This window comes from Winogradskyella sp. Asnod2-B02-A (assembly GCF_045063645.1).
Taxonomy (GTDB): domain Bacteria; phylum Bacteroidota; class Bacteroidia; order Flavobacteriales; family Flavobacteriaceae; genus Winogradskyella.
Map to the genome: position 1 here is coordinate 288,358 of NZ_JBEFOG010000027.1, position 922,746 is coordinate 1,211,103.

At 32.3% G+C, this 922,746-nt stretch carries 777 protein-coding genes, 10 tRNA genes, 1 pseudogene and 1 riboswitch (2 of these 789 cut by a window edge); of the genes and pseudogenes, 412 read left to right on the forward strand and 376 right to left on the reverse strand.

Going from position 1 to position 922,746, the window contains the following annotated elements; translation table 11 throughout:
• The 7 genes from ACJJVO_RS09410 to ACJJVO_RS09440 form a co-directional block, all read left to right on the forward strand.
• On the forward strand, window positions 1-101 hold the 3' end of the coding sequence (locus ACJJVO_RS09410; protein WP_178985810.1) for a hotdog fold thioesterase. The gene continues 304 nt to the left of window position 1, outside the view; only the last 101 of its 405 coding nucleotides appear in the window; its start codon lies beyond the left edge, outside the window; its stop codon occupies window positions 99-101.
• A gap of 20 nt (window positions 102-121) precedes the next feature.
• Entirely contained in the window at window positions 122-982 is an 861-nt protein-coding gene (locus ACJJVO_RS09415; RefSeq protein ID WP_405573254.1) for a neutral zinc metallopeptidase, read from the forward strand.
• Between the two features lie 130 nt (window positions 983-1,112).
• A complete protein-coding gene (gene pcaF, locus ACJJVO_RS09420) occupies window positions 1,113-2,327 on the forward strand; it encodes a 3-oxoadipyl-CoA thiolase (protein ID WP_405573257.1) in 1,215 nt (404 codons plus the stop codon).
• 230 nt (window positions 2,328-2,557) lie between these two features.
• On the forward strand, window positions 2,558-5,059 hold the full coding sequence (gene paaZ / locus ACJJVO_RS09425) for a phenylacetic acid degradation bifunctional protein PaaZ (protein ID WP_405573259.1): 2,502 nt from the start codon (window positions 2,558-2,560) through the stop codon (window positions 5,057-5,059).
• A 91-nt stretch (window positions 5,060-5,150) separates the two neighbouring features.
• Window positions 5,151-5,438 (forward strand): GIY-YIG nuclease family protein, encoded by a 288-nt coding sequence (locus ACJJVO_RS09430; RefSeq protein WP_405573261.1) that lies wholly within the window; start codon window positions 5,151-5,153, stop codon window positions 5,436-5,438.
• Window positions 5,439-5,482: 44 nt separating this feature from the next.
• Window positions 5,483-6,235, forward strand: coding sequence for an enoyl-CoA hydratase/isomerase family protein (locus tag ACJJVO_RS09435; RefSeq protein WP_405573264.1), 753 nt, complete (start codon window positions 5,483-5,485; stop codon window positions 6,233-6,235).
• Window positions 6,236-6,318: 83 nt separating this feature from the next.
• Window positions 6,319-6,918 (forward strand): transferase hexapeptide repeat family protein, encoded by a 600-nt coding sequence (locus ACJJVO_RS09440; protein ID WP_405576926.1) that lies wholly within the window; start codon window positions 6,319-6,321, stop codon window positions 6,916-6,918.
• Window positions 6,919-7,016: 98 nt separating this feature from the next.
• Here the strand turns inward: ACJJVO_RS09440 and ACJJVO_RS09445 are convergent, their stop codons facing one another.
• The gene (locus ACJJVO_RS09445) at window positions 7,017-7,493 is read right to left on the reverse strand and encodes an Lrp/AsnC family transcriptional regulator (protein ID WP_092470430.1); all 477 of its coding nucleotides are present in this window, start codon (window positions 7,491-7,493) and stop codon (window positions 7,017-7,019) included.
• 201 nt (window positions 7,494-7,694) lie between these two features.
• Here ACJJVO_RS09445 and ACJJVO_RS09450 point away from each other — a divergent pair, with 201 nt between their 5' ends.
• The 3 genes from ACJJVO_RS09450 to ACJJVO_RS09460 all read left to right on the forward strand — a co-directional run bounded on the left by ACJJVO_RS09450 (window position 7,695) and on the right by ACJJVO_RS09460 (window position 12,443).
• Window positions 7,695-8,963, forward strand: coding sequence for a dihydrolipoamide acetyltransferase family protein (locus tag ACJJVO_RS09450; protein ID WP_405576928.1), 1,269 nt, complete (start codon window positions 7,695-7,697; stop codon window positions 8,961-8,963).
• An 83-nt stretch (window positions 8,964-9,046) separates the two neighbouring features.
• Window positions 9,047-10,114, forward strand: a complete 1,068-nt coding sequence (locus ACJJVO_RS09455; protein WP_405573267.1) for a branched-chain amino acid aminotransferase — start codon at window positions 9,047-9,049, stop codon at window positions 10,112-10,114.
• 235 nt (window positions 10,115-10,349) lie between these two features.
• Entirely contained in the window at window positions 10,350-12,443 is a 2,094-nt protein-coding gene (locus tag ACJJVO_RS09460; RefSeq protein ID WP_405576930.1) for a thiamine pyrophosphate-dependent enzyme, read from the forward strand.
• A gap of 70 nt (window positions 12,444-12,513) precedes the next feature.
• On the opposite strand, the gene ACJJVO_RS09465 is transcribed toward ACJJVO_RS09460, so the two are convergent.
• The 3 genes from ACJJVO_RS09465 to ACJJVO_RS09475 form a co-directional block, all read right to left on the reverse strand.
• Entirely contained in the window at window positions 12,514-13,617 is a 1,104-nt protein-coding gene (locus tag ACJJVO_RS09465; RefSeq protein WP_405573269.1) for a coiled-coil domain-containing protein, read from the reverse strand.
• Between the two features lie 79 nt (window positions 13,618-13,696).
• A complete protein-coding gene (locus ACJJVO_RS09470; RefSeq protein WP_405573270.1) occupies window positions 13,697-14,482 on the reverse strand; it encodes a hypothetical protein in 786 nt (261 codons plus the stop codon).
• Entirely contained in the window at window positions 14,469-15,032 is a 564-nt protein-coding gene (locus ACJJVO_RS09475; protein WP_405573273.1) for an RNA polymerase sigma factor, read from the reverse strand. The genes ACJJVO_RS09470 and ACJJVO_RS09475 overlap by 14 nt, the downstream gene beginning before the upstream one ends.
• A 260-nt stretch (window positions 15,033-15,292) precedes the next feature.
• Here ACJJVO_RS09475 and ACJJVO_RS09480 point away from each other — a divergent pair, with 260 nt between their 5' ends.
• Window positions 15,293-16,567: an aryl-sulfate sulfotransferase gene (locus tag ACJJVO_RS09480; protein ID WP_405573276.1), complete on the forward strand. Its 1,275-nt coding sequence runs from the start codon at window positions 15,293-15,295 to the stop codon at window positions 16,565-16,567.
• 3 nt (window positions 16,568-16,570) lie between these two features.
• On the opposite strand, the gene ACJJVO_RS09485 is transcribed toward ACJJVO_RS09480, so the two are convergent.
• Window positions 16,571-17,548 (reverse strand): polyprenyl synthetase family protein, encoded by a 978-nt coding sequence (locus tag ACJJVO_RS09485; RefSeq protein ID WP_405573279.1) that lies wholly within the window; start codon window positions 17,546-17,548, stop codon window positions 16,571-16,573.
• A 131-nt stretch (window positions 17,549-17,679) separates the two neighbouring features.
• Between ACJJVO_RS09485 and ACJJVO_RS09490 the strand changes: the two genes are divergently transcribed.
• Window positions 17,680-19,314: a T9SS type A sorting domain-containing protein gene (locus ACJJVO_RS09490; RefSeq protein WP_405573282.1), complete on the forward strand. Its 1,635-nt coding sequence runs from the start codon at window positions 17,680-17,682 to the stop codon at window positions 19,312-19,314.
• 77 nt (window positions 19,315-19,391) lie between these two features.
• On the opposite strand, the gene rlmN is transcribed toward ACJJVO_RS09490, so the two are convergent.
• The 14 genes from rlmN to ACJJVO_RS09560 form a co-directional block, all read right to left on the reverse strand.
• Window positions 19,392-20,432: a 23S rRNA (adenine(2503)-C(2))-methyltransferase RlmN gene (gene rlmN, locus ACJJVO_RS09495; protein ID WP_405573284.1), complete on the reverse strand. Its 1,041-nt coding sequence runs from the start codon at window positions 20,430-20,432 to the stop codon at window positions 19,392-19,394.
• Between the two features lie 90 nt (window positions 20,433-20,522).
• Window positions 20,523-21,572 (reverse strand): tRNA preQ1(34) S-adenosylmethionine ribosyltransferase-isomerase QueA, encoded by a 1,050-nt coding sequence (gene queA / locus ACJJVO_RS09500; RefSeq protein WP_405573287.1) that lies wholly within the window; start codon window positions 21,570-21,572, stop codon window positions 20,523-20,525.
• 152 nt (window positions 21,573-21,724) lie between these two features.
• Entirely contained in the window at window positions 21,725-22,951 is a 1,227-nt protein-coding gene (locus ACJJVO_RS09505) for a 3-phosphoshikimate 1-carboxyvinyltransferase (RefSeq protein ID WP_405573289.1), read from the reverse strand.
• 34 nt (window positions 22,952-22,985) lie between these two features.
• On the reverse strand, window positions 22,986-23,312 hold the full coding sequence (locus tag ACJJVO_RS09510) for a nucleotide pyrophosphohydrolase (protein ID WP_405573291.1): 327 nt from the start codon (window positions 23,310-23,312) through the stop codon (window positions 22,986-22,988).
• A 2-nt stretch (window positions 23,313-23,314) separates the two neighbouring features.
• Window positions 23,315-25,267: a transglutaminase domain-containing protein gene (locus tag ACJJVO_RS09515; RefSeq protein WP_405573294.1), complete on the reverse strand. Its 1,953-nt coding sequence runs from the start codon at window positions 25,265-25,267 to the stop codon at window positions 23,315-23,317.
• A 63-nt stretch (window positions 25,268-25,330) separates the two neighbouring features.
• Entirely contained in the window at window positions 25,331-27,235 is a 1,905-nt protein-coding gene (locus ACJJVO_RS09520) for a DUF3857 domain-containing protein (RefSeq protein WP_405573296.1), read from the reverse strand.
• Window positions 27,236-27,362: 127 nt separating this feature from the next.
• Window positions 27,363-27,881, reverse strand: a complete 519-nt coding sequence (locus tag ACJJVO_RS09525; RefSeq protein ID WP_405573298.1) for a metal-dependent hydrolase — start codon at window positions 27,879-27,881, stop codon at window positions 27,363-27,365.
• Window positions 27,881-28,333 (reverse strand): D-aminoacyl-tRNA deacylase, encoded by a 453-nt coding sequence (gene dtd / locus ACJJVO_RS09530; RefSeq protein ID WP_405573300.1) that lies wholly within the window; start codon window positions 28,331-28,333, stop codon window positions 27,881-27,883. Before dtd ends, ACJJVO_RS09525 begins: the two co-directional genes overlap by 1 nt.
• Complete coding sequence (gene rsgA / locus ACJJVO_RS09535) at window positions 28,330-29,280, reverse strand: ribosome small subunit-dependent GTPase A (RefSeq protein ID WP_405576932.1); 951 nt, start codon at window positions 29,278-29,280, stop codon at window positions 28,330-28,332. Before rsgA ends, dtd begins: the two co-directional genes overlap by 4 nt.
• Window positions 29,281-29,343: 63 nt before the next feature.
• Entirely contained in the window at window positions 29,344-29,970 is a 627-nt protein-coding gene (locus ACJJVO_RS09540) for a carboxypeptidase-like regulatory domain-containing protein (RefSeq protein WP_405573302.1), read from the reverse strand.
• 151 nt (window positions 29,971-30,121) lie between these two features.
• On the reverse strand, window positions 30,122-31,204 hold the full coding sequence (locus tag ACJJVO_RS09545; RefSeq protein WP_405573305.1) for a chorismate mutase: 1,083 nt from the start codon (window positions 31,202-31,204) through the stop codon (window positions 30,122-30,124).
• Window positions 31,205-31,222: 18 nt separating this feature from the next.
• A complete protein-coding gene (locus ACJJVO_RS09550) occupies window positions 31,223-32,074 on the reverse strand; it encodes a prephenate dehydrogenase (RefSeq protein ID WP_405573308.1) in 852 nt (283 codons plus the stop codon).
• 5 nt (window positions 32,075-32,079) lie between these two features.
• Window positions 32,080-33,222 (reverse strand): pyridoxal phosphate-dependent aminotransferase, encoded by a 1,143-nt coding sequence (locus ACJJVO_RS09555; protein WP_405573311.1) that lies wholly within the window; start codon window positions 33,220-33,222, stop codon window positions 32,080-32,082.
• Window positions 33,219-34,046: a prephenate dehydratase gene (locus ACJJVO_RS09560; protein WP_405573314.1), complete on the reverse strand. Its 828-nt coding sequence runs from the start codon at window positions 34,044-34,046 to the stop codon at window positions 33,219-33,221. Before ACJJVO_RS09560 ends, ACJJVO_RS09555 begins: the two co-directional genes overlap by 4 nt.
• A gap of 333 nt (window positions 34,047-34,379) precedes the next feature.
• Between ACJJVO_RS09560 and gldA the strand changes: the two genes are divergently transcribed.
• The 3 genes from gldA to ACJJVO_RS09575 all read left to right on the forward strand — a co-directional run bounded on the left by gldA (window position 34,380) and on the right by ACJJVO_RS09575 (window position 38,746).
• A complete protein-coding gene (gldA, locus tag ACJJVO_RS09565) occupies window positions 34,380-35,276 on the forward strand; it encodes a gliding motility-associated ABC transporter ATP-binding subunit GldA (protein WP_405573315.1) in 897 nt (298 codons plus the stop codon).
• Between the two features lie 184 nt (window positions 35,277-35,460).
• Window positions 35,461-37,551 (forward strand): phosphate acetyltransferase, encoded by a 2,091-nt coding sequence (pta, locus tag ACJJVO_RS09570; RefSeq protein ID WP_405573318.1) that lies wholly within the window; start codon window positions 35,461-35,463, stop codon window positions 37,549-37,551.
• Between the two features lie 4 nt (window positions 37,552-37,555).
• Complete coding sequence (locus tag ACJJVO_RS09575; protein ID WP_405573320.1) at window positions 37,556-38,746, forward strand: acetate/propionate family kinase; 1,191 nt, start codon at window positions 37,556-37,558, stop codon at window positions 38,744-38,746.
• On the opposite strand, the gene ACJJVO_RS09580 is transcribed toward ACJJVO_RS09575, so the two are convergent.
• The 10 genes from ACJJVO_RS09580 to ACJJVO_RS09625 form a co-directional block, all read right to left on the reverse strand.
• Window positions 38,732-39,475 (reverse strand): head GIN domain-containing protein, encoded by a 744-nt coding sequence (locus tag ACJJVO_RS09580; RefSeq protein WP_405573321.1) that lies wholly within the window; start codon window positions 39,473-39,475, stop codon window positions 38,732-38,734. The two genes, ACJJVO_RS09575 and ACJJVO_RS09580, sit on opposite strands and share 15 nt — an antisense overlap.
• A 38-nt stretch (window positions 39,476-39,513) precedes the next feature.
• On the reverse strand, window positions 39,514-40,572 hold the full coding sequence (locus ACJJVO_RS09585; protein WP_405573324.1) for an acyloxyacyl hydrolase: 1,059 nt from the start codon (window positions 40,570-40,572) through the stop codon (window positions 39,514-39,516).
• Window positions 40,573-40,895: 323 nt separating this feature from the next.
• Complete coding sequence (locus tag ACJJVO_RS09590; RefSeq protein WP_405573325.1) at window positions 40,896-41,945, reverse strand: NAD(P)/FAD-dependent oxidoreductase; 1,050 nt, start codon at window positions 41,943-41,945, stop codon at window positions 40,896-40,898.
• 3 nt (window positions 41,946-41,948) lie between these two features.
• Window positions 41,949-42,527: a bifunctional precorrin-2 dehydrogenase/sirohydrochlorin ferrochelatase gene (locus ACJJVO_RS09595; protein WP_405573328.1), complete on the reverse strand. Its 579-nt coding sequence runs from the start codon at window positions 42,525-42,527 to the stop codon at window positions 41,949-41,951.
• 2 nt (window positions 42,528-42,529) lie between these two features.
• Entirely contained in the window at window positions 42,530-43,306 is a 777-nt protein-coding gene (cobA, locus tag ACJJVO_RS09600; protein WP_405573330.1) for a uroporphyrinogen-III C-methyltransferase, read from the reverse strand.
• 4 nt (window positions 43,307-43,310) lie between these two features.
• A complete protein-coding gene (locus ACJJVO_RS09605) occupies window positions 43,311-45,404 on the reverse strand; it encodes a HEPN domain-containing protein (protein WP_405573331.1) in 2,094 nt (697 codons plus the stop codon).
• Window positions 45,405-45,413: 9 nt separating this feature from the next.
• On the reverse strand, window positions 45,414-46,034 hold the full coding sequence (locus ACJJVO_RS09610) for a phosphoadenosine phosphosulfate reductase family protein (protein ID WP_405573334.1): 621 nt from the start codon (window positions 46,032-46,034) through the stop codon (window positions 45,414-45,416).
• On the reverse strand, window positions 46,031-46,291 hold the full coding sequence (locus tag ACJJVO_RS09615; RefSeq protein WP_405573336.1) for a DUF2061 domain-containing protein: 261 nt from the start codon (window positions 46,289-46,291) through the stop codon (window positions 46,031-46,033). The genes ACJJVO_RS09610 and ACJJVO_RS09615 overlap by 4 nt, the downstream gene beginning before the upstream one ends.
• 125 nt (window positions 46,292-46,416) lie before the next feature.
• Window positions 46,417-46,827: an RrF2 family transcriptional regulator gene (locus ACJJVO_RS09620; protein ID WP_405573338.1), complete on the reverse strand. Its 411-nt coding sequence runs from the start codon at window positions 46,825-46,827 to the stop codon at window positions 46,417-46,419.
• A gap of 32 nt (window positions 46,828-46,859) precedes the next feature.
• Window positions 46,860-48,065: a polysaccharide lyase family 7 protein gene (locus tag ACJJVO_RS09625; RefSeq protein WP_405573341.1), complete on the reverse strand. Its 1,206-nt coding sequence runs from the start codon at window positions 48,063-48,065 to the stop codon at window positions 46,860-46,862.
• 436 nt (window positions 48,066-48,501) lie between these two features.
• Between ACJJVO_RS09625 and metK the strand changes: the two genes are divergently transcribed.
• Window positions 48,502-49,755: a methionine adenosyltransferase gene (metK, locus tag ACJJVO_RS09630; protein ID WP_405573344.1), complete on the forward strand. Its 1,254-nt coding sequence runs from the start codon at window positions 48,502-48,504 to the stop codon at window positions 49,753-49,755.
• A gap of 96 nt (window positions 49,756-49,851) precedes the next feature.
• Here metK and ACJJVO_RS09635 read toward each other — a convergent pair whose 3' ends face one another.
• A complete protein-coding gene (locus tag ACJJVO_RS09635) occupies window positions 49,852-50,784 on the reverse strand; it encodes a dihydrofolate reductase (RefSeq protein WP_405573347.1) in 933 nt (310 codons plus the stop codon).
• A gap of 292 nt (window positions 50,785-51,076) precedes the next feature.
• On the opposite strand from ACJJVO_RS09635, the gene ACJJVO_RS09640 reads away from it, so the two are divergent.
• A complete protein-coding gene (locus tag ACJJVO_RS09640; RefSeq protein WP_405573350.1) occupies window positions 51,077-51,373 on the forward strand; it encodes an isoamylase early set domain-containing protein in 297 nt (98 codons plus the stop codon).
• Window positions 51,374-51,430: 57 nt separating this feature from the next.
• On the opposite strand, the gene ACJJVO_RS09645 is transcribed toward ACJJVO_RS09640, so the two are convergent.
• The 7 genes from ACJJVO_RS09645 to ACJJVO_RS09675 all read right to left on the reverse strand — a co-directional run bounded on the left by ACJJVO_RS09645 (window position 51,431) and on the right by ACJJVO_RS09675 (window position 58,434).
• Window positions 51,431-51,844 (reverse strand): energy transducer TonB, encoded by a 414-nt coding sequence (locus ACJJVO_RS09645; protein ID WP_405573353.1) that lies wholly within the window; start codon window positions 51,842-51,844, stop codon window positions 51,431-51,433.
• Window positions 51,845-51,854: 10 nt separating this feature from the next.
• A complete protein-coding gene (locus ACJJVO_RS09650; RefSeq protein ID WP_405576934.1) occupies window positions 51,855-52,679 on the reverse strand; it encodes a thymidylate synthase in 825 nt (274 codons plus the stop codon).
• A gap of 159 nt (window positions 52,680-52,838) precedes the next feature.
• Window positions 52,839-54,551 (reverse strand): NupC/NupG family nucleoside CNT transporter, encoded by a 1,713-nt coding sequence (locus ACJJVO_RS09655; protein ID WP_405573355.1) that lies wholly within the window; start codon window positions 54,549-54,551, stop codon window positions 52,839-52,841.
• Between the two features lie 15 nt (window positions 54,552-54,566).
• The gene (locus ACJJVO_RS09660) at window positions 54,567-55,181 is read right to left on the reverse strand and encodes a bifunctional nuclease family protein (protein ID WP_115817902.1); all 615 of its coding nucleotides are present in this window, start codon (window positions 55,179-55,181) and stop codon (window positions 54,567-54,569) included.
• 188 nt (window positions 55,182-55,369) lie between these two features.
• Entirely contained in the window at window positions 55,370-56,332 is a 963-nt protein-coding gene (locus ACJJVO_RS09665) for an electron transfer flavoprotein subunit alpha/FixB family protein (protein WP_405573358.1), read from the reverse strand.
• Window positions 56,333-56,436: 104 nt separating this feature from the next.
• Window positions 56,437-57,183 carry an electron transfer flavoprotein subunit beta/FixA family protein gene (locus tag ACJJVO_RS09670; RefSeq protein ID WP_405573360.1) on the reverse strand — a complete coding sequence of 249 codons (747 nt, stop codon included), beginning with the start codon at window positions 57,181-57,183 and terminating at the stop codon, window positions 56,437-56,439.
• Between the two features lie 120 nt (window positions 57,184-57,303).
• A complete protein-coding gene (locus ACJJVO_RS09675) occupies window positions 57,304-58,434 on the reverse strand; it encodes a T9SS type A sorting domain-containing protein (protein WP_405573363.1) in 1,131 nt (376 codons plus the stop codon).
• Window positions 58,435-58,553: 119 nt separating this feature from the next.
• Between ACJJVO_RS09675 and ACJJVO_RS09680 the strand changes: the two genes are divergently transcribed.
• Both ACJJVO_RS09680 and ACJJVO_RS09685 read left to right on the forward strand, forming a co-directional pair.
• Entirely contained in the window at window positions 58,554-59,531 is a 978-nt protein-coding gene (locus tag ACJJVO_RS09680; RefSeq protein ID WP_115817898.1) for a pyruvate dehydrogenase complex E1 component subunit beta, read from the forward strand.
• A gap of 86 nt (window positions 59,532-59,617) precedes the next feature.
• A complete protein-coding gene (locus tag ACJJVO_RS09685; RefSeq protein ID WP_405573366.1) occupies window positions 59,618-62,131 on the forward strand; it encodes a DUF5686 family protein in 2,514 nt (837 codons plus the stop codon).
• A gap of 49 nt (window positions 62,132-62,180) precedes the next feature.
• Here the strand turns inward: ACJJVO_RS09685 and cysM are convergent, their stop codons facing one another.
• Complete coding sequence (gene cysM, locus ACJJVO_RS09690) at window positions 62,181-63,059, reverse strand: cysteine synthase CysM (RefSeq protein WP_405573369.1); 879 nt, start codon at window positions 63,057-63,059, stop codon at window positions 62,181-62,183.
• 1 nt (window position 63,060) lies between these two features.
• Entirely contained in the window at window positions 63,061-63,792 is a 732-nt protein-coding gene (gene epsC / locus ACJJVO_RS09695; protein ID WP_405573372.1) for a serine O-acetyltransferase EpsC, read from the reverse strand.
• Window positions 63,793-64,215: 423 nt separating this feature from the next.
• Here epsC and ACJJVO_RS09700 point away from each other — a divergent pair, with 423 nt between their 5' ends.
• The 3 genes from ACJJVO_RS09700 (at window position 64,216) to ACJJVO_RS09710 (ending at window position 69,296) form a co-directional block, all read left to right on the forward strand.
• Window positions 64,216-64,743, forward strand: a complete 528-nt coding sequence (locus ACJJVO_RS09700) for an inorganic diphosphatase (RefSeq protein WP_405573374.1) — start codon at window positions 64,216-64,218, stop codon at window positions 64,741-64,743.
• 146 nt (window positions 64,744-64,889) lie between these two features.
• Window positions 64,890-67,310: a sodium-translocating pyrophosphatase gene (locus ACJJVO_RS09705; RefSeq protein ID WP_405573376.1), complete on the forward strand. Its 2,421-nt coding sequence runs from the start codon at window positions 64,890-64,892 to the stop codon at window positions 67,308-67,310.
• A gap of 165 nt (window positions 67,311-67,475) precedes the next feature.
• On the forward strand, window positions 67,476-69,296 hold the full coding sequence (locus ACJJVO_RS09710) for a hypothetical protein (protein ID WP_405573378.1): 1,821 nt from the start codon (window positions 67,476-67,478) through the stop codon (window positions 69,294-69,296).
• A gap of 73 nt (window positions 69,297-69,369) precedes the next feature.
• Here ACJJVO_RS09710 and ACJJVO_RS09715 read toward each other — a convergent pair whose 3' ends face one another.
• From ACJJVO_RS09715 to ACJJVO_RS09730, 4 genes are all read right to left on the reverse strand, one after another.
• Window positions 69,370-72,147, reverse strand: coding sequence for a carboxypeptidase regulatory-like domain-containing protein (locus ACJJVO_RS09715; protein ID WP_405573380.1), 2,778 nt, complete (start codon window positions 72,145-72,147; stop codon window positions 69,370-69,372).
• 35 nt (window positions 72,148-72,182) lie between these two features.
• On the reverse strand, window positions 72,183-73,043 hold the full coding sequence (locus tag ACJJVO_RS09720) for a GLPGLI family protein (protein WP_405573383.1): 861 nt from the start codon (window positions 73,041-73,043) through the stop codon (window positions 72,183-72,185).
• 111 nt (window positions 73,044-73,154) lie between these two features.
• On the reverse strand, window positions 73,155-74,012 hold the full coding sequence (locus tag ACJJVO_RS09725) for a GLPGLI family protein (protein ID WP_405573385.1): 858 nt from the start codon (window positions 74,010-74,012) through the stop codon (window positions 73,155-73,157).
• Between the two features lie 11 nt (window positions 74,013-74,023).
• The gene (locus ACJJVO_RS09730) at window positions 74,024-74,398 is read right to left on the reverse strand and encodes a hypothetical protein (RefSeq protein ID WP_405573388.1); all 375 of its coding nucleotides are present in this window, start codon (window positions 74,396-74,398) and stop codon (window positions 74,024-74,026) included.
• 126 nt (window positions 74,399-74,524) lie between these two features.
• Here ACJJVO_RS09730 and ACJJVO_RS09735 point away from each other — a divergent pair, with 126 nt between their 5' ends.
• The 5 genes from ACJJVO_RS09735 to ACJJVO_RS09755 all read left to right on the forward strand — a co-directional run bounded on the left by ACJJVO_RS09735 (window position 74,525) and on the right by ACJJVO_RS09755 (window position 78,741).
• Window positions 74,525-76,063, forward strand: a complete 1,539-nt coding sequence (locus tag ACJJVO_RS09735) for a sensor histidine kinase (RefSeq protein WP_405573390.1) — start codon at window positions 74,525-74,527, stop codon at window positions 76,061-76,063.
• Window positions 76,056-76,739, forward strand: coding sequence for a response regulator transcription factor (locus tag ACJJVO_RS09740; protein ID WP_405573393.1), 684 nt, complete (start codon window positions 76,056-76,058; stop codon window positions 76,737-76,739). The genes ACJJVO_RS09735 and ACJJVO_RS09740 overlap by 8 nt, the downstream gene beginning before the upstream one ends.
• 130 nt (window positions 76,740-76,869) lie before the next feature.
• On the forward strand, window positions 76,870-77,664 hold the full coding sequence (locus ACJJVO_RS09745) for a hypothetical protein (RefSeq protein ID WP_405573396.1): 795 nt from the start codon (window positions 76,870-76,872) through the stop codon (window positions 77,662-77,664).
• A gap of 3 nt (window positions 77,665-77,667) precedes the next feature.
• Window positions 77,668-78,282 carry a deoxynucleoside kinase gene (locus ACJJVO_RS09750; RefSeq protein ID WP_299106832.1) on the forward strand — a complete coding sequence of 205 codons (615 nt, stop codon included), beginning with the start codon at window positions 77,668-77,670 and terminating at the stop codon, window positions 78,280-78,282.
• Window positions 78,283-78,741: a hypothetical protein gene (locus ACJJVO_RS09755; RefSeq protein ID WP_405573399.1), complete on the forward strand. Its 459-nt coding sequence runs from the start codon at window positions 78,283-78,285 to the stop codon at window positions 78,739-78,741.
• Here ACJJVO_RS09755 and ACJJVO_RS09760 read toward each other — a convergent pair.
• Complete coding sequence (locus tag ACJJVO_RS09760) at window positions 78,731-79,735, reverse strand: App1 family protein (RefSeq protein WP_405573402.1); 1,005 nt, start codon at window positions 79,733-79,735, stop codon at window positions 78,731-78,733. The genes ACJJVO_RS09755 and ACJJVO_RS09760 overlap by 11 nt on opposite strands.
• Before the next feature lie 165 nt (window positions 79,736-79,900).
• On the opposite strand from ACJJVO_RS09760, the gene ACJJVO_RS09765 reads away from it, so the two are divergent.
• The 4 genes from ACJJVO_RS09765 (at window position 79,901) to lspA (ending at window position 85,652) form a co-directional block, all read left to right on the forward strand.
• Window positions 79,901-82,450 (forward strand): DPP IV N-terminal domain-containing protein, encoded by a 2,550-nt coding sequence (locus tag ACJJVO_RS09765; protein ID WP_405573404.1) that lies wholly within the window; start codon window positions 79,901-79,903, stop codon window positions 82,448-82,450.
• 129 nt (window positions 82,451-82,579) lie between these two features.
• Window positions 82,580-84,133 (forward strand): NAD(P)/FAD-dependent oxidoreductase, encoded by a 1,554-nt coding sequence (locus ACJJVO_RS09770; protein ID WP_405573406.1) that lies wholly within the window; start codon window positions 82,580-82,582, stop codon window positions 84,131-84,133.
• A gap of 116 nt (window positions 84,134-84,249) precedes the next feature.
• Window positions 84,250-85,143: an ACP S-malonyltransferase gene (gene fabD, locus ACJJVO_RS09775; RefSeq protein ID WP_405573409.1), complete on the forward strand. Its 894-nt coding sequence runs from the start codon at window positions 84,250-84,252 to the stop codon at window positions 85,141-85,143.
• An 11-nt stretch (window positions 85,144-85,154) separates the two neighbouring features.
• Window positions 85,155-85,652, forward strand: a complete 498-nt coding sequence (gene lspA, locus ACJJVO_RS09780) for a signal peptidase II (RefSeq protein WP_405573412.1) — start codon at window positions 85,155-85,157, stop codon at window positions 85,650-85,652.
• Here lspA and ACJJVO_RS09785 read toward each other — a convergent pair.
• The 4 genes from ACJJVO_RS09785 to ACJJVO_RS09800 all read right to left on the reverse strand — a co-directional run bounded on the left by ACJJVO_RS09785 (window position 85,649) and on the right by ACJJVO_RS09800 (window position 89,501).
• The gene (locus tag ACJJVO_RS09785; protein ID WP_405573415.1) at window positions 85,649-85,840 is read right to left on the reverse strand and encodes a hypothetical protein; all 192 of its coding nucleotides are present in this window, start codon (window positions 85,838-85,840) and stop codon (window positions 85,649-85,651) included. The genes lspA and ACJJVO_RS09785 overlap by 4 nt on opposite strands.
• A 189-nt stretch (window positions 85,841-86,029) precedes the next feature.
• Window positions 86,030-87,307 carry an amidohydrolase family protein gene (locus tag ACJJVO_RS09790; protein WP_405573418.1) on the reverse strand — a complete coding sequence of 426 codons (1,278 nt, stop codon included), beginning with the start codon at window positions 87,305-87,307 and terminating at the stop codon, window positions 86,030-86,032.
• 12 nt (window positions 87,308-87,319) lie between these two features.
• Entirely contained in the window at window positions 87,320-88,339 is a 1,020-nt protein-coding gene (gene galE, locus ACJJVO_RS09795; protein ID WP_405573420.1) for a UDP-glucose 4-epimerase GalE, read from the reverse strand.
• 1 nt (window position 88,340) lies between these two features.
• Window positions 88,341-89,501, reverse strand: coding sequence for a DegT/DnrJ/EryC1/StrS family aminotransferase (locus ACJJVO_RS09800; protein ID WP_405573423.1), 1,161 nt, complete (start codon window positions 89,499-89,501; stop codon window positions 88,341-88,343).
• A gap of 278 nt (window positions 89,502-89,779) precedes the next feature.
• On the opposite strand from ACJJVO_RS09800, the gene ACJJVO_RS09805 reads away from it, so the two are divergent.
• Window positions 89,780-91,018: a 3-deoxy-D-manno-octulosonic acid transferase gene (locus ACJJVO_RS09805; protein ID WP_405573426.1), complete on the forward strand. Its 1,239-nt coding sequence runs from the start codon at window positions 89,780-89,782 to the stop codon at window positions 91,016-91,018.
• Between the two features lie 14 nt (window positions 91,019-91,032).
• On the opposite strand, the gene ACJJVO_RS09810 is transcribed toward ACJJVO_RS09805, so the two are convergent.
• Window positions 91,033-91,635 carry an alpha-ketoglutarate-dependent dioxygenase AlkB family protein gene (locus ACJJVO_RS09810; RefSeq protein WP_405573428.1) on the reverse strand — a complete coding sequence of 201 codons (603 nt, stop codon included), beginning with the start codon at window positions 91,633-91,635 and terminating at the stop codon, window positions 91,033-91,035.
• 32 nt (window positions 91,636-91,667) lie between these two features.
• The gene (locus ACJJVO_RS09815; RefSeq protein WP_405573430.1) at window positions 91,668-92,987 is read right to left on the reverse strand and encodes a M20/M25/M40 family metallo-hydrolase; all 1,320 of its coding nucleotides are present in this window, start codon (window positions 92,985-92,987) and stop codon (window positions 91,668-91,670) included.
• A 208-nt stretch (window positions 92,988-93,195) separates the two neighbouring features.
• Between ACJJVO_RS09815 and ACJJVO_RS09820 the strand changes: the two genes are divergently transcribed.
• On the forward strand, window positions 93,196-93,642 hold the full coding sequence (locus ACJJVO_RS09820) for a hypothetical protein (RefSeq protein WP_405573433.1): 447 nt from the start codon (window positions 93,196-93,198) through the stop codon (window positions 93,640-93,642).
• A 65-nt stretch (window positions 93,643-93,707) separates the two neighbouring features.
• Here ACJJVO_RS09820 and ACJJVO_RS09825 read toward each other — a convergent pair whose 3' ends face one another.
• The 14 genes from ACJJVO_RS09825 to ACJJVO_RS09890 all read right to left on the reverse strand — a co-directional run bounded on the left by ACJJVO_RS09825 (window position 93,708) and on the right by ACJJVO_RS09890 (window position 119,823).
• Window positions 93,708-94,721, reverse strand: coding sequence for a LacI family DNA-binding transcriptional regulator (locus ACJJVO_RS09825; RefSeq protein WP_405573436.1), 1,014 nt, complete (start codon window positions 94,719-94,721; stop codon window positions 93,708-93,710).
• 74 nt (window positions 94,722-94,795) lie between these two features.
• Window positions 94,796-95,779: a T9SS type A sorting domain-containing protein gene (locus ACJJVO_RS09830; protein ID WP_405573439.1), complete on the reverse strand. Its 984-nt coding sequence runs from the start codon at window positions 95,777-95,779 to the stop codon at window positions 94,796-94,798.
• A gap of 109 nt (window positions 95,780-95,888) precedes the next feature.
• Window positions 95,889-98,138: a T9SS type A sorting domain-containing protein gene (locus ACJJVO_RS09835; RefSeq protein ID WP_405573442.1), complete on the reverse strand. Its 2,250-nt coding sequence runs from the start codon at window positions 98,136-98,138 to the stop codon at window positions 95,889-95,891.
• 372 nt (window positions 98,139-98,510) lie between these two features.
• A complete protein-coding gene (locus ACJJVO_RS09840) occupies window positions 98,511-99,395 on the reverse strand; it encodes a glycosyl hydrolase family 17 protein (protein WP_405573444.1) in 885 nt (294 codons plus the stop codon).
• Between the two features lie 30 nt (window positions 99,396-99,425).
• Entirely contained in the window at window positions 99,426-100,835 is a 1,410-nt protein-coding gene (locus ACJJVO_RS09845; RefSeq protein WP_405573447.1) for an MFS transporter, read from the reverse strand.
• Between the two features lie 7 nt (window positions 100,836-100,842).
• Complete coding sequence (locus tag ACJJVO_RS09850) at window positions 100,843-102,348, reverse strand: glycoside hydrolase family 30 protein (RefSeq protein ID WP_405573450.1); 1,506 nt, start codon at window positions 102,346-102,348, stop codon at window positions 100,843-100,845.
• Between the two features lie 10 nt (window positions 102,349-102,358).
• On the reverse strand, window positions 102,359-103,411 hold the full coding sequence (locus tag ACJJVO_RS09855; RefSeq protein ID WP_405573452.1) for a glycoside hydrolase family 2 TIM barrel-domain containing protein: 1,053 nt from the start codon (window positions 103,409-103,411) through the stop codon (window positions 102,359-102,361).
• Window positions 103,412-103,414: 3 nt separating this feature from the next.
• Window positions 103,415-104,704 (reverse strand): glycosyl hydrolase family 17 protein, encoded by a 1,290-nt coding sequence (locus tag ACJJVO_RS09860; RefSeq protein WP_405573455.1) that lies wholly within the window; start codon window positions 104,702-104,704, stop codon window positions 103,415-103,417.
• A gap of 15 nt (window positions 104,705-104,719) precedes the next feature.
• Window positions 104,720-108,181, reverse strand: a complete 3,462-nt coding sequence (locus tag ACJJVO_RS09865) for a hypothetical protein (protein ID WP_405573457.1) — start codon at window positions 108,179-108,181, stop codon at window positions 104,720-104,722.
• A 166-nt stretch (window positions 108,182-108,347) separates the two neighbouring features.
• On the reverse strand, window positions 108,348-110,003 hold the full coding sequence (locus ACJJVO_RS09870) for a family 16 glycosylhydrolase (RefSeq protein ID WP_405573459.1): 1,656 nt from the start codon (window positions 110,001-110,003) through the stop codon (window positions 108,348-108,350).
• A gap of 21 nt (window positions 110,004-110,024) precedes the next feature.
• Window positions 110,025-112,109, reverse strand: a complete 2,085-nt coding sequence (locus ACJJVO_RS09875) for a PKD domain-containing protein (RefSeq protein ID WP_405573462.1) — start codon at window positions 112,107-112,109, stop codon at window positions 110,025-110,027.
• A 15-nt stretch (window positions 112,110-112,124) separates the two neighbouring features.
• Entirely contained in the window at window positions 112,125-113,582 is a 1,458-nt protein-coding gene (locus ACJJVO_RS09880; RefSeq protein ID WP_405573465.1) for a RagB/SusD family nutrient uptake outer membrane protein, read from the reverse strand.
• A 10-nt stretch (window positions 113,583-113,592) separates the two neighbouring features.
• The gene (locus ACJJVO_RS09885; RefSeq protein WP_405573468.1) at window positions 113,593-116,793 is read right to left on the reverse strand and encodes a SusC/RagA family TonB-linked outer membrane protein; all 3,201 of its coding nucleotides are present in this window, start codon (window positions 116,791-116,793) and stop codon (window positions 113,593-113,595) included.
• 249 nt (window positions 116,794-117,042) lie between these two features.
• Window positions 117,043-119,823: a triple tyrosine motif-containing protein gene (locus tag ACJJVO_RS09890; RefSeq protein WP_405573470.1), complete on the reverse strand. Its 2,781-nt coding sequence runs from the start codon at window positions 119,821-119,823 to the stop codon at window positions 117,043-117,045.
• A 254-nt stretch (window positions 119,824-120,077) separates the two neighbouring features.
• Between ACJJVO_RS09890 and ACJJVO_RS09895 the strand changes: the two genes are divergently transcribed.
• Window positions 120,078-121,769 carry a hypothetical protein gene (locus tag ACJJVO_RS09895; protein WP_405573472.1) on the forward strand — a complete coding sequence of 564 codons (1,692 nt, stop codon included), beginning with the start codon at window positions 120,078-120,080 and terminating at the stop codon, window positions 121,767-121,769.
• 177 nt (window positions 121,770-121,946) lie between these two features.
• Entirely contained in the window at window positions 121,947-122,492 is a 546-nt protein-coding gene (locus ACJJVO_RS09900; protein ID WP_405573475.1) for a hypothetical protein, read from the forward strand.
• 46 nt (window positions 122,493-122,538) lie between these two features.
• On the opposite strand, the gene ACJJVO_RS09905 is transcribed toward ACJJVO_RS09900, so the two are convergent.
• Window positions 122,539-123,783: an NAD(P)/FAD-dependent oxidoreductase gene (locus ACJJVO_RS09905; RefSeq protein ID WP_405573477.1), complete on the reverse strand. Its 1,245-nt coding sequence runs from the start codon at window positions 123,781-123,783 to the stop codon at window positions 122,539-122,541.
• Between the two features lie 106 nt (window positions 123,784-123,889).
• Here ACJJVO_RS09905 and hutH point away from each other — a divergent pair, with 106 nt between their 5' ends.
• The 32 genes from hutH (at window position 123,890) to ACJJVO_RS10065 (ending at window position 155,044) form a co-directional block, all read left to right on the forward strand.
• On the forward strand, window positions 123,890-125,422 hold the full coding sequence (gene hutH / locus ACJJVO_RS09910; RefSeq protein ID WP_405573480.1) for a histidine ammonia-lyase: 1,533 nt from the start codon (window positions 123,890-123,892) through the stop codon (window positions 125,420-125,422).
• 100 nt (window positions 125,423-125,522) lie between these two features.
• On the forward strand, window positions 125,523-126,659 hold the full coding sequence (locus ACJJVO_RS09915) for a WG repeat-containing protein (RefSeq protein WP_405573483.1): 1,137 nt from the start codon (window positions 125,523-125,525) through the stop codon (window positions 126,657-126,659).
• Between the two features lie 15 nt (window positions 126,660-126,674).
• Window positions 126,675-127,427 (forward strand): 3-oxoacyl-ACP reductase FabG, encoded by a 753-nt coding sequence (gene fabG / locus ACJJVO_RS09920; RefSeq protein ID WP_405573485.1) that lies wholly within the window; start codon window positions 126,675-126,677, stop codon window positions 127,425-127,427.
• A 12-nt stretch (window positions 127,428-127,439) separates the two neighbouring features.
• Window positions 127,440-128,657 (forward strand): beta-ketoacyl-[acyl-carrier-protein] synthase family protein, encoded by a 1,218-nt coding sequence (locus tag ACJJVO_RS09925; RefSeq protein WP_405573487.1) that lies wholly within the window; start codon window positions 127,440-127,442, stop codon window positions 128,655-128,657.
• Between the two features lie 7 nt (window positions 128,658-128,664).
• Window positions 128,665-128,907, forward strand: a complete 243-nt coding sequence (locus ACJJVO_RS09930; protein ID WP_405573489.1) for a phosphopantetheine-binding protein — start codon at window positions 128,665-128,667, stop codon at window positions 128,905-128,907.
• 16 nt (window positions 128,908-128,923) lie between these two features.
• Window positions 128,924-129,808, forward strand: a complete 885-nt coding sequence (locus ACJJVO_RS09935) for a lipid A biosynthesis acyltransferase (protein WP_405573491.1) — start codon at window positions 128,924-128,926, stop codon at window positions 129,806-129,808.
• A gap of 1 nt (window position 129,809) precedes the next feature.
• Window positions 129,810-130,733 (forward strand): dialkylrecorsinol condensing enzyme DarA, encoded by a 924-nt coding sequence (locus ACJJVO_RS09940; protein WP_405573494.1) that lies wholly within the window; start codon window positions 129,810-129,812, stop codon window positions 130,731-130,733.
• 11 nt (window positions 130,734-130,744) lie between these two features.
• A complete protein-coding gene (locus tag ACJJVO_RS09945; RefSeq protein ID WP_405573496.1) occupies window positions 130,745-131,881 on the forward strand; it encodes a beta-ketoacyl-ACP synthase III in 1,137 nt (378 codons plus the stop codon).
• A 1-nt stretch (window position 131,882) separates the two neighbouring features.
• Window positions 131,883-132,314 (forward strand): hypothetical protein, encoded by a 432-nt coding sequence (locus ACJJVO_RS09950; RefSeq protein ID WP_405573498.1) that lies wholly within the window; start codon window positions 131,883-131,885, stop codon window positions 132,312-132,314.
• Window positions 132,314-132,769, forward strand: a complete 456-nt coding sequence (locus ACJJVO_RS09955; RefSeq protein WP_405573500.1) for an ABC transporter permease — start codon at window positions 132,314-132,316, stop codon at window positions 132,767-132,769. Before ACJJVO_RS09950 ends, ACJJVO_RS09955 begins: the two co-directional genes overlap by 1 nt.
• An 89-nt stretch (window positions 132,770-132,858) precedes the next feature.
• Window positions 132,859-133,266, forward strand: coding sequence for a hypothetical protein (locus tag ACJJVO_RS09960; protein WP_405573502.1), 408 nt, complete (start codon window positions 132,859-132,861; stop codon window positions 133,264-133,266).
• Window positions 133,256-134,251 (forward strand): BtrH N-terminal domain-containing protein, encoded by a 996-nt coding sequence (locus tag ACJJVO_RS09965; protein ID WP_405573505.1) that lies wholly within the window; start codon window positions 133,256-133,258, stop codon window positions 134,249-134,251. The genes ACJJVO_RS09960 and ACJJVO_RS09965 overlap by 11 nt, the downstream gene beginning before the upstream one ends.
• Window positions 134,252-134,260: 9 nt before the next feature.
• On the forward strand, window positions 134,261-135,004 hold the full coding sequence (locus tag ACJJVO_RS09970; protein ID WP_405573507.1) for an ABC transporter ATP-binding protein: 744 nt from the start codon (window positions 134,261-134,263) through the stop codon (window positions 135,002-135,004).
• Window positions 134,997-136,262 carry an ABC transporter permease gene (locus ACJJVO_RS09975; RefSeq protein WP_405573509.1) on the forward strand — a complete coding sequence of 422 codons (1,266 nt, stop codon included), beginning with the start codon at window positions 134,997-134,999 and terminating at the stop codon, window positions 136,260-136,262. The genes ACJJVO_RS09970 and ACJJVO_RS09975 overlap by 8 nt, the downstream gene beginning before the upstream one ends.
• On the forward strand, window positions 136,240-136,695 hold the full coding sequence (locus ACJJVO_RS09980; protein WP_405573511.1) for an acyl-CoA thioesterase: 456 nt from the start codon (window positions 136,240-136,242) through the stop codon (window positions 136,693-136,695). Before ACJJVO_RS09975 ends, ACJJVO_RS09980 begins: the two co-directional genes overlap by 23 nt.
• Entirely contained in the window at window positions 136,688-137,839 is a 1,152-nt protein-coding gene (locus ACJJVO_RS09985; RefSeq protein ID WP_405573513.1) for a beta-ketoacyl-[acyl-carrier-protein] synthase family protein, read from the forward strand. The genes ACJJVO_RS09980 and ACJJVO_RS09985 overlap by 8 nt, the downstream gene beginning before the upstream one ends.
• A 9-nt stretch (window positions 137,840-137,848) precedes the next feature.
• On the forward strand, window positions 137,849-138,910 hold the full coding sequence (locus ACJJVO_RS09990; RefSeq protein ID WP_405573515.1) for a methyltransferase: 1,062 nt from the start codon (window positions 137,849-137,851) through the stop codon (window positions 138,908-138,910).
• 6 nt (window positions 138,911-138,916) lie between these two features.
• Window positions 138,917-139,534 (forward strand): 3-oxoacyl-ACP synthase, encoded by a 618-nt coding sequence (locus ACJJVO_RS09995; RefSeq protein ID WP_405573518.1) that lies wholly within the window; start codon window positions 138,917-138,919, stop codon window positions 139,532-139,534.
• A 1-nt stretch (window position 139,535) separates the two neighbouring features.
• Complete coding sequence (locus ACJJVO_RS10000) at window positions 139,536-139,793, forward strand: phosphopantetheine-binding protein (protein WP_405573521.1); 258 nt, start codon at window positions 139,536-139,538, stop codon at window positions 139,791-139,793.
• 138 nt (window positions 139,794-139,931) lie between these two features.
• Window positions 139,932-141,134: a beta-ketoacyl-[acyl-carrier-protein] synthase family protein gene (locus ACJJVO_RS10005; protein ID WP_405573524.1), complete on the forward strand. Its 1,203-nt coding sequence runs from the start codon at window positions 139,932-139,934 to the stop codon at window positions 141,132-141,134.
• The gene (locus tag ACJJVO_RS10010) at window positions 141,131-142,195 is read left to right on the forward strand and encodes a beta-ketoacyl synthase N-terminal-like domain-containing protein (protein ID WP_405573527.1); all 1,065 of its coding nucleotides are present in this window, start codon (window positions 141,131-141,133) and stop codon (window positions 142,193-142,195) included. The genes ACJJVO_RS10005 and ACJJVO_RS10010 overlap by 4 nt, the downstream gene beginning before the upstream one ends.
• Complete coding sequence (locus tag ACJJVO_RS10015) at window positions 142,189-142,965, forward strand: polysaccharide deacetylase family protein (RefSeq protein ID WP_405573530.1); 777 nt, start codon at window positions 142,189-142,191, stop codon at window positions 142,963-142,965. The genes ACJJVO_RS10010 and ACJJVO_RS10015 overlap by 7 nt, the downstream gene beginning before the upstream one ends.
• Window positions 142,958-143,575, forward strand: coding sequence for a LolA family protein (locus ACJJVO_RS10020; RefSeq protein ID WP_405573533.1), 618 nt, complete (start codon window positions 142,958-142,960; stop codon window positions 143,573-143,575). Before ACJJVO_RS10015 ends, ACJJVO_RS10020 begins: the two co-directional genes overlap by 8 nt.
• A complete protein-coding gene (locus tag ACJJVO_RS10025; RefSeq protein WP_405573536.1) occupies window positions 143,556-144,161 on the forward strand; it encodes a hypothetical protein in 606 nt (201 codons plus the stop codon). The genes ACJJVO_RS10020 and ACJJVO_RS10025 overlap by 20 nt, the downstream gene beginning before the upstream one ends.
• On the forward strand, window positions 144,162-144,743 hold the full coding sequence (locus ACJJVO_RS10030) for a porin family protein (protein ID WP_405573539.1): 582 nt from the start codon (window positions 144,162-144,164) through the stop codon (window positions 144,741-144,743).
• Entirely contained in the window at window positions 144,743-145,114 is a 372-nt protein-coding gene (locus tag ACJJVO_RS10035; RefSeq protein WP_405573542.1) for a 3-hydroxyacyl-ACP dehydratase, read from the forward strand. The genes ACJJVO_RS10030 and ACJJVO_RS10035 overlap by 1 nt, the downstream gene beginning before the upstream one ends.
• A gap of 7 nt (window positions 145,115-145,121) precedes the next feature.
• Window positions 145,122-145,616 carry a hypothetical protein gene (locus tag ACJJVO_RS10040; RefSeq protein WP_405573545.1) on the forward strand — a complete coding sequence of 165 codons (495 nt, stop codon included), beginning with the start codon at window positions 145,122-145,124 and terminating at the stop codon, window positions 145,614-145,616.
• Window positions 145,617-145,693: 77 nt separating this feature from the next.
• Complete coding sequence (locus ACJJVO_RS10045; RefSeq protein WP_405573548.1) at window positions 145,694-146,836, forward strand: DUF2062 domain-containing protein; 1,143 nt, start codon at window positions 145,694-145,696, stop codon at window positions 146,834-146,836.
• Window positions 146,829-150,503 (forward strand): MMPL family transporter, encoded by a 3,675-nt coding sequence (locus ACJJVO_RS10050; protein ID WP_405573551.1) that lies wholly within the window; start codon window positions 146,829-146,831, stop codon window positions 150,501-150,503. The genes ACJJVO_RS10045 and ACJJVO_RS10050 overlap by 8 nt, the downstream gene beginning before the upstream one ends.
• A gap of 26 nt (window positions 150,504-150,529) precedes the next feature.
• Complete coding sequence (locus ACJJVO_RS10055; protein ID WP_405573554.1) at window positions 150,530-152,083, forward strand: phytoene desaturase family protein; 1,554 nt, start codon at window positions 150,530-150,532, stop codon at window positions 152,081-152,083.
• Between the two features lies 1 nt (window position 152,084).
• The gene (locus ACJJVO_RS10060) at window positions 152,085-153,758 is read left to right on the forward strand and encodes a C45 family autoproteolytic acyltransferase/hydolase (protein ID WP_405573557.1); all 1,674 of its coding nucleotides are present in this window, start codon (window positions 152,085-152,087) and stop codon (window positions 153,756-153,758) included.
• The gene (locus tag ACJJVO_RS10065) at window positions 153,755-155,044 is read left to right on the forward strand and encodes a phenylacetate--CoA ligase family protein (RefSeq protein ID WP_405573560.1); all 1,290 of its coding nucleotides are present in this window, start codon (window positions 153,755-153,757) and stop codon (window positions 155,042-155,044) included. The genes ACJJVO_RS10060 and ACJJVO_RS10065 overlap by 4 nt, the downstream gene beginning before the upstream one ends.
• 149 nt (window positions 155,045-155,193) lie before the next feature.
• On the opposite strand, the gene ACJJVO_RS10070 is transcribed toward ACJJVO_RS10065, so the two are convergent.
• The 3 genes from ACJJVO_RS10070 to mutS form a co-directional block, all read right to left on the reverse strand.
• Window positions 155,194-155,277 (reverse strand) — tRNA-Leu (locus ACJJVO_RS10070).
• Window positions 155,278-155,322: 45 nt separating this feature from the next.
• A tRNA-Gly gene (locus ACJJVO_RS10075) sits at window positions 155,323-155,394 on the reverse strand.
• Between the two features lie 94 nt (window positions 155,395-155,488).
• Window positions 155,489-158,101, reverse strand: coding sequence for a DNA mismatch repair protein MutS (gene mutS, locus ACJJVO_RS10080; protein WP_405573562.1), 2,613 nt, complete (start codon window positions 158,099-158,101; stop codon window positions 155,489-155,491).
• A gap of 369 nt (window positions 158,102-158,470) precedes the next feature.
• Between mutS and ACJJVO_RS10085 the strand changes: the two genes are divergently transcribed.
• From ACJJVO_RS10085 to ACJJVO_RS10095, 3 genes are read left to right on the forward strand one after another with little or no spacing between them, the layout of a single operon-like run.
• Window positions 158,471-159,001 (forward strand): RNA methyltransferase, encoded by a 531-nt coding sequence (locus ACJJVO_RS10085; RefSeq protein WP_405573565.1) that lies wholly within the window; start codon window positions 158,471-158,473, stop codon window positions 158,999-159,001.
• A complete protein-coding gene (locus tag ACJJVO_RS10090) occupies window positions 158,998-159,777 on the forward strand; it encodes a hypothetical protein (RefSeq protein WP_405573567.1) in 780 nt (259 codons plus the stop codon). Before ACJJVO_RS10085 ends, ACJJVO_RS10090 begins: the two co-directional genes overlap by 4 nt.
• 24 nt (window positions 159,778-159,801) lie before the next feature.
• Window positions 159,802-160,458 (forward strand): class I SAM-dependent methyltransferase, encoded by a 657-nt coding sequence (locus ACJJVO_RS10095; protein ID WP_405573570.1) that lies wholly within the window; start codon window positions 159,802-159,804, stop codon window positions 160,456-160,458.
• A 48-nt stretch (window positions 160,459-160,506) separates the two neighbouring features.
• Here ACJJVO_RS10095 and folK read toward each other — a convergent pair whose 3' ends face one another.
• Entirely contained in the window at window positions 160,507-161,655 is a 1,149-nt protein-coding gene (gene folK, locus ACJJVO_RS10100) for a 2-amino-4-hydroxy-6-hydroxymethyldihydropteridine diphosphokinase (protein WP_405573573.1), read from the reverse strand.
• Between the two features lie 71 nt (window positions 161,656-161,726).
• Here folK and ACJJVO_RS10105 point away from each other — a divergent pair, with 71 nt between their 5' ends.
• From ACJJVO_RS10105 to ACJJVO_RS10125, 5 genes are all read left to right on the forward strand, one after another.
• Window positions 161,727-162,431 carry a queuosine precursor transporter gene (locus ACJJVO_RS10105; protein ID WP_405573576.1) on the forward strand — a complete coding sequence of 235 codons (705 nt, stop codon included), beginning with the start codon at window positions 161,727-161,729 and terminating at the stop codon, window positions 162,429-162,431.
• Between the two features lie 109 nt (window positions 162,432-162,540).
• The gene (locus tag ACJJVO_RS10110) at window positions 162,541-165,201 is read left to right on the forward strand and encodes an AsmA-like C-terminal region-containing protein (RefSeq protein WP_405573578.1); all 2,661 of its coding nucleotides are present in this window, start codon (window positions 162,541-162,543) and stop codon (window positions 165,199-165,201) included.
• Between the two features lie 115 nt (window positions 165,202-165,316).
• Complete coding sequence (locus ACJJVO_RS10115; RefSeq protein WP_115817814.1) at window positions 165,317-166,180, forward strand: RNA polymerase sigma factor RpoD/SigA; 864 nt, start codon at window positions 165,317-165,319, stop codon at window positions 166,178-166,180.
• A 184-nt stretch (window positions 166,181-166,364) separates the two neighbouring features.
• The gene (gene rpsU, locus ACJJVO_RS10120) at window positions 166,365-166,559 is read left to right on the forward strand and encodes a 30S ribosomal protein S21 (RefSeq protein WP_115817813.1); all 195 of its coding nucleotides are present in this window, start codon (window positions 166,365-166,367) and stop codon (window positions 166,557-166,559) included.
• A 200-nt stretch (window positions 166,560-166,759) separates the two neighbouring features.
• On the forward strand, window positions 166,760-167,275 hold the full coding sequence (locus ACJJVO_RS10125; protein WP_405573582.1) for a gamma carbonic anhydrase family protein: 516 nt from the start codon (window positions 166,760-166,762) through the stop codon (window positions 167,273-167,275).
• 3 nt (window positions 167,276-167,278) lie between these two features.
• On the opposite strand, the gene ACJJVO_RS10130 is transcribed toward ACJJVO_RS10125, so the two are convergent.
• The 9 genes from ACJJVO_RS10130 to ACJJVO_RS10170 form a co-directional block, all read right to left on the reverse strand.
• Window positions 167,279-167,626: a GTPase gene (locus ACJJVO_RS10130; RefSeq protein WP_405573584.1), complete on the reverse strand. Its 348-nt coding sequence runs from the start codon at window positions 167,624-167,626 to the stop codon at window positions 167,279-167,281.
• A gap of 33 nt (window positions 167,627-167,659) precedes the next feature.
• A complete protein-coding gene (murI, locus tag ACJJVO_RS10135) occupies window positions 167,660-168,439 on the reverse strand; it encodes a glutamate racemase (RefSeq protein ID WP_405573587.1) in 780 nt (259 codons plus the stop codon).
• Between the two features lie 64 nt (window positions 168,440-168,503).
• Entirely contained in the window at window positions 168,504-169,004 is a 501-nt protein-coding gene (locus tag ACJJVO_RS10140) for an OmpH family outer membrane protein (protein WP_405573589.1), read from the reverse strand.
• Window positions 169,005-169,047: 43 nt separating this feature from the next.
• Window positions 169,048-170,151 (reverse strand): OmpH family outer membrane protein, encoded by a 1,104-nt coding sequence (locus tag ACJJVO_RS10145; RefSeq protein WP_405573592.1) that lies wholly within the window; start codon window positions 170,149-170,151, stop codon window positions 169,048-169,050.
• Between the two features lie 153 nt (window positions 170,152-170,304).
• The gene (bamA, locus tag ACJJVO_RS10150) at window positions 170,305-172,935 is read right to left on the reverse strand and encodes an outer membrane protein assembly factor BamA (protein ID WP_405573595.1); all 2,631 of its coding nucleotides are present in this window, start codon (window positions 172,933-172,935) and stop codon (window positions 170,305-170,307) included.
• Window positions 172,907-173,647 carry an isoprenyl transferase gene (locus tag ACJJVO_RS10155; protein ID WP_405573597.1) on the reverse strand — a complete coding sequence of 247 codons (741 nt, stop codon included), beginning with the start codon at window positions 173,645-173,647 and terminating at the stop codon, window positions 172,907-172,909. Before ACJJVO_RS10155 ends, bamA begins: the two co-directional genes overlap by 29 nt.
• Window positions 173,648-174,337 carry a DUF6089 family protein gene (locus ACJJVO_RS10160; RefSeq protein ID WP_405573599.1) on the reverse strand — a complete coding sequence of 230 codons (690 nt, stop codon included), beginning with the start codon at window positions 174,335-174,337 and terminating at the stop codon, window positions 173,648-173,650. It lies immediately after the preceding gene.
• A gap of 100 nt (window positions 174,338-174,437) precedes the next feature.
• A complete protein-coding gene (locus tag ACJJVO_RS10165) occupies window positions 174,438-175,316 on the reverse strand; it encodes an NAD kinase (protein WP_405573602.1) in 879 nt (292 codons plus the stop codon).
• Between the two features lie 92 nt (window positions 175,317-175,408).
• Complete coding sequence (locus ACJJVO_RS10170) at window positions 175,409-176,065, reverse strand: CBS domain-containing protein (protein ID WP_405573604.1); 657 nt, start codon at window positions 176,063-176,065, stop codon at window positions 175,409-175,411.
• 90 nt (window positions 176,066-176,155) lie between these two features.
• Between ACJJVO_RS10170 and ACJJVO_RS10175 the strand changes: the two genes are divergently transcribed.
• The 7 genes from ACJJVO_RS10175 to clpX all read left to right on the forward strand — a co-directional run bounded on the left by ACJJVO_RS10175 (window position 176,156) and on the right by clpX (window position 182,718).
• A complete protein-coding gene (locus ACJJVO_RS10175) occupies window positions 176,156-176,869 on the forward strand; it encodes a pyridoxine 5'-phosphate synthase (protein WP_405573607.1) in 714 nt (237 codons plus the stop codon).
• A gap of 44 nt (window positions 176,870-176,913) precedes the next feature.
• On the forward strand, window positions 176,914-177,675 hold the full coding sequence (locus ACJJVO_RS10180) for an alpha/beta fold hydrolase (RefSeq protein ID WP_405573609.1): 762 nt from the start codon (window positions 176,914-176,916) through the stop codon (window positions 177,673-177,675).
• A gap of 23 nt (window positions 177,676-177,698) precedes the next feature.
• Complete coding sequence (locus ACJJVO_RS10185; RefSeq protein WP_405573612.1) at window positions 177,699-178,793, forward strand: energy transducer TonB; 1,095 nt, start codon at window positions 177,699-177,701, stop codon at window positions 178,791-178,793.
• Between the two features lie 45 nt (window positions 178,794-178,838).
• Window positions 178,839-179,186 (forward strand): phage holin family protein, encoded by a 348-nt coding sequence (locus tag ACJJVO_RS10190; RefSeq protein ID WP_405573614.1) that lies wholly within the window; start codon window positions 178,839-178,841, stop codon window positions 179,184-179,186.
• A gap of 80 nt (window positions 179,187-179,266) precedes the next feature.
• Window positions 179,267-180,589 (forward strand): trigger factor, encoded by a 1,323-nt coding sequence (gene tig, locus ACJJVO_RS10195; protein WP_405573617.1) that lies wholly within the window; start codon window positions 179,267-179,269, stop codon window positions 180,587-180,589.
• A 150-nt stretch (window positions 180,590-180,739) separates the two neighbouring features.
• Window positions 180,740-181,414 (forward strand): ClpP family protease, encoded by a 675-nt coding sequence (locus ACJJVO_RS10200; protein ID WP_405573619.1) that lies wholly within the window; start codon window positions 180,740-180,742, stop codon window positions 181,412-181,414.
• A 74-nt stretch (window positions 181,415-181,488) separates the two neighbouring features.
• Window positions 181,489-182,718, forward strand: a complete 1,230-nt coding sequence (clpX, locus tag ACJJVO_RS10205; RefSeq protein WP_405573621.1) for an ATP-dependent Clp protease ATP-binding subunit ClpX — start codon at window positions 181,489-181,491, stop codon at window positions 182,716-182,718.
• Between the two features lie 285 nt (window positions 182,719-183,003).
• On the opposite strand, the gene ACJJVO_RS10210 is transcribed toward clpX, so the two are convergent.
• Complete coding sequence (locus tag ACJJVO_RS10210; RefSeq protein ID WP_405573623.1) at window positions 183,004-184,521, reverse strand: GH3 auxin-responsive promoter family protein; 1,518 nt, start codon at window positions 184,519-184,521, stop codon at window positions 183,004-183,006.
• Window positions 184,522-184,574: 53 nt separating this feature from the next.
• Between ACJJVO_RS10210 and ACJJVO_RS10215 the strand changes: the two genes are divergently transcribed.
• Both ACJJVO_RS10215 and ACJJVO_RS10220 read left to right on the forward strand, forming a co-directional pair.
• Window positions 184,575-185,366, forward strand: a complete 792-nt coding sequence (locus ACJJVO_RS10215) for a DUF2797 domain-containing protein (protein WP_405573625.1) — start codon at window positions 184,575-184,577, stop codon at window positions 185,364-185,366.
• A gap of 86 nt (window positions 185,367-185,452) precedes the next feature.
• A complete protein-coding gene (locus ACJJVO_RS10220; protein WP_405573627.1) occupies window positions 185,453-185,689 on the forward strand; it encodes a hypothetical protein in 237 nt (78 codons plus the stop codon).
• 11 nt (window positions 185,690-185,700) lie between these two features.
• Here the strand turns inward: ACJJVO_RS10220 and ACJJVO_RS10225 are convergent, their stop codons facing one another.
• Both ACJJVO_RS10225 and ACJJVO_RS10230 read right to left on the reverse strand, forming a co-directional pair.
• Window positions 185,701-186,435, reverse strand: a complete 735-nt coding sequence (locus ACJJVO_RS10225) for a LytR/AlgR family response regulator transcription factor (RefSeq protein WP_405573630.1) — start codon at window positions 186,433-186,435, stop codon at window positions 185,701-185,703.
• A gap of 2 nt (window positions 186,436-186,437) precedes the next feature.
• On the reverse strand, window positions 186,438-188,531 hold the full coding sequence (locus ACJJVO_RS10230) for a histidine kinase (protein ID WP_405573632.1): 2,094 nt from the start codon (window positions 188,529-188,531) through the stop codon (window positions 186,438-186,440).
• 289 nt (window positions 188,532-188,820) lie between these two features.
• Here ACJJVO_RS10230 and ACJJVO_RS10235 point away from each other — a divergent pair, with 289 nt between their 5' ends.
• Together ACJJVO_RS10235 and ACJJVO_RS10240 are read left to right on the forward strand one after the other, a co-directional pair.
• Window positions 188,821-189,852 carry an SIMPL domain-containing protein gene (locus ACJJVO_RS10235; protein ID WP_405573635.1) on the forward strand — a complete coding sequence of 344 codons (1,032 nt, stop codon included), beginning with the start codon at window positions 188,821-188,823 and terminating at the stop codon, window positions 189,850-189,852.
• Window positions 189,853-189,886: 34 nt separating this feature from the next.
• Window positions 189,887-191,056 (forward strand): vWA domain-containing protein, encoded by a 1,170-nt coding sequence (locus ACJJVO_RS10240; protein ID WP_405573638.1) that lies wholly within the window; start codon window positions 189,887-189,889, stop codon window positions 191,054-191,056.
• A gap of 66 nt (window positions 191,057-191,122) precedes the next feature.
• Here ACJJVO_RS10240 and ACJJVO_RS10245 read toward each other — a convergent pair whose 3' ends face one another.
• The 3 genes from ACJJVO_RS10245 to ACJJVO_RS10255 form a co-directional block, all read right to left on the reverse strand.
• On the reverse strand, window positions 191,123-192,139 hold the full coding sequence (locus ACJJVO_RS10245; protein ID WP_405573640.1) for a type IX secretion system membrane protein PorP/SprF: 1,017 nt from the start codon (window positions 192,137-192,139) through the stop codon (window positions 191,123-191,125).
• Window positions 192,140-192,145: 6 nt separating this feature from the next.
• On the reverse strand, window positions 192,146-196,129 hold the full coding sequence (locus tag ACJJVO_RS10250; protein ID WP_405573643.1) for a choice-of-anchor L domain-containing protein: 3,984 nt from the start codon (window positions 196,127-196,129) through the stop codon (window positions 192,146-192,148).
• A 128-nt stretch (window positions 196,130-196,257) separates the two neighbouring features.
• On the reverse strand, window positions 196,258-199,320 hold the full coding sequence (locus tag ACJJVO_RS10255; protein ID WP_405573646.1) for a choice-of-anchor J domain-containing protein: 3,063 nt from the start codon (window positions 199,318-199,320) through the stop codon (window positions 196,258-196,260).
• Window positions 199,321-199,541: 221 nt separating this feature from the next.
• Between ACJJVO_RS10255 and ACJJVO_RS10260 the strand changes: the two genes are divergently transcribed.
• From ACJJVO_RS10260 to ACJJVO_RS10285, 6 genes are all read left to right on the forward strand, one after another.
• The gene (locus ACJJVO_RS10260; RefSeq protein WP_405573648.1) at window positions 199,542-201,404 is read left to right on the forward strand and encodes a hypothetical protein; all 1,863 of its coding nucleotides are present in this window, start codon (window positions 199,542-199,544) and stop codon (window positions 201,402-201,404) included.
• Between the two features lie 106 nt (window positions 201,405-201,510).
• Window positions 201,511-202,413: a NifU family protein gene (locus tag ACJJVO_RS10265; RefSeq protein WP_405573650.1), complete on the forward strand. Its 903-nt coding sequence runs from the start codon at window positions 201,511-201,513 to the stop codon at window positions 202,411-202,413.
• Window positions 202,414-202,549: 136 nt separating this feature from the next.
• Window positions 202,550-203,248 carry a hypothetical protein gene (locus tag ACJJVO_RS10270; RefSeq protein WP_405573652.1) on the forward strand — a complete coding sequence of 233 codons (699 nt, stop codon included), beginning with the start codon at window positions 202,550-202,552 and terminating at the stop codon, window positions 203,246-203,248.
• Between the two features lie 75 nt (window positions 203,249-203,323).
• A complete protein-coding gene (locus ACJJVO_RS10275) occupies window positions 203,324-204,022 on the forward strand; it encodes a hypothetical protein (RefSeq protein ID WP_405573655.1) in 699 nt (232 codons plus the stop codon).
• A 120-nt stretch (window positions 204,023-204,142) separates the two neighbouring features.
• Window positions 204,143-204,343 (forward strand): dodecin family protein, encoded by a 201-nt coding sequence (locus ACJJVO_RS10280; protein WP_405573658.1) that lies wholly within the window; start codon window positions 204,143-204,145, stop codon window positions 204,341-204,343.
• A 79-nt stretch (window positions 204,344-204,422) separates the two neighbouring features.
• Window positions 204,423-205,235, forward strand: coding sequence for a mechanosensitive ion channel family protein (locus ACJJVO_RS10285; protein ID WP_405573661.1), 813 nt, complete (start codon window positions 204,423-204,425; stop codon window positions 205,233-205,235).
• Here ACJJVO_RS10285 and tsaB read toward each other — a convergent pair.
• The 34 genes from tsaB to ACJJVO_RS10455 form a co-directional block, all read right to left on the reverse strand.
• The gene (gene tsaB / locus ACJJVO_RS10290) at window positions 205,232-205,903 is read right to left on the reverse strand and encodes a tRNA (adenosine(37)-N6)-threonylcarbamoyltransferase complex dimerization subunit type 1 TsaB (RefSeq protein WP_405573664.1); all 672 of its coding nucleotides are present in this window, start codon (window positions 205,901-205,903) and stop codon (window positions 205,232-205,234) included. The genes ACJJVO_RS10285 and tsaB overlap by 4 nt on opposite strands.
• A gap of 64 nt (window positions 205,904-205,967) precedes the next feature.
• Complete coding sequence (locus ACJJVO_RS10295; RefSeq protein ID WP_405573667.1) at window positions 205,968-207,263, reverse strand: efflux RND transporter periplasmic adaptor subunit; 1,296 nt, start codon at window positions 207,261-207,263, stop codon at window positions 205,968-205,970.
• 2 nt (window positions 207,264-207,265) lie between these two features.
• The gene (locus ACJJVO_RS10300; RefSeq protein WP_405573670.1) at window positions 207,266-208,597 is read right to left on the reverse strand and encodes a TolC family protein; all 1,332 of its coding nucleotides are present in this window, start codon (window positions 208,595-208,597) and stop codon (window positions 207,266-207,268) included.
• 50 nt (window positions 208,598-208,647) lie between these two features.
• On the reverse strand, window positions 208,648-209,808 hold the full coding sequence (locus ACJJVO_RS10305; RefSeq protein WP_405573673.1) for an efflux RND transporter periplasmic adaptor subunit: 1,161 nt from the start codon (window positions 209,806-209,808) through the stop codon (window positions 208,648-208,650).
• Window positions 209,809-209,833: 25 nt separating this feature from the next.
• A complete protein-coding gene (locus ACJJVO_RS10310) occupies window positions 209,834-211,093 on the reverse strand; it encodes an ABC transporter permease (RefSeq protein ID WP_405573675.1) in 1,260 nt (419 codons plus the stop codon).
• Between the two features lies 1 nt (window position 211,094).
• On the reverse strand, window positions 211,095-212,339 hold the full coding sequence (locus ACJJVO_RS10315) for an ABC transporter permease (protein ID WP_405573678.1): 1,245 nt from the start codon (window positions 212,337-212,339) through the stop codon (window positions 211,095-211,097).
• Entirely contained in the window at window positions 212,332-213,033 is a 702-nt protein-coding gene (locus ACJJVO_RS10320) for an ABC transporter ATP-binding protein (RefSeq protein ID WP_405573681.1), read from the reverse strand. The genes ACJJVO_RS10315 and ACJJVO_RS10320 overlap by 8 nt, the downstream gene beginning before the upstream one ends.
• 156 nt (window positions 213,034-213,189) lie before the next feature.
• A complete protein-coding gene (locus tag ACJJVO_RS10325; protein WP_405573683.1) occupies window positions 213,190-213,432 on the reverse strand; it encodes a hypothetical protein in 243 nt (80 codons plus the stop codon).
• A 52-nt stretch (window positions 213,433-213,484) separates the two neighbouring features.
• The gene (locus ACJJVO_RS10330) at window positions 213,485-214,030 is read right to left on the reverse strand and encodes a DUF420 domain-containing protein (RefSeq protein ID WP_405573685.1); all 546 of its coding nucleotides are present in this window, start codon (window positions 214,028-214,030) and stop codon (window positions 213,485-213,487) included.
• A 2-nt stretch (window positions 214,031-214,032) separates the two neighbouring features.
• Complete coding sequence (locus ACJJVO_RS10335) at window positions 214,033-214,800, reverse strand: SCO family protein (protein ID WP_405573688.1); 768 nt, start codon at window positions 214,798-214,800, stop codon at window positions 214,033-214,035.
• Window positions 214,793-215,512, reverse strand: coding sequence for a hypothetical protein (locus ACJJVO_RS10340; RefSeq protein ID WP_405573690.1), 720 nt, complete (start codon window positions 215,510-215,512; stop codon window positions 214,793-214,795). The genes ACJJVO_RS10335 and ACJJVO_RS10340 overlap by 8 nt, the downstream gene beginning before the upstream one ends.
• A 145-nt stretch (window positions 215,513-215,657) precedes the next feature.
• Window positions 215,658-216,104 (reverse strand): cytochrome C oxidase subunit IV family protein, encoded by a 447-nt coding sequence (locus tag ACJJVO_RS10345; RefSeq protein WP_405573692.1) that lies wholly within the window; start codon window positions 216,102-216,104, stop codon window positions 215,658-215,660.
• A gap of 109 nt (window positions 216,105-216,213) precedes the next feature.
• A complete protein-coding gene (locus ACJJVO_RS10350; protein WP_405573695.1) occupies window positions 216,214-217,215 on the reverse strand; it encodes a cytochrome c oxidase subunit 3 in 1,002 nt (333 codons plus the stop codon).
• A 37-nt stretch (window positions 217,216-217,252) separates the two neighbouring features.
• Window positions 217,253-217,852, reverse strand: a complete 600-nt coding sequence (locus tag ACJJVO_RS10355) for a heme-copper oxidase subunit III (protein WP_405573697.1) — start codon at window positions 217,850-217,852, stop codon at window positions 217,253-217,255.
• Window positions 217,853-218,746: a heme o synthase gene (gene cyoE, locus ACJJVO_RS10360; RefSeq protein ID WP_405573700.1), complete on the reverse strand. Its 894-nt coding sequence runs from the start codon at window positions 218,744-218,746 to the stop codon at window positions 217,853-217,855.
• Between the two features lie 155 nt (window positions 218,747-218,901).
• Window positions 218,902-221,010: a gliding motility protein RemB gene (locus ACJJVO_RS10365; protein WP_405573702.1), complete on the reverse strand. Its 2,109-nt coding sequence runs from the start codon at window positions 221,008-221,010 to the stop codon at window positions 218,902-218,904.
• A 125-nt stretch (window positions 221,011-221,135) separates the two neighbouring features.
• Window positions 221,136-221,933, reverse strand: a complete 798-nt coding sequence (locus ACJJVO_RS10370; RefSeq protein WP_405573704.1) for an energy transducer TonB — start codon at window positions 221,931-221,933, stop codon at window positions 221,136-221,138.
• A 116-nt stretch (window positions 221,934-222,049) separates the two neighbouring features.
• The gene (locus tag ACJJVO_RS10375; protein WP_405573706.1) at window positions 222,050-222,778 is read right to left on the reverse strand and encodes an energy transducer TonB; all 729 of its coding nucleotides are present in this window, start codon (window positions 222,776-222,778) and stop codon (window positions 222,050-222,052) included.
• Between the two features lie 64 nt (window positions 222,779-222,842).
• Complete coding sequence (locus ACJJVO_RS10380; RefSeq protein WP_405573708.1) at window positions 222,843-223,187, reverse strand: VanZ family protein; 345 nt, start codon at window positions 223,185-223,187, stop codon at window positions 222,843-222,845.
• A gap of 10 nt (window positions 223,188-223,197) precedes the next feature.
• Window positions 223,198-223,578 (reverse strand): glycine cleavage system protein GcvH, encoded by a 381-nt coding sequence (gene gcvH, locus ACJJVO_RS10385; RefSeq protein ID WP_405573710.1) that lies wholly within the window; start codon window positions 223,576-223,578, stop codon window positions 223,198-223,200.
• Window positions 223,579-223,638: 60 nt separating this feature from the next.
• Window positions 223,639-231,018 (reverse strand): cell surface protein SprA, encoded by a 7,380-nt coding sequence (sprA, locus tag ACJJVO_RS10390; RefSeq protein WP_405573712.1) that lies wholly within the window; start codon window positions 231,016-231,018, stop codon window positions 223,639-223,641.
• The gene (gene ruvA / locus ACJJVO_RS10395; RefSeq protein WP_405573715.1) at window positions 231,018-231,599 is read right to left on the reverse strand and encodes a Holliday junction branch migration protein RuvA; all 582 of its coding nucleotides are present in this window, start codon (window positions 231,597-231,599) and stop codon (window positions 231,018-231,020) included. Before ruvA ends, sprA begins: the two co-directional genes overlap by 1 nt.
• A gap of 77 nt (window positions 231,600-231,676) precedes the next feature.
• A complete protein-coding gene (locus ACJJVO_RS10400) occupies window positions 231,677-233,959 on the reverse strand; it encodes an NADP-dependent malic enzyme (RefSeq protein WP_405573718.1) in 2,283 nt (760 codons plus the stop codon).
• Between the two features lie 210 nt (window positions 233,960-234,169).
• Window positions 234,170-235,096 carry a tRNA epoxyqueuosine(34) reductase QueG gene (gene queG, locus ACJJVO_RS10405; protein WP_405573720.1) on the reverse strand — a complete coding sequence of 309 codons (927 nt, stop codon included), beginning with the start codon at window positions 235,094-235,096 and terminating at the stop codon, window positions 234,170-234,172.
• Window positions 235,096-236,430, reverse strand: coding sequence for a cytochrome P450 (locus ACJJVO_RS10410; RefSeq protein WP_405573722.1), 1,335 nt, complete (start codon window positions 236,428-236,430; stop codon window positions 235,096-235,098). Before ACJJVO_RS10410 ends, queG begins: the two co-directional genes overlap by 1 nt.
• Before the next feature lie 9 nt (window positions 236,431-236,439).
• Complete coding sequence (gene ruvB / locus ACJJVO_RS10415; RefSeq protein WP_405573724.1) at window positions 236,440-237,462, reverse strand: Holliday junction branch migration DNA helicase RuvB; 1,023 nt, start codon at window positions 237,460-237,462, stop codon at window positions 236,440-236,442.
• Window positions 237,463-237,634: 172 nt separating this feature from the next.
• Window positions 237,635-239,431, reverse strand: coding sequence for a cbb3-type cytochrome c oxidase subunit I (locus tag ACJJVO_RS10420; protein ID WP_405573727.1), 1,797 nt, complete (start codon window positions 239,429-239,431; stop codon window positions 237,635-237,637).
• A gap of 35 nt (window positions 239,432-239,466) precedes the next feature.
• Complete coding sequence (locus tag ACJJVO_RS10425) at window positions 239,467-240,525, reverse strand: cytochrome c oxidase subunit II (RefSeq protein WP_405573729.1); 1,059 nt, start codon at window positions 240,523-240,525, stop codon at window positions 239,467-239,469.
• Window positions 240,526-240,548: 23 nt separating this feature from the next.
• Window positions 240,549-241,928: a quinol:cytochrome C oxidoreductase gene (locus ACJJVO_RS10430; protein ID WP_405573732.1), complete on the reverse strand. Its 1,380-nt coding sequence runs from the start codon at window positions 241,926-241,928 to the stop codon at window positions 240,549-240,551.
• A gap of 22 nt (window positions 241,929-241,950) precedes the next feature.
• A complete protein-coding gene (locus tag ACJJVO_RS10435) occupies window positions 241,951-242,511 on the reverse strand; it encodes a c-type cytochrome (protein WP_405573735.1) in 561 nt (186 codons plus the stop codon).
• Window position 242,512: 1 nt separating this feature from the next.
• Complete coding sequence (locus ACJJVO_RS10440; protein ID WP_405573738.1) at window positions 242,513-243,052, reverse strand: DUF3341 domain-containing protein; 540 nt, start codon at window positions 243,050-243,052, stop codon at window positions 242,513-242,515.
• 8 nt (window positions 243,053-243,060) lie between these two features.
• Window positions 243,061-244,809, reverse strand: a complete 1,749-nt coding sequence (gene nrfD, locus ACJJVO_RS10445; RefSeq protein ID WP_405573741.1) for an NrfD/PsrC family molybdoenzyme membrane anchor subunit — start codon at window positions 244,807-244,809, stop codon at window positions 243,061-243,063.
• A 25-nt stretch (window positions 244,810-244,834) separates the two neighbouring features.
• Complete coding sequence (locus ACJJVO_RS10450; RefSeq protein WP_405573744.1) at window positions 244,835-248,113, reverse strand: TAT-variant-translocated molybdopterin oxidoreductase; 3,279 nt, start codon at window positions 248,111-248,113, stop codon at window positions 244,835-244,837.
• A 147-nt stretch (window positions 248,114-248,260) separates the two neighbouring features.
• On the reverse strand, window positions 248,261-249,547 hold the full coding sequence (locus tag ACJJVO_RS10455; protein WP_405576936.1) for a c-type cytochrome: 1,287 nt from the start codon (window positions 249,545-249,547) through the stop codon (window positions 248,261-248,263).
• 381 nt (window positions 249,548-249,928) lie between these two features.
• On the opposite strand from ACJJVO_RS10455, the gene ACJJVO_RS10460 reads away from it, so the two are divergent.
• Window positions 249,929-250,309 (forward strand): SPOR domain-containing protein, encoded by a 381-nt coding sequence (locus ACJJVO_RS10460; protein WP_405573747.1) that lies wholly within the window; start codon window positions 249,929-249,931, stop codon window positions 250,307-250,309.
• Window positions 250,310-250,375: 66 nt separating this feature from the next.
• Here the strand turns inward: ACJJVO_RS10460 and infB are convergent, their stop codons facing one another.
• The 3 genes from infB to rimP form a co-directional block, all read right to left on the reverse strand.
• Window positions 250,376-253,198 (reverse strand): translation initiation factor IF-2, encoded by a 2,823-nt coding sequence (infB, locus tag ACJJVO_RS10465; protein ID WP_405573749.1) that lies wholly within the window; start codon window positions 253,196-253,198, stop codon window positions 250,376-250,378.
• Between the two features lie 88 nt (window positions 253,199-253,286).
• Window positions 253,287-254,519, reverse strand: coding sequence for a transcription termination factor NusA (gene nusA, locus ACJJVO_RS10470; protein ID WP_115816984.1), 1,233 nt, complete (start codon window positions 254,517-254,519; stop codon window positions 253,287-253,289).
• A 12-nt stretch (window positions 254,520-254,531) separates the two neighbouring features.
• Window positions 254,532-254,996, reverse strand: a complete 465-nt coding sequence (gene rimP / locus ACJJVO_RS10475; protein ID WP_405573752.1) for a ribosome assembly cofactor RimP — start codon at window positions 254,994-254,996, stop codon at window positions 254,532-254,534.
• 153 nt (window positions 254,997-255,149) lie between these two features.
• Here rimP and ACJJVO_RS10480 point away from each other — a divergent pair, with 153 nt between their 5' ends.
• A complete protein-coding gene (locus tag ACJJVO_RS10480) occupies window positions 255,150-255,974 on the forward strand; it encodes a universal stress protein (RefSeq protein WP_405573753.1) in 825 nt (274 codons plus the stop codon).
• A gap of 85 nt (window positions 255,975-256,059) precedes the next feature.
• Here the strand turns inward: ACJJVO_RS10480 and ACJJVO_RS10485 are convergent.
• Window positions 256,060-256,136: transfer RNA gene (locus ACJJVO_RS10485), tRNA-Gln, on the reverse strand.
• A gap of 151 nt (window positions 256,137-256,287) precedes the next feature.
• Here ACJJVO_RS10485 and ACJJVO_RS10490 point away from each other — a divergent pair.
• Window positions 256,288-259,698 carry a protein O-mannosyl-transferase family gene (locus ACJJVO_RS10490; RefSeq protein WP_405573755.1) on the forward strand — a complete coding sequence of 1,137 codons (3,411 nt, stop codon included), beginning with the start codon at window positions 256,288-256,290 and terminating at the stop codon, window positions 259,696-259,698.
• 6 nt (window positions 259,699-259,704) lie between these two features.
• Window positions 259,705-260,379: a polysaccharide deacetylase family protein gene (locus tag ACJJVO_RS10495; RefSeq protein ID WP_405573758.1), complete on the forward strand. Its 675-nt coding sequence runs from the start codon at window positions 259,705-259,707 to the stop codon at window positions 260,377-260,379.
• A 52-nt stretch (window positions 260,380-260,431) separates the two neighbouring features.
• On the opposite strand, the gene ACJJVO_RS10500 is transcribed toward ACJJVO_RS10495, so the two are convergent.
• On the reverse strand, window positions 260,432-260,728 hold the full coding sequence (locus ACJJVO_RS10500; RefSeq protein WP_405573760.1) for a thioredoxin family protein: 297 nt from the start codon (window positions 260,726-260,728) through the stop codon (window positions 260,432-260,434).
• A gap of 109 nt (window positions 260,729-260,837) precedes the next feature.
• A complete protein-coding gene (locus ACJJVO_RS10505; protein ID WP_405573763.1) occupies window positions 260,838-262,067 on the reverse strand; it encodes a metallophosphoesterase in 1,230 nt (409 codons plus the stop codon).
• A 373-nt stretch (window positions 262,068-262,440) separates the two neighbouring features.
• Here ACJJVO_RS10505 and ACJJVO_RS10510 point away from each other — a divergent pair, with 373 nt between their 5' ends.
• The 5 genes from ACJJVO_RS10510 (at window position 262,441) to ACJJVO_RS10530 (ending at window position 270,792) form a co-directional block, all read left to right on the forward strand.
• Window positions 262,441-263,754, forward strand: coding sequence for a sugar MFS transporter (locus tag ACJJVO_RS10510; RefSeq protein ID WP_405573766.1), 1,314 nt, complete (start codon window positions 262,441-262,443; stop codon window positions 263,752-263,754).
• Window positions 263,744-264,754: a N(4)-(beta-N-acetylglucosaminyl)-L-asparaginase gene (locus tag ACJJVO_RS10515; protein ID WP_405573769.1), complete on the forward strand. Its 1,011-nt coding sequence runs from the start codon at window positions 263,744-263,746 to the stop codon at window positions 264,752-264,754. Before ACJJVO_RS10510 ends, ACJJVO_RS10515 begins: the two co-directional genes overlap by 11 nt.
• A 42-nt stretch (window positions 264,755-264,796) precedes the next feature.
• Entirely contained in the window at window positions 264,797-266,746 is a 1,950-nt protein-coding gene (locus ACJJVO_RS10520; protein WP_405573772.1) for a histidine kinase dimerization/phosphoacceptor domain -containing protein, read from the forward strand.
• A gap of 103 nt (window positions 266,747-266,849) precedes the next feature.
• Complete coding sequence (locus ACJJVO_RS10525) at window positions 266,850-267,539, forward strand: LytR/AlgR family response regulator transcription factor (RefSeq protein ID WP_405573774.1); 690 nt, start codon at window positions 266,850-266,852, stop codon at window positions 267,537-267,539.
• 217 nt (window positions 267,540-267,756) lie between these two features.
• The gene (locus ACJJVO_RS10530) at window positions 267,757-270,792 is read left to right on the forward strand and encodes a tail fiber domain-containing protein (protein WP_405573776.1); all 3,036 of its coding nucleotides are present in this window, start codon (window positions 267,757-267,759) and stop codon (window positions 270,790-270,792) included.
• A 242-nt stretch (window positions 270,793-271,034) separates the two neighbouring features.
• Here ACJJVO_RS10530 and ACJJVO_RS10535 read toward each other — a convergent pair whose 3' ends face one another.
• Window positions 271,035-272,450 carry an aldehyde dehydrogenase family protein gene (locus tag ACJJVO_RS10535; RefSeq protein ID WP_405573778.1) on the reverse strand — a complete coding sequence of 472 codons (1,416 nt, stop codon included), beginning with the start codon at window positions 272,448-272,450 and terminating at the stop codon, window positions 271,035-271,037.
• Window positions 272,451-272,724: 274 nt separating this feature from the next.
• Here ACJJVO_RS10535 and ACJJVO_RS10540 point away from each other — a divergent pair, with 274 nt between their 5' ends.
• Window positions 272,725-272,985 (forward strand): hypothetical protein, encoded by a 261-nt coding sequence (locus ACJJVO_RS10540; RefSeq protein ID WP_405573780.1) that lies wholly within the window; start codon window positions 272,725-272,727, stop codon window positions 272,983-272,985.
• A 130-nt stretch (window positions 272,986-273,115) separates the two neighbouring features.
• Here the strand turns inward: ACJJVO_RS10540 and cphA are convergent, their stop codons facing one another.
• Window positions 273,116-275,758 carry a cyanophycin synthetase gene (gene cphA / locus ACJJVO_RS10545; RefSeq protein ID WP_405573783.1) on the reverse strand — a complete coding sequence of 881 codons (2,643 nt, stop codon included), beginning with the start codon at window positions 275,756-275,758 and terminating at the stop codon, window positions 273,116-273,118.
• Window positions 275,759-275,855: 97 nt separating this feature from the next.
• Between cphA and ACJJVO_RS10550 the strand changes: the two genes are divergently transcribed.
• Window positions 275,856-276,719: a cyanophycinase gene (locus ACJJVO_RS10550; protein WP_405573786.1), complete on the forward strand. Its 864-nt coding sequence runs from the start codon at window positions 275,856-275,858 to the stop codon at window positions 276,717-276,719.
• A 218-nt stretch (window positions 276,720-276,937) separates the two neighbouring features.
• Here the strand turns inward: ACJJVO_RS10550 and ACJJVO_RS10555 are convergent, their stop codons facing one another.
• The gene (locus tag ACJJVO_RS10555; RefSeq protein WP_405573787.1) at window positions 276,938-277,867 is read right to left on the reverse strand and encodes an isoaspartyl peptidase/L-asparaginase family protein; all 930 of its coding nucleotides are present in this window, start codon (window positions 277,865-277,867) and stop codon (window positions 276,938-276,940) included.
• Window positions 277,868-278,131: 264 nt separating this feature from the next.
• On the opposite strand from ACJJVO_RS10555, the gene ACJJVO_RS10560 reads away from it, so the two are divergent.
• The 10 genes from ACJJVO_RS10560 (at window position 278,132) to ACJJVO_RS10605 (ending at window position 295,629) form a co-directional block, all read left to right on the forward strand.
• Window positions 278,132-279,916, forward strand: coding sequence for a histidine kinase dimerization/phosphoacceptor domain -containing protein (locus ACJJVO_RS10560; RefSeq protein ID WP_405573789.1), 1,785 nt, complete (start codon window positions 278,132-278,134; stop codon window positions 279,914-279,916).
• Between the two features lie 9 nt (window positions 279,917-279,925).
• Entirely contained in the window at window positions 279,926-280,627 is a 702-nt protein-coding gene (locus ACJJVO_RS10565; RefSeq protein WP_405573792.1) for a LytR/AlgR family response regulator transcription factor, read from the forward strand.
• Between the two features lie 290 nt (window positions 280,628-280,917).
• Complete coding sequence (locus ACJJVO_RS10570) at window positions 280,918-282,666, forward strand: hypothetical protein (protein WP_405573794.1); 1,749 nt, start codon at window positions 280,918-280,920, stop codon at window positions 282,664-282,666.
• Window positions 282,667-282,935: 269 nt separating this feature from the next.
• On the forward strand, window positions 282,936-284,174 hold the full coding sequence (locus tag ACJJVO_RS10575) for a T9SS type A sorting domain-containing protein (protein WP_405573796.1): 1,239 nt from the start codon (window positions 282,936-282,938) through the stop codon (window positions 284,172-284,174).
• Between the two features lie 468 nt (window positions 284,175-284,642).
• On the forward strand, window positions 284,643-287,495 hold the full coding sequence (gene polA, locus ACJJVO_RS10580; RefSeq protein WP_405573798.1) for a DNA polymerase I: 2,853 nt from the start codon (window positions 284,643-284,645) through the stop codon (window positions 287,493-287,495).
• A 48-nt stretch (window positions 287,496-287,543) separates the two neighbouring features.
• Complete coding sequence (locus ACJJVO_RS10585; protein ID WP_405573801.1) at window positions 287,544-288,752, forward strand: DNA cytosine methyltransferase; 1,209 nt, start codon at window positions 287,544-287,546, stop codon at window positions 288,750-288,752.
• Entirely contained in the window at window positions 288,752-290,173 is a 1,422-nt protein-coding gene (locus ACJJVO_RS10590; RefSeq protein ID WP_405573803.1) for a hypothetical protein, read from the forward strand. Before ACJJVO_RS10585 ends, ACJJVO_RS10590 begins: the two co-directional genes overlap by 1 nt.
• Entirely contained in the window at window positions 290,154-291,365 is a 1,212-nt protein-coding gene (locus tag ACJJVO_RS10595) for a DNA cytosine methyltransferase (protein ID WP_405573805.1), read from the forward strand. The genes ACJJVO_RS10590 and ACJJVO_RS10595 overlap by 20 nt, the downstream gene beginning before the upstream one ends.
• 4 nt (window positions 291,366-291,369) lie before the next feature.
• Window positions 291,370-293,328, forward strand: a complete 1,959-nt coding sequence (locus ACJJVO_RS10600; protein ID WP_405573807.1) for an McrB family protein — start codon at window positions 291,370-291,372, stop codon at window positions 293,326-293,328.
• 3 nt (window positions 293,329-293,331) lie between these two features.
• The gene (locus tag ACJJVO_RS10605; protein WP_405573809.1) at window positions 293,332-295,629 is read left to right on the forward strand and encodes a DUF2357 domain-containing protein; all 2,298 of its coding nucleotides are present in this window, start codon (window positions 293,332-293,334) and stop codon (window positions 295,627-295,629) included.
• Between the two features lie 217 nt (window positions 295,630-295,846).
• Here ACJJVO_RS10605 and ACJJVO_RS10610 read toward each other — a convergent pair whose 3' ends face one another.
• From ACJJVO_RS10610 to ACJJVO_RS10620, 3 genes are all read right to left on the reverse strand, one after another.
• Window positions 295,847-296,212, reverse strand: coding sequence for an endonuclease domain-containing protein (locus tag ACJJVO_RS10610; RefSeq protein ID WP_405573811.1), 366 nt, complete (start codon window positions 296,210-296,212; stop codon window positions 295,847-295,849).
• A gap of 162 nt (window positions 296,213-296,374) precedes the next feature.
• Window positions 296,375-297,544: a lipase family protein gene (locus ACJJVO_RS10615; protein ID WP_405573814.1), complete on the reverse strand. Its 1,170-nt coding sequence runs from the start codon at window positions 297,542-297,544 to the stop codon at window positions 296,375-296,377.
• A 144-nt stretch (window positions 297,545-297,688) separates the two neighbouring features.
• Complete coding sequence (locus ACJJVO_RS10620; protein ID WP_405573817.1) at window positions 297,689-299,320, reverse strand: ABC-F family ATP-binding cassette domain-containing protein; 1,632 nt, start codon at window positions 299,318-299,320, stop codon at window positions 297,689-297,691.
• A 173-nt stretch (window positions 299,321-299,493) separates the two neighbouring features.
• Here ACJJVO_RS10620 and ACJJVO_RS10625 point away from each other — a divergent pair, with 173 nt between their 5' ends.
• The 23 genes from ACJJVO_RS10625 (at window position 299,494) to ACJJVO_RS10735 (ending at window position 323,456) form a co-directional block, all read left to right on the forward strand.
• Complete coding sequence (locus tag ACJJVO_RS10625; RefSeq protein ID WP_170137068.1) at window positions 299,494-299,643, forward strand: hypothetical protein; 150 nt, start codon at window positions 299,494-299,496, stop codon at window positions 299,641-299,643.
• A gap of 44 nt (window positions 299,644-299,687) precedes the next feature.
• Complete coding sequence (locus tag ACJJVO_RS10630; protein WP_405573821.1) at window positions 299,688-300,644, forward strand: L-threonylcarbamoyladenylate synthase; 957 nt, start codon at window positions 299,688-299,690, stop codon at window positions 300,642-300,644.
• A gap of 208 nt (window positions 300,645-300,852) precedes the next feature.
• Window positions 300,853-301,758: a nucleotidyltransferase domain-containing protein gene (locus tag ACJJVO_RS10635; RefSeq protein ID WP_405573824.1), complete on the forward strand. Its 906-nt coding sequence runs from the start codon at window positions 300,853-300,855 to the stop codon at window positions 301,756-301,758.
• The gene (locus ACJJVO_RS10640; protein ID WP_405573826.1) at window positions 301,751-303,214 is read left to right on the forward strand and encodes a B12-binding domain-containing radical SAM protein; all 1,464 of its coding nucleotides are present in this window, start codon (window positions 301,751-301,753) and stop codon (window positions 303,212-303,214) included. Before ACJJVO_RS10635 ends, ACJJVO_RS10640 begins: the two co-directional genes overlap by 8 nt.
• Window positions 303,207-303,983, forward strand: coding sequence for a class I SAM-dependent DNA methyltransferase (locus ACJJVO_RS10645; protein WP_405573828.1), 777 nt, complete (start codon window positions 303,207-303,209; stop codon window positions 303,981-303,983). The genes ACJJVO_RS10640 and ACJJVO_RS10645 overlap by 8 nt, the downstream gene beginning before the upstream one ends.
• Window positions 303,980-305,368 (forward strand): B12-binding domain-containing radical SAM protein, encoded by a 1,389-nt coding sequence (locus tag ACJJVO_RS10650; RefSeq protein ID WP_405573830.1) that lies wholly within the window; start codon window positions 303,980-303,982, stop codon window positions 305,366-305,368. Before ACJJVO_RS10645 ends, ACJJVO_RS10650 begins: the two co-directional genes overlap by 4 nt.
• Window positions 305,368-306,114, forward strand: a complete 747-nt coding sequence (locus ACJJVO_RS10655; protein ID WP_405573833.1) for a class I SAM-dependent methyltransferase — start codon at window positions 305,368-305,370, stop codon at window positions 306,112-306,114. The genes ACJJVO_RS10650 and ACJJVO_RS10655 overlap by 1 nt, the downstream gene beginning before the upstream one ends.
• Before the next feature lie 63 nt (window positions 306,115-306,177).
• On the forward strand, window positions 306,178-307,227 hold the full coding sequence (locus ACJJVO_RS10660; protein ID WP_405573836.1) for a glycosyltransferase: 1,050 nt from the start codon (window positions 306,178-306,180) through the stop codon (window positions 307,225-307,227).
• On the forward strand, window positions 307,220-308,356 hold the full coding sequence (locus tag ACJJVO_RS10665) for a lipopolysaccharide biosynthesis protein (RefSeq protein WP_405573838.1): 1,137 nt from the start codon (window positions 307,220-307,222) through the stop codon (window positions 308,354-308,356). The genes ACJJVO_RS10660 and ACJJVO_RS10665 overlap by 8 nt, the downstream gene beginning before the upstream one ends.
• Window positions 308,357-308,414: 58 nt before the next feature.
• Window positions 308,415-309,095, forward strand: a complete 681-nt coding sequence (locus ACJJVO_RS10670) for an FkbM family methyltransferase (RefSeq protein ID WP_405573841.1) — start codon at window positions 308,415-308,417, stop codon at window positions 309,093-309,095.
• Complete coding sequence (locus tag ACJJVO_RS10675) at window positions 309,095-310,615, forward strand: B12-binding domain-containing radical SAM protein (RefSeq protein WP_405573844.1); 1,521 nt, start codon at window positions 309,095-309,097, stop codon at window positions 310,613-310,615. The genes ACJJVO_RS10670 and ACJJVO_RS10675 overlap by 1 nt, the downstream gene beginning before the upstream one ends.
• Window positions 310,612-311,271, forward strand: a complete 660-nt coding sequence (locus ACJJVO_RS10680) for a methyltransferase (RefSeq protein ID WP_405573847.1) — start codon at window positions 310,612-310,614, stop codon at window positions 311,269-311,271. Before ACJJVO_RS10675 ends, ACJJVO_RS10680 begins: the two co-directional genes overlap by 4 nt.
• Window positions 311,272-311,460: 189 nt before the next feature.
• Window positions 311,461-311,916, forward strand: coding sequence for a 50S ribosomal protein L13 (gene rplM / locus ACJJVO_RS10685; RefSeq protein WP_115817021.1), 456 nt, complete (start codon window positions 311,461-311,463; stop codon window positions 311,914-311,916).
• Entirely contained in the window at window positions 311,917-312,303 is a 387-nt protein-coding gene (rpsI, locus tag ACJJVO_RS10690) for a 30S ribosomal protein S9 (protein ID WP_020894710.1), read from the forward strand. It begins immediately after the preceding gene.
• A 208-nt stretch (window positions 312,304-312,511) separates the two neighbouring features.
• Window positions 312,512-313,309, forward strand: coding sequence for a 30S ribosomal protein S2 (gene rpsB, locus ACJJVO_RS10695; RefSeq protein ID WP_405573850.1), 798 nt, complete (start codon window positions 312,512-312,514; stop codon window positions 313,307-313,309).
• A gap of 83 nt (window positions 313,310-313,392) precedes the next feature.
• Window positions 313,393-314,367: a translation elongation factor Ts gene (gene tsf / locus ACJJVO_RS10700; protein ID WP_405573853.1), complete on the forward strand. Its 975-nt coding sequence runs from the start codon at window positions 313,393-313,395 to the stop codon at window positions 314,365-314,367.
• Between the two features lie 229 nt (window positions 314,368-314,596).
• A complete protein-coding gene (gene pyrH, locus ACJJVO_RS10705; protein ID WP_405573854.1) occupies window positions 314,597-315,304 on the forward strand; it encodes a UMP kinase in 708 nt (235 codons plus the stop codon).
• A 45-nt stretch (window positions 315,305-315,349) separates the two neighbouring features.
• On the forward strand, window positions 315,350-315,904 hold the full coding sequence (gene frr / locus ACJJVO_RS10710; RefSeq protein ID WP_405573856.1) for a ribosome recycling factor: 555 nt from the start codon (window positions 315,350-315,352) through the stop codon (window positions 315,902-315,904).
• Window positions 315,905-316,001: 97 nt separating this feature from the next.
• Window positions 316,002-317,252 (forward strand): DUF5686 family protein, encoded by a 1,251-nt coding sequence (locus ACJJVO_RS10715; RefSeq protein WP_405573858.1) that lies wholly within the window; start codon window positions 316,002-316,004, stop codon window positions 317,250-317,252.
• Window positions 317,253-317,328: 76 nt separating this feature from the next.
• Window positions 317,329-319,740, forward strand: coding sequence for an RND family transporter (locus ACJJVO_RS10720; RefSeq protein WP_405573861.1), 2,412 nt, complete (start codon window positions 317,329-317,331; stop codon window positions 319,738-319,740).
• Window positions 319,741-319,845: 105 nt separating this feature from the next.
• Window positions 319,846-321,291 (forward strand): asparagine--tRNA ligase, encoded by a 1,446-nt coding sequence (asnS, locus tag ACJJVO_RS10725; RefSeq protein WP_405573864.1) that lies wholly within the window; start codon window positions 319,846-319,848, stop codon window positions 321,289-321,291.
• 77 nt (window positions 321,292-321,368) lie between these two features.
• Window positions 321,369-322,835: an RNA polymerase factor sigma-54 gene (gene rpoN, locus ACJJVO_RS10730; RefSeq protein WP_405573867.1), complete on the forward strand. Its 1,467-nt coding sequence runs from the start codon at window positions 321,369-321,371 to the stop codon at window positions 322,833-322,835.
• 12 nt (window positions 322,836-322,847) lie between these two features.
• Window positions 322,848-323,456, forward strand: a complete 609-nt coding sequence (locus tag ACJJVO_RS10735; RefSeq protein ID WP_405573868.1) for a hypothetical protein — start codon at window positions 322,848-322,850, stop codon at window positions 323,454-323,456.
• Here ACJJVO_RS10735 and ACJJVO_RS10740 read toward each other — a convergent pair.
• The 8 genes from ACJJVO_RS10740 to ACJJVO_RS10775 all read right to left on the reverse strand — a co-directional run bounded on the left by ACJJVO_RS10740 (window position 323,451) and on the right by ACJJVO_RS10775 (window position 328,628).
• The gene (locus tag ACJJVO_RS10740; protein ID WP_405573870.1) at window positions 323,451-324,158 is read right to left on the reverse strand and encodes a porin family protein; all 708 of its coding nucleotides are present in this window, start codon (window positions 324,156-324,158) and stop codon (window positions 323,451-323,453) included. The two genes, ACJJVO_RS10735 and ACJJVO_RS10740, sit on opposite strands and share 6 nt — an antisense overlap.
• 96 nt (window positions 324,159-324,254) lie before the next feature.
• A complete protein-coding gene (locus ACJJVO_RS10745; RefSeq protein WP_405573873.1) occupies window positions 324,255-324,719 on the reverse strand; it encodes an ExbD/TolR family protein in 465 nt (154 codons plus the stop codon).
• An 11-nt stretch (window positions 324,720-324,730) separates the two neighbouring features.
• The gene (locus ACJJVO_RS10750) at window positions 324,731-325,366 is read right to left on the reverse strand and encodes an ExbD/TolR family protein (protein WP_405573875.1); all 636 of its coding nucleotides are present in this window, start codon (window positions 325,364-325,366) and stop codon (window positions 324,731-324,733) included.
• A 7-nt stretch (window positions 325,367-325,373) separates the two neighbouring features.
• Window positions 325,374-325,814, reverse strand: a complete 441-nt coding sequence (locus tag ACJJVO_RS10755) for a hypothetical protein (protein WP_405573878.1) — start codon at window positions 325,812-325,814, stop codon at window positions 325,374-325,376.
• 9 nt (window positions 325,815-325,823) lie between these two features.
• On the reverse strand, window positions 325,824-326,591 hold the full coding sequence (locus ACJJVO_RS10760) for a MotA/TolQ/ExbB proton channel family protein (RefSeq protein ID WP_115817035.1): 768 nt from the start codon (window positions 326,589-326,591) through the stop codon (window positions 325,824-325,826).
• A 76-nt stretch (window positions 326,592-326,667) separates the two neighbouring features.
• Window positions 326,668-326,755: transfer RNA gene (locus tag ACJJVO_RS10765), tRNA-Ser, on the reverse strand.
• A 76-nt stretch (window positions 326,756-326,831) separates the two neighbouring features.
• Window positions 326,832-327,860 (reverse strand): asparaginase, encoded by a 1,029-nt coding sequence (locus ACJJVO_RS10770; RefSeq protein ID WP_405573881.1) that lies wholly within the window; start codon window positions 327,858-327,860, stop codon window positions 326,832-326,834.
• Entirely contained in the window at window positions 327,861-328,628 is a 768-nt protein-coding gene (locus tag ACJJVO_RS10775; protein WP_405573884.1) for a TatD family hydrolase, read from the reverse strand.
• A gap of 37 nt (window positions 328,629-328,665) precedes the next feature.
• Here ACJJVO_RS10775 and ACJJVO_RS10780 point away from each other — a divergent pair, with 37 nt between their 5' ends.
• Both ACJJVO_RS10780 and ACJJVO_RS10785 read left to right on the forward strand, forming a co-directional pair.
• Complete coding sequence (locus ACJJVO_RS10780; protein WP_405573886.1) at window positions 328,666-329,109, forward strand: retropepsin-like aspartic protease; 444 nt, start codon at window positions 328,666-328,668, stop codon at window positions 329,107-329,109.
• A gap of 66 nt (window positions 329,110-329,175) precedes the next feature.
• Window positions 329,176-329,799: a response regulator gene (locus ACJJVO_RS10785; protein ID WP_405573889.1), complete on the forward strand. Its 624-nt coding sequence runs from the start codon at window positions 329,176-329,178 to the stop codon at window positions 329,797-329,799.
• Window positions 329,800-330,326: 527 nt separating this feature from the next.
• Here ACJJVO_RS10785 and odhB read toward each other — a convergent pair.
• Window positions 330,327-331,541: a 2-oxoglutarate dehydrogenase complex dihydrolipoyllysine-residue succinyltransferase gene (odhB, locus tag ACJJVO_RS10790; RefSeq protein WP_405573892.1), complete on the reverse strand. Its 1,215-nt coding sequence runs from the start codon at window positions 331,539-331,541 to the stop codon at window positions 330,327-330,329.
• Window positions 331,542-331,588: 47 nt separating this feature from the next.
• Entirely contained in the window at window positions 331,589-334,348 is a 2,760-nt protein-coding gene (locus ACJJVO_RS10795; protein ID WP_405573895.1) for a 2-oxoglutarate dehydrogenase E1 component, read from the reverse strand.
• 117 nt (window positions 334,349-334,465) lie between these two features.
• On the opposite strand from ACJJVO_RS10795, the gene ACJJVO_RS10800 reads away from it, so the two are divergent.
• From ACJJVO_RS10800 to ACJJVO_RS10860, 13 genes are all read left to right on the forward strand, one after another.
• A complete protein-coding gene (locus ACJJVO_RS10800) occupies window positions 334,466-335,008 on the forward strand; it encodes an alpha-ketoglutarate decarboxylase (RefSeq protein WP_405573898.1) in 543 nt (180 codons plus the stop codon).
• 227 nt (window positions 335,009-335,235) lie between these two features.
• Complete coding sequence (locus ACJJVO_RS10805; protein ID WP_405573899.1) at window positions 335,236-335,715, forward strand: c-type cytochrome; 480 nt, start codon at window positions 335,236-335,238, stop codon at window positions 335,713-335,715.
• Window positions 335,716-335,720: 5 nt separating this feature from the next.
• Window positions 335,721-336,293, forward strand: coding sequence for a fasciclin domain-containing protein (locus tag ACJJVO_RS10810; protein ID WP_179339245.1), 573 nt, complete (start codon window positions 335,721-335,723; stop codon window positions 336,291-336,293).
• A gap of 28 nt (window positions 336,294-336,321) precedes the next feature.
• Window positions 336,322-338,292: a Sec-dependent nitrous-oxide reductase gene (gene nosZ / locus ACJJVO_RS10815; protein WP_405573903.1), complete on the forward strand. Its 1,971-nt coding sequence runs from the start codon at window positions 336,322-336,324 to the stop codon at window positions 338,290-338,292.
• A 151-nt stretch (window positions 338,293-338,443) separates the two neighbouring features.
• Window positions 338,444-339,064 (forward strand): hypothetical protein, encoded by a 621-nt coding sequence (locus tag ACJJVO_RS10820; RefSeq protein WP_405573906.1) that lies wholly within the window; start codon window positions 338,444-338,446, stop codon window positions 339,062-339,064.
• 26 nt (window positions 339,065-339,090) lie between these two features.
• Window positions 339,091-339,528 carry a nitrous oxide reductase accessory protein NosL gene (locus ACJJVO_RS10825; RefSeq protein WP_405573909.1) on the forward strand — a complete coding sequence of 146 codons (438 nt, stop codon included), beginning with the start codon at window positions 339,091-339,093 and terminating at the stop codon, window positions 339,526-339,528.
• 4 nt (window positions 339,529-339,532) lie between these two features.
• The gene (locus tag ACJJVO_RS10830; protein WP_405573912.1) at window positions 339,533-340,768 is read left to right on the forward strand and encodes a nitrous oxide reductase family maturation protein NosD; all 1,236 of its coding nucleotides are present in this window, start codon (window positions 339,533-339,535) and stop codon (window positions 340,766-340,768) included.
• Entirely contained in the window at window positions 340,762-341,469 is a 708-nt protein-coding gene (locus ACJJVO_RS10835; protein ID WP_405573915.1) for an ABC transporter ATP-binding protein, read from the forward strand. Before ACJJVO_RS10830 ends, ACJJVO_RS10835 begins: the two co-directional genes overlap by 7 nt.
• Window positions 341,462-342,244 (forward strand): ABC transporter permease, encoded by a 783-nt coding sequence (locus tag ACJJVO_RS10840; protein WP_179374767.1) that lies wholly within the window; start codon window positions 341,462-341,464, stop codon window positions 342,242-342,244. Before ACJJVO_RS10835 ends, ACJJVO_RS10840 begins: the two co-directional genes overlap by 8 nt.
• 2 nt (window positions 342,245-342,246) lie before the next feature.
• A complete protein-coding gene (locus tag ACJJVO_RS10845; RefSeq protein WP_405573919.1) occupies window positions 342,247-342,672 on the forward strand; it encodes a hypothetical protein in 426 nt (141 codons plus the stop codon).
• Window positions 342,673-342,716: 44 nt separating this feature from the next.
• On the forward strand, window positions 342,717-343,115 hold the full coding sequence (locus tag ACJJVO_RS10850; protein WP_405573921.1) for a hypothetical protein: 399 nt from the start codon (window positions 342,717-342,719) through the stop codon (window positions 343,113-343,115).
• A 98-nt stretch (window positions 343,116-343,213) separates the two neighbouring features.
• Window positions 343,214-344,056 (forward strand): hypothetical protein, encoded by an 843-nt coding sequence (locus tag ACJJVO_RS10855; protein WP_405573924.1) that lies wholly within the window; start codon window positions 343,214-343,216, stop codon window positions 344,054-344,056.
• Between the two features lie 138 nt (window positions 344,057-344,194).
• Window positions 344,195-346,195, forward strand: coding sequence for a TonB-dependent receptor plug domain-containing protein (locus tag ACJJVO_RS10860; protein WP_405573926.1), 2,001 nt, complete (start codon window positions 344,195-344,197; stop codon window positions 346,193-346,195).
• Here ACJJVO_RS10860 and ACJJVO_RS10865 read toward each other — a convergent pair.
• From ACJJVO_RS10865 to ACJJVO_RS10885, 5 genes are all read right to left on the reverse strand, one after another.
• Window positions 346,165-347,361: a hypothetical protein gene (locus ACJJVO_RS10865; protein ID WP_405573929.1), complete on the reverse strand. Its 1,197-nt coding sequence runs from the start codon at window positions 347,359-347,361 to the stop codon at window positions 346,165-346,167. The two genes, ACJJVO_RS10860 and ACJJVO_RS10865, sit on opposite strands and share 31 nt — an antisense overlap.
• Window positions 347,362-347,474: 113 nt before the next feature.
• Complete coding sequence (gene ric, locus ACJJVO_RS10870; protein ID WP_405573932.1) at window positions 347,475-348,206, reverse strand: iron-sulfur cluster repair di-iron protein; 732 nt, start codon at window positions 348,204-348,206, stop codon at window positions 347,475-347,477.
• A gap of 49 nt (window positions 348,207-348,255) precedes the next feature.
• Entirely contained in the window at window positions 348,256-348,690 is a 435-nt protein-coding gene (locus ACJJVO_RS10875) for an RrF2 family transcriptional regulator (RefSeq protein ID WP_405573935.1), read from the reverse strand.
• A gap of 76 nt (window positions 348,691-348,766) precedes the next feature.
• The gene (locus ACJJVO_RS10880) at window positions 348,767-349,117 is read right to left on the reverse strand and encodes a hypothetical protein (RefSeq protein ID WP_405573937.1); all 351 of its coding nucleotides are present in this window, start codon (window positions 349,115-349,117) and stop codon (window positions 348,767-348,769) included.
• Window positions 349,117-350,091, reverse strand: coding sequence for a polyprenyl synthetase family protein (locus ACJJVO_RS10885; RefSeq protein WP_405573939.1), 975 nt, complete (start codon window positions 350,089-350,091; stop codon window positions 349,117-349,119). Before ACJJVO_RS10885 ends, ACJJVO_RS10880 begins: the two co-directional genes overlap by 1 nt.
• A 151-nt stretch (window positions 350,092-350,242) precedes the next feature.
• On the opposite strand from ACJJVO_RS10885, the gene ACJJVO_RS10890 reads away from it, so the two are divergent.
• The 9 genes from ACJJVO_RS10890 (at window position 350,243) to ACJJVO_RS10930 (ending at window position 363,124) form a co-directional block, all read left to right on the forward strand.
• Complete coding sequence (locus tag ACJJVO_RS10890; RefSeq protein WP_405573941.1) at window positions 350,243-350,845, forward strand: TetR/AcrR family transcriptional regulator; 603 nt, start codon at window positions 350,243-350,245, stop codon at window positions 350,843-350,845.
• 3 nt (window positions 350,846-350,848) lie between these two features.
• Complete coding sequence (locus ACJJVO_RS10895) at window positions 350,849-352,219, forward strand: TolC family protein (protein ID WP_405573943.1); 1,371 nt, start codon at window positions 350,849-350,851, stop codon at window positions 352,217-352,219.
• Between the two features lie 6 nt (window positions 352,220-352,225).
• Complete coding sequence (locus ACJJVO_RS10900; protein WP_405573946.1) at window positions 352,226-353,416, forward strand: efflux RND transporter periplasmic adaptor subunit; 1,191 nt, start codon at window positions 352,226-352,228, stop codon at window positions 353,414-353,416.
• The gene (locus ACJJVO_RS10905; RefSeq protein ID WP_405573949.1) at window positions 353,406-356,948 is read left to right on the forward strand and encodes an efflux RND transporter permease subunit; all 3,543 of its coding nucleotides are present in this window, start codon (window positions 353,406-353,408) and stop codon (window positions 356,946-356,948) included. The genes ACJJVO_RS10900 and ACJJVO_RS10905 overlap by 11 nt, the downstream gene beginning before the upstream one ends.
• Before the next feature lie 78 nt (window positions 356,949-357,026).
• Entirely contained in the window at window positions 357,027-358,781 is a 1,755-nt protein-coding gene (aspS, locus tag ACJJVO_RS10910) for an aspartate--tRNA ligase (RefSeq protein ID WP_405573951.1), read from the forward strand.
• 45 nt (window positions 358,782-358,826) lie between these two features.
• Complete coding sequence (locus tag ACJJVO_RS10915; RefSeq protein ID WP_405573954.1) at window positions 358,827-360,614, forward strand: chloride channel protein; 1,788 nt, start codon at window positions 358,827-358,829, stop codon at window positions 360,612-360,614.
• 56 nt (window positions 360,615-360,670) lie between these two features.
• A complete protein-coding gene (locus ACJJVO_RS10920; RefSeq protein ID WP_405573957.1) occupies window positions 360,671-362,473 on the forward strand; it encodes a chloride channel protein in 1,803 nt (600 codons plus the stop codon).
• Window positions 362,474-362,506: 33 nt separating this feature from the next.
• The gene (locus ACJJVO_RS10925) at window positions 362,507-362,746 is read left to right on the forward strand and encodes a hypothetical protein (protein WP_405573959.1); all 240 of its coding nucleotides are present in this window, start codon (window positions 362,507-362,509) and stop codon (window positions 362,744-362,746) included.
• A gap of 186 nt (window positions 362,747-362,932) precedes the next feature.
• Window positions 362,933-363,124, forward strand: a complete 192-nt coding sequence (locus tag ACJJVO_RS10930; protein ID WP_020898101.1) for a cold-shock protein — start codon at window positions 362,933-362,935, stop codon at window positions 363,122-363,124.
• 106 nt (window positions 363,125-363,230) lie between these two features.
• Here ACJJVO_RS10930 and ACJJVO_RS10935 read toward each other — a convergent pair whose 3' ends face one another.
• Window positions 363,231-363,695, reverse strand: a complete 465-nt coding sequence (locus tag ACJJVO_RS10935) for a protease complex subunit PrcB family protein (RefSeq protein ID WP_405573961.1) — start codon at window positions 363,693-363,695, stop codon at window positions 363,231-363,233.
• Between the two features lie 31 nt (window positions 363,696-363,726).
• Window positions 363,727-364,176 carry a nucleoside deaminase gene (locus ACJJVO_RS10940; protein ID WP_405573964.1) on the reverse strand — a complete coding sequence of 150 codons (450 nt, stop codon included), beginning with the start codon at window positions 364,174-364,176 and terminating at the stop codon, window positions 363,727-363,729.
• A 79-nt stretch (window positions 364,177-364,255) separates the two neighbouring features.
• Here ACJJVO_RS10940 and ACJJVO_RS10945 point away from each other — a divergent pair, with 79 nt between their 5' ends.
• Both ACJJVO_RS10945 and ACJJVO_RS10950 read left to right on the forward strand, forming a co-directional pair.
• Entirely contained in the window at window positions 364,256-365,179 is a 924-nt protein-coding gene (locus tag ACJJVO_RS10945) for an energy transducer TonB (protein WP_405573968.1), read from the forward strand.
• A 22-nt stretch (window positions 365,180-365,201) separates the two neighbouring features.
• Complete coding sequence (locus ACJJVO_RS10950; RefSeq protein ID WP_405573971.1) at window positions 365,202-366,989, forward strand: 1-deoxy-D-xylulose-5-phosphate synthase; 1,788 nt, start codon at window positions 365,202-365,204, stop codon at window positions 366,987-366,989.
• On the opposite strand, the gene ACJJVO_RS10955 is transcribed toward ACJJVO_RS10950, so the two are convergent.
• On the reverse strand, window positions 366,963-367,136 hold the full coding sequence (locus ACJJVO_RS10955; protein WP_405573973.1) for a hypothetical protein: 174 nt from the start codon (window positions 367,134-367,136) through the stop codon (window positions 366,963-366,965). The two genes, ACJJVO_RS10950 and ACJJVO_RS10955, sit on opposite strands and share 27 nt — an antisense overlap.
• An 83-nt stretch (window positions 367,137-367,219) precedes the next feature.
• Window positions 367,220-368,560 (reverse strand): deoxyguanosinetriphosphate triphosphohydrolase, encoded by a 1,341-nt coding sequence (locus tag ACJJVO_RS10960; protein WP_405573976.1) that lies wholly within the window; start codon window positions 368,558-368,560, stop codon window positions 367,220-367,222.
• Between the two features lie 250 nt (window positions 368,561-368,810).
• Between ACJJVO_RS10960 and ACJJVO_RS10965 the strand changes: the two genes are divergently transcribed.
• On the forward strand, window positions 368,811-370,082 hold the full coding sequence (locus ACJJVO_RS10965; protein WP_405573978.1) for a hypothetical protein: 1,272 nt from the start codon (window positions 368,811-368,813) through the stop codon (window positions 370,080-370,082).
• 64 nt (window positions 370,083-370,146) lie between these two features.
• The gene (locus tag ACJJVO_RS10970) at window positions 370,147-372,978 is read left to right on the forward strand and encodes a TonB-dependent receptor domain-containing protein (protein ID WP_405573981.1); all 2,832 of its coding nucleotides are present in this window, start codon (window positions 370,147-370,149) and stop codon (window positions 372,976-372,978) included.
• A 79-nt stretch (window positions 372,979-373,057) separates the two neighbouring features.
• Here ACJJVO_RS10970 and ACJJVO_RS10975 read toward each other — a convergent pair whose 3' ends face one another.
• Complete coding sequence (locus ACJJVO_RS10975) at window positions 373,058-373,414, reverse strand: toxin-antitoxin system YwqK family antitoxin (RefSeq protein WP_405573984.1); 357 nt, start codon at window positions 373,412-373,414, stop codon at window positions 373,058-373,060.
• Between the two features lie 433 nt (window positions 373,415-373,847).
• Here ACJJVO_RS10975 and ACJJVO_RS10980 point away from each other — a divergent pair, with 433 nt between their 5' ends.
• From ACJJVO_RS10980 to ACJJVO_RS10990, 3 genes are all read left to right on the forward strand, one after another.
• Window positions 373,848-376,121: an inorganic phosphate transporter gene (locus tag ACJJVO_RS10980; protein WP_405573986.1), complete on the forward strand. Its 2,274-nt coding sequence runs from the start codon at window positions 373,848-373,850 to the stop codon at window positions 376,119-376,121.
• A 147-nt stretch (window positions 376,122-376,268) separates the two neighbouring features.
• A complete protein-coding gene (locus tag ACJJVO_RS10985) occupies window positions 376,269-377,120 on the forward strand; it encodes a flagellar motor protein MotB (RefSeq protein ID WP_405573989.1) in 852 nt (283 codons plus the stop codon).
• Window positions 377,121-377,238: 118 nt separating this feature from the next.
• Window positions 377,239-377,958, forward strand: a complete 720-nt coding sequence (locus tag ACJJVO_RS10990; RefSeq protein ID WP_405573991.1) for a DUF6503 family protein — start codon at window positions 377,239-377,241, stop codon at window positions 377,956-377,958.
• A gap of 95 nt (window positions 377,959-378,053) precedes the next feature.
• On the opposite strand, the gene ACJJVO_RS10995 is transcribed toward ACJJVO_RS10990, so the two are convergent.
• Window positions 378,054-379,841, reverse strand: coding sequence for a ribonucleoside-diphosphate reductase subunit alpha (locus ACJJVO_RS10995; protein WP_405573992.1), 1,788 nt, complete (start codon window positions 379,839-379,841; stop codon window positions 378,054-378,056).
• 15 nt (window positions 379,842-379,856) lie between these two features.
• Window positions 379,857-381,131 (reverse strand): ribonucleotide-diphosphate reductase subunit beta, encoded by a 1,275-nt coding sequence (locus tag ACJJVO_RS11000; protein ID WP_405573995.1) that lies wholly within the window; start codon window positions 381,129-381,131, stop codon window positions 379,857-379,859.
• Between the two features lie 812 nt (window positions 381,132-381,943).
• On the opposite strand from ACJJVO_RS11000, the gene ACJJVO_RS11005 reads away from it, so the two are divergent.
• Entirely contained in the window at window positions 381,944-382,678 is a 735-nt protein-coding gene (locus ACJJVO_RS11005) for a LytR/AlgR family response regulator transcription factor (RefSeq protein ID WP_405573997.1), read from the forward strand.
• 3 nt (window positions 382,679-382,681) lie between these two features.
• Window positions 382,682-384,658, forward strand: coding sequence for a tetratricopeptide repeat protein (locus ACJJVO_RS11010; protein WP_405574000.1), 1,977 nt, complete (start codon window positions 382,682-382,684; stop codon window positions 384,656-384,658).
• Window position 384,659: 1 nt separating this feature from the next.
• Here the strand turns inward: ACJJVO_RS11010 and ACJJVO_RS11015 are convergent, their stop codons facing one another.
• A complete protein-coding gene (locus ACJJVO_RS11015) occupies window positions 384,660-385,232 on the reverse strand; it encodes a DUF3109 family protein (RefSeq protein WP_405574002.1) in 573 nt (190 codons plus the stop codon).
• Window positions 385,233-385,422: 190 nt separating this feature from the next.
• Here ACJJVO_RS11015 and ACJJVO_RS11020 point away from each other — a divergent pair, with 190 nt between their 5' ends.
• Together ACJJVO_RS11020 and ACJJVO_RS11025 are read left to right on the forward strand one after the other, a co-directional pair.
• Complete coding sequence (locus ACJJVO_RS11020; RefSeq protein WP_115817086.1) at window positions 385,423-386,004, forward strand: MarC family protein; 582 nt, start codon at window positions 385,423-385,425, stop codon at window positions 386,002-386,004.
• Between the two features lie 10 nt (window positions 386,005-386,014).
• Window positions 386,015-386,221: a hypothetical protein gene (locus tag ACJJVO_RS11025; RefSeq protein WP_405574004.1), complete on the forward strand. Its 207-nt coding sequence runs from the start codon at window positions 386,015-386,017 to the stop codon at window positions 386,219-386,221.
• 55 nt (window positions 386,222-386,276) lie between these two features.
• Here the strand turns inward: ACJJVO_RS11025 and ACJJVO_RS11030 are convergent, their stop codons facing one another.
• On the reverse strand, window positions 386,277-386,747 hold the full coding sequence (locus ACJJVO_RS11030) for a DUF6252 family protein (protein ID WP_405574006.1): 471 nt from the start codon (window positions 386,745-386,747) through the stop codon (window positions 386,277-386,279).
• A 147-nt stretch (window positions 386,748-386,894) separates the two neighbouring features.
• Here ACJJVO_RS11030 and ACJJVO_RS11035 point away from each other — a divergent pair, with 147 nt between their 5' ends.
• The 5 genes from ACJJVO_RS11035 to ACJJVO_RS11055 are packed head-to-tail and all read left to right on the forward strand — an operon-like array spanning window position 386,895 to window position 391,467.
• Window positions 386,895-387,434 carry an RNA polymerase sigma factor gene (locus ACJJVO_RS11035; RefSeq protein ID WP_405574009.1) on the forward strand — a complete coding sequence of 180 codons (540 nt, stop codon included), beginning with the start codon at window positions 386,895-386,897 and terminating at the stop codon, window positions 387,432-387,434.
• A 1-nt stretch (window position 387,435) separates the two neighbouring features.
• Entirely contained in the window at window positions 387,436-388,143 is a 708-nt protein-coding gene (locus ACJJVO_RS11040; protein ID WP_405574011.1) for a hypothetical protein, read from the forward strand.
• 51 nt (window positions 388,144-388,194) lie between these two features.
• Window positions 388,195-389,127, forward strand: coding sequence for a hypothetical protein (locus ACJJVO_RS11045; protein ID WP_405574012.1), 933 nt, complete (start codon window positions 388,195-388,197; stop codon window positions 389,125-389,127).
• Window positions 389,128-389,164: 37 nt separating this feature from the next.
• Window positions 389,165-389,824 (forward strand): hypothetical protein, encoded by a 660-nt coding sequence (locus ACJJVO_RS11050; protein WP_405574015.1) that lies wholly within the window; start codon window positions 389,165-389,167, stop codon window positions 389,822-389,824.
• Between the two features lie 20 nt (window positions 389,825-389,844).
• Complete coding sequence (locus tag ACJJVO_RS11055; RefSeq protein ID WP_405574017.1) at window positions 389,845-391,467, forward strand: T9SS type A sorting domain-containing protein; 1,623 nt, start codon at window positions 389,845-389,847, stop codon at window positions 391,465-391,467.
• 32 nt (window positions 391,468-391,499) lie between these two features.
• Here the strand turns inward: ACJJVO_RS11055 and ACJJVO_RS11060 are convergent, their stop codons facing one another.
• Window positions 391,500-394,514, reverse strand: a complete 3,015-nt coding sequence (locus tag ACJJVO_RS11060) for a CHAT domain-containing protein (protein ID WP_405574019.1) — start codon at window positions 394,512-394,514, stop codon at window positions 391,500-391,502.
• A gap of 144 nt (window positions 394,515-394,658) precedes the next feature.
• Between ACJJVO_RS11060 and ACJJVO_RS11065 the strand changes: the two genes are divergently transcribed.
• The gene (locus ACJJVO_RS11065; protein WP_405574021.1) at window positions 394,659-395,261 is read left to right on the forward strand and encodes an FAD-dependent oxidoreductase; all 603 of its coding nucleotides are present in this window, start codon (window positions 394,659-394,661) and stop codon (window positions 395,259-395,261) included.
• A 3-nt stretch (window positions 395,262-395,264) separates the two neighbouring features.
• Here the strand turns inward: ACJJVO_RS11065 and ACJJVO_RS11070 are convergent, their stop codons facing one another.
• From ACJJVO_RS11070 to ACJJVO_RS11080, 3 genes are all read right to left on the reverse strand, one after another.
• Window positions 395,265-396,875 carry a S41 family peptidase gene (locus ACJJVO_RS11070; RefSeq protein ID WP_405574023.1) on the reverse strand — a complete coding sequence of 537 codons (1,611 nt, stop codon included), beginning with the start codon at window positions 396,873-396,875 and terminating at the stop codon, window positions 395,265-395,267.
• Complete coding sequence (locus ACJJVO_RS11075; protein WP_405574026.1) at window positions 396,875-397,306, reverse strand: deoxycytidylate deaminase; 432 nt, start codon at window positions 397,304-397,306, stop codon at window positions 396,875-396,877. Before ACJJVO_RS11075 ends, ACJJVO_RS11070 begins: the two co-directional genes overlap by 1 nt.
• A gap of 103 nt (window positions 397,307-397,409) precedes the next feature.
• A complete protein-coding gene (locus ACJJVO_RS11080; RefSeq protein WP_405574029.1) occupies window positions 397,410-398,000 on the reverse strand; it encodes a HupE/UreJ family protein in 591 nt (196 codons plus the stop codon).
• Window positions 398,001-398,133: 133 nt separating this feature from the next.
• Window positions 398,134-398,257, forward strand: a riboswitch (SAM riboswitch).
• 108 nt (window positions 398,258-398,365) lie between these two features.
• On the opposite strand from ACJJVO_RS11080, the gene ACJJVO_RS11085 reads away from it, so the two are divergent.
• The 4 genes from ACJJVO_RS11085 (at window position 398,366) to metF (ending at window position 404,380) form a co-directional block, all read left to right on the forward strand.
• Window positions 398,366-399,535, forward strand: coding sequence for a trans-sulfuration enzyme family protein (locus ACJJVO_RS11085; protein ID WP_405574032.1), 1,170 nt, complete (start codon window positions 398,366-398,368; stop codon window positions 399,533-399,535).
• A gap of 60 nt (window positions 399,536-399,595) precedes the next feature.
• On the forward strand, window positions 399,596-400,597 hold the full coding sequence (locus ACJJVO_RS11090) for a homocysteine S-methyltransferase family protein (protein WP_405574033.1): 1,002 nt from the start codon (window positions 399,596-399,598) through the stop codon (window positions 400,595-400,597).
• The gene (gene metH / locus ACJJVO_RS11095; protein WP_405574036.1) at window positions 400,597-403,296 is read left to right on the forward strand and encodes a methionine synthase; all 2,700 of its coding nucleotides are present in this window, start codon (window positions 400,597-400,599) and stop codon (window positions 403,294-403,296) included. Before ACJJVO_RS11090 ends, metH begins: the two co-directional genes overlap by 1 nt.
• A gap of 130 nt (window positions 403,297-403,426) precedes the next feature.
• Window positions 403,427-404,380 (forward strand): methylenetetrahydrofolate reductase [NAD(P)H], encoded by a 954-nt coding sequence (gene metF / locus ACJJVO_RS11100; RefSeq protein WP_405574039.1) that lies wholly within the window; start codon window positions 403,427-403,429, stop codon window positions 404,378-404,380.
• Window positions 404,381-404,407: 27 nt separating this feature from the next.
• On the opposite strand, the gene ACJJVO_RS11105 is transcribed toward metF, so the two are convergent.
• Together ACJJVO_RS11105 and ACJJVO_RS11110 are read right to left on the reverse strand one after the other, a co-directional pair.
• On the reverse strand, window positions 404,408-405,646 hold the full coding sequence (locus ACJJVO_RS11105) for a tRNA modification GTPase (RefSeq protein ID WP_405574041.1): 1,239 nt from the start codon (window positions 405,644-405,646) through the stop codon (window positions 404,408-404,410).
• Window positions 405,647-405,754: 108 nt separating this feature from the next.
• Window positions 405,755-405,836: transfer RNA gene (locus tag ACJJVO_RS11110), tRNA-Leu, on the reverse strand.
• Window positions 405,837-406,042: 206 nt separating this feature from the next.
• Between ACJJVO_RS11110 and ACJJVO_RS11115 the strand changes: the two genes are divergently transcribed.
• From ACJJVO_RS11115 to ACJJVO_RS11195, 17 genes are all read left to right on the forward strand, one after another.
• Window positions 406,043-406,984: a ribose-phosphate pyrophosphokinase gene (locus tag ACJJVO_RS11115; protein WP_405574044.1), complete on the forward strand. Its 942-nt coding sequence runs from the start codon at window positions 406,043-406,045 to the stop codon at window positions 406,982-406,984.
• Between the two features lie 248 nt (window positions 406,985-407,232).
• Window positions 407,233-407,868 (forward strand): 50S ribosomal protein L25/general stress protein Ctc, encoded by a 636-nt coding sequence (locus ACJJVO_RS11120; RefSeq protein WP_405574046.1) that lies wholly within the window; start codon window positions 407,233-407,235, stop codon window positions 407,866-407,868.
• Between the two features lie 75 nt (window positions 407,869-407,943).
• Window positions 407,944-408,576 (forward strand): aminoacyl-tRNA hydrolase, encoded by a 633-nt coding sequence (pth, locus tag ACJJVO_RS11125; RefSeq protein WP_405574048.1) that lies wholly within the window; start codon window positions 407,944-407,946, stop codon window positions 408,574-408,576.
• Between the two features lie 60 nt (window positions 408,577-408,636).
• Entirely contained in the window at window positions 408,637-409,545 is a 909-nt protein-coding gene (locus tag ACJJVO_RS11130) for a bifunctional riboflavin kinase/FAD synthetase (protein WP_405574050.1), read from the forward strand.
• Window positions 409,538-410,872 (forward strand): HTTM domain-containing protein, encoded by a 1,335-nt coding sequence (locus tag ACJJVO_RS11135; protein WP_405574052.1) that lies wholly within the window; start codon window positions 409,538-409,540, stop codon window positions 410,870-410,872. The genes ACJJVO_RS11130 and ACJJVO_RS11135 overlap by 8 nt, the downstream gene beginning before the upstream one ends.
• Before the next feature lie 207 nt (window positions 410,873-411,079).
• A complete protein-coding gene (gene serS, locus ACJJVO_RS11140) occupies window positions 411,080-412,351 on the forward strand; it encodes a serine--tRNA ligase (protein ID WP_405574054.1) in 1,272 nt (423 codons plus the stop codon).
• Window positions 412,352-412,766: 415 nt separating this feature from the next.
• Complete coding sequence (locus ACJJVO_RS11145; RefSeq protein WP_405574057.1) at window positions 412,767-414,551, forward strand: tetratricopeptide repeat protein; 1,785 nt, start codon at window positions 412,767-412,769, stop codon at window positions 414,549-414,551.
• Window positions 414,552-414,703: 152 nt separating this feature from the next.
• On the forward strand, window positions 414,704-415,024 hold the full coding sequence (locus tag ACJJVO_RS11150) for a DUF4286 family protein (protein ID WP_405574058.1): 321 nt from the start codon (window positions 414,704-414,706) through the stop codon (window positions 415,022-415,024).
• Window positions 415,025-415,109: 85 nt separating this feature from the next.
• A complete protein-coding gene (rsmA, locus tag ACJJVO_RS11155; protein ID WP_405574060.1) occupies window positions 415,110-415,898 on the forward strand; it encodes a 16S rRNA (adenine(1518)-N(6)/adenine(1519)-N(6))-dimethyltransferase RsmA in 789 nt (262 codons plus the stop codon).
• A 57-nt stretch (window positions 415,899-415,955) separates the two neighbouring features.
• On the forward strand, window positions 415,956-417,329 hold the full coding sequence (mgtE, locus tag ACJJVO_RS11160) for a magnesium transporter (protein WP_405574061.1): 1,374 nt from the start codon (window positions 415,956-415,958) through the stop codon (window positions 417,327-417,329).
• A gap of 153 nt (window positions 417,330-417,482) precedes the next feature.
• Window positions 417,483-418,424 carry a 2-hydroxyacid dehydrogenase gene (locus tag ACJJVO_RS11165; RefSeq protein ID WP_405574063.1) on the forward strand — a complete coding sequence of 314 codons (942 nt, stop codon included), beginning with the start codon at window positions 417,483-417,485 and terminating at the stop codon, window positions 418,422-418,424.
• A gap of 15 nt (window positions 418,425-418,439) precedes the next feature.
• Window positions 418,440-420,143, forward strand: coding sequence for a phytoene desaturase family protein (locus ACJJVO_RS11170; protein WP_405574065.1), 1,704 nt, complete (start codon window positions 418,440-418,442; stop codon window positions 420,141-420,143).
• Between the two features lie 66 nt (window positions 420,144-420,209).
• On the forward strand, window positions 420,210-420,668 hold the full coding sequence (locus ACJJVO_RS11175; RefSeq protein WP_405574066.1) for a DUF1801 domain-containing protein: 459 nt from the start codon (window positions 420,210-420,212) through the stop codon (window positions 420,666-420,668).
• Window positions 420,669-420,725: 57 nt separating this feature from the next.
• The gene (locus ACJJVO_RS11180; protein WP_405574068.1) at window positions 420,726-421,112 is read left to right on the forward strand and encodes a VOC family protein; all 387 of its coding nucleotides are present in this window, start codon (window positions 420,726-420,728) and stop codon (window positions 421,110-421,112) included.
• A 21-nt stretch (window positions 421,113-421,133) separates the two neighbouring features.
• Window positions 421,134-421,898 (forward strand): sulfite exporter TauE/SafE family protein, encoded by a 765-nt coding sequence (locus ACJJVO_RS11185; RefSeq protein WP_405574071.1) that lies wholly within the window; start codon window positions 421,134-421,136, stop codon window positions 421,896-421,898.
• Window positions 421,899-422,010: 112 nt separating this feature from the next.
• Window positions 422,011-422,553: a hypothetical protein gene (locus tag ACJJVO_RS11190; RefSeq protein ID WP_405574073.1), complete on the forward strand. Its 543-nt coding sequence runs from the start codon at window positions 422,011-422,013 to the stop codon at window positions 422,551-422,553.
• 55 nt (window positions 422,554-422,608) lie between these two features.
• Complete coding sequence (locus ACJJVO_RS11195) at window positions 422,609-423,094, forward strand: DUF4870 domain-containing protein (RefSeq protein WP_405574075.1); 486 nt, start codon at window positions 422,609-422,611, stop codon at window positions 423,092-423,094.
• Between the two features lie 67 nt (window positions 423,095-423,161).
• Here the strand turns inward: ACJJVO_RS11195 and ACJJVO_RS11200 are convergent, their stop codons facing one another.
• From ACJJVO_RS11200 to ACJJVO_RS11215, 4 genes are read right to left on the reverse strand one after another with little or no spacing between them, the layout of a single operon-like run.
• Window positions 423,162-424,175 (reverse strand): carboxypeptidase-like regulatory domain-containing protein, encoded by a 1,014-nt coding sequence (locus tag ACJJVO_RS11200; protein ID WP_405574078.1) that lies wholly within the window; start codon window positions 424,173-424,175, stop codon window positions 423,162-423,164.
• The gene (locus ACJJVO_RS11205) at window positions 424,162-425,994 is read right to left on the reverse strand and encodes a GNAT family N-acyltransferase (RefSeq protein WP_405574080.1); all 1,833 of its coding nucleotides are present in this window, start codon (window positions 425,992-425,994) and stop codon (window positions 424,162-424,164) included. The genes ACJJVO_RS11200 and ACJJVO_RS11205 overlap by 14 nt, the downstream gene beginning before the upstream one ends.
• A 19-nt stretch (window positions 425,995-426,013) precedes the next feature.
• Window positions 426,014-427,264 carry an aspartate kinase gene (locus ACJJVO_RS11210; RefSeq protein WP_405574083.1) on the reverse strand — a complete coding sequence of 417 codons (1,251 nt, stop codon included), beginning with the start codon at window positions 427,262-427,264 and terminating at the stop codon, window positions 426,014-426,016.
• On the reverse strand, window positions 427,264-427,740 hold the full coding sequence (locus ACJJVO_RS11215; RefSeq protein ID WP_405574086.1) for a GNAT family N-acetyltransferase: 477 nt from the start codon (window positions 427,738-427,740) through the stop codon (window positions 427,264-427,266). The genes ACJJVO_RS11210 and ACJJVO_RS11215 overlap by 1 nt, the downstream gene beginning before the upstream one ends.
• Window positions 427,741-427,868: 128 nt before the next feature.
• On the opposite strand from ACJJVO_RS11215, the gene fbp reads away from it, so the two are divergent.
• Entirely contained in the window at window positions 427,869-428,879 is a 1,011-nt protein-coding gene (fbp, locus tag ACJJVO_RS11220) for a class 1 fructose-bisphosphatase (protein ID WP_405574089.1), read from the forward strand.
• Between the two features lie 74 nt (window positions 428,880-428,953).
• Here the strand turns inward: fbp and ACJJVO_RS11225 are convergent, their stop codons facing one another.
• Window positions 428,954-429,385: a TerB family tellurite resistance protein gene (locus ACJJVO_RS11225; protein ID WP_405574091.1), complete on the reverse strand. Its 432-nt coding sequence runs from the start codon at window positions 429,383-429,385 to the stop codon at window positions 428,954-428,956.
• Window positions 429,386-429,501: 116 nt separating this feature from the next.
• Here ACJJVO_RS11225 and mfd point away from each other — a divergent pair, with 116 nt between their 5' ends.
• Genes mfd through ACJJVO_RS11240 form a run of 3 tightly spaced genes read left to right on the forward strand, consistent with a single transcriptional unit; the run spans window position 429,502 to window position 435,052 of the window.
• Window positions 429,502-432,834: a transcription-repair coupling factor gene (gene mfd / locus ACJJVO_RS11230; protein ID WP_405574094.1), complete on the forward strand. Its 3,333-nt coding sequence runs from the start codon at window positions 429,502-429,504 to the stop codon at window positions 432,832-432,834.
• Window positions 432,831-433,694, forward strand: a complete 864-nt coding sequence (locus ACJJVO_RS11235) for a DMT family transporter (protein ID WP_405574097.1) — start codon at window positions 432,831-432,833, stop codon at window positions 433,692-433,694. Before mfd ends, ACJJVO_RS11235 begins: the two co-directional genes overlap by 4 nt.
• Before the next feature lie 56 nt (window positions 433,695-433,750).
• A complete protein-coding gene (locus tag ACJJVO_RS11240; protein ID WP_405574099.1) occupies window positions 433,751-435,052 on the forward strand; it encodes a TlpA family protein disulfide reductase in 1,302 nt (433 codons plus the stop codon).
• A gap of 84 nt (window positions 435,053-435,136) precedes the next feature.
• Here ACJJVO_RS11240 and ACJJVO_RS11245 read toward each other — a convergent pair whose 3' ends face one another.
• A complete protein-coding gene (locus ACJJVO_RS11245; RefSeq protein ID WP_405574101.1) occupies window positions 435,137-436,081 on the reverse strand; it encodes a nicotinic acid mononucleotide adenyltransferase in 945 nt (314 codons plus the stop codon).
• 211 nt (window positions 436,082-436,292) lie between these two features.
• Here ACJJVO_RS11245 and ACJJVO_RS11250 point away from each other — a divergent pair, with 211 nt between their 5' ends.
• A complete protein-coding gene (locus tag ACJJVO_RS11250; RefSeq protein ID WP_405574103.1) occupies window positions 436,293-437,294 on the forward strand; it encodes an NAD(P)H-dependent glycerol-3-phosphate dehydrogenase in 1,002 nt (333 codons plus the stop codon).
• A gap of 231 nt (window positions 437,295-437,525) precedes the next feature.
• Here ACJJVO_RS11250 and ACJJVO_RS11255 read toward each other — a convergent pair whose 3' ends face one another.
• From ACJJVO_RS11255 to ACJJVO_RS11290, 8 genes are all read right to left on the reverse strand, one after another.
• Complete coding sequence (locus ACJJVO_RS11255; protein ID WP_405574105.1) at window positions 437,526-437,921, reverse strand: hypothetical protein; 396 nt, start codon at window positions 437,919-437,921, stop codon at window positions 437,526-437,528.
• Window positions 437,922-437,938: 17 nt separating this feature from the next.
• On the reverse strand, window positions 437,939-438,532 hold the full coding sequence (locus tag ACJJVO_RS11260; RefSeq protein WP_405574108.1) for a TetR/AcrR family transcriptional regulator: 594 nt from the start codon (window positions 438,530-438,532) through the stop codon (window positions 437,939-437,941).
• A gap of 12 nt (window positions 438,533-438,544) precedes the next feature.
• Window positions 438,545-439,963 carry an efflux transporter outer membrane subunit gene (locus ACJJVO_RS11265; RefSeq protein ID WP_405574110.1) on the reverse strand — a complete coding sequence of 473 codons (1,419 nt, stop codon included), beginning with the start codon at window positions 439,961-439,963 and terminating at the stop codon, window positions 438,545-438,547.
• A 4-nt stretch (window positions 439,964-439,967) separates the two neighbouring features.
• Window positions 439,968-443,105, reverse strand: coding sequence for an efflux RND transporter permease subunit (locus ACJJVO_RS11270; protein WP_405574113.1), 3,138 nt, complete (start codon window positions 443,103-443,105; stop codon window positions 439,968-439,970).
• A gap of 21 nt (window positions 443,106-443,126) precedes the next feature.
• Complete coding sequence (locus tag ACJJVO_RS11275) at window positions 443,127-444,257, reverse strand: efflux RND transporter periplasmic adaptor subunit (protein WP_405574116.1); 1,131 nt, start codon at window positions 444,255-444,257, stop codon at window positions 443,127-443,129.
• A 26-nt stretch (window positions 444,258-444,283) separates the two neighbouring features.
• Window positions 444,284-444,787 (reverse strand): GbsR/MarR family transcriptional regulator, encoded by a 504-nt coding sequence (locus tag ACJJVO_RS11280; protein WP_405574118.1) that lies wholly within the window; start codon window positions 444,785-444,787, stop codon window positions 444,284-444,286.
• A 171-nt stretch (window positions 444,788-444,958) separates the two neighbouring features.
• Window positions 444,959-445,978, reverse strand: a complete 1,020-nt coding sequence (gene pheS, locus ACJJVO_RS11285; RefSeq protein ID WP_173302113.1) for a phenylalanine--tRNA ligase subunit alpha — start codon at window positions 445,976-445,978, stop codon at window positions 444,959-444,961.
• A 70-nt stretch (window positions 445,979-446,048) separates the two neighbouring features.
• The gene (locus ACJJVO_RS11290; RefSeq protein ID WP_405574120.1) at window positions 446,049-446,405 is read right to left on the reverse strand and encodes a hypothetical protein; all 357 of its coding nucleotides are present in this window, start codon (window positions 446,403-446,405) and stop codon (window positions 446,049-446,051) included.
• 141 nt (window positions 446,406-446,546) lie between these two features.
• On the opposite strand from ACJJVO_RS11290, the gene ACJJVO_RS11295 reads away from it, so the two are divergent.
• On the forward strand, window positions 446,547-447,062 hold the full coding sequence (locus ACJJVO_RS11295; RefSeq protein WP_405574122.1) for a CvpA family protein: 516 nt from the start codon (window positions 446,547-446,549) through the stop codon (window positions 447,060-447,062).
• Between the two features lie 26 nt (window positions 447,063-447,088).
• Here the strand turns inward: ACJJVO_RS11295 and ACJJVO_RS11300 are convergent, their stop codons facing one another.
• From ACJJVO_RS11300 to ACJJVO_RS11375, 16 genes are all read right to left on the reverse strand, one after another.
• Window positions 447,089-447,715 carry a carbonic anhydrase gene (locus ACJJVO_RS11300; protein ID WP_405574125.1) on the reverse strand — a complete coding sequence of 209 codons (627 nt, stop codon included), beginning with the start codon at window positions 447,713-447,715 and terminating at the stop codon, window positions 447,089-447,091.
• 12 nt (window positions 447,716-447,727) lie between these two features.
• Window positions 447,728-449,590, reverse strand: a complete 1,863-nt coding sequence (locus ACJJVO_RS11305) for a SulP family inorganic anion transporter (protein WP_405574127.1) — start codon at window positions 449,588-449,590, stop codon at window positions 447,728-447,730.
• A gap of 42 nt (window positions 449,591-449,632) precedes the next feature.
• Window positions 449,633-450,295 (reverse strand): DUF2490 domain-containing protein, encoded by a 663-nt coding sequence (locus ACJJVO_RS11310; protein WP_405574129.1) that lies wholly within the window; start codon window positions 450,293-450,295, stop codon window positions 449,633-449,635.
• A gap of 21 nt (window positions 450,296-450,316) precedes the next feature.
• A complete protein-coding gene (locus ACJJVO_RS11315) occupies window positions 450,317-450,946 on the reverse strand; it encodes a carbonic anhydrase family protein (protein WP_405574131.1) in 630 nt (209 codons plus the stop codon).
• Window positions 450,947-450,982: 36 nt separating this feature from the next.
• A complete protein-coding gene (locus ACJJVO_RS11320) occupies window positions 450,983-451,795 on the reverse strand; it encodes a universal stress protein (protein ID WP_405574133.1) in 813 nt (270 codons plus the stop codon).
• Window positions 451,796-451,801: 6 nt separating this feature from the next.
• A complete protein-coding gene (locus tag ACJJVO_RS11325) occupies window positions 451,802-453,394 on the reverse strand; it encodes a SulP family inorganic anion transporter (protein ID WP_405574135.1) in 1,593 nt (530 codons plus the stop codon).
• Window positions 453,395-453,484: 90 nt separating this feature from the next.
• Window positions 453,485-453,778, reverse strand: a complete 294-nt coding sequence (locus ACJJVO_RS11330; protein ID WP_405574137.1) for a hypothetical protein — start codon at window positions 453,776-453,778, stop codon at window positions 453,485-453,487.
• 47 nt (window positions 453,779-453,825) lie between these two features.
• Window positions 453,826-454,584 (reverse strand): tetratricopeptide repeat protein, encoded by a 759-nt coding sequence (locus ACJJVO_RS11335; protein ID WP_405574140.1) that lies wholly within the window; start codon window positions 454,582-454,584, stop codon window positions 453,826-453,828.
• Between the two features lies 1 nt (window position 454,585).
• Entirely contained in the window at window positions 454,586-456,355 is a 1,770-nt protein-coding gene (locus ACJJVO_RS11340; RefSeq protein WP_405574142.1) for a BatD family protein, read from the reverse strand.
• A 42-nt stretch (window positions 456,356-456,397) separates the two neighbouring features.
• Window positions 456,398-457,252: an aerotolerance regulator BatC gene (locus ACJJVO_RS11345; RefSeq protein ID WP_405574143.1), complete on the reverse strand. Its 855-nt coding sequence runs from the start codon at window positions 457,250-457,252 to the stop codon at window positions 456,398-456,400.
• 91 nt (window positions 457,253-457,343) lie between these two features.
• The gene (locus ACJJVO_RS11350) at window positions 457,344-458,381 is read right to left on the reverse strand and encodes a vWA domain-containing protein (protein ID WP_405574146.1); all 1,038 of its coding nucleotides are present in this window, start codon (window positions 458,379-458,381) and stop codon (window positions 457,344-457,346) included.
• A complete protein-coding gene (locus ACJJVO_RS11355; RefSeq protein WP_405574147.1) occupies window positions 458,374-459,378 on the reverse strand; it encodes a vWA domain-containing protein in 1,005 nt (334 codons plus the stop codon). Before ACJJVO_RS11355 ends, ACJJVO_RS11350 begins: the two co-directional genes overlap by 8 nt.
• On the reverse strand, window positions 459,378-461,120 hold the full coding sequence (locus ACJJVO_RS11360; RefSeq protein WP_405574149.1) for a hypothetical protein: 1,743 nt from the start codon (window positions 461,118-461,120) through the stop codon (window positions 459,378-459,380). The genes ACJJVO_RS11355 and ACJJVO_RS11360 overlap by 1 nt, the downstream gene beginning before the upstream one ends.
• Window positions 461,121-461,139: 19 nt before the next feature.
• On the reverse strand, window positions 461,140-462,006 hold the full coding sequence (locus ACJJVO_RS11365; RefSeq protein ID WP_405574152.1) for a DUF58 domain-containing protein: 867 nt from the start codon (window positions 462,004-462,006) through the stop codon (window positions 461,140-461,142).
• 100 nt (window positions 462,007-462,106) lie between these two features.
• Window positions 462,107-463,108 (reverse strand): AAA family ATPase, encoded by a 1,002-nt coding sequence (locus ACJJVO_RS11370; protein WP_405574154.1) that lies wholly within the window; start codon window positions 463,106-463,108, stop codon window positions 462,107-462,109.
• Between the two features lie 194 nt (window positions 463,109-463,302).
• The gene (locus tag ACJJVO_RS11375) at window positions 463,303-463,860 is read right to left on the reverse strand and encodes a DUF4382 domain-containing protein (protein ID WP_405574155.1); all 558 of its coding nucleotides are present in this window, start codon (window positions 463,858-463,860) and stop codon (window positions 463,303-463,305) included.
• A gap of 104 nt (window positions 463,861-463,964) precedes the next feature.
• Between ACJJVO_RS11375 and ACJJVO_RS11380 the strand changes: the two genes are divergently transcribed.
• From ACJJVO_RS11380 to ACJJVO_RS11395, 4 genes are all read left to right on the forward strand, one after another.
• Window positions 463,965-464,828: an aldo/keto reductase family oxidoreductase gene (locus ACJJVO_RS11380; RefSeq protein WP_405574157.1), complete on the forward strand. Its 864-nt coding sequence runs from the start codon at window positions 463,965-463,967 to the stop codon at window positions 464,826-464,828.
• A 79-nt stretch (window positions 464,829-464,907) separates the two neighbouring features.
• A complete protein-coding gene (locus ACJJVO_RS11385; RefSeq protein ID WP_405574158.1) occupies window positions 464,908-465,660 on the forward strand; it encodes an SDR family NAD(P)-dependent oxidoreductase in 753 nt (250 codons plus the stop codon).
• Window positions 465,657-466,283: a hypothetical protein gene (locus ACJJVO_RS11390; protein WP_405574160.1), complete on the forward strand. Its 627-nt coding sequence runs from the start codon at window positions 465,657-465,659 to the stop codon at window positions 466,281-466,283. Before ACJJVO_RS11385 ends, ACJJVO_RS11390 begins: the two co-directional genes overlap by 4 nt.
• 25 nt (window positions 466,284-466,308) lie before the next feature.
• On the forward strand, window positions 466,309-467,442 hold the full coding sequence (locus ACJJVO_RS11395) for an ATP-binding protein (RefSeq protein ID WP_405574163.1): 1,134 nt from the start codon (window positions 466,309-466,311) through the stop codon (window positions 467,440-467,442).
• A gap of 214 nt (window positions 467,443-467,656) precedes the next feature.
• On the opposite strand, the gene ACJJVO_RS11400 is transcribed toward ACJJVO_RS11395, so the two are convergent.
• The 5 genes from ACJJVO_RS11400 to ACJJVO_RS11420 all read right to left on the reverse strand — a co-directional run bounded on the left by ACJJVO_RS11400 (window position 467,657) and on the right by ACJJVO_RS11420 (window position 473,573).
• On the reverse strand, window positions 467,657-468,844 hold the full coding sequence (locus ACJJVO_RS11400; protein ID WP_405574164.1) for a DUF1501 domain-containing protein: 1,188 nt from the start codon (window positions 468,842-468,844) through the stop codon (window positions 467,657-467,659).
• 10 nt (window positions 468,845-468,854) lie between these two features.
• Window positions 468,855-470,216, reverse strand: coding sequence for a DUF1800 family protein (locus ACJJVO_RS11405; protein ID WP_405574166.1), 1,362 nt, complete (start codon window positions 470,214-470,216; stop codon window positions 468,855-468,857).
• Window positions 470,217-470,308: 92 nt separating this feature from the next.
• Entirely contained in the window at window positions 470,309-470,896 is a 588-nt protein-coding gene (locus tag ACJJVO_RS11410) for a hypothetical protein (RefSeq protein ID WP_405574167.1), read from the reverse strand.
• 17 nt (window positions 470,897-470,913) lie between these two features.
• Window positions 470,914-471,843 (reverse strand): OmpA family protein, encoded by a 930-nt coding sequence (locus ACJJVO_RS11415; RefSeq protein ID WP_405574169.1) that lies wholly within the window; start codon window positions 471,841-471,843, stop codon window positions 470,914-470,916.
• 176 nt (window positions 471,844-472,019) lie between these two features.
• Window positions 472,020-473,573, reverse strand: a complete 1,554-nt coding sequence (locus ACJJVO_RS11420) for an aldehyde dehydrogenase family protein (RefSeq protein ID WP_405574171.1) — start codon at window positions 473,571-473,573, stop codon at window positions 472,020-472,022.
• A gap of 285 nt (window positions 473,574-473,858) precedes the next feature.
• Here ACJJVO_RS11420 and ACJJVO_RS11425 point away from each other — a divergent pair, with 285 nt between their 5' ends.
• The 11 genes from ACJJVO_RS11425 to ACJJVO_RS11475 all read left to right on the forward strand — a co-directional run bounded on the left by ACJJVO_RS11425 (window position 473,859) and on the right by ACJJVO_RS11475 (window position 487,611).
• On the forward strand, window positions 473,859-474,629 hold the full coding sequence (locus ACJJVO_RS11425) for a DUF6090 family protein (RefSeq protein WP_405574174.1): 771 nt from the start codon (window positions 473,859-473,861) through the stop codon (window positions 474,627-474,629).
• A gap of 23 nt (window positions 474,630-474,652) precedes the next feature.
• Window positions 474,653-474,988 carry a hypothetical protein gene (locus ACJJVO_RS11430; protein ID WP_405574176.1) on the forward strand — a complete coding sequence of 112 codons (336 nt, stop codon included), beginning with the start codon at window positions 474,653-474,655 and terminating at the stop codon, window positions 474,986-474,988.
• A 5-nt stretch (window positions 474,989-474,993) separates the two neighbouring features.
• On the forward strand, window positions 474,994-475,749 hold the full coding sequence (locus tag ACJJVO_RS11435) for a DUF6090 family protein (protein WP_405574177.1): 756 nt from the start codon (window positions 474,994-474,996) through the stop codon (window positions 475,747-475,749).
• Window positions 475,742-476,497 (forward strand): hypothetical protein, encoded by a 756-nt coding sequence (locus tag ACJJVO_RS11440; RefSeq protein WP_405574179.1) that lies wholly within the window; start codon window positions 475,742-475,744, stop codon window positions 476,495-476,497. The genes ACJJVO_RS11435 and ACJJVO_RS11440 overlap by 8 nt, the downstream gene beginning before the upstream one ends.
• Window positions 476,494-477,276: a DUF6090 family protein gene (locus ACJJVO_RS11445; protein WP_405574181.1), complete on the forward strand. Its 783-nt coding sequence runs from the start codon at window positions 476,494-476,496 to the stop codon at window positions 477,274-477,276. Before ACJJVO_RS11440 ends, ACJJVO_RS11445 begins: the two co-directional genes overlap by 4 nt.
• Before the next feature lie 102 nt (window positions 477,277-477,378).
• Entirely contained in the window at window positions 477,379-478,089 is a 711-nt protein-coding gene (locus ACJJVO_RS11450; protein ID WP_405574183.1) for a DUF6090 family protein, read from the forward strand.
• 22 nt (window positions 478,090-478,111) lie between these two features.
• Complete coding sequence (locus ACJJVO_RS11455) at window positions 478,112-478,819, forward strand: hypothetical protein (RefSeq protein WP_405574185.1); 708 nt, start codon at window positions 478,112-478,114, stop codon at window positions 478,817-478,819.
• Window positions 478,820-478,864: 45 nt separating this feature from the next.
• Window positions 478,865-479,923 (forward strand): DUF6090 family protein, encoded by a 1,059-nt coding sequence (locus tag ACJJVO_RS11460; protein WP_405574186.1) that lies wholly within the window; start codon window positions 478,865-478,867, stop codon window positions 479,921-479,923.
• Between the two features lie 592 nt (window positions 479,924-480,515).
• On the forward strand, window positions 480,516-486,092 hold the full coding sequence (locus ACJJVO_RS11465) for an alpha-2-macroglobulin family protein (protein ID WP_405574188.1): 5,577 nt from the start codon (window positions 480,516-480,518) through the stop codon (window positions 486,090-486,092).
• Window positions 486,093-486,322: 230 nt separating this feature from the next.
• Complete coding sequence (locus ACJJVO_RS11470; RefSeq protein ID WP_405574191.1) at window positions 486,323-487,174, forward strand: SH3 domain-containing protein; 852 nt, start codon at window positions 486,323-486,325, stop codon at window positions 487,172-487,174.
• Between the two features lie 101 nt (window positions 487,175-487,275).
• Window positions 487,276-487,611 carry an antibiotic biosynthesis monooxygenase family protein gene (locus ACJJVO_RS11475; RefSeq protein WP_405574193.1) on the forward strand — a complete coding sequence of 112 codons (336 nt, stop codon included), beginning with the start codon at window positions 487,276-487,278 and terminating at the stop codon, window positions 487,609-487,611.
• A gap of 6 nt (window positions 487,612-487,617) precedes the next feature.
• Here the strand turns inward: ACJJVO_RS11475 and ACJJVO_RS11480 are convergent, their stop codons facing one another.
• Window positions 487,618-489,921 (reverse strand): T9SS type B sorting domain-containing protein, encoded by a 2,304-nt coding sequence (locus ACJJVO_RS11480; protein WP_405574194.1) that lies wholly within the window; start codon window positions 489,919-489,921, stop codon window positions 487,618-487,620.
• A 78-nt stretch (window positions 489,922-489,999) separates the two neighbouring features.
• Between ACJJVO_RS11480 and pbpC the strand changes: the two genes are divergently transcribed.
• Window positions 490,000-492,351, forward strand: a complete 2,352-nt coding sequence (gene pbpC / locus ACJJVO_RS11485) for a penicillin-binding protein 1C (RefSeq protein WP_405574196.1) — start codon at window positions 490,000-490,002, stop codon at window positions 492,349-492,351.
• A 50-nt stretch (window positions 492,352-492,401) separates the two neighbouring features.
• Complete coding sequence (locus tag ACJJVO_RS11490; RefSeq protein WP_405576938.1) at window positions 492,402-492,842, forward strand: hypothetical protein; 441 nt, start codon at window positions 492,402-492,404, stop codon at window positions 492,840-492,842.
• 87 nt (window positions 492,843-492,929) lie between these two features.
• Here ACJJVO_RS11490 and ACJJVO_RS11495 read toward each other — a convergent pair whose 3' ends face one another.
• On the reverse strand, window positions 492,930-493,985 hold the full coding sequence (locus tag ACJJVO_RS11495) for an endonuclease/exonuclease/phosphatase family protein (protein ID WP_405574198.1): 1,056 nt from the start codon (window positions 493,983-493,985) through the stop codon (window positions 492,930-492,932).
• 137 nt (window positions 493,986-494,122) lie between these two features.
• On the opposite strand from ACJJVO_RS11495, the gene ACJJVO_RS11500 reads away from it, so the two are divergent.
• From ACJJVO_RS11500 to ACJJVO_RS11510, 3 genes are all read left to right on the forward strand, one after another.
• A complete protein-coding gene (locus tag ACJJVO_RS11500; protein WP_405574200.1) occupies window positions 494,123-496,948 on the forward strand; it encodes a carboxypeptidase regulatory-like domain-containing protein in 2,826 nt (941 codons plus the stop codon).
• Between the two features lie 79 nt (window positions 496,949-497,027).
• Window positions 497,028-498,383, forward strand: a complete 1,356-nt coding sequence (locus ACJJVO_RS11505; RefSeq protein ID WP_405574201.1) for a DUF5689 domain-containing protein — start codon at window positions 497,028-497,030, stop codon at window positions 498,381-498,383.
• 80 nt (window positions 498,384-498,463) lie between these two features.
• Window positions 498,464-498,826, forward strand: a complete 363-nt coding sequence (locus ACJJVO_RS11510; protein WP_405574204.1) for a hypothetical protein — start codon at window positions 498,464-498,466, stop codon at window positions 498,824-498,826.
• Between the two features lie 57 nt (window positions 498,827-498,883).
• On the opposite strand, the gene ACJJVO_RS11515 is transcribed toward ACJJVO_RS11510, so the two are convergent.
• A complete protein-coding gene (locus ACJJVO_RS11515; RefSeq protein WP_405574206.1) occupies window positions 498,884-499,423 on the reverse strand; it encodes a cation transporter in 540 nt (179 codons plus the stop codon).
• 96 nt (window positions 499,424-499,519) lie between these two features.
• Between ACJJVO_RS11515 and ACJJVO_RS11520 the strand changes: the two genes are divergently transcribed.
• Window positions 499,520-500,398, forward strand: coding sequence for a DMT family transporter (locus ACJJVO_RS11520; RefSeq protein ID WP_405574209.1), 879 nt, complete (start codon window positions 499,520-499,522; stop codon window positions 500,396-500,398).
• Window positions 500,399-500,449: 51 nt separating this feature from the next.
• Here the strand turns inward: ACJJVO_RS11520 and ACJJVO_RS11525 are convergent, their stop codons facing one another.
• On the reverse strand, window positions 500,450-502,528 hold the full coding sequence (locus ACJJVO_RS11525) for a M16 family metallopeptidase (protein ID WP_405574212.1): 2,079 nt from the start codon (window positions 502,526-502,528) through the stop codon (window positions 500,450-500,452).
• 19 nt (window positions 502,529-502,547) lie between these two features.
• Window positions 502,548-503,867, reverse strand: coding sequence for a M16 family metallopeptidase (locus ACJJVO_RS11530; RefSeq protein ID WP_405574215.1), 1,320 nt, complete (start codon window positions 503,865-503,867; stop codon window positions 502,548-502,550).
• Window positions 503,868-504,164: 297 nt separating this feature from the next.
• Here ACJJVO_RS11530 and rplU point away from each other — a divergent pair, with 297 nt between their 5' ends.
• The 3 genes from rplU to ACJJVO_RS11545 all read left to right on the forward strand — a co-directional run bounded on the left by rplU (window position 504,165) and on the right by ACJJVO_RS11545 (window position 505,935).
• Window positions 504,165-504,818, forward strand: coding sequence for a 50S ribosomal protein L21 (gene rplU, locus ACJJVO_RS11535; protein WP_405574217.1), 654 nt, complete (start codon window positions 504,165-504,167; stop codon window positions 504,816-504,818).
• Between the two features lie 42 nt (window positions 504,819-504,860).
• Entirely contained in the window at window positions 504,861-505,121 is a 261-nt protein-coding gene (rpmA, locus tag ACJJVO_RS11540) for a 50S ribosomal protein L27 (RefSeq protein WP_074936881.1), read from the forward strand.
• A 127-nt stretch (window positions 505,122-505,248) separates the two neighbouring features.
• Window positions 505,249-505,935 (forward strand): GldM family protein, encoded by a 687-nt coding sequence (locus ACJJVO_RS11545; protein WP_405574220.1) that lies wholly within the window; start codon window positions 505,249-505,251, stop codon window positions 505,933-505,935.
• 34 nt (window positions 505,936-505,969) lie between these two features.
• Here ACJJVO_RS11545 and ACJJVO_RS11550 read toward each other — a convergent pair whose 3' ends face one another.
• From ACJJVO_RS11550 to ACJJVO_RS11570, 5 genes are all read right to left on the reverse strand, one after another.
• Window positions 505,970-507,742 carry a MutS-related protein gene (locus ACJJVO_RS11550; protein WP_405574223.1) on the reverse strand — a complete coding sequence of 591 codons (1,773 nt, stop codon included), beginning with the start codon at window positions 507,740-507,742 and terminating at the stop codon, window positions 505,970-505,972.
• Window positions 507,743-507,849: 107 nt separating this feature from the next.
• Window positions 507,850-508,596: a succinate dehydrogenase/fumarate reductase iron-sulfur subunit gene (locus tag ACJJVO_RS11555; RefSeq protein WP_405574226.1), complete on the reverse strand. Its 747-nt coding sequence runs from the start codon at window positions 508,594-508,596 to the stop codon at window positions 507,850-507,852.
• 10 nt (window positions 508,597-508,606) lie between these two features.
• Window positions 508,607-510,619 (reverse strand): fumarate reductase/succinate dehydrogenase flavoprotein subunit, encoded by a 2,013-nt coding sequence (locus tag ACJJVO_RS11560; protein ID WP_405574229.1) that lies wholly within the window; start codon window positions 510,617-510,619, stop codon window positions 508,607-508,609.
• A 13-nt stretch (window positions 510,620-510,632) separates the two neighbouring features.
• Window positions 510,633-511,304, reverse strand: a complete 672-nt coding sequence (locus ACJJVO_RS11565) for a succinate dehydrogenase cytochrome b subunit (RefSeq protein ID WP_405574232.1) — start codon at window positions 511,302-511,304, stop codon at window positions 510,633-510,635.
• Window positions 511,305-511,415: 111 nt separating this feature from the next.
• Window positions 511,416-514,259 (reverse strand): WD40/YVTN/BNR-like repeat-containing protein, encoded by a 2,844-nt coding sequence (locus ACJJVO_RS11570; RefSeq protein ID WP_405574234.1) that lies wholly within the window; start codon window positions 514,257-514,259, stop codon window positions 511,416-511,418.
• 212 nt (window positions 514,260-514,471) lie between these two features.
• Here ACJJVO_RS11570 and ACJJVO_RS11575 point away from each other — a divergent pair, with 212 nt between their 5' ends.
• Window positions 514,472-515,764 carry an aminopeptidase P family protein gene (locus ACJJVO_RS11575; protein WP_405574235.1) on the forward strand — a complete coding sequence of 431 codons (1,293 nt, stop codon included), beginning with the start codon at window positions 514,472-514,474 and terminating at the stop codon, window positions 515,762-515,764.
• An 88-nt stretch (window positions 515,765-515,852) separates the two neighbouring features.
• Window positions 515,853-516,776, forward strand: coding sequence for an EamA family transporter (locus ACJJVO_RS11580; RefSeq protein ID WP_405574237.1), 924 nt, complete (start codon window positions 515,853-515,855; stop codon window positions 516,774-516,776).
• Window positions 516,777-516,815: 39 nt separating this feature from the next.
• On the opposite strand, the gene ACJJVO_RS11585 is transcribed toward ACJJVO_RS11580, so the two are convergent.
• From ACJJVO_RS11585 to ACJJVO_RS11595, 3 genes are read right to left on the reverse strand one after another with little or no spacing between them, the layout of a single operon-like run.
• A complete protein-coding gene (locus ACJJVO_RS11585) occupies window positions 516,816-517,520 on the reverse strand; it encodes a DNA adenine methylase (protein WP_405574239.1) in 705 nt (234 codons plus the stop codon).
• Window positions 517,517-518,824: a branched-chain amino acid transport system II carrier protein gene (gene brnQ / locus ACJJVO_RS11590; RefSeq protein ID WP_405574241.1), complete on the reverse strand. Its 1,308-nt coding sequence runs from the start codon at window positions 518,822-518,824 to the stop codon at window positions 517,517-517,519. The genes ACJJVO_RS11585 and brnQ overlap by 4 nt, the downstream gene beginning before the upstream one ends.
• Window positions 518,825-520,378 (reverse strand): serine hydrolase, encoded by a 1,554-nt coding sequence (locus ACJJVO_RS11595; RefSeq protein ID WP_405574244.1) that lies wholly within the window; start codon window positions 520,376-520,378, stop codon window positions 518,825-518,827.
• Between the two features lie 94 nt (window positions 520,379-520,472).
• Here ACJJVO_RS11595 and ACJJVO_RS11600 point away from each other — a divergent pair, with 94 nt between their 5' ends.
• Together ACJJVO_RS11600 and ACJJVO_RS11605 are read left to right on the forward strand one after the other, a co-directional pair.
• The gene (locus ACJJVO_RS11600) at window positions 520,473-521,249 is read left to right on the forward strand and encodes an alpha/beta fold hydrolase (protein ID WP_405574247.1); all 777 of its coding nucleotides are present in this window, start codon (window positions 520,473-520,475) and stop codon (window positions 521,247-521,249) included.
• A 78-nt stretch (window positions 521,250-521,327) separates the two neighbouring features.
• Window positions 521,328-521,570, forward strand: coding sequence for a hypothetical protein (locus ACJJVO_RS11605; RefSeq protein WP_405574250.1), 243 nt, complete (start codon window positions 521,328-521,330; stop codon window positions 521,568-521,570).
• Window positions 521,571-521,864: 294 nt separating this feature from the next.
• Here ACJJVO_RS11605 and thiL read toward each other — a convergent pair whose 3' ends face one another.
• Entirely contained in the window at window positions 521,865-522,917 is a 1,053-nt protein-coding gene (gene thiL / locus ACJJVO_RS11610; RefSeq protein ID WP_405574252.1) for a thiamine-phosphate kinase, read from the reverse strand.
• Between the two features lie 310 nt (window positions 522,918-523,227).
• On the opposite strand from thiL, the gene ACJJVO_RS11615 reads away from it, so the two are divergent.
• The 6 genes from ACJJVO_RS11615 to sufD all read left to right on the forward strand — a co-directional run bounded on the left by ACJJVO_RS11615 (window position 523,228) and on the right by sufD (window position 528,053).
• Complete coding sequence (locus ACJJVO_RS11615; protein ID WP_405574255.1) at window positions 523,228-523,464, forward strand: hypothetical protein; 237 nt, start codon at window positions 523,228-523,230, stop codon at window positions 523,462-523,464.
• A 139-nt stretch (window positions 523,465-523,603) separates the two neighbouring features.
• Window positions 523,604-523,933: a HesB/IscA family protein gene (locus ACJJVO_RS11620; RefSeq protein ID WP_405574257.1), complete on the forward strand. Its 330-nt coding sequence runs from the start codon at window positions 523,604-523,606 to the stop codon at window positions 523,931-523,933.
• Window positions 523,934-523,948: 15 nt separating this feature from the next.
• Window positions 523,949-525,397: a Fe-S cluster assembly protein SufB gene (sufB, locus tag ACJJVO_RS11625; protein ID WP_405574260.1), complete on the forward strand. Its 1,449-nt coding sequence runs from the start codon at window positions 523,949-523,951 to the stop codon at window positions 525,395-525,397.
• 24 nt (window positions 525,398-525,421) lie between these two features.
• Window positions 525,422-525,829, forward strand: coding sequence for a hypothetical protein (locus ACJJVO_RS11630; protein ID WP_405574262.1), 408 nt, complete (start codon window positions 525,422-525,424; stop codon window positions 525,827-525,829).
• Between the two features lie 4 nt (window positions 525,830-525,833).
• Window positions 525,834-526,586 carry a Fe-S cluster assembly ATPase SufC gene (sufC, locus tag ACJJVO_RS11635; protein ID WP_405574265.1) on the forward strand — a complete coding sequence of 251 codons (753 nt, stop codon included), beginning with the start codon at window positions 525,834-525,836 and terminating at the stop codon, window positions 526,584-526,586.
• Window positions 526,587-526,739: 153 nt separating this feature from the next.
• Window positions 526,740-528,053 (forward strand): Fe-S cluster assembly protein SufD, encoded by a 1,314-nt coding sequence (gene sufD, locus ACJJVO_RS11640; protein WP_405574268.1) that lies wholly within the window; start codon window positions 526,740-526,742, stop codon window positions 528,051-528,053.
• A gap of 334 nt (window positions 528,054-528,387) precedes the next feature.
• Here sufD and ACJJVO_RS11645 read toward each other — a convergent pair whose 3' ends face one another.
• From ACJJVO_RS11645 to ACJJVO_RS11660, 4 genes are read right to left on the reverse strand one after another with little or no spacing between them, the layout of a single operon-like run.
• Window positions 528,388-530,046 carry a serine hydrolase domain-containing protein gene (locus ACJJVO_RS11645; RefSeq protein WP_405574269.1) on the reverse strand — a complete coding sequence of 553 codons (1,659 nt, stop codon included), beginning with the start codon at window positions 530,044-530,046 and terminating at the stop codon, window positions 528,388-528,390.
• Window positions 530,034-530,213, reverse strand: a complete 180-nt coding sequence (locus ACJJVO_RS11650; RefSeq protein ID WP_092466156.1) for a hypothetical protein — start codon at window positions 530,211-530,213, stop codon at window positions 530,034-530,036. Before ACJJVO_RS11650 ends, ACJJVO_RS11645 begins: the two co-directional genes overlap by 13 nt.
• A gap of 11 nt (window positions 530,214-530,224) precedes the next feature.
• The gene (locus tag ACJJVO_RS11655; RefSeq protein WP_405574272.1) at window positions 530,225-530,653 is read right to left on the reverse strand and encodes a hypothetical protein; all 429 of its coding nucleotides are present in this window, start codon (window positions 530,651-530,653) and stop codon (window positions 530,225-530,227) included.
• A 2-nt stretch (window positions 530,654-530,655) separates the two neighbouring features.
• Complete coding sequence (locus ACJJVO_RS11660) at window positions 530,656-530,988, reverse strand: PadR family transcriptional regulator (protein ID WP_405574274.1); 333 nt, start codon at window positions 530,986-530,988, stop codon at window positions 530,656-530,658.
• Between the two features lie 123 nt (window positions 530,989-531,111).
• On the opposite strand from ACJJVO_RS11660, the gene ACJJVO_RS11665 reads away from it, so the two are divergent.
• From ACJJVO_RS11665 to ACJJVO_RS11695, 7 genes are all read left to right on the forward strand, one after another.
• Entirely contained in the window at window positions 531,112-532,326 is a 1,215-nt protein-coding gene (locus tag ACJJVO_RS11665) for an aminotransferase class V-fold PLP-dependent enzyme (protein ID WP_405574277.1), read from the forward strand.
• 45 nt (window positions 532,327-532,371) lie between these two features.
• A complete protein-coding gene (locus tag ACJJVO_RS11670) occupies window positions 532,372-533,193 on the forward strand; it encodes an META domain-containing protein (RefSeq protein ID WP_405574279.1) in 822 nt (273 codons plus the stop codon).
• A 33-nt stretch (window positions 533,194-533,226) separates the two neighbouring features.
• Window positions 533,227-533,649, forward strand: a complete 423-nt coding sequence (locus tag ACJJVO_RS11675; RefSeq protein WP_405574281.1) for a SufE family protein — start codon at window positions 533,227-533,229, stop codon at window positions 533,647-533,649.
• A 15-nt stretch (window positions 533,650-533,664) separates the two neighbouring features.
• Window positions 533,665-533,991 carry an iron-sulfur cluster assembly protein gene (locus ACJJVO_RS11680; protein ID WP_115817213.1) on the forward strand — a complete coding sequence of 109 codons (327 nt, stop codon included), beginning with the start codon at window positions 533,665-533,667 and terminating at the stop codon, window positions 533,989-533,991.
• A 12-nt stretch (window positions 533,992-534,003) separates the two neighbouring features.
• The gene (locus tag ACJJVO_RS11685; protein WP_405574285.1) at window positions 534,004-535,839 is read left to right on the forward strand and encodes an ABC transporter ATP-binding protein; all 1,836 of its coding nucleotides are present in this window, start codon (window positions 534,004-534,006) and stop codon (window positions 535,837-535,839) included.
• 18 nt (window positions 535,840-535,857) lie between these two features.
• Window positions 535,858-536,364, forward strand: coding sequence for a DUF2480 family protein (locus tag ACJJVO_RS11690; RefSeq protein ID WP_405574287.1), 507 nt, complete (start codon window positions 535,858-535,860; stop codon window positions 536,362-536,364).
• Between the two features lie 261 nt (window positions 536,365-536,625).
• Entirely contained in the window at window positions 536,626-537,537 is a 912-nt protein-coding gene (locus ACJJVO_RS11695; RefSeq protein WP_405574290.1) for a DUF3078 domain-containing protein, read from the forward strand.
• Window positions 537,538-537,601: 64 nt separating this feature from the next.
• Here the strand turns inward: ACJJVO_RS11695 and ACJJVO_RS11700 are convergent, their stop codons facing one another.
• Both ACJJVO_RS11700 and hflX read right to left on the reverse strand, forming a co-directional pair.
• Window positions 537,602-539,872 (reverse strand): transglycosylase domain-containing protein, encoded by a 2,271-nt coding sequence (locus ACJJVO_RS11700; protein WP_405574293.1) that lies wholly within the window; start codon window positions 539,870-539,872, stop codon window positions 537,602-537,604.
• Window positions 539,873-539,889: 17 nt separating this feature from the next.
• On the reverse strand, window positions 539,890-541,101 hold the full coding sequence (hflX, locus tag ACJJVO_RS11705; RefSeq protein ID WP_405574296.1) for a GTPase HflX: 1,212 nt from the start codon (window positions 541,099-541,101) through the stop codon (window positions 539,890-539,892).
• A gap of 73 nt (window positions 541,102-541,174) precedes the next feature.
• Between hflX and ACJJVO_RS11710 the strand changes: the two genes are divergently transcribed.
• The 4 genes from ACJJVO_RS11710 to ACJJVO_RS11725 all read left to right on the forward strand — a co-directional run bounded on the left by ACJJVO_RS11710 (window position 541,175) and on the right by ACJJVO_RS11725 (window position 550,686).
• Window positions 541,175-542,125: an endonuclease gene (locus ACJJVO_RS11710; protein ID WP_405574298.1), complete on the forward strand. Its 951-nt coding sequence runs from the start codon at window positions 541,175-541,177 to the stop codon at window positions 542,123-542,125.
• A gap of 226 nt (window positions 542,126-542,351) precedes the next feature.
• Complete coding sequence (locus ACJJVO_RS11715) at window positions 542,352-547,814, forward strand: fibronectin type III domain-containing protein (protein WP_405574300.1); 5,463 nt, start codon at window positions 542,352-542,354, stop codon at window positions 547,812-547,814.
• 26 nt (window positions 547,815-547,840) lie between these two features.
• Window positions 547,841-548,752 carry a type IX secretion system membrane protein PorP/SprF gene (locus tag ACJJVO_RS11720; protein ID WP_405574303.1) on the forward strand — a complete coding sequence of 304 codons (912 nt, stop codon included), beginning with the start codon at window positions 547,841-547,843 and terminating at the stop codon, window positions 548,750-548,752.
• Window positions 548,753-548,772: 20 nt separating this feature from the next.
• On the forward strand, window positions 548,773-550,686 hold the full coding sequence (locus tag ACJJVO_RS11725) for an OmpA family protein (RefSeq protein ID WP_405574305.1): 1,914 nt from the start codon (window positions 548,773-548,775) through the stop codon (window positions 550,684-550,686).
• A 189-nt stretch (window positions 550,687-550,875) separates the two neighbouring features.
• On the opposite strand, the gene ACJJVO_RS11730 is transcribed toward ACJJVO_RS11725, so the two are convergent.
• On the reverse strand, window positions 550,876-551,343 hold the full coding sequence (locus ACJJVO_RS11730) for a CYTH domain-containing protein (protein WP_405574307.1): 468 nt from the start codon (window positions 551,341-551,343) through the stop codon (window positions 550,876-550,878).
• Between the two features lie 11 nt (window positions 551,344-551,354).
• A complete protein-coding gene (locus tag ACJJVO_RS11735) occupies window positions 551,355-551,957 on the reverse strand; it encodes a DUF2238 domain-containing protein (RefSeq protein WP_405574310.1) in 603 nt (200 codons plus the stop codon).
• A 43-nt stretch (window positions 551,958-552,000) separates the two neighbouring features.
• Here ACJJVO_RS11735 and dinB point away from each other — a divergent pair, with 43 nt between their 5' ends.
• Entirely contained in the window at window positions 552,001-553,113 is a 1,113-nt protein-coding gene (gene dinB, locus ACJJVO_RS11740; RefSeq protein ID WP_405574313.1) for a DNA polymerase IV, read from the forward strand.
• Window positions 553,114-553,244: 131 nt separating this feature from the next.
• On the opposite strand, the gene pyk is transcribed toward dinB, so the two are convergent.
• The 5 genes from pyk to ACJJVO_RS11765 form a co-directional block, all read right to left on the reverse strand.
• Window positions 553,245-554,690, reverse strand: a complete 1,446-nt coding sequence (gene pyk / locus ACJJVO_RS11745; RefSeq protein ID WP_405574316.1) for a pyruvate kinase — start codon at window positions 554,688-554,690, stop codon at window positions 553,245-553,247.
• Between the two features lie 4 nt (window positions 554,691-554,694).
• Window positions 554,695-555,174: an IPExxxVDY family protein gene (locus tag ACJJVO_RS11750; RefSeq protein ID WP_405574319.1), complete on the reverse strand. Its 480-nt coding sequence runs from the start codon at window positions 555,172-555,174 to the stop codon at window positions 554,695-554,697.
• A gap of 131 nt (window positions 555,175-555,305) precedes the next feature.
• Window positions 555,306-556,046, reverse strand: a complete 741-nt coding sequence (rnc, locus tag ACJJVO_RS11755) for a ribonuclease III (protein WP_405574321.1) — start codon at window positions 556,044-556,046, stop codon at window positions 555,306-555,308.
• A gap of 7 nt (window positions 556,047-556,053) precedes the next feature.
• Window positions 556,054-557,304, reverse strand: a complete 1,251-nt coding sequence (gene fabF / locus ACJJVO_RS11760; RefSeq protein ID WP_405574323.1) for a beta-ketoacyl-ACP synthase II — start codon at window positions 557,302-557,304, stop codon at window positions 556,054-556,056.
• A gap of 13 nt (window positions 557,305-557,317) precedes the next feature.
• On the reverse strand, window positions 557,318-557,551 hold the full coding sequence (locus ACJJVO_RS11765; protein WP_013869581.1) for an acyl carrier protein: 234 nt from the start codon (window positions 557,549-557,551) through the stop codon (window positions 557,318-557,320).
• A gap of 182 nt (window positions 557,552-557,733) precedes the next feature.
• Here ACJJVO_RS11765 and ACJJVO_RS11770 point away from each other — a divergent pair, with 182 nt between their 5' ends.
• The 4 genes from ACJJVO_RS11770 to ACJJVO_RS11785 all read left to right on the forward strand — a co-directional run bounded on the left by ACJJVO_RS11770 (window position 557,734) and on the right by ACJJVO_RS11785 (window position 562,029).
• Entirely contained in the window at window positions 557,734-558,300 is a 567-nt protein-coding gene (locus tag ACJJVO_RS11770; protein ID WP_405574328.1) for a phosphoribosylglycinamide formyltransferase, read from the forward strand.
• Window positions 558,301-558,397: 97 nt separating this feature from the next.
• Entirely contained in the window at window positions 558,398-559,039 is a 642-nt protein-coding gene (locus tag ACJJVO_RS11775) for a viroplasmin family protein (protein WP_405574331.1), read from the forward strand.
• An 80-nt stretch (window positions 559,040-559,119) separates the two neighbouring features.
• Window positions 559,120-560,046: a PfkB family carbohydrate kinase gene (locus ACJJVO_RS11780; protein ID WP_405574333.1), complete on the forward strand. Its 927-nt coding sequence runs from the start codon at window positions 559,120-559,122 to the stop codon at window positions 560,044-560,046.
• Window positions 560,047-560,130: 84 nt separating this feature from the next.
• Window positions 560,131-562,029 carry an amidophosphoribosyltransferase gene (locus tag ACJJVO_RS11785; RefSeq protein ID WP_405574335.1) on the forward strand — a complete coding sequence of 633 codons (1,899 nt, stop codon included), beginning with the start codon at window positions 560,131-560,133 and terminating at the stop codon, window positions 562,027-562,029.
• 507 nt (window positions 562,030-562,536) lie between these two features.
• Here ACJJVO_RS11785 and ACJJVO_RS11790 read toward each other — a convergent pair.
• Window positions 562,537-563,145 carry a superoxide dismutase gene (locus tag ACJJVO_RS11790; protein WP_405574338.1) on the reverse strand — a complete coding sequence of 203 codons (609 nt, stop codon included), beginning with the start codon at window positions 563,143-563,145 and terminating at the stop codon, window positions 562,537-562,539.
• A 115-nt stretch (window positions 563,146-563,260) separates the two neighbouring features.
• Here ACJJVO_RS11790 and ACJJVO_RS11795 point away from each other — a divergent pair, with 115 nt between their 5' ends.
• From ACJJVO_RS11795 to ACJJVO_RS11815, 5 genes are all read left to right on the forward strand, one after another.
• Window positions 563,261-566,392: a UvrD-helicase domain-containing protein gene (locus tag ACJJVO_RS11795; protein WP_405574340.1), complete on the forward strand. Its 3,132-nt coding sequence runs from the start codon at window positions 563,261-563,263 to the stop codon at window positions 566,390-566,392.
• A 40-nt stretch (window positions 566,393-566,432) separates the two neighbouring features.
• The gene (gene kbl / locus ACJJVO_RS11800) at window positions 566,433-567,626 is read left to right on the forward strand and encodes a glycine C-acetyltransferase (protein ID WP_405574343.1); all 1,194 of its coding nucleotides are present in this window, start codon (window positions 566,433-566,435) and stop codon (window positions 567,624-567,626) included.
• 126 nt (window positions 567,627-567,752) lie between these two features.
• Window positions 567,753-569,117, forward strand: coding sequence for an OmpA family protein (locus ACJJVO_RS11805; protein ID WP_405574346.1), 1,365 nt, complete (start codon window positions 567,753-567,755; stop codon window positions 569,115-569,117).
• Between the two features lie 61 nt (window positions 569,118-569,178).
• Complete coding sequence (locus ACJJVO_RS11810) at window positions 569,179-571,938, forward strand: PD-(D/E)XK nuclease family protein (protein WP_405574348.1); 2,760 nt, start codon at window positions 569,179-569,181, stop codon at window positions 571,936-571,938.
• On the forward strand, window positions 571,938-572,777 hold the full coding sequence (locus ACJJVO_RS11815; protein WP_405574351.1) for an alpha/beta hydrolase family protein: 840 nt from the start codon (window positions 571,938-571,940) through the stop codon (window positions 572,775-572,777). The genes ACJJVO_RS11810 and ACJJVO_RS11815 overlap by 1 nt, the downstream gene beginning before the upstream one ends.
• 30 nt (window positions 572,778-572,807) lie before the next feature.
• On the opposite strand, the gene ACJJVO_RS11820 is transcribed toward ACJJVO_RS11815, so the two are convergent.
• Both ACJJVO_RS11820 and ACJJVO_RS11825 read right to left on the reverse strand, forming a co-directional pair.
• Window positions 572,808-572,881 (reverse strand) — tRNA-Ala (locus ACJJVO_RS11820).
• Window positions 572,882-572,896: 15 nt separating this feature from the next.
• Window positions 572,897-573,694: a universal stress protein gene (locus ACJJVO_RS11825; RefSeq protein WP_405574353.1), complete on the reverse strand. Its 798-nt coding sequence runs from the start codon at window positions 573,692-573,694 to the stop codon at window positions 572,897-572,899.
• A 46-nt stretch (window positions 573,695-573,740) separates the two neighbouring features.
• Between ACJJVO_RS11825 and ACJJVO_RS11830 the strand changes: the two genes are divergently transcribed.
• The 3 genes from ACJJVO_RS11830 to ACJJVO_RS11840 are packed head-to-tail and all read left to right on the forward strand — an operon-like array spanning window position 573,741 to window position 575,776.
• Window positions 573,741-574,241, forward strand: coding sequence for a GNAT family N-acetyltransferase (locus ACJJVO_RS11830; RefSeq protein ID WP_405574355.1), 501 nt, complete (start codon window positions 573,741-573,743; stop codon window positions 574,239-574,241).
• The gene (locus ACJJVO_RS11835; RefSeq protein ID WP_405574358.1) at window positions 574,238-575,572 is read left to right on the forward strand and encodes an MATE family efflux transporter; all 1,335 of its coding nucleotides are present in this window, start codon (window positions 574,238-574,240) and stop codon (window positions 575,570-575,572) included. Before ACJJVO_RS11830 ends, ACJJVO_RS11835 begins: the two co-directional genes overlap by 4 nt.
• A 27-nt stretch (window positions 575,573-575,599) precedes the next feature.
• The gene (locus ACJJVO_RS11840) at window positions 575,600-575,776 is read left to right on the forward strand and encodes a hypothetical protein (RefSeq protein ID WP_405574361.1); all 177 of its coding nucleotides are present in this window, start codon (window positions 575,600-575,602) and stop codon (window positions 575,774-575,776) included.
• A gap of 106 nt (window positions 575,777-575,882) precedes the next feature.
• Here the strand turns inward: ACJJVO_RS11840 and ACJJVO_RS11845 are convergent, their stop codons facing one another.
• Window positions 575,883-576,512, reverse strand: coding sequence for a 2OG-Fe(II) oxygenase (locus ACJJVO_RS11845; RefSeq protein WP_405574363.1), 630 nt, complete (start codon window positions 576,510-576,512; stop codon window positions 575,883-575,885).
• Between the two features lie 125 nt (window positions 576,513-576,637).
• On the opposite strand from ACJJVO_RS11845, the gene ACJJVO_RS11850 reads away from it, so the two are divergent.
• On the forward strand, window positions 576,638-577,090 hold the full coding sequence (locus ACJJVO_RS11850; protein WP_405574365.1) for a 6-pyruvoyl trahydropterin synthase family protein: 453 nt from the start codon (window positions 576,638-576,640) through the stop codon (window positions 577,088-577,090).
• A gap of 10 nt (window positions 577,091-577,100) precedes the next feature.
• Window positions 577,101-577,853: a UDP-2,3-diacylglucosamine diphosphatase gene (locus ACJJVO_RS11855; protein ID WP_405576939.1), complete on the forward strand. Its 753-nt coding sequence runs from the start codon at window positions 577,101-577,103 to the stop codon at window positions 577,851-577,853.
• On the opposite strand, the gene ACJJVO_RS11860 is transcribed toward ACJJVO_RS11855, so the two are convergent.
• From ACJJVO_RS11860 to ACJJVO_RS11875, 4 genes are all read right to left on the reverse strand, one after another.
• Window positions 577,850-579,118 carry an MFS transporter gene (locus ACJJVO_RS11860; RefSeq protein WP_405576941.1) on the reverse strand — a complete coding sequence of 423 codons (1,269 nt, stop codon included), beginning with the start codon at window positions 579,116-579,118 and terminating at the stop codon, window positions 577,850-577,852. The two genes, ACJJVO_RS11855 and ACJJVO_RS11860, sit on opposite strands and share 4 nt — an antisense overlap.
• Window positions 579,119-579,122: 4 nt before the next feature.
• A complete protein-coding gene (locus ACJJVO_RS11865; RefSeq protein ID WP_405574368.1) occupies window positions 579,123-580,208 on the reverse strand; it encodes an OmpA family protein in 1,086 nt (361 codons plus the stop codon).
• A gap of 26 nt (window positions 580,209-580,234) precedes the next feature.
• Window positions 580,235-581,926, reverse strand: a complete 1,692-nt coding sequence (gene recJ, locus ACJJVO_RS11870) for a single-stranded-DNA-specific exonuclease RecJ (protein WP_405574371.1) — start codon at window positions 581,924-581,926, stop codon at window positions 580,235-580,237.
• A gap of 108 nt (window positions 581,927-582,034) precedes the next feature.
• Complete coding sequence (locus ACJJVO_RS11875; protein WP_405574374.1) at window positions 582,035-582,466, reverse strand: OsmC family protein; 432 nt, start codon at window positions 582,464-582,466, stop codon at window positions 582,035-582,037.
• Window positions 582,467-582,531: 65 nt separating this feature from the next.
• On the opposite strand from ACJJVO_RS11875, the gene ACJJVO_RS11880 reads away from it, so the two are divergent.
• Window positions 582,532-583,134, forward strand: coding sequence for a carboxymuconolactone decarboxylase family protein (locus tag ACJJVO_RS11880; protein WP_405574376.1), 603 nt, complete (start codon window positions 582,532-582,534; stop codon window positions 583,132-583,134).
• Between the two features lie 371 nt (window positions 583,135-583,505).
• Here ACJJVO_RS11880 and ACJJVO_RS11885 read toward each other — a convergent pair whose 3' ends face one another.
• Genes ACJJVO_RS11885 through rsmI form a run of 3 tightly spaced genes read right to left on the reverse strand, consistent with a single transcriptional unit; the run spans window position 583,506 to window position 585,138 of the window.
• Window positions 583,506-584,078, reverse strand: coding sequence for a uracil-DNA glycosylase family protein (locus tag ACJJVO_RS11885; RefSeq protein WP_405574379.1), 573 nt, complete (start codon window positions 584,076-584,078; stop codon window positions 583,506-583,508).
• 40 nt (window positions 584,079-584,118) lie between these two features.
• The gene (locus ACJJVO_RS11890; protein ID WP_405574382.1) at window positions 584,119-584,463 is read right to left on the reverse strand and encodes a HopJ type III effector protein; all 345 of its coding nucleotides are present in this window, start codon (window positions 584,461-584,463) and stop codon (window positions 584,119-584,121) included.
• A 3-nt stretch (window positions 584,464-584,466) separates the two neighbouring features.
• Window positions 584,467-585,138, reverse strand: a complete 672-nt coding sequence (gene rsmI / locus ACJJVO_RS11895) for a 16S rRNA (cytidine(1402)-2'-O)-methyltransferase (protein ID WP_405574384.1) — start codon at window positions 585,136-585,138, stop codon at window positions 584,467-584,469.
• A gap of 160 nt (window positions 585,139-585,298) precedes the next feature.
• Here rsmI and ACJJVO_RS11900 point away from each other — a divergent pair, with 160 nt between their 5' ends.
• Window positions 585,299-588,691 (forward strand): gliding motility-associated C-terminal domain-containing protein, encoded by a 3,393-nt coding sequence (locus ACJJVO_RS11900; RefSeq protein ID WP_405574387.1) that lies wholly within the window; start codon window positions 585,299-585,301, stop codon window positions 588,689-588,691.
• Here ACJJVO_RS11900 and ACJJVO_RS11905 read toward each other — a convergent pair.
• Window positions 588,688-589,440: a hypothetical protein gene (locus tag ACJJVO_RS11905; protein WP_405574390.1), complete on the reverse strand. Its 753-nt coding sequence runs from the start codon at window positions 589,438-589,440 to the stop codon at window positions 588,688-588,690. The two genes, ACJJVO_RS11900 and ACJJVO_RS11905, sit on opposite strands and share 4 nt — an antisense overlap.
• Before the next feature lie 91 nt (window positions 589,441-589,531).
• Here ACJJVO_RS11905 and ACJJVO_RS11910 point away from each other — a divergent pair, with 91 nt between their 5' ends.
• The 9 genes from ACJJVO_RS11910 to ACJJVO_RS11950 all read left to right on the forward strand — a co-directional run bounded on the left by ACJJVO_RS11910 (window position 589,532) and on the right by ACJJVO_RS11950 (window position 602,182).
• Complete coding sequence (locus ACJJVO_RS11910; protein ID WP_405574393.1) at window positions 589,532-590,179, forward strand: thymidine kinase; 648 nt, start codon at window positions 589,532-589,534, stop codon at window positions 590,177-590,179.
• The gene (gene alr / locus ACJJVO_RS11915) at window positions 590,172-591,278 is read left to right on the forward strand and encodes an alanine racemase (protein WP_405576943.1); all 1,107 of its coding nucleotides are present in this window, start codon (window positions 590,172-590,174) and stop codon (window positions 591,276-591,278) included. The genes ACJJVO_RS11910 and alr overlap by 8 nt, the downstream gene beginning before the upstream one ends.
• An 88-nt stretch (window positions 591,279-591,366) precedes the next feature.
• Complete coding sequence (gene mscL / locus ACJJVO_RS11920; RefSeq protein ID WP_405574396.1) at window positions 591,367-591,771, forward strand: large conductance mechanosensitive channel protein MscL; 405 nt, start codon at window positions 591,367-591,369, stop codon at window positions 591,769-591,771.
• A gap of 239 nt (window positions 591,772-592,010) precedes the next feature.
• Window positions 592,011-593,000, forward strand: a complete 990-nt coding sequence (locus ACJJVO_RS11925) for an aspartate-semialdehyde dehydrogenase (protein ID WP_405574398.1) — start codon at window positions 592,011-592,013, stop codon at window positions 592,998-593,000.
• A gap of 197 nt (window positions 593,001-593,197) precedes the next feature.
• Complete coding sequence (locus ACJJVO_RS11930) at window positions 593,198-595,363, forward strand: prolyl oligopeptidase family protein (RefSeq protein WP_405574401.1); 2,166 nt, start codon at window positions 593,198-593,200, stop codon at window positions 595,361-595,363.
• Window positions 595,364-595,394: 31 nt separating this feature from the next.
• The gene (locus ACJJVO_RS11935) at window positions 595,395-597,464 is read left to right on the forward strand and encodes an HAD family hydrolase (RefSeq protein WP_405574403.1); all 2,070 of its coding nucleotides are present in this window, start codon (window positions 595,395-595,397) and stop codon (window positions 597,462-597,464) included.
• A gap of 151 nt (window positions 597,465-597,615) precedes the next feature.
• On the forward strand, window positions 597,616-598,695 hold the full coding sequence (locus tag ACJJVO_RS11940) for an SO2930 family diheme c-type cytochrome (protein ID WP_405574406.1): 1,080 nt from the start codon (window positions 597,616-597,618) through the stop codon (window positions 598,693-598,695).
• A gap of 11 nt (window positions 598,696-598,706) precedes the next feature.
• Window positions 598,707-601,178 carry an FG-GAP-like repeat-containing protein gene (locus tag ACJJVO_RS11945; RefSeq protein WP_405574408.1) on the forward strand — a complete coding sequence of 824 codons (2,472 nt, stop codon included), beginning with the start codon at window positions 598,707-598,709 and terminating at the stop codon, window positions 601,176-601,178.
• A gap of 89 nt (window positions 601,179-601,267) precedes the next feature.
• Complete coding sequence (locus tag ACJJVO_RS11950) at window positions 601,268-602,182, forward strand: ABC transporter ATP-binding protein (RefSeq protein WP_405574410.1); 915 nt, start codon at window positions 601,268-601,270, stop codon at window positions 602,180-602,182.
• On the opposite strand, the gene ACJJVO_RS11955 is transcribed toward ACJJVO_RS11950, so the two are convergent.
• On the reverse strand, window positions 602,161-603,171 hold the full coding sequence (locus ACJJVO_RS11955) for a helix-turn-helix transcriptional regulator (protein WP_405574413.1): 1,011 nt from the start codon (window positions 603,169-603,171) through the stop codon (window positions 602,161-602,163). The genes ACJJVO_RS11950 and ACJJVO_RS11955 overlap by 22 nt on opposite strands.
• 857 nt (window positions 603,172-604,028) lie before the next feature.
• Here ACJJVO_RS11955 and prfH point away from each other — a divergent pair.
• The 9 genes from prfH to ACJJVO_RS12000 all read left to right on the forward strand — a co-directional run bounded on the left by prfH (window position 604,029) and on the right by ACJJVO_RS12000 (window position 612,326).
• Window positions 604,029-604,739, forward strand: a complete 711-nt coding sequence (gene prfH / locus ACJJVO_RS11960; protein WP_405574415.1) for a peptide chain release factor H — start codon at window positions 604,029-604,031, stop codon at window positions 604,737-604,739.
• Between the two features lie 4 nt (window positions 604,740-604,743).
• Complete coding sequence (locus ACJJVO_RS11965) at window positions 604,744-605,274, forward strand: tetratricopeptide repeat protein (protein WP_405574417.1); 531 nt, start codon at window positions 604,744-604,746, stop codon at window positions 605,272-605,274.
• A gap of 48 nt (window positions 605,275-605,322) precedes the next feature.
• Complete coding sequence (locus tag ACJJVO_RS11970; protein ID WP_405574418.1) at window positions 605,323-605,874, forward strand: exonuclease domain-containing protein; 552 nt, start codon at window positions 605,323-605,325, stop codon at window positions 605,872-605,874.
• A gap of 255 nt (window positions 605,875-606,129) precedes the next feature.
• Entirely contained in the window at window positions 606,130-606,267 is a 138-nt protein-coding gene (locus tag ACJJVO_RS11975; protein ID WP_405574421.1) for a hypothetical protein, read from the forward strand.
• Window positions 606,268-606,938: 671 nt separating this feature from the next.
• Window positions 606,939-607,075: transfer RNA gene (locus ACJJVO_RS11980), tRNA-OTHER, on the forward strand.
• Window positions 607,076-607,747: 672 nt separating this feature from the next.
• Window positions 607,748-608,848 (forward strand): slipin family protein, encoded by a 1,101-nt coding sequence (locus tag ACJJVO_RS11985; protein ID WP_405574423.1) that lies wholly within the window; start codon window positions 607,748-607,750, stop codon window positions 608,846-608,848.
• A gap of 163 nt (window positions 608,849-609,011) precedes the next feature.
• Window positions 609,012-610,418 carry an RtcB family protein gene (locus tag ACJJVO_RS11990; RefSeq protein WP_405574426.1) on the forward strand — a complete coding sequence of 469 codons (1,407 nt, stop codon included), beginning with the start codon at window positions 609,012-609,014 and terminating at the stop codon, window positions 610,416-610,418.
• A 91-nt stretch (window positions 610,419-610,509) separates the two neighbouring features.
• Entirely contained in the window at window positions 610,510-611,256 is a 747-nt protein-coding gene (locus ACJJVO_RS11995) for a DNA polymerase beta superfamily protein (RefSeq protein WP_405574429.1), read from the forward strand.
• Window positions 611,253-612,326: a DNA polymerase beta superfamily protein gene (locus tag ACJJVO_RS12000; protein ID WP_405574432.1), complete on the forward strand. Its 1,074-nt coding sequence runs from the start codon at window positions 611,253-611,255 to the stop codon at window positions 612,324-612,326. The genes ACJJVO_RS11995 and ACJJVO_RS12000 overlap by 4 nt, the downstream gene beginning before the upstream one ends.
• Here the strand turns inward: ACJJVO_RS12000 and ACJJVO_RS12005 are convergent.
• The 10 genes from ACJJVO_RS12005 to pdxA all read right to left on the reverse strand — a co-directional run bounded on the left by ACJJVO_RS12005 (window position 612,304) and on the right by pdxA (window position 622,413).
• Window positions 612,304-612,753, reverse strand: a complete 450-nt coding sequence (locus ACJJVO_RS12005) for a 3-oxoacyl-ACP synthase (protein WP_405574435.1) — start codon at window positions 612,751-612,753, stop codon at window positions 612,304-612,306. The genes ACJJVO_RS12000 and ACJJVO_RS12005 overlap by 23 nt on opposite strands.
• The gene (gene mtgA / locus ACJJVO_RS12010; protein WP_405574437.1) at window positions 612,750-613,433 is read right to left on the reverse strand and encodes a monofunctional biosynthetic peptidoglycan transglycosylase; all 684 of its coding nucleotides are present in this window, start codon (window positions 613,431-613,433) and stop codon (window positions 612,750-612,752) included. Before mtgA ends, ACJJVO_RS12005 begins: the two co-directional genes overlap by 4 nt.
• A 3-nt stretch (window positions 613,434-613,436) precedes the next feature.
• Window positions 613,437-614,552: an NAD(P)/FAD-dependent oxidoreductase gene (locus tag ACJJVO_RS12015; protein WP_405574440.1), complete on the reverse strand. Its 1,116-nt coding sequence runs from the start codon at window positions 614,550-614,552 to the stop codon at window positions 613,437-613,439.
• A 55-nt stretch (window positions 614,553-614,607) separates the two neighbouring features.
• Complete coding sequence (locus tag ACJJVO_RS12020) at window positions 614,608-617,307, reverse strand: reprolysin-like metallopeptidase (protein ID WP_405574441.1); 2,700 nt, start codon at window positions 617,305-617,307, stop codon at window positions 614,608-614,610.
• Window positions 617,308-617,425: 118 nt separating this feature from the next.
• Complete coding sequence (gene accC, locus ACJJVO_RS12025; protein WP_405574444.1) at window positions 617,426-618,778, reverse strand: acetyl-CoA carboxylase biotin carboxylase subunit; 1,353 nt, start codon at window positions 618,776-618,778, stop codon at window positions 617,426-617,428.
• A 75-nt stretch (window positions 618,779-618,853) separates the two neighbouring features.
• Window positions 618,854-619,336, reverse strand: a complete 483-nt coding sequence (accB, locus tag ACJJVO_RS12030; RefSeq protein WP_405574447.1) for an acetyl-CoA carboxylase biotin carboxyl carrier protein — start codon at window positions 619,334-619,336, stop codon at window positions 618,854-618,856.
• 32 nt (window positions 619,337-619,368) lie between these two features.
• Window positions 619,369-620,364 (reverse strand): beta-ketoacyl-ACP synthase III, encoded by a 996-nt coding sequence (locus ACJJVO_RS12035; protein ID WP_405574449.1) that lies wholly within the window; start codon window positions 620,362-620,364, stop codon window positions 619,369-619,371.
• A 177-nt stretch (window positions 620,365-620,541) separates the two neighbouring features.
• Complete coding sequence (gene rpmF, locus ACJJVO_RS12040; RefSeq protein ID WP_115815437.1) at window positions 620,542-620,745, reverse strand: 50S ribosomal protein L32; 204 nt, start codon at window positions 620,743-620,745, stop codon at window positions 620,542-620,544.
• 8 nt (window positions 620,746-620,753) lie between these two features.
• Window positions 620,754-621,293, reverse strand: a complete 540-nt coding sequence (locus ACJJVO_RS12045; protein WP_405574451.1) for a YceD family protein — start codon at window positions 621,291-621,293, stop codon at window positions 620,754-620,756.
• Window positions 621,294-621,372: 79 nt separating this feature from the next.
• A complete protein-coding gene (gene pdxA, locus ACJJVO_RS12050) occupies window positions 621,373-622,413 on the reverse strand; it encodes a 4-hydroxythreonine-4-phosphate dehydrogenase PdxA (RefSeq protein WP_405574454.1) in 1,041 nt (346 codons plus the stop codon).
• A 247-nt stretch (window positions 622,414-622,660) separates the two neighbouring features.
• Here pdxA and ACJJVO_RS12055 point away from each other — a divergent pair, with 247 nt between their 5' ends.
• Window positions 622,661-623,251 carry a riboflavin synthase gene (locus tag ACJJVO_RS12055; protein ID WP_405574456.1) on the forward strand — a complete coding sequence of 197 codons (591 nt, stop codon included), beginning with the start codon at window positions 622,661-622,663 and terminating at the stop codon, window positions 623,249-623,251.
• On the opposite strand, the gene ACJJVO_RS12060 is transcribed toward ACJJVO_RS12055, so the two are convergent.
• Both ACJJVO_RS12060 and ACJJVO_RS12065 read right to left on the reverse strand, forming a co-directional pair.
• Window positions 623,248-623,451: a PID-CTERM protein-sorting domain-containing protein gene (locus ACJJVO_RS12060; RefSeq protein WP_405574458.1), complete on the reverse strand. Its 204-nt coding sequence runs from the start codon at window positions 623,449-623,451 to the stop codon at window positions 623,248-623,250. The genes ACJJVO_RS12055 and ACJJVO_RS12060 overlap by 4 nt on opposite strands.
• A 256-nt stretch (window positions 623,452-623,707) precedes the next feature.
• Entirely contained in the window at window positions 623,708-624,550 is an 843-nt protein-coding gene (locus ACJJVO_RS12065) for an EcsC family protein (protein WP_405574461.1), read from the reverse strand.
• Window positions 624,551-625,037: 487 nt separating this feature from the next.
• On the opposite strand from ACJJVO_RS12065, the gene ACJJVO_RS12070 reads away from it, so the two are divergent.
• The 16 genes from ACJJVO_RS12070 to ACJJVO_RS12145 all read left to right on the forward strand — a co-directional run bounded on the left by ACJJVO_RS12070 (window position 625,038) and on the right by ACJJVO_RS12145 (window position 652,462).
• Window positions 625,038-626,648 carry a glutamate synthase-related protein gene (locus ACJJVO_RS12070; RefSeq protein ID WP_405574463.1) on the forward strand — a complete coding sequence of 537 codons (1,611 nt, stop codon included), beginning with the start codon at window positions 625,038-625,040 and terminating at the stop codon, window positions 626,646-626,648.
• 85 nt (window positions 626,649-626,733) lie between these two features.
• Complete coding sequence (locus tag ACJJVO_RS12075; protein ID WP_405574466.1) at window positions 626,734-627,360, forward strand: Pycsar system effector family protein; 627 nt, start codon at window positions 626,734-626,736, stop codon at window positions 627,358-627,360.
• 458 nt (window positions 627,361-627,818) lie between these two features.
• Entirely contained in the window at window positions 627,819-630,602 is a 2,784-nt protein-coding gene (locus ACJJVO_RS12080) for a LuxR C-terminal-related transcriptional regulator (protein WP_405574468.1), read from the forward strand.
• Window positions 630,603-630,856: 254 nt separating this feature from the next.
• Window positions 630,857-633,883, forward strand: a complete 3,027-nt coding sequence (locus ACJJVO_RS12085; protein WP_405574471.1) for a SusC/RagA family TonB-linked outer membrane protein — start codon at window positions 630,857-630,859, stop codon at window positions 633,881-633,883.
• A 13-nt stretch (window positions 633,884-633,896) separates the two neighbouring features.
• Window positions 633,897-635,435 carry a RagB/SusD family nutrient uptake outer membrane protein gene (locus tag ACJJVO_RS12090; protein ID WP_405574474.1) on the forward strand — a complete coding sequence of 513 codons (1,539 nt, stop codon included), beginning with the start codon at window positions 633,897-633,899 and terminating at the stop codon, window positions 635,433-635,435.
• 6 nt (window positions 635,436-635,441) lie between these two features.
• Window positions 635,442-637,163 (forward strand): LamG-like jellyroll fold domain-containing protein, encoded by a 1,722-nt coding sequence (locus ACJJVO_RS12095; RefSeq protein WP_405574477.1) that lies wholly within the window; start codon window positions 635,442-635,444, stop codon window positions 637,161-637,163.
• A 109-nt stretch (window positions 637,164-637,272) separates the two neighbouring features.
• Window positions 637,273-638,646 (forward strand): glucoamylase family protein, encoded by a 1,374-nt coding sequence (locus tag ACJJVO_RS12100; protein ID WP_405574480.1) that lies wholly within the window; start codon window positions 637,273-637,275, stop codon window positions 638,644-638,646.
• A gap of 2 nt (window positions 638,647-638,648) precedes the next feature.
• The gene (locus ACJJVO_RS12105) at window positions 638,649-640,007 is read left to right on the forward strand and encodes a glucoamylase family protein (RefSeq protein ID WP_405574482.1); all 1,359 of its coding nucleotides are present in this window, start codon (window positions 638,649-638,651) and stop codon (window positions 640,005-640,007) included.
• A gap of 13 nt (window positions 640,008-640,020) precedes the next feature.
• Window positions 640,021-640,806, forward strand: a complete 786-nt coding sequence (locus ACJJVO_RS12110; RefSeq protein WP_405574485.1) for a prolyl oligopeptidase family serine peptidase — start codon at window positions 640,021-640,023, stop codon at window positions 640,804-640,806.
• A gap of 3 nt (window positions 640,807-640,809) precedes the next feature.
• The gene (gene bglX, locus ACJJVO_RS12115) at window positions 640,810-643,152 is read left to right on the forward strand and encodes a beta-glucosidase BglX (protein ID WP_405574487.1); all 2,343 of its coding nucleotides are present in this window, start codon (window positions 640,810-640,812) and stop codon (window positions 643,150-643,152) included.
• Window positions 643,153-643,162: 10 nt separating this feature from the next.
• The gene (locus tag ACJJVO_RS12120) at window positions 643,163-645,763 is read left to right on the forward strand and encodes a glycoside hydrolase family 2 TIM barrel-domain containing protein (RefSeq protein ID WP_405574490.1); all 2,601 of its coding nucleotides are present in this window, start codon (window positions 643,163-643,165) and stop codon (window positions 645,761-645,763) included.
• Window positions 645,764-646,654 (forward strand): alpha/beta hydrolase, encoded by an 891-nt coding sequence (locus tag ACJJVO_RS12125; RefSeq protein WP_405574492.1) that lies wholly within the window; start codon window positions 645,764-645,766, stop codon window positions 646,652-646,654.
• A complete protein-coding gene (locus ACJJVO_RS12130; RefSeq protein WP_405574495.1) occupies window positions 646,651-648,342 on the forward strand; it encodes a sulfatase in 1,692 nt (563 codons plus the stop codon). The genes ACJJVO_RS12125 and ACJJVO_RS12130 overlap by 4 nt, the downstream gene beginning before the upstream one ends.
• A gap of 3 nt (window positions 648,343-648,345) precedes the next feature.
• Window positions 648,346-650,193, forward strand: a complete 1,848-nt coding sequence (locus tag ACJJVO_RS12135) for a family 43 glycosylhydrolase (protein ID WP_405574498.1) — start codon at window positions 648,346-648,348, stop codon at window positions 650,191-650,193.
• Between the two features lie 11 nt (window positions 650,194-650,204).
• Window positions 650,205-651,026 (forward strand): endonuclease/exonuclease/phosphatase family protein, encoded by an 822-nt coding sequence (locus ACJJVO_RS12140; RefSeq protein ID WP_405574500.1) that lies wholly within the window; start codon window positions 650,205-650,207, stop codon window positions 651,024-651,026.
• A gap of 59 nt (window positions 651,027-651,085) precedes the next feature.
• Window positions 651,086-652,462: a sugar porter family MFS transporter gene (locus ACJJVO_RS12145; protein ID WP_405574502.1), complete on the forward strand. Its 1,377-nt coding sequence runs from the start codon at window positions 651,086-651,088 to the stop codon at window positions 652,460-652,462.
• Window positions 652,463-652,553: 91 nt separating this feature from the next.
• On the opposite strand, the gene ACJJVO_RS12150 is transcribed toward ACJJVO_RS12145, so the two are convergent.
• Together ACJJVO_RS12150 and mce are read right to left on the reverse strand one after the other, a co-directional pair.
• Window positions 652,554-652,627 (reverse strand) — tRNA-Ile (locus tag ACJJVO_RS12150).
• Window positions 652,628-652,710: 83 nt separating this feature from the next.
• Entirely contained in the window at window positions 652,711-653,115 is a 405-nt protein-coding gene (mce, locus tag ACJJVO_RS12155) for a methylmalonyl-CoA epimerase (RefSeq protein WP_405574505.1), read from the reverse strand.
• A 117-nt stretch (window positions 653,116-653,232) separates the two neighbouring features.
• Here mce and rbfA point away from each other — a divergent pair, with 117 nt between their 5' ends.
• Window positions 653,233-653,631, forward strand: coding sequence for a 30S ribosome-binding factor RbfA (gene rbfA, locus ACJJVO_RS12160; RefSeq protein ID WP_115815461.1), 399 nt, complete (start codon window positions 653,233-653,235; stop codon window positions 653,629-653,631).
• A complete protein-coding gene (locus ACJJVO_RS12165) occupies window positions 653,632-654,843 on the forward strand; it encodes an ABC transporter permease (RefSeq protein ID WP_405574507.1) in 1,212 nt (403 codons plus the stop codon).
• Here ACJJVO_RS12165 and dusB read toward each other — a convergent pair.
• From dusB to ACJJVO_RS12180, 3 genes are all read right to left on the reverse strand, one after another.
• Window positions 654,840-655,835, reverse strand: a complete 996-nt coding sequence (gene dusB / locus ACJJVO_RS12170) for a tRNA dihydrouridine synthase DusB (RefSeq protein WP_405574510.1) — start codon at window positions 655,833-655,835, stop codon at window positions 654,840-654,842. The genes ACJJVO_RS12165 and dusB overlap by 4 nt on opposite strands.
• A gap of 1 nt (window position 655,836) precedes the next feature.
• On the reverse strand, window positions 655,837-656,490 hold the full coding sequence (locus tag ACJJVO_RS12175) for a hypothetical protein (RefSeq protein ID WP_405574512.1): 654 nt from the start codon (window positions 656,488-656,490) through the stop codon (window positions 655,837-655,839).
• Window positions 656,491-656,583: 93 nt separating this feature from the next.
• A complete protein-coding gene (locus ACJJVO_RS12180; protein ID WP_405574513.1) occupies window positions 656,584-656,985 on the reverse strand; it encodes a DUF4345 domain-containing protein in 402 nt (133 codons plus the stop codon).
• Between the two features lie 101 nt (window positions 656,986-657,086).
• Between ACJJVO_RS12180 and ACJJVO_RS12185 the strand changes: the two genes are divergently transcribed.
• A complete protein-coding gene (locus ACJJVO_RS12185) occupies window positions 657,087-657,644 on the forward strand; it encodes a hypothetical protein (protein ID WP_405574516.1) in 558 nt (185 codons plus the stop codon).
• A gap of 14 nt (window positions 657,645-657,658) precedes the next feature.
• Here the strand turns inward: ACJJVO_RS12185 and ACJJVO_RS12190 are convergent, their stop codons facing one another.
• Window positions 657,659-658,903, reverse strand: coding sequence for a M28 family peptidase (locus ACJJVO_RS12190; RefSeq protein ID WP_405574518.1), 1,245 nt, complete (start codon window positions 658,901-658,903; stop codon window positions 657,659-657,661).
• Window positions 658,904-659,053: 150 nt separating this feature from the next.
• On the opposite strand from ACJJVO_RS12190, the gene ACJJVO_RS12195 reads away from it, so the two are divergent.
• A complete protein-coding gene (locus ACJJVO_RS12195) occupies window positions 659,054-660,169 on the forward strand; it encodes a TolB family protein (RefSeq protein ID WP_405574521.1) in 1,116 nt (371 codons plus the stop codon).
• Window positions 660,170-660,177: 8 nt separating this feature from the next.
• Here ACJJVO_RS12195 and ACJJVO_RS12200 read toward each other — a convergent pair whose 3' ends face one another.
• Window positions 660,178-662,574: a TonB-dependent receptor domain-containing protein gene (locus ACJJVO_RS12200; RefSeq protein WP_405574524.1), complete on the reverse strand. Its 2,397-nt coding sequence runs from the start codon at window positions 662,572-662,574 to the stop codon at window positions 660,178-660,180.
• A gap of 219 nt (window positions 662,575-662,793) precedes the next feature.
• Between ACJJVO_RS12200 and lepA the strand changes: the two genes are divergently transcribed.
• Window positions 662,794-664,590 carry a translation elongation factor 4 gene (gene lepA / locus ACJJVO_RS12205; protein ID WP_405574526.1) on the forward strand — a complete coding sequence of 599 codons (1,797 nt, stop codon included), beginning with the start codon at window positions 662,794-662,796 and terminating at the stop codon, window positions 664,588-664,590.
• A gap of 70 nt (window positions 664,591-664,660) precedes the next feature.
• Here lepA and ACJJVO_RS12210 read toward each other — a convergent pair whose 3' ends face one another.
• Together ACJJVO_RS12210 and ACJJVO_RS12215 are read right to left on the reverse strand one after the other, a co-directional pair.
• Window positions 664,661-664,933, reverse strand: a complete 273-nt coding sequence (locus ACJJVO_RS12210) for a hypothetical protein (protein ID WP_405574529.1) — start codon at window positions 664,931-664,933, stop codon at window positions 664,661-664,663.
• 186 nt (window positions 664,934-665,119) lie between these two features.
• Window positions 665,120-666,967, reverse strand: coding sequence for a cation:proton antiporter (locus tag ACJJVO_RS12215; RefSeq protein ID WP_405574532.1), 1,848 nt, complete (start codon window positions 666,965-666,967; stop codon window positions 665,120-665,122).
• A gap of 127 nt (window positions 666,968-667,094) precedes the next feature.
• Between ACJJVO_RS12215 and ACJJVO_RS12220 the strand changes: the two genes are divergently transcribed.
• Window positions 667,095-667,943: a universal stress protein gene (locus tag ACJJVO_RS12220; RefSeq protein ID WP_405574535.1), complete on the forward strand. Its 849-nt coding sequence runs from the start codon at window positions 667,095-667,097 to the stop codon at window positions 667,941-667,943.
• On the forward strand, window positions 667,940-670,135 hold the full coding sequence (locus ACJJVO_RS12225; protein ID WP_405574537.1) for a SulP family inorganic anion transporter: 2,196 nt from the start codon (window positions 667,940-667,942) through the stop codon (window positions 670,133-670,135). Before ACJJVO_RS12220 ends, ACJJVO_RS12225 begins: the two co-directional genes overlap by 4 nt.
• Here ACJJVO_RS12225 and ACJJVO_RS12230 read toward each other — a convergent pair whose 3' ends face one another.
• Window positions 670,136-670,465, reverse strand: coding sequence for a DUF202 domain-containing protein (locus tag ACJJVO_RS12230; protein ID WP_405574540.1), 330 nt, complete (start codon window positions 670,463-670,465; stop codon window positions 670,136-670,138).
• Window positions 670,466-670,630: 165 nt separating this feature from the next.
• Between ACJJVO_RS12230 and ACJJVO_RS12235 the strand changes: the two genes are divergently transcribed.
• The 3 genes from ACJJVO_RS12235 to ACJJVO_RS12245 all read left to right on the forward strand — a co-directional run bounded on the left by ACJJVO_RS12235 (window position 670,631) and on the right by ACJJVO_RS12245 (window position 675,120).
• Window positions 670,631-671,491, forward strand: coding sequence for an MBL fold metallo-hydrolase (locus ACJJVO_RS12235; protein ID WP_405574542.1), 861 nt, complete (start codon window positions 670,631-670,633; stop codon window positions 671,489-671,491).
• A gap of 17 nt (window positions 671,492-671,508) precedes the next feature.
• On the forward strand, window positions 671,509-673,110 hold the full coding sequence (locus ACJJVO_RS12240; RefSeq protein WP_405574545.1) for a S8 family peptidase: 1,602 nt from the start codon (window positions 671,509-671,511) through the stop codon (window positions 673,108-673,110).
• A gap of 207 nt (window positions 673,111-673,317) precedes the next feature.
• A complete protein-coding gene (locus ACJJVO_RS12245) occupies window positions 673,318-675,120 on the forward strand; it encodes a M1 family metallopeptidase (protein ID WP_405574548.1) in 1,803 nt (600 codons plus the stop codon).
• Between the two features lie 132 nt (window positions 675,121-675,252).
• On the opposite strand, the gene ACJJVO_RS12250 is transcribed toward ACJJVO_RS12245, so the two are convergent.
• Together ACJJVO_RS12250 and ACJJVO_RS12255 are read right to left on the reverse strand one after the other, a co-directional pair.
• Window positions 675,253-675,744: a threonine/serine exporter family protein gene (locus ACJJVO_RS12250; protein WP_405574550.1), complete on the reverse strand. Its 492-nt coding sequence runs from the start codon at window positions 675,742-675,744 to the stop codon at window positions 675,253-675,255.
• Window positions 675,741-676,508, reverse strand: a complete 768-nt coding sequence (locus ACJJVO_RS12255) for a threonine/serine exporter ThrE family protein (protein WP_405574553.1) — start codon at window positions 676,506-676,508, stop codon at window positions 675,741-675,743. Before ACJJVO_RS12255 ends, ACJJVO_RS12250 begins: the two co-directional genes overlap by 4 nt.
• Before the next feature lie 237 nt (window positions 676,509-676,745).
• Here ACJJVO_RS12255 and rnpA point away from each other — a divergent pair, with 237 nt between their 5' ends.
• The 3 genes from rnpA to ACJJVO_RS12270 all read left to right on the forward strand — a co-directional run bounded on the left by rnpA (window position 676,746) and on the right by ACJJVO_RS12270 (window position 679,691).
• Window positions 676,746-677,156 carry a ribonuclease P protein component gene (gene rnpA / locus ACJJVO_RS12260; RefSeq protein WP_405574556.1) on the forward strand — a complete coding sequence of 137 codons (411 nt, stop codon included), beginning with the start codon at window positions 676,746-676,748 and terminating at the stop codon, window positions 677,154-677,156.
• Complete coding sequence (locus tag ACJJVO_RS12265) at window positions 677,153-678,787, forward strand: S41 family peptidase (protein ID WP_405574559.1); 1,635 nt, start codon at window positions 677,153-677,155, stop codon at window positions 678,785-678,787. The genes rnpA and ACJJVO_RS12265 overlap by 4 nt, the downstream gene beginning before the upstream one ends.
• Before the next feature lie 64 nt (window positions 678,788-678,851).
• Window positions 678,852-679,691: an OmpA family protein gene (locus ACJJVO_RS12270; protein WP_405574561.1), complete on the forward strand. Its 840-nt coding sequence runs from the start codon at window positions 678,852-678,854 to the stop codon at window positions 679,689-679,691.
• A gap of 1 nt (window position 679,692) precedes the next feature.
• Here the strand turns inward: ACJJVO_RS12270 and ACJJVO_RS12275 are convergent, their stop codons facing one another.
• From ACJJVO_RS12275 to ACJJVO_RS12295, 5 genes are all read right to left on the reverse strand, one after another.
• Window positions 679,693-680,136, reverse strand: coding sequence for a GNAT family N-acetyltransferase (locus ACJJVO_RS12275; protein ID WP_405574564.1), 444 nt, complete (start codon window positions 680,134-680,136; stop codon window positions 679,693-679,695).
• 2 nt (window positions 680,137-680,138) lie between these two features.
• Complete coding sequence (locus ACJJVO_RS12280) at window positions 680,139-681,050, reverse strand: cation diffusion facilitator family transporter (RefSeq protein ID WP_405574566.1); 912 nt, start codon at window positions 681,048-681,050, stop codon at window positions 680,139-680,141.
• Window positions 681,051-681,485, reverse strand: a complete 435-nt coding sequence (gene rpiB, locus ACJJVO_RS12285) for a ribose 5-phosphate isomerase B (RefSeq protein ID WP_405574569.1) — start codon at window positions 681,483-681,485, stop codon at window positions 681,051-681,053.
• Window positions 681,486-681,668: 183 nt separating this feature from the next.
• The gene (locus ACJJVO_RS12290) at window positions 681,669-683,099 is read right to left on the reverse strand and encodes a T9SS type A sorting domain-containing protein (protein ID WP_405574572.1); all 1,431 of its coding nucleotides are present in this window, start codon (window positions 683,097-683,099) and stop codon (window positions 681,669-681,671) included.
• A 194-nt stretch (window positions 683,100-683,293) separates the two neighbouring features.
• The gene (locus ACJJVO_RS12295; protein WP_405574575.1) at window positions 683,294-684,229 is read right to left on the reverse strand and encodes a T9SS type A sorting domain-containing protein; all 936 of its coding nucleotides are present in this window, start codon (window positions 684,227-684,229) and stop codon (window positions 683,294-683,296) included.
• A 656-nt stretch (window positions 684,230-684,885) separates the two neighbouring features.
• On the opposite strand from ACJJVO_RS12295, the gene ACJJVO_RS12300 reads away from it, so the two are divergent.
• From ACJJVO_RS12300 to ACJJVO_RS12330, 7 genes are all read left to right on the forward strand, one after another.
• Window positions 684,886-685,938 carry a T9SS type A sorting domain-containing protein gene (locus ACJJVO_RS12300; protein ID WP_405574578.1) on the forward strand — a complete coding sequence of 351 codons (1,053 nt, stop codon included), beginning with the start codon at window positions 684,886-684,888 and terminating at the stop codon, window positions 685,936-685,938.
• Between the two features lie 191 nt (window positions 685,939-686,129).
• Complete coding sequence (locus tag ACJJVO_RS12305; protein WP_405574581.1) at window positions 686,130-688,364, forward strand: ribonuclease R family protein; 2,235 nt, start codon at window positions 686,130-686,132, stop codon at window positions 688,362-688,364.
• Between the two features lie 105 nt (window positions 688,365-688,469).
• Entirely contained in the window at window positions 688,470-688,769 is a 300-nt protein-coding gene (locus ACJJVO_RS12310) for a heavy metal-binding domain-containing protein (protein WP_405574584.1), read from the forward strand.
• Between the two features lie 2 nt (window positions 688,770-688,771).
• Entirely contained in the window at window positions 688,772-689,008 is a 237-nt protein-coding gene (locus ACJJVO_RS12315; RefSeq protein WP_405574586.1) for a hypothetical protein, read from the forward strand.
• 8 nt (window positions 689,009-689,016) lie between these two features.
• A complete protein-coding gene (locus ACJJVO_RS12320) occupies window positions 689,017-689,688 on the forward strand; it encodes a head GIN domain-containing protein (protein WP_405574589.1) in 672 nt (223 codons plus the stop codon).
• A 44-nt stretch (window positions 689,689-689,732) separates the two neighbouring features.
• Window positions 689,733-690,416: a LysE family translocator gene (locus ACJJVO_RS12325; protein ID WP_405574591.1), complete on the forward strand. Its 684-nt coding sequence runs from the start codon at window positions 689,733-689,735 to the stop codon at window positions 690,414-690,416.
• A gap of 106 nt (window positions 690,417-690,522) precedes the next feature.
• Window positions 690,523-692,295 (forward strand): hypothetical protein, encoded by a 1,773-nt coding sequence (locus tag ACJJVO_RS12330; protein WP_405574594.1) that lies wholly within the window; start codon window positions 690,523-690,525, stop codon window positions 692,293-692,295.
• A 238-nt stretch (window positions 692,296-692,533) separates the two neighbouring features.
• On the opposite strand, the gene ACJJVO_RS12335 is transcribed toward ACJJVO_RS12330, so the two are convergent.
• The 3 genes from ACJJVO_RS12335 to ACJJVO_RS12345 form a co-directional block, all read right to left on the reverse strand.
• A tRNA-Cys gene (locus tag ACJJVO_RS12335) sits at window positions 692,534-692,604 on the reverse strand.
• Between the two features lie 83 nt (window positions 692,605-692,687).
• Window positions 692,688-693,050 carry a dihydroneopterin aldolase gene (folB, locus tag ACJJVO_RS12340; RefSeq protein ID WP_405574597.1) on the reverse strand — a complete coding sequence of 121 codons (363 nt, stop codon included), beginning with the start codon at window positions 693,048-693,050 and terminating at the stop codon, window positions 692,688-692,690.
• Window positions 693,051-693,127: 77 nt separating this feature from the next.
• A complete protein-coding gene (locus tag ACJJVO_RS12345) occupies window positions 693,128-693,328 on the reverse strand; it encodes a zinc ribbon domain-containing protein (protein ID WP_405574599.1) in 201 nt (66 codons plus the stop codon).
• A gap of 155 nt (window positions 693,329-693,483) precedes the next feature.
• On the opposite strand from ACJJVO_RS12345, the gene ACJJVO_RS12350 reads away from it, so the two are divergent.
• From ACJJVO_RS12350 to ACJJVO_RS12365, 4 genes are all read left to right on the forward strand, one after another.
• Window positions 693,484-695,487: a glutamine--tRNA ligase/YqeY domain fusion protein gene (locus ACJJVO_RS12350; protein WP_405574602.1), complete on the forward strand. Its 2,004-nt coding sequence runs from the start codon at window positions 693,484-693,486 to the stop codon at window positions 695,485-695,487.
• Window positions 695,488-695,564: 77 nt separating this feature from the next.
• Complete coding sequence (locus ACJJVO_RS12355) at window positions 695,565-697,025, forward strand: carboxypeptidase-like regulatory domain-containing protein (protein WP_405574605.1); 1,461 nt, start codon at window positions 695,565-695,567, stop codon at window positions 697,023-697,025.
• An 80-nt stretch (window positions 697,026-697,105) separates the two neighbouring features.
• Complete coding sequence (locus ACJJVO_RS12360; protein ID WP_115815493.1) at window positions 697,106-697,315, forward strand: hypothetical protein; 210 nt, start codon at window positions 697,106-697,108, stop codon at window positions 697,313-697,315.
• A gap of 91 nt (window positions 697,316-697,406) precedes the next feature.
• Window positions 697,407-697,895 carry a DUF1761 domain-containing protein gene (locus ACJJVO_RS12365; RefSeq protein ID WP_405574608.1) on the forward strand — a complete coding sequence of 163 codons (489 nt, stop codon included), beginning with the start codon at window positions 697,407-697,409 and terminating at the stop codon, window positions 697,893-697,895.
• A gap of 58 nt (window positions 697,896-697,953) precedes the next feature.
• On the opposite strand, the gene ACJJVO_RS12370 is transcribed toward ACJJVO_RS12365, so the two are convergent.
• Together ACJJVO_RS12370 and ACJJVO_RS12375 are read right to left on the reverse strand one after the other, a co-directional pair.
• Window positions 697,954-698,469: a hypothetical protein gene (locus ACJJVO_RS12370; RefSeq protein WP_405574611.1), complete on the reverse strand. Its 516-nt coding sequence runs from the start codon at window positions 698,467-698,469 to the stop codon at window positions 697,954-697,956.
• Window positions 698,462-699,397, reverse strand: coding sequence for an SPFH domain-containing protein (locus ACJJVO_RS12375; protein WP_405574612.1), 936 nt, complete (start codon window positions 699,395-699,397; stop codon window positions 698,462-698,464). The genes ACJJVO_RS12370 and ACJJVO_RS12375 overlap by 8 nt, the downstream gene beginning before the upstream one ends.
• A 97-nt stretch (window positions 699,398-699,494) precedes the next feature.
• Here ACJJVO_RS12375 and ACJJVO_RS12380 point away from each other — a divergent pair, with 97 nt between their 5' ends.
• Window positions 699,495-700,172 (forward strand): hypothetical protein, encoded by a 678-nt coding sequence (locus ACJJVO_RS12380; RefSeq protein WP_405574615.1) that lies wholly within the window; start codon window positions 699,495-699,497, stop codon window positions 700,170-700,172.
• A gap of 46 nt (window positions 700,173-700,218) precedes the next feature.
• On the opposite strand, the gene ACJJVO_RS12385 is transcribed toward ACJJVO_RS12380, so the two are convergent.
• Entirely contained in the window at window positions 700,219-701,202 is a 984-nt protein-coding gene (locus ACJJVO_RS12385; protein ID WP_405574618.1) for an SGNH/GDSL hydrolase family protein, read from the reverse strand.
• Window positions 701,203-701,286: 84 nt separating this feature from the next.
• A complete protein-coding gene (gene gltX / locus ACJJVO_RS12390; RefSeq protein ID WP_405574621.1) occupies window positions 701,287-702,801 on the reverse strand; it encodes a glutamate--tRNA ligase in 1,515 nt (504 codons plus the stop codon).
• Between the two features lie 547 nt (window positions 702,802-703,348).
• On the opposite strand from gltX, the gene ACJJVO_RS12395 reads away from it, so the two are divergent.
• From ACJJVO_RS12395 to ACJJVO_RS12430, 8 genes are all read left to right on the forward strand, one after another.
• The gene (locus ACJJVO_RS12395; protein ID WP_405574623.1) at window positions 703,349-707,005 is read left to right on the forward strand and encodes a hypothetical protein; all 3,657 of its coding nucleotides are present in this window, start codon (window positions 703,349-703,351) and stop codon (window positions 707,003-707,005) included.
• Window positions 706,998-707,405, forward strand: coding sequence for an rRNA maturation RNase YbeY (gene ybeY / locus ACJJVO_RS12400; protein ID WP_405574626.1), 408 nt, complete (start codon window positions 706,998-707,000; stop codon window positions 707,403-707,405). Before ACJJVO_RS12395 ends, ybeY begins: the two co-directional genes overlap by 8 nt.
• Window positions 707,406-707,681: 276 nt before the next feature.
• A complete protein-coding gene (gene mnmG, locus ACJJVO_RS12405) occupies window positions 707,682-709,553 on the forward strand; it encodes a tRNA uridine-5-carboxymethylaminomethyl(34) synthesis enzyme MnmG (RefSeq protein ID WP_405574629.1) in 1,872 nt (623 codons plus the stop codon).
• Window positions 709,554-709,820: 267 nt separating this feature from the next.
• On the forward strand, window positions 709,821-710,216 hold the full coding sequence (locus ACJJVO_RS12410; protein WP_405574632.1) for a hypothetical protein: 396 nt from the start codon (window positions 709,821-709,823) through the stop codon (window positions 710,214-710,216).
• Window positions 710,217-710,252: 36 nt separating this feature from the next.
• Entirely contained in the window at window positions 710,253-711,113 is an 861-nt protein-coding gene (locus ACJJVO_RS12415) for a class I SAM-dependent methyltransferase (RefSeq protein ID WP_405574635.1), read from the forward strand.
• Between the two features lie 211 nt (window positions 711,114-711,324).
• Window positions 711,325-711,885 carry an OmpH family outer membrane protein gene (locus tag ACJJVO_RS12420; protein ID WP_405574638.1) on the forward strand — a complete coding sequence of 187 codons (561 nt, stop codon included), beginning with the start codon at window positions 711,325-711,327 and terminating at the stop codon, window positions 711,883-711,885.
• A gap of 203 nt (window positions 711,886-712,088) precedes the next feature.
• Window positions 712,089-714,464 carry a TonB-dependent receptor gene (locus tag ACJJVO_RS12425; RefSeq protein WP_405574640.1) on the forward strand — a complete coding sequence of 792 codons (2,376 nt, stop codon included), beginning with the start codon at window positions 712,089-712,091 and terminating at the stop codon, window positions 714,462-714,464.
• Window positions 714,465-714,468: 4 nt separating this feature from the next.
• On the forward strand, window positions 714,469-715,317 hold the full coding sequence (locus ACJJVO_RS12430) for a DUF4249 domain-containing protein (RefSeq protein ID WP_405574643.1): 849 nt from the start codon (window positions 714,469-714,471) through the stop codon (window positions 715,315-715,317).
• Window positions 715,318-715,393: 76 nt separating this feature from the next.
• Here ACJJVO_RS12430 and ACJJVO_RS12435 read toward each other — a convergent pair whose 3' ends face one another.
• Window positions 715,394-716,548: an ATP-binding protein gene (locus ACJJVO_RS12435; RefSeq protein ID WP_405574646.1), complete on the reverse strand. Its 1,155-nt coding sequence runs from the start codon at window positions 716,546-716,548 to the stop codon at window positions 715,394-715,396.
• Window positions 716,549-716,635: 87 nt separating this feature from the next.
• Between ACJJVO_RS12435 and ACJJVO_RS12440 the strand changes: the two genes are divergently transcribed.
• The 3 genes from ACJJVO_RS12440 (at window position 716,636) to ACJJVO_RS12450 (ending at window position 720,468) form a co-directional block, all read left to right on the forward strand.
• Window positions 716,636-717,823 (forward strand): phosphoglycerate kinase, encoded by a 1,188-nt coding sequence (locus ACJJVO_RS12440; RefSeq protein WP_405574648.1) that lies wholly within the window; start codon window positions 716,636-716,638, stop codon window positions 717,821-717,823.
• Window positions 717,824-717,902: 79 nt separating this feature from the next.
• Window positions 717,903-719,462 (forward strand): LysM peptidoglycan-binding domain-containing protein, encoded by a 1,560-nt coding sequence (locus ACJJVO_RS12445; RefSeq protein ID WP_405574649.1) that lies wholly within the window; start codon window positions 717,903-717,905, stop codon window positions 719,460-719,462.
• 25 nt (window positions 719,463-719,487) lie between these two features.
• Complete coding sequence (locus ACJJVO_RS12450; protein WP_405574652.1) at window positions 719,488-720,468, forward strand: DUF4837 family protein; 981 nt, start codon at window positions 719,488-719,490, stop codon at window positions 720,466-720,468.
• 56 nt (window positions 720,469-720,524) lie between these two features.
• Here ACJJVO_RS12450 and ACJJVO_RS12455 read toward each other — a convergent pair whose 3' ends face one another.
• A complete protein-coding gene (locus ACJJVO_RS12455) occupies window positions 720,525-720,704 on the reverse strand; it encodes a twin-arginine translocase TatA/TatE family subunit (protein WP_115815509.1) in 180 nt (59 codons plus the stop codon).
• Between the two features lie 113 nt (window positions 720,705-720,817).
• On the opposite strand from ACJJVO_RS12455, the gene ACJJVO_RS12460 reads away from it, so the two are divergent.
• The 21 genes from ACJJVO_RS12460 (at window position 720,818) to ACJJVO_RS12560 (ending at window position 744,677) form a co-directional block, all read left to right on the forward strand.
• On the forward strand, window positions 720,818-721,687 hold the full coding sequence (locus tag ACJJVO_RS12460; protein WP_405574655.1) for a M23 family metallopeptidase: 870 nt from the start codon (window positions 720,818-720,820) through the stop codon (window positions 721,685-721,687).
• On the forward strand, window positions 721,687-723,189 hold the full coding sequence (locus ACJJVO_RS12465; protein WP_405574657.1) for a GH3 auxin-responsive promoter family protein: 1,503 nt from the start codon (window positions 721,687-721,689) through the stop codon (window positions 723,187-723,189). Before ACJJVO_RS12460 ends, ACJJVO_RS12465 begins: the two co-directional genes overlap by 1 nt.
• Before the next feature lie 25 nt (window positions 723,190-723,214).
• The gene (locus ACJJVO_RS12470; RefSeq protein WP_405574659.1) at window positions 723,215-724,906 is read left to right on the forward strand and encodes a DUF6909 family protein; all 1,692 of its coding nucleotides are present in this window, start codon (window positions 723,215-723,217) and stop codon (window positions 724,904-724,906) included.
• Window positions 724,907-724,909: 3 nt separating this feature from the next.
• Window positions 724,910-725,962 carry a hypothetical protein gene (locus ACJJVO_RS12475; protein ID WP_405574662.1) on the forward strand — a complete coding sequence of 351 codons (1,053 nt, stop codon included), beginning with the start codon at window positions 724,910-724,912 and terminating at the stop codon, window positions 725,960-725,962.
• Entirely contained in the window at window positions 725,955-726,968 is a 1,014-nt protein-coding gene (gene rfbB / locus ACJJVO_RS12480) for a dTDP-glucose 4,6-dehydratase (protein ID WP_405574664.1), read from the forward strand. Before ACJJVO_RS12475 ends, rfbB begins: the two co-directional genes overlap by 8 nt.
• Before the next feature lie 55 nt (window positions 726,969-727,023).
• Window positions 727,024-727,887, forward strand: coding sequence for a glucose-1-phosphate thymidylyltransferase RfbA (rfbA, locus tag ACJJVO_RS12485; protein ID WP_405574667.1), 864 nt, complete (start codon window positions 727,024-727,026; stop codon window positions 727,885-727,887).
• Window positions 727,888-727,893: 6 nt separating this feature from the next.
• Window positions 727,894-728,439, forward strand: a complete 546-nt coding sequence (gene rfbC, locus ACJJVO_RS12490) for a dTDP-4-dehydrorhamnose 3,5-epimerase (protein WP_405574669.1) — start codon at window positions 727,894-727,896, stop codon at window positions 728,437-728,439.
• Window positions 728,436-729,296 (forward strand): dTDP-4-dehydrorhamnose reductase, encoded by an 861-nt coding sequence (gene rfbD / locus ACJJVO_RS12495; protein WP_405574672.1) that lies wholly within the window; start codon window positions 728,436-728,438, stop codon window positions 729,294-729,296. The genes rfbC and rfbD overlap by 4 nt, the downstream gene beginning before the upstream one ends.
• Before the next feature lie 252 nt (window positions 729,297-729,548).
• On the forward strand, window positions 729,549-730,568 hold the full coding sequence (gene pseB, locus ACJJVO_RS12500; protein ID WP_405574675.1) for a UDP-N-acetylglucosamine 4,6-dehydratase (inverting): 1,020 nt from the start codon (window positions 729,549-729,551) through the stop codon (window positions 730,566-730,568).
• Between the two features lie 7 nt (window positions 730,569-730,575).
• Window positions 730,576-731,271: a pseudaminic acid cytidylyltransferase gene (pseF, locus tag ACJJVO_RS12505; RefSeq protein WP_405574678.1), complete on the forward strand. Its 696-nt coding sequence runs from the start codon at window positions 730,576-730,578 to the stop codon at window positions 731,269-731,271.
• Entirely contained in the window at window positions 731,268-732,164 is an 897-nt protein-coding gene (locus ACJJVO_RS12510) for an SDR family oxidoreductase (RefSeq protein ID WP_405574681.1), read from the forward strand. Before pseF ends, ACJJVO_RS12510 begins: the two co-directional genes overlap by 4 nt.
• On the forward strand, window positions 732,139-733,203 hold the full coding sequence (locus tag ACJJVO_RS12515) for an N-acetylneuraminate synthase family protein (protein WP_405574683.1): 1,065 nt from the start codon (window positions 732,139-732,141) through the stop codon (window positions 733,201-733,203). Before ACJJVO_RS12510 ends, ACJJVO_RS12515 begins: the two co-directional genes overlap by 26 nt.
• Complete coding sequence (locus tag ACJJVO_RS12520; RefSeq protein ID WP_179337521.1) at window positions 733,200-733,736, forward strand: GNAT family N-acetyltransferase; 537 nt, start codon at window positions 733,200-733,202, stop codon at window positions 733,734-733,736. The genes ACJJVO_RS12515 and ACJJVO_RS12520 overlap by 4 nt, the downstream gene beginning before the upstream one ends.
• Window positions 733,737-733,914: 178 nt before the next feature.
• Complete coding sequence (locus ACJJVO_RS12525) at window positions 733,915-735,105, forward strand: hypothetical protein (RefSeq protein WP_405574686.1); 1,191 nt, start codon at window positions 733,915-733,917, stop codon at window positions 735,103-735,105.
• A gap of 25 nt (window positions 735,106-735,130) precedes the next feature.
• Window positions 735,131-736,486, forward strand: a complete 1,356-nt coding sequence (locus tag ACJJVO_RS12530) for a hypothetical protein (protein ID WP_405574688.1) — start codon at window positions 735,131-735,133, stop codon at window positions 736,484-736,486.
• A gap of 383 nt (window positions 736,487-736,869) precedes the next feature.
• Window positions 736,870-737,745, forward strand: coding sequence for a hypothetical protein (locus tag ACJJVO_RS12535; protein ID WP_405574690.1), 876 nt, complete (start codon window positions 736,870-736,872; stop codon window positions 737,743-737,745).
• A gap of 167 nt (window positions 737,746-737,912) precedes the next feature.
• Window positions 737,913-739,016 (forward strand): glycosyltransferase family 4 protein, encoded by a 1,104-nt coding sequence (locus tag ACJJVO_RS12540; protein WP_405574692.1) that lies wholly within the window; start codon window positions 737,913-737,915, stop codon window positions 739,014-739,016.
• Complete coding sequence (locus tag ACJJVO_RS12545) at window positions 739,003-740,754, forward strand: O-antigen ligase family protein (protein ID WP_405574694.1); 1,752 nt, start codon at window positions 739,003-739,005, stop codon at window positions 740,752-740,754. Before ACJJVO_RS12540 ends, ACJJVO_RS12545 begins: the two co-directional genes overlap by 14 nt.
• Window positions 740,729-741,829 (forward strand): DUF1972 domain-containing protein, encoded by a 1,101-nt coding sequence (locus ACJJVO_RS12550; protein WP_405574696.1) that lies wholly within the window; start codon window positions 740,729-740,731, stop codon window positions 741,827-741,829. The genes ACJJVO_RS12545 and ACJJVO_RS12550 overlap by 26 nt, the downstream gene beginning before the upstream one ends.
• Before the next feature lie 295 nt (window positions 741,830-742,124).
• On the forward strand, window positions 742,125-742,982 hold the full coding sequence (locus tag ACJJVO_RS12555; RefSeq protein WP_405574697.1) for a hypothetical protein: 858 nt from the start codon (window positions 742,125-742,127) through the stop codon (window positions 742,980-742,982).
• Window positions 742,983-743,321: 339 nt separating this feature from the next.
• Window positions 743,322-744,677: an exopolysaccharide biosynthesis polyprenyl glycosylphosphotransferase gene (locus ACJJVO_RS12560; protein ID WP_405574699.1), complete on the forward strand. Its 1,356-nt coding sequence runs from the start codon at window positions 743,322-743,324 to the stop codon at window positions 744,675-744,677.
• Window positions 744,678-744,682: 5 nt separating this feature from the next.
• On the opposite strand, the gene ACJJVO_RS12565 is transcribed toward ACJJVO_RS12560, so the two are convergent.
• A complete protein-coding gene (locus tag ACJJVO_RS12565) occupies window positions 744,683-745,843 on the reverse strand; it encodes a glycosyltransferase family 4 protein (protein WP_405574702.1) in 1,161 nt (386 codons plus the stop codon).
• Window positions 745,844-745,850: 7 nt separating this feature from the next.
• Complete coding sequence (locus ACJJVO_RS12570) at window positions 745,851-747,161, reverse strand: phenylacetate--CoA ligase family protein (protein ID WP_405576945.1); 1,311 nt, start codon at window positions 747,159-747,161, stop codon at window positions 745,851-745,853.
• A 275-nt stretch (window positions 747,162-747,436) separates the two neighbouring features.
• Here ACJJVO_RS12570 and purD point away from each other — a divergent pair, with 275 nt between their 5' ends.
• Window positions 747,437-748,708, forward strand: a complete 1,272-nt coding sequence (gene purD, locus ACJJVO_RS12575; protein WP_405574705.1) for a phosphoribosylamine--glycine ligase — start codon at window positions 747,437-747,439, stop codon at window positions 748,706-748,708.
• Here purD and ACJJVO_RS12580 read toward each other — a convergent pair.
• On the reverse strand, window positions 748,703-748,930 hold the full coding sequence (locus tag ACJJVO_RS12580) for a DUF6341 family protein (protein WP_282030230.1): 228 nt from the start codon (window positions 748,928-748,930) through the stop codon (window positions 748,703-748,705). The two genes, purD and ACJJVO_RS12580, sit on opposite strands and share 6 nt — an antisense overlap.
• A 69-nt stretch (window positions 748,931-748,999) precedes the next feature.
• On the opposite strand from ACJJVO_RS12580, the gene ACJJVO_RS12585 reads away from it, so the two are divergent.
• Complete coding sequence (locus tag ACJJVO_RS12585) at window positions 749,000-749,917, forward strand: DUF6427 family protein (RefSeq protein WP_405574708.1); 918 nt, start codon at window positions 749,000-749,002, stop codon at window positions 749,915-749,917.
• Here the strand turns inward: ACJJVO_RS12585 and upp are convergent.
• A complete protein-coding gene (gene upp, locus ACJJVO_RS12590) occupies window positions 749,906-750,565 on the reverse strand; it encodes a uracil phosphoribosyltransferase (protein ID WP_405574710.1) in 660 nt (219 codons plus the stop codon). The genes ACJJVO_RS12585 and upp overlap by 12 nt on opposite strands.
• Window positions 750,566-750,762: 197 nt before the next feature.
• Between upp and ACJJVO_RS12595 the strand changes: the two genes are divergently transcribed.
• Together ACJJVO_RS12595 and ACJJVO_RS12600 are read left to right on the forward strand one after the other, a co-directional pair.
• The gene (locus tag ACJJVO_RS12595) at window positions 750,763-751,371 is read left to right on the forward strand and encodes a DUF4254 domain-containing protein (protein WP_405574712.1); all 609 of its coding nucleotides are present in this window, start codon (window positions 750,763-750,765) and stop codon (window positions 751,369-751,371) included.
• Window positions 751,372-751,449: 78 nt separating this feature from the next.
• On the forward strand, window positions 751,450-752,469 hold the full coding sequence (locus ACJJVO_RS12600) for a glycosyltransferase family 9 protein (protein WP_405574714.1): 1,020 nt from the start codon (window positions 751,450-751,452) through the stop codon (window positions 752,467-752,469).
• A gap of 59 nt (window positions 752,470-752,528) precedes the next feature.
• On the opposite strand, the gene ACJJVO_RS12605 is transcribed toward ACJJVO_RS12600, so the two are convergent.
• From ACJJVO_RS12605 to dprA, 4 genes are all read right to left on the reverse strand, one after another.
• Window positions 752,529-755,816, reverse strand: coding sequence for a T9SS type A sorting domain-containing protein (locus ACJJVO_RS12605; RefSeq protein ID WP_405574716.1), 3,288 nt, complete (start codon window positions 755,814-755,816; stop codon window positions 752,529-752,531).
• A gap of 364 nt (window positions 755,817-756,180) precedes the next feature.
• Window positions 756,181-760,569, reverse strand: coding sequence for a T9SS type A sorting domain-containing protein (locus ACJJVO_RS12610; RefSeq protein WP_405574717.1), 4,389 nt, complete (start codon window positions 760,567-760,569; stop codon window positions 756,181-756,183).
• A 79-nt stretch (window positions 760,570-760,648) separates the two neighbouring features.
• The gene (locus tag ACJJVO_RS12615) at window positions 760,649-765,310 is read right to left on the reverse strand and encodes a T9SS type A sorting domain-containing protein (RefSeq protein ID WP_405574718.1); all 4,662 of its coding nucleotides are present in this window, start codon (window positions 765,308-765,310) and stop codon (window positions 760,649-760,651) included.
• Window positions 765,311-765,403: 93 nt separating this feature from the next.
• The gene (gene dprA, locus ACJJVO_RS12620) at window positions 765,404-766,507 is read right to left on the reverse strand and encodes a DNA-processing protein DprA (protein ID WP_405574720.1); all 1,104 of its coding nucleotides are present in this window, start codon (window positions 766,505-766,507) and stop codon (window positions 765,404-765,406) included.
• 265 nt (window positions 766,508-766,772) lie between these two features.
• On the opposite strand from dprA, the gene ACJJVO_RS12625 reads away from it, so the two are divergent.
• Together ACJJVO_RS12625 and ACJJVO_RS12630 are read left to right on the forward strand one after the other, a co-directional pair.
• Window positions 766,773-767,714, forward strand: a complete 942-nt coding sequence (locus tag ACJJVO_RS12625; RefSeq protein WP_405574721.1) for an SPOR domain-containing protein — start codon at window positions 766,773-766,775, stop codon at window positions 767,712-767,714.
• 209 nt (window positions 767,715-767,923) lie between these two features.
• Window positions 767,924-768,433: an acyl-CoA thioesterase gene (locus tag ACJJVO_RS12630; RefSeq protein ID WP_405574723.1), complete on the forward strand. Its 510-nt coding sequence runs from the start codon at window positions 767,924-767,926 to the stop codon at window positions 768,431-768,433.
• A 9-nt stretch (window positions 768,434-768,442) separates the two neighbouring features.
• Here the strand turns inward: ACJJVO_RS12630 and ACJJVO_RS12635 are convergent, their stop codons facing one another.
• From ACJJVO_RS12635 to ACJJVO_RS12760, 26 genes are all read right to left on the reverse strand, one after another.
• A complete protein-coding gene (locus ACJJVO_RS12635; protein ID WP_405574725.1) occupies window positions 768,443-769,666 on the reverse strand; it encodes a murein hydrolase activator EnvC family protein in 1,224 nt (407 codons plus the stop codon).
• Window positions 769,666-770,457, reverse strand: coding sequence for a DUF4292 domain-containing protein (locus tag ACJJVO_RS12640; protein ID WP_405574727.1), 792 nt, complete (start codon window positions 770,455-770,457; stop codon window positions 769,666-769,668). Before ACJJVO_RS12640 ends, ACJJVO_RS12635 begins: the two co-directional genes overlap by 1 nt.
• Before the next feature lie 3 nt (window positions 770,458-770,460).
• Complete coding sequence (locus ACJJVO_RS12645) at window positions 770,461-771,822, reverse strand: tetratricopeptide repeat protein (protein WP_405574729.1); 1,362 nt, start codon at window positions 771,820-771,822, stop codon at window positions 770,461-770,463.
• Window positions 771,815-772,129: an antibiotic biosynthesis monooxygenase family protein gene (locus ACJJVO_RS12650; RefSeq protein WP_405574731.1), complete on the reverse strand. Its 315-nt coding sequence runs from the start codon at window positions 772,127-772,129 to the stop codon at window positions 771,815-771,817. Before ACJJVO_RS12650 ends, ACJJVO_RS12645 begins: the two co-directional genes overlap by 8 nt.
• Window positions 772,130-772,170: 41 nt before the next feature.
• Window positions 772,171-773,190, reverse strand: coding sequence for a sugar phosphate nucleotidyltransferase (locus tag ACJJVO_RS12655; protein ID WP_405574732.1), 1,020 nt, complete (start codon window positions 773,188-773,190; stop codon window positions 772,171-772,173).
• A 393-nt stretch (window positions 773,191-773,583) separates the two neighbouring features.
• Window positions 773,584-774,018 carry a dUTP diphosphatase gene (dut, locus tag ACJJVO_RS12660; RefSeq protein WP_405574733.1) on the reverse strand — a complete coding sequence of 145 codons (435 nt, stop codon included), beginning with the start codon at window positions 774,016-774,018 and terminating at the stop codon, window positions 773,584-773,586.
• 91 nt (window positions 774,019-774,109) lie between these two features.
• The gene (locus ACJJVO_RS12665; protein ID WP_405574735.1) at window positions 774,110-775,567 is read right to left on the reverse strand and encodes an oligosaccharide flippase family protein; all 1,458 of its coding nucleotides are present in this window, start codon (window positions 775,565-775,567) and stop codon (window positions 774,110-774,112) included.
• Window positions 775,568-775,724: 157 nt separating this feature from the next.
• Window positions 775,725-776,756: a hypothetical protein gene (locus tag ACJJVO_RS12670; protein WP_405574737.1), complete on the reverse strand. Its 1,032-nt coding sequence runs from the start codon at window positions 776,754-776,756 to the stop codon at window positions 775,725-775,727.
• A gap of 106 nt (window positions 776,757-776,862) precedes the next feature.
• Window positions 776,863-777,321, reverse strand: coding sequence for a hypothetical protein (locus ACJJVO_RS12675; RefSeq protein WP_405574739.1), 459 nt, complete (start codon window positions 777,319-777,321; stop codon window positions 776,863-776,865).
• A 107-nt stretch (window positions 777,322-777,428) separates the two neighbouring features.
• Entirely contained in the window at window positions 777,429-778,289 is an 861-nt protein-coding gene (gene atpG / locus ACJJVO_RS12680) for an ATP synthase F1 subunit gamma (RefSeq protein ID WP_405574741.1), read from the reverse strand.
• Window positions 778,290-778,343: 54 nt separating this feature from the next.
• Window positions 778,344-779,924 (reverse strand): F0F1 ATP synthase subunit alpha, encoded by a 1,581-nt coding sequence (gene atpA / locus ACJJVO_RS12685; RefSeq protein ID WP_405574742.1) that lies wholly within the window; start codon window positions 779,922-779,924, stop codon window positions 778,344-778,346.
• Window positions 779,925-779,982: 58 nt separating this feature from the next.
• The gene (atpH, locus tag ACJJVO_RS12690) at window positions 779,983-780,519 is read right to left on the reverse strand and encodes an ATP synthase F1 subunit delta (RefSeq protein ID WP_405574744.1); all 537 of its coding nucleotides are present in this window, start codon (window positions 780,517-780,519) and stop codon (window positions 779,983-779,985) included.
• A gap of 5 nt (window positions 780,520-780,524) precedes the next feature.
• Entirely contained in the window at window positions 780,525-781,025 is a 501-nt protein-coding gene (locus ACJJVO_RS12695; RefSeq protein ID WP_405574746.1) for a F0F1 ATP synthase subunit B, read from the reverse strand.
• A 100-nt stretch (window positions 781,026-781,125) separates the two neighbouring features.
• On the reverse strand, window positions 781,126-781,320 hold the full coding sequence (gene atpE, locus ACJJVO_RS12700; protein ID WP_036825176.1) for an ATP synthase F0 subunit C: 195 nt from the start codon (window positions 781,318-781,320) through the stop codon (window positions 781,126-781,128).
• 39 nt (window positions 781,321-781,359) lie between these two features.
• Complete coding sequence (atpB, locus tag ACJJVO_RS12705; RefSeq protein WP_405574748.1) at window positions 781,360-782,538, reverse strand: F0F1 ATP synthase subunit A; 1,179 nt, start codon at window positions 782,536-782,538, stop codon at window positions 781,360-781,362.
• A gap of 87 nt (window positions 782,539-782,625) precedes the next feature.
• Window positions 782,626-783,018 (reverse strand): DUF6168 family protein, encoded by a 393-nt coding sequence (locus tag ACJJVO_RS12710; RefSeq protein ID WP_405574750.1) that lies wholly within the window; start codon window positions 783,016-783,018, stop codon window positions 782,626-782,628.
• The gene (locus ACJJVO_RS12715) at window positions 783,011-783,262 is read right to left on the reverse strand and encodes an AtpZ/AtpI family protein (protein ID WP_405574752.1); all 252 of its coding nucleotides are present in this window, start codon (window positions 783,260-783,262) and stop codon (window positions 783,011-783,013) included. The genes ACJJVO_RS12710 and ACJJVO_RS12715 overlap by 8 nt, the downstream gene beginning before the upstream one ends.
• Window positions 783,216-783,647, reverse strand: coding sequence for a polymer-forming cytoskeletal protein (locus ACJJVO_RS12720; RefSeq protein ID WP_115815557.1), 432 nt, complete (start codon window positions 783,645-783,647; stop codon window positions 783,216-783,218). Before ACJJVO_RS12720 ends, ACJJVO_RS12715 begins: the two co-directional genes overlap by 47 nt.
• 17 nt (window positions 783,648-783,664) lie before the next feature.
• A complete protein-coding gene (locus ACJJVO_RS12725; protein WP_405574754.1) occupies window positions 783,665-786,289 on the reverse strand; it encodes a tetratricopeptide repeat protein in 2,625 nt (874 codons plus the stop codon).
• A 186-nt stretch (window positions 786,290-786,475) separates the two neighbouring features.
• A complete protein-coding gene (locus ACJJVO_RS12730; RefSeq protein WP_405574756.1) occupies window positions 786,476-787,198 on the reverse strand; it encodes an ABC transporter ATP-binding protein in 723 nt (240 codons plus the stop codon).
• 14 nt (window positions 787,199-787,212) lie between these two features.
• Complete coding sequence (locus ACJJVO_RS12735; protein WP_405574758.1) at window positions 787,213-788,691, reverse strand: DUF5687 family protein; 1,479 nt, start codon at window positions 788,689-788,691, stop codon at window positions 787,213-787,215.
• Between the two features lie 51 nt (window positions 788,692-788,742).
• Window positions 788,743-789,432, reverse strand: coding sequence for a hypothetical protein (locus tag ACJJVO_RS12740; protein WP_405574759.1), 690 nt, complete (start codon window positions 789,430-789,432; stop codon window positions 788,743-788,745).
• The gene (locus ACJJVO_RS12745; RefSeq protein WP_405574761.1) at window positions 789,433-790,155 is read right to left on the reverse strand and encodes a hypothetical protein; all 723 of its coding nucleotides are present in this window, start codon (window positions 790,153-790,155) and stop codon (window positions 789,433-789,435) included.
• 2 nt (window positions 790,156-790,157) lie between these two features.
• The gene (locus ACJJVO_RS12750; RefSeq protein WP_405574763.1) at window positions 790,158-790,790 is read right to left on the reverse strand and encodes a hypothetical protein; all 633 of its coding nucleotides are present in this window, start codon (window positions 790,788-790,790) and stop codon (window positions 790,158-790,160) included.
• The gene (locus ACJJVO_RS12755; protein ID WP_405574765.1) at window positions 790,790-791,443 is read right to left on the reverse strand and encodes a hypothetical protein; all 654 of its coding nucleotides are present in this window, start codon (window positions 791,441-791,443) and stop codon (window positions 790,790-790,792) included. Before ACJJVO_RS12755 ends, ACJJVO_RS12750 begins: the two co-directional genes overlap by 1 nt.
• Before the next feature lie 3 nt (window positions 791,444-791,446).
• Complete coding sequence (locus ACJJVO_RS12760; protein ID WP_405574766.1) at window positions 791,447-791,779, reverse strand: PadR family transcriptional regulator; 333 nt, start codon at window positions 791,777-791,779, stop codon at window positions 791,447-791,449.
• 149 nt (window positions 791,780-791,928) lie between these two features.
• Between ACJJVO_RS12760 and ACJJVO_RS12765 the strand changes: the two genes are divergently transcribed.
• Window positions 791,929-792,987, forward strand: a complete 1,059-nt coding sequence (locus ACJJVO_RS12765; protein ID WP_405574768.1) for a 2Fe-2S iron-sulfur cluster-binding protein — start codon at window positions 791,929-791,931, stop codon at window positions 792,985-792,987.
• A 343-nt stretch (window positions 792,988-793,330) separates the two neighbouring features.
• Here the strand turns inward: ACJJVO_RS12765 and trpS are convergent, their stop codons facing one another.
• Window positions 793,331-794,299, reverse strand: coding sequence for a tryptophan--tRNA ligase (trpS, locus tag ACJJVO_RS12770; protein WP_405574770.1), 969 nt, complete (start codon window positions 794,297-794,299; stop codon window positions 793,331-793,333).
• Between the two features lie 113 nt (window positions 794,300-794,412).
• Between trpS and ACJJVO_RS12775 the strand changes: the two genes are divergently transcribed.
• A complete protein-coding gene (locus tag ACJJVO_RS12775) occupies window positions 794,413-795,147 on the forward strand; it encodes a lysophospholipid acyltransferase family protein (protein ID WP_405574772.1) in 735 nt (244 codons plus the stop codon).
• Between the two features lie 110 nt (window positions 795,148-795,257).
• Here the strand turns inward: ACJJVO_RS12775 and ACJJVO_RS12780 are convergent, their stop codons facing one another.
• The 4 genes from ACJJVO_RS12780 to recA all read right to left on the reverse strand — a co-directional run bounded on the left by ACJJVO_RS12780 (window position 795,258) and on the right by recA (window position 798,969).
• Window positions 795,258-796,835 carry a hypothetical protein gene (locus ACJJVO_RS12780; protein WP_405574774.1) on the reverse strand — a complete coding sequence of 526 codons (1,578 nt, stop codon included), beginning with the start codon at window positions 796,833-796,835 and terminating at the stop codon, window positions 795,258-795,260.
• A 4-nt stretch (window positions 796,836-796,839) separates the two neighbouring features.
• Window positions 796,840-797,385, reverse strand: a complete 546-nt coding sequence (locus ACJJVO_RS12785) for an RNA polymerase sigma factor (RefSeq protein WP_115815570.1) — start codon at window positions 797,383-797,385, stop codon at window positions 796,840-796,842.
• Between the two features lie 24 nt (window positions 797,386-797,409).
• Entirely contained in the window at window positions 797,410-797,862 is a 453-nt protein-coding gene (locus tag ACJJVO_RS12790; RefSeq protein ID WP_405574776.1) for a hypothetical protein, read from the reverse strand.
• 102 nt (window positions 797,863-797,964) lie between these two features.
• A complete protein-coding gene (gene recA / locus ACJJVO_RS12795; protein ID WP_405574777.1) occupies window positions 797,965-798,969 on the reverse strand; it encodes a recombinase RecA in 1,005 nt (334 codons plus the stop codon).
• Window positions 798,970-799,455: 486 nt separating this feature from the next.
• Between recA and ACJJVO_RS12800 the strand changes: the two genes are divergently transcribed.
• The 9 genes from ACJJVO_RS12800 (at window position 799,456) to ACJJVO_RS12840 (ending at window position 808,782) form a co-directional block, all read left to right on the forward strand.
• Window positions 799,456-800,529 carry a rhodanese-related sulfurtransferase gene (locus tag ACJJVO_RS12800; protein WP_405574778.1) on the forward strand — a complete coding sequence of 358 codons (1,074 nt, stop codon included), beginning with the start codon at window positions 799,456-799,458 and terminating at the stop codon, window positions 800,527-800,529.
• Window positions 800,530-800,535: 6 nt separating this feature from the next.
• Entirely contained in the window at window positions 800,536-801,780 is a 1,245-nt protein-coding gene (locus tag ACJJVO_RS12805; protein ID WP_405574780.1) for a peptidase U32 family protein, read from the forward strand.
• Window positions 801,780-802,010 (forward strand): ferredoxin, encoded by a 231-nt coding sequence (locus ACJJVO_RS12810; RefSeq protein WP_405574781.1) that lies wholly within the window; start codon window positions 801,780-801,782, stop codon window positions 802,008-802,010. Before ACJJVO_RS12805 ends, ACJJVO_RS12810 begins: the two co-directional genes overlap by 1 nt.
• A 16-nt stretch (window positions 802,011-802,026) precedes the next feature.
• On the forward strand, window positions 802,027-803,031 hold the full coding sequence (locus ACJJVO_RS12815; RefSeq protein ID WP_405574783.1) for a radical SAM protein: 1,005 nt from the start codon (window positions 802,027-802,029) through the stop codon (window positions 803,029-803,031).
• Window positions 803,032-803,253: 222 nt separating this feature from the next.
• Window positions 803,254-804,483 carry a stage 0 sporulation family protein gene (locus ACJJVO_RS12820; protein WP_405574784.1) on the forward strand — a complete coding sequence of 410 codons (1,230 nt, stop codon included), beginning with the start codon at window positions 803,254-803,256 and terminating at the stop codon, window positions 804,481-804,483.
• Entirely contained in the window at window positions 804,467-804,970 is a 504-nt protein-coding gene (locus tag ACJJVO_RS12825) for a gliding motility lipoprotein GldH (RefSeq protein WP_405574786.1), read from the forward strand. The genes ACJJVO_RS12820 and ACJJVO_RS12825 overlap by 17 nt, the downstream gene beginning before the upstream one ends.
• Window positions 804,971-804,975: 5 nt before the next feature.
• Window positions 804,976-807,333 (forward strand): penicillin-binding protein 1A, encoded by a 2,358-nt coding sequence (locus ACJJVO_RS12830; protein ID WP_405574788.1) that lies wholly within the window; start codon window positions 804,976-804,978, stop codon window positions 807,331-807,333.
• Window positions 807,334-807,424: 91 nt separating this feature from the next.
• Window positions 807,425-808,126 (forward strand): CoA transferase subunit A, encoded by a 702-nt coding sequence (locus ACJJVO_RS12835; protein WP_405574789.1) that lies wholly within the window; start codon window positions 807,425-807,427, stop codon window positions 808,124-808,126.
• A 2-nt stretch (window positions 808,127-808,128) separates the two neighbouring features.
• Window positions 808,129-808,782 carry a 3-oxoacid CoA-transferase subunit B gene (locus ACJJVO_RS12840; protein WP_405574791.1) on the forward strand — a complete coding sequence of 218 codons (654 nt, stop codon included), beginning with the start codon at window positions 808,129-808,131 and terminating at the stop codon, window positions 808,780-808,782.
• 367 nt (window positions 808,783-809,149) lie between these two features.
• On the opposite strand, the gene ACJJVO_RS12845 is transcribed toward ACJJVO_RS12840, so the two are convergent.
• Window positions 809,150-810,841, reverse strand: a complete 1,692-nt coding sequence (locus ACJJVO_RS12845; protein WP_405574793.1) for an ABC transporter ATP-binding protein — start codon at window positions 810,839-810,841, stop codon at window positions 809,150-809,152.
• A gap of 248 nt (window positions 810,842-811,089) precedes the next feature.
• On the opposite strand from ACJJVO_RS12845, the gene ACJJVO_RS12850 reads away from it, so the two are divergent.
• The 3 genes from ACJJVO_RS12850 (at window position 811,090) to ACJJVO_RS12860 (ending at window position 823,273) form a co-directional block, all read left to right on the forward strand.
• A complete protein-coding gene (locus tag ACJJVO_RS12850; protein WP_405574794.1) occupies window positions 811,090-816,198 on the forward strand; it encodes a reprolysin-like metallopeptidase in 5,109 nt (1,702 codons plus the stop codon).
• 410 nt (window positions 816,199-816,608) lie between these two features.
• Entirely contained in the window at window positions 816,609-818,951 is a 2,343-nt protein-coding gene (locus ACJJVO_RS12855) for a GEVED domain-containing protein (protein ID WP_405574795.1), read from the forward strand.
• A 326-nt stretch (window positions 818,952-819,277) separates the two neighbouring features.
• On the forward strand, window positions 819,278-823,273 hold the full coding sequence (locus tag ACJJVO_RS12860; RefSeq protein WP_405574797.1) for an immunoglobulin-like domain-containing protein: 3,996 nt from the start codon (window positions 819,278-819,280) through the stop codon (window positions 823,271-823,273).
• 55 nt (window positions 823,274-823,328) lie between these two features.
• Here ACJJVO_RS12860 and ACJJVO_RS12865 read toward each other — a convergent pair whose 3' ends face one another.
• The 10 genes from ACJJVO_RS12865 to hemB all read right to left on the reverse strand — a co-directional run bounded on the left by ACJJVO_RS12865 (window position 823,329) and on the right by hemB (window position 831,282).
• On the reverse strand, window positions 823,329-824,042 hold the full coding sequence (locus tag ACJJVO_RS12865) for a 3'-5' exonuclease (protein WP_405574799.1): 714 nt from the start codon (window positions 824,040-824,042) through the stop codon (window positions 823,329-823,331).
• Window positions 824,032-824,502 carry a hypothetical protein gene (locus tag ACJJVO_RS12870; protein WP_405574800.1) on the reverse strand — a complete coding sequence of 157 codons (471 nt, stop codon included), beginning with the start codon at window positions 824,500-824,502 and terminating at the stop codon, window positions 824,032-824,034. The genes ACJJVO_RS12865 and ACJJVO_RS12870 overlap by 11 nt, the downstream gene beginning before the upstream one ends.
• Window positions 824,503-824,518: 16 nt before the next feature.
• Complete coding sequence (locus ACJJVO_RS12875; protein ID WP_405574802.1) at window positions 824,519-825,673, reverse strand: serine hydrolase domain-containing protein; 1,155 nt, start codon at window positions 825,671-825,673, stop codon at window positions 824,519-824,521.
• A 13-nt stretch (window positions 825,674-825,686) separates the two neighbouring features.
• Window positions 825,687-826,208, reverse strand: coding sequence for a PaaI family thioesterase (locus tag ACJJVO_RS12880; RefSeq protein WP_405574804.1), 522 nt, complete (start codon window positions 826,206-826,208; stop codon window positions 825,687-825,689).
• On the reverse strand, window positions 826,208-826,681 hold the full coding sequence (locus ACJJVO_RS12885; protein ID WP_405574806.1) for a methylated-DNA--[protein]-cysteine S-methyltransferase: 474 nt from the start codon (window positions 826,679-826,681) through the stop codon (window positions 826,208-826,210). The genes ACJJVO_RS12880 and ACJJVO_RS12885 overlap by 1 nt, the downstream gene beginning before the upstream one ends.
• A complete protein-coding gene (locus tag ACJJVO_RS12890) occupies window positions 826,681-827,799 on the reverse strand; it encodes a CNNM domain-containing protein (protein WP_405574808.1) in 1,119 nt (372 codons plus the stop codon). The genes ACJJVO_RS12885 and ACJJVO_RS12890 overlap by 1 nt, the downstream gene beginning before the upstream one ends.
• Window positions 827,800-827,919: 120 nt before the next feature.
• Window positions 827,920-828,327, reverse strand: a complete 408-nt coding sequence (locus ACJJVO_RS12895) for an Lrp/AsnC family transcriptional regulator (protein WP_405574809.1) — start codon at window positions 828,325-828,327, stop codon at window positions 827,920-827,922.
• Window positions 828,328-828,545: 218 nt separating this feature from the next.
• Window positions 828,546-829,412: a hypothetical protein gene (locus ACJJVO_RS12900; RefSeq protein WP_405574811.1), complete on the reverse strand. Its 867-nt coding sequence runs from the start codon at window positions 829,410-829,412 to the stop codon at window positions 828,546-828,548.
• Window positions 829,413-829,435: 23 nt separating this feature from the next.
• A complete protein-coding gene (locus ACJJVO_RS12905) occupies window positions 829,436-830,131 on the reverse strand; it encodes an Ig-like domain-containing protein (protein WP_405574813.1) in 696 nt (231 codons plus the stop codon).
• A 158-nt stretch (window positions 830,132-830,289) separates the two neighbouring features.
• The gene (gene hemB / locus ACJJVO_RS12910) at window positions 830,290-831,282 is read right to left on the reverse strand and encodes a porphobilinogen synthase (protein WP_405574814.1); all 993 of its coding nucleotides are present in this window, start codon (window positions 831,280-831,282) and stop codon (window positions 830,290-830,292) included.
• A gap of 120 nt (window positions 831,283-831,402) precedes the next feature.
• Between hemB and ACJJVO_RS12915 the strand changes: the two genes are divergently transcribed.
• Window positions 831,403-834,039, forward strand: a complete 2,637-nt coding sequence (locus tag ACJJVO_RS12915) for a DEAD/DEAH box helicase family protein (protein WP_405574816.1) — start codon at window positions 831,403-831,405, stop codon at window positions 834,037-834,039.
• 65 nt (window positions 834,040-834,104) lie between these two features.
• On the opposite strand, the gene ACJJVO_RS12920 is transcribed toward ACJJVO_RS12915, so the two are convergent.
• The 9 genes from ACJJVO_RS12920 to hemA form a co-directional block, all read right to left on the reverse strand.
• Entirely contained in the window at window positions 834,105-834,491 is a 387-nt protein-coding gene (locus ACJJVO_RS12920) for a YchJ family protein (protein ID WP_405574818.1), read from the reverse strand.
• A gap of 66 nt (window positions 834,492-834,557) precedes the next feature.
• The gene (gene hemF, locus ACJJVO_RS12925; protein ID WP_405576947.1) at window positions 834,558-835,460 is read right to left on the reverse strand and encodes an oxygen-dependent coproporphyrinogen oxidase; all 903 of its coding nucleotides are present in this window, start codon (window positions 835,458-835,460) and stop codon (window positions 834,558-834,560) included.
• A 656-nt stretch (window positions 835,461-836,116) separates the two neighbouring features.
• Window positions 836,117-836,635, reverse strand: coding sequence for a GNAT family N-acetyltransferase (locus tag ACJJVO_RS12930; RefSeq protein ID WP_405574820.1), 519 nt, complete (start codon window positions 836,633-836,635; stop codon window positions 836,117-836,119).
• Window positions 836,636-836,637: 2 nt separating this feature from the next.
• Entirely contained in the window at window positions 836,638-837,432 is a 795-nt protein-coding gene (locus tag ACJJVO_RS12935; protein WP_405574822.1) for an EI24 domain-containing protein, read from the reverse strand.
• A 73-nt stretch (window positions 837,433-837,505) separates the two neighbouring features.
• Complete coding sequence (gene hemE / locus ACJJVO_RS12940) at window positions 837,506-838,534, reverse strand: uroporphyrinogen decarboxylase (RefSeq protein WP_405574824.1); 1,029 nt, start codon at window positions 838,532-838,534, stop codon at window positions 837,506-837,508.
• A 1-nt stretch (window position 838,535) separates the two neighbouring features.
• Window positions 838,536-839,252, reverse strand: coding sequence for a potassium channel family protein (locus tag ACJJVO_RS12945; protein WP_405574825.1), 717 nt, complete (start codon window positions 839,250-839,252; stop codon window positions 838,536-838,538).
• Between the two features lie 30 nt (window positions 839,253-839,282).
• Complete coding sequence (locus ACJJVO_RS12950) at window positions 839,283-841,034, reverse strand: TrkH family potassium uptake protein (RefSeq protein WP_405574827.1); 1,752 nt, start codon at window positions 841,032-841,034, stop codon at window positions 839,283-839,285.
• 58 nt (window positions 841,035-841,092) lie between these two features.
• Complete coding sequence (gene hemC, locus ACJJVO_RS12955) at window positions 841,093-842,673, reverse strand: hydroxymethylbilane synthase (protein ID WP_405574828.1); 1,581 nt, start codon at window positions 842,671-842,673, stop codon at window positions 841,093-841,095.
• A complete protein-coding gene (hemA, locus tag ACJJVO_RS12960; protein WP_405574829.1) occupies window positions 842,666-843,913 on the reverse strand; it encodes a glutamyl-tRNA reductase in 1,248 nt (415 codons plus the stop codon). The genes hemC and hemA overlap by 8 nt, the downstream gene beginning before the upstream one ends.
• Window positions 843,914-844,122: 209 nt before the next feature.
• On the opposite strand from hemA, the gene ACJJVO_RS12965 reads away from it, so the two are divergent.
• From ACJJVO_RS12965 to ACJJVO_RS12975, 3 genes are all read left to right on the forward strand, one after another.
• Window positions 844,123-845,022: a helix-turn-helix transcriptional regulator gene (locus tag ACJJVO_RS12965; protein ID WP_405574831.1), complete on the forward strand. Its 900-nt coding sequence runs from the start codon at window positions 844,123-844,125 to the stop codon at window positions 845,020-845,022.
• A 450-nt stretch (window positions 845,023-845,472) separates the two neighbouring features.
• Entirely contained in the window at window positions 845,473-845,955 is a 483-nt protein-coding gene (locus ACJJVO_RS12970) for a hypothetical protein (protein ID WP_405574832.1), read from the forward strand.
• A 367-nt stretch (window positions 845,956-846,322) separates the two neighbouring features.
• Window positions 846,323-846,520 carry a hypothetical protein gene (locus ACJJVO_RS12975; protein WP_405574834.1) on the forward strand — a complete coding sequence of 66 codons (198 nt, stop codon included), beginning with the start codon at window positions 846,323-846,325 and terminating at the stop codon, window positions 846,518-846,520.
• A 126-nt stretch (window positions 846,521-846,646) separates the two neighbouring features.
• Here the strand turns inward: ACJJVO_RS12975 and ACJJVO_RS12980 are convergent, their stop codons facing one another.
• On the reverse strand, window positions 846,647-850,159 hold the full coding sequence (locus tag ACJJVO_RS12980; protein WP_405574836.1) for a TraB/GumN family protein: 3,513 nt from the start codon (window positions 850,157-850,159) through the stop codon (window positions 846,647-846,649).
• Window positions 850,160-850,467: 308 nt separating this feature from the next.
• On the opposite strand from ACJJVO_RS12980, the gene hemH reads away from it, so the two are divergent.
• The 5 genes from hemH to ACJJVO_RS13005 all read left to right on the forward strand — a co-directional run bounded on the left by hemH (window position 850,468) and on the right by ACJJVO_RS13005 (window position 855,971).
• On the forward strand, window positions 850,468-851,505 hold the full coding sequence (hemH, locus tag ACJJVO_RS12985) for a ferrochelatase (protein ID WP_405574837.1): 1,038 nt from the start codon (window positions 850,468-850,470) through the stop codon (window positions 851,503-851,505).
• Window positions 851,505-852,860, forward strand: coding sequence for an MATE family efflux transporter (locus tag ACJJVO_RS12990; RefSeq protein WP_405574839.1), 1,356 nt, complete (start codon window positions 851,505-851,507; stop codon window positions 852,858-852,860). Before hemH ends, ACJJVO_RS12990 begins: the two co-directional genes overlap by 1 nt.
• 64 nt (window positions 852,861-852,924) lie before the next feature.
• A complete protein-coding gene (locus ACJJVO_RS12995) occupies window positions 852,925-853,473 on the forward strand; it encodes a CopD family protein (protein WP_405574841.1) in 549 nt (182 codons plus the stop codon).
• A 130-nt stretch (window positions 853,474-853,603) separates the two neighbouring features.
• Window positions 853,604-855,076 (forward strand): ATP-binding protein, encoded by a 1,473-nt coding sequence (locus tag ACJJVO_RS13000; RefSeq protein ID WP_405574843.1) that lies wholly within the window; start codon window positions 853,604-853,606, stop codon window positions 855,074-855,076.
• Window positions 855,077-855,191: 115 nt separating this feature from the next.
• The gene (locus ACJJVO_RS13005; RefSeq protein WP_405574845.1) at window positions 855,192-855,971 is read left to right on the forward strand and encodes an enoyl-CoA hydratase/isomerase family protein; all 780 of its coding nucleotides are present in this window, start codon (window positions 855,192-855,194) and stop codon (window positions 855,969-855,971) included.
• A 405-nt stretch (window positions 855,972-856,376) separates the two neighbouring features.
• Here the strand turns inward: ACJJVO_RS13005 and ACJJVO_RS13010 are convergent.
• The 3 genes from ACJJVO_RS13010 to ACJJVO_RS13020 all read right to left on the reverse strand — a co-directional run bounded on the left by ACJJVO_RS13010 (window position 856,377) and on the right by ACJJVO_RS13020 (window position 859,912).
• Window positions 856,377-856,450: transfer RNA gene (locus ACJJVO_RS13010), tRNA-Asn, on the reverse strand.
• 92 nt (window positions 856,451-856,542) lie between these two features.
• Window positions 856,543-857,886, reverse strand: coding sequence for an RIP metalloprotease RseP (rseP, locus tag ACJJVO_RS13015; RefSeq protein WP_405574847.1), 1,344 nt, complete (start codon window positions 857,884-857,886; stop codon window positions 856,543-856,545).
• A gap of 91 nt (window positions 857,887-857,977) precedes the next feature.
• Complete coding sequence (locus tag ACJJVO_RS13020) at window positions 857,978-859,912, reverse strand: M1 family aminopeptidase (RefSeq protein ID WP_405574849.1); 1,935 nt, start codon at window positions 859,910-859,912, stop codon at window positions 857,978-857,980.
• Window positions 859,913-859,998: 86 nt separating this feature from the next.
• Here ACJJVO_RS13020 and ACJJVO_RS13025 point away from each other — a divergent pair, with 86 nt between their 5' ends.
• The 4 genes from ACJJVO_RS13025 to ACJJVO_RS13040 all read left to right on the forward strand — a co-directional run bounded on the left by ACJJVO_RS13025 (window position 859,999) and on the right by ACJJVO_RS13040 (window position 863,239).
• Window positions 859,999-860,679 (forward strand): SCO family protein, encoded by a 681-nt coding sequence (locus ACJJVO_RS13025; protein ID WP_405574851.1) that lies wholly within the window; start codon window positions 859,999-860,001, stop codon window positions 860,677-860,679.
• A 92-nt stretch (window positions 860,680-860,771) separates the two neighbouring features.
• Entirely contained in the window at window positions 860,772-861,005 is a 234-nt protein-coding gene (locus tag ACJJVO_RS13030) for a ferrous iron transport protein A (protein ID WP_405576949.1), read from the forward strand.
• Window positions 860,998-863,097 carry a ferrous iron transport protein B gene (gene feoB / locus ACJJVO_RS13035; protein WP_405574853.1) on the forward strand — a complete coding sequence of 700 codons (2,100 nt, stop codon included), beginning with the start codon at window positions 860,998-861,000 and terminating at the stop codon, window positions 863,095-863,097. Before ACJJVO_RS13030 ends, feoB begins: the two co-directional genes overlap by 8 nt.
• Window position 863,098: 1 nt before the next feature.
• Window positions 863,099-863,239: a FeoB-associated Cys-rich membrane protein gene (locus ACJJVO_RS13040; RefSeq protein ID WP_405574855.1), complete on the forward strand. Its 141-nt coding sequence runs from the start codon at window positions 863,099-863,101 to the stop codon at window positions 863,237-863,239.
• 260 nt (window positions 863,240-863,499) lie between these two features.
• Here ACJJVO_RS13040 and ACJJVO_RS13045 read toward each other — a convergent pair whose 3' ends face one another.
• Window positions 863,500-864,306, reverse strand: a complete 807-nt coding sequence (locus ACJJVO_RS13045) for a DUF6503 family protein (RefSeq protein ID WP_405574857.1) — start codon at window positions 864,304-864,306, stop codon at window positions 863,500-863,502.
• A 126-nt stretch (window positions 864,307-864,432) separates the two neighbouring features.
• Complete coding sequence (locus tag ACJJVO_RS13050) at window positions 864,433-865,089, reverse strand: metal-dependent transcriptional regulator (protein WP_405574858.1); 657 nt, start codon at window positions 865,087-865,089, stop codon at window positions 864,433-864,435.
• A gap of 99 nt (window positions 865,090-865,188) precedes the next feature.
• Here ACJJVO_RS13050 and ACJJVO_RS13055 point away from each other — a divergent pair, with 99 nt between their 5' ends.
• The 6 genes from ACJJVO_RS13055 to ACJJVO_RS13080 are packed head-to-tail and all read left to right on the forward strand — an operon-like array spanning window position 865,189 to window position 871,809.
• Window positions 865,189-867,441, forward strand: a complete 2,253-nt coding sequence (locus ACJJVO_RS13055) for a TonB-dependent receptor (protein ID WP_405574860.1) — start codon at window positions 865,189-865,191, stop codon at window positions 867,439-867,441.
• A 40-nt stretch (window positions 867,442-867,481) separates the two neighbouring features.
• Window positions 867,482-868,393, forward strand: coding sequence for a metal ABC transporter solute-binding protein, Zn/Mn family (locus ACJJVO_RS13060; RefSeq protein WP_405574862.1), 912 nt, complete (start codon window positions 867,482-867,484; stop codon window positions 868,391-868,393).
• Window positions 868,393-869,127, forward strand: coding sequence for a metal ABC transporter ATP-binding protein (locus ACJJVO_RS13065; protein ID WP_405574864.1), 735 nt, complete (start codon window positions 868,393-868,395; stop codon window positions 869,125-869,127). Before ACJJVO_RS13060 ends, ACJJVO_RS13065 begins: the two co-directional genes overlap by 1 nt.
• Window positions 869,128-869,130: 3 nt before the next feature.
• Window positions 869,131-869,523: a VOC family protein gene (locus ACJJVO_RS13070; RefSeq protein WP_405574866.1), complete on the forward strand. Its 393-nt coding sequence runs from the start codon at window positions 869,131-869,133 to the stop codon at window positions 869,521-869,523.
• 5 nt (window positions 869,524-869,528) lie between these two features.
• Complete coding sequence (locus ACJJVO_RS13075) at window positions 869,529-870,656, forward strand: metal ABC transporter permease (protein WP_405576951.1); 1,128 nt, start codon at window positions 869,529-869,531, stop codon at window positions 870,654-870,656.
• Entirely contained in the window at window positions 870,649-871,809 is a 1,161-nt protein-coding gene (locus ACJJVO_RS13080) for a metal ABC transporter permease (protein ID WP_405574868.1), read from the forward strand. Before ACJJVO_RS13075 ends, ACJJVO_RS13080 begins: the two co-directional genes overlap by 8 nt.
• A 295-nt stretch (window positions 871,810-872,104) precedes the next feature.
• Here ACJJVO_RS13080 and ACJJVO_RS13085 read toward each other — a convergent pair whose 3' ends face one another.
• On the reverse strand, window positions 872,105-872,893 hold the full coding sequence (locus tag ACJJVO_RS13085; RefSeq protein ID WP_405574870.1) for a TerB family tellurite resistance protein: 789 nt from the start codon (window positions 872,891-872,893) through the stop codon (window positions 872,105-872,107).
• 125 nt (window positions 872,894-873,018) lie between these two features.
• Between ACJJVO_RS13085 and ACJJVO_RS13090 the strand changes: the two genes are divergently transcribed.
• The 5 genes from ACJJVO_RS13090 (at window position 873,019) to ACJJVO_RS13110 (ending at window position 876,527) form a co-directional block, all read left to right on the forward strand.
• Complete coding sequence (locus ACJJVO_RS13090; protein ID WP_405574871.1) at window positions 873,019-873,432, forward strand: hypothetical protein; 414 nt, start codon at window positions 873,019-873,021, stop codon at window positions 873,430-873,432.
• A gap of 134 nt (window positions 873,433-873,566) precedes the next feature.
• The gene (locus ACJJVO_RS13095; RefSeq protein ID WP_115815632.1) at window positions 873,567-873,977 is read left to right on the forward strand and encodes a BrxA/BrxB family bacilliredoxin; all 411 of its coding nucleotides are present in this window, start codon (window positions 873,567-873,569) and stop codon (window positions 873,975-873,977) included.
• A gap of 137 nt (window positions 873,978-874,114) precedes the next feature.
• On the forward strand, window positions 874,115-874,852 hold the full coding sequence (locus tag ACJJVO_RS13100; RefSeq protein WP_405574873.1) for a lysophospholipid acyltransferase family protein: 738 nt from the start codon (window positions 874,115-874,117) through the stop codon (window positions 874,850-874,852).
• Window positions 874,853-874,874: 22 nt separating this feature from the next.
• On the forward strand, window positions 874,875-875,855 hold the full coding sequence (locus ACJJVO_RS13105; RefSeq protein ID WP_405574875.1) for an acyl-ACP desaturase: 981 nt from the start codon (window positions 874,875-874,877) through the stop codon (window positions 875,853-875,855).
• Between the two features lie 9 nt (window positions 875,856-875,864).
• Complete coding sequence (locus ACJJVO_RS13110) at window positions 875,865-876,527, forward strand: HD domain-containing protein (protein WP_405574877.1); 663 nt, start codon at window positions 875,865-875,867, stop codon at window positions 876,525-876,527.
• On the opposite strand, the gene ACJJVO_RS13115 is transcribed toward ACJJVO_RS13110, so the two are convergent.
• From ACJJVO_RS13115 to ACJJVO_RS13125, 3 genes are all read right to left on the reverse strand, one after another.
• Window positions 876,528-876,953 (reverse strand): hypothetical protein, encoded by a 426-nt coding sequence (locus ACJJVO_RS13115; RefSeq protein ID WP_405574879.1) that lies wholly within the window; start codon window positions 876,951-876,953, stop codon window positions 876,528-876,530.
• Window positions 876,954-877,119: 166 nt separating this feature from the next.
• Complete coding sequence (locus ACJJVO_RS13120; RefSeq protein WP_405574881.1) at window positions 877,120-877,293, reverse strand: hypothetical protein; 174 nt, start codon at window positions 877,291-877,293, stop codon at window positions 877,120-877,122.
• 15 nt (window positions 877,294-877,308) lie between these two features.
• Window positions 877,309-878,187, reverse strand: a complete 879-nt coding sequence (locus ACJJVO_RS13125; RefSeq protein WP_405574883.1) for an AraC family transcriptional regulator — start codon at window positions 878,185-878,187, stop codon at window positions 877,309-877,311.
• A gap of 269 nt (window positions 878,188-878,456) precedes the next feature.
• Here ACJJVO_RS13125 and ACJJVO_RS13130 point away from each other — a divergent pair, with 269 nt between their 5' ends.
• Together ACJJVO_RS13130 and ACJJVO_RS13135 are read left to right on the forward strand one after the other, a co-directional pair.
• The gene (locus tag ACJJVO_RS13130; protein WP_405574885.1) at window positions 878,457-879,014 is read left to right on the forward strand and encodes a hypothetical protein; all 558 of its coding nucleotides are present in this window, start codon (window positions 878,457-878,459) and stop codon (window positions 879,012-879,014) included.
• Window positions 879,015-879,554: 540 nt separating this feature from the next.
• Window positions 879,555-880,112, forward strand: a complete 558-nt coding sequence (locus ACJJVO_RS13135) for a hypothetical protein (protein WP_405574887.1) — start codon at window positions 879,555-879,557, stop codon at window positions 880,110-880,112.
• A 72-nt stretch (window positions 880,113-880,184) separates the two neighbouring features.
• Here the strand turns inward: ACJJVO_RS13135 and ACJJVO_RS13140 are convergent, their stop codons facing one another.
• Together ACJJVO_RS13140 and ACJJVO_RS13145 are read right to left on the reverse strand one after the other, a co-directional pair.
• Entirely contained in the window at window positions 880,185-881,258 is a 1,074-nt protein-coding gene (locus ACJJVO_RS13140; protein WP_405574889.1) for a PA0069 family radical SAM protein, read from the reverse strand.
• A 98-nt stretch (window positions 881,259-881,356) separates the two neighbouring features.
• Window positions 881,357-882,310: an NAD-dependent epimerase/dehydratase family protein gene (locus ACJJVO_RS13145; protein WP_405574891.1), complete on the reverse strand. Its 954-nt coding sequence runs from the start codon at window positions 882,308-882,310 to the stop codon at window positions 881,357-881,359.
• A gap of 173 nt (window positions 882,311-882,483) precedes the next feature.
• Between ACJJVO_RS13145 and ACJJVO_RS13150 the strand changes: the two genes are divergently transcribed.
• The gene (locus ACJJVO_RS13150; protein ID WP_405574893.1) at window positions 882,484-883,011 is read left to right on the forward strand and encodes a hypothetical protein; all 528 of its coding nucleotides are present in this window, start codon (window positions 882,484-882,486) and stop codon (window positions 883,009-883,011) included.
• A 58-nt stretch (window positions 883,012-883,069) separates the two neighbouring features.
• Here ACJJVO_RS13150 and ACJJVO_RS13155 read toward each other — a convergent pair whose 3' ends face one another.
• Complete coding sequence (locus ACJJVO_RS13155; protein WP_405574895.1) at window positions 883,070-883,786, reverse strand: hypothetical protein; 717 nt, start codon at window positions 883,784-883,786, stop codon at window positions 883,070-883,072.
• A 70-nt stretch (window positions 883,787-883,856) separates the two neighbouring features.
• Complete coding sequence (locus tag ACJJVO_RS13160) at window positions 883,857-884,666, reverse strand: NAD(P)H-binding protein (RefSeq protein ID WP_405574897.1); 810 nt, start codon at window positions 884,664-884,666, stop codon at window positions 883,857-883,859.
• 112 nt (window positions 884,667-884,778) lie between these two features.
• Between ACJJVO_RS13160 and ACJJVO_RS13165 the strand changes: the two genes are divergently transcribed.
• A complete protein-coding gene (locus tag ACJJVO_RS13165) occupies window positions 884,779-885,258 on the forward strand; it encodes a CBS domain-containing protein (protein WP_405574899.1) in 480 nt (159 codons plus the stop codon).
• Here the strand turns inward: ACJJVO_RS13165 and ACJJVO_RS13170 are convergent.
• From ACJJVO_RS13170 to ACJJVO_RS13200, 7 genes are all read right to left on the reverse strand, one after another.
• A complete protein-coding gene (locus ACJJVO_RS13170) occupies window positions 885,255-885,959 on the reverse strand; it encodes a hypothetical protein (protein WP_405574901.1) in 705 nt (234 codons plus the stop codon). The two genes, ACJJVO_RS13165 and ACJJVO_RS13170, sit on opposite strands and share 4 nt — an antisense overlap.
• Window positions 885,959-886,309: a hypothetical protein gene (locus ACJJVO_RS13175; protein ID WP_405574903.1), complete on the reverse strand. Its 351-nt coding sequence runs from the start codon at window positions 886,307-886,309 to the stop codon at window positions 885,959-885,961. The genes ACJJVO_RS13170 and ACJJVO_RS13175 overlap by 1 nt, the downstream gene beginning before the upstream one ends.
• Window positions 886,310-886,345: 36 nt before the next feature.
• On the reverse strand, window positions 886,346-886,990 hold the full coding sequence (locus ACJJVO_RS13180) for a spermidine synthase (protein ID WP_405574905.1): 645 nt from the start codon (window positions 886,988-886,990) through the stop codon (window positions 886,346-886,348).
• 360 nt (window positions 886,991-887,350) lie between these two features.
• Window positions 887,351-888,115, reverse strand: coding sequence for a hypothetical protein (locus tag ACJJVO_RS13185; RefSeq protein ID WP_405574906.1), 765 nt, complete (start codon window positions 888,113-888,115; stop codon window positions 887,351-887,353).
• 22 nt (window positions 888,116-888,137) lie between these two features.
• Window positions 888,138-888,875: an MIP/aquaporin family protein gene (locus ACJJVO_RS13190; RefSeq protein ID WP_405574908.1), complete on the reverse strand. Its 738-nt coding sequence runs from the start codon at window positions 888,873-888,875 to the stop codon at window positions 888,138-888,140.
• Between the two features lie 31 nt (window positions 888,876-888,906).
• Entirely contained in the window at window positions 888,907-890,403 is a 1,497-nt protein-coding gene (gene glpK, locus ACJJVO_RS13195; protein ID WP_405574910.1) for a glycerol kinase GlpK, read from the reverse strand.
• A gap of 34 nt (window positions 890,404-890,437) precedes the next feature.
• Window positions 890,438-891,997, reverse strand: coding sequence for a glycerol-3-phosphate dehydrogenase/oxidase (locus tag ACJJVO_RS13200; RefSeq protein ID WP_405574911.1), 1,560 nt, complete (start codon window positions 891,995-891,997; stop codon window positions 890,438-890,440).
• A 270-nt stretch (window positions 891,998-892,267) separates the two neighbouring features.
• Here ACJJVO_RS13200 and ACJJVO_RS13205 point away from each other — a divergent pair, with 270 nt between their 5' ends.
• A complete protein-coding gene (locus ACJJVO_RS13205) occupies window positions 892,268-893,035 on the forward strand; it encodes a DeoR/GlpR family DNA-binding transcription regulator (RefSeq protein WP_405574913.1) in 768 nt (255 codons plus the stop codon).
• Here ACJJVO_RS13205 and ACJJVO_RS13210 read toward each other — a convergent pair.
• The gene (locus ACJJVO_RS13210; protein WP_405574915.1) at window positions 893,025-893,150 is read right to left on the reverse strand and encodes a hypothetical protein; all 126 of its coding nucleotides are present in this window, start codon (window positions 893,148-893,150) and stop codon (window positions 893,025-893,027) included. The two genes, ACJJVO_RS13205 and ACJJVO_RS13210, sit on opposite strands and share 11 nt — an antisense overlap.
• Window positions 893,151-893,405: 255 nt before the next feature.
• Window positions 893,406-894,233: a hypothetical protein gene (locus tag ACJJVO_RS13215; protein WP_405574917.1), complete on the reverse strand. Its 828-nt coding sequence runs from the start codon at window positions 894,231-894,233 to the stop codon at window positions 893,406-893,408.
• 453 nt (window positions 894,234-894,686) lie between these two features.
• Here ACJJVO_RS13215 and ACJJVO_RS13220 point away from each other — a divergent pair, with 453 nt between their 5' ends.
• Window positions 894,687-895,019 (forward strand): single-stranded DNA-binding protein, encoded by a 333-nt coding sequence (locus ACJJVO_RS13220; protein WP_405574918.1) that lies wholly within the window; start codon window positions 894,687-894,689, stop codon window positions 895,017-895,019.
• 85 nt (window positions 895,020-895,104) lie between these two features.
• Here ACJJVO_RS13220 and ACJJVO_RS13225 read toward each other — a convergent pair whose 3' ends face one another.
• The 11 genes from ACJJVO_RS13225 to ACJJVO_RS13275 form a co-directional block, all read right to left on the reverse strand.
• Entirely contained in the window at window positions 895,105-895,488 is a 384-nt protein-coding gene (locus ACJJVO_RS13225) for a hypothetical protein (protein ID WP_405574919.1), read from the reverse strand.
• 31 nt (window positions 895,489-895,519) lie between these two features.
• Window positions 895,520-896,068, reverse strand: coding sequence for a carboxymuconolactone decarboxylase family protein (locus tag ACJJVO_RS13230; RefSeq protein WP_405574920.1), 549 nt, complete (start codon window positions 896,066-896,068; stop codon window positions 895,520-895,522).
• Window positions 896,069-896,206: 138 nt separating this feature from the next.
• Complete coding sequence (locus ACJJVO_RS13235) at window positions 896,207-896,359, reverse strand: hypothetical protein (RefSeq protein WP_405574921.1); 153 nt, start codon at window positions 896,357-896,359, stop codon at window positions 896,207-896,209.
• Between the two features lie 90 nt (window positions 896,360-896,449).
• Window positions 896,450-897,292, reverse strand: a complete 843-nt coding sequence (locus tag ACJJVO_RS13240) for a helix-turn-helix domain-containing protein (protein WP_405574922.1) — start codon at window positions 897,290-897,292, stop codon at window positions 896,450-896,452.
• 200 nt (window positions 897,293-897,492) lie between these two features.
• Window positions 897,493-898,263: a 3-hydroxybutyrate dehydrogenase gene (locus ACJJVO_RS13245; RefSeq protein ID WP_405574924.1), complete on the reverse strand. Its 771-nt coding sequence runs from the start codon at window positions 898,261-898,263 to the stop codon at window positions 897,493-897,495.
• A complete protein-coding gene (locus tag ACJJVO_RS13250) occupies window positions 898,256-899,038 on the reverse strand; it encodes an alpha/beta fold hydrolase (RefSeq protein ID WP_405574925.1) in 783 nt (260 codons plus the stop codon). The genes ACJJVO_RS13245 and ACJJVO_RS13250 overlap by 8 nt, the downstream gene beginning before the upstream one ends.
• Before the next feature lie 11 nt (window positions 899,039-899,049).
• Window positions 899,050-901,545, reverse strand: a complete 2,496-nt coding sequence (locus ACJJVO_RS13255; protein ID WP_405574927.1) for a TonB-dependent receptor — start codon at window positions 901,543-901,545, stop codon at window positions 899,050-899,052.
• 166 nt (window positions 901,546-901,711) lie between these two features.
• Window positions 901,712-903,127, reverse strand: a complete 1,416-nt coding sequence (locus ACJJVO_RS13260) for a hypothetical protein (protein WP_405574929.1) — start codon at window positions 903,125-903,127, stop codon at window positions 901,712-901,714.
• Entirely contained in the window at window positions 903,124-904,068 is a 945-nt protein-coding gene (locus tag ACJJVO_RS13265; protein WP_405574930.1) for an alpha/beta fold hydrolase, read from the reverse strand. Before ACJJVO_RS13265 ends, ACJJVO_RS13260 begins: the two co-directional genes overlap by 4 nt.
• Complete coding sequence (locus ACJJVO_RS13270; RefSeq protein WP_405574932.1) at window positions 904,065-905,570, reverse strand: class I adenylate-forming enzyme family protein; 1,506 nt, start codon at window positions 905,568-905,570, stop codon at window positions 904,065-904,067. The genes ACJJVO_RS13265 and ACJJVO_RS13270 overlap by 4 nt, the downstream gene beginning before the upstream one ends.
• Entirely contained in the window at window positions 905,545-907,056 is a 1,512-nt protein-coding gene (locus tag ACJJVO_RS13275; protein WP_405574933.1) for a sodium/pantothenate symporter, read from the reverse strand. The genes ACJJVO_RS13270 and ACJJVO_RS13275 overlap by 26 nt, the downstream gene beginning before the upstream one ends.
• A 514-nt stretch (window positions 907,057-907,570) precedes the next feature.
• Here ACJJVO_RS13275 and ACJJVO_RS13280 point away from each other — a divergent pair.
• The gene (locus ACJJVO_RS13280) at window positions 907,571-909,067 is read left to right on the forward strand and encodes a discoidin domain-containing protein (protein WP_405574935.1); all 1,497 of its coding nucleotides are present in this window, start codon (window positions 907,571-907,573) and stop codon (window positions 909,065-909,067) included.
• A 60-nt stretch (window positions 909,068-909,127) separates the two neighbouring features.
• On the opposite strand, the pseudogene ACJJVO_RS13285 reads toward ACJJVO_RS13280, so the two are convergent.
• The 6 genes and pseudogenes from ACJJVO_RS13285 to metG all read right to left on the reverse strand — a co-directional run.
• A pseudogene (locus ACJJVO_RS13285) lies at window positions 909,128-909,418 on the reverse strand (S1 RNA-binding domain-containing protein); the annotation flags it as partial.
• 117 nt (window positions 909,419-909,535) lie between these two features.
• A complete protein-coding gene (locus ACJJVO_RS13290) occupies window positions 909,536-911,905 on the reverse strand; it encodes a hypothetical protein (protein WP_405574937.1) in 2,370 nt (789 codons plus the stop codon).
• A 72-nt stretch (window positions 911,906-911,977) separates the two neighbouring features.
• Window positions 911,978-914,098, reverse strand: a complete 2,121-nt coding sequence (locus tag ACJJVO_RS13295; protein ID WP_405574939.1) for a Tex family protein — start codon at window positions 914,096-914,098, stop codon at window positions 911,978-911,980.
• 83 nt (window positions 914,099-914,181) lie between these two features.
• Window positions 914,182-914,892 carry an OmpA family protein gene (locus ACJJVO_RS13300; RefSeq protein ID WP_405574941.1) on the reverse strand — a complete coding sequence of 237 codons (711 nt, stop codon included), beginning with the start codon at window positions 914,890-914,892 and terminating at the stop codon, window positions 914,182-914,184.
• 3 nt (window positions 914,893-914,895) lie between these two features.
• On the reverse strand, window positions 914,896-915,366 hold the full coding sequence (locus ACJJVO_RS13305) for a lipocalin (protein WP_405574942.1): 471 nt from the start codon (window positions 915,364-915,366) through the stop codon (window positions 914,896-914,898).
• Window positions 915,367-915,515: 149 nt separating this feature from the next.
• Window positions 915,516-917,564: a methionine--tRNA ligase gene (gene metG, locus ACJJVO_RS13310; protein ID WP_405574944.1), complete on the reverse strand. Its 2,049-nt coding sequence runs from the start codon at window positions 917,562-917,564 to the stop codon at window positions 915,516-915,518.
• Window positions 917,565-917,647: 83 nt separating this feature from the next.
• Here metG and ACJJVO_RS13315 point away from each other — a divergent pair, with 83 nt between their 5' ends.
• Window positions 917,648-918,670: an LD-carboxypeptidase gene (locus tag ACJJVO_RS13315; RefSeq protein ID WP_405574946.1), complete on the forward strand. Its 1,023-nt coding sequence runs from the start codon at window positions 917,648-917,650 to the stop codon at window positions 918,668-918,670.
• Window positions 918,671-918,744: 74 nt separating this feature from the next.
• A complete protein-coding gene (locus ACJJVO_RS13320; protein WP_405574948.1) occupies window positions 918,745-919,104 on the forward strand; it encodes a YraN family protein in 360 nt (119 codons plus the stop codon).
• 60 nt (window positions 919,105-919,164) lie between these two features.
• On the opposite strand, the gene nadD is transcribed toward ACJJVO_RS13320, so the two are convergent.
• Genes nadD through ACJJVO_RS13335 form a run of 3 tightly spaced genes read right to left on the reverse strand, consistent with a single transcriptional unit; the run spans window position 919,165 to window position 921,218 of the window.
• The gene (gene nadD / locus ACJJVO_RS13325) at window positions 919,165-919,743 is read right to left on the reverse strand and encodes a nicotinate (nicotinamide) nucleotide adenylyltransferase (protein ID WP_405574950.1); all 579 of its coding nucleotides are present in this window, start codon (window positions 919,741-919,743) and stop codon (window positions 919,165-919,167) included.
• Between the two features lies 1 nt (window position 919,744).
• Window positions 919,745-920,335 carry a guanylate kinase gene (gmk, locus tag ACJJVO_RS13330; protein WP_405574952.1) on the reverse strand — a complete coding sequence of 197 codons (591 nt, stop codon included), beginning with the start codon at window positions 920,333-920,335 and terminating at the stop codon, window positions 919,745-919,747.
• Between the two features lie 25 nt (window positions 920,336-920,360).
• On the reverse strand, window positions 920,361-921,218 hold the full coding sequence (locus tag ACJJVO_RS13335) for a YicC/YloC family endoribonuclease (RefSeq protein ID WP_405574953.1): 858 nt from the start codon (window positions 921,216-921,218) through the stop codon (window positions 920,361-920,363).
• 133 nt (window positions 921,219-921,351) lie between these two features.
• Between ACJJVO_RS13335 and ACJJVO_RS13340 the strand changes: the two genes are divergently transcribed.
• Window positions 921,352-921,831: an acyl-CoA thioesterase gene (locus tag ACJJVO_RS13340; protein ID WP_405574955.1), complete on the forward strand. Its 480-nt coding sequence runs from the start codon at window positions 921,352-921,354 to the stop codon at window positions 921,829-921,831.
• Between the two features lie 4 nt (window positions 921,832-921,835).
• Here the strand turns inward: ACJJVO_RS13340 and ACJJVO_RS13345 are convergent, their stop codons facing one another.
• Window positions 921,836-922,746: the 3' portion of a hypothetical protein gene (locus ACJJVO_RS13345; RefSeq protein ID WP_405574957.1), read on the reverse strand. It continues 223 nt past the right edge of the window; the window shows 911 of its 1,134 coding nt (coding positions 224-1,134); the start codon falls outside the window, past its right edge; its stop codon occupies window positions 921,836-921,838.

Genomic DNA, 922,746 nt, shown 5'->3' on the forward strand with positions numbered 1-922,746 from the left:
AAAACAGATTGGGATTTAATATTATTGAAGTAAAACGAGGAGAAGAATTAGTAGCACTTTTTAAAGGTGTCGTTTATAGAACTCAAAAGGATTGGGAATAAAATAGTAAAAATATAAAATTATGAAATGGAAAGGTAGACGACAAAGCGGGAATCTTGAAGACCAACGCGGCATGGGAACTAAAGGTAAAGTTGCAGCTGGTGGTGGAGTTATTGCCGTAGTTGTAATTTTATTGCAACTTTTTGGAGGTGAAACTGGTCAGCAAATAGCTCCAATTATAGAGCAGGCAGCTAATAGTCAAACCACTCAGCAAGTAGAACAAAGAGATTTAACCAGCGAAGAGCTTGAAATGGGCGATTTTATGGCAACTGTTTTGGCCGACACCGAAGATGTGTGGAACCAAATATTTAGAGACTACAATCTAGGGGATTATAAAGAACCAAAAATGGTATTATTCACAGATGCGGTTTCTACAGCTTGCGGTAGTGCAACTTCAGCTTCTGGACCTTTTTACTGTCCTGGAGATCAAAAATTATATATGGATTTGGCTTTCTTTGACGAATTAAAAACACGTTTCGGAGCTCAGGGAGGTGATTTTGCAATAGCTTATGTTACAGCGCACGAAGTTGGTCACCATATCCAAACCATTCTTGGAACATCTAACAAAGTAAGACAGTTACAAAGCCAAACTAACCAAACAGAAGCCAATAAACTCTCAGTGGCACAAGAGTTGCAAGCCGATTTTTACGCAGGCGTTTGGGCACATCATAATAAAGAATATTTGCAAGCGGGAGATATAGAAGAAGCCCTAAGTGCAGCCAATGCAGTTGGTGACGATGCCATACAAAAACGATCTAGAAGAAGCGTAAATTCAGATAGTTTTACACATGGTACATCTGAGCAACGTATGGAGTGGTTTATGAAAGGCTACAACACAGGAGATATTAGAAATGGAGATACATTTTCTGCACTTTTAGATTAACCAATTCCAGCTAAAAAAAGACAATCTATTGTTTATAACAATTTGTCATTCCTGCGTAGGCAGGAATCCACTATAAGAGTAAAAATATTAATTTGAAATAGAAGAATCAATTTCAATATCAATTTCAAAAATGAAAGAAGCATACATAATAGACGGTATTAGAACACCAATAGGAAACTATAAAGGAACTTTATCTGCTGTTCGTACAGACGATTTAGGAGCTTTAGTAATTTCAGAAATCGTAAAACGTAATCCAAACATCCCAAAAGAAGCATACGACGATGTTATTATGGGTTGTGCCAACCAAGCAGGAGAAGACAATCGTAATGTTGCACGTATGGCTTCGCTTTTAGCAGGATTACCATATACTGTTCCTGGAGAAACTGTAAACCGATTATGTAGTTCTGGTCTATCCGCAATCATTCACGCTAATCGTGCCATAAAAACAGGTGATGGAGACGTGTTTATTTCTGGTGGAGTTGAAAACATGACACGTGGCCCCTACGTCATGGCAAAACCATCATCCGCATTTGGAGGCGATTCTAAACTATACGATTCTACTTTCGGATGGCGATTTGTAAACCCGAAAATGCACGAAATGTATGGTACAGATGGCATGGGAATGACGGCAGAAAACCTAGTCGAAAAGTATAATATCTCTCGCGAAGACCAAGATAAATTCGCGCTTTGGAGTCAGCAAAAGGCAACCAAAGCACAAGAAAACGGACGACTAGCAAAAGAAATAGTTACTGTAAAAATTCCACAACGTAAAAAAGATCCTTTACAATTTTCAAAAGATGAGTTTATAAAACCAAGCTCTTCCTTAGAAGTTTTAGGAAAACTAAGAGCAGCCTTTAAAAAAGAAGGCGGAAGCGTAACAGCTGGAAACTCTTCAGGATTAAACGATGGTGCAGCAGCAACAATTATAGCATCAGAAGATGCAGTAAAAAAATACAATCTAAAACCATTAGCTAGAATTGTAAGTTCAGCAGTAGTTGGTGTTGAGCCAAGAATCATGGGAATTGGTCCTGTTACAGCTTCAAACAAAGCGCTAGAAAAAGCAGGATTAACCATGGACGATATGGATATCATCGAGCTTAACGAAGCCTTTGCAGCACAAGCATTGGCATGCATTCGCGCTTGGGGATTGGCAGATAACGACCCAAGAATTAACCCAAATGGAGGTTCGATTGCAATTGGTCATCCATTAGGTGTTACAGGAGCCAGAGTTGCATATTCAGCAGCTTTAGAATTACAAGAACAACAAAAAAAGTATGCCTTAATTACCATGTGTATTGGTGTAGGTCAAGGTTATGCTTGTGTAATTGAACGAATTCCTGCGTAGGCAGGAATCTCATAGCAAGAGGGAAATAATCTTTGACTAAGATAAAAAATATAGCAAGTAAGTGCGTTAGGGATTGAAGTGGCATCCTTTTTTACGTCAGTTCGAGTGAAATTGCTTTTTGGCAATTTTGTATCGAGAACAAGTAAAAAAGATATAACGGAAAGCCCGACCTTTAGGTAACGCTAAAAAAATAGTAATTTAATAGATACCTGCCTGCGCAGGCATTTGATATGAATAAAATACAACATTACGTTCAAGGACAATGGACAACAGGTAAAGAAGAAGGAACACCAATCTTAGATGCAGTAACTGGTGAAGCATTTACTAGCGTTGCAATAGAAGGATTAGATGTTCCTGAAATTTTAAACTACGGACGAACAAAAGGAGGAGAAGTACTTCGTAAAATGACCTTCCAAGAGCGTGGAAACATGCTTAAAAAATTAGCATTATATCTTACCAAAAGAAAAGATGCTTTTTACGATTTAAGTTACAGAACAGGAGCAACTAAAGTAGATAGTTGGATAGATATTGAAGGTGGTTTTGGTAACCTGTTTGCCAATGCATCATTACGTAAATTGTTTCCTAATCAACCTTATCACGTAGAAGGCGATGCTATCGATTTGTCTCGTGGTGGTCGCTTTATGGCGCATCATATTATGGTACCTAAAAAAGGAGTTGCAGTGCATATTAATGCTTTTAACTTTCCGGTTTGGGGCATGTTAGAAAAATGTGCGGTAAACTGGATGGCTGGAGTTCCTGCTGTGGTATTACCTGCACCTTCTTCTTCCTATTTAGCCGAAGCAGTTGCAAGAACCATTATAGATTCAGGTATTTTACCAGAAGGCGCATTACAAATCATAAACGGAACGGTTAAAAATATTCTAGACACCGTTGAGTCTCAAGATGTAGTAACCTTTACAGGTTCTGCACAAACCGGACGATTATTAAAAGCGCATCCAAGATTAATTCAAGAATCTGTACCTTTTACTATGGAAGCCGATTCTTTAAATGCTTCCATTTTAGGAGAAGATGCTGTTCCTGGAACACCAGAATTCGACTTGTTTATTAAAGAAGTTAGAAAGGAAATGACGGTTAAAGCTGGACAAAAATGTACAGCGATTAGACGCATCATTGTTCCTGAGAAATTAGTAGACGATGTGCAAATTGCATTAGCTAAACAACTAGATAAAGTAACTATTGGAGACCCAAGATTGAAAGAGGTGAGAATGGGTTCTTTGGTTAGTCACCAACAAGTACAAGCGGTTCGAGATTCGGTAAACGATTTGTCAAAAGAAGCACAAATTGTTTATGGTAATTTAGATGCAATTAAGACCATTGGAGCAGATGCCAATAAAGGCGCATTTATTAGTCCGATTTTATTACGAGCAGATCATCCATTTCAAAATACAGTCATTCACGAGCGTGAAGCTTTCGGACCAGTAAGTACCATTATGCCGTACAAAAACCTAGATGAAGCTATAACTTTGGCGCAAATGGGTAAAGGGTCGTTAGTGTCTTCTATTGCTACCAATGACGATACAATAGCTAAAGAGTATGTGATAAACGCAGCGAGTCATCATGGTAGAATTTTAGTCTTAAATAGAGAAAGTGCGAAGCAAAGTACAGGTCATGGTTCGCCATTACCATATTTAGTGCATGGCGGTCCAGGACGTGCTGGTGGAGGTGAAGAAATGGGAGGTATGCGTGGTATTAAACATTATTTACAACGTACAGCAATCCAAGGTTCGCCAACCACTATTACTGAGATTACAGGAATTTACCAACAAAACGCAAAATATAAGGAAGCACCACAGCATCCATTTAAATACCATTGGGAAGACATCCAGCCAGGAATGTCTATGAAAACCCATAACCGTACATTTACAGATACAGATATTATTAATTTTTCAAATCTGACTTGGGATCATTTCTACGCACACACAGATATCACCTCTTTAGATGGAAGTATTTTCGAAAAGAGAACGGCGCATGGGTATTTCATTATTTCAGCTGCAGCAGGCTTATTTGTATACCCAAATAAAGGACCAGTTTCAGCAAATTACGGATTAGAAGAATGCAGATTCTTACGTCCGTTATATCACAACGATACTATTTATGTTCGATTAACCTGTAAGCAAAAAGTGGATAGAGATGTGGCTTCTGCAGAACATCCTAGCGGAATTGTAAAATGGTATGCAGAAATCTTTGACGCAAATACGGATGAGAAAGTAGCATTCGCAACAGTTTTAACGATGGTTCAGAAAAAACAAGAAGTTTTAACTGAAATGACTGATGATAAAATTAACGAATGTCTTTATGCATTAAAGGAAGATGCGAAACCTAAATGGGGAATTATGACACCTCAGCATATGATTGAGCATTTAGAATACACTTATAAAATTGCTTCAGGTGAAATTCAGGATTTTGAAATAGCAACACCAGAAAAGATTTTAGAGAAAGTGCATAATAGTTTATGGAATTATGATAAATTCCCAAAGAACTCTCAATTTCCTCAGTTAGAAAAAGACACTTTAGATACATTAAAGCATCCTGATTTGACAACAGCAATAGAAAAGTTTAAAGCACAAAGAGAAACCTATTTAGGGTATTTTAAAGAAAATCCGGAGGCTAAATTAAAGAATTTAGTTTTCGGAGAATTGAATAAATATGAATCTTATTTATTAGAAAGAAAACATCTAAATCATCATTTCGAGCAATTCAATTTGTTGTAGCAAATTGAATTGCTCGAAGCACCCGAGAAATCGGGTGTCTTGTAAATAAAGGCAATAAGTTGAAATATTCCAGTTTTCAAAGCAAATAACTATGAAACACTACATCTACATAATAACAAATAAAAAGGATGGTGTTTTGTATATTGGAGAGACAAAAAATTTAAAGAAAAGAATTTATCAGCATAAAAATAAAGTCCAGCCAACTACATTTTCTGCAAGGTATAATTTAGATAAACTTGTTTACTCAGAAGAGTTTGAAACAAAAGAAGAAGCTAAATTAAGAGAAAAGCAAATGAAGAAATGGAATAGAGCTTGGAAAATAGAATTGATAGAAGAACAAAATTCAGATTGGTTGGATTTGTATAATAAAACTAAGTAGAACTAAAATAATAAGATTCCCGTTTTCACGGGAACACTATCGTGATGACAGAACCATACGTAAAACTAGAAATTAAAAACGAAGTAGGATACATTGAGTTTTTCCATCCTGCACATAATTCATTGCCAGGAAATATTTTAGCAAAACTAGCGCAAACCATAACAGATGTTGGAACTAATGAGGCTATTAAAGTTGTAGTTCTTAAAAGTGGAGGAGATAGAACCTTTTGTGCAGGAGCAAGCTTCGAGGAGTTAATAAATATCAACGATGCCGCAACAGGAAAAGTGTTTTTTGCTGGATTTGCAAACGTAATTAATGCGATGCGTAAATGTCCAAAATTTATTATTGGACGTATACAAGGGAAAACTGTTGGTGGAGGCGTTGGTTTAGCAGCAGCAACCGATTATTGTATGGCAACAAAGTTCGCTTCCATTAAACTAAGTGAGTTAAATATAGGAATCGGACCTTTTGTAGTTGGGCCAACAATAGAGCGTAAAATGGGCTTAAGCTCCATGTCGCAAATTGCAATAGATGCAAATACATTTTACACACCAGAATTCGCAAAACAAAAAGGATTATATACCCATGTTTTCGACACGACAGAAGCATTAGACGAAGCCGTAAAAACAACAGCAGAGCATTTATGTACCTATAATACAGAAGCGATGCTAGAAATGAAAAAAGTATTCTGGCAAGGCACAGACCATTGGGATACTTTATTAGCAGAACGTGCAGCAACAAGTGGAAAACTAGTTTTGAGTGAGTTCACTAAAGAAAAATTAAAAGGATTTAAATAAAACTTTAATTGCGAGAACGAAAAACGTGGCAATCTATTGATGAGATTCTTCGCTTCGCTCTGAATGACAAACTCGAGAAAAAAATGGCTATTTATTCATTCAAAGGTTACACACCAGTAGTACACAAATCCAGTTTCGTACATCCATTAGCAGCAGTTACTGGTAATGTTATTATCGGTAAAAACTGCTACATTGGTCCAGGAGCAGCTATTCGTGGAGATTGGGGACAAATCATTTTAGAAGATGGTGTAAATATCCAAGAGAACTGTACTGTGCATATGTTTCCTGGTAAGTCCATCACACTAAAAGAAAGTGCACATGTGGGACATGGAGCGATAATTCATGGTGCAAATTTGGGTAGAAATTGCCTAATAGGAATGAACACCGTAATCATGGATGATGCCGAAATTGGAGACGAATGTATCATTGGAGCCATGTCGTTTGTAAAAGCAGAAACAATAATTCCATATCGAAGTTTAGTGGTTGGAAATCCTGGAAAAGTAATTAGAGGAATCACAGATGAAATGATTGCGTGGAAAACAAAAGGCACACAATTATACCAACAATTACCAGCAGATTGCCATGAGAGTTTAAGAGAAGTTGAACCATTAAGAGAAGTGCCCGAAAACATGAAAATGCAAGAAGATGTTTATAAAACACTTCGGGAAACGTTTAAGAAGTAACATTGTAAAGATTGTCCCGTTGAGGGGACTTTAGGGGTGTTTTCGAAAAACAAACGAGATTTAAAAACACATGGACTCTTAGTCTCAAATGAGCTATTCTACAAAACCCTGCTCAAATCAATCTCATTAGTTTCTTTACTCGTAGACAAAGCAATCAAGCTTTGTACATTCCCTAAATATGGAAGAAGCGTTAATTTTGAAATGATAAACGTTTCATAAGCTTCAATATCCTCTACAACTAGTTTTAATAAATAGTCAAAATTTCCACTGACGCGATGGCATTCTACAACTTCAGGAAAGTTGTTGATTTCCTTTACAAACTTTTCTAAATAACTTCGCGTATGACCTTGCAAAGTGATTCCTATAAAAACAGTCAGCTTTAAACCTATTTTCTTATTGTTTAAAACAGCGACATATTTTTCAATATACCCTTCCTTTTCCAATTTTTTTATACGTTCAAATATTGGTGAAGTGCTCATACCTAGTTCTTCTGCTATACTTTTTGTTGTTCGATTGCTATTCTTTTGTAGTATAGCTAACAGTTGTGTGTCTATTTTATCGAGTGTATGTGGCATGAGAAAATTAGTTGCTTTAAAGCGGTAAATTTAATGATTAAAAGTCTAATAATCTGTAATGGTGTTTATTTTAAGAATAATATCCTTTTCAATGGTAAATTAAAAGATTTTAACAATTGCATAATTCTATATGCATTATCTTTAATTCTTATTTTTCTAAACTACGATAACTTGAAGAATTTCGAATTAAAGATGCCTAAAATGGGCGAAAGTATAACTGAAGGCACCATTATTAATTGGTTAATTTCTGAAGGAGACTCTTTCGAAGAAGGAGATATTATACTAGAAGTAGCAACAGATAAAGTAGATAACGAAGTGCCAGCACCAGCATCTGGAACACTAGTAAAAACCATGTTTCAAGCAAAAGATGTTGTGCCTGTTGGAGAAGTTATGGCAATTCTTGAAGTTTCAGAAGAAGTAAAATCCTCAAACAAGAAGACTGTTGTTAAAAGTGATAGTGGAGACTCTCAGAAAAAGAAAACAACAGTAAAAAGACCAAAACCTGTACAATCAACTTCAACTTCATTTTCAACATCAAACACAAACACCTTCTTTTCCCCATTAATCATTACAATAGCAAAAGAACATCACATCAGTTTTGAAGAATTGGCACGAATTCCTGGAACAGGCCACGAAGGCAGATTACGCAAAAGCGATGTATTTCAATATATAGAAGACGGCAGATCCTACAAATTTGCACAACCAGTAGCCGAAAAAGACCCAACAGCATATCGCATTCCGCAATTAAACTTCGATAAAGGCAAAGGGAAAGTCATCGAAATGGACAGAATGCGCCAAATGATTGCGGATCACATGGTGTACTCAAAACACACATCACCACATGTTACTGCTTACGTTGAAGCCGATTTAACTAATATGGTAAACTGGCGAAATGCAAACAAAGTCGCTTTTCAAGAAAAACATGGAGAACGTTTAACCTTTACACCATTATTTGTAGAAGCCGTAGCAAAAGCTGTTAAAGATTTTCCGAATATTAATGCCTCAGTAGATGGTAATAACATCATCGTTAAAGCAGATATAAACATTGGTATGGCAACAGCTTTGCCAAGCGGAAATTTAATTGTTCCTGTAGTAAAAAACGCAGATACTAAAGATTTAAAAACCATTGCAGCTAACGTAAATGAATTAGCCGGAAAAGCAAGAGAGAACAAATTAGCAGGCGACGATATTAAAGGCAGTACATTCACTATTTCAAACGTTGGAACCTTTGGTAGCGTCATGGGAACACCAATAATTAACCAACCAGAAGTCGCTATTTTGGCATTAGGAATTATAAAAAAACGACCAGAAGTTATCGAAACCGAAAATGGAGATGAAATAGCTATCAGAAGCATGATGTATTTATCACTATCCTTCGACCACAGAGTCGTCGATGGCTTTTTAGGAGGAAGCTTTGTGCGACGCGTAGCAGATTATTTCGAGCAATTCGATACAAATAGAACAATATAAAAGCACTGTCATTCCTGCACAGGCAGGAATCCACAACAACTTAATTAAAATAGATTCCAGCTTTTGCAGGAACGACCAAGATTATGAAAAATAACATTTCTATAAATACAGTAACCGAATCCAAAGTCAAAAATATAGACTTCAACAACATACCATTAGGCACAACATTCACAGACCACATGTTTATTTGTGATTATAACAATGGCGTTTGGGAAAACCCAAGAATAGAACCCATGGGAATGATTCCTACACATCCAGCAGCGATGGCTTTGCATTACGGACAAGCCATTTTCGAAGGCATGAAAGCTACTGTAGATACCAATGGAAACCCAATGCTTTTCAGGCCATCAAAAAATGCAGAACGGTTAAATTTTAGTGCAGACCGAATGGGAATGCCTCATTTTCCAGAAGATTTATTTGTAGAAGGCTTAAAACAACTAGTTGCAATAGAACAAAATTGGATTCCACCAATGGACGGAAGCGCACTCTATTTAAGGCCATTCATGTATGCCGACGAAGCCTTTATTGGTATGCGAGCAGCAACACATTACAAGTTTATAATCATGGCATCACCAGCTGGTCCATTTTTTACTAAACGTATAAAACTATGGGCAGAAAATAAATATATACGTGCAGCCTCAGGCGGAACAGGAGAAGCTAAAGCTGCTGGAAATTACGCAGCAGCCATTCGTCCAACAGAATTAGCAAAAGCCAAAGGGTACGACCAAGTATTGTGGTTAGACGCAGTAGAACATAACTATATCCAAGAAGTTGGCACCATGAATATTTTCTTTAAAGTCAACGGAAAATTCATCACACCAAAACGCGATGGTTCCATTCTAGATGGCATTACCAGAATGAGCGTTATGGATATTTTAAAAGATAAAGGTTACGAGGTTACAGAACGCGCTATAACCATTCAAGAAATCCGAGATGCTTCAATTGACGGTACATTAGAAGAAGCCTTCGGAACAGGAACAGCCGTTGGTATTGCTTATATTCAAGAAATTGCAATGGGCGAAACAATAATTCATGTGTCAGATAAAAGTCCAGTAGGTTTAGAAGTTAACGATACTCTAAACGCTATCAAAACGGGAAAAGTAGAAGATAAATTTAATTGGATGGTTAAAATTGAAAACCAATTAGCTTAAAATAATTTGGGCGTTACCACAAGGGTCGGGCTTTCGGCAGTCGCTTTTTTTGAAAAAAACAAAAAAGAGCTTCAACAAATGCCTCAATCCCTAACGCTAAAGTAACCGTCCGACAATGAATAAAGTCACTTCTAGTGATTCCGATTTTTTCATCGGAATTGTATCGAGAAGTTCAGCAAGAAGTTCTCGATAACATATAATTGTATAACTAATGAGATTCCCACTTTCGTGGGAAATGAATATGAAAAAAGAAACACTAAAAAAAGGATTTTCAAAACTCTGCACAGCAAAAGCCATGGCAGAATTATACGAAGCTAATTTTAAACAAGTTTCAAAATACGTACACGCAACTTCTCGTGGACATGAAGCCATTCAAATAGCTTTAGGAATGCAACTATTACCTCAAGATTATGCATTTCCGTACTATAGAGACGATGCTATGCTATTATCATTTGGTTTAGAACCTTACGATTTAATGTTGCAATTATTAGCCAAAAAAGACGATCCGTTTTCTGGTGGAAGAACCTATTATTCACATCCAAGTTTAAAGGACGACGATAAGCCAAAAATTCCACACCAATCTTCTGCAACGGGAATGCAAACCATTCCAGCAACAGGCGTTGCCATGGGAATGCAGTATAAAGAATTACAAGGTTTAGACGATTATAGTTTAGAATCTGACCCTGTCAGTTCGAGCGCAGTCGAGAACGCTCTAAAACCAATAACTGTTTGTAGTTTAGGAGACGCCTCAGTAACCGAAGGAGAAATAGCAGAGGCGTTTCAAATGGCAGCTTTAAAGCAAATGCCAATCTTATATTTAGTACAGGATAACGGTTGGGATATTAGTGCAAATGCAGCAGAAACGAGAGCGCAAAATGCTTTCGAATATGCCGCAGGATTTAAAGGTTTAGAGGCGATCTCAATAGATGGTGCCAACTTTACAGAAAGCTACGAAGCCTTAGAAAAAGTTATAGAAACTATCCGTACAGAGCGTAGACCATTTTTAGTACACGCAAAAGTACCGTTATTAAATCACCATACTTCTGGTGTAAGAATGGAATGGTATCGCGATGATTTAGACGAAGCACGTTCTCGTGATCCTTATCCTGTTTTAAAACAACAATTATTAGATGCAGGATTTTCAGAACAAGAAGTTGAAGACATAGAAAATTCAGCGAGTGCGAAAGTACAATCAGATTTTGAAAGAGCGTTATTAGCCGAAGATCCAAAACCTGAAGATTTATTTACAAACGATTTTGTACCCACACCAATTACCGAAGAAAAAGGAACACGTTCACCAGAAGGTGCCGAAAAAGTGGTTATGGTAGATTGTGCTTTATTCGCAGTAGAAGAATTAATGAAAAAGCATAAAGAATGTTTGCTTTACGGTCAAGATGTTGGTGGAAGACTTGGTGGTGTTTTTAGAGAAGCAGCAACGTTAGCACAAAAATTTGGAGACGATCGTGTGTTTAACACACCAATACAAGAGGCTTTTATTGTAGGTTCTACAGTTGGTATGTCTGCAGTTGGCTTAAAACCCATTGTTGAGGTTCAGTTTGCTGATTATATTTGGCCTGGATTAAATCAGTTATTTACAGAAGTCAGTAGAAGTTGCTATTTGTCTAACGGCAAATGGCCAGTTAGCATGATTCTTCGTGTACCGATTGGTGCTTATGGAAGTGGAGGACCTTACCATTCCTCTTCAGTAGAAAGTGTAATTACAAATATTCGTGGTATAAAAATTGCCTATCCAAGTAATGGATCAGATTTAAAAGGCTTGATGAAGGCAGCTTACTATGATCCTAATCCAGTTGTAATTTTAGAACACAAAGGTTTGTATTGGTCTAAAGTGCCAGGAACACAAGGAGCAACCTCTGTTGAGCCAAGTGAAGATTATGTATTACCTTTTGGGAAAGCTTGGGTGTTACAAGAAATTTGGAAACAAGAAAATGTAGAAACTTTAACCATTGTAACATATGGAATGGGAGTACATTGGGCAATGAATGCTTCAGAAGAATTAGGCATGCAAGACCAAATTGAAGTAATCGATTTGAGAACATTATTCCCTTTAGATGAAGACTCGATTATGAAATCTGTGAAGAAAACGGGTAAATGTTTAGTTGTAACAGAAGAACCTAGCAATAATAGTTTTGCAAGAGCATTATCTGGAAAAATTCAAGAAGAATGCTTTAAACATTTAGATGCGCCAGTAATGACTATTGGTAGTGAGAATATGCCAGCAATTCCTTTAAATTCAACTTTAGAACAAACGATGATTCCTTCAACTGAAAAAGTGAAAGCTAAAATTGAAGTTCTATTGAATTACTAATTAAAAAACAAAAAGCCTAAATCTAAAATTAGACTTAGGCTTTTTAACACTCAAAAATTGATTGATTGATTTAGTCCATATCAAATCGTAATCCGACAGATATATTATTTTGATCCACTACTTGATTTTTGAACAATGGATTAAGATCGTATTTCACATACAAAGCCACATTTCCTAAAGCCACATAGCCACTTAATCCATAAATAAACTCACTAACTTCTAATTGGTCACGTTGTTTATCTTTTTCGCGCTCTCCATCTTCTTTGTATTTTATTTTTTGCATGTTTCCAATATTTAAACCTGCATATCCACCTAAACCGACTTTTAATTTTTTGAATGTTGAATACCTAAAGTAATCTTCCTTTTCAATCTTTTTAGAAGGTCCGAATTCTAGATGCATAGGGATAACTAAGTTTGTTGTTCTAAATTTTATTTTATCCGCATCTATTGGATATTCTTGCAAAGAAATATTGCCATCTGTATTAACTAAGTAATTATTGTCTTTAATCTTTAACTTATTCCATTGCATAGAGAAACCGTATTTTAATCTCCAAAAGTTCGTGTTTTTAAAGATTCTTGTTTTCCATGCATAACCTAATTCAATAAATCCAGATCCACCCAACTTGTATGGAGAATCTTCTAAATCCTGACCATCGATTAATGCATTATTAAACCCAAAAGCAAAGACAATATCTTCGGTCGTTCTTCTATCATACTTTCGTGGTTTATCATCTGCCCTGTCTCCAACGTAAATAAAGCTCTCACTTGTACTCTCATCACCACCAATTCTAAGAATCAATCGATTTCCTTCGTCAACTCTTTTATATTGGTATGCATCATAACCGTTTCTCTGTAAAAGTGCAATTTTTTGGTCTATTATTTCACGACGATTTTCTATGTTAAGTGCCGCTGTTTTAGCCGCTTCTTTTTTAAGATTTTCAGCCTCTGCTGCTGTAATTTCTTTACTATCTAAACGTTTATTAATTTTGGAAATCTTTAATTTCAAAATTGACTTCTCTTGTTCTTCAATTTTAGTTCTATCCTCCTCAAGGTCACTAATTTTGTCATTCATTTTAGCCACTTTAATTGAATCTAATTCTTTGGTCTGTCCTTGTGTTGTGGCAAATGATAGAATTAATATCAAGTACACTAATAATCTGGTAATTGTGTTCATAACTGTTCGTTTTTTGATTTATTGATGTTTAATTAATTTGATTCTTGTTTTACATACATTTTCTGTACTGATTTTGACATTAGTTATTACGATTAACAACTGCCGTTTTTACAGTTTTGTAACTTTCTTTTAAAGCTTCAAATACTTTTCCTCTGTAGGATTGTCCCATTTCATCCTCCACACTTTCTAATAACTTTCCTGCATCAACTGTTTTAGTAGTTTCTATATTTAATTTTTCTTTGAAAAGTTCTTTACTAGCCACCTTTAATAAAGAATCTATTTCTCTATCACTGACACTTGACTGTTCATTTTTTGATTCTTGAATTGCAACTGTTAAAGTTTCATTAATTAACGCTTCTTCAATTATTGTTGCTTGGTTATTGACTTCTTTATTGTTAATTAAATTTTCAACGTCTTTTAAATTATTTTGTTCCGCAAGTCTTATATGCTTCTTGGTTTTTCTTTCAGTGCTTTTTTTATAATTAATGATCTCTGATTTATTAATTACAGGTAAGGTTTCATTTTTATCTTCTAATTGATCTTCTACCCTATCCTCTTGAATAACCAAATCAATAGAATTTACATCTTCATTTTTTTTATTATTAAAAGGTTCCTCTATTACATGTTCTTCAACTATTTGAGGCAGCACATTTTCGGACTCGTCAGTATTAAAAAACTGAAACGATACTGCTACCATTATCAATAAACCTGCTGCAATACTCAACCACCAATACATTGGCTTTTTAGATTTTTTTTCATCTTCATCTAGTCGATCAGATAGTTTTGACCAAGCGTCTGATGATGGAGACAAGCTTCGTTTTTCGAGCTTATCTTTTATTTTTTCTTCAAATTTAATTGGAGCCATAACTGTTGTTATTTAATTCTTTAATTTTCTTCTGAAGCATTTGTCGCGCTTTAAATAATTGCGATTTTGATGTGCCTTCAGAAATCTTTAATAGTTTAGCAATCTCTTGATGTTTATACCCTTCTATGGCATACATTACAAATACCATTCGGTAACCTTCTGGTAAACTATCTATGACTTGCTGTATTTCTGCTACTTCTATATTTGAATTGATGTTATTAAAAGAATCATGTTCTAAATAATCATCTTCTACTGCAAACTCTATATTCTTTTTCTGTCTTAAATAAGAAATAGCTTCTCTTACCATGATCCGTCTTATCCAACCTTCAAAACTGCCTTCATTTTTAAATGATTTTAAGTATTTAAAAACTTTAAAAAAACCATTCAACATTACTTCTTCGGCTTGATGTACATCTTTTATATAATAACGACAAACACTTAACATTTTGGGTGCATGCAACTCATACAATACATGTTGTGCTTCACGATTTTGTTTAGCAGCGCGCTGTATGAGTTTCGATTCGTTTTTATGAAGTTGTATAACTTTCATGGTTAGTTTTAAGTTCTAAATACGCTTAGATTGCTTTCTATTTATAAAGACGCTAGTTTGTGAACAAAGGTTGCTTCAAAAATTAAAATTATTTAAAAAAAATCACAAATAACTAATTTACAGTGTATTAAACACGCAAAAAAAATCATATTATAATTAGTAAAATAAAGCTAAACTAGCTTTCAGTAAAAAACTATTTAAATATAGTTTTAATAATTTGCTCTAATAATTAATACTCTTAATTTTACAATAAAACCTCTATGAAATATTTACATTTTATATTTTTAATTGGAATTACGCTTGTATTACTTAGTTGTAATGACGATGATGACCAATCAAATACACCAATCAATTTATCAGATAATGTAGAAATATATAACGGTAGTCTTATAGAAAATGGATATGTATTAGCTGTTAAAAATGGCAGTGCAACATCTTATTTATTAAATAAAGAAGGTTATAAAGTGCATGAATGGACATTTGAAGATAATTTAGGTAATGATTTGGAAATTCTTCCGAACGGTAAGTTATTAGGCATTTTTAAATCTAATAGTCCAGAAATATCTTTTGGTGGGTATGGAGGCATATTAAAAATCTTAAATCCTGATGGAACTACAGAATGGGAATACAACTATGCATCTGATGATAAAATTGCTCATCATGATGTAGAAATGCTACCAAATGGTAATGTATTATTTATTGCATGGGAGAGAATTAGTAGCGATGAGGCAGCTCTAGCAGGTGTGGATACAATAACAACTGATATTTTTCCAGAAGTTCTGGTTGAAGTTAATCCAACTACAAATCAAATCGTATGGGAATGGCATAGCTTTGACCATATTATACAAGACAAATTTAACACGTTGCCTAACTTTGGTAATGTGAGTGAGAACCCTCAACTCATAGATTTTAATTACGACATTGTTGATAATGGAGATATTATGCACGCTAATGGTATTGATTACGATGCAAACAAGGATGTTATCTATTTGAGTGTGAATTATTATCATGAAGTCTGGGTGATAGATCACAGTACAACGATAACCCAAGCAGCTACAAATTTCGGTGGGAATTACAACAAAGGTGGTAACCTACTTTATAGATTCGGTAATCCTGAAGCGTATAAAAACACTCAAGGACAACGTTTGTTTTACAACAACCACTTCCCAAATCTACTAGAAGACAATGAACCTGGAGCAGGAAACATGTTAGTCTATGGCAATGGCAATAATGTGAGTCAATCAACTGTTTTTGAACTAGATCTACCAGAGAACTTTTCTTTACTACCAAATACAAATAATGAACCAACTGTAATTTGGAGTTTTACCAATCCAGACTTTTATTTTGGTAGAGTTTCTGGTGCTGTACGTTTACAAAATGGAAATACCTTGATAGCCGAAGGTGATTACGGTTTTTGGGAGGTGACACCAAATAATGATATTGTTTGGAAATATAATGGTGGAGGTGACATTTTTTGGAGATGTTACGACTACTTACCCACCGATGAAAACATTCTTAACTTAGACTTATTTTAACCTCTATTTTTTTCTATCTATAACATAATCCACCATTAATATTAATGAAGATTTATAAGGTGATTCGGGATATTTCTTTAATAAATTAAGAGCTTCTTCTTGAAATATTTTCATTTTAGAAACCGCATAATCTAATCCTCCATTATTTTTAACGAAAGTGATAACTTCTTTTACACGCTTTTTATCTTTGTTATGATTCTTTATAGAATTAATAAGCCATGACTTTTCTTTTTTAGAACAATTATTTAATACATATATTAAAGGTAATGTCATTTTTTGCTCTTTTATATCTATACCTGTAGGTTTACCAATTGCCTCTTGACCATAATCAAATAGATCATCCTTAATTTGAAATGCCATACCAATCAATTCACCAAATTTTCTCATCGCTTCTACCTCTGGAGAATTAGGTTTTACAGAAGCAGCACCCAAACTGCAACAAGCTGCAATTAACGTTGCTGTTTTTTGTCTTATAATTTCATAATAAATATCTTCTGTAATATCAAGCTGTCTTGCTTTTTCAATTTGAAGCAACTCCCCTTCACTCATTTCTCTTACAGCAACCGAGATAATTTTTAATAAATCAAAATCATTATTATCTATAGAAAGTAAAAGCCCTTTAGATAATAAAAAGTCACCTATTAAGACTGCTATTTTATTTTTCCAAAGTGCATTGATAGAGAAAAAGCCGCGTCTGCGATTACTATCATCTACTACATCATCATGAACCAAAGTTGCAGTATGGATTAACTCAATTACCGAAGCTCCTCTGTAAGTGCGTTCGCTTACTTCTCCATTATTCATCATTTTAGCTACCAAAAAAACAAACATTGGTCGCATTTGTTTGCCTTTTCTATTTACTATATAATGCGTAATACGATTTAGCAACGCAACCTTACTAGCCATGGAGAGTTGAAACTTTTGCTCAAAAAGATCCATTTCGTAAGCAATTGGTTGTTTTATTTGTTCGGTAATCTTCATTTATGACATAAAAATGTAAAATTACAAATTCTATCAGCTATATATTCTTAAAATAGAATTATAATATTTTAACTTTTTCTGCTCGCAAATATTTGTAACTTTATGCAATTAATCTTATAAAACACAAACACATGAAAAAAATTACTTTATTATTTACATTAATGTTTGGCTCTGCTCTAATGTTTGGACAAGTTGTATTGTCTGAAGATTTTGAAAGTGGCTTAACATTACCTGCTGGTTGGACAAATAACGATATTGCTGCAGGAGGAGAAATATGGACTTTTGCTACTGGAGGCGATGCTGTAGGGTATAATTCACCTAATACTATTTATTATGATGACGCTTTTTTAGTTGGAAATTACGCAATACTTGACAGTGATGGTTATGGTGGTGCTATTGCTGAAGAAGTAGCATTAGAGAGTCCTGCTTTTGACGTTTCTGGAGCTACTAATGTTATCCTTTCTTTTAATCATTTTTTTACTGCAGGTTATGGAGGCGAAGGCTATGTAGAAGTTTATAATGGTACAGCATGGGTGCAAGTTGCTTATTATACAGGTGCATCACAAGATGATTCATCTTTTGGTTTAGAAGAAATAGATGTTTCTACAGAATTAAGTAGTGTTGCTAATGCTCAAGTTAGATTTAGATGGGTAGGAGACTACTCTTGGGGATGGGCTGTTGACAATATAGTAGTTTCTGCACCTACTTGTGTAGATCCTTCTATAACTTTTGATGATTTCTCTCAAACTACTGTTGACATTTCAATGAATGCTTCTGGTGATTATGATATAGAATGGGGAGTTTATCCATACATTCAAGGTACTGGTGGATCTACAGCTACTGTTACTGCTGGAGATACTTATCAACTTACTAGTTTAATGTCTGGTGTTTCTTATAGCATCTTTGTTAGAAAAAACTGTGGTGGTGGAGATTACTCTAACTACATAGAAGTAACAGCTGGAACCAGCCCTTCTAACTTAAGTACTTATCCTTACAGTGAAGATTTGGAGGCTGACGCTAACCAAGCATTATTATTAAATTTTGGTCTTAGCTTTGCAGGTACTGGAGCTTGGAGCTATACAGTAGATGATCTTCTTGACGGAGATACCACAAATGATTATGCATACGATGGATTAGCTTCAATGTTTTCAAATAACACAAGTACAGCAGAAGACGCTGATGCATGGGTATATGTTGGCCCTTTTAATTTAGCTTCAGATAGCGAATATACTTTTTCGTTTTTTCAACGAGTTTTAGCTGCTGCTGGCCTTTCTAGACCTAATAAAGATCTTGAAATAGCAGTTTCTTCAACTAATGATGGGTTAGGAAATACAATTCTATTAACTCTAGATGATTTAGTAAATATCGATTATGTAGAACGTTCTGTTACTTTTACGCCTGGAACTACTGGTGAATTCTATTTTGGAATTCATGATAAATCTAGTTTCCTTGCAACAGCTACCGCAGGAAATGCGCTTTTCGTTGATGGTTTCAGTGTAACAAGTGAAGCTCTAAGTATTGCTGAATTTGAATCTAATCGTTTTACACATTTCTACAATAAGAATGCACAAACACTTAACTTAGAATCTTCAAATATGGAGATGACAAGTATAGAAGTTTATTCTTTACTAGGTCAACGTGTAATATCTAATTCTTTATCTAATACTACTGAATCTATTGATGTTTCTGCTTTAAACACTGGTGTTTATTTAGCAAAAATAAATATTGATGGAAATTCTAAAACTATAAAGTTTATTAAGAATTAATCAGTATTAATTAAACAAAAAAAAGCGGCAATTGCCGCTTTTTTTTATGTCTAAATGTGAAGATTTCATTTTAACTATTAGCTTTTATTAGCTAACTGACCACAAGCTGCATCAATATCTTTACCTCTACTTCGTCTTACTGTAACTGTAATATTATTAGCTTCTAAAACAGATACGTACATATCTATAGCTTTTGTATTGGCTTGTTGAAATTCACCATCGTCAATGGGATTATACTCAATAAGATTAACTTTACTCGGTGCGAATTTGCAAAACTCAACTAAAGCTTCAGCGTCTTTTCTTTTATCGTTTATGCCATCCCAAACAACATACTCGTAAGTAATTCTGTTCTTTGTGGCTGCATACCAATATTGTAACGCTTCCCTTAAATCAGTTAAAGGAAATGTGGCATTAAATGGCATTATAGAAGTTCTAATTTCATCTATAGCAGAATGTAACGACACAGCCAACTTAAACTTTACGTTATCATCTGCCATTTTCTTTATCATTTTTGGTACTCCAGATGTAGAAACCACAATACGTTTTGGCGACATCCCTAAACCTTCAGGCGAGGTTATCTTATCAATAGCCTTAAGAACGTTATTATAGTTCATTAAAGGCTCTCCCATACCCATAAACACAATATTGCTTAATGGTCTGTTATGATATAATCTGCTTTCGTTATCTATAGCTACAACTTGATCGTAAATCTCGTCTGGATTTAGATTTCGCATGCGTTTTAGTCTTGACGTTGCACAAAATCTACAATCGAGACTACAACCTACTTGTGATGAGACACATGCTGTTGTTCTAGTAGCAGTTGGAATAAGTACCGATTCTACAATTAAATCATCATGTAATCGCACTGCATTCTTTATAGTGCCATCAGAGCTGCGTTGCATCTGATCTACTTTGATATGATTAATGACAAAATTATCTTCTAGCATCTGTCTAGTTTCTAAAGATACATTTGTCATATCCTCAAAACTATATGCAGACTTTTGCCATAACCATTCGTAAACCTGGTTACCTCTAAAGGCTTTATCTCCATGTTTAACAAAGAATTCTCTAAGCTGTTCTTTGGTTAAGGCGCGTATATCTTTCTTTTTGGTTTCCATCTTTTGCAAATGTACTTAAAATCTAGTGTATGCTTTAAAAAGTAAAAGCCTCAATGAAGAGGCTTTTTAATTATAATCTTGTATTCTTAATTAGATGATAAGCATCGCATCACCATAAGAATAAAATTTATACTTTTCTTTTACAGCTTCTTCGTATGCTTTTTTCATAAAATCATGACCTGCAAATGCAGACGTCATCATTAATAAAGTTGATTTTGGTGTATGAAAATTAGTAATCATACAATTTGCAATACTAAACTCGTAAGGAGGAAAGATGAACTTATTTGTCCAACCATCAAATTCATTTAATCTACCGTTAGAAGACACTGAACTCTCAATAGTACGCATTGATGTTGTACCAACAGCGCACACACGTTTTTTCTTTTCAATTCCTTCATTTACAATATCTGCAGCAGCTTTTGTAATAATGATTTCTTCACTATCCATTTTGTGCTTAGATAAATCTTCTACCTCAACAGGATTAAAAGTACCCAAACCAACATGTAAAGTTACTTCTGCTGTTTTCACACCTTTAATCTCTAAACGTTTTAATAAATGTTTAGAAAAGTGTAAACCTGCAGTTGGTGCAGCTACAGCTCCTTCATTTTTTGCATAAATAGTTTGGTAGCGCTCTTCATCTTCTGGCTCTACTTCTCTATTAATATATTTTGGTAATGGTGTTTCTCCAAGCTCAGTTAACTTTGTTCTAAAATCTCCATAAGATCCATCATATAAGAAACGTAAAGTTCTTCCTCTAGATGTTGTGTTATCTATTACCTCAGCAACTAATGTTTCGTCATCACCGAAATATAACTTATTCCCTATTCTAATTTTCCTAGCTGGATCTACCAAAACATCCCAAAGGCGTTGTTCTTGGTTTAATTCGCGCAATAAAAAAACTTCAATACGCGCTCCTGTTTTTTCTTTATTACCATATAAACGTGCAGGAAACACTTTAGTGTCATTCATAATCATCACATCTCCTTCATCAAAATAATCGATGATATCCTTGAATTGTTTATGTTCAATAGTTTGTTTTGCTCTATTAAGAACCATTAACCTCGATTCATCTCTGTGTTCTGCAGGATGCTCGGCAAGTAATTCATCTGGAAGGTCAAAACTAAAGTGTGATAATTTCATGTGTTTGTTTTATTTTTAAGAAGTTGCAAATATACAATCTCAAGATAGGGGTTGTCAAGTAAATAAGCGTTTATTTTAATATCGTAAGTTTTTAAGTGAAAATTATAACTTTAGATATTAGATAAACACTAACATATTTAATTTACAATATTTTATTTTAAGTTGAAACCAATAGCTATAAAATCTTCCCAAAACTGTGGATAGGATTTACTCACCACATCTGCGCTGTTAATTACAATTGGCACTTTTAAACCTAATGGAGCAAAAGCCATTGCCATTCTATGATCGTTATAGGTTGAAATACAAATGTTATCATTAATTCCCTTTGAAGGCTTTAAATGCAAAGACGCTTCAGTAATAACTACATCTCCTCCTAATTTTTCTATTTCTGTTTTAAGAGCAACTAAACGATCTGTTTCTTTTATTTTAAGCGTATGCAAACCTGTCATATAACTCTCTAAACCTAAACCAAAGGCTGTTACAGCGATTGTTTGTGCAATATCAGGAGCATTACTTAAATCTAATTCCACACTACTTTTATCACTTGTAATTGAAGTTTTTTGAAGTATAATCGAATGCTCTAAAAAAGTCGTTGTAACACCAAAATTTTTATAAATTGAAGCCAAAATCGAATCACCTTGTAGGCTATTTTTGTTGTATGAATTAATCGTTATTTCCGAGCCTAGATCACTTAAAGCAATAACGCTATAGAAATATGACGCAGAAGACCAATCAGACTCAACTGTTAATTTTTGAGGTTTAATCTCAACTGCATTAGGTTTTACTGTAATGGTGTTATTAATAAAACTGGTTTCAACACCAATACTATTTAGCAATGTTAAAGTCATTTTAATATATGGAACGGATGTAATTTTTCCTTCTAATATGAGCTCTAATCCGTTTTCTAATTGTGACGCAATAAGCAATAATGCAGAAATATATTGACTACTCACATTAGCTTCTAATGAGACCTTACTTTTTTTAAGATGCCTTCCTTTTATTTTTAAAGGCGGAAAGCCTTCATTTTCTAAATAAGTGATATCTGCTCCTAAAGTGGTTAAAGCATCGACCAAAATTTTTATTGGTCGTTCTTTCATCCGTGAAGAACCTGTAATTATAACTTCTCTATTATTTTGAATCGAAAAATAAGCTGTTAAAAACCGCATTGCTGTGCCAGCATGATGAATATCTATAAGTTCTTCTTGAGAATTTAAAGCTTTTTGCATCAACACAGAATCGTCTGAATTAGAAACGTTCTCAATTTTAATCTGCGGATATAGTGCTTGCAATAACAATAAACGATTAGATTCACTCTTAGATCCTGTAATCTGAATATTTTGATGACTTGTAAGCTTTGATTTTTTTATACTGATGTCCATATTTGGAATCTCTAATAAGATTGAAGTTACAAAACTACTTCAATTTCTCGTTATTGTGATGTCTGTTATGATCGCGTTTGGTTTTTTTATCCATTTTTTTATCAAATGCCTCTTGTAAGTCAATACCTGTTTGGTTAGCCAAACATAATACCACAAACATTACATCTGAAAGTTCTTCACCAAGATCTTTATCTTTATCGCTTTCTTTTTCACTTTGCTCACCATAACGTCTAGCAATAATGCGAGCAACCTCACCAACTTCTTCAGTTAGTTGAGCCATATTGGTTAGCTCATTAAAGTAGCGCACTCCGTGTGCATTTATCCAATCGTCAACTTCTTTCTGTGCGTTTTTAATGTTCATGTTTAGCTTTTAGTTAGTATAATTTGTTCCGCTTGTTTCTCTACAATTTTGCTGTAAAAATCTTTAAAAACCCTATAATCTTTAGGTGAAATAAGTGGATTAAAGATATCTAATTGAATTTTTAATTGTAAATAATTTCCGTTTTGTTTCGCAAGATAAGTAAACTTCACGTCAGAATTTTTGAAATCCACAGCTTCGGATGCTGGTAAATATTCTACCTCAAAACCTTCAGGAATTAATATATTTACTAGATACTTTTCGGAATTAGGAATAATAAAATCAATAGGGTATTGACGTTCTTCTAATTTAAATGGGTTTTCTTTATCCCTTAAAAACAATAATGGTGTAAAATAAAGTTTATCACCTATTTCATCAATACCATCAGTGAGTTCGTATTCATAATTCACTTTTATTGGCTTAGCACTACTCTTAAAATTCTCGACATTTAATTCACTAATTTCTATATCACCTTTATCTTTCTCTAATGATTTAACATGGTCATCTTCTTTCATATTTGCATACTTTTCTCTGTAGAAGTAAGCAATGTAATTTGATAAATTTTTGGCTACTTTGCCTGTAATTGTGTAATCGTCATTAATTTTAACATTAAGCACTGTAGCCTCTGAAGAATGTTTACTTGCTTGCAAATTAATCCACCTTGATTTATTTGTATCTTCCATTAATCTTCCTTGCCAATTAAGCACGCGCAAAGGTAAAACGTTATTAGTACTATACTGCTCAGTAGCATCTATTAATAAATACTCATCTTTTTGTTGCACACTACATATTACATAATTAAACACTTCGCGAGAAGGAAATAACGGGATTCCATTGTTTCTTGTACTTAATACTACAGGATTAGCGTTTACACCTTGAGAGCGTAACATAGATACCACCATTAAATTAATATCAGCATCATTGCCCTCTCCATTTTTATATGCAGAACGCACACCTTTCTCAGCATACTTGCCATAGTTCCCATTCCACTTTACTTTAGATTTAACAAAACTCTCAACTATTAGTGCTTTTTCAAAATCATCTTCAACACCTGCTAATATAGCTTCCAAATCAGTTTTATAAACATTAAACTTACCTAATTGCCCTCCAAAATCTTCATTATCGTAAACTGTTTTTGAAACATCTTCCCATGTTAACGAAAATGATTTTTCTACAAGCTTCATATTATTTAAATATGCAGAAAGCTCCATCGCCAATTTACTTCTATAATTATTAATATTCCCAGCAAAAGCCTCACTACGAAGAGCTGGAATATCTACCTCATTTACAGAAAAAACATCGATGTTATAACTAAATGGTATCGTAGTATTTTTAGAAGATGTTTCTATTTTAGGCAAATAACTAGCTTGTAAATTAAACTGTTTATTATAAACATAATATTCAGGTGTTTCAACTCTAATATCTAGCTTATTAAGAGGAATACTAAACTGAAAAATGATATCGTCTATGCTGATTCTTGGGGAGGTGATTGTATACTTATATTCAATAATGGTACCTTCCTTAACATTAGGCATAGTAAATGAACTTATTTTTAAAAACTCATTATAATTTTCTTCAAACTTTCCATCATTTTTTAATTTCTCTTTTTTAATTTTATCTTGTTCAAGATTATATGAAAATCCTTTTAAACCTATAAGAGTTTCTTTTTGTGAATTACTTCTTAACAAACGAATTTTTTTAGTTGCCCAATCAAAACCATCCTTATTATATATTTTTATACGTTCATGTACTTCTCTATTTTGAATGAAGCCTTGATTTTCTACATAATTAAAAACAATCCTCTCTTTTCTATATAATATTGCAGCCGAAGCCGATGAATCTTTATAATGGTACTTTTCTTCCAATTCTACTTTTGATACTTTTCCAAAGTCATAATTCTGACTACTCAAAAAATTAAAACTTAAAACGATGGTGATTATAAATAGTGTTTTTTTCATGCGTAAAGTGGATTGATTAATTTATTAGTTTTTCATTTAGTTTTAGAGTAATAGAATGATCTATTAGGCTTTGGTTAAGACCACTTTGCTTTTATCGTTTTTTACAATTTGTTTTCTAAAATTTCTAAATGCTTTATAATCTTCTTTTGGGTAATTCCCCTTTAATAAAATGTAGGTTCTTGTATATTTAAGTTTATTTCCTTCTACTTCTTCAATTTTAAAATTATAGCTGCCAAACTTCGTTTTTATCTCTTTAAAATCTGTCATCGCTTCCACTTTAAGACCTTCGGGTAATTGAATAATAAATTCATCAATATTTTTATACGAACGATCTATCTTAAACGCTAATTTACGTTCAGTATATCGTGTGGGAATCTTAGTGACTTTATTAAACATATTAGGCTGAAATATCAATCTAGTCCCACTTTTAGAAGCATAATTTGTAGAAGATAATTTTACATTTTCTTGATAAACAATATTTTCCTTATCATTCACAATGCTTATATCGTCTAAATTTATATTGTTTATATTATCCCAATATTCTTTATAATAAAGTTGCTGATCTCTTTGGGTTTTATTTCCAATACCATCATGTAGACCATATTGATAACCTGTAGTTGTAATACCTACGTCTGCACTAAAACCGCCTGACGCATCCATAATAATAGTTGCTATAGTCTTTTTTACATTCTCATCAATACTATATATTTTTGTGTGTACAATTTCACCTCCTTCTGGTTTTACCAATAATACATTTCTATCATCTGTAAAGCCAGCTGAAAAACCAAAAGGGTTGGTTTGGCTAGTACACTCTAAGAATATATTTTCATCACCATTTGGCACACATAGTATAGCATGATTTCCTTGAGCTGAAGAAAATTCACTATCAATATCCCTAAGTCCCGACCCTCCATAAACTAAGGTGTAATAAGATGGTACATCTACAGCCTCCAACAATGCTTTTGTATAATTTGTTAATCCTTTACAATCTGCATATCCAAGTTTATCTACATCATTAGCTAACATTGGTTTCCAACCACCAATACCAACTTGAATACTTATGTAGCGCGTTTTATCTTGCATATACTTATATACAATTTTAGCGCGTTCTATTTGGTCATCAACACCAGTGGTAAGGCTTTTAACGTGGTCTATTGTTGTTTGTGGAATATCATCTGTACCAGTAAGTAATCTATCGTACATCCATTTTCCGAAATCATTCCAATTATTATTTACACCTTCAACTCCTATCATCTCAAAATTTCTAAGTGCTACTTTAAAAAGTGGCACTAAATTATTTAATTCTGGTGTATACGCTTCGTATTTTATACCTTCAATATTTTCAGCTACAAAATGATGTTCAGAGATTTCTTTGATATTATAATTTTCAAAATTTTCGTTCTTAGTTTTTAAATCAATTCCTACTGAATTAATGATTTCATATTCTGCATGTTGAATACTCACATAATAATCATCTATAGGTTGCCAATTCGGAAAGAATGCGGTATTCCTAAAAATGATCTCAGCACTATACTCTACAGTGTAAGGGTATTTTAACGGAATATAATCGAGATATTTTACACGATTATCTTCGTAAATAGAAATTTGACTCACAGCACTTTCGTCTGTAAAATCTTTTTTCTTTACTTTTTTTATTTCTTCTCCAGAAGCATCATAAATAACGGCTTCCATCTTTCCGATATCTGTATTATCATCATAAAATGCAACAGCATTAATATGTCTATTGCCATATTTATTATATACTGTCGTAATTCGTTTAGTTGTTAACTTTATCTTATCCGAGTCTAAGATCTCTACTTGTTTATGTTCGAATCGGACGACAGCATTTGCTTTAGTTTTTAATTCCTGAGGAACGGAATATGAACTATACACTTCTTCCGATTGAGAAAAACTATAAATTGAAATAAAAAACAAGAAAGTAAATAGCTGAATTTTAGAATAAGGCATTGATAAACTTTATATATTTAAGCATACAATATATAAAGTAAATCTTTTTATACAAACGATTTATATCATATATTCTTAACTATTTTTAAAAATTAGATTATTGTATTGTTTTCTTAGCTTTTTAGCACTAACCGTTTGATTTCCTTATATAAAACAAGACTGTTAAGATCACAAAACAAGGTATTCCTATATATTTTAATTCACTCAAAAGCACATTAATTCCCCACTCTGAAAAGAACTCATTTATACCAATTGGCGACACTTTTATTGGCCTTAACGAAAAGAAATATCTAGAATTATCAAAAGGGATAAAGAAACCTACTCCCTCACCACCTGTTGTCATAGCATCTAAAATACCATGTGATACTGTTGAAAGAAAAATGACGATTGCAAAAAGTAGCTTTCTAGCTTTTCCGAATAGCAGTGAAAGTAACACACTCCAAACAAACGCAAATAGTATGGAATGTGTGAAACCTCTGTGACCTAAAGGGTGTAAATAATCAATCCCAAATTTAAATGCTAGCACATCTAAATCTGGCAAGACTGCAGAGCTAATTGCAAGTATTAAAAGTATTTTGCTCGATTTAGAATCTACAAGCTTAGCCGTTGTATAAGCAACCAATCCGTGACCAAAGATAGAAGCCATTATTCTCTGTTCTTAGAGTCTATAATTATAGTCACAGGACCATCATTTACCAATTGCACTTTCATATCTGCACCAAATTCACCTGTTTGTATTGTTTTACCCAATGTATCTTGAAGCGATTCAATAAATTTTTCATATAAAGGAATAGCTACATCTGGTTTAGCTGCTTTAATATAACTTGGACGATTTCCTTTTTTTGTGCTGGCATGAAGCGTAAATTGACTTACCAATATCACATCACCATTAGAGGCTTTTAATGAGGTATTCATCACTCCATTTTCATCTGGAAAAATGCGAAGATTTATAATTTTATTGCACAACCAAGTGATATCATCTTTAGTGTCTTCATTTACAATGCCTAATAAAACCAATAGTCCATTACCAATTTCAGCAACACTATCACCTTCTATAGTAACACTCGCCTCAGTTACCCTTTGTATTACAACTTTCATTCATTATCGTAATTATCAGTTCTATAATGCTCATCTTCTCCTTCTAAAATCTGAACATAGCTCTTATATCTTGAGTATGAAACCTCATCAGCTTCTAAAGCATCTTTTACTGCACATTTTGGTTCATTTAGATGAATACAATTATTAAACTTACAGTCTTGCTTTAATGCAAAAAACTCAGGAAAATAATCACCAACTTCTTCTTTTTCCATATCTACAACACCAAAACCTTTAATACCTGGTGTATCTATAATTTTAGCATCAAAGCTTAAATCGAACATCTCTGCAAAAGTTGTAGTATGTTGTCCTTGGCTATGCTGTGTAGAAATGGCTTTTGTTTTTAAATCTAAAGAAGGCTCAATAGCATTTACCAAAGTAGATTTACCAATACCAGAGTGTCCTGCAAACATGCTTACTTTGCCTTCCATTAAGGTTTTTACTTTATCTATGTTTTTTCCTGTGGTTGCAGAAATTTCTATACATTCATAACCAATAGCACGATAAATGCTTGCTAGATATTTTACTTCTAATATCGTTTCTTCATCATAGGTATCCACTTTATTAAACAATAAAACGGCTTTAATCCCATAAGCTTCTGAAGTGACTAAAAAACGATCTATAAATGTGGTGAATGTTGGCGGATTATCAATCGTAACCAACAAAAATACCTGATCAATATTTGAAGCTATAATATGTGTTTGCTTTGAGAGATTAACGGATTTACGCACGATATAATTTTTTCGCTCTTCAATGCGGTTTATAACACCTGTTTCTGTATTATTTTTTGTTTCTAGCTCAAACTCTACTATATCACCTACAGCAATTGGGTTGGTACTTTTAATACCTTGCAACCTAAAACGGCCTTTAATTCTACATTCATAGAATTTACCATTTAAGGTTTTTACAGTGTACCAACTGCCTGTAGATTTATATACTGTTCCTGTCATTACTACAAAGATGGTCATTATTGTTTAATGGAACAAAAAAGCAGAACAATAACAACTACTTTTTTAACCTTTTACAGCTTTAATAGGCTCTAAACGTTTGCCATCTGCAATTATATTAATAATATAAATTCCTGTTGAAAATTGAGATAAGTCAATAGTAATTTTTTTACCCAATTTTTGAGAGCTAGAATTCCAAATTATTTGCCCAGACATATTTGCTACTGAAATTTTTACCTCGTCATAATTTTCAACTAATTTTAATTGAAAAATACCGTTTGAGGATGGATTAGGGTAGAGTTTGTTTTTTTCTACATTAGTATCCCAATATGTATTATAACTTATAGAAACTCCACAACCTGTTGTCCAACAACGATGACCACTATAAGCTACAACCACAACTTCATTTAAAGCATCTTCTTTAAGCTTAATCTCAATTTGTTCCGTTTTATTTATAACAAACTCTTGAGGTTTATAACCTAAATATGAAACCGACAGCGTGTCTCCTTTTTTAGCTTCAAGTTTAAATTCGCCTTTGCTGTTGGTCGCTACTCCGTTTAAAGAATTTTTAATTATTACATTGGCAGATTCTAGAGGAATAGAATCATTACTTACAATTCCTGATACAGAAATTTGAGCCGTTGTAATTAAAGTAAAACAAACGGCAATACTAAATAAAGTCATTTTTTTCATGAGTAATTGGTTTTGGTTAATACACCAAACTTATCATGAAACTCTATTAAAAAAAATCAATAATACGTGAATGCTACTTTTCAGTGAGTGAATGCTGTAAATAAAAAAGGCTCGCAAATTGCGAGCCTTTATATAAAATACTAATTTTCAATTAACCATTAATAATCTTCTCTTGACGATTAATCGATTCTTGATGAACAGCTTTAAACATACGTAAAATAAACTCTTCACTTAAACCTCTTTCTTCACCTTCTAATACCATTTTACCTAAAATCTCATTCCAACGTTTGCTTTGTAAAACAGCAACATTCTTTTGTTTTTTAAGTCCTCCTATTCCATCAGCAACTTTCATTCTTTTACCTAATAAATCTAGAATTTGGTTATCTACAACATCTATCTGAGCTCTTAAATTATTTAATTCAGAATTATATGCTGCTTCAGAATTTGTTTCTTTTCTGATTTTTAAATCGGTCATGATCTGCACTAGAGCACTTGGTGTAACTTGCTGTGCAGCATCACTCCATGCATTCTCTGGGTCAAAATGTGTTTCAATCATTAGACCATCAAAATTAAGATCTAATGCTGTTTGCGACACATCAAAAATCATATCTCTATTACCTGTAATATGAGAAGGGTCGTTAATTAAAGGTAAATCAGGGAATTTATTCTGAAACTCAATTGCGATTTGCCATTCTGGTATATTTCTATATTTAGATTTTTCATAGGTAGAAAAACCTCTATGAATAGCACCTAAATTTTTGATACCTGCAGAATATAATCTTTCAATACCACCTAACCATAAAGATAAATCTGGATTTACCGGATTTTTAACCAATACAATCTTATCTGTACCTTCTAAAGCATCTGCAATTTCTTGCATGATAAATGGACTTACTGTAGAACGAGCACCAATCCATAATAAATCTACATCATTTTCTAAAGCGAGCTTTACATGCGCAGCATTTGCAACTTCAGTACAGGTTTTCATACCTGTTTCTGCTTTTACTTTCTTTAGCCACTTTAAACCTAAAGCACCGACACCTTCAAAATTTCCTGGTCGTGTTCTTGGTTTCCAGATACCTGCTCTAAAATAATTAACATCTGTATCTTTTAGCTCGTGCGCTATTTTTAATACTTGCTCTTCTGTTTCTGCACTACATGGTCCTGCTATTACTAGTGGATGATCTAGATTCATATCATCCAACCATGTTCTCATTTCTTTTTTGTTTTCCATTTTCTATTAATCTATTTACTATTGTATTCCGTTTAATATGTCTTTTATATAATTTGTTGATTTCATTTCGTTAAAAACCGCTTCAAAATCCTCATCCTCCATTAATTTTTTAAAATTCATTAAATTATTAATGTATTCATCTAAGGTTTCGATAACATTGTTTTTATTCTGCTCAAAGATTGGTGTCCACATGGCTGGTGAACTCTTTGCTAAACGCACTGTACTTTCAAATCCACTACCTGCCATGTCAAAAATATCACGTTCATTTTTCTCTTTATCTATAACTGTTTTCCCTAGCATAAAAGCACTAATATGAGATAAATGAGATACATAAGCGATGTGCTTATCATGTGCTTTAGGATTCATGTATCTTATGCGCATTCCTAAATCTGAAAATAGTTTTAAAGCTTTTTCTTGAAGTTTAAATGCCGTTTCTTCAACCTCGCAAATAATATTTGTCTTGTTTTTGTACAAACCATTAATTGCCGCTTTAGGACCAGAATGTTCAGTACCTGCAATAGGGTGAGCTGCCAAATAATTTCGTCGTTTTGGATGATTTTTTACCGTAAAACAAATATGTTCTTTAGTAGAACCTACATCAAAAACAATAGCATTATCAGATATCTCATCTAACACTTTAGGCAAAACGTTTACCGTTGCATTTACAGGAATAGCTATAATCACCAAATCTGCTTTTTCTAAGTCTTCGAAATTTGCTTTATGGTCTATAATTTTAAGATCAATGGCTTCATCTAAATGCGCTTCTCTTTTATCTATACCAAACACGTTACTTTTTGGGTATAATTTTTTAATATCTAAAGCGAAACTACCGCCAATTAATCCTACTCCTACTATAAAAATATTATTCATACGTACTAAACTCTTGCTATTGCTTCCTTAATAATTGTGACATCTGCACATAATGAAAAACGCACATAACCCTCTCCATTACTACCAAAAACGGTTCCTGGAGTGATAAAAATGGAATGTTCTTTCAAAACCATATCTGTAAATTCTTCTGATTTAATATGAGGTGGTAATTTTGCCCAAACAAATAAGCCAGTGGCATCTTTATCATAAGTACAATTAAGATTGTCTGCTAATTGCCATATTAAATCTCTCCTATTTTGATACACGCTATTTAAACTTTTAAACCACATATCTGAACATTTTAAAGCTTCTATAGCTCCTTTTTGGATGCCATAAAACATGCCAGAATCCATATTACTCTTTACACGCAACACTGCACTTACATAATCGTAATTACCCACTAACATACCAACTCTCCAGCCAGCCATATTAAAAGTTTTACTTAATGAATTTAATTCTAAACAAACGTGCTTTGCATCTTTATATCTTAAAATGCTAATTGGTTTTTCATTGAGTACAAAACTGTAAGGATTGTCATTGACTATTAAAATATCGTGTCGTTTTCCAAAGGCAATAATCTTATCATAAAACTTGTTATCTGCATTCCTACCAGTTGGCATGTGCGGATAATTAATCCACATAATTTTTACGCGTTTTAAATCTAAACGTTCTAAGGCCTTAAAATCTGGCTGCCAATTGTTATTTTCCTTTAAGTCGTAATAAATAGGTTTTGCTTCCAATAATTTAGTCACAGAAGCATATGTTGGGTAACCAGGATTTGGTATTAACACTTTATCACCTTTATTTAAAAAAGCCATAGAAATATGCATTATACCTTCCTTACTTCCCATTAATGGTAAGACTTCAGTTTGCGAACTTAAATCTACTGCATAATGTCTCTTGTAAAAATTTGCAATTTCTTCTCGCAATTCTGGCAGACCTTGATAACTTTGATATTGGTGTGCTTTTTCATCTATTAAACTATCTTGTAGCACCATAGAAGCCTTAAATGGTGGCTCTAAATCTGGACTACCAATTCCTAAATTAATGATAGGCTTTCCTTGTGCTTTTAAAAGCGCAACTTCCCTCAACTTCTTAGAAAAGTAGTATTCTTCTACATTTTGTAAACGTTTTGCTACTTCTATCATCGTCTTGCATTTTTATATTCTCCCAAAACTTTAAAATTTTCGGCCATTAAACTCATTATAGATTTTGCTTTTTCGTAATCTTTATAAGCTTCAAAAGTAACATCTACGAAGAAAGCATACTTCCAAGGTGTTTCAATCTTTGGTAATGATTGAATTTTAGTAAGGTTCAATTTACAATCACTCAGTACATTTAAAATAGCGGCTAAGCTTCCTCGCTTGTGGTCTAATTCAAATTTTAAAGAAACTTTATTAATCTTATTTATATCCTTCTGTTCATGATCTCTATTTACAATTACAAAACGTGTTTCGTTATGTTTTATCGTTTGAATACTTTCGGCTAAAAGATTTAAACTATATAATTCTGAAGCATTCTTACTTGCAATTGCTGCTATTCCCTTAATATTTTGCTCAGAAATCTGTTTAGCTACATCTGCAGTATCCTTTGCTTCTACCAATTTTATATGTGGATAAGATTTAAAAAACAACTTACATTGTAACAATGCCATTGGGTGAGAATGCACTTCTTTAATATCTGAAATAGTTTGATTCTCTAGTGCCATTAAACAATGTTCAATTTCTAAATAATACTCACCAACAATACTTAAATTATGACTATCAATAAGGGCATAATTAGGAATAATTGAACCTGCAATAGAATTTTCTAAAGCCATGACAACCTCATCGGTTTGTTTTTCTAATAGTGAATTTACAACATCATCAAAAGACATGCATTCTAATACTTCAGAATCTGTATTAAAATAATTCTGAACTACTAAATGATGAAATGATCCTTTAATTCCTTGTATGGCAATTGGTTTTTTCACTTTTTACAATCTTAATTTTTTGAACAAAAAAAAGTCTCAATTAAATTGAGACTTTATAATTTATATTTAAATAATACATATTCAGTCTCGTTCCTTTAGCTAAAAAAGAAATAAAACCAGTTATAATATGCTTTAGATATGTTCATATTTTATTTTCCACCACTGTGGAAATCTATAATTATATCGCTAATGTAATTATTATTTTTACAAATCAAAATTGTAACCACGCTTTTTTAAAGAATAATTGAAAATTTTAAAGAATCCATAATAATTGCAATTCAATATTCGGAATTACCTATTTTTGATTAAAATTCTGACTTAATTTCTTTTTATATGTCTATTGAAGTTCAAAACATTACAAAACGCTATAAAGATCAAAAGGCACTTAACAATGTGTCTTTTAAAGTAAAAGATGCTGAAATTGTAGGTTTTTTAGGTCCTAATGGTGCTGGAAAATCTACCATGATGAAAATCTTAACAACCTATATAGAGGCGTCTGAAGGATCTGCAAATGTGAATGGTTTTAATGTTACTTCAGATAAAAAAAGCGTGCAAAGTAGTGTTGGGTACTTACCAGAACACAATCCGCTATACACAGATTTGTATGTAAAAGAATATTTAAATTTTAATGCTAATGTGTATAACACTCCAAAATCTAGAATTGAAGACGTTATTGAACTAACAGGCCTAAAACCAGAAGCGCATAAAAAAATAAGTCAGCTATCTAAAGGTTACAGACAGCGTGTTGGTTTAGCAAATGCCTTATTGCATAATCCTGAAGTATTAATATTAGACGAACCCACAACAGGCTTAGATCCAAATCAATTAGTTGATATAAGAAACTTGATAAAAACTATTGGCAAAGAAAAAACGGTGTTTCTGTCTACACATATAATGCAAGAGGTTGAAGCCATGTGCGATCGTGTTATTATTATTAATAAAGGAGAAATTGTTGCAGATAAATATTTGAAAGATTTAAGAGCCGGACAAGAACAAATTGTAATTGTAGAATTTGACTATAGAGTTGAAGATGCTTTTCTTTTAAAACTACCAAAGGTTGCTACTGTAAAAAACACCCATAGTTTTGTGTATGAAATAACATTCTCAACAAAAGAAGATATGCGTTCTCATGTTTTTGATTTTGCCCATGATAATGATTTAAAAATTCTACAATTAAATCAGAAAAATGCGAGCTTAGAGAGTTTATTTAGAGACTTAACAAGCAAGTAACTATTTTTAATATTGGTTAAAATTGGTTAACCAATTTCGATATTTCTTTCAAATTATGATAAATATCAGCTTAAAAAGCACTTACCCAATCTAACTTTGTGTCATATTTTTATTAAATTTAATGATAAAGGCACATTATTTATTTATTAAGAATAATGTACCTTATCAACATAACACAAGTAAAATGAGTAAAGGAATTTATGTAGCTACCATAGAGCCAAACAGCGGAAAATCTGTTGTGGTTTTAGGACTCATGCGAATGCTTTTAGGGAAAACAGCTAAAGTCGGTTACTTTAGGCCAATAATAGAAAATACTAAAAATGGTGAATTAGATAACCATATTAACACTGTTTTATCGCATTTTGAATTAGACATTAATTATAAAAACACATACGCTTTTACTCGAAGTGAAGTACTAGATTTATACAACAAAGGAAAATCTGGAAGTGTTATAGACGGAATTATAAAAAAATACAAATACTTAGAGGAACGTTTTGATATTATTCTTGTAGAGGGCACAGATTTTTCTAATGAAAATGCCAATTTAGATTTAGATATTAATATTCTTATTTCTAAAAATCTTGGACTTCCTGTAATTATAGTCGCCAATGGTTTTAAAAAACCTTTAGACCACATTATAGATAATACACAATTGGCTTATGATACCTTTAAAGCAGAAGTTAAAGTACTTTCTATAATTACAAATAAAGTAAATCCTACTGATTTAGAAATTTTAAAAATGCGTCTAAAAGAACGTATTAAACAAAGTACTAACGTATCTGTAATACCAGTTATAAAAAGTTTATCGTCTCCTACAATTAAGGAAATCACCAAAGCATTAAAAGGAACGATTCTCTTTGGTGAAGACATGATTAATAATGAATCTGAAAACTTTAGTGTTGGTGCCATGCAATTGCGTAATTATTTAACACACTTAAAGGAAAACGCTTTAGTTATTACGCCTGGAGATAGAGCAGACATTATATTAGGTGCATTACAAGCTAATATCTCTAAGAACTATCCAAAAATTTCTGGAATTGTACTTACAGGAGGTTTAGTACCAGAAGAACCCATTTTAAAATTGATTGAAGGCCTATCAAGTATTTTACCAATTATTAGTGTTTCTGAAGGAACTTACACTGTAACCAACGCTATTGGCAAAATAAAATCTAAAATTTATGCCGAAAACACTGAGAAAATTGAATTCTCAATAGCTACGTTTGAAAAACATGTTGATACAGATAAACTTTCTAATGACTTAATCACTTTTAAATCTGAAGGGTTTACACCTAGAATGTTTCAATACAATCTATTGCAACAAGCCTTAAAAAACAAAAAACATATTGTTCTGCCTGAGGGTTATGATGAACGTGTTCTGAGAGCTTCGGCAAGATTAATAGACGCTCAAGTTGTGAATTTGACCCTTATTGGAGATAAAGACAAAATATTGGAGCGCATTAAAAAGTTAGATATTGCTTTAGATACAGAAAAAATAAATATTGTTTCACCGCAAGAATCAGAACATTTTGATGATTACGTCAACACCTTTTACGAATTAAGAAAACATAAAAATGTTAACTTAGACATGGCAAAAGATACCATGTCTGATGTGTCTTATTTTGCAACAATGATGATCTACAAAGGTCATGCTGATGGTATGGTTTCTGGTGCTGTGCATACTACAGCCCATACCCTTCGTCCTGCTTTACAATTTATAAAAACAAAACCAGGAGTTAATATTGTATCCTCTGTGTTTTTTATGTGTTTAGAAGACCGTATATCTATATTTGGAGATTGTGCTATAAATCCTAATCCTAACGCAGAAGAGTTAGCGGAAATAGCGATTTCTTCTGCTAAAACAGCTCAAGATTTTGGAATTGAACCTAAAGTTGCAATGTTATCTTATTCATCTGGTGCATCTGGCAAAGGTGAAGAAGTAGACAAGGTGAGAAAAGCAACAAAAATAGCTAAGGAAAAAGCGCCACAATTAAAAATTGAAGGTCCAATACAATACGATGCAGCCGTAGATATGCGTATCGGAAAAAGTAAATTACCCGATTCTGAAGTTGCTGGTCAAGCGAGTGTATTAATTTTCCCTGACTTAAATACTGGAAATAACACGTATAAAGCTGTACAAAGAGAAACAGGTGCTTTAGCTATTGGACCAATGTTACAAGGATTAAATAAACCAGTTAATGATTTAAGTAGAGGTTGTACCACAGACGATATTTATAGTACCGTAATAATAACTGCAATCCAAGCCCAAGAATTTTAAGCCCATGCAACAAATATTAGTATTAAACTCTGGAAGTTCTTCATTAAAATTTCAACTATTCTTAATGCCTAATGAAACCGTCTTGTGTTCTGGTTTAATTGAACGTATTGGCTTAGAAGATGCTAAATTTAAATATGAAACGAAATCGGGTGTTATTGAAGTTATCACTCCTATTCTTAATCATAATGCAGCATTAGAACTATTATCTAAACAATTACTAGATAAGGAAACGGGAATTATAAAATCTGCTGAGGATATAGATATCGTTGCGCATAGAGTTGTACATGGTGGTAAACACTTTAGTAAAACTTCTGAAATAACCAAAGAGGTAAAAGATAAAATAGAAGCATTATCTACATTAGCACCATTGCACAATCCGGCTAATTTAGAAGGAATTAAAGTGGCTGAATCTATTTTTAAAAATGCAAAACAAGTCGCTGTTTTTGATACCGCTTTTCATCAAACGATACCAGAACATGCCTATAAATATGCTATACCAAACGAGTTTTCGGACAAACATAATATAAGATTATATGGTTTCCATGGTACTAGTCATAAATACGTTAGTGAAAAAGCCATTGAATTTCTAGGTAAAAAAGAATCAAATATTATTACTATTCATTTAGGGAATGGCTGTAGTATGTCTGCAGTGAAAAATGGAAAAAGCATTGATCATTCTTTAGGATTCTCTCCCATTAATGGATTAATAATGGGAACCCGATCTGGTGATATAGACCAATCCATAATTTTTTACTTAGCTGAAAAATTAAAAATGAGTTTAGATGAGATAAACACATTACTTCTAAAAAAGAGTGGTATGCTAGGACTCACTGGTTATAGTGATTTAAGAGATATTGAAGAGAAAGCGCTTGAAGGAGATAAAGCATGTAAACTAGCACTTAAAATGAATACGTACCGTATTAAAAAATACATTGGTAGTTATGCCGCTATTCTTAATGGCTTAGACGCTATTGTTTTCACTGCTGGTATAGGTGAAAACTCCAACTATATGAGAGAATTAATTTGTAATGATTTAGACTTTTTAGGCATAAAATTAGATTCAGACAAAAATAATGAGCGTCTAAAAACAATTAGATCTATTAACTCTGAGGACTCTAAAGTTAAAATTTTAGTGATACCAACTAATGAAGAATTAGAAATTGCTAAACAATCGTTTCAATTACTCAAAAAGTAATTGACCATCATAAAACCGCTCCACATCTACAAATGCAGGTTGGTTAACTGAAATTAAGTCACCCACTCCTCTCAGTTCTCCTGTAAGAGATTGTTGAGGGTTTATAACCATATCGTTACTACCACGATGATAAATAGTAACATTTTGAGCGATTAGGTTTTCACCTTCAAAGCGTCCTGCGCCTGCATAAAAACCAACAAATAAAGTATCTACAAATCCATCAATATAATAGAATGAAAGGTTATTAGAGACGACTTCAAAATTTTCAGAATTTAAAGTCAATCTAAAATCTCCTACTGTAAACTCATTATTTTCATTAAAATCTTCAGAATATAACGTTAGCGTATCGTAATTTAAAATACCATCTGATGTTATTTCAAACTGCGTAGATGTTCTTATTTCTGTGAGGTTTGGTGCTTCTACATATATCTTTGTTATACCATAATCTCTCACATAATTGCAAGAATTATTATCGGTTAACACTAATTGGTCTCCTATAACTTCAGCTTTAACATCGTTTATTAAATTTTCACCTGTTTCAATGGTTACTTTATAAGCTGGTGCTTCTTTAATAATTAATTCTATATCTCTATTTACAAAAATGCGTTCAAAATCTAAAACGGTTATCTCTTGTTGTACTAAACTGCCTGAAGTCTGAAAACAATCATAGGCATCCTCACTATTGCAAGCAAAGAAAGAAAGTGCTAAAAAATATATTATTTTTCTCATTGTATGATTTCAGTAATATTAAGCATAACATAGCCCATTTATAATCTAACTCCCACTCCAAACTCAACTGCCTCTGCTTTGGCTGCATGCGATTTTAGGGTTACTGCTCCAAATAATTTTTTGCCAAAATAACGTTTTAAGCCTATTCTTAAATAAGTTTGACCTTCAAAATCATAAGGATAATACACATAATAACCCACTTGAGTTTCAATCGATAATTTATTCACAAACAATTCATGCCCTACAAACAACCCAACTCGTCTGTAATCTTCATCTCCACTAACCTCTAATTCTGGATAAGACACAGACTGATAATAAATAAGTTCTTTCAAAAATTTAGAGAAAAACACATCTGCACCAAACTGAATGGCACTAAAATGACTTAAACGCTTATCTACATAACCAGAGAAAACATAAAATGGAAATTGTTTACTACCAATGACGTCACTTTGATTAATACCAGATCTAAATGCTAAATTAAACTTTATTTTTTCTGTAAATTTTTCATCATCAAGATTATCAATAAACTCAGAGTTTTCTTTGTCTAGATTATAAATAACACCAACATTAAAACCAATAGTGTTTACACTGGTATTTGGCGCTTTTACATTTGCATTAGAATAATGAATTAGGAAAAAACCTGTTTGCAAACCAAACTGTTTAAACAGTCGCTCTTTCTTATAATTAATCATTAAATAGGTAGAACTTAAAATGTCTGATCCAAAAGCTATATTTTTTGGATTTTCAATTTTATCATAAGGATTAGTATTATAAACCAAACCTTGCCCAATACGCAACATTAAATTCCGCTTAAAGAAATAAAAATTATAATGCGCATACAATCCATAAGCCTCACCTAGTTTGTCATTTTTAAAATCTTGAGATATAAAGGATGCTCCAAAATCTGGATAGTTAAAACGTTGCTCCCAAGCCTTATCACCATAAGTCTTTTTGTTAAAACTAAAAATAAAACCATCTGGATGTCCTGTAATTAAATGAAGAATATCATTATTATGAAGAGCTATATTACCTCCAAAATAATTGAGATCAAAATACGTGTTATGCTTTTTATCTTGCCCATATAGTGCTACAGACATTATTATTAAAACTAAACATAAACGATTTTGCATTGGTAATTATTGAAGCACAAAAATAACCAATAATTACAATTAGCAGCTTAAGTAGGCCACAAGTCTGCTATACAAAAATAGAAGCAATTAATGATACAACTGTTAATGCAAGAAGCTGCACAACAAATCTAAAATCTGGCTTATACTTATTTATTAAATTCATGATTAAGGGCTTAATTATTATATGCAAATATCTAATTAAAAACAATCACAATTGTTAATTAAACCCTAAGAAAAAGTTATTATAATGTTTAAAATAAATCACAAAAAATACTTAATATTCCTAAGTATTAGACAATAGCCTTCACAACTGCCTTTGGTGATTCTTTTCTGCTGCCATCAAATCCATTAATTCCACTAACCGTTGTATATTTTAAAACAAACTTCTTTCCAGGATTTAATCGTTTATAAGCAGATTGACACATTAATGTTGCTTCGTGAAAACCACAAAGAATCAACTTTAATTTCCCTTCGTAAGTATTAACATCACCAATGGCATAAATACCAGGAATGTTAGTTTGGTAATCTACAGTATCTACTTTAATGGCGTTTTTTTCAATCTCAAGCCCCCAATCTCCAATTGGACCTAATTTTGGTGACAATCCAAAAAGTGGAATAAATGCATCCGCTTCTATTATTTTGGTTTCACCATCTTTTGTTACCGAAACACCTTCTATTTTATCTTCACCATGTAAAGCTGTAATCTCTGCTGGTGTAATGATATTAATTTTGTTGAGTAATTTTAATTCTTGTGCACGTTCTACAGAATCTAAAGCGCCTCTAAATTCATTTCTTCTATGCACCAAAGTCACTTCTGAAGCCACATCTGCCAAGAAAATACTCCAATCTAAAGCAGAATCTCCTCCTCCTGCAATTATGACTTTCTTATCGCGATAAACTTCTGGATCTTTAATAAAGTAATTAACACCTTTATCTTCATACTTCTCAATACTTTCTAACTTTGGCTTTCTAGGCTCAAAACTTCCTAATCCACCTGCAATTGCAATAATTGGTGCATGATGTTGTGTGCCTTTATTAGTGGTTACAATAAAACTACCGTCTTCTTGTTTTTCTATTGTTTCTGCTCGTTCGCCTAATGTAAAACCAGGTTGAAATTGCTTCCCTTGTTCTAATAAATTAGACGTAAGATCTCCAGCTAATATTTCTGGAAAACCAGGAATATCGTATATCGGTTTTTTGGGATATAATTCTGAACATTGTCCACCTGCTTGAGGTAATGCATCAATTAAATGACATTTCATTTTTAATAATCCGGCTTCAAAAACTGTAAATAATCCTGTTGGTCCTGCTCCTATAATGAGTATATCTGTTTTAATCATAATCTAATTTTTTTCGACTAAACCTTTAGTGAATTCGTTTAATTTTTCGACCTTTTGTTCAAAGTCTCCTTTTATTGTTTTTCTGTATTCATTGAGATTTTTAACCAAATCATCAATATTTTCTGGAATTACATCTTCAAAAAACTGACGTAATCGTTTTGCTGTTGTTGGCGATTTTCCATTCGTAGAAATCGCTACTTTTACATTACCTTTTGTAACAATTCCTCCCATGTAAAAATCACAATATGGTGGATTATCTGCCACATTTACTAACTTATTTTGTGACCTACAATCGTTATATACTTTAATATTCACCTCTGGTTGATCTGTTGTTGCTATCACCAAATGATGCCCTTTTAAATACCCATTTTTATAAATATCATCAACACGTTTTACGTTTCCCGTATTTGCAATTTCTATAGTACCATCTCTGTACATTGGCGACACCATAGTTACATTTGCATCTGGACTTGACTTTAACAAAAATGTTAACTTCTCTTCAGCAACATGACCTCCTCCTACAATTAAAACATTGAGATTTTTAGACTTTAGAAAGATTGGATATAGATTGTTTCTTTCCATTATTAAGCTGTTTTTTGCGTATTATATTGTGCTAAATCTGCTTTTGAATATATCTCTGTAAGATCTACACGTTCCTTAACCACTTCACCAATGATAATGATAGCAGGATTAGAAAGTTTTTGTTCTTCAACAATAGACTCAATATTTGAGATTTTACCTATTCCAACTTTTTCATTAGGTCGTGTTCCATTTTGAATAATAGCTATTGCAGTTTCAGACTTTCCTTCTTTAGAAAAAATTTGAACAATTTCTGAAAGCTTACTCATTCCCATTAAAATTACTACCGTTGCCGTTGATTGTGCTGCTAATGCAATATCTGTAGAGATTTCATGAGATTTTGTGGTTCCTGTAATGACCCAGAAGCTTTCTGAAGCATTTCGTTTTGTTAATGGAATTCCTTGATAAGCAGGTACAGCAGCTGAAGATGAAATACCAGGAACCATTGCAACTTCTATAGCATATTCCTTAGCATAGTCTAACTCTTCTGCACCACGACCAAATATAAATGGATCACCTCCTTTTAGCCTTACTACATGTCCAAATCTCAAAGCACGTTGTACGATTAATTCATTTATTTGATTTTGCTGATATGCATAACACCCTTTACGTTTGCCTACGAAGATTAACTCGGCTTTTGACGATGCATACTCTAGTAATTCTACGTTTACAAGTGCATCGTACATAATAACGTTTGCAGATTTTATAGCCTTAATTGCTTTTAATGTAATTAAATCTACATCGCCTGGTCCTGCTCCAACTACTGTTAATCTTGGTGTCATAATATTAAGCTTTTACTGCAACTTGCTCTTCTCTAAAAACTCTAACGCTTTTTAAGAATTGCTCTGATGCATTTATATAATTTTTTGCAAAGTCTTCCGTTGGTGGAAATACTTTTATTTGATAAATAAGATCTGAAAATGAAGTTCCTAAATCAACTCTTTTTGTTTCAACAAACAATTCATCAAACTGACTAACAATTCCCGCTTGCGTATTTGTTTTAATATTTTCTGAAAGTAAAATGGCTTTTGCTGAATTCACCATAGAACGATACGCTTCATAAATAGCACTTGAGTATACTTTGTTTGTATATGCTTCTTTGGCTTCTTCAATTTTTTCATCGCTTTCTAAAAATAGTGTAGCGATTAAATCGATAACAACACCTGCACACTCACCAATACCTATAGCTTTTACATATTGTTCTTCAGTTCCCCAATCAATAAAATCTTCTTGGGTTAAGTTTTCAATATCTGATAAATCCGTTAGTAATTGATAAAAATACTTTTCGCCTTTTTCCTTGTAGTAATCTACAAACAGTTTTCCGTTAGCATTGGCCTCAAAATCAATTAAAATTCTTCGTAATGCTTCTGGTCCTCTTCTGCTAGGTACTTTTACAACTTTATCTGCGAAATACGCATTTCCATTTCCTAAATTTCCACCACCTAAAAGCACTTGTAATGCTGGTGCGACTAATTTATCTTTAGTACGAATTGACATCCCTTGAAAACCAATATTTGCCATATTGTGTTGTCCACATGCATTCATACATCCACTAATTTTAATAACTAAATCGTTATTTTCTAAATATTGTGGATACTCAGCTTTAATGACGCGTTCTAATTCTTCAGCGATTCCTGTACTGCTCGAAATTCCTAAATTACAAGTATCTGTTCCAGGACAAGCTGTGATATCTACCGCTTTATTATAACCTGCTTCAACAAAGCTTAATTTTTCTAATTCCGTATAGAAAAATGGTAATAAATCTTCTTTTACAAAAGGAATTAATATATTCTGTCTTAAACTCAATCTTATTTCACCTGCCGCATATTGCTCAACTAAATCTGCTAACAAACGTGCTTTATCTGTGTAGAAATCACCCAACAATACTTTGATACCTATAGCAACATACCCTTCTTGTTTTTGAGGAATCACATTAGTAGACTTCCACAAATTATAAGCTTCTATATTTTGAATTTCTATTTTTGGTGCTGTTACTGAAACTGGTTTTGAAGGGACATAATTAGAATCGTCAATAATTACAGATTTGAACTCTATGGCATTTTGTTCTTCTTCAACTAATGCTTTAAACGCCTCTAATCCGATATCTTTTAATAAGAATTTAAGTCGTGCTTTGGCTCTACTTTTACGTTCTCCATAACGATCAAAAACTCTAATAACACCTTCCATTAATGGAATGATTTTATCTGATGGTAAAAACTCGTAAAACAAATCGGCATGTCTTGGCTGTGAACCTAATCCACCTGCTAACATTACTTTAAAGCCTTTTACTCCATTTTCAATTTTGGCAATAAAGCCTAAATCGTGCATGTACGATAAACCTGTGTCTTCATCTGTTGCAGAAAATGAAACTTTGAATTTTCTACCCATTTCTTGACTGATAGAATTCCTTAAAAAGTATTTAAACAAGGCATCTGCATATGGCGAGACATCAAATGGTTCGTCAATATCAATTCCTGCAGTTTCACTTGCTGTTACATTTCTTACGGTATTCCCACAAGCTTCTCTAATGGTAACATCATCGCGTTCTAATTCTGCCCAAAGCTCTGGAGTTCTATTTAAATCTACATAATGAATTTGAATATCTTGACGCGTCGTTATATGTAATCTACTTCTAGAATATTCATCTGAAACATCCGAAATTCGTCGCAACTGATGACTCAACACTTTACCATAAGGCAATTTGATTCTAATCATTTGCACGCCTTCTTGTCGCTGGCCATAAATTCCTCTTGCTAAACGAAGACTTCTAAACTTTTCTTCGTCTACTTTGCCATTATTAAAAAGTTCAATTTTATTGGCTAAATCAATGATATCCTTTTGTACTACCGGATTTTCTAATTCTGTTCTAAAACTCTGCATATGTTCTAATTATTGAAAGTGTATACCACACTCTCTATTAAGTAGTGCTTTTATTGGATCGAAGTAATTTATATTTTTCTCTAATTGATGCTCTTCAATATATTTATCTAAATCCGCATCAGTCCAATAGTAAAATGGACTCACTTTAAGAATACCATCTTTACTGTAACTTAAAATATCTTTATTGTCTCTATATTCCGTTTGCCTTACTCTAATATTAGTAAACCAAATGTCTGGGTTTTGCTCTTTTAACGCTCGTCTAAATGGTTCTAACTTCACTGCTTCAGAAAAAACAGCATGATTATCATCTTCTAAAGTTGGCAAACCAATAGTAGCATCTATCTCTTCTTTGGTATATAAACTTTGATATTTAAGAATATTAAGTTGATACTTTTCTATTAAATTAGAAGCATGCTTGTAAGTACTTGGTTGATTATATAACGTATCACACCACACAACTCTTATATCCTTATCTAGTTTAGAAATTGTACTTAACAACACAGAAGAGTAAATCCCAAAACTTGTAGTTACTATCTTATTCTCAGATAAACCTAAAGCCCATTCTGCAATTTCAACAGGTGTTTTATATCTTAATTTTTTGTTCCAATCACTTATGTTTATATCTATCATTTTCCCCATTTTATGTTATTCCAAGCGCGCTCATGAAAGAAATACAGTAACATTTTAGATACTAATTCTATACCACCAATTGAAAATGCTAATGCCATAGTTCCGGTAATTACATAAGAAATAGTAACCGTAGTAATTGTACCAAGTGCTCTCCAGCTTATCGTTTTCACTAAACTTCTCTTTATGTTTTCTTGAGATCCTTCAGAAACTTGTGTTTCCTTTTCTATGCCTAAATCTGCTTGTACTGTGCTTCCCATATTATGCTATTAATTTACTAATCCTTTTATCCTATCGATTTACTAGGATAATGCAAACATATAAATTAATTCTAGTTTAGAACGTAATTATTTAAAAAAAATAAGTGTTAAAAAATGAGAATCTGCTAATTAGATAAATCAGCCAAGCTTGTATTACGGAATATTTCTAAGGTATTATCTCTAACTTTTAGCATTAATTTATTAACGGCACATGCGTTTTCGTCTGGGCAATCTTCGCATTTTTCATAGAAATTTAAACTTACACATGGCACCATTGCAATTGGTCCTTCAAGCAATCTCATAACAGTAGTCATTGAAATATCTTTTGGATCCTTTAGTAAATAATAACCTCCTCCTTTACCTTTTTTAGAACCTAAGACTCCATTCTTTTTTAAGGTTAATAAAATGCTTTCTAAAAATTTTTGAGAAATATTTTCAGATTTAGAAATAACGGAAATCTGCACAGGTGCACGATGGTCTTGTTTGGCTAAAAATACTAAAGCCTTTATTCCGTATTTTGTCTTATTTGAAAGCATTATGCTATAATAAGTATTTTAAAAACTATATACTAATTTGCAGTGTGTGATTTTTCTAAAGCGTAAAATGTTGCCTGTACATAATCATCATCATTTCCAGAATTGTTAGCCTGATATAATCCAGCTTTAAAATACATATATTGTCCACCAACATTAAAGCCACTATTTATCATATTTACTGTTTCAACAACATCAGATTTTCCTTCTCTAATAATGGTAACCGTTAAATTATCTCCAACTACTTTAATTCTGTAACTAAATATTTCATCTAACGCAATACCGTCGGATGGGTTAGACGCACTGTTACTTCTAGATCCAATCATTTCGTGCCATTGCTCGTCTCCATTTCCATCAGTAGGTTCGTGTGCAAAATAAATAGAACCTAATGCATTATTTTCTAATTTTCTGTAATATAAACGAATAGGTTCATCATCATTTGCATGTATTTGCCCAATAATTACTCTCCCAATATGACTGCTACTTCCTGTTGTTGTAACATGGTTTACAGCAAGTGTAGCATTCATTTCTCCATCATAACCTGCAGCTGCATTTATATCCGCAACAGGAGCAGTACCAAATACCCAGTTATTTCCATTAACACCTTGTGTGCTAATACTTGTATTTATACCTCTAAGCATTTCCCTTAATTCTACTCTTGTATAACTTGTGTTTTCAGAAGTTCTATAACCATCAATTGGACATTTAAAAACCATACCTCCATCAGCTGCGGTATAAAAATAATTGTTGTTTTCATAACCGCTATTAATCTGACTCACAGTAATAGTTGTTGCTGTACCATTTCCTTGATCTACAGGAATACTTAAATTCCATGTTGATAAATCAAAATTTTCTGAAGGTGCTTTATTAGGATCTAACGCCCCAACGGTTTCTTCTGCTGCAACTTGTGTAATCGTTATGTATCTTGTAATATTTCCACCTGATACGGTGACTGTTCCAGTACGATTATTATACGTTGGGTTCACGTCAACAGAAATAGCAATTGATCCGCTATTAGTTCCACTTGATGGTGTTGTAGATATCCAAGCCAAGTCTTCACTTACACTCCATTCTAAATTAGATATTACATTAACAGATTGTGTTTCTGCGTTTGCAGAAAATTCTGAAACTGACGTAATTACTAAATTATCTACCAACTCGTCTTTATCTGAATCTTTAGAACTACAACCAAATAACAACGTGAAAATAATAAGCGTGAAAACAATGCGTAATAATTTCATAATTTATTTTTTTACAAAAATAACATCTATTAACTATAGAAACCTAAAAAACATCTTTTTAGAAATAGAAATTGTGTAAACATAAGTACCAACTTAACAAATCTCAATGTTTATATATTTTTAAAGGACGTTGTATATCTTAGATAACGCTATTCTTTAAGCAAATACTTAAATTTTCTACTTGATTTATGCTTTCAAAATTGTTTAAAAGGATAATTAAATCATAAAAAAACTGAAATAAAATCACATTCCATTTAATTTTTCTACTTTTGTAACATCAAAATTGAGAGGAAAAATTTGATCTGATTGCAACCTCTGACGCTAAATTAATTTTAGTTGAAACAAAAAATGCTAAAGCAGTAAGTTTTGTACTTCTCTGGCGACCAAGCAATCTGATTTTTTTTCTATAAATTAATATAACCTAAACTTAGGACTTATGCCATATTTATTTACTTCAGAGAGTGTATCTGAAGGCCATCCAGACAAAGTTGCAGATCAAATCAGTGATGCTCTAATCGACAATTTTTTAGCTTTTGATCCAGAATCTAAAGTCGCATGTGAAACTTTAGTAACCACAGGACAGGTTGTTCTTGCTGGTGAAGTAAAATCTAACACTTATTTAGATGTCCAGAAAATTGCAAGAGATACCATAAACAAAATAGGGTACACTAAAAGTGCTTATATGTTTGACGGTAATTCTTGTGGTGTTTTTTCTGCCATACACGAGCAATCAGAAGAAATTAATCGTGGTGTAGACAGAGCAACAAAAGAAGAGCAAGGAGCAGGAGACCAAGGTATGATGTTTGGTTATGCTACAAACGAAACCGATAACTATATGCCTTTGGCTTTAGACTTATCACATAGAATTTTAAAAGAATTAGCTGAGTTACGTCGCGAGAATAAAGATATTAACTATTTAAGACCAGATTCTAAAAGTCAAGTTACTATAGAATATAGTGATGATAATGTACCACAACGTATCGATGCCATTGTAGTCTCTACACAACATGATGAGTTTGATGCTGATGAAGCAATGTTGGCTAAAATTCGTAAAGATATTATTGAACTATTAATTCCTAGAGTTATTGCTAAATTACCTGAGCATACTCAAGAATTATTTAATGATGATATCACCTACCATATTAATCCAACAGGAAAATTTGTTATTGGTGGACCACATGGAGATACGGGTTTAACTGGTCGTAAAATTATTGTGGACACATACGGAGGAAAAGGTGCACACGGAGGTGGAGCGTTTTCAGGAAAAGATCCAAGTAAAGTAGATCGTAGTGCAGCTTACGCAACAAGACATATTGCTAAAAATTTAGTGGCTGCAGGTTTATGTGACCAAGTTTTAGTGCAAGTTTCTTATGCTATTGGTGTTGCTAAACCAATGGGAATTTTCATAGACACTTATGGAACTTGTCATTTTAATCTAACAGATGGTGAGATTGCAAAAACTGTTGAAAGCCTATTTGATATGCGACCAGCATTTATAGAAGACCGTTTAAAACTACGCCAGCCAATGTATAGCGAAACCGCTGCTTATGGCCACATGGGAAGACAACACGAAGTAGTTACCAAATCATTTCAGCAACCTAATGGAGAACCTATCACTTTAGATGTAGAATTATTTACTTGGGAAAAGTTGGATTATGTTGATAAGGTAAAAGCTGCTTTTGAAATTTAATAAGCTTCATCTTAATAGATAATAAAAAACACCCTAACTATATTTTAGTTAGGGTGTTTTTATTTTGATTTTAATTCAATTCAATTTTGATTCCTCTTACCTCTTTACGTAAGTAATAAAGGAAAATGTATAAGCATGTTTCTCATCAGCATCATGAGTAATTCTACTCACTTCTTTCCAAATTGTTTCATCTATTTGAGGAAAAAATGTGTCCGCATTTTCAAAACTTGCATGAACTCTAGTTATTTCTAATTTATCCACTAAAGGCATGGCTTGTTTATAAATTTCACCACCACCTATGATAAATGGTTGTTTATCTTTTCTTGCTGCATCTAAAGCGTCTTCTAATGAATTGACTATAATTACTCCATCTGGCGCTTTGTAATCCTTCTGTCTTGTTATAACAATATGAGTTCTATTAGGCAAAGGTTTTGGAAAGCTTTCAAACGTTTTACGACCCATAATAATATGGTGGCCATTAGTTAAAGATTTAAATCTTTTAAGATCGTCACTTAAATGCCATATTAAGTCATTATCCTTTCCTATAGCATTATTCTCACCTTCTGCAACAATGATAGTTAACTCAGAAGACTTTTTTTTTTCAGATGTCATCTTATTTTCTGTTACCTCATTATAGGCTTGTGTCTGTGCAATTTTAGATTCTTCTTTAAGGAAGTTTTGCTTTAATTTAACTATACGTTCTTGTTGTAGATTTACTAATTTATCTAGCTGTTGTTTTTCCCAATCCTTACCCATAAATTTATTGGTAATAAAGACATTTACAAAATGATAAATAAATAACAATAACCAAGCAAATATGGCATATACAAACCAATTCACACCTGCAATGGTAAAGTTTTTACCAATACCCAAAACCGTATTTGCTAAAATTAAAAATACAGCACCAATTAAAAAGATGACAAAATGAATATACAATCGTTTCTTCTGTCTTATGCGTTTTTGAGCATTTTCTATGAGCTCTAACTGATCTTTATCAATCGTAGAAACTTGTTTTTTCTTCCCAAACATAATTGTAATTTAATAAGATAAAGATACTTGTTTTTTTACTAAATTGTTAATGCGATTTAAACAGTTTAATATATTGTTACATCCGAAAACGATTTAGCTGATAATCAGCATTAAAGCATTTTATTATAGCGTTATCAATCCATTAAAATAAGCGTTTATATATTACATTCTTAAGTAAAAAATAATTGCAATTTTAAGAAATTGATAATTCTTTAGTGTTTAGGTCTTTAATAGATATTAATTGCATTTTTCTTTTATACTTTTGTTTTCATAATTAATTAATTATAGTATTATGGCAATTAAAAAGCAGTATTTAAAAAGTAAGCCAGTATGTAAGGTAACATTTTCTGTACCTGCAAAAGAGGCAAAAAGTGTAGCAGTAGTTGGAAGCTTTAACGAGTGGAATACTAAAGCTACTGAATTGAAAAAACAGAAAAATGGTATTTTTAAAGGTACATTAGATTTAGCAAAAGATACATCTTATGAATTTAGATATCTTGTAGATGGTACTTACGTTAATGATGAACAAGCAGATGCTTTTGCTTATAGCGAATTTGCTTCAGCAGAAAACTGTGTGATTAATTTATAATTCACATTACATATTTTATATTAAAAGTGCTCTCATTTCTGAAAGCACTTTTTTGTTTTAATTTAGTAGACGTACTGTGATTAAAGCACTAAAATAAGTAGCAACAGGTTTTCCATTCATGGTTCCAGCTGCTTTAAATTTTGGCATCCGTTTTATAAGCTGAATCACATCAATAGCAATAGCTTTATGATGTGCCTTTACATTAATTTGCTCTGTTTTTCCTTTTTTATTAATAGTAAACTCTACTTGAAACTTAGTGGTTAGATCCGTAGGAAAGACTTTATCTGCTAATTCATAATTAAAACTCACTTTGATATAATCCATGATTTTATCTGAAGTGCATTTCTTTGTTTCTTCAAAGCTTAGATCTTGTTTACAACCTCTATACACAGGATAAGTTGCATCTTGTTTTTCTTGCGCACCTATAACTAAGCAACAAAAAAAGGTAATTGTAAAGACTAGCATTTTCATAAGGAAAAATTTATACGGCTACTTTACCTTTAATATGTGGATGTGGATTATAATCAACTAGAGTAAAATCTTCAAATTTAAAATCGAAAATATCTTTCACTTCTGGATTAAGAATCATCTTTGGCAATGGTCTAATATCTCTAGATAATTGCAGTTCTAATTGCTCTTTATGATTATTATAAATATGCGCATCTCCGAATGTGTGTATAAAATCACCTGCTTCATAGCCGCAAACTTGAGCCATCATCATTGTAAATAAAGCATAAGACCCAATGTTAAATGGCACGCCTAAAAAGATATCTGCACTGCGTTGGTAGAGTTGACAAGATAATTTGCCATCAGCTACATAAAACTGAAAAAAGGCATGGCAAGGAGGCAAAGCTGCTTTCCCATTGGCCACATTCTCAGAAAATGATTTAGATGTATCTGGTAAAACAGATGGATTCCAAGCAGAAACTAACATTCTACGACTGTTAGGATTACTTTTTAAAGTAGCAATTACTTCTTTAATTTGATCTATTTCTTCACTTGCCCAATTTCTCCATTGATGGCCGTAAACGGGTCCAAGATCACCATTTTCATCAGCCCATTCGTTCCAAATTCTTACTCCATTTTCAGTAAGGTACTTGGTATTTGTATCACCTTTTAAAAACCAAAGTAATTCGTAAATAATAGATTTTAAATGTAACTTTTTAGTAGTTACCATAGGAAAACCTTCACTTAAATCGAAACGCATTTGGTAACCAAAAACACTTTTTGTGCCTGTACCTGTTCTATCTCCTTTGTCGTTTCCTTCTGCTAAAACATGTTTTACTAGGTCGTGATATTGTTTCATACTTATTTCCCACCAAAGTGGAAATGTCTTTAAATTAAACTGAAATCTTGAGGAATGAAATGCTAAAATAAGATTAGCAGAACTTATAGCGAAAATAAAAAAAAGCTTCAAATCATTAGACTTGAAGCTTTGTATAATATTAAAAGTTATTAACTAACTCTAACCAATTATCATTCCTGCAATAGTTGCAGAAACTAATGAAGCAAGTGTTCCTCCAATTAAAGCTTTCATACCAAACTTAGATAATTGTGTTCGTTGTCCTGGTGCTAAAGATCCTATGCCACCAATTTGAATACCTATAGAAGCGAAATTTGCAAACCCACAAAGCATATAAGTAGCCATAATAATAGACTTCTCATAGGTTAAATGTATTGGATTAGCTGCATTTTTTAAGTCAGCTAACTGAATATAACCAATAAACTCACTTGCTGCTAGTTTAATACCTAATAGCTGTCCCATTAATGCCATATCTTCGGATGCAACACCAATTAACCACATTAAAGGTGCAAAAACATATCCTAAAATAAATTCTAAGGATAAACTTTTATATGGAGTATTATTTGCAATAACCTCATTAAGTGATGTAAAATGCCAATCGATATTTAAAGCGTCAATACTAAAACCATTAAAGCCTGCAACACCTCCTAAAATACCATTTATCATGGCTATAAATGCTACAAAAACTAATAACATGGCGCCAACATTAACTGCTAGTTTTAAACCTTCAGTTGTTCCATTTGCTATAGATTCTAAGATGTTAGAACCAATTTTATCTTGCGAAACTGCAACCTCTGTATTAATTTCTTCAGTTTGTGGAAACAATATTTTTGAAATCACAATAGCTCCAGGCGCAGCCATTACGGAAGCAGCTAATAAATGTTTAGCATAAAATAATTGTAATGCCTCATCTTCTCCTCCTAAAAAACCAATGTAAGCTGCTAAAACAGCTCCTGCAACGGTTGCCATTCCACCAATCATAACTAGCAGAATTTCGGACTTATTCATTTTTTCTAAATAAGCCTTAATTAACAATGGCGCTTCAGTCTGACCTAAAAATATATTACCAGCAACACTTAAACTTTCTGCTCCCGAAATACCTAATACTTTAGATAATAACCAACCCATACCTTTTACAATTTTCTGAATCAATCCGAGATAAAATAACACAGATGTTAAAGCCGAGAAAAAGATAATTGTTGGTAATACTTGAAACGCAAATATGAAACCAAAAGAAGTGACATCTAACATACCACCAAATAAGAACTCGCTACCAGCTTGTGTAAATCCAAGTATGGCAATAAAACCTTGACCTATAAATTCGAAAGCAGATTTCACAAAATCTACCTTTAAAACTCCAATAGCAATAATGAGTTGAAATAATAATCCTATTCCAACTGTTTTCCAATTAATAGCTCTGCGGTTGCTACTGAATAAAAAAGCTATAATTATTAATGTCACCATACCTAAAATCCCTCTCCATAAACTGGTTATAGAAAAACCTTGATTAGGTATAATTTGAGCTATAGTTGTTTCGGCTGGTACAACGGATTCTTCTTTTTTAGCGACCATATTAAAGCGCATCTCATTTCCTGAGAATACTAAAGTAGAATCTGTAAGTTCCGTTATTTTATATCTCTTTATTGAGTTTAAAGAATCGTTATGATAGAGTACCAACAAATTGTTTTGATACATGTAATCTCCATCAAGATTATGTTCTGAATTTGATAAGAAATTGAATTCACCCTCTTTAAATTCTAAAGTATTAAAAACGCTTTCAGGAGTTACCGATTCCCATGTTTTTTCAAGTTCTTGTGCTGTAATTGATGAAAGTCCAATAAAAATAGCAAGAAAAGCCTTGAAAAACTGATTCATAAAAAGTGGTGTTAGTTAGCGTTTAGAAATTTCGTCTCTTAATTTTGCAGCTGTTTCATAATCTTCATTATTAACAGCTTCATCTAAGAGCTTATTGAGTTCTTCGAGAGATGTGTTTTTATAACCTTCTTGTTCACTTGTTGCAGCTTCTATTTCTTCAACAATTAGGTCGTCTACAAGAATACTATCTTCCTCTTCATCATCCTTTTTAGGATTGACTTTAAGATAAATTCCGGCTTTGTCTAAAATGTTTTTGTAAGTGAAAATAGGTGCTTGAAAACGCAAAGCCAAAGCTATAGCATCGCTAGTTCTGGCATCTATAATTTCTTCAATTTTATCGCGTTCGCAAATTAAACTTGAGTAAAACACTCCGTCTACAAGCTTATGAATAATGACTTGTTTAACCACTATATCGAAACGATCTGCGAAGTTTTTAAATAAATCGTGAGTTAGAGGACGAGGAGGACGAATTTCTTTTTCTAAAGCGATAGCAATTGATTGTGCTTCAAACGCACCAATAACTATTGGTAGTTTTCTGTCTCCATCAACCTCATTAAGTATTAAAGCGTAGGCACCATTTTGGGTTTGACTGTAAGAAATGCCTTTGATATTTAAACGAACTAAACTCATAATTTATAAAACACAAAGAACTGTTTAAATTTGGACTTTACCAACTGCAATTTACAGATTTGGTTAATTTCCCCTATACTTTCGATAAAACGCAAGCAAACCAGAAAATTTCAAAATTTAAACAGTCCTTATTAATACCTTATCAATTTTATTACTAATTTGGTATTGAGGATTACAAGGTAATAAAATTATGCGTTTGCAGCTTTAAAAGCTTTTAATTTTTCTATTAATTTAGGCACAACGTCAAATGCATCACCTACAACTCCGTAATCAGCAGCCTTAAAGAAAGGCGCTTCAGGATCTGTGTTAATAACCACTTTTACTTTAGAAGAGTTGATACCTGCTAAGTGCTGAATGGCTCCAGAGATTCCTATTGCAATGTATAAGTTGGATGCTACAGGTTTTCCTGTTTGACCAACGTGCTCACTATGTGGTCTCCAACCTAAATCAGACACTGGCTTAGAACATGCCGTAGCTGCACCTAATACTTCTGCTAATTCTTCAACCATTCCCCAATTTTCTGGTCCTTTAAGACCTCTTCCGCCAGAAACTACAATTTCTGCATCTGCAATGCTTACTTTATCTGTTGCTTTATCTACAGATTCTACGCTCACTCCAGAATCTGGTATAGAAGGTGAGAATTCTTCAACAGAAGCACTCCCTCCAGATTCTACCAATCCGAATGAATTATTAGATAAACCTACGACTTTTACATCTGTAGTAATTTCTGTATTTGTAAATGCTTTATTAGTAAAAGTTGTTCGTTTTACTGTAAATGGAGACACACTAGATGGTGCTTCAACCACATTAGACACATAACCTGCATCTAAACCTACAGCTAATAATGGTGCTAAATATTTACTATCTGCACTAGAACTTACTACAACTACTTTTGCACCTTCATCTTTTGCTGCATTTTCAATAATGGCTGCGTATTTCTTCGCGTTAAATGCTTTTAAACTTTCGTCTTTTACTAAAAGTACTTTAGTTGCTCCATAGTTTCCTAGTGTTTCTACACTATCTGCATTAACAGCAACTGCAGTAACTGAAGTTCCCATTTGGTCTGCAATAGCTTTAGCATAAGACACAACTTCTAAAGCTGTTTTTTTTAATTTTCCGTTTTCGGATTCTGTATATACTAGAATTGACATAAAATTTTATTTATAAAATTTATCCTGAACTTAATTCAGGAACTTATTAATATTTCCTTTAACTTCATAAGATTCCGAAACAAATTCGGAATGATTTAAGTTCGTTAAATCACTTTAGCTTCGTTATGAAGTAAGTTCACTAATTCATCTATATTATCTGCATCAACCAATTTAACGGCACCTTTTGGAGCTGGTTTTTCAAAACTTACCGCTTTTGTTTCTGCACTTACATCTACCGGCTCAACAACAGTTAAAGGTTTTTTTCGCGCCATCATAATTCCTCTCATGTTTGGTATACGTAAATCGCTTTCCTCTACTAATCCTTTTTGTCCTCCTATTACTAAAGGTAAAGATGTACTTACTGTTTCTTTACCACCATCAATTTCTCTAACGGCTTTTGCATTAGTACCATCAACTTCTAAACTAATACAGTTGGTAACAAAGTTAGCATCAATTAAACTTGCCAACATACCTGGAACCATGGATCCGTTATAATCAATAGATTCTCTACCAGCAATCACTAAATCGTATCCACCATCTTTAACCACTTTGGCTAATTGCTTTGCAACTGCAAAACCATCTGTAGCTTCTGTGTTAACTCTAATGGCTGAATCTGCACCAATGGCTAAAGCTTTTCTTAAGGTTGGCTCAGTTTCTGCTCCACCAACATTAACAACATCTACACTTGCTCCTTGTTTTTCTTTAAACCACATGGCACGCGTTAGACCAAACTCGTCATTAGGATTGATTACAAACTGAACACCATTAGTGTCAAATTTTGTATCTCCATCTGTAAAATTAATCTTTGAGGTTGTATCAGGTACATGACTAATACATACTAATATCTTCATATAAAAATGATTTATTTTAAACGTCTTTTTTACTGATGACGAAGATAAATATAAATTTCGAAATTTTACTATGCATGCATAATAAAATTTTCAAAATGACAGTTTTAATCGATTAAACTATCAATTTTTCAAAAATTTAAAGATTTTTTGCTGATTGTTTAAGTTTGAAATCCGAATGAAGTATAAACCAACAGATAAATCTGAAATATTAAGACTGTTTTCTTCGAAGTTTTTTACTTGAGTTATATGTTGTCCTGAAGTATTATAAATATCAACATTAACCGATTGATTATTCAAGTTTGAAATTTGCAAATATGGATTCCCTTCAATTTGAAACGGCTTCATGACTTGAAGAGTTTCGTCAACAACAGATAAATTAGTTCTCGAAAACTCTACTATATGTTCTCCGAACACCATATTAGCCCTGTTAAAACGAAATGATTCATTTTCGGAATCTAGTGTAACTGAAATATTTCCAATAGCATAATCATATGGCGAGCAAACTATATTCAAAACAGCAAATACGGCTGCTTCAATTTCATGACAAGGTTGAGAAAACTCGGTTTCGGTAGCTGTTACGGATGTGGACTCCCACAATTGTAAATTATAATCTGTCTGATTAAATTCATTAGGATTCCCTCCGCTTAAGCCAATTGAAAATGTATTACCACAAGGTGTTAAGCTTTCAGTTTCCATATGTAACAATTCAGTTTCAGAATTATAATTAAATTTAACCCTAAAGACAAAATCATTTGGCACATCAATTAGCGTACAATTACCATAACATTCATCTGTATCTGACGTGACTCTATATTTAGTAAGCTCAAAAGTATTATCATCTAGCGCCAAAATTAAATCAGGATTTACATTTGAATTAAATGGTAAACTAATACCGTTAATATTAGCTCCAGAATACTCTAAAATAGTGGTTGGCACATTGGCAACAATATCTTCTATCAAAGATCTAGTATCATAAGTTACATTGTAGTATTTCTCTAACGCTTCTGATGTGTTTGGGAACGATTGATAAAAATCATAAACGGTATAATTAGCAAAAATAGCTGACACATATGCATCCGGAAACATTAAAGTAACTGTATCATCACCATTAGACGTAATTGCAGGAATATTTTCAGAACTTTCAATTCTAAACGTATCTGTTTGCAAACCACAAAGCACTGCTTGCTGAGCAATTAAAACATTAGATATTAACACAAATAAACCTATTATAATGTAATTTTTTGCTTTCATAGACACTAAATATTTTACAAAGTTCTTCAAGTTACAAATAATTTATTTTTTCACTTAAGATTTAATGTCATTATATAGTCAATAATTATTATTTTTGTTTTTCGTTTAAAAATAAGACAATGAAGACAATTCAATTTAGAGAAGCTATTTGTGAAGCCATGAGCGAAGAAATGCGCAGAGATGAAAGTATTTATCTTATGGGTGAAGAAGTAGCAGAATATAATGGTGCTTACAAAGCATCTAAAGGTATGTTAGATGAGTTTGGTGCTAAACGTGTTATTGACACACCAATTGCAGAACTTGGTTTTGCAGGTATAGCTATCGGTTCTACAATGACGGGTAATCGTCCTATTGTAGAATACATGACGTTTAACTTCTCTTTAGTTGGTATTGACCAAATTATAAATAATGCCGCTAAAATTAGACAAATGTCTGGTGGACAGTTTAAATGCCCTATTGTATTTAGAGGCCCAACAGCTTCTGCTGGTCAGTTAGGTGCAACGCATTCTCAAGCATTTGAAAACTGGTTTGCTAATACTCCAGGATTAAAGGTAATAGTACCTTCAAACCCATACGATGCTAAAGGTTTATTAAAAGCAGCTATTAGAGATGACGATCCAGTTATTTTTATGGAAAGTGAACAAATGTATGGTGATAAAGGTGAAGTGCCAGAAGGAGAATACACGGTACCAATTGGTGTTGCTGAGATTAAACGTGAAGGTACAGATGTTACTATAGTATCGTTTGGTAAAATTATAAAAGAAGCTTACAAGGCTGCAGATGAATTGGCAAAAGAAGGTATTTCTTGTGAAATTATAGATTTACGTACGGTTCGTCCAATGGACAGAGACGCTATTTTAAAATCTGTAAAGAAAACTAACAGACTAGTTGTTTTAGAAGAAGCATGGCCTTTTGGAAATGTTTCAACAGAAATCACTTATTTAGTACAATCTGAAGCTTTTGATTATTTAGACGCTCCTATTGTAAAGATAAATACCGCAGATACACCTGCACCATATTCACCTGTTTTATTAGCAGAATGGTTACCTAATAGTGACGATGTTGTTAAAGCTGTGAAAAAAGTAATGTACAAATAAATAGCAGTTTACTGCGTTTAGAAAACTTCATTAATAACCTTCTATATAAAGTTTAGCATGGTTGTTGATGAAGTTTGTTTTTTAATATGAAGTTAAAACTATTTACATTTTTATTAGTTCTAGGATTTTTATCTACATGGGCACAAACCAAAGTTAGTGGTTATGTTTTTGATGAAAATAATACACCTGTTCCTTTTGCCAATGTCTTATTTAAGGGCTCTACTATTGGAACAATTACCAATGAAGATGGAAAATTCTATTTAGAATCTGATGACGTTTGGAACACTTTAATTGTGTCCTTTGTTGGTTTTGAAATGTTAGAGATACCAATAACAAAACGTGTTAACTACGATTTAAAATTCATATTAAAAGAAGAAGCATCTACTCTAGACGAAGTACTTATTGTTACCGGAAAACAATCTAAAAAAGCTTCCGAAAATCCAGCAATTAGAATTCTTAAAAAGATTTGGGAACGTAAACGGCAAAACGGCTTAAATCAATTTAAGCAATACGAATATGACCAATACGAAAAAGTAGAATTCGACCTCAACACTATTGATAGTGCATTAATAAAGAGTAAACTTTTTAAAGGCATGGAATTTGTTTTTGAAGAAGTAGACACATCTAATGTAACAGGAAAAACGTACTTACCCATTTTTTTAAATGAATCTGTTAAAAAAGTATCTGGAGATAATTTAATTAATAAAGAACGAGAAGATTTATTAGGAAATAAGAACTCTGGATTTAGTAACAATCAAATCATTATAGATTTTATTGACGATTTATACTCTGAATATAATGTCTACAATAATTACTTAAAGTTTTTTGATAAAAGTTTTGTTAGCCCATTAAGTAGAACGGGAATACAAACCTATAATTATGTATTATCCGATAGCGCATTCATTGATAACAAATGGTGTTATAACATCATTTACTACCCAAGACGAAAAAATGAATTAACCTTTAAAGGAGATTTTTGGGTCAATGATTCCACTTATGCCATTAAGGAAATTAATCTTCAAGCTTCAAAGAGTGCTAACATAAATTGGGTTAAGGAGATTTATATAGAACAAGAGTTTGAAGTACTTAACGATTCTGTTTTTCTCATTAAACGCGATTATTTTTTATCAGACTTCGCTTTCAACAAAAAAGAAATCTCAAGAGGTGTTTACGGAAAGCGTACCACAATTTACGATAACTATAAATTTGACCAACCTAAGGATTCTAAATTCTATGATAAAGTGGTATATAATTACGATGCCGATGTCTACAATAGAGAAGATGATTTTTGGGATACCAATAGACTTGAAGCCTTAAACAAAGATGAAAAAGGCGTCTATAAAATGCTAGACACGTTAAAAACAGTTAAGAAATTTAAACGTCTCTATAACGTAGGAAGCATACTAGCATCAGGATATATTGAAATCCCGAGTATTAATTTCGATTATGGTCCTATATTTTCAACCTTTGGATATAATGAAGTTGAAGGAGTAAGACTAAGAACTGGAGGTAGAACTTACTTTGGCCCAAATGATTTATGGAGATTAGAAGGATTTTTAGCTTACGGATTTAAAGATGATAAATTTAAATACGGTATTTCTGGGAAATGGTTATTAAATAAACGTACCCGATTTACCTTATTTGGCGGCAATAGACGAGATGTAGAACAAATTGGAGCAAGTTTAACGAGTTCTACAGATGTATTAGGTCGTAGTTTGGCATCTTCTGCTGTTATTGGCACGAGTACAAATGATAAGTTAACCAATATTAATTTAACCAATTTAGGAGCTTCTATTGAACCTTTTAGAAATTTAGAGATTCGTATAGATGGTAGTTTTCGGAAGCTGAGTTCCGCATCACCTACTTTTAGTTTAGATTATTTAGATCCTGAATCACCTACTGGTATTTCTTCAGAAATTAAACAATTTGAATCTAGATTATCACTCGCCTATTTCCCTAAACGTCAAATGACAGGTTTTGGAGTAGAACGAAAAAATAAAAATGATAATTTCGCTACATTATTTGCACAAGTAAGTCGTGGAGATCGTGATTGGTTTAGTAGTGATTTTGATTATACTAAACTACAATTTTCTTATATACAACCATGGCAAGTTGGTGGTTTTGGAAGATTAGTTACCTCTGTGGAATTAGGTAAAACTTTTGGAGAAGTACCTCTTGGTTTACTTAGTGTTGTTCCTGGTAATCAGTCTTATTTCTCAATTTATAACACATTTCCCCAATTAGATTTTTATGAGTTTGTTACAGATACGTATAGCTCTGTGCATATTGAACACAATTTTAATGGTCGTATTTTCTCCCGTATTCCATTCTTAAAAAAGTACAATCTTAGAGCTATTTTAGGATTAAGAGGTGTTTGGGGAGAATTGTCTGAAGAAAACAGAGCACTAAGTAACACGGGAATGAATGCTGCAGAATTCCCATTAGTAGCTCCAGACACACGTATGTATTACGAATACAGTGTTGGTGTTGCTAATATTTTTAAAGTGTTACGTCTCGATTTTAACTTTAGAGGAAACTATCTAGATCGTCCAAATGCTAGACCTTTTGGAGTTACTGGTAGTTTTGGATTTTATTTTTAGCAAAAGTACCTTACGTAATTGTAAAATTATTTAATCTATTCCTCGCCCATTAATCAAACAATCCAGAAGACAAATAGCGATCACCACGGTCGCAAATAATACAAACAATAATTCCACTTTCTAATTCTTTAGCTAATTTTAAGGCAGCAGCTGTAGCTCCTCCACTACTCATGCCTGCTAAAATCCCTTCTTCTTTAGCTAATCTCCGTGTCATTGCTATAGCTTCATCTTTACTGACTTCAATTGTTTGATCTACTTTTGAAGCATCAAATATTTTGGGTAAATACTCTAATGGCCATTTTCTAATACCTGGTATTTTTGATCCATCGGTTGGCTGCACTCCTACAATTTTTATATTCGTGTTTTGTTCTTTTAAAAATGTAGATGTTCCCATTATGGTTCCTGTAGTTCCCATTGAAGATACAAAATGAGTGATAGTACCTTCGGTATCTCTCCAAATTTCAGGACCTGTAGTTTTGTAATGAGCTTTCCAGTTATCATTATTTGCAAATTGATTAAATGAAAAATAACCTTCATTTTCTACCTTATTAATGGCATAATCTCTTGCACCTTCTATACCATCTGGATGTAATGTTACTTTAGCACCATAAGCTCGCATGGTAAGAACACGCTCTTTGGTTGCAGTATCAGGCATTACAAGTTCTATGTTCAATTTATAAATACTTGCAATCATTGCTAATGCAATCCCTGTGTTGCCACTTGTTGCTTCAATTAATTTTGAAGATGTATCAATTTTGTTTGAATCTAGAGCACTTTTAATCATATTATAAGCCGCTCTATCTTTAACACTTCCACCAGGATTATTGCCTTCAAGTTTAAAATACAAACTCACCTTAGGATTCGTATTCAATACTATTGATTTCACAATAGGTGTATTTCCAATTTGATCTATTAAAGTCTTATTCATATTACTTTTTTATTTTCGAAAAAATTTCAACTTGATGATTGTGCGTTACAATAGAGTTTTCTGGAACAGATTCCGTTAACCATGTATTACCGCCAATCACACTATTTTTTCCAATAATGGTATCACCTCCTAAAATAGTTGCATTAGCATAAATAGTAACATTTTGCTCAATCGTAGGATGGCGCTTTGTATTTTGATGTTGTTTTTTTACAGTTAATGCGCCTAAGGTTACACCTTGATACACCTTAACATTATTATGTATTTCCGTTGTTTCACCAATAACCACACCAGTGCCATGATCTATAAAAAATGACGCACCAATTGTAGCACCAGGATGTATATCTATACCTGTAATTCGATGTGCATATTCTGTCATTAACCTTGGTATAAGCGGCAAGTTCAATTTATAAAAAACTCTTGCCATTCTATAAATAGAGATTGCAAAAAAACCAGGATACGCTAAATAGATTTCTTCAATAGATTGTGCCGCTGGATCATTATTATAAATGGCTTCAGCATCTTTTTTTAAGCTAGCATATAAATCTGGAATATTAGATTTAAAATCATCCCAACGTTTACATGGCAGATTTTTAATTTGCGGACAAGCCATATTTCTTATTGTCACAAATAGTGTTTCAAGTTCTTGTAAAGCTAGATCAGCATCTGTATCACAATCATAAAAAGCTTTATATAGCAATTTTGTAAAACGTTGCGATTCTTCCTTTAAAGTCATTGAAACCTTAATTATTTTTTTATGCTGATTTATGACTTTGATTAAGTTCGAATTCATCCTTAAATAACTATTTTAAATGTCTTGTAATTATTATGCGCATTACAGATTAAACGAAATTAGTGAAACAATTTGAAGAAGAAAAGTTCACAATAGTTTATTAGATGTTTCACATTATAAAAACTCTTATTTTAGACTCATCCTTAATTTAACTTATTGCAGTTATTAGCTATGATGATAAAAATGAATCTTTGAATCAATATCATAAATGTGCATAAAAAATTCAGTAAGCCACTATATACTTAAACTCAAACATAATTAATTGCTTAACTCGTACAATATATTATCTTTGTCATACATAAATATTTAAGAGAGAATATAATAACGGTTCTAAGTAAAATAGAACACCCAAATACAATTTAAAACATGTCAGAATCAGAAGAATTAACTTTCGACGTATTAATTGAAATTCCTAAAGGAAGTCGTAATAAATATGAATACGATTTCACATTACACAAAATAAGATTTGACCGTATGCTTTTTTCATCTATGATGTATCCAGGTGATTATGGTTTTATTCCAGAAACTTTAGCTTTAGATAGTGATCCTTTAGATGTTTTAGTTTTAGGACATCAGCCTACATACCCAATGGTAGTAATGGAAGTAAGACCAATTGGTGTTTTCCATATGACAGATGAAAAAGGACCAGATGAAAAAATTATCTGTGTACCAGTTTCAGATCCAATTTGGAGTAACAATAAAGATATCAGCGACTTAAACCCACATAGATTAAAAGAAATTGAACACTTTTTTAGAGTATATAAAGATTTAGAGAAGAAGAAAGTTGATGTTGGTGGTTGGGGAGATGCAGAAGAAGCTATTAAAATTTACCACGAATGTGTACAACGCTATGATGACAGTGAGCACAAAAAGAAACGTACGTTCACCATTTAATACCCTTATTTAGGAATCCAAAGTTTTTTAACTTAAAAATAATAAAAAAGCAATATCAATTAATTGATATTGCTTTTTTCGTAAAAATATGATTCATTTCACTACTTTTGCCCTGCTAAAAATCTAATCAAAATAAATAATATAATATGGAGTCAATGATGATTTATACGCCAATAGCTTTGGCACTTTTAGGATTAATTTACATGTTAATTAAGCAATCTTGGGTAATGAAACAAGATGCTGGAGATGGTAAAATGAAAGAGATTTCAGATCACATCTATGAAGGAGCATTAGCATTCTTAAATGCTGAATATAAATTGCTTGCAATTTTCGTAGTAATTGTTGCTGCGTTGTTAACCGTAGTTTCGTTCATTGTACCTACAACACATTGGTTAATTGTAATCGCTTTTGTATGTGGTGCTGTATTTTCCGCTTTCGCAGGAAATATTGGAATGAAAATCGCAACTAAAACTAACGTTAGAACAACTCAGGCTGCTCGAACAAGTTTACCAAACGCACTTAAAATCTCTTTTGGAGGTGGTACTGTAATGGGACTTGGTGTTGCTGGCTTAGCTGTTTTAGGCTTAACCGTTTTCTTTATCGTGTTTTTCCATGTATTTATGGGAGGTGAGTGGACCAATACAATGGATATGACCATAGTATTAGAAACACTTGCAGGTTTCTCATTAGGTGCTGAATCAATTGCTTTATTCGCAAGAGTTGGTGGTGGAATCTATACTAAAGCTGCAGATGTTGGAGCTGATTTAGTTGGTAAAGTAGAAGCTGGAATTCCTGAAGATGATCCTCGTAATCCTGCAACTATTGCAGATAACGTTGGTGATAATGTAGGTGATGTTGCTGGTATGGGAGCGGATTTATTTGGATCTTATGTGGCAACAGTATTAGCTGCTATGGTTTTAGGTAATTACGTAATTAAAGATATGGGCGGAGCTATTACGGATGCTTTTGGAGGAATTGGCCCAATCTTATTACCAATGGCCATTGCTGGTGTAGGTATTATTATTTCTATCATAGGGACTATGTTGGTAAAAATAAAGAGTAATGACGCTAAAGAATCTCAGGTTATGGGAGCTTTAAATATTGGTAACTGGACTTCAATTATATTAGTTGCTGCAGCATGTTTGGGATTAGTAACATGGATGTTACCAGAAACAATGCAAATGAATTTCTTTGGAGAAGGCTTACAAGAAATATCTTCTATGCGTGTATTTTATGCAACTTTAGTTGGTTTATTTGTAGGAGCTGTTATTTCTTCAGTAACTGAATACTATACAGGTTTAGGTAAAAAACCAATATTAAATATTGTACAACAATCCTCTACTGGAGCTGGAACAAACATTATTGCAGGTTTAGCTACAGGTATGATATCTACGTTCCCTTCAGTATTATTATTTGCTGGCGCTATTTGGGCATCTTATGCTTTTGCTGGCTTTTACGGTGTTGCTTTAGCTGCTTCTGCAATGATGGCTACAACTGCAATGCAGTTAGCAATTGATGCTTTTGGACCAATTTCTGATAATGCTGGTGGTATTGCTGAAATGAGCGAACAAGAACCTATCGTTAGAGAGCGTACAGACATATTAGATTCAGTTGGTAATACAACAGCTGCAACAGGAAAAGGTTTTGCAATCGCTTCTGCTGCATTAACCTCATTAGCATTATTTGCTGCCTATGTCACGTTTACAGGTATTGATGGTATTAACATTTTTAAAGCACCTGTTTTAGCCATGTTATTTGTTGGTGGTATGGTACCAGTAGTATTTTCTGCTTTAGCTATGAACGCTGTAGGTAAAGCTGCTATGGAAATGGTAGAAGAAGTACGTAGACAATTTAGAGATATTCCAGGGATTATGGAAGGAACAGGACAACCAGAATACGATAAGTGTGTTGCTATTTCTACAGAAGCTTCTTTAAAAGAAATGATGTTACCTGGTTTATTAACTATAGGTTTCCCATTAGCCATAGCCTTTATTCCAATGATTTTTGGAATGGATCCATTAGCTATTGCAGAAATGTTAGGTGGTTATATGGCTGGTGTTACGGTTTCTGGTGTGCTTTGGGCAATCTTTCAAAACAATGCAGGTGGTGCTTGGGATAATGCTAAAAAATCTTTTGAAGCTGGTGTAGAGATTAACGGAGAAATGACTTTTAAAGGTTCTGAAGCTCATAAGGCTGCTGTAACTGGTGATACTGTTGGTGATCCATTTAAAGACACATCTGGACCTTCAATGAACATCTTAATTAAATTAACATGTTTAATAGGTTTAGTCATAGCACCTATTTTAGGAGGTCATGCTGATGAAACTGGTTTAGCAAATATTAATGAAGAAGTGTCTATTGAAATGACTGCGGATTCTGAAATTACTACAAAAGCAACCGTTGATTATTCTATAATAAAAAATGGTGAAAAAGTATTAAAAACAATAACTTTTGAAGGTACAAAAGCTCAAGTAGAAGGCTCACTAAAATCTTTTGAAGCATCATTAACTAACAAAGCTGGTGAAATTGAAAAAGTGATTGAAAAAATAGATATTTCTAAAGTATAAGCTTTAGTCAATAAGATTAAAAACCCTTATAATTTATTTTATAAGGGTTTTTTGTTTTATAAATTCAGTATGCCTTATCAAGTAGGAATTTTGCAATCCTAACTGTTGTATTAAAGAAAGAGCCAAGCAACTCTGATGAACAACAATCAATTAAAACAAAAGATTATGACAAACATTAAAAAATTCCCCAATCTTATTTTAGTGCTTTTAATTTCCTTAATCACAGTCACCTCTTGCGAAAGAGATGATAGTAATTCAGGAGGTGAGCAACAAGAAAATATTCCAGATACTTTTTCTGAATATTTTGGCAATCAAATATCAAGAAACTTCTTAGGAAACATTATTGATTCAAATAAAAACCCAATTGAAGGAGTAACAGTTTCTATTGGTAATGAAACGGCAACAACAGACAGTAATGGTGTATTTATCATTAATAATGCTGATGTTAATGAACGTTTTGGATATATAAAAGCCGAAAAAACAGGCTACATCCATGGATCACGTAGTGTTGTTCCATCTAACGGAACTAATAAAGTGACTATTATGTTACTTGAAGCAACAGTCATTGGCTCAGTAAACAGTGGTTCTTCAGAAACGGTAAGTATGGCAAATGGAAGCTCTGTAAGCTTTGATGGTAATTTCATAAAACCTGATGGTTCTGATTATACAGGCTCAGTAGATGTTATTATGCATCACTTAGATCCTGCAGATGATGATATGTCATTGCAAATGCCAGGTATGTTATATGCACAAAATGAAGAAGGAGCTGAACGTATGTTGCAATCTTTAGGAATGCTTGTCATTGAATTAAGAGGTACGAGTGGAGAAGATTTAAACTTAGCAGAAGGTTCATCGTCTATAATTAAAATGCCAGTTGATGCAAGTTTAATGTCCATTGCTCCTTCAACAATTCCGCTTTGGTATTTTGATGAAGTCAATGGTTATTGGAAAGAAGAAGGTGTGGCAACTTTACAAGGTAACATGTATGTTGGTACCGTTTCTCATTTTTCCTTTTGGAATTGTGATATTCCTGCCGAAGCCATTACACTTTGTATTACTGCAACGAATGATGATAACGAAACTTTAAATAATTTATATACAACTATTACAAGTACAACTTTTGGAGCGAGAGGTGGTTATACCAATGAAAACGGAGAGGCTTGTGGTTTTGTGCCTAGTGGTGAAACTTTAGAATTAAATGTTTATAGTTATGATTTTTGTGGAAGTACGGCACTGTATACTGAAATGATTGGTCCTTTTACTGCAGATTCAAGTTTGACAATTGTTGTACCAGATAGTCCAGATATTATTGAAGAAACTATCGTTGGTAGTTTTAACACTTGCGATGATGATGCTGTATCCGATGGTTATGTGCAATTGCGCTATGGTAATCAAACATTTACAGATGCCGTTAGCGATGGCACATTTGAAATTAATCTATTACGTTGTACTGATGATAATACCTTCAAAATTAAAGCTAGTGATTATGTAAATCTTCAAACTACAGACAGTATTAGTTATACCTTTACAACACCATTAACTGATATTGGAACTATAAGTGCTTGTAATGCCGTAACCGAATTTATTCAATACACAATAGATGACAACGAAACAATTTTTATAATTGATGGTATCCAAACATATTTTGTTGAAGTCTCAGATGCTGTTAATGGATCAAGATTAGACATCAGTGGTTTTGGAGGAAATGACGGCACCAATACTTGTTTTTATTTAGCAGGAGTACTGAATGAAACAATTTATGAAGGTACTTATGGTACTTACGACTGGAACGATCCTAATGATACAGGTTTCAATATTGAAGAATGTATTAATATGTCTAACACAAATAATAATGTTAGTTATAATCTCACATCATTCGGAGAAGTAGGAGAATATATAGACATCAATTTTGGTGGTGATTATGAAGATTATGAAGGTAACACACATACTATAAATGGAGTTGTACATGTTTTAAGAGACAACTAGAAGATAAAATTTGAATAAAAAAAAGCCCATTGAAAACATTCAATGGGCTTTTTAAGTATTTATTATAATAACCTTATAACGTATAAATAACTCTAAACGTTACAAATCGTGGTTGTAAAAATGTTGCTGAATTAACAACTGAGAATGTTCCAACATTATTATTAATATTAGCATCAATATTTAAAATATTGTTTGCTCTAATTTCATATTCCCATTTTGCATCTCTATCTTTTCTATAACCTAGTCTAGCACTCCATGTTTGAAACGATTCTGATTCACCTGCCACACTTTGATTAGTATAAGCATAATCTGTAGAAAACGTTACAGCATCCCAGATATAGGCATCAAAATTTATGGATGGTGAGTTTCTAATAATCTTAGTGTTTCTTGTGCCTTGGTCAGTATCAGTAACTGAGTATTGGTAACGTAAACTTACGTTTGGTGCTTCTCTAAAATTAGTTCTGATCTCTGGTGTATACGTCTGCGTAAAACTTTCATTTTTAGACTGCACACCATTTATAAACTGGTTACTTAAACTGTAGTTAAAATTACCTCCCATCGTCGTTCTAAATTTTCCAAACGTTTTTTGCCAACGTCCAAATGCTGAAAAACTCTCATCCGCGAAAGGCGAATTGAAAAATGTACTTGTACTAACAACACTTTCAAAACCAGTATCGTTTCTTATTTGGTCTTCGTTTTTAGTATAACTCAGTCTTCCTATTACATTTGTATTGTTAAATAAGTTGAAACTTCTGTAAAATAAACTAAACGTTTGACTCAATCCGTTTTGTAATTCTGAATTACCATAAGACAAATTATCAAAACTATTTAAAACTAAACCCTCCGCTAAATTCGTAACATCCGTAAATTGGTTGCTCATACGATAATTAAACTGTAAGCTTTCAGATTTTTTAAATTGAACTCTTGCTTCAAACTCAGGTAATACTCTGAAAAAGTTATCTTCGTATTTAGTCCCAAATTGTGTGTTTTGATTGCCATATGCATGAAAAGATAATCCTGGTCTGAAGGTAAATTTACCAACTCGCAAGTTATATCTTGTTGACACATAGATATCACTAAAATTATACATAATATCATTTTCAGATCCTACATCTAAAATATTACCTTCTGCATCTTCGATATTAGGATCTGCATCTTGAGTGGCACCATTTTCTAAAAACTGAAATATACTAGAATTAAACTCTTGTCGACTAAAAATAGTTCCTAAAGAAATATTGATATTACTCTTGCTATTTAAAATATTATAATAGTCTAATTTTGCATCTAACTGGTTGGTTTTAACAAGTTGATCTTGCCCTAAGCTATAAAAATCCAAACTTCTATCTAATCCTAGTTGCTCTGCTGTTTCATCATAAGCGTCTGCGTCGTCAGTGAGCGGATCGTTGTCTATTCCAAAATCATTATTAGCTGGATTATTATTTAATATGGCATTATAAAATGGATCTTCATTACTATACAAATGTTGCGCTTCTAGAGCAAATATATTATTCTCATTAAGCGTGTAGTAATAACTTAAGTTTTGATTAATACTATATGGTGTTACTTCATCTAACTGAGCTGTGGTACCAATTATTGAAGAAATTTCAGTTTGTCTTTCAGAATCTTTAGATAAACGCCCTAAAAGATCATATTCTAATTGATTGTTTCCGTTGGGCTTGTATGCCACACTAAACTTTGCTAACCCTTGGTCAGAAGCTTCTTTACCAGTATTTACTGTTTCCTCATCAGGTATACCTAATTCTGGATCTGTATATCTAATAAAACTTTCTTGACGTGTACTTAAACGTGTTGTGTTATAGATTATAAAGCCACTTAAATCTAAAGCTGGGTTTGGTGCATAACTAAAGTTAGTTGCTAATAATTTAGATTCTACTTTCTGAGCATTGGCAGAAGTAGTTAAGCCACTTAAACCATTATTACCTAAATTTAAATTGGTTCCACTATCACGACTTGGCGATCTAAAACCACCACCAAAATTACGTACATCACGATTTGACAAGGCTGGTTCGCCAATATTGTTTATATCTCCAATAACATTTATACTTGCCTTTGGGCTATAGTAAAATAGTTTAGGTTGTACCAAATATAAATTATCATTGGGTGAAGGAGCACTACCTGCACCAACAGTGACATCTCCAAACCAAAAATTCTCTTTACCTTCTTTTAGCTTTATATTTATGGCGACATTATCTGAGTTATTGGTAACATTACGCAATTGATTAACTTCAGAGAAATTACGCAACACTTCTATTTTATCTACTGCATTAGAGGGTATATTCTTTGTTGCTAGTTTAGAATCCCCATCAAAAAAGTCTTTTCCGTTTACAGTTAGTTTTTGTACTGTGTTACCATCGACTTCTATTTGGCCATCGTCATTAATCTCTACACCAGGCAATTTTTCTAAAACATCTTCTAATTTTCGTTCAGAACCATTTTTAAATGAATCTGCATTGTAGATTATGGTATCCCCTTTTATTGTCACTGGCATTTCGTAGGTTAGCTCAACAGTGTCGAGTGAATTATCTAAAACCATTACAAAATCTTTGTTTATACCAATTTCTTTTGTTTCTAAAACAAAATCAATAGATTTCATACCAATATAAGAAAGTTGTATTTTATAAGTCCCGTTCTTGCCCAAACTGATTTTGTAAAAACCTTTAGTATCGGATATTGCATAAGACTCCAATGCCTTAGTATCTTGATTAATAGCAACAATATTGGCCAACTCTAATGGTGAACCTATACTGTCTTTAACAACTCCTGAGAGTTTAATTTGGGAATAAGAAGTTAGTGCTAGCAACAATGCCAGCAATGTGGTAATCTTTTTCATGTATTTGATTTTGTTTTAGGTTGTAGTTACCAAGATTAATTTCTTCTGCCTCCTCGACCGCCTCGACCGCCTCGTCCTCTACTTTCTCTCAGCTCTTGCATTTTTTTAGTTGTAATCTCAGTATATTCTTGTTGGGTAACAACTTCACCTTTATCTGGTTTGTCTATCTTATCTTTATCTTTTGGATTCATCACAACCTTAGTACATAAAATTGTGGTGTTACCTGCACTAACTTCTAAAATTAAACCAGGTAAGCCCCAATAATCGTCTGGACCTTGGTTTACTGGAATTTGCATAGTGTACCAAGCGACAACATTAACAGTTTTAGGCTCTTTAGTTTCCTCCTCTTCTTTTTCCTTTTCTGTATCACCACCTCTTCCGCCTGGTCTAAAACTTGAAAAATCGAAACCTGTTAATTGTTTTACTGCTGTTGCTTTAAAAACAGTATAGTTTCCTATTTGTTTGCTTTCGCCACTCATAGTCCATTTAAGATCTGCTAATTCATCTTTTATTAAAAACTGTTTTCCAAAAAACTCTTGGTCTTGAAGTAATTCTTTGCTTTTTACATTTTTATATTTAGGCCCTCCAGTAAAACTACTAGCAAAACCACCAAAACCTCCTCTACCACCAGTAGATGCTTCTAAAACCTCTTCTTCTTTATATATAGATGCTTCTCTATTAAAAGTAAGTATGTACTCTTTTTCTAAAAAGCTTTTCATTCGTTCTGCAATTTGTTTTTTTCGCTCAGGACTAGCGTCTGGTCCTCCAATACCATCCATATCCATTGTTGTTTTAGACATGTAATAGGCTTTACCTTGAAAGTCTTGAGCAAATGCGAACCCGCTAGTTAAAAATACAGTTAACAGTAATGCAATTCTAAGTGGAAACTTTATCATTTTTTATGTTTTGATTTAAACTGAATAACAAAATTAGTTATCTCGTCCATTGTAAGACTGTACAAAACATAAAAAGTTAAATCACCACATGTTAAACTTGTGTTAAGAGAATTAACCTCCTATTGAAATACTAAAACCACTTTCTTTAGATCCTTTTTTAGGCGCATAACGTTCCATCATTTCTTTCATCTTCTTTTCCATTATATCATCGTATTCTTTTTGATTAACCTCTTTACCTTTAGTTGGTTCTTCTATCACAATTTTTGCTTCTGGGTTAATTACAATCTGACTACATATAATGGTCAATTTCCCATCATGAATTTCTAATATTAAACCAGGAAGTCCTTGGTACTTTGCAGGTCCATTACTTACGGGAATTTCTGGTGTATACCAAACTGTAATAATACGCTCTTCCATTTCTGGCTCTTTTTCTTCCTTGTCTTCTTCAGAATTTTTATCCTTATTAATCTTGCCACTAAAGCTAAAATCTCGTTTCTCTACTTGTTTGGTGTAAGTTGCTTTAAAACAAGTATATTCCCCAATACCCTTAGTTTCAGACCCTAATTTCCATTCTATAGGAGAGATTGTATCTTTAATCAAAAAATTCTTACCCATGGTTTCCTTTTGGTCTACATATTTTTTGTCTTTTATGTTTTTATAAAACACATCAGACCCACTATTATCAAAAGACATCTGAAAACCGCCTCCTACTTGTGGCTTATCTAACTCCGCTTCTTGCTGGTATAAAGATGAAGATTTATCGAAAGTTAATGTATAGGTTTTTTGGAATTGCTTCTTCATCATTTCCATCATTTGCTTCTGCATAGCATCATTCATTTTGGTGCTATCCATCTTAATATCAATTTTTCGTTGGGTTTTGTATGTCGCTACACCTTGAAAATCTTGAGCGTTAACAGATGATATCACTGCTATAAACGCAATAATCATAATTCTTATTATTGTTGTCATCTTATTGATTTTTAATTATTGTTTGTGTAATAATTAACACCTAAGTCTTTAAGTTTCTGAATTCGACTTAATAAAAAGGTTTTGTCTTCTGTATTGCTTTCAATTTTAAAAGACACTGATTTCTTATTGTCTTCTGTATATTCAATAGCTTTACAAACCAATTTAAAAGAGACGTTCTTAAACTCTTTTGAGTCTTCAAATATGTCTTCCAATTCTTTAATGTTTAATTCAGACTCTAATTCTTTTAATGAATTGACTGTAATAACAAAGTCGAGACTATTATATTCTATTTTTGTATTTTCCTGATGGTTTTGGGTTACGCTATTAGACTGACTAAATCCACTAATAGAGATTATAACTATTAAAAAAGTAAGTACATTTTTCATTTTAATATGGTTTTATAATTAATACCCTACAAATATCAGAACACTATTTAGTTTTATAAGTTAACGAGTGTTAACGTCTGTTAACCGAGCGTTGATTATACATTTTTACGTTATACATTTGAAATTATGAATGACAAAAGATACAAATGGATTTTATATACTATAGTCGCTGTAATTATGGCAACCATTGGTATACAAGTCTATTGGAACTACAAAAACTATCAAACCAATAAACAACAGCTAATAAACGACGTGCAAATTAGCTTAGATAAAGCAGTTGATGATTATTATGCAGCTTTAGCAGAGCGTACTACTATTGGTTTTATTCTTGAAGGCGACCAACAAAAAAATGCTTTCGAAGAAGGTAGTGAGCTGGAAAAATTTTTTAAAACCATTGATGAATCTAAAAATGAGTTTACAAACCTTGATTCTTTAGACAAAAATACTATTGAAGGCATAACTATGTTTAGAGGATTCAAGGCAGATTCAATGTCAGAAGCACATAATAAAAAACATAATCCCTTATCAGCAGAGCAATTTAAATTAAAAATAGATAGTCTAAAAGACAACAATAAAGATGTCAATATAAAAAATGCCGAATTTCTCACCTCTAAAGTGATGATTTCGATAAAAAATGACACACTCGATGTTAAGGCTGTTGAAGAATTAATAGCTAAAGAATTAGAACGCAAAAGCATTAATGTCGACTTTTATTTAGATTATAAAGACATTGAACGTGATGTTAACTATTTTAAGGTAAATGGATCCTTACCAGAATTGGATCCTAACCATATGTCTGATGATTATTTGCAAACAGACACAAAATCTAGATTCCTTCCAAAAGGTACTTTTTTAACCATTCTATTTACTAACACCACCAAAACTATTTTATATCGCATTCTTGGAGGCATCTTAATTTCAACGTTATTAGTTTTGGCCGTAATCAGTAGTTTATTCTACCTCCTAAAAATCATAAAACACCAGAAGCAATTAGCCGAAGTAAAAAATGACCTCATCAGTAATATTACACATGAGTTTAAAACGCCTATCGCTACCATTAGCGCAGCATTAGAAAGTATAAATAATTTTAATGCCATTGACGATAAAGATAAAACCAAAAAATACCTCAACATGTCATCTGAGCAATTGGGTAAATTGAACGTAATGGTTGAAAAACTCTTAGAAACCGCAACCCTAGATAGTGACAGTTTAAAACTGAACAAAGAAAACTTTGAGATAATAGCTTTACTTGAGACCTTAATTAATAGGTATAAAATCCAATTTCCTAATAAAAGAATTACTAATAATATACAGCTTGAAAACTTGATTGTTAATGCTGACATTTTCCATATCGAAAATGCACTTAATAATGTTTTAGATAATGCTATAAAATATGGTGGAGACACTATAAATATTGACTTATTATCTAAGAGCAATAATTTTGATATTCTAATTTCAGATAACGGAAACAGCTTAACTAAGGCAAATAAAGACCAAATTTTTGAACAATTCTATCGCGTTCCAAAAGGGAATACACACGATGTAAAAGGTTTTGGGATTGGGCTATACTACACCAAAACTATTATTGAAAAACATAATGGAACTATCACCTTAGAACTCAATAAAAATTCAACAACATTTAAAATCACACTTCCAAATGGCTAATAAAATTAAACTCTTATTGGCTGAAGACGAAGCCGCTTTAGGACAAATTATTAAAGAAAGTCTAGAAACTAGAGACTTTGAAGTTACACTATGCGAAAACGGTGAAGTCGCGTTAAAAAAATACGAATCAGAATCTCCTGAAATTTTAGTATTAGATGTTATGATGCCTAAAAAAGATGGCTTTACACTAGCCAAAGAGATTAGAGCTATTGATGACACTATTCCTATTATATTTTTAACGGCAAAATCGCAAACAGCAGATGTGGTTGAAGGCTTTTCTATTGGAGGCAATGATTACCTTAAAAAACCATTTAGTATGGAAGAACTCATTGTTAGAGTTCATAATTTAGTGGATAGGACTAAGACTCAAAAAGCATCAGAAACGATAATGATTGGCGCATTTAGTTTTGATTTTCCTAAACAACAACTAAAATTCAAAAATGAAGATTGTACGCAATTAACTCATAGAGAGGCACATTTATTATTTCATCTCATTAAAAACAAAAACCAAGTTTTAGATCGCTCTCTAATTTTGAATAAACTTTGGGGAACAGATGATTTTTTCTCAGCCAGAAGTATGGATGTATTTATTACCAAACTGCGTAAAAAGCTTAAAAAAGATGATAGTATTCAAATTATTAATGTGCGTGGGTTTGGGTATAAACTCACGGATTAAAAATCTAATATTAATTAAACTAGCTGACTAAATTTCACTTTCTCTATAATCGGTCATAACAAAACCTAAGAACTCTTTTTAAAAAAGCTGATCTTATTTTCGTATTTTTCAAGCTTATTCACCCACAAACATGCAAAAGTTAGTCTTCTTATTTGTTTTCTTTAGCTCCTTCTGTTTTACTCAAGAGAAAACAGAACAACAAATTAAAGCGACGCTAGTAGACTCTTTAAAAATAAAAGCGAAAGCGCTTTATGGTATTGATAATTTTGGCACACTATATTATGCTACCGATAATAATTCATTTTACAAAAAAACAAAGGATACCATTGTTACTTATTCTAATTTTCAACTGGGAGAGATAACTTCAGCAAACACATTTAACCCTTTAAAAATTAATTTGTTTTATAAAGATTTTAATACGGTTGTAATTTTAGATAATCGATTGGCTGAGATTTCAAGAATTGACTTTAATACTACGCAACCATATAAAAATGTGTCATTTGTGTCTCCTGGTTACGATAATACCATTTGGCTCTTTAATGCAGATTTTCAATACTTAGAATTGTACGATTACAAAACCAAAAAATTGAAGCTTAAAACAGTACCTGTACAATCTGAAGTATTAGATTTAAAGAGCGACTACAATTATTGTTATTTACTGACCCAAAACTATCTGTTTGTATATAGCTATTTTGGAAGTTTAATTCATAAAATAAAAAATATAGGTTACGAAAGTTTAGCATTTAACGAAGCACATATAGTATTAAAAAAAGATACATCTTTATTTATCTTAGAAAAAAATGATACTAAAATTCAACCTATTCAACTTCCAAAAATGTTAATAAAACAGTTTTTGGTAACCAACGAAACGGTGTATATTTACGACGAAATTTTACTACGTTATTACCAATTAAAAATAGAATAGATTATGCATGTTGCTGTTGCCGGAAATATAGGAGCTGGAAAAACTACACTCACAAAATTACTCGCTAAACACTTTAAATGGGAAGCTCAATTGGAAGATGTAGTAGACAATCCTTATTTAGATGATTTTTACAATCAGATGGAACGCTGGAGCTTTAATCTCCAAGTCTATTTCTTAAACAGTAGATTTCGCCAAGTCAACCAAATCCATGACAGCGGAAAAGACATCATTCAAGACAGAACCATTTACGAAGACGCACATATTTTTGCTCCTAACCTTCACGCCATGGGCTTAATGACTAATCGTGATTTTGAGAATTACTCGTCGTTATTTCAACTTATGGAATCTTTTGTAAAAGGGCCAGATTTATTAATTTATTTACGTAGTTCTATTCCTAATTTAGTGGCTCAAATTCACAAAAGAGGTCGCGATTACGAAAATACTATTAGTATCGATTATTTAAGTCGATTAAACGAACGTTACGAAGCTTGGATCTCTAAATACGATAAGGGTAACTTATTAATTATTGACGTAGATAATCTTGATTTTGTTGCTAACCCTGAAGATTTAGGTGATATTATTAATAGAATTGATGCAGAAATAAACGGGTTGTTTTAGGTGACTATTACACTTTATTTCCTCAAGGCCATTATCTTCACTTTTGGATCTTGGACTATGGGATTGATAATTAATAATGCTATAAAAAACACCACCTTCTATTCAAAATTATCAGATTTTCAATTCATTAGAAATAAAAACATTAATCATATTCTTGGACTGTCTATATTCTCTTGGATTATAAAAAATAGTTTCTTTAGAGTCTTCAATCAAAATATTCAACTAAAAAAACGAGCTTCTTACAAAGAATTAAAACAGATTAGAAACGAAATGGTTTATGCAGAAATAGGCCACCTAATTGGTTTTCTATTTATTCTTGTATTTATTTTTATACAAATAATGAATAATCAATACACATATGCATTGCTGTTGTTGGGATTCAATATTATTTTCAATCTCTATCCTACGTTATTACAGCAATACAACAAAAAACGTGTAGACAACATTCTTAGGCGATAAACCCGCTTTTTCTAGCATGTTCAATGGCTTGTTGACTATTTTCTACCAGTAGCATTGGTGTGGTTTTATAACTATCTACAATACCTTTTACACGCAACATTTTCTTCTTATGTTTAACACTACGTAGGTAAATTGCTAAAATTCGATTTGGAAATTCTTCAGCAATCTCAATATAAATATCAGGATCGTGCTCTCCACTATCACCAATTAAGATAAAAGGCAAATGAGGATATGTTTTTAAAAGATTCATAATTTCCTTTTGTTTTTGAGGCTTTTCATCTTGAGGTTTCTTACGAAGCAGATTACTGAGACTTCGTAATAAAATTGGGCCTTTAGGAAAATTATTTTGCCTTAAAAAAAGTTCTAAATAACGGTAAAGATTCCAAGGACTATGACTTACATAAAAAATAGGATTGGCATTATCACCAGAAATACCACGATGCAGTTTGTGATAAAACTCGGCAGAACCTTCTAAAGGAATTCTATTTTTAGCATGCTTAAAAATGGAATTGTAAATTACTTTCCACTTTAAAATAGAAACAACTCCTGTGTGCAATATAGTATCATCTATATCACTCGCCACGCAAAACTCTGCTTTGTTAGAAGGAATTAAGAGTTCTCCAAGAAATCTATTTTTATTCTGTATGGTACGTTTAATATTTACGTCATTATAAGATAATTCAAAAAGCAACCAACCTTCTTCATTAGTAAGTTCTCTTAAGTTTTCTATGGATTCTTCAGCAATAAAATAACCATTCTCATCAGATGTAACTTTTAGAATTTTATTGTTTGGTAATTTTACATCTAAACCTACATGTTTTATTTCGTCGGTTTCAAAACGTTTCCATGTATTTACAATAAGATGCCAAATATGCTGATCTTCTAAATCAATAGATTCATCTTCTAAAGCTCTACCTCTAGCGTAAAAATGCGAATCCGTTCCATAACTCTGAAACGTAATAATCTGTAATGGATCTTTTTTAAACCAGCTCAATTATCTTAACTTTTTATATTTTTCAAGATACTAAAATCACTTTACAACAAAAGCAATAGCAAGATTAATTCGTTAGTCTAATGTTAAATATTTATCAATTTTATAATATTCCTAGTATTTTGGTCATATCAAGAAACCAACCCAACCTAAACCCACACACAACGCATGCAAAAATTAATACTTTTACTCCTATTAAGCTTCTCTTGTAGTTTAATAACCGCACAGAATACAGACAAAGAAAATAAAACACCAACACCTAACTATAGAGCAGCAGCTAAATTTTCTCCGACAAATTTAGGAAAGCTAGTGCATTCAACTTCAGTAAGACCACATTGGCTAAAAAATGGCAATCGTTTTTGGTATCAATATAAAACAACAGATGGTTCTAAATACTATATTGTAGATGCAGACAACCGTAGCAAAAAAGAGCTTTTTGATAATGAAAAGATGGCAAAATGGCTTACTGAAATTACAAAAGATCCATATGATGCCAAACATTTACCTAAATTCAATTTTGAGTTTGTAAAAAATGAAACAGCAATACGTTTCTATGTAACATCTACTGAAAAAGTTGATGAAGAACAAAAAGAAGACAATGACGAAAAATTAGACACTATAGAAACAGACTCTACAAAAACGGATAAAAAGAAAAAAGGAAAAGCTAAAAAAGCCAAAAAAGTCAACAAAGTCTATCATTTTGAATACCGACTTGGTAGTAATAGTTTAACCGTTTTAGATAATAAAAAGAAGGAAAAAGAAGATTGGAAAAAATGGGCAAACATTGCACCAGACAGTTCAGTAGTCTTATTTTCTAAACATTACAATTTGTATTGGATGGATAAAGAAAACTTTCTCAAAGCTGTAAAAAATGAGAAAGATTCTACAATAGTTGAAAACCAATGGACCACTGATGGTGAAGAAAATTATGACTTTGGCGGAAGCAGTCGTGGTGAAAACAATGAAACCAAATTAAAGAATAAGGACAAACGTAAATATGCACGTGGTATTTGGTCTCACGATTCTAAAAAGTTTGTATTCCAAAGATCCGATTCTAGACATATTAATGACTTATGGGTGATTAATACAACTTCAAGCAAACGTCCTACCTTAGAAACGTACAAATACCATATGCCAGGTGAAGATGAGTATTATAAAACAGAGCTTCACGTATTCGATATTCCTTCAAAAAGTAATATTAAAGTACAATTAGATACTGTTAAACAACAGAGTATTCAAGTGTATCGTGAGCCAAGATTAAAATCGAGTTACGATGATGATTTTACACCTTCATTACTTTTATCAAAAAAAGGTAAAATCTATTATAGCACAATTAGTAGAGATCGTAAAAAGTTAGATATCTGTGTTGCTGATATTAATACAGGAGAAACCAAAGTATTAATTGAAGAACGCTTCAATACGTATATAGAGTCTCGTCCATTAGTATTATTTAACAATGAAACTGAGATGCTTCATTGGGCAGAACGTTCGGGTTGGGCTCACTATTATTTGTATGATACTGAAGGCAACTTAAAAAACGAAATTACTTCAGGATCTTATCATGTAGAACGTGCTGTGGGAGTTGATGAAAAGAGTAGAACACTCTATTTTACAGCTCATGGTATCGCCAAAGACCAAGATCCATATTACGAACACCTTTATAAAATTAATTTAAATGGCTCTGGATTACAAGCGTTAAATTCTGGAGATTATAATACTAGTACAAGCATGGCTGATTCTAATGCCTACTTTGTGAATAATTATTCTAGAGTGAATACAGTTCCTAAATCAGAATTAAGATCCCATACTGGTAAGCTCATTATGAGTTTAGAAGAAGCCGATTTATCGCAATTAATGGCTACTGGTTATCAATTTCCAGAAACGTTTAAAATGAAAGCAGACGATGGCATTACAGACATTTACGGAGTAATGTATAAGCCTTACGATTTTGATGAGACTAAAAAATACCCATTACTAGAATATGTATATCCTGGACCACAAACCGAAGCTGTAAACAAATCGTTTTCTGTGCGTATGGACAGACTAGACCGTATGGCACAAGTAGGTTTTATTGTAGTCACTATGGGAAATCGTGGTGGACATCCAGACCGTTCTAAATGGTATCACAACTATGGCTATGGCAATCTTAGAGATTATGGCTTGGCTGATAAAAGACACGTTGCAGAACAACTTGCTGACAAACATAATTTTATAGACATTAATAAAGTGGGCATTTATGGTCATTCTGGTGGTGGCTTTATGTCTACAGCAGCCATGTTAGTGTATCCAGATTTCTTTAAAGCAGCTGTCTCTTCTGCCGGAAACCATGACAATAACATTTATAACAGTTGGTGGAGTGAAACACATCATGGTGTGCAAGAAGAAATGGATGATGACGGTAATGTAAAATACAAATACTTAATTGACAACAACCAGTCTTTAGCAAAAAACTTAAAAGGAAACTTAATGCTTATTACTGGAGACGTCGATAATAATGTGCATCCTGGTGGCACTATTAGAATGGCAAACGAGTTAATTAAAGCAAACAAGCGTTTCGATTTTATGCTTATGCCTGGTCAACGTCATAGCTTTGGAAATATGACAGAGTATTCATTTTGGTTAAGAGCCGATCATTTTAGCAAACATTTTCTTAATACAGAAGCTACCGAAATTGATATCACAGAAATGAATAGAGACCAACCAAAAACAAAATCGTAATACCGTTGAAATAAAAAATAAAACCACGTTAATTAACGTGGTTTTTTTATGTTTATAAGGAAACGTAAACAATACAACTTATTGCTATTTAAAAATTTTGATAACATTTCTTTTCTTTAATTTTGCAACATGATAAAAGCCTTACAACTACGCATTAATTTACACCAAGAAAGACAACCTGATGGTTTGCTTAACAAAGCGGCCTATGATTTGGGTATGAAATCTTCTGAAATTTCAGGAATAAAAATTCTGAGAAAATCGATTGATGCACGTAAGCGAAATATCATGTTTAACTATAAAGTTGAAGTTTACATTAATGAACCAGTACCTGAAACTTCAGATTATCATTTTGATTATAAAGATGTATCTAAAGCAAAGCCCATTCATATTATAGGATTTGGACCTGCAGGTATGTATGCCGCTTTACGTTGTATAGAACTTGGTTTTAAGCCTATTGTTTTAGAACGTGGTAAAAACGTACAAGATCGTCGAAGAGATTTAAAAGCCATTAACCAAGATCATTTTGTAAACGAGGACTCTAATTACTGCTTTGGTGAAGGTGGAGCTGGCACGTATTCTGACGGTAAATTATACACCAGAAGTTTAAAACGTGGAGATGTTAGAAGAATCTTTGAAAATCTAGTGTATCATGGAGCCACAGATCAAATTTTGGTAGATGCACATCCACATATTGGAACCAATAAATTACCTAAAGTTGTTCAAAATATAAGAGAGAATATCATCAAGTTTGGTGGTGAAGTACATTTTGAAACGCGTGTAACCGATTTCACGATTAAGAACAATAAAATTGTGGCGATTCAACTTCAAAATGAAAAAGAAATTGACGTAGAAAAAGTCATTCTAGCGACGGGTCATTCTGCACGAGATATTTTTTACTTATTGAATAATAAGAAGATTAAATTAGAAGCCAAATCATTTGCCATGGGAGTGCGTGTAGAGCATCCGCAAGACATTATTGATGGTATTCAGTACCATTGTAAAGGTGAGCAACGCGACGAGCTACTTCCGGCTGCCTCTTACAGTTTAGTACAACAAGTTAATGACAGAGGTGTGTATTCATTTTGTATGTGTCCTGGTGGATTTATAGTTCCTGCAGCCACAGCCAATGGTGAAGTTGTAGTTAACGGCATGTCACCTTCCAAACGAAATAATAAATTTGCTAATTCTGGTATAGTCACAGAAATCAATGCTGATAAAGACCTTTATAAATACGAACATTTTGGAGCTTTGAAAGCCTTAGAATATCAAAAAGATTTAGAACGTTTAGCCTTCACTGCTGGAGGACGTAGACAATCTGCTCCTGCTCAAAGGTTAACGGATTTTGTAGAAGGAAAATTATCTTCAAGTTTAAATGAAACCTCTTATCAGCCTGGTTTAAAATCAGCACCATTGCATTCTTTATTACCAAAAATAATTGGTGGCTCACTACGTAAAGGATTTAAAGCATTTGGAGAAAAAATGAAAGGCTACTATACCGAAGAAGCTAATATTATTGGTGTAGAATCTCGCACCTCATCTCCTGTTAGTATTCCAAGAACTGAAACTTTAGAACATCCTGAGATTACCAACTTATTTCCATGTGGTGAAGGAGGCGGTTACGCAGGTGGCATTGTATCTGCTGCGATGGATGGAGAGCGTTGTGCGGAAGCTGCTTGTGTTTGAGTTTTTAGTCTTAGTGGCAGTTTTTTAGTTAATTACGCACTAACTGAAAACAGCGACTGAATACTGCAAACTGAAAATATTTATTCCTATTTTTGCATCTTAAATTTGATACATAAATGAACGCATATATATTTCCAGGTCAAGGAGCTCAATTCTCAGGAATGGGATTAGACCTTTACGAAAACTCACCTTTAGCACAAGAATTATTTGAAAAAGCCAATGATATTTTAGGCTTTCATATTACAGACATTATGTTTGAAGGTTCTGCTGAAGATTTAAAAGAGACAAAAGTAACGCAACCGGCTATCTTTTTACACTCTGTAATTTTAGCAAAAACTTTAGGTGATACTTTTAAACCAGATATGGTTGCTGGTCACTCTCTTGGAGAATTCTCAGCATTAGTTGCAGCAGGAGCTTTAACTTTTGAAGATGGACTTAGACTAGTATCACAACGTGCACAAGCAATGCAAAAAGCTTGTGAATTACAACCAAGTACTATGGCTGCTGTTTTAGGCTTAGAAGATGATATTGTTGAAAAAATATGCGCTACTACTGAAGGTGTTGTCGTTGCAGCAAATTACAATTGTCCAGGACAGCTAGTAATATCTGGAGAAGTGGAAGCCATTAATAGAGCTTGCGAAGCGTTAAAAGATGCTGGAGCAAGACGTGCTTTAGTTTTACCTGTAGGTGGAGCTTTTCACTCACCATTAATGGAACCAGCTCGTGAAGAATTAGCTGCAGCTATAGAGAACACAACATTTAGCAAACCCAATTGCCCAATATATCAAAACGTAACAGCCTCTGCTATTACTGATGAAAACGAAATAAAAGCAAATTTAATTTCTCAATTAACGGCTCCTGTGCGTTGGACACAATCTGTGCAGCAAATGATAGCTGATGGAGCTTCTCATTTTACAGAAGTTGGTCCTGGAAAAGTTCTTCAAGGCTTGGTAAAAAAAATAAACAGAGAAGCAGAAACGACTTCTGCTACATTTGAAACTAACGCCTAAATCTTGGTATTTTGAATAGAAACCTATTTATTACGCTTCTTATTATATTTAATATTGCTATTGACCAAATATCTAAAGTTATAGTCCGCAATACTTTAACTTTCAGAGAAGAAGTTAATGTTATTGGTGACTACTTTCAATTAATTTGGGTTGAAAACAAAGGTGCTTTTTTAGGCATGGGAAGTGACATGGATCCTACCTTGAGATTAATTTTCTTACTGATATTACCCACTCTTGTTTTAGGTTATGTTATATACTACATTATTAAAACTAAAGAATTAGATCAATTAAGCCTTATTGCCTTTTGCTGTATTGCAGGAGGTGGTATAGCCAATGTCTTTGACCGCATTGCTTTTGGTCAAGTCACTGACTTTTTCTTTATAAACTTAGGAGGTGTATTTAAAACAGGAATTTTTAACATTGCTGATCTTTCTGTAACCATAGGAATGGTAATGTTACTATTCAGTGGTGTTTTTAACAGCAAGAAAAAAGAAGAAATTACTGCTTAACGAGCCAATTGGCAATCGTCACAATCTTTCACTTCACCATAATATGTTTCACGATATTTATGAAGTGTTTTATACGGAATAGTTAAAAATAGTTTTTTAATATAGGTAACATCAGTTAATAATACACCCATTTTTTTTGTGAAGCGACCTTCGGTTTTGGTCTCTCTTTTAATACTTATCAATTTCATATTGTTCAATTATCATTCAATGCAAAGCAACGAAGATAGATGACCAACTCCAAGGAATCGATGTTAAAACAGGGTTAATACCTTTTGATATTATCATATTGAAAATCAGACATTAAAACAATTAGCATATTCGCAGTAGCTTAAACTCCGAATTACATATACGATAATTGAATTATTAATAAAAATGAGCTATTTCTTATAAATAATACCATTTTTCATAACAAAAACAACATTTTCCATAGTAGAAATGGTTGTTACCGGATTGTCATTTACGGCAATAATATCTGCTATATAACCTTCTTTTATTTGCCCAATTTCGCTTTCCATATTTAATAACATAGCATTGGTAATTGTTGCGCTTTGAATAGTTTCCATTGCAGGCATTCCAGCTTCAACCATATAACCAAATTCCTTTCCATTATCTCCATGGTAAAAAACAGCTGCATCTGTACCAAAGGCAATACCAACTCCTGCTTTATAAGCTCTTCCAAACATGCCTTGGATTTTAGGTCCGATGTCTAATGCTTTTGGCACAATAATCTCTGGATAATAACCAGGAATCTTTGCTTTGTCTGAAACAAACTTACCAGCAGTAATGGTTGGCACTAAATAAACATCGTACTTTTTCATGAGTTCCATAGTCTCGGCACTCATTAATGTACCATGCTCAATAGTTTTTACACCTCCTAAAATGGCACGTTGCATACCTTCGTCTCCATGCGCATGTGCAGCCACATGAAATCCATAATCTTTTGCCGTTTCGCAAATCGCTTTAATTTCTTCGACAGTGAATTGTGGATTCTGACCACTTTTAGCCATACTCAAAACACCACCTGTTGCTGTGATTTTAATTAAATCAGCTCCATTTTTATAACGCTGTCTAACTGCTTTTTTAGCGTCCTCTACTCCATTAACCACTCCTTCTTTTGGACCAGGATTACCCATAATACTTCTTTTATAACCATTTGTAGGATCTGCGTGACCACCTGTTGTTGCCAAGGCTTTCTCTGCTGTAAAAATTCTTGGACCTACAATTTTTCCGGCATTTACAGCGTTCTTTAAAGACACATTTACGCCAGAACCTCCCAAGTCTCTAACTGTTGTAAACCCACTCATTAATGTAACTTTAGCGTAGTTTACAGAGTTGAAGGCAACATCTGCATCATTTAAAGTATACTCTTCTAAATAAGATTTTGGATTGGTTTCTCCCTCAATATGCACATGCATATCTATTAAACCAGGCATTACTGTTTTAGATTTTAAATCAACGGTATTGTCTTCAGGATTAATTGGATTTACATAGCCGTTTTCAATTGAAATAATTTTATCTCCAGAAACAACTATTGTTTTTTCATTTACTATTCTCCCAGATTTAGTATCTATTATTTTTCCGCAATGCAAATACGTATTTTGCGCTGTTAGTGACAATGCACATAGTAGTACTAAAATTCTGAGGAATGATTTCATCTCTATATCAGTTTATTTATTTCTAATTTTCTGTTCCCATTTCCAAGCAGATTCCATGGCATCATCTAAAGTCAACTTTGTTTTCCAACCCAATACATTATTAGCTTTAGAAGTTTCTGCATAAGCAGCAGTAATATCTCCTTCTCGTCTATCTACAATTTTATAATTTAAAGATTTACCTGAAACACGTTCAAAAGATTGAATTGCTTCTAAAACAGTACTTCCTGTTCCTGTTCCAAGATTAAAAAACTCGTAATTAGAATCGTTTTTACTTTCTATTAGACGTTGTAAAGCAACCACATGTGCTTTTGCTAAATCTACCACATGAATATAATCTCTTACGCAAGTACCATCTGACGTTGGGTAATCTCCACCAAACACAGAAAGTTGCTCTCGCATTCCTATACCTGTCTGAGTAATAAAAGGCACTAAATTTTGTGGCACTCCAATTGGTAGTTCACCAATTTCGGCTGAAGGATGTGATCCAACAGGATTAAAATAACGTAAAGCAATTGCATTTATATCGCCATTAACCTTACATGTGTCTCTTATTATTTCTTCACCAATTTGTTTGGTATTACCATATGGAGATTCTGCAGGTTTAACTGGTGCATTTTCTGTAATTGGCAATTCATCTGCTTGTCCATATACCGTACAAGATGAGCTAAAAATGAAATTCTTTTTGCTTAACCCACTTAATCCCTGAAGCATATAAACCAAGGTAGTGATATTATTTTCATAATACATTAAGGGTTCGGCTACACTTTCCCCAACCGCTTTACTAGCTGCAAAATGAATTACACCTACAATGTCATTATGGCGCTTAAAAAAATCTTGAACATCTGGTTTTACCTTTAAATCTAACTTTTCAAAATGTGGTTTTTTATTTGTAATGGCCGTAATACCGTCTAAAACTTCAATTGATGAATTAGATAAATTATCGATAATTACAACTTCAAAACCTTTATTTTGTAATTCTACTACGGTATGTGACCCAATAAAACCTAGACCTCCTGTAACTAATATTTTCATTTTAAGAATTGCTATTTATAAAATTAAGTACTGTACTAGTAATAAATTCAATTTGTTCTTCATCGAGCTCAGTATGCATAGGAAGTGAAATAACAGATTTAACTAACGAGTTAGTTACTGTAAAATCGGCTTCGTTATAACGCTCATCCAAATATGCTTTTTGTTTGTGCAATGGAATTGGATAATACACACCACAAGGAATATTTTTTTCTTGTAAATGTGATACTAATGCATCTCTATCTACCCCTTTTAAATTCAAAGTGTATTGATGAAACACATGGCAATCACAAGTATCACAAATACCATTACATTCATCTCTACCTGAAGGAATAGTAATATTTTTATGATTTTTAAAGGCAGCATTATAACGTCTTGCAGCATCGCGTCTTGCAGCATTATATGTATCCAAATGTGGTAATTTTGCATCTAAAACGGCTGCCTGAATAGAATCTAATCGGGAATTTACTCCAACAACATCGTGATGGTAACGCTCGTACATTCCGTGGTTTACAATACCTCTAATCTTGTGTGCTAAATCATCATCATTAGTAAAAATGGCTCCACCATCTCCATAACAACCTAGATTTTTAGAAGGGAAAAATGACGTTGAAGCTACATGACCAATAGCACCTGTTTTGGTTTTAGAACCATCACGATGCGTATAATCTGCTCCAATACCTTGCGCATTATCTTCTATGACGTATAAATTATGTGCTTTAGCTAAATCCATTATGGCATCCATATCTGCTGGCAAACCAAATAAATGTACTGGCACAATCGCCTTTGTTTTAGGTGTTATTGCTTTTTTAATCGCTTCCACATCTATATTAAATGTTACAGGATCTACATCAACTAAAACAGGAGTTAATTGTAATAACGCAATAACCTCTACAGTTGCCGCGAATGTAAAATCTGCTGTAATCACCTCATCACCTGGCTTTAAACCTAAACCCATCATTGCAATTTGTAATGCATCTGTACCATTAGCACAAGGTATAACGTGCTTGACACCTAAGTAGTTTTCAATATTTTTTTGAAACTGATGTACTTTAGGTCCATTAATATACGCTGCACTTTCCATTACCTCTGCTATTGAAGGATCTACAACGTCTTTTATTTTTGCATATTGACTCTGAAGGTCAACCATTTGTATTTTTTTCATTTAAATATCTAGTTTTATTAAATAAACAAAAGCTAAAATCGCTTAGAGAACTAACCTCAATTTCTTCGTTATAAATCGATCTAAAACAAGTCTGTTTTCAACTTTTTCGCTAAACGTAGCGATACTATATTTTTTAAAAATAGCTTGAACAGATTAAATTCTACATCATTTTCGGTTAACGACAAAAAGTCAAGATAAGTACAACGAAAATACAAAATTGTAACGGCTAGGGCAATGCTTTTAATTGAAAGAAATGTATTTTAGCACAAATCTTTGTTTTGAAAGGACTCTATTCCATCGGAATTTACATCGCAAGTTTTGTTATTAAAATTGCAGCTGTATTCAACTCTAAATTGAACAAAGGAGTTATTGGCAGAAAAAACACGTTTTCAAAACTTAAAAACGCAATTAAACCTGAAGATAAAACCTTTTGGTTTCATTGTGCATCTTTAGGAGAATACGAGCAAGGGCTACCTGTTTTTGAAGCTTTAAAATCGAAACATCCCAACCATAAAGTTGTCTTGTCTTTCTTTTCTCCGTCTGGTTATGAGGTGAGAAAAAACGCAAAAATTGCAGATGTGGTAGTTTATCTTCCTTTAGATACCTCTGCCTATGCTAAACGATTTCTAAATCTTGTGCATCCAGATTATATACTATTTGTAAAATATGAAATTTGGCCCAATTTTTTACATGAAATAAAAAAGCGGAACTTAAACGCTATTTTAATTTCAGCCGTTTTCAGAAAAGATCAGGCATTTTTTAAATGGTACGGAGGCTATATGAGATCTGCATTATTTGGATTCAATCATATTTTTACACAAGAGGAAAATTCTAAACTACTACTTAAAAATATTCATTACAATTCGGTTTCTGTTTCTGGAGACACACGTTTTGATCGGGTTTCCAATCAACTAAAAATTGATAATTCAGTTTCGTTTATTGAAAAATTTAAAGACGAAAAATTATGTGTTGTATTTGGAAGTACCTGGCCAGATGATGACAAGTTATACTTCGATTTTATTAATAACCCTAAAAATTCAAAGGTAAAATTTGTGATTGCTCCTCATAATATAAAACCCGGTTATATTACATCCTTAAAATCACAATTGAAAGTAAAAACGATTTGCTATTCGGAATTAAACCAGAATGAAAACTTAGCAGATTTCAATGTCTTTATTTTAGATACTATTGGTTATTTGAGTAAAGTTTACAGTTATGCTAACATTGCCTATGTTGGTGGAGGCGCTGGTTCAACAGGCTTACATAATATATTAGAACCAGCTGTGTTTGGAATTCCAATTCTTATTGGTAAGAATTACAAAAAGTTCCCAGAAGCTAAAACGCTAATAAATTTGGGTGGAGTTAGAAGTTTAGCAAGCTCTACAGCATTTAACTCAACTCTAAATGCTTTAATTACAGATAATGTCTTAAGAAAAAAACAAGGTGAGATTACCAAATCCTTTATTGATACAAATACGGGTGCTGTTCTTAAAATTATGAATTATTTAGAATCATAATTCAATCCTCTCAATTAAGATTCTATAGTTCTAAACGTTAAATTAATTCTTGGTGTGTTTACTTTTTTAGTCGGTGGTAAACGATGCAGCCATTTGGTTTGTGTTTCTCCTTTCATTACTAATAAACTACCTTTTTCTAAGTAAACAGAAACGTTTTGTTTTGTAACCTTATGCTTAAATAAAAATTTACGTTCAGCTCCAAAACTTAATGAAGCGATAGCTCCATTCTTTTTTAAATCCTTTTCACCATCACTATGCCAAGCCATGCCTTCTTCTCCACTATGATACAAATTAAGCAAACAGGAATTAAAAGTTTCACCTGTTTTCTGCTCTACTATTTCTTTGAGTTCTAAAAGCTCTTTACTCCATGGTAACGCTGATTTTGTAGTTTTAGAATAAGTATAATCAAAAGGCTTATCACCATACCAAGCCACTTTTCGTTTTGTGATAATTAGCTTTCCAAATATGATGGCTTTATCATTTTCCCAATGAATTTGTTGAAATAATTTTTCGTAATAATCTTGGGCTTTTTTAATAGTCATTATTGAACCATAATAATTGACTTCACCATCAAACGGTAATAGATTAGATGCTATTTCTGAATTAAATAAGTCCATAAAACATAGTTTTACCAAATATCATGGTCTAATTAAAGTTTCGAATTCACCAATCGATACATTAAAACAGCTGTTATTTTTGCTTGCGTAGCCACTGTATTTAAATTTCCGGATTCATTAATAGTATGATCTCCACCACCACCTGTAAGTCCTAATCCATCAATTGCCATATCTACATATTCTGAGGTAAAAGAAATATCTGCAGCGCCAGCATTTCTTGGGTTAACGGCTGTGACTGATCCAAAACCTAGATCTTCACTTACGGTATTGAAGTAACTCAATAACTTTGTATTTCCTTCAGTTAACGACAATGGAGGATATCCACCAGATGTAAATGTTAATTCGGCATTTGTTTGTAGATAATTTTCTGAAACAATATTTTGCATAGTCTCTTTAGCTTTTACTAATTGCTCTAAAGAAACCGCTCTTAAGTCTCCTCTAACAATAGTCTCTTGAGAAACCACATTTGTTTTTCCGAAGGCACTACCACCTGTTCCGTCCTTATCTTCTTTTAAAGCTGTGCCTCCAATAATAAATCCTGGATTAAAAGTTAAATCTTTTTCTTTAGCTAATTGAATATAGAATTCATTTAAAATTCTTGAGGTTTCATAGATAGCTCCTGTTCCAATATCCTCAGTAAATATTTGTGATGAATGTGCAGGATTCCCTGTTACTTTAAGTTTCCAATCTGTAGATCCTCGTCTTGAAACAACTATTGTTTTTGGATTGTTATCACCATTTTCAAAACCTAACGCAATATCTGCTCGTTTTGCAGCATCAATTAAATCTTTCTTTGATAACTCTAACGGTTTACCGCTTTTTTCTTCATCTCCAGTCATAATAATTTCTATAGACATATCATCTAAAAGTCCTGCTTTACTTAACGCTTGCATGGTTAAAATAATAATCACATCTCCACCTTTCATGTCAGCCACTCCAGGACCTTTCATTATAGAATCATTTTGCATTGTGTATTCTTGCAATGGACTTTCTAATTCAAAAACCGTATCTAAATGACCTATCATTAAAAATTTTGGTCCTTTTTTACCCTTTCTTGAAGCTATTAAATGGCCTGCTCTTCCATAAGCGTCTCCGTTAGTTAATTCTGTTTTAAAACCGAGTTTATCAAGTTCCTTTTGAAAAAGAGTTCCTACTTTTTTTACACCTTCAAAATTCATGGTACCACTATTAATGTTAACCGATTTTTTTAGTAGGCTAATTGCGTTTTCGCTAAGTTCATCTACGGCACCTATAATTTTTCGTTCATTTCTGTTGTTTTGCGAAGAGCTTAAAATTGAAAAACAAATAGTAACTAAAAAAAATAAATTCTTAAACTTGGATTCTAGATTCATAAGGCTAAACTATTGTAAATGCATGACTTGATTAATATAAATTTAAAAGTAATGGAAAATAGAAAAAAATCACCTAAAAGAAGTCCAAATCATTAATCTAAACGTATATATCAGACATGTACGGTGAATAAATCAAAAAAAAATGTTAAAATTATATTGAAATTACTATTTTCGTACATTAACTAAAATTAACACTAAAACTATTAAAATGAAAAAAGTTGTATTAAGTCTAGCACTTGTTGCTGTATTAGGATTATCATTTACGTCTTGTAGAGAAACTGCAGATAAAGCAGGAGATGCTATAGAAAACGCAGCTGATGCTACAGGTGATGCTTTAGAAGATGCTGGTGACGCTGTTGAAGATGCAGTTGATAATGCAGGTGATGCTTTAGAAGAAGCTGGTGATGCTGTTGAAAACGCTGCTGGTGACGCTGTAGATGCTGCTGGAAACGCAGTAGAAGGAGCTAAAGATGCTGCAGGTAACGCTGTTGACAGTGCTAAAGATGCTGCTGGTAATGCAGTAGATAGCGCTAAAGACGCTGCTAAAGATGCAGTTGACGGAGCAAAAGAAGCTGGTAAAACAGCTGTTGATGATGCTAAAAAAGCAGGAAGTGACGCAGTAAATAAAGCTGCTGATAAAGTTAAAGGTTTGTAATATCTTACTTTTATAAAATTTAAAAGAAGTCTGATGTAAATCAGGCTTTTTTTTATGCTTTAATTTTAGAAGTTTGTTTGTGTAGACTCACTTAATTTAAGTTCACTAGGGACAACAATAGTTTTAGGCATAAGGGATTCATCGCTAATAGTATCAATTAATAGTTTGGTAGACATTTCACCTATTTTATGTGCCTTCTGATGAATAATTGATATTTTAGGACTAGATAATAATTGTGTATGCTCATAACCAAAGCCTACAACAGATAAATCTTGAGGAATAGCCTTTCCTAGTTTTTTAGCCATATTAATAGCCACAATACCAGTTACGTGATCTATAGAAAGTATCGCATCAATGGATTTATTACTCTCTAAATAATTATAAATTTTATTCTCTACATCCTCAACTTTAGTGTTATCTAGTTTTAATATTTCAGGTTTTAAGCTATGATCTTCTAAGGCTTTTGAATACCCTTCAATCCTTAATTTACCAACGCTTAATTCTTCGATATTACTTACCAATAGAATATTCTTACGCTTTTCTTTTAAAATTAAATATTCCGTTGCTTCATAAACAGACTGAAAATCATCAACAATCACTTTATTACATTCAATATCACTAACCACACGATCAAACATTAAAACAGGAAGTTTACTTTTTAAGATCGCCTTAATATGACCAGTTTCTTTTTTTACTTGGCTCTCTCTGGCCACAGCCATTATAAAACCATCAACGCTTCCATTAGATAACAATTCTAAACTTCGTTTTTCCTTATGTAATGTTTCGTTAGACAAACAAACTATTATATCATAATCACCTTCTGTTGCAGCCATTTCAATACCATGCAATACCTCAGCAAAAAATGGATTTGTAACTGTAGGAAGAATAACGCCTATCGTTTTAGACTTATTTGTTTTTAGTTGTTGCGCAATTCTATTTGGTTTATAATTTAGTTTAGTAGCTAATTCTTTAACACGGATTCTCGTGTTTTCGCTAATTTCATGACTATCATTTAAAGCCTTTGAAACCGTAGAAACAGATATATTTAAAAGGGCTGCTAATTCTTTAAGTGTTGTCATTGTTATAATATTAAATTAAAAATAAAAAGAGCGTAAAATATACGCTCTTTAATTGTATTAAGAAATTATATAAACTAATTTTTGATTAGTTTGATTGTTTTAGTGCCAATATTAGTTGTCACCTTTGCTAGATATATACCATTTTTTAATTCTGATGCATTAATTGCAACATCAGTTGTATCTGGTTTTAAACTTATTACTTGCTTACCTAAAACATCAATTACCACTACACTTGTTACTGAACTATTTGCTTGAATATTCCATGTGTTTAATGCTGGATTAGGAAACACCTTAAACTTGGCTGTTTCAAAATTATTAGTACTCAATGTTTGCTGAGGCGCATTCCAAACAAAATTTATAGTTTTATTACCATCAACTTTAATATATCTATTTGTGTATGTTCCATCTGTAGATGTTTGAACATCACCAGGAGCAAAAGTTTCTTGATCTGCCCATCCATCTACTGTAAATTTAAATTGATATGCATACTCTTCTAATGTTAGTGTTTTTTCCCAAATTCCACTACCCATATCGGTCATTTCATTTCCACAAGACCCACACCAAGCACCAAAACCTTGATTATTAAAATTTTCTCCATTAACATGTACTGTTCCTAAAGTACCAGAATACGCACTCATATCTATGGACATCGTAATTGTAAAAGGCCCATCAGTACCATCATTTGATTCTGCACATTGACTAAACATAGCTGTTGGTAATACCATATCAGAACCTTCTACAACTAAGCGTCTGTTTGTATTACCATAATTAGTAATTGTACATATATCTCCTTGATTGAAAGCATCTTGTCCAGCCCAATTATCATAAGTAAATTTATACTCATATTCACCATCCATTATAGGTAGAGTAGCTTCCCATATGGTACCTGTTGTATTGGTCAATGGATTTGCATCTCCACTCCATCCATTTATACTTCCACTGACATAAGCTTGTGTAAAGGTCTCACCAGCCATATCAACACTAAATGTGATATTGCTTTGTGCAAAAGAAATAATACTAATTAATAGCATTGAAATTAAAAAAGTAATTTTTTTCATAATTATTGTTTTTATTTAGTTAATCTTATAAAGATATTGAATGATTTCTAAATAAAAAAAAGAGCGTAGTTGATACGCTCTTTTAAATTGCTATTAATTAATATAAAAATTAGTTTTTAACTAATTTAAGCGTTTTAGAGCCTTTAGTAGATAAAATCTTAACTAAATAAATTCCATTTACTAATTCTGATGCATCAATTGCAACTTCCGTTGCGTTTACTTTCTGTAAAAGAACTTGTTTCCCTAATATATCATATACTTCAACAGAAGTAATATTTTGATTGTTAGTTTTTACATTCCAAATTGAATTTGTTGGATTTGGATATACATTAAATTCTGATAATTCAGCATCATTAATTCCTAATGAAGTTCCAAAAGACACATTATCAAAATAATATGTTTTTTCACCTGCTGTAGCTCCATCAGTTCCAAAATTAAAGAAGATAGATGCTTTATTGTAAACCCAACCGTTAGCTAAACCAACACTTAACGATTCAGTTCCTGTTGCTTGGTTATTAAAATCAAATTCTAATGTCTCCCAGCCCATTGAAACACTAGTCATAACCTCTGTTTCACAAGTATGCGTTACGTCATTTGCGTCTTCAACTTTTAAACGAACTGGAATGTTTGCGTCTGGAGACCATACACTTACGTACATTTTAGAAGCCGTTCCTGAAAATGGAAGATTTGTAGCAAACCCTGTAGCCGTTCCAATAGTAGTTCCTGCCCATGTTGCAGCTCCTGTGGTTTTAACTGTTTGAATTACCATATTACCAGAGTCTGTTGGGTCTACAATTAAAGTAGATGCATTTCCTCCAAAATCTGTTACTGCATAATTTGTAGTTGTACCTTCAAAATCTACTGGATGATCAATTTGATCTAAACCTCCAGTTACATCTATTTGTTCTACATCATCAAAAAGGAATGTTGAAGCAGCAGTACCATCTCCTAAATTACCAAAGTCAAACATAAATACTAAAGTATTGAAATTAGCAGGTTGACCTGTAAAATCCCAAGTTAAAGTTTCCCATGCACCAGAAACAGTTGTTAACTGATCTACTTCAGTTTCTCCAGTTCCTTCTAATTTTAATTTAACTGTTGTACCGACTGGAGCCATAGTAAATACTTTCATAGAAATACCTCCAAGTGCAGAGAAATTAAGATTATTCCCTAGAATGACTTTACTTCCTCCCCAAATTTGACCACCATCTCTTACTATCTGTGCTACAGTTGCACTAGTGTTTGGTGCTACTGATTGCGGATTAGCAATCACTGATGCTGTTGCTCCATCAAAATCAATGAAATCTGCAGTATTAGGTTCTGTTTCAAAATCGAATGGTAATGCTAAAGCAGAACCAGCTCCTCCATCATTATATAAAGTAACATCATCAAAATAATACGTGAAGTTTGCTGTTCCGTCTCCCATAGTTCCCAAATCAAAAATTATTACAATTTTATCATAAGCATTAGCTGGTATACCTGAGTAATCAAACACTAACGTCTCCCATGCATTTGTAGTTGTCATGGTGACTTCTTTTTCATAATTAATTCCTGCATCGCTAGAGTTTTCAACTTTCATTAAAACCTTAGTTCCTGCTTTAATTGAATAGGCTTTCATAGAGAAAGTGTTGTTAGCTGTAAAATCCATAGCAGAACTTAAAGCTAATGAACTTCCGCCCCAAACTTGTCCAGCATTTTTCACCATTTGACCAACATTAGCAGAATTGTTATCACCATTACTTTGTGGATTTGCAATAGTTGTAACTTCACCACCATCAAAATCTACCCACGTGGTAGCCGTTTCAAAATCTAATGGTAAAGACGCAGCAGCTCCTGTACCTCCTCCATTATCATATAATGTAATATCATCAAAATAATAAGTAAAATCCGCTGTACCATCTCCCATTGTACCTAAATCAAATATTATAACAATTTTGTCATAAGTATTTGCCGGTATTGCTGAATAATCAAAAACTAGAGTCTCCCAAGTATTAGTTGTTGTCATCGTAACTTCTTTTTCATAATTAATTCCGGCATCTGTAGAGTTTTCCACCTTCATTAATACTTTTGTTCCTGCTTTTATTGAATAAGCTTTCATAGAAAACGTATTGTTAGCAGTAAAATCCATAGCAGAGCTCATTACTAATGCACTTCCGCCCCATACTTGACCAACGCTTTTTACCATTTGACCAACATTTGCAGAACTATTATCTGCATTACTTTGTGGGTTTGCAATGGTAGTAACTGCACCTCCATCAAAATCTATCCATGTAGTTGCTGATTCAAAATCGAGTGGTAATGTTTGTGAATACCCAAATGACATTGCCATAAGGATTAAGAATAAAGTAATTTTTTTCATCGTTTTATTGTTTAGTTAATATTTATTAAAAAATTGCGGTATTTGTAAAATTTACACTTCTATACTGCGGTTCTGATAAATATACCATCAATAAATTAACATGTTCACAAATAGCACAATACCTAAACCATACAACAGTAGATTTTTTTTAAATTAAAAACAATATTGTCCAATTAGCCTATAAAATAGAAGGTATTACAGAACAATGTAAATTAATGTAACGCTATAAAAATCCGATAAAAAACAGAATGTTGTGGTAATGTATAGGTCGTATTTGGGTAGAGTTAAAGATGTATAGCTAACTATCAGATTTTTAATTACTAATTTTGACTCCTTTTAATTTATAATGGCGTTTATGAGCTTTAAAAACATTTAAAATTTGAGGATCTCATCTTTATCCCAAATTCCCCAATATGCTCCAACATCTCCTTCTTTTCCAACTTTCCATGATTCATCAAAAGCTGAAAAGTAAAAAATATCAATATCGTCTTCTTGAGACCATTTTTGAGTGTTGATGAAGTATTTAATCGCATTTGCTTCTGAAGGAAAAGCACCATATAAATTTGTTCCTTCACTAGGCCAACCTGTTTCTGTAATAATTACTTTTTTTCCTTTACCTGCACGCAACGCTTTGTTATACATATCCTTCATATATAGTAATGAATAGTCTAAGTCGCAACCTTCCCAGAAAGGGTAGCAATTGGCTAATATGATATCGCAAACTTCCGTAATAGCAGGTCTTTCACTAAATTCATAATAAGCATCAACATAACCAACTGGAATATCTTTAACAGACGTTTTAACCTGATTAATATGTACAATTAACTCTTCCTCTGTTAAATCTCCACGATACATAACTTCATTACCTACCGCAGCGACATCTACAAAACCTTGATTAGCCAACTCTATTAAGCCAGCAATCTCCCTTTCATTGATCTCTTTGTCATCACCTAACCATGCACCAACAAGAGTTTTCATTCCCAATTCTTTTGCAATTTTAGGAATAAGCTCATTACCTTCCGTACAAGAAAATGAACGCACCCATTTGGTATACGGTTTCATTATTTCTAATCTTCGACGTATTTGTATTTCTGATAGTCTATCTCCAGGCTCTTGACCCTCTTCATAAGGACTGGCGCACAGTCCATGCATTCCAGATTTTAATGCTTTTCTGAATAATTTTCTTAATTCTTTGATAGACTTCCCTTCATAATCGATGGAAGCTAGTGCCAAAAATTTCTCTTCTCTTAAAGACATGAAGTTTATATTTATTCTGTTAAATACTCATTATTCAGCTTTACGCTTGTCTAATTCAGCCCTAATTTCATTAGAACGTTCTTCAGATAAATCATAATTGCGCATTATATACATGGCAACAAGTGTTCCCAATATTGGAAATCCTGTAAAGAATAATCTCAAACCTGTAATTGCACCTTCTGTTTGTATTTCTAGCGCAGAATCAAATCCAATAACGGATAAAATTGCACCACTTAATCCACCTGCAATTCCAAAACCAAATTTTACCATCCACCAATAAATAGCACCAAAAACACCTTCGCGTCGTTTGCCTGTTTTTAATTCATCTAAATCAATGACATCTGCTGTCATAGACATCATTAGGGTAAACAAACCTCCTATTCCAAAAGAAAAGAATGGCAAAGCGAATAAAAACAAATAGGGTTTTCCAGGAATAAATAAGAACCACAACATAATATAACCTACCACTGAGATACCTTGTGATACCATAAATGCTTTTTTCTTTCCTAATACCTTCGACATTTTAGCAACAATAGGAATCACAAGAAACGTAGTCACTAAAGCACCAATACTACCAAATAGCGTAGGCCAAATACCAGCTGCTGCAGCATCTCCATTAAACAGATAATACACAATTATAAAAAAGGTAAAACTTGCAACTGTATTAAAAGCATTGAACACAAAAAATGTTGCAAAACATAGCTTTTTAAATGGTACTGACTTGAAGGCTTCTACGAAGTTATTTCCAATTTCTTTTAAACTACCACCAATATTTTTAATGGTTAATGCCGAATAATTTTCATTAACCGTTGACCTACTTTTAATAAAAATAGCTGGTACCATAGCACAAATTGCAAATATAATTCCGACCCAAACAGCTAATTCTCTAACAGCAACATCTGCAGTAGCATACCATTCTGGGTCGTACATAACAACCCAAAACCAAGGTGCAATTACCCAAGCCCATTGCCCAATCCATTGCGCAACAGCCATGATACTTGTACGTTCATGAAAATCATCACTCATTTCATAACCCATTGCTACGTATGGCACACTAAAAATGGTTAAACCCAAATAAAACACAAATGACCATAATAAAAAATACCAAAAATTATAATCAAGTGAATTTTCTCTAAAGAGTTGCCACATAAAAATAAATGCAATTCCCATTAAAATCGCTCCAATAAAAACATACTGTCGTCGTCTTCCCCAACGCGATTTTGTATTATCTGAAATGTAACCCATAATTGGGTCTGTAATCGCATCAAAAAGTCTTGGAACTAAAGAAATAACGCCCCACATCCAACCAGGAAAACCTAAATCTTGAACTAAAACCACTATAAAAATTCCAATAACAGCAGGAAACATTTGGTTCGCTAGCATACCAACTCCAAACGCAACTTTTTGACCTAACGGAACTTTATTGGTTATAGTAGACATAATTTTTTTAGTTTTTAGTTGGGATTATTATCGTTTGAATAGCTTGTCCGTTTATTTTTACTTTTACAATTTCCCCTCCAAGTGATAACGTAAAGTCTTTAGATATTTTTCCTTCATTGAACAATACTACAGCAATAGTACCATCAGGATTCTTAGCTGCAGTAACCATTAAATCGTTATCTGCATTTTCTACACCAATAACTTCAGCTCCTGGTCTTATATATTTACTAAAATGTGCCATAGTATAATACAACGGTGTAAAATATACTTCATCAGCCTCTGGATCAACAATCACTGGTGCAGCACACCAATTTTCAAACCAATTTGGTCCACCTTGTTTATCTAAAACCATGTTCCAATCTACCCAACCATCTACCCAATTATTTAGGCAACCAATAATATCTCTTGCATAACGGTTTACTGGTGCATATTTTGGGTGTAAATGTTTATCTTCTGGCGAAGCCCAATCCCAACCCCAATCTGTAGCTTCTTTTTTCCAATACCAAGCATCGTCTTGCCATTTTGGGATTTCAGAATCTACACAACCTTCCGTTTCAATTAAAAATTTATTAGGTGCTTTTTTATGCGCATATTGAAGTGCTTCTGGTAAATAATCATAAGTACTCTCGTACCAATGAATCGCTGTTCCTGCAAAATATTTAGATGATGCTTCATCTTTAAACATAGCATCAACCCACTCATCTAAACCTGCCCTATTTTGATCGTAACCTAAAATGTTTACGTTTCCGAAACCGTCAGCTTCTAATTTAGGTCCTAAATGATTTTGTACAAAATCCGTCTCTTCTTCTGGTGAAAAGTGCATACTTTCCCAATTATTACCATTTCCATGTGGTTCGTTCACTGGTGTTAAACCCCAAACATCAATACCTTCTGCTTTATAAGCTTCTAAATATTTAGAAAAATAAAGTGCAAACACATCGTAATATTTTGGTAATAATTTACCTCCAACGTAAGCCCTATTGTCTTTCATCCATGGTGGTGACGTCCAAGGTGAAGAGATGATTTTAAAACCATCTTTTGAAATCGCCTGAGCATCCTTAATCATAGGAATTAAATCATCACGATCTTCTTCAATATTGAAGCTTTTAAGCTCCATATCATCTGCATCAGGTGCATATGTATAATTGTTTAATGAGAAATCACAAGATGCAATATGTGTTCTTGTTAACGAATAGCGTGCTCCATCTTCTGCAAAATAAGCCTGAAGAATAGTATCACGATTCTTTTTACTCAACTTATTAATTAAGTAAGCAGATGACTCTGTAAATGAACCTCCAAAACCTGTTATGGTTTGAAATTTTTGCTCTGGTAATAATTTTATAACTGCTGAAGAATCTACTTTAGAAAACTCCGTAATCCTAGTTAGTTTATTCCCGCTTTCTGAAGTTTCATAGACTTCAACTTTTAAGTCTTTAATTTCTTTTTTTTCAGTATTACAACTCATTACAGTAAAAATTAAGAGTGCCAATATGCTATATCTTGTTGTTTTCATGTTTTATAAATTAGTTGTTTTTATTTTCAGACGTATAGATTTCTTTAACAACATCAAATACTTTTTTCTTATTTCTATCAATATCCACAATGCCCCAATATTCTTCATTCGGACTACCATCAAACGGCACTCCTGTGCTATTTGGTGCTGTTCCGCCTGTGTCTTGCACATTGTTATTTCCAGCTTTCCACCAACCATCTGTAAATTGAAATAATGTAACTCCAGAACAAATATCCTGGCCTTTAAAAGTGGATTTCAAGATTATTGCTGTGGCATCTGCTTGTGCTTGCTCATTAACACCTTGCTCATATTTATCCGTAGCGATTTGCATATAACTATCAGATCCTGTTTCGGATAAATACATGGGCTTGTCACTAACTTCTTTCCACTCCTTAAAAATGGTTTCTGGTCTAACTGAACGATACACATTCATTCCCCAAACATCAATATTCGGAGACATAGAACGTGCTGGTTCTTTTGGTAAGTCACCATGTGCTGTGGTCACTGGGTGTGATGGGTCGTTTTTATGAATTAAAGACGCAGCATCATTCATTGCTGTGTACCAGTTTTTAATATCACCATCAAACCATTCTGGATGGTAATTATATTCATTCCCTAATTCCCACATTAAAATGGCATTGTGGTTTTTAAATCTATTGATATAATCTACAAATGAACCTGATACAATATCATTCTTTCCTCCTTGATTGTATCCAAATCCGATGATTACTTTTAAACCTGCCTTATTTATTTCATCTAAAACATGCTCTTCTTCAATTGGAGAATATACTCTAATGGTATTAATTCCCGCTTCAACCATGAGTTTTAAATCTTGAGTCAAAGTCCCAAAATCTCTTTGAGTAGAATCACCTTTAGGCACGGGATGATAGCAAATACCTTTAATTAAATAAAATTCATCATTCACCATTAATTGTCTCCCAGAAACTGAAACCACATCAATTTTTGATGTTTCAACTTTTGTTGGGACCTCTTCTTGTTTCGTTTCATTTTTACAAGAAACAAAAGCCATTAAACTAATAACTATGATTACTAATTTCTTCATTATTTAATCTCTTGGGTAATCTGTATTTGGCACTAAGACATCTTTCATTAACTCCTCTAAATTTCCACCGTAAGTTTTTGTAATTGGTTTACCATCTCTGGTTAATCCTTCAAACGTACCATCATCTACTAAGCTCCATAACGGATACTTTGCTTCGCTTTTTAAGTTAATTAAGCCAAAGTGATTTTCGGAACCTAATTCGTTTTTAGCGTCTTTCCATTGCTCATCAAAAGCTTCAAAATAAAAAACTGAAATTTTTTCTTTATTCGTCCACTCACGTAAATGTTTATAATATAATCCTTGTTTATATTCGTCTGTAGCTCTAGAACCATTTTTACCATAATGACCTCCAGAAACGGAAGCCCAACCAGTTTCGCCAATATGAATTGGTTTATTAACACCAATGCTTTTCATGTAATTTGAAACCGAATCGTACTGAGTTTTAGCAAAATCTAGTGCACGCAACATGGCTGCATCAATTTTTTCTTTATCAGTTAAGCCTTCTTCATTTTCAGGAACTTTCCAAAATCCAGGATTGTAATGGGAATTGTGATAAGCATACGTATGCATAGAAACATAATCTACCGCATTTGCTATTTTCTCTAAATCTTCAGTATGATAACTGGCATCACCTCCTCCCCAAGACACAAAATCGTCTGAGCTTGTTATCCATAAATCTTTAGGTAATTCACCTTTTTTCTTTAAATCTTGAAGATGATTTACCCACTTTAAAATTATCCATGGTTGCACATAATAAGAGGTTGCCCATCTTACCATAGCTTCATTACCAACAGCAAGAACTTTTACGATGTCTGGATATTGTTTTGCCAATGCAACAGCAGTTTTAACCTCAACAGGGTTTCGTTCACTTTCTTCATTGTGAATTGGCTCACCTTCTCCCCAATCGAATGCATTCTTGCAATCAATCCAAATGCCGAGCATCACATACATTTCAAAAGTTGAATCCTCAGTCTTTAATTCGTCTATTGCTTTTAACAAATTTGCAGCTTGGTCAAAATGAACATTATAAGTCCTCAGCACTTTAATTCCCATAGCATTTAAGATTTTCATATCTTCTTTAAGCTCTGGTATTGTTGGCTGAACATTTCTATCCTTTTGTCTATAACCTCCGTAAGAAATCGCTAAATAATCTGGATTTCCTAATATCTCTTTTGCGTTCACAATTTGATCTTCTTTTAACGGTGTTTCCGTCTTCTCCTTTTTTGCATCATTACATGAAAACGCAAGTAGTACAAAAAAAATACATACTGCTAAATTGAAACTTTTATTCATGCTTAATAATTTTAATTATTTTTTTACAGACACAATAATTTGATTTACTTCACCCGAGCGATTAAATATTTTATCACTTGTAGTTTTATCTAACTTTAAATCATTAAAATTTGAAACTGAACCATCATTGAATTTAACTTCAATTGAGTTTTCATCTCGAAGCTGATATATAACAGGCACTTGGCAATATGTAAAACAAAGCGAACCTTTATCAAGTTGAATTGTTTTAAGTTCTTTATCTAATGCTGTATAAACAAATTCTTTTGGTTGACTTAAAAATTCTTCAGCTCTTAAAAGTCTAGGATTAAAAAACAGTTTTCCGTCTTTTACAAATACTCCTAATTCTCCAAAACGACATAACACATCTTCTTTTACCTGACCAGTCATTCCTGGTTGCTGTGCGCCTTTTCCTCCTGGTGTATGAGAATATGGATCGGTTGGAAAAGCACCATATAATTCTGGTGATTTATGTGCTCCGATACCTTCATTAATTTCGTAATAATGCTCTAATAAGCGTCCTATAGTTTCTTCACTTTCATTATTAGCCACTGCTAGTAAACAGTTTTCTTGAGTTGCTAACAATAATTTAGATACCATGTGCCAGTAAATAGACCCTAAACCTTCATAACCGTAGAATGTACCTGAACGCCCTGTAAATGATTTATGGTCAAACATGTCTTCAAATATCTCTAACAATAAACGAGTATCAGACTCAATTAGGTCATCATATTTCTCTTGTGGCAACTGGTTTAATGCCGTTTTTAAACTCTCTGCATTATTAAAATTACCGTTAAAATGATATGCACCTAGAACATCTTTCTCTATAATCTGAGTATTACCATCAGCAATTAATTGCTTTAATAATTTTGATTTTTCAACAGATTGAGCAGGAATATTATTTTTATCTACAAAGCGCGACAATTGTTTATTTGGATATAAAATGTAACTGTATTGGTCCTCTCTAAAAAGCGCACTTGCTTTTAACCCATCTAATAAACTTAATGCTTCTTTAGGTTTTAAATACCCTGAACTTAAAACAGCAACCTGACCTTCTAACATTTCTGGCAAGTAAGAAATTGACACTTCTGCATCATTTTTAACCGTCATTAAATTGTACGCATGATATAAGTTATCAGCTCTCTTGTTAGCTTTAATAGTATGGTCTAAATACTGTTTTAATGCCGTGAAGAATTTTAATAAATCTTCTTTTGAAATAGCTTCTTTATCGCTGGTAAAACCGGCTTCATAAATTTTTAATCTATAGTCGCTACCTGCAGTACCTAATCCATCTAAAATGGTTTTTCTTTCTTTATCAGATATTTTACCTGACAGTACTTTTACATTATCATTTAATGTTTTTACAACACTTTCAAAAAACGTTTTTAATTCTGTTGAAAGCTTATACTCCGTATCTGAAGAATTTTCAACAATACCTTCAAAGAAATTAATGAATCGTCTTAGGTAATATAAGGTCACCATAGACACACCATTACCAACTAAAGCATTGTTAGCATCGTTCCATTCTGGTCGTTGTGTATTTAACCAAATTCCGCCTTCTGGTATAAAATTAGACACTTTAGCTAAAACGGTAGCTAATAATTTTTCGATTAAGTTGACTTTATGGATGAAATAATTTTCATCTCTTAATAAAGCACCATCAGCACCTAATCTATCTTTTACTGTGTTGATTTTTTCATCTAAAGCATGATCAAAATCTATAGTGTCTTTAGGATTTTTTAAAGTGTCTTGATAACTCTTAATCTTATATGGTACGTTAGCATACACAAAAACATCTTGAGTAAAACTATGAGCAAGTTTAGTAGGATAATGCTTCTCAATAAACTCTAAAAACTTTAATAAGTAGATAATTTGATGATCTCCCCAATATCCGATATAAGACCATGGATCATCTTCTTCTATAGTTTCCCAATCAAATCCATCTTTGGTTACTCTGTAAGGATTATAACCTTCAAACGTAGTGGCATTAAAAAACTTATGAATCATCCCTTCCATAAAAGCAGGATAAGAATGTGCTAATGTTTCCCAATTTTGAAAAATATCTCTCCAGTTCCCTTCGTAATCTAAAATTTTAGAACCATCTACCTCACTACGTGTGTTTATAGAAAACTTATTCCAAGGTCTACTTGGGTCACCATGTCTTCTACTAAATTTCAGTGGTAGGTATTCATAACAGAGCCTTTTAAAATTACTATCATCATCTTGATCAGCGATATTTTTAATATAATCTACCTTGAAGATTTCAGGTAAACTATTTAAAATATCTTCTTTACTTTTTGAAACCTTTTTATTGGCCTTAGCCATATATTTTACAAAATCTTCTTTTTCAATGTTGTAATCGTCATCAAAGATTCCACCTCTCATAATGTTGAAAAGTGTATTTGCAAAGTGTCTTGTATTTCTTAATTTATCATCACCAAGCTGAATTCCGTCTGAAGCACCAACTAATTCTAAAAGATTTTTAGTACCAGCATCTATATCTTGCTGTACTAATTCTTCAAGATTAGTATTACTTTTTATTTTTTCTGAAATATTATTAATTTCACTTATTGTTTGGTTGACTTCTGCCACAAACATCCAACGTTGTTCGCCATGAGGCTCTAAGCTCAAATCCTTAACAATAAAGTATGCTCCTTTTTCAGCTCTAATATCTTTTTCTTCAGTAATCGTTTTACCGTTTCTGAAAGCATCTAACTGTAAAGATGAAATTAAATGCGTAGGATTTTCTAATCCAGAAGACCAAACTGTATTGGCTTTTAAAGCCTCACTTGGTTCTGCCTTATCTACAATTATAGCACTTAAAGCAAATATCCCTATTCCAGAATCTGATTCTAGTTCACACTTTTTATATGCATCAATTAAGTTACTTGTTGCATTTTGAAAATCTGAAGCTAAGCCATATGGTAGAATATTTTGAATACCGTCTAAAATCGTAATATCAACTTTTTCACTTGTATTATTGATAACTTCCCCTTTTCTCACAAATCCAAATTGGTCACTAGAGTTCCATTGGTATCTATAAGTAAGACCTAAGTCTTCGTTAATTTCTTCAAAAACAACTTTATTACCATAGCTGTTTTTGTATAAATTTCGTTTAGTAGCATATACACCTTGATACTTATTTGAAAAAGGTTCCCATAAAAATGTTTTATCATCTTTATGAATTTGAATAATCGTTTTACTACCTGTAGTTTCTAATGATTCAGTGATTTTATCATCTGTATAATAAGGAAACAATGCATTATTTGCATTTTTTCTACCTGCAGTTAACGCTCCATTACTAGATATAAATAACCAGTGGTTAGAGTTACTAACAAGACTCATAAAAAATGGTCTCATTTTGTCACTATTAGTAATTTTATAATAGGCTTCATTATAAAGTGATACAAGTTCTCCTTTAACTTCATTTTCATCGTTTGAAGCTCTCTTATTTCCTATGTAAATGGGATTCTTTGTCATTGGTGTAATAAATATTTCTAATCGTAAAGCTTAGTATTTTTTTTCTAAATAATTTATATTAACGGTACAGGTTAATAAAGTTGAAATGTACCTATTATAAAAGGTCGAGCATAAAAAAAACTCGACCTTAAATAACTTATTTAATCAAATAATTGGCACTGTTTTTTTATTGATATACTCTGATATAATCTACTTCCATTGTGTCTTCTGTAAAAGCAGGATCAATTGTTCCACCTAAAGTTCCTCCCATTGCAATATTCATTATAAAAAAGAAATCTTTATCATAAAATGGTAATTCAGCATCATTTGTTAACGTATAATATGCTGTTCCATCAACAAAAATTCTTAGAGACTCTTCTGTCCATTCTAATGAATACAAATGAAATTCTGATGTAGAATTAGCTACAGCTGTAATTTCTCCATAACTAGCATTACTGCTTGTACCATTATCAAACCAATGACAAGTTCCTAATACATCGTTCTTATTATCACCTGTTTGCTCCATAATATCTATTTCACCACAAGCAGGCCATCCTACATCAGGAAAGTTAGCGCCTAACATCCAAAGTGCTGGCCATGTTCCTTGAGAGGCTGGTAATTTTGCTCTAATCTCTACTCTACCGTATGTAAATTCTTGTAAGCCTTGAGATTTTAATCTAGCAGAAGTATAACCACTACCATCTGCTTTGGCTGTTATTTTCAAGAAGCCATCTTCTACAATTACATTCTCTGCGGAATCAGTATAAGTTTGTGCCTCGCCATTTCCCCAGCCACCTGCACCGAGATCATATGTCCAGTTTGCTGTATCTGGTGCTCCGCTTGTATCAAACTCATCTGACCAAACTAGAGAAGGAAAATTATCAACGTCAAATGGATTTTGAGTTTGGTACTTAGCATACCAAGCAAAACCTCCACCTTCTTGAATAAATCTCACATGTAATTCTGTATCACTTATTGAAATAATATCGTATTCAACTGAACCAGTATACCAACCCAAAAATCCACCATCAGAAATCTCAAAACTCGTTTGTCTGTATGGCAGTTCTGCATAAGTACCTTCTAATGCTGCCATTGAAGATGACGGGAAGAAAGATACATTTTTAACACCATACATGCTTGGAATTACACTTTCATCTTGACATGTATCACCTGCTACACCAAGAATATCTGCATACGTCCCTGGAACAAATGCAGGTCCTTCTGTTTGTTCAAAAGTTACTCCGTTTTCTGTTTTTGTAAATACAAATTTATCACTATACATACATGATTTTTCTTCATCAAATGGCTGAATTCCATTCCACCAAGCTTCATAAGCAAATTCTCCATTACCGTAATCCTCATCTACAGGACCTAAACCTACATGTAGTGCAACATTAGCTGCCCAATACCAAGTTTTACTATCTCCTACATTAGTACCACTTAAGAAATTTTCTGCTTCGGGATCTGTAAAAGAGCTAAAAACTTCAATTTCTAGTAACTGGCTTGTCATTATTCCACCTGTTCCAATTGCATTTACAACCACGGTATATGTGTTAACACCTACGTTAGTATATCTATGTGTAATTTCTCCACTAGGCGCTATATCACTTTTTTCATCACCAAAGTCGAATCTATAACTTATCTCATTATCTGCTGTTGAAACAAAATTTACGAATCCACTTCCATCACCATAAGGATTGTCTGCATCTTGTCCCACAATTTCTGCTGTTATAGTTACGTTTGTTGGCGTAACTAAATCTCCAAATTCGTAGTTGTCTTCTTCACAACTCACCAATAGAGTAAGTGAGAACAGAAGCATCATTGCGTATTTTAAATTTTTCATGTTTTTCATCTTTTTCTTTTGTTAAATTTTCACCAATTTATATTGCCAAAACACACCAGCACCTGCTTCTACCATTACATTAATTGTATTATTATCTACAATAGTAATATCATAAACTATTGAATCTGGTGTATCTGCAGGACTAGCAATTTCTCCTGAATTCACAGCTTTTGCAAGACCTATATATGCGCCAGCACCATTTATAGTAAGGGTTCCTGCACTTAAGTCTAAAGTATACGTTGCCACTGCTGATCCATCATGAGGTGCTACAGGAGTACCACAAGCGTCTCCACCACCTTGCCATGCTTCTATCCAAGTTTCAGCACCTAAAACATTTGAAAAAGAACCGTCTGATCCAAAAACATATTGATCGTCATAATAACATGCTCTATCTCCAACACAAGCATCATCACAATTCCACCAAGAAATATCTCCAGGTGTTGGTCCTACTCCGAGCGAACCTGCTTCTGCAGATAATTGCCATGATCCTGCCAATGGTGAAGGTGCAGCACCTTCTTTAGTAAAATTAAATTGCCAAAACACACCAGAACCCGCTTCAATATATACAGACATTTCTGTATCAAAGTTTGATAGTGTAACATTATATGTTATTGATGCTGGTGCGTCTGCCGGATTTGATATTTCACCCGTATTAGTTGCTTTAGGAACCCCTAAAAAGGCTCCAACACCATTTAATGTAATTGTTCCAGCTCCTTCATCATATACAAATGTTGCTGCTCCAGATCCATCGTGAGGTGCTACAGGAGTGCCACACGCATCTCCACCACCTTGCCAACCTTCTACCCAAGTATCAGCCCCTAGAACATTACTAAATGTACCATCTGCATTAAAAATGTATTCATCGTCATAATAACATGCTCTTTCAATTACGCAGTCTGAGTCACAATTCCACCAGCCAATATCACCTACAGCAGGCCCTACACCCAATGATCCAGCCGCTGAAGACAACTTCCAAGTACCAACTACACCTGTTGGAGAACCTGAAGGGGCTTTCCAGAAATATAAATTATCTACAAAGATTGTACCTTCTACTGGGTTACCATCTAACTTAAATTGAATGATATCACTTAAATCTACCAATGGATTTTGATCCGTAAAAAATGATAAAGGAATATCAAACGACGTCCATTGTTGTGCCGTTAAATCCAAATCATATGCTGTTTCATTTGGACCCGAACTAATTGGTGATATTTTCGCATCGTTTTCATCTGCTGTCCAAACATCAACATGTAAATACTCCATTTGCGAAGCATCAATTGGTGTACCTGAAAAATCTATGCCTTGATAATTTAAATTTGTGTACTGCAACATATCATCTCCTCCTAAATTGAATAAGTTGAAAGTAGTTGATTGTCCCCAATTTGGATAGAAATCAACTCCTGTAATATCTGTATATGCACCACTGAAAATTGAAATAACATCCGTCTCTGATCTTGAAGGTTGTGTTGGCGCAGAACTTAATGGCTGTACTATTTCCGTAACTTCAAAATCTACTTCTGTATAAGTCGTAGTTTCAATAGCTGCTCCCATTGCAGTAACTGTTATAGTATACAAGCCAGCATTTTCGTAGGTATATGAAGTCACTTCTCCTATATTGGTTTGAAGAACTTCTGAACCATCTCCAAAATCAACTTCATAAAACATAGCGTAATCTGCCGTTGCTGTTACATTTACCTGTTTAGATATAGCTGCATCATTTTCAATTGTCACCATTAAATTCTCTGGCGGATTAAACGATACTACCAACTCTTGGGTGATTTCAGTTTCTAAACCTGTAAGACCGAAAGCTACCACTGTAACAGTATAGACTCCTTCTTCATAAACATGCGTAGTATTTTCTCCTTGAGCCAAGCTAGCTGGATCAACCGTACTATCACCATAAAAGATATTAAAACCTGTTGCACCGTCAGCTGTTGGTGTAATAGTAACCAAACCACTGTTATCTTGAGTTACTGTAAATGAAGCTAGTACGTTAGCTGGAGCCACAGCAGTATTCAAAAAATCTGTATTATCATCATCTTTAACACAACTGTTAATTAGAAGTGCTATAAGACATAAACTAAATATATATTTTACTGTTTTCATAGTGTTATTCTTTTTTTAGTATCCATCATTTTGAGACCAATTATTTCCTGCCAATTCAATCTCGATTCTAGGTATAGGAAATAAAACATTTTTACTTGAAAAATTAGGAATAGTATTAGTTCTACCTGTTCTAACCTGGTCAAAAAAGCGATGACCCTCACCTGCTAATTCTAACCTTCTCTCATTATATATGTCTTGAGTTAAATTAGTTCCAGAAGTTTGTATTTCATCCAATCCAGCTCTAACTCTTACTAAATTAACATAATCCTTAGCTCTTGAATCGTTAAGCCCACTTCTATTATAAGCCTCAGCTGCCATCAATAAAACGTCAGAATATCGTATTGCTCTATAGTTATTACTGTGCGTAAGATTTACATCACCAGAATTAGCTTCTGAATAAGGAATATACTTTTTATTATAATAACCAGTATAATCAAGTGAATTACCTTCATTAAATGTAACATCTGGGTTTTCTAACACAAATTCATCCATATTTAGTATCGTTGCATCTCGTCTTTCATCATCTGCTGAATATGCATTATATAGCTCTTCTGTTGGAGGATTAAAACTAAATCCTGAAGTAAATGGTGAAAAGTCACCACCAGTAAATCTCGGTCCCATAAACCCAACAGCTATATTTCCTTCAACACATTGGAAGCAGTCAAAGCTTGCACCTTCACCTCCAAAATATTGCACTTCGAATACAGATTCAGAATTGTTTTCATTAGAATTTAAAAAGATTGTTGAAAAGTCATCTACTAATTGATATTGACCAGAGTTAATCACTTCGTCTAACGTATTAGCCGCCAACTCAAACTTATCTTGATATAAATAAATTTTTCCTAATAATGCAAGAGCAGCGCCTCTAGTTACTCTTCCATTTTGAGTTTGTTCCCAAGGAAGATTATCTATCGTTGATTGTAAATCTGCTTCAAGTTGTGCATAAACGTCTGCTTTTGGTGTTCTTGAAATTGTTTGTGACTCTTCTATTGTAATTCTTCCATTAGTATATAATGGTACATCTCCAAAAAACTTTATTAATTCAAAATAGTAATAAGATCTTAAAAATAAATTCTCCGCAAGCAGTTGTTCCTTTCCTTCAAAATCAGTTTTGTCTTGAAATTCTATAATGTAATTAGCTCGACTAATTCCTGCATACATAAACTGAAAAACACTTCTTAATGCACCGTTGTCTGGTGTATGCGTCATGTCATCAATTTGTTGCCAATCTAAAACATCTGTTGGTGTCTCACCTCCACACAAACTATTGTCTGACGCTATCTCACCTAAGATATTATGTAGATAAGTTGTGGATAATAAATCATATACACCAACTAAGGCATCTTCGTAATCTGACTTGGAATTGAAATAATTCTCACTATTCTCTTGACCTTCCGGTAGCGTATCTATATAATCATCACATGCAAAACATGTTATGATTAAAAATAAAGCTGTTATTTTTTTTATAGTCATTTGTCTTAAATTAAAATGAAACATTAATACCTGTTGTAAAAGTTCTTGTCTGTGGATATTGTCCATAATCAACACCAGCACCTAATGGGCTTGAGTTTGACACGTCTGGGTTATACCCTTTATATTTAGTAAAAGTATAAAGGTTATTGATAGCTACATAAATTCTAATTTTATCCAGTTTTAGATTATCTAATACCTCTTTAGGAAGTGAATAACCTAATTGAATATTTTGAATTCTTAAATAAGAACCATCTTCAACATAAAAATCTGAAAACAAAAAGTTATTAGAAGCTGTGTTTGAAGCTCTAGGTACCGAATTTGAAGTTCCCTCACCAGTCCAGCGATCTAAATAAAAGTCTGGTTTGTTACTATAGGTTAAGAATCTTTCATAACTACGTGCTATATCATTACCAATAGAAGCATATAAAGAAGTTCCAAAATCAAGAGACTTATAGTTTATATTTAAATTGAATCCCATTGTAACATCAGGAATTGGATTACCAATAACCGTTTGATCATCACTACTTCCGTATTCTACAACTCCATCACCATCTACATCTACATATCTAATATCACCAGGACTTGCGCCAACTTGATATGCTGTATCAGAGCTATCAATAGTGCCATCATTATTTGTATCTGTGTTTAAGGCATCTATTTCGGCTTGATTTTGATATATACCATCCATTTTTAATCCATAAAACACACCTATTGGTAATCCTGTTTGAAATCTAGATGTTGTTTGGCTTAATCCAAAAAGTCCTCCAGAAATAAAACCTGCAGCATTATTAACCTGAAGTGCTTTATTTTTAATTGTTGTTAATGTATAACCTGCACTAAAACCAAAATTATCATTAAAGTCGTGCTTATAATTGATACTTAAATCAATTCCTTTATTTTCAATGGTACCTGCATTAACAAAAGGAGCTGAACTACCACCAGCAGCTGATCCCAAAAGACCTGATACTTCTGGCACTAACAATAAATCCTCAGTCGTCTTTTTATAATAATCAATAGTTAAATTTAACTTACTATTAAAAAGCCCTAAATCAATTCCGATATTTGTCTGTTTGTTCGTTTCCCATTTTAAATCAGGATTAGCCAATGCTCCAACTGCATTACCAAATGATAATAAATCATTAAAAGGATATGTTGCCTCACCTGTAGTACCTTGTAAAAGACCTAACCATCTATAATCACCAATTTTATCATTTCCTGTTATCCCCCAACTTCCTCTAACTTTAAGTTTATTAATAAAATCTACCTTAAAAAATTCTTCGTTAGAAGCTAACCAACCAACAGAAACTGATGGAAAGTTACCTATTCTATCATTCGATCCAAATTTTGTTGACGCATCACGTCTTACCATTGCAGACAATATATACTTGCCCTGATAATCATACTGAACTCGTCCGAAAAAAGAATACCATCTATTTTCATTTCTTCCATCTGCAGATGTCACTAAACTAGAAGTGACCTCATCGCCAACTACTTGTATAATTGAATTAGAATTACCTAAATATGCATTATCCCATGAGTCTGGTCCACTATTTAAAGGCCCTGAACCAAAAAAGCCCTTATAAACCTCACTTCTAATAGAAGTACCCAATAAAAAATTAAAATTATGTTTATCATTAAAAGACTTGCTGTATTCAACAAAGTTTTCCCAAGTATAATCGAAAGAGTGCTGCGTGTTTTCAGCAACTGTACCATAAAGATCTCTCTGACCATCGTCATTTCTATCAACATCGAAAGCACTAGGGTCATTCGCATCTAATACTACATTATTTACAACTTTACCTAAACCATAATACTGTAGTGGGTAATATTCTCTACCGCCATAATCCGAATAATTAAAATTGAATCGAGTTGTCGCCTTTAAATCATCTATTAAGTTATAAACTAGTTCTATTTTACCAGTAAAACGATCTGCCCATCCCTCATTATAAGTATTATCTAATAATGCAAGTGGGTTAACAATTTCGTTACCTTGGTCTTGACTAATATAAGCATACCCATTAGAGATATTTGAAGGTGTAGAATCATCATAAACAGGACTTAATGGCGAAGCGTTTAATGCATAATATAATGCAGAACCTCGACCACCCTCTGCTATAGATTTATTCCTAATATTAGTATACAACAAAAAGGTATTCAGTTTTAATTTTTTTGAGATATCCACCCCTAAATTATTCTTGATAGTCCAACGTTGATAATTAGACTTATCACTTTCAATTATACCATCTTGAGCAAAATAACTAGCACTAAAGCCATATGTAGTAGATTCTGAACCTCCATTAACACTGAAATTATGATTAAACATTGGAGCTTGTGAGAATAGTTCTTCTTGCCAATCTGTATTAGTAGTTAAATTTTGTAAATTTGGATAAGGCAAAGGATTACCATCAGCAGCTTCCGTTTCATTCACATATGCCGCGTATTCATAGTTATTAAGCATATCAATTTGATTATCTGCTTCCTGAATGGTATAGTATGAATTGTACGAAAATTTTGTTTTTCTGTTTTTCTTTCCAGATTTAGTAGTAATAAGAATAACACCATTTGCCCCTTGCACTCCATATATCGCGGAACTAGCATCCTTAATAATATCCATTTTTTCAATATCGTTAGGATCTATAATACTAAGATCATTACCTATATTAACCCCATCTACAATTACTAAAGGAGAGTTATCACCATTTGTAGTAATACCTCTAATTCTAATATTAAGTGAAGCTCCAGGCGAACTAGAATTTGCATTTACTTGAACTCCTGCCGCACTACCTTTTAATGCTTCTTCAATTCTCGTCGGATTAGTTTCAACAATGCTTTCTGCATCCATGCTAGAATATGCACCTGTAACCAATTCTTTTCTCTGCGTACCATAACCAATTACAACTACCTCACTTAAAGACTCTGAGTCTTCAACTAAAGCAATATTTAGTGGGTCATTATTTAAAATTGTAATCTCTTGCTTAACAAAACCAATATATGAAACAACTACTACAGAATTTAATGGCACATCCTTTAAAGTAAAGTTCCCATCAAAATCTGTCGATGCTCCTTTAGTGGTATTCTTAAGGATTACATTAACACCTGGTAAAGGTTGCCCTGAAGATGCTTCAGTTACCGTTCCAGTTAGATCTACATTTTGCCCAAATGCTGTCATTGTTAAAATGAGTGCAAATAGCGTGAAAAGTTTTATTTTCATAGTTTATTTAATTAGATACTGTAATATTAGAAAATAAATATTAAGAATTCTTAAATCAAGGCTATACATAAAACATACAACGCAAAATAAAACACCAAAAATTACTAAAAAATCATTCAACACCCCTTTATTTTATGATATTCTCGGAATTAACTTTTACTTAACAAAACTCTTGTATATAGTTAAAATGACGCCAAATACAGCTTTTGTATAGGTAATGTATAGGCGAATTAGGTAAGTGTATAGGTACTACAATTCAATAATATAATTAGATAGACTTTGTTCGTGCTCTAATCCCAATTTTTTACGCAAACGATAGCGCTTAACCTCAACACTTTTATGAGAAATATTTAAAAGTGGAGCTATTTCTTTTGAAGATAGATTTAATCTTAAATAAGCACACAATCTTAAATCATTAGGCGTAATAGACGGATGGAGTGCCTTTATCCTTTTCATAAAATCTTTATCGACGTTATTAAAGGCTTCTTCGAATAATTCCCAATCGTTTGTATTGTTTATGCTTGAGTTAATAAGTTTAACCACTTTATTAACTTCTGTTAATGATTTACTTTTAGTTAACTCACTCTTAATATTACTCAACAACTCATTACGCTTTACTAAATTCATAGTTGCCATACCAAGTTCCCTGTTCTTGTTTTCAATGTCTAATTGTAAGTTTTTGTTTTTAAACTGTATTAACTGACGCTTATTTTCTGATTGTTCTAATGCCAATTGTCTTTCTTTTTTTTCAATAAGCTTTTTTTGCTGTTTTTTATAATGCTTTTTATTGAAATAATACAGCACATATATAAAGAGTAATGCTAAAACAAAATAAGAAATTATGGCCAATGGTTTAAGATACCATGGTTTTTCAATTGTAAAACCATATGACAATATATTACTAGATACAACACCTCCTGATATGGCTCTCGCCTCAAAAGTATAATCTCCATAAGGCAAATTTTTAAAAAACACTTCTGAGCTTGGAGACCAATTACTCCAATTATCATAGATACCTGTTAACTTATATTGGTATTTAGAAGCGGAAAGTTTATCGTAATTAGTAACACTATATTTAAATTTAATATTATTAGTTTTATTCTTAAAGACACTAGAGTTAATTAGATCCAATGACTCAAGTTCATTTGGATGCGATCCACTAGCAACACTGTTTAAGTGAATATCTAAAGCTCTATACTCAAGCTTATTTAAATCCATTATTAAATACCCTTCTGTAGTTCCGATTAAATAAACATTACCACCTAGGTCTAATATATTTTCAAATCCAGATTTACTTTTACGCACTTCTTCAGAAAGCGCAATAGAATTAATTTTTGGCTCACTTGATAATTTCCCAGGCTCTATATATATGATATCATTATTAGAAAAACCCCAAAGCTTATTAGCTTCCCTATCATTAATTAGCTTACCAGAAACGTAATTTTCTCCACTAAACAACTTACTTAAAACGGTATCTGGTTTAAATCTTTGATTTTCTTTATCATATGAAAAAAAACCATCTTGAAAACTATATAAGATTTTATTATCATAACTTACAATACTAGATTTCACACCTTCATGGATAGGTATCTTCTTGAAATCAATTACTCTCTCAAAATCATTATCTATCTTAATTTTATAAACGCCTTTATACTCATGACTCACCAATAACTCATGTGAATCAAGAAATTCAAAATATCGAGAAGAAATATCAAAGTCAACAATTTTATTTCGATAACTCCATGTATTACCAATTTTTTCTAAAATATTTAATCCTTTATAATTACCTTGAATTAAAAGATTAGGGTAACCTTTAATTTCTTTAACTACCCAAGTCCCTAAAACACTAGAAATTCCTTTAGCAGCTCCTTTATCAATAATAAAAGTTCCCTTATCGTGACCACAAAACAACGTTCCCTTAACAAAAGATAAGCTCCAAACTTGCCCTTTAGTGCCTTCTACAAATCTAAATGAGTTTTTATAATTTAAATTTTTATAAAACAAACCCTGATTCGTTCCCAAATAAAGATAATCTTCTACTTTGGCAGCAACATACACCGTACCCAAAACACCTTGCTTATCAGTATAAACTTTATACGGAGAATTCAGATTAATAACATTTATACCATTATCCAAGCCTAACCAAATATTACCATAACTATCTTCTAAAATTGACAAAACAGTATTATTGCTCATCCCAAAAGACTGATTGACTCTTAACAACTCCTTGCCATTTTTATCTATATGAATAATTCCATTAGCAACTGTTCCTAAAACAAAGCTTTCATCATTTAATTTAATACTACTATAAATACTCAAATCAGAAAATGGTATATTTGAACTTGGCAACCAAGGCTCTATACCTTCATCATTAAAACTAAAAAAGCCATTCTCTTTAGTTAGTAGTAGCAGCTTAGAGTCTGTTAAAAACATATTCACTAACTCTCTATCAGCAATCGTTTCTGCCGAAATCACCATGGCTTCTACACCATTTTCAATCTTAAAAACACCTTTATTTATTATTTGAAAATAAATAGTTTCACCTACCTTAAACATTTTATTTATCCTAGAATCAGAGTTTATAATGTCAAAACTTTCCTCTTCTGTATTATAAATATAAATTCTATCGAACGACTGAAATAACACATAACCTTCAATATTAATGATGCCCCAAAAATCCTCATCTTCGTTTACTGAAAATTTTTGATCATCAATTAGAGAAGTATACAATAATTTACCTTGGTTGTTTTTAGCCCAATAACCAAAATCCATATATCCACCCGAATAAATTTTATCTTCAACAACCCTTAAAGACCTTAAAATGCCAACGTTTGGAGAATTATAAAGCGTCCAAGACGCACCATTATACTCCAGCAAACCTTTATTGTTAGCAACATAAATAAAATTATTTTCAGCTTGAGCTATTGCCCAATTTTGATCTTCAGCACCATAATCTTGCGATGTAAATACCTGAATAGGAGGAATCTCTTGTGCATAAAAAGTAACACTAACAAGTAGTGCTGTAAGCAAAAAACAAAGATTAACCTTAAGTTTATAAAAAAATAACATAAAACAGATATTGTATAATGCTGTTAAGGTAGTAAAATTATTAATAAGCTTTATTTATTAGGCTTAACATCTTAAATGTTTTAAGCATGTATAGTTATAAGACAGAAAAAAAGCACTCAAGTTTTCTTAAAAACAAAGTGTTATTGTGCTGAAAAAGAATCTAACCTGATAATTTTCAATATATTCGACCAAACAATAATTATAAACTCTATTCGATGAAAAAAGCCTACCTTTTATTTTGTACATGTCTTTTCTTACTGACATTAAACGCACAAAAAGAATTATCCCCAGATTATAGTTTTAATGTTAGTGAGCCTTATCAAGTTTATGATGCAGCAAAAAAATTCTATTTCAGTAAAAACAAACAAGTTTTAACTGTAAAGCCTTGGAAAAAATATTTAGTTATTCAAAAATTTGACGTAGAAGGACTAAGTATTATTTCAGAAAAAAAATACGAAGATCTCCCTGATAATTATGTTGTAGAAGGAATGATTGAATTGCAAGATAAGTATTACTTTTTCTACTCATCTTGGTCAGGAAAAAAATCCAAGCACGAGCGCTTGTATTATAGAGAAATCAACTTTGAAACTGGTGAGTTTACAGGAGAGCCTATTAAACTAATTGATATTGCTGGAAAATTAGCCGGATCACCAATGGCCACATATACTACAGGCGTTAATTTTGGTGCAATGGGAATGTTTGGTGGTTTTGGAGTTACAGATAAGTTTGATTTTATTACGTCTTATGACGAATCTAAACTTATGGTACAATATAGAAAGAAACCAGAAGTAAAACGAGACACTAAAAGTTACGATATCATAGGTGTTAATGTATATGATTTTACACTAAATCCTATTTGGTCTAACGAATACAAAATGCCTTATACGGAAAGACGAATGAATTTGCTCGATTTCGCTGTAGATTCCGAAGGTCATGGCTATATGCTTTCTAAAGTATTTCATGATGATAGCAATAAAGACAAAAAGAAAAAGAAAGATAAAGATGCCAATTACCATATGGAGTTATTTAGACTTCTTGATGGCTCTGATAATATTGAGATTACAAAAATAGTTTTAGATGATAAATTTATTAATGGGATTTCACTATTTGAATCATCAGATGATTTTATGATTTGCGCAGGTTTTTATACCAATGGACTAAATAACAGACTAGCAAACTCAGACGGATTGTTCACCTTTAAAATTGATAAAAATGGCGAATTAATAGAGAAAAAATCACATGAAATCCCTGTTGAAGTTTTAAACCAATACGTTAGTGATAGAACTAAAAAGAAGAATACAAAAAAAGACGAAAAAGACAAAGCGGAGTTCATTAATTTACAGCTGCGAGATTTAATAATATATAATGATGGTAGCCTTGTACTCATTGGCGAACAAACCTATGTGATACAACATCGTACATCTAGCGGACGTATTTATTACACTTTCCACAACAACGATATGTTACTTTCTAAAATAAATTCAAATGGTGATTTAGCTTGGATGAAAAAATTACCAAAAAGACAGTCTGGAGCACCTAAAATGGGGCAAGTTTACGACACAAGTAAGACTTACCAAGGCGGAATGTCTTATTCATATTTTTACACCAATGGAAACCATTACTTAGTCTATTTAGACAATGTAAAAAACATAGACTTACCTTTAAATAAAATCCCTGCTAAACACAGTGATGGTCATGGAGGCTACTTAACGGCATATAAAATTAATGATACTACAGGTGACGTTGAAAAAGATAACATTTTCGATACCCGAAACGTCACAAAAAAACTTGAAGTTCATCAATTCAGCAACAATAGAGTTATTAAAACTGCTGAAAATGAATTTGTAATAGAGTTTTATAAAAAGAAAAAAGAAGACGTTTTAATTAAAGTAAAAATAAACCAATAATGTATTGCAATAAAGTTGATTATAATTTAAAGCACTATCCATAATTGTTAAAATAGTATAATTACAATTAATTATTTTCAATATATTTGACGAATCAATATTTATAAATTTATTATGAAAAACACATTATCACTCGCGTTTGTTCTATTACTATCAACAATAGTTTACGCTCAAAAAATGAAAGTTGCAGAAGGAAATTTTGATTTCATTGAAAGCAATCAAGCCATTAATGTAGAGTTTGATTATAGCAACATGCAAATTAACAAGGACAACCTTACTAATGACGAATACGTTAAGGAACGTAGTGAAGATTTAGAATCTAAAGGAAAAGGTAAAGGTAAGACTTGGGCAAAAAAATGGTTAGCTAGTAGAGAACTTATCTATGCACCAAAATTTTTAGAGCTTATGAATAGAGATTTAGCTGAAAAAAAAGGCATGTCTTTTGAAGAAGGGCTTACAGATGCAAAATACACACTTATAGTAGAAACTGTTTGGATATATCCAGGTTATAATGTTGGCGTTATGAGACAACCAGCAAAAGTAACTACGTTATTAAAATTTGTTGAAACTGCTAATAGAGATAATGTACTATTAGAAATTACTAGTAAACATGCACCAGGTGCTCAATTTGGAGGTACATTTAGTAACGAAGATCGTATTGGTGAAGGTTATGCTAAAACAGGTAAAACGTTATCTAAATTGATTATGAAAAAAGCATTCTAAATCAATTTAAACCTTTTAATATAAAAGTGAGTAATTAGTGATCTAATTACTCACTTTTTTGTTTTTCCATATCTATAATATGAGCAACTGTTCTAACAAGTCTATGATGGTTTTTCACAAAAGGATTACTCTCGTCCCATACATAACCTGCTAATACAGCACATATTTGTTTTTTAATTTCAGGATTTTCTGGTCTATGAAAGAATAATGTTTGTAAATTTCCTGTGTACCATTCTTTGACGTATGTAGAAAACACATTAACTCCACTTTTTATATAATCTGAATATTCTACCTCCCAATCCACAGATTCATTATGCAAAGATTTGGTAATTAATTTCGCTGCCATTAATGCAGATTCAGTAGCAAAAGTAACACCCGAAGAAAACACAGGATCTAGAAACTCAGCACTATTACCCGTTAACACATATCCTTTTCCATAGAGTTGTTTCACAGATTTAGAATAATTAGTTATTTCTACAGGTTTAAATAAAAAGTCAACATCTTCAAATCGCTCCCTATAATAAGCTGATAATTTCAACATTTCTGTTAACTTCTCAGAAGAAGTACCTTTAAAAGACTCCATAAATTCCGTAGGTCCAACAAAACCAATACTGGTTACTCCATTAGAAAACGGAATCACCCAAAACCACAATCTTGTATCAAGAACATCAAAAGTAATTCTAGTCCCTTCCCAACCTTCTGGTCGTTTTACATCTTTAACATGTGCAAATATTGAAGACTGATTCAATAGTTCTGACGGTTTTTCTAAATCTAAAAGACGAGGCAATACACGACCATAACCACTAGAATCAATAATAAATTTAGCACCTACTTTGTATATTTCACCATCCTTATTTTTAATAGAAGTTACAGAACTTCCATCATCGCTAAAATCAACATCAATTACCTCTTCCTCAAAAGCAATATCCACACCTCTATTAAGAAGCTCATCGGTGAGCGTTTTGTCAAAATCTGCTCGTGGCACTTGCCATGTCCAATTCCAACCTTCGGTATGTTTTTTACTAAAATCAAAATTACAAACCTCCTCACCTCTTAAAAAGCGTGCACCAGCTTTAACTTCAAATCCTTTCTTTTTTAAGCAATCTAATAAGCCTACTTCTTCAAAATGATCCATGCATCTAGGCAGCAAACTTTCACCAATAACAAATCTTGGGAAATTGTTTTTTTCAACAACTTTAATTTTTAAACCATTATTATGCAAATAAGAAGCAGCTACACAACCAGAAGGTCCAGCACCAATTATTAAAACGTCAACATTTATATTACTCATTATTTTAAACCTAAAGATTCATTTATTATTTTAAATTTGCACATAAGCACAGCTACAACTTGCGGGTTGTAAAAAAATATTCATTAAAGATATTGAAAAAATATAGATGGTAAAACTTAAAGGGGAATTAAGAATTGAAGATTTTTATAAAGTAATATTTGAATCTCATTCTATTCAAATGAATGATACTGTTTTAGAGACTGTTGTAAAAAGCTTTAACTTTTTAAAAGAGTTTTCAGAAAATAAAGTTATTTACGGTGTTAATACTGGTTTCGGGCCAATGGCACAGTACAAAATTAAAGATTCTGAAAGAATACAATTACAATACAATTTAATACGTAGCCACGCATCTGGCACAGGTAACCACATACAACCAAAGTATGTAAAAGCTGCGATGCTAGCAAGATTAAACACCTTGTCATTAGGTAATTCTGGAGTCCACATATCGGTTATAAATTTAATGACCGAATTAATAAATAGAGACATCACTCCATTAATATATGAACACGGAGGAGTTGGAGCTAGTGGAGATTTAGTACAATTAGCACATTTAGCACTAGTACTAATCGGTGAAGGAGAAGTCTTTTATAAAGGTGAACGTAAAGCAACAAAAGACGTTTTTAAAACGGAAGGTTTAGAACCAATTTCTATAGAATTAAGAGAAGGACTCGCTTTAATGAACGGTACCTCTGTAATGACAGGCATAGGTATTGTAAATACCGTTTATACTAGACGATTATTAAATTGGATGATTTCTAGCTCTGCTGCAATTAATGAAATTGTAAAAGCCTATGATGATCATTTATCTTACGAGTTAAATCATTCAAAAAGACATATAGGACAGCACAAAATCGCAGAAGAAATGCGTGCTCACTTAAAAGACAGCAACTTAACTCGAAAAAGAGAACATCACTTATACGAGAAAAACAGTGATAATGTTTCTGTTTTTGAAGACAAAGTACAAGAGTACTATTCATTACGTTGTGTTCCACAAATATTAGGTCCTGTTTTAGACACATTAAATAGTGTTGAAAGCATTCTAATTGAAGAAGTAAATTCTGCTAACGACAATCCGATTGTGAACGTAGAAAAGCAACACGTGTATCATGGTGGAAATTTCCATGGAGATTATGTTTCATTAGAAATGGATAAGTTAAAAATAGTAGTTACAAAAATGAGCATGCTTGCAGAGCGTCAACTAAACTACCTACTAAATCCTAGTCTTAACAATATGTTACCTGCATTTGTAAATCTTGGAAAATTAGGACTCAATTTTGGTATGCAAGGTGTTCAATTTACAGCGACCTCTACTACAGCAGAAAATCAAATGTTATCTAACCCTATGTACGTACATAGTATTCCTAACAACAACGACAATCAAGATATTGTGAGTATGGGAACAAATGCTGCATTAATTACAAAAAAGGTTATAGAGAACGCTTTTGAAGTTTTAGCCATAGAAATGATTACTATCATTCAAGCAATTGAGTACTTAAAAGCACAAGACCAAGTATCTTCAAAAACGAAGAAAATGTATGATGAAATAAGAAAATTAGTTCCTATATTTACAGAAGACGTTGTTATGTATCCTTATGTAAATGAAGTTAAAGCCTATATAATGAACAATGAGTCATTATAATAGCTAGTGTAAAATAACGTCTTTTGCTAAAAATATAATTATTTCCAAGAATGATTATATTAAATTTTATAGGTGATAAATGGTAAAAAAATATAAACACATGAAAACTAAACACTTATTTCTACTCGTATTTTTACAAACTATTTTTTCTATTAATGCACAAGAATTAGCATTGGTTAGGGACAATGATTTATTTGGCTATATCAATACTACTGGAGAATATGCCATTAAACCGCAGTTTCAAAAAGCATCAAGTTTTTCCGGAAAATATGCAGCAGTTCTTCAAGGAGATAAATGGGGACTTATTGATACTTCTGGAGAATGGGTACTTCAACCAGAATATGATAAAATAAAAGACTTTAACTCTGGTTTTGTATTAGTGCTTAAAAATGACCAATGGAATTATATAGATGCTTCAGGAGAAATTTTAAAAACTCCTGTGCATGAAAAATACTATGATTTTGACGGTGGAGTCGCATTTTATAGAAGCAATAAAAAATATGGTCTTTTAGGAACCGATGGTAAACTTATATTAGAACCTACTTACGATGTTATTAAACCTTTCAGTAACGGCTACGCTAGAGTAAGAAATGGAGATAATTGGGGAATGATTAACAAAAAAGGAGACGTATTCATTCCTTTAGAATATAGTGAGATTGGAGATTATAACAGTAAAGGTGTTGGAGCTAGAAAAGGAGATTCCTTTGGAGTTATAACCAATAACGAATTTAACATCATTAGTGGAGCTGATAAAATTTGGGACTTTACAGACGATTCTGACCTAACTTATGCACGCAGCAATAAAAAAGTAGGATTTGTTAATAATAAAGGAGAATGGATAATTCAACCTACTTTTAAAAAGGTTAGAGCCTTTAAAAATGGCTTAGCCCCTGTTACTAATGATAAGCTTTGGGGATATATTAATGAAAAAGGAGAAAAGGTAATCGATTTTATCTTCCGAGATGCTGAAACATTTTCAGAAAGCGGTTTAGCTCCTGTAAAAGAAAAGAAACTTTGGGGTTTTATAGACAAAACAGGTAAAACTGTTATAGCTGCAGAATACGTCATTACAGCAGGAGGTCTATCTATTTTTAGTAAAAACTCAATAAAAGGATTCCACAATGGATTAGCGCGTGTAAAAAAAGGTAAAGAATGGGGTTTTTTAGATACTGACGGGAATCCATTAGGAGGAAAATGGTATCAAAACGTTGAACTTTTTGTAAACACCGCACAATAAATTAGCATAATATAAATGAACGAAAAAGAACAGGTAACCAAGTGCGCTCTAGTAACAGGAGGTTCTAGAGGTATTGGTAGATCAATTTGTATACAATTAGCAAAAGATTCTGATTATCATATCTTAATTAATTATCAAAGTAATAAACAAGCAGCTTTAGATACTTTAGAAGCTGTAAAAGAAGCTGGAGGAACTGGCGAAATACTTCAGTTTAATGTGGTTAATAATGAAGACGTAAAATCCACTTTAGATAATTGGTTAGAGCATAATAAAAATGCCATCATTGAAGTCATTGTTAATAACGCAGGCATTACAAAAGACGGATTGTTTATGTGGATGACTCAAGACGATTGGAACAATGTAATAAATACAAGTCTTAATGGTTTCTTTAACGTCACTAATCACTTAATTCAAAAATTACTCGTTCAAAAATACGGACGAATCATTAATATGGTTTCGCTTTCTGGCTTAAAAGGCACACCAGGTCAAACCAATTACTCAGCTGCAAAAGGTGCTGTAATTGGTGCAACTAAAGCATTAGCTCAAGAAATTGCCAAACGTAATATTACTGTAAATGCAGTTGCACCAGGATTTATTAAAACGGATATGACTGGTGATTTGGATGAAAAAGAATTAAAGAAAATGGTACCTGCAAATCGTTTTGGAAATCCAGAAGAAGTAGCCCATTTAGTATCTTTTCTAGCCTCTAAAAAAGCCTCTTATATAACAGGAGAAGTTATAAACATTAATGGAGGGCTTTACTCTTAAATAAAGTTGAAAATGGGAAGAGTTGTAATAACTGGTATGGGTATCTATTCTTGTATAGGTAAAAATTTAGATGAAGTAAAGGATTCTTTGTACAATGGTAAGTCTGGAATTGTTATTGACGAAGAAAGAATCCCTTTTGGATATCGCTCTCCTTTAACAGGCATGGTTGAAGCTCCTAACTTAAAATCACAACTTACTAGAAGACAAAGAATAAGCTTAGGCGAAGAAGGCACTTACGCTTACGTAGCTACCGTTGAAGCTTTAAAAAACGCCAAAATCACTCAAGATTTTTTAGATGCAAATGAAGTAGGTATTCTCTATGGCAATGACAGTACAGCAAAAGCTGTTATTAACTCTATAGATACCATTAGAGAGAAAAAAGACTCAGCGTTAGTTGGTTCAGGCGCTATATTTCAAGCTATGAATTCTACAGTGACCATGAATCTTTCAACAATTTTCAAATTAAAAGGTGTCAACTTTACAATAAGTGCTGCATGCGCAAGTGGATCTCATGCAATTGGCATGGCTTACCAACTTATTAAAAGCGGATTACAAGATTGTATTATTTGTGGAGGTGCTCAAGAAATAAATAAGTTCGCAATGGGTAGTTTTGATGGTTTAGGTGTGTTTGCTATGAATACAGATCAACCAGAAAAAGCTTCACGTCCTTTTGATAAAAACAGAGATGGTTTAGTACCAAGTGGTGGTGGAGCAACTTTAGTCGTTGAGAGTTACGAATCTGCTATTAAAAGAGGAGCACCTATTTTGGCCGAAATTATTGGCTATGGCTTTTCTTCTAATGGAGATCATATATCTACACCAAATGTTGATGGACCATCAAGAGCAATGCTAAAAGCTATTAAACAAGCAAATATAGAAAGTAGTACTATTGATTATGTCAATGCTCATGCAACCTCAACTCCTGTCGGAGATGCTAACGAGGCTAAAGCAATATACAATGTATTTGGTGAAAACGGACCCTATGTAAGTTCTACAAAATCTATGACTGGCCATGAGTGTTGGATGGCTGGCGCGAGTGAAGTCATTTATTCTATGCTAATGATGCAAAATGATTTTATTGCACCAAATATTAATTTAGATCAACCAGATGAGGACGCTGCTAAATTAAATTTAGTAAGTAAAACACTAGATAAAAAAATTGATGTATTTTTGTCGAATTCTTTTGGATTTGGAGGAACAAATTCAGCATTAATAATCAAAAAAATATAGAATAAAGATGGATAAAGAAGTTATTATTGAAAAAATAAACAACTTTCTTATAGATGAATTTGAAGTTGAATCTGAAGACATTTCTCCTGAAGCTAACCTAAAAGACACGCTTGATCTTGATAGTTTAGATTTTGTTGATCTTGTTGTCTCTGTCGAATCTAATTTTGGAATTAAATTAGTAGGAGAAGATTTTGTAGGTATTGTATTGCTTGAAGATTTCTATAACCTTATCGAAAATAAACTTAAATAATTTTACTTAAATATTTATGGCTGCTGAATGGAAAGGAAAGTCCAGAGGTACAGTTTTAGGTTATAAAATATTTATATTTTGTATCAAAAAACTAGGGTTACCCTCAGCCTATTTTGTGTTATATTTTGTAGCAGCTTATTTCTGTTTTTTCGCAAAAGACAGTACCACATCGGCTTATTACTATTTCCGTAAAAGACTACAATACTCTAGATTTAAAAGCATTATCAGCATCTATAAAAGTTATTTCGTTTTTGGACAAACTATTATAGATAAAATTGCAATTTCTTCCGGCTTAAAATCTAAATTCACTTATGATTATGATGGTGTTGACCAAATTAAAGAAGTCCTAAAGCAAAAAAAAGGAGGAATTTTAATTAGTGCGCATTTAGGTAATTTTGAAATTGCCGAGCACTTTTTTGGTGAATTAGAAGAAAGAGATTTTATAAGTTTACTTACCACTGATGTTGAACATACAGCCATCAAAAACTATCTTGATACCGTTGTTAAAAAATCTAACATAAAAATCATATTAATTAAAGAAGATCTTTCTCACATCTTTGAAATTAATGCAGCATTAACAAGAAATGAAATTGTGTGCATAACAGGAGATAGATACATTAAGGATTCTAAATATTTAACTCACGAGTTGTTAGGCAAAGAAGCTAAGTTTCCTGCTGGACCATTTTTAATTGGATCTCGACTACAAGTACCTGTTTTATTTGTTTATGTTCTCAAAGAGTCTAGAAAGCACTACCATCTTTACGCTAGAACATCTACAGTAAAAAACAGAGATGCCAACGCACTACTAAAAGATTATACCCAAAGCTTAGAATGGATGCTTAAAAAATATCCTTTGCAATGGTTTAATTATTTTGACTTTTGGAATGCTAATAAAAAATAAGATGAAGAACATTCTAGTGATACATTATTCTCAATCTGGTCAACTTACAGAAATAATGAATAATATAGCAAGGCCTCTAAGTACTAACGAGGATATTAATGTTGTTCATTATGAAATAAAAATGGAAACACCTTTCCCTTTTCCATGGAAAAAGAAAGATTTTTTTAATGTGTTTCCTGAGTCATTTTTACAAATTCCATCTAAAGTACAATCAATACCAGAGCAAATTTTAAATCAAAAATTCGATTTAATATTATTTGGCTATCCAGTATGGTACTTAAGCCCCTCAATACCAACCACATCATTTTTAAAATCACCTGGTGCTAAAAAACTATTAGCTAACACACCTGTAATAACGGTAATTGGCTGCAGAAATATGTGGATTATGGCGCAAGAGAAAGTTAAAAACTTACTAAAAAACTGTAATGCTAAACTCATTGGTAACATTGCTTTAGTAGACAGGCACATAAATCACATTAGCGTTATCACTATTGTGCAATGGATGTTTACAGGAAAAAAAGAACGCTACTTAGGTGTTTTTCCTAAACCAGGAGTATCTCAAAAAGACATAGACGAATCTTCAAAATTCGGTGATATTATATTAGATCATATATCTAATAACAACCTAGATACTATTCAAAACAACCTCTTAAAAGAAAAGGCAGTTGTTATCAAATCTTTTTTAGTTTTAGCGGACCAACGTGCTAATATTTTGTTTGATAAATGGGCTAAACTTATTTATTCTAAAGGCGATGCAAATAGCGAAAAGCGAACCGTTTGGCTAAAAATGTTTAACTATTATTTATTATTTGCCATTTGGATTATTGCTCCGTTGGTTTTTATTCTATTTTTGTTGACATATATACCTTTATACGGAAAAATAAAAAGGGATAAAAAGTATTATTCATCAGTAGAAATTAAATAGAAGGGGCAACAATGAAGGACGTTTATATAACTAGAATATCAAAAATTTTACCTAATGATCCCATTAGTAATGATGAAATGGAGACGATTTTGGGTCAAATTAACGATAAACCTTCTAAGGCAAGACGCATTGTATTAAGAAACAACGGCATAAAGCAACGATACTATGCGATTAATAAGAATGGAGAATTCACTCATTCTAATGCAAAATTAACACAAGAGGCCATTTCAAAATTATTTGATCAATCGTTTACAGAAAACGATATGGAACTTCTATGCTGTGGCACATCTACACCAGATCAATTATTACCATCTCATGCTGCTATGGTACATGGCTTATTAGCTAATAAAAATTTAGAAATAAACTCAGCTTCAGGTATTTGCTGTGCAGGTATGAGTTCTATGAAATTTGGATATTTATCCATAAAAGCTGGAAATTCTAACAATGCTGTTTGTACAGGTTCTGAAAGGGTTTCAACAAGACTTTTGGCAGATAAATTTGAAGAAGAATCAGAATCACTTTCAAAATTAGAAAAACTCCCTATAATAGCATTTAAAAAAGATTTTTTACGTTGGATGTTATCTGATGGTGCTGGTGCAATGCTGCTTGAAGACAAAAAAAATAAAACAGGCCTATCTTTAAAAATCGATTGGATGGAAGCCTATTCTTTTGCTCACGAATTAGAAACTTGTATGTATTCTGGCGGAGAGAAGCTTGAAGATGGTTCTATAAAATCTTGGACAGAATATAGCTCTAAAGAATGGTTAGAAGATTCTATCTTTTCTATAAAACAAGATGTTAAGATTTTAGAAGAGCATGTTATTAATAAAGGTGTAGAAAGTATGGAAATGGTCTTTGCAAAACATTCTAAAGACTCTGCGGATATCGATTATTTCTTACCTCATATATCGTCTCAATATTTTGCAGAAAAATTAAAAAACAGAATTAAAGAAAAAGGACTAAAAGTTCCTGAAAGCAGTTGGTTCACAAATTTAAGTAAAGTTGGTAATGTTGGGTCTGCTTCCATCTATTTAATGCTTGAAGAATTAATGAACTCTGGACGATTAAAAAAAGGGGATAAAATAATGTTATCTGTACCAGAAAGTGGCAGATTCTCATACGCTTACGCTCATTTAACCGTTTGTTAATATGATTTTACTAGATACACCTATTACCACTATCGAAAATTTAATACCGCAAAAATCACCATTTGTAATGGTAGATGCGCTATTAGGTTTTTCGGATACACAAATAGCATCTTCGTTTAAAATTTCTGACAGCAATATTTTCTTAAAAAACCACACCTTATCTGAGTCTGGATTAATAGAAAACATGGCACAAACTGTAGCACTGCATACAGGATACGACTACTTTTTAAAAGGACAACCTGCACCAACAGGCTACATAGGTTCTATTAAAGAAGTTCAAATTTTAACGCTCCCAGCATTAGATGAAACAATACATACTGAAGCTCATATTTTACAAGAATTTATGGGAGTTACTTTAGTAGAAATAACTATTTTTAATTCTAATAAAGAGAAGATTGCTACAAGTACAATGAAAACTGTTATTGCCAAATAATGATGGACCTTAACAAAATTGATATATCAAATTTTTTACCGCATCGTCCTCCGTTTTTATTATTAGACAAAATTCTAATTCTCACTGATGAAGAGGTGTCAGCATCATTCAAAATCGAGGCAAATAATCTCTTTGTTGAAAACAATTATTTTAGCGAAATGGGATTGGTTGAAAATGCAGCACAAACGTGTTCATCTATTGTAGGCAAAAGCTATTTTGATGATGATGATACAGAGGGTAAAGGAGCTAAATTAATCGGTTTTATAAGTGCCATTAAAAAAATAACAGCATTTTCTTGTCCTAAGGTGGGAAGCACCATAATATCGAATGCCAAATTAACTTCAAGGTTAGATACAGAAAGCTATAGTCTGTGCTCTTTAGAGTGTCATATTTTTGAATCTACTAACCTATTGTTATCTTGTGAACTTAATTTGGTTATTAAGGATTTAAAATAGTTTAATACAACTAGCATTTTAAAAGACTTAATATCCTAAAGCAATTATTTAAATGCACTCACATTGCAATTTAAACAATACGAATAAACATGAAAAAAAATGATGTTCCTCAAGATGACGGTGGTTTAGAAAAAGACAACATTAAAGAACTTTGTTATGCTGTGGATGAAAAAGGAGAATATACCACAATAAAAAGTACGGGTTGGGATCCTAAAACAATTGCTTTAGATAATGCACTTCAAGAAATTAATGAACGTATTAATAATGCTAAAGAAAGGGTTTTAAATGGTGAAACTAGTCCTATTGAATATTACATGGAGTGTCATAAAATGGATATTGGTATTTTAGCGAGTTATGTAGGCAAATTTCAATGGCAAGTAAAGAATCATTTTAAATTAAAAAAATTCAATAAACTTTCTGAAAAAACTTTAGCGAAATACGCTAGTGTTTTTGATATTTCAATAGACCAATTAAAGGATATTAATTATGGAAATTAATTTTACTCACCACCAAACAGCTCATTGTGAAAATGGTGTTGTTTCTAATTTAATGAAGCACAACGGCTTTAAAGTGAGTGAACCAATGGTTTTTGGAATAGGATCTGGTTTATTATTTTGTCATATTCCTTTTTTAAAAGTAAATCATGCTCCTGCTATAACTTATAGGGTTATGCCTGGTCAAATTTTTAAACGTTTTGCTAAACGTACAGGCATAAAAATTAAAAAAGAAAAATTTAAAAACCCTCAACAAGCTAAGGATCGATTAGATGAAAATTTAGAAAAAAACAATCCTGTTGGCTTACAAGTTGGTGTTTATAACTTAACGTATTTCCCTGATGAATACCGTTTTCATTTTAATGCTCATAACTTAATTGTGTATGGTAAAGAAAACGACAACTATTTAATTAGTGATCCTGTTATGGAGACAGTGACTACACTTACAACAAAAGAATTAGAAAAGGTTCGTTTTGCTAAAGGCGCTTTTGCTCCAAATGGCCATATGTATTACCCTATAGATTTTCCACAAGAACTAGATATTAAAACAGCCATTGTTAAAGGCATAAAAAACACTTGTAGAGATATGCTTGCACCTGTTCCAATTGTTGGAATTAAAGGCATAAGGTATACTGCGAAACTCATACGTAAATGGCCAAAAAGAAAAGGAGTTAAAGTTGCCAATCACTACTTAGGTCAAATTGTAAGAATGCAAGAAGAAATAGGCACAGGTGGTGGAGGTTTTAGGTATATTTACGCAGCATTTTTACAAGAATCTAGTAAAATACTTGATAATAATACCTTAGCTGAATTATCTAAAGAAATGACCGAAATTGGTGATTTATGGAGAGATTTCGCATTAGAAGCTTCTAGAATTTATAAAAACAGAAGCGCAAAAACAGATGCTTATAATAAAGTAGCATCTCAACTAGATATTATTGCAGATAAAGAAGAAATCTTCTTTAAAAAATTAAAAAAGGCTATTTAATAATTTCACATGATAGAAATCAATCAATTATCTAAAAAATATAAAGGTGCAGATTTTTTTTCTGTAACTGATTTAGATTTAAGTATTTCTAAAGAGGAAATTCTTGGATTATTAGGACCTAATGGAGCAGGAAAAACAACGATAATCTCATTATTATGTTCTTTAATAAAACCAACTTCTGGCTCATTTAGTATTGATGGACTTACTTATAAGAAAAACAAAAACCAATTAAAACAACTTATTGGTATTGTACCTCAAGAATATGCTTTATACCCAACTTTAACTGCTTTTGAAAACCTTGCGTATTTTGGTAGCATGTATGGTTTAAAGGGAACCGAATTAAAAACGAAAATCAATGCCGCTTTAGAAACACTAGGACTATCTCAATTTTCACATAAGAAAATAGATACCTTTTCTGGAGGAATGAAACGTAGAATTAATTTAATTGCAAGTATCCTCCATGATCCAAAAGTGTTGTTTTTAGACGAACCAAGTGTAGGTGTTGATGTGCAATCTAAAAATGTAATTATAAACTATTTAAAAGAACTTAACACAAAAGGAACTACCATCATATATACGTCACATCATTTAAATGAAGCCGAATCTTTTTGTACTAAAGTAGCAATAATAGATCATGGAAAAATAGTTACCCAAGGCAGTCCAAAAGACTTAATTAATAACCAACCGAACGCTAATAATCTCGAAGATGTATTTTTAGCAATAACGGGAAGCGCTTTAAGAGATCATGCATAAATTACTAGCATCAGCACATAAAGAGTTTTTATTACTCACCAGAGATATTGGTGGTATTGCCATATTATTTATAATGCCTTTGGTGTTAATTGTTACTATTACTTTAATACAAGACAGCACTTTTAAAACAGTTTCTGAAACCAAAATACCAATCCTTTTAGTAGATAATGATAAAGGCTCTGTTTCTGAAACTATAAAAAAAGGATTAGATGAGTCTAACGTATTTGAGGTTATTAATATTGAAAAAGAAGAAGAGGCTAAAACCCTTGTTTTTAAAGGCAAAAATCAATTAGCAATTATAATTCCTAAAGATTTATCTTCAGATTTAGAGCAAAAAATCAACCAAAATGTCGAAGACATATTGAGTAAATTTGGTTTAGACGAAGAAGAAACCTCTCAAAAAGAAAGCTTTAGTGCAAAAGAAGTTAAATTGTACTTTGATCCAGCGACGCAAATCTCTTTTAAAAGCTCGGTAAAAAATGAGATTGATAAAATGATTTCAAAAATTGAAACACAATCCATTTATAATGCATTTCAAAAGCAAATAACTGACGATCCTTCTGAAGCTATTTTTGAAACAGAAAATTTTATAAGCTTTACCGAAATATTACCTAAAAAGGATGATGAATTTATAATACCAAATTCTGTACAACACAATGTACCTGCATGGACGCTATTTGCTATATTTTTCATTATAGTACCACTTTCCATAAACATTGTAAAGGAAAAGAGCCAAGGTACTTTTGTAAGATTAAGAACAAATCCTGTATCATATTTAACTGTACTTGGTGGTAAAACGGTAATCTATTTGGCTGTCTGCTTAATTCAATTTGTTATGATGTTGCTTATAGGAGTCTATTTATTTCCTGCAATAGGTTTACCAACACTTAACGTCACTGGCAAATTACCACTGTTATTTGTTGTCGCATTTTTTGCAGGCTTAGCAGCAATAGGATTAGGCTTATTACTTGGTACGTTAGCAAAAACACAAGAACAGTCAGCACCATTTGGAGCTACTTTTGTGGTCATTCTAGCTGCTTTAGGAGGTGTTTGGGTACCTGTGTTTATAATGCCACAATTTATGCAAACACTATCTAACATCTCACCAATGAATTGGGGACTAAACGCCTTTTATGATGTTTTTTTAAGAAATTCTAGTCTATTAGAGATTGTACCAGAGATAACATTGTTATTTTTGTTTTTTATCATCACAACTTTAATTGCTGTTGTCTATAATGAAAAGAAAAATGCAGTCTAAAACAAAAAAAGAAATTAGTTTTATCAGCAAGGTAAGAGTTCGGTTTGTAGAAACGGATCCCTTAGGTATTGTTTGGCACGGAAACTATATTCAATATTTTGAAGATGGTAGAGAAGCTTTTGGCAGACATCATAAAATTGCATATTTAAATCAAAAAGACTTTGGCTATGCCACTCCAATTGTAAAATCATCTAGTGAACACAAATTACCTCTACGATATGGTGATGTGGCTACTATAAAAACTATTTATGTAGATAGTCGCGCAGCTAAAATGATTTTTAGATATGAAATTTACAATCAAGATGATCTACTCGTTTGTACAGGTGAAACAGTACAAGTTTTTGTAGACCAGATTGGTCAAGGAGAATTATCTTTAACCATTCCTGAGTTCTTTAAGGAATGGAAACAAAAAGTGGGACTTGTTGATGACTGAAGCTTACCTCTCATATAATAACATAGTTTCGTCGCTTGGATTTGATAGTGAAACTGTTGTGAATAGTATTCACAATGAAGTTTCAGGACTTCAACTAATTGAAGACAAAGCTAGATTCTCTCAACCATTTTTCTCATCGCTTATAGATGAAAAAACACTAAAAGACAGCTTCGCTAACTTAAAACCAGAAGGTGATTTTACGAGATTAGAACATATGATGATAACGTCTTTAAATAACGTTATTGAAACTTCTAAAATTCCATTAACAAAAAGAGTAGGTCTAATTATTTCAACCACAAAAGGAAATATAGATGCTTTAGACAAAAACAGTAAATTCCCAAAAGAACGTGCCTACTTAAGTGTTTTAGGTCATGTGATAAAAGATTTTTTTAATGTTAAAAACGATCCTATCGTTGTATCTAACGCATGTGTTTCTGGTGTATTAGCCGTAGCAATGGCAAAACGATACATAGATCAAGGAGTTTACGACGATGTGTTTATTGTTAGTGGAGACATTGTAACCGAATTTATTTTATCTGGCTTTAATTCATTTCAAGCATTAAGCAGTCAACCTTGTAAACCTTATTGTAAAAATCGTACTGGAATTAATATTGGAGAAGTTGCTGCAAGCGTCTTAGTCACTAATAACAAACAAAACTTAGCAAAAGAAGCAGTTATCATATTAGGAGCCGGTTCTTGTAATGATGCAAATCACATTTCAGGACCTTCCAGAACAGGTGAAGGACTATTTAGAAGTATTAAATCAGCCGCAAAAGAAGCTCAAATTTCTCTTGACAGCATTGATTATATTTCTGCTCATGGCACAGCAACACCATTTAATGATGAGATGGAAGCCATTGCCTTTAGTAGATTAGGCATTAATGACAAGCCTTTAAATAGTTTAAAAGGCTATTTTGGTCATACACTCGGTGCTTCTGGTTTATTAGAAACCATTGTTGGGATGCATTCGCTCTTTAATAATACTTTATATACCTCTTTAGGATTTGAAGAATTAGGAGTTTCGCAACCCATAAATGTCATAACACAAACAACAAAAAAATCAATGAATATTTTCCTTAAAACAGCCTCTGGATTTGGTGGTAGTAATTTGGCGGCAATATTTAAAAAAGTAAATAACGTATAAAATTTAATTATGGAGAATAATTCATTAAAAGCCATTGATGCTATCCAAGAAGCACAAAAAATTGCTTGTGCACCTTTTGTTTTTCAAGCTACAATATCATTAAGAAAGCTAGGCATTTTTAGCTTAATTTTTGACAGAAGAAAAAAAGGAGGAATTACGATAGATGAAATTTCAAAAGAATTATCACTTAGCACATATGGCATTGGTGTTTTATTAGAAATAGCCGAAAGCTCTAACATAGTAAGTAAAGATGCTTCTGGTAAATTTGAATTAACTACCACTGGTTATTTTTTAAATTACAATGAAACCGTAAACGTAAATATCAATTTCACAAATGAAGTTTGTTATAAAGGCTTATTTCATTTAGATGAATCTATAAAAACAGGTAAACCAGAAGGTCTAAAAGAACTTGGAAATTGGGATACGATATATGAAGGTTTATCACAGCTCACTCCAGAAGTTCAAAAATCTTGGTTTGAGTTTGATCATCATTATTCTGACGCAGTTTTTACCGAAGCTCAAAAAATCGTTTTTAGAAGTCAACCAAAAACCATATTTGATATTGGCGGTAACACAGGGAAATTTGCCATAAGCTCATGCAAGTATAACGATGAAGTAGCTATAAAAATAATTGATTTACCTGGTCAATTAAACGTTGCACTAGCCAATGTAAAAAAAGAAGGCTTTGAAAATAGAGTTTCTGGTTATGAAATAGATTGGTTAAAGGACAATCCTTCTATACCAACTGGAGCAGACACCATTTGGATGTGTCAATTTTTAGATTGCTTTTCTGAAGATGAAATTCTTAAGATATTAACAACTTGTGTGAAATCTATGACAGATGAAACCGAATTGTTAATTATGGAGACTTTTACAGACCGTCAAAGATTTGATAATGCGAAATTTATCTTAGAAGCGACATCTATTTATTTCACAGTAATGGCAAATGGAAATAGTAAAATGTATCCTGCAGAAGTATTTTTAAAATTAATTGATAAAGCAGGTCTTGTTCTTAAAGAAGATATAAGTGTTGGCGAATACCACACCATATTATCTTGTAAAAAAAAGTAACAAAAAATGAATTCTGAATATTATATATCTGCTTTTTGCAACATTAAAAATAATACGATTTCCTTAAATGGTTCTCAGGTATACAGCGATGATAATAATGAATTTTCAGATTTTATAAAAGCAGCCTATAAATTTCTTGATACAAAATATCCCAAGTTTTTTAAAATGGATGCTTTAAGTAAACTTGCCTTTTTAGCTGCGGATGTTTTATTAAAAAGCCAAAATTTAAATGGAGATATAGAAAATGACATTGCCATTGTGTTTTCTAACAAAGCATCGAGTTTAGACACAGATAGAAAGCACCAAAAGTCAATTGACAGCAAAGAGGATTACTATCCTAGTCCTGCAATTTTTGTCTACACACTACCAAATATTTGTATCGGAGAAATTAGTATTAAGTACAAGCTGTTTTCTGAAAATAGTTTTTTTATATTTGACAACTTTAATGCGCAACATTTATTAGACTATTCTAATAGCTTATTATCAGCAGGTAAAACAGAAAAAGTGCTTTGTGGCTGGGTAGATTTAGATGGAGATCAGTATGATGCCTATTTATATTTGGTGACAAAAACAGGAACAATAAAACATAACAAAGAGAATATAATAAAATTTTATAATACATAATATGGAGAGTTTAAAACAAGAGCTAAAAGAAAATATCGTAGAGCAATTAAACCTTGAAGATATAGCTGTAGAAGATATTAATGATAATGACATATTATTTGGAGATGGCTTAGGTTTAGATTCTATTGATGCATTAGAATTAATTGTAATGCTAGATAAAAATTATGGTATAAAATTATCAGACCCAAAAGAAGGGCGTGCTATTTTTGAATCTATCGAAGTCTTAGCTAAATACATTTCTGAACACAGAACAAAGTAACAACGTTTATTAAACCAAAAATTTCTATAACTGTTCCTAAAAAGACAGTCAAAAATTCATAGAAACTACCAAATGGTTATGGATTATTAACCGTTATCTAAAGCATTAAAAAATCTATATTCTAAGGAATAATCAAAAATGAGTAAAGGTGTCGCTATTACAGGAATGGGAATTATTTCTGCTATTGGAAACAATGTAGAAGGAAATTACGCATCACTTGTAACAGGGAAAACTGGAATTTCTAAAATTTCAAAAATAAAAACCAATCATAAGGATAGTATTATGGTTGGTGAAATTGGGTTTACCAATCAAGAATTTGAGGAACAACTAGGACTTTCCGTAGATAATAATTACTCTCGCACAGCATTTCTAGGTGCAATTGCGGCTAAAGAAGCTGTTAAAAATGCTGGAATTTCTAATATAAACAATTGTAAAACAGGTTTAATTTCTGCCACTAGTGTTGGTGGTATGGATAAAACCGAAGCTTACTATTACGATTATGCTGTAGATAAGTCTACTCAAAAGTATATTGAAGGCCATCATGCTGGAGATTCTACTCAAAAGATAGCTGAACAATTAGGTATAGAACAAAGCTTAGTTACTACAATAAGTACCGCTTGTTCCTCTGCTGCAAATGCCATAATGCTTGGAGCCAGATTAATTAAATCCGGTCAGCTAGACAGAGTAATTGTTGGCGGAGCAGATTGCTTATCAAAATTTACAATTAACGGTTTTAAAACCTTAATGATTTTATCAGACACTTACAATTCACCATTTGATGAACATAGAAAAGGTCTGAATTTAGGTGAAGCTGCTGCCTATTTGGTTTTAGAATCTGATAAAATAGTTGAAACTGAAAACAAACCTGTTTTGGCCTATGTAAAAGGCTATGGAAATGCCAATGATGCATACCATCAAACGGCTTCTTCAGAAAATGGAGATGGAGCAACTTTAGCCATGCAACAAGCATTAAAAGTTGCTGAGTTATCACCAAAAGACATTAGTTACATTAATGCACATGGAACAGCAACCGGAAATAATGATTTATCTGAAGGACGTGCTATATTAAGAGTATTTAAAAATGATGTTCCAGATTTTAGTTCAACAAAAGCATACACAGGACATACACTTGCTGCCGCAGGAGCTATTGAAGCCGTTTATTCAGTTTTAGCGCTTCAAAATAATGTGATCTATCCTAATTTGAATTTTAAAACTCAAATGAAGGAATTTAATCTCACTCCACAATTGGAACTAAAAGAAAAGGAACTACAAACTATTATGTCTAACTCTTTTGGTTTTGGAGGGAATTGTTCAACCATTATTTTTTCAAAAAAACAATGAAAACGGTATATATAAATAGTGTTTGTTCTATCTCATCACAAAAAACTTTTGATAATTCTGAGTTTTTAGATGAGATTATTAATCATGAAGAAAACATAATTCTAGCTGTAAACCCTAACTACAAAGAATTTATAGCACCTGCCGAATCTAGACGAATGGCAAAAGGTATTAAAATGGGAGTTGCAGCTTCTAAAATAGCATTAAAAGATGCAGGTATAGAAGCCGTAGACGCTATTATTACAGGCACCGGAATGGGTTGTCTAAGAGATTCTGAAAAATTTTTAGGTAACCTAATTGATAATGATGAGCAGTTTTTAACACCAACATCTTTTATTCAATCTACACACAATACCGTTGGAGGTCAAATTGCTCTAAACCTACAATGTAAAGGCTACAACTTTACTTATGTACATTCAAGTATATCGTTTGAATCTACCGTTCTCGATGCCAAATTAATGTTAGAAAACAACGAAGCCAATACTATTTTAGTTGGTGGCGTTGATGAAATTGGAGATTATACAGCTAAGCTACACCAAATAATCAACCATATAAAGGCAGAAAAAACATCAAGTTCAGAATTATTAAATTCTAAAACGAAAGGTTCTATTTTTAGTGAAGGCGCAAATTTCTTTGTATTATCAAATGAAAAAGCAACGTCTAGTTATGCTAAAATTGATGCTATTAACACTTATAATACATTAGGTGAATCAACAATAACAGAACTTGCCAAGACTTTCTTATTAGAAAATGATATTGTTATTGATGAGATAGATATTATAGTATTAGGAAACAATGGTGATGTGAATTTTGATGGTTTTTATAATGAATTAAGTTCTGGTATATTTCAAAACACACAACAAGTTTATTATAAACATTTATGTGGTGAGTTTATGACGGCATCTTCATTTGGAGTGTGGTTAGCTTCCAAAATTCTGAAAACTCAGACACTTCCAGAAATTGCAAAAATTAACAATTTGCAAGATTCCAATTTTAAAACTATCTTACTTTACAATCAATATCGTGGAGAAAATCATAGTTTCACCTTACTAAGTAAATGCTAAAGTATAAAACCGTAAATATAATTACAGTAATTATTTTACTTGTTTTTTTAATAGCGAGCTACTTCTACAAATTATCGCTATGGTTATTAATAATTTTACCCACTGTTTGGTTTTTAGTTACTTTATTTGGATCTTTTTTAATTAAATGGAATTACCATTTTAAATCACTTCTATCTAACAAATCCGTTAAAAAAAATGTAGTCGCTATTACTTTCGATGATGGACCACATCCAGAATTTACGCCAAAAGCATTAAAACTATTAAAAAAGTACAACGCTAAAGCTACTTTTTTCTGCGTAGGCAAACATATTGAAGCAAACCCTAATATATTTAATGACATTATAGAACAAGGTCATACTGTTGGTAATCATACCTATTCGCATCACAATAATTTTGGTTTTTTTAAAACGAAACAAGTAATTGAAGAATTACAAAAGACAAATGCCCTAGTAAAAAATAGTATGGGTTTAAATATGAGACTATACAGACCCGCTTTTGGCGTTACTAACCCAAGAATAAAAAAGGCAGTTAAAGCAACAAAAATGCAATCTATTGGTTGGAGTGTTCGTTCTTTAGATACCACATTTAGAACACAAGAAAACATATTTAATCGCACCACCAAAAATCTTTCTAAAGGCGATGTAATTTTGCTTCACGATACAAGTTTAAAATCAATTGCAGTATTGGAACGGTTATTGTTATTTTTACAAGAACATAATATGGAGTCTGTTACCGTAGATTCATTATTCAATATAGAACCTTATGCGTAAAATCGTTTATATCTTATTTTTTATGGTTATTACTGTTAATGCTCAAACAAAAATGAGCAGTTCAGAATCGGCTACCTTAAAAGCAAAAGTAAAAGCACACGCGATCACCATAAACACCTTAGTCAGTGACTTTACACAATACAAACACTTAGACTTTTTATCTAATGATATTGTAACATCGGGTAAACTCGCGTTTAAATCACCAAATACTGTTAAATGGGCATACACAACTCCCTTTAAATATTCGGTGTTATTTAAAAATGATAAACTTTTTATCAATGATGAAGGTAAAAAAAGCGATGTTGATTTAGGTTCAAATAAAATGTTTAAACAACTCAATTCTCTAATTATTAACAGTGTTAAGGGAGATATGTTTGATGATAATGAATTTGACATTATCTATTTTAAGAAAGGATCAAATAGTGAAGTTCATTTTAGTCCTAAAGACGAGGAGTTTTCAAAATACATAAAGGCATTTCATATTTTATTTAATGATGAAGGCCATGTTGTAGAATTAAAAATGTTAGAACCCTCTGAGGATTACACTAAAATTATTTTTAACAACCGAAAAATAAATACCTCTTTATCTGATGCGATATTTGCTGAGTAGTTTTTGTTTGTTTTTTTTGGCCTGTGGTTCTTATCCTAAGAAACAAAATTTCCAAATAGAGCAAAGCACAACAAGTAGCTTTCATAATTCTTATTTTTCAAATGCTAGCAAAGATTATGTCTACAAAGCCAATATCACGGTTTACGACAATAATTTCAGTGGAATTTTTATTGTTAAAAAGCTCGGAGACCATAATCATCGCATCGTATTTACCACAGAAATGGGGAACAAAATTTTCGACTTTTCCTTTGTAGATGATACATTTAAGGTTAACTTCATTATTGAAGCCATGGATAAAGCCATTTTAATAAACATTCTAAAAAAGGATTTTAAAGTTTTAGTTGAAGAAGAAATGCCTATTATTAAATCTTATTCATTAAAAAACAACTTAGTACATGAAACTAGTATAGACCGTAAAACTTATTTTTATTTTAAAACACAGCAACTTGACAAAATAGTCCGTGTTGGTAATGGTAAAGAAAAAGTTACTTTTTTATTTTCAGAAATTAGTGATACTATTGCAAACCAAATTAAAATATTACATTCAAATATTAAGCTTAACATCAATCTAAAATCAATTAACTAAATGAAAAATTTATTTTTAACATTAGCATTTATCACATTAACTACAACTGTATTTTCACAGGTAACCATTAGACCAGGAGTTAGAGCTGGAGCCAATTTTTCAAATTTCACAAATACTGAACACGATTCTAAAACAGATATATATATTGGTGCATTTGCAGCAATTAAATTAGCAGATTTTTACACGCTTCAACCAGAACTAAACTATTCTAGACAAGGAGCGGAGTCAAAATTTTCTGGACATCAATTCGAGATTAACTATGTAGGTATAACATTAGCCAATAAATTTTCACCATTTAAAGAAATAGGCTTAAACTTTATTCTCGGTCCTTCTATAAATATTAAGGTTAGTGATAATTTTAATGATTATTACGACGACTTAGAAGGTTTCGATTTTTTACTTTTTGGAGGTTTAGGTTATGAATTTCCTTTCGGCTTAGGTATTGAAGCCCGATATAACATTGGGTTAATCGATATTTTTGGAGGTAATGTTAACTCTGAATATGAAGAAGATACTAATATCGATAATTTAATATTAAACAAAGTATTTCAAATAGGAGCCACTTATAAATTCGATTTTTAATGAGCACATCACTTGAAGGTTTATACAAATTAGATGATTTAACGGTTCAGGATGCATCTGTAACAGCTAAAATTACAATTAACAAAGACCATATTGTTTTTCAGGGACATTTTCCAGATAATCCTGTAATGCCAGGTGTTTGCATGATGCAAATTATTAAAGAAATTACTGAAAAAATTGTTGAGAAGCAGTTGTTTATGCAATCTGCAAGCAATATTAAATTTATGGCATTAATTAATCCATTTATTAATCCTGAATTAGAATTACAACTTAACATTATCGAAACAGAAGAAGGTTATAAAGTTAAAAACATTTCAAAATTTGAAAATACTGTAGCTTTAAAATCTACCTCTAATTTTATAGTGAAATAATTTAGAAATGAAGTTATTAAATGTTCTCATATTAGCAATAAGTATCACCGTGTTATCTATAGATGTTAACACTGTAAGAAATGCTTATAAAGAAGCGGCTCAAGACAGCGCTAAAATTGAAGCATTTAACAAACTACTAAATAATATATCTAAAGACGATGATGTAACTTTAGTTGCTTATAAGGGTGCAGCAATAGCTTTATTAGCCAGAAACGAAAAAAGAATAAAGGATAAAAAAGACTTATTCATTGAAGGTGTTTCTTATATAGAATATGCTATAGACAAGGCACCTAGCAACATAGAGGCTCGTTTTATTAGATTAGGCATTCAAGAAAACACACCAAAAATTCTAAAGTATAAAGGAGATATTGAAGAAGATAAACAATTTATCTTAAAACAGTTTAAAAATATCAGTTCTACCAATTTAAGAAATCACATAAAAGACTATATTTTACAGTCCAAATCTTTTAGTGATGAAGAAAAATCAGTATTTTCGAGATGATAATACTTTAAGGTTTCAATGAAGTGAACAACCAACTGATCCATCAAAAAATTACAGATTTAAATGTATGTGTGTTAATGCCAACGTACAATAACGAGCGTACTTTAAAGCGTGTTATTGATGGTGTTTTGCAATACACGCAACACCTTATTGTTGTTAATGATGGGTCTTCGGATTCTACTGCAAAAATTCTAGAAGATTATTCCACCCTTGAACAAATTCATTTTGAAGAAAACAAAGGCAAAGGTAAAGCGCTTAGACAAGGCTTTAAGCATGCAGAAAGCTTAGGCTACAAATATGTAATCACTATAGATTCTGACGGTCAGCACTTTCCTAAAGATATTTCTGTTTTTATAAATGAATTAGAACAAGCTGAAAACAAAAATCTTTTACTTATTGGAGCACGAAACATGACTCAAGAAAGTGTCCCTAAGAAAAGTAGTTTTGGGAATAAGTTTTCTAACTTTTGGTTTTGGGCAGAAACGGGAATAAAATTACAAGACACACAATCTGGATTTAGACTTTACCCTATTCATCACTTTAAAAACCTCAACTTTTACACTAATAAATTTGAATTTGAAATTGAAGTTATTGTAAAATCAGCCTGGAATGGTAGTGAAGTAAAAAACATTCCGATTCAAGTATTATATGATGAAACCGAACGTGTTTCTCATTTTAGACCATTTAAAGATTTTACACGTATTAGTATTTTAAATACTTGGCTGGTTATCCTAACTCTTTTTTACATTAAACCACGAAATTTATTCAGGAGACTAAAAAAAAAAGGCATAAAACGATTTCTAGTTGAAGATGTTATTGGCAGTAATGATTCTCCTCAAAAGAAAGCATTATCTATTGCCTTAGGCGTTTTTATTGGTATTACTCCACTTTGGGGATTTCACACTATTATTGTGTTATCCTTAGCTCTAATTCTTAATTTAAACAAAGCTATAGCATTTGCGTTTTCAAATGTGAGTCTTCCTCCTTTTATACCATTCATTGTGTTGGGTAGTTTTATACTTGGCAATACTATTTTAGGTCAGAATGAAACCTATAATCTCTCAACAATAACAACTAATTTTGAAGTTTTAAAGCATCTTAAAGCATATATCATTGGAAGCTTTGCATTAGCCGCAGTATCCGCATTAATTGCAGGAATCTTTAGCTATTTTATTTTATTAATTTTTCAGAAGAAAAAAGTAAGTGTCCCTAATGCATAACTTCTACTTTAACACATATCAATATTTTAAATCAAGAAAATGGTTTGGTCTGGCCATTCTGGTAGTCTTATTGGCTGGTCTATTATTTGTGGCTTCAAAAATTCAATTTGAAGAGGATATTAATAAACTGATTCCAATAAACGAGGACAATGCTGAGTTTCAAAAAGTTCTAAAGAACGTTAATTTCACAGATAAAATCATTGTTAATATTACTAAAGAAGATGATGCTTCTGTTGATGACTTAACTAATTATGCATCGCAATTTATTGATAGCATAAATGCATCTTCTGGCCAATATATAAAAAAAATACAGGGACAAGTACATACAGAAGACCTTCAAGAAACAGCAGATTTTATTTATAAAAACCTCCCGCTTTTTTTAGATGAAAACGATTATAAAACTTTAGCTGATAAAATTAATAAAGATAGTATTGATGCTACAACTTTAAAGAATTACAAAACGTTAATCTCTCCTTCTGGCCTTATTGCTAAAGATTTCATTTTAAAAGACCCTTTAGGAATATCTTTTATTGCTTTAAAAAAATTACAAGAATTAAGTTTTGGAGACGACTTTAGCTTACAGAATGGTTATTTGGTTAGTAAAGACCACAAACACATTTTATTATTTATTACACCTGCATTAGAAGCAAATGAAACTTCCGAAAACACAGTTTTTGTTGAACATTTATATGATATTAATGCCAAACTAAACGCCAGTTTTAAAGATAGCGTTAGTAGCGAATATTTTGGTGGCACTCTAATAGCGGTTGCAAATGCCAAACAGATAAAAAGTGATATTCAGCTTACCATTAGTATTGCACTAACCATTTTGCTCCTCATATTTATTGTGTTCTATAGAAAATTAACGGTTCCGATAATCTTATTTGTCCCAACCATTTTTGGTGGACTTATTGCTATTGTGATTCTTTTTTTAATCAGAGAAAAAATATCGGCAATTTCATTAGGCATAGGTTCAATTTTGCTTGGTGTAACCTTAGATTATTCATTACATATTCTCACGCATATTAGAAGTAACAATAATGTAAAAGACTTATATAAAGAAATTGCAAAGCCCATTTTAATGAGTAGCTCAACAACGGCTTTAGCATTTTTGTGTCTGTTATTTATAAATTCACAAGCCCTTCAAGATTTAGGCATTTTTGCGGCTATTAGTGTTATGGGAGCATCGTTTTTCGCTTTGCTTTTTATACCACAAGTTTATAATGAGCAATCTAAAAAAATTCAAAAAAAGACAATATTAGACAAGGTTGCGTCTTATAATATTCATAAAAACAAATGGGTTGTCATTACGCTTTTTGTGCTTTTCATTGGCAGTTTATTCACTTATAATAATGTCATTTTCAATAAGGACTTAAGTCAGATGAATTATCTGCCTGAGGATATAAAAATGGCTGAATTACACCTAGACAAGCTCATCAACAGTACATCAAAATCCATATACATTGCTGCTTATGGTAATACTGAAGAAAGCACCTTAGAAGTGAATGACCAAATTTTAGAAAAACTTGAAAGATTAAAAGCTGAAAATAAACTTATTAATTACAGCTCCATTGGGACTTTTGTGCACTCTAAAAAGCAACAAAGCCAACAAATTGATCAATGGAACTCTTTTTGGGACACTAACACAATTAATAACACCAAACAGAATATTATAGAAAGTGGCACTGCTTTAGGTTTTAAACCCACAACGTTTAAAGCTTTCTATACACTATTAAATACCAGCTTTAAACCCATAGAAATTGAAGACTATAAAGCTATTAATACATTTTCTGTTGATGATTATATTGCTACAAAAGATAATTACACTACAATTACCACTTTAGTAAAAGTTGAAGATGAAGATGCCGTGGTAAGTGCTTTTACAAATGAACCAAAAACTATTGTTATAGACAGAAAACAAATGAACGAAACCTTTTTAGGTCATTTAAAAACTGATTTTAATAGCTTAATTGGTTATTCATTAGTTGTAGTAATCATTCTACTGTTACTATTTTACAAAAGTCTATCGCTTACCTTGGTTACAGGAATACCAATTTGTCTCACTTGGTTATTAACCGTTGGGATTATGGGTCTATTCCATTTAGAATTCAACATATTTAATATTATTATTTCAACGTTTATTTTTGGTTTAGGTATTGATTACAGCATATTTATCACCAACGGATTACTGCATGAATACGCAACAGGTGAAAAATCTTTAGCCACACACAAAACGTCTATTTTACTCTCTGTAATCACAACTATTTTGGGAGTTGGTGTATTAATTTTTGCAAAGCATCCTGCGTTATATTCAATATCTGTGGTCTGTTTAATAGGTATTTTATCCGCTGTTATTATCGCTTTTACTATTCAGCCGCTACTATTCAAACTATTTATTGGTAGCAAAACAAAACGACCAATATCATTAAGACTATTAATACACTCTATACTTTCGTTTACTTATTTTGGTTCAGGAGGTCTCTTAATTTCACTGATTAGTGCCACGGTATTAAAAATTATACCAATAAGTAAAAAAATAAAAATGAGATGGTTTCATAAAGTGGTATCATTATTTATGAAATCCGTACTTTATTCTAATCCTTGGCTAAAAAAGAAGGTTATAAATCTTAGCAATGAAACGTTTAAAAAACCAGCTATAATTATTGCGAATCACACTTCGTTTTTAGACATTTTAGCCGTTGGGATGCTTCATCCTAAAATTATATTTCTAGTAAACGATTGGGTTTATAATTCTCCCGTTTTTGGTAAAGCGGTTAGAGCAGCAGGCTTTTACCCAGTTTCTAGTGGTATAGAAAAAGGAGTGTCTCATTTACAAGAAAAAGTAAATCAAGGATACACTTTAATGGTTTTTCCTGAAGGAACAAGATCTACTACTAATAAAATGAAACGCTTTCATAAAGGAGCTTTTTATTTAGCAGAACAATTGAATTTAGATATTATTCCGGTCCTTATTCATGGTAATGCGGAAATAAACCCAAAAGGCAGTGCGCTTATAAGAAATGGAAATCTGACTGTAAAAATAATGGACAGAATTACTGTTGAAGACAAATCGTATGGTGAAACCTATAAACAACGCACAAAAAGCATTAGCGCGCATTTTAAGCATGAATTCATGGCATTGCGTAAGGAAATAGAATCTGATATTTACTTTAGAGACATCCTATTAGACGACTATAGATTTAAAGGCGATGATTTGTACAAGGATGTAAAAAAAGATTTTAACACTTATAAAGCGATTTACAATAAGATTTTATGGGCAATTGATCCTAAAGCTGAAATCATTCATTTATCAAAAGATTATGGCCAATTAGATCTTTTACTCTCCTTAAATTCTATTGATAGAAAAATAATTTCTTATATTGAAGACTCTAGTATTAGAGTCATTCTTAAGAATAGTTTTATAACAAATAAGCATCATAAAATCAATTTTAAGGATACTATAGAAGAAACTTTAAAAAGCACAGGAGACACATTAATTCTAAACTTAGCCAACTTATCTCAAGCACAAATAAGAGACATTTTGAATAACACCATTAATCTTGTGATTTTAGTGAAAGAAAGTCGAAATTTGTATTCTGAAATGATAGCTGAAATTGGGTTTAAGTCCATCCAAGAGAATGAAAATCTTGCTATTTTTGTTCGATAAAAGCAAAAAACATTAAATATCTACACATGAAATCACATTATGACGTTGTAATAGTTGGAAGCGGATTAGGTGGCTTAGTGTCTGCCATTATTCTAGCCAAAGAAGGTTATAGCGTTTGTGTACTCGAAAAAAACAATCAATATGGAGGTAATTTACAAACCTTTGTAAGAAATAAAACCATTTTTGATACGGGAGTGCATTATATTGGAGGTTTAGACAAAGGGCAAAATCTATATCAATACTTTAAATACATTGACATTTTAGATGAAATTACTCTGAAAAAATTAGACGAAGACGGTTTTGATCTTGTCACTTTCGATGATGACCCTACGGAATACAAACATGCTCAGAGTTATAAAAAATTTATTGAAATTTTAACTGAACAATTTCCAGAGGAGGAATCTGCAATAGTAAGTTATTGTGAAAAATTACAAGAAACTTGTAGTAGTTTCCCTTTATACAATTTAAAGCAAGGCAAACCTTATTACGATGATACTGAAGTATTTCAACTACAAGCAAAACCTTATATAAATTCGCTTACAGAAAACAAAAAATTACAAGCCGTATTGGCAGGAACAAACTTCTTATATGCTGGCGATGGAGAACGTACACCTTTCTATGTACATGCTTTAACCATTAATTCTTATATAGAAAGTTCTTATAGATGTGTTAATGGAGGTAGCCAAATCACTAAAGCTTTAATAAAAAAGCTTAAAGCACATGGAGGAGAAACATACAAGCATCATCAGGTTGTTAATTTTGGATTTGATGATGGTAAAATTACTTCGGCAATTTGTGCCAACGGTAAAGAGATAAAAGGAGATTTGTTTATCTCTAACATAGAACCAAAACTAACTTTAGATCTTGTTGGTAAAGATAAATTCAGAAAATCTTACACTAATAGAATTGATCAGATTGAAAGTACAATCGCAGCCTTTAGCTTATATATTGTTTTAAAACCAAATTCATTTAAGTACCAAAACAAAAACTTTTATCACTTTAAAGATCCAGATAAGGTTTGGGATGTTCACAAATACACTAAAGAAAGTTGGCCTGAAGGTTATATGGTGTCCATGGCTATTAAGAAAAACATGGACGATTATGGTGATAATATGACCGTAATGACCTATATGCATTATGATGAAGTTAAGCCTTGGGTAGACACTTTTAATACGGTAGCAAATAAAAATGAAAGAGGACAAACCTATGAGGAGTTTAAAACTGAAAAAGCCGAAAAACTAATTGTAGAATTAGAAAAAAAATTCCCAAACATTAGAGATTGTATTCAAGAAATCTATACCTCTACTCCATTATCTTATCGCGATTATATTGGCAGCAATAGAGGCTCAATGTACGGTTACGTAAAAGATGTTAATAGGCCTATGTTATCTTATGTATCTCCAAAAACAAAAATTAAAAACCTATTATTTACAGGTCAAAGCTTAAACATGCACGGCATTTTAGGAGTTACGATTGGTGCTGTGATGACGTGTTCTGAAATTATAGGAAAAGATTATCTTTTAAATAAAGTTTTAGAAGCCAATAACGAACAAGAAATCACAGAAAACAAGGTTCAATAATATGCTATTAAAGAAGGTACAAGTAGTACACTGGTTTTGTTTATTTTCTATCTTAATTTTAGTAACATCTTGTGGTGTCTCAAAATCTTTACATGACCTTCCAGATGTAAGTGCTTATAACTCTACAATTGCAGAGCGCATAAAAACATCAGATTCTACATTCTCATTAGGAAGTAATCACCTTAACAAAAACGAACAAGGCTTATGGGAACTATATGTAGAAGGAAACCCTTATGAAAGAGGTTTAATTACAGGAAGTCTTTCAGAAGAATTATTTCATAAACAAGAAGCTGCATTTTTATCAAAGGTAGATGAATTAGTTCCTTCTAAAACAAGACAATTCTTCTTACGAAAAATTTTAGCTTGGTATAATAGAAAAATGTATTTGAATATTACTGAAGAATATAAAACTGAAATTTATGGACTTTCACAATATGCTTCTAGCGATTACAACCACCTAGCAGATAATTACTTAAGAATACTGTATTTACATGGAGCCCATGATATTGGTCATGCATTCCAGGATTTAGCATTAGTTGGCTGTACTTCTTTTGCAGCATGGGGAAATAAAACGGAAGACGGTAGCTTAATCATAGGACGTAATTTCGATTTTTATGCAGGTGATGATTTTGCAAAAGACAAAATTATATCATTTGTAAATCCTACAGAAGGGCATAAATTTATGTCTGTTACTTGGGGAGGAATGATAGGTGTTGTTTCAGGAATGAATGAACATGGATTAACCGTAACTATTAATGCCGGAAAATCTAAAATTCCTTTAGTCGCTAAAACACCTGTTTCTATTTTAACTCGCGAAATATTACAATATGCTTCTACTATAGAAGAAGCTATAGCGATTGCAAAAAAACGACAAGTGTTTGTATCCGAATCTATATTTATTGGTAGTGCAAAAGATAAAAAAGCCATCACTATAGAAATGTCTCCAAAGAATTTTGGCATATATGAAGTGGGCAATTCTAATCAACTCATTTGCTCCAATCACTTTCAGAGCGAAGCTTATGCAGAGGATGAAAACAATAGTAAACACATCATAGAAAGCCATTCTCAATACCGTTATGAACGTATGGAAGAATTGCTAAACCAACACCCAAAAATAACACCTGAAATCGCTGTAGATATATTAAGAAATAAAGATGGATTAGATGATAAAGCTATAGGTTATGGCAACGAAAAAGCCTTGAATCAATTATTAGCACATCATTCTATTGTTTTTAAACCAGAGCAACGCTTGGTCTGGGTATCTACTAGTCCTTATCAGTTAGGTGAATATGTGGCTTACGATTTAAATGACGTCTTTAATAATCCGAATAAAAAATTATTATCTAATAGTAATTTAACTATTGAAAAAGATACCTTTCAATACACTGAAGCCTTTCAAAATTACGAAGCATATAGAAAACTAAGAGCCGAAGTACTTTCTGCAATTAATGATGATAAATTGATAACTTCATCGACCCTTTTAGAATTGCAATCTTTAAACACAGAGTATTGGCAAGCTTATTTTATAGTTGGTAAGTATTACTATGAGAATGGCTACTATAGAGCAGCATTAAACGCTTTTGAAAAATCAAAAACAAAGGAAATCACCACAATTCCCGACCTAGAACAAGTCGATAATTATATTAAAAAATCAAAAAGAAAGTTAGATTTATGAATCCTGAGATAGAATATGCATCAAAAGCCGAAATAAATAACTTTCAAATTGAAAAATTAAAAGCGCTTTTAAATTATTTAAGTACAAATTCTGATTTCTACAAACGCTTATTCAAAACACATAAAATTGATATTTCAGCTATTAATTCTCTTGAAGATTTATCTGAAATACCAACCACATCAAAAGACGATTTACAACAATATAACGACGATTTTATCTGTGTACCCAAAAACAAAATTATCGATTATGTAACAACTTCAGGTACGTTAGGCGAACCTGTAATTTTCGCATTAACGGATAAAGACTTAGATCGTTTAGCTTATAATGAAGCTATTTCTTTTGCTTGTGCAGGAGTGAAACCTGATGATGTTATTCAATTAATGACCACCATTGACAGACGTTTTATGGCTGGACTTGCTTATTTTTTAGGAGCGCGAAAACTTGGCGCAGGTATCATTAGAGTTGGTAATGGGATTCCGGAATTACAATGGGATTCTATTTTAAAATTTAAACCCACTTATATTATTGCAGTACCTTCATTTTTATTGAAACTTATTGAATTTGCTAAAAGTCATAACATTGATATTAATGCTTCAGGAATTAAAGGTGCTATTTGTATTGGAGAGTCGCTTAGAGAGCAAGATTTTTCGTTAAATACCTTATCTAAAAAAATAAAAGAAAATTGGGATATTGAGTTGTATTCTACTTACGCTTCAACTGAAATGAATACAGCCTTTACAGAATGTGAAGCACAAGAAGGTGGTCATCATCACCCAGAACTTATTATAACAGAAATCTTAGATGATAATAACCAACCAGTCGCTGAAGGCGAAGCTGGCGAATTAACGATAACCACTTTAGGCATTGAAGGCATGCCTTTATTAAGATTTAAAACTGGTGATATAGTAAAAGAACATAATGAAAAATGTAGATGTGGTAGAAACACCAACCGCTTAGGCCCAGTTATTGGCAGAAAAAAGCAGATGATAAAATATAAAGGCACAACCATTTATCCGCCTGCAATGCATAATGTTTTAAATGATTTTAGCGAGGTTGAAACTTATATAATCGAATTATCTCACAATTCTATAGGTACAGATGAAATACGCATTAAAATAGCTACAAAAACTCCTACAGAAGTTTTACTTCAAAATATAAAAGATCACTTTAGAGCAAAATTAAGAGTTCTTCCAAAAATTGAATATTGCGACAAAAAGGAGATTCAGGTATTACAGTTCCCTAAAATGAGCAGAAAACCTATTATGGTTATTGACTTGCGAAAATAATTTTTGTTGGTAATTATTGCTTTTAAGCCTTTCAAGTTAAAAAAATCATACTATTAAAAGGTCATAGCTTTTAGACATCTTCCTTGTTATAAATAGTTCACTAAATCTTTAAAATAAAAAAAGCCTCTATCTTTCGATAAAGGCTTTAGTACTGAAGACGGGACTTGAACCCGTACGTCCTAATGGACATTGGATTTTAAGTCCAACGTGTCTACCAATTCCACCACTTCAGCATCTAGGTTACAGCTGTAACCTAATTGGTATGTTTTAATGAATAGAGCGAAAGACGGGATTTGAACCCGCGACCTCCACCTTGGCAAGGTGATGCTCTACCCCTGAGCTACTTTCGCAGTTTTTAAAGAACTATTCGCTCTGAAAGCGGATGCAAATTTATAATTTTTATTATAAAAGCAAAGCCTTTTTTAAAAATAAATTTATTTTTTTTTAAGCTTGCTTTTTCTTGATCAACATTCGCTTAATTTCATTGAGTTTCATTAAGGCTTCAACAGGCGTAAGCGTATCAATATCAGTGTGTAAAATCTCATCTTTTATTTCTATCAATAAAGGGTCATCCAAATTAAAGAAACTCAATTGCAAATCGTCTTTTATACTTTTTACCTTATCTGTTAGTTCTTCACTAGAATGTGACTTCTCTAATTTCGATAAAATTTTGTTTGCACGCCTAATTACTTGTTGAGGCATTCCTGCCATTTTTGCCACATGAATACCAAAACTATGCTCGCTTCCGCCCTCAACTAGTTTTCTAACAAAAAGTACATTATCTTTTAACTCTTTTACTGCTACGTTGAAATTCTTGATACGACCAAACGTTTCTGTCATTTCATTTAACTCGTGATAATGTGTTGCGAATAATGTTTTAGGTTTTGATGGATGCTCATGTAAATACTCACTAATGGCCCAAGCAATCGAGATTCCATCATAGGTACTCGTTCCTCTTCCTATTTCATCTAACAACACCAAACTTCGGTCTGAAATATTATTAAGAATAGAAGCCGTCTCATTCATTTCTACCATAAAGGTCGATTCTCCCATTGAGATATTATCACTCGCTCCTACTCTTGTAAAAATCTTATCTACTAAACCTATTCTTGCTTCACCTGCTGGCACAAAACTTCCAATCTGCGCTAGTAATACAATTAATGCCGTTTGTCTTAAAATGGCCGATTTACCAGACATATTTGGTCCAGTAATCATTATTATTTGTTGCGATTCTCTATCTAAATATAAATCGTTAGCAATATAAGGTTCACCAATTGGTAATTGTTTTTCAATTACAGGATGACGACCATCTTTAATTTCTAAATCAAAACTATCATCAATTTGTGGATAGGTATATTTATTTGCTTTTGCCAAACTTGCAAAACCACATAAACAATCTAATTGCCCAATAAGTTGTGCATTTTGCTGTACAGAAATAATAAACTGATGCATCCATTGTACTAATTCTGCGAATAATTGTTGTTCAATTGTAGAAATGCGTTCTTCTGCTCCTAAAATTTTTGCTTCATATTCTTTCAGTTCTTCTGTAATGTATCTTTCTGCATTTACTAGCGTTTGCTTTCTAATCCATTCTTCTGGAACTTTATCTTTATGTGCATTTCTTACTTCAATGTAATAACCAAAAACGTTGTTTGAGGCTATTTTTAACGACGTGATACCTGTGCGCTCACTTTCGCGCTTCAACATATTATCTAAATAGGTTTTACCAGATTGTGATAAACCTCTTAATTCATCTAATTCCTCAGAAAAACCAGAAGCTATTGAGCTTCCTTTTAAAATATTTACAGGTGCATCTTCGTTTAAAGTTTCTTTTATTTTATCTCGAAGTAAATCACAACGATGCAAGTTATCTCCTAAAACTTTTAGAGCTTCATTCTCACAAGTTTCTGCCACAGACTTAATAGGCACAATAGCTTCTAATGAGTTTTTAAGTTGAATCACTTCACGAGGACTCACCTTAGTCGTGGCGATTTTAGAGATGAGACGCTCTATGTCTCCAATATGTTTTATTTGCCCTTGAATATCTTGAAGCACAGATTCATTCTCCAACAAATACTTCACCACCTCATGTCGTTGTTTTATTTTCTCAGCATGTTTTAGAGGCAATGCCAACCAACGTTTTAAGGTACGTCCTCCCATGGCAGAAATCGTCTTATCAATGACATTGATTAACGTTACAGCATTGGCATTGGTAGAATTGTAAAGCTCTAAATTACGAATAGTGAATTTATCCATCCACACATAATCGTCTGTGGCAATTCTAGAAATCGTGGCAATATGCTCTAACTTATTATGACGCGTTTCTCCTAAATAATGAAGCACCACACCTGAAGCAATAATCCCTTCGTATAAATCTTCAATACCAAACCCTTTAAGTGTTTTAGTATTGAAATGTTTGGTTAATGTTTCATGTGCATAATCGGCTTGAAAAACCCAATCTTCCAAATAAAAGGTATGAAAATCATTTCCGAAAGTTTCAGAAAATGCTTTCCGGCTTTGTTTTGAAATTAAAACTTCACTTGGATTAAAATTCTGAAGCAATTTATCAATATACTCAGCATTACCTTGAGATGTTAAAAATTCACCTGTTGAAATATCTAAAAATGCAACACCAATACGTTGTTTTTCAAAATAAACAGCTGCTAAAAAGTTATTAGATTTTGAATGTAAAATATCATCATTAAAAGCCACACCTGGTGTCACCAATTCAGTAACACCACGTTTTACAATGGTTTTGGTTTGTTTTGGGTCTTCCAGCTGGTCGCAAATAGCAACACGTTCACCTGCTTTTACCAATTTTGGCAAATACGTATTTAAGGAATGATGCGGAAAACCAGCGAGTTCAATTTCACTTTCGCTACCAGCTCCACGTTTGGTTAAGATAATATCTAAAATTTTAGAGGCTTTTACAGCATCACTACCAAAAGTTTCATAAAAATCGCCCACACGAAATAATAACAATGCATCAGGATATTTTACCTTAATGGCATTATACTGTTTCATCAATGGTGTTACTTTTTTTGCCTTTTTAGCCAATGGTAATCGCGTTTTAAATTATACTTTTGCTTTAATCAATTTCAGAATTGCAAGTTTGCTAAATTACTTATATTTTAAGGTCTATTGAAGCTTAAGAACTAGAAGTTATTTACAGCTGTTGATAACGTCGCATTCACTGACCTAGCAGGTTTTAAAAACCTAACAGGTCTCATATACTAAAAAAACACCCCTAAAGTCCCCTCAAGGGGACAATTGTTAAAAACATCTTTCAGATTTTTTTAACCGCAACAGTGAGACTGTCCCCTTGAGGATTAGTGAGAAATAAAATATATTTTGTTTTGAAACTACCGAGCGAAGCTCATTAGGGGTGTTTTAAAAATTTGATTTAATAATAAAAATTAAATAAAGTTGAAAAGAAAACTAAAAAACGAAGAATTAGACCGATTAGAAGTTTCAGAATTTAAAACGGCTGAAAAATCGCCTATCATCATCATCCTAGATAATATTAGAAGCTTAAATAATATTGGCTCTGTGTTTAGAACGAGTGATGCTTTTTTAATTGAAAAAATATATCTCTGCGGAATCACAGCACAACCACCGCATAACGACATTAGAAAAACAGCTTTAGGAAGCACAGAAACTGTAGACTGGGAATATGCAGAAAACACATTAGATGTTATTAATAAACTTAAAGCAGAAGACGTAAAAATCTGTTCTATTGAACAAGCCGAAAATGCCACAATGCTCAACAATTTTAAACCTCAGCCTAACGAAAAATACGCTTTTGTATTCGGTAACGAGGTAAAAGGTGTTGCTCAAGATGTTGTTGATGCAAGTAATGTTGTGATTGAAATTCCGCAATACGGAACTAAACACTCTTTAAATATTTCGGTAAGTTGCGGTGTTGTGATTTGGGATGTGTTTAGTAAGATGCAATGAAAAAATTAATAGTCTTTGCTCTTCTTTTTATATCAACTGAATATTGTCATTCACAAAATGGACAATCAAAAAAAGGAATCAAAAGTATAAACACTACCGAACTATTTAGACAATTATATAGCGATGGTAAATATTACACCTCAACCATAGAAACTAATAAAACGTTATATAATGAAAAAGGTGAAAAAATTAAAAACATAAGAATAACCTTTGAAAATTCTGAACCAAAAAACAAGAACACCACAACATATTATCACAAAGATAACAAGATAGACTTCGCTATTTCAAACATTAACGATGACTCAATCTCTTTTAAAACTTATTATAACTATAATGATAGTCTTTTAATTAAAATCCATTTTAATTACATAAAAGATGAGAAAGAATTGAGTTTTGAGGAAACTTATAATTATGATAATCATAATAAACTCACTTCTAGCAATTATGTTTATTACGAAAAATACATAGATTCAGATACCGACAACTACATAACTTACTTGAAGTTAAAGGAAAAATATGATAGCAAAGAAAGAACGACTGAAATGGATTATTCCGAATCTGACAGCATTTTTGAACACAATAAATTTTCCTACAAATGGAAAAAAGATGGCACGCTGTTAAACAAAAAAGAATTTGACAAAAAAGATAAGTTAATTAACAAAACACGCTATAAATATATTTTTAATGAAAAAAATTTCTGGATAGTTAGAAAATCTTTCATGAATAAATCTTTACATAAAATTATCTACAGAGAGTTTGAATACTTTCATGAATAGAAACTTTGCAAAAAGCCTTAAACAATGTCTAAAAAACAAAAACAACCTTGGCCAACAAAAGACGTAATGAATCAGATTTATGATTTACATCTTTGGGGTGGACAAGATTTTGATTTTTATTCGGGTTTTGGTTCTCACAATTTAAAAATTATTGAACCTTATATTAATAGTGTATCTACATTTTTAAAATCTCATAATAATACACTTACTGTTTGCGATTTAGGCTGTGGCGATTTTAACATCGGAAAACAGTTAACCAAATACACCAAAAAATATATTGCTATTGATATTGTTGCCGATTTAATTGAAAGAAATAAAACAATTTTTAAAGCTGATAATTTAGAATTTCATTGTTTAGATATTGCAAAAGACGACTTGCCAAAAGCAGATTGTATTATCCTAAGACAGGTTTTACAACATTTATCTAATGCTGAAATTAAAGCTGTTGCCAAAAAACTTTCGAATTATAAGTTTGTAATTCTCACGGAACATTTACCTATTGGAAATTTTGAATCAAATAAAGATATTATCTCTGGCCAAGGCATTAGAATTAAAAAGAAAAGTGGTGTTGATTTGTTGAAAGCGCCTTTTAATTTAAAAATTGAAGAACAAAAAGTTTTGAACGAAACTATTCTAGAAGACGATAAGGGTATAATCGTAACAACTATTTATACTTTATAAAAATTCACATTAAGAATGCATCCTAAAACGATTTCAGAATAATAAAGCTTACTGTTTAATTCTTACTGAAGCTTCATTTATCTCACCCAACAGCCATAAATAATCCGCACGATTCTTAACAAAATCTTTTTCTGAAACATCAATAATCTTAACATTCATTTCAGGTTGACTTTTTAAGAACTCCAGATAACCAGAATTGATTTTATCTAGATAATCATCCTTTATATCCTTTTCGTAATTACGTCCTCTTTTTTTAATATTGGCCTGCAAACGTTCGGTGTTTTGATACAAATAGATGTATAAATCTGGCTTGGCGATATCTTTATAAACCTGGTAGAACAGTTTACGGTATAAACGAAATTCATCCTCTGGTAAAGTCACCTTTGAGAATATGAGCGACTTATTTACATCATAATCGCTTACCATAAAATCCTTAAACAAATCTAATTGCGATAAATCATCACTAATTTGTTGATAACGGTCTGCTAAAAAAGACATTTCTAAAGTAAACGCATACCGTTCTGGTTCTTTGTAGAATTTTGGTAAGAACGGGTTATCTGCAAAACGTTCTAATATCAATTTAGCATTAAAATCGCTAGAAATTTTATTAGACAAACTTGTTTTACCTGCACCAATATTACCTTCTATGGCAATGTAGTTATAGTTATTAAACGTGTAAGATTTTTTCGGATTTTTCAACCAAATATTAACATGTTCAATTTCAGAATCATCATTACATTCTACCAATAAAGTTTCAATAGATTTATTTAAAACAGGATGTTTAAAATCTTTTGCAACATCTAAAAGCGGCTGCAAAACAAATTTGCGATTTTGAAGTTGTGGATGTGGAAGAATTAAGGTCTTCTCCTCAATAATTTCATCTTCAAAAAACAAAATATCTAAATCTATTTCTCTAGACTCATACCCTTTGGTTGTTTTAGATTTTCGACCTAATTCAATCTCAATGTTCTGTAATTCTCTGAGAACTTTTTTAGGTTTAAATTCCGTTACAACACTAATACAGGCATTATAAAAATCATCGCCTTCAAACCCAAAAGCTGGTGTTCTATAAACTTTAGAAATCTTCTTTACAGCACCTATATGTACAAAAATAGCATCAACAGCAGATTGCAAATACTGCAACTTATTGCCTTTGTTACTTCCTAATGCTATGTGAATGGTTTTAGTCGGTTTCATCGAAGGAACAAAATAACTAAAACAATTTTTATAACTTTACCTTTCCTTAAACTATTTATTAACCATTTTCAATGTCATTAAAAGACAAGCTATTAGCACAACGTATTTATTTCTTACTTGGCGGACTTTTTATAACCTCGCTTGTAGTTTCAAATTTAATTTTTCAAAAATTCTTTTATTGGTATCCTTTAGACATTGAAATTTTTGGTTCAAAATTATTTGAGATTTCTGTAGGTATTTTACCCTATCCTATTACGTTTCTTATTACAGATTTAATTAGTGAAATTTATGGTAAAAAACGCGCTAATGATATTGTAGTTGTGGGTATTTTTGCTTCGTTATTTTCACTTTTAATTATCTATACAGCATCTAATATGCCAGCCACAGATTGGTCTTATGTAGACAATGCCATGTTTAAAACTGTTTTTGGCAATACATCATTAGCCGTTTTTGCTAGTATGCTAACGTATTTGTTTGCTCAGTTTGTAGATATTCAAATTTATCATTTCTGGAAACGATTAACCAAAGGCAAACATTTGTGGTTACGTAATAATTTTTCTACTTGGTTTTCTCAATTTGTTGACACGTTTACTATTGTTACATTGCTTTGTAGTTTTGGAATTATAGATTGGGTAAATTTTAAAGGTTTACTTATCAGTGGCTTTTTATTTAAAGTTATAGTTGCATTATTTGACACTCCTTTTTTATATCTTGGTGTGTATTTGTTTAGAAAACGTTTTAAACTAAAAGTAAATGAGGAAATAAATTTGCTATAACGGTTAATCAAAACATTAAAATCTTCTTAAACTTACCGACATTAGCAACTTTTATACGGAATTTTGCGTATATATAAAAGATGCTGTTTTAACAACACAAATAGACCTTATGAAGAAATTTTTGAAAATCATTGGAATCGTTTTACTTATTTTTATTACGATACTTATAGCTATACCATTTGTTTTAGAATCTAAAATAGATACCATTGTTCAGAATTATGCAGATGAAAATTTAAATGCCGAAGTATCCTTCGATGATATTAGTTTAAGCTTAATTAGCAGTTTCCCCAAGGCAGAAGTTAGTGTTGAAAATTTAAAAATCACCAATCGTGCACCTTTTGAAGGTGAAACCTTAGCTACAGCAAAATCTTTATCCTTTGAAATGGGTATTATGCAGTTATTAAAAGGAACTGAAGAACCCTTAGAAATTAATGATATTATCGCTAACGAGTTACTTCTAGTAATTAAAACCAACAAAACTGGTGCTACAAATTACGATATAGTTAAGGAAAGTGAAACAGATTCTACACCTACAGAGACGGAAAGCTCTAGTGGTTTTAGTTTTGATATAGACAACTACGAACTTAATAATAGTGCGTTCACCTATATTGATGACACTTCAAATTTAACTTTCTATTTATCTGAAATCAACCATAAAGGAAAGGGTATTTTCTCTGGTGGAAAATCTGAATTAGATACTAACACAGAAGCAAACGTGACGTTTGCAATGGATAGTACTGAATATTTTAGCAACAACAGCATTAAATTAGATGCATTAATCGATTTAGACTTAGAACAACAGAAATATACTTTCAAAGAAAACAAAGCTTATATAAATGCATTGCCATTAGAGTTTGATGGATTTATTCAACTTGTTGAAGCTGGCCAACAAATAGACATTACTTTTAAAAATCCTGAAGCTTCGTTTAAAGACTTCTTGGCTGTAATACCTAAAGCTTATGCAAAAGACATTGCAAACGTAAATACTACCGGAAATTTTACCGTCAACGGAATGATTAAAGGGTTGGTTTCTGAAGAAACGATTCCAACTTTAGACATCAATTTAAATTCAAGTAATGCATCTTTTAAATATCCTGAGCTTCCAAAAAGTGTTAGAAATATTACAATCGATGCTTCGGTAAAAAACACAACAGGTAATGTAGATGATACTTTTGTAAATATTGATAAACTTAATTTTCAAATCGATGAAGATGTATTTAGGTCTGAAATTCACGTTAAAAACCTAACAACAAATCAGCAAATAGACGCCAAATTAGATGGTGTTTTAAACTTAGCAAACATTACCAAAGCATATCCTATTGAATTAGAAGATGAATTGAGTGGTATTTTAAAAGGAAATGTGAGCACCTCTTTTGACATGAATGCGATTGATACAAATGCTTACCAACGCATTAAAAATGTTGGAAGTGTTTCTATTTCAGGTTTTATATTCTCATCAGAAGATATTGTTAATCCTATTCAAATTAATAAAGCTGATTTAACCTTTAAACTAGGTACAGTAAGCCTAAATAGCTTTGATGCGCTAACAGGGAAAAGTGATTTTTCTGCCACAGGAACTATTAATAATTTATTAGGTTTTCTATTAAGTGATAAAAAACTAGAAGGAAATTTTAATGTAAATTCTAATACGTTTGCAATTTCAGACTTTATGTCTGAAGACGAAACGGCTACGGAATCGTCTAATAAAACAACGTCTGATGCTGAATCACTTAAAATTCCTGATTTTTTAGATTGCACTATAACTGCCAATGCAAAAACGGTTATATATGACAATCTTAACTTAAAAAATGTAAAAGGTCAATTACGTATTAAGGATCAAAATGCGAATCTGCAAAATATGACCACAGATATCTTTAATGGTCAATTAGGCATTTCTGGTAATGTTTCTACCAAAGCAACTAAATCAACTTTTGATATGAATTTGGCCATGCAAAATTTTGATATCTCACAATCATTTAAAGATTTAGATATGTTGAAGGCCTTAGCACCAATTGCAAAAGTGCTTCAAGGAAAATTAAATTCTACTATAGATATAAGCGGTTTTCTAGATGAAAGCTTTTCGCCAGACTTAAGTTCAATTTCTGGTAGTGCCATTGCAAAAATTTTAACCGACAAAATTGATGCTGAGAATAGTCCATTACTTTCTAGCCTAGACAGTAAATTAGACTTTATTGATTTTAGTAAATTAGATTTAAAAGACCTTAAAACAAATTTAAGCTTTGAGAATGGACAAGTCTCTGTAAAACCATTTACTGTAAACTATAAAGACATACCAATTGTAGTATCTGGTTCTCATAGTTTTTCAAACACCATGAATTACAATGCCGTTTTTCAAGTACCTGCTAAATACTTAGGTAGTGATGTAAATCGCTTAATTGGAAAAATCAATGACAATGAAGTAAACAAACTTACGGTGCCTGTTACGGCAAACATTGGTGGCACTTTTTCAAGCCCTAAGATTCAAACAGATTTAACTTCTGGTGTTTCAAACTTAACTAAGCAATTAATTGAAATTGAAAAACAAAAATTAATTAACACAGGTAAAGATAAAGCAACCGACTTAATTGGAGGACTATTAAGCGGAAGTTCAAACACAACTAAAACAGATTCTACAACCACAAAAGAAAATACAACCAAGCAAACAGCAGAAGATAAAGTTAAAGAAGGAGTAGGGAATATTTTGGGTGGATTACTGGGAGGAAAGAAGAAATCTGAAAACGATAAATCGAAAGATTCTACCAAAAACTAACCGTTCATCGTTAAAAACAGCAATAATTCGTTAATACTTGTTAATAATTATACAATTGTTTGGAAATCTAAATTATTAGAGTATATTGAAGGTTCACTAATTTTAAATAGGATATATGAGGCAGTTAAAAATCACCAAGCAGGTTACCAACAGAGAAGATAAATCATTAGATAAGTATCTTCAAGACATCAGTAAGATTCCGTTGATAACCGCAGATGAAGAAGTGGAATTAGCACAGCTCATCAGGAAAGGTGATCAAGCAGCATTAGATAAATTAACAACAGCCAATTTAAGGTTTGTTGTTTCGGTTGCAAAACAATACCAAAATCAGGGTTTAAAATTACCAGATTTAATTAATGAAGGTAACGCAGGTTTGGTAAAAGCAGCAAAACGTTTTGATGAAACTAGAGGTTTTAAGTTTATTTCTTATGCTGTATGGTGGATTAGACAAGCAATTTTACAGGCTTTAGCGGAACAATCTCGTATTGTACGTTTACCATTAAACAAGATTGGTACTATAAATAAGATTAACAAAGCATTTTCTCATTTAGAGCAGATAAACCAAAGACCACCAAATGCAGACGAAATTGCACGCGAATTAGACATTAGCGTTCGTGAGGTAAAACAATCTATGAAAAATTCTGGTCGTCATTTATCAATGGACGCACCATTAAAAGATGGAGAAACTTTTAGTTTATACGATGTAGTAAGTTCTGGTGAATCACCAAGACCTGACATGGCTTTAATGAAAGAATCTTTAAACACTGAAGTAGAACGTGCTCTAGAAACACTAACACAAAAGGAAAGTGATGTGATTCGTTTGAATTTTGGAATTGGTGACCAACCACCAATGACACTAGAAGAAATTGGAAGTATCTACGACTTAACTCGCGAACGTGTGAGACAAATTAGAGAAAAAGGTATTAGAAGATTAAGACACGCTAGTAAAAGCAAAATTTTAAAGACTTATTTAGGATAAAGTTAAGAGTATAATTGATTGCTACTGATAACATAAGACATTGATTTTAGGGTTTAAATAGCATTAAAAATACTAATCTGAAAAATAAATACTTAAAAATTTAATTTAATTTTTTATTTTCAAATAGTTAGCATATATTTGCCGACCATTTGCAAGAAATAGTTAACAAAAATATATCGATATAATGATTAAAATCGAAATCAAAGAAGGAGAAAATATAGAACGTGCACTTAAGCGTTACAAGCGTAAACACAGAAATGTGCAAATTATGCAAAACTTAAGAGAGAATCGTTATTTTGCTAAGCCTTCAGTTAAAAGAAGAAGAGAAATTCAGAAAGCTGAATACATTCAAGGTTTAAGAGACGCTGAAAACGTATAGTTTTCTCAATTATAAAATTTAGATTAAAGAGTAGCAATTATGCTGCTCTTTTTTTTGTGAAAAATTCTAAAAATCTAAATTTTCATTTTATCTTTATTACGTGTTAGCCTTACAGAAAATTTAAGCTCTTTAAGGTTTCATATTTTTTAAATGAGTATACTTTTTTTTATGCTCTAAACGAATTTCTAAAATAATAACATATGCCAGTTATAAAAACCGTAAGAGGAAATCACCCACAAATACCTGAAGATTGCTTTGTTGCAGAAAATGCAACTATCGTTGGAGAAGTTTCTATGGGAAAACAATGCAGTGTTTGGTTTAATGCTGTAATTAGAGGTGACGTTCATTTTATTAAAATGGGAGATAAAGTGAATATTCAAGATGGAGCTGTAATCCATGCAACCTACCAAAAATCACCTACAACCATTGGTAATAATGTCTCTATAGGCCATAATGCGCTTGTACACGGTTGCACTATAAAAGACAATGTGCTAGTTGGTATGGGAAGTATCATTATGGACGATTGTGTTATTGAAAGCAATAGCATCATTGCTGCAGGAGCTGTAGTTACCAAAAACACTGTTGTTGAATCTGGAAGCATTTACGCTGGTGTACCTGCCAAGAAAGTAAAAGACATTAGCAAAGAATTAATTTCTGGAGAAATTGACCGAATTGCAAATAACTATGTCAAATATTCTAGCTGGTTTAAAGAGTAATTATTAAATAGCAGATTGTAGTCGGGTTATTAAAGTGTCAACACTTGGGATCTCTTTTAAAACCTCTGGATTTAAAACTGTTGTAAGTTGATTGTTTTCAAGTTTAAGGATGGTTGGGTACACTAGCTTGACTTCTGGAAATTTGATTTCAAACTCATCCTTGTGATAAAAAACCATATCAAAATGACTTTCATCTCTAAATTTTTTCCAGGTTGCGTTTTCAGAAAAAACATTGTGCGTTAACGCACATAAACTGCATTTGTAAGATGAAGGGCTAATAAGTTTATGTCCAACATCAAACAAAGTATTCAACTTTCCTGAATTAGCATTGTAGACAAATAATAATTTCATAAGACCTTAGTATAGTTTAAACATTAAACCTTACTAAAAATCTAAATAAGACACTTCAAATTTATTCTCAATAATAGCTTTTAAAACACTAATATCACCATTAGAAAATAATTTTGTAGCTAGCGTTAAATTACCATCATTTAATAACTGAAGATTTGATAAGATTAATTGTGTTTGTTTTGCTACAGCTAATCCCGAATCAATAATTTTAACGTCATTTGGCAGCATTTTAGCTAGCATAGGAATAAGATATGGGTAATGCGTACAACCTAACACCAAGTAGTCTATATTTTGCTCTAGCATAGGTTTTAAATATGTTTCTAAAAGCAACTTCATTTCGGTAGAATTTAGTTGACCAGATTCAATTAATGGTACAATACCTTCACCAACTTGTTCTATCACTTTTATGCCGTTGGCATATAAATCTGTTGTCTTATGAAAAAGGTGACTGCTTAATGTCCCTTTAGTTGCCAAAATACCTACAGATTTCGTTTGTGTATTTAATGCAGCCGTTTTAATAGCAGGCTCAATACCAATAAAAGGAATGGGATAGTTTTCTCTTAAATAATCAATGGCATTTGTTGTTGCAGTATTACAAGCTACTACTATTATTTTACACCCTTTAGCTATTAGGAATTCAGTATTTTTAATACTCAGCTTAATGATCTCCTCTTTAGATCTATTACCATAAGGAGCATTTTTACTATCCGCTAAATATATGAAGTTTTCATTTGGCAAAAGCGCATGGATTTCCTTGAAGATAGATGTACCTCCAATACCAGAATCGAATATACCAATTGGTCCTTTACTCATTATTACAAAAATAAAAAGTCGCTTATTAATAAGCGACTTTCTAAATAACTATTTTTAATTAGGATTACATTCCCAATTGCTTCTTAACATCTAACATAAGATTTTTGCCATCTGCTACTATTAGCATTGCAGAATCTACAACATATTGGTATCCTTGAGCCTTAGCAACAGCTTTAATAGCGTTATCTGCCTTTTCAACTATTGGCTTTAAAAGATTAAATTCTTTTTCTTGTAAATCTTTTTGTGCTTGTTGTTGGTATTCACCTAAACTTTGCTTGATACCTTCAACTTCTTGCATACGCTTCATGTTTTCCTCTTCAGTCTTAGTTTCAGCTTCTGCATTGTATTGCTTTAACTTAACATCTAATTCTTTAAGAGATGTTTGAATTGTAGCTTCATATGTTTTACCTAATTTTTCAATTTCTGTTTGTGCTTGAGCATAAGCAGGCATTGCTTTAATTAATTCTTGCTTATTAATATGAGCAATTTTAGTTTGAGCAGTTGTAAAACTTGTTGCTCCTACAAAAAGTACTGCTGCAAATAATAAAGATTTTAAATGTTTCATTTTCTAAAGTGTATTTGTGTGTTATAAATTATTAATTGTTGTTTTATTCGTTTTTCTTAGCCTTAGCTATAGAGTCATTCCTTTTTACTTGTCTTTCACGCTCTTCACGTGCTTTTTTTCGTTGTTCTATAATCTTCTTTTTTCTATCTTCTAATTCCTTTTGACGCGCTTCTCTATCTTTCGTTTTTTTAAGACGTTCTGCTGCTGCTATTTCTGCTGCTGTTTTAGGTTTTATTGAACTACCTGAGTCTTTCTTCGCAACATCTTTGGCTTTTGTACTATCTGTTTCAACAGTAGGTCTTGCACTGCTAGTACTATCCTTCTCAACTGTTTTAGTTTCTTCAGAAGATTTAGCTCTACTATTTCTAGCATCTATAGCTTTTTGTCTACGCGCTTCTGCTTCTAGTCGCTTTTGTTCTCTTAAGGCTTCTTGAGCTTTTTTTCTATCTTCAGCTGCCTTTTCTCGTTCTGCACGTTTGGCTGCTAACTCCTCTTCACGTTTCGCTTTTTTATCTTCCAATGCTTTTTGGCGAGCATCTTGACTATCACTTACTTCTGGTACAACGGCTTCGTCCTCTAATTCTTTACGCTCTTTTTTGCTTTTTGCTTGTGTTCTCTTAGAGGATCTCGTTATTGTTTTCAGTACACGTTCACTAATATCATAACGTTCTGCAGAATAAAGCATTACTACATCTGCAGACTTATCAAACACAAAATCATATTTTCCTGTTTCCGCAATGTCTTGTACTGCCGCAAAAATCTGATCTTGTATAGGCTCAATCAATTGGCGTTTTTGGATCATTAAATCTCCTTCAGGACCAAAACGTTTTTGTTGATAATCTAAGATTTCAGCTTCTTCATAAGAAATATCTTCATAACGCTCATCGTACAATTCTTTTGTTAAAAGCACACGTTCATTATCAAGCTCTTTTTTCTTTTGTTCAATACCTTTTAATTTTGAATCTATTTCAGCTTTCCAGTCTTGAACCTTTTTATCTAATTGCGAAGAAGCTTCCTGATATTCGGGCACATTTTGTAAAATGTACTCTGTATCTATATAACCTATTCTTACTCCACGTTGTGCGTTAGCACTAAAGCTCAATAAACCTACTATTACTATTAAAAAAAGAACTTTAAATTTCATCATTTCTGTTTTTGTATTTTGAGACATCTTACCCGTAAAACTAAATGTATTACTGTTTTAGTATTACTAATCATCAAATTTAACGAAATATATTCTTAAAAATTTTAACATTCTGATGAAATCCTTATTAAGCTATTAGAAAATATCGTGCCAAACTTAAAATTGCTGTCCAATAATGAAGTGTGTTTCCCAGTTTTTAACTGTTGCTCCGTATGGAGCATCATCGAATGCATGACCAAAGTCTATACCAAGTAAACCAAAGGCTGGCATAAATATTCTTAATCCAAAACCTGCAGATCTTTGAAGTTTAAATGGATCAAAATCTTTAAAGTTATTAACTGATGAGCCAGCTTCTAAGAATGATAATGCATATATTTTAGCTTGCGCTCCCAAAGTAATAGGATAACGCAACTCTAATGAGAATTTGTTATAAATTGATCCACCATCAGCATCTGATAGCGATTGATTAGGATACCCTCTTAATTGCACTACTTCTCTTCCATCCAATGAGAAGTTACCTAAACCATCTCCACCAACGAAGAAACGCTCAAAAGGAATTACTCCACGAGAATTATTATAAGCACCAAGGAAACCAAATTCTACACTTGGACGTAGCACTAATTTTTTAGTTAATGATTGGTACCAATCTGCTTTAAATTTAATTTTATAAAACTCTAACCACTTAAAACGTTCTTGATCAATTTCTGATCGTCTTGCCACAGCATCATCATAAGCACTTATTACCGCTGGGTTTGAACTTGGGTTAGATTCGTATTCGTTAATTATTTCGTCTTGGTCATCTCTGTCATCCGCTAACTCATCATAATCCACTCCATTCACTAATGAATAAGGAAATGAAAATTTAGCTGATACAGAAAAATTAGAACCTCCTGTAGGATAAATAGGATCCGTGTAAAGGTTATTTCTACTTAAACCAATTGTGTAAGATAGATTGTTAGAAGTACCATCTCCAAACGTAAATAATCCTGTATTATAATTCTGAAGATCATAATGCTGATAACTTAACGCTTGTGATAATAAAAAGTAATCATCTGGCTCAGACAGTCTCGTTGACAAACCGAATGTTATACCTGTAATGTTAAAACGCTTGTCTTTATCTGCACTTCCTGTTGATGAATCGTACAAAAACTGTCTAGAATGCGAAATTGATGTAGACATTTGAAAAGGTTTTTTACCACCAAACCATGGCTCGCTAAATGAGAAACTATAAGTTTGAAAAAACTGACTTGCTTGAAGTCTCAATGCTAAACTTTGACCATCTCCTCTAGGTACTGGTTTATAGGCATCTTTTTTAAATAAATCTCTAATAGAGAAGTTATTAAATGATAACCCAAGCGTACCAATAAATCCGCCACCTCCGTAACCACCTTGTACTTGTATCTGACTAGAACCCTGTTCTACTACAGAATATTCTACATCTAAAGTTCCATCTACTGGGTTAGGGTTTTTTACATTTGGTGTAATCTGCTGCGCATCAAAATAACCCAGTTGCCCAAGTTCTCTAATGGTTCTAATGATATCTGCTTTTCTGTAAAGCATACCTGGACGAGTTCTTATTTCTCTATAAACAACATGGTCATTGGTAACATCATTTCCTACAACTGTAACATTATTAAAGTAGGCTGGTTTTCCTTCAGAGATACGGATTTCCATATCAATAACATTTCCTTCTGCACTTACTTCTACTGGATTAATTGTTGAGAACATATAACCAAAATTCTGGTATGCATTAGTTATATCATTAGCATCTGGATTAGTCTCATCTGCAATACGTTCTCGTAATTCTACTCCATTATAAGTATCACCTTCTTTTATTTGAAGAAGATTAGATAACTGTTGATCTGAATAAACCGTGTTACCCACAAAAGTGATTTTACCAAAAGTGTATTTTTCACCTTCTTCTACTTTTATATCAAGATTAATATTTCGCTTATCTAAATACGTAATTGAATCAGATATTACTCTAGCATCACGATAGCCATTTTCTTTATAATAATCAACTAAACTTATTAAATCTGCTCTAAAATCGTCTTCAATATATTTAGAACGCTTTAATAATCTCAATGGACTTAGACTTTTTTGCTTCGTATTTTTCATTGCCTTACGAAGCTTTTTATCTGTTATTTTTTCGTTGCCTTCAATATTTATAGCCTTTATCTTTACTTTCTGACCTTTATCAATGTCAATACGCATATTAACACGTTCTTTCTCAACAGAGTCAATTACTTGTGATGTGCTTATATTAACCTTTGTATTTAAAAATCCCTTTTTTCTATATTTATTAGTCAAATAATTTTTAGTCGTTGCAATAAGATTCTCAGTAACTTTCTGCCCTGATTTTAGTTTATTCTCGTCAATAACCTCATCTTTTTTACCTTTTCTAATCCCTTCTATTGTAAGGTCTTTAAGTTCTGGCAAATCGCTAAGGTTAATCTCTAAATCTGCTGTACTACCATTTATGTTAATTACATAAATATCAATACTACTAAACAAGTTAGATTTCCACAAAGTTTTTACAGCGTTGGCAATCTTCTCGCCACCAACTTGTATTTCTTCATCTTTTCTAAGTTTAGAATATGCAATAATGGTTTGCTCACTAAAGTTAGTGTTTCCGGTAACTTTAATCTCCTTAATCAAATAGGTTTCTCCACCTTCAACCTGTGCATTACTGGTAAATGAAATTGTAAAAAGGAATACTGTAAAGGCAAGTTTTATTAATGACTTCAATACTGTATTATTAGGTAAGTTGTTCGCTTGTTTTTCCAAATCTTCGTTCTCTGTTTTGATAATTTACGATTGCCTCATATAGATCTTCTTTTTTAAAATCTGGCCATAAAATATCTGTAAAATATAATTCTGCATAGGCTATCTGCCAAAGCAAAAAGTTACTAATACGCTGTTCACCACTTGTGCGAATAAGTAGATCTACGTCTGGTAAATTTTGCGTGTAAAGATGCTTATTTATAATTGATTCGTCAATACTTTCTACAGAAATTATATTATTTTTAACTTTAAATGACAATTCTTTAATAACATTAACAATTTCTTCACGAGAACCATAACTTAATGCTAGAGTTAATGTCATATGAGTATTATTCTTAGTGTTTTCTATAACATCTAATAATTCTTTATGAGCTTTTTTAGGCAAATCTCCTAAACATCCAATAGCACAAAGCTTTATACCATTATCTTGAAGTGTTTTTATTTCCTTTTTTAAAGACTTTACCAAAAGCTTCATTAAGGTTTGCACTTCTAATTTTGGCCTATTCCAATTCTCTGTAGAAAACGCGTAGAGCGTTAAATTTTTAATTCCTAATTCTGCACTAGCTTCAACAGTTTGTCTCACCGACTTTGTTCCGTTTTCATGACCAATTGCGCGCAATAACCCTTGTTGTTTTGCCCAACGACCATTACCATCCATAATAATTGCTATATGGTTGGGAAGCTTTTCTTTGTTTATTTGTTCTTTTATACTCATTTAAAAATTGCAATAGCAAGGTCTTCTACCAAAGGTGTAAGTTAATGTAATTCCTGTAAACATATACCAATCAGTGTTATTTGTATTTCCAAAACTAAGTGTTTCTAAGTCTACAGAATCTGGAACACTTCCATCTAATTCATCTGAAAAAGTATAACGCGCACCTATTTCTGCTCCTAATACAAAATGATGAGAAATCTTAGCTTTATAGCCTAATGCCATAGGAATACCAACGGCCCAACTTCTTGTGTTTTCTGATGTAAACTGACCTGCGGACGTAAAATAATTATTATCGTGATTAGCCAATGATATACCTGAGTATAAATATGGAGTCCCTTTTAATCCACTTTTATGAAGATCAAAATCTAAAAATGTAAACTCCATACCTGCAGATATCTCTATAATACTGGTGTTAAATTCATAACCACGTTCCTTTCTTCTTGGATCATCAGATTTTACATCTAAACCTTTAAGCTCTGTAAAAATTACGGAAGCTCTAAAAGAGTGTCTTGGACTTCGGTTCCATTTTACAATAGCACCGAATGCTGGTTGATTTGGTGATATATAATCCGTAGCACCAACATCTCCAATAAAATTACTGCCACCAGCAAATACGCCAACCTCATAGATTTGAGCCTCAGCTTTATTAATAATAAATGTGCTTAAAAGCATTAGAAAAAAATACCTCATAAATTTTTCAAAGTTTGCAAATATAACAATTATGATTTGTGCATAACAATTTGACGCAAATTGTCTTATTGATAAACAGCATATTGAAGTATTTATTGTTTTAATTCCGTCGATCTTCTCCCCAAAGTAATTTTTTTCGGAGTGTTGCTAAAAAAGTTTCATCTAACAATTCTACCATTTTTATAACAAAATCCGCCTTTTTTACTGTGACTGTAGTGGTATTAGATAAAGTTACAATTCTAGAATCTAAAGACATTAAAAATTGATCTTCCCTACCATTAACCCTTAATTTTACAGTTGTACTATCTGGTATTATTAAAGGACGTGCACTTAGATTGTGTGGAGCAATTGGCGTAAGTGCAAAATTATTAGCATCTGGCGCAATAACTGGACCTCCACAACTTAAAGAATAACCTGTTGAACCTGTTGGAGTAGACAAAATAAGACCATCTGCCCAATACGATGTTAAAAACTCATCATTAAGATGTGTTTCAACGGTTATCATAGATGTTGTGTTTTTACGGCTCAATGCTATTTCATTGAGTGCAAAATTGGTTTTAACCACATCATTATGCTTAGGATCTGTTGACACACTTAGCAACGAGCGTTCAGAGATTTTATAATCTCCCTTGAATATCTCCTTAAGTGCCGTTTGTATATCATCTATCTGTATCGTCGCTAAAAAACCTAAACGACCAGTATTAATACCAACAATTGGTATTCCCAAATCCCTAACATACGTTACAGCTCTTAAAATTGTACCATCACCTCCAACACTTATTAATAAATCAAACGTTTTATCAAGCTTATCAAAAGTATTAATGGCAGAACTGTTTTGTATTTCTGCGTTTTGAGTGGTTATAAATTCGCTCTCAAAAAAAACATGAGCTTGTTCTCTTAATAATATATCTAGAAGTTGTTCCACTGCTTTTTGAGTGGTATCTTTTACATAATTCTGACCGTATACTGCTACTTTCATGTGTTTATATCTATTATTTTTCAATGGTCACATGCTGCTCGCTATTAATCATTCTTTGAGGTGATAAAATATGAAACATGCTTGTTTCAACATTACATATTTAAATATTTGTCTAGATATTTAGAACGTTCTTTTAAACTCTCTATATAGGTATCATCTTCATGGCCAGACACAATATTATAGCCGTAGCGTCTAAAGGTCTGTATCACTTCATTAAGACTAGCATTACCTATTTTTAACGTAATTTTAATCAAATCACCATCCATTTTAGAAATAAAAGCACCTAAAAGTTTGGCGTCATTTGATTCTACAATCTGACTAATTTCACTGAACGAATAATCATTAATCCCTTTTTCAACAATTAAAATGCCTCCAGGCTCTGAGAAGAAAGGTGTCTCATTAAATAAATGTATAATATCATTTAGCTCATAATACCCCAAATATTTATTATTCTGATCTAAAACAGGCATTATATTAGAATCGTTTTGAGCAAATGCTTCAAGCACATCTAACCAATTAGTTGTTGGTCTCACATAAAAACCTTCAATAGCATAATTACAATCACCGATTGCAATACCACCTTCAAAACAATGTGTATCCGTCTCAGAAATACAACCCATATAAACATCATTATTCATTATAGGAATGTGTGAATAAGTTAACTGATTAAATAGCACTTTTAAATCCCCAATTTTATCGGTAAAATTGAGTGGCTTTATATCGTTTATCACAAAATTTTGAAGCTCCATTATACTAAAATATTTAAGTTGCAAATTAATCAAAAATAACCATTAAAAGCACCTCCTACTTCGTATTTTTGTAATTCAAAATCTATAAAAATGACCAAATTAAGTGTTAATATAAATAAAATCGCAACGCTAAGAAATAGTCGTGGAGGTGACACACCAAATGTTGTTCAATTTGCTAAAGATGTTCAGCGTTTTGGAGCTGAAGGCGTTACTATACACCCAAGACCAGATGAGCGCCACATTCGCTACCAAGACGCATACGATTTAAAATCAGAAGTTTACACTGAATATAATATAGAAGGAAATCCCATACCTAAATTTGTGGATATGGTTTTAAAAATTAAGCCAACTCAAGTCACTTTAGTGCCAGATTCTGTAGATGCTATCACTTCTAATGCTGGTTGGGACACATTAAAACATAAAGATTTTTTAATTGAAGTGATTAAAGAATTTAAAAGTAATGGTATAAGAACTTCAATATTTGTAGACCCAGATTTACACCAAATTGAAGGAGCAAAAGCCACAGGTACTGACCGTATTGAACTTTATACAGAGGCCTTTGCGCATCAATATAGTTTAGGTAACACAGATGCTATTAATCCTTACATGGCATGTGCAGGCTTAGCCAATACCATGCAACTTGGCATTAACGCAGGGCATGATTTATCTTTAGATAACATTAAATTTTTTAAAGAAAACATCACAGGTCTATTAGAAGTTTCAATAGGACATGCCTTGATTGCCGAAAGTCTTTATTTGGGCGTTGAAAATGTTATAGGAATGTATTTAGATAAATTAAAGTAAATTTTCACTAAAAGACACAAAGTCGTTAAGAAACAAAACTGATAATGATATTATACTCAAACATCATAGGAGAGGGAAAGCCATTTATTATCCTACATGGTTTTCTTGGCATGGGAGACAATTGGAAAACTTTAGCTAAGCAATTTTCTGAAGAGAATTTTGAAGTGCACCTCGTAGACCAACGTAATCATGGTCGTAGTTTTCATTCTAACGCGTTTGATTACGAGTTAATGGCCCAAGATTTAAAAACCTATTGTAAAACCAACAATCTCGAGGACATTGTTTTATTAGGCCATTCCATGGGAGGAAAAACAGCTATGCTTTTTGCCACCAAATACCCAGAATTGGTTAGCAAGCTCATAGTCGCAGATATTTCACCACGCTACTACCCTATTCATCATGATGCCATTTTAGAAGGCTTAAGCAGTTTAGATTTTTCAGAAATAAAAACGAGAGGCGAAGCCGATAAAGCTCTGAGTCACTACGTTCATGAAGTGGGAACTCGTATGTTTCTTCTCAAAAATTTATATTGGGTAGAAAAAGGACAATTAGGCTTACGAATGAATTTAGAAGCCTTAAAAGAAAATGTATCGGAAGTTGGCGAAGCACTTCCAATTCATGCTATTTTTGAAAAAGACACTTTGTTTTTAAGAGGCGACCGTTCAGAATATATTAGCGAAGCAGATGAAGCTATTATTCATCGTCATTTTCCTAATTCTAGGATAATAACAATTTCTAATGCTGGTCATTGGCTCCATGCTGAGAATCCAAAGGAATTTTATAATGCAGTTATGAACTTCATTTAACTTATAATGTTTATTTTTTAAATATGAAATATCTATTAATAATTATACTATTCTTATTTAGTATTCAATTTTCATTAGCTCAAGATAAGCCTGATGGACCACATAAAGAGTTCTACGATTCTGGAGAACTTAAAAAAGAAGGGCAATACAAGAACAACAAACGTATTGGAGAATGGAAGCGCTATTATAAAAACGGACAAGTTTCGAGGATATACAGTTATAATGATGGTAAATTTAATAAAGAAGAAATTTCATATTTCGAAAATGGAATAGTTAGCAGAAAAACAAAAAAAGAAGATGGTGTTTATGTACGTATTGGTTTTTATGAAAGTGGAAATATAAAGTACAAATGGCAAGATAAATCGGGCTATTTTAAGAGTTATTATGAGAATGGATCCATAGAAATTGAAGCGAAGCATAAAAATTATGATCCAGTTGGAGAATGGAAACGCTATTTCAAAAACGGAAAGGTAGAATGGTTGGTAAATTATAAAGATGGTGTAAGAGATGGAATCTATAAAAACTTTTACAAAAATGGAAACCTTAAATTAGAAGGTAAAAACAAAAACGACAAAAAAGAAGGCGAAGAAAAACGCTATTTACCAAATATGATTTTGGAATGGGAAGGAGACTATAATAAGGATAGGCTACATAACACTTGGACAAAATATGACGCTAATGGTAAAAAGGTAGAAAAAATTAAATTCTATTATGGGGCAGCTACAAATTCAAAAACCGATACTAAATTACTAATTACTGAAGTACCAGATGGTGTATTAGAAAGAGTTGCTATTTATCCTGGTTGTGAAAATTCTAAAGGTAATTCAGGAAAAAAGAAATGCATGAATAAAAAAGTCAATGAGATAATCAAAGCAAATTTCAATACTAATTCAGCTGCTAATATCGGGTTATCAGGAATTCAACGGATTTTTGTAACATTTAAAGTTGATAAAACTGGGGAAATAATAGATATAAAAGCAAAAGCACCTCATCCTAAACTGATTAAGGAAGCGATTAGAGTTATAAACTTACTCCCTAAATTAAAACCAGGAAAACAAAGTGGCAAAACTGTTATAATGCCTTTTTCAGTACCTATTATTTTTCAAGTTAAGAAATAATTATATAATATTTAGTATCTTAGATATAATTCAAAACGATAAATCATGAATCTCATCTTAAGACTCTTATTAAATGCATTAGCCGTTTTTATTTTAGCAAATATTTTAAACGGTGTAAATGTAGATGGTTATACTGGCGCAATAATAGTTGCTGTTGTTTTATCCATTCTAAATTTATTAGTAAAACCAATTTTAGTCATTCTTACGTTACCAATAACAATTGTTACTTTAGGATTATTTCTTTTAGTAATCAATGCATGCATTATTCTTTTGGCAGACAAACTTGTAGATGGATTTAGTGTCTCTAGTTTTTGGACAGCCATATTATTTAGCATTCTACTATCTATACTGCAATCATTACTACAATCTTTTTTAAAAGACGATAAAAAGTAGCTGATATACAAACGCTTAAAACTGTTGTTGGGTTGCAAAAAATATTGTATTTTTGCAGCCCAATTTTAGTTTCAATAACAATGAACATTACAAGAGAAAACATCGATGCATTAAATGCAGTTGTAAAAGTTGATATCGCAAAAGAAGATTATAGCGATAAAGTAGAAAAAATATTAGTAGATTACCGTAAGTCTGCAAACATCCCTGGTTTTAGAAAAGGCCACGTGCCAATGGGAATGGTAAAAAAGCAATATGGTAAAGCTGTATTAGTAGATGAAGTAAACAAATTACTACAAGATGCACTTGGTAAGTATTTAGTTGAAGAAAAATTAGATGTACTAGGTAACCCTTTACCAAAAGCACAAGACGATTTAGATTGGGATGCTGAAGCATTTTCTTTTGAATTTGAATTAGGCCTTGCACCAGAATTTGATGTAGAATTAAAAGGCAAAAAAGCAATTACACATTATAATATTGTTGCAGATGACAAAATGATTGATGATCAGATTGTACACATCCAAAAACAATACGGTAAAATCGTTTCTCAAAAAGAAGTTACAGAAGCATCTGAAATCTCAGGTACTTTCACTAACGAAGAAAAAGAAATCGATAATACTACAATGATTACTTTAGATAAATTAAAAGGAAAAACAAATCCTAAGAAATTTATCGGAGCAAAAGTTGGCGATGTTATAACATTAAAAACAAAAGGATTATTTAATGACGATCATGATTTAATGACGTTCTTAAAAGTCGCTCATGATGACGCTCATGGTTTAGATATTGAAGTAAACTTTACAATTACTGAAATTAACGAACGTGAATTAGCAGATTTAGACCAAGAGTTATTTGATAAATTATTTGGTGAAGGAAAAGTAACTTCTGTAACTGAATTGAAAGATAAAATCAAAGAAGATTCAGAAAAGCAATTTTCTCAACAAGGTGACCAGAAATTATTAAACGATGTTACTGAGAGTTTAATTGAAAGCACTAAATTCGACTTACCATCAAGTTTCTTACAAAAGTGGATGCAAACTGCAGGTGAAGAAGCCATGACAGAAGAGCAAGCTAAAGAAGAATATGAAAAGTCTGAAAAAAGCATGCGTTACCAACTTATAGAAGGTAAATTGATTCAAGATCATAAACTACAAGTGCAATTTGAAGAGTTAAAATCTTATTCTATGGATATGATTAAAGGACAGATGGCACAATTTGGACAAATGAATCCTTCAGAAAAAGAGCTAGAAGACATAGCAGCACGTATTTTATCTAACCAAGATGAAGTAAAACGTATGTCTGAGCAGTTGATGAGTCAGAAATTGTTAAACCTTTATAAGACTGAAGCAAACGTTAAGACTAAAGAAATTACTTATGACGATTTTGTTAAAGAATTTTATAGTTAATCAGTCTCATTAAAATAATTAGTATCTTTAAAGCGTAAAACTTATTGGTTTTGCGCTTTTTTATGGAATGCTTTTTCTTCAAAAGTTTTTATAGCGCATTATAGGAGTTTTATAAAAGAAAACTCATTAATTAAAAGAATTTAAATTTATATGGATTACGGAAAAGAATTTGAAAAATTCGCAATTAAAGATCAAGGAATCAATAGTAATTATTACAGCAAGATTATAGAAAGCATGTACCCTTCTAACATGACGCCTAACATTATTGAAGAACGCCAAATGAATATTGCCGTTTTTGATGTGTTTTCACGTCTTATGATGGATCGTATTATCTTTTTAGGAACAGGTGTTAATGACCAAGTCGCTAATATTATTCAAGCACAATTATTATTCTTACAAAGTACAGACGCATCAAAAGATATTCAGATTTATATCAATTCTCCTGGAGGATCAGTTTATGCTGGGTTAGGTATTTATGATACGATGCAATTTGTTAAACCAGATGTTGCCACAATATGTACAGGTATCGCAGCTTCTATGGCAGCAGTTCTATTATGTGCTGGTGCAGAAGGCAAACGTTCTGCTTTAACACACTCTCGTGTAATGATTCACCAAGTAAGTAGCGGAACTCAAGGTCAGTTAAGCGATATGGAAATTGCTTTAAAAGAAACGATTAGAGTTAAAGAAGAATTATATGCAGTTATTGCAAAACATTCTGGAAAATCTGTAGAGCAAGTTGAAAAAGATTCTGATAGAGATTATTGGATGCGTTCAGAAGAAGCTTTAGAATATGGTATGATTGATGAAGTATTAAAGCGCAAGTAAACCTTATTACTTTCGACTAATAATTAAAATGTAAAATATAATTTCTGCAGTAGTAGAAATTAAAAAAATTGAAGATGGCAAAGGAAGAATTAGAATGTTCATTCTGTGGTAGAAAAAAACCAGAAACTAGTTTACTAATTGCAGGTTTAGATGCGCATATTTGCGACCGTTGTATTGAACAAGCTCATGGTATTGTTTTAGAAGAATCTAAACAATCTGGAAATTCAGAACTGAGTGCAGAATTAATGCTTAAAAAACCTAAAGAAATAAAAGGATTTTTAGACGAATATATAATCGGACAAGAGAACACTAAGCGTGTAATGTCTGTTGCAGTATATAATCACTATAAGCGTTTATTACAACCACCAACTGATGATGATATTGAAATACAAAAGAGTAACATCATTATGGTAGGGCAAACAGGTACAGGTAAAACATTAATGGCAAAAACGATTGCCAAAATGTTAAATGTACCACTTGCTATTGTTGATGCCACTGTATTAACAGAAGCAGGTTATGTTGGTGAAGATGTTGAAAGTATTTTAACACGTTTATTACAAGCTGCAGATTATAATCTTGAAAAAGCACAAAGAGGTATTGTTTTTATTGATGAAATTGATAAGATTGCTCGTAAAAGTGATAACCCATCTATAACTAGAGATGTTTCGGGAGAAGGAGTACAACAAGCCTTACTTAAACTTTTAGAAGGGACTGTAGTAAACGTGCCACCAAAAGGAGGTCGTAAGCATCCAGATCAAAAGTTTATTGAAGTAGACACTGAAAACATTTTATTTATTGCAGGTGGAGCGTTTGATGGTATTGAACGTGTTATTACTAAGCGATTAAATATGCAAGCCATTGGTTATAGCTCTATAAATAAAGAAAGTGTTGATAAGGATAATATTTTAAAATATATTATTCCAAAGGATTTAAAAGACTTTGGTTTAATACCAGAAATTATTGGTCGTTTACCTGTATTAACTTACATGGATCCTTTAGATGCTAAAACTTTAAGAGCAATTTTAACAGAGCCTAAAAATGCCATCATTAAACAATATAAAAAATTGTTTGAAATGGATGAAGTTGATTTTACTATTACAGATGGTGCACTAGACTATATTGTAGGAAAAGCTATTGAATATAAGCTTGGAGCTCGTGGTTTAAGATCGCTTTGTGAAGAAATTTTAACAGAAGCCATGTTTGAATTGCCAGGTTCTGGTGAAACAAAACTAAATATTACAAAATCTTATGCTGAAGATAGATTAAATAAGTCAACATTAAAGAAGCTGAAAGCAGTCTCTTAAACGTTGTAATTATTTCAACAAATAAAAAACCACAATTCAACAGTTCTGAATTGTGGTTTTTTTAGTCAGGGAATTAATTAATTTAATATTGCTGGCAATATATTTTAAAAATTGTAAAAGTTAATAGCACATTAATTTTTAACGAATATATAAGCTATAATCAATGTGAAGTGCTTTTGATTATATATATTGGATAAAATACATGTGATTGCCGTTATATTGTTTCTTTCTGTTGTTTTTAAGGTTAAACAGCTAGTTGCTCATTTTTAAACAACTATAGAACAATTAAATACTATTAATTTGTAGTAGTTGTTCTAAATAAACTCTAGAGTTAGATAAACGTGGTACTTTATGCTGACCACCAAGCTTATCATTTTCTTTTAGCCAATCATAAAACAAATTAGGTCTTGCAGAATGTATTTTAGGCTTGTTTAACGTCATGTTATTAAAACGCTTGGCCTCATAATCTGAGTTTAAGGATTTCAATGCGTTATCAAATAGCTCTTCAAAATAAGACATGTTTTCCGGTGGAGTTTTAAACTCAATAATCCACTCGTGTGATCCCTTTTCTTTACCTTCCATAAAAATAGGAGCCGCAGTATAATCAACTATTTCCGAAGCAGTACGTTTACACACACGTTTAAAAGCTTCTTCTGCATTCTCTATAATCAATTCTTCCCCAAAAGCATTAATATGGTGTTTTGTTCTTCCTGTAACCCTAATTCTATGTGGATTTATGCTTACAAACCTAATAGTATCACCAATTTTATATCTCCATAAACCAGCATTAGTAGTAATTATTACTGCATAATTAGTATTAAGTTTTACGTCACTTAACGGAATTACAGTTTGCTGTAACGTACCATAACTATCCATAGGAATAAACTCATAAAAGATACCGTAGTCTAACATCAATAATAAATCACTAGAGTTATTTTGATCTTGTATAGCAAAAAAGCCTTCAGAAGCATTATAAATTTCGTAATATCTAAAATTATTTGAAGGTAAAATCGCTTTGTACTGCTCTGCATAAGGATTGAAACTTACTCCTCCATGGAAATAGACTTCTAAATTTGGCCAAATATCAAACAGACTATCTTTTCCTGTTTTATCTAAAACGTTGTTCAATAAAACTAACATCCAAGATGGCACACCTGCAAGACTTGTTACATTTTCTTCAATAGTCTCATCAACAATAGCTTGCATCTTAGTTTCCCAATCGCTCATTAAAGATACTCTATTACTTGGTGTACTGCTAAATTCTGCCCAAAATGGCATATTATCTATAAGAATAGCACTTAGATCTCCAAATGAAGTACCATTCTCTTTGTATAACTCTTTACTTCCTCCTAGTCTTAAACTTTTTCCTGTAAACAACTGGGCATCTTCGTTATTGTTTAAATACATACATAACAAATCTTTACTTGCCGCATAATGGCAATCTTCTAAAGACTCTGTACTAACAGGAATAAATTTACTTTTTGCATTTGTGGTTCCACTAGATTTTGCAAACCACTTTATAGGTCTAGGCCAAAAAATATTCTGTTCACCATTACGCGAACGTTCTACTAAAGGCTGAAAATCTTCATAATTAATAACCGGAACTCGAGCATTAAATTCTCTATACGTTTTGATAGAATCAAAATCATATTGCCTACCTATGTCGGTATCTTTTGCCACTTTTAAAAGACTAAAAAGCAATTCATTCTGAACTTCATTTGGGTATTTTAAAAACAATTCAATTTGATGAAATCGTTTTTTCAAAAACCATGAAGCAATAGAATTTACAATAGGAATTGGCATAGATTGGCTATCTTTACGGCATAAATGAATGCTAAAAATACTAAAACTTTTTCATGGTTTACACAGGAGTCCTCACAAAAATGCAAACTGAATTTTTAGAGCCTATTCAATACTATCTAGTCTTTAAAAATGATTTTATACATGTCAATCAATTATTAAACAAACCTATTGATATAAAGCTTGTTGGGCACCAATGTTTAAGCTGTGGGTTAGACCGACCAATTTACAGACAAGGCTTTTGTAAAACCTGTTTTTTTGATAAACCATTAGCTGGCGATTGGATTATGCGACCAGAATTAAGTACTGCACATTTAGGTATTGAAGATAGAGACCTCGAATTTGAAAAACAAGTACAACTGCAACCACATATTGTATATTTAGCCAACTCTAGCAACGTAAAAGTTGGTGTTACCAGAAAAGGCCAAGTGCCTACACGTTGGATTGATCAAGGCGCACATGAAGCTATTGAAATTGTAGAAGTACCTAACCGTTATTTAGCAGGTATTACCGAAGTAGCATTAAAGGAACATGTTGCTGATAAAACCAACTGGAGAACTATGCTAAAAAATGATATAAAAGATGAAGATTTATTAGAATGGAGGCAAAAGCTAAAACAATACATTCCAGAAGAAGCACAACCTTATTTTATTGAAAACAATACAGAAACGCATATACATTTCCCTGTAGAACAATATCCTCTTAAACCTAAAAGTCTTAACCTAAGTAAAACACCGAATTACTCCGGAAAATTAGTTGGTATTAAAGGCCAGTATTTAATTTTTGAAGACAATACAGTATTTAATGTTCGTTCTAATGAAGGATTGGTTGTAGAATTGAGCATGTAATTTTACATAATTGCTGTTAGAGTTACGTTAAATCTCTTTTTAATTTTATATGAAATGATTAACTTAATATAAAAATTATTTAAGTTATGAAATCTTCACCATTTCCGTATATAATAATCACCACATTATTATTAATTACAGTAACAATTATGGCCTCTTTAAATTTTTCGTTTACATGGGTCTTTTACTTAACTGTTATTGGGCAAATCGCAGTAGTTTTAATGGTTTACAAAACATTAAAAGACAAATACACAACTAACAAAACCTTTGAGCATTATTACGAAGACCGTCCTATTGAGCCGTTTAATTATGAGTCAGAATAAAAGACGTCTTATCATTTAAAATAAGACAATAAATCAGACTTTTTTGAAGCTGAAACCATAATTTCTTTACCATTACTAAGTATCACACTTCCTCCTTTACCTTTAACATACTTTACAATTTCATTGACGTTGACTAAGTAGCTTTTGTGCACTCTAGCAAAATTAGCATCCTGTAAGCTTTCCTCTATATACTTTAATGTTTTGCTAACGAGTTTCTTTTTATTAGTATTAAGATATATTTCTGTGTAGTTATCATCTGCCTTACAATACATAATATCCGCAGTTTCTATAACTTCAAAACCATCTTGTTGTGGAATGGTTATTTTACCACTCACAGAATTTGTCTTTGGCACTAAAACCTGATCTTGAAGTGCATCTTCTTTAGTTCTAATCTCCGTAACATAATCTACTGCTTTTATTAACTCATCAATAGAAATTGGTTTCATTAAATAATAAGAAGCATGTGCATTTAAAGCATCGATAGCATAATGATTGTAAGCTGTTACAAATATGGTTTCAAAGTCAATATCTCCAACTTTATCCAATAAATCAAAAGCATTGCCATAAGGCATCTCTACATCTAAAAAAACAACATCCAAATCATTGTTGCGTATTAAAACCAAAGCTTCTTCAATATTTGCTGCCTCACCTAATATTACAATATTAGGGCAGTATTTGGTTAAGTAATTTCTAAGAATTAGTCTACTATTTTCTTCGTCCTCAACAATTATAGCGTTTAATTTCATACTTAATCTTTCTTTAGTGTTACAACTACCTTTGTGCCTGCATCTTCCAAATGTTGAAAATCATCGATTGATACATCAACCTTATCTTTATACATTTCATTTAAAATGGCAACACGTTTTTTAATGTTGTTCATCCCTTTTGAATTCTGCTTTTTCTGATGATCTGTTTTTAGAGCTTTAGAGCGTTCTCTACCAATACCATCATCTGAAATGGTAATGGTTATTTCGTCTTTAGATTTTGGTTGAATATTAATACTCAAATGTCCTTTTTCCGTTTTGTAACGTAGGCCATGCCAAACTGCATTTTCAATATAAGGTTGCAATAACATGGGTGGAATCTGGAATTCTTCAACATCTATAGTGCTATCTACATCTATGGAATAATCAAATTTATCTTGAAACCTAAAATGCTCTAGCTTGGTATATAAATTCAACAACTCAATTTCCTTTTTAAGAGGAATAAAATCTTCTTCACTATTTTCTAAAACCGCTCGCATTAATTGTGAAAAATCAGACAGATATTTATTTGCAGTGCGCTCATCATTTGTTGCAATAAATGTATTTACAGAATTTAATGCATTGAAAATAAAATGAGGATTCATCTGACTTCTTAAGGATTTTAAAGCCAATAAATTATTTGCTAAACGCTGTTGCTTTATGTATTTAAACATTAAATAACCTGTTATTAACAACAAAACTAAACCTCCAATAAGCGAATAAATAATAACTTTCTGGCTCTTATTCTGCTCTTGTGTGAGTTCATATTTACTCTTAGATAATGCTCTATCACTTTCTAAAGATGTTATTCTATTTTGCTGCTCAGCAATATTTCTACTAAAGCGAGCCGCTTGAGATATTTCTTGTATTTTTTTAGCATACAACTCATCTACTACATCTTTATATTCCTCATTATAAGCTATTGTTTTTTCGGTATTTCCTAATCTCGCATTAACTTCTGAGAGTTTCCGAGTTGCGTCTAATTTAACATCCAAATCTCCCTTTTTACCAGCTTCCTCTCTACTCTTCTCTAAATAAGGAATCGCATTATTTAAATCATCACTGAGTAAATAAGCAGTCGCAATTTTGTAGTTTTGTTTTTGCGAAGTTATAGGGCTTTCATTAGCAATTACAGAATCTCTTTCAATATCCTTAATTCCTTCTATAGCTTGTTTTCTTAATACTATTTCAGTTTCGTAATCTGCGTTTGCGCTATTAAATTCTGCGACTTTAACCTGTTCTTCTACGGCACGTTTTTTATTTTCTTTTTCCGCTAAATTCAAGGAATTATTAAAGAAGTTTTTTGCTTTAGTGGTTTGCCCTTGGTCGCTAAAGACTTGCGCCATTTTAGAATTGAGATCGGTAACTTTGGGAGCAATTAAATGCTTTTTAGCTACTTTTAAACCATCTTCATATGCTTTAATGCCTTTAGGATAATCTTTTTGTTTTACATAGACATCTCCTACACCTTCAAACCATATTGTTTTATCATAATTAGATAAAGTATTTTTATCAATCGCATTGAATGTAGATAAGCTAGTATTTAAATTACCATTATCTAGATAAGACTTCGCTAATTTTAGTTGTGCAGACGTTGTCTTTGTATTTTGGAGACTAATTTTATATGCAGAAATAGCCAAATCAAACTGTTTCCAATATCTATAAATATCACCTAACAACTCATGTGCTTCTGCACTTTGTGAAGTATTAATTCCTCCATTTAATGCATCACCTATAAATTTTATACTCTTCTCTGCGTCTTTTTTTAGGTAGACATCTGCAGAATCAATCATCTCATTAAAGCGCTTTACATCTCCATTACTTTTGGATCGAAAACTAGATTTTTCAGCATCAACGACTTCAATAATCACACGTTCATTAGATTTAATGACATAATAAATGGTTTCGAAATCTTTATGGCTAATAATTAGCTCATCTCCCATTTTGGCCATTACATTAAATGACCCATCAAAACTAGTTCTAGTGTATTTCCCTCCATTTACTAATATTTCTACATCGTTATATGGCTCGTGTGTGTTTTTATCATACACAGAGCCTCTAATAGTAAATATAGCTTCATTGGTCTTTTTATCTGACATATTATTCTGTCCAAAGGATAAAAATCCAATACAACAAAACAATAGTAATAAACCATATGTTTTAAAAATTCTCACTTACACTTTTATTTGTTGGACTAAACTTACATACTTTATTTGGTTTCAAAAAATCACCGATACCGAATTCTATACATTTTAATTGTTAAAAGGCTACTCATACTAAAAACATAGTCAGCCATACTCATCCAAAGCAGTGTTTTACTCATTCTGGTTTTTAATCACTGTTATTTCAACAGAGCTTTACCCTATAAATCAAAAAACAATAATACACATGAAAACAATCAATTTAGGATTAGTGCTTTTATTAATATTCAGCCTTAATCTTGCTGCTCAACACCGAGGAAATTATAATGAAATCACTAAAGATATTTCTAGACAAAATATTTTAAGTTCCGGAAACGCTCAAATTTATAATCCAACGGTTCAACAACAAATTAAACAAACACTTCACCCAACTAATATATTGACGGTTGATGTAAAAGCACTTCAAAATGTAAGTGCTACAACTTACACAGCCATTTTCAACGTCTCTCAAATGGGACCTTCTGCTGAAGTAACAAACCAGCTTATGAAAGAACGTATAGACCAAATTAAAAATCGCTTAAGTGCCAAAGGTATTACTCAAAATAATATAGCAATTGATGTCATCTCTTTTATTCCAATTTACGAAGTTGAAGTCACTAAGAAATTATTCAGTAAAACGTATACAGAAGTTCCTAAGGGATTTGAATTGCAACAAAATATTCATATTCAATTTACAAAAACCAATCAGTTTGAAGCGATTTTAGAAGCCTGTGCGCAAAGTGAAGTATATAACCTGGTTAAGGTTGATTATTATATAGATAATATTCAAGACGTTTACAAAAATCTTCAAAATCAATTATTAAAACTCATTGAAGAGAAAAAAGCGTACTATAAAGTTCTAGGTTTTGATATGTCTAATTATAACGTAGCTATTGCAGATGACAAGTATTATTACTTTCCGAAGGATTTTTACCAAAGCTACCAAGCTTATAATAGTATTTCCGTAGAAGCTTTAGACAAAAACAAAGGTGTAACTACAGCGAAAAAACAGACCTCTTACTATTACCAACCTTTAACCTACGAGAATTACGATGTTGTAATTAATCCTTCCATTTTAGAACCCGTTGTTCAAATTGGCATGAATATAAAACTCGCTTTTACACCCAAACCAATAGAGAAAAAAGACACACCAATTGTAGAAACAAAAATAGACCACAAGTACTATGTAATATCTCCAAACGGAACAATAGATGTTAAAGAGTTAAATACTAAAAAATAAACATTTTAATATAATTTAAAAGAAAACCCATAACATGAAAACACAATATAAACCTTTCATTGTTGCATTATGCTTTACCACTTTAATGGCCTGCAATGCAAACAATAAAAAATCAGACATTTCTAATCAATTAATTGCAGAAACCGTAATCGAAACAAATTCAAAAACCGAACAACCCGAAATTAAAGTTGCATTACTATTAGACACTAGTAATAGTATGGATGGTTTAATAGACCAAGCCAAAGCTCAACTATGGAAGATTGTAAATGAACTATCTTATGCAAAATGCGAAGACAAAAGTCCTAATCTTAAAATTGCACTTTACGAATATGGAAACGATAATCTTAATGCAGAAGAAGGCTATTTAAGACAAGTCATTTCTTTTAGTGATGATTTGGACGAAATTTCTAAATCATTATTCTCTTTAACCACAAATGGAGGCAATGAATACTGTGGAAAAGTAATTAAAACAGCCCTCAATCAATTAGAATGGGGAACTAACAAAGATGATTTAAAGCTTATTTTTATAGCCGGAAATGAAACGTATACTCAGGGTAATGTAAGTTATAAGGAAGCATCAAAACTAGCACACACTAGTGATATTACTGTAAACACTATTTTTTGTGGAGATTATGATCAAGGTATTTCAATCTCATGGAAAGACGGAGCAGATTTAACTCATGGTAATTATATGGCTATTAATCATAATGAAGCAACTGTACATATAGCTTCTCCTTATGATGACAAAATATTAGAGCTCAACGAAAAATTGAATAAAACTTATATTGCCTATGGCAGTGCTGGCAGAAAAAAGATGGAAATGCAAGCTGAACAAGATTCTAATGCTATGAGTTATAATAAGGCAAATGCCGTAAGTAGAACGGTAAGTAAAAGTTCTCGTCTCTATAAAAATAGTTCTTGGGATTTAGTTGATGCCGAAAAAGAAGAAGATTTTTCATATGAAGATTTAAAACAAAGCGAATTACCAATAGAATTAAAAGGAAAATCTAAAGCCGAAATCAAATCTTATGTTGAAGCTCAAAGTAAAACTCGTATAAAATTACAAGATGAAATTGCAGCACTCAACTTAAAGCGACGAAATTATGTAGCTGAGCAAAATTCTGGTACTAATAATAGTTTAGAAAATGCCATGCTCAAAGCTTTAAAAACACAAGCCGAAAACAAAAATTACAAATGGGAATAATAACGATTAAAAAAAAAGGCTCAATTAAAATTGAGCCTTTTTCTTTATCTATAAAATGATAATAATTTAATTTACTGCAGGACAATTACACTCATATTTCGCTCTTCTACAATTAAAATTGAAACCTAGAGTTAATTGGTGAAAACCACCAGAGTTAAAACTTACTGTATTTGCTTGATAAGAATACGTATAAGCAAAAACAAAATTATTATAGTCTATCCCTAAAAATGGTGTTATATATTGTAATTTTTGGCTGCTAACACCAGACCCATCTTGAAACTCTGCACCATCTAAACTACGTCTGTAAGATAATCCACCCCAAACTTTACCAAAATCCATTTCTTTATAAACCTTAGCATTAAGGTCTATTGAAGATTCTTTAGTAGCATCTCTATACATATACATAATTGAAGGCTCATAGCTCCATTCGCTACCGAACTTACTAAAAGTATAACCAGAAGACAATAAATAAGTTCTTAAATTTTGATATTCAAATCCATCTATACCGTTCCAATTAATTCCTTCATTATCCAAAATATTCTTAGCTGTGAAATGTGCATAAAAATCTACAAAATGATAAGAAAACCCAAAGTCAATATTAAAATTAGTTGCGCTTTGCACTATACCTTCAACAGCCTGATCATAAGGCTCACCAGGAACTAACCAACTTGTTTCATCTAATTTATACTGTAAAAAACCAGCACTTAAACCAAAAGAAAGCATATTTAAATCAATTTCATTTCTTGAAAACATTAAATGATAAGCAAAAGTAGCATAACCACCAACGGTTGAATGGTAACCATTAGCATCATTAAAAACAACACCACCAATAGCTACAGGAGAATCTCCTATTCTACCGTTCATACTTAATGTTTGTAAACTAGGAGCATCATCTACACCAAACCATTGCTGTCTTGCTGTTAACCTAATCTTGGCACAATTGGCAACACCTGCCATAGATGGGTGAATTAAATAATAATTATCTGTTAAATAATCAGAATAAATAGGAATTCCTTCTTGGGCAAAGCTATAATTTGCCAAAAAAGCTATAAATGCTACTAAACAATACTTTTTTAATTTCATAATTCTTTATCGTTTCAAGGTGAAATGGGCTTTAAATTCTTTACGGACTCCTGTTAAAGGTTCGTCATACTCTACTGTAAACCAATAGCCATCAGTTGGCATGGCATTACCATTGTAGGTACCGTCCCAACCGTTTCCATCAGGACTCAATTGTTTCAACAGCTTTCCATAACGGTCAAATATATAAATTTTTGCATTACTTCCAATACCTTCTATGTTCCAAGTTTCATTGGCAGACTCAGAAACTACTTGTTGACTAACACCAATACATCCTGTATCATTAAACTCAACCTCAACCTCATACAAACCAGCCTCTAAAACAGATAAATTCAAACTATTTTCACCTTCTATAACACCTCCATCACGATACCAAGATATAAACACTTCAGATACAGCATAATTTTCTGGAATCGCTTCGATTATTATTGGGCTTGAAGCATTAGGACATACTTCGTAAATAGTATCTAAAGAAAAACTAGTAGAAGGCTCATTACCAATTATCAAATTAAAATTATTGATTACATAACAATTTGCATAATCAACAGACTCAACCCTTACAAATAAAGTCTCCCCTGAACTATCATAAAAATTTGGTAAAGCATCTGAATCAGCTATTGCATCCGCCTCAGAAGTATAATAAGACACATTAAATTGTGACGCATCTTGACCATTAAGAACAGTAAAATCATGGCTCTCTAGATCAAAACTTGCAACACCATCGTTATCGAAATCACAACCTATTAAATCAACACTTTCAGCAGTTTGAGATGGCTGTGAAATAACTAATAAAAATGAAGTTGTAGCATAACAACCTGAATCATTATCCTCTATTCTAGCATAAATAATTTGAGGACTTGAAACATTACTATAAGTTGTTGGTAACGGATTTAAATCATCAAAAGCATCTTGTTCAGAACTGTGATATGTTATTGTATAATCAGAAGCATTTTGATCACCTAGAATATTATCATCATTCTCATTGAGATTAAATGCAGCTTGATTTGTAGTAGAACATTCAGACAAATCAACTGCTGGATTGGCTGTTGGAACAGATAAAAATTCAACCAGTATACTATCAAAAATCATACAATTACCCGAGAAAATTACTTGAGCCTCATAAAAATCTGGCTCAGTCACAGTTAATGTAGATGACGTTTCACCCGGAATAACAAACCCATCTTTAAACCAAACATGTGGAAAATCAGGTGCAAAGGTGTTTAGAATTATAGGTTCATTTAAACAACTTGCTGTACCTGCATCTATAGTAATATCTTCTCCTAGACTCAATTCTCCAATATCGAAACTTCCTGCTTTAAGAAAAACACCAGTGTCATACTGTGAATCTCTATCATCTGCGACTATGAGCTTTATATGGTAAATCTCCCCAATATTCACTGGTGATTGCGCTGTAAACACAGCCGTTCTACCATTAAAATTCATTGGTGGCAGATTTTCAGTGATATATTCACCAAAATACGCTTCATTAATAGCTGCACACTGTGTATTTTGAGGATGAACATTAGTAGTTAAAATAGGAGTATTTGTATTTGGAATAACTGCTAGATTAGTTGTATTATCGTTTGAATCTGTTAAGAAAAAAGCAAAGGCATCAGAAAAATTACATTCATCAGTACCTCCAATAGCTCCAGTATATTCCTCTGAAGCCATTAAGAAATCAAAACTTATATTGGGTGAATAAGGCACAAAATCAAATTCTATTATAGTCGCATTTCTTGAATCTACACCTAGAATATTATCTAAATTATAATCACCAGGCCATGCACCTCCGCCTGCACTCATTAAATTATTATTTGGACCAGCTGCTGCTATAGCATGTCCTGTACTCATTAAAACTCCTTCATCAAAAGGAAATTCATCTCCGTCCATTGTAAAATAACCAATACCATTTGGCTGACCACTATCAAAGCTACTGCCTGTTGAAAATGTAATATTTGAAACATTGGCACAGTCACTTCCAAATAATACATCTTGTATCAATTCTTCGATAGTATGAGAATCATCACTGACTTCAATACTATTAAAACCAGGCTTAATACACAAATCAAAAGTAACATCTTCATTTTCAGAACCCTCTGAGAACACCCTTATAAAATACGTATTACCAACTACTAATTGTGGTGCAATACTAGTAGCACTATCCATACAATATAGTTCATTAAGATTTCCACAACTACCCTCATAAACAGCATGATTAATACCAGACGCATTGCCATTGGCAACTATATTTTCGAATGTTATTATTTGGCTATCATCTAAAGCTATGAACTGAAACCATACATCATCATCAGAATCACCTGAACAAGAGGACGAAGCAACGCCTGATGGAGTCGCTGACAAAAGCGTACCAGAGGTTAATTGAGCACAACTCTCATCTGTATTTACAACTGCAACTGTAGCATTTAAACAGTCATTATTTTCAGGAATACAAGCCACTAACTGAATAGGCAAACTATTAAACACGCAATTAAAATCTTGATCATTACTTAACGTATAAATAACATCTATATTAAATGGAAATGGACCTATTTGATACGTCCCAATTGACGTAATAGTAGTTGTATTTAAATCAATATTATTTGACAAGGTTAATGAAGCTGCACTACCCAACGATGTAACATTTACATCTAATAAGTATTGCTCACCATTATCACAATCGTCCACAAACGCGAACGTTGACTCAGAATTTGTACATGTAGCACAAGAAACTGTATAGTTAATACCACCTGACATAGGTAAGTCACCATTTGCACAACTCGATGGTAAAAAATCATCTGAAGCGATATAAAAAGATATTCTATCACCACTAGACGTATAAGAAACACCTGCAAGGTCACCCTGATTACCAAAGAAATAATCAGTGTAAGCAACAATAGAAGATCCGTTTGTATCAATAACAACTAATGGATCCCAGCCCTCTTGAATATAACCAGACTGGAAAGTTAAGGTTAAAGGAGTACCGTCTGTACTTGTAAAAGTAAACACTTCAGGATTAACCACTCCATTATCACCGTAACACATAGATTCTACTAATGGACCTGCACTACAATCAATTATAAAGTTTGTTTGTATTGGTGTTGTAAAAGTTAATGGACCTGCCCAAATACTATTACCATTTGTACAATTTGCTCTTACATATACATCGTAATCCGTGCCAAACAACAAGTCATTCTCTACAATACTAGTAACTGAAGAAAACGTACCAGACGCAGGAATGCTAGAGCCTGAAGGTATCACAACATACTCCCAAGACGTTTCACTATCATTAGCTTCCCAAGAAAAACCGGCAAAAGCGTTTGAATTATTAGAATTCACATAATCAAGAGAAAGCGTTGGCGAAATACAAAATGTTCCACAGGTTTCTACACGAACCAAATCAACAGACATATCTGCTCTACTACTATTAGTTGTTCGAGTATTCTTAAACTCTAAATATATAGATTGCCCAAGATAAACATCTAAATTTACACCTACTGGCATCCAAGCCTCAGAACTAGACGTCTGTAATTGACCACTCCATGTAAATACATTTGTAAATGGCCCGGAAATTGAATTTGAAACTCCAACTTCTAATTTACCCATATTATCACCATAAGCATGCATATAAAAAGATAATTCTGCAGCATCTGTGGCTGTAGTAAGATCAATAACAGGACTAATAATTGATGCTGATTGCTGACCAACATTACCTGAAGCCTCATAATTCATATAATTACCACCACTAAATGCTGAACTTGGACCCGTTGAGCTACTATCTGAATTACCTGGCACTTCCCAATTACCGCCAATATTATTTGTTGTTATATCTCCTATCCATCCATCAGAATCATCAAATTCTTCTGTAAATACAAACGTAGAGTTGTTAGATGGACAAGACACTCCAACAGGTGGAGATATTGTTTGAGATAAAGCTATTGAACTCCCAAGCAAACAGAAAGCTAAAAAGGTCAGTTTGAAGATATTCTTATTCATTTCAATTTTAATTTAATTCGGTGAAAAAAAATAGGCGATTTTTAAACAGATACCCTGTTAAACCCTACATTAAAAAACAACAAAAGCCACAAAGTAAAATTAAGTGGCTTTTGTATTTTAAAGCAAATTTATTGCTTAATTACTCGTATTGTATTTATAACACTTTCAATAGTTACTTTAACAAAATAAGTTCCAGTACTTAAGTTAGACATATCTAACTCACTAGAGATACTATTAGGAGCTGTTCTATACATTTCTTGACCTAACATATTATACACCGTTATGGTTTCAATACTTTTTTGAGCATTCAATGACAACGTGTTTTTAACTGGATTAGGATAATAAGTAAATGCAGATTCGTTAACCAAGTCATCAACACCTAAAACAGCACAAGTCACTGATGCTTCCCAACCTGTATAGCTAGTATAAGGATCTGACCTAAACTCAATAGTTAAAGCTCCTGATGGATCTGTAGATGTATAAAAATCACCTATATGAAGCTCACTACTTGCAACAATAGTATTATCACCATTACCACTATCTTGCCCACACAATGTTTGTGCTAAAACAGGGTACGTGTTATCTGGCCCATTGTAAATAGTTAAGTAATCGTAACAGCCATCTTGTTCACCAGAACCAAAAGTATCTACCTCTATATCTACGTATGTAAACGTAATAGTTACTGCTTCTCCGGCTGAATCTGGAAGAATAGTTGTAGACGAAAATTCAGAATCTGAATAATTATCGTCGCTACCACCACCATCAACAAATATACCTCCACAAGCTGGAGGAATAATAGCAGTTACAAATGGATATGGACCTACCCATAAAGAAACACCATCTGCACCACAATCAGCTTGCACATAGAACTCATAATGGTTATCATCAATTAAACCAGTAAGCGTATATGGACTTGTAACTCCAGTTACTGTTGCTACTCCTGTTGCTGTTTCACCTCCAGTTACATCTACAACTTCAACATTCCAAATTGTACCAGTACCATTAGCTGTCCATACTAAATCAGTTGTTGTAGTCGTAATATTAGTTACTGATAACATTGTAGGAGCCATACAAGCAGGCGCCTCATCAAAAGTAACATCATCAATTGCAATATCATCATCGAAATCACCTGGCTCAATCACTTCAGAAAATGTAAAGCGAGCTTGGGCAGGTCCTGTAAAAGTTAGACCACTAATATCTAAAGTTTTTAATTCCCAACCTACTGTATTTGTATTGTAAGTTGCCATAAGATTCCAAGCAGCACCATCCCAAACTTCCACATCTAATTGTGCATTTTCTGAATCTTCGGAATTACTTATTTCATAAAAACTTAATGCTGGTGTTGTTAATGTACTTACATCTACAAAGGGACTAAGTAAATATCTAGGTCCATGATCACTAGAAGCATCTGCTGCTGCATAGAAACCGCCTGTTGCTGTACTTCCTGTTATCAAACCGTCATCTCCAACGTGACTTAAACCTGAAGCTTCAAAAAACCATTCTTCTTCTCCGGAATCACTATACATTCTCCAACAATCTGGTATTGCACCACCATTATCAAAGCCTTCTGTATATGGCGCTGTCAGAGCTTCACATTCTGTTAATACAGATACTGGTCCTATCCAAGACGAATTTCCATCAGCTGCACCACAATTTGATTGTACATAAAATTCATAAACTGTATTAGGTAATAAACCTGTTACTGTATAAGGATTAGCAACTCCGGTAATCGTAGAGACACCTGTTGCAGTTTCACCTGCTGTAACATCTACAATTTCAATATTCCAAGCTGTAGCAGTTCCTGTTTCTGTCCATGCTAAATCGACTGTCGTTGTTGATTCATTTGAAGCAACTAAATCCGCAGGGAAAATACAAGCAATAGGGTTATCAAAAATCACATCGTCAATAGCAATATCATCATCACCACCTCCATTAGGTTCAGAAAAGGTAAAACGTGCCTGTGCTGGACCAGTAAATGTTAAACCACTTATATCTATAGATTTCAATTCCCAATCCACTGTATTTGTATTATATGTTGCCATAAGATTCCACACAACACCATCCCAAACTTCTACATCTAATTGTGCATTATCTGAATCCTCAGCATTACTCAGTTCATAAAAACGTAATTCTGGTGTCGTTAATGTACTTACATCCACTAAAGGACTCAATAAATATCTAGGACCATGGTTACTCGACGCATCACAAACAGCATAATAGCCATTTGATAGTGTAGCCCCTGTTATGTCACCACCATCTCCTACATGACTTGGACCAGAGTCTCTAAAAAACCAATCTTCTTCTCCTGAATCACTAGACATTGTCCAACAATCTGGAATATCACCAGCATTCTCAAAATTTTGCGTGTAAGGAGCTGTAAAAGCTTCACAAGTCGTCTTAAATGCCATTGGACCTACCCAAATAGATGGCCCTTCTGCGCCACAATCAGCTTGCACATAAAATTCATAATCGTTATTAGCCGTTAAACCAGATAAAGTATAAGGGTTAGTAACGCCACTAACAGTTGAAGCACCCGTTACAGATCCACCTGCAGTAATATCAACAACCTCCAAATTCCAAGAAGTAGCTGTACCATTCTCTGTCCAGGCTAAATCGGCCGTGACATTAGATGTATTTATCACTGTTAAATCCGTAGGCTCCATACATGCAGGAAATGTGTCATTCACAAAATTATCTACATACAACTCCCAATTATCATCTGACGTTGATCGAATAGCAACGTAAATTGATTGCCCATTATAAGTAGATAGATCTAAAGTCACTTTGGTCCATTCATCAGGAGCTTCGGTTTGTGCCTGCAGCGCTACATTAAAATCCGCAACAGTAGCTGTGGCTGTAGACACTAATACCTCATAAGGCTCTAAAAACGAACCACTTCTAGATTTCACATAAAATATCAATCTATCATTTAAACCAGAAGTCACTGAAATTTGAGGTGTAACTAAGTAATCATCGTTAGCGTCAGGATAGCCAGATTGAATCTTTGCAACGGAAGAACCATCTTGTGCTCCATTTTCTGGTGCACCTTCCCACACCCACGATGTTGTACTAGCAAGATCTAAAACAGTCCATGTTGCAGGTATTTCGGTTTCAAAGCTCTCTGTAAATTGGGCATTAGATCGCCAACAAAAAGCAATCATTACCATAAATAGTAAAGTAATTTTTTTCATAAAGTTTGGATTAAATAGTTAGTGTTTTTAATTATTGAAAAAATTAAGCTCTTTAAAAAGAGCCTAATATTTAAAACTTATGAAGCTAAAGTTGAACATTATGTTTTATATTTCAACTTTTTAAGGGTTATCAAAAGGTAATCATACCTTAAAAAAATAATTAAAACGCTAATAATCAGCACTTAGTGTTTTAACAAAAAAAGCTCAAACTTGTCAGTAATTTGTGTAGATTATTCAATTATTATCAAAATACATCCAATAACACTACAGAAAAAGCACAAAAAAAAGCTCAAACAAATAAAATAATAACTTATAGAAATAGAGAATCATATATGTCTTTAACTAAAATAAGAAACTTAATTACCGCCTTCATAGCGCTACTATTTTACAATTTTTTTTACGCGCAAAACAATGAAGTATTAATTGACTTACGTGAAGTAGACAGCTTAAATAAACTTTACTACGGCAAACATTCTAAAGATGCATATATAGCTCATCATAAAAATTTAAGAGAATCATTAAAAATGCAATACTCTAAAGGTATTGTTTCTGCATACAAATCTTTAATGTGGTATCATGGTGTAAATAAAAATTCTAATTTAGATAGCGTTTTATATTATGCTGATTTATTTGAATCTAAAGTGGCTACATTCAATATAAAGAGTGACTCATTATTAATTAAATCTATACAACTTCCTCAATATTACCTTAACAAAGGACAATTATTGTCTCATGCTTTCGGTTTACCAGAACAAGGCTTAGAAAGTTATTTTAAGGTTTATCCATTAATCCCAGAAGGAGATATAAAATTATCTATCGCATATAACATTTCAATCGCAGAAACTTACTATCAAAAATTCCAATACGATAAAGCGCTAAAAGTACTCACGCCTCTTCTAAAAGACACCATTGGAATAGGCTCTTTTACAAAAATGAGATTACTAACAAACATTTCGGCTAATTATGCACATAAAAACATGCCTAAAAAAAGCTATCCCTTACATAGAGAATTATTAGACTTAGCCATAAAAAATAATGACATTCCACAAATTTGGTGGACTAAAAACAGACTAACAAATGATTATTTTAGATTGGGCAACCCTCAACAAGCCATTGACTCTGCCTTAGTTGTGAGAAAATATTGCTTAGAAAATAATAACCATCAACTTATTTTTAATAATACCGTTTATTTAAGCACGTTCTATCATGCCATAGGGAATATAAAAAAAGCTATTGAATTTAGGAAAGAAGCCTTAACATATTCATCTGGTTTGGAAACCAAGAAAGATGTATATGACAGACTCGCATTGTATTATACTGAAAACAAAGAATATACAAATGCTATAGATATCTACGAAAAAAAAAACAGTTTAGTTGATAGTATACGATCTAACGAAAAAAGGGCAGTCACCAATTACATTGAGTCTAATGTTAATCTTCTGAAAGAGAAACAAAAAACCCAACAAATGCAATTTAATGTTGAGTTATTAGAAGAAAAGAACAAAAAACAGAGACTGTATCTTTTTAGTATTAGCACTGCTCTAGCAAGTATTATTTTATTACTAGGTAGTATCCTTATTTATAGAAAATATAGGAAAAATGAAAAAGTTATTGAGATTTTAAAAACTAATGAAAAAAAGTTATTAGAAGAAAAAATAACACTTAGGGAGAATCAACTAGAAGCATCTGCAATTGCTGTATCTCAACGATTAGAAACATTAAACACAATAAAAGAAGAACTAGATTACATTAAACAACCTAAAATCCCAAAACTTGAAGAAGCAAAATCCAAAATAAATGAACTCATTAGATCAGCTTCAGATATGTCTATTATTACAAAACGAATAGAATCAGAGTATCCCACTATGACAACAAAATTAATAGAAAGATATCCCAACTTATCTGATACTCAAATAAGATATTGTCTATTAACAAAATTAAACTTATCAATAAAAGAAACCGCTAGCATCTTAAATGTGACACCAGATACAGTAAAAGTGGCTAGAAGCAGACTAAAAAAGAAGCTAGAAATCCCTTCGGATATGTCATTTAAATTATTTCTAGATCAATTAGCAAAAGAATAATCAATTAGATTAGAAGTTATTATTATTTTAAACGTTACATCTAATTAAAACTTAGTTAAAAGTCTAATCACATCAATATGTTATTTCATATTTTTGTAAATAAAAGATGGCACAGACCAAAATTTCTATAATACCAACTTCAAATGACACAATATTAAAATTTGAAGCTGACCGATTTTTAACAAACCACAATAGTTTTGAATTCAATAATATTGATGATGCTAAACACTCACCTTTAGCACAACAATTATTCTACTTACCTTTTGTTAAGAAGGTATATATCGCAACAAACTTTATTGCCATTGAACGTTATAACATTGTAGAATGGAAAGATGTACAAAATGAAGTTGCAACTCAAATTGAAGACTATTTATCAAATGATGGTGTTGTAGTTACTGAAGACGCCATAAAACCAAAGGCTGCAGTGACAGTTTATGCTGAAAGCACACCTAATCCCAGTGTTTTAAAGTTTGTATGCAATAAGGTTTTGGTACCAAATATATTTGAGTTTACTTCAATTGAAGATGCAAAACCGTCACCACTTGCTACTGCATTGTTTCAATTTCCATTTGTAAAAAATGTTTTTATGGAAAAAAACTTCATCTCTATTAGTAAGTTTGACATAATTGAATGGGAAGAAATAACACTTCAACTTAGGGAATTTATAAAATCTTATATTGAAGAAGGTAAAACCATTCTTAACGATGATGCACCACAGAAGTTGAACAAAACTGAAGAAGCTGTTGAGCAAAAATTTGAAGCTCTAGATGATATTTCAAAAAATATTATAAATATCCTTGAAGAATATATAAAACCAGCCGTTGAGAGTGATGGAGGAAACATAGAATTTAAATCCTATAACGATACAACTAAAAAAGTAGAGGTATTATTGCAAGGTGCTTGCAGTGGTTGTCCTTCTTCTACGTTTACTTTAAAAAATGGCATTGAGAGCATGTTGAGGGAAATGCTAAAAGATAATTCTATTACTGTTGACGCAATTAATGGTTAAAATTTACTAACTTGAAATATTAATATAATTAACCAAAATACTATATTAAAATGTTGATGATATTGCAGAATTTCAAAATAAACTTAACATTTTAAATAAACTGATTTTTTAATTTATTTTTCTAAAAACAATTAATATGAAAATTTTAAAACCCCTTATGGTCACATTCTTCGTTGTTTGTAGTGTGCCATATATTTGCAATGCTCAAATTGATTATAACCAGCGAAACACACAAGCTAGTTTGGATGTAATGCAGTACAGTATTAAGAATAATTATGACAGTAACAAAAACGCAAAAGGTTCACCATACATAAACGAAACATTCGAAATTGTAAAGTTTAAAAAGTTTGGCGATAGAGTTTTTTCAGGGAGATATGATGCTAATCTTGGTGAAATGCAGATTAAACGTGAAAATGACACCATAGCTCTGAATGCGAATGAAAGCTTTGAAATCACCTTCATTTCAAGTAATAAGACCTATAAAACTCTAAGTTATATAAATAGTGATGGAATTTCAAAAAGAGGCTTTCTTGTTATTTTAAACAAAACAGATTCAATAGATGTTTTAAAAGAAGAAGTGATTAAATTTTATGATGAAAAACCATCAACTAATGGTTATGATAAAGCAAAGCCTGCTGAATACAAAAGAATAAATGACACTTACTACTATAGACTAGGTGAGCATGTTTCATTATTACCTCAAAATAGAAAAGAATTTTTAAAATTATTTCCTGAACACTCAAAAAACTTACAGGTATTTATTAAAAAAAACAAAATAAACCTTAAAAAAGAGGACGATTTAATAAGTTTATTCAAATATATTGGCACCTTATAATCCATAACTTTCAAACTAATTGATTCTCACTGTTTTTAAATACAAAGAATTTTAAAACCATTAATATATATATATATGCTAAAAATCAAATACTTCCTTTTTATTATTTTAATAAGTCTGGGTTCATCAAAAACGAGCTTTGCATTTCAAGATCTAAACATTAGAGAAACCCAAGAACAATTAAACAAAATGATTAGTACTATAGACCATAATCGTGATAAAAACAAAAACATAAAAGGTTCACCTTATATAAACGATGTGTTTCAAGTTGTAAAATTAAAAAGATTTGGAGATAAATCTTTTACTGGTAGATACGATGCTAATCTAGGTGAAATGCAGATTAAGCGTGAAAATGATACTATTGCTTTAAATAACACCGAAAATTTTGAAATAACCTTCGTACTAAGTGATAAGACATACAAAACACAAAGTTATCTAGATAGCAATGGGATTCCAAAACGAGGCTTTTTTGTTGTTTTAAATGAAACCGATTCACTAGCTGTTTTAAAGGAGGAAGTAATTAGATTCTATGAAGAAAAACCATCGACTAATGGTTATGATAAAGCAAAACCTGCCGAATATCGAAGAACAAAAGATGTCTACTACTACAGACAAGGAAAACATGTTTCAGTATTACCTCAAAAACGAAAAGATTTTATAAAGTTATTTCCTGAGCACTCAAAAGATTTAGAGGTATTTATCAAGAAGAATAAAATAAACCTTAAAGAAGATGAAGATTTAATAACCTTATTTCAATACCTAGAAACACTATAATTCTTAAATTAAAAACCAAGAATTGCTACTTCCATTTTACAAAAAAAATAATTAGCAAAGTGACCTATTAGATTTTTTTGTTTCTAAAACATATAAACAAACTTTAAAAATCTAAATATTATGGCTGTATTAAAAGTAATCGAAGTATTATCTAACTCAGATAAAAGTTGGGAAGACGCAACAAAGAAAGCAGTAAAAGAAGCTTCTAAATCTGTAAAAAATATCCGTTCTGTATACGTGCAAGACCAAAGTGCTATTGTTAAAAATGACGAGGTCACTGAATTTAGAGTTGCATTAAAATTAACTTTTGAAGTTAAATAACCTTATTAATTATTAAAATATATAACTCGGTCTAAAATTTAGTCGAGTTTTTTTAATCACAAAAACTAAAAAACCAAAAATGGACACACAAAAATGGATTGACAAAGGTTTCGATTTTATAGTTGAATTCGGACCAAAAGTAATTGGAGCAATTCTGATATGGATTATCGGAAACTGGGTAATAAAATTACTCCTTAAAGGTGTAAAGAAAGCCTTGAATGCAGGCGACTATGATGAAAGCCTTAAGAAGTTTTTAATTAATCTTGTTAATTGGATTTTAAAAATTGTATTAATCATTGTAGTATTAGGAACAGTTGGTGTAGAAACTACATCTTTTGCTGCAATCATAGCTGCTGCTGGTTTAGCTATCGGTTTAGCTTTACAAGGATCACTTGGAAACTTTGCAGGTGGTGTATTATTAATGATTTTTAAGCCTATTAAAATTGGCGACTTAATAGAAGCACAAGGTGAATTAGGTGTCGTTAAAGAAATTGAAATTTTTACAACTAAATTAAATACACCAACTAACAAAGAGGTGATTATACCAAATGGTGCTTTATCTAATGGTAATATTGTAAATTATTCTACTGAAGGTAAATTAAGAGTAGATCTTACTTTTGGTGTAAGCTATGATGCAGATATTAAGCAAACAAAAGAAGTTTTGATGAAAGTATTAACTTCTAACCCTAAAGTTTTACAAGATCCTGCACCATCAGTAAATGTTTCTGAATTAGCTGATAGTTCTGTAAACTTTGCAGTTAGACCATGGTCTACCGTTGCAGATTATTGGGATGTATATTTCTCAACTCACGAACAAGTAAAAATAGCTCTCGACGCAGCAGGTATTGAAATACCATACCCTCACTCTGTAGAGATTCACAAAGAAGCTTAATTCTTCTTTTTTAAAGCTACAAAATCCTTTAAATAATAAGGTTCAAAATAAGCGACATCTTCGGTGTCGCTTTTTTTGTGTTTAATTTCTGCTAAAAGCGACATCTCATTTGCAGACGGTAATTTCGCATCTATAAAAATGGCATTGGGATGCTGAATTAAGCGCTTTGTTTTTTCTACACCGTTACCTATAAAATAAACCTTACTATGCTCTAAAAGTATACTGTAGCTTTCCTCTGTGAGAATTTCGGCTCTTATCTCTCTATGCAATTCTAGATTTGAATTATAGATCGCAGAATACACTTCCATACGTCTTGCATCAAGCATAGGTATAATATAACCATCGTTATATTTTACTTGATGAGCTAAACTTTCTAAAGTTGAAATAGAAATCAACGGTTTATCCAACGCAAAACACAAACCTTTTGCAGACGATACTCCAATACGTAAACCTGTATAAGACCCAGGACCTTTACTAACCGCTACAGCATCAATATCTTTTGGTTTAATTTCTGAAATGTTAAAAACCTCATCAATAAAAAGGTGTAACGTTTCTGCATGCGAATAGCCCAAGCTATTATCTTCTTTTAAAACTAAAGTCTCTCCATCTTTAGACAGAGAGACTGAACAATTTGTTGTTGCTGTTTCTATATTTAGCACTAATGCCATTTAGTTATAGTTTTTAGCCAAAAAGGCTATTAAGACTTCAATGATCTATCTATTCTTGATTTTTTTATTCTAAAGTATTCTCAGTTTTTTTATTTTTTACTTTAATTAAATCACCAGGATTTAAATTTTTAGAAACTACATTATAAGGCCCTGTAATAATTTCATCATCTTTACCTAACCCTGAAACAATCTCAATATTAGTATCATCTTGAATACCTGTTTTTACCACTTTTAATTTTGCAGTGCCTCCATTATTTACAAATACACATTCAAACTTTTGTTCAACTAGATCAGAGTCTCCTTCTTCAATTTTTAAATTTTCCCCATATAGTTTCTTAGTAGAACTTGTATCGGTCTTAATAACAATAGCACTTATTGGAACAGAAATCGCATTTTTTCTCGTTTTTGTAATCACATCTACAGTCGCTGTCATTCCTGGTCTAAAAGGAGAATAAGTCAATGGTTTACCTTCTGTTAAATCTTTATATGATTCTTCTAAAATTCTAACTTTAACTTTGAAGTTTGTCACCTGATCTGCAGCTAAATCACCTGCCGCAGAATTAGCAATCTCAGTAACTATTCCTTTAAATTCTTTCTTTAAGTAAGCATCTACTTCAACAATTGTAGAATCACCTATGTTCACTTTTACAATGTCATTTTCATTAACATCGATTTCAACTTCCATATTATTTAAGTTGGCTACTCTTAAAATTTCAGTTCCTGCCATTTGCTGCGTACCAACAACACGCTCACCTAACTCTACATTTAAACGTGAAATTGTACCACTCATTGGTGCATAAATGGTGGTTCTGTTTAAGTTGTCTTTAGCTTCATTTACAGTTGCAGCTGCACTTTGCACACTATAATAAGCAGAGCTTTTTCCAGCTACAGCAGTCTCGTAAGTTGCGATAGATCTATCCCAATCCGCTTTAGAAATTACACCTTTATTAAAAAGTGATTTATTTCTGTCATAGTCTGCTTCTGCTTGTTTTAAATTCGCTTCTGCTTGTTCTAAACCAGCTCTTACATTTTGATACGATGCTTGAGAACGATTAACGGCAGACTGAATTAAATCAGGATTTACTCTAACTAGTAAATCTCCTTTTTTTACTTCTTGACCTTCTTTAAAAGGTAATTCAAGAATTTCACCAGATACTTCAGAAGAGATTTTAACCTCTACTTCTGGTTGAATTTTTCCTGTTGCGGATACCGTTTCAATAATATCTTTTAAAGTCACTTCTTTAACTGTGACCTCTTTAAAGTCTCCTTTTTCTCCAAACCATCCCATTTTAGATCCTGCAACTAAAATTGCTAGTACAAGAATGACAATTCCGATAATTATTTTTATTTTTTTACTCATAATTAAAACTTTAATTCTGTAACTGGTATACCAAAATAGAACTCTAATACTTTTAGTTTAAATATATAATCGTATTTTGTTCTTATAACTTCACTTTGCGCTGCTTCCAACCCATTTTTTGATTGATTAAAATCAAATGAATTTAATAATCCAACGTTATATCGTTCTTGCGAATAATTAAAGGCTTCTTGCCTAGCAACTAATGTCTTACTCGCTGCTTCGTAAGCTTTTAAAGCACCTTTAGCATCATTAAAGGATTGATAAACTGTAGTCTCAAGATCTAAACTCGCTTGTTCTAATTGAAATTTAGTACGTTCAACATTAACGCGACTACGACTTATATTATTTCTTGCCGAAAAGCCATTAAAAATAGGAATATTTAAACTTAATGAAATATTATGACTTTTATTATCAGACATTTGATTTTCGAAATTAGGAGTGTCAAATAACTCCGAAGTGAAATAATTTGAACTAAAACCGTATGACGCAGATAAAGATGGTTGTAAACCAGCTTTCGCAATTTTTAAATCATACTCAGCTATTTCACTATTATTTTCGGCTATTTTAATCTCATAACGTGACTCTTTTGCTTTTGAAAAAATACTTTGTGGTGTTTCATTTAAAATATTTGTTGGAGGTATTTCTAATTCGTCATCAACGATATCAAAATTCTCATAATCTTTTAATAAAAGTAATTGAGCTAAGCCAATTTTAGATAATAAAATAGCATTCTCAGCATTAACTACTAATTGTTCTTGTGAAGCTAAAGTAGCTTGAATCTCATATAAATCACCTCTCGGCAATGAGCCAGCCTCTACTAATTCTGTTGTACGTTCAATATCTTGTTTCGTTACCTCTTGTTGAGCCAAAGCCACTTTTAATTGCTCTTTATTGAATAAAATTTGGACAAATGCATTTGCCACATTCAATGAGATATTATCCTTCATATTATCTAATTGATATTGACTAGATAATATTTGAAGATTAGAACGTCGCAATTGATTTACATTTTTTAACCCTCCATATAGATCAACAGAAGAACCGACACCTCCATTAAAGTTGCGAGTTGTTGAATTAACAGCATTAAAGGTTACAGGATCTTGATTTAATCCAATACTCCATGTATAACTTGCTGATGCATTAAGAGAGGGTAAGAAATTACCAAATGCATCTTTTTTATTTATCTCTGCCGTTTCAATATCTAACTCACTCTGTTTAACAGAAATATTATTTTCTAAAGCATATACCACACACTCCTTGAGTGTCCATTTTTTATTTTGCGCTTGTGCTATAACTCCACAAAGAAGTAAAACTATGATGATTGATTTTTTCATGATGCTTATTTGTCTATGTAAAACTTAAAGTGTTACAGAAATTATACAATTTATTCTTGTGCGTATTTTGGAACTCCTTGTACTTGATTCCAAATTTTTATTTTATCGTCCTTAGTAATACCGCTTTTAACTTCTACAAAAATACCATCACTAATCCCTAATTCCACATCTTTTCGTTCAAATTTTTGGTCACCAACCTCTACTTCTACATACGGTTTTTGAGTTTCCTTGTCATACTGAACTAGTGCCTCTTTTATAGCTAATACTTTTTCTGCTTTTTCTAAAATGATAGATGCATTAGCACTTAAGCCTGCCCTAATAAATGTTGAATCTATTTTTTGAAGCGAACCTTTTATTTCAAATTGAATAGCTCCATTTTCTGCAACACCTTTTGGCGCTATATAATCTAAAATGGCATCAAACTTTTTATCTTCAATGGCACCAACTGTGATTTCAAGAGGTAAACCTTCTTTTATTTTACCAACTTCACTCTCATCTACTTTACCCTCAAAAATCATTTGTTTTACATCTGCTAATGATGCAATTGAAGTTCCTTCGTTAAAATTATTAGCTTCAATAACTTGGTTTCCTGCTTTAACTGGCACGTCTAAAACCATACCAGAAACCGTAGCTCTTACCTGTGTTTGTGCAATATTCCCTAAGCCAGAAGTTGTTCCGGTTTTAATAATATCATAATTCTGATTCGCAGAATTTACGTTTATTCTTGCCTGCTCTACACTTTGCTTTGTTTGTAAATACGAATTATTAACAGCTTCAAAATCATTAGCTGAAATTACGCCTTTATCAAATAAAGCTTTTTGTCTATCATAATTAGACTGTTGTGTTTGCAAGTTAATTTGTGCCGTTTGCAACGCTGTTCTATTTGAAGCAATGTTATTTTTTGCACTGGTTAAACTCGAAGCATTTGGAATGACTTTAATCTGAGCAATTAAGTCGCCTTGTTTTACATATTCTCCAGCTTCAATAAAAACTTCTTCTATAACACCTGAGATATTTGGCTTAATTAAGATTTCTTCCTTAGGCACAATGCTTCCTGTTGCAACAGTTTTAACTACAATGGTTTGTTCTGTTGGGCTTTCAGTGGTATATGTTACTGGGTCTTCCTGATTTTTTTTCCACAAATAATATAATGCAGCACTAAATACAATAACGATTAGTGCTAGTATTATGATGGTTTTTGTTCTTTTCATTAGTTGATGATATTATTGTTTTTGATTAATCGATTCTTAAAGCATCTACTGGTTTCATTTTTGTAGCACTATTTGCTGGAATAAGTCCTGCAAGCAAACCAGAAACTACTAAAATTATTAATGCTGTAAATACAACTGACATACTTACACTTGGGTTTGCAAAATTCTGAACTGGTCCTACACTATCTAAAATGGTGTTCATTATCCAAATGACAAATGCTGCAAACGAAATCCCAACCATACCAGATAAAATAGTTAAGATTAAGCTTTCTTGTAATATTTGTGATTTTATAGTCCAAGGGCTTGCGCCTAAAGCTCGCCTCACGCCTATTTCTTTGGTACGTTCTTTAACTACGATTAGCATAATGTTACTTATACCAATGATACCAGACATTAACACCAATGCACCAACAAAATAACCGACAAATGTTAGTATTGAAAATAAACCACTAACACGCTCAAACTGTTCTGACAAATCAAAATGACCAATAGCACGATCATCTTCAGGGTGTACTTTATGCTTTAATTTCATTAGGTCAAAAACCTGCTGTTTTAAAGATGTGATAGATACATCATCTACAGCTGTAATAGCCATCCAACCTACGCTATCTCCTCTATTAAATGCTTGACTAAATGTAGTAAATGGTATATAAATTGTATTTGCATCTTGTTCTTGATCACCTTGACTATTACTCATCTTAAAAGTCCCAACTACTAAAAAATTTACACCATTAACTTTAATGTATGTTCCTAAAACATCTTCATTTTTATCATAAAGTCCCTTTACAACACCTGTACCAACCACACAAACTTTTCGTTTAGAGTTAATATCTGAATAACTTATAAAACGACCCTGAAGAATATCCATAGGCTGTTGTTTTATATATTCTGGGTAGTCACCATAAATTTCAAAAGCTCCTGTTTTTGTTCCTCTAACCACATTATTTGCGCCATTATAGCCACCTAATTGGTTTCTAGGTGACACATATTTTAAATTCGGAATTTCACTTTTTAATGCTGTAACATCTTCTATTTTATAATTAAAATAGCGTCCTTTTGGCAAACCCTTATAAGGTTTAGACGTGCCTTGTGTCCACATAAACATAGAGTTAGTTGCAAAATTCCCAAAATCTGCAGTTACACCGTTTTTAAGTCCATTGGTCAACGCGAGTAATAAAACCAATATAGTAATTCCCCAAAACACACCAAATGCTGTTAACAAAGTTCTAAACTTGTTAGCATTTAACGCTTCTAATATTTCATCCCAACGGTCTCTACTAAACATATTATTCGTCTCTTAATGCGTCTATTGGCTTAATCATTGCTGCTCTGTATGCAGGAATAAAACCTGCTAATGCGCCTGCAAACACCAATAAAAATACTGTTGTTAAGGCAATATTGAAATCTACTTGTGGGTATTTTATAAAATCGTTCTCTATGTAAGGACCAGCTAATTCTAACAAGCCTAATCCAAATATTAATCCAAATAAACCTGCAAACATTGTTACAAAAACAGCCTCTTGTAAAATCATGCCTACTATAGACATCGGCAATGCTCCTAAGGCTTTTCTAATTCCGATTTCTTTTGTTCGCTCTTTAACAATAATGAGCATAATATTACCTACACCAACAATACCTGCAATAATAGTTCCTATACCTACAAACCAAAATACGGCTCTAATCGTTGCAATTAGAGAATATATTTTCTCAGCTTCTTTTAAAGTATTAAAAACTCTAACTGCACTTACATCATCTGGTGCAACAACATGAATTTCCTTCAGCTGTTGCTCAATACCTTCGGCAATGGCATTAGATTGAATTACGGCTTCATCAAAATTATCAGCCATTTTTACGGTAAAAGCCATATTTCTAATATTCTCACCTGCATTAAATACTTTTTGCGCTGTAGATACCGGAATATAAACTTGTCCTTCTTCCCTATCTCCTCCTGGATCATAAAACACACCAACCACTTTAAAATTCATTCCGAAAATTTGAAGATTTTTATTGATTGGGTCTTCCCCTTTAAAAATATCTGTTTTTAGTTTATTACCAATTACCGCTACTTTTTTACTTCCATCAACATCAGATTGATTAATAAAACGACCAGAACCTATATCTGCATTTTCTATAAATTGGTTATCTGGTAAAGTACCACGAACTCTATAATTTCCTGTTTCGTTATTGTAAGAAATATTTGCTCCCCAAATTGGGTAATCTTTTGTTCTATATTCAAAAAAATCGTCGTACTTCTGTTCTACAGCATCAAAACTCGAATTTTTAAGTTGAATGTATCGTCCTGGGTTTAAACCTTTATAACCTTTTGTGGTAACGCCTGTCCTAATTGCTATTCTGTTAGTGGCATCACTTTCAAATTGAGATTTTACACCATTTTCTATGCCTTTACTAAAACCGAGAAGAATGACCAAAATAAAAATACCTGAAGCTACAGAAAGACCTGTTAAAAACGTTCGCAATTTGTTTTTGCTCAACGTTTCAAATATCTCTTGCCAACGTTCTAAATCAAACATGTAACGACGCTCTTACTTGTTGTACTGGACTATCATCAATGATTAAACCATCCTTAAGATTAACGATGCGTTTAGTCATATGTGCAATATCATCTTCGTGAGTAACTATTAAAATTGTTTTGCCTTCATCATTAATACCTTGAATGAGTTCCATTACCTCATAAGAAGTTTTGGTATCTAAAGCTCCCGTTGGCTCATCTGCCAATAATACTTTTGGGTCACTAGCTAATGCTCTCGCTATTGCCACACGTTGTTTTTGACCACCAGAAAGTTCACTAGGTAAATGATGCGACCATTCTGCTAACCCTACTTTTTCGAGATAGTGCATGGCCTTTTCTGTGCGCTCTTTTCGTTTAATGCCTTTGTAGTATAATGGCATAGACACATTGTCTAAAGCACTTTTATAATTGATAAGATTAAAAGATTGAAAAATGAAACCTAGAAATTCGTTTCTATACTTTGCTGCAATTTTTTCATTTAAATTTTTAATAGGAACATTATCTAGAATGTATTCGCCAGAATCAGCTTCATCTAACATCCCTAAAATATTTAATAATGTAGATTTTCCAGAACCGGAAGACCCCATTATAGACACCAACTCACCTTCTTTTACATCAAAATTAATTCCTTTTAGTACGTGAAGCGAATTGCTTCCCATGTGATAAGATTTGTGTAAATCTTTAATCTGAATCATAGCTTAGTTGGTTGATTAGTTGATTGATGATTGATTGCAACCAAATAAAAATCTGGCTTAGTACAATTTTAATAAAATCTGAATGGTTTCTATGCCAATAAATTGTTAATACATTTAACAATCACTTATCACTAAGACTCTTAATAAAAAGAAATGTTACAGTTTTGCTTCGAAATTTTCAGATTTATCGGGTTTACTATATTTTCTGTAAATAATATAACCAAGTGCGGCTACTAAAATATAAGGTACTGCCATTAAAAACATGATACCATCATTAATCCCTTCTGCTGCTGACTGGTCTTCTCCACTTTCTAAAACAGCTCTACACATAGCACATTGTGCATTAGTCGTTAGAAAAAAGAAAACTGAAAAAATTAAAAGAATGAATTTATTTTTCATGTTAAAAGCTATTAAACCTTAAAAAATTAGCAACCCACAAAACCTGCATTAACTAAACGTAATAAGGCGATATCATTAAATAAACTACAACACCTGTTACTGCTACGTATAGCCATATAGGAAAAGTAATCTTTGCTATTTTTTTATGTTTTTCAATATTATTTGTAATTGCTCTAACATAAGTAATTAATACAAATGGAATTATAATTACAGACAGTACAATATGCGTAAAAAGTATAAAATAATAGACATATTTAATTGCTCCTTCTCCCCCAAATTTCGTTGAATCACTTGTCATATGGTAAGCAACATAAAGGACTAAAAACACAACTGAAAGCGCAATAGCAAATTTCATTAAATTTTCGTGACGTTTTCTGTTTTTATTCTTTATTGCTACAACAGCTAAAATTAAAACAAGTGCAGTTAAACCATTAATAGTAGCATAAATTGGTGGTAAAAAACTAAATGGTTCTACTTCAATACCAAAATCTTGCAATTTAACTCTAGATAAAATAGCAACTACAACAGGTATTATTACCGCTAAAGCAATAATCCATTTATTATATTGTTTTTCTTTTTCTATGTTTACAGCACTCATAACTATTCTTTTAACAATTTAGCAATGTCTTCTTTTAATATGGTTATTTCTTGAGGAATACCATCTTCGTCTACTCCTACAGCTTCCGGAATTAAACCATTATAAAAAATCATTGGATTACCAAAATTATCTTTTCGAGATCTTATAAACCCTTCTTTATCAATTAGAGCAAAATTACCCGAATGTTCAAAGCCTCCTTCTACACTAGCATTTTTTGCAGTATATAAATTAAACCCTTCGTTAGCTAGTTTGTATATAGCTGTTTCTTCTCCAGTTAAAAAATTCCAATTCGGATTTGTAATGTTATGCTTTTCTGAGTAAGCCTTTAACACTTCAGGCGTATCAATTTCTGGGGTGATAGTAAAAGAGGCCACACCAAAATTTTCAAAACCTTTGAATTGATTTTGAACCTCTACCAAATTCCTATTCATAATTGGGCAAATAGTTGGGCATGTTGTAAAAAAGAACTCTACAACATAAGCTTTACCTAAATAATCTTCATTGGTAATTGTTTTTCCGTCTTGATTTGTAAAACTAAAAGCAGGTACTTTTTTAGGTTCACCATTTATTTCTAAATACAACAAGTCACTTTTGTTTTGTGCTTTCTGTTTGTCCTCAATAATTGAAGTTGACACGTCTTTACTTCGACTTTCATCTCTTGTAACGTCGTCTTGATTAACACGATCAATAATTCTCGGAACAACTATAATTCCAAAAACTAGAATAATAAATGCAATACCAACGTACGAATAATTTGATTTTTTACTCATTAGTTCCTTTTAAATCTTTGTTTCTTCTTGTATTAGAATCGTCAAAATTACCTTTTCGTTTCTGTCGGTATTCTGTAAATAGAATTCTAACATCGTCACTCATCATATTCTTAATCTCAGCCACTTCTATTGTATTATAAGAAACCACACTAAATGCAGGTTTTTTATCTTCTATTTCTCGTTCTGTTCTACCATCAATTCTACCGCGCTGATTTAGATCTTTATCAATAATAAAAACACTGTTCAGTGATAAGTCGTCCGCTAAACTTTCATCAGAATTTAAAGTATTAAAAAGCATTTTAATCTCACCTTCAGTAGCAAAAGCATAATGCCAGAATTTTAAATCTTCATATGTGTTTATTTCATTTTTAAGAGCCTTTACATCTTCTTCTGATCCTTTTGGAACTACAATTACAATTTGAAATTTTTTAAACCCCTTAAATTTATCGTATACCAATTCTTTAAGGTTTGATGCTGCAATAGTTTTTTTTAGTGGTGTTTTACCTAAAAATCCTAATACCGAAATATGATCTTTTAAAAGTAAACTATCTAATCCGTCTGATGTGAAATTTTCAATATCAGAAACGTTCTTATTTACAATATTTAAAGGTTCATAATTATGTTTTGCAGGATATAGCATCAGCAGGAAAGCCACTGGCAAGAAGAATAAAATTCCCAGAACTACATTGCGTTTTATTTTTGTTGCGTTCATTATCTATAAAATAAATATACTGGTCTATTCCTTAATTTTAATAACCCTTTATTTAAAATGCAAAAATAAAAAAGGTGGTTTAGAAAAACCACCTTTTAATTGTATTTAACACTCACACTAAAATCAGTGCAAGATTATATTTTATTTAAAAATCTTTCTTAATTAAAGCGTCTTCTCCGTTGTATATATCAAAAACATAACCACCCTCTTGTAAGAGTATAAAAACTAAATAACAAATTAAGAAAACACTAGTCCATACAACCATTTTTCTCATGCTACCAGTTTCATCTCTCATGTGCATAAAATCCCACGTGATATAATAAGCCTTAACAATAGTTAACGCAATGAATATAAAATTCAACGGCTTAATATATACTATTGGTGATAATATAATGTTTCCTATAGTGGCAAAGAACCCACCTTCAAAAGGATCCATCCAAGTATGCATAAACATGTCTGGTTTATAAATACCCAAAACAACTTCTACAGCTGTAACTATGGTTAGGAATATTAAAACTCCCCAAATTTTGCTTGTGTTAGATTTAAACTTAACTAAACCTCTAAATATTTCTAATTTATGCTCGTGTGCCATAACTTAATCTTAATGTCATGTGATTCTATTTATTACATAATAAAAGACACATGTGTTCGCTGTTAACTATTTTATTGAGCGTTAAAACTTTTTATATGCTCGTTTCTTTTTATACTAAATAGAAGAATGTGAATACAAATACCCATACTAAATCGACAAAGTGCCAGTACAACCCAACTTTCTCTACCATCTCATAACTTCCTCTTCTTTCGTAAGTACCTAGTACAACATTAAAGAATATAATAATATTAATGATAACACCTGAAAGCACGTGAAATCCGTGAAAACCAGTAATGAAGAAAAAGAAATCTGCAAATAAAGTGGTTCCGTATTCGTTAACCTGAAGATTAGCCCCTTTAACAACAAGCTTACCATTCTCTTTAAGTTGCGATAAAGATTCTTCTCTAGACAAAATGGTTTTATGACCTTTTTCGTCAAGAAACTGATTTCTAACTAACACATTCTCGTTAGCCACTAAGCCTGCATAAATTTCATTTACAGTATAAGGAGGTAATGTACCTTCTTCTGTAAACCAAAGTCCGTTTTTACGCTCGTGTGAAGTACGCTCGCTTGCTTGAGCTATTGCTAAATCTTCAATTGATACACGTTTAAACTTCTCAACACCATCTACGGTAACATATTCGCCAAACTGCAAGATGTTACCACCTTTTGTTTGCACTGCACCATAATCTCCTTGAATAAAGGTAGCCCATTCCCAAGCTTGAGAGCCAACGAAAATTGCTCCACCAATAATGGTAAGGAACATATATATAGTTACTTTGGCTTTATTCATATGATGACCAGCATCCACGGCCAATACCATAGTTACTGAAGACATAATAAGAACAAAAGTCATAAATGCCACATATATCATTGGCAATTCTTGACCATGCAAAAACGGTACGTGAGTAAACACTTCATCAGCAATTGGCCATTCGTTGATAAACTTAAATCTCGAAAAACCATAAGCTGCCAAGAAGGCTGAAAATGTTAATGCATCAGATACAATGAAGAACCACATCATCATTTTTCCGTAACTTGCTTTAAGTGGCTCATTGCCTCCTCCCCAAGTTTTTTCTTCTGTACCAGTACTAGCTACTGTAGAATCCATAGAATTTATTTAAATTTTTAAGATTGGACAAAAATAATCAAATTATATATCTAAAAAAATATAAAAACAAAAAGAGCACAAGCCAAAGCATATCTACGAAATGCCAAAAATTGGCTGCTAGTTCAAAACCCAACATATTGTTGGAGTTATACTTTTGTTTAAAATGATTATAAATTACGACAATGAGACATATTAACCCAGCTATAACGTGCGCTATATGCAATACAGCTATAACATAGATGTAAGACATGGTAATATTACTCGTTGGTCCTGTGAAATTATATCCTGTTCTTATAATCTCACCAAAACCTACAAATTGACTATACACAAAGGCCACTCCCAAGCCTAATGTTACTAATAACCAAAAGGTTACCATTTTTCTGTTATTTTGCTTAAGAGCTTGTTTTCCTAAGATAAACGTTAAGCTACTTAGTAAAATAAGTATTAAACTTATTAAAAATGCATTTGGTAATTCATAATCAACTAACCAATCTTCATTAAGTCGTTGTTTACTACTTACAATAAACGCACTTATTAAGCCAGCAAAAGACATGATTAATGAACCAATGCCAAACCACAGCATCATCTTTTTCGATCTTGCTGTTTTTTCTTGTTGTGTTCCTTGTGTTAAATCCATTTATCTCAAAAATTTATCTGCAACATATATAATTTGCAATAATGTGATATAAAATACGCTTGATAGCATGAGTTGTTTTGCCGCTTTTACACTACGAAGTTTAAATAACCTTAATGCATAAAATAACATTACGATACCTAGCATTAAAACGAGAATAGCACCAACAATAGATAATTTTAAGTCTCCTGTGAATCCAAAAACAGGAATTAAAGATGCGATAATTGTCCAAACACTATACATAATAATTTGTACAGCCGTTCCCTTATCTGGTCTACCTGTTGGTAACATATGAAAACCACCTTTTTTATAATCCTCGTGTAAAAACCAACCTATAGACCAAAAATGCGGAAATTGCCAAAAAAACTGAATCGCAAACAATGTTCCTGGTTCAATACCAAAACTACCTCTTGCTGCAACCCAACCTAACATAAATGGTATGGCACCTGGCAATGCACCTACAAAAACTGATAAAGATGTTTTGGTTTTTAAAGGAGTATAAACACTCGTATATAAAAATATCGATATTGCACCATACATTGCTGTTTTGGGATTAATAATATATAACGTAATTAACCCTAAAATTGTAAAAGATGTTGCGATTATAAATGCGGTATTTACAGACATTCTGCCTGCTGGAATTGGCCTATTCTTGGTTCTATCCATTAGCGCATCTAAATCGCGCTCAATTATTTGATTGTATGCATTTGATGCACCAACCATAAAATAACCTCCAAAAGCTAACAAAAGAAGTGTTGTAAGACTTATAGTTTCTGCACCTAGAAAATAACCAGCAAGTGAAGAAAACACAACACTTAGGGATAATCCCATTTTAGTGATTTCCTTAAAATCTGTTACAACAGAAGCTGTTGATACCGATGATTTTGTGCTACCCAAACTATACTATTTTTGTTCTTTTAAAAGCGAGTGCAAAGATAGATTGAAAAATGATTCTGACCAACGTTAAACTTTAGTTTTATATTTCTTGAACAAGAGTCACGATAATTTTAAAAAATACAATACTCATTTCTAAGTCTAATCAAATCTATTTCCTAAAAATCCTTATACCAATTAAACAGGTCTGTTCTTATACCAAAACTTACCCAAACCGTATTAGAATCTGTGGTTGAAGCTGTTATAGTATCTGGATTAAAGTCTCTATATATAATATTGCCAAATATTTTTAGATTCGTTGCTGCATTTATTAAATAACTTGCTTGTACTTCTGTCATAAAACTATTGGTTTTATTTCCTTGCCCAATTTCTATACCTGTATCTGCATTACGGTCATTATAATCTCTATAAATATCACCTCCATAAGAAAAACTATCCTCATCCGTATTAAAATCAAAACCGCGTTGCCCAATTATAAATTTAGCATCTGCAGACCATCGTTTGTAGTTGTAACGACCAATTAAGACTAATTCTCTAAAATTTGCTCCCCAAAGATGCGCCATTGGTTGATTAAAATGACCATAATTAAGAATTTGAGTATTATGGGAATATGTGTATGGTCTAACTCGATTATATTCTGCTTGAAGTAATAAATTATCAACTTTAAAGGCATTAAAGTATTTTGCTCCTAATTGAAATCCAAATTTATTCTTCCAACTTTTATCTCCTGCTTTTACGTCTCCTAAAGAGAATTCATCAAGTATAAATTGACCGTAAAGATTTACCTTATTATTCCATTTGTATTTAGAACTTAACCCTAAAATTGCATTTCCTGCACCTTGACCAGTTTCAAATTCTATGGCTCTAAAAAAGATAATTGGATTTAAATAATTAATATCAAAACCTCTTCCATTAGTATCTGCCCACATTACAGATTCAAACAAACCAACGTTCAATCGTTTTGAAACATTCCAACTTAAATAATGATTTGCCATGTATTTAGTTAAAAAAGCATCATCAACCACTACTTCTGGCCTTACATCCTTTAGCCACATCCATGTACTAGTATATTTTATTTTCCAAAAAGTCGTATTCAACTTTAAAAACGGATAAGGGCTAGCCACATCACTTTGAAACAATGAACGGTAACCATCACCAATAAAATTCTTACCATGCCCAAATTGAACATTTAAGAAATCTGCTGGTGTATAAGACAGATAAGCCTCTGCTACAGGATAGTCATAAGAATTATCTTTAAATCTTTTTGCTATTCCACGGCCAGGAATAATTGCTGGATCTGGTCCAAAAGCTTTTAAACTTTCTGCATAACGATTAAAATACTCGGCAAAACGTCCTTGACTCTCATAAATAGAAGTGGTTAAATTAAGGTGCTTACCTAAACCTGCTTGTATATAAATACCTCTAGTATTATTATATGTAGAATTAAATTCTGCTTCACTATCTTTTCCGACTTGTAAATCTAAAATAGGATCTACCGTAAACCAATAATCCTTACCTTGCACTTGTACTAAATGCTCATTAAAGAGTTTTCTACCCAACTTAGTATCTCCGTTAATGGCTAAACTCTCTTTTTCGGCTTTAATATCATAATATCTTGCAACATCACTATATACAAATGGTTTTGCCGCTGTATGACTATTGGTACCAATAGCATTCATTTCTGCATCAAAACGCGCATAATAAGAATGTGTAAATGGTATATTTAATTCGCTGCTATATTCTAGATTATCAAAGTTCTTTAATTCCTTATTTACATTATCAAATTCGTTTGATAATGTTGCATTAAGGCTATCTTTTTCTGTGAATTTAACTCCATCAGTTGCGCGCTCTATTTTTCTTAAAGGCTCTACTAAAGGTATTGCAATTGCAATGCTATACTGAACAAATGTTGGATTTCCATTATAGGTTGCTGGCGTTATTTTAGGAAGCAAATCAAAAACACGTTTACTTTCATCTTTTAAGGCATCATAAATAGCATCTAAATAAATAACTTTGAACTCACCTTCTTTATTAACTTCGAATAATACTTGAACATCACCTTTATAAGATTCATCTGTAACAATCTGAGGCACTTTAAAATTCTCGTAGATAAATGTATTTAACTTAAAAATGAAGCACGATTTTAATTGATCTACAACTTCTGAATCACATTCGTTAAAAACCGGAGGTTTTTCATAAGTTACTGTCGTTTGAGTGTAACCAATAGCGGTTGTTAATAGAATAGCAAATAGCACAATGCGCTTCATAAAAGACTAATTTTTAATGTGCGAAAGATACTTATTTTTTTTAGTAACCTTAAATTGAAATTACACAATAAAAAAACCGTTATTTTAAAAATAACGGTTCTTGATAATAATTTAAAAGCTATTGATTAATTTCTGGCTTCAAATACAATTGGTAATGTATAAACAACTCCAACAGGAACTAGACGTTGCAAACCAGGTTCCATTTTAGGAATTTGGTTAATAACACGATTTGCTTCCTTTTCTAATGCTTGGTGAGGACCTCTTACTTTTACATCTGTAACATTACCATTTTTATCAATGGTAAACTGAGTATGAATTCTTTGCCTTCCAGAAATACCATAATCAGCACCAATATCTGTATTGAATTTTTTACCAATCAATTTTATGATTTTGTCCGACATGCATTTTTTTCGTTCATTATTGGTCTTCTTTTTTTCGCAACCAGGATATACTGGTACTTTTTCTATCCTTGAAAAAGGCACTATAATCTTCTCTACTGGCTCATCAGGACCATCGTAAATATCACCGACATTAGCAATTGGCTGATCCGTTACCTTTGGTTCTTCTGGTGTTTTAATAATAATTTCCTCAACAGGCACATCATCATCAACCTCAATAAACACATCTAGCAAATCTGACGTTGGTATAGGCTTAGGATCCGATGGCTCAATAACCTCAACTTCAAAAGGCTCTACGTAGTCAATAGAAATAGGATCTACAAGTGCAGTTTCTTCAACAAGATTGAGTTTCGTTTCTTGAAACTGCATTTCAAACAGTGCATAAGTACCCAATAAACAAAGTATCAATCCTATTTGGAAATAAAGGATTGAGTTTTTTTGTAAATTTGCATCATGCTTTTGTGATTTCTTTACTTCAACATTGCTCTGACCAGCAATACCGAAGTCTTTTTTAGAATTTTTCATAATACTATTATTTAAATGTTAATATTATGTCAAAGTCACAATAAGCATACCAAAACGAAAATCCCGCTCAATAATTTGAACGGGATTTTTATATATAAGAAAATTTTATCTAATTCTTAATCTTGTACTTGGAATACAATTGGAATAGAGAATGGCATAACCACTGGCTTTCCCCTTTGTTTTCCCGGTTTCATTTTAGGTAATAAACCGATAACTCTTTTTGCTTCTTTCTCTAATCCTGGATGTGGACCACGAGCTCCAATGCTAGTAATATTACCTGATTTATCTACTTTAAATTGAACGAAGATTCTTTTTTTACCTGGAGGTAATCCTAAATCACCCGCTAAATCTGTATTAAACTTTTTACCGATAAATTTATTTACCTTTTCGTTCATACAATCTTTCTTGGCAGCATTTCCTTTCTCCTTTTCACAACCTGGAAAAACAGCCACATTCTCAATCACTGAGAAAGGCACTTCGATATCTTCTTCTACCTCTTCTACCACAACTTCCTCAACTTCAACAATTTCAGTCTCCATTTCTGTTTCTGTAGATTCAATAACTGTCTCCTCTACTTCTACCTCATCTTCAACAACTTCAATAATTTCTGGTGCAGAAGGTGGTGGTGGTGGTGGAGGTGGTGGAGTAACAATTTGTTCTGTAATTGGTACTTCTTCATCTAACTCATCATCTAAGTTAAGTGAGTCTGCGATAATATCAGCAGGATCATAAGTCTTATAATTGATAGCCATATAAGTAATGCCCAACATTAAGGCAAGACCAACAGCAAAGTATAATGAGCTGTTACGACTAACGTCCGATTTCGGATTCTTTTTAGGTTCCATAATTTTTTTTTATAATAACATCGCTAATTTAACTAAATAATAGTAAAAAAAACAAGGCTTTAAGTTAATTTAATTTTTCTACACTTATTTTACCTGCAAATAATGTACCAAAAATTGCTCCTATACTGTTGGCTATCATATCGTAAGTATCATAGGTTCTATTAGAACTAACCAAATACTGTAACAACTCTAATACAAAACCGAGAAAAGCAGCTGCAAAGAAAATTAATACGGGAGTATACTTTGTGTTAAAAGGTTTAAAATAAAACACCCACAAAAGGGCTAAACCAAAATAAGCCACAATATGATATATTTTATCATCGAATGAAGACCCTAAACTAGGTACACCATTTAGACTGATTAAACTCGCAACAATTAAGGCTAAAGTATAAGCTACCGCTATTAGCAATAGAATTTTTTTAACCACTAATTAGTGCTTTATAATCGTCTGCAGATAATAAGTTGTCTATTTGCGAGGCATCAGAGAATTTTAATTTAATCATCCAACCATCTCCGTATGGATCTGAATTTACTTTTTCTGGCTCATCTTCTAAACCTTCATTAAATTCAATGATTTCTCCCGATAATGGTAAAAATAAATCTGAAACTGTTTTAACTGCTTCTACAGTCCCAAAAACTTCTTCCATGTCTAAAGTTTCATCTAAGGTATCTACTTCTACATAAACAATATCCCCAAGTTCGCTTTGAGCAAAATCAGTAATACCGATGGTAGCAATATCTCCTTCAATCTTAATCCATTCGTGATCTTTGGTGTACTTTAATTCTGATGGTGTATTCATCTTTAACGTGATATATTATTAATAAAGCAAATGTAATTTTTTAATGGTTTCAATTCAAACTTAATTCCCAAAATTATAACGCAATGTTATTCCAGACCTAATTGAGGTTTGTGGGAATGAGGTTGAAATTGCAAATTCTGAAAACGTATAATCAAAATAGAAAATCCCAGTTAAGTTTTTGCTAAAAGCATAATCTGCCGTATACTTTACTCCCCAAATGGTCTGACCTGCAGTTATTTGATTATTTTCTAAATCTAAATATCTAATAATGGTTTTACTATCTCTCACAGAAACATCAGCACGCATGTTTAAATCACTAACAATAATTTGTTTTGGTCCTGCAAGTTGAGATCGTATTCTTAAATCCTTAAAACGATAACCTAAACCAAGAGTATATTCTTTTCCTTGAATTTCTGTCATTAAATTATTATCAAAACTTAGTGACAAGGTTCTGTCTGTTTTAATTTCTGCTAAGACTTTTATTGAATTTTTCATTTCAAAGTCTAAACGAATTAAAGGACTAAATTGCTCTTCTAAGTTAATATTACTGAATAACGTTTCATTTTTTAAATTATCTGACTGATCTAAAGCATCTGCATTTTCATCTGAACCAAATTCTGCATCTTTATTGTATGCTTCATAATCTAAATTAGTACTAAACTGATTTATAGTATAATTAGATCTATAACCATGTTGTATAGAAAAACGTTTAAAAGCTTTTTTAAACCATGCAATTTTCATTAAACCTGTATATTTCAATGTCCAATTCGGAATTGGAATATCTCGAAATGCACCAGTACTTACTTTATTTGCGTCAGTGCCATGGTAAGCCGATAAAAATGCTGGTAATAATACACGTTGGCTATTTTTCCCAAAACCTTCTGGGTAACCATCTCCATCTGTATTATATGTTGTATTACCATAAAATTCTTTAGCTAAACGATTCGCTATTATCAACCTATTGGCTCTAAAATCATCAAAAGTAGCAGATTGATTTTCATCACTTTTACTAAAAGCAGTTTTTATAATGGCTGTAGAAATGCTGTAGTTTCCAAATCTATTTGGAGTGTATGATTGATATTCATTAATTCCGTCTCCATTGCCATACCCTACATCATTACCATCTGCATCTAAATAATCACCTACTCTATAGTTTTCTGAGAAATTTTCAGCATAAGTTCTGTTACCCGTAAAATCTATCTTTAAATCTCGCATTGGTTCTACATTAATAGCATAGTTTAATGATGTATTTCGTACTTCAGTATATTGCTGATTAAAATCTGGGAAATCCGTTAACCAGTTGTTTCTGGCCGCCAAATCTCTAATATCACCTTGCCCTCCAAAAGTATAACCTACCGTTGGTTTTAATGTACCTATAAAACCAGGCGTTGGTAAGTAACCTGGAAGAAAAGTTCCATTATTTTCGGTATAACTTAATTGCACACGTTTTACCATAGTAATAACGTCTATAAATGTGTTGTAAGCTTTTTTACCCGCACTTAACCTGTTTGGATCTTTAGTTTTTTCTTTATCTTCAATTGACTGATCTGGTGTTACAGAACGTCTTGATGCTGCTGCACTTCTACCCCTTCCTCTTGTATTTTGTTTACCTTTCTTAACTAAACCGAGGGTTTTGTATAACGTCTCCATGTTTAGCGTAGAATTAATACTATGTGTATTAGAATTTTGAATAGAATGCCCTAAATTATACGTTTGCAAAACATCTGGTGTTGAAGGATCATCATCCAAATCAACCTCTACCTCAAGATCCTCATTCAAATCTGACCCTTTTTGCCATTGAAATGTTCCGTTATAAGAATAAGTTGCTTTCAGAAAACTCAACGCTGGAATTTTATATAACGGCAATTCATAATTAACCTGAAGTTGTTGTGTTTGATAATTTGGATCTCCTAAATCGAAAAAACCATCCCAAACATTAAGATCTGGATCTTGTAGTCCACTGATCTGATCATCAATAAAATAATTACGAACAATATTAGAATTAGCTGCTGTAAAGTTTAAACTTAGGGCATCTGTAATATTATAATTTATGGCATATTGAAAATCGAAAGTGTAATTTCTTCTAAATAATTCTTCAATACCAATATTATCTCCACCTAATTCTACTTCTCTAAATTTTTGCTTACTAAATTGTCTATTTATATCTGAATTAACAGAAAAACTAGATGGTAATAAATTAAGATTAAAATCTTTTAAAATTTTCCAATGTTTGCCTGTAAAAAGCGAATCGTTCTTTTTAAACGGTTCAATTTTTAAAGGCTCAAAGGCGTAATTATAGTTAGCACCTGCTCTTACCGTTTGATCTAATGAATTTTCAATTTCAAAATCACGATGCTCTACTTTATTATAAGAATAGTTGAATGTTAAGTTTTCTACATCGTAAAAATGTTTTTTAGAATCTCTTCCTTTTTGTTTTCTTACTCCAATAAAGTTAATACTTTTTCTCCTCGTATAATCCTCAGATTGTTCTCTTATCTCATCTTCTTCCTCACTAGTAGCTGCAGCTTCTAAACGAGACTCTAAAGTAAGGTCATTATAAAACTGATCGAATTTTGGAGTTACCAACTCTTCACTTATTGCATAATTAAACGGAATCTGAACTCCCCATTTCTTTGGTAACAATTGTCCTAACTGTACATTAGTAACTACATCGTATTGCTTTACATCTTCTAAACTTCGTTCACTTGGTCCTTGTTCTATGCCGCCAAAACCAATAGTACTTCTACTACCTGTAGCACTAATATCTGCAAAATCTGCAATTTTAGTATCCATACTTGCTATTGCTGCCCAACCTCCTTCGTTATCCATATCAGACATACGCAATTCGTTAAACCATACTTCTCCACAAACATTTTGTTGTGTTGTAGCAAGATTACCGTTTTTAACACCAATCATTAACACTCTAATTTCACCAAAATTTGGATTACCCTTTATAGCAATACGTTGTTGCTTAGCACTTGTTTCAATATCATTATAAGGTATTTCTTCTGGATTGGTAAACCCTGCCTCATTAAGCTCACCATCTAATACATTATAAAATGTAGGATCTTCATCACTTAATGTACCAGCAGAAATACCAAGTGCTTTAATCTTTTGTAAAAACTCTAAAGGTATTTCAATTTCATTCTCATCTGGCCATACTTGTTCTGCAGTTGTAGTTGTATTAGCAGATACTAATAATGGCACTTCTATTTGGTAGTAATTCTGGGTAAAATCATTACCCATTCTTATAAATCCAATCATTTCACCATTATCTAGCTGAGCTCCATCTTGAGCTTCCGCATGAATAAACATGCGCAAGTTCTTATACTGACGCATATCTACACTTATATTTTTATATACACCACGAGAATCTGTCGGTTCTAATTCACAAGCCTGCAACACTAAAGACTGTTCGTTTTGACTTATGATACTATTATTATTATTAAGCTCTTCTTGCTCAACTCCTGGTGGAATTTCATATCCTGCATTATCTTGTACACTAACTACACCTACATTAAATTCTGCATTTGGACTATCATTAGTAGTATCGTTATCTAAATCTAAGGTATAACGTCTCCAATCACTACGAACCAAATCTAAAGTTGCAAAACGTAAAACTGTTTTTTCTATAAAATCTGACACATATAAACGTGCAAAACGAATTGAACGTATATCTGAAATACCATTTACACTCGTCGTTGCTTCATCTATAGGAATTCTAAATTGATACCATGTAACATCTCTTTGCGTACCATTTGGTAATGTTACCGTTCTTGGTTGTACATCATTAATTATTGGATTATTAGCATTAAGCACGTTTGGTCTTATATCTATTTCATACTCAAAATAACTATCAATTGTATTCATTGTGTTATCTCGATTAAGGTCTTCTACATCTGGTAAGGTTGTAGAACCTCTATTTGTATCCGAAAAAGTATCTAATGTATTACCTTGCAGTCCATTATACTTCTTATAACGTTCAAAAATATCACCATCCGTGTTTAAATAGTATGTGTAATTATCATTTGCCGGATCTTCCCCAAAATTATTAGATCCAAAAATAGTCGATAGCATTTGAGCTTCGTCACCATCGTCATAGCCATCTAGTCCCACATCTTGATTAGTCCTTTCGTCTCCTGTTGTTGCAAACGTATATATTAAAGATTGGCTTTGTGGCACAACATAAGGGTTTAATGTCGTTGGTGGTGCTAGCTGAATAGTGGATATATCTCCATTGTCTGGCAAACCATTTTCATACTGTTTTTTACCATCTTTTAAAACATCTTCTGATATATTACCAAGATTAATAAATAATTTACCACCTGTGCTACTCGGATTATCTAAAAACGGATCTTGAAGCCAAAATTCTATATATTCTACATTAGCTTGCTCAAAATCGGTAGACGTTATTTGTCTTGTAATACCTGCCCAGCTGGTATTAGGGTTTAACGGATTACCATTTTCCGCATCTGGATTAAAATTATAAGGTCCACGTTCTGTAGGATAATAAGTTAAATCTAAAGTGTTTATTACTGTAGTTTGTCCCTGTACAATATCTTGATCAAAAATTTCATTAATAAAAATACGACGTGTATATAAATCTGAAATATCATCGTCACTAATACCACTTGGGCTTTGACTACTGTAAAATATAGGGTCAATGGTGTACCAATTTAAGAGTGCTCTATCAAAACCATTTTGAATTCCTGGACTATCTTCATCATCAAAACCCGGATAAATTTCACCTCTACCTATTGGTCTACTAGATAACGACCAAGATAACGGGCTTAATAAATCAATAGCTCCTTGGGTACCTTCAAAGTCATCAATATATGCTGTGGCTTCTCCATCAAAATCAGTACCTTTTGAGGCACCTGGAAATAGATAAGCAAATTCACCTCTTAATGATAAACTAGAAGGCACATCTGTATCTATATTTGGAAGTTTGTTTACCATTCTTGTTAAGAAAGGAACTTCTGTAGAATAATTTCCGTTAAAACCGAAAATGGTATTATTGATAGGTTCTGAGTTATAATTAGCCTTTTGGGTAATAGGCCTTTCATTAAGGTTTAATAAAGTTGTTCCAAGTACAAAATTCTCATTAAATTGATGTTCTACATTAATACCTGCAAAACGTTTAGTCTGTTGACCAAAAACAGCATTATTTTCTACGGATACATTAATTGGCGTATTTGAAGCTTTTAGTGCTTCATCTAAAATCTCTACACGTCCCAATTGGTAATTTACAGTATAATCAACCCCTTCTACAAGTGTACGTCCACCAGCAGTAACAACAACAGAACCTCTTGGTACATTAAAAGCTCCTATTGGTATTCCACTATCTCCACCACTACTTGTATAACGTCCTTTAATTTGAAATTTATTTTTTTCTGCCTCATCTAACGCTGCAGTTTTAGTAGATTTATAAAGTACGTCGTAAACATATTTTTCTTGATTTGGATTGACATAAGTTGTTGCATCGTAATTACCAGGATTGGCTGGGTCATCTAATTTATCGAATAAATAGCGACCGAAGGGCTCTGTACTTGTAAAAATAATTTTTCCGTTAGATGATAATACCGTTTGGCCTTCAACATAATCAAAAAATCCATCACCACGTTCTTGTGGATCGTTATTATAATTTAATCGGTCTAAATGGAATAACCGAATTAATGGTGTTTCACTTATGGCAGTATCATCATCCGCATAGTTAGGTGTGTTGTTATCAAAAAGTGGAAATGTAGTATTTTCAACAGAACTTATGTAATTTAATGCTGAAGCTTCAGTATAAAAGATATTTAAGACAAAATCTTCTTGACTGAGTTGAAATGCGCCTGTATCATAAATATTTTTCATCATTAAATCCCAAATTGGTTCATTTACAGATGTCACTGTACTTTTCAACATTTTTAAGACTAAACTTTGATTACTAATAACGTCATTTCCTGTTACACTTTCATTGACATCAGTGGCTTCTACTCCATCATTTGCAAATTCACCAACTTGATATACTTGACCTCCTATAGTATACTGAAAGGCAACTGCTAGAACTTCATCATTTAGCAAACGTTGACTTAAAGAGATATAACCTAATTCTGAATTTAAAACATACTCTTGACCTTCGGTTAATTTTCTTGCCGACTCTAATTTACCATAATCAGAACCTTCATTAACCGTTATACTTACACCTCCTTGAATATTTGTTATATTTCTAACCCCTTCATTTAATAAAGAACCTGTTCCACCAATATTTGTAGGATCAAAATCATTGTTTTCATTATTAGGTTTAGCTCCTGGATTATTAACAAAGTTGGCTGGTATTGGACTGATACCAATATTTTCTGACTCAGATTCTCCTAAATCTTGAAATGCAACAATATTTCTTACATTTTCCGTTTGGTTATTTCTATTAGTTACCCAAACCTCTGCCCTTGTAATTTGAAGACCTTGATTGTCTATATAAGGATATTGTTTTAGAGCTTTGTCATAATTATCTCTAAAATAATGTGCCAAGAAGTAGTGCCTATTTTCGTCATAATCATTAGCATAAAACTCAAATTCTTCAACAGTACCTCCTCCTTCCGCAACCACAGATGTTGATTGAGACTGCTGTTCTGCATATACAGCTGTCACTTTAGTTTTACCAAATTGCAATTCGGTTTTTACACCAAAAAGACTTTGCGCACCAGTAATTAATGAACTATTTAGTGGCATATTAACATTACCAACTTCAATTTTTCTAATGATATCGTCTTCTGTTGGTGTATATTCTAACTTTACAACTTGTTGAAAATCGAATGTAGCTTCCGTATCGTAGTTTGCTGTTACTTGTAACCTGGTTCCTACTTTACCTAATAAACTGAGACTGATTCTCTGATCAAAATCGAAGGTGAAATTTGTTCTATTTCTAGGTGAAAAAGTTGGATTATCTTGTTTAGAAAACAACACACCTAAATCAACTTCTACAGAACCTTGTGGCACAACATTGATAGTATTACCGCCAAAAATAGTTTCAAACAGCCCTGAATTCACATAAAATTCTGGCAATAAATTTTTCTGATCCTCCTCTGATCCGTCTTTTTGACCAGCTTGGGCATCAGCCATTCTTTTATAATACGCTTTTAATTTTTCTTGTAATACCAGTTTCTGAAATTCATCTGGTGTAAGAATTAAAGGATAATTAATATCGAACTTACCTATTTTTTCTGTGTATATATAGCGATCTAGAATAGGATCGTACGTATATTTTGTAACAATGCTATTTGGATTAGGCATATTTAGTTTACCAAAAGCATACGTTGTTTTAGTAGAATCTTGTTCTGTTTCAGTTTCAGTTTCTTGTGCCAAAACCGTATTTCCTATTAGCATCATAAAAGCTAATACGAAATAAAACCGAATAGTATAGTGTTGATTATGAGGAGTTATATTCAATTGCATTATAAGTTTTTTAGAGCCTCTTTAATAATTTGCTCTACAAGGGCATCTGGTTGGACTTGTAAAATTCTATCGACAACTTTTTCTGATTGTTTCTTATTAAATCCTAAAACATCTAAAGCAGATAACGCTTCTTCTTTATGTGTATTGTTTGGTATTAAAGAAAGTTCGTCTATACCATATACTTTTAACACTTTATCCTTTAAATCTATAATAACACGTTGGGCTGTTTTAGCTCCAATACCTTTAACACTTTGAATTAGTCCAACATCTCCACCTGCGATACCATCTTTTACTTGATCTGGAGTTAATGAGGATAACATTGTACGTGCAATATTGGCACCAATACCACTAACTGAAATTAATAATTTAAAAATTTCGCGCTCTGTTTTAGATGAAAATCCATAAAGACTCTGCGAATCTTCTCGCACTTGAAGATACGTGTAAAGCCTTAAATGTTCTTTATCTGGGATTTGAGAATATGTATGTAACGATATGTTTATAAAATACCCAACACCATTGCAATCTATTACAACGTCAGTTGGATTTTTCTCAACAAGTTTGCCTTCTATATGTGTAATCATTTATAACGAAAAGTTAAAAAACCAAATGTAATAAAATTATTTTCATTATAGACCTTAGATAAACACTAAGAAAATCACTAACTCTGCTGTTTACGCTCTCGTTCTTGCGCATCAATAACAGAAATTGCCGTCATATTTACAATTTCGTCTACACTAGAACCTAATTGTAGAATATGCACAGGTTTGCGCATTCCCATCATAATTGGCCCAATAGATTCAGTCTTATTTAATTCTTTCAATAACTTATACGTAATATTTGCTGCATCCAAATTAGGAAAAATAAGCGTGTTCACTTTTCGACCAGCTAACTTTGAAAATGGAAAAATATCTTGTAATAATTTTGAATTAAGTGCAAAATCTGTTTGTAATTCACCGTCAACAATCATTTCAGGATATCCCTTATGTAAATAAGACACAGCTTCTCTAACCTTCTCTGCTCTAGGATTTTCTGAAGAACCAAAATTAGAATAAGAAATCATTGCAGTTACAGGTTCAATACCAAACATCTTAGCTACTTTAGAAGTCATTCTTGCAATCTTCGCTAAATCTTTGGCTGTAGGATCAATATTAATTGAGGTATCACTTAAAAACATTGGACCACGTTGGGTCATCATAACATTAGTTGTGGCTACTCTAGAGATGCCATCTGCCATACCAATTAATTCTAACATTGGCTTTACTACAGACGGATAATTACGTGAATAACCTGTAATTAGCGCATCTGCATCACCAACATTTACCATCATGGCTGCAAAATAATTACGCTCGCGCATTATTTTTTCAGCAGAATATATAGTCACTCCTTGGCGTTTACGTTTTTTCCAATAGGCTTTAGCATACCGGTTTTTACGATCAGTTTCCTCATCTGATTTTGGGTCAATTATTGGAACATCTGCATCGAATTCAATTTCTTCCATTAAGGCAAGAATGGCTTCTTTACGACCTAATAAAATAGGATATGCCACACCTTCATCATAAGCAATTTGTGCCGCTTTTAGTACATCTAGTTGATCTGCTTCTGCAAAAACCACACTTTTGGGATTGGTCTTAGCTCTACTTAAAAGCATGCGGACTAACTTATTGTCGTTACCTAAACGCTCTAATAAAGAATTCTTATAGCGATCCCAATCTTCAATAGGTTCTTTAGCAACTCCACTTTCCATTGCTGCTTTTGCTACAGCAGGAGGAACTTCTGCAATCAATCTTGGATCAAAAGGTTTAGGAATAATATAATCTTTACCAAAAGTTAGACGCGTTTCTGAATACGCTATATTTACTTGTTCTGGCACTGGTTGTTTTGCTAATTCAGACAAGGCTTTTACGGCAGCCATTTTCATGGCTTCGTTAATTTTTGTCGCTCTCACATCTAATGCTCCTCTAAAAATAAAAGGGAAACCAAGCACATTGTTTACTTGATTAGGATGATCGCTACGACCTGTTGCCATAATAATATCATCTCTTGTATCTATGGCAACTTGATAGTTAACTTCAGGATTAGGATTTGCCATAGCAAACACAATAGGGTTTGCAGACATAGACAATAGCATATCTGGAGTTACAATATCGGGTTGAGACAAGCCTACAAATACATCTGCATTTCTCATAGCTTCGTCTAAAGTATCTATTTTACGATGCGTAGCAAATTCAGCTTTTTGAGAGGTTAAATCAGTTCTATCATCTCTTATAACACCTCTACTATCAAGCATTACTATATTCTTGCGGTTAGCACCACAAGATTGGTATAAGCGTGTACAAGAAATGGCTGCAGCACCTGCTCCACTAACTACAATCTTAACTTCTTCAATCTTTTTACCTGCTATCTCTAAAGCATTAATTAATGCCGCTGCTGAAATAATAGCTGTTCCATGTTGATCGTCATGCATTACAGGAATGTCTAATTCTTCCTTTAAACGACGTTCAATTTCAAAAGCTTCAGGTGCTTTAATATCTTCAAGATTTATACCTCCAAATGTGGGTGCAATATTTTTTACCGTAGCTATAAATGCATCTACATCTTCGGTATCAACTTCAATATCAAACACATCAATATCTGCAAATATCTTAAAGAGTAACCCTTTACCTTCCATAACTGGTTTAGAGGCTTCTGGCCCAATATTACCCAAACCTAAAACTGCGGTTCCATTAGATATAACTGCAACCAAATTACCTTTGGCTGTGTACTTATAAACATTCTCTACCTCTTTTGCAATTTCTAAACAAGGTTCTGCAACACCTGGAGAATATGCCAACGATAAATCGCGCTGAGAGGCATACTTTTTAGTTGGAACTACTTTTATTTTACCAGGAGTTGGCTTTGCGTGATATACTAAGGCTTCTATTCGTTTGCTTTGCTTGCTCATAATCTAAATGAAATAAGACGTAAAGATAATGATTTTGAATGTTTGTTATAAAAAACATATGATCTAAAAAATTCTAGTGTTTAGTAATCATTGCCATGCATAAGTACTTAAAACTAAGATCTTCTTAGGATAGCATTGTCATAGTCTCAAAACCTTTAAGAATAATTTTATTTTAAAATATTCCATGAGCTTTACTTTTAAGTAAAATCATTAATCCTTTAAAAACTCAATATTCCGTTCTAAACCAGAAAATTTCGTCCGTTTTACAGCCGATTTCTGAAACACTTTTTTAAAGGTGTCTTCTGTAATTTCTTGCCAATCTTTTTTGGTCATATCCAACAGTTCAGGGTGTGGATTAAATAAAGGTTCATTATGTGGTTTAGAAAACCGATTCCAAGGACAGACGTCTTGGCAGATATCGCAACCAAACATCCAATCATCAAACTTACCCTTAAATTCTGTTGGTATATTTTCTTTGAGTTCAATGGTGAAATACGAAATACACTTGCTACCATCAACTACATAAGGTTCTGTAATGGCTTCTGTTGGGCAAGCGTCAATACATGCTGCACATGTTCCGCAATGATCCGTTGTTGCGTAATCGTATTCTAACTCTAAATCTATGATTAATTCGGCTATAAAATAAAACGAGCCCACTTGTTGGGTTAATAAATTAGAGTGCTTCCCAATCCATCCCAAACCCGATTTCGCTGCCCAAGCTTTATCTAGCACAGGCGCAGAATCTACAAAGGCACGTCCACCAACCTCTCCTATTTCATCTTGAATAAAATACAATAGTGATTTTAGCTTATGTTTTATCACGTGATGGTAGTCATTGCCATAAGCATATTTAGACAATTTATACGTGTCTTCTTTCTGAACTTCTGATGGATAATAATTCAATAATAAAGACACCACACTTTTTGAACCTTCAACAAGTAAGGTTGGATTTAAACGCTTATCGAAATGGTTTTCCATATAACGCATTTCACCATTCATATTCTTATTTAAATAAGCCTCTAATCGTGGTGCTTCTTCTTCCAAAAATCCGGCTTTACTAATACCACAAGACAAAAAGCCAAGGCGTTTAGCTTCGGCTTTAATGATTTTGCTGTATTTGGAAGTGTTGTTTATCACTAATTTCTTTTTTCAAACTTTAAAAATGCATTCTTTGGTTTTAAAGTAATCAAAGGCGTAATATCAATGGTATTAAACTCAGGATACATTTTATAGCTTGAAACCAATTCTGAAACGGCGATAATCATTTCGAACATGGCAAAATTATTACCTATGCATTTCCGTGGACCTGCTCCAAACGGAAAATATTGTGACGAGAATTTTCGGCTACCTTCATTAAAACGTGCTGGTAAAAACGTGTTAGGTTGTTCCCATAGTTTAGAATGACGGTGTATTTCATACACGGAAAACAGTAAATTAGAACCTGCCTCAAAATCCATCTCATTAAAAGTATCTGGTTCCTTATTAACCCGATCTATAAAATACGCTGGCGGATACAATCGCATGGCTTCTTCTAAAACTTGTTGGCAAACTTTAGATTTTGTTACCAAATCCATTAAGTCATCGCTTTCACTTTTTAATGCCACACGTTCATCATAAATGTTATCTTGCCATTCTGGATGCAATGCTAATAATTGCATCGTAAATGTAAGTGCATTTGACGTGGTTTCGTGACCTGCAGTAAATAGAATTAGGATTTCATCGATAAGCTGTTCTTCTTCCATGGCATTACCATCATCGTATCTAGCTTCTAAAAGCATATCTAACAAATCATCTTCTTTTATGTTTGAAGTTCTTCGCTGGTTAACAATACGTTTTAATATTTGACGTGCTTCATTTGTTAGTTCAATATGTGCTTTAATTTCACCACTTAAATTAAACCACCAACCCAAATATGGTTGTCGCAATTCTTTTACCAACATTTTTTGAGCTTGTTCAGTGATATATTGAAGGCGATTAATATCCTCTTGATTTGCGGCACTACTGAATAAAGATTTCACAACCGTTTGAAATGCTAAATCGTTTAAAACAGGAAATATATCAATCACTTCATTAGGAGTGATGCTATCATATTCTAAAAGAATCGCACTTTTAATACTTTCTAAAAGGTTTGCTAATTGCTTTTTATGAAAAGCAGGTTGAATGAGTTTGCGCTGTTTTTTCCAATGCTCTCCTTCGGAGGTGAGCAAGCCTTTACCAACATACTTAACCAAATCTTCGGTTTGTATCTTAGACTTGGTATAATTCTTCTGGTTTTTTTGAAGTACATATTCGGCAAATGCGGCATCACGAATAAAAACGACGCTATTTTTCAATCCTATTTTCAACTTAAAAACATCTCCTTGTTCTTCAAAATTTTGATGATGAAATGGTAATGGATTTTTTAAAATTTCTAACGAATGTTTAATAAATCGACTTAAAGGAACAGTGGGTATGTTTTGTTTTAAACTCATATGATTAAGTTAGAACAAACCTCCTTGGGTTGGTCCTTTTATCTTACCTAGATGTTTATAAGCTTGCTCTGTAACTTCACGTCCACGAGGAGTCCGCATAATGAAGCCTTGTTGAATTAAAAAGGGTTCATAAACTTCTTCTATGGTTTCTGTACTTTCGCTAACTGCTGTTGCAATAGTGCTAATACCTACAGGTCCTCCTTTGAACTTATCAATTATAGTTATTAGGATTTTGTTATCCATTTCATCCAATCCATAGGCATCTACATTCAATGCTTTTAAAGCAAATTTTGCGATAGCAATATCAATTTTACCGTTACCTTTTATTTGTGCAAAATCTCTAACACGTCGTAACAAAGCATTAGCAATACGAGGTGTTCCTCTACTTCTACCAGCAATTTCTATAGCTGCTTCCATAGAAATTGGCATATTTAATATAGACGCACTACGTTGTACAATAGTAGTTAGCAATTCTGTTTTATAATATTGTAAACGACTTTGAATTCCAAAACGAGCTCTCATAGGAGCGGTAAGCAATCCTGAACGCGTAGTAGCACCAATTAGTGTAAATGGATTTAAGTTAAGTTGAACAGTTCTAGCATTTGGGCCAGATTCAATCATGATATCAATCTTATAATCCTCCATTGCTGAGTACAAATACTCTTCTACAATTGGACTTAAACGATGAATTTCATCAATAAAAAGAACATCACGTTCATCGAGATTAGTAAGTAAACCAGCTAAATCTCCTGGCTTGTCTAAAACTGGTCCTGATGTTACTTTAATACCAACTTCTAACTCATTAGCTAAAATATGAGCTAAAGTTGTTTTTCCTAAACCAGGAGGTCCGTGAAACAACGTATGATCTAAAGCTTCTGATCTTAAATTAGCAGCTTGAACAAAAACAAGTAAATTTTCTAATACTTGATCTTGACCTGTAAAATCTTCGAATGTTAAAGGTCTTAATTTCTTTTCAACATCAATTTCTTCAGGTGTGAAATTATCGTTATTTGGATTTAGATTTTCATTCATAGCATTTCCCGTGAAAACGGGAATCTCATTAAGTTATGTGTTATTTATTCTGAAATAAATTCAGTATGACAAAGTAGTCAAAACAAATATAACGAAAAAGACCTTTGGAATTTTATCAATCCAAAGGTCTTTTATAGCTTATTATGAGATTCCTTTTTTAAAAGGAAAACTCTTAATGTTGTAATTCTTCTTCTCCTTCTTTTAAAGGAACATTTTGTGGTACAAAATCTACATCATGTCCTGGCTTACTATAATCATAAGACCAACGGTAAACGTGAGGAATAGCTCCTGGCCAGTTACCATGAATATGTTTAACAGGAGTTGTCCATTCTAATGTTGTAGATCTCCAAGGATTTTGTTCTGCTTTCTTTCCAAAGAACATACTAGAAAAGAAGTTATATAAATACACAATCTGTGCAATACCACCAATTATAGCAAATAAAGTAATAATAACATTTGCATTTGCTAAATCGTCAAATAATGGAAAATTAGAATTAGTATAATAACGTCTTGGTAAACCTGCCATACCTATAAAGTGCATTGGAAAGAATACTCCATAAGCACAAATAGCCGTTATCCAAAAATGTAAATAACCTAAATTCTTATTCATCATACGACCAAACATTTTAGGATACCAATGGTAAATACCTGCAAACATACCATAAAGAGCAGATATACCCATTACTAAGTGGAAATGCGCAATTACAAAATAAGTATCATGAACATTGATATCTAAAGCACTATCACCTAAAATAATTCCTGTTAAACCACCAGTAATAAAGGTAGACACAAAACCAATTGAAAATAGCATTGCTGGATTCATCTGTAGATTTCCTTTCCAAATGGTAGTTATCCAGTTGAAGGCTTTTACCGCAGAAGGAATAGCAATTAATAATGTTGTAAATGTAAATACAGATCCTAAGAAAGGATTCATACCTGAAATAAACATATGGTGACCCCAAACTATCGTAGATAAAAATGCAATCGCTAAAATTGAGGCAATCATTGCACGATAACCAAAGATTGGTTTACGTGAGTTTGATGCCATTATCTCAGACACTAATCCCATAGCAGGTAATATTACAATATATACTTCAGGGTGACCTAAGAACCAAAATAAGTGCTCAAATAACACCGGAGATCCACCTTGGTAGTGTAATACTTCGCCTTGAATAAAAATATCTGATAAGAAGAATGATGTTCCGAAACTTCTATCCATGATTAATAATAAACAAGCTGATAATAATACTGGAAATGAAACCACACCAATTACTGCAGTTACGAAAAATGCCCATATTGTAAGTGGTAATCTTGTCATAGACATACCTTTAGTACGTAAGTTAATTACCGTAACGATATAATTTAACGAACCTAATAAAGATGATGCGATAAATATAGCCATAGATACTAACCACATAGTCATACCCAAACCAGAACCTCCTGATGCCATTGGCAATGCAGATAACGGAGGATATATTGTCCAACCTGCTGCTGCCGGACCAGCTTCAACAAATAAAGAGCAAACCATTATAATACTAGATAAAAAGAATAACCAATAAGACACCATATTAAGGAATCCTGAAGCCATATCTCTAGCACCAATTTGTAGTGGAATTAATAGATTACTAAATGTACCACTCAATCCTGCGGTTAGTACAAAGAATACCATTATTGTACCATGAATTGTTACTAAAGCCAAATATATATCAGCGTCCATAACACCATCTGGTGCCCACTTACCTAATAAAGCTTCAAACAAAAGATTAGGCTTTTCTGGCCAAGCGATTTGCATACGGAACATTATAGACATTAAAACACCTATAACTCCCATTATAGTACCAGTAATTAAGTACTGTTTAGCAATCATTTTATGATCTATACTAAATATGTATTTAGTAATAAAAGTTTCTTTATGATGATGTACGTCGTGATCTTCTTCGTGACCGTGTGTATCTATAGTTGCTGACATAATCTATAATTATCTATTTCTTTAAAAAAATTATATTAATTTAATGAATTTGGGAAGGTTTTTTGTTCTTTCATCCATGCATCAAACTCTTCTTGTGTTTCAACAATAATCTTCATTTGCATATTGTAATGAGAAGTACCACAAATTTTGTTACATAAAAGTAAATAATCAAACTCGTAAACCAACTCTTGTCCAGATTCTTCAATCTCAGCTTTACGTTCTGTTCTTAGAGCATTAATATTTTTTACTTTCTCAACCATATCTTCATTTTCACGCATATCAGCTGTTGTGATCGTCGGTGTAAACGCAAATTGAGTAACCATACCTGGCACACAGTTCATTTGTGCTCTAAAGTGCGGCATATAAGCCGAGTGTAAAACATCTTGAGAACGCATTTTAAATACTACTGGTTGTCCTACAGGTAAATGGAGTTCAGTTACAATAACATCATCCTGAGCATTAGGATCATCTTCATCAACACCTAAAACATTAGCACGATCAATATCAATTAATCTAACGTTAGCTTTACCTAAAACATTATCAGCACCACTGTAGCGTGCTTTCCAGTTAAATTGTTGCGCATACAACTCCACTACCATTGGATCTTCATCTTCATCGATATTCATGATATCATTCCAAGTGAATAAGCCATATATAATTAAACCAGCTAAAACAATTACTGGTATAACCGTCCAAATAAACTCTAAAGTTGTGTTATCTGCATAGAACAAAGCTTTTTTCCCTTTTTCTCCTTTGTATTTATAAGCAAAATAATGAAGGACAAATTGCGTAAGTGTTTGTACTATAAAAATAACGACCATAGAGATAATCATAAGGTTATCTACTTCAACACCATGTTCTGATGCAGAATTAGACATTAATGGTAAATCTCCTAAGTACCAAAAACTTAAAATTGTTATTAAATAGATAAAGATTAAAAATCCTATCATTAAATAACCATTGATTTTGTTATCATGGTCATCAGCAACTTGACTAGTAGTTGTGCCAACTTGAGCCAAATCAAAAATCTTTACCATTTGCCATAAGGCAACAGCAACAAAGAGTACAATTATAATCGTTAATAAAGCAGTCATTATAGTTTCTGTTCTTTTTTATATTAATAATGGAAATGTTTACTTTCCTCAATGAATGGGCTTCTTTTTGCCAATAATGGATGTTTGCTTAGCGCTGTAAAAACTACAAACAAAAATATTCCACCAAATAATAAAATTGATCCAATCTCTGGAATTCCAATAAACCATCTGTCTCCTACAGTTGCAGGCATAATCATATTGAAAATATCTACATAATGACCACAAAGTATTACAACTCCTGCCATTATTACAAACCAGTTTACACGTTTGAAATCACTGTTCATTAATAATAATAGTGGGAATATAAAATTCATAGCTATCATACCAAAGAAAGGTAAGTTATAATCTTCTATACGTGTTATAAAATAGGTTACTTCTTCTGGAATATTTGAATACCAAATAAGCATGAATTGAGAAAACCATAGGTACGTCCAGAAAACACTAAATCCAAACATAAATTTAGCTAAATCATGAATATGACTATCATTTACATGCTCTAATAAGCCTTTAGACTTAAGATATATAGTAATCATAGCAATTACAGTAATACCACAAACAAGCATACCAGCTAATAAATACCATCCAAATAATGTACTAAACCAGTGTGGATCTACACTCATAATCCAATCCCAAGACATCATAGATTCAGTATACATAAAGAATACTAAGAATCCTGCTGAAATTCTGAAGTTCTTTTTAAAATTACGGTTATCATTTGCACTATCTTGAGCTAAAGAAAATTTTCTAGAGAAATAACGGTATAGTGACCAACCTGCTAAGAAAATAAAACCTCTTATAAAAAATCCAGGTTTGTTTAACCATCCTGATTTACCAGCTACTAATGCATCATAATTTTCACTGCCCTCAGTAGTCATACCATCAGTTAGCCATACAAATAAATGGCTATCAGCAAAAAATGCAATTAACAATACAATAATACCTCCTGGTAAAACATAATATGTTATACCCTCCATAACTCTAAACAATACTGGAGACCATCCTGCTTGAGACACATATTGTACCGCATAAAATGCTAATACACCTAAAGCGATCATAAAGAAAAAGAAAGCTGCAATATATAAAGCAGACCATGGTCTATTGTGTATTTGGTGTAATACATGTTCTTCATGACTCATGCCATGACCTTCCTCAGCATGAGAAGTTCCATGAGCTTCTTCACCATGATTATCTTCTACATGTAAAGCAGCTTCACCATGAGAATCGGTAGGAGCTTCTTCAGCATGAGTATCTCCATGGCCATGGTGTTCTTCAGCTAAACGCTCTGTAATGTTTGCTTCAGTATATCCATTTGAATCATAGAATCCATAAGCAACACCAAGTGCACCAAGTACTATCATAATAATAGCACCCATTTTTAATCGATTTGAAATTTTATATTCCATTTATATAATCTTTATCTAAATCTTACTTTTCTAAATCTGCTTTAAGCTTCTCAACATAAGCAACAACTTGCCAACGTTCGTTTTCGTTCAATTGGTTAGCATAAGAACCCATTGTATTTTTACCATAATAAATGACATGATAAATACTTCCCGTTGTAATAGCTCTTCCTGCATCACTGTAAGCAGGTACACCTAAGATCTTTTCACGTTGTACTAATTTACCTTTACCATCTCCTTTTGTTCCATGACAAATACCACAATAAATATCATATAAAACCTTTCCTTCCTCGTAGTTAACTTGTAAAGAATCTAAAGGGCTTTGTAAATTAGATTTTGCAAAAGCATAACCATCATTTGTATTCTCTATTTCAAAAGGCATAAAATCACCTCTTGGTATTGAACCTTCGGCTGGTAGTTGTGCTTCAACACCATTACCAAATGCATCTGATTCTTGATAGGCTTCATAACCAACAGATTCATACATGTTTGGCATGTATTGATAGTTAGGTCTTGAGTTCTTTTGGCAAGAAGTAAATCCTACCAATATGACTAATACTACGATATATTTTGTGACTATCTTCATATTAATGTGCGTCTTCATCTTTATCAACAATATTTATCTCAACTGCCCCTGTATTTTTCAACAGATTAGTAAGTGATTCTTCATTATTATGAACTGCGATTTCCATTAAAAAATGGTCATCTGTAGTTCTTGGATCTGGATTTTCAGCCTTCTTAAATGGCCACATTCTACTTCTTAAGTAAAACGTAATAACCATTAAATGCGCCGCAAAAAATACCGTAAGCTCAAACATAATTGGTACAAATGCTGGTAAGTTTTCTAAATAACTAAAACTTGGTTTACCACCAATATCTTGTGGCCAATCTTTAATCATTATAAAATTCATCATTACAGTAGCCACTGTAATACCAATACAACCATAAATAAATGCTGTAATAGCTAAACGTGTAGGTGCTAAACCCATTGCCTTGTCTAGTCCATGAACCGGAAAAGGTGTATATATCTCTTCAATGTGATGTTTTTCCGCTCTTACCGTTTTAACGGCAGACATTAATACATCATCATCTGTATAAATAGCATGAATTACTTTCGAAGCTTCCATAGACTATATTAGTTGTTTAATAAATTTTTAGCTTGTCCTGACCAATCATCTCTTTCTGCTCTTCCAGGGAAAGAACCTGTAATTGAATCTAACAAGTCATATTCTTTTTTCGTCATCTTACTTACCTGAAGGAATGTATAAATACCTATACTATTCAATACCTCTTCCATTTTAGGACCTATACCATTAACTTTCTTTAAATCATCTGCAGTTCCTGTAGCAGCATCAAAAGCACCAATAGTTCCTATAAGATCAGTTACTTTAGTAGTATTATCATCAGATGGAGTATTTTCTATAACTGATTTAGTTGATGTTACAGCAGTTGCGCCTAAATTAGATGTTCTTGCGTCAGCACCTGTACCTACTAAACTATCACCACGTTCTCTAATATTCTTGTAACGTTCACCAGATGATTTTAAAATTGTTTTAACTTCTGCTTGTGCAATTACAGGGAATGTACGAGAGTACAACAAGAATAACACAAAGAAGAAACCTATTGTTCCAATAAAGATTCCGATATCTACAAACGTTGGTGAGAACATAGACCAAGACGATGGTAAATAATCTCTATGTAATGACGTCACGATAATTACAAATCGTTCAAACCACATACCAATGTTTACTACAATTGATATAAAGAATGAAAACATAATACTCGTTCTCAATTTCTTGAACCACATAAATTGAGGTGAGAAAACGTTACAAGACATCATTGCCCAATAAGCCCACCAATAAGGTCCAGTAGCTCTGTTTAAGAATGCATATTGTTCATATTCTACTCCAGAATACCAAGCTATAAACAACTCTGTAATATATGCCACACCAACTATAGAACCAGTAATCATAATTACAATGTTCATTAATTCTATGTGTTGTACTGTAATATAATCCTCAAGATTACACACTTTTCTCATAATAATAAGAAGCGTGTTCACCATAGCAAAACCAGAAAATACTGCACCAGCAACAAAGTAAGGTGGAAAAATAGTTGTATGCCAACCTGGAATTACCGATGTAGCGAAATCAAATGATACAATAGTGTGTACAGAAAGTACTAAAGGTGTTGCTAAACCAGCAAGTACTAAAGATACTTCTTCAAAACGTTGCCAATCTTTTGCACGACCAGACCAACCGAAACTTACTAAAGAATAAATTTTCTTTTGAAAAGGTCTAACAGCTCTATCTCTTAACATCGCAAAATCTGGTAATAAACCTGTCCACCAGAAAACTAATGATACAGATAAGTACGTAGAAATTGCAAATACATCCCATAGCAACGGTGAGTTAAAGTTTACCCATAATGATCCAAATTGATTTGGAATAGGTAAAACCCAATACGCTAACCATGGACGACCCATGTGAATAATTGGAAATAAACCTGCTTGTACTACTGAGAAAATAGTCATGGCTTCCGCAGAACGGTTAATTGCCATTCTCCATTTTTGACGGAATAATAATAGTACCGCAGAAATTAATGTTCCTGCGTGACCAATACCAACCCACCAAACGAAGTTAGTAATATCCCAAGCCCAGTTTACGGTCTTATTAAGACCCCAAACTCCAATACCAGTTGATACGGTATAAATAATACAACCTATTCCCCAAAGAAATGCTACTAAAGCAATGCTGAAAACAATCCACCATGCTCTGTTGGCTTTGCCTTCCACTGGTCTTGCTACATCTACTGTAACATCGTGATACGATTTTTCTCCAGTAACTAAAGGTCTTCTAATAGGTGCTTCGTAATGAGACGCCATAATTATATACTTGTTTCTTTAATTATTATGCTTTTGATGTGTTTCTCACTTTTGTCTGATAGATAACGTTTGGTTTTGTCCCAACGTGTTCTAACAAGTGATACATTCGATCATCTTCTTTTAATTCTGTAATTTTACTGTGCTTGTCATTAACATCACCAAATACCATTGCACCATTTCCACAAGCTGCAGAACATGCAGTTTGGAATTCACCATCTTTAACTTCGCGTCCATCACGTTTAGCATCAAGAATTGTTTTCTGTGTTTTTTGAATACACATAGAACACTTTTCCATAACTCCACGAGAACGTACTACAACATCTGGATTTAAGACCATACGACCTAAATCATCATTCATATAGTAATCGAATTCATCATTCTTATTATATAAGAACCAGTTAAATCGACGCACTTTATAAGGACAGTTATTTGCACAATATCTAGTACCTACACAACGGTTATAAGCCATGTGATTCTGACCTTGACGACCATGTGCTGTAGCAGCTACAGGACAAACCGTTTCACAAGGTGCATGATTACAATGCTGACACATTACTGGCTGAAATGCTACTTGAGGATTATCAGCAGGATTTTCCATCTCACCAAAGCCTCCTAAAGAACCATTATCACCAAATAAGCCAGAAAAACCATCTTTCTTAGCATCATCTGCTTCAAATGTATCTTGATGAGAGTAATATCTATCAATACGCAACCAGTGCATATCTCTACTACGTCTCATTTCAGACTTACCAACTACAGGAACGTTATTTTCCGCATGACATGCAATAACACATGCACCACAACCTGTACAAGCGTTTAAGTCTATTGATAAATTAAAATGATGACCGATAGATCTATCAAATTCATCCCATAAATCTACATCTGGAGAAGTTACAGGAGTTTCTACATGGTTAAGAGAAACAACAGGAATTGCATTCCAGTGTTCTTTAGACTTAGTATTAAAAATTTCTAGATTGGTTTCCTTAATGATATCTCCACGACCCATTAAAGTATTATGCAACTGTACACAAGCAAACTCGTGTTCACCAGAAGCCTTTTCAATAGTAACATCTTGTACTGAACTAAAGTTTTGATATAACGGATAAGCATTCACACCCGTTTTCATTTCTTCCTTTAAAGCTTTAGATGTTCTACCAAAACCAAAAGACAATCCAGCAGAACCTTTTGCTTGACCTGGTTGAATAATTACCGGTACAGTTATCGCATCAGCTCCATTAACTGAAACCTTAGCATAACTACCATTTAAACCACCATTAGCTACGTTCCAATTTTTTATATCTAATCTATCAGCATCTGCTTGAGAAAGGGTTAAATAATTATCCCAAGTTGTTCTAGTTATTGGATCTGGGAATTCTTGTAACCATGGGTTGTTAGCTTGTTGTCCATCACCCATTCCAGTTTTAGTGTAAAGTGACAATTCCATACCACTAGCCACAGTAGTTTTAGCTAATGCTCTTGCCGCTTCACCTCCAGATAATGCAGAAACTGCACCAGCACCACTTACCGTGCCATTACTAACAGTGGTAGACGTTGTACTTGATACGTATTCGTTTTTGTCTTCATCTTTGATTCCAACACCAACTGCAACATCATGAATAACACCACCTAAAAAGGTTCTGTCTTTCTTATCTTTTAATTCAGTTGAAGTTGTTTCAATTGTTGAAGAAGATCCAGTTGAACTAGCGATACTTCTATAAGCAGGCATTACAAAAACACCATCTTGAACAGCTTTATTAAATGAAGAACCATTTAATATATCTTGTGTCCAAACTGATTTTAAATAATCTCTATATGAACCAGACTTGTTAGTCCAACCCATTAATACTTCTTGAAATTGTTTAGTATCAAATAAAGGTCTAATTGTAGGCTGCATCATTGAATAATGACCAGATTTCAATTCAACATCACCCCAAGATTCTAAGTAATGAGGAGCAGCTGCTATATATTGACAGTTTGTTGACGTCTCATCTTGTTTCATAGAGAACGCCACAGATAATTCTGTTTTAGACAAGCCTTCCTTAAAGTCCGAAGCATTAGGTAAAGTATACATTGGATTAACACCATTCATTATGATGGCACCAACTTTCCCTGCTTTCATGTCAGCTACTAATTGAGTAACTGCTTTATTATTACCTTGTCTAGTTTTTATAGTAGTCTTTGGATCAAAAGCTTTACTTCTTAAAAACTCATTGATCTCTAAAACTGTAGTTTGTGCGTTAACATCTTGTATACCTGTAACAACAACACCATTACTACCTGCCTTACTCAATTCATTAGCCGCAGATTGAACAGCACTAGCTAATCCTTCAGGAAGATTAATACTTCCCACTGAATTACCAGTAATACTACTATATAATTTAGCTAAAGCTAATTTTTGTTGACTTGGAGTTAATGGAACACGTTTATCTGCGTTAGCACCCGATAATGACATATTAGATTCAAACTGAATATGCCTAGACATCTTACCATGATCTGGAATACGTTTTTGAGCATAAGCAGAATCAAAACCTCCACCTTGCCAATCTCCTAAGAAATCAGCTCCAACAGAAACAATTGTCATTGCCTTAGAGAAATCATAATTTGCCATTCCTCTAGTTCCATACTTAGCTTGGTATGCGTCTAATGTTGCAGATTCTGAAACAGCATCGTAAGCTACATGACTAACATTACCGTATTTAGCTTTGAATTCAGCAACTAATCTATTAGTAGATGGACTTGGCATAGATTGCGTTAACAATACAATCGCTTTACCATTTAGTCCATTTAATTTTGATGATGTTTCAGACATAAACGTCTCCCAAGAGATAGAAGAGCCACTTTTCATAGGCGTCTTTACTCTAAGGCTATCATATAATCCTAAAACTGAAGCATTAACTCTAGCGTTAGCCACTCCGTTTGTGCCAGCATCAGTGTTATTCTCAATTTTAATAGGACGCCCTTCTCTTGTTTTTACTAAAACACTAGCGAAATCAAAACCATCTGCAATTGTTGTTGCATAATAGTTAGCCACACCTGGAACAATTTCAGTTGGCTGAACAATATACGGTATAGATTTAATCACTGGTCCCTCACATGCTGCTAACGAAGCCGCAGCTGTACTAAAACCAACGTATTTTAAGAAATCACGACGCGAAGTTGATGAAGACTCTAACGAATCTTTATCTCCTAAAAACTCATCAGTTGGAATTTCTTCCACAAACTCATTTTGTTGAAGCGCCTCAACAATAGAGCTGTTTTCGTTTAGCTCTTCAACACTTTTCCAGTATTTCTTGTTTGATGACATAGTGTTTATTTATAATTTTTTGATTTACAATTTACGACTCTTTATCTATACTCTTCCTTCGTAATTGGTCAATCGTATTTTTTTATTATTTACTTTTATCTACAATGAGATTACTACTTTACAGGATGATATACTCTAACACTATTATTAGTAGTGACACTTACCACATTCTAAACCACCCATTTGTGCTACGGTTAATTTATCAACACCGTATTTCTTAGACAGTTCTTCGTGAATTTTAGTATAATAAGCATTATCCTTAACTTTTACATCTGTTTCTCTGTGACAGTTAATACACCAACCCATAGTTAATGGCGCATGTTGATACATGATTTCCATTTCCTCAACAGGACCGTGACAAGTCTGACATTCTATACCACCAACTACAACGTGTTGTGAGTGATTAAAATAAGCAAAGTCAGGCAGATTATGTATTCTAATCCACTTTACAGGTTTAGAATCACCAGTATAACCAGTACCGTCCCATCCTACTGCTTCGTATAATTTTTGAATTTCAGCATTGTAATCTACACCATATTCAGTTCCTTCAGCTAGTGTTTCTGGAGCTACCTCTGAAATTGATTTATGACAATTCATACAAACATTCAAAGAAGGAATACCAGAAGTTTTACTTACCCTAGCAGAAGAGTGACAGTATTTACAATCAATACCATTATCACCTGCATGGATTCTATGCGAATAATGTATTGGCTGAACAGGTTCGTAACCTTGATCTATACCAACTTGCATAAAATAGCCATACACAAAATAACCACTAGCCAACAAAAAGACAATTGCAGTTACTAAAACCAAAAATTGATTTTGAGCAAACGCTTTCCATAATGGTGTTCTTTTTGACTGACCCGCAACATCTATCCCTTTAGCATCAGCAAAACGATCTAACGTACGCTTCACTAAAACTAAAGCCATTGCCAATAATCCAAACAGTACAGCTAACGCTCCAAGTATTAAATCATTTGAAACACCTCCTTGTTGAGCACCAGCATCTGCTGCAGCACTCGGCGCAACAACAGGCTCTTTTTTCTCTTCAGCAGTATACGCCAAGATATCAGAAATATTCTGATCACTTAACTGAGGAAATGCCGTCATAGCAATTCCATTATTATCGTTAAATACTTTGTTTGCATACGCATCACCAGACTTGATAAGCGCAGAACTATTTCTTATCCAAGCACTAAGCCATTCTCTATCTAAACCTTGCTCATCAGCTAATCTAGCCTCAATGTTACGTAAAGCTGGACCTGTCATTGCCTTATCTAATTTATGACAAGCTGCACAATTAGAGTTATAAAGTGACTTCCCATTAACTGGATCACCTTCTTGAGCTATAAGTGAGGTTGAAAACGTAAGCAATAGAACAAGACAAAGACGGTATATCTTTGAGGTTAAACTACAGTAAATCACCTGTTTCATATTATTAGTTGGATTATCTTCTAAACTTTGGTACGGTTTTTTCATTAAAAACTTGAAAAAAGATCTTTATAAAAACTCTGGCAAAAGTAACATTTAAAGTGGATTTTGAAAATCTTAGAGAACTGTTAATATATAATTTATACCAATTCTAAATAATGGGTTTTCAAATTTTATACATGAATAATCGTTCCACTTATATAGACCGCTTGAAGCGCAATTGATTACACCATTACACACAGCGAAAAAAAAAGTATACATGTTTCCGTGAAAACTCTACCTTTGCTGCTCAATTTGATATTAATTCAATTTGTGTTCAAAATTTCAACGATAAATACATTGATAATAGAGAACTATCAATAATAATATAAAAAAAATAACAATATGAAATTAAATAATAAATCCTTTTACCTTATACTTTTAAGCATTCTCTTAAGCTCAACACTACAAGCACAAGAAGGCGTGGTTAATATTAGTCAAGACGATGCTATAGATAAATTACTAGAATATAAAAAGGACATTAAAACCTCAAAAGTTTTTAAAATACAAGTGTATAATAGTACAGATCCAGATAAAGCACAACGCGAAAAAGCCAATTTTTTAAATTCTTATGATGAATGGCCTGTTGAAATTGTATGGAATACTCCAAACTACAAAGTATGGGTAGGAAATTTTGCAACACGACTAGAGGCTGATAGAGCTTTAGTAAAGATTAAGAAAAACTATATGTACGCAAATATTCTTCAGCCTAAAACTGATGATTAGAAACCAAAATATATTCCATAAAAAAACCGACAATTGCTTGTCGGTTTTTTTATTTCGTATAAGTAATTATTTCAACTTTTTCTTAACTTCTACTTCTTGGAAAGCTTCAATTACATCTCCAATTACAATGTCGTTATAGTTTTTAATTTGCATACCACAATCGTAGCCTTTAGCAACTTCCCTAACATCGTCTTTAAATCGTTTTAAAGCATCTAATGTTCCGGTATGTACAACAACTCCATCTCTAATAATTCTAATGTTAGAGTTTCTAAAGATTTTACCATTCATTACCATACAACCAGCAATGTTTCCAACTTTAGATACTTTGAATATTTCTCTAATCTCTGCTGTACCTGTAACCTCTTCTTTTAACTCTGGAGATAACATACCTTCCATTGCATCTTTAAGATCATTAATTGCTGCATAGATAATTGAATAAGTTCTGATATCAATTTCTTCCTTGTCTGCAATCATTCTTGCATTTCCAACAGGACGCACATTAAATCCTACAATAATAGCATCTGAAGCTGTTGCTAATAACACATCACTTTCTGTAATGGCACCAACACCTTTATGAATAATATTAACTTGGATCTCTTCAGTAGATAATTTCTGGAAAGAATCTGTTAAAGCTTCCACTGAACCATCAACATCACCTTTAAGAATAATATTAAGCTCTTGGAAATCGCCAAGTGCAATACGTCTTCCAATTTCATCAAGTGTAATGTGTCGTTGTGTTCTAACGGATTGCTCTCTTTGTAACTGTGTACGTTTTGTTGCAATCTGTTTCGCTTCTCGTTCATCTGAAAAGACATTAAACTTATCACCTGCTTGAGGAGCTCCATCTAAACCTAATATAGATACTGGAGTTGCAGGACCTGCTGTTTTAACGTCTTGTCCTCGCTCATCTTGCATGGCTTTAACTTTACCACTATTTTTTCCTGCTAAAACATAATCACCTACTTTTAAAGTACCTGCTTGTACTAAAATGGTTGAAACATAACCTCTACCTTTATCTAAATAGGCTTCAACTACAGTTCCACTCGCGGCTTTATTTGGATTAGCTTTTAACTCTAATAATTCTGCCTCAAGTAATACTTTTTCTAAAAGCTCTTTTACACCTGTTCCCATTTTAGCAGAAATATCATGAGATTGAATTTTTCCACCCCAATCTTCTACTAAGAGATTCATTTGTGCTAAACCTTCTTTTACTTTTTCAGGATTTGCATCTGGCTTATCAATTTTATTTATTGCAAAAACGATTGGAACACCAGCCGCTTGAGCATGAGAAATAGCCTCTTTTGTTTGTGGCATTATAGCATCATCTGCAGCAACAACAATTATAGCAATATCTGTTACTTGAGCACCACGAGCACGCATCGCTGTAAAAGCTTCGTGACCTGGTGTATCTAAAAATGCTATTTTCTGTCCGTTTTCTAGCTCTACACCATAAGCACCAATGTGCTGTGTTATACCACCAGACTCTCCTGCAATTACATTTTCTTTACGTATATAATCTAATAAAGATGTTTTACCGTGATCTACGTGACCCATCACCGTAACAATTGGTGCGCGAGGTAATAAATCTTTTGGATCATCAATAACATCTTCTATTGACTCTTCTATATCTGCTTTAATAAATTCTACATCGTAACCAAATTCTTCTGCAACAATAGTTAATGTTTCTGCATCTAATCTTTGGTTCATGGTTACCATCATACCTAAAGACATACATGCCGAAATAACCTGAGTTACTCCTACATCCATCATGGTTGCAACCTCACTTACAGTTACAAATTCTGTAACTTTAAGTGTTTTACTCTCTGCCGCTGCAATTTCTTGATCGATTTCTGTTTGCTCACGATGTTGATCTCTTTTAGATCGACGATATTTTGCACCTTTACCTTTGTTAGACTTCCCTTGAAGTTTCTCTAAAGTCTCACGTATTTGTTTTTGAACATCCGCTTCACTTGGCTCTTCTTTAACCACTTTTGGTCTTGACGCGTTACCACCTCTTCCTTTTGGACCGCCACCTCTTCTATTGTCAAAGTTTGGTTTAGAACCGCCAGAATCATTTCCTCCTTTACTAATTCTACGTCTTTTACGCTTATTAGCATCTCCTGCACCACTTGGTTTAACCTCTTTTTTCTTTTTAGGCTTATTAAATTGAGATAAGTCAATTTTTTTACCCGTTGTAACTGGACCTGTAAGCTTTTTATATTGAGTCTTTAAAGTTTCTTCAACAGGTTCTGTTGATTGCTTTGGCTCTTCTTTTTTAGCTTCCTCTTTCTTAGGACTCTCTTTCTTAGGACTTTCTTTTATTTTGGTTTCTTCAGCTTTAACAACTTTATCAACCTTTTCTGTAGTTTCCACTTTAGCAACTTTTTCTACCTTCTCAACTTTTTCAGTTTCTTTAGGTTTTTCAGCTACTTTAGTTTCCTCCTTAGGCTTTTCAGGCTCTACCACTGGCTTTTCAACTTTAGGAGTCTCCTTAACCTCAGCGACTTTAGGAGTTTCCTCTTTTTCTGCCTTAGGCTTTTTATCTAAGTCAATTTTACCAACTTGTTTTGGCCCACTTAACTCAGCTTTCGCTTTAACCACAGATTCTCTTTCTGCTTTTTGCTTTTGCTTTTCTTCAATTTCGCGCTCTCTCTGTTCGCGAAGCTCCTCTTTTTCTTTAAGTTTTGCTTCACTTACTTCTTGAGCTTTTTCACGCTTAGATGCATCAGTCTGAAATTCACCTGAAAGCGTGTTATAAACCTCTTGCGAAATTTTAGTATTAGGGCTTTTCTCAATACTGATACCTTTGGATTCTAAAAAATCCACAGCACGATCTATTGAGATATTTAATTCCCTTAATACTTTATTTAATCTTGTTGTTTGAGCCATAAACTGCCTGTAAAATACTTAAATATATGTTATACCAATATAACTTCAAAATGAAATACTAAAAAAATCATTTTAAAATTAGCTGATATTATTCTTCAAATTCCTCTCTTAGAATCCTAATGACATCTAAGATCGTTTCTTCTTCTAAATCTGTACGCTTCACTAAATCATTAACATCTTGCTCTAAAATACTTTTTGCAGTATCTAAACCAGCTTTGCTAAATTCTGAAATTACCCAACCTTCAATCTCATCAGAGAATTCTTTTAATTCAACATCTTCTTCTGCACCTTCTCTAAATACGTCAATCTCATAACCTGTAAGTTGACCAGCTAAACGAATGTTGTGACCTCCTCTACCAATAGCTTTAGAAACCTCTTCTGGTTTCAATAATACCTCAGCACGCATATTTTCTTCGTCTAATTTTAAAGACGTTACTCTTGCTGGGCTCAATGCTCTCGTTACGAAAAGTTGAACATTATTGGTATAATTAATTACATCGATATTCTCGTTTCCTAACTCACGTACAATACCGTGAATTCTTGAACCTTTCATACCAACACAAGCTCCTACTGGATCGATTCTATCATCATAAGAATCTACTGCAACTTTTGCTTTTTCACCAGGAATACGCACTACTTTTTTAACTGTAATTAAACCATCAAAAACCTCTGGTATTTCTTGTTCGAATAATTTCTCAAGAAAAACAGGAGATGTTCTAGACATTATAATTGCTGGCTTGCTTCCTTTTAATTCTACACTTTCAATAATTCCTCTTACGTTTTCTCCTTTTCTGAAGAAATCTGAAGGAATTTGTTTATCCTTTGGGAGTATAATTTCATTACCATCATCATCTAACAAAATGATTGCTCTGTGACGAATATGATGAACTTCTGCTGTATAAATCTCACCTTCAAGCTCCTTAAAGTGCTTGTAGATGTTTGTATTGTCGTGTTCGTGAATCTTAGAAATTAAATTCTGTCTTAATGCTAAGATAGAACGTCTTCCAAGATCAATTAACTTCACTTCTTCTGCAACGTCTTCACCAACTTCAAAATCTGGTTCGATTTTTTGAGCTTCAGATAATGCAATTTCTTGATTTGGTTCTTCAACTTCACCATCTGCAACAACGATTCGGTTTCTCCAAATTTCTAAATCTCCTTTATCTGGATTTATAATGATATCAAAGTTATCGTCATCACCATACTTCTTCTTCAATGCATTACGTAACACATCTTCAAGAATCGCCATTAGCGTAACTCTATCTATTAATTTGTCGTCCTTAAATTCTGAAAATGACTCAATTAACGCTACATTTTCCATAATTGATATGAATTAAAATTTTATTTTAACTTTTGCTTCTTTAATATTATCAAAAGCAACAGTTTCTGATTTAGCTACTGTTACCTTTCCTTTTCCTATTGGTTTTGGCTCTCTCGCTTTCCAGCTCAAAACCACACCATCATTATTTACTTCTGTAAGTTCTCCTTCAAAACTCTGACCGTCTAACGTCTTAACTTCTAAATTTCTACCTACATGCTTGTTATATTGTCTTGGCAGAATTAAAGGTGTCGCTGCACCTGAAGATAAAACCTCTAAAGAAAAATCATGTTCTTCTCTATCTATATTGTGCTCAATAGCTCTACTAATAAAAATACAGTCCTCTACTAGCACACCATTATCTCCGTCTATTACAATTTTAACAGCATTATCACTAGACAAACTGAAGTCTATTAAAAACAGATCTTGTCTCTCGTTTAACGCGGTTTGTAGTAAGTCTTCTAGTGTTTTCTTAAACATTATTTGATATAAAAAGAGAGGACTTTTCGTCCTCTCGCTTATTTATTTTTAGTAAACAACGGTGCAAATATACGACATTTATATTAATTTATCCAAGCTATGTATTGTCGAATAATTTTCTTAGATTTAGAAAACTAATCTAAAACAACAAAAATGAATAAAATATTAGTTCCTACGGATTTTTCAGATCAAGCGGAGAATGCTCTAAAAGTAGCAGCAATGCTAGCTAAAACTTATAATGCTGAGATTTATTTGCTTCACATGATGGAAATTCCGATGCAACATACAGATCCCGCAAATTCTCATAGTGATATTCCTGAAACTCTGTTTTTTATGAAATTGGCACAAAAAAGATTTGCAGACTTAATGGAGCAAGACTATCTGCAAGGCATTACTGTACATGAAACTGTAAAAGCTGATATTACATTTAATGAAATCAAAGATTCATGTAAAGAATTAGATATAGATTTTATTGTAATGGGCTCTCATGGTGCGACTGGTCTTAAAGAAATGTTTGTAGGTTCTAATGCAGAAAAAGTTGTTCGTACTTCTGAAGTACCAGTTTTAGTAATTAAGAATGAACATAATAGTTTTAATGTATCTGATTTTGTTTTTGCTTCAGATTTTAAAAATGATAATAAAGACACATACAAACAAGCTGTTAAATTTGCTGAAGCGTTTGGATCAAGAATTCATTTACTCTTAGTTATTACCTCTAGTAATTTTATGACAACGTATGAAGCAAAAAGTAGAATCAATGATTTTATTTCTGGTCAGAAATTTGATAATTACACAATTACCATACATAATGATAGTACTGTAGAACAAGGTATCTTGAATGTTTCTAAAGATTTAAATGCAGATCTAATTGGGATTAGCACACACGGAAGACAAGGTATTGCTCATTTCTTTAATGGTAGCATCAGTGAAGATTTAGTAAACCATGCTAAACGACCAGTAATTACATTCAAAATTTAAAAAACAACAACTGCACTATTTAAATGCAAATAATAGTATAAAAACGAAAAAATCCTAATCATTACTGATTAGGATTTTTCTCTTCTGGTTGGCCTACTAGGTTTCGAACCTAGACTCTTCTGTACCAAAAACAGATGTGTTAGCCAGTTACACCATAGGCCAATCTCTCATTTTGAGGGTGCAAATCTAATACAAAGTTTTACTTTGACAAAAAAAAACAACAAAATATTTCAAAATACTTAACGTTAACTTAAAAATGTAGGCGTTTAGGGAATAATTAGTAAATTCGCCAGCATAAATAAGCAAGGTTTTCATGACAGATTTTAACTTTAAAAAGTGGAACATCATCTTAGGATGGTTTGTTTTTGCCGTAGCAGTTGTAGTTTACGGTCTTACTATTGAGCCAACCGTTAGTTTTTGGGATGCAGGCGAGTATATTCTAACCTCTTCTAAATTACAGGTAGGACATCCACCTGGAGCTCCATTATTTCAAATGTTTGGAGCCTTTTTCTCGATGTTTGCTTTAGAACCTTCTCAAATTGGTGCGATAATGAATATGATGAGTGGTGTTGCAAGTGCATTTACCATTCTTTTTATGTTTTGGACCATAAGCATATTACTTGTAAAACTTGTAAAATATAATAAAGATGATAGTCCTAGTAAGGCCTATGCTATTTTAGGTAGTGCAATGGTTGGTAGTTTGGCTTTTACTTTTACAGATTCATTTTGGTTTAATGCTGTAGAAACTGAAGTTTATGCCATGGCAACATTAATAATGTCTGTTTTGTTTTATTTAGGTTTACGTTGGGAACAAGAAATGAATGAACCGAGAGGTAACCGTTGGTTGATACTTATTGCTTTTGTAATAGGGCTTTCTTTTGGTGTTCACTTTATGGGCTTATTAACCATTCCTGCAATTGGTTTACTTTATTATTTTAAAAATTATAAAACTATTACGGTTAAGAATTTTATAATTGCAAACGTTGCTTCTGCTGCAATCTTACTTTTTATCTTCAAATTATTATTGCCTTCTACCCTAAAATTATTCGGTTATTTAGAAGTGTTTTTTGTAAATTCTATTGGATTACCTTTTAATTCTGGAACTATTATTACAGGTATAATGGTTATAGGGTTGTTCTATTTTGGATTGAATTTTACACAAAAAAAAGGAATGAAGCATGTTAATACTTTAGTCCTTTGTTTAATGTTTATTTTTATAGGTTTCTCATCTTGGATGATGTTGCCTATCCGTGCAAACGCACAAGTGGTTATTAATGAAAACAACCCTTCAGATGCTAGAGAGCTCTTAGCTTATTATAACTTAGAACAATACCCAGAAACCCATTTGTTTTATGGACCACAGTTTACTGAAATCTATTCTGGCGCTGATAAAGATGAACCTTTTGTAGATGACAAAAAGAATTACGAGCGCGATGAACAAGCTGGTAAATATGTTATTATTAACGATTGGGAAAAGAGCAAACAGAACTACAACCATGAGCACGCTTCTATTCTTCCAAGAATGTGGAGTTCTGAACATGCTGAAAATTACATGATGTTTACTGGTCTAATTGACTTTAAGGTAGATCCTAATCTACAAACGCGCGCCTACAATGAAGCAATGAATGCTGGTTTATCAGAAGAACAATCTGGACGATATGCTTTGGGTGAAAAGCAACAATTTGACCAACTTGTAAATGACTTTAAAATGCGAGTGGCCAGAGGTGAAATTGATTATGAAGATTACAATCAGTTTTTAAAACGTTACGGACAACAATATTTAGTCATTGAAAAACCGTCGTTTACAGACAATATTATGTATATGTTTCAATATCAATTTGGCTACATGTATTGGAGATATTTTATGTGGAATTTTACAGGTAGACAAGATGACATTCAAGGCAGATACACATATAAAAATGGTAATTGGATTTCTGGAATAAACGTTATTGACGAAATGCATTTAGGCGTTTCACAAGATAATTTACCAACAGATGTATTAGAAAACAAATCTAGAAACACTTATTACTTCTTGCCACTTATATTAGGTTTAGTTGGTTTCTTTTTCTTAATGTATTCCGATTTAAAACGTTTTTGGGTTTTATTAGTATTCTTCTTATTAACAGGTTTAGCAATTCAATTTTACACTAACATTAGACCTTTTGAGCCTAGAGAACGTGATTATTCTGTTGTAGGTTCGTTCTATGTATTTGCTATATGGATTGGTTTTGGAGTTTATGCGATTTATGATTTATTAAGATCGAGTATTAAAACGAAATTTTTAGCACCAGCCATTACTTTGGTTTGCATTATTATTGTGCCTGGTGTGTTAGCTGCAAATAATTGGGACGATCATGATCGTTCTGGCAAATACACTACAAATTCTATGGCTCGTAAATATTTAGAGTCTTGTGCACCAAATGCAATTCTATTTACCATAGGAGACAACGATACATTTCCGCTTTGGTATTTACAAGAAATTGAAGGAGTACGAACGGACGTGCGTGTGGTTAATACCAGTTTATTTCAAACTGATTGGTACATTGACCAAATGAAACGTAAGGCTTATGATAGTGACCCTATTCCTTCGCAATTAACGCATAACCAATATAGAGGAGGAACTAGAGACGTTATTGCTTATAAAGAGATCAGTGAGAAAATTGCTAGAGATACTCTAGATATTAAACAATTTATGGATTTCATTTCTAGTGAAAAACCTAACACTAAAGTAAAGTTTGCTGTAGAAGCGCAACAAGATGATCCTGAGCGCTACCCTAAGCACTTATTAAATTCTAATTATTATCCAACCCGTAACATTAGTATTCCTGTTAATAAGGAAGTGGTGCTTAAAAACGGTATAGTTAAACCAAAAGATGCAGATAAAATTGTAGATCACCTTTACACCCAAGTTAGTGGAAGTTACATCTATAAGAATCGCCTTTTAATGCTAGATATTCTTGCAAATAACAATTGGGAAAGACCAATATACTTCACAGGAGGTGCATTTGGCGCAGAAGATTACGTTTGGTTAAAAGATTATTTACAGCTAGATGGTATGTGTTATAAACTAGTACCTATTAAAACGGCTGTAGATAGAGCTAACCCATATGATATGGGACGAGTAGATCCAGACTTAATGTACGATATGGTGAAGCATTGGAAATGGGGCGGCAGCGGTGAAGACATGTACTACGATATTGAAACTAGAAGAAATGGTATTACGTATAGAGGTAATTTAGCACGTTTAATTGAAAGCCTTATTAATGAAGAAAAATTAGATAAAGCTGAAGAAATTGCAGACATAGCTATGGAAAAAATGCCTGTAGATAAATTTGGGTTTTACTCTCTACTTGAACCTTACGTTAGTGCTTATTATGAAATAGGAAACGTAGAAAAAGGACGAGCACTTTATAAAGATGTAGCTAAGAAATATCAAGAAAATCTAGTGTATTATAGTGGTCTATCCTTGGAAAACCAAGAACAAAAAGTTGGAGAAGAAATATATTTAGATATTCAACGCTATAGAGCGTTAATAGATATTTTAGTCATCTATAACGATAAAGACTTTGCTTTACAAGAAACAAAGACCTTTAATAGTTATTTAACTCTGTTTGATGCGCTTATGGATCGCTATAGTGATGATGAGTTACCTGAAATACCAAATGATATGGATATGCAAAATGCAACAAAAGATACCATTGAAAACATTGCACCTGAGAATTAATTGAATATGAAGATTATTCCAGCTAAAACACCAGACTTTGTAAAATCATTGTTCCCAAATTTTATCTGGAATATCAACACCAGCAACAAAGAACTCTATCTAACCTTTGATGATGGTCCCACTCCCGAAATTACGGATTGGGTACTTTCAACATTAAAATCATATAATGCCAAAGCGACTTTTTTTTGCATTGGGAAAAATATTGAAAAGCATTCAGAAATTTTTCAAAATATAATTAAAGATGGGCATTCCGTTGGAAACCACACATACGATCACTTAAAAGGCTGGAAAACAAAAACCAAAACCTATATTGAAAATATAGAATTCACGGACTCTGTAATACAGTTTCAAATTCAAAATTCAATATTTAAAGACAGTAATGCGGTAAATTCAGGCAAAATTTTTAGACCTCCATACGGCAAGTTTAAAACAAAGCAGAGTAAACAAATTCAAAAATTAGGCTATAAAATTATATTATGGGATGTTTTATCTTATGATTGGGATAAAACGGTAAAAGAAGAAGTTTGTCTTAAAAATATAACCTCAGCAGCCAAAGAAGGCAGTATAGTTGTGTTTCACGATAGTGAAAAAGCATCAAGAAATTTAAAATATGTACTTCCAAAGGTATTGGAATATTATAGCGAAAAGGGTTACAAATTTAAAGGTGTTTTTAACACATAATAAGTGTTTTTTTTTGCACTTTCTAAATTTCATCTTGTAGAAAAATTACGCACTAAACGTATTCTTGTATAATTGCTATCAAAGAATTAGCATCTTGCCCACCACTATGCCTCCATTTCATTTCACCATTTTTGTAGATAATTAAAGTAGGTAGTCCCTTTACGCGCAGAGCTTCTGCAAGTTCTTTATTCTTATCAACGTCAATTTTTATCACCCTAGCTTTATCGCCTAATGCAGCTGCAACATCTCTGAGTATTGGATGCATAGCTATAGATTGATCGTTTTCTTCAGTATAAAAATCCAATAACACCGGAATTTCAACATCAATTAATTCACCAAATTTTGACATAGATTATCGTTTTAGTCAAATGAATAAGCACCTTAAACCTACATTAATTTAAATAGCAAAAGTTTTAAATAAGATGCTCAATAATATAAAAATACGCAATTCTTTACAATTATGCACTTTTAGTGCCTTTTTTGAGCTCAATCACTGTGATTTCTGGCCAAATACCAACACGTCCAGGATAACCCAAATAGCCAAACCCTCTATTAACATTAATATGTTGATTTAACTCAGTGTAAATGCCTGCCCAATACTTATATCTCCATTTTGCTGGACTCCATTTTATCCAACCAGGTATTTCAATTCCAAATTGCATACCATGTGTATGACCGCTTAACGTTAAATGATAATGATAAGGATCTCTAAGAACTCTGGCTTCCCAATGACTAGGATCGTGCGTCATTAATATTTTAAAATCATCTGATTGTATTTGTGATGCTGCTTTCTCTAAATCTCCTGCTTTTTTAAAAGGTCCTTTTCCCCAATTTTCAACACCAACTAATGCTAAACGTTGACCATTTTTTTCGAGATAACGACTTTCATTTAATAATAAATCGAAACCCATCTCTTTTTGAATATTTTTTAATTCTTCGAGATTTTGATTTTTTTCTTCTTCACTATTCCAATCTACATAATCTCCATAATCATGATTTCCTAAAATAGAAAACTTGCCATCCGTCGCTTTTAATCTCCCAAAAGTTTCCATCCAAGGCAACATTTCAGAAGCTTTATTATTTACCATATCTCCAGTAAATAATAATACATCAGATTTTTGCTCATTGATTAAATCAACAGCATATTCTATCTTCTCCTTATTATCAAAACTACCGGAATGAATATCACTAATCTGAGTTATTCTATAGCCATCAAAAGCTTCGGGCAAATCATCAAAATGAAGCGTATAATTTAAAACTCTAAAATTATATTTACCCTGAAACATACCATATAATAAAGAAGTAAAAGGAATAGCTGCAATACCTAAAGCAACTTGACTCACAAATTTTCTTCGTGATGGAAGATAAAAGGCGTCTTTTTGAGTCATTAGTTTTTCGTACAACCCAATGGAACTTCTCATAATATCTTCACCAATTAAAAAGGGCAATAACACTAAATTAAATGCAGAAAATGCCAATATAAATCCAAAAGCATAACTTTTATTAAGTGTTAGTACTCTCCCTTCATTACTCATAGCAAATTGAAAGATAAAATTACCAACCACAATAATTGCAATACCAAAATAAATGAAATATACCCATGGTTGCTTGGTTACTGTTTTTACAGCCTGAAAACCGTAAATAGTAGATATTACAAATAAGACTGAAAAAAATACCCAGCGTATCATCAAGACAATTACTTTTAGATTACAAATTTAAAACTCTTAAACCGTTCTTATCTTATGAAAGTGTTAAAGGTTTTAATTTAAAGACTTTAAAGCCAAACGTATTCCTTTTTGCTAAAATTTAAGACCGTCAAAGCTTTTCTAACTTACATTTTATAATAATAAAATATTTGGTTAAAACGAGTTTCCTTTTTTTAAAAAACTTTAATTTAACCATCTTTACAAACACTGAAATAGAGTAATAGGTTTAATCACTGAAAAGTACATTTTATATTCATAACACTATTCAGCAAAATTCCCCTCTAAAATTTTAATTAGTCCTAAAAAAGGATCACGCTAAATTTTGGAAATAAAATTTCAAAAAAATATCAAAAACATGAACCAACAAAAATCCTATCGTTCCTCTTTTATTTTACTAACAACATTATTCTTTCTATGGGGATTTATAACAGTTTTAGTAGATTCTTTAATTCCGAGATTAAGGGAACTTTTTACTTTATCCTATTTTCAGGCTGGAATGGTACAATTTGCTTTTTTCGGAGCGTACTTTCTACTCTCAATTCCTGCAAGTTACATCTTATCTAAAATTGGTTATAAACGTGGTATTATCTTAGGCTTATTAACCATGGCATTGGGTTGTATCTTATTTTATCCAGCAGCGTCTTATCGTGAGTTTGGGATATTTATGCTAGCTTATTTTATTTTAGCTGGTGGTATGACGATTCTTCAAGTAGCTGCAAATCCTTATGTCGCTGTTTTAGGCTCTGAAGAAGGTGCCTCTAGCCGATTAAATCTATCTCAAGCTTTTAATGCCTTAGGTACAGCAATTGCTCCAGCTATAGGAGCTTTATTTATATTAAGTGATAAAATTAAAACGAAAGACGAAATTGCAGCTCTAGTAGGTACAGCAAAAGAAACCTATTTAGCAGCTGAAGCATCAGCAGTTCAAACTCCTTTTCTTTGTTTGGCATTATTCATTGTTTTAATAGCTGGTATTTTTCTTTTTGCAAAATTACCTAAACTTATTAGTGAAGAATCATCAGGAACCTATGCAGACGTTTTCAAACAAAAAAATCTAATGCTTGGAGTCCTAGGTATTCTGTTTTACGTTGGAGCAGAAGTCGCTATTGGGAGTTACTTAGTCAACTACTTTTTAGATATGAATTTAGTTGAAGTGATAAAAGATAACGGATTTATGAAATCCATTGCAGAAGGCATCCTTAATTCTGGACTCGCAGAAAACGACAACAAAGCTATCGTCGGTGTCTTTGTCACCTTTTATTGGTCTGGTGCAATGATTGGTCGTTTTGTAGGGTCGTACTTAACTAAAATTATGAAACCAGGTAAAGTCCTTGGTATGTTTGCTTCCATAGCAATCACTTTAATTGTTATTTCTATTAGCACCACTGGCTTAGTGAGTATGTGGAGCATTTTAGCAGTAGGACTCTTTAATTCTATTATGTTCCCAACCATTTTTACGTTAGCACTTAATGGCATTGGTGATTTAAAACCTAAAGCTTCTGGACTGTTATGTACAGCAATTGTTGGCGGTGCAATTATCCCACCACTTTATGGCTATTTTACAGATATAATAGGTTTTAAAGCAGCTTTTGGGTTTGTTATTGTTTGTTATGCTTACATACTTTGGTATGGTTATAAAAATTCTCGAAAATCAACACATGAAGCGTAGAAAATTTATAAAAGCAGCATCCTTAACGAGTATGGGTTTAACACTAGGAAGTACTATGGTTAATTGTGATGAATCCACCACTGAAATAGCAGCCTTACAAAAAGAAAAAGTCATTGCTGATCTAAAAGGCTTACCGCTAGTCATTGCCACGTGGCATGTTAAAGAGGCTACTGCAAAAGCCATGGAAGTGCTACAAGCAGGAGGTAATTCTCTTGATGCGGTTGAACAAGGTTGCAAACTTGAAGAAGCCAATGAAAAAAATCAAACCGTAGGCAAAGGCGGCTTACCAGATAGAGATGGCAACGTTACTCTAGATGCTTCCATAATGGACAAACATGGAAATTGTGGGTCTGTGGTTTATCTTCAAAATATTACGCATGCCGTTTCTCTGGCTAGAAAAGTGATGGAAGACACACCGCATGTGATGCTCGCTGGTGAAGGTGCTAAACAATTTGCCATTTCAAAAGGCTTTCAACCCGAAGAGTTATTAACCGAAGCTTCAAAAAAAGCATGGGAAAAATGGAAAATTGAAGCCAAATACAAACCAATCATTAATATAGAAAACCATGACACTATAGGCATGTTAGCCATTGATAAAAATGGAGATATTGCTGGCGCCTGCACTTCAAGTGGTTTAGCTTATAAAATAGGAGGACGTGTTGGAGATAGCCCAATAATAGGTTCCGGATTATTTGTAGATAATGAAATAGGTGGTTGTGTAGCGACGGGTTTAGGTGAAGAAGTGGTAAAAACCGTTGGGAGCTTTTTGGTAGTTGAATTAATGCGACAAGGAAAATCACCTCAACAAGCTTGTGAAGAAGCTATTGGTAGAATTGTAAAAAAACCTAATAGCAATTACAAGAATTTCCAAGTAGGATATATTGCAGTAAATAAAAAAGGAGAAACTGGGAGTTATTCAATCCATCAATGGTTTAGTGTGACAAAATTTCAAGATGGAATAAACGAACAAATTCAATCGGATTATTATAATAAAACATAAATGCGTAAATTGTAGGAAGCTAACCATTAAACCAGCCCTATATTGAAATATTATTACCTCATTTCATTGCTCTGTTTTTCAAGTTTATTGCAATCTCAAAATAATTCAGATAAGCAAAAAGTCATTGACTCATTAATTAGCACTGTAGATACTTACACTGATAATTATGAAAAAATAAGAGTCCTTACAAGTAATGCTGGTCAGTTTCGGTATTCAAAAGATTCGCGTGTTTTAATTGATAAAGCCATCAGCATTTCTAAAACAAACAATGATGCTAAGCTATTTGCTAATTCATATTATTCCTTAGGAAACTTCTTCTATTACAACAGTCAATTAGATTCCGCTGAGATATTCTTAGACAAGTCCATTTCTTATGTCAATGATGACACCATGCCCTTTTTAAGAGCCTCAAATTTAATGACCAAAAGTGCCATTTATAGAAAACACGGCAACATTCCTCTAGCACTTGCAACTATGTTAAATTCTAAACGTGCTTTAGATAAAATTGACACGTTAAAATTAGATGAAAATCAACGTCGTAAATTCAAAGGAGAAAGCTCTGTACTTAATAATTCATTAGCAAACTATTATAACCAAATGGAAGAATTTGACAAGGCTTCCATTTATTATGAAAATGCTTACAAAGCGTCTTTGAGTCTTGACTCTTATGTAAATGCTGGAATTATTATTTCTAATGAAGGTGAAATGCTATTAAATCAGGGTCGTTATCAAAAAGCGCTAACACAATTTGAAAAAGGAAAAGTATTAAAAGAAAAAGGGAATGCGCCAATGCGTTTTATTATGAGTTCGGCCTTAAATATTGGAAATGCACATTCAAAATTAAAAAATTATGATGAAGCTTTAATGTTTTTAAAACAAGCTCATGATTACTATGAAAAAGCTGGTGTTACAGAAAACTTAACCATCGCGAAAAATTATCTTGGTAATCTTTATTACGAAACTGGAAAATACAATTTAGCCATAAAAAATTGTAATACTGCTAAAGATTTAGCCTTGAAAGCAGGAAATTTAGAATTAACTTCTGAAGCCTGCGATTGCTTATCCAAATCATATAAATCTATAGGAAGCTATAACTTGGCTTTAGAAAATTACCAATTATACACCAAGACTAAAGATTCTATTTTTAATGAAAACAACATAAAAAAACAAACAGAACAAGAAATGGAATATGAGTTTAATAAAACTCAAGAATTAAATGCCATTGAATTAGAAGCTAAAGAAAAACAAAGTAAATTGTATTCTTACTTAGCAGCATCAGGTTTGCTGTTAGTTTTAGTTTTAGGATTTTTCTCTTACAGAAATAAAAAGCAAAGTATTACACTAGCCAAACAAAAGAAACTATTAGAAGCATCCGTAGATGAAAAAAATGTACTACTTAAAGAAACACATCATCGCGTAAAAAATAGTTTTCAAATTGTATCTAGTCTGTTGTATTTACAATCCGAAAGCGTTGTAGACAAAGAAGCTAAAATTGCCATAAAAGAAGCTGAAAACAGAGTCCGCTCTATGGTATTAATTCATCAAAGATTATACAACAAAGATGAACTGGTAGGCATTAATACCCAAGATTATTTTAATGATTTAATACGTGACATTTTTGAAAGTCATCAGTTTGAGTCAGAACCGCTTTCTTATGAGTTGGATGTAGAACCTTTGGTTTTAGATATTGAAACCATTACGCCAATAGGTTTAATTTTAAATGAACTTATCGTAAATACCATAAAACATGCTTTTAATGAGGTGACACCAGAAAGTAAAATTGATATTCAGTTTCATAAAGAAGGGGAGCATTTAGTACTAAAAGTCATTGATAATGGTAAAGGGTTTGAGGGAGAAATAAAAAGTACTTCTTTTGGTATCACTTTAATGAAAGCATTGTCTAAAAAACTTAAGGCTACTTTAAATTACAAATCAGAACTCAATAAAGGCACAGAAGCCACCTTAGTTATTAAAAAGTATAAGCTTCTTTAGGAATACTATAAATCTTATTCACTAAATAAAATGAGACATTCACTAAAAAAATAGACCATTAACAAATGGTTTAAACTAGTTTAAGACTCTAAATAAATAAAGTTTGAAATCCCTAAACATCTTTATCGTTGAAGACGAACCTTTAATAGTTTCTACTATTGAAGTCGCATTACGCAAACAAGGTTTTTTTGCTGTTGGTGATGCTGAAGATTACACAACTGCTTTACGCGATATAGAATTGCTAAAACCAGACTTAACACTTCTAGATATTCAACTTTCTGGAGATAAAGATGGTGTAGATTTAGCCATAGAATTAGATAAAAAAAACATCCCTTATTTATTTCTTTCATCTCAAACGGATCCAAACACTATAGAGCGTGTTAAACACACCAATCCACTTGGCTATATTGTTAAGCCTTTTACTGAAACCAGTTTAAGAACCAATATTGAATTAGCATGGCATAATTACAACGAATCAAAACAACATTTTTTAACCATAAAACACGAAGGTAGACTACATCGTATTAATCAGAACTCAATACAATATTTAAAAGCATTTGATAACTATTGCTATGTAATTACAAATACAGAAACCTATTTAGTACCGCATACCTTAAAACACATTTCAGAACAATTACAAGGCAATAATTTTATTAAAACGCATCGTTCGTATGTGGCCAACTTAAAACACATTCTTAGTGTTGACAAAAACACCATTTCCCTTAGTAATGAAAGTATTCCTGTAAGTGCTTCACAAAAAAGTTTGGTCGTTAGCAGGCTAAAAAGCATATAGTTAAGATTAACGGAACTCAGTAAAAAACACATTTCTTACGTTAATCTGTATTCACTATAAAAAAAAGTGAGTTCACTAAAAATAACACGCTAAAGCTCTGATTTTGAATTAGCTTTACTTAGCTATTAATCAGTCATTATGCTTTAATAATAACTTCTCTACAAAGATTTTTTCCTCTAGTTATTTTTAAAAGTAGGCTACTCAAAAACGTGTTATTATGAAAACAAAATTACACCTCTTATGTTCATTTACCTTTCTATTTATTCTTTCCGTTGCTGCACAAGTTGGTGTGGGCAATACTAATCCACAAGCCCAATTAGACATTTCGGCAAGCAGCACTTCTAGTCCTGCAAACGATGATGGTATTTTAATTCCTCGCATGAGCAATTTTCCTTCTGCTCCTGGTGCAACCAGAGATGGTATGCTCATTTTTTATACAGGTACAGCAGCAGATGGCAAAGGGTTTTATTATTGGGATCAAACTATTACTAATTGGATAAGCATCAAAGGTTCTGAGTGGTTTGATGCTGGCACATTCTTATATCCTTCCGAAGGAATCTCAGAAGACATTAGTATTGGAAAAACAAGTGCTCCAGATGGTAAATTAGATATCCTATCTGATAAAAACTATGGTATTCATATAGATAATAGACAGCCTGGAAACACCAATAATCAAAGTGTCTACAACCTCTTTAATAATACAGCAAATACAGGTCAAAAAATTGGAACTCACTCTGCTTTTTGGACAGATACTTCTGGAAAACAAATTGGAATTAACAACACCTTTTTCAATGACTCTGCAGGAGATAGAACAGGTGTTGATAGCCAAATTACAGGACATAGTAGTGGAGAAATGATTGGAACTTTTAACTCTATTAATATGTTTACTGGCACTGGTGAATCCTATGGAGTTAAAAATAATCTAGGATCTTCTAGAGCTGGAGATCAATATGCCATTAGAAATTTTGTTGGTGGTAATTCTACAGGGAATAAATTTGGTAATTACACACATGTTATTGGCACAAGTACAGCAAACTATTATGGCACTAGTTTATTTGTAAATGGTACAGGAACTGGACCTAAATATGGTGTCTATTCTGAAATTAGTAGTACTTCTGGAGGAACCAACAATTGGGCAGGTTTTTTTATAGGTAGAGTTTATGTAGGAACCTCACTAGGAAATGGATACAATTTGCCTTTAACGGATGGTAGCTCAAATCAAATTATTTCAACTGATGGAAGTGGGCAATTAAGTTTTGTAGATGCATCTGCACTTTTCACAAATACTGATGACCAAAATCTTAATGCAGCTACATTAACTGGCACTACACTTAATTTAAGTATTGAAAACGGAACTGGTACTTCTGTGAACTTAGCTTCTCTACAAGATGGAACTGGAACTGATAACCAAACTATTGACAACTTAAGCTTATCTGGAACAACTCTCAGACTCTCTCTCGAAGATGATGGACAACCTTTACAAACCGTTAATCTTGCTTCCCTACAAGATGGAACTGGTACCGATAATCAAAACCTATTAACACCTAATTTAACTGGAACAACCTTAAATTTAGGTATAGAAAACGGAACAGGAACTTCTATTAATTTAGCTCCATTACAAGATGGAATTGGAACAGATGACCAAAATATTCAAAACCTATCATTTAATTCATCTACAAACATTCTTACAGTTGGTATAGAAAATGGCACTGCGCAAAACGTAAATTTATCGGCATTAGATAGTGGTGGAGATATTAACCAAGTTAATGCAGGCACTGGGCTTACTGGAGGAGGAACAATAGGTAATGTAACACTTAATGCCGTTGGCACAAATGGACTTACAACTAATGCAAATGATATTAGGCTTGGTGGAAGTCTTATTCAGAATACAACAATAGCCAACGGAGTTAACGATTTAAATATAAATATAAACAGTACTGGAACATTTAAAGTACAAGATGCTGGCGTTAATAAACTTGAAGTTAACGCATTTGGTGATACTGTTCTTGGTGGTGACCTATATATTAGAGATGAAAATTCTAACACAACATCTACAATAATAGCGAGATTTATAGATGATGCAAATGATGGTAGACTTCAAATAATGGAAAATGGAATTGTTTCAGTTGATTTAGATGCCAACTCACAATTTGTTTTTAATGAACAAGGACTAGACAGAAATTTTAGAATAGAATCTGACGGAAATGCAAATATGCTTTATTTAGATGCTGGTCTCAATAGAGTTTCAGTTGGTAGTAATTTAACAGCTGGCACCTTTAATGTCACAGGTAATTCTTACTTCTCAGATGACATACTCTTAAGAGACGGTTCTGTAAGCGGAGGCGACATATTAGCTAGACTTTATGATAGTGCCGACGACGGTGTTTTAGATCTTTACCAAAATAACGTCGTAAATCACAGAATACATGGTAATGGAGCTACTGTTTTTAATGAACTAGGAACAGCAGTAAATGATTTTAGAATGGAGTCGGATACTAGACCCTATTTATTTTGGTTAGATGCTAGTGCAAATGTTATAAGATTTGGAAATAATGATACCGCTGGATATGCTGAGAACGGTAATACAAAAACGGTAAATTCATTAAGCACTACAATAAACTATGTTGCAGATTTTGAACTTGGCGGAAACAATAGAGATACAACAGTAGGAATTGGAAGTACAGAGTTCTTACATGATGCTGGTAATTTATACGTTATGCTTCATGGAAGATTATTACCGTATGATGATAATGCAAGATCTTTAGGCACTTCAAATTGGAGATGGCAATCACTTTGGGCAGTAGATGGTACGATTAACACCAGCGACTTAAGGCAAAAAAAGAATATTAAACCTTTAGAATATGGTTTAGAAAAGCTAATGCAAGTAGAGACTATTACGTACAAATGGAAAGATGCAACCAACCAAGCTACAAAGATTGGCTTTTCTGCACAAAACTTATTAGAAACAATTCCTGAAGTTGTTGTAACAGAAGAATCTGTAACTATAGATGAAGAAACAGGTGCAGAAGAAATGCGTCCTGTAACAAATCTCGGTGTGTATTATTCAGATATTATTCCTGTAACTGTAAAAGCCATACAAGAACTAAATACAAAACTAGAAACTTTAGAAGCTGAAAATAAAAACTTAAAACAACAATTAAGCAAGTTAGAACAATTAGAAGCAAGACTTTTAGCTTTAGAAGAAAAAACTAACATAAATCCTTCTACAGCATCTAATACAACAGAAGATTAAAAAATTAAGAATTATTAAAAAAACGATTATGTTTTTGAGGAAAAGGTCGCTGTAGGGAGCGGCTTTTTTGTTTTCAGCGATTGATATAAATCGTTCGTGCACTATTCACTAAAGAAAAGGGGTCATTCACTAAAAAAACCTAAAATATTAACGTACTTAATGTAACTTTATGGTGCTATTAATCTTAGTATAAATTATTGAGTTTTGAAAAAAGTCGCTGTAGGGAGCGACTTTTTCGTTTTTTAAAACCACTTTATAGTTAATCGTGCCAATTTCTCCTTAAAACCACTATAAGGCGGAAACAACAACTCTGTAACTCCAAATGTATGTTGCTTCATCACCGAACGTTCATTACTAAACGCCTTAAACCCAAAAAAACCATGACTCTTACCAATACCACTATTATTAACACCACCAAAAGGTAAATTATGATTGGCGTAATGCAACACACTATTATTAATACACGTCCCTCCTGCCCTAGTATTATTCATTATTTTTTTAGTATTGGCTTTGCTTTTACTATAAATATAGAGTGCTAGTGGTCGTGGCTTGGACTTAATGTACGTAATTGCTGTATCTAAATTATTAAAAGTGACTATAGGTAAAATAGGTCCAAAGATTTCATCTTCTAATAATTTAGCATCTGGTTTTAAATCAGAAATAATAGTAGGTTCTATAAATTTTGAAGCACTATCGGTTTCACCACCGACTTCAAACGTCGCCTTTAGAGTTTTTGCGTTTTCGAGATAAGCACTTAAGCGATCAAAATGTTTATCAGTAACTATTCTCCCATAAGAATCTGATGTTTTTGGATTATCTTTATAATAGGTTTGAAGCCATTTTTTACAAGCTGTAATGAATTGATTTTTTATACCTTCATCTATCAACACATAATCTGGAGAGACACAAATCTGTCCACAATTCAAAAATTTTGCCCACATTATTTTCTTTGCGGCTTTATCAATATTAGCAGTTTTATCTACTATAGTTGGAGATTTCCCTCCAAGTTCTAATGTTACAGAAGCCAAATGTTTTGATGCTGCTTCCATAACAATTTTCCCTACGTTTGGAGAGCCTGTAAAAAAAATGTGATTAAAAGGAAGTTTTAACAACTGGGTAGAGACCTCAACCTCACCTTGCACCAAAGCTACTTGATCCTCTGAAAACACATCTGCTATAATTTTAGACATAAGATCCGAAGAATGTGGAGTCATCTCAGAAGGTTTAATAATAACTGTATTGCCTGCAGCTATAGCTGATACTAAAGGCCCAAAAGTAAGGTTGAAAGGAAAATTCCAAGGTGAGATAATTAAGCAAACACCTTTAGGTTCATATGAAATATAAGAGCTAGAGCCTAACATTGATATTGGTGTTGAAACACTTTGCCTTCGCATCCATTGGTGTAAATGCATTTTAGCATGTTTAATATCTCCAATGATGGCATAGATTTCTGTGAGCTCCGTTTCTACTACAGGTTTACCTAAATCCTTTTGCAAAGCTTCTTGAATCTGCGCTCTATAAGTCTTCTCAATTGCACGTTGCAGTGCATTCAACGTCTTAATTCTTTGCTTATAAGTACGATTACCTATAGTATATTGATTTTTGTATTGTTTGTAAAACAATTCATGATATGGATTATTACTAAAGTCATTCATCATATAAGTTCTATTTACGCCCTTTACGAGTTGATTTCATGCATTTCGTCGATACAACCAAATAAGAAGTGTTTTTTATCCTATAAATAGTGTTGTTAAACATTAAACTCACTGGTTTCAAAGGGCTAACGACGTAATTTATGTATTTCATCGAGGTTTTTTACAAGTGCTGTCCTGTTATCTATTTATCGACTTGTTTCATCTAAAAATTTCAGCTACGCTCAAGATGTTCTGTTTCTTTGACTCGAAGTTAAAACAAATATAACTTCTTACGATTATGAAAAATGCTTTAATCTTCATATTATTCTTAACAGTATCTTTTACAGGATTCGCACAACAAGAGGTAACAGTTAGTGCTGAAACTGAAATTGTTGAAACAGTTAAAGAAGAAAATGTAGCAGCTAAAACAATTAATGTTTCTGCAGAAGTAAAAGCAAAGGTTTTAAAAATGAATCGTAAAAAGAGTAACGAAATTATCAGTATCAAAGCTTACAGAAAGAGTCTTCAAATTAAAGTTAAGACCGTAAAGCTTTGTTAAGCCATAACAAATAATGCTATTAACCATATATATTGCTATTAACCATATATAGTTAAAAAAAGCCGAAACGTAAGTTTCGGCTTTTTTATTTTTATACATTCAGATCTAGAAAACCTGAAATAGTGTTCTTTTAATCCGCATAGTTTAATTCACCATTGGCTTCTTGCTCCTTAAATTTCTTTACCAATTCTAATGCATCCGGAATCACATCACTACACAATATAATAAGCGAACCTTTTACAGCATTCTTAACCGCAAATTTAATCGCTTCTTTTTCTGATGGAATTATAGTTGTCTTCTTATTAGGATCTCTTTTCTTAATACCATCATCTAGCATCTTAATTAATTCTTGCTCCGTTTTACCTCTTAAGCGTTTGTCTTGTCTAATAATAATTTCATCAAACATATCGGCAGCGATTGCTCCCATTTCGTTATTATCTTCTACACGTCGGTCTCCAATACCTGCAATAATACCAACTTTTACAGTCGCATCAAGTTCATTGGTAAAGTTTTGCAAAGCACGCATTCCGGCAGGATTATGTGCATAATCTAGTAAAATAGTAAAATCTTTAAATTCAAATAAATTTAAACGACCTGGTGTTTGTGCTGCAGAAGGAATAAAGGTTTCTAAACCGGCTTTCATATCCTCTATACTTATACCTTGTACATGCGCACCTAAGACTGCTGCCAGCACATTCTGAATCATAAATTTTGCCTTACCACCATAGGTTAACGGAATGTTTTCTGCTTTCATTAAACGCATTTTCCACTCTCCTCTGCAAATGGTTACATAGCCGTTTTCATAGACTGCAGTAATACCATTTAAACGTTGTAACGCTTTAATATGCGGATTGTTCTCATCCATAGAAAATAAGGCGACATTACAATCTAAATTGCGTCGCATATCATATACCAAATCATCATCGGCATTCAAAATAGCATAACCATCTGGTAATACTGTTTCTGGCACTACTCCTTTTACTTTAGCCAATTGTTCTATAGTATGAATACCTTTAAGTCCTAAATGATCAGCTGCCACATTAGTTACAATAGCCACATCACATTTTTTAAAGCCTAAACCTGCTCTTAACAAACCTCCTCGTGCACATTCTAAAACCGCAAAATTCACCGTTGGATCTTTAAGCACAAATTCTGCACTTGCAGGACCTGTACAATCACCAGTCATTAATAAGCGATTTTGAATATATACACCATCACTTGTCGTATAACCCACACGATAGCCATTCATTTTAGCAATATGAGCCATTAATCTAGAAGTGGTTGTTTTTCCATTGGTTCCAGTAATAGCTACAATTGGAATACGACCTGTATCTCCTTTTTGCGGAAATAACTTATCTATTACAGGAGCCGCAACATTACGAGGTAATCCTGAAGTTGGTGCTAAGTGCATTCTAAATCCTGGACCTGCATTCACTTCTAAAACAGCTCCTCCGGTTTCTGATAAGGGTTGAGAAATATCAGTAGTCATAATATCAATACCACAGATATCTAAATCTATTATTTTAGAAATACGTTCTGCCATACTCACATTAGCAGGATGGATAATATCTGTAATATCTTCAGCTGTACCTCCTGTACTTAAATTAGCAGTATCTTTTAAAATGAGTTGTTCTCCTTCTGTAATAACAGATTCTAAAGTATAACCAGCATCTTTAATAATGGTCTTTGTTAATTCGTTTACCGTTATCTGTGTTAATACATTTTCATGTCCAAAACCACGACGTGGATCACTATTTACTTTATCGATTAATTCTTGAACTGTAGATGTTCCATCTCCAATAACATGGGCAGGAGTTCTAATAGCTCCAGCAACTAGCTTATTATTTATAACTAATAATCTATAATCTTGACCAACAATAAACTTTTCAACAATAATAGCTCCACTTTTAGAACTCTCTTTAGCATGATGAAAAGCCGCTAAAGCATCTTCATAATTTTGAATATCGACGGTAATACCACGACCATGATTACCATCAATTGGCTTAATCACTAAAGGATAACCAACATAACGGCAAGCCTCTTCTAAACTGCGTTCTCTTCTAATAATATCTCCGCGAGGCACTTCTACCTCTGCCTGTTCTAATAAATACTTGGTATCTTCTTTATCACAGGCCAACTCTACTCCAATACTACTTGTTTCACTGGTCACTGTAGCTTGAATACGTTTTTGATTGGCACCATAACCCAACTGACAAAGCGAATATTTATTAAGACGAATCCAAGGAATACCTCTAGCTTCTGCTTCTGCAACAATAGAACCTGTACTTGGTCCTAAACGATCAGCTTCTCGCAATTCTCTCATTTCCTGAATATCTTCAGACATATCATAAGCTTCACCTGTTATTAAGGCTTCACAAATTCTAACAGCAGCTTTTGCAGCATAACGTCCTACGGATTCTTCCATATAAGAGAATACCACACTATAAACACCGACTTCTCCGTAGCCACGTGTGCGTCCAAAGCCAGTATCCATACCTGCAAGGGTCTGAATCTCTAGAGCAATATGCTCAATAATATGACCCATCCAAGTCCCTTCATCAACACGCATAAAAAATCCGCCTTCGCAACCTTCAGAACAGCGGTGCGAATACATACTAGGAAACATGGTTTTTAATCGCTCTGGAAATCCTTCAATCTTGTTAGAGGGGAATTCTTCCATCTCTTCGAGATCGAGAACCATTACAATTAATTTATGTCGTCTTACGGACCAGTAATTAGGTCCTCTCATCGCATTAATTTCGCGTATTTTCATGTTAGTTGGTTTGTTTTAGTTAGTGAAAGATTCTAAATATAGTATTTTTCACTAAAAAAATTGGCTTATTTTTGCCCAATATTTTTAGATACAAATTATGCAGAAGATTAAAGGAACCCTAATACCTATTGGAGGAAATGAAGATAAAGGTATTGAAGAAAGTGAAATCTACACTCTAGAATTCATTGACGATGGTATTTTGTTCCATGTGGTGGAAGCAGCTGGTGGTGTTGATGCAAATATTGTTGTGATCCCTACAGCATCAAGTATTCCGGTTGAAGTTGGTGAAAATTACTTAACTGCATTTTCTACTTTAGGGTGTAAACATGTTGCCGTTTTAGACATTCGCTCTAAAGAAGATTCTGAAACCGAACATGCCATTGAATTGATTAATAATGCCGATTGTGTAATGCTTTCTGGTGGTGACCAATCTAAAATTACGGATAAAATTGGAGGCACAACGATTCATTCTATTTTAATGGAACGTTATAAAAATGATGAGGGTTTTGTTATTGCAGGTACAAGTGCTGGTGCTATGGTAATGGCTAATGAAATGATTGCAGGAGGAAGCGCTTCTGAGTCTTTTATTAAAGGTGCCGTAAATATGTATAAAGGTTTAGGATTGATTCCTGAATTAATTATAGATACTCATTTTATTCGTCGTGGTCGCTTTGGAAGACAGAGTGAAGCCGTAGCTAAATTCCCTAACTTAATTGGATTTGGACTCGCTGAAGATACAGGTATGATTATTAGAAACGGAAATGAATGTACCGTAATTGGTTCTGGAATGGTGATTGTTTTTGATGGAAGTACATTAACTCATAATAACGAGAAAATTCTTAAAGAAGGCACACCTATGACTATGGCCAATCTTACAATTCATGTATTGTCTAATGGTGATGAATACAATATTAAAACTCGAAAAGTGAAAGTGTTGCCTATTGAAGCTCCTTTTATCTAAAATTCCTGCGGACGCAGGAATCTCATTAATTTATCCTAAATTTTACTATTTTACAAAAATTTTGAGACTGGTTTTCACGGTTATTGTACGTAGTTATACTACTTTGCGTCTTAGCGCCTTTGGGAGAACATCACACAGATTTCATAAACTTAGACAAGTACCCATTAGAAGCGATATCTTAATCTTTCGAAACTCTGCAACTTTACAACCTCACAAACCTATTTATAAATAGCAACTTCATCAATACCATTCGAAGATTTCTGTCCACGATACATCCCTTCCGTATTAAAAGGCATCGCCATATTTCCTTTTGCATCTACTGCGATTAATCCACCATCGCCTCCAATTTCTAAGATTCTTTTATTGATGACTTCTTCTGAAGCTTCTTTTACAGACATGCCTTTGTGCTCCATTAAACACGCTACATCGTAAGCCACCACTCCTCTAATAAAAAACTCTCCACTTCCGGTACAACTGATGGCACAAGTTTTATTGTTGGCGTAATTTCCAGCTCCAATCATTGGTGAATCTCCGACGCGTCCCCATTTTTTATTGGTCATACCACCAGTTGATGTTGCTGCGGCAATATTTCCATCTTGGTCACAAGCCACTGCACCAACGGTTCCAAATTTGGAATCTTTTTTTGTAGAATGATCTAACTGAAAACTGTCAGTATCTTTAATTTCTAACCATTGGTTATGTCTAAATTCATCATAGAAATAAGACGCATCCTCTAGTTTATAGTTGAGTTCTTTTGCAAATTGCATCGCTCCGTCTCCTGCTAAAAACACATGTTCACTTTTTTCCATGACATCTCTAGCCAAAGACACGGGATTTTTAATTCCTGTAATTAGACTCACGCCTCCAGCATTCAAGGTTTTACCATCCATAATACTCGCATCCATTTCGTGCGTTTCAGTAGCTGTAAACACAGAACCTTTTCCTGCGTTAAATAAATGAGAATTCTCTAACAATTTCACGGCTTCTTCAACGGCTTCAATGGCTGTTTTTCCTTGTTCTAAAAGATGGTACCCTGAATCTAAGGCTAGTTTTAAAGCCGATTTGTATGCTGCTTCTAACTCTACTGTCATCATCCCTTTGACTAAAGTTCCCGCTCCTCCGTGAATGGCTATTGAGAATGTTTTCATGTGTATCATTTAAGTTTGGAAAATTACACATTTTAGTTCAGCTATCTCAATTACCTTAAGGTGTTATTTTATGAAAACTTCAGAGGTCAAAAGCGCTCATATTCGTATTAAAGAAGAAAACAGACTTAAAACGAGTCTGATTAATTCCAACGAAAAAAACAATAAAAATCTGCTTTGACTAAAAAAAACTCGTTTTAACTAAAAATGCTTAGTTTCATCATAAATAAAATTCATATTTAACTATCTTTCACTAAATCAGATGATATGATTAAGAAATTCACATTTCTATTTTGCTTCACAACACTATTGATATACGGACAACAAGATTCAATTTATAATGAATTAAATGCGCTTCAAAATACCCAGAGTCAATTAGATTTACTTGGTAAAAAAATATCAAGATTGGTCTATTCTAATCCTGAAAAGGCCGTTGCATATACTATTTTATTTGACTCAATAACAACATCAGTGCCCACGTATGAAAACAAAGCAGATGCATTGATGTATCGAGGCATGGCTAAACACGCTAATCAAGATTATGAAAATGCCATTTCAAACTACCTAGAAGCTATACGGTTACTAGAAAAAAATGAGGATAATAAACGTTTACCACAAGTGTATAACAATCTTGCGGCAAGTTATAATATTAGAGGTGATGCCAATAAAACGGAAGAATACTTTATCAAAGCCGCTGAAACTGCTGCAAAGACCAATGATAGTGTATGGATGTCTAGTGCTAACAGTAACCTAGGAGTACATTATAACTCACATCAACAATTTAATAAGGCCGAAATAGTACTTAAAAAATCACTCTCTTATTTTGAAAACAAAAAGGACTCGATTAACGCAGGAGCCACGTTAATGAATTTAGGAAATTCACAATTACCCTTAGAAAAGAATAATGAGGCTATTGCAAGTTATAAAAGATCCATGGCATTAATACCATATGAAAAATTCCCCATTGTACATTCTGTGGCTCAATCTGGTATAGGCATAGCACTTACCAATCAAAAAAAATACGTTGAAGCTTTGCCTTATTTAAAAAAAGGAAATGCCATTGCAAAACAGATAAAGTATACCGAACAAATAATGGAAACCAATAATGCTCTGGCAGACTATTATGCACAAACACGCAACTTTGAAGAGGCCTTTAAATTATCTATAGTTTCCCAGCAATTAAAAGATAGTGTGCTAACCAAGACGCAAGATAAAAATATGGCAGATGCGTTAATTGAGTTTGAAACCGAAAAAAAAGATGCACAACTCAAAGTCCTTGAATTGGAAAAAGACAAATCAGAACAGCGCCAGATATTACTAACGGTATTGGCTATAAGCGGTATTTTAATTGCGACACTTATTGGTTTTTTCTTTTATAAAAACAGAAAAAGTAATGCTTTATTAGCGAAGCAAAAAGCGATGTTAGAGAAAACCGTAGATGAAAAAAACATCCTTTTAAAAGAAACACATCATCGTGTAAAAAATAGTTTTCAAATGGTATCGTCACTATTATCCTATCAAGCCAACACAGCGCAAAACAGCGAGGCTAAAATTGCGATTAAAGAAGCCCAAAATCGTGTACGATCTATGGTGTTAATACATCAAAAATTATATAGTAAAGACCAACTTGTAGGTATAGACGCTAAAGAATATATAGAAGATTTTACTAACGATGTCATTCAGAGTCATGAATATCGCGACAAAAAAATAGACTGTATATTTAACCTAGAATCTTTAATCTTAGATATAGAAACCATTACACCTATTGGATTAATTTTAAACGAGTTATTAATTAACACTATAAAACATGCCTTTAAAAATGAAACCGTTAATAATAAAATAACCATCTCTTTTAAACGAAAAGACGAGGCACTCCTACTTATAGTTACTGATAATGGCGTAGGACTAAATGGTACGGTTAATGAAAATTCTTTTGGATTAAAACTTATAAAAACACTCGCCAAAAAGCTGAAAGGCGAATTCACTATTTCTAATAACGAACCCAAAGGTACCATAGCACAACTGACCATAAATAGGTTTACCGTTTTATAATTTTTTAAGATGACAGCTCACAAAGACCATAAATTTATTAGAATATATATTGTAGAGGACGAGCCATTAATTGCTGAAACCGCAAAAATGGCATTAGAATTTTATGGTATGAAAGTATTGGGTATTAGTGAAGATTATGACTCTGCCTTAAAACACATACAAGACAAACAAGCCAATATGGTACTCCTAGATATTAATCTGCAAGGAGAAAAAGATGGTGTTGACTTAGCCATTACCTTAGAAAGACTTAATATTCCTTATTTATTTATTACCTCACAAACAGACCCTAGCACTTTGGCACGCGTAAAGGAAACTAATCCTTTAGGTTTTTTGGTAAAGCCATTTACAGATTCTGGCTTATTGAGTAATATTGAATTGGCTTGGCATAAAATAGCCCTCGAAAAAGAAGAATATATCTTAATACGCTCTGAAGGCGAACGTATAAAACTAAACCAAGCTTCCATACTTTATCTCAAAGCTTTTGACAACTATTGTTATATTATAACTTTAGATAAAGAATATCTTGTACCACATACATTAAAGCATACTGCTGAAAAATTAAACGCTGCTATTTTTAAAAAATCACATCGCTCTTATGTTATTAACAGTCAAAAAATTAAGGGTATTAAGAGTGATTCCGTAGTCGTTGAAGATATCGACGTGCCGTTAAGTTCTACCTATAAAAAAGATATAAAAGATTTACTGCTTTAGATTAAACCCGCTTTTTCCATTAGAAAATCTATTACAGCTTCTAGCTACTGAAAATATAATGCTATACTACATTTTTATTGCATCTAAAAGCCTCATAACGAAGTTCTAATACATAAAGTGGGTTAAACTGATTTCACTAAAAAAAATCGCATTTCACTAAAAATTTCGGTACACCATACAGATTACCAATAACTTGGGGTAAAACCTACGTTGTTTTATAGGCATACATTATTGTTATGTGCTCTTGGCTAATGTCTTATACTACAGCAAAACCTTAAACTGTATTGACCATGAAAAAAATTACAATTACCCTAACATTCATTTTATTTAGCTTCTTAATTAACGCCCAAGTAGGCATAGGCACCACTACACCACAAGGTGCTTTAGATATTGTATCTACAAATGATACAGGCGTTGTAATACCAAGAGTTTCATCTATAGATAATGTTACCGACGGCCAAGGCAATCCACCTGCAAACGGCACTTTAGTATATGATTTATCAAAGAGTGCCATTTGTTTTTATCTTAATGGAAATTGGACTTGTATGGAAATTAAAGGAGATGGTTCTACAACATTAGAAAGCCAAATTACTTACTATGAATCTCAAGACACTTATTTTAAAGCATCAAATACAGGTACAAGTGATAAATTTGGATCCGTTATAGTCCTGAGTGCAGATGGAAATACGCTGGTAGTTGGTGCATCTGGAGAAGATAGCAATGCAACAGATATAAACGGTGATCAAACAGATAATAGTGCTGTTAATTCTGGAGCCGTATATGTGTTTTTTAAAAATGCAGGTGTTTGGTCGCAACAAGCCTATATTAAAGCTTCTAATACAGGCTCAGGAGATGTGTTTGGCTGGAGTATTGGTATAAGTGGTGATGGAAACACACTGGCAGTTGGTGCAAATGGAGAAGATAGCAATGCAACAGGTATAAACGGTGATCAAACAAACAATAGTGCGAGTGCTTCTGGAGCGGTATATGTGTTCAATCGATCTGGAGCTGATTGGTCGCAACAAGCCTATATTAAAGCTTCTAATTCAGAATTTTATGATAATTTTGGCTATAGTATTGGTATAAGTGGTGATGGAAACACACTGGCAGTTGGTGCAAATTACGAAAGTAGTAATGCAACAGGCGTTGGCGGTGATCAATCAAATAATAGTGCTTATTACTCTGGAGCGGTATATGTGTTCAGCCGGTCTGGAGCTACTTGGTCGCAACAAGCCTATATTAAAGCTTCTAACTCAGATACAGATGATTACTTTGGCACAAGTGTTAGTATTAGTTTTAATGGAAACACACTTGCGGTAGGTGCAAGTGAGGAAGACAGCAATGCAATAGGCATCGATGGAAACCAAGCAAACAATAGTTCGAGTGCTTCTGGAGCGGTATATGTGTTCAGCCGGTCTGGAGCCGCTTGGTCGCAACAAGCCTATATTAAAGCCTCTAACACAGATACATATGATTATTTTGGTGGAAGTGTTAGTATTAGTGCTGATGGAAATACGCTGGTAGTTGGTGCAAATGGAGAAGATAGCAATGCAACAGATATAAACGGTGATCAATCAGATAATAATGCATTTAATTCTGGAGCGGTATATGTGTTCATTAGGTCTGGAACTAATTGGTCGCAACAAGTCTATATTAAAGCTTTTAACACAGATCCATTTGATTATTTTGGTGGAAGTGTTAGTATTAGTGCTGATGGAAATACGCTGGTAGTTGGTGCAAATGGAGAAGATAGCAATGCAACAGGCGTTGATGGAGATCAAGCAGATAATAGTGTTAGTAGTTCTGGATCCGTCTATATCTATAGCCTTTCTGGCCTTACTTGGTCGCCAAAAGCTTATATCAAAGCTTCTAATACAGATACAAATGATGTCTTTGGGAGAAGCACGAGTCTAAGTAATGATGGTAACATACTTGTTGTTGGTGCACGTGGAGAAAAAAGTAATGCAACAGGCGTTGGCGGTGATCAAACAAATAACAGTGCTACTAGTTCAGGTGCAGTTTATATGTATGAAAACTAAATATGCCCTTTTTATTCTTTAAAATAAATTGAATCAAAGGCTTCACTAAAAAAAATCGCATTTCACTAAAAATACCTATACAATATTCACTTTATCAGTAATTTAGAACTATACCCAATCTATAAATAAGGTATAGTTTATTTAAAACAGGCTGTGCTTAAACCTATAGAACTTTAAAATGCGAACCATCAATAACTAAATTTTGATACATAAGACAATGGTTATATGGATGTACCATGTGACTTAAAAAAACAATAAAAAAACCACATATGAAAACACTACTACTATTTACTTTATGCTTATGTTTTAGCTCTATCTCTCTATCTCAGCCAACCGCTATTCCAGATTCTAACTTTGAACAGGCCTTAATTGATCTAGGATATGATTCTGGGACTATAGATGGCTCAGTACCTACAGCGAATATTAATACTATAACGGATTTATCAATAAATAGTAAAAATATAGCAGATCTCACAGGTATTGAAGATTTCATAGCTTTAGAAATACTTTGGTGCGTTAACAATGATATTTCTAGTTTAGATGTTAGCAACTTAACAGCACTTAGTGTTTTAAATTGTGATAGAAATGATATAACAAGCATAGACCTTTCTAACAATACAGCACTTACGTCATTGAAAATTCTTGCAAATGATTTAACAAGTTTAGACGTTACAAATAATACGTTATTAGAATATTTAAGCTGTAGTGCAAATAATTTAACGAGCTTAAATGTTTCAAATAATACAGCACTTGCTTATTTGGCTCTTCATAATAATGACGTAGCGTCTATAGATATTTCAAATAATTCATTATTGTATTTTTTAGGATGCAGTTTTACGGGAGTAACGGCTTTAGATACCAGTAACAACCTTAATCTTAAAGATTTACAATGTAATGACTCATCACTATCTCACTTAGACATCAGTAACAATAATTTACTAGAAGTAATAAGTTGCAGAAACAATCAACTTACAACTTTAAATATTGATAATAATGTGCTTTTAGAAGAACTTCACTGTGAAGGAAATAATATTATTGACTTAGACCTAAGCAATAATGCCGCAATCTTAGTACTAAATTGTCAAGGTAACCAACTTACGAGCTTAAATCTTAAAAACGGTAACAATACAAGCATTTCAGAGTTTGGTGCTAGTGATAACGCAAACCTATTGTGTATTGAGGTAGAGGATGCCGCTTATTCCACAGCAAATTGGACAGATATCGATTCTCAAACCGGTTTTAGCGAAGATTGCAGTGCACTTTCTACAAACGAGTTTAATTTAAACAGTTCTATTTCTGTATATCCAAACCCTGTAACTACGGAGTTAAACATAACGCTTAAGAATAATCAAGCCATAACGTCTATTGAATTATTTAATATGTTAGGTAAGAAAATAGTAACAACAAAAGCATTAAACTTAGATGTTAGTCCATATCAATCTGGTATTTATATCCTTAAAGTTTCAACTAAAGAAGGTCAAATTTCAAAACGAATTATAATAGAATAAGACCAACATACATTAGTACAACTATTTAATTTTAATGCAAGAAAGTCGCTGTAGAGAGCGGCTTTCTTTTTTTTATTTCTGCCTAGGCAAGAATCTCTTAAAAACCCATTTTACCATTCTCAATTTTTAGTTTCACATTCTTTCATCAAATGTTCTAAGTTTTGTAATTTGCAGGCTATTGGTTTACTTAAGCCAAACCATTATATTCCATTGTCATTTCGAGCGCAGTCGAGAACTTAAAACCTAGTGTTTTAATGGCCTTTCAACAATGTTCTAAGTGACATTAATTTTCAAATTAACGCAATATCATTTTTTGTTTAGGTTAGCTTACACGAAAAATGATGATTTTTTTAGATGATGCGAGAAAGAAAAATTAAACATAGCCATAGTTACGGTTCATTTTTATTTTGAAGCAGAAATGAAAAAAGAGCATTTTGCAAAGCTCACTTAAATAAAATATGATATAAAATGTCAGACCAAAAACGCCTATTTCTTGTCGATGCCTACGCCCTAATTTTCCGTGGCTATTACGCTTTTATAAAAAATCCAAGAATCAATTCTAAAGGAGAAGATACCTCAGCCATTATGGGTTTTATGAATTCACTTTTAGATGTCATTAAACGCGAAAGACCAGATCATTTAGCCGTTTGTTTTGATAAAGGCGGAAGTGCAGACCGTGTAGAAATGTTTGAAGCCTACAAGGCCAACAGAGATGAAACACCTGAAGGCATCAAAACCGCTGTGCCTTATATTATGGAAATTCTTAAAGCCATGCATATTCCAATCATGGTGAAAGAAGGTTTTGAAGCAGATGATGTCATTGGTACCTTAGCTAAAAAAGCCGAAAAAGAAGGTTACAAAACCTTTATGGTGACTCCAGATAAGGATTTTGCACAACTCGTTTCAGAAAACATATTTATGTACCGACCAGTTTTTGGAGGTGGATACGAAACTTGGGGCATTCCAGAAGTACAAAAGAAATTTGAAGTTACCGACCCTTTACAAGTTATTGACTTTTTAGGGATGATGGGAGATGCTTCCGATAATATTCCAGGACTACCTGGTGTGGGTGAAAAAACAGCCAAGAAATTTTTAGCGGCTTATGGCAGCATGGAAAACCTTTTTGCGAATTCACATGAGCTAAAAGGTAAAATGAAAGAAAAGGTGGAAGCCAACCAAGAGTTAGGTTTACTTTCTAAACAATTGGCTACCATTATGCTCGATGTGCCAGTTGATTTTAATGAAAAAGATTTTGAAATGTCTGAACCAGATATTCCTAAAGTCACCGAGATTTTTCAAGAATTAGAATTTAGACGTTTAATTGATAATTTCAATAAAACCTTTTCTGCTGAAGCCATGCAATCTGCCGGAACTTCAACTCCAACAGCAGATACAAAAGAAGCTCCTAAAACGACTCCAACCGAAGAAAAATCAGCAGGATCTGGTCAATTCTCTTTATTTGGAGGTGCAGAACCTTCAACAACCGAAGCCGTATCTGAGTTCACCCGAAAAACTGCCGAAACCACCTCACATTTTTACCAAAGCGTCGCATCTGGTATGGCAACCAAATTGTTTGTTAAAAATTTAATGAGCCAAACGTCCGTGTGTTTTGATACCGAAACTACCGGACTAAATGCACTAACGGCAGAATTGGTAGGTATCGCTTTTTCTTGGGAAGTAGGCAAAGGCTTTTATGTGCCCTTTCCAGAAGATAGAACAGAAGCACAAGAACTCATAGAAACGTTTAGACCGTTTTTCGAAGACGAGAATATCGAGAAGATAGGTCAGAATTTAAAATACGATATCAAAGTATTAGCCAAATACAAGGTTGAAGTAAAAGGCAAATTATTCGATACCATGTTAGCGCATTATTTAATTAATGCAGACATGCGTCACAATATGGATGTCTTAGCTGAAACGTATTTAAACTACACACCTATTTCTATCACAGAACTCATTGGTAAAAAAGGAAAAAATCAATTGTCCATGCGCGATGTGCCGTTAGAAAAACTCACCGAATACGCGGTTGAAGATGCAGATATTACCTTACAACTTAAAGAACATTTCACAACCGAATTAGGCGAAGCCAACACCCAAAAATTATTCGATGAAATTGAAATTCCGCTACTACGTGTTTTAGCAGCTATGGAATTAGAAGGTATTAATCTCGATACCGAATTTTTAAATTCTTTATCCGAAGACCTTAATAACGACATTCTAAATCTTGAACAAGAAATTTATGCCACTGCAGGCGAAGAGTTTAATATAGCCTCACCAAAACAATTAGGTATTGTGCTTTTTGAAAACATGAAACTCGTTGATAAACCTAAAAAAACCAAAACAGGTCAATATGCAACAGGTGAAGATATCTTATCGTATTTAGCCAAAGACCATGAGATTATTCAGAAGATTTTAGATTTTAGAGGACTTTCAAAATTAAAGAGTACTTATGTTGATGCCTTGCCTTTACAAGTAGAACCGTCTACAGGCAGAGTGCATACCGATTATATGCAAACCGTTGCAGCAACTGGTCGTTTAAGCAGTAATAATCCTAATTTACAGAATATTCCGATTCGTACCGAACGTGGTCGCCAAGTTAGAAAGGCATTTATTCCAAGAAACGAAGACTACACCTTACTAGCTGCCGATTATTCGCAAATAGAATTACGAATCATTGCCGCATTAAGTGAAGAAGAAACCATGATTGAAGCCTTTAAAAATGGCGAAGATATTCATGCCTCAACCGCATCCAAAGTATTTGGTGTGCCATTAGCTGAAGTCACCAGAGAACAACGTAGCAATGCCAAAACCGTTAATTTCGGAATCATCTATGGCGTGTCTGCCTTTGGCCTAAGTAACCAAACCGATTTATCGCGAGGCGAAGCCAAAGAACTCATTGACACCTATTACGACACCTATCCAAAATTAAAAGCCTACATGAGTAAGCAAGTCGATTTTGCTAGAGATCATGGCTATGTCTCTACCGTTTTGGGTCGTCGTCGGTATTTAAAAGACATCAACTCACGTAACGCTGTAGTGAGAGGTGCTGCAGAACGAAATGCCGTTAACGCACCCATACAAGGAAGCGCTGCCGATATCATTAAAATAGCGATGATTAATATTTTCAACAAGCTAGAAGCCGGACATTATAAATCGAAGATGCTCTTACAAGTACATGATGAATTGGTCTTTGACATCTACAAACCAGAACTCGAAGAACTCACCACATTAATTAAAACAGAAATGGAAAATGCATTTATTATGGATGTGCCTTTGGATGTTGAGGTGGATACTGGGTTGAATTGGTTGGAGGCGCATTAATATTATTTTGTTAGTATTTTAGCAATCTATAAAAAAGAAAAATTAAGAATGAGTAAAAAGAAATTTACTTTTATTGACTTGTTTGCTGGGTGTGGTGGTTTTAGTGAAGGCTTTTACCAAGAAGGCTTTAAGTCAATCGTTCATGTTGACTTTGACGCCCCAGCTTGCGAAACAGTTAAGGAAAGGATGCGCTATTATAAGTATTCAGAAGAATCAATAATAAATGCTGTTATTTGTGGAGACTTGACCTCTGAAGATGTACATAATCAGATTGATAATGTTATTGGCAATACAGAAATTGATGTATTAGTTGGAGGACCTCCATGTCAATCTTTTTCTTCAGTAGGAAGAGCACAAGACAAAAATTCTATGAGAAACGATCCAAGAAATTATTTGTTTCGTTCTTACTTGGAAATACTAGAAAAACATAAACCTAAAATATTTGTTTTTGAAAATGTTTCTGGTTTACTTTCTGCAAAACCTAACGGAAATTATATTTTCCCTGAAATTATTGAGAGTATGTCAGAATTCTATTCAGTATGTGATGATAGAGAAACTATACTTTTAAATTCAGTCCATTATGGTGTACCACAAATTAGAAAAAGAGTGATTTTAATTGGGGTTAGGAAAGACCTAAATATTAAATCTGAAGATGTTTATAAGGCAATAATAAAAACTCATTTTAGTCCAGAAATGGAAAGTAAAAATGAAGTATTAGGGTTTAAAAAATATTTAACTGTTAAAGATGCTATTTCAGACTTACCAAAATTATATCCAGGTGAAGGAGAAGAAGAAATCTTTCATAAAATAGAAAAAAAGAATAGTTATCTTAAAATAATGAGACCTAATGGCTCTACTAAACTTTTTAATCATGTTGCAAGGAAACATAATGATTTAGATAGAGAGAGATATAAATTATTAAGTAAAAATAATTGGCAATTAAAAGAATTAGCAGAAGTTAGACCTGATTTAATTCATCATGACCCAAAACATTTTGGTAATAGGTATACTGTTCAAACTGCTACTAAACCTGGTAGAACTGTTGTAGCACATTTGTATAAAGATGGAAACTTATTTATTCATCCAGATTATAAACAAGAAAGAACTTTTACGGTAAGAGAAGCAGCTAGAATACAATCTTTTCCAGATGATTTTAAATTTGTTGGTTCTAGAACTAATCAATTTAAACAAGTTGGAAATGCAGTTCCTCCTTTAATGGCTAAACAAATTGCAAAAGCAATTAAACAATTTATATAATGATATTCTTTAACATTCCATCAGTTGGACAATTGAAACCAAGCACGTTGTTTTCAGAAGACGACCATTTTGGGTTTATACAAACTATAATTGGTGAAGAATATAATCGCGCAGCGATTACTACAGAATGTTTAGATTATTATAATAAAACAAATGAACGTTATTGGGATCAGATAATAACAATTATCAATTTTTTAGGAATTAAAAAGTTAGATACAAAAAATAGATTTAGTGAAATAGCTTTACTAGAATTTGTTGCTGAAAAATTTGATAATGATGATGAAAAACCTGCTAAAGTTATTTTTGATTATTTATTAAGCCAATGGCAATTCCCACATCCAATTGTAACCAAAAATAGAACAATAAACAATTTAGGTTTAAATGCAGAAAATATTAGAAAAGATTTTCCGTATACAAAACCGTATCAAATTATACTTGCTCTTTTAAAAGAATTATATAATATTGATTCTACTCAATCTTATTTTTCAAACGAAGAATTCTATTGGTTTGGTTATCATTTTTATAATACAAAAGCTGAAAATTACAACTTAAAATCAATAGGAAAGCTAACTAATGAACTTTTAGATATTCGAGACAATGGTTGGGGTTTATTTCTAGATATTAAAGATAATAGTGGAACAAAAACACATTTATCTTATCCAAAAGGGTTTTTAAAAAACTCATCTATTTTAACTGATGATAATAGTTTTTATAATGAACAACCAGACTTTTTTATTGGTTTAAAACCGATTGGTAATTTAATAAATGTTTTAGACTCATTAATAGATAATTCTGGAGAAGTATTTGAGTTTGATAGAAATGTAAGCGAACGAAATAGTAAATTATGCTATGATTATTCAGAATATCTATATGATATTAATAGAGTAAACAATTGGCTAGAGAACGTAGATTTATATAAAGGACTGAAGAATATTTACTCTAAAGTTCAACCAATTCCTGAAGAGTTCGACGAAGAGTTATTTAGAAAATTAAAAATTGAAAGACAATTAAAAAGGTTAACCTCTTTAGAAAGAGAAACAGTTACAAGACAAAGAACCGAACAGCATATTCTCCGGACTTATCTATTAAAAAATAAAAAATCAGGAATATGTGCAATATGTGATCAAGATTATCCAATTCAATTTTTGGCAGCTGCCCATATAAAAAAGAGAAAAGATTGCTCTGATTATGAGAAGAGAGATTTAAATGTAGTTATGCCAGCATGTCATTTAGGATGCGATAAAATTTATGAAGAAGGATATATTTATATTGATGAAGGATTAATATTTAGTAATTTAGAAAACAAAGAAACAACAGAGCCTCTAAAAAAATACATTACAGATTTGGAAGAAAAGAAATGTAATTATTTTAAAGAAGAAACAGCTCAATACTTTAAACATCATGCCAAACAAAACATATAATTTTATTGACTTATTCTGTGGAGCAGGAGGATTTGCTAAAGGGTTTGAAATGTCCGGTAAATTCAAGTGCATTGGAGGAATAGATAATAAAAAAGCAGCAGTAGAAACTCATAAATTAAATTTTAAAGATTCTATTTCTGTTCATAGTGATATAAGAAATTTTGAACCTGAAGAATTTCATAAGTTAATTGGGAAACAAGAAGTAGATGTGATTATTGGAGGTCCACCTTGTCCAACATTTAGTACAATTGGTCATGCTAAAATACAATCCGTAAATAAAGGTAAAGGTGATTGTATTACTGAAGACCCAAGGAATATTTTATTTATGGATTATTTGAAATATGTTAAATATTTTAATCCAAAAATATTTGTTATGGAAAATGTTCCCCAATTTTTAACTAAATATAAAGGTGAAACATTTAATAAAGTTAAAAAAATCATTGAACGTGATTTACCAGAATACACAATTGTTGAAGAAGTAAAAGTTCTTAATAGTGTTAATTATGGAGTTCCGCAAAATAGAAGAAGAATGATTTTAGTTGGGCACCATAAAGGCTATAAATTCAAATACCCTAAAATAACACATTGGTATGAAGGCTCAAATTTTAACATTAATCCAAATAATGATGATATTGATGTTAATACATTGAAACCTCACGTAAATGTTAAAAGTGCAATTTCTGATTTACCAAATATCACTGATAATTGGAGAATAAATGAATGTGAATATTCTCAACATAAAAGATTAGATTCTTATCAAAAGTTAATGCGTGCAAATACCAATGGAACAGTAGCAAATAATATATGTAGAATGTCTAATGAGAGAGCAAAAAAAGTATTTGCTCATATGAAACAAGGTGACATCTATATGGATTTACCAAAAGAAGTTAGACAAATTTTACCCTTTAGAGAAGATATATTCAAGGATAGATTAAAGAGGTTAGTGCTAAAAAATCCATCTTGGACTATTTTAGCTCATATTGGTATGGATGGTTACATGTATATCCACCCTACAGAGTTACGGACACTCTCAGTTAGAGAGGCTGCAAGAATTCAATCCTTCCCAGACGATTTCGTTTTTGTTGGCAATCAACAAGAAACTTATATGCAAGTTGGAAATGCGGTTCCTCCAATAATGGCAAAAAAAATCGCAGAAAGTGTTTATAGTGGATTAACAAATTCTAACAATTGAGATTATGATTTATATTAGAAATATTTTCAAACAAGATTTGAGGGATGGCAAGCAAATTGCTTTCACAAAAGAACCTTCTAATATTTTTTTCAAATTCAATTATAACACTCCAGATCCTTATAGGCAGATTACTTTTGAATTTAAAGTGCAAAATCCAAAATCTCCTTTTATAAGTAAAAGTGGTATAAAAATTACTACTCGCTTATATGCGAATCCTGACACTGAGTCACGAATTGACGGAGAATTAAAACAATTTCTGAGAAATGACCTCAAAGCTAATATTGACGACATAATAGTTTTTAAATACAAGAAAGAAGATTTTTTTGAGTTTGATTTTATTCCTAAATCTTTTGACACATACAAAAGCTTCAAAGATATATTGAAACACGGTAATCATGAAATTATAATAAATGATATTGCTAAAAAAGCTGATTCGTCGGAAGATTTTATTCCGAATCTCACAAATTTAAAAAAACAATTTATCGAGTGGTTCATCAAAAAAGATGGTATTAGTCATAATTATTTCTCAGGTCAATTTTCATCAAGTAGAGAAAGATTATTAAGTGAGTTAGAAAAAGCTGAAGAAGTTTATCAACAAGAGTTTGACTCTAAGATTTTTGAAATTAATGAAATTAATCTGGAATCCTTTATTAAAGAATTAGAAGATAATTTATCATTAAAAGAAGGCATGTTTTATGAATATAGTGCTGGCAAATCAAATCACAGACCAAGAGCGATAATTGGCAATAAAAATTATATTAAGTTTTTAAATGAGAAGTTAGAAGAAGAAAAAACGTCTAATTCACAGTCTCAAATAGCTAATTCCTATATAGAACAATTTAAATTCGAAATATCAACCTTCCAACAAGCCTGCCAAACAGCAAACCTAAGCTACAATCCAGAGTTAATAACAAGATACATCGCTTCATTAACCACAAAACCATTCGTACTATTAAGTGGTTTATCGGGTTCTGGTAAAACCAAATTAGCCCAAGCTTTTGCACAATGGATTGCAGAAGATAAAACCCAATATTGCATTGTTCCTGTTGGAGCAGATTGGACTAACAGAGAACCTTTGTTAGGTTATGTAAATGCGTTGAATGATGATGAATACATATTACCTGAAAATGGTGCTTTAAAATTACTTATAGAAGCCAATAAAGAAGAAAACAAAAACAAACCTTATTTTCTAATTTTAGATGAAATGAACTTAAGTCATGTAGAGCGTTACTTTGCAGACTTTTTAAGCGTTATGGAATCTAAAGACATCCTTAAACTACACAGTTCAGAAAACAACAAAAATAATGTGCCTTCTCAATTAGATTGGCCAAGCAACTTGTTTATAGTTGGGACCGTTAATATAGATGAAACAACTTATATGTTCAGTCCTAAAGTATTAGATAGAGCCAACGTTATTGAGTTTAGAGTTAACAGAGATGATATAGCCGCATTTTTAAAAGCACCTAACGACATAGATTTTAGCAAGCTTAATAACAAAGGTGCTGCAATGGGAGAAGATTTTATAAGCATCGCTTCTAATAAAGATTTTCTAAAAACGGATACAACTGAGCTAAACAAAAACTTAGTATTGTTTTTTAAAGAATTAAAGAAGACAGGCGCAGAATTCGGTTATCGTTCTGCAACAGAAATACACAGATTATACAATCAGTTAACCACTTTAGATAATACTATGCACGAAGACACAAAAATAGACATTGCCATTATGCAAAAACTATTACCAAAACTGCATGGTTCTAGACGTAAATTATGTCCTATTCTAGAAGTATTAGCATCGTTGTGCGTTGAAGAAAAAACAGATGTTTCAAAAGACTTTTTAAACAATAAAGAAACCATAGTTTTTAAAGGAAATGAAAAGGTTTTATATCCTTTATCCTTAGAAAAAATCACAAGAATGTATAAAGGTGCCTTAGATAATGGTTTTGCAAGTTATGCAGAAGCTTAACAAATGGATAAAGAACAATCCATAGAAATAGATTTATCTTATATAGAAGATGGTTTATACTTATGTATCGATGCTCAACAAAAAGGCGATATAGAGGTGGATACCACAAATTTTTATGCGCATGAACCAACCTATCAACTAAAAGAAGGTTGTTTTTATGATTTTGAATTCTCACACAAAAAAGAAAATATTGCAGAAGACTATCGCCTATTTTGTAGTGACCAAAGCAATATTGTAAAAAACAGAAAAAGAAAAGAATATATTGGAGTTATAGCACCAAACATTTTTGTTGGCACATTAACACTACAGATTTTAAGCACTGAAAATCCTAATAAGAAATGGGATTTACAATTAGAAGTGCAGTCTAAGAAAACAAGCTACAGAGAAGATTATCAGTACATGCTTAATGATATTACATCAAAATGTACTGATTTAATCATTCAAGCCAACTCACCTGTAACTCATTCTTTTGAAACCGACTTCAACACAGACAATAAAACCTTATACCAACGTTTTGCTTTTGTGAGCTCTATAATAAACTCTGAGGATTTTGAAGATGCTATTCAACGTATTGTTACAAGTCCAACTACAAACTGGACAGAAGAAGCAGAACTAACTGATGCAAGAAAAATTAAACGTTTTAAAAATTCAGAATTAAGGTCGCTAATAAATTCTGACAATCGATTAAAACTCAAAAACACACATCCCTTATACAAAAAAGGCATTAAGTCGGTTGCAACCAAAATAGAGTCTTATAGAAAATTTGAAAGTGTTGATACTTCTGAGAACCGTTTTATAAAACATGCTTTAGAAACGTTTTTAAAATTCTGTATGGATATCGCTAACCATCCAAATGCAGGAACCAGACTTAAAGAAGAAGCTGATATTGTTTCGGAAAAATTAGAAACACATTTGCAACATGATTTATTTAAGCAAGTTTCAAGACCAACCACTTTAAAACTAAACAGTCCAACACTTCAAAAAAAAGAAGGATATCGCGAAGTCTTAAAGGTGTGGTTAAAATTTGATTTGGCTGCAAAATTAATATGGAATGGTGGAGACGAAGTGTATAGTGGAGGAAAAAAGGACATTGCTACCTTATACGAGTATTGGCTATTTTTTAAATTATTAGATGTTTTAAAACACATTTTTGAAATCGAACCAAAAGAATTAGAGAAGCTAATTGTTCCATCTAAGGATAAATTAAGTTTACAGCTTAAACAAGGAAAAGTAACTGCGTTAAGAGGTGCATACACTAAAGCAAATAGACATTTAAATATTAGGTTTAATTACAACAGAAGTTTTAATGGTGGAACTCATGACATTTCAAAAACAGGGAGTTGGACAACAACGCTAAGACCAGATTATACCTTATCTATTTGGCCAACGAAGCTGAAAGAAACTGAAGCTGAAGCTACGGAACAAATTGTTCATGTTCATTTTGATGCGAAATACAAGGTTGCCAATATCAATCAAATATTAGGAGAAGAACAAACAGAAAACTCTTTAAACGAGGAGAAAAAACAAAACTTAAAAGGAATTTATAAAAATGCAGATTTATTAAAAATGCACGCTTATAAAGATGCGATTAGGCGTACAAGTGGTGCTTATGTTTTATATCCTGGAGAAACAAATAAACCTATTCGAGGGTTTCACGAAGTTCTTCCTGGTTTAGGAGCTTTTCCAATAAAACCTACAGAGAATACAAATGAAACTATTCATTTAGAAAATTTCATCAAAGACGTTTTAAAACACTTCTTAAACACTGCGTCACAACGTGAAAATATAGCTAACAAGAGTTTTCACATCTACAAAAATGATAATCCTAACGAGATTTCAGAACCAATTCCAGAATATATTGATGGCAAAAAAATTATTCCAGATGAAACGTATGTTTTAGTTGGGTTTTATAACAACCAATCGCAATATGATTGGATTACTAAAAAAGGAATGTATAATTTTAGAATGGGTTCAGGTAATGGTTCTCTAATTTTAGACAAGGGAACTGTTTCTGCTAAGTATTTATTATTACATACGCATGGAGAAAAATCATCTGGTGATTTATGGAAGATTATAAGCAAAGGCCCAAAAGTATATTCAAAAGAAAATTTAATAAAAAAAGGATACAGCAACCCTTCACAAGATTATTATTTAGTTATTGAATTAGAAAAAGTAGATTTATCTGAATTTGGAAATAATAATTGGGATTTCAAAAAACTAAAAAACTACAATTCAGGTAATGCTTCTGCAAAACCTTTTACAACAACTTTAACCGAGTTAATTAATTCAAAAGTGTTTTAATACTAATTCTCTTTCACACCCCTAAAGTCCCCTCAAGGGGACATTTGATAAAGGAAAATAGAATATTCATAGGGTTTATCGATTGGGTAATGGTAAAATAAATTTAATTTTTACACCTATGCTTCTTGGTGAGGATTGTCCCCTTGAGGATTATTGAGATGAAAATATATTTTCATTGAAGATACCGAGCGTAGCTCATGAGGGGTGTTTTCCCAACTTAACCAACCAATTCCCTAACCTTCTCCTCAATAACCAACAACACACTAAACATATTCTTTTTAACCTCCTCATTAGAAAACCTTAAAAAAGTAACATCATAAGCCTCTAATTCACTTTCTCGTTTGGTATCATATATAAAACGATGCTCATGACTATCTCCATCAATTTCAATCACCAACCGAATTTCATGACAATAAAAATCAGCGATATATTCTAGCATTGGAACCTGTCTATGAAACTGAACACCATATGCACGCTGTTTTATATGTTGCCAGAGTAATACTTCTGGTAAGGTGCTATTTTTTCTTAACTGTCTAGCGAGTTCCTTAAGTTCTGGATTGTATGGAATGATTTTGTTTTTCATTTTACAGACTTTCTAACTTCTTTTTCACAACCTTATAAAGTTACACTCGGTATTTCAACTCGCATCAAATGAAGAGTTCACCCGTATCTAAGTCGGGTTAACTTCGGGTCTAATTCGGGTCAACCTCAGATATATAAATAAAGTATCCTGTAGCAGCATTATTTACAAATCAGATTCCAAATAGGTCATATCTAAATTGTGGTAAGACGTTGTATCCCATTTTTTAAGCAGACCAACATAATAATTATAAACACTATGCTGAAAAAACTTCGTTTCTGTTTTGTACCACTTGCCGTCGTCTCCTTGTGTAAAATCTTTTCGCTCGTCTTCATTGAGGTCACTAACATCAACTTCAATTTTAGGGTACTCAAAAGCCTCTATTTCTTTTAGCTCTCCTGTAGGGTAATAATTAATATCTCTTACAAATTCTGGCATTTCTATTTTGCCTAATTGTAATCCAAGAATTTTATTCATTAGGGAGTTACTGTTCTTTACATAACTGGTAAGTCCGCCTTCAAATAATCTTATAAAAGCATTTTTACCTAATTCCTTTGCACTAAATTTTTCCTCTCCAAATAACCAACCCTTAATTTTATCTTTAGTCACTAGTGTTTCTTCTTCATAATTAACAGGCAAATATGGCACTGGATCCTTCGGGTTAACTATAGAGTAGCTTGTGCCTTCATCACTAAATTGAGTGTTATAGTCTGCGGCAAATTCTTTATTACCAGACATAGGTTGTGCGTACACATACGTTTTATAGGTATTCTTTTCTGATAATTCTCCAGCTGGTAAATGTTCTAAATAAGCACGTGTTAACGTCCCTAAGGCGCCACCTTGGCTATGGCCAGTAATTATAATATTATAAATCCCTTTAGAGTTTAAGGCTTTTATTTGGGCTTTTATGGTTTCAGATAATATAACTATGGTTAAACCATAACCAGCATGTACGGCTGCATCGTTAACATTTGAAAATGCATATTCAGAGGGTTTGCCTTCTATAGTAATACGTCCCTTTGCAGGAATCATTGCCGAATAGCAATTTTCTACCCAACTAATCACTTTGTTAGTAGAACCTCTGTAGTTAATGATACCAACTTTACCATTATCGTACACCTGAAACTTATTATCCATGCTTAAAACATCTGACGTATAACTCAAAGTAAAGCCTTCAGGAATAATACCATGAGCAGAATCAAATTGTTTTATAAAATTGAAACTATTACACATGGCAATAGTTTGCTTAGCTTCATTGGTATTAAAACCAGAATCTAACTGTGCAAACGAAAAGATAGTTTGAAATAGAAATAGAATGGATACTAATACTCTCATACAGAAATAACTTTAAAATCGAATAAATTATTGTACTCAAGCAAATTACAAAAACGATTCCAAAATTAGTTTTTAGAATAAAAAATATTTAGACCTCATTAGTTTACTAATTATAAGATGAAAATAAAACCTGTTATGGTGTGTTTACAAATCCAAACCTTTTAAACTCTCTACCCTATTTCTAGCCAAGAAATCATCTATAGTTTCAAAGTGTTCTATAACGCGTTTTTCTTTAAACTCAAACACCTTTTTAGAAAGCCCTTGTAGAAAATCTCTATCGTGAGACACCAAAATTAACGTACCATCAAAATTTTGCAGCGCTTCTTTTAAGACATCTTTAGATTTTAAATCTAAGTGATTGGTAGGCTCATCGAGAATTAATAAGTTAACCGGTTCTAACAAGAGTTTCACCATGGCTAATCTGGTTTTTTCTCCACCAGATAAAACGCTCACTTTCTTTTCAATATCATCTCCTCTAAACATAAAACCACCTAAGATGCTCTTAATCTGTGTTCTTACATCTCCTTTAGCAACATCATCTACGGTTTGAAAAATAGTTAAGTCTTCGTCTAACAAAGCGGCTTGGTTTTGGGCAAAATAACCTACTTTAACATTATGACCCAAAGCACAAGTCCCTTCTACATCAATTTCGCCTAAGATGGCTTTAATCATGGTAGATTTCCCCTCTCCATTTCGTCCTACAAAGCACACTTTCTCACCTCTAGCAATAGACATATTAGCATCTTTAAATACCACATGATCACCATAAGATTTAGAAACATCTTTAACCGTTACCGGATAATCACCAGAACGTTGCGTAGCCGGAAAACGCAATCGTAAAGCCGATGTGTCAATTTCATCAATTTCTATTTTTTCTAGTTTCTCAAGCATACGCTCACGTGACGATACTTGATTGGTTTTAGAATATGTACCTTTAAAACGCTCAATAAACTGCATATTATCTGCAATAAACTTCTGCTGTTCTTGGTAGGCTTTTATTTGGTGTAAACGTCTATCTTCTCGCAATTGCAAGTAATGCGAGTAATTAGCTTTGTAATCGTAAATGCGACCCATAGTGACTTCTATAGTACGATTGGTAATATTGTCTATAAATGCGCGATCGTGCGAAATTACCAATACAGCATTGGCTTTATTAACTAAGAAATCTTCTAACCAAATCACCGATTCTATATCAATGTGGTTGGTTGGCTCATCTAATAAAATTAAATCTGGCTTTTGAAGTAGAATTTTCGCCAGTTCAATTCGCATACGGTAACCTCCCGAAAATTCATTGGTCTGTCTAGTAAAATCTTCTTGTTTAAAACCTAAACCTTTTAAGGCTTTTTCAACCTCAGCATCATAATTTACATCTTCTAAAGCATAGTATTTTTCACCTAAATCTGAGACGCGTTCAATGATTTTCATGTAGGCATCAGATTCGTAATCTGTTCTCGTTTCTAGTTGCTTGTTAAGCTCCTCCATTTCATCACGCATTTCATACACGTGCTTAAAGGCTTTAGACGCTTCATCAAAAACAGTGGTATTATCTTCTGTAAGCAAATGTTGTGGCAAATACGCAATAACAGCATCTTTAGGAAATCTCACATGGCCACGAGTAGCACTTTGAACTCCAGCAATAATTTTCATCATGGTCGATTTTCCCGCACCATTTTTACCCATTAAGGCAATTTTATCATTCTCATTTATAGTGAAAGACACATCACTAAAAAGGGTGTGACCACTAAATTCTACCGCTAAATTATCTACTGAAATCATTTTATGAATTTTGAAGTTGCAAAACTACTAAATGGTAAGTCATTATTTTTAATTGTGAATAAATTTATATAACGTTTTATTTCAGTCAATTCTAATAGCATTTCAGTCAATTTTTGTTCTCGTTATTAATTAATTTTAAGAGAAATTCATCATTTACATTAAATTAAACCATTATGATTATCACAAAAGTATTAGGATTAACAAGTGCATTAACCAAAAGCAAGAAAGCCAAAATTGCTATTTTAGGTTTAGAAATGGCGGTATTAGGTTATGCGCTTTATCAACAAAAACAGGAAAATAAAAATAAGCGTCTTAAATCTTAGTGGTATTAGATTTTGAAGTAATTTTGCAGCTGTATTTTAAGATTATGAGTATCATTTCAAAAGACATATCAAAAGCTATTGCGCTTTTAACGGCTGAAGACATTGTTGCTATTCCAACAGAAACAGTATATGGACTAGCAGGAAATATCTATAGTGAAAAAGCGATAAAGTCGATTTTTGAAACTAAGAAGCGTCCATTTTTTAATCCGCTTATTGTTCATATTCCGTCTATTGATCAACTTACTGATATTGTAGACTATATTCCTGAAAAAGCCCAATTATTAGCAGAAGCCTTTTGGCCAGGACCAATTACGTTGGTTTTAAAAAAGAAAGCGATTATTCCTGATTTAATTACAGGTGGAAAAGATACGGTTGCTGTTCGTGTGCCAAATCATCCCACAACTTTAGAATTATTAAATCAATTAGATTTTCCATTAGCAGCACCAAGTGCCAATCCATTTAGTAGTATTAGTCCAACCACAGCACAACACGTAGAAACCTATTTTAAAGATGATATTAAAATGGTTTTAGATGGTGGTGCATGTACTAGCGGCATTGAATCTACCATTATTGGTTTTGAAGGTGATGAGCCTGTGATTTACAGATTGGGTTCAACCGCTATTGAAGCGATTGAAGCCATTGTTGGTAACATTGAAATTAAAAACACCAAAGAAGTGAGTCCTGATGCTCCAGGAATGTTGGCACGTCATTACGCTCCTAAGACAAAAACGATTTTAACAGATAGTATTTTAGAGGCATTAAAACTTCATAAAAACAAACGTATTGGACTCATAACGTTTCAGTCTGAAATTGATAATCCTAATATTGAGGTTCAAATAGCACTTTCAGCATCTGGTGATTTAGCCGAATCTGCATCAAATTTATATGATGTGCTTCATCAATTAGATAAGATGCATCTCGATATTATTATTGCTGAAGAATTTCCAAATTACGGCTTGGGTAAATCTATAAATGACAGATTGACTAGAGCAACCAAATAAATCGGTTTTAACATCAATTGATTGTATTTATCATCATTTTTAAAAGAAAAAACACTTAAAAAATGGTCTTCCAAATAGTAGGTATTTCGTAAGCTAGATTAATGTAATTCAAAACGATAAGCAACGCAAAAGCACTTACGAATTAGACCTCACTTTCTATTAATCTAAATTTAAGCCCTATTTTTATAAAAATTTGCTGCTTTAAAAGATGAATGCCTTAAAAGTTATTATCTACTTTTCAATTTTTAAATACCCTTTAACCAAAGAGGAAATTTATGCATTTTCTTCATCTCAAAGCCTGGAAGATATTGAACAAGATCTGCGTACCTTGATTGAAAAAGAGATAATTTATAAACTAGGTAATTATTATACAGATATCAATGACGCTACATTAGTACAAAGACGAATTAAGGGCAACACAATGGCACAAAACATTATGCCTAAAGCTTTGCAAAGAGCAAAACTTATTATGTCTTTTCCTTATATTGAATCTGTTTGTATTTCAGGATCATTAGCTAAAAATTACTACGACGACCAAGGAGATATCGATTTTTTCATCATTACAAAACCAAAAAAATTATGGTTAGCTAGGACATTTTTAATTCTATTTAAAAAGCTCTTTCTGTTAAATTCAAAAAAATATTTTTGTGTGAATTATTTTATTAGTTCTGACCAATTAAAAATAGCAGAACAAAATAAATTTACGGCTACAGAATTAATAACGCTTATACCTATTTACGGTAAAACGGTTTTCAATGCATTCGTTTCTGAAAACCATTGGGCTTTTAATTATTACCCAAATAAAACAATAAATACAGCATCACTAGCTGAGGATTTTAAAAAACCTATTTGGAGCCGCACTATTGAAGTTTTATTCAACAATAAACTCGGAGAAAAACTAGATCAGTTTTTTAAAAAAATTACCTTAAAAAAATGGAAATCTAATTTTAAACATCTCAAGAAAAAAGAATTTGAGATTGCGATGAAATCTACTAATGATGTCTCTAAACATCACCCTCAAGATTTTCAAACACATGTAATTGTATCGCTAAACGAGCGCTACGACATTAAAAACAAAGCATTCAACCTAAACTTAACCATGGAACATGCTTGATGTTGTTTTCTCTCATTCATATTATTATAAGTTTGACCCTAAACAGTGGCAGAACAAAACCCCTTATCCTCCATTAGGCACTTTATATGCTGCCTCATATTTAAGAGAAAACGGTTATGATGTTGGCGTTTTTGATGCCAATCTTTTGGATGACCCAAAAACAATTCAACCTTATTTAAAAAAACAGTCACCAGCCTATTTTGTGTTGTATGATGATGGTTTTAATTACCTCACCAAAATGTGCTTAACCACTATGCGTGAAGCTGCTTTTGAAATGATAAAAATTGCTAAAAAGCAACATTGTAATGTGGTGGTTTGTAGTTCGGATTCCACAGATCATTATGAGAAATATTTAGATGCCGGAGCCGATTTTGTAATACAAGGCGAAGGTGAAATTACCTTAAAAGAACTTTTAGACACTTTAGAAAAACATGAGGACACCTCCGAAATTGAAGGGTTAATCTTTAAACGTGAAGAAGAAATAATTAAAAACCCTAAAAGAAACGTTTTACGAGATTTAGATATTTTGCCTTTACCTGCTTGGGATTTAATTGACATAAATGCCTATAAAGACATTTGGAAAAGTGGAGGAAATGAATTCACTTTAAATATTGCCACTACTCGTGGTTGTCCTTTTAAATGTAATTGGTGCGCTAAACCTATTTATGGCAATCGTTACAATTCACATTCACCAGAATATATTACAAAGCACATTAAATATTTATCAGAAACCTATGGTGTGAATCGTTTTTGGATGTGTGATGATATCTTTGGATTAAAACCCAATTGGGTTCAGAATTTTAATATAGAACTTAAAAAAGAGAAACTTTCCATTTCTTATTATATTCAAAGCAGAGTTGATTTACTCTTAAAAGAAGATACTATTGATGCTTTAGCAGAAAGCGGATTAAAAGAAGTTTGGGTTGGTGCAGAAAGTGGCTCACAAGCTATTTTAGATGCCATGGACAAGGAAACCACTGTGGAGCAAATCTATGAAGCTACGCAGTTATTAAAAGCTAAAAATATACGTGTGGCATTCTTTATTCAGTTTGGCTATTTGGGAGAAACCAAAGCCGACATTGCCAAAACTATTGCCATGATTAAAGAATTGGCACCAGATAATATTGGAGTTTCGGTTTCCTATCCGCTTCCTGGAACCCCATTTTACGATAAGGTAAAAGACGATTTAAAACTAAAAGCCAATTGGACAGACTCAGATGATTTAGCAATGCTTTTTAAAGGCACTTACAGCTCTAAATATTATAAAAAATTGCAGCGCTATGTACATAAGGAATATCGAAAAAGTCAAGCGTTTCAAAATTTAAAAACATTAATTAAAAATCCTTTTAAGTTATCGAAACCTCAATGGCGATCAATTATGTTATTAGGCTACTATTTACCCTCTGCTTTTTTAGATAAAATTCAACTTAAAAACATGGAACTTTCTAATGGTTAATGATTTCGATAGTGCTTCTAGTAAGTATGATGCTGAGTTTACGTTTTCTAATATGGGAAAGGCGCAGCGAAGCATGGTTTTTAAGTATCTCAATCCTATAATTCATCAAGATAAAAAGCTTTCAATTTTAGAATTGAATTGTGGTACAGGAGAAGATGCTATTCAATTTTCAAAATTAGGACATCATGTTATTGCTACAGATATTTCAGAAGGCATGATAAATGTAGCAAAAGCAAAATCTAACAATGTTAGTTTCCAAATTCAAGATATAAACACTTTGCATGAAAACTCATTTGAGACAAAATTCAATTTAATTTTTTCAAATTTCGGAGGCTTTAATTGCTTATCAAACTCTAAAATAGAGACCTTTTTTAAAACAGCATTTCATTTGCTTCAACCTAATGGAAAAATAGTTTTAGTGATTATGCCAAAACATTGTTTGTGGGAAAAACTATATTTTTCACTTAAAGGTGATTTTAAAAATGCCAAAAGAAGGCAATCAACAACCTCTGTTTTTGCTAATGTAGATGGTGTAAAAGTTAATACGTGGTATTATAATCCTGAAGATATTCTGCAGCGTTCTAAATCATTGTATAAGAAAGAAAACATAAAACCGATAGGATTTGCTATACCTCCTTCTTATCTTGAAAAATCATTTTTATCGAATCAACCCTTTTTATCCATTTTAAAAAGTGTTGACACCATAATGACAGGATCGTTTTGGTCTAAATATGCTGATCACTTTTTAATAGAACTCACTAAACCATGAGTATTATACTCACACATACTTATTATCTTCTTGAAGATGACAAGGAACAGAAAATTATGAAACCCTATGCACCACTTGGGTTGTTATATATTTCTGCTTACTTAGATGAGAATTCTATTGAAAACCATGTCTATGATTCCACTTTTTATTCTAAAGCAGAACAACTAACTTTTATTGAAGAAAAACAACCTAAAGCTGTCGCGATTTACACCAATTTAATGACAAAAATTAATGTAATTAAGTTAGCAAAAATCCTTAAAAGCGACGCTAAATATGGTTTTCCAAAACTAATTTTAGGAGGTCCAGATATTACCTATAATTGTGAAAACTATCTCAATATTAGTGTTGATTTTCTCATCATTGGAGAAGGCGAACAAACCACTTTAGAATTATACAAAGCTATTGCCAACAATGAAGACTTTAGTACAATTACAGGTATTGCTTATTTAGAAAATGGAAGCCTTATAAAAACGCCTCCAAGAGCTAAAATGAAAGACCTTTCAGATTTGCCCTTGCCAAACAGAGCTGCTATTCCTGTAGAAAAATATTTAAACACTTGGAAAACACATCATGGCCAAAGCTCCATGACCATAAGCACACAGCGTGGTTGTCCATACACGTGCAAATGGTGCAGTACTGCTGTCTACGGACAAAGCTACAGAAGACGACCCGCAAAATTGGTTGCAGCAGAAATGCGGATGTTAAAAGACACTTATAATCCGGATGGTATTTGGTTTGTAGATGATGTGTTTTCTGTGAGCCATAAATGGGTAAGAGAATTTCATAAGGAAGTCCTTAAACAAGATGCTATAATTCCTTTTGAATGTATTACCAGAGCAGAACGACTCAATGACGAAATTTTGCAATTATTAAAAGAAGCAGGCTGTTTTAGAATTTGGATTGGTGCAGAAAGTGGTTCTCAAAAAATCATTGATGCCATGGATAGACGTGTTGATGTAGATGTTGTAAAATCTGCCATTCAAAATACGAATGCATTAGGCATGGAAACCGGTACTTTTATTATGGTTGGCTATCCAGGTGAAGATGAAAAAGACATTAATGAAACCATAACCTATTTAAAGGCAGCAAACCCAACACACTTTACAATTACTGTGGCATACCCAATAAAAGGCACATCTTTATATAACGAAATTAAAGATAAAATAACGGTGCAACCTAATTGGGAAACTTCAACAGATAGAGATATTGATTTTACAAGAACTCATTCTCGAAAGTATTATGATTTTGCAGTGAGACGCATTGTAAACGAGGTTAATTATAGTAAGGAAATTTTAAAAGGACCTGATAAAAACCTTCTAACAACTTTCAAATTAAAAACGAAATCTATTTTAGCACAAACTGCGATGAAATTATATAGAGGATAATGGATTTTAGTAAATCACATATAAAAAACAAGGTTATTCACCTTACGGAAGCAACTAATTTATTCTCTGATATTTACATTGCTGTAAGAGATAAAGAACAACGTGTTTTAACAGATAAAGACGTTGCATTATTACCTTATATTAAGCGCAATGAATGGGAGTTTAGAATTAAATCTACCGAGCGATTTATAAATTACATAGGCTCTAAAAATGAAGCCTTAAATATTCTAGACATTGGTTGTGGCAATGGTTGGTTTACAAATGCAATAGCTGCTCTTTCTGAAAAAAATGTAGTCATAGGACTAGATGTAAATAGTGACGAATTAGAACAAGCTGCTCGTGTTTTTGAAAGGCAAAATTTACAGTTTGTTTATGGTGATGTTTTTAAAATTAAAGATGCTTTTATTGGCCAATTCAATATCATTACACTAAATAGTTGTGTTCAATATTTTTCAGATTTTAAAACTTTGTTTTCTACCTTAAAATCGTTTTTAAAACCAACTGGCGAAATTCATATTATTGATAGTCCGTTTTATAAAAACGATGTCATTACTGAAGCTAAAAAAAGAACGCTTAATTATTATACATCCATAGGATTTCCTGAAATGGTATCTAATTATTTTCATCATTCTGTTGATGATATTCTAGAATTCAAAACATTACATACAAACAAAAACAAATTACTAAACAAAATTTTGAATAAAAAGGATTCACCTTTTCCTTGGTTATGCTATAAAAAACAATAATTATAATTAAATAACACTTGAAGAAAACCTCATAAATAATGTGTAAAACCCTAGCTTAAAATAGTGGAAACTCAAACTTCACATATCGTTTTTTTAACTCCAGGTTTTGCTAAATCTGAAACAGACAGCACAACCATTCCTGCCTTACAGGTTTACCTGAAAAGCTTGAAACTAATACTGCCAAATATCCAATTGACCTTAATAACATTTCAATTTCCTTTTTCTAACAAACCCTATAAATGGCATGATATAGATGTTATTCCTTTAAATGGCAAAAACGCGTATTTAAAAAAGCTATGGACCTGGAAAAAGGTGTTACAGACACTTAAAAAAATTCACTTGAAAAACCCAATAACTACAGTACATAGTTTTTGGATTGGTGAATGCTCTTTTATTGGTTCTCGATTTTCTAAAAAGCATAATATTAAGCACATTACAACAGTAATGGGACAAGATGCGAATCTTAATAACAGTTATGTAAAATCATTAAAAAATAGTAACACAAAAATTGTTACTCTCTCTAAAAACCATAACGCGACCTTACTTAAAAATTACAAATTAGATTCTGTAATAATTCCGTGGGATTTAGACTCTGCAATATTCCCTGAGTTACAAGAAAGTACTATTGACATTTTAGGTGTTGGCTCTTTAAATAAGGTTAAAAATTATTCAGTATTCATAACTATTATAGCCAACTTAGTGCAAGTAAATCCTAATCTCAAGGCTGAAATCATTGGAGAAGGATCGTTGCGAGTTCTTTTAGAGAAACAAATTGAATTCTTAAAACTAAAGAATAATATTACTCTTATTGGGCAACTACCAAGACAAGCCGTTCTTAAAAAAATGTCGCAAGCTAAAGTACTGTTGCATACAAGCACATATGAATCCTTTGGATATGTATTTTTAGAAGCCTTATATTCGGGTATGCAAATTGTTTCTTTTGATGTTGGTGTAGCAAAACCTTTATCTGAATGGCAAATTTGTAGCTCTAAAAAAGAAATGGAAGACACTTGCAAGCTTATTTTGAACGCACCTAAAAAAGAAAAAAAACGTATAAGTTTAATTCAAGAAGACACATGTGTGTCTTCCTACATAAAACTATACAATGAATAGGTTATTACTGATAGGAATAAATACTATTCGAGGATTCTCTGGTCCTGTATTCAATTTTTTGATTGCGCTATTCGGAATTAAATTTTTCGGGAAAGAAGATTGGGGAGCTATGATTTATGCTTTGTTATTAGTCTTCTTGGTTGTGTTTATAATCAGTTGGGGAAATAAAGATTATTTAGTTAGAAAATATAGTGCTCAACCTTCTAAAATCTATCATGCCTTTTACTCTAATTTTTTTAGCAGAAGCCTTTTACTTCCTCTAGCTTTATTACTATTCTTGTTTTTTCCGTTCTCTATTGCTATTTGGTGTATTATCCTAGTAATTCTTATGCATTCATATAATGCGCTAGAAAGTTTAGTAATATATCATCAAAAATTTGGCTATCAATTTGTAGCAGAACTATTGGCCTTTGGGATTATCCTTAGCAGTATTTTTTACGTTGAAAATTTCGATTTACAGACGTTTTTAAAACTGTACTGTTTCGCTTTTTTTGTTAAATTTCTATGTCTAGTTACCAACCTAAAATTTTGGAAAGAGAAGTTTTCTTATAAAATATCAGTTAATGAATTTAAAGCAACATTTTGGTTTTTTATGCTTGGCTTGAGTGGTTGGGTCGCTTCAAAAGCAGACTTGTATATTGTTAATTTCACAATGCCAAAAGCTCAAATTTCACAGTATCAAATTGCAATTACTGCTTTCTTATTAATTCAGTCATTATCATACTTAATTATTTTACCATTTACTAAACATTTGTATAGACTCCCAGAAAAATCAATTGCTAAAATTAAAAAGATTTTAGCGCTTACCTCATTTCCACTTGTATCTGTATGTACAGTGATTTTATGGTTAGTTTTAGAAAACATAGCAAACTCAAACTTACCTGTAAATTTTTATGTTTTTGGAGGTTTAGCTTCCATACCAATATATTTCTTTATTATAGATATAATCATGTATTATAAGAATAAGAAAGAAAGCTCTATTTTAAAAATCAATTTTATAAATGCACTTTTAAATATAGTTCTCACATATTTATTAATACAAAAAATAGGCATAATGGGAGCCATTATAAGTGTATTTATAAATCAATGTAGTTTTTTGTGTTTCTATAAATTTAAACTAATTAAATGAATTAAAAAGATACTACACCAATAGCCTTTATTCCAACTTAAACGAACAATAAATCTATATGCTACAATTAATTAACACTTTTAAAAATTTGTTTTTTTACCGAAAACTGATTAAAAAAAATGATTTGTGTTTTGATATTGGAGCAAACCTAGGAGTTAAGAGTAAATTATACTTATCACTAAGAGCCAAAGTTATCGCTTTTGAACCACAAGCCAAATGTTATAAAACTTTACAAAAAATTAAACTCAAGCACACCAACTTTGAGGTAAATAAAAAAGCTATTGGATCTAAAAATGGTGAATTAGATTTATTCTTAGGAAATCATATTGAAATAGCAACGTTATCTAGTAAGTTCAAAACCTACTTCACAACTGAAAACATCTACTGGAACAAAAAAGAAACAGTTAAAGTTGTAACTTTAAATTCTCAAATTGAAAAATATGGAATTCCAGATTTTTGTAAAATTGATGCAGAAGGTTATGAATATGAAATTTTAAGAACCTTAAACCATAAGATTCCTATAATTGAGTTTGAATTCACAGGAGGATTCATAGAAGAGACATTATTATGCTTATCTAAAATAGATACCTTAGGAAATTATTCTTTTAATTATATTCTTAATGAAAACCTACAACTAAAACTTAAAAATTGGATAACTGCTGATGAAATGTACGTGAAAATAAAGTCTATGAGTATAGAAAATCTCCATGGTAATATTTTGGCTAAAACAATCCAATAATGGAAAACAAAATCTTAATATTTAATCCAAAGAGTGCTAATTCCAAGCACAGAATCCCTAACTCCATTATTCAGGTTGGTGCTGCTATACAGGGAAAATACGATTATGTTTTTGTAGATGGTAATATGGAAAGTGATCCATGGCAAACTATTTCTAATTACTTCTATACTGGAGAGTTTAAATATTTTTGTTCTACAGTAATGCCTGGTCCACAATTAAAACAAGCCATTCCTTACACAAAGAAAATAAAAGAATTATTTCCAAACACAATCACCATTTGGGGAGGTTATTTTGCTTCAAACCAATATAAAGTTTGCATGAATTCTGGATACGTGGATTATATTGTCAATGGACCAGGTGATAATACTTTTCCTCAACTATTAGATGTTTTAGAAGGAAAAACAGACCAAAAACTGATGTTAATACGCAATCTCATTTTTAAAGATGAGAATGGTAAAATAATACAAACAGTTAAAGAATCACTTTTAGACCAAGATTCATTGCCGCCATATCCTTATCAATATTTCAATACAATTTACCCATTAGAACGTTACCTTGCTAAGACGTTTATGGGACAAAAAACCTTAGCCTACCACTCTAGTATGGGCTGTCCTTTTACCTGTTCTTTTTGTGCTGTTGTGCCCATATATAATGCCAAATGGAAGGCAAAATCAGCAGAAACCGTATATAAAGATATTCTATTTTTTAAAGAGAACTATAATATCGATGCTATAGAGTTCCATGACAATAATTTTTTCACATCTAAAAAACGCGTTTTAGAATTTTCTAAATTAGTGATACATGATGAGATTCAATGGTGGGGAGAAGGACGTATAGATACACTAAATAAATATTCTGATGAAGAACTACAATTAATGCGAAAAGCAGGCTGTAAAATGATTTTTCTTGGTGCAGAAACTGGTAATGATGAAGTTCTAAAACAGATGAATAAAGGCGGAACACAAAGCGGACAAATGATTAAAGACTTTGTGTTAAGGATGAAAAAAGCCGATATTATTCCAGAACTTTCCTTTGTTTTAGGTATGCCAGCAGACACAGAAGCACAAGTCTACAAACAAATACTTTGGGATATTAATTTTATAAAAGAAATAAAAGCTATAAATCCTGAAGCCGAAATAATAATCTATTTATACAGTCCTGTTCCCACAGAAGGCTCAGAATTATATCAACAAATATTAGATGCTGGTTTTTCTTTTCCAAAAACTTTAGAAGAGTGGATAGATCCAAGTTGGGAAAAATTTGATTTACGTAAAAATCCATTAACGCCTTGGTTAAAACCTTACATGATTGATAAAATACAAAATTTTGAAACCGTAATGAATGGTTATTATCCTACAGTCTCAGATTTCAAAATAAAAGGATATAAAAAGAGCATTTTAAAACTAGTCTCTGGTTACAGATATAAATATGGCGTATATCAAATGCCTTATGAAATAAAAGCTTTACATAAAATTTGGAAATACAGACAACCAGAAATTGAAGGATTCTATTCAGAATGATAAAAAAACTACTTAAAAAAGCCATACATCCTTTCCTGAAATTTGGAATGGAAAAATTCTTTGCAAAACCTAGGTTGTTTACGCATGAAGGTATAGAAGTTATGGTAATGCCAGAAGTCTTTCCTCCTCATTACACCTTCAGCACAAAAATACTATTAGATTACATATCATCTATAGACTTAAAAAGTAAAACCTTTTTAGAGTTGGGTTGTGGATCTGGTATTGTGTCATTATATGCAGCATCTAAGCAAGCCATAGTAACAGCTTCTGATATAAATAGTATTGCGCTTAAAGCACTTAAAGATGCTAAGATTAAAAACAACCTAGAACTAGAAATAGTAAATTCTAACTTATTCAACCATATCGAAAATCAAAGCTTCGACTATATAATAATCAATCCTCCCTATTATCCTAAAAACCCAAAAAATGTAAAAGAACAAGCATGGTTCTGTGGAGAAAATTTTGAATATTTTGAAAATCTATTATTACAATTATCAAAAAGATCAGACCATACTATTCTGATGATTTTATCCGAAGATTGTGATATTCAAAAAATTACAAGTATAGCTGATAAAAATAAGCTTCAATTACATCTAGAGATTGAACGAACTAGATTCTCAGAAAGGACTTTTATTTATAGAATTAGCCATAAATAACAATAGTACTTTAACTCAAAAAACATAAGACAAAAATCCAGAATCTTAACACCACTGATACTCAGCACAAAAAAACCTGCATCTAGGTTTGGTTATCTCAGAGTTTATCGTAAATTTGCAAACTCTTTTTTAAGAAGAGGAATGTTTAATCTTTTTGCGCTGTGAAGCGTAAATATAAATCAAATTAGTGTGGATACATTAAGCTACAAAACAGTTTCAGCTAACAAAGCTACCGTTAATAAGGAGTGGGTTTTAGTAGATGCTGAAGGACAAACTTTAGGTCGCTTAGCTTCAAGAGTAGCAATACTTTTAAGAGGTAAGCACAAGCCTAATTTTACGCCACACGTTGATTGCGGTGACAACGTAGTTGTTGTTAATGCTGAAAAAATCAACTTAACTGGTAACAAATGGACGGAAAAAAGTTACATCCGTCACACAGGTTATCCAGGTGGTCAAAGAAGTTTGACAGCTACTGAATTATTTGGGAAAGACCCAAGTAGATTAGTAGAGAAGTCAGTAAAAGGAATGTTACCTAAAAACAAATTAGGAGCAGCTCTTTTTAGAAATTTAACAGTTGTTACTGGTACAGAGCATGCTCATGCAGCTCAAAAACCTAAAACAATGAAATTAAACGAAATTAACTAAATGGAAGTAATTCACAAAATTGGCCGTAGAAAGACGGCTGTTGCTCGTGTGTACGTTGCCGAAGGCAGTGGCAAAATCACAGTGAACAAAAAAGACATGGCGGATTATTTTACTACTGCAACGTTGCAGTATAAAGTAAACCAACCTTTAGCCTTGACTAACAATGATGGCAACTTTGATATTACTGTTAACGTATATGGAGGTGGTATCACCGGCCAGGCAGAAGCAATACGTTTAGGCCTTTCTCGTGTTATGTGCGAGTTAGATCCTGAAAACAGATTAGTATTAAAGCCAGAAGGTCTATTAACTAGAGATCCAAGAATGGTAGAAAGAAAGAAATTCGGACAAAAGAAAGCCCGAAAGAAATTCCAATTCTCGAAACGTTAATATCCAAACAACACTTAATTCAGAACTTGTTTTTTCAGGTTCTGAATTATTTTATTTTATTGAAATTAAAATTTATTCTGAAGTCATTCAGGTAAATTAAAAAGATCCCAAAATAAATTTGGGACAAAGTTTAGCATCTAAATGATTAAGGCGAGCAACAGCGACCACTTCATCATTGCTAATTTAACAGAACGTAAACTATTACAAAATGGAAAAAGTAGAAGTAAAAGAATTACTTGAAGCAGGTGTACACTTCGGTCACCTTACACGTAAGTGGAACCCAAACATGGCTCCTTACATTTATATGGAACGTAACGGTATCCATATTATCAACCTTTACAAAACAGCAGCAAAAATTGAAGAAACTTCTGAAGCTTTAGCTAAAATAGCAGCATCAGGAAAGAAAATCTTATTCGTTGCAACAAAAAAACAAGCTAAAGACATCGTAGCTGAAAAAGCAGGTGCAGTAAACCAACCTTACATTACTGAGCGTTGGCCTGGTGGAATGTTAACTAACTTTGTTACTATCAGAAAAGCCGTTAAAAAAATGGCTGCTATTGATAGAATGAAGAAAGATGGTACATTCAACTCTTTATCTAAAAAAGAACGTTTACAAGTAAATCGTTTACGTGCAAAATTAGAAAAGAATTTAGGTTCTATTTCTGATATGACACGTTTACCAGGTGCTTTATTCGTAGTTGATATTATGCGCGAGCATATTGCAATTAAAGAAGCTCAAAAATTAAATATTCCAATCTTCGCAATGGTAGATACAAACTCTGACCCACGTGAAGTTGATTATTTAATTCCTGCAAATGACGATGCCTCTAAATCTGTAGATAAAATTTTATCTATCGTAACATCTGCAATTGCTGATGGCCTAAACGAAAGAAAATCTGAAAAAGCAGAAAAAGAAGCTAAATCTCAAAAAACTGAGAAAAAAGCAGAAGCAAAACCAGCTCAACCTGCTGAAAAAGCTCCTGTTGCCTCTCAAGAAGAAGAATAAATAACATTTAGAAAATATTCAAAAGTCGTTTAGTTCTTTTCTTTGTAGAAAATTAATTATTCGACTTTTTTAATTTAAAAATTATGGAAAATACTGTAAAAGTTACTGCAGCAGAAGTAAACAAGCTAAGAAAAGCAACTGGTGCTGGAATGATGGATTGTAAAAAAGCTTTAGTTGAAGCTGGTGGTGATTTTGATAAAGCCATTGAAGTATTACGTAAAAAAGGACAAAAAGTTGCAGAAAAAAGAGCTGACAGAGATTCTTCAGAAGGTGCTGCTATCGCAAAAATAAATGCTGACAACACTTCTGGTGTTGCTATCGTTTTAGGTTGTGAAACTGATTTTGTTGGTAAAAACGAAAACTTCGTAGCATTAGCTAACGATTTAGCAGATATTGCTTTAAACAACGATACAAAAGAAGCATTTTTAGCTGCTGATTTTGGAGGTATGACTGTTGCTGAAAAATTAATTGAGCAAACAGGAGTTATTGGTGAAAAATTAGACATCACTTCTTTTGAGAAATTAGATGCACCATACGTTGGTCAATACGTTCACATTAACAAAATTGCTGCTTTAGTAGGTTTATCTGCTAAAGTTGATAACGTTGAAACTTTAGTAAAAGACGTTGCAATGCAAGTAGCTTCAATGGGAGCAACTTCATTATCTTATAAAGATTTTGATCCAGCATTTATAGCATCAGAAACTGAAGCACGTATCGCAGTTATTGAAAAAGATAATATCGAATTAGGACGTTTAGGTAAAACCTTAAAAAATGTACCAAGTTACATCTCAATGGCTCAACTAACTCCAGAAGTTATCGCTGAAGCTGAAGAAGCTGCAAAAGCAGAATTAAAAGCAGAAGGTAAACCAGAGCAAATTTGGGATAGAATTTTACCTGGTAAAATGGAACGTTTTATTTCTGATAATACAACTTTAGATCAAGAACAATGTTTATTAGATCAAAAGTTTATTAAAGATGAAAAGCAAACCGTTGCTGATTATGTTAAAACTTATGGTGACGTTACTGTTACTGGTTTTAAACGTGCTACTGTAGGTTAATCAAATATATTTAAAACAGTCCCAAACTTTCGGGATTATAAAAACCACTATGTCTCAGAGATATAGTGGTTTTCTGTTTTTTATAACTCAACGATGCCAAAAACTAAAATTAACGAATAGATTTTTTAATAAAATTAATTTTGGCTTTTTTTTCACTTTTACAGAAGCTAATAATTACGTAGCTTTGCTCAACTTTTTAAACAATCTAATATTACCTAGAAACTGTCTGATGAAATATAAAAGAATACTACTAAAATTATCTGGTGAAGCTTTAATGGGAAATCGCCAATATGGTATTGACCCAGAACGTTTATCAGAATATGCCAAAGACATAAAAGAAATAACAGATTTAGGTATTGAAGTTGCTATTGTTATTGGAGGAGGAAATATTTTTAGAGGTGTTGCAGGAGCAATGAATGGTATGGATCGTGTTCAAGGCGACCATATGGGAATGTTAGCCACTGTAATTAACGGTTTAGCTTTACAAAATGCATTAGAAGATGCAGACGTAAAAACACGTTTACAAACAGCTATTAAAATCAATGAAGTAGCAGAACCTTTCATTAGACGCAAAGCAATGAGTCACCTTAGAAAAGGACGTGTTGTCATTTTTGGAGGTGGTACTGGTAATCCTTATTTTACTACAGACTCTGCAGCTGTTCTACGTGCTATTGAAATTGAAGCAGACGTAATATTAAAAGGCACTCGTGTTGATGGTATTTACACAGCTGACCCTGAAAAAGATAGCTCTGCAGTAAAGTTTGACCGTATTTCTTTTGAAGATGTTTTAAAGAAAGGACTTAAAGTTATGGACACAACAGCGTTTACATTAAGTCAAGAAAACAATTTGCCAATCATTGTTTTTGATATGAATAAAAAAGGCAACTTATTAAAAGTAGTTACCGGTGAAAACATTGGTACTAAAGTCAACCAATAATTTTTGGCTCAAATTTTGATAAAATCTAATTAAAATTTCAACATTATGAACGAAGACATTAAATTTATAATAGATTCAGCAAAAGAAGCTATGGATGCTGCAATAAAGCATTTAGAAAAACAATTAATTAATATTAGAGCAGGTAAAGCTAGTCCTGCAATGTTAGGAAGCGTAATGGTAGATTATTATGGTTCTCAAACACCTTTGAGCCAAGTAGCAAATGTAAATACTCCAGATGGTAGAACTATTACTGTTCAGCCGTGGGAAAAATCTATGCTGCAAGAAATAGAACGCGGTATTATGATTGCTAATCTTGGTTTTAATCCAATGAATAATGGTGATACTATTATAATAAATGTTCCGCCTTTAACGGAAGAAAGAAGACGTGATTTAGCAAAACAAGCTAAAACAGAGGCCGAAGATGCTAAAATCGGAATTAGAAATTCCCGTAAAGAAGCAAACAATGACATTAAAAATTCTGAGGTTTCAGAAGATTTACAAAAAAACGCCGAAATCGATGTGCAAACATTAACGGATACTTACGTTAAGAAAATTGATGCTATTTTAGAGGTTAAGGAAAAAGAAATAATGACGGTTTAATCTATAGACTATACGTCTCAATTTTTCTTGGGCTATTTTTCTTAAAACATAATTTTAATCATAAATGTTACAGCGTCAGCTTATTATTTTTCTTTTGATGCTCGTATCATTTAGTTATGCGCAACAACAACCGCCTAAAAGAGAAAAAGACTCTACACAGCACGCACAAGATTCTATTAAAAAAACCGAATTTTTAAAGACAATAGGCAATGGTTACCTCCCTTTTAAATACTTTAATCTCGACTTAAGATACCTAGTAAAATTTAATCAGTACGAAGGTTTTAGAACAGGATTAGGAGGTATTACCAATGATAAATTTTCAGAACGCTATCGCTTAGATGGTTATTTAGTGTATGGCTTTAGAGATGAAAATTTTAAATATAAAATTGGTGGAGGTTTTAGAGTAAACGAAGCTTCCAACACATGGGTAAATCTTGCCTATACCGATGATTTACAAGAATCTGGAAGCTCAAAATTCCTAACAGACAAACGTTTTTTTACCTTTTTCGAGCCTCGTCTAATCAATATCAGTTTATTTTATAGACACATAACTAAATCTGTCTCATTACAGCACAAAGTAACCAATCACCTACTTTCAGAAACACAATTAGCCGTTTCTAAAGTAACACCAACATATTACTACAACTATTTACTCGATGGTAAAAGTTATCATTCTTATGACTTAAGTACCGCAAAGCTTAGTATGCAATGGAGTCCTTTTAGTCATTTTGAGTTAGTAAATGATAAAATAAAGGAAACCAAAGATGGTTACCCTAAATTTACATTACAACTTACTCAAGGCTTTAAATCTGTTTTTGGTAGTGATTTTACCTTTTCAAAACTCGATTTTAGAACTATACATCAATTTAATCATAAAAATGAAGCTGTAACCAATATTACATTAGTTGCAGGAGTTGCAGGTGGAGACACACCACTGACACACTTGTACCATGCCTATCCAAATAATATTACAAAAGAAACCATTTTGCAACGCTTCTCTGTAGCCGGAATAAACAGTTTTGAAACCATGTATTTTAATGAATTTTTTAGTGATAAATTTTCGACACTACAACTAAAACATGCTTTTAAACCTTTCAAAATATCTGAACGTTTTAAACCACAATTAGTTTTAATATCAAGATATGCTTTAGGGGAAATGACTAGCAAAAGCAGACATGAAGGGTTTGATTTTAATACGCTTGAGAAGTTATACTCAGAATCTGGTTTAGAAATCAATAAATTATTTTTTGGCTTTGGGCTGAGTTTTGCATATCGCTATGGTAGTTATCACCTACCTAAATTAGAAGATAATATGGCTTTTAAGTTTACCTTCAATATTTCATTATAATCTAAATTATAATACTGTTAATTACCGTACTAATCATTAGCTTTTTTCTACCTTTGCCGCTTATTTTATTTAGCGAATGTTTAAACTTTTAACCACAGGATTTTGGGAAGCTATTGCGAGACTTATTCTACGTAATAAAATCTTCATACTTATTGCTATTATAATTACTACTGTGTTTTTTAGTATGCAATGGAAACACATGCGCTTCACCTTTACTGAAGCCAATCTTTTACCAGACGATCACGAAGTCAATCTAATTTATAATAATTTTTTAGACGTTTTTGGTGAAGAAGGGAACCTAATTGTTTTAGGTGTTAAAGATTCAAGCCTTTTTTCAGTAAAAGAACTTAACGCTTGGAACAAACTTGCCGATTCATTTAAAGGTTATGACGAAGTAGAGTCTGTGCTATCTATAAAAGATCTTCAAAAATTAGTAAAAAATACAAAAGAAGAAAAGTTCGACTTAGAACCATTTATCAAAGATTCAATACATAGTATTAAAGAAATAGATCAGCTTCAAGAGGAACTCTTTAAACAATATCCATTTTACGATAATTTCTTATTTAATGCAGAAACTAAAACGATAAGAACTGCGATTTACCTTAAAAAAGATATCGTAAATACATCTGCAAGAAAGGATTATATTCTAGATAATTTTCTTCCAAAGGTTGAAAAATTTGAGAAAGAAACAGGACTCGATGTTCGCATATCTGGTATGCCATACATTAGAACCTTAAATGCAACAACTATTGTAGGTGAAATTCCCATTTTTATTGGAGCAGCACTTTTTGTGACCTCCTTAATATTCTTCTTATTTTTTAGGTCATTTAGAGCCACATTTATTTCTCTTATTGTAGTTTGTTTTGGTGTGATGTGGACGTTTGGTATCATAGGATTACTAGGTTATGAAATAACGGTGCTTACCGCATTGATTCCTCCCTTAATTATTGTTATTGGGATACCTAATTGCGTTTTCTTAATTAATAAATATCAGCAAGAAGTAAAATCTCATGGTAATAAAGTAAGGTCTTTACAGCGAGTAATTACCAAAGTTGGTAATGCAACCTTAATGACTAATATTACAACTGCTTCTGGTTTTGCTACATTTATTCTTACTGAGAGTAAATTGCTTAAAGAGTTTGGTATAGTAGCTTCACTAAGCATTATAGCCATTTTTATACTATGCTTGCTTATTATTCCTATTCTTTACACGTTTTTACCTTATCCTAAAGAACGCCACTTAGAGCATTTAAACAAACGATGGATTGGTGCTTTTGTAAATTGGATGGAAAACATGGTAAAACATAGAAAAATTACCATCTACGCTACAGCTTTACTGTTAATTGTGGGAAGTATTATTGGGATTTATCAGATTAAAATCTCTGGAAGTCTTATAGAAGATATGCCTCAAGATACCGAATTCTTTAACGATATACGCTTTTTTGAAACTGAGTTTAATGGTATTATGCCATTAGAAATAATGATAGATACCAAACGAAAAAAGGGAGTTATGAAATTAGCGACTTTAAAACGTATGGAACAGTTAGAAGAATTAATTCATGACATCCCTGAATTATCTCGACCAATCTCTGTAGTGAGTTTGGTAAAATATAGCAAACAAGCCTATTATAACGGGAACCCTAAATACTATCAATTACCAACAAGCCAAGAAAATAATTTTATTTTATCTTATGCTAAAAACTCAACATCTAATGTTGACATGCTTAGTAATTTTGTAGATAGTACAGGTCAATATGCTCGTATTACTACATTTATGAAAGACATTGGTACGGCAAAAATGGAACGTATTCAAGAAGATTTACAAACCAAAATAGATAAAGTATTTCCTAAAGAACGCTATAACGTTATTATTACAGGTAAAGCTCTTGTGTTTCAAAAAGGGACAAAATATTTGGTTAAAAACCTAGCCATTTCATTAACCTTAGCCATTGTTCTTATTGCGTTATTTATGGCATACCTTTTTCGTTCGTTTAGAATGATTATTGTATCATTAATACCTAATTTATTACCGTTATTAGTTACAGCTGGCTTAATGGGTTACCTTGGAGTACCTATTAAACCTTCTACTATTTTGGTATTTAGTATTGCTTTCGGAATTTCAGTAGATGATACTATTCACTTTTTAGCAAAGTATAGGCAAGAATTGCAAGCTAATCATTGGAAAATTAAAAAATCCGTATACGCAGCACTTAGAGAAACTGGTGTCAGTATGATCTATACATCTATTGTACTATTCTTTGGATTTTCGGTATTTACAATTTCAAGCTTTGGTGGAACCGTAGCTTTAGGAGCCTTAGTTTCTATAACATTACTATTTGCAATGCTTTCTAACCTATTGTTATTACCTTCTCTATTATTATCTTTAGAGCGTAATATTGCAAACAAAGAAGTGTTACGAAAACCTTCAATAAATATTATTCCTTCGGAAGAAGATGATGAAGAGGAAGATTCAAAACAAAACAATTAATAAGACTAATATGACTTTAAAATATGCTTTGATTCATTAGAATTGAATGCTTTATTTTAAAATTCATTTGGTAACATATATATTAGCATTCAAAATAATTAAAAAATGACTTCAAAAACTGTAGCGGAATTATTATCGCAAGATGGAACCTTACAAGATGTTACTCTTAAAGGTTGGGTAAGAACTTTTAGAAATGATAGATTTATTGCATTAAACGACGGTTCTACTATTAATAATATACAATGTGTTGTTAATTCTGAAAATTTTGACGAAGCCCTTTTAAAACGTGTTACTACAGGAGCTGCAGTTCATGTCACTGGAGAATTAGTTGAAAGCCAGGGAAAAGGACAATCGGTTGAAATCGTTGTAAAAACTTTAGAGATTTTAGGGGATTCTGACCCAGAAACATATCCAATTCAACCCAAAAAACACACATTCGAATTTTTAAGAGCAAATGCGCATTTACGCACAAGAACAAATACATTTAGTGCTGTGATGCGTTTACGTTCGTCATTATCATTTGCTGTTCATAAATATTTTAATGAAAATGGCTTTAACTACATGCACACACCTATTGTAACAGGTAGTGATGCTGAAGGTGCAGGTGAAATGTTTAAAGTAACAAATTTAGACGCAAAAAATCCACCATTAAATGAAGATGGTTCTGTAAATTACAAAGAAGATTTCTTCGGAAAAGAAACGAACCTAACTGTTTCTGGCCAGTTGGAAGCTGAAACTTATGCGATGTCTTTAGGTAAAGTTTACACTTTTGGACCAACATTTAGAGCCGAAAATTCTAATACAACACGTCACTTAGCAGAGTTCTGGATGATTGAACCAGAAGTTGCTTTTATGGATTTAGCTGGCAACATGGATTTAGCTGAAGATTTTATGAAATCCGTTTTAAGTTATGTACTCGAAAAAAACAGTGAAGATTTAGAATTTTTAGATAATCGCTTACAAAAAGAAGAAGAAAAATTACCTCAAGCACAGCGTAGTGACATGAGCTTAATTGAAAAAATTAAGTTTGTAGTAGACAACAACTTTAAGCGTGTAAGTTACACTGAAGCAATAGATATTCTTAGAAACTGTAAACCAAATAAGAAGAAGAAATTTAAATATATCATTGAAGAATGGGGAGCAGATTTACAATCTGAGCATGAACGTTACTTAGTGGAAAAGCATTTTAAATGTCCTGTGATTTTATTTGATTATCCTGCCAACATAAAAGCATTTTACATGCGTTTAAATGAGCCAGATAGTGAAGGAAGAGAAACAGTAAGAGCTATGGATATTTTATTTCCTGGCATTGGAGAAATGGTTGGTGGTTCTCAAAGAGAAGAACGTTTAGACGTTTTAAAAGAAAAAATGAAAGCCTTAGATATATCTGAAGAAGAATTATGGTGGTATTTAGATTTACGTAAATACGGAACTGCAGTACACTCTGGATTTGGCTTAGGTTTTGAACGTTTAGTAATGTTCGCAACAGGAATGGGAAATATTAGAGATGTCATCCCTTATCCTAGAACACCACAAAATGCAGAATTTTAATTGTTAAATGATAATCCTGATCGGTTTCTAAAACCTATCAGGATTTTTTTATTACATTTATAATCAACAGAAATTTTATGTCCCTAAAGCAGTTTTTATCATTTAAGCTCTCACAAAAGCTTTCACCACAACAGATTCAACTTATGAAGTTGATTCAGTTGCCTACACAAGCCTTTGAGCAACGTTTAAAGCAAGAATTAGAAGAAAATCCTGCATTAGACACAGGTAAAGAATCAGAAGCCTCAGAGGATAACCTAGATGAATTTGATAATTCTGAGGAAACTTATGATGATAATGAAACTATTGAAGCTGAAGATATTAATATAGACGAATATCTAAGCGATGATGAAGTCCCTGAATATCGTACTCAAGCCAACAATTATAGTGCAGATGATGAAGATAAATCTGTACCATATGCTGCCGGAACATCTTTTACACAGCATTTAACAAATCAATTAAACACCTTTCGCTTATCAGATCAAGAAGAGGAAATTGCCTATTTCTTAGTTGGGAGTGTAGATGAAAGCGGATATATACGTCGATCACTCTCTGATATTACTGATGATTTAGCTTTTACTCAAAATGTTTACACAACTGAAGAAGAAGTAGAAAAAGTATTACATATAGTACATCAATTAGATCCAGCAGGTGTTGGTGCTCGTAACCTTCAAGAATGTCTAAGTATTCAACTACACAGGAAAGAACAACGTCCTGATGTGGCAATGGCAACAGCTATAATAGATAAAGGTTTTGAGCAGTTTACTAAAAAGCATTATAAAAAATTAATGCAAAAATTTAATATTGACGAAGAACAACTAAAAGATGCTATAGAACAAATAGAACATCTTAATCCTAAACCTGGAGGTTCTTATGCTGGCAATAATAAAATTGTTCAACATATTGTACCAGATTTTGCTATTAAGATTGTAAACGGTGAATTAGAGCTAACGCTTAATGGTAGAAATGCTCCAGAATTGCATGTTTCAAGAGAATACAACAACATGCTTAAAGGGTATAAAGAGACCAAAGAGAAGTCTAAATCCCAAAAGGATGCTGTAATGTTTATTAAACAAAAGTTAGATGCAGCAAAGTGGTTTATTGAAGCAGTTAGACAACGTCAGCAGACGTTATTTATAACTATGAGTTCTATTATGCATTACCAAAAAGAATACTTCTTAACAGGTGATGAGCGTAATTTACGCCCAATGATATTAAAAGATATTGCAGACGAGATTGAAATGGATGTTTCTACCATCTCCCGTGTTGCAAATAGTAAATATGTGGACACACCTTACGGTACAAAACTAATTAAAGAATTCTTCTCAGAATCTATGACTAACGATCAAGGTGAAGAGGTTTCTACAAGAGAAATTAAGAAAATTCTAGAAACTGTAATTGAAGAAGAAAGTAAAAAGAAGCCAATGACAGATGAAGCTCTTGCTAAAATCTTAAAAGAAAAAGGCTACCCAATTGCTAGGCGTACAGTTGCTAAATACAGAGAACAATTAGATATTCCAGTAGCTCGTTTAAGAAAAGAACTTTAAGAAGCCCTTTCGATGAAAGAATTTATTTTAAAAGGCATATCGTTTGTGTTTCATCCGTTAATAATGCCATTATTGGGTGTCATTTTTTACTTTTCTAAAACACCTCGGTTTATTCCAGAGCCTGTAATGAAAGCTAAGATTTTTTCTATAGTAATTCTTACAATCATCTTACCTATTCTACTCTTTTTTTTACTTAAAACTATAAATAAAGTTGATTCGATATATTTAAAAAGTACTAGAGAACGATTAATTCCCCTCTTTATCAATTCTGTAATTACGCTATTAATTCTAATCAGAGTACTAACACCGAGTGAAATTATAGAATTATATTATTTCTTTTTGGGGATTCTATGCTCTACTTTAACTTGTTTTATTTTAGCTGTTTTCAAAATAAAAGCAAGTATACATATGATTGCAGCTTCAGGTTTTACAATGTTTGCCGTTGCAATTAGTATGCATTACAAAATAAATATAAATGGGACAATCGCTTTAATGCTAATTATTCTTGGAGCCATTGCTACTTCTCGCTTGCATTTAAAAGCCCACACAAATCAAGAATTAATAATAGGCTTATTCACAGGCATAACTCCACAAATTTTTCTACTTAGTTATTGGTTATAATACATAAAACATGAGTCCTATTTTGAGGGATTTCATATCAACTGCTGTATTATCAGATTGTAAATTGGCATCAAAAATTGGGTTAAGACCATAATATAAATGAAAATTCCACGTGCCATAACCAGCGCTTAAAGTAAGCCCATATTGAAGTTTATTAAAACTGTCTATATTAGAGAGTGTACTATTCTCTAGATCACTAAGAAACTTTGTAGAATTATAAAGTAGATAACCTATTTTAAATCCGGTATATATACGCCAAAAATTATAATCACTTGCTGTAGATGTTCTCCATCTAATTTCTAAAGGAACTTCAACTAAATAGGTTGTAAATTTATTCTTTGTAACATCATAATCGCTCTCGTCAATGATGCTAAACTCAATGTCATTATTGATCTCTGAAATCAATATGTTTTTTTGATTATATGAATTTGCAGACAACCCCAAACCCAAACCTATAGCCACATTTCTTCGCTGATTAATAGGCATATCTCTAATAAAACCTAAGTTAAACCCTGAAGAAAAGCCACTCTGTTTAACACCAGATGGTTTTTCATTTAATAAATTATAAGTTACAGATGCATAAAACTGATCTTCTCTATAGTTTTTATAGAGTTCTGATAAATCTGTTGTATTAGTATCATTATTTTGAGAAAATCCGACGATACCAATTAACACAAATAGAACAAAAATAAAATTTTTCATATTTATAAAATTACAAAATCTTTAATTCATTTTTGCATAAAAAAAACGTCCTGAAAAAATCAGGACGCCTATTTATATAATTATAAATTATAACTATTATTCATCTTTTCTTGCATTAGCAATATACATTACTTTTAATGCATTAGCTTTTCGTAGCTCTTGTTTGATATCTGAAACCAAACCTGCGTTGGTATTCTTATCTATTTTAAGACCTACAACTACTTTACTTTGCAGTTCTTCATTCATTTCACTAATACCTTGATAAATTGAAGACTGTACATCTTCTAAACCTATAAATGCATCATTAAACTGAATTCTTGGCTCTTCACCAAATTGTTTGTATTGACTACTCGGCTTACCTGCATAGATAAAAATAGTTCTATCTTTTTTAAGTTTTTCAACTTGATCTGCACTAGGTAATCGGTTTTCAATCATTAAAGAACTATCTCGCATTACGGTTGCAACCATAAAAAAGAAAAGTAACATAAATACAATATCTGGAAGTGATGCCGTCGAAATTGCCGGTAATTCACCTTTTTCCTTCTTTCTAAATTTTGACATATTTGTTTCTTTTAGTCTTTATCTGGTTCTGCTTCAGACAACTTCATAGGGAATAAATTCTTAATGGTCTCAATACGCTCATTAAGCACTTCATCCTTACTAAATTGGTTCTTTTCCTTCTCTTCTAACATTGCGGTAAATACTTTTTCCGCATTAGGATAATACTTCTTATACAATCTTGTAGCTTCTCTCTCTCTTAAGATATTATAAGCTGCCACAAGTTCATTCTGTACATCCATGTACTTTTCGTAAGTTGTTTCCCTATCATGCTTCATTGAGATAATAGCTTTGTCTGGGTGATCAGATGAAGATTCATCTCTCTTACCCTTACAATACGTACAAGTTTCTCCTGCTGCATTTGTTCCTCCTCCATTATCCAAAAACTCAACGGCTGCTTGTCTTAAATCCTTTAATTGCATTTCTTCGTCTTCGACTAGCAATTGGTTATGACGGTTAATTAAAACAGTAAATAAATTTTTCTGTTTAATAATAGGAGGTGTAACTTGAGAGTCATCAATTGGTGGCAAACTTCTTAATAATCCTTTGTCTTTTTCAATTGTTGTTGTAACTAAGAAAAAGATAAGTAATAAGAAGGCAATGTCAGCCATTGATCCTGCGTTCACTTCGGGTGCTGCTCTTTTTGCCATTTTTATATTATTTACTAATTACTTTTTTTACTCCTGAGAAAATCATAGAAATTGCGGCAACTGCTAATAATATATAAAAGGCAACTAAGCCAGCTCCAACCATTGTTGATTCTCCTTCTGTTGCAAATGTATCACCATTTTTATACTGTAAAGGTAAATCACTACCTGATACAGCATAAGATATAACTAATACTGCAACAAAAGCTCCAACACCTATTAAGGTATTCTTAAGACCTGCTGTATTTGTAAATAGATTTTTTAAAACAAAAAACACTACAAATGCTAAAACTAATCCTAATATAACATAAGCAATATAAGCCATTGGGTCTACAAGACTAGCGCTTTCACCAGTCTTTATTGCTTCGTCACCAGCAGCAATAATTCTAACTAGAGATATAATCCCAGCTAAACTTAGTACAGCGGCTACTATTTTTAATATTTTGTGCATAATTATTTTTTATTTTTTGTGTCTTACTAGTAAATCCATCAATGTGATAGATGCATCTTCCATGTCATTTACAATGCTATCAATTTTAGCAATGATATAATTATAAAAGATTTGAAGTATAATAGCTACAATAAGACCAAATACTGTTGTTAAAAGTGCTACTTTAATACCACCTGCAACTAAAGAAGGTTGCATATCACCAGCAGCTTCAATTTTATCGAAGGCTTGAATCATACCAATTACCGTACCCATGAAACCAAGCATTGGTGCCAAAGCGATAAATAAAGAAATCCAAGATACATTCTTTTCTAGTTGACCCATTTGAACACCACCATAAGCTACAACAGCTTTTTCAGCGGCATCAATGTCTTCATCTGCTCTATCTAAACCTTGATAGAATATAGAAGCAACAGGTCCTTTTGTATTTCTACAAACCTCTTTTGCAGCTTCGATACCACCAGAATTTAATGCATCTTCTACATTTTGGGTTAATTTTTTAGTGTTTGTTGTTGAAAGGTTTAAAAAGATAATTCTTTCGATAGCAATTGCTAATCCAAGAATTAAACATAGTAGTACAATACCCATAAAGCCTGGACCACCTTCAATAAAACGCTTTTTTAATTCTTGATGAAACGTCAAGTCTTCAGAAGCTGGTTCTGCTTGAGTTACAGTTGTTACAGTTGCTGTTGCGCTTGCAAAGGCTGTTGTTGCATTTGCATTAACAGTTCCGATAGCCATTAAACATGTTATGGCAAGGATAGAAAATAATCTTTTCATTGTTCTGAATCTTAATTTTATTAGTTAAAGTGTTAAAGATATAAAAAAATATGCAATTATAACATAAAAATATCAGCAGAGAGGAAGGGATTCGAACCCTCGATACCCTTTTGGAGTATACACACTTTCCAGGCGTGCGCCTTCGACCACTCGGCCACCTCTCTCTAAATTTTTAAGGTTATATTACACCAGGGCAAATAACGAAAAAAACTTCAAACACTAAAATTTATTGTGTTATTTTTAAGACATTTCTCCTCTAAGTGAAGTTTCAAAATACAACTGAAATTCTTCTGGTTTTACTTTTTCACCTAAAAGGTACATCATTTTAGCTATTGCCGCTTCTGTGGTAATATCTTTACCTGAGATCATACCAATAAGCTTTAATTGCGAACTCGTCTCATATTGTCCCATGTTTACCCTTCCCCTTACACATTGGGTAACATTTACAATATATAGTCCGTTTTTTATAGCCTTTTGTAATAACGTGATAAACCAAGATTCTGTTGTTGCATTACCAGAACCATAAGTTTCTATAATTAGGCCTTTTATTAATTTACTTGTAAGAATAGCTTCACAAATTGGTTTAGATATTCCTGGGAACAATTTTAACACTCCAATATTAGCATCCATTGCCGTTCTTACAATTAATCTCTCATTGAGTTTTGGCTTCCATAAATATTCTGAATTTACATTTAGATGCACACCAGATTCTGCTAAATGCGGATAATTAAGTGATTCAAAAGCTTCAAAATGCTCAGCATTTAATTTTGTAGTTCTATTACCTCTATATAATTTATATTCAAAATACAAACCTACTTCTCTAATTATTGGTACACCGTCCTTTTGTAAAGATGCCATCTGAATTGATGTAATTAAGTTCTCCTTAGCATCTGTACGCAAATCCCCTATAGGTAATTGCGAACCTGTAAATATTACTGGCTTTGCTAGATTCTCTAACATAAAACTGAGTGCAGATGCCGAATAACTCATAGTATCACTACCATGCAAAACAACAAAACCATCAAAATCTAGATAATTATCTCCAATAATAGTTGCAATATCTGCCCAATAGACGGGATTCATATTGGATGAATCTATAGGCTCTTCAAATGAAATGGTTTCAATTGTGCAATCTAATAAACGTAGTTCAGGAATTTTAACGAGTAAACTATTAAAATCGAATGCTTTTAGGGCACCCGTTTCAACATCTTTTACCATACCAATAGTTCCTCCCGTATATATTAATAAGATATGTGGTTGCTTTATCATTTAGATTCCGAATATAGCTTTTGAATTTTCTGTGGTAATAGTTGCGATCTCTTCTTCGCTTATGCTGTAAAGTTCCGATAATTTTTCTAATACCTTATTAATATAGGCGCTTTCATTTCTTTTACCTCGGAATGGTTTTGGCGCTAAATAAGGAGAATCGGTTTCTAAAACAATGTGCTTTAGATCTATCTGATTAATAAATTGATCTATTTTGCCGTTTTTAAAAGTGACAACACCACCTATTCCTAATTTCATATTATAAGAAATAGCTTGTTTTGCCTGTTCTAAGCTGCCTGTGAAACAGTGAAAAACCCCAAATAAGTCATCCGATTTCTCTTGTTCTAAAACTTCAAAAATTTCATCAAACGCTTCTCTACAATGAATAACAATTGGTAATTTGTATTGCTTAGCTAAATTGATTTGATATTTAAAAGCTTCAATCTGAATATCTAAAGTAGACTTATCCCAATAAAGGTCTATTCCTATTTCTCCAATGGCGCAAAATTTTCTTTTTTTTAAGAAATCCTCAACATATTTTAGCTCTTCTTTATAATTATCTTTTACAGATGTTGGATGCAAGCCCATCATTAAAAAAACATACTCTGGAAAATCTTTTTCGAGCTGAAGCATTGCTTCCATATAAGATGAATCTATAGCAGGAATAAAAAAGCGCTTTACATTGGCATCAATTGCTCTTTGCATCATTTCTTTTCTATCACCATCGAAAGCATCACTATATAAATGTGTGTGTGTGTCAGTAATTATCATTTTACAAAAGTAAACTATCTTTGTACAAATTAAAATAATGGAAACATTGAAAGACTTCCTTATTAGTAAGGGTTATTCTAAAATTAAATTAAAGTTTACTAAAACAAATCATTTTGAAATTAAAGCTTCCATAAATGGTATTAAAGGACGTTTTATTTTAGACACAGGAGCCTCTAATAGTTGTGTTGGTTTTGAGGCTATTGAGCGATTTAATCTTAAAGTAAAAGATTCTGATATCAAAGCTGTCGGAGCAGGAGCATCTGATATGGTGACACAGATTTCTAAATCTAATTCTATTAAAGTTGGGAAATGGAAAAAAAACCGTCTGTCTTTAATTTTATTTAATTTATCTCATGTTAATACAGGACTCATTAACCATAATGCAGAGCCAGTTGACGGTATTATTGGTGCAGATGTTTTAAAAAAAGGCAAAGGTATTATAGATTACGAAAAAAAATACTTGTATTTAAAACTAAAATAATCATTATAAAATATAGATTTTTTTTACCTTTAAAATTAACCCTTCATTTGAATTAATAGCAAAAAAATGAACCCTACCATCATTATAGCAGATGACCATCCTCTTGTACTTAAAGGTCTCAATGATTTTTTACAAGAAAATAAATTTAATGTTATAGCTAGTGCAAAAAATGGAAAAGAAGCTTTAGCTTTAATTAAAGCGCATCGACCAGACATTGCCATCTTAGACATAAAAATGCCCTTTTTTACTGGTTTGGAAATCGCAAAAAAATGCCAAGCAAGCAATATTAAAACGAAAATTGTACTTATCACTTTCGAAAAAGACGAAAACACTTATAACGAAGCAAAAACATTAGGTGCCTATGGTTATGTTTTAAAAGAATTTGCTTTAGATGAGATTGAAAATTGCATCACTTCCGTTAGTAATAACAAACCATATTTTAGCCCAGAACTTTTATCTTACATTGAAATTAATAATGCTCCTGATAAAATTAAGAGCTTAACTGAAGCAGAAACGAAGATTTTTAAACTGATTGGAAGCAATAAAACAGCTACTGAAATCGCAAAAGAGCTAAATATATCGGTTAGAACAGTAGAAAAACATAAAAGTCACATTAGAACAAAACTCGCATTAGACTCAAAATCAGCAAGTTTGTATTTATTTGCAAAAGAAAATTTAAGATTTCTCTAAATATACGTAGTACTACGTATAGTATCGCATCCTTTTATTTAAGATATTTACATCAGTGATTTAGTTGTTATCAATGAATCATTGTTATTAATTAAGGGTTAATAACGAGCTATTAGTTAGTTCTTAGGGATTATTTAAGTCTCGGATAGTTAGTCCGAGACTTTTTTTATGCAAATAAGTCAAAAAATACGTAGTTCTACGTATAGTATTGCATTAAAATAATGTGCAATTTTACATCAGCTATTAATCAATGTCTCAAGTTAAATACCTAAGGCTCTGAGTTAAATAATAATTCAGAGCTTTTTTAAAAACATGAAAATTATGGAAACAATGAAAAATGAATCACCTGCAAAAACTGACAAAATATTTATATTTTTATTAGTTGTAAGTTCAGTAATCGTAATCTCTGCAAATATTGCAGTTAATTTTTTTAATTAATCTTAGTTAGATAATCTCTTGTTAGTTAGGAGTAAAAAAGCGCAAATCCAGAGGAATTGCGCTTTTTAAATTTTATTAACTTTTAAGATTTACATCTCTAAAGCCTTCTTTACGTTATTATCCATTAATAATTCTTCAGGATTTTCTAATGCTTCTTTTACAGCCACTAGAAAACCAACAGATTCTTTTCCGTCTATAATTCTATGGTCGTAAGACAAAGCCACATACATCATTGGATGAATTTCAACTTTACCATCTACAGCAATAGGACGTTGAATAATATTGTGCATTCCTAAAATTCCACTTTGAGGAGGATTAATAATTGGTGTAGATAACATACTACCAAATACTCCTCCATTAGTAATAGTAAACGTTCCACCTGTCATTTCATCAACAGTGATTTGTCCATCTCTTGCTCTAAGAGCTAAACGCTTTACTTCAGATTCTATTCCTCTAAAAGATAAATTCTCTGCATTTCTAATCACTGGTACCATTAATCCTTTTGGACCCGAAACTGCAATACTAATATCTACAAAATCATAAGTTAACATTTCCTTGCCATCTATCATAGAATTAACAGCTGGATACATTTTTAAAGCTCTAACCACAGCTAAAGAAAAGAAACTCATAAAGCCAAGGCTTACACCATGTTTTGCTTTAAAGTCTTCTTTATATTGCTTACGCAATTCAAAAATCGGTGTCATATTAACCTCATTAAATGTGGTTAACATTGCCGTTGTATTTTTAGCTTCTACTAAACGCTCAGCTACTTTACGACGTAACATAGACATTTTACTATGCGTTGTTCCTCTTTTAGCTCCTGTTGGAGTTCCCATTGAAGGCACTGCTTTCACAGCATCGTCTTGAGTGATTCTTCCATCTTTACCTGTACCAGAAATTGTACTAGCATCAATTCCCTTTTCTGCTAATACTTTTTTAGCAGCAGGACTTGCAGTCCCTGTTGCATAAGTTTTAGCGGTTTCAACAACTGGTTGAGAAACTTCTTTTTTAGGAGCCTCTTCTATCTTTTCTGTCTTAGCAGGTGCTTCACCACCCTCAGGTTTTGCTGCACTTGTGTCTATTAAACAAACTACAGCACCCACAGCAACAGCATCACCTTCTTCTGCTTTTAGTGTAATTGTTCCACTAGCTTCTGCTGGCAATTCTAAAGTTGCTTTATCGCTATCTACCTCAGCAATTGCTTGGTCTTTTTCTACATAATCTCCATCTTGCACTAACCATTCTGCAATTTCCACCTCAGTAATTGATTCGCCTGGTGAAGGCACTTTCATTTCTAAAATCATGCTTTTTTCGTTTTGTTAAGCTCTAATTTGCGTTGTGTTAATTCTCTTTATCTCTGATTGTTTTTGGTTTTATCAAAAACGTAATCTATTACTTCTTTATGACGTTTTTTAGAACGCACTGAACTTCCTGCTGCTGGTGCACCATAAGGCCTTCTACTTGCTGACCTAAATTGCCTAGCCTCATCAAAATGCATTAATAAATGACTATATGCTCCCATATTCCTTGGTTCTTCTTGAGCCCAAACAACATCTTCTGCATTTCTATATTTCTTCATCACTGCTCTCATATCATCCGCAGGCAATGGAAATAATTGTTCTATTCTAACTAAAGCAACATCATCTCTTTCTAGATTTTCTTGCTCCTCTAGCAAATCATAATAAAACTTACCTGTAACAAAAACTAATGTTTTTATCTTATCTGCTTTAGCATTAGCATCATCAATTAACATTTGGAAACTTCCATTAGCAAATTCTTCTACGGTTGAAACTACTTTTGGATGACGCAGTAAACTTTTTGGTGTAAATACAATTAAAGGCTTTCTGTAATCTGCTTTCATTTGTCGTCTTAATAAATGAAACATATTAGCAGGCGTTGTACAATCTGCAACAAACATATTATCCTTTGCACACAACTGTAAATAACGTTCCATTCTGGCAGATGAGTGTTCTGCTCCTTGACCTTCATAACCATGTGGCAACAACATTACCAAACCGTTTTGAAGCTTCCATTTATCTTCAGCAGCAGAAATGTATTGATCTAACATTATCTGTGCTCCGTTACTAAAGTCACCAAATTGTGCTTCCCAAATAGTTAAAGTTTTTGGGCTAGCCATAGCATAACCATAATCAAAACCAACTACTCCATATTCAGATAACAAGGAATTATAAATAAAGAATTTTCCTTGTTGGTCATTTAACTTATTATGAAGAATAATTTCCTCTTCACTATCCTCTACTTTTACAACAGCATGTCGATGAGAAAATGTACCTCTTTCTACATCTTGTCCAGAAATTCTAACATCATTACCTTCTAACAAAAGAGATCCATATGCCAAATGCTCTGCCATGGCCCAATCTAATCGATCTTCATCAAACATCGTTTGTCTAGATTCAATTAAACGTTGAATTTTTCTTATAAATTTTTTGTCTTCTGGTAAATTTGATATTACTTCTGTAATTTTCCGAAGTCCTTCTTTAGAATACGTTGTATCTACAGACTTCATCATTTTATCTTCTTGTACCGAAACAAAATCTATCCATTCATTTTGCATAAATGGTGTGATTTCCGTTTTCTTTACCTTACGAGAATCTTCAAGTTTTTCTTCTAACTTATCCTTATATTCTTTTTCAATTTTAGCAACAAAGTCATTATTAATAACTCCTTCTGCTAATAATCTTTCTGCATAAATATCTCTTGGATTTTTATGTTTTGCTATCGCTTTATATAATAATGGTTGCGTAAACTTAGGCTCATCTCCTTCATTATGTCCATATTTTCTATAACCTAGCATATCAAGAAAGACATCGCGTTTAAATTTCATTCTAAAATGTAACGCAAATAATGTAGCATGCACCACAGCTTCAACATCGTCTGAATTAACATGCAATACTGGCGAAAGTGTTACTTTACCAACATCAGTACAATAAGTACTTGACCTAGCGTCTAAATAATTGGTTGTAAAACCAATTTGATTATTTACTACAATATGTATTGTACCATTAGTTTTATAACCATCTAACTGTGCCATTTGCACTAACTCATAAACTAAACCTTGTCCTGCAATTGCTGCGTCACCGTGAACAATTATAGGTAATACTTGCGATGGATTATCTGGGTATTTATCATCTTGTTTAGCTCTAGCAATACCTTCTACAACGGCACCAACTGTTTCTAAATGCGAAGGGTTTGGTGCAATGTTAATATTTATGTGTTTTCCATTATCTGTAACACGATCGCTCGTCCATCCCAAATGGTATTTTACGTCACCATCAAAAACCTCTTGCTCGTAATCTTTGCCGTCAAATTCGCTAAAGATATCTTTTGCAGATTTTCCAAAGATATTAGTTAATGTACTAAGACGACCACGATGCGCCATTCCCATTACAAATTCTTTCACATCATATTCAGATGCTTGCTCAATTAAAGCGTCTAAAGCTGGAATTAAAGCTTCACCACCTTCTAAAGAAAAACGTTTTTGCCCTACATATTTGGTATGCAAGAAATTCTCAAATGACACTGCTTCATTTAACTTTCTTAGAATATGTTTTTTCTCCTCTACAGAAAATTTTGGATGATTATCATTTACATTCAGCTTATTCTGAATCCATGCAATTTCTTCTGGTTTTCTGATGTACATATACTCTACACCAATAGATTCACAATATACTGTCTCTAAATGATCAATTATTGTTTGTAGTGTAGATGATGTGCCTAAGCCAAGAACTTCACCTGCAGAGAACACTGTCTGTAAATCGGATTTTGATAGTCCGAAGTTTTCAATTTCAAGTGTTGGTGCATATTTACGTCTTGCTCTTACTGGATTTGTTTTAGTAAACAAATGTCCACGACTTCTATAGCCATCTATAAGCTTTATAAGTTGAAACTCTTTTTGAAGTTGTTCTGGCATTTGCGTAGAAACACCTTCAATAATTTCACCTTCTAAACCGTAATTTTCGGATCCAAAATCATAACCTTGAAAAAAGGCACGCCAGCTAGGCTCTACAGAATCGGGATTTTTGAGGTATTGGTCATATAAATCAGCAAAATATGCCGTATGTGCCGCGTTAAGAAAAGAATATTTATCCATTATACTTTTTGAGACGTTTTCGTTTCAACATAATTTATTCAAAAATACAACTTTTACTAAATATAGATAAGGTTTTATTATATTTATAACATATAGCAAAAAACAAATACTATCAATATGAATAACAATTATATTTTCTTAAAAAAAACCTTACTTACTACTGCCATAGTTTTCATTTCTACGATCAGTTCTTTTGCACAAGAACCAACATCTAAAATTAATAATTTTTGGAGCCAAGTTGAATTTGGAGGAGGATTAGGCTTAAATTTTGGTGATGGTTATTTTAGTAGTTCCATAACGCCAAATGCACTATACCGTTTTAGTCCTTATATAGCTACAGGTATTGGGCTAAATTTTTCTTATAGTTCTCAAAAAAAAGTGTTTAAGTCTACTGTACTCGGAGGTAGTATTATTGGGTTATTTAATCCTATAAGAGAAATACAAGTTTCTACAGAGTTTGAACAATTACATGTTAGTCGAAATTTTGACGAAAAATACGTAACCAATGCAGATGATAATTATTGGTATCCAGCTCTTTTTATAGGTGCTGGTTACACTAGTAGTAATGTAACCATTGGAATTAGGTATGATATGCTTTACGACAAAGACAAAAGTATTTATTCTGAAGCATGGATGCCTTTTGTGAGGTTTAGATTTTAATAAAAGCCGATTCAAATCATACTTCTGAAAGCATAATTATAATCGAATACAAACTTCCTTTGCACAAAACCCACAATTACACTTGTGGGTTTTATTCTTATGAGACTCTTTGTAATAAAAAAGCACGCTTAAATCTTAAATAGGACAAATTTATCCTAATACATGACAAATATCATATAATTTTTATAGTGACCTATCTAAATTTGCTTAAAATTAAATCTAAAACAATGAAGAAATCACTAAAAATTTTAACAATGATCGCTATTGCAACTCTTTTTAGTTGCGGAGGTGGTGACAGAAAGAAAGAAGCAGAAACAGGTTATGGTAAAAAAGCACCTGTAAAAAAAGAGGCAGCTTCAGAACGTATAGAACTCTCTAACAAAGGAGTTGGCCCAATTAAATCTGTAACATTAGAAACAGAGGTTAACCAAGACATGGCCGCACATGGTAAAGAAGTGTATGCAAAAATGTGTACTGCTTGCCATAAGGCAGACAAAAAATTTATTGGCCCTGCACCAACAGGAATTTTAAAAAGAAGAACTCCAGAATGGGTAATGAATATGATTCTTAATCCAGAACAAATGGTTAAAGAGGATCCATTAGCTAAAGATTTATTGTTAGAATTTAATGGAGCACCTATGGCAAACCAACACCTAACGGAAGAAGAAGCTAGAGCCGTATTAGAATATTTTAGAACCTTAAAATAAAATATATGAAACTAACCAAACACTTGTTTATTGTCCTTGCAGTGGCTACCCTTTTTAGCTCATGCAAGGACGCGAACAAAGATGATTCAACCACATCATCAGAATTAAAAACAGAAACAGAATCTACAGAACGAACTGGCCAAGCCTTTATTGAAGATGACGGCAGTACAACTGTTTTAAGTATTGCTATTGGCTCTAAAGACCACACTACTTTAGTTGCCGCAGTACAGGCAGCTCAATTAGAAAATGCTTTGGTAAACGCAGGGCCTTTAATGGTTTTTGCACCAACAAATGAAGCCTTTGCAGCCTTACCTGAAGGAACAGTAGAAAATTTACTAAAACCAGAAAACAAAGATGCTTTAGCTAATATCCTAAAGTATCATGTGACTCCTGGCAACTATTCTAAAGACTTTTTAAAGAAATTTAAAAAACTAGGTCAAGCTAATAATGGCTATGTAAAAGTAGAAGTAGTAGATGGAGAACCAATGATTGGAGGAGCTAAAATATTGGCTAGCATAAAAGCTGGTAACGGAATTGTCCATGTTATAGACAAAGTTTTATTGCCACCAACTGAATAATTAATAACTAACTAAATATTTAAACAAAATGAAAAATATATTAACATCAAGTATTGCAATGCTCGTTATCCTTTTAGGATTTACAGGTTGTAATAATGGCAACCAATCTGGCGGTAAATCTGGAGCGTTGTCTAACAATATTGCAGAAAAAGTATATGTAGCACCAGGAGAATACGATTCTCATTACGCATTCATTTCTGGCGGATATAGTGGTAACATTACTGTTTACGGATTACCATCTGGTAGAATGTTTAAAGAAATCCCTGTTTTCTCTCAATTTGCAACGTCTGGTTATGGTTATTCTGAAGAAACAAAACCAATGTTAAACACGTCTCACGGATTTGTACCTTGGGGAGATTCTCACCATCCAGATATTTCTCAATCAAAAGGAGAGTTAGATGGTCGTTGGGTTTTTATAAATGAAAACAACACACCTCGTATAGCAAGAATTAGTCTTACCACATTTGAAACTGAAGAAATTATTGAAGTTCCAAATAGTGCTGGTAACCACAGTTCTTCATTTGTAACAGAAAACACAGAATATGTAGTTGCAGGAACACGATTTTCAGTGCCAATTCCGCAACGTGATATGCCAATTAAAGATTACAAAGGAAACTTTCAAGGTGCCTTATCTTTTATTAGTGTAGCACCAGAAACTGGTAACATGGATATTAAATTCCAGGTATTAATGCCAGGTTTTAACTACGATTTATCACATCCAGGACGTGGAAAATCTCACGGTTGGTTCTTCTTTACAACATATAATACTGAAGAAGCTAGTACATTATTAGAAGTTAACGCTTCACAAAATGATAAAGATTTTATAGCAGCTGTAAACTGGAAAAAAATTGAAGAGTACGTTAATAATGGTGGTGGAAAAATGATGCCAGCTAATTACGCGCACAATCTTTATGATGAGCATACTCATACAGCAACTTCTACTATGAAAAAAGAAGTACGTGTTGTTAACCCTATTGATGTTCCTGGAGCTGTTTATTTTATTCCAACACCAAAATCACCGCATGGTTGTGATGTAGATCCTTCTGGAGAATACATTGTAGGTAATGGAAAACTTTCTGCAAACTTAACAGTGCATTCATTTACAAAAATGTTAGATGCTATTGAAAAAGAGAAATTTGCAGGTGAAGCTTACGGCATTCCAATTTTAAACTTCGAAGATGTTTTAGCAGGTGTTGTAGAGCAACCAGGATTAGGACCTTTACATACTGAATTTGATGGCCAAGGAAATGCTTATACGACCTTCTTTATTTCTTCTGAAGTTGTAAAATGGAAAATAGGAACATGGGAAGTTATCGATAGAAAACCTACATATTACTCTGTTGGTCACTTAACAATTCCTGGAGGAAACTCTAGAAAACCACAAGGTAAATACATGTTTGCAATGAATAAAATAACAAAAGACCGTTATTTACCAACAGGTCCAGAAATGGAACATAGTGCACAATTGTATGATATCTCTGGAGATAAAATGGAATTACTTTTAGATTTCCCTACACATGGAGAACCTCATTACGCTGCTGCAATGGAAGCAAGTCTTATTAAAGAGCAATCTCAAAAAATCTATAAGTTAGCAGATAACAAGCATCCATATGCTGCAAAATCTGATGCTGATACTAAAGTGGTAAGAGACGGAAATGAAGTACATATTTATATGACAACTATTAGAAGTCACTTCTCACCAGATAATATTGAAGGAGTTAAAGTAGGAGACAAAGTGTATTTCCACGTTACTAATTTAGAGCAAGATTTTGATGTACCTCATGGATTTGCTGTACTTGGTCAAAACAATTCAGAATTATTGATAATGCCAGGACAAACAAAATCATCTGTTTGGGAACCTAAACAAGTTGGTGTTTGGCCATTCTATTGTACAGATTTCTGCTCTGCATTGCACCAAGAGATGCAAGGTTATATCAGAGTTTCTGCTGCAGATTCAGATGTACCAATTAAATGGTCTCTAGGAGAAGATATTGAGTAAATTAATTTGAAGAATTAGAGAAATTTTGTTTTAGTGTTTATTTCTCTAATTAAGGCGAGAGTTGAGTTTTCGCTCTCGCCTTTCTTTTTTAAAACACTTTATTCTGTTTACGCAGAAACCTCACTGAAAAGAATATTAAATATTACACATCATGAAAAAGGCTAGCATTATAATGATAATTGGTTCATTACTGTTATTAGGACTTTTTAAATTCCCTTTATGGAACATTATGCTTGGAGCACCTCAATATCCTGACCCTTTAGGAATGAACATTCATATTGATGGTATAAAAGGTGTATCTGAATTTGATTTACAAAACATTGACGGTTTAAATCATTACATTGGAATGAAAACCATTCCAAAAGCGGAAGAAATGTGGGAATTCTCAGTATTTCCTAAAGTAATATTAGGTATGGCTTTATTAGGTGTAATTATTGGCTTATTGGGATATCTTAACAAAGTAAGTTATAAATATTTCTTAGGTTGGTTTGTTTTAATGTCTGTTTTAGGCATTTTAGGCATGTACGATTTTAATAATTGGTTAGCAGATTACGGTGGCAATTTAGACCCACACGCCATCATAAAAGTAACTAATCCAGATGGTACACCAATGTCATACAAACCACCATTAATTGGGTTTAAAAAACTATTAAATTTTGATGTTACTTCTTTACCACATACAGGAGGTTACTTAATGTTTATAGGTATGTCTTTAACACTTGTTGCTTTTTGGCTAGGCCGAAAAATGAGTTTGAAGAAAACAACATCCTAATTTTCCATTTTCAAAACACTAAAAAAATGAAAACACTAAAACACTATTCAGCTCTTATATTACTTCTAATTTTTTCAAATTGTAATGTATCACCAAAACCCATAGAATATGGAAGCGATGGTTGTCACTTTTGTAAAATGACCATTGTAGATAAAGTACATGCTACCGAATTTATTACCAAAAAAGGCAAAGTTTATAAATTTGATGCCACAGAATGTATGGTTAATTATTTTGATGAATTTGACACGTCAGAAATAGAATTATACCTCACTAACTATTTCTCTAAACCCGAAGCTTTTACGGACGCTACTAAAGCGACATATTTAATAAGTAAAAATCTTCCGAGTCCAATGGGAGCATTTTTAACAGCTTTTGAAAATAAATCTGAAGCAGAAAAAGTACAAACAGAAAAAGGCGGAAAACTATACTCTTGGCCAGAATTACTAGCACACTTAAAAGCCTAGTAACATGAAAAGTATAACAGTTTTTTTTATAGCTATTTTTATAGCTAACACAACTATTGCCCAAACTATTGAGGTTTGTAACACTTGTCCTGTTTCAACTTTAAAAGAGGCTATAATACAATCAAAAGATTTTGATACCATAATAGTTAAAAAAGGCACTTACAAAGAACATGCTATTTTAGTGGACAAACCGCTAACAATTATTGGTGAAAATTACCCTGTCATTGATGGTGAAAAAAAAGGTGAGATTATTACCATAAAAGCAGATAATGTTACCGTAGATGGCTTATTTATCATAAACGTTGGCACAAGTTACACTGAAGATTATGCCGCAATTAGAGTTAAAAATAGCAAGAATTTTGTTATTCAAAATTTAGTCTTAGAAAAATTATTCTTTGGTATTTATATCGAAAAATCAAGAGATGGAAAAGTATATCATAACAAAATAATTGGAGATGCTGTAGAAGAATATAATTCTGGTAATGGCATACAATTATGGTACAGTAAAAATGTAGAAATTGAACATAATTATGTAGAACATGTTAGAGATGGAATTTATTTAGAGTTCTCTGACGACTGCCTAATTAAAAACAATATTAGTACGCTAAATGTGCGTTACGGCTTACATTTTATGTTTTCTAATGATGATATTTATCAAGATAATACGTTTGAAAACAATGGTGCTGGAGTAGCGGTTATGTTTTCTAAACGCATAAAAATGTATAACAATCTTTTTAAAGAAAATTGGGGAACAGCTTCCTACGGAATGCTATTAAAAGAGATTAATGATGCAGAAATTATAGGCAATATTTTTGAAGACAACACCATTGGCATTAACATAGAAGGCTCTAACCGAATTACCTATAAACATAATAATTTTTCTAATAATGGTTGGGCAATTAAAGTAAAAGGTGCTTGTTATACAAATGAATTTATTGAGAATAATTTTCTATACAACTCTTTTGATATTGCTTACAATAGCAATGTTAACGACAATATTTTTGATAGAAATTACTGGAGCAATTATACAGGTTACGATTTAGACAAAAATGGCATTGGAGATGTTCCCTACAGACCTGTAAAGCTCTTTTCTTATATCGTTAATCGTACGCCAGAAACCATCATTTTACTGCGAAGTATGTTTATAGATATCATCGATTTTTCCGAAAAAGTATCACCTGTTTTTACACCAGATGATTTACTAGACAACAACCCACAAATAAAAAAACTAACATGGTAACTATAGAGAATCTACATAAAAAATTCGGTAAAAACCAAGTGTTAAGTGGTGTTGACCTCAACATAAGCGAAGGCGGAATTTTCGCTGTACTTGGCCCAAATGGCTCAGGTAAAACCACGTTGATAAAATCAGTTTTGGGTATGGTAATTCCAGATAAAGGAAACATCACTGTACTTGGCGAAAACATTAAAAAGAATTCCGAATACAGACATAAAATCGACTATTTACCACAAATAGCCAACTTTCCGAGTAACCTACGTGTTAAAGAATTAATCAAAATGATTAAAGATTTACGCAAACAAACCAATGAAGATGAGCGTCTAATTGAACTTTTTAGACTCGAACCCTTTTTAGACAAAAAATTAGGTAACCTCTCAGGTGGAACTAAGCAAAAAGTGAATCTCGTTTTAACTTTTATGTTTGATAGTCCGTTAATTATTTTAGACGAACCAACCACAGGTTTAGACCCAATTTCACTGATTAGATTAAAAGATTTAATTAAAGCTGAAAAAGCCAAAGGAAAAACAGTGCTTATTACCTCACACATTATGAGTTTTGTTGAAGAAATTTCAGATGAAATTGTATTTATTCTAGAAGGTAAAATTTACTTTAAAGGCTCTATTCAAAAATTAAAAACCAAGACCAATCAACCCGATTTCGAACATGCGATTGCGTCTATATTAACCGATAACCATGCTTAAGATATTAAAATATAGTTTTTACGACCTTATGCGTAGTCGCTGGAGTTACGTGTATTTTGCTTTTTATTTATTATTAGGTGTTGTGTTATTATTTTTAAACAACGACCTTTCAAAAGCAGTCATTACTTTAATGAACGTCATCATTGTTTTAGTACCATTAATAGGCACCATTTTTGGTGTGATGTACTATTATAATTCACAAGAATTTACTGAGCTACTATTAGCACAACCCATTAAACGTTCTTCTATATTCTTAGGGCAATATTTAGGTGTTGCACTATCATTATCTATGAGTTTAATTTTAGGATTAGGCATACCATTTGTATTTTATGGTTTATTTGAAAGCAGTGCTATTTGGGATTTTTCACTACTACTAATTACCGGTACATTTTTAACCTTAATTTTTACCGCTTTAGCGTTCAACATTGCATTGTCTAACGAGAACAAAATTAAAGGGTTTGGTTATGCCATCTTACTTTGGTTGTTCTTGGCCGTTATTTATGATGGACTCTTTTTAATGACCTTAATTTTATTTGAAGATTATCCGCTAGATAAAGTATCACTTATTGGCACTATGCTAAATCCAATAGATTTATCGCGAACACTTATCCTTTTAAAACTGGATATTTCTGCATTATTAGGATACACAGGTGCGGTTTTCAAACAATTTTTCGGAACAAGTTTCGGTTTAATTGTATCTTTTGTAATGCTCACCATTTGGATTGTTATGCCTGTTTTACGCATCATATTTAAATCAAAGAAAAAAGATTTTTAATTATGAAACGAATAGTATCAAATTCAGTCATTATTATAATGATGTTGTTAAGTTGTTATTCTTGCAAAAACAACACAACAGAACCTCAAGCCATTCAACTTGAAGGTTTAACACTTAATAATAACGAAAAGTGGGTCGCTAATGAAGAAACTCATATTGGTATGAAACGTATTGATTCTATTTTAAAAAATAATACTTCAACACGTGGAAAAGTATTAGGCGATATACTTTCAAAACAAACAAGTTACATCATTAAAAGTTGCGATATGGAAGGCGAAGCACACGACCAGCTTCATGTGGTGCTCGTCCCTATTCTAGAAGAAATCACAGATATAAAAGACGTAGAAAACGCTTCAGAATTAGAGCAAAAAGTAAATCACTTAAAAAACTTAACAGCCACCTATTTCGAATATTTTAAGATTAACTGACAAAAATCATCTAATTAAAGACAAAATTATCCGAATTTAGCAATATGATATTAAAGGTTACATATAGAGTCACTGCCTTGTTTTTAACATTCGTTTTATTAGCGAATAATATTAACAATGTGGTTATTGTAACCGATTTTATGATGAACCAAGATTTTATTGCTAAAACGCTTTGTGTTCAAAAAAACAATCAAAAAGGCTGTAATGGTAAATGTCATTTAGCCAAACAATTAGTACAACATAACACAGATTCAAGTTCAGATGCACCAATACCATCAAGCGACAGAACGCGCTTAGACGTTTATGTTATTTATGAAACTACAAACCATACCAACTCAAATTTAATTCAATTAGCAAGGTTTCAAAATAACACACATTACAGAATAAAACAACCAGTTTCTGGGTATTATGATATCCATACACCACCACCAGATTTAAGTTAATTTTTTTGAAGCTCTACTCAGAGCGAACTTCTGTTTTTTGAAACCAAATCGGCTTCAAACAGGATACTTACAATTAAAAATAACTTAAACACTTTAAAATGAAACTTAAATATTTATTACCAATCGCATTTATTGCGCTATTCTTTTCATGTTCAACAGACAACGATGATGATGCCATAGTTAATGAAACTGAAGGCCTAGAACTTATTCAAACTATTATTAACAACAACCAAACCATAGAACTTTACAACGAAAAAGGTATGTTTGAAACTGGCTATAATTTAGTTAGTCTTAGAATTAAAGACAACACCACAGATAGCTATATTGAAGATGCTACACTTTCTTGGATGCCAATGATGCAAATGCCAACAATGGAACATTCTTGTCCTAAATCTACAATTTCAAAAGCTTTAGGAAAAGATACCGTTTATGAAGGTTTTATCATATACCAAATGACTAATACAGATGCTTCTGGTTGGTCACTAACAATAAATTATACTATTGATGGCACTGATTATTCGGTAACAGAAACGATATCTGTATTTCAATATGAAAACCAAAACACAGCGAGTTTTATGGGAAGTGATGACACCAATTATATCTTGGCGCTCATTGAACCAAAAGACCCAAGTATTGCTGTAAACGAAATGAAAGTTGGCCTATTTAAAATGGAAAACATGATGACGTTTCCAGTTGTAGAAGACTATACCATAGCTTTAGACCCACGTATGCCAGGCATGGGAAATCATACGTCACCTAACAATACAGATTTAACTTATAATAATGCAGATAATTTCTATTATGCAGATTTATCATTAACAATGACTGGTTATTGGAAACTAAACCTAAAATTAATGAACGCTAATGATGATGTTTTAAAAGGCGAAGACGTTACCGATGAAAACGAAGCGAGTAGCTTGTATTTAGAACTGGAATTTTAATTTATTCCTTACTGTCATTAAGAATGAGGCACGAAGTGAAGAATCTCAACTTTAATAGTGGTTGTGATTCTTCAGTTTCGCCTCTAACTTCTAAGACACATTTTTGCCAATTCATTTAAAACACTAAAATTTTTAGCCATGAAAATGCTAATAACAGTCATTCTATGTCTGCTATTGTCTTCTTTGGGATTTGCCCAAGACAACAATAAAGAGACTAAAAAAGACACTACAAAATTAGAAGAAGTCCTCGTACTTTCAAGACGTAAATTAAGCAATCACAGACAAGAAAAAACACTGTCTAGCATTGATGACTATCTTGAAAAATCTAATAAAGTAACCATGATAAAACGTGGTAATTACGCTTGGGAACCAACCATTAACAACATGACAAGTGAGCGTTTGGTGGTTACTATTGATGGTATGCAAATTTTTGGTGCTTGTACTGATAAAATGGACCCAATAACCTCTTACGTTGATGTTTCTAATCTCGAAAAAGTTACCATTGGTTCTGGTCAAGAAGGCACAGAAAACGGACATTCAATTGGTGGTGGCATTGATTTAAAATTACCATCCTCTAAATTTAATGGCTCTGGTTTTAAATCTGGATTAGACCTAGGTTATGAAACCAACGGCAACTATAAAGCAACTGGATTAGATTTAGAATACACAGGCAATAAATTCTTTATTAGCGCAGATGGTATTTATAGAAAATCTGATAATTATGATGCTGGTAACAACGAAGAAATCTTGTATTCTCAGTTCGAAAAGTATAACATCTCATTAAAATCTGGGTATAAGTTTTCGGAAACTCAAAGCATAGATGCCAACGTTATTTATGATAAAGCTACAGATGTAGGTTATCCTGCTTTACCAATGGATGTTTCTTTAGCTGAAGCTTTAATTGCATCTCTAACGCACTATTACAAACCTGAAGATAAAGCCTTAAAATCATTAGAAACCAAATTGTATTTTAATACCATAACGCATATTATGGACGATACAAAGCGACCTGTTGTTGCTATAAGAATGGACATGCCAGGTTGGAGTGATACTTATGGTTTTTATAGCAAGGCTGATGTTGTAAAAAATAAACATCATTTTACATTCAACTTTAATGGATTCTATAATAAGTCACTTGCAGAAATGACCATGTTTTCTAATAATCCAAGTGAGCCAGATATGTTTATGTACACTTGGCCAGACATTAGAACGTTATATTCTGGTATTTTCATTAAAGATGACTTTCATTTTAGTGCACATGAAACCCTTGCTTCTTCTCTACGATTAGGTTATCACAATAACAAAATAGCAAAAGAAGTTGGTGTACAAAGTCTAGAGATATTTCATGATAATGTAGACGAACAAAACAATAGATTTCTAGTGAGTTTAGCATCTACATATCAACTTAAAAAGGACAATTACAATCTATCTGTTGGTTTAGGTTATGGCGAACGCGCACCTTCCGTTAGTGAAGGTTATGGCTTTTTCTTATTCAACAGTTTTGATAATTACGATTACATCGGCAATCCAAATTTAAAAGATGAAAAAGCATTAGAAGCGAACCTTAGTTTTAAACAAAAATTCAACGATTTTGAAATTGGTTTAGAATCATCCTACTTCCATATTATGGATTATATTATCGGTGAGATTGCGCCAGACGTAAGCTCAATGACTATTGGTGCAAATGGTGTGCGTGTTTATACCGCATTAGACCATGCATCAATTTTTAATACGTATGTAAATAGTAGTTATAAAATATCGGAACGTTTTGCAATCAACGGAACGGTTGGTTACAATTACGGAAAAGGAAATGATGGTGAAAATTTACCACTCATAAAACCATTTTCTTACTTTGCTGAATTCAATTACAATACACCTAAATTTAATGCTGCATTGCAATTAGATGGTAACGGAAACCAAAGTAATTATAGTAGTAAGTATGGTGAAAATGAAACTGCTGATTATGCGATACTCAATCTTAACTTAGGAAACGTTTTCCATAATAAACTCGGAAAAACAGTATTAAAATATGGTATTGAAAACATATTAGATGCTAAATATTCTACTTATGCAGATTGGAATAACTTCCCTAGACAAGGACGTAATTTTTATGTGAATTTGTCCTTTGTGTTTCCATAAATATTGAGTAAAATAAAACCTATTCCTAAAGGCAGAAAAACACTAAACAGAAACAGTAGCAGATAATAATTAGGAAGAATCCCTATTCCATAGAAAAACATAATTCCTTGAATTAAGAGCAATATTTCGGTTAAAAGAAAACCCAAAACAAAGCTATAAATACCAATAGTTAAGCTTTTAGAATTGGTTACCAAGTCACTTTTTAAAATAAAAGCAAATAGAAACCCTGAAATCACGCCAAGCATTAATAAATGAATAAATCCAATAACGAAATTGCGATGTTCATATACAACTTCCGAAAACGCAGGAAAAATAGAAAGCGATTGGAATAGTACTTTTAAGACAAAACAAACAAGCGCAAACATGAACATAGGCCTCATAAGCTTATGTGCATTAGTCATCAAAACCTCTAATTTAGGTTTTATAAGTTGAATAAATTTATAAAGCATTACCACTTGAAGCATTATGCCTAAACCATTAATAAATAGTAACGATTGATGTGGCGCAAACCATTGAATGGGTAATGCAAAGGTTAATACCGTCGAGACTATTAATAATGTGAAAAAGTGTCTGAATTGTTTAGAGTCTTCCACCTTTAAAAAATGAAAAAATACAGCAATAACAGCTATTAAAAACCATCCATTAAACTGAAAATGCAGAAAGAACTGAATCGCAATTTGGTAAAACGCAGAAGCTTGCCCAAGTGTTGCAACTGCAGGACCTAAACACCAAACACCTATCGTAGAAACCACCATAAAAATGAGTGACGTTTTTAGTAGCTTCCTACTCACTAAAGAATTTACTTTTTGATGCTTAAAAATAAGATAAACAAAATAGTAACTACAAAAAATATGCAGTGTAGAAAATGAAATGGAAATAATAGCATAACCTTGAAACGGAAAACTGAGCATCATACCAACCACAGCAAATTCGGTTATCCAAAATAATCGATTGAAAATTTTAGGTTTCTCTGGAATAAAATAGTGTACAAAAAGCGTAAACAACATTAAATAAACCCAACCCAACATGGCAACATGAGAATGTGCATGGGTAAGAAATCTATAATTTAAACCGATAGATTCTAAAAATGAAAAGCGCAATGCCAAACCCATTACCGCAGCAATTAGAAAATTAATTAAACATATAACTACTAACTTTTTTGGCATCGTTTTAATTTACAAATTAGAAATTTAAGGATTAAAAAGAAGAAAATCCCAGAATGCTTAGGGAAAACATCTCAGGATTTTTTTCAAAAGTAGAAACTAATTAGGGTCTGCTATTAACCAAATTGTTGTTCTAATTTTATAGCTTCAGGAAACAATATATTGTTTTCTAAATGTATGTGTAAATGCAAATCTTTTTCAAATTCCTCTAGCATTGCATACGTTACTTTGTAGGTATTACAAGCGTCTACTGGTGGATTGTAATTATCCGTCAATTCTGCAATTTCTCTAAAGCGTTCGCCTTCTATATCATGTTCGTGCTTCATCATTTCAATTGGGTTTTCAACAGTCCCGAATTGTGGTGATTTTATAGCACTATTGGTAAGCTTTGCATTTACCATGTTTTTAATAAAAGGAAATAAAATAAGTTCTTCTTTTTTAAGATGCGCTGCTAATTCGCCTGCTGAAGCTGTAAATAGTTCATTGATTTTAAATAACTCAGGATGACGCTCACCATGCACTTTACATAATTTATTTAAAAACTGAAGCAATACAGGAATTTTCTCTTCCACATATCTATGGTGTTTCTTTTCAACATACTCAGCCAACAAATCTAATGGCCAAGATTTATAATCGATACTTTCACCACCTTTAGCATCTAAAACTTGGTTTAATTCATCTAATAACATATTGCTATCAATGCCTTTTTTGTCGCAAGCCTCTTCTACTGTTCTGTTACCATTGCAACAAAAATCAATTTTATATTTAGAAAAAATAGCTGCTGTTCTAAAATCGTCTGCAACATACTGTCCTATTTCTTTTTGTGTATTTTCTTGAAGTGTTTCCATATTATAGTTTTATTTCGGATAGATTTATCCTATTTGTATTCAAATTTTTTTAAATTTTTAAAAATGATTTACCTACTTTAATATCTATAGCAAGTTGTTCTAAAGTTGTATTCTCTAACATGTCTCTCAATTCCTCTCTAACCACTTTAAATTTATCGTGTACAGGACAAGGATGTTCTTCACTACAAATATCCAATCCTAAACCACAACCTTTATAAATACCATCACCATCAATAGCATAAACAATTTGCGCTAATTTAGTTGTAGCAATTTTATCCTTTTCTATTTCAAAACCACCATGAGCACCTCTTACCGATTTTATAACGTGATTCCTTACTAAGGCTTGTAAAATTTTGGCTGTGAATGCTTGTGGTGAATCTATCTCTTCTGAGATTTCTTTTGGGCTAACTCTATTGTTTTCAGAAGAATTTACAGCAATAAAAATTGCCGCTTTAATTCCATATTCACAAGCTTTAGAAAACATATTATTGAGACTAATATTAAACTACAAAAATACTAAATATCCCCATACAAGACAATTCTATCCTATATAATTTTAATTAAGAATATTTTGCTTTAAACCACACCTTTTGCCATTCGCGTTGAAGCAATAAAAAAGTTACTTCTTCAGATAATTTTAAAGCATCGCTACCATCTAAACTTCTAATTTTTGCTTCGGAAACATCTACGATATAAAGTAAATTGAGATAATCTGAAAATTTAGAACTTATGAGGTTAAAAACGGTTTCTTGTAACACAAATTTTAAACTCGTTGGCAACGTTTCTTCGTCAAATTCTAAGTCAATATTTGCATACAACAAATCTTTATTAAGCTGAACAATAAGTTTTTTGTACAAGCTTAAACTTTCGGCTTCAACAATTAAATCTTCAAAATTAGAGGGTAAACTCATTAAACACGTCTGGTCATTAATTGTTCACCAAATACTCTAAGTAATTGTTTTTTGTCTTCAGGTATATTTAAACCTTCTAAAACTTTAAAGGCTTTATTGGTATACGCTTTTACAGCATCTTGTGTTGCTTTGGCTGCACCAGAATCAGTGAATAATTCCTTTACACTTTCTACCTTATTATCATTTGAAAGCTCTGAGTTAGACATCAATTTTGTTAAATTAGACTGCGCTTCTTTAGAACCCAACTCTAAAGTCTTTAAAACCAAATATGTCTTTTTATTTTCAATAATATCACCTCCTACTTGCTTACCAAAGGTTTCAGGATTTCCAAAAGCATCTAAATAATCGTCTTGTAACTGAAAAGCGATACCTAAAAGGCGTCCAAATTCGTATATAGAATTTTGGTCTTCAAGAGAAGCTTTAGCAACAATGGCTCCCATTTTCATTGCAGCACCAACCAAAACGGCTGTTTTGTACTCAATCATTTTTAAATACTCAATAATGGTAACATCATCTCTAGTTTCAAAATCTATATCATATTGTTGCCCTTCACAAACTTCTAAAGCCGTTTTACTAAAAAGTTTAGCTAAAGCCTGAAATGTTTGAGCTTCGTAATTTTCAAATAGCTGATATGCCATAATAAGCATCGCATCGCCTGAAAGGATACCTGTATTAAGATTCCATTTTTCGTGCACAGTTTCTTCGCCTCTACGTAAAGGTGCATCGTCCATAATATCATCATGCACCAAAGAGAAATTATGAAACACCTCAATAGATAAGGCAGCATCCATAGCCGTTTGAGCTTTTACTCCAAAAACCTCAGCCGTCATTAAAGTTAAAACTGGACGTAACCTTTTTCCGCCTAACTCTAATATATAGTTGATAGGATTGTATAAATTTTTTGGCTCTTTGTGTACTGTAAATCCTTCTAAATGCTTTAGAAACGACTTTTGATATTGTTCAATATGTTGCATGAGACAAAAATAATGTTTTAAACATATTTGAAGCTAATGTTGGCTGTGTTAAAAAATCATTAAAACTTTGGAAACTTTTTAGGTTTTTAAAGTTTCCTGTTGTAAGTTTGCGCCATAATTAAATGATATTCTGCTTTCGCGGAACACTGAGATGAAAGAAAAAATAATATTTAAATCTACGGACCTGTTCTTAAACTTAGGATTTAAGAGCGTTACGATGGATGATATTGCTAATGAAATGGGGATTTCTAAAAAAACCATTTATCAGCATTTTCAGAATAAAACAAAATTAGTAGAAGCGACGGCTTTGCATGTTTTCGAAAATATTTCTTGTGGCATTGATAACATTTGCGCACTAAATAAAAACCCAATTGAAGAGGTTTATGAAATTAAAAGATTTGTAATGCACAATCTTAAAGATGAAAAATCGTCTCCACAATACCAACTTCAAAAGTATTATCCTAAAATTTATGTCTCTGTAAAAGGCAAACAATTTCAAAAAATGTTGGGTTGCGTAACACAAAATTTAGAACGTGGTGTAGCTCAAGGTCTCTATAGAGATTCTATAGAAATAGATTTTGTAGCGCGACTTTATTTTAATGGCATGGTATCTTTAAAAGATCAAAACATTTTTCCTCGCGAAAATTTCTCCATGGTGACATTAATGAATAATTATTTAGAATACCACTTAAGAGGCATTTGCTCCACAAAAGGCTTAGAAAAACTAACACAATTAAATACCAATCAAATATAAGTAATGAAAAAAACACTCATAATAGTCGTAGGTTTCATTTGTTTTCAAATGGGGTTTTCGCAAGACCAACCCAAAAGTCTTTCGCTTCAAGAAGCCATTGACTTTGCCTTGGAAAATAGTAGAACTGCCATTAATGCAGCTCGAGATATTAATGCTGCAGAAAAACAGAAATGGGAAACTACAGCAAGTGGTTTGCCTCAAATAAGTGCTAGTGTAGATTACCAAAACTACTTAAAACAACCAGTTACTCTTTTACCTGCTTCTATTCTTTCGCAAGAAGAAAGAGATAACTTAGGCTTAGGCATTGATGATCAATTTCCCGCAACATTTGGGACTAAACATAGTATGACTGCCTTTGCAACCTTAAGTCAAAAAATATTCGACGGCTCTTATTTAGTAGGATTACAATCTGCTAAAGTGTATTTAGAGATTTCTAAAAACGCAAAGGTAAAAACAGACCTTGAAATTAGAAAAGCGGTTATTGAAGCTTACGGAAATGTGCTTTTAGCAGAAGAAAGCATCAATATTTTTGAGCGTAACATTGAGGTGCTTGAAAAAAACCTTTTTGAAACTCAAAAAATTTATGAAAACGGATTAGGAGAAGAAGAAAGTGTAGAACAACTTCAAATTACTTTATCTGGTGTAAAAAGTAATCTTAATAATGTTGAAAGACTAAAAACATTAGCCTACCAAATGCTAAACATCAACTTAGGATTAGATATTTATGATGAGTTGACGTTAACTGACAATCTAGAAACACTAACAGACCAAAATATCTCTTTGTCAATTCTTGAAGTAGAAAACAATCCAGAAAGCACCATAGATTACTTAATTGCACAAAATGATACTAAAGCAAAAGAGCTTTTAGTTAAACTAGAAAAAAGTAAAGCTTTACCAACACTTAATGCTTTTATTAATGGAGGTTATTCTGGTTATGGTGACGAGTTTGCTTTTACTCAGAAAAGTCAAGATTGGTTTGGCTCATCATTATTTGGTGTAAGCCTAGATATTCCAATTTTTAGTTCTGGTATGAGAAATGCCTCTACACAGCGTGCTAAAATCAATCTAGAAAAAGCTAAAACAGATTTAACAGAAACAGAACAACGAATAAAACTTCAAATAGCATCTGCTAAAAGCGATTATCAATTCGCCATTGAAGATTACCAAAACAAGAAAGAAAACTTAGCATTGGCAGAACGTATTGAAACTAAAAACCAAACCAAATTTTTTGAAGGTATCGGAACTAGTTTTGAGCTTCGTCAAGCACAAACCCAATTATATTCTGCACAGCAAGAGTTGCTTCAAGCTATGCTAGATGTTATCAATAGTAAAGCAACTTTAGAAACCTCATTAAACACCATATCATTAAACTAACCAATCATGAAAAATATATATTCAATTTTAGTAATTACTTTACTATTAGTCTCGTGTGGAGGCGAACAAAAAAACTCTACAGAGAACGTTTTACAAAGTAATAGCTTAGAATCTATTCGTAAAAAACGAGGAGAACTTGTTAATGAACAACAAGCCATTCACGATCAAATTAAATTGCTAGACGAAAAAATAAAAAGTTTAGATACCACTAAACACGTCCCGTTAATAACAACTTTTACAGCTAAGGCAGAAAAGTTTGAACATGTATTAGAGCTTCAAGGTAATGTGACAACAAAAAACCTTTTAACTATAACACCAGAGTACAGTGGCATTTTAACACATGTTTATGTAAAGGAAGGTCAACGCGTTAGAAAAGGACAACTACTTGCCAAAATTGATGATGGTGGTTTAAGCCAACAAGTTGCTCAATTAAAAATTCAATCAGAATTGGCAAAAACAACTTACGAACGTCAAAAACGTCTTTGGGATCAAAACATAGGCAGTGAAATTCAATTTTTACAAGCAAAATCTACTTACGAGTCTCAACAAGAAGCTGTAAGTCAACTACAACAACAAGTGGCTAAAACTGCCGTTAAAGCCCCTTTTTCTGGTACCATTGACGATGTGATTACAGAGCAAGGAAGTGTTGTTGCTGCAGGACAATCACCATTAATGCGTATTGTAAACCTAGATGAAATGTATATAGAAGTTGAAGTGCCAGAAAGCTACATTTCAAATGTGGTAAAAGGTAAAAAAGTTGAAGTTGAAATTCCTGTGCTTGGAAAAACAATTGATGCAACAATCCGTCAAGCAAGTGATTTTATCAATCCTGCCAATAGAACATTTAAAGTAGAGATTGAAGTTGCTAATAAAGACAAGGACATTAAACCTAACCTTACTGCACGATTAAAAATTAATGATTACACCAGCGAAAATGCCATATTAATACCTCAAAGTGTGATTTCAGAAAATGCAGATGGAGAACAATTTGTTTATATCGTAACTGATAAAAACGAAAAAAATATTGGAACAGCTAAACGTGTCATTATTGAAACAGGAAAAACACAAGGTAATATTATTGAAATTTTAAAAAATCTTGATAAAGGAACCGAAATCGTTAATGAAGGTGCTCGTAGTGTAAAAGACGGACAATCGGTAGAAGTAATCAACTATAAAGAAAAAGGTAATGACCAATAAAAAGAAAAAAAATACCGAAAAGGAATTTGGGATGTCGTCGTGGGCCATTAATAACAAAACGACCATGTATGTCCTAATTGCTGTCTTTTTCTATTTAGGTGTTTCTGCTTTTTTTAGCATGCCTAGAGAGAATTTCCCTGAGGTAAACGAAACTAAAATTTATGTTAGTACAATTTATCCTGGTAATACGGCTGAAGATATTGAAAAGCTAATTATAGATCCCTTAGAAGATAAACTGAAAACGGTGAGTAATGTTGTAGAAACTACATCTACCTCACAAGAAGATTATGGGATGCTCATTGTAGAGTTCGACGAGAATATTACTGTTGAGCGTGCTTTGCAAAAAGTAAAAGATGAGATTGATACCGAAACAGCTAGTGAAGATTGGCCAACTTTTAATGGTGCAAAAGTAGAACCAGATGTTTTTGAATTAAGCCTTTCAGAAGAAATGCCAATTCTTAACATTAATATTTCAGGAGATTACACCGTTGAAAAGCTTAAAGATTTTGCAGAATATCTTCAAGATAAAATTGAAAATTTACAAGAAATTAAAAAAGCAGATATCAGAGGTGCTCAAGAAAAAGAAGTAGAAGTTGCTGTTGATATTTATAAAATGATGGCTGCTAAAGTTACATTTAATGATATTCTTGGAGCTATTGGTAATGGAAATGTCACACAATCTGCTGGTAATTTAAAAACCAGTGGACAACGTCGTACGATTAGAATTATTGGAGAAATACAAAAACCTTCAGAATTAGAAAACTTTGTTGTAAAAGCAGAAAACGGTAATGCCATTTATTTAAAGGACGTTGCAACAGTTTCTTTTAACGAAGAAGACAAAACTACTTTTGCTAGAAAATCTGGAAAACCAGTAGTAATGCTCGATGTTAAAAAGCGTGCTGGAAAAAACATGGTAGCTGCTGCTGAGCAAATACAAGTGATTGTAGATGATGCAAAAGCAAATATTTTCCCTCAAGATTTAGTAGTGTCTATTACCAACGACCAATCTGAAAAAACCATTGGGCAAGTAGATGATTTGGTTAACAATATCATTTTTGGAGTTATTTTAGTGGTTACCGTTTTAATGTTCTTTTTAGGATTTAAAAACGCCCTTTTCGTTGGTTTTGCGATACCAATGTCAATGTTTATGTCTCTAATGATATTGAGCCTTATTGGTTATAGCTTAAATACTATGGTGCTTTTTGGTTTAATTATGGGACTCGGTATGTTAGTAGACAACGGAATTGTGGTTGTAGAAAACGTCTACAGATTAATGGAAGAGGAAGGCATGAGCAGAATTGAAGCTGCTAAAAAAGGTATTGGTGAAATTGCTTTTCCTATTATTATATCTACGGCAACAACCGTTGCTGCCTTTGTACCATTAGGTCTTTGGCCAGGAATTATGGGAGAATTCATGAAGATTTTACCAATAACATTATCTATTGTTTTAGGATCTTCATTATTTGTGGCTATCTTTTTCAACTCCGTGTTAGTATCAAGATACATGACTATTGAAGATAAGGATATGCCAATTAGTCAAATCATTAGAATAACTATTATTGTTGGTGCTATTGGTTTACTTATTCTTTTCTTTGGAGGCACATACAGAGGTTTAGGAACCATAATGATTTTTACAGCTGTAATGCTTTGGGCTTACCGCTTTTTCATAAGAAAATGGGCTAATAGTTTCCAAAACAAGTCTTTAGTGAAACTAGAGAATTGGTATGAGCGTCAGTTACGTTGGGCATTAACAGGCTGGAAACCGCAAATTTTAACAGGTATTACTGTTGTACTATTATTTGCTTCTTTTATTGCTTTCGGAATCTCAGTGTCGACTCAACGCACTAAAATAGAGTTTTTCCCAGACAATAAACCAAACCAGATTATTGTTTACATCGAATATCCTGAAGGCACTGCGATAGAGAAAACAAACGCCATTACTAAACAAATTGAGAATCGCGTTTATGAAGTTATCAATCAAGAGCACTATATGGATGGTGACAGAAACTTCTTGGTAGAAAGTGCAGTATCACAAGTTGGTGAAGGTGCCGGAAATCCTAATACAGATTCTGGTTCAGCAGCAGAAATGCCGCATAAAGCAAAAATTACAGCGTCGATGCGAGAGTATAAATACCGTCGTGGTGAAGACAGTGAAATTTTACGTCAAAAAGTACAAGCTGCATTGGTTGGTATTTATCCAGGTGTTTTAATTTCAGTTGAAAAGGATGTCAATGGTCCACCTGCAGGATCACCAATTAATATTGAAATTGAAGGTGATGATTATGTAGAATTGATCGCTACAGCTGAGAGAATGCGTGAGTTTATAAATTCTAAAAACGTCGCTGGTATTGACGAACTTAAGATTGATGTAAATAAAGATAAGCCAACAATGCTTGTTGAAATTGATAGACAAAAAGCGGGTGAATTAGGTGTTACTGCAAATCAAATTGGTAGCCAACTAAGAAATTCTATTTTTGGATCTAAAGCCGGAATTTATAAAGAAGATGGTGACGATTTTGATATCTACGTGCGTTTTAATGAAGAAAACAGATATAATACAAGTGCCTTATTCAATCAAAATATAACGTTTAGAGATAATACTGGTCAACTTAAAGAAGTACCCTTATCTGCGGTTGCAAAACAGAGAAACAATTCTGGGTTTAATGCTATAAAACATAAAGATGCTAAGCGAGTGGTAACAGTTTATTCTGCTTTAGCACCAGGTTTTACAGATGCAGGAGCCATTGTAACTCAGATTCAAAATGAGATGAAAAGTTTTGAAGATCTATCTGAAAATATTCATATTGATTACACAGGACAGATTGAAGAGCAAAACAAGCAAATGGCCTTCTTAATGGGTGCATTTTTTACTGGTCTTGGATTAATTTTCTTCATATTAATATTTCAATTCAACTCTATATCTAAGCCAACCATTATTATGATTGCAATATTCTTAAGTTTTATTGGAGTATTTGGAGGAATTGTACTTTCTGGTAGTGCCTTTGTTATAATGATGACCATGGTTGGTATTATTTCCCTTGCTGGTATCGTGGTAAACAATGGTGTGGTGCTTTTAGATTACGCCCAATTATTAATAGACAGAAAGAAAAATAATTTAAATCTAGATGAAAGCGACTTTTTAACCATAGAAGATTTATTTGATAGTATTCTAAAAGCAGGTAAAGCACGTTTAAGACCCGTTTTATTGACGGCAATTACAACTATTTTAGGCTTAATTCCATTAGCAATTGGTTTAAACATTAACTTCTTTACCTTATTTGCAGATTTTGATCCTAACATTTATATGGGTGGAGATAACGTGGTATTTTGGGGACCATTAGCGTGGACCGTTATCTACGGATTGTTTGTTGCGACATTCTTAACGTTAATCGTCGTTCCAATTTTATTCTTCTTAAGTGTAAGGCTAAAAATGTGGCTACGTACTAAATTTACATCAGAACCTTTGAGAGCTAATGAAAATGAAGGGTTAGAACAAATTGAAGTATCCTCAATGACCAAAATTAAAGAATAATTGAAAATCATTATTTAAACAGAAAAATCCGAAGTCTTTACTTCGGATTTTTTACTTTTGCATTTCTAATAAAAATCTATGTACAGAAGTCACAATTGTGGTGAATTAAGAGCATCACACAGCAATACAGAAGTTACACTTTCCGGATGGGTTCAAGGTGTTCGCGATAAAGGTTTTATGATCTATATAGATCTTCGCGATCGTTATGGCATCACACAATTATATTTTGATGAAGAACGCACGCCAAAAGCCATTATGGAAAAGGCTTCAAAATTGGGACGCGAGTTTGTTATTCAAGTTAAAGGAAACGTGATTGAACGTGCTTCAAAAAACCCTAATATTCAAACAGGAGATATTGAAGTTTTAGTTTCTGAACTTAATATATTAAATAGTTCATTAGTACCACCTTTTACAATTGAAGACAAAACGGATGGTGGAGACGATGTACGTATGAAATATCGTTACTTAGATATTCGTCGTAATCCTGTGAAAAATAGTTTAATTTTTAGAGCAAAAGTCGCTCAAGAAGTTAGAAACTTTCTTTCTAATGATGGTTTTATTGAAGTAGAAACTCCGTATTTAATTAAATCTACACCAGAAGGCGCTAGAGATTTCGTTGTGCCTTCTCGTATGAATGAAGGTCAATTCTACGCACTTCCGCAATCCCCTCAAACTTTCAAACAATTATTGATGGTTGGTGGCATGGATAAATACTTTCAGATTGTAAAGTGTTTTAGAGATGAAGATTTACGTGCAGACAGACAACCAGAATTCACACAGATAGATTGTGAAATGGCTTTTGTTGAACAAGAAGATATATTAAATGTTTTTGAAGGTTTAACACGCCACTTATTAAAAGAAGTGAATGGTGTTGAAATTGAAAAATTCCCAAGAATGCTTTATGACGATGCTATGCGTTTGTACGGAAACGACAAACCAGATATTAGATTTGGGATGGAGTTTGGTGAATTAAATGCTGTGACACAACATAAAGAATTTGGTGTTTTTAATAATGCTGAATTGGTTGTTGGTATTGCAGTCCCAGGAGGAAATAGTTACACTAGAAAAGAAATTGATAAATTAATTGATTGGGTAAAGCGTCCACAAGTTGGTGCTTTAGGTATGATTTATTCACGTTGTAACGACGACGGAACCTATAAATCTTCAGTAGATAAATTTTACGACCAAGATGATTTGGCAAAATGGGCGGAAATCACTGGCGCTAAACAAGGAGACTTAGTTTGCGTATTATCTGGAGACACTAATAAAGTAAGAGCACAATTAAGTGCTTTACGTATGGAATTAGCAACACGTTTAGGCTTAAGAGACCCTAAAGTATTTGCACCATTATGGGTTATTGATTTCCCATTATTAGAATTAGATGAAGAAACGGGTCATTATCACGCCATGCACCATCCATTTACTTCTCCAAAACCTGGACAAATAGAATTGTTAGATACCAATCCAGGTGACGTAAAAGCTAATGCTTACGATTTAGTATTAAATGGTAATGAGATTGGAGGTGGTTCTATAAGAATTCACGATAAAGCAACACAAGCCATAATGTTGAAGCATTTAGGCTTTTCTGAAGAAGATGCTAGAGCGCAATTTGGTTTCTTAATGGATGCTTTTGAATATGGTGCGCCACCACATGGAGGTTTAGCTTTTGGGTTAGACAGACTAGTTGCAATATTAGGAGGGCAAGAAACCATTAGAGATTTTATTGCCTTTCCAAAAAATAATTCTGGTAGAGATGTAATGATTGATGCACCTGCACCAATTGATGATGAACAACTAGAGGAATTAAGTTTAAAACTAAATTTAAAATCTTAAACTAAAAAATCCTGCTTATTGCAGGATTTTTTAGTTCTTATAACCATGCCTAGACATACCATTTTAAAACAAATACTAATTTGGAGAGCCAAACACATTTCAGATAAGCAGTTTGTATTCATTTTAAGTGCTTTAGTTGGCTTTACATCTGGAGTTGGTGCTGTAATCCTTAAAAATTTAACGCACTATATTCAACTCTTGCTAGAAGGGAAATTGGTAAAATATTATCACCATGCCTTTTACTTTTTATTCCCTATAATAGGATTGATTTTAGTCTATTTAATTATAAAATATGTCATAAGGTCAAAAGTTAGTCATGGGATTCCTTCAACTTTACATGCTATTGCAAAACGTAAAGGCATCATAAAGAGCTATCAAATGTTTGGATCAATTCTTACAGCACCTATAACGGTTGGTTTTGGAGGTTCTGTTGGGCTAGAAGGACCTGCAGTTGCTACAGGAGCTGCCATTAGTTCTAATATTTCTAGGCTTTTTAGAATGGACCAGAAAACTAAGACTTTACTCATTGGTTGTGCAGCAGCTGGTGCACTATCATCCATTTTTAAAGCACCTATTGCTGCTATTATTTTTGCAATTGAAGTCTTTAGTTTAGACCTAACAATGGTGTCGATGCTACCATTATTACTAGCCTCACTTTCTGCTGTATTAACCTCTTATTTTTTCTTTGGTGACGATGTTTTATTACCTTTTAGAATTGAAGATAAATTTACAATCTCGGATGTCCCTTTTTATGCGTTTTTAGGAGTCTGCGCAGCATTTACCTCTATTTATTTTAATCAAGTTTATGAAAGGATTCAAAACTTTTTTGACCAACTAAACTCACCAATTAAAAAACTTCTTGTAGGAGGTGTTGCTATCGGAATATTGATCTTTTTTATTCCACCACTTTATGGTGAAGGTTTCGATATTATGAATAGTCTTATTGTTGGTAATCCAGAAAAAGCTTTAGAAAATAATTTTTTAAATCTAGATTTAACTAACATTTGGATAATTATCTTACTCTTAGCCGGACTCGTATTTTTTAAAATTATTGCCAGTGCTATAACTTTTGGAGCAGGAGGTGTTGGAGGTATTTTTGCACCAACACTCTTTATGGGAAGTATAATGGGAAATTGCATCGCTAAAATCATTAACCATTGTGGCTTATTTAATACTCCCGTTTCCGAAAGTAATTTCACCCTTGTTGGTATGGCTGGTGTATTGGCTGGAGTATTACACGCGCCATTAACTGCTATATTTTTAATTGCCGAACTTACTGGTGGTTATGATTTATTTATTCCTTTAATGATTACAGCTGCAATTTCATTTGGTATCACAAAACATTTTGCTCCACATTCCGTCTACACAATGGAATTAGGTAGAAAAGGAGACCTTATAACACACGATAAAGATCACGCTATTCTAACCTTAATGGACATAAACAAGGTTATTGAAACTAACTTTATTAGTATTACAACTAAAATGACATTAGGCGATATTATTAATAAGGCCGTTATAAAATCAAATAGAAACATTTTCCCAGTTATAAACGGCAAAGACAAAACTTTAAAAGGAGTTATTTTATTAGATGATTTAAGAGCTATTATGTTTGATCAAACGTTATACAATGAAGTGTATGCGAGCGAAGTTATGCAAAAACCGCCCGAAGTAATTGATATTGACAAAGATAAAATGACAGTTATTATGAAAAAATTTCAAGACAGCAGCGCTTGGAATTTACCTGTTGTAAAAAATGGTATTTATGTAGGCTTTATTTCTAAATCAAAATTATTAACGGCATACCGACGAGAATTAATTAATTTTACATCTTAGTCAGCCCTATAAATCTAATTTATAGGATTTTGTAAACCTGACCGTTTTTTTGAAAGATGCCAACGCCACCCTTTATAAAACACTTACTTCTCTTGCGGTACAAATATGTATCGCAAAAAAACTTTGTTTATATATTAAGTATTGCGGTCGGTTTGTTAACAGGTGTTGCTGCGGTAACTTTAAAAAATATTACCTACACAATTCAGTCTGCACTAGAAAAAGGACTTATTTTTTCTCAAAACCAACTTTATTTTATATTGCCTGTAATTGGCTTATTTCTAGTCTATATTTTCACTAAGTATATTTTTAAAAAAGCATTAAGCCCATCAATTCCTCCTTTCGTTAAACGCGCAATCCCTTCATTACTTTATTCTTTATTGCGTCAAAAAGGACTTTTATCTTACAAACTTATTTATCATCCATTAATAACAGCTCCTCTAACGGTAGGTTTTGGTGGTTCTGTTGGGTTATTAGGACCTGCAATAACTTCTGGCTCTGCATTAAGTTCTAATTTAAGTCGGGTTTTACATGTAGATAAAAAAACACGCACATTACTCATTGCTTGTGCTACATCTGCTGCTGTTGCCTCAATGTTTAAATCTCCTATTGCTGCCATAGTATTTGCCGTTGAAATTTTTAGTTTAGACCTTACATTTGCATCGCTTTTACCTTTATTAATTGCATCGATATCTTCAGTTTTAACATCCTATTTTTTCTTAGGAGATGAATTGCTATTTAATTTTAATGTTACTGAAAAATTTAACCCAAGAGATACGGCATTTTTTATGATTTTAGGATTAGCAACTGGCATTGCATCTATATATTTCACCAAAATGTACTTTGCCATTTATGCATTTTTTGATCGATTTAAAACAAAGTTTATTAAACTTTTGATTGGAGGAATTGCAATTGGGATTATGCTGTATTTCATTCCACCACTTCATGGTGAAGGCCTAAGTTTTACAAAAGATTTATTTGAAGGTAACTATTTACATGCATTAGGCTCTAATCCATTTGATAAATACATTGACAATATTTGGGTTGTAATTGTGCTGCTTATTGGATTTACAATTTTTAAAGCCATAGCAATGACAACTACCTTTGCCGCTGGAGGAGTTGGTGGAGTTATTGTACCAACCATGGTAATGGGAAGTGCATTAGGAAATGTTGTGGCCAAAATAATAAATAACATTGGTCTTGGACATCAAGTATCTGAAGCCAATTTCACATTAATTGGCATGGCAGGATTAATAGCAGGCGTTATACATGCACCACTAACAGCCATATTTTTAATTGCAGAAATCACAGGAGGTTACATCTTGTTTTTACCTCTAATGATAACCGTTGCTATTTCATATATGATTACAAAAAATTATATGGAACATACAATTTACACTCGCGAACTAGCTGAACGTGGTGATTTATTGACACATAACAAAGATCAGAGCGTACTTACCATGATGCAATTAGATAGTGTAATTGAGAAAGATTTTATACCTCTAAATCCAGAAATGACCTTAGGAGATATGTTACATAAAGCCGTAGCAAAATCGAGTAGGAATTTATTTCCTGTTGTAGATGGTTATCATCGATTGGTTGGTATTATTCTGCTAGACGATATAAGAACTGTAATGTTTGATCAATCACTCTACAATACAACATCTGTAGAAACGTTTATGCACAACCCACCAGATTATATTAATTATGAAAAAGATGATATGAAAACGGTGATGAAGAAGTTTCAAGATAGTGGAGCTTGGAATTTACCTGTAATAAAAGACGATTGTTACTATGGGTTTGTTTCAAAGTCTAAATTACTAACCGCATATCGAAACGAATTAATTAATTTTACATCTTAAGTCTATATTAGGCGTTTGAATAAATATCACTTAATGAAATTCATAAAAATTATTACGTTTCTAGCATTTTTAGCGTCTTTTACCAGCATTATTTGTGGTTTAATTTTAAATCTTGACTATTCAAAAAAACTCATTGGTTTTGGCGTTCTAGGTTTATTTTTTGTGGTTTTTCCGTTGTTTTCTTATTATAGATGGAAAGATAAAGACGTTAAAGACTATATGCTTACTAAAGAAAACCTTGATAAAATGCGCGAAAATCAACGCAATTCTTAACACTAATTTTTCTTCTTATATTCAACCCAGTTTAATAGCTTTAACTCCAAAACAAGGAAATACAACCCATATTTTAGATAGAAAATATTGATTACCAATATTAAAACATCTAAAAATAAAACGATTTATTAACATTGGGTTTTAATTTTATTTTATCTTTGTACTTTAATTTTTATTTATATTATAATGACTGGAACAGTTAAATTTTTTAATGATTCAAAAGGATTTGGATTCATTACCAACGAAGAAACAGGAAAAGACATCTTTGTACACGTATCAAACCTTAATGGCGTAGAATTACGCGAAGGTGATACTGTAGAGTACGATGAAGAAGAAGGACGAAAAGGATTAGTAGCTGCAAACGTGCAGGTATTATAAGTATATATCTTACAAGTTTCAACGCTCAACCAATGGTTGAGCGTTTTTTTTTGCCTTAATATTAACGTGTTAAACTCTTAACTAATTTAAAACCCACGTTAAAATACTATTGAAAAACTATCGGTAAATTCTGTTTAGAAATCTTTACAATATAATAAGGTTGTGTCATTACACTTGTTGCGTTGCCTTTAGGACTTGTATATTTTACTGTAACCAAAATCTTTTCCAAAGTTTTAGAAATATCTAATTCTATCGTATTACCACCACTTCCTTTTACATCATTAAATACAGCAATAACAGTATATTTTGAAAAGTCAATTTTTGTTTCTGTAAAACGCTCAGAAACATTGTTTACGCTATTCATTTGAGTTATTAAATTCTCCCAATCACTCAAGTTTTTTATAACAGTATTTTGCTTGGCAATACCTTCGGATCCTGAACCATAAAGATTTCCTTTTGAAATTAAAACAGATTCTACAATCTCCATTTTAGCGTTCTTTTGATTGTTTTTATTGCATTTACAACTTAAAACAAATAGTAATGATAATATGATAAAAGTCTGTGTTTTCATTATCGGTATAGCTTTAACGTCTACAATTTAATTAATTTAAGTTACGTTTTTCAATAAAAAACCGTTTCATTAATGCTGAAGCTTCTTCTGCCAAAACACCACTAACCACTTCCGTTTTTGGATGTAATGTTGTTCCCATAGTTTTAAATCCTCTTTGCACGTCTGATGCTCCATAGACTATTTTAGAAATCTGACTCCAATATAAAGCTCCCGCACACATTTGGCATGGTTCTAAAGTGACATATAAGGTACATTTATTTAAGTACTTACCACCTAAAAAATTTGCTGCAGATGTAATAGCTTGCATTTCGGCATGTGCAGTGACATCATTTAATAGTTCTGTGAGATTATGTGTTCGCGCAATAATTCTATCTTCTACGACAATAACGGCACCAACTGGTATTTCACCTTTTTCAAAAGCAGCCTCAGCTTCTTGAAGTGCTTTTCTCATAAAATAGGTATCGTCAAATGGATTTATCATAGTTGTAAAAATACGATTTCAAAATTATTCCAAATCATTGCGGCAAGAAATTTGATGCATTCATACAAAGCTATTAATTATGAAAACGAACTTCTCTATTTCGATACCAAAACCTTGCCATGAAGATTGGTCTAAAATGAGTCCGAATGAAAAAGGTCGATTTTGCCAATCATGTTCTAAATCTGTCATTGATTTTACAGATATGCCACAACAAACAATTGAGCAATATTTAAATAATAATCGTGATAAAAGGATATGTGGTCGTTTTAAAATGTCTCAATTAGATCAAATTCGGATTGAAATTCCACAACACATCTTTCAGAAACAGATGTCTTTTCATAAGTTCTTTCTTTTAGCCCTATTGATTGCTATGGGAACTTCTCTTTTAAGTTGCTCTGATGAAAACGGAAATACTAAGAAAATTGATGCTGTAAAAATTATTTCTACTTTACAAGCCGAATCCATTCAAACTCCAGAGATTACTGCACCTAATATTCTGATTGATTCAACTAAAACCATAACCATTCTAAAAAAACCAGATCCTATAGATAAAATTGATATTCCTATTCCCGTTTTAAAAGGTATAGTTGTTGAAGTAATGGGAGATATTGCACCTCCCGAACCTATTATAAATGATGACGAAGTAGTTTTTGGGTATCTGATTGTAGATCAGGTTCCAGAATTTATAGATACACCAAAAACCATATCAAAAACAGAAAAAAAAGACTATTTCTCTAAAAGAATAACTGAATTTGTTAATAATAATTTTGATTTAGGTCAAGGTGATTTGGGTATTAAAGGAAAACAAAAAATTTTCGCAAAATTTACAATTAACAAAAGTGGTGATGTAACAGATATAAAAATCAGAGCACCTCATCCACAGTTAGAGAAAGAATCCTTACGTGTTATAAAATTATTACCTCAATTTATTCCAGGTAAACAGCGTGGTAAAAATGTTTCAGTTACCTACACCTTACCAATAATTTTTGTGACTGAAGACTAATAAAATCTCGTATTTTTACGACGTGAAAAACTCACTTCTAAAACATATCAATTTGCCAATTGACTTACGTCAACTAAAGCCAGATGACTTACCTCAACTTGCCCAAGAGCTACGTGATTTTATAATCAATATCGTTGCCACAAAAGAAGGTCATTTAGGTGCTAGTTTAGGGGTTATAGAATTAACCATAGCATTACATTACGTATTTAATACTCCCAAAGATGAATTAATTTGGGATGTTGGTCACCAAGCTTATGGACACAAAATCTTAACAGGCCGAAAGGATGTTTTTGATACCAACCGACAACTTAATGGTGTAAGCGGTTTCCCTAAACGCAGTGAAAGCGCATATGATGCTTTTGGTGTAGGCCATTCATCAACCTCAATTTCGGCAGCTTTAGGAATGGCAATTGCATCACAACTAAAAGGCGAAAACAAACACCATATTGCTGTAATTGGTGATGCTTCTATTGCTAGTGGAATGGCTTTTGAAGGTTTAAATCATGCAGGAGTTACCAATGCTAATTTATTAGTCATCTTAAACGATAATGCTATTGGTATTGACCCAAGTGTTGGTGCCTTAAAACAATATTTAACTAACGTAAAAAAAGGCACGGAAAAACAAGATAATATTTTTGAAGCCTTAAATTTTGATTATTCTGGCCCTATTGATGGTCATGATTTACCTTTATTACTATCAGAATTAGAACGGCTTAAAACCGTGAAAGGTCCAAAATTTTTACACATTATTACTACAAAAGGAAAAGGTTTAAAACAAGCCGAATTAAATCAAGTAAAATATCACGCTCCTGGTAAGTTTGATGCTAAAACTGGTGAATTAGTTGCAACACCCGATTCTGGTAAATTACCTCCAAAATTTCAAGATGTATTTGGAGAAACTATTGTAGAATTAGCTCTTAAAAACGAGAAAATCATTGGTATTACTCCAGCTATGCCAACTGGTAGTTCCCTGAAATACATGATGGAAACTATTCCAGACCGTGCTTTTGATGTTGGTATTGCAGAGCAACATGCGGTAACACTTGCTGCAGGTATGGCTACACAAGGTCTCATTCCATTTTGTAATATTTACTCAACGTTTTTACAGCGTGCTTACGATCAAGTGATTCACGATGTGGCGATACAAAACTTACCTGTAATTTTTTGTTTAGACAGAGCCGGATTGGTTGGTGAAGATGGAGCTACACACCATGGTGTTTTTGATTTAGCGTACCTCAATTGCATCCCTAATTTGGTGATTTTTGCTCCAAGTAATGCAATTGCACTTAGAAATATAATGTACACAGCTCAATTAGGCATTGATTTCCCTATTGCCATTCGTTACCCTAGAGGAAGAGGTCATTTATTAGATTGGAAAATGCCTTTTGAAACTATAGAAATAGGAAGAGGGATTTGTTTAAAGAAAGGCACATCTATTGCCATTCTTTCAATTGGTACAATTTTAAATAACGTTGCTGATGCCATAGAAATGTTAGATAAAAAGGCATCTCTAGGTTATTATGATATGCAATTTGTTAAACCCATCGATGAAACCTTGCTCCATGAGATTTTTAAAACCTACAAGGCAATTATTACTATCGAAGATGGCAGCATTATTGGAGGTTTTGCATCTTCTATTTTAGCATTTGCAAATACACATCACTACAAACAAAGTATTGTAACTATGGGAATTGATGATCAATTTATTGAACATGCTACAGTTCACCAATTGCAGCAATTACAGCAATTAGATGCATTATCTATAAAAAAAGAAATAGAAGATTTATTCCTCTTCATCAAGAACAGCTAAGTCTGTAGGGTTTTCAACTTTTTGTTCTACTTCAATAGTTTTGTAAGAATAATTTTCTTCACTTTTACTAGAAATGTCGTCTAACATTAAAAGGCAAGTCACAACAACAAAAAAGATGACTAATCCTCCGAGTATATTATTTCTCATAAGTAGGTGTTTTAATAGCTTGAATCTAAGCAAATTAAAATAAAATACCGTTAAAAAACAAATTTATTCGATGAAATGCACTATTATAATATTTGTCCTTGTAATTTCTTATGTAAGAGCATCGCATTAGTGTCCGATAACTTCGAGATATAAAGACAAACAGCTAAAAGATTTTGATACAACGAATCATTATTAAGCTTTACTGTTTCTGGCAATGTACTATATAATAAATTATCATAATTAGACATTTTATTATCAAAATAATGATGCGCCATTTCTCCAAAAGATTCTAATAATTGATTCAGAATTTTATATCCAGCAATTTCCTTATTAATCACCTCTTTAGAGCGATACACATTTTTTATACTAATATTAATAATATCCTTTATTTGCGCTTTATACTGACTAACATCTAATAAAGCAGTTTCAAATTCACCTGCTAAAATAGCCTCTTCATGCTTCATAAATAGTGAAGCGGCTTCATTGATTAAACGTCCAATAGCCAACGCTCGCAAATAGCTAACTCGATCTTCGGTTGTCTTTAAAGCACTATAATTTTCGGTTTTAATACTGTCTCTTACCAAATTAATTAAATACTCTAAAGCGTACTCTTCTTCAATAAGACCAAGATTAATACCATCTTCAAAATCAATAATAGTATAACAAATATCATCAGCTGCCTCCACTAAAAATGCTAATGGATGCCTTTGATAAGTTATATATTCATCGCTTCTTTTGGTTAAACCTAACTCTGATGCTATGTTTTGGAACATTGTCTTTTCACTTTGAAAAAAGCCATATTTTTTATCCACAATATGATCTGTTGGTCTTTTTGGTAATGACTCTTTTGGATATTTCATAAAAGCACCTAAAGTGGCATAACTCAATCTTAAACCGCCTTCTCTACCCTCTCTACTCTCCGTAAGAATCTTAAATCCATTGGCATTACCTTCAAAATCGCATAAATCTTGATACTCTTTTTCAGTTAAATGCTTTTTAAATTCTGAACCATTTCCATCTTTAAAATATGCACCTATAGCTTTTTCACCAGAATGACCAAAAGGTGGATTTCCAATATCATGCGCTAAAGCTGCAGCAGCAACTATAGCACCAAAATCATTCATTCTATAACCGTGAACACTTTCTAAATGCGGATGTTTCTTTAACAATAACTGTCCCACTTTTCTACCTAAGGAACGACCAACAACGCTTACTTCTAAACTATGCGTTAAGCGGGTGTGTACAAAATCGGTTTTAGACAATGGCACTACTTGGGTTTTGTCTTGAAGTCCTCTAAATTCTGATGAAAATATAATTCGGTCATAATCAACCTCAAAACCCAATCGTGTTTCATCTTGTTCTTTTCGTAGTCTTTTATTAGTGTCGCCAAAGCGTTTTAAAGAGAGTAATTGTTCCCAGTTCATAGTATAATTCTTAGTGCATGCAAGATAGATAAAATGGTTTTGAATTGTAACCTAAAACGAAAGTTAGATAGAATAGATTTTAATGTTACGGCATTGTTTCCTTAATACCAATTGAGTTAATACTAAGCTAACACTTAACTAACCTTTTCATTACAAAGCTTTAATTTTTAATTAACCTACAAGTGAGGGAATCATAGTTTCTTTGCTGCATAATACAAAAAAAATCAAACTGTATATTAAAATTTAACTCATGAAAAAATTACTTTTAATCACGTTAGTAGCTTCTACACTAGTATTCACTGGTTGTTTTAAAGATGATGATACTCCTATAATAATAGAAGAAACTACCATTTATATTAACGACGGTGGAGGTACTGGAACAGAATGCCCTACTATATCTGTTACAGGTGCTATTACTGAAAGTACAACTTGGACTGCTGATAACATTTATCAATTAAACCAAAAGGTAGTTGTAGCTGATGGAGTAACATTAACTATAAACCCTGGTACTATTATTAAAGGTTCTGCCGGAACAGGTTCTTTAGCATCTGCTTTAATTGTTGCAAGAGGTGCAACTTTAAATGCTCAGGGTACTTCAGACCAACCAATTATTTTCACTTCTACTAGTGATAATATTACTTGTGGTGAAACAGCTGGAACAAATTTAGACGAAAATGACAGAGGTCTTTGGGGAGGTTTAATTGTTTTAGGTTATGCACCATGTTCTTTTTCAGGTGATATAGAAACCGCTCAAATTGAAGGTATTCCTGCTGATGATACTTTTGGACAATATGGTGGCACTGATGCTGCTGATAGCTCTGGTGTTTTACAATATATCTCAATCCGTCACGGTGGTGCTCTAATTGGAGAAGGTAATGAAATTAACGGTTTAACATTAGGTGGTGTTGGTAACGGTACAGTTATTAATAACATTGAAGTTGTTGCTAATGTTGATGATGGTGTTGAATTCTTTGGTGGTACTGTAGATGCAACAAACTTATTAGTTTGGGCTCAAGGTGATGATGCTTTAGATATTGACCAAGCGTACTCTGGTACTATTGATAATGCTGTAGTCATTTTAGGAGAGGCTTCAGATCATGCTTTCGAAGTTGATGGTCCTGAAGGGACTGGCTCTGGTGCTTTTACGATAATAAATGCGACTATAATTGGAAATTCTATAACCGCTAATGGTGAATATGCCGATTATAGAAGTAATGCACAAGGAAACACTTCTAATGTTTATGCATACGGTTTTAAAGATTCTTCTGACGTAGAATTAGATAATGATGGAGTTGCGACTAACTACAATAACGCATTATTAACTTTTGGAACATGGCAAATTGTTTTACCTACAGGTGTTGCTAATGTTACTGACGTCTTTGTAAACAAAGCAGAAACGGTAACAGTAACTGGTTTTGGTTCTACTGCAACTGCTGTAACTCAAGGATCACAAACTGTTGGAGCTACAACTTCAAACTTAAGTTGGACTTACGCTAATATAGTTGGCGGATTAGGTTTCTAAAAAATACATTTAACATACAAACCCATCGTTTAAATACTAAGCGATGGGTTATTTAAATTTTAATATGAAAAATATACAAAACGTTTTAACTTTTGTTTTCTTTCTAATTACCTGTTTTTCTTTTTCTCAAGGAAAAGTGGCTGGAACAGTTCTCGATGGTGAGTTTAATGAGCCAATGGCCTTTTGTAATATTGTTGTAAAAGGAACAACTAATGGTGTAAGTGCTGATTTTGACGGTAAATACGAATTAGAGTTAGAAGAAGGAACTTATACATTAGCCTTTTCATTTGTTGGATACGTTACTCAAGAAATTACTGGTGTAGTTGTAAAATCTAATGAAGTCACAGTTATAGATATTGTACTACAAACAAATTCATTAGATACTGTAGTTATAAAAACGTCTACAAAACGTAACACTGAAAACTCTGTACTAAATCTTCAGAAAAAATCTGTTGTAGTAATGGATGGTTTATCTGCGCAAGCTATTAAAAGCTCAGGCGCTAGTAATGTAGCAAGTGCTGTAAAAAGTGTACCTGGTGTTTCTATACAAGGAGGTAAATATGTTTATGTCCGTGGATTAGGTGACAGATATACCAAATCTATTTTAAATGGTATTGATATTCCGGGTTTAGATCCTGATAGAAATACTATTCAAATGGATTTATTTCCAACAAACATTTTAGAAAATGTAATTGTCTTAAAATCTGCTTCAGCAGAATATCCTGCTGACTTTACTGGTGGTATTGTAAATATTGTAACAAAAGATTTCCCAACTCAACCGGAGTATACTTTATCATTTGGTGTTGGCTATAATCCAGATATGCACTTTAACGATCAGTACTTAACATCAACAGGAAGTGATACAGATTTTTTTGGTTTTGACGATGGTACGCGTAACTTACCAATTAATAGATATCAATCTATACCTGGTACCTCTGAAGATCGTTTATTATTAACAACTTTAACAGATCGATTCTCAAAAGAGCTGGCAGCAAAGCAAGAACGAAGTGGAATGAACTTTGATTTTGGTTTCACACTAGGAAATCAATATGATGTTGGAGATGATAAATTAGGATATCAAGCTTCATTTTCATACAAAAATGAAACTACATTTTATAAAAATCGAATTGATGGTGGTTATATAAAAGACCCTCAAGACAAATCTAAAAACGACTTATTGGCCGCTCTAGATTCAAAAGGTTCCGAAGGTCTCAACAATATAATCATGAATGGTATGTTGGGTTTAACCTATAAAACCGATGCCTCAAAGTTCAAAATAAATTTACTTCATGTTCAAAATGGAGAATCAACGGCAGGCTTTTATGATCAAATTATATCACAGGATGGAACTGGTGGTGCATTAGAACCATTAACCAAAAATGCTATCACATATACAGAACGTTCCATCACTAATGTATTAGTTTCAGGGAAACACCGTCTAAGTACTGATGAAAATGCTTTTAATTTAGAATGGAAACTGTCACCAACGTTTTCTAAAGTTATGGATAAAGGGCATCGCATCACACCATTGCAGCAAGCCGATAATGGAGATTCTTTTTTATCACCTTCCGCATCGACATTTCCTATTCAACTTTGGAGAAACTTATTAGAAGAAACCTGGTCTGGGAAAATAGATTTAGATAAAACTGTTAAACTTTTTGGAAGACCAGCAAAACTTAAGTTTGGTGGAGCATATACCTATAAATTTAGGGATTTCAATACTGATGATTACACATTTAGCATAAGAGGAGACCAGTCTTATATTGCTAATGGAAATGTTGATAATTTACTAGGCTCTGATAATATATGGAATCCTACAAGTGACTCCGGAACCTATTTAATTTCTATAGACACTTTTAACCCAATCGATGCCTATGAAGGTGAACAACATATTGCTGCCACTTATTTTTCAGCTGAATTTAATTTAAGTGAAAACCTTAAAACTGTTTTGGGATTAAGAACAGAGTCTTTTAATTCTTATTATACAGGCACTCGTGATAATAACACCATTTTCTTTGATAGAGATTTAATTTTAGATGAATATGATTTTTTCCCTTCAGCTAATGTTATTTATTCACTTAATGACGAATCAAATCTTAGAGGGTCTTATTCACGTACAACTGCGAGACCTTCTTTTAAAGAAGCCTCTGTATCACAAATTTTTGATCCCATAACCAACCGTTTGTTTATTGGTAACATTAATCTTGTTCCTACTTATGTAAATAACTACGATTTAAGATATGAGCGCTATGGAGATAATGGACAAATGTTTGCCATTAGTGGTTTCTATAAAGACTTTACGGATCCTATTGAACAAACCTTCTTTGAAGAGGCACCTACACAATTAACTGTAGGTAATCTAGGTAATGCAAATGTATATGGTCTAGAATTAGAATTAAGACAGCGTTTAGGCTTTATTTCTGAAGGTTTAAATAATTTAAAGTTTAATGCTAACTTCTCACTTATAAAATCTGAATTGAAAATGTCTGATGAAGAATTTACAAGTAGACAAGACAATGCAAGGAATGGAGAAACCATAGATAATACACGAGACTTGCAAGGGCAAGCACCATACCTTATAAACTTTGGTTTAGATTACAACAATTCCGATTTAGGATTCCAAACAGGCTTGTTCTATAATATTCAAGGTAAAACCTTAGAGGCTGTTGGTATTGGAATTGTACCAGACGTGTATACACAACCTTTTAATAGTTTAAATTTCACAATTAATAAATCGTTTGGAGAAAACAAAAATTCTTCAATAGATTTAAAAGTGACTAACATTTTAGGTAGTGAAAGGTTAAGTGAATATGAATCTTATAAAGCAGATAACCAAATATTCTCTTTAAGAGATCCTGGAACTGAGATATCTTTAGGCTATTCATTTAAATTCTAAAATTTAAATAAGTTTTATAAAAATCAAAAAAGGCTTTCTGAATTATCAGAAAGCCTTTTTATTTATAAAATTTATTAGTTTATTTATTTACAGCAACTTTGGTTTTATTGCCCCACTTGTTAACACTAACAATTTTAGAATCAATATAATCCACTTCTTTTAAAGAGTTACCTTCCCAAAAGAACCATTTTCCAACTTTTTTACCAGCATCGTAGTTACCTACAGCTACCTTATTACCTTGCATATCAAAACTAGTCCATTCTCCTTGCAATTTACCATCTGCATTAAAGGTTCCTGTTTGTTGTACCGCACCATTATTATGGTAATATGTAGCAACTGTTGTGTCACCTTTCTTTTCTAATTTTGGTTGATTATTATCCTGAGCATAAGTAAAACCTACACAAAGCATTACTAATAATATTACTATCTTTTTCATATCTATTTGGGTTATAATTAATGTTTACTTTACGAATATAACAATTATTTTACATTTAAACAATATTTACATAACATTAAGTTAACATTAAACACCTAAACACTTGTTTTTCAATTATTTAATCATTTAACACACTTAACATTACAAAAACTCAAACAAAAAGCATCACAACCTATCTAACTGAAGCCAAAGTTATCGGAGACTTATAACAAATTGATCTCTTTTGTTGGTTTTAGGCTATAGTCTATAAAATAGCTCACATTATGCTTAAAAAAAAGATTTATTACTACCTGCAATTTTCTTAAAGTTAAAAGAATACAGTTATATTTACTAGCATTAATTACAATAACTACGGTTTTAATAATAACAATTAGGTAACATTATGTTCGAAATAAATAAGGTACTTTGCGTTCAATTTTTAGCCTCCTTTTAAATGGAAAACCTATATCTTTATATGCTTGCTGCACTAGCTTTTTTAGCTGTTGCTGATTTAGTTGTTGGTGTAAGTAATGATGCTGTTAACTTTTTAAATTCTGCCATAGGATCTAAAGCAGTATCATTTAAAACTATAATGATTGTTGCCAGTATTGGTGTTGCTGTAGGTGCATTGACATCAAGTGGAATGATGGAAGTCGCTCGCAAAGGCATATTTAATCCTGGTGAGTTTATGTTTAATGAAATTATGGTCATTTTTATGGCTGTAATGATTACTGACATTCTATTATTAGACTTTTTCAATACCTTAGGCATGCCTACTTCTACAACGGTTTCCATAGTTTTTGAGCTATTAGGAGCGTCCGTTGCCGTCGCATTAATAAAAATTTATAGTAACAGTTCGCAATCCATTACAGATATTGCTACCTACATTAATAATTCTAAAGCTATTGAAATTATATTAGGTATTCTACTATCTGTGGTCGTCGCCTTTTCTATTGGAGCCATTATTCAATATGTTTCACGTTTACTGTTATCCTTCAAATTTCAAGAAAAACCATCATGGTATGGAGCTGTATTTAGTGGAATTGCTAATACATCTATTCTATACTTTATCTTAATAAAAGGTGTAAAGAATGCTAGTTTTATGAGCGATGAGTTTTCGACTTTAATCTCTTCAAACCCTATTGCACTTATTGGAATTAGCTTTATTGTTTTATCCTTATTATCATATTTAGTTATTCATTTTTTTAAAACCAATATATATACAATTATTATAGTGGTTGGAACATTTGCACTTGCTGTAGCATTTGCCGGTAACGATTTAGTGAATTTTATTGGTGTACCTATTGCCGCTTATAACTCTTATGAGGCTTGGTCTGGAAGTGGTGTTTTACCAACAGAATTTGTTATGACTGCACTTAACGCACCAGTAAAAACACAACCAGTTTTACTTCTTATTGCGGGTTTAATAATGGTTTTAACACTTTGGTTTTCTAGCAAAGCGAAAGCTGTAGTTAAGACTTCTGTAGATTTATCGAGACAAGATGATATTAAAGAACGTTTTGAGCCAAATTTTTTATCTAGAAATATTGTAAGATTCTCTATTGGTCTTTCAGATAGTTTAAATCTTATACTTCCGGCTTCCTATCAAAATTGGGCGAACAAACAATTTATAAAGCCAAAAGCAGTTTTGAAAGAGCAAGATTTACCTGCTTTTGATTTAGTGAGAGCTGCAGTAAATTTAATGGTGGCAAGTGTGTTAATCTCAATTGCTACATCAATGAAATTGCCGCTATCCACTACTTATGTCACCTTTATGGTAGCTATGGGAACATCACTTGCAGATAGAGCTTGGGGAAGCGAAAGTGCCGTTTACAGAGTAGCAGGTGTACTTAACGTAATTGGAGGTTGGTTTTTTACAGCATTTAGTGCTTTTGTGGCAGCTGCAATAATGGCTTACATCTTATTTTACGGAAAAGGTTATGCCTTGGTTGGTTTATTGGTTTTAGCAATACTATTATTATTAAGAAGCTTTATGTCTCACCGTAAAAGCTCTAAATTAATGAAAGAAGAAGACCAATTAGAGAAAGCCGAAAGCAGTTCTACACAAGGAGTTATTCATGAAAGTGCTTCAAATATAGCAAGCGTTGTAAAACGAGGGAATAAAATTTACACCTCTGCTATCAACGGTTTGGCTGTGCAAGATTTAAAATTATTAAAAAAGAATAGAAAACAAATTGATAAGCTTTCAAATGAAATCGATGATCTTAGAGATCATGTCTTCTACTTTATTAAAAATCTTGAAGAGCCAAGTTTAGAAGCGAGTAATTTCTACATCAACATATTGGGTTATTTGCAAGATATGGCACAATCTTTAGATTATATTTCTAAGGTGAGTCATAAACACGTTAACAACAATCATAAAAAATTAAAGTTCAGTCAAATTAAAGAATTGAAGGATTTAGATTCGCGCTTAGAAAATTTATTTTCAAAAACACAATCCGCATTCGAATCGCGTTCTTTTGAAAAGATTGGAGCTGTATTAAATGAGAAAGCTGAAATTTACAAGTTGGTAAAAGAAAAAATTCAGAAACAAGTTGAACGTACGCGTAACGAAGAATCTAGTCCTAAGAATACTACATTATATTTCAGTTTACTTTTAGAGACTAAAGATCTATTAACAGCCACTATGAATCTTCTAGAAGAATATTATGGAGCCCACGATAGTTCTGTGGAGCCAGCAAAATTAAATAACGAACAAGAAGAATAAAACATTTCACCTTATATACAATGCCCAATATTAACGTATTGGGCTTTTTTTATGACAAATTTTGAGATTTTTAAGTATTTCAACATCCAAAACACACGCATAATCGTATATATCACTTTAAAACTAATTTAATATAAAATTTAAATAATGAAAAAAATTTCGATCCTTTTAGTAACAGCAGTTTTATTAAGTTCTTGTGTATCTAAGAAAAAATTTGTGGCTTTAGAGCAACAACATGGTGAAACCGTTAGCGAACTAACTAAAACACGTGTAGAAAAAGAAGATTTAGAAAATAAATTTGCCGCTATTGAAGCTCGTGTCAATCAATACAATGCTAAAATTCAATCATTAAATGATAATGTTGAAGGGCTAAAAATTGAAAATAAAGCCAAGTTTGAAGTTTCTAAAGATGGTACTGTTGCTTCTGTAGCGAGTAAAGAAAAAATGCGCGCAACTTTACAGAATGTAAATCCAGAAAAACTTGCAGGTGCAAAAACGTTAAAAGATTCTATGAACTTAGCGGTTCAGTATAATTTAAATAAAGCACTTAACACTAGTGATCTTAACGAGGATGACGAAATTGTTGTAGATATCAACGAAACAGTTGTAATGATTTCTATTGATGATGATATGTTATTTAACACAGCAAGCTATAAAGTAGGTAACAAAGCAGATAAAATTTTACAGAAATTAGCAGACGTTATTAACTCTGAGCCTAGCTTAGACGTTATGGTAGAAGGGCATACAGATTCTAGAACTATTAACACACCTAAAGTGTCTGATAACTGGGAATTAAGTGTATTACGTGCTACTTCAGTGGTGAAAAAACTACAAAATCAATTTAAAGTTTCACCAGAACAATTAATAGCTTCTGGTCGTAGTAGCTACCAACCTTTAGTTGAAAATAACTCTAGCGCTAATCGTGCTAAAAACCGTAGAACACGTATTATTTTAATGCCAAATATTGATAAGTTCTTTGCAATGATGGAAGCAAAGTAAGATTTATTTTTTCGCACAAATCTATCTAAATTTATAAAAAGCATCCTCCCGTAAAATTCGGCATTGGGTGCTTTTTTTTGTTTCATATATTGTAATTTGTAGAAAAAAAATAATTGATATGAAATCTTACCTTACACTAGCGATACTTCTATGCGCTTTATCTGGTTTTAGCCAAAATATATCCTCAGAGGAGTTATTAATAAATGCTATTAACTACCACGACCCAAACGGCAACTGGAAACAATTTAATGAGACCTTTACCGTGGTAATGACCACACCAAAAGCACCAAAACGCACTAGTGTTATTTCTATTAATTTACCTGCTGAATATTTCAACGTCACAGCCACAAAAGATACCGTAACTACTACGTATACATTAGATAAAGGCAAATGCCAAATACAGTATAATGGTAAAGTTTTAGACAGTCTTAAAGCTAAAGACAAAAACATGACTTGCGATAGAGCCACACTTTACAAAAACTACTATTCTTATTTATATGGCTTACCAATGAAGTTGAAAGATACTGGCACCAATCTCAGTGATACGGTTGAAAAGAGAACCTTTAAAGGCAACGATTATTTGGTCTTAAAAGTCACGTATGATGAAGCCGTAGGTAGTGACGTTTGGTACTTTTATTTTAATCCAAAGACGTATGCTATGGAAATCTACCAGTTCTTTAAAACAGATGAGCATGGTGAAGTAAAACCAAACAGTGGTGAATATATATTGCTTTCAGAAGAAACTCTCTTAAATGGCATTAAAATCCCTAAAGTAAGAGCTTGGTATTACAATAAAGATGATAAGTACTTAGGGACTGATACTTTGGTTGAAGAATAGAATTCTTCATCTGTATTACATTAAAAAAGCATCTCATTTCTGAGATGCTTTTTTTTAACACTTAATATATTCAGATTTATGCTTTCGCCGGAATTTTAACCTTCACAGCTAGAACATTCTTTCTTTTGCTTAAACTTCTGTGCAGCATTCATACTGTGTTGGTAGTACAATGATTTCACACCTAACTGCCAAGCCGTAACATAAAGCTTATTAATATCTTTTACTGGCATATCTGGATGTACCATTATATTAATTGATTGCCCTTGATCGATGTGGTTTTGTCTGTTTGCCGCTTGGTAAATAATCGTCATTTGATCAATTTCAGAATAGGTTTTAAACACATCTTTTTCATGATCTGTAAGTCCTTCTAAATGTTGTACAGAACCATCATAATCTCTAATGCTTCTCCACACCTCACTAGTATTCATGCCTTTTTCTTTTAAAAGCGCTACTAAATAAGGGTTTTTAATGGTTGTTTTTATTTTCGCAATATCCTTTACATAACTATTAGACCAAATTGGCTCAATACCTTGAGATACTTGTCCTAAAATAAATGCTGAAGATGTTGTTGGAGCCACAGCGTTTAATGTTGTATTACGTCTTCCGTAACCTTTTAATACTTCTGGCTCACCAAATAACTTAGCTAATTCTTCTGATGCTTTAACCGATTTATCTTTAATGGTTTTAAAGATTTCACTGTTTAAATCAAATGCCTCCTTACTATCAAAACCTACCATTTTAGATTGTAATAACGAATGCCATCCTAAAGCACCTAAACCTAAAGCTCTGTTTTCTTTAGCAAAATTATAAGCCTTCTCCATAAACATAAATGTATGTCTATCGTCACGGCTATCAGAATCTCTATACACTTCTAATTTTGTAATAAACTCTTCTAATACGGCATCTAAGAAATATACCATGGTTTCTACAGCATCAGTATCTTTCCACTTATCATAATGTAATAAGTTTATAGAAGACAATACACAAACAAAAGACCAACGATCGTTTGTAGGTAACATAATTTCTGAACACAAGTTACTTGCGTAAATCTCATGTTTGTTATCTCTATAAGCATCTGGAGCATTGTTATTAGCATTGTCTCTAAAGAAAATATAAGGATACCCTATTTCACCTCTACGTTGTAATACTTTTGCCCAAATAGCTCTTTTATCAGCGTCTCCATCAATCATTTCTTGCATCCACTCATTACCAACAGTAACACCATGAGTAAGTTCTTGTATTGGATTTCCTTCTGTTCCTATTTCTAAGAACTCGTGAATATCTTGGTGATCTATAGGTAAGTATGGAGAAAAACGACCTCTTCTCACTGAACCTTGACTTACTACATCAACCATTTTTTCAAACAATTGCATAATGTGAACTGCACCAGAAGACTCACCATTATTTTTAACAGGAGCTCCTCTGTGTCTTAATTTACCAAAGTAACCAGAAGTACCACCTCCCAATTTAGACATCATTCCTACTTCAGACTGCGTATAAAGGATATCTCCCATATCATCAGAAATATGTGAACCAAAACAACTAATTGGTAAGCCACGTTTTTTTCCAAAGTTAGACCACACTGGAGATGCTAATGAGTAATACCCTTCGGCCATGTAGCCATAGAACTTATCTGCAAAACCATCGATACCTAATATTTTTTCTGCATTATTAGCAATTTCTCTAATACGTTCTTCTGGAGTGGTATCACCTGTAAGGTAACCAGAGGCTAAAAATTGACGACTATGCTCTGTTAACCATTTTATTTCTGGTTCTGATTTAGCTTCTTTAATGGCTTCTTTTCTAGCTTTAATTAATTCATCGTGGCTAGATGTTGTTGTTTTTGATTCTTGAATCACTTTGTTTTTGATGTCTTGGTTCATATGGTCGTTTGTGGTTTAAAATAAGTCGTCTCCGGTTACACTTTTTTGTCTCTTTGCATAGTTTATTGAACGTTTCACAAAGAAATCTCCGTGCTTTGTTCCTATAATTTCGTCGTCAAACCATTCGGTTTGTGCTAATAATGTTTCATTTACTTCAAATACTTTGTCAATACCAATGCTTTCTAATGAATTATTAAATCTGTTTTTAATAAATTCATTAATCACATTTTTAGGTAAGAACTCTAATTCGCCTGCTTCAAAAATCCAATCCACAAGTTTACTTTCAGAGTCAAAAGCTTCTTTACATAAGTCTCTTACTAAAGCGCTATGTTCTTCATCAAACCAAGTTGGATTTTCTTTTTTGATGATTTTAATAATATCGATACCAAAATCTCCGTGAATTTGCTCTTCTTTTGACGTTGCTTCAACCACATTAGAAACACCTTTAAGCATATTCTTATGTTTGTTGAAAGCCATGATAATTAAAAACTGAGAAAATAAAGACACATGCTCTATAAATAAAGAGAACAATAAAATTGACTCTGCATATTCCTTGTTATCTTCACTTTTTGCATTCTTTAAAGCGGTTTCTAAATAATGAACACGTCTCATTATTACCGGCTTTTTCTTCAGGTTTTTAAATTCGTTATTAAGACCTAATATTTCTAATAAATGTGAATAAGCATCGTGATGACGCACTTCACTTTCTGCAAATGTTGCTCCTACAGATCCTATTTCTGGCTTAGGCATTTTATTATAAATCTCACCCCAAAACGATTTTACTGCAACTTCAATTTGAGAAATCGCCAACATTGTGTTTTTAATAGCATTCTGCTCCACAACGGTCAATCTTGTTTTAAAATCTTGAATATCGCTTGTGAAATTAAATTCAGAATGTATCCAGTAAGAATGTCTTATAGCATCTACATACTCATTAAGCTCAGGATACTCATAAGGCTTTAAGTTAATACGCTTTTCAAAAATATTTGTCTTTCTACTTCTAGCTTGTTCGTCTCTATATAATATGTAAGCTTTTGCAACACTAGGGAAAGAGCTTGTCATTAATTTTTCTTCAACCAAATCTTGAACCTCTTCTACAGTAGGTAAATAATTATGATCTCTTCCTTTTCTTTCTAATAACGTTTGTAACACATCTACAGAAATAGTATTGGCATCTTCCTTAGTACCATTACCAACAGAAAGCATTGCTTTCTCAATAGCATTTGTAATTTTATTTAAAACAAACGGACTTGTTTCGTAATCCCTTTTAATAATCTGAGTAATCTCCATATTTCTTTTAATTTAAAGCCTAAATGGTCATAAGAACAATGGTTAATTGCCCAGAAACCCCTAGTAAATCCGTAAAACGTTTTATAATTTTTTCCTAAATCAGGAATAAAAAGGCGTATCTTAAATGTTTTTTCTAAACTGAAAAAATAGAAAAATCTATATTATTTTGCCCTCAACAAAGATTGAAAAATGTAGGATGAAATGAAAGACATTGTTATAAACATTGTCAACAAGTTTTTAACAAACCGCTATACCACACATAAAACTGCAAATCAATTAAAAATAAACCTATTAACTTGATTTACAGGTATTTATATATTAAAAAAAAGATACAAAAATGTAAGTTAAATCATATTAAAACGGATGTCAACAAGCGAGTTTATTGGCAATTCAGAGGATGTGTTTTAATTAAAATTACTCAAAAAAAAAAAAGAACGTTTAGTAACGCTCTTTTTTCCCTAATAACTAACTAAAATAAATAATAAGCAATTAAAAATTACTTATTATCGATTAACACTGAAATGAAAATTTCAGAATTTTATAAAATCCTGATGAGTACTGATTAATAGCATTTAACCAAAAAGTAAACCCCCATTTACTGTATCATTTGGTCATTTTCATCACTCAAATATCATCACAAATCACTTATTATCACCCTTGTAATGTATAAATGGTAAAAAATAGTGTATAACTGGCGATACAATTTTAAGACCATTGTTTTTAGCATTCTACACACAAAACAACGCATTGCACACATAATTACATGTAAACATTCATTATATTTCTACCTTTATATTCAATACCATATAAACATGTTAAAAGCTGTAATCGTAGATGATGAGCCAAAAGCCATCCAAAGCCTCATTTGGGAACTGAGCAACTTTAGCCAAGAGATTGAAGTAATCTCCTCTTTCTCAAATCCGGATGAAGCTTTATTATTTTTAGAATCAAATACTCCAGATTGCTTATTCTTAGATGTACAAATGCCAACTATTGGTGGCTTTCAATTCTTAGAGCAATTAAAAAACACAGATTTTGCTGTTGTAATTACTACTGCTTATGATGAATACGCTATAAAAGCTCTAAAACATGAGGCCATTGACTATCTTTTAAAACCTATTGATTCTGACGACTTAAAAGAATGTATTATAAAAATACAGAAATACAGCGATCGCACTATTAACTCTGTAAAGTTAGAACGCATGCTTACTAACTTTAATTCTCAATTCGATAAAAAGAAAATTACAATTAATACTGATGGCAAACTACTATTTTTAGATGTAGACGATATCATCTATATAGAATCTGATGGTAATTATAGCACGCTCTTTTTACAAAATCAGAAAAAAATAGTGCTCACAAAAAAACTAAAAGAGGTTAACGCTATTTTACCTGAACATTATTTTTTTAGAATTCATAACTCTTACATTATTAATCTAAACAAAATAAAAGCATTTATTAAAAATGAAGGTTACGTAATAATGGATAGCGATCAAAAAATTCCGGTAGCTAGACAACGCAAATCAGATTTTTTAGAAAAATTATAACGAATGAAATTACGTTTTCTGCATAAGCTCTTAGGTCTTTCTGTTGTCATTCTTCTTTATACAGCACAAAGTTTTGCGCAACAACAGGAATTTGCAACCACATTGGCTTATCTCAATAATCAAAAGCTTACACGATTCACACAAATAGACTCTATTTTAGAACCATTTAAAAAAGATAGCCTAAAAATGAAGCGGCTATTAAATAACTCAAAACAAAACAATTATTATGAAGGCTCCTGTTTTGCATTAAATGCATTAGGTGTTATAAATAGAGATATTTCTAATTACAATCAATCCATAAAATACCACAAAGAAGCTAGGCTATATGCAGAAAAAGCCAACAGTACTGAGTTTAAAATTATAAGCCTTAATATGATTGGTGTTGCTTACAGACGTATGGACGTTGTTAAACTTGCACTAGATTACCATACTGAGGCATTAAAAACCGCCTATTCTGTAATAAATCCATCGCAAACAATAATATATAATATTGCTGTTTCTCAAAATAGTATTGGGAATATTTACTTAGCCTTAAAACAATATGATTTAGCCATCGTTCAATTTAACAAATCACTAAAAATTGAACAAGATGCTAATAATAAACTCGGCTTAGCTATTAACTACCATAATATTGGCTATGCAGAAGAAGCCAAAGGCAACCTTGATATTGCATTATCTCAATACAATAAATCCTTAGGCTATAATAATGCTATTGACTCAGAAATAGGTCGTGTAATATGTTACAATAGCATTGGTCGTATTTACCTTAAACAAGAAAATTACGCAGAGGCAGAACCCATGATTAAAAATGCGTTAGACAAAGCATTAGAATTAGACGATCAATTTTATATTACATCCTCTTATGTTAATCTTGGGCAGTTAGAACTTGAAATGAACGAACTCCCTCTAGCCGAAAAAACTTTAAAAAAAGCTTTAAATATTGCGAATTCTTATAATTTAAAATCAGCTGTTGCTGAGTCGAGTAAATTATTATCTAAACTCAATCAGAAGAATAAAAAATTTGAAGAAGCTTTAGACTACTATCAAAAAGCAGTAGAGATAGAAAGCACCATTTTAACTCAGCAAAATCTTCAATATGTTAATGATATTGTTGTAGAATATGAAAACGAAAATCAAAACAACCAAATAAAAGCATTGGCATTAGAAAACGAAACGGTGCGTTTAAGATTAGAACGCAACAAGAAAATTTTACTTTACACCTCACTACTTCTTGTTATTTTAGGCACAACTTTGTTTATTTTAAACAGAACAAAAGCCCTAAGACGAGATAAACACATCTTAACCCTAGAACAAGATATGTTAAGAAGCCAAATGAATCCTCACTTTATATTTAATTCACTGAACTCCATAAAGCTCTACATTATAAATAATGAAAAAGAAAATGCGGTTTATTACCTCAATAAGTTTTCAAAATTAATTAGAAAAATTTTGATGGCTTCTAAAGAAAAAGAAACCTCATTAAACGATGAACTTGAGACTATGAAGCTGTATATGAATATTGAAAACATTCGTTTTGATAATGAAATTGATTTCAACATCACAGTTGATCCCTCTATAAATACCGAAGTAACCAAAATACCTTCCTTAGTACTTCAACCCTTTTTAGAAAATTCGCTCTGGCATGGTTTATCCTCAAAAACTGAGCAGAAAAAGATTGATTTAATCGTTAGCAAAAAATCATCAAATTTTATAACCGTTGAAATTATAGACAATGGTATTGGTAGAATAGCTGCCCGAATAATTAATGATAAAAAGAAATTAAAACGAAATTCTGTTGGTATAGACATTACAAAAGCAAGATTGGCCAACTTCTCGGAATCTTTTCATAATTCTTACACTTTAGATATTGAAGATTTATATGAAAACAACACACCAAGTGGCACAAAAATAACATTACAAATACCAACTAAAAAGCTCAACACAACCCACAACTTAGCCTCTAAAAGCAGTTATTTTTAATCTATTTAGCATTATGCTTTTCAGCTACTTTTTCTAACTCGGCATACCAATCCTCTCCAAATTTTCTAATCAATGCTTCCTTTACAAATTTGTAAATAGGTACTTGCAATTCTTTACCCAAAGTACAGGCATCATCGCAAATTTCCCATTTATCATAATTAACACCAGAGAACTCTGTGTATTCCCTAACCCTTATTGGATATAAGTGGCATGAGACTGGTTTTTTCCATTGAATCTCACCTTGATTATAAGCTTCTTCAATAGCACAAAGCGCCGTTTTTTTCTCATCAAAAATAACATAAGCACAATCCGCACCATTAATAAGAGGTGTTTCAAAATCACCAAAATCTGTTGTTATAGATGTTCCTTGAGCCTCAATAGCATCAATACCTTCTTGTCGCAGAAAAGGTTTTACTTTCGGATAAATATCTTCAAGAATTTGAACCTCAGCTTTATCTAAAGGAGCTCCTGCATCACCATCAATACAACAAGCACCTTTGCAAGCCGAGAGATTACAAACAAAATCCTTTTCTATAATATCTTCTGAAACTATTGTTTTTCCTAATTGAAACATATGTAATAACTGTGAGTTAGCATTTAATGCAAAAGTATAAATACCTAAAACTTAACGGCAATTTAATATTGAAAATCTTTAATAATATCGCACCTTTGCAAAAAATTTGAAAACCTTAGTTCATTTTTAACTGATAAAACAATAAACATCAGCTATTTAAGACCTAAATATTAAAGAAAAAAAATACGCAATGCAACTCAATTTTAAAGAAATATTTACAGCCTTCATGATCCTCTTTGCGGTTATTGATATCATTGGAAACATACCAATTATCATAGATTTACGTAAAAAAGTTGGACACATACAAAGTGGAAAAGCCTCTATAATTGCCGGAATAATAATGATCGTATTCCTTTTTGTTGGAAAAAGTCTATTAAACCTCATAGGTATTGATGTGAATTCATTTGCGGTAGCAGGTGCGTTTGTTATATTTTTTATTGCTCTAGAAATGGTTTTAGGCATTACACTTTATAAAGACGAAGAACATAACGCTGTAACAGCTTCAGTGTTTCCTTTAGCATTTCCACTAATGGCCGGACCAGGAACTTTAACAACACTATTATCTTTACGAGCAGAATTCGCTATAGAAAACATTATCATCGCAGTAATTAGCAACGTCCTTGTAATTTTTATAGTACTTAAAACATCTGCTAAGATTGAACGCCTCATAGGATCCAACGGAATTAACATTATAAGAAAAATATTTGGTGTAATTTTGTTAGCAATCGCAGTAAAACTATTCGCTCATAACATTAAAGCGTTATTGGCATAATTTTTTGAACATGAAAGTATTTACAATTATCTTATCAGTTATTGCTCTAGCACTTGTTATTTTTAATGCTACAAAGTTAAATTTTAATGCCCTTTTTGAAGGTGAAAGCCAAACAGCATTAATCACTATTGTAGCTGCACTTTGTGCTATTATTTTATTGCAAATTCTTAGAATTTCTAAGAAGATTGAAAAGCTTTCTAAAAAAAATAGAGCCTAATCCAGCTAACTCAAAATAGTAGTAATTAGGCTCATTACGCTTAAAATAGCTTTACTTAATTTAAACTGTAAGTCACTTCAAAAGTCCCCTCAGTAAAAGTATAAGTTGTACCTCCTGTGAGTATTGGATCCCCAACAAAGTTAAAAGTACCAGATACTTTTTGAGTCTCTGTATTATGAGCTGTAATTGTAATGCTACCGCTACTCGACAGAGCACTATCACCATTGCTAGCGTCGTAGCTAGCCACAAACTGTGTGTCTGCAACGGCAAACGTATCTCCCGCTTCTGCACTAATAGGAAAATTAATAACCACATTATCACCATTAGACTCACTACCACTTATTGTAATAGTAGAGCCTATTACTGTAATTAATCCGTTAACAAACTGCGGATTATAATCTGTTCCATTGATTTTCACAGAAAACAAATTATTATTAGAAGGTTCCGAAGGAGAATCGTCATCTCCACCGCATGATGTTGCTAAGAACGCAAATGCCATAAATAAAATTGTTTGTAATACTTTCATTTTTAAAATAGGTTTTAAATTAATAGTTCTTCCATTTATGACATGTAATTAAAAAGGTAAACATCATAAAGCACAATTATTTAAAAATATTTTCATTACAATTGTTTTTTCTAACTTTGAGTTTACTTTTTAGTCTCTAATGCATTAATGAATAAAGAACCTACACTAGAAGATCTTTTAAAGGATAAGGATAATGCCTTTGAACTTCTTTATAAAAACTATAAAGATGATTTTATAGCTTTTGGTAGAAAGTTCTCATTAAAGGACAATGAAATCGTAGATATTTACCAAGACAGTTTTTTAAGTCTTTATGAAAATTTATTGAATGGAAAAATAACAGCATTTACAAGTAGTATAAAAACCTACTTATTTAGTATTGGCAAGTTTAAAATTTATGAGCACCTCAGAGCACATTCTAAATTAAATATTATTGATGCACCCATTAATGAAGAGATTACTCTTGAGGATTTAACTTTAGAAAATGAAGTATTATCTGAGCGAGAACAGCTAGTAAAAGCAAATTTTAAAAAACTAGGCAACCAATGCCAGCGCATTTTAGAACTTTTTTATCTTAAAGGAAATACCTTAAAAGACATTAAAGAAATTGAGAACTATGATAAAACAGATGTTGTAAAAAGCCTAAAATCGAGATGTTTAAAAAAACTAAAACATCTCGTAAATGCATAGTATGAAAAACGAAGAATTAATAGCACTTTATTTTGATGGTAAACTCAATACCAATCAAAAAACCTTGTTTGATAAATTAATGTCAACAGATGCTGAATTCAGAGCACAGGTTGAATTTGAAAAACAAACAAAAACAGCTATTATTTCAATAAAAAAAGATGATCTAAAACGAAAGCTTCAACAACTAGAAGCTCCTAAAAAACGTTTTAATTATTATGCAATAGTCATTGCAGCCTCATTAATTATAGCTCTAGGCATCTTTAGCCTACTTCAACCAAGAGAGAATTTTTCAAATGAACAATTATTTGCAGAATATTTTCAACCTTATGCTAATGTCATAGCTCCTACATCTCGTGGCAATGAAAACACAGATACAAAAACAGAGGCTTTTGTTTATTACGATGCGCATAATTATAAAGTAGCAGCAGAGAAGTTTCATACCTTATTTAATACAACGAACACCTCTTATTATCTATTTTATGAGGCTATATGTGAATTGCAATTAGGCAACACACAAAATGCTATTAATTTATTTGAACAACATAAAGGCTACGAGGATAAATTAGCAACTCATCGCAATTGGTATTTGGCTTTAGCGTATTTAAAAAGCGACAATATCAAAGACGCTAAAGTTTTACTACAGGCTATTACAACCAAAAAGTCCTATAAATACAAGGCTGCAGATGCCATTCTTAAAAAAATAAAATAAACAGGTTTACCTTTTTATAAAGTTGACATTAATAGGAAAACAAATTCTATTATGGAACAATTTATTTTAAAGAAAACTATTTTATACCTTTTAATTATTCTAGTCGCTTTTAATTGTAGTAGCGATGATGACGGTAAATTAGAAGAATCTGAATCCAACGTTAAGCTAAAAAAATTCACTAGCACTATCAGTGGTTTTATTAATACTTCAGAAACAAGTGAAATATATTATTTAAACAATGGAAAGCCTCAAGCCATATTAGATCCTTATGGTAATGTACTCTCTGTTATTTATGAAGGTGACAAACTTTTCAAGTTTGCAAATAACACCTACACTTTTGATACCGAGAATCGTTTAAAAACGATAACCAATTTAGATTATGGTATTTGCACACTTCATTACAATAGTCAAAATCTATTAATAAGGCAAGAGATTGTTGCACCTAACTCAATAGGTAGCACAGAAGAATTACATATCACTAGAGACTTATCGTATAATGATAATAATCAAATCACTGAAATATTAGAAACTGAAACTAATAATTATAGAATAGACAAATATGTATTAGAATACAACAATGATGAACAGTTAACCAATTATGAAATTTTTGTTTCTGAACAAAGTAACACACCTTTAGAATTAATTGAAGAAGTAGAAATTACCTATGATTCTTCAAGAAATCCCTTAGTACCAATTTATAACAATCTGGATTTAAATAATTCTATTTCCATGATTACTCTAAAAGAACTAGCACCATCGTTTTTGTCTAATACTGCCTTTGGTCACTACGAAGGTTTTAAAATCAATTACGTACCTCAAAACAATATTTTAAGCACCATTGTTTCTTCGCCGTTTAACGAAGCGTTGAGTGAAAATTATTCTTACAATTTAATAGATGATTACCCTAGCTCTTCAGAAGTCAATATATCTGGCGGTTTTTTTTCTTATTCAGCTGAGATCCTTTGGGAATATACTACAGATTGAAGCCAACTCTTTTTTTTATTAATCAATACAACCAACAATGAAAACAATTTTATTTAAATCAAAATTAATACGCTTATTTATAGCTTTTTTAATTTTCGCATCGTGCAGTAAAGATGATGAATCCTCAACGGTTGATATACCTACGGTAAATTATACTGCGACTAACTTTGATGCTACATTTTTTCAAACAGGTAACTCAACCGCACCTACTATAGATTGGAATGGAGACCAAGGTACATTTTCTCTATCAGCACCACTAGCAGGATTAAATATTGATAGTATCAACGGTATATTGAGCTGGGACAAAACGCTACCGATTGGCATTCACAATCTACAGGTTATAATAACAAATAGTGCAGGTCAAACCGTAAAGAATATCACTTTGAGTAATCCACTTCAAGGTGTTTTCACGGGTTTTATTATTAATGGCAATAGTGAGCACTTAGAAATGGAATTTTTCTCAGACGGTACAATAATAGTTAAATTAGAAGACTCTGGCAGTCCACCAACGGCATATGGCACATGGACTAAAAATAATACAACCATAATTGCAAACCTCACCAATCCGGAAAACGGGGTACAAGCATCATTTTCAGGCACTTTAACCATTGACACAACTGCTAAGTACACAGGTAATTTGTATAGCAATCCTAACTTAACAGATCCATTAGGTGTTTTTGAGGTGGTCCTACATTAAACAAATAAAATTAATTAAATATGAAATATTTATACATCATTATTACTTTCTCTGTGCTAAGTATGCAAAATACAAAAGCACAAACTGCAGATTATTTTTTAACAATTAATACTACAAGCGCAACCAATTTAACTATAGACACAGGTATTGAATTTAATGGTTACAGATATTTCAGTGCTACTAAAAACTTTACCGAAAGCACTATTTGGAAAACAAATGGAACTGAAATTGGCACATCCGATTTTATAAACTCTAATGACATTACTAGTGCTAGTCCAATATTTGTTTTCAACAATGAATTATACTACAATGCCTTTCAACTAGGAGAAACCGTAGTTTATAAAACAAATGGAGCTATCAAAACTCCGTTTCTTCAAGAAGACACAGAATCTCCAGTCGTTGGTTTTGATAACAGAAGCGTTGCCATTTTAGACACCAACTTTGTATTTAGACATGGAACAATAACTACGGGCTATGAACTTTATATTAGTGATGGTACACCCAACAGCCCAATACTTTTAAAAGACATAAGACCAGGCACTTCATCTAGTCAACCCAATTATTTCACAAAAATTGGTGACGACAAAGTGGTATTTACAGCTAATGATGGCACCAACGGCATAGAACTTTGGGTTACGGATGGCACAAACGCTGGTACACTGTTAGTAAAAGATATTAATACTTCAGGGAATTCTTTTATAAATGGACTAACCAGTTTTAATGGCAAAGCCTATTTTAGTTTAGGGAATGATATCTGGGAAACTGATGGTACCGAAGCAGGAACTGTAATATTTTTAAATCTTAGAATGGATAGCAATTCTGAATACCCGTTTTATGAATATAATAACGAACTTTATTTTACAGCTTACGATACCTCATTCAATTTTGTAGACCTTTGGAAAACCGACGGAACAGTTGCTGGAAGCACAATTTTAACCAGCGGACTAAACTATGCTGATGTATTTCAAAGAACAAATAATTACTTGTTTTTTGCTGCAAATACAGACGCAAACGGCTATGAGCTTTGGAGAACAAATGGCACACCCGGAGGCACGCTGTTAACTAGAGATATAAATCCAGGACCAGAAGACAGTTTGGTCGGCGAACCCTCATTAGGCAACGGCGGAAATTTATTGTTTTTTGAAGCTACTTTTTATGATGATGATCCCAATATAGAAGCCGATTTAAGTGGAGAGTTGTGGTCATCTAATGGCACAGAAACTGGGACACTGCTTAATACAACAATAAACCCTTCAAGTGGACGAGGACAACCAGACAAATTTTTCAATACAAATGGCAAGCTCATTTTTCAGGCCAACGGAGATGGTAGTGGTGCGAGCAATTCAAATCAAGGTATTGACTTATGGATTACAAATGCTAACCTGTTGTCTATAGAAGAAAATGAACCACCTCTAACCAACTTTTTATTATACCCAAATCCAAGTTCAGATACTATCGCCATAAAAGATTTAAATAATACAATTAACGAAATAGCCATTTTCTCTCTTGAAGGCAGAAAAGTTAAAACCATTACTTCTAATTTTCAAGCTATTTCCGTAAAAGACCTATCTGCTGGCACTTATTTGGCATCTATAGAACTTAATGATGGAAAACACAGTACTTTAAAGTTTTTAAAACAGTAAAACTCAAACTTATAAAATTTCAGTTATGGCGATTATGACTTCGGTATTAATCGCCTTTTTGCAATCATAAAAACAATTAAAATTAATGCAAAAAATACAAGCCCATAAAGCCAATAATTAGTAGGAGAGACTATAGCAGATGTATCTCCAGTTAGTACAAAACCTGCCCAATAATAAGGATGTGTTAGGTTAGGATCATCTACACTTTCTAGATAATCTAATTTTGCCTTTCTTATAGCGTTACTTTTTAGATCTCCCTTTTTAAGATGCTTATAAAATGACGTCATTATATTTTGTGTTGCTTCATCTGGCGCACTCCAAAGACTAGATAATACAGATGGTACACCAGCCGCTGTAAAAGCAGTGTTCATAGAGACTACTCCTTGTCCTGTTTTAAGCTCTCCAACACCAGTATTACAAGCACTCAACACAGCCATATCTGCATTTAAATTTAGACCGTATAATTCTGAAATGTAAAGTTCATAATCAATATCATTATCAGAAAAGACCAAGCTACTTAATTCAGAATCCTGATCATTCACAAATGAATGCATAGACAAATGTAAAATGGAATAATTATTATACAAGCCAGTAAACGCGGCTTTTGAGGCATCATCATTAATAAACAAATCGCTATTACTAAATAATTGAGAAATAGAATTCACTTCTTTTAAGGTTCCTTCTAAATAATACGGATCGCCTCTAACTGCTAATTGATTTTTTGATGGCGCAAATTGCTTATAAGAAGGCGCAAACAAAGCGATATCCTTTTTATAATCTAATTTTGATAAGTTATTTGCCAGAAAACTGAACGAGGATGTATAGCTAATTGTATTGGTCTCTAATAAGAACTGATTATCATAAACTAAAAGCTCAAACGGTAGATAGTATAGAATATCATCTGGTATAATATAAATAGTCCTAGCGAGATCTAGATCTGTAAGTAATTTGCTATACAAATAACTCGTGTTTTGTTTTATAATTTTAGCATCAATGTTCAGATCTTTTAATTGCGTTAGTGTTTCATTTATTTTAGAACGTACAATCTCATAATCTTTAATTTCATCAATCTTTATATCCCCTCTATCGAGCACTATTCTAAACATAGTGCTATTAATGACTCTGTATTTAATAATGTATTTATCACTTAAATGATCTAACGGACTTTTAGCATTAATTAAGTTTAATATTTTATTTCGACTTGATCTAAGTTGATTATCAATTTTTTCTAGTTTTATATTTTCATCAAAAATAAGTTGATTTATACTATCTGATTTTCTAGAGACATTCTTCCGCTTTAGATACGTAATTTTAGATCTAATAAACTGTTCTTCGCTTATAGCATTATCAAGCTCCGTTTGATTGGAATCCATTCTGTTTTTCAAAAATGTGTTTAACAAGTATTTAGATTCAATAGCTTCGGTAAACTCAATAAATTCATTTTGTTCTAAGGTATCCAAATTACCCTTTGAAGCCTTGATATAAAAATAATTACAGATTTTAGAGTACATACCTGCAATTCGATCATTTAAGATTTCTTGATTAAAATTAGACTGAAATTGTTTTAACGCCATCCAATATAGTGCCTCTATAACCTCTTCATCTTTCTCTGCAGTTTTCTGAAATCCTTCAGCGAAAAAAATTAAGTGATTTGCATCTCGAAGCACAGTACTAGGAACAAAATCCTCATAAGTCAATGTTCTTATGTCTAGACCTTTATTTTCTTCAGAAAAACTTTCTAAAGCCTCATTAACAAAACTATAGGCTCTGTCGTAATTACCCAATTTTAAATGTATAAGTATATTCTGCTCAAGAACATTCTTATACATAAACCATGGTAAATCTGACTTTTTATTCAAATCATCTAAAATACTGAGGGCATCATTCAGTTCTTCTTGGCCATTAAATATTTTTGCTTTTTCCAAATTAAAATCTTCCTTTAGATTCCCAAAATCATTTGCTGGAAAAAACTCAAATCCTTTATCTAAATATAATAACGCTTTTGAGCTATCTTCATATCTGTAATACTTCGCCACAAATAAATGCCCTAAACTCGCCAGATCTTTTTCAATTTCATTTAGTTCTTTAAACTCAGATAACTGAACGATACAGTTTAAATGATGTAACATTAATTTTTCATTACTCGTCAACCAATAGATCTCAATTAAATAAGCATGAAGCTCGATTTCTTTTGTAATATCCCTTTTATCTAAGCCTAAATTTTCAGCCTTGATTAAATAATCTTTGTATAATTGAAAGCTCTTTTTTAAATAGCGTTCAGATTCAATAAAATTACCTTGACCAGTTTCGTAAGAAGACAGGCTAGTATAAAAATTTGTTAGATAATTAATATCTAAATTTTCAGCATTATCAAACAAGACTTCAGATTTCCTTAGATATTTAATATAATATTGAGAATTATTGAGAAATCTAGCACTGTAAATTTGGGCGAAGTCCAAATAAATTTTTCCCAATAGAGCATTATTTTTAATTTTTAATTGGCTATAAAGATTCACAGCATCTTTAAACCTATTAATAGCCATATCTAGGCGTCCCATTTCTCTAGAAGTCACACCGGATTTATGCAAGGTTTTTAATAATACTAGAGAATCAATTTCCTGGCTTTTATAATGATAGTCTAAAGATTTTGAAATGTAGACGTCGGCATCTTGTAGATTACGCATACTCTTATTCGCAATATTATACATGCTCAAATAAGTTTCATACAACCGTTTTGGAGAAGTCTTAAAAGTTTCTAATTGTATAACTTTACCTTGCAAACTTATGTAAGCTTCATCTTTATTAATATTGGCTTCTATATTAAATTCACTTTTAGAAATATCTCTAAGTAATTTTAAAAATGGTACCGTGTCTTTTTGAGAAACTGCTGCTAATTCAATAGCTTTAAGTCTTAAATTAAAAGCCGATTTATACTCAAATAATAACTGCAAAGAATCTGCCTGTTTGGTGTAGTCTTGCCAAGTATTTTGCGCAGACATTGAAAAAATACTAGATAGAGTAACTATTAAAATACATATATGCTTCATAAATAATTATAGAATAATTAGCTAAATTTAAGATTTATAAGCCAAATGAACAATCTGCTTTAGCTAATAAATAAAAAACAAGTACTGTTATTAAGTGGTTTCATGTCCGGCAATTAGCTTAATTTTGTTACAAAAACAATAGACATGTTTGATACATTAATTATTGGAGCTGGTGCAGCTGGATTATCTTGCGCTCTAGTCTTAGGCTCTGCAAAAAACAAACCTTTTGCAGAAGGCAGAAACGTTGCGATTATTACACATCAAAAAACATCACATCTTCAAAATGCATTATTCAATAATGTACTTGGCTTAAAACCTGGAACCTTAGGTGCAGACATACTAAACGATGGTTTACAACAACTGAGCGATTTATATCCTCATATTAATCAAATAGATAATGAAAAAGTTGTTTCAATTACAAAGAATACCAATGGATTTTTAATTGAAACTAACAAAAACAGCTATCATTCTAAAATTGTAGTAATAGCCGTTGGCTATACCAATTTAATGACTATAAATGGTTTAGAAAATTATATTGAACCACACCCAAGAGCGGCTATTGAAAAAGATAGAATTTGGTTAAAAAACACAGATCATCTTATTGAAAAAAACTTGTACGTAGCTGGAACTTTAGCCGGTTGGCGTAGTCAATTCGCTATGGCTAGTGGAAGCGGTGCACATGTGGCAACCGATATCTTAACACTTTGGAATGATGGAAAGCATACCAAAATTCACGATAAAATATAAAAGTTAATCCTGTTTAAAATTTGGGTACTCTGTACTTAGAAAAATTACTTCCTGCACCATAATGTCTTCCTTATTAATAATTTCTTCGAAAGCATTATCATCAAATAACTGTTTTGCAAGGGTTGCTTTAATAATGCGTCTTATCTCATCATTATAAGCTACAAACGTAATGTTAGTTCGCTCTCTTTCATTAACATAATCTTGAAAACGAACAACAATATCATCACTCACTTCAAAATTATTAATAAAATCGTATTTAGTAATATCTTGATACAAAGTTCTGTCTTTGTCTAATTCTTCAAATACAAAATAGCCAAAATGCCCTCGTCGTCGCAAATAATTAATTGTTTCGTTATCAAACAAACGATCTACTGGTACAAATACATCTGGAATAATGCCTCCACCTCCATAAACTACCTTCCCTTTTGGTGTGGTAAATTTTAGAGAATCGTCAACCACAATATTTTCTTCATCGGCTAATTCTCCCGTTCTTAAACGTTTGTAATAATCGTTGTAATATTTTTCGTTATCTCCATTAGTATATGGTTTTTGTATAGATCGACCTGTTGGAGTGTAATATTTAGACACCGTAAGTCGTACTGCACTTCCATCTCCTAATGCCATTTCGCGTTGCACTAAACCTTTTCCATAAGAACGTCTTCCTACAATAATTCCTTTATCATTATCTTGAAGTGCTCCTGCAATAACCTCACTCGCAGATGCAGAATTCTCATTAATTAAAATATAAATTTCACCATCTTCAAAATCCCCTCGTCTTGTTGCATAGATACGTTCTTCCTTTCCTTTTTTGTCTTTTGTAAACAAGATCAATTTATCGTCTTCTAAAAACTCATCAGCAATTTGCTCTGCAATCCCTAGAAAACCACCAGGATTATCTCTTAAATCTAAGGCTAGTTTGGTTGCTCCTAAATCTTTGAGCTCATCTAAAGCGTCTTTAAATTCTATAAACGTAGATTCTGCAAAACGGTTCATTTTTATATAACCCAACTCGTCAGTAAGCATATATGCTGCGTCTATACTTTTAATTGGAATTTCTTTCCGTTTCACTTCAAACTCTAACAAATCGTCTTCATTCTTTCTGAAAACAGTCAATTTTATTGAAGAATTTTTTTCTCCCCTAAGCTTTTCACCTATTAAATCAAAGTCAAAATCACGACCATAAAGCGTATCTCCATTTGCATAGAGAATACGATCTCCACTCATAATTCCTGCTCGTTCACTTGGACCACCTTCTGTGGGCTTTACAACTGCAATAGAATCTTTATAAGGATAAAAATTAATACCAATACCAACAAAATTACCTTTCATGTTTTCGGTAATGCGTTCTAAATCTTCTTTTGGGATATAAGATGAATGTGGATCGAGATTATTCAATATTCCATTAACCGTAACATCCACGATGCTATCTGTGTTAACTTCTTCCACATATTCATAATCTATATAATCTATTAAACGGTTGAGTTTATCTTTTTTACTATTGGTTGAAAAAAGATTATCTGACGTATCCGAAAAATTTAATCTACCACCTATAATCACACCTGCTGCAATTGCAACACCTATAATAAGTGGTATGTATTTATTGTTTGTTGCCATTAAGCTTTTAAGTCTTCTATAAATTCTAGCTCAATTCCAGCTTTTCTAAGAAAGTCAATTCCCGAACAATCCTTGTAATCTTGATTATAAACCACTCTTACAATACCTGCTTGATGAATTAATTTACTACATTCCTTACAAGGAGAAAGCGTAATATAAAGCGTTGCACCTCTACAAGATTGTGTTGATGATGCTACTTTAAGAATTGCGTTAGCTTCTGCATGTAACACATACCATTTTGTGTAACCTTCATCATCTTCACAATAATTTTCAAAACCTGTTGGTGTACCATTGTAACCATCAGAAATTATCATTCTATCTTTTACAATAATGGCACCTACTTGTTTGCGCTTGCAATGCGAAAGTTTTCCCCATTCTGTTGCCATGCGTAAATAGGCTTTATCGTAACGTAATTGTTTTGTATCTGGCATTAATTCTCGTTCTGGTACAAAGTACAGTATAAGTAACGAATATAAACGGTTAGTATTTTATACACAATTTACTTGTCGTTAAAGTTTTACCAAACTTTTTTCTTTAATTAAATAAATCACTTCCCATAATCATAGGAATCACCAAGCCTGCAACAACTGAGGAGATGACCATAATCCAATCACGACGTGTAACACGGAATATGGTTTGACATAAAAACCCAATAAACAAAACGACAAATACAATAATGACTTGAGCAAGTTCAATACCAAGAGCAAACTCAATAAGTAATTCTAGCTTATTTTCAGATTTACCAGAGAACATTTTAAATTCTCTTGCAAAACCTAATCCATGAACGATTCCGAAAAATAAAGTCGTAAAAAACAACAAACCAATCTTATTCGATTTTGCTTTCTTACCTGTTGTAAAAACATTATAAATTGCTGTAATTAAAATGGTTATAGGTATTAAAAACTCAACCAATTTTCCGTTTACGGTTACAATACTATAAGCTGCCAAAACTAAAGACAGTGTGTGCCCTAAAGTAAACATCGATACGAGTAAAAGCACGCGCTTCCAATCTTTAAAAAGATAAGGAACGGCTAAAACCATTAAAAAAAGTACATGGTCGTAACCATTAATATCTAAAACGTGGTTCATGCCATATTGAACATTAAACCAGAAATTATCTAACATAATTAATTCTTTGGGAAAGTCAAAGTTACAATTAAAAGCGCATAGGTTTCTGTTAAATAAAGTGAATAAAGCTTGGTTTATACTATTTTCTTTCGGAATATTGTATTTCACAAAGTTCAAATAACTTATTGAAATGTTATCAAGAAAGGCAGAGGGATTAGACCCATTGAAGCCTTAGCAACCCTTAAACTTATTAAGAAGGTGCTAAATTCTACGTAATTAGCGATTCATTTATCGTTTAATTGGATAGATAACCCAACGTAATTACACTATTGTAATACAAATTCTATATAACATTTTTCTATTTACACGTCAAATTTTGACGCATTTGAATTTTTGCTTTATCATAAATAAGTAAAACAAAAATGAGTTCAAAACACATAGAAACAGAAGCTATTAGAACGCAAATTGAACGTTCACAATATCTAGAACATTCCAGCCCTTTATATTTAACATCGAGTTACGTATTTGAAGATGCAGAGGATATGCGTGCTTCTTTTGCCGATGAAAAAGAACGTAATATTTACAGTCGTTACTCTAATCCTAATACGTCTGAATTTGTAGAGAAAGTTTGTAAAATGGAAGGTGCAGAACGTGGTTATGCTTTTGCTTCTGGTATGTCTGCTGTGTTTTCAACATTTGCAGCGTTATTAGATTCTGATGACCATATTATTTCATCTCGAAGTATTTTTGGTTCCACTCAAACTTTATTTAATAACATATTACCAAAGTGGAATATCTCAACAAGCTATTTTAAAATTGATGAATTAGATACTATTGAAAGCTTAATTCAACCCAACACCAAGGCTATTTATGCTGAAAGTCCAACGAATCCTGCAGTAGATATTTTAGACTTACAACGTTTAGGAGACCTTGCAAAAAAGCACAACCTTATCTTTATAATAGACAATTGTTTTGCAACACCATACTTACAGCAGCCTATAAAATTTGGTGCAGATTTAGTCATTCATTCGGCTACAAAATTAATGGATGGACAAGGCAGAGTTTTAGGCGGTGTCACTGTTGGTAGTGCAGATTTAATCCAAAAAATATATTTGTTTTCAAGAAATACAGGTCCTGCTTTATCACCATTTAATGCCTGGGTTTTATCTAAAAGTTTAGAAACTTTACCTGTTAGAGTCGATAGACATTGTGATAATGCATTAAAAGTCGCTACATTTTTAGAGGCTAACGACAATGTGAATTTTGTAAAATATCCATTTCTAAAATCACATCCACAATACGAATTAGCAAAAAAGCAAATGAAATTAGGCGGAAACGTTGTTGCTTTTGAAATAAAAGGCGGCATTGAAGCAGGCAGAAAGTTCCTAAATGCTATTAAGTTGTTATCACTTTCCGCAAATTTAGGAGACACCAGAACTATCGTCACACATCCTGCATCAACAACACACGCCAAAATACCAGAAGATGTCCGTTTAGAAACAGGAATTACATCAGGATTAATAAGAGTATCTATAGGTTTAGAACATCCTGAAGATATTATTAACGATTTAAAACAGGCTTTAGAAAATTAACGTCAGTTCGAGTGATTTTATGCCATCGGTATAAAATTGCATCGAGAACACATACATATTATGAGCACAATAACAGACGAATTAAAAAAACGCATATTAGTTTTAGATGGCGCCATGGGAACCATGCTTCAGCAATATAGCTTCAAAGAAGAAGATTTTAGAGGCGAACGTTTTAAAGATTACCCATCACCTTTGCAAGGGAATAACGATTTACTATCACTTACACAACCTGAAGCTATTGCAGAAATTCATGCAAAATATTTTGAAGCTGGTGCAGACATTGTAGAAACTAACACCTTTTCTGGTACTACAATTGCTATGGCAGATTACGACATGGAAGATTTGGTTTACGAGCTAAATTTTGAATCTGCTAAAATCGCTAGAGAAGTTGCTGAAAAATTCACAAAAGAAAATCCTGATAAACCTCGTTTTGTTGCAGGTAGTATTGGACCAACAAACAAAACTGCAAGTTTATCACCAGATGTTAACCGACCAGAATATAGAGCGATTACCTTTAATGAATTACGAATTGCTTACAAACAACAAGTTGAAGCCTTAATTGATGGAGGTGTTGATATGCTTTTAGTCGAAACTATTTTTGATACATTAAATGCAAAAGCGGCTTTATTTGCTATCGAAGAAGTAAAAGAAGAACGACATATTGATATTCCGATTATGGTTTCAGGAACTATAACTGATGCTTCAGGCAGAACCTTATCTGGACAAACGGTTGAAGCATTTTTAGCTTCCATATCTCATATTCCATTATTGAGTGTTGGTTTTAATTGTGCCCTTGGTGCACAACAACTAAAACCTTATTTACAGCGTTTATCTGAAGAAACAGAATTTTTCACTTCAGCACATCCCAACGCAGGTTTGCCAAACGCTTTTGGAGAATACGAAGAAACACCAAAGCAAATGCAAGGCTATATTGAAGATTATTTAAAGGATAACCTCATCAACATTATTGGTGGTTGTTGTGGCACAAGTCCTGAGCATATTAAAGCGATTGCTGAAGTTGCGCAGAAATATAAACCTAGAACAATTCAAGAAGTCGCATAATGGTAAACTCAGAAACTAAAAAATACTTAACGCTCTCTGGTTTAGAACCACTAATAGTAACACCAGAATCTAATTTTATAAACATTGGCGAACGTACCAATGTCACTGGTTCTCGTAAATTTCTTCGACTTATTAAAGAAGAAAAATACGACGAAGCCTTAGAGGTTGCAAGAGAACAAGTCGATGGTGGTGCGCAAATTCTAGATGTTAATATGGACGAAGGTATGTTAGATGGTGTTTATGCCATGACAACATTCCTTAATCTCATTGCATCAGAGCCTGATATTTCTAGAATTCCCTTAATGATTGATAGCTCTAAATGGGAAATTATTGAAGCTGGCTTGCAAGTGGCACAAGGAAAATGTGTGGTAAACTCAATCAGTTTAAAGGAAGGCGAAGCACAATTTAAACACCATGCAAAACTCATTAAACGATATGGAGCCGCAGTTGTGGTTATGGCTTTTGATGAAGATGGTCAAGCCGATAATTACGATAGACGTATTGAAATTTGCAAACGTTCGTATCACATTTTAGTAAACGAGCTTAAGTTTCCGGCTCAAGATATCATCTTTGACCCAAACATTTTTCCTGTAGCAACAGGTATGGATGAGCATCGCAGAAATGCGCTCGACTTTTTTGAAGCGACCAAATGGATTAGAGAAAACCTACCTTATGCTAATGTTTCTGGTGGTGTAAGTAATGTATCGTTTTCTTTTAGAGGAAATAATATTGTACGTGAAGCAATGCACTCAGCTTTTTTATACCATGCGATTAAAAATGGTATGAATATGGGTATTGTTAACCCAACAATGCTCGAGATTTATGATGAAATTGATAAAGATTTATTAGAACGTGTAGAAGATGTTTTGTTTAACAAACGTGATGATGCAACAGAACGTTTATTAGATTTTGCCGAATCCTTAAAAGGACAGAAAAAGGAACATGAAGAAAAGGTTCTAGAATGGAGAAGTAATCCCTTACAAGAACGAATTACACACGCGTTAGTAAAAGGAATTGATGCCTTTATTATTGAAGATGTTGAAGAAGCACGTTTAGCATCAGATAAACCAATTCATGTCATAGAAGGTCATTTAATGATTGGTATGAATGTAGTTGGAGATTTATTTGGAAGTGGTAAAATGTTTTTACCTCAAGTTGTAAAATCAGCTCGAGTAATGAAGAAAGCCGTTGCTTATTTACAACCTTTTATTGAAGCTGAAAAAGATGGCAAACAAGAATTTGCAGGCAAAATATTAATGGCAACCGTTAAAGGCGATGTTCACGATATTGGAAAGAATATTGTAAGCGTTGTTTTGGGCTGTAATAACTACGAAATTGTAGATTTAGGTGTTATGGTTCCACCAGAAAAAATAATTGAAACTGCCATAAAAGAGAAAGTTGATATTATTGGATTGAGCGGATTAATTACACCATCTCTTGATGAAATGGTTTATGTATCAAAAGAACTAGAAAAGCAAAATGTAAAAATCCCTCTTATTATTGGAGGCGCAACAACCTCTAGAGCGCATTCTGCAGTGAAAATCGCACCACATTATACAAATACTGTTGTGCATATTAACGATGCGTCTAGAGCAGTAACAGTTGTTGGTGACTTACTTAAAAAAGACAGTAAAATATATAAAAATCAGATTCGTGAAGAATACGATTTGTTTAGAGAACAATTCTTAAAACGAACCAGAAAAAAAGAATATTTAACGATTTCTGATGCTCGAAAAAATAAATTTAAAATCAATTGGAAAACATCAGAAATTGTAAAACCTCAACAATTAGGCATTCAAATTATAAACGACTTTGACATTACTAAACTTGAAGAATTTATAGATTGGTCACCATTTTTTAGAAGTTGGGATTTACACGGAAAATATCCGGATATTTTAACGGATAACGTTGTTGGAGAACAAGCCACAGAATTATTTGCAGATGCAAAAGTATTATTGAAACGAATTTTTGACGAAAAGCTTTTAAAAGCAAAAGCCATTTTTGGTTTGTTTGAAGCCAATACGGTTAATGATGATGATATTGAAATTTCTTCTGCCAGTTTAAGCGCAGTCGATAACAAAGAAAAAAACTTTAAATTTTTAACCCTTCGTCAACAATCTAAAAAATCAGAAGGGAAGCCAAACATTGCATTATCAGATTTTATTGCACCAAAGGGTTCAGGAAAACAAGATTACATGGGTTGTTTTTGTGTATCTACTGGTTTTGGAACAGCAGAATTAGCTGCGCAGTTTGAAGCGGAACATGATGATTATAATTCTATAATGATTAAAGCATTAGCAGATCGTTTAGCAGAAGCCTTTGCAGAGTATTTACATAAAGAGGTAAGAACTAAGCATTGGAGTTATGCTAAAAATGAAGATTTAACCAATGCCGATTTAATAAAGGAAAACTATAAAGGGATTCGTCCTGCACCTGGTTATCCTGCTTGTCCTGACCATTTGGAAAAGACAACCATTTGGAAACTTTTAAAGGTTAAAGAAAATATTGGCGTTGAACTTACCGAAAGTTTAGCCATGTGGCCAGCTGCAAGTGTTAGTGGGTATTATTTTGGTAATCCTGAAGCTAAATATTTTGGCTTAGGAAAAATTAAAGAAGACCAATTAGAAGATTACAGCAAAAGAAGAAACATAACAATAGATGAAGCTACAAAATGGTTAAGCCCAAATTTAGCAGATTAGCGCGTTAGGGATTGCAATGAAAATCCTTTTTTATTTTTCTTAAAAAAGATTGCAATGTAAAGCCCGACCTTTAGGTAACGCCAAAACAAAAAGTATTATAAAAAAGATTACTGCGTTTGCAGGCCTAAGTATGAAAGTAACAGACCACATAAAAAATGCTAACGGAAAAACATTATTTTCGTTTGAAATAATTCCACCAAAAAAAGGAAATAGTATTCAGCAATTGTACAATAATATTGACCCTTTAATGGAGTTCAATCCACCTTTTATAGATGTTACAACCTCTAGGGAAGAATACCTTTATATTGAAAAAGAAGGACTTTTAGACCGTAAGATTACACGTATGCGCCCAGGAACTGTAGGTATTTGTGCTGCAATTTCGCATAAATATAATGTAGATACGGTTCCGCATGTTCTTTGTGGTGGATTTACTAAAGAGGAAACTGAATACTTGTTAGTAGATTGTCATTATTTGGGCATTAACAATGTTATGGCTTTACGAGGTGATGCTATGAAACATCAACAATATTTTGAAGCCTGTGATGGTGGACACAAATTTGCAAAAGAACTGGTTGGGCAGATTCAAAATTTGAATAAAGGTCAATATTTACATGACGTTATGGAAACGGATGGAAAATCTGATTTCTGCATTGGTGTTGCTGGTTACCCAGAAAAACACTTAGAAGCACCGTCTTTAAAAACGGACTTAAAACGTCTTAAGGAAAAGGTAGATGCAGGTGCTGATTACGTGGTTACTCAGATGTTTTTTGATAATGAGAAGTATTTTAAATTTGTTGAAGCTGCAAAAGCAGAAGGTATAAATGTACCTATTATACCTGGTATTAAACCTATTGCTGTAAAACGTCATTTACAATTATTGCCGCAAGTATTTAAAATTGATTTACCTGAAGATTTAATTGATGCTGTTGATGGTTGTAAAACCAATCAAGATGTGAGACAAGTTGGTATTGATTGGGCAATTGAACAATCTAAAGAATTACAGAAAGCTGGTGTACCTGTATTGCATTATTATTCTATGGGTAAAAGTGATAATGTTAAGGCTATTGCTTCTGAGTTGTTTTAACAAACATCCTATTTGCATTAAACTTAGTTAAAAAAGCTGATATCCAAATAGCAATGTTACCTGTTTATAATTTGCGTCCCAATAACGATACTGCCCAAAAAATTCACGGAAGTTTTCTATACGTAATTCTGCACTTAACTTTTTATAGCTGTAACCTAAACCTATTGATAAAAGTCCTCCATTTTTAACATCTAATTCTCTGCCATATCTAATTTTTATTGAAGAATCTAAGGTGTGAAAATATGTGTAAAAAGCATTAACAAAAATCTTAGAGTCTTCATTATTCAAAAAGAAGTAATGCCTTAAACCAAACGGTAACTCTATTATAGAGTAAGAAGCTTCATAAATGTATGTCTCTGCTTCATTTTCCCCAGCATAACGAATATCTACTTCTTTTTTAGACGAATAACTCTGATAACTAGGTTCTATTACAATAGCCCATTTATCATTATTAAAAGGTAAAATCATTTCTAACTCTCCTCCAAATCTAAACAAAATCTCATTGTCAAAATCTGCATTTTGATCAGGATTCACAGAATTCTTAATTGATAGAGAAGCGCTCCCCAAACCTAATTTTGCTCTAAAATTAAATAAATCTCTTTCTTCTTTTTTCTCAAAATTAACAAGCTCACCGCCAATGCAAGCATTGTATTTTTCAAAGAGTCTAGATAAATCTTTTACTTTATAACTTAAGTTTTTAATACTATTCATTGAAATATCTTTACATTTTAATGCATTCAGCAACTGTTGTTTGTAATGATTGTTTTCACCAATGAGATTGACATCATATAGATATTCTTTATAAATTAATTGTTCTATTTTCTCATTTTCTAGATTGTAAAAAAAGCGCTGTAAATTACCACCTTCGTAGTAATACAAGCTGGCTTCACTTTCTATTATTACTTTAAGAAAAAGTTGCTCTTCCTTAAATATTGGATTCTTAACTGTTGTTAATTTATTAAGATTGCTACTTGATCGATCAATATTTACTGTTGCTCTTGTGTACTTAGAAATATCATAAATCTCAAAAGCCTTCACTCCCTCAATAAAACCTGTTTTAATCTCGCCATTTTCGGTGAGTTTGTACTTAAATTCTGTAGGATTACTTTTCCAGTCCATACTTTTAATAAAACACTCTACTTTATCATCAGTATCTGTAATAAATACTCCTTTTTTAAATTCGGTTTGAGAGTAAAGGGAAGTGGCTATTAGAAAAACAAAAGCTATTAGAAAAGATTTTTTAAAATTCATAAACGTTAATGTCATTGAATTAATATAATTTTATTCGGAAAAATAAGACAAATTACCAACTATTACAATAAAACAAAAAAAACCTCAATCTATTTAAAATTAAATAGTTGAGGTTTTAACTTGTACTCAAGGTGGGAATCGAACCCACACGTCTTGCGACATTGGATTTTGAATCCAACGTGTCTACCAATTCCACCACTTGAGCGATTATAATTGGTAATTAAATCTACCAACTCTACCTTTGATAGGTATTTCCTCCTTGCTTTAGCAATTTGGACTGCAAAAATAGAAAATTATTTCCGTCAAGCAATCAAAATTAGTAGGTTTTATAATTTTTTGAAGTAAATAATTTTTCTAAATTTGAATTAAATTAAAAACGCACCAAACCAGCAACTAAACAACTGAAAACAAATGTCATACGAAGCCAAAGAAGCCAAAATTTTTGCCTGCACACAAAGTACACACCTTGCAGAGAAGATTGCTAAAGCCTATGGAGTTAAATTAGGAAAAGTAATTACATCTACTTATAGTGATGGTGAATTTCAGCCTTCTTACGAAGAATCAATTAGAGGAACACGTATTTTTATTATTGGGTCTACAAATCCTGGACCGCAGAATTTAATGGAAATGTTATTAATGATTGATGCTGCAAAACGTGCTTCTGCGAGACACGTCACTGCTGTTATGCCTTATTTTGGTTGGGCAAGACAAGATAGAAAAGACAAACCTAGAGTTCCTATTGCAGCAAAATTAGTAGCAAAAATGCTAGAAGCTGCTGGAGCCACACGTATTATAACAATGGATTTACATGCCGATCAAATTCAAGGATTCTTTGAAAAGCCTGTGGATCATTTATTTGCTTCAACCATATTTTTACCATATTTAAAAAGTTTAAATCTAGACAACCTAACAATTGCCTCACCTGATATGGGAGGTTCTAAACGTGCCTATGCTTACTCTAAAGCATTAAAAAGCGATGTTGTTATCTGTTATAAACAACGTGCAAAAGCCAACGTAATTTCTCACATGGAACTCATCGGTGATGTTACTGGTAAAAATGTTGTTTTAGTAGATGATATGGTAGATACTGCTGGTACGCTTACTAAAGCTGCCGATTTAATGATGGAACGTGGAGCCTTAAGTGTAAGAGCTATTTGTACGCACCCTATTTTATCTGGTGCTGCTTATGAAAGACTTGAGGCCTCTAAACTTGAAGAGTTAATTGTAACAGATTCTATTCCACTTAAGCAAGAAAGCAAAAAATTAAAAGTACTAAGTTGTGCAGATTTATTTGCCGAAGTAATGCACCATGTACATCACAACGAGTCTATTAGTAATAAATTTGTGATGTAGTACATTGTTTTATACAATAACAAATTTAAAGGGATTACACGCAAACAACTGCCATCAAAAAGGTGTCATGAATGTTTTTGAATGAGATAGAAAGATCTTAAACATAACATCAAATAACCTTTATCTAATAGTAAATTGGGCTTCAATAAAAAATAGTACTATAACACTAGTATTTTCAGATATTATGTCTAAATTTGCAGCCCTCAAAATGAGGAAATTAAATTTTTATTAAACAAACATTTAAAAAAATGAAATCAATTACAATTAACGGATCTCAAAGAGAAAGCGTAGGCAAAAAGGCAACTAAAGCCTTACGTAATGCTGGTCAGGTTCCTTGCGTTATTTACGGAGGAGACAAGCCATTGCATTTCTCATCACCAGAACTGGCTTTTTCAAAACTTGTTTATACACCTAACGCACATACAGTTGTGATTGTCTTAGATAACGGTGTAGAATATAACGCAGTAATGCAAGATATTCAGTTTCACCCAGTAACAGACAGAATTATACACGTCGATTTTTATCAAATTTTTGATGATAAAGCGATTACTATGGAAATCCCTGTTAAAACAATAGGATCTTCTAAAGGTGTAATGAATGGTGGTAACTTAAGAATGCCTTACCGTAAACTTAAAGTGAAAGCTATTCCTTCTAAATTACCTGATTTTATTGAGATAGATATTACTCCATTAAAAATTGGAAGTAAATTCTATATCACTGAATTAGAAAACGAAGATTACAAATTCTTACACCCAGACAACACTGTTGTTTGCCAAGTAAGACGTAGTAGATTAGCAGTTGTAGATGCAGATGACGAAGAAGATGAAGATGCAGGAGATGTGCCAGCAACTGAACAATCAGATGACGCAGCAGCTCAAGAATAGATATTACCTATTTCAAATATTTAAAAAGCATTCTATTTATAGGATGCTTTTTTTATTTTTACACAAATTGTAATTATGTGGAAGGCTATTAAAAAATGGCTTGGTTTTAGTAATAAAACAGAATTAAAGGAAGAAGATAAAATGAAAAAATTCTTAATAGTTGGCTTAGGAAATATAGGTGAAAAATATGCCAATACCAGACATAATATTGGGTTCAAAATTCTTGATTATTTAGCAGAAACAAATGACATTACATTTGAAACCGTAAAACTTGGTGACATTTCTTCTTTAAAAATAAAAGGAAGAACTCTTGTTCTTTTAAAACCAAGCACTTTTATGAATCTCAGCGGAAAGGCTATAAAATATTGGCTAGAAAAAGAAAATATACCTTTAGAGAATCTGCTCGTTATTACTGATGATTTAAATCTACCGTTTGGATCGCTTAGACTAAAAACAAAAGGCAGTGACGGAGGACATAATGGACTCAAAGACACACAAGATAAATTGCAAACCACAAAATATAACCGCTTTAGATTTGGTATTAGCGATGAATTTAGCAAAGGAAGACAAGTAGATTATGTTTTAGGCGAATGGAATGAAGACGAGAACTCAAAACTGAAAGAACGCTTAAAAATTTCCGCAGAGCTTATTAAATCTTTTGCACTAGCAGGTGTAAATACAACTATGAATCAATTTAATGGAAAATAATAATGTAGCTTTGTTTTTAAAACTTAGATTAATTATAAAAAATAGCAATACCCTTTAAAATTGACTTCAAATTTAGCAAAAGTAACAACCATAGGCACCTTTGATGGCGTTCATATAGGACATCAAAAAATATTGAAACAGGTAGTACAACTTGCAGAAGCCAACGGCTATATTCCTGTGGTACTCACTTTGTTTCCACATCCTAGAATGGTACTTCAAAAAGATGATTCTATTAAATTACTAAACACCATTGAAGAACGTATAGAATTGCTAAAAACCTTTGGTATTAAAGAAGTCATCGTTAAAAAGTTTACTAAAGATTTTGCGAATCTTTCTGCTGAAGATTATGTGAAACACATTTTAGTAGACGAATTAAACACCAAGCAAATAGTTATTGGTTACGATCATCATTTTGGCAAAAACAGAAGTGCTAATATTACGGACTTAAAAGCCTTTGCTAAACTATATGATTTTAATGTAGAAGAAATATCAGCACAAGATATAAAACACGTTACAGTAAGTTCTACAAAAATTAGATCAGCATTAAATGAAGGACAAGTTGCCTTGGCAAATTCTTATTTAGGGTATAATTTCTTTATTACAGGCACCGTAATTAAAGGGAAAGAGCTAGGAAGAACAATCGATTTCCCAACGGCAAACATCAGTATTACTGCAACATACAAGCTCATTCCAAGTGATGGCGTTTACGTTGTTAAATCTAAAATTGAAAACAAAACTGTTTTCGGAATGATGAATATTGGGACCAACCCAACCGTTAATGGAAAAACACGCTCAATTGAAGTTCATTTTTTCGACTTTAACAAAGACATCTATAATTCTGAATTAAAAATTGAATTTCTTAAACGACTGAGAAGCGAAGAAAAATTTCAAAATCTCGAAGCCTTAAAAACTCAATTAAAACAGGATATGAAAAATGCTTCAGATTATATAAAAACCTTAAATGACTAAATTCTTATTCAAACATATTGACAATTCCGGACTCATAGTATTCAGAATTATCTTTGGTTTACTTTGTTTTTTAGAAGCCGTTGGCGCCATTTTTACAGGTTGGGTAAAACGCACATTAATAGATCCGGAATTCACCTTTTCTTTTATTGGTTTTGAATGGTTGCAACCACTCCCAGGAAATTGGATGTATGTTTATTACATAGTTATGGGAATGTTTGGACTCTTTATTATGTTAGGTTACAAATACCGATTTAGTATGCTTATGTTCGCTTTAATGTGGACAACCACTTATCTCATGCAAAAATCGTCTTATAACAATCATTATTACCTTCTAGTTTTATTAAGTTTCATAATGGTTTTTATGCCAGCAAATCGCTATGCCTCTATTGATGTAAAACAAAATCCTTCACTTAAAAGTATTTCAATGCCTAATTGGTGTAAATGGGTTTTTGTGCTTCAGTTATTTATCTTGTATACTTATGCCTCATTAGCCAAACTATATCCAGATTGGTTAGATGCTTCGGTAATAGCTATTCTTATGAGAAATAAGGCTAATTACCCTGTAATTGGCGAACTTTTACAACAGAATACCGTACACTATATTTTAGCCTATGGAGGTATTCTATTCGATGGCCTAATTATTCCACTATTGCTTTTTAAACCTACAAGAAAATACGCCTTCTTTGCCTCTATATTTTTTCACTTATTTAATTCTATTGTATTTCAAATTGGCATTTTTCCTTATATGTCTTTAGCGTTTAGTCTATTCTTTTTTGAACCTAAAATTATTCAGAAATTATTCTTAAAAAAGAAACCTTTTTATGAAGCTGAAGCCATCACATTTCCAAAATATAAAACCGTATTAATAACATTATTTTCAATTTACTTTATCGTACAAATAATCTTACCAATAAGACATCACTTTATTGAAGACAATGTGTTATGGACTGAAGAAGGCCATCGCTTATCTTGGCGAATGATGTTGCGCGCTAAAAGTGGTAGAATAACCTATTCTGTAATAAATGCTGATACAAATAAGGCTATTCCTATTAAATTAAACGATTACCTCACTCAAAAACAACAACGAGGTGCAAGAACAAAGCCAGATATTATTTGGCAATTTGCACAACATCTAAAACAAGATTTTGCTAAAAAAAACATACCAATTAAAGTATTTGTAAAATGTTATGTAAGCGTCAATGGCAAACCTTCAAAACCATTTATAGACCCAAAAGTGGATATTGCAAATGTTGAATGGTCTCATTTTAAACATCACAATTGGATCTTGCCTTCAGAATTGAGTTTAGATAATAACAGAAAAAAATAAGACTAATTTTTGCTAATTATAACTAATCAAAACACACAAAACAGAAATCCTCTAAGTTCTTTTATCTGTGTTAATTAGTAAAAATCGACCAAGCCCAAATTCACACGTCAAAATAGACCCATTTATATTTTTTTCTGCTCATTTTATTTTTACTTTTGTTCCTTGTTTTTACTGAGCTTAATTGGTATATAACCTAAATTAAAAGATATGTTACAAGTTGCTTTTATCAGAGAGAATAAAGAAGACATCATTGCACGTTTAGCTAAACGAAATATAGATGCTACGGAAATGATTAATGAAGCTATTGCTTTTGATGAAGACCGAAAAGCACTACAAACGTCTTTAGATAATACAAAAGCAGAATCTAATGCTTTGTCTAAAGAAATTGGAAACTTATTTAAATCTGGAGAAGTACAAAAAGCAAATATTTTAAAAGAAAAGACTACCCAATTAAAAGAAGCTACCAAGAATTTTGAACAAGAACTTAATGATAAAGTTGAGGCGCTTTCTCAGTTGTTATATAAGATTCCTAACGTACCAAATCCTATTGTTCCTGCAGGAAATACAGACGAGGATAATGAAGAAACGTTTAAAGAAGGTGACATCCCAAAACTACACGATGCTGCATTACCACATTGGGAACTCGCTAAAAAATACAACATTATTGATTTTGAATTAGGAAACAAAATTACAGGAGCCGGTTTCCCAGTGTATATTGGTAAAGGTGCTAGATTACAGCGTGCTCTTATCGCCTATTTTTTAGACAAAAACACAGAAGCAGGATATACAGAATACCAAGTGCCACATTTAGTAAACGAAGCTTCAGGGTTTGGAACTGGTCAATTACCAGACAAAGAAGGACAGATGTATCATGTTACTTTAGATAATCTATACTTAATTCCAACTGCAGAAGTACCTGCAACCAATATTTTTAGAGATACACTTTTAAACGAAAGCGATTTACCAATTAGTATCACAGGCTATACACCATGTTTTAGACGAGAAGCTGGTAGTTATGGTGCTCACGTTAGAGGATTAAATCGTTTGCATCAATTTGATAAAGTTGAAATACTTAGAGTTGAACATCCTGATAATTCTTATAAAGCATTAGACAGCATGGTAAATCATGTAAAAGGCATCTTGCAAGATTTAAAATTACCATATAGAATCTTAAGATTATGTGGTGGAGATTTAGGATTTACATCGGCATTAACTTATGATTTTGAAGTGTTTTCAACAGCACAAGACCGTTGGTTAGAAGTATCATCAGTTTCTAATTTTGAAACGTTTCAAGCCAATCGTTTAAAATTACGTTTTAAAAACAGTGAAGGTAAAAACGAATTATGTCACACTTTAAATGGGAGTTCTCTAGCATTACCTAGAATATTAGCAGGTATTTTAGAAAACTATCAAACTGAAGATGGTATAAAAATCCCAGAAGTTTTAGTGCCTTATACAGGATTCGATATGATTTCTTAACGCATTAAAAATCACTTGAAAATAGCTTATTTGTTAAAATAAAAAGCATTTCAGCGATTATTTATGTATTTCTTCGTTTTTATTGATTCTTTTTTAGAAATTAGTATTTCCAAATTACAATGACCTACATTATGAAAAATTTAAAACGAATTGTATTACTCTTTTCTTTGATTACAATGGTATGCAAAGTCTTGTTTTAACTATTCTTTCATTTAGAAACAATAAAACAGAACCAAGACAGAATAACTGAATCATATTTACAAAAATAATGGTTAATAGCACATTTATTTTGCTGGTAAAATGCCTAAACGTAAAGTTTAGGCATTTTTTTTATGGTTATTTTCACAATATCTAGGTTACGCATTTGTTATATTTACACTTATCTTTTACATGTTCTGTAAAAAACTATATATACATGCTACAGCGATTATTTATTTTTCTTTTTATTTCATTTAACTTTTATGGCACCGCACAAACCAGTGAGGCACAAGCAGACAGTTATTATAAAAAAGGAGAGTTTAAAAAAGCGCTTATCATTTATGAAAATTTAATAAAAGAGAAACCCTACAACTATAATTACATTTACAAGTTAGTAGATATCCACCAGCAATTAGAGCAATATAATGAAGCAGAAAATATCATTACAGCACAATTAGAAAGAAATCGAAATCCAATGATGCTCGTTGTTTTGGGTTATAATTTTCAAGTTAGAGACAGTATAGAAAGTGCCAATAAGTTGTATGAAGAAGCCATTAGTTTTGTTGATGACAAACCTAATTATATTTATTCCATTGCCAAAAAATTTGAAGATTACTCACTCCTAGACCAAGCCATAAGAGTTTACGAAAAAGGCAAAATACTAACTCCAGAAAGAGACTATAGTATTCAGTTAGCGCGTATTTATGGTGACCAAGGTGATGTTGAAAAAATGTTTGAAAACTATATAGAATATGTAGATTACAAACCCAATTACCTCAACGATATTAAACGCGCCATTAGTGAGTTTATTTCTGAAAACAACGACAACGAAAGTAATATTTATCTAAGGCGATTATTATTAAAAAAAATACAGCAAGATCCTAAACCTTTTTGGTACGATATGTTAAGCTGGTTATATGTTCAAGAAAAGGCCTATAATAAATCCTTCATTCAAGAAAAAGCACTTTATAAGCGGAATCCAGAAAGTTTAGACCGCATTATTGAATTAGCAGAAACGGCAAGAAAGGATAATGACGATGACACTGCTAAAACAATTTTTAATTACGTTTTAGAAACAACTCAAGACCAAACTACAGCGTTAACTGCGCATCAATACATTCTAGAAATAGATACTAAAGATGCAGATGAAAAAGGTTTAAAACAGATTGATGAAACCTATAATAACCTTTTTAAAGAATACGGAAAATCTCTACTCACCATTCCGTTGCAATTAGCTTATGGTAAATTCTTAGCTTTTGATCTTAAAGACACTGCCAAAGCTACAAGTTTCTTAAAGGAAAGTTTAGAATTACCAATCTCTGTATATAGACAAGCAAAAATAAAGTTGCTTTTAGCAGATATTTTAGTGCTTCAAGAAAAATTTAATGAAGCTTTAATTTTTTATTCTCAAATTCAAGCAGAACTAAAAAATAGCACTATTGCCCAAGAAGCAAGATTTAAAGTTGCAAAAACTAGTTATTATAAAGGAGATTTTGATTGGGCAGAATCGCAACTCAAAATATTAAAATCATCTACATCGCAACTAATTGCAAATGATGCGCTAGATTTAAAACTATTAATTACTGATAATAAATTTGAAGACACTTTACAAACCTCATTAAAACTATATGCTAAAGCAGATTTGTATGCATTTCAGAATAGAACTGATGATGCCATTTCGCTTTTAGACAAAATTTTAGAAGAACACAAAGGTGAAAGTATTACAGATCAAACCCTTTATCAACAAGCAAAATTATACGAGAAAAAGAAGAAATATATTAACGCTGAAGCCAATTACCAAGAAATTATAACTGATTACAGAGATGGTATCTTGGCAGACGATGCCTATTATTATTTAGCAGAACTCTACAATACGCATTTAGCAAAACCAGAAGAAGCAAAAGCACTCTACGAAAAAATTATATTTGAACATCAAGACAGTATCTATTTTATAGAAGCAAGACGAAAGTTTAGGATGTTGCGTGGTGACAGTATAAATTAGTATTTCAGTCTTCAGTTATAAACCTCATTCGGCAGCAATATCGTTTTGTTTTAAAAATTTCTAGTTTATTCAATTTTACATCTTTGCTAATTCGTGAGAACATATTAATCATTAACTTCTAAATCCATATTTTTGCACCAAATTCATAAAATATGATCATATATAACGTTACCCTAAACATAGATAAAAGCGTCCATAAAGAATGGTTAGAGTGGATAAAAGAACATATTCCACAAGTATTAGCAACAGGAAAATTTAAAGAAGCCAAATTAACAAAAGTCTTGGTAGAAGATGACGAATCTGAAACCTATTCTGTGCAATATAGAGCACATTCAAGAGAGGCTTTAGAAGCTTACTACGCAGAGCATTCGGATAGTTTAAAACAAGAAGGATTAAAACGTTTTGGAGATAAAGTTTTATCATTTAGAACAGAATTAGAGGTTGTTGATGAATTTGTAGTAGATTACAAATAGACTCAATAAAACAATCAAGTCTGCCAATCTCTGTGCAGCTCTACGTATCTTTGTATTTCAATATTTAAAAATTAATTGTGCATTTGTGGCAAATCAACACCAAGTAAAAGCAAAAAAACACCTAGGACAACACTTCTTAGAAGACGAAACTATAGCACAAGATATTGCAGACAGCTTATCTCTTGAAGGTTATAATGATGTCTTAGAAATTGGCCCAGGAATGGGTGTATTAACCAAATACCTTCTCAAAAAAGATACTACAACACACGTTATAGAAATAGATACAGAGTCTGTAGACTATTTAAAAAACAATTACTTAAATCTTGCTGAGAGAATCATCGAAAAAGATTTCTTAAAATACGACTTAAACCTCGTTTTTAAAGACAAACCCTTCGCTATCATTGGTAATTTCCCTTATAATATTTCCTCTCAAATTCTGTTTAAGACTTTAGAATTAAGGCATCAAATACCTGAATTTTCAGGTATGTTTCAAAAAGAAGTTGCTTTACGCATCTGTTCTAAAGAAGGCTCAAAGGTTTATGGTATTTTATCTGTTTTAACACAAGCATTTTATGATGCAGAATATCTTTTTACTGTGCCTCCAACAGTTTTTAATCCTCCACCAAAAGTAGATTCAGGTGTATTATTACTAAAACGCAAAGACAATTTCACTTTACCTTGTGATGAAAAGTTATTTTTTAGAGTTGTAAAAACAGGTTTTCAACAACGAAGAAAAACATTACGTAACAGTTTAAAAACATTCAATCTGTCGGATAATTTAAAAGCAAATACTATATTTGGGCAACGACCAGAACAATTAAGTGTTTCACAATTTATTGAGCTGACATCGTTGATTGAAAAAGACGTTGATTAATTTTCCTCTATTGCTATCTTAAGCGTAATAGAAGTTCAATGAAACTACAAAAACGAAGTGGAAGAAATCCAAGATAACATACAATTTCAGCTTACAGATGAGCTTATTGAAAAGGTAGAAGTCCTTGTCGATGAAGAAAACGACAAAGATTTAAAAACCCTATTAAATGAGTATCACCATGCTGATATTGCCGAAATTCTTGATGACTTAAATTTAGATGATGCTGTATATGTTATAAAACTTCTAGATTCTGAAACCACTTCGGAAATTCTAATGGAACTCGACGAGGACATTAGAGAAAAAGTACTTAGAAATCTTTCTACTAAAGAAATTGCAGAAGAAGTAGAAGAACTAGATACCGATGATGCTGCAGATATGATTGCAGAACTTCCTGAAGACAGACAGGCGGAAGTTATTGCATATATAGAAGATCATGAACATAGAGATGAAATTCAAGAACTTTTAGCCTATGACGAAGACACTGCAGGTGGACTCATGGCAAAAGAGTTGGTAAAAGTATATGAAACATGGACTGTTGCCGGTTGCTTGCGCAGAATTAGAGGCCAAGCCAAAGATGTTACAAGAGTTCACTCCGTTTATGTTGTAGACAAAAATGATAAACTCATTGGTAGATTGTCTTTAAAAGATTTAATCATTTCTAAAAGCGACACAAAAATTGCAGATATAGCCAAAGACAATGTAGATTGGGCGCACGTTAACGACGATGTAGAAGATGTGGCAAAAGTAATGGCTAAATACGATTTAGAAGCTATACCTGTAGTTAACGATGACCAAATACTTGTTGGTAGAATTACCATCGATGATATTATAGATGTTATACGAGACGAAGCAGATAAAGATTACCAATTAGCAGCAGGTATCTCTAAAGATGTAGAAGCCGATGATAGTATTCTAAAACTAACAACAGCACGCTTACCATGGTTATTTATTGGCATGTTTGGCGGCCTTGGTGCAGCTAGCATTATAGAACAATTTAATGACAACATGGGCAATTTTGTAGTATTGCTAAGTTTTGTACCATTAATTCAAGCTACAGCCGGAAATGTTGGTGTACAATCTTCAGCAATTGTGGTTCAAGGTATTGCCAATGGTACTATAGATGGTAATATTATTAAACGATTATTTAAAGAATTTTTATTAGGCTTAGTTAATGGAGTTGCCATTTCACTCGTGGCCATCGTTATCACTCATTTTATTTTTGGCACGCCATATATTGTTTCTATAACAATCAGTATTGCTTTAGTAGCTGTAATAATCATGGCAGCAATTATTGGTACGTTTATTCCTATTTTCTTAAACAAAAGAGGTATAGATCCAGCAGTTGCTACAGGCCCATTTATTACTACAAGTAATGACGTTTTTGGCATACTAATCTACTTCTTAATTGCTAAGATGATTTTAGGGATTTAAGATTACTTCTTAAATAGAAAGTATACGTAATCCTTAACTCAAAACTTTGTAACTTTACTATAGAAAAACAGATTAATAAAATCTTAAATCGCAAAAAGTAAGATCTTATACGTTTGAAACCTATAAAAACTCTCACTTTCAAGAGATATAAACATGAAAATATTACACTTAGATACTAATCACCCTCTACTCATAAATCAACTTAACGATTTAGGATTCACAAATCACGAAGATTACACCTCTTCAAAATCTGAAATTGAAGCAAAAATCGCAGATTACGATGGTTTTATAATCCGTAGTAGATTTACAATAGATAAACAATTTTTAAATGCTGCCAAAAACCTCAAATTTATAGGTAGAGTTGGTGCAGGATTAGAAAATATCGATTGTGATTATGCCGTAGAAAAAGGCATTTATCTTATTTCTGCACCAGAAGGCAACCGAAATGCTGTTGGTGAACATGCATTAGGTATGTTATTATCACTTTTTAACAAGCTCAATAAAGCAGATAAAGAAGTAAGACAAGGAAAGTGGTTGCGAGAAGAAAACAGAGGACTAGAGTTAGATGGAAAAACCGTTGGGCTCATTGGCTACGGTAATATGGGAAAAGCATTCGCTAAAAAATTAAGAGGTTTCGATGTTAACGTGTTGTGCCATGATATAAAAACTAATGTTGGAGATGCCAATGCCAAACAAGTCTTGCTTGAAGAATTAAAAGCTAAAGCAGATGTTCTGAGTCTTCATATACCACAAACTGCATTAACTTTAAAGATGATTGATTCAGAATTTATTAATGGGTTTAAAAAGCCTTTTTGGCTCATTAATACGGCTCGCGGAAAAAGCGTAGTCACAGAGGATTTAGTTACAGCATTAGAATCTGGCAAAATATTAGGAGCAGGCTTAGATGTTTTAGAATATGAAAAAGCCTCTTTCGAAAATTTATTCTCTTCAGATAATATGCCTGAAGCCTTTCAGTATCTCATAGCATCAGAAAACGTTTTGCTTTCACCTCATGTTGCAGGCTGGACAATTGAAAGTAAAGAAAAATTAGCACAAACTATCGTAGATAAAATAAAAGCATTTTTCAAAAAATAAAAGTACCTTGTAAGCATGTCAGTTTCTCAAAATAACAACACAAAAAACACTTACGACACCATCATTGTTGGTGCTGGAGTTGGTGGATTATCAGCCGCAATATGTTTAGCTAGAGCAGGACAAAAAGTATTGGTCTTAGAACAGCACGATGTTCCTGGCGGTTGGTGTCATAGCTTTTATCTTAATGGTTATCGGTTTACTCCAGGAGTGCATTACGTAGGACTTTTAGATAAAGGTCAATCTACAAGTGAACTCTATGAAGGCTTAGGTATTGCAAATGATATTGCATTTTACAAAATGAATCCTAAGGGATTTGAGCATTGCTGGATTGAAGATGAACGTTTTGATTACCCTTCAAATTTTGACGATTTTCAAGCGGCTTTGATAGAACGTTTTCCTCACGAAAAGAAAGGCATAATTAAGTATTTAACCCTTGTTAAAAATGTTGGTAAACAATTGCAACTTATTCCTAAAGTAAAAGGATTATGGCAACAAATCACCATTCCATTTCGTACTAAACATATGGGTAAATATTCACCATTCAGTTTAAAGCGCGTAATTAATTGGCATGTAAAAGACCCTTTATTACAAAGCATTTTAAATGTACAGTTTGGTGACCATGGCTTACCACCAAAAAAAGCAAGTTTTATTATGCATGCTGCTATAATGGCTCATTATTCTGCTGGTGGATTTTATCCAATGGGAGGCGGAGGAGCTATCGTTAAAGCTATGACCAATAAAATAAAAAAGCACGATGGCTTAGTGCAAACTAGTACGTCTGTAAAACGCATATTATTAGAGGGTGATAAAAAGAAAAAAGCGATAGGTATAGAACTTGAATCTGGAGAGCAAATTTTTGCGAGCCGTGTGATTTCTAATGCAGATCCTGGCATTACCTATTTTAACCTTATCGGAAAAGACAACATCAGTGCTAAATTGCTTAAAAAACTGAGTAAAACCAAATACTCTTGTACATCTATTATGCTATTTTTAACGGTAGACATGGATGTAAAAAAAGCAGGTTTAGACTCTGGTAATATCTGGCTTTTAAAAGATAAAGATTTCGACACTATTTATGATGATTCACAAAACGCAGACATTCTTAAAGGTGAGGAATTCCCTGGTATGTTTATTAGTTGTACAACATTAAAAGACCCAATAAGTTTTGATGGACGCTATCACACCTTAGAAGCTATTACTTATATCAATTACGACGCTTTTGCTGATTTTAAAGACGAAGACAAAGAAAGATCTGAAGCCTATTTGCAATTTAAAGAGCAAATTATTCAGAAGTTTTTACGCAGTTTAGAAAAAGTGGTTCCTGGTATAACAGCAAGTATTGTACATAAAGAATTAGGCACACCTATAACCAATGAATTTTACATTAATTCTACTGACGGAAACGTTTATGGCACAGAGAAAAGCCTAAAACATATTGGTCCTTTTGCCTACAAAATGAAAAGTGAAATAGAAAACTTTTACCTGTGTGGTGCAAGTACCGTATCTCATGGTGTTGCAGGAGCAAGTTACTCTGGCGTTCAAACTGCAGCGGCTATTTTAGGATGCAGACAAGATGATTTAATTAAACCAGATGCAGCTCAAGATTTACGCATTTTTGATGCTGAAGATGACACCAACTATCCTGATTGGATGCAAAAGAAAATAGCACTTAAAAAAACAAAATTGGCATCTAAAGATGTTTTTACATCGGCAAATTAAAATATTTATTTGCATATTGAGATTCAATGTAAACTCATGCTAATATAAAACCTAGACATAACGATTATGCAATACGAAGCCCATTCACCAGAAGATTATATCAGTCAGGTTCCAAAAGAACGCCAAGATTCACTAAAAAAGTTACGACAAGTCATAAAAGATAACTTACCAAATGATTTTGAAGAAGGAATGCAATACAAAATGATTGGTTATTATGTGCCACATTCTGTCTATCCAGATGGCTATCATTGTGACCCTAAAACGCCCTTACCTTTTATGAGTTTTGCTTCTCAAAAAAACTCAGTAAACCTTTACCATAGTGGTATTTATGCTAACCCAGAGTTACAAAAATGGTTTGTTGCAGAATACCCTAAACATTGTAAACGTAAATTAGACATGGGTAAAAGCTGTATTAGATTTAAAAAAATGGACGATATTCCGTTTGAATTAATAGGTGAACTTACAAGGAAAATGACCGCCAAAGAATGGATTTCCATTTACGAAACTGCAATAAAAAAGAAATAAAACTATAAATATTCAGAACTACACTTTGTAAGATTCTGAAATAATTCAGAATATAAAATGAAAAAAAGAGTTACAGGAATTGGTGGATTATTCTTTAAATCTAAAGATCCAAAAGCAGCAAAAGATTGGTACAGTAAACACCTCGGTTTTAATACTGATGATTATGGTTGTACATTCTGGTGGAAAGACAAAGATGGAAACGATTGTTCTACACAATGGAGTCCATTTGCAGAAGACACTAAATATATTGAGCCTTCTAAAAAAGACTTTATGTTTAACTACAGAGTAGAAAACTTAAAAGAACTTTTAGAAACCTTAAAAGAAGAAGGTGTTACCGTTGTAGGTAAAATGGAAGAATACGATTATGGTAAATTCGGTTGGATTTTAGATAACGATGGAAATAAAATTGAACTGTGGGAACCAATAGATCAAGCATTTAAATAATCAATCTTTAAATAATAATTTTTGAATTATTTTGAACTTCTTCAATCTTACAACTTAACCGTATTGCAATGGATCGCCATTAGTTTTGCGGTTTTTTTATTAGGCTTATCTAAATCTGGTATTAAAGGCATAGGTATTATTCTTATAGTGATACTTGCATTTGTTTTTGGAGAAAAAACCTCTACAGGTGTATTATTGCCAATGTTAGTTTGTGCAGATATTTTAGCCGTTATTTACTATAACAGACACGCAGATTGGGGAATAATAAAAAAGCTAATTCCCTGGATGATTATTGGTGTTTTAATTGGTGTATGGATTGGTAATGACATTTCAGAATATGTATTTAAAAAACTAATGGCGTTTATAATAATTATTTCTGTTATTATAATGTTTTTTCTAGATCGCATTAAATCTGCTGAGCCTCCTAGCAACAAATTATTCTCTTCTAGTATGGGCTTTTTAGCAGGCTTTACTACAATGATAGGTAATTTAGCTGGTCCTGTTTCAAATATCTATTTCTTAACCATGAGATTTCCTAAGAATGAATTTATAGGAACTGCAGCTTGGTTCTTTTTTATTATAAATGTTTTTAAACTTCCCTTTCATATTTTTGTTTGGAAAACCATAACTAAAGAATCTTTGGCTTTAAATTCAGTATTAATACCAGCCGTTCTAATAGGATTTTTTATTGGTGTGCACATTGTAAAGCTAATTTCTAACCTAAATTACAGGCGCTTCATTTTAATTGTGACTGCCATTGGTGGTATCATTATGCTATTTAGTTAAGTCCTCTAATTATATCTCTAATCAATTTTGAAAGTAATAGTCTTCGAAATTTTTCAAAATATTTTACTACTCTAATTTTGTTAACTTTACGACTTAAACAAAACTATAAAAGATGTCTGAAAATACTACAAATTTAAGTGATGATACGCTAAATAACGCTAATGAAGGAGTGGATAAAGCTATTGATAAGGTAAGTGATAAAACAAACGAAGTTGTAAACAAAACTAAAGACGCATTTGATAGCGCAAAAGATAAAGCTTCTGAATTAGCTGATGACGCAAGCGAAAAACTTAATGAGTTTACAGATACAGCAAAAGAAACTTATTCGGACGCCAAAGAAAAGGCATCTGAATTTGCTAATGAAGCAGGTGAAAAGCTAGACGAATTAACTGATGTAGCAAAAGAAAAAGCATCTCACTTAGCAGAAGAAGCAAAAGAAACTTATACCGAAACTAAAGCAAAAGCCAAAGAATTTGCAGATGAGGCAAATGAAAAAATAGGTGAATTTGCAGGTGATGCAAAAGAAAAAGCGTCTAAGTTCGCTGATGCTGCAGAAGACAAACTAGAAGATTTAGCAGAAGACGCTAAAGAAACGTACACTGAAGCAAAAGAAAAAACAAAAGGTTTCTTTCAAAAGTTATTTGGAAAGAAATAAAAACCGTTAATGCAATTTCGTTAACTTTATAGCACTAACTAAAAAAACAAATAGTATGTCTGACGATAATAAAAATTTAAGCGATGACCTAGATGATATGATAGGTGACGTTAAAGAAGGAGCAAAAAAAGCAGGAGATAAGATAAGCCAAAAGGCTAGTGAATTTTCTGATGACGCTAAAGAAATAGGTCGTGAGGCTAAACAAGCTGCTAGCGATTTTGCTGATGATGCCAAACAAGTATTAAGTGACGGTAAAAACGTGGCTATCATTGCACATATATGGTGGATAGGTTGGATTATTGCTCTAATTATGAATAATGGAGAGAAAAAAACAGAATTAGGTTCTTTCTATATTAGACAAATGTTAGGTTTATTATTATTCTCATTTCTTTCATGGATTCCTATTCCTTATTTCCCATTTATTATTGGTGTTATAGGACTTGTATTATGGATTATAAGTTTAATGGGAGCCTTAAGTGGTGAAAAGAAACCTGTACCAATTATTGGAGAACAATTTCAAGATTGGTTTAAAAGCCTTTAAAATTATAAAAGCCAGAATATTAATTCTGGCTTTTTTTTGTTCTATTACGTATAAATTTAAAAAGGTATTACTCATCTAAACCATAATCCAAAGGCAACGTATCACCAACACGTTGATTGCCCATAACTCCACTAAAATATACACCAATAATAGGTGCATAATTACCATAGGTGTCAACAAAGAATTCATCTATTTCTAATTGCAATTCTGATTGAAAGTCTTTATCATATAAAACAGAAACGTTCTCCTTTAAACTTACCTTTTTAAAATCAGTATTTTCTACAGCTTCAACAGTAAAATAAGACCATTCATTTACAACAAATCCATCGTAAAAAATCAAATAACCTTCGTCTTTAAGATTTTTATTATAAAGTGAACGCATAAAATGTTGTACGGAACCACTGTATGCATGCTTTCTATTTTTGATGCTTTTATTTTTTTTGAAATCTTCTAATTCTTTGTAAAATGAAGTTCCAAAATACACTACAGAATTTACAGTAAACTCTCTAGTTTTAAGATTTGCATATTTAAAGTTAACTTCGAAATCAATGAGGTCATAAGAGATTTCATACTGTAAGGATTTGTTAAGCACCTTTAACGGCACTTTACAACTTGCATATAAGTCTTTCTTATGCTTATCGTATTTTAAAATTAAATCGTTTTCATTTAATATTTTACAAGATTTGCCAAACTTAGAAGTTCCTAAAAATTCTTTTCTAAATAATCTTAATTTTTGTCGTCTAGTTAAACCATCATCATATTCTAAATAAACCTCATCTAAAGCATTATCAGCTTCAACAAGTTCTACTACAACATTATTTTTACTTCTAAAATCGGAAATTAAAACCTTGTTATAGCCTAAATAAGAAATAACCAAAGTAGATTGTACAGCATCCGTATAGTTTATTGAAAACTCCCCTTTATCATTTGTAGTAGTGCCTATTGTGGTATTATCGAAATAAACAGAAACTGTTTCAATAGGTTGTTGAGTAAGTTTATCTAGTACACGTCCTGTAAGCGTTTGTGATATACAAAAGAGAGGTAGAATAAAGGCAATTATGCTGGCTTTATTTATCCTCACTATTATCCATAAATTTTCGTTCTAGTTCGGCCTGAAATTCTTCCATTACAGGTCTAACCGTACTTTCTGGCAAATCTGCGATTTTTATATACATTAAGCCATCAACCGCATTATTAAATAATGGATCTACATTAAACGCTACAAGTTTGGCATTTTGCTTAATATATTTTTTTAGTAAAACAGGTAATCGTAATGCTCCTGGTTCTACTTCGTCTATAATCTTATCAAATTTATTTAAATCAGCCTCTGTAGCATCAAACACAAAGTCCTTATCTGCATCTTGTAATTTTACTTTAAACTCTTTTTTAGGATGAACGTATTGAGCCACATAAGGATCGTAATAATGAGACTTCATAAACTCAATCATTAAACTTTTAGAAAAGTTTGAAAATTGGTTACTTATACTCACTCCTCCTATTAAATATTTATGTTCAGGATAACGTAAGGTAATATGCACAATACCTTTCCAAAGTAAAAATAAAGGCATTGGTTTTTGTTGGTATTCTTTTATAATAAATGCACGGCCCATCTCTATAGATTGGCTCATCATTTTATGTAATTCGGGCTCAAAACGGAACAGATCTTGTAAATAAAATCCATCAATTCCGAAACGTTCAAAAATTTGTGATCCTAAGCCCATTCTATAAGCTCCTGCGATGACATTTTTTTCATTATCCCATAGAAACATGTGGTGATAATACGTGTCAAATTTATCTAGATCAATAGCTTCATTAGTACCCTCTCCTACTTCTCTAAAGGTAATTTCCCTAAGTCGTCCTATTTCTCTTAAAATATTAGGAATGTCTTTTGCAGACGCCAAAAACACTTCGTAATTCTTACTTTCTAATAGTCTTGCGTCGTTTACTCTTAACTTATCAACCTCAGCAATCATTATTTTAGGTGCAATAGGAGTAACAATACGTTTTGGTGGTTTTGATACTTTTAATTGCGATTGCAAATTATCTAAAATCTTAGGTTTGTCTTCAAAAGTTTTAGACAACATATATGTTTTTCGTCTTAAAAATTCTGAAAACTCAGGCAACGTTTCATGTTCCTTTTGATCTTTAACTGAAATCGGTTTACCAACTCTTACTTTTATTACACGTCGTTTTTGTGTTAATAGCTCTGAAGGTAATTTTGCTGTTCGGAGTGTATCACTAAGTTTAGACAATCTATAAAATAAACGACTATTTTTAGCATGAAAATAAATAGGAACAACAGGTACTTCTGCTTTCTGAATTAGCTTCATTGCAGCAACTTCCCATTCTTTGTCAACTACCAATTTTCCATCTCTATACGTAGACACCTCGCCTGCCGGAAACACTCCTAATGGATGACCTTCTTTTAAATGTAAAATGGCATTTTTAAAACCTGCAATACTACTTTTGGCATCCTTACGGTCTTCAAAAGGATTTACAGGCATTATATATGGCTTAATAGGCTCAATACGATGCAGAAGAAAATTTGCAATGATTTTGAAATCGCTTCGCTGCTCTATCATTAACTTTAATAATAAAATACCATCAATACCACCAAGAGGATGATTAGAAATAGTGATATAAGGACCTTCTTTAGGAAGACGCTTCATATCCTCTTCAGGTATTTCGAATTTAATTTGAAACTCGTCTAAAATCGCATCAAGAAAACCGACGTCTTTAAGATGTTTATTGCGATTATAAATTTTATTTAAGGTAGAAATTTTAAGTACTTTCATTAATATCCAACCAAAAAAAGTACCTAAGAAACCATACTTATCAGCATGGATTGCTTTAGCCACTTCTTTAGCGGTTACTAAACCAGTATCAGACGATTTCCCCATAAAACAAATGTAGTAAAGTTTATTTAGTTACAATTTGCACTGTTCCTTGTGTTAATTGCTTCAACAATACAGTTTTATCTTTTTCTAACTCTTGTATAGCAACGTCATTATAGTTCCTAATAGTATAAAGACTCACATTTTCGTGACATGTTACTTTGAATTTCGCTTTTAAATGTTGAAGTAATTTTTCTAAATTATTGTATAAATTATCTATACAAACAGAAAAACTAATTGCAGAATTCTGAATCACATCTACCTTCATTTTATACAAATGCAGTAAACTAAAAATTTCACTAATATTATCTTCCATAATGTATGAAAAATCTAAAGAAGATAATGAAATTAATGTCTGATTCTTTTTAACAATAAAACATGGAATCTCTGGTACTAAAGCTTTTCCTTTACTAACACAGGTTCCATCACCTTTTGGGTTTAAAAACGACTTCACATACAATGGAATTTCCTTTTGCTGTAGTGGTTGAAGCGTTTTTGGATGAATTACAGATGCTCCATAAAATGCCAATTCTATGGCTTCTCTATACGAAATTTGATGTAATAATTGTGCGTTATCAAAATAACGAGGATCTGCATTTAATACACCAGGTACATCTTTCCAAATGGTTACACTATTGGCATTTAAACAATACGCAAAAATAGCAGCTGTATAATCACTTCCTTCTCTTCCTAAAGTGGTAGTAAAATTATTAGCATCACTACCCAAAAATCCTTGAGTAATATTTAAAATGTTAGTATCTAAATTACAAGAAATATTATCTTGAGTAGCGTCCCAATTTACATTAGATCTTCTGTAGTAACTATCCGTTTTTATAAATTCTCTTACATCAATCCAATTATTTTTTAAGCCAATTTCATTTAGATAATGACTTATAATTGTAGTTGAAATTAACTCACCAAAACCAATAGTTTGGTCGTAGACGTAATTATAATCTGGTGATTTATTACTTTTAAAAAAAGCATTTAATTCATCAAAAAGCATCTTTACGTCTATAAATACTTGGTGACGTTTATTTTCAAACAAATCGACTATAATATCATCATGGCATTTAATAACCTCATGAATAGCACTTTGTAATTCGGGCTTGTTTTCAAAATAATTTTTGATAACCAACTCCATTCTATTCGTTGTTTTTCCCATTGCTGAGACCACAACTAAAGTTTTATCGTAACCTGTGGTTTTTAGAACTTCTGCTAAATTCTTTACACCATCTGCATCTTTTACTGATGCTCCACCAAATTTATAAACTCGCATTATAATTGGTTTAAATAATTAGTAATTCCGTTTTCATCTAACTGAACAACGTTCCAATCTCTCATAACATTTGCTCCTTTACTTTCATAAAATTTTATAGCTGGATCGTTCCAATCTAAAACCTCCCAACTTACCCGTTTAACTCCTATTTGCTTTGCATGTTTAACAACTGTATCTAAAAGTTGGGTACCTAAACCTTTACCTCTACATTTTTTACTTACAATAAGATCTTCTAAATGCAAAACTTCGCCTTTCCATGTTGAATATCTAGGATATACTAATGCAATACCTTCAATAGTCTGTTCAACTTCTAAAACAAAACAAATAAACTTTGAGTTTGTACCAAAACCATCTTTTTCTAGATCAGAAACACTGACTTCTACAGCATCTGATTCTTTTTCAAATATTGCTAATTCTTGGATGAGTTCTAAAACTCTTGGCATATCTTGCCTAAGGGCTAATCGTGGTTGATTCATTGATTATTTAAAAAGAAAATTCAAATATAAAGCAACTCTATTGAGATAACAATTAATTTCTAGAGCGAAAACGTTATAGTTTGTTAAAAAATACGATATTTGTGTGCTACTAATCAATAATTTACTTCATGTCTAAAAGAAAACAAACCTTAGGGGAATTTATAATTGAAAATCAAACGTCATTCAAATACACTTCTGGAGAACTTTCCCGACTGTTAAATTCTATTCGTTTAGCAGCAAAAGTTGTTAATCACGAAGTTAATAAAGCTGGTTTAGTTGATATTATTGGTGCTGCAGGCGACACTAACATACAAGGAGAAGACCAACAAAAATTAGATGTATATGCTAATGATAAGTTTATACAAACCTTAACCAAACGAAATATTGTTTGTGGAATTGCTAGTGAAGAAGAAGATGATTTTATTACAATTAATAGTCAAGATGAAAATCATCAGAATAAATACGTAGTATTAATAGATCCGCTTGATGGTTCTTCTAATATTGATGTAAATGTATCTGTAGGTACTATCTTTTCTATATACAGACGTGTAACTCCTGTAGGAACACCTGTAACGCTTGATGATTTTTTACAAAAAGGAAATCAGCAAGTTGCTGCTGGTTACGTTGTTTATGGTACATCAACCATGCTAGTTTATACCACAGGAGATGGTGTTAATGGTTTTACATTAAACCCAGCAATTGGTTCTTATTATTTATCGCATCCAGATATGCAATTTCCTGAGGACGGAAACATCTATTCAGTTAATGAAGGGAATTACTCTGATTTTCCATTAGGCATAAAAAAATACATTAAATATTGTCAAGAAGACGAAGGTGAAAGACCTTATACCAGCAGATATATTGGATCTTTAGTTTCTGATTTTCATAGAAATATGATTAAAGGAGGAATTTATATGTACCCTAAAAGTTCTAAAAACCCAAAGGGAAAACTGCGTTTATTATATGAATGTAACCCTATGGCATTCATTGCGGAGCAAGCTAATGGTAAAGCCAGTGATGGTTTTACACGTATAATGGATATAGAACCAACAGAGCTTCATCAGCGTGTACCATTTATATGTGGTAGCAAAAACATGGTAGATAAAGCTGAAGAATTTATGAGAAATAATAACGTTTAAGAAAGATTATTTTATCCCATAAAAAAAGCAACCTATTTTAAGGTTGCTTTTTTAGTTTATATAAGTTAGGCACACTACTTATTCATACCTTTCATTTCTTCAATAAACGTTTCAGAATCTACTTTATCATAAGCCAATGCTAAAGCTTTATCAGCAATATATTTTACATTTTGTGCATGAAAACCTAAACCTACACAAAGTTTCTCTAACAACCAATGTTGATTAGGACCTTCAATATCATCTGCCCAAACCATACGAGCTAAATCAAATAAACGCTCTAAACGTTCATCGTAAGAAAGTGGTGCGTTAATAGGATGCGTATTATAATTCTCTATAATATCTTTATAATCGTGATCCGAAATATCTAATCGTGTTGCTAAACGATCTAAAAAAGCTCTTTCTTTATCAGTGATTACACCATCGCTCATTGCAACTCTTACTATGGCTGCAAAATGGTCCTCATTACGTTTTTTAAATCCGCTATCGAATAAATCTGAAAATGACATATATCTATTTTATTTATTATCTAATTATTAATTCTGAACAAATATAATTCTATTCAAAGAATTATCATTAGTGAACACTTCAAAAATTTTATATTTGCACTTTCAAAATAAGAAACTTGAGTAAAGTATCTATTACCCAAACATTCGCACAGACTCTGCAATTGCAAAATCTGCAAACTGCTGTTGCCCAAAGTGAAACAAAAACACATTTAAAAGGCCTTATTGGTTCTTCGTTTTCAATTACAGTTTCAGAAGTTTTTAAAACCGCTGACAAACCTTTTTTATTGGTTTTTGACGATAAAGAAGAAGCTGCCTTTTATCTTAATGATCTTGAGCAACTCATCAACGATAAAGATGTATTGTTTTATCCAGGTAGTTACCGTAGACCATACCAAATTGAAGAAACCAATAATGCCAACGTACTTTTACGTGCAGAGGTTTTAAACCGTATTAATTCGCGTAAAAAACCATGTATTATTGTCACCTATCCTGACGCACTTTTTGAAAAAGTAGTAACTAAAAAAGAACTTGAAAAGAATACACTAAAAATTTCTGTTGGAAACGACTTAAGTATCGATTTTGTAAACGAAGTCTTATTTGAATATAAATTTAAACGTGTCGATTTTGTTACAGAGCCTGGAGATTTCTCCGTAAGAGGTGGTATTGTAGATGTTTTTTCTTTTTCGCACGATGAACCTTACAGAATTGAGTTTTTTGGTGATGAAGTAGATAGTATTAGAACTTTTGATGTAGAAACACAATTATCTACAGAACGTATTAAAAAAGTAAGCATTATACCAAATGTCGCTAATAAACAGATCGCAGAAGAACGCGAAAGTTTTTTGAAATACATCTCTAACAAAACCGTTATTTTCTCTAAAAATGCAAACTTAATATTTTCTAGAATTGATGATTTTTATGAAAAAGCAGAAGACGCTTTCAAAAATTTATCTAGCGAAGTTAAACATGCTTCACCTGAAGAATTATTCTGTAATTCAGACTTATTAAAACGTCAGTTTTTAGAATATCCTTTAGTAGAATTTGGAAATGAAGCCTACTTTGCAAAACAACTTATTGCATTTTACAACAAACCTCAGCCAGCCTTTAATAAACAATTCAATTTATTAATTGAAGATTTAAATGAAAACCATGCCAATGGTATTACCAATTATATCTCTTGTGTAAGTGAACAACAAGCCAAACGTTTTCATGATATTTTTGATGATGCAGAACAAACCGTTCATTATAAAACAGTGGTACTTTCACTTTATCAAGGCTTTATAGATTCTGAACATAAAATTGCGATTTATACAGATCATCAAATTTTTGATCGTTACCACAAATTCCATCTTAAAAATGGTTACGCTAAGAAGCAAGCCATCACTTTAAAGGAACTCACAAATCTTGAAATTGGAGATTATGTTACGCATATAGATCATGGTATTGGTAAGTTTGGAGGTTTACAAAAAATTGATGTCGAAGGTAAAAAACAAGAAGCTATTAAATTAGTGTATGGCGAGCGCGATATTCTATACCTTAGTATACATTCACTTCATAAAATCACTAAGTTTAATGGTAAGGATGGTAAACCACCAACCGTTTATAAATTAGGAAGTAAAGCGTGGAAAGTTTTAAAGCAAAAAACGAAATCAAGAGTTAAAGAAATTGCCTTTAACCTTATAAAGCTTTATGCCAAACGAAAACTCAAAAAAGGATTTCAATACGCTCCAGATAGCCACATGCAATTAGAACTTGAAGCCTCTTTTATTTACGAAGACACTCCAGACCAAATCACCTCAACTGCAGATATAAAAGCAGATATGGAAAGTGAGCGACCAATGGATCGTCTTATTTGCGGAGATGTTGGGTTTGGTAAAACTGAAGTTGCCATAAGAGCCGCTTTTAAAGCTGTTGATAACGGAAAACAAGTAGCTGTTTTAGTGCCAACAACGATATTGGCTTATCAACACTCTAGAACATTTAAAGAACGTTTAAAAGATTTCCCAGTCACGGTAGACTATGTTAATCGTTTTAGAACAGCTAAGGAAAAAAGAGAAACCTTAGAGGGATTAGAAAAAGGAAATGTTGATATAATTATTGGTACACATCAACTCGCTAACAAGAATGTTAAGTTTAAAAATTTGGGCTTACTTATTGTTGATGAAGAACAAAAGTTTGGTGTAGCCGTAAAAGAACGTCTTAAAACTATAAAAGAAAATGTTGATGTCTTAACATTAACCGCAACTCCAATTCCAAGAACGCTTCAGTTTAGTTTAATGGCTGCACGAGATTTATCCGTAATAACAACACCTCCACCAAACAGATATCCAATTGAAAGTCATGTTATTCGTTTTGGAGAAGAAACAATTAGAGATGCGGTGAGTTATGAAATTCAACGTGGTGGTCAGGTTTATTTTATTCATAATAGAATCGAGAATATTAAGGAAGTTGCAGGTATGATTCAGAGGTTAGTTCCTGATGCAAAAATCGGTATTGGACATGGACAACTCGATGGTAAAAAACTAGAGAATTTAATGCTTGCTTTTATGAATGGTGAATTTGATGTTTTAGTAGCTACTACTATAGTAGAAAGTGGCTTAGATGTACCAAACGCAAACACCATCTTTATTAATAATGCCAACAATTTTGGATTGAGTGATTTACACCAAATGAGAGGTCGTGTGGGTCGTAGTAATAAAAAAGCCTTCTGTTATTTTATTACTCCTGAGTATTCTGCAATGACAAACGATGCTAGAAAACGTATTTCTGCCTTAGAACAATTTACAGAATTGGGTAGCGGATTTAATATTGCCATGAAGGATTTAGAAATTCGTGGTGCAGGAGATTTATTAGGAGGAGAACAAAGCGGATTTATTAGTGATATTGGATTTGACACCTACCAAAAAATATTAAATGAAGCCATAGAAGAGCTGAAAGAAACAGAATTTGTAGATCTATACAAAGATGATGGCAAGCCAAAGACATATGTAAAAGATATGACTATTGATACTGATTTTGAGTTGCTGTTTCCAGACGATTATATCAATAACATTACAGAGCGTTTAAATCTTTACACTAAATTAAACGAAATTAAAACTGAAGAAGAGCTCGCTAAATTTGAGTCTGATATTATAGATAGATTTGGAGAATTACCAACTCAAGTTTCTGATTTATTAGATAGTGTTCGTTTAAAATGGATCGCCACAAAAATGGGTATCGAAAAATTGATTATGAAACAAGGTAAGATGATTGGTTATTTTGTTCACGATCAGCAAAGTGGATTTTATCAAAGTGAAGCATTTACTAAAGTATTACAGTTTGTTCAAGTCAATGCTAATAGATGTAAAATGAAAGAAAAACAAACCCGAAAAGGTTTACGCTTGTTACTTACTTTCGAAAAAATAAAATCTACAAAACAAGCATTAGCTGCCTTATCTGATATGCAATGAATGAAAAAAGTCATTTAAATCATCTTTTATTACTGATTTTCGCAACGGTTTGTCTTAGCACGTCTGGTCCGTTAGGTAAATTTATAGATATGCCAACACCTGTAATTATTTGGTGGAGATCTATTTTAGCAACAATTATATTATTTCTTTTTTGTGTTTTTAAAGGCATTAATTTAAAGATAAATAATAAGACTGATCGTTTTACTTTTTTTATTGCAGCTCTTTTAATGGGAGGACATTGGATTAGCTATTTCTATGCCTTAAAGCTATCTAATGTGGCTATTGGCATGATTTCATTATTCACATTTCCAGTTATTATAGCACTGTTAGAACCCTTTTTTTCTAAAACAAAATTAGACCCTATACACATTATCTTAGGTCTTATGGTGCTGCTTGGTATTTATATTTTAGCACCAGAATTCAATTTAGAAAGCAATCAGTTACAAGGGATTTTATTTGGAATACTCTCTGCAACATGTTACGCCTTAAGAATCTTATTGCTAAAAGGACATATTGCCAAGTATAATGGCACAATGCTTATGTTTTATCAAGTGTTGATTTTAACCGTAGTATTAGCGCCCATTTTATATTTTATGGACACCTCGAATATTAAAACACAATATCCTTACGTTTTACTTCTAGCCATAGTTACAACAGCAATTGGACATACTATGTTTGTAAATAGTTTAAAATATTTTAAAGCCAGTACAGCCAGTATTATTGGTAGTACACAACCTGTGTTTGGGATTATAATTGCATTCTTTTTCTTGAATGAGATACCAACAATACATACATTTGCTGGAGGTGGTTTAATATTAGCAACCGTTGTTATTGAAAGCGTGAGATCTAAAAAGAAATAGAATGTTTAAAATGGCTTAATTTTTGAAGCTAATTATAGATAAAACAGCATATACAAATGAAAAAAAATCTAATCATATTATTCGTAATACCTCTAATTTCTTTTGCTCAAAGTGTAAAAGGTACATTTTCACCACCAGAAGATTTTAGTTACGCATTTCTATATCAAGCAACACCAGAAAGTGCTAATTACATCAATAGAGGAAAGCTTGATGCTGATGGAAATTTTGAGATCCAATTAGATTCTACCGTAAAACCTGGTATTTATAAGATTGTATACGCAGTGCCACCTGAGGAAAATAATTTCGATTTTATCTACGACGGAAAAGAAACTGTTGCTTTTAATTTTAGCAATGAGAATGGAGTACACTTTACAGAATCAGAAGAAAATAAACTTTGGAATTCTTACTTAAAAAGTATGGATATGGTCAACCAAACTATTAGTAATTATTTTGCTAAAGAAAACTCAGACAAAAAAGGATTCAACGCTATATTCAAGACCTTAAAAGACACACAAACAGGATACGAAGAATTAGCTAAAGGCAAATTAGTTTCTAGTTTTATTAGAGCTAATAAACCATATATTCCTGCGGAGTATGAAGATATTTCAACCTATTCAAATAACTTAAAACAACAATATTTAAGTCAAGTTGATTTTAGCGATTATCTACTACAAAGCTCATCGTTTTTAGTAGATCGTGTTACAGCATATGTTTTAAATATGGTAGAAAACCCAAGCAACGATATCTATAAAGAACACATAGATGATGTAGCTGCAGCCATTAATAGTAATGACCTAATTATTAAAACGAGTCTATTAGAAATGCTTTGGAAACATTTTTCGGACCAAAAAAATCATGAAGTTGCCAACTACATTACCACAAATTATTTACTAGAGTTAGCTAAAGCTACGGACAACAATGTTTTATTAGATATGGTAATAGCTTTTAAAAACACATCTATTGGATCTAAAGCTCCTAATTTTGATATTACGTCTAACGGACAAAACACTAACTTACATCAATTAGAAGGTGCAGAACACTATTTACTTATTTTTTGGAGTAGTACTTGTGGACATTGTTTAAACGAACTACCTAAAGTTAAAAAAATGATTGCCGACAAACCTAATGTAAAAGTGGTTGCCTTTGGATTAGAAAATGATACTGATGGTTGGGAAAAGGAAATAAAAAACTATCCTGATTTTATTCATCAAATTGGTTTAGATAAATGGGATAATCCTGTTGTAAAAACATATGGTGTTTCTGCAACACCAATGTATTTTTTACTAAGTACTTCTAAAATTATTATGGCTAAGCCTTATGAGCTTGAAGATTTAGAAGTTTTACTAAAAGATTTATAAGATATTATATCACCTAAAAAAGAAAACGCTCAGTAAAACAAATGTTTTATCTGAGCGTTTTGAAACTAAATAACCAACCAAAATTTAGCTTCTTGTATTTTCTCTAGTATTCTCTACTTTCTTTGTTTTTTGCTTACGCTTTTTAAGTTCATCAGATTGTTTAGCTGCCTTACCTTCTTCTACGTTTGCATTTCTGTAATATTGAATATAGCCTCTTCCTTGAAATTCATATAGCGTACCAGAATTTGAATGGTACAACTCTATCTTACTATCATTAATAACGCTGAGTTCAAAAAATTCATTGTCAAAGAAATCATAATCTAATGTTAATGTTTTTAGGTACATATTTCCTGATACATTTCCTACTCCATAACTCCCTGTAAAATCCCAATAAATATTATCAGTATTGTAAACATTCGCGTCTTGAGAACTTCTAAATGTATCATCACTTCCACCAGATAAAAACTGAAGATAATTCTCATTATCAAAATCATTTAAAGCTCCATAGTTACTTGTATATGTTTTTTCCCAAGCGTCGTATTCTTGTAAGAAATAATGAATGTTATCATAAAAAACATAATCATAATCAAAGTTAGAACGTTGATAACCATCTAAAAAATAAGACGTATCATTAAAAGGGTTATATAATTCAATGGTGTTATTATCTACTTGGTAAACATCAAAACTATCATAACCATCAATAATGTGATTAACATCTAAAATCATATCGTACGCGTCATAATATCCTATTTCTACACCATAACCATTTCCTTGGCTACCAATGCCAACTAGATTATTGTTAGCATACATAATACCATTCTTAAATGACACTGTAAACGCTATCTGTAAAAATGGTGTTTCGCCATAACCTTGAGTTTCATTAATATCAACATACCATAAATCATAAGAATTTAATAATTGATTCAATGAAATTGATGGTTCATCAACATAATGTGTTTCCTCTACATAACAAGATGTAAAAAGTGTTGCGATAAATGCAAATCCAAAAAGTAGTTTTATAGTTTTCATAATCTAACGGTTTTAAGGTTATTAATTAATGATATTCAAAACGTGTGCCAAAAAATATAGTGATGCGATTTAAAGTATAACAAAAAACACATTTGCAGTAGTTATATGAAAATCCATAAAGTCTTTAAAAACCGAAGCGTTAACATAGTTTTAGCTCGACTAATCTTATAAATTTTCCGTAACTTTGATATACAAAATTGATTTAATATCTATGAGTGATACAACAAAATATGCTGTTTTTGGTGCCGGAAGTTGGGCAACTGCCATAGTTAAAATGCTTTGCGAAAACCAAAATGAAATCGGTTGGTACATGAGGAGCATTTATGCTAAAGAGCATATCTTAAAAGAAAAGCATAATCCTAGTTATTTGAGCTCTGTAGAATTTCATACAGAACAATTAAAACTAAGTAATGATATCAATGAAATAGCAGATTGGGCAGATGTACTCATTTTTGTAATCCCTTCTGCATTTATACATGCCGAATTGCAAAAACTAACTACAGATATCAGTAAGAAAACCATAGTATCTGCGGTAAAAGGTATAATGCCAGAAACAGGAAAATTAGTTGGTGAACAATTTCATGACGAGTATAATATTCCTTTTGAAAACATTGCCGTTATTGCTGGTCCTTGCCATGCAGAAGAAGTGGCTTTAGAGCGTTTATCTTATTTAACAATTGCCTGTGATGATATTAAAAAAGCACAAGCTATTGCAGATAGTTTATCTAGCGATTACATTAAAACCAAAACTAGCGATGATGTTATTGGAATAGAATATGCCGTAATGCTTAAAAACATTTACGCTATTGCTGCCGGAATTGCGCATGGTTTAGGATATGGTGATAATTTTCAGAGTGTATTGATGAGTAATTCTATTCGCGAAATGAAACGCTTTATCAAAAAGATGCATAAGATGAAACGTAACATTAATAACTCAGCTTATCTAGGTGATTTATTAGTTACGGGTTACTCTATTTTTTCTCGAAACCGAATGTTTGGTAACATGATTGGTAAAGGCTACACCGTAAAATCTGCACAAATGGAAATGAACATGGTTGCTGAAGGTTATTACGCCACAAAAAGTGCTTTTGAATTAAATAAAAAGAACAAGAAAAAAACGCAACTTCCTATTATAAATGCCGTTTACGATATTTTATACGAAGGAAAAGATGCTAAGAAGGTGTTTCAGAAATTGACGGATAAATTGGATTAGCTATTCCTTTGAAATCGAAGATTCACGAATTCAAAATTATTGAAATAAAATCAGTGAGTAAAAAAGGAATCTCATCATTGGTAATTAATTTATGGTCGAGCTTTACTCCGCATCTTTTTCAAACATGCAAAAAGATGTTATTTTAAGTCCTAAGGAAATTATTTACCAACTTTAACTCACTACTATTGCATGATGTCTATTAACTAAGAGATTCCTGCCTTCGCAGGAATGTTACTTTACCAAAATACCACGTAACTGCATCAAAGGAATAGTCTGCAAAGCCTTTTCATTAATCGTATTTTTTCTGAATACATAGGTTTTATCAAACATTTGGTTGCCTTCAAAAAACGTGATTTTAAACTCATTGTTCAATTCTAATACCTTTTCTTGTAAATATTCAATTTTAGCATAACTTCTTGCAGGTAGTTTTGCAATAGTATGTCGCATTACAGGCGTTAATTTCTTATCGCTATAACCTCTAGAAACTATAAGTACTGTTTCTAAATCATTATCGCTATTGTTAATGATATAGGCATTCCAATCTTGGGTTTTATATTCAATATGTTGTTCTTGTACCACAGCAACGTGTACATCTTTTACGTCTGGTATACTTATGTCTTTTTTCATATCGCAAAAATAGTAAACTATTCAAAATAAGAATTAGAATAATTACTTGCTATAATACCTTTAAGATTATAAATCACTAAATGCTTAAAAAGCGCTTCTTCTGAATACGTTTCAAATAAATTATCTTTTTTAAACACCATATTATCAATTCTAAAAAAATAGATTTTTACCACTAATTCTACATCAATATCTTTTTTTATATCACCTAGTGCTTTTCCTTTTTTTAATAAGTCTAAAACAATACTATTCGCCAACTCTTCAATAAAGTCTTTATAAAGTTTATTGGCTTTTGGATAATACTTTTCTATTCCAAAAATAAAAGAGGGTTTAAAGTATTTTAAATACTGAAACCCTCTTTGGTAAATTAACATAACACTCAAAACAGGATCATTACCATTACTAATAATAATCCTATCTATATCTTCTTTATATTCATTTATAATAGTCTCTAAACTACTAGTGACTAAGTCTTCTTTATTTTTAAAAAATGAATAAATTGTTTTTTTTGATATGCCAAGCTCATTTGCTAAATCATCTAACGTTACATGCTTACTTCCAAATTGGGTAAACTGTTCAATAGAGCATTTTAACAATGTAGCTTTAGTAATCATATTTAAATTGGTTTATCTCCATCCACCTCCAAGGGCTTCATATAAATCTACTACAGCAACTAACTGTTGCAACTTGCTATCTATAATATTAAGCTCTGCGCTTAATGAACTTTGTCTTGCTGTTAATAAATCTAGATAATTTGCATAACCATTTTTTAGTAACTCTTCTGAATTAGCTTCAGCAGTTCTTAAGGCTTCAACTTCGTTTTTTCTAAATTCGAATTTTCTAGTTTCAGCTTCATAAGTAAACAAAGCATTAGACACTTCATTACCTGCTACCAATAAGGTTTTCTTAAAATTAAGCAAAGCACTTTCTTGATTTGCCAATGCAACTTCTTTCTGTGTTTTTAGCTTACGTTGATTTAATAACGGTTGTGTTAAACCACCAACTACTGTTGCAAATAATGAGTTTACATTAAATAATTTATCTAGCTCTAAACTTTGTAATCCTCCAGAAGCTGTAAGCGTTAATGAGGGATAAAAACTACTATTAGCAACATTTGTTAACTCAAAAGATTGAATTAATCCATACTCAGCAGCCATAACATCAGGTCTATTACTTAACAATGTTGCTGGAACACCCAATTTTAAATCCTGGTCAATTTGCTGTGCATCTAAACTGGCTCTCTCAAAATTCTGAGCAGATTTACCAAGTAAAATACTTAAGGTGTTTTCCGTTTTAAAAATAGCAGTTTCAATATCTACTTGTAAAGCTCTTGCGCTATTGTATTGTGCTATATTTTGGTCCACAGCAACCTGTGTTACTTGTCCTGCATCCTTTAATGCTTTTATAGTTTCTACACCACTTTCTCTGGTTGCAACAGTTTGCTTTGTAATCTCTAATTGAGCATCTAGAGCTAATAAGTTATAGTAGGTATTTGCGATACTAGAAATTAACTGTGTTTTTACAGCCTGATGACCAGCAACACTTTGTAAATAAGATGCTTGCGTTGCCCTTTTATTACTTCTTATTTTGCCCCAAATATCTGCTTCCCAAGAAAGGTTTGCAGTAACATCATAAGTATCTAAACCACCACTAAAAATTGAACCAAACTGGCTATTTTCTGAAAACTCCTGACGTGTATAATTTCCACCTATGCTTGCAGTTGGAAAATAACCTGCTTTACCTTGCTTTGCATAAGCTTCTGCAGCTATCATTTGCTGAATTGCAATACGTACATCCATATTATTCTGCAGACCTTCTTCAATATATTGTTGAAGGTATTGGTCTGTAAATAAATTTTTCCAAGATACATCTGCAATAGACACACTATCTGTTGGTAAATTATCCGTTCTATAAAGTGCTTCTGTTTCAGTTTGTAAATCTGGTCTTGCATAGTCTTTAGCCACAAAACAACTTTGTAATGTTATAGCAACGATTATTAATAAAGCACCTTTACTAAAATTTCTATGTTTTATAATTGATTTCATGTTCTTATTCTTCAATAGTTTGTACTGCTGGTTTACTAGAAACTTTTTCTTGTAACCACTGAAATAATATAAATAGGATTGGAATTACGAAGACTCCTAAAATTGTACCAATAAGCAAACCTCCAACGGCTCCAGTACCAATAGATCGGTTTCCTTCAGACCCAACACCTTTTGCTAATACTAATGGCATTAATCCTAATATAAAAGCAAATGATGTCATTAAAATAGGACGTAAACGTACTTTTGCACCAACCATAGCTGAATCCACAATACTCTCACCAGATTTTCGTCGTTGTAACGCAATTTCTACAATTAGTATGGCATTTTTAGCCAATAAACCAATCAACATAATTAAGGAAATTTGAAAATAAATATTATTCTCTAATCCTAAAAGATTGGTACTTATATACGCTCCAAACACACCAAAAGGTAATGATAGGATTACTGCAAATGGTAGTAAATAACTTTCGTATTGGGCACTTAATAAGAAATACACAAACAGAATACTTAAGATAAAGATAAACGTCGTTTGGTTTCCTGCACTCACCTCTTCACGCGTTAAACCAGAATAAGCAACCGTATAATTACTTGGTAATTTTGCAACTTCTTCTTCAATAACTCGAATAGCATCACCTGTACTAAACCCTTCATTGGTTGCGCCTGTGATACTTGTAGAATTTAATAAATTAAAACGCGTTACCGATTGTGGTCCATAAACCCTTTTTAAGTTTACAAATTGAGTAATAGGCGTCATTTCACCCGTATCTGTTCTTACATACATGCTATTTAAAGCATTTACATCTGCTCTATCCTCTGGTAAAGCCTGAATATATACTCTAAATTGTTTTCCGAATTTAGAAAAATCGGATGCATATATACCACCAATATAGCCTTGTAAGGTTGAAAAAATACTAGATATATCAACTCCTTTTTCTTTTGCTAAAGGCACATTTACTTCCATCTCATATTGCGGATAGCTTGTATTAAAAGCCGATTGTGCATATTTAATTTCTGGATGACTCATTAAAGCCATTGTGAAATCTTTATTAGCTTGATCTAAATCTGAAAATTCACCGCCAAATTTATCTAATAAATTCACTTCAAATCCTGCTGAATTTCCAAATCCACGAATACTAGGTGGTGAAAAGAAAATAATTTTAGCATCTGGAATTCCTGCTGCAATACCAAATAATTTCCCTGTTATGGCAGTTGAAGAAAGTGATGGATCTTCACGTTCACTCCAATCCTTTAACTTAATAATTCCCATACCGTAGTTTGAACCTGTACCATTTATTAAACTTCTACCTTTAATAAAGTTAACACCAACAATACCATCCATACCATCTATTTTAGAGTAAAGATTTCTTGCAACGCCATCTGTTCTATCCAAAGATGCACCAGCTGGCAATTCAATATTTGCGAAAATAATACCTCTATCTTCATTAGGTACAAAACCTGTTGGAGTGTTGTTTGCTGCCCAATAAATACCGACAACAGCTATCATTAATAAGACTACCGATATAAATTTTTTCCTGTATAAAAAATGAAGTGAATTTCCGTATTTATTTATGGTGGCATTAAATCCACGATTAAAAAGTGTGTAAAAACGTTTTAATGGGCTTTTTCCTTTTAGTTCTTCATCTTCTTTATGCGACTTTAATAATAATGCACATAAAGCCGGACTTAATGTTAAAGCGTTTACTGCCGAAATTAAAATCGCAATAATTAAAGTGACACCAAATTGCTCATAGAATACACCTGTTGGACCAGTTACAAAAGTTACCGGAATAAATACAGCAGCCATTACCAATGTAATTGAAATAATTGCTCCAGAAATTTCATTCATGGCAGTTAATGTGGCCTTTTTAGGATTGTGCTCTCCTTCATCCATTTTGGCATGGACAGCTTCTACAACCACAATGGCATCATCTACAACAATACCAATAGCAAGAACTAATGCGAATAGCGTTAATAGGTTAATGGAATATCCAAAAACATTTAAGAAAAAGAACGTACCAATAATAGAAACTGGTACAGCAATCGCCGGAATTAATGTTGAACGGAAATCTTGCAAAAAGATAAATACCACTAAGAATACCAGTAAAAAGGCTTCAAGCAAAGTCATTATTACTTTATCAATAGAAGCATTTAAAAATAAACTCGTATCATAAGGCACAAAAATACCTAAGCCTTCGGGTAAATCATTTTCTACCGCATCTAAAGTGGTTTTAATACCTTCAATAATCTCTTGCGCATTAGAACCTTTCGTTTGAAAAATCCCCATAAAAACAGCAGGATTCCCTAAACTCATGGCATTAGCCGCATAAGATTGTGCATCTAACTCAATAGTTGCCACATCTTTTAAACGTAAAAACTCACCGTTTCCTAACGCTTTAATTACAATATCACTGTATTGTGCTTCATCCTTAAAACGACCGCTATAAGTTAAGGTATATGAAAATGATTCACCATTATTTTGACCTAACGAACCTGCTGCTGCTTCTAAATTTTGTTCTGCTAAAGCTGCTGAAATATCTGAAGGAATTAAATTATAAGCTGCTAATTTATCTGGCTTTAACCAAATACGCATGGCATAATCTTGTTGTGAAAATACACTAACATCACCAACACCACTAATACGTTGCATGGCAGGAATGACATTAATTTTTAAGTAATTTTGAATAAATGTCGCATCGTAATTATCACTTTCAGAATACATAGAAACAAACATTAATGCACTTGTTTCTTGTTTTTGTGTGGTAACACCTGTTTGCGTTACCTCTTGTGGCAACAAAGGTGTTGCTCTAGCTACACGATTTTGAACATTTACAGCAGCAATATCTGCATCCATATCTTGATCAAAATAGACTGTAATTTCCGCTGTACCTGTGTTTGATGCTGTAGAGGTAATGTATGTCATTCCTTCTACACCATTAATTTGTTCCTCTATAGGAATAATAACACTCTCTAAAACGGTTTCTGCGTTTGCACCTGTATAACTTGCAGACACCTTAATTGTTGGTGGTGCAATATCTGGGTATTCCTCTATTGGTAAAGTACCAATACTTATTGCTCCTAGTAAAACTATGATAATAGAAATTACTGTCGAAAGCACAGGTCTTTCAATAAATGTTTTTAACATGACTAATATGTTTGGTGTTATTTAATTTCTGAATAAAGTGGCAATTGGCTTAATTGCTTCTTCAAAAGTTGTGTCTTGTGGTGCTATTACCATTCCGTTTCTTAGTTTACCAACACCAGATATAATAATTTTATCTTTTGCATCTAAACCAGATTCCACAACATATAAATTATCTACAGTGCCTTTAATCTTTATGATTGAAGTTTCAACTTTGTTGTCTTCTCCAAGTTTAAAAATCATAACATTTCCTTGTTGCTCAAAAGTTGCCGTTTGAGGAACAACAATAGCATCTTTATATTCTATTGGAAATCTAATTTTACCACTGTTTCCATTAGTTAAAATTTCTTTAGGATTTTTAAAAGCAGCTCTAATTTGAATGGTTCCTGTATTTTGATTAATCTGACCTGTACTTGTTTGAATACGTCCTTTTTCTGAGTATTCTTTGCCGTTGGCTAAAATTAAACTTAAGTCTGGCGAATTTTTAATACGCTCTGCTTTTGTGGTTCCTTCTGATCGTTGAAGATGGTCAATATATTGCGCTTCATTGAAACTAAAGAAAGCATAAACCTCATCAATTTCACTTACTGTTGTTAAAGGTGTTGCATCACTAGGACTAATTAACGCACCTTCTCTAAAATTAATTGAACCCACATAACCATCAATTGGGCTTTTAATAGTTGCATAACCAATGTTGGCCGAAATACCACTCAAGTTTGCCTGTGCTTGCGCTAAATTTGCTTTTGCAGTTTCTAACTGAACAGGACTAATAATGTTTTTTTCTACTAAAGGAATTAGTTTATCTACCTCAACTTGTGCAACATTTACTTGTGCTTTTGCTGCACCAGCATCTTGACTTAAAGATTGCGTTTCTAATTTAAACAACACTTGTCCTTTGCGTACTTTTTGACCTTCATCTACATATACTTTTTCAATATATCCTGAAGTTTTTGCTCTCACATCACTATTTACTTTACCCTCAATAGTTGCAGGATAATCTGTATAACCCGTTACTGTTTTAGTTTCTAATTGAGAAACAGGAAAAGGCGCTGGAGGCGCTTCTGCAGCAGGTTGGTTTTGTTCACTGTTTCCACAGCTTACAATGACTAAGAATACACTTAGCATTAATAGGTTATATAATTTATTCTTTTTCATTTTTTGGTTTATTATTTTGGTTTTCTTTAAATATGGAATTTTTTATCAATCAATTTTTCTCTTAATTCTTTTACTGAAGCTGTTGCTTCATCTACAAACTGTACATAATCATTATGAAAGGTTAAATCGAATTTATCTTCTTCATTTTCAATCTTTATTTCGTTTTGTTTCTCTTTATAAGCTTTAATCTCTATATGTATTGCACGCTCTTCATCCCAATGACTTATCATTCTATCTACATGTTGAATAATGGTATTTTTATCAATTATAAAATACTTTTTACGATCACCAGTTTTTGTAAAATATTCTATTTTATTTAGATCTTGCAAATGATTAAGGTGTGTTGAAATGGTGCTTTTACTTGCACAAAGTACACTTACCATATCCTCAAACGTAGCTCCTCTCTTACCTGTAAGTATTATGTAAGACAAAATACGTGCAGCAACAGGTGCCAATTGTTCTCGAGCTTCTAAATGCACTCCTAGTTTTTCAACTAAGTTCATTTTTTTTTGGCAAATATCATTTTTCATTTTGCATGCTTTTATTTCTGATTTATGATAAATGAAATCATCATGTACAGTAAAATTCTATGCAAATATATATTATTGGTTCGGAACAAACCGAACTAAACGAAGTTAAATTGTTGTTAAATAAAAAAGCCGACTATTAACAGTCGGCTTTCAAATATATTTTGGTGAAGTTTATAAGGCAGATTTAAACTGCTCTAAGAAACGTACATCGTTTTCACTGAGTAAACGAATATCACTAATTTGATTCAATAACATTGCTATTCTGTCTATTCCCATTCCGAAGGCAAAACCTGAATATTCTTTAGAATCAATACCACAGTTTTCTAATACATTAGGATCAACCATACCACAACCCATAATTTCTAACCAACCTGTTCCTTTGGTAATTTTATAATCAGTTTCTGTCTCAAGTCCCCAATATACATCTACTTCTGCACTTGGTTCTGTAAACGGGAAGTATGATGGACGTAATCTAATCTTAGATTTCCCAAACATCTCTGTAGTAAAATATTGTAACGTTTGCTTTAAATCTGCAAAGCTTACGTCTTTATCAATATATAAACCTTCTACTTGGTGAAAGAAACAATGTGAACGTGCCGAAATAGCTTCATTTCTGTACACACGACCAGGAGAAATAGTTCTAATTGGTGGTTTGTTGTTTTCCATATAACGCACTTGTACAGAACTGGTATGTGTACGTAATAAAATATCTGGATCTGTTTGAATGAAGAATGTATCTTGCATATCTCTTGCAGGATGATATTCTGGCAAGTTTAATGCTGTAAAATTATGCCAATCGTCTTCAATTTCTGGACCTTCACTTACGTTAAATCCAATACGAGAAAAGATATCAATAATTTCATTTTTTACAATAGAAATAGGATGACGTGCACCAATTGCAATCGGTTCTCCAGGACGTGATAAATCACCATAAATCCCTTTATCTTCTTCCTGACTTTCTAAAGCCTCTTTTAAGGCGTTTACTTTATCTTCAGCTGTTTTCTTAAGCTGATTAATAGTTTGACCAAATTCTTTCTTTTGGTCGTTTGCTACATTTTTAAACTCAGCAAAATATTCTTTTAAAAGCCCTTTTGAACCTAAATATTTAATTCTAAAGGCTTCAACCTCTTCTTTAGATTGTGCTTTAAAAGCTTCTGCTTCTGCTATAAGTTCTTTTATCTTATCTATCATGATTTCTATTCAAAAACGATTGCAAATTTAGTTTTTTTTTGCGAGTTATGGTAGCTGAATTCCTTTGAAACTATTCGATATATTCGGTTTCTACAAAATAGTTGACAATAGCTTCTTTCATTAATACACTTTGCTCACCAGCTTTAAGATGTGGTAATTGCGCTAAAACCTTGTAATGTGGCCAACCGTCGTCATCTACAAAATCGAATTCATAAAACCCATAAGGTTCTAGAACTTTACAGATAGCAATATGCATCAAATCTAATTTATGGTCTTTTTTGTATTCGCGATGCAATTGCCCAAGTTCCTGTACACCAATTAGATATAATATAGTATCGAGATCTAATTTGTCTCCATCTGCAAATTGATTAGAGAGTTTTTCTACCACTAAATCCCATCGTTCTTTTAATTGTTCGTCTCTTGCCATAGTCATGTCCCTTATAAAAGGGAATCTCATTAATTAATAAACTTATTTTAAGTTTCAAAGTTAAGAAACTAAAGCCTCTTGAATTACGTTATTAATTTAAAATGAGAAAAATTATGTACGTTTGTCTAAATCATTAGTGTTATGAGTATTATTGACATCATTTTAGCTGCCTTATTATTATTTGGATTTATACGTGGCTTGTTTAAAGGTCTTTTTGTTGAAGTTGCTTCTTTAGTAGCTCTTGTTTTAGGTGTTTATGGAGCCATTCATTTTAGTGGATTTGCTGCAGGCTTCCTAGAATCTAAAGTAGATTGGGAAGAAAGAACCATCAATATTGTTGCTTTCGCCATCACTTTTGTGGTCATTGTTCTCACTATTGGTTTGGCCGGAAAAGCGCTAACCAAATTAGCCGATTTTGCTGCTTTAGGCATCATAAACAAACTAGCAGGTGGTATTTTTGGAGCTCTTAAAATTGGTTTAATTCTAAGTGTTATATTGATAGTGTTTCACAAAATGAACAATACATTGCCATTTATGGAAAAAGAGGATTTAGAAAAAAGTATGCTCTATAGTCCCGTAAAATCTTTAGCTCCAATGATTTTTCCGAATATCATAAAAAGTGAAGATGAACCTATAATTAGAGAAAAAGAAGAATGATAAGGACCATTATTTAATGATTTTTATTAATCTAAATGATAAATCTCCATTATATCTTTGAGATATCCTTCAAAATCAATTTTTAAATCAATTAATTTTCCTGAGTGCACATCAAACACCCAACCGTGAACTTTTAAACCACGATCTCTATAAGCTTTTTGAACTGCTGCTGTTTTAATTAAATTAACACATTGTTCTTGCACATTGAGTTCTACTAAACGATCATATTTTTTGTCTTCGCATTCAATAGCATTTAACTCGTCATGATGCATTCTATAAACGTCTCTAATATTTCTTAACCAACCATTTAAAACTCCTAGATCAGCTGATTGCATTGCTGCTTTTACACCACCACAAGCATAATGTCCGCAAACAACAACATGATTAACTTTTAAATGCGTTACAGCATAATTAACCACAGACATTCCATTGGCATCTGTACCTACAACCATATTAGCAATATTTCTGTGTACAAAAACATCACCAGGTCCAAGACCCATTAATTCTTCAGCAGTTACTCTACTATCTGAACAGCCTATAAATAATAATTCTGGATTTTGTCCTTGTCCTAATTTTTCAAAATAACTTGAATCAACGGCCAGTTTCTCTTTAATCCATTGTTCATTGTTTTTAAATACATTCTTTAGAATCATAATCCTTATAGTTTAAATAGTGTCTTTAATATTAAGTTTAATCCATTTTAAACACGTTTTAAAATCTTTGAAAATATGTTCATTAGGAATAAAATCTGGAATAATATCAATACGCTCCATCATATAACGTGGTTGTTTTAATAGTCCTACAAATAATACTTCGACATCATTTTTCTTTAACTCTTGAAGCATATCTTCCATAGCATACAAACCAGACTGATCCATATATTGCATACGTCCTAATCTTAAAATAACGGTTTTTGCAGTCTTAGGAATTTGCTCCGTTAATGCTTGAAAATCACTTGTAGAACCAAAGAATAAAGGCCCTTTTAAGTGCTTAATAAAGACTTCTTCTTTTAAGTTAGTAGGAAAATCTAATTCATCTTCCCAAGATTCTTCATTTAAAGATTTAACATCTGACCGCTCTGCTGTTAAATCCCCAATTTTCTTCATAAACATTAATGACGCAATAATTAAACCAATACCTACTGCATAAATTAAATCCCAAAATGTAGATAAAACGAGCACAACAAGCATAATTAATACTTCAGAACTTAACTTTAATGGTCCGAATTTAATATCCTTTGGCAAACTAGGAATTGCTTTTAGTCCTTTATAATCCATAACACCAATACCTACGGTAATTAAAATACCAGCTAACACTGCTGCTGGAATTTTTGATGCAACAGGACCTAAGGCCAGCATAATAACTAGTAGCATTACACCAGCAATCATTCCAGACAGTTTAGTTTTTCCGCCAGCATTAATATTTACAACGGTTCTAATGGTTGCGCCTGCTCCAGGAATACCACCAAAAATTGAAGCGATACTATTACCAATACCTTGACCAATCAATTCTTTATTTGGTTTATGCTTCGTTTTTGTCATGTTATCCGCAACCACACTTGTTAAAAGAGAATCAATTGCTCCTAATAGAGACAAAGTCAATGCTGTAAATATGTAAGGTGTTATGCTTCCTAAATTAAAATTAGTAAACATTTCTAACCTTGGTACCGGAATACCTCCTGGTATCTCTGAAATTTTTACATATCCCAAATTAAAACCATAAGCAATACCAGACATTACAACCAAAGCAACCAATGTACTAGGAATTGCGGTTGTTATTCGTTTAAAACCATAAATTATTAAAATAGTTCCTAGAGCCAATAATAACTCTAACCACTTCATGTTTTTTAAAGCTCGTGGCAACACCTTTAATGCACCAATAGTTCCAGAGGCTTCTTTGGCTGCTAAAGTTTGTGATTCGTTTAAAATTTCCTCTGGTGTAATTTCATGAGCTCTATCTATTGTTTCTTTAAAATTTTCTAGCACCAAAATACCTTCACCTGCTTCTTCTTTTAAAATATTTTCAAGAATAACTTCTTCTGCTTGTGGTTTAAATTGTTCTACAAACGCTGCGTCTTCTTTTGGGTAATACCCAATAGATGGCAATATTTGGGTTAATAGAATAATTACACCAATAGCTGTCATAAAACCAGAAACTACAGGATAAGGAATGTACCTTATATATTTACCTACACCCAAAAAACCTAATCCAATTTGAATAAGACCTGCTAATAAAAATACCGTTAAAATAGCTGGTAGTGCTTTTTCTACACTTCCATCATTAGCCGCAACAATACCTGCAATTATAACCATACTTACAGCTGTCATTGGTGCTGTTGGTCCTGAAATTTGAGTTGCAGTCCCTCCAAAAAGAGCTGCAAAAAAACTAATAAAAATAGCTCCATACAAACCCGCTTCTGGGCCTAAACCTGAAGAAACACCAAAGGCTAATGCTAATGGTAATGCAACAATTCCAGCTGTAATACCTCCAAAGGCATCACCTTTAATATTAGAGAATAAATTCTTCATAATTTAATTATTAGTATTTTTTATAAAGTAATGAATATTTCGTTAGAAGTTGACAAATGCTATCAAATTTATTTGATCTCTTCCTGAATTTTCAAAGAATTGATTCATGTAACCTAATTCAAACCTTAAGGCTTTAGAAAACTTATAACCTAAACCTCCGAACACTCTATTTCTATCAAAAACTGAAGACTTCGTATTTAAAAATATCTCATTATATAATGAAATATAAAGTGGATTATTACCATCCTCTTTGTATTTTAAAGGAATTTTAAGTCCTAAAAAATAACGAAATCGCATTTTAAAATCACTCTCAACAAAGCGTTGCTCAAAACGATAACGATGACTTAAGCTAAGCTTTCCAATATTTTGTTTTGTAGTGAACTGCTGAAATATACGATGTTCATTTACTGACTCCTTATCATCAGACTCACCTATATAATTTTCTGATAAAATATAACCATAACCTAGCAAAAGGTTATGGCTTTCTGTAATATTATAACCAACACCAGTTCTTAACAATAATTGCTCTAAATCTCCTATTGCATTATAATTTCTATACTGAACTTCATTGTGAATATTCCATTTAGAATTCAGTTTTTTATTACCAATATAAATCAACCAGTTTCCTAAATTACTATCTTGGCTTAACGCAAAAAAAGGCAGCATTAACGCAATGGTTAGTGCTGCTATTTTACTTTTTTTCATTTTTGTTTTTTAGATTATCTTCTATTCATAGAATTTTACCTCACCTGTATTTACATCGTACATGGCTCCAATTATTTTTATCTCACCAGCTTTTTCCATTTCTGTAAGTATTGGGCTTTCGGCATGAATTCTATCAATCATTAATTCTACATTTATGTGTGATACTTCATCTACAAACTCTAAGTTTTTAGAGGTTCTTAAACTTTCGTCTTTAGGCTCTTTAACCGCATTAACAGCAGGTGTTATTTTTTCAACTAGCTTAGTTAAATTACCCATTTCCGCATGGTCACATGCTCCTTTTACTGCACCACAACTTGTGTGTCCTAAAACTACAATAAGCTCTGTACCTGCTAACTTACAAGCAAATTCCATACTACCTAAAATGTCTTCATTTACAATATTACCTGCAACACGAACACTAAAAATATCGCCTAAGCCTTGGTCAAATACCAATTCTGCAGACACTCTAGAATCTATACAACTTAAAATGGTTGCAAAAGGAAATTGTCCTTCACTTGTATCGTTAACTTGTTCTAAAAGGTTTCTATTAGCTTTTAAATTATTTTGAAACCTTAGGTTTCCTTCTTTTAAGTATTGTAATGACTTTTCTGGTGTCATTGTTGCTTGGGTCTCTTTTGTATGTGCTTTCATCTCTTTTAATTTTTTTAATTTGTTGTGTTACTCATTTTATAATGCTCCAGAAACTAATAATGAAACATTCAATTTGTTTACCGTTTCTTTTAAAGGTAAAACTGAAGGGCTCTTACTCCCATTTGCGCTATTTTCATCTCTATCAACGCATAATAAGTTGATATTACTCTTTGAAAGATAAGAAGATAGTGTTGGTATTGTATTGTCATTTTTTTCAAAAACAAACTCTAAAGTATCCTCTTTAAAATCAGAAGCGCCTTTTGTTTTTTCATGCTGACTATTAATAACCTTAAATGATTTTAATGGTGTTTCTATATGTGTTATTATATCTTTAGACAACGCTGTATTAAAGGTTTTATCTGAACCATTTAAAACTCCTAACGTCATTTTTTCATTTGGAATTAATGCATTATTGCTTGATGAAATCATTACAACACCGTTAAATTCTTTTAATAAAAAATGTGTAATACTATCACCCATTAACTTTAAAGGTGCAGCGTCTCGTTGCCCTAAAACAATAACATCTGGTTTATTATCCTTAATATAAGTCTTTATTTCATCTTTTATATTACCAAATGAAAAATTAGACTTTATAGAAATATCATATGCCTCAGAAACAGGATCAACCAATGCTTTTATTTTATTTTTAGTGCTAATAAACTCTTCGTTTATACTTCGCATTGCAGACAATTGATTGTCTCTTTTTATAATATCAACATGCTTTTTAACATGAAACAGTTCTAAATCTGCATCAATCATATGCGCTAAACTTACACTACTTTTTAAAGTTGTAATTGCGTTTTTCTTTAAGTCTGAAAGCACTACTATTTTATATTTACTATTTTTCATAACGCATTAACTTAAACTTATACTAGATTTAGGTCTCAACTGGAAAAATTCAATAAAACTTGGTGGGTTTTCAACAACACCTCGTTTAGAGATTAGCTTAATATCAATATTTCTTTCTTTGGCTTTAAAAGCAAAATCTTCTAAAATTTCTATAATATCATAATCTAGATATCTGGTTTTAGTTACATCAAACTCTAAATACGTGTCTCTTGGTAAACTGTCTAATTCTTTTAAAATCGCACCTTTATTAAAGAAGGTAACCTCTTCAGCAAGCGCCATTTTAATTTTATGTTTTCCGTTACTATTATCTTCAATATGAAGAAAGTGAGAGTTTTGGTAACTTTTTAATAAGATTACAACAATACCAACAGCCAAACCTAAACCTATACCTACTAATAAATCTGTAAAAACAATTCCTATAACTGTTACAAAATATGGTACTGATTGTTTCCAGCCTAGTTTATACATCTTAACAAACAACGCTGGTTTTGCCAATTTGTAACCCACTATTAATAAAATTGCAGCTAAAACTGATAAAGGAATTTTATTAAGTAGTGATGGTATTAAAATTACCGAAATCAATAATAATAAACCATGAATAATAGCAGACATTTTACTTTTTCCTCCAGATTGAATGTTCGCTGAACTTCTAACGATAACTTGTGTTATAGGAAGACCACCTACTAAACCAGATAAAATATTTCCTGTTCCTTGTGCTAATAGCTCTCTATTTGTTGGTGTAACGTTTTTGTCTGGATCTAGTTTATCCGTTGCTTCTACACATAATAAGGTTTCTAAACTTGCCACTAAAGCAATAGTAAAAGCAATTACCCAAACTTCTGGATTTGTTATTGCAGCGAAATTAGGAAAACTAAATTGCCCAATAAAAGAATCTAAACTATCTGGCACTGGTACACTTACTAAGTGTGTTTGCGCAATCGCAAGACTCTCGTTAGACTGTGTTACTACATAAAAAATTATACCAACTACAACTGCAACTAAAGGGCCTTGAATGATTTCAAAAAACTTTCCTTTTTTAACCAAAACGTTACTCCATAATAGTAGTATACCTAATGCTATAAAACCAACGACCATTGAGCCAATTATAAGATTGTCGAAAATATGCCAGATTGCTGAAAATGTATTTTCTCCAGAACTTTCAATAAAACTATCTGCTCCTTCTGGTTCTGCATCATAACCAAAAAAGTGAGGTATTTGTTTTAAAATGATTATAATTCCGATTCCGGTAAGCATACCTTTAATAACGGATGAAGGAAAATAATACCCAATAATTCCGGCTTTTAAAAACCCAAAAACTAATTGAATTACACCTCCTAAAACAACAGCAACTAAAAAGTTTTCATAACCTCCTAAAGTACCTATTGCTGTTAATACAATAGCAGCCAAACCTGCTGCAGGTCCACTAACTCCAATTTTAGAACCACTTAAAGCTCCTACTATAGTTCCACCAATGATTCCAGCAATTAAACCAGAGAAAAGTGGTGCTCCACTAGCTAAAGCAATACCTAAACATAAAGGTAACGCTACGAAAAATACAACGACACTTGCTGGCAAGTCGTTTTTTAATGTTTTAAACATTTGATATAATGATTTTATGCTATTGAAGTAAATTCAATAGTTATTTTAATATTTTTTTTAGGGGACACAAAACGTCCTACGAATAAAATATTAAATAAAATCGGGTGGTGGAGATATTAAATTTAGATGGGGTTTTGGATAGTGTTTAAATGTATATCCTATAAGATCAGTGCTTGTTTGATCCTCAAACAAAAACTCTGAAATTTGATCGTCCTTATCAAAAAGAAGCTTAACATGAGCGTTTTCTTCTTCTTCATTTATACTAAAAAAACAAGTCGTATCAACAGAGTCATCAATAGACAGAATAATTACAGGAGCAGAGATAAGTGCCATAAATAAAATGGTAAATAAAATAGCTATTCTGTGTTTTGTGCTTTTTCGCATAAGCGACAAATATAATAGTTAGATATTAATAGACTGTTAAATAAGTTCTAAAAAATCTTCAATAACTTTATATCTTTTGATGGAATCCAACCTGTTGAATTATCGGAAAGTTTAATTTTTTTCCAGTTCTCATAAGTTTCTACTACTTGTACTTTAGTGCCTTCATGCAACCTAAACACTTCTTCACTTGTAGAATTAGGATCTGCTTTTACTCTAGTTTCTTGCGAAAAAACAATCCCAGGATTATCTTTTTTGTTTAAGCTATCTTTTTGAAATGCCATAGCCACTGAAAAACAACCTATAAATAAACTAATGATACTTGTTACAAAAGCTATTCGCTTTTTTGAAGATGTATAAGAAAAATGATATGCTAAAAATATAACGACAAACAAGAGTACTCCTCCAACGGCAATTCTTGCCCAAGTATCTGTATTAAATGTATTAACTATATTATTTATAATTCTTGAAAAACCAACCTTAGGCACTACTTCAATAGCATCAATCGTCATGTTTTGAGCAAATGCCAAATTGTTTTGTATATCCTTATCATTAGGTTCTAATAACAATGCTTTTTCATAATAATAAATACTTGGCGCAATATTATTAAGCTTGTAATTGGCATTTCCTAAGTTAAAATATAACTCAGCAGAATGTTGATTTGTATCTAAAATAGATTCATATTTATCAATAGCTTCTGCATATTTACCATTGTTATATAAGGTATTGGCTTCATTAAAAACGGTGTCGTTTTGCGAAAAACCAGTCATGCTAAAACAACACATAAGTAAGATTATTATAGCTCTCATATTATTTAAGTTGCTTATCTATTAATGAAATTGTTTTTGATGCTTTATCATAATCATTCTGCATGGTCACTTGTGTAATTGGCGTATAACGTGCCAATTCACAATTTTCTAAAATTGAAATGAAATCTGAAACCACACTACTTTCTACCTGACGCTCCGTTAATAAATTTTCAATTTTCTCTTTATTAAAATCACTTGTTTCAATATTTAGTTTGGCTTTTAAATAATTATGAAGTGCTTTTTCTAAAGCTAAATAAAACGCTTCTTTTTGACCGAGTGCTTTTTTAGCTTCTCCTAAATATTTTTTAGCTAAACGATCTGCTTTTCTAATACGATTTCCTTGTACATCTGCATTACGTTCATCTGTTTTACGTCTCACTACAATCGCTAACGGTATAGCTAAAAACGGTAATAATAATAAAGACCAAAATCCTGTAGACTTAAAGAATTGTTCCTCTTTAGTACTTGACCAATTTGACGCTGTTTTTATAAAAGCAAATGTATTGGTGTTAGAATTTACGGTTTGCTTTACACCTTCTGCAGTGTTTTCTGTATTATTAATTGAGGCCGTTGGCCCTTCTAAAACATCAATCACAATCTCATCTGACGTGATGCGTTTATAACTTGCTGTTTCAGGGTTAAAATATGAGAATGAAATACTTGGTACAGGATATTTTCCTTTATACTGTGGCACAATAGTGTACGTATCTGAAATACCACCTTGCATACCTCCTAAATTTGTTCGAATGTTTTCTTGGTGCTCTGGTTCGTATACCTCTAAAGAACTTGGTACTGTTAACTTTGGTAATTCAAATAATTTTAAATTCCCATTTCCGGTAACTTCTATTTTAGCCTGTAGAGATTCTGTTGCGTTTAACTGTGTTTTAGACGTTGTTACTTTAAATGAATAATCACCAACAGCACCTTTAAAATCAGAAGGTTTCCCTTGTTCTGGTAAAGGTTTAACATTAACTGTTCTACTGCCTGCCGTAACTACTTTAGGTACTTTGGTCATTAAAGGTCTTCCAAAAATATCTCGTCGGTTGGTTGGTACCTCTACAGTAATATCTAAAACTAAAGGCTCTAATTTTAGAGCACCTGTTTTTTGAGGATAAAGCACTGTTTTTCTCAACACTACATAACGGTATTTCTCCCCTTTATATTCTCCTTCTAAAACATTAAGTCCTTTAATATCTATATTTTGACTCCAAAAGTCATTATATCTAGGGATATCCTTTTCTCTCCAATTACTAACTCCAGTTTCTGTAGAAACATATAATTTATACACTACCGTAATCGCTTCATTTAAATATGGACTAGGATTAGAAACCTCTGCAACTAAGTGAATATTATCCTCAGCAACATCGGATGCTGCTGTTTCACCATTAGGTTTACTAACGGCTGCTGTGACTTCTATTGTTATCGGAAACGTCTTGTAAGTTTCTCCATCAATCTCTATAGTGGCTTGTTTAATTGTAAATTTGCCTCGTTTTTTTGGTGCTAAAAAATAGCTATAGGTTTTATTGTACGATCGTTTTCCATTTCTTGAATAATTACTAACAGAAGTATTGGGACCACCAACCAAATCGAAATCTGCAAAACTAGGTGGTACAAAATTGTCTCCATCTTGGTTCATTTCAAAATCGATACGCAAGCGTTCGTTAACTCCTAATTTCTTTTTACTGACTTTCGCTTCAAATTTAACCTGCGCAGAAGCGATACTTGTAGCAAGTATTAAAAATAGTATGGATATGTGTTTTATAAATTTCATGTATTACTTAGCATACCTAGAACTAGACACTTTTCTGCAAATTTACCAGTCCTTCTCTGTTTTAACTTTAGCTCCTTTTTGTTTCTCAGCATTCATTTTTTCCTGAACCTTTTGCTCTTGATTTTGCATTGCATCTAAAATATTCTTTATCTGCTGAGGAGACATTTGTCCTGGTTGTGGTTTTGGATTTTGCTTTTGGTCTTTATTGTCTTTATCTCCTTTTCCTTCGTCCTTTTTATCATCTTTTGGCTTTCCTTCATCATCTTTATCCTTATCGCCATCTTTTTTATCCTTATCTCCTTCGTCCTTCTTATCTTGATCGTCCTTTTTATCTTTATTGTCTTTATTTTCGTCCTCTTTCTTTTCTTGATCTTCTTTATCTTGTTCTTGGTCCTTGTTCTCATCCTTTTTATCATCTTCGCCACCACCATCTTGTTTTTGCTGTTCAGCACATTCTTTGGCTAAAGCAAAATTATAACGGGTTTCTTCATCATTAGGATTACTTCTAAGCGCATTTTTAAAGGCTTCAACAGCCTCTTTACAAGCTTTGTTTTGCATTAAAATATTACCCATATTATGAAATGCTCTATGCTTTTCTTCTTTAGTAGTTGCATTCTTTGCAGCTTCTTGACTTCTAAACAAGGCTTCATCAAAACTTCCTTTCTTATAGTAGGAATGTGCTAAATTATACGCTCCGACGGCTTTTGTTGGCGCTTCAGAGATGGCTTTTCTATATGCCATTTCAGCTTCAATATAATTATCTTCTCCCACAAGTTCGTTTGCCTTATAAACAAGATTGGTTGCCTTTTTTTCTGCTTTTAATTGATCTTCATTGAGATCTTGTGAAAAACTAAGACTTCCTATTAAAACTGTAATAAATAATATATATAATTTCATGTCTTTTTTCTACTGTTCTTTATAGTCCTTTTGCATGGACCTCTAAATTACTAAAGCCCTTAATAACTTAGCGTTAAAGAAAATTTAAATCTTAAAAATTCTCATTAAATAAATTCAACTTCTTCAACCAAGCTGTTTTACGTTCTAAAAGGAAGATATCAATGAATAATAATAGAATTCCGAAAGCCAAAAACCATTGAAATTGATCTTTAAAATCTGCGATTTGCTTAGACTCAAATTCTTGCTTATCCATTTTATCTAATTCATTCTTTATGGTACTTACAACCTCTGCCGTGTTACTACCATTCATGTAAACACCATTAGCTTCTGCTGCTATTTCTTTTAACGTGGTTTCGTCTAAACGCGTAATAACAGTTTCGCCATTATTATCCTTTTTATAATTTAGAATAACACCATTTCGTTTTATAGGAATTGGCCCACCCTTAAGATCTCCTACTCCTATGGTTAATATTCTTATACCTTGCTCAGCCGCTTCTTCTGCAACATCTAAAGCATCTCCATCATGATCTTCACCATCTGAAATGATTATTAAAACACGATTGGATTGGTCTTCATTATCAAAATATGTTTTTGAAAGCTGAATAGCTTCACTGATTGCTGTTCCTTGTGAGGATAACATATCTGTGTTCATGTTTTGTAAAAACATTTTTGCCGAAGCATAATCTGTAGTTATTGGTAATTGTGGGAATGCTTTACCAGCATAAGCAATAATACCAACTCTGTCGCTCACTAAACTATTAATAATTTGTGTAACTAATTGCTTAGATTTATCTAATCGGTTTGGTGCAATGTCTTCTGCCAACATACTCTTAGAGACATCTATAGCAAACACCAAATCTACTCCTTCACTACGCACAGTTTCTAATTTTGTACCAATTTTTGGATTAACCAAAGCAATTGATAAGCAAGCAAAAGCACTACAAAGCACAAAGACTTTTAAAACACTTTTAAACAACGATTGATTAGGACTCAAACGCTTTAACAACGCTGAATCAGCAAATTTTTTCTGTGTAGACCGTCTCCAAAATTGAAGTAGTAAAAACATCAGAATGATTACCGGAATTACCAGTAAGGTCCAAAACCATATATTTTCATCGAGTCTAAACAAAGCTTCTAAATATTGTATTTCTTAATAATAATTCTATCAATAATAACAGTCCAGCTAATAATACTAATGGTCTGTATTTTTCATCGTAATTGTAGTATTTGGTTTCTTCAATTTCGGTTTTTTCAAGCTTGTTGATTTCTTCATATATCTGAGCCAACTTATCATTATTGGTAGCTCTAAAATATTTTCCTCCAGTTTCTGCTGCAATTTCTTTTAATAAAGCTTCATCAATTTCTACTTGTGTACGACCATACCTAAAAGTTCCATTAGAGTTAAAACCAATTGGAGAGAGCGCTGTACCATTTGTACCTAAACCAATTGTATACACTTTTATACCATATTCTACAGCTAATTCACTTGCTATTTTAGGATCTATAAATCCGGAATTATTAACACCATCTGTCAATAATATAATCACTTTACTTTTAGCTCTACTATCTTTTAACCTATTAACAGATGTGGCCAAACCCATACCTATTGCTGTTCCGCTTTCTATAATTGTATTGTAATTAATATCTCTAAGTGAGCGTTGTACAATAGATTTATCGCTAGTAATTGGTGTTTTGGTATAAGCTTCTCCGGCATATTCTACTAAACCAATTCTATCGTTTGGACGTCCATCAATGAAATCTGCAGCAACTTCCTTTAAAGCATCTAATCGGTTAGGACGTAAATCTTTTGCTAACATACTTGCAGATACATCTATTGCCATTACAATATCAATACCACTTGTAGTTTTTGTTTGCGTAGACACATCTACCGTTCTTGGTCTTGCCAATGCAGTAATTAAAAGCCCTAAAGCTATTAAACGCAATGCAAAAAGTAAATGTCTAAATTTTGACCAAAATGTAGATGAGTTCTTAAAGCCTTTAATACTAGACATCTTTAGTTCTGCTGTTTGCTTACTATGCGTAAGCACATACCAAACTATTGCTATTGGCAAAAGCAATAACAACCAGAAGAATTCTATATTTAAAAATTGTATGTTTTCGAGCATTAGTTTTCTTTTTCTTCTACTTCGTCTGGTTTAAGTTCAATGGAGTCTACAATACGTTCAATGATATCATCGATATAATTGTCATTAGTTCTCCAACTTAAAATTATTTGTTGCCTAACGTTTTCTGCTCTAAAAAGAAACAGATTGTATTTGGCTGGCACCATATCATCATCACTTAGAGCCAGATTCATTGTTCCATAAGTTTTCACTCCTTCCGCACCATTTGGTGTGGTGAATTTTTCTCGCTTAACTGTAATATCTTTTGCTCCTTGCGCTTCTAATTGTTTTAAATAAGTTTCAGATGTTTTTTGTAAATCTTGTGCTTTTTCATCATCAGTCAATTCCTTTGGTTGACCTTGCGCATCGGTAATTTTGAAAGTTGTAGTACTGACTTGGATATCTAATCCAGATTTTTTGGTTAAATACCTAAATAAAGCTGTATTAATTTTATCTTTATATTCCTCAGGAATCTCAACATCTTCACGTTTTAAAACCTCAGGTGTTTCAATAAAAATTGGTGGATAACCATAAGCGCTTTCTACCCAATTACCTTCTAAAAGTTCTTTACTCTCATTACCAATGATAGTGTCTTTTACATAACCGAAACCATATTTCATTCCGAAACCAACATAAGTGGCCACAATTAAAAACAACGAAACAGCAACGGTAATCCATATTTTTCTACGCTTTTTCTTGCGTTCTTGTGCTTCTTTATATTTTTGATCTAATAATTTTTCTTCTTCAGACGGTTCTGGCAAACTCACCTTAACGTTGTCTATGGCTTTATCTATTGTTAATTTATCCATTTCAGCAAGCGCTGTATCTGGAGCAGACTTTGCAAATTTCACTAAATCGGCACGCTGCAAAATAGATTCAATATGTAAAATGGTTTCTTTAGAAAGAGGAATTTGATTGCCCTCTTTCAATAAATTTAAACGATTTATAAGTTCTGCAGTTGTACTTTCTAAAGCTCTATCATAAACTTTTTCGTCTAAATATTTTCTGATGATAAAGGTCAATTCTGAATAATATTCTTTGACTTCTGCACGCATTAAAAATTGACTCTCATCAAGTTTCTTTATCGCTAATTTTGCACGATCATAAGGTGGTAATAACGCAATTTCCTCTTCTTCTGTTAATGGTTTTTTTCTCCAAACAAACCAGTAAAGTAAAAATGCTGCTAAGGCAATTAAAGCAAGTGAAGCTATCACTCCTAAAATAAATTGTAAACGTCCACTTCCGCTTTCTTCTACTTCAATAATGGGTTTAATATCGTAGAGTTTTTGCTTTGTGGTATCAACTGTAATGGTATGTACTGCAACTTTTAAAGAATCCGTAAAACAAGGTTTCTCGTCAATGATTATTTTCTGTCTTGGAATGGTATAAACTCCAGAATCGAATTGGGTAAGCTTATAAATTCTAGATAATAGAAATTTTGAATCTCTTTTTGTAGTATCAATTTTTAACCCTTCAACCGATTCTAAAGGCATAAATGTTTGCCCTTCAGGAAATACAACTAAAGAAGTGGAATCTGCTTCAACATTAATTTTATAATTAATTTGCTCTCCTATTCTGATTTTTGTAGTATCAATTTCAGAGGTCACTTGCGCTGAGGATACAAAAGCTCCCAGAAAAAACAATACAGAAAATAGACTAAAAATGATAGACCTTTGATGGTAATCCTTTGTGTCTATACTTTTAATTGATATATTATTTTGCATTTTCATTTTTAATCGCTTCATCTATCAAACTTCAAGCTAACTAGCCTCTTTGTTTAAAATAGCCCAATAATTTTTTAACATAACTTTCATCCACACGACAATCTATAGCACCAGATCCAGATTTCGCGAAACTATCTTTAAAGTAGTGCACTTTTTCGTAATAAAATTTACTATAATCTTGTCTTACTTTTTTAGATGCTGTATTAACCAACATAACTTCACCCGTTTCTTCATCTTCCATTTCCACCATGCCTAAATTTGGAATTTCAGCTTCGTGTTTATCGTAAATTCTGATACCTGTAATATCATGTCTTCCTGCTGCAATTTTAAGGTTTTGTTTATAATCACCTGCTACAAAATCTGATAATATAAAAACAATAGCTTTCTTCTTCATTACGTTAGACAAAAACTTTAAAGCTTCTGCAACGTTGGTCTGCTTACTTTTAGGCTCAAACTCTAGTAATTCACGAATAATCCTAAGTACATGAGAACGGCCTTTTTTAGGAGGTATGAACAATTCTATTTCGTCCGAAAATAAAATTAAACCTATTTTATCATTATTCTGTGTTGCCGAAAATGCTAATGTTGCTGCAATCTCTGTAACAATTTCATCTTTAAATTGATTTTTTGTTCCAAATAATTTACTACCAGAAACATCTGCCATAAGCATCATGGTGAGCTCACGTTCTTCTTCAAAAACTTTAATATGCGGCTGATTGGTTCTTGCCGTAACATTCCAATCAATATTTCTAACATCATCACCAAATTGGTATTGACGTACTTCAGAAAAAGTCATACCACGACCTTTGAAAGTCGAATGATATTCTCCTCCAAATATATGATCAGACAAACGACGTGTCTTAATCTCTATTTTTCGTACTTTTTTTAGAAGTTCTTTAGTGTCCATTTTTTTCAGTTTGCAGTATGCAGTCTTCAGTTAGCAGTATATTCTAAACCAGAATTCGAGTAAGCACATGCCAACCGAATATTGATTTACTAGTAACTATTTATGGTACTTCTATCTCGTTTACAATTTTATTAATAATATCCTCTGAAGTTACATTTTCTGCCTCAGCTTCGTAAGTAATACCAATTCTGTGACGTAAAACATCATAAACAACGGCACGTACATCTTCTGGAATTACATAACCTCTTCTTTTTATAAAAGCGTAACACTTAGCAGCTGTTGCTAGGTTAATACTTCCACGAGGCGAAGCACCAAAAGAAATTAATGGTTTTAAATCGCTTAATCTATATTTCTCAGGATAACGCGTGGCGAAAATAATATCTAATATGTATTTTTCTATTTTCTCATCCATGTAGACTTCTCTAACTGCTTTTTGTGCACTAAGAATTTGAGCAACAGAAACCACTGGATTTACTTTTTCGTAAGACCCTTTTAAGTTGGCTCTTACAATTTGTTGTTCATCTGCAATTGTAGGATAATCGATAACTGTTTTTAGCATAAAACGATCCACCTGTGCTTCTGGTAAAGGATAGGTTCCTTCTTGTTCTACCGGATTCATAGTTGCCATTACCAAAAATGGCTTATCTAAGACAAAGGTTTCGTCTCCAATAGTCACTTGTTTTTCTTGCATCGCTTCTAATAAAGCAGATTGTACTTTTGCTGGTGCTCTATTAATCTCATCTGCTAATACAAAATTGGCGAATATTGGTCCTTTTTTGATGGTAAAATCGTTTTCTTTCATATTAAAGATTAACGTACCAACAACATCTGCAGGCAATAAATCTGGTGTAAATTGAATTCTACTAAAACTAGCATCAATTGCTTTTGATAGCGTATTAATCGCTAAAGTTTTTGCTAATCCAGGAACACCTTCTAATAAAATATGACCTTGACCTAATAAACCGATGAGCAGACGCTCTATCATGTGTTTTTGTCCAACAATAACCTTATTCATTTCTAAGGTTAATAAATCTACAAAAGCACTTTCTCTTTCTATCTTTTCGTTAATTGACTTAATATCAACTGTACTCGTTTCTTCCATTATTTAAGGGTTTAAGAACAAATCTTCTGTTATACTATTTTTAAAATAATCCTAAAAATAGCTTCTTCATATTTAAGAGGATGCAAAGTGTTAAAATTTTTCGTTAGATGCTGTTAACAATTGGTTAAAAAAAAAGAGTAATACCGAAGTACTACTCTTTTTAAGAATTAATTATGGATTAAGGTTAATTAATACTAAAATTTTCGAATTTCTGTATAGAGTTTAGGATTCAGAACCATCATGTTTTCTTCTTCAGCAAATTCAATAGACTCATCAATATCTAAATTAATTACTAATTGATAAATATGGTTGCGCTCAAATTCTGTTTCTATTAAATTTGAAGCTACAGCATTCTCTGCAAGACCTAAACTAATTAAAGTTTCATCACTGTTTATAAAATTATTATCTCCAAGAACCAATCTAATTTCGTAGATAAAGGTTTCATTTATTTCAAAATGATCTACTAAAAGCAATTCCGTTTCACTAATTAAATCAGATACATTGTGCGTTCCTAGATTAATAGCATTTAAACTCACCCAAGCATTTGATGCATCTCCATCTTCTTTTACTTTAACTTGCACATCTTCAATATCAAGAAAAACATTATTGAGATTATTAGTACTACTTTTTAGACTCACTGTAATAGCAGCCTTATTAGTATCTCTACCCATATCATCTTTAGTACAACTTGTAAAATTGACTAATATTATGAGTGATAAAACAACAAATTTTAGTGACTGTAAATGTTTCATGATTTGGGATATTGAATAATTACACCTCAATAATATCGTATTCTTTATGTTTTGAGTATTTTTATACACGAATTGCATAAAAAACCATATAAACTGAAAACTAAGTGATATATTCTCGATTAATTGCAGGAACCATGACTTGGGGAAGTTGGGGAAAACAACTCTCAAAAAAAGAAATGGCATCATTGATAAATTTCTGCGTTGCCAACAACATTACAACCTTTGACCATGCTGATATTTATGGCGCATATACAACAGAAGCTGAATTTGGAAAAGCATTTGCTGAATCTGGATTAAAACGCGAAGACATTCAGCTCATTTCTAAATGTGGCATTCAATACGAAAGTGATAACCGAAAGAACAAGGTTAAACATTATAATTATAGTAAAGACTACATTATCTGGTCTGTAGAAGAATCTCTTAAGCACCATGACACAGACTATCTAGATTTATTATTACTTCACAGACCTAGTCCTTTAATGATTGCTGAGGAAATTGCTGAAGCGATTACCATTTTAAAAAAAGATGGAAAAATTAGAGATTTTGGTGTGTCTAATTTTACACCATCGCAAATGGATATGATAGGTTTACGTATGGACATTGACGTCAACCAAATTGAATTCTCTCTTACCGAACATACAGCAATGTATAACGGAACGTTAGATTTTATGATGACTTGTGGCATAAAACCTATGGCTTGGTCGCCTTTAGGCTCTGTTTTTAAAGAAGATACTGAGCAAACTAGACGCATACACAAACAACTGGGAGCGCTTAAAGATAAATACAATGCTACCGAAGACCAATTACTATTGGCTTGGATTATGAAACATCCATCTGGTTTTCATCCTGTGGTTGGCACAACAACTAAAGAAAGACTAAAACAAGCGGTTGCAGCCGCAAAAATTGACTTAGAAACAGAAGATTGGTTTTTAATATTGATTGCCGCACAAGGACATAAAGTTCCCTAAACATATACTAACCCTTCTCTAACCGGAAGGGTTTTTACTTATCTTTAAAAAAAATCTGACTTCTCAAGACAACTTCGCAATGAAAAAAACAGCATTAATTACAGGAGCTACAAGCGGAATAGGCAGAGCGACAGCTCACGAGTTTGCTAAACATGGTATAAATTTGGTATTATGCGGACGCAGGCAACAACGTTTAGATAGTGTACAAAAAGCATTATCTCGTGAAACAGATGTATATACTTTAAATTTTGACGTTCGCGACAGAAAACAAACTTTTGAGGCTATTGCTTCTTTACCCAAAGAATTTCAAAAAATAGATATTCTCATTAACAACGCAGGTAATGCACATGGACTAGACCCAATACAAACAGGTAGTTTAGATGATTGGGATGCTATGATGGACATAAATGTAAAAGGACTACTCTACGTAAGTAAAGCGATTATTCCTGGCATGACTGAACGTAATTCTGGCCACATCATTAACATTGGCTCTTCTGCAGGCAAAGAAGTTTATCCAAACGGAAACGTTTATTGTGGTAGCAAGCATGCCGTTTTAGCAATCACTGAAGGCATGAGAATTGATTTAAATCCTTTCGGGATAAAAGTAGGTGCTATTAATCCTGGTTTGGTAGAAACTGAATTTTCAGAAGTACGTTTTAAAGGTGATGCTAAAGCAGATAATGTTTATAAAGGTTATAAAGCATTGCAGCCAGAAGATGTTGCCGATGTCATTTACTTTGCCATCTCAAGACCAGCACACGTGAATATTGCTGATGTTCTGATGTTTTGTACTGCTCAGGCTAGTTCTACTATTGTGAAAAAAGAATTATGATAAATTGGTTAGAAGATAATTGGCGTATTTTATCTTCAGACTATGCTGATGACAGTATAATCAATCCTCTATGGAAAACTATTAAACTTCAATATACTTCCAAAAACAGACATTACCACAATCTTTCGCATATTCATAATATGCTTCGTCAACTCGAAGGTATTAAAATGGAAATTGAAGATTTAGATAGTCTAAAGTTTGCTATTTGGTTTCACGATATTATATATAAATCTACTAATAAAGACAACGAAGAACAGAGCGCTACTTTTGCCGAAAACGCCTTAAAATCACTAAATTTTGATAATTTTAGAACAGAAAAAGTCAAAAAACTTATTATTTCCACAAAAAAACACGAATTACTATTAGTCGAGAATTATGACAATGCTTATCTTTTGGATTTAGATTTATCAATTTTAGGTTCTGATTGGGAAACTTATAAAGTATATATTCAAAATATTAGAAAGGAATATAAAATCTATCCAAACATTTTATATAAACCTGGAAGAAAAAAAGTGCTTAATCACTTTCTCGAAAGAGATTCACTATTCTTTACAGAACGATTCAAAACTAAATTTGAAAAACAAGCTAAAGAAAATTTAAAAAAAGAAATTAAAATGCTTTAACTCTCAAAATATGTTTTAAGTAACCATGATTAACAAACGTCTTCTCATAAAAAACTTACTTGCTCATAATGATGAGAATAGTTTCTATGATAAAAAGTTAAAAATCAATATTGGCCACAAAGAAGGAAAAGCTAAATTTTTAAAACATGTTTGTGCACTTTCTAATAGCAATCCTAAAAACAACTCTTACATTGTAATTGGCATACAAGATGAAGATAACAAAATCGTAGGTGTCGATTTTTTTGATGACAGTAAAATTCAGAACCTCATAAATGCCTATCTCTCAAACCCACCAATTGTACAATACGAAAACATTCCATTTCCGCATTTACCAGATGACAAAGTGGTTGGTTTAGTTACCATTAGACCTACCGACTTTATTACCTCACTTAGAAAAAACATCTGGAAATATTATGGCGGCTCTGTCTTTTTTAGAGATGGAAGCATGAGTATGCCAAAAGTTTTTGATATTGAAATTAAAGATGTGAATTCTAAAATTGTTGCTGCCATAGAAAACCATGCACAAAACAATATTGAACTTACTTTAGAAGGTGTTTTCGATTTTATGAACAAACGCCAAGATTACAATCCGCAGTACAAAGTTTTTAAAGAATACTTTGTTTTATGCTGGTCTGGCGCAAAGAAAGTAGTAAAAAACGAAGTCTTCTTTTCTAGAGTTGATATTGAAATGATAAACGAACAAGTACGTTTGTTTTATTCCACTTTAGATGAAGTATCCATTTCTTATTCCGAGAACTCTTTTAAAATAATTGAATATGTTAGACTCGGTTTAAACAAATCTTACAAATACTATAAGCTTGAAGAAAAAACGATTCAATTTAATGACAATGCCAATTATTCTATTGATGTGAATCTTATTTTTGAGCCACCACAATTCGACAAAAAAGTACTGCATCATATTTACAACACTAACAATGCTATTCTAGAAAAGCTTGAAAAGAAACGAGAATTATCTCAAAATGAAATTGAAGATTTAAATAACTTAGCAGCCAGTTATCTCATTTGTTACCTCAACGGATTTGACGAAGCCATAGACAAATTAGAACATTCAAAATCGTATATAAAAGACTACAATACAGAACTCTATATTTCATATAAAGAAACCATTCGAGTTTTAAGAAAAGTGAGATATAGTTAGTTTATCGGTAATTTTTGAAATTACAACCGCGTTTTTTGCATCTTATCGGAGACCATATCAAAACACTACTGATTATACATTTTTTTTAACCATTCATCAAAAAATTTGTTAACGAATGGAATTATTGCACATCTTTGTATTGCTATTAATCAATTATTAAACCTTGTTTCTATAAAGCTTAACGCTCAAATTGAAACAAGGTTTTTTTATATACCTATATGAAATTCAATACTTTTTGTTTGACAGGAATTATGCCTTTAGCAGAAACATTCATCCAATTAGAAAGAATTGTGGCATAAACAGATCTAAAATCTACACTGTATTTTAAATCACCATTCTTATCTAAATCACTTAAACTAGCAAGATCATTATAGAAACCTGCTTTCTTTAAATTTTTACCAATAATAAACACATTGTTTGCTGCGCCATGATCTGTACCATTAGCTGCATTCTGTTTTACGCGTCTTCCAAATTCTGAAAAGGTTAAAATCAAAGTATCTTCAAAAGTGTTATTTCGTTTTAAATCTTTCACAAAAGCCGAAATACTCTCCGCATATTGAGACAACAATTTAGTTTGTTTATTATTTTGACTAGCGTGTGTATCAAAACCACCTAAAGAGGTATAAAATACCTTTGTATCTAAACCTGAATTGATAAATTGCGCCACACTTTTAAGTTGCTTAGCAAATCCGTTTTGAGGATAGCTCTCTTGAGATGATTTTACGTTTGTGTTTTCAAAAATATAACTAGCAGAAGACTCTGCTTCTATCATAGTTTGATAGAGATAGCCTAAATTATGTTCGCTTAAATGTGCATCATTGTAATGATTAAGCACCTTTTTAAAATAAGGATCCTTTGCTGTATTATACAAAACTTTATAATCATTAGTGGCAATACCATTAAAATGCTCACCTTTCATTGCTAAACTTAATTGCTCATCCATTTCTAAAGCATTATAAGGCTTATTGCCATGCTGATCCAAATAACGACCTAACCAACCACTTTGCAAATATTCATTAGAAGAACTTGCTGTTTGCCAAATATCCATAGATCTAAAATGTGAGCGAACCGGATTTGGATAACCTACGTTATTTATTATGGATAATTCACCATTATCAAATAAAGAACGCAACGGACTTAAACTAGGATGAAACCCTAAATCGTCATTCAGTTTTATAACATCTTTTGTAATCGCTAACTGTGGCCTTGCATTGTAATACAAATCATTATTATGTGGAATTATAGTATTTAGTCCATCATTTCCACCTGCCAATTGCACAATTACCAAACGCTTATAGCCTAATTGTTTCACCGTAACGGATTCAAAAGCTTTTACAAAATTTGGAACAAAAAATAAACTGCTCGCTAATGCCGAATTCTTAATAAATTTTCTTCTGTCCATGATTATTATATTAACACATTTGGTATTCTGGTAACGACATTAACTGAATACAATATTCTTGTTTATCCGTTTTGCTCAACGTTTGTAAAAAGTCTTCAGCCCCTTTATTACTATTTCCTTGAAGGATATAATCTTGAAGATTTTCAGGATTTATATTTTTATAATTCTCTAAAAACGTATTCCAATCTACGGTTGCTCTAATTGGTAATTTTCCTTTATTTTTCTTAAAAAACTTCCGTCTTAATTCATCATTTTCACCCGAAGAAATTATAGCATTATTCAACATCACTGAAGGTAATTTTAAACGTACCATTATAGTATTAGCATCAATCCAAGCCTTATCACCTTTCCAACCAGCAACATTTGGCGGATTTAGTAAGGTTTGCCCTAATAGTTTCTGAATTTTAAGAAGATCCTTTTCTCTTTCAAATTTAACAGGAACCGTTTTTACCATGCCTATTAAATATTCTATAGGCGATTTAATTTTCACACCAATATTTTCTTCATCATAAAACCAATCTGATAATAACACAAATCGCATTAAATTTTCGATGTTATAGTCTTTATAAAACACCTCAGCCATAGCTTCAATGTGCTTTTTATTAGGTTTTGGATTTACAAAATAGCGATAGATTTTAGTTGAAATATATGTCGCACATTGTTTGTCTTCAAGAATGATATCTATAATATCATCACCTGAAAAATTACCTGTTTTATCAAAAAATGTTTTTTCACCTTGATCATGAACTTTCATTTTAAATCTGAAATTCCCATCAAAATCATAGTTATAACCTGTAAAAGCTCTTGCACTTTCTTTTATATCTTTTTCGGAATATTGTCCTTCACCCAAGGTGAATAATTCCATTAATTCGCGAGCGAAATTCTCATTAGGTTGGTTTTTTTTGTTTTGCTTTCCATTCAAATATTTGAGCATTGCTGCCTGCTTAGATATTGCTTTCACAAAAGTTTTAAAATCGCCAAGCGCATGTGCTCTAAGTGTATTATTGAATTTTTGAGCAAAAACCACATTATTATCTTTACATACAAAATGATTAGCCCAAAAAAGTGTCATTTTTTCTCTCAGTAGTTCTTTAGTATCTACCAATTGATTTAACCAAGCATAATTTAAATCTGCTAGCTTTTTTCTACTTGTAACTCTAAGCTCTCGCGCAATTTCAGGATTCTCTTTTAGGTATTTTAAAGTAACACCATCCATAAAAGACAAATCAATATTAAGAGGTGATATGGATTTTGAATTATTAAAAATAGCATCCACTATTTGCTGCCTATTTTTAGGTAACGACTTAAAGCTAGACGGATTAAGACCAAAACCAACTCGCCAATATAAATGTTGAAGCTCTTGCTGTATCATATTACTAAGACTTAAATATTTACAAATAGTTTAAAACTATAAAAACCGCCTCAAATTGAAACGGTTTTTACGATAAAATATTTTTGATGTGGTTATTTACCTCCATCAAGTTGATCTTGCCATTCTAATAATTCGGCCCATTTACCTTCATAGGCAAATTTTGCTTGTGCTGGCCATGTGCCAGGCTTGTGTACTTTATAACGATCTCCTCCGCTATCTAAAACAGATTGGCATTTTTTTACACTACACTCAGAGAGTGCTTTCCACGTTTTAACATCGTGGTTATGAAACAACTCTTTTATTTTTGGTCCAATACCTTCAACAACGGTTAAGTCGTCTTGTTTAATTTTCTTTCCAAAAACAGCCTTTGCTGCATCTGCGTTAAACGGAATTAAAGCAGCAACAGCAGCTGGTGCTACAAAAGATGAGGCAAGATTAGCGTTTTCTAGCTTTGCTGATTTTAAATCAGATTCTAAAAGTGATGCCGCATTTTTAGACGCACTTAAATCTGCTTCTAATGAAGTTCTTGCTTTTCTACAAGCTGCTAAATCTGCTTCTAGTTTAGCTACTCTATCTTCACAGTCATCATTATTACTTCCTCCTAAATTTGTTCCAAGAAAATAGCCAAGTAATGCACAAATAGCACCTACAAGTAATGGGATTAATATACACCAATTCATAATTTATTTTTTTTTAGTTAGTTAATTGTTATTACAGTACGTCTGTTTTTAGCCTGACCGTCTTTAGTATTGTTATCTGCAATAGGATCATTTGGTCCTTTTGAAGACGTTTCTATATTTGATTCTAAAATTCCATTTCTCACCAAATAATCTTTAGCAAAATCTGCACGTTCTTGTCCAAGACGCATATTTGTATTTGTATTACCTGTATTATCAGTATGACCTACAACTTGTATTTTAACACCAAGCTTATCTACACAACGCGAGATATTTGCAATTTTTTCTCGTTGCGCAGTTGTTAAGTTAATTTCTGCTTGGCCTGTTTTAAAGTATAATACAATTGGGTTTTTACGAATATCATCGCATACAGCAGCTAATGCATCATCAATAGCGCCTTCTTTAGATGTTAACATTCCAAACTCTAATGGACCAAATAAAGTACCTGAATCATCTGGATTAATAGCATCGTTCAATTGTCCTTTAATATTAATTTGCTTAGAAGGTATGCCTTGAGATACTAAATAGTTTTTTACGCTATTTGCTCTTGCTAATCCTAAATTTGGAAAGGCAGAATTATTGGTTTCATCACTCTTATAGTAACCAGTGATATCTACCGTTTTTAATGGGTTTTCTAAAAGGAAGTCTTTCAATTTTGTAACACCTTCTGTTACGCTTGAAGAAATAGTATCTAAAATTGAAAAGCTCGAGGTCTTAAAATTAAAGTTGTCATTAATTTTAATATTGAAGTCTCCATTGGCATCAGAAATAGCAAATGCATTTTTAGTGACTGACTTTACTTTGGGTTCTGCAATAATTGTATTGGTCTCCTCTGTTGCAACTTTACTAGTTTCTGAACAGTGACAATTGTCACATAAATAGCAAAATAACAACGTACCAATAATGATAGTAATTAATATACCTAAAAGGTATAATGTTTTTTTACTCATTGGTTAGTGTTTTAATTATTAGTGCTTAAGATATTAAATTTTTAACATCTTTTAACGTTATATAGGAAACACTATTTTAAAAAAAGTCACATAACTGATTCATAACTAAAGTTATGCATACAAAAAAGCCACATCTTTCGATGTGGCTTCCATATTTTTTAAAACTTAAATAAGTCTTACAAATCAAATTTAATGCCTTGCGCTAATGGCAATTCATCTGAGTAGTTTACCGTATTTGTTTGTCTTCTCATGTACACTTTCCAAGCATCAGAGCCAGACTCACGTCCACCTCCTGTTTCTTTTTCTCCACCAAAAGCACCACCAATCTCAGCACCAGAAGTTCCTATATTTACATTGGCAATTCCACAATCTGAACCAGCATAAGACAAGAATTTCTCAGCCTCTTTCATTTCGTTGGTCATTATAGCAGAAGATAAACCTTGAGCTACACCATTTTGTTTTTCAATTGCATTTTCTACCTCACCAGAATATTTCATTAAATATAAAATTGGTGCAAAAGTTTCATGTTGTACAATTGCAAAATGATTTTCAGCTTCAATAATTGCTGGTTTTACGTAGCAACCACTTTCATAACCTTCACCTTCTAAAACACCACCTTCTACTAATACGTTTCCTCCTTCAGCTTTTGCTTTTTCAATAGCAGCTAAATAAGTATTTACCGAATCTTTATCAATTAAAGGTCCAATATGATTTCTTTCATCTAATGGATTTCCAATCGTTAATTGCCCATAAGCACCAACTATGGCATCTCTTACTTTATCATAAACAGACTCGTGAATAATTAAACGACGTGTTGACGTGCAACGTTGACCGCATGTACCAACAGCACCAAATACAGCACCAGGAACAACCACTTTTAAATCTGCAGTTGGTGTAATTATAATGGCATTGTTTCCACCTAACTCTAACAAAGATTTTCCAAAACGTTCTGCAACTGTTGCACCAACAATGCGACCCATTCTTGTAGAACCTGTAGCGGATACTAAAGGAATTCTATGGTCTGTAGTCATCATTTCACCTACTTTGTAATCACCATTAATGATACAAGAAATACCTTCTGGCAGGTTGTTATCTTTTAATATTCCGGCAATTATATTCTGACAAGCAATAGAACATAAAGGTGCTTTTTCTGAAGCTTTCCAAACACAAACATCTCCACAAATCCAAGCTAAAGCTGTGTTCCAAGCCCAAACAGCAACTGGAAAGTTAAATGCAGAAATAATACCAACTACACCTATTGGGTGCCATTGTTCTCGCATTACGTGTCCAGGACGTTCTGAAGGAATGGTTTGACCATTTAATTGTCTAGACAATCCTACTGCAAAATCACAGATATCAATCATTTCTTGTACTTCTCCGTAACCTTCTTGTAAAGATTTACCCATTTCATAAGACACTAACTTACCTAACGGTTCTTTTAAATCTCTTAATTTATTACCAAACTGACGTACAATTTCTCCACGTTGTGGTGCTGGCACATCTCTCCATGATTTAAATGCTTTTGTTGCAGCATCCATTACCTTATCATAGTCTGCACGTGTAGTAGATTTTACCTTACCAATTAATTGACCATCTACTGGCGAATAACTCTCAATAATTTCTCCAGTAGAAAAATTGTTAGATCCTGTAGAAGAACCTTCATTTACATCTTTAACACCTAACTGGCTTAAAGCTTCTTTTATTCCGAAATCGGTAGCAACTGCTTCCATATATGTTTAAATTTTAAGAATTATTAAATTTTTATGCGAAGTTACTAATAAAAACTCAGTATTAACTGTAGCATTAGTTGCACAAAGGTGTTTATTTATAAACAAAGATATTCTGGCTACTTAATAGATATTAAATAGCTTTAAAAATAGAATTCTAATAACTTTTAACTTTATTTATAAATCTAATAGCTTTATCTGTAACATTTTAATAACTTTAAACACAAATAGTTAACCAACCTCAACTACAACCATTGACCTAATTTACTTTCAAGCTAAAGAACGTAAATGATAACACTATTGCGCCGATTTAGGCAACGGCTTCTTTCCGAGAACAAATTTTCGAAATATCTAATCTATGCCATTGGCGAAATTATCCTTGTGGTCATTGGGATTCTTATTGCGCTAGGGATTAATAATAACAATCACTTCAATGAGCAGAGAAAGGTAGAACAAGAATATCTAACATCGCTTCAATCAGAATTTGAAACCAACCTGAATAAAATAAATACGGCTATTCAAGTCAATGAACAGCGCATAAAAACGTTAGAAAAAATGTTGACTTTATTCAACAAAAATGTACGCGATACCATTAAGCCAGAAACCATTTCTCAATTACTTGGACCTATTTTAGGCAGTGATATTCAGTACACACCAACAACAGGAGTTTTAAGTGACGTCATTAGTTCCGGTAAACTCAATATCATTTTAAATAAAAACTTAAGAGAAGATTTAGCTTCTTTTGAAAGCACAATAAACCATTTAAGCACGCAAGTAAATGATGCTGATTTTACACAACGAAATTTAACAAGTCTTTTCTTTAAAAACGGTAGCGCTAGAACTATTGTTACAGATTTAGATATGATTGATTTACAGTTTCAATCTATCTCTTCAAAGACAGACAACAAGGACATCTTCAATTCTATTGAATTCGAAAATTATCTAGTGGATTATTACCTGTTAGCTAAAGCGACAAATGGACCTCGATTATTTAGCGGCATAAAATCGCAAATAGAAACTATTCTAAATGAAATTGAACACGAACTAGAAAACAAATAAGCTATTAATTAAATATAAACATCATGAAAAGTAAAAAACCAAATTGGACCAAAACCGAGTTACAGGTTTACATTATGCTACTCTGCGCTAATGCAGATAAAACCGAAACTGAGGAAGAGTTAGACATGATACAAAGTAAAACATCAAAAAAAACCTTTCTTAAAATGCATAAGAAATTCCATAGCCATTCTGAAAAAAAGCGTTTAGATAAAATTGAAAAGGTAATTAACAACCACGATTACAGCCAAATGGAACTTGCTGCTTTTAGAAGAGAAATGTATAAGATATTCTTCTCAGACTGTAGTTTTAACTTAATGGAGGAACGACTAGATATGACCTTAGATAATATACTTTACTAATAGTAATGATAAGCTTCTTTAGAAAATTACGAAAAAAGTATGCTGAAAATAACAGACCTTTAAAATACTTTAGGTATGCTGTTGGTGAAATCTTTCTTGTAGTTATTGGTATTCTAATTGCGCTTTCCATTAACAATTGGAATGATGGACGCAAAAACGAAATCAAGGAACACCAGATATTAACCGAAATGCACAACAATCTCAAAATCGATTCAATTGATATGGCAGGCAATATATTACGTAACACAAGAGTGCTTCATTCTGCAGAAGCCATTCAAAATCAACTTAAAAACAACATAGCATGGAATGATTCTATGGCTACACACTACAGCCATATAAACACCTACATAAGTAAGATTGCCGTTGTTAAATCGAGCTATGAAAATCTCAAATCTATTGGCTTTGATCTCATCAAAAATGACAGTCTTCGTGGTAAAATACATGAGCTGTATGCACAACAATATCCGTTTGTAGAACGCATGGAATCAGAACATATGGAAGCCATGAAATATGCTATACTATTACCACAATTAACATCAAAAGTAAAGAGCATTTCTAAATGGAAAGCTAAACCATTAGATCTAAATACACTTGTCCATGATAATCAATTCAAAGAAACAATTATTATATTCATAAAGGCTCAGGAAGGATTTATTGGCTTATATCAATCTCTACAACAATTACAATCTGAACTTATGGAGATGATTGAGAAAGAAATTGCAATTAAAACACAACCAAAGCACCAATCAACAAATGATTAAATTCTTCAGAAAAATACGCTACAACCTTATGAGTGAAAACAAAACAAGCAAGTACTTTAAATACGCCATTGGCGAAATTATTCTTGTAGTTATCGGTATTCTCATTGCACTACAAATTAATAACTGGAATCAAAAACGTCTTCAAAAACTCACATTAAGCAATTACTACGAACGTATGCACGAAGAGTTAGAAAGTAGTCGTGATAAACTAGACAATTTAATTAATGGCATTGATAGTTTAGTAATTCTAAATAGAAAAACGCTCGAAATATTAAGTTCTAACAATAAAAATTCTATACCAACACTGCAAAAAACCTTAGGTGCATTGGGTACAGCTTGGGTTAATAACTTTAATTATCCAATTGTTCAAGAGTTTATGAATGAAGGCTATTTAGCTAAAGTAAATAACACCAAAATTAAAGAAGAGTTGCAAGCATTTAGTTTTCAATTGAACCGCTTTAAGGCTCTTGATAAAGGAATAGGCGATCAATATGTATTGACCATAGAGCCTTTTATAAACAAGCATCTTAATTACTCACAAATTGCTCTAGATAGGTATAAAACCAGCCTCGTATCTGGAGGACCTGATACAGATTTTGAAAGGCTATTTAATAATTTAGAAGCATGGAATATCATAACCCTTAAGTTAGAGATGCTTGTTACCCAAAAGGCAATTTTAAAAGAATTTAAAGCCATGAGAGAGCGCTTAACCAATTTATTAAATTCAGAGCTAAACTTAAAACCATGATAAAATTTTTTAGAAAAATAAGATACACCCTTATGGAAACAGGTAAAACAAGCAAGTACTTTAAATACGCTATCGGAGAAATTGTACTTGTAGTTATTGGTATTCTCATCGCACTTCAAATTAATAATTGGAACGAAAACAGAAAGAATACCCAATACGAACAAAACTATCTGCAAAGAATTCTAAAGGATTTAAACAAAGACCAAGTAGAACTTGAGATGCATTTTAATACAGACACCCTAAAACTAGATGCATTTACCGAGATAATGCGTATACAAAGGACTAATTCAATTACATCAAATCAACAAGCTTACTTAACGGCTCTAAGTAAAGTTCAAGGGACCAACTGGTTTGAAGGCAACGACGTAGTATTTAATGAAATGAAATTTTCTGGTAAGCTAGCGCTAATCGCTTCAGAGGAATTAAGAGAAAGTATACAAAACTATTATAAGCAAGTAGAAGAAGTTATAAAACAAGAAAACATCTACATTGCCTTACAGACAAGTGCATATTACAGGATAAATGATTATACAGACAATGCATTTATAAGAGAGGCTTCAATAGCACCGAGATGGAATTCAAATACTAACGAGGTAACTTATGAAGATATCATTCATTTTAATGATAATTTAAATGAAGTGCAAAAGAAAGAATTACTTAAAGATTTAACAATACTAAAAGAAAACATTTTGTACAGCAACAAAGTTAGAACTACCCTCTACGAAAAAGGTAAAGCAACAATTAAACTCATAAATGACTATTTAGAAAAGAAGACATAATAAAAGTAAAATCTCGTTGACCATTAGTTGAAATAACCGCTTGCGGAAAACATAAAAGTTAAAAACATGATTAAGTTTTTTAGAAAAATACGATACGACCTTATGGAAAAAAACAAAATAGGAAAGTACCTTAAATATGCTATCGGCGAAATTATCCTTGTGGTTATCGGGATTTTAATTGCTTTACAACTGAACAATCTCAATGATGAACGGAAAACTGAAAATTTAAGGCAAGTTTATTATAAACAATTACTACAAGATTTTGATAACGACAAAGCATATATAAAAGAGCATTCTTCAAGAATAGATTCTAATATGGTAAAATTTAGAGCTTTTAAAGAAATCTATAATCAACCAAACTTACCAATAAACAAAATAATTTCTAAAGTTAGAAATTTAGCTTGGCCACTTTATAATGTTCAATTCAAATCTAACACGATAAATACTTTGCAGAATACAGGTGACATCAAATTAATACCACCAACCATTAGAGAACAATTAATCAGTTTAGAAAAATATAAAGAACAAACAGAAAAGGTTTCTAAATACAACAATGATAAATCTGGTGAAGGGACATCTGCGGCAGCTAATAAACTTGGAAGTGAAGAATTTGCCTTTAAAAATATACAAAATCAGCCCAAACTATTGGAATATGTATTTGAAGAAAAAAACTTAATAGAGCTTCTTATTAAATTAGAGTTTAGTCAATATATGAAGGTGGAATCGGAACAAGGAAGTCTTAAAAGATTTAAGAACATTCTATCTAATATGGAAGAAATTGAAATTCTTATTAATAAGGAATTAAAAAAATAATCAAAGTACAAACCATTAACCAATGATAAAATTCTTTAGACACATTAGACAGAAATTACTCTCTGAAAACAAGTTCAGTAAATATGTACTCTATGCCATTGGCGAAATAGTGCTGGTAATAATAGGAATTCTTATTGCTTTAGCAATTAATGAAAATGCAAAAGACAAAAACAACTTAGAATTACGCGATTTATATATCATTCAGTTAGAAGATGAAGCCAACCGCAACCTAAATCGATTAAAAGAGCTTAAGGAGTTTACAATTGAAATGCTTAAAGAAGTTGATACTTTAGGTTACATATTATACACCAAAGATTACGATAATCCCAAATTGCCACCAAAAGCCTTTAGGCTCATGGATACAGACTACTTTAACCCATCAACGGTAACCTACGAAAATTTGAAGTTTTCCGGAGACCTAAAACTATTTGATGATTTAAACGTACGTAACGCTATTTCAGAACCTTACGAAACTTTTAATAATATAAAAGTCGTTGAAGATTTAGATTTTGATGGGTTTAGTAATTATTATAACGATTTTTTAATTAGAAATGTAAGCTTTTTTGAAATGCAGTTAACTGCAAAAAGTTATGCAAAAGAAATCCATTTTCAGAATTATATTCTGGCAAGGAAAACAACTTTAAATTTTAATAAAGAGGCCTATGAGCGATCCATTGAATCCCTAAACCAACTAAAGACCATTTTTGCTGAATTAAAAAAAGACAATTAACTCAAATTTAGACTGTTGCTATCTATTAAAACCAACCGCTAACCCATGATAAAATTCTTCCGAAAAATTAGACAAAATTTACTTTCCGAGAAACAAACAAGCAAATATTTTAAGTATGCCATTGGCGAAATTGTACTCGTAGTCATTGGTATTTTAATAGCATTGCAAATTAATAACTGGAATGAAAAACGCAAAAACGAAAATAAGATAACAACAGTTTTAAAAGAGATACAAAAAGATTTAGAAGAAGATATTGTTAAATCTAAAGCGTTGTTTACTTACTATAACAAAAGAGACTCGATAATACAATTGGCTTTAGACAACAAATTAACACGAGAAAATTATTTAAGTGCTAATAGACATGAATTCATATATGTTGCTATGAACGCTTTTCACCTTAAAATTCATAATAATGGGTATAAAAAATTAACCGATAATATAGATAATATACCAGAGAAGTATCAAGAATTAATTTCACCTCTAAATGAAATTTATACCTACAATAAGTACGAAATTGATAAATTCGACATCAGGATAGATAAAGTTACCGATCGTTTAATAGATAAGCTTGCAGCTTCAAAGCCTTGGTATCACGGTCTTTACGAAAACATTAGCGATGATGCGATACACTTTTTTTTAAATGATTCATTATATAAAAATGACCTAGACATTTATAGAAACGCATCTGGTAATTTAGGTAGGCATATCTCTAGTTTTAATCAAAACGCAAGTAACGTTTATAGAACTATTGCAGAACTAACGGGTTACCCAAAAACACTACCAGATTTTATACCTCATCATTTAATAGAACCAACACCACAAGATCTAGAGGCCATTATAGGCAATTACAAAATGGTAAAATTCACAACGCCTACAGGTGAAGTAATGCCTCTAAATGAGCCTATTACAATAAAAGCAGGTAAATACAGCTTAGAGCTAACAATTGTAAACAGTAGTAATACTATTTTTCTCTATTATAAAAGTACTACTGAGTTGTATGATGAAGAAGCAACATCAACATTAGTAAAGAATGATAAAAACCAAGTTGTAAAAATCATAGCAAAATATGATGATGGAGAAGCTGAATTAATAAAAATAGAATAGTATCTTTCTTTAAGTATTTAAGACCCTAATTATTTTTTTAAAACAATAATTAGCACAAAAATGAAAGGAATGGACATTGTAATGGTAATAACCATAATACTTTTCGCAAGATTAGGCATACGCTTGTTCCAACTCTATAAAAAAGCTCAACAAGAAAAAAAAGGATAACAGAACGATTAAATTTATTTAGAAAAATTCGTCAAAATATCATTATAAAAAAACAAAATATCCAAATAGTTTAAATACGCTATTGACAAGATAACCTCCTAGTTTACAACTATTTTAATTGCTTCACTAGTTAATATTAATAACAACATCCAAATTAAAAATATATAATTAATGTAATTTTAAAACTATCTCAAACAGAATAGCTGAATACGAAATATATAAACCGTTTGAATAGAAATAAAAAAAATAAATTCCATAAGAATTCCATCCCAATTTCCTTAACTCATCTGCAAACATTTCTTAACTTTAAGAACAATTTAACAACAACTAGAAGTCTAAACACTTAAAATTTAGCGTAACTCTTTAACAAGAAAGTACCTACTCTTCTTTTTAATCGAAGTTTCACACTCAATCCATCAATACCATGAACATCAAAAAGCACCTTCTCCTACTTCTTATTCTAACTTTGGTATTTTCTTGTAAAAAAAAGCCCGTAGAAACCGATAATATTTTTAAGTATAGAGATTACATCAGTTACACCACATCTGGAGTTGTATCCGTTTTAGAACCTATTAAAATTAATTTGGCTAATGAAGTTGAATCTTGGGAAGCAGAACAAGATATTGGTACGGATATTATTAAAACGTCACCTCACATTCAAGGCACATTAAAAGCACTAAATAAACACACTTTACTTTTTACACCAGATGAACCATTAGAACCAGCAACCGAATATGCTGTTACCGTTAAACTAGGTGATATCTATAACACAATGCCAACAGAATTTGAAGATTACACCTTTCAATTCAAAACCATTACACCGAGTTTTAGCATCATGACCAACACTGTGCAATCGTATAGTAAAGAATGGCAATATGTGCTAGGCCAATTACGCTCTTCGGATGTTATTAATTTAGAAGATGCTAAACAACTAGTCTCAGCTAAGCAAAATAAAAAAGACCTCAATTTAGTTTGGCTAGAAATGTCAGAACCTTCCAAATATTTTGAATTTAGAATAGATAGCATCAAACGTCAAATTGAAGACAGTAAAGTTGATGTTGCTTGGGATGGCAAGGCTATAAAAGCTGAGAATAAAGGAGAAAACTTCATTAATATTCCAGGAAAAAACAACTTTAGCATTATAGAAACGCAAGTTGTTCAAAGTCCTGAACAATATTTATCTATCAATTTTTCTGACCCTTTAAAAAAACAACAAAATTTTGCAGGCTTAGTTACTATAGGCAATGTAAAAAAGCCAAAATTTATTGTAGATGGCAATGTACTAAAAGTCTACCCAGACACTAAATTAGTTGGTGCCATAAAAGTTGATGTGTTTACAGGAATACAAAATACAGACGGGTTCAAACTTAAAAATGCATATTCACAAACCTTAGCTTTTGAAGAATTAAAACCTCAAGTAAGACTCATTAGTAATGGTTCTATTTTACCTAATTCTCAAGACTTAAAATTCAATTTTGAAGCGGTTAATTTGAGTAAGGTCGATGTTAGAATCATCAAAATATTCGAAGACAACGTATTGCAGTTTCTTCAAGAAAACAATATGAATAGCAATTACCAAAATTCCATAAAACAAGTGGGTCGTCGCATTGCCAAAGAAACAATTACGCTAATTCAAGACAAAAATTTAAATACAGGAGAATGGAAAGCTTACAGTATTGATTTATCTAAATATTTACAAGCCGATCCTGGCTCTATTTACAGAGTAGAAGTTAGCTTTAAAAAAGACTATTCGTTATATGATTGTTCCTCAAAATCAGAAACAACAGAAGTAGAAGAAGACGATTATTACGATGACTATTACGAAGAAGATTTCTATGCTTCTGAAGACATTACCGAGGAAGAAGAAGAGCTTCGCGAAGAACGCTATTGGGATAACCTAAGCTACAATTATAGAAATACCAATTACAGATATAGAGACAGAGATAATCCATGTACAGACTCGTATTTTAACTATGGTAATCGCTCTATATCACTAAATCTAATAGGTTCAGATTTAGGCGTTATTGCAAAACAAGGTAATGATTTTAATTACTTCTTTGCCGTAACCAACATTCTGTCTACAGATCCAGAAGCTAACGCTAATGTTTCACTTTATAACTATCAACAACAGGAAATTGCAAAAGGCAATACCAACACGGATGGAATTGTAGAAATCGATTCCAAAAAACGTGCAGCTTTTGCTGTCGTAACCAAAGGGAAAAGTGTGAGTTATATAAAACTTCACGATGGTAATTCGTTATCACTTAGTAAGTTTGATGTATCAGGAAGCAGATTGCAACGCGGTCTTAAAGGTTACATTTATGGTGAGCGTGGCGTTTGGCGTCCTGGAGATAGTTTGTTCTTAACTTTTGTGTTGAATGATAAGGCAAACAAACTACCAAAACGTCATCCTGTTAAACTCGAAATCACAGATCCTGTTGGCAAACTCGTTTATAGAAAAGTATCTATTGACAATGTTAATAATTTCTATGATTTTATGGTGCCAACATCATCAGATTACAAAACAGGAAATTACAATGCAAAAGTTTCTGTTGGTGGAGCCAATTTTACAAAAAGCCTTAAGATTGAAACTGTAAAACCAAATCGTTTAAAAATTAAAATAGATTTTGAAGACGACGTATTAACCAACAATAAACCACTACAAGGAGACTTAAATGTGGCTTGGCTACATGGCGCACCTGCAAAAAATTTAAAAGCAGAAATTAAAGCAAAATTCACAACAGCTTACACCAGTTTTAAAGGCTATAAAAACTATACGTTTAGTGATCCAACTAAAAACTTTAGCACCGAAGAAACGAATGTTTTTGAAGGCTATTTAGATGAAGAAGGTAATGCTAAAGTAGATACAAAACTAAATATTGGTAAAAATGCGCCTGGCATGTTAACAGCTCAGTTCTTAGTAAGAGCGTTTGAAAACGGAGGTGATTTCTCTCTCGATGCTTTCACCATGCCTTATGCACCTTATGAAAGTTTCGTTGGCCTACAATCGCCAAAAGGTAACAACTATGGCTCTTTCTTTACAGACGAAAATCAAACATTTGATATCGCAACAGTCACTGCTGAAGGGAAACCAATTCAACGTAAAAAATTAGAAGTAAAAGTTTACAAAATTGAATGGCGTTGGTGGTGGAATTCCTCTTACGATAACCTGTCGAGTTACGTATCGAGTAATTATCATAGACCTGTACAACAGTATTCAATAGATACAGATGCTAATGGAAAAGCGAGTTTTAAACTTAATATTCCAGAAAGCGATCGTGGACGTTATTTAATTAGAGTTGTCGATCCAGTTAGTGGCCATGCCACAGGTAGAACAGCATACTTTTATAAAAACTGGTGGTCTAACTCAACTGGTGGTGACAAAGAAGCTGCAAAAATGTTAGTGTTCTCAACCGACAAAGACAAGTACAATGTTGGCGATACAGCAAAACTTACTTTTCCATCTGGTAGCGAAGGCAGAGCTTTAATAAGTATTGAAAATGGAACAGAAGTTTTACAACATCAATGGGTAAAAACAAAGCCAGGAGAAACTACGATAGATATTCCAGTAACAAAAGACATGGCACCAAACGTGTTTATTAATATTTCATTATTGCAACCGCATGCCATCACATCTAATGATTTACCAATACGTTTATATGGAGTGATTCCGATGATGGTAGAAAATCCGGCAACAAAATTAGAGCCTGTTTTGAATATGCCAGATGCTATTCAACCAGAGCAATCCTACGAAATAAAAGTATCAGAAAAGAACAACAAAGCCATGACATACACTATTGCAGTTGTAGAAGAAGGCTTGTTAGACTTAACTCGTTTTAAAACACCAAATGCTTGGAATAACTTCTACGCTCGCGAAGCTTTAGGCGTAAAAACTTGGGATATTTACGATGATGTTATTGGTGCGTATTCTGGTAGTATAGACCAAGTCTTTGCTATTGGTGGAGATGGAAGTGCTGCAGGCGGAAAAAACAAAAAAGCAAATCGCTTTAAGCCTGTGGTGACGTATTTGGGCCCTTTCCTTTTAGATAAAGGCCAAACCAAAGCACATCAACTTAAAATGCCAAATTATATTGGTGCTGTAAGAGCTATGATTGTTGCAGGTAACAATAATATGGAAGCTTATGGAAGTGCTGAGAAATCAGTACAAGTAAAAAAGCCGTTAATGGTTTTAGCAACCTTACCACGAAAATTAAGTCCAGGTGAAAAAGTGACACTACCAGTTACTGTGTTTGCTATGGAAGACAAAGTGAAAAATGTAACACTTTCAGTAAATGTAAGTGATGGTATTACCATAAAAGGCAACAAATCGCAATCACTTCAATTCAGTAGACCAGATGAAAAAATGGTCTATTTTGAATTGGATGTTACCAAAGCAAAAGGCATTAATACCGTTGAAGTTGTAGCCACAGGAAATGGTGAAAAATCAACCTATAAAGTTGAGATTGATGTAGAAAATCCTAATCCGTTTACATCTCGTGTAATAGATAGTGAATTGCAAGCTAGCGCAAAACAAACCATTGATATCACAACCTTTGGAGTAACGGGAACGAACTCTGCAACAGTAGAGTTTTCAACATTACCTCCAATGGATTTCACAAAACGTATGGAGTATTTAATTCGTTATCCTCATGGCTGTGTTGAGCAAACCACATCGAGTGTGTTTCCACAGTTGTTTTTAGCTGATATTTTTGATTTAACACCACAAAAGAAAAAACAAGTACAAAGCAATATTGAAAATGGCATAAGACGCTTAGGACGTTTTCAAAATGCCAGTGGAGGCTTAGGCTACTGGATGGGTGAAACCACAGCCAATGATTGGGGAACAAGTTATGCAGGTCATTTTATGATTGAAGCAGAAAAGAAAGGGTTTATATTACCACTAACCTTTAAGAGCAATTGGATTGCCTACCAAAGACAAGCGGCAAGAAATTGGAGACCTAGCTACAAACATTATCACAGTGATTTTGCACAAGCGTATCGTTTATACACTTTAGCATTAGCTGGAGCTCCTGACTTAGCAAGTATGAATAGATTGAGAGAATTCAGCGACATTTCTAATGATGCTAAATGGAGATTAGCTGCAGCTTATGCCTTAGCCGGACAAAAAGAAGCTAGTGAAGCGATTTCTAAAACGGCTAATATTGAATTTGAATCTCCAGAAAACGATTCTTATACTTATGGTTCTTTATACAGAAACAGAGCCATGGCTTTAGAAACTATGCTTATTACCAATCATCCTAAAAAACATGATTTAGCAAAATCTATTGCAAAATCCTTATCGAGCGATCGATGGATGAGTACACAAACCACAGCATATAATTTATTAGCTATGGGCAAAATGATTACTCAGAATGGTGGTAAAGAATTAAAACTAACTTATACTATCAACGGAAAAACAGAAACTATAGATACGCAAAACGGCATCTCTCAACGTAGCATTCCTATTAACGAAGGCTCAAACCAAATGATCATCACCAACGCAAAAGACAACTTGGTTTATGTACGAGTCTTAAATTCTGGTAAATTAAAATTAGGCGAAGAAATAGCAGAACAACGTGGCTTCTCCATTTCAACCGTTTATAAAGATTTACAAGGGAATAAAATCGATGTCACCAATTTACAACAAGGTCAAGATTTTGTAGCAACAGTAAGTATTTCCAACTTAACTAGAGATTATGTCAACGACGTAGCTTTAACTCAAATTTTCCCATCGGGTTGGGATATTGTTAATACGAGATTCACAGATTTTGGAGATACAACGGTGAGCAATGCAAGGTATACTGACATTAGAGATGATAGGGTCAATTTCTATTTCGACATGAATAGAAGTGGTAAATATGGCACCAAAACATTCACTGTAATGTTAAATGCATCCTATTTAGGCACGTACTATTTACCTGGAACGCAAGCTGAAGCCATGTATGATAATGATGATTACTTGGTAAGAAACAAAGGCCAATGGGTTACTGTAGAGAAGTAAAAGAATAACTCTAAAGCCTCACAGGTTTAACATAAAATAAAGTCTATGCATACATAACATATCAATTTCAATAAATAAAAAAAACCTAATTAATAAACAACAAACAGATTGCCACAGCTGATAAAAAAAATCAGCTTCGCAATGACCTAAAAAAACTAAAACTTGTCGGTCGACAGACAAGAATCCTAAACATAAACCGCTAAAATGTTTAACCCAAAAAAATAAAAATTATGAACTTTTTAAAACAAATTTTAGCAGTAGGATTATTATTAAGTGTAACTACAATTAGCGCGCAAGAACAAGCGTATGTAGCTGCAGAAAGCGGATTATCGCTTAGAGATCAACCAGATGTCAGTGGAAAAATGCTGAGTAAATTAGCCTATGGTGAAGCCATTGGAGTATTAGAAAAAACGGATAAAAAACTAGTAATTGTTGATGCTGGAGAAAAAGTAAGTGGAGAATGGGTGAAAGTTGAAACCAGAAACCATATTGGTTATGTTTTTAATGGCTACTTATCATCAACAAAAATTTCTAAAACTATCCGATTAGATTTAGATAAATTGAATATTGAAATAAAGAATTTAGCCACTAGTGATTACAAAAGGCTTCACAATTTAAAACAACAAGATTCAGCAAAAATCAATGTAGATATAGGTGCGTCACCAGAGCGTAAACAAATTATTCTAGTAGAGAATGATTATAAGCATGTTAGCATTTTTCAACGTTACGAAAACAGCATCTCTTTTATGTCTGAAAACACACAATGCGATTCAAAAAATTGGAAACATTTTGATTCTGAATGGAAACCATTAAAAAAAGTAAGATCTAATACATTTGAAACTTTAGCTTACACAGAAAATGATTGGAAAAAATTCATCAAAACAGCTACTGAAGATTTAAAAACAGAAGTGATAGATCAATGCGGAGAAGATTGGTTAAATTACTTTAAGAAAATTGAAAACCTAAAGGATCATCCTGTTGGAGTTTCAACAAAACGTGTATTTTTAAAATTAATACTCACGGATTTTGAAAACAACATTACTGAGAAGATAATAGAATTTGATATGCCTAATGGTTGTTAAAAGATGAAAAACTGAAAACTATATGTCTCTTTGAGCGCAGCTGAAAGTCTTAATTTAGAATGTTTAGACTGTGCTTAAGAAGACATATTTATTAAATTAACATGAAAAACTTTGAACCATACTATGCTGTAATTTTTAGCTCAACACAAAGTGAAAATATAGAAGGCTATGCAGAAATGGCTGAAAAAATAGAGAATCTAGCCAAACAAGAAAACGGTTTTATTGGAATAGATTCCGCTAGAAATGGTACTTCGACTGCGCTCAGCAGAGCAGTTGGTATTACAGTGAGTTATTGGGAAAGTTTAGAAGCTATAAAAAACTGGAAAGCCAATACAGAGCATTTGCTCGCTCAACAGAAAGGACGTGAGCAATGGTATAATTGGTATAACGTAAAGATTTGTAAGGTAGAACGTGAGTATGAATTTAAATCTGAATAGACACAACTAGTACTTCACCGTAAAATGACCTCTATACTCCATTCCATCTAAAATGATATGGTACCAATAATCTGAAGTTGGTAACTTTTCTCCATCAAAAGTTGCATCCCAAGAGGCATCACGATTAATTGCTGAGAATAGTATTTTCCCATAACGATCATAAATATATAGTTCGGATTTTGTAAAATATTGAGTGACATTCAATAAAAAGAAATCATTCTTCCCGTCTCCATTTGGTGTTATAAATTTCTGAATATAAAAATGAAAATAGTCTTGCTCTATTACAGTTCCACAACTAATAGATTTAACATAAATGGTATATAAGCCGCTCCGCTTATCTCCAAATAAATTACTGTACTGATAATTTAAGCCGTCTAATGAAAACTGATGATCACCTTCATTAAAAACATTAATAACAAATGAGCTCCCATTAGTTTCTATACTTTCTATTTCAGGTGACTCTATCAACTCCACATTAAATGTTATAATTTCTGTAAAACAATCACCTGTAATTTCAACGTCATAGACTCCATCGGCATCTATAGTTATAGATGCGGTCATTTCACCTGAAAACCAATTATAATTTGGATTATTTATGTTTGTCGTCGCTTCTAAATCTAAAAATTGACCTTCGCACAAAAACAAAAATTCTTCTCTATATTCTATAGGTTGAGTTCCTAAAACTTCCCACTCGCAGAGATCTTCATTAAAAAATGTGGTTTGCCAACATTCTAGATTTACTGGCTCTATGGGTTGAGTTCCATTAACCTCCCAATCACAATTAACAGCATTAAAAGTGACTGTTTGCCAACACTCTAAATTTGAAGGTGCTGTTGGTTGTGTTCCGTTAATCTCCCATAAACAAGTTGTAGTATTAAATGACGTTGTTTGCCAGCATTCTAAGCTTGTAGGCTCCATAGGTTGTGTTCCAGTAATAGTCCAACTACAAGAACTATCATCAAAAGTTGCGGTTTCCCAGCACGCTAATCCAGTTGGCACTAAAGGCTGTGTACCACTAACATCCCAAGTACAGGTTACATCGTTAAATATAGCTGTTTCCCAACATGCAACTGTTGGTTGCGTTGGTTGACTTCCCGAGATAACCCAAGCACATGTTGCATTATCGAAAGTTGCGTTCTGCCAACATTCTAAATTTGAAGGAGCTATTGGTTGAGTACCATTAATCTCCCATAAACAAGTTGTACTATTAAATGATGTTACTTCCCAGCATTCTAAGCCTGTTGGCTCAACTGGTTGCGTACCAGTAATAGACCAACTACAAGAACTATCATCAAAAGTTGCAGTTTCCCAACATGCGGTTGTTGGAGCTGGTGGAGCTTCATTTACTATAATTTCATAAACATCTGAAAATGTGATACAATCTGCATTATTTAAATTTGCCGCATATTCAGCGACCTTAGCTCTAAAATATGTTGTTGATGTTATCCCAATAATATCTAAAGAAGCATTTGTTTCTGCAGATAAATCTGTCCAAGTCACATTATCTGAACTAGATTGCCATTGGTAAAAATGATTGTTAAATACTACATTATCTGGCATTGCAGTAATAGTTTCGGCATATGGTGTTTGAGAGCTACATAACGTTACTGAACTATTGCTAGTACCATCATTAATATCAATAGAATCACCACAACTTTTAAATACAATATCATCTATAGCTAAATCATTACCACAACCACCAGGTGCATTGTTTATCATTTTTAGGATTATGGAAGTTTGGCCAACTGTAGATTGAAAAACTAGCGCATATTGATCCCAGTCTGATGCTGTTGTTCCAAAAATATTTCCAGTTGTACCCGAAGCTAAAAGTGTAGTATCTGTATTATCCCAAATTTCAAAACTAACGTTAATTGGAATGGCTCCTGCACCACAAAATCCATTTGGTGGTGTTAGATTAATCAGCCACGAAGAAAATTCGTAAGTAGTGTTTTCACAAAGTCCATTAATGGTTGTTTTATAAAATTCGCCTGCCGTAAAACTAGAGTTTACAATAAGCATTCTACCATTAGTATCATTTAATGTGTGATCACTTACGCTAAACCAATCAAAATAATTAGAAGTACTCGAAACCGTATAAAATCCGTCATTAGGATCTTGATTATTTGAGTACGTATAAGTTGTTGTTCCTGCAGGTAATGAGGTGTTTTGTGTACCAACACCAAAAGTTTCTGTAAAAATGGGATCACCTGAATTTCCTTGACAAAAACCTAATTGTGCATGCATCTCTTTTGAAAGAAAAGAAATACAGAAAATTATGAGTACTTTAAGATCTATTATAGAGTTTCGCACGTTTAAATATATAGATAACTTTGTGAAATAAAACTCACTTTTCCGTAAAAAGAACAAATAACATCTTTTGTATAGTCTATGTATAGGTTAATTAAATATTTAAAGCGAAATAAGATAAAATCTGTAGTGGTTTTTGTTTTAGTCATCGCTTATTATTTCTGTTTGCCTCAGCAATTATTTAAAGATCCAACTGCTACAGTTATTACTAGTAATTCTAATGAACTGCTCGGAGCATTAATTGCTGATGATGGTCAATGGAGGTTTCCTGTAAGCGATAGCATACCAGATAAATTTAAAACTTGTATTCTTCAATTTGAAGACGAATACTATTACAACCATCCTGGTTTTAATCCGGTTTCAATCTTTAAAGCCTTAAAAGACAATGTAAGTTCTGGTGCTGTAAAACGAGGAGGTAGTACTATTACACAACAAGTGATTCGTTTATCTCGAAAAGGACAATCCCGTAGTTATTTAGAAAAAATAAAAGAACTGATTTTAGCAACTCGCTTAGAATTTAGGCTATCCAAAGATGAGATCCTTAATTTGTATGCTAGTTATGCTCCTTTTGGAGGAAATGTTGTTGGAATTGATGCTGCCTCATGGAGGTATTACAATAGAAATGCTTTCGATTTATCTTGGGCAGAAAGTGCCACTTTAGCGGTTTTACCAAATGCACCAAGTTTAATTTATCCTGGGAAAAATCAAAAAAGACTATTAGATAAGCGAAATCGTTTATTAAAAAAATTATATAAAAATGGCACTATTGACCAACTGACTTATAAGCTTTCAATTGACGAAGGCTTACCTCAAAAACCTTATCCATTACCACAAATCGCTCCGCATTTGCTCCAAAAAGTTACACATAAACACAAAGGAGAACGCATTAAAACAACAATTAAATCTTCACTACAAAAACAAACTAATAGCATTGTAAAACAACATTACAATAGATTAAAACAAAATGAAATTTATAACATTTCTGTATTAGTTTTAGACGTTAATACTAGAGAAGTTTTAACGTATGTGGGCAATTCACCAACAGATAATGCGCATCAAAAAAGCGTTGATATTATTGATAAACCCAGGAGTACAGGTAGTATTTTAAAACCATTTTTATATGCAGCCATGTTAGATGCTGGCGATTTATTACCAAACACGTTAGTGGCAGATGTACCTACACAATTTGGAAGTTATCAACCCGAAAACTACAACCAAACTTATGATGGTGCTGTGCACGCAAATGAAGCTTTATCTCGCTCATTAAATGTACCTACTGTAAGGATGCTTCAGGAGTTTGGGTTAGATCGATTTTATCATTATTTGAAACAATTACAGCTTAAAGATTTAAAATATAATGCAAATCATTATGGTTTATCTCTAGTGCTTGGAGGCGCTGAAAGCAATCTTTGGGATTTATGTAAAAGTTATGCTGCTATGTCTTCAACTTTAAATCATTTTAATGCCAATTCTAGTCAGTATTTCTCGAATGAATTTTGCCAACCAATTTACAATTCTCAACAAACCATTGATTTCGGAAAACTATCTAACGAAAAAGAAGTTTTTGATGCGGCATCAATCTTTCTAACTTTTGAAAGTTTGAAGCAAGTTAACCGTCCAGAAAGTGATGAAAGCTGGGAATATTATGATTCTTCACAAGAAATAGCCTGGAAAACAGGAACCAGTTTTGGCTTTAGAGATGCTTGGGCAATTGGCACAACAAAAGACTATGTTGTTGGTGTTTGGGTTGGTAATGCAGATGGCGAAGGACGACCAGGTTTGGTTGGTGTACAAACAGCTGCACCTATTCTATTTGATGTTTTTGATGTATTACCAAAAAGCGATTGGTTCACTCAACCTTATGACGAAATGTTAGAGGTCACTATTTGCAAAAAAAGTGGCTACAGAGCCTCTTCAATTTGCGATGATACAGAAATACAATACATACAAACCAGTGGCCAAAAAACTGAGCCTTGTCCGTTTCATAAATTGGTTCATTTGGATGTTTCAGAAATCTATCAAGTAAACTCGTCTTGTGAAGCTGTTTCAAATATTAAGAATAAATCATGGTTTATATTGCCACCCTTGCAAGCATTTTATTTTAAAACGAAAAATCCTTTTTACAAACCATTACCTCCGTATAGAAATGATTGTATTGAGTCTACTGGTATTTCAATGGAATTTATTTACCCTAATCAACAAAGCACTATTTTTTTACCTAAAGATTTTGATGGCAAGACTAATGATTTAATTCTTAAAGTAGCACACTCTAAACCCGAATTAGAAATTCATTGGTATATTGATAGTGAATATATTGGCAGCACAAAAGACATACACGATATGGCTGTTTTGCCCACATCTGGAGACCATATTATTACGGTTATGGATGAACTTGGAAACGAACTGAAACATAAAATTACAATTTCAGATTAATACCATTCAAGTGCAAATCGCTATGTTTGCAGAAATAAATTAACTTATTAATTATGGAAATTGTTCAGTTTATACATTCAAAATGGGCTTATTTAGTTTTATTAGTCCTAGTTCTTGCCACATTTAACGCAATCATTAAATTTTTTGGAGACAAAGAATTTGACGCTAAAGATTTTAGAATTTCATTGTTTGCATTGATTACTATGCATATTCAATTATTAATTGGTATCGTGTTATTCTTTATGAAAGATTATTTCTCAACGATTAAACAAATAGGAGGAATGGGAGAATTAATGGCAAATAAAGCTTTAAGAAATCTTGTTGTAGAGCATCCACTAACAATGATAATCGCAGTTGCTTTAGTAACCATTGGTTATTCTAAACACAAAAAGAAATTAACGTCTAAACCAAAATTTAAGCTATTAGCTATTTTTTACACATTAGCCTTAGTTTTAGTTTTAGCTAAAATTCCCTGGAATCTTTGGTTTTAAATCTACAAAACGAAAAAAGCGTCTAGAATATTCTAGACGCTTTTTTTGTATTAATAAAACAGAAATTTATTGATCTATCTTTATAACTTAGTTCACTTCTTTAATTAAATAAATATATGCAGGGAAGTGATCGCTATAACCACCCGAAAGCCCAGCATTACTCATTCTTAAAGGGTATCCTTTATAACGCCCTTCTTTATTAGTTAAATACGATTTATTAAAAATACCCGCTTTATAAAAGCGAAATGACGAATAATCTTTCTCTAAAAATGGTTGACTCATTAAAATCATATCAAATAAACTCCAAGCATCTCTATAACCTGTTGTTCCTAAACCTTTTTTCTTAAATAAATCTTCATAAGGATTATAAATACCTTTTAATTTAACTTTTTCTTTATCTCCCTCTGCCTTTATTTCCTTTTTCATACTATCATTTGTTGGGTTATCATTAAAATCACCCATAGTTAAAATTTTAGCATAAGGATCTATAGATTGCAAAGAATCAATAATACGTTTATTTAAGGTTCCGGCAGCAACACGCTTAAATCTGCTTCGTGCTTCACCTCCACTTCGCGATGGCCAGTGATTAACAATTACATGAATTAAATCTCCTTCTAATTCACCACTAACTAATAACTGATCTCTTGTATATACACGCTCTCTAGTTGAGTCATCATAAATAAGCAACTCGTGTGAACTCGCTTCAATAGGTCTAAAAAGAGATTTTTGATATAATAAAGCAACATCAATTCCTCTTTTATCCGGAGAATCAAAATGGATAATGCCATAATCTTTGTCCAATAACTGAGGGTCATTAACCAAATCAACTAATACTTGTCTATTTTCAACCTCTGAAACACCAATAATTGCAGGTGTGTTTTTTGTATCTTCATAACCAATATCAGCAACTACCTTTGCCATATTTTGAATCTTTTTGACATAAGCCTTTGCTCTCAATGCTTGATTCAACTCCATTATAGGACTTGCCTCATCAAACTTGGTAGTATCGTTGATAGTGTCAAATAAATTTTCTAAATTGTAAAAGGCAACGGTATGAATTTTATACTTTTTCTTTTCTTGTGCACTTAAACTTACAAAAGCACAAAGAAGCATTACTGTTAAAGTGAGTTTTAAATTTTTCATTTAGTATATGTTATGTTAACATTAATTACTTTACAAATCTTGAGCCAAAAGTATATATTTATTATAAATAATGTAAATTTGCGAGCCTTAAATAACTTTTATTTAATGTACAAAGACTATTAACTTTAAAATTAGGTATGAAAAAAAGTTTAATTATTTTATTATTTGGAATTTTTTCTTCTTTTACGATGATGGCTCAAAGCACTGTTGTTAAAGGTAGTGTAAAAGATGCTGTATCTTCAGAACCAATTCCTGATGTAACTATTACAATTGAAGAAACACAACAATCAACTCTAACTAATGGTTTAGGAGAATTTATCTTTTCCAGCAATGTGCCTTTAGGAGAGCAAGTGTTAAAAATATCAAAAGCTGGTTACCAAACTAAACGTTATCCTATAATTGTAAACGAAGGTCAAACTGTTAATATTACAGACATGACTTTAGATATTGATATTACAGGAGCAGAAGATTTATTTACCATCACACTTTCTGATGATGAACTTAGTGATGATACAAGTGGTTCGGATAATATTTCTGGATTATTGTCTTCGTCTTTAGATATTTTTCAAAGAACAGCAGCTTTCGAATTTAGTTCTTCATTCTTCAGAGTGAGAGGTTTAGACTCAGATAATGGTTCTGTATTAATGAACGGTATTGAGATGAACAAAATGTATAATGGGAGACCACAATGGAGTAATTGGGGAGGCTTAAATGATATGATGCGTAACCAAGTATTATCTACTGGGCTAGGTGCTTCTGATTACAATTTTGGCGGTATTTTAGGAACCTCTAACATTATTACAAGAGCTTCTAGTTATAGAAAAGGTGGTCGTATAACTTATTCATCTTCTAATCGTAGTTACACTAACCGTGCTATGGGTAGTTATGCTTCTGGTTTATTAGACGGAGGTTGGTCTTTTGCCTTTATGATTGGAAGACGTTGGGGTGATGAAGGTTATCAAGATGCTACTTTATACGATTCTAATTCATTCTTTGCTACTATAGAAAAGAAAATTAACGAAAAACATAGTCTTAACTTTACTTCAGTATATACTCCAAATAGAAGAGGAAAATCTTCTGCTAACACGCAAGAAGTATATGATCTTAAAGGCATTAAATACAATGAATTTTGGGGTGATTTAGACGGAGAACAACGTAACTCTCGTATTAAAGAAGTTGAAGAACCAATTTTTATGTTAAATCATTATTGGGATATTTCTTCTAGAACAAGTTTAAATACAAGTATTGGTTACCAATTTGGTAAAATAGGAAACAGTAGATTAGATTACGCTGGTGGTACAAACCCAAGTCCTGCATATTATCAAAATTTACCAAGTTATTTTTTAGAAGATGGTGACTTAGAAGGTGCATACGAAGCTGAACAAGAATTCATCAACGATGGTCAAGTTAATTGGAATAGAATTATTGATGCCAACTTAACAAACAATATTTCTGGAGCAAATGCTGCTTATGTATTGTATGAAGACAGAAATGATGATAAACAACTAACTTTAAATTCTGTATTTACCACAGAGCTTAATGAAAACATTATTTTAAACGGAGGGATTAATTATAAAAAATTAGATTCTGAAAACTTCGCAGAAATAATAGATTTACTAGGAAGCACAACAGGAGCATCTAATATTGATTCATTTAATCAAAATCAATTTGATTTAAATAATCCAGATCGTGTTGCTTTTGAAGGAGATAAGTTTAGATATAATTATAATATTTATGCTAATGAAATTTCTGGTTTTGCACAAGCGCAGTTTAAATATAACAAAATAGATTTTCACTTAGCAGGTAATGTTACAAAAACAGATTATCAAAGAGAAGGTTTATATAAAAATGAAAACCAAATTTCATTTGATAATGGAGTAGAATTAGATAACTCATATGGCAAAGGTGACAAATTAGAGTTTACTGGTATTGGAGCAAAAGCAGGATTGACTTATAAAATTACTGGAAAACATTTATTGAGTTTTAATGGTGGCTATATAACTAAAGCACCTTCTATTAGAAACACATACACGAACTCAAGAGAAAGTCATGATTATGTTGGTAAAATCAATGGAGTAAACAATCCAAATATCAATATTACGGAAGAAACAATAACATCTTTTGATGCTAGTTATATTTTTAGATCACCAATAGTAAGTGCAAAATTAACTGGTTTCTATACTACAATTGAAGATGCCAACGAGATTTCTTTCTTCTTTACACAAGGTAGTACAACTGGTTTTATTCAAGAAGTTTTATCTGGAGTAGATAAAGAGCACTTTGGAGGAGAATTAGGTATAGAAGCACAAGTTACACCAACAATTAAATTAAAAGGTGCCGCTTCAGTTGGTCAATATACATATAGCAATAACCCAGATTTATACGTAACTTCAACATCAGATGATTTTACAACTACTGAAACTGACGCAAATAGCGGTTTAACTACAACTGTAAACACCTCAGGACTAGTTAGTACTTCTAACCTAGAAAATTATAAAGTAGCTGGAGGTCCACAAACAGCATATTCTATTGGTTTTGAATATAGAGATCCTAATTATTGGTGGTTTGGTGCAACGGCTAACTTCTTCGACAATGCTTACATTGACGTAAGTCCGTTATCAAGATCTGAAGATTTTTACACAGATGCTGATGGTTTACCATACAATGACTACGACCCAGACGTTGCAGAAGGTTTATTAAAACAAGAAAAGTTTGATAGCTACATGGTAGTAAATTTAGTAGGTGGTAAATCTTGGAGAATAGGTGACAAATATGTTGGTTTCTTTGCAAGTGTAGGTAACCTTTTAGATAAAGAATACAAAACAGGAGGTTATGAGCAAGGTAGAAGAGCTGATTATAGAGCTTTAAGAGATGATGTTAGTAATACTAAAAGAGTCTTTGGATCTAAATATTGGTATGGTCGTGGTGTCAACTACTTTTTAAATGTTTATGTAAGATTTTAAAAAAGAAAAGAAAAATTAATATATTACAATTATGAAAAGTGCAACTTTCATGAATTCAAAAATTATAAATAAAAAAGTTATGAAAAGAACAATTAAATTTTTAATGATTTTAATGGTATCAGTTACCATTACATCTTGTGTACAAGATGATGATTATACTGTTCCAAATAGTATTGGAGATGAAGAAAACGAACAATTAAATGAACTTTTAAGTAGAGTAGATAATGGTGAAGAAGATGAAATACAAATGAAGACCATTACAGAGGTAAGAGCGTTAGCGGTACAATACGAAGCCATTACTATAGAATCTGAAATTATGGTAAAAGGATATGTATCATCTAGTGATGAAACAGGTAATTTCTATAAAGAATTCTTTATTCAAGATGACCCAACCAATCCAACAGCAACTCTTAAAGTTGTATTAAACCAAGCAGATACGTATAATCAATTTAATCAAGGTAGAGAAGTATATATTTACTTGCCTGGTTTAGTTGTAGGTGAAACTAATACTGGTGATGATGTTATTACTATTGGAGGAAAGATTGATGATTTTGATAATGATGTTCTTGCTATGACAGCTAATCAAATCCCTGATCACCTTTTTAGATCATCTGTTACTGAAACCTTAACTCCTGTAGAATTAAATTTATCTGAAATTACAGAATCATATCTTGGGATGTACGTAAAACTTATTGACGTTCAGTTTCCTGTAGGTTTAGCTGGTTTACCTTATGTAGATCCTACTGATGACTATGATTCTTCTAGACCAATTGAAAGCTGTAGTGAATCTTCTACTTTTGTTATGGAGTCTAGTACATTTGCAAATTTTAAAGATATTACACTTCCAACAGATGGTAAAGGTTCTATTTCTGGAATCATAAACAAAACTTACGATGGATACGATTTAGTTTTACAACTAAATACAACTGACGATGTTGTTATGGATGGTGTGCGTTGCGATCCATTATTTGTTGAGGCATTTGAAACTGATTTTTTAACATGGACAAATTACAGCGTAACAGGAGCTCAAGTATGGTCACCTAATACCTATGGAAATCCAGGAAAATGTGCTGCAATGTCTGGATTTGCTAGTGGTTCTACAACTGCAAATGAAGATTGGTTAATTACACCAGCTATAGATATGTCTAATGTTAGTGGTGGAGTTTTAACTTTTCAAACAGCAATGAATTATTCAGGTAATGTAATGGAAATATATATGTCTACTGATTATTCTGGAGGAGACCCAAACACTGACGGAACTTGGACGCAATTATCTGCAACACTATCTACAGGTAGTTGGAACTGGACAGATTCTGGAGAAATTGATGTTTCTGCAGCAGCTGGTGGTAATCTATTTATTGGATTTAAATACACATGTACAAGTTCAACATCTGCTACATACGAAATAGATAATGTAAAAGTTATTGCTCAATAATATAATTAAGGTTTTATCCTTTGTTAAAACAGAAACCTGCTTATTGCAGGTTTTTGTTTTTATTAATACTTAGCCAATAAATGTTAGACAATTATTACATCACCATATTCAACCACTACAAAAAAGTCTTTGGCAAAAAAAGCATTACTATTGCGTTAGTATACATTAGTGCTTTAGAAGTTTCTATTGCACTTGCTCTAGGTGCTTTTTTTATGGCTTTTGCGAGTCAGATGAAAATGTCTGTAATGTCTTCATCAAAATTTTGGGTGTTATTTACATTAATTGCACTCTTCATCATATCTAAAAACTGGATGCGCTATAATGGCAAGAAAAGAACAATCCTTAACGCAAAATATAAGCGTATTGACACTTCAATATCATTATTATGGCTTATACCAATAGGATGCTTTACTATAGCTTTTATACTTCTACAGGTACAATAAAAAAAACGCCACCCTTTCGGGTAGCGTTACTTTTAAATGTATAAATTTTAACTGAATTTATTCAGTTTTCTTTTCTGCTTTAGTTTTATCTGCACAACACACTTTTTTACCATCTTTTTTACAGTCTGCTTTACAAGCTTTCTTTTCAGCGTCCGTTTTACCAGCACAACATGCTTCTTTACAATCTGCCTTACACGCTTTAGTCTCACCTTCAAAAGTATCAACGGCATGCATATCTTTAACCTTATAGGTGTCTGAAACTTTACCAACCGCCTCTTCTAAAGATTTAGGTGTAACTTTAGCTTCATCATATTCTACCATAGCTAAACGCTTATCAAAATCTACTTTTGCAGATTTCACACCTTCCATTTTTGCCATTTTCTTTTCAATGGTTTTTGCACAACCCATAGCGCAGGTCATTCCATCTATTCCAAATTCCACTTTAGCGTAAGTAGCATTAGGATCTAAAGTTTGAGCAACATCTTTATTGCTTACTTCTATATCTACCGTTTTAACTTCTGGGGCTGTTTCATTTTTACAAGATGTAAAAACCAACGCCATAATTGCAACTAGACTCAATGTTCTTAATGTATTCATAGATTTAAACTATTAAATTTTGCATAAATCTAATAAATATTGCCGTTTCTTGCGATACAATTAACGAATTTTGTGATTTATTTATAGCTATTTCGAATGAAAAATCTAAATATTAAGTGGGTTTATCTTTTAATTCTCTCTCTCATTTGGGGAAGTTCATTTATTTTAATCAAAAAATCACTTTTAGGGCTTACTCCGTATCAACTAGGTGCTTTAAGAACTATCATTACTGGTATTATATTATTAGCTTTTGGTTTTAATAAACTCAAAGCAATTCCGAAATCTAAATGGAAATGGCTTTTATTATCTGGACTTTTAGGTTCTTTTATTCCTGCGTTCTTTTTTGCTATTGCAGAAACTGAAATTGATAGCGCTGTTACCTCTATTTTAAACTCACTTGTGCCATTAAGTACTATCTTATTGGGTTTTGCTATATTTAAAATTACATCAACAAAGCGCCAAATATTAGGTGTTATTATTGGATTTACAGGCACAGCAATTTTAATACTAAAAGGTGCTGAATTAAATCCAAATCAGAATTATTTATATGCCAGTTTTATAATTGCATCTACAGTAATGTATGCTGCTAATGTTAATATAATCAAACGGCATTTACAAGATGTAAAACCACTGTCAATAGCGGCTGGTAATTATGCATTTATAATTATTCCTGCATTGATAGTATTAATATTTAGTGATTTTTTTACACTAAAAACATTTGATAATCCTGCTTTACCAAAAGCATTGATGTATATTACTATTCTAGCCGTTTTTGGCACTGCAATAGCGAAAGTTCTATTTTTTAAACTAGTACAACTATCAACACCTGTATTTGCATCTTCTGTGACGTATATTATGCCAATTATTGCATTAGGCTGGGGAATATTAGATGGTGAAGCTTTTAGCTTTATACAAGGCTTGGCAGCATTGCTTGTTTTGATTGGTGTATATCTTTCACATAAACATAAAGCATAAAAAAAACCGAAGCTTTCACTTCGGTTTTTAATATACTATAATTAACAATGATTAGTTAAAATCTGCATCAGTAACACCTTCGTTAATTTTAACTTCTGTAGTTTCAAAAGATAAAACCTGAGGTCCTGTAGCAACCTTCATGGTATTTGGTAACATCACACCATTAGCTTCTTTATAGTTAGAATAATCAATAACCGTTGTCATTGACATCCCTTGCATCTCAGCAGTTTCTTCTGTTCTTAGCAAATATCCTGTTTTAACATCGTAAAATCTGTAAGATACAGTCTCTTCCTTAGTAACTTTTACCTTATAAACGTCAGCTCCATCAATAGTCATTAAGCTTTCTAAAGCTAAGTTAGATGCATCCATATATAATTCTGGAAACAATCCTTTTTCAGATTTCTTTGTCGCTAATGTTTTTTCATCCATTGGTGCTTTTTGACCTTGCTGCTCTATAAAACCACTTTCTCCATTAAAATTCTGCTTCATCACAGTACCCATACCTTCTACAACAATCTCCATAAAAGACTTGTTAGGAGCCATTTGCTTCACAGTTGCTTTAGGCTTAAATGGTGCTCCTTGAATAGTGACATCAGAATTTACTAATATCGTATTTACTTTATTCAAGTTTGCTTCTCCACCAATTGCAGTGATATAATTTTTAACTACTGCATCACCTGTTAAACCAGCTGGCAATGGTTTAGAAAATACTGGCTTCTCAACAGCATTAGCAAACTTATCGTAATATTTTATAGGGATTCCTGTTTTTTCTAAATTCTCTATAACATCTGCTCCATTACCTACAACGATAATTCTTAAATTATCTGCTTGAAAATATTTGTTTGCCACTCTCATAATATCTTCAACAGATACATCATTTATTTTTTGCAAATACGTAGTATAAAAATCTTCAGGTAAATCATTCAACTTTATATTTAATGCATAATTAGCAATCGTTTGTGGACGCTCTAAAGCCATTACAAAATTACCAACATATTTAGCTTTGGCATCTTTTAAAAGTTGCGCATCTACTGGCTCTGTTCTAATTCTATTAATTTCTTTTAAAGCTTCTACAACAGCACTATCTGTCACTTCGTTTCTAACCTTAGCCGTAGCATTAAAACGAGATGCACCATATCTATTTGCACCTAAACTAGAATATGCACCATAGGTATAAGCTTTGTCCTCTCTTAAGTTTTTAAATAAATACCCTTCGCCTCCACCACCTAAGATGTTGTTAGTAATTAAAGCCGCATGATAGTCAGGATCATTCATCTTTAATTTAACATTATTTGTAATAGACAGATTAGACTGCGTTGCATCTGGTACGTCTACAAAATTAATTTGAGTGTATTGCACATTAGCATTTGGCTGAGGCACTGCAGAATTCACATCTACTGACTTGGTCCAATCGTTAAAATATTTTTTAACTTGTTTCTTAACATCTTTAAAATCAACATCTCCAATAACTACTAAATAAGCATTGTTAGGATTAAAATAAGTCTCATAAAATGCTACTGCATCGCCAAAAGACACATTATTAATAGTTTCTTCTGTTACAAACTCTCCATAAGGGTGCTTTGTACCATAAGATAATGCAGAACCTACTCTACCAGAAATGGCATCTGCATTTTTCTCATCTGACTTTAAACCTTCAATAAGTTTTGTTTTCTCTTTTTCAAATTCCTCTTCTGTTAACAAAGGATTAATAGCTGCATCAGCTAATAATTGTAATATTCTGTCAGAATACTTTGTAAGTGAACTTGCAAAACCTCCACTAAAACCAAAATTTAAATTAGCTCCTAAGAAATCTACTTCCTCGTTAAATTTGTCTTTAGAAATTGTTGTTGTTCCATTCCCCAACATGCTTCCTAATAAGCTTTCAACACCAGCCTTTTTTCCAGTAGAAATTGGCTTGTTATCTATTCTTAAAGAATAAGAAACTCTTGGTAACTTATGGTTTTCAACTACAAGCACTTTTAAACCATTTTTCAACTCAAACTCTTGAGGTTTGTCAATTGATATTTCTGGTTCTGGACCTGCAGCAGGCTGTTTAGATCTATCTATTTGTGCACCTGCACTAATAGTCATTATAAATAATGCGAAAAACGCTACTATTTTAGTGTTCATATTAAATACTGTTTTCATATTATTGATCTTCTTTTTTTGGTAGATATTGTACTTCTACACGTTGGTTAGGGCTTAAATATTTTTTAGCCACTGCCTGAATTTCTTCTCTTGTAATAGATCTGTAAGTTTCTAACTGATTGTTAATGATATTTACATCTCCATATAATAAGTAGTATGTTGCTAAAGAACTTGCAATACCTGCTACACTAGAATTAGAGCTTACAAAATCATTCTCAAACTGATTTAAAAGTTTTTGATAATCACGTTCACTTATTAATTCATTTTGCATTTTAACGATTTCCTCATCCATATCTGCTAATAAAACATCTAAACTCACGTCACCTAATGGCAAAGCAAATAATGCAAAAATGTTGTAGTCTACTTGTCCTAAGTTAACCGCTTGTACAGTTAATGCTTCTTTTTTCTCGTCAATTAATTTTTTGTAAAGTACAGAACTTTTCCCTCCACTTAAATAAGTAGAAATCATATCCAATACGTAAGCCTCTCTGGTTGATTGACCAGGTAATCTGTAAGCTGCAATAATTGCAGGTATTTGAATATTCTTGTCGTAAGCAATTGCTTTTTTAGTTTCGGTAATTGGAGTTTCTTTTGGGAAATCGCGCACTACTTCTGGTCCTTTTTTAACAGCACTGAAGTAATCCTTAACCATTGACTTCGTTTTAGTATAATCTATATCTCCTGCAATGACTAATACCGCATTGTTTGGTACATAGTATTTATCGAAAAATGCATTAAACTCTGCTAAAGTAGCAGCATCTAAATGCTCCATTAAACCAATATTTTGATCTTTATAAGGGTGTACGTTAAATAAGTTTTCTCCAATAGCTTTTAACAAACCTCCATAAGGTTGGTTATCCATACTTTGGCGTTTTTCCTCTTTAACAACCTCGTTTTGTGTATCTACACCAATTTGGTCTATAACCGGATGTAACATACGCTCAGACTCTAACCATAAACCTAACTCTAATTTATTAGAAGGGAAGATTTCGTAGTAATAGGTTCTATCTTGTGATGTGTTAGCATTAAAAGTACCTCCATTTGCAGGAATAATTTTCATAAATTCTCCACGACCAATATTCTCAGAACCTTCAAATAATAAATGCTCAAAAAAGTGTGCGAAACCTGTACGTTGTCTGTCTCCATCTTTTCCACCTACATCATACATAACAGATGTAATAACAACTGGAGCTGTATTATCTTGGTGCATAATAACGTGCAATCCGTTATCTAAATCAAATTCTTCAAATTCAACTTTTTGCGCTATAGCCTGGTGGCTTATAAACAACAAAGAAGCCAAAGCCAGTAAATAGTTTTTCATTGTAGTTTTGTTTAAAATTAAAATGTTTTAAAGGTTTGTCTATACTAAATGCAATTTGTTACATGAAGTCTTACAAAAATAAACAATGATTTATCTTTTTAACATAATAAAATGTAAAAACTCTGAAGAATATGGTTGGTGAGTTCAGCTCTAAAAACTAAATCCATAATTTTTTAAGCAAAACCGCTTGAAAACCCTTAAAACGTTTGTGCATTAAGAAATTAGGAGTATATTTGCATCCGCTTTCTGAGAAGATAGCAATTTATTTAATAAACAAATTAATAAAAACGTTACGCTATGTACGCAATTGTAGAGATAGCAGGGCAGCAATTTAAAGTTGCAAAAGACCAAAGAGTTTTTGTTCACCGTTTAGCAACAGAAGAAGGTAAGAAAGTAGATTTCGACAACGTTCTTTTAATTGGAGATGGTAACAATATTACTGTAGGCGCCCCAGCTATAGATGGAGCACAAGTAAGTGCAAAAGTCTTAAGTCACCTTAAAGGTGATAAAGTAATAGTATTTAAAAAGAAAAGACGTAAAGGTTACCGTGTAAAAAATGGACACAGACAATCTTTAACTGAAATCTTAATTGAAGGTATTACAACTTCTGGAGCAAAGAAAGCTGCACCGAAGAAAGAAACTAAAAAAGCCGAACCAAAAGTAGAAGCGAAAGCTGCTGCTCCTAAAGCTAAAAAAGCTACAGGTGGTGCTGATGATTTAAAGAAAGTTGAAGGTATTGGTCCTAAAATTGCATCTACTTTAGTAGAAGCTGGTATCACTACTTTTTCTGATTTAGCTAAAGCTACACCAGAAGCAATTTCTGAAATCATTGCAGATGTTCGTGGTAACCATGTTACTGATACTTGGCCAGCACAAGCACAATTAGCTGCTGATGGTAAGTGGGACGAGCTTAAAAAATGGCAAGACGAATTAGATGGTGGTAAAGCATAATTGCTAAATCACTTAAGTATAACAATATAAAACCTTAAGATCATGGCTCATAAAAAAGGAGTTGGTAGTTCGAAGAATGGTAGAGAATCAGAATCAAAACGTTTAGGCGTTAAGATATTTGGTGGACAAGCTGCTATTGCTGGAAACATTATCATAAGACAACGTGGTAACACGCACCATCCAGGTGAAAACGTTTATCAAGGAAAAGATCATACTTTACACGCTAAAGTTGATGGCCTTGTAAAATTTACTAAGAAAAAAGACAATAAGTCTTACGTTTCTATTGAAGCTTTTGAAGCTTAATAAATTCATTTCTTAACAAATTGTAAAAACCCTTTCTATTTATAGAGAGGGTTTTTTATTTTAAAATAGTATTTATACTAATCTTACTTATCTTTTGGTTATCTAATAAACCCATTAGTCATTTAGAATGAAAAGCCTTGTTTTAATATTAATAGTATTTTTTGGATGTAAATCTGCTAAAAATATTACAGAATCAGAGAACTTTAACATTCAAGATGTTCATTCTGTAGTAGAACTCAAAAACATAAATGTAGTTTACAGAGGCATTTCTAACCCTATTTATATCGGAATACCACATTCATTATCTTTTGAAGCAAGTGCTCCTGGACTCAAAAAGATTGATAACGTCGGAAATTATGTATTATCTCCAGGTTCTGGAAAAACCGTTGATATCTTAATTAAAGCTACACTCAAAGATGGCAGTGCTTTTACTGAAAAAAAGACATTGAGAATAAGAGATATTGGTCGTATTGAAGGTACAGTAAATAATATTCAATGTAGCAATTCGAAATGCCAATTACTATTTTCTAAAGAAGAACTAAAACACAGCGAAATAGGCTTAAATGGCGATAATTTTGTATTCAATCTAGATTTAAGCGTTAAAAGCTTTAAACTAAAATTACCTAATATTGATACCATACAGGTTGAAGGAAATACAATTCCTAAAACAATAAATAATCTAATTGATAATTTAAAAATTGATGACCTTATTGTAATTTTTGATATTAATCCTAAAGTAAATAATTCAAATTTCAGTTCAATTAGGATTTGTAAAACTCCGATAATTCAAATTAGAATAACAGAAGAATTATAATATCTACAAGACTAATCTATTCTACGATAATTCATTAAATAATCTCCATCTTCTTCAATAGAAAACTCGCATTCATATTCTGGCAAACCCCTTGCTTTAGTTTATAATCAAAAAAGAGTTCATCATTTATAATTTCTGCATCAAAGTAATAGTTCTTTACGGCTTCAAGTTCGGTTTCAATTTCTGTGAGACTTAAATCGTGTGTAGCAATAATTCCTGTAGCATGTTGTTTTACGAGTTTTTCAACAAACTTACGCGAGCCAATCGCTTTATCTGTGCTGTTGGTGCCTTTTAGTATTTCATCTAGAATTACGAAATAGTTTTTATCTTTTTCAATAGTATCTACGACAAATTTTAATCGTGTAAGCTCGCTAAAGAAGTACGAACTATCATCTGTTAACGAATCTGTTGTTCGCATACTAGTAATGAGCTTAATTGGCTTGTATTTACTGTGCTTAGCACAAATTGGCAAACCAACATTAGCCATTACAATATGAAGCGCAACGGTTCTTAAAAAGGTACTTTTTCCAGCCATATTTGCACCAGTAACGATAAAGAATTGTTCTTCTTCAAGTTTTAAATCACTATCAACTCGCTTTTCAGGGTTTAATAAAGGATGACCTAAACCTTGAGCTAAAATAGTAACAGGTTCATCAGTTAAAATTGGATACGTAAAATCCTGATGATTAAAAGCATAGTTACCAAAACTGTTAAAAGCATCAAAGAAAGTAACGACTTCAAACCAATCTTCAACTTTATCTCCATATTGCCTAATCCATTGTTCTACATTATAACTACTTCTTATATCTACAAGTAAATAACCATTTCCAAAAATTGCAGAGATGAGATTATTTCTATTATCCAAAGCATCCAGCGTTTTAGAGAATTTTGAAAATATTTCTGAAGCTTTTAATCCATCTGACTCTATTAATTTTTGTTTAGACTTCAATAATTCCGAAGTAAACGCTGTTGATTCAATAGCGTTAAGCAATAAAGCATATTGTCTAAAGGTGTCTTTAGCTCTCTCTGTATTTTGGGCAAGGATATTAATTTTCTTCAAATAAACACCTATGATTCCCAACCCTAGTAACAACCAATAACCAGCGATGGAAATCGGAATAATTTCAGCAATTCCCAAACCTAAAAGCACAAAAGATGCTATACTAAAACCTAAGGTTAGAGCATACTGTAATTTACCTAAAAATGGTTGATATTCCTTTAACCAAGTTATTATTGAATTTGCAGAATGTTCAATTTCTACACCTTGTGCAACGGCTGAATAATTTTGTCTCCATTTAGGTAATGCAGCTAATTCCTTTATGGCTTGTTGTCGTGTTTCAATATTTGTTATATCATTAGAAAGCAGATTTTCAGTGAGTTTTTCCGTACCTTCTATAATCGCTGTTCTGTTTATAAACTGAAAAAAAGATCCCTTTCCAAATAAATCTATATCTAGACTAAAAAAATGCTTCGGGTTTTGAAACTTTTCTCCATCTAATCTATCATAAAAGTCGCCTTTTTCAATTTTTAATTCCTCTTCATTTATTGCAATCAATCGTTTATGAAGATTTCTTTTAGATTTTAAATCAGTATATCTTGATAATAAAAAAAGAAAACTTGCCGCACCAAATACACCAATACCAGCAGCTATCTGCCAATTTTGATATGTAAAATAGATGCCAATTCCGGTAAGAATAAAAATTGAAAGTCTAAGTATACTAAACAAACTTAATTGTTTAAAAATTCGCTTAGACGCAATTTGGTTGATATCTAATTGCTCTTTATAAAATGTATTTGGGTTTTGCATGATGCTTTATTAGAATCGAAATATAAGAAAAGTAAAAATCCCAAGTCATAATTATGCTTGGGATTTATATATCATTTAACGTATTCCGTTATGGAATGTTGTATCTATTAACCTTTTAAAGTCGCAGATAAATACTCACGATTCATACGTGCAATATTCTCTAAAGAAATGCCTTTCGGACATTCTACTTCACAAGCTCCTGTATTAGTACAGTTACCAAATCCTTCTAGATCCATTTGAGCCACCATGTTTTGTACACGATCTGCAGCCTCTACTTGTCCTTGTGGTAATAAAGCATACTGAGATACCTTTGCACCTACAAATAACATTGCAGAAGAGTTTTTACAAGTTGCTACACAAGCACCACAACCAATACAAGTTGCTGCATCCATAGCTTCATCAGCTGCATGTTTAGAAATAGGAATATTATTAGCATCTTGTGTATTACCAGATGTATTTACAGAAATGTAACCACCTGCTTGTTGAATACGCTCAAAAGCCATTCTATCTACTACTAAATCTTTAATTACAGGAAATGCTGCCGCTCTAAATGGTTCAATAGTAATAGTATCACCATCATTAAACATACGCATGTGTAACTGACATGTTGTAATGCCTCTATCTGGTCCATGCGCTTCACCATTAATGTACATAGAGCACATTCCGCAAATTCCTTCACGACAATCATGATCAAAAGCTATAGGTTCTTCGCCAGAATTCACTAATTGTTCATTCAAAACATCCATCATTTCTAAGAAAGACATATGTTCTGAAATCTCAGTTACTTTGTAATCGACCATTTGACCCTTAGCTTTTGAGTCTTTTTGTCTCCAAATTTTAAGTGTTAAATTCATATCGTCTTTCTTATTTGTATGAACGTTGTTTTAGTTCAATATCTTTAAATTCTAATTGTTCTTTATGTAAAACTGCATCAGCAGGTTCGCCTTTATATTCCCAAGCAGATACAAATGCAAAATCTTTATCATTACGTTTTGCTTCTCCTTTTTGTGGACCATCTAATTCTGCAGATTCTTCTCTAAAGTGCCCACCACAAGATTCTGCTCTTTCTAAAGCATCCATAGCAAATAATTCTCCTAATTCTAAGAAATCCGCTACACGACCAGCCTTTTCAAGCTCAGTATTCATTTCATCTGCAGTTCCTGGTACAGAAACTTCTTTCCAAAATTCTTCTCTAATCGCTTTAATTTCAGCCATAGCTTCTGTTAAGCCTTGTGCGTTTCTAGACATTCCTGCCTTATCCCACATTACTTTTCCTAATTTCTTATGAAAATAATCAACAGATTTTGTGCCTTTATTGTTTACAAAGAAATTAATTCTATCAGTAACTTCTTTTTCTGCGTCTTCAAATTCTTTTGTATCCGTTGGAATTTCCCCAGTTCTAATATCATCAGATAAATAATCACCAATTGTATAAGGCAATACAAAATAACCATCTGCTAAACCTTGCATTAATGCCGAAGCACCAAGTCTGTTTGCACCGTGATCAGAGAAATTAGCTTCACCAATACAATAACACCCAGGAATTGTAGTCATTAAGTTATAATCGACCCAAACACCACCCATTGTGTAATGTACTGCTGGGTAAATCATCATTGGTGTTTCGTATGGATTTTGATCTATAATCTTCTCATACATTTGAAATAAGTTACCGTATTTTTCTTTTACGATAGCTTGACCTAATTCAATTATTTTTTCTTTAGTAGGATTATCTAAATTATGAATTTTGGCTTGCTCTTTTCCATAACGTTCAAAAGCAGAAGCAAAATCTAAATAAACTGCTTCACCAGTAGCATTTACACCATAACCAGCATCACAACGTTCTTTTGCTGCTCTCGATGCTACATCACGAGGTACTAAGTTACCAAATGCTGGGTATCTTCTTTCTAAGTAATAATCGCGTTCATCTTCAGTTAATTCAGTTGGTTTTTTACGACCTTCTCTAATTGCCAATACATCTTCCATGTTTTTAGGAACCCAAATACGACCATCATTACGTAATGATTCTGACATTAAAGTCAATTTCGATTGGTAATCTCCCGAACGCGGAATACATGTTGGGTGAATTTGTGTATAACAAGGATTTGCGAAATACGCTCCTTTTTTATGTATTTTCCAAGCTGCAGTTGCATTAGAACCCATAGCGTTTGTTGATAAGAAATATACATTTCCGTATCCACCAGAACCAATTACAACAGCATGAGCTGAATGTCTTTCTATTTCACCAGTAATTAAATTACGAGCAATAATACCTCTTGCTTTTCCGTCTACAATAACAACGTCTAGCATTTCGTGACGGTTAAACATCTCAATTTTACCACGAGCAATTTGTCTATTCATTGCAGAATAAGCTCCTAATAATAATTGTTGCCCTGTTTGACCTTTAGCATAGAATGTTCTAGAAACTAAAACACCACCAAACGAACGGTTATCTAACAATCCACCATAATCACGTGCAAAAGGAACACCTTGCGCCACACATTGGTCAATAATATTAGAAGACACCTCAGCCAAACGATAAACGTTTGCTTCACGTGAGCGATAATCTCCACCTTTTACAGTATCGTAGAACAACCTGTAAGTAGAATCACCATCACCTTGATAATTTTTTGCTGCATTAATACCACCTTGAGCAGCAATTGAGTGTGCTCTACGAGGTGAATCTTGATAAGCAAATGCTTTTACATTATAACCTAATTCTGCTAAAGTTGCAGCAGCAGAACCTCCAGCAAGACCTGTACCAACAACAATAACATCAATGTTACGTTTGTTGGCCGGATTTACTAAATCAATTTTATTTTTATAATCAGTCCATTTATCTTTAATTGGACCCTTTGGTACTTTTGAATCTAAAGCCATATTAGATATTTTTTTAGTGAGTAAAGTGATGGAATAACGCGATGAAAATAAATCCTAATGGAACTAAAATCGCATAAGCTTTTCCGAATCCCTGTAATCCTTTTGTGTATTTGTTATTTGCACCTGTAGATTGAAATGCAGAATCAAAACCATGTAGTAAGTGAAGTGCTAAAAACACAAAACCTACAATGTATAGCGCCACTCTCCAAAGCGGTACAAACTTTTCTTGTAATTCATGAAAATATCTGAACTCACCATTGTGCAACCCAGACATATCACCAATAATATACTTTGTATTAATTTCTGGAATCCAAAAATCAATAAAGTGAATAATTAAAAATACAAGGATAAAGCCACCACTCCAAATCATGTTTCTGCTCATCCATGTAGAATTTGCAGCACCATTATTTTTAGCATACTTAACACCGTTTGCTTTTTTGTTTTTGATTTCTAATACAAAACCCATTACAAAGTGAAAAATAACACCAATAATTAAAATAGGTTGAATAACATATTGAACCACCCAAAACGTTCCCATAAAATGAGATATTTCATTAAAAGTATCTGGACTTAAAACTGAAAAAAGGTTGATAACAAAATGTTGTAGTACAAAAATCATAAGGAAGAGTGCCGAAAGTGCCATGGCAAACTTTCTTCCAATCGACGAATTTAGAATTCCGCTCATTGTAAATCTAGTTTATTTTAGTCTAACAAAGATACAGCGCAAATGGCTTTTAGCCAACTACGATCATTGATAATTAATCTATTTAGAATGGTTTTAATCTAGAGGAAATAATTACTTAATTTCTAGCACCTTACTATTATCACCAATTTGAACTTTATACAAACCTTTAGGTAAATAGTTCTTTTTATTTCCTGTTTCTTTAAAATCTATATTAGAATCCTCTTTCTTCAAAGCCTTTTTTCCTTTTTCAGTAATCTCTAATTTATAATCCACGTAGTTAAAGCCTTTTTCTACCTTGGTAGAGATACTATATAATTCTGTTCCTTTTTCTGATAAAACTTTTAAGGTTTTGTTCCCTGAAGAATTACTAAAGAATTGAATCGTTATTTCTGGCTCAAAAGCGTCAGACCAAGGACTCCACGAACTTCCCCAACGACCAGAAAATTTAACTGACTCTAGATCTAAAAATGTGATATCATCTGTAACCTTGTCAACATTTATCGTTTGAAGTGCTTCAATATTTGTTTTATAAATACTTCGACCATGAGTTCCTATTAATAAATCTTTAGCTTCTGGCTGAATAACCATATCATGTACCGCAACGTTTGGTAATCCATTTGAAAACGCTTCCCAAGATTTGCCCATATTAAAAGTTACATAAGCACCATTATCAGTTCCTAGATACAAAAGGTTTTCTTTTAAAGGATCTTCTCTTATCACATTAACTGGTGAAGTTGGAATATTGTTACTAATATCTTTCCAAGTTTGCCCATAATCGTCACTCATATAAACATAAGCTTTAAAGTCATCCCAACGATAACCATTTAAAGTGGCGTAAACACGCTCTTTTTTATGTTTTGAAGCAATAACTCTGCTTACCCATAAATCTTTTGGTAGAGTATTTGAAATCGTCGCCCAACTTCCTCCTGCATTTTTAGTTACACTTACTACACCATCATCACTTCCTGTATAAATTAATCCAAATTGAAAAGGACTTTCACTAATAGAAGTTAAAGTGCCATAAGCCACATTTCCTTTTTTACCTCCTCTTGTTAAATCTAAACTTATGGCTGTAAAATCATCGCCTTTATTCATAGAACGCATTAATTTATTACCTCCCAAGTACAAAATATCTTGATTATGTGGTGACAATAGAATCGGCGTTTGCCAATTAAAACGGTATGGTGTTTCACCTAATGTATGTTTAGGCTGAATGTATTTAAACTCCTCCGTCTCACGGTTAATTCTGTAATAATTTCCAAACTGATAACCTGTATATACAATATTAGCATCTCTACTATCAATCTGAATTTGCATACCATCACCTCCCATTATGCTTTCCCAAGGATATTGACCATTTTGATGCCAGCTTTTATCTTCCACTGCGTTATTGGCGCCAAACCAAACTCCATTATCCTGAAGACCACCATATACATTATATGGTTTTTCGTTATCGACATTAATGGCATAAAACTGACCCACAGATGGCGAATTCAACTTAACCCAACTTTCACCATCATCGTAACTCATATTTAGTCCACCATCATTTCCATTTATTAAATGACCTTGTTTTCTCGGATTTACCCAAAGCGCTTGATGATCTGCATGTACATTTTCACGACTAATTGAAGTGAATGTTGTGCCAGCATCTTTAGATTTTAAAATAGGAACTCCCATAATATAAATTCCATTTTTATCTTGTGGATCCACTCTTATTTCTCCAAAATAATATCCGTAACTGTAATATAATCCATCTATATAATCGTCATGCGTTTTTTTCCACGTTTTACCACCATCTGTGCTCTTATACACCTCAGCACCAATTACAGGTGTATCAAACAACAAAGCATTAGCATCTTCTAAGTAATGAGCCAAATCAATGGGTTTTACGGTTCCACTACTTACCAGTTGCTTCACATTAGTTGCTCTATATTTCTCTTGAAATCCATTAGTTTTAAGGTATGCATTAAGCTTTTTGTCTTCGAGCTTCATAAAAGCGTCAACACTCATGGTTTTAAAATCGGCTTTTGTTAAGCCGGAAGATTCACTTTTTTTTGAGGTTGCTTTTCTATGAAACTGACTATCATGTAAAGCATAAATAGTGTTTTCATCATAAATAGCAACACCTATTCTACCAACACCTTCTCCCGTTGGAAATCCACTTTTTTTGGTAGATACCTTCTCCCAAGTATCACCTCCATTTGTACTTTTATATATGGCTGAATTATTTCCGTTGCCAGTAAAATTCCATGCTTTTCTATCTCTAGTCCAAGAAGAAGCAAACATAATTTTGAAATTATTTGGCACATATTGCACATCAATAATACCGCTCATATTATCAACAAATAAGGTTTTATTCCATGTTTTTCCTCCATCTGTAGTTTTGTAAATGCCACGCTCGTTGTTTGGTGAATACAAATGACCAGTTACTCCGATGACAACTTCATCCGGATTTTTAGGATTTATAAGAATGCGACCTATATGATGAGAATCCTCTAAACCAACGTGCTCCCAAGTTTTACCATTGTCACTAGACTTTAAAATACCAATACCAGAATAACTTGATCGTGAACTATTATTTTCACCTGTACCAACCCAAATGGTTCTATTTTTCCAATCAACGGCAATATCACCAACGTTTTGTGTATCTGAACTATCTAAAATCGGCGTAAACGTTGTACCATTATTTGTAGTGTGCCAAACACCTCCAGACGCGTAACCAACATAAAACTCTGATGGCATTTCAGGATTAACATCTACATCTACCACACGACCACTCATTACTGTTGGGCCAATATTTTTAAAAGGTACATTTTTAACTAAAGAAGATGCCTTCATTTTCTGTTTTTGTACCAATGCTTCTTTAATCGTTTCTGCCGAAGTTGCTGGTTGCTGAGAAAAGACTAAAAATGAACTTAGAAAAATTGTAAATGCGAGGAATTTTGATTTAAACATAGTGGTTGGATTTTTAATGCCATCAAATTACGCATTTCATAACTAACCGTCATAAAAGTCTCTTAAATTTTAACAGATTCTAGTCTCTGACTTTTGCTTGCAGTATTAGTTTCACTACTTTTGATATTGAACTGAAATCACAACTTTTCACACTCATACATAGAATTCATTTCGACTGCACTCAGTGTGATAAAATATAAAATTTTACTCTCATGAAATACGATTTAATCGATTCTAAACTTTTTATAAAAAACCGTAAAAACTTTGCTTCTCAAATGAAGCCAAATAGTTTAGCTGTTTTTAATTCTAACGATATTTACCCAATTAGTGCAGATAGCACCATGCCTTTTGAGCAACACAGAGATATTTTTTATTTAAGTGGTGTGGACCAAGAAGAAAGTATTTTAGTGTTATTTCCAGATTGCCCTAAAGAAAAACATCGTGAAATTTTATTCTTAAAAGAAACCAACGAACATATTGCTGTTTGGGAAGGTGAAAAACTGACTAAAGAAAAAGCATTTGAAACTTCAGGAATCAAAACCGTGTATTGGTTGCAAGACCTAGAAAAAGTGCTATTTGAATTAATGACACAATGCGACACAGTATACATTAACACTAATGAACATTACAGAGCGAATGTAGAAACCGAAACACGCGAAGACCGTTTTACAAAATGGTTAAAAGAGAAATATCCTGCACATAGTGTAGCTAAAAGCAATCCTATTTTACAGCGTTTACGTTCTGTAAAAGATCAAATTGAGCTAGACTTAATTCAAAAAGCTTGTGATATTACTGAAAAAGGATTCAGACGTGTTTTAAAATTTACCAAGCCTGGTGTTTGGGAATACAACTTGGAAGCTGAATTTATGCACGAGTTTCTAAACAACCGCTCTAAAGGTTTCTCTTATACGCCAATTATTGGTTCAGGCAACAATGCAAACGTATTACACTATATAGAAAACAACCAACAATGTAAAGCTGGCGATTTAATATTAATTGATGCCGGAGCAGAATACGCAAATTACTCTAGTGATATGACACGTACAATTCCTGTGTCTGGTAAATTTAACGACAGACAAAAGGCTGTTTATAATGCTGTAAATAGAGTTAAAAATGAAGCCACCAAAATGTTAGTTCCAGGCACCATCTGGGAACAATATCATATCGAAGTTGGTAAAATTATGACTTCTGAACTTTTAGGCTTAGGTCTTTTAGACAAAGCCGATGTACAAAATGAAAACTCAGATTGGCCAGCGTACAAAAAGTATTTTATGCATGGTACATCTCACCACATGGGATTAGACACTCATGATTATGGAATTTTAACAGAACCTATGCAAGCCAATATGGTATTTACTGTAGAGCCAGGAATTTATATTCCAGATGAAGGTTTTGGAATTCGTTTAGAAGACGATGTGGTTATCCAAGAAGCAGGAGAACCTTTTAATTTAATGCGTAATATCCCTATTGAAGCAGATGAGATTGAGGATATAATGAATTCATAATTTTGAAAACATAATTAATGAAAAACTTGCAAGCTTATGATGTAGCTTGCAGGTTTTTTTAATTACTATTGATTCTAATTCCCAAGGCATGAAATTAACTAAAGAACCCCTTTATATCTTACTTTCATTTTTCTCAATTTATGTCATTTGGGGTTCTACATATTTACTCAACAAAATTTTAGTTAGTCAAATAGCACCACTTTATGCCGCTTCAATTCGTTTTATTACAGCAAGTATTCTAATTTTTATTATTGCAAAAATTTTAAAAATTTCTTTAAAAATTACTAGACCTCAAATTCGAAATACTATAATTGCTGGTGGTTTGTTCCTAACCATTGGAAATGGCTTAGTCGTTTGGGCATTAAAGTATGTGGATAGCGGTTTTGCTGCTTTAGAAATTTCGGCACAACCTTTAGTTGTACTTATTTTATTACGCCTATTTGAAGGCAAGAAAATACAACCAATGTCTATTTTGGGTGTTATAATAGGTTGTATCGGAATTTATTTATTAGTTAGCCAACGAGAAATGATTGGAAAAGAAGGCATGATTACAGGGATGATTATGATTTTCATCTGTATGCTAAGTTGGGCCTACAGTAGCATTTTTGTCTCAAAAGCCGACTTACCTTCAAACTTTTTTGTAAATACAGGTTACCAAATGCTATTTGGAGGTGGCATGTTATTAATAGCCAGTTTTGCTATTGGCGAAGAACGCCTCCCTTTTTCTAGTTGGCATGCTGAAGTCATCAACTCCATGCTAATGCTTATCATTTTTGGAAGCATTATTGCTTTTACAGCCTTTAATTACCTTTTAAGCAAGGTTTCCCCTGAAAAAGTAGCAACTTCCACTTACGTAAACCCTATAGTCGCCTTAATTTTAGGATGGTATTTTTTAAACGAAACCATTTCCTTACAATCAATAATAGCAGCAGTCGTTTTACTTACAGGCGTGTATTTTATTAATACAAAAAAAGTGATTACGCTTTTCAAAAGGTTTGATAAAGACATCTAAATCAAAAAGAAATATCTAAGGCTGGTTTTATTATAAAACTTAACCTTTAAAAATAAATAACCGCTCTAAAGCAACTTTAGGCGCTAAATTTTCAGCATGCCAAGAAAAAGTTGTTTTTGCTGGCTTTTCCCATACACACTCAAAATCTTCAGGAGCATTGTATTCACTAATAAAAACCTGGTGTCCTGCTTTACTTTGTTGTCTGCACCATTCCCAAAATTGATGATGATCGAAGCCATCTCGATATTTTGTTGTAGACTCATAAGGAGGATCACAATAGATAATACTTTGTTTTGGAATCTCTAATTCCGTATACGATTTACAAGATAAAATAACACCTTCTAAATTTGGCACTTGTTTGGTAATATTTCTATAATGTTCACTCCAATAATCACGTTTACCTTGCTTATCTCGTCTGTAACCCGAAAACCATTTACCTCCAAATGAGTTAAAACCAACATAACTGACAAGGTGTTTTGGATATTGATCTTGATTTGTTCTAATTTTCTTGTAGTCGTCTTCGCTTACCGACTTAGGTGGATCCCAATTCTCATAAATCAATGCTTGCCACATAGCCATGAGCTCTTGGTGTTGGTCGTTAGCAATTCTTATACCATCAACCTTATCAATCATATTCATACCACCTGCAAATGGCTCAAGATAGGTTTGATTTGCCTTTCTATCTTTTAAAATTATTGGCAATAAATCCTTAGCAAAACGCGCTTTACTTCCCATGTATTTCATTCTGCTCGTTTCATTTTAAATTGTACAAATACCGAAATCAAAAAAGCCACAAAAGCTGGTAACACCCAACCTAAACTTTGATTTGAAAATGGAATATAATTAGTGAGTATATTTAAATCTTCTGTAGGACTAACAAACCCAATTACATCAGGAATACTAAACACAAACGTAATAATAACAACCGCTCTAAAAACTAAAGGAGTGGCAAATTTTTCTGGTAGTACATTTAGCAAAATAAGCACAATGGTAATAGGATAAATAAATAATAACACCGGAATAGCCACAACAATAATAGAATTAAAATCTAACTGACCCACAAGCACACCAAGACTACTCGCTAAAATTGCTGTAATAATATAAACCACCTGAGAATTATTAAGTAACCCTTTAAAATAATCTGCTGTACCAGCGACAATACCAATGGCTGTTGTAAAACAAGCTAGTGAAATTAATATGCTTAAAACTGTATTTCCAAATTCTCCTAAAGATGCAATACTAATATCTCGCAAAAGATTAGCGCGTTGCATATCGCTACTTAATTCGGCATTAATATTAATTTCAGATCCAAAATACGCTCCTACTGAAATCAATCCTGCATAAATAATAAACAAGCCTAAACCTGCAATAAAACCTGATTTACGTATTAACTTCCGTTTAGAGCTATAGGCTTCAACAGCCATATTTTTAAAATTTAAGGAAATAATAATTACCGCTCCCACAACTACTGCTCCAATGGCATCAAAAGTTTGATAACCCTCTAAAATCCCTGTAGCAATCGGTGTTTTAAATTGTGAAATTCCTGTATTAAATTCAGAAGAAAACAAACCAATACTAATTACTGCCAAAAGCATAATTACAATAAAAGGTGTTAAAAATTTTCCGATGAGACTTAATATTTTTGAACGGTTAAGCACAAAAACTAACACCAACGTAAAATAAATAGCACTTGTTACCAAAGGACTAGTTCCAAAAGCTGGAAAAACAGCAATTTCGTGTGTTGCCGCAGCTGTTCTAGGTGACGGAATAGCAACAGCAATGACATATATTAATATACAGTATATTAAACTGAATGTTGGTGATACTTTCTTTCCAAAATCGAATAATGTCCCTTGAAGCCTAGCATGCGCAAGAATACCAAGTATCGGAATCACCACAGCGGTTATCATAAAACCAACAGTAACCCAAACCCAATTGTCGCCAGAATTATAACCCAATAAAGGAGGAAGTAATAAATTACCTGCTCCAAAAAACAATGAGAACAATGCGAAACTGGTAATTAAAAGTTCTTTTCGTTTTATATCCACCTAGTTGGTTTTCTTAAGTTCTAAATCGTGAAAATCGAAACTAAAATCAGTAATAGGCGCTATATATTTCATAGTTGCAGAAACAGCTTCTTCATTTTCATTAAATGTAAATTGTACATAAACATCAGCATCATAACTTCTATCATTCCATTTCGCAACAAATGTTGTAGCATTCAATGGCAGTAACTCACCATATAATCTTGAAGAACGCTTACTTTTTATAGTATATCCTTTTTTAGCATCATGAGAAATAATAACATCACCAAACCAATCGTCTGTATAAACTCCTATAATTTGTTCTGGCTTTGGTAGATTTTTTAACTTTTTGGCTTTTTCAACTTTAAAATAAACCGAGGCTTTTATACTATCATTATATTTAATATAGTCTGTGTTTCGCTTACCATATTTTTCTAACCAATTTCTATTTTCATAACCCAAATAGGCATCTTTAATAGTATTAGTAATGGTATTAAATGCAGAACCATTCATTTGGTTAGTAAGTACAACAATACCTAAATCTAAATCTGGAATCATAGTGAATTGTGTAACCGTACCTAACAAACCTCCTGTATGATACACTTGTTTATGTCCACCCTTAACATCAGCAACAAACCAACCTAATCCATAACCTTTAAAGTTAGAATTATACGAATCATTAGGGTATACATTTAAAGGAGTTTGTAATTGCCAAAGTTCATGAAATTCTCTCGCACTGAGTAAACGCTCACCATTTTCAGTAACAGCATCATTCATTAAAAACTGCGCCCAAGTCAACATATCGGTCACATTACTCACAATTCCACCTGCAGGATTAGCCGTTTCACTCCAGTCGTGCGGAATTTGAATCACCTTACCTTCTGCCATAGTATGCGCATCAATAATATTCGATTTATCCGTTACACGATTATAAGAAGCCTTACTACTCGTCATCCCAACGGGTTTCATAATCTTAGTTTCAATGAACGCTTCCCAAGACAAACCACTAACACGTTTTAGAACTTCACCTGCAATGATGAACATATTATTATTGTACTTAAACTCACTTCTAAATGAACTTTCTGGCTCTAGATATTTCACATTATTTATTACATCGTTTACATCAAAATCACTGCCCTCAGGAAAAAACATTAAATCTCCTGCGCCTAATCCTAAACCACTGCGATGTGTTACCAAATCTCTAACGGTAAATTCTTGAGTCACCCAAGCATCATGCAATTGAAATTCTGGAATATGCTGACGCACCTTATCATCCCAATTTAATTTACCAGCATCAACCATCATAGCCAAAGCAAAACACGTAAACCCTTTACTGTTAGACGCAACTCCAACTAACGTCTCGTCCGTCATTATTTTTTTATTGGTTAACGAACGTACACCATGCCCTTTAGAATAGACCACCTTACCATCTTTAAAAATACCAACAGAAATTCCTGGTACATCAAAAGTGGTTAAAGTTTCTTTTATAAGATCATCGAGTTGTTGTTCTTCAATTTGAGCATTTAAAATAAAAGCTGAAACAAAAAAGAGTGCTGTAAATAGTCGTGTTAAAAACATTATATATTGAAATTAGGTTTAGGTGTTTTCAAAGATAGTAAAATGTTATATGGATTTAAGACTGAAAACAATTCCTTAAATTATCTTTGCGATTATGATATTAGACTACAAAAATAGCAAGATTCATTATACTACTGAAGGCAAAGGAGAAGCGATAGTTTTACTTCATGGATTTCTTGAAACCATAGAAATGTGGAAAAATATAATCCCAAAATTTTCTAAATCGCATCAAGTTATAAGTATCGATTTACTGGGTCATGGTCAAACCGATTGCATTGGCTATGTGCACACCATGGATGATATGGCAGAAGCTGTACTTGCAACATTAGAAGATTTAAAAATTAAAAAAGCATATTTTATTGGCCATTCCATGGGAGGTTACGTGGCTCTGGCATTAGCAGAAAAACGTCCTGATTTATTTAATGGTTTATGCCTTATGAATTCTACTTTTGAAGCAGATGACGAACAAAAGAGAGAACTACGAACACGAGCAAACGAAATGGCTAAAACAAATTTCAATAATTTGGTTCGCTTATCTTTTGCAAATCTATTTGCTCCAGAAAGTAAACGCAAATTTCAAAATGAGTTTGATGAAGCACTACAAATTGCACTAAAAACACCGCTTCAAGGTTATATTGCAGCTTCAGAAGGCATGAAACTTAGACCAAACCGTTTTAAAGTTTTTAACAATTTAAAAGCTAAAAAACTTATCATTATTGGTGAGAAAGATGGTTTAATTGATGGAGCGTCTCTTATTGATCAGATAAAAAACACTGAGATTGATTATATAAAGTTATCACAAGGTCATATGAGTCACATTGAAGACAAATCAGATTTAACTTACAAATTATTTCATTTCGTCGAAAAATAATCCCTTTAAACGTTTTGTTTGCTTTTATTTTATAAGTTTACCCCTCAAATTAAAAAAGATATTGTAAACAACTCTATTATGAAACCAAAAAAATTATATTGTGATTTATTCGGTCATAATTATAAAGTGACCAAAAAAGTAACCAAGCACGTAAAAGAGTACACTTGCAACTGTTGTAAAAAGCAACTAACAACCAACAGCAATGGACAACTCACAGAATTAACGCCTAAATACCAAGAAATAAATTCGGCATTAGAGCGTATTTACAACAACAGAATGATGCGTTTGAAGCGAAAAACGATCAGTTCGTCGATTTGTTAAATGTTAATAACTTTTAAGTAACTAATTTTCTTATATTTCAATCCCTTAAAGATTTTAATCCCTCTTAAGAAACTTAGTGAATGAAAAACGTTTATTGCTCACTATTTGGACATGACTACAAGGTCTCCAAAGAAGTGACTTACCATGTAAAAGAATACAAGTGTAAAAATTGTAAATCAGAGATGACTATTGATGGTAATGGAAAATTTATCCCATTAACTCCAAAGTTTAAAGAAATCAATAATGTTCTGCATCGTGTACACACAAAACGTTTAGAAAAAAGTCAAAGATTTTTTATTCTTGATTTGTAAGCGCATTCCAGCCTTTAGCAATAATCTCAATTTTTTCATCTGCTCTTGTTACCAAATGCATACCTCTATCTTCTTCAGTGATATAACCAATAACTGTTAAATTTGGATTGCCTTTTATTTTAGGAAAATCTTCTTGAGAAATGGTCATCAATAACTCATAGTCCTCTCCGCCATTTAAAGCAACAGTAGTACTATCCAAGTTAAACTCCTCACAAGTAGAAATAACTTGAGGATCTAATGGTATTTTAGTCTCATAGACATCTGCACCTACCTTACTCTGCTTACATAAATGAATAATTTCAGATGAAATACCATCACTGACATCGATCATGCTTGTTGGCTTAACATCCAATTCTTTTAATAATTCAACAATATCTTTACGAGCTTCAGGTTTTAATTGTCGCTCAATAATATAAGTGTACATTGATAAATCTGGCTGATTATTAGGATTCACCTTAAATACTTCTTTTTCACGTTCCAAAACTTGTAGTCCCATAAAAGCGCCACCAACATCACCTGTTACTACAATTAAATCATTTGGTTTCGCTCCAGACCTTAATACTTCCTTACCTTTTTCAACTTCTCCAATGGCAGTTACAGAAATAATTAAACCAGATGTAGAAGACGTTGTATCACCACCTACAACATCTACATTATAAAATTTTGCCGCTAAGGTAATACCTGCATATAATTCTTCAAGCGCCTCTAACGGAAAACGATTAGACACTGCTATAGAAATAGTGACCTGTGTCGCAGTAGCGTTCATTGCATAAATATCCGAGAGATTAACAACAACCGCTTTATAACCTAAATGCTTTAAGGGAGCATAGCTCAAATCAAAATGAACACCCTCTATTAATAAGTCGGTAGAAACAACAATCTGCTTTTTTCCAAAATTAAGCACAGCAGCATCGTCACCAATGCCTTTTATTGTTGATTTCTGAGACACTTGAAAATGATCCGTTAAATGCTCAATAAGTTTAAACTCTCCTAATTCACTCAAAGGAGTACGTTGTGGGTTTTTATCTTCAATCATAGTGCAAAAATATTATGCTTTTTCCAATTTTTTAGCATGATTCTAATTATTTATGAGGTATTGTTTTAAATCACCTTATCTAATCAGAATAAAAAATGACTAACGTATACATCTCATTGCATCAAAAATAAGGCTATTACAATATCCATTATATTAGATGGTGAGATTCGATTTTTCTTAATCTGTTAAATTACTTTTTATTAAATTCTCAATTATCTTACAAAATCCATGTATTTCATCGAAAAACCTCGTATTTCAACATGTTTTAGGATTCATTTTTTAAATTGCCATACCCTAAGACTATTACAAAATGAAACCTACTAACCCTAAAACCCTACCCTGTGCCATATTTGGTCACAATTTTGAACGATCTAAAACTTACATGGATCATACATCTGAACTTATTTGTAGACATTGCGAAGCCGTTGTAGTTACAGATTCTCATGGAAATTTTGAGAACCGCACAGTTGCTAATAGCCAAATTGCAGACACCTTACAGCAATTATATCGGCTAACAAGACAATTCCCAAATAAAAATGTCTATTAAATTAGCTTTCAGCTAACATAAACTTCTATAGACAAACCTTATGAAATCATATGCTAATATAATGTTAGTACCTATGGTTAAACCTTTGTTATATCGTATATTTGCATTCTATTTAGAACAAATCTAGTTAAAAAACGATATGATTAAAGTGTCAGATCACGCAAAAAAGAAAGTCATAGAACTTATGACTGATGATGGCTACAACCCAACTACAGACTACGTTAGAGTTGGTGTAAAAAGTGGTGGCTGTTCAGGTTTATCTTACGATTTAAAGTTTGATAACACACAAGCAGAAGACGATAAAGTCTTTGAAGATAACGACATTAAAATTATTATAGACAAAAAGAGTTTTCTATACCTTATTGGTACAACTTTAGAATATTCTGGTGGATTAAACGGAACTGGTTTTGTTTTTAATAATCCTAATGCCAACCGAACTTGCGGTTGCGGTGAATCATTTTCACTTTAAAATTTAAACAAAAACATGTCAAAATATACAGAAGACGACTTAAGGGAAGAATTAAAAACCAAAGAATACGAATATGGTTTTTTTACAGACATTGAATCTGAAACTTTTCCTATTGGATTAAATGAAGATATCGTTCGTGCTATTTCAAAAAAGAAAGAAGAGCCAGAATGGATGACAGAATGGCGATTAGATGCGTTTAAAGTTTGGAAAGAAATGACTGAGCCAGAATGGGCAAATGTGCATTATAAAAAACCAGATTTTCAAGCGATTGCTTATTATTCTGCTCCAGTTGCTGTAGACCCTAATAAAACATTAGACGATGTAGACCCAGACCTTTTGGCGATGTACAAAAAGTTAGGAATTTCAGTAGATGAACAGAAAAAAATGAACAATGTCGCTATGGATATTGTAGTTGATTCTGTTTCTGTTGCTACAACATTTAAGAAAACCTTATCCGAAAAGGGAATTATTTTCATGAGTATTTCTGAAGCTATTAAAGAGCACCCAGAATTGGTGAGAAAATATATTGGTACCATCGTACCAACTAAAGACAATTTTTATGCAGCTTTAAATTCTGCTGTATTTAGTGATGGGTCTTTCTGTTATATTCCAAAAGGTGTAAAATGTCCTATGGAATTATCAACTTACTTTAGAATTAACCAAGGAGGAACAGGTCAGTTTGAAAGAACGCTTCTTATTGCGGACGAAGGTAGTTATGTGAGTTATTTAGAAGGTTGTACAGCACCAAGTAGAGATGAAAATCAATTGCATGCAGCCGTTGTGGAGCTAATTGCTATGGATGATGCTGAAATAAAATATTCTACGGTACAAAACTGGTATCCAGGAAATGCTGAAGGTAAAGGTGGTGTTTACAATTTTGTAACTAAAAGAGGGCTTTGTGAGAAAAACGCAAAAATATCTTGGACACAAGTTGAAACCGGTTCTGCTGTAACATGGAAATACCCTTCTTGTATATTAAAAGGTGATAATTCTGTTGGCGAATTTTATTCTATTGCAGTAACTAATAATTATCAGCAAGCAGATACTGGTACAAAAATGATTCACTTAGGTAAGAACACAAAATCAACAATCATTTCCAAAGGAATTTCTGCTGGTAAATCACAAAATTCTTATCGTGGCTTAGTACAAATTGGTTCTCGTGCAGATAATGCTCGTAATTTTTCGCAATGCGATAGTTTACTAATGGGTAATGAATGTGGTGCACACACGTTTCCATACATAGAAGCAAAAAATAAAAGCGCTATGATTGAGCACGAAGCCACGACAAGTAAAATTGGAGAAGATCAAATATTTTACTGTAACCAAAGAGGTATTGATACAGAAAAAGCCATCGCTTTAATTGTAAATGGTTTTAGTAAAGAGGTCCTAAATAAATTACCAATGGAATTTGCTGTAGAAGCTCAAAAATTATTAGAAATTAGCTTAGAGGGTTCAGTCGGATAATATCTAACAATAAAAAAAATTAAAATGAAAAAAATCAGCCTTATCGTCATTTTAGCTTTAATAATGTTTGCTTGTAAAAATGAATCTAAACAAGCCGTAGATCTAGAAGAAAACAGAGCTAAATCTTACGATCAAAACGACGGACTTGTAACTTTAAAAGGCGACTTTGTGTATTATGGAGATGCTGCTGTTTTACAAACACCAAAAGACATTTATGGTGTTGTAATAGATAAAAACTTACAGCTTCTAGAAGAACAAGTGACACCGTTTAAAAAAGAAGCAACAGACATGGTTCCTGTAACCATTAGAGTTAGAAAATTTAAAAAACCAGAAGGTGAAGAAGGTTGGCCTTTTAGAGTTGAAATAAAAGAAATATTAAAGGTGGAAGCACCAAACCCAGAATCAAAAGACGTTATAAAATTAGCAAAATAAGACTATGTTAAAGATCAACAACTTGCACGCAAGTATAGAAGACAAAGCCATATTAAAAGGTATTAATCTCGAAGTTAAAGCAGGAGAAGTTCATGCCATAATGGGTCCAAATGGCTCAGGAAAAAGTACGTTAGCCTCAGTAATAGCTGGTAAAGAAGAATACGAAGTTACAGAAGGAAACATTTTATTAGAAGGCGAAGACATCGATGAATTAGCTGCAGAAGAACGTGCACACAAAGGTGTTTTCTTATCATTTCAATATCCTGTAGAAATTCCTGGAGTTAGTGTCACTAATTTTATGAAAACAGCGATTAACGAAACACGTAAAGCCAAAGGTTTAGATGACATGCCAGCAAAAGACATGTTGAAAATGATTCGTGAAAAATCTGAACTTTTAGAAATAGACCGTAAATTTTTATCGCGTTCTCTTAATGAAGGTTTTTCTGGTGGAGAAAAGAAACGTAACGAGATTTTTCAAATGGCAATGTTAGAACCAAAATTAGCCATCTTAGATGAAACGGATTCTGGTTTAGATATTGATGCACTTCGTATTGTAGCTAATGGTGTAAACAAGTTAAAATCTAAAGATAACGCTGTTATTGTTATTACACACTACCAACGTTTATTAGACCATATTGTACCTGATTTTGTTCATGTTTTATACAATGGAAAAATTGTAAAATCAGGAGGAAAAGAATTAGCACACGAGTTAGAGGCTAAAGGTTACGATTGGATCAAAGAAGAGGTTGACGCTTAATTAGTAAGCAATGGTCAGTATTTTTAGTAAGCACATGCTTGCTAAGATGTTACCGCATATAGCAAAAACATTAAATAAAGTATTAATTCTACAGACATAGTTGACCATTGAGTAAGCTAAAAACTGAAGACTTATTACTGAAGACTTAAAAACATGAGTTTAAAAGAAAAATTAGTATCGTCGTTTATGGCATTTGAAGACACAGTAGATGTGAATTCTTCAGTACATGATATTCGAACTGAAGCCATAAAGACTTTTGAAGCTGAAGGATTTCCTACTAAGCGATTAGAAGATTGGAAATACACATCGTTGAATTCAATTTTAAAAACCGACTATAGTGTTTTTCCTAAAATTGAAAATGACATTGAATTTAAAGATGTAAAGAAATATTTCATACATGAAATTGATGCGTATAAAATCATTTTTATTGATGGAAAATATGCTTCACATTTATCACAAACCACACATGATGGTTTAGATGTATGCTTAATGTCTGCTGCTTTAACCAAACCTAAATACAAGGTAATTATTGATAATTATTTCAATAAGATTGCAGCAAAAGATGGTTTATCTTCTTTGAATACTGCATTCTCTCATGAAGGTGCATATATTAATATCCCAAAGAATAAAGTGGTTGAAAAACCTATTCAAATCATACATTTTTCTACAGGAAATGAAGCTGCAGTAATGTTACAACCACGTAACTTAATTATTGTAAATGAAAATGCACATGTTCAAATTATAGAACGTCATCAGAGTTTAACAGATAATCCTGTTTTAACTAATTCTGTCACTGAAATCTTTACTAACAAACGTGCCATTGTAGATTATTATAAAATTCAGAATGATAAACAAAGTGCGTCATTAATTGATAACACTTACATTAATCAAAAACAAGAAAGCTTAGCTAAGGTGCACACGTTTTCTTTTGGTGGAAAATTAATAAGAAACAATCTTAACTTTTATCAAAATGGGGAGCGTATTGATTCTACCATGAAAGGAATTACCATCATTGGAGATAAACAACATGTAGATCATAACACTTTAGTGCATCATATTGAGCCAAATTGTGAAAGTCACCAAGATTACAAAGGTATTTTTGATGATAGCTCAACTGGTGTTTTTAATGGTAAAGTTGTTGTTGAAAAATTAGCGCAGAAAACAAATGCATTTCAGGCAAACAACAATGTTTTAATGAGCGACAAGGCAACCATCAACACTAAACCTCAACTTGAGATTTTTGCAGATGACGTAAAATGTTCTCACGGTTGTACTATTGGTCAGTTAGATGAAAGTGCTATGTTTTATTTACGTTCTCGTGGTATTCCAGAAAAAGAAGCAAGAGCATTACTAATGTTTGCTTTTAGTAATAACGTTATGGATTCGGTTAAAATACCAGAACTTAAAAACAGAATTACTAAAATTATCGCTAAGAAATTAGGTGTAAATATTGGCTTTGATTTGTAATCTATACTATGAATGTTTTTGACCTAAAATTAAAAGTTTACATAAAACTAATCGCTATTTGCTTAGGCATAATATCTATCTTATCTTTAGTGCTTTACCTAACGTTTGGCGGTTTTTTTGATAGCTTTCTTTTAACATTTATTGGTCTTGCTTTTATTTACTTAATTTTAGTATTACTCGTATTATTCTTTAAATTAATAACTAGTTTTTTTGCTAAAAGCAAAGGGGAGTTATTTGCTATATTAATAACTTTAGGACTATCTGTTTCAATCGGCATATATTTGTTTAAGCAAATATTTCAGCTTCTCATTAAGTTACAGAATTAAAAACAATACTATTTAGAAAATCCTGTTCTTTTAAAAACAATGTCTTTTACTGTTCCGTCACAAGACAGAAGCATTTCTGTGATGGTACCTTTATCATTTTTAATAAAATGATATAGTGTTCTATCATTGTTTCCAAATTGATTTAATTGAACAGGATATAAGTTTACGTTTTCCTTTTCTGCATAAGCTAATTTAAGCATGGAGTCTTCTTCAAAAAGACGATAAGTAACATCTAATTCTTCAGAATAAAAATCACCTACAAAATCTGAGACTTCAACGGATTCAGCATCAATAAAGTTAGCGTGTTCAAAATAAAATGGTGTTCCACCAAATGAAATAATCATATCGTGAGATACTGAAGGTGTAAAATCGTATTTCACACTTTGACTTTGAAATCTATGAAACTTATTTTTTTTATATTGCACAAGAGCTGCAGCAGTTCTTCCCATAGAGCCAACTGATTTCAGCGTGTCATTTTCTACAAATATTTTCATAGTCATATCACTATTGATTTCTTTGTATTCGCCAATAAATTCTTCAAAATTTTGTGCTTTGAATACCATTTCCTCTTCATTTTTATTTTTAATCCTTTCGTCATTTTCCATAAAAATATCTAAAATTTGATACGCTATTCTTGGTGCATCTATCTCTTGTGAATTTGTTAGAACTATTATGCCTATTTGCTTTTCTGGAACTGTAATTAATTGTGAACGTCCACCAAAACCAAATCCGCTGTGATTTATAGTTTCATAACCTTTATAATTATCTAACATTAATCCACGTGCGTATTTCGCTTTCTTTCCTGAAATTAGAGTTTCAGTCGTTTTTAAAAATTCCGCTAAAGATTTAAATTCTAAAATCTGGTCATTCAGCATTTGCATCCAAATAGCCATATCATTTACAGAAGAACCCATGCTTCCCGCGCCATAACTCAATTGGTCATTTGTATAAAATCTGTAACCATCCCGATGGTTTTGATAACCAACCGCTTTATTACTAATGGGTTTACCATGCTCAACTCTTACAAAAGTTGAATTCATTTTTAAAGGATTCAAAATTTTGAGTTTCAAATACTCGTTAAGGTTTAGCCCTGAAATACGCTCAATAATAATAGCCAATAAATTATAATTGGTATTAGAATAGCTCACTTTTTCGCCAACTAAATGGTTTAAATTTTTCTGTTTAATGGCTAAATCTAAAACCGCATTATTATCGTAATATTGAGTATCATAATTAAAACCTGCCAAGTACATTAATGTCATATAATTACGAATACCACTTGTGTGGTTCAGTAAATGTTTTATTCTAATGGTTTCTTCGTACTTTGGAAATTCTGGCAAATACATTCTAATATCATCATCTAAACTAATTTTACCATCATTTGCCAAAGCCCAAATAGCCGAAGCTGTAAATTGTTTCGCAATGGATGCTAAACTAAAAACGGTAGAATCAGAATTCTTAATGTTATAATCTAAACTAGAAAGCCCAAAACCTTTAGAATAGATAGATTGCCCTTGATTAATCACCTTTACGCTCAATCCTGGCGCATCATTAGAAACATATGTTGCTAACAATTCATCAATTTTTTGATTTGCATTTGTTTGTGCTTTTGAACTTAAAAAGACAAACACACCAATTAATAAGCACGTGTTTCTTATATTGAACATTGCTTATATTTTTGATAGAAATAAGTTGGAATCAGTCCAAAATTAAGAAACAGAAAGCCAATAAAAACAATGATTCCTCTATATGGCCAAGTTAAAAATTCAAACATAGCACCAATTCCAAGAATAAAAAAAGTAATAAATCCGAGGATGTAAAATGATTTCTTCATGATAAAATGATTTAAGAAAATTTGTGAATAGATTTTTTATAACTCGCGTAAAAATGGACTGGCAGTATTACTAATACTGCAACTACAATGGCAACAAGCAACCAAACATTAGCATAAGGCCATTGCATCATTTGAAAAACCAAACTAACAACCAACAATAAAATAACCATAAAGCCTGCAGAGAATTTCAACTTATTGAATGTAATAATTTGCTTCGCGAACTTTTGATAATTCGTTTCTAATTGTAAATTCTGAAAACTAGAATAACCACCAAATTTCTGTAATGCTTGTTGATATAATGCATTAAAATCATCCGAATTTTGATGCTCTATATATGTACAAATATGGTCTAGTAAATCCTCTCTTAAATCTTTATTTTTAACACCATATAAGGTTAAATTGTTTTCAATAAAAGTGATATGCTTTTCTGATAATTCCATGATTATATAGGTTTTGGATTAAAAATCAAACTTAAGGTCTCAATAAAATCATTGATTTCTTCAGTAACAGTCTCTACCATTTTCTTCCCTTCTTTAGTTACTTTATAATATTTCCTAACACGCTTACCAATAAAAACTTTTTCAGTTTCTAAAACCTTTTTCTCTTCAAGCTTATGTAAAATGGGATATAATGCACCTTCAGAAATATCTATTTTCCCTGAAGTCATCTTTTTCACTTCTTGTGTAATCTCGTAACCATACATTCTACCCTTTTCATTTATAAGCGTTAAAATGATGGGTTGCAACGTTCCTTTTGTTAATTCTTTGCTATACATATTACAAATATACATTTTATATAAATGTATCCTAATAAAATGTGTATTAAATATTTTAATGACTAGTTTTAAGTTTTACTTTAAACACAATGCGTTGTATCTTTGTCTTTAGCAATTAAGACAATGTTAGACGTACAAAAAATAAGAAAAGACTTCCCAATTCTCAATAGAACTGTTAATGGGAAACCGCTCATATATTTCGATAATGCCGCAACTTCACAAACACCGCAGCAAGTCATTGATGTTATTGTAGATTATTACAGTAATTATAATGCAAATATTCACAGAGGTGTGCATAGTTTAAGCCAAGAAGCAACTGATGCTTATGAGCAAGCACGTATTAAAATTCAGAAGCATTTTAATGCCAAACAGAGTTACGAAATCATTTACACGTCTGGCACAACGCATAGTATTAATTTAGTAGCCAACGGTTTCTCTTCTCTATTAAAGAAAGGAGATGAAATAATCGTTTCAGCTTTAGAACATCACAGTAATATTGTGCCTTGGCAAATGCTTTGTGAGCGTACAGGAGCCATTTTGAAAGTCATTCCCATGAATGAAAATGGTGAATTGATAATGTTAGAATATGATGCATTATTAAATGAAAATACTAAGTTGGTTTTTGTAAATCATATTTCTAATGCTTTAGGAACCATAAATCCTATTGAATATATAATAGAAAAAGCACATTCAGTTGGTGCAGCTGTTTTAGTAGATGGTGCACAATCTTGTCCGCATATAAAACCAGACGTCCAAGCTTTAGATGTTGATTTCTATGTGTGTTCTGCTCACAAAATGTGTGGACCAACAGGTGTTGGAATGCTTTACGGAAAAGAAGAATGGCTTAATAAATTACCACCATACCAAGGAGGAGGCGAAATGATTGCCGAAGTTTCGTTTGAAAAAACGACGTATGCAGGTTTACCGCACAAATTTGAAGCTGGTACACCAAACATCTGTGGAGGCATAGCTTTTGGAGCCGCTTTAGATTACATGAATAACATAGGCTTTGAAAACATTGCCAAATACGAAAATGAACTTTTAGACTACGGAACAGAACAGCTACTTAAAATTGAAGGTTTAAAAATTTACGGAACCGCAAAAGAAAAAACATCTGTAATTTCGTTTAATGTTGGCACTATTCACCCTTATGATATCGGAACGATTTTAGATAAAATGGGCATTGCTGTACGTACAGGTCATCATTGTGCTCAACCTATAATGGATTTTTATAAAATTCCAGGCACCATAAGAGCTTCCTTTATGTTTTATAACACTAAAGAAGAAATTGATGCATTTATTGTAGCGCTTAAAAAGGCAATAATGATGTTATCCTAGACTTTGGCATCAAATATGTATCTTACAGTATTAAATAATTTACAGATGAAAATATTAGTTAGTTTATTTATGCTTTTAGCGACATTGAATTCTTGTGATTCATCTAAGAAAGCCATAGAAAATAGCAAAGACATGCAAGAGCCACTTTCCGGAACCTATAACATAACGCAACTTGGAGATACTGATGTTTCTTCAAACAAAATTGTATTTAACTTTGACGAAACCAATAATAAAGTTGCAGGATTTGCTAGTTGTAATAGTTTCTTTGGGAATTATTCTATAGAAAACAATATGATATCTTTTGACAATATTGGTTCATCAAAAAAATTATGTCCTAACCCCATAATGAGTATTGAAAATCAGCTATTTAAAGCTTTGAATTCGGTTACTTCATTTTCAACACAAAACAATGAAGTCTGGTTCTATTCAAATGATACTGTTGTTTTTAAAGGAACAAATAGCATTATCGCATCTAAAAGAAGTGCTACCGCAAACTATGAAGATAATACTACTGTTAAATACCAAACAGTATCGAGAGGATCTTTTGACTATATCACAATTTCGAAATCAAAAATATTAATTTCAAAAGATCAAAACCTTCAGAAAATAGACGAATATAATATTGATGCTGAAGATTGGAAATCTTTAAATAAATTGATAGAGGCAGTAGACGCTGAAAGCATACATAATTTAGTTCCTCCATCTACAAAACATCAATACGATGGAGCACCTCATGCTACTTTAGCTATAATACTTGGTGATGTACAATATATGACACCAACTTTTGACCATGGAAATCCTCCGGAGGCTATTGAAGCTTTAGTTAATAAAGTGTTATCCATTAAAGAAAACACCGTTAAAAACTAACGATTTTGTAATTTTGCACAAAAGAATGAGACTATGACTATTGAAGACGTACAAAACGAAATTATTGAAGAGTTTGCCATGTTTGAAGATTGGGAAGAACGTTACCAATACATGATTGACTTAGGCAAGGACTTACCAATAATTGAAGAAAAATATAAGACTGACGTTAATATCATTAAAGGTTGCCAAAGTAAAGTTTGGGTACATGCAAATATGCAAGACGACAAAGTAAACTTTACAGCAGATAGTGATGCTATTATTACCAAAGGTATTATTGCGATACTCGTTAGAGCTTTTTCTAATCAGCATCCAAAAGATATCTTAGAAGCAAATACTGATTTTATTGATAAAATAGGATTAAAAGAACATTTATCACCAACTAGAGCTAATGGCTTAGTAAGTATGATAAAACAACTAAAATTGTATGCCATTGCATACCAAACACAACTTAACTAGTTTACACATTAAAAAATGAGCGATTCAACTATAGATACAGCAGTTTTAGGTGAAAAAATCCTAAGAGTAATAAAAACAATTTATGATCCAGAAATCCCAGTAGACATCTATGAATTAGGATTAATCTACGACGTTTTTGTAAATGAAGATTTAGAAGTTAAAATCTTAATGACTTTAACAACACCTAATTGTCCTGTGGCAGAAACTTTACCTTTAGAGGTTGAAGAAAAAGTAAAATCTATTAATGAGGTAAAAGGTGCTGAAGTAGAAATAACTTTTGATCCACCTTGGTCTCAAGATTTAATGAGTGAAGAAGCCAAGTTAGAACTTGGAATGCTTTAATTAAAAAACTGAATGCCAAGACACAAACCAAACTCTTTAAAGGACGGTAAAAAAACGAATCTAAAATCGTCCTTTAATGCCTTAATTTATATTCCTAGATTTTTTAAAGAAATCTGGAAAGTCAATAAAAGTCTCTTTTTGCTTTCCGCTTTCTGTAGACTTATTGGCGCTTTATTACCTGTAATAATATTATGGGTTGGTAAACTTATTATTGATGAAATCATTTTACAGATTTCACTTGACAGTCCTGACTACTATACACTATGGACGTATGTCGCAGCCGAATTTGGCTTAATCATTCTTTCAGACTTAATAAGTAGAGCCATTTCTTTAACGGATGGTTTACTTGGAGACGAATACAATATTGCCTCTTCTGTCACTATTATAAAGAAAACCAATCAAATTAATATTAGTTTATTAGAAGACTCAGAGTTTTATGATAAGTTAGAACGTGCTAGGACACAAACAACAAGTAGAGTTGGGCTAATGTCTAACGTACTTGGCCAAGCGCAAAGTGCTATTTCCATCGCGACATTGATTGCTGGTTTAATTTATTTTGAACCCTATTTAATTATTCTACTTGTTTTAAGTATAATTCCATCATTTATTAACGAAATACGCTTTAGCCAACAGCAATATTCTTTAGCACGAAGTTGGACGTCTGAGCGACGAGAGTTAGATTATCTTAGATTTATAGGAGCAAATGACAAAACAGCGAAAGAAATTAAGCTTTTTGGCTTAACCGATTTTGTGGTTGACCGTTTTAAAAATCTATCTCAAGAATATTACCAACTCAATAAAACATTAGCTATTAAACGATCTGCTTTAGGTTTTTTATTTAATGTTCTTGGTTCTATAAGTTATTATGGCGCTTATGTATTTATAATTTATAGAGTACTTTCTGGAGCGATAACTTTGGGAGAATTAACCTTTTTATCAGGTTCATTTAATCGTTTAATGCGAAACCTTCAAGACTTCTTTTCTAAATTTACACGTATTTCGGAAAGTGCCTTATATCTTAAGGATTATTTCGATTTTATTGATATTTCAATCGTTTCGAAAGCAAAAGAGGATATTAAGTTACCAAAACAAATCAAAAAAGGCTTTGAATTTAAAGAGGTAAGGTTTGCATATCCTAACTCTGAAGCCGAAATTTTAAAAGGCATAACCTTTACACTTCAAGCTGGCGAAAAATTAGCCTTTGTTGGCCAAAATGGTGCAGGAAAAACCACACTAATTAAATTGTTACTTCGCTTTTATGAACCAACTTCTGGTGAAATACTCTTAGATGGTGTAAATATTAACCGTTTTAATATTGCTGAATATCAAGAATACTTCGGAGTCATTTTTCAAGATTTCTTTAGATATGAATTTACCGTAAAAGAAAACATTGCTATTGGTAACATTAACGAATTAGATAACCAGCCAAAAATCGAAAACGCAGCCGAATTAAGCTTAGCAAACGAAGTCGTTTCCGAATTAAAACAAGGCTACAATCAACGATTAGGTAAACGATTTTCTAGAGGACAAGATTTATCTGGTGGACAATGGCAAAAAATAGCTTTAGCAAGGGCTTATATGAAAAGTGCTGAAGTTATGATTTTAGACGAACCCACTTCTGCTTTAGACGCTAGAGCAGAAAGCGAAGTTTTTGGTCGATTTATTGGTTTAACAGAAGGAAAAACAAGTATTATTATTTCACATAGATTTAGTACAGTGCGCCAAGCCAATAGAATTTTAGTTTTAGAACATGGCAAAGTGAAGGAAATTGGCACACATGAAGAATTGATGAAAAATAAAGACTTGTATTCCGAATTGTTTACATTACAAGCAGAAGGCTATCAATAAAACATTTAATTTTGCATTATGGCAGATGAAATAATTAATAGAGTTGCTAACAGCAAACTAAAAGTCATTGACTTAGAAGATTACTATCCTCAAGGAAAGCGAGTGCTCTTTGATATCAAAGATTGGCTGCTTGAAGGTTTAGTGCTTCGAGAGAAAGAATTCAGAGCCTTTGTTGCTGAACATAATTGGTCGCAATACCAAGATTGCTACGTGGCTTTACATTGCTCTACAGATGCTATTGTGCCAGATTGGGCGTACATGCTTATAGCAATTGAGCTTCAAGCGTATTCAAAATTATCTGTAATTGGTTTTTTAGATGACTTAGAAGCTATATTATATACTGATATTATTTCAAATTTTAACCTTTCTGAATATCAAGATTTACCTGTTATAATAAAAGGATGCTCAAACAAACCTGTGCCATCTAATGCATTAATCTTACTATCTCAAAAACTAAAGCCAATTGCAAAATCTATTATGTTTGGCGAGGCCTGTTCTTCTGTGCCTTTATACAAGAAACGTTAAAAACAAAACATAAATAGTATTAGCATTAAAACTGATTTAAGATAGGCTTATAATCATTTTTCACCTTAATTTTTTGAGTAACAATAAGATATCATTTGCACTAAAAAAATGACTCTAAAATTATTTTGCAAACTTGTGACTTCACTTAATTCTTTGTGTCTTAAAAATAGTGTCGTAATTAGTTGATAAATAAATCAATTAAAGACTTATATTTGCAAACTGAAATTTTAAAAACAAATTTTATTATTAAATTAATCCATTATGAACAAAAAATTAATTCTTTCCCTTTTTATGTTGTTAGCAGTAACAACAATTGCTTTTGCACAAACAAAAGAAGAATTACAAGCTGAAAAAGCTGTAAAACAAGCAGAAGCAGATAAGTTTCAAGGAGAAGCTAATGCATTACAAGCCAAAATAGATGCCTTACCAGGTTGGAGAAAAGGTGCTTTTGGTACTATTGGTGGTAGCTTATCTAATTTTAATGATTGGTACTCACAAGCTGCACCAAACAATTCAACAGGAAATATTGGAATCACTTTTAATGCTTTCGCTAATAAAATTGAAGACAAATATTTTTGGAGAAACTCGCTTAACGTTAATCTTGCTTGGGTAAAATTAGATGATAAAGATACTGACGCAGATAGTGATGATTTTGAATCTACATCAGATGTTTTTAATATTTCTTCTCTTTATGGTAGAAATATTAGTAAAACTTGGGCTATCTCTGGTTTAGCTGAATACAGAACTACACTTTTAAATGATTTTAATGACCCAGGATTTTTAGATGTTGGTGTTGGTGCAACTTGGACTCCTATTGAAAACTTAATAGTAGTAATTCACCCATTAAACTACAACTTTGTATTTGCTGAAAATGATGCTGCTTTTGAATCTTCTGCAGGTGCTAAAATTGTAGCAGATTATACAAGACAAATCGGAGCTATTAACTTTAAGTCTAACTTCTCTACGTTCCAAAGTTATGAAGATAGTGACCTATCTAACTTTACTTGGACAAACTCATTTAGCTATACATTATGGAAAATGATTGGTGTAGGTTTTGATTTTGCATTAAGAAGCAACAAACAAGAAGCTGCAAATGCGCAACTTGTACCTTTAAAAGATGCTGATAACAAATTACAATCTTATTACACAGTAGGTTTAAGCTACAAATTTTAAGACCAATAAAATATAATTTTAAAAACCTGTCTAGAATTAATTCTAGACAGGTTTTTTTATGCTTTTAATTAAAGGTTTTCTTCTTTTCTTTTTTCTTAAACAACCGCTTAATAAAACCATCGCGTTTTGTTGGCTCACAGTCTAAATCGTTTAGTACTTGTTCCGAAGACTTTTCAAACTGAGCTGTTGTTATAAACTTATAGTCACTATCGCTATTTAATTTCTGATAAAACTTAGCAAAAATTGGCAAAGCTGAATTGGCACCTTGCCCTATTCCTGTGGATTTAAACCCAATACCATGATTATCATTACCAACCCAAGTAACCGTTACCAAGTTTGGTGTTAAACCAACAAACCATCCGTCTTTATTGTTTTGTGTGGTGCCTGTTTTACCTGCAATCTCATTTTTTAATCCGTAAATACTTCTCAGTCTAGATGCTGTTCCTTTATTAACTGTAGATTTCATCATTTCTAACAGCACTTGCCTTGTGTAATCACTATAAGCTTCTTTTTTAGAAATTTCAGGTTCAAATGTAGCAATTACGTTTCCTGATTTATCTTCAATTTTAGTAATATAATAAGGATTCACCGCTTTACTTTTGTAGAGATAACTTGCAAAAGCACCTGTTAAATCCTTCAAACTAATCTCTGCAACACCCAAAGCTAAAGAAGGCTCATTAGGTAGTTTTTTAGAAATACCTAGTTTTTTAACCTGTTCTAAAACCTTTGGAATGCCTACATTTTCCATAACTTTTACAGAAATGGTATTTATAGAATTGCTTAAAGCCTTTTCTAAAGTATAATTAATATAAGGATCTTCTTCTTTGCTGCCAGAGTTACTCGGAGTCCAGTTGTCATAATCTGTATAAGTGACTTTATCTAGCGAAAAGTAAGTACATGGATCTAAACCATTTTCAATGGCTGCTGTATAAACAAAAGGTTTAAAAGTAGAACCAACTTGCCGTTCACTTTGAGAAATATGATCGTATTTAAAATAGCGATAATCTATACCACCAACATAGGTTCTCACAGCGCCTGTACTTGGCTCAATAGACAACATACCTGTGTTTAAAAACTTTAGATAATGCTTTAAACTATCTATAGTAGATATCGTTTTTATAGTATCTCCTTTCCAACTAAACAAACCCATAGGTCGTTTAATACTAAGAGAATCTTTAATTTGCTTCTCGCTTAAACCTTGCTCTTTATACCGCTTGAACTGAGGTAATGTTTTTACAACATTTTGAATCAGTTTAGTATTGGTTTCCCAAGGTCCATTTTTACCGTAAGATTTTTCAAAATCCATCTGAAGTTTACTAATATGTGCTTTCATTGCTGCCTCAGCCAACTCCTGCATTTTATAATCTAAGGTAGTATGAACAATTAATCCGTCTTTATAAAGATCATATTTATCACCATTTGGTGTCTTTAACGTATCTAAAATAGATTCTAATTGTTTCTTTACTTCTGCCCTAAAATAAGGTGCTAGACCAACATCGTGATTAAAAGAACGATAGTCTAATTCTAAGTCTTGCTTTGAATAATAATCTAATGAATCTTGTGAAAGATAATGGTAGTTAACCATCTGATTTAAAACTACGTTTCTTCTGCCTTTACAACGTTCAGAATATAATCTAGGATTGTAATACGTATTCGCTTTTAAAGTGCCTACCAAAGTAGCAGCTTCAACAATAGAAATATCCTTTACTGATTTATTAAAGAATTTACGCGACGCACTTTCTATACCATATGTATTATCTGAAAATGGGACTGTATTAAGATATAAAACTAATATTTCTTCTTTAGAATAAACGTCTTCAATACGTTTGGCGACAATAGATTCTTTAAATTTATTAATGAGCATGCTAAACATTGCATAATTCTTTCTACCATAAAGATTTTTTGCCAATTGAAGCGTTATAGTGCTTCCTCCTCCTGCAGATTTATCTTGAAGAATTAAATTTTTTACAAACACACGCATTAAACTGATATTATCAATACCATCATGCTCGTAAAACCTAGAATCTTCAGTAGCAATTAAGGCACTCAGGAGGTGTTTAGGTAAATCTTCAAACTTTACAGGCTGTCTATCATATACATAATATTTACCTATTAATTTCTCGTTCTTATCTAAAAGTTGTGTGGCTTGTTCTTGCTTAATTGAACTAATATCTTCTAGTGTTGGTAATTTTCCAAATAATCCAATATAAATACTGATATAAAGACCAAAAAGAAATATTAAAACAGCCACTATTAATATAACAGACCACTTTATCCATTTGTTTTTTAACGCCTTTTTAATCCAAGTTTTAAAACGCGATTGAAAGGAACCCATAAAAAGGAATAGTTTTATTATTCTATATCTTCAACGTCTGGATAGAGGAAATGATTGTATGGGAAACGTGTTACATGGATTTCTCTGACCTCTTTATAAACGCGTTTTCTAAATTCTTCCATATTCTCTTTATTTAAAGCTGAAATAAATAAAGCGTTATCACCAACTCTAGACATCCATGTCCTTTTCCATTCTTCAATAGAGTAATTGGCAGGAGTTCTTACTTCTACTAAATCCTCTTCGTCAAAAGGTTCCGCTTCGTAAGCATCAATTTTATTAAAAACCATAATGGTTGGTTTGTCCTTACTTTCAATTTCGTCTAAAATTTGGTTAACGGAATCTATATGCTCTTCAAAATTAGAATGTGAAATATCTACCACATGAAGCAATAAATCAGCTTCCCTTACTTCATCTAAAGTACTTTTAAAAGACTCAATCAGTTGTGTTGGTAGTTTTCTAATAAACCCAACAGTGTCACTTACTAAGAATGGTAAATTGCCTATAACAACTTTTCTAACTGTAGTATCTAGTGTTGCAAATAATTTATTTTCTGCAAATACATCACTCTTACTTATCACATTCATTAAAGTAGATTTTCCAACATTGGTATAACCCACTAAAGCCACACGTACCATTTTACCACGATTACCACGTTGTACGGCTTGTTGTTTATCTATCGTTTTTATTTTAGCTTTAAGTAATGCAATTTTGTCACGTACAATACGTCTATCTGTTTCAATTTCGGTTTCACCTGGTCCACGCATTCCAATTCCACCTTTCTGCCTTTCAAGGTGTGTCCACATTCCTTTTAAACGTGGAAGTAAATACTCACATTGTGCTAATTCCACCTGTGTTCTTGCATAGCTCGTTTGTGCACGCTGTGCAAAAATGTCTAGAATAAGATTAGTTCTATCTAATATCTTACAATTTAATATCTTACTAATATTTCGTTCTTGTGCAGGAGATAATTCGTCATCAAATATCACAGTCCCAATATCATTTTCTTTAACAAAATTGGCCACATCTTCCATTTTTCCTGTACCAATAAAGGTTTTAGGATTAGGCAATGCCATTTTTTGTGTAAAGCGTTTTACCACTTCACCACCAGCTGTAAAAGTTAAAAATTCTAACTCATCTAAATATTCTATAGACTTTTCTTCATCTTGGTTTTGAGTAATTACACCAATAAGTACAACCTTCTCTAAAGTAATATCTTTTTTCTCTATCATAAATTAATTAAAGTACAAAGTTAATCAAATGGATTATTACATAGTAATATTTTAAAAACCTATATTTAATGCCATGAACAATATTTCTGAAAACTTCACAATAGCATTTTATAATATCGAAAACCTATTCGACATAAAAAATGACCCTCTTATACATGATAACGATTTTCTTCCAACTGCACCTAAGCGATGGACCCCTAAACGTTATCAAAAAAAACTATTAAAATTAGGAACAGCAATTTCTAAAATAGGTGAAGAAAACACAAAAGTGGCTCCAATAATTGTTGGTTTAGCTGAAGTGGAAAACAAAAAAGTGTTGTCTGATTTAGTAAACAGCAAAAATCTTATTGATGAAAACTACAGCTATATCCATTACGATTCTAAAGATGAAAGGGGTATTGATGTGGCATTATTGTATAAAAGTGATGTTTTTAAAGTTGATAATTCTGAAACCTTTTCTGTTTATCTTGAAAATGAATTAGGTCATCAAGATTATACAAGAGATGTTCTTTTGGTACAAGGTAAACTAAATAATGAAAACATTAATATAATTGTGAATCATTGGTCCTCTCGAAGAGAAGGAGTTAGAGAAACGGAATTTAAGCGGATAGCAGCTGCAAAAGTTGTAAATTCTGTAATAAAATCTCTAAAGAAAGACAACCCAAATACCAAGATAATTGTAATGGGTGATTTTAACGATAATCCTAATAGCGAAAGCTTATTATTAATTGAAAAGGAAAGCGAATTATTTAATCCTTTTAAAACAGTATGGTCTCGTGACACAGGAAGCTTAAATCATCATTTTCAGTGGAATTTATTTGACCAAATATTGTTCTCAACTAATTTTTTTGATTCTACTAATTCTAAATTAGTTTTTAAAGACGCTCAGGTATTTAACAGTAAGTTTCTTACACAATACGAAGGTAAGTACAAAGGCCAGCCATTTAGGACCTATGTTGGCAAAAAATATAAGGGAGGTTTCAGTGATCATTTCCCTGTTTTTATTCAATTAGAGAGTAATTGAAAAATAGCTAAACCATTTATCGATTATTACGGTAGTTAATCTATTATAACATTGTTAACATCTTGTTAATAGCCATTTTTTATATATTCGAGTTCGCAGAGTTTGAAACGTCTAACCAACGTCAACATTGCAAATTACAACACATTTTTTTACAAACACCAACAAACCACCTTATAATCAAGAGATTATAAGGGAATTAAAATAATTTTTAACAAACCAATTAATAATGAAAAAAAGTACTTTACTACTGTTTGCACTTTTCACCATGCTATGGCAGGTTGATGCACAAGTGACTATTGGAGCTGGTAATTTGCAAGCTGAGAATGCACCATTTGAGCCATTTTATGGTTATTCTTACACGCAGACCGTTTATTTAGCTTCAGAAATAAATGCGAATGGCGACATTTCTGATATTCAATGGTACTATAGTGGAACTTCAGCACTACCAAGTAGTCAAGAGTTAGTTATCTATATGGCTGAACTTCCGAGAACAGAATTCGCTTCAACTACAGACTGGGAGCCTATTGCTTCATTTACAGAAGTTTATTCAGGTGGTATTACGGTTACAGCTGGAGTAGAAGGCTGGGTAACATTAACATTAGATACTCCTTTTACCTATGCAGGTACTGGTAATTTAATTATTGCTGTTGAAGAAAATGGCGCTGGATACGATGATTCTGGAGATGATTTCTATAACTCTCAAGTTACAACAAATAGATCTATATCATACTTTAGTGATGGTACAAATCCAGATCCTACTACTCCACCAACAGCGAGTAATATAGATGATACAATAACTAATATCATTTTAGGAGGAATTACTCAGGCTTGTCCAAATCCAACAGATTTAAGTATTACTGGTATTACAGCTAATGAAGCTGTGTTCTCTTGGACAGAAGCAGGAGGATCAACTATTTGGAATGTTGAAATTGTTGAAGCAGGAGCAACACCAACAGGTACGCCAACGGCAACTAATGTATCTAACCCATATAGTGTATCTGGTTTAAACGCAATTACAGGATATGATATATATGTACAATCAGACTGTGGTGGAGAACTAAGTTCTTTTTCTGGACCTGTCTCTTTCTCAACCCTATGTGATGTTTTTGTACCAGACTATTTACAAGATTTCACGACAATCATTCCAGATTGTTGGGAAGAAGCCGATAATGGAGACCTTACAACTGGACCTATTGATTTAGGTGCTAGTGCTTGGGCTGCAGATGAATTCATTAACATTGGTGCTACTGATGGTGCCTATAAAATAAATTTGTGGGGTACTGCTAACGTAAATGATTGGATTATTTCACCTCTTTTTGATTTAACCGGTGGACCTTTTCAAGTTGAATTTGATTTTGCAATTACGGAATGGAATAGTAGTACAACTACTGAACCTTTAGATGATGATGATACTGTTCAATTATTAATGACTACAGATGGCGGAGCAACTTGGATAGAGTTATTATTATACGATAATAATTCTGTAGTACCTGTTCCTGGTATACATCCAATTGTTGATCTTACGGCTTACAGCGGACAAACTGTACAATTTGCTATTTATGCTTCTGAAGGTATTGATGCTACTTCTGGAGCAGATGTAGATGTTTTTGTAGATAATTTTCAAGTTAGAAATATACCTTCATGTAATGAACCTTCTGAAATGTCTGCTTCAAATATAGGATCAGATTCAGCAATTTTAAATTGGGTAGCTCAAGGCTCAGAAACAGAATGGACTGTTGAATATAATGGTACAGCAGATTTTACTCCAGGAAATAGTGAAGAAGAAGGTTTTAATTCTGTAACAACTACACCAACTACTACCTTAACAGGTCTTACGCCTGCAAGTACATATTATGTATACTATCAAGCCAACTGTGGAATCAACGACTCTAGTATATGGGTTGGGCCTTTCACTTTTGTTACTGAATGTGTGACGTTTGTTGCACCTTATACAGAAGGTTTTGAAAACGCTGGAGACATTCCATTATGTTGGTCTATGGATGGTGGTGAAGATTGGGAATTTGCTGATGATGGAGGTTTTGATAATATTGGTAACGGTGGTACCCTTACTGGATCTACGGCTACTAATAACTTTTTTGCTTGGGTTAATGCCTCTGGAGATGACGGTCCAAGTACATTAACTAGTCCTTTCGTTGATGTAACTGGTTTAGCGGCACCAGCACTTTCATTCTATGAAATTAGTGATAATCAAGGTGATGCTAACTCTACTCTAGTCGTAGAAGTATGGGATGGTGCAGCATGGAATACAATGGGTACTTTTAACACTAACACGGTCGGATGGGAGCTTAAAATACTAGATTTAAGCGTCTTAACAATAACAGGAGATGTACAAGCACGTTTTATATTCTCTGAAACCGTACCGGGTGATTTCACCGACGATATAGCCATTGATGATGTTACATTTGATGAGGCTCCAAGCTGTTTTGCACCTACAATGCTAACGGCAAATAATTTAAGTTTAACGTCAACAGAATTAGGTTGGACAGAAGCTGTACCACAAACCTCTTGGAACATAGAGTACGATATTGCTGGTTTTACTCAAGGTACTGGTACAATTGAAGCTGGTGTAACAACCAACCCTTACATACTCACTGGTTTAACACCAGACACAAGTTATGAGTTTTATGTACAGGCTGTTTGTGGTGCTGGAGACGAAAGTACATGGTCTGGTCCTTTTCAATTCTTTACAGGCTATTGCGAATCGATTCCAACAAATAACGATGGGGATGGTGTAACTAATGTTACTATCGATACAACAGATTTCGTAAGTTTTGGCCCAGATGAAACTTATGAAAACCATACTGCAACCATACTAAACCTTTTTCCAGCTGTAGATACTAATGTACAAATTACATTTGCTACAGGTTTCACCTATGGTACAAATATTTGGATAGATTTTAATGACAATTTAGTATTTGAAGATACGGAACTTGTATATCAAGGTGTTTCCACTAATGACAATCCAACAACTTTAGATGCCTCTTTTATTATGCCTGTTACGGCGTCTCCAGGAGAACACAGAATGAGAATAGGAACGGCTGATAGTGGACAAGCGACGCCAAACCCATGTTATAGTGGTGCTTTTGGTGTAACTTTAGATTTTACAGTAAATATTGATCCTTTACCATGTACGCTTCCAGAAGCAACTTACACACCTGTTTATGACTGTGACAACTATCAGTACTTTGTAGATGTTGATATTACTAGTATGGGTGATGCTACCTCTTTAGAAATTTCAAATAGTTTAGATGCTACAACTACACAAATAACGACAACAGGTATGTATCAATCTGGTCCTTTCGCATTTGGAACAGAAGCTGTAAATATATTTGTAGCGCATGAGCAAGAATCCATTTGTACTATTAGTAGTGGACTACTCGACCTAGTGCTATGTCCTCCATTAAATGATGTTCCATGTGATGCAAATGTTGCTGTAGTAAACGACAATATTCTCTGTGAAACTACAACATTTGGTACTATTGCAGGCGCAACGGCATCTGGTGTAGCTGATCCTTCTTGTGGTGGTGATGCAGATGATGATGTTTGGTTTCAATTTGTAGCCCAAAGTGAATATCAATTAATCGCCTTAGCCAATATCACGGGTAGTAATACAGCAGATATTAATCATTCTGTTTATGAAGGTACTTGCGACAACTTAACTGAAATATCTTGTATTAACGATTTTGCAGAATTATCTAGCGTTACTCCACAACTTATTATTGGAGAAACTTATTTTCTAAGAATCTATTCAGGTGATTCAGATAGCGAAGACACCACATTTGATATTTGTATTACACCATATATTGCACCAACAAACATTGAATGTGACTTGGCAGATAATTATTGTAGTGGTAGTGATGCTTCTGATATCCTTTATTCTTATAACACTATAGGAATTGTACCTGGAGATGGCACTATTGATTGTTTATTCACCACTCCTAACCCTACATATAGTGTTTTAGAAATTGGAACTTCTGGTGATATTTTAATCGAAATGGTACAGAACTCTGCCTTTGATTCAAATGACAACCCTATTGGAGACGAATTAGATGTAGATTTTATACTTTGGGGACCATATGGTCCAGGTGATGATTTATGTACTTTAGGTGCAGTGGTTGATTGTAGTTACTCTGCTGCACCAGTAGAAGACGTTACACTCTTAGGCGCAACACAAGGTGAAATATATTTATTATTAATTACTAATTTTGAAGCAGAAGCAGGTATTATACAAGTTAGACAAACTAACATTGGTGACGGTGGTGCTGGTAGTACAATTGCAGATATTGAAGCAGATATTTCTAGTGTAGAAGTTTTTATTGATCCTAATAATGATCCTGAAGAAACAGATGAAGTATCAGTTTGTGGTTTCGCATCAGTAACTCTCGAAACAGACTCGCCATTTGCTGATGACTTTGAGTGGTACACGATAGCTGATGATGGTACAGCAACGATTATACCAAATGAAAACAGTAGTATGCTCACTATTACAGAGACTAACAGTTACAGAGTTAGAGCATATGATACACAATGTAATGCTTTTGCAGATTCTCAAATAGTAATAGTGAATCTCTATGACGATCCAGAACCTTTGGCACCACAAACCTTAGAAAATTGTGACCAAGACTCAGATGGTTTTGCTTCATTCGATTTAGATGAATTAACAGATTCACTGGGATTAGATGGTTTCACTCTTAGGTATTTCACCGACCCTGCAGATGCAGCAAGTCAGGCTCTTAACCCAGTAACATCACCATATATTTCAGCAGGTGAAACACTTATTATCAGAATAGAAGATACCGATGCTTTCAATGATGGGTTCTTAGGATGTCGTAAATTATCTCAAGTAGAGTTAATTGTAAATACCAAACCTATTATTAATCAACCAGAACCTTTCATTGTTTGTGACGACTTAGATGGCACAGTAGATGGAATTACTGAATTTGATTTAACTTCAATAAATGACGAAGTAACTACGGAAGGAGGTATTGCGATCACTTACCATACATCGCAAGCTGATGCTGATGCAGGAGAAGCAGACGTAACAAGTACATCATATTCAAGTGATGGAGAAACAATTTATGTAAGAGCTTTAAATACAACTACAGGATGTTACGAAACTACTTCATTTAATTTAGAAATAAATATTGTGCCTTTAGCTAATTTTGATCCTTCAGTAGCTGAATATCAAGTTTGTCCTAATGCAACCGTACCAATTACAATTGACATTATACCATCAAATTTTGATGCTACAGATGTATCTGTAAGCTGGACTTTAGATGGCACGTCAATTCCAGGAAATGGTTTATCTTTAGATACAGTGTTAATTGCAGGAGATTACGAGGCAACAATTACATTTAATGAGACAGGGTGTTTTAATACTGTAAGCACTACGGTTATAGAATTAGAATCTTGTGTATTCCCAGAAGGCATATCACCAGGTGTGTCACCAGGACAGAATGACAATTTTGATTTAAGAAGTTTTAACGTTACAAAACTGGAAATATTCAATAGAAACGGTACTCTTGTTTATTCTAAAAAGAATTATAGCGACGAATGGCATGGCCAAACTAATGATGGTGATGAATTGCCAGTAGGGACTTATTTCTATACTGTTACTTACGAAGGTGGTGCAAAAACGAAAAGTGCTTGGGTGTACATAAACAAATAATCAACTAACAGAATCAACTTAATATAATGAAAAAACTCTCTATTATAGCGGTTTTGCTTCTAGCATTTCAGATGCATGGGCAACAAGACCCTCAGTACACGCAGTACATGTATAATATGAATATAGTCAATCCTGCCTATGCAGGATCAAGAGAAAATCTTTCTTTTGGACTATTATACAGAGACCAATGGTCTAAAATTGATGGTGCACCAGAAACAGGAACATTTTTTGGTCACACACCTGTTGGTAATAATATTGGACTTGGTTTATCTGTGATTGCAGATAAACTAGGACCTGTAAAAGAAACCAATGCCTATATAGATGTGTCGTATACCTTAAATCTAGGTGGAGAACATAAATTAGCCTTTGGTGTTAAAGCAGGTGCTACATTTCATGACATTGATTTAACAAATTCAAATGTCGCACTTACAGATCCAACCGATCCTTTCTTTGGAATGGGAATAAATGAAACCACACCTAATATTGGTGCAGGATTCTTTTATTATACCAATAAATACTATGTATCCTTATCGGTACCAAATATGTTATCATCAGTACATTTAGATGATGGTGATCGTAACATAGGCTCTGAAACACAACACTATTTCTTAACTGGTGGTTACGTGTTTGATTTATCTCCAAATACAGAATTAAAACCATCGGTTATGGTGAAATCTGCATTTGATGCGCCAACATCATTTGATGTTAATGTAAACGCAAGATTCTATAAGAAATTTGAAATTGGAGCGTCTTACAGATTAGATGATTCTTTTTCGGGATTAGTGAATTTTGCACTTACACCTGCTGTTAGAATTGGTTATGCTTACGATGCTATATCTTCTGGTATTAAAGCGTACTCGCCAGCATCACACGAGATCATGTTATTATTTGATCTTAATTTCCCTAAGCGTGTTTCACGTTCACCAAGATACTTTTAATCAGTTAAGCTAAAACAATTATGAAAAACTTTAAAACATTATTATTGATTACGTTGATGAGTAGCTTTTGCTTAACTGCTCAGAATAAAAATACAAAGAAGGCAGATAAACAGTTTGCTAGATTTGAATTTGTCAAAGCTGCTGAAAGCTATAACGATCTTGTAGAAGACGGAAAAGCAGATGCATATGTTTACGGACAATTAGCAGAAAGCTATTATAACATTTTTAATACTGAAGCTGCTGAGCGTTGGTATGCAAAAGCTTTAGAAACTTCAGAAAAACCAGAAATGGTTTATAAGTATTCTCAAATGCTTAAGGCCAATGGAAAATATGAGGCTTCTAATCAACAAATGGAAAAGTTTGCTTCAATGCGACCTGCAGACAATAGAGCTATTGCTTTTAGAAAAAATCCTAATTACCTCCCTAAAATTTTAGAACAAGGTAAAAAGTTTAATGTGCAAAATGCAGATTTCAACTCTACACAATCTGATTTTGGTGGTACAATGCATGATGGTAAATTATACATCACATCTGGTCGTAACGATAGCCGTAAAAATTACGGTTGGAACGATCAGCCTTATTTAGATATATATACCATTGTAAAAAACTCTGATAGCACATATCAAGAAGCAACGTTGGCTAATGATAAGATCAATACAAGATTTCACGAAGGTTTAGTATCATTTACACCTGATGGAAAAACCATGTATTTTTCTAGAGAAAGTTACTTTGAAAAAGATTATCAAAAAGATTCTTTAAGCAGTACACGTTTTAGTCAATTGTATTTGTTTAAAGCCACTAAATTAGGTGAGGATTGGGATATGGTTGAAAATTTAACCATAAACAGTCAAAACTATTCGGTTAAAAATCCATCTGTAAGTCCTGATGGTCAAACGCTTTACTTTGCCTCTAATATGCCAGGTGGTTTTGGTGACTTTGATATTTACAAAGCGGCAATAAATACCGATGGTACTTTAGGAACACCTGAAAATTTAGGTCAGAAAGTAAATACAGAAGGACAAGAAATGTTTCCTTACATCAGCAGTAACAACACGCTTTATTTCTCTTCTAATGGGCATCTAGGTTTAGGTGGTTTAGATGTTTTCTATACCAAAGACATAGACGGTAAATTAGCACCTGTTCGTAATGTTGGTATTCCTATTAACAGTAATGCAGATGATTTTGCATTTATAATGGATGAAGAAGCTGGTCAAGGTTTTGTGTCATCTAATAGAGAAGGTGGAAAAGGTAGTGATGATATTTATGAGTTTAAAAAATTACAACCGCTTTTCGATGTGTTAATTAGCGCTACAGTTTTAGATGATAAAACACGTGAGCCAATTAGTGGTGCATCTGTAACATTATTTGATGAAGAAGGTAATAAAGTCGTTTCTAAATTAACCAATGAAGATGGAATTGCAGAATTTATCGTTGAAGCTGAAAAAGATTCTGAATTAGAAGTAGTAATGGATGGGTTTGATAGTAAAAAAGTACCTGTTGAAGGGACTACTGAAGAGGAAAACAACATTCAGGTTTCTTTAGATCCTATTGAAGTGTTAATAACACCTGTTAATATTGTTTTAGCGCCAATATTCTTTGAGTTTGATCAATCTAATATCACTGCTCAAGCGGCTTTTGAATTAGATAAACTGGTTCAAATCATGACTAAATATCCTGAATTAGTGATTCATGCAACATCACATACAGATGCAAGAGGTCCAGAAGCTTATAATGCTGGTCTTTCTGAGCGTAGAGCAAAAACAACAGTGCAATACGTCATCTCTAAAGGTATTGATGAATCTCGTATCTCTGGAACGGGTAAAGGGGAATCTGAACCTAAAATAGATTGTTCAGCTGGTTGTACTAAAGAACAACATGCTGAAAATAGACGCTCTGAATTCCTTATTGTTAGCGGTGCGCCAATGACAGAGTAAGAATGGAACGGGTAAAGGGGAATCTGAACCTAAAATAGATTGTTCAGCTGGTTGTACTAAAGAACAACATGCTGAAAATAGACGCTCTGAATTCCTTATTGTTAGCGGTGCGCCAATGACAGAGTAAGAATTTATAAAATAAATAATGATAAAGCCTATTCGTTTTAAACTGGATAGGCTTTATTATTTTTACCAGTTAGTATAAGGATTTTTACTTAATTGAGAATTATAATACTTAACGTTTCCTGTCACCTCTTCACCAAGCCAATTTGGTTTGATAAATTTCTCGTTTTCGGCATTTAATTCAACTTCTGCAATAATCAAACCTGCGTTATCACCAAAAAATTCATCCACTTCAAAAATATGAATCCCATATTTTACTTCATATCGTATTTTATTAATAATACCTTTTTCACATAAATCTAAAAGACTTTCAGCTTCTTCAACAGAAATTTCTTTTTCCCACTCAAAACGAGACAATCCATTAGATGTTGATTCGCCTTTAACTGTTAAATAACCCATATCTTTTTTTAAACGTATACGTACGGTACGTTTTTTATGACTATTCAAAAAACCTTGTTTAATATTGTAGCTGTTAAAAGCTTCCGATTTAAACAATTCAGAAGTCACTAAAAATTTACGCTCTATTTCTATCATAACTCTAACAATTAGTCCTTTATTTTTTCAATTTGGCTATTATGTATTTTACTTATAAAGATAAGAGCAAAAATAGCACCAACAGTTGCATACAACATATCAGACTGTGTGTCCCAAATATAACCTTGAGTTCCTAAGAAAGCATCACCTCCATCACCTGTTACTAAAGATACTGACCATTCAATAAATTCATAAGTTACACTTATTGCCATTGCAATACATACTACAATAAAATTCAACCATTTATTACTTCTAACGACATTTTTTCGAATGAGTATTTCCCTAACAATCACAGCCGGAACAAAACCCTGAGCAAAATGCCCAACCTTATCGTAGTTATTTCTAGATTGGTTAAAAATTTCTTGAATCCAAACAAATAAAGGCACTTCTGCATACGTGTAGTGTCCACCAATTATTAAAATGGCACAATGTAAAAAAATCAAAATGTAAACCAAATTAGTAAACCTAAAACGGTTAAAGGTGATAGCTAATATCATAATACCCATTAAAGCAGGAGAAACTTCTAAAAACCACGTGAAATAGTCAAAAGGATTAATTGCAGACCAAATAAACAACAGTACTAATAAAATAAGAAGCGTATATATAAGTTTCATAATAGTACCATTTATATAACCAAAGATATTATAAATTTGTTTTGTGTTAGAGACGTTACCAATAAGAAAAATAATTCATGTGGATATGGATGCATTTTATGCTTCTGTTGCTCAAATGGACAATCCTGAACTAAAGGGTAAGCCTATTGCTGTTGGAGGTGGAGGTACAAGAGGCGTTGTAAGTGCTGCGAGTTATGAGGCGCGAAAATATGGAGTAAAAAGTGCCATGTCTGGTCGGTTAGCTATAAAATTATGTCCAGAACTTATCTTTGTAAAAACAGATTTTGAGCGCTATACTCAAATTTCTAAACGTATTCGCAAGATTTTTTTAGATTATACAGATTTGGTTGAACCCTTATCTTTAGACGAAGCGTACTTAGACGTTACAGAAAACAAAATAGGATTACCTAGTGCATCATTAATAGCAGAGCAGATTAGACAACGTATTTTTAATGAAGTTGGCTTAACAGCTTCCGCAGGCATCTCTATAAATAAATTTATAGCTAAAGTAGCCAGCGATTACAATAAACCTAACGGACAAAAAACCGTAAACCCAGAAGATGTTCTTCCATTTTTAGAAGATTTAGACATCAGAAAATTCTACGGTGTTGGTAAAGTTACTGCTGAAAAAATGTACCAAAAAGGAATTTTCACTGGTAAAGATTTAAAATCAAAATCCTTAGAATATTTAGATAAAAACTTCGGTAAATCTGGACGGTATTATTATGACGTTGTAAGAGGCATTCATTCCAGTGAAGTTAAACCCAACCGAATAAGAAAATCATTAGCCGCAGAACGTACGTTTAGCAAAAACCTCTCTTCAGAAATTTTTATGCTAGAAAAATTAGAGCATATCTCAGAAGAGGTCGCTAAACGACTTTCTAAAACTAAAATCTCTGGTAAAACCGTAACGTTAAAAATAAAATATAGTGATTTTACTTTACAAACTAGAAGTAAAACTTTACCCTATTATATATGTGATAAATCGATAATACTCGAAACTGCTAAAGATTTACTTTATCAGAACACACTAAACAATTCCGTTCGGCTTTTAGGCATTTCTATGTCTAATTTAAATACTGAAGCTCCTAAAGCAACCAAACCTCTATATCAAGAACAACAATCTGTTAGTGTTCAATTAAAATTCAACTTTTAAACTTATACTCAGTGAATCAATCATTCAAAGCCACTAATTTTGAATCTGGGCAATTCAGTATAAAAATAAAAAATGCAGTATTGTTTAATAACAGTACTGCATTTTTTAATAATAATTACTAAAATTAAGGACTAAAAACTACAACTTTCAATTTCTGTAATCCTTAATGTATTAACCATACCTTTTTCTTGAATTGGCATCGCTGCTAAACTAATTAACATATCTCCTACATCTAGGTAGCCTTTTTTACAAGCAATTGCATTTACATCTTCAATGGTTTCATCTGTAGTAACAAACTTGTCATAATAAAATGCTGTAACACCCCAAAGCAGACTCAACTGAGTTAAAATACGTCTATTAGACGTAAATACTAAGATATGGGAAGATGGTCTCCATGCCGAAATTTGAAATGCTGTATAACCACTATTAGTTAAAGTAGAAATCGCTTTTGCATTAATTTCGTTTGCCATATTAGCTGCATGATAACAAATAGCTTTTGTAATATATCGTTTAGTACGAATATGCGGTGGAGATTGAGGCACCTCAATAAGAGGAGAATCTTCAACACTTCGTATAATATTTGACATTTGACGAATCACTTGAACCGGATACTGACCTACGGACGTTTCACCAGATAACATCACCGCATCGGCTCCGTCCATCACAGAGTTTGCAACATCATTAACCTCAGCACGCGTTGGTGTTAAGCTAGTAATCATTGTTTCCATCATTTGGGTTGCAATAATTACAGGTATTCTTGCGCGTTTGGCTCTTAAAACTAATTGCTTTTGAATTAATGGCACTTCTTCTGCAGGAATCTCAACTCCTAAATCACCACGAGCTACCATTAAACCATCACAATAGGCAACAATTTTATCTATATTCTCAACAGCTTCTGGTTTTTCAATCTTAGCTATAATTGGAATTTTATGATCACTATGTTCAGAGATCAACTTTTCTAATTCCATTAAATCTTCTGCATGACGAACAAATGATAACGCTATCCAATCAACTTGTTGTCCAATAGCGAAGATAGCATCTTCAATATCCTTTTCTGTTAAAGCAGGTTGAGAAATATTAGTATTAGGTAAGTTAACTCCCTTTTTAGATTTTAAAGGACCTCCTTGTATAACTCTGGCTTTAACTTCACTTTTCTTATCTGTAGAAACTACTTCAAATATTAATTTTCCATCATCTAAAAGAATACGTTCACCTGGTTTTGCATCTTGAGGAAACTTATCATAAGTCATATAAACGCGTTCCTTTGTACCTTCGAAACGTTTACCGGTAGCAAAAATAATCTCATCACCTTCATTTACTATAACCTCACCTTTCATTGTCCCAACACGCAACTTAGGACCTTGTAAATCTCCTAAAATTGAAGCGTTATAGCCATACTCTTCATTAAGTTCTCTAATCATTTTTATACGTTCTTCAACGTCTTTATAATCTGCATGAGAGAAGTTAATTCTAAATACATTACACCCTTCTTCTAACATGGCCTTTAATACTTCTTTTGTACTAGTTGCAGGACCTAAGGTGGCTACTATTTTTGTTTTCTTATTTTTTGTTGACATCAATTTAAAATATTAAATGGTCTTTCGACTTTATTTTTAACGGATCTACCGTATAACTTGTTATAATTTGTGGAATGGTTTTTAATTTATTCAAAATAACCTTTTCATCTACATTCTGTATTTCATCTGAAATCTTAATGAAATAATCTACTTTTTTGTATTCTGATATTAAATTGAATGTTTTAAGTATTTTTTCACTTTCATTAAATAAAGTTCCTGTACTACTCAAACTATCTTGTTCCTTTTTACATACATTAGAAATTAAATTCCATAATATGTATTCTGTTTCATTATCCCATTCAAAGATACTGTATGATGATTCTAAATATTTAAAGTCTATATCCTTCTCCTTACGTTCTAACTTAAGCCCTAAATGCTTATTGAGCACATATGCTAATCTATAATCTTCTAACCTACAATGAATCGCAATTAATTTATAGGAGTCATCATAAAAATCATCTACTTGAAGTTTGTGTAAAGCCATACAATTATAACTTTGAGCGGTAAATATAGTATAATAAACGGTTAAATTCTGTAACAATACGTTAAGATTAACCTCAAAATTCTACGAAAACGTTATCGTAAAGCTCAATTAATACTTCGCAATGAATCTATTTATTGAAGATTTGTAATTTCATTCTGAAAGGCAAAAAAAGCACGTTTAGCTGCTTTTTCTTCTGCTTTCTTCTTTGAAGTTGCTCGGGCTTTTGAAACAACTTTGCCATTTAAAGTTAGTTTTACAGAAAAATGTTTTAATTCATCTTTACCTGTATCTTCATACACCTGAAAATCAAAAGTATGCTTCTCTTTTTGACACCATTCTATAAGTAAACTCTTATAGCTAATCACCTTTCCTTCTAATGCTTCAATATCTACATGTGGATTTATAACACGAGTATTTATAAATTTTTCACAATACTTATATCCTCTATCTAAATAAATGGCACCAACCAAGGCCTCAAAGAGATTACCATGAATATTGTCTCCAAAATTAGATTTCGGAATTCTACTTTCAACGAAATCGATAAGGCGTAATTCTTCACCTAACTTATTAAGATGTTCCCTACTTACTACCTTAGAGCGCATTTTTGTAAGATAACCCTCATCTCCATGTGGTACTTTTTCAAATAAATAAGCTGCGATTACAGAACCAAGTATAGCATCACCAACAAACTCAAGACGTTCATAGTTAATAGGATTTCCTTTGTTGTCCTTAATATTCATAGAACGGTGTGTAAATGCCGTAATATAAATTGATTTTGATTTTGGCTTAAACCCAAGTATTTCTTTGAGTTGTACAAAAAAATTCCCGTCTACTGGAGAGCGGGAATTTAATATGTTACGAATGAAGCTCATTCGGGATTTAATCTAATTTTTTAAATAACACACAGGCGTTGTGTCCGCCAAATCCAAATGTATTACTCATTGCGACTTTAATATCTCGTTTCTGAGCTTTATTGAGCGTTAAATTTAATTCTGGATCAATGTTTTCGTCTACCGTTTCGTGGTTGATTGTTGGTGGCACAATACCATGTTCCATTGCTAAAATTGAAGCAATAGATTCAACAGCACCAGCAGCACCCAACAAGTGTCCCGTCATTGATTTTGTAGAATTAATATTAATGTTCTTAGCATGGCTGCCAAAAACTTCAGATATAGCTTTTAACTCGGCAACATCACCTAAAGGTGTTGAAGTTCCGTGTGTATTAATATGATCTACATCTTCAGGTTTTAAACCAGCATTTTCTAAACAATTTTTCATTACCGCAACAACACCAATACCATCTGGATGTGGCGCTGTCATATGATATGCATCTGAAGATAAACCTCCACCTAAAACTTCTGCATAGATTTTAGCTCCCCTTGCTTTAGCATGCTCATACTCTTCTAAAACAATCGCACCTGCTCCTTCACCTAATACAAAACCATCTCGGTTCGCATCAAATGGTCTAGAGGCTGTTTGTGGACTATCATTTCGAGTACTCATTGCGTGCATAGCGTTAAATCCTCCCATACCAGCAATGGTAACTGCTGCTTCACTTCCTCCTGTAATAATCACGTCACAAGTTCCTAAACGAATTGTATTTAAGGCATCGATCATTGAATTTGCAGAAGAAGCACATGCAGATACTGTGGTATAATTAGGACCCATAAAACCATATTTTATAGATATGTTTCCTGGTGCTATATCAGCAATCATTTTCGGAATGAAGAATGGATTAAAACGAGGTGTTCCGTCACCAGCAGCAAAGTTTAACACTTCTTCTTGAAATGTTTCTAAACCACCAATTCCTGCGCCCCAAATCACTCCAACTCTCAATTTGTTTAACGAATCTAAATCTAGTTTTGAGTCTACAATTGCTTCATCTGAAGCCACCATTGCATACTGCGAAAACTTGTCCATTCGTTTTGCTAACTTTCTATCAATAAAGTCAGTAACTTCAAAGTTTTTTATTTCACAAGCGAACTTGGTTTTGAACTTTTCAGGGTCAAAATGTGTTACCGGAGCTGCACCACTTTTTCCACTAATAAGAGCTTCCCAATATTCATCTTTGGTATTCCCTATTGGTGTAAGTGCACCTAAACCCGTTACTACGACTCGCTTTAATTCCATAAAAATTGAGTTATTATTTTGCTGCTTCTATATAAGAAACCGCTTGACCAACTGTTGCTATGTTCTCAGCTTGATCGTCTGGTATTTGAATATCGAATTCTTTTTCGAATTCCATTATTAATTCTACAGTATCTAATGAATCCGCTCCTAAATCGTTTGTGAAGCTTGCTTCAGTTACAACTTCGTTTTCATCAACACCTAATTTATCTACGATAATCGCTTTTACTCGTGATGCAATGTCTGACATAATTTTTTAATTTTAAGTTTTAATTAGATGGCAAAAATAAAAAACTTTATTTGAATATTCATCTTTACCGATAAAATGTGTTTTTAATTTAGTAAAAATAAACAGAAGTATTTTAAGTTTTACCCTAATTGTTAATTATTATTCTTTTTTTTGTTTGAATAATTGAAGAAATATACCTGTAAATGAAACGTGTTGTAATTTTTGCGTCCGGAAGTGGCTCTAATGCTGAAAATTTAATTAAGTTTTTTCACAACAGCGATAGTGCGTCTGTTATTCAAGTACTAACTAACAATCCTCATGCCAAAGTTTTAGATCGCTGTAAAAAACTAAATGTTAGTGCCTTATCTTTCAATAGAATTGCTTTTTCTAAGTCTGAAGATGTCTTAAATATCCTAAATACATCTCAACCAGATCTTATTGTATTAGCCGGCTTCCTTTGGAAGTTTCCAGAATTCATACTAAAAGCATATCCTAATAAGGTGATAAATATACATCCTGCATTATTACCAAAATATGGCGGCAAAGGTATGTATGGGATGAATGTTCATAACGCTGTAGTAGAGAATAAAGAAACAGAAACTGGCATCACTATACATTATGTGAACGAAAATTATGACGAAGGAGCCATTATTTTTCAAGAAAAATGTAGTGTTTTACCTACAGATTCAGCAGAAGATGTGGCAAAAAAGATTCATTTGTTGGAGATGGAGCATTTTCCAAAGGTGGCTGAGAAAATATTAAATCAATAATTTAGATGTCATGCTGAGCTTGTCGAAGGATTTTTTCTAGATTCTTCATTTCATTCAGAGCGACAAAAAGAGATTCCCGCTTTCACGGGAAGTGAACATGAGTAAAAAGAAAAAAAAATATTATACCGTTTGGCAAGGCCATAAAAAAGGAGTCTTTAATACATGGAATGCCTGTAAGGCCCAAATTAAAGATTACCAAGGCGCACAATACAAATCTTTCCCAACGCTTGATGAAGCCCAAAAAGCATTAGAAGGAAATTATTTTGATTATATAGGGAAAAACAAAACGTCTTCAAGTGGACTTTCCGATGCAGAACTAAAAAAAATAGGACTACCCAATTACAATTCCATATCAGTAGATGCAGCTTCAAGCGGAAATCCAGGCATTATGGAATATAGAGGAGTGGATACAAAAACAAAAAAGCAACTTTTCATTCAAGGGCCTTTTGAACAAGGCACTAATAATATTGGCGAATTTTTAGCTTTGGTTCATGGTTTAGCATTTTTAAAACAACACAATAGCGACCGTATAATGTATACAGATTCTAGAACAGCTATGAGTTGGGTTCGAAAAAAGACATGTAATTCTAAACTAAAACGTAGTGCCAAAAATAAACCAGTTTATGATTTGGTAGATCGCGCTGTTGAATGGTTAAAGACTAATGAATATTCTACCACCATAGTAAAATGGGAGACTAAGGCTTGGGGAGAAATTCCTGCTGATTTTGGAAGGAAATAAACCCAATTAGTATTGTGTTAAATGGTGTTTCACAAAGAATATATTTTACGTAAATTTGCATCATAATTCAAAAATCTTTTATGAGTAAATTAGTAATTGTTGGTACTGTAGCCTTTGATGCTATTGAAACACCTTTCGGTAAAACTGATAAAATTCTTGGCGGTGCAGCAACATACATTGGCTTATCAGCTTCAAATTTTAAAGTAGATTCTGCTGCTGTTTCTGTTGTGGGCGGTGATTTTCCGGAAGAATATTTAGATCTTTTAAAAAACAGAAACGTAAATATTGAAGGTATAGAAATTGTAAAAGATGGTAAAACTTTCTTTTGGAGTGGTAAATATCATAATGATATGAACTCACGGGATACGTTAGCTACAGAGCTAAACGTATTAGAGCATTTTAATCCAATTGTTCCTGAAAACTATAAAGACTCAGAAGTTGTAATGCTAGGAAATTTACATCCTATGGTACAACAAGGTGTATTAGACCAAATGACTAAGAAGCCTAAGTTGGCGATTTTAGACACTATGAATTTCTGGATGGATATAGCTCTAGATGATTTACTTTCTGTAATTAAAAACGTAGATGTTATAACAATTAATGATGAAGAAGCTAGACAATTAACTGGAGAGTATTCTTTAGTTGTTGCAGCGAGAAAGATTCATGAAATGGGTCCAAAATATGTAGTCATTAAAAAAGGAGAACATGGAGCGTTATTATTTCATAACGAAAATGTGTTCTATGCTCCTGCCCTTCCTTTAGAAGAAGTCTTTGACCCTACAGGTGCTGGAGATACTTTTGCTGGTGGCTTTGCTGGCTATCTAGCTAAAACAGGAGATTTCTCTTTTGAGAACATGAAAACAGCCGTCATCTATGGCTCTACTCTAGCCTCATTTTGCGTAGAAAAATTTGGTACAGAGCGCATGCAAAACTTAACGGATAAAGAAATCTATAAACGATTAGACCAATTTAAAAATCTAACACAATTTGATATCGAATTAAATTAAAAACAACGCGCTCTAAATTGAGTGCGTTTTTTTTTACCTATACCTCATTTAAACTTATAAAATAACTCTAGCAGAAAACAAAACATGAGCGATGCTTTAAAACATGAATGCGGAATTGCACTCATTAGACTTTTAAAACCTTTAGAATACTACAAAGAAAAATATGGTAGTGCTTTTTATGGTGTAAATAAAATGTATTTAATGATGGAAAAACAGCACAACCGCGGACAAGATGGTGCTGGTTTTGCAAGTATTAAATTAGACGTTAAACCTGGAGAACGTTATATAAGTCGCGTTCGATCTATTGCGCAACAGCCCATACAAGATATTTTTGCTCAAATTAATGAACGCATTAATGAAGAGTTAACTAATAACCCACAATATCAAGATAATGTGGCTTTACAAAAAAAGAACATCCCTTATATAGGAGAGGTTTTATTGGGTCATGTTCGTTATGGTACTTTTGGAAAAAACAGCGTAGAAAGTGTTCATCCTTTTTTAAGACAAAACAATTGGATGCACAGAAATCTTATTGTAGCTGGTAATTTTAACATGACTAATGTTAACGAGCTATTTGATAATTTAATTGAAATTGGTCAGCACCCAAAAGAAAAAGCAGATACCATTACAGTAATGGAAAAAATTGGTCATTTCTTAGATGATGCTGTTTCAAAAATCTATAAAGACCTTAAAAAAGAAGGCTACAATAAAAATGAATGCTCTCCTTTAATTGCAGAGCGTCTTAAGGTTGGGAAAATTTTAAAACATGCTGCAAAAAATTGGGATGGTGGTTATGCCATGGCAGGTTTATTAGGCCATGGAGATTCTTTTGTTTTAAGAGATCCTGCAGGCATTAGACCAGCTTATTATTATAAAGATGATGAAATTGTGGTGGTTGCCTCAGAGCGTCCTGTAATTCAAACTGTATTTAATGTTCCTTTTGAATCCGTAAAAGAATTAGACCCAGGACATGCCATCATTACTAAAAAATCTGGACAAACAAAAATTAAAAAAATATTAGAACCATTAGAACGAAAAGCATGTTCTTTTGAACGTGTTTATTTTTCTCGTGGAAGTGATGCTGAAATTTATCAAGAACGAAAAATGCTTGGCCGATTGTTAATGCCAAAAGTTCTTGAGGCCATTAACAATGACACCAAAAATAGTGTGTTTTCTTACATACCTAATACGGCAGAAACATCGTTTTATGGAATGATTGAAACTGTTGAAGATCACCTCAACAAAAAGAAAACAGAATCCATATTAAATGGTAATGGTCAATTATCCGCAGAAAAGGTCACAGAAATCTTATCCGAACGACCAAGAATTGAAAAAATCGCTATTAAAGATGTTAAACTAAGAACCTTTATCACTGAGGATAGTAGTAGAGATGATTTAGTGGCACATGTCTACGATGTTACTTATGGTGTTATAAAACCAACGGATAACTTAGTAATAATTGATGATAGTATTGTTAGAGGCACTACGCTTAAAAAGAGTATCATTAAAATGATGGACCGCTTAAACCCTAAGAAAATTGTTGTGGTTTCTTCTGCTCCTCAAATTCGCTACATTGATTGCTACGGTATAGATATGGCAAACTTAGAAACATTAATTGCTTTCAAAGCGGCTCTAGAATTACTAAAAGATAATAATCAATACCATATTGTAGAGGAAGTCTATAATAAATGTATAGAACAAGTTAACATGAAAGATAAAAATGTCGTTAACTACGTTAAAAAAATCTACGATAATTTTACAGACGAACAAATTTCGGATAAAATATCAGAATTACTAGGAGGTGAAGATATTAAGGCAGAGGTTAAAATTATTTTTCAACCCGTATCTAACTTACACAAAGCGTGTCCTAAAAACCTAGGAGACTGGTACTTTACTGGTAATTATCCTACGGTTGGAGGTAATAGAGTTGTAAATAGAGCATTCATTAATTTTTACGAAGGTAACAAGCAACGTGCGTACTAAACAATTCTAAAACAGCCTTTTATCCGATAAAAACAGTATTATATCGAAATATAATGCATTTTATCCGATTATTGATTCATTTTAACAAATTAAATCTACATTGGTCTCACCATAACATAAGTAGGTTAAGTTCATGGTAGATTTGGGGCAAAAAAAGGTGAACTTCGTTCACCTTTTTTTATGCACTTTATTTAAAGTATTACTTTAAGTTATGCATTCAATAAAACCTAACTTTTACTCTTATTAGGTTAGAAACCTAGTACTTTCCACGCTTAGACTAATTTATAGGTCGTTTGTCCAAAAAATTGACTACTTAAAATAATGTCCACTTATATTTGAATCACCATAACATAAGTAGGTTAAGTTTATGGTAGATTTGGGGCAAAAAGGGTGAACATCTGTTCGCCCTTTTTCATGTCCAATTCTCAAATTATTATATTAAAAAAATCCGAGCCTTTTGTTAAAGACTCGGATTTTTCAATTTATTTAACTCTAATATCGCTTAGCTTACTTACCTTCTGCGTATCTTCTTTCAACCTCATTCCAATTAATAACATTAAAGAAAGCTTCAATATAATCTGGTCTTCTGTTTTGATAATTTAAATAATAAGCATGTTCCCAAACATCTATACCTAAAATTGGCGTTCCTTGGCAAGTTACACCAGGCATTAATGGATTATCTTGGTTTGGCGTAGAACAAACTTCAACTTTTCCTCCTTCATGTACACACAACCAAGCCCAACCAGAACCAAACTGTGTTGCAGCAGCGTTAGAAAACGCATCTTTAAAAGCATCAAAAGAACCAAATTCTGCTTCAATAGCATCTTTTAAAGCTCCAGACAAACGTCCTTTTCCTTCTGGGTTCATTACCTCCCAATATAATGAATGATTGTAAAAACCACCACCATTATTTCTAACAGCTTTGTTATCCATATCTAAATTAATAAGGATATTTTCAATTGTTTTACCTTCTAAATCTGTTCCTTTTATCGCAGCATTTAATTTATTTGTGTAGCCTTGGTGATGTTTAGTATAATGAATCTCCATAGTACGAGCATCAATATTAGGTTCTAAAGCATCGTAAGCATATTTTAATTTCGGTAATTCGAAAGCCATAATATTTTTGTTTTAAATTAGTTAATTATTTGTTTGAACTCAAATTTACAATAATGTCTGAGATTTTTTCTTAATAAACTATTAAGATTCCCTATTTTGGTATAAAAATTATCTCTTGCAAAATTCAGCCTTCAAAATATATAATGCTTCTGCTGGTAGTGGAAAAACTTTTACACTAGCAAAAGCTTATTTAAAAATTTTAATTCAATCTAATAGTTACGATCAATTCAAATCTATTTTAGCGATTACGTTTACCAACAAAGCGGTCGGTGAAATGAAAGAACGTATTATAACTATGCTAAAATCTTTTTCGTCTGAAGAGAGTTTAACAAACGCTCATCCAATGTTTGAGGCGATATGCGAAGAATTAAATATTAAACCAGAGGTTCTTCACCATAAATCAAAGCACATATTAAAACACATTATTCATAATTATGGTGCATTTGATATTTCTACCATAGATGGCTTTACACATAGGGTTATTAGAACTTTTGCGCACGACTTAAAATTACCTATAAATTTTGAAGTAGAGCTAGACCAAGAACGATTGTTAAATGAAGCTGTTGATAGTCTTATAGCTAAAGCCGGAAGTGATAAAGCCCTAACCAAAGTCTTAGTGGATTTTGCCATAGAAAAAGCAGACGACGACAAAAGCTGGGATATCAGTTACGATTTTAATAAGATTTCTAAATTGTTAGTCAATGAGAATGATTTATTTGCCATCAATACTTTAAAGGAGAAAACTCTTGAGGATTTTAAGGTTTTAAAACAGCAATTAGCCAATGAAATCACTCAGCTTGAAGAAAAAACTAAAAATATAGCTCTTACAGCTTTAACTCTAATTGAAGAATCAGGTTTACAATTTAATGATTTTAATAGAAGTTCACTCCCAAAACATTTTGAAAAATTAGCTTCAAACCAATTTTCTGTCGGCTTTGATTCAGCTTGGCAAATTGATTTAATAGAAGGCAATACATTATATCCAAAACGTGTTTCTGATGATGTTGCTTCAACTATAGAAAGTATTCAACCAAAATTATCGGAGTATTTTGTTGCTTCAAAAACTTCAACATTTAACATAAAACTAAAAAAAGGATTTTACAAAAACATTACACCTCTTTCGGTTTTAAACGCCATTAAAAATGAACTCGATCTTTTAAAAACTGACCAAAATAAAATGTTGATATCAGAATTCAACACTATTATTAGTAAAGAAATTAAAAATCAACCTACACCTTTTATATATGAACGTTTAGGAGAAAAATTTAAACATTATTTTATTGATGAGTTTCAAGACACCTCAAAAATGCAATGGGATAATTTAGTACCACTACTAGAAAATGCACTTTCAGCAGCCAATGGAGATGCCATGTTGGTTGGTGATGCCAAGCAAGCTATTTATAGATGGCGAGGAGGTGAGGCTGAACAATTTATAAAGCTCTATAATAAGATTGATAATCCTTTTCAGTTTGATGCTGAAGTGTTACCTCTAGACACCAATTACCGGAGTGCAAAGTCTGTTATAGAATTTAACAACTCATTTTTTGATTATTTAAGTGAAACCGCGTTTAGTGAAGATGCTTATGCCGAACTTTTTAAAAAAGCGAAACAACACGCTCATAATACTTCAGAAGGCTATGTAAATCTTAATTTTTTAGATGTACAGAAAGACGATGATATTCACGAAATGTATGCTATAGAAGTTTTAAAAACCATAAAACAATGCCAAGATGATGGATTTCCTTTAAATGATATTTGTGTACTAGTTAGAAAACGAAAAGAAGGAGTTGCCATTGCAAATTATCTTAATGAAAATGATATTAAAATTACATCTTCAGAAACCTTATTATTAAAAAATTCTGACAAAGTGAATTTCCTTAATTCATTTTTAAAATTGCTTGTTCAACCAAATAATGATAGCTTAAAAATTGAGGTGCTTTCCTATATCGCAGAACAACATGAAACCGAAGACAAACACTTATTTTATAAAACTTATCTCAAGCAAGATTTAGATGAGATGTTTTCAGGATTACATCAACTAAATATTTACATTGATAAAAGTCAATGCCTTCAATTGCCACTTTATGAATTGGTAGAACATGTGATTAGAGTGTTTAATTTAAACGAATTGTCAGATGCATATCTTCAATTTTACTTAGATGTTGTTTTAGAATTTACACAAAAACAAAATTCAGATTTAGCAGGTTTTATCAATTATTTTGAAAAGAAAGCAGATAAGTTAAGTGTCGTAACACCAGAAAACATGAATGCCGTTGAGATAATGACCATTCATAAATCTAAAGGGTTAGAATTTCCTGTAGTGATATTTCCCTATGCAGATCTTAATATTTATAGAGAATTAGAGCCAAAAGTTTGGTTTCCGGTAAACTCAACAGATTACAATGGTTTTAGCACCTTGTTACTAGATTACAAAAAAGATGTAGAGCATTTTGGAGATACAGGGAGATTAATTTACAATACACATCAAGCACAATTAGAATTAGATAACATTAACCTACTCTATGTTGTATTAACCAGAGCTGTTGAGCAATTGTACATTATTTCGAAAAAAGACATTAATTCAAAAGGGGAAGTGAATAATAACACCTATTCTGGTAAGTTTATTAACTTCTTAATTAAAGAAAACAAATGGAATGACAATGATCTAAGTTATAGTTATGGTACAAAAACACCAAATAAAAACTCGGAGGAACAAGAGACTACACCAAATGCTCTAAAACTAATATCAGTTCCTAAAGAAGACCATAATTTAAAAATTGTTACTAAATCTGGATTATTGTGGGATACACATCAAGAAGCCGCTATAGAACGTGGTAATCTGGTTCATTTAATATTATCTAAAATTAAGACCATTGAAGATTTAGATTTTGCTTTTAATGATTTGTTGATTTCTGGAGATCTCACAAAAGAACTATGTAAAACCTTAAAAAATTCGGTTTTAGAGGTTGTAAATCATCCCAAATTAAATATTTATTTTAAAGATGAATTTATAACTTATAATGAACGCGATATCATTACAAATTCTGGTCAACTTTTAAGACCAGATAGATTAAGTACTAATTCAAAAAATGAAGTCATAATTATAGATTACAAAACAGGTGATGCCAAAGAGTCTCACGCTAACCAGCTCAACGCGTATGAGTCCGTTTTAAATGGAATGAATTTAAAGGTAATACATAAATTGTTGGTTTACATAAATGAAACTATTGAAGTTCTTGAAGTCTGATTTTTCATAGTATCTTTGTTTAATTCTAAATTAAAAACTCATGTACGGAAATATAAAAAATCATTTACAACAAGAAATAGAATCTATAAAAGAAGCTGGTCTTTTTAAGGAGGAACGTATTATTACATCACCTCAAGGAGCAGAAATAACGTTAAATACAGGACAAAAAGTTTTAAACTTCTGCGCTAATAATTATTTAGGTTTATCATCGCATCCAGATGTTATACAAGCAGCCAAAGACACCATGGATACACATGGTTTTGGAATGTCTTCCGTGCGTTTTATTTGTGGCACTCAAGATATTCATAAAGAGCTAGAACAAAAAATTGCCGATTTCTATGGGACAGAGGATACCATTTTATATGCTGCAGCTTTTGACGCCAATGGAGGAGTTTTTGAACCTTTATTAACGGCTGAAGATGCTATTATTTCAGATTCATTAAATCATGCTTCTATAATTGATGGCGTACGATTATGTAAGGCAGCAAGATATCGTTACCAAAATAATGATATGGCGGATTTAGAAACACAGTTAATTGAAGCAAACGCTAACGGAGCACGTTTCAAAATCATTGTAACTGATGGTGTGTTTTCAATGGATGGTTTAGTTGCGCCATTAGACAAAATATGTGATTTAGCTGACAAATATGATGCTATGGTAATGATTGATGAGTGCCATGCTACTGGTTTTATAGGTGAAACAGGTATTGGTACACTTGAAGAAAAAGGAGTTCTTGGTAGAATAGACATTATTACAGGAACTTTAGGGAAAGCCATGGGAGGTGCTATGGGAGGTTATACAACAGCCAAAAAAGAAATTATTGAATTACTACGCCAACGTTCCAGACCTTATCTATTTTCAAATTCTTTAGCGCCAGCAATTGTCGGTGCTTCTATTAAAGTATTTGATATGCTTAAAAACGATACAACACTGAGAGATAAAGTAGAATGGAATACCAAGTATTTCAAAAAAGGGATGAAAGAAGCAGGTTTTGATATTGTAGATGGAGATTCTGCCATAGTTCCAGTAATGTTATACGATGCAAAATTGTCTCAAACTATGGCGAATATGTTATTAGAAGAGGGTATATATGTTATTGGTTTCTTTTATCCCGTAGTACCAAAAAATAAAGCAAGAATAAGAGTACAACTTTCTGCGGCACATGATAGAAACCAATTAGATAAGGCTATTTCAGCATTTATAAAAGTCGGAAAATTATTAGAAATTATTTAAAACAAATACAAACTCGCTGTTTTAGGGCTAAATCACAATATTTTTGTACATTTATCTTTGTTAATAAAATTTAACAACTTACTTTTGCCTACAATTAACACTTAAAAATTTAAAATTAACTAGAATATGAAAAATCTTAGCAGATTATTTATTGTTGCAGTGCTTATCGCAAGTTTTAGCACTTCTAATGCTCAAGACAAAAACAATCCATGGGCTATTACAATTGGCGCTAACGCTGTTGACTTTTATCCAGTAGGAGAAGATGCACCTCAAGGAGAATATTTTGACAAATACTTTGACACAAAAGATCATTGGAACATTCTTCCTTCGCTTTCTACAATCTCAGTTTCAAAATATTTAACTGATGGCTTTACTTTTACTGCTAAAGGTTCTATAAATAGAATTGATAAATTTGGAGACTCTTCAGTAGATGACTTAAACTATTATGGTTTAGACGGAAAGGTTTCTTACAGTCTAATGGAAGTTATCAAATCTAAAACTATCGAGCCTTATCTTGGTGTTGGTGGTGGTTACACTTGGGTTGATGATATCGGAGCTGGAACATTAAACGGATCTCTTGGGTTCAACATTTGGTTTACTGAAAACTTAGGTTTAAATCTTGAATCTACATACAAGCATGCTTTTGAAGATTATTTATCTAGTCATTTCCAACATTCAGTTGGTTTTACATTTAAATTTGGTGGTACTGATACTGATGGTGATGGTGTTTATGACAAAGATGATGCTTGTCCAGATGAAGCTGGTTTAGAGATCTTCAATGGTTGTCCTGATTCTGATAATGATGGTATCCAAGATTCTAAAGATGATTGTCCAAATACTGCTGGTTTAGCTGAATTTAACGGTTGTCCTGATTCTGATGGTGATGGTGTAATGGATAAAGATGATAACTGTCCAGAAGTTGCTGGATTAAAAACTTTAGCTGGTTGTCCTGATGCTGATGGTGACGGTGTTGCTGATGGTGTTGATAAATGTCCTAACGAAGCTGGTCCTATCGCAAACAATGGTTGTCCTTGGGCAGATACTGATGGTGACGGAATCTTAGATAAAGATGACAAATGTCCTAACGAAGTAGGTACAGCTGCAAATAATGGTTGTCCTGAAGTTAAGCCAACTGAAGAAGTAATGGCTACGTTGAATGAATATTCTAGATCTATCTTGTTTAATTCTGGTAAAGCTACTTTCCAAAAGCAAACTGATCAAGTTTTACAAGCAATGACTGCTATATTTAAAGAATACCCACAAGCTAACTTCTCAATAGAAGGTCATACTGATAGTGATGGTTCTAAATCAATGAATCAAGCATTATCTGAAAGACGTGCAAATGCAGTTAGAGATTATTTAATTGCTAACGGTATTCAATCAAATCGTTTAACTGCTTCTGGTTTTGGTGAAGATAACCCTATCGCTAACAACAAAACAAGAGCTGGTAAAAAAGAAAACAGACGTGTAGAGGTGAAGTTGAAAAACTAATCACATCTAAAATATATTAAAAAAACGCCTCGATATTCGGGGCGTTTTTTATTTTTATAGAATGATAAGTTTTATAAAATCAGTTCTCATTGATCTTCAAAGTAAACATTTAAAATTAGAGGATCTGTCATTCATTCTTCCTAGCAAACGTGCTGGTGTTTTTCTTAAGCACCATATTTCTACGTTAATAGACCAACCCATATTTTCCCCACAGATACTTAGCAGTGAAGAATTTGTTGAAGAACTTTCAGGCCTACAGAAGTTACCTAATACAGATTTATTATTCAAACTATACGAGACGTATAAGGAGCTTACTAATGACGCAGATCAAGAATCTTTTGATTCTTTTTCTAAATGGGCTCAAATCCTATTACAAGACTTTAATGAGATTGACCGCTATCTTATACCTCAAGCGCACATATTTGATTACTTAAATGCCATAAAGGAGCTTAATCATTGGTCTTTAGAAAGTGACCCTACCAATCTTATTAAAAACCACTTAAAATTCTGGAAACAGCTTAAAAATTACTATTCATCGTATTCAGAAAGTCTGTTAAATTCAAAACAAGGCTATCAAGGGTTAATCTATAGAGAAGCAGTAGACAATTTAGAGCATTATATAGAAAACGCTAAAGGGAAAAAACACATATTTTTAGGTTTTAATGCCTTAAATACCGCCGAGTCTAAGATTATTCAAGGTTTATTAAAAAATGATTTAGCTCATATTTATTGGGACATTGATGATGCATTTATTAATGATTCTATACATGATGCCGGTTGGTTTACAAGGCTACATAGAGCTCAATGGGATTACTTTAACACACATCCTTTTAACTGGATAACTAATTATTATAAAGAAGAGAAAAACATTAAAACCATTGGTATTCCAAAACTCGTTGGACAAGCAAAATATATTGGGCAAATATTAGAGGAACTCACTCAAAAAGAAACCAATCTATCAAAAATTGCAGTTGTGTTAGGGGAAGAACAACTATTACTCCCAGTCTTAAATTCAATTCCAAAATCAATAGATAAACTAAATGTTACAATGGGTTTACCATTGCAATATGTGCCTCTAGCCTCTTTCTTTGAGCAGCTTTTTAATATTCATAAAAATAATCCGAAACAATTCTATTACAAAGATGTAATTGGTTTGTTATCACACCCATCTATATATCCTTTATTTGGCACATCATCCACAAATGTATCAAGCGATATTGTAGCCACTATTCAAAAAAATAATATAGTATATATCTCTTTAACTGAACTAAAGGAAATTACTCAGTCACACAAAGAACTCATAGAATTGCTATTTAATACTTGGAATAACACATCGCAAATAGCATTGCAAAACTGTGCTGAACTCATTTTAAAAATGAAGGCCTATTTTGAGCCAAATAAGGAAAGTCATAGCTTAGAATTAGAATATTTATATCGTTTTAACACATTATTCAATCAATTATCTCAGCTAGATTCAACATATAAATATCTTAATTCAATTACAGCACTACAATCCATTTACCAAGAGTTACTCAGTACCGAAACATTAGATTTTAAAGGAGAACCTTTAGAGGGACTACAAATTATGGGTATGTTAGAATCTCGCGTATTAGATTTTGAAACTGTAATTATAAGCTCGGTAAATGAGGGTATTCTACCTTCAGGAAAAACAAATAATTCATTTATACCCTTCGATGTAAAAATCGAAAATAAACTACCAACCTTTAAAGAAAAAGATGCTGTTTATACCTATCATTTTTATAGACTTTTGCAGCGAGCTAAAAACGTCTATATTTTATACAATACCGAAATTGATGCCTTAAAAGGAGGAGAGAAAAGTAGGTTTATAACACAATTAGATATCGAAGGTATACATCAAATAACGCATCAAGTGATCACGCCAGACGTGCCTAATATTGAACAAAACATACAACAAATAATTAAAACACCAAAGGTAATTGAGCAGCTAAAAGTGCTCTCTAGCAAAGGCTACTCGCCTTCCTCCCTAACTAACTATATTCGAAATCCAATAGATTTTTACTACGAAAAAATATTAGGTATAAAAGAGTTTGAAGAGGTTGAAGAAAATATTGCGGCTAACACATTAGGTTCTGTAATTCATAATTCCTTAGAAGATTTTTACAAACCATTAGAGGGTTCTCTGTTAACCATTGAACATCTTAAAACTTTCAAGAGTGAGACCAAACAAATGGTAACTAAGCATTTTGAAGAACTGTACAATAAAGGTGGTTTTTCTAGTGGTAAAAATCTAATTATTTTTGAAATTGCACAACGCTATATTTCTAACTTTCTCAATCAAGAAATTGCAAGTCTCAAAAAAGGAAATGAGATAAAGATCCTTTCTATTGAGGCAGATGAAGCTATCTCTATTAAAATTGATGGTTTAGATTTCCCTATTAAATTAAAAGGAAAAGTAGATAGAATTGATAGCTTTAATGGTATTACTAGAGTAATAGACTATAAATCTGGAAAAGTAGAACAAAACAAAGTAGAAATTGTCGATTGGGAAGATTTAACTACAGATTACAACAAGTACAGCAAGTCTTTTCAAGTATTATGCTATGCATATATGATGAAACAACAAAATCGTATTGAACTTCCAATAGAAGCTGGTATTATTTCTTTTAAAAATCTTAACGAAGGTTTATTAAAATTCGGAAAAAAATCCTCTTCTCACTCTAGAACAAAAGATCAATTAATAACTCAAGAAACCTTAGATAGTTTTGAAGTTGAACTAAAAAAACTCATCACTGAAATCTGTAATCCAAAAGTGAATTTTACAGAAAAAGAAATTGACTAATGAAAATTAAAAAAAACATAATTATAGAAAGAGGACATCAAAAACCCATTTTAATAGATACATTTTATTCAGAAGAGAAAACAAATCAACCTATAGTTATCTTTTGTCATGGCTACAAAGGTTTTAAAGATTGGGGAGCATGGAATCAAATGGCTAAATGTTTTGCTGATTCTGGTTACTGTTTTGTGAAATTCAATTTTTCGCACAATGGAGGCACAATAAATGACCCTCTAGATTTTCGAGATTTAGAAGCATTTGGTAATAACAATTACAGCAAAGAACTCAACGACTTAAATGATGTTATTGATTGGGTTCAGTCTCATTTCAAAAATAATCCCAACATAAACACAAATAAAATAAATCTAATTGGTCATAGTCGAGGTGGTGGAATTGCTTTACTAAAGTCTTCTGAAGATAAAAGAATAACCAAACTCATTACTTTAGCGAGTGTGAGTGATTTTGGTAGTAGATTTGGCACGTTAGAAGAAATTACAACATGGAAAACTGATGGTGTAAAACATATCACAAATGGCAGAACTAAACAACAAATGCCACATTATTATCAATTTTTCGAAGATTTTAAAACCAATGAAGAAAGGCTACATATAGCAACAGCTACAAAAAAAATAAACATACCCATTCTAATTATCCATGGAGATAAAGACACTTCAGTAAATATAAATGAGGCTAAAAACATTCATCGTTGGAGCACAGACAGTAAATTAAAAGTTATTAAAGGAGCCGACCATGTATTTAATACAAGTCACCCTTGGGAAAAGGATGAACTTTCTAATGAACTAAAATCCGTGGTTTTAAATATTATTAATTTTATTTCATAAAAAAAGCATGCTTAATAGCATGCTTTTTTGTGGAGAAGATCGGGCTCGAACCGACGACCTCTTGACTGCCAGTCAAGCACTCTAGCCAACTGAGCTACATCCCCAAAATTTCTATATACTTATTTTAATCCACTCAAAACTAAAACAGGCAATTTAGTACTATGAAAATCCTTTTTTAAAATAGTGTTCTTTTCCCAAAGCTTCTTAAAGAATCCTCTTTTTCGTCTAACTACGCATAATAAATCTGGATCATTCTCTTTATGATGCTCTAAAAATGCCATAAATGTTGTTGGACTATCTACCTTTTTAGTATCGGTTACTAAGGACTGTAATTCTTCATTAACATCAAAATCGTGCTTTTTATGATGTGGTGTCTTCACCAAAAGCAAAGTTACCGCAGCATTAAATTGTGATTTTATAGAAGCTAAAGGATATAATACATTCTCTTTTTTAATTGTAGCTGATTTTAAAGCCAATAACAGCTTTTCAAATGGTTTAAAAGCAAACCCTTCAGGTACTATTAATGCTGGAATTTGTGTTTGTTTAATAATTTTTCCAGATGTTTTTCCTAAATATACCTCATCTTTAATTGAGTTGGTACGTGGTTCTAAAATTATTAAATCTACATCTAAGGCTTTACAAACCTTCTCTATTGTGTTTATTAATTTTCCTTTAAATGTTTTGGCAACAACATCAACACCTTTTTTGTCTATTGATGCGATGTGATTTTCTAAAAATGATTTAGACTCAGCTTCTAAAATATGATCAATTTTAATCATAGTGCCAGCTTTGGTATAAACATTATATATTTGAACCACGTAAACCTTAGCACCAAACTCTTTAGCAAAATCTACAGCATATTGCAAGTGTGATTGTGCATTTTTTGAGGAACCAACAGGAACTAATATTGTCTTCATAAGTAGAAAATTAAAATTTATTATATCGCAAAAGTAAACATTAAAAATGATTCGTAAAGCAGAAGAAAAAGATATTGAACCTATTTTAGACATTACCAAAGCTTGTGCTAAACACATGATTTCTAAAGGTATTTATCAATGGAACTCACATTACCCAAACAAATCTGCTTTTAAAAATGATATTACACGCAATGAACTTTATGTTATTGAATTAAAATCTAACATAATTGGCTGTGTTGTGATTACAACACTTATGGATTTTGAATATGAACCAATTACATGGTTAACTGATAATAAAAACAACCTCTATATTCATCGGTTGGCAGTGCACCCAAAATATGAAGGATTAGGTTACGCTCAACAACTCATGGCTTTTGCAGAACAATATGCCATAGAAAACAACTATAGCTCTATTAGATTAGATACCTTTTCGCAGAACAAAAGAAACCAAAAATTTTACGAACTTCGCGGCTATAAACGATTGGGTAATATTTACTTTCCAAAGCAAAGTAAATTTCCTTTTTTCTGTTACGAATTGGTATTGTGAGCACATCTATAACTTTAAAACAAATTAACAAACTAGCGATTCCTGCTTTAATTTCAGGTGTTTCTGAACCTATTTTATCTTTAACTGATGCAGCAATTATTGGCAATATGGAACATAATGCCACAACATCTTTAGCTGCAGTTGGTATAGTAACTACATTTTTATCCATGTTAATTTGGGTTTTGGGGCAAACCAGAAGTGCCATTTCTTCAATTATTTCGCAATACTTAGGTGCCGGAAATGTAAATGCTGTAAAGAATTTACCTGCGCAAGCTATTTTTGTAATTACTACACTCAGCCTTGTAATTATAGCGATTACATATCCATTGGCTTCACATATTTTTAGACTTTATAATGCTTCAGGTGACATTCTAAATTATAGTGTAGACTATTATCAAATACGAGTTTTAGGATTTCCCTTTACTTTATTCACAATAGCTGTATTTGGCACATTTAGAGGACTTCAAAACACCTATTTCCCAATGCTGATTGCTATTTCGGGTGCACTAGCAAATATTGTCTTAGACTTTATTTTTGTCTATGGCATTAAAGGTTTTATTCCTGCAATGCACATTGAAGGTGCTGCTTATGCAAGTGTCATTGCTCAATTAATTATGGCTTTACTTTCAGCGTATTATTTACTTAAAAAAACAGATATTCCATTAGTCGCAAAATTGCCTTTTAATCCTGAAATGAAGCGTTTCACTTTAATGATTCTTAATTTATTTATTAGAACCATTGCCTTGAATATTGCTTTATATTTTGGAACTAGTTTCGCTACAAAATATGGCGAGAGCTACATTGCTGCTTATACCATTGCGATTAATCTATGGTTTTTAGGAGCCTTTCTCATTGATGGATACGCGAGTGCTGGTAATATTTTATCAGGTAAATTATTTGGTGCAAAGGATTATAAAAACCTTTTAGAACTCAGTAACAAATTAATTAAATACGGCATTTTTGTTGGGCTTTTTATTGGCGTCATTGGCGCTATATTCTACTACCCTTTAGGAAACCTTTTTAGCAATGACCAAAAAGTATTAAAGGAATTCTATAAAGTATTTTGGATTGTTTTGGCCATGCAACCCTTATGTGCTTTAGCTTTTATTTTCGATGGTGTTTTTAAAGGACTTGGTAAAATGAAATATCTTAGAAACGTGTTGTTGTTTTCTACTCTTGTAATTTTTGTTCCAGTTATATTTTGGGTAGATAGCTTAGATTATAAGCTCTATGGTATTTTTATTACATTTACTCTTTGGATTATTGCACGTGGTTTACCATTAATTATAAAATTTAGAAAAACATTTATTCCTCTAGCTCAAAACACTTAAATTTGGTTAATAATTCAATTTCTATAAATGAACTTATTAATTACAATACTTCAAGATGTTAATCTTGACGAAAAACTTAAGAATGCACCAGATAGCAATTATGGTATTGGTATTTTTATTGGTTCATTCTTACCTTTTCTAATTTTGGTTATAATTGCTTACGTGATTTATAGATATAATAAAAACAGATATAAAGAAGAATAATATGGATATTCTAAGTTTTTTGGGTGGGAATGGCTTATTTCTAATCTTAGGATTAGTTTTGATAATTGTTTATTTCTATAACAGAAATAAGCGACGTTAAATGCTTTTATCGCGTTTTTAACCAACCTGTAATACTTAACCTTTGTGTATTTACCGGTTTTACTTCGTGCTCTAATTCTTGGCTTTCAAAAATAACAACTTTACCATGAAAAGGATAGATTATTTTATCTTCACCATCTAAATATAGTACCAGTTCACCACCATTTTCGGGTTTCCAATCTTCACTATTTAAATAACAAACAAACGATAATTTACGCCTATCATCATTTTGAAATGTATCTAAATGACGCTTGTAAAATGTGTCTTTAGGATAAATAGCATAATGAAATTCCTTTTGATTAATCCCTAAAAAACAAGTACGATTGAGATAGTCTTTTAAATCATTGATTTTATTGAAGAACAATTGTTCGGCAGTATTTATAACATTTTCATCTATCCAAAGAATAATATCACCTCGTACTGCTTTTTTAACGAGTTCGTTGGTTTTGTTACCAATAGCCGATTTTTTAAATGCATCTTCTTCATACTTTAAAAGTAAGGAATGCCGTAAAGCAATAACCTCATCTTCTGAAAAAAAATCATCAACAATACTATATTTTTGAGATGAAATATCTGAAATAACACGCTCATAAAGCGCATTTTCAACAAACGGAATAGCTTCGAAAAGGTTACTCACCGTAGCTTCTGGAAAAATTAAATATAATCATGTCTTTTAAAAAAATTAAAAAAAGTGCGCAAATGTAATCTAAAAAGCTATTCCTTTTACATTTATAATATCTTTGCAAGATAATTTAGAATAGCATGAGTAAAATTCGCATTACAAAACAGTTTTCTTTTGAAACAGGTCACGCACTATACGGTTACGATGGTAAGTGTAAAAATGTACATGGTCATAGTTACCACCTTTTTGTTACCGTAATAGGAACACCAATAGCCGATTCCAACAATGTAAAATTTGGAATGGTGATTGATTTTGGTGATTTAAAGAAGATTGTTAAAGAAGAAATTGTAGATGTTTTTGACCATGCTACTGTTTTTAATAAAAATACACCACACGTAGAATTGGCCAAAGAATTAAAAGCTAGAGACCATAATGTTTTACTAGTAGATTATCAACCAACAAGCGAAATGATGGTGATTGATTTTGCAAAAAAAATACAACAGCGTTTACCAGAAACTATAAAATTACATTCTTTAAGGCTTTCAGAAACAACATCTTCTTTCGCTGAATGGTACGCTAGTGATAATGAGTAAAACTAATCACATACATATTGCGGACGGAAAGAAAATCTATTTCGCATCAGATAATCATTTAGGCGCACCAACTAGTGAAGCCTCTCGACCTCGCGAAAAAAAATTCGTCGCTTGGTTAGATGAGATCAAACATGATGCGGCAGCTATTTTCTTAATGGGAGATCTCTTCGATTTTTGGTTTGAATATAAAACCGTTGTACCTAAAGGTTTTACAAGAACTTTGGGGAAACTAGCAGAAATTAGTGATTCCGGAATTCCGATTCATTATTTTGTGGGTAACCACGATTTATGGATGAATGGCTATTTTGAAGAAGAACTTGGTATTCCTGTTTATCATAAGCCTGAAGAATTCACATTTAATGACACCTCTGTATTTATTGGTCATGGTGATGGATTAGGTCCTGGTGACAAAGGCTACAAACGCATGAAAAAAGTGTTTACCAATCCTTTTTTTAAATGGTTATTTAAATGGATGCATCCCGATATTGGCATTAAAATTGGGCAATATATGTCTGTAAAAAACAAAATGATTTCTGGAGATGATGATGCTAAGTTTTTAGGAGAAGACAATGAATGGTTAGCCGTTTACTGCAAACGTAAACTAGAAGATAAACACAGAGATTTCTTTGTGTTTGGTCATAGACATTTGCCTTTAGAAATTGACTTAAATGAAAAGTCTAAGTATATTAACCTAGGAGATTGGATTCAATATTATACTTATGGTGTTTTCGATGGTAAAAATTTTGAACTGAAGACCTATTAATATTCTTTTTCGTGCTCCTCTATATCTTTTGTAAGATCTAGTTTACGTAATGATTTGTTTTTAAAACTCATTGTAGCGACAGTAATGAGTGTTACAATACCTCCGAGTACAACAGCCAATGGTGCACCAAACATTTTGGCAGCTATTCCACTTTCAAGAGCACCAAGCTCATTAGACGACCCAACAAACATAGAATTAACAGCTCCTACTCTTCCTCTCATTTCATCAGGAGTCTTAAGTTGAAGAATCGTTTGTCGGATAACCATTGATACACCATCAAACACTCCAGATAAAAACAAAGCCAAAATACTCAACCACAACAGCTTAGATGCCCCAAAAATTATCATACATACACCAAAACCAAAAACTGAAATTAGTAGTTTTTTTCCTGTATTTCTTGTAATTGGGATGTAGGTTGTTGCTACCATAGTAATTATACTACCTGAAGAAAGTGCTGCATTTAGAAACCCAAATCCTCTTGGGCCTGCATCTAAAACATCTTTTGCAAATACAGCAAATATGGCAACAGCACCACCAAATAAAACCGCAATCATATCTAGAGTTAAAGCTCCTAAAACAACTTTATCGCTAAACACAAATTTTAGTCCCACCTTTAAGCTATCCATAACAGATTCATTAGTTTTTTTATTTAAAACAGGTTTCTTTTTTATACCAAAAACTAACACTAAAGACAACATTACTAATGAAAATATAATACCAAGTGTATAATGAACTCCAATCCACGCAATTAAAAACCCTCCACAAAGAGCACCAAAAACACTAGCACCCTTCCAAGTACTGCTGCTCCAAGTGGCTGCATTGGGATATATTTTTTTAGGAACAATAAGTGCAATTAAAGAGAAAATAGTTGGACCAAAAAAGGCTCTTAATACACCTCCAAAAAACACTAAACTATAAATGCCGTATAAAATATAGTTGACCTCCCAAGAATTTTCAATGGCTTCTGAAGTTAGCCAAAACAACCCAAAACTTATTAATGAAAATAGAGCAATACAGAGCGTAAACAAGTTTCGTTTTTCTTTTCTATCAACAATATGGCCAGCAAAAGGCGCAAATAAAAATGCTGGCAAAAATTCACAAAGCCCAATAATACCTAAGCTTAATTCGTTATTAGTTAATGCATACACTTGCCATTCAATAACTACAAACTGCATAGACCAACCAAAAACTAAGGCAAATCTCACTAATAAAAAAATGTTGAATTCTTTAATTCTAAGTGCTGCGTAAGGATCGTTTTTTGCCACTGTATTATTCAATTAGTTTAAATTCAACGCGTCTGTTTTTTTGCCTTCCTTCTTCAGTTTCATTATCTGAAATTGGTTGAGAGCTTCCAAATCCATCAGACTTTATTTTAGACACATTAAGACCTTGCGAAATTAAATAATCTGCAACAGATTTTGCACGTTGCTCTGATAATTCTTTATTCCTTTTATCTAAGCCAACATTATCTGTATGACCATAAATTTCTATACTCAAATTTAAATTTTCACTAAGATGTTTATACAGCTGGTTCAACTCTTTTTTTGAAACCTCTAACAATTCAGCTTTATCAAATTCGAATAATACATTTTTGAAAGTATAAACTTCGTTAACTTTAATGATGGGTTCCTCAATCGTCTCATCAATCTTTTTTATGTCTTCTTTTTCTAATGATTCAATTGAAATATCATCGATATAGTAGTAGGAAAACGATTCATATTTAGTTGTTCTAGCCTTACTTTTATCTGTGTCAGAATTCGTGTTAAAATTGCCAATAGTAAAATAGTTTTCAAAACCATCAGCTGTATAAGTAAATGAAACCTCTATCCACTCTTTATCATTATCATAAAAGTCTTTATTGAAAATTGGACGAAACTTTAAGGTTGGATGATGTTTGGAAATATGTTTTGCATTGATATTAGTATTTGCTTTAAAATTAGCTTTTTTAGATGTCATCATAATTCCTAACTCTTTAAGCGCATATCTTGAATTCTCGGCTAAACTGACATAAAATTTCACCTGATATTTACGCCCTCTTTTTAAGGTAGACTTTAAACCACCTTGAACATATTCTCTATAATTCTTTTTGAAATACGTGTAGATGCCTGCATAACCCTTACCTGTTCTTGCTTTTTGATATCCATTGAAGTTTTCAAAACCCATTTTTTCACTACACGAATTAAAATAATCCGTTGTTCCGCTATTTGGATTGGTCCAATTTTTTACGTTTCTATGAAATAAACTCATGGCTCTTGGACAATCATAGAAATCTTCAAAGCTTGGATTGAGCACTAAGTTTTGCCCAATCAAAATATTGGTTAATATGAGAAAAGAAATTATGACTAACTGTTTCATGCTTACTCAACGAAATGGCCTGTATATTATGCTTTAATATCCTTCAACTTCAACTGTAAACTCACATTGCCATTCCAATGATTTTCGTCTATAGCATAAGCCGCACTAAATGGTCTTTTACTTTTAATAATGTCAATTTTATCGCCTAAACCAAAACCAATACAAACAATTTTATCATTGAATGATTGGGTTACAGTTAATCTTAAATGCTTATCATCTTCACCAACACATTTTCCCCAGCCTGTATCTTTTAGATTTTGAGACATAAAGGTGGGTGACATATTCCCAGGACCAAATGGTGCAAATTGTTTTAGGATACGCATGAGTTTATCATTGATTTCTCCTAATTCTATGTCTAAATCTATTTTAAGTTCTCTTGTGAGAAGTTTAGGATCTATAGTCTGCTTAACGACACTTTCAAACTTGGCTTTAAAAGCTTCATAATTCTCTGGTAACAATGTTAAACCTGCTGCGTATTTATGACCTCCAAACTGTTCAATATGTTCCGAACAGGCTTCTAATGCATTATACACATCAAAACCAGATACCGAACGTGCTGATGCTGCTAACTTATCTCCACTTTTTGTAAAAACGAGTGTAGGTCTGTAATAAGTTTCAATTAAGCGCGATGCCACAATACCAATCACTCCTTTGTGCCATGATTCATCATAAACAACCGTTGTAAAACCCTCTTGTTCATTGTTTTCTTCAATTTGAACTAAAGCTTCTTGTGTAATGCGTTTATCAGTTTCGCGACGATCTGTATTAAAATCGTCTATATCTACAGCATATTTTGCAGCGAGATTAAAATCGGTTTCGGTTAGAAGTGTTACCGCATGGTTACCGTGTTTCATTCGGCCAGCTGCATTAATTCTTGGTGCAATGATAAATACCACATCAGTTATGGTGAGAATATCCTTTTTAACCTCAGCGATAATCGCCTTCATTCCAGGTCTTGGATTGGTATTTATAATGTGCAAACCCATGTAAGCCAAGGCTCTATTTTCATCTACTATAGGAACAATATCTGCTCCAATTGCTGTGGCTACTAAATCGAGATATTCGGTTAAATCCTCAACCGTTTGCCCTTGTCTAGATGCTAATGCTGTAATTAATTTGAAACCCACTCCACAGCCACATAATTCTTTAAACGGATAATCGCAATCATCGCGTTTAGGGTCTAAAACAGCTACTGCATCTGGAATTTCAGCGCCTGGTCTATGGTGGTCACAGATTATAAAGTCAACCCCTTTTTCTTTAGCATAAGCCACTTTATCGATGGCTTTTACTCCACAATCGAGTGCTATAATTAGTGAAATATCATTATCGTCAGCAAAGTCAATACCTTTGTAAGACACACCATAACCTTCGTCATAGCGATCAGGAATGTATGTGGCAACAGCATCTGTTCTTGTTTTTAAATAGGACGACATTAAAGCCACAGACGTTGTGCCATCAACATCATAATCACCATAAACCATTATATTTTCACCTGCTTCAATGGCCTTTTCGATACGTGCAACGGCTTTGTCCATATCTTTCATTAAATATGGATCATGAAGCTCATCAAAACTTGGTCTGAAAAATGTTTTAGCAGCATCGTAAGTATCAATACCACGTTGTAATAATAAAGTGGCAACAATATCATCGACTTGAAGTGCTTTTTTTAGTTCTTCAACTTTTGATGGTTCTGGTTTTGGTTTTAATGTCCAACGCATAATTAATCTAGAACAAACTTTATATTCATTGTTAGGTCGAGCACAGTCGAGACCTAAATTATTAATAAAATTTATTAACCTCTCGACTGCGCTCGAGGAGACTTGGTACTATCTTTTAATCGCTATATGATAATGAATATTTGTTTCGACAGTAGCAAAACGACGAAACATTTCCATAACTCCACAATATTTTTCAACCGATAGATTAACGGCACGTTCACACTTTTTCTTATTTAAATCTGAACCGTAGAAATGATAATCTACTACCACAGAGTGATAATATTTAGGATGCTCGTCTGTTAATTCACCCGAAACTTCAATTTTAAAATCATCAATTTCAACTTTCATTTTATCTAAAGTAGAAATCACATCTAAGCCTGAGCAACCAGCTAAAGATGATAACATCATGGCCTTAGGAGCCATTCCTGAGTTGGTGCCTCCAAAATCTTCTGAAGCATCCATCATAATTGATGGCCATCTTGGATTATCGGATTCAAACACCATGTTTCCTTTCCAATGTGTTGTTATTTTATCTGCCATTTTTTTTAGTTTAAAAATTAGAACTAGTATCTTGTACAATCAAAAATACTACTAAAAAAATAACTATGGCATTAGTAACACCATTGTCTTCGGACCATGATTTAGAAACCAAAGAATTAGCTGAATTTTTTAATGAAACTCTAGGGTTTTGTCCAAATTCTGTATTAACCATGCAACGTAGACCTGCAATAAGTAAAGCATTTATAAATTTGAATAAAGCCGTTATGGCCAATGAAGGCAGAGTAACCTCAGCCTTAAAACGTATGATTGCTTGGGTGAGTAGTAATTCTACAGGTTGTCGCTATTGCCAAGCACATGCAATTAGAGCTGCAGAACGCTATGGAGCAGAACAAGAACAATTAGATAATATTTGGGAATACAGAACGCATGCTGCTTTTTCTGAAGCAGAACGTGCTGCTTTAGATTTTAGCTTAGCTGCATCTATGGTGCCAAATGCTGTGGATGCGGAAATAAAAGAACGTTTATATAAACATTGGGATGAGGGAGAGATTGTAGAAATGCTTGGTGTAATTTCTTTATTTGGATATCTAAACCGCTGGAATGATTCTATGGGAACTTCTATAGAAAAAGGCGCTGTAGAAAGTGGAAATAAGTATTTAGGGAAACATGGTTATGAAGTTGGTAAGCATGATGGGTCTCAATACTAAATTATTAGACTATTAAAGCACTTTGCTTTTAGATAAAATTAGATTAAAACCTTACTAGAAATAGTGAGGTTTTTTTATGTCCTATTTTATTTCAAACGTAGATTATAGCTTTGTTTCAGAATAAAGCAGAAATGAAATTCTTTCGGCTTCAAACCATGTCACAGTAAATAGTAAAAGACTAATTTACTTTTGTTTAAAATTGAAAAGGTAATGATAAATTTTCCAAAAATAAGTGGTAAATATTCACTTATGATAATACGTTTTTTAGTTTATAAAGTGCTTTACCCTTTGGTAATAACTTTCATTCTGCTATTTATATTTCAACATGAAAAATTAATTACTCTTTTAAAAATTGTTTTTTAATCTTACTACTATTTTAAAATAGATTTTATTTTCTTCCGCAACTCAGGAACCACCAATTCTTCAAACCAAGGATTCTTACTTCTCCAAAATCGATTGGTAGGCGAAGGATGCGGAATTGGAAAATAGGTTGGTAAATAAGACTTATATTCTCCTACAGTTTCTGTCAACGTTCGCTTGGCTTTTTCTTTTAAATAATACTTTTGAGCGTAAGCACCTATTAAAATAATCAATTCCACATTTGGCATCTTGTCTAATAATTGCTCATGCCATTGTGGAGCACATTCTGGTCTAGGTGGTAAATCTCCTGTTTTGGCTTTTCCTGGATAACAAAAACCCATTGGCATAATGGCAAAATTTTCGGTGTTGTAGAATTGTTCTTCTGTAACTCCTAACCATTGCCTTAACTTCTTACCACTTTGGTCATCCCAAGGAATTCCAGAGTCGTGGACTTTTGTTCCTGGTGCTTGACCAATAATTATAATTTTAGATTTTATGTGTGCTGTTACAACAGGTCTTGGACCTAACGGAAGGCATGCTTTACAGATGGTACATTGACTGATATTATGTAGTAAGTTTTCCAAAGAATATATTTAAATTAAATTCTTCTAAAATTGCAATAAGCTATTTCTTTATCAAAGGAAATTCTATAAACTCTAAACCTTCAAATCCCGTTTTTATGAAGTTTCTAATGTTTTGATGTCCATTTCCTACTGCGTCAATTAAAACTTCATTGAAATAATAGCTTCCAAAACACGCTAATGTTTCTTCTTTTGTAAGTTTCTGTTCTATGGCAAAGGCGAATAATTTGCATGATCCAGAATTTTCACCTTTGTCATTTTTTAAAATGCCGTTTGTAAAACTTGTTGGAATAAAATTATAATAGTTTTCAATGACACTAATCGTTTCAGAGAAATCTATTTCTTTTGGTTTTGTCTTCAGTTTTATTAAAAAATCGTCTAAACTCATATTTTATTTATGCTTTCCTCCAACCACAATAACAATTTCACCTTTAGGAGGTTTATTGGTATAATGCTCTAAGACTTCTTTTGTGGTTCCTCTTATGGTTTCTTCGTAGAGTTTAGTTAGTTCTCTAGATACAGAAACAGGTCTGTCGTCACCAAAATACTCACAAAAATGACCTAAGGTTTTCACCAATTTATGCGGACTTTCGTAAAAAATGATGGTTCTAGTTTCTTCAGCCAAAAGCAACAATCTTGTTTGGCGTCCTTTTTTCACAGGTAAAAAACCTTCGAATACAAACTTATCATTTGGTAAGCCACTATTTACCAATGCTGGTACAAAAGCTGTAGCTCCTGGTAAACAATCTACTTCAATGCCGTTTTCTACACAAGCTCTCACCAATAAAAATCCAGGATCTGAAATGGCAGGTGTTCCTGCATCGCTAATGACAGCTATTGATAATCCAGCTTTTAACTTTTCAATTAAGTTATTTACCGTTTTATGCTCATTATGCATATGATGACTTTGCATATGCGTAGAGATTTCAAAATGCTTTAAAAGTTTACCAGAAGTTCTGGTATCTTCAGCAAGTATCAAATCAACATCTTTTAAAACTTCTATAGCTCTAAAAGTGATATCTTTTAAATTTCCTATTGGAGTTGGTACTAGGTATAACTTCATATATGGCTTAACTTAATATCAAATTTACAATCTTTCTATATCTTAACGCAACCATTTACGATATTTAGCATCTTTAACATAAGATAGGGATTTTGTGTATTTAACTGTTATACTATTGAGGTTATTTAATTTCTCGTAGTATAAATAAAACTATTAATTTATGATTGTAAAACAATTCCGCTTATTGTTTTTGTTTCTTTTCTGTTTACAAGCACATAGTCAAACCACAGATTTATCTATATCTATTGAAGCACAAAATCTAAGTGGCACTGCGATATCTCAAGTTGATATATATGAAGATTTTCAATATATAGTTACAGTTTTAAACTCAGGTAATTCAGTTGATAATGCCACTATTTCTGTAAATTTTGATGCCGATATAACCATCCTATCTTATAATTCTCAAAATAATAATGCAGGCGCTTCAGATTTTTCTAATATTGATATTACTGGGAATATTTTAACAGCTTCACTTGCCACAATGCCTAACAACTCTAGTGTACAATTATTAGTTTTGGTAACGGCACCAACCAATTTGGGAGGTATTACTGCAAACGGCACTATTTCTCCACCAACAGACACACAAGATATAAATACAAGCAACAACCAAGCTATAATATCTATTGATGTATTGGATGTTATTATTGATTTTTCGGTAACTCATACACAAATAAATCCTACAGAAGGCACAGCAATAAGTGCTTGGGGAGATTCTGTAACTTATCAATTTACCATAACCAATAATAGTTCCATTGATTTCCCTTTTGCAAGTGTTTTAGGTAATCTAAGTTTAAGTTCAACCTACAATAATGGACAACCTTTTGCAGAATTTATATCGCTAGAATGTTTAGGAGCAACAAATGGAACCTCCTGTCCTGATTTAACTGGTTTTACCGGAAATAATGCAACAATAGAAACTATTAGTTCATTATTTAATTACAATATAGAAACAGAAATAACAGCAGGAGGAAGTATTACGTTTGAAATGGTTTACAAATACACCAATTTCTCTTGTTCTCCCGAACCCTTGCCTATTGCTGTGGATAGCTATATTAGTATATTGATAAACAGTGCAAATACGATATCTGTGGTTTCAAATAGCGTCACCACAGATTTGCTATTAGCTGAATCTTGCTTAGAAACGGATCTCTGTATTGAAACTACACAAACCAATCCTGATGTTTCAACGAATTTAGATTACGGACAAGACATTACATTTATTACAACCGTTTGTAATAATGGACCTGCAGAAACACCTATGCGTTTCTTTTTTCAGAATTTATCTCCCATAGATTGGAGTATCAGTTCTCTTACGTGTTTAGCTACAACTGGACCTGTTACTTGTAGTGATTTTACCTTATCAATAGGCAACCAAATTTGGGTGAGTAATGACTTTATTCTTCAGCCAAATACTACTATAACTATTGAAACGGTTTTGAGTTATATAGAACCTGAATGTAGTAACAGTGTCAATGAAATTGCTGCCGTTGTGCGCAGCGCAACTAATATTTTAGATAGTCAATTAGTAGATTCTAATCCTGAAAATAATTATTATTCTAATACACTACTTTTTCCTACTGTAGAACCTTGCGACACTGAAGAACCAATTAATTTAGAAGTCACTAAAACTCAAATAAGTCCAGAATTGCCAAATGGAAGTTCACAGCAAAACACAGCAGCTTGGGGTTTAGTAAGTTATGAGATCACAGTAACTAATGCAAATGATACAAACACCATTATTGAATTAGAAGACTATATGCCATCTATAGGTAGTAATGATACAGCGATGTTGGCTACCCTAATGAGTGTAGAATGTGTTTCTACAACTGGCACAGCATCTTGTTTTAATATTACAAATGCAAATATAGGAACAACATTAGACGGTATCTCCGAAAATGGTGAGCCAGATATCTTTTGGCAAATTACAACCGAAGATAATTGGGAATTACCAGCCAATAGCTCTATAACTTTTAACGTTACTGTAGATTGGATGCCTGCATGTTCGCCTGACCCAATGATTGGAACTAATATTGTAAGCGTCGATTTTATAGAGGCAGGAGGCAATGTTCTTGGGACTCGTTCAGATTCTGTAAATACTTATTTTGCTCCTTGCTTAGATTTAATTGTGCAAACCTATCCCGAATTTACCCAAGTAGACGTTAATCAAACTTTCAATTGGATTGTTGATATTAGTAATAGTACAACAAGTTCTGATGCTATAGATGTTGTTTTTGAGGACACGCTTAATCCCGTTTTTAATATTATTGGAAATCCAACATGTACTGTAACTTCCGGAAACGCTACTTGTATCACAAACATTATTACAACAGGAAACTTTATAACAGCAACAATACCTACTATGGAAGCTGGTTCTACCATTAGAATTAGCATTCCTGTCACTGCACCAAGTTTTGGAGGTGCTTTTAATAATATTGCTGAAGCGATTCCTGATGCCACAAATAACCAAGAGTTAACTCCAGAATCTAATATTTCTATTAATAGTATTCAAGTTATTGCTCCTGCTTTAGAAAAATCATTTACTCCAAACACCATTTTTGAAGGAGGACAAAGTGAATTAACCTTTACGGTTTATAATGTGGCTTCTAATCCTAATCAAAATAACATTTCATTTACTGATAATTTACCAAACGGAGTAACACTTTCAACGGCTCCAATTTGGACTGAAGCCAACGGTTGTGCAGCTACTTTTATTGGAACTATTAATGATACTTTTGTTGGAGTTGAGAATTTAGTGTTTCCTAATGGAGTAAATAGCTGCACGTTTTCGGTGATGGTAACTTCTGATGTTGCTGGCAGTTATCTTAACAATTTTCAAAATTTTAGTAATAGCAATAACATTGATACCTCTCAAACTAATGCCACTCTTAATGTTATTATTGATAATTCTGATGTAGATATTGAAATCATAAAATTGGTTGAACCTTCAGAAGCTTTTTATGGTCAGAATGTTAATTTTACCATCACAGCAACTAATTTAGGAACCACAACCGCAACACTAATAGAGGTTATAGATGCCTTGCCACAAGGTTATGAATTTGTAACTGCAAGCACAAGTTTAGGTGTTTTTGATAACAGTACATTTATTTGGAACATTCCAAGTATAGACGCTAATAATTCTGAAACATTAGTTTTAACCGCAAAGGTCATTTCTAGTGACAATTTAAACAATATTGCATTATTAAATAGCGTAAATGAACCCGATAGAAACCTTACTAATAATGAAGATGAAGCAAGCATAGAAATTTCTAATTGCTTATCTATACCGCAAGGGCTTTCCCCTAACGATGATGGAAAAAACGATGTGTTTATAATTCCATGTATTGAAGATTACCCTGAAAATACATTTAAAATATACAATCGCTACGGTACGCAAATTTACGAAACCAAGAACTATATGAATACTTGGAACGGCACAGCTAACATGGGACTTTTAAAAGGTTCCGAATTATTACCCGTTGGCACTTACTTCTATGTGTTAGAAATTGATGGTTTTGAAGATGGTTTTGTAGGTTATATTTATTTAAATTACTAATTATACCTACCCTCAACAAGTTCAATAAAACGAGCTTCGTATTCTTCTTTACCAATCCAATTATTATAGTCTGGTTTTACCATTTCTAAGATTAATTTTCTTGCGTCATCTAAAGAATGCGTCGTATTAATTTGAGAAATCACACGATCATAATCTTCGTTTTGACCTTCAAATAAATGTTTAATAAAAGCCAATTTATCATTTAGTCCAATATTTAAACGTTGTCCTTTTAGTTTATCGTTAAGTGATTTCTTTTCTAATTCAGCTTCACGTTTTTTTGCATCTTCTATAGGTTCAAACTCAGGAATATCTTCAAAACCAGATGTAATAGTCTCAAATTCAACAGAATCAGGAGTTTCTATTTCTTGTGACTGAATTTGTTCTAAAATAGGATCTACAGGCTCCTCTTCTTTAGGCATATGCTCAAACATATCCTTGATTTTTGCCATCACAGGTTCCATAATACCGTCATCTTCAACCTCATCTAAGTTTATATAAGTTCTATCTTCCACTTCAACATTATCACTCACTTTATTATTAAATGCAGTATCTAACATTCCAAAAAAAGAAGAATCATGACCAATGGTTGGCATCTTATCTTCAAAATTTTCTTGAGCAAATTTTAAAACCGTGAGCTTTTCATAAAGATTAGAAACTTCTTTGTGCAATTGATCTACATCTTCTCTGCCTGTAAGTTTTAGAATCCTATGTGCAATACTAACTAATTCTGATTCTAATTTCTTTTTCATCTTTTCCTGAATTTTACTTTTGATTTTTAATAAATTTGCGTGACCTTTATAAAATCGGAGACTAGCTTCGATTTAGTGCTAAAATTACAAAATGTTTCTCGAAAATACAGTAAATCAGAAAGAACAATTTGGGTGGATTGAAGTCATCTGCGGATCGATGTTCTCGGGTAAGACCGAAGAATTAATACGACGACTAAAACGCGCCCAGTTCGCAAAACAAAAGGTGGAAATTTTTAAGCCATCAGTTGATATACGTTATGATGAAGAAATGGTTGTTTCTCATGATGCTAATGAAATACGTTCAACACCAGTGCCTGCTGCTGCTAATATTCCGATTTTAGCAGATGGTTGTGATGTTGTTGGTATTGACGAAGCACAATTTTTTGATGACGAGATTGTACGCGTTTGTAACGATTTAGCGAATAAGGGCATTCGTGTTATTGTAGCTGGTTTAGACATGGATTTTAAAGGAAACCCATTTGGCCCAATGCCAAATCTTATGGCTACTGCGGAATACGTAACTAAAGTGCATGCCGTTTGCACAAAAACAGGAAATTTAGCACAATACAGCCATAGAAAAGCATTAAGCGATGAATTGGTTTTACTTGGCGAGGTTGATGAATATGAACCTTTAAGCAGAGCTGCTTATTTTAAAAGTATGCAAAGAGATAAGCTGAGACAGATTAAAGTGAATGATGCTGAAGAAATGGATTTTAAAGACCAAAAACGGGATGCCTAAAGCTAAGGAAACAGTCCTCGAAATTGATTTAAGTGCGCTTTCACATAATTTCAATTACTTAAAATCAAAATTAAAACCACAGACCAAATTTTTAGCTGTAGTTAAAGCCTTTGCATACGGAAGTGATTCAATAGAAATTGCAAAACACCTCGAAAAATTAAATGTAGATTATTTTGCCGTGGCTTACGTAAATGAAGGTGTGGCTTTAAGGGATGCCGGAATCACGACTCCTATTTTAGTCCTTCATCCACAATCTGTGAGCTTTAAAATACTTATTGATCGTTGTTTAGAACCAAGTATTTATAGCACTCATGTTTTAGATGAATTTATAAAAATCACTAAAGCACAATCTCAAAAAGATTATCCTGTTCATATAAAATTCAATACTGGTTTAAATAGATTAGGGTTTAAAGTAAATGATATTGATTCCATTGTTTCAAAGTTAGATAACACATCATCTATTAAGGTAAAATCTCTTTTTTCGCACCTAGTAGCTAGTGAAGATGCTAATGAGTTAGATTTTTCTAATCATCAAATCGAAAAATTTAAAACTATAGCTAAGTATTTTGAAGAAAAATCAGGTACAAAACCTTGGTTACATATGTCCAATACTTCTGGCATTCTCAATTATACTAAAGCACATTTTGATATGGTACGTTCTGGTATTGGTCTTTATGGCTTTGGGAATTCTACAGAAGAAGACAACAAACTAAAACCTATTGCGAGTTTAAAATCTGTGATTTCCCAAATTCATTCAATAGAAAAAGGTGAAACTGTAGGTTATAACAGAGCTTACACGTCTAAAGGCGTAGAAAAAACAGCCACAATACCTATTGGTCATGCAGATGGCATTAGCCGAATTTATGGTCAAGGAAAAGGTTTTGTTATCATTAATGGAAAAGAAGCACCAATAATAGGAAATGTTTGTATGGACATGATAATGGTAAACATAACTCATGTAGATTGTAAAGAAGGAGATGAGGTCACTATTTTCGATGCTAAACACAAAGCTAGCACGTTAGCTGAATCTGCAAACACAATTTCTTATGAGATTTTGACTTCAATTTCCCAGCGTGTTAAACGTGTTTTTATACCCTAAAAAAACTATTTTTTAACAAAATGTGACTTTTTTAATTACCTTAGTGTCTTACTAACTTAATAACTAACTATTAAAACAAATTTAAATTATGTTAAAAGAATTTAAGAATTTTATTATGACAGGTAACGTGATTGATTTCGCTGTTGCTGTAATTATGGCTGGTGCTCTTGGAGCAGTAATAAACGGTTTCGTTTCTAAAATTGCTATGCCTTTAATTGGTTTAGTAAGTGGAGGCGTGAGCTTTTCGGATAAATTTTGGACTCCTGGAGACGAAGTTTATGCTACTGTTGCTGCCGCTAAAGAAGCAGGTGTTGCTGCTGTAGAATATGGTGCATGGATTGACACTATTATCAGCTTACTTGTTGTTGGTTTTGTAATGTTTTTAATTGTAAAAGCTTATAACAAAACTAAAAAACCAGTTGAAGCTCCAGCTCCAGCAGGACCTTCTGAAGTTGATTTATTAATGGAAATCAGAGACGCATTAAAAAAATAAAACACGTTTAGCTTCATCGCTACACTATTATTTTTAACTAAACCCAGACTTTTCAGTCTGGGTTTTTCTTTTTTTAAAACCTTTTAAAGTTTTAATGAAAAAAGTTTAAAAGCATTTCCTTACTAAAAATTGTAAAAGCCACAATTAATAGCCTCTATTTTTATCATATTTTTAAGTACTATTAGACTGATTTAATTAAAGAAAAGCTATAATTTTGGCATCACAAATATAAAGAACGCATGAAAGTAGCAATTGTAGGAGCAACAGGTTTGGTAGGTAACGTAATGCTTAAAGTATTAGAGGAACGTAATTTCCCTTTAGATGAATTATTATTAGTAGCCTCAGAACGTTCTGTAGGTAAAAAAATAAAGTTTAAAGGAAAGGATATTTCAGTTATTAGTATTCCAACAGCAATTGAAGCAAAACCAGATATTGCACTTTTTTCAGCTGGAGGTTCTACATCTTTAGAATGGGCACCAAAGTTTGCAGAAGTTGGCACTACAGTTATTGATAATTCTTCAGCTTGGAGAATGGACAGTTCTAAAAAATTGATAGTTCCAGAAATTAATGCCAATGAATTAACAAAATCAGACAAGATAATTGCTAATCCAAACTGTTCTACTATACAAATGGTAATGGCATTAGCACCACTTCATAATAAATATAAAATTAAACGTATTGTAGTTTCTACCTATCAATCTGTATCGGGTACAGGAGTAAAAGCTGTTGAACAGATGGAGAATGAAATTTTAGGTAAAAAAGGAGATATGGCTTACCCTTATCCTATTCATAAAAATGCCATTCCGCATTGTGATATTTTTGAAGATAACGGTTATACCAAAGAAGAAATGAAATTGGTTAATGAAACTCAAAAAATATTAAGCGACCGTACCATTGCTGTCACTGCTACTGCTGTAAGGATTCCAACAGCAGGAGGACATAGTGAAGCTATAAATGTAGAATTTGAAAATGCATTTGATATTACTGAAGTAAGACAATTGCTCAGTAATACAGATGGTATTACCATTCAAGACAATTTAGAAACAAACTCTTATCCTATGCCAATGTATGCTCATGGTAAAGATGATGTTTTTGTTGGCCGTATAAGGCGAGATGGGTCACAACCGAATACTTTAAACATGTGGGTTGTAAGTGACAATCTTAGAAAAGGTGCTGCCACCAATACTGTTCAAATAGCAGAATTTCTTATCGGTAATGCTTTAGTATAAAGCCTATTAGATTAGTTGTAGAATTTCAAAATGGCGATTAATTTGTGTATTTTAACTAATTAATTATTTGGTTAGTTGTTATTGTCTCTATATTGCCCTTCAGTTTTACTTTTAAGCTTTCGTTTTTGACAAATGTCAAAAAATGAAAAGCTTATATATTTGAGGTAATTGTTATTTTATTTCGAAAACAACTAATTATGAAAAAATTATTTCTCATTGCTTTAATACTCAGTACTTTTGTTTCTTGTAAAAACGAAACTGAAACTTTGAAAACAATTACTGTAGATTATCCTAAAACCAATAAAATTGTGATTACAGATACAATTTTTGGTGAAGCTGTAGAAGATCCTTACCGTTGGTTAGAAGATGACCGAAGCAAGGAAACTGAATCTTGGGTTAAATCTCAAAACGAAGCTACTTTTGGATATTTAGATAACATTCCATATCGCAAAGAATTAAAAGAGCGCCTTACAAAACTATGGAACTACGAAAAAATTGGGTCACCATTTAAAGAAGGTGATTACACCTACTTTTATAAAAATGATGGTTTACAAAATCAATATGTCATTTACAGATACAAAACAAGCGAAGACCCAAGTACTGCTGAAGTATTCTTGGATCCAAACACATTTAAAGAAGATGGTACTATTTCATTAGGAGGTGCTAGTTTTTCAAAAAATGGAAAAACTCTTGCTTATGCTATTTCTGAAGGAGGAAGTGATTGGAGAAAAATTTTAGTAATGAACACAGAAACTAAAGAAATTGTTGAAGACACTTTAGTAGATATAAAATTCAGTGGCATGTCTTGGTACAAAAACGAAGGCTTCTACTATTCTAGCTATGACAAACCAAAAGGTAGCGAGTTGTCTGCAAAAACAGATCAGCATAAAGTTTATTATCACAAATTAGGAACAAAACAGTCTGAAGATTTATTAATTTTTGGCGGAACTCCAGAACAAAAACATAGGTACATTAGAGGCGGAGTTACAGAAGATGATAGATATCTAGTTATATCTGCAAGCATCTCTACTTCTGGAAACAAGCTTTTTATTAAAGATTTAACAGAACCTAACAGCCAACTTATTACCGTTTTAAATCATACAGATTCTGATTCAAATATTATTGAGAATGTAGGTTCTAAACTTTATATAGCAACTAATTTAGATGCTCCAAATAAAAAAATCGTTACCGTTGATGCTTCTAACCCAACACCAGAAAACTGGGTAGATTTTATTCCTGAAACTAAAAATGTACTAACTCCATCTAATGGTGGTGGTTCTTTTTTTGCTAATTATATGGTAGATGCAGTATCAAAAGTATTGCAGTATGACTATGATGGTAAATTAATTAGAGAAGTAGAATTGCCTGGCGTAGGAAGTGTTAGTGGCTTTAGCGCGAAAAAAGAAGATAAAGAATTATACTACTCATTTACTAATTACGTAACTCCAGGAAGTATCTATAAATATGATATAGAAAAAGGCACTTCAGAATTATATAAAAAACCTAATATCGATTTCAATCCTGAAGCTTACGAAAGTAAACAAGTATTTTACACCTCTAAAGATGGTACTAAAGTGCCTATGATTATCACTTACAAAAAAGGACTTGAGCTTAACGGTAAAAATCCAACTATTCTTTATGGTTATGGTGGATTCAATATTAGTCTAACACCAAGTTTTAGCATTGCAAATGCTGTTTGGATGGAACAGGGTGGTGTTTATGCAGTACCTAACTTACGAGGAGGTGGAGAATACGGAAAAGCTTGGCATGATGCTGGTACAAAACTTCAAAAGCAAAATGTTTTTGACGACTTTATTGCTGCAGCTGAATATCTTATTTCAGAACACTATACCTCTTCAGACTATTTGGCTATAAGAGGAGGGTCTAATGGTGGTTTATTAGTTGGTGCAACTATGACGCAGCGTCCAGATTTAATGAAAGTGGCTTTGCCTGCCGTAGGTGTCCTAGATATGTTACGTTATCATACATTTACAGCTGGTGCTGGTTGGGCTTACGATTATGGCACAGCAGAAGACAGTAAAGAAATGTTTGATTACCTAAAGGGTTACTCTCCTGTCCATAATGTAAAAAAAGGTGTAGAATATCCTGCGACCTTGGTTACCACAGGTGATCATGATGATAGAGTTGTACCAGCACATAGTTTTAAATTTGCGGCTGAGTTACAAAGTAAACAAACCGGTAACAATCCAACACTAATAAGAATAGAAACAGATGCTGGTCATGGCGCAGGTACGCCTGTAAGTAAAACCATAGATCAATATGCAGATATATTTGGCTTTACACTTTATAATATGGGATATGAAGTGCTACCAACCAAAATAGAGGAAAAAATAAAAGGGTAATATTAACTAGCTATTAATTAAATCACATTAATTGTCACTAAATCAACTCCACAAAGAAATAGAAGAAAAGGGAATAAAATTTCTTTTTACTGACTATTACGATACTATTGTTCACAGAAAAGTGCACCCAAATTATACACAACGTATTTGGGCTAAACTTATGATTAGAGAACTAGGATTACCTATATCTATTGATGAACTTTATTTTATTAGGCAAGCTTCTGTTAAATACCTTATAGGAAAACTCGGTAAGGAAGATGTTGAAATTCCCTATAACGCGCTAAAACAAGAAATTTGTAAACGTCTTATAAATGCTGATGTTATCTCAATGGATAAAAAAGCTTCTTTTTTATCACTTTTTGAGGATGCTGATGTCAGAGCAGAATCGAGTGTTCAGTATTTAAACCAAGATGTATTAGATACATTGAAGTATTTTAAATCTAAAGGCGGAAAAGTATACTTGGTTTCTGATTTTTATGGCTCTAAAACCCTTTTTGAAAAATTACTTATGCATCATGGCATCTTAGATCTATTTGATGACCTTTATAGTTCTGCCGAATTAGAAAAAAGCAAGCATGCTGGTACAATTTATGCTCCAATTCTTTCTGAGTTATCTATTGAGGCAAAAGATGTAATGATGATTGGAGATAATCTAAGAAGCGATTATACCAATGCTATAAAAAGCGGACTTAATGCCTATCAGTTACCACACAAAAAATACTTAAAGAAAAACAAACGCAATAACTTCGGAAACGATAAAAAACGCTTAAATAACATCATCAACGGTGTTTATAAAGCCTGTAAAAAAGATTCTTCAATTCCATACACAGAATATATTGTGTTTTATCATACGTTTATTGAACGCATGTATGAAACTGCAAAAAGAAAGAACCTAAAGGATTTATTCTTTTTATCTCGAGAAGGACAATATCTTAAAAAGCTATTTGATTCTTATCAAGATTTTGCAATAATAGATGAGAGTAAAAAAATTAAGACACATTACTTAAAGATATCAAGACAAGCATCACTTCAGATTGCATTAAAAGATCTTGAAATTGAGAATTTTGGTTATTTACAAAAAAAATATAGTAATCTTTCTGTTGATGATTTTTTAATCGCGGTTAACTGTACTGAGGATTTAAAAAAACAAATAATTTCAGAACTTAATGTGCAGGGCAATACCGTTGTTGAAGGTTTTTTCACCTCTTTAAGTTTTAAAAATCTAAAAGAGAACACTAAATTTAAAGCTCATTATGACGCTCATAGGCACGCAAATCATGAGGCATTTAAAACCTATATTAATTCTTTTAATTCTGATATAGAAGCCAATGGAATTTCGCTTGTAGATATTGGTTGGGGTGGAACAATGCAAGAATCGATTTACAAATTTTTTGATCATAAAATTCCAGTTACAGGTTATTATCTTGGATTAGGAGAAATTTATGACATTCAACCAAAAACGCAGCGCTACGGACTTAATTTTTCATTATTACCTTATATTAATTACAATGACAGTATTATAATGGCTAACATGCAACTTTATGAACAATTTTCTGCAGCAGATCATGGAAGTGCATTAGGTTATAGTTTAGAGGCCAAAGATTATACGTTAGAGTATCACAAACCAGAAGAAAAATGGTTGTATGATAATCATATAAAAGCACACCAAGAGCAAATGTTTGCTTTACATAAAGCGCTTTTAAAAAGTTTAGAAACGTTATGTTACTCTGAGGAAAATATGCAAAATGCCATGGCAAAAATGGCACTTAAAGTTGGATTATTTCAAAATACCAAAAAACTAAAATTCTTAGATACCTTAAGTCATGGGTTTTACCAAAATGTTGGCAATAACCAAGTTGGAATAACTTATAAAGCTCCAAAAATTGAAAATCCAATAAAATATGGCATAAGTTTTTTAATGACACCAGAAAAGAATTTTAGATATTTAGTAAAACTGAAACCTTTGCTCTACAAAAAGAATAAACTTATCGCAGCACTTACTCCTATGTATTTAATATACTTATATTATGGAGTTAACAAATATGTTAGATTTAAACTTCTAAACCGGTTATTCTTGTTAAAGTATAATATGTTCAAATAAAGCTAATGTCTAGTTTTATGATAATGCTATTGATTTTGTACCTAAACTTTTAAGATTCAACAAAAAAACCTTAGATTTAGCTCTAATTTTTCATCCATAGTAGGGTTTTTATTCACTTAACTGTCTTATTAGTGTATTAGGGTTATTGCAAATGAAAAAAAATTACTATCTCTATTTTCTTTTAGTTTCGCTTCTGTTTTCTTGTAATAAAGATGATGGCCTAACTCCTGTAGTCATTGACACAAATCCAGTTAATTTTGAGATAGAAAACGTACCATATCAAACACTTTCAGAATATAACTTTTTCAACGGAGACCTTAAGGACTTAAATCCAAACTCTGGTGTTATACCATATACATTAAACTCTATTTTATTTACAGATTACGCCAAAAAAAAACGGTTTGTTTGGATGCCAAATAATACTAATGCAACCTATATTAGCGATGATGTTTCTTTAGATTTTCCTGTTGGTGCTGTTTTAATAAAAAATTTCTATTACGATAACGTCCTCCCAAATGATGAAACACAACTCATTGAAACACGTTTAATGATTAAAAAAAGTGAAGGCTGGATATTTGCTAATTATATATGGAACGAAGCTCAAGACGAAGCCACTTTTAACCTTAGCGGTAGCTTTGTAGATTTACAATGGCAAGAAAATGGAAACATTAATACAGTACAATATAGAATTCCATCTGAAGCTAAATGTTTTACCTGTCATAAAATACAAGAAACACCAGAGCCTATTGGTCCAAAACCAAGAAACTTAAATTTAGTATATGATTATGAAGATGGATCTGAAAATCAACTCAATAAATTAGTAGCGTTAGGTTACCTAGAAAATTCACTTCCAGAAAACATTTCGCGTTTACCAAATTATAGCGACACCTCTGAACCTTTAGAGTCGAGAGTTAGAGCTTATCTAGATATTAATTGTGCACATTGCCACTCTGAAGAAACCCATTGTGCCTATAGACCTATGCGTTTTGGGTACAGCGAAACTGAAGATTACAGTAATATCGGTGTATGTGTAGAACCAGACACAAATATTGAAGAAGGGCTAAACCATATTGTTGAACCAGGAGATGCTAGAAACTCAGTTTTACACTATAGACTGATCTCAGTAGAACCATCTACTAGAATGCCTCTTCTTGGAAGAAGTTTAAGACACAACGAAGGTGTTGACCTCATTGAAGAATGGATAACCTCACTAAACATAGACTGCAACTAAACCAAATAACCATGAAAAAAACTTTACTAATCACATCCCTCTTTACTTTGTTTTGCATCACTGCAAAAGCACAAGTATTAAATCAGCCTGCCAATTGGCCCAATGAGAATTGGAGTGTTACGGGCACTTATGACCCAGCATACCTCTATGCTGATCCAACTAGTGTCTCATCATTTTCATTCGACGATGACGATGCTGGTGGAACATCCGATAACAACGTTGCAGCAGAATCACCAATCATAGATCTTACAGCCGCATTTAATGCAGAGGAAACTGAAATATTAGTTACTTTTCAATATGTATTAAATACTATAAACTCAGAAGAGTTTAGATTACAATATTGGGATGCTGATGCTGCACAATGGACTAATTGGGGAGATAAAGTTGAAGACAATACTGGTTTTGGCTCAGATTTCTGTAATAGAACACGTACTAGTTTTACCAGCGACCTTTTAACCATTTCAGCTTTTACAAGTAACCAACTACAAAACTTTAAATATCGATTAAATTATAATGATAATTCAATTTATGGTTGGGGATTTTGTGTAGACTCACCAGTAATAAACTCAATGGAACCACCTGCTTGTCCTAATATACTAAATCTATTAGCTAACAATGTTAACTCCAATAGCGCTCAAATAAATTGGAATCCAGGCAGCACAGAAACCTCATGGGAAATAGCGATACTATTAGCCTCTGATAACCCTCCAACCTCTGGTACTACAATTACTAGTTTATCTTACACATTCTCTAGTTTAACTCAAGAAACTAGCTATACGGTTTATGTTAGAGCAATCTGTGGATCTGACGGCTTTAGTCTTTGGGAAAACATAAGCTTTACAACAGGTACGGACTTATCTGAATATCCTGTAACGTTCACAGCAAATCCTATTAGCACATCTGGATCTTACGATATTGCTTTAGTAGATCTTAACGGAGATTTTTTAGATGATGTGGTTTCTGTAAGTTCAAATAATATAAATGTTCACTATCAATTAGCATCAGGTGGCTTTAACATGGTTAATATTGAAACAACAAATGCCGATTATTCTCCTAGTTGGAGTTTAGCAGCAGGTGATTTTGATAAAAATGGCTATAATGACCTTTTATATGGCGCAACTAATGGTGTAACATTTATGAAAGCTAATGATACAGGTACTGGGTATACTGAGATATCGGGTTCAGAAGATATTTTCTCACAACGCTCTAATTTTGTAGACATTAACAACGATGGCCATTTAGATGCTTTTGTTTGCCATGATGTTCAGGCCAATGTATATTACATTAATGATGGTTCAGGAAATTTAAATTATTATCAAGGACAAAGTGCTGGTGTAGTACCAAATGGTCTAGGCTTAACACCTGGTGGAGGAAATTACGGTACTGTTTGGATTGATTTTGATAACGATAGAGACATGGACTTATTTATTGCCAAATGTCGTGGAGGCTCTACAACAATTAGCACCAACGAACTCTGGAGAAATGATGGAAACGGAGTCTTTGTAAATATTGCAGATAGCAATGGTTGGTACAATACTAATTATTCAGGTGTTGGCCATAACAACTCTTCTAACCTAGGTGATAATGTACAAACTTGGTCTTCTGCTTGGGCAGATTTTGATAACGATGGTGACATGGATGTTTATGTTGGCGCAAGTAGTTCTAGTAATGGAAATTCTAAATTAATGCGTAATAATGGTGATGGTACATTTACAGATGTTACAGCTGGCTCAGGCGTTTTAGATGCATCTATGGGTATTGAAAATGCACCTGCAGATTTTGATAATGATGGTTATGTAGATATATTGACTAATGGAGATGTACTTTTCAATAATGGTGATTTCACATTTACAAACTACGACAATTATATGCCGCCAACAGGTGCCATTGGAGACGCTAATAATGATGGCTTCTTAGACGTATTTAGAAGTGGTAATATTCACATTAATAATACAAATTCTAATAATTGGATTAAAATAAATACCGTAGGTAATATTAGTAACTATAACGGAATTGGTGCAAGAATAGAAATACTTACACCTGCTGGAAAACAAATTAGAGATGTAAGAAGTGGAGAGGGTTTTGAATTTATGAGTTCATTAAATACTCATTTTGGTATTGGTACAGAAACAATCATTAACAGTATGACCATATATTGGCCTTCTGGCATTGTAGATTATATTGAAAATCCAGCAATAAATACCACACATAATATTGTAGAAGGTTCTGTGTTAAGTGTTATAGATGAAACTCTAGAAGACGTTTCAATATATCCTAATCCAGTGGAAGATGAACTTAATATTAAAACTTCTGCTGATATAAACAATAAAATTGCAACTGTGTTTGATATTAATGGCAAACGCGTTCTTAATATGAAACTTAAATCAACCACAATGGATGTATCAAGTTTAACTAGTGGAGTTTATTTTTTAAGATTAGAATCTGAAGGAAGAATAATGAACCGAAAATTTATTAAAAAATAGTTTTAAGATTAAATATATTTCAAAACCGTTTGAGAAATCAAGCGGTTTTTTTAGTTCCAATTGCTTTTTGAAACTCATATCTTTGTAAAATGCTTCAAGTAAAAAACGTCACTTTCGGATATTCTAATACTAAGGTTTTAAAAGCTGTAGACTTTAGTGTTGAAGCTGGAGAAAATCTAGCAATTATTGGCGAAAGTGGTTCTGGTAAAAGCACACTTTTAAAATTAATTTACGGTGAATATGACTTAAAACAAGGTCATATCTTCTGGAAAGACGAAGAAATCCTAGGACCAAAACACAATTTAGTAATTGGTTACGATTTTATGAAATACGTGACTCAGGAATTTGACTTAATGCCTTTTATTACTGTTGAAGAAAATATAGGTAAATATCTCTCTCGCTTTTATCCTGAAGAAAAACAAAAACGAACAGATGAATTAATAAAAGTTGTAGAGCTTGAAGCCTTTGCCAAAACCAAAGTGAAATTATTAAGTGGTGGTCAAAAACAACGTGTTGCCATTGCTAGAGCTTTGGCAAAACAACCTGAAATCTTATTACTAGACGAGCCGTTTAGCCATATTGATAATTTTAAAAAACAATCATTAAGACGAAGTGTATTTAAATATCTAAAAAGCAATAATATTGCCTGTGTGGTTGCCACTCACGATAAAAATGATGTGCTTGGTTTTGCAGACCAACTCTTGGTAATTCATCAGTCCAAAATTATTGTAAAAGACACACCACAACACATTTATAACAATCCAAAAACACCTCTAATAGCCTCATTTTTTGGAGAATTTAATGTCATTGAACCTTATGGCATTGTGTATGCAAATCAGATTAAAATTGTAGAACAATCCGATTTAAAAGCTGTTGTAAAAACGTCTTATTTTAATGGCAGAAACTGGCTAATTGAAGCGGAATATAATTCGGAACCTGTTTTTATACTGCACGATTTTGAATTAAAAAAAGATGAACAAATTTACTTTTCAATTTCTTCATAGCTTCTAACTGAGGCTTTAAGCTTTTTAATCATTCTATTTCTTAATTTTAAAGGTTTCATAACTTCGATACTATCACCAAAACCTAAAATAAGGCGCTCAAGTTCAAAATTAATTTGAACAAAAATATTAAATATCACACCATCGTTTGTTTTTTCAATCACACGTTGTGAAGAATGAAATGGCTTTGTAATCACATAAGGTGCATTTTTATTGTCTATTTTAAACTGAATACGTTGTGCTCTAGAATTTGAAACGGTTACACCCACAACATCTTTATAGTAAACGTCACCATCAATTTGAAAATCTTCATACGTTTCATTTTCTAACTTAAATATTTCAGACATTCTATCTAGAGCCAATGTGACAAACTTTCCTTTTTGACTAGCTAATAAAAACCATCGATTATTAAATTCTTTAAGCAATTGTGGATGCACTCTAATCACACTAGCCTTTCTAGCTTTAAAAGACTTATAAGACAATTCAATAACGTTCTTATTCTGAATAGCATCATATAAAACATCAATAAATTCTAAACCTTTCAACTGTTCATTTTTATCTAAATGAATAATAGCACGTTTGTCTTTTTGAGATGAATTTACAGAGTCTTCTAAACGCTGTAAAACACCATCCATTTCTTTAAAAAGTGAAAAATCCTTAAACTGTCTTAGTAATTGAATTGCTTCATTCATTACCTTAATATCCTTTTCTGTTACAGGAATATTTACAATACTATAATCCGCATCCTCATACTTATAAAACTTACGATCATAAACCACAATTGGCGCATTATATCCCAATTTATCGCTACGCATCATTTGTAAATCTAACTGAACAGTACGTTTACTAACATCTACATCTTTACCTTCATATTCGTAAAGTGCATCAGAAACGGCTTCAATTAAATCATTAAGTGTCCATTGTCTAAAATGATTTTGAAGACATTTATCAATGGTTTTATATCTGATTAGTGCGTTTTTGTTAACTGCCATAAGACTTCTTTTGTCGGAATAAGACCTTGCGGGTTTTAAAAACCTAGCAGGTCTAAAACATTAAATTTAAACGAAAAAAATTAATACGCAAAAGGCTTACGTAGTTGCTAAAACTTTCAGTTTTAAAAAAAATCACCATATTTGCACCAATAAACAAAGAAAAAAGGAACCTATGATAATACATTTTTTACAAAATCGGATGCTGAAAAGCTATTTCTGTAGTGTAGAGAAATAGGTAAAACTAGAAATATTCAAGTTAAAAAAGCATCCTCATAAAAAAGGATGCTTTTTTTATTAATTTTTTTAAAGTTGATACTAATGTATGCCTAAAGCGCAAATAACTGCACTTCAATTTGTTAGATAATCTGCCATTTGCGGACAGGCGTTCTATATTCTAAAATTTAACATAAATAACTGATTATCAATAAATTAATTTCAAATTAAATTTGGAAATTTAAAATATTACCCTTTATATTTGCATCGCATTTCAACCAAAACAGATGTTGAATTAAAAATTAGAAACTATGAGTTTATTTATAACATATCAAAACGATCCAAAAGGAATATCGCCTTTTGTGATGCTTCGTGATTATCGTTAGATAAACTTTTCAAAATTATAAATGAAAAATCCGAAGCCAATTAAAAACTGTTTCGGATTTTTTGTTTCCCATTCTTAGCAAGTCTGCTAAACACATTATTCAAAACAATTATTAGAAAATCAAGACGCGTGTAGTATTGATATTTTCTTCGCTTAGTGCGCTCGAAATATGACATCAATATCTCATATCGTCACAAATTAAATTATCTAAAAGCGCCATTAAAATAGGAGCTCAAGGATTTATTAGAAAACATATATCATGGGAAAACCATTAATAAATACTAAAATAATACAAATAACCTCAGGTAGAGGACCAGCAGAATGCTGTTGGGTTGTGGCTCAAATTCTAAAACAATTTTTAGAAGCTGTAAACGACAGTGGTATTGAATACAACATATTACAAAGAGAAAAAGGTATTGAAAACATGACGTTACAGTCTGTAACTGTTCAACTCAAAGGAAATAACCTAAGTCGGTTTTTGAGTCAATGGATAGGCACAATTCAATGGATTGGTACTTCAACATTTAGACCACAACACAAACGTAAAAACTGGTTTGTTGGTTTATATGAAATACGGAAAAGTGAACAGTTTCAAATTCTTGAAAAAGATATAACCTATCAAGCCACAAAAAGTTCAGGACCAGGAGGACAACATGTTAACAAAGTGAGTTCTGCTATTAGAGCAACGCATCTACCTACAAAAACACAAGTGTTGGTTATGGATAGTCGTTCTCAACATCAAAACAGAAAAATAGCAAAAGCACGCTTACAAGAAAAAGTAACAGAAGTACAATTAGAAGCCCTAAAATCTGGTATAAAAAACCAATGGAAAAACCACTTAACATTAGAAAGAGGTAATCCTATAAAAGTTTTTAAAGGCTCAGATTTTAAGAGAAATACAATTGTAAAAAAATTTAAAAAACAACGTTGCGCATTAAAAAATGAATTGCGTAATCAATTAAATAATTAAAACAATGGATACGAATTTGTTGAACAACTACGTGCTTAAAGCCATAGATGCTTATCCATACGAACTAGAAGAAACTGTAGAAAATCTAAACTACGCCTTATCCTATGAAGCAGACAACGCTTATGCTTTGTATTTAATGGGACGCTTACAAGCTGAGCAGTTTGGTGATTATGAAAAAGCCAAGCAATATTATGCAGAAGCTTTGGCAAACAAAATGGATTTTCAAAAAGTATATTCAAAATACATTTTAGTTCTTATCTGGAACGAAGATTACGAAGAAGCTCAGAAATTAATTGACTTCGCCCTTACCGTAAAAGGATTAAATAAAGGAACCGTTTACTTATACCAAGGACAACTTTTCGAAAATCTTCAGGCCTATAAAAAAGCTATAAAAGCATTTAAAAAAGCAAAATGTTTTGGTTATAACGATGGCTTTATAAATCATCTAAACTCAGAAATTTCAAGAGTTAAAAACAAGATGAAACCAAAGAAGAAAAAATCAAAATGTAAAAAGAAGAAGAAAAAAAAGAAATAAAAATTTATCATTCCTAATTAAACAGGAATAATAAAACAAATAGAAAACATGAATAAAAATATAATAATTATAGATCTCGAAGCCACATGTTGGAATGGAAAAATTCCGGCAGGTCAAGTCAATGAAATCATAGAAATTGGTATCTGTGTTTTAGATACATCTACAGGATTAATATCTAAAAATGAGGGTATATTAATAAAACCAACACGCTCAGAAATCAGTCCTTTTTGTACTGAGCTCACAACAATTACTCAACAATTGTTAGATGCAGAAGGAATCACTTTTAAAGAGGCTTGCACCAAATTAAGAGAAGATTATGATGCGCATCAATACACATGGGCAAGTTATGGTGCTTATGATTTAAATATGATGAAAAAACAGTGTAAGATTAGAGGTGTAGAATACCCTTTGTCTCAAAACCATATTAATGTAAAAACTTTATTTTTTGAAGTTAAAGGTTTAAACCGGAAAGTTGGAATGAATAATGCGTTAGACATCTTAGAAATTCCATTAGAAGGCACACATCATAGAGGAATTGACGATGCTAAGAACATTGCAAAAATTCTGAATTGGTGCTTAAATCAAAATATACAATTCTAATAAAATTGAATTAAAAATAAAAAATAAATCACTACGCAAAAACATTGCGCAATGGCATCAAATATTTGCAGTGTAATTAATAGGAAGTCTTTTTGGAATCAGACTTTTTACAGTAGCGCTCTGCTAGAAAAAGGAATCTAGCAGAGCTTAATATAAGTTCTTTGAAAGAAATTGAAGTTGAATTTTAGCTTCAATATTAATAAAATCATCATTAATTATTAATGATGTGAGGCGGCTTATCGTCTTTAGATAAACTTGGTAACAAGGATAAATCTATTTGTAGACAGTACAAGTGGAGACTGTATTCATTTTGAATATAGTACAGGTAAGCAAGCAGCTAACATAAATCATTATTTGCAAGGGACAACCGTTGACGCAGATAAGGATTTATAGCCAACATACAAGTTAGGCTTGAGATGGAGACATCAACAGGAAAAGTTGTAGTAATGGGTTACATTTTTGGTTATCCAACCTAATGGAGCGCATTGCAGTATTAAAGTTACCCGACGGAAAACTGTTCGGCAACTTAAAGTACCGTGTGTTGGGAGACACACAAGGAAAAGGTTGGTATTTTGTAGGCCAAAATCTACGAAGCCATTTTCGAAGCCCTTTTCCTAGGTCAAACTTTGTAGGTTCGAGTCCTGCTCACTTAGATGTGATGGCGAAATTGGTAAACGCACTGTAATTCCAATACAGCAATTTAAAAGCAAAAGACTTCGAACATTATAGCAGTTAGTAGTTGCCTAAATCCATTGAAAGATATGGAACGTTGGAGGTCGCAAGCCTTTAATGTGTGGTAAACATTCTAATAAGCCGCCTCAAGAGAGGACGTTTATGAATGGTGAGGGAGCCAACCCTCGTTATTGCAAAGCGTGGCAAAAAGCCACTATGCAAGCCAAGTCTAAGTTGCCGAACAGCTATAATGTAATAAGGCATCAGATAAGTACAGGATTCTTTAAGCAATGAGAAGAACGTGGAAAACTAGGGAAAGCGTAAGCCATAATCCTAGAAAAGCTTATCTAAAAGCGTAGGTATTCTCAGCACGCTTTTTTAAAAATATTTTTGGAAGCATTGAGCAATTGGTTGGCTCGCCAGACTGAAATGCGTTTTTACGCATTCAACGAATCCTATTAATAAATAGAATCCGTTGAGTTAAAATCTGGTCTATTATAGCTTGTAGGTTCGAGCCCTACTGCTTCCACATCAAGCAAGTCTTGTTACGTGTTTCGGTATAGCACTATTGTATAAATCCTTACCAATTGGTATGAGGTTTTTATATGCAACTTGACTTGAAGGCTTCGGGTTATTTGCCAAAAGAATAACCACCATCTATGGGTCGTGGGTTCGAATCCCACTCTTATTTAGGTAAGATAGTTCAGTTAGGTTAGAACAATAGAAACAATCGTAGGTTCGAATCCTACCAAAATCAAACGGTTTTGTGGTCGAGCGGTCGAAGACAATGGACTTAAAATCCATCATTAGTTAAAGAAGGTCACTTTTAAAAATCGACCACCAAGTGCGTCACACTTTAAATGGCAAAAACAAAGTGAACTAAAACTAGCAATAGCAACTTGTTGTTAGCGCAGTCTAGAAAACACCTTGACATACAAATTGTATTGTAGGTCGCTTTAGATATTCTTTTAAAGATTCATTTTTCAATTATAGTTTCGGCAATTGTCGTTTCAACATTGATAAATCATCTGCAAAACAATTCTAAAAACACTTAAAATCTGTCGTATTTCCGTAGTTAGAAAGATGGTTTTCTTTCGCTTTGTTTTAATTGAATAGTCATTCCGGAAAACGGAATTCTATTATAAATGTATAACCGTTCTGAAATAAAAAACAACAATATCAGAACAAAAATTTAGAAATCATGTATAGAGAAAGAATTCATGCAGGTACAGTAGGTTTAGTGTTTAAAAATGGTAATTACACGCGTGTTATTACTGCAGGAAAACATTGGATAAAATTTAGTGAGCAAGTCTTAAGATTCGACTTATCACAAGCTTTTAGTGCACCAAAAGCATTAGAAATCTTGCTTAAAGATGAAGTCTTAGCAACGATGTTAACTATAATTGATGTAAAGGATAATGAGATTGTTTTGGTTTACGAAAACAATAACTTTAAACGCATCTTAACTGCTGGTCGTTATGCATTTTGGAACAGCTTAATTGACTACAAATTTGTAACTGCCGATTTAAGTAAAATCGAAATTACAGAAGATATCAGTAAAGCGTTGTATAGCAACATGCAATTGCGTCAATACATTAGAACTTTTGAAGTTGCCGCTTTTGAGAAAGCTATTATGATTGTTAATGATACGTTTGTTAAAATCCTTGAACATGGTACTTACCATTTCTGGAAAAACGAGCAAACCATTAAAATCGCAAAAGCCGATATGCGTCAATTGCAATTAGAAGTTGCTGGTCAAGAATTATTGACCAAAGACAAAGCAACCGTTCGTATTAACTTTTATGCACAATACAAAGTTACAGACGTTGAAACAGCATTAATGCATAACAAAGATTACGAAAAACAATTGTACACAATTTTGCAATTGGCATTAAGAGCATTTATTGGTGCTTACACTTTAGACGAATTGTTAGAGCAAAAGGAAACAATTGCAACAGCCGTTTTAGAAGATGTAAAAACACAAACTCAAAAATTGGGTGTTATTGTATTGCATGCAGGTATTAGAGACGTCATTTTACCAGGTAATATGAAAGACATCATGAACCAAGTTTTGATTGCTCACAAAAAAGCGCAAGCTAACGTAGTGACAAGACGAGAAGAAACAGCTTCTACTAGAAGCTTGTTAAATACCGCAAAATTAATGGAAGACAACAGCATGTTGTTTAAATTAAAAGAGATGGAATATGTTGAGAAAATTGCTGATAAAATTGGAGAAATCACAGTTGCTGGCAACGGTAACGTCATTGAACAATTAAAGGATATTTTCTCTGTGAATAAGTAAATTATTTAATCCTGCAAGGTTTCAAAAACCTTGTAGGTATTATAATTAAGTAGTCAAACCTACAAGGTCAAAAAAAAGACCTTGCAGGATAAAAAAATCAAGTACGCAAAAACACTGCGCAATACACTATAATATTTGTAGTGTAATTAAGAAATTAGAAAACATGAACACAAAAGTAACAGGCCATACATTAAAAGCCTTAGGCTACAGACAAGGCAAATGGATGAAAGAAGCCATTGCTCATATCAATGAAAACAAATTAGAAGGTAGCATAATGGAAGCCTATTTAGAGCAATTTAAATCACCAGACCCAATAGGATTGCATAAAAGAACAATTGATTTTTCAATAAACATTAAAGCAGAAAATGAAGAAGAACAAGGCAACGTAGATAAGGTAATTAACTCTATGCAAACCTTAATGAAAACACCAACATTAGTTGATGGAGCGATTATGCCAGATGCATGTCCTGCTGGTCCAGACGGAACAATCCCAGTTGGAGGCGTTGCAGTGGCCAAAAACGCCATTCATCCAGGAATGCATAGTGCAGATATTTGCTGTTCAGTGATGTTAACCGATTTTGGTAAAGCAGACCCTAAAGACATTTTAGATGTTGCGCATGCTAACACACATTTTGGTCCTGGTGGACGCGATAGAGATTCGCAATTCAGATTTCCAAAAGCACTATTAGAGGCTTTTGAGTCTAACTATTTTTTAAAGGATGGCAACATGTTGCAGATTGCACGATCGCATTTAGGAACACAAGGCGATGGTAACCATTTCTTATTTGTTGGTAAATCTAAAAAAACAGGAAACACAATGATGGTAACGCATCATGGTTCTAGAGGTCCAGGTGCACGTTTGTATACAAAAGGTATGAAAATAGCCGAACGTTTTAGACAAGAATTATCACCAGATACCAAGAAACAAAATGCGTGGATTCCTTTTGAAACCGAAGAAGGCCAGACCTATTGGGACGCTTTGCAAATTATAAGAGCTTGGACAAAAACCAATCACGAAGTATTGCATAATTCAGTAGCGGAAACTTTAGAACTAGAGATTGAAAACCGTTACTGGAACGAACATAACTTTGTCTTTAAAGATGGTGATTTGTTTTACCATGCTAAAGGCGCAACACCACTAGATGCTAAGTTTATGCCAGACATTACAGGACCACGATTGATTCCTTTAAATATGAGCGAACCAGTTTTAATTGTTGAAGGCGCTACCACAACCACTAATTTAGGATTTGCACCACATGGTGCAGGTAGAAACGTGAGCAGAACACAACATAGGAAAAGCAAAACAGGTACAACCATGCAAATCTTTAAAGAAGAAACTCGTGGATTAGATATCAGATTTTTTTCAAAAGAAATTGATATTACCGAATTGCCCTCTGCTTACAAAAATGCGAATGCGGTTAGACAACAAATGGACGACTTCAATTTAGGAAAAGTCATTGACGAAGTGATGCCTTATGGTTGTATTATGGCTGGCGATTGGCAGAAAAATGCACCTTGGAAGATAAAGAAACGTCAGGATAAACGTAAAAACTCTAAAAAGAGAACTTAATTAACAAGACCTGCTAGGTCTGAAATTTCAACCTTAGAAAGGAAAAAAGTAGGCTGACTTTGGTTGGCCTACTTTTTAAAATTTATATAAAATGAAAACTAAAATACTAAATAAACTCTCTGAAATAGAAAGAGAGAAAAACATAGAAATACTGTTTGCAGTAGAATCTGGAAGTAGAGCTTGGGGATTTGAATCACCAGATTCAGATTACGATATTCGTTTTGTTTATAAACATAAAAAAAACTGGTATCTAAATCTTTGGGAACAAAAAGATACTATCACATTTATGACAGAAGATGATTTGGACGGTTCTGGTTGGGAATTCCGTAAAGCCTTAAAACTATTAGCAAAATCTAATGCATCATTTTTGGGCTGGTTGTATTCACCAATTATTTATAGAGAAAATGCCAATTTTTTAAATGAAATAAAAGTATTAGCAGAAAACAATTTTAATCCTGTGTCTGGTTTTTACCATTATCACAGTATGAGCAAAGGTTTTGAAGAAACTTTAGATACAGATAAAATGACATTAAAAAGTTTTTTCTATGCAATAAGAACTACGTTATGTGCTAATTGGATTTATAAAAAGGGAACAATACCACCAGTATTATTTACTGAATTGTTTACAATAATCGATAAAACATTTCATCCAATCTTAAATGATTTAATAGATTTAAAAAGTCGAGAAATTGAAAAAAGTAATGATCCTGTTGATTCTATCTTAACAAATTTAGTGCGAAATATTGTAGCAGAAAACAACAGTGTCAAAAATAAATTAATACACAAAACAGCTAATCCTGAAGAATTCAATAAATTCTTCCTAAAAGAAATAAAATGACAATTGAAGAGTTAAAAAAATCAGGAACTATAATCTTTGAAAGCATCAGTGGCAGTAGAGCTTATGGCTTAGATACTGCCACTTCTGATACTGATATAAGAGGTGTATTTATTTTGCCTAAAGAACAATTCTATTCTTTAAACTATGTTGGACAAGTAAATAACGAAACTAATGATATCGCTTACTACGAGTTAAATAAATTTATGGAGTTACTTTCAAAAAACAACCCAAATATTATGGAGTTATTGAATGTTCCTGAAGAATGTGTGTTATATAAACATCCCATATTTGATTTAATTAAAAAAGAAGATTTCTTATCAAAACTTTGTAAAATCACGTTTGCCAATTATGCGTTTACTCAGATAAAAAAAGCCAGAGGTTTAAATAAGAAAATTGTAAATCCTGTTGAAAAGGAAAGAAAGTCTGTTGAAGATTTTTGCTATGTACGAGATGAAAAACAATCAATATTATTTCAAGATTTTTTGTCTACTAAAAACTTAAAACCTCAACATTGTGGACTTGTAAAACTCGCTCACATGAAGGATTGTTATAATTTATTCTATAATGACGATCTAAATTATCATGGTATCGCTAGACCAAATGCTAATGAAGTTTGTTTAAGTTCTGTTCCTAAATCTGAAATACCAATTGCTGTTTTATACTTTAACGTAGATGCTTACTCTACATATTGTAAAAAATATGCATCGTACTGGAATTGGGTAGAGAAAAGAAATGAAGAGCGCTATAAACGTAACATTTCTCACAGTAAAAACTATGATGCAAAAAACATGATGCATACCTTTCGATTATTACACATGGCTAAAGAAATTGGACTAGATAAAGAAATAAATATCAGAAGAAAAGATAGAGATTATCTCTTATCCATCAAAAATGCAGAATTTGAATATGATGAATTAGTGAAAAAAGCGGAAACAATGAAAGCGGAACTTGATGAGATTTATAATAATGTCGATTTGATTGAAAAACCTAATGTTGATGTGATTAATAAGTTACTTTTTAAAATTAGAAATGATTTTTACAAAGACACTACAAAACTTCAACTACCTTAAATTCATTCTCTCTAAAAACAATGACATCATCAACACCTTTAGACAACAATAATTGTGCAATTGGAGTTGCTGCAGAGATGGCAAAATACTTTGCGTTATCTACAACTAATTCGCCAGCACTTACAGCAATAAAATAATTGGTTTGTGTTGTTTTTATCACAGAACCTAATGCTGCTTTTTGGTGTTTAGCTTCTACATTTATTTTTTGAAGAATTTGTTTTTGTTTTTCAATTTCTGCTAACTGATGACCTGCTTTTTCGCGTTCTAATTGTAACATTGCTCTTCCTGTTTCATGCTTATCACCTGCACTACTTTTAGTTTCAGATTGTAATGAGTTCTGGATATCTAAAATGGTTTTATTAACCGTTAATAAACGTTGCTCAACAAATGTTAAGCACAAATTATACAGTTCTTCTTTTATCATCATTTTTCATTCTTTAAATCAAATTCGCCATAGTATTGCATCTGCTTAACAACCCATTGCTTTCTTTTTTGTATATAATTAGTAGCAGGATTAGCACGATATTTTCTTGGATTAGGTAGTATTGAAGCTATTGCCGCGGCTTCATAAGCACTTAAATTAGCCGCCGATTTTTTAAACCAATATTGTGAGGCAGCTTCAACACCATAAATACCAGATCCCATTTCAATACTATTTAAATAGACTTCTAGAATGCGTTCTTTGGTCCAAATATTTTCAATTAAAAACGTAAAATAACTCTCTAACCCTTTACGCAGCCAACTGCGATCTGGCCATAAAAACACATTTTTAGCTGTTTGTTGGCTAATAGTACTAGCACCTCTAATACGTTTTCCTTTTTTATTGTTTTCGTAAGCTTTTTCAATGGCTTCTATATCAAAACCACTGTGTTCTAAAAACTTCTGATCTTCACTACAAATTACTGCTAATTGTATGTTTTTAGAGATTTTATCAATTGAAACCCAATCGTGTTTCCAACTATTAGTTTCATTAGTATTTTCAAAATAACGAATAAACATTAAAGGAGTGGCTGGTATAGGAACGTATTTAAATAAAACTACCAACCCTATGGATAACACAATGCACCAAAAAAACAATTTACCAAAAAATCTTAACAATTTTCTCATGTATTACTCTACTAAATCTGCTAATTCTTTACCTATTAAACTACCAATTGCAATTCCCATTCCGCCTAAACGCACACCACAATACACGTTATTTGATAATTGTTTTACAATTGCTTTTTTCTGTTTTCCAACTCCCATTATCCCACTCCAACAATGTTCAATTTCAAAATTAGTTTGTGGTAAAATGGCAGTTTTTAATAAGTCTTTAAGTTTGTTTTGTACGATTTCTGTTTGTCCAAATTCTGAAGTTTCTTCGGTTTTAAAATCGAGATGTCTCCCACCTCCTAACAATATTCTATTCTCAATATTTCTGAAATAATAATAACCTTCATCTAAATGAAACGTGCCTTTAATATGTAAATCCCTTATAGGTTTAGTAATTAAAACTTGTGCTCTTGCTGGTTTTACTTTTGTAATCTTGAGTTGCTTTGCAAATCCGTTAGTAGCAATGCAAAGTTGCTTTGTATTGAATTCGAAATGATTGGTTTTAACTTTTACCAAATTAGCATCATCAGAAAATGCTTCAACCACTGTGTTGTTTAATATTTTAATTCCGAGTGATTGTACTTTAATAAGTAACGCTTCCATCATTTTCCCTGTATCAATTTGTCCTTCAAAAGGGTTAAAACTATAATGAGATATTATATTTTTGAAACCTAGTTTGTTTTCTTTAAATGAAAATACTTCAGACTTAAAAATTGGAAACAACAGCTGGTTGATTTTGTCTTTCTTATTTTGACATAAATTGTACAACACTTCATCGCTTCTTAAAAACAGTTCATAACCACCTAAATTTTGATAATCTATAATTTTGTCTCCTAATGATGCTCTAAGTAACTGAAGTCCGTTTATACGCTTTGTAATCAATTCTAATACTTCAGCTTCTGAATGTATTTTTAAGTCATCTATGATTTCACTTAGGCTTCCAAAACACGCAAATCCTGCGTTTTTTGTACTTGCTCCTTGTGGAAGTATTCCTTTTTCAAGAATTAAAATTTTAGCTTTAGGGAAACGTTCCTTTAATTGTAAGGCACAATTAAGACCTACAATTCCGCTTCCAACAATTGTAAAATCAATGTTAGTTAACCAGTTTTTTATTTCCCAATACGATAAATTCATAGCATAAAAAAAAGCTCCTAAATTTTTAGGAGCTTTTAAAATATAAATTAAATTCTTAATCTACTATTATTTTCTTGGTCACTTTTCTAGAGCCATCTGAAATATTTAGCATATATACACCAGATTGCGCATTGTTAAGTTGTACTACTTCTTCGAATCTACTAACGCTACTATAAATTTTATTATAGATTAAACGCCCTCTCATATCATAAACATCAATTGAAATCGCTTCACCAGATGTTGGGTTGAATCCAACATTAAACGATCCGTTATTAGGGTTAGGATAGATCGCTAGGTTATCTAGCTCATTTTCTTCAACACTCAAAGATTCTACACAGAATTCTAATGACCAATTTTGTAATATACCAGTATCACCAGAATAGAAATCTGCAATTAAAATTTCCCAATCTCCTTGAGCATTCAACCCTGTAAATTCTGATAATGGTTCTGATGGATTATAAGTATTCCCAGATCCAGTCAATGCACAATCTATGTCTGATGCATTATCTTCGAATTCAATAAGTATATTATCATTATCACTACAATTTCCAGACCAAACATTAACCTCAGTAGTACCATCTGGATGAATTAATCTTACTAATAAATCTCCAACATAAGTATGTGCTATGTCTACATTAAACTTAAGAGATTCAATAGTAAAATTATCAGGAACATTAATAGTTCTCACCAATGGTGTCCCATTTACAGGTGTTGTTGTACCTGAACCATCATCAATTGCAGCGTTTGCATTGTTATCACTATAGGTAGTACATGCGACAGAAGCACCACCAACTGCGAAATTATTACTATTAACGTTAAAAAATATACCATTTGCTGCTTCAACCATTATTCTACTACTAAAAGATACAACGTTAGGCACCGTTATGATGTGTGAACCATCATTTGGTGTGTTAGAAGCTAAAACAGTATCAAAATTGTCTCCACCATCTGTAGATAATAAAATATTAACATTGGCTTCATTTACGCCATTTCCAGTTGTTCCTGCGACATCCCAAGTAATTGTTTGGGTAGAACCTGCTGCCCAAGAAATTCCACTTACATTCTGCGATGTAACAGTAAAAGGTCCTGCTGCTGTAGTAACGGTTGCTGTCATTTGATCATCATCTGTTTGACCTCCACTAGCATCATTATCTCTAACCGTTAATTTGAAATTAATATTTCTATTAACCATTGCTAATTTTTCCCAAGTTGTAGAAGTACCACCATTACTTACCACATCAGAAAGTCTTGGTATATATCTGATAGGGTTATTTGTTCCCTCAAATGACCTAACTAATGGCCCAGTAACTGTTGTTTCTGTTGGCACTCCTGCAGATCCTAAATCGTATTGTTCCCAAGTGTAAGTTAATGAAGCTGTTCCATCCACATCAGTTGAGTTACTTCCATCTAACTTATAAGGTGTACCTTGAGGAATCGTATAATTAGCTCCTGCATTTGCAACTGGTTCAGTATTACCTGTTGCTGTTCTATTTACAGGACAAGTACCTGTACTTGTAACATGAGACCAAATTCGATTAATACTATTTTGGTGAAAATAAGCATCACTTCCTATCTGCACGTTATCAGAACCACAAATACCAGCATAAGCCATTATAGTCGATCCACTTCCTGGTTCATAAGCATTTGAGGCTGATCTATTTCCTCCTGCACAACTACCAACAGAACCATTAAAAGTGTGAGGAGCTCCAAATTGATGGCCTAATTCATGAGCAACATAATCTATATCAAAAGAGTCACCAATTGGCTGGGAGATACCAGTTACACCACTTGCTTTAGAGTTAGTAAAACAAGTAACACCTAAACCAGCTAGGCCACCAGCACCAGTACTAAATGTATGACCTACATCATAATTAGCAGAACCAATAGTAGCATTTATCTGACTCTGACTTTGACTGATTAAAGTCCCAGTATTATTATTATTAAATGGGTCAGTTGAAGAATTAGTATATATGATGCTCGTATTATTAGCCACTAAAGTCATTGTTATTGACAAATCTCTTTCATAAACAGTATTAACTCTATTTATTGTTACAACTATTGCTGCCAATGCACCTGAAGTTGTACCTCCATGGAAAGCCGCATATTCTCCTGTACAAGCAACAGCAAGACGATAATTTCTTAACATTCCATCATCAGCATTTCTTGCTTGAGTTGTGTCCTCAAAAGATCTATCGAAAGTTTCTAAACCATCAATAACGCCACATTCAAAATCAAAATTTCTAGCCTCTAAATTTTTCTTGGCATAAACGGTATAGATATTCCCCGTTTTAGAAAATGGATCTATAAATTGGGTACCGTTAGACGTTCCTAAAAACATAGCATGAAATCCTTTTGGAGTGATACTAAATCTAATTATTTCTGTAGGATTGTCAATACCTTGTCCTGCATAGGTTCTCATGTTAGGGAACTGAGCCTGAAGCTCTGGTTCCATTATTGAAGCCTCAAATACTCTAAAACTATTTAATTTACCTTCTGAATTAGGAAAAGAAATTATAGTATTTCCTTGATTTTCTCTATCTCCAACATTTAATAATGCCGTTTTTAATCCTTCAAGATTCAATTGGAAAAATTTCTCTGTCTTAAGTTCAATTTTTCTTAAAACTTGTTCTGACTGTTTTGCTTTAGATCCACTAACACTTGTCCACAATTCATTTGAATTCTGTGAGGTAGCAGATAAGGACATAAAGGCTATTACAATTGTTGCAATTTTTATTACGTAATTTTTATTCATCATATGTATTTTTTTTAATCCATAAATTTAGTGTATTTTTCTTATAATTGAAAAAATGGAATAAAATCATTTAAAAATTTAACCCAAATAAAAACCCAAACTTCTCAGTTTGGGTTTTTATTTAATCTTCTATTTCTTTTTTCATTTCAAAATCTTCCATAAATTTAGTGGTATAATTTCCTGCTAAATAATCTGGATGATCCATTAACTGTCGATGAAATGGTATGGTTGTTTTAATACCTTCTATAACAAATTCATCTAAAGCTCGCTTCATTTTATTAATTGCCTCTTCTCTTGTTTGAGCTGTTGTAATCAACTTAGCAATCATAGAATCATAATTAGGAGGAATGCTGTAACCTGCATATACATGAGTATCTAATCTCACTCCATGACCACCTGGCGCGTGTAATGTTGTAATTCTACCTGGAGAAGGTCTAAAGTCGTTAAATGGATCTTCAGCATTTATTCTACATTCTATAGAATGCAAATTTGGGGTGTAATTTTTTCCAGAAATTGGCACTCCTGCTGCCACTAAGATTTGTTCACGGATTAAATCGAAATCAATAACTTGTTCCGTTATTGGGTGTTCTACTTGAATACGTGTATTCATCTCCATAAAGTAGAAATTTCTATGCTTATCTACCAAGAATTCTACTGTTCCTGCTCCTTCATACTTTATGTACTCAGCTGCTTTTACTGCAGCTTTACCCATTTTAGTCCTCAATTTATCTGTCATAAATGGAGAAGGCACTTCTTCTGTTAATTTTTGATGACGTCTTTGTATAGAACAATCTCTTTCTGAGAGATGACATGCTTTACCTCGTGAATCACCAACAATCTGTATTTCTATATGACGAGGTTCTTCAATAAGCTTCTCCATATACATATCATCATTTCCAAATGCAGCTTTAGATTCTGCACGTGCAGATTCCCATGCGTTTTGAAGATCTTCTGGTTTCCAAACGGCACGCATACCTTTACCACCACCACCTGCAGAAGCTTTAAGCATTACAGGATAACCTGTTTCTTTAGCTATTTTTATACAGTCTTCAAATGTTTCAATGATTCCTTCACTTCCTGGTACACATGGTACACCAGCTGCTTTCATGGTAGCTTTGGCGTTTGCCTTATCTCCCATTCTATTAATCATTTCTTCAGAAGCACCAATAAATTTTATACCATGCTCTTCACAAATTTTAGAAAATTTAGCATTTTCTGATAAAAATCCATAACCTGGATGAATCCCATCTGCATTTGTAATCTCTGCTGCTGCGATAATATTGGCTATTTTAAGATAAGACAAATTACTTGCTGGCGGACCAATACAAACTGCTTCGTCTGCAAACTTAACATGTAAACTATCTGCATCTGCAGTTGAATACACTGCGACGGTTTTAATTCCCATTTCTTTACAGGTTCTAATAACTCTAAGCGCTATTTCACCTCTATTGGCAATTAGTATTTTTTTAAACATAACTTTTAAGTATTTAAAATTTCAAATTCCAAATTCCAACGTATTGGGATTTATGCTTTGGAATTTTAAATTTGGTTATGATGGATCAACTAAAAATAATGGCTGATCAAACTCTACTGGTGACGAATCATCCACAAGTACTTTTACAATTTTACCTGAAACTTCTGATTCAATTTCATTGAATAACTTCATCGCTTCAATTACACAAAGTACATCACCTTCTTTAATATCTGTACCTACTTCTACAAAAACAGGTTTGTCTGGTGATGGTTTGCGATAAAATGTACCAATTATTGGTGATTTTATAGTGATATATTTTGAGTCCTCAACTGCAGCTGTAGATGCTGAAGCATCTTCTGTAGTTACTGCCGCAACTGGCTGTGCTGGTATTTGCTGCTGCATAACTGGTGCTGCTTGCATTGGCATATGTTGAACAATTGTAGTATCTTCTGAACCTGTTCTAATGGTAATTTTAATGTCGTCCATTTCTAACTTAACCTCACTTGCGCCAGATTTAGCTACAAATTTAATTAAGTTCTGAATTTCTTTTAAATCCATAATGTTTAGATATTTATTAGTTAGTTTTTTTGTTAGGAATTATAAGCCCACTTAAAATAAATTGAGCCCCAAGTAAATCCGCCTCCAAAGGCAGCAAATATAATTTTATCACCCTTTTTAAGCTGTGATTCGTAATCAAATAATAGCAATGGTAATGTAGCAGAAGTTGTATTTCCGTACCTCTGAATATTCATCATTACTTTGTTATCTTCTAAATTTATTCTGTTAGCAGTAGCATCAATAATACGTTTATTAGCTTGGTGTGCCGCCAACCAAGAAATATCGTCGTTTGTAAGATGGTTTCTTTTCATTATTTTTTCTGAAACATCTGCCATATTAAAAACTGCATTTTTAAATACTGTTTTTCCGTCTTGAAAAACGTAGTGTTTGCCTTCTTTATATGTATTCTCATTTATAGGGTATGAAGAACCTCCATAAGTTGCCTGCAAAAACTCTCTTCCTTCTCCGTTACTTCGTAATAATTCATCTTGAAGACCCAAGCCTTCATTATTTGGTTCAAATAAAACTGCACCTGCTCCATCTCCAAAAATGATGCATGTTGCTCTATCTTTATAATTTATAAATGATGAATTTTTGTCAGCTCCTATTAGAAGAATTTTTTTATAGCGCCCAGCTTCTATATAAGCCGCAGCTGTTGACATTCCGAAAAGAAAGCTAGAACATGCAGCTTCCAAATCATAAGAAAATGCATTTACAGCTCCTATTTGTGTTGCCGTGTAAGCAGCTGTAGAAGCCGCTTTCATATCTGGTGAAGCAGTACAAACAATTACTAAATCTATTTCCTTTGGGTCTAAGTCTTTTTTCTGTATTAAATCTTCTGCAGCTTTTATGGCTAAAAACGAAGTACCTTTTCCATCTTCCTTTAGAATTCTGCGTTCTTTAATACCTGTTCTTGAGGTAATCCATTCGTCGTTAGTTTCTACCATCGTTTCTAGTTCTTTGTTAGTTAAAACAAAGTCAGGAACATAGCCTCCGACAGCTGTAATTGCTGCTGTGATTTTACTCATTATTAGGATTTAGATAATTAAAAGTATGTAAAATTGACAAAAAACAGTGCATTTTAATCAGTTTTTATAGTTTTTGGGCAATTATTTACGCAAAGTAAATGGTTTTTGCGCTATCCAAAAAATAATAACAAAAAAAACGCTCACAAAGGAGCGTTTTCTTGTATGCATGCATAATACTTATGCTGCGTTTTCTTCTTCAACAGAGTTGTCAATTAATACTTGACCTCTGTAATATAATTTACCTTCGTGCCAATGTGCTCTATGGTATAAGTGTGGCTCACCAGTTGTTGGGCAAGTTGCTATTTGAGGTACAGAAGCTTTATAATGAGTTCTTCTTTTATCTCTTCTTGTTTTCGATATTTTACGCTTTGGATGTGCCATTTTAAATGTTATTTATCCGTTAATAGTTTTTTTAAATTATTCCAACGAGGATCAATATCCTCAGATGATTTTGTTTTTGTGTCCTCACTTGGACTTAATTCTTCTAGTTTTGATAATATATCTGACTGTAATGAACCGTCTTCAATACCTGGATGAACTCGCTTAATAGGAACTGCTAAAATAATTAGTTCATATATATATTGTGCTATATTAATTTCATACTCACCATGTGGTATAATTAATATGTCTTCATTCTCATCATTGTACTCATTCCCAAACTTCACAACAAGTTTAAACTCATCATTAATTGCTTGATCATAGGGCTCATTGGTGATATCACAATTTACATTTACTACACCTTCAGCATAAAAAAGCAACTCTAAAAAGGTTGATTTTTTATCTAATTTAAGGTCAATTTTAACGTCAACTGCATTGAATTCATCGTATTCAAAATGTTGAAAGAACGTATTATCAATTTGATAATCAAAATGATGCTCTCCTACTTTTAATCCAACAAAAGGGATTGTATAAGATTTTAATGCCTTCATTATCACATTCAATTTGAGCGTGCAAATATATAAAATTTTCGTTTATTATAGCTTAGATATCAACAAATTTTGTTTATAACTATCGTGAGGTCTTTTTTAATGGGTTTTTACTGTAGTGATTATACTCTTCTCTATGTTTAAAAATCTGAATTGCAGTAAAAATAGCTTGCTTCATTGAGCTCTCGTCAGCAATTCCTTTTCCTGCGATTTCATAAGCTGTTCCATGATCTGGAGAGGTTCTCACTTTGTCCAATCCTGCTGTGTAATTAACGCCTTGACCAAAAGCGATTGTTTTAAAAGGAATTAAGCCTTGATCGTGATAGGAAGCAATAATTGCATCAAAATTTTTATAAGTATTAGATCCAAAAAAGCTATCTGCAGAATATGGACCGTAAACTAAATTTCCTTCAGATTTTATTTTTTCTAAGGCAGGTTTTAAAACGGTATCATCTTCGTTACCAATAACACCATTATCACCAGCGTGCGGATTAATAGCTAAAACTGCTACTTTCGGTTTTCTTATCCCAAAGTCTTGCTTCAAGGATTTTATAACTGTTGCTATTTTCTCTTTTATTAAGTTTTCAGTAATAGCATTGCTGGCATCTTTAAGCGGCACGTGGTCGGTTAAAAGTCCTACACGTAATTCATCAGAAACCATAAACATTAAACTTTTACCATTTAAAGCTTTAGCTAAATAATCAGTGTGTCCTGGGAAATTAAAACTATCTGATTGGATGTTCTGTTTATTAATTGGTGCTGTAACCAATACATCAATAAAGCCTTCTTTTAATGCGTTTGTTGCTGCCACCAAAGATTTAATAGCATATTCACCAATGGTTTTATCATTCTTTCCAAAATCTATATTTACAGTTTCGTTCCAAACGTTGACCACATTAACTTTTCCGACAGCAATTTTATCTAGAGTATCTATATTAAAAAAATTAATTTTACTCTTAAAATGGTTTTTAAAAAACTGCATCGTTTTACCAGATGCAAAAATAACTGGAGTATTTAACTCTAAAGATCTTGGATCTTCATAAGCCTTAATTATAATCTCTGGTCCTATCCCATTAAGATCTCCAACTGATATTCCTACAATGACCGATTCTTTCTGCTTCATAAATATGTTATCTTAATTTGTATAAAAATGACTTAAGAACTTTTATTTAATCTAAATTTCTATACATCAAACAAAGTTATAATTCATAAATTGGGTTTAACTTTGTAAGTACAAATTTAAACCAAATTAGGTCTTATAAAATTAATTACGATTTGAAACTACTTTAAAATATATTATTTCATCGCATTTTAAAATCTAATCACAAAGTTACATTGCTAATTTGAGTTAACTAATAAAAATACAATTTATGTTTACAGGTATTATAGAAGATTTAGGGACAATTAATAAATTAGAAAAAGTTGGTGGCAATCTACACATTACGATGCATACCCAAATAACAAGTGAATTAAAAATAGATCAAAGTGTTGCTCACAATGGAGTATGCTTAACTGTTGTTAATATTAAAGGTGATACTTACACTGTAACTGCCATACAAGAAACCTTAGAAAAAACAAATCTTGGTTCTTTAAAAGAGCATCAGCAAGTTAATATTGAACGTGCTATGAAATTAGGAGACAGATTAGATGGACATATCGTTCAGGGACATGTTGACCAAACGGCAAAATGTATAGCAATCACTGAAAAAGAGGGAAGCTGGGTTTTTACTTTTGAATATGACAAAAAGCTCAATAATATCACAATTGAAAAAGGTTCGATTACTGTAAATGGAGTTAGTTTAACAGTGGTAAATTCACAATTAAATCAATTTTCTGTAGCAATTATACCTTATACATACAACCATACCACTTTTAAAAACTTAAAAACTGGAGATCTGGTAAATTTAGAATTTGATGTTATTGGAAAGTACGTAAAACGACTAAACGATCTAAGAAACTAAGCTACTTGTTTAACAGATAATTTATACATTTTATATATTCCGTAGACTAATGCTACAACGAATAATGCAATAATTCCACCGTCAATTGGAAGACCAGGAGGTGGAGGTGGCAACGGAGGTGGAGGTGTACCATTTTGTGCCATAGATACGAAACCTACTAAAAAAACTAAAATTGAGGCTAATATATACTTGTTCTGCATTCTGCTAAATAAGGTGTAAAAGTATAAAAAAAACTGAGCTGACAAAATTTATTCGACTAAAAACATCTTCAAACGGCAAATTTTCTCGACGAACAGTTAAAAAAGCACTTAAGTTAGGGAAGTTAGCTACATTTTTAACTTATTTCAGCGACAAATATAGTATTAATTTTTAATAATTGTTATTTGCACAACACCTAATCGCAAAGAATATTCATAATACAACCTAATAATTAAGGATTTAGCTTTTAGAAAAGGATTAAAGCTTAACGTTATCATAACTTAATCTTACCACTTCTTCTCCATATTTACGTTCTAATCGTCTTATGGTAAAATGTGCTGTTGCCATGTTCTGAAAATGATCTACAAATACATAATTTAAGCCACCACCTCCAATTGCTCCTATGATAGGTACAGCTTGCGCTAAAAATTTCTCACTTATAAGAAGACTTAATCTCGTAGCAATTTTAGATAAAAAATTACCAACAGCATTAGTTCCCAAAGCGCTTGCTCCTTTAACTAAACTATCTAAACTCATTTTTATACTCGCTGCAGAAACGTTACTTAAAGCTGAATTTAATGCCATACGCGTAGTGTAGTAACTAGCCTCCATCCCATCATCTTCTATAGAATCTCCACCAAGCGCAAAAACTTGCAAACATGCCATCTGACCTTCTAAAGTATAAATATCTTCACCTTCACTGCGTGCAATATCCATAATAGTGCGCATTAAAAACTTAGTTGTAAGTGTGACTTCTGAAGCAAAAATTGCAGTGCCAAAACCTGTTGTTGAGCCAAAAAAACCACTCAAAGCTCCTGTACCTGTTACAATACTTTTATAAGTGTTTTTTGAAGGCTTTTTAAACGTTTTATTTTTTTTGATCGTTAACAAGTTAGCTTTAATAATTTTCAATAATACAGACTGAGTTATACTTTGCACCTTTAGTAATACTTTTTCTGGCACATGTTTAACTCCAGTTTCTACTGTATTTCCTATTTTATTAACGTTGCGTATTGCCCAACCTAAATTTTGCATGTTAGATTTTGCGCTTATTAAGGCTTGTTGATCTTCTGGTGTAATAGGATTTATTATTAGATTCAAGTGTATTGGTATTTATAAAGATTTGTCGGTAAATCTTTATTATTGTTACAATATCAAAATTACGGCTAATAAAAAAAGAACAAAATCTTCAAGTTAACAAAGATTCACTTTGTGTTTGTGGCTGCACTAGAAGCGCTCTTAACTACCCCTTATTTAGATAAAAATCAAGAGCCAAATACAACGTATTTATATAGAACCTTATTATTTGAAAGGAATTTTAACATCTCTCGACAAATTTAAAAACCAACTCATTAAAAACTAAATGTAACTGACCAAAATTCTAGGCTAGCTAGATCTTATTGCCTTAATTCTTTTAGGATTAAGCGAATATTCTCTACACTATTGACCTTCCTTTTTAGAACATTCTCAGGATTATGAATTTTTCAAATTTGTATCTTAAGGCATCTTATCATCAGATGATAGAGGAAAAATTGCTTTTATATAAGCCTTCAACTTTTAAATAAACTATTAATATATCTATAATCACATGAAAAAACCAGTAGTCATTGCTCAAGTAAGCGAATTAGAAAATAAGCAACCAGAACACGCACTCGTTAACGGATTAGACTTAGTCATCGTAAAATTTGATGACAATATTTCCGTACTCTACGGAAGATGTTTGCATAGAGGAGCACTAATGTCTGATGGTCACGTAGATGGAGAAAATTTAATTTGTGGCGTTCATGGATGGGATTATCGTGTAGATTTAGGAGTTTCAGAATACAATAATAAAGAAGTGCTTCATAAATTTTCAACTAAAATTGAAGGAGATGATTTGTTTGTAGATGCTTTTGAAATTGATGCCTATTTAGTAAATAGTCCACAACCTTTTAATCGCGATGCTTATTTAGGAGCTTACGCAGATACGCATCCGGAAGAAACAGAACCATATACAGGTTATATAAAAGAATTGGCTCAAAATGGTTTAAAAAATATTGGGCATCATGGATTTTCTGCATCTATGGGAGTTGATAGAGATACGCTTCCTAAATGGAACGACATTCAGTTTTTACCAGCACAATTAGCATCAAGACCTTTATTAGATGATGAAGATGTAGCTACTAAAGTTGTTATTGGTCCAAACGCAAAAAAACCGCTAGAACTAGACATACCACTTTTTGTAAGTGATATGAGTTTTGGTGCATTATCTCGTGAAGCAAAAATTGCATTATCAAAAGGCGCACAATTAGCAGGAACAGGAATTTGTTCTGGTGAAGGTGGTATGCTGCCAGAAGAACAAGCCAGTAATTCTAAGTATTTTTACGAATTAGCTTCGGCTCAGTTTGGTTTCTCTTGGGATAAATTAGATAACGTACAAGCTTTTCACTTTAAAGGTGGTCAAGGTGCAAAAACAGGAACTGGTGGTCACTTACCAGGCAATAAAGTAAGTAAAGAAATTGCTGAAGTTAGAGGCTTAAAAGAAGGTGAAACCGCTATTTCACCAGCTGCTAATCCAAATTTTCATACGGTTGAAGACTTTAAAGTATTTGCAGATAAAGTAAGAGCACGTACAGGAGGAATTCCTGTAGGGTTTAAAATTGCTGCTAGTCATATTGAAAAAGATATCCAGTTTGCACTAGATGTTGGTGTAGACTATATTATTCTCGATGGTCGTGGTGGTGGAACAGGTTCTGCACCAACCATTTTAAGAGATCATATTAATGTACCAACCATTCCAGCATTAGCAAGAGCAAGAGCTTATATGAATAAAGTTGGAGCAAAAGATGTCACTTTAGTTATTACTGGAGGTTTGCGTGTTGCCGAAGATTTTGCAAAAGCGATGATGCTTGGAGCAGATGCTATAGCAGTATCTAATTCTGCACTGCAAGCTATTGGTTGTTTAGGGATGCGCGCTTGCGGGTCTAATAACTGTCCGGTTGGAATTGCAACTCAAAAAGAATCTTTACGTAGCAGATTAATTATTGATTCTTCAGCGAAACAATTACAAAATTACTTTGAAGCCACAAACGATTTAATAAGGGTCGTAGCACGTGCTTGCGGTTACGATGATGTTACAAAATTTAATCACGATGATCTGTCAACGTTTAATAGAGAAATGCATCATTTAACAGGAATTAATTATGCAGGTTTAAAATAAAACTAACCACAATAGATTTTTAGAATAAAATAATAGTACAAGCTGTTATTCACTATAGGTGTATTACTTATAAAATATCTAATTAATGGGAGATAAATTAAAAGGAAAAGTAGAGGATCAATATTTAATGAAAGAATTGAACATTGATAAAGACGCCTTAAAACAATTAAAAAAGAAATTAGCTAAGGTCGAGCCAAGATCTGAAAGAGGTGTTGAAACGTTGTTTAGATTATTATCTAAAAACCAGTACACCCTAAATACGATGATAGATACTAAATCTAATATATTAATATCTATAAACGCTTTAATTTTATCATTAATACTTGGCACTGTAATGAATCAATTAAGTACAGATCCTCATCTTATCTACCCAATTGTAATGATATTGTTTACTAATTTAGCTTCCATATCCTTTGCTATTTTTGCAACACGTCCAGAATTAGTTCATGGAAAAAGTGATGCGAAAAACGTAATGTTTTACGGCAACTTTCAAGATATGGAACAAGACGAATACGTAAACAGTATTACCAACTTAATGAATGAAGGAGATGAGTTATATAAAACCATTGCAAAAGACACTTACCATTTAGGGAAAACAATTGATCGTAAATTTAAGTTACTTCGTAAATCGTTTAACATTTTTTTAATTGGTATTATTTTATCCGTAATGGCATTTATAGGATGTCACGCGTTTTTTGGAGGGATGATTTAGTTTTAAATAAAACCGTTTTAACTTCAGAAGAACTAAGTAACTAATTTATATAGAAGCAAATTTTAAACATATATTCTTAAAAACGCCCTACAGAGATGTAGGGCTTCTGTTTAACTTAATATATTTAGGCATATATATGTACACATGCGTCTGAATGCTGTATCTTATTTAATATTAAAAGTGCATTAACATTTATAAATGTAAATATTCAAGAGCATATTTATTTAATGTATGTATTAATGGGAATTGCTATGAGTTCTTTAAAATTGCCATAAGCACTGTCTTAAAAGGTTTTATGAGTATTTCTATTTTTTGGATTGACATACTCAACTATGTTTAATCTAATATGAAAATATAAAAATATTGTTTTTATTTTTCAACCTTTATTATAAACACACAAAACCTTAATATATATTCTTATTTTTAAACCTTTTAATGCGGTTGATTTACTATTTATATTGAAAAAAACAATACACATATTATTTCTTTTTTTTCTGCTTACAAAAGTTCATGGGCAATACTCACCTAGTACTCATAACTATACTTTAGCAGAATATAAAGCGGGTAATCAAAATTGGGATATAACAAGATCTGAAGATGGCAAAATTTATGTCGCAAATAATAATGGGTTACTGGCCTATGATGCTTTAAATTGGAAATTCTATCAGTTACCAAATAAGACGACTGTTCGTTCTGTCTTTACAGATAATAATATTGTGTTTACTGGCTCGTATGAAGAGTTTGGGTATTGGGAAAAAGATGATTTTGGAGTTTTAAAATATGTCTCACTTAGTGATAAAGTTATTGATCAAATTTCGCCAAACGAAGAGATATGGCAAATCGTTAAGTTTGAAGATAAAATTATTTTTAGATCGTTTTTAAATATCTATATCTATGATTTTAAAAATGTAATACAATTAAGTCCAAAGTCTGCTATAATTTCTAGTAACGTTGTTGATAATAAGCTTTACATATGTACTCTAAATAAAGGTATTTTCTCTTTAGAGGACAACCACCTAAAACCATTCTTTTTTAATTCTAATCTGGTAGACACTAAAATTATTTCATTAACAAGTTACAATGACGGTTTGCTTTTACTAACCTCATTAAAAGGAAGTTATTATTTACATAACAATCAATTAAAACCAACACGGTTTAAAATTGATAAAGAGTTAAAGCAACATCAACTCAACAAATTCTCACAATTACCTAATGGAGAAATGGTTTTTGGAACCATTAAAGACGGTGTTTTTTTAACAGATGTTAAAGGCAATTTAAAATTTCATGTTAGTAAAGAAAATGGCTTAATAAACAATACGGTTTTAGGACAATATGTAGATGCTTCAAATAATTTATGGTTAGGGCTAGATAATGGTATTTCTAAAATTGATTTAGATAGTCATCATTATTTCTTTAATGATCAATCTGGTAAACTAGGAGCTGTATATGATGTAGTAAAATATAGAGAGCAAATTTACATAGGAAGTAATACAGGTCTTTTTAAACTTAATGAAAATGACAAACTTCATTTTATAGAAGGATCTCAAGGTCAGGTTTGGGATTTAAAAATTATTGAAGATCAACTCTTTTGTGGTCATAATGAAGGAACTTTTGTGGTTGATGAAGATCAACTAACATGGATTTCGAGCTTTACTGGTGGATGGACAATTAAAAAAGTACCCGAACGCAAAAACACCTATATACAAGGAACGTATACTGGATTGGTGAAATTTGAAAAACAATCAAATAAATGGCACGTTAAGCATTTAGGCAAAACCACAATTCCCTCAAGGTTTTTGGCCTTTGAGAGTCCAAATACAGCTTGGGTAGCACATGCCTATAAGGGATTATATCGCGTAAAATTTGATGATAATTATGACACCATTTCTAGTGTTAAATCTTATGGAGACAAAGGAATTGGGTCTGACTTTAATCTGCGTGTTTATAACATAAAAAATAATATCAGTTTTAAAACAAATGATGGTTGGCAGAAATACGAACCAATAATTGATTCAATTGTTCCATATAACCTACTCAATGAAAAATTAGGAAAGGATAGTTATATTATTTCTGAAGAAGACACCAATCGCTTAGCATTAATTAATAAAGACGGTCTCATTAGTTTCAAAGCATTTAATAATATTACAGATAGTATCACCTTTGGAAATAGAAAAATTAAAAACAGATATGTTGTAGGTTACGAAAACATATCTAAAATTGAGGATTCTATATATGCGCTTAACCTAGTTAATGGTTTTATGATGATTGATAATGGTTTTAAAAAAAATCTTCAATTATATAAACCTACAGTCGAATCTATTCTAGTCAATAAAAAAGCTATTGCACTTAACTTTAAAGAAGAACCTTTATCCATAGCGTATGGCGAAAGTTTAGAACTAGAAATAGTATCTCCGAGATCAACTAATCATTTTTTTGAATATAGATTATCTGAGAATGACGATCATTGGAATGAGTTAGAAAATAACACAATAGAATTAACCAACTTAATTGAGGGGAGTTATAAAATTGAATTTAGATCACAAAATGATTTTGGTAATATATCACCAATTGAAAGCTTAACATTTGAAATAAATCCACCTTGGTACAGAGGAACATTAGGTATTTTAATCTATCTCTTAACTTTTGCTTTAGCTATATATACGTTTTTCTATGTTCAAAAAAGAAAACTTATTAGAGAACAAAGACTAATGAAGATTAAGTATCAAAAAGAGCAGCAAAAACTACTTAGAGAGAAAACATTAGAAAATGAAAAACGCATTGTTCAACTAAAAAATGATGCACTGCAAAGTGACATAAAATCTAAGAGTAAACAATTGGCAAATAACGCTATGGCTTTGGTTAAAAAGAACGAGTCTTTACAAGAAATTAAAAAGGAGTTAATAATTAATAAAGACGGTTTTCAAAATTACTACGCCTATAAAAAGCTCTTAAAAAAAGTTGATAATTCCATTGTACTTAAAGATGAATGGGAAGTTTTTGAGTATAACTTTAACCAAGTTCATGATGAGTTTTTTATAAAACTAAAAGAGCAACATCCAAAGCTCACTTCTAAAGATTTAAAAATTTGTGCCTACATCAAAATGAATTTATCTTCTAAAGAGATAGCTCCCTTATTAAACATTTCTGTGAGAGGAGTAGAAACACATAGATATAGATTAAATAAGAAGCTAAATTTAGATAATGACATTTCTATGGTGGATTATTTATTAAATATCAAATAATCTAAGCGCCAAATTATCATATTACCATTATTTTACTACGTCATTACTACGTCACTTTGTTAATTTCTTTACAACTACAACGTTTTTTTAGTAGCTTTAGAGTACGTCATGTTAGGCTTTCTCCTAAATTCTGTTAATAAATTTAAGGCATGACGTATTTAAAATGTAAATAGAAGTTAACAGAATTTAACATTAGGTTATAATTTAGACAAACACAAAAACTAAATAATAAACTCTAATATTTATTAATTTCTATGAAAACAAAATTCAGTCTATTGTTAATGCTGTTTTTTTCGATTTGTGCTTTTGCACAGCAAATTGAAATTAACGGAATTGTAACAACCGGAAGTGACGGAATGCCCTTACCAGGAGCAAACGTCTTAATCAAAGGAACAAGTAGAGGAACCACCACCGATTTTGATGGTAAATTTACTATTAAAGCATCACCTGGAGAACAAATTGAATTCAGTTATATTGGGTTAGAAACTCAAACGGTATTAATTGAAAATCAAACTGAATTAAATATTGTTCTTAAAGATGATGTAGCTTCGTTAAACGAAGTTATTGTTATAGGTTATGGAACACAGAAAAAAGCAGATTTAACTAGTGCAATTGCAACTATTAACCCAGAAGAGTTGCATTCTACTCCTGCAGCGCAGTTAGTTCAAGGATTTCAAGGAAAAGTAGCTGGTGTACAAATTAGCAGCATAGGCTCTCCAGGTGAAACACCTGAGGTAAGAATACGTGGTACTAATTCCCTATCTGGAGATTCATCACCTTTATATGTTGTAGATGGCATGTTCTATGATAGTATTGATTTTTTAAATTCTAATGAAATAGAAAACGTTACTATACTAAAAGATGCTTCTGCTTCTGCTATATATGGTGTGAGAGCATCAAATGGTGTTATTTTAATAACTACTAAAGGGGGTCGATTTAATAAAAAAGCAGAAGTAACATTCTCATCTTATTATGGTATGCAAAGTGCACAGAATGTTCTAAAAATGGCAAATGCAGAACAATTTGTAACATTTGCACAAGAGTCTGGATCCGCTTCAGAAATTTCAAGCGTAAATCAAGCAATTGAAAGATTTGGTCGTAGTAGAGTAAACCCTAATATACCAAATGTAAATACAGATTGGTATGATGAAGTATTAAGAGTTGCCTCAATTGAAAATTATGATTTACAAGTTAATGGTGGTTCCGAAAGTATATCTTATGCACTTGGTGGAAATTTCTTCCTTCAAGATGGTATTTTAGATATGAAGAATAGTTACGAACGCTTTAACCTTAGAGCAAAAGTAGACGCGAAGGCAACAGATTGGTTAAATGTTGGCGGAAACGTATTATTCAGTAATGCTGTTAAATATGATGATGAACCATCTGCATGGCAACTAACCTATTTTGCGGTTCCTATTCTACCTGTTTACGATTACAATTTTACAGAAGCTAGTCCATCGCCATATTCAGATGCTAGAGAAATTGGTTATAGAGGTTCACAAAATCCATTTCCATTGTTAGACAATTCAGATAAAAGAGGAGAAAGAAGAAGAACAACAGCTAACTTTTATGCAGATTTTAAGATTCTTAAAGATCGTTTAAGTTTTAAAACAACGTTATCTTATAATTATTTAGGAACTAATGAGCGTATCATGTTATTGCCTTATTACATTACTGATGATTATCAAAGAAGTATTGATAATTCTACAATTACCAGAACAAATAGCGTCGTAGAAAATTACATTTTTGATAATGTTTTAACTTATACAAATACTTTTGGTGAACACGATTTAACTGTTATGGCTGGTACATCCTTTAGAGATGATTATTGGCGCTATTTTAGAGGAAGTGGTAATTTTGATCCAGGTAGCGCCTTTTTAAGAAACAATGAAAAAACTTGGTACATACAGAATACTTCTGAGGATAGTAGAACATCATTTGATAATGGCACCCAATACTACGGAATGTCTTATTTCGGTAGAGTACAGTATAAATTCAATGACAAATACTTGGCCTATGCCACGTTTCGTTCTGAGGGAAGTAACAAATATGAAAACACCTATGTTAATTTACCAGCATTTGGTTTAGGTTGGGAAATCTCTAAAGAGTCTTTTATGCAAGATATTAGTTTTATAAATTATTTAAAACTAAGAGCAGGTTGGGGAAAACTAGCCAATAACGCGGTAGGTGCAAGTATTCCTATCTCTGCAAGCACAATTTCTACCGTCTTTAATGATACTTATTATAATGGTTTTCAATTTTCTACAGTTGCAGATGACGTAGACTGGGAATATACCGAAGAATTAAATGTGGGTTTATCTGCAAACCTATTTGATAATAGATTGTCTTTAGAAGCAGATTATTATATAAAAGACACCAAGAATTTAGTGATAGATATTATTCCTTTAGTAGGCACAGAAGTTAGTAGCCAAAACGCGGGTTCAGTTAGAAATCGAGGTATTGAATTAGCAGCAACATGGAATGGAAAAATATCTAAAAATATTGGCTACAATATTTCTGGTAATTTTAGTACTGTAGACAATCAAATTACAGGTTTAGCTGGTCAGCCTTATATTAATACTGGTACAGCAGAAGCAAGACAACGTTTAATTGTTGGTGAAGCCATTAATTCTTTTTATGGTTATGAAATAGAAGGTGTATATCAAAATGAAGCAGAAATTGCTGCAGACCCTAATGTACAAGCAATTATAGCAGAAGGTACAGCGATTAACCCAGGTTATTTTAAATACAAAGACCTTAATAACGATGGCACAATAGACGCAAGTGACAGAAAAGTAATTGGATCACCAGTACCAACATATTATTATGGTGGTAATATAGGAATTAACTACAAAGCCTTTGAGTTAAATATGGCCTTTTATGGCCAAGGAGGCAATGTAATCTTAAACACCAATCGTATGGAGGTTATTAGAAATCAAGGACGAAACATAGATGCAGAATTAGCAGTAAATCGCTGGCACGGAGAAGGAACAACAAATAAGTTCCCCTCTTCTGAAGGTTACAGAAACTTATGGAACCAAAAATTATCTGAATTCTTTTTACAAGATGGTGATTTCTTTAGAATTCAAAACATTCAGTTAGCCTACACTTTAAGAGAAGAAAAATTACCAGAAATGCGTTTTACGCTTACTGCAGACCGTCCTCTATTATGGACAAAAGGTTATAATGGTTTTAATCCAGAGGTTGGTTTTGATGGAAGAGATTCACAAACATACCCAACACCATCGGTGTATACATTTGGCGTTACAGTTAAATTTTAAAAAAAATTAAGCAATGAAAAATATATTTAAATTTAGAATTATTTTATTCATTTTACCTGTTTTCTTATTTACATGTGAAGATAACTTAGATGAAGAACAAGAACTTATCGTTCTAACAGGGCAAATAGACTACACTAGCGAAGATGGTGCGTTTGGTGCATTAATCGGAGCTTACGAAAAATTCCAGAGTGTAGGATGGGAACAAATTCCGCTATTAGCAGTGAGAGGTGATGACGTTAATGCTGGTGGTCTAGGTGATCAGCAAGGATTTGCAGATACAGACAATTACATTTACGATAATAACTATTGGATGTATAATTCAATTTTTGAAAATTGGTCTCAAGACATATTACAAATTACATCGCAAATTGAATCGTTAGAAAGATTTAGAGATGGTGGCGTAAATTCTGCCTTAATTGATCAATATATAGCCGAGTGTAAAGTATTAAGAGGTTTTATTACTCTAGAACTTTCAAGGCTATTTGGAGATGTATATAAAATTCAAACAACAGATCAAACCCAAATAGAAGTCCTACCTAAGGATGAATTAATGGTTTGGATTTCTACACAAATGGATGAAGCAATCCCAAATTTATTAGATGTTGCTCCTTCACAACGTACAGATTTACCAGGTGGTATTACTAGCTACACTGCACTAACAGTAAAAGCAATGGCTAATTTAGAAATTGGGAATTACCAAAATGTAGCTGATGCTACAGGTGAAATTATTAATTCTAATGCTTTTCAACTTTTTGATGATTACTATCATTTATTTAAAACAGACGGAAAGTTAGCAAATGAAAATATTTTAGAAATTCAATATTCAGATTTTGGTCAAGCCTCAGGTGAAAATGTAAGTCATTTATTTGCATTTTATGGACCACAAAATTGGACTGCAGCTGTACCAGAAGCTACAAGTGGTTGGGGTTTTTATGAACCAAGTTTTAAGTTTATTAAATTCATGTTAGATAGAGGAGAAACCGTGCGTTTAGAAACTAGTGTTTTATTTACCGATAGAGGGATTGCAGAATTACAATCAGATCCTGCTTACGCTACTTTACCAAGTTGGATTTCTAATACCACTAGAGATGGAGATGTAATAAACGATTATTCTAGAGCATTCCAAGCAAGTGGTAAACATTATTTACCTTCTATAGAATTAACCTCTGGTAGAACTAGTTACGGAACTAATAAAAATTACACAGTTATACGTTATGCAGAAGTATTACTCATGTATGCAGAAGCTCTTACAAGAGGTGCAACTGGAACCGCTGGGACAGCAGATAATGCAGTAAATGAAGTTAGAAATAGAGCAGGCTTAGGAAATTTAAGTGGAGTAACTAGTGATCAAGTTATGGACGAAAAATTTGCAGAATTAGCCATGGAATGGGGAATTAGATATCACGACATGGTGAGACTAGAAAAAACGGAAGAATTGAGCTATGATGGTAGAACATTCACTATGCAAAAAGCATATTTACCTTATCCACAAGAGCAATTAGATCAAAGCTATATACTTAACGACTATTATCAAAGTCAACAAAATAATTAAGAAACTATGAAAAATACATTAATAAAATTATTTGGAATTTTTATGATGCTTTTTATAGCATCGTGCGATGATGGTTTAGATCCAATTACTCAGATAGATCCGGGATCAGATGCAGGTGCACCTGTCGTTGAGATAATATACCCTTCTGAAGGAGATGAAATAACTGGGCTAGAATTAGTAGTACCTATTGATATATCTTTTAAAGTTGAAGATGATATAGAAGTTGCTTCAATATCTGTTAGTATTGATGGTACTCAAATAGCCACATTTGACAGTTCTAATGACACTTTTTTAGATTATAGAATTGTAGAAAGAGTATATACTTACGATAGTTTAACTGCTGGTGACCACACTATAACAGTTACAGGAACCGATTTAGAAGGCAATACTGCAAGTACTACAGTCAATTTTTCTAAAGCTCCACCTTACGAGGCAATATTTTCTGGTGAAGTATTCTACATGCCTTTTAACGGCACGTATACAGAACTATTATCAATAACTGATGCCACAGAAATAGGCACTCCTGATTTTGCAGGTGAAGCCTTTGACGGTTCAAATGCTTTCAAAGCTACTGAAGATTCATACTTAACTTTTCCAATTGAAGATTTAATGTTTGGTAGTAACATGAGTGGTGCATTTTGGTATAAGGTAAATGGCTCTCCAGATCGTTCAGGTATTCTAACTGTAGGTGATAATGCAGATGATCGTTTTCAAGGATTTAGATTATTTAGAGAAGGTAGTGCAACAGAGCAAAGAATAAAATTAAATGTAGGAACTGGTGATGGAGAAAGTTGGAATGATGGAGGGGTTATAGATGTAACTGCTGGAGAATGGGTGCACGTGGCCTTTACAATTGCACCAACTGAAACTGTTATATATTTAAACGGAGTACCTGTTAACACTGCTACTCCATCTGGAGCAATAGATTGGACAGACTGTGTAGACCTTACTATTGGTTCTGGAGGAGAAACGTTTAGTTATTGGGGACATGAGTCTGATGATAGTTTTATGGATGAATTACGTTTATTTAACACAACGTTATCTCAAGGTGAAATTCTTAATATGATCAATATTACAAACCCATATGAGCCAATATATGATGGTGAAACTTTTTATATGCCTTTTAATGGTGCAAATACAGAATTAATAAGTTTAGATATGCCTACAGAAGTTGGTTCTACAACATTTGCTGGTGAAAGCTACGAGGGCTCTAATGCCTTCATGGGAGCAACAGACTCTTATTTAACTTTCCCAATAGATGGCTTGTTTGGTGCAGATGCATTTAGTACTACATTTTGGTATAAAGTAAATTCTACACCAGATCGCGCAGGTATTTTAGTTGTAGGTGATGATGTAGATGATAGGTTTCAAGGGTTTAGATTATTTAGAGAAGGAACCGAAACAGAACAGCGTATAAAAGTAAATGTTGGTGTTGGTGATAATGAAAGTTGGAATGATGGTGGTCTTATAGATGTAAGTGCTGGAGAATGGGTGCATATAGCACTAACAGTTTCTGCAACAGAAAGTAAAATTTATTTCAATGGTGTAGAACAACTCTCTTCAACTTTAGCATCAAGTATAGATTGGTCTGGTTGTAGTGAATTAAACATTGGCGCTGGTGGTCCAACATTTAGCTATTGGAACCATCTATCAGATTTAAGTATGTTAGATGAATTACGCTTATATAACAAAGCTTTATCTGCAGCTGAAATTCAATCAATGCTTTAAAAACAATATTAGAAAATCAATATATTTTTTTGAATTAGTCTTCAATACTTTAGCTGTATTTATAAAAGTATAAATACAGCTAAAGTTTATTTTAAAGTAGCTTTAATAAATGAATCCATCAAATTATAAGTTTTTTTTGATAGTGCTTGCTATGCTATTCTTTTTAACGAGTTGTAATAATTCGAAAAAAAATAGTGTAAATAAACAAGTTGCTCCAATAGGTAATCAATTAATGGGTGACAAATGGCTAGATACAATTCAAAAACAAACCATTAACTACTTCTGGGAAGGAGCAGAACCTAATTCTGGTTTAGCTAGAGAAAGGATTCATATGGATAACAATTATCCATCCTCACCAGAAAACACAGTAACAACTGGTGGTAGTGGATTTGGATTAATGGCAATTCTAGTAGGTATAGAAAGAGGCTTTATACCAAAGCACGAAGCGTTAGACCGTTATATTAAAATAGTCAATTTTCTTGAAAAAGCTGATCGTTTTCATGGAGCTTGGCCACATTGGATCAATGGTGAAACTGGCAAAATGTATCCATTTACTAAAAAAGATAATGGAGGTGATTTAGTTGAAACTGCTTTTTTAATACAAGGGCTTCTTACTGTTTCAGAGTATTTTGATGGTGATGATAACAAAGAGCAGCATTTACGATCAAAAATTGATGAATTATGGAAAGAGGTAGAATGGAATTGGTACACTAAAAACAATGAAGATGTTTTATATTGGCATTGGTCACCAGAATATGATTGGGAAATGAATTTTCCTGTTGGCGGTTATAATGAATGTTTAATAATGTATGTACTTGCTGCAAGCTCTCCAACACATCCTATAAATAAATCAGTTTACGACAAAGGTTGGGCTAGAAATGGTAATATAGTTTCCAAAGATTCTATGTATAACTTGCCTTTAGTTTTAGACTATTTTGAGCATAACGACGCAGCAGTTGGACCTTTATTTTGGTCACATTATTCATATCTAGGTTTAAACCCAAATGGACTCTCAGATCAGTATGCAGATTATTGGAAGCTCACTCAAAATCATGCCAAAATTCATTATGAATATGCAATAGATAATCCTAAGCATTTTAAAGGTTATGGAGATAGTCTTTGGGGATTAACTTCTAGCTATTCCATTAAAGGATATGCTGGTCATAGACCAGGCGCAGATTTGGGAGTGATTTCTCCAACAGCAGCATTATCCTCCTTTCCGTATACACCTAAACAGAGTATGAATGTTTTAGTGAATATTTATAAAAATCATGATAGTTTGGTAGGCAAATATGGTCCTTATGATGCGTTTAGCTTTGAAGATAATTGGTCAACACCAAGATATTTAGCAATAGATCAAGGGCCAATTCCTGTAATGATAGAAAATTATAGAACAGGATTGTTATGGTATTTATTTATGAAAAATAAAAATGTACAATCTGGTTTAGATAAGCTTGGATTCCACTATAAAAAGACAAATTAAAAATGAAAATAGTTAAATTATTAATCGTAGGTATATTGCTTACAGCTTGCGGATCCGATGATGGTCCTGGTTACCAAGAACCATATGATCCAAGTGATGATGATCCTGTTGTTGAAACATTAACTGATGAAGAAATAATGGATTTAACCCAAGAAACGACATTTAAGTATTTCTGGGATTATGCAGAATCTAACTCTGGAGCAGCAAAAGAAAGATACCATCCTACTGACCCAACAAATAGTCAAAATGTAGTAACCACAGGTGGAAGTGGTTTTGGTTTAATGGCAATATTAGTTGGTATTGAACGAGGTTATATAACAAGAGCAGAGGGAGTTTCAAGATTATCTCAAATATTAAATTTCTTTGAAGGTGCAGATCGTTTTCATGGAGCATGGTCTCATTGGATTGATGGAGGAACAGGCAGTATCATCCCTTTTAGTTCTGATGATAACGGAGGGGACTTAGTAGAAACCGCTTTTTTAGCCCAAGGACTAATTTGCGTAAAAGAATATTTTAAAGACGGTTCTACTGAAGAAGCAGAACTTGCAGCACAAGCAGATTTACTGTGGAAAGGTATAGAATGGGATTGGTACACACAAGGCCAAAATGCTTTGTATTGGCATTGGAGTCCAACAAATAATTTTGCAATAAATCTTGAATTAAAAGGATATAACGAAACATTAATAGCGTTTGTTTTAGGTGCAGCTTCGCCGGATTATTCAATTCCGGCTGAGGCTTACCATCAAGGTTGGGCAGATAATGGTAATATTGTTACGTCTTCGAGTCAGTATAATACACCTTTAATTTTAGATCATGCTGGCACAGGAACAGGACCACTGTTTTGGGCGCATTATTCTTATTTAGGTTTAGATCCAAGAAATTTGTCAGATCAATATGCTAATTATTGGGATTTAAATGTGAACCATACCAACATAAATTATCTATACTGTGTAGACAATCCAAACAATTACTTAGATTATGGATCGAATTGTTGGGGTTTAACTGCGAGCTATACCAGAAATACCGATGGTTCTGTGGGTTACACAGCTCATGATCCAGAAAATGACACAGGTGTTATTTCTCCCACAGCAGCAATTAGCTCTATTCCATATACACCAGAAAAATCGCTAGCAGCAATGCATTATTTTTATAGTAAAAATGAAATTCTATTAGGCAATGCAGGATTTTACGATGCATTCAGCCCTCAATATAATGATTGGGTAGCCGAACGCTATTTAGCTATAGACCAAGGACCCGAAATCATTATGATAGAAAATTATAGATCACAATTACTTTGGAATCTATTCATGCAAAATGAAGATGTTCAAAACGGTTTAGATGCATTAGGATTTACATATTAATTCAATTTAAAAAATGAAAACACTAAAAACCTATTTAATCTTTTGTTTTATGCTGTCTTCAGTAATAGCATTTGCTCAAAAGGATTTGTTTAAAGAGAAGGTACATATTAAAGGCGAAGACACTTTAAAATATCGCATTATGTATCCCGAAAATTTTTCAGAAGACAATCAATATCCTGTAGTTTTGTTTTTACATGGAGCGGGTGAACGTGGCGATGATAATAAAAAACAATTAGCAAATGGTAGTAAATTGTTTACAGATAAGATGAATCGTGGTGCATTTCCGGCAATTGTTATTTTTCCTCAATGTCCAAAAGATAGTTATTGGTCTAATGCAGATGTCGACAGAAGTAGTTATCCAATAAGTTTAAAGTTTCCAAAAGATAAAGAGGCAACAAAGCCCATGCAATTGGTTATAGGTTTAATGGAAGACTTAACGAGTAAGGATTATGTAAATAAGAAAAAAGTATACGTTGGTGGATTATCAATGGGTGGTATGGGTACGTTTGAAATTCTATCGAGACAACCAGATATGTTTGCAGGCGCTTTTGCTATTTGCGGTAGTGGTAATACTGAGCTAGCTAAGTTGTATGCTACTAAGGTAGAAATGTGGATTTTTCATGGTGCAAATGATGATGTTGTAGATCCAAAAGGCTCGGTAAAAATGGTAAACGCAATTTTAGAAAATGGTGGCAAACCAAATTTTACATTGTATGCAGACGATAATCATAACAGTTGGGATTCTGCCTTTGCAGAACCAGAATTATTAACATGGCTTTTCTCTAAATCAAAAAAATAAAAAATGAAAAAACTTCAACTTACAGAAATAAAATCCCTTGTAGTATTGGTTAGTATTCTAGCCATAATGTCTTGTAATACCAATAATAAGAGCATCACTTCGGCTGATAACGAAAACCCTTTTCAAGAAAAAGTAGATTCTATTATTAGTCTAATGACTTTAGATGAAAAATTAGGCCAATTAAATCTACCTGCAACGGGTCCAATTACAACAGGTTCTTCAAAAAGTACAGATGTTGTTAAAAAAATTGAAGAAGGTAAAATTGGTGGTCTTTTCAATATAAAAGATATTAAGAATATTTACGACGTACAGAAAATCGCAGTAGAAAAAAGCCGATTAGGTATACCTCTTATTTTTGGAATGGATGTCATTCACGGTTTTAAAACCACATTCCCAATTCCGCTAGGTTTATCTGCTTCTTGGGATATGGAAATGATTGAAAAAACAGCTCAAATTGCAGCTTCAGAAGCAAGTGCAAACGGAATTAACTGGACGTTTTCGCCGATGGTAGATATTTCTCGCGATCCACGCTGGGGAAGAGTTTCTGAAGGTAATGGAGAAGACCCTTTTTTAGGAAGTGAAATCGCTAAAGCGATGATAAATGGATACCAACAAAACGATATGTCTGCTAATAATACAATGATGGCATGTGTTAAACATTTTGCATTATATGGCGCAGTAGAAGCAGGTAGAGATTACAACACAGTAGATATGAGTCGTGTGAGAATGTTTAATGAATATTTACCACCATACAAAGCAGCCATTGATGCTGGTGTTGGTTCTGTAATGGCGTCTTTTAATGAAATAGATGGAGTGCCAGCAACTGGTAATAAATGGTTACTTACAGATTTATTACGAGACGATTGGGGTTTTAATGGCTTTGTAGTTTCAGATTACACTGGAATTTACGAAATGATGGCTCATGGTATGGGAGACGAAGTTGATGTAACTTCTTTAGCATTAAAAGCTGGTTTAGATATGGATATGGCAGGCGATTCACCAAATATTTCGGCTGCGTTTATTAAAAATTTAAAAACCGCTTTAGATAATGGCGCTATTTCAATGCAAGATATAGATAAAGCGGTTGCACGTGTACTTACTGCAAAATATCAAGTTGGATTGTTTGAAGACCCTTATAAATATTGTAACGAAGAACGTGCTAAAAATGATACTTATACACAAGAGAATAGAGATTATGCACGCTTAGTAGGAGCAGAATCAACAGTATTATTAAAAAATGAAAGTCAAATTTTACCGCTAAAAAAATCGGGTACAATTGCAGTTATCGGACCATTGGCTAAAGCGAGTAATAATATGGCTGGAACTTGGAGTGTCTCTACAGATCACGAAAGTTGTATTTCTGTTTGGGACGGATTGCAACAAACCGTTGGTAGTGATGTCAATTTATTATATGCTAAAGGAAGCAACATTGATTACGACTTTGAGTTAGAAAAGCGTGCTACAATGTTTGGTAAAACAATTCCTAGAGATAATAGAACGGACCAACAAATGATAGATGAAGCTGTTGCTGTTGCAAAAAAATCAGATGTGATTTTAGCAACCATAGGCGAATCTTCAGAGTTTAGTGGCGAAAGCAGTAGTCGTACAGATATTGGCATTCCACAAATTCAAAAAGACTTATTAAATGCTTTATTAAAAACTGGAAAACCTGTCGTTTTAGTACTATTTACTGGGAGACCATTAACTTTGGTTGAAGAAAGCGAAAATGTACCATCAATTCTTAATGTTTGGTTTCCTGGTAGTGAAGCTGGTTTATCTATATCAGATGTATTGTTTGGAGATGTAAATCCATCCGGAAAGTTAACCGCAACTTTCCCAAGAAATGTTGGTCAGGTACCATTATTTTATAATCATAAAAATACAGGTCGACCTTTAGGGAATTCTGAAGGGAATTTTGAAAAATTCAAGTCTAATTATATCGATGTTCGTAATGAACCATTGTATCCTTTTGGTTATGGATTAAGCTATACAACCTTTAAATATGGCGATATAAAATTAGATAAGACGTCTATGTCTCAAAAAGATACGGTAACCGTGTCTGTAGATATTACAAATACTGGTGATTTTGATGGTAAAGAAGTCGCTCAATTATACATTAGAGATGTTGTAGGCTCTATCACTAGACCTGTAAAAGAATTGAAAGGGTTTCAGAAAATATTCTTAAAGAAAGGCGAAACAAAAACTGTCTCTTTTACCATTTCAGTTGAAGACTTGAAATTCTACAATGCTAATATAGATTTTGTTGCAGAACCTGGTGATTTTCAAGTAGCAATCGGAACAGACTCTAATGTAGAGTTCACAAAATCATTTAAACTTTTAGATTAGTAGTTGAGATATGTCACACAAAATTTATAAAATAATAACACTTTGCTTATTTAGTTGTGTGGCATATTCTTTTAATGTTTATGCACAGTGCAAAATCATAAATTCTGGTTGGCAATATTCTGAAGATAAAACAATCTGGGAAACCATTAATATTCCACACACTTGGAATGATAAAGATGCGTTTGATGATGAATCTGGTTACAGACGAGGATTAGGCTATTACCAAAAACAGATTTTTATTGCTTCAGAAGAAAAAGAAAATATTCTTTACTTAAAATTTAATGCGGTAAACCAAGAAGCAACTGTTTTTGTAAATGGAGAAAAAGTAGGAAATCATAAAGGAGGTTACACTGCTTTTAATTTTGAAATTACTAAGTATCTAAAGTTTAATAATTACAACTTAATTGAAGTAATAGTAGACAATTCACACAATGAAAATATACCACCTTTAGACGCAGATTTTACTTTTTATGGCGGAATTTATAGAGATGTGGAATTAATTTCCGTACCAAAACAGCATTTAAGTTTAAAAGATTTTGCTTCAGATGGCTATTATGTTAATTACTATAATGTCTCTGAAAAGCAAGCTAGTGTTGAGGTAAAGTTATTAGTTGATAATTTTGATGTGTCTAAATCTAAAAATCATTTGTATTTAAAAATTTTAGATGCAGAAAATAATCTTGTTTTAGAAGAACATGTTGGTTTTAAGCTTAGTGCAACTGCTTCAAAAGATATTACGGTTACATTTCCAGAAATTAAGAACCCAAAATTATGGTCGCCAGATAATCCGTATTTATATCATTTAGAAATTACCTTAACCGATAAAAACGGTAAAACCTTAGATTCAAAATCTTCAAATCTTGGTTTTCGTTGGGCAACTGTAGATGCTGAAAAAGGCTTCTTTTTAAATGGAAAGCCATTAAAGTTAGTAGGTGTTAATCGGCATCAAGACTATGAAGGCTATGGAAATGCTGTTCCACTTTCATTACAAAAAAAAGATATTGAACTCATAAAAGAAATGGGTTCTAACGTTATTCGTTTTGCACATTATCCGCATGCTCGTGAGCTTTATAAAAAATGCGATGAACTCGGTATTTTAGTCTGGACAGAAATCCCTATCGTTAATAAAGTGACTAATACCGAAGCATTTTTTAATGTTTCTAAGCAAATGCAAAAGGAACATATTAAACAGTATTATAATTTTCCTTCTGTGGTGATGATTGGTTACATGAATGAGATTTTTCTAAGACTTGCCTTTGATAAAAAAGAGTCTGATGAAGAAAAGGAAAATCGAAAAAAATTCACGTACAATTTAGCTAAACAACTAGAAGATTTAACCAGAGCAGAAGCGCCAAATCATATTACTGTAATGGCATTGCATTTTAATGAATTGTATAACGAAACTAAAATTGCAGACTTACCAATGCTTGTGGGTTGGAATCTCTATTTTGGTTGGTACCACGATACTATTAAAGACTTAGGTGTGTTTCTAGACGACCAGCACCAGAGATATCCAAAACGTTCTTTACTCATTTCAGAATATGGACCAGGAGCAGATGTTAATATTTCTACAACACAACCTTCTAGATACGATTATTCACAAGAATATCAATTATTGTTGCACTCTGGCTACTACAATCAAGTTAAAGAACGTGATTTTGTAACCGGAATGACAGCTTGGAACTTTGCTGATTTCGGTTCTGAGTTTCGTGGAGAAACTATTCCGCATGTCAATCAAAAAGGGTTGGTGCAATACAATCGCGAGCCAAAAGAAATTTATTACTGGTATCAAGCAGTTTTAAATGATGCACCATTTATTCATATTGCGAAGTATCAGGCAGAATTTGTGCTACTAGAAAATAATACACACGAAGTGATTGTGTTTTCTAATCAAAAAACAGGAAAGATATTTGTAAATGATATACTGATTCAGGAATTAACATTCGAATCTGGAATAGCAAAAGTCGTTTTACCATTTAAAGAAGGTACTAATTCTGTTAGGGTTGAAACCGAAAACGGAACAGATAAAACTAACTTTGATGTTCAAATTCTTCAAAATATTAAGACAAATTCATTAGATGTTTTAGCAATTAATTTAGGAACCCATATAAATTTTAAAGACAAAGTTTCTGGCACTACTTTTTTGCAAGACAGACCGTATTCTAAAAACCTTTATGGCTATATCCCAAGCTCCAGAAAATGCAAAAAAAATCTTATTCCAAATAACGTTAAAAATTCAAATTTAGAAGCTATTTATCAAACTATGTTAGTGGATTGTAATACATATAAGGTTGATTTAGCAGATGGAACATATAAAGTTACACTCTATTTTGTAGAGCCAAAACTTAAGAGTAATACTGATGTAATTTATAATCTAAACAATTCAGAAAAGCAGCTTAATACAGATGAAGAGCGAAGGGTTTTTGATGTGGTATTAAATGATAAAATCATCGTAAATCAATTTAATATGGCTGATACATTTCCAGATAAATATGGCATTACTCAATCTGCTGAAATAAATATTATAAATAATAAAGGTCTAACAATAACGCTTAATCCAATTGAAGGAGAGACAGTGTTAAGCGGACTTTTAATTGAAAAATTAAACTAAATGGAAAAGCTTTTTATACTCTTTTTAGGATTAATGGCCTTGCAGCTTTCTGCTCAAACAAAATCAACTTACACCTACTCTATTAAAGGAAAAGACACTTTGAAATTAGATGTTTACACGCCTAAAAACATGAAGAAAACAGATACACTTCCTGTTTTGTTATGGATGCATGGTGGCGGATTTGCTGTTGGTAGTAGAGATTATATTGATGATGAACGGTTAGTACAATATGCGGCTAAAGAACAGAATTATATTGGCGTTTCTATCTCGTATCGCTTATTAAGAAAAGGTACTTCAACTGGCTTTGGCTGTGATTGCGCAAAGGATGAGAAATTAGAAACCTTTAAACAAGCTACTATAGATTACATGGATGCTGCAAAATATATTGTTGAACATGCCAAAGACCTTCAAATTGATGCCACTAAAATTATTGCTGGCGGAAGTAGTGCTGGTGCGGAGGGAAGTCTCAATGCTGTATTTATGAGAGATTATTTTATTGCGAATAAAGAAAAATATAAGGATGTGAAATTTGCAGGTATGTTTTCATGTGCTGGTGCAGTAGTTGACGCAAGTTATATTACTAAAGAAAATGCTGTGCCTTCAGTTTTGTATCACGGAACAAAAGATCAATTAGTCCCTTTTGATACTGCACCACATCATTTCTGTGAACCAACTAAAGATGGCTACATTATGTTAGATGGATCTAACGTTATTGCCAAAAAATTAGCTCAATTTGACACCTCATATTATTTCAATGTAGTAAAAGAAGCAAGACACGAAATATCTAGAATACCTTATGAAGAGCTAGATAAGGTGTTTAATTTTTTTGAACGAACTATTATCAACGATGAGGTTATTCAAACTAAAATTATAAAAACCAAAAAGCAATGAGGAATTTAGTTTTTTTATTGATGAGTCTTTTCGTTTTTCAATCTTGTAAAGAAGAAGTAAAAAAAGTTGAAGAACCAAAAACTAAACAACGACCTAACATCGTTTATATCATGGCAGACGACCATGCAGAACAGGCTATTAGTGCTTACGGTCATCCAATAAGTCAGCTAGCACCAACACCAAATATAGACCGTATTGCAACGGAAGGCGCATTGTTTAAAAACAACTTTTGTACCAATTCTATTTGTGGTCCGAGTAGAGCCGTTGTATTAACAGGAAAGTTTAGCCATGTTAATGGTTTTAGAATGAATGGTAATAAGTTTGATGGCAGTCAACAAACCTTTCCTAAACTACTTCAAAAAGCTGGATATAATACGGCAGTTATTGGAAAATGGCATTTAGATGGTTTGCCAGAAGGGTTCGATTATTGGAATATTTTAACCGATCAAGGCAATTATTATAATCCAGATTTTATCGCTTTTAATGCTACAACTCAAGTGGTTGATACCACGAGAGTACAAGGTTATGCTACAGATATTATTACCCAAAAAGGCATAGCATATATTAAAAGTATAAAGGACTCTGATCAACCATTTATGCTAATGTTACAGCACAAAGCACCACATCGTAATTGGATGCCTGCTTTAAGACATGCCAACAAATATGATGATGTAGAATTTCCGTTACCAGATACTTATTTTACAAATCACAAAGGATCTTTAGCATCCCAAAAACAACTTCAAACGATTTACAAGGATATGTATGAAGGTCATGATTTAAAACTGACTAAATCTAAAGGAAATCCAGAATTGGCTTGGAACCCATGGAAGTCGGATTTTGAACGAATGACGTCAGAACAACGCAAAGCTTGGGACAGCGCCTACCAAGCAAAAAATGATGCCTTTCATGATGCAAATCTTTCAGAAGAAGCCTTAGCTAAATACAAAGGACAACGCTATTTACAAGATTATTTAGCCACCATCGCATCTATGGATGAAGGTATTGGAGACGTGTTAGATTACCTAGAAGCTAATGGTTTAGCCGAAAACACTATTGTTGTTTACACCACAGACCAAGGATTCTATTTAGGCGAAAAAGGCTGGTTTGATAAACGCTACATGTACGAAGAATCCTTGGCGATGCCATTAGTGATTAAATATCCTAAAAAAATAAAAGCCGGAACTGTCATTGAAGACTTAACACAAAACCTAGATTTTGCAGAAACATTTTTAGATTATGCAGATGCTAAAATTCCTGAAGATATGCAAGGGAAGTCTCTAAGACCCTTATTAGAAAAGACATTTAAAAGTGATGATTTTAGAGATGCTGTTTACTATCACTATTACGATTATCCAGCTTTTCATATGGTTAAGAAACACTACGGAATCCGCACCAAACGTTACAAGTTAATTCATTTTTACGATGATATTGATACTTGGGAATTATATGATTTAGAAGAAGACTCAAAGGAAATTCACAATCAAATTGAAAATCCGGAATACAATAAAATAAAAGGTGAATTAAGAATTCGATTAGCACAACTTCAAAAAGAATACAAGGTTACAAAAGAGGAATTTAAGCAAGCACCTAAAATTGATGTTGAAAAAGCTTTTAAACAATTTGACAGGTTAAGAGGTCATACAGGTACTTCTTATAATCCAACAACCAATAAAGACACAAAATTATAACTCATGAAAAAATTACTTTTTCTATTTACTATAACGCTTCTTTTTTCGTGTAATAACGACAAAAATCAAAAAGTAGAACAGTCTACTAATACAGAAGAAAAAGCCGAATTTAAAAAAGGACTTGAAACCTACATTAATCCGTTAGATATAGATTATACTTACATGGTTTATAATTCTAGTAGAAATCAATCGTATCGTTCTGGTGCAGATCCTGCCGTTATAGAATTTAAAGGAGAATATTACATGTTCGTTACACGTTCTTTCGGCTATTGGCATTCAACAGATTTGGTAAACTGGAATTTTATTAAACCTCAACAATGGTTTTTTGAAGGCAGTAACGCGCCTACAGCTTTTAATTATAAAGACTCTTTGGTTTACTTTGCTGGTGATCCTGCAGGTTATGGAAGTATTCTTTACACAGACGATCCTAAAAAAGGATTATGGACACCTACGGCTTCCATTTCAAATAATATTCAAGATTCAGAATTATTCATTGATGATGATGGTAAGACCTATTTATTTTGGGGTTCTTCTAATGTGAATCCACTCAAAGTTAAAATGTTAAATAAGGATGATCGCTTTTTAGAAACTGGTATTAAAAAAGAATTAATAAATCTAAACGAAGAAGCACATGGTTGGGAACGTTTTGGAGAAAACAACTTTCATCCAACTTTAAAAGAAGGCTATATGGAAGGTGCTTCTATGACCAAGCACGACGGAAAATATTACTTGCAATATGCAGCTCCAGGCACACAATTTAATGTCTATGCAGATGGTGTTTATATAGGAGATTCACCACTTGGACCATTCGAGTATATGAAAAGTAATCCTATGAGTTTTAAGCCTGGTGGTTTTACTAATGGAGCTGGACATGGAATTACGGTTAAACAAACCAACGGACAATATTGGCATTTTGCTACTATGGCATTGGCTTCTAATGCACAATGGGAACGTCGCTTATGCATGTTTCCTACTTATTTTGATGACGAAGGTTTAATGTACACCAACACATCATATGGAGATTATCCACGTTTTGGAGCAAACCATCCAACAAAGGCAGGACAACATAATGGCTGGATGTTGTTATCATACAAAGGAAATGTTACCGTCTCATCTTCATTAAAACAAGTTATGAAATTCATGTCTAATGATGATGAAATAGAAGTGAATGAATTACCTTTAGTAACAAATGCTAAAGGACAAATAACATCTAAAGTGTTAACTGACGAAAACCCAAAAACTTTTTGGGTAGCTGAAGCAAATGATGACAAACAATGGATAACTATTGAAATGCAACATCCCGGAAATATTTATGCATTACAATTAAACTTTCACGATTACGAATCTGGAATTTACACTCGTGTAGATGGTTTAAAACATCGTTTTACAATTGAAACTTCAGAAGATGGTACTAATTGGAAAACGGTTGTTGATAGAAGTAAAAGTGATAAAGATGCACCTAATGCCTACATGGTTTTAGATGAACCCATAAAAGCTAAATATGTACGATATAATAATATAAAAGTACCTGGAAACAACTTCGCAATGTCCGAAATTAGAGTATTTGGTTTGGGCTTAGGTAATGAGCCAGAAAAAGTTTCAGGATTTAAAATTAATAGAGAAAAGGACCGAAGAGATGCTTCTTTTTCTTGGAATCCAGTTAAAGGTGCTCAAGGCTATAACATACATTGGGGAATTGCAAAAGACAAATTGTATCAATCATGGCAAGTATATGACACAGACACTCATTTTATGCGTTGTTTAGATCGTGATACACCGTATTATTTTAGTATTGAAGCGTTTAATGAAAATGGAATTTCAGACATAAGTGAAGTTTTGTTTATTCAATAAAATATAAAAAAATGAAATATTTATTAGTCATAGTTTTAGCTATTTCAAGTTTTGGTTTTGCCCAAGATTTTTCTGTAATGTCTTATAACATCAAATTAGATTACCCAAAGGAAGGTGAAAATAGCTGGACAAATAGAAAACCGTTTTTTATCAATCAGATTAAATTTTATGAACCTGATGTTTTGGGCGTACAAGAAGCGATGCCAAATCAAATGAAAGATATGGATAGTCTTTTGGTAAACTATAGTTATGTTGGTGTTGGTAGAGATGATGGTGAAAATGAAGGTGAATTTTCGGCTGTTTTTTATAAAGCAGATAAGTTTAATGTTATTAATTCGGGTACATTTTGGTTATCACAAACACCTAATAAAGTAAGTATGGGTTGGGATGCTGTTTGTAATAGGGTTTGTACCTATGCTCTATTAGAAGATAAAGATTCTGGTAAAACCTTTTGGATATTTAATACACATTTTGATCATGTTGGTAAAGAAGCTCGAAAGAACAGTGCCACATTAATCATTAAAAAAATTAAGGAACTTAATTCAGATAAGCATCCCGTAATATTAACAGGTGATTTTAATATGGAACCAGATCATGAAAGTATAAAATACATAAAATCTGAAATGAAGGACTCAAAAGAAATTGCAGCACTAGATTTTGGACCAGAAGGCACATTTAATGGCTTTCAGTTTAATAAACCTGTAACAAGACGCATTGATTTTGCTTTTGTTAGCAAGGATATTACTGTTTCTAAATACGCTGTTTTAAGTGATAGTTGGGATTTACATTACCCATCAGATCATATGCCAATTTTAATAAAAATAAATTTATAAATCGTATTCGTTTAATCTCAAAATACGCTAAACTAACTATTAAATAAATTCAAAAAAAAATGAAAAAAGGTGTTTTCTTATTGTTAATTGCTGCAGTTTCCGCTTTAGGAGGTTTGCTATTTGGTTATGACACAGGTGTTATTAATGGAGCACAATTTTATCTTACAGAGTATTTTGATTTAAGTGATGGATTAAAAGGCTGGGTTGTAGGAAGTGCACTTTTAGGTTGTTTTGTAGGTGCTGTTGTTGCAGGACCGTTAAGTATTAAAATAGGTAGAAAATGGTCGTTAATAATATCAGCTATCTTCTTTACAGTTTCTGCTTACGGATCGGGTTTACCAGAACTTTTTCCGCAAACCGTATCAATGCTAGTTGTCTTTAGAATTATTGGCGGACTAGGTATTGGCGTAGCCTCTATGAATGCACCAATGTACATTGCCGAAATAGCACCATCAAATATTAGAGGACGTATGGTAACTTATTATCAATTAGCCATCGTTATTGGATTTTTTGTTGTGTTCTTAGCTACATATTTTATTGGGAATGATTTAAGTGAAGCAGAAAATATTCAATTTGGTTGGCGTCGCATGTTTTGGTCAGAATTAATACCAAGTATCCTATTTTTAGTATTGTTATTTATTGTGCCTAAAAGTCCTAGATGGTTGGCTTTAAAAGGTAAAGATGCAGATGCTTTAGCTATTTTGAAAAGAATAAACGGAGATGATATAGCCTCTGAGGAAATGACACGGATTAAAGCCTCTTTAGATGAAACTAATGATGGTATTAAAGTTAATTATTTTGCAAAAGGGATTATAGCAATTATTGCAATTGGGACAGTTCTCTCAGTATTGCAACAATTTACAGGGATTAATGCTGTATTATATTATGGTGCAGATATTTTTGAGAAAGCACTTGGTTTTGGAAAAGAAGATGTGCTTGCACAACAAATATTGTTAGCTTTTGTTAATTTAGTATTCACTTTTGTGGCTATGTTTACTGTAGATAAATTTGGTAGAAAACCATTGCTTTACATTGGTTCTGCCGGAATGATTCTTGGTTTTTTACTTTTAGCAATTACACTTCAAACAGATAGTGTTGGTGTTTTATCATTGATAGGTGTATTACTCTTTATTGCTTCATTTGCGTTGTCTATGGGACCAGTAGTTTGGGTTTTATTATCAGAAATGTTTCCAAATAAAATTAGAAGTGTTGCCATGTCAGTTGCAGTAGCAGCACAATGGGCAGCAAATTATGTGGTTTCACAATCGTTTCCTGTGGTCATGGGAAGTGAAGTAAATAATAGTGCAGCTTGGAATGGTTCATTACCATATTACATATTCATTGCCTTTATTCTAGTCATCGTCTTTGTTACTTATAAATTTATACCAGAAACAAAGGGTAAAACGCTTGAAGATATAGAAGGTTTTTGGAAATAGTAGCAAATCTTTAAGAAAAAAATTAAGCAAATGCTTAATACCAAATAAAAAAGCCTTGAATATCACAATGATAATCAAGGCTTTAATTTTGTGGTCCCACTTGGGCTCGAACCAAGGACCACCTGATTATGAGTCAGGTGCTCTAACCAACTGAGCTATGGGACCAATTAACATTACTGTTAATTTTTACACCCTTATTTAAAAGGGTCTGCAATATTACTACATATTTTAAAACTCTACAAGATTTTTTATTCCTTTATCTCTTGGCACAACTCTATTAGAACTCCATTTGTAGATTTTGGATGTAAAAAAGCAATTAACTTATGGTCAGCTCCTATTTTAGGTTCTTTATGAATCATGGTGAAACCTTCTTTAGTTAAACGCTCAATTTCTTTCTCAATATCATCAACCGCAAAAGCAATATGATGCATACCTTCACCCTTTTTTTCTATAAACTTAGCAATAGCACTGTCTTGATTTGTAGCTTGCAATAATTCAATTTTATTTGGTCCACATTGAAAAAAAGACGTTTTTACACCTTCGCTTTCCACATCTTCAATCTTATAATGTTCTTTACCAAATAAAGCTTTAAAAAGCGTATTCGACTTTTCTATATCCTTTACTGCGATTCCTATGTGTTCTATTTTTTTCATCTGAAACATGTTTCAATTTCCGCAAAAGTGAAAACCTCATTAATAATTTACGTTCAAAAATAAGATAATCCTTAAATAACCTCTACTTTTGCAGATGATTAGTTACAATAGTCATTCATGGAAGAATTTACACAAAGACAGAAAAAAATTGGAGGTATACTTCAACAAGACCTAGCAGAGGTTTTACAAAAGGCAGCTACTGATGGTGGTATGCGAGGCATAATCATTTCAGTTAGTAAAGTAAATGTTACAACAGATTTGTCTATGGCAAAAGTCTATCTTAGTATTTTCCCAAATAAGGAAGCTAAACCTTTATTAGAAGGTATTAAATCTAATAAACCATTAATTAGACATGAGTTGGCACAACGTACGCGTCACCAATTGAGACGTATGCCACAATTAGAATTTTTTATTGACGACTCGTTAGAATATATTGATGGTATTGAGCGTTCTTTAAAAGGTGAAGACAACCCATTAGAAAATCCAGATTTATTAGGTAAGCGTAAAAAATCTTAAGTGAATTTCCCTTTATATATAGCAAAACGTTATCTGTTTTCTAAAAGCAGTAATAATGCTATTAATATAATGACCTTGATTGCTTCTGGAGGAGTTATTATTGCTTCAGCAGCCCTATTTATTGTACTCTCCGTTTTTGCTGGTTTAAAAGATTTTAGTCTTCAATTCTCATCTTTTGTAGATCCAGATTTAAAATTATTGCCATCGGAAGGCAAATCATTTCAATGGACTGAAAATGATAAAACAACACTTTTAAAAATTGAAGGCATTGCAGATTTTTCAGAAGTTGTAGAAGAACGCATCATTATAAAATCTGAAAATAAGAATCTCTTAGCTACATTAAAAGGTGTGGATGAAAATTTCTTAAATGTTACCAATATTGACACCATGGTAACCAAAGGCAATTGGTTTTCTCCTAATACTAACGAAGTTGTATCTGGATGGGGAATTTCTAATAACCTTTCTTTTGGTATCTTAGATTATCTCACACCCTTATCTCTTTATGTGCCTAAAGTAGGTAAAGGCCAAGCAAGCTCACCTAAGGGTTATTATAATTCTGTTTACGTTACTAATGTTGGGTTGTTTGACCTTAATAACGAGGAACTGAATAATAACTATATATTTTCAGACATTAAACTGGCTAAAAACTTATTAAGTTATAATGACGGACAATTAAGTGCCTTAGAGCTTAAGTTGAAACCTGAAGCAAATGAAGATGATATTAAAGCCCAGCTTGCGTCGTCTTTTGGGAATAAATTCGATATAAAAAATAGAGCCGAACTTAACGATGCGCTTTTCAAAATGTTGAATACCGAAAACTTAGCGATATACCTCATCTTTACTTTAGTTATTATAATTGCGCTATTCAATGTTATTGGTGCTATTATTATGATGATTTTAGATAAAAAGAAATCATTAAACACCTTATTTAATTTAGGTACTGAACCAAAAACAATTAAATCTATTTTCTTTTGGCAAGGTAGTTTAATGACAATTGTAAGTGGAATTATTGGAGTATCAATTGGTTTGCTGGTTGTGTTTTTACAACAAACTTTTAGTTTAGTAATGCTAGTACCCGAAATAGATATGCCTTATCCTGTTCGATTAAATTTTTTAAATGTACTGGTTGTATTAGCAACCATATTTGCATTAGGAATTATTGCATCTAGAATTGCATCTCAGCGTATTACTAAACAATTAATTCAATCTTAAGACGTAAACTGATAATCGGGAAAAGCTTCTAAAACGGCATCAAAAGCAGCAAAAACATCTTTTGAATCATCACTTGTTACCATTTTCATTCGGTATTCCTTAAAGTGCGGAATGCCTTTAAAATAGTTAGTGTAATGTCTTCTCGTTTCAAAAACACCTAATATTTCACCTTTCCAATCAATTGCCATTTGAAGATGACGTCTTGCAGCTTCAACACGTTCTGCTAATGAAATAGGTGCTAAATGTTCTCCAGTTTCAAAAAAGTGCTTTACTTGTTTAAAAAACCATGGGTTACCAATAGTGGCTCTTCCAATCATTGCTCCATCTAAACCATACGAATCTCGCATTAGCATCGCTTTTTCTGGTGTATCTACATCACCATTGCCAAATACAGGAATATGCATGCGAGGATTATTCTTCACCTCTGCAATTGGTTTCCAATCGGCTTCCCCTTTATACATTTGTGCTCTGGTTCTGCCGTGTATAGATATTGCTTTACAACCTACATCTTGTAACCGTTCTGCAACCTCAACAATTTTAATAGAATCGTGATCCCAACCCAAACGTGTTTTCACTGTAACCGGCAAATTAGTACGCTTTACCATTTCGGCAGTGAGTTGTTCCATTAAGCAGATATCTTTCAAAATACCTGCTCCTGCTCCTTTAGACACTACCTTTTTAACCGGACAACCAAAATTAATATCTATAATATCTGGATTCGATTTTTCAACAATGTCAATGGTTTGCAACATGCTTTCCATATTGGCTCCAAAAATCTGAATTCCAACTGGTCTTTCTTTTTCGTAGATATCTAATTTCATAACGCTTTTTGCCGCATTACGAATTAAACCTTCACTACTTACAAACTCCGTATATACCACATCTGCTCCTTGCTCTTTGCAAAGTGCTCTAAATGGTGGATCGCTAACGTCTTCCATAGGTGCTAAAAGCAATGGAAAGTCTGGTAATTCTATGTCGCCTATTTTAATCAAATTAATCGTCTCCTAATTCAGTTATTTTTTTCTCGTAAAGTTTTTTACTCTCCACAACTGCCACGTTGAGTTCTTCCATTATGCCATCTACTCTATCTTCAATACTTTTCATTTGTCCGTTTATAGAATCAAAAGAATTAAGCGCAGCTGCCACCTCTAAAGCCTTTACAACCTCAACAGCATCTTTATGTAATAATCTTAATTTCCCAATAGCTTCAGATGTATTTTCTAAAGTGCCATTATATTTTGTTTTCGCTTTATCAATAGCCTTTAGCAAGGTATTTTTACTTTTCTCGTCACTTAAACTGTTTGTTTGCGTTTCCATAGCATTAAACAAATTTGCTGCTTTGGTTTTTAAATCTTCGTATTCTTTATTTAAGTTATTAACGCGTTTATCTACTTTTTCCCAATCACCATAAACTTTAGCAAATTCTCTGTCTTCATTTTTAGCATCTTCTAAAGCCATTTTTAATTCACTCAAAGATTCTAGACCCTTAGAAACATTTTTATTAGCAACTTCTTTCTTACTCTCAAATGTTGAAACTTGAGATTTGAACTTGTCCTTTAAACGAATCAAATCTTCTGGACTTTTATCTTTCCAACAAGAAGTTAGTATTAAAAATAAAGATAATATGGCAAGTGATTTTTTAAACATTTAGAATTGTAATTAAATTAATTTGGCTGTAAATATACAATGAACAATATAAACACAATAATATATGATTTGTATTGTATTGTATAAATAAGATTAGATAATCCTGGTTGACTTATTATGTAATCTTAAAACCCAAAAGCCATAAAAGCCAAGAAATAGTTCTGCAAACGTTCCAAATTGATAGCCAAAGGTTGGTGTGCCATCTATTAACCAACTAATCACACGTCCAAAACCTAAACCAAACATAAAAATGATATTAGTTATTAAAGCTAGCTTTAGATAATTGGTTTTAAAAATTCCCATTATCCATAAGGTTGAAAAGCCTAAATACAAGCCCATTATAGCTTTGAAGAAATTGTGCTCGTCAACAGTATTTAAATGAATATCAAATTCTGAACTTGGATTGAAACCATAAACAAAAGCCACAGGAATTACAATTAACACCGAAATTATTAAGTGAATTTTAGTGATAATTTGTTGCTTGGTGATTTTCATTTTATATGATTGTGATGTGCTTGGTTTTAAAAATATATAAAATTTAGATTTAAATTAAATTTAAGTATATTTTAGATGTATCTATTATATATCATTAGCTAATGAAAAACGTATTAACATATCTTACAATAGTCCTATTTTCTTTTTCAACTTATACTTGTGCTTCTAAAAAACAAAATTCCACACCTAAAAATCCTAAAATAAAAACATTAAAAGGCGTTGGTTTTACAGTAGATTACCCTAACACATGGATGGAATTTGGAGGAATGGGATATGTAAATTTCGCTCCGAAAGAATTAAAAAAGCAATATCCAAGCAAAGAAGGTTTTAGTACATCAGTAAATAAGTATTTCTTAAGCGTAGATGGTTTTGAGAATATTGAAGAGGCTTTATATCACCATGGTAATACTAAAAGAACACCAGAAAAAACGAAAACTTTTAAAATCACCAAAATAAATACTCACCATAAGTTTCTTTATAAAATAGATTATACTATCATCTATAAATCAGATCCTGAAACTGTTTTTAAATGTGTTGAGTATTTTTTTAAATCGAAGAATAAAATTGAATATATATATTATCAAATGTTTGAAGACTTATATGATACCTACTTAAAAGAAGCCATGGTGATTATTAATTCTCACAGACTTAAAACATAATAATTTCAGTTATATTAAAATTCAACCTTAGTCTCTATCATTTCCTCACCACGTTTTACCGTAATTGCAGCTTTATCACCATTATCAAAAACAGATAAAGCACGCATATAACTCATCATATCTGTAATAGTACTGTCTCCGAGTTTTAACACCACATCTCCTTTTTGTAAACCTGCATTAAACGCTGGAGTGTCTTCTCTTGTACCATCAATTCGCATACCTTTTCCGTCGTATAGATAATCTGGAACAACTCCTAATCCTACTTTAAATCGTGGTGTTTCTTCGCTTTCATTTTTAGTTTTTCTAAAGGCTAGTTCTCCATTATCATCTAAATCAGTAATAATATTAAAAATGTAATCTGAAATAAGATCCATGCCTTTATAATTCAATTTTTCAGCATCATCACCTGGCTTGTGGTAATCTTCATGCTGACCTGTAAAGAAATGCAACACCGGAATATCAATTAAGTAAAAAGATGTATGATCACTTGGTCCTACTCCACTTTCGTTTTCAACAATTTTAAATTTATCATTGTTTGCTTTCAGGGTTTGCTTAAACATTGGAGACGTTCCTGTACCATAAACAGCTAAAGTGCTATCAACTTTCATTCTTCCAACCATATCCATATTTATCATGTAATTGATAGATGCTGCATCAATTGTTGGGTTTTTAGAAAAATAATTAGAACCTAATAATCCCATTTCTTCTCCAGAAAAAGCCATAAACAAATAGTTGTTTTTGTCTTTTACTTCAGCTTGGTCGTTCTTAACTTTTAAACGGCTAGCAAGATTCAACATTACTGCAACTCCACTCGCATTATCATCTGCGCCATTGTGTATTGCTTTATCTTCTCCACGATATAAAGATCCTTCTCCACCAAAACCAAGATGATCGTAATGCGCACCGATAACTATGGTAGTTTTAGCCTTATTATCTATAAAACCAATAACATTATGACCTGTAATTGTACTATCTGCATTGGTTGTAAATACAACTTCGCTATGTGGATCTGTTTTAGGCTTAAATGAAAACGATTGTAAAAAACCTTCTGTTCCTTTTGGCTGAACTCCAATTTCTTTAAAACGTTTTATGAGATATTCTGAAGCTAAAACTTCACCTTGTGTTCCTGTTTGGCGACCTTCTAATTTATCATTAGCTAAAAATGCAACATCTTCTTTGATGTTATTTTCGGCAACTTTTGGTTCGTTTTTACAAGATAAGAACCCTATTAAAAGGAATAAACATAATAATTTTTTCATTTTGAAATATCTATTTAATTAATCACGTGAAATGTAATTTTAGAAAAACGATCTAAATCATTATCAGATGTATTTCGTTTACATTTCATCTATAAATCTTATTTTTACACAAAATTAGGCATTAAAAGCCACTTATTATAATCCTTTATTATGAACAGAATCACTGTTATTTTAATTCTCTTGGTTACATTTTCGTCTTGTAAAAATGAAACTGCTAAAGTCTCAGAAGCAACACCTGAAACTACTATAGATTCAACAGAAACTAAGAATCCATTAATCTATCCTGAAGAAACACATTTTAAATCTATAAGACAGGTGACTTATGGTGGTGATAATGCAGAAGCCTATTGGAGTTTTGATGATAAGCAATTAGTGTTTCAATCTAACAACGCAAAATGGAACGTTGGTTGCGATCAAATGTTTTTAATGGATGCCAACGAAACCTTTACAGATAGTATTGCGCCACCTATGATTAGTACAGGAAAAGGTAGAACTACTTGCGCTTACTTTTTACCAGACAACAAACATATTATCTATGCCTCTACACATCTTGGAGGTGAGGAATGCCCAGACACTCCACTTAGAAAAAACGGAAAATACATTTGGCCTATCTATGATACCTACGATATTTTTGTAGCTGATTTAGAAGGTAACATTGTAAAGCAATTAACTAACGAAGTTGGTTACGATGCTGAGCCAACGGTATCTCCAAAAGGTGATAAAATTGTATTTACATCTACTAGAAGTGGCGACTTAGAATTGTATACTATGAATATTGATGGTAGCAATGTAAAACAAATTACACATGAATTAGGTTATGATGGAGGTGCATTCTTTTCACCAGATGGTAGTAAATTAATCTTCCGTTCATCACGTCCAAAAACGGAACAAGAAATAAAAGAATACAAAGATTTATTAGCTGAAGGCTTAGTTGAACCAACTGATATGGAACTTTACATTTGTAATGCTGATGGGTCTGAATTAAGACAATTAACAGATTTAGGAAATGCTAATTGGAGTCCGTTTTTTCATCCTGATGGAGACAAGATTTTATTCTCATCTAATTTTGAAGCCGAACGTGGATTTCCTTTCAACCTTTATTTAATTGATATTGATGGAAAGAATTTAAAACGAGTTACACATGGTGAAACTTTTGATGCATTCCCTGTGTTTTCTAATGATGGTAAATATTTAGCATTTTCTTCTAATAGAAATAATGGTGGAGGACGTGATACTAATCTGTTTATTGCTGAGTGGCAAGATTAACAAATCCGTTATTGCATGTCATTTAATCTTTGACGCTCTTCTTCGCTGGTAGTACGCTCGTTAGTACTAAGTTTTGTGTTACCAAATTTGTAGCGAAAACCGAGTTTAATGAAACGATTGTCTATATCTACAAAACTATTACTAGACTGATTTAAGTACTTAAGTGAAGTCTCTTGGTTCTGTAAATTAAATAAATCTTCTACTGTCAGTGAAATCACACCTTTTTTATTGAGTACTGACTTTGTTATACTGAGCTCTGAAAATAATCTATCTTCAACATTTTGAAGTTCTAGCAGATTTTTACCAACCCATGCAAGCGTTAAATTTACATTTAAACTTTGATCTTCCAACATTGCAATATTATTCTGTAAAGCACTGTAATTAGACCACTGATTAAATTTCACAAAACCTTCGCCAAAATTAGCTTCTTCAGTACTATTATAAAAAGAAGTAACGGCATACACATTCCAAATGCTCGTTATATCATAGTTAAATAGAAAATCAAAGCCGAAATCTACTTTCTTATCTAGATTTGTGGGTGTAATTTCAACAATGTTTGTTTGGTTATTTTGCCTAAGTAACTCCACAATATCTCCATCATAATTCATATAATACGCTTCAACTGTAAAATGTTCTAAAAAATTAGTTCCAACTACAAAATGATCTCTATATGTTGGTACTAAATTAGGATTACCTAAAACAATGGTGTTTTCATTTAAAAAGAATGAAAATGGATTTAAACTTGTATAACTTGGTCTTGTAATGCTACGTTTATAATTTCCGTAAATACTTACGTCTTCTAATACCTGATGCGATAAACTTGCGTTAGGAAACCAACCAAAATAATCTTGAGTGTTTGTTTCTCCAAGCGTAACCGATTTACCCTCTATATTAGATTGCTCTACTCTTAATCCCAAACTTAAATCCCATTTATCCCAAGATGTGCTATAATTACCATAAGCTGCAAATACGTTTTCATCGTACATAAAAGCATCTGTATTGTCTGTATTTATAACTTCAGAACCACCAATAACATCTAATCTTACAATATCGCTATCTGTATTTATATTAGAATATTTTACCCCTAAATCTAAACTAGAAGTTTCATTAATTGGTAAACTGTAATCTATTTTACCTGTAATTATGTTAGTCTTCTGATTTGCAATAGTGTTAAATTCTGAATTGCCCAGAAAATCATCATTAGCATCAAAATTGTTAGTAAATACATTTTGATCTCGCTCATAATCATAAATGGTATAATGCGCATTAAATGTAAGATTTGCATTATTTTCAAAGTCGTGTCTAAAAATTAGATCTGTACCAATATTGTACTTGTTATCTCTAGAGATATTATCTGATGTATAACTCCCTTGAAAAACCGAATTTTCATCGTTAATATTAGTGTTATTTTTTAATTGATATTTAAAATATGGTGTATATAACCCTGTACTTGTAAGGCTCAACGTATTTTTATCATCTAAATAATAATCAAAACTAAGGTTAAGATTGTGCGTTTCTGACCAGGTATTTCTGTTGGTATTAGATTCCCATATTTCATAAATCTCATAAACATCTTCCTGTAATGGATCTGGATTCTCCAAAAAATTAACCGTATCGTCTTGATCTCTATTAATTTTCTTCTTAGTAAAGCTGTAATTAAGATTTAGATTAATTTTATTGTTTTTAAAGTAATGGCTTGTACTTGTATTATATCTAGGAAAAACACCTTGTGCATAATTAGTAAGCAAACTACCTCTATAACCTGTAATTAAGTTTTTACTCATTATAATATTTATTACAGAACCAGAATCTGCATCATAACTCGCAGGCGGATTTGTAATAACTTCAACTGATTTAATACTATTGGCAGGTGCACTTTCTAATAAATTTATAAGCTCGTTAGCCGTTAATTGTACACGACGGTTATTAATAAAAACCGTAGCTGGTGCATTTTTAATATTAATACCACTATCTGAAACAATGACTCCTGGTGTACTTTTTAAAACACCAAGCGTAGAACCTTCCGTTAAAGCCGTATTTTCTATATTAAAAATTAAGCGGTCTGGCTTACGTGTTATAGTCGGTTTTTTTGCAATAACAGTAACTTCGTCTAAGTTCTCTGGAATTTCATTGAGCTCAATTTTTTTTAAATCCAAATTTCCTCTTAGAATAATTTTTTGATAAAATTCTTGAAAACCAATAAAACTAATTTTAATAAAATAGGTTGCTAATGGAATATTATTGACTGTAAAATTACCTTCATCATCTGTTGATGTCCCTTTTAAAAAAGTACTGCCATCCTCAGCTAACAAAACCACATTAGATAATGCAATAGGCTCATTATTAAAATCTACCACTTGCCCAGAAACTGATACTTCTTGAGCCAATACTACAAGACTGAGCATGAAAAGAATGGCGCTTAAAAAATATCGTAGGTTAGCAATCACTAAATTAGGTTTATATTGCAAGATATGAATTGTTTTTAACTTGTTGCTGTGGTTTTTCCGCAGTAAAGCCCTTTTTATAAAACAAATTTTTAGATACACTAATGCGCAAGAAATCAATTATATTTGCAAATTACATATTGAACTGATATAATTAAGTTCATTGCCTTAGAAAGAGACATGAAGAACATACGTAATTTTTGCATTATTGCACATATTGACCACGGGAAAAGTACATTAGCTGATCGTTTATTAGACGTTACGGGTTCCGTAACTGCTCGCGAACAGCAAGCTCAACTTTTGGATAGCATGGATTTGGAACGCGAACGTGGTATTACCATAAAATCGCATGCCATACAAATGGATTATGAATATGAAGGTGAAAAATATGTTCTTAATCTTATAGATACGCCTGGTCACGTTGATTTTTCTTATGAAGTATCGCGTTCTATTGCGGCTTGTGAAGGTGCATTATTAATTGTAGACGCTGCTCAAAGTATCCAAGCACAAACAATTTCTAATTTATACTTGGCTCTAGAAAATGACTTAGAGATTATTCCGGTATTAAACAAAGTAGATTTACCTAGTGCAAACCCAGAAGAAGTTACAGACGATATTGTTGATCTTTTAGGATGTGAGCCTGAAGAAGTAATTCACGCCAGTGGAAAAACAGGTTTTGGAGTTGAAAATATTCTAAAAGCCATTATTGAACGTATTCCTGCACCAAAAGGCAATGTGGATGAACCACTTCAAGCTTTAATTTTTGACTCTGTTTATAATACATTTAGAGGTATTGAAACGTACTTTAGAGTTTTTAATGGTGAAATTAAAAAAGGTCAGAAAATTAAATTCGTTGCCACAGGAAAAGAATATTTTGCAGATGAAGTTGGAACTTTAAAATTAAACCAGGTAGCAAAACAAAGTGTAAAAGCAGGTGATGTTGGCTATTTAATTACAGGTATAAAAACAGCTAAAGAAGTAAAAGTTGGTGATACCATTACAGACTTTGCCAACCCAACAACAAATATTATTGAAGGTTTTGAAGATGTAAAACCTATGGTTTTTGCAGGTATATACCCTGTTGATACTGAAGATTACGAAGAACTTAGAAATTCTATGGAAAAACTGCAGCTTAACGATGCATCCTTAGTGTTTCAACCCGAAAGTTCTGCTGCTTTAGGTTTTGGTTTCCGTTGTGGATTCTTAGGAATGTTGCACATGGAAATCATCCAAGAACGTTTAGAGCGTGAGTTTGATATGACTGTAATTACAACGGTGCCTAACGTATCTTACCATGCTTACACTAATAAAAATCCTGATGTTGCTTTTATTGTAAACAATCCTAGTGATTTACCAGAGCCAACCACTGTAAACCGTGTTGAAGAGCCATTTATTAAAGCAACTATAATTACCAAAGCTGATTTTGTTGGTAACGTTATGAGTCTGTGTATAGAGAAACGTGGAATGATTGTTAATCAAACTTATTTAACAACAGAACGTGTAGAGTTGATTTTTGAAATGCCATTAGCAGAAATTGTTTTTGATTTTTACGATCGCTTAAAAACAGTATCTAAAGGTTATGCTTCTTTCGATTATCATCCAATAGGCATGCGAGCCTCTAAATTAGTACGATTAGATGTCTTGTTAAATGCACAACCTGTAGATGCCCTTTCGGCTTTAATACATGCAGATAATGCGCACCACATAGGTAAAAAGATGTGTGAGAAGTTAAAGGAATTAATTCCAAGACAACAGTTTGATATTCCTATTCAAGCTGCTATTGGTGCAAAAATTATTGCACGTGAAACGGTAAAAGCACTTCGTAAAGATGTTACGGCTAAATGTTATGGTGGTGATATTTCTCGTAAACGTAAGTTGCTTGAGAAGCAGAAAAAAGGAAAGAAACGTATGAGACAAGTAGGTAATGTAGAAATACCTCAACAAGCGTTTATGGCTGTATTGAAATTAAATGATTAATTAGATTATAAGCAAAAAAAAACAGAAGCTAATGGCTTCTGTTTTTTTATGTTTATAACTAGTAACTATCTTAGCTACAAGTAAAACCTGATGATTCTAAAGCAGAAATAAAAGTGTCATAATCTTGTCCTTCTAAATCAACTGTTTCAGTTGTACCTTCAGTAGTAACATCCATAGTTCCATCTCCGTTATCACAGTATTCAGTAGAAACAGTAGTTCCTAAAAAATCAAACTCACAAGTTTCACAACCTCCATTATCACTTCCTCCGTTATCATCGTCAGATGAACAAGAAGTGAAACCGATAGCAGCAATTACAGCAAGAGATAAAATAAATTTTTTCATAATAGTTTGGTTTTTGTTAAAGTTTTGGTAAAAATGCACAATTTATTATAAATACAAAAAAAATAGTCAGTAAAAACACCGTTTATACTAAATCGATAATTTTTCAATATAACTATAGGCTAATTCTTATTTTAACTAAACAATCATTAAACAATTCTTAATCAAGGGCTTGTGTTTTTAACAAAATTAGTCCTCCGTAACCACTTTTTCAACATCAAATGGTTTACCTAAATAGACCAATTTAAAACCTTCGCCTATATCTCTAGTTTTAGAATTAAATGAAGATATAATATGAAGCTCTCCTTCATCATCCTTTAAAAATAAAGGAATCTTGTATTTATCCTTCCTTGTCATTTCTATAAGGTTTTCAAAATGTTCCTTGCCATCTAATTCAATTTCTTGAATTGCAGGATATTTTCGAGTAACTTCTAATAAGTTAATATAATCATCGGTTGGAGAGAATAAACCTTCTTCAGGGCTTTTTTCAAGGTTATTCATTTCATCTGCTGTCACTAATCTATAAGAACCGTTTTCCCCAAATTCTTTACCAAACTTCTCAATGACATAAGCATTAATATCAGAGTTTCCTGTCATTGCCATTATATAACCCACATCATTTAATTCAATATTATCTGAAAGTGTATCAGAATATATATTTGTATTTAAAGCCTCAAGACCTAATTCTGCTGCTTTATCAATATTGTTTTGGTTACTATCAATTAATACAACATGTCTTCCATTGGTTTCTAAATAATGCCCTAATAATCGCGATAATTTAGAAGCACCTACAATTAAAATACCATTAGATTGTTTTAAAAACACACCCACTAATCTTGCAAATAAACGTGCTGTAGTGGCATTTAATAAAACCGTACCTAAAACTATCATAAATACTAAAGGTGTAATGTATTCTGCCCCTTCAACTCCTTGTTTCATTAATTTACTTCCAAAAAGTGACGCAATACCAGCGGCAACAATACCACGAGGTCCTACCCAACTTATAAATAGTTTTTCGTTAAGATTAAGTTTAGAGCCATAGGTACTTACAAATACAGCTAAAGGTCTAATTATAAAGACAACAACAGCAAAAAGTATAGCAGTTTTCCAGGTGTAAAGCAGTAGCAGATCGTCAATATTAATATTTGCAGCTAAGAGAATAAATAATATAGAAATTAATAAGACACTCAGCGATTCTTTAAAGTATAAAAGTTCTTTAAGATTTTCAAGTTTGCTATTACCTAAGACCATTCCCATGACTACAACCGCTAATAAACCAGACTCGTGCGCAAATAATTCTGATTCTACAAAAACAAGTAATACTGTTGATAGCGAAACCACATTTAATAAATAATGTGGAATAAGTTTTTTATTTATAGCAAAAGCTAAAGCGTGAGCGAATGTAAACCCAAATGTTGTACCGAATAATACAATTTTACCAAATTCCATTAATGCTGTTTTGGTAAATCCACTATCTCCACCAACACTAATAAATTCAAATACCAAAACGGCAACTAAAGCTCCAATTGGGTCTATAAGTATGCCTTCCCATTTTAAAACTGTAGATACATCTTTTTTAAGTGGAATATTTCTTAAAATAGGTGTTATTACCGTAGGTCCTGTAACAATTATAAGGCCTGCAAATAGAAATGATAAATCCCAACTGAGTTCAAAAATATAATGGGCAACTATACCTGCTCCAAAAAAAGTAATGGCAGAACCAACAGTAATTAGTTTTGTAATCACTGGACCTACATTTTTTATTTCAGAACGTTTTAAGGTTAATCCACCTTCAAATAAAATAATACTTATGGCAAGAGATACAAAATAATATAAGCTATCACCAGGAAATAATCCCTTTTCACCATTCCAAATGGGTTCAATCCATTTTGTACCGTCTTCACTTAAAAATTCTGCTGCAATTGGCCCAACCAAAAGCCCAATTAAAATCAATGGTAAAATTGCTGGAATTTTAAATTTCCATGCTACCCATTGTGCTAATATGCCAAGTATAATGATTCCTGCTAATTCTAACATCTAATTACTTTTTTGTGAAAATACTAAATTAATACAGTTTTTAAAGGGCCGAAATTACTTTTATAACTTATAGATTTTTAAAATTGACTATCTTTCAAAACTGACTAACTAAGCAATAACAACTAAATTGTCTTTAAAACCTTTTAAAACCATAGGAATTGGTGTTACATTCTCACCAAATCTAAAAGCTAATATTTATGAAGCCGCAAGGCTATCGCAAATGCTTAAAACACGTTTTGTTTTAATTCATGTTGGTGATAAATCATCTGAAAAAGAAGCTAAATTCAAGGCTATTTTAGAGCCATTTTTAAACGATGATTTAGACGTAGAAATTGTATTTAAGCCAGGTGATCCAGTAGAGGTTATTTTATCAACTTCAAAAGAAAAAAATATTGACTTACTGATTTTAGGGGCACTACAACGCGAAAATTTCTTAAAATATTATGTAGGTTCTATTGCCCGAAAAATTACACGACAAGCTAAGTGTTCTATTTTACTGCTCATAAAACCATCAGTAGAAAGAATTCCTTTTGAGCACATTGTTGTTAACGGATTAAAAGACCCAAAAACTAAAGAAACTATTGCTTCTGCATTTTATGTTGCAAAGGCATTAAGCGTTAATAAAGTAACTATTGTTGAAGAAATAACACAAGATGAATTAGCGATAAAAGTAGAAGATGATAAATCTCTACGAATGGCAAATATTGTAAAAGAACGTATAAAACTCAGAGAAAATGCACGTGTAAAAGCTTTAATGGAAGATATTCCGGAAGAATACACCAAGGGCATTTCTATAAAATCTCAACCCATTTTTGGTAAAAAAGGGTATTCTATTGGTCATTATGCACAAATTGCAAGAGCCGATTTATTAATTATGAATTCACCAAGTAAAATGACGTTTTGGGATCGTCTTTTCCCTCACGATATTGAACACATATTAACCGAATTACCAACAGATGTTTTAATCATTCAATGAGTCCAAAACCAAATAAATTAAAAGCTTTTGTTAAGGCATTACCCAAAAACATTTTTTCTGGTTTTGTGGTAAGTCTTATTGCATTACCATTAGGTTTGGGCTTAGCTATGGCAAGTGAAGCTCCACCAATAGCAGGTATTATTGCAGCAGTAGTTGGAGGTGTTGTGGTTTCTATTTTTGGAGGTAGTAATGTTACCATTGCTGGTCCTGGAAATGGTTTGGTAGGTGTACTTTTAGTTGCAATAACCACCTTAGGATTAGAAAGTGCTTATGCAGCCATTATCTGTTCTGGAATTCTTTTAGCAGCTTTAGGGTTTTTAAGAATGGGAAAACTAGCCGATTTTTTCCCTTCTTCTGCCATACAAGGTATGCTTGCTGCTATAGGACTCATTATTCTTGGAAAGCAATTTCATATTATGCTCGCTCATAAAATTAAGCGTGATGACACTATAGATTATCTTATTGAAATTCCGTTTACTATTAACGATGCTATTCATTATGATAAAACAGGTTTAATTTATGCAGCAGCTGCAGGTGTTTTAAGTTTAATTATTATGGTGTTCTATCCTAAAATTAGAAACAAGTATCTACAATTGATACCTGCACCAATGTGGATTGTTATTTTATCTGTTGGATTCAGTTATTATTTTGAATTAGTTGCACACGAAATGAATCCAATTTCTTCAGTTTATATGATTTCTGGTATACCAGAATTTAAAGATATTATAGCTCAATTGCCAACTGTAAATTTTGGGAAAGTTGGGACATTTCCGTTTTGGTCTAGTGTTTTAGCACTAACATTAATTGCGAGTATTGAATCTTTACTAAGTATAAAAGCGGTAGATAAATTAGATCCAGAAAAAAGACGATCTAATGTAAACTTGGATTTAAAAGCCTTAGGATTAGCAACCATTGGTAGTGGTTTTTTAGGTGGTTTAAATGTGGTTACAGTTATTGCTAGAAGTTCTGTGAACGTTAATAATAACGCAACTAATAGGTCTTCAAACTTTTTTCATGCAACTTTTTTAGTCATTTTCATAGTGCTCTTTAGTACGCAATTAACTCGTATTCCATTACCTGCTTTAATGGCAATTTTAGTATTTACAGGTTATAAATTGGCATCACCAATTACAATTAAAAAAATATTTTCAATAGGGAAAGAACAGATTATTATCTTTTTTGTCACACTATTCGTAACCTTAAAAATTGGACTTATCACAGGCATTCTTTCTGGTGTACTAGTTACATTTTTAATTCATATAGTTATAAATAAAAGTGCTTCACTCTTTTTTAGAAATGTATTAAAGCCTAATGTATTAATGTATCAAGAACAAGATAATGGTAATTATTATGTGAGTGTTAAACATTTTTGTAGCTTTTTAAATTTCTATAGATTAAAAGAAAAGCTTGATGCTGTCCCAGAAAATAGCGACGTCATTATTGATTTTTCACTTTGCAAATTTGTGGATCATACTGTGATGGAAAACCTAAATAATTACAGAGATCTATTTATAAAAAGAGATGGTAATTTTTGCGTTATTGGTTTAGATTTACACGATTCAGATTCCGAACACCCTTTTGCATTAAGACGTTTATTACCTGTTACTGGTATTCTTAAAAGTGGTTTAACAAAACGTCAAAATACACTTGAAGATTTTGCTCAAAATTATGAGTTATCTTATGATTCTAAGAACGAAAAAGAAACCTACTTTTTAGATAAATTTCATTTTTTTAGAACAAAAAATATTCGCCATATTTATAACAAACTAAGGACAAAAAATAATTCTATTAGTATTTTTGATATCGAATTTTCTGAAGGTGAATTTATAGCTAAAGAAACCATCCGAACTACGATGTTGTATATGACATTAGATAAAAAAATCCCTAAATTTACTCTAGACAGAGAAGGGTTTTTAGAAAAAGTATATGCCTTTGCAGGTTTTAAGGATATTCCAATTCAAGAACATTCAGATTTTAATAAACGTTTTTATTTATTAGGTGAAAATGAAGTGGCTATTAAAGCGTTTTTTAATGATGAAATCACTCATTTCTTTGAAAGCAATCCTTACTACCATATAGAATCTAACGGAACTTGTTTATTAGTGTTTAATAAAGAACGTTTAGCAAGTACTAAAGAGGTAAAAGCATTATTTGACTTTGGAAAGCGTTTGAAACAGGTCATTTCTTTATAATTATAAATCCTTTTGCTTCTCTGCATTATAATAAAGCTTTTTCAAACTTCTTTTTAAAAGTGTAAATCTATAAACACCGATTACAAAAAATATTACGCAAAAAATTAAAGCAACAAGAGCTAAGTATTCAAAATTTGCAAACTCTTTTAATTGATATAAAGCAATAGCACCTAATAACAAGTACAAAGATGATCTAACATAAGATAACAGTGTACGCTCATTAGCTAAACGCGTACGTTCAATGGCTAAATAATCCCTTAATATTACCTTTTGATCTGGATCAAAATCACGACCAAAACTCAATAGATTCTTTTTCTTAGATTTCCCCATACAATTTAAAATTTATTGAAAGTACTTCTTGTGCTAAATGTAATTATTTTTATAAAGATAAAGACTCCACTACTTTTTTGTTAAATATCCTTTAATTAATTGTGACTAACAACAATTAGTTTTAAAGCTTTTAGTAATTTGCATGACTTTTTAAATCTTACTAAAATGCAATTATACCCTATTCAATCTGGAAATTTTAAGCTTGATGGTGGTGCTATGTTCGGAGTAGTACCAAAATCTATATGGCAACGCACCAATCCTGCGGATAACAACAACATGATAGACATTGCTGCGCGCTGTTTGTTAATTGAAGATGGTGATCGTCTTATTTTAATAGATACGGGAATGGGCAATAAACAAAGCGACAAGTTTTATGGCTATTATTTTCTTTACGGAGATGACAGTATCGATAAATCATTAGCATCGCACGGATTTCATAGAGATGATATTACAGATGTATTTATGACGCACCTTCATTTTGATCATTGTGGAGGAAGCATTCAATGGAACAAAGACCGAACAGGCTATGAACCGGCATTTAAAAACGCTCACTTTTGGAGTAATAAGGACCATTGGAAATGGGCAACAGAACCAAACAGACGTGAAGTTGCTTCATTTTTAAAAGAGAATATTTTACCAATGCAAGACAGTGGTCAGCTAAAATTTACTGACGTACCAGAACAACATATATTAAAAGATTCGGGATTAGGTTTTGATATTTTCTTTGCTAATGGACATACGGATAAGCAAATGATTCCTATGATACAATACAAAGGAAAAACCATTTGTTTTATGGCAGACTTATTACCAACTGTTGGTCATTTACCAATGCCGTTTGTAATGGGTTATGATACTAGACCTTTATTAACTCTCGATGAAAAAGAATTGTTTCTAAATATGGCTGCAGACAACAACTTCTATTTGTTTTTAGAACACGATGCTCACAACGAAATTATAACAGTTAAGCACACGGAAAAAGGTGTGAGACTCAATGAAACTTTTACAACCCAAACATTATTTAACTAAAATATAAACTAAAAAAAATGAAATTTAATTACCGATTAATAGCCTATTTAGGATTTGCAGGAACACTATTTTTAGGCTGTGGAGGAACATCAGATATCCTTTCTACTCCAATTGAAAATATAGATACATCACCTTTAAAAGTAACAGATTTAACTGATGCTGAAGCAAAAAATTGGGGACATTTAGATCTTTTAAATGACACCATTCCAGGTATGAGCGTTGATAAGGCCTATGCTGAAATCATTAAAAACAAAAAAGGAAAAAAAGTGATCGTAGCAGTTATAGATTCTGGTATTGATATTGATCACGAAGATTTAGACGGAGTCATTTGGACCAATAAAGGAGAAATACCTAATAATGGAAAAGATGATGATAACAATGGCTATGTTGATGATATACATGGTTGGAATTTCTTAGGTGACGCTTACGATGAGCAATTAGAGTATGTACGTATTTTAGCTTCAGGTGATACATCTAATCCAGATTTCTCAATAGCAAAAACAAAATATGATGAAGATTACCAATTATGGACAGGGCGTAAAACGCAGTACGACCAAATTGCACAAGCTGTAAATGGAGCACACGAAACTTTAACAAAGCACTTTGGAAAAAGTGACTATACTATTAAAGAAGTAAATGCTATAAAAACTGAAGATGAAGCCCTTTTACAAGCTATTCAAATAGCTAACGGAATGAATGGCAATGGATTAACTTTAGTTGATGCACAAAAAGAAATTAATAATGGTTTAGAAAGTATTAACGAACGTTTAAACTTTAACTTAAATAAAAACTTTTCTGGTCGTAAAACTGGAGATAATATTAACGATTTATCAGATAAAGGTTATGGCAATGGAAACGTAAAACCTGTTAAAAAATCTGAATCTCATGGTACTCACGTTGCAGGTATCATTGCTGCAGAACGTAATAACGGAAAAGGAGCTAATGGTGTTGCTAATAACGTAGAGATTATGTCTATTAGAGCAGTACCAAATGGAGATGAATATGATAAAGATGTTGCATTAGCGATTCGTTACGCTGTAGATAATGGAGCAAAAGTAATTAATGGAAGTTTTGGAAAGTCATTTTCTCCACATGCAGAATGGGTAAGAGATGCTATAAAATATGCTTCTGATAATGATGTTGTTTTTGTACATGCTGCTGGTAACGATAGTAAAAATGTAGATGTAGAGCGTAATTTCCCAGATGATAATGTTGATTTTGTTGAAGTTTCAAACACCTATATTAGAGTGGGTTCTTTAACCAACAAGTACGGGTCTAAAATGGTTTCTGGTTTTTCTAATTACGGAAAAAAGAATGTTGATATTTTTGCTCCAGGCTCTGCCATCTATTCTACTTTCCCAGAAAATGATTACGAAAGTATTGGTGGTACATCAATGGCATCGCCAGCTGTTGCAGGTGTAGTAGCGTTAGTACGCTCGTACTACCCTAAATTAACAGCTGCACAGGTAAAACAAGTTGTTTTAGAATCTGGTTTACCATTAACAACTAAAGTTGTTGTTGGTGGAGATGCATCTAACGTTAAATCGTTTTCAGATTTGTCTACATCTGGTAGAATTGCCAATGCATACAATGCTTTAATTATGGCTTCTAAATTATAGTTTAGAATCATTTTTAAATTGAAAATGTATTAAGTAATTAGGTTATTGAGTTATTTTGACATTCCGACTAAATAACTCAATAACCTATTTTTATTTTTGAAGTTTAAATAACTTCTTCATATTACAGATATTTTTGAGAACCAAGCATGTTTAAAATTTTACCATTCAAAAAGAATCGTTAATCACTAAAACAATAAACATATACACATGAAACAATTCATTATTAGCCTTTTTTCAGTTTTAATTCTTGTCTCTTGTGGTACTGCAAAACAGGCAACAAACACAACTAAACATCAAAACAATATAGCGAATGGTTATTGGCAACAACACGTAGATTATGCTATGGAGATTGATATGGATGTCAATAATTACCAGTATAAAGGCAAACAAAAGTTGGTGTATACCAATAACTCTCCAGATGTTATAAACCGAGTTTATTACCATTTATTTTTTAATGCTTTTCAGCCAGGAAGTGAAATGGATGTGCGTTCTCGTACTATCCAAGATCCAGATCCTAGAGTTGGTGATCGCATTAGTCTTCTTAAACCAAATGAGATCGGTTATATAAAAGTTAATACTTTGACACAAAATGGAACTTCAGTTTCTCATAAAACTGCTGGTACCGTTTTAGAAGTGCAACTAAATAAACCTATTCAACCAGGTGAACAAGTGACTTTTGACATGGATTTTGATGCCCAAGTTCCAGTTCAAATTCGCCGTTCAGGAAGAAATAATAAAGAAGGTGTTGCTTTATCTATGGCTCAATGGTACCCTAAATTAGCAGAGTACGATGATGAAGGCTGGCATGCAGATCCTTATTTAGGCAGAGAATTTCATGGTGTTTGGGGAGATTTTGATGTAAAATTAACCATAGATAAAGATTACGTTGTTGGTGGTACAGGATATCTTCAAGGTGAGCCTACAGAAACTTCTGGAAAGAAAACTCATCATTTTAAAGCACCGAAAGTTCATGATTTTACTTGGGCTGCAGATCCAGATTTTATTCATGATACATATCAAATGCCAAATGGTCCAACGCTTCACTTTTACTATAAGAGTGATTTAGAGCAAGAATATTTAGACAATTGGAAAAAATTACCATCAGAAACTGCCATGTTAATGGATTTTTACAATGAAAATATTGGCGAATATCCTTATGAACAATATTCTGTAATTCAAGGTGGAGATGGAGGCATGGAATATGCCATGTGTACACTAATTACAGGAAAACGTAAATATGGAAGTTTATTAGGAGTTACAGCACATGAGTTGGCACATACTTGGTTTCAATTTTTGTTAGCTAGTAATGAATCTAAACATGAATGGATGGATGAAGGTTTTACAAGTTATATTTCTGCATTAGCGATGAACTCGCTTCGTGAGGATAAAAAATCTAATCCACTTTCTGGTTCTTATAGAGGATATTTAGGATTAGCAAACTCTGGTCTAGAACAACCTTTAACAACACATTCGGATAGATACAAATACAATCAGGTATATGGTGCTGCTGCTTATAGTAAAGGAGCTGTGTTTTTAGCGCAATTAGGTTATGTTATAGGCGAAGAGAATTTAGCTAAAACTATTAAGACATATTTTGATGATTTTTCTTTTAAGCATCCTAAACCATTCGATATTATTAGAACCGCAGAACGTATCACAGATTTTGAACTCGATTGGTATTTTATAGATTTTGCACAAACAACAAATACTATAGATTACGGAGTAAAAACAGTAGAAGGTAATTCTATTACCTTAGAACGTATTGGCTTAATGCCAATGCCTATAGATCTTACAGTGACTTATACTGATGGCTCTACAGAAGACTTTTATATTCCACTACAAATGATGCGTGGTGAAAAACCTACCTCAGCAACTCTTATTAATGATTGGGCTTGGGCAATGCCTACCTATTCATTTGACGCTAAAAAAGAAGTGAAATCAGTTGAAATTGATTCGTCTCAAATGATGGCAGATATAAATAGAGAGAATAATGTGTTTGGTATAAACTAAAACTATAGTAATAACTTATTTTTATAAACCTATAAAAGGTTACAGATATTTCTTATGTCTGTAACCTTTTTTTATGATAAGATTTAAGCATCGTTATTATAATTTATAACAAGATAAAATGATCAAAAATTATTATCTTAAATCTACTCTTTTAGCAGTATGTTTCCGTAAAAGTAAAAGCGGCAAAGACACACCTATAGTTAAAGAAATTAGTATAAACAACATGGTAAAGCCATTAGAAAATATAGCTTCCATAAAAACCAACCCTTTAGGATCGTCTTTTTCTAAAAATGTAAAAGACATAATAGATAATACCATTTCGTACGCATAATAACCTGGTATCATTGGTATAACTGCAGGTATAGAAAATACAACAGGAGGTTGATGTATACCATGAGCTAATGGCAAACTTAAAACACCTACAAAAGAAGCTGCTATTAAACTTGCTAATACAATATTGATGTTATAATGCAACAAAATAAACTTTATAAAACCAGCTCCAAATCCTAATAGAAAAACGGTAAGTATGGCTTTTCTAGGTATATTAAATAATATCCCAAAACCTACTGCCGCAATACCTGCCCAAGCGGAGACTTCTAACAATTCTAGTATCGTTGTTATCATTTTAATTGAAAAATTAACATGGCTACAAAAAGTCCAAGTGCTATTGCTAAAACTGTCATTATTCCATTAGTAAATCGTACCACACCATTTAATACATTTTTATCTATAAGATCTGTAAAGGAATTAATTAACGCAACACCAGGAACTAAAAATAAAATAGAAGTTGCTAATGTTGCATCTGGTTGTGTTCCTAAATTAAAAAGGATACCTAATGAAGCTAAAAGTGATGCTGTTAATGACGCTAAAAATACACTTACATAAGTATTAAACTTCCTTTTATGCGCTGCTTGAAGTATAAATAAGCCAAAAAATGTACTAATAAATGCCAAAGCTAAATTAAGATAATCTCCTCCAAATATTTTGCAAAAACCAGCTCCTGCAAAACTTACTGCTATTAGCACCACCAATCTTGGATACCTTTTTTGCCGTTTAATGATTTCTATTTCTTTCGAAATTTGAGAAAGCGACCAATCTTCATCAAGTGCATTCCAACTCGTTTTGCTTATAGCCGAAATAATAGTAAAATCTATTTTGTGAGCAGGTAGGTTTTTTACCTTAGTGTAATTTTCATTGGTTTTATTATCTATGACTGTGAGTATCATAGTTTTTTGACTTATTAAACTATAAGATTCACAATTTAACACAGAAGCAAAACGATCTATATTAACATCTACCCTATTAGTATTTGCACCAGAAACCATTAATATTGATGCTATATCTAATAATAAATCGGCTATGCTTTCTAACCTATTTTCAGTTTTCATTTATATATAATCTATTCAAATTTAAGATTTTTATGAGGTTAAATTGTCTGGTTTTGATTAAATATTTTCCGTTTTATCATTATTGAGTTGTTTAATATGATTCGTAAAAAAAAGAATAGGCTTTAATGGAAAGAAAAATAATAAGTTACAAAAGAATAGCTGTATTATAATATAGAACTCATAAAACCGTATCAAATCAATACAGTTTTCTATTTTTGCTACATTCAATGTATACTAATGACCTTCACATATTCTAGAAAAGATAAATTAAAAAGTAAAAAGCTAATTGAACAACTTTTTACTGAAGGGAAAGCTGTTACAGCTTATCCGCTGAGATTGGTATATCTAAAAACTGATTTTGAAGATGGCTCTCAACTAAAAACAAGTGTTTCCGTAAGTAAGCGTTTACACAAAACTGCTGTAGCGAGAAATAGGATAAAACGTTTGCTTCGCGAAGCCTATAGACTTAATAAACCATTGTATTTTAACAATAGTTGTGGTTCTTATGCGTTTATGATTTTGTATCTTAGTAAAGATGGAACAACTTTTGATAAATTAAATACAAATACAAAATTGTTGTTTAAAAAATTCTTGGCTCAAAATGAGCCTTTGATAAAAAATTCAGATTCTAATAATTCTGACAAATGAAAAAACTTCTACGTAATAAAATAGTATTGCCAGTTTTAGCTGTGCTTATCTTTTTTGGCACTACCGCTTTTAAAAACGACTTTTTTGAAATTGCTAAGCAAATAGAGATATTTACTACGCTTTTTAAGGAGATTAACATGAACTATGTTGATGATACCAATCCTGGAGACTTAATGGATACAGCAATTAAAAGCATGTTAAGTGATTTAGATCCTTACACTCAATTTTATAACGAACAAGACGTAGAAGCTTCTAGAATTAACAACGCAGGCGATTATACTGGTATTGGAGCCAAAGTTTTAACACTAAAAGATAAATTAGTTATTGTTGAACCGTATCAAAATTATGCCGCTGATAAAGCAGGCCTAAAAGCCGGTGACGAAATTATAAAAGTAGACAAAGTTGTTGTAGCAGATTTTAAAGATGATGCAGCCAACTTATTACAAGGAGCAGCTGGAACTGAAGTTTCTGTAACCTACAAAAGACAAGGAAAAACCAATACCGTAAAAATCATTAGAGAATCTTTAGAAATTAAAGCCGTTCCGCACTACGCTATGGTAGATGAAAAAACAGGTTATGTTGTTCTAAGAAAATTTAATAATAAAGCATCTTCTGAGACTATTAGAGCTATTAAAGCATTAAAAAATCAAGGAGCAACACAATTAATTTTAGATTTAAGAGGAAATCCAGGTGGATTACTTAACGAAGCTGTAAACGTAACTAACATCTTTGTGCCTAAAGATCAATTAGTGGTAACTACAAAATCGAAAGTAAAAAAGTACAACAAAACGTATTATACACAACGTGAACCTATAGATACTGAAATTCCATTAGTTGTTTTAATTGATGGTAGTAGCGCATCTGCAAGTGAAATTGTTTCTGGTGCCTTACAAGATATGGATCGTGCTGTGGTAGTTGGTACAAGAAGCTTTGGAAAAGGATTAGTACAGCGACCTAAGCCTTTAACTTATGGCACACAAATGAAGATTACCATTTCTAGATACTACACACCATCTGGTCGTTGTATTCAGGCCTTAGATTATTGGAATCGTGATGAAAATGGAAAAGCCACAAGAACAAAACAAGAAAATTACAATGCTTTTAAAACCAAAAACGGACGTGAAGTATTTGATGGAGGAGGTGTACAACCAGATGTTGAAGTTGAATTTGCTAAACAAACACCAATTACAAAAGCAATATCTAACGAAAACTTAGTCTTTAACTTCGCAACAGACTATTATTACAGTCATAAAGTAGACGATTTAAAGACTTTTGAATTTTCGGATTCAGACTTTAAAAAATTCAAAAATTATATAAAAATAAGCGGTTTTAATTTTGAAACAAAAACCGAGAAAGCCTTAACAAATGCTATTAATGTTGCAAAAGAAGAAGAATTAGATGCTGTAATTTCATCTGAGTATAACGATCTAACTCAAGCATTACAATCCTATAAATCTAATGCCATTGATGGTAATAAAACACAATTAAAAACTTTACTTACAGACGAAATTATTAAACGCTATTTCTACAGTGAAGGTTTGTATACCTATTACACTGCTAATAATACTGAAATTAAAAAGGCCTTAAATATTCTTAATAATCCGTCGCAATACGCAAGTATTTTGAGATAGAAATTTTATTTTTTTTATATTTAACCTCATAAACATTTTCTGTAAGTAAGAAAATTATTATAAAATGAAGTCCCTAGTTATCCTTTTATGCCTATGTTTTCAATTCTCTTTTTCTCAGAAAGAATTGAAACACGAAGTTTATTTTGAAACCGATCAACACAATATTCCTCAAACAGAACACAGTAGATTATTGCTTTTTTTATCTGAAATTGAGGATATTGATATTGAAAAAATTTCTATTTACGGATTTACTGATGATAGAGGTAGCGATAATTATAACTTAGTATTATCTCAAAATCGTGCAGAAGCTATAAAAGAAGTTTTTTCTAACAATGAATTTGACGAATCCGTAATCACTAATGTAGATGGTAAAGGTGAAATTTTAGTAAATATAATTCACGAAGAAAACCTTAATAAAATACGTGGTTTAAATCGTAAAGTTGAGATAATAGTCACTCCGGTTTTTCCTCCTAAACCTAAAGAAGATACTACGGTCACTAAAAAAGTAAATACGGAAGACATTTTAAAAGGAGACCTAAAAGAAGGCGACAAAATTTTACTCGAAAATTTACTATTTAGAACCGGTTATAGTTACTTAACTAAAGATTCTAAGTTAGTACTCGATAAAATTGCAGAAATATTAGCAGAACGGACTAATATCTATTTTACTATAGAAGGACATGTTTGTTGTACACAAGGCAATAGAGATGCTGTAGATAGAAAAACAAAAAAAAGAAATCTATCTGTTGCAAGAGCTAAATATATATATGATTATTTAGCTGATAAAGGCGTTAAACATTACCGAATGAAATATGTTGGTATGCGCAGAAAAGAACCACTTGGTGGTGAACCAGAATTAGATAGACGTGTAGAAATTTTAGTCACTAGAATTTACGAAAAGTAATCTAAGAACGTAACATCGCTATATGTGGAATACCATCTTCTAAGTACTCCTCACCTACTTCAATAAATTTTAAATTATTGTAAAAGCGTTTTAAATACGTTTGTGCAGAAATCTTAATAGTGGTTTCATTATAATGCATTTTAATTGCATTTATTGACGCGTTCATTATAACATTACCATAACTGTGCTCTCTTTCATTTTCCATCACTACTACTCTACCAATACTAGCTTCCTTAAAATAATCTCCAGGCTTAAAAATTCTTGTGTAAGCCACTAATTTTTCATTTTTATAACCTAAAACATGAAGTGCCTTTTGATCTTTACCATCAATATCTTGATATACACAGTCTTGTTCTACTACAAAGACTTCACTTCTTAATTGAAGTAAATCATATAGTTCTACTATAGAAAGTTCATTAAAAGCGCTTATTTTAGTTATTAACATAGTTAATCTTGTACAATGACCTCTTTTGGATCTTCTTTATTAAACTCTGGTTGAATGGTGACATGATTAATATTAAATTCATCATGTAAGACAGTTTCAATATCTAAAAGTAAATCATTAAATTCTGTAGTAGCAATGTCTTCTTTTAAGTCTAAATGGGCTTCTAAGTGCAACTCATCGTCACTTAAATTCCAAATATGTACATGATGTAGTTTACTAACCTTTGGTAGTTTATTAACTGCCCTTACAACTTCTTTAATATTAATATCATCTGGTGTAAACAACATGAGCATTTTTGTAGATGTCTTTAGTAAATCATAACCCACCCAAATTAAATATAATGCAATTAATAAGGTTAATAAACTATCTACCCAAAACAGTTGATAGTATTTCATTAATAAACCACCAATTAATACTGCAACACTTGCTAACATATCTGTAAGTAAATGCAGATAAGCAGAACGCATATTAATATTATTTTTAGCATCTTTTCTTAATAATAAAACGCTTAGACCATTACCTATAATGGCAACAACGGCTAACAAAATAACTAAACCAGATTCTATTTCTTGTGGATTTTTAAAACGTTTTACAGCTTCAAAAATTAAGATTACTGCCACAATAATTAACGTACTAGCATTAATAAAAGCAGCTAAAATTTCGGCACGTTTATAACCAAAAGTTCTATTAATAGATGCTTTTTGTTTTGACAATTTAGCAGCAACATAACTAACTATTAAAGAAATAACATCGCTAAAATTATGTAAAGCATCACTGAGTAATGAAAGACTGCCAGAAACAAAACCACCGATAACTTGAGCTACTGTAATAACAATATTTAGTAGTATTGAAATTAAAAGCTTTTGACCTTTTAAGTCTTTAGTATTATGTGAATGGTTATGTGAATGACTCATTTAACATGATAATGGAATCTTATCTATACGGTTTTGATGACGACCACCTTCAAATTTAGTTTCTAAAAAGGTATCCACCATTTTAATGGCTTGCGGAATTGATGTAAAACGTGCAGGAATACATATAATATTAGCGTTATTATGCAAACGTGTTAGTTCTGTAATTTCATTTGTCCAACATACACCTGCTCTTACGTGCTGATATTTATTTGCTGTCATGGCAACTCCATTTGCACTACCACAAATTAAAATACCAAAATCTACTTTTTTAGCCTCAACATCTTTAGCTACAGGATGTACAAAATCTGGATAATCTACACTGTCTAATGTATCTGTTCCATAATTATTAATTGTATAACCTTTAGCTTCTAAATGTTTTACAATGGCAAATTTGTAATCTGGTCCTGCGTGATCATTTCCTATTGAAATATTCATCAATTTAAAATTTTAAATGGTTTCTGTAAAAGTAGAAATCTCGTTAATTTTTGAAATACAAAGTTACAAATAATTAAAGTTGGTTAGTAGAAAGACCATTTACTTTTTAATAAGTCTTTAAAACTAAAAACCCTGAGAAATTTCTCAGGGTTTTTAAAGTTTAAAATAAATAAGGTATAAATTTTATTTCACTAGTTTTCTTGTAAAACTACCTTTTTCAGTGGTAATTTGTACTAAATACATCCCGCTTTCTAAATGACTTGTATTAATAGTAGTAGCATTAGATCTTAAGACAAGTTTACCTGATATATCAAATAAGTTAACTTCTCTTAATATATCACTATTATTTAGTTTTATTAACAATTCATTTTTAATTGGATTTGGACCAACATAAACTTCAGATGCATTAAATTCTGTATCACTTAATGGAGCACTACAATTTGCACTATAAGAACAATTAGCATCTTTTTCCCAATCAACATAGATACCTGTACCTGCATTTGCTGCTGCTCCATCTAATACCGTAATACAAGTTAAATCAATTGTATTTACAGAAGTTAAACTGGTTAAATTGATATTAAAACTAACATCTAAACTACTAATTAAAGTACCATTGATATTTAATAATGACAATGATATATTATTACTAACATTTAAAGCTGTGACATTACTATTAGATATATCTAAAGTTGTTAATGAATCAAAATCTTCAATACCAGTTAAGTCAACAACAGTTGTATTGCTTAAATCTACTAACTCTACATTTTTAATATTAGCAGTAGGTACAAAATTATCTAATACTCCAGAATCATAACCTTCATCAATTAAGTATTGCTCAAAAACATCGTCTGGTACAAAAGTTTCTTCACATGATTCACTATAATTACAATCAGCATCTTTTTGCCATTGAGAATAATTACCTGTAGCAGACGTTGCAGCTAATTCATCAGCGACAGTAATACAATACAAGTTTTGAGTATTTGAAGATTTAAATGAAGTTAATACTGTATTAGTACTTAAATCTAAACTACTTACTGGAGTGTTAACAACAGATAAAAAAGTTAAAGCTGTATTTGTACTCACATCTAATAAGACAATTGACGTTTCAGAAATACTTAAAGATGTTAAAGCTGTATTTAAACTTACATCTATACTAGTAATATTTGTATTAGAGATATATAATTCAGTTAAGGCTAAATTAGTACTTACATCTAATCTGTTTAATAAAGTATTATCAACATATAAATTAGTTAAAGCGCTGTTAGCTGTTAAATCTAAACTACTTATTGCAGTATCATAAGCATTTAAATTTGTTAATTCTGTGTTTGCACTTACATCTAAATTAAGTATTAACGTACCAGAAACATTTAAAATGTTTAATGCTTCAAAATCTGCTATACCTGTTAAATCAGTAACATTTTTACCATTTAAATTTACAGTGGTTACATTAGAAATATTAGATGTTAATACATAATTATCTAAAACCGTGTCATAACCTTGGTTTATTAAATACTCTTCAAAAATATCATCTGGAACATAAGTTTGTTGAGCATAAGAATTGTTTAAAAATAATACACTAAATAAAAGTGACGAATAAAGTAATTTTAGTTTCATAATTGTAGATTTTTATAAATTAATAGATTTGGAATCTGATACAATGATATATCAAGTTTTTTGAATAACAATACAGTGGGTTTTTCATCGATTTTTATAGCAAAAAAAAACTGTAAATCGGTTTTTTAAGTATTTTATAGTCATAACTAATTAACTAGTAGACTATTAAAAACTAATAATTAATAACAGTGTTATTATGATTTTACCAGTTTTAAATTAAATTCACCTCGATTTGTTGTTATTTTTACCAAGTATATACCCGATGCTAAATGGTTGGTAAAAACAGTTGTATTTGTAGATTTAATAATTTGTTTTCCAGAAATATCAAATAAGCTTACTTCCTTTAAAACATCATTATTATTTAATACGATTTGTAATTCATCTTTAATGGGATTTGGACCAACATAGATATCTGTGATATTAAAATCCGAATTACTTAAACTACAGCTTTCACTATAATACGTAGTTTCATCTTTTTCCCAATCTTCATATATACCTGTTCCTGCAGTTGCCGCCATTTCATCTATAACAGTAATACAAGCCAAATTTGGTGTATTATTAGCTAATAAGAAATCTAAGGCTGCACTATTGGTAACATTTAAATTACTAAGATTGGTTTGAGATACATTTAAATAATTTAATAAGGTATTATTACTAATGTCTAATTCACTTATAGATGTACTAGCAATACTTATATAATCTAATGATGTATTATTACTCACATCTATATTGCTTATTAACGTATTATAAATATTTAGATACTCTAGTGCTGTATTATTACTTAGATTTATATTACTAATGGAAGTATTCCAAGCATTCAAATTAATTAAAGCTGTGTTTGAATTGATATTTACACTATTTAGTAAAGTGTTTTCTGATATATCTAAAGTAACTAGTGCTGTAAAATCTTCTATTCCGGTTAAGTCACTAACACCTTTAGCACCAAGATCTATTTCGGTGATATTAATGATATTATTTGTTAATACATAATCATCTAAAACTGTGTCGTAACCTTGGTCTATTAGATACTGTTCTAAAACATCATCTGGTACATAGGTTTGTTGAGCATTAGAATAATTTAAAAATAATACACTAATCACAAACGATAAATAAAGTAATTTTGATTTCATAATTGTAGGTTTTATTAAATAATAAATTTGGAATTCGATACAATTATATATCAAGAATTTTGATTATCAGTTAATTACGTTTTTCATCGATTTAAAAAGCAAAAAAAAACTACATATCGGTTTTTTTTGTAGTTAATAGTTCTATTCAGTTATTGGGATAACTATGATAACATAACTCATAACTTGTTAATAAGTGTTCACAAGTCTTTAAAACTAAAATTAGGTTTATTCAGTTATTTTTCTAAACCAAAATTGGATCGTCATAACCTAATTAGTTAGCACTTTTTTTAAAATAAGTTATCAAACTAAAAAGTTGTGAAATGAACAGTATTTTCAAAAATACATATCATCTAATTCTATTAACATCGGTTATTAACAACTGTTAATAGCTTTTTAATTTAGCTTTAAAATGAAGTAGTTATATGTAAATTTAATGTTAACTAAAATGTTGTAAAATGTAAACTATGATTAATCAAAATAAAAATTCAAAAAGTTATAGCCACTATTAACATACTATAATAACCATTATTTTATTTTTTAAATTTTAAAAGAAAAATGATTATATGTATATATATGTTGATAACATCGTTTTTAAGCTTTAATTCTTATTCTGAATTAAAAATATAGTTACTTTATACGTTCAAAAATTTCGTGCTATGAAAAACAAAATACTCTCTTCTATAGTATTACTATTTGCAAGTGTTAATCTATTTTCTCAAACATTTATACCAGATGATAATTTTGAGCAAGCATTAATAGATGCAGGCTATGATACAGTTTTAGATAATTATGTAACAACGGCTAATATTAGTGCAGTAACCACATTAAATGTAAGATATAAAGATATTTTAGATTTAACTGGTATAGAAGATTTTACGTCGTTAATTGATTTAGATTGTTCTAATAATCCTAATCTAGGTAATTTTGATATCAGTAATAATTTAAATTTAATACAGTTACACACTAATTATACTAATATAAATAGCTTAGATGTAAGTAGTAATGTTTTACTAGATTTTTTGTCTTGTGGAGGTAATAGTAATTTAACGAGTCTAAATGTAAGTTTTAATACCAGTTTAGTTTTTCTTTTTTTTTTCGAAACCAATATTAGTAGTATTGATTTATCTGCAAATACAGCTTTAGTATGGTTAGATTGTAATACTACTAACTTAAGTAGTTTAGATCTAAGTACTAATATAAATTTGAATAGATTATACTGCCAAAATACTAGTTTAACAAGTTTAGATTTTAGTAATAATAGTATGCTAGCAGAATTATATTGTATTAATAATACTGATTTAAGCAGTCTGAATTTAAAAAATGGTAATAACACTAATATTACTTTTTTCAATGCTACTAATAATCCAAATTTAACGTGTATAGAAGTAGATGATGTTGCGTATAGCAATGCTAATTGGCCAGATAAAGATATCATTGCTTCTTATAGCAATGATTGTGATAATCTAAGTATTTCTGAAGCAATAAATATTAATTTTAATTTGTACCCAAACCCAGTAAAATATCAATTTACTATTCAACTAGAAAATAATACAGAATTAAAAAATGTTACTATTTATAATAATTTAGGTCAACTCGTACTAACTTCAAAAAAATATGTTATTAAAACTTCAAGTTTAACTTCTGGTTTATATTTTATAGAGATACAAACAACAAAAGGAAAAGGGTCTAAAAAGTTAATAATAGACTAGTTTTAATACTATGCTTTTCACTTAAAACACTTTAAAATTTACAGTGCTTTTGCATTAATTTAACGTTCTATAAACACCATTAAAAAATTAAAACGTAACTTTGTATAAACTTAATAACCTCTCTTCGCCTTAATTAAGTTTTAAATTAGAATTCCTATCACTTATAGGAAATGAATATGATTACAAATTAAATGACAAAAAAGAAACACAGGAAACCTTCACATAACAAGATTTCCAACCTTACAAATACAATTCTTAGTATTTTAAAAAAAGAAAGAAACTCAACTTTTAATTACAAACAAATTGCAGCTAAACTAGGCGTTAATGATGCTAGTAGTCGCAATCAGATTATAAAGAAACTTCAACAACTTAAAGCAAAACAAGAGATTGAGGAAGTAGATCGTGGTAAATTTAAAGCTATAGTAAATACAGAATATCATATAGGTATTTTAGATTTAGCTGCTAAAGGAAACGGTTATATTATTTGCGATGATTTTGAAGAAGACGTATTTATAGCTTCAAACAATATTAATAAAGCTTTAAATGGTGACGAAGTAGAATTTTACGCTTATAAAAGACGCCATAGAGGCAAACAAGAAGGAGAAATTACCAATATTATTAAACGTGCTAAAACGGAATATGTTGGTACTATTCAAATCCACGATAAAAAAGGATTTGCTTTTGTAGTTGCTGATAGTAATAAAATGTACACTGATATTTTTGTACCTATCAACAAAATAAATAAAGCAGAAGATGGTGATAAAGTATTGGTTTCTTTAGAAGATTGGCCAGAAAAGGCAGATTCTCCAAACGGTAAAGTTATTGAAGTACTTGGTAAACCAGGTGAACATGGTACTGAGATTAACGCTATTATGGCAGAGTATGGATTACCAATGGAGTTTCCTCACGAAGTTGAAGCATACGCTAACAATATAGATTTAGAAATTAAACCCGAAGAAATAGCTAAGCGTAGAGATATGCGTAAAGATCTAACCTTTACCATAGATCCTAAAGACGCTAAAGATTTTGATGATGCCTTATCCTTTAAAGTTTTAGATAACGGTTTATACGAAATAGGAATACACATTGCAGATGTCTCGCATTATTTGCAACCAGGAACCGTTTTAGATGACGAAGCTTATGAGCGTGCAACGTCAATTTATTTAGTAGATAGAGTAGTGCCAATGTTACCAGAAATTTTATCTAATGGAGCCTGTTCATTACGTCCACACGAAGAGAAATATACATTTTCTGCAGTGTTTCAAATGAATGAAAAATGCGAAATTAAAAACGAATGGTTTGGTAGAACAGTAACCTATTCTGATGCACGTTTTGCTTATGAAGAAGCACAAGCTATTATAGAAAATAATCCTGGATTGTTTACTAAAGAAGGAATGGCTGACATTGATACTACAATTCCGACCGAAGTTTCTTTAACAGGTAAAGAATATAAAACATCTAATGATATTGCTTTTGCGGTATTAAAAATGAATGAATTAGCTCGTAAAATGCGAAATGCACGTATGCGAGATGGTGCCATTTCTTTTGATAAAGTTGAAGTTAAATTCGATTTAGATAAAGAAGCAAACCCAGTTGGTGTTTTCTTTAAAACCAGCAAAGATTCTAATAAATTGATTGAAGAATTTATGTTATTAGCTAACAGAAAGGTGTCAGAATTTGTTGGTAAACAAAAGAAAACCTTTGTGTATCGTGTGCACGATGAACCTAATGATGAAAAACTAGCACAACTTCAAACAGTTGTAGCACGTTTTGGACATAAATTAAACTTTAAGGACAAAAACAATATTGCGTCTTCATTAAACAATTTATTAAAAGATGTTGTTGGTAAAAAAGAACAAAATTTAGTAGATACATTAACGATTAGAACGATGTCTAAAGCCGAATATACCACGCAGAATATTGGTCATTACGGTTTAGCTTTTGAGTATTACAGTCACTTTACATCGCCAATTCGTCGTTATCCAGATGTTATGGCACATCGTTTACTACAGCGTTATCTTGATGGTGAAAAATCAGCTAACGAAGAAGTGTATGAAGAACGTTGTAAACATTCTAGCAACATGGAATATTTAGCAACTAAAGCAGAGCGAGATTCTATTAAATACATGCAAATTCGTTTTATGCAAGATCATCAAGACGAGGAGTTTTTGGGTGTTATTTCTGGCGTTACAGATTGGGGAATTTATATAGAAATTATTTCTAACAAATGTGAAGGTATGGTAAGTGTTAGAGATATGAAAGATGATCACTATCAGTTTGACCAAGACCAATATGCTATGGTGGGTAAAAAATCTAGTATTATGTATCAGCTTGGAGATGAAGTTATTGTAAAAGTTAAAAATGCAGATTTAACCAAGAAACACCTTGATTTTTATATGGTTGGGAAGCCAGAAGTAGTTAATTAATAATAACAGTTCTCATTTTATTGAAGTTGTATTAAAATTCATTGAAAGCGAATAGAATTGTAACTTTACAGTATCAAAAACTACTAATAAGAAAATATTAAGAATATGATACTTACAACAACCAATTCCATAGAAGACCATAAAATAATAGACTATTTAGGTATTGTAACAGGTGTTGCAATGAATAAAGAAGCGTTGTCTATGGGTTTTAGTATGTCTAAATATTATACTAAAATACAGAACAGTATAGAAGCTGTTAAAGAAGAAGCATTTCAAACTTTACAAAATAATGCAGCAAAATTAAATGCAAATGCTGTAGTTGGTATTAAAGTTGAAATAGAACTTACAACGCATAATTATGCTATGGTTTCAGTAACAGGAACAGCAGTAAAAGTTGCCGTTTAATTATGAAGACATCTACAAAAGCAAGCATCTACGTTTTTATAATATTCTTTGTAACTTATTTGGTAATAAGATTCGGAATTCAATTGGTTTACAGTGATATTAACAGGTATTTACTAACAGCAATTTCTGCTGTAATAACGGTGTTATTATCACCACAAAGACGTATTGTTAAAAAACGTTCTGGAGACGAAATTCAACTCAAATGGTTGTTTAGTAATAAAGTAATTACCTTAAAATAAATTTTAAAATGAAAAATTGTTTTTTATTCATCCTCTTTACTTTAGGTCTTGTGGTAAATGCTCAAGAGTCTATAGACAAAACAGTAGGTGAATTTTCTACCGTAAAAGTATATGATTTAATCCATGTTAAAATGATTGAATCTGATGAAAATAAAGTTGTTATAACTGGAAAAAACAAAAAAAATGTTGAAGTCGTAAATAAGAATGGAAAACTTAAAATACGAATGAATCTAAAGGAGAGTTACGATGGTAATGATACCGTTGTAATGCTTTACTATACTAAAGTAGATAAGATTGATACAAATGAAGGAGCAAAAGTAACTGTAAACCAATCTATAAAACAATACGAAATAGATCTCAGTGCACAAGAAGGATCAGAAATTAATGCAATCTTAAATACTACTTATGCCAATTTTAAAGCAGTTACTGGTGGTATTATTAATGTCTCTGGAAATTCAAAAAATCAAGATATTTCAATTTTTACAGGCGGAAGTTTTAATGGTAAAGATTTTATTACCGAAAAAACGGATGTAAAAATTAATGCAGCAGGTGAGGCTTATATTCATGCTACGGAATCTGCAAATATTAAAATTAAAGCAGGTGGAAACGTTTATGTTTACGGTAAACCTAAACAAGTTGATGAAAGTACCGTTTTAGGAGGTCGAATAAAACATATGTAAATTGAGCTGAGTTTCTTACATTTGTGTAAACTGCAAGATTTTACATGTTAGACGATATCTTAACAGCCATTCCGTTCGGAATTATTTTAGCCTTCACCATTGGTCCTGTCTTTTTTGTATTATTAGAAACTAGTGTAACCAAAGGTATTACTAGTGCTATTATATTCGATCTTGGCGTTATTTTCGCAGATGTCGTATTTATTTTAGTCATTTTTAAAAGCACAGATTCACTATTAGATAAAATAAAAGACGATCCAAAACTCTTGGTTTTTGGTGGTGTTTTATTGGTTATTTATGGTCTTATTAGTTTTATAAAAACCTCAAAATCTTTTCGGTCTATAGTAAGAGAACACCATAGAATTGTACTTCCTAAAAAAGATTATGGAAAGCTTTTTATCAAAGGATTCTTACTCAATTTTATCAATATTGGTGTACTTCTAGGTTGGTTAGGTTTTATAGTTATTGGGACTTCTATTACAACATCAGAAAATGGTGTTACCATCTTTATTGTAACCATGTTGGTGTCTTATTTTTTAGCTGATCTTGTTAAAATAGCAGCAGCAAAACGACTTAAAAATAAACTTACTCCAAGACGTATTTTTAAGACTAAGAAAATAGTGTCTTTAGTGATCTTAGTCTTTGGTGTTATTCTATTAAGTCAAGGTCTTTTTCCTGAACTTTATGAAAAAGGGATTGAACAGATAGAGCGTGTTAATCCAATAGATTAAACATTTCTATAGATTTTATAGACGTATAAAATATGTACTGAAGTTATTTTATAATATTATTAGTAAATTCAACACCATTGTATTTATTTTTAAAATAAGTTATAGAATGATATATAGACTACTGCTTGTATTTTTTTTAGTTTCCTTTTTTAGTATTAGCGCTCAAACGACTAATAGTACTGGTGAATTAAAAGAAATTGCATTCTCAGAACTTATTAGTGAGTTAACTAACGGTAAAGATTCTATTTTTTCTCTTAAAAATGCCATCGTTAAATTTGATAAAGAAAATAGTGAAAGGTATAGTCTTATTGAATATAGATTTAGAGACAAAAAATATCCAATAGATACCATTCATATTCATAAAACTATCAATTTTGATAATGTTCATTTTGATAAAAATCAAACTGTTTATAATTACGCTTTTATTAATTTTCACTTTTATAAATCTATAAGTATCAATAATACTTCTGATATCATATTTTTTAATTGTCAGTTTGACAGCTCTATTTCTCGTAGTTCTGATGTTACCTACTTAAATAATAATAATTTATTTTGGGTTGAAGACTGTACGTTTAATTCAAAGGTAGATATCGATGATTTAGGGGATAATGAACAGCTTAGTTTATACATATCTAATAATACTTTCAATGCTTTAGGACCTGATAATTATTCAGAAGCGTTTGCTAAACCATTATTAAGAATTACCATTTCAGGAGCTACACTTGATTTTAGTAAGAATATTATTAATTATAATAATGCAGCGTTTAATATTAGTACTTTAAATACCACTGAAGTTTATTTTCAAAAGAATAAGATACAATCTAAATTTTGGAACTACTTATATTTAGATAATGCGGATAAGTTATCATTTGATAATAATACCATTGAGTCTGATTTACTTTTTGGTATTGATAAATTGAAAACTGAATATGAAATGCAATGGCCTATAAGTGAAAATAAAATAATTCCTGCTAATTATATAATTTATAATCAAGGAAATATAGGAAATATTATTAATAAAACATTCGACTCACTTTATACTAACAGTAGAGTTACAGATGAATCGTATTATAAAAATGAATTGACTCTGCTTAGTAAATTTCATTCTTATTTTAAAGATTTTCACGATAGGCAGTCGGCAAATGATGTATATATCAAAATAAAGCATTTAGAAACGGAACGATTAGAACATCTTTACAAAGAGGATAAATCATTTAAAAACTACTTTGAAATGATTGTCAATCGGTTTTTAGAACGGTTTTCAGATTACGGAACAAGTCCATCTAAAATAGTCATATCTTCTTTTAAAATTATTTTACTTTTTGCCTTTTTATTTTTGTTTTCCACTAATTCTTGGAATAAAATTGACCTTAGTAGATATAATAAAGGCATAGAACAATCCATTAATTATTTTACATCAGATGCTACTATTTTGAAGGCATACGAGATAGATGAAAATAAAATCCTTCAAAATTCTAACACAAAAGAAGCATTAGTTAAGAGTAAAAATCATATACCTAAAGTGTTTTCATTTTTTTCGCTGTTATTTATCAACACGCAAACGAAACTGATAGAAATTAAATTGTCATTTTGGAACTATCTTAACGTTATAAAGAATAGCTGGCATGAGCTATCGTCAATTAAAAAAATAATTTATAGTGCTTTTATAGGATTTATAATACTTGGATATTTACTCATAAAAGTACTATCTATCTTATTTAATGCGCTAACACTTAGTATTAATTCATTTACTACCTTAGGTTTTGGAGAAATTCCTATTAAAGGAATTGGTAGGTATTTAGCAATTGTAGAAGGCTTTATTGGTTGGATCTTTCTAACCTTATTCAGTGTGACTCTAATCTCTCAAATATTAAGTTAGATTAATAAAACACCTTATAGAAGTTGAAATTTTTGAAGTTACTAAAGCGATAAGGTTTAAATCTTGTAACCATTAATTTATAATTTCTTAAAATTTGAAAGATAAAAAAGCCCTAACATACATTGAAGGTTTTTTAAGGTCATTAAACGTTAGGATTTGAACCGCGTATCTATTAATCTAAATTTTAATAAAATTTTAAAAATAAAAAAGCCTCTAAGAAAACTTAGAGGCTTTTTTGAGGTGTCGAGCGGATTCGAACCGCTGTAGATGGTGTTGCAGACCACTGCCTAGCCACTCGGCCACGACACCCTATTTTACTAGTAAACTAGGAATCTCATTAATTTAATGAGAGCGCAAATATAAAAATTATATATGTTATAGCCTAAATAGGCTTACTTTTTTCGCTTTTTAGACATTTTTATGGTAACCATCTCAACATCACCACCTATTGGTGGATTAATTTTACTCACAGCAACCGTTGCTTTAGTAATTAATGAGTCTTCATTAAAAATACGGTCTAAAATACGTTGAGCAACCGTTTCTAATAACTTAGATGGTATGGCCATTTCTTCTCTAACCACTTTATTTAAGAATACATAATCTACAGTATCGCTTAATTCATCAGATTTTGAAGACTTTTTTAAACTCGCCTTTACTTCTAAATCAACTCTATAATCACTACCAATAGCTGTTTCTTCTTTTAAACAACCATGATTAGCAAAGACTCTTATATTTTCAACTTTTATTATTCCCATAATTCAAAAGTAATATTTCTTAATGAATATTAATCAGTTTATAACTATATGCTTCATGAGTTTAGTTGAAGAAATAATTAATTTGTAAACAAATCAAAAATATTACTTAATGCACTTGTTTTAGCTTTATAGAATTCGGTATACGTGCACTTTTTACAAGTTACTGATGTAAATTTTTTGTTCTGAATATCGAAGATTTTAGAAAACGTACCACCAGTGGCTCTCATTTGATCAACGCTACAAGTTGTATTATCGCATTTTGGACATTTATAATTCATAATTTTATAAGATAATTGGTTTATACTATCAGTCTAAAAAGATAAATAAATGTTACATTTTGTTTAATTTTACCAACTGGAATAATGATGTTAGGATTTATTGTTGTGTATACATTTTACACAACAGCTATTTGCCAACAGCTAATACCTAAAAGATGTCAGAAGATACAAGAGCACTCAATTTTATTGAGCATATTATAGAAGAAGATTTAGCGAATGGTTTATCTAAGGATAAGCTAAGATTTCGTTTTCCACCAGAACCTAATGGGTATTTGCACATTGGACATACTAAAGCTATTGGAATTAGTTTTGGGCTAGGAGAGAAGTACAATGCACCTGTTAATTTAAGGTTCGATGATACCAATCCTGCCAAAGAAGAGCAAGAGTATGTAGATGCTATTAAAAAAGATATCGCTTGGTTAGGTTATCAATGGGAAAATGAATTGTATTCGTCAGATTATTTTCAGAAGTTATACGATTGGGCTATTCAAATGATAAAAGATGGCAAAGCTTATGTAGATTCTCAATCTTCTGAAGTGATGCGTGAACAAAAAGGAACACCAACACAAGTAGGTACCAATAGTCCGTATAGAGATCGTAGTATTGAAGAAAATTTGGAATTGTTTGAAGGTATGAAAGCCGGAAAATTCCCAGCTGGCACACATTTATTGCGTGCTAAAATTGATATGGAAGATCCAAATATGTTAATGCGAGATCCAATTATGTATCGTATTATGTATGCACATCATCATAGAACTGGTGATGATTGGTGTATTTATCCAATGTACGATTGGACGCATGGAGAAAGTGATTACTTAGAACAAATATCACATTCATTATGTTCGCTTGAGTTTAAACCTCATAGAAAATTGTACGATTGGTTTAGAGATAATGTCTACGAATACAGTAAGGATAATTATCCGTTGCCACCTAAACAGCGCGAATTTGCACGTTTAAATTTAAGTTATACCATAATGAGCAAGCGTAAATTATTGCGTTTGGTAGAAGATGGTGTTGTTTCTGGTTGGGACGATCCACGTATGCCAACCATTTCTGGTTTGCGTCGTCGTGGTTATACACCAAATTCTATTCGTAAATTTATTGAAAAAGTAGGTGTAGCTAAACGCGAAAACGTCATTGATGTTTCATTATTGGAATTCTGTATTCGTGAAGATTTAAATAAAACGGCTAATCGTGTAATGGCTGTTTTAGACCCAATAAAAGTGGTGATTACTAATTATCCTGAAGATAAAGAGGAATGGTTAGAGGCAGAAAATAACCAGGAAGACGAATCTGCTGGATTTAGAAAAGTACCTTTTTCTAGAGAGATTTATATAGAAAGAGAGGATTTTAAAGAAGAAGCCGGAAATAAATTTTTTAGACTGAAATTAGGTGGTGAGGTTCGTTTAAAAAATGCTTATATCATAAAAGCAAATGAGGTTAGAAAAGACCAAAATGGAGATATTCTTGAAGTACAATGTACCTATGATGAAGATACCTCAAAAAAAGTAAAAGGAACATTACATTGGGTATCTATAAAACATGCTATTACAGCAGAAATTAGAGAGTACGATCGTTTGTTTAATGACGAAGCACCAGACAGTCATGGTGATAAAGATTTTATGGAATTTTTAAACCCTAATTCGCTAACTATTAAAACAGGTTATTTAGAACCAAGTTTAGCAGATGTCAAGGTAGGAGAGCAGTTTCAGTTTCAACGTTTAGGCTATTTTAATGTGGATGATGATTCTACTGCTGATAAATTAGTATTTAATAAAACAGTTGGTTTAAGAGATAGTTGGGCTAAGCAAAAGCCAAAACCTCAAAGTAATCAAAACCAGAATAAGCCACAGCAACAGAAACGTTCTGCGATAAGCGTTATTCAACAATTTGGTAAAAAATACACCAATTTACCAGAAGAAAAGCAACTAAAAACTAAAACAGAGATACAAGAGTTAGCTAAAGATGTCACTTACGATGAATTAGAGCCGTTATTTGGCACTGCAGTAAAAAAAGCAGGTACACGTGTCGCTACTTTAATTGCGTTAAAAGTATTGCTTAAAAATGGCTTAGAACGAAACGAAGCGATAGATGAATTCATTGAAAAAGCAAAAGAAGATAAAAATGCCATTTTAGTTACTGAAGCTTCAGATCTTTAATTTTAAAAATAAGGTTTTGAATTTAAAGTTGGTTTATTATATGTAGTTTAGTGCATACCAACTTTAGATTCAAAACTATGAAACAGCTTACCTTTATTTTATTTTTTATTAGTACTACTGTTTTTAGTCAGACTATTACTGGCAAAATAGTAGATACTAATGATAATCCAATTCCTTATGTTACGCTACAAATTGGTCCCAATTATGGAGTTATAACTAATGAAGAAGGTGTCTTTACACTAGAAACTGATAATTTTTCTGATTTAGAAAAAGTATCAATTTCATGCTTAGGTTATAAATCATTAGAATTTCAACTCTCAACGTTTACAAAACAAACTTATGTTTTAGAAGATTCTATAAGTGAGCTTTCAGAAGTATTTATTACTAATAAAATCCTTTCTATTGAAGAAATTTTAGCAAATGTGAGAGCTAATGTTTCAAAGAACTATGCCAAAGGTGAAAGGCAAACCGTTTTTATGAGAGAAAGTAGTAATTTTAAACTCAAAGATTTTGGCTTTGATGTTGAAAAATCTTCTAATTTCAATAAATCAACAATTAAAGAGATTAATAGAAATTTTGAAGAGATGAGCAAAGGTATCGTCAATAGCAATTCTAATCAATTTGAAGATACTTTGTTAGATCTTTTACATACTGCAGATAGTACACAATCTCATATTATTAAAGCAACTAAATTAGTTAACATAGATAAAGATTTATCTACCGGAGCTGTAAATGGTAAAATGATTAAAAGTGTGCTTAATGTTTTAGATTCTTCGGCAACTTATAAGTTGAAAACTGGTTTATTTACATTAGAAGATTCCCTTAAGGTAGGTAAAGTTTTTAAAGATGAAACCAATTCTAAAACCGGAAAAACTAGTACTATTAACAATACAGTAGCAAATATTATAAAGAATAATTCATTAAGTGAAAACTCAAAACTAGAATTTATTTTTGAAGATAAAGGTTATGACTATTCAATAGATGGTATAAGTTATATAAATGAGGATGCTACATACAATATAAGTTTTAAACCCAATAAGCGTTCTGCTAAATATGAAGGTAGAATGTATATTAATACTTCAGATTTTGCAGTAGTTAAATTAGAATATCAATTTGCAGAAGATAGAACGGGTCAAAAAGTAAATATGAAACTATTGTTGGGTATTAAATTTGAAGAAAATGCCTATCGTTCTACTGTAATTTTCAAAAGGAATGAAAATGATATTTACGACTTATATTTTATTAGTCAAGAAAATGGAAACTACGTATATCTTAACAGATCTCTTAAATTTATCAGAAATAATACAGCAGAACAAAAAGATAAGCAGCATTTAAAATTGGATATAATGATCGAACAAGATTATAAAGCGAAAAGAGAATTATTTTTTATCGATCATAATCCTTTAGCAAATGCTTCAGAGTTCACAGTTACCGAGGAATATCCTATTACATATTTGTTAAAATATGACGCTTCCATCTGGAAAGACTATAGTGTCCTAAGTCCAGTTCAAGACATTATAAATTATAAAACGGATTAATATCATTTTTAGGTTTTAACAATGCTTTGAGATAATTTGAGCTTAAAAATGCTTATGTTAAGGTTAAACACTTAGAAATTATGAATTTACCTCAGAAAATACTTGCAGAAATCTCAGTTGTAACTAGAGATATAGAAGAAAATTATCCAGAACTTCAACAACATTTAGATGAAACTTGGAGTACATTACCTCATGGATCTAATGACAGTAATAGCTTAAATGAAAAGGATTTGAAAAATTATTTAAACGAATTAAAAGCGATAAGAGATAAGTACAAAGAAGAACATTAGGCAAATAATAGTTCAACAAAAACCTCATAATTAATAGTTATGAGGTTTTTTTGTACTTTTAATTCTAACTAACTAATACACTACAAATAATATGGAATTACCTATTAACCCAATCGCCATTCCTATTGCAGCTGTAGCAGCTTTATTTATTGGAGCGCTGTGGTACAATCCTAAATTTGGATTTGGAATTGCTTGGATGCGAGAATCTGGTATGACAGAAGAACGCATTAAAAGCGGAAACATAGCCATTATTTTTGGACTTGCTTTATTATTTGCAGCTATGCTAAGTTTATTATTAATGCAATTTACAAACCATCAATGGGGAGCTTTCGGTATGGTAGGTGGAGATCCTACAGGTGCAGAGCCATCTTTTGAAGCTTTTATGGCAGATTACGGAAATAAGTTTAGAACATTTAAACACGGAGCTTTACATGGAACTATTTTTGGTGTACTTGGTGCACTTCCTATTATAGGAACTATAGCTCTTTTTGAGCGTAAAAGTGCGAAGTATATCTTTATAAATGCTGGATATTGGATTGTTACTTTAGCGGTTATGGGAAGTATTCTTTGTGGCTTATAAAAAATAAAAAACCCTTGAAAATATAATTTTTCAAGGGTTTTTAGAGTTTAAAATGTAATTATATTTTTTCTACTTTCATATCGTCTTCTGGAATTTCAAGACTAGTTTCAAAATTTGGAAGTATCTTATCAACTAAAGCTTCATTTTTTAGTTGTTTTGCTTCTACAAACCACCAATGTTTATCAGTTTCATTGTAAATGCCTAAAAGATAACTTTTAGAAGATATACGTTGTCCAGACATTTGCATTTGATTGTATCCTTCAACCACACATCGTGATTGACCTTGTTCTGTTACAATATCAGAAACACCAATGATATCTGCTTTTTCAAATACAAAACCTTGTGATTTCATACCTTCAAAAGTTGATTTAATAACTTGTAAAGCATTATCTTTTCCTCCCATCATATCTAAAACTGATGGAAGTGTATGCTTTAGAACAGTTTCAAAATCCATATCTAATGTGGCTTTTGATGTTGTTTTGGCATCTTTTAATGCATCTGTTTTAGACTGTGAAAAAGCAGTAATGCTAGTCGCTATAAAAAGTAATAGCGCTATTTTTTTTAATTTATTCATTATCATTCTTTTTTTTGTTTTTATTCGCTTTCATGGCTTCACCAATTTGATTACTTGCTGTAAAACTTGCTACCATGTCGTTTAACATCTGGCTTCCAGCCTGTGGTGAGTTTGGTAATAATATTAAGTTACTATTGGTTTCTTGTCCAATAGCTTGTAAAGTATCGTAATGTTGTGTTACTACAATAAGCGCAGAGGCTTCTTGCGAGTTAATACCAACTCTATTTAAAACGTCTACAGATTCTTCTAAACCACGAGCAATCTCACGTCTTTGGTCTGCAATACCTTGTCCTTGTAAACGCTTACTTTCTGCTTCTGCTTTAGCTTTTTCTACAATTAATATTCTTGCAGCATCACCTTCAAATTGAGCAGCTGTTTTCTCTCTATCAGCAGCATTAATTCTGTTCATTGCAGCTTTTACTTGCGCATCAGGATCAATATCAGTTACTAAGGTTTTAATAATATCAAAACCATAATCAGACATGGCATCGTTTAATTCTGCTTTTACGGCTAAGGCAATATCATCTTTTTTAACAAAAACGTCATCTAATTTCATTTTTGGAACTTCAGCACGTACCACATCAAAAACATAAGATGTAATTTGCTCATGCGGATAATCTAGCTTATAAAAGGCATCATACACCTTATCTCTAATAACTTTATATTGTACAGAAACCTTAAGACGTACAAATACATCATCTAAAGTTTTGGTTTCAATTATAACATCTAATTGCTGAATTTTTAAACTCATTTTTCCAGAAATTTTGTCTATCAGTGGAATTTTGAACTGTAATCCAGATTGTCTAATACTTTGAAATTTACCAAAGCGTTCTATAATTGCAGCGGTTTGTTGTTTCACTACAAAGAAGGCTGAAATAACAACAACAGCTACAAAAAATATAATGGGTACTAGAATAATTTTATCCATATCAGGTTTGTTTTAAGGTTAAAAAATACGAGACTCTAAAAGTAAGTTATTTTAAATTATTTTACTTAGGTTTGTGTATATCAGCTTATATAATCGAATGAAAAACACGAAATCTTATCTATTAGTCGCTATTTGTATCGCATTTGTTACAATTAGTTACGGACAACGCAAAAGCTATAAAATTAAAAACGGTATTGGTCTTCAAGGTGGAGTTACACAATTCGATATTCTTACAGATAATTTTAAAACCAAAGCGAGTACAGGATTTATTGGAGGTATGTCTGCTTCTGTAGACTTACCTCACAAATGGTATAATGTGAGTTATAATATTCAATTATCTGAAAGTAAAGTAGATATTGATGCTTTTCAACTTGGAAGCTTGTCTAATGAGTTTGTTGAATACAAAGTATTTGCTGCTGATATTTCTTTTTTACTTCATGTTAAATTAATCAGCAATAATTTCACTTTAGATGTTGGTCCAATGCTACAGTATAATAGTGAATTAGAACTTAGCGATGATGATAAAGAAGGCTATATTGTAAGTGGCTATGATACCTTATTAACTGAAGATATTAGGGATATTACAAACTTTAATGTTAATGGTGCAATTGGATTAACTTTAGGTGTAAGACGTTTGTTTATTAGAGCGCAATACATTTATGGTTTTACAAATATGCTGGGTAATCTTAATAAACAAGATCTTAATATTAGAAATAGTGATAAGTTTAAGGGTAATCAATCTTTAATGGCTTTAACATTAAATATTACGTTGTAACTGTCATTTCGAGGATGAAGGACGTGGCAATCTAAGGTTTAAATATTTACTGATTCAATAGCTTATCAATGGCTAAATCTAATTTATCTACTTCCATTTTAGTTGGAGAAATAGAATCCCATTTTATAGTCTCACCGTTTTTAGTGTAACCCACATAATTTCGCCAACCTTCAGAACGTAATTCACGTCTTTTGCAAACTAAATTATAAAGCGAATCTGTTTTTAAAAACGCGATTTCAGTCACTGGATTCTCAATAGAAATTGTTGGATAGAAATCTTTTAGAATCGTTTGAGCCATATATAAATGCCCAATTTTATTAGGATGAACACCATCTGGAATAAACGTGGAATCCGATTTTATTCGTTTTACATCGTCTAAAAGTGAATCTAAAGGATGATGTAAATCTACAACTTGAAGGTCATCAGTTTCAATACTCAACAACCAATTAGCATAAGCCTCTAAGACATCATTATACTTATAGTATGGATGCCAATATTCATGTTTTTCACCGTCTTTAGATACACGTTCTGCAATAGGATTTGGGTCAAAAATAGTTGGTGTCATCAAAATTAATTGAGCACCAATGCCTTCAACTTTAGTTTTTAATTCTGAAATGCCAGTTTTATATTCTTGAAATCTAAGGCTATCTAGAGGATGATAATTTCCATCATTCATCCCATAACAGGCAATAACAACATCTGGTTTAATTTCGGCTAGAGCATTATTTAATCGTGCTCTAACATTTGGTCTAGGATAATCTCGTCCGTCTTCTGATGTCCCAGAAATTGTTTCACCAGATAAGCCTATACTGATAATATCTAATTGATTATCAGTATATTGCTTACGTATATAATATTCTATAAAGTCTACATAATGACCATGCTGCGTAATACTATTACCTAAAATTAATACACGTTTATTGTGTAATGGTAATTCTACAGTAGCTGTTGGTAATTCTGCTTTTTTTTCACTTTTACAAGATGTGGTTAAACTTAGGATAAACACTAAAATGAAAAAATAAGACTTCATAAATTCAAAATTTTAAGTATAATTTTTATCACATGTATTGTCCCTTTGAGGGGACTTTAGGGGTGTTTTTATATTTAAAATAAACTAAATCTGTTTGATTAAATTCTCGATACGACTAACAGTTTCAGCTTTACCAATCATATACATAATATCAAAAACATCTGGTCCTTGTAATGCACCAACGAGAGCAAGTCTTAATGGCATCATTACTTTACCAAAACCAATTTCGTTATCAGTAATCCAACCTTTAATGTTGGTTTGAAGATTTTCAACTGTAAAGTCATCAGTAGCATTAACAAGTTCAATAACTTTAGTCATCACATCAGCTGTTCCTTCTTTCAACGCTTTTTTAGATGCTTTTTCATCATAAGACGTTGGAGCTGTAAAAAAGAAATGAGATAAATCCCAAAAATCACCAACAAACGTGGCACGTTCTTTTATTAAACCAACAACCAACGCAATATAGTTAACATCAATGTCTACTAATTCTGGTTTAGAAGCTTTAAATTGTTCAGCCAAATCTAAATCTAATTGCTGTTGCATATACTGATGATTAAACCACTTGGTTTTATCTGGGTCAAAACGTGCGCCAGCTTTATTTACTCTCGCTAAGTCAAAATCAGCAACCAATTGCTCTAAACTAAAAATCTCTTGTTCTGTTCCTGGATTCCATCCTAAAAAGGCTAAGAAATTTACAACTGCTTCTGGGAAATAGCCATCTTCTTTATAACCTCTAGAAACCGTTCCGTCTGGTGCTGTATATTCTAAAGGAAATACAGGAAAGCCCATTTTATCGCCATCACGTTTGCTTAATTTTCCTTTTCCTGTTGGTTTTAAAATTAGCGGTAAATGCGCAAATTCAGGAGCATCCCAACCAAAGGCATTATATAATAATTGATGTAATGCTAAAGATGGTAACCATTCTTCACCACGAATTACATGTGTAATTTCCATTAAATGGTCATCCACAATATTTGCTAGATGATAGGTTGGCATACCATCACTTTTAAACAATACTTTATCATCTAAAACATTGGTATCAATTTTTATATTTCCACGAATTATATCTGTGAGCTGTAACGTTTCATCTTGAGGCGATTTAAAACGAATTACATAATCATCACCAGCGTCAATTTTAGCTTTCGTTTCAGCTTCAGTTAAAACCAAAGAGTTAACCAAGCGTCCTTTTTCACGATTGTGCCAATTATAGATAAACGTTTTCCCTTCAGTTTCATGGCCTTTTCGTTCTGCATCTAATTGTTCTGCTGTATCAAAAGCATAATAAGCGTTTCCGCTTGCGATTAAATCATCAGCATATTGTTTGTATAAATGTTTGCGCTCACTTTGTCTGTAAGGACCAAATTTTTCGTTCTTTCCTGGACCTTCGTCAAAAGGCATTCCACACCAATCTAAAGATTTAATGATGTAATCTTCAGCACCTTCAACATAACGGTTTTGGTCTGTATCTTCAATTCTAAGAACAAAATCACCACCATGTTTTTTGGCAAATAAATAGTTGAATAAAGCGGTTCTTACACCACCAATATGTAAAGGTCCTGTTGGACTTGGTGCAAAACGCACACGTACTTTTTTAGACATAATTGTATATTAAAGCACAAAGATAGTTTGATAGATTTTTAGAACAAAGAAAATAAGCAGTTGTTAAGTTTTTCCGTATTTAAGCGTTAATTCTTCTATATTAACAGAATCTTATTAGTTTTCAACTATTTTCGATTAAAATAAAATCGTAGTTTAGTCAGTTGATATTAGTGAAGAGTTGTGGGTTGGTAGTAGTTGGAAAAGTCAAACCTCAATAATTAGCATCGGAAGGTTTAAATTTTATTGAATTGAAATTTCACTAAAAGTACAGCAAAAGCCTATAAAGTGTCATAGTTCCGACATAGTCGGACACAACGATTTTCAGAAATAATGAGTAATAATCATCGTTGATTTATTAAATCAACGATGGAACACTAGATTTTATAAATAAATATAATTAGTAATGCATCAACGAATGGTGCTTGCAATTTCCTAACAAATCGTTATGATTTTTTGGTTCGTTTTGCATCAAGGCAAAATGAACAGATCAATTAAGAAATATAATAGAGTATAAATTTACCAAGGAAATAAAAGCTAAAATAAAAAATTGAGCAATTTCGAAACCATAAAACAAAAACTAGAACAATTCATTAAAAGGTATTACACCAATGAATTACTAAAAGGCGCCATCTTATTTTTCGCCATTGGTTTATTATACCTAATTATTACACTTTTTGTGGAATACGTCCTTTGGTTAAACCCAACCGCTAGAACTTTCCTATTCTGGACATTCATTGCAGTAGAATTAGCACTTTTCGTAAAATTTATAGCCATTCCGTTATCACATTTATTCAAATTAAGACAAGGCATTAATTACGAAACGGCTTCAAAACTCATAGGAAACCATTTTCCAGAAGTCAACGATAAATTATTAAACGTACTTCAACTTAATCAAAGTCCACAACAATCCGATTTACTATTAGCAAGCATAGAGCAGAAGTCCCAAGAGTTACAGCCGATTCCTTTTAAGTCGGCAATCAATTTCAACTCGAATACCAAATATTTAAAGTATGCAGCAATTCCTATTGCTATTTTACTATTGTCCTTTGTAACAGGAAAAATAAATTGGTTTAGTGATAGTTACGAGCGTGTTGTTAATTATAAAACAGCGTACGAGCCACCAGCACCTTTTCAGTTTTTTGTTTTGAATGAAAACTTACAGGCTATTGAAAATAAAGACTTTAAGTTGCAAATTTCAACAGCCGGAAATGTAATACCTGAGAACGCACAAATAAAATTCAATGGGCAATCTTATTTTTTACAGCAAGTTGCAGCTGGCGAATTTCAATACACTTTTAGTCTACCAAAAGAAGCTATAGAATTTACGTTATCGGCTAATGATGTCACGTCTAAACCATATAAATTAACTGTAGTAAACACACCAAATCTGGTCAATTTTGAAATGGTGTTAGATTATCCATCACACACCAAAAAACAAGATGAGGTTTTAAAAAGTACAGGTTCTGCTGTGATACCAGAAGGCACAAATATCACATGGAAAGCAAAAACAAAATCCACAACAGGAGTTCAAATTTATGCAGAAGATACCTTGAATTTTAAACCAATTGATAATGGCAATTTTGAAGCTTCAAAACGTTTGTACAAAAACTACAATTACAGCATCACAACCAGTAACGAGGATTTAAAAGACTACGAGAATTTAGCGTACAATATCAATGTCGTTAAGGATATATATCCTGAAATGAATATAAAAGTTCAAATAGATTCTATAGACCAACAGAGCTTGTATTTCTACGGACAAGCAAGTGATGATTACGGTTTAATAAAGCTGCAATTAGTGTATTATCCTACTGAAGATGAATCTAAAAAAGTAGTTGAACCTATTAATATTTCAAAATCTAATTTTAGTGAATTTGTAAGCGCGTTTCCAAATCAATTCAATCTAGAAGATGGTGTAAGTTACCAATTGTATTTTGAAGTTTTTGATAACGATGCACTACATAATTATAAGCGTACAAAAAGTTCAACATTTAGTTACCGAAAATTGACTAAAGATGAAGAAGAACAGAAGCAGCTGAACGAGCAAAATGAAACGATAAAAGATATTAGTAAAACATTCGATAAGCTTCAAGAACAAGATAAAAAACTCGAAGAATTATCTAAAACGCAAAAGGAAAAAGAAAGTCTGAATTTTAATGACAAAAAGAAATTTGAAGAGTTCTTAAAGCGTCAAAAAAATCAGGAACAGTTGATGAAAAATTTCAACAAAAAACTGCAAGATAATTTAGAAGAATTTCAAAAAGAAGAAAAGAAAGACGACCAATTTAAAGAAGATTTAAAAGAACGTTTAAAAGAGAATGAAGAACAATTAAAGAAAGACGAAGAATTACTCAAAGAGCTTGAAGAATTAAAGGATAAAATAAACAAGGAAGAGTTCACGCAAAAACTTGAAGAATTAGCCAAGCAAAACAAGAATAAGAAACGTAGCATGAAACAGCTTTTAGAATTAACAAAGCGTTTCTATGTGATGAAAAAGGCTGAAAAAGTATCTAATGAATTAGAAAAATTATCAGAAGCACAAGAAGATTTATCTAAAAAAGAAGAAGATAATACCAAAGAAGCTCAGGAAAAATTGAACCAGGGTTTTGATAAGCTTCAGAAAGATTTAGAAGATTTAAAAAGAGAAGACAGGCAACTTCAAAAACCAATGAAGATTGCTCGAGATGAATTCTTAGAAGATGAAATAAAATTTGACCAAAAGGAAGCTAAAGAGGCTTTAGAACAGAATGAAGAAAGTGAATCTAAAGAAGATTCTGAAAAAGCTAAAGAACAGAAAGAGAAAGCTAAAAAGAAGCAAAAGCAAGCAGCTAAGAAAATGAAGGAAATCAGTGATATGCTAAAAAAAGCAGCAGCTGGTGGAGGAGGTGGTGGAGACCAAGCCTCAGAAGATATTGATGCTTTGCGCCAAATATTAGAGAATTTGTTATTGTATTCTTTTGACCAAGAAGAACTCATGGAAACTTTTGAGAGTATTGGCATTAATAACAATAACTACGGAAAGTACATTATTGAACAAAGTAATTTAAGAGAGCATTTTGAACATATAGACGATAGTTTGTTTGCGTTATCGTTAAGACAACCAAAGATTTCAGAGAAAGTGAATTCTCAGATTACTGAGGTTTATTTTAACATTGATAAGGCTTTAGAACAGCTTTCTGAAAACAGATTGTACCAAGGAGTTGGTGCGCAACAATACGCAGTGACATCTACCAATGAATTAGCGAGTTTTTTAAGTGATGTTTTAGATAATATGGAAATGGATATGAATCCATCGCAAGGTGAAGGCGAAGGTGAATCTCAGCTCGATGATATTATTATGAGTCAAGAAGAACTTAATAAGAAGATGGAGGAAGGTGTTAAGAAAGGGGAAGAAGGCAAAGAAGGCAAAGAGGGTGAAGAAGGAGAGAAAGGAAAAGAAGGTAAGGAAGGCGAAGGAGATAAACCTGGCAAGTCTGGTAAGGAAGGAAAAGAAGGAGAAGGTGAAAAGCCAGGTGATAAAGGCAAAGCCGGAAAAGAAGGTAACGATGGTAAAAGTGGTGAGATTGGTAAGAGTGGTGAAGGTCAAGGAAAAGGTGGAAAAGGAGGTAAGTCTGGTAAGAATGGTGAACAGAAAGGAGAGGGTAATGAAAGTGGGCAAAAACAAGGTGATGGTCAAGGTGAAAATGGTGAAGGAAAAGGCAAGAATGGAAAAGAAGGTAAAAATGGAGGTGATGGCAATGGAGAAGGTGAAGGTGAAAAAAATGACGGTTATGGTGAAGGCGGAAGTGAAGAGCAGAATGGTGAATTATTTAAGATATATCAGAAACAACAATTATTGCGTCAAGCACTAGAAGATAGATTGGGTAAAGAAGGAAAAATTGAATCTGCAGGACAATTAATTAAACAAATGGAAGAGATTGAACTCGATTTATTGAACACAGGATTTACAAATCAAACGCTTCAAAAAATGATGGATGTGCAACATCAATTATTAAAAATGGAGAATGCAACCTTTATGCAAGGTCAAGATACGAAGCGTAAATCTGAAACTAATAAAGAAGAATTTAACCAGAATAATCCAAGTCAGATTCCTACGGCAAAACAATATTTTAATACCACTGAAATTTTAAATCGTCAAGCATTACCTTTGCAAAATCATTTAAAGAAAAAAATTCAGGAGTATTTTAAGAAAACCAATGATTAGTTTTAACTACGAATCCGATTTTAATTTAGACGAAGAACAAAGTTTTTCGAACTGGATTACCAATACCATTTTAGAAGAAAATTGTAAAGAAGGAGAGATAAATTACATTTTCTGTTCAGACGATTATTTACACAAATTGAATGTTGATTTCTTAAATCACGATACCTTAACGGACATTATTAGTTTTGATTATTCAGTAGGAAAAGAACTACATGGTGAAATCTATATTTCGGTAGATAGAGTAAAGGAAAATGCTTCAGATTTTAAGGTATCTTTTGAAGATGAAATGGCTCGTGTAATCATTCATGGTGTACTGCATTATTGTGGTTACAAAGACAAATCGGAAGACGATGAAAAATTAATGCGCTCTAAGGAAGATTACTATTTAGGTAAGCGATAAATTGCTTTGAAGAAAGGAATCTCTAATTCGGATTACAAATAGTCGTTGTTGAGAACTGTTTGAATTTCATTGTATATTTGCAGGCTGAAAATTTCAATTAGAAATGAATATGATTGTTCCACGTGGAACAGTTGTTTTTATCGACCTAATTTCTGGTTTGTCATTCTGAACTCGTTTGAGAATCTAGAATTTAATTATAGTATAGAAGCTGAAACAAGTTCAGCTAGACAAAAACAAAGAGAAAGGGTTGTGAATAAATTAAGATAAACCAAAGTTATGTTTAACGAGGAATATGATGTTGTAGTTGTTGGTGCAGGGCACGCAGGAAGTGAAGCTGCGGCAGCTGCTGCAAATATGGGTAGCAAAACATTATTGATTACCATGAACCTTCAAAACATCGCTCAGATGTCTTGTAATCCTGCTATGGGAGGAATTGCTAAAGGGCAAATTGTAAGAGAGATTGATGCGCTTGGTGGTTATAGCGGAATTGTGTCTGACACCTCTGCGATTCAATTTAAAATGCTTAACAAATCTAAAGGACCAGCAATGTGGAGTCCAAGAGTGCAATCCGATAGAATGCGCTTTGCGGAAGATTGGAGAATGCTTTTAGAAGGCACTGAGAATTTAGACTTCTATCAAGAAATGGTTTCTGGCCTTATTGTAGAAAATCATAAAGTGGTCGGTGTAAAAACGTCTCTTGGAGTTGAGGTAAGAGCGAAGTCTGTCGTACTTACAAATGGAACTTTTTTAAATGGGTTAATTCATATTGGAGATAAAAATTTTGGTGGAGGAAGAGCAGGTGAAAGAGCTGCAACCGGAATCACAGAACAACTGGTTAATTTAGGTTTTGAATCTGGAAGAATGAAAACAGGAACACCACCAAGAGTAGATGGTCGTTCTTTAGATTTTTCCAAAATGATTGAGCAACCTGGAGATGTAAATCCTGAGAAGTTTTCGTATTTAGATATTACAAAACCGTTAACGGAACAACGTTCGTGTCACATGTCTTACACAAGTGAATTGGTTCACGATTTGTTGCGTGAAGGTTTTGACCGTTCACCAATGTTTAATGGAAGAATAAAAAGTGTTGGTCCGCGTTATTGTCCTTCAATTGAAGATAAGATAAACCGATTTGCAGATAAAGATAGACATCAATTATTTGTAGAACCTGAAGGGTGGAATACTTGTGAATATTATATTAATGGTTTCTCTACATCGTTACCAGAAGATGTTCAATTTAAAGCCTTACGTTCTGTGGTTGGTTTTGAGAATGTAAAATTCTTTAGGCCAGGTTATGCTATCGAGTATGATTATTTTCCACCTACACAATTAAAGCATACCTTAGAAACGAAGTTAGTAGAAGGCTTGTATTTCGCTGGACAAATTAATGGAACTACAGGTTATGAGGAAGCGGCATCTCAAGGTTTAATGGCCGGAATAAATGCGAGTTTAAAAGTGAGTGAAAAAGACCCTTTTACATTACAAAGGGATGAAGCTTATATTGGTGTTTTAATTGATGATTTAATTACAAAAGGCACAGAAGAGCCTTATAGAATGTTTACGTCTCGTGCAGAATATAGAACCTTATTAAGACAAGATAATGCGGATTTTAGATTAACACCTAAAGGGTATCAATTAGGTTTGGCTTCTGAAAAACGTTTAAAACGTATGGAAGAAAAGCAATCTAAATCGGAAGCATTTGTACAGTTTTTTAGAGATACAAGTGTGAAGCCAGAAGAGGCAAATCCGGTTTTAGAATCTAAAAATTCAGCACTAGTTAAACAACAAGATAAGATGTTTAAGTTGTATGCTAGACCAAATATTACCATTGATGATGTTAGGAAGTTTGACGCGGTAGAAAGTTATATTCAAGCAAATGATTTGGATACAGAGGTTATCGAGCAGGCTGAAATTCAAGTGAAGTATGCTGGTTATATTGATAAGGAAAAGAACAATGCAGATAAATTAAATAGACTTGAGAATTTAAAAATACCTGCAGATTTTGATTATTCAAAATTAAAATCTATGAGTATAGAAGCTAGACAGAAATTGACTAAAATTCAACCAGTCACCATTTCTCAGGCTTCAAGAATTAGTGGAGTTAATCCTAATGATATTTCAGTTTTATTGGTTTATTTGGGGAGATAAATTATATAATTAAAACTATTTTTTTGATTCAAAATTATAATGTTCCACGTGAAACAATTAAATAATTTTGGTTCTTTTTGTTGTTCAGTGCAACCGAAGTATCTCTATAATTTAGTTATAATGGATGTCATGAAAACATAAGATATACTGGTTTTTATTTTTGCCATTATTGTTATCTCTGCTATTATATTTTTGTTTTGCATGCTTAATGATATACAGGAAAAATATAATTCAGAACCAATTTCGTAGAAATCCGAAACACGTTATTTGTATGGATTAAATAAGGACACCTTACTTTTTAGGACACCATATCACTTTAAAAAAATAATCAAAGATTCAATTATTGAGTATAATTATTTTGACGAAACCGACTTTTCTAGAAACATGACATTAAGTTATAACATGAATTCTGAAATTTTATTTTTTGATTTAAGTACCGACTATAAAATTGATAAAACAGAAGTAATTTCAAATTCTAATGGTATTTGGTTTGACAGTTATAAAATGACTAAACCAAAAATTGATGGAGTAGATCCGATAATATTTAATCAAGATTATGGGATTTTAGCAATAACAGGAGCTCTAAATCCTTCTGCGTTTATAGTTTTAACAAAGAATGATATTTCGTTCATTAAACAAATAGAAATGAATTTATATAATTAATATTGTAGTTCATTTTAAACAGAATAAGCAAATCAAGTGCCACATAAAAAAACAACATATCTTACCTTAAAAGACCATTCCGTTTCTAAAGAAGAGTTCCAGTTATTATATAATAAGGAACTTGATATGTTAGAAACATTCCCTCAACCTCAAGGAAAAAAATTGTCTGAATATTATAAAAGTGAAGACTATATTTCGCACACGGACACGAAGCGAAATCTATTAGAATTTGTATACCATAAAGTGAGGCAAGTTTCCTTAAAGCGAAAACTGAAATTAATTAATTCATTTCAGTCAGAATCTAAAACACTTTTAGATATTGGATGCGGAACAGGAGATTTTTTAGAAACAGCTTTAAAAGATAATTGGAATATTACAGGAATAGAACCTAACGAAAGTGCACGTAAAATTGCAAATTCTAAAACCAATAATAATGTTTTTGAAACGGAAGAGTTATCAAAACTAAAACCGAATAGTTTTGATGTCATTACACTTTGGCATGTGTTAGAGCATTTACCAGATTTGGAAATGCACACGGCTTTATTTAAATCCTTATTAAAACCAAATGGTACTTTGGTAATTGCGGTTCCTAATTACAAAAGTTATGATGCTGAATACTACAAAAACTTTTGGGCAGCGTTTGATGTACCAAGACACCTTTGGCATTTTTCTAAAACTTCTATTTCAGAATTATTTAAAAAAGGAAATTTGACCTTGGTGAAAATCTTACCAATGAAATTTGATGCCTATTATGTCTGCTTGCTTTCCGAAAAATACAAATCAGGATTTATGAATCCGTTAAAAGCATTTTGGGTAGGGTGGCAATCTAATCGAAAGGCAAAACGGTCTAAAGAGTATTCTTCGCATATTTATGTCTTAAAGAATGCTAATTCTTAATATAAGCAATGCTGTTTCGGTATCTTAATATTAAATGCGTAATAATATTGCTGAATTTCAAAGTGTGCTTAAAAGCTCTTATATGGCCTTGTTTTTAATTGATTTTAATAATTATAAGTAAAAATCACTATAGAAAACATCAATAGTTAAAAAATTAGTGTAATCACAAAGTAACTTTTATACATTTGCAAAAATTAAATAGAAAATAAAAATGAAAAAAATAATTTTAAGTTTAACAGTATTAGTTGCATTAGCATCTTGCCAAGAACAACAGAAAATAGCTTTCGTTGATAACGGAAAAGTGATTAACGATTATCAAATGAAAATAGATATTGAAGATAAGTTTAAACAAAAGGATGAAGTGTTTAAATTAAGAATGGATAGTATTGGTAAAGCTTTTCAAGCAGAAGCCCAAGCGTTTCAAGCTAAAGAGCAAACACTATCTGCAAAAGCACGTCAAGAAATGTATCAAAGTTTAACGCAAAAACAACAAGGATTACAGCAACAGTTTCAATATGAGCAACAACAAATGCAACAATTGTTCAGTGTTGAAATGGATTCTGTAATTTCAAAGGTGAATACATTTGTTAATGATTACGGTAAAAAGAACGGTTACACTTATATTTTAGGTAAAAATGAAGCTGGTAGCGTAATGTACGGTAAGGAAGAAAATGATATTTCAGAGGCAGTTACAACAGCAATCAACGCTGCTTATGGAGAAAAAGATACCAAATCTGAAGATAAAGCTGCCGAAGCAACTACAGAGAAATAATATTTTGTCTTAATTCAATAACAAAAAAGTCAAGCTTGTCGCTTGGCTTTTTTTGTTGTTGATTAGCAATGAATTCAAAATAGATAACATTAAGTTTGTGTTAGTTGTGAATAATTTAGATTTTTTTACGTTAGATGATTTATGCCTGTAACGAATAGGTATTTGTATCGTCTATAGAATAAACCAACCAATCAAAAACATCAATGAAGCACTTATTTTTAGGTATTTTTCTAATATTTAGTAGTGTTATTCTCGCTCAAGAAAGCCACACAATTAGAGGAACAGTAAAGGATTTTAACAATGGAGAAACTGTATTTGGAGCTTCTGTTTTTCTTAAAGGAACAACCATTGGATCTACAACCAACGAGTACGGATTTTACTCCATAACCGCACCAAAAGGAAATTATACATTAATCGTTTCTTATGTAGGTTTTGAAGATATTTTTCAAGAAATTAATTTGAATACAGACGAAACTTTAAATTTTGAGATTAAAGAATCTTTGACACAATTAGATGAGGTAATTATAACCTCAGACGAACCAGAACAGGTAAATATTAAGAAACCTCAAATGAGTGTTTCTAAATTGAATGCATCAACGATAAAACAGATGCCTGCAGTTTTAGGTGAGGTAGATGTCATAAAATCTATTCAAATGCTTCCTGGTGTTACTAATGGAGGTGAAGGTTCTGCCGGATTTAATGTTAGAGGTGGAGCGGCTGATCAAAATTTAGTCTTATTAGATGAGGCTATAATTTATAATACATCTCATTTTTTCGGTTTCTTTTCGGTATTTAATACTGATGCTATCAAGGATATTAAGCTGTATAAAGGTGATATTCCTGCAAAATTTGGAGGTCGTGTGTCGTCAGTTTTAGATATTAGACAAAAAGATGGAAATAGTAAAAAGTTCACTGCAAATGGTGGTATTGGGCTGATATCAAGCAGGTTAGCTTTAGAGGCTCCGTTGTTTAATAAGAAAGGGTCTTTTATAGTTGCAGGCAGAACGTCTTATGCGCATTTATTTATGCCTTTAATTGAAGATATAGAAGATAGTAAACTTTCGTTTTATGATATCAATTTAAAAACCAATTATGAAATAAATAAAAATAACCGTGTTTATCTTTCAGGTTATTTTGGTAGAGATGTTTTTGATATCGCAAACATAATTGAAAATAAATATGGTAATACGTCCGGAAACCTAAGATGGAATCATGTTTATAATGATAAATTATTTTCAAACTTATCGTTAATCTATAGTAAATACGATTATCAAATAATTCTAGATTTTATAGAATTAGACTGGATAGCGGATATTAAAAATTATAATTTGAAGTACGATTTTGGATACTATCTAAATGAAAATATAAAATTAGATTTTGGTGTTAGTGGTATTTTATACAACTTAAATCCAGGAATAGTTAAACCTACATCAGAAAATTCACCAATAAACTATTTGAAATTAGAACAAAAAAGAGCATTTGAAAGTGGTGTATATGTCAGTGCAGAGCACAAAGTAACAGATAAATTAACAGCTCAATATGGATTACGATTTAGTAGATTTTCTAGATTAGGCGGTCAAAACATCACAACTTATCTCAACAATCAACCAGTAGTTTATAATAATGATATAGGGATTTATGAAGAAGGTGAAGCGATAGGTGAAACGTTTTATAAGAAAAATGAATCTATAGAAACATTTAACAATTTTGAACCTAGATTTGGACTTTCTTATCAACTAAACGAAACTTCTTCGCTAAAAGCAAGCTATACTAGAACCACACAATATTTACATTTATTGTCTAACACAGCTTCTGTTACACCTCTAGATGTTTGGACACCAAGTGGTAAGTACATAAAGCCTCAAAAATCTAATCAATATGCTCTAGGTTATTATAAAAACATTGATGACAGTAAGTATTCTGTAGAGGTAGAAACGTATTATAAAACTACGGATAATAGAATAGATTATGTCGATGGATCAAATTTAATAGGTAATAATAACATTGAAACCGAAATATTAAATGGTGAGGCTAGAGCTTACGGTCTAGAAGTATTATTGCGAAAAAATGAAGGGAAATTTACAGGCTGGCTAGCTTATACATTATCTAAGTCAGAACAGAGAACTCTTGGAGGAAAGGCTGGTGGACCAGGCATTAATTATGGAAATTGGTATAATACAGCCTATGATAGAACACACGATATTTCTCTAACAGGTATTTATAAACTTAATAATAAATGGAATTTTAGTAGCAATTTGGTCTACCAAACAGGAAGGCCAGTAACATATCCTAATAGTCAATATACTTACGAAGGTTTATCAATTGCCAGTTATAATGGTAGAAATGAAAGTCGTTTACCTGCATATCATCGATTAGATGTATCTGCGACATACTTACCAAGTAACGACTCAACTAAACGTTGGAAAGGTGAATGGGTTTTTGGAATATATAATGTCTATAATAGAAGAAATGCAGCTTCTATTTCATTTAATCAAAATGAAGATACTGGAGAAAATGAGGCATCTAGAACGGCTATTTTTGGAATAATACCTTCTGTTACTTATAATTTTAAATTTTAATATCATGAGAAAATTTATAAAATCATTATTGCTTATAGCATCAATAGGCCTTATATCTTGTACCGATGTCATAGATGTAGAAGTACCTACAGCAACAGAACGATTAGTTATAGAAGCATCGTTAGATTGGCAAAAAGGAACAGCAGGTAATGATCAAACCATAAAACTAAGTACATCTACTCCTTATTTTGATACTACAGTTAATAATATTGTTGTTGGTGCTTCTGTAAAAGTTACAAATACAGATTCTGGCGCTGAATATATTTTTACAGATCAAAACGATGGTAGTTATGTGATTTCTAATTTTGTACCTGTGGTGAATAATACCTACGTATTAGAGGTTTTATATAACAACGAAATATATAAAGCAACAGAAACATTAATTACCGTTGCTTCAATAAATACTGCTGAGCAATCTCTTGAAGGAGGTTTTGATGATGAAGTTTTAGATGTTTCAATTTATTGGAATGATCCACAAAACGAAGAGAATTTTTATTTCATTAAATTTTCAGAACAACAAGAAAATTTTCCAGACTTCTCAAGCATATCAGATGAGTTCTCAAATGGTAACGAAATGGAATATTTTTTCGAAAATGAGAAAGAAGATGATGATGGTAATTCAACTGAATTTTTACCAGGAGATATTGTTGACATAGCTCTATATGGAGTCTCAGAAAGTTATTATAATTATATAAGTTTATTATTGGATCAGTATTATGCTGGAGGCGACCCTTTTAGTTCCGTACCAGCAGAATTACGAGGAAATTGTATCAACTTAACCAATGAAGATAATTATGCTTTTGGATTCTTTAGAGTGTCTGAGTATGATACCACAACGTATACATTTCAATAATTAATTAAAGTCTCTGTAATTAGGTTTAGAGCCTTTTTTTGAATGGGATTTGAGATTTCTAAAAAAAGGATTGGTGTTAACCTGATTTTTTGTGTAATAAACGCGTTAGTTTAATTGATAAATCTGTTAATACAATCTTAGAATTACCATTACGTTCAATATGATAAATGGCATCTTGTAATTCATCAGAAATTTCTATGATGTTAGAATCGTGAACAAATGGCGCGAATTTTTCAAGTTTAAAATCTTCCGATTTTGGTTCTAAATACACTAATTCATCAGCTTTATAATTCAATAATAAGGCCTGTCTAAAATAGTTTAGGCAAAAATTCAGGAATTTTTTTTGCGTTTCACGTCCGGTTTTTGCAATTTCTTCAGACCAAGAAATTAAATCGTGAATGGCTGCTTTGTTTCCTCTAGCTTTAAATGCTGCACGAATCCAGAATACAAACCATTTTTCAAACTGAATATCTTCACTATCGTGATATATTAAATCACACGCTTTGTTATAATTTCCGTTAGATTGATGCGCAATTTTTATCGCATCCGATCGTTCAATTTGATAGTTTTTAACCAATGCTTCACAAATGGCCTCTTCTGCCAAAGGAGGAAAATGTAAAATTTGGCAACGCGATTTTATGGTGTTTATTATTTGCTCTTCGTCTTCAGTTATGAGTATAAATATGGTTTTTTCTGGTGGCTCTTCAATTAATTTCAACAATTTGTTGGCACTGGCAGTGTTCATTTTTTCGGCCATCCAGATAATCATCACTTTGTAGCCTCCTTCATAAGATTTTAAAGCCAAAGACTTTACAACTTGTAAGGCTTCTTCTACGCCAATTTGCCCTTGCTTATTATCTACACCGAGCAGTTTATACCAATCAAATAGATTACCGTAAGGTTGTTGGTTTAAAAGTTGTCTCCATTCTTCTAGATAAAAACTAGAAACAGGTTTACTTTTTACTTTATCGCTCGTTGTTACAGGGAAGGCAAAATGTAAATCTGGATGCGAAAAGTTTTTAAATTTTATATTACAAGAATCGTTTCCTCCAGTGTTTTCACCATTTGAGTTATTACACAAAATATATTGAGCATAAGCCAAAGCCATTGGCAACGTTCCGGATCCCTCTGGACCAACAAATAATTGTGCATGGGCAATTCTCCCTGCATCTACACTTGTAGTAAGGTGATTTTTTATGTGTTTTTGACCTAAAACTTCAGAAAATAACATAAAGCAAAACTATATAAAATATTTCTGTTTCTATTCTTTATATTTGTTCTTCAAAATAAATTTTTTTTCACATCTTATTATACGATCATGAAGACATTAAACGATTTCAATTTTAAAGACAAAAAAGCATTAATTCGCGTAGATTTTAATGTTCCATTAAATGATAATTTTGAGGTAACAGATGCAACGAGAATTGTATCTGCAAAACCAACAATTATAAAAATTTTAGAAGATGGTGGTAGCTGTGTTTTAATGTCTCATCTAGGACGACCGAAAGGCGTGCAAGCAGAATTTTCTTTAAAACATATTATTCCTAAAATTGAAGATGTTTTAGGTGTAGAAGTAAAATTTTCACCAAACTGTGTTGGGCCAGAAGCTGAAGAAATGGCGAATGCTTTACAACCAGGAGAAATTTTACTACTTGAAAATTTACGTTTTCATGAAGAAGAAACAAAAGGTGATAGAGATTTTGCTAAGCAATTGTCTAAACTAGGTGATATCTATGTAAATGATGCTTTTGGTACTGCACATAGAGCACATGCTTCTACAACTATTGTGGCAGAATTTTTCCCAGAAAATAAATGTTTCGGAAACCTTTTAGCTCAAGAGATTATGAGTATTAAAAAGGTAATGGAAGATGGTGAAAAACCTGTTTTAGCAGTTCTTGGTGGTGCAAAAGTATCTTCAAAAATTACAATAATTGAAAACATTCTAGATAAAGTAGATCACTTAATCATTGGAGGTGGTATGACATTTACTTTTATCAAAGCCCAAGGCGGAAGTATTGGAGATTCTATTTGCGAAGATGATAAAATGGAATTGGCTTTAGATATTTTAAAGCAAGCCGAAGCAAAAGGAGTAAAAATACATTTACCAGTAGATGTAATTGCTGCAGATGCTTTTAGTAATGATGCTAACACTCAGGTTGTTGATGTTAAGCATATTCCAGATGGTTGGCAAGGATTGGATGCTGGTCCAAAATCTATTAAAAATTTCGATGCTGTTGTTAACGAATGTAAAACGATACTTTGGAATGGTCCATTAGGTGTTTTTGAAATGGAAAGCTTTGCAAATGGTACAATTCAGTTAGGAAACTCCATTGCAAATGCAACTAAAAACGGAGCATTCTCTTTAGTTGGAGGTGGAGATTCTGTTGCTGCAGTAAAACAATTTGGTTTTGAAGACAAAGTGAGTTACGTGAGTACAGGCGGAGGAGCTATGCTCGAAAGCTTAGAAGGGAAAACTTTACCAGGAATAGCCGCTATATTAGATTAGTAGTAAAAAAATACTATTTTTAGCACTTTCAGCGTTTAGAATACGTTGCACACATATTACGAATCAATTTTTGTAAACCATGAAATTAAGATCTTTTTTATTGGCTGTTTTTTGCTGTACGCTATATAGTGGTTTTTCCCAAGTTAAGACGGATAGCATTACAAAAAAGTCATCCGAAGTGGTTTCAAATAAAGATTCGGTAATAGATGGTAAACTCTTTTCAACAGAAAAAAAGATTGATGCAGAGGTTGACACCACTGGAGTAAAAAGTTTAAAAGATTTACCTGAAGTAGCTGCTCTAGATAAGAAATGGTTAGAGGAATTGTACAGCAATTCACTTTTTGATACTATTTATAAATCGGTTACTGAGTTAAAATATGAGCCAGTAGATTACCCAGAGCTTTCAACCGACACTTTAAAAGCCAGATTAGCACGTCTCAATGCTAGAACACCTTTTAATGTTGAATATAATGAGTCTTTAGAAAGCGTTATAAAAGGTTATTTAAAACACAGAAGAGGATCTTTAGAACGTCTAATGGGATTGAGTCATTTTTACTTTCCAATGTTTGAGCAAGCATTTGACAACCATGACATTCCTCTGGAAATGAAGTATTTAGCGATTGTAGAATCTGCTTTAAAACCAAGAGCACGTTCTCGTGTTGGTGCAACAGGCATTTGGCAATTTATGTATGGTACAGGAAAAGAACACGATTTAGATGTAAGTAGTTATGTTGATGATCGAAGCGATCCTATAAAAGCAACTACAGCTGCTGCGGAATATTTAGGAAGAATGTATCGTATTTTTAACGATTGGGATTTGGCATTAGCAGCTTATAATTCTGGTCCAGGAAATGTAAATAAAGCGATTAGACGCTCTGGTGGCTCTAAGAATTATTGGAATATTCGTACCAATTTGCCACGAGAAACAGCAGGCTATGTTCCGGCATTTTTAGCCACGATGTATATTTTTGAGTATGCAGAAGAACACGGTTTTAGGCCAGAGCGTCCCGAGTTTCAATTGATTCAAACAGATACTGTACATGTAAAACAAATGATTTCTTTAAATCATGTATCTGAAGCTACAGGTATTAAGATTGAAGAATTACAATTTTTAAATCCTGCATATAAATTAGATATTATTCCTAAAGTTGCAGGGAAAACTTACGCTTTAAGGTTACCTAGAGAGGCTGTAGGAATGTTTGTAACTAATGAAGACAGAATCTATGCCTTTGCTGATGCAGAGTTTAATCAACGCGAAAAACCATTACCTAAAGCCATAAATTCTGACACTAAAACAACATATCGTGTACAGAATGGAGATTACTTAGGTAAAATTGCTAGAAAGTATGGTGTGCGCGTAAGTCAGTTAAAACAATGGAATGGTTTAAGAGGTAACAACCTTAAAATTGGGCAACGACTAACCATTTATCCTAGAGTTCACGGTGCTTCAAATGCATCAAAACCAGTGAAAAGCGTTATTAATACGGCCGGAAAACAAACCTATAAAGTAAAGTCTGGCGATTCACTTTGGACCATTGCCCAAAAATTTTCTGGAGTTTCTGTTCAAAATATTAAAGATTGGAATGATATTAGCAGTAATAAACTTAAGATAGGAATGACATTAATTGTTTCTAAATAGTTTAACCAACAAAAAAAGTAATCTTATGAGAACGTTTTATACCGTTTTGTTTTGTGCGTTGTTATTAGCCTGTGGAGATAAAAAGAAAGAGGATAATACAGTGTATTTGCCTGCCTCTAATGGAAATTTAAATTCTGTTTCTGTAGTTGCAGACAATATTTTATGGGAAGGGAATGTAGGCGAAAATATTCGAAGCATTTTTGCAGCTCCTTTAAATGGTTTACCTACAGATGAGCCAATGTTTAGTATGAAACAGATTCCGCCTCAAGTTTTCGATGGTTTTGCGGCACGAAGTAGAATTGTGCTTAAAATTGAAAAATCAAATGTGGAAGCAACCACTAAAATAGTTAACAATCCGTTTGCTAAGCCTCAAACAGTAGCCGTTGTCGCTGGTAAAACAGATAAGGACATTATTGCTCAGTTAGAAGAAAACCGTGATAAAATAATAGATGCTTTTAATAAAGAAGAAGTAAAAGAGAAGTTAAGACGTATTAATTTATCGTTATTAGCAGACCAATCTATGGAAGAAAAACTAGGCATAGCAATAGATATTCCTTCTGCATACAGAATTAGTAAGTCCGATGATGATTTTTTCTGGTTGCGTAAAAATCTTAGCAATTCTAAAACTATAGAATTAATGCTTTATGAAGTGCCTTTAGAAACCATTTCTAATGGAGATAGTACTGTTGTAGATATTGTAAAAATGCGAAATACTGTTACTAAAACTAAAATTCCTGGTGAAGACGGTATTTATATGGTTGTAGAAGATGCTTATGCACCATCAATGTTTACGACAATAATAGATAATAAGCCAGCTTACGAAGTAAGAGGTATGTGGGAAATGAATGGTTTTACAATGGCTGGTCCGTTTATAACTTATGCTATAGAAGATAAAATTAACAATCGTTATTTGGTTGCAGATGGTTACGTTTATGCGCCATCATTAGAGAAACGAGATTATATTTTTGAACTTGAAGCAATGATAAAGTCCATAACAATTAAGTAATAAAAAAAGCCAACTAAATAATAGTTGGCTTTTTTTATTCTATCTAATAAGTGTTTTTATTCTTTATTTTCTGGAGAATCTTTTTCCTTACTAGCATCTTTAAATTCCTTAATTCCACTTCCTAATCCTTTCATTAATTCAGGGATTTTTTTACCTCCAAATAATAAAAGTATTGCTAAACCAATAATTACATATTGCCATGGTCCAATGAATAAAATTATATTATTAAAAATCATAACTTTTAATTTAGACTGCAAAGTTAGTAATTATAGTTTAATAATAGCGTTATTTAGTCAACTTTAAGAGTTTATCGTGGTACTATTTCAGTATTTTAACTAATTTTGTTTTGATGGCAAAAAAGAAAAAAAAAGAAAAAAAATTCACTAAGAAATTGCTTCATAAGTATCGTTTAGTCATACTAAATGAAGATACTTTTGAAGAACGTTTTGCGATTAAACTAACACGTCTAAACGTTTTTATTCTTACATCACTTTCTGCAATATCGCTTGTTTTCTTTACGGTTTTATTAATTGCATTTACTCCGTTAAGAGAATATATTCCTGGTTATTCTTCATCTAAGCTGAAAAAGAAAGCCACCATGTTAAATTACAAAACAGATTCTCTAGTACAAGAATTAGAACTGAATAAACGTTACTACGCTTCAATACGAAAAGTATTAACAGGAGATGTTGCTACTTTAGAGTTTAATAGAGATTCTTTAATAAACGCAGCTAATAATGATCTCGACATTTTGCAAGTATCAACCAACCGAGAAGATTCTTTATTAAGAGAAAAAATTGATAAAGAAGACAAATACAATTTATTTGAAGCTTCAGGAGACCAATCTAATTATGTGTTGTTCCCTCCTGTAAATGGTACCATTTCTGAAAGTTATAACTTAGAAGAAAAACACTATGCCGTGGATATTGTTGTATCAGTTAATACTCCTGTAAAGGCAACAGCCGACGGTACGGTTATTTTTGCAGAATGGACAGTAGAAACTGGCTATGTGGTGATTATTGAGCACAACAGAGAGTTAATTTCTGTTTATAAACATAATTCTGCAATTACAAAAGCACAAGGTGATTTGGTAAAAGCAGGAGAAGTTATAGCCATGTCAGGTAATGCCGGAGAATTAACCACAGGACCTCATCTTCATTTTGAATTATGGAGCAAAGGATATTCTGTAAACCCAACTAATTTTATCAATTTTGAATAATGGCATCACTTAAAGCCGCACTTTCTAAGCCATTTGCAAAATTCGTTGCAAAGCGTATTCAGAAATGGTCTTCTAAACCTGTTGAAACACAACAAAAAGTTTTTAAGAATTTAATTTTAGAAGCTAAGCACACTGCGTTTGGTAAAGACCATAAGTTTAGTTCTATATCATCATATAAAGAATTTCAAGCTAATGTTCCTATTAGGGATTACGAAGAGTTAAAACCGTATGTAGAACGTGTTGTTGCAGGTGAGGAAGATGTACTTTGGAAAGGTAAACCTATTTATTTTGCAAAAACTTCAGGTACAACTTCTGGAGCAAAATACATTCCTATTACAAAGGAAAGTATGCCAACTCACATAGAAGCGGCTAGAAATGCTATTTTAATGTATATCCACGAAACAGGAAATGCAAAATTTGTAGATGGTAAAATGATTTTTCTTCAAGGAAGTCCAATTTTAGAAGAAAAGAATGGTATTAAACTTGGACGATTGTCAGGTATTGTAGCACATTATGTACCTAAATACCTTCAAAAAAACAGAATGCCGAGTTTAGAAACCAATTGTATTGAGGATTGGGAAACTAAGGTAGAAGCTGTGGTTGATGAAACCATAAACGAAGATATGAGCATCATTTCTGGGATTCCGTCTTGGGTGCAAATGTATTTTGAAAAATTAATTGAAAAATCAGGAAAGAACGTAGGTGATCTTTTTAAAAATTTCAACCTTTTTATTTTTGGAGGTGTAAATTACGAACCTTACAGAGCTAAATTCGAGAATTTAATAGGAAGAAAAGTAGATAGTATAGAACTGTATCCTGCAAGTGAAGGCTTTTTTGCGTTTCAAGATAAGCAGAATGAAAAAGGTATGTTACTTCAGTTAAATTCTGGTATTTTTTACGAGTTTGTAGAAGCACAACATTTTTTTGAAGACAACCCAAAACGTATCACTATTGCAGATGTAAAGTTAAGCGTAAATTACGTAATGATTATTTCTACTACAGCCGGACTTTGGGCATACAATATTGGAGACACTATTCAGTTTACATCACTAAAACCTTATAGAGTGATTGTAAGTGGTAGAATAAAACATTTTATTTCAGCCTTTGGAGAGCATGTTATTGGTAAAGAAGTAGAACAAGCTTTAAAAGAAGCGATAGAAAACACATCTATTTCTGTTAATGAATTTACGGTTGCACCTCAAATAAACCCTGTAGAAGGTTTACCTTACCACGAATGGTTAATAGAGTTTGAAAACGAACCAGAAAATGAAGCTGTTTTAATTGACGCATTAGAGCAATCTTTAAAGAAACAAAATAGTTATTATTTAGATCTAATTGAAGGCAAAGTTTTAAGGCCTTTAAAGCTTACAAAAATTAAAAAAGACGGATTTCAAACTTATATGAAATCTATCGGAAAATTGGGAGGACAAAATAAAATACCAAGATTATCTAACGACCGAAATATTGCAGACCGTATGCATCAGCTTAATTTAACTAAATAAAGCTATATTTGTTGGTCAAAATAGCATGAGTACAATGAAGAAAAAACAAGGAAGAACAAGAGCACAAGAGAGTTCTAGTGCTATAGAGCGCATGTATATTACTATGCGTCATCTTTTTAATCGTGGATTTTATAAACCAATGGGAGTTTCTGGTGAAACTTTGCGAGAAGCCCTATTGCTTTTAAGACCAGAAATCTATGGTTCAATAGGAGAAGAGAAAGCAGAGTTAGAAGGTTTACTATATGTTGTAGATCGTTTACCACAAGGTATTGAAGAATGTACGTTTATTAATCTTACCAGTGATGAAGGTTATGCTAATTCTCATTTTAAAGCGATTATTCCTCCAAAAAGAAGGCGTAATTGTTACAGAATAGATGATGAACAAATGAATATTGAAATTACAAGAGGTCGCTCTGAAATTTACGATATTTTAACGCATCTTACCTTTTTATTTGTTGAGTCTCATAAAATCAGTAAACGTGTTATTATTGATGAAGAAGGCACAACAGTTAGAGATTGGCAGAAATTAGAAAATGCTGTAAATTCTACAAATAAACTGACACAGAAAGAACGCGAAATTGCCATTACACATACGGCAAATATTTTAGGAAGAACGTTTAACGAACTCACTGAGGCTTATCCAAAATTTGCGACAGAGAATCAACCTGAACGTTTGTTACATATTGTATATTGGTTAGGTAAATTGGCCATTGAAGAAACAATTAATAATAACAAACGTACTATTACATTTAGTCCTGTTCTAAGAGAGCGTTTGGGTCATCATATTCATGGTGAAATATGGGCAGATACTATTAAATCTGCTTTGCATAAAAATGATTTATTAGAACGACCTATCCATATTATTAGTGCCAATATGCATAGTGTTATGAATACTTTGTTTGCTAAAGGAACCCTTAAAGGAGCTGATGCAAAAAAAGATATTTTTCAAACGTATGAAGCCTTAAGTGATTCTAAGAATTCTAGTTTACGCAATAAAGTAGAGAAATCTGCGTTGCAAAATGGAATGATTCAAATAAACGATACGTCTGGAACTAACATAGATATTCAAATTTTTGATACTGACAAGATTGATTTTTCTAAAACTGAATTTAAATATTTAGAGGGAGTTAAAGAAAACAAAGCCGTTATTTTTGTAATGGATTATGCTTTTGGAGAGCAAGCCTACGAAACATTAGACGAACTTTTAAAGCCCATAAATGTTGGTGATAAACATGTTCATTTAGATGTAAAGTCTATTTCAATAATGGGTAAAGCTGGTATTTTAGAAGGAGGTAAAGGAGATGTAATGATTCCTACAGCTCATATTTTTGAAGGTACCGCAGACAATTACCCTTTTAAAAATGAGTTAAGCCAAAAGGATTTATTAGACTGTGGAGTCTCTGTTTATGAAGGCACTATGGTTACTGTTTTAGGAACATCACTTCAAAATAAAGAGATATTGAAGTTCTTTAAAAACTCAACATGGAATGTTATTGGTTTAGAAATGGAAGGAGCACATTACCAAAAAGCCATACAAGCAGCATCTAGAGTAAGAGGCAGTATTAATGAAGATGTTAAAGTAAGATATGCCTATTATGCTAGTGATAATCCTTTAGAAACGGGTAGCACATTAGCCTCTGGTGGATTAGGAACCTCAGGTGTAAAGCCAACATACGTTATTACTAAAAAGATATTAGAACAGATATTTAATTCATAACAAATGAGTGAAAAATTACCGCAACAGCCAAACAACGAAGAGGTTGATTTAGGACAATTGTTTAATGCTATTGGAAATTTATTTCAAAGATTATTCAATTTTATAGGTAGTATTTTTAAGGGCATTTTTTCAGCTATAATTTATACTATAAAGCCACTTGTAGACAACTTTAAATTGGTGGCAGTTGCTGTAGTATTAACTGCCATATTGGGTTATGCTTATGAAAAAACTAAAGAGCCTATTTATTCTTCTGAGATGGTAGTTGAGCCTTACTTTGATTCTAAATACCAACTCTCTAGTAATATAGGTTATTTTAATACTTTAATAAATTCAAAAAACCTTACCGAATTATCGGATATCTTTGAAATTGATACAGTAGAAGCAAAGACATTAGTTGGCTTTGAGTTAAAAGCTGGTCCAGAAACACAAAACGATTTATTTGTAGAATATGATGCGTATGTGCAATCGATAGATACATCTTTAGTAGATGAATTAAGTTATTTAGAATATATAAAAAATAGAGACTTAATGTCTGGTAGGTTGTTTGCTGTAAAAGCTAAATCTTCTAAAGTTGATATTTTTCCACATTTACATGTAGGGTTTAGAAAGACGTTTGAGAATGATTTTTCGGAACACAAAAAAAGAGTTAGAGATACATTAGCTTATATGGATCGTCAATCAATAAATATTCAGTTAGATCGATTGGATAGTATTCAAAAAACGTATTTAGAGGCTATTAAAAATGACTCTAAAAGTCCAAACTTATCTCTTGGGTTAGGTAGTGTATTACCGCTTCAAGAGGAGAAAACAGCAACGAAAGAATTCGATTTATATTTAAAAGAAATAGGCTTAAGGAGAGAATTGAATAAAATAGATCGAACCATAGCAGAAGAAAATACATTTTACGATGTATTATCTCCATTTGATAAAGTAGGTAAAAAAGATAGTAGTATAAAGCGACGTTATAGATTATTGTTTCCTTTTATGACTATCGTATTTTTTATCCTTGCTTTTCTAGCATTAAAAGCCTTTAGTTTTATTAAAAATTATGAATAAAAAAATTCTAGTTACAGGAGGTGCTGGTTTTATAGGGTCTAATTTTATTGCTTATTTACTAAATACCAATACCCAAATAGAAATAGTAAATTTAGATAAACTGACTTATGCAGGTGATCTTTCAAGTTTAAAAGAGCAAGAAGAAAATGAGAATTACACTTTTGTAAAAGGTGATATTTGTGATACTCAATTAGTAAATGAACTTTTTGATACTTATAAATTTAGTGGAGTCATTCACTTTGCTGCAGAATCTCATGTAGATAACTCTATAAAGCATCCTGATGCTTTCATTACAACTAATGTTTACGGAACGTTTAACCTATTAGATATTGCCAGAAAACACTGGATGGATGCTCCATTTTCATATAAAGACAATTGTGAAAATAATAGATTCCATCATATTTCAACAGATGAGGTTTATGGTACTTTAGGCAAAACGGGTTTATTTACAGAGGAAACTCCTTATGCACCCAATAGTCCATATAGTGCATCAAAAGCATCCTCTGATTTTATAGTAAGAAGTTATTTTCACACCTATGGAATGAATGTGGTTACTACCAATTGTAGTAACAACTATGGACCAAAGCAACATGACGAAAAACTGATACCAACTATAATTAGAAAAGCACTCAACAGCGATCCAATTCCTATTTATGGAGATGGTAAAAATATTAGAGATTGGTTATATGTAGAAGATCATTGTAAAGGCATTAATTTGGCATTTCAAAAAGGAAAAGCAGGTGAGACTTATAATATAGGTGGAAAGAACGAACGCGATAATTTATATATAGCTCATAAAATTTGTGATATTTTAGATGAGCTAAAACCTAAGGATAAACCGTATTCTGAACTGATTACTTTTGTTAAAGATAGACCTGGACATGATTTTAGATATGCTATAGATGCATCTAAAATTGAATCAGATCTTAATTGGCATGCAGATGAAAACTTTGAAACAGGAATAGTTAAAACCATTGAGTGGTATATAAAAAAATATAAAAAATAATAGTGCTGTAAGTTTTTTTTTGAAGGCTCAATGACACTATTAATAAGTATTGAATATGAAAGGAATAGTTTTAGCAGGAGGATCTGGTACACGATTACATCCATTGACTTTAGCTGTGAGCAAGCAGTTAATGCCTATTTATGATAAACCGATGATATACTATCCTTTATCAACGCTAATGTGGTCTGGTATTAGGGAAATATTAATTATTTCAACACCTCAAGATTTACCGCTATTTAAAAAGCTTTTAGGAGATGGAAAGTCTTATGGTTGTGACTTTCAATATGCAGTGCAAGAATCTCCAAACGGATTAGCAGAAGCCTTTATCATTGGTGCGGACTTTATTGGTGATGAAAAAGTAGCTTTAATCTTAGGAGATAATATCTTTTATGGCTCTGGTTTAGCAGATTTACTTCAACAAAATAATGATCCAGATGGCGGAATTATATATGCTTATCACGTTCATGATCCAGAGCGTTATGGTGTAGTTGAGTTTAATGATAATGACGTCGCGGTTTCAATCGAAGAAAAACCTAAAAAACCAAAATCTAATTATGCCGTTCCTGGTATTTATTTTTATGATAATTCAGTTGTAGAAATTGCAAAAAATATAAAACCAAGTCATAGAGGTGAGTTAGAAATTACAGACGTTAATAAAGCCTTTTTAAGTCAAGGAAAATTAAAAGTTAGTGTATTAGATAAAGGAACTGCATGGCTAGATACAGGCACCTTTAAATCGCTAATGCAAGCTTCTCAGTTTGTTCAGGTTATTGAAGAAAGACAAGGTTTAAAGATTGGTGCCATAGAAGAAGCAGCTTATAGAATGGGCTATATTGATAAAAAACAATTTAAAAAAGTGGTTAAGCCATTAACTAAAAGTGGCTACGGAAAACACTTATTAAGTTTATTATCAGAATAAAATAGAATGACTGTAAAAGAGACGAAACTACAAGGATGTTATATAATACAACCACAGATCTTTAAAGATAAGCGAGGTTATTTTGTTGAGAATTATAATCAAAACAGCTTTAATACAGCTTTAGGTTTGGAGGTTAACTTTGTTCAAGATAACGAATCACAATCCTCAAAAGGAGTCCTTAGAGGACTTCACTATCAACTTGGAGAATATGCGCAAGCAAAACTAGTAAGAGTTATAAAAGGCAAGGTTTTAGATGTTGTTGTTGATGTAAGACCAAAATCTTCAACCTTTGGTGAGTATTTTTCAATTGAACTTTCAGAAGAAAATAAAACGCAACTTTTTGTACCTAGAGGTTTTGCTCATGGCTTTCTTGTTATGGAGGACGAAACTATTTTTAGTTATAAATGCGATAATTTCTACAATAAAAATTCTGAAGCAGGTATAATTTACAACGATGAAGATTTAGATATTGATTGGAAATACCCAAAACAAGAGTTAATTATTTCTGAAAAAGATTTAATCTTGCCTAACTTTAAGAATGCGAGGTTATGAAAAAAGTGATTGTTTTAGGCTCTAATGGTCAACTAGGTAAGACGATAAAGGATTTTTCTGAAACCGAAGCTGTTCAATTTGTTTTTTTTTCTCGAAGTGAGGTAGATATCACTAACAAAAACAGTTTAATAACAGCCTTTGACAATTCAAATTTTGATTATTGTATTAATTGTGCTGCTTATACTAATGTAGAAGCTGCAGAAACAAATATTGAGGACGCTTTTTTAATTAATGCAGAAGGAGCAAAAAATATTGCTGAAGTCTGTAATAGCTTTCAGGTAAAATTAATACACATATCCACAGACTATGTGTTTGATGGTGATAAAGATGCACCTTACACTGTCTCTGATGATACTAATCCTATTAATCAATACGGAAAATCAAAATTAAAAGGTGAGCTTAATATCCAAGAGCATTTAAAAATGCACTATATCATTAGAGTCTCATGGTTATATTCTTTACATGGCAAAAATTTTGTAAAAACAATTATTGACAAAATTAAGAATGATGCCACTTTAAATATTACTACAGAAGAAAAAGGCACACCTACAAGTTGTATAGATTTAGTTGCATTTATTTTACACATAATTAAAGGTGATAATATGCCTTATGGGATTTACAACTTTTCGGCTAATGGAAGTACTACATGGTATGGATTTGCTAAAGAGATTGCAAGAAATTATAGTGCTGAAAAAATAGAAAATATAAATCCTTCAGCACACTTTAAAACTATCGCTAAACGACCTAAGTATAGTGTTTTTGATCTTACAAAAACACAACAGTATTACAAAGTACTTAATACATGGCAAGAGAGTGTTGGTGCTTTGGTTGAAAAATATAAAATGGAAAACAATTAAACTGCGTTTTTCACCATAATTATTTCGTACGATCTCTAATTAAAGTCTAGCTTAGATTTTAAAACAATTTAGATACTAATATTCAAGTAAACCAATTAAATAATTGTTGGTTTTTTAGGACAATGAAACAAACAAATCATTAATAGTTTAGTGGTTCTATATATTGTTGAGTCCATTAATAATAGTATTTTTGTTTACCATTATAATTTTGAAATTATAATAAAAAAATATTACAATAAATAAGACGTATTTATGTTCAGTTTAAAGGATAAATCTATATTAATTACAGGAGGTACAGGCTCATTAGGAAAGGCACTTACAAAGCATATTTTTGAGACCTATCCAGATATCAAAAAGCTAGTTATATTTTCTAGGGACGAGCAAAAGCAGTTTCAAATGGCTCAAGAATATCCGCCAGATCGCTACCCACAAATTCGCTTTTTTATAGGTAATGTTAGAGATAAAGAACGCTTGGTTAGGGCCTTTCAACGTATAGATTATGTGATTCATGCAGCTGCTATGAAACACGTTCATATAGCAGAATATAATCCTGATGAATGTATAAAAACCAACATAAATGGAGCAGAAAATGTTGTTGATGCCTGTTTAAGAACTAATGTAGAACGTGTTGTTGCCTTATCTACAGATAAAGCTTGTGCGCCTATTAATTTGTATGGTGCAACTAAATTGACCTCAGATAAATTATTTATTGCAGCAAATAATATAAAGGGAGATAAGCCTATTAAATTTTCGGTAGTAAGGTATGGTAATGTTATGGGTTCTAATGGTTCAGTAATTCCATTCTTTATTAAAAAGAAAAACGAAGAAAACAAGTTACCAATTACAGATCCTAATATGACGCGTTTTAATATATCGCTTCAAGGTGGAGTAGATATGGTGATGCATGCTTTAGAACATGCTTGGGGAGGAGAATTATTTGTACCTAAAATACCTTCATATAAAATTATGGATGTGGCAGAAGCTATTGGTCCAAATTGCGAAAAACCAATTGTTGGTATAAGACCAGGAGAAAAAGTACATGAAGAAATGATTACGTCATCCGATTCTTTTTATACTTATGATCTTGGAAAATATTACACCATTTTACCAGCAATGCACCAATGGAAGACAGAAGATTTTGTGAAAGCTTTTGATGCAAAAAAAGTAAAACAAGGCTTTAGTTATAATTCCGGAGATAATGAAGATTGGGAAACCATAGAGAGTTTAAGAAGCCTTATAAAAGAGCATGTAGATTCAACATTTGAAGTGTAGTTTTAACATGAAAAAAATAGCTATTATTCCGGCAAGAGGAGGAAGTAAAAGGATTCCTAGAAAGAATATAAAATTCTTTATCGATAAACCAATAATTGCATATTCTATTGAAGCCGCATTAAAAAGTAATCTCTTTGATGAGGTTATGGTGTCTACAGATGATGAAGAAATAGCTAAAATTGCTAGAGAATTTGGTGCAGAAGTTCCGTTTTTAAGAAGTGAAGTCAATTCTAATGATGTAGCAACGACAATAGATGTCATTGCTGAAGTCATAGAAGCTTACAAAAAAATAGGACAAGCGTTTGATTATACCTGTTGTATCTATCCATGCGCGCCATTTGTAACCGAACAGATTTTAACTTCTAGTTTTTCTAAACTTGAAGGTGAAAATTTAGATTGTGTTTTCCCTGTTTTAAAATATGGTCATCCAATACAGAGAGCTTTAAAAGTTAAAGCGGATAATAGAATTGAAATGATTGCGCCAGAAAATATGCAGATAAGAACGCAAGATTTGGAAGCATCATATCACGATTTAGGTCAGTTTTACATGTTCAAAACTGAAAAAATCATTTCAGCCAATAGACTTTGGAATGATAATACAGGCTTTATAGAGCTAAAAGAAATAGAATCACATGATATAGATACTATTGAAGATTGGGAACTTGCCGAATTTAAGTATAAGTATTTAAAAAATATAAAATGAGGATTTTAATCACAGGAGTTTCAGGAATGTTGGGAGCAACTTTAGCTAATATGTTAGAGGAAGAACATGAGGTGTATGGCACAGGAAATTCTAACTTTGATGAGCAACCTAAAAACTATAAAGTTTTAGATTTAAATTCTGAGAATTATCAAGATATTATTGCGTGGTCTAAACCAGAAATTATAGTCCTGTCAGGTGCTTTAACCAATGGTAATTACTGTAATAATAATCCAGATGAAGCGTTTAGTATTAACGGAATATCGGTTAAAAAGTTTGCTGAAGTGACAGATGCTAGTGTAAAATTCATTTATATTTCAACCGATGCTGTTTTTCCATCTGCACTTCATTTAGCTAAAGAAACAGACTGTGTTTCCCCAGAAAACGTCTATGGAAAATCAAAAGAGTTGGGTGAATTTTTCACTAAATTGAGTGATAGAGAGTTTTGTATCATCCGAACCACAATTGTTGGGTTAAACCTAAATTCTAAAAAAGCAGGTTTTGTAGAATGGATCATTAATGCTTCTAAAAAAGCTGAGGAAATTTCTTTATTTGATGATGTTGTATTTAATCCAATTTCCATTTGGGAGCTTGGAGAGGAAATAAAACACATTATTTCATTAAAAGATTTTCCGAATGAAATACTACACATTTCAGGAACCGAAATTGTGACCAAATATAAATTTGGTATAGAATTATTAAAGCATTTAAATTTAGACACAACCACAATAAAAAGTGGTCTAATATCGTCTTTTAAAGATAGAGCAAAACGATGTAATGATCAAACGCTTTCTTGTAACTATTATCAACAGAAATATAATAGGAAACTGCCAAAGCTTGCAGATACGTTACAAAGCATAAATCAATATTATGAAGCAGATAAAATTAGGAAATAAAATAGTTGACAATAATACGTTATATTTTATTGCAGATATAGGTGCAAATCATAACGGTTCTTTAGAAAAAGCTATTGAGTTAATTCATTTAGTTAAAGAAGCTGGAGCAGATGCCGCAAAATTTCAAAATTTTTCAGCTAAGAAGATTGTTAGCAAGTTAGGGTTTGAGAATATGAAAGGTAAACTCTCACATCAATCTAATTGGGAGAAGTCGGTTTTTGAAGTTTATGAAGATGCAAGTATCAATAAAGATTGGACACCCATTTTAAAAGCAGAATGCGATAAAGTAGGATTAGATTATTTTACTAGTCCTTATGATTTTGAATCGGTTGATTTGGTAGATCCTTTTGTAGAATTATATAAAATAGGATCTGGTGATGCCTCTTGGTTAGAGATTATAGACTACGTTTTGGGTAAAGGTAAGCCAACATTACTAGCTACAGGAGCTTGTGATTTGGAAGATGTAGAACGAATGATGAAATTAGCCTTAAGCAAAACCAATGATATTGTATTAATGCAATGCAATACAAATTACACAGGTAGTGCGGAGAACTTTAAATTTTGTAATTTAAATGTTTTAAAAGCCTATAAAGAAATGTACCCTAATACTATGTTGGGTTTATCAGATCACACTAGTGGACATGCAACTGTTCTTGGCAGTATTGCATTAGGTGCTAGAGTTATTGAAAAGCACTTTACCGATAACAACGACCAAGTTGGTCCAGATCATGGTTTTGCAATGAATCCATCAACCTGGAGAGATATGGTAGATAGATCTTACGAGTTATTGGCTGCTTTAGGTGATGGAGTAAAGCGAGTAGAAGATAATGAGAAGCAAGCTTATATTGTGCAAAGACGTTGTATTTGTGCAGCATCTAATCTAAAAGCCGGACATGTATTGTCTAAAGAAGATTTAGAACCACTTAGACCTATAGGAGAAGGCGGTTATCAGCCGTATCAATTAGAGGAGTTAATAGGAAAGGAATTGAAGAAAGACATTGTGTTTGGTGAGCACTTTACAAAAGAAAGTATTGTATGATTAAAGGAGAAAAAGTTGGTTTAAGAGCTTTAGAAAGAGAAGATTTAAAGTATTTAAGAGATTGGAGAAATAAAGAGGACTTTAGAAGAAACTTTAGAGAGGTAAGAGAATTGTCTTTAACCGATCAAGAAAAGTGGTTCGAAAGTATTCAGAACACCAAGCATATCAATTTCATGTTTACTATTGTAGATTTAGAATCGAATGAACCCATAGGTGCTGCTGGTTTACTTTATATAAACTGGATTAACAGATCTGCAGATTTTTCATTTTATATTGGAAAAGACGATATTTATATTGATGATAAAGACGCGTCTTTAGAAGCCGTGAACTTATTAATAAAGTATGGTTTTAATAATCTAAACCTTAATAAAATTTGGATGGAACTGTATGAGTTCGATACTAAAAAGATAGATATTTTTACCAAGAAGTTTAACTTTAAGCAAGATGGTTTATTGAGAGAAAACTGTTTTGAAGATGGTAAATATTGGGATTCCTATTTAATATCTTTATTAAGTAAAGACTTTAAGATATAGTATGATGTAAATCTACTGTATGTAGTATGTAACTTTTTGATAGTACAGATGTGGTATCGTTACATTTTAAAATAGTTGAGCTTAAGGGTTTTTACTATTAAAATTAAAATAGCCTTAGATATTGTCCTTGATAAAGATCATAAATTTTTTTAAACAGAATAAAAGACTATTCAGTTTTATGGCCTTGAGCTATGTAGATAAAGCTGTTATTTTTTTACTTCCAATAATTGTTTTATTTTTTTTTAGAGATAAAACAGTTTATGTTTCAATTGAGTATATATACTCAATTACTATAGTATTAATTCCTTTAATAGACGTAGGGTTATCCACCTACTTTTTCTATCAATACAGAAATTCTAACGACCACAATAAAACAGTTGAAACATTTAAAAATGTGTTTCAGAGGCTTTATTTAGTGATCTCTTTTTTAGGGTTATTCGCAATACTGCTAAATCTCTTTGTCTTTGAATATGAGAAATTTATTGTTTTTATCGTCTTTAGAGTTCTTTTTGTATTAGTTACTACATTTTTAGCATCGTATTATAGGCTAATAAATGAGCCGGAAAAAGTGGTTTTAATAACCATAGTATCTAATTTTATATCACTTTCATTTCTTCTGTTTTATTTCTTTTTTGACTACGATTTTTCCCTTTGGTTAATCTTTGCAGGACAAATTCTGTTTTCATTATTTTATTTTTTTAAAAGCTTCAACTTAGTTTTTTTAGTAAAACAATCTACTGTAAGTTTTAATAAAATAAAAACGGTACTAAAAGGGTCGGTAATGTTTTCTTGGCCTACTATTATTCAGATATTTTTAATAATGTACATTACTAATTACGGTAAAATTCATGCACTGACAAATATGCCAATAGAAGATGGAGTGCTTTTATCTCTTATTCAACGTTTTTCAATGGTTATATTTCTTACCCATTCTTCTCTATTAGCATACATGGTAAAATCTATATATGTAGAAAAAAACATATTAGGTATCAATAAAAGTATACTTTTTAAATACTTAGGCTTATTAATAATGACGATGATTATTGTAATGTTAATTAGTGGCATTTATTTAGTTTATAATTACGATCAAGATAATGTGCAAAGACCAATATTTATAACAACATTAATTATAGTACAAACTTTTATGAGTTGTGTTTACGCCTACTTAGAACTTAATTATGGTAGAGAAAACAAAAATATAATTAAATTGTATCTGGCTATTTTTGGAGCTGTCTTGTTTTTCTCATTATTGATGTTCTTAAAAATTGATTTCTTAGAAAAAATAGCAATAGCAATGTTTATTAGTACATTTGCCTCACTTTTATTAAGTGTTACAATACTCTATAAAAGAAATTATAAGCTAGTTTAATTAAGAAGATATTCAACAGAGTAGAATGAAGAAAAAGAATATATGCTTTATTTCTAATTATTACAAAACTCAAGTATTTGTAGAAATAGCAAAGACTTTAAAAAATCATAATATTGAAAGCTTTTGGATAATTCCCAACAAAAAACAATACGATGAGCTTCAAGACATATTTCCTATCAATCAACTGCTATATATAGGTAAAAAAGAGGTTTTATCAACAAATAGTAATATTGAAACCTCAATAGACTTTAAGATTAATGAATTGGTTTATGGAGATCGTGTTTTAAAGCACGAACCCTCTAAATGGTCTTATGATTACCTAAACAAGCTTAGCCCTCTTTATAGCGACTTTATAAAGGAGAATAACATTAGTTATGTTTTTGGAGAATTGACTTGGGCACATGAGCTTATTGCATACAGGTTACTTTCACAAAATAAAGCACTAAACTGTGAATTTTTAAACCCACACACCATTAGAATACCAAATGGTCGTTTTACATTTTTTACAAATGAATTTCAATCTAACATTCTAGAAGCAGATAAAAATATAAATGCCAAGGGTGATTTTATTAAACTCGAAAAGCCAGCTTATCTTGCCTTAAATGATAAGTTGCTAGCAAAAAAAGGTAAGTTATCTCATAATTTAATTTTATTAAAAAACTTTATCTTTAGAACTAATCAAGACGGCAACGACCCAACGCTTTATAGCAATCCAATTTCTCAATTTAAAGTTAAAACAGCTGAAATTTATAATAGGGTTATATTTAAAAATTTCATTTCAGAAACAGCTATAGCCTCTTTACCAAAAGATAAAAAGCGTGTGTTATTTACCTTGCACAAACAGCCAGAAGCATCAATAGATGTTATAGGTCGTTATTATGAAAACCAGTTAGACCTAATTCATAATATTTGGAGAATATTACCAAAGGACTATATATTATTGGTTAAGGAACATTCTAATGCCATTGGAGATCGTAATTTTGATTTTTATAAGCGTGTAAAAAAATTACCAAATACATATCTAATAGACAATAAAGCAGATACACACCTGTTATTAGATTCTATAAGTGCCGTTTTTACAGTCTCAGGCACCATAGCATATGAAGCAGCACTAAAAAACAAGCACAGTTTTACTTTTGCGCCTACATTTTTTAATAAATTGAAAGGCTGTAAACAGATAAGATGGACAGATTTTAAAGAGCATACCTTAGAGCAACTTATAAAAGCGAATACAGAAGGTTTAGATCATTCAGAATTTTCTAAATGGCTGCTAGAAAATTCTTATGAAGGAATTATGTCTGATGCTTTTGGTGATCCAAGGAGTGTAAGCGAAGACAATATTAAAGCACTAAGCAACGCATTTATTGCTACGATACAATAACTATGGTATTAAGTAAAAATTTAATTATAAAAAGCATGCTTATGGTGTGCATTTTGTTCTTGGCTTTTACTGGTTTACAAATGTTTGAAATTGGAAATATCTCCTTTTCATATTATGTGATATTAAGCACTTTATTTGTTGGTTTAATTTCGTTATTGCTATATAAAATTCCACCTATTCAGAATGCCCTTATTTTATTAATTCTACTCTATATTATTTTAAGTTCCCTAATAAATTTTAACCACTTTAAGTTTACCTCGGTAATGTATTCAATTATGTTTCTGACGTTTTTTATTTATATCATTTATTACTCTAAAGAAAACCTAAAAATTAACAACTTTGTGTGGCTTTTAAAATTTATCATTATAGCCTTTTTCGTTATAATGATTATATCTCAAATAATGGTGTTTTTTGAGCTTCACACTTTAGAACGACCAATAGGATATTTTCAAAGTACTGGTGAACTCGGAATTCAGTTTAATCATAGAACGCAATCTTATAGATATTATGCATTATCTACGGAGCCATCTTACTCCGCAATAATTGTTATGTTGTCATTAATCATTTTAAGGGATTTAACAGTAAAAAAGAAAAAACTGCTACCGTATGTTTTTATGGTTTGTTATATGTTTTTATTTTTTAAATCAGCTATGGGATTTATCATAGCCTTCTTTTATATTTTGACACAAGTAACAATAACCAAAAAGCAGTTTCTGATATTTGGTCTCTTAGTTTTGATTGCCGTATCGATGTTTTTTTTCACTGATTTAGGAGGGAAAAGTGTAAATAGGATAAGGGAAATATTTGCTTTACTATTTACAGATTTCTCTAACTTTATAGTAAATCTTAAAAATATAGATTCTAGTGCACACGCTAGAATTGGACCTACTTTTCGTTATTTTGAACAAATGGATTTATTAAGTTATCATACCTATTTCGGATATGGTGCGGCAACATCTGAGCCTTTCTTTTCTAAAATTATTTATCCAGAGGCATGGAATACACATATGATATTCAGACCTCCTTTTATTCCTGGTTTTTTATATGATTACGGTTTTTTAGGAACCTTTTTAGTTTGTTTTTTTTTATGGAGGTTATTAAAAAATACAACTCTTATTTTTAAGATTATTGTTTTATTAGTACTAATTAACTCAAATTTTAACACACAATTGTTTTGGTTTGCTATTGTGATAATTGAACTTTATAAGTTTTTTAAGAAAGATGATTTAGTTGAAACAGTTGAACTTAAACTTAATTGATTTATTCTAGTTAAAAAAACGAGTTATCTTTGCTTATTCTAATAGTTTATAATATCAATTTAATTAGGGCTGATGTTCCTAAATAAGGATTTCCATTTTGTGATATTATGATTTATTATGAAGTTAATCTAATAAAAAAAGAAACGCTAAACACTATACCGTAAAACATGAATATACTTATTGATGCTCATGTTTTTGATGATAAATATCAAGGCACAAGAACATATATTAAGGGACTTTATTCAGAATTGATAGCTGTTGCTAAAGATTGGAATTTTTTTTTAGTAGCTTATGATATTGAGAACTTAAAAAAAGAATTTGGTCTTCATAAAAACATAACATATATACCTTTAAAAAGCAAAAACAAATTTTACCGATTGTTAATTGGCTTGCCTCTTATTATAAAACAGAATAAAATAGATTATGCTCATTTCCAATATATTTGTCCTCCAATAAAGAAATGTAAATTTATTATAACTACTCACGATATTCTTTTTGAGCAAAAAGAATTCAAGGCTTTTTTCCCTTATAAATATAGAGTTATTAACGGTACACTATTTAAAATGTCTGCAAAAAAGGCAGATTTACTGTTAACTGTTTCTGAATATTCAAGAGCAAAAATTGCTAAACTTTATAATATTGATATAAATACAATTTACATAACACCAAACGCTGTTGTGGATCTTGAACATGAAAATGAATTTGATAAAGTTGATTTGCAATTGCCAGATAAATATATACTATACGTATCAAGAGTAGAGCCTCGCAAAAATCATTTAATATTATTAAAATCATTTGTTGAATTAGATCTAGCAAAGCAAGGTTATAAACTTGTATTTATTGGTAACAAAGATATTCCTTACCCAGAATTAGAACAGTACTTAATAAATAAAGCGGCTGTAATTAATGATAGTGTAATGTGGCTTCATTCTATTTCTAACAAGAGCCTTGAAGCCTACTATAAAAACACTGAACTCTTTGTTTTTCCGTCTTTTGCAGAGGGTTTCGGTATTCCTCCGTTAGAAGCCATAGCAAGAAAGTGCAAGATTTTATGCTCAAAAAGTACGGCTATGGCAGATTTTGCATTACCAGATTCTTTAGTTTTTGATCCAAATAACATAGAAGAATTAAAACAAAAAATAATGTTTCAGCTTTTTACCGAAAATATTCAGCTAGATGTTTATAGTAAAATATTAGCAAGGTATAATTGGATGAAAATTGCTCAAGATTATTATAATCTTTTAGAAAAACATAATAATGAGAGTAAATAAGAAACTATTTTATTCTTTTTTGACTATAGCTGTTGCTATTTTCACTTTAATTACAATATTTTGTTTTGGAAAATATAAATATATTGAAGAAAATTCCTTTACAGATATACAAATTACACATAACAATAGTAACATACGTTACGAAGGTTTTACAATATATGCTGAAGGGCAAACTGAAAATAATTTTAACTACCAAAGACCATACAAGCTAAAACCTGTAAATGATTCTGTTCTTTCTGTTAAATTAGATGATAGTCTAAAATTAAAATCCTTTAGATGTTATTTTGAGTATGCTGGGGAAAAAATAGAAATTACGAGTATAGATTTATTAAGTGTTACAAAAAATCATACAATAGACTTAAATCAAGAGTTTGAATCTCATGGGCTTAAATGGACAACAAAAGAAGGAAAATTAAAATTTGAAGTCTCACAAGTAAATGGTTTTTTAGACACTCCCAAGCAATTTTTATATCCATCTAATTTTAAATATATATATCAATTTTTGATACCCATTTTTATCGTTATTCTTTTTTTAACGTATTTAGTTTACAATACTAATTTTAGTAAAATAAATCTAAGAACAGTTGGTGTTAAAGAGGTCTCATTGGCCATTTTAATACTTAGTGAGTTCTTGCCTGCTCCAATATATAATATAGCATTAATTCTGGGTGTTGTTTTGAATATAAGGCGAATTAGTTTTAAAAACATCACACAAAATAAAGTTAACCTTCTATTTATATTATTCTTTGTTATTTACCTTATTAATAATTTGTTTATATCTAAGGAGGGCTATACAAGCTTGAGAACCATTGAACGCTTTTTACCATTTTTAATATTATCTATTATTTTACCAACTATTGCAAACAGAAAATATTTGGTTTTATTTCCTGTATCTGCCATAGCTATCGGAACAGGTTTATTGGTCACTTCTATTTTTGAGGTTTTCGTAAATGGCAATATGGTTTTTGTATCGTTTTCTGATTTTACAAAATACTTACACCCTGTCTATTTTTCTTATCTTTTATTTTTCTCTATTTGTTATATTGATTTAGCTTATAAAAATAAGCTTAAGTATATTTTAGAACTTATTTTATTTATTTTTTTGATTTTCAGTGGTTCTAAAATGGTATTTTTATTTTCGTTAATCGTTGTTTTAATCAATCTCATAAAAAATAAAAAACTTCTCATTGTAATTTTTCCTTTAATAATTGTAGTGTTATTGTTTTCTCCTTTAAAAAAGAGATTCGATGAGATTTTAAAAATAGAAGATTTAACAATTCTAAGTGAAAAACATATTAATAACCCAAATGATGCTCGTATTAATGGTTTAACTTTACGTTTACTGTTGTGGAGAGAGGCATTAGCTACAATGAATACGAAAGACTTTTTTATTGGAAAAGGAGTAACAAAAGAAACTAATAAGACTTTAAGTAAGAGGTTGAGCAATTTAGGACTTAAAAGCCATGTTGGTTTTAATCCGCACAATCAATACGTAGATACATTCTGGAGAACCGGATTTTTAGGATTTTTTGTTTTAATTGCAATTCCTTTCTATAGCTTTGCACTCGGTTTAAGAAATAAAGACAAATTATTGATTCAGTTTTCTCTTTTTATGATAGCGGTTATGTTTTCAGAATCAATATTTGGCAGAGTAAACGGCATTTATTTTTTCACAACCGTAATACTTATTTTAATAAATAGTAGTCAGTTGCATGAAAATAGGAATATTAGGAACTAGAGGAATACCAAATAATCACGGAGGATTTGAGCAATTTGCAGAACACTTTGCCGTATATCTTAAAGAAAATAATCATGAGGTTTACGTTTATAATTCCCATGACCATCCTTACCAAGATACTAAATACAAAGGAGTAAATATTATTCATGCATTCGATCCTGAGTTTAAAATAGGAACTGTGGGACAATTCATTTATGATTTAAACTGTATTAGAGACTCTAGAAAACGAAACTTTGATATCCTATTACAATTAGGTTATACCTCAAATTCTATTTGGTATAAGCTTTTACCAAAAGAACCCGTTATTATTACCAATATGGATGGTATGGAGTGGAAGCGCTCTAAGTATTCTAAAAAAGTTAGAAAATTTCTAAAGTATGCAGAAGGGTTGGCGGTTAAAAGCAGTGATTATCTTATTGCAGATTCTGTAGGTATTAGAGATTATATATTAAAAACATATAATAAACCTTCTGAGTTAATTGCATATGGAGCAACCGTTTTTGTTAATCCTAAGAACACGGTTTTAGAAAGGTATAATTTTAAAGAGTATCAGTATTGTATGATTTTGGCTAGGCTTGAGCCAGAAAACAATATAGAAACGATTATAAAAGGCTATGTAATGTCTAAATCGGTATATCCTTTAATCATTTTTGGAGGTTTAAATACTTACGGAAAAAGCCTAGAAGCTAAATACGGATCAGATCCAAGAATTATCTTTGCAGGTGCCAATTATAATCAAGAAGAATTAAATAATCTAAGGTATTATTCTAGGTATTATTTTCATGGACATTCTGTTGGTGGTACCAATCCATCTTTATTAGAAGCAATGGCTTCTAATGCATTAATTATTGCCAATAATAATATTTTTAATAAGAGTATATTAGAAAAAGACGCGTTATATTTTGATAATTCAGCTGATATTGAAAAACTTTTGAATGAAGATGAATCATTTCATTTAAAGCAATCTTTTTCAGAAGCGAATATTGAAAAAATTAATAGTTTTTATAATTGGAAAACAATCAATTCTAAATACGAAGAATTTATTCTTAATAAATTAAAAGACAATAAAAACTAAAATGAGATTACATAAGCCTAAGATAACTTTTAATCATAGTGCTGTGCTATTTTTATTTTTAGCGCTTAGTTTTATTTTCGATTTTATTGATAAGTTAGATATCTATAACAATCTTCATTTTATTAAATTTAATAGAATTCTTAAAGTTGTATTTTCCATATATGCCTTGGGAGTATGCCTTTTTCACTTCAAGTTTTTTTATAAAAAAATAAAATTTGTCTTCATATCATTATTAATTCTATCTCTTGTTTTTCTTCTGAAAGGCGAAAACTATAATTTTTATAAAATGGAGTTTATGAGGTATGCCATTTTATTTATTTCATTTCCTGTTTTATATTACGTGGTGTCCTTTAGCAACTCTAAAACGATTATAATACTTTATAAGTTATTAAAATATATTGTAATTATAAATGCAATACTCATTTTGGCAGGCTTAATATTTGATATACAAAGTTTTAAAACCTACAGAGTCAACAGATTTGGTTTTAATGGCATGCTTATAAGTCAAGGATTTGCTCCATTTTTTTACATGTCTGCTAGTATATTGTTTTGGTATTTTAAAGATAAAACATTGCTTGTAATTACAATATTAATCGCATTATTATCTGGTGTTAAAGGTGTTTATCTAGCAGAATTTATTGCTTTTACACTTATAGTTTTATTTGATAATAGACTCAGTAAAGCTTTTAAAATTAAAGCTTTAATCGGCATTTTTATTGGGTTTATATCTATCACTTTAGTGATATTAAACTTATCACCTTTTAAAGAAATATTTAAGACAAATGGACTACTTACGATAATTTTCTCTTTCCGAATAGAGAATTTAAAATTGCTTTTCTCAGCAATAAACAGTGAGAATTTTAATTTTTTTATTGGTGCAAAAGATCTAGAAACAGTGAGGCTAGAATTGCAACTCGTTGATATTTTTATCTATTTTGGCAGTATAGGGTTATTGGTCTATGGGTATTATATATTCAAATTATATAAAATTATAAAGCATAATTATTTGGCCATTATTTTATTGGTAACAGCACTTACAACTTCTATGTTTTCAGGGAATTTATTTTATATACCATTATCTTCAATATTATGTACATTAACGCTATTATGTCTAAATGAAGACACTTTAAAGATTAAAGAATCAGCACAATAGTAACGTTAAATAAAATTACATAAAACTTTTACAAAGAGCGTTTAAGTGTAATACAGAACTTAATATTAAACACTGTAAATTTGCTTTTAGATGAGCTTTGAAATGAAGTCTTCTAATATAGTTAAAAGTGTCTAGTATAAATCATGTTATTTTTGATTTAAAATTCATATAATTACTGTTAATTTGATATAATTGAGAGATAGAACTTATGGATTAATTAAGTTTACTGAGTTTTATGCTTAACATATGTATATTTTAATTTTTTAAATAACATTATAGTTGTATCATTTTCAAAGTATTATATTTTATTATGCTTAATAATAAAAACGGTGAATTAGTTTGAGTTTATTTAAACAAGGAAGATATTCGGGTTACTTAAGACCTATTTCATATATAATTGATTTATCGATTATTAATGGAGTAGCAGTACTTTATTTACTAAAAGGTAAAGATCCTTTTATTTTTTCTGCCGCTATTTCTTTTAGTTGGGTTTTATTATCTGTTTACTCGCAATTTTATGAAGTTTATAGATACACCAGGCCAATCAATATTTTATCGCTTATAGTAAAGCAATTTATCTTATTTCTATTATTAGTATTCGCATTTTCTGGTTTATATCACGAACTTGATATATACCCAAGGCCTATTGTAAAATACGCATTGATGTGTTTTTTACTCATTACTATTTTTAAGTTTGCGATTTACTATTTATTACAAAAGTACAGGACGTCGTTTGGTGGTAATTACAGAACTACTGTCATTTTGGGTTTAAACAAAAAAACAATAGCCTTAGATAATTTTTTTAATAAAAACCCAGAATATGGGTATCTGCACAAAAAAACATTTAATTTCAAAAATAAAGAATACTCCTTAGATGATTGTTTTGAATATATATTAACTGAAGGTATTGATGAAATTTACTGTTCAATTTCGGAGTTGAGCAATGCTCAAATTGCAGATATTGTGGATTTTGCAGATAATAATCTTAAGATCTTAAAATTTATTCCAGATAGTAAAGAGATTTACGCTAAAAAACTGCGGTATGAGTATTATGATTATATACCTGTTTTAACATTAAGAAATATTCCTTTGGAGGATTCTGTAAACACCTTCTTAAAACGAGGATTTGATATTCTGTTTTCTGCTATGGTTATAGTCTTTGTCTTATCTTGGTTAACACCTTTAATTGCGATATTTATAAAGTTGGAGTCTAGAGGTTCTGTCTTTTTTAAACAATCTAGAAATGGTTTTAACTACAAAGAATTTGATTGCTACAAATTTAGGTCAATGATGCCAAATAAAGACGCACATTTATATCAAGCTACTAGAGGTGACGAACGCGTAACAAGAGTAGGAAAGTTTATTAGAAAAACAAGTATAGACGAATTGCCGCAATTCTTTAATGTGCTTTTTGGAGATATGTCTGTAGTAGGACCAAGACCTCATATGGTAAGCCATACTAATATGTACGCCAAAAAAATTGACAAATTTATGGTAAGACATTTTGTAAAACCAGGTATTACAGGTTTGGCACAAACAAGTGGTTTTAGAGGAGAGGTAGAAACAGATAAAGATATTATTGGTAGAGTAAAATTAGATATTTTTTATATCGAAAACTGGTCCTTACTTCTAGATATTAAAATTATCATACAAACCTTTATCAATGCTATAAAAGGCGACGATAAAGCTTATTAAGGCAATTAGATAACTTCTTTTAGTGCTGATAATTGTTTTTTGAAATTAAATTGAAGGCTAGCAGTTTGTTGAATGGCCGTTTTTAATTCCAAATTTAAGCGCTCTGCAGGTATGGACTTTAAAACGCTGTTCAAATCATCGTAATTACCTTCATTTGCAACCCATCCTAAGCTGTTTTTCTCAATAATGTCTTCACCTTCACCTCCTCCAAAATAAAGCATTGGAAGGCCTAATTTTGCATATTCAAATATTTTAGATGGTACAGAACCATAAATTCTATTTAACAATGGTATAATGGTGAGGTCGTATTTTAATAATACTTTGTGTAGTTCATCTCTATTTACTCTGCCATGGAAATAAAGCGGTAAATCTTTTTTAGAGGCTATTAGGTTTTTTATAGCTTCCTCTTCTGCGCCAGAACCATAAATATGAAATTCAATAGTTTCATAATTAATTTCATTACAAAGTTTATAAATGCCTTGTGCTACACCTAATAGACCAGCATATACCATTTTTATCTTACCATTAGATAGTGGTTTTTCAATTAATTTAGGTAGCTCAATTTCAGGGAAATTTCTGTAAAGAAACAGTTCTGGTGTTGTGGTAATGGTTTTTACATGTGATAGAATCTCATTACTTTGTCCTAAAATAAGATCTGCTTTTTTATAGTTGAAGGCTTCAAGCTTTTTTAGCATATTGTAAGCAAAACCTTCTTTTAAAGCACCCAACTCTAATCCTGCACTTGGCCATAAATCACTCACATTTAAGATTAATTTTCGTTTTTTAGATCTCAAAAAGAGCATACATGTAAAGGATACTAAAAGAGGTGGAGATTGCACAATAACTTTATCCGGAATCTTATGCCACATAAAAAACCAAATCAAACTGAAGCTATAGGAAAGCATGGCAATTAAGCGAAGAAACTTATTCTTAGAAACAGAAGCATAAATCCATAGTCGGTTTATTTTAATACCATTTTCTATAGTTGTTGCGCTAAATTTCCCTTTATAATCTTTAAAAATTTTCCCTGTTGGGTAATTAGGAAGCGGAGTTACAACACTAACGTCATAGTCGTTTTTTAATCCCTCTGCTAAATGGTAAATACGATTTGAAGCTGCCCCAATTTCTGGTGGAAAATAGCTTGTTATAATCATTAATTGCTTCACTAATTTTTTATTTTAAATGTGATGTGAATTGTTTTAATTTTCCCGATTTAGAACGTTTAAGCTCATTGACGCGCTTAAAGATAATAGTTATGTTAGGCTCGAGGTAACGTATCACTTCTTTCTCAATATGTGTTTTTTCTACCTCAGAAAGCTCAATTTTACTAACATAACTAATTTTAAAAGTATCCAATAAAGATTGTTCTACAATAAATTCTGAGACATTACCATCGTTTTCAATAACACTTTTTGTAATGTAATAAAATGTTAGTCCGGCTGCTTTTTTACCACTTGGTAACACCACAATATCGTTGGTTCTACCTATCAATTTTTTAAGAATAGGGTTCTTACTCGTGCTGTTTTTAGACAAAATACCAATATCACCAATGTCGTATCTTATAAAAGGATGTGCTTTGTTGTATAAAGATGTAATTACAATACGACCTTCTTCGCCATAAGGTAAAATGGCATCATTTTCATCTAAAATTTCTATGTAAAGTGTTTCACTATTAAGCTGCCACTCATCTTTTATATTCTGAAATGCAATAAGATCTAATTCCGAAGCTCCATATTCGTTAATAACAGGCAATCCAAATTGGGTTTCAAGCAATAATTTATCATCATCAAATAACATTTCTGAAGTGACAACACAGGCTTTTAAACTAGTGCAAACCGATTTTAAAATAATGTTATTACGCTTTAAATATTTGGCAAATTGCACAATTGAGCTCGTATAACCATTAATGTAATCAAAGTTTGTAGTTTTAAATTTCGCTAATGTGTTTTCAAATGCTGCATCACTCAAATCAAATACCGAAAATCGAAATCGGTTACTAAAATAGTCCTTTATACGCTCTTTGTAATACCCTTTTTTATCTAAAGGAATCCCATAAAAACGTGCTTGTTTAGAACTATTAAAATCAATACCATACCAGCCAAACCTATTCATAATTTCTGCCCAAGTTAATGCATGGCACCATTTATCTTTTGCAAAAATAAAAGGATCACCAGAGCTACCAGACGTTTTATTTACATAGACATTTTTAGTCGTAAAACCACTGCTTAATCGTTGCTCTAAAGGTTGTTGTAAATGAGACTTGGTCATTATTGGTACAGAATTCCAATCATTAATATCAATAGATCTTCCTAAAGATTTATAAAATGGATTATGTTCTAAATGATAAGAAATTATAGTTTGTCTCTGATTTTGTAGATAAGCCTCAAATTCGGTGACATTTTTACTTTGAATTTCTGCCAAAGCAGCCTTAGCCTTGTTAATGTCAAAGCCATTTACTTTTAAAGAAAATTCAAATAATTGCAAGGTGTATTTTGCCTTTAAGGTTATGAATTTATGAACTCGATAAGTTCTTTGGTAAAATAATTGTTTTTTAAGCTTAAAACCAATTATTTTTGCAGAGAACTCATCTAGACTTTTAATTTTAATCCAAAAATTATGGCTTTTGTGTTCTAATGAAATCATTTTTTGGTTGTATAACCCAAAAGTTACGGAAGCTGAAAATGGTAAAATTAGAGTGCAAATTGTATGATTTGAAGGAAAAAAGAAAAGTTGACATGAGTTTTTAAAAATTTTATGACATGACTATTTTAATACTTGGCTCTGGCGGAAGAGAACACACATTTGCATGGAAATTAGCACAAAGCGACCGTTGTAAGGGAATTTTTGTAGCTCCAGGAAACTCCGGAACTGAAGCTATTGCTACAAACTTAAATATTGGTGTTACTGATTTTGAAGCTATTAAAGCAGCAGTTTTAGAGCACAACATTGATTTAGTAGTCGTTGGACCAGAGGATCCTTTGGTACAAGGCATTCATGATTTCTTTTTACAAGACGAAGCTATAAAACATGTTGCGGTTATTGGACCTCAACAGGCAGCGGCAGAATTAGAAGGGAGTAAGGAGTTTGCTAAAGAATTCATGATGCGTCATAATATTCCAACAGCTGCTTACGAAAGCTTTACAAAAGCAACAGTAGAAGAAGGTTATAAGTTTTTAGAAACGTTAAATTCCCCTTATGTTTTAAAAGCGGATGGTTTGGCTGCAGGAAAGGGAGTTTTAATTCTAAATGACTTACAAGAGGCTAAAGACGAATTAAAAAGTATGCTTGTAGATGCTAAATTTGGTGAAGCAAGCACTAAAGTGGTCATTGAAGAGTTTTTAGATGGTATTGAATTGAGCTGTTTTGTTTTAACCGATGGTAAAGATTATAAAATTTTGCCAACCGCTAAGGATTATAAACGAATTGGAGAAGGTGATACAGGATTAAATACTGGTGGAATGGGAGCAGTTTCTCCTGTACCATTTGCAACAAAAGAATTTTTAGATAAAATAGAAAACCAAGTTGTAAAACCTACGGTTGAAGGTTTGAAGAAAGATAATTTACCTTATGTAGGGTTTATTTTTATTGGTTTAATAAAAGTTGGAGACGATCCTAAAGTGATTGAATACAATGTGAGAATGGGAGATCCTGAAACAGAAGTGGTATTGCCGAGGTTAAAAACGGATTTAGTTACCGTTTTTGAAGCGATGGCAAACCAAACCTTATCTCAGGTTAATATAGAAATAGACGAGCGCGCAGCTACTACAGTAATGTCAGTGTCTGGTGGTTATCCAGAAGCTTATGAGAAAGGCAAAGAAATTACAGGTATAGAAAGCATCACAGATTCTTTAGTGTTTCATGCAGGAGCAATTAAAAAAGAGGGAAAAGTTGTAACTTCTGGTGGACGTGTAATGGCAATAACATCTTACGGAAGTACTTACCATGAGGCCATAAAAAAATCTTACCAAAGTATAGAAAAGCTATATTTTGATAAGATCTATTATCGTAAAGATATAGGTTTCGACCTATAAAAATGAATGAGAAGAAATACTTTTATCTTCTTCTCCGTTATCATTGTATTTTTTAAGCTGTAGCATCCAATAAACCATTGCAACGAAGCCAATAGCCATAAAAATCCATGAGAAAATATTAGCAGAAAACCAGTTTTCTAACTCTAATGCTCTAAGCGCATCAAAAGGTGCAAATAATACATTTACAAATAAATCAGCTATTCCGTTAAAGAAATCTTTCATAACTTTTATAAATTTACACCAATTCTAATGTTGAATTGGGATTGAAAAGCAAAAATACAAAAACTGTTAATGATTACAAGCATTTTTAGTAAATCTAAGCCTATAAACTTCATAATTGTTGCTGTTTATGTCGCTTTACTTTTTGTAATTACTAATTATTCATTGCTTTTTTCAACTCTAAATACAGGTTTTTATACGCTGTTAAATGGCGTAATCACTTTGTTTTTAATCTTTTTGCTAGATTTTATAGTTTCAAAAAATAACCTAACCCAAAGAAACAGTTATGCTATAATGACTTTTGGTTTGCTTTTTGGCATGTTTCCAGAGGCAATGACCCATTTGGATTTATTATTATCAACGCTATTTATACTCTTTGCGTTAAGGAGATTAATTAGTCTTCACTCTAAGTTAAATATTAAAAAAAAATTGTTTGATGCAGCATTTTGGGTGGCAATAGCATCATTATTCTTCTTTTGGTCAATTTTGTTTTTTGCCTTAGTTATTGTAGCGTTAATTTACTATTCACAAAACGATTTTAAAAACATAATCATTCCATTTATAGGTGTTGCTACAGCAGTGGTTTTACTTGTAATGTTTAATATTATAGTGTATGATGTCTATTTTAGACCTTCAGATTTTGAACGTTACGCCAGTTTAGATTTTACAGCCTATAATAGTAAAGAGAGTATTCTTAAATTCACGGTGTTGTTTAGTTCATTTGTTTGGTCATTTATCTATTATTTTAGAATAATACCAGATAAGAACAAAAAATTAAAACCCTCATATTTTATTATCGCTTGGGCTTCAGTTATTGCCATTTTAGTTGCAATTATATCTCCTGTAAAAAACGGAAGTGAATATTTATTTTTATTCGTGCCATTTTCAATAATTATGGCAAACTATATCGAAGTGATCTCAGAACGTCGATTTAAAGAAGTGTTTATAGCACTATTAGTATTAACACCCATTATTAGTTTATTGCTGTAACTTATTACCAAATGCTAAATCACCAGCATCTCCTAAACCTGGAATAATATAGCCCTTATCATTAAGTTTTTCATCTATAGTGGCAATCCATAGCTTAGTATCTGCTCTAAATGCCTTAGAGACATAATCTACGCCTTGTTGCGCGCCAATAACACTTACTAAATGAATTTCTTTAGGTGTGCCAAATGGTTTTAAAGCTTCAAAAGTAGCAACCATTGATTGTCCTGTGGCCAACATTGGGTCTGCTAAAATTAAGGTTTTGCCATCCAGGTTTGGGCAAGCTAAGTATTCTACAATAATTTCAAAACTTTCAGGATTATGTTGGTGTTGTCTATAAGCTGAGATGAAAGCATTTTCTGCAGCGTCAAAATAATTTAATAAACCGTTATGTAACGGAACTCCAGCTCTTAATATAGAACATAAAACTATATCACTATGGTGTAAAACAGTTTCAGAATTACCTAAAGGTGTTTCAATGGTTTGCGATTTATACTGAAGTGATTTACTTAATTCATAACCAATAATTTCGCCTATACGTTCAATATTTCTACGAAAACGCATACTGTCTTTTTGAACGGTTTTGTCTCGTAATTCAGACATAAAAGTGTTAAGAATTGATGGTGTTTCAGAAAGATTATGAATTTGCATATAATGAAAATTGGTTCAGTTGTTAAAGTTAATAATTCCTGCTCTATTTCTATTTAATATTTGTTCTTAAAAATTAAGATGGTAAATAAATTTCACTAAAAGAACCACTACTTCAGTCTATAACATTATTAAGTTGCTGAAAGAATTTACAACTTAATAAATTCATGTATTTTTGTAAATAATAAAACAATTTCATTATGTTTTCACAAAAAGCAAACGCAATTTTTCAGGACGTTATTAAAACTTATAAAGTTTTAAATACAGTTGATCAACCTTTTACAAATAAGTATGACAAAAACGACGATCTTATAGCACATTTATTATACAGAAAGTCTTGGATTGATACTGTTCAATGGGCTTACGAAGATATTATTAGAGATCCAAACATTGATCCTGTTGCGGCTTTAAAGTTAAAACGTATGATAGATGCATCTAATCAAGATAGAACAGATACTGTTGAATATATTGACAGCTATTTTCTTGATAAATATAAAGATGTATCTGTAAAACCTGATGCGAAGATTAATTCTGAAAGTCCTGCTTGGGCCATAGATCGTTTATCAATTTTAGCATTAAAAATCTATCATATGCATCTTGAAACTGTAAGAGAAGATGCTAGTGATGCGCATAAAGCGGCTTGCCAAACAAAATTAAATGTATTGTTAGAGCAACGTGTAGACTTAAGTACAGCCATTGATGATATGCTTAACGATATCTCAAATGGAGATAAGTACATGAAAGTTTATAAGCAAATGAAAATGTATAATGACGATGAACTTAATCCTGTTTTAAGAGGACAGAAATAATCTTTTGTCATTTTAAACCGAATAGAAGAATCTCTGTTTGAGATGTTTCGATTTCGCTATTTATGACAGATCTAAAATATGTCTAATAAACCAAAACACATACTGGTACTTAGGTTTTCTGCAATGGGAGATGTTGCAATGACAGTGCCTGTGTTACGAGCCCTTATTTCGCAATATCCAGAGTTGAAAATCACAGTGGTTACAAGAGGGTTTTTTAAACCATTTTTTCAAGATTTAGAAAATGTAACGGTCTATGAAGCGGATTTTAAAGGTCATCATAAAGGGGTTTTAGGGCTTTATAAACTCTCTAAAGAATTAAAAAAACTTCAGTTTGATGCGGTTGCAGATTTACACAATGTATTGCGTAGTAAAATCTTGAAATTATTTTTCTTCGGAAAAAAAGTAGTGCAATTAGATAAGGGTAGAGCTGAAAAAAAAGCATTAACATCCGGACAAACTTTTCAGCAATTAAAAACCACACACCAACGCTACGCTGAGGTGTTTGAAGCTCTAGGCTATGCTGTAGATTTATCGCAGCCTACATTTTTACAATCAAAACTATTATCTGAGAATTTAAACACGTTTATTTCTAATAAAGACTATAAAACTATAGGTATTGCTCCTTTTGCAGCGCACCACAGTAAGATGTACCCAATAGTACAGATGAAAGCTGTAATTTCTGAGATTTCAAAAAACTACAATGTTATTTTATTTGGAGGAGGAGCTAAAGAAATAGAAGTTTTAAATCAGCTTGAAACCGAATTTAACAATACAAAATCCGTAGCAGGTAAATTAAATTTAGAAGAGGAATTAATACTCATTTCAAATTTAGATCTCATGTTATCTATGGATTCTGGCAACGCACATATTGCAGCCATGTTAGGTAAAAAAGTGATTACTATTTGGGGAGTAACTCACCCTTTTGCTGGTTTTGCTCCTTTCAATCAGCCTAATGATTTTGCTTTGACAGCAAATAGAGAACAATACCCATTAATTCCTACTTCGATATATGGGAATAAATTTCCCAAAGGTTATGAAAATGCAGCAGGTAGTATTTCTGTTGAGAACATCGTTTCAAAAATTAGAGCGACTATTTAGACCTAACTATAAAGACATAACCATAACAGTAAACGAAGATTTTAAATCATCTTAATTAGTTAATTTATAATCTTCTTTGTTACAAGAATATTACCTTCTAAAGTTATAGAAACAAGATATAATCCTTTAGAGAATTGAAAGCTTTGGTTGATATTACGAATTTGACCTTTAGATTTATAAAAGACAACTTCTTTTCCATTTAAATCATAAACTGTAATAGCCTTTATATTAGATTCAGATTTTACATTTAACATACCATCTTTTATATAAGCAAAAGTGTTAGAGTTGTTAATGTCACTAGTAGAAAGCGATGAAGATGTATATCTTAATACAAATCGGTCATTTGAGACCCCTTCTTCCCCTAAAAACGTATATGGTGATGCTCTTAAGTTATGAATCACTCCAGAGTAGGTGTCTTCTATATAAATACTTTGGCCTTGATCTACAAACAAGCTTCCTTTTACATTACCAATTGCAATTTTATAAATTCCATTTTCGGTTAAATTATAACCCAATGGTACTGTATTTGTTTCTATAAATGGTAAAGGGAGCCCTTGTATCGCTAATTTTTCATTTAGAGAGGTTAAAGAATATAAATTGAGACCTGTATTATTAGTATAGGCATCAAAAAGTCTGTCTTTTCCTTCAGTGGCACCATCTGCATAACCTATTAAAGTACTTGAGGCGGTATTGTTTTCATTAGCTAAGCTTAACCATACTAACTGCTTTTCGGATTCTATAGATTGTTCTTCTTCATTAGAACTTCTATAAAACTGTGAATTATTAAAGCTGTTTTCGTTAATATCATAACGCATATCATTGGTAAAATTAATCGTAGATGATGTACCTGCAGAACCTTCTAAAACTTGCACAAAGAAGGCTTGCCCTGATGCAATATTCCCATCAAAGTCATCTGATGGATCTGAACCTCCAAGATGGTTCCAGGTTACATATTGGTTACCATAATTTACAGCAAAATTTTCATAAAATGGTTGGTTCTCAACAACTGATACTTCTACATTATGCATCCACACATATACGCTACCTTCAATTGTAGTATTATCTGCTAAAAATTTATTAGCATTTAAAGCTGAAGGATATGGGTTTCCGGTTAAATTCCAATGTTTATCGTTAGCATCTTGAGTTCCACTATTTGTTTTGTACACAGTCCATGGTATATTTCCATTGTTTGGTAAGCCAGAAAATGTTGTTGTAAACGAGGTTGCAGAAGGTGCTCTTGCAATAAACCCTCTGCCTATTGGCATTGTACCACTTGCCGTTGCCCAATTTCCAAGGGTTCCATTAGCATTGGTGTCGTTTGTGTGCCATTCATATTTTAAGTCACCAGGAATATTAGAAATATTAAAATTTAGTACTGGTGATGACCAATACACATAATCATACGCATGTAAATTATTAACGGTTCGTTCTACTTTAATTTCACCACTATTTATAACATCATTAATCTGAACCAAACTAGCGTTATTTTCTAAAATAAAGGAACCTGCTGGTAAAGCATTTGTAGCATTTCCATCTCCGTCAAATCCTGCTGGTATGGCAGGTTCAACTGTGATTTCATTGTAAAGTGTTAATGTTGATTCTGAAGGAATAATAACACTTTTACCTGCTGGGACTACACAGTCACAGCCTACTAAATCTATAGTTTCATTATAATCATCCGAAAAAATTAAATGTCTATCTTCATCATTGATTATGATGTCATTATAGATAGTTGGTAATACCCAATTTGAACCATCCCAATAACTTGGTGTGCCACCTTTATTAATTGTAAAAGGTATATCTAAGGCACCATAGCCATTTTCAACTCTTACTCTGTAGCTTACATCTACTAAATCAGCTTCAGTTAAGCCAGCTTCTACGGTAAGTGTATTAGAGTCATCGTTAAGTAAATCTATATTGTTTTTAAACCATTTGTAATGAATGGTTTCTTTTGTGTCACTAGTAGGAGCTTCTACGTATCCATCTACATTAAAAACAAGGCTAGAAATGGTTGGCAGCCTACAAACAAACCTAGAAATTGGAGATTCATTAATTATTGGTGATTTAATATCAAAAGCAGCCTTATTATAGGCTATAAAAGCCATGTCTGAAGATCCACCAGCTCCCATATTAATATTATCAATATCTTCAATATCTCCGCTACTAGATCCATCAATGCCAAAATCTTCTAAATTAAAGGCAGCCATTCTAAAACCCCTAGTTTGTCCATTACCAAAAGATGCTGTTGTTGGTATGGCAGTTTCAAATGTTGAACCAGAAGAGTAATCTAATCTATAAAAATCTACTTTCCACTGATATAATCTATTATTGTTATTATTAACAAATGCAAGTTTAATTGGTCTTCCTACTACATTACCATCAACGTCTGCGTAATAATAAACATCACTACCTCCTGGTTGCGCTATTTGCGTGATTAACAAGTCTGGAGTACCATCATTAACTGCACCAATATCTCCATTACCACTATAAAATCTTATATCTGCTTGGCTATTAAAATTGGCAATTCCTGTACCTAGATCTAGACCTTTATCTCCATCAATAATGACATCATATACGGTTTTACGCACAGCATTATTTAAAACAATAGAGCCTGTAGAGCCATCAATTTTATCTGCAAAACCCATATAGTTGTTTGAATTAGGTTTTCCGCTAACTCCATTGGTAGAATAGGCTTTGAAGTCTTGACTAACATATTCTGTACTAGTAGCAGAAACATCTACACCTAAACTTGCTAATTCTGTTTCTAATAAGGCGTCGTTAACTCCTGTAGAGAAAATAATGTCATTGCTTCCATAATTCATTTTGAACCCTAAAAGTTCATGACTATCATTTGGCCAAGTAGAAGTATCTCCTGAATTAAAATCAGAAGATTTCCAGAAACCAATACCATCATTGTTTTGATCCCAATTTGTATAAACTTCTAAAACTCTATATGTACTGCTATTAGTGACAGATTTACTTGACGGTCCCACATACTCAAAACTTGTATCAACACCAGAATCAATTGTTGCACCACTCATAGTAAGTGTACCATTATTATCACCTGAAATACCTGTATTGTTCCTAGTGACTATACAAGTAACTTCTGTAGAACTAACTAAAGTTCTACTTCCAATATTTATTCCAACGATATAAATATTATTAATGTTTGCAGTTGTAAACCCAGTACCGATAATTGTTATTTTACTACTAGTAGTAACTCGTGTAGGAAACACATTAGTCACAGTTTGGGCAATTACTTTGTCTGTATAAAAAAATAAGACAGTTAAAACGAAGAACTGTACTAAACTAAGACACTTTAATGTGCGTGCAGTTTTAAATTTCATAAGTAGGGTAATTATATTTTATATTCAGCTTTACCAAGAAACACTAATTTAATATAGCGATCTTGATTTAGGTTGTTGAGGGGAGACAAATATGCGAAAAAAAATCGGACGAAAAAACAAAAAATCAGTTAAAAAGCTTTATAAATCAGTTAAAAAGCTTTTTTGTGACAGATATTAAAACATTCTAATTATGTGTTTGGAGTAAATAATTAGTATAAATACTATTCAAATTTTAGTTATGGTTATGATTTTAGTTGAGCATATTGACGTTTTTTTTATTGAAATTGAGCTTTTTATTTAAAGGTGTAAAGTCTTTTTTATACTAACTTAAATGATTAAGCAAGGTTTTATAATTGTTTGATATCTATTTCTTTATAACAGGCACACTTTTAGTATTTCCATATAAGTCTATGGCTTTTAAAAAGTAAATACCTTCACTAATTCTAGAAAGATCTAAATAGTTAGCCTCAGGTTTAGATAAAATTAACTGTCCAAGATTATTAAACAATTGCAATGATATTATAGTTGTTTCAGACTTTACATGAATAATACTTGTTGTTGGATTTGGAAACACTTCAATAGCTGCAATTTCATGGTCCTTAATCGATAAATTTTCTTGATTGAAAACAATCTCAAACCGCTCATTAAATTCTCCCATTTCAGAATAAAAACTGTAATGTTCAGCGCTTAAATTATGGACAATATTTAATAATTTATCACGTATATAGATGGTGTTATTTGTTAAAAAATCCCCTTCTAACTGCGGAATAGAAATAGTATAAACGGTAGTATCATCTAAACCAGAATAATATGAAAACGGTATAACTTCATTAAGATTTAAATTACTTGGGTTTTTTCCTTGAATCGCAAATCTTCTGGTGTCATTTTCAATTTTAGTAAATAAAATTGAGGTGTTCCCACCATACAGACTTCGAGTGGCATCAAAAGAAAAACCGTCAAAACCGCTAGTAGCACCATCAACATAAGCGATAAGTATTTGGTTGAAAATACCGCTTTCAGTAGTTAGGTTTAACCATAATCTATTGGTATTTGTTGTTTCATTAGAGCTTCTAAAAAACTGATTATTACTTATTAAATCGGCTTTACGCATACTATTATTAAACGTTAATATTCCGTTAGATAATCCTTTTACAAAAAATCCTTGACCAGAAGGAATTGTGTTGTCACTGTTAGGAATATTATTATCTGTTAAAGTACCGTTACCAGCAATATTTCCACTTCCAACCGTAATAATGGCATAATCGTTTGCATTAAAGTTTAAACCTTCATTACCATCATTGACGATATCTGGAGGACTAGCATGAGACCATAAATACGCAGATCCACCAATAAGACCAGAGTTTAATGCATATAGATCATCAAAATCAATAGCACTAGGATAAGGATTCCCTATGAAGTTCCAATCGTTATCAGTAGTTAAACCATTAACGTAAATAGGTGTTTCTATAATACCATTATTAAATTCTCCTTCAAAAATCGCTGAATGAGTACCAGGAAATAAACCAATAGGAGCAGCTGTTGCTGCATACCCTACTCCTGGTGTCATTATCGATCCTGCTGTTGCTATTTGCCAATCATTACCATTATCATCAATATCATCACTACCAAGAACAGTATTACCCGAACTATCCAAATATTGATCCAAATAATTTTGTGCATTAAACCAAAATCGTCTATTTGCAGGAGCAATATCTAAGGCATCACCTACGGTTTCATTAACTATTGGAGAACTCCAATAGGTATATTCGTACCAATTAGAAATCAATGTAGTTTGTTTATTTACAATAGCACTACCTCCAGAATTAACAGTAAATGCATTTATTAAGTCTAAATTCTGAACAAATGCTCCATGGGTTTCTACCTGTAAATCGCCACTTACAGTGCTCTCCTTTTGTACTTCTACATAGGTTGCATTTTGTATTAAAAGTGTCGCACCTGCATTTACGATTAATGCACAAGCACTAAAACTTCCGTTAATTAAAGTGTCATAGTTTCCATCAATTATTACTTCTTTATTTATATCGGGATTATCATTACTCCACGCAGTACCATTCCAAGTCGTGCTGCCAATGCAACCACATGTAACATCTATATTTTCTTGATAGCTTAAACTACCACAATCGTTAGTTACAATATGTGTTATAGGATAACTTCCTAATCCTGAAAATGTATAGCTTGGATTAGTGTTTGCAACATCACTACCAGAACCAGAAACCTCAGGTATGCCATCGTTATTAAAATCCCACGCGTGGTTAGCGTAGATATCATTAGCCTGAAAAGTTAATGTTAAACAGTCTGAATTAGGTACCACAAATGTTGCATCCGTTGGAGGCGTATTAATCACTTCTATGGTATCATTAAGAATTATTTCACAACCTAAATTATTTATATAAGTATAAGTAATAGTATGTGTGCCAAGACCTGCAATTGACGAATCAAAAGCACCTGCAGCTACGCCATTACCTGTAAACTGTCCTCCAGGATTGGCAGGAGTTAAATAAAGACTTAAATCATCTAAAGTATTATTAAAACAAATGTCTTCGGGTAGGTTAAAACTATTAGTGTCTACACGTTTTAAACTTACATTATCAACATAATAATAAAGAAGACGGCAATTGTTTACACTATTATTACACCCTACATCTAATTCACTTGCGTTATTTATTGCGCCAATAAATAAATAATCTTGCCCAGCCACATTACCGGTTTGTATTTGTATTACATTGGTATCCCAACCGTTACTGGTTTCAGAAAAAATGGGTGAATCAAAAACTGTACTTGGCGTATCTTGGCCTAAATGGTCATTAGGGTTTGTTGTTAAATAGGCTTGAAACTTTAGTCTCTTAGATCCCCAGTTATTATTTACCACTCTATCAGCAAGGCTAGTATTAAAAGAAATATTATAAGTTGTATTAGGAGCTAAAGGCTCTTTTAATTGTAGTCTTATTGTTTCTGTATATATCCTATTGGTAGCGACGCTTGTATTAGCAAACATACCAACATACCCACTATTACCGGGAATAAAATCTGGTTCATTTCCCCAAGAATTACTAGGAACAGAATAATGTATGCTTGTACTTGAGGCGTGATAGAATTCAGGAGAAGACAGACTAGGCGTAACTAGGTTACAAATTTTATAGGTTTGACCCGATCCATCTGGGAAGCCTGAGTTTTGTTCAAAATCCCCATTAATGACTAAATCACATGCAGTAGGAATTCCACAACTATTGTCAACGTTTAAATATATGTATATGTAGGTAATATTACCTTTATCGCTTCCGTTTGTTGGGACATACCTTAACAAATTAAGACCAGGCACACTACCTGTAAAAGTAACTCCTGTTGTGATAGCTGTTCCGCTAGTAATAGGTATTATACTGCTATTGTTGTATACGTCCTCTAAACATTCAAAACCTGTAGTATTAATATCATTTAATAAAATACCGCCTGTAACTGTATTTAAGTCTATTGGGTCTCCAATATTTCCCGTGAATGCAAATGTACTTCCGTTAAAACCATCGTTAACTCCAGATACTGATACACCACTGCAAGTAGAACCTGCAATATTATTCATGGTATAGCCAATATCACATAAAACTTGGGTTTCTTCTACTGTTAAAGTTCGCTTTGTTACACCAGAACCATTAGCATTACTCATTACAAAATACAAGTTGTTTCCATAAGGAGAGCCTGTGTTTGTGTCTACATAACATTGGTCTTCGAAATGACTTAAGCTACTACCACTTTCGTAACAATCTGGATTATAAACAGGAATGTTGTTTGACCCAAAAGTTATTGCAGTACTACAATTAGTGCTATCAAGAATATTTCCAGAATTATTAACAGGTGGACTTGAGGTACAAGAAGGATGCAATACATCTGTATTAGCAGTAAAAGTATAATCGTACATAGACGAGCAACCAGAACTTGTTATTAATGGTGTACCATTACTGTCCTTTAATAAGGTGTCGTAACGATTATAGTAGTTATAATCAGCACCAAATTTGGAAATACCATCTTGATCAATTAAACTAGAAAAACCTAAAGCATGGGTTACTTCATGCAAAACAAGAGTATACAAATCTTGATATGAAACAGGTGCATTAGTAGATAAATCTGTATGCCAATTAGTAATATCTTTAAAATTTACAGCAACCATTCCATGATAAAATGATGCTGAACTATCACTTGCTAATAAAGGAGATATCACATTGGTGTAAGAATCAACGCCTGAGTTTATGGTTTTCCAAATTTCATTATCTGCAATTCCCCCTTGTATAATGTTTGGAGAAGTAGGAAGGCTATAAAAACTTGATGCAACACCTAACATATTACTATTATAACCTATGACCTCTGTAATATCTCTCACCCAAATATTTACTGTGTTTCCGGATGTGGTTAACGGAGAATTTATCATATTCGATAAATCATTGAATACTTGACAAACAACAGATCTTCGCTGTATATGAATAGGGTCAAATTCTAATTCCATTCCACTTCCAACAGTGAAGTGAAGCGTAAAATAACCAGAAGAACAGGTTGCAAAACTACTTTTTGAATTAGATTTACCTCTATTAATATCGATTATAACGTCTGATGTTTTATAAGAATTACCATAACCATCAAATATATTGATTTTGTCCTCAGCAGATATTAAAATCCTTTGGGCACTGATGCTAATAGTGAAAAAAACAAACAAAAAAGTAATACAGTTTTGTAATTTTGATATCATAAATAGGTTAATTATTTATTTTTTAAAACATAAAATTCAAATTGCGAATCTAATAATTTGGTTGATAGCTGCGCAAACTCTACTTCTTTATAACAGGCACACTTTTGGTATTTCCATGTAAGTCTATGGCTTTTAAAAAGTAAATACCTTCACTAATTCTAGAAAGATCTAAATAGTTAGCCTCAGGTTTAGATAAAATTAACTGTCCAAGGTTATTAAACAATTGCAATGATATTATAGTTGTTTCAGACTTTACATGAATAATACTTGTTGTTGGATTTGGATACACTTCAATAGCTGCAATTTCATCGTCCTTAATCGATAAATTTTCTTGATTGAAAACAATCTCAAACCGCTCATTAAATTCTCCCATTTCAGAATAGAAATTGTAATGTGCAGCACTTAAATTATGAACAACATTTAATAATTTATCACGTAAATAGATGGTGTTATTAGTTAAAAAATCTCCTTCTAATTGAGGAATAGAAATAGTATAAACTGTAGTATCATCTACACCAGAATAATACGCAAACGGAATAACTTCATTAAGGTTTAAGTCACTTGGGTTTTTCCCTTGAATCGCAAATCTTCTGGTGTCATTTTCAATTTCAGTAAATAAAATTGACGTGTTTCCACCATGCAGACTTCGAGTGGCATCAAAAGAAAAACCGTCAAAACCGCTAGTAGCACCATTGACGTAAGCGATAAGTATTTGATTAAAAATACCGCTTTCAGTGGTTAGATTTAACCATAATCTATTGGTATTAGTTGTTGTATTAGAATTTCTAAAAAACTGATTATTACTTATTAAATCGGCTTTACGCATACCATTATTAAACGTTAATGTTCCGTTAGATAATCCTTTTACAAAAAAACCTTGACCAGAAGGAATTGTGTTGTCACTGTTAGGAATATTATTATCTGTTAAAGTACCGTTACCAGCAATATTTCCACTTCCAACCGTAATTATGGCATAATCGTTTGCATTAAAGTTTAAGCCTTCATTACCATCATTGACAATATCTGGAGGACTAGCATGAGACCATAGATAAGCGGTTCCGCCAATAAGACTAGAGTTTAATGCATATAGATCATCAAAATCAATAGCACTAGGATAAGGATTCCCTATGAAGTTCCAATCGTTATCAGTAGCCAAACCATTAATATAAATAGGTGTTTCTATAATACCATTATTAAATTCACCTTCAAAAGTGGCTAGATAAGCACCTGGGAAAACACCAATAGGAGAAACCGTTGCCGCATAACCTACACCTGGAGTCATAGTAGATGCTGCAGTTGCGATTTGCCAATCATTACCATCATCATCAATATCATCGCTACCAAGAATTGTATTATCTGAACTATCTAAATATTGATCTAAATAGTTTTGTGCATTGTACCAAAATCGTCTGTTTGCCGGAGCAATATCTAAGGCATCACCAATAGTTTCATCCACAATTGGAGAACTCCAATAGGTGTAATCGTACCAATTATTAACAACAGTGGTCTGTTTATTTACAAGCGCATTACCTCCAGGATTAAGAATAAATGCATTTTCTAAATCTAAATTCTGAACAAATGCTCCATGAGTTTCTACCCAAAGATTTCCACTGATAGAGGCTATGCTTTGTACTTCTACATAGGTTGCATTTTGTATAAAAAGTGTCGCACCTGCATTTACAACTAATTCACAGGCGCTAAAACTTCCATTAATTAGAGTATCGTAGTTGCCGTTAATTATCGCTTCAGTATTAATATCTGGATTACCGTTGCTCCATCCTGTTCCGTTCCAAGTAGTACTACTAGAGCAACCACAGGCAAGTATAATACTTTCTTGATAGCTTAAACTACCACACTCATTAGATACCATATGTGTTATGACATAAGTGCCTGATCCAGGGAAAGTATAGCTTGGATTGGTGTTTGCTGTATCTGTACCAGAACCTGAAACCTCAGGTACGCCATCATTATCAAAATCCCATTCATGGGTTTCGTAGATTTCAGTAGCTTCAAAAGTATATTCTAAACAGTCTGATAAGGATGTTGTTGTAAATGTTGCATCTGTTGGTGCTTCATTTAAAACCGTAATATTTACTGTAACCGTATTATTAGGGTCATTTATATTATTTAAGGCTGTGGACGTAGGTGTTGTGGTAGTATTTACAAAGGTCACCGGAAACGTTCTGCGCAACTCTAATTCTATTGAGTTTTCAATGGTGCTTAATGTTATTATAGACCCATTACTATTTATAGAATTAATGGTATAATTTACAGATGCTGGTAGTGTATTTATTAAACCGTCTGTATAAGTACTTGTAGTATCATCTAAATCTGTTAATTGAATTCCGTTGGTAATATCCCACCATTCATATTGCATATTTGAGACTGTACATAAACCTATACCTATTGTTTGCGTTGCACCACAATCTATAGTATAATTATCTGGTGTATCTTGTAAATGGTCTTCTATTAGTTCTACTCTATCTAAGGATAAAAAATAATTTTCTAGAGCGGTTGCGTAAGGTCTACCAGAATTAATATAACTATTCCCAATAGCATGGTTAAAAACTAAAAATGAATTAGAATTATCTATTGTTGAAGGAGAATTAAATGTGGTGACAGTTTGCGACCAATTAAAATCTATTGCATCATCATTAATAAGTAGCGTGCTATTATTAAAGAAGTTATTGTTTACGGTATTACTCACGTTAATTAACTGTGTGTCTCTATCATGTACATATGAAAGATTGTAATAATTTGTAGCATTGTCACTTAAACTAACATCCAAACCAATATTAGGTTGTGAGTTATTAGAAGGTGTGTTTGTGCCAACATAGGCTGGGTCAATACCATCGCTTTTGTGATAAGACAAAAGGTATTTAATATTAGGTCGCAATGTAATAGCTGTCATTACTCCTTCACTTTGAAACGCCGAGTTAGGACCAGAATTATAAGGTAGCTGATTTCCATAAAAATTAAATCTTCCACTAGATGGATCTGTATTTGGTAAAGACGTAGTATTTCTACCTATACTAAAACCTAAACCAGAAGAGTCACATGTGCTATTGTCGTCTAACATCCACTCCGTTGTTCCAAACTTAAAACGCCATCCAGGTATTGTATTAACGTTATTACCACTTGAATGTCCATATAAAATACAAAAACGAGAAGGGTTATCTAAAAAATCAATTTCTGGATTACAAATTAAATTACAATCGCTTGTATTTATACAGCCAAAATTTGGACACATCGTCACTTTAATGTTTACAAAAGTGTTATTTCCTAAATTACCATTAGTATCTTTTGGTTGGTACACAAGTTGAAGGTCACCTACGGCATTAGGTGTTACTTCAAAAGTTCTATTTGGTGCAACACCTGTAAAAGCGGTAATTAAATTACCGTTTAAACTTAAGTTAGAAACTTCTAAAGCTAAACCAAGGCTAGATATGTCATTACTTAATAAATCTTGTTCAAGTATATTTAATGTATTTCCCTGACAATTTTCAACTATTGGTTGTGTAATTGGGTCTTCAAAATCATTAATTCCAAAGACTTGAGCCTCACAACCTGAATAAGCTATAATATTACTCGTGTTATTGCTTACAGAAGTAATAATTGCAGGATTAGCAAACTCAATGATATTACTGTTTCCAAATTGAGTAGATAGGTTATAATTTAAACTACATAGTATATCAAATTCTTGAGAAAGAGGTCTTCTTGCCGTTTCTCTAGCAATAGCATAAGCCATTATAAAATCGTTAATAGGATAACTACAATCGTTATTTAAATCTACATGACTTAAGCTAGATCCGTTAGAAAAAACCTGTGGTGAATGCACTGGTAAATTATTATCTCCTAGTCTTATTTGAGAGGCACTTGGACAACCATTCGTTATTGCATTAATAGGGACTGCACTATTAAAACTCCAGTCTAGACCAAGAGGTACAATTAAATTATCATTTGTGTCTGTATGCAGTAAATTATCATATTTTAAAAAAGCCCTTCCATTTTTAGGATTTCCAAATTCGTCTATACCCGAAGCAAAACCCAATGCATGCATAATTTCATGTAATAACACCGCATACATATCAAATGCATTTGTTCCAGTAATTCCAGTGGAATTATTGAAATCACTGTACCAAGAATGAAAAAAGTTAACGCGTATTAAACCATCCCAATTATCGGGATTATTAGACCCAGAATTTATGGCTTTCCAAACTTCACCTTCTACAATAGTACCTACTGCAACACCTGAGTAATCATAATATGAAGATGCTGATGCCAATACACCACTGTTAACAGACATGGATTGCAGCTCTATCTTTACAGGTTCTACGACACCTGTTGAAGGGTTTTCTATAATTAATTGCTCTAAATCTGCAAAAATCTGAGCAATGACATTTCTATAGGCTGAATTATTATCAAAATCTTGAATGCTATTATCAGGTATTTGATCCGTTAAATAAATTGCAAATAAGCCTTCTGGGCTAATGTAATCTGCTGTTAACGGTATTGCTCTTTGTTGACCCGCAATAGTAGGGTTTATCCTTTTTTCTGTTTCATTACCAAAACGATCTACAAAACCATTATTTGGATTCTCCGTTGTATAAAAAGGACTTCTTGATTGAGCCGTTTGACTAGCATCCTTTAACTCACCACAAGTAAAAATTGGTGAATCTTGATTTTGCGCAACTAAATTAAGCTGAGAGAACACAAAACAGATGATATAAAAATACTTCATAAACTTGGACACTGGTATAACCTCACAAAAATATAAAACAGCATTTACTTGTAGGCTTTTTCTGTATCAAGAGTGGTTTTTATCGTTGTATTGTTAAATAACCTCAAATAATTTTCCAGGTAAAGGTCTTACAACACCTTTCAACTCCATATTCAATAAAATACCAGCAATTTTATAGGTTGGCATTTCACACCTTAAGGCAATAACATCTAACAATTCTTTGTTGTTTTCTTTTAGAAAATTGTAAATGATTTTTTCATCGGGTTCTAGCTCTACAAATAATTGTTGTTGAACTACTGGTTTTTTATCAGATTCTAATTCCCAATTCAACATATAAGGTACGTCTAAAGGATTAGATAATAAATGGGCTTTCTGAAATTTTATTAAGTTATTGCACCCAACACTTTGGTTATCTGTAGTTCTTCCTGGAACCGCAAATACTTCTCTATTGTAAGAATTAGCAATATCTGCCGTAACTAAACTACCACCTTTTTCAGCAGATTCTATAACTATTGTAGCTTCACTAAGGCCTGCAATAATTCGGTTACGTTTTAAAAAATTATTGCGATCAAAATTATCTGTGCTCCAAAAGTCTGAATAAAACCCTCCGTGTTTTTCAATATCTGCCACGTATTTTTTATGCACTTTAGGATAGATTTGATTTAATCCATGAGCCAAACAACCAATGGTCTGTAGGTTGTGTTTTACAGCTGCTTTATGGGATGTAATGTCTGTGCCATAAGCAAAACCAGACACAATAATTGGATTAAACTGTGATAAAGCTTCTACCAGTTTTTCACAAAATGCAATGCCACTTGTTGTTATTTTACGAGCACCAACAATACTAATGATACGCTGTTGTTTTATATTAATATTTCCAGATTGGAACAATACAATAGGGCCATCAATACAATGCTTTAAGCGTTCAGGATAGGTGTCTTCAGTAAAATAATGCGCAATAATGTTGTTCTCTTTTATGAATTTTAATTCGCGTTCAGCTTCTTCAAGATGGTTTTTATCAAAAAGACCTTGTATTGTGATGGTTCCAATACCATCAATTTTTAAAAGCTTTGACTTTTTTTCGTTTAAAACCGCTTCTGCAGATCCACAATGATTAATTAGCTTTTTGGCTGTAGTTGCTCCAATTTTGGGCACGTGTTGTAAAGCTAATGCATAAATAAGTTGTTGATCTGTCATTGAAAATTAAGTACTTGAAGAGATTAATCATCTATTCACGAATATAATTATTTAATTTTTAATGTGTTGTTAGCACTAAAGATTTGAAAATTATAAATAAGTATCTATAATTTTTAGCTCAGATTCATTTTAAAAAAATATTTAATAATTTTTTTGTTCGAAATTCTAAGAAAATCAATCAGATACAAGAGTATTTTTTTTGATGTTAATAACTAAGTCGGACTTAATTTTGTTCAGAAACAAAAATTTCTAACTTTGCGTCTATATGCAGTTAGAGACTTACATTAGCGACCTTTTATACCGTTACGATTGTGTTACTGTTCCTGAGTTTGGAGCATTTTTAACACAGCGTACATCGGCAAAAATACACGAATCGACAGATACGTTTTATCCACCAAAAAAAGCATTGTCTTTTAATGAACAGTTGCAACAAAATGATGGGTTGTTAGCTAATTATATTGCTGAGGTTGAAAAAATACCTTACACAACTGCTATTAATAAAATAGCAAAGCATATTAAATCAATTAAGTCGTATTTGGTTGAAGGGGAAACTATTCAATTTAAAAATATTGGTGAGTTGGTGCTAAATACTGATGGAAAAATTCAATTTAATCCATCTACTCAAATAAACTACTTAACAGACGCTTTTGGTTTATCTCACTTTAAATCTGTTGATGTTAATAGAGAAATCTATTTAGAGGATGTTGAGTCTATTGAAGTGAATTCACCTATTATATTAACTCCAGAAAAACGTGCAAATCGTAATTGGATAAAATATGCTGCTGCAGCTGTATTTGTATTAGGTTTTGTGGGTTTTGGAGCTGTGACGTATTACAACAATAATTCTATTGAAAACCACAACCAATTAGCACAAGAGCAAGCCAATGAGCAACTTGATGCTAAGGTGCAAGAAGCTACTTTTGTTATTAGTAACCCGTTACCTGCTGCTACTTTGTCTTTAGAAAAGCAGAGTGGTAATTACCATATTGTTGCTGGTGCTTTTAGAGTAGAGGCTAATTCTGATAAAAAAGTAACTCAACTTAGAAATAAAGGTTATAAAGCACGTAAAATTGGTGCTAATCGTTATGGATTGCACGAGGTGGTTTATGGGAGTTATGCAACAAGAGCTGAGGCACAAGATGAGCTTTATAAGATCCGTCGCGAGCACAACCGTGATGCTTGGTTGCTAATAAAGACGCTTAAGTAATTTTTCATAAAATTTATTTTATCTGCCTTATTTAGAATGTAGAACTTGTTGCCATATTCAATGGTTTCAACTTATATTTAATTGTGTGATGAGACCTGTTTCTCATTAAAGATGCTACTTCATTATTTTTACCTCATATTTTTTTAACCAAGGATCATGCACTTTCATTATGAAAATGGCGCTATCTTTGCACAAATTTTAAAATTCTTATGCTATCTAGAACCGCATTTCAGTCTAAAACCATTAGTACCGATTTGGTATTACCAAGCGAAACTAATCCACTGAACAACTTATTTGGTGGTGAATTATTAGCGCGTATGGACAGAGCAGCTAGTATTTCCGCAAGACGACACTCAAGACGTATTGTGGTAACAGCTACCGTAAATCACGTCGCATTTAATAGAGCTGTTCCTTTAGGAAGTGTGGTAATGATTGAGGCTAAAGTATCAAGAGCTTTTTCGTCTTCTATGGAAGTGTATATGGATGTTTGGATCGAAGACAGAGAGTCTGGTGAGCGTATTAAGGCCAATGAAGCTATTTACACTTTTGTTGCTGTAGATGAAATTGGACGACCTGTAAGAGTTCCTGAATTGGTGCCTGAAACAGAATTAGAAAAACAGCGTTTTGATGCCGCTCTTCGTCGTAAACAATTGAGTTTAGTATTAGCCGGCAAAATGAAACCAGCAGATGCTACTGAATTAAAAGCGCTTTTTGAGTAGTACCTTAATTTATTGTCTGGCTAACCAAGATTCCGGATTCAATTTTAAATCATTTTTATAGATTCTAAAATCTAGAAGGGTTTCACCTGTAATTTTATTACTAAAAACCTCACCTATAACCTGACCTGTTGTAATTTTATCTCCAGTTTTTACGTAAAGTTTTGCTAGGTTATGGTAAATTGTTAAATAATCACCATGCCTAATTAAGATGGTGGGATTTCCTCTTTTCATAACATGAATAGAAGACACTACTCCATTAAAAACAGCTCTAACTTCTGCATTTTTCTCTGTTGCTATTTTTACACCTGAATGGTTAACTTCAACTGAACTATCCGTTAATGAACGTGTTTTACCAAATTTTCCTTTTATAACACCTCTAGCTACTGGCCATCCTAATTTTCCTTTGTTTGCAGCAAAACTAGACGCGAGTTTTTTAGCTTCAGGTGTTAATACAAATTTTCCTGTTGATGATTTTTTACCTGCTTTTTTGTTAGATGCTGCAATAGCTTCTGCAATTAAGCGATCTATTTCTTTATCTAAACGATCTGCTTCTTGTTTTTTCTTCTTAATCTGAGAGGCAAATTTGCCCATATCTGTCTTAATAGATGCCATTAAAACTTCACGTTGCTTTAATTCTCCTTCTAACTCACGTTTAGCAATTCGGTTTTCTTCAATGAGTTTTTGTTTATCTTCTTTTTGCTTAGAGAGCTGAATGTTTAATGTCTGTAATTCTTTAGTTTTAGTCTTTATAGCTTCTCCTTGCTCTTTTTGATATTCTCGGTATTGCCTAATGTATTGAAGTCGTTTGTATGCTTGTTGAAAATTATCAGAAGACAATAAAAACATTACTTTACTTTGTTCAGATTTACTTTTATAAGATTTTACAACCATGGCTGCATAGTCGTCTTTTAATTCTTGTAATTGTGTTCTAAGACTAGTAATTTCTTTTTGGTTGGTATTAATTTCTCTAGTTAGAAGATTAGCTTGCTCGTTAGTTATTCTAATTAAGTTTTTTCTAACGTTTACTTTGGCATTGATATCTTCAATAAGTGTAATAACCGATTTTTCTTCTTTCTTTTTAGTAAATAACAACGCATTAATTTGCTTCATTTCCTTCAAAATCTGCTGACGTTGAAGTTCTAATTTTTTTTGCTTATCGCTTTGAGCAAATAGGGTAGAAGTGGACAGTAATAGTCCAATTACTAAAGTTGTATAGAAACGAGTTTTGGTCATTATTTAATTACAATTTCTTTATAACCTGAAGGAATGTTAAACGGAAAACGAACTTCATTGTTCAAAGATACAGATTTGAATTCCATTGTTATGGCAAGTTCGTCGGTATCTTCTACAGCAATTATTTTTATATATTGAGGTAGTATTTGCTTATCTACCTTTTGATATGTTGAATAATCTATTTGAAGCATTCTTTTCTTTAGTTGCTGATATAATTGTAAGCTATCCATTTTAAAATGGGATGGATTAATTAAATAAAACAATTCTATAAGTGCATTCTGATCTTTTGGTTGAAGTGCGTAAGAATTATTATTAACCGAAACCTCGTGTGGTTCGTCTTTAAGATTGTAAATAGCCTGACCTAATAAGATGTTTTGAACTTTCATAAAATCAAGTTCTACACCAACTACATCACTTAATAATTTGTAGTCTCCATCAAAATATTCATTATCTAATTTATTGTAAAATCTAACTTTATCTGGTGTAATCATCATGCGAGCCATACCAATTGGTGCACTCAACCAAATAACTTTATCTTTTTCCATCCTAAGACTAAAGGAGTGTCCTTGTTCTTGATCTCCTTGAATTAATTCAATCTTAACTTTAGCTTGCATGGTTTTAAAATCAGCATCACTTTTTTGATGTTGCTTTATCACTTGCTTTGCTGAAAGCTTATCACTAGCTGCACCAGAAGCGATGACACTTTTGTTAGAACCACAACTTAATGCAAAAAGTATAAGAATTGCACTAATGGTTATTTTTGAATTTTTATATAATTGAACTAACTTCATTTATTATTGCGCTTTTAAAGCTTTTGCCTTTTTAGCAAACGTTTCAGATTTACTAATATTATTTAAGGCTTTGTAGGCTAAACTTAATTGAGAATAGAAATCGGCTTCCATACTAGGATTATCAATTAAGAAATCTAAGCCCATTTCAAGATTATCAATGGCTTTTTTAGATTCACCTGAATTATTCTGAGCCACACCTTTAACTAAATATAGAATGGGTTGTGCTGGGTATAATTCTAAAGCACGTTCACTATCTGTAATAACCGCATTGTAATCCTTTATATCTAATTCTAGTAGTAATACGTCTTTTATTAATTTAAAGTCATTAGGACTTTGTTTAAGAGCTTCTTTAAAGTTGGTAAGTGCTTTCACCTTGTCACCAGCTTGTAAATAATACTGGCCTAAATCACTATGGGTTTGTGCATCTTTATTATCGTCAATTAAGGCTGTAATATCAATTAAATCAGATTCATATTCAGGATTTTTAGCTACAAAAGCGACAAAATCTTTTAGTACTTTGGTTTTTGCATCTGCATTAATCTCTGGGCTTGTTAAAACTTTCTTTACAGAACTGATAGCTTCTTCTACTTTTTCATCTTGAAGGTAAAACTTATATAAGGCCAAATGCACAAATTTAGAGTCTGGCTTTACTTTTAATAAATTCTTAGCTGCTTTGTAAGCGTTTTTTTGGTCGCCTGTTTGGCTATAGCGATAAATTAACTTTAAGTGATTATCTTCATTATTAGGATTGTTGGCTATACGTTGTTCAAGGTTTTCGATTCTATCGTCTGCATTGCCAGTAATACTGTAAATATCATTTCGCATGGCATCTCTAGACTCGCTTAACCCAAAATCTGCATCTAACTCATCTAATAGATCTAAAGCTTGTTTGTATTTTTCTTCTCTAACATAGAGTGCTGCTAAATCTTCCTTATAATCTGGATGGTATTTTACCAGCTGCTTAATTGTTTTTAAAGCATTTTTAATATCATCTTGCTGAAAGTATACATCGTAAAGCTCATCTAAAAACCAAACATTGTCTGGCTGCATTTCAATTGCTTTTTTTAGATTTTCTTCTGCAGCACCAAAATTTTTAAGCATGTTATAATTTTTTCCAAGTTCAAAATATATAACAGGTAACTTACTATTAAGGTTTAAACATTTATGAAGCGCATCTACTGCACGATCATAATTTTCAATGCCTTTTTGTTTTAAAGCTTCAAAGAAGTATTCTTGAAATTCGTCTTCAACATTGCCTAAATCATCGTCTGGTCGTTTATTAAAATCGACTTGTGCATAGGTATGCTGCGGAATAGCTAACATTCCGACGAGAAAAAACAATAAGAAAATATATCTTTTATTCACTTTCTTTATTCTTTAATAAGTCTTCAATCATTTCAAACTTTTCTAAGACTTCAAATTTTTCACAAGATGCTTTCATTTTAGTTCTAAAATTATTGGCTTCTTCTGGTAAATTTCCACTGGCATTATCAAATGTATTTTTATCAGGCCATTGTGCGTATGCAAAGAAGTTTAGGGCATCTTTTTTATGTAATCTAGACCCTAAACTTCCTTCGTATTTGTAAATCAAGTCTGTTAAACCTTTCCAAGCTTCAATAAAATTATCTTCTTGGTTAGGTTTTATTTTAATTGTGTACAATACAATATACATAATTACTTGATTTAAAAGGCGTGATTATTTAATGTCAATAATTATTCCATAATAGTATAATCACCAATACTAATCTTAGTAAACTCACCATTGTACTTTACGTGGTTACCAATCATAGCTTCATCTAACTTCGCATTTTTAATAGTGCTTTGGTTTTGAATTAAGCTATTTTTTATAGTTGAATTCTCAATTACACAATCTTTACCAATTGAAACACATGGCCCAACAGTTGTATTTTTTAACACAGTGCCTTTACCAATATAACAAGGCTCAATCACCTTAGAGTTTTCTAAAACGACAGAATCATCAATTAATTGCTCTTCGTTATCTGCTGTTAAGAACCCTAACATTTTTGCGTTAGTTTCTAGAGTCACGGCTTTGTTTCCACAATCCATCCACTCATCAACCGTTCCGGTTTTAAAGATGCGTCCGTCTGCCATCATACGCTTAATACCATCATTAATTTGGTATTCTCCACCATTCATGATGTTTTCGTCTAAGATTTCCTGTAATTTTTCCTTTAAAACAGCAACATCTTTAAAGTAATAAATACCAATTACAGCTTGATCGCTTACAAATGCTTCTGGTTTTTCAACTAACTCAACGATATTTTTATCATCGTTTAATTTTACAACACCGTAGGCTTCAGGATTTGCTACACATTTGGTCCAGATGACACTATCTGCCGTTGGATCTAAATCGAACTCAGCTCTAATCAACGTATCTGCATATGCAATTACTGCTGGTCCTGATAATGAAGGTTTTGCACTCATTATGGCATGGCCTGTTCCTAAAGGTTGATCTTGTCTATAGATGGATGCTTTTGCACCTAAACCTTCTGCAAGTTCTGTTAAACTTTGTACAACGTCATCTCCAAAAAATGCAGGATCTCCTAAAACGAATGCGATTTCTTCAATTGGTTGCTTTAAAACTTTAGCGATATCTTTTACCAAACGATGCACGATGGGTTGACCTGCAACCGGAATTAATGGTTTTGGTACAGTTAAACTATGTGGTCTTAGGCGAGATCCTCTGCCTGCCATTGGTACTATTATTTTCATATTACATGCCTGCGAAAGCAGGTATCTTTTAGGTTAAACTTAATTTCTAATTTTATTAAAATTTAGATTCCAATTAGCACTTAAATCAGACCAATTAGGATTCATTTCTTCTATCAATTTAATTTTCCAATCTCTTTTCCATTTTTTGAATTGTTTTCACGTTTTTCCGTTTCTTTTCCATTTTCAAACTCTTCAAAATAGACTAAAATGTCAAAAATTATACTTTGCTGTAAAAGATTTGGGATAAACTTTTAGCTTATGCTCTTTTACTCTTTCTTCAATATTATCAGTTACTCCAATTTAAATTACTCCGTCTGCCTTATTTGCCATTATATAGACGTACCAATAATTCATTCTTATTTATTCTGAGATTCCTTCGTCTGCAGGAATCAGCTACTTAACACCTGTACTACCAAAACCACCTTCACCTCTATCAGTTTCAGATAAAACCTCTACCTGTTCCCATTCTGCACGTTCGTGTTTTGCTATAACTAATTGCGCTATGCGCTCACCATTTTGAATTAAAAAATCGTCATTAGAAATATTGACTAATATCACACCGATTTCTCCTCTATAATCTGCATCAATCGTTCCTGGTGCGTTTAAAACAGTAATTCCTTTTTTTGCAGCTAAACCGCTACGTGGTCTTACTTGCGCTTCTATTCCTATTGGTAATTCTATAAATAAACCTGTGCCAACGATAGTACGCTCTAAAGGTTTTAAAATTCTAGTTTCTGTAATACTGGCACGCAAATCCATACCTGCAGAAGCGATAGTTTCGTAATGTGGTAAATCGTGTATCGATTTATTTATTATTTTAATTTTCATGCTGTTTCTGTCTATTCGTTCGCAGCCGAAAACTATTTATTAAACTCGTATTCTTTAAAACCTCTCGACTGCGCTCGAGAGGACAATATGATTATCTTTTCAATACCTGCTTTAACTCTTTCTTTTCAAGTATAATAACTAATCCCAAAAATACAATTAACATTACAATTCCTAGAATATAATTCTCGCGATAGTTATAGAAAAATATAAATGAAAATAGAATAGATACTACAAGGTATAAACTTATTTTCTTTAAGTTGTAAGGAACAGGGTAGTACTTTCTTCCAAAATAAAAGGATAATAACATCATTATGGAATAAGCAGAAAGTGTTGCTATTGCTGAACCTTTAAAACCTATGATAGGAATTAAAACATAATTTAAAACTAAAGTTACAATAGCTCCTAATATTGAAATATAAGCTCCAAACTTGGTGCGATCTGTAATTTTATACCAAACCGAAAGGTTATGATAGATCCCTAAACAGAAGTTGGCCAATAGAATAAAAGGTACAATCCACATGGCTTCATAATAAGCTTCACTTAAAATAATATAAGGTTTTAAGAGATCTGCAAAAACAACGACAAACAAAAGAATAACAGAACCAAGGGCAACAAAGTATTCTAAAATTTTAGCGTAATTTTTTTGAGGATTTTCAGTTTTAGAATGGCTAAAGAAATAAGGTTCTATGCCTAAACGGAATGCTGTTGCAAATAAGGTCATGAATAGCGCTAGTTTGTAACAGGCCGAATACATTCCAATTTGTTGGTTAGCAATATCATCTGGTAATAGATATTCTAATAAAATACGATCAAAGGTTTCATTCACAGAATAAGCAATGCCAGCAATAAGAACTGGTAAGGCATAGCGCATCATTTTTTTCCATAAAACACCATCGAAAGTTAGCCTTAGTTTTGCGTAAAATGGCAGTAAGATTAGTAAGGTTAATCCACTTGCAATAACGTTGGAAATAAAAATGTAGCTAATCTGATAGTTTGGAATATACAAACCATTAAAAAATGAATTTCCTTCGGCTAAATCTTTTAAATATAGCAACAAGAATATATTTAACCCTAGATTAATAACAACATTAAATATTTTAATTACCGCATAACGCATGGGTTGTGCGGTCGCTCTTAACCATGCAAAAGGAATAATAACCAAAGCATCTAACAGCAAAATTATAAAGACTAAATTAAGATACTTTAAGTCAATATTTATAAGTGTTGAAATCTGATTTCTAAACAGAAATGCAATTCCCATTAATGCAAAAGAACTTATAACTAAAGATATTGCTGATGTACTTGTTACTGTTTCTTGACTTTCTTCTTTATTAAAAAACCTAAAAAATGCGGTTTCCATTCCGTAAGCCAATACCACATTGAAAAGGACAAAATAGGCGAATATAAAAGAAACACGACCATATTCTTCTACGGATAGAACCTCTGGATTTGTGTAAAGTGGCACTAAAATAAAGCCCAACATTCTAGGTAATACAGTCGCTAGACCATATATAAATGTTTGTTTAAAAAGAGATTTAAATCCGCTCAAGAGTATTATTAACAGTAAAATTCAAAAGTATTAAATTTATACGTGCTATACTTAAATGGTGCAACAATTAATGATAAACACTCAAAAAATGATCAGTTAACAGTCTTTATCTATAAAAAACTAATTAAGTGCTCATAGGTATTAGTGTTTTAGAAACTTAAACTCTTAAATGTGCAATCACATTGCGTTTATCTTTCAAATTATTTAAAAATTCTTTAATAATGTCCTTTCCATTTGTTACAATCATATTGTTTTTACGTTTTCTCTGATAAACTTGAGGTGGACCGTCTTCATAATAAACTCCTTGTTTTTCATTAATATCAGACACTTTTACGTATTTAGTTACACCATTTTCAACAAAGCTAATAGCACATTCATTGTCTTCTAAAGTAAACGGAAAATCAGGATCTTTTTCTGCCTTTTTAAAGGTGTAATAAGGCGACTTGTTTTTTAAGACTGCTGTATATCTACCAGAATCTTCAACCAACTTGGCTTTAAGGTTTCTAAAGTACACACTATCTATTTTAATATTATCTTCCTTGTTAACGATAGGGACAAAAACATTCATACCAGTACCACCAACTTTTATACCAGCATACCATTCTTGAAATGAGATCGTTTTGACTTTAAAAGTCGTGGAGGGTTGAAATGTGGGCATGGGTTTTAAACCAGATTCCTCACCAGATATAATCATTGCTTCTCGTCGCCTTTGATAAGATAGAGGAGGTCCGTCTTGATAATGAATAGGTTCTTTTTCTATAACATCATTTACTTTGACGTATTTAATTGTACCCTTTTCGATATATTTAATAACACATTCATCATTTTTAGTAGTAAAAGGATAGTCATATTCTTTTTCTGATTGGTTAAAGATGTATTCAGGTGCGTTATTTTTTAAGACTGCTGTATATCTGCTATAATTTCGAACGAGTTGCCCTTTAAAATTTCTGAAATAGATACTGTCAATCAATACATCATCCTTTTTTTCTACTATCGGTACAAAAACATTCATACCTGTGTTTTCTTCTTTATCGCCAGCATTCCACTGTTGGAAAGAAACAGTTTTAACTTTAAAAGCAGTCTGTGTATCATGCGATCCAATAATAGATTTAGAACTGGAACATTGCATGGTTAATGATAAAAGTACAGATACAACTATGGCACGTAATGCCTTTCTAAGATGTTTCATTTTTTAATAGGTTAAAGATTTGGATGTGCAATATAAGAATAAATCTATAAAGAGCAACATAAATCCGGCAAACTACACAGAAAAGTAGGAAATAGGGTAAAAAATGTTAAATTTTGCTAGGAGAACTAGGATAGTTTACAGATTGAAGCATTATAACGTTGATGATTTTATAATACTGAAGAGGTTCATGATGTGTTTTCTTATAGCTAATTATGCAGTCACTATCGTTAATTTTAAATTTTGAAAATGAAGAATTCTCTAAATCTATGGTAATGTTTGAGTTAGACTTTGTGTGGCCTACAAATAATAAACTATCTGTTGAAACCACATTAAGTTTTACCACGTGCCCTTTAAAGTATACACTATCTAATAGTACGGATGTATTAAGTAATCGTATGTATATATCCGTTCCGCTAATTCCGTCTTTATGGCCTGCATTCCAGTTTTGATAATACACCTCTTTTAAACCCGTTGGTGCTTCTTTTTGAAGTTTGGGTACTATTGCGCATTTAAATAAAGACAACGCTATTAGAAATAGTAAAACGGTGTTTTTAAGTGTTTTCATTATTTAAATATAAGACTAAGATAATTTATGACATAAAAAAACCTAACTCGTAAAAGTTAGGTTTAATATTATTTTGAAATATTGAGCTAATGCTTAATATAAAAGATTTAATTATTTAAAGCTTCTGCACCACCAACAATTTCTAAGATTTCATTGGTAATAGCTGCTTGACGTGCTTTGTTGTAAGTTAATTTCAACTGATCTCTTAACTCTGTTGCATTATCGGTTGCTTTATGCATTGCTGTCATACGTGCACCATGTTCAGAGGCAAAAGAATCTCTAATCCCTTTATATAATTGAGTCTTTAATGACTTAGGAATTAATTCTTCTACAATTTCTAATTTAGAAGGTTCAAAAACGTAATCTAAATTAACATTGGTATCATTTTGAACAGGAACAATTGGTAAAAACTGCTCTGTCATTATGATTTGAGTTGCTGCGTTTTTAAAGTGATTGTAAACTATCTCTATTTTATCAAATTCACCAGAAACAAACTTTTCCATTAGCATTTCTGCAATTTCAGCAACATTGTCAAATGTTAAATCATCGTACAAATCACTTTTGTTTGCTATAACTTTATTCGTTTTTTTGAATGCGTCATTCGCTTTCTTACCAATAGCTAAATATGATACCTCTTTAGTAGCATAAGTTTCGTTAGTAAGTTTAGTAACCTGTTTAATAATATTAGAATTAAATGCTCCGGCTAAACCTCTGTTAGAAGTTACAGCAACGATAAGTATTTTTTTTACTTCACGTTGTTCTGAATATTTACTTCCAGAATCTGAATCTAAAGTTGCACTTAAACTCTGAAGTAATTCTGTTAACTTGTTAGAGTAAGGACGCATTGCTGTAATAGCATCCTGTGCTTTCTTTAACTTAGCAGCAGATACCATTTTCATGGCACTGGTAATCTGCATCGTTGAAGATACTGAAGATATTCTGTTTCTAATTTCCTTTAAATTCGCCATTCTTTATATGATAAAGACTCTTTGTTTTTGCTTAGAGTGACATTAATTAAATTTTTAAGCTATATATTTTCCTGAAAGATCTTTTGCTACAGTTGTTAATGTATCAATAACCTCATCAGTTAATTTACCAGCTTTAAGTAAATCTAGAGTATCTCTATGCTTCGCATTTAAGAACTCTAAATAGTCGCGTTCAAATTCTTTTACTTTTTCTACAGGAACATCCTTTAATAAGTTCTTAGAACCTGCATAAATAATAGCAACCTGATCTTCTACTTTAAAAGGATCGTTTTGTGCTTGCTTTAAGATTTCAACGTTACGCTTACCTTTATTAATTACGTTTAACGTAACCGCATCTAAATCTGAACCAAACTTAGCAAACGCTTCTAATTCACGGTACTGAGCTTGATCTAATTTTAATGTACCAGATACTTTCTTCATTGATTTAATCTGTGCGTTACCACCAACACGAGATACAGAAATACCTACGTTAATTGCTGGACGAACACCAGAGTTAAATAAATCACCATCTAAGAAAATCTGACCATCTGTAATAGAAATCACGTTAGTTGGAATATAAGCAGAAACGTCACCTGCTTGAGTCTCAATAATAGGTAAAGCTGTTAATGAACCACCACCTTTAACCATTGGTTTTAAAACGTCTGGTAGATCATTCATTTCTTGAGCAATTGCATCGTTATTAATAATCTTTGCAGAACGCTCTAATAATCTAGAGTGTAAATAGAATACATCACCTGGATATGCCTCACGTCCTGGTGGACGTCTTAATAATAAAGATACCTCACGGTAAGCCACGGCTTGTTTTGATAAATCATCAAATACAATTAAAGCTGGTCTACCAGTATCTCTAAAATACTCACCAATAGATGCTCCTGTAAAAGGTGCATAAACTTGCATTGCTGCAGGATCTGATGCATTTGCAGCTACTATGGTAGTATAAGCTAAAGCTCCTTTTTCTTCTAAAGTTTTAGCAATTAAAGCTACTGTTGAAGCCTTTTGGCCAATAGCAACATATATACAATATACAGGCTCACCTGCATCGTAAAATTCTTTTTGATTTAAGATCGCATCAATACAAACAGCCGTTTTACCAGTCTGTCTATCACCAATTACCAACTCACGTTGTCCTCTACCAACTGGGATCATAGCATCAATAGCTTTAATACCGGTTTGTAATGGCTCAGTTACTGGCTCTCTATAGATAACACCTGGTGCTTTACGCTCTAATGGCATCTCATAAGTTTCACCTGCTATTGGTCCTTTACCATCAATTGGGTTACCTAAAGTATCTACCACACGACCAACAATACCTTCACCTACTTTAACAGATGCGATACGATCAGTACGTTTTACTGTAGATCCTTCTTTAATTCCTATAGAAGTACCTAAAAGTACAATACCTACGTTATCTTCTTCTAGGTTTAGTACAATTCCTTCTGCACCACCATCGAATTCAACTAATTCGCCATATTGCACATTAGCCAATCCATAAGCTCGTACAATACCATCACCGACAGTTAATACTGTTCCTACTTCGTCTAATGAAGCACCTGCTTCAAAACCTGAAAGTTGTTGTTTTAAGATTGCTGATATTTCAGCTGGTTTTACTTCTGCCATCTTATTTTAGATATTAGATTTATATTCACTTCGATTACACGTTGTGAACTAAATCAATTTAGTTTAATGTAAATTCTCTTTTTAATTTATCGAGTTTGTTTGATATACTAGCATTATACTGAATATCGCCTACTCTTAATATGAAACCACCTAAAATGCTTTCATCTATAATATTTTTTACTTCCGCTTCTTTACCAGTAAGTTCTTTCACCTTAGCGATAACTTTAGCTTTTAAATCATCTGTCAACGGTACTGCAGTAGTAACTGAAGCTACTTGACTTTCTATTAATTGATTATATAATTCTAAATAACTTGAAGCCACACTATTTAATAATGGTAACCTCTTGTTAGCAATTAATGTATCAATTAAGTTAGTAGTAGCAACATTTGCATCGTTAAATACTGCTGTAAGTACTGCTTTTTTGTCTGAAGATCTTACTACAGGACTTTGAAGCATCTGATTTAAATCTTCACTCTCAGCAATAGCTTTAGTAATAGATTTCATATCACTATTCACCGCTTCTGTAGATTTTTGATCTGTTGCTAAACTTAAAACTGCTTTAGCATATCTAATGGCTGCTCTTGATCCTGACATTTACCTTAGTTTAAAGTTGCTTCACCTAACATATCTTCAACCAACTTAAGTTGCTTGTCTTTGTTAGATAATTCATTACGCACTACTTTTTCTGCGATATCTAATGATAAACCAGCAACATGACTTTTTAATTCTGCCATAGCCGCTTTCTTTTCACTAGTAATAGCTTCTTGTGCTTGTGTAATCATTTTATTGGCCTGCGTTTTCGCTTCTGCTTCAGCATCTGCAATCATTTTGCTTTTAAGCTCACGAGCTTCTTTAAGCATAGTTTCTCTTTCTAAACGCGCTTCTTGCAATAATTTTTGGTTATCTGCTTGAAGATTGGCCATTTCACGCTTAGCTTTTTCAGCCGCATCTAAAGCCCCTTGAATACCTTCTTCTCTTTCATTTAATGAAGTAAGAATTGGTTTCCAAGCAAACTTTACCATAAGTGCTATTAACGCCAATAAAAGAATTGTTGACACTACGAATAAACCTGGTGAAAAATCGTTTAATAACTTATCCATATTATTAAGTAATTATGTGTTTTGTCTTTTTTTTTAATTTAAAAACACGTCCTGTAACCAACCGTTACAGGATAGTGTTTTTGTAATTTTGATTTGGTTCTTATTTTCCTAAGAATAAAGCTCCAAATGCTAAACCTTCTAAAAGTGCTGCGATGATAATCATCGCTGTCTGGATTTTACCAGTCGCTTCTGGCTGACGAGCAATACCTTCCATTGCTTTTCCACCAATTTGACCAAGTCCAATACCTGCTCCGATTACGATTAATCCAGCACCAATTAAATTGTAAGTTACCATTGTAAAAAATATTTATAGTTAAATTAAAAAAAACTCTTATTAAATGAAATCTCCTCTTACGTCTTGCGCGTCAGGAACTTCGTGTCCATGATCATCGTGCTCATGCTCGTGATCATGTTCTGCTACAGCCATACCAATAAATAAAGCTGAAAGCATTGTAAATATATACGCTTGTAAAAACGCGACTAATACTTCAATTAGTAATATAAAAAATGATAATACAAATGATAAACCAGTTGCTCCTACAACACCTAATGATTCTTTTAAGGTGAACATAATAGCTATTAAGCTCATTACAACAATGTGACCTGCCGAAATGTTAGCGAATAAACGCACTAATAATGAGAATGGTTTAATGATTAAAGCACCTGCTAATTCAATAATAGCTAATACAGGACGAATTAAGACTGGTACACCAGGCATCCACAAAATGTGCATCCAATAATCTTTATTTCCGCTTACCGTATATATTACAAGTGTAAATATTGCTAAACAAGCTGTTACTGCTAATTGACCAGTAACATTAAAACCTAAAGGCGTTAAACCAGCTAAATTTAAAAACCATATAAAGAAAAACACAGTTAAAAGATATCCTGTAAACTTACGGTAATGCTTTTCACCAATGTTTGGTCTAGCAATTTCATCTCTAACGTAAAGCACTAAAGGTTCTAACACACGACCAAATCCTGTAGGTATTTGTTTTTTCTTATACTGTCTTGCTAAACTAGAAAACCAGAACAACATTAATAATCCAATAACTAAAACACCAAATACACTTTTCGTTATTGAAAAATCTAAAACTTTATGACCGTTAGTAGCGTGATGATCCGCATCAAAGTTTACAGCAGATGCATCCGTATCTAATTCATATATTTTTGAATGAATCTTTGCGAATTTTACGCCATCTTTTTCAACAATAACATGTCCGTCATCATTATGATGAAACTCAGAAGACATAAATGTTTTTAATCCATCAGAAGACCAAAGAATTACTGGTAATGGAAATCCAAAATGCTTACGCTCTCCCTCATCACTTGTATAAGAAAATAAAGAGAAATCGTGAGAATCTTGAATGTGATGTAGAATATAATCTTCCACCTCCTTCTTCGTATCTACCTGACCACCATCTTCTCCTTCGTTAAGAGCAAAAATAGTAGTAGGAAGAAACACCAATAATACTAGTGCTAAACTTTTTAAACTTTGTTGAAATATCTTCATCATTATAAAATCAAAAAAAAATCGTCTCAAATTCCGTGCAAAAGTACGTAATTTATTAAAATAACAATACCTTTTTATATTTAAAATTCAGACCTCGTTTTTCGTAATGATTTTAACGACAAAAAACACCTCTAGTCCTAAGAATAAGATTAATGGAGTTAAAAGGTTCAGTCGTTCAGCTGTTGTTAAAACGTTTAAATCAAATACTGAAGATTGAAACATTATAAAAAACAAGATGCCTTTGATAAAAAGTGTGGGTAAATAAATGAAACCTAATTGCGGTTGAAGGCTTTTTATAAATGAAAAGAATTTAAAATGAAAACAGATTACCAAAGATGATATCGCAAAAAACAGGTTGGTATCCCAAAGGTTATATCTAACTGAAAAATTAAAGTGATTGAGAATATAATCTTGAGAAAGGTGAATAAGTAAAAATAATACCATAAAAGATATGATATATAATATGAGTGACTTAATCATCTTCTTTTGATACTTTTATAACTTGAGAAATCACTAAATACATTGAAGCAAATACTGATAAAAGCGTAATTGTAGTCTCCCAGAAATCTTTATCGTATTTGACATCTAACCATTTCCCTAAGTAATTTCCAAGAAAAATGGTGCCTCCCATTTGAAAAGCAACTGATGTAAATCTTAAAAATTTACTTGGACCTTTTTTATTTGGCTTGGGCACTTTGCGCTTGTTGTGGTCTGCTTGGCTCATTAGATAATGATTTAACTGTACCTTTCATACTACAAGTAGCATTAAATGTTGCGCCTGGTTCTACAGCTAGTTTTGTAATATGTACTTCACCTTCAATGTGTGCCGTAGATTTTAAGGACAATGTACCAGATAAAATAAGCTTACCCGAAAATTTACCTTCAAAATCGGCATTTTCACCTTGTAAAGTTCCTTTTATGTAACCCGATTTGCCAACCACTACTTTACCAGAAGTTTTTACATTACCTTCTACGGTTCCGTCAATTCTAAATGGCCCTTGGCTTGCAATATCTCCTACAATTTTAGTGCCTTGTGCAATTATATTTTGCTGTGAACTTGTTTCCATGGTGCCTTGTTGTTTTGGTTTTTTTCTGTCTGAAGAAAACATGTTGATTTGGTTTTAAATTACTGTAATTCTAAATACGCATTTAAATTTTTATGTCGTTGAATTATCGCATAGTTTGGCGATGAAATTGCAAAAAATGGTCGTGTAATTTTAGGTTTTACTACGCGTCCTTTTTTGTCTTTTTCTTCTGTTTTAAGCAATTCGGCAAATCCTTTTGCTCCACCTATACTTTTTAATCCATGAACTACTACAAATGTAGTGTTTTCGTTGTAAACATCTTTAGATGTACTGAGGTCAAAGTATTCTATTTTTGCGACTTCTTCATCTAAAGTCTTTATAAATGCTTCAATATCTTCTCCTGAATTATTTTCGAATTGAAAAATGACATTAAACTGCTTTGCATCATCATCTGCAATAAATTTCTTTTTAGCTAAAACCGGAAATGCATTTGTAATAATCTCTTGTGCCTTTTTTCCTTCTTCAGTATTAGCATAAGTTAAAGCAACATAGTTAATTCCTTCTTTATAGGCTTCAAAACCGAAAAGCCTTCCTTTGGCGGATGCTTTTAAAATTTCGAATTTAGGAACAAAAGCATCTCCTTCTAATCGCTTAATTTGTGCTTCTGCTTCTGTTATTACAGACGCATATTCCTCGTTTGTAAACTGTTTGTAGAGTTTGGTGTAAATTGCTTCTGGACTATTTTCATCCTTAGATAATTCAGATTGTGGATTTAATAGGATTTCGGCATAACGCGACTCAGGGTAATCATTAATAATTGCCATTTTCATGGCTTCTGCTTTTTGATTTAGTCCTAACTCGATATAAACACGGTATAAATTATACTTTGATGGTAAAATTAAACGGTCTTCTGGTTTGTTTTCTAATAGGTTTTCAAACCTAGTTTTAGACAATCCAAACTCTTTAAATTTTTCCTTGTAAATAATTCCTAGTTGGTAATAAGCAAAGTTGCGCTCTTTTGCAATGCTATCTATCTCAGTTTGTTCTGTTGGTAATGATGCTAAATAAGTTTCAGGATTAAATCTGGTGTCTACAACAACGGTATCTGTAATACTATCGTTTTTTGTAGTATTGGCACTATTAGTGCGATCGCTTAAATGTCTCCAATTGTCTTGTAATTTACGATCTCCCCAAACTTTTAAGAATTCGCCTTTACCGTATGCTACAGTTGTTGAATTATAAAAATAAAAGCTACTACCGCTTTTGCTGCTTGTACCAGATTGAAAATCTCTAGTCATACCTGGTGGATTTCCCTGATTCTTTTGACTAAATTGTGGATTTCTTTTATCGAAATTATTAGATAAAGCAGGTTGGCTTTTCTGTTGTTTTAAAGCTTTTTCTTGCTGTTCTTGTTCTTCTAAAGCCTTTAAGCGCTGGTCTTCTGCAAATTTTGTATAAATAGCCAATTGCTCAGTCTTTGGAAGACTCACCATTTTTAAAATGCTATCGTTAGTTTGTGCAATACCTTCGTAATAGATGACATCGTCGAGATTTTCGCGTTTCTTTTTTATGATTCTATATGGTTTGGTGTTAATAACCATTGCTGTTAGAGTAGAATCATAATATGCTCCAGCTGTTTTATATATATTTTTATCAAAATACATATTCCCTAGCGTTTCGTAGTTAAGAGATCTTAAGTATTTGTCGGAAGTTGTTTTTCTTAGAGATTTATTATAATAAACTTCTGCTAAACTATCTGATATCTTATTGCGATGATATTCTGCAATACGGAAATAGATTTTGTCTAAAAATGGTCTGTTTTCTCTGTTTTCTTCTAACTCTGTGAGATATTCTTGAAACTCAATATCATCCTCACCTGAAAAGTTGGTGTTGTATGATTTTTCAAGATGTGCATTAATGTAAAAAGATCTTGGTACTTGACGATGCATTTCTATAATGGCATCAAACTCTATGTTTGCACTGTCTTTTTTCCCGAATTCATTATATAATTGTCCTTTAATAAAATGATAACGCGCTTTTTCTCTTTTTACTTTTGTGTTTTCTGCGGCAATGGCTAATTGTGCAATGGCACTGTCGTTAGATTTTGTATTAAGATAGGCTTGTGCTAATGCAGCAGATGCATCTGCTAAATCTTGGCCTTCAATATTTTCTTCTTTAAGTAATCGTTTTAATTTTTCAATGGCACCAGCATCATTGTCTAAACGCATGCTTGTTTTTTCGCGCCAGATTTTTACTTGGTTAATTTTATCGCTTGTTGGATACTTGTTTAAAATATTGTTGAAAGCTGCCATTGCTGGTACAAATCGCTGATCGAAGTAACGTGCTTGACCTAAAAGTAAATAGGCTTCATCAATTTGAGGGTTTTTTTCTTTACCACCAAAATTCATTCCATGTACCTGAATGGCTTTAATGGCTTTTTCTTCGGCACGTTCAAAGTCTGCATTTTTGGTTTGTCCAGGCATAAATATATCTTCGGACACATTCATACGTTCTATAGGCAAAAGTTCCCAGAAGTTTTCGGTGAACTCATTATTTACTCCATCAATTCCGCGTTGTAAGGCAATATTTCCGTTATAAAGCACATTGTATTTAGTGCCTAAAGCATGAAATTTTCGGTTAATAAATTTATCTTTTCTGGGTGAACAGCTTTGGGTAAGCAATGCCACACAAAAAAGTAATAGTATAATATTGTAATAGGTTTTCAAACGTTGGTTCTATTTGGTTAATAGATAACTGAAAAACACCCTGTTTAGTGTGTTAGGACGTAAAAATAAGGATCTTTTTGAATTTTCGATCTTATTTCAAGGTTTTTCGAGGTAATACTATATGTTGAAGCATAAAAAAAGCGCGTAACAGATCTGTTAAGCGCTTTAAGTTTTAGTGAATTATTGTTATTCTTCTTCTTGAGAAGCAATTGCACTACTTCCAAAATGTGCTTCAAGTTCCTTTAAAGTTGTAGGATTGGTTTCTAAATCTTTAATCACATTTCCTTTTTCTAGCACAACAATACGCTCGCAAACGTCTGTAACATGCATTAAATCGTGACTAGAGACTAAAACAGTAACGCCTTGTTTTTCGGCTAAATCTTTTATAATTTGTTTTAATCTTATTTGTGTTGTTGGATCTAGGTTAGCGAAAGGCTCATCTAAAATAATTACTTCAGGATTACCAATTAAGGCTGCCACAATTCCGGCTTTCTTTTGGTTTCCTTTACTTAAATCTCTAAGGTATTTTTTCTTTCCTATAATTTCTCCGTTAAAAAAATCTTCAAACTTAGCTGTTAAACTATCTACATCAGCCTTGTTTTGCCCACGTAGTTCGCCAATGAAATAGAAATATTCTTCTGGTGTTAAGTAGCCAATTAAGAAGCTTTCGTCAATGAAAGAAGAGGTAAAAGGTTTCCAATCTTCACTTTCATTTACAACCACACCATTACTTGTTATGTTACCTGTTGTGGGTTGAATTAAATCGAGTAATAGACTAAAATAAGTTGTTTTACCAGCTCCATTATTTCCTACCAAACCAAAACTTTGGCCTTTAGGAATGGTTAATTCTTCAATATTAAGAACTGTAGTTCCGTTATATGTTTTTGAAAGGTCTTTTGTATATATCATAATGCGATGTATTATTAGTTGTCTTGACTAAAGGCGTTAATCATTTTGTATTTAGAATCGAGATATTTTTTGGTAATGCCTTTCATTAATTTTTTATGAAAAACAATGCCTGTAATTCCGAGTATGATTAGTAAAGCTGCCGCAGCTCCAAATCCTACTAGCCAATTAACCAATCCAAATAAGGCCATTGGCATCAACATTAAAGGAATACCAATTAGCCATTGTACAGCTCCTGTGCCTTGATAATTAAAGGCTGCTTTTTTATCTAATTCTATTTTTTTACGATTGAAGGATCCTCCCCAAAGTATTACATGCGTATTTACACCAATATTATAAATAGCTGCTGCAAAATGTGCGATTAAGATTTTATAACCAAAATACACGTATGGAATTCCCAAAACAAACAAAAGCACCACACTAATCACCATTAAGATGAATTTTGAACGTAAGTATTGTTCGTATTTAATGTTTTGACTCATTAACAGTTTGTAGTAACCACTATCCCAAGCTGGAATAAATTGCCCGAAGTTGATTAAGAAAAATCCAGTTGAAAATATCCCAATAAAGGCAGACATAAAAGTCATTTCTCTATACATAGGTTGCGGGTAAAAGAACAAACCGTAAAGCACACCAATGAGCAACAAAAATGTCATAGACTTGGTACGTTTGTTTCTCCAAATGAGTTTTAAGTCTAATTGCATAAATGGCGCAACATCTCCAAAACGCTTGGTCCAAGATAAATCTGCAGCATTGACTTCAGTTACTTTAGATTTTAATGAGCTATCTAAAAATAGTTTACTTCTTAAAATTTTAAAGTTGAAGGCGTAGCATAATGCTAAAATTGCTAAAGGAATTAATACTAGGACTGGATTATTAGCAATTGCCATAAGTGCATCACCAATTAATGTGGTCATTGGAAGTACACCAAAATAATTTAAGCCAAATAAAACACCAACAACTGAAATAATAGGTAGAACAGATAATTCTTTCTCAGCAGAAAAGGCTTCAATAATAAAGTTTAAAAAATTTATAATGAGTACCAAAATAATCATGGTGAACATCCATGTTAATACCATAGAAGTAGAGAAGCCATCTCTTATTAGCATAATGCTAAAAGGAATGATAGCAAATAGTGGTAGAAGATTAAAAAAGGATACTACTGATTTTCCTAAGACATAATTTACAACTGTTGAGCGTTTAATAGGTAGTGTTAATAATGGTTTAACACTCATAACTGGTAGTTTCTGTAAAAAGAAACGCATCATTAAGTCGCCTATAACCCAGTAAAAAACAAATCCATTTACAATGACAAAAGGATCTTGATCTGGAAATGTTTCTTTAAGAATAAAAAGTAGTCCAAAGCCTAAGAGTAGGAACATGACAACAAAATAGAGTGCAAAAAATACCATTAAGATATTAATAGCCATATTTTTCTGCCAATACGACGAACGGAAATATTGTTTCCATTCGAGATTGAGAAAATGTTTTATCATAGTGTAATGATGGGTTGGTTTATGTAGTAAGTATTAAAAAACAGAAATTTGTTACAAACTAAATTCTGGATAGGTTTCGTTTAATAGTTTTTCGGCTTTGTTTGGTATGATATCAAAACTAATATAATTAATTAACACCATAGCTGTGAAGGCTAAAGACAAACCAATAATAGCGTAAACGTTGGTTAATAATGTATCTGAAACAGTAAATATATTATAAACCTGAGATAAGAAAACCAAGGATGTTCCGCCTGCTTGCTTGTAAATTATTTCTTCAAGCATCCATTTTTTGTTAGATATTTCTTTTCTCCGTCTAAACTGTCTATTCAGTCCAATACTTTTAAACATTACGAACGCGGCAATGACGATAAAAAATATTACAGAAAAAATAGCTGCATATTTTGAAGAAAAGGTCAAATAAAATATTAAAAACAAACTAATAGTGGCTATAATCTGAGGGATTTCAAACCATTTTTTAAGTTCGTTCCACAAATACTTCATGTAGCGTTTGTTTATAGCTTTTGCTTTTTGCTCAATGGCATCCATAAAACCAAAAATGCCGAATTTTTTGAAAGCTTTGTTTTTAGCATCTTCAAAAGTGAGTTTGGGCTGAACTTGCCATTGCTGCTCAATATCATTGGCTAAATGGTCTACGAGTTCGGTTTGTAAATCGTAATGTTCTACAAAATGTTGTCTTGTAAATGTGTATAGTTCTTGTATTTGAGGTTCTGTAAGTTTCATTTAGGATAATTTAAGGTTGTAGGTTCGCTTATTTTCCTCATAAACTTTTTTATAAACTTCAAGATTTATTCTTATCATCGGATAAAACAAGCACGCAACAATTACAAAATAAATCTGAGGCATATCAGCAACATTATCATAATTCTCCTTTAATATGTAGAATGAAAGGTTATAAATTGACCAAACTGCCATTGCTGAACTTGTAGCCATCGCAAAGTTTAAGGATTTTCGCGTAGATTTATTTTTAAAATAATAATAAGCAGAATAGAAAGTAGGAAGTACCAACACTAACAATCCTGTAAAAAAACAAGCTTTTGGAAAATACTTATAAATAAAAACAAAGAACAGAATAAGGACTATATATTCCATTAAAAACTTTACACTAGTGAGCTTTATTTTAAGTTGTTTCCAAGTGATTTTTCTATACTTTCTGCCTAGTTCTTTTTGTTTTTGTCTCGTAAACTTCTTAAACCCAATATTGCTTTGATACAATCCTTTTTCAAAAATCTTATCTTTTGAAACACCAAATTCTATAAACTGATTCCCAAAACCTCTATGAACATCAAGTAAAGCTTCATTAAAAGAAATACCATCGTTAGTCATTTTGTCTTCAACAGCAGAAACAATATGGTCTAGTAATTCTAAACGCACATCCCAAAACTTCACCTCGTTTTTAATGAGGTAGTTGTCTATGAATTGTATTTCTTCTTTAGTTAGTTTCATCTTCAATTTACCAATTCATTATACCTAGTTAAAACAGCCAATCTTTCATTTTTTATAATGGTAATAGCCGAGTAGGCTAATAGAATAGCCAAAGTAAAATAACAATACATAACCAAAGGATTGGCTTGTAAAGTCTCTTTTATCCCAAATGAAAGATAAAAAAACACAGATGGCAATGACATCACTACAAATAGAGATTGTGCTAACTGCGTGTTTTTAACCACTTTTCTATCTTTAATTTGTATTATTAATGCATACAAAATAAATGAGATTAATATAATTGAATAAGCTCTTTGAGCTGTTATAACACTGAATTTAGTAGCTATTAAATAGCTTATCGCTAAGAACCCAAGCAAAATAAATATTCGTTTTATTTTATAAAAGAATTGAAAAAAAACAATCCATAATAATTTTTGATATCTCCAATGCACTATACTTTTGTGTTTTTTGGTAAACTCGTCAATGAATGTATTTTTAGAATTCAAATAATCTTTTAACTCAATTATCTGTGAATGTTCTTCATAATCAGAAGCCAAATGATCAATTAATTCGGTTCTAACATCTATATATTTTATCCCTTTATCAAAAAGGAATTTATCTATAAATTGAATATCTTCTTTAGTTAGTTTCATCATTAACACAAATTATTATAACGATATTGATAATCTTTAAATGTTAAAACACCTAGTCTTATAAAAACTAAAATAAAAGTAAAAACTAAAGCCATAACAATACTCGTCAGTAAAAGATAGTTTGGGTTTTTTATAAAGTTTGTACCTGTAATATTAACGATGTTTATAAATTGAAGAAAAAAACTGAAGAAAAACCCTAATCTTTCTATTCCCGAAAAACGGTTTTTGCTGAATTTTTTTAGAGCAAAAAAGTAACAGAAAGCAGGAGCAATAATTAAAAATACCATACTAATTAATAATACGTTTTTCATCAGTTCGGAATCGTAATTATTGAAACAAAAATAAATGATAGCTGTAAATACTACCACCACCAGAAAAGACTTAATTGAGAAAAATGATTTTAATAATTGATTAGATAATTTTTTTGTAGTTTGTTTCACAAATTTGTCATTGTTGTCCAATAACACCTTTTTATTTTCTAACATATAATCTTTAAACACATCGTAAAAACTTCTAGTATCTCCAGTATTCATTCTGTCTTCTATATCTGAAGCGACATGGTCTACCATTTCCATTCTAATATCAGCAAAAACAACATCAGAATTTTCTAAATATGTATCTATAAATTGTATGTCCTCTTTTTCTAATCTCATCATAACCTAAGCTAATTTAGGGTTTACTAGAGTTTGCATTGTTTTAATATACTCTGCTAATTCTTCAAGCTTGTTAACGGTTTCCTTTGTTCCGGTTTCCGTGAGCTTGTAATATTTACGCAGACGATTATCTACTTTTGCAACTTCAACATCTAATAAGCCTTCCGCCTCTAACTTATGTAATGCAGGATAAAGTGCGCCTTCAGTTATTTTTAGTTCACCTTTAGTCAATGCCTTTACCTTTTGGGTAATCTCGTAACCATACATTTTATCGTGCTCATTTAACAGCTTTAAAATGATGGTCGTTAAACTTCCTTTATATAATTTTGAATTGCTCATAGTATTACAAATATATACATAATTTTCTTATGTATAAGAAACTTAGGTATGTGTTTTGTTATTTTATAGACCTACAAGGATGGTAAAACCTTGCAGGTCTTTGTCAGGTCTGTAATAGAAATGTTTATCTTTGCAAAAAATTATTTATAATGTCACATTTTCATTCACTCACTATAAAATCAGTTGATAAAGTAACGGACAACTCTGTTGCTATAACCTTTGATATTCCTGAAAATATTAAAGAAAAATTCAGCTTTAAAGCCGGACAATACATCACTTTAAAAACGACTATAAATGGCGAAGACATTCGTAGAGATTACTCTATTTGTGCTTCTCAAAATAGTGGAAACGTTACTGTGGCTGTAAAAACAGTTGAAAATGGAACATTTTCTGTTTATGCTAACACTACTTTAAAAGCTGGTGATACATTAGAAGTGGCCGAACCAAATGGTCGTTTTGTTTTTGAAGCTAATGCTGCCAAAACAAGAACTATTGCCGCCTTTGCTGCAGGAAGCGGAATTACACCTGTACTAAGTATTGCTAAAACGCTTTTAGAAGAAGAGCCTTTTAGTAACTTCATTTTAGTTTACGGTAATAAAACCTTAGCTGATGCCATGTTTGTGGACGAATTATTGCAATTAAAAAAACAGTACGATAATCGTTTTCATGCCCATTTTATTTACAGTCAGGCTCAAGAAACTGATGCTTTATTTGGACGTATTGAAAAAAGTACAGTGAACCTCATCGTAAAAAACAAATACAAAGGTGTTACCATAGAAAATTTCTATCTCTGTGGACCAGAACAAATGATTCATACTGTAAAAGATGTATTAATTGAAAATGGTGTAAAAGAAAAAGCAATTAAGTTTGAATTATTTACAGCGCCTGTAGAAACAAGTTCTGATACTCCTGCAGACTTACCGTCTGGACAAACTAAAATAAAAGTTATAGTTGATGAAGAGGAATTTGAATTTAATATGTCTCAGAAACAAACCATTCTTGATGCAGCTTTAAAACAAGATATTGATGCACCATATTCTTGCCAAGGTGGTATTTGTAGTAGTTGTATTGCTAAAATAACAGAAGGCACTGCAGAAATGCGTCAGAATAATATTTTAACAGATAGTGAAGTTGCAGAAGGTTTGATATTAACTTGCCAAGCGCATCCTACTTCAGCGACTATTGCTGTAGATTATGATGATGTTTAAATAGATTAAAATCACTTCGTTTATAGAACAAAGAATAAAAGACCATTGATGTGATAAAAACATTAATGGTCTTTTTACTTTTAAAGAAGTGGTCTAGATATTTTTTTAACTAGTATAAACTGACTAGTAGTAAATAATGAAGATTATCCTACTTTGATGCTGATTGTTTATACATCATAATAATGCTAATAATACAAGCAACAAGCACTGCAATTGCTAAGTAACCTAGCCAATCCATGGATGTTTCACTAATTAATCTCGAAATTAACAACAATATCATTGCAATACTAGTTAGGATTGGGCTGATGTATTGTTTTTTATAATTCATATCAAAAAAAGATTATCAATAACCAACTTTTACTCTAACACGATTTAAAACGTCATCTGCTACAAGCTTTGCTTTTGCAGCACCTTTAGCTAAAGCTGAATCAATCTCTTCAAGATTATCCATATAATAATGGTAGCGTTCTCTTTGCTTTTCAAAACGTTCTACTACCAATTCATATAAGGCTTGTTTAGCGTGACCGTAACCGTAATTTCCACCTTCGTAATTGGCTTTCATGTCTGCAATTTGAGCTTCAGATGCTAATAAACTATAAATAGCAAAACAGTTACATGTAGCCCAATCTTTAGGTTCTTCAAGTGGTGTGCTGTCCGTCTCAATAGACATTATTTTTTTTCGTAGTTGTTTGTCTGGTAAAAAGATATTAATGAAGTTACCTCTACTTTTACTCATTTTCTCACCATCAGTTCCTGGTATAAGCATACCGTTTTCTTGTATTTTACCTTCAGGTAACACAAAAGTCTCACCCATTTTTGCATGAAAACGAGAAGCGACATCACGTGTCATTTCAATATGCTGTAATTGATCTTTTCCAACGGGAATAATTTCTGCATCATATAATAAGATATCTGCAGCCATTAACATTGGGTAGGTAAATAAGCCTGCGTTTACGTCTTCTAAACGATCTGCCTTATCCTTAAAGCCATGGGCTAATGTTAAACGTTGGTATGGGAAGAAACAACTTAAATACCATGAGAGTTCAGTAACTTGCGGAATATCACTTTGTCTGTAAAATACTGTCTTTTCAATATCTAATCCGAAGGCCAACCAAGTTGCAGCAACAGAATACGTGTGATTTCTTAATGCTTCTGCATCTTTAATTTGAGTTAGCGTATGTAGATTAGCAATAAATAGAAACGAATCATTTTTAGCGTCGTTTGCCATTTCTATTGCTGGTAATATTGCTCCTAAAATGTTTCCTAAATGTGGTGTGCCAGTACTTTGTACTCCTGTTAATATTCTTGCCATATTCATTTCCCACCAAAATGGGAATCTCTTTAATTGTTAAACGAAAAAACAAAGGTAAATTTTTTAGTAGAACTATAAGAAGTCATTTAATTTAATTAACTAGTTTTGGTGTTATGGCATTTTTTAAATATCCATTTTGGCTTTTATATCGTATTTGGTTTTACATTTTGGTCGCAATTCCGATTATTGTAATGTTTCCTTTGCTCATTATTTCTATCTCAAAAGAGGCGTGGTACCCATATTTTTTTAAGCTTGCGCGTATTTGGTCCAAGTTTATTTTAATAGGTATGGGTTTTGCATATAAAATAACTAGCGAAGAAAAATTAGACCCTAATAAAAGTTACATGTTTGTGGCTAACCATACCTCAATGGCAGATATTATGCTAATGCTAGTAGCTGTGAAAAATCCTTTTGTGTTTGTTGGTAAACAAGAATTGACAAAAATTCCGCTTTTTGGATTCTTTTATAAACGCACATGTATTCTTGTGGATAGAAGTAGTGCAAAAAGTAGACAAGCTGTATTTTTAAGAGCACAAAGACGCATCAAACAAGGATCTAGTATTTGTATTTTTCCAGAAGGAGGAGTGCCAGAAGAACACATTGTATTAGATTCATTTAAAGATGGAGCATTTCGCTTAGCTATAAATCATAATATTCCGGTAGTGCCTATTACATTTTATGATAATAAAAAACGATTCTCATATACTTTTTTTAGTGGTAGTCCTGGTAAAATGCGAGCTAAGATTCATGAATTTTTACCTACCGAAGGGTTATCTATTGAAGATACAAAATCTCTTAATGAAAAAGCAAGATCTATAATTTTGAAAGATTTAACGGATCTAAAATAGATTTCATAATCTTACAGGTATAGTTAAAGCATAAAAAAAAGCCACTCCAACCAAGAGTGGCTTTTGTCATCATTGCGTTCATCATAGCTTTTTTGTTGCAATAACCTAACCTAAAACTTATAACTTAATCCTGTATAGACACCAATGAAGAACGGTCTAAAATCTCCCGATGTGTCATTAAATGTATTTATTTGATACTTAAATGTTGGTTCAAGATTAACATTCCATTTTTTTGAAAGGTTGTAATCTATTCCTAAACCAAAATTGGCACTAAAACTTGTGTTTTTTATATTATTTGCTTCTCCGATTAATGTTGTTGTACCATCAACGTCTGCATAAATTTCATTTTCATTTAAAATAAAAGTACTAAATCCACCAATAATATTAATTCCAATTTTTTTATCTAATACGCTATATTCCAATTCTAAAGGCACTTCAATAAAACCAAAATTTTGGTCAATATTACCAGCAAATTTTGTGTTAAATAATTCTGGAGTAGACGCTCTATTCATCATGCTAGAACTCATAAGTGAAATGTGTTGTTCACCTCCTTTAAATGAAATATTTTTAAATTCTGCATCAATACCTCTAGCTGCGGTTTCTGCACCAGTGAAAGCATAAACATCTGATGTAGTTTGACTAAGGTTAACACGATTAACACCTATTCTAACTTTTAATTTTTTAGATACAGCATAGCTACCAGCAATACCATAACTCATATTAATATCACTGCTTTTAGAATTTTCCTTAAATTGCTTATCTAAAGCAGACCCTTGACCCAAAGAGCTAAAATAAACAGGCGCAACATTTGGTGCAATGCTCCACCTGTTTTGTTCATTTTCTTTCTCTTCTTCAATAATTTCGTTATTTTCTGCTATAGCTTCATTAATAGATTCTTTTTTTGAATCTTCAATTAATAGGTTTTCAGATTTTTGATCATCAGTTTCATTTAAATCTGTTTGAGTTATGTCAGTTGCTGTTTTTTCTGTTGAGATATTTTCAGCAATAGCACTTTTGTTTTCTTCAATGGTCTTTTTAATCGTAGACTTTCTTTCTGCCTCAGATTTAAGAGGCGTTTTATCGGCTTTATTTAAAGTTGAATTAGAAGCCTTTTTATGTGCAACTTTAGTGTTGTTCTTGTCATCTTTTACAGGTGAAGTGGTAAGGTGCTTTTGGGTTGCTTTAGTTTTGTCTTTTACATTAGAATCATTGGTAGCAACATTATCACTTTGATTAGCATGATTTGAAGTTGTTAATTGATGTGAAGGATTTGCTTTTTGAAGATTATTATCAGATTCTTTTGAATTTGGTTTTTCTTTATTGTCTGAGTTTGAATCTACAATTTTTGAATTATTATCCTTAGCAACATTTAGCTCAATGTCTTTCTTAGGCGTTGAGGTATTATCATTGTTTTTTTCTAATATATTGTCGGTTTCATCTGTATTTGCCACAGGAAATTCTTGAGAGTTATTTTCATCAGTATTAAACACCGAAACACCAACAGTGATCATTAATGCAATTACTGCTGCAACTCCGCCAATTTGCCACCAAAGGGCAATAACTCTTCGTTTTTTCTTTTTCTTAGGAAGACTTTCGTTTATACGATCCCAAACTGCATCATTAGGTGCAACTTCAAAATCTTTAAACTTCTCTTGAAAAAGTCGATCTATGTTTTTATTATCATTCATTTATTTATAAACTCTGCGAATTTGGGGTCGCGTTGTAAACTTCTATTTTTTCTTTTAAAATCATCCTCGCTCTTGCTAGGTTAGATTTTGAGGTTCCGGTAGAGATATTTATTAATTCACTGATTTCAACATGTGAATAACCGTCTAAAACATACAAATTAAATACTAATCTGTATCTGTCTGGTAATTCTTGAATGATTTTTAATAAAAAATCAATACTTACATTGTCGTCATTAATATCTACAGAAACGTCTTCAATATTTCCTTCATTTACAATATCGTATACTCCGACATCTTCTCTATAGCGTTGCAATGCCGTGTTAATGGCAATACGTTTTAACCAACCTTCAAAAGACCCTTTATTATTATACTGATCTATTTTATTGTATATAGTTATAAATGCATCATGCAGATTATCCTCTGCCTCTGCATAGTTTTTTGAATACTTAAGACAAAGTGAAAATAATTTACTTGCAAATTGCTTGTATAATTGGCTTTGAGCTTGAGCATTTTTGTTAATACAATTTTTTATGAGTTGGTCTAAACTCACATTAGTCTTAGAGTTAGTTAATAATTAGTCTTTATTAGGGTCGATAGAAATAGTTCTTTCATCCATTACAGGTACTTCTACTATGTAATATTGATCTGTACCTTGCTCATCTTCTCCTTGGTAAAACTTAAAAATATAAGTTTCGTTACTAGTAACATGAAAATCAAAATGAACAGTAACTTCTTCTGGGTTTTCCGCACAGGTGGCATTATCTATTGTGTATACCGTATTTACAACTGCAACGGTTCTTTGTTGTCCATCGATTTCATAAATAAAATCATTAAACGTGAAACACTGATTTGGTTGTGTATAAGTTATATTAATTTCATAGATTTCACCTTGTACAAAGTACTGTGGCATCTCTACACTATTAATTGGTACAACTTCTAAATAGAAATTATAGTTGGTATCATCTTCAATGCTACACGATGTAAATATGGAGATAAATAGAAAGGCGAATAGGGCAAATTTATTCATAATTCATAATCAATTTCAACCTATAGATGTAAAAAACCTAAAAGGGTTGCGTCTAAAACTAAAAAAATCCTGAAATTCATCAGGATTTTTTTAAAGAATATCTTACTTAGATTCTTTTATTAGCGTTTTAACTTTCTCTTCTAGTTCATCCATTAAATCTGGATTATCTTTAATAAGCATTTTTACGGCATCACGACCTTGACCAAGTTTGGTGTCTCCGTAGCTAAACCAAGAACCGCTCTTTTTTACAATATCATGTTCAACAGCAATATCTAAAACCTCTCCAACTTTAGAGATACCTTCTCCATACATTATATCAAATTCTGCTAATCTAAAAGGTGGAGCTACTTTGTTTTTAACAACCTTAACTCTGGTTTTGTTACCCATTACATTACTGTCACTATCTTTAATTTGTGTAGAACGTCTAATGTCTAAACGTACAGAAGCGTAGAATTTTAAAGCATTACCACCAGTTGTAGTTTCAGGATTACCGAACATTACACCAATTTTTTCACGTAATTGGTTAATAAAAATTACAGTACAATTAGTTTTGCTAATTGAAGCGGTAAGTTTTCTTAATGCTTGAGACATTAAACGAGCATGTAAGCCCATTTTAGAATCTCCCATTTCACCTTCAATCTCACTTTTTGGTGTTAAGGCAGCAACAGAATCGACAACAACAATATCAATAGCACCTGATCTAATTAAATTATCAGCAATTTCTAAAGCTTGCTCACCATTATCTGGTTGAGATATAATTAAATTATCAATATCTACTCCTAATTTTTCCGCGTAAAAACGGTCAAAAGCATGCTCTGCATCAATAAATGCAGCAATGCCACCTGCTTTTTGAGCTTCTGCAATAGCATGTAGCGTTAACGTTGTTTTACCTGAAGATTCTGGTCCATATATTTCAATAACACGTCCTCTTGGATAACCACCAACGCCTAAGGCAATATCTAAACCTAATGAGCCAGAAGAAATAGCTTCTACATCTACTACAGCCTGATCGCTCATTTTCATTACTGTTCCCTTTCCGTAAGCCTTATCTAACTTGTCTAATGTTAATTTTAAAGCTTTTAATTTTGCATCTTTTTCGCTACTCATTTGTTCTTTTTTTTCTGAATTAATCTGTTTCCAAAAATACCACTTATTTTATTTATTTCATTTCTCGTTTTGAAATTACTGAAAAAGAAAATAATAATATTTTATTTTTTAACGCAACCATTTTACACTTTTTGCATCTACTAAATGAAAAAGGAAATAATTGCTATGAAATGCGCTACAAACAACTCTGAAGTGATCTTTAGAGTTGAGTAGCGAATTTTAGCTAGTTGTTTTAGATAAAATTAAATTTGTTCTGGTTTTAAAAAGGTTATTAAAATATTAGGTGTTTCAGTTGCCGTTTATTATCCCTCTGCAATTGTGAAGCCGATGAAGATTAACTTTTTAGTTTAAATTTTAAGTTAGTAAGTTAATCTAAAAGCATTTTGAAATATTTCAAAGTGCTTTTTTTGTGCTTAGTAAGAGGCTTTTCATTAAAAATAATACCTTTGCAATTCAAATATTCTTTAACCTTAAAATTAGTATAGCATGCAACTGTACAATAACTTAAGTGCTAAAGAAAGAGCAGAACTTATTGAACAAGCGGGAAAAGAACGCTTAACAATCTCTTTCTACAAGTACGCCAAAATTAACAATACCGAAATTTTTAGAAACCATCTATTTTTAGCTTGGGACGAATTAGATGTCTTAGGAAGAATCTATGTGGCAACCGAAGGTATTAACGCTCAACTATCTGTACCAGCAGAAAACTTTGAGCCTTTCAAAAAGCATTTAGATACCATTTCATTTTTAGAAAATGTAAGATTAAATATTGCAGTTGAGCACGATAATTTTGCCTTTTTAAAGCTAAAAGTGAAAGTGCGTAATAAAATAGTCGCAGACGGATTAAACGACTCTTCTTTTGATGTTACAAACAAAGGTGTTCACGTTAATGCTGAAAAATTTAATGAGCTTATTGAAGACCCAAATACGGTTTTGGTAGATATGCGTAATCATTATGAAAGTGAAATTGGCCATTTTAAAAATGCCATAACTCCAGATGTAGATACGTTTAGAGAATCTTTAGATTTAATTGAAGAAGACTTAAGAGAACACAAAGAAGATAAAAAACTAGTAATGTATTGTACTGGTGGAATTCGTTGTGAAAAGGCGAGTGCATATTATAAACATAAAGGTTTTAAAAATGTATTTCAGTTAGAAGGTGGTATTATTAATTATGTAAGACAAATTGAATCTGAAGGTTTAGAAAATAAATTTTTAGGTAAAAACTTTGTCTTTGATGAAAGACGTTCCGAACGCATTTCTGATGATGTTATTGCCAATTGTCACCAATGTGGTGAGCCTGCAGATTTACATACCAATTGTGCAAATGAAGCATGCCATTTATTGTTTATTCAATGTGATTCTTGTAAAGAAAAGATGGAAAACTGCTGCTCTTCAAATTGTATGGAGATAAATAAATTACCATACGAAGAGCAGAAAGCTTTAAGAAAAGGACAAGGTAATAGTAATGATATATTCAAAAAAGGACGCGCAGATCATTTACCTTTTAAAAAGGACTTGCGTAATATTTTTGAAACTATGAAGCCTAACCATATCTAAATAGTTATGCAAAAGATAGAGTTAATGGCACCTGCAGGAAATTTTGAATCCTTGCAGGCAGCCTTAGATAATGGTGCGGATTCAATATATTTTGGAGTGGAGCAGCTCAATATGAGAGCCAGAGCTACAATAAATTTTACTTTAGACGACTTGCCAGAAATTGTTGAGCGCTGCGAAGCAAAAAATGTAAGAACCTATCTCACATTAAACACCATAATTTACGACCACGATTTATCCATTGTAAAAACATTGATTAAACAAGCGAAACAAGCAAACGTTACTGCAGTTATCGCAATGGATCAAGCTGTAATTGCTGTGGCAAGAGAGCACGGGATGGAAGTGCATATTTCTACTCAGATTAATATTACCAATATTGAAACTGTAAAATTCTACGCATTGTTTGCAGATACTATGGTGTTGAGTAGAGAATTGAGTTTGCGTCAAGTAAAATATATTACAGACCAGATTGAAAAAGACCAAATAAAAGGGCCTTCGGGAAGGTTGATTGAAATCGAAATTTTTGGTCATGGTGCACTTTGTATGGCTGTTTCTGGTAAATGTTATATGAGTTTACATTCGCACAACTCGTCTGCAAATAGAGGTGCTTGTAAGCAAAATTGCAGAAAAAAATATACTGTTATAGATCAGGAAACTGGTGTGGAAATGGAATTAGATAACGAATACATTATGTCTCCAAAAGACTTGTGTACTATTGATTTTCTAGATCAAGTTGCAGATGCTGGCATAAAAGTTTTAAAAATTGAAGGTCGTGGTAGAGCACCAGAATATGTGGCTAAAGTTATTAAATGTTACAGAGAAGCCATTGATAGCATAGCGAATGATAATTATTCTAAAGAACAGGTTATTTCTTGGATGCAAGAGTTAGAAAAAGTTTATAATCGTGGATTTTGGAGTGGTTATTATTTAGGACAGAAACTTGGTGAGTGGAGTAAAGGATCAGGCAGCCATGCAACACAAAAGAAAGTGTATATTGGGAAAGGTGTTCACTTTTATCCTAAAGCAAAAATTGGAGAGTTTAAAATTGAAGCGTATGACCTTTCCATAGATGATACTATTTTAATTACTGGTCCAACTACAGGTGCCAAAGAGTTTCAGCTAAAAGAAATGTTGGTTAATGATGAGTCATTAAAAAAAGGAACTAAAGGAGATTCTATTACTATACCTTTAGATTTTAGAATTAGGCCATCTGATAAACTATATAAAATTGTAGAAAATAAAGTTGAAGTATAATGGTTGTTATTACCTTACAACGTAATAAATGTATTGGCTGTAACTATTGTGTAGAATTAGCACCAAACCTGTTTCAAATGTCAAAAAAAGACGGTAAATCTGTTTTGCTAAATACAAAAGAGAAGAAAGGGTTTTTTACTTTAAAATCAAATGATTTTACTATTTTAGAGGCTTCTGAAAATGCGTCAAAAGCCTGTCCGGTTAAGATTATTAGCGTAAAAATTAATTAACAAACAAATCCCTAAAATGGATATTTACAAGCTACTACAGCTTAATAGAAAAATTAAAAGTCATAGGATTAAATTCTTTGGACTTTATCTATTGCATAAATTTAATAAGCGGTATTTAGCTGTTAACTTAGATCCTGTAATGGCTTGTAATTTACGTTGCAAAATGTGCTATTTTACAGATGAAGATTATGTAAAAACACTAAAAGGGCAATTTAATGACGAAGATTTAAACTTAGTAGCTAAAACTATTTTTAAACGCGCATTAAAACTTCAAATAGGTTGCGGAACAGAACCAACTTTATATAAAAATCTTGTAAACGTTGTAGAACTGGGAAAGAAGTACAATGTGCCTTATATTTCTATAACCACAAATGCAAATTTATTAACTGAAGAAAAAATTGAAGCCCTTTTAAAGGCAGGATTAAATGAGTTTACAATCTCACTACATGGAGTAACAAAAGAAAGTTATGAAGGTTTTATGAAAAAAGCCAGTTATGAAAAATTTCATAATGCATTCAATGCTTTTAAGAAACTTAAAGAGAGTTATGATTTTAAGGTGAGAATCAATTACACTTTTAATAAGGATAATTTTTACGAATTAAGTGAGTTTTTTAATCATTTTAATGCCAAAAGTTTTGATATTTTGCAGATTCGTCCCATTCAGAAAATAGGAAACACAGAATACAATGATTTTGATATTTCATCATTAGTAACTGATTATCCTAGCCTTATTCAATCCATAAGAGAAACATGTGTAAGTAATAATATTATACTCATGGCACCAAATTCAATTTCAACGTTAAATTCTGAAAATCAATCGAGTTTCATTTTTAATTATACATTTTGTTATATCTCGCCAGGTAAATTTTGGAAGGAAGGCTTTAATTGGAGAGAAGATAGTTTTAATCAATATTCTAAAAAAATAGGTTGGAGTAAATCGCTTTTTTCAAATGTTTTTAAATCTAAAACAGAATTAAATTCGTTATCTAATCGTTTGAATTACGAAATAGAACTCAATTGATTTAATTGTTCTTTTTGATTTTTATCTTCATAAAAAGTTTAAAAAACGTTCAATTGTTTTGAATAATCTGGTTTAGCTCTTTTTGTCACATCGCTAATTTAGTAAGGCAATAACAAATGAGACTTTAGATAACTAAAGAAATAATCTTATCTTTACTCATTAATTATTTACGAATCCTATATCTAGATTTTTTAAATTCTAGATTTAATATATAAAATTTTTATGGCTTGTAACAGTTGCTCAACTGGTAAAGATGGCCAACCAAAAGGATGCAAAAACAACGGAACTTGTGGCACAGATAGTTGCAACAAGCTTACGGTTTTTGATTGGTTAGCTAACATGTCGCTTCCTAACGGACAAGAACCATTTATTGGTGTTGAAGTACGTTTTAAGAACGGCAGAAAAGAATATTATAGAAACACTGAAAATCTTACATTAAGTATTGGAGATATTGTGGCAACACAAGCTAAATCTGGTCATGATATTGGTATGGTTACTCTTACAGGAGAATTAGTAAGGGTGCAAATGAAGCGTAAAAAAGTAAGACTTGATGATGCCGAAAATGTTCTGAAAATATATCGAAAAGCGTCTCAAAAAGATATTGATATTTGGTCAGAAGCTAGAGATAAGGAAGAACCAATGAAGGTTAAAGCGCGTCAGTTTGCGATTGACCTTAATCTGAAAATGAAAATTTCGGATATTGAATTTCAAGGCGATGCCAGCAAAGCTACATTCTATTATACTGCAGAAGAACGCGTTGATTTTAGAGAGCTAATTAAAGTGTTTGCACGCGAGTTTAGAACGCGTATAGAGATGAAGCAAGTAGGCTTTAGGCAAGAGGCTGCTAGACTTGGAGGTATTGGATCTTGTGGAAGAGAATTATGTTGTTCTACATGGTTAACCGATTTTAGATCTGTAAGTACATCTGCTGCACGTTATCAGCAACTATCTTTAAATCCATTAAAACTTGCTGGGCAGTGCGGAAAGCTTAAATGTTGTCTTAATTATGAGTTGGATGCTTATTTAGATGCATTGAAAGCCTTTCCTAAATCTGATATAAAATTATATACTGATAAAGGAAATGCAGTGTGCCAAAAGACCGATATTTTTAAGGGTTTAATGTGGTATGCCTATGAAGGTGAATGGATGAATTGGCATGTTATTACTACCGCACAAGCCAATGAAATTATTGAAAAAAACAAGAAAAAAGAGAAAGTCGCAAACTTAGAGGAATATGCAGCTGAGCATATAGAAGATGCTAAAAATGAGTTTGAGAATGTTGTTGGTCAAGATAGTTTAACGCGTTTCGATAGTCCAAAACCTAAAAACAAACGTAAAAACAATAGGAACAATAGAAATAACAAGAACCGAAACAACAAAAACAAGTCTCAAAATCGAAATAGCAATCAGAAACCAAAAGCTAAAAGAAATGCAAATGTTAAGAAAAACTAAAGGGTTATTTCTTGTCGTAATCAGTTGTTTTTTAATTACAAGTTGCGATTCAGATGCTGTCTTCGATGAGTACAAATCAGTACCTAACCAATGGCATAAGGATTCTATAGTTAGTTTCAATTTTAAAGCACCAGATACTATTAAGAATTATAATTTGTATGTGAATCTAAGAAATACAAATGCATATAAGTTTAGTAATTTATTTCTTATAGTAGAATTGAATTATCCCAATGGTAAGGCTGTAATTGATACTTTAGAATATAAAATGGCAGCTCCAAATGGAGAACTTTTGGGGACAGGATTTTCCGACTTAAAAGAGAATAAATTGTGGTTTAGAGGCTACAAAGAACCATTTAAGTTTAATGAAGATGGAGATTACACGGTGGCTATTCAGCATGCAATGCGTAATAACGGAGATGTAGATGGTGTACAAAATTTACAAGGAATAACAGATGTTGGTTTTAGAGTAGAACAGGCTCAAAAGTAATAATTATGGCAAAAAAGAAAACAACCCAATCTAAAACAGAAACATTAGATTATTCAAAATACGTTCGTTGGTTTTGGATCCTTTTTTTATGTGGTATATTAGCTAATGTATTAATTTTTCTATTCGCTTCATGGGGATTCTTGGGCGATATGCCAGATTATACAAGATTAGAAAATCCTGAAACAAACCTTGCTTCAGAAATTATTTCTTCAGATGATAAAACAATAGGTAAATTCTATTTTAATGATAATAGAACTCCTATAGGTTTTGATGATTTACCTAAAAATCTAGTTGACGCATTGGTAGCTACGGAAGACGTGCGTTTTTATGACCATTCTGGTATAGATGCTAGAGGAACGCTGAGAGCAATATCGAGCTTAGGAAGTAGTGGTGGAGCTAGTACAATTTCTCAGCAAGTATCACGTCAATTGTTTGTTGGTGTAGCATCCCCAAACACTTTAAGCAGATTAACTCAGAAAATAAAAGAATGGGTTATTGCTATTCGTTTGGAGCGTCAATATACCAAAGAAGAAATTATAGCTATGTATTTTAATATCTATGATTTTGGTAATAATGGTGATGGTATTAGATCTGCAGCTCGTATTTACTTTGGAAAAGAGCCTAAAGACTTAAATTTAAAAGAATCAGCTATGTTGGTTGGGATGTTTAAGAATTCATCTTTATATAATCCTATTCCATCAAGAAATCCTGTAGGAGTTAAGAATAGAAGAAATGTGGTATTGGCTCAAATGGCTAAATATGATTACATCACGCAGGAGGTCAAAGATTCGCTACAAAAAACAGAATTAGATTTAAACTTTACACCAGAAACCCATAGCCAAGGTATTGCCACCTATTTTAGAGAATATCTAAGAGGTTTTATGAAAGAATGGGCAAATAAAGAGGGTAACCGAAAGCCAGATGGAAGCAAATACGATTTGTATAGTGATGGACTAAAAATATTCACAACTATAGATTCGCGTATGCAAAAATATGCAGAAGATGCAGTAGCGCAACACATGCCAAGACTACAAGCCGAGTTTGATAACCAAAACACACCAGACCGTAATAAAACTGCACCGTTTTTAGAATTGGACAACGCTGAAATTAAGAAGTTATTAGACGATGGCATGAAGCGTGGTGAGCGCTGGAGAATTCTTAAAGATCAAGGTAAGTCAGAAAAAGAGATTAGAGCTTCGTTTCAAAAACCTACCGAAATGAGGGTTTTCAAATGGATAGATGGTAAAGCAAGTGAAGTCGATACGGTTATGAAACCTATAGATTCTATGCGTTATTACAAATCTTTTTTACGTCCAGGTATGATGTCTATGGATCCGCTTACGGGTCATGTAAAAGCTTGGGTTGGAGGTATGAATTATAAGCATTTTCAATATGATATGGTGAACCAAGGAGCAAGACAAGTAGGTTCTACATTTAAACCTTTTGTTTACGCTACTGCCATTGATCAGTTGCAATTTTCACCTTGTGATTCTTTTCCTAGAACCCAAATTACTATAGAGGCTAATAAGTATGGAAATCCTGAGCCTTGGACAACTAAAAACTCTGATGGTAAATATTCAGGTAAGCAAACATTAAAGGATGCTTTGGCGAGTTCTACAAATACAGTCACAGCAAGATTAATGAATGAGATTGGGCCACAACCCGTTGTTGAAATGGCTAAGAAATTGGGAATTACTTCAGATATTTTACCTGTACCTGCAATTGCATTAGGTACAGCTGATATTTCTGTTTATGAGATGGTAGCTGCTTATTCTACATTTGCAAATAAAGGAGTTTACAATAAGCCAGTTATGGTTACTCGTATAGAGGATAAAAATGGTACTGTTCTTTATCAGTTTGCTCCAGAAAGTAAGGATGTATTAAGTGAAGAAGTCGCTTATGTTACATTAAATCTGATGGAAGGTGTTACGCAAGCTGGTTCTTCAGGTGGGCGTTTAAGGTCTAAAGGAGTTGATAAGTACAATGTTATGTATAGAGAGGTAATGACAGGTTACCCGTATGAATTAGATAATCCAATAGCAGGAAAAACAGGAACAACTCAAAATCAAAGTGATGGCTGGTTTATGGGTATAGTACCTAACTTGGTTACTGGTGTTTGGGTTGGTGCAGAAGATAGAGCAGCTCATTTTAGAAGTATTACTTATGGTCAAGGAGCCACTATGGCATTACCAATTTGGGGATTATACATGAAGGCTTGTTATGAAGATAAAACTTTAGATGTTTCAAAAGCGAAGTTTGATAAGCCTGCCAATTTAAAAATTAATGTAGATTGTAAAGTTAAAGGAGAAGGTGATCTTGGTGGTGATGAAGATCCTGAAGATACTGTAGATTTTGATTTCTAAGAACAGACAATAGTCACACCCTTATTTTATGAGTATTAATTGTAAGTTTTGAACTTAGTTTTGTATTTTTCAGAAGCAAAATTTTCAAAATATGATTAATAAAAAAGTAGCGAATATTTCTGAAGCACTACTTGGTGTAGAAGATAATATGACCTTTATGTTTGGTGGTTTTGGTTTATCTGGTATTCCAGAAAATGCCATTGCAGAACTTGTAAAACGTAATATAAAAAATTTAACATGTATTTCTAATAACGCTGGAGTTGACGATTTTGGTTTAGGTTTATTGTTGCACCAAAAACAAATAAAAAAGATGGTCTCATCTTATGTTGGTGAAAACGATGAATTTGAACGTCAAATGCTTTCAGGAGAATTAGAAGTAGAGTTAATTCCACAAGGTACATTAGCCGAAAGATGCAGAGCAGCACAAGCTGGATTTCCTGCAATTTATACTCCAGCTGGTTACGGTACAGAAGTAGCAGAAGGGAAGGAAACAAGAGAGTTTGATGGTAAAATGCATGTGTTAGAATATGCATTTAAAGCTGACTTTGCTTTTATAAAAGCATGGAAAGGGGATGCAGCCGGAAATCTCATTTTTAAAGGTACAGCAAGAAATTTTAATCCTAATATGTGTGGTGCAGCAAAAATTACCGTTGTTGAGGTTGAAGAATTAGTGCCTGTTGGAGAATTAGATCCTAACCAAATTCATATTCCAGGTATTTTTGTACAGCGCATTTTTAAAGGAGAGAGATATGAAAAGAGAATTGAACAACTAACCGTTAGACAAAGAGTATAGTTATGTTAGATAAAAACGGAATAGCAAAACGTATTGCGAAAGAAGTAGAAGATGGTTTTTATGTAAACTTAGGTATTGGTATACCAACCTTGGTTGCAAACTATGTAAGAGATGATATTGAAGTAGAATTTCAAAGCGAGAACGGTGTTTTAGGCATGGGTCCTTTTCCTTTTAAAGGGGAAGAGGATGCAGATGTAATTAATGCAGGTAAACAAACAATAACAACACTACCAGGTGCAAGTTTCTTTGATTCTGCCATGAGTTTTGCCATGATTAGAGGTAAGCATGTGGATTTAACAATACTTGGAGCTATGGAGGTGTCAGAAAATGGCGATATCGCAAATTGGAAGATTCCTGGCAAAATGGTAAAAGGTATGGGTGGCGCTATGGATTTGGTGGCAAGTGCTGAGAATATTATTGTGGCTATGATGCATACCAATAGAGCAGGTGAGTCTAAACTATTGAAAAACTGCTCTTTACCATTAACAGGTGTTGGTTGTGTGAAGAAAATAGTAACCAATATGGCTGTTATAGAAGTAACGTCAAAAGGATTTAAACTTTTAGAACGCGCACCAGGAGTTTCAGTAGAGGCTATTAAAAAAGCGACAGAAGGTGAATTAATAATTGAGGGCGATATTCCAGAAATGGAAATATAAATACTGTGATATAATTTAATTAAGCTGCTAATTTTAGCAGCTTTTTTTGTGCGAAAAATCTTTATGCAAGATGTTAAATGTTAAAATAATATGTATTTCAACGATTTATAATGTATTTAGACTGATTAATTGAAAATATGTTTCATATTGCAGTCCCAAATAAAACGAATGAATTTAACATAAATATTAATTTACCTTTTTGCCCCAAATAACCTTTTTGCCCCAAATCTACCATAAATTACTAATTATGAAAATGAATTCAAATCTACCAGAACCTACTTTACATGAAAATGAAGAATTTTCAATTTTAGAAAACACTTTGGAGTTAGTCTCAAATGTTTTAAAATTAGCAAAAAAAGTATTCATGCTATAAACCTTTTGGGATAGCATGAATTAACTTTTTTGTGTAGTTTTTTTGTGGTGACGCATAAATAATATCTGCATCTCCAATTTCTTCAATTTTGCCCTTATTCATCACTAATAATTGATCTGCCATATATTTTACAACGGCTAAATCGTGCGAAATAAATATATAGGTAAATCCAAATTGTGCCTTTAAATCATTCAATAAATTTAAAACTTGGGCTTGTACAGAAATATCTAATGCAGAAACAGACTCATCGCAAACAATAAGCTGAGGTTCTAAAGCAATCGTCCTAGCAATACCAACACGCTGACGTTGACCTCCTGAAAATTCATGAGGATAACGATCAAAAGCAGAAGCATCTAAACCTACCTTCTCTAAAATAGCGATCACTTTTTCTTTACGGTCTTTATTTGAATCTCCAATATTATGAACCTTCATGGGTTCTAAAATGGCATTGCCAACTGTTAATCGAGGATTTAATGAAGCAAATGGATCTTGGAATATAATCTGAATATCCTTTCTTAAAGTTCGCATTTCTGAACGGCTTAAATTAATGATATCTTGTCCTTTGTATAAAATACGTCCAGAGGTCGCTTTGTCTAATTGTAAAATAGCATTACCTAAAGTCGATTTTCCACAACCAGATTCACCTACTAAACCTAACGTTTCACCTGGGAAAACTTTAAAACTCACATCATCAACAGCATTAAAAGCTTGGTCTTTAGAAAACCATCCTGTTTTTGAAAAATATGTTTTCTCTACGTTAATGATTTCTAATAACGGCTGTTGTGCATATAGTTTTTCATGATTTTTTATTCTTTCCTCCTTAGAAATAATAGCATTATTAACATGGCCTGCCATAAAATCTGAAATAGTAGGCAACTGTTTTAAACGGAATGCTGTTGAAGGTCTTGCAGCAATCAAGGCTTTTGTGTAATTGTGTTTAGGTGTATTAAATATCTCTTTCGTTTTACCCTGTTCTACAATTGCGCCTTGATACATAACTAAAACTCTGTCTGCCAATTCAGATACCAATGACAAATCATGTGAAATAAATAACACACTCATTTTTGTTTCGGTTTGAATGGTTTTTAGTAACTCTAAAATTTCTTTTTGTACAGTAACATCTAAAGCAGTTGTTGGCTCATCTGCTATTAATAATTTTGGTTTGCAGGCAATAGCCATAGCAATCATTACACGTTGCTTCTGTCCTCCCGAAATTTCATGAGGATAAGATTTACAAATGCGCTCTGGATGAGGCAATTTTACTTTTTCAAAGAGATTTATGACTTCAAATTTTATTTCTGAAGTAGATAAATTAGTATGCTGCTTTAAGATTTCTTCAACTTGTTTGCCACATCTCATAGAGGGATTTAAAGAACTCATAGGTTCTTGAAAAATCATAGCAATGTCTTTACCTCTTATGGCTTGAAATTCTTTTTCTGATATGCCTACCAAATTAGTATCTTCAAATGTAATTGCTCCAGATGTAATTTTAGAAATATGTTTTGGTAACAATCCCATTAAAGCTAAGGATGAAATTGATTTTCCGGAACCAGATTCTCCAACTACAGCAACAATCTCGTTGGTTTCAATTTTAAACGAAATATGTTTTATGATCTGTTTTTCAACTTTATTCTTAAAGAATGAAATATTTAACCCTTCAACTTCTATTAATTTTTTATTTGGCATAGATAAATGTAGTTATTTTCTTCAATAGTACTGTGCTAAAACCGTAATCTATGTTATTTAGGCAAAAACGTCATTATAAAAGCTGTTTTTTGACAAAATTTTAATATTTTCCGATGATTTTTTTATAACAATTTAACCTCAATTTTATCAAATAATATAAAAAAACCATTCCTAAGTGGCTTTAATGTGAGTTTTAGATAAAAACATTAGCATATTGTATTACTTGAAATTTATATTAAACTACAATTATGAATAAACAAATTACACTAGCTTTAGTGCTTATTCTTCTGCTATTAAGTATGGGTTTATTTGCCCAAAATAACTTTTGGACAAATTCTACAAGCTCCGATTTTAGGTCTACTTTAAAAGAACGCGTTTCTATGCCTTCAAAGCATAGAACTATTGCATTGAATACAGAATCGTTTTTAGATTTTGTTTCTCAGGCAAGAGGAAGATTTAGTGATATTGGAGCAAATTCTTTAGTTATAAGTTTGCCTATGCCAAATGGTGAAAATGAAACATTTACTTTGGAAGATTCTGAATTAATGCATCCAGAATTGGCAGCAAAGTTTCCAGAATTAAAAACATATTCAGGAAAAGGTATAACTGATAGAACGGCTTCTTTAAGGATAACATATTCTCCATATTTTGGTTTTAGTGGTATGGTAATGTCTGGTGAACACAGTACAGTTTATATAGATCCAATTACTTCAGATAATCAACATTACATGTCGTATTTTAGAAATGATTTATCGCAAACTGCTATTGATTTTCAGTGTACAACAGAGGAAGCTATTATAGAAAATGTTGACTTAGATGGTTATAGTCAAAGAGCTCCTGCATTAGGTGATTGCAATTTAAGAAGATATAGATTGGCACAGTCTTGCAATGGTGAATATGCACAATATCATATTGGTCAAGCTGGAGGTACAACAGGAACAACGGCAGGTGATAAAGCCATAGTACAAGCAGCTATGAATGTAACCATGAATCGTGTAAACGGAATTTATGAACGTGATTTGGGTATAACCATGCAAATGGTAGCTAACAATGATTTAGTTATTTATTTAGATGCATCAACAGATCCATGGACTAACGAATGGAATACTAAAACGGCAGAAACAATAGATGCACAAATAGGAGTTTCAAATTATGATATTGGACATAATTTTAATACCACAGGCGGAGGAAATGCTGGTTGTATAGACTGTGTTTGTCTTTCTAATAGTCAGAGTAATACTCACAAAGGAAGAGGTTATACAGGTAGAACGGCTCCAGTAGGAGATCCTTTTGATATTGATTATGTTGCGCATGAAATGGGACATCAATTTGGTGGTTACCATGTGCAGAGTAACAATTCTTGTCGCTCTGGAAGTGGTTCTACTGAGGTTGAAACAGGTAGTGGTAGTACCATTATGGGATATGCAGGAATTTGTGCTGCAAATGTTCAAAATAATAGTGATGATTATTTTGCTTATGTTAATATTAGAGATATTGTAGATACTATAAATTTTGGAAACGCTAGTGGTTGTGCAGAATTAATTGCATCTGGAAATAGTGGTCCAGAAGCAGTTGCGGGATTAGATTATTCAATTCCAGCTTCTACACCATTTAGACTTGAAGGTACAGGAAGTGACCCAGATGATACAGGGTTAACTTATTGTTGGGAACAGAATGATCCAGAAAATCCTGGTTCGAATGATGCTCCGGTTTCAACTAGAAGTGCAGGACCAATGTTTAGATCTTTTGCACCAGTTGCAATACCATATCGTTATTTTCCTAATATTTCAGCAATAATTAGTAATACAACACCAACCTTTGAAGTATTACCTTCCGTGTCTAGAAGTATGGATTTTTCATTCATTGTAAGAGATAATAATTCAATCTCTGGTTGTACAGCAAGTGATTTAATGACGGTGACAACCGTTGCTTCTGCAGGTCCATTTATAGTCACAGCACCAAATACAAATGTGACATGGAATGCTGGTACGCTTCAAGATGTCACTTGGGATGTTGCAGGTACAACCGCAGCACCTATTAGTTGTAGTAATGTGGATATTTTCTTATCAACAGATGGTGGTAATACCTATCCAATCACATTAGCAACAGGTGTAGCTAATAATGGTACTTATTCAATTGTAGTACCAAACAATCAAGGTACTCAAAATAGAATAATGGTGAAGGCATCAAATAATATTTTCTTTGATATCTCTGATGCTAATTTCACCATAGGAGTTCCAATAGTTTGTAATGCTGATTTGCCAATTAATTTGGTAGCTTCAAATGTTAGTTTTGATTCAGCAACAATTAGTTGGGATGAAGTATCTGGTGCAGCTTATGATTTAAGATATAGAGAAGTGGGCAGTTCAACTTGGACAACAATTTCAGTTGCAGCACTTTCATATAATTTAACAGGATTAAATTCGGAAACAGATTATGAAGCTCAAATACGAAGTAAATGTACCGACGGAGCTACTTCTGCGTATTCAAGTTCTGTACTTTTTACAACAACTGAAATTCCGCCATGTTCAGGAACACAAATTACAACCTTTCCTTATTTAGAGACGTTTGATGCAGGAATAGGTGAATGGACGCAAGCTACTGGAGATGATGGTGATTGGACTTTGAATTCTGGTGATACACTGAGTACTGGAACTGGGCCATCTAACGATATTACTGGAGGTGGTAACTATTTTTATACTGAGGCTTCAACTGATGGATTAGACGCAAATGCTACGGTAATGTTAGTGAGCCCTTGTTTTGATTTATCAACGGCTACTACAGAAACATTCTCATTCTATTATCATATGCTTGGTGATGATATGGGATCATTAAACCTAGAAGTTACAATTGATGATGGTGGTAATTGGACAAATGTGTTTTCGGTTTCTGGGGAAATTGGGGATGTTTGGAATTCACAAAACATTGATATAAGTAGTTATTACGGAGAAGTTATAAAGTTTAGATTTATTGGTCTAACAGGAAATGGTTGGAGTAGTGATATTGCAATTGACCACATAGGAATTGGAGATCCGATTACAGATAATATAGCACCAGTTATTACATTGAATGGCGATTCTATAATCAATTTAATTGTAGGTTCAACTTACACAGAATTAGGTGCAACTGCAACAGATAATTTTGATGGAGACATTACTTCAAGTATTGTAATTGGTGGTGATACTGTTGATTCAAATACGTTAGGCACTTATTTAGTAACCTATAATGTGAGTGATACTGCTGGTAACGCTGCTGCTGAGGTTATAAGAACTGTAAATGTAGTTGAAGCAACCTACTGTGATTCTTCTGGGAATACATCCTTTGAAACTGGAGTGACGCGAGTGATCTTTGGAACTATTGATAATGTAGATGGTTCTCCAAAAGATGTAGGTTATGAAGATTTTACAAATATTAGTACCGAAGTTTTACAAGGAACTAATGTGGATCTCACAGTTCATGTAGATACAGATGGAAACTATACGGTTCATACATTTGTTTGGATTGATTGGAATCAAGATGCAGATTTTGATGATGTTGGGGAAGAATATGATTTAGGAGACATAACTAATGTAGATGATGGAGCTATGCCCACTTTAGCTATTTCTATTCCCGAAAGTATGATTTTCGGTAATACAAGAATGAGAGTTTCTACTCAATATAATGCTAATCCAACAGCTTGTAATACAAATTTTGACGGAGAAGTAGAAGATTACACAGTTAATGTAAAATATGATGGCTTATTGTTTTCCGAAGGTACTTGGGAACCAAATGCACCATCAAATACAACTGTAACAGATAATGCACTTATTTTAAATGGTACCTACACAGTAGGTTCTAATATTGCCTTAAATAATTTAACGGTTAATGATATAGCAAGTATAATTGTCTTGGAAGGAGAATCTATTGAATTAGAAGGAAATCTAGTTAATAATGGAGGTGTTATACTAAATTCAAGTTCAACAGAGTATTCAAGCTTAATTGTTAATGGTAATGTTACAGGAGATGTTATCTATAAACGACATGTAAATATCCACGCAAGCTCTGGTGAAAACGACTTAATTTCTGCGCCTGTAACAGGGCAGACTTTTGGTGTTTTTGCTGCTGCTAATGCAAATATTGTTTCAAATCCTAATACAGCTTCTGAAAAGCTTTTTGGGCCATTTGATAAAGCAACGGAAACCTATTTAACTTATGATACTAATGTATCTGCTGATGCCTCAATAATTCTGAATCCTGGAATTGGTTATAGATCAGCGTCAACAGACGATGGTACATTTGAATTTAGTGGCACGGTAAATACAGGAGTGGTATCAATGACTATTCTGAATGCTGGAACAACTTATCCGGAATGGAATTTAATAGGAAATCCTTATCCGTCATATATAAAACTATCCGATTTTTTATCTACTAACATTAATGAATTTTTATCTACTAGTGCTGCAATTTATGGTTATGATGGAGATACATCAAACGGTTGGAAAATTTGTAATTTGGCTTATGCTGCAATGAATCCCAACTCAATTATTACACCAGGACAAGGCTTTTTGGTATCTTCAAAAGCTGGAGGCGGAACAATGACCTTTGCCCCAAGTTTTAGAGCAACGGCTTCTGGTGACCCACAACTTGATGACGATTTTATTGATGACAGAGAGAATGATAGTAGTGAAATTGCTTATTTAAAGTTAGCAATGAATAGTAATTTAAATAGTTATAGTGCTGATTTTTATTTTACAGATTTAGCTTCAAGTGGTTTAGACGTTGGTTATGATGCTACTGCTTTTAATGGTATAGCACCAGATTATGCCATCTATTCTCATTTAGTGGAAAATAGCACAGGATTAGACATGTCTATTCAGTCCGTGAGTTTTAATGATCTAAACAATAGTCTTATCATTCCGTTGGGTATAAATGCAACACAAGGTGAACAAATTACAGTGAGTATGCCTAATATTACATTACCAACTGATGTTGAGGTGTATTTGGAAGATAACCTTACAAATACATTTACACTGCTTAACTCTAATGATTATAGTTTTACTCCTAGCGATAATCTTTCAGGTACAGGACGCTTTTATTTAAGATTTGAAGCTGAAGCTTTAGATGTTAATGATAATGAGTTAAACACATTACTTGTTTATACTTCAGAAAACCCTAAACAAATTATTATAGAAGGAATACTTGAGAATACTACAAAAGCAGCACTATATGATGTGCAAGGAAGAGAGGTGTTATCTCAATCGCTTGATGTGAATAAAAATCTACAATCAATAGATGTTAATAATCTAAGTGCTGGTGTATATATTATTTATCTACAAAGCACAACTAGAAGTCTAAGCAGGAAGATTATTATTAAGTAACTAATATTTAATGAAATAAAAAAGTCCAAATATAATATTTGGGCTTTTTTTGTTCTTAGAAATTTCATTAATAGATTTTAGGATAAACAGGCTTTGTAGGTATTGAATTAGAGATAATAATTATGTTCCATAATATACTCCTACTTCTTACTTCTTATGCCTTATAGTTTTGTTATTTAATTCCTACATTTCTTTTTGTGAAACACAATTATTAGGCAATATCCATTAACAGGTTTTTTACCTTAAAAGTCATGCTTAATAAATATTTTATCAATTTATAGGTAGATAGTGGTTCATTCATCTACAGCAAATTGCAACCCATCGAAATTGAAAGCTATTACATGGAAATACGAAAGATCTTTGCTACAGATTTTAACCTATAACCATTAAATAATAAACCCCAATTTCTTATGTTTTACAATTACCGTTTTTTAATATTTGCATTTTTTTTTGTGATTCAAATTAATGCACAAACACCAGCAACGCCTTATAATTTACTAACTAGTAATGTTACTGCAGCATCCGTAGATTTGTCATGGGATGCAACTACAGATCCCGTTAATGCAATTACTTATAATGTTTATATAGATGACATTTTTCTTATAAACACATCATCTACGTCTTATCAAGCTTTAGGGTTGTCGGCAGATACCATGTATGTATTTACTGTAAAAGCTGAAGATGCTTCTAATAATGAATCTTTAGCAAGTAATGAAGTCGCAGTTATTACTTTAATAAGTTACTGTACTTCTAATAGTAATGTTTTTAATGAAGAATGGATATCAAACGTTCAATTAAACACAATAGACAACGATTCTGATAATCTAGCATACTCAGATTTTACTTCAGTTTCTACACTTCTAAATAAGGGAACACAGTATACTATTTCCGTAACACCAACATGGCCAAGTACAATTTGGAATGAAGGCTATTCAGTTTGGATAGACTATAATAAAGACGGAGACTTTGAAGATACAGATGAACAAGTATGGACACAAGGAGCTACAAAAAACACTCCAGTAACAGGTTCGTTTACAATACCAATGTCTTCTATTAGTGGAGAAACTAGGATGAGGGTATCAATGAAGTATAATGCTATTCCTGCCTCGTGTGAAAACTTTACTTACGGAGAAGTAGAAGATTATACAGTTAATCTTGTTGGTTCTAATGATTTAATTTATACCAATGGAACTTGGACTCCTAACGCTCCTTCTAGTTCAGCAATTACTAATAATGTATTAGTTTTAGATGGGAATTATAATATAAATTCAGACGTTATAGTTAATAATATTGAAGTTTCTGAAAGTGCAACAATGACTGTTTTAAAGAATGGTTCATTAACAGTTGAAGGTAATTTAACGTCTAATGGAAATGTGACGCTAGAATCAGATTCTAATGAATATGCTAGTCTAATTGTAGATGGCTATGTTGTTGGAGAAGTAATTTATAAACGTCACGCCAATGCATCTAGTGGAGGCAAAGATTTAATTGCTGCTCCTGTTTTAGGGCAACAATTTAATGATTTTCAAACAGCAAATTCTAATATAGTGAGCAATGGAGACGGTACATTATTCTTATTTGGTCCTTTTGAAAAGCCTACCAATGCGTATATTACTTATGCTAACACTGAGACCGCAAAATTGACAGCTTCAAAAGGTTATCGTACAGCTTCTACAGATAATGATACATTTACTTTTACAGGTTTAGTAACAACAAAGGATGTGTCTGCACCAGTATTTATTTCTGGTCCAACAACACCAGAATGGAATCTAATAGGTAATCCATACCCATCTTATATAAGTCTTAAGGAGTTTTTAAGTTTGAATAATTCAAAATTTAATACTGAGCGTGCAGGTGTCTATGGTTACGATGGAGACGCTTCTAATGGTTGGACCATATGGAACCAAGCATACGTTGATGCAAATCCTGATGCTAAAATCACTCCAGGACAAGGGTTTTTAGTAGGTACAAATACAGATGGGATTAATTTTGAATTTACACCTTCAATGCGTGTTATTGGTAATTCTGATGATTTTATTGCAGGTAGACAACAAGTTACAAGTATTTCACATTTACAAGTTATGCTTTCTAATCCATCTAAATTTTATAAGACAGATTTTTATGTAACTGACAATGCAACTTTAGGTCAAGATCCTAATTATGATTCTGAAATATTTGGAACATCTCCATCATTTGCTTTGTACTCGCATTTAGTTGAAGACAATTCAGGTAAAGCAATTGGTGTACAATCTATAGGAAACACAAGATTATCTGATGTTGTTATTCCTTTAGGTGTAAATATTGAAAACGGTGAACAAGCAACGTTTAGTGTTTCTGAAACAACCCTTAGTGGAGATGTTAATGTTTATTTAGAAGATAGAGAATCAAACACATTTACGCTTTTAAATGATTTAGACTACACTTTTACTTCGGATGTTGCGTTAGATGGGACAGGGCGTTTTTATCTTCGATTTTCAGAAGAAAGCACATTAAATATTAGCGATAATAAATTATCTAATATTAAAATCTACAATGTTAATGCATCAAAAACGATTGTTGTTAAAGGTGAATTGGATACAAGTTCTAAATTATCAATTTACGATATACAAGGACGATTGATAAAGGTAGAAATGTTGAGTACAAACAATAGTTTAAATGTTATCGAGGCATCATATTTAAGCACAGGTATTTATGTGGTGAAATTAAATAATGGTTTGCAAGAAAAGGTTCAGAAAATAATACTGAACGATTAAAGAAGATAAACAGATGGTAAAAGACGCTGATATTTGTCTATTTTGAAACAAGATTATTGATTTAATCTCAACCTAATTCATTTGGTGATTTCATTTATAAATTATCTTTAAAAAACAGAAATAGGGACGTTGTTTTCTGAAGCATTTTTTTTCCTAGTTTAGGCAAATGTAGCTGATTTCTTCAATAGTGCTGTGGTAAAACCGTAACTCTAAAAAAGTTGTTCACATTCAGTCGAAAACGTTTTCGTCAAATTGCGATATTAACATAATTTTAATACTTTCAGGGGAATAAAAATAAGTTTAACCCCAAAATATTAACAATAGGTATGAGAAAAAATTATTTTAATGGTGTTTGTGTAATCGTGTTTATGCTGTCGATTTTTACAGCTTATTCACAAACCGATCTTCAAAAAGAACAGATAACGAGTCGTTACGACAAACAAGCGATTCAAGAATTAAGTGAAAATTTTGATAAACAATCTAAAGCAGAAAAGGCTTTTGCTACGCAAATGGCATTAGTTAATGGTTGGCCACTTATAATTAAAACTGAAGATGCTTATATGGAACTTCAAAAAATTTCATCGGAAGGCCAACCTATTTATTACAGAACATTTAATGTTGCTGCTGCTAAGTCTACAAGAGCGAATCATTTAAATTCAGGTGGTTCTTTAGGCTTAAGTTTAGATGGTCAAAACATGGAAGCACATGTTTGGGATGGCGGTTTAGCACGTGCATCGCATCAAGAATATGATGGAGCAGGTGGTAATAACAGGTTTTCAATTGGAGATGGAACTTCAACTTTAAACTATCATTCCGCACATGTTACTGGAACCATAATTGCATCTGGCGTCGTTGCTAATGCAAAGGGAATGGCTCCTCAAGCGAGTGCTGTAGGTTACGAGTGGAATAATGACACATCTGAAGCAACTTCTGCGGCAGGAAATGGGATGTTAATTTCAAACCATTCTTATGGATATGCTGCTAGAAATTCAGCTGGCCAAGCACAACTACCGAGTTATTATTTTGGTGGTTATATAACGGATTCTAGAGATTGGGATGAAATTATGTATAATGCACCTTATTACTTAATGGTAGTTGCTGCAGGTAATGATGGTTCTGATAATTCTGCAAATAGTTCACCTTTAGATGGCAATACATCTTATGATAAGCTTTCTGGTCATGCAACCGCTAAAAATAATATGGTTGTTGCCAATGCTAATGATGCTAATATTGATGCTAGTGGAAACCTTGTAAGTGTCACAATAAATAGCAGTAGTAGCGAAGGACCAACTGATGATTACAGAATTAAACCAGATATTACAGGTAATGGAACTTCTGTATATTCTACATACGAATCAAGTGATACAGCATATGCCAGTATTACTGGTACGTCTATGGCATCACCAAATGTAGCTGGTTCTTTATTATTATTACAACAACATGCTAACAACATTAATGGAAGTTTCATGAGAGCTGCAACATTAAAGGGTTTAGCACTTCACACTGCAGATGATGCTGGATCTAATGGACCTGATGCTGTTTTTGGTTGGGGTTTAATGAATAGTAAGCGTGCTGCTGAAGCAATTACAAATAATGGTAACGCATCTATAGTTGACGAGTTAACATTATCTAATGGACAATCGTATCAAATCACCGTAGATTCTGATGGTATAAATGATTTGTATGCTTCAATTTCTTGGACAGATAGAGCTGGTACAGCATCAACATCTGTAAATTCTACAGCATCTAATTTGGTTAATGATTTAGATATAAGAGTTACTAAAAGTGGTACAACGTATACTCCTTGGAGATTAACAGGAGTGACTACAAACGGACAAGGTGATAATACTAAAGATCCTTATGAACGTGTCGATGTGGAAAATGCATCAGGAACGTACACGATTACCATAACGCACAAAGGCTCATTAACAGGTGGAAGTCAAAATTATTCATTAATTGTGACTGGTTTGTCAGCAACACCAGTAGTATGTAGCGCATCAACACCTACAGGATTATCAATTGATGGATTTGGGTCTTCTACAGCAACAGTATCTTGGGATGCTGTGTCAGGTGCGTCTTACGATTTTAGATATCGTGAAGTAGGAGCTTCTACATGGATCACATCTTCAGTTTCAGGAACAGCAACGTCTTTGTCCGGTTTATCTCCAGAAACGTCTTATGAAGTTCAGGTCAGAAGTCAATGTGCAGATAGTTCTACATCAAGTTATACAAGTTCTGTAAACTTTACAACAACAGAAGTGCAATTAAATTATTGTACATCTACAAGTAGTAATGTTAATGATGAATACATTAGTGGAGTGCAATTAGGAACTATTAATAATACATCAGGAGCACAATTTTATTCAGATTTTACAAACCTTTCAACAAATTTAACTCAAGGTCAAAGTTATACGGTAGCCGTGACGCCGACCTGGACAGGAACACAATATAACGAAGGGTATTCTGTATGGATTGATTATAACCACGATGGTGATTTCTCTGATTCTGGAGAACAAATTTTGTCGCAAGCAGCAACACAAACAACTCCTGTTAGTGGAAGTTTTACAATTCCATCAGGAACCTATTCTGGAGCGACACGAATGCGTGTGTCTATGAGTTATAATGAAATTCCTACTGCATGTCAATCATTTACTTATGGTGAAGTCGAAGATTATACGGTTAATTTAATTGCCGGAACTGCAGATACAACAGCGCCAGTTATTGCGCTGAACGGAGCATCAACCATTAATTTAGAAGTTGGTGATACTTATAATGAGTTGGGAGCAACAGCTACGGATAATGTTGATGGTAATTTAACGTCTAGTATTGTTATAACGGGAACTGTGAATACTAATTCTGCCGGAACATATACTAAATATTATAATGTAAGCGATGCTGCAGGAAATGCTGCCACACAGCTCACTAGAACAGTTATTGTCACACAGCCAGCGGATACCACTGCACCAGTAATTACGTTAACCGGAGCGTCAACCATTAATTTAGAAGTTGGTGATACGTATAGTGAGTTAGGAGCAACTGCAAGCGATAATGTTGATGGTAATTTAACAGCAAGTATTGTTATTACAGGAACGGTGAATACAAGTTTAGCAGGAACATATACTAAATATTACAACGTAAGTGATACCGCAGGAAATGCAGCAACACAACGCACTCGGTCTGTTGTAGTAACCCAACCTTCTACAGGTGATTGTTCAGGTGGAATTTCAACGTTTCCATATTCTGAAGGTTTTGAAAATACTTTAGGATCTTGGTCTCAAGGTTCTGGTGATGATTTTGATTGGGCAACAGGAAGTGGAACTACTCCATCAAGTAATACAGGTCCTTCTAGTGCGGATTCTGGTTCTTATTATTTATTTATGGAATCGTCTTCTCCTAATTATTCGACAAAAAGAGCCATTTTGAACTCTCCTTGTTTTGATTTAGGAAGTGCATCTCAAGCAACGTTTACGTTTAAATATCATATGTATGGAGCTTCTTCAATGGGAAGTTTAGCTTTAGAAGTGAGTGAAGACAATGGATCAACTTGGACAAGTGTTTGGAGTGAATCTGGAAATCAAGGAAATTCTTGGTTAACAGGTAGTGTAGATCTAGGATCTTACGTAGGATCTTCTATTCAATTACGTTTCAATGGCATTACAGGAACAACGTGGCAAGGAGATATGGCTATTGATGCTGTTGGTTTAACGACAGGTGGAGGCTCTAGTTCATGTTCTAATGTAGCATTGTCAATTACTTTTGATAATTACCCAGAAGAAACCGCTTGGAGTTTAATAGATGCATCAGGTAGCACAGTTGCATCTGGTGGAACTTACGGTTCTCAGGCAGATGGTTCTACATTAAATATTAATGTGGATTGTTTAGCAGATGGTTGTTACGATTTTGTAATAACAGATGCTTACGGAGATGGCATTTGCTGTTCTTATGGAAATGGCTCGTATACTTTAACGAATTCTGATTCGGGAATAACATTAGCTTCTGGAGCATCATTTACAAGCTCACAAACTACTAATTTCTGTTTGGGTAGTACAGGAAATTCAGTTTTAGATGTAAATCCTGGAGTCATTGCAGATAACCCTAATCAACATTTTAAAGTACATCCAAATCCTGTTAAACAAACACTTCATGTGGATTTAATTGGCTATGAGGCTCAAACTTTTGAAATTGTAAATATGTTAGGACAAGCCGTAGCAAAAGGACGATACACCTCAGTGATTGATGTGTCTCAATTTGATAGTGGTGTTTATATATTAAAATTAAATATTGGTGAGAAAACCAAAGTAAAGAGATTTGTTAAGGAGTAATATCTTAATGAATTAGTTAAAAAAGGAAAAGTCCAGATTTAAAATCTGGACTTTTTTATATATGTTTTATTTCATTATCATGAAGCAATTCATCTCCTCTTAATCTTAAGAAAATTTGAGCAACGGCAATCGTATCTTTTTCGCAATACACAACAATTCTGTCAATCTCTTTTTCTTTGTAATACACACGATAGACTTCACTACCATCAATATCATCTTTTGGTGATGGAATGCCTAACACGTTAGTTAATAATTTTAAAGAGGTATAGGTTTTATAATCTCCGAATTTCCAAAGTTCTAAAGTATCGAGATGCGGCACTTCCCAAGGTTTTTTGCCGAAGAGATTCAGTTTATACGGTAATTCTATGTTGTGGATAATCATACGTCTTGCGATGTATGGAAAATCGAATTCCTTACCGTTATGAGCACACAGTAAATGTTTGTTAGAACTAAAATGCGAAATCAATAAATTTTTAAAATCCTTTAATATCTTGATTTCATCTCCATAAAATGAGGTGACTCTAAAGTTTCGAGATTCACCTTCCATTTTAAAATACCCAACAGAAATACAAACTATTTTTCCAAATTCTGCCCAAATTCCTGCTCTATCATAAAACTCTTCTGCAGAAAACTCTTCTTTACGTTGATAACGCGATTTGGCGTCCCACAGATCTTGTTTGGTTTTATCTAAATCAGAGAAATTTTCCGTTTCCGGAACTGTTTCAATATCTAAGAATAATATGTTTTCTAAATTGAGTTTATTGATCATCTTTAAGTGTATAATTTACAATTAAAATAGCAAATAATAAGAGTTGAAAATAATATATAATTGACGAAATAATTAAAATTAAGTAATTTTCTGTAATGAACTCAGAGTAATTGATTGTTGCTTCGCGATAACCTTCAAACGATGAAATACCATAGATACCATACAGAATTTGTAAAACTTGAACAATAGCATAAACAATAATTATCCAGACTATTAACTTTATGAGTTTGTCCTTATTTATTGCTTTTTGCTTAGTAATCAATTTTAACAATACATGCACAGAAAGTATAAAAACAACTAACTGAACAATTTCCTTTATAATTATAATAAGCAAAGGATCTTGATTAATTAAAATTAGAAACTGGTTTATAATTTGACCAACAAAATATGCTAATTCAGCGGTTAGCAGTATCGAAAATCCACCGACTACTAAAAATAATAGATGTTCTTTTGTTATCAATTGGTCCTAGTTATAATTATTTCCCCATCATTTTATAAGCTTCTTCTATGTATAAACTAATATCATTTGTAAAAACACCAACACCAGCGTCTGGTGATTTTTTATGCCCTAATCTAACAATAATAACATTATCTTCTGGTTGTACAATAACGTATTGGCCAAGGTGACCACGCATCATAAAAAAGTCTTTACCAAATTGTTTTTTTAACCACCAACCATAGCCATATTCTGGACTTTCAGAAAATCTTGGCACTATAGATTTAGCCACAAAAGTAGAATCTAATATTTGTTTTCCATTCCATTTTCCATGGTCTTTAAAGAGTTTGCCATAACGCGCAAAGTCTTTAGCGTTACTAGCAATACAGCAATAAGCTTTTACTAAATCATGGTCTTCACTATCTACTTGCCAAAGGGTTTCGTTTTCAGAACCGAGTGGTTTCCAAAAGCTTTCTTCAAAATATTTATAGAGCTTTTTACCGCTTGCTTTTTCAACAACCATAGCGAGCATCTGTGTGTCTCCACTTGCATATTTAAAGGCTTGTCCAGGTTCTTTTTCCATTTTTAAACCATTCATTACTTTGGCTAAATCATCATCAAAATAAGCACGCGTTGTTATGGATAATGGTGAATAGTAAGCTTCGTCCCAATTAGTGCCAGAACTCATAGTAGATAAATCTCCAACGGTCATTTTTGCGGCTTTACCATCGCAAAAAGCAGGTAAAAAATCACAAACAGGTTGGTCTAAGTTTTTTATATAACCATCTTGTATGGCTTTAAACATTAAGCCAGAAACGTAGCTTTTTGCCATAGAAAATGAGTTGGTTTTAGAATCTTCATTAAAACCGTCGTAATATTCTTCAAACCACACACTATCGTTTTTTATGATGACATAAGCAATAGATTTCCAATCGGTATTAGCTGTTTTTAAATCATCAGTGGCTTCAACAGAATTATATGCTTTATGATTTGGCCAAGGTTGTGGATTATTACTTGCAGCAATCGCTTGATTATCGAATTTTTTATAATCTTCTAAATAAGCTGTAGAATGACCTGTTAGATAAATTGTTCTAACAGCTTTTAATAAATAATCTGTATCTGTGATATATAATGCAGCAATAACTACAGCAAGTAATATGGCTATAAATTTTAAAGTCTTTTTTAAGAATTTCATGTAGAGAGCGTGTTTATTTATTCGTTTTTCTTTTGGCTAGTTTCTCTTTATAAAACTGTTTATTGGCTATATAAAGTGTTTTATTAAAAGTAGCAATAATATTTTGTTCTGCATCTACTAGGTGCATTGTTTTAGTAATATCGGTTTCGTGATGCGTTGAAACAGATTCTTTTATGGCTTCTATTTCTTCAGTATTAAAAACAAATTCACCATAGATTGTTGCTTTTCCAGGTTTTTTGTAACGTGCTTTTACGGCTTTATCCCAAACTACATAATCGTCGCCAAGTAACTGAATTAATTGTATCATATAAATTGGATCTGTTGCAGAGAGCATACTTCCACCAAAAATTGTACCTGCGTAATTACGGTTTTTCCAATTTGGTTTTATTCTAATTTTTATAAACAGCAAATCGTCACTGACTTCTATGAGTTTTGCTGTTGTACGTCTATACATTGGCGACCAGTTAAAACCATATTTGTATATTGTTGAGGTTTTAAAAAAGCGTTTTAAGATTTCGGTCCCTTTTTTATACATTAAAATAAAGATTGTTGTTTGTAATCGCTTTCGTGATTTAGCAACCATTGTTTTCTATATAAACCACTAGCGTAACCTGTTAAGCTACCATCACTACCAATTACTCTATGACAAGGTACAATTATCCAAAGTGGATTTTTACCATTGGCGTTTGCTACTGCTCTTATAGCTTTAGGGTCTCCAAGTTGTTTAGATAATTGTAAGTATGAAAAGGTTCTGCCAAAAGGAATAGTCTCCAATTGGTGCCATACTTTTTTCTGAAAGGTAGTTCCTTCAGGATTAAGTTTTAAGTCGAAAGTTTTCCGGGTTTCGTTGAAGTATTCTTTAAGTTGAATCACACAATCTAATAAAGATTCTGGAATGGTATCTGATAGTTCTTCTTTTGTATCTAATATTGAAACCGAAGCAATGCCTTTGTCGTCTCCAACAATTTTGGCATGTCCAAGAGGTGTTTCAATATAGCATGTTTGCATTAATCCTCTGGCTTATCATTATCAATTATACCCAAACGTTTTGCTCTAGATTCCCAACTTTTTCGTGCTAATAATTGTAAATCAGACACGTTATCACTTTCATCCATGATTTCTAGACCAAGAAGTGTTTCAATAACATCTTCCATAGTTACTAAACCACTTAATGTACCGTATTCATCTACAACTAAGGCTAAATGATTTCTGCTTTCAATGAGTTGTTCAAACAAAGTTGGAATAGGTAAATTACGCTCTACAATAATGATACTTCGTTTAATTTCGGATAATAATTTAGAACCATTACCTAATGCCATTTCTTTAAAGACTTCAGCTTTTAAAACCAAACCTGTAATATTATCTGCTTCATTTGTAAAAACAGGAATTCGAGAAAAACGAATATTAGAATTTTCATTAAAAAATTCTTCAATGGTCATACTTTCATTTTCAGTTTTTACAACAGTACGAGGTGTCATTACATCCTTAGCTCTTACTTCTTTAAAATTTAGTAAATTCTTTATGACTTTACTTTCATTTTCTTCAAAAACACCTTCTTCATGAGCAATTTCTGTCATTGCCACAAAACCTTCTCTGCTTAAAACACTTCCATGCCCTTTACCACCAATTAGTTTCGTTGTCAATTGAAGTAACCATAAAATGCCTGTCCATTTTAGCGGAAATATTAAAATATTAAGCGCTTTAGTTGTAAAGTTGGCTAACTTTTTCCAATGTGTAGCACCAATCGTTTTTGGAATAATCTCTGAGGCTACCAAAATTAGTATGGTCATAACCGTAGAAACCACGCCAACCATAATATCTTCAGTAAAATTAATACCCAAAAAGGATTGCTTGGTAGTACCATAAATCTCAGCATAAGCGACTTTAGCTTGCACACCAACTAAGATTGCACCAACAGTGTGTGCAATAGTGTTTAATGTTAAAATGGCAATTAAAGGACGATCTACATCCTTTTTTAGTTCTTCTAATTCTTCTGCATATGCTTTGCCTTCTTTCTTTTTAAGATTAAGAAAAGTTGGCGTAATACTTAAAAGCACAGCTTCTAAAATAGAACATAAAAATGAAAAGAAGATGGATATGACAGCGTAAAAAATGAGTAAGCCCATTAATTGAAATTAAGTTTGTTAAGTACAAAGTTACAAAATGAATAGTTAAACATCTTATGCAATTTTAAGACATTATATTATTAAAGATTTTATAATTAGAAATTAAGCACAATTTGATGATTAACTTTCTAAAATAATACGTGTATTAGGAATTCCATATTGAGAAATACGCTCTAACAACTTCACTAAGTCTTTATTGTTTTTAAAATAGGCAAGAATACACAAGCTGTCTTCTCCTGTAATACGATCACAACGATGAACCTCGTCAAATCCTTTAATTTGATTATATGCAGTTCTTAATGTGCTAGATTGATGAATTTTTAGATTAATATAAGCTCTTGTATTGAAGCCTAATTTATCATGATTAAGTCGGAGTGAATAGCCTAAAATAATCCCTTTTTCTTCTAATTGTTTTACGCGTTTACCAACAGCAGGAGCAGATAAATCTACAGATTTCCCTATGGTTGCAAATGATTCTCGTGCGTTTGCATTAAGCATTTTTATAATTTTCTCGTCAATAGTGTCCATTTGTGGTTTCGAAATCAATTTATTGGTTATTTGATTGATTCGAAACTAAATATAGTAAAATTAATTGGATTGTTAATTAGAAATCTATGTTTGTTAAATGATTTTATAGCATCTTTTTAAAAATAACATATAATAAACTGAACTATTATGCACTTTATTTATTCAAAAAAATTAGAACATTTTGAATTCAATAGGAAGGAATAAATTAATAATATTTTCTACTTTATATCTAAAAATACTCCTGCACTGAATGATGGATTTGCAGCAATGATTTTTCCACTTAAAAGGGATGAGTAATTTAATGATAAACCGAGCTTTTTAGTCATATAATAAGAAACTTCTGCTCCTAAACCAACATATTCAATATTGTTAGCAAATATACTGCCTTGAGAATTTTGAGCATTTAAACTTCCGTTGTGTAAAGATTGTACGGTATTTAATCTGCCTATTAACCAAAATTTATCTTTGATTAACTGTGTGCCTAATTCTAATCCTGTGGTTAGTTGATCTGAAAAATCATTAGTTCTATTATTAAAACCAAAATATAATTTTCCATAAAAAGATTGATTATATAGTTTGAAAGATTTTCCTAAATTCAGTTGTAATAATTGATTGAATTCTCCATCGCCTGTTTGAAAACTACCGTCAGAACCTCCTTCGCTTTTTCCTGTTGGAAGTCCTAATTTAAATGTAGCAGATAACGCCCAAGAATTTTTATTTAAGATGCCATAGCTTACTCCTAAATCTATATCTCCGATAGAATTTACAGCTTCTCCTTTTGTTAGCAACTGACCTGTAGTTCCAGAAACAATATCATTTTGAGTTGTTCTTGAGAAAAAAGGAATGTATGCGATTAAATCCCATTTTTTAGTCAATCCGTATTGTCCATAAAAATTGAAATTAAAATTTGTTCGCGTAGCGTTAGGATCTTTATCGCCTGTGTCTGTATAATGTTCGTCTGATTCTAAGTACCAAGCAGAAACTTTGTAATAGCCTTTACCTTTGTCTTTTGTCCATTGAGAAAAAGAAAATTGAGAACCCAAAATGATGATTGCTAGTGTAGCAACTAATTTTTTAATTGTCATTGTAATTGTCTAAAGATGATGAATTAATCTAATATTTCGCCAGTTCCTACTTTTACACCAAAAGGTTGGCACCAATAAAGTAAATAGGTGTAATCGTTAATATTAGTATCAGGAATTGTGTAGTTGTGAGCACCATTAAAGACACTTACAGGTCCAACGCTATAAGCACCAGAGATTGAATTTGGGTTGTTGGTTAAGTATAAATAAAGTCCAGGTAAACTTGTTGTTGCTTGATAGTCACTATTTACAGAGAGTAGTAAGTTATCTGAGTTTTCTTGGTCTTGAAGCGTAAATGTTCCTGTAAGTAAGTAGCTGCTGGTTGTTACAATAGTTCCCGATTTTACAACAGGTTCTATTATAATAACAGTACCATTTTCAGAAACGGTAATTGAGAAATTTTCTTCTAAAAAAACGTCCTCATCTTGAATGCTAGCAGATATATTTGAAATACCTTCAGAAATGGCTGTTAGTAATCCAGAAGAATTAACACTAGCTACAGTTTCATTAGAACTGATCCAGGTCACCGTGGTTTCTTCTTCAATACCAATATTATTAAAATATGCTACGTTAAATTGATGTGTTTCAGAAGCAGGTAACGAACTAATAGGATTTAAAATTCTTAGCTCAGGTTCTATAAAATCTGTAATTATATCTTCGCCGATACAACTCGTTTGTAAAATGAGTATTGAAACAAACCAAAACGCGTACTTTCTTATCATAAAAATAGTTTTATGAATAAGTTGTCTTTTTTTAATTCAAACCCTTACAAATAAATATAATTATCTTAATTATTTAACAAAATGGTTAATTGATTTTTAGAGCAATATATTTCTGTTTATTGGATAATAGAAAGCTCTAATAATTTTAAAATATTGATTTATCCATTTATAATTTTAACCACGTCCTTAGCAAAATAACTAGCAATAATATCAGCACCAGCGCGCTTAATTGCAGTCACTTGTTCCATCATTACAGCATCATGATCTAACCACCCTTTTTCAGCCGCAGCTTTAAGCATAGCGTATTCTCCAGAAACTTGGTAAACAGCAATAGGAACATTGAAATTGTTTTTAATATCGCGTACAATATCCAAATAACACAAACCTGGTTTTACCATCACAATATCTGCACCTTCATTAATATCCATTTCCGTTTCTTTAATCGCTTCGTCTCTATTAGCAAAATCCATTTGATAGGTTTTTTTATCTTTTGGGATATCAACCACATCTACAGGTGCAGAGTCTAAAGCATCTCTAAAAGGCCCATAAAAAGCAGAGGCATATTTAGCCGAATAGCTCATAATACCTACATCAATAAGGTTAGATTGGTCTAAGGCTTCTCTAATTCCAATAATTCTGCCATCCATCATATCACTTGGTGCCACAAAATTAGCACCAGCTTCTGCGTGAGACAAACTCATTTCTGCTAAAGCTTCAACTGTTGCGTCATTTATTATTTTTCCACCTTCAACAATACCATCGTGTCCGTAAGATGAGTATGGGTCTAAAGCCACATCAGTCATTACTAACATTTGTGGGCAAACCTCTTTAACGGTTTTTATAGCGCGTTGCATTAATCCGTTTGGGTTCCAAGCTTCAGTACCTTTATTATCTTTTAATTTATCATCTACTTTTACAAATAGTAAAACTGATTTTAAACCTAAACTCCACAATAATTTTACTTCGTCTTTTAGTAAATCTAAACTGAAGCGATAGTAATTTGGCATTGATGCAATTTCTTCTTTTACGCCTTTGCCTTCAACCACAAAAAGTGGCACTAAAAAATCATTTGGTGTAATGTAGTTTTCTCTAACTAAACTTCTAATAGCCGCGTTAGTTCTTAGTCTTCTATTTCTTCGTAATGGAAACATGATTATGTATTTTAGACTTGTTAGGCGTTGTGCTGAAGTTAATTCAGTATCTAAAACCTGACAGGTTTTTTATGATTACTTTTATCACTCACAAAGTTAACTAATAAAACCCATTTCTGAGTGCTCAAATCCCTAGATGATTTAGAATTTATTTTTCCATGGCGAAGCTATCAGGCCGAACTTTTAAAGCATTTTAATAGCCATATTGCAGACAATCATTTTCACGTGATTGCACCGCCTGGTTCAGGGAAAACCATTTTAGGATTAGAGATTGTTAGGAAACTAGGAAAGAAAACATTGGTGTTGGCGCCCACATTGACCATTAGGAATCAATGGGAAAGTAGATTGCAGTCTTTTTTTACGAAAAACTCTAATTTTGAGGCTTTTTCTTTCGATTTGAAAGCACCTAGCGACATAACATTTTCCACCTATCAATCGCTTCATGCGTTTTACAAAACCTTTGAAGATAAAAACGACTATTACCAATTCTTCAAATCCCATAATATTGAAACTTTAGTTTTAGACGAAGCCCATCATTTAAAAAATGCATGGTGGAACTGCTTAATGGATTTAAAACGGAATTCTCAGTTTTACATAGTGTCATTAACCGCAACACCACCTTACGATAGCAGTAGAGCAGAGGTGTCTAAATATTTTACCCTTTGTGGCGAAGTTGATGATGAAATTGCAGTACCAGATTTGGTGCGCGAAAAAGATTTGAGTCCACACCAAGATTTTGTATACTTCTCAAAACCCGAAGATTTAGAGATTAATTTTATTGTTGATTTCAGACGAAATATTTCAGATTTTAAAGACGAATTATTAAAGGATGAAACTTTCATTAACTTTTTAATTGAACATCGTTTTTATAAAAACCCAAATTGGCATCTGGATGAACTTTATACCAATACCGAATATTTTTCTGCGATTCTCATCTTTTTGTATGCCTGTGGATTTGAAATCGACCATCAAAAATTAGAAGTTTTAGGTTTTGATGAAAAGGAAATGATTCAGTTTCCTGAACTCGATTATCAATGGTTAGCTATTTTGTTTCAGAACATCTTAGTTGCAGATAGAGAACATTTAATAGAACAAGAAAAGTACGTTTCAAAATTAGAAAAACGATTACGAAAACTTAATGTTTTTGAGCGGAATTCGGTAGATTTTATTGGCGAGCAACTACTTTATAAATCCCTTTCTAACAGCCCAAGTAAGCTAAAAAGTATAGTCAGTATTGTAAATGCAGAACGTGAAAGTTTAAAACGAGATTTAAGATGTGTAATTCTTACGGATTATATTCGGAAAGAATTTTTAAATATTAATGATGAAGAAATTGAAGACATCGATAAAATTGGTGTGCTTCCTATTTTTCAATATGTAAGACATTATTGCGATAAACCCGAAGAATTAGCAGTGCTTTCTGGTAGTATTGTAATTATTCATCAATCTATTTTAAGACATTTTGAAGTGATTGAATCTTTAGATTATTTTTCATTGTCGCCATTACAAATAGACGAATCATTTTTGCTAGTAACCTCAAAAGGTAAACCCAAAAATTCCGTTGTAAGCATTATTACACAACTTTTTGAAACAGGATATATTAGAGTTCTCGTTGGTACAAAATCGTTGTTGGGCGAAGGTTGGGATGCACCATCTATAAACAGTTTAATTTTGGCTTCTTTCATTGGTTCGTTTGTATCGTCTAACCAAATGCGAGGCAGAGCCATTAGGAAAGATTTAGATTCACCTAAAAAAACAGGAAACATTTGGCATTTGGCATGTGTGGACCCAACCGATTTAGATGGCGGAAAAGAAGTAGATACTTTAAAGCGACGGTTTGAAGCATTTGTTGGTGTCACAAACAGTACGATTCCTTTTATTTCTAATGGTTTTGAGAGGTTGAATATTCCTGATGAAATTCCTGTAGAATCTATTGATGCGTTAAATGAATCGACATTAAATGTTGCTACAAAGCGAATTTTAATTACCGAAAAATGGAATAATGCCATCGGAAAAGGTACCAAACTAACCAAGGAAGTAAAGATTTTACATCAAGGAGAACGACCATTTAAAAGGCAAAAACAAATTTATTATTTTGATGTGCTTCGGTTTTTTGTAGTAGAATTATTAATTACAATGACGCTTTTTTATGTAGAATTTATAGCCAATAGTTTCAATTTCATTTTACAAAGAGGTGTGCTTTATTTTGTTTATGCATTTGTTGCAGCCTTTGTTTTTATGTTTGGATATAAACTTTATAAAGCCATAAAACTCTACATTCGTCATGGTTATCTCTATAAAAAGATTGGCAAAATGGGATTAGCCATTCTCGATACTTTAGATGAATTGGGATTTATCACTTCCAATAGAAAGGACATTACAGTTAATTCTTATTTATTAGGAAAAGGCGATGTGGTTTGTAATTTAGTAGGTGCAAATGCGCTCGAAAATTCATTATTTACAAAGGCATTGAGCCAACTATTAGAACCTATTGAATCGCCTAGATATTTAATTATAAAAACAAATCTTTTTAGAAAGCATTTTAATGTTGAAAATTTTTATCCTGTTCCAGAGTTGTTTGGCGATAAAAAAGAAAATGCTCTCGTATTTCAAAAATATTGGGCGAAGTATTTAGGAAGAAACAAGCTGTTTTTTACGCGTAGTGTTGAGGGTAGAAAACTGTTGTTAAAAGCACGATTAGCTCATGTTTATAATGCTTTTAAGGAAGTGACTAAGGAAGTTATGGTTTGGAAATAGCTTTAAGATAAATAAAGAGAAGACCTGCTAGGTTTTTAAAACCTGCTAGGTCTTAGTTTTATTGTTTATTCACTCAATCCTAAGTAATACCAATGCTTATCTTCTTTAATAAAAGCAGACTTTTCGTTAATGACGTCTACTTTTCTATTTTCAAAAAAATAAGCGTTAAAGGTAACAATTCCTTTAATATCATCTGCTGTGCCTTTTAAGGTTTCTAATACTTCTAGTCGAATCCATTGTACGGATTTTGCCCATTTCACAATGGCTTTTTTCTCTTTTATTGGTCGTGTAGAACTATGATGTGTTGCCATTAAATAATCGCCATCTGCTAAAACAAACGCACTATAGCGCGAGCGCATCAGTTGCTCAGCTGTTTCTGTTTTTCCGTTGCTGCGATGGAATATTTCGCAGCATTCTTGGTAGGTTTTGGTATTTCCGCAGTGGCAATTCATGGTTGCTATTTTTTAGAGACCTGCTAGGTTTGAAAAACCTGCTAGGTCTGAGATAGTGTCAATTGTTTATACCCAATCCACAGGGTTTTGCAACACCTTAATCAATTTTTCTTCCTCGCTTCCTTCTTCCGGATGATGGTCGTAAACCCATTGTACATGTGGTGGTAAACTCATTAGGATACTTTCTATGCGTCCATTCGTTTTTAATCCGAATAATGTGCCTTTATCATGCACCAAATTAAATTCTACATAACGTCCTCTTCTAATTTCTTGCCAATCGCGCTGAAGTTTTGTGTATTCTAAATGCTTTCGTTTTTCAACAATTGGTACATAAGCTTCAAGGAAACTATCGCCAACTTCGGTTACAAAATCGTACCAGTTTTGCATACTCATTTCATCTGTAGCTTTACAATAATCAAAGAATAAACCACCTAAACCACGACCTTCATTTCTATGAGCGTTATAAAAGTATTCATCGCATCGTGATTTATACTTCGGATAAAATTCTGGGTTATGCTTATCGCAAGCGGTTTTACATGTCTGGTGGAAGTGTTTGGCATCGTCTTCAAACAAATAGTAAGGCGTTAAATCTTGTCCACCACCAAACCATTGGTCTACGATGTTACCTTCTTTATCATACATTTCAAAATAGCGCCAATTCGCATGCACTGTCGGAACCATTGGATTTGTTGGGTGTAATACTAAACTTAGTCCACAGGCGAAAAAATCGGCATCTTCAACACCAAAGTATTTTTGCATACTATCTGGTAATTTTCCATGAACGCCAGAGATATTTACACCTCCTTTTTCAAAAACGTTACCGTTTTCTATAACGCGAGTTCTTCCACCTCCTCCTTCTGGTCGTTTCCAATTATCTTCTTGAAATTTAGCTTTGCCGTCTACTTCTTCAAGCTTTGAAGTGATAGTGTCTTGTAGTTGGTGTATGTATTTGAAGAATTTGTTTTTCATTGAAGACCTAGCAGGTTTTTCAAACCTTGCAGGTCTAGAATCATCATCGTATTCCATATTTAATTTAGTCGATATATTAATACTATGTGCGTCTTTAAAGTTTTCTAAATCATCAAATAATGAAATGATATAAGATTTTTTTGAACTAATTAAAGTGTTATTTATAGTAAAGTAAGATTGAAAGGAAGAGAACTTATAGTGTTGAAAATCTTTAACAATATTATGATTTTCAGGATTTTTATGAATATATAATATGAGTTGTTTTAGATAATCTTCATCTTTAATTTGTTTTCTTTTGAAAGGTCTTTCAAACAAAGCTCCTGTTCTTGAATTCTGCTTATTAAAAGCTTTAGTATAAGCATTAAATAAATTGGATAAAGCTTGATTAATTTCTTTTGTTTCTGAAGTGACTTCAATGGCGAAATGAAAATGATTGTTGAGTAAACAATAGGCTAAAACATTAACTTTTGTACTTAAATATATAGATACTAACTTTAGAAAATAAGCCATATTATTTTCATCCTGAAAAATAGTTTCGCTATTGATTCCACGATTATAAATATGATAGTAATTTTCTTTTTTTAGTAATTCCATAGTTTATTTTAAAACGCAAAATAGACCTGCTAGGTTTTTAAAACCTGCTAGGTCTGTATAGTTCACAACTCCATATCTAAAGGCGATTCTCCAATTGGCGTAAATTCATTAATTAAAGTTTTAACCCATTTAAAATCATTTTTTAAAGCCACTTTTACGCTAGATAAATTGTTTTTATGGGCAATAATTTGAAGTGTTTCTAATCCTAAATCAGTAAATGCATGTTTTGACAACATTTTAACTGCTTTTGAAGTTAATCCTTGCCCTTCAAAAGTATAACCAATACAATATGCAAATTCGCCTTGTTTGGTTTCCCAATCGAGTTCTTTGATGTAAATAAGTCCTGCAAGCTCTCTGGTTTCAGAATGTTTTAATGTGAATAAAAATGTTTCTTTCTCTTCAAATTGTTTTACCATCTTTTCAACAAATAATTGAGATAAAGTTGGGTTGAGATTTTGTTCTAAAGTTTTTGGAAAATAACGTTTTAATCTATCTGCATTAGAGACACAAAAATCACATACTTTCCAAGCGTCGCCTAAATGCATGGGATTGATTTCAAAACCGTTAAATTTTGCTGTCATCTTTAAGTATTAAGATGTTTAGGTGTTTCAAAACTATTTGTAGGTCTAGCTATTCTGTTTTCAACTTCTAAAAGTTCAACCGTTTTTAAAGTAGCAGCTGTTACACTTAATGGTAATACGATGATAACTCCAATTACTGGGATAAATAAAAACAGCATAAATACAAGCCCATTTCCAATAGCTACTCCTCTATATTTTCTAACAAATTGAAGACTTTCTTTATATTTAAAATGACGTTCTAAGGTATAGTCCATGTTTCCAAAACCAGCATAGTAAGCCTGCACTAAAAACAATAGTATGGTAGAAGCAATACTGCCAATTAATGGAATAATGTTTAGTAATAATATTGGTATGGTAACCAATAATTCTTTACCAAGGTTTCTAACATTAATGCGTATACCTCTCCATAATTGCTCTTGAAAAGTCGTTTTTCTATGATTATGTCTTTCTATTCCTGTTAAGTGTGCTTCTATTTTTTCTGAAACCGGACTCATAAATGGTGCAGATAATGCCATTATAATATGCTTATATAATATTAAGCCAATCGCAATAATCATTAGGCCTCCAATAAAAGTGGCAAAAGAAGTAAAGGTTTCTTTTCCCCAATCCCAAAACCAAATTTTAGCTATAAAGCGACCCATATTATCAGAAAGACCATAGGTGAAAAGCCCAATAATTATTGCCGTGATTAGGCTGATAATAATAGGAACTGCAAAATATTTCCAAAGTTTTAGTTTTGAAATCAACGCAAATGTGCCTGAATAAGCTTGTATACCCTTGACTATATTTTTTATCATATTATTGTTTTTGATGATGATTACTTAAAAGACGCAAAAACAGGCTTTAAGTTACAATAATTGATGACTAAACTTACTGCGCTTTATATTCTTTTACAGCATCAATAAATGCTTTGGCATTTTCTAATGGAATGTTTGGTAAGATTCCGTGACCTAAATTAACGATATATTTATCCTTTCCAAAATCGTTAATCATCTGAGTAACCATTTTTTTGATTTCAGCAGGTGGCGAAAATAAACGTGTTGGGTCAAAATTACCTTGTAAAGTGATATTTCCTCCTGTTAAGTAGCGTGCATTCTTTGCAGAGCATGTCCAGTCTATACCTAAAGCAGAAGCTCCAGATTTAGCCATAGTATCTAAAGCAAACCAACAGCCTTTTCCGAAGGCAATAACTGGTGCATCATCTTTTAAGGCATCAATAATTTGTTGAATATATTGCCATGAAAATTCTTGATAATCTACTGGTGACAACATGCCTCCCCAAGAATCAAAAACTTGTACAGCATTACAACCCGCTTTCACTTTTTCTTTTAAATAAGCAATCGTAGTATCTGTAATTTTTTGTAATAATTGATGTGCAGCAATAGGGTTTGTAAAACAAAATTCTTTGGCTTTATCAAAGTTTTTAGAACCTTGCCCTTGCACACAATAACATAGGATAGTCCATGGCGAACCAGCAAAACCAATTAACGGAATTTCGTCATTAAGTTTTTCTTTGGTTGCTTTTATAGCTTCGTAAACATAATTTAAAGCTTCTTTTACATCTGGAACAATGACATTATCCACATCTTTTTGAGAACGAATAGGATTTGGTAAATAAGGACCGAAATTAGGTTTCATCTGAACCTCAATATTCATGGCCTGAGGAATTACCAAAATATCTGAAAACAAAATAGCAGCATCCATACCATAACGACGAATCGGTTGTACGGTAATTTCACTTGCTAATTCTGGTGTTTGGCAACGCGTAAAAAAATCGTATTTAGCTTTGATTTCCATAAACTCTGGTAAGTATCTACCAGCTTGACGCATCATCCATACTGGTGGGCGTTCTACCGTTTCTCCTTTTAATGCTCTTAAAAATAAATCGTTCTTTATCATGTTATATTTCTTTATTTCTTAAATCGTATTCTTCTTGTCCTATGCAATAATTTTCAATGTCTTTATTGTTTCCGTATACGACTAATGTATCATTTTCTAGTATTATAGTTTCGGAATTTATCCGACCAATACTTTCTTTAATAATTCGTTTTTTACCTAATAAATTACTTATCTCTTTTTCACGGATAATAGTAATTAGTGTCAGTTTATATTTATTTGTTGTATCGAGTTCCTTTAATGTTTTTCCAAAAAAGTCTTTTTTAGCTTTTACTTCAGAAATTGTAAAGTTATTGTCTAATTGATAATTCTCTAAAGTAGATTTAAAATTTATTTGCTGCGTTAATCGTCTTGCAGAATCTTGCTCTGGATGAATTATGCTATGAACACCCATAGCTTCTAAAACGGTATCGTGAATTGGTGATAATGCACGACTAATAATCTTTACATCACATAGTTTTTTAATAATAGCGGTTGTAATTATCGCAGCTCCTTCATTTTCACCAATAGCAACTACAATTTTATCGGCATCTTTTAATGGTACAGCATTATAAGCTAATTCTATAGTAGAATCCATACAAATGGTATGCGAGACTTGGTCTTTTAACCAATTAATCTTTTCCATTTCTTTGTCTATAGCAATAACCTCGTTGCCTGTTTCGGTTAAGCTCAATGCCAATGCATTTCCGAAATTCCCTAGTCCGATAACAATTACTTTCATCTTCTAAAAATTATAAGCCTCGCAAAGCGTTTAGTTAATTAAAATATTTTCTTTTGGATACTCGTAAAACTGATGATTAATTTGACGTAACAATCCTAGCATTAAATTTAGCATACCAATTCTACCTATAAACATTATTACAATTATCACATATTTACTTGATTCGCTTAAAGTAGGTGTGAAATTTAAACTTAAACCAACAGTACTAAATGCAGAAAAACATTCAAACACAACAGTTAAAATAGGTGTGCCTTTGGGTTCAAATATTAATAAAGCCATGATAGAAATTCCAATGACAATGAGCGATATAAATATAATTGCAAATGCTCTAGATGTCGATTCTGAGGATATTCGTTTTCCAAAAATTTCAATTCGACTTTTACCTTTTGCTACCGTCAAAATATTTAATACAGCTAATGCAAATGTACTCGTTTTTATACCACCACCTGTTGAAGCAGGTGAAGCACCAATCCACATTAAAAATATGATAAACAACAACGAAGGTACCGTCATTTTACTATAGTCCACCACATTAAAACCTGCTGTTCTCGGTGATACAGAACTAAATGCGGAATTGGTTAATTTTCCTATTATGGTGGTGTGTTCTAATAAGGTATTGTTGTATTCTGATATAAATAAAAACACCCAACCTACAATTAATAAAATAACAGTAGTATAAATAACAATCTTAGTGTTAAGAGTTATAATATTAATACGCTTATGTATGCCGTGATTTTCGAATAATTCGAAAATTGAAATTTTAATTTTTTTAAAGAAATTAAATATAATGTTATGACCTAATCCGCCTAAAATAATAAGTATCATTATCATCCATTGAAACCCATAGTTAAAACGAATGCTTTCTTCGAACAAACCTGATGGTAAAATAGAAAACCCTGCATTACAAAATGCTGAAATAGAATGAAAAACAGAAAAGAAAACTTTATCTGAAATTACTGCGTTTTCTGATATGGAAAAATAAATAAAAATAGCACCTATAATTTCTAATGTTAATGTAAAAGTCACAACATTTAGTGCAGCACGAAAAACATCTTTTAGGCCATCTTGTGCAATAAAATCTTTAGTATTTAAGCCTTCTTTAAATGATGAACTTCCTCTAAAGAAAAATGCAAAAAAAGACGTAAAGGTTAAAATACCTAAACCACCTAATTGTATTAAAACTAAGATAATTGATTGACCTGTAAGTGTGAAATCTTTGCTAGTGTCTAATACGGCTAAACCAGTAACACAAACAGAACTCGTTGAAGTAAATAAAGCATTTGTAAAACTAATACCATTGGTTGTGGCACTTGGAAGCATTAGTAAAAATGCACCAAGAATCGCTAAAATTAAAAAACTACCAACAAACACAATAGCAGGATTGAAATAAAGCTCATAGATATAGCGTACAAAAACAAGAAGTCTTAATAGAAAGTATAAAACAAGTCCTAGCTCTAGTATTGGTTTTATTTTTTGTAATATAAAGTGATAGTCATTGTTAATATGTATAATAGAGACTATTATTGATATTAAGAGTAAAACAGAAATAATTATAATATTTACTAAGGCTACTCTTTTCTTATTTTTATACTTATAAATATAAAGTTTGGCAGTATTAAATACAATTAATAAAAGTGATAAAACGATTAACCCTAAGACATGAGGTGAGGTAAAATTATCGGAATGGTCATAACCAAGGTCGATAATAATAAAAAATAGAACAATGATATCGAAAAATCGATAAAGGTAATTTAGCCAAGATTGTTCTTTTAATTTTGACATTTTAAGAATCTGGATTTTAAGATAAAATCTAGTTTAAAATAAAAACATTTGCCTTAATTTAAGCGTAATATGCGTTGACTAACTCCACAACACTTTCTACTAAAGGCACTTTAGCAACCCTAACATCTTCAAAATACTTCTTAGCTTCAGTAGCTGTCGTTTCGCCAATACAAAATGCAATACCTTTTGCTTTATTCTGCTTTAAGAAACTTTGAACGGTAGATGGACTATAAAACATTACACCATCTAAATCGCCTTCTACTTTTTCAGCATCAAACTTAGTTTCGTAAGCTTCAACTTCGTTGACTTTAATATTGTTTTCTTCTAAAATGTCTGGAATAGTATCTAATCTTAAATTACTACAGAAATACGTTGCTTCTGTACCATCCATATATTCAACCATGTGTTCAGCTAAAGCTTTTGCATTTTGCTCGTAATGCTTCACTTTTCCTATGCGTTTTTCAATAATTCGCTTGGTTTTTCGACCTACACAATAGATATTTTTGAATTGTAATTCTACAGCAGAAAAGTTAGTCAATAAGGCTTCAACCGCATTCTGACTGGTTATAATAACGTTTTCAAATTCGTTACGAACGATGATCTTTGATAATCGGTTAGGATTAATTTTTACTGAATCATTGCTCTGCGCAACCACGTCATCATGAAACTTAGCAACCTGGTCGTTAGTCAGTTTTTTAGTGGAATATATATTAGTAATCTTATCGCCTTGTGTTAATTCGTCAATTAGAACTTTACCACCTTTTCCGATGATATAATCCGCACAGAATTCTGCAATATTATGGTGACTTCCAAGAGCCGCAACTTTAGCAACTTCTATTTTTTTAGTGCCATCTTTACTTAAAAGAATCCCTTTAAAATTAACTTCTTCCTCTTTATTAATATAACAAATGGCTCCAATTGGTGCCGTACAGCCACCTTCTAAGCGGTTTAGGAATTCGCGTTCAATGGATGTGCAAATTTGAGTGACTTCGTCATTAATTTCTGCTACAATTGCTCTTGTTTCTTCATCAGCTTCTAAAGCCGTAATCATAACAGCGCCTTGTGCTGGTGCAGGAATCATCCACCCTAAATTAATAGAGTTTTCTGGTGTAATACCTAAACGACCTAAACCTGCTCCTGCGAAAATGGCACCATTCCAATCTTCGTTTTCTTCAAGTTTTTCTAGTCTAGAATTTACGTTGCCTCGTAAACCAACAATTGTGTGTGTTGGGTATCGATTAAGCCATTGTGCACGTCGCCTTAAACTTCCTGTTGCAATAACTGCATCTCTAGCTGATAAAAACTCTTCGTTTGTTTTAAAAACTAAGGTGTCGTTAATATTTCCACGCTTTAAAACTGCTGCCTGAATAATACCTTTTGGTAAAACGGTTGGTACATCTTTAAGTGAATGAACAGCGATATCAATAATGCCCTTAAGCATTGCAATATCTAAGGTTTTTGTAAAAATCCCTGTAATACCAAGTTCGTACAACGGTTTGTCGAGAACTAAGTCTCCCGTTGATTTTATTGGAACAAGGACAGTTTTATGACCTAAATGTTCAAGTTGAGATTGAACAGTTTTTGCTTGCCACATAGCGAGCTGGCTGTCGCGTGTGCCAATGCGAATTATTTTAGACATTATCGGTAGTTTCTAACTGAAATATTTTTTTGATAAGCTCAATGCTTTCATCTGAAGAATTACTGTCTTCTCTTAAGTGGTGCGCAAACTGATTAGTGATTTTCTGAATTAGATTATTTGTAATTAATTCAGCATGGTCTTCATTAAAATCAGTTAATTTTTTGCGCTGTGTATTGAATTCAGAATTTTTAAAATCTGTCAATTTATGTTTTATAGCCTGTATGGTTGGTACAAATTTTAAGGTGTCTAACCACGCATTAAATTCGGCTGTAATTTCTAGGATAATCGCTTCAGCATCTGGAATAAATGCTTTGCGTTTTTCTAAAGTATCATCTGTGATTTTAGCTAAATCATCTAAATGTATTAACGTAATATTATCGTGTTCTGTAATATCTTCGTTTACATTTTTAGGAATAGATAAATCTAAAACTAATAATGGTTTTTCAGTTGAAATTAAAGATTTATAAACCGTTGGGTTTTGTGCACCTGTTGCAACTATAACAATGTCTGAAGCGTTAAGTTCTTCGGTTAAATTTTCGTAATCTTTTACAATTAAGTTGAATTTACCAGCAACTTCTTCGGCTTTAGTTTTTGTTCTGTTTATTAAAGTAATATGCGAATTTTTAGTGTGTTTTACTAAATTTTCGCAAGTGTTTCTTCCAATTTTACCTGTTCCGAAGAGTAGAATATTCTTTTCAGAAATGGTCTCTACATTATTCATTATATATTGAACAGACGCGAAAGATACAGATGTTGCACCTGAAGATAATTCCGTTTCGTTCTTAATACGTTTACTTGCCTGAATTACAGAATTCACTAAACGTTCTGTAAACGAATTTAATAAGCCTGCTTTTCTTGATGCTTTTGCACCAAATTTAAGTTGACTAATAATTTCAAAATCACCTAAAATTTGACTGTCTAAACCAGAACCAACACGAAACATGTGGTTAATGGCTTCTTTATTTTTGTGAACGTAAGCAACTTCTTGAAATTCTTCAACCGTTCCTTTTGTGTTTTCACATAACAATTGAATTAATTGAAAAGGATGCTCTGCAAAACCGTAAAGTTCGGTTCTGTTACATGTAGAGATTACCACAAGACTTTCTATTCCATTTTCCTTAGCTTGAGACAAAACGTTTTGTTTTGCATCATCACTTAGGCTAAAATGACCACGTACTTGCGCATCAGCTTTTTTATAGCTAAGACCTATTGCGTAAAAATATTTGCTTCTATTTGGCATGTGTTGCTTTACTCGTTTACCTGACTATGGAAAGTAACAGCGCAAATGTAATTTTGATATTTATAAAAAAACAACGCTAGAGGAACTTAAAGTATCGATTCTGGTTTTTTAGGTTGGTTTTTAACATAAAGATGATAAATATCATATTTTTGTAGTGAAATCAAGGGTTTTTATGGTCTTTGTTTAGAACGAATCTAAATAACATTGAAATGAAATTAGAAAAATCGCTTCCTAAAAGTAACGCTGAAGGTACTTTTGACGAAATTAATATTGAAGATGGCTTTATTTTATTGACGAGTAAAAACGATGGCGATAATATTAAAGTTATTGAGCGTGAGATTGATAGCAGTTATATACAATTTCATTTTTGCAATAAAGGTTCTGCAGCATTTATGTTTAATCAAGGAAATTATACGTTGAATATAGCAGAAGAGACCTCTTTGTTACTTTATAATCCGCAACGCGATTTACCCATTCATTTAGAATTAAAACCACATTCTTGGTTAGTATCTTTAGTAATTTCTATTAAAAAATTCCATTCGTTATTTTCTGATGATGCAAATTATGTTACGTTTTTAACGGATGATAATAAGGATAAAAAATATTATAAAGATGGTAAAATTTCACCATCAATGGCTGTAGTTTTAAATCAGCTGATTAGTTTTAATCTTAATAATTCTATTAAATCTTTATACTTTAAGGGAAAAGCTTACGAATTATTGAGCCTGTTTTTTAATAGAAGTGAAGATGCAGATATTGAGCAATGCCCTTTTTTAGTTGATGAGGTTAATGTGGCTAAACTAAAAAAAGCGAAAGACATCATTATAGCTAATATGGCTGAACCACCAACATTACAGGAACTTGCTGATGATATAGGTTTAAGTCTTAAAAAATTAAAAGAAGGGTTTAAACAGATTTATGGTGACTCTGTTTTTAGTTTTTTGTTTGATTATAAAATGGAAGTGGCTCGTAAGCTTTTAGAATCTGGCGATTATAATGTTAACGAAGTAGGTCTAAAGGTAGGTTACAGCACAGGAAGCCATTTTATTGCGGCTTTTAAAAAGAAGTTTGGGACTACGCCTAAGAAGTATATAACGGCTTCTAGTTAACTAACCGAATTGTTTGTTTTAGTATTAGATGTGTAATACTTGATTAAGTAGCTAATACCACCCAATAACGGTAAAAATACAATCAACAAAGTCCAAATTAAAAAGTGAAATCGAATTTCATTTTTTGCCGCTAAAACTAGGCTTGTAATAACCAATAATACATTTAGCGTTATAAAAACAATAATTTGAATTGGGTACAACATTAAAAGGAAATTCATACTTATAATTATTTGAAATTATTTAATTGTAGTAAAAGTACAGATTAATAATCATAATACCCATCACGTCCACTTGGCGTTACACGTTGACGGTCTTTGTATATCGCTAAGTTGAGTATTGTTGTAATAAGTGCAATTCCTATAATTATTTTGTTTTCAGGTTAATATGTATTTTGCTTGGTCGATGAAGAATTTGAAGCTGCGTCAAATATTCAATTAGAAGTATTAGAAAATGAATCCAATAATAGCCCAAGAACATCTACATCAAACTGTAATTAAAAATAAAATGAAAATTATATCTTTTAACAAATTGAAAACCATTAGGAAATTAGTTGTAATACTTTTATTTCTTAGCTCATATGTGATATTAATTGATACAAATAGTGAGAAGTTTATTCCTCTACCTTATTTTTTGATAGAGTTCGGTGCTGTTTTTGAAATTTTTTCTAATGGATTTAACAAAGAAAATACTAAACATTATTTAATATTTTTCGCTACGATTATAGCTCATGTTAATATTCTTTTTTTAGTGATTGAAAAAACCTTTAAATGGCTAAGTATCTTATTGCCGTTAGTTTTTATTTTGTTATTGTTATCAAATAATCCAAATTCTTTAAGTAATTATAGTAATATAGCGATGATAAGCATCATTCCTTATTTTGTTTTTTGGTTATTATTAATAATGGTTTATTTTAGAAACAATAAGGAATATTGATTTTCCTAATAGAATAACTAGGAATGAATATGGTTGAAATTCTCTTGAAAATAATGGGGACTGTAACTAAATAATAATTGAATATGAATTTCAAGACTATTAAATAAATATTATTTTTCTTCTGCTTTTGTATTGTATTAAGTTCGTGTAAAAAAAGAATAAAACAGTTACCGCCAATTTATCATTTAGATCTATATCTTTTACGAGTGCATATGGTGCAAAAGAGAATTTATATTGGGAGATTCTTAGCGAAGCAGATAGTATTGTATCTAGTATTAATAAAGAAGCAAAGAATAATCGTAGAACAAATACCAAAAATCAAAATTATTTACTAAGTAAACATGTTTTAAAACTTGATGAACTAGAAATGTTGAAACTACAACATAATTATTTACATTATGGTGCTGACTCAATTATGAAAGTATATCTATCTGAAAATGAAAAAATTAAACATTTAAGACAAGTTGATTTATTCAAAGAAAAAAAGAAAGTAATCTTAGAATTAGATATTAGAGAAATAGATAGTGGAATTTATTATTCTGATAATATTCGAAGTGTAAAATAGCTGATGGTAAAAGTCGGTCAAATATTTTTAAATAGGAATAGTTTACATACTTTTAAAATTATTATAACCTCAAGCAATTATTTAGCTTGAAGTTAATTTATATTAATTATATACATAAAAAATTCACTAATAATCATAATACCCATCACGTTCACTTGGCGTTACACGTTGTCGGTCTTTGTAAATTGCTAAATTTAGAATCTCTATAGATTGCTCTTCTAACTCCTTAGTTTTATCTACTATGGTACCATAACTTTCAGATTTAGAATAGTAGTCTACAACCAATTGTGTAGGGTCTTTTGGTTTAATGAATGAGATATAATGTAAGGCTTCAACCTTGCCAGCATATTCATCGTCCTTATCAATCTTAAAGAAATACATTACTGCATTTTTGCCTTTGTCGGTTACAAAATCGCGCTTAAAAAGAAACTGAATAGAGTCGGTTTCTTTTTCGTAATTGGCTTCAGATAAAAGTTTAGATTTTGCGAATTGTTTTTGATCAATATTTATAGATTTTAACTTATTTAAAAGTTTTGCTTCATCTAATTCTTCTAGAAGTAAATGTTGATTTTCCTCATCGTCTAAAAGTTTTTCAACAAGCTTAGTTGGAATTGCTTCTTTCTTTTCGGTTAACAATACGTAGTATTTCACTAAGGCGTTTGTATCGTCTACATTCAATAGTTTTTCAAAGAAATCTTGCGCAGTGCGTTCATTGCGGTAAGGGAAAATAAGTCTTACATAAGTCGCTAACTCATAAGAATAGGTGTTGTAACCATAATTGTAGTTACCCAAATTACGCTTAACTTCCATTTTACCATCGTTAATCAATTGGTTTTTGTACTTTTTATAGGTTTTTGGTTTTACCAATCCGCTATCTTTAACTTTTGCTAATAAGTTGTAAAGTGGTTGTTTATATTCTGAGATTGTGCTGTATTCTAAAATTTTTGGAAATAATGATGCTTTTAATTCTAAAGAATCTTTCTTGTAATAATTATAAAACATTGAGCCAACGCTTCCTAACGGTAAATCACGTTCCATAAGTTCTAAGGCAATTTTGTAATTTTCTTTTTTGTTAGATCGAAGTAACCCTTCTAAAATAGAGGTTTGGGTTTGAGGATCAGAATAACTATCGTGATACAGTTGTTTTATAAATGGCAGGTTGTTTTTTAAATCTATTTCAATAAGTTGTTCTACTAAATAAGACTTAATGTTTAGACGCTCTTTATCGAACTCAAAATCTTTAAGAATAGAGACAATATCCTTGCTGTTGTGTTTTTTGAATTTTATGAGATTATATGATTCAAACACTAAACTATCATTGGCTCTTAAAGCTTCAAAAAATTGTTTTGTTTTATCTTGAAGTACATTTTTACCTAAAAGGGTGTCCTTAGGTGTGAATGAATTGTAAAATTCAGTTACAAATGTTGAAGGACCACTTATAGAATCTACTAAAGTTTTTAATTCAAAAAGAACCCCTTCCTTTAAAATGTTTTTCACCAACACTTGCTTTGAGCTAGATGAATCTGAATAACTAAAACGATGTGTATATGTAGAGTCGGTTTTAGATGACGAACGATTACCGATTTTAAACTTTTTTAATCCATGGTAATAATATGATCTATAATTTACTTTGTCTTCTAATTCTTTCCAAAGGCTATCAGCGTTATGAAACATTTGTAAATCATGAAACTTTGTTCTTGATACCGTAATTTGCTCATTGGCATGTGTAGAATAAATGGTTTCTTTTATATTTTGTTCATAATCTTTAGGTTTGGTTCCTCCATTGGAATTGTATCCATAAGGATTAGGTGTTGGTGCTTTGGCATTGGTTTTTACTGAAAAATGTAAAGAAGTGTCAGCTACTTTTTCAAAATCGCTATAATCCGTTTTGTTGAATTTAAAAGATTTAAAAAAGGCGTTTTTATCTTCAGCATTTGTGCCTACATAACCTAAAAGATAGTAGCTACCATCTTTTACTATGGTTTTTAAATATAAGTTTTTATGGGTTGTAGAATCTAATACAGCATAAGATTCATATGTTTTATAATCACCAGCTTTAAAACCACCTTTAGCTTCGTTAAGCTTATAGTTTTTATATAAAGCATGATGAAAATATTTAGCTTCAAAACTATCTTCTTCAATATAAGAAAGGTCATTTAAAACGGCTTCTTCAACAAAATAATAGGCGTCATTTTTATAGCCTTCTATTAACTTTTTACCGTAATTATGCATATTGCTAGTTACATAATATTCTGGGAAATCTACCTGAAACTTATTATTTGGAGATACAAACAATTCATTAGTGCTTGATGGAGTCTTTAAGGTAATATCATTAAAAATTTTAGCTTCATGTTTTAGAACAAAATCACTTCGACCTGCAAATTTTATAATAATAATTTCTAAGGGAGTTTGATAAATATGATATTTTTGAAACTCTCCTTTTTTGGTTTTATTAACGATGCTTATACCAGGATAAGGTGTGGTTAACTCTTCCTTTTTAATAATATCTCCAGGAATATCTTCATACAATAAATGGTCTATGTCTTTAAGGGTAATATGTTCTTTTTCGTTTGGTAAATAAGTAAAACGACTAATTCTATTGATGGTTAAATAAGCACCATTTGTCATATCTGGATCTAGGTAGTATTTTTGTCCAGCATATGAGAATTCGCGTAATTTGTCGTAGGTGTTAATACTTAAAAAGCCATCTGGAGTGTCGTGTTTTTTAAGTTGAGGTGTTACAAAAAGGCTATCTAATTTTATTTTTTCCGTTTTGCTGTAATCTGTTTGTTCAGAGGTCAGTGCTTTTACAGTATAACCTCTTTTTCTCAACATGTTAATCATGCCTTGATCTCCTGGTAAATGTGCAGCACCAACACCTGCAAATACAGATTTGGTTGGCATCAATTCTTCTAAAGAAATCACCATATTTTTATTTCTAATATATAGCATGTTCTCTCTGTAGAATTCCGTGTTTACACCAGCTCCTATAGAGTCTAAAAGGTCTAAGTTTCTATCTCTATAGAGGTTTTCTTGTATTAAATAAGCGTTCTCCTTAGCATACAGTTTTTGTACCCATGGATCTAACTCTTTTTTATTGGCATTATAAGCTGCTTTGGTCGTTAAGTATCTAGATTCTGCTAAATCTTCTAAGCCATATATTTTTTTATTATGTTTCTTTCCGGCTTGAAAAATAAACATGTCTAAATACGTTTCTTCTTCAAAATTATCCGAAGAACTACTTTTTCTATATAAATAAGCATTCACCGCATTATTATCCATTCTAACAGAGCCTCTAATCGCCATTTCTTCAGGATGTGTTAGCTTAAAAAGATTTGTATAAAAATCGGTACTGTAATTGTTGTAAGCCGCCATTTGACTAAGCATCATCTCATAATTAAATCCAGGCCATGTTGTTGGGTCAGATTCTAAAGCAATACAATCACTTTTCTCTAAGGCTTTATAAAAAACATCATCTAAACGAAAAGCGACTTTTTTGCTCACGTGCATGGTGCCGTAGAGATAGGAAGGTTTTTCGAGTCCGTTTCCTGTAATTTTCCAGAGTAAACTTTGATATTGTTGTTGTGAGAATGCAACTATTGTGAATAGTGTGAAGAATATGGCTAAGTTTTTATTCATGTGTCTGTGTTTATTGACTTTTTAAGTGTGCAGGCTGTTCGTTATTTTTATTTTTCTAAGTGATAAAAATTGAACATGCGTGTTTCATCATAAAACGTAATCAGGGCTTGTAAAGATATTTAATTCCTTTAAACAGCCATATAGATTCTATAAAAGTCTATAAAAAACGGCAATTAGCGATGAATATTTCATATTTATTAACTTTTAAATAAATGAGATATTGATAATGTAACGATAAATAAAACCAATAGAAACCATAATTTAGTATTGCAATTAGTATTGTATTTTTGCATTTGAAAAAGGAAACTATGTCAAAAGGAATTTTATTAGTGAATTTGGGCTCTCCAGAAAGTCCAAGTCCAAAGGATGTTAAAAAATATCTTGGAGAATTTTTAATGGACGAACGTGTTATTGACGTGCCACTTTGGGCTAGAACATTATTAGTAAAAGGTATTATTTTAAATACAAGGCCAAAGGCTTCAGCAGCTGCTTACCAGAAAATATGGTGGGAAGAGGGTTCTCCGTTAATTGTACTTTCTGAACGACTTCAAGAAAAAGTGCAAAATAAAGTAGATTATCCTGTAGCATTGGCGATGCGTTATGGTACCATGACCATAAAAAAAGGCTTGCAAGAATTAGTAGATAAAGGCTGTACTGAAATAAAGACTGTTCCGTTATATCCACAATTTGCCATGGCAACAACAGAGACCATTGACGTAAAAGTAGATGAATTGGTTGCGGAACATTTTCCAAACATAAAAATTACAAGAACTCCAGCGTTTTATAAGCGTGAAGATTATATCAATGTACTCTCAAAAAGCATTGGGGAAACGTTGAATGATTTAGATTATGAACATATCTTATTTAGTTATCATGGAGTTCCTGAAAGACATATCCGTAAAAGTGATATAACCAATGGTAATTGCAAAATGGATGGTAAATGTTGTTTTAAAAAGGGTAGTAAGCAACACGAATTTTGTTACCGTCACCAATGTGAAATTACCACTGTAAACGTAGCTAAAAAGCTAGGTTTAAAAAATGGCACCTATTCTACTACGTTTCAATCTAGACTTGGTTTTGATCCATGGTTACAGCCTTACACAGACCGAACAATAGAGAGAATGGGTAAAGCAGGCACAAAAAAAATGGCCATTGTAACACCAGCTTTTGTAAGTGATTGTTTAGAAACTTTAGAAGAAATTGCGATGGAAGGCGAAGAAATTTTTCATGAAATGGGAGGGGAAGAATTTACGGTAATTCCATGTCTTAATGACCGTGATGATTTTGCTGAAGTGATGGCTAATATGATAAATGAATGGGCAGCTGCTGAAAATAAAGCTGAGTAATGGCAAATGTATCCGCACAAGATTTAGGGAATCAACCTATCGGAAAATTACTGATTAAGCAAGCTTTGCCTGCGTCTATTGGTATTTTGGTGATGTCGCTAAATATTTTAGTGGATACTATTTTTGTTGGTAATTGGATTGGCTCAACAGCTATTGCTGCTATAAATGTTGTTTTACCAGTTTCGTTTTTTATTGCAGCGCTTGGTATGGCTATTGGTATTGGAGGTTCTTCTATTATTTCGAGAGCATTGGGTGCAGATCACATTGCAAAAGCTCTAAAAACATTTGGAAATCAATTAACATTAACACTTTTATTTACAGTAACATTTGCGGTCTTTGGATTGTATTTTGTAGATACCTTAATTCCTGCTTTTGGAGGTAAGGGAAACATCTTCGATCCTGCAAAGGTATATTACGAAATTATACTTTACGGAGTACCTGTTCTTGGATTTGTAATGATGGGAAATACGGTGATTAGGGCAGAAGGGAAGCCTAAATTTGCTATGTATGCCATGATGATTCCTTCAGTAGGAAATTTAATTCTCGATTATTTATTTATAAATGTTTTAGACTACGGAATGGCTGGAGCTGCATGGGCGACTACAGGTTCTTATGTGGTTTCTTTTTTGTTTATTGTATGGTATTTTCTGTCTAAAAATTCAGAATTAAAAATAAATCTTTCACATTTTAGATTAGATAAAAGTATCGTTTCTGAAATTGGATCATTAGGTTTTGTAACATTGGCAAGACAAGCCATTGTAAGTGTTACATTTTTATTAGTTAATAATGCACTGTATAATTTTGGAGGCGAAACATCTGTAACAGCCTATGCTATTGTTGGGAGATTAAGCATGTTTGCTTTGTTTCCTGTTTTTGGAATTACCCAAGGATTTATTCCTATTGCTGGCTTTAATTATGGAGCAGAAAAATACGATCGTGTAAAAGAATCGATTTATACAGCCATAAAATATGCTGCTATTTTAGGAACAGTTGTGTTTATTGCATTAATGGTTTTTCCGGAAATTATAACAAAATGGTTTACAACAGATGTGGATGTCATTAAAGTGACGCCAAGTAATATGAGGTGGACTTTTGCAGCCGTGCCAATTGTAGCTTTACAACTTATTGGTGCAGCTTATTTTCAAGCTGTAGGTAAAGCACTACCAGCATTATTGCTCACATTGACGAGACAGGCCATTTTCTTTATTCCTTTAATGTATATTATGCCGTTTTATTTTGGTGAATTAGGTATTTGGATGTCATTTCCAATTTCAGATGTATTATCAACCATTGTGACGGCTTATTTTTTACATAGAGAAGTGAAGTTAAATTTAAAAACGGAAGCGATTGAATAGGTTTTAATCCGTAATTTTAGTTTTAATTTATCAATCTACTCTCAATACTCAATTTTTTTTAAAAATGGAATACTACAACTACATAAAATCTTTACATCTTATATTCGTAATCACATGGTTTGCTGGTTTATTTTACATTCCAAGATTATTTGTATATCAAATAGAAGCATTTCACAAACCATCACCAGAAAAGGAAATATTAGGCAAACAATTAAAGATAATGTCTAAACGGTTGTGGTTTATTATCACTTGGCCTTCTGCAATATTGGCAACATTATTTGCTGTTTGGTTAATGATTTTAATGCCAAGTTGGTTTCAAATGGGTTGGATGCATGTAAAATTATTATTTGTGCTTTTACTGTTTATCTATCATTATAAAACACATATTTACTATAAGCAACTACAAAATGATGAGGTTAAAGTGACCTCTAGTTTTATGCGAATTTGGAATGAAGGAGCAACTTTTATTTTATTCGCAGTGGTTTTTCTAGTGATTCTTAAAAGTTCTATCAATTGGATTTTTGGAATTGTGGGTATGGTAGTTTTAGGAGTTTTAATTATGCTAGGTTTCAAATTGTATAAAAATATCCGCTCTAAAAATCCGGAGGCATAATTAATATTAAATCTAAAAAGTTCCAGTTTTTATAATTTGAGATTTGTGGTTCGCACTTTTGGATTGATTATTGCTATATTTAAAAGTTATAATTCAAAATTAAAAGATACCCATCCTAATGGGCATTTCTATGACTAAAAAACGTCTGTCTTTAAGGGCTCGAATAGTGATCAATATGATACTTTTGGTATTAGTTGCATCAGTTTTAATAGCTGCTGTAACCATTTATCAGTATCGTGAGGAGGCTAAAGATTACCATAAGGAGCGATTGGAGCGTAAAGAAAAAGCAATAAAGCAGAGTATTGATTTTGTTATTAGAGAAACTACATATCCTGTTACAACAGAGAATATTCCATTAATATTTAAAGATGAAATATTTGATATTGATGCCATACATAGTCTACAGGTTAATTTGTATGATTTAGATGGGCAATTATTAAAAAGCTCAAAACGATCGATTCAGCGAGATACGACACAGAGTTGTTTAAATGCCGAAATTTTAAACACCTTGTCTAATACTTTAGAACATCGTTATGTCGTAAAAAACAAGGAGGCAGGTCAAACTTTTCAATCATCCTATTCTTATATCACGGATGAAAAATTTAAAACTTTAGCCATTTTAAATTTACCATATTTAGAAAATGATGATTTTTTAAATAAGGAGCTAAAAGAATTTTTGATGCGTTTAGCGTATGCTTATTTAGTATTAATTCTTGTGGCTATTATTTTTGCTTATTTCATATCTAAATTTATTACTAAATCATTGAAAACGATTAGTGATAAAATGAATGAAACACGATTAGAAAAACGGAATAAGAAAATTCAGATAGAAACTTCTAGCGAAGAAATAGATGCATTAGTTAATGCTTATAATAGCATGATTGATGAGCTCGAGGCGAGTGCTGTAGTTTTAGCAACAAATGAACGTGAGCAGGCTTGGCGAGAAATGGCGAAGCAAGTGGCACATGAGATAAAGAATCCGTTAACACCAATGCGATTAACAGTTCAGAGTTTTCAACGTAAGTTTGATCCAGAAGACGAAAACATACATCAAAAAGTAGATGAATATAGTGATACACTGATTCAACAAATAGATACTATGAGTTCTATTGCTTCTGCATTTTCTAATTTTGCAAAAATGCCGGCTCAAAAAAGTGAAAATCTCAATGTTGTGCATGTGGTTAAATTGGCATTGGATATTTTTAATGAACATTACATTGAATTTTATCCTGAAGCTGAAGAAATCATTGCTAAATTTGATAGAACACAATTAATTAGAGTGGTTACTAATTTGGTTAAAAATGGGATTCAGGCAATTGCTGATGATTCTGAAAACCCTAAAATAGAAGTACGTGTTTTTAGCAATTGTAATAATGTTAATATCACTATTGAAGATAATGGTTCTGGAATAGCAGAGGATACTAAGTCTAAAATTTTTGAACCTAAATTTACTACCAAATCAAGTGGAATGGGATTAGGTTTAGCTATGGTGAAAAACATAGTAGAAACTTATAACGGAAGTATTACCTTTACGACTCAGTTAGGAAAAGGGACAATTTTCACTGTGAGTTTTCCTAAAAATCAAAAGCTTCCTTCTCAATAAGGAGCCTCATAGCAGACTATCTAAATTCTATTATTAGAGATATATGGTTTGTAATAAAAAACTGAAAACACAAATAATAATACCCTAAAGTCAAGGGAATAAAATATAGATTTAAATGAATTACGACAACATTCTTTCAGAATATTCAAACGGAATTACAACTATCACTATAAACAGACCAAAAAAGCTAAATGCTTTAAATATTGATACTATTAAAGAACTTCATGAGGCTTTTAAGAGCGCTAATGATGATGATACTAAAGTAATCATTGTTACTGGTAGTGGAGAAAAAGCTTTTGTAGCAGGTGCAGATATAAGCGAGTTTGCAAATTTCAGTGTAAAAGAAGGTGGAAATCTTGCGGCAGAAGGTCAAGAGTTATTATTTGATTTTATAGAAAATCTAAGTACACCTGTAATTGCAGCTGTTAATGGCTTTGCACTTGGTGGTGGATTAGAATTGGCAATGGCTAGTCATTTTAGAGTTGCTAGTACTAATGCAAGAATGGGATTGCCAGAAACCTCTCTTGGTGTAATTCCGGGTTATGGTGGCACTCAACGATTACCGCATTTAGTTGGTAAAGGTAGAGCGATGGAAATGATAATGACAGCAGGTATGATTGATGCAAACCAAGCCTTAAACTACGGATTGGTAAACCATGTTGTTGCGCAAGAAGAATTATTGCCTTTTGCAGAGAAATTGGCAAGTAAAATTATGCGTAATTCATCTGTTGCCATTGCTAAAGCTATAAAAGCAATTAACGCTAATTATAAAGATGGTAAAGATGGTTATAAAGTAGAAATTAAGCAATTTGGTAAATGCTTTGGTACTGAAGATTTTGCGGAAGGAACTACTGCTTTTTTAGAGAAACGTAAAGCTGATTTTCCAGGTAAGTAGATATCTGTTTTGGGTGAATTTAGTTTGCTAAAACACGTTTTGATGTTATTTTATAGAAATAATATAATGGCGTCAATAAAATGAAGCTAGCTAAAATTAGCGGACTCATTATTAGTAATTGGATTTTAAATATTAGGTACATAAGTTACTTGTTATTTTTATACAAAGGTATCTTGTGGTTTTGTACCTAAAAACATTAATCTTAACTAATTACTGCTCAAAATTGATATTAAATAAATGCAACTACGCTGTATGTAAGCTTGTGAGTTATCAAAATAAGTCTACAACCGCAATTGCATAAGCTTCTTATTTGTTCTAAAAGATTGTAAGTGCCATATTGAAAAGTAAAGACGTAAGAACCTATAAAACACAAAAAAACCGATACTTTCGTATCGGTTTTGTTTGCTCCTCTTCTTAGGCTCGAACTAAGGACCCTCTGATTAACAGTCAGATGCTCTAACCAACTGAGCTAAAGAGGAAGGTTATTTTTCGCGTTAGCGAGCGCAAATATATATAGTATTTTCATTATTACAAAATGAAATATTATTTTTTTTGTTAAAATTAAAAAAAATTAATTTGTGATGGCTTTAAATATGTCATTACCATTGGCAAATAACACCAAAGCAATTAAAATAAAGAACCCAATAACTTGTGCTCTTTCTAAAAATTTCTCACTTGGTTTACGACCAGAAATCATTTCGTATAATAAAAACATCACATGTCCTCCATCTAATGCTGGTATAGGTAGCAAGTTTAGTATGGCTAACATAATAGATAGAAAAGCCGTTAATCCCCAAAAATAAGGCCAACTCCAGGCGCTAGGAAATTGATCGTAAATAGCTTTAAAACCTCCTAATCCTTTGTATGCACCAGTGCTTGGGTTAAAGATAGCCTTTAATTGGTCGAAATAATTAGTGATTGTTTTTGTGAATTTACGTCCTCCTGCAGCAAAGCTTTCTCCAAAAGTATACTCTTTCCTGAAAATGTCGTAATAACCTAACTCTTCAAATCGAGGTGGATTGATAGTTCTTAGAACACCAAATTTACCATCTTTATCTAAAAATAAATCTTCATTGATGGTTGTGTTATCTTCACGTAAAATCTTTACAGCTACTGTGGAGTTTTCTAAACCTTTAGTTGCGTCTTCTAATTGATCAAAATACTTTAAAGGCTTTCCATTAATACTTGTAATAATATCACCAACTTTTAAGTCTTTTTTAGCGTTTAATGACGAATCTGGAACTTCTGCAATCATAAAAGGAACTCGGTATTCAAAGTTGAGTTTACTTTTACTTGATGAGTATTGTCCTAAAAAATCTTCTGGTAAATCAATTATCTTTTCTTCACCACCTCTGTTAATGGTTATAGATTTTGCGCTTATAAGATTAAAACCAATATCAGAATCATTTACAATTGGTGTATCATTAATAGCTAAAACTTTATCTCCTGTTTTAAAACCTATATCTAGTAATGTCGGATTATCTATCCAATAACCATCCTTTAAACTATCTACTTTTATATCTGCATCTCCATAAGTAAAAGAAATAGCGACATAAATTACATAGGCCAATATAAAATTAACGGTAACACCACCAAGCATAATAATTAAACGTTGCCAAGCTGGTTTAGAGCGAAACTCCCATGGCTGAGGTGGTAATGCCATTTGTTCTTTATCCATACTCTCATCAATCATTCCGGCAATCTTTACATAACCTCCAAGTGGTAACCAACCAATGCCATATTCAGTATCACCAATTTTCTTTTTAAAGAGCGAAAACTTAACATCAAAAAAGAGGTAAAACTTTTCGACTTTAGTTTTAAAAAGTTTTGCTGGTATAAAGTGTCCAAGCTCGTGTAATACAATAAGCAAGGATAAACTAAGTAAAAATTGAGATATTTTTATAATAAATTCCATGTGAGTTTTTCAAAATTCGATTTGCAAAAGTAAGGCTTTTATATCAAATGAATTTTTAAATAAATGCCAAAAAATTAAATGCAATACTTCGCTAAATTTTTATTATTCTTTTATTTACTATTTGGTCTGCTGTTTGAAATTGTACAAATAAGATACCTGATGCTAAGTTGGTTAAATCAAGTTCGGGAGTCCAGTGTTGTTGTAGTAATAATTGACCTAAGCTATTATATACTTTAATGTTTTTAATCTCTGTATGTTCTGGTTTTACAATATGTATTACTGAGGTTGTTGGGTTAGGGTATAGCGTGATTTCAGAATTAAAATTAAAATCTGAAGTACTTAAGGTAATCGTATTGTTTTTTGAGATTAAATGATAATCTGGATCAAATTGCACCTCTTGAATTATGAAATTCACAGTTTCAAAAAATTGCTGATTATTTGTTGAGTGATCCAAAACAAGGTCTAAAGTTTCTCCTAATGTACCTATAACTCTTACAGGAACGCCTGCTTCAAAAAAGGAAACAGATGAATCACTTTGCGTTTGTGACAACGTAATTTGTAATTGAGTTCCATTTTGACTCCAGTTAACACCGTAGCTTGGGTAACCTTGGTTATAGATCCAATCATTAAAAAATTCATCTAAATTTTCACCAGTTGTTAATTCCATGGCATCAATAAAATCTTGTGTTTTAGCATAATCAAAAGCTAGTGCAGGTGTGTCTAAATAATCTTGCATGCCTTGGTAAAAGTCGGTATCACCTAGTTTACGTCTTAACATATGTAACGCCATAGCTCCTTTATTATAACTTAGTCTACTGCTAAAGATTCTATTTACGCTTGTTGTATCTTGGTCTGTAAGATATACAGATCCACTTGGACCAGATGTAATGTTATTTACGGTCTGTTGTCTCCACGATTTAAAATTAGCTTCTCCATCTAAATTTTCAATAGCTAATGCCGCTAAGTAAGTCGCAAAACCTTCGTTTAGCCATATGTCTTTCCAGCTACCACATGTTATTTTATTACCAAACCATTGATGAGCAAGTTCGTGAGCAATTAGACTTCTATTAAAAGAACCCATAAACGAAATTGTGGTGTGTTCCATGCCTCCTCCCCAACCAAATTGGGCATGACCATATTTTTCGTCTGCAAAAGGATATTCTTCAAATAAATTGGTGAAAATATTCATGATATCTACAGTTACAGCTGTACTTGCTTGAGCACTTGTTAAATTTTCTGGATATACATAATTTACAATATCAAAAGGATTTCCGTTATTAGGAACTTGATGAGAATATACTTCATAATTTGTTACTGCAAAGGCGACTAAGTATGCAGGAATTGGATGTTGATGTTTAAAATGCGTTGTTTTTTCAGAATTAGAAACAGTCTGACTTATTTCTAGTCCGTTTGAAGCTACTACATAGCTCTCATTTGATGGGTTAAGCTCTGGTGTTGTAACAAATACGTCTATCTCTTCTATTTTATCTATTAAATCTTGTTTACAAGGCCACCATCCTTTTGCTCCATAAGGTTCAGAAAGTGTCCAAATTATAGGGTCACCATTATGGGTTGTTTGTTCAAAAGAACCAAACCCAGAACTTATAGGGTTGCCAGAATAACTTACTGTTAACGAATCTAAAACACCTTGCGCTTGAGTAAGTGGTAAAGTAATAACTAATTCGTCTTCCGCGTTTTGGCTATAGCTTAAGCTGTTACCACGTTGCAAAACTTGAGAAACAATCATGTTGTCAGCTAAATCAAAAGTGATTTCTGTCATAGGTTCCTTTGCTTCAAAATAAGTAGTAACATCACCAGAAATTTCGGCTTGAGAAGGATCTACATTTAATTCTAAGCGATGGTATTTAACATCATAATTTCCTGTATTCTCGTTTTGAGAATTTCTCATTTGAAGTAAAGCTGTATTGGCTTCTGCAGACCTAATTGCATTCAATGTATCATTAAAGTCTTGTGCGTTTATTTGAAGTATAAATAGAAATATTAAGCATGTGAAAATTCGTGTCATAGCTCTCATTTTTAGTGTTAAAAATAAAGTATTTATTGATATTCGGTTGTATTTTTGGGCTTCAATTTATTTTTAACACCTCCGTAATGTCGTTTATTTCATTTTTTAAAGGCTATAAAAACTTCGCGATTTTCTTTACCATATTGTCAATTGTTATTGTTACAATTATCTATAATGTCTTGAATGTTAGGCAGCCATTGCCAATTTATCAGCCAGCAATGGTAAGCGAAGAATTAGTGGATAGCACAATTCAACATCAATTAAAATATCATAAGATTGCAGATTTTAGTCTTACCAATCAAAACGGTGAAACCATAACACAAGATAATTATAAGAATAAAATATATGTAGCAGACTTCTTTTTTACAACCTGCCAAACTATTTGCCCAATAATGACTAAAAACATGGAACAAATACAAAAAGCAATTGTTAATGATGAGGACGTTATGTTACTCTCACATACAGTAACTCCAAAAATTGATAGTGTTGCGCAACTAAAAAAGTATGCGATTGAAAAAGGGGTTATAGACAGAAAGTGGAATTTAGTTACAGGAGATAAAAAACAAATCTATGAACTAGCAAGAAAAAGTTACCTTGCTGTAAAAACAGATGGCAATGGTGATGAATATGATATGATCCATACCGAAAACTTTATGCTCATTGATAAGAAACGTCAAATTAGGGGTTTTTATGATGGTACTAAGCCAGAAGATATTGAGCGTATTTTAGAAGATATTGAAACCTTAAAGTATTTTGATAAATTGTAAAAGTTCGTAACACAATTAAATATTCATTGTGTTACTTTTTACACTAATAAATTTCTAGTACTTTTGCTTCTTTAAAATTAATCTAAATAAGGATAAGATTGACATTAGCAGATTTAAAACGTGGGCAGCAAGGCATTATTACTGATGTGTCCTCAATTCATATTCCGTTAAAGCTTCTCGAAATGGGATGTTTACCTGGTAATGTGGTAGAGCTTGTGCAAGTAGCACCTTTTGCTGATCCTATGTATCTTAATATTAATGGAACACATTTAGCCATTAGAAAAGAAACTGCTATTCATATTATAATTGAAACTGCACATGAGTAAGCAGATCAACGTTGCATTAATAGGTAATCCAAATACAGGAAAAACATCTGTTTTTAACGCATTAACGGGATTAAACCAAAAAGTTGGGAATTATCCTGGTATTACAGTTGAAAAGAAAGAGGGTATTTGTAAACTTCCAAGAGGCGTTAAAGCACATATCATTGATTTACCTGGAACCTATAGTTTAAACGCTTCTTCATTAGATGAAAACGTCGTTATTGAATTACTTCTAAACAAAAATGATAAAGATTATCCAGATGTTGCTGTTGTAGTTAGTGATGTAGAAAATTTAAAGAGAAATCTTTTATTATTCACTCAAATTAAGGATTTAAGAATTCCAACAATTTTAGTCATTAACATGGCTGATAGAATGGAGTATAAGGGTATCTCTTTAAATTTAGATTGTTTAGAAGAGCATCTTAAAACTAAAATTGCATTAATTAGTACTCGCAAAAACAAAGGAATTGATAAGTTAAAAGAGTTAATAGCGTCTCATAAAGAGCTCTCTATAGAACCTTGTCTTGATGCATCTAGTATAGATGAAGCCTATTTTGACAATTTGAGAAAAGCATTCCCAAATCAATTATTATACAAACTTTGGTTAGTGATTACCCAAGATGTAAACTTTGGAAAAACAGACAGAACAACCTTTGATAAAGTTGAAGATTTTAAAACAAAATCTAAAGCCGATTTAAAACGTCTGCAGCAAAAAGAAACCATAAAGCGTTATCAATTTATAAACGAAACATTAAAAGAAGGACAAACAATTGACCTTAAGTCTGCAAAAGATTTACGAATAAAATTAGATAGAATTTTAACCCACAAAGTTTGGGGCTATTTAATTTTTGGAATCATTTTACTCACCATTTTTCAAGCTATTTATGATTGGTCTAGCATTCCAATGGATTTTATAGATAGTGCTTTTGCATCATTAAGTGAGTGGACAAAAAACACATTGCCAGCAGGCGCTTTTACTAACCTTTTGGCCGAAGGTATTATATCTGGTCTTGGAGGTGTTGTTATTTTTATTCCACAGATTGCATTCTTATTTCTGTTTATTTCTATCTTAGAAGAAAGCGGTTATATGAGTCGAGTGGTCTTTTTAATGGATCGTATTATGCGACGTTTTGGACTTAGCGGAAAAAGTGTGGTCCCTTTAATTTCTGGAACAGCCTGTGCAATTCCTGCAATTATGGCTACTAGAAATATTGAGAGTTGGAAAGAGCGCTTAATTACTATTTTAGTAACACCTTTCACAACTTGTGCGGCAAGATTACCTGTGTATTTAATTATTATTGCTTTAGTAATTCCTGAAGGGCGAGTTTTAGGGTTAAGCTATCAGGCTTTAACTCTAATGCTACTTTATATTATTGGTTTTGGAGCAGCAGTTGGTTCTGCTTGGATTTTAAATAAGATATTAAAAATAAAAAGCAAGAGTTTCTTTGTGGTAGAAATGCCTAATTACAAATTGCCTTTATTTAAAAATGTAGCTCTAACGGTTTTAGAAAAAACTAAAGCCTTTGTGTTTGGTGCTGGTAAAATAATTCTTGCTATTTCTATTGTACTATGGTTTTTAGCTTCTTACGGACCAGGAGATAGTTTTAATAACGCAGAAAGTATTGTTACGGAAGAATATGCAACTGAAAACTTAAGTGAAGTAGAGTTGGAGCAAAAAATAGCATCACACAAGCTAGAGCATTCATTTATTGGTATTGCAGGTCATGCTATTGAACCAGCTATTAGGCCATTAGGTTATGACTGGAAAATTGGTATTGCTATAGTAAGTTCTTTTGCTGCTAGAGAAGTATTTGTTGGTACTTTAGCTACTATTTATAGTGTTGGTAGTGATGAGGAAGAAACTATTAAAAATCGAATGGCTGGTGAAGTTAACCCAATACTAGGTGGTCCGCTATTTAATTTTGCATCTGGTATTTCATTATTGCTTTTTTACGCTTTTGCCATGCAGTGTATGAGTACTCTTGCTATCGTTAAAAAAGAAACTAATTCATGGAAGTGGCCAATGTATCAATTAGTAATTATGAGCGCTTTTGCTTATCTTGTAGCTTTAATAGCTTTTCAAGTCTTGAAATGATATGAACACAATTATTCAAAATATATTAGTTTTTTCAGCAGTAGGTTTGGCCTTGCTTTTTTTAGTGAGTAAATATATTTGGTCGCCTAAAAAAAAATCGACCAAAGCCTGTGGAGGTGATGATGGCTGTGGATGTCACTAATATTAATTTTAATAGGCTATTTCCTAGACTTTAATCTTAACAACAAATCAACATTCTTTTAAAGACTTAATTAGTGGGATTCTAATTTGTATTGGACTTGCTATTTCTGCGTTAATAGTTATAACAGTGTTTAACCTCACCGTTATATATGGTATATTATATTTAAGAGCAGAAATTATTGTTGTATTCGCCTTACAAGCTTTTATGCAAAAGAGGAACTAATAATATTTATGTGCTTTAACTAACTTCAAGTACTATTCCTATTTCTCTATAAAATCCGCAGGAACCGTAAACATATCAGCATCTGGATTTACAAACTTTACGTTGTTTATAATTGTATTACCAATAACCTTACCTAAACCACCATCTTTAGACCATTCATAGAACTCCCAATTATGTGCAATTGGTACACCATCAATCATTTTATAATTAGAGTATCCTATGGCATGTGGATCTGACTCTGCGGCTTCTGTAGACTTGTTCACCGTTACAATGTATGCAACGTACTCCATCATATGTGTTTTTGGGTCGCTGTAAACAATATACCAATCATCTGGTGCATCACCTGTGTTTGCTTCAAACGTTAAACGTTGAGCATTGTATGTTTTATCATTAAGACTAGAGGCTTCTACGTTAGACCAAATAGTCCCTTGGTCACTCAACTTTGTAGGAAACAACAAGAAATACATCCAAGTATAAGCATCAAATCGAGCTGCTTTATCATTAATAAGATTTGGAGAATGGAACACCTTATCTCCATCATAATAAATAATCGTACCATCTTTCAATTCAATTTTTCCTTTTGTTGAATTGGTTAAATAAGTCATTTTTGCATTTAGACGCTCTTTACCACCAAAACTAATTACCATATTAGATTCTATAGCTACATTAGATAAAAACAAATCTTTGTTGTAAGCCTCTTCAATAGTTTCAATAGGTGTTAATTCTTTTTTAGTTATTTCTAGAGGAGACTCTATAGTTGATACTTTCTCATTATCCTTTTTTTCAGTTTTACAACTTGTAACAAGAGTTAAAAGTAAGATGCAGACAATAAAAGGCTTTAACATGATAAGTATATTTAATTAAGGTTATAAAGACTTCAAATCTAGAATGTAATTTGAGAACTAACTATTAGACCTAGCTATTTTAAGATAATTTTAGCTTTTGAGCTGAAATAAAAGAATAGAAAGCGATTAAACCTTCTTTAAATACAAGTTTTTAGCAACACTTTGAGATACTACAATTTCAGAATCAGCTAAAGCTAACTTTATAGAATTATCAAAAGGTTCCTTGTGCTTAACGGTCATAATAGTACCTAAGCCAATTTTATTACTGTCTAGATATTTTAGAAATTTAGAAGACGTATCATCGACTCCAACACATTTATAAGTCGCATCAACCTCTGCCTTTGCCAAGACAATTTTTTCAACATGTTTAAAATTGCCTTCCTTGTCTGGTATTGGATCACCATGAGGATCGTGAGTAGGAAATTCTAAAAAAGCATCTAATTCATTCACCAATTTATCAGATTTTATATGTTCCAAATGTTCTGCTACTTCGTGAACTTCATCCCAAGAGAAATTTAACTTTTCTACTAAAAAGACCTCCCAAAGACGATGTTTTCTTATAATATTAGTTGCAACACGCCTTCCGTTTTCTGTTAAAGATACACCTTGGTATTTTTTGTAATCTGCATAATTCTTCTCAGATAGTTTTTTAATCATATCTGTAACAGAAGATGCTTTTGTCTGCATCACCTCAGCAATAGCGTTAGTATTTACTGTTTTTTCACCATTATTACTTAGGTGGTAAATAGCCTTAATATAATTTTCTTCCGTTAATGTGATCATAAACATATTGTGTTCCGCAAATATAGAAAAGATAAACTTCTTAAAATATTTTTAGATTAGTCTAAAAATGATTTTATATTTGCATAAAAATAAATAAAGATGAAGCTAATTAATTTTTTTGTTTTCTTATTCTTTTCTACGGCCTCTGCGCAATCAACTTTCAGTATTGCTGGCAAAGTTCTATCAGAAGGTCAACCTCTTGCTTATGCTAATATATACATAGAAAACACTACAAAAGGCATAAGTACAGACGCTAATGGCGAATTTATAATTGAGAATTTAGAGCCTGGAACTTATAGTTTAGCAGCTTCATTTACTGGATTTGTAGTTCAGAAAAAGAATATTGTTATAAAAAATAAAGACATCAATGTTAAGTTTAATCTGAACGAAAACGATGCATTCGATGAAGTGATTATAACAGGAACTTTAAAAGCAGTTTCTAGGTTAGAAAGTCCTGTGCCTGTGGAAGTCTACACACCAACATTTTTAAAGAAAAATCCAACTCCAAATATTTTTGAAGCACTTCAAAATGTCAACGGAGTAAGGCCACAGCTAAATTGTAATGTTTGTAATACTGGAGATATTCATATTAATGGCTTAGAAGGTCCATACACCTTAGTTTTAATAGATGGTATGCCAATTGTTAGTGGATTATCTACAGTTTACGGATTATCTGGAATTCCGAATTCGCTTATAGAACAAATCGAAATTGTAAAAGGTCCAGCATCATCTTTATATGGCAGTGAAGCTGTTGGTGGCTTAATAAACATTATTACAAAATTACCTGAAAATGCTCCGCGTTTTTTTGCAGATGCTTTTGTTACTGGTTGGGGAGAGCTTAATCTTGACGCTGGGTTTAAAGCCAAAGTAGGAGAAAAAGCAACCGTTTTAGTCGGAACCAACTATTTTAAGTTTGACGAAATAATTGATAATAACAATGATAATTTTACAGACCTAACCTTGCAAGATCGTATTTCAATCTTTCAGAAATGGGATTTTAAACGTTCTAATAATAGAAAGTTTTCCTTAGCTGGCCGTTACTTTTATGAAGATCGTTGGGGAGGAGAACTACAATGGAATAAAGGGTATAGAGGTGGAGACGAAGTGTATGGAGAAAGCATTTACACCTCGCGTTTTGAGATTTTAGGAAACTATCAACTGCCCATTGCCGAAAACGTAAATTTCCAATTCTCTTATTCTGACCACGACCAAAATTCAGTTTACGGAAACACTCTTTATTTAGCACAACAACGCATTGGCTTCGGCCAATTTATTTGGGATAAAAAAATAAATAATCACGATTTACTTTTTGGTACAGCATTGCGTTACAATTACTATAACGATAATACTACAGCAACTACATCTGCAGATGAAGTCACCATTCCTTCTTTATTTGTTCAAGATGAAATTGCCTTTAATAAAAAACAAAGTTTATTATTGGGCATGCGCTACGATTATGACAGTAGGCACGGCAATATTTTTACTCCGCGTTTGGCTTATAGATTTAAACCTACAGACAATGATATTATTAGATTAAATGCAGGTACCGGATTTAGAGTTGTAAACCTGTTTACAGAAGAACATGCAGCTCTAACAGGTGCAAGAGAAGTTGTTATTGATGAAACCCTAAATCCTGAAGAATCGTATAACGTTACCTTAAGTTATCTAAAAAAATTATATCTAAAAAACGGTATGTATTTCACTTTTGATACATCTGCTTGGTACACTCATTTTACCAATGCCATTATTCCAGATTACGACACAAACCCTAATCTAATTATATATGATAATTTAGAAGGCTATTCTACCTCAAAAGGACTTAGTTTTAATATTGATGCAGTTTTAGGAAGTGGTATAAAAGCATCGGTAGGTGCCACATATCAAGATGTATCACAAACAGAAGACCATATTACAACAGAACAAATACTTACAGAAAGTTTTTCTGGTGTATGGTCATTTAGCTATAAAAATTACGCGACCAATCTTACTTTAGATTATACAGGTAACCTTTACGGTCCTATGCGTTTACCGTTATTGGGAGATTTAGATCCAAGACAAGAATATTCACCAACATGGAGCATTCAAAATATACAAATTACACATGATGGTTTTGATAATATAGAAATTTATGCAGGCGTTAAAAACCTATTAAACTGGACACCTAACAAAGGAAATCCATTCATCATAGCAAGAGCAGATGACCCATTTGATGAAAACGTGCAATTTGATGGAAATGGAGATGTTATTGCTACAGCAGATAATCCATATGCACTTACATTTGATCCGTCTTATGTATATGGTCCAAATCAAGGGGTTATATTGTTTTTTGGAGTGAGATATAACTTAAATTAATCACACAATTTTAGTACCTTCGTAATAAATATTTAGATATATGAAAAAAATAATTTTCCTATTTGCTATCACACTCATTTTTACAGCCTGTAAGGATGCTACTAAAGATAACGGAAAGCTAAATATCGTTACCACTACCACAATGCTTACGGATTTAGTACAAAATATCGGAGGTGACTTAGTAAATGTACAAGGGCTTATGGGTTCTGGTGTAGATCCACACCTTTACAAAGCCAGTGAAGGAGATGTGTCCAAGTTATTAAATGCAGACGTTATATTTTACAGTGGCTTACATTTAGAAGGGAAACTAGTGGAAGTACTAGAACAAATGGAAAGCACAAACAAAACTACTATTGCGCTTTCTGGTACATTAGATAAGAAAACTTTAATAGGTTCTGAATATTTTGCTTCAAATTACGATCCACATGTTTGGTTTGATATTAATTATTTTAAACAATTTGCGGAAAAAACAGCTTCAGTTCTATCTGAAAAAGATCCTAAAAATGCATCCAAATATGAGGCAAATGAGAAGGCTTATAGTCTTAAATTAGATGAACTTCAGCGTAATATAAAAGAAACTATTGCTTCACTTCCAAAGGAAAAAAGAGTTTTAGTAACAGCGCATGATGCCTTTAATTATTTTGGTAAAGCCTATGGTTTTGAAGTAGTAGGTTTACAAGGTATTTCTACAGCTACAGAAGCTGGTGTACAAGATGTTCAAAAATTAGCTACCTTTATTATAGACAAACAAATTAAAGCCATCTTTATAGAAAGCTCAGTACCAAAGCGAACTATTGAAGCTTTACAAGCATCCGTGAACTCTAAAGGACACGATGTGAAAATTGGAGGAACATTATATTCTGATGCTCTTGGAAATGCCGGAACTCTAGAAGGTACCTATATTGGCATGTTTGAGTATAATGTAAATACCATTGTTAACGCACTTAAATAATGAATAAAATAGCTGTAAAAGTTGATGATTTAACTGTCGCGTACAACTACAAACCAGTACTTTGGGATATTGATTTAGAAATTCCGGAAGGCGTTTTAATGGCTATTGTAGGACCAAATGGAGCAGGAAAATCAACACTTATTAAATCGATATTAGGTATTTTAAAGCCTATCGCAGGTAGTGTGACAATTTACGGTAAGTCGTACGAAAAACAACGAAAATTAGTAGCTTACGTACCACAAAAAGGAAGTGTAGATTGGGATTTTCCAACCACAGCATTAGATGTGGTAATGATGGGAACTTACGGAAGTTTGGGATGGATAAAACGACCTGGTCAAAAAGAAAAAAAAGCAGCGCTTGAAGCTCTAGAAAAAGTAGGCATGTTAGCCTTTAAAAGCCGACAAATAAGTCAACTTTCAGGTGGTCAGCAACAGCGAATATTCTTGGCAAGAGCATTGGTGCAAAATGCGTCCATCTATTTTATGGACGAACCGTTTCAAGGGGTAGATGCTACAACAGAAATAGCAATAATTAATATATTAAAAGAATTAAGAAAAGCAGGCAAAACAGTTATTGTTGTGCATCACGATTTACAAACAGTACCAGAATATTTTGATTGGGTCACCTTTTTAAACGTGAAGAAAATTGCCACAGGTCCGGTAAAAGATATCTTTAATGATGATAATTTAACCAAAACTTATGGTATTAATTATAAAGTGAGTATACAGGAGTAAAACATGAAATACGCATACACTATTTTATATGTTGAAGATGTAGAAAAGACAATTTCATTCTATGAAAACGCTTTTGGATTTCTAAAGAAATTTATAACGCCAGAGCATGATTATGGAGAATTACTTTCTGGAGAAACTACAATTGCTTTTGCTTCTAATTCCTTAGGGAATTCAAACTTAAAAGAAGGTTTTAAACAACTTTCAATAAATGAAAAGCCAAGCGGAATTGAAATGGCTTTTACAAGTGAAAACATTGAAACAGATTTTAAAAATGCCATAGCAGCAGGCGCTATTGTATATGAGAGTATTACCCAAAAACCTTGGGGACAAAAAGTAGGATATTTAAGAGATCTTAATGGCTTTTTAATAGAAATTTGTACACCAATAAAAAATTAACGACCATAAACTTAATAGAATACATAGAACTCGTCTTTACAGACTATACGCTAAGAACTATAACCCTTGGTACGGCAATTCTTGGTGCTGTAACAGGTATGCTTGGCAGTTATGCTGTACTTAGAAAACAGAGTTTATTAGGTGATGCTATTTCTCATGCTGCGCTACCAGGTATTGCTATTGCTTTTTTAATAACAGGAGCAAAAGATAGTAACACACTTTTAATTGGTGCCCTTGTTAGTGGACTTATAGGAACCTTTTGGATAAAAGGTATTGTGACTAAAACCCATTTAAAATCTGATACAGCATTAGGACTTATTCTATCTGTGTTTTTTGGTTTTGGAATGCTATTACTCACCTTTATTCAAAAACAACCTAATGCTAACCAAGCAGGTTTAGACAAATATCTTTTTGGGCAAGCGGCTACTTTAGTGGAGAGTGATGTTTGGATGATGGCTATTGTCACCGGACTTTGCTTGATAGTTATGTTAACGTTCTGGAAAGAATTTAAAATTTTGCTATTCGATGCGGATTATACAAAAACACTTGGTTTTAATACTAAAACTATAGATATTCTTATTACTATTTTTATTGTTTTAGCTATTGTTTTAGGGCTGCAAACTGTTGGTGTGGTTTTAATGAGTGCTATGCTTTTGGCACCAGCTGCAGCTGCAAGACAATGGACTAACAGTTTGTCTAAAATGGTATGTCTAGCGGCAATATTTGGAGCCTTTTCGGGTGTATTTGGAACTGCAATTAGTGCCAGTCAGAATAATTTATCTACAGGCCCAGTTATAGTCCTTGTTGCTAGTGTATTTGTTGGCTTCTCGTTTATTTTTTCGCCAAGTCGAGGCTTATTATTCAAACAAATACGAGTCATAAAAAACAGACGGGATTTAGAGTTGCATAAAACACTAGCTTTTATGTATCATATTGCAGAAACTCATGAAAATATATCACACCCACATAAGATTAAACTTTTGAATAATTTTCAAGGTTATACTAAAAGTACACTTCAAAAATTAGTTGATAAACATTACGTAGAACTCAATGGAAGTATGTGGAATTTAACTGAAACAGGTTTTAAAACGGCCGCAAATTTGTACACTAAACAAACGACTGAAGATGAATAGTGCTCAAATAGAAATACAGCTTATTGCTAGTTTAGTAGCCGTTGCGTGTGCTATTCCAGGAACGTTTTTAGTACTGAGAAAAATGGCTATGATTAGTGATGCTATCAGCCATGCTATATTGCCAGGAATTGTAATTGGCTTTTTTGTTACCCAAGATTTAAATTCGCCTATACTCATCTTTTTAGCTGCTTTAACCGGTATAATTACAGTGGTGCTTGTAGAATATATTCAAAAAACGGGTTTGGTAAAAGAAGATACTGCTATTGGCTTAGTATTTCCGGCTTTGTTTAGTATTGGTGTTATTCTCATTGCAAAAAATGCGAATGACGTGCACTTGGATGTTGACGCTGTTTTATTAGGTGAATTAGCCTTTGCACCTTTTGATAGGTTTGTTATTGGAGGTACAGACGTAGGGCCAAAATCGCTTTGGGTAGTAGGATCTATCTTACTTGTTACAATTACACTGTTAATCTTATTCTTTAAGGAATTAAAAGTAAGTACGTTTGATAAAGGCTTAGCTGCTTCTTTAGGATTTTCACCAGCTGTTATTCACTATGGATTAATGTCTGTTTCATCTGTAACAACGGTTGGAGCTTTTGATGCCGTTGGTGCTATTTTGGTTGTAGCTCTTATGATTGCGCCAGCAGCATCTGCATATTTACTTACAACCGATTTAAAGAAAATGCTTGCATTAGCCATTGGTTTTGGCGTGTTTAGTGCTGTTTTTGGTTATTGGGTAGCGCATTGGTTAGATGCTTCTATTGCAGGCTCAATAACTACTATACTTGGCCTAGTATTTTTGGCAGTTTACTTATTTGCACCAACAAAAGGAATTATTGCTGTAATGTACAGAGAAAAGCAGCAACGCACAGAAGTTTCATTATTGACTTTTCTACTGCATTTAAAAAATCATGATGAGCTTGAAGAACGTCACGTCAATCACCTGAACGAACATATTAATTGGCAAAAAGTACGCGCTAGAACCGTCTTAGATTTAGCACAAAAAAACAACATGATTGTTATTGAAAATAATATTGTGTCCTTAACTAAAAAAGGAAATGAATTTACTTCTAAGGCCATTGATTATATTATGACTAACGAAGATGCACAGATTGAAGATATGAAAGATGATTTCTTTTTGTTTAGAGGGTAATTATTATACTATTCTTGCCATTTCGAAAAAATAATATGAAAGCTTTAGCACTTATGTCGACTAAGTCTAAATATTTTTAAATAGTCATGAATATATTAAATTATCTAACCGGTAAAAACGGATTAATCATTGTAGGATTTATTGTATTATGCGTATTTATCTACAACAAGTACAAAACACAACGCTACTTTAAATACATTGAAAAAAAACAAAGAGAAAAAGAAAGGAAAAAGTAAATTTATAGAATCTCTACTGTAGCAGTTACAAACTAAACATTACTATACACACTTAAGACTTACTTAAATCCACGTTCTTTCTGTATATGCTCATAAGCTTCTTGCACTTGTCTAAACTTAGCTTCGGCGCCTTCTTGATGTTCTTTACCTAAATGACCAACGCGATCTGGATGGTATTTTTTAGCCATTGTTCTATATGCTTTCTTTACTTCATCATCTGGCACTGATTTATCTATCTCTAGAATTTTATAGGCATTATCACTGCTATTATAAAACATAGCTTTAATACTTTGGTAATCTCTGTTGCTAATGCCTAAATAACCAGTTATGGTGAAAATTTGTCGTAATTCGTCTTCAGTAACTAAGCCATCTGCTTTTGCAATTCCGAATAAAAAATGGAGCAATTGTAAGCGCGATGCATGATCCATCATTTGCTTAATCTGTAAACAAACTTGACGTGTAGAAATATTTTGCTTAGTAATGCGCTTAAACAATTCAAAAGCCTTATTAGCTCTATCCTTGCCATACATATTAGTAAATTGTTGACGCACAAAATCTAATTCGCGTTGATCTTGTTTACCGTCGGCTTTTATAACAATAGATGCTAAAATTAATAAACTCACTTCAAAATCTCCGGATTGTGTTTGTGGTTTTGATGTCTGCTTACCATATTTTGTCCTTGTTCTATAGGTGTCGCGCTGTTGCCCTGTTCGGCGATCACCTAAAAGTGGTGTGCCTTTCTCTGATAAATTATCAACAAAACTACCAATAGCTAATCCAATAATAGCACCTATTGGACCACCAAAAGACCAACCTAAAGCACCACCTATCCACTTTGCAAAACTCATATTTTTCTGTTTTATAAAATTCAAATATACTATATGTTAGTGGGATGAAAATGTAAATTGTTACGATTCATGTGCAACCTTTTATAGAAAATTCATCTTATAGATATAACTCATCTTTAAATTTTATGAAAAACACAATCTACATTCTAACTTTTACACTGCTTATGTTAAGCTGTAATACGGATGACAATTCTCAACAAAATGCAGAGCCAACAATAGGTGGGCAATGGAATTTAGTAAATGTTACTGGTGGTTTAGCTGGTGTTGATGATGATTTTGAAGTTGGTCTAATAATTTGGGATTTTAATGAAGACAATTTAGAATTAACTGTTACTAATAATAACACAGCAAATGTTATTTATGATGGCTTATCATCTGGAACTTACGATTATGAGGTACTGTCAACAACTGGTGAAACCGCATACTTAGTAATACATAATTTTGGAATTAACCATGAAATTATCACATTAAATGCTTCGCAACTGGTTTTAGATGAGGGTGTTGTGGCAGATGGTTTTTTGCTCACATTTAACAGATAATCATGTTTTTTTGTTCTAAAACACTATTGAAAACTATAATAGCATCATTTAAACTCCTAACTTAAGACTGTGTACTGCCTACTATTTTTCAGTATCTTTGCAATTCAAAATAAGATTAATTAAAATTAAAAAATATGTATCCAGCAGAATTAGTAAAACCAATGCGTGAGGATTTAACCAAAGTAGGTTTTGAAGAATTACATACATCAGAAGCTGTAGATAAGGCAATTGCAAAAGAAGGTACAACACTTGTTGTTGTGAATTCGGTTTGTGGTTGTGCAGCTGCAAATGCTAGACCAGGAGCAAGAACTAGTTTGCAAAATGCAAAACGACCAGACCATATTGTTACCGTTTTTGCAGGTGTAGATAAAGAAGCTGTTGATGCAGCTAGAGCGCATATGGTTCCTTTTCCTCCAAGTTCGCCATGTATGGCTTTGTTTAAAGATGGAGAATTAGTACACATGTTAGAGCGTCACCATATTGAAGGTCGTCCAGCAGAGTTAATCGCTGAAAACCTTATGGATGCTTATAATGAGTATTGCTAAAAAATCTTGATGTCTTAAGACTGAGGTTTTTTATTTAAATATTAGTAGCTGTCATTTTAAATGGTACTGAAACACTTTGTTTCAATTTCGTTTAAAATGACAGTTTTTTTCTTCGTTACATTTCATATTTTTGCATTATGAGAAAACTATTAGCTTATCCTCTTACAGCTTTATTTGCGGTCTGCTTCCTGTTAACCTTGTGTATTTTTCATCCTATACAATGGGTTTGCCACAAAGTCTTTGGTTATATTGGTCTCAAAAAAGCAGTAGATGCACTACAATTTTTTATTATGCGTTGCCTTAATTTATTAGGTACAAGAATCTCATTTTACAATCCTTATAATATCTCTACAGATAGACCATTAATTATTGTGTCTAATCACCAAAGCATGTATGATATCTCACCAATAATGTGGTACATGCGTAAACACCATGTAAAATTTGTTTCTAAAACCGAATTAGGAAAAGGCATACCAAGTGTATCTTATAATTTACGACATGGTGGTTCGGTTTTAATAGATCGACAAAATCCACGTCAGGCTATACCTGCAATGCTAAAATTTGGTGAATATATTGAAGAAACTAAACGCGCAGCAGTTATTTTTCCTGAAGGTACCAGAAGTAAAGACGGAAACCCAAAGCCTTTTAAAACAAAAGGATTAGAGATGTTGCTAAAAAAAGTACCATCTGCACTCGTTGTTCCTATTACTGTAAATAATTCTTGGAAGATGCTTAGATATGGGAAATTTCCAATGGGAATAGGAAATCATATGAAATTTACTGTACATAAGCCCTTAGAAATTATTAACTTTACAGATAAACTCGAATTAATTCAGCAAGTTGAGCGAACTATTGTTGATGGAATTGAGAAATAACCCTTAATAAATATCGATTAAGATGTCGTTAAAAAATGTAAGATTAGAAGTGATGCAACATCTTGAAAAAGATGTTCAATCTCTTATAGAAAAATATTTAATTCCTGTTGAAAAAATTTGGCAACCTACCGACTTTTTGCCCGATTCTACTAAAGATTCATTTTTTGAAGACGTTAGAGAAATTAGAGAATTGTCTAAAGAATTACCTTATGATTTCTGGGTGGTTTTAGTAGGAGATATGATTACTGAAGAAGCTTTACCTAGTTATGAGTCTTGGCTTATGGATGTAGAGGGTGTTGACCAAGTAGAACGTAACGGATGGTCTACATGGTTAAGACATTGGACAGGTGAAGAGAATAGGCACGGAGATGTGCTTAATAAGTACCTTTATCTTTCTGGACGTGTTAATATGAAAGAAATTGAAAAAACCACACAATATTTAATTAACGATGGTTTTGATATTGGTACAGGTAGAGATCCTTATAAAAACTTTGTTTATACAAGCTTCCAAGAATTAGCAACTTACGTTTCTCATAATCGTGTAGCTAAAATTGCCAAACAAAAAGGCAATAAACAATTGGCTAAAATGTGTAAAATAATTGCTGGTGACGAAATGCGCCACCACCATGCATACTCTGAGTTTGTAGAGCGCATTTTTGCTGTAGATCCAAGCCAGATGATGATGGCATTCTACGATATGATGAAACGAAAAATAGCTATGCCAGCACATTTTTTAAGAGAATCTGGAGAAAGTATAGGAACAGCTTTTGAAGAATTTTCTTTTACAGCACAACGTATTGGTGTTTATACTTCAAACGATTATGTTGATATTTTACAGAAACTTATTGACCGTTGGGAAATTGATAAAATTACGGGTCTTAATGAGGAAGCTGAGAAAGCACGCGATTATCTAATGAAATTACCTCCTAGAATGTATCGTTTGTCTGAACGTATGAAAATTCCTGAGAATTCATTTCAATTTAAATGGGTTGATCCTGCTTAATATTTTTACATGACTGTTGCTGATTCTAAACTTATTGAAGATACTATTAAGTTCGTAAAATCCGAACTTGAGAATGCAGAAGGAGGTCACGATTGGTTTCATATTGAGCGTGTTTATAAAAACACATTGTTAATTGCGAAAAACGAAAATGTAGATATAACAATTGTTTCTTTAGCAGCTTTATTGCATGATATCGCAGATCCTAAATTTAATAATGGTGATGAGACTATTGGTCCAAGAGTTGCAAGTGCATTTTTATTAAAACAAAATGTCTCTAGTGAAATTATAGAACATGTCACTCAGATTATAGATAACATGTCTTTTAAAAATTCGTTTGATTTAAACCCATCGTTTACGTCTAGAGAAATGGAAGTGGTACAAGATGCAGATAGATTAGATGCTATTGGAGCTGTTGGTGTAGCACGTTGTTTTAACTATGGTGGCTTTAAAAATAGACCACTTTATAATCCAGAAGTTAAGCCTAATCTTAAGATGACAAAGGCAGAATATAAAAACTCTCAAGCACCTACAATTAATCATTTTTACGAAAAATTATTGTTGCTAAAAGATCAAATGAATACTAAAACAGGAAAACGAATTGCATTAGAACGCCATAAGTATATGCAAGGGTTTCTTAAACAGTTTTTTGCAGAATGGAACGGAGCGTTGTAATTAATCTATATCTTGAGTGATTATTATTGTTTGTCCGTTTTTAACTTCAACAGTTTCATCAATTATAAAAAATTTACTTAAAGAAGGAACTTCGGTTTCACCGTCACCGTTATTATTTTCTATTCCCCAAAATTCAAAAGTGTAGTTATATGTTCCTGAATAAACACTTGAGAATCTAATTTGCTTATCACCAATTCCATTTACTTCATTTAAAAGATTAGCTTGAGGAAATTCAATACGAACTCTTCCTGTAGCGTAATTATTAGGAATATTAAAATTAAACTCTATAGCGCCAGAAGTTTGTGACGTTCCAATACCTCCATCAACATATTCAATCTGTGGAGATTTAATCTCATCTTTTTCACAGCTTAATAGGAGTATAGTTAAGCAAAAAACTCCAATTTTAAAAAATGTGCTGTATTTCATTTTGACAATTATTTTATAAAGTTAAGATAATTCTTGGAAAGAAATTGACTAGCTGTTATTGCAATATAAGTTTTGTATTAAGGAGTAAATGAGTGTTATTGAGCTTAATATTAGCTAATTATACACCTCATACAGTCTTAAACGGATTAGAAGTTGAAAAAAGAAACTAATTTTCATTAGCTACTTCTAGGGCTGTTAATTTATATTCTATTATAGCCATTTCCTCGCCATAATGAATAAGCTCATCTGCAGTTAAATCGTTTCTAGAGTTTACAGCATCTAAAATATCTTGGCCTTTCTTAGTATAATAAGCAATTGTAACGTCTATTTTATCTACCATAAGTGTCTTATTTAATTATTGAACCATTAGTTTTAACTCTCCTCTATACTTAGAAGCACTTTTACCAGTGAATTCTTTAAACAGTTTATTAAAATGTGAGAAATTATTAAATCCACACTCAAAACTAACGTCTGCTATACTCATCTGACTTTCCGAAAGTAACTTAGTCGCATGTACCACTCTATATTCATTCACCATTTTTGTAAATGTTTTACCTGTTACTTTTTTAAAGTAGCGACAAAAAGCAGGAACCGTCATACTTACTTTGTCAGATATCTCATCTAAACTAATATGCTGCTTAAAGTTTTGGTTGACATGTTTAAAAATAATATCAATCTTAGCACTGTCTTGTGGTTCGGTTTCAAAAGCAAAACCATCTACGTTCAATAAGGTGTAATCTTCAGATTTTGCTAAACCATGTAATACTTCTAGTAAAATCAAGATCTTTTTAAAGCCCTCTTTCTCGTTTAACTTTTCGATTTTAGGACCTAGCTTCTGTTTTGTTTTTACCCCAAATAGAATACCTTTTTTAGAACGTTCAAATAATCGATTGATTCTTCCCATTTCTGGAATATCAAAAAAATGATCTCCTAAAAATTCAGGTTTAAATTGTATTAAGGTTTCAGAGCCGTTAATGGTTAAGCGATCTGTAAAACCGTTGTGAGGCAAATTTGGTCCAATTAATAACAATTGGCTATTATTGAAATAGGATAGGTGGTTGCCAATGTGTCGTTTACCTTGACCTTTGTTTACATATACGAGTTCAATTTCTGGGTGAAAATGCCAAAATGGTTTTGTTTCACCTTTATAGACATCCATTTGATGTCTCTTAACTAATAATGAGCTTCCAAATTCAGGGCTTATTTTTTCTAAAGTAGGTTTTCTTGTATTCATAACAAATAATTAAATGCAAAGTTAAGAGTATTTACAATGACAATCTATAGGAAATTACCAAAATTATGTGCAAAATTAACATAATACCACTTTCACATGGTTTATTAGGTTAATTTTGTATATAAATATGGCAAAAATGATGTTTTCTACGGTGAAATGCCGCTATATATTTGCAGTGTTAATTTTATTGAACTGGTAACCTATAGAATTGTTGTTAAAAATAAAAAGCAATTTAAATGAATCAGTTTTAACCCCAAAAATGAAACATTATGAAAACATTATTTAAGAATATTTTAGTATTAGCAGTGGTGTTAGGAACATACACAGGCTACGCAAACACAAAATTAGAAGTTACAAACGCTTTTAACAATGTAAGTGAAGGAGATTACATTTCAGTATCTGATGCTTCAGGAGAAGTTGTATATAGTGGACGTGTTGATTATGACGGTAACATTCAAAAATTATATGATTTTTCTCAATTAAAAGATGGTACTTATACAGTTGAAGTAAATAAGGATTTTGAAATTGAAATCAATTCTCTTCAAGTGAAAAAGAATATTGTAACTTTTTCAAACAAGTCAAGTAAGAAAATTTTTAAGCCTGTATTTAGATCTAAAGATTCTCAAGTTATCATTTCAAAATTAGCAATCGATTCAAATGAAATGAATGTTGAGTTATATTTTGAAAACGATCTTATTCATGCAGAAAATGTAAAAGGAAATGAAATTCTAAATCGTGTTTATCAATTAGACAAAACGCAAAAAGGAAACTATACCGCTATTATTAGAGCTAATGGCCGTGTGTTTGTTGAGAATTTCAAATTGTAGATTATTGTTTATACATTAGTTTTTATTTAGTTAAAAAAGTGGGTTGTTAGAGCCCACTTTTTTTTGTTTAAAAGAGTTTGGGATTTGCTAAGCTGTTTTGTTCTACACAATATTTAGTTATATTTTAATTGAGCCGTTTTAGCTTGATATTAAAATGATCTTACTTGCCCATTAATTATTGTCTATAATTCTACTAAATCATTTTTACTGGCTATGTTTTTTACAACAGGTTTTATGTCGCTATTTTAATTTAAGTAATTATATAGTCTTATATAGATAGTTGAAGTTTTTAAAAAATGATTAATACTATTCATTTTTCTTTCTATTGATCCTTTTTTAAGGCCTTATTAAAATGGTAATTTAAATAGTGTTTTTTAACCACCTATGTAAAATTAACAAAAATGTATTCTAAATTAACCCATGGGTTTTTAAAATTGCACTACTCGGTTAATTTAGAATATAAAGTTGCCAAAATGCTTGTTTTCTAAGAGGTTAATACCTTATACATTTGTATCAGTAATCACTTAATAGGAAATTATTATGAGAACAGTATTTAAAAACTTTTTAGTATTAGCTGTAATGTTGGGAACATTTACAAGCTTCGCAAACGAAATGTTAGAAGTAACACCAACTTTTAACTATGTAACAAAAGGAAATTATATTTCTGTATCAGATGCTTTTGGTGAAGTTATCTATAGTGGAGAAATAAATTATAACGGTAATCTTACCACACTCTTTGATTTTACTCAATTAAGAAATGGTAAGTACGATGTAGAAGTAACAAATGGTTATAGAATTGATATTAGCACAATAGAGGTTAAAAATAATATAGTCTCTGTTACAGATGCTAACCGAAAAACAATTTTTAAACCTATAGTTAGAAATGAAAATTTTAACATTTTAATTTCTAAATTAGCTTTAGATGGTGAAAAAATGGAAGTAGAACTTTTTTATGAAGGAGATCTTATTTATTCAGAAATCATAGGAGGTGGTGACGTTTTAAACCGTGTTTACAAATTGGATGAAACTCTTAAGGGTAGTTATACTACTATTATTAAGTCTAACGACAGAGTATTTGTCAAAAATTTCAGAATATAAATTGTTGTTTATATATTATTAGTTTATTTATTTAGAAAAAAAGTGGGCAGTAGAGAGCCCACTTTTTGTTGTTTAAAAGAGTTTTAACTGACCGTTTTTATAGGATTCATGAAGGCATAAATTTAGTGTTGGCATTATTTTATTCTTAAAATATTTTAATCTTGCTAGTTTAACTAAATCATTTATTTGTTGGGCAATTTGTCCTTCACCACGCATTCTAAATCCATATCTGCTTTCGTTTAATGTGCCACCGTGGCAATTTTCTATTTGGTGCAATACCTTATCTGCTCTTTCTGGTAAGGTTTTTTTAATCCAATCGGTAAAAATATCTCCAATTGCTCCGTTTAACCTTACAATAGTATGGACAATACTTAAGGCTCCTGCTTCTGAAACAGCTTTTGCTAATGGTAAAATTTCATGACTATTTATGGACGGGATTATTGGTGCTAACATCACATTTACTGGAATGCCGTTTTCGCTTAATTCTTTTACAACAAGAAGGCGTTTTTTTATTGTTGCTGTTCTGGGTTCTAAAATTCGTCTCGTATCTTCTGATAAGGTTGTTATAGAAATATTAACGGCTATTAAATTATCTTTCGCTAATGCTTTTAATATGTCTAGGTCTCTTAATATTAATGCATTTTTAGTAATAATTGCTACAGGATGTTTGTACTTCAAAAACACCTCTAAACAATGTCTTGTGATTTTAAATTGTTGTTCTGCAGGCTGGTAACAATCGGTATTGCCAGACATAACAATTGGTTGTGCTATCCAGCTTTTCTTTTTGAGCAGTGTTTCTAAAAGTTTCGGAGCATCTTTTTTCACTAAAATTCGACGTTCAAAATCTAATCCTGCACTATAACCCCAAAATTCGTGCGAATTTCTAGCATAGCAGTAAATACAACCATGTTCACAACCTTGGTACATATTCATAGAATAAGACATCCCAACATCTGGACTGGTTACTTTATTTACAATGGTTTTAGGAAATACGTTGAGGTATTGTGTCTTGGTTTTATCTGCAGGTTCTCCTTCTTTTTGGCAGTATTCTAAAAAGTCATTTCTTATGTCGTGAGATAACTCAAAAAAACGATTATGTGTGTTTTTTTGAGCACCTCTACCTTTTATATTCAGTTTGGGATTCATACCATAAAATTAGTACGAAACTTAAGTGAGTATTGCTACAGGTTGTAGTTTTAACTTATTTTATTATTAACATCGCTTATCTTAAAAAAAAGCTGTTTTTAAGACTGATATTTTTTCTTCAATTGCAGCAACATTTCTGATGTCATTTTTTTTAGGTCATAGTCATGCGACCAATTCCAGTCTTTACGTGCTGCGCTATCGTCTATAGAAGAAGGCCAACTATCTGCAATGGCTTGTCTAAAATCTGGGTTATATGAAATAGAAAACTCAGGCATTTCAGTTGTTATACTTTCGGCAATTTCTTTTGGAGTAAAACTAATGGCAGATAAATTGTAAGAGGATCTTATACTTAGGTTTTCTGAAGGAGCAGCCATGATTTGAGTAGTGGCTTTAATAGCATCGTCCATAAACATCATTGGTAAATTGGTGTTTTCTGATAAAAAAGACACGTATTTTCCTTCTTTTATGGCTTCATGATAAATTTCTACGGCATAATCTGTTGTGCCACCTCCAGGCATGGCTTTGTAACTAATAATACCAGGATAGCGAATACTTCTAACATCTACACCATATTTATCGTGGTAATATTCGCACCAACGCTCACCAACTTGTTTTGTAATACCATACACGGTTGTTGGTTCGCAAATGGTATGTTGAGGTGTATTTTCTCTAGGTGTGGTTGGTCCAAAAACAGCAATACTACTTGGCCAAAATACTTTCTTTATTTGTCCGCTTTTAGCTAAATTTAAGACATGAAAAAGTGAATTCATGTTTAAATCCCAAGCTTCCATTGGGTATTTTTCACCAGTAGCACTTAATAAAGCAGCCATAAGATAGATTGTGTCAACTTTATGGTTAATACAGCAGTCTTTAATAGCATTAAAGTTTTTGGCATCTAAAATTACAAAAGGACCAGAGTTTACAAGATCTAAATTTCTAGTGTTAATATCGCTCGCAATAACATTATCTACTCCATGGATTTCTCTTAACTTCGTTGTTAATTCTGTTCCTATTTGCCCACAGGCACCTATGATTAATATTTTTGAAGACATGTGCTCTATTTAAATTATCGGCAAAAATAATAAGAATTAATACTATTAGATATTAAAATTTTCAAAAATAAGACGGTTATTTTATGAATTTCTCATCTTAAATTCAAAAGTCAAATACTAAATATTAAAAAAGGATAGTTTAAGTATATTTACAATTCAAATTTAATAGACTTATGAGGATTATACCTGTTATTTTATTACTGTGCTGTGTTATGGTTTTTAGCTGTGGTGATGACAAAAGTAGTGGAAGCGAAACTGAGTCCGTTGAAAATACAAATCAGAATGCCAAGATAACGGCAAAAACCATTGAGAGTATAGATTATAAAGATTATGCACTTAGTCCTGAAAGTGAAAAAATCCTTGTTTCATGGGAGAAGTACCAAGAATTAGCCATGCAGATTAAATATTTGAAGAAGGCTGATTTTTCATTTTTTAATGGTGACAAAGAGCTTTTAAAAAAGTTTATTGAGGAATTTAAAAGTCAAATACCAGAGGAGGTAAAAACAAATCCTACAGTATCTCGAATTGCAATTATAGAAACAGCTCTTTTAAAATTAAATGAAAATTTAACAATAGATAATATTGATAGAAAGGATAAAATATTAGGAATAAGAGATGTTTTTGTTGCGTTTTCGAATCTAAATTTTCAAATTAATAAAAAGTTAGAACGAGATTTTTACGATAAAATACAACCTGAATAACACGTATAAAAAATGCAGCTCATTGAGCTGCATTTTTTATATGTATTATAAATAGAACTTATCCTTTTTTTTCAGCTGAAGCTTTTTGAGCACGTTGCGCTTTTTGAGCTTCTAAAGCTTCTCTACTAACTCTTGCTAAATTAAAATTAGGATCAATGGCTAAAGCATCATTCATTAATTTTAATGAAGCATCTAAATTTGCTGTTTTATTTTCAGAGAATGTTAAGAGCGCATTAAGATAAGTTAAAGCTGCTTTCATTGATGTTTCGTACGGCTGTTGTCTTTCGTAGAAGGCGCGTTTCATGTCATCTTTTACATTAGTTAGAGCGTAGTCTATGTTGAGTCTTGCTCCAGCTAAATCGTTTACCTGAATTTTCATATCTGCCATTTCATAAGCTAAATATACATTTGGGTCACGTTGGTAAAGCACTTCAAAATGTTCTAAAGCCATTTTTGGCTGATTAAGATTTTTTAATGCTAAGGCTTTAACTTCAACATTCATATCAGAATCTGTAGCGTTTTTTTCTACACCAATAGTATTAATAGCTTGCATGTATTGTCCTTCGGATAGATATATGTAAGCAATAGTGTCTTTACGCGCTACAGAAGGTTCTAATACATCTAAATGTGTCATTGCATTAATAATGCCTTGTACATCACCTTGTTTTTTCATCTGCTTGTAATACGCTTGGTAGTGCGTTTTTAATTCTGTATTTGATTGTGCAAATAAGCTTACTGAAAATAGCATAAGCATTGCAATTGTAATAGTCTTCATTTGTATTGAGTTTATTATTTGTTATTCATTTAAAAATTAATGGGCTAAAACTAAGAATTTTAAATCACTTTTAGGGTTTTACCTTAAATCGATAATTCAAAAGTTGTACCAATATTGAACTATCAATTATTTTCCCCTTACTTTCTTGGGAATAATTAAAACTAGGAGGTGGTAAGTTTTTTTGTTTACAACAATTTGAATAATAGTCTTTTTTTGTGGTATGTTTAGGATAGGCTGCATTTACAGAGATATTCCATAACTGTTTTTTGAGTATAGTACTTATAATAGAAATACAATCTGTCTTATGAATTAAATTTATAGGTGCATTTGGGTTTGAAACATTATCTCTTCCTGCTAAAAAATTTGAAGGATGTCGTTCGTCATCAATTAAACCGCCAAATCTTAAAATTGTAGTATGAAAATTAGAATTTTCTTGAAGCATTTGTTCAATTTCTATTAATTGTTTTGCGATGTTAGACGTACCGTTTGGAAGTGTTTTTGATGTAATAATAGGAAAATTGGCTTCACCCTCAAAAACAGAAGTAGAACTTATGTACAATACATTTTTGACGGCATGTTTTTCAATTTCCAACATTAAATGTTTTATTTCAGCGACATGGTTTTTAGTTGGGTTTCTTCTTAATCCTGGAGGAATATTAATAATTACGGTATCACTTCCTGTTAAAAATTCTGAGTAATTGCCTGAAATTCCAGATGCATTTAAAGAGATTAAAAAGGGTTTAATTTGAAACGCTTTTAGGTCATCTAACTTATCTTTAGATGTTGTGGAACCGTTAATAGAAAAGCCTTCTTCAATACATGTTTTGGCCACAGGTAGACCAAGCCAACCACAACCTATAATGCTAATTTGTGTTTTCAACTTTAAGGAATATAATGAAACACAAAAATACAAAATATTAGCTCTTTAGGTCTTCAATTTGGTTAACCAATTAATTTTCAGTAACTTTAGTATTCACTCTAAATTAATCGTTATGCCAATAAAAAGTTTTCAAGGGGCTCGTAAGCAGCAAAATACTTCAGAGCCTGTGGCTTTAAAAGTGAAAGATTATATGACTACTAATCTTATAACGTTTAGACCAGATCAATCTGTGCAAGAGGTTGTTGAGTCCTTAATAAAGAATAAAATATCTGGTGGACCTGTGGTTAATAATAACCGAGAATTAGTTGGTATTATTTCTGAAGGAGATTGTCTTAAGCAATTAAGTGAAAGTAGATATTATAATATGCCTTTAGAACATGATAATGTTGAGAAACGCATGGCAACAAATGTGGAAACCATTGATGGTAATATGGATGTTTTTGATGCTGCCAATAAGTTTTTGCAATCTAAAAGACGACGTTTTCCTATTGTAGAAAACGGAAAATTGGTTGGACAAATTAGCCAAAAAGACATTTTGAAAGCTGCTTTACAGCTCAAAGGGGAAAATTGGAATAGTACAACTAAAGGTTAGATATTTTTGCTTTTCTGCGTTACTTCTGGTAAATCCGTGATAATAAATTTTTGTGTTTCACTTCCGTAGATGTGCAATATTCTAGAATAAGAATACCCTTCTATAGGTTCTCTTAGACTTTTCCATTTTGCGATGCCTTTAATTGCAATTTTTTCATCTAATTCAATAACTCCTTCTTTATATCTCAGGGTTTTGTTAAAGCCTAGTAAACTTGTACTTGTTTTACCTAAAGTTTTAAGGTAGTTTTCTAATTTTAAAGAAGGATCGTTTAGGAATCCACTTTGTACCTTATGGTCTTTAACCAAATACATATGACTAAATTTATTAGCTTGTGTTGTGTTGATGAAGGCTAGTTCACTTCCGGATTCAATAAAGAAATCTTGAATTTTTTTATCTTCAACATAAGTAGACCAACCATTTTTTACTTTTTTTTCAATTTTAATATGGTAGTAAACACATGGTCTTCCGCTAAGTGGAGCAATTAAAGGTTGGTGAACATATTTTGCCTTACCAATTATTTTAGCGTAATCATTTTCTCTTATTTTGTTAATCGCCTTAAGAGGTGTTTTTTGTAAAGTTCTTAGAATTATATTTTTAGTGCTAAAATAATAGCTAATTGCAAGTATTATTACAAAAGCTAGAATAATTAAAACTGGAAATATATAATTAGAATTCTGAATGATAATAAAACTATTATTCATTAATCATCACGTTTTACTAATGCATAATATTCTCCTTCGAGTGGCAAATAACCTTGGTCGTACACAAAGTAGTAAATTGTGCCAGCCTTTGTGGTATAAATACTTGTGAAGTAATTAAAATCAAATCCTTTTTCTATGAGTTTGGCTCTAGAGCATTTCATCTTTTTATTAGGATTTAATGCTTCTAGAATTCTATAGTTTTTTCGCAACCTATTGTTGGTGTTTCTAATTAAGTTTTTGGCATCTTTATTAATGCGATTATTCTGCGCATTTCTACAACCGTCACTACAGTATTTTTTATCAATTCTGCCAATGATTACATCTCCACATTCTGGACATTTTTTGCGCATAGTTTCATTTTAAGTTCTTACAAGATAATTAAAATCTTATAAACCACTAGCAATGATTACCGTATTGGTGTTATTTACCTTATTGTAAACAGTAACTTTAAAGACTTTAGATTTTAAGTAATCAATTATAGTTTTAATTTTTTCTTGATTAGAATCTTTTACAGAAGCATTAAAGAGAATACTACCTTTTGATGATTTAGAACTTAATATATAATTCCAAAATGTGGTACTTAGAAATTTATCTGGCACACTAAGATCTATATAAAGATCAATAATTATAAGGTCGAATTGTTTGTGGTTTTTTTCTGCAAACAGATAAGCGTCAGTACAATGAATTTTTAGTTGTTTGTTTTCTGAAATATCAAATTCAGTTTTAGCAATTTCAATAATTACAGGGTCTAATTCTACAGCTTCAATAGTATTGGTGTAGTTACAATCATTTCTAAGTGTTTTAATTACACTTCCGCCTCCCATTCCTAGAACTAGTATGGAGTTGATTTTAGAAAGTTCAATTTTTTCTAATCCAAATTTTAAAATCCGCTGTAAAGAACCGTAACTATAATTTGCGTTTTGTGAATTAAGATGCTTTTTACCGTTGTACCAAGTTATTTCTAATTCGCCACTGTATTTGGAGGTGATCTTTTTTGTAACAGGATAGATGTAGCTTAGAATACGTTTCATTGTAGGTAAATGTACAATTATTCATTTGTATTTAAAGTTAGACTATGTTGTTTGTGGAATTAAGTTTAATTATTTTCTCAATCTCATAAATATCGAGAAAGAGATGAGTTGAAAATCTGTATTCTGTATATTTAGAAATATCGTTTATTAACTTGGTTTTGAAGGTTGTTTTATTCCGTATAGTTTTGTGAGCTTGACTTAGAATTAACATTGTCCTATGCTTTTGTCTAAAGTTCAATTTATTGCTGGTTTAAGGTTTCTCAAGTTAATTTTTATAGAATATTGGTAAAAAAATATATAACCCCAAAACTCAAAACATTTCCAAGTTATGGGGTTAAAAAAATGGGGATAACCTTCTATTTAAAACAAACTAACGGCCAACTGTATTCTAGCTATTTTTTGTGAAGGATTCCAAAGTGTTGTAGCTGATACAGGAAAACTCAATTCTGAAAATTTAAGTGTTTTTTTGGCCGTAAAGCCCACATTTACTAAGTCAAAATTTTGCTCACCATCACCGTATAGGTGCGTGTCTCCATTTAAAGAAAATCCTGCACCTACAAAAGCATTTATGTTAACTTTAGATTTACCGATTATAGGGTAAGATGCTTCTACATATGTGGAATATCTTTGTTCTCTGTCACCATCGTTTAATTGGGAATCTCCGCTACCGTACAATAACATATCAGCTTCTAATCGTAAAGGGAAACTGTCATTAAATGTATAAGAGGTTCGTAAATCTAATAAATGCGTGGTCGTGTTTTTGTCATAATTCCATACGTCAGGACTTTCTACGCTCCTGGTATTGAATAAATCCCATAATCCAATAGATAAACCGTTTTTAGCATATTGTACATAGTAGTTTATTTCTTTGTACGATGTTCCGTCCGCCTCGTTAGAGAAAGACATTCCTCCCCAAAAACCAGTAGTGAAACTTCCTGATTTATTCAATCTCAATTTTGAGAAAACGGCGACCATGGGTTTATCGGTAATAACCAAACCTCTCCATAGATGATTTGTTTTTACGTCTACGTTAAAGTCATAAAGACTGTCTTTTGATGCTGTTTCTTGGGTGCAGCCCATTTGCACTGCGAACAGCGCTACGAATATTACTAGTATTTTTTTCATTGTATTTTGCTTAAAGAAAGTATTACATTAATGCCATATATAAGTAGGCAGCAATTACGCAACCGATAAGAGGACCAACTATTGGGATCCATGCATAACCCCAATCACTTTTACCTTTAACGGGTAAAATAGAGTGCATGATTCTTGGACCTAAATCCCTTGCAGGATTAATGGCATAACCTGTTGTTCCTCCTAAAGATAAGCCGATTACCCAAACAAGGAATGCTACGGGTACTGCTCCAATAGAACCTAATCCTATTATTGCTCTTGCATCTACATCACCTACTAAGTCTAATTTTGGACCCGCTAGATAGAATATTACAAAGACTAAGACAAAGGTTCCAATTATTTCGCTCATTAAGTTAGAAAAGGTGTTTCTAATTGCTGGTCCAGTGCTAAAACAAGCTAATTTGCCTTCTTCGTCATCCGTTATTTTAAAGTGATCTTTGTAGAATACCCATACTAAAAATGCTCCTAACATAGCTCCGATCATTTCCCCAGCGATATACTCTGGTACAATGGCCCAAGAAATCTTACCTGCTACTGCTAAACCCACTGTTACAGCTGGATTTAAATGTGCACCACTATATGGACCTGCTACAACAACTCCTACAAATACAGCTAAAGCCCAAGCGGTTGTTATTTCAATCCATCCAGATCCATTGCCTTTTGTTCCTTTTAAGACTACATTGGCAACAATTCCATTTCCGAGTAAGATAAGGAGCATTGTGCCTAATATTTCTGCTACTAAAATTGACATGATTTTTTGTTTTTAAGGTTTTTGATTAGGTTTATTCTTCAATCCAATTCTGTGCACATTTAACGGCTTTGTGCCAGTAATGCAACATATTGTCCACTTTTTCTTTAGGAGCTTCTGGGTAGAATTCTTTATCAATAACCCATTGTGATTGAATATCATCTATACTATCCCAATAACCAACAGCTAAACCTGCCAAATAAGCAGCTCCCATTGCAGTAGTTTCAAGGGTTTTAGGTCTTATAATCTTAAACCCAAATAAATCGGATTGGATTTGCATTAATAAATTACTAGCAGATGCTCCGCCATCGACTCTAAGTTCAATACTTTTTTCGCCTGCATCGGCTTCCATTGCCTTTACGATATCGTAGACCTGAAAAGCGATACCTTCTAATGTTGCACGTGCAATATGTGCATCAGTGGTGCCTCGAGTGATACCTAACATAGCTCCGCGTGCATACTGATCCCAATAAGGAGCACCTAAACCTGTTAGGGCAGGTACAAAATAAACTCCACCATTATCTTCAACCATTTCAGCTATATGATTTACGCCAGGTGCTGTTCTTACCATTCTTAACCCATCGCGTAACCATTGTATAGCGGCTCCACCAACAAAAACACTACCTTCTAATGCGTATGTGGTTTTCCCATTTATTTTCCAAGCAACAGTTGTTAATAGATTATTTTTGGAATAGACAGCTTTATCTCCTGTGTTCATTAATAAGAAACAACCTGTGCCATAAGTGTTTTTAACCATTCCTGGTTTAGTGCACATTTGACCGAATAAAGCCGCTTGTTGGTCACCTGCAATTCCTGCAATTGGAATTTTTGTTGAAAATAATGTTGTAGCTGTATTTCCGTATATTTCACTACTTTCCTTAACTTCTGGCAACATTGCTTTTGGAATATTGAACAACTCCATCAATTCTTCATCCCATGCCATGGTATGAATATTAAATAGCATTGTTCTACTTGCGTTAGAAACATCTGTAATAAACATTTTTCCTCTTGTAAGTTTCCAGATTAGCCAGCAATCTACTGTTCCAAAACATAGTTTTCCGGCTTCAGCTTTTTCTCTAGCTCCCTCTACATTATCTAATATCCATTTTAACTTAGTTGCAGAGAAATAGGCATCTATTACTAAGCCTGTTTTCTGTTTAATCATGTCTATATGGCCAGCATCTTTTAACTCGTCGCAATATCTTGCTGTTCTTCTATCTTGCCATACGATTGCATTGTATATGGGTTCACTAGTTTCTCTATCCCATACAATAACGGTTTCTCTTTGGTTGGTAATACCTATAGCAGCAATACCTTCTCCAGTAATACCCTGTTGAGCAACGACCTCTGCTGCTACGGAAATTTGTGAAGACCATATGGCATTAGGATCATGCTCCACCCAACCTGGTTTTGGAAAAATTTGTTCGAACGATTTTTGAGATACTCTTACAATTTCTCCATCGTGATTGAATAAAATAGCTCGAGACGATGTTGTCCCTTGGTCAAATGCTAAAATTAGTTTGTTGTTCATGTCTTATTAGTTTTTAGTAATTTGAAATTGTTGTTTACAAAATGTAATTAGAGGTTACTTTTGTATAATCTGTTACTTGTTTATTTTGCCATGCTTGGTCTTTTCCTAATTCTTCAGCCATTATTTTTGATACTAATGGTGCCATTTTAACACTCTCTTTAGCATTTAGTAATTGACAGCGAACTCTACGGGCAAGGAAATCTTCTACGTTTAAAGCCATTTCATTTCTTACAGCCCAAACAACCTGTGCTTCTATGATTCCCATAGAATCGCTTATAGATTTATTCCATCCGTTTTGTTGGGAAAGCTTTAGTACTTGCTCCTCATCACTACCATAAAAATATAATGGATTATCATGGTTTACATTTTCTTTGTAACCGTGTATTTTGAGATGTCTTGTTTTTGTTGGAATATGTTTCCATTCGTGATTTTTCTCGGCTTTATCAACCAAATCTTGCCCCATTCTTCTAAAAGTGGTCCATTTACCACCTACAATAGTTAATAGTCCTGAATCTGATGTGTAAATTTTATGGCTTCGAGAAATCTCTTTCGTTTTGCTTCCTTCTTTTTTTGGAGCAGCCAAAGGACGTAAGCCAGCAAACACACTTAACACATCGCTTCTTTTAGGAGCTTTTGTTAAATATCTGCCAGCAGTAGCTAGAATAAAGCCTATTTCCTTTTCAAGAGCAACTGGTTCTAAAGATTCTGTTTTAAGTGGTGTGTCTGTTGTTCCAACAATAACACGGTTATGCCATGGTACTAAAAACAACACACGACCATCATCTGTTTTAGGAATAGTAATAGCATCATCTCCAGGTAAAAAAGATTTATCTAACATTAAGTGTACACCTTGGCTAGGAGCAATAGTTTTTTCGGCTCCTGGAGAATCCATTTGCAATACATCATCTGCAAATACACCTGTAGCATTCACAACTTGCTTTCCTTTTATTTCGAATGACGTGCCGTCCATTTCATCGTGAGCTTTAACTCCTGTTATGTTTCCATTTGCATCTTTAAGTAAGTCATCTACAGAACAATAATTAACAACTCGGGCACCTAATTTAACAGCTGTTTGTAGCACATTTATCGCCATACGAGAATCATCAAATTGACCATCAAAATAAACAACACCTGCTGATATTTTATCAGGATTTATAAGTGAAATACGTTTTAGGGTCTCTTTTTTTGAGATACGTTTAGATCTTCCAAGACTCAATCGTCCTGCTAATAAATCATAAAAAGTTAAACCAACAGTATATAATATTTCGTCATACAATCCATGGGTAGGTATTATAAATGATTGACTTTTAGTGATGTGCGGAGCGTTTTTTAACATCAGCCCTCTTTCAACGACAGCTTCTCTTACTAAACCTATATCGCCTTGTGCTAAATATCTAACTCCACCATGCACTAACTTTGTCGCTTTACTTGATGTAGATTTTGTGAAATCAGATTTTTCAAGTAGTGCTACGGAATATCCTCTTGCAGATGCCTCGAGAGCAATACCAATGCCAGTTGCACCACCACCTATAATTATAAAATCGTAAGTTTTAGAATCATTTCTTAACTCATTCATTATTTTTTTTCTATCCATGACTTGTTGTTTTTTTTATTCGACAATAAAATTACAACAAAACGAAACTAAAAAAAAGCTTTTTATTGTTATTTTTTGTTTTTATACGAAATCACTAGTGTTTATTCTTAAAAAACAAGCTATTTTATTTCGATTTTGGTTTTTTAGATTGAATTTATTAAGAATATCTGAAAATGGGTTTCGTTTTGGTTTGTGATATTTGTAAAAAATGTATTGTTTTGACTTCGTTATATTGTTTTAAGTATTATTTTTGTTTAAAACGAAACTAAAATGTCTCTAAATATTGTAGATCGCCATAAACTTATAATTCAAAAACTGGAAGCAGATGGGTTTGTTAATGTTCACGACCTGAGTAAGGAGTTCGGTGTCTCATTAGTGACAATTAGAAAGGACCTTAAGCTTTTAGAGGAAAAGAAACTATTGTTTCGGTCACACGGTAAAGCAATACCTGTAAATCCATATATTACAGAGAATCATGTTAAGGTTAAGGCGAAAATACACACTAAAGAAAAGAATAAAATCGCAATTGCAGCTGTAGATACTTTGGTATCGCATGATAGTATTATAATTGCCTCAGGAACTTCTGTAATTGAATTTGCAAGGCATATTAAACCATTAGAGGGTTTAACGGTATTGACAGCTTCTTTGAATACTGCAATTATATTGTCTAAAATTAAAGGAATTGATGTAATTCAATTAGGTGGTATGGTAAGACGTAGTTCTGCCTCTGTAATAGGTCCAGTTGGTGAAAAAATGTTAGCAGAATTTACTTTTACTAAATTGTTTTTAGGTGTTGATGGTATTGATTTAGACTATGGACTTACTACTACCAATTTGATGGAGGCTTCTTTAAATAAGGAAATGATTAAGGCGTCACAAAAATTAATAGTTTTAGCTGATTCTTCAAAATTCAATAAAAAAGGATTTGGAAGAATTTGTGGACTTAATGAGGTAGATGAGATTATAACAGATTCTGGTATCGATGAAAAAACAAAGACTAGGTTATTAGAGCTTGGTGTAGAGTTGACTATTGTTTAGGTTGATTTAAATCTATTAACAATTTAGTTTTAGTAATTTCAATAATTACAGGATCTAATTCTATAGCTTCAATAGTATTGGTGTAGTTACAATCATTTCTAAGTGTTTTAATCATACTTCCGCCTTCCATTCCTACAACTAGTATGGAGTTGATTTTAGAAAGTTAAATTTTTTCTAATCCAAATTTTAAAATCCGCTGTAAAGAATCCTAGCTATAATTTGCGTTTTGTGAATTAAGATGCTTTTTGCCGTTGTACCAAGTTATTTATAATTCGCGCATGTAGTTGAAGGTAGTCTTTTTTGTAACAGGATAGATGTTACTGAGCAGTTGCTTCATGGTTTGGTTTAGAACATTATTAGATGTATCGGTTTATTTTTGAAAATCTGCTTTGTTTAGGTTGTTGTTAAACTTAATATCTGACCAATTTACAAGTATCCATGGATCATTACTTACGTCTGCCTCCCAATTAGAGCTCTTATATCTGCGTGTTGTAGGTATTAAAACTCCTTCTATGTTTTCGTATTTCATTTCCATTAACATTGGTTCTGTTCTTCCAAAATCCATAACAGTAAAGAGAAACTGATCCACTAAATGGGTGCCTGTATTAATATATAATTGATAAATATCTTTTGGTTCATTATTCTTAGATTCAAATGTAACTTTAACAATATCGTATGTAATACTGTCTATCGTTTTTTCTTGAAGATATTGATATTGTAATCCAGGATCTAACAATTTTTGCATCATAGTAAACCAATAATAATTTGTAGGTCTGTTAAATGCTACTTTCTTTAGTGAAGAGGAATCTGTTACGATTTCACCATTATGTTTTAACCAAAATTCGTTACCGTCGTAACCCTGTTCAATAACTCCTTTTAGATGAGCTAGTGTACGCTCATGCTTTGTATATTTTCCATAGGATAATTCGTTATTAAACATATATTTCTCATTTGAAACATCTGCTTTACCATCTGGTGTTTGGTAAGTATAGGTGTAAGAAACATCTTTTTTACTAGCAAGAAGACTGTAATCTCCAACTTTCTGAGTCATTTTATAAACTAATTCGTGACCTTTGTTTTTAAATTCTAAATGATCTGCTTTAACACTAGTTGTAGGCAGTTCTTTATCGTTTTGTTTCGGGTCGTTTTTACATGATGTTAAGATTAAAATAATGCAGAGTACTAAACTTATTCTCATTTTTTATTAGGTGTTATAACTGGTGAATTTTGGTTTTGGTTAATTGAATTATAAAAGTACAATAAAAGGTAAACCTGTTACTATTAATTTAAAATATAATAGGAGTTAGCAACATAACCTTAACACAGATAAAATCAGTACTTAACATCTAACTGATACGTTTGTTTTAATTTTGAAGTGTAAACATTTGCAAGGAACATCTTCACATTGACTTGGTAAGAAGCAGTATCCTTTCAACTTGTTAGAATTTAGCATCCTGATAGTGGGTGCTTTTTTTTATGTCTAATTCTTTCGTTTTTAAAGCGTCTTAAACGGTTTTAATTAATTACAAACGTTTACAAACGAATGTAAGTGAGTAAATACCGATTAACATTTGCAAGCTACTACATCTTTGCAGTGTCGAAACATAAGAACTCGATAGTATTAACTGTTTAACCATTACATTTAGAAATTATGAACACACTTAAAAACAAAGTACAGTTGATTGGTAACTTAGGACAAGACCCAGAAATCACCAATTTTGAATCAGGAAAAATCTTAGCAAAATTCTCTATCGCAACTAACGATAGTTATAAGAATGCGCAAGGCGAAAAAATTACAGACACACAATGGCACAATGTCGTTGCTTGGGGAAAAACGGCACAGATCGTAGAAAAATATATTACCAAAGGCAAAGAAGTGGCAATAGAAGGGAAGTTAACATCGCGTTCTTGGGAAGATAAAGATGGGATGAAGCGTTATATAACGGAGGTCGTTTGTAATGAGCTTTTAATGTTAGGGAAATAAAACAATAGTAATTTGTATTAAATATAAAAGAGCAACCCAATGGGTTGCTCTTTTTCAATTTGTAAATAAACCTTTTGAGTCACGTTTATTCTACTGTTAGCGTATATTGAGGTGTGTGATTTAAAGGACAGAAATACACATATTCTCCCTTAGCTAAAGTGGTTACATTACTAGATTCCGTAGTGTTGTTTTCTACAGCTTTAGTGACATAAGCGGTTTTAATATGATTTTCTGGTTTAGAAGCATCCTTTCCTTTTGGGACTAATACAAAACCAACTTGTTGACCAACATTGTTATTTGCAATTTCAAAAATATAATCCCCTTCTGCTAAAGTTAATTCAGTTTGAGTAAATACACCTTTTGTTTGTTCTAAAGAGACTGTTGTGGCTTTAGTTTTCATGTTGTCTTGTGCATTTCCTGTTAATGTAAAGGTTAATGCGATTACGAGTATTGCAATAATTTTTTTCATCTTTTTTAATTTTATGGGTTGTAATTAATAATTATACAGTTTCTAATTCTAAAGGTTGTGCTACTGGGAAATCTACAGGCACTTGCGTTGTGCTATGCACGTAGTTAGAGATGGTTTTATCACCTACTAAAGCAATGGTATCTATTAAATTTCCTTTTGTATAACCAGCATTAAAGTAGTTTTCTAATACAGCTTGGTCTGTTTTACCTCTATTTTCGGTAATATTTTTAGCTAATTTTGCTAAAGCATCAAATTTGTCATTTACAGTAGAAAATCCAGCTCTTAACTCTAAGATTTGCGCGTCTGTAAAACCATTCATCTTTCCTATAGCAGTATGTGCAGACAAACAATAAATACAATCATTTACTTGGCTAACGGCAAGGTTTACAACTTCCTTTTCTTTAGCAGATAAAGATGTTTTTGCATTGGCAAATGTTAAATAATTTTCTAAAGCGGTATCACTATGTGCGTAAGTAGCGTATAAATTTGGAACAAAGCCTAAAGCTTTATTTAAGTTATCGAAAATGGCTTGGTTGTTAGTACTTACGTCTTCTCTTGAAGGAACATTAATTGTATTCATAATTTTAAATTTTTATTCTGAAATGAATTCAGGTTGTATTACTATTTGTTTTTTTGTTGGTACAAAGTTGCTTGAAATCTTAGTGCTAAAGAATGCTTGTTATTCCCTAAAGCATGTCATTTCTTCCCTTGTTTTTATTTAGCCTATAAATGGCTTTTCTGCATCACAATAGTAATCGTGAATGTGTTTTTGAGCACAATGCGTTTCTGTATTAATAGTGTTTACTATTTTTCTTGGACTGTTTGTAAATATCTCTATGAGATTAAATATGGATTTGATTTTTAGTTTCATCTTGTTATTGTTTTAATATTACAATGCAAAGATGCGGTAGAATACAATGTTGAAAAATGAAGAATCTGCCCAAAGGCATGTCAATTTTTCCTAACTAGATGTTTTTAAACGTTTTTTGTAGTCTGAAGGTGACATAGAGGTGCTTTTTTTAAACAAACGACTTAAATGAGATGCGTCTTCAAAACCAATATCGTAAGCAATTTCTTTTGCTGTTTTATCAGTGTAGACTAATTGACGCTGTGTTTCTAATACAATACGGTTGTGTATTATTTGTAACGGACTTCTGTTTAGTTTAGCAAAATTATTAGATAAGGTTTTGGGTGATCTAAACAGTTTTTCGGCATAAAAGGTTACACTGTGTTCTGTTTTAAAGTGTTGTTCTACCAAGAAGTTGAATTCACGTAGCAAATCAACTTTAGAGCTTTTAGGAGATTCATTAATGCCTTCTTTGGCTTTTAATAAACGCGTGCTCTTTATAATAAACCGAGCCATTAGCATTCTAAGCATTTCGGCTTGTATATTATCTTCGGTTTCTAGCTCGTCTATAAAGACTTCATGAAGCGTATTGTACTTTTGTTGCTCGATATGATCTAAATGAATAATAGGAATATTTGTATTGCCAAAAAAGAGAATACCAACACAACTTACCTCTTGATCGTGGTCTTTAATGCAATAAAATTCACTATTAAATTGATAAATGATGACGTCATTACCGCTATTATATTGAAGGTATTGAATAGGTGTTAAAGCTAATATACTGTGAGCAGGAACCGTAAACGGAACGTTATCAATAATTAAATCTATAGCTTCGGATTTTGCCCAAATAAAAGTATATAACTCACATTGTTTCGCCTTTTTAAAAGGAAGTAAATCTGCTTCATTTCCAATGTTGAAAATAGCGTTTGTAGAAAATTCTTTAAAAGTGTGAGTCATAGCTACTAAGTCTATTAAGTAGCCAAAAAATTACAAAACATGAAAACTTTTTAGGTAAAACATAAAAAAGGCACCAGATTTTTAGACTAACACTTAAAAAAATCTCTGATGCCTAATTTTAATAAAGTATGATTTTACAAATAGCAGAAGTTTGTAAAATACATACAAGTAAATTATGCTTTTCTTACAACCAACAAAAACTACTGCGCACTCCAACCTCCATCTAACGCAAATGATGTTCCCGTGATGGTTGTTGAGCTGTCTTTGGCCAATAAAATAGCCATATCTGCAATAGCTTGGACTGGGACAAATTGTTTTACAGCTTGCTTTTTAAGCATCACTTTTTCTACAACTTCATCTTCTGTCATGTTGTGTGCTTTTGCTTGGTCTTTTATTTGGCCTTCTACTAAAGGTGTTTTTACGTAGCCAGGACAAATGGCATTGCAGGTAATATTAAATTCTGCACCTTCTAAGGCGAGCACTTTGGTCATGCCAATTACACCGTGTTTTGCTGTAACATAAGCAGATTTAAATTCTGATGCCCTTAAACCATGTACGGAAGATACATTAATGATTCTTCCAAAGTTTTGCTTTTTCATTTGTTTCCATGCGGCTTTTGAGGCATAGAAAACGGCATTCATGTTTATGGCTATAATATTTTCGTATTTGGTATTTGGAAAATCTTCAATTGGCGACACAAATTGAATTCCAGCATTGTTAACTAAAACGTGTAAGCTTCCAAAGGTGGCTATAGTATTATTTATTAAATTTTCTATGGCTTCAGATTGTAATAAATTAGCATTAGAAAATCCTACTTTTATCTTATGTTCTTGTGCTATATTATTAGCAATGTCTTGTCCATTGGCTTCTAAACCATGAAACATAATATTGTAACCTTCTTTAGCAAATTGATGTGCTATGCCTAAACCAATTCCGCTTGTGCTTCCTGTAATAAGAACGGTTTTATTCATTTTTTAAAAATTTTTGAAGTTCTAAATTAAAAGCATCAGGCTGATCTATAACAACTCCATGTCTGGAATTTTTAATCACCACTAAGGTTGCATCTTGCATTCTGCTGACGTAATTTTCTTTAAATGAAATAGGTGTATAATCCATATCTGAAGCTACAACCAAGGTTCTTGCAGTAATCTGCTTTAACTGATCACCCAAGCCCCAAGCCATTAAAGTGACAAAAGATTTGTAATACGCGTTGTAGTCATTTTTTTTGCAGCGCATTTCAAATTCATTTCTTAACTCTATTTGATGGTCTTCTGGAAACATATTAAATGAAATCTCTTTTGCTAGAGTGATCAAGCCTTTAGTTTCTAAAAATGTGGTTCTATTTTTTAAAAGGTCTTCGCCAATTTGTCCCATGTCATTAAAATCTGGTCCACTGTTTACAATGACTAAATTGTTTAGATAATTTGGGTGTTGTGCAGCCATTTCAAAAGCGACAGCACCTCCCATTGAAAAACCAATAATTGTTGCTTTTTTAATGTTTAGTTGGTCTAGAAGTTGCTTTACATCTTCGGTCATTAACTCTACACCATAAGCGTTTTGTGGTTTTGTAGATTCTCCATGACCTCTTAAGTCTACAGTAATTACGCGATGTGTTTTAGAAAAGAAAGGGACTTGTGCGTCCCAATCTTTTATAGTGGAACCTAAGCCATGAAGTAGAACTAGGACATCTCCTTTTCCGTGATCTTCATAAGCGAGGTCTATATCGTTAACTTGTGTTTTTAACATGGCTTAGAAACTTAGTTACCGTTTGATGTTTTCTTTTGCTTAAGGCTAAATTGATATTTTAACTCAAAAGAAACTAAAGTTTCAATTATTGGTGAGGCTACAAACTCTCTGTTTTTTGCGTTAAATAAGTTAGTAATACTAAGTCCCATTGATAATTGATCTGTAACATTGTAACCTGCATTTGCATCTACTGAGAAACCACCTAGTTGTCCGTAATTCCAAGTTCTTCCTACTCTTGCGTTTTCAACAATTTCATTAACGCCATCTCCATCTTGATCTTGTGTTTCTGCTGCTACATTTATACCAGAGAAGAAGTCGTATTTTTCAACAAATCTGCCATAAACAGCACCATAAAACTTTCCTTTGTTGAAATGTAGACCAACACTAAATTTGTGGTTTGGTGTGTTAATTGGTAATTCGCTTTCTAATACTTGTCCATCTAAATTTCCATCATTATCTAAATCATTTTTGTCTAGCTCACGCCCAAAATAAGAGTAGTTAACTGACGTTCTAAAGCTATCTGAGAAATAATAATTTAAACCAACATCAACTCCATAAGTATCAACGTGACCAAAATTTTGGTATGTTAATATAAAAGCACCATTGTTGCCTTCGCTAACCTCTCCAATAGGTTGGTCTCCAATATGTGTTACAAAATTTCCATTTGCTGCATCTGCAATGTTAACTAATGGACTAATAAAATTATCCGATTGGTTGTAGTAACCATTAACATCTATAAATAACTTATCTGTTAATTGGCCTTTATAGCCTATTTCGTAAGAATTAATAGTTTCTACATCTAATTTTCCAACCTTTGAACCATCAGTAAGTGTAAACCCTTCACCATTACCTAATACTAAACCTCCAAATAAGTTTCCTTTAAGGTTTAATATAGAAGGCACCGCAATTCCCTTTCCGTAGGTCAATCTAAATGTTCCATTATTTACTTTTTTAGTGATTGCTACTTTAGGTATAAAGTTTGAGCCATATAATTCGTGATTATCAATACGTCCTCCAAGTAAAAATCCCCATCCAGAATCATCTAATTTATACTCTAATTGCGTGTAAATACCTGTTTGGTCTAAATCAATACCATCTTCATCTAATAGGTATGTGCCTTTAGAATCTGCCATGTCTAATTGGTATTGTGCACCTACAGTGTAGTATAGTTTTTTCCAATTGTTGTTGTACTGAGCTTCAGCATTAAAACGTTCAGAGGCATCTTTAAAAAGTGCGCCACGTTGCAGAGCAAAGCCATCACCTTGATTTGGTCCTGTTTGAAGCCATTGTTCCATATATGAGCGCTCACGAGCTTCTTCTTCAGAAAAACCATTTTCTACAAACGACACATAGTTTTGTGTTCTTTGGTTCATAGCATAAGTATCTTCTGTTTTACTCCAAGTGTAGTAAGTGTTTGCAAAAAAGTGTTTAGATACAAATTTTAATTGAGCAACATCAATACTCCAGTCCTTAATTTGGTTACGACCAGCACTAGTTATACCAATATTGTTATTATTACTGTGGCCATAATATCCATTAATTTCAGAATTTTTTGATGGCTTGTAATATATAGAAGCGCCATATTTTTGAGATGTGAAATCACGATCTAAATCTAATTCCTTATAGGCTTGTGTGCCTACATAAACGCTGTCTACGTAATTAAATTCTTTTCCTTGAGAGTGTTCAAAATGAAACTTATATGCAAATTTGTCATTTATTGCTTCAGCATGTCTTAATCGTGTAGTTAATACACTTTGGTTACCAAAACCTAAAGCAACAGTGGTGCCTTCAGATTGTCTTGGGTTTTTAGTAATTGTGCTTACTAAACCATTATGAGCATTAGGTCCGTAGAGCGTTCCGTTTGGTCCTAGTAATATTTCAACACGTGAAATATCATCTTTTGTTACGGTAGAGAATGAACCCATTGGTAAACCTGTTGCAATTAATGTAGATAATCTGTCGTCAGTGACTTGTAAATTCTTAGAGTTAAAAGCAGAGTTAAAACCTCTAATATTAATACCTGTGCCTAAAACACCACTTCTTACAAAATCTACTCCTTTTTGTCTCGATGCTAATTCACCAATATTAAAACTAGGGAATTCTTCAATATCCTTAGCTGTAATTACATTTACTGTAGCTGGTACATCTGTGATTTTTTGAGGCTGTTTGTTAGCTGTAATTACAACTTCATTTAAAATACTATCAGATTCTTTTAAAGATGTATTTAACGTTGTCACCTTACCAGCAGTTACTGAAACACTTTGGTGAGTAGAGGCAAAACCAACATAAGAAATGGTAACATCGTATGTGCCTATTTCTAAATTATCTAAAACAAAATTACCGTCGTAATCGGTTACTGTGCCTTTATCTAAAGATTTAATATACACGGTTGCGCCAGATAAAGGAGAGCCACTTGCTTCTGTAATCATTCCTTTTATACTACCACTATTTTGAGCAGCCATAGTAAAAGTACTAAAGAGGGTTAGTAATAAAAATAGTTTTTTCATAATGTTAGACTGTTGATTAAATTAGTTTATTTAGTTTGAAGGCAATCTATTATGAAATTGAAAATAAACGATGCCAAAAGCGAAAGCTTTTATGTGTGACTTTTTATTGATTATGAGATTTTTTTCGACGTTTAACTCTTAAAATAGCGGTATTTATTGTAAATAATTAAATGTGCGACTTTAGCTCTAAAAAGGCTTCGGGTAAGTTGTTTGAAAGTGTATCAATAACCTTTATCATCAATTGTTTTTGATTTTTTGTAGGTTGAATAGTTTTAAGAGGCGCTTTTATTTCATCTAATAAACGGTTAGAATTTATATGTCCTTCCATGTATCTTGAGAGTGAAATACTCCATGAAATATTAGGGACATAATTATTCTGTTTCTGTCGTTCGCTTTCTTTTTCTATAAGATTAAATTTTGAAGCTAATTTTAAAACATCCTCGTACTTTTCTAAAACAATGAGTACATTTATATAAGATGTAAAAAAGTGATGCCAACGATGATTTAAAACTTCATTTTTATACTTTTTTAGAAAAGTCTTGGCTGTAGATTCTGCAAGAGTATTTTTCTGTAGTTCAGATAATATGCGGATTTGATAAGAACAATAGCCTATTTTTTGATGATAATTATGTGTTTCCTTATATAATTCTTGATGTTTTTCTAATAAACAAAAGGCTTCTTTTGGTTTGTGATTTCGTAATAGAATTGCAACCAAATTATTCAGATACATTAAAGCATCATTATTATTTTGTCTAATGGATAAATAACCGTAAAATTCAGCTTCCTCAAACTCATCTTGTTTAGAGTGGAGTAAAACCCTACTTGCGTAATAATTAGATAGTATACGTCTAGAGTACATTTCTCCCTCACTGAAGTAATAGTCAATTTGGTCAAATAGTACTTTTAATTTGTTGTTTTCACTGTAATTAGTGTACATAAAGGCTAATAACACAAAAGCTTGGTATCTGTTTTTGCCGTCTATATTTTTATTGTTAAATACCTCAAGTAACCAAGTTTCTAGATGTTTTGTTTCGTTATTGTTTCTCGTATATTGATTGGTGATTTCTGTAGTTGCTGTATATAATTTGTCCTTAATTATTTTGGCTTTATCATAATGTGCTTTGTAGGTGTCTAAAAAATCAGCAACTGTATTATGATCTTTATAACGCATTCTTACCAAAAGGTAAGATTTGTATTCTTTAGCGAGATCGTATAAATTCTGAAAATTATATTCAATAGCTTTATATGTAGAAATGTAATGTAAAAATTCTTTTTCTTCGTTTGATGCAATAGCATCGGTAAGGATTTTTTTGTTGAGAGACATAATCCAACCAATAGTAGCATCAACATCTATCGTTGCTAGTTTTTTCTCAATCCAATCTTTTATATAGGAATATTTTCGCTTATCAATAGTGTCGTCAAAATCCTTGCGCTTGTTTTGAGACAACGCATTGGTAATTACTAATGAAATTATACTTCGTTTTTCTGTATCTGTAAATTGGTAGCGTTCTTCAAGATATTTAGCTTCATTTGGTAGAATACTTTTGCTAAATGCTGTAAATTTTTTGAGTTTAGTTTTCATTTCTCATTTGCAAATTGCTGAATAAGTGTATTAACTTCTGTAGGTTTTTCGTATTGTACAAAATGACCTGCGTCTTTTATGTATTCAACTTTTACAGATTTAATATGATCTGATGCTATTTTGCCTACATCTTTAATAGTCAATTTGGGATTGAAATAGCGGTTAGGGATCAAAGCATCCTTGTCGCCAAATAAGACTAAAGTAGGAATTGAAATTGCTTCTAAATCTATAAAAACTGGTTCGTCTAACATGCCAGAAATACTACTAACTATAGCATTGCAATGTGCTTTGAAATCTGAAGCTTCTTTAATTGATTTTCGATCACTCACCATTTTTGAAACGTCTTCTGGCTGTTCGTAAAAATTGAGTGCGTAGTTTTTTTCTATTTGTTCGTCTGGAGTATTCGCAACCGATTCTGATGTAAAATAGGCTTTCATAAAAGTGCCATTAGTTTCAGAAAACTGTTCTAAACCAGCTGGTGCGACTAATATTAATTTATCAATAGCATTAGGGTAAGTTGTAGCGAATTTTATACTCGCTTGTCCTCCCATAGAATGGCCAACCAATATGACGTTTTTTAAGTCTAGTTTTTCTATAAATTGATGTAGTGTTTTAGCGAAAAAGGAAGGAGTATAATCAACTTTGGGTTTTGACGATTTGCCATAACCAGGTAAATCTAAAGCGATACAAGTATAATCTTTTTTTAAGACGGCAATATTTTTAGACCAAGCATCAGAATTACTACTCAACCCATGTGCAAACAAAAGTGTCTTTTCTCCACGTCCTTCCTTAATATAGCTGATTTCCAAGCTATCTAAAGTTATTGATTGTGTTTTGAAATTATAGTCTGAAAGTATTTCTTTCATTGGTTTTTTTGTGTTTTGAGAAAATAATGTGGTGTTAAAAAGGGTAATTATTAATAGTATTCCAAATCGTTTCATTCTTGGGATGTTATGGCGTTAAAATATTTATTAAGTTTTTTTCTCGATACTTTTCCTAAACTAGTTAATGGAATTTCTTCTAAAATAAAAATATACTTGGGATGTTTAAAAGCGACTAGATTTGTCGCTAACTCTTCTCTGATTTTTGTTACCGAAAGGTCTTTATTTGCTGAGGTTACAAAAGCTATGCCACACTCTCCCCATTTTTCGTCCTTAACACTTAAAACAACCGCTTTTTTAATGTCTTTTAATTGTTCTAAATGAACCTCAATTTCTTGTGGGTAAATATTTTCACCTCCAGAAATATACATGTCGTTTTTACGGCCTTTCATGTATAAAAAACCTTCGTCATCACTATAGGCAAAATCACCTGTGAATAACCAACCTTTTTTTATTTTGTTACTTGTTTTAACTGAGTTGTTCCAGTAACCAGGTGTAACGATATCTCCTTTGATACAAAGCTCGCCAACTTCGTTTGGTTTAACGTTTTCTCCATCTTTATTTACGATTTTTATATCTAAATAAAAATTAGGTTTTCCTATAGAGTTTGGTTTTAACTCTGCCATATTGTGATGTAAAGATGTGATGCTTGGTCCTGCTTCAGTTAGTCCATAACCAGGTCTTATAAAGATGTTTTTTTCGTTTTTCCAGAAACTCACAAGTTCCGATGGTACTTTTTCTCCACCAGAAATAATATAACGTAATTTCTTAAGGCTAACGTCTTTAAATACCTCAGTTTTTTGCATCATTAGCAGCATAGTTGGCAAAGCCATGAATAAAGTGGTTTTGTTTAGTTCTAGTAGACATAATATTTTTTCGGCATCAAATTTTTCTAACATTCCTATGTGTGCTCCTTTGTGTAATAAAGGCGTTATAAATACGTTCCAACCAGATGTGTGGTAAGGAGGAAGTGTGTTTATGGTAGAATCTCTAAACGTAATACCTAATTGCATTGAGGTGTTGAGGCTGTTCCAAAATAGCATTTTATTAGTGTAAATAACACCTTTTGGCGTGCCAGTTGTGCCAGAAGTATAAAAAATAAATAGCGGATTTTCTTCTTTAATCTTAAAGGGTTTTGTTATTAAGCAGTCAGAAGTTTGATAATATTCTGCTAGTATTTCAAACGTTGAAACTTTTAAATTTTGAATTGGTAATTGTTCTGCTTTGTCTTTATGGTTGCTATTAAAAATGAATAGACTAGGAGTGCAGTCTATGACCAATTTAGATATTTCGTTTACAGATTGGCGATAGTTTAAAGGGACAATAACGAGTCCCATGCGTTGACAAGCTACAAAAAGAACAAGATATTCTAAACCATGGTCTGCTAATACAGCAATTCTGTCTCCTTCTTCAAGATGGAGTTCTGTGAATTTTTGTATTAGGCGATTGGCATAGGTATGTAAGTCATTGTAGGTGTAACTTATATTAGCATCATAAGATGTAATAGCAATTTTTTCAGGCGTATAATCTGCCCATTTAGCTGTCCAATCTAGTCTGTCCAAGGTTTACTTTTTTAGTATCTATTTTATAAATTATGTAACCAATAACTAGTGATGTTATTATGCCTATTGCGGCGGAAACTCCTGGGTTATTTACTGGTTCTTGCATGTAAGGTGTAAGTCTGCCATAGTAAATGCCAAAGTGAACCACAATAGCAGTAATACTAGCAATAAAAACGGACCTTGTTGATACGTTCTTTAAAAAAGTACCAAATAAAACGGGTACAAATGCAGCAGCAAAATAAGCATAAACACCATTTTGAGCAAAAATGGCTACACTTACATCTGGGTTTTTAATTTGTTCCCAACTTAATAAAAAGCTTACAACACCTAATGCGATGATCACTATTTTATTAATACCGATAGTTTTTTCGGTAAGCTTATCTTTAAATAATGGATTTATGATATCCGTTGTAATTGTTATAGACAAGGATTGAATTAGACTTTCTAAAGTAGAAAGACCTGCGGAAATTAAGCCTACAACGATAACTAACCCAACACCTACAGAAAATTTTGTAACAACGTAGGTTGGGATAATTTCATCCATTCGTAATTTTTCTCCATTCACCATAAAATCAGGAAAACTAATACGTGCATATAAGCCAACAATAACCACCAAAAAGAAAACAATCATAAAAGCAATTCCACTAAAAAGATAGGTGTTTATTTTACTCGAATCTTTTAATAGGAGTGATTTTGTAATAATATGAGGTTGACAAACAACAGCAACGCCAATAACAATTTGTGCTACTATAATTTCAAAATAATCACGAAACAAGAAGCTTGATGGGTTTGTTGGTTTTGTTAAGTTGGGATCAATAGCATTTAATTTATCGAAAAAACCAGTTATACCATCTGCGAAATATTCTGATCCAGAACCAATTAAAATAAGTGCCACAATACACATAATGATGGCTTGTATGGTATTTGTGTAAACCATTGAATTTGCTCCACCAAACATCATGTAGCCAAACACAAATACTGTAATTCCCATAAGGACGTAAAATGGATCTGCATTAAGAGATTTGGAAATCACTTGGGTTAGACCAACATTAATAAGTACAATAAATGTAATGAGTAAGAGTGCAATGATACCAAAGAAAAAAGCGTAGTTTTTACTATTATAGCGTTTGCCAATCCATTGTGCCATGGTTGTCGCTTTTACAGCATTACCTTGTTTAACAAAACCTTTTGTAAATACAATTAATGAAATAAACGCGGCAATTGGTAATACAATGGCAAAAGAAATAACGCCAGATATACCGTAAAGTGCAATAAAACCTGGGTTAATAATAAAAGTTGCAGCACTGGTCATTGAGGCAGCTAAAGACAATCCAACAACCCATGACGGGAAGCCAATATTACCAACGGCATAATCTTTAATACTCGTGTTTTTACGAGAGCCTCTAATCACGAAAAATAAGATGACTGCTGCGTAAACTGCTAATAAAACCCACATATAAGTGACCAACTTGTCTGATGCTATCATTTCAATACATTTCTTTAAAAACAAATAACAAACTTTAAATAATTTTAGATCTTAGTATTTGTATTTCTAAGGGTATGACAATTTTAGTTTAAGTGTTTTAAATTTTAAAATAATCAAATATATCAATATATGTAGTAAGTGTGACTTTTATTTAATTTGAAACAGTTTATTTTTTTATGCGTCTATTATTAATGAAGTTTAAACTGAATTTTAACTAAGGTGTAACGATTTAATTTAAATGTGTTTGTCTATTCTAAATACAGTAATTCAATTTCACCAATACATTACCACTACATTTTAGGTTTCAAGACTATATTTAAAAGATTTATATGTTAAATGTTCATCACTTAAACACATTAGGTTTGTTGATTTCAAATCCTATTTCGATCAATAATTGAATACTATATTATATGCTGTATGGTTTTTACTGTGTTTGATTATTCTTAACACTTAATTTTAAGGTGTAATATTATGATTGTCAGATTTTTGATAAAAACTAATAAACAACTGATTTATGAAAAAAATTACTCTAACCTTAATTGCATTCATGTTTTTTGCATTAGGACAATCACAGAACTTGGCGCTTGGAGCAACAGCTACTGCGTCTAACGAATATCAACCAGCAAGTTATGCTATTGATGGAAATACTGGCACTCGTTGGGAGACTGATTTCTCGGACCCACATTGGATAACTATTGATTTGGGTACGAGCTATGATATTGGCCATGTGGTTTTAAATTGGGAAGGTGCATTTGCAAGCTCTTATGAAATACAAATCACTGATGATGCTACTTTTGCTACTTATACAACTGCTTACTCTACCACAACTGGTGACGGAGGAATTGATGATCTTTCTGTAAACACAACAGGACGATATGTAAGAATGTATGGGACTGTTAGAGGTACTCCATATGGTTATAGCTTATGGGAATTTGAAATTTACGAAGCTACAGATCCAGTAATAGACGCAACTCTAAGTGATCTTACTGTGAATGGTACTACTGTTACCGGTTTTGGGTCTTCGGTATTTGATTATTATATGGTATTACCAATAGGTACAACAGATGTGCCTGCTGTTGTGGCAACCACATCGCAAGCTTCACCTGCTGTAGCTGTTGTTACAGATGCACCATCACTACCAGGAACAACTTCAGTTCTAGTGACTGCACAAAACGGAGTAGATACCAATACTTATACAATTTATTTTGCAGTAGAATTTGCTCCTGTAAATGCAACATTTGATTTAACTTTTGAATCTGGCGCTGCTGGTAGCGATGCTTCTAATTGGGATGTATTTGAAAATAGTGATATGTCGCCTCCGTTTGAAGTGGTATCAAATCCTGATGCATCTGGTGTTAACACTTCTTCTATGGTTGCTAAATTTACCTCATTGGCAGGAGAATCTGAATGGGCAGGTTGTGCAAATCAACATGGTACTATTTGGGAATGGGTTTTGGATGGTACATCTACGACATTAACAATAGACGTTTATAAATCTGTTATTAGTGATGTTATGGTTAAAATAGTAAATTCAACTAATGGAACTATTTATGCTGTGCAACAACCAAACACAGTAATAAATGCATGGGAAACATTGACTTATGATATATCTGGTTCGGTTTCTAGTGGAGAAAATCATGATAATGATACCATAGTTGTTCATACAGATATTGCATCTCCTAGAACTACTGATAATGTTACATATTTTGATAATATTTCTTGGGAAGGTCTTAAAATAGCTGAGGCACCACCTGTACTTAGTGTTACTAATTTCGAAGCTACAGAATTTAAAGTATATCCAAATCCTACTCTAAATGTTTGGAATTTAGAATCTAGTAATCAATTAGTAAATTCAGTTCAAGTATTTAATGTATTAGGAAAACAAGTTATTACTTTAAACACTAATTCTGAAGAAGTAACAATTGATGCTTCTGAGCTACCAACTGGATTGTATTTTGCTAAAATTTATACAAACACTGGAAGTAATAGTGTTAAGTTAATTAAAAAATAGATAGTATTTTTTACGTTAGTTATATAAGAGCGCGTTTATTTTAAATAAACGCACTCTTTTTTATTTATGTAGCTTAAGCTGAATCCGTTTACGAGCTACATCTACCTCTAAAACTTTTACAATAATCTGCTGGTGTAAATGCACGTGTTCATTAACGTCCTTCACAAAACTATCAGATAAGTTTGACACATGAATTAGTCCACTTTCTTTAATTCCAACATCTACAAAGCAACCAAAGTTGGTAATGTTATTAACGATGCCTGGTAATAATTGTCCTTCGTGTAAATCGGTAATTGTTTTTATATTTTGGTTGAAGGTAAATACCTTGGCTTTTTCTCTAATATCTAAACCATATTATTAATATAAATAGTTGGTGTGACTTTTATTTAATTCAAGCAAAAATCTAGTTATTTATATTTTTTTGAGTCTAACGAATAGTATTATTAACGTGTCTTGGCGATTGAAAATTTAGTTAATACTTATTTCTTTTTCTTCAGAAATGAACTGTGTGTCATTTACAATACCCTCTATATAAAGTTTAACTGTTTTTGCATTAGTATTATAGATGTTGAAATTTAAATTGCCATGGGTATCAGTAGTTAAATTTGGAAACCAATCAATTACTCCGTATTCTTTAAAAAAATCTGTATGGTAGCCGTTGTACACTGGAGCATAAAACTTTTTATTAGTTGTAAACGGTAAAGGTATTTTATAAGTTTTAAAAGATTTTCCATACTTTTTGTAGGTACCTATTAGTGGGTCGGTATAAATTTTAATAACACCTCCACTGCCTCTTATACCCATTCCAAACCCTGTTTTATCAATATATATGTATTCTACATTATCTAAACGGTAATTGTAAAAAAAGCTCATATCGGAAATTAGTCTATCGTCTAAATAAATTTGTGGTGGACTCTTAGGCGCATTTATAGAAATGCTACGTTGTGGCAAAATGGAAAGTTTACCTTCATATTGAACTACAGCATAGCCATTACTCTCCACAAAGGCTGCGAAATCAAGATATTGCTTTCTATTATTATCGTCAAACTCAGTTACAAATCCTGGTCTACTTCCCTTAATTTTTTCAAGTTTTGTTTCTTTCATTTTTGCCTTTACTAAAACTTCATCCAAGACTTCAACTTTGTTAAGAGCAGGTTTTATGGCATCACTAGAATAATCCATATATGTCCTATCCTTTAAGCCCAAGAGATCTCGTTTTAATTTTAAATTCGGAATAGAAGAAGGGGTGAATTGCACATATAGATAAGGTGTTTCTGCTTTTCCTTTTTTTGAAAGTTCACCAATCTTTAAGATTTCTTTATCAAAAAAGAAAAACTCACTACGGGTAAATTTTGTTTCTTCTTTTGTTAGTGAAACTAAATCAGATGGACTATGTTTAGTTGGGAATATTATATATTGACCAGTTTTCTTACGGTTAGCGTTAGCATCAATTTGAATTCCTATTTCAAAATCATAAATTGTTTTTGGAGGATAATTAAAAATAGTATGCCAATCATAGCTGCTCCAGCCTTGTGTGAGTAATAAGTTATCTAATTCATATTTTTTCTTTCTATCAATATCACTAAAATAATATCCCGCATTTTCTATATTGCCTTTTACATAAGGTTGTAAATAGGTATATGAAATAATATTGTGATGTTGTTTGTTGGCTATAGTTTCAGCAGGAAGCACAGAAACACTGAATTTATTGATTTTAGTGGCGTCAACTCCTTTTATAGCTAGTTTAATGGAGATAGAATCGTTGCTTTTTTTAGTAATAGCATTTCCAGATTCCACAAGATTTAAACCATCATACTTAAAGAATAAACGTTCTAATAAAGGATTGTTTTGGGCGTCAAAAAGTGTAAATACATTAATTCCTATAGAAAGATCATCATATTTAATTAATTTAGTTATTTCGGTACTTTCACCAAAGGAAACAGCTATAGCCTTTAAGGTTTTTCCGTTATGAATACTTATAGTATAGTTGTTGTTTTTTATGTTAAGATGCGTTTCGGAATTAGTTCTAAACGTTATTGCTACTTTAGACCCAATATCTGCCAATGAAAGATTAATACCTGAAGGTTCTACGAGCGGAATAGGGAATGTTTGAGAATTGTTATTAACTAATGTATGAGCTAAATAACTTGAGTTTTTTTGTGGAGTAAGTAAAAATCTACCAATTCCATGTACATTAGTTTTAAAGGTGGTAATTGTATTATTATCGCTATCAGAGATATGTCCTTCAATGGAAACTCCAAATCCTAAACTGTCCTTGGCTACGATTCCAATGGTGTTTTCTATCTCCGAAACAAGATGTCCTCCTTCTGGTAAGAGCTGAATATTGATGGCATTCGTGATCCTAGTTGTTTTAATTTTAGTTTCTTTGTCTAGATCAATCACTTTTATTTGCTGAGCATAATAGTTTTGTTCATCAAAATTACGCATCCAATTAGTGTAGGCTTTGAAAGTGTATTTTCCAGTAGTAAATAAGCTGTCTAGGTCAAATTGACCTGCAGCAACTCCATTTTCAACTTTAATTAGTTTACTTTTTAAAACTGTATTGTTTTCGTCGGATATCTCGCAATACAAGTTTGTAGTTAATGAAGAAAGTTGCTTACTGTTTTTATCTAAAATGTAGGCATTAAATCCAATAACTTCTCCTTTTACATAAACCGCTTTATTAAGATGAACATACGCCAATTCTCTTGGTGCTTTTGAATAAGTATTGAATTTTGAATATAAGCTGTCGTTTTGAGCCTGACCGACAGTAGATAATGCAATAAAAAAAAGGAAAAACAGATCAAACCTTAGAGTTGAACGGATATGTATATTCATAATATTTTAGTGATACATAGTTAAACTTGTGGAAATATACTTTTTTATTTTTGTAATCATTTATTTATAAGATTATTTTATAAGTTTTAACTGAATCCGTTTACGAGCTACATCTACCTCTAAAACTTTTACAATAATCTGCTGATGTAAATGCACGTGTTCATTAACATCTTTCACAAAACTATCAGATAAGTTTGACACATGAATTAGTCCACTTTCTTTAATTCCAACATCTACAAAGCAACCAAAGTTGGTAATGTTATTTACGATGCCTGGTAATAATTGTCCTTCGTGTAAGTCTGTAATGGTTTTTATATTTTGGTTGAAGGTAAATACCTTGGCTTTTTCTCTAATATCTAAACCAGGTTTTTCTAGCTCTTTAATAATATCTTGAAGTGTTGGCAAACCAATCGTTTCTGTATAATATTTTTTTAAATCTATGTTTTGAAGAATCGTTTTGTTTCCAATTAATTCTTGAAGTGAAACGCCTTCATCTTTAGCCATTTTTTCGACTATTTTATAAGTTTCAGGATGCACAGAAGAGTTGTCTAATGGGTTTTTGGCATCTCGAATTCTTAAAAAACCAGCTGCTTGTTCGTAAGCTTTTCCGCCTAAACGTGGTACTTTTTTAATTTCGTTTCTCGATTTAAATGCTCCATTTTCATTTCTGTAATTAAAAATATTTTCTGCTAGTTTTGGTCCAATTCCAGATACAGAACTTAGTAAAGGAGTGCTTGCTGTATTAATGTTAACACCTACGGCATTCACACAATTTTCAACTACAACATCGAGTTGTTTTTGAAGCTTTGTTTGATCTACATCGTGCTGGTATTGTCCTACTCCAATAGATTTGGCATCAATCTTTACCAATTCGGCTAAAGGGTCTTGTAAACGTCGTCCAATAGAAACCGAACCACGAACGGTAACATCATAATTTGGAAATTCGTCGCGAGCAATTTTTGATGCCGAATAAATACTAGCACCTGCTTCACTCACTACAAACACTTGGATATCGGTTTTAAATTGAATTTTTCGGATTAAAGCTTCTGTTTCTCTTGATGCTGTTCCGTTTCCTATAGCAATGGCTTCAATTTTATAAGCTTCAACTAAAGAGGAAATCTTTTTTATGGCTCCAATGCTATCATTTTTTGGTGCGTGCGGATATATGTTTTCATTATGTTTTAAAGCACCTTGTGCATCTAAACAAACAACTTTACAACCACTTCTAAAACCAGGATCGATAGCTAAAACGCGTTTTTCTCCAATTGGTGAACCTAATAATAGTTGTTTTAAGTTTTTTGCAAAAACTGTAATGGCAGATTCATCGGCTTTTTCTTTTGCCTTTTGAAGAGCTTCATTGCTTAAAGATGGAAATAATAAACGTTTATAAGCATCCGAAATGGCTAATTCTATTTGATCTGCACAAGCGTTTTTACTTCGTATAATTCTATTATCTATATGTTCTAAAGCTCTATCATCATCAATTTCAATTTTAACACGAATAAAGCCTTCGCTTTCTGCTCTTAAAATGGCTAACAATCGGTGAGATGGAATACGACTTAAACTTTCGGACCAATCAAAATAATCTCTAAACTTTTGCGCTTTCTCATCGTCTTTTTTAGTTTTTATAACCTTAGTTGAAATTTGAGCACGACGCTCTAATTCATTCCGAAGATTATTTCTAATATCAGTACGTTCATTGATCCACTCGGCAATAATGTGTCTGGCACCTTCTAAAGCGTCTTCAATAGTTGTAACATCGCCTTTTATATATTTAAAAGCAATAGATTCGATGTCATTTGCCTTTTGACTCATTATGATTTTAGCCAATGGCTCTAGTCCATTTTTACGAGCGGTTTCGGCTTTTGTTTTTCGTTTTTTCTTGAAGGGTAAATAAATGTCTTCAAGCGTTGTTAAATCTTGGGTTTTTTCAATCTTTTGTTTTAGTTCTTCAGTTAAAACATCTTGTTCTTCCAAAGCTTTTAAAATGGCGATTTTTCGTTTTTCTAAAGCTTCAAATAATTCTTTGTATTTGACGATATCAGCAATTTGCACTTCATCTAAATTTCCTGTAGCTTCTTTTCGGTAACGTGAAATGAAAGGAATCGTACAGTCTTCGTTCAGTAACTGAACAGTACTTTTTATATTTTTTTCTGCTAATTGTGTGTGTTGAACTATATATTTTATAATCATAAAAAAAGACCTTATAAATTTAAAATTATAAGGTCTGTAAGATATTTAACTCAGGTGTAAAACCCGAATAGTTTTAATAAAAGTTATTCATTAGATTCGGCTTCTTTTTTAGCAGCATTAACCATAGCTTCATTAGGAACGATAGCAATATTTACACGTCTATTTTTAGAACGCCCTTCTGCTGTTGCATTATCGTACATTGGTTGTTCTTCACCAAACCAGTGTGTTGTAAATCTTCCGCTACCTAAACCTTTTCCTGTTAAATAATTGGTTACAGCTTCAGCTCTGTTTTTAGATAATGTCATGTTATAAGCATCATTACCAGAGCTGTCTGTATGACCTACAACTAAAATATTAGTGTCTGGATATTCCGCAAAAACACTAACTAGTTTATTCAGTGTTTCTTGAGACTTGGCATTGATGTTGTATTTTTCGGTATCAAAATAGACTCCACTTTGTTCATCAAAAGTTAATACAATGCCATCATCTACTCGTTCTACGGTTGCTCCAGGAATTTCATTTTCAATGTCTTGGGCTTGTTTGTCCATTTTATTTCCAATAAGCACACCAGCTCCACCACCAACAACTCCTCCGATAACAGCTCCTAATTCACCTTTGCCACCTTTACCAACGTTGTTTCCAATGATAGCACCAAGGATGGCTCCGCCTGCAGCTCCAATGGTTGCTCCTTTTTGTTTGTTATTTGCATTGTCTACAGCCTTACAGCTAGTCATTAATACTAAAAGTAATGATAGTGATATGGCTAAATTTGTTTTATAATTAAATGTTTTCATCGTTTAAATTTTTATAAAGTTCATGGTAATAGTGATGGGCTTTCCATCTAAAGTCACTATCTGTTGCCATTGCATGCTGTTTTCTGATAGTGATGTTAATTCTAATCTGAATCCTGCGTTGGTTTCAGATTTACCCTTTTCGTTGGTAGGTTTCAATAGGAAATTATAAAGACCTGTATCTTCATTAACTTCATCTATAGTAAATGAGAAATAACGTTGGTCTAATGAGCAATTCATTCCTAAAAGGGTATAGGTTCCCGTGTTATTATTTGGTATAAATTGCCATGTACTGTTTTCAAAACAAGTTTTTTCAGCATCATTAAGAAGTGTGATTTTTAAATCGCCAATGGCTGAAGATTTTACAGAGGCTAAGGTCCAATTTCCTTTAATCGTTTTTTTAGATTCACGAACGGTCTTTGACGCTCCACAAGCTAAAAAGCAAAGGGTTAAACATAATAGTGCTATTTTTTTCATTGTCTTTAAGTAATGTTTCAATTCAAAATTACTTAAACAAGGAAGGGTGGATTATTTCAAAAGATTAAATTATTAATGCATTAGCAAAAAAAAAGTGGAGCCTATACTAGGTTCCACTTTGTATAATATATTAAGAAAAAATGATGTGTTTAACTAATCTGCAACCCATTATTTACGCCATCAACATCAGGATTTACAAAAACCAATTTTCCAGTTTCGTCTTCCGTCATTAAAATCATCCCTTGACTTTCTACACCTCGTAATGCTCTTGGTGCTAAATTTACTAATACAGTTACGCGTTTTCCTATAATGTCTTCGGGTTTAAAACTTTCTGCAATACCAGAAACAATGGTTCTCGTATCAATACCTGTATCTACTTTTAATACTAAAAGTTTTTTGGTTTTAGGCATTTTTTCGGCTTCGAGAATCGTACCAACACGTAAGTCTAATTTAGTGAAATCATCAAACGTAATTTCTTCTTTTTGAGGCTCAGTTACTTTATTTGCTGCTTCGTTGGCTTTTTTACTGGCTTCCAATTTGTCTAGTTGTTTTTGAATTTCTGAATCTTCAATTTTAGAGAATAATAATTCGCCTTTGCTGATTTTATGGTTTGCAGGAATTAGTATGTCTTTGGTTGAAATATCTTCCCAACCGTTATCATTAGAGTTTAATATACCTTTCAATTTCGTTGATGTAAAAGGTAAAAAAGGTTCTGATAAAACTGCTAATGCAGATGCGATTTGTAAAGCTACAAACATCACAGTTTTAGTACGCGCTTCGTCTGTTTTAATCGTTTTCCAAGGTTCTTCGTCTGCTAAATACTTGTTCCCAAGTCGTGCTAAATTCATCAATTCTTGGCTAGCTTCTCTAAAACGGTAACGTTCAATAGAACTAGAAATTACAGCAGGATAAGCTTTTACTGCAGCTAAAGTTTCTTCGTCAATTGTAGAATAGTCAGAAGGTTCAGGAATAATACCTTCATAATATTTGTTGGTTAAAACCACCACACGATTAATGAAGTTTCCGAAGATAGCAACCAATTCATTATTATTTCTGGCCTGGAAATCTTTCCATGTAAAATCGTTATCCTTAGATTCTGGTGCATTAGCCGTTAAGGCATAACGTAACACATCTTGCTGATTTGGGAAATCTATTAAATAATCTGGTAACCAAACAGCCCAGTTTTTTGAGGTCGATAATTTTTTACCTTCTAAATTTAAAAACTCATTGGCTGGTACATTTTCTGGTAAAATGTAAGAACCTTCAGCTTTTAACATCGATGGGAAAATAATACAGTGAAATACAATGTTATCTTTTCCTATAAAATGAACCAGTTTTGTGTTTTCGTCTTTCCAGTAATCTTCCCAGTTTTTACCTTCGCGTGCAGCCCATTCTTTAGTAGATGAGATGTAACCAATAGGTGCATCAAACCAAACGTAAAGTACTTTGCCTTCACCACCTTCCACAGGTACCGGAATTCCCCAATCTAAATCTCTAGTCACAGCTCTTGGACGTAAACCATCGTCTATCCAAGATTTTACTTGACCGTAAACGTTGGGTTTCCAGTCTTTTTTATGACCTTTTAAAATCCATTCGCGTAAAAAGTCTTCGTGTTTGTTTAAAGGTAAAAACCAGTGTTTTGTTTCTTTTAAGGTTGGTACATTACCTGTAATCGCAGATTTAGGATTTATTAAATCTGTAGCATTTAAGCTAGATCCACAGTTTTCACATTGATCACCATAAGCTTCTTCGTTACCACATTTAGGACACGTCCCTGTAACAAAACGATCGGCTAAAAACTGATTAGCTTCAGCATCGTATAGTTGCTCAGTTACTTCTTCTACAAATTCATTTTTATCGTAAAGGGTTTTAAAAAACTCCTGTGCAGTATCATGATGAATTTTAGCTGTAGTACGTGAGTAATTGTCAAAAGTGATTCCGAAATCCACAAAAGATTTCTTAATTATCGCATGGTATTTATCAACGATATCTTGAGGTGTAACACCTTCTTTTTTTGCTTTAATGGTAATTGGCACACCATGCTCATCACTACCACAAATAAAGGCAACATCATTTCCTGTACCTCTTAAATAACGTGCGTAAATATCTGCAGGCACATAAACGCCTGCTAAATGACCAATATGTATAGGTCCATTAGTGTATGGTAATGCTGCTGTTATGGTATATCTTTTAGACATGAATTTTTGTTTTTAAAGCCACAAAAGTACGCAATATATAAGGGATTTAGAAAAAAAATGTACTTTTACAAAAAGCAGTTTTTATGTGTTATAAGTCCTATTATTTATGTCTGTTAATTGTGATTCTCTTAATGAGAGGTGATGATATTAACGCTCAAACCGAAACTGATAATTCAACAGAAATGACTTCAAAATTAATCCAACCACCATATTTAAAAGCAGGCGATACGGTTGCTATTGTAGCGCCTTCCGGAATTTTAAAAAATAGAGAAGGAGAGGTGCAGCAGGCTGTTAAGCTTCTTGAAAGTTGGGGTTTACATGCTATAGTTGGTAAACATGTATTTAGTAAAGCAAATCATTTTGCAGGTACAGACGAAGAGCGTTGTTCTGATCTACAAAGCGCAATGGACGATCCTAAAATTAGTGCCATTTGGTGTGCTAGAGGAGGATATGGAACGGTTAGAGTTTTAGATAAATTAAACTATACAGAATTTAAGAAAAATCCCAAATGGGTTATCGGTTACTCTGATATCACGGCTTTACACAACCAAGTACATAATGAAGGATTTCAATCGTTGCATGCTCTAATGTGCGTGAGTTTAACCAAGAATTTAGATGATATTAAAGAGTCCGTTTCTACTTTTAAAACTGCAATTTTTGGACATCCTGAGAATTATACATTAAAAGGATCTAGTTATAATAGAACCGGTGAAACTTCTGGTGAGTTAGTTGGTGGAAATCTTACGATGTTACATACCATGTTAGGTTCTAAGGAAAGTATTGATACCTCTGGAAAAATTCTTTTTATTGAAGAAATAGGGGAATATAAATACCATATAGACCGTATGCTGCAAAGTATGAAGCGTGCAGGTTATTTTGATAATCTAAATGGACTTGTCGTTGGTGATATGTCTAAAATGCGAAAAAATACGACGCTTTGGGGAACTTCAGTGGAGCAATTAATTTTAGATGCTTTAGCAGATTATGATTTCCCAATTGCTTTTAATGTGCCTGCAGGACATGAAAAGGATAATAGAGCATTAGTTTTAGGTAAAATTGTTAATTTGAAGGTTGAAAAAAACGAAAGTAAATTATCATATAAATAATTTAGTTTAAAGAAATTGAGAAACTAAAGAGGTTAAGGACTGTAGGATGAGATTCCTACTTTCGTAGGAACTATATGGCAGAGCATAACGAACTTGGTAAATTAGGTGAGCAATTAGCAACAGATTATCTTATGGCTAAAGGTTACAAAATTATGGTGCGTAACTATGTTTTTCAGAAAGCCGAAATAGACATTATTGCCAAACACAATAATTTTATAATTTGTGTTGAAGTAAAAACTAGAAATTCTGATTATTTTGGTGATCCACAAGAATTTGTGACTCCAAGTAAAATAAAATTATTGGTTAAAGCTATGGATGCTTTTGTTATTGAAAATGATATAGAATTAGAAACTCGTTTTGATATTGTTGCGGTACTGAAAAATAAAACTACAGAACAGTTAACGCATTATGAAGATGCTTTTTATCATTTTTAATTCCCATGAAAATAGGAATCTTTTGAAAAGAATAGTGAAATTCCTGCCTTAGCAAGAATTTCACCTATAAAAATTCATTTCATCTAGATATTTCCAAACATGTTCTGGTAGCATTGGTCTAACATTTTTACCTTCTTTTATAGAATTTCTTATAAAGGTAGAGGATAATTCCATAATAGGTGCGCTGACATGATGAATTCTAGGATGATCACTAAATTCTGTTTCAACTTTACCTTCAGAAAGTCTAGGATAGACATAAATGTCATGATTCTCAAGAATCAGTTCATAGTTTTTCCATTTATGAAGACTCTTTAGATTGTCTTCGCCCATAATTAAGGCAAATTCATAATTAGGAAATTTTTCAAAAAGATAAGTAAGTGTGTCTATGGTATAGTTTGGCTGTTTTAATCCAAATTCTATATCGCTAGGCCTCAATTTGTCGTAGTCTTTAGTGGCTAAATGCACCATTTCTAAACGTTGGTAATTATCTAGTAAACTACTTTTCTTTTTAAACGGACTTAAAGGTGTCACCACAAACCAAATTTGGTCTAAATCACTATGTTCGGCCAAGTGATTAGCAATAGTTAAATGACCAATGTGAATTGGGTTAAACGTACCAAAATATAAACCTATTTTCATTTTACTTCGCTATAAAGTCTGATACTAATTTATATGCATTTTCTAAAGCTTCGTCTAAATTAGAGTTTATTACAATTTCATCAAAAAGAGGTGCTGTAGCCAATTCTGCAGGTGCTTTTGCAACGCGCATACTAATTTTTTCTGGGCTTTCTTCTCCGCGATCTTTTAGCCTCCTTACAAGCTCATTTAAATCGGGTGGTTTAACAAAAATAGCAATAGTTTGCTCCGGAAATTTTCGTTTTATACGTAAACCTCCTGAAACATCAATATCAAAAATGACGTGTTTTCCTTTGGCCCAAATGCGTTCAATCTCAGTTTTTAAAGTGCCATAGAAATTATCTCTGTAAACTTCTTCCCATTCTAAGAATTCATCATTCTTAATTTTATTTTTAAACTCTTTTAAAGATAAATAGTAATAATCCTTAGCGTTTTCTTCGTTACCACGTGCTTCTCGCGATGTTGCTGAAATAGAAAACTCTAAGTTGAGTTCTGGCTGTTTTAATAAATGACGAACAATAGTGGTTTTTCCTGAACCAGAAGGTGCTGAAAACACAATGAGTTTACCTTGTTTTTTGTTTTTAGTTTCTGACAAAATGTATGATTTTACTGGGTACTAATTAAAGTACATTTAATAATTGTTCTTTAATTTTTTCGAGTTCATCTTTCATCTGAACCACTAATTTTTGCATAGGCGCATAATTAGATTTAGACCCAATAGTGTTAATTTCTCTCCCGATTTCTTGAGAAATGAAACCTAATTTTTTACCATTAGAATCGTCAGAATTTAAAGACTTGGTGAAATAGTCTAAATGGTTTTCTAATCTTACTTTTTCTTCTGTGATATCAAATTTTTCGATGTAATAAACCAGTTCTTGTTCAAAACGGTTTTCATCTACTTTCTCTTTAATATCTGAAATACCTTTCTCTAAACGAGCTCTCACACCATCAATACGATCTGGATCCATTGTAATTACTTCTTGCAACAATCTTCTTAAGGTAGTGATTCTACCTAGAAAGTCTTGCTTTAAAGTTGCTCCTTCGTCTTTACGATATTCTACAATTTTAGTAATAGCTTCGTTAATTTCTTTACTAATAAGCATCCATTCATTCTCGTCAATATCATCGCGTTCGGTGGTTACCGCATCAGGTAAACGAATGGCCATTTTTAAAAGTTCAGTAGCGTCTCCATCTACCACTTCTTTAAGTTGTTTAATGTATTCTTTAACAACTGTTTTGTTGATTTTAGAACTGGTATCTTCACCTGTAATTTCAACAAAAAGAGAAAAATCTACCTTACCTCTAACTAAGTGTTTAGCAATTAGTTTTCTAATGTCTAATTCTTTTGCTCTATACATGGAAGGCATACGAGCGTTGAGGTCTAAACTTTTACTGTTTAGAGATTTTAATTCTATAGATATTTTTTTTGTTGGGAGCTGCAGTACAGATTTCCCATAACCTGTCATGGAATGTATCATTAAAACGTTGCGATTAAAGTTGTGCAAAGGTACAAAATTGAATGGTTTAATTTTTTGATTAAAAACTTTAGAAAGGATTGACATGTACTAGTGTAGTTTTATAACTTTGTAATTCTTATTAGAAATAAAAAATATGTACAAAAAACAGTTCGAAATTCGTTGGAGTGATGTAGACGCTAATGGTCATTTAGCTAATTCTGCTTATACTAATTTTATGAGTCATGCTCGTATGGCTTTCTTTACAGAGAAGGGGTTTACAATGCCTGAGATAATGAAGTTTAATGTTGGTCCAGTGGTGTTTTATGAGCATATGTACTATTTTAAAGAATCATTTATTGGTACGCCAATTACAGTAACCATAGAAGTATCTGGTCTTAGTGAAGATGGTATGTTATTTATGTTTGAACATAATTTTTACAATCATAAAGGTGAAAATTTAGCCTATTGCGAAATGCAAGGTGCTTGGATTGATTTAAAAACAAGAAAGTTAACAGCGTTGCCTGCTCCGTTATTAGAATTGGCTCATAAATTTCCAAAATCTGAAAGCTTTAAAGTATTGACCAAGGAAGATACACGTAAGCATGGAGTAAGACCAAAACCGATGGCAATGTAGCGTATTATTTAAACGGCTGATGTTGTTTAAAAGATTTTATATGCACATTTTTTATAAACGGTTTTAAAACCTGATTAGGTAAATACTGTTTATGTTTGGCGTAGCAAGTTAAGGCTATAGGCTGTGCTCCAAGTGTGCTTTTTATTTCAGAAGCAGTTCTACCTAAGTTAATCTGATTAGACTTTGTTTCAATACCAAGTCTTACATAATCATTTAAAATCCTTGGGTAAATTGCAAATTCTTTATTGTTAGAATAATCAATACCAATAAAGTGCGCATCGAGATGTGTTCCATTTTGCATAGCAGACAAAAAGCCAACCAATTGGTCTTCTAGAAAATAACCTTTTACGATAAACTTTTCTTTAAACGCTTTTTTGAGATGTACGTAAGTATCTAGATTTAAAATTTGTGCATTAAAGTCGGCATTATCAATAGTGTTGTGATATAATTCTTGAAGCTGATTCTTGTGTTTTTGTATGTCTTCTTCAGAAAAAAATTGAGCTTTTAAGATTTCACTTTTAGCATCAGCTCGGTTAGTTTTCACTCTGTATTTAGATTTTAGAGCATTTTTGTAATCGTCGAAAGAATGCCATTCGGGTTTTAACGTAATAATCATGTTAGGCTCTACTTGCATAGTTGCGTAATCGAAAGATTCTAAATGATTTGTAATAGATAGCGATTTGTTTTCAAAATCTTTAATAAAAATAGCTTTGATTTTTTTGACTGATTTTGATAATTGTTTTACGCCTGCAGCAATGGCTTTAAATGTTTCAACTTTGTCTTCATTATCCTTTATAAACGTACCATATTCTCCACTCAAAAAGACATTACCACAGAATAACACTTTAATATGGTTATTACAGAACATATTATTTACTACACGTCTAATTTTGTTAGACATGGTAATGTTTTTAG

Coding starts and splice junctions, on each gene's coding strand:
- ACJJVO_RS10250 (WP_405573643.1), bottom strand. CDS start 196,129: ATGAATAAGAATATCTTCAAACTGACCTTTTTAGCTTTCTGTTTGCTT.
- ACJJVO_RS09670 (WP_405573360.1), bottom strand. CDS start 57,183: ATGAAGATATTAGTATGTATTAGTCATGTACCTGATACAACCTCAAAG.
- rpmA (WP_074936881.1), top strand. CDS start 504,861: ATGGCTCATAAAAAAGGAGTTGGTAGTTCGAAGAATGGTAGAGAATCA.
- ACJJVO_RS12315 (WP_405574586.1), top strand. CDS start 688,772: ATGAAGACATCTACAAAAGCAAGCATCTACGTTTTTATAATATTCTTT.
- ACJJVO_RS11605 (WP_405574250.1), top strand. CDS start 521,328: ATGAAACCAAAAAAATTATATTGTGATTTATTCGGTCATAATTATAAA.
- ACJJVO_RS11320 (WP_405574133.1), bottom strand. CDS start 451,795: ATGAAAAATAGTAAATATAAAATAGTAGTGCTTTCAGACTTAAAGAAA.
- ACJJVO_RS12435 (WP_405574646.1), bottom strand. CDS start 716,548: ATGTTATTTTCTGAAGTTTTAGGTCAAAAACACATAAAAAATCACCTT.
- ACJJVO_RS12385 (WP_405574618.1), bottom strand. CDS start 701,202: ATGAAGTCTTATTTTTTCATTTTAGTGTTTATCCTAAGTTTAACCACA.
- ACJJVO_RS11115 (WP_405574044.1), top strand. CDS start 406,043: ATGTCATACGAAGCCAAAGAAGCCAAAATTTTTGCCTGCACACAAAGT.
- ACJJVO_RS09985 (WP_405573513.1), top strand. CDS start 136,688: ATGACTGAAGCTTACCTCTCATATAATAACATAGTTTCGTCGCTTGGA.
- ACJJVO_RS11005 (WP_405573997.1), top strand. CDS start 381,944: ATGTTAAAAGCTGTAATCGTAGATGATGAGCCAAAAGCCATCCAAAGC.
- ACJJVO_RS10495 (WP_405573758.1), top strand. CDS start 259,705: ATGAAGATTATTCCAGCTAAAACACCAGACTTTGTAAAATCATTGTTC.
- ACJJVO_RS11310 (WP_405574129.1), bottom strand. CDS start 450,295: ATGAAAAAAAGTAAAATAGCAGCACTAACCATTGCGTTAATGCTGCCT.
- ACJJVO_RS13225 (WP_405574919.1), bottom strand. CDS start 895,488: ATGAAAAAAATTATTGCAATACTCGTAATCGCATTAACCTTTACATTA.
- atpH (WP_405574744.1), bottom strand. CDS start 780,519: ATGTCAGGATCAAGAGCAGCCATTAGATATGCTAAAGCAGTTTTAAGT.
- ACJJVO_RS10355 (WP_405573697.1), bottom strand. CDS start 217,852: ATGGATTTAACACAAGGAACACAACAAGAAAAAACAGCAAGATCGAAA.
- accC (WP_405574444.1), bottom strand. CDS start 618,778: ATGTTTAAAAAAATACTAATTGCCAATAGAGGTGAAATAGCGCTTAGA.
- cysM (WP_405573369.1), bottom strand. CDS start 63,059: ATGAATAAGACTTTAATAGATCAAATTGGAAATACACCTATTGTGAAA.
- ACJJVO_RS09735 (WP_405573390.1), top strand. CDS start 74,525: ATGAATGACAAAAGATACAAATGGATTTTATATACTATAGTCGCTGTA.
- ACJJVO_RS11400 (WP_405574164.1), bottom strand. CDS start 468,844: ATGGACAGAAGAAAATTTATTAAGAATTCGGCATTAGCGAGCAGTTTA.
- ACJJVO_RS10275 (WP_405573655.1), top strand. CDS start 203,324: ATGCTAAAAATCAAATACTTCCTTTTTATTATTTTAATAAGTCTGGGT.
- ACJJVO_RS09905 (WP_405573477.1), bottom strand. CDS start 123,783: ATGAGTAATATAAATGTTGACGTTTTAATAATTGGTGCTGGACCTTCT.
- hutH (WP_405573480.1), top strand. CDS start 123,890: ATGGTAAAACTTAAAGGGGAATTAAGAATTGAAGATTTTTATAAAGTA.
- ACJJVO_RS09590 (WP_405573325.1), bottom strand. CDS start 41,945: ATGATTAAAACAGATATACTCATTATAGGAGCAGGACCAACAGGATTA.
- ACJJVO_RS12190 (WP_405574518.1), bottom strand. CDS start 658,903: ATGAAAAAATTATTATGTTTATTCCTTTTAATAGGGTTCTTATCTTGT.
- ACJJVO_RS11720 (WP_405574303.1), top strand. CDS start 547,841: ATGAAAAAACTCTCTATTATAGCGGTTTTGCTTCTAGCATTTCAGATG.
- ACJJVO_RS10000 (WP_405573521.1), top strand. CDS start 139,536: ATGGAGAGTTTAAAACAAGAGCTAAAAGAAAATATCGTAGAGCAATTA.
- ACJJVO_RS10865 (WP_405573929.1), bottom strand. CDS start 347,361: ATGCCAAAAAAGTTAGTAGTTATATGTTTAATTAATTTTCTAATTGCT.
- ACJJVO_RS11560 (WP_405574229.1), bottom strand. CDS start 510,619: ATGGCTTTAGATTCAAAAGTACCAAAGGGTCCAATTAAAGATAAATGG.
- rnc (WP_405574321.1), bottom strand. CDS start 556,046: ATGAGCTTCATTCGTAACATATTAAATTCCCGCTCTCCAGTAGACGGG.
- ACJJVO_RS11060 (WP_405574019.1), bottom strand. CDS start 394,514: ATGAAGCATATATGTATTTTAATAGTTACTCTATCTAGTATTTTTTCA.
- ACJJVO_RS10500 (WP_405573760.1), bottom strand. CDS start 260,728: ATGTCAAAATTTGGTGAATTAATTGATGTTGAAATTCCGGTGTTATTG.
- ACJJVO_RS10320 (WP_405573681.1), bottom strand. CDS start 213,033: ATGATTCAGATTAAAGATTTACACAAATCTTATCACATGGGAAGCAAT.
- ACJJVO_RS12630 (WP_405574723.1), top strand. CDS start 767,924: ATGCTATCTAGAACCGCATTTCAGTCTAAAACCATTAGTACCGATTTG.
- ACJJVO_RS11730 (WP_405574307.1), bottom strand. CDS start 551,343: ATGATAGAAATAGAGCGTAAATTTTTAGTGACTTCTGAATTGTTTAAA.
- ACJJVO_RS11770 (WP_405574328.1), top strand. CDS start 557,734: ATGAAACGTGTTGTAATTTTTGCGTCCGGAAGTGGCTCTAATGCTGAA.
- ACJJVO_RS12755 (WP_405574765.1), bottom strand. CDS start 791,443: ATGATGAGATTAGAAAAAGAGGACATACAATTTATAGATACATATTTA.
- ACJJVO_RS12805 (WP_405574780.1), top strand. CDS start 800,536: ATGCAAAAGATAGAGTTAATGGCACCTGCAGGAAATTTTGAATCCTTG.
- ACJJVO_RS11325 (WP_405574135.1), bottom strand. CDS start 453,394: ATGTTTAAAACATTAAAAAACGACTTGCCAGCAAGTGTCGTTGTATTT.
- hemB (WP_405574814.1), bottom strand. CDS start 831,282: ATGTTTCCATTACGAAGAAATAGAAGACTAAGAACTAACGCGGCTATT.
- ACJJVO_RS10245 (WP_405573640.1), bottom strand. CDS start 192,139: ATGAAATTAAAAAAGTATTGTTTAGTAGCATTTATAGCTTTTTTGGCA.
- ACJJVO_RS11995 (WP_405574429.1), top strand. CDS start 610,510: ATGAAAACTAAAATACTAAATAAACTCTCTGAAATAGAAAGAGAGAAA.
- lepA (WP_405574526.1), top strand. CDS start 662,794: ATGAAGAACATACGTAATTTTTGCATTATTGCACATATTGACCACGGG.
- ACJJVO_RS11240 (WP_405574099.1), top strand. CDS start 433,751: ATGAAAAAAAATCTAATCATATTATTCGTAATACCTCTAATTTCTTTT.
- ACJJVO_RS12350 (WP_405574602.1), top strand. CDS start 693,484: ATGTCAGAAGATACAAGAGCACTCAATTTTATTGAGCATATTATAGAA.
- ACJJVO_RS12445 (WP_405574649.1), top strand. CDS start 717,903: ATGAAATTAAGATCTTTTTTATTGGCTGTTTTTTGCTGTACGCTATAT.
- ACJJVO_RS12005 (WP_405574435.1), bottom strand. CDS start 612,753: ATGATGATAAAAGAAGAACTGTATAATTTGTGCTTAACATTTGTTGAG.
- ACJJVO_RS10770 (WP_405573881.1), bottom strand. CDS start 327,860: ATGATAAAGCAACCACATATCTTATTAATATATACGGGAGGAACTATT.
- ACJJVO_RS11445 (WP_405574181.1), top strand. CDS start 476,494: ATGATAAAATTTTTTAGAAAAATAAGATACACCCTTATGGAAACAGGT.
- ACJJVO_RS12540 (WP_405574692.1), top strand. CDS start 737,913: ATGAATATACTTATTGATGCTCATGTTTTTGATGATAAATATCAAGGC.
- ACJJVO_RS09480 (WP_405573276.1), top strand. CDS start 15,293: ATGAAATATTTACATTTTATATTTTTAATTGGAATTACGCTTGTATTA.
- ACJJVO_RS10615 (WP_405573814.1), bottom strand. CDS start 297,544: ATGAGAGTATTAGTATCCATTCTATTTCTATTTCAAACTATCTTTTCG.
- aspS (WP_405573951.1), top strand. CDS start 357,027: ATGTACAGAAGTCACAATTGTGGTGAATTAAGAGCATCACACAGCAAT.
- ACJJVO_RS11695 (WP_405574290.1), top strand. CDS start 536,626: ATGAACAAAAAATTAATTCTTTCCCTTTTTATGTTGTTAGCAGTAACA.
- ACJJVO_RS12470 (WP_405574659.1), top strand. CDS start 723,215: ATGAGTACAATGAAGAAAAAACAAGGAAGAACAAGAGCACAAGAGAGT.
- ACJJVO_RS11555 (WP_405574226.1), bottom strand. CDS start 508,596: ATGAATTTAACACTTAAAATTTGGAGACAAAAAGACTCAAAAGCTAAG.
- pth (WP_405574048.1), top strand. CDS start 407,944: ATGTGGAAGGCTATTAAAAAATGGCTTGGTTTTAGTAATAAAACAGAA.
- ACJJVO_RS10955 (WP_405573973.1), bottom strand. CDS start 367,136: ATGAGAAATAATATACTCGGAGGATTAGTCATCTTTTTTGTTGTTGTG.
- ACJJVO_RS12765 (WP_405574768.1), top strand. CDS start 791,929: ATGTCACATTTTCATTCACTCACTATAAAATCAGTTGATAAAGTAACG.
- ACJJVO_RS11025 (WP_405574004.1), top strand. CDS start 386,015: ATGAAAGTATTTACAATTATCTTATCAGTTATTGCTCTAGCACTTGTT.
- ACJJVO_RS12970 (WP_405574832.1), top strand. CDS start 845,473: ATGAATCCAATAATAGCCCAAGAACATCTACATCAAACTGTAATTAAA.
- ACJJVO_RS09505 (WP_405573289.1), bottom strand. CDS start 22,951: ATGGACATCAGTATAAAAAAATCAAAGCTTACAAGTCATCAAAATATT.
- ACJJVO_RS12800 (WP_405574778.1), top strand. CDS start 799,456: ATGCAACTGTACAATAACTTAAGTGCTAAAGAAAGAGCAGAACTTATT.
- ACJJVO_RS13230 (WP_405574920.1), bottom strand. CDS start 896,068: ATGAATACAATTAATGTTCCTTCAAGAGAAGACGTAAGTACTAACAAC.
- ACJJVO_RS12100 (WP_405574480.1), top strand. CDS start 637,273: ATGAATCCATCAAATTATAAGTTTTTTTTGATAGTGCTTGCTATGCTA.
- ACJJVO_RS12250 (WP_405574550.1), bottom strand. CDS start 675,744: ATGATAACAACGATACTAGAATTGTTAGAAGTCTCCGCTTGGGCAGGT.
- ACJJVO_RS11670 (WP_405574279.1), top strand. CDS start 532,372: ATGAAAATATTAGTTAGTTTATTTATGCTTTTAGCGACATTGAATTCT.
- tsaB (WP_405573664.1), bottom strand. CDS start 205,903: ATGGCATTAGTGCTAAATATAGAAACAGCAACAACAAATTGTTCAGTC.
- ACJJVO_RS11945 (WP_405574408.1), top strand. CDS start 598,707: ATGAAAAAAACTTTACTAATCACATCCCTCTTTACTTTGTTTTGCATC.
- ACJJVO_RS11290 (WP_405574120.1), bottom strand. CDS start 446,405: ATGGCAAGAGACGAACAATTAAAAGAACGATGGGATTTAGTGGTAGAA.
- ACJJVO_RS10365 (WP_405573702.1), bottom strand. CDS start 221,010: ATGAAGCGCATTGTGCTATTTGCTATTCTATTAACAACCGCTATTGGT.
- fabG (WP_405573485.1), top strand. CDS start 126,675: ATGAACGAAAAAGAACAGGTAACCAAGTGCGCTCTAGTAACAGGAGGT.
- ACJJVO_RS12545 (WP_405574694.1), top strand. CDS start 739,003: ATGAGAGTAAATAAGAAACTATTTTATTCTTTTTTGACTATAGCTGTT.
- ACJJVO_RS11655 (WP_405574272.1), bottom strand. CDS start 530,653: ATGGAATTATCAGAAAAGCATATCACTTTTATTGAAAACAATTTAACC.
- dtd (WP_405573300.1), bottom strand. CDS start 28,333: ATGAAAGTTGTAATACAAAGGGTAACTGAGGCGAGTGTTACTATAGAA.
- ACJJVO_RS10265 (WP_405573650.1), top strand. CDS start 201,511: ATGGCACAGACCAAAATTTCTATAATACCAACTTCAAATGACACAATA.
- ACJJVO_RS10675 (WP_405573844.1), top strand. CDS start 309,095: ATGGAAAACAAAATCTTAATATTTAATCCAAAGAGTGCTAATTCCAAG.
- ACJJVO_RS10340 (WP_405573690.1), bottom strand. CDS start 215,512: ATGAACGCAACAAAAATAAAACGCAATGTAGTTCTGGGAATTTTATTC.
- rpsB (WP_405573850.1), top strand. CDS start 312,512: ATGGAAAAAGTAGAAGTAAAAGAATTACTTGAAGCAGGTGTACACTTC.
- ACJJVO_RS09790 (WP_405573418.1), bottom strand. CDS start 87,307: ATGAAATCATTCCTCAGAATTTTAGTACTACTATGTGCATTGTCACTA.
- ACJJVO_RS12790 (WP_405574776.1), bottom strand. CDS start 797,862: ATGAATAAATTTGCCCTATTCGCCTTTCTATTTATCTCCATATTTACA.
- ACJJVO_RS09800 (WP_405573423.1), bottom strand. CDS start 89,501: ATGAAAAAAATACAAATGGTTGACCTTCAGAGTCAATATGCAAAAATA.
- ACJJVO_RS10820 (WP_405573906.1), top strand. CDS start 338,444: ATGAAAAAGGCTAGCATTATAATGATAATTGGTTCATTACTGTTATTA.
- ACJJVO_RS09810 (WP_405573428.1), bottom strand. CDS start 91,635: ATGGACTTATTTAATTCAGAAATAGCATCTAATCTATTACCGTTTGAT.
- ACJJVO_RS12320 (WP_405574589.1), top strand. CDS start 689,017: ATGAAAAATTGTTTTTTATTCATCCTCTTTACTTTAGGTCTTGTGGTA.
- kbl (WP_405574343.1), top strand. CDS start 566,433: ATGTACGGAAATATAAAAAATCATTTACAACAAGAAATAGAATCTATA.
- ACJJVO_RS11365 (WP_405574152.1), bottom strand. CDS start 462,006: ATGGACACTAAAGAACTTCTAAAAAAAGTACGAAAAATAGAGATTAAG.
- tsf (WP_405573853.1), top strand. CDS start 313,393: ATGGAAAATACTGTAAAAGTTACTGCAGCAGAAGTAAACAAGCTAAGA.
- ACJJVO_RS09855 (WP_405573452.1), bottom strand. CDS start 103,411: ATGAAGAAATTAGTAATCATAGTTATTAGTTTAATGGCTTTTGTTTCT.
- ACJJVO_RS11645 (WP_405574269.1), bottom strand. CDS start 530,046: ATGTTCAATATAAGAAACACGTGCTTATTAATTGGTGTGTTTGTCTTT.
- murI (WP_405573587.1), bottom strand. CDS start 168,439: ATGAGTAAAGGACCAATTGGTATATTCGATTCTGGTATTGGAGGTACA.
- ACJJVO_RS11175 (WP_405574066.1), top strand. CDS start 420,210: ATGCAATACGAAGCCCATTCACCAGAAGATTATATCAGTCAGGTTCCA.
- ACJJVO_RS10885 (WP_405573939.1), bottom strand. CDS start 350,091: ATGCAACATATTGAACAATATCAAAAGTCGTTTCTAAAGCATTTAGAA.
- ACJJVO_RS11065 (WP_405574021.1), top strand. CDS start 394,659: ATGTTTGATACATTAATTATTGGAGCTGGTGCAGCTGGATTATCTTGC.
- metG (WP_405574944.1), bottom strand. CDS start 917,564: ATGTCTAAAAGATATACCATAACAGCAGCATTACCATACACTAATGGA.
- ACJJVO_RS10400 (WP_405573718.1), bottom strand. CDS start 233,959: ATGAGCAAGCAAAGCAAACGAATAGAAGCCTTAGTATATCACGCAAAG.
- ACJJVO_RS09415 (WP_405573254.1), top strand. CDS start 122: ATGAAATGGAAAGGTAGACGACAAAGCGGGAATCTTGAAGACCAACGC.
- ACJJVO_RS13050 (WP_405574858.1), bottom strand. CDS start 865,089: ATGATCACATTAACGGAAGAAAATTATATTAAGGCTATTTACCACCTA.
- ACJJVO_RS13080 (WP_405574868.1), top strand. CDS start 870,649: ATGAATAGTGCTCAAATAGAAATACAGCTTATTGCTAGTTTAGTAGCC.
- ACJJVO_RS11170 (WP_405574065.1), top strand. CDS start 418,440: ATGTCAGTTTCTCAAAATAACAACACAAAAAACACTTACGACACCATC.
- ACJJVO_RS11615 (WP_405574255.1), top strand. CDS start 523,228: ATGAAACCTACTAACCCTAAAACCCTACCCTGTGCCATATTTGGTCAC.
- bglX (WP_405574487.1), top strand. CDS start 640,810: ATGAAAAAACTTCAACTTACAGAAATAAAATCCCTTGTAGTATTGGTT.
- ACJJVO_RS11455 (WP_405574185.1), top strand. CDS start 478,112: ATGATAAAATTCTTTAGACACATTAGACAGAAATTACTCTCTGAAAAC.
- ACJJVO_RS11735 (WP_405574310.1), bottom strand. CDS start 551,957: ATGAAACTTATATATACGCTTCTTATTTTATTAGTACTGTTGTTTATT.
- ACJJVO_RS11910 (WP_405574393.1), top strand. CDS start 589,532: ATGTTTCTCGAAAATACAGTAAATCAGAAAGAACAATTTGGGTGGATT.
- ACJJVO_RS12195 (WP_405574521.1), top strand. CDS start 659,054: ATGAACAGAATCACTGTTATTTTAATTCTCTTGGTTACATTTTCGTCT.
- metH (WP_405574036.1), top strand. CDS start 400,597: ATGGTAAACTCAGAAACTAAAAAATACTTAACGCTCTCTGGTTTAGAA.
- ACJJVO_RS11255 (WP_405574105.1), bottom strand. CDS start 437,921: ATGAAAAAAGACATAAGTATACCAGACGTAAAAGATGTACACGTTGCT.
- ACJJVO_RS11375 (WP_405574155.1), bottom strand. CDS start 463,860: ATGAAACATTTACAGTCACTAAAATTTGTTGTTTTATCACTCATAATA.
- ACJJVO_RS10600 (WP_405573807.1), top strand. CDS start 291,370: ATGATTTATATTAGAAATATTTTCAAACAAGATTTGAGGGATGGCAAG.
- purD (WP_405574705.1), top strand. CDS start 747,437: ATGACTATTTTAATACTTGGCTCTGGCGGAAGAGAACACACATTTGCA.
- rpsU (WP_115817813.1), top strand. CDS start 166,365: ATGATTAAAATCGAAATCAAAGAAGGAGAAAATATAGAACGTGCACTT.
- ACJJVO_RS12460 (WP_405574655.1), top strand. CDS start 720,818: ATGGCAAAAAAGAAAAAAAAAGAAAAAAAATTCACTAAGAAATTGCTT.
- ACJJVO_RS11435 (WP_405574177.1), top strand. CDS start 474,994: ATGATAAGCTTCTTTAGAAAATTACGAAAAAAGTATGCTGAAAATAAC.
- nosZ (WP_405573903.1), top strand. CDS start 336,322: ATGAAAAATATATTAACATCAAGTATTGCAATGCTCGTTATCCTTTTA.
- ACJJVO_RS10940 (WP_405573964.1), bottom strand. CDS start 364,176: ATGATAAATCCATTTGACGATACCTATTTTATGAGAAAAGCACTTCAA.
- ACJJVO_RS09585 (WP_405573324.1), bottom strand. CDS start 40,572: ATGTCTGTAGCACTATATGGGCAAGATAAAAAGCATAACACGTATTTT.
- pdxA (WP_405574454.1), bottom strand. CDS start 622,413: ATGAAGCAGAAAGAATCGGTCATTGTAGGAATATCAGTTGGAGATCTT.
- ACJJVO_RS12515 (WP_405574683.1), top strand. CDS start 732,139: ATGAAGCAGATAAAATTAGGAAATAAAATAGTTGACAATAATACGTTA.
- ACJJVO_RS12185 (WP_405574516.1), top strand. CDS start 657,087: ATGAAAAACGTATTAACATATCTTACAATAGTCCTATTTTCTTTTTCA.
- ACJJVO_RS10345 (WP_405573692.1), bottom strand. CDS start 216,104: ATGGCACACGAGCATAAATTAGAAATATTTAGAGGTTTAGTTAAGTTT.
- ACJJVO_RS09960 (WP_405573502.1), top strand. CDS start 132,859: ATGAAAAAAAATGATGTTCCTCAAGATGACGGTGGTTTAGAAAAAGAC.
- ACJJVO_RS12580 (WP_282030230.1), bottom strand. CDS start 748,930: ATGAAAGATTTCTTTAACGGAATAGCTGATTTATTTGTAAATGTATTA.
- ACJJVO_RS12635 (WP_405574725.1), bottom strand. CDS start 769,666: ATGACCAAAACTCGTTTCTATACAACTTTAGTAATTGGACTATTACTG.
- ACJJVO_RS11195 (WP_405574075.1), top strand. CDS start 422,609: ATGTCTGACGATAATAAAAATTTAAGCGATGACCTAGATGATATGATA.
- ACJJVO_RS09990 (WP_405573515.1), top strand. CDS start 137,849: ATGGAGAATAATTCATTAAAAGCCATTGATGCTATCCAAGAAGCACAA.
- ACJJVO_RS09880 (WP_405573465.1), bottom strand. CDS start 113,582: ATGACTATAAAAAAAATAACAGCTTTATTTTTAATCATAACATGTTTT.
- cphA (WP_405573783.1), bottom strand. CDS start 275,758: ATGAAAATACGCGAAATTAATGCGATGAGAGGACCTAATTACTGGTCC.
- ACJJVO_RS11810 (WP_405574348.1), top strand. CDS start 569,179: ATGATAAGTTTTATAAAATCAGTTCTCATTGATCTTCAAAGTAAACAT.
- ACJJVO_RS11245 (WP_405574101.1), bottom strand. CDS start 436,081: ATGAAAACTATAAAACTACTTTTTGGATTTGCATTTATCGCAACACTT.
- ACJJVO_RS11355 (WP_405574147.1), bottom strand. CDS start 459,378: ATGCTCGAAAACATACAATTTTTAAATATAGAATTCTTCTGGTTGTTA.
- ACJJVO_RS12975 (WP_405574834.1), top strand. CDS start 846,323: ATGTTGAAACTACAACATAATTATTTACATTATGGTGCTGACTCAATT.
- ACJJVO_RS10735 (WP_405573868.1), top strand. CDS start 322,848: ATGAAAGAATTTATTTTAAAAGGCATATCGTTTGTGTTTCATCCGTTA.
- ACJJVO_RS11925 (WP_405574398.1), top strand. CDS start 592,011: ATGAAAGTAGCAATTGTAGGAGCAACAGGTTTGGTAGGTAACGTAATG.
- ACJJVO_RS10810 (WP_179339245.1), top strand. CDS start 335,721: ATGAAACTAACCAAACACTTGTTTATTGTCCTTGCAGTGGCTACCCTT.
- ACJJVO_RS10240 (WP_405573638.1), top strand. CDS start 189,887: ATGAAAACACAATATAAACCTTTCATTGTTGCATTATGCTTTACCACT.
- ACJJVO_RS11410 (WP_405574167.1), bottom strand. CDS start 470,896: ATGAATTGGTGTATATTAATCCCATTACTTGTAGGTGCTATTTGTGCA.
- ACJJVO_RS11840 (WP_405574361.1), top strand. CDS start 575,600: ATGAACTTATTAATTACAATACTTCAAGATGTTAATCTTGACGAAAAA.
- ACJJVO_RS12865 (WP_405574799.1), bottom strand. CDS start 824,042: ATGATCAATAAACTCAATTTAGAAAACATATTATTCTTAGATATTGAA.
- ACJJVO_RS12370 (WP_405574611.1), bottom strand. CDS start 698,469: ATGAATAAATTAAAAAAAATAGCGCTATTACTTTTTATAGCGACTAGC.
- ACJJVO_RS12295 (WP_405574575.1), bottom strand. CDS start 684,229: ATGAAATCAAAATTACTTTATTTATCGTTTGTGATTAGTGTATTATTT.
- ACJJVO_RS10930 (WP_020898101.1), top strand. CDS start 362,933: ATGACTGGAACAGTTAAATTTTTTAATGATTCAAAAGGATTTGGATTC.
- ACJJVO_RS11440 (WP_405574179.1), top strand. CDS start 475,742: ATGATTAAATTCTTCAGAAAAATACGCTACAACCTTATGAGTGAAAAC.
- ACJJVO_RS11775 (WP_405574331.1), top strand. CDS start 558,398: ATGAGTAAAAAGAAAAAAAAATATTATACCGTTTGGCAAGGCCATAAA.
- ACJJVO_RS10925 (WP_405573959.1), top strand. CDS start 362,507: ATGAAATTCATAAAAATTATTACGTTTCTAGCATTTTTAGCGTCTTTT.
- ACJJVO_RS10190 (WP_405573614.1), top strand. CDS start 178,839: ATGAATCTCATCTTAAGACTCTTATTAAATGCATTAGCCGTTTTTATT.
- ACJJVO_RS10595 (WP_405573805.1), top strand. CDS start 290,154: ATGCCAAACAAAACATATAATTTTATTGACTTATTCTGTGGAGCAGGA.
- ACJJVO_RS09730 (WP_405573388.1), bottom strand. CDS start 74,398: ATGAAAAATGTACTTACTTTTTTAATAGTTATAATCTCTATTAGTGGA.
- ACJJVO_RS13185 (WP_405574906.1), bottom strand. CDS start 888,115: ATGAAAAAAATACTAGTAATATTCGTAGCGCTGTTCGCAGTGCAAATG.
- ACJJVO_RS12605 (WP_405574716.1), bottom strand. CDS start 755,816: ATGAAATTTAAAACTGCACGCACATTAAAGTGTCTTAGTTTAGTACAG.
- ACJJVO_RS10645 (WP_405573828.1), top strand. CDS start 303,207: ATGGTTAATGATTTCGATAGTGCTTCTAGTAAGTATGATGCTGAGTTT.
- ACJJVO_RS11165 (WP_405574063.1), top strand. CDS start 417,483: ATGAAAATATTACACTTAGATACTAATCACCCTCTACTCATAAATCAA.
- dut (WP_405574733.1), bottom strand. CDS start 774,018: ATGAAAATTAAAATAATAAATAAATCGATACACGATTTACCACATTAC.
- ACJJVO_RS12275 (WP_405574564.1), bottom strand. CDS start 680,136: ATGTTAATAACTAAAATAAGCGCTTTTAATGAACTTTCTATAGTAGAA.
- ruvB (WP_405573724.1), bottom strand. CDS start 237,462: ATGAATGAAAATCTAAATCCAAATAACGATAATTTCACACCTGAAGAA.
- ACJJVO_RS11675 (WP_405574281.1), top strand. CDS start 533,227: ATGACTATTGAAGACGTACAAAACGAAATTATTGAAGAGTTTGCCATG.
- hemC (WP_405574828.1), bottom strand. CDS start 842,673: ATGTCTAAAATAATTCGCATTGGCACACGCGACAGCCAGCTCGCTATG.
- ACJJVO_RS11680 (WP_115817213.1), top strand. CDS start 533,665: ATGAGCGATTCAACTATAGATACAGCAGTTTTAGGTGAAAAAATCCTA.
- ACJJVO_RS11330 (WP_405574137.1), bottom strand. CDS start 453,778: ATGCGAAAAAGCACAAAACACAGAATAGCTATTTTATTTACCATTTTA.
- hemH (WP_405574837.1), top strand. CDS start 850,468: ATGTCAAAAGGAATTTTATTAGTGAATTTGGGCTCTCCAGAAAGTCCA.
- ACJJVO_RS13040 (WP_405574855.1), top strand. CDS start 863,099: ATGAACACAATTATTCAAAATATATTAGTTTTTTCAGCAGTAGGTTTG.
- ACJJVO_RS09750 (WP_299106832.1), top strand. CDS start 77,668: ATGCATGTTGCTGTTGCCGGAAATATAGGAGCTGGAAAAACTACACTC.
- ACJJVO_RS09715 (WP_405573380.1), bottom strand. CDS start 72,147: ATGAAAAAGATTACCACATTGCTGGCATTGTTGCTAGCACTAACTTCT.
- ACJJVO_RS11035 (WP_405574009.1), top strand. CDS start 386,895: ATGAATAAAGAACCTACACTAGAAGATCTTTTAAAGGATAAGGATAAT.
- sufD (WP_405574268.1), top strand. CDS start 526,740: ATGAGTTTAAAAGAAAAATTAGTATCGTCGTTTATGGCATTTGAAGAC.
- ACJJVO_RS10915 (WP_405573954.1), top strand. CDS start 358,827: ATGCCTAGACATACCATTTTAAAACAAATACTAATTTGGAGAGCCAAA.
- rpoN (WP_405573867.1), top strand. CDS start 321,369: ATGTCCCTAAAGCAGTTTTTATCATTTAAGCTCTCACAAAAGCTTTCA.
- ACJJVO_RS13335 (WP_405574953.1), bottom strand. CDS start 921,218: ATGATACATTCCATGACAGGTTATGGGAAATCTGTACTGCAGCTCCCA.
- ACJJVO_RS10970 (WP_405573981.1), top strand. CDS start 370,147: ATGAAAAATATACAAAACGTTTTAACTTTTGTTTTCTTTCTAATTACC.
- pbpC (WP_405574196.1), top strand. CDS start 490,000: ATGTATAGGTTAATTAAATATTTAAAGCGAAATAAGATAAAATCTGTA.
- ACJJVO_RS10825 (WP_405573909.1), top strand. CDS start 339,091: ATGAAAACACTAAAACACTATTCAGCTCTTATATTACTTCTAATTTTT.
- hflX (WP_405574296.1), bottom strand. CDS start 541,101: ATGATAGAGAAAAAAGATATTACTTTAGAGAAGGTTGTACTTATTGGT.
- ACJJVO_RS09710 (WP_405573378.1), top strand. CDS start 67,476: ATGACAAACATTAAAAAATTCCCCAATCTTATTTTAGTGCTTTTAATT.
- ACJJVO_RS11850 (WP_405574365.1), top strand. CDS start 576,638: ATGAGTAAAATTCGCATTACAAAACAGTTTTCTTTTGAAACAGGTCAC.
- ACJJVO_RS12895 (WP_405574809.1), bottom strand. CDS start 828,327: ATGGACACTATTGACGAGAAAATTATAAAAATGCTTAATGCAAACGCA.
- ACJJVO_RS12230 (WP_405574540.1), bottom strand. CDS start 670,465: ATGGGGAAATCTAAGAAAAAGAATCTATTGAGTTTTGGTCGTGATTTT.
- ACJJVO_RS12775 (WP_405574772.1), top strand. CDS start 794,413: ATGGCATTTTTTAAATATCCATTTTGGCTTTTATATCGTATTTGGTTT.
- ACJJVO_RS12255 (WP_405574553.1), bottom strand. CDS start 676,508: ATGAAAACTGAAAATAGGTTAGAAAGCATAGCCGATTTATTATTAGAT.
- ACJJVO_RS10855 (WP_405573924.1), top strand. CDS start 343,214: ATGAAACTTAAATATTTATTACCAATCGCATTTATTGCGCTATTCTTT.
- ACJJVO_RS10450 (WP_405573744.1), bottom strand. CDS start 248,113: ATGTCATCAAACAAGAAATACTGGAAAAGTGTTGAAGAGCTAAACGAA.
- ACJJVO_RS12325 (WP_405574591.1), top strand. CDS start 689,733: ATGTTAGACGATATCTTAACAGCCATTCCGTTCGGAATTATTTTAGCC.
- ACJJVO_RS12860 (WP_405574797.1), top strand. CDS start 819,278: ATGAGAAAAAATTATTTTAATGGTGTTTGTGTAATCGTGTTTATGCTG.
- ACJJVO_RS12675 (WP_405574739.1), bottom strand. CDS start 777,321: ATGAAAACACTTAAAAACACCGTTTTACTATTTCTAATAGCGTTGTCT.
- ACJJVO_RS10050 (WP_405573551.1), top strand. CDS start 146,829: ATGCATAACTTCTACTTTAACACATATCAATATTTTAAATCAAGAAAA.
- recJ (WP_405574371.1), bottom strand. CDS start 581,926: ATGCGTTGGACATTAAAACCAAAACCAGAACCATCAAAAGTTGAAGAA.
- ACJJVO_RS10680 (WP_405573847.1), top strand. CDS start 310,612: ATGATAAAAAAACTACTTAAAAAAGCCATACATCCTTTCCTGAAATTT.
- ACJJVO_RS09865 (WP_405573457.1), bottom strand. CDS start 108,181: ATGACAAAGAATCCCATTTACATAGGAAATAAGAGAGCTTCAAACGAT.
- ACJJVO_RS10610 (WP_405573811.1), bottom strand. CDS start 296,212: ATGAAAAACAAAATCATTCCATACAATCCAGAACTTAAGGAACTCGCT.
- ACJJVO_RS11465 (WP_405574188.1), top strand. CDS start 480,516: ATGAACATCAAAAAGCACCTTCTCCTACTTCTTATTCTAACTTTGGTA.
- ACJJVO_RS12235 (WP_405574542.1), top strand. CDS start 670,631: ATGCAATTATACCCTATTCAATCTGGAAATTTTAAGCTTGATGGTGGT.
- ACJJVO_RS12650 (WP_405574731.1), bottom strand. CDS start 772,129: ATGTATATTGTATTGTACACAATTAAAATAAAACCTAACCAAGAAGAT.
- ACJJVO_RS10665 (WP_405573838.1), top strand. CDS start 307,220: ATGAATAGGTTATTACTGATAGGAATAAATACTATTCGAGGATTCTCT.
- ACJJVO_RS09885 (WP_405573468.1), bottom strand. CDS start 116,793: ATGAAAATAAAACTTTTCACGCTATTTGCACTCATTTTAACAATGACA.
- ACJJVO_RS11335 (WP_405574140.1), bottom strand. CDS start 454,584: ATGAGAGCTATAATAATCTTACTTATGTGTTGTTTTAGCATGACTGGT.
- ACJJVO_RS12820 (WP_405574784.1), top strand. CDS start 803,254: ATGGCTTGTAACAGTTGCTCAACTGGTAAAGATGGCCAACCAAAAGGA.
- ACJJVO_RS10505 (WP_405573763.1), bottom strand. CDS start 262,067: ATGATACGCTGGGTATTTTTTTCAGTCTTATTTGTAATATCTACTATT.
- ACJJVO_RS09720 (WP_405573383.1), bottom strand. CDS start 73,043: ATGATAAAGTTTCCACTTAGAATTGCATTACTGTTAACTGTATTTTTA.
- ACJJVO_RS11900 (WP_405574387.1), top strand. CDS start 585,299: ATGATTGTAAAACAATTCCGCTTATTGTTTTTGTTTCTTTTCTGTTTA.
- ACJJVO_RS10145 (WP_405573592.1), bottom strand. CDS start 170,151: ATGATGAAATTTAAAGTTCTTTTTTTAATAGTAATAGTAGGTTTATTG.
- ACJJVO_RS11345 (WP_405574143.1), bottom strand. CDS start 457,252: ATGAAATTATATATATTATTTATTACAGTTTTAATAGGAAGTCTTAGT.
- ACJJVO_RS09435 (WP_405573264.1), top strand. CDS start 5,483: ATGACAGAACCATACGTAAAACTAGAAATTAAAAACGAAGTAGGATAC.
- rfbB (WP_405574664.1), top strand. CDS start 725,955: ATGAATAAAAAAATTCTAGTTACAGGAGGTGCTGGTTTTATAGGGTCT.
- ACJJVO_RS12615 (WP_405574718.1), bottom strand. CDS start 765,310: ATGAAGTATTTTTATATCATCTGTTTTGTGTTCTCTCAGCTTAATTTA.
- ACJJVO_RS12655 (WP_405574732.1), bottom strand. CDS start 773,190: ATGAAAATAATAGTACCAATGGCAGGCAGAGGATCTCGCCTAAGACCA.
- ACJJVO_RS12020 (WP_405574441.1), bottom strand. CDS start 617,307: ATGATGAATAAAAATTACGTAATAAAAATTGCAACAATTGTAATAGCC.
- ACJJVO_RS10335 (WP_405573688.1), bottom strand. CDS start 214,800: ATGAGTAAAAAATCAAATTATTCGTACGTTGGTATTGCATTTATTATT.
- recA (WP_405574777.1), bottom strand. CDS start 798,969: ATGAGTAGCGAAAAAGATGCAAAATTAAAAGCTTTAAAATTAACATTA.
- ACJJVO_RS09625 (WP_405573341.1), bottom strand. CDS start 48,065: ATGAAATTATTACGCATTGTTTTCACGCTTATTATTTTCACGTTGTTA.
- folB (WP_405574597.1), bottom strand. CDS start 693,050: ATGGGAATAATAAAAGTTGAAAATATAAGAGTCTTTGCTAATCATGGT.
- ACJJVO_RS10985 (WP_405573989.1), top strand. CDS start 376,269: ATGAAAAAAATTTCGATCCTTTTAGTAACAGCAGTTTTATTAAGTTCT.
- ACJJVO_RS10740 (WP_405573870.1), bottom strand. CDS start 324,158: ATGAAAAATTTTATTTTTGTTCTATTTGTGTTAATTGGTATCGTCGGA.
- ACJJVO_RS12240 (WP_405574545.1), top strand. CDS start 671,509: ATGAAATTTAATTACCGATTAATAGCCTATTTAGGATTTGCAGGAACA.
- ACJJVO_RS11650 (WP_092466156.1), bottom strand. CDS start 530,213: ATGAAGAAATCATTTTACATCCTCGGATTTATTACTTTTTTTATTCTT.
- ACJJVO_RS12585 (WP_405574708.1), top strand. CDS start 749,000: ATGATTACAAGCATTTTTAGTAAATCTAAGCCTATAAACTTCATAATT.
- pseB (WP_405574675.1), top strand. CDS start 729,549: ATGTTCAGTTTAAAGGATAAATCTATATTAATTACAGGAGGTACAGGC.
- ACJJVO_RS10095 (WP_405573570.1), top strand. CDS start 159,802: ATGTCTAAAAAACAAAAACAACCTTGGCCAACAAAAGACGTAATGAAT.
- ACJJVO_RS12950 (WP_405574827.1), bottom strand. CDS start 841,034: ATGTCAAAATTAAAAGAACAATCTTGGCTAAATTACCTTTATCGATTT.
- ACJJVO_RS13085 (WP_405574870.1), bottom strand. CDS start 872,893: ATGAGTTTTGCAAAGTGGATAGGTGGTGCTTTAGGTTGGTCTTTTGGT.
- ACJJVO_RS10440 (WP_405573738.1), bottom strand. CDS start 243,052: ATGGAAGCTTCGAAAGTAATTCATGCTATTTATACAGATGATGATGTA.
- ACJJVO_RS13045 (WP_405574857.1), bottom strand. CDS start 864,306: ATGTTAAAGCCTTTTATTGTCTGCATCTTACTTTTAACTCTTGTTACA.
- ACJJVO_RS12900 (WP_405574811.1), bottom strand. CDS start 829,412: ATGACAATTAAAAAATTAGTTGCTACACTAGCAATCATCATTTTGGGT.
- ACJJVO_RS11395 (WP_405574163.1), top strand. CDS start 466,309: ATGATTAACAAACGTCTTCTCATAAAAAACTTACTTGCTCATAATGAT.
- ACJJVO_RS11595 (WP_405574244.1), bottom strand. CDS start 520,378: ATGTTTTTAACACGACTATTTACAGCACTCTTTTTTGTTTCAGCTTTT.
- cobA (WP_405573330.1), bottom strand. CDS start 43,306: ATGACACCAAGATTAACAGTAGTTGGAGCAGGACCAGGCGATGTAGAT.
- ACJJVO_RS11600 (WP_405574247.1), top strand. CDS start 520,473: ATGATATTAGACTACAAAAATAGCAAGATTCATTATACTACTGAAGGC.
- ACJJVO_RS12670 (WP_405574737.1), bottom strand. CDS start 776,756: ATGAAACATCTTAGAAAGGCATTACGTGCCATAGTTGTATCTGTACTT.
- ACJJVO_RS11715 (WP_405574300.1), top strand. CDS start 542,352: ATGAAAAAAAGTACTTTACTACTGTTTGCACTTTTCACCATGCTATGG.
- ACJJVO_RS13130 (WP_405574885.1), top strand. CDS start 878,457: ATGAAAACATTATTTAAGAATATTTTAGTATTAGCAGTGGTGTTAGGA.
- ACJJVO_RS10995 (WP_405573992.1), bottom strand. CDS start 379,841: ATGAACCAAGACATCAAAAACAAAGTGATTCAAGAATCAAAAACAACA.
- ACJJVO_RS12175 (WP_405574512.1), bottom strand. CDS start 656,490: ATGTTTAAAAAATCACTTGCCATATTATCTTTATTTTTAATACTAACT.
- ACJJVO_RS12880 (WP_405574804.1), bottom strand. CDS start 826,208: ATGTATAAAAAAGGGACCGAAATCTTAAAACGCTTTTTTAAAACCTCA.
- ACJJVO_RS09575 (WP_405573320.1), top strand. CDS start 37,556: ATGCAACAAATATTAGTATTAAACTCTGGAAGTTCTTCATTAAAATTT.
- ACJJVO_RS13215 (WP_405574917.1), bottom strand. CDS start 894,233: ATGAGAATAAGTTTAGTACTCTGCATTATTTTAATCTTAACATCATGT.
- ACJJVO_RS09945 (WP_405573496.1), top strand. CDS start 130,745: ATGAAGGACGTTTATATAACTAGAATATCAAAAATTTTACCTAATGAT.
- ACJJVO_RS11235 (WP_405574097.1), top strand. CDS start 432,831: ATGAATGAAAAAAGTCATTTAAATCATCTTTTATTACTGATTTTCGCA.
- ACJJVO_RS10635 (WP_405573824.1), top strand. CDS start 300,853: ATGAATGCCTTAAAAGTTATTATCTACTTTTCAATTTTTAAATACCCT.
- rseP (WP_405574847.1), bottom strand. CDS start 857,886: ATGGAATTTATTATAAAAATATCTCAATTTTTACTTAGTTTATCCTTG.
- ACJJVO_RS10200 (WP_405573619.1), top strand. CDS start 180,740: ATGGATTACGGAAAAGAATTTGAAAAATTCGCAATTAAAGATCAAGGA.
- ACJJVO_RS10805 (WP_405573899.1), top strand. CDS start 335,236: ATGAAGAAATCACTAAAAATTTTAACAATGATCGCTATTGCAACTCTT.
- ACJJVO_RS13305 (WP_405574942.1), bottom strand. CDS start 915,366: ATGAAAAAAATAGCACTATTATGTTTAACCCTTTGCTTTTTAGCTTGT.
- ACJJVO_RS10270 (WP_405573652.1), top strand. CDS start 202,550: ATGAAAATTTTAAAACCCCTTATGGTCACATTCTTCGTTGTTTGTAGT.
- ACJJVO_RS10230 (WP_405573632.1), bottom strand. CDS start 188,531: ATGTCAGATAAAAAGACCAATGAAGCTATATTTACTATTAGAGGCTCT.
- ACJJVO_RS09445 (WP_092470430.1), bottom strand. CDS start 7,493: ATGCCACATACACTCGATAAAATAGACACACAACTGTTAGCTATACTA.
- queA (WP_405573287.1), bottom strand. CDS start 21,572: ATGAAATTATCACACTTTAGTTTTGACCTTCCAGATGAATTACTTGCC.
- mce (WP_405574505.1), bottom strand. CDS start 653,115: ATGAAAAAAATAGAACACATAGGAATCGCAGTAAAGGATATAGAAAAG.
- ACJJVO_RS10350 (WP_405573695.1), bottom strand. CDS start 217,215: ATGGATTCTACAGTAGCTAGTACTGGTACAGAAGAAAAAACTTGGGGA.
- ACJJVO_RS11250 (WP_405574103.1), top strand. CDS start 436,293: ATGAGTGATACAACAAAATATGCTGTTTTTGGTGCCGGAAGTTGGGCA.
- ACJJVO_RS10745 (WP_405573873.1), bottom strand. CDS start 324,719: ATGTCAAAATTTAGAAAGAAGGAAAAAGGTGAATTACCGGCAATTTCG.
- ACJJVO_RS10460 (WP_405573747.1), top strand. CDS start 249,929: ATGAAATTAAATAATAAATCCTTTTACCTTATACTTTTAAGCATTCTC.
- ACJJVO_RS09510 (WP_405573291.1), bottom strand. CDS start 23,312: ATGAACATTAAAAACGCACAGAAAGAAGTTGACGATTGGATAAATGCA.
- ACJJVO_RS12850 (WP_405574794.1), top strand. CDS start 811,090: ATGAATAAACAAATTACACTAGCTTTAGTGCTTATTCTTCTGCTATTA.
- ACJJVO_RS09610 (WP_405573334.1), bottom strand. CDS start 46,034: ATGATAGATATAAACATAAGTGATTGGAACAAAAAATTAAGATATAAA.
- ACJJVO_RS09595 (WP_405573328.1), bottom strand. CDS start 42,527: ATGGAAAGAAACAATCTATATCCAATCTTTCTAAAGTCTAAAAATCTC.
- ACJJVO_RS13210 (WP_405574915.1), bottom strand. CDS start 893,150: ATGATTAAAACACTTAGAAATGATTGTAACTACACCAATACTATTGAA.
- ACJJVO_RS12085 (WP_405574471.1), top strand. CDS start 630,857: ATGAAAACAAAATTCAGTCTATTGTTAATGCTGTTTTTTTCGATTTGT.
- ACJJVO_RS12000 (WP_405574432.1), top strand. CDS start 611,253: ATGACAATTGAAGAGTTAAAAAAATCAGGAACTATAATCTTTGAAAGC.
- ACJJVO_RS12360 (WP_115815493.1), top strand. CDS start 697,106: ATGAATTTACCTCAGAAAATACTTGCAGAAATCTCAGTTGTAACTAGA.
- ACJJVO_RS11940 (WP_405574406.1), top strand. CDS start 597,616: ATGAAAAAAAATTACTATCTCTATTTTCTTTTAGTTTCGCTTCTGTTT.
- ACJJVO_RS10010 (WP_405573527.1), top strand. CDS start 141,131: ATGAAAACGGTATATATAAATAGTGTTTGTTCTATCTCATCACAAAAA.
- ACJJVO_RS11530 (WP_405574215.1), bottom strand. CDS start 503,867: ATGAAAAACTATTTACTGGCTTTGGCTTCTTTGTTGTTTATAAGCCAC.
- ACJJVO_RS10165 (WP_405573602.1), bottom strand. CDS start 175,316: ATGAAAGTAGCAGTATACGGTCAGAATTATGTAAAAGATACCACTCAA.
- hemA (WP_405574829.1), bottom strand. CDS start 843,913: ATGCCAAATAGAAGCAAATATTTTTACGCAATAGGTCTTAGCTATAAA.
- ACJJVO_RS09835 (WP_405573442.1), bottom strand. CDS start 98,138: ATGAAAAAAATTACTTTATTCTTAATCCTTATGGCAATGTCATTTGGG.
- ACJJVO_RS10300 (WP_405573670.1), bottom strand. CDS start 208,597: ATGAAAAAATCAATCATCATAGTTTTACTTCTTTGTGGAGTTATAGCA.
- odhB (WP_405573892.1), bottom strand. CDS start 331,541: ATGATTTTAGAAATGAAAGTGCCTTCACCAGGCGAATCAATTACTGAG.
- ACJJVO_RS09970 (WP_405573507.1), top strand. CDS start 134,261: ATGATAGAAATCAATCAATTATCTAAAAAATATAAAGGTGCAGATTTT.
- ACJJVO_RS13300 (WP_405574941.1), bottom strand. CDS start 914,892: ATGAAAACATTTAATTATAAAACAAATTTAGCCATATCACTATCATTA.
- ACJJVO_RS09620 (WP_405573338.1), bottom strand. CDS start 46,827: ATGCTTTCAAATAAGACAAAATACGGAATAAAGGCTTTAGTATTTTTA.
- ACJJVO_RS12450 (WP_405574652.1), top strand. CDS start 719,488: ATGAGAACGTTTTATACCGTTTTGTTTTGTGCGTTGTTATTAGCCTGT.
- ACJJVO_RS13155 (WP_405574895.1), bottom strand. CDS start 883,786: ATGAAGACTATTACAATTGCAATGCTTATGCTATTTTCAGTAAGCTTA.
- ACJJVO_RS12200 (WP_405574524.1), bottom strand. CDS start 662,574: ATGCTCAGTCTTGTAGTATTGGCTCAAGAAGTATCAGTTTCTGGGCAA.
- ACJJVO_RS12750 (WP_405574763.1), bottom strand. CDS start 790,790: ATGATGAAACTAACTAAAGAAGATATTCAATTTATAGATAAATTCCTT.
- ACJJVO_RS10585 (WP_405573801.1), top strand. CDS start 287,544: ATGAGTAAAAAGAAATTTACTTTTATTGACTTGTTTGCTGGGTGTGGT.
- ACJJVO_RS12380 (WP_405574615.1), top strand. CDS start 699,495: ATGAAAAACACGAAATCTTATCTATTAGTCGCTATTTGTATCGCATTT.
- rfbA (WP_405574667.1), top strand. CDS start 727,024: ATGAAAGGAATAGTTTTAGCAGGAGGATCTGGTACACGATTACATCCA.
- ACJJVO_RS13315 (WP_405574946.1), top strand. CDS start 917,648: ATGTGTTATAAGTCCTATTATTTATGTCTGTTAATTGTGATTCTCTTA.
- ACJJVO_RS11030 (WP_405574006.1), bottom strand. CDS start 386,747: ATGAAAGTATTACAAACAATTTTATTTATGGCATTTGCGTTCTTAGCA.
- ACJJVO_RS12840 (WP_405574791.1), top strand. CDS start 808,129: ATGTTAGATAAAAACGGAATAGCAAAACGTATTGCGAAAGAAGTAGAA.
- alr (WP_405576943.1), top strand. CDS start 590,172: ATGCCTAAAGCTAAGGAAACAGTCCTCGAAATTGATTTAAGTGCGCTT.
- ACJJVO_RS12140 (WP_405574500.1), top strand. CDS start 650,205: ATGAAATATTTATTAGTCATAGTTTTAGCTATTTCAAGTTTTGGTTTT.
- ACJJVO_RS09475 (WP_405573273.1), bottom strand. CDS start 15,032: ATGAAAGTTATACAACTTCATAAAAACGAATCGAAACTCATACAGCGC.
- ACJJVO_RS11970 (WP_405574418.1), top strand. CDS start 605,323: ATGAATAAAAATATAATAATTATAGATCTCGAAGCCACATGTTGGAAT.
- ACJJVO_RS09470 (WP_405573270.1), bottom strand. CDS start 14,482: ATGGCTCCAATTAAATTTGAAGAAAAAATAAAAGATAAGCTCGAAAAA.
- ric (WP_405573932.1), bottom strand. CDS start 348,206: ATGGAAACACTTCAAGAAAATACACAAAAAGAAATAGGACAGTATGTT.
- ACJJVO_RS09950 (WP_405573498.1), top strand. CDS start 131,883: ATGATTTTACTAGATACACCTATTACCACTATCGAAAATTTAATACCG.
- ACJJVO_RS11390 (WP_405574160.1), top strand. CDS start 465,657: ATGATAAATTGGTTAGAAGATAATTGGCGTATTTTATCTTCAGACTAT.
- ACJJVO_RS10840 (WP_179374767.1), top strand. CDS start 341,462: ATGCTTAAGATATTAAAATATAGTTTTTACGACCTTATGCGTAGTCGC.
- ACJJVO_RS13020 (WP_405574849.1), bottom strand. CDS start 859,912: ATGACACGAATTTTCACATGCTTAATATTTCTATTTATACTTCAAATA.
- ACJJVO_RS10295 (WP_405573667.1), bottom strand. CDS start 207,263: ATGAGTAAAAAAATAAAAATAATTATCGGAATTGTCATTCTTGTACTA.
- ACJJVO_RS11780 (WP_405574333.1), top strand. CDS start 559,120: ATGAGTAAATTAGTAATTGTTGGTACTGTAGCCTTTGATGCTATTGAA.
- ACJJVO_RS10065 (WP_405573560.1), top strand. CDS start 153,755: ATGAATCCTGAGATAGAATATGCATCAAAAGCCGAAATAAATAACTTT.
- ACJJVO_RS10605 (WP_405573809.1), top strand. CDS start 293,332: ATGGATAAAGAACAATCCATAGAAATAGATTTATCTTATATAGAAGAT.
- ACJJVO_RS11105 (WP_405574041.1), bottom strand. CDS start 405,646: ATGACATTAACGTTTATGAATTTTAAAAAATCTTTTCTAATAGCTTTT.
- ACJJVO_RS13145 (WP_405574891.1), bottom strand. CDS start 882,310: ATGTCTTCAAAAATATTAATCATAGGTGCCTGTGGGCAAATAGGAACA.
- ACJJVO_RS12845 (WP_405574793.1), bottom strand. CDS start 810,841: ATGCCAAATAAAAAATTAATAGAAGTTGAAGGGTTAAATATTTCATTC.
- ACJJVO_RS12145 (WP_405574502.1), top strand. CDS start 651,086: ATGAAAAAAGGTGTTTTCTTATTGTTAATTGCTGCAGTTTCCGCTTTA.
- ACJJVO_RS11145 (WP_405574057.1), top strand. CDS start 412,767: ATGCTACAGCGATTATTTATTTTTCTTTTTATTTCATTTAACTTTTAT.
- rplU (WP_405574217.1), top strand. CDS start 504,165: ATGTACGCAATTGTAGAGATAGCAGGGCAGCAATTTAAAGTTGCAAAA.
- ACJJVO_RS11180 (WP_405574068.1), top strand. CDS start 420,726: ATGAAAAAAAGAGTTACAGGAATTGGTGGATTATTCTTTAAATCTAAA.
- ACJJVO_RS10850 (WP_405573921.1), top strand. CDS start 342,717: ATGATATTAAAGGTTACATATAGAGTCACTGCCTTGTTTTTAACATTC.
- ACJJVO_RS09550 (WP_405573308.1), bottom strand. CDS start 32,074: ATGAATAATATTTTTATAGTAGGAGTAGGATTAATTGGCGGTAGTTTC.
- ACJJVO_RS10990 (WP_405573991.1), top strand. CDS start 377,239: ATGAAATCTTACCTTACACTAGCGATACTTCTATGCGCTTTATCTGGT.
- ACJJVO_RS12965 (WP_405574831.1), top strand. CDS start 844,123: ATGAAATTAGAAAAATCGCTTCCTAAAAGTAACGCTGAAGGTACTTTT.
- ACJJVO_RS11260 (WP_405574108.1), bottom strand. CDS start 438,532: ATGATTACTAAAGCTACATTGTTAAAATGCTCTATTGAACAGTTTACC.
- prfH (WP_405574415.1), top strand. CDS start 604,029: ATGGGAAAACCATTAATAAATACTAAAATAATACAAATAACCTCAGGT.
- ACJJVO_RS12875 (WP_405574802.1), bottom strand. CDS start 825,673: ATGAAATTCTTAAAAAAGACTTTAAAATTTATAGCCATATTACTTGCT.
- ACJJVO_RS09825 (WP_405573436.1), bottom strand. CDS start 94,721: ATGACAACACTTAAAGAATTAGCAGCCCTTTTAAATATATCTGTTTCT.
- ACJJVO_RS11205 (WP_405574080.1), bottom strand. CDS start 425,994: ATGGGGAAATCGTCTGATACTGGTTTAGTAACCGCTAAAGAAGTGGCT.
- rimP (WP_405573752.1), bottom strand. CDS start 254,996: ATGTTTAAGAAAACACTAGAAGACTTACTACAAACCGCGTTAAACGAG.
- ACJJVO_RS11370 (WP_405574154.1), bottom strand. CDS start 463,108: ATGGAAGAAACGAGTACAGTTGATATTAAGTCAATTAACGAAAAGATA.
- fabF (WP_405574323.1), bottom strand. CDS start 557,304: ATGGAATTAAAGCGAGTCGTAGTAACGGGTTTAGGTGCACTTACACCA.
- ACJJVO_RS10720 (WP_405573861.1), top strand. CDS start 317,329: ATGTTTAAACTTTTAACCACAGGATTTTGGGAAGCTATTGCGAGACTT.
- hemF (WP_405576947.1), bottom strand. CDS start 835,460: ATGAAAAACAAATTCTTCAAATACATACACCAACTACAAGACACTATC.
- ACJJVO_RS10035 (WP_405573542.1), top strand. CDS start 144,743: ATGAGCACATCACTTGAAGGTTTATACAAATTAGATGATTTAACGGTT.
- ACJJVO_RS10225 (WP_405573630.1), bottom strand. CDS start 186,435: ATGAAATTAAACGCTATAATTGTTGAGGACGAAGAAAATAGTAGACTA.
- ACJJVO_RS12215 (WP_405574532.1), bottom strand. CDS start 666,967: ATGTTAGAATTAGCAGGAATCATTATACTTGGCATATTAGCACAATGG.
- rfbC (WP_405574669.1), top strand. CDS start 727,894: ATGACTGTAAAAGAGACGAAACTACAAGGATGTTATATAATACAACCA.
- ACJJVO_RS10020 (WP_405573533.1), top strand. CDS start 142,958: ATGCGTAAAATCGTTTATATCTTATTTTTTATGGTTATTACTGTTAAT.
- ACJJVO_RS09515 (WP_405573294.1), bottom strand. CDS start 25,267: ATGAAAAAAACACTATTTATAATCACCATCGTTTTAAGTTTTAATTTT.
- ACJJVO_RS10055 (WP_405573554.1), top strand. CDS start 150,530: ATGAAATCACATTATGACGTTGTAATAGTTGGAAGCGGATTAGGTGGC.
- ruvA (WP_405573715.1), bottom strand. CDS start 231,599: ATGATTACACATATAGAAGGCAAACTTGTTGAGAAAAATCCAACTGAC.
- ACJJVO_RS12430 (WP_405574643.1), top strand. CDS start 714,469: ATGAGAAAATTTATAAAATCATTATTGCTTATAGCATCAATAGGCCTT.
- ACJJVO_RS11660 (WP_405574274.1), bottom strand. CDS start 530,988: ATGTATAGCAAAGAATTAACAAAAGGAACGTTGCAACCCATCATTTTA.
- ACJJVO_RS13190 (WP_405574908.1), bottom strand. CDS start 888,875: ATGTCAATTTTAGTAGCAGAAATATTAGGCACAATGCTCCTTATCTTA.
- ACJJVO_RS10280 (WP_405573658.1), top strand. CDS start 204,143: ATGGCTGTATTAAAAGTAATCGAAGTATTATCTAACTCAGATAAAAGT.
- ACJJVO_RS10670 (WP_405573841.1), top strand. CDS start 308,415: ATGCTACAATTAATTAACACTTTTAAAAATTTGTTTTTTTACCGAAAA.
- ACJJVO_RS10235 (WP_405573635.1), top strand. CDS start 188,821: ATGAAAACAATCAATTTAGGATTAGTGCTTTTATTAATATTCAGCCTT.
- ACJJVO_RS12780 (WP_405574774.1), bottom strand. CDS start 796,835: ATGAATGATAATAAAAACATAGATCGACTTTTTCAAGAGAAGTTTAAA.
- ACJJVO_RS11505 (WP_405574201.1), top strand. CDS start 497,028: ATGAAAAGAACAATTAAATTTTTAATGATTTTAATGGTATCAGTTACC.
- ACJJVO_RS12090 (WP_405574474.1), top strand. CDS start 633,897: ATGAAAAATATATTTAAATTTAGAATTATTTTATTCATTTTACCTGTT.
- ACJJVO_RS09645 (WP_405573353.1), bottom strand. CDS start 51,844: ATGAAAATGCTAGTCTTTACAATTACCTTTTTTTGTTGCTTAGTTATA.
- ACJJVO_RS10935 (WP_405573961.1), bottom strand. CDS start 363,695: ATGAAAACACAGACTTTTATCATATTATCATTACTATTTGTTTTAAGT.
- ACJJVO_RS12305 (WP_405574581.1), top strand. CDS start 686,130: ATGACAAAAAAGAAACACAGGAAACCTTCACATAACAAGATTTCCAAC.
- tig (WP_405573617.1), top strand. CDS start 179,267: ATGAACATTACAAGAGAAAACATCGATGCATTAAATGCAGTTGTAAAA.
- ACJJVO_RS09580 (WP_405573321.1), bottom strand. CDS start 39,475: ATGAGAAAAATAATATATTTTTTAGCACTTTCTTTCTTTGCTTGCAAT.
- clpX (WP_405573621.1), top strand. CDS start 181,489: ATGGCAAAGGAAGAATTAGAATGTTCATTCTGTGGTAGAAAAAAACCA.
- ACJJVO_RS10755 (WP_405573878.1), bottom strand. CDS start 325,814: ATGCACAAAATATTAAAAATAGTAGCCGCTGTACTAAGTTTAGCTGGG.
- ACJJVO_RS12265 (WP_405574559.1), top strand. CDS start 677,153: ATGAAAAAACTTCTACGTAATAAAATAGTATTGCCAGTTTTAGCTGTG.
- ACJJVO_RS10630 (WP_405573821.1), top strand. CDS start 299,688: ATGAGTATCATTTCAAAAGACATATCAAAAGCTATTGCGCTTTTAACG.
- ACJJVO_RS12245 (WP_405574548.1), top strand. CDS start 673,318: ATGAAACAATTCATTATTAGCCTTTTTTCAGTTTTAATTCTTGTCTCT.
- mscL (WP_405574396.1), top strand. CDS start 591,367: ATGTTAAAAGAATTTAAGAATTTTATTATGACAGGTAACGTGATTGAT.
- ACJJVO_RS12740 (WP_405574759.1), bottom strand. CDS start 789,432: ATGAAACTTACAGAACCTCAAATACAAGAACTATACACATTTACAAGA.
- ACJJVO_RS09450 (WP_405576928.1), top strand. CDS start 7,695: ATGGGCGAAAGTATAACTGAAGGCACCATTATTAATTGGTTAATTTCT.
- ACJJVO_RS10180 (WP_405573609.1), top strand. CDS start 176,914: ATGATATTATACTCAAACATCATAGGAGAGGGAAAGCCATTTATTATC.
- ACJJVO_RS09680 (WP_115817898.1), top strand. CDS start 58,554: ATGAAGACAATTCAATTTAGAGAAGCTATTTGTGAAGCCATGAGCGAA.
- ACJJVO_RS10960 (WP_405573976.1), bottom strand. CDS start 368,560: ATGAACTGGGAACAATTACTCTCTTTAAAACGCTTTGGCGACACTAAT.
- ACJJVO_RS09860 (WP_405573455.1), bottom strand. CDS start 104,704: ATGAATAAAAGTTTCAATTTAGCAGTATGTATTTTTTTTGTACTACTT.
- ACJJVO_RS12930 (WP_405574820.1), bottom strand. CDS start 836,635: ATGACAGCAAAATTTAACGGTTTTGAAATCAATCCCATGCATTTAGGC.
- ACJJVO_RS13295 (WP_405574939.1), bottom strand. CDS start 914,098: ATGATTATAAAATATATAGTTCAACACACACAATTAGCAGAAAAAAAT.
- ACJJVO_RS10965 (WP_405573978.1), top strand. CDS start 368,811: ATGAAAAAATTACTTTTAATCACGTTAGTAGCTTCTACACTAGTATTC.
- trpS (WP_405574770.1), bottom strand. CDS start 794,299: ATGGCAAGAATATTAACAGGAGTACAAAGTACTGGCACACCACATTTA.
- ACJJVO_RS12625 (WP_405574721.1), top strand. CDS start 766,773: ATGCAGTTAGAGACTTACATTAGCGACCTTTTATACCGTTACGATTGT.
- ACJJVO_RS10370 (WP_405573704.1), bottom strand. CDS start 221,933: ATGAAAAATTCTAAAAAAGACTTCGGTATTGCTGGTCAGAGCAATGTT.
- ACJJVO_RS13260 (WP_405574929.1), bottom strand. CDS start 903,127: ATGAAAACTAAACTCAAAAAATTTACAGCATTTAGCAAAAGTATTCTA.
- ACJJVO_RS12270 (WP_405574561.1), top strand. CDS start 678,852: ATGAAGTCCCTAGTTATCCTTTTATGCCTATGTTTTCAATTCTCTTTT.
- ACJJVO_RS10780 (WP_405573886.1), top strand. CDS start 328,666: ATGGAAACATTGAAAGACTTCCTTATTAGTAAGGGTTATTCTAAAATT.
- ACJJVO_RS10835 (WP_405573915.1), top strand. CDS start 340,762: ATGGTAACTATAGAGAATCTACATAAAAAATTCGGTAAAAACCAAGTG.
- ACJJVO_RS12830 (WP_405574788.1), top strand. CDS start 804,976: ATGGCAAAAAAGAAAACAACCCAATCTAAAACAGAAACATTAGATTAT.
- ACJJVO_RS12045 (WP_405574451.1), bottom strand. CDS start 621,293: ATGAAGGCATTAAAATCTTATACAATCCCTTTTGTTGGATTAAAAGTA.
- ACJJVO_RS11725 (WP_405574305.1), top strand. CDS start 548,773: ATGAAAAACTTTAAAACATTATTATTGATTACGTTGATGAGTAGCTTT.
- ACJJVO_RS12060 (WP_405574458.1), bottom strand. CDS start 623,451: ATGCAGAACAAGTATATATTAGCCTCAATTTTAGTTTTTTTAGTAGGT.
- ACJJVO_RS09675 (WP_405573363.1), bottom strand. CDS start 58,434: ATGAAAGCAAAAAATTACATTATAATAGGTTTATTTGTGTTAATATCT.
- ACJJVO_RS13135 (WP_405574887.1), top strand. CDS start 879,555: ATGAGAACAGTATTTAAAAACTTTTTAGTATTAGCTGTAATGTTGGGA.
- ACJJVO_RS11020 (WP_115817086.1), top strand. CDS start 385,423: ATGCAACTCAATTTTAAAGAAATATTTACAGCCTTCATGATCCTCTTT.
- ACJJVO_RS12600 (WP_405574714.1), top strand. CDS start 751,450: ATGTCTAATAAACCAAAACACATACTGGTACTTAGGTTTTCTGCAATG.
- ACJJVO_RS09995 (WP_405573518.1), top strand. CDS start 138,917: ATGAATTCTGAATATTATATATCTGCTTTTTGCAACATTAAAAATAAT.
- ACJJVO_RS10510 (WP_405573766.1), top strand. CDS start 262,441: ATGAACCAACAAAAATCCTATCGTTCCTCTTTTATTTTACTAACAACA.
- ACJJVO_RS13150 (WP_405574893.1), top strand. CDS start 882,484: ATGAGGATTATACCTGTTATTTTATTACTGTGCTGTGTTATGGTTTTT.
- ACJJVO_RS13205 (WP_405574913.1), top strand. CDS start 892,268: ATGTCTCTAAATATTGTAGATCGCCATAAACTTATAATTCAAAAACTG.
- ACJJVO_RS09460 (WP_405576930.1), top strand. CDS start 10,350: ATGAATATGAAAAAAGAAACACTAAAAAAAGGATTTTCAAAACTCTGC.
- ACJJVO_RS09975 (WP_405573509.1), top strand. CDS start 134,997: ATGCATAAATTACTAGCATCAGCACATAAAGAGTTTTTATTACTCACC.
- ACJJVO_RS12530 (WP_405574688.1), top strand. CDS start 735,131: ATGAAGAAAAAGAATATATGCTTTATTTCTAATTATTACAAAACTCAA.
- ACJJVO_RS12465 (WP_405574657.1), top strand. CDS start 721,687: ATGGCATCACTTAAAGCCGCACTTTCTAAGCCATTTGCAAAATTCGTT.
- ACJJVO_RS09430 (WP_405573261.1), top strand. CDS start 5,151: ATGAAACACTACATCTACATAATAACAAATAAAAAGGATGGTGTTTTG.
- nusA (WP_115816984.1), bottom strand. CDS start 254,519: ATGGAAAATGTAGCGTTAATTGAGTCATTTTCAGAATTTAAGGACGAC.
- ACJJVO_RS12120 (WP_405574490.1), top strand. CDS start 643,163: ATGTCACACAAAATTTATAAAATAATAACACTTTGCTTATTTAGTTGT.
- ACJJVO_RS09915 (WP_405573483.1), top strand. CDS start 125,523: ATGAAAACTAAACACTTATTTCTACTCGTATTTTTACAAACTATTTTT.
- ACJJVO_RS09465 (WP_405573269.1), bottom strand. CDS start 13,617: ATGAACACAATTACCAGATTATTAGTGTACTTGATATTAATTCTATCA.
- ACJJVO_RS10215 (WP_405573625.1), top strand. CDS start 184,575: ATGGTTTACACAGGAGTCCTCACAAAAATGCAAACTGAATTTTTAGAG.
- upp (WP_405574710.1), bottom strand. CDS start 750,565: ATGCAAATTCATAATCTTTCTGAAACACCATCAATTCTTAACACTTTT.
- ACJJVO_RS13320 (WP_405574948.1), top strand. CDS start 918,745: ATGGCAGAGCATAACGAACTTGGTAAATTAGGTGAGCAATTAGCAACA.
- ACJJVO_RS12710 (WP_405574750.1), bottom strand. CDS start 783,018: ATGATTAAGTCACTCATATTATATATCATATCTTTTATGGTATTATTT.
- ACJJVO_RS11470 (WP_405574191.1), top strand. CDS start 486,323: ATGAACTTTTTAAAACAAATTTTAGCAGTAGGATTATTATTAAGTGTA.
- ACJJVO_RS11460 (WP_405574186.1), top strand. CDS start 478,865: ATGATAAAATTCTTCCGAAAAATTAGACAAAATTTACTTTCCGAGAAA.
- ACJJVO_RS13275 (WP_405574933.1), bottom strand. CDS start 907,056: ATGATAGCATCAGACAAGTTGGTCACTTATATGTGGGTTTTATTAGCA.
- ACJJVO_RS09655 (WP_405573355.1), bottom strand. CDS start 54,551: ATGAATCAGTTTTTCAAGGCTTTTCTTGCTATTTTTATTGGACTTTCA.
- metK (WP_405573344.1), top strand. CDS start 48,502: ATGCCATATTTATTTACTTCAGAGAGTGTATCTGAAGGCCATCCAGAC.
- ACJJVO_RS11665 (WP_405574277.1), top strand. CDS start 531,112: ATGTTAGACGTACAAAAAATAAGAAAAGACTTCCCAATTCTCAATAGA.
- ACJJVO_RS09525 (WP_405573298.1), bottom strand. CDS start 27,881: ATGGCTTCTATCTTTGGTCACGGATTGGTTGCTTATACAACGGCTAAG.
- ACJJVO_RS13070 (WP_405574866.1), top strand. CDS start 869,131: ATGAAATACGCATACACTATTTTATATGTTGAAGATGTAGAAAAGACA.
- ACJJVO_RS11495 (WP_405574198.1), bottom strand. CDS start 493,985: ATGAAAAATTTAAAACTCACTTTAACAGTAATGCTTCTTTGTGCTTTT.
- ACJJVO_RS11295 (WP_405574122.1), top strand. CDS start 446,547: ATGAGTATTATTGACATCATTTTAGCTGCCTTATTATTATTTGGATTT.
- ACJJVO_RS09765 (WP_405573404.1), top strand. CDS start 79,901: ATGCAAAAATTAATACTTTTACTCCTATTAAGCTTCTCTTGTAGTTTA.
- ACJJVO_RS12550 (WP_405574696.1), top strand. CDS start 740,729: ATGAAAATAGGAATATTAGGAACTAGAGGAATACCAAATAATCACGGA.
- ACJJVO_RS12345 (WP_405574599.1), bottom strand. CDS start 693,328: ATGAATTATAAATGTCCAAAATGCGATAATACAACTTGTAGCGTTGAT.
- ACJJVO_RS10880 (WP_405573937.1), bottom strand. CDS start 349,117: ATGAGTTTACCCTCTAATTTTGAAGATTTAATTGTTGAAGCCGAAAGT.
- ACJJVO_RS11070 (WP_405574023.1), bottom strand. CDS start 396,875: ATGGCAACAAACAATAAATACATACCACTTATTATAGGTGTTGCAATT.
- ACJJVO_RS09965 (WP_405573505.1), top strand. CDS start 133,256: ATGGAAATTAATTTTACTCACCACCAAACAGCTCATTGTGAAAATGGT.
- ACJJVO_RS11790 (WP_405574338.1), bottom strand. CDS start 563,145: ATGGCTTTCGAATTACCGAAATTAAAATATGCTTACGATGCTTTAGAA.
- ACJJVO_RS13120 (WP_405574881.1), bottom strand. CDS start 877,293: ATGGTAGATAAAATAGACGTTACAATTGCTTATTATACTAAGAAAGGC.
- ACJJVO_RS10860 (WP_405573926.1), top strand. CDS start 344,195: ATGAAAATGCTAATAACAGTCATTCTATGTCTGCTATTGTCTTCTTTG.
- ACJJVO_RS10900 (WP_405573946.1), top strand. CDS start 352,226: ATGAAAAATATATATTCAATTTTAGTAATTACTTTACTATTAGTCTCG.
- nadD (WP_405574950.1), bottom strand. CDS start 919,743: ATGAAAATAGGTTTATATTTTGGTACGTTTAACCCAATTCACATTGGT.
- ACJJVO_RS12855 (WP_405574795.1), top strand. CDS start 816,609: ATGTTTTACAATTACCGTTTTTTAATATTTGCATTTTTTTTTGTGATT.
- ACJJVO_RS10310 (WP_405573675.1), bottom strand. CDS start 211,093: ATGTTTAGTAGAGACCGTTGGGATGAAATATTAGAAGCGTTAAATGCT.
- ACJJVO_RS10920 (WP_405573957.1), top strand. CDS start 360,671: ATGCCAACGCCACCCTTTATAAAACACTTACTTCTCTTGCGGTACAAA.
- ACJJVO_RS12135 (WP_405574498.1), top strand. CDS start 648,346: ATGAAAAAATTACTTTTTCTATTTACTATAACGCTTCTTTTTTCGTGT.
- ACJJVO_RS13100 (WP_405574873.1), top strand. CDS start 874,115: ATGAGAAAACTATTAGCTTATCCTCTTACAGCTTTATTTGCGGTCTGC.
- ACJJVO_RS10330 (WP_405573685.1), bottom strand. CDS start 214,030: ATGAGTGCTGTAAACATAGAAAAAGAAAAACAATATAATAAATGGATT.
- ACJJVO_RS12310 (WP_405574584.1), top strand. CDS start 688,470: ATGATACTTACAACAACCAATTCCATAGAAGACCATAAAATAATAGAC.
- ACJJVO_RS12745 (WP_405574761.1), bottom strand. CDS start 790,155: ATGAAACTAACTAAAGAAGAAATACAATTCATAGACAACTACCTCATT.
- ACJJVO_RS12810 (WP_405574781.1), top strand. CDS start 801,780: ATGGTTGTTATTACCTTACAACGTAATAAATGTATTGGCTGTAACTAT.
- ACJJVO_RS09555 (WP_405573311.1), bottom strand. CDS start 33,222: ATGATAGAAGTAGCAAAACGTTTACAAAATGTAGAAGAATACTACTTT.
- ACJJVO_RS11305 (WP_405574127.1), bottom strand. CDS start 449,590: ATGAAGAATTTATTCTCTAATATTAAAGGTGATGCCTTTGGAGGTATT.
- pheS (WP_173302113.1), bottom strand. CDS start 445,978: ATGATAGATAAGATAAAAGAACTTATAGCAGAAGCAGAAGCTTTTAAA.
- ACJJVO_RS10030 (WP_405573539.1), top strand. CDS start 144,162: ATGAAAAATTTATTTTTAACATTAGCATTTATCACATTAACTACAACT.
- ACJJVO_RS10060 (WP_405573557.1), top strand. CDS start 152,085: ATGCTATTAAAGAAGGTACAAGTAGTACACTGGTTTTGTTTATTTTCT.
- ACJJVO_RS10435 (WP_405573735.1), bottom strand. CDS start 242,511: ATGAAGATAGTCACAAAATATATCGTAGTATTAGTCATATTGGTAGGA.
- ACJJVO_RS12070 (WP_405574463.1), top strand. CDS start 625,038: ATGAAAAAACCAGTAGTCATTGCTCAAGTAAGCGAATTAGAAAATAAG.
- ACJJVO_RS10845 (WP_405573919.1), top strand. CDS start 342,247: ATGAAACGAATAGTATCAAATTCAGTCATTATTATAATGATGTTGTTA.
- ACJJVO_RS12890 (WP_405574808.1), bottom strand. CDS start 827,799: ATGGGCTTACTCATTTTTTACGCTGTCATATCCATCTTCTTTTCATTT.
- pseF (WP_405574678.1), top strand. CDS start 730,576: ATGAAAAAAATAGCTATTATTCCGGCAAGAGGAGGAAGTAAAAGGATT.
- ACJJVO_RS11000 (WP_405573995.1), bottom strand. CDS start 381,131: ATGGAGATTACTCAGATTATTAAAAGGGATTACGAAACAAGTCCGTTT.
- ACJJVO_RS10830 (WP_405573912.1), top strand. CDS start 339,533: ATGAAAAGTATAACAGTTTTTTTTATAGCTATTTTTATAGCTAACACA.
- hemE (WP_405574824.1), bottom strand. CDS start 838,534: ATGATAAAGAACGATTTATTTTTAAGAGCATTAAAAGGAGAAACGGTA.
- ACJJVO_RS09650 (WP_405576934.1), bottom strand. CDS start 52,679: ATGAAACAATATCACGACCTAGTAAAACATGTTTTAGCAGAAGGAAAC.
- ACJJVO_RS09455 (WP_405573267.1), top strand. CDS start 9,047: ATGAAAAATAACATTTCTATAAATACAGTAACCGAATCCAAAGTCAAA.
- ACJJVO_RS10800 (WP_405573898.1), top strand. CDS start 334,466: ATGAATAACAATTATATTTTCTTAAAAAAAACCTTACTTACTACTGCC.
- gcvH (WP_405573710.1), bottom strand. CDS start 223,578: ATGAATACACCATCAGAATTAAAGTACACCAAAGATCACGAATGGATT.
- ACJJVO_RS13340 (WP_405574955.1), top strand. CDS start 921,352: ATGTACAAAAAACAGTTCGAAATTCGTTGGAGTGATGTAGACGCTAAT.
- ACJJVO_RS10455 (WP_405576936.1), bottom strand. CDS start 249,547: ATGAAACAGGTGATTTACTGTAGTTTAACCTCAAAGATATACCGTCTT.
- ACJJVO_RS09665 (WP_405573358.1), bottom strand. CDS start 56,332: ATGTCAATTCTAGTATATACAGAATCCGAAAACGGAAAATTAAAAAAA.
- ACJJVO_RS10620 (WP_405573817.1), bottom strand. CDS start 299,320: ATGATTTCAGTAGATAATTTAGCGGTAGAATTTAGTGGTCACACCCTT.
- ACJJVO_RS11545 (WP_405574220.1), top strand. CDS start 505,249: ATGAAAAGCCTTGTTTTAATATTAATAGTATTTTTTGGATGTAAATCT.
- ACJJVO_RS11135 (WP_405574052.1), top strand. CDS start 409,538: ATGACTAAATTCTTATTCAAACATATTGACAATTCCGGACTCATAGTA.
- ACJJVO_RS10375 (WP_405573706.1), bottom strand. CDS start 222,778: ATGGAACCTAAAAAGAATCCGAAATCGGACGTTAGTCGTAACAGCTCA.
- rfbD (WP_405574672.1), top strand. CDS start 728,436: ATGAAAAAAGTGATTGTTTTAGGCTCTAATGGTCAACTAGGTAAGACG.
- ACJJVO_RS09830 (WP_405573439.1), bottom strand. CDS start 95,779: ATGAAAAAAATTACTTTTTTAATTTCAATGCTATTAATTAGTATTATT.
- ybeY (WP_405574626.1), top strand. CDS start 706,998: ATGATTAGTTTTAACTACGAATCCGATTTTAATTTAGACGAAGAACAA.
- ACJJVO_RS10490 (WP_405573755.1), top strand. CDS start 256,288: ATGACAGATTTTAACTTTAAAAAGTGGAACATCATCTTAGGATGGTTT.
- ACJJVO_RS11265 (WP_405574110.1), bottom strand. CDS start 439,963: ATGAAATCAATTATAAAACATAGAAATTTTAGTAAAGGTGCTTTATTA.
- ACJJVO_RS13060 (WP_405574862.1), top strand. CDS start 867,482: ATGAAAAAAATAATTTTCCTATTTGCTATCACACTCATTTTTACAGCC.
- ACJJVO_RS10795 (WP_405573895.1), bottom strand. CDS start 334,348: ATGGATAAATATTCTTTTCTTAACGCGGCACATACGGCATATTTTGCT.
- ACJJVO_RS11875 (WP_405574374.1), bottom strand. CDS start 582,466: ATGGCAGATAAAATAACAACACATTGGAAAGGAAACATGGTGTTTGAA.
- ACJJVO_RS10945 (WP_405573968.1), top strand. CDS start 364,256: ATGAAAACGAACTTCTCTATTTCGATACCAAAACCTTGCCATGAAGAT.
- paaZ (WP_405573259.1), top strand. CDS start 2,558: ATGAATAAAATACAACATTACGTTCAAGGACAATGGACAACAGGTAAA.
- ACJJVO_RS09840 (WP_405573444.1), bottom strand. CDS start 99,395: ATGTCTTTAAGAGAAGAGAAATTTTTGGCACTAGCTTCCATCGATTAT.
- ACJJVO_RS10905 (WP_405573949.1), top strand. CDS start 353,406: ATGACCAATAAAAAGAAAAAAAATACCGAAAAGGAATTTGGGATGTCG.
- ACJJVO_RS12640 (WP_405574727.1), bottom strand. CDS start 770,457: ATGAAGTTAGTTCAATTATATAAAAATTCAAAAATAACCATTAGTGCA.
- ACJJVO_RS12075 (WP_405574466.1), top strand. CDS start 626,734: ATGGGAGATAAATTAAAAGGAAAAGTAGAGGATCAATATTTAATGAAA.
- ACJJVO_RS13175 (WP_405574903.1), bottom strand. CDS start 886,309: ATGCGCAAAAAATGTCCAGAATGTGGAGATGTAATCATTGGCAGAATT.
- ACJJVO_RS11815 (WP_405574351.1), top strand. CDS start 571,938: ATGAAAATTAAAAAAAACATAATTATAGAAAGAGGACATCAAAAACCC.
- ACJJVO_RS13245 (WP_405574924.1), bottom strand. CDS start 898,263: ATGAATAAAACCGTTCTTATTACAGGAAGCACAAGCGGAATTGGTTTA.
- ACJJVO_RS10875 (WP_405573935.1), bottom strand. CDS start 348,690: ATGTTTTCTAAAGCTTGTGAATATGGAATTAAAGCGGCAATTTTTATT.
- ACJJVO_RS11570 (WP_405574234.1), bottom strand. CDS start 514,259: ATGTTTAAATCAAAATTCCTCGCATTTACAATTTTTCTAAGTTCATTT.
- ACJJVO_RS09900 (WP_405573475.1), top strand. CDS start 121,947: ATGAAAGTTGCAGAAGGAAATTTTGATTTCATTGAAAGCAATCAAGCC.
- ACJJVO_RS10535 (WP_405573778.1), bottom strand. CDS start 272,450: ATGATGAATGACTTTAGTAATAATCCATATCATGAATTGTTTTACAAA.
- ACJJVO_RS12440 (WP_405574648.1), top strand. CDS start 716,636: ATGAAGACATTAAACGATTTCAATTTTAAAGACAAAAAAGCATTAATT.
- ACJJVO_RS10315 (WP_405573678.1), bottom strand. CDS start 212,339: ATGTTTGATTTAGAACGTTGGCAAGAGATATTTGAAACGTTGAGCAAA.
- ACJJVO_RS10015 (WP_405573530.1), top strand. CDS start 142,189: ATGCTAAAGTATAAAACCGTAAATATAATTACAGTAATTATTTTACTT.
- ACJJVO_RS13090 (WP_405574871.1), top strand. CDS start 873,019: ATGAAAAACACAATCTACATTCTAACTTTTACACTGCTTATGTTAAGC.
- ACJJVO_RS12905 (WP_405574813.1), bottom strand. CDS start 830,131: ATGATAAGAAAGTACGCGTTTTGGTTTGTTTCAATACTCATTTTACAA.
- ACJJVO_RS10655 (WP_405573833.1), top strand. CDS start 305,368: ATGGATTTTAGTAAATCACATATAAAAAACAAGGTTATTCACCTTACG.
- ACJJVO_RS10775 (WP_405573884.1), bottom strand. CDS start 328,628: ATGATAATTACTGACACACACACACATTTATATAGTGATGCTTTCGAT.
- ACJJVO_RS11150 (WP_405574058.1), top strand. CDS start 414,704: ATGATCATATATAACGTTACCCTAAACATAGATAAAAGCGTCCATAAA.
- ACJJVO_RS13170 (WP_405574901.1), bottom strand. CDS start 885,959: ATGAATAATAGTTTTATTATCATTCAGAATTCTAATTATATATTTCCA.
- ACJJVO_RS09745 (WP_405573396.1), top strand. CDS start 76,870: ATGCAAAAGTTAGTCTTCTTATTTGTTTTCTTTAGCTCCTTCTGTTTT.
- ACJJVO_RS10425 (WP_405573729.1), bottom strand. CDS start 240,525: ATGACTGCTTTATTAACGATTATAATTGTACTCTTTGTTGCTGTTGCC.
- rbfA (WP_115815461.1), top strand. CDS start 653,233: ATGGAAGAATTTACACAAAGACAGAAAAAAATTGGAGGTATACTTCAA.
- ACJJVO_RS13290 (WP_405574937.1), bottom strand. CDS start 911,905: ATGAATATACATATCCGTTCAACTCTAAGGTTTGATCTGTTTTTCCTT.
- ACJJVO_RS12055 (WP_405574456.1), top strand. CDS start 622,661: ATGTTTACAGGTATTATAGAAGATTTAGGGACAATTAATAAATTAGAA.
- ACJJVO_RS12105 (WP_405574482.1), top strand. CDS start 638,649: ATGAAAATAGTTAAATTATTAATCGTAGGTATATTGCTTACAGCTTGC.
- ACJJVO_RS10555 (WP_405573787.1), bottom strand. CDS start 277,867: ATGAAAACATTCTCAATAGCCATTCACGGAGGAGCGGGAACTTTAGTC.
- ACJJVO_RS10255 (WP_405573646.1), bottom strand. CDS start 199,320: ATGAAAAAAATTACTTTACTATTTATGGTAATGATTGCTTTTTGTTGG.
- ACJJVO_RS10575 (WP_405573796.1), top strand. CDS start 282,936: ATGAAAACACTACTACTATTTACTTTATGCTTATGTTTTAGCTCTATC.
- ACJJVO_RS09740 (WP_405573393.1), top strand. CDS start 76,056: ATGGCTAATAAAATTAAACTCTTATTGGCTGAAGACGAAGCCGCTTTA.
- ACJJVO_RS10155 (WP_405573597.1), bottom strand. CDS start 173,647: ATGAGTATAAAAGAACAAATAAACAAAGAAAAGCTTCCCAACCATATA.
- sufC (WP_405574265.1), top strand. CDS start 525,834: ATGTTAAAGATCAACAACTTGCACGCAAGTATAGAAGACAAAGCCATA.
- ACJJVO_RS11825 (WP_405574353.1), bottom strand. CDS start 573,694: ATGAAGACAATATTAGTTCCTGTTGGTTCCTCAAAAAATGCACAATCA.
- ACJJVO_RS10640 (WP_405573826.1), top strand. CDS start 301,751: ATGCTTGATGTTGTTTTCTCTCATTCATATTATTATAAGTTTGACCCT.
- ACJJVO_RS13005 (WP_405574845.1), top strand. CDS start 855,192: ATGAATTACGACAACATTCTTTCAGAATATTCAAACGGAATTACAACT.
- ACJJVO_RS09870 (WP_405573459.1), bottom strand. CDS start 110,003: ATGAAAAATTTAAAATACGCAATGATGCTTCTGTTCTCACTTACTCTA.
- feoB (WP_405574853.1), top strand. CDS start 860,998: ATGAGTAAGCAGATCAACGTTGCATTAATAGGTAATCCAAATACAGGA.
- ACJJVO_RS09955 (WP_405573500.1), top strand. CDS start 132,314: ATGATGGACCTTAACAAAATTGATATATCAAATTTTTTACCGCATCGT.
- ACJJVO_RS11520 (WP_405574209.1), top strand. CDS start 499,520: ATGAAAAATCTAAATATTAAGTGGGTTTATCTTTTAATTCTCTCTCTC.
- ACJJVO_RS11315 (WP_405574131.1), bottom strand. CDS start 450,946: ATGAAAGCACATACAAAAGAGACCCAAGCAACAATGACACCAGAAAAG.
- ACJJVO_RS10980 (WP_405573986.1), top strand. CDS start 373,848: ATGGAAAACCTATATCTTTATATGCTTGCTGCACTAGCTTTTTTAGCT.
- ACJJVO_RS11280 (WP_405574118.1), bottom strand. CDS start 444,787: ATGAAAAATGATATTTGCCAAAAAAAAATGAACTTAGTTGAAAAACTA.
- ACJJVO_RS10530 (WP_405573776.1), top strand. CDS start 267,757: ATGAAAACAAAATTACACCTCTTATGTTCATTTACCTTTCTATTTATT.
- ACJJVO_RS11015 (WP_405574002.1), bottom strand. CDS start 385,232: ATGTTTCAATTAGGAAAAACAATAGTTTCAGAAGATATTATAGAAAAG.
- ACJJVO_RS11710 (WP_405574298.1), top strand. CDS start 541,175: ATGAACAATATTTCTGAAAACTTCACAATAGCATTTTATAATATCGAA.
- ACJJVO_RS12720 (WP_115815557.1), bottom strand. CDS start 783,647: ATGTTTTCTTCAGACAGAAAAAAACCAAAACAACAAGGCACCATGGAA.
- ACJJVO_RS09540 (WP_405573302.1), bottom strand. CDS start 29,970: ATGAAAAAAATGACTTTATTTAGTATTGCCGTTTGTTTTACTTTAATT.
- ACJJVO_RS12110 (WP_405574485.1), top strand. CDS start 640,021: ATGAAAACACTAAAAACCTATTTAATCTTTTGTTTTATGCTGTCTTCA.
- ACJJVO_RS11040 (WP_405574011.1), top strand. CDS start 387,436: ATGAAAAACGAAGAATTAATAGCACTTTATTTTGATGGTAAACTCAAT.
- ACJJVO_RS12300 (WP_405574578.1), top strand. CDS start 684,886: ATGAAAAACAAAATACTCTCTTCTATAGTATTACTATTTGCAAGTGTT.
- ACJJVO_RS12980 (WP_405574836.1), bottom strand. CDS start 850,159: ATGAATAAAAACTTAGCCATATTCTTCACACTATTCACAATAGTTGCA.
- ACJJVO_RS12225 (WP_405574537.1), top strand. CDS start 667,940: ATGAGTCCAAAACCAAATAAATTAAAAGCTTTTGTTAAGGCATTACCC.
- rsmI (WP_405574384.1), bottom strand. CDS start 585,138: ATGAAGTTATACCTAGTACCAACTCCAATAGGAAATTTAAAAGATATC.
- ACJJVO_RS11360 (WP_405574149.1), bottom strand. CDS start 461,120: ATGAAGCGATTAAAAATGAAAATGCAAAATAATATATCAATTAAAAGT.
- rpmF (WP_115815437.1), bottom strand. CDS start 620,745: ATGGCACATCCAAAGCGTAAAATATCGAAAACAAGAAGAGATAAAAGA.
- ACJJVO_RS11930 (WP_405574401.1), top strand. CDS start 593,198: ATGAAAAAATTATTTCTCATTGCTTTAATACTCAGTACTTTTGTTTCT.
- ACJJVO_RS11055 (WP_405574017.1), top strand. CDS start 389,845: ATGAAATATTTATACATCATTATTACTTTCTCTGTGCTAAGTATGCAA.
- ACJJVO_RS09940 (WP_405573494.1), top strand. CDS start 129,810: ATGAAGAACATTCTAGTGATACATTATTCTCAATCTGGTCAACTTACA.
- ACJJVO_RS12365 (WP_405574608.1), top strand. CDS start 697,407: ATGGAATTACCTATTAACCCAATCGCCATTCCTATTGCAGCTGTAGCA.
- ACJJVO_RS10105 (WP_405573576.1), top strand. CDS start 161,727: ATGTCATTAAAAGACAAGCTATTAGCACAACGTATTTATTTCTTACTT.
- galE (WP_405573420.1), bottom strand. CDS start 88,339: ATGAAAATATTAGTTACAGGAGGTCTAGGTTTTATTGGGTCACATACC.
- ACJJVO_RS12095 (WP_405574477.1), top strand. CDS start 635,442: ATGAAAAATACATTAATAAAATTATTTGGAATTTTTATGATGCTTTTT.
- ACJJVO_RS11785 (WP_405574335.1), top strand. CDS start 560,131: ATGAGCGATGCTTTAAAACATGAATGCGGAATTGCACTCATTAGACTT.
- ACJJVO_RS10220 (WP_405573627.1), top strand. CDS start 185,453: ATGAAATCTTCACCATTTCCGTATATAATAATCACCACATTATTATTA.
- ACJJVO_RS10550 (WP_405573786.1), top strand. CDS start 275,856: ATGCAGAAGATTAAAGGAACCCTAATACCTATTGGAGGAAATGAAGAT.
- ACJJVO_RS12735 (WP_405574758.1), bottom strand. CDS start 788,691: ATGATAAAACATTTTCTCAATCTCGAATGGAAACAATATTTCCGTTCG.
- ACJJVO_RS11425 (WP_405574174.1), top strand. CDS start 473,859: ATGATAACACTATTGCGCCGATTTAGGCAACGGCTTCTTTCCGAGAAC.
- pta (WP_405573318.1), top strand. CDS start 35,461: ATGAGTAAAGGAATTTATGTAGCTACCATAGAGCCAAACAGCGGAAAA.
- ACJJVO_RS09660 (WP_115817902.1), bottom strand. CDS start 55,181: ATGAGTTTAGTTCGTTTAAATATCAAAGGCATTTCTTACAGTCAAACC.
- ACJJVO_RS10125 (WP_405573582.1), top strand. CDS start 166,760: ATGCCAGTTATAAAAACCGTAAGAGGAAATCACCCACAAATACCTGAA.
- ACJJVO_RS11525 (WP_405574212.1), bottom strand. CDS start 502,528: ATGAACACTAAAATAGTAGCGTTTTTCGCATTATTTATAATGACTATT.
- ACJJVO_RS10625 (WP_170137068.1), top strand. CDS start 299,494: ATGATTATCACAAAAGTATTAGGATTAACAAGTGCATTAACCAAAAGC.
- ACJJVO_RS10130 (WP_405573584.1), bottom strand. CDS start 167,626: ATGAAATTATTATTTGTCTACAATGCTAATTCAGGAAAGTTGAATACT.
- gltX (WP_405574621.1), bottom strand. CDS start 702,801: ATGTCTAAAAAAGTACGTGTGCGTTTTGCACCAAGTCCAACAGGACCT.
- ACJJVO_RS10750 (WP_405573875.1), bottom strand. CDS start 325,366: ATGGCAAAAAGAGCAGCACCCGAAGTGAACGCAGGATCAATGGCTGAC.
- ACJJVO_RS12535 (WP_405574690.1), top strand. CDS start 736,870: ATGATTATATCTCAAATAATGGTGTTTTTTGAGCTTCACACTTTAGAA.
- ACJJVO_RS12825 (WP_405574786.1), top strand. CDS start 804,467: ATGTTAAGAAAAACTAAAGGGTTATTTCTTGTCGTAATCAGTTGTTTT.
- ACJJVO_RS10785 (WP_405573889.1), top strand. CDS start 329,176: ATGAACCCTACCATCATTATAGCAGATGACCATCCTCTTGTACTTAAA.
- ACJJVO_RS10185 (WP_405573612.1), top strand. CDS start 177,699: ATGAAATATCTATTAATAATTATACTATTCTTATTTAGTATTCAATTT.
- ACJJVO_RS09785 (WP_405573415.1), bottom strand. CDS start 85,840: ATGAAATTGATAAGTATTAAAAGAGAGACCAAAACCGAAGGTCGCTTC.
- ACJJVO_RS12475 (WP_405574662.1), top strand. CDS start 724,910: ATGAGTGAAAAATTACCGCAACAGCCAAACAACGAAGAGGTTGATTTA.
- ACJJVO_RS09980 (WP_405573511.1), top strand. CDS start 136,240: ATGAAAAGAAAAATGCAGTCTAAAACAAAAAAAGAAATTAGTTTTATC.
- gldA (WP_405573315.1), top strand. CDS start 34,380: ATGTCTATTGAAGTTCAAAACATTACAAAACGCTATAAAGATCAAAAG.
- atpG (WP_405574741.1), bottom strand. CDS start 778,289: ATGGCGAATTTAAAGGAAATTAGAAACAGAATATCTTCAGTATCTTCA.
- ACJJVO_RS11865 (WP_405574368.1), bottom strand. CDS start 580,208: ATGAAACAGTTAGTCATAATTTCTTTTCTCATATTAACCAATATTTTG.
- rnpA (WP_405574556.1), top strand. CDS start 676,746: ATGACCTTCACATATTCTAGAAAAGATAAATTAAAAAGTAAAAAGCTA.
- ACJJVO_RS13200 (WP_405574911.1), bottom strand. CDS start 891,997: ATGGATAGAAAAAAAATAATGAATGAGTTAAGAAATGATTCTAAAACT.
- ACJJVO_RS13055 (WP_405574860.1), top strand. CDS start 865,189: ATGAAGCTAATTAATTTTTTTGTTTTCTTATTCTTTTCTACGGCCTCT.
- ACJJVO_RS09635 (WP_405573347.1), bottom strand. CDS start 50,784: ATGTTTGGGAAGAAAAAACAAGTTTCTACGATTGATAAAGATCAGTTA.
- atpE (WP_036825176.1), bottom strand. CDS start 781,320: ATGGTAACTTACAATTTAATTGGTGCTGGATTAATCGTAATCGGAGCA.
- ACJJVO_RS12425 (WP_405574640.1), top strand. CDS start 712,089: ATGAAGCACTTATTTTTAGGTATTTTTCTAATATTTAGTAGTGTTATT.
- ACJJVO_RS11475 (WP_405574193.1), top strand. CDS start 487,276: ATGAAAAACTTTGAACCATACTATGCTGTAATTTTTAGCTCAACACAA.
- ACJJVO_RS13220 (WP_405574918.1), top strand. CDS start 894,687: ATGAACACACTTAAAAACAAAGTACAGTTGATTGGTAACTTAGGACAA.
- ACJJVO_RS13165 (WP_405574899.1), top strand. CDS start 884,779: ATGCCAATAAAAAGTTTTCAAGGGGCTCGTAAGCAGCAAAATACTTCA.
- ACJJVO_RS10590 (WP_405573803.1), top strand. CDS start 288,752: ATGATATTCTTTAACATTCCATCAGTTGGACAATTGAAACCAAGCACG.
- ACJJVO_RS12375 (WP_405574612.1), bottom strand. CDS start 699,397: ATGGATAAAATTATTCTAGTACCCATTATATTTTTTGTAGCTGTTGTT.
- ACJJVO_RS12420 (WP_405574638.1), top strand. CDS start 711,325: ATGAAAAAAATAATTTTAAGTTTAACAGTATTAGTTGCATTAGCATCT.
- ACJJVO_RS10760 (WP_115817035.1), bottom strand. CDS start 326,591: ATGAAAAGATTATTTTCTATCCTTGCCATAACATGTTTAATGGCTATC.
- ACJJVO_RS13115 (WP_405574879.1), bottom strand. CDS start 876,953: ATGAAATACAGCACATTTTTTAAAATTGGAGTTTTTTGCTTAACTATA.
- ACJJVO_RS13110 (WP_405574877.1), top strand. CDS start 875,865: ATGACTGTTGCTGATTCTAAACTTATTGAAGATACTATTAAGTTCGTA.
- ACJJVO_RS11500 (WP_405574200.1), top strand. CDS start 494,123: ATGAAAAAAAGTTTAATTATTTTATTATTTGGAATTTTTTCTTCTTTT.
- sprA (WP_405573712.1), bottom strand. CDS start 231,018: ATGCAATTGAATATAACTCCTCATAATCAACACTATACTATTCGGTTT.
- ACJJVO_RS12815 (WP_405574783.1), top strand. CDS start 802,027: ATGGATATTTACAAGCTACTACAGCTTAATAGAAAAATTAAAAGTCAT.
- ACJJVO_RS11225 (WP_405574091.1), bottom strand. CDS start 429,385: ATGTCATTTTCAGATTTATTCGATAGCGGATTTAAAAAACGTAATGAG.
- rsgA (WP_405576932.1), bottom strand. CDS start 29,280: ATGACAGGAACAGTATATAAATCTACAGGCAGTTGGTACACTGTAAAA.
- ACJJVO_RS10715 (WP_405573858.1), top strand. CDS start 316,002: ATGCTCGTATCATTTAGTTATGCGCAACAACAACCGCCTAAAAGAGAA.
- ACJJVO_RS12885 (WP_405574806.1), bottom strand. CDS start 826,681: ATGCAAACATGCTATATTGAAACACCTCTTGGACATGCCAAAATTGTT.
- ACJJVO_RS11405 (WP_405574166.1), bottom strand. CDS start 470,216: ATGATACAGCAAGAGCTTCAACATTTATATTGGCGAGTTGGTTTTGGT.
- ACJJVO_RS09935 (WP_405573491.1), top strand. CDS start 128,924: ATGGCTGCTGAATGGAAAGGAAAGTCCAGAGGTACAGTTTTAGGTTAT.
- ACJJVO_RS11515 (WP_405574206.1), bottom strand. CDS start 499,423: ATGAATACATTAAGAACATTGAGTCTAGTTGCAATTATGGCGTTGGTT.
- nrfD (WP_405573741.1), bottom strand. CDS start 244,809: ATGGCGTCTCATTACGAAGCACCTATTAGAAGACCTTTAGTTACTGGA.
- ACJJVO_RS11580 (WP_405574237.1), top strand. CDS start 515,853: ATGAAATTAACTAAAGAACCCCTTTATATCTTACTTTCATTTTTCTCA.
- ACJJVO_RS12920 (WP_405574818.1), bottom strand. CDS start 834,491: ATGAATTGCCACTGCGGAAATACCAAAACCTACCAAGAATGCTGCGAA.
- ACJJVO_RS12015 (WP_405574440.1), bottom strand. CDS start 614,552: ATGAATTTATCGTATTGGGAAATAAAAAACTGGTTAACTAACATTGAT.
- ACJJVO_RS11905 (WP_405574390.1), bottom strand. CDS start 589,440: ATGAAAAAGAAATTAGAATCAGAATTAGTTAGTATTGCACATAGGATT.
- ACJJVO_RS11010 (WP_405574000.1), top strand. CDS start 382,682: ATGAAATTACGTTTTCTGCATAAGCTCTTAGGTCTTTCTGTTGTCATT.
- fbp (WP_405574089.1), top strand. CDS start 427,869: ATGTCTAAAAGAAAACAAACCTTAGGGGAATTTATAATTGAAAATCAA.
- ACJJVO_RS10480 (WP_405573753.1), top strand. CDS start 255,150: ATGAATAAAATATTAGTTCCTACGGATTTTTCAGATCAAGCGGAGAAT.
- ACJJVO_RS11420 (WP_405574171.1), bottom strand. CDS start 473,573: ATGGAAGCAGTTGCTACCGATTTCGGAATAAAAGAAGCTTTAAGCCAG.
- ACJJVO_RS10160 (WP_405573599.1), bottom strand. CDS start 174,337: ATGAGGTATTTTTTTCTAATGCTTTTAAGCACATTTATTATTAATAAA.
- ACJJVO_RS11210 (WP_405574083.1), bottom strand. CDS start 427,264: ATGCGAGTTTATAAATTTGGTGGAGCATCAGTAAAAGATGCAGATGGT.
- ACJJVO_RS11190 (WP_405574073.1), top strand. CDS start 422,011: ATGTCTGAAAATACTACAAATTTAAGTGATGATACGCTAAATAACGCT.
- ACJJVO_RS10040 (WP_405573545.1), top strand. CDS start 145,122: ATGAAGTTATTAAATGTTCTCATATTAGCAATAAGTATCACCGTGTTA.
- folK (WP_405573573.1), bottom strand. CDS start 161,655: ATGAAACCGACTAAAACCATTCACATAGCATTAGGAAGTAACAAAGGC.
- ACJJVO_RS11585 (WP_405574239.1), bottom strand. CDS start 517,520: ATGAAATACATGGGAAGTAAAGCGCGTTTTGCTAAGGATTTATTGCCA.
- ACJJVO_RS12835 (WP_405574789.1), top strand. CDS start 807,425: ATGATTAATAAAAAAGTAGCGAATATTTCTGAAGCACTACTTGGTGTA.
- ACJJVO_RS11890 (WP_405574382.1), bottom strand. CDS start 584,463: ATGAGTTTAGACGATTTTTTAATAAAACTGAAGACAAAACCAAAAGAA.
- ACJJVO_RS09615 (WP_405573336.1), bottom strand. CDS start 46,291: ATGGGAAGCACAGTACAAGCAGATTTAGGCATAGAAAAGGAAACACAA.
- fabD (WP_405573409.1), top strand. CDS start 84,250: ATGAACGCATATATATTTCCAGGTCAAGGAGCTCAATTCTCAGGAATG.
- ACJJVO_RS12035 (WP_405574449.1), bottom strand. CDS start 620,364: ATGAGTAAAATCACAGCAGCAATTACAGCTGTCGGAGGCTATGTTCCT.
- ACJJVO_RS11990 (WP_405574426.1), top strand. CDS start 609,012: ATGAACACAAAAGTAACAGGCCATACATTAAAAGCCTTAGGCTACAGA.
- ACJJVO_RS12520 (WP_179337521.1), top strand. CDS start 733,200: ATGATTAAAGGAGAAAAAGTTGGTTTAAGAGCTTTAGAAAGAGAAGAT.
- ACJJVO_RS12355 (WP_405574605.1), top strand. CDS start 695,565: ATGAAACAGCTTACCTTTATTTTATTTTTTATTAGTACTACTGTTTTT.
- ACJJVO_RS10090 (WP_405573567.1), top strand. CDS start 158,998: ATGAAAAAATTAATAGTCTTTGCTCTTCTTTTTATATCAACTGAATAT.
- ACJJVO_RS11075 (WP_405574026.1), bottom strand. CDS start 397,306: ATGCCAGATACAAAACAATTACGTTACGATAAAGCCTATTTACGCATG.
- ACJJVO_RS10560 (WP_405573789.1), top strand. CDS start 278,132: ATGATTAAGAAATTCACATTTCTATTTTGCTTCACAACACTATTGATA.
- ACJJVO_RS10420 (WP_405573727.1), bottom strand. CDS start 239,431: ATGTCAGCAACTATAGATACACACGGTCACGAAGAAGATCACGACGTA.
- epsC (WP_405573372.1), bottom strand. CDS start 63,792: ATGACTTTAAAGGAAGAATCGCAACGTTTTACAAAATTGCTATATAAA.
- ACJJVO_RS13280 (WP_405574935.1), top strand. CDS start 907,571: ATGAAAAAAATTACTCTAACCTTAATTGCATTCATGTTTTTTGCATTA.
- ACJJVO_RS12610 (WP_405574717.1), bottom strand. CDS start 760,569: ATGATATCAAAATTACAAAACTGTATTACTTTTTTGTTTGTTTTTTTC.
- pyrH (WP_405573854.1), top strand. CDS start 314,597: ATGAAATATAAAAGAATACTACTAAAATTATCTGGTGAAGCTTTAATG.
- thiL (WP_405574252.1), bottom strand. CDS start 522,917: ATGATTGAAGATAAAAACCCACAACGTACTCCTTTGAGTGAATTAGGA.
- ACJJVO_RS10285 (WP_405573661.1), top strand. CDS start 204,423: ATGGACACACAAAAATGGATTGACAAAGGTTTCGATTTTATAGTTGAA.
- polA (WP_405573798.1), top strand. CDS start 284,643: ATGTCAGACCAAAAACGCCTATTTCTTGTCGATGCCTACGCCCTAATT.
- ACJJVO_RS11955 (WP_405574413.1), bottom strand. CDS start 603,171: ATGGCAGTTAACAAAAACGCACTAATCAGATATAAAACCATTGATAAA.
- ACJJVO_RS10890 (WP_405573941.1), top strand. CDS start 350,243: ATGAAAGAAAAAATAATATTTAAATCTACGGACCTGTTCTTAAACTTA.
- pyk (WP_405574316.1), bottom strand. CDS start 554,690: ATGTCAACAAAAAATAAGAAAACAAAAATAGTAGCCACCTTAGGTCCT.
- ACJJVO_RS10515 (WP_405573769.1), top strand. CDS start 263,744: ATGAAGCGTAGAAAATTTATAAAAGCAGCATCCTTAACGAGTATGGGT.
- frr (WP_405573856.1), top strand. CDS start 315,350: ATGAACGAAGACATTAAATTTATAATAGATTCAGCAAAAGAAGCTATG.
- ACJJVO_RS12945 (WP_405574825.1), bottom strand. CDS start 839,252: ATGAAAGTAATTGTTATCGGACTAGGGAATTTCGGAAATGCATTGGCA.
- glpK (WP_405574910.1), bottom strand. CDS start 890,403: ATGAACAACAAACTAATTTTAGCATTTGACCAAGGGACAACATCGTCT.
- ACJJVO_RS12715 (WP_405574752.1), bottom strand. CDS start 783,262: ATGAGCCAAGCAGACCACAACAAGCGCAAAGTGCCCAAGCCAAATAAA.
- ACJJVO_RS11215 (WP_405574086.1), bottom strand. CDS start 427,740: ATGAATCAACCACGATTAGCCCTTAGGCAAGATATGCCAAGAGTTTTA.
- ACJJVO_RS09520 (WP_405573296.1), bottom strand. CDS start 27,235: ATGCCTTATTCTAAAATTCAGCTATTTACTTTCTTGTTTTTTATTTCA.
- ACJJVO_RS11270 (WP_405574113.1), bottom strand. CDS start 443,105: ATGTTAAAAACATTTATTGAAAGACCTGTGCTTTCGACAGTAATTTCT.
- pcaF (WP_405573257.1), top strand. CDS start 1,113: ATGAAAGAAGCATACATAATAGACGGTATTAGAACACCAATAGGAAAC.
- rpiB (WP_405574569.1), bottom strand. CDS start 681,485: ATGAATATTTCAATAGGAAATGATCACGCAGGACCAGATTACAAATTT.
- ACJJVO_RS11050 (WP_405574015.1), top strand. CDS start 389,165: ATGAAAACAATTTTATTTAAATCAAAATTAATACGCTTATTTATAGCT.
- ACJJVO_RS12130 (WP_405574495.1), top strand. CDS start 646,651: ATGAGGAATTTAGTTTTTTTATTGATGAGTCTTTTCGTTTTTCAATCT.
- ACJJVO_RS13105 (WP_405574875.1), top strand. CDS start 874,875: ATGTCGTTAAAAAATGTAAGATTAGAAGTGATGCAACATCTTGAAAAA.
- ACJJVO_RS11620 (WP_405574257.1), top strand. CDS start 523,604: ATGATTAAAGTGTCAGATCACGCAAAAAAGAAAGTCATAGAACTTATG.
- ACJJVO_RS10045 (WP_405573548.1), top strand. CDS start 145,694: ATGCCAACGTACAATAACGAGCGTACTTTAAAGCGTGTTATTGATGGT.
- ACJJVO_RS11430 (WP_405574176.1), top strand. CDS start 474,653: ATGAAAAGTAAAAAACCAAATTGGACCAAAACCGAGTTACAGGTTTAC.
- ACJJVO_RS09685 (WP_405573366.1), top strand. CDS start 59,618: ATGAAGTTAAAACTATTTACATTTTTATTAGTTCTAGGATTTTTATCT.
- ACJJVO_RS11630 (WP_405574262.1), top strand. CDS start 525,422: ATGAAAAAAATCAGCCTTATCGTCATTTTAGCTTTAATAATGTTTGCT.
- ACJJVO_RS10565 (WP_405573792.1), top strand. CDS start 279,926: ATGACAGCTCACAAAGACCATAAATTTATTAGAATATATATTGTAGAG.
- ACJJVO_RS11985 (WP_405574423.1), top strand. CDS start 607,748: ATGTATAGAGAAAGAATTCATGCAGGTACAGTAGGTTTAGTGTTTAAA.
- ACJJVO_RS12180 (WP_405574513.1), bottom strand. CDS start 656,985: ATGAAAATCACCAAGCAACAAATTATCACTAAAATTCACTTAATAATT.
- asnS (WP_405573864.1), top strand. CDS start 319,846: ATGACTTCAAAAACTGTAGCGGAATTATTATCGCAAGATGGAACCTTA.
- ACJJVO_RS09440 (WP_405576926.1), top strand. CDS start 6,319: ATGGCTATTTATTCATTCAAAGGTTACACACCAGTAGTACACAAATCC.
- ACJJVO_RS09485 (WP_405573279.1), bottom strand. CDS start 17,548: ATGAAGATTACCGAACAAATAAAACAACCAATTGCTTACGAAATGGAT.
- ACJJVO_RS11950 (WP_405574410.1), top strand. CDS start 601,268: ATGCTTCAAGTAAAAAACGTCACTTTCGGATATTCTAATACTAAGGTT.
- ACJJVO_RS10110 (WP_405573578.1), top strand. CDS start 162,541: ATGAAGAAATTTTTGAAAATCATTGGAATCGTTTTACTTATTTTTATT.
- ACJJVO_RS12210 (WP_405574529.1), bottom strand. CDS start 664,933: ATGAAAAAATTTATTTTATCTCTTGCTGTAATTGCTGCTATCGGTTTC.
- ACJJVO_RS11385 (WP_405574158.1), top strand. CDS start 464,908: ATGAAAAAAACAGCATTAATTACAGGAGCTACAAGCGGAATAGGCAGA.
- ACJJVO_RS12455 (WP_115815509.1), bottom strand. CDS start 720,704: ATGATTTTTAATAATATAATTTTATTCATTGGACCATGGCAATATGTA.
- ACJJVO_RS11805 (WP_405574346.1), top strand. CDS start 567,753: ATGAAAAATCTTAGCAGATTATTTATTGTTGCAGTGCTTATCGCAAGT.
- ACJJVO_RS12595 (WP_405574712.1), top strand. CDS start 750,763: ATGTTTTCACAAAAAGCAAACGCAATTTTTCAGGACGTTATTAAAACT.
- ACJJVO_RS10170 (WP_405573604.1), bottom strand. CDS start 176,065: ATGGAGCTTCAAAATTTTGTGATAAACGATATAAAGCCACTCAATTTT.
- ACJJVO_RS10325 (WP_405573683.1), bottom strand. CDS start 213,432: ATGAAAAATAAATTCATTCTTTTAATTTTTTCAGTTTTCTTTTTTCTA.
- ACJJVO_RS12525 (WP_405574686.1), top strand. CDS start 733,915: ATGGCCTTGAGCTATGTAGATAAAGCTGTTATTTTTTTACTTCCAATA.
- ACJJVO_RS12125 (WP_405574492.1), top strand. CDS start 645,764: ATGGAAAAGCTTTTTATACTCTTTTTAGGATTAATGGCCTTGCAGCTT.
- ACJJVO_RS10305 (WP_405573673.1), bottom strand. CDS start 209,808: ATGAAAAGAACAAAAACCATCATAATACTAGCACTAATCGTTATTGTA.
- ACJJVO_RS10570 (WP_405573794.1), top strand. CDS start 280,918: ATGAAAAAAATTACAATTACCCTAACATTCATTTTATTTAGCTTCTTA.
- ACJJVO_RS13255 (WP_405574927.1), bottom strand. CDS start 901,545: ATGAAAAAACTATTTTTATTACTAACCCTCTTTAGTACTTTTACTATG.
- ACJJVO_RS09930 (WP_405573489.1), top strand. CDS start 128,665: ATGGATAAAGAAGTTATTATTGAAAAAATAAACAACTTTCTTATAGAT.
- ACJJVO_RS13140 (WP_405574889.1), bottom strand. CDS start 881,258: ATGAATCCCAAACTGAATATAAAAGGTAGAGGTGCTCAAAAAAACACA.
- ACJJVO_RS09770 (WP_405573406.1), top strand. CDS start 82,580: ATGATAAAAGCCTTACAACTACGCATTAATTTACACCAAGAAAGACAA.
- ACJJVO_RS13000 (WP_405574843.1), top strand. CDS start 853,604: ATGACTAAAAAACGTCTGTCTTTAAGGGCTCGAATAGTGATCAATATG.
- ACJJVO_RS11340 (WP_405574142.1), bottom strand. CDS start 456,355: ATGAAATTTATAAAACACATATCCATACTATTTTTAATACTTGCTACA.
- ACJJVO_RS11275 (WP_405574116.1), bottom strand. CDS start 444,257: ATGAAAAAGAATAAATTATATAACCTATTAATGCTAAGTGTATTCTTA.
- ACJJVO_RS13265 (WP_405574930.1), bottom strand. CDS start 904,068: ATGAAACGATTTGGAATACTATTAATAATTACCCTTTTTAACACCACA.
- ACJJVO_RS10650 (WP_405573830.1), top strand. CDS start 303,980: ATGAGTATTATACTCACACATACTTATTATCTTCTTGAAGATGACAAG.
- ACJJVO_RS09820 (WP_405573433.1), top strand. CDS start 93,196: ATGAAAAAAGTTGTATTAAGTCTAGCACTTGTTGCTGTATTAGGATTA.
- ACJJVO_RS09895 (WP_405573472.1), top strand. CDS start 120,078: ATGAAAAAAGCCTACCTTTTATTTTGTACATGTCTTTTCTTACTGACA.
- ACJJVO_RS11450 (WP_405574183.1), top strand. CDS start 477,379: ATGGAAAAAAACAAAATAGGAAAGTACCTTAAATATGCTATCGGCGAA.
- ACJJVO_RS11690 (WP_405574287.1), top strand. CDS start 535,858: ATGGCAGATGAAATAATTAATAGAGTTGCTAACAGCAAACTAAAAGTC.
- ACJJVO_RS09725 (WP_405573385.1), bottom strand. CDS start 74,012: ATGACAACAATAATAAGAATTATGATTATTGCGTTTATAGCAGTGATA.
- atpB (WP_405574748.1), bottom strand. CDS start 782,538: ATGAAGATATTTCAACAAAGTTTAAAAAGTTTAGCACTAGTATTATTG.
- ACJJVO_RS11965 (WP_405574417.1), top strand. CDS start 604,744: ATGGATACGAATTTGTTGAACAACTACGTGCTTAAAGCCATAGATGCT.
- ACJJVO_RS13240 (WP_405574922.1), bottom strand. CDS start 897,292: ATGACTCACACTTTTAAAGAATTTTCTACAAACGCTATTTTCAACATT.
- sufB (WP_405574260.1), top strand. CDS start 523,949: ATGTCAAAATATACAGAAGACGACTTAAGGGAAGAATTAAAAACCAAA.
- ACJJVO_RS09815 (WP_405573430.1), bottom strand. CDS start 92,987: ATGAATCTAGAATCCAAGTTTAAGAATTTATTTTTTTTAGTTACTATT.
- ACJJVO_RS10410 (WP_405573722.1), bottom strand. CDS start 236,430: ATGAGTTTAAAACAAAACATACCCACTGTTCCTTTAAGTCGATTTATT.
- ACJJVO_RS09605 (WP_405573331.1), bottom strand. CDS start 45,404: ATGCAGAGTTTTAGAACAGAATTAGAAAATCCGGTAGTACAAAAGGAT.
- ACJJVO_RS12995 (WP_405574841.1), top strand. CDS start 852,925: ATGGAATACTACAACTACATAAAATCTTTACATCTTATATTCGTAATC.
- ACJJVO_RS10025 (WP_405573536.1), top strand. CDS start 143,556: ATGCGATATTTGCTGAGTAGTTTTTGTTTGTTTTTTTTGGCCTGTGGT.
- ACJJVO_RS10540 (WP_405573780.1), top strand. CDS start 272,725: ATGAAAAATGCTTTAATCTTCATATTATTCTTAACAGTATCTTTTACA.
- metF (WP_405574039.1), top strand. CDS start 403,427: ATGAAAGTAACAGACCACATAAAAAATGCTAACGGAAAAACATTATTT.
- ACJJVO_RS12330 (WP_405574594.1), top strand. CDS start 690,523: ATGATATATAGACTACTGCTTGTATTTTTTTTAGTTTCCTTTTTTAGT.
- ACJJVO_RS12935 (WP_405574822.1), bottom strand. CDS start 837,432: ATGATAAAAAATATAGTCAAGGGTATACAAGCTTATTCAGGCACATTT.
- ACJJVO_RS11575 (WP_405574235.1), top strand. CDS start 514,472: ATGAAATACGATTTAATCGATTCTAAACTTTTTATAAAAAACCGTAAA.
- ACJJVO_RS11700 (WP_405574293.1), bottom strand. CDS start 539,872: ATGGGTTCCTTTCAATCGCGTTTTAAAACTTGGATTAAAAAGGCGTTA.
- ACJJVO_RS11120 (WP_405574046.1), top strand. CDS start 407,233: ATGAAATCAATTACAATTAACGGATCTCAAAGAGAAAGCGTAGGCAAA.
- dprA (WP_405574720.1), bottom strand. CDS start 766,507: ATGACAGATCAACAACTTATTTATGCATTAGCTTTACAACACGTGCCC.
- ACJJVO_RS11510 (WP_405574204.1), top strand. CDS start 498,464: ATGTTAGACAATTATTACATCACCATATTCAACCACTACAAAAAAGTC.
- ACJJVO_RS11300 (WP_405574125.1), bottom strand. CDS start 447,715: ATGATTCTAAAGAATGTATTTAAAAACAATGAACAATGGATTAAAGAG.
- ACJJVO_RS11045 (WP_405574012.1), top strand. CDS start 388,195: ATGGAACAATTTATTTTAAAGAAAACTATTTTATACCTTTTAATTATT.
- ACJJVO_RS13250 (WP_405574925.1), bottom strand. CDS start 899,038: ATGTTAAAAACACAAGTTAACGATATAGACCTCGCTTATGAAGATCAC.
- ACJJVO_RS12280 (WP_405574566.1), bottom strand. CDS start 681,050: ATGAGTCATTCACATAACCATTCACATAATACTAAAGACTTAAAAGGT.
- ACJJVO_RS10430 (WP_405573732.1), bottom strand. CDS start 241,928: ATGGAATATAAAATTTCAAATCGATTAAAAATGGGTGCTATTATTATG.
- ACJJVO_RS12990 (WP_405574839.1), top strand. CDS start 851,505: ATGGCAAATGTATCCGCACAAGATTTAGGGAATCAACCTATCGGAAAA.
- serS (WP_405574054.1), top strand. CDS start 411,080: ATGTTACAAGTTGCTTTTATCAGAGAGAATAAAGAAGACATCATTGCA.
- ACJJVO_RS12290 (WP_405574572.1), bottom strand. CDS start 683,099: ATGAAACTAAAATTACTTTATTCGTCACTTTTATTTAGTGTATTATTT.
- ACJJVO_RS10140 (WP_405573589.1), bottom strand. CDS start 169,004: ATGAAACATTTAAAATCTTTATTATTTGCAGCAGTACTTTTTGTAGGA.
- ACJJVO_RS13235 (WP_405574921.1), bottom strand. CDS start 896,359: ATGAAACTAAAAATCAAATCCATATTTAATCTCATAGAGATATTTACA.
- ACJJVO_RS09705 (WP_405573376.1), top strand. CDS start 64,890: ATGGAGTCAATGATGATTTATACGCCAATAGCTTTGGCACTTTTAGGA.
- mnmG (WP_405574629.1), top strand. CDS start 707,682: ATGTTTAACGAGGAATATGATGTTGTAGTTGTTGGTGCAGGGCACGCA.
- ACJJVO_RS09640 (WP_405573350.1), top strand. CDS start 51,077: ATGGCAATTAAAAAGCAGTATTTAAAAAGTAAGCCAGTATGTAAGGTA.
- ACJJVO_RS11880 (WP_405574376.1), top strand. CDS start 582,532: ATGGCATTAGTAACACCATTGTCTTCGGACCATGATTTAGAAACCAAA.
- atpA (WP_405574742.1), bottom strand. CDS start 779,924: ATGGCAGAAGTAAAACCAGCTGAAATATCAGCAATCTTAAAACAACAA.
- ACJJVO_RS10175 (WP_405573607.1), top strand. CDS start 176,156: ATGACCAAATTAAGTGTTAATATAAATAAAATCGCAACGCTAAGAAAT.
- ACJJVO_RS11090 (WP_405574033.1), top strand. CDS start 399,596: ATGAGCACAATAACAGACGAATTAAAAAAACGCATATTAGTTTTAGAT.
- infB (WP_405573749.1), bottom strand. CDS start 253,198: ATGGCTCAAACAACAAGATTAAATAAAGTATTAAGGGAATTAAATATC.
- ACJJVO_RS12695 (WP_405574746.1), bottom strand. CDS start 781,025: ATGGATAAGTTATTAAACGATTTTTCACCAGGTTTATTCGTAGTGTCA.
- ACJJVO_RS11750 (WP_405574319.1), bottom strand. CDS start 555,174: ATGGCTTTACACAAACTTCAAGTAGATGATTTTTATGATGACTCCTAT.
- ACJJVO_RS09875 (WP_405573462.1), bottom strand. CDS start 112,109: ATGAAAACAGTAAAATATATATTTAGTTTATGTCTTATAGCACTTCTA.
- ACJJVO_RS13065 (WP_405574864.1), top strand. CDS start 868,393: ATGAATAAAATAGCTGTAAAAGTTGATGATTTAACTGTCGCGTACAAC.
- ACJJVO_RS10975 (WP_405573984.1), bottom strand. CDS start 373,414: ATGAAAAAGATAGTAATATTATTAGTAATGCTTTGTGTAGGTTTTACT.
- ACJJVO_RS11830 (WP_405574355.1), top strand. CDS start 573,741: ATGATTCGTAAAGCAGAAGAAAAAGATATTGAACCTATTTTAGACATT.
- ACJJVO_RS13095 (WP_115815632.1), top strand. CDS start 873,567: ATGTATCCAGCAGAATTAGTAAAACCAATGCGTGAGGATTTAACCAAA.
- ACJJVO_RS09925 (WP_405573487.1), top strand. CDS start 127,440: ATGGGAAGAGTTGTAATAACTGGTATGGGTATCTATTCTTGTATAGGT.
- ACJJVO_RS09850 (WP_405573450.1), bottom strand. CDS start 102,348: ATGAAAACAACAAGATATAGCATATTGGCACTCTTAATTTTTACTGTA.
- ACJJVO_RS11415 (WP_405574169.1), bottom strand. CDS start 471,843: ATGAGTAAAAAAACATTATACCTTTTAGGTATATTAATTACTATCATT.
- ACJJVO_RS10895 (WP_405573943.1), top strand. CDS start 350,849: ATGAAAAAAACACTCATAATAGTCGTAGGTTTCATTTGTTTTCAAATG.
- rlmN (WP_405573284.1), bottom strand. CDS start 20,432: ATGGAAACCAAAAAGAAAGATATACGCGCCTTAACCAAAGAACAGCTT.
- ACJJVO_RS12510 (WP_405574681.1), top strand. CDS start 731,268: ATGAGGATTTTAATCACAGGAGTTTCAGGAATGTTGGGAGCAACTTTA.
- ACJJVO_RS11765 (WP_013869581.1), bottom strand. CDS start 557,551: ATGTCAGACATTGCATCACGAGTAAAAGCGATTATCGTAGATAAATTA.
- mtgA (WP_405574437.1), bottom strand. CDS start 613,433: ATGAGAAAATTGTTAAGATTTTTTGGTAAATTGTTTTTTTGGTGCATT.
- ACJJVO_RS11565 (WP_405574232.1), bottom strand. CDS start 511,304: ATGAGCGGAATTCTAAATTCGTCGATTGGAAGAAAGTTTGCCATGGCA.
- ACJJVO_RS09700 (WP_405573374.1), top strand. CDS start 64,216: ATGTCAGAATCAGAAGAATTAACTTTCGACGTATTAATTGAAATTCCT.
- rpsI (WP_020894710.1), top strand. CDS start 311,917: ATGGAAGTAATTCACAAAATTGGCCGTAGAAAGACGGCTGTTGCTCGT.
- ACJJVO_RS13025 (WP_405574851.1), top strand. CDS start 859,999: ATGTCGTTTATTTCATTTTTTAAAGGCTATAAAAACTTCGCGATTTTC.
- ACJJVO_RS11085 (WP_405574032.1), top strand. CDS start 398,366: ATGAGTTCAAAACACATAGAAACAGAAGCTATTAGAACGCAAATTGAA.
- ACJJVO_RS10115 (WP_115817814.1), top strand. CDS start 165,317: ATGAGGCAGTTAAAAATCACCAAGCAGGTTACCAACAGAGAAGATAAA.
- ACJJVO_RS12555 (WP_405574697.1), top strand. CDS start 742,125: ATGAGGTATGCCATTTTATTTATTTCATTTCCTGTTTTATATTACGTG.
- ACJJVO_RS12760 (WP_405574766.1), bottom strand. CDS start 791,779: ATGAGCAATTCAAAATTATATAAAGGAAGTTTAACGACCATCATTTTA.
- ACJJVO_RS10210 (WP_405573623.1), bottom strand. CDS start 184,521: ATGCCAATTCCTATTGTAAATTCTATTGCTTCATGGTTTTTGAAAAAA.
- ACJJVO_RS11550 (WP_405574223.1), bottom strand. CDS start 507,742: ATGCAAAACCCAAATACATTTTATAAAGAGCAATTAGATATCAACCAA.
- ACJJVO_RS13180 (WP_405574905.1), bottom strand. CDS start 886,990: ATGAAACGTATTCTAAGCTACATCTATCCTGTTACAAAAAAGATCACC.
- ACJJVO_RS09545 (WP_405573305.1), bottom strand. CDS start 31,204: ATGGAAAACAAAAAAGAAATGAGAACATGGTTGGATGATATGAATCTA.
- ACJJVO_RS09490 (WP_405573282.1), top strand. CDS start 17,680: ATGAAAAAAATTACTTTATTATTTACATTAATGTTTGGCTCTGCTCTA.
- ACJJVO_RS11080 (WP_405574029.1), bottom strand. CDS start 398,000: ATGTTAGATAATTTCTGGTTTAATGTTCAATATGGCATGAACCACGTT.
- accB (WP_405574447.1), bottom strand. CDS start 619,336: ATGGATTTAAAAGAAATTCAGAACTTAATTAAATTTGTAGCTAAATCT.
- ACJJVO_RS09845 (WP_405573447.1), bottom strand. CDS start 100,835: ATGTCTACTATAACCAATAAAGTTCCGTTAGGTCAAAAAGTTGCGTTT.
- ACJJVO_RS12730 (WP_405574756.1), bottom strand. CDS start 787,198: ATGATATATACAAAAGACCTTTCAAAAACATATAACGGAACTACAGTT.
- ACJJVO_RS13125 (WP_405574883.1), bottom strand. CDS start 878,187: ATGAATACAAGAAAACCTACTTTAGAAAAAATAAGCCCTGAATTTGGA.
- ACJJVO_RS11685 (WP_405574285.1), top strand. CDS start 534,004: ATGCCAAGACACAAACCAAACTCTTTAAAGGACGGTAAAAAAACGAAT.
- ACJJVO_RS10005 (WP_405573524.1), top strand. CDS start 139,932: ATGAGTAAAGGTGTCGCTATTACAGGAATGGGAATTATTTCTGCTATT.